General features: G+C 70.2%; 756 protein-coding genes, 5 tRNA genes, 25 pseudogenes and 1 riboswitch (2 of these 787 cut by a window edge). Of the genes and pseudogenes, 445 read left to right on the forward strand and 341 right to left on the reverse strand.

Annotated elements, in window-relative coordinates:
* Nucleotides 1-101, reverse strand: partial view of a rhamnogalacturonan lyase B N-terminal domain-containing protein gene (locus OHN74_RS34100; protein WP_327698406.1) — the beginning only. 1,597 nt of this gene lie to the left of the window's left edge; only the first 101 of its 1,698 coding nucleotides appear in the window; it begins with the start codon at nt 99-101; the stop codon falls past the left edge of the window.
* A gap of 217 nt (nt 102-318) precedes the next feature.
* Here OHN74_RS34100 and OHN74_RS34105 point away from each other — a divergent pair, with 217 nt between their 5' ends.
* Complete coding sequence (locus OHN74_RS34105) at nt 319-1,377, forward strand: rhamnogalacturonan acetylesterase (RefSeq protein WP_327698407.1); 1,059 nt, start codon at nt 319-321, stop codon at nt 1,375-1,377.
* A gap of 83 nt (nt 1,378-1,460) precedes the next feature.
* Here OHN74_RS34105 and OHN74_RS34110 read toward each other — a convergent pair whose 3' ends face one another.
* The 4 genes from OHN74_RS34110 to OHN74_RS34125 all read right to left on the reverse strand — a co-directional run bounded on the left by OHN74_RS34110 (nt 1,461) and on the right by OHN74_RS34125 (nt 5,985).
* Nucleotides 1,461-2,105 (reverse strand): LysE family translocator, encoded by a 645-nt coding sequence (locus OHN74_RS34110; protein ID WP_327698408.1) that lies wholly within the window; start codon nt 2,103-2,105, stop codon nt 1,461-1,463.
* Between the two features lie 93 nt (nt 2,106-2,198).
* Entirely contained in the window at nt 2,199-3,596 is a 1,398-nt protein-coding gene (locus tag OHN74_RS34115) for a hypothetical protein (RefSeq protein ID WP_327698409.1), read from the reverse strand.
* Between the two features lie 126 nt (nt 3,597-3,722).
* Complete coding sequence (locus OHN74_RS34120; protein WP_327698410.1) at nt 3,723-4,532, reverse strand: alpha/beta fold hydrolase; 810 nt, start codon at nt 4,530-4,532, stop codon at nt 3,723-3,725.
* 133 nt (nt 4,533-4,665) lie between these two features.
* Nucleotides 4,666-5,985 carry a jacalin-like lectin gene (locus OHN74_RS34125; RefSeq protein ID WP_327698411.1) on the reverse strand — a complete coding sequence of 440 codons (1,320 nt, stop codon included), beginning with the start codon at nt 5,983-5,985 and terminating at the stop codon, nt 4,666-4,668.
* A gap of 222 nt (nt 5,986-6,207) precedes the next feature.
* Between OHN74_RS34125 and OHN74_RS34130 the strand changes: the two genes are divergently transcribed.
* From OHN74_RS34130 to OHN74_RS34145, 4 genes are all read left to right on the forward strand, one after another.
* Nucleotides 6,208-7,839, forward strand: a complete 1,632-nt coding sequence (locus tag OHN74_RS34130) for a transposase (RefSeq protein ID WP_327698412.1) — start codon at nt 6,208-6,210, stop codon at nt 7,837-7,839.
* Nucleotides 7,840-8,040: 201 nt separating this feature from the next.
* The gene (locus OHN74_RS34135) at nt 8,041-9,705 is read left to right on the forward strand and encodes a PHP domain-containing protein (RefSeq protein ID WP_327698413.1); all 1,665 of its coding nucleotides are present in this window, start codon (nt 8,041-8,043) and stop codon (nt 9,703-9,705) included.
* Between the two features lie 44 nt (nt 9,706-9,749).
* Entirely contained in the window at nt 9,750-10,262 is a 513-nt protein-coding gene (locus OHN74_RS34140) for a hypothetical protein (RefSeq protein ID WP_327698414.1), read from the forward strand.
* A gap of 276 nt (nt 10,263-10,538) precedes the next feature.
* Nucleotides 10,539-10,994, forward strand: a complete 456-nt coding sequence (locus OHN74_RS34145; RefSeq protein ID WP_327698415.1) for a GNAT family N-acetyltransferase — start codon at nt 10,539-10,541, stop codon at nt 10,992-10,994.
* Between the two features lie 131 nt (nt 10,995-11,125).
* On the opposite strand, the gene OHN74_RS34150 is transcribed toward OHN74_RS34145, so the two are convergent.
* Entirely contained in the window at nt 11,126-12,508 is a 1,383-nt protein-coding gene (locus tag OHN74_RS34150; protein WP_327698416.1) for a TIR domain-containing protein, read from the reverse strand.
* A gap of 289 nt (nt 12,509-12,797) precedes the next feature.
* A complete protein-coding gene (locus OHN74_RS34155; protein ID WP_327698417.1) occupies nt 12,798-13,250 on the reverse strand; it encodes a TIR domain-containing protein in 453 nt (150 codons plus the stop codon).
* A 268-nt stretch (nt 13,251-13,518) separates the two neighbouring features.
* Between OHN74_RS34155 and OHN74_RS42960 the strand changes: the two are divergent.
* Both OHN74_RS42960 and OHN74_RS42965 read left to right on the forward strand, forming a co-directional pair.
* Nucleotides 13,519-13,755: pseudogene (locus OHN74_RS42960) on the forward strand (DDE-type integrase/transposase/recombinase); the annotation flags it as partial.
* A 37-nt stretch (nt 13,756-13,792) separates the two neighbouring features.
* A complete protein-coding gene (locus tag OHN74_RS42965) occupies nt 13,793-14,269 on the forward strand; it encodes an integrase core domain-containing protein (RefSeq protein WP_443060491.1) in 477 nt (158 codons plus the stop codon).
* 59 nt (nt 14,270-14,328) lie between these two features.
* On the opposite strand, the gene OHN74_RS34160 is transcribed toward OHN74_RS42965, so the two are convergent.
* Entirely contained in the window at nt 14,329-16,080 is a 1,752-nt protein-coding gene (locus OHN74_RS34160) for a toll/interleukin-1 receptor domain-containing protein (protein ID WP_327698418.1), read from the reverse strand.
* A gap of 647 nt (nt 16,081-16,727) precedes the next feature.
* On the opposite strand from OHN74_RS34160, the gene OHN74_RS34165 reads away from it, so the two are divergent.
* Complete coding sequence (locus tag OHN74_RS34165; RefSeq protein ID WP_443060492.1) at nt 16,728-16,868, forward strand: hypothetical protein; 141 nt, start codon at nt 16,728-16,730, stop codon at nt 16,866-16,868.
* A gap of 72 nt (nt 16,869-16,940) precedes the next feature.
* Here OHN74_RS34165 and OHN74_RS34170 read toward each other — a convergent pair whose 3' ends face one another.
* From OHN74_RS34170 to OHN74_RS34210, 9 genes are all read right to left on the reverse strand, one after another.
* Nucleotides 16,941-17,741, reverse strand: a complete 801-nt coding sequence (locus tag OHN74_RS34170; RefSeq protein ID WP_327698419.1) for an ABC transporter permease — start codon at nt 17,739-17,741, stop codon at nt 16,941-16,943.
* 5 nt (nt 17,742-17,746) lie between these two features.
* On the reverse strand, nt 17,747-18,550 hold the full coding sequence (locus OHN74_RS34175; protein ID WP_327698420.1) for an ABC-2 family transporter protein: 804 nt from the start codon (nt 18,548-18,550) through the stop codon (nt 17,747-17,749).
* A gap of 1 nt (nt 18,551) precedes the next feature.
* Nucleotides 18,552-19,565, reverse strand: a complete 1,014-nt coding sequence (locus tag OHN74_RS34180) for an ABC transporter ATP-binding protein (RefSeq protein WP_327698421.1) — start codon at nt 19,563-19,565, stop codon at nt 18,552-18,554.
* A gap of 82 nt (nt 19,566-19,647) precedes the next feature.
* Nucleotides 19,648-22,596 (reverse strand): glycoside hydrolase family 2 TIM barrel-domain containing protein, encoded by a 2,949-nt coding sequence (locus OHN74_RS34185; protein WP_327698422.1) that lies wholly within the window; start codon nt 22,594-22,596, stop codon nt 19,648-19,650.
* Nucleotides 22,597-22,621: 25 nt separating this feature from the next.
* Nucleotides 22,622-23,500, reverse strand: coding sequence for a carbohydrate ABC transporter permease (locus OHN74_RS34190; RefSeq protein WP_327698423.1), 879 nt, complete (start codon nt 23,498-23,500; stop codon nt 22,622-22,624).
* Nucleotides 23,497-24,462 (reverse strand): carbohydrate ABC transporter permease, encoded by a 966-nt coding sequence (locus tag OHN74_RS34195; protein ID WP_327698424.1) that lies wholly within the window; start codon nt 24,460-24,462, stop codon nt 23,497-23,499. The genes OHN74_RS34190 and OHN74_RS34195 overlap by 4 nt, the downstream gene beginning before the upstream one ends.
* 20 nt (nt 24,463-24,482) lie before the next feature.
* Nucleotides 24,483-25,748: an ABC transporter substrate-binding protein gene (locus OHN74_RS34200; RefSeq protein ID WP_327698425.1), complete on the reverse strand. Its 1,266-nt coding sequence runs from the start codon at nt 25,746-25,748 to the stop codon at nt 24,483-24,485.
* A 221-nt stretch (nt 25,749-25,969) separates the two neighbouring features.
* Entirely contained in the window at nt 25,970-27,205 is a 1,236-nt protein-coding gene (locus OHN74_RS34205; protein WP_327700370.1) for an ROK family transcriptional regulator, read from the reverse strand.
* Between the two features lie 163 nt (nt 27,206-27,368).
* Complete coding sequence (locus OHN74_RS34210; RefSeq protein WP_327698426.1) at nt 27,369-28,613, reverse strand: FAD-binding protein; 1,245 nt, start codon at nt 28,611-28,613, stop codon at nt 27,369-27,371.
* Between the two features lie 149 nt (nt 28,614-28,762).
* On the opposite strand from OHN74_RS34210, the gene OHN74_RS34215 reads away from it, so the two are divergent.
* A complete protein-coding gene (locus OHN74_RS34215; protein WP_327698427.1) occupies nt 28,763-30,085 on the forward strand; it encodes a radical SAM protein in 1,323 nt (440 codons plus the stop codon).
* Nucleotides 30,086-30,347: 262 nt separating this feature from the next.
* Nucleotides 30,348-31,832: a cellulose-binding domain-containing protein gene (locus tag OHN74_RS34220; protein WP_327698428.1), complete on the forward strand. Its 1,485-nt coding sequence runs from the start codon at nt 30,348-30,350 to the stop codon at nt 31,830-31,832.
* 85 nt (nt 31,833-31,917) lie between these two features.
* Here OHN74_RS34220 and gndA read toward each other — a convergent pair whose 3' ends face one another.
* Together gndA and OHN74_RS34230 are read right to left on the reverse strand one after the other, a co-directional pair.
* On the reverse strand, nt 31,918-33,360 hold the full coding sequence (gndA, locus tag OHN74_RS34225; RefSeq protein ID WP_327698429.1) for an NADP-dependent phosphogluconate dehydrogenase: 1,443 nt from the start codon (nt 33,358-33,360) through the stop codon (nt 31,918-31,920).
* Nucleotides 33,361-33,652: 292 nt separating this feature from the next.
* Nucleotides 33,653-36,559, reverse strand: coding sequence for a helix-turn-helix transcriptional regulator (locus tag OHN74_RS34230; protein WP_327698430.1), 2,907 nt, complete (start codon nt 36,557-36,559; stop codon nt 33,653-33,655).
* A gap of 391 nt (nt 36,560-36,950) precedes the next feature.
* Here OHN74_RS34230 and OHN74_RS34235 point away from each other — a divergent pair, with 391 nt between their 5' ends.
* From OHN74_RS34235 to OHN74_RS34250, 4 genes are all read left to right on the forward strand, one after another.
* Nucleotides 36,951-37,763, forward strand: coding sequence for a hypothetical protein (locus tag OHN74_RS34235; RefSeq protein WP_327698431.1), 813 nt, complete (start codon nt 36,951-36,953; stop codon nt 37,761-37,763).
* A gap of 265 nt (nt 37,764-38,028) precedes the next feature.
* A complete protein-coding gene (gene rsgA / locus OHN74_RS34240) occupies nt 38,029-39,159 on the forward strand; it encodes a ribosome small subunit-dependent GTPase A (protein ID WP_327698432.1) in 1,131 nt (376 codons plus the stop codon).
* Between the two features lie 259 nt (nt 39,160-39,418).
* Nucleotides 39,419-40,804, forward strand: coding sequence for a DNA-3-methyladenine glycosylase 2 family protein (locus OHN74_RS34245; protein WP_327698433.1), 1,386 nt, complete (start codon nt 39,419-39,421; stop codon nt 40,802-40,804).
* Nucleotides 40,801-41,337, forward strand: coding sequence for a methylated-DNA--[protein]-cysteine S-methyltransferase (locus OHN74_RS34250; protein WP_327698434.1), 537 nt, complete (start codon nt 40,801-40,803; stop codon nt 41,335-41,337). Before OHN74_RS34245 ends, OHN74_RS34250 begins: the two co-directional genes overlap by 4 nt.
* Before the next feature lie 13 nt (nt 41,338-41,350).
* Here OHN74_RS34250 and OHN74_RS34255 read toward each other — a convergent pair whose 3' ends face one another.
* Nucleotides 41,351-41,722, reverse strand: coding sequence for a PPOX class F420-dependent oxidoreductase (locus tag OHN74_RS34255; RefSeq protein ID WP_327698435.1), 372 nt, complete (start codon nt 41,720-41,722; stop codon nt 41,351-41,353).
* A gap of 129 nt (nt 41,723-41,851) precedes the next feature.
* Between OHN74_RS34255 and OHN74_RS34260 the strand changes: the two genes are divergently transcribed.
* Nucleotides 41,852-43,135 carry an SGNH/GDSL hydrolase family protein gene (locus OHN74_RS34260; protein WP_327698436.1) on the forward strand — a complete coding sequence of 428 codons (1,284 nt, stop codon included), beginning with the start codon at nt 41,852-41,854 and terminating at the stop codon, nt 43,133-43,135.
* A 191-nt stretch (nt 43,136-43,326) separates the two neighbouring features.
* On the opposite strand, the gene OHN74_RS34265 is transcribed toward OHN74_RS34260, so the two are convergent.
* The gene (locus OHN74_RS34265; protein ID WP_327698437.1) at nt 43,327-43,809 is read right to left on the reverse strand and encodes a DUF456 domain-containing protein; all 483 of its coding nucleotides are present in this window, start codon (nt 43,807-43,809) and stop codon (nt 43,327-43,329) included.
* Nucleotides 43,810-44,222: 413 nt separating this feature from the next.
* Between OHN74_RS34265 and OHN74_RS34270 the strand changes: the two genes are divergently transcribed.
* Nucleotides 44,223-46,157 (forward strand): protein phosphatase 2C domain-containing protein, encoded by a 1,935-nt coding sequence (locus tag OHN74_RS34270; protein ID WP_327698438.1) that lies wholly within the window; start codon nt 44,223-44,225, stop codon nt 46,155-46,157.
* A 33-nt stretch (nt 46,158-46,190) separates the two neighbouring features.
* Here OHN74_RS34270 and OHN74_RS34275 read toward each other — a convergent pair whose 3' ends face one another.
* Nucleotides 46,191-47,426 (reverse strand): transcriptional regulator, encoded by a 1,236-nt coding sequence (locus OHN74_RS34275; RefSeq protein ID WP_327698439.1) that lies wholly within the window; start codon nt 47,424-47,426, stop codon nt 46,191-46,193.
* Nucleotides 47,427-47,684: 258 nt separating this feature from the next.
* Between OHN74_RS34275 and OHN74_RS34280 the strand changes: the two are divergent.
* From OHN74_RS34280 to OHN74_RS34290, 3 genes and pseudogenes are all read left to right on the forward strand, one after another.
* A pseudogene (locus tag OHN74_RS34280) lies at nt 47,685-48,375 on the forward strand (hypothetical protein).
* A 54-nt stretch (nt 48,376-48,429) separates the two neighbouring features.
* On the forward strand, nt 48,430-48,945 hold the full coding sequence (locus tag OHN74_RS34285; RefSeq protein WP_327698440.1) for a hypothetical protein: 516 nt from the start codon (nt 48,430-48,432) through the stop codon (nt 48,943-48,945).
* Between the two features lie 322 nt (nt 48,946-49,267).
* Nucleotides 49,268-49,771 (forward strand): ATP-binding protein, encoded by a 504-nt coding sequence (locus OHN74_RS34290; protein WP_443060493.1) that lies wholly within the window; start codon nt 49,268-49,270, stop codon nt 49,769-49,771.
* Between the two features lie 63 nt (nt 49,772-49,834).
* On the opposite strand, the gene OHN74_RS34295 is transcribed toward OHN74_RS34290, so the two are convergent.
* The gene (locus OHN74_RS34295) at nt 49,835-50,881 is read right to left on the reverse strand and encodes a DUF2637 domain-containing protein (RefSeq protein ID WP_327698442.1); all 1,047 of its coding nucleotides are present in this window, start codon (nt 50,879-50,881) and stop codon (nt 49,835-49,837) included.
* Between the two features lie 332 nt (nt 50,882-51,213).
* Nucleotides 51,214-52,056 carry a (2Fe-2S)-binding protein gene (locus OHN74_RS34300; protein ID WP_327698443.1) on the reverse strand — a complete coding sequence of 281 codons (843 nt, stop codon included), beginning with the start codon at nt 52,054-52,056 and terminating at the stop codon, nt 51,214-51,216.
* A 249-nt stretch (nt 52,057-52,305) separates the two neighbouring features.
* Here OHN74_RS34300 and OHN74_RS34305 point away from each other — a divergent pair, with 249 nt between their 5' ends.
* On the forward strand, nt 52,306-53,193 hold the full coding sequence (locus tag OHN74_RS34305) for a GntR family transcriptional regulator (RefSeq protein WP_327698444.1): 888 nt from the start codon (nt 52,306-52,308) through the stop codon (nt 53,191-53,193).
* A 108-nt stretch (nt 53,194-53,301) separates the two neighbouring features.
* Here the strand turns inward: OHN74_RS34305 and OHN74_RS34310 are convergent, their stop codons facing one another.
* On the reverse strand, nt 53,302-54,075 hold the full coding sequence (locus OHN74_RS34310) for a hypothetical protein (protein WP_327698445.1): 774 nt from the start codon (nt 54,073-54,075) through the stop codon (nt 53,302-53,304).
* Nucleotides 54,076-54,463: 388 nt separating this feature from the next.
* Entirely contained in the window at nt 54,464-56,152 is a 1,689-nt protein-coding gene (locus OHN74_RS34315) for a PucR family transcriptional regulator (protein ID WP_327698446.1), read from the reverse strand.
* Between the two features lie 318 nt (nt 56,153-56,470).
* On the opposite strand from OHN74_RS34315, the gene OHN74_RS34320 reads away from it, so the two are divergent.
* The 5 genes from OHN74_RS34320 to OHN74_RS34340 all read left to right on the forward strand — a co-directional run bounded on the left by OHN74_RS34320 (nt 56,471) and on the right by OHN74_RS34340 (nt 63,282).
* Nucleotides 56,471-57,370 carry an FAD binding domain-containing protein gene (locus tag OHN74_RS34320; protein ID WP_327698447.1) on the forward strand — a complete coding sequence of 300 codons (900 nt, stop codon included), beginning with the start codon at nt 56,471-56,473 and terminating at the stop codon, nt 57,368-57,370.
* Nucleotides 57,370-57,957 (forward strand): (2Fe-2S)-binding protein, encoded by a 588-nt coding sequence (locus OHN74_RS34325; RefSeq protein WP_327698448.1) that lies wholly within the window; start codon nt 57,370-57,372, stop codon nt 57,955-57,957. Before OHN74_RS34320 ends, OHN74_RS34325 begins: the two co-directional genes overlap by 1 nt.
* Nucleotide 57,958: 1 nt before the next feature.
* A complete protein-coding gene (locus OHN74_RS34330; protein WP_327698449.1) occupies nt 57,959-60,358 on the forward strand; it encodes a xanthine dehydrogenase family protein molybdopterin-binding subunit in 2,400 nt (799 codons plus the stop codon).
* Between the two features lie 261 nt (nt 60,359-60,619).
* Nucleotides 60,620-62,062 carry an NCS2 family permease gene (locus tag OHN74_RS34335; RefSeq protein ID WP_327698450.1) on the forward strand — a complete coding sequence of 481 codons (1,443 nt, stop codon included), beginning with the start codon at nt 60,620-60,622 and terminating at the stop codon, nt 62,060-62,062.
* Between the two features lie 47 nt (nt 62,063-62,109).
* The gene (locus OHN74_RS34340; RefSeq protein ID WP_327698451.1) at nt 62,110-63,282 is read left to right on the forward strand and encodes an XdhC family protein; all 1,173 of its coding nucleotides are present in this window, start codon (nt 62,110-62,112) and stop codon (nt 63,280-63,282) included.
* Nucleotides 63,283-63,306: 24 nt separating this feature from the next.
* On the opposite strand, the gene eccCb is transcribed toward OHN74_RS34340, so the two are convergent.
* From eccCb to OHN74_RS34355, 3 genes are read right to left on the reverse strand one after another with little or no spacing between them, the layout of a single operon-like run.
* Nucleotides 63,307-67,674, reverse strand: coding sequence for a type VII secretion protein EccCb (eccCb, locus tag OHN74_RS34345; protein WP_327698452.1), 4,368 nt, complete (start codon nt 67,672-67,674; stop codon nt 63,307-63,309).
* Nucleotides 67,637-68,140 carry a hypothetical protein gene (locus OHN74_RS34350; RefSeq protein ID WP_327698453.1) on the reverse strand — a complete coding sequence of 168 codons (504 nt, stop codon included), beginning with the start codon at nt 68,138-68,140 and terminating at the stop codon, nt 67,637-67,639. Before OHN74_RS34350 ends, eccCb begins: the two co-directional genes overlap by 38 nt.
* 59 nt (nt 68,141-68,199) lie before the next feature.
* A complete protein-coding gene (locus tag OHN74_RS34355) occupies nt 68,200-68,640 on the reverse strand; it encodes an SRPBCC family protein (RefSeq protein ID WP_327698454.1) in 441 nt (146 codons plus the stop codon).
* A 275-nt stretch (nt 68,641-68,915) separates the two neighbouring features.
* Between OHN74_RS34355 and OHN74_RS34360 the strand changes: the two genes are divergently transcribed.
* From OHN74_RS34360 to OHN74_RS34385, 6 genes and pseudogenes are all read left to right on the forward strand, one after another.
* The gene (locus OHN74_RS34360) at nt 68,916-70,169 is read left to right on the forward strand and encodes a cytochrome P450 (RefSeq protein WP_327698455.1); all 1,254 of its coding nucleotides are present in this window, start codon (nt 68,916-68,918) and stop codon (nt 70,167-70,169) included.
* 116 nt (nt 70,170-70,285) lie between these two features.
* Entirely contained in the window at nt 70,286-71,653 is a 1,368-nt protein-coding gene (locus OHN74_RS34365; RefSeq protein WP_327698456.1) for an ABC transporter substrate-binding protein, read from the forward strand.
* A complete protein-coding gene (locus OHN74_RS34370; RefSeq protein ID WP_327698457.1) occupies nt 71,650-72,594 on the forward strand; it encodes a carbohydrate ABC transporter permease in 945 nt (314 codons plus the stop codon). The genes OHN74_RS34365 and OHN74_RS34370 overlap by 4 nt, the downstream gene beginning before the upstream one ends.
* Nucleotides 72,591-73,463 carry a carbohydrate ABC transporter permease gene (locus OHN74_RS34375; protein ID WP_327698458.1) on the forward strand — a complete coding sequence of 291 codons (873 nt, stop codon included), beginning with the start codon at nt 72,591-72,593 and terminating at the stop codon, nt 73,461-73,463. The genes OHN74_RS34370 and OHN74_RS34375 overlap by 4 nt, the downstream gene beginning before the upstream one ends.
* 4 nt (nt 73,464-73,467) lie before the next feature.
* Nucleotides 73,468-74,103, forward strand: a complete 636-nt coding sequence (locus tag OHN74_RS34380; protein ID WP_327698459.1) for a hypothetical protein — start codon at nt 73,468-73,470, stop codon at nt 74,101-74,103.
* Nucleotides 74,104-74,357: 254 nt separating this feature from the next.
* Nucleotides 74,358-74,987, forward strand: a pseudogene (locus OHN74_RS34385) (L,D-transpeptidase family protein); the annotation flags it as partial.
* A gap of 43 nt (nt 74,988-75,030) precedes the next feature.
* Here OHN74_RS34385 and OHN74_RS34390 read toward each other — a convergent pair.
* A complete protein-coding gene (locus OHN74_RS34390) occupies nt 75,031-76,224 on the reverse strand; it encodes a Dyp-type peroxidase (protein ID WP_327698460.1) in 1,194 nt (397 codons plus the stop codon).
* A gap of 66 nt (nt 76,225-76,290) precedes the next feature.
* Between OHN74_RS34390 and OHN74_RS34395 the strand changes: the two genes are divergently transcribed.
* On the forward strand, nt 76,291-77,625 hold the full coding sequence (locus OHN74_RS34395; RefSeq protein WP_327698461.1) for a right-handed parallel beta-helix repeat-containing protein: 1,335 nt from the start codon (nt 76,291-76,293) through the stop codon (nt 77,623-77,625).
* 81 nt (nt 77,626-77,706) lie between these two features.
* On the opposite strand, the gene OHN74_RS34400 is transcribed toward OHN74_RS34395, so the two are convergent.
* Nucleotides 77,707-78,516, reverse strand: coding sequence for a hypothetical protein (locus OHN74_RS34400; RefSeq protein WP_327698462.1), 810 nt, complete (start codon nt 78,514-78,516; stop codon nt 77,707-77,709).
* A 106-nt stretch (nt 78,517-78,622) separates the two neighbouring features.
* Nucleotides 78,623-82,024 (reverse strand): SdrD B-like domain-containing protein, encoded by a 3,402-nt coding sequence (locus tag OHN74_RS34405; RefSeq protein ID WP_327698463.1) that lies wholly within the window; start codon nt 82,022-82,024, stop codon nt 78,623-78,625.
* Nucleotides 82,025-82,393: 369 nt separating this feature from the next.
* Here OHN74_RS34405 and kdpF point away from each other — a divergent pair, with 369 nt between their 5' ends.
* From kdpF to OHN74_RS34430, 5 genes are read left to right on the forward strand one after another with little or no spacing between them, the layout of a single operon-like run.
* Nucleotides 82,394-82,483, forward strand: coding sequence for a K(+)-transporting ATPase subunit F (kdpF, locus tag OHN74_RS34410; RefSeq protein ID WP_009326374.1), 90 nt, complete (start codon nt 82,394-82,396; stop codon nt 82,481-82,483).
* An 8-nt stretch (nt 82,484-82,491) separates the two neighbouring features.
* Nucleotides 82,492-84,156 (forward strand): potassium-transporting ATPase subunit KdpA, encoded by a 1,665-nt coding sequence (gene kdpA, locus OHN74_RS34415; RefSeq protein WP_327698466.1) that lies wholly within the window; start codon nt 82,492-82,494, stop codon nt 84,154-84,156.
* A gap of 47 nt (nt 84,157-84,203) precedes the next feature.
* Nucleotides 84,204-86,303 carry a potassium-transporting ATPase subunit KdpB gene (kdpB, locus tag OHN74_RS34420; protein WP_327700372.1) on the forward strand — a complete coding sequence of 700 codons (2,100 nt, stop codon included), beginning with the start codon at nt 84,204-84,206 and terminating at the stop codon, nt 86,301-86,303.
* Between the two features lie 4 nt (nt 86,304-86,307).
* Nucleotides 86,308-86,940 carry a potassium-transporting ATPase subunit C gene (locus OHN74_RS34425; RefSeq protein WP_327698467.1) on the forward strand — a complete coding sequence of 211 codons (633 nt, stop codon included), beginning with the start codon at nt 86,308-86,310 and terminating at the stop codon, nt 86,938-86,940.
* A gap of 7 nt (nt 86,941-86,947) precedes the next feature.
* Nucleotides 86,948-87,631, forward strand: coding sequence for a response regulator transcription factor (locus OHN74_RS34430; protein ID WP_327698469.1), 684 nt, complete (start codon nt 86,948-86,950; stop codon nt 87,629-87,631).
* A gap of 78 nt (nt 87,632-87,709) precedes the next feature.
* On the opposite strand, the gene OHN74_RS34435 is transcribed toward OHN74_RS34430, so the two are convergent.
* The 8 genes from OHN74_RS34435 to OHN74_RS34470 are packed head-to-tail and all read right to left on the reverse strand — an operon-like array spanning nt 87,710 to nt 96,603.
* Nucleotides 87,710-88,657: a sugar phosphate isomerase/epimerase family protein gene (locus OHN74_RS34435; protein WP_327698470.1), complete on the reverse strand. Its 948-nt coding sequence runs from the start codon at nt 88,655-88,657 to the stop codon at nt 87,710-87,712.
* On the reverse strand, nt 88,654-89,262 hold the full coding sequence (locus OHN74_RS34440; protein ID WP_327698471.1) for a nucleoside deaminase: 609 nt from the start codon (nt 89,260-89,262) through the stop codon (nt 88,654-88,656). Before OHN74_RS34440 ends, OHN74_RS34435 begins: the two co-directional genes overlap by 4 nt.
* 39 nt (nt 89,263-89,301) lie before the next feature.
* Nucleotides 89,302-90,831, reverse strand: coding sequence for a GMC oxidoreductase (locus tag OHN74_RS34445; protein WP_327698472.1), 1,530 nt, complete (start codon nt 90,829-90,831; stop codon nt 89,302-89,304).
* 56 nt (nt 90,832-90,887) lie between these two features.
* Nucleotides 90,888-92,045: an ROK family protein gene (locus OHN74_RS34450; protein ID WP_443060494.1), complete on the reverse strand. Its 1,158-nt coding sequence runs from the start codon at nt 92,043-92,045 to the stop codon at nt 90,888-90,890.
* Nucleotides 92,045-93,472 carry a carboxylesterase family protein gene (locus OHN74_RS34455; protein ID WP_327698474.1) on the reverse strand — a complete coding sequence of 476 codons (1,428 nt, stop codon included), beginning with the start codon at nt 93,470-93,472 and terminating at the stop codon, nt 92,045-92,047. Before OHN74_RS34455 ends, OHN74_RS34450 begins: the two co-directional genes overlap by 1 nt.
* Before the next feature lie 5 nt (nt 93,473-93,477).
* Entirely contained in the window at nt 93,478-94,359 is an 882-nt protein-coding gene (locus OHN74_RS34460; RefSeq protein ID WP_327698475.1) for a carbohydrate ABC transporter permease, read from the reverse strand.
* Nucleotides 94,356-95,294, reverse strand: a complete 939-nt coding sequence (locus OHN74_RS34465) for a carbohydrate ABC transporter permease (protein WP_327698476.1) — start codon at nt 95,292-95,294, stop codon at nt 94,356-94,358. The genes OHN74_RS34460 and OHN74_RS34465 overlap by 4 nt, the downstream gene beginning before the upstream one ends.
* 7 nt (nt 95,295-95,301) lie before the next feature.
* Nucleotides 95,302-96,603: an extracellular solute-binding protein gene (locus tag OHN74_RS34470; protein ID WP_327698477.1), complete on the reverse strand. Its 1,302-nt coding sequence runs from the start codon at nt 96,601-96,603 to the stop codon at nt 95,302-95,304.
* Nucleotides 96,604-96,914: 311 nt separating this feature from the next.
* Here OHN74_RS34470 and OHN74_RS34475 point away from each other — a divergent pair.
* The 5 genes and pseudogenes from OHN74_RS34475 to OHN74_RS34495 all read left to right on the forward strand — a co-directional run.
* Nucleotides 96,915-97,606: pseudogene (locus OHN74_RS34475) on the forward strand (hypothetical protein); the annotation flags it as partial.
* Nucleotides 97,607-98,041: 435 nt separating this feature from the next.
* Nucleotides 98,042-98,781: pseudogene (locus tag OHN74_RS34480) on the forward strand (hypothetical protein); the annotation flags it as partial.
* Nucleotides 98,782-98,832: 51 nt separating this feature from the next.
* The gene (locus tag OHN74_RS34485; RefSeq protein ID WP_327698478.1) at nt 98,833-100,167 is read left to right on the forward strand and encodes an AAA family ATPase; all 1,335 of its coding nucleotides are present in this window, start codon (nt 98,833-98,835) and stop codon (nt 100,165-100,167) included.
* Complete coding sequence (locus OHN74_RS34490) at nt 100,164-101,426, forward strand: vWA domain-containing protein (protein ID WP_327698479.1); 1,263 nt, start codon at nt 100,164-100,166, stop codon at nt 101,424-101,426. Before OHN74_RS34485 ends, OHN74_RS34490 begins: the two co-directional genes overlap by 4 nt.
* A 43-nt stretch (nt 101,427-101,469) precedes the next feature.
* On the forward strand, nt 101,470-102,798 hold the full coding sequence (locus OHN74_RS34495) for a cytochrome P450 (protein ID WP_327698480.1): 1,329 nt from the start codon (nt 101,470-101,472) through the stop codon (nt 102,796-102,798).
* Nucleotides 102,799-103,076: 278 nt separating this feature from the next.
* Here OHN74_RS34495 and OHN74_RS34500 read toward each other — a convergent pair whose 3' ends face one another.
* A complete protein-coding gene (locus OHN74_RS34500) occupies nt 103,077-103,805 on the reverse strand; it encodes a GAF and ANTAR domain-containing protein (protein ID WP_327698481.1) in 729 nt (242 codons plus the stop codon).
* Between the two features lie 69 nt (nt 103,806-103,874).
* On the opposite strand from OHN74_RS34500, the gene OHN74_RS34505 reads away from it, so the two are divergent.
* The 5 genes from OHN74_RS34505 (at nt 103,875) to OHN74_RS34525 (ending at nt 110,279) form a co-directional block, all read left to right on the forward strand.
* Complete coding sequence (locus OHN74_RS34505; RefSeq protein ID WP_327698482.1) at nt 103,875-104,240, forward strand: fumarylacetoacetate hydrolase family protein; 366 nt, start codon at nt 103,875-103,877, stop codon at nt 104,238-104,240.
* Between the two features lie 154 nt (nt 104,241-104,394).
* Nucleotides 104,395-105,684 carry a glycosyltransferase gene (locus OHN74_RS34510; protein ID WP_327698483.1) on the forward strand — a complete coding sequence of 430 codons (1,290 nt, stop codon included), beginning with the start codon at nt 104,395-104,397 and terminating at the stop codon, nt 105,682-105,684.
* Nucleotides 105,685-105,701: 17 nt separating this feature from the next.
* Nucleotides 105,702-107,936, forward strand: a complete 2,235-nt coding sequence (locus tag OHN74_RS34515; protein WP_327698484.1) for an ArnT family glycosyltransferase — start codon at nt 105,702-105,704, stop codon at nt 107,934-107,936.
* 64 nt (nt 107,937-108,000) lie between these two features.
* Nucleotides 108,001-108,744 carry a response regulator transcription factor gene (locus OHN74_RS34520; RefSeq protein ID WP_327698485.1) on the forward strand — a complete coding sequence of 248 codons (744 nt, stop codon included), beginning with the start codon at nt 108,001-108,003 and terminating at the stop codon, nt 108,742-108,744.
* Entirely contained in the window at nt 108,741-110,279 is a 1,539-nt protein-coding gene (locus OHN74_RS34525) for a sensor histidine kinase (protein ID WP_327698486.1), read from the forward strand. The genes OHN74_RS34520 and OHN74_RS34525 overlap by 4 nt, the downstream gene beginning before the upstream one ends.
* Nucleotides 110,280-110,595: 316 nt before the next feature.
* Here OHN74_RS34525 and OHN74_RS34530 read toward each other — a convergent pair whose 3' ends face one another.
* The 3 genes from OHN74_RS34530 to OHN74_RS34540 all read right to left on the reverse strand — a co-directional run bounded on the left by OHN74_RS34530 (nt 110,596) and on the right by OHN74_RS34540 (nt 114,601).
* Nucleotides 110,596-111,306, reverse strand: coding sequence for a TetR/AcrR family transcriptional regulator (locus OHN74_RS34530; protein ID WP_327698487.1), 711 nt, complete (start codon nt 111,304-111,306; stop codon nt 110,596-110,598).
* Between the two features lie 132 nt (nt 111,307-111,438).
* Nucleotides 111,439-112,953 (reverse strand): carotenoid oxygenase family protein, encoded by a 1,515-nt coding sequence (locus OHN74_RS34535; protein ID WP_327698488.1) that lies wholly within the window; start codon nt 112,951-112,953, stop codon nt 111,439-111,441.
* A gap of 184 nt (nt 112,954-113,137) precedes the next feature.
* Nucleotides 113,138-114,601 (reverse strand): aldehyde dehydrogenase family protein, encoded by a 1,464-nt coding sequence (locus OHN74_RS34540; RefSeq protein ID WP_327698489.1) that lies wholly within the window; start codon nt 114,599-114,601, stop codon nt 113,138-113,140.
* A 263-nt stretch (nt 114,602-114,864) separates the two neighbouring features.
* Between OHN74_RS34540 and OHN74_RS34545 the strand changes: the two genes are divergently transcribed.
* The 3 genes from OHN74_RS34545 to OHN74_RS34555 are packed head-to-tail and all read left to right on the forward strand — an operon-like array spanning nt 114,865 to nt 117,397.
* A complete protein-coding gene (locus OHN74_RS34545) occupies nt 114,865-116,202 on the forward strand; it encodes an acyl-CoA dehydrogenase family protein (RefSeq protein WP_327698490.1) in 1,338 nt (445 codons plus the stop codon).
* Nucleotides 116,199-116,714: a nuclear transport factor 2 family protein gene (locus OHN74_RS34550; protein ID WP_327698491.1), complete on the forward strand. Its 516-nt coding sequence runs from the start codon at nt 116,199-116,201 to the stop codon at nt 116,712-116,714. Before OHN74_RS34545 ends, OHN74_RS34550 begins: the two co-directional genes overlap by 4 nt.
* Entirely contained in the window at nt 116,711-117,397 is a 687-nt protein-coding gene (locus tag OHN74_RS34555; protein WP_443060495.1) for an NADPH-dependent FMN reductase, read from the forward strand. Before OHN74_RS34550 ends, OHN74_RS34555 begins: the two co-directional genes overlap by 4 nt.
* Before the next feature lie 298 nt (nt 117,398-117,695).
* On the opposite strand, the gene OHN74_RS34560 is transcribed toward OHN74_RS34555, so the two are convergent.
* Nucleotides 117,696-119,048, reverse strand: a complete 1,353-nt coding sequence (locus tag OHN74_RS34560) for an MFS transporter (RefSeq protein ID WP_327698492.1) — start codon at nt 119,046-119,048, stop codon at nt 117,696-117,698.
* Between the two features lie 251 nt (nt 119,049-119,299).
* On the opposite strand from OHN74_RS34560, the gene OHN74_RS34565 reads away from it, so the two are divergent.
* Nucleotides 119,300-120,526 (forward strand): winged helix DNA-binding domain-containing protein, encoded by a 1,227-nt coding sequence (locus OHN74_RS34565; protein ID WP_327698493.1) that lies wholly within the window; start codon nt 119,300-119,302, stop codon nt 120,524-120,526.
* Between the two features lie 94 nt (nt 120,527-120,620).
* Here OHN74_RS34565 and OHN74_RS34570 read toward each other — a convergent pair whose 3' ends face one another.
* The 3 genes from OHN74_RS34570 to OHN74_RS34580 all read right to left on the reverse strand — a co-directional run bounded on the left by OHN74_RS34570 (nt 120,621) and on the right by OHN74_RS34580 (nt 125,528).
* Entirely contained in the window at nt 120,621-121,412 is a 792-nt protein-coding gene (locus OHN74_RS34570; protein ID WP_327698494.1) for a S1 family serine peptidase, read from the reverse strand.
* Nucleotides 121,413-121,678: 266 nt separating this feature from the next.
* Nucleotides 121,679-124,507, reverse strand: a complete 2,829-nt coding sequence (locus OHN74_RS34575) for a helix-turn-helix transcriptional regulator (RefSeq protein ID WP_327698495.1) — start codon at nt 124,505-124,507, stop codon at nt 121,679-121,681.
* A gap of 184 nt (nt 124,508-124,691) precedes the next feature.
* Nucleotides 124,692-125,528: a helix-turn-helix transcriptional regulator gene (locus OHN74_RS34580; protein WP_327698496.1), complete on the reverse strand. Its 837-nt coding sequence runs from the start codon at nt 125,526-125,528 to the stop codon at nt 124,692-124,694.
* 145 nt (nt 125,529-125,673) lie between these two features.
* Here OHN74_RS34580 and OHN74_RS34585 point away from each other — a divergent pair, with 145 nt between their 5' ends.
* Together OHN74_RS34585 and OHN74_RS34590 are read left to right on the forward strand one after the other, a co-directional pair.
* The gene (locus OHN74_RS34585; protein WP_327698497.1) at nt 125,674-127,344 is read left to right on the forward strand and encodes an AMP-binding protein; all 1,671 of its coding nucleotides are present in this window, start codon (nt 125,674-125,676) and stop codon (nt 127,342-127,344) included.
* A 5-nt stretch (nt 127,345-127,349) separates the two neighbouring features.
* Entirely contained in the window at nt 127,350-128,936 is a 1,587-nt protein-coding gene (locus OHN74_RS34590; protein WP_327700374.1) for an AMP-binding protein, read from the forward strand.
* Nucleotides 128,937-128,963: 27 nt separating this feature from the next.
* On the opposite strand, the gene OHN74_RS34595 is transcribed toward OHN74_RS34590, so the two are convergent.
* Together OHN74_RS34595 and OHN74_RS34600 are read right to left on the reverse strand one after the other, a co-directional pair.
* Nucleotides 128,964-129,467: a GNAT family N-acetyltransferase gene (locus OHN74_RS34595; protein WP_327698498.1), complete on the reverse strand. Its 504-nt coding sequence runs from the start codon at nt 129,465-129,467 to the stop codon at nt 128,964-128,966.
* Between the two features lie 70 nt (nt 129,468-129,537).
* Nucleotides 129,538-130,287 carry a hypothetical protein gene (locus tag OHN74_RS34600; protein ID WP_327698499.1) on the reverse strand — a complete coding sequence of 250 codons (750 nt, stop codon included), beginning with the start codon at nt 130,285-130,287 and terminating at the stop codon, nt 129,538-129,540.
* A gap of 212 nt (nt 130,288-130,499) precedes the next feature.
* Here OHN74_RS34600 and gcl point away from each other — a divergent pair, with 212 nt between their 5' ends.
* Nucleotides 130,500-132,284, forward strand: a complete 1,785-nt coding sequence (gene gcl / locus OHN74_RS34605) for a glyoxylate carboligase (RefSeq protein ID WP_327698500.1) — start codon at nt 130,500-130,502, stop codon at nt 132,282-132,284.
* A 269-nt stretch (nt 132,285-132,553) separates the two neighbouring features.
* Here the strand turns inward: gcl and OHN74_RS34610 are convergent, their stop codons facing one another.
* Entirely contained in the window at nt 132,554-133,444 is an 891-nt protein-coding gene (locus tag OHN74_RS34610) for a 2-hydroxy-3-oxopropionate reductase (RefSeq protein ID WP_327698501.1), read from the reverse strand.
* A 30-nt stretch (nt 133,445-133,474) separates the two neighbouring features.
* Nucleotides 133,475-134,314: a TIM barrel protein gene (locus tag OHN74_RS34615; RefSeq protein WP_327698502.1), complete on the reverse strand. Its 840-nt coding sequence runs from the start codon at nt 134,312-134,314 to the stop codon at nt 133,475-133,477.
* Nucleotides 134,315-134,512: 198 nt separating this feature from the next.
* On the opposite strand from OHN74_RS34615, the gene OHN74_RS34620 reads away from it, so the two are divergent.
* The 12 genes from OHN74_RS34620 (at nt 134,513) to OHN74_RS34675 (ending at nt 144,020) form a co-directional block, all read left to right on the forward strand.
* Nucleotides 134,513-135,481 (forward strand): hypothetical protein, encoded by a 969-nt coding sequence (locus OHN74_RS34620; protein ID WP_327698503.1) that lies wholly within the window; start codon nt 134,513-134,515, stop codon nt 135,479-135,481.
* Nucleotides 135,482-135,620: 139 nt separating this feature from the next.
* On the forward strand, nt 135,621-135,875 hold the full coding sequence (locus OHN74_RS34625) for a hypothetical protein (protein ID WP_327698504.1): 255 nt from the start codon (nt 135,621-135,623) through the stop codon (nt 135,873-135,875).
* A 65-nt stretch (nt 135,876-135,940) separates the two neighbouring features.
* Complete coding sequence (locus OHN74_RS34630) at nt 135,941-136,297, forward strand: helix-turn-helix domain-containing protein (RefSeq protein ID WP_327700375.1); 357 nt, start codon at nt 135,941-135,943, stop codon at nt 136,295-136,297.
* Nucleotides 136,298-136,370: 73 nt separating this feature from the next.
* Nucleotides 136,371-137,072, forward strand: coding sequence for a response regulator transcription factor (locus tag OHN74_RS34635; protein WP_327698505.1), 702 nt, complete (start codon nt 136,371-136,373; stop codon nt 137,070-137,072).
* A 35-nt stretch (nt 137,073-137,107) separates the two neighbouring features.
* A complete protein-coding gene (locus OHN74_RS34640) occupies nt 137,108-139,309 on the forward strand; it encodes a sensor histidine kinase (protein ID WP_327698506.1) in 2,202 nt (733 codons plus the stop codon).
* Between the two features lie 55 nt (nt 139,310-139,364).
* Entirely contained in the window at nt 139,365-139,796 is a 432-nt protein-coding gene (locus tag OHN74_RS34645) for a hypothetical protein (RefSeq protein ID WP_327698508.1), read from the forward strand.
* 57 nt (nt 139,797-139,853) lie between these two features.
* The gene (locus OHN74_RS34650) at nt 139,854-140,009 is read left to right on the forward strand and encodes a hypothetical protein (RefSeq protein ID WP_327698509.1); all 156 of its coding nucleotides are present in this window, start codon (nt 139,854-139,856) and stop codon (nt 140,007-140,009) included.
* Between the two features lie 25 nt (nt 140,010-140,034).
* Nucleotides 140,035-140,460, forward strand: a complete 426-nt coding sequence (locus OHN74_RS34655; protein ID WP_327698510.1) for a hypothetical protein — start codon at nt 140,035-140,037, stop codon at nt 140,458-140,460.
* Nucleotides 140,461-140,720: 260 nt separating this feature from the next.
* Nucleotides 140,721-141,233, forward strand: a complete 513-nt coding sequence (gene uraD / locus OHN74_RS34660; RefSeq protein WP_327698511.1) for a 2-oxo-4-hydroxy-4-carboxy-5-ureidoimidazoline decarboxylase — start codon at nt 140,721-140,723, stop codon at nt 141,231-141,233.
* A 5-nt stretch (nt 141,234-141,238) separates the two neighbouring features.
* On the forward strand, nt 141,239-141,673 hold the full coding sequence (gene uraH, locus OHN74_RS34665; RefSeq protein ID WP_327698512.1) for a hydroxyisourate hydrolase: 435 nt from the start codon (nt 141,239-141,241) through the stop codon (nt 141,671-141,673).
* Nucleotides 141,674-141,680: 7 nt separating this feature from the next.
* Nucleotides 141,681-142,601, forward strand: a complete 921-nt coding sequence (gene pucL / locus OHN74_RS34670; protein ID WP_327698513.1) for a factor-independent urate hydroxylase — start codon at nt 141,681-141,683, stop codon at nt 142,599-142,601.
* 45 nt (nt 142,602-142,646) lie between these two features.
* Complete coding sequence (locus tag OHN74_RS34675) at nt 142,647-144,020, forward strand: 8-oxoguanine deaminase (RefSeq protein ID WP_327698514.1); 1,374 nt, start codon at nt 142,647-142,649, stop codon at nt 144,018-144,020.
* An 82-nt stretch (nt 144,021-144,102) separates the two neighbouring features.
* On the opposite strand, the gene OHN74_RS34680 is transcribed toward OHN74_RS34675, so the two are convergent.
* The 5 genes from OHN74_RS34680 to OHN74_RS34700 all read right to left on the reverse strand — a co-directional run bounded on the left by OHN74_RS34680 (nt 144,103) and on the right by OHN74_RS34700 (nt 148,075).
* On the reverse strand, nt 144,103-144,918 hold the full coding sequence (locus OHN74_RS34680) for a chitosanase (RefSeq protein ID WP_327698515.1): 816 nt from the start codon (nt 144,916-144,918) through the stop codon (nt 144,103-144,105).
* A gap of 103 nt (nt 144,919-145,021) precedes the next feature.
* Complete coding sequence (locus OHN74_RS34685) at nt 145,022-145,444, reverse strand: acyl-CoA thioesterase (RefSeq protein ID WP_327698516.1); 423 nt, start codon at nt 145,442-145,444, stop codon at nt 145,022-145,024.
* Nucleotides 145,445-145,539: 95 nt separating this feature from the next.
* Nucleotides 145,540-146,187, reverse strand: a complete 648-nt coding sequence (locus OHN74_RS34690; RefSeq protein WP_327700376.1) for a hypothetical protein — start codon at nt 146,185-146,187, stop codon at nt 145,540-145,542.
* Nucleotides 146,188-146,272: 85 nt separating this feature from the next.
* Complete coding sequence (locus OHN74_RS34695; RefSeq protein WP_327698517.1) at nt 146,273-146,818, reverse strand: HAD domain-containing protein; 546 nt, start codon at nt 146,816-146,818, stop codon at nt 146,273-146,275.
* Nucleotides 146,819-146,866: 48 nt separating this feature from the next.
* Complete coding sequence (locus tag OHN74_RS34700) at nt 146,867-148,075, reverse strand: pyridoxal phosphate-dependent aminotransferase (RefSeq protein ID WP_327698518.1); 1,209 nt, start codon at nt 148,073-148,075, stop codon at nt 146,867-146,869.
* 87 nt (nt 148,076-148,162) lie between these two features.
* On the opposite strand from OHN74_RS34700, the gene OHN74_RS34705 reads away from it, so the two are divergent.
* Nucleotides 148,163-148,807 carry a helix-turn-helix domain-containing protein gene (locus OHN74_RS34705; RefSeq protein WP_327698519.1) on the forward strand — a complete coding sequence of 215 codons (645 nt, stop codon included), beginning with the start codon at nt 148,163-148,165 and terminating at the stop codon, nt 148,805-148,807.
* Between the two features lie 64 nt (nt 148,808-148,871).
* Here OHN74_RS34705 and OHN74_RS34710 read toward each other — a convergent pair whose 3' ends face one another.
* The 3 genes from OHN74_RS34710 to OHN74_RS34720 form a co-directional block, all read right to left on the reverse strand.
* Nucleotides 148,872-149,699 (reverse strand): hypothetical protein, encoded by an 828-nt coding sequence (locus tag OHN74_RS34710; protein WP_327698520.1) that lies wholly within the window; start codon nt 149,697-149,699, stop codon nt 148,872-148,874.
* Nucleotides 149,699-150,967, reverse strand: a complete 1,269-nt coding sequence (locus tag OHN74_RS34715) for a VWA domain-containing protein (protein WP_327698521.1) — start codon at nt 150,965-150,967, stop codon at nt 149,699-149,701. Before OHN74_RS34715 ends, OHN74_RS34710 begins: the two co-directional genes overlap by 1 nt.
* 64 nt (nt 150,968-151,031) lie before the next feature.
* Nucleotides 151,032-152,531 (reverse strand): IucA/IucC family protein, encoded by a 1,500-nt coding sequence (locus tag OHN74_RS34720; protein ID WP_327698522.1) that lies wholly within the window; start codon nt 152,529-152,531, stop codon nt 151,032-151,034.
* Nucleotides 152,532-152,709: 178 nt separating this feature from the next.
* Between OHN74_RS34720 and OHN74_RS34725 the strand changes: the two genes are divergently transcribed.
* From OHN74_RS34725 to OHN74_RS34740, 4 genes are all read left to right on the forward strand, one after another.
* Nucleotides 152,710-154,191, forward strand: a complete 1,482-nt coding sequence (locus OHN74_RS34725) for an IucA/IucC family protein (RefSeq protein ID WP_327700377.1) — start codon at nt 152,710-152,712, stop codon at nt 154,189-154,191.
* Between the two features lie 125 nt (nt 154,192-154,316).
* Complete coding sequence (locus tag OHN74_RS34730; RefSeq protein ID WP_327698523.1) at nt 154,317-156,548, forward strand: protein kinase domain-containing protein; 2,232 nt, start codon at nt 154,317-154,319, stop codon at nt 156,546-156,548.
* Between the two features lie 44 nt (nt 156,549-156,592).
* Entirely contained in the window at nt 156,593-157,504 is a 912-nt protein-coding gene (locus OHN74_RS34735; RefSeq protein ID WP_327698524.1) for a HipA family kinase, read from the forward strand.
* Nucleotides 157,501-157,788 (forward strand): SelT/SelW/SelH family protein, encoded by a 288-nt coding sequence (locus OHN74_RS34740; protein ID WP_327698525.1) that lies wholly within the window; start codon nt 157,501-157,503, stop codon nt 157,786-157,788. Before OHN74_RS34735 ends, OHN74_RS34740 begins: the two co-directional genes overlap by 4 nt.
* 12 nt (nt 157,789-157,800) lie before the next feature.
* Here OHN74_RS34740 and aceB read toward each other — a convergent pair whose 3' ends face one another.
* Both aceB and OHN74_RS34750 read right to left on the reverse strand, forming a co-directional pair.
* Nucleotides 157,801-159,432 carry a malate synthase A gene (gene aceB, locus OHN74_RS34745; RefSeq protein WP_327698526.1) on the reverse strand — a complete coding sequence of 544 codons (1,632 nt, stop codon included), beginning with the start codon at nt 159,430-159,432 and terminating at the stop codon, nt 157,801-157,803.
* A gap of 142 nt (nt 159,433-159,574) precedes the next feature.
* On the reverse strand, nt 159,575-160,174 hold the full coding sequence (locus tag OHN74_RS34750) for a nucleotidyltransferase family protein (protein ID WP_327698527.1): 600 nt from the start codon (nt 160,172-160,174) through the stop codon (nt 159,575-159,577).
* Nucleotides 160,175-160,399: 225 nt separating this feature from the next.
* Here OHN74_RS34750 and OHN74_RS34755 point away from each other — a divergent pair, with 225 nt between their 5' ends.
* The gene (locus OHN74_RS34755; RefSeq protein ID WP_327700378.1) at nt 160,400-160,687 is read left to right on the forward strand and encodes a DUF5955 family protein; all 288 of its coding nucleotides are present in this window, start codon (nt 160,400-160,402) and stop codon (nt 160,685-160,687) included.
* Between the two features lie 203 nt (nt 160,688-160,890).
* Here the strand turns inward: OHN74_RS34755 and OHN74_RS34760 are convergent, their stop codons facing one another.
* On the reverse strand, nt 160,891-161,697 hold the full coding sequence (locus tag OHN74_RS34760; RefSeq protein WP_327698528.1) for an IclR family transcriptional regulator: 807 nt from the start codon (nt 161,695-161,697) through the stop codon (nt 160,891-160,893).
* A 282-nt stretch (nt 161,698-161,979) separates the two neighbouring features.
* Here OHN74_RS34760 and allB point away from each other — a divergent pair, with 282 nt between their 5' ends.
* Both allB and alc read left to right on the forward strand, forming a co-directional pair.
* Nucleotides 161,980-163,320 (forward strand): allantoinase AllB, encoded by a 1,341-nt coding sequence (allB, locus tag OHN74_RS34765; protein WP_327698529.1) that lies wholly within the window; start codon nt 161,980-161,982, stop codon nt 163,318-163,320.
* Between the two features lie 106 nt (nt 163,321-163,426).
* On the forward strand, nt 163,427-164,542 hold the full coding sequence (gene alc / locus OHN74_RS34770; RefSeq protein WP_327698530.1) for an allantoicase: 1,116 nt from the start codon (nt 163,427-163,429) through the stop codon (nt 164,540-164,542).
* Between the two features lie 661 nt (nt 164,543-165,203).
* Here the strand turns inward: alc and OHN74_RS34775 are convergent.
* Nucleotides 165,204-165,950 carry an SDR family oxidoreductase gene (locus OHN74_RS34775; protein ID WP_327698531.1) on the reverse strand — a complete coding sequence of 249 codons (747 nt, stop codon included), beginning with the start codon at nt 165,948-165,950 and terminating at the stop codon, nt 165,204-165,206.
* 149 nt (nt 165,951-166,099) lie between these two features.
* Here OHN74_RS34775 and OHN74_RS34780 point away from each other — a divergent pair, with 149 nt between their 5' ends.
* Nucleotides 166,100-166,726, forward strand: a complete 627-nt coding sequence (locus OHN74_RS34780; RefSeq protein WP_327700379.1) for a dihydrofolate reductase family protein — start codon at nt 166,100-166,102, stop codon at nt 166,724-166,726.
* Between the two features lie 30 nt (nt 166,727-166,756).
* On the opposite strand, the gene OHN74_RS34785 is transcribed toward OHN74_RS34780, so the two are convergent.
* From OHN74_RS34785 to OHN74_RS34795, 3 genes are read right to left on the reverse strand one after another with little or no spacing between them, the layout of a single operon-like run.
* The gene (locus OHN74_RS34785; RefSeq protein ID WP_327698532.1) at nt 166,757-167,569 is read right to left on the reverse strand and encodes a phosphatase PAP2 family protein; all 813 of its coding nucleotides are present in this window, start codon (nt 167,567-167,569) and stop codon (nt 166,757-166,759) included.
* Nucleotides 167,570-168,523 carry a YihY/virulence factor BrkB family protein gene (locus OHN74_RS34790; protein ID WP_327698533.1) on the reverse strand — a complete coding sequence of 318 codons (954 nt, stop codon included), beginning with the start codon at nt 168,521-168,523 and terminating at the stop codon, nt 167,570-167,572. It abuts the gene before it with no gap.
* Nucleotides 168,524-170,269 carry a diacylglycerol kinase family protein gene (locus OHN74_RS34795; protein ID WP_327698534.1) on the reverse strand — a complete coding sequence of 582 codons (1,746 nt, stop codon included), beginning with the start codon at nt 170,267-170,269 and terminating at the stop codon, nt 168,524-168,526. It lies immediately after the preceding gene.
* A 536-nt stretch (nt 170,270-170,805) separates the two neighbouring features.
* On the opposite strand from OHN74_RS34795, the gene OHN74_RS34800 reads away from it, so the two are divergent.
* The gene (locus tag OHN74_RS34800; protein WP_327698535.1) at nt 170,806-170,976 is read left to right on the forward strand and encodes a hydrophobic protein; all 171 of its coding nucleotides are present in this window, start codon (nt 170,806-170,808) and stop codon (nt 170,974-170,976) included.
* A 340-nt stretch (nt 170,977-171,316) separates the two neighbouring features.
* Here the strand turns inward: OHN74_RS34800 and OHN74_RS34805 are convergent, their stop codons facing one another.
* Nucleotides 171,317-171,712: a ribonuclease domain-containing protein gene (locus tag OHN74_RS34805; protein WP_327698536.1), complete on the reverse strand. Its 396-nt coding sequence runs from the start codon at nt 171,710-171,712 to the stop codon at nt 171,317-171,319.
* A 186-nt stretch (nt 171,713-171,898) separates the two neighbouring features.
* Nucleotides 171,899-172,099: a hypothetical protein gene (locus OHN74_RS34810; RefSeq protein WP_327698537.1), complete on the reverse strand. Its 201-nt coding sequence runs from the start codon at nt 172,097-172,099 to the stop codon at nt 171,899-171,901.
* Nucleotides 172,100-172,276: 177 nt separating this feature from the next.
* Between OHN74_RS34810 and OHN74_RS34815 the strand changes: the two genes are divergently transcribed.
* Entirely contained in the window at nt 172,277-173,626 is a 1,350-nt protein-coding gene (locus tag OHN74_RS34815; protein ID WP_327698538.1) for a sensor histidine kinase, read from the forward strand.
* Nucleotides 173,627-173,662: 36 nt separating this feature from the next.
* Here OHN74_RS34815 and OHN74_RS34820 read toward each other — a convergent pair whose 3' ends face one another.
* Nucleotides 173,663-174,697: an aldo/keto reductase gene (locus OHN74_RS34820; RefSeq protein ID WP_327698539.1), complete on the reverse strand. Its 1,035-nt coding sequence runs from the start codon at nt 174,695-174,697 to the stop codon at nt 173,663-173,665.
* Between the two features lie 95 nt (nt 174,698-174,792).
* On the opposite strand from OHN74_RS34820, the gene OHN74_RS34825 reads away from it, so the two are divergent.
* Complete coding sequence (locus OHN74_RS34825) at nt 174,793-175,473, forward strand: response regulator transcription factor (RefSeq protein WP_327698540.1); 681 nt, start codon at nt 174,793-174,795, stop codon at nt 175,471-175,473.
* A gap of 185 nt (nt 175,474-175,658) precedes the next feature.
* Here the strand turns inward: OHN74_RS34825 and OHN74_RS34830 are convergent, their stop codons facing one another.
* Nucleotides 175,659-176,672 (reverse strand): Gfo/Idh/MocA family protein, encoded by a 1,014-nt coding sequence (locus OHN74_RS34830; protein WP_327698541.1) that lies wholly within the window; start codon nt 176,670-176,672, stop codon nt 175,659-175,661.
* A gap of 118 nt (nt 176,673-176,790) precedes the next feature.
* On the opposite strand from OHN74_RS34830, the gene OHN74_RS34835 reads away from it, so the two are divergent.
* From OHN74_RS34835 to OHN74_RS34855, 5 genes are all read left to right on the forward strand, one after another.
* Nucleotides 176,791-177,540 carry a GntR family transcriptional regulator gene (locus tag OHN74_RS34835; RefSeq protein ID WP_327700380.1) on the forward strand — a complete coding sequence of 250 codons (750 nt, stop codon included), beginning with the start codon at nt 176,791-176,793 and terminating at the stop codon, nt 177,538-177,540.
* Between the two features lie 139 nt (nt 177,541-177,679).
* Nucleotides 177,680-178,870 (forward strand): ROK family glucokinase, encoded by a 1,191-nt coding sequence (locus tag OHN74_RS34840; RefSeq protein WP_327698542.1) that lies wholly within the window; start codon nt 177,680-177,682, stop codon nt 178,868-178,870.
* Nucleotides 178,867-179,469 carry a sugar kinase gene (locus tag OHN74_RS34845; protein ID WP_327698543.1) on the forward strand — a complete coding sequence of 201 codons (603 nt, stop codon included), beginning with the start codon at nt 178,867-178,869 and terminating at the stop codon, nt 179,467-179,469. Before OHN74_RS34840 ends, OHN74_RS34845 begins: the two co-directional genes overlap by 4 nt.
* Before the next feature lie 114 nt (nt 179,470-179,583).
* A complete protein-coding gene (locus OHN74_RS34850) occupies nt 179,584-182,415 on the forward strand; it encodes a DEAD/DEAH box helicase (protein ID WP_327698544.1) in 2,832 nt (943 codons plus the stop codon).
* A complete protein-coding gene (locus OHN74_RS34855) occupies nt 182,415-184,541 on the forward strand; it encodes an SWIM zinc finger family protein (RefSeq protein WP_443060586.1) in 2,127 nt (708 codons plus the stop codon). The genes OHN74_RS34850 and OHN74_RS34855 overlap by 1 nt, the downstream gene beginning before the upstream one ends.
* A gap of 38 nt (nt 184,542-184,579) precedes the next feature.
* Here the strand turns inward: OHN74_RS34855 and OHN74_RS34860 are convergent, their stop codons facing one another.
* Together OHN74_RS34860 and OHN74_RS34865 are read right to left on the reverse strand one after the other, a co-directional pair.
* Nucleotides 184,580-185,308 (reverse strand): spermidine synthase, encoded by a 729-nt coding sequence (locus OHN74_RS34860; RefSeq protein ID WP_327698546.1) that lies wholly within the window; start codon nt 185,306-185,308, stop codon nt 184,580-184,582.
* A gap of 141 nt (nt 185,309-185,449) precedes the next feature.
* On the reverse strand, nt 185,450-187,135 hold the full coding sequence (locus tag OHN74_RS34865; protein WP_327698547.1) for a ribonuclease J: 1,686 nt from the start codon (nt 187,133-187,135) through the stop codon (nt 185,450-185,452).
* A 243-nt stretch (nt 187,136-187,378) separates the two neighbouring features.
* Here OHN74_RS34865 and OHN74_RS42970 point away from each other — a divergent pair, with 243 nt between their 5' ends.
* Entirely contained in the window at nt 187,379-187,639 is a 261-nt protein-coding gene (locus OHN74_RS42970; protein WP_443060496.1) for a hypothetical protein, read from the forward strand.
* A 221-nt stretch (nt 187,640-187,860) separates the two neighbouring features.
* On the opposite strand, the gene OHN74_RS34875 is transcribed toward OHN74_RS42970, so the two are convergent.
* Nucleotides 187,861-188,706 (reverse strand): NAD(P)H-binding protein, encoded by an 846-nt coding sequence (locus OHN74_RS34875; RefSeq protein WP_327698548.1) that lies wholly within the window; start codon nt 188,704-188,706, stop codon nt 187,861-187,863.
* A 91-nt stretch (nt 188,707-188,797) separates the two neighbouring features.
* Entirely contained in the window at nt 188,798-189,763 is a 966-nt protein-coding gene (locus tag OHN74_RS34880) for a helix-turn-helix transcriptional regulator (protein ID WP_327698549.1), read from the reverse strand.
* 64 nt (nt 189,764-189,827) lie between these two features.
* On the opposite strand from OHN74_RS34880, the gene OHN74_RS34885 reads away from it, so the two are divergent.
* A complete protein-coding gene (locus OHN74_RS34885; RefSeq protein WP_327698550.1) occupies nt 189,828-190,433 on the forward strand; it encodes a TIGR03086 family metal-binding protein in 606 nt (201 codons plus the stop codon).
* A gap of 61 nt (nt 190,434-190,494) precedes the next feature.
* Here OHN74_RS34885 and OHN74_RS34890 read toward each other — a convergent pair whose 3' ends face one another.
* From OHN74_RS34890 to OHN74_RS34910, 5 genes are all read right to left on the reverse strand, one after another.
* Complete coding sequence (locus OHN74_RS34890) at nt 190,495-192,015, reverse strand: FAD-binding oxidoreductase (protein WP_327698551.1); 1,521 nt, start codon at nt 192,013-192,015, stop codon at nt 190,495-190,497.
* Nucleotides 192,016-192,136: 121 nt separating this feature from the next.
* Nucleotides 192,137-193,864 carry an NAD(P)/FAD-dependent oxidoreductase gene (locus tag OHN74_RS34895; protein ID WP_327698552.1) on the reverse strand — a complete coding sequence of 576 codons (1,728 nt, stop codon included), beginning with the start codon at nt 193,862-193,864 and terminating at the stop codon, nt 192,137-192,139.
* Nucleotides 193,865-193,925: 61 nt separating this feature from the next.
* Entirely contained in the window at nt 193,926-195,398 is a 1,473-nt protein-coding gene (locus tag OHN74_RS34900; protein ID WP_327698553.1) for an FAD-dependent monooxygenase, read from the reverse strand.
* A 177-nt stretch (nt 195,399-195,575) separates the two neighbouring features.
* Complete coding sequence (locus OHN74_RS34905; protein WP_327698554.1) at nt 195,576-195,971, reverse strand: pyridoxamine 5'-phosphate oxidase family protein; 396 nt, start codon at nt 195,969-195,971, stop codon at nt 195,576-195,578.
* A gap of 15 nt (nt 195,972-195,986) precedes the next feature.
* Complete coding sequence (locus tag OHN74_RS34910) at nt 195,987-197,477, reverse strand: MFS transporter (RefSeq protein ID WP_327698555.1); 1,491 nt, start codon at nt 197,475-197,477, stop codon at nt 195,987-195,989.
* Between the two features lie 234 nt (nt 197,478-197,711).
* Here OHN74_RS34910 and OHN74_RS34915 point away from each other — a divergent pair, with 234 nt between their 5' ends.
* Nucleotides 197,712-198,113, forward strand: a complete 402-nt coding sequence (locus tag OHN74_RS34915; RefSeq protein WP_327698556.1) for a winged helix-turn-helix transcriptional regulator — start codon at nt 197,712-197,714, stop codon at nt 198,111-198,113.
* A 97-nt stretch (nt 198,114-198,210) separates the two neighbouring features.
* On the opposite strand, the gene OHN74_RS34920 is transcribed toward OHN74_RS34915, so the two are convergent.
* From OHN74_RS34920 to OHN74_RS34930, 3 genes are read right to left on the reverse strand one after another with little or no spacing between them, the layout of a single operon-like run.
* On the reverse strand, nt 198,211-198,762 hold the full coding sequence (locus OHN74_RS34920) for a flavin reductase family protein (RefSeq protein WP_327698557.1): 552 nt from the start codon (nt 198,760-198,762) through the stop codon (nt 198,211-198,213).
* A gap of 14 nt (nt 198,763-198,776) precedes the next feature.
* Nucleotides 198,777-200,087, reverse strand: a complete 1,311-nt coding sequence (locus OHN74_RS34925) for a cation:proton antiporter (RefSeq protein WP_327698558.1) — start codon at nt 200,085-200,087, stop codon at nt 198,777-198,779.
* Nucleotides 200,084-200,527 (reverse strand): nuclear transport factor 2 family protein, encoded by a 444-nt coding sequence (locus tag OHN74_RS34930; RefSeq protein ID WP_327698559.1) that lies wholly within the window; start codon nt 200,525-200,527, stop codon nt 200,084-200,086. The genes OHN74_RS34925 and OHN74_RS34930 overlap by 4 nt, the downstream gene beginning before the upstream one ends.
* A gap of 231 nt (nt 200,528-200,758) precedes the next feature.
* Here OHN74_RS34930 and OHN74_RS34935 point away from each other — a divergent pair, with 231 nt between their 5' ends.
* Together OHN74_RS34935 and OHN74_RS34940 are read left to right on the forward strand one after the other, a co-directional pair.
* Entirely contained in the window at nt 200,759-201,451 is a 693-nt protein-coding gene (locus OHN74_RS34935; RefSeq protein WP_327698560.1) for an antibiotic biosynthesis monooxygenase family protein, read from the forward strand.
* Nucleotides 201,452-201,515: 64 nt separating this feature from the next.
* Nucleotides 201,516-202,250, forward strand: a complete 735-nt coding sequence (locus OHN74_RS34940) for a response regulator transcription factor (protein ID WP_327698561.1) — start codon at nt 201,516-201,518, stop codon at nt 202,248-202,250.
* 371 nt (nt 202,251-202,621) lie between these two features.
* Here OHN74_RS34940 and OHN74_RS34945 read toward each other — a convergent pair whose 3' ends face one another.
* Nucleotides 202,622-203,407, reverse strand: coding sequence for a ScbR family autoregulator-binding transcription factor (locus tag OHN74_RS34945; protein ID WP_327698562.1), 786 nt, complete (start codon nt 203,405-203,407; stop codon nt 202,622-202,624).
* A gap of 209 nt (nt 203,408-203,616) precedes the next feature.
* On the opposite strand from OHN74_RS34945, the gene OHN74_RS34950 reads away from it, so the two are divergent.
* Entirely contained in the window at nt 203,617-204,618 is a 1,002-nt protein-coding gene (locus tag OHN74_RS34950) for a ScbA/BarX family gamma-butyrolactone biosynthesis protein (RefSeq protein WP_327698563.1), read from the forward strand.
* 811 nt (nt 204,619-205,429) lie between these two features.
* On the opposite strand, the gene OHN74_RS34955 is transcribed toward OHN74_RS34950, so the two are convergent.
* A complete protein-coding gene (locus OHN74_RS34955) occupies nt 205,430-206,155 on the reverse strand; it encodes a ScbR family autoregulator-binding transcription factor (protein ID WP_327698564.1) in 726 nt (241 codons plus the stop codon).
* 597 nt (nt 206,156-206,752) lie between these two features.
* Between OHN74_RS34955 and OHN74_RS34960 the strand changes: the two genes are divergently transcribed.
* The 15 genes from OHN74_RS34960 to OHN74_RS35030 all read left to right on the forward strand — a co-directional run bounded on the left by OHN74_RS34960 (nt 206,753) and on the right by OHN74_RS35030 (nt 221,965).
* The gene (locus tag OHN74_RS34960) at nt 206,753-207,469 is read left to right on the forward strand and encodes a response regulator transcription factor (RefSeq protein ID WP_327698565.1); all 717 of its coding nucleotides are present in this window, start codon (nt 206,753-206,755) and stop codon (nt 207,467-207,469) included.
* A gap of 355 nt (nt 207,470-207,824) precedes the next feature.
* On the forward strand, nt 207,825-209,597 hold the full coding sequence (locus OHN74_RS34965; protein ID WP_327698566.1) for an ATP-binding protein: 1,773 nt from the start codon (nt 207,825-207,827) through the stop codon (nt 209,595-209,597).
* A gap of 17 nt (nt 209,598-209,614) precedes the next feature.
* Complete coding sequence (locus tag OHN74_RS34970; protein ID WP_327698567.1) at nt 209,615-209,767, forward strand: hypothetical protein; 153 nt, start codon at nt 209,615-209,617, stop codon at nt 209,765-209,767.
* 114 nt (nt 209,768-209,881) lie between these two features.
* Entirely contained in the window at nt 209,882-210,211 is a 330-nt protein-coding gene (locus OHN74_RS34975; RefSeq protein ID WP_327698568.1) for a TcmI family type II polyketide cyclase, read from the forward strand.
* Nucleotides 210,208-211,479, forward strand: coding sequence for a beta-ketoacyl-[acyl-carrier-protein] synthase family protein (locus tag OHN74_RS34980; RefSeq protein WP_327698569.1), 1,272 nt, complete (start codon nt 210,208-210,210; stop codon nt 211,477-211,479). The genes OHN74_RS34975 and OHN74_RS34980 overlap by 4 nt, the downstream gene beginning before the upstream one ends.
* Nucleotides 211,476-212,687: a ketosynthase chain-length factor gene (locus OHN74_RS34985; protein WP_327698570.1), complete on the forward strand. Its 1,212-nt coding sequence runs from the start codon at nt 211,476-211,478 to the stop codon at nt 212,685-212,687. The genes OHN74_RS34980 and OHN74_RS34985 overlap by 4 nt, the downstream gene beginning before the upstream one ends.
* 64 nt (nt 212,688-212,751) lie before the next feature.
* Nucleotides 212,752-213,024 (forward strand): acyl carrier protein, encoded by a 273-nt coding sequence (locus OHN74_RS34990; RefSeq protein ID WP_327698571.1) that lies wholly within the window; start codon nt 212,752-212,754, stop codon nt 213,022-213,024.
* 169 nt (nt 213,025-213,193) lie between these two features.
* Nucleotides 213,194-213,982: an SDR family NAD(P)-dependent oxidoreductase gene (locus OHN74_RS34995; RefSeq protein ID WP_327698572.1), complete on the forward strand. Its 789-nt coding sequence runs from the start codon at nt 213,194-213,196 to the stop codon at nt 213,980-213,982.
* Nucleotides 213,983-214,055: 73 nt separating this feature from the next.
* The gene (locus tag OHN74_RS35000) at nt 214,056-214,988 is read left to right on the forward strand and encodes an aromatase/cyclase (RefSeq protein WP_327700381.1); all 933 of its coding nucleotides are present in this window, start codon (nt 214,056-214,058) and stop codon (nt 214,986-214,988) included.
* A 2-nt stretch (nt 214,989-214,990) separates the two neighbouring features.
* The gene (locus OHN74_RS35005; protein ID WP_327698573.1) at nt 214,991-216,472 is read left to right on the forward strand and encodes an FAD-dependent monooxygenase; all 1,482 of its coding nucleotides are present in this window, start codon (nt 214,991-214,993) and stop codon (nt 216,470-216,472) included.
* Nucleotides 216,473-216,672: 200 nt separating this feature from the next.
* Nucleotides 216,673-218,202 carry an FAD-dependent monooxygenase gene (locus OHN74_RS35010; protein WP_327698574.1) on the forward strand — a complete coding sequence of 510 codons (1,530 nt, stop codon included), beginning with the start codon at nt 216,673-216,675 and terminating at the stop codon, nt 218,200-218,202.
* A gap of 4 nt (nt 218,203-218,206) precedes the next feature.
* Complete coding sequence (locus OHN74_RS35015; RefSeq protein WP_327698575.1) at nt 218,207-219,085, forward strand: alpha/beta hydrolase family protein; 879 nt, start codon at nt 218,207-218,209, stop codon at nt 219,083-219,085.
* Nucleotides 219,086-219,275: 190 nt separating this feature from the next.
* The gene (locus OHN74_RS35020) at nt 219,276-220,142 is read left to right on the forward strand and encodes a 4'-phosphopantetheinyl transferase family protein (RefSeq protein ID WP_327698576.1); all 867 of its coding nucleotides are present in this window, start codon (nt 219,276-219,278) and stop codon (nt 220,140-220,142) included.
* Nucleotides 220,139-221,737 (forward strand): acyl-CoA carboxylase subunit beta, encoded by a 1,599-nt coding sequence (locus OHN74_RS35025; RefSeq protein WP_327698577.1) that lies wholly within the window; start codon nt 220,139-220,141, stop codon nt 221,735-221,737. Before OHN74_RS35020 ends, OHN74_RS35025 begins: the two co-directional genes overlap by 4 nt.
* A 9-nt stretch (nt 221,738-221,746) precedes the next feature.
* Nucleotides 221,747-221,965: an acyl-CoA carboxylase subunit epsilon gene (locus OHN74_RS35030; RefSeq protein ID WP_327698578.1), complete on the forward strand. Its 219-nt coding sequence runs from the start codon at nt 221,747-221,749 to the stop codon at nt 221,963-221,965.
* A 105-nt stretch (nt 221,966-222,070) separates the two neighbouring features.
* On the opposite strand, the gene OHN74_RS35035 is transcribed toward OHN74_RS35030, so the two are convergent.
* Genes OHN74_RS35035 through OHN74_RS35045 form a run of 3 tightly spaced genes read right to left on the reverse strand, consistent with a single transcriptional unit; the run spans nt 222,071 to nt 225,626 of the window.
* Nucleotides 222,071-224,416, reverse strand: a complete 2,346-nt coding sequence (locus OHN74_RS35035) for an ABC transporter permease (protein WP_327698579.1) — start codon at nt 224,414-224,416, stop codon at nt 222,071-222,073.
* On the reverse strand, nt 224,413-225,105 hold the full coding sequence (locus OHN74_RS35040; RefSeq protein ID WP_327698580.1) for an ABC transporter ATP-binding protein: 693 nt from the start codon (nt 225,103-225,105) through the stop codon (nt 224,413-224,415). The genes OHN74_RS35035 and OHN74_RS35040 overlap by 4 nt, the downstream gene beginning before the upstream one ends.
* Nucleotides 225,102-225,626: a PadR family transcriptional regulator gene (locus tag OHN74_RS35045; RefSeq protein ID WP_327698581.1), complete on the reverse strand. Its 525-nt coding sequence runs from the start codon at nt 225,624-225,626 to the stop codon at nt 225,102-225,104. Before OHN74_RS35045 ends, OHN74_RS35040 begins: the two co-directional genes overlap by 4 nt.
* Before the next feature lie 278 nt (nt 225,627-225,904).
* Here OHN74_RS35045 and OHN74_RS35050 point away from each other — a divergent pair, with 278 nt between their 5' ends.
* Together OHN74_RS35050 and OHN74_RS35055 are read left to right on the forward strand one after the other, a co-directional pair.
* Nucleotides 225,905-226,783, forward strand: a complete 879-nt coding sequence (locus tag OHN74_RS35050) for an alpha/beta fold hydrolase (RefSeq protein WP_327698582.1) — start codon at nt 225,905-225,907, stop codon at nt 226,781-226,783.
* Nucleotides 226,784-226,889: 106 nt separating this feature from the next.
* Nucleotides 226,890-228,566 (forward strand): CocE/NonD family hydrolase, encoded by a 1,677-nt coding sequence (locus OHN74_RS35055; protein ID WP_327698583.1) that lies wholly within the window; start codon nt 226,890-226,892, stop codon nt 228,564-228,566.
* Nucleotides 228,567-229,210: 644 nt separating this feature from the next.
* On the opposite strand, the gene OHN74_RS35060 is transcribed toward OHN74_RS35055, so the two are convergent.
* Entirely contained in the window at nt 229,211-229,603 is a 393-nt protein-coding gene (locus OHN74_RS35060; protein WP_327698584.1) for a nuclear transport factor 2 family protein, read from the reverse strand.
* Nucleotides 229,604-229,729: 126 nt separating this feature from the next.
* Here OHN74_RS35060 and OHN74_RS35065 point away from each other — a divergent pair, with 126 nt between their 5' ends.
* The gene (locus tag OHN74_RS35065) at nt 229,730-230,305 is read left to right on the forward strand and encodes a PadR family transcriptional regulator (protein WP_327698585.1); all 576 of its coding nucleotides are present in this window, start codon (nt 229,730-229,732) and stop codon (nt 230,303-230,305) included.
* Nucleotides 230,306-230,588: 283 nt separating this feature from the next.
* Here OHN74_RS35065 and OHN74_RS35070 read toward each other — a convergent pair whose 3' ends face one another.
* A complete protein-coding gene (locus tag OHN74_RS35070) occupies nt 230,589-231,395 on the reverse strand; it encodes an SGNH/GDSL hydrolase family protein (RefSeq protein WP_327698586.1) in 807 nt (268 codons plus the stop codon).
* Nucleotides 231,396-231,598: 203 nt separating this feature from the next.
* Nucleotides 231,599-232,024, reverse strand: coding sequence for a hypothetical protein (locus OHN74_RS35075; RefSeq protein WP_327698587.1), 426 nt, complete (start codon nt 232,022-232,024; stop codon nt 231,599-231,601).
* A gap of 545 nt (nt 232,025-232,569) precedes the next feature.
* Between OHN74_RS35075 and OHN74_RS35080 the strand changes: the two genes are divergently transcribed.
* The 7 genes and pseudogenes from OHN74_RS35080 (at nt 232,570) to OHN74_RS35115 (ending at nt 238,104) form a co-directional block, all read left to right on the forward strand.
* Nucleotides 232,570-233,085, forward strand: a complete 516-nt coding sequence (locus OHN74_RS35080; protein WP_327698588.1) for a hypothetical protein — start codon at nt 232,570-232,572, stop codon at nt 233,083-233,085.
* A gap of 106 nt (nt 233,086-233,191) precedes the next feature.
* Nucleotides 233,192-233,416: pseudogene (locus OHN74_RS35085) on the forward strand (NAD-dependent epimerase/dehydratase family protein); the annotation flags it as partial.
* Between the two features lie 97 nt (nt 233,417-233,513).
* Nucleotides 233,514-233,711 (forward strand): hypothetical protein, encoded by a 198-nt coding sequence (locus OHN74_RS35090; RefSeq protein WP_327700477.1) that lies wholly within the window; start codon nt 233,514-233,516, stop codon nt 233,709-233,711.
* 408 nt (nt 233,712-234,119) lie between these two features.
* Nucleotides 234,120-234,764, forward strand: a complete 645-nt coding sequence (locus OHN74_RS35100; protein ID WP_327698589.1) for a hypothetical protein — start codon at nt 234,120-234,122, stop codon at nt 234,762-234,764.
* A gap of 522 nt (nt 234,765-235,286) precedes the next feature.
* Nucleotides 235,287-236,582 carry a bifunctional 3-oxoadipate enol-lactonase/4-carboxymuconolactone decarboxylase PcaDC gene (pcaDC, locus tag OHN74_RS35105; protein ID WP_327698590.1) on the forward strand — a complete coding sequence of 432 codons (1,296 nt, stop codon included), beginning with the start codon at nt 235,287-235,289 and terminating at the stop codon, nt 236,580-236,582.
* Nucleotides 236,583-236,655: 73 nt separating this feature from the next.
* Nucleotides 236,656-237,288, forward strand: a complete 633-nt coding sequence (locus tag OHN74_RS35110; RefSeq protein ID WP_327698591.1) for an MBL fold metallo-hydrolase — start codon at nt 236,656-236,658, stop codon at nt 237,286-237,288.
* Nucleotides 237,289-237,324: 36 nt separating this feature from the next.
* Entirely contained in the window at nt 237,325-238,104 is a 780-nt protein-coding gene (locus OHN74_RS35115; RefSeq protein WP_327698592.1) for an exodeoxyribonuclease III, read from the forward strand.
* 32 nt (nt 238,105-238,136) lie between these two features.
* On the opposite strand, the gene OHN74_RS35120 is transcribed toward OHN74_RS35115, so the two are convergent.
* Nucleotides 238,137-239,948 carry a GDSL-type esterase/lipase family protein gene (locus OHN74_RS35120; protein ID WP_327698593.1) on the reverse strand — a complete coding sequence of 604 codons (1,812 nt, stop codon included), beginning with the start codon at nt 239,946-239,948 and terminating at the stop codon, nt 238,137-238,139.
* Between the two features lie 176 nt (nt 239,949-240,124).
* Here OHN74_RS35120 and OHN74_RS35125 point away from each other — a divergent pair, with 176 nt between their 5' ends.
* From OHN74_RS35125 to OHN74_RS35135, 3 genes and pseudogenes are all read left to right on the forward strand, one after another.
* Complete coding sequence (locus tag OHN74_RS35125) at nt 240,125-240,565, forward strand: DUF6278 family protein (protein ID WP_327698594.1); 441 nt, start codon at nt 240,125-240,127, stop codon at nt 240,563-240,565.
* A gap of 124 nt (nt 240,566-240,689) precedes the next feature.
* Nucleotides 240,690-241,433, forward strand: coding sequence for an amino acid ABC transporter ATP-binding protein (locus OHN74_RS35130; protein ID WP_327698595.1), 744 nt, complete (start codon nt 240,690-240,692; stop codon nt 241,431-241,433).
* Nucleotides 241,434-241,510: 77 nt separating this feature from the next.
* A pseudogene (locus OHN74_RS35135) lies at nt 241,511-241,636 on the forward strand (amino acid ABC transporter permease); the annotation flags it as partial.
* Between the two features lie 261 nt (nt 241,637-241,897).
* Here the strand turns inward: OHN74_RS35135 and OHN74_RS35140 are convergent.
* Nucleotides 241,898-242,659 carry a hypothetical protein gene (locus OHN74_RS35140; protein ID WP_327698597.1) on the reverse strand — a complete coding sequence of 254 codons (762 nt, stop codon included), beginning with the start codon at nt 242,657-242,659 and terminating at the stop codon, nt 241,898-241,900.
* A gap of 103 nt (nt 242,660-242,762) precedes the next feature.
* On the opposite strand from OHN74_RS35140, the gene ggt reads away from it, so the two are divergent.
* A complete protein-coding gene (gene ggt / locus OHN74_RS35145; RefSeq protein ID WP_327698598.1) occupies nt 242,763-244,571 on the forward strand; it encodes a gamma-glutamyltransferase in 1,809 nt (602 codons plus the stop codon).
* A 1-nt stretch (nt 244,572) separates the two neighbouring features.
* Here ggt and OHN74_RS35150 read toward each other — a convergent pair whose 3' ends face one another.
* Both OHN74_RS35150 and map read right to left on the reverse strand, forming a co-directional pair.
* Nucleotides 244,573-245,151, reverse strand: a complete 579-nt coding sequence (locus OHN74_RS35150; RefSeq protein WP_327698599.1) for a GNAT family N-acetyltransferase — start codon at nt 245,149-245,151, stop codon at nt 244,573-244,575.
* The gene (map, locus tag OHN74_RS35155) at nt 245,148-245,939 is read right to left on the reverse strand and encodes a type I methionyl aminopeptidase (RefSeq protein WP_327698600.1); all 792 of its coding nucleotides are present in this window, start codon (nt 245,937-245,939) and stop codon (nt 245,148-245,150) included. Before map ends, OHN74_RS35150 begins: the two co-directional genes overlap by 4 nt.
* Before the next feature lie 32 nt (nt 245,940-245,971).
* Between map and OHN74_RS35160 the strand changes: the two genes are divergently transcribed.
* From OHN74_RS35160 to OHN74_RS35200, 9 genes are all read left to right on the forward strand, one after another.
* On the forward strand, nt 245,972-246,232 hold the full coding sequence (locus tag OHN74_RS35160; RefSeq protein ID WP_327698601.1) for a helix-turn-helix domain-containing protein: 261 nt from the start codon (nt 245,972-245,974) through the stop codon (nt 246,230-246,232).
* A gap of 162 nt (nt 246,233-246,394) precedes the next feature.
* On the forward strand, nt 246,395-248,254 hold the full coding sequence (locus tag OHN74_RS35165) for a hypothetical protein (protein WP_327698602.1): 1,860 nt from the start codon (nt 246,395-246,397) through the stop codon (nt 248,252-248,254).
* Between the two features lie 164 nt (nt 248,255-248,418).
* Complete coding sequence (locus OHN74_RS35170) at nt 248,419-249,261, forward strand: nitrilase-related carbon-nitrogen hydrolase (protein ID WP_327698603.1); 843 nt, start codon at nt 248,419-248,421, stop codon at nt 249,259-249,261.
* Entirely contained in the window at nt 249,258-250,544 is a 1,287-nt protein-coding gene (locus OHN74_RS35175) for an aspartate aminotransferase family protein (protein ID WP_327698604.1), read from the forward strand. Before OHN74_RS35170 ends, OHN74_RS35175 begins: the two co-directional genes overlap by 4 nt.
* A 28-nt stretch (nt 250,545-250,572) precedes the next feature.
* Entirely contained in the window at nt 250,573-252,135 is a 1,563-nt protein-coding gene (locus OHN74_RS35180) for a PucR family transcriptional regulator (protein WP_327698605.1), read from the forward strand.
* 189 nt (nt 252,136-252,324) lie between these two features.
* Nucleotides 252,325-253,167 carry a nitrilase-related carbon-nitrogen hydrolase gene (locus OHN74_RS35185; RefSeq protein ID WP_327698606.1) on the forward strand — a complete coding sequence of 281 codons (843 nt, stop codon included), beginning with the start codon at nt 252,325-252,327 and terminating at the stop codon, nt 253,165-253,167.
* 127 nt (nt 253,168-253,294) lie between these two features.
* A complete protein-coding gene (gene hydA / locus OHN74_RS35190) occupies nt 253,295-254,698 on the forward strand; it encodes a dihydropyrimidinase (RefSeq protein WP_327698607.1) in 1,404 nt (467 codons plus the stop codon).
* 16 nt (nt 254,699-254,714) lie between these two features.
* Nucleotides 254,715-255,734: a TIGR03842 family LLM class F420-dependent oxidoreductase gene (locus OHN74_RS35195; RefSeq protein WP_327698608.1), complete on the forward strand. Its 1,020-nt coding sequence runs from the start codon at nt 254,715-254,717 to the stop codon at nt 255,732-255,734.
* A 161-nt stretch (nt 255,735-255,895) separates the two neighbouring features.
* Entirely contained in the window at nt 255,896-257,440 is a 1,545-nt protein-coding gene (locus tag OHN74_RS35200) for an NCS1 family nucleobase:cation symporter-1 (RefSeq protein ID WP_327698609.1), read from the forward strand.
* A gap of 31 nt (nt 257,441-257,471) precedes the next feature.
* Here the strand turns inward: OHN74_RS35200 and OHN74_RS35205 are convergent, their stop codons facing one another.
* The gene (locus tag OHN74_RS35205) at nt 257,472-258,134 is read right to left on the reverse strand and encodes a hypothetical protein (protein ID WP_327698610.1); all 663 of its coding nucleotides are present in this window, start codon (nt 258,132-258,134) and stop codon (nt 257,472-257,474) included.
* A 219-nt stretch (nt 258,135-258,353) separates the two neighbouring features.
* On the opposite strand from OHN74_RS35205, the gene OHN74_RS35210 reads away from it, so the two are divergent.
* The 3 genes from OHN74_RS35210 to OHN74_RS35220 all read left to right on the forward strand — a co-directional run bounded on the left by OHN74_RS35210 (nt 258,354) and on the right by OHN74_RS35220 (nt 261,588).
* On the forward strand, nt 258,354-258,713 hold the full coding sequence (locus OHN74_RS35210) for a hypothetical protein (protein ID WP_327698611.1): 360 nt from the start codon (nt 258,354-258,356) through the stop codon (nt 258,711-258,713).
* 107 nt (nt 258,714-258,820) lie between these two features.
* The gene (locus tag OHN74_RS35215; RefSeq protein WP_327698612.1) at nt 258,821-260,656 is read left to right on the forward strand and encodes a gamma-glutamyltransferase family protein; all 1,836 of its coding nucleotides are present in this window, start codon (nt 258,821-258,823) and stop codon (nt 260,654-260,656) included.
* Between the two features lie 86 nt (nt 260,657-260,742).
* Complete coding sequence (locus OHN74_RS35220; RefSeq protein WP_327698613.1) at nt 260,743-261,588, forward strand: inositol monophosphatase family protein; 846 nt, start codon at nt 260,743-260,745, stop codon at nt 261,586-261,588.
* On the opposite strand, the gene OHN74_RS35225 is transcribed toward OHN74_RS35220, so the two are convergent.
* Nucleotides 261,524-262,186: a hypothetical protein gene (locus OHN74_RS35225; RefSeq protein WP_327698614.1), complete on the reverse strand. Its 663-nt coding sequence runs from the start codon at nt 262,184-262,186 to the stop codon at nt 261,524-261,526. The genes OHN74_RS35220 and OHN74_RS35225 overlap by 65 nt on opposite strands.
* Nucleotides 262,187-262,282: 96 nt before the next feature.
* Here OHN74_RS35225 and OHN74_RS35230 point away from each other — a divergent pair, with 96 nt between their 5' ends.
* On the forward strand, nt 262,283-263,692 hold the full coding sequence (locus OHN74_RS35230; RefSeq protein ID WP_327698615.1) for a phytoene desaturase family protein: 1,410 nt from the start codon (nt 262,283-262,285) through the stop codon (nt 263,690-263,692).
* Nucleotides 263,689-264,201, forward strand: a complete 513-nt coding sequence (locus OHN74_RS35235) for an O-acetyl-ADP-ribose deacetylase (protein ID WP_327698616.1) — start codon at nt 263,689-263,691, stop codon at nt 264,199-264,201. The genes OHN74_RS35230 and OHN74_RS35235 overlap by 4 nt, the downstream gene beginning before the upstream one ends.
* Before the next feature lie 98 nt (nt 264,202-264,299).
* On the opposite strand, the gene OHN74_RS35240 is transcribed toward OHN74_RS35235, so the two are convergent.
* The 3 genes from OHN74_RS35240 to OHN74_RS35250 form a co-directional block, all read right to left on the reverse strand.
* Nucleotides 264,300-264,650: an ArsR/SmtB family transcription factor gene (locus tag OHN74_RS35240; protein ID WP_327700382.1), complete on the reverse strand. Its 351-nt coding sequence runs from the start codon at nt 264,648-264,650 to the stop codon at nt 264,300-264,302.
* Between the two features lie 457 nt (nt 264,651-265,107).
* The gene (locus tag OHN74_RS35245; protein WP_327700383.1) at nt 265,108-266,808 is read right to left on the reverse strand and encodes a SulP family inorganic anion transporter; all 1,701 of its coding nucleotides are present in this window, start codon (nt 266,806-266,808) and stop codon (nt 265,108-265,110) included.
* Nucleotides 266,809-267,064: 256 nt separating this feature from the next.
* Nucleotides 267,065-267,451, reverse strand: a complete 387-nt coding sequence (locus tag OHN74_RS35250) for an ArsR/SmtB family transcription factor (protein ID WP_327698617.1) — start codon at nt 267,449-267,451, stop codon at nt 267,065-267,067.
* Between the two features lie 34 nt (nt 267,452-267,485).
* Here OHN74_RS35250 and OHN74_RS35255 point away from each other — a divergent pair, with 34 nt between their 5' ends.
* The 4 genes from OHN74_RS35255 (at nt 267,486) to OHN74_RS35270 (ending at nt 274,383) form a co-directional block, all read left to right on the forward strand.
* Complete coding sequence (locus OHN74_RS35255; protein ID WP_327698618.1) at nt 267,486-269,516, forward strand: heavy metal translocating P-type ATPase; 2,031 nt, start codon at nt 267,486-267,488, stop codon at nt 269,514-269,516.
* Between the two features lie 103 nt (nt 269,517-269,619).
* The gene (locus tag OHN74_RS35260) at nt 269,620-271,125 is read left to right on the forward strand and encodes an AlkA N-terminal domain-containing protein (RefSeq protein WP_327698619.1); all 1,506 of its coding nucleotides are present in this window, start codon (nt 269,620-269,622) and stop codon (nt 271,123-271,125) included.
* A gap of 17 nt (nt 271,126-271,142) precedes the next feature.
* The gene (locus OHN74_RS35265; protein WP_327698620.1) at nt 271,143-271,634 is read left to right on the forward strand and encodes a methylated-DNA--[protein]-cysteine S-methyltransferase; all 492 of its coding nucleotides are present in this window, start codon (nt 271,143-271,145) and stop codon (nt 271,632-271,634) included.
* 226 nt (nt 271,635-271,860) lie between these two features.
* On the forward strand, nt 271,861-274,383 hold the full coding sequence (locus tag OHN74_RS35270) for a glycoside hydrolase family 2 protein (RefSeq protein WP_327698621.1): 2,523 nt from the start codon (nt 271,861-271,863) through the stop codon (nt 274,381-274,383).
* Between the two features lie 11 nt (nt 274,384-274,394).
* Here the strand turns inward: OHN74_RS35270 and OHN74_RS35275 are convergent, their stop codons facing one another.
* The 3 genes from OHN74_RS35275 to OHN74_RS35285 form a co-directional block, all read right to left on the reverse strand.
* On the reverse strand, nt 274,395-275,093 hold the full coding sequence (locus OHN74_RS35275) for an SIR2 family NAD-dependent protein deacylase (protein ID WP_327698622.1): 699 nt from the start codon (nt 275,091-275,093) through the stop codon (nt 274,395-274,397).
* 349 nt (nt 275,094-275,442) lie between these two features.
* Nucleotides 275,443-279,627 carry a leucine-rich repeat domain-containing protein gene (locus OHN74_RS35280; RefSeq protein ID WP_327698623.1) on the reverse strand — a complete coding sequence of 1,395 codons (4,185 nt, stop codon included), beginning with the start codon at nt 279,625-279,627 and terminating at the stop codon, nt 275,443-275,445.
* A 285-nt stretch (nt 279,628-279,912) separates the two neighbouring features.
* Nucleotides 279,913-281,265 carry a tetratricopeptide repeat protein gene (locus tag OHN74_RS35285; protein ID WP_327698624.1) on the reverse strand — a complete coding sequence of 451 codons (1,353 nt, stop codon included), beginning with the start codon at nt 281,263-281,265 and terminating at the stop codon, nt 279,913-279,915.
* 169 nt (nt 281,266-281,434) lie between these two features.
* Between OHN74_RS35285 and OHN74_RS35290 the strand changes: the two genes are divergently transcribed.
* Nucleotides 281,435-282,004, forward strand: coding sequence for an ATP-binding protein (locus tag OHN74_RS35290; protein WP_327698625.1), 570 nt, complete (start codon nt 281,435-281,437; stop codon nt 282,002-282,004).
* Between the two features lie 318 nt (nt 282,005-282,322).
* Entirely contained in the window at nt 282,323-282,613 is a 291-nt protein-coding gene (locus tag OHN74_RS35295; RefSeq protein WP_327698626.1) for a hypothetical protein, read from the forward strand.
* Nucleotides 282,614-283,020: 407 nt separating this feature from the next.
* On the opposite strand, the gene OHN74_RS35300 is transcribed toward OHN74_RS35295, so the two are convergent.
* Nucleotides 283,021-283,800 carry a GntR family transcriptional regulator gene (locus OHN74_RS35300; protein WP_327698627.1) on the reverse strand — a complete coding sequence of 260 codons (780 nt, stop codon included), beginning with the start codon at nt 283,798-283,800 and terminating at the stop codon, nt 283,021-283,023.
* Nucleotides 283,801-283,964: 164 nt separating this feature from the next.
* Here OHN74_RS35300 and OHN74_RS35305 point away from each other — a divergent pair, with 164 nt between their 5' ends.
* The 4 genes from OHN74_RS35305 (at nt 283,965) to OHN74_RS35320 (ending at nt 287,464) form a co-directional block, all read left to right on the forward strand.
* Entirely contained in the window at nt 283,965-284,306 is a 342-nt protein-coding gene (locus tag OHN74_RS35305) for an SCO3933 family regulatory protein (RefSeq protein WP_327698628.1), read from the forward strand.
* Nucleotides 284,303-285,607: an FtsK/SpoIIIE domain-containing protein gene (locus OHN74_RS35310; protein ID WP_327698629.1), complete on the forward strand. Its 1,305-nt coding sequence runs from the start codon at nt 284,303-284,305 to the stop codon at nt 285,605-285,607. Before OHN74_RS35305 ends, OHN74_RS35310 begins: the two co-directional genes overlap by 4 nt.
* Complete coding sequence (locus OHN74_RS35315) at nt 285,604-285,801, forward strand: hypothetical protein (RefSeq protein WP_086747616.1); 198 nt, start codon at nt 285,604-285,606, stop codon at nt 285,799-285,801. Before OHN74_RS35310 ends, OHN74_RS35315 begins: the two co-directional genes overlap by 4 nt.
* 304 nt (nt 285,802-286,105) lie before the next feature.
* Nucleotides 286,106-287,464 (forward strand): replication initiator, encoded by a 1,359-nt coding sequence (locus OHN74_RS35320; RefSeq protein WP_327700384.1) that lies wholly within the window; start codon nt 286,106-286,108, stop codon nt 287,462-287,464.
* Between the two features lie 189 nt (nt 287,465-287,653).
* On the opposite strand, the gene OHN74_RS35325 is transcribed toward OHN74_RS35320, so the two are convergent.
* On the reverse strand, nt 287,654-289,303 hold the full coding sequence (locus OHN74_RS35325) for a recombinase family protein (protein WP_327698630.1): 1,650 nt from the start codon (nt 289,301-289,303) through the stop codon (nt 287,654-287,656).
* A 186-nt stretch (nt 289,304-289,489) separates the two neighbouring features.
* Here OHN74_RS35325 and OHN74_RS35330 point away from each other — a divergent pair, with 186 nt between their 5' ends.
* On the forward strand, nt 289,490-289,696 hold the full coding sequence (locus tag OHN74_RS35330) for a DUF2191 domain-containing protein (protein ID WP_164415741.1): 207 nt from the start codon (nt 289,490-289,492) through the stop codon (nt 289,694-289,696).
* A gap of 21 nt (nt 289,697-289,717) precedes the next feature.
* On the opposite strand, the gene OHN74_RS35335 is transcribed toward OHN74_RS35330, so the two are convergent.
* Nucleotides 289,718-290,209 (reverse strand): NUDIX hydrolase, encoded by a 492-nt coding sequence (locus tag OHN74_RS35335; protein ID WP_327698631.1) that lies wholly within the window; start codon nt 290,207-290,209, stop codon nt 289,718-289,720.
* A 454-nt stretch (nt 290,210-290,663) separates the two neighbouring features.
* Here OHN74_RS35335 and OHN74_RS35340 point away from each other — a divergent pair, with 454 nt between their 5' ends.
* Nucleotides 290,664-291,782, forward strand: a complete 1,119-nt coding sequence (locus OHN74_RS35340) for a glycerate kinase (protein WP_327700385.1) — start codon at nt 290,664-290,666, stop codon at nt 291,780-291,782.
* A 22-nt stretch (nt 291,783-291,804) separates the two neighbouring features.
* Here the strand turns inward: OHN74_RS35340 and OHN74_RS35345 are convergent, their stop codons facing one another.
* Entirely contained in the window at nt 291,805-293,040 is a 1,236-nt protein-coding gene (locus OHN74_RS35345) for a PucR family transcriptional regulator (protein WP_327698632.1), read from the reverse strand.
* 196 nt (nt 293,041-293,236) lie between these two features.
* Here OHN74_RS35345 and OHN74_RS35350 point away from each other — a divergent pair, with 196 nt between their 5' ends.
* The 5 genes from OHN74_RS35350 to OHN74_RS35370 are packed head-to-tail and all read left to right on the forward strand — an operon-like array spanning nt 293,237 to nt 298,179.
* Nucleotides 293,237-294,103, forward strand: coding sequence for an ABC transporter ATP-binding protein (locus tag OHN74_RS35350; protein WP_327698633.1), 867 nt, complete (start codon nt 293,237-293,239; stop codon nt 294,101-294,103).
* Nucleotides 294,104-294,154: 51 nt separating this feature from the next.
* Nucleotides 294,155-294,925 (forward strand): ABC transporter ATP-binding protein, encoded by a 771-nt coding sequence (locus OHN74_RS35355; RefSeq protein WP_327698634.1) that lies wholly within the window; start codon nt 294,155-294,157, stop codon nt 294,923-294,925.
* On the forward strand, nt 294,922-295,812 hold the full coding sequence (locus tag OHN74_RS35360) for a branched-chain amino acid ABC transporter permease (protein WP_327698635.1): 891 nt from the start codon (nt 294,922-294,924) through the stop codon (nt 295,810-295,812). The genes OHN74_RS35355 and OHN74_RS35360 overlap by 4 nt, the downstream gene beginning before the upstream one ends.
* Nucleotides 295,805-296,914, forward strand: coding sequence for a branched-chain amino acid ABC transporter permease (locus OHN74_RS35365; protein ID WP_327698636.1), 1,110 nt, complete (start codon nt 295,805-295,807; stop codon nt 296,912-296,914). The genes OHN74_RS35360 and OHN74_RS35365 overlap by 8 nt, the downstream gene beginning before the upstream one ends.
* On the forward strand, nt 296,911-298,179 hold the full coding sequence (locus OHN74_RS35370; RefSeq protein WP_327698637.1) for an ABC transporter substrate-binding protein: 1,269 nt from the start codon (nt 296,911-296,913) through the stop codon (nt 298,177-298,179). Before OHN74_RS35365 ends, OHN74_RS35370 begins: the two co-directional genes overlap by 4 nt.
* A gap of 81 nt (nt 298,180-298,260) precedes the next feature.
* Here OHN74_RS35370 and pssA read toward each other — a convergent pair whose 3' ends face one another.
* From pssA to OHN74_RS35415, 9 genes are all read right to left on the reverse strand, one after another.
* The gene (pssA, locus tag OHN74_RS35375; protein WP_164319386.1) at nt 298,261-299,082 is read right to left on the reverse strand and encodes a CDP-diacylglycerol--serine O-phosphatidyltransferase; all 822 of its coding nucleotides are present in this window, start codon (nt 299,080-299,082) and stop codon (nt 298,261-298,263) included.
* 16 nt (nt 299,083-299,098) lie between these two features.
* The gene (locus OHN74_RS35380) at nt 299,099-299,755 is read right to left on the reverse strand and encodes a phosphatidylserine decarboxylase (protein ID WP_327698638.1); all 657 of its coding nucleotides are present in this window, start codon (nt 299,753-299,755) and stop codon (nt 299,099-299,101) included.
* A gap of 170 nt (nt 299,756-299,925) precedes the next feature.
* Nucleotides 299,926-301,131 carry an acyl-CoA dehydrogenase family protein gene (locus OHN74_RS35385; RefSeq protein ID WP_327698639.1) on the reverse strand — a complete coding sequence of 402 codons (1,206 nt, stop codon included), beginning with the start codon at nt 301,129-301,131 and terminating at the stop codon, nt 299,926-299,928.
* A 2-nt stretch (nt 301,132-301,133) separates the two neighbouring features.
* A complete protein-coding gene (locus OHN74_RS35390; RefSeq protein WP_327698640.1) occupies nt 301,134-301,646 on the reverse strand; it encodes a MaoC family dehydratase in 513 nt (170 codons plus the stop codon).
* Nucleotides 301,647-301,738: 92 nt separating this feature from the next.
* Nucleotides 301,739-302,704 (reverse strand): HpcH/HpaI aldolase/citrate lyase family protein, encoded by a 966-nt coding sequence (locus tag OHN74_RS35395; RefSeq protein ID WP_327698641.1) that lies wholly within the window; start codon nt 302,702-302,704, stop codon nt 301,739-301,741.
* Nucleotides 302,701-304,737, reverse strand: coding sequence for a protein meaA (locus OHN74_RS35400; protein ID WP_327698642.1), 2,037 nt, complete (start codon nt 304,735-304,737; stop codon nt 302,701-302,703). Before OHN74_RS35400 ends, OHN74_RS35395 begins: the two co-directional genes overlap by 4 nt.
* Nucleotides 304,738-304,752: 15 nt before the next feature.
* Nucleotides 304,753-306,096, reverse strand: coding sequence for a crotonyl-CoA carboxylase/reductase (gene ccrA / locus OHN74_RS35405; RefSeq protein WP_327698643.1), 1,344 nt, complete (start codon nt 306,094-306,096; stop codon nt 304,753-304,755).
* Nucleotides 306,097-306,515: 419 nt separating this feature from the next.
* Nucleotides 306,516-307,328, reverse strand: coding sequence for a TetR/AcrR family transcriptional regulator (locus OHN74_RS35410; RefSeq protein ID WP_327700386.1), 813 nt, complete (start codon nt 307,326-307,328; stop codon nt 306,516-306,518).
* A 172-nt stretch (nt 307,329-307,500) separates the two neighbouring features.
* Complete coding sequence (locus OHN74_RS35415) at nt 307,501-309,306, reverse strand: 3-hydroxyacyl-CoA dehydrogenase family protein (protein ID WP_327698644.1); 1,806 nt, start codon at nt 309,304-309,306, stop codon at nt 307,501-307,503.
* A 412-nt stretch (nt 309,307-309,718) separates the two neighbouring features.
* On the opposite strand from OHN74_RS35415, the gene OHN74_RS35420 reads away from it, so the two are divergent.
* Nucleotides 309,719-310,300, forward strand: a complete 582-nt coding sequence (locus tag OHN74_RS35420; RefSeq protein ID WP_327698645.1) for an adenylosuccinate lyase — start codon at nt 309,719-309,721, stop codon at nt 310,298-310,300.
* Nucleotides 310,301-310,304: 4 nt separating this feature from the next.
* On the opposite strand, the gene OHN74_RS35425 is transcribed toward OHN74_RS35420, so the two are convergent.
* Together OHN74_RS35425 and OHN74_RS35430 are read right to left on the reverse strand one after the other, a co-directional pair.
* Nucleotides 310,305-310,832 (reverse strand): GNAT family N-acetyltransferase, encoded by a 528-nt coding sequence (locus OHN74_RS35425; RefSeq protein ID WP_327698646.1) that lies wholly within the window; start codon nt 310,830-310,832, stop codon nt 310,305-310,307.
* Nucleotides 310,833-310,920: 88 nt separating this feature from the next.
* Nucleotides 310,921-311,388 (reverse strand): NUDIX hydrolase, encoded by a 468-nt coding sequence (locus tag OHN74_RS35430; RefSeq protein ID WP_327698647.1) that lies wholly within the window; start codon nt 311,386-311,388, stop codon nt 310,921-310,923.
* Between the two features lie 115 nt (nt 311,389-311,503).
* Here OHN74_RS35430 and OHN74_RS35435 point away from each other — a divergent pair, with 115 nt between their 5' ends.
* Entirely contained in the window at nt 311,504-315,556 is a 4,053-nt protein-coding gene (locus OHN74_RS35435) for an nSTAND1 domain-containing NTPase (protein WP_327698648.1), read from the forward strand.
* A gap of 4 nt (nt 315,557-315,560) precedes the next feature.
* On the opposite strand, the gene OHN74_RS35440 is transcribed toward OHN74_RS35435, so the two are convergent.
* Both OHN74_RS35440 and OHN74_RS35445 read right to left on the reverse strand, forming a co-directional pair.
* Entirely contained in the window at nt 315,561-316,235 is a 675-nt protein-coding gene (locus tag OHN74_RS35440) for an HAD family hydrolase (protein ID WP_327698649.1), read from the reverse strand.
* 29 nt (nt 316,236-316,264) lie between these two features.
* Nucleotides 316,265-317,293 carry an Rv2578c family radical SAM protein gene (locus OHN74_RS35445; protein WP_327698650.1) on the reverse strand — a complete coding sequence of 343 codons (1,029 nt, stop codon included), beginning with the start codon at nt 317,291-317,293 and terminating at the stop codon, nt 316,265-316,267.
* Between the two features lie 475 nt (nt 317,294-317,768).
* On the opposite strand from OHN74_RS35445, the gene OHN74_RS35450 reads away from it, so the two are divergent.
* A complete protein-coding gene (locus OHN74_RS35450) occupies nt 317,769-318,182 on the forward strand; it encodes a hypothetical protein (RefSeq protein WP_327698651.1) in 414 nt (137 codons plus the stop codon).
* A complete protein-coding gene (locus OHN74_RS35455) occupies nt 318,179-318,400 on the forward strand; it encodes a hypothetical protein (protein WP_327698652.1) in 222 nt (73 codons plus the stop codon). Before OHN74_RS35450 ends, OHN74_RS35455 begins: the two co-directional genes overlap by 4 nt.
* Before the next feature lie 242 nt (nt 318,401-318,642).
* Here the strand turns inward: OHN74_RS35455 and OHN74_RS35460 are convergent, their stop codons facing one another.
* Nucleotides 318,643-319,881: an IS701 family transposase gene (locus tag OHN74_RS35460; RefSeq protein ID WP_327700150.1), complete on the reverse strand. Its 1,239-nt coding sequence runs from the start codon at nt 319,879-319,881 to the stop codon at nt 318,643-318,645.
* Nucleotides 319,882-320,029: 148 nt separating this feature from the next.
* On the opposite strand from OHN74_RS35460, the gene OHN74_RS35465 reads away from it, so the two are divergent.
* From OHN74_RS35465 to OHN74_RS35490, 6 genes are all read left to right on the forward strand, one after another.
* Entirely contained in the window at nt 320,030-320,578 is a 549-nt protein-coding gene (locus OHN74_RS35465) for a hypothetical protein (protein ID WP_327695236.1), read from the forward strand.
* 258 nt (nt 320,579-320,836) lie between these two features.
* Complete coding sequence (locus OHN74_RS35470; protein WP_327698653.1) at nt 320,837-321,418, forward strand: hypothetical protein; 582 nt, start codon at nt 320,837-320,839, stop codon at nt 321,416-321,418.
* 578 nt (nt 321,419-321,996) lie between these two features.
* Nucleotides 321,997-322,932: a hypothetical protein gene (locus tag OHN74_RS35475; RefSeq protein WP_327698654.1), complete on the forward strand. Its 936-nt coding sequence runs from the start codon at nt 321,997-321,999 to the stop codon at nt 322,930-322,932.
* A 63-nt stretch (nt 322,933-322,995) separates the two neighbouring features.
* Complete coding sequence (locus OHN74_RS35480; RefSeq protein ID WP_327694926.1) at nt 322,996-323,889, forward strand: IS982 family transposase; 894 nt, start codon at nt 322,996-322,998, stop codon at nt 323,887-323,889.
* A 31-nt stretch (nt 323,890-323,920) separates the two neighbouring features.
* The gene (locus OHN74_RS35485) at nt 323,921-324,292 is read left to right on the forward strand and encodes a hypothetical protein (protein ID WP_327698655.1); all 372 of its coding nucleotides are present in this window, start codon (nt 323,921-323,923) and stop codon (nt 324,290-324,292) included.
* Entirely contained in the window at nt 324,289-324,555 is a 267-nt protein-coding gene (locus tag OHN74_RS35490) for a hypothetical protein (protein WP_327698656.1), read from the forward strand. Before OHN74_RS35485 ends, OHN74_RS35490 begins: the two co-directional genes overlap by 4 nt.
* Nucleotides 324,556-324,557: 2 nt before the next feature.
* Here the strand turns inward: OHN74_RS35490 and OHN74_RS35495 are convergent, their stop codons facing one another.
* Nucleotides 324,558-324,737 (reverse strand): hypothetical protein, encoded by a 180-nt coding sequence (locus OHN74_RS35495; protein ID WP_327698657.1) that lies wholly within the window; start codon nt 324,735-324,737, stop codon nt 324,558-324,560.
* 565 nt (nt 324,738-325,302) lie between these two features.
* Here OHN74_RS35495 and OHN74_RS35500 point away from each other — a divergent pair.
* Nucleotides 325,303-325,902 (forward strand): bifunctional DNA primase/polymerase, encoded by a 600-nt coding sequence (locus OHN74_RS35500; protein WP_327698658.1) that lies wholly within the window; start codon nt 325,303-325,305, stop codon nt 325,900-325,902.
* Nucleotides 325,903-325,914: 12 nt separating this feature from the next.
* Here the strand turns inward: OHN74_RS35500 and OHN74_RS35505 are convergent, their stop codons facing one another.
* The gene (locus OHN74_RS35505; RefSeq protein WP_327698659.1) at nt 325,915-326,187 is read right to left on the reverse strand and encodes a hypothetical protein; all 273 of its coding nucleotides are present in this window, start codon (nt 326,185-326,187) and stop codon (nt 325,915-325,917) included.
* Nucleotides 326,188-326,633: 446 nt separating this feature from the next.
* Between OHN74_RS35505 and OHN74_RS35510 the strand changes: the two genes are divergently transcribed.
* The 4 genes and pseudogenes from OHN74_RS35510 to OHN74_RS35530 all read left to right on the forward strand — a co-directional run.
* Nucleotides 326,634-331,004 carry a peptidoglycan DD-metalloendopeptidase family protein gene (locus OHN74_RS35510; protein ID WP_327698660.1) on the forward strand — a complete coding sequence of 1,457 codons (4,371 nt, stop codon included), beginning with the start codon at nt 326,634-326,636 and terminating at the stop codon, nt 331,002-331,004.
* Nucleotides 331,005-331,234: 230 nt separating this feature from the next.
* Nucleotides 331,235-332,487, forward strand: a protein-coding gene (locus OHN74_RS35520; protein WP_443060327.1) for an IS3 family transposase whose coding sequence is annotated in 2 segments (ribosomal slippage) — nt 331,235-331,517 and nt 331,517-332,487 — 1,254 coding nt in all. Because the reading frame shifts where the segments join, the coding sequence is not laid out codon by codon here.
* Nucleotides 332,488-332,503: 16 nt separating this feature from the next.
* Nucleotides 332,504-332,986 (forward strand): annotated as a pseudogene (locus OHN74_RS35525) (transposase); the annotation flags it as partial.
* A 182-nt stretch (nt 332,987-333,168) separates the two neighbouring features.
* Nucleotides 333,169-333,983: pseudogene (locus OHN74_RS35530) on the forward strand (IS5 family transposase); the annotation flags it as partial.
* A 20-nt stretch (nt 333,984-334,003) separates the two neighbouring features.
* Here OHN74_RS35530 and OHN74_RS35535 read toward each other — a convergent pair.
* Entirely contained in the window at nt 334,004-336,196 is a 2,193-nt protein-coding gene (locus tag OHN74_RS35535) for a recombinase family protein (RefSeq protein WP_327695747.1), read from the reverse strand.
* A gap of 418 nt (nt 336,197-336,614) precedes the next feature.
* Complete coding sequence (locus OHN74_RS35545; RefSeq protein ID WP_327700387.1) at nt 336,615-336,830, reverse strand: e9imm peptide; 216 nt, start codon at nt 336,828-336,830, stop codon at nt 336,615-336,617.
* 224 nt (nt 336,831-337,054) lie between these two features.
* On the opposite strand from OHN74_RS35545, the gene OHN74_RS35550 reads away from it, so the two are divergent.
* The 4 genes from OHN74_RS35550 (at nt 337,055) to OHN74_RS35560 (ending at nt 340,282) form a co-directional block, all read left to right on the forward strand.
* Nucleotides 337,055-338,293: an IS701 family transposase gene (locus tag OHN74_RS35550; protein WP_443060497.1), complete on the forward strand. Its 1,239-nt coding sequence runs from the start codon at nt 337,055-337,057 to the stop codon at nt 338,291-338,293.
* Between the two features lie 100 nt (nt 338,294-338,393).
* Nucleotides 338,394-339,512: a tetratricopeptide repeat protein gene (locus tag OHN74_RS35555; RefSeq protein WP_443060498.1), complete on the forward strand. Its 1,119-nt coding sequence runs from the start codon at nt 338,394-338,396 to the stop codon at nt 339,510-339,512.
* 378 nt (nt 339,513-339,890) lie between these two features.
* A complete protein-coding gene (locus OHN74_RS42975; RefSeq protein WP_443060587.1) occupies nt 339,891-340,064 on the forward strand; it encodes a DUF7848 domain-containing protein in 174 nt (57 codons plus the stop codon).
* Nucleotides 340,061-340,282, forward strand: a complete 222-nt coding sequence (locus tag OHN74_RS35560) for a hypothetical protein (protein ID WP_327698662.1) — start codon at nt 340,061-340,063, stop codon at nt 340,280-340,282. Before OHN74_RS42975 ends, OHN74_RS35560 begins: the two co-directional genes overlap by 4 nt.
* Nucleotides 340,283-340,535: 253 nt before the next feature.
* Here OHN74_RS35560 and OHN74_RS35565 read toward each other — a convergent pair whose 3' ends face one another.
* Nucleotides 340,536-342,038 (reverse strand): recombinase family protein, encoded by a 1,503-nt coding sequence (locus OHN74_RS35565; RefSeq protein ID WP_327698663.1) that lies wholly within the window; start codon nt 342,036-342,038, stop codon nt 340,536-340,538.
* A 9-nt stretch (nt 342,039-342,047) separates the two neighbouring features.
* Entirely contained in the window at nt 342,048-342,179 is a 132-nt protein-coding gene (locus OHN74_RS35570; RefSeq protein WP_327698664.1) for a hypothetical protein, read from the reverse strand.
* 194 nt (nt 342,180-342,373) lie between these two features.
* Here OHN74_RS35570 and OHN74_RS35575 point away from each other — a divergent pair, with 194 nt between their 5' ends.
* The 11 genes from OHN74_RS35575 (at nt 342,374) to OHN74_RS35625 (ending at nt 356,215) form a co-directional block, all read left to right on the forward strand.
* Nucleotides 342,374-342,817, forward strand: a complete 444-nt coding sequence (locus OHN74_RS35575) for an SRPBCC family protein (RefSeq protein ID WP_327698665.1) — start codon at nt 342,374-342,376, stop codon at nt 342,815-342,817.
* Between the two features lie 164 nt (nt 342,818-342,981).
* Nucleotides 342,982-345,366, forward strand: a complete 2,385-nt coding sequence (locus tag OHN74_RS35580) for an MFS transporter (protein WP_327698666.1) — start codon at nt 342,982-342,984, stop codon at nt 345,364-345,366.
* Nucleotides 345,367-345,508: 142 nt separating this feature from the next.
* Complete coding sequence (locus OHN74_RS35585; RefSeq protein WP_327698667.1) at nt 345,509-347,971, forward strand: ATP-binding SpoIIE family protein phosphatase; 2,463 nt, start codon at nt 345,509-345,511, stop codon at nt 347,969-347,971.
* A gap of 203 nt (nt 347,972-348,174) precedes the next feature.
* The gene (locus OHN74_RS35590) at nt 348,175-348,900 is read left to right on the forward strand and encodes a class I SAM-dependent methyltransferase (RefSeq protein ID WP_327698668.1); all 726 of its coding nucleotides are present in this window, start codon (nt 348,175-348,177) and stop codon (nt 348,898-348,900) included.
* A 237-nt stretch (nt 348,901-349,137) separates the two neighbouring features.
* A complete protein-coding gene (locus OHN74_RS35595) occupies nt 349,138-350,049 on the forward strand; it encodes a hypothetical protein (protein WP_327698669.1) in 912 nt (303 codons plus the stop codon).
* 220 nt (nt 350,050-350,269) lie between these two features.
* Nucleotides 350,270-351,103, forward strand: coding sequence for a M55 family metallopeptidase (locus OHN74_RS35600; RefSeq protein WP_327698670.1), 834 nt, complete (start codon nt 350,270-350,272; stop codon nt 351,101-351,103).
* Nucleotides 351,096-352,400, forward strand: a complete 1,305-nt coding sequence (locus OHN74_RS35605) for a M20/M25/M40 family metallo-hydrolase (RefSeq protein ID WP_327698671.1) — start codon at nt 351,096-351,098, stop codon at nt 352,398-352,400. Before OHN74_RS35600 ends, OHN74_RS35605 begins: the two co-directional genes overlap by 8 nt.
* 14 nt (nt 352,401-352,414) lie before the next feature.
* Nucleotides 352,415-354,373, forward strand: coding sequence for a prolyl oligopeptidase family serine peptidase (locus OHN74_RS35610; RefSeq protein WP_327698672.1), 1,959 nt, complete (start codon nt 352,415-352,417; stop codon nt 354,371-354,373).
* Nucleotides 354,370-355,296 (forward strand): S66 peptidase family protein, encoded by a 927-nt coding sequence (locus tag OHN74_RS35615; RefSeq protein ID WP_327698673.1) that lies wholly within the window; start codon nt 354,370-354,372, stop codon nt 355,294-355,296. Before OHN74_RS35610 ends, OHN74_RS35615 begins: the two co-directional genes overlap by 4 nt.
* 86 nt (nt 355,297-355,382) lie before the next feature.
* Nucleotides 355,383-355,637, forward strand: coding sequence for a DUF1049 domain-containing protein (locus tag OHN74_RS35620; protein WP_327698674.1), 255 nt, complete (start codon nt 355,383-355,385; stop codon nt 355,635-355,637).
* A gap of 26 nt (nt 355,638-355,663) precedes the next feature.
* Nucleotides 355,664-356,215 (forward strand): GNAT family N-acetyltransferase, encoded by a 552-nt coding sequence (locus OHN74_RS35625; RefSeq protein WP_327698675.1) that lies wholly within the window; start codon nt 355,664-355,666, stop codon nt 356,213-356,215.
* On the opposite strand, the gene OHN74_RS35630 is transcribed toward OHN74_RS35625, so the two are convergent.
* Both OHN74_RS35630 and OHN74_RS35635 read right to left on the reverse strand, forming a co-directional pair.
* Complete coding sequence (locus tag OHN74_RS35630) at nt 356,205-356,588, reverse strand: VOC family protein (protein WP_327698676.1); 384 nt, start codon at nt 356,586-356,588, stop codon at nt 356,205-356,207. The two genes, OHN74_RS35625 and OHN74_RS35630, sit on opposite strands and share 11 nt — an antisense overlap.
* Before the next feature lie 51 nt (nt 356,589-356,639).
* Nucleotides 356,640-357,599: an LLM class F420-dependent oxidoreductase gene (locus OHN74_RS35635; protein ID WP_327698677.1), complete on the reverse strand. Its 960-nt coding sequence runs from the start codon at nt 357,597-357,599 to the stop codon at nt 356,640-356,642.
* 302 nt (nt 357,600-357,901) lie between these two features.
* Here OHN74_RS35635 and OHN74_RS35640 point away from each other — a divergent pair.
* Together OHN74_RS35640 and OHN74_RS35645 are read left to right on the forward strand one after the other, a co-directional pair.
* A pseudogene (locus OHN74_RS35640) lies at nt 357,902-358,141 on the forward strand (transketolase); the annotation flags it as partial.
* A 104-nt stretch (nt 358,142-358,245) separates the two neighbouring features.
* A pseudogene (locus OHN74_RS35645) lies at nt 358,246-358,391 on the forward strand (DNA primase); the annotation flags it as partial.
* A 130-nt stretch (nt 358,392-358,521) separates the two neighbouring features.
* Here the strand turns inward: OHN74_RS35645 and OHN74_RS35650 are convergent.
* The 3 genes and pseudogenes from OHN74_RS35650 to OHN74_RS35660 form a co-directional block, all read right to left on the reverse strand.
* Nucleotides 358,522-358,692, reverse strand: coding sequence for a hydrophobic protein (locus tag OHN74_RS35650; protein ID WP_327698678.1), 171 nt, complete (start codon nt 358,690-358,692; stop codon nt 358,522-358,524).
* Nucleotides 358,693-358,752: 60 nt separating this feature from the next.
* The gene (locus OHN74_RS35655; RefSeq protein ID WP_327698679.1) at nt 358,753-359,586 is read right to left on the reverse strand and encodes a methyltransferase domain-containing protein; all 834 of its coding nucleotides are present in this window, start codon (nt 359,584-359,586) and stop codon (nt 358,753-358,755) included.
* Between the two features lie 148 nt (nt 359,587-359,734).
* Nucleotides 359,735-360,340, reverse strand: a pseudogene (locus tag OHN74_RS35660) (phosphatase PAP2 family protein); the annotation flags it as partial.
* 90 nt (nt 360,341-360,430) lie between these two features.
* Between OHN74_RS35660 and OHN74_RS35665 the strand changes: the two are divergent.
* The 3 genes from OHN74_RS35665 (at nt 360,431) to OHN74_RS35675 (ending at nt 363,191) form a co-directional block, all read left to right on the forward strand.
* Nucleotides 360,431-361,093 carry a histidine phosphatase family protein gene (locus OHN74_RS35665; RefSeq protein WP_327698680.1) on the forward strand — a complete coding sequence of 221 codons (663 nt, stop codon included), beginning with the start codon at nt 360,431-360,433 and terminating at the stop codon, nt 361,091-361,093.
* Between the two features lie 174 nt (nt 361,094-361,267).
* On the forward strand, nt 361,268-362,887 hold the full coding sequence (locus OHN74_RS35670; protein WP_327698681.1) for an ABC-F family ATP-binding cassette domain-containing protein: 1,620 nt from the start codon (nt 361,268-361,270) through the stop codon (nt 362,885-362,887).
* A 70-nt stretch (nt 362,888-362,957) separates the two neighbouring features.
* Entirely contained in the window at nt 362,958-363,191 is a 234-nt protein-coding gene (locus tag OHN74_RS35675) for a DUF6158 family protein (RefSeq protein ID WP_327698682.1), read from the forward strand.
* A 270-nt stretch (nt 363,192-363,461) separates the two neighbouring features.
* On the opposite strand, the gene OHN74_RS35680 is transcribed toward OHN74_RS35675, so the two are convergent.
* Nucleotides 363,462-363,929 (reverse strand): winged helix-turn-helix transcriptional regulator, encoded by a 468-nt coding sequence (locus OHN74_RS35680; protein ID WP_327698683.1) that lies wholly within the window; start codon nt 363,927-363,929, stop codon nt 363,462-363,464.
* 93 nt (nt 363,930-364,022) lie between these two features.
* Here OHN74_RS35680 and OHN74_RS35685 point away from each other — a divergent pair, with 93 nt between their 5' ends.
* The 6 genes from OHN74_RS35685 to OHN74_RS35710 all read left to right on the forward strand — a co-directional run bounded on the left by OHN74_RS35685 (nt 364,023) and on the right by OHN74_RS35710 (nt 369,525).
* Entirely contained in the window at nt 364,023-364,523 is a 501-nt protein-coding gene (locus tag OHN74_RS35685) for a PaaI family thioesterase (RefSeq protein ID WP_327698684.1), read from the forward strand.
* 242 nt (nt 364,524-364,765) lie between these two features.
* Nucleotides 364,766-365,047, forward strand: a complete 282-nt coding sequence (locus tag OHN74_RS35690) for a hypothetical protein (protein WP_327698685.1) — start codon at nt 364,766-364,768, stop codon at nt 365,045-365,047.
* A gap of 271 nt (nt 365,048-365,318) precedes the next feature.
* Nucleotides 365,319-366,113 (forward strand): RNA polymerase sigma factor SigF, encoded by a 795-nt coding sequence (locus tag OHN74_RS35695; RefSeq protein WP_327698686.1) that lies wholly within the window; start codon nt 365,319-365,321, stop codon nt 366,111-366,113.
* A gap of 323 nt (nt 366,114-366,436) precedes the next feature.
* Entirely contained in the window at nt 366,437-367,111 is a 675-nt protein-coding gene (locus OHN74_RS35700; RefSeq protein WP_327698687.1) for a hypothetical protein, read from the forward strand.
* Nucleotides 367,112-367,240: 129 nt separating this feature from the next.
* The gene (locus OHN74_RS35705) at nt 367,241-368,488 is read left to right on the forward strand and encodes an aminotransferase class I/II-fold pyridoxal phosphate-dependent enzyme (protein ID WP_327698688.1); all 1,248 of its coding nucleotides are present in this window, start codon (nt 367,241-367,243) and stop codon (nt 368,486-368,488) included.
* Complete coding sequence (locus tag OHN74_RS35710) at nt 368,485-369,525, forward strand: MBL fold metallo-hydrolase (protein WP_327698689.1); 1,041 nt, start codon at nt 368,485-368,487, stop codon at nt 369,523-369,525. Before OHN74_RS35705 ends, OHN74_RS35710 begins: the two co-directional genes overlap by 4 nt.
* Before the next feature lie 135 nt (nt 369,526-369,660).
* Here the strand turns inward: OHN74_RS35710 and OHN74_RS35715 are convergent, their stop codons facing one another.
* Together OHN74_RS35715 and OHN74_RS35720 are read right to left on the reverse strand one after the other, a co-directional pair.
* Complete coding sequence (locus OHN74_RS35715; RefSeq protein ID WP_327700389.1) at nt 369,661-370,287, reverse strand: DedA family protein; 627 nt, start codon at nt 370,285-370,287, stop codon at nt 369,661-369,663.
* Complete coding sequence (locus tag OHN74_RS35720) at nt 370,287-371,063, reverse strand: MBL fold metallo-hydrolase (RefSeq protein ID WP_327698690.1); 777 nt, start codon at nt 371,061-371,063, stop codon at nt 370,287-370,289. The genes OHN74_RS35715 and OHN74_RS35720 overlap by 1 nt, the downstream gene beginning before the upstream one ends.
* 121 nt (nt 371,064-371,184) lie before the next feature.
* Here OHN74_RS35720 and OHN74_RS35725 point away from each other — a divergent pair, with 121 nt between their 5' ends.
* From OHN74_RS35725 to dnaK, 6 genes are all read left to right on the forward strand, one after another.
* On the forward strand, nt 371,185-371,619 hold the full coding sequence (locus tag OHN74_RS35725) for a hypothetical protein (protein WP_327698691.1): 435 nt from the start codon (nt 371,185-371,187) through the stop codon (nt 371,617-371,619).
* A gap of 88 nt (nt 371,620-371,707) precedes the next feature.
* A complete protein-coding gene (locus OHN74_RS35730; protein ID WP_327698692.1) occupies nt 371,708-373,783 on the forward strand; it encodes a phage holin family protein in 2,076 nt (691 codons plus the stop codon).
* Nucleotides 373,784-373,899: 116 nt separating this feature from the next.
* Nucleotides 373,900-374,961, forward strand: a complete 1,062-nt coding sequence (locus OHN74_RS35735; protein WP_327698693.1) for an ATP-binding protein — start codon at nt 373,900-373,902, stop codon at nt 374,959-374,961.
* Nucleotides 374,958-376,763 carry a vWA domain-containing protein gene (locus OHN74_RS35740; RefSeq protein ID WP_327698694.1) on the forward strand — a complete coding sequence of 602 codons (1,806 nt, stop codon included), beginning with the start codon at nt 374,958-374,960 and terminating at the stop codon, nt 376,761-376,763. Before OHN74_RS35735 ends, OHN74_RS35740 begins: the two co-directional genes overlap by 4 nt.
* 77 nt (nt 376,764-376,840) lie before the next feature.
* Nucleotides 376,841-377,269, forward strand: coding sequence for an OsmC family protein (locus tag OHN74_RS35745; protein WP_327698695.1), 429 nt, complete (start codon nt 376,841-376,843; stop codon nt 377,267-377,269).
* A 159-nt stretch (nt 377,270-377,428) separates the two neighbouring features.
* Complete coding sequence (dnaK, locus tag OHN74_RS35750) at nt 377,429-379,312, forward strand: molecular chaperone DnaK (RefSeq protein ID WP_327698696.1); 1,884 nt, start codon at nt 377,429-377,431, stop codon at nt 379,310-379,312.
* A 79-nt stretch (nt 379,313-379,391) separates the two neighbouring features.
* Here the strand turns inward: dnaK and OHN74_RS35755 are convergent, their stop codons facing one another.
* Together OHN74_RS35755 and OHN74_RS35760 are read right to left on the reverse strand one after the other, a co-directional pair.
* Nucleotides 379,392-380,207, reverse strand: a complete 816-nt coding sequence (locus OHN74_RS35755) for an SAM-dependent methyltransferase (RefSeq protein ID WP_327698697.1) — start codon at nt 380,205-380,207, stop codon at nt 379,392-379,394.
* Between the two features lie 85 nt (nt 380,208-380,292).
* On the reverse strand, nt 380,293-381,156 hold the full coding sequence (locus OHN74_RS35760; protein WP_327698698.1) for a helix-turn-helix domain-containing protein: 864 nt from the start codon (nt 381,154-381,156) through the stop codon (nt 380,293-380,295).
* A 233-nt stretch (nt 381,157-381,389) separates the two neighbouring features.
* On the opposite strand from OHN74_RS35760, the gene OHN74_RS35765 reads away from it, so the two are divergent.
* A complete protein-coding gene (locus OHN74_RS35765; protein ID WP_327698699.1) occupies nt 381,390-381,806 on the forward strand; it encodes a hypothetical protein in 417 nt (138 codons plus the stop codon).
* A gap of 19 nt (nt 381,807-381,825) precedes the next feature.
* Here the strand turns inward: OHN74_RS35765 and OHN74_RS35770 are convergent, their stop codons facing one another.
* Nucleotides 381,826-382,704: a helix-turn-helix domain-containing protein gene (locus OHN74_RS35770; RefSeq protein ID WP_327698700.1), complete on the reverse strand. Its 879-nt coding sequence runs from the start codon at nt 382,702-382,704 to the stop codon at nt 381,826-381,828.
* Between the two features lie 159 nt (nt 382,705-382,863).
* Here OHN74_RS35770 and OHN74_RS35775 point away from each other — a divergent pair, with 159 nt between their 5' ends.
* Nucleotides 382,864-383,169 (forward strand): 4a-hydroxytetrahydrobiopterin dehydratase, encoded by a 306-nt coding sequence (locus OHN74_RS35775; protein ID WP_327698701.1) that lies wholly within the window; start codon nt 382,864-382,866, stop codon nt 383,167-383,169.
* A gap of 21 nt (nt 383,170-383,190) precedes the next feature.
* Nucleotides 383,191-383,940 (forward strand): class I SAM-dependent methyltransferase, encoded by a 750-nt coding sequence (locus OHN74_RS35780; RefSeq protein ID WP_327698702.1) that lies wholly within the window; start codon nt 383,191-383,193, stop codon nt 383,938-383,940.
* A gap of 89 nt (nt 383,941-384,029) precedes the next feature.
* Here the strand turns inward: OHN74_RS35780 and OHN74_RS35785 are convergent, their stop codons facing one another.
* Entirely contained in the window at nt 384,030-384,545 is a 516-nt protein-coding gene (locus OHN74_RS35785; protein ID WP_327698703.1) for a hypothetical protein, read from the reverse strand.
* A 59-nt stretch (nt 384,546-384,604) separates the two neighbouring features.
* Here OHN74_RS35785 and OHN74_RS35790 point away from each other — a divergent pair, with 59 nt between their 5' ends.
* A complete protein-coding gene (locus tag OHN74_RS35790) occupies nt 384,605-385,594 on the forward strand; it encodes a helix-turn-helix transcriptional regulator (protein WP_327698704.1) in 990 nt (329 codons plus the stop codon).
* 37 nt (nt 385,595-385,631) lie between these two features.
* Nucleotides 385,632-387,524 (forward strand): rhamnogalacturonan lyase, encoded by a 1,893-nt coding sequence (locus OHN74_RS35795; protein WP_327698705.1) that lies wholly within the window; start codon nt 385,632-385,634, stop codon nt 387,522-387,524.
* Here OHN74_RS35795 and OHN74_RS35800 read toward each other — a convergent pair.
* From OHN74_RS35800 to OHN74_RS35810, 3 genes are all read right to left on the reverse strand, one after another.
* Nucleotides 387,443-387,943, reverse strand: coding sequence for a hypothetical protein (locus OHN74_RS35800; protein WP_327698706.1), 501 nt, complete (start codon nt 387,941-387,943; stop codon nt 387,443-387,445). The two genes, OHN74_RS35795 and OHN74_RS35800, sit on opposite strands and share 82 nt — an antisense overlap.
* Nucleotides 387,944-388,145: 202 nt before the next feature.
* Entirely contained in the window at nt 388,146-390,902 is a 2,757-nt protein-coding gene (locus OHN74_RS35805) for a cellulose binding domain-containing protein (RefSeq protein WP_327698707.1), read from the reverse strand.
* Between the two features lie 302 nt (nt 390,903-391,204).
* Entirely contained in the window at nt 391,205-394,120 is a 2,916-nt protein-coding gene (locus OHN74_RS35810; protein WP_327698708.1) for a glycoside hydrolase family 48 protein, read from the reverse strand.
* Nucleotides 394,121-394,397: 277 nt separating this feature from the next.
* Between OHN74_RS35810 and OHN74_RS35815 the strand changes: the two genes are divergently transcribed.
* Nucleotides 394,398-395,888, forward strand: coding sequence for a cellulase family glycosylhydrolase (locus OHN74_RS35815; protein ID WP_327698709.1), 1,491 nt, complete (start codon nt 394,398-394,400; stop codon nt 395,886-395,888).
* A gap of 67 nt (nt 395,889-395,955) precedes the next feature.
* Nucleotides 395,956-397,662: a glycoside hydrolase family 6 protein gene (locus OHN74_RS35820; RefSeq protein ID WP_327698710.1), complete on the forward strand. Its 1,707-nt coding sequence runs from the start codon at nt 395,956-395,958 to the stop codon at nt 397,660-397,662.
* A gap of 112 nt (nt 397,663-397,774) precedes the next feature.
* Here OHN74_RS35820 and OHN74_RS35825 read toward each other — a convergent pair whose 3' ends face one another.
* On the reverse strand, nt 397,775-398,545 hold the full coding sequence (locus OHN74_RS35825) for a phytanoyl-CoA dioxygenase family protein (RefSeq protein ID WP_327698711.1): 771 nt from the start codon (nt 398,543-398,545) through the stop codon (nt 397,775-397,777).
* Between the two features lie 157 nt (nt 398,546-398,702).
* Between OHN74_RS35825 and OHN74_RS35830 the strand changes: the two genes are divergently transcribed.
* A complete protein-coding gene (locus OHN74_RS35830; RefSeq protein ID WP_327698712.1) occupies nt 398,703-399,623 on the forward strand; it encodes a class I SAM-dependent methyltransferase in 921 nt (306 codons plus the stop codon).
* Nucleotides 399,624-399,844: 221 nt separating this feature from the next.
* The gene (locus OHN74_RS35835) at nt 399,845-400,546 is read left to right on the forward strand and encodes an SDR family oxidoreductase (RefSeq protein WP_327698713.1); all 702 of its coding nucleotides are present in this window, start codon (nt 399,845-399,847) and stop codon (nt 400,544-400,546) included.
* A 113-nt stretch (nt 400,547-400,659) separates the two neighbouring features.
* Here the strand turns inward: OHN74_RS35835 and OHN74_RS35840 are convergent, their stop codons facing one another.
* Complete coding sequence (locus OHN74_RS35840) at nt 400,660-401,355, reverse strand: glycoside hydrolase family 75 protein (RefSeq protein ID WP_327698714.1); 696 nt, start codon at nt 401,353-401,355, stop codon at nt 400,660-400,662.
* A gap of 390 nt (nt 401,356-401,745) precedes the next feature.
* A complete protein-coding gene (locus OHN74_RS35845; RefSeq protein ID WP_327698715.1) occupies nt 401,746-402,582 on the reverse strand; it encodes an aldo/keto reductase in 837 nt (278 codons plus the stop codon).
* Between the two features lie 269 nt (nt 402,583-402,851).
* On the opposite strand from OHN74_RS35845, the gene OHN74_RS35850 reads away from it, so the two are divergent.
* Nucleotides 402,852-403,646 carry a Tat pathway signal sequence domain protein gene (locus OHN74_RS35850; RefSeq protein ID WP_327698716.1) on the forward strand — a complete coding sequence of 265 codons (795 nt, stop codon included), beginning with the start codon at nt 402,852-402,854 and terminating at the stop codon, nt 403,644-403,646.
* A 12-nt stretch (nt 403,647-403,658) separates the two neighbouring features.
* On the opposite strand, the gene OHN74_RS35855 is transcribed toward OHN74_RS35850, so the two are convergent.
* Together OHN74_RS35855 and OHN74_RS35860 are read right to left on the reverse strand one after the other, a co-directional pair.
* Nucleotides 403,659-405,485, reverse strand: coding sequence for an AMP-dependent synthetase/ligase (locus OHN74_RS35855; RefSeq protein WP_327698717.1), 1,827 nt, complete (start codon nt 405,483-405,485; stop codon nt 403,659-403,661).
* 258 nt (nt 405,486-405,743) lie between these two features.
* Entirely contained in the window at nt 405,744-406,607 is an 864-nt protein-coding gene (locus OHN74_RS35860; protein WP_327698718.1) for a LysR substrate-binding domain-containing protein, read from the reverse strand.
* 141 nt (nt 406,608-406,748) lie between these two features.
* On the opposite strand from OHN74_RS35860, the gene OHN74_RS35865 reads away from it, so the two are divergent.
* Nucleotides 406,749-407,801 carry a bile acid:sodium symporter family protein gene (locus OHN74_RS35865; protein WP_327698719.1) on the forward strand — a complete coding sequence of 351 codons (1,053 nt, stop codon included), beginning with the start codon at nt 406,749-406,751 and terminating at the stop codon, nt 407,799-407,801.
* Between the two features lie 82 nt (nt 407,802-407,883).
* Here OHN74_RS35865 and OHN74_RS35870 read toward each other — a convergent pair whose 3' ends face one another.
* Together OHN74_RS35870 and OHN74_RS35875 are read right to left on the reverse strand one after the other, a co-directional pair.
* Nucleotides 407,884-409,785 (reverse strand): sialidase family protein, encoded by a 1,902-nt coding sequence (locus tag OHN74_RS35870; RefSeq protein WP_327698720.1) that lies wholly within the window; start codon nt 409,783-409,785, stop codon nt 407,884-407,886.
* Nucleotides 409,786-409,957: 172 nt separating this feature from the next.
* Complete coding sequence (locus OHN74_RS35875; protein ID WP_327698721.1) at nt 409,958-410,929, reverse strand: quinone oxidoreductase family protein; 972 nt, start codon at nt 410,927-410,929, stop codon at nt 409,958-409,960.
* 99 nt (nt 410,930-411,028) lie between these two features.
* Here OHN74_RS35875 and OHN74_RS35880 point away from each other — a divergent pair, with 99 nt between their 5' ends.
* Nucleotides 411,029-411,460: a MarR family winged helix-turn-helix transcriptional regulator gene (locus tag OHN74_RS35880; protein WP_327698722.1), complete on the forward strand. Its 432-nt coding sequence runs from the start codon at nt 411,029-411,031 to the stop codon at nt 411,458-411,460.
* Nucleotides 411,461-411,575: 115 nt separating this feature from the next.
* Here the strand turns inward: OHN74_RS35880 and fdhD are convergent, their stop codons facing one another.
* Nucleotides 411,576-412,433 (reverse strand): formate dehydrogenase accessory sulfurtransferase FdhD, encoded by an 858-nt coding sequence (gene fdhD / locus OHN74_RS35885; RefSeq protein ID WP_327698723.1) that lies wholly within the window; start codon nt 412,431-412,433, stop codon nt 411,576-411,578.
* Between the two features lie 339 nt (nt 412,434-412,772).
* Here fdhD and OHN74_RS35890 point away from each other — a divergent pair, with 339 nt between their 5' ends.
* From OHN74_RS35890 to OHN74_RS35975, 18 genes are all read left to right on the forward strand, one after another.
* Nucleotides 412,773-414,107 (forward strand): OFA family MFS transporter, encoded by a 1,335-nt coding sequence (locus tag OHN74_RS35890; protein WP_327698725.1) that lies wholly within the window; start codon nt 412,773-412,775, stop codon nt 414,105-414,107.
* Nucleotides 414,082-414,231 carry an MFS transporter small subunit gene (locus tag OHN74_RS35895; RefSeq protein ID WP_327698726.1) on the forward strand — a complete coding sequence of 50 codons (150 nt, stop codon included), beginning with the start codon at nt 414,082-414,084 and terminating at the stop codon, nt 414,229-414,231. Before OHN74_RS35890 ends, OHN74_RS35895 begins: the two co-directional genes overlap by 26 nt.
* Nucleotides 414,232-414,370: 139 nt before the next feature.
* On the forward strand, nt 414,371-415,324 hold the full coding sequence (locus OHN74_RS35900) for a beta-ketoacyl-ACP synthase III (protein ID WP_327698727.1): 954 nt from the start codon (nt 414,371-414,373) through the stop codon (nt 415,322-415,324).
* A 234-nt stretch (nt 415,325-415,558) separates the two neighbouring features.
* Complete coding sequence (locus OHN74_RS35905; protein WP_327698728.1) at nt 415,559-416,740, forward strand: ROK family transcriptional regulator; 1,182 nt, start codon at nt 415,559-415,561, stop codon at nt 416,738-416,740.
* 128 nt (nt 416,741-416,868) lie between these two features.
* The gene (locus tag OHN74_RS35910) at nt 416,869-418,446 is read left to right on the forward strand and encodes a sugar ABC transporter ATP-binding protein (RefSeq protein WP_327698729.1); all 1,578 of its coding nucleotides are present in this window, start codon (nt 416,869-416,871) and stop codon (nt 418,444-418,446) included.
* A complete protein-coding gene (locus tag OHN74_RS35915; RefSeq protein ID WP_327698730.1) occupies nt 418,443-419,462 on the forward strand; it encodes an ABC transporter permease in 1,020 nt (339 codons plus the stop codon). The genes OHN74_RS35910 and OHN74_RS35915 overlap by 4 nt, the downstream gene beginning before the upstream one ends.
* Nucleotides 419,463-419,479: 17 nt before the next feature.
* Nucleotides 419,480-420,529, forward strand: coding sequence for a substrate-binding domain-containing protein (locus OHN74_RS35920; protein ID WP_327698731.1), 1,050 nt, complete (start codon nt 419,480-419,482; stop codon nt 420,527-420,529).
* Between the two features lie 170 nt (nt 420,530-420,699).
* Nucleotides 420,700-421,920, forward strand: coding sequence for a Gfo/Idh/MocA family protein (locus tag OHN74_RS35925; protein WP_327698732.1), 1,221 nt, complete (start codon nt 420,700-420,702; stop codon nt 421,918-421,920).
* A 15-nt stretch (nt 421,921-421,935) separates the two neighbouring features.
* The gene (locus tag OHN74_RS35930; protein WP_327698733.1) at nt 421,936-422,940 is read left to right on the forward strand and encodes a sugar phosphate isomerase/epimerase family protein; all 1,005 of its coding nucleotides are present in this window, start codon (nt 421,936-421,938) and stop codon (nt 422,938-422,940) included.
* A gap of 83 nt (nt 422,941-423,023) precedes the next feature.
* Complete coding sequence (locus OHN74_RS35935) at nt 423,024-425,537, forward strand: PQQ-dependent sugar dehydrogenase (protein ID WP_327698734.1); 2,514 nt, start codon at nt 423,024-423,026, stop codon at nt 425,535-425,537.
* A gap of 12 nt (nt 425,538-425,549) precedes the next feature.
* Nucleotides 425,550-426,908, forward strand: a complete 1,359-nt coding sequence (locus tag OHN74_RS35940; RefSeq protein WP_327698735.1) for a ThuA domain-containing protein — start codon at nt 425,550-425,552, stop codon at nt 426,906-426,908.
* A gap of 103 nt (nt 426,909-427,011) precedes the next feature.
* Nucleotides 427,012-428,250 (forward strand): inositol-3-phosphate synthase, encoded by a 1,239-nt coding sequence (locus tag OHN74_RS35945; protein ID WP_327698736.1) that lies wholly within the window; start codon nt 427,012-427,014, stop codon nt 428,248-428,250.
* A complete protein-coding gene (locus OHN74_RS35950; protein WP_327698737.1) occupies nt 428,247-429,377 on the forward strand; it encodes a sugar phosphate isomerase/epimerase family protein in 1,131 nt (376 codons plus the stop codon). The genes OHN74_RS35945 and OHN74_RS35950 overlap by 4 nt, the downstream gene beginning before the upstream one ends.
* Nucleotides 429,374-430,042: an EboA domain-containing protein gene (locus OHN74_RS35955; RefSeq protein WP_327698738.1), complete on the forward strand. Its 669-nt coding sequence runs from the start codon at nt 429,374-429,376 to the stop codon at nt 430,040-430,042. Before OHN74_RS35950 ends, OHN74_RS35955 begins: the two co-directional genes overlap by 4 nt.
* Nucleotides 430,042-430,890, forward strand: coding sequence for a TatD family hydrolase (locus OHN74_RS35960; protein ID WP_327698739.1), 849 nt, complete (start codon nt 430,042-430,044; stop codon nt 430,888-430,890). Before OHN74_RS35955 ends, OHN74_RS35960 begins: the two co-directional genes overlap by 1 nt.
* A 3-nt stretch (nt 430,891-430,893) precedes the next feature.
* Nucleotides 430,894-432,063, forward strand: coding sequence for a metabolite traffic protein EboE (gene eboE, locus OHN74_RS35965; protein ID WP_327698740.1), 1,170 nt, complete (start codon nt 430,894-430,896; stop codon nt 432,061-432,063).
* Nucleotides 432,060-432,314, forward strand: coding sequence for a hypothetical protein (locus OHN74_RS35970; RefSeq protein WP_327700478.1), 255 nt, complete (start codon nt 432,060-432,062; stop codon nt 432,312-432,314). Before eboE ends, OHN74_RS35970 begins: the two co-directional genes overlap by 4 nt.
* Nucleotides 432,315-432,373: 59 nt before the next feature.
* Nucleotides 432,374-433,414, forward strand: a complete 1,041-nt coding sequence (locus tag OHN74_RS35975; RefSeq protein ID WP_327698741.1) for a sugar phosphate isomerase/epimerase family protein — start codon at nt 432,374-432,376, stop codon at nt 433,412-433,414.
* A 67-nt stretch (nt 433,415-433,481) separates the two neighbouring features.
* Here OHN74_RS35975 and OHN74_RS35980 read toward each other — a convergent pair whose 3' ends face one another.
* The 3 genes from OHN74_RS35980 to frc (OHN74_RS35990) form a co-directional block, all read right to left on the reverse strand.
* Nucleotides 433,482-434,897, reverse strand: a complete 1,416-nt coding sequence (locus OHN74_RS35980; protein WP_327698742.1) for an OFA family MFS transporter — start codon at nt 434,895-434,897, stop codon at nt 433,482-433,484.
* Between the two features lie 44 nt (nt 434,898-434,941).
* Nucleotides 434,942-436,333: an OFA family MFS transporter gene (locus OHN74_RS35985; RefSeq protein WP_327698743.1), complete on the reverse strand. Its 1,392-nt coding sequence runs from the start codon at nt 436,331-436,333 to the stop codon at nt 434,942-434,944.
* Between the two features lie 195 nt (nt 436,334-436,528).
* Nucleotides 436,529-437,722 carry a formyl-CoA transferase gene (gene frc / locus OHN74_RS35990; protein WP_443060499.1) on the reverse strand — a complete coding sequence of 398 codons (1,194 nt, stop codon included), beginning with the start codon at nt 437,720-437,722 and terminating at the stop codon, nt 436,529-436,531.
* Nucleotides 437,723-437,926: 204 nt separating this feature from the next.
* Between frc (OHN74_RS35990) and OHN74_RS35995 the strand changes: the two are divergent.
* The 3 genes and pseudogenes from OHN74_RS35995 to OHN74_RS36005 all read left to right on the forward strand — a co-directional run.
* A pseudogene (locus OHN74_RS35995) lies at nt 437,927-438,193 on the forward strand (ATP-grasp domain-containing protein); the annotation flags it as partial.
* A gap of 278 nt (nt 438,194-438,471) precedes the next feature.
* Entirely contained in the window at nt 438,472-440,028 is a 1,557-nt protein-coding gene (locus OHN74_RS36000; protein WP_327698745.1) for an aldehyde dehydrogenase family protein, read from the forward strand.
* A 344-nt stretch (nt 440,029-440,372) separates the two neighbouring features.
* Nucleotides 440,373-440,900 (forward strand): beta-class carbonic anhydrase, encoded by a 528-nt coding sequence (locus OHN74_RS36005; RefSeq protein ID WP_327698746.1) that lies wholly within the window; start codon nt 440,373-440,375, stop codon nt 440,898-440,900.
* A gap of 111 nt (nt 440,901-441,011) precedes the next feature.
* Here OHN74_RS36005 and OHN74_RS36010 read toward each other — a convergent pair whose 3' ends face one another.
* Nucleotides 441,012-441,704 (reverse strand): GntR family transcriptional regulator, encoded by a 693-nt coding sequence (locus tag OHN74_RS36010; RefSeq protein WP_327698747.1) that lies wholly within the window; start codon nt 441,702-441,704, stop codon nt 441,012-441,014.
* Between the two features lie 190 nt (nt 441,705-441,894).
* Here OHN74_RS36010 and OHN74_RS36015 point away from each other — a divergent pair, with 190 nt between their 5' ends.
* A complete protein-coding gene (locus OHN74_RS36015) occupies nt 441,895-442,680 on the forward strand; it encodes an acyl-CoA dehydrogenase family protein (protein ID WP_327698748.1) in 786 nt (261 codons plus the stop codon).
* 54 nt (nt 442,681-442,734) lie between these two features.
* Here OHN74_RS36015 and OHN74_RS36020 read toward each other — a convergent pair whose 3' ends face one another.
* Entirely contained in the window at nt 442,735-443,424 is a 690-nt protein-coding gene (locus tag OHN74_RS36020) for a GntR family transcriptional regulator (protein ID WP_327698749.1), read from the reverse strand.
* Between the two features lie 254 nt (nt 443,425-443,678).
* Here OHN74_RS36020 and OHN74_RS36025 point away from each other — a divergent pair, with 254 nt between their 5' ends.
* From OHN74_RS36025 to OHN74_RS36045, 5 genes are all read left to right on the forward strand, one after another.
* Nucleotides 443,679-444,182, forward strand: a complete 504-nt coding sequence (locus tag OHN74_RS36025) for a formate dehydrogenase subunit gamma (RefSeq protein WP_327698750.1) — start codon at nt 443,679-443,681, stop codon at nt 444,180-444,182.
* Nucleotides 444,179-445,837, forward strand: a complete 1,659-nt coding sequence (locus tag OHN74_RS36030) for a formate dehydrogenase beta subunit (protein ID WP_327698751.1) — start codon at nt 444,179-444,181, stop codon at nt 445,835-445,837. Before OHN74_RS36025 ends, OHN74_RS36030 begins: the two co-directional genes overlap by 4 nt.
* Nucleotides 445,834-448,650: a formate dehydrogenase subunit alpha gene (gene fdhF / locus OHN74_RS36035; RefSeq protein ID WP_327698752.1), complete on the forward strand. Its 2,817-nt coding sequence runs from the start codon at nt 445,834-445,836 to the stop codon at nt 448,648-448,650. The genes OHN74_RS36030 and fdhF overlap by 4 nt, the downstream gene beginning before the upstream one ends.
* Before the next feature lies 1 nt (nt 448,651).
* Complete coding sequence (locus OHN74_RS36040) at nt 448,652-448,867, forward strand: formate dehydrogenase subunit delta (protein ID WP_327698753.1); 216 nt, start codon at nt 448,652-448,654, stop codon at nt 448,865-448,867.
* 110 nt (nt 448,868-448,977) lie between these two features.
* The gene (locus OHN74_RS36045; RefSeq protein ID WP_327698754.1) at nt 448,978-449,916 is read left to right on the forward strand and encodes a LysR family transcriptional regulator; all 939 of its coding nucleotides are present in this window, start codon (nt 448,978-448,980) and stop codon (nt 449,914-449,916) included.
* A 10-nt stretch (nt 449,917-449,926) separates the two neighbouring features.
* Here OHN74_RS36045 and OHN74_RS36050 read toward each other — a convergent pair whose 3' ends face one another.
* Entirely contained in the window at nt 449,927-451,501 is a 1,575-nt protein-coding gene (locus OHN74_RS36050) for a FadD7 family fatty acid--CoA ligase (protein WP_327698755.1), read from the reverse strand.
* Between the two features lie 256 nt (nt 451,502-451,757).
* Here OHN74_RS36050 and oxc point away from each other — a divergent pair, with 256 nt between their 5' ends.
* Both oxc and frc (OHN74_RS36060) read left to right on the forward strand, forming a co-directional pair.
* Nucleotides 451,758-453,518 carry an oxalyl-CoA decarboxylase gene (oxc, locus tag OHN74_RS36055; RefSeq protein ID WP_327698756.1) on the forward strand — a complete coding sequence of 587 codons (1,761 nt, stop codon included), beginning with the start codon at nt 451,758-451,760 and terminating at the stop codon, nt 453,516-453,518.
* Nucleotides 453,519-453,590: 72 nt separating this feature from the next.
* On the forward strand, nt 453,591-454,847 hold the full coding sequence (frc, locus tag OHN74_RS36060; protein WP_327698757.1) for a formyl-CoA transferase: 1,257 nt from the start codon (nt 453,591-453,593) through the stop codon (nt 454,845-454,847).
* Between the two features lie 70 nt (nt 454,848-454,917).
* Here the strand turns inward: frc (OHN74_RS36060) and OHN74_RS36065 are convergent, their stop codons facing one another.
* Both OHN74_RS36065 and OHN74_RS36070 read right to left on the reverse strand, forming a co-directional pair.
* Nucleotides 454,918-455,355, reverse strand: a complete 438-nt coding sequence (locus OHN74_RS36065; RefSeq protein WP_327698758.1) for a PAS domain S-box protein — start codon at nt 455,353-455,355, stop codon at nt 454,918-454,920.
* Nucleotides 455,356-455,503: 148 nt separating this feature from the next.
* Entirely contained in the window at nt 455,504-456,475 is a 972-nt protein-coding gene (locus OHN74_RS36070) for a 2-dehydropantoate 2-reductase (protein ID WP_327698759.1), read from the reverse strand.
* Between the two features lie 236 nt (nt 456,476-456,711).
* Here OHN74_RS36070 and OHN74_RS36075 point away from each other — a divergent pair, with 236 nt between their 5' ends.
* The 3 genes from OHN74_RS36075 to OHN74_RS36085 all read left to right on the forward strand — a co-directional run bounded on the left by OHN74_RS36075 (nt 456,712) and on the right by OHN74_RS36085 (nt 458,619).
* Complete coding sequence (locus tag OHN74_RS36075; protein ID WP_371749177.1) at nt 456,712-457,386, forward strand: GntR family transcriptional regulator; 675 nt, start codon at nt 456,712-456,714, stop codon at nt 457,384-457,386.
* A 131-nt stretch (nt 457,387-457,517) separates the two neighbouring features.
* Nucleotides 457,518-457,602 (forward strand) — tRNA-Leu (locus tag OHN74_RS36080).
* A gap of 168 nt (nt 457,603-457,770) precedes the next feature.
* Nucleotides 457,771-458,619 carry a DUF429 domain-containing protein gene (locus tag OHN74_RS36085; protein ID WP_327698761.1) on the forward strand — a complete coding sequence of 283 codons (849 nt, stop codon included), beginning with the start codon at nt 457,771-457,773 and terminating at the stop codon, nt 458,617-458,619.
* A 422-nt stretch (nt 458,620-459,041) separates the two neighbouring features.
* Here the strand turns inward: OHN74_RS36085 and sthA are convergent, their stop codons facing one another.
* Nucleotides 459,042-460,445, reverse strand: coding sequence for a Si-specific NAD(P)(+) transhydrogenase (sthA, locus tag OHN74_RS36090; protein ID WP_327698762.1), 1,404 nt, complete (start codon nt 460,443-460,445; stop codon nt 459,042-459,044).
* A 116-nt stretch (nt 460,446-460,561) separates the two neighbouring features.
* The gene (locus OHN74_RS36095; protein WP_327698763.1) at nt 460,562-461,881 is read right to left on the reverse strand and encodes a DUF3533 domain-containing protein; all 1,320 of its coding nucleotides are present in this window, start codon (nt 461,879-461,881) and stop codon (nt 460,562-460,564) included.
* Nucleotides 461,882-462,187: 306 nt separating this feature from the next.
* Between OHN74_RS36095 and OHN74_RS36100 the strand changes: the two genes are divergently transcribed.
* Entirely contained in the window at nt 462,188-462,394 is a 207-nt protein-coding gene (locus tag OHN74_RS36100; RefSeq protein WP_327698764.1) for a hypothetical protein, read from the forward strand.
* A 48-nt stretch (nt 462,395-462,442) separates the two neighbouring features.
* On the opposite strand, the gene OHN74_RS36105 is transcribed toward OHN74_RS36100, so the two are convergent.
* The 4 genes from OHN74_RS36105 to OHN74_RS36120 form a co-directional block, all read right to left on the reverse strand.
* Nucleotides 462,443-463,654 (reverse strand): IS110 family transposase, encoded by a 1,212-nt coding sequence (locus OHN74_RS36105; protein WP_327698765.1) that lies wholly within the window; start codon nt 463,652-463,654, stop codon nt 462,443-462,445.
* A gap of 234 nt (nt 463,655-463,888) precedes the next feature.
* Nucleotides 463,889-464,893 (reverse strand): RNA polymerase sigma factor, encoded by a 1,005-nt coding sequence (locus OHN74_RS36110; protein WP_327698766.1) that lies wholly within the window; start codon nt 464,891-464,893, stop codon nt 463,889-463,891.
* Nucleotides 464,894-465,199: 306 nt separating this feature from the next.
* The gene (locus tag OHN74_RS36115) at nt 465,200-465,592 is read right to left on the reverse strand and encodes an SCO5389 family protein (protein WP_327698767.1); all 393 of its coding nucleotides are present in this window, start codon (nt 465,590-465,592) and stop codon (nt 465,200-465,202) included.
* Nucleotides 465,593-465,658: 66 nt separating this feature from the next.
* Complete coding sequence (locus OHN74_RS36120) at nt 465,659-466,609, reverse strand: ATP-binding protein (RefSeq protein ID WP_327698768.1); 951 nt, start codon at nt 466,607-466,609, stop codon at nt 465,659-465,661.
* Nucleotides 466,610-466,793: 184 nt separating this feature from the next.
* Between OHN74_RS36120 and OHN74_RS36125 the strand changes: the two genes are divergently transcribed.
* From OHN74_RS36125 to OHN74_RS36155, 7 genes are all read left to right on the forward strand, one after another.
* Nucleotides 466,794-467,330, forward strand: a complete 537-nt coding sequence (locus OHN74_RS36125; RefSeq protein ID WP_327698769.1) for a GNAT family N-acetyltransferase — start codon at nt 466,794-466,796, stop codon at nt 467,328-467,330.
* 149 nt (nt 467,331-467,479) lie between these two features.
* Nucleotides 467,480-468,982, forward strand: a complete 1,503-nt coding sequence (locus OHN74_RS36130; protein ID WP_327698770.1) for an ABC transporter substrate-binding protein — start codon at nt 467,480-467,482, stop codon at nt 468,980-468,982.
* A gap of 3 nt (nt 468,983-468,985) precedes the next feature.
* Nucleotides 468,986-470,746, forward strand: coding sequence for an ABC transporter permease subunit (locus OHN74_RS36135; RefSeq protein ID WP_327698771.1), 1,761 nt, complete (start codon nt 468,986-468,988; stop codon nt 470,744-470,746).
* A gap of 41 nt (nt 470,747-470,787) precedes the next feature.
* On the forward strand, nt 470,788-471,972 hold the full coding sequence (locus OHN74_RS36140) for an MDR family MFS transporter (RefSeq protein ID WP_327700390.1): 1,185 nt from the start codon (nt 470,788-470,790) through the stop codon (nt 471,970-471,972).
* A gap of 173 nt (nt 471,973-472,145) precedes the next feature.
* On the forward strand, nt 472,146-473,054 hold the full coding sequence (locus OHN74_RS36145; protein ID WP_327698772.1) for a UTP--glucose-1-phosphate uridylyltransferase: 909 nt from the start codon (nt 472,146-472,148) through the stop codon (nt 473,052-473,054).
* A 251-nt stretch (nt 473,055-473,305) separates the two neighbouring features.
* Nucleotides 473,306-473,896, forward strand: coding sequence for a hypothetical protein (locus OHN74_RS36150; protein ID WP_327698773.1), 591 nt, complete (start codon nt 473,306-473,308; stop codon nt 473,894-473,896).
* A gap of 46 nt (nt 473,897-473,942) precedes the next feature.
* On the forward strand, nt 473,943-474,686 hold the full coding sequence (locus tag OHN74_RS36155) for a YcnI family copper-binding membrane protein (protein WP_327698774.1): 744 nt from the start codon (nt 473,943-473,945) through the stop codon (nt 474,684-474,686).
* Nucleotides 474,687-474,781: 95 nt separating this feature from the next.
* On the opposite strand, the gene OHN74_RS36160 is transcribed toward OHN74_RS36155, so the two are convergent.
* The gene (locus tag OHN74_RS36160; RefSeq protein WP_327698775.1) at nt 474,782-475,573 is read right to left on the reverse strand and encodes a CDP-alcohol phosphatidyltransferase family protein; all 792 of its coding nucleotides are present in this window, start codon (nt 475,571-475,573) and stop codon (nt 474,782-474,784) included.
* Between the two features lie 106 nt (nt 475,574-475,679).
* Between OHN74_RS36160 and OHN74_RS36165 the strand changes: the two genes are divergently transcribed.
* The 6 genes from OHN74_RS36165 (at nt 475,680) to OHN74_RS36190 (ending at nt 481,074) form a co-directional block, all read left to right on the forward strand.
* Nucleotides 475,680-476,663, forward strand: coding sequence for a 3-hydroxyacyl-CoA dehydrogenase NAD-binding domain-containing protein (locus OHN74_RS36165; RefSeq protein WP_327698776.1), 984 nt, complete (start codon nt 475,680-475,682; stop codon nt 476,661-476,663).
* 140 nt (nt 476,664-476,803) lie between these two features.
* Nucleotides 476,804-477,202 carry a 6-pyruvoyl trahydropterin synthase family protein gene (locus tag OHN74_RS36170; protein WP_164414763.1) on the forward strand — a complete coding sequence of 133 codons (399 nt, stop codon included), beginning with the start codon at nt 476,804-476,806 and terminating at the stop codon, nt 477,200-477,202.
* The gene (locus OHN74_RS36175) at nt 477,199-478,449 is read left to right on the forward strand and encodes a glycosyltransferase family 4 protein (protein ID WP_443060500.1); all 1,251 of its coding nucleotides are present in this window, start codon (nt 477,199-477,201) and stop codon (nt 478,447-478,449) included. The genes OHN74_RS36170 and OHN74_RS36175 overlap by 4 nt, the downstream gene beginning before the upstream one ends.
* Nucleotides 478,446-478,733, forward strand: a complete 288-nt coding sequence (locus tag OHN74_RS36180; RefSeq protein WP_327698777.1) for a hypothetical protein — start codon at nt 478,446-478,448, stop codon at nt 478,731-478,733. The genes OHN74_RS36175 and OHN74_RS36180 overlap by 4 nt, the downstream gene beginning before the upstream one ends.
* On the forward strand, nt 478,730-479,761 hold the full coding sequence (locus OHN74_RS36185; protein WP_327698778.1) for a class I SAM-dependent methyltransferase: 1,032 nt from the start codon (nt 478,730-478,732) through the stop codon (nt 479,759-479,761). Before OHN74_RS36180 ends, OHN74_RS36185 begins: the two co-directional genes overlap by 4 nt.
* Nucleotides 479,758-481,074: a lysylphosphatidylglycerol synthase transmembrane domain-containing protein gene (locus OHN74_RS36190; RefSeq protein ID WP_443060501.1), complete on the forward strand. Its 1,317-nt coding sequence runs from the start codon at nt 479,758-479,760 to the stop codon at nt 481,072-481,074. Before OHN74_RS36185 ends, OHN74_RS36190 begins: the two co-directional genes overlap by 4 nt.
* On the opposite strand, the pseudogene OHN74_RS36195 reads toward OHN74_RS36190, so the two are convergent.
* Nucleotides 481,047-481,724: pseudogene (locus tag OHN74_RS36195) on the reverse strand (creatininase family protein); the annotation flags it as partial. The gene OHN74_RS36190 and the pseudogene OHN74_RS36195 overlap by 28 nt on opposite strands.
* A gap of 38 nt (nt 481,725-481,762) precedes the next feature.
* On the opposite strand from OHN74_RS36195, the gene ribA reads away from it, so the two are divergent.
* From ribA to OHN74_RS36220, 5 genes are all read left to right on the forward strand, one after another.
* On the forward strand, nt 481,763-482,419 hold the full coding sequence (gene ribA / locus OHN74_RS36200; protein ID WP_164313289.1) for a GTP cyclohydrolase II: 657 nt from the start codon (nt 481,763-481,765) through the stop codon (nt 482,417-482,419).
* 101 nt (nt 482,420-482,520) lie between these two features.
* A complete protein-coding gene (locus OHN74_RS36205) occupies nt 482,521-483,501 on the forward strand; it encodes an ornithine cyclodeaminase family protein (protein ID WP_327698780.1) in 981 nt (326 codons plus the stop codon).
* A gap of 136 nt (nt 483,502-483,637) precedes the next feature.
* On the forward strand, nt 483,638-484,786 hold the full coding sequence (locus OHN74_RS36210) for an NAD(P)/FAD-dependent oxidoreductase (RefSeq protein ID WP_327698781.1): 1,149 nt from the start codon (nt 483,638-483,640) through the stop codon (nt 484,784-484,786).
* Complete coding sequence (locus OHN74_RS36215) at nt 484,783-485,862, forward strand: saccharopine dehydrogenase (protein WP_327698782.1); 1,080 nt, start codon at nt 484,783-484,785, stop codon at nt 485,860-485,862. The genes OHN74_RS36210 and OHN74_RS36215 overlap by 4 nt, the downstream gene beginning before the upstream one ends.
* Complete coding sequence (locus OHN74_RS36220) at nt 485,859-487,052, forward strand: saccharopine dehydrogenase family protein (RefSeq protein ID WP_327698783.1); 1,194 nt, start codon at nt 485,859-485,861, stop codon at nt 487,050-487,052. The genes OHN74_RS36215 and OHN74_RS36220 overlap by 4 nt, the downstream gene beginning before the upstream one ends.
* A 63-nt stretch (nt 487,053-487,115) precedes the next feature.
* Here the strand turns inward: OHN74_RS36220 and OHN74_RS36225 are convergent, their stop codons facing one another.
* Genes OHN74_RS36225 through OHN74_RS36235 form a run of 3 tightly spaced genes read right to left on the reverse strand, consistent with a single transcriptional unit; the run spans nt 487,116 to nt 490,387 of the window.
* Nucleotides 487,116-488,342, reverse strand: coding sequence for a serine hydrolase domain-containing protein (locus OHN74_RS36225; RefSeq protein ID WP_327698784.1), 1,227 nt, complete (start codon nt 488,340-488,342; stop codon nt 487,116-487,118).
* 54 nt (nt 488,343-488,396) lie between these two features.
* Nucleotides 488,397-489,812, reverse strand: coding sequence for an MFS transporter (locus tag OHN74_RS36230; RefSeq protein ID WP_327698785.1), 1,416 nt, complete (start codon nt 489,810-489,812; stop codon nt 488,397-488,399).
* Nucleotides 489,809-490,387, reverse strand: a complete 579-nt coding sequence (locus OHN74_RS36235; RefSeq protein WP_327698786.1) for a TetR/AcrR family transcriptional regulator — start codon at nt 490,385-490,387, stop codon at nt 489,809-489,811. Before OHN74_RS36235 ends, OHN74_RS36230 begins: the two co-directional genes overlap by 4 nt.
* A gap of 84 nt (nt 490,388-490,471) precedes the next feature.
* On the opposite strand from OHN74_RS36235, the gene OHN74_RS36240 reads away from it, so the two are divergent.
* A complete protein-coding gene (locus OHN74_RS36240; RefSeq protein WP_327698787.1) occupies nt 490,472-490,921 on the forward strand; it encodes a PPOX class F420-dependent oxidoreductase in 450 nt (149 codons plus the stop codon).
* 128 nt (nt 490,922-491,049) lie between these two features.
* Entirely contained in the window at nt 491,050-493,173 is a 2,124-nt protein-coding gene (locus OHN74_RS36245) for a tetratricopeptide repeat protein (protein ID WP_327698788.1), read from the forward strand.
* Here the strand turns inward: OHN74_RS36245 and OHN74_RS36250 are convergent.
* The 3 genes from OHN74_RS36250 to OHN74_RS36260 form a co-directional block, all read right to left on the reverse strand.
* Complete coding sequence (locus tag OHN74_RS36250) at nt 493,160-494,893, reverse strand: hypothetical protein (protein ID WP_327698789.1); 1,734 nt, start codon at nt 494,891-494,893, stop codon at nt 493,160-493,162. The genes OHN74_RS36245 and OHN74_RS36250 overlap by 14 nt on opposite strands.
* A gap of 275 nt (nt 494,894-495,168) precedes the next feature.
* Nucleotides 495,169-496,542, reverse strand: coding sequence for an MFS transporter (locus OHN74_RS36255; RefSeq protein ID WP_327698790.1), 1,374 nt, complete (start codon nt 496,540-496,542; stop codon nt 495,169-495,171).
* 235 nt (nt 496,543-496,777) lie between these two features.
* Nucleotides 496,778-497,440, reverse strand: a complete 663-nt coding sequence (locus OHN74_RS36260; RefSeq protein ID WP_164313298.1) for a TetR family transcriptional regulator — start codon at nt 497,438-497,440, stop codon at nt 496,778-496,780.
* Nucleotides 497,441-497,599: 159 nt separating this feature from the next.
* Here OHN74_RS36260 and OHN74_RS36265 point away from each other — a divergent pair, with 159 nt between their 5' ends.
* Together OHN74_RS36265 and OHN74_RS36270 are read left to right on the forward strand one after the other, a co-directional pair.
* Entirely contained in the window at nt 497,600-498,484 is an 885-nt protein-coding gene (locus tag OHN74_RS36265; protein ID WP_327698791.1) for a shikimate dehydrogenase, read from the forward strand.
* Nucleotides 498,485-498,511: 27 nt separating this feature from the next.
* The gene (locus tag OHN74_RS36270) at nt 498,512-500,314 is read left to right on the forward strand and encodes a sugar phosphate isomerase/epimerase and 4-hydroxyphenylpyruvate domain-containing protein (protein ID WP_327698792.1); all 1,803 of its coding nucleotides are present in this window, start codon (nt 498,512-498,514) and stop codon (nt 500,312-500,314) included.
* Nucleotides 500,315-500,336: 22 nt separating this feature from the next.
* Here the strand turns inward: OHN74_RS36270 and OHN74_RS36275 are convergent, their stop codons facing one another.
* From OHN74_RS36275 to tkt, 8 genes are all read right to left on the reverse strand, one after another.
* Entirely contained in the window at nt 500,337-501,797 is a 1,461-nt protein-coding gene (locus OHN74_RS36275; RefSeq protein ID WP_327698793.1) for a membrane-associated oxidoreductase, read from the reverse strand.
* Between the two features lie 101 nt (nt 501,798-501,898).
* Nucleotides 501,899-502,498: a histidine phosphatase family protein gene (locus OHN74_RS36280; RefSeq protein ID WP_327698794.1), complete on the reverse strand. Its 600-nt coding sequence runs from the start codon at nt 502,496-502,498 to the stop codon at nt 501,899-501,901.
* Between the two features lie 6 nt (nt 502,499-502,504).
* Nucleotides 502,505-503,383, reverse strand: a complete 879-nt coding sequence (gene gnd, locus OHN74_RS36285; RefSeq protein WP_327698795.1) for a phosphogluconate dehydrogenase (NAD(+)-dependent, decarboxylating) — start codon at nt 503,381-503,383, stop codon at nt 502,505-502,507.
* A gap of 1 nt (nt 503,384) precedes the next feature.
* On the reverse strand, nt 503,385-505,046 hold the full coding sequence (pgi, locus tag OHN74_RS36290) for a glucose-6-phosphate isomerase (RefSeq protein ID WP_327698796.1): 1,662 nt from the start codon (nt 505,044-505,046) through the stop codon (nt 503,385-503,387).
* The gene (opcA, locus tag OHN74_RS36295) at nt 505,039-505,974 is read right to left on the reverse strand and encodes a glucose-6-phosphate dehydrogenase assembly protein OpcA (protein ID WP_327698797.1); all 936 of its coding nucleotides are present in this window, start codon (nt 505,972-505,974) and stop codon (nt 505,039-505,041) included. Before opcA ends, pgi begins: the two co-directional genes overlap by 8 nt.
* Nucleotides 505,971-507,590, reverse strand: a complete 1,620-nt coding sequence (gene zwf, locus OHN74_RS36300; protein ID WP_327698798.1) for a glucose-6-phosphate dehydrogenase — start codon at nt 507,588-507,590, stop codon at nt 505,971-505,973. The genes opcA and zwf overlap by 4 nt, the downstream gene beginning before the upstream one ends.
* The gene (gene tal / locus OHN74_RS36305; protein ID WP_327698799.1) at nt 507,587-508,741 is read right to left on the reverse strand and encodes a transaldolase; all 1,155 of its coding nucleotides are present in this window, start codon (nt 508,739-508,741) and stop codon (nt 507,587-507,589) included. The genes zwf and tal overlap by 4 nt, the downstream gene beginning before the upstream one ends.
* Nucleotides 508,742-508,760: 19 nt before the next feature.
* Nucleotides 508,761-510,836 carry a transketolase gene (gene tkt, locus OHN74_RS36310; protein WP_327698800.1) on the reverse strand — a complete coding sequence of 692 codons (2,076 nt, stop codon included), beginning with the start codon at nt 510,834-510,836 and terminating at the stop codon, nt 508,761-508,763.
* A 145-nt stretch (nt 510,837-510,981) separates the two neighbouring features.
* Between tkt and OHN74_RS36315 the strand changes: the two genes are divergently transcribed.
* The gene (locus OHN74_RS36315) at nt 510,982-511,884 is read left to right on the forward strand and encodes a helix-turn-helix domain-containing protein (protein ID WP_327698801.1); all 903 of its coding nucleotides are present in this window, start codon (nt 510,982-510,984) and stop codon (nt 511,882-511,884) included.
* A 58-nt stretch (nt 511,885-511,942) separates the two neighbouring features.
* Here OHN74_RS36315 and OHN74_RS36320 read toward each other — a convergent pair whose 3' ends face one another.
* The 6 genes from OHN74_RS36320 to OHN74_RS36345 all read right to left on the reverse strand — a co-directional run bounded on the left by OHN74_RS36320 (nt 511,943) and on the right by OHN74_RS36345 (nt 519,096).
* On the reverse strand, nt 511,943-513,352 hold the full coding sequence (locus OHN74_RS36320) for a glycoside hydrolase family 16 protein (protein ID WP_327698803.1): 1,410 nt from the start codon (nt 513,350-513,352) through the stop codon (nt 511,943-511,945).
* A 184-nt stretch (nt 513,353-513,536) separates the two neighbouring features.
* A complete protein-coding gene (locus tag OHN74_RS36325) occupies nt 513,537-514,787 on the reverse strand; it encodes a L,D-transpeptidase (protein ID WP_327698804.1) in 1,251 nt (416 codons plus the stop codon).
* A gap of 255 nt (nt 514,788-515,042) precedes the next feature.
* Complete coding sequence (locus OHN74_RS36330) at nt 515,043-515,795, reverse strand: IclR family transcriptional regulator (protein ID WP_327698805.1); 753 nt, start codon at nt 515,793-515,795, stop codon at nt 515,043-515,045.
* Nucleotides 515,792-517,192 carry an alpha/beta hydrolase family protein gene (locus OHN74_RS36335; RefSeq protein ID WP_327698806.1) on the reverse strand — a complete coding sequence of 467 codons (1,401 nt, stop codon included), beginning with the start codon at nt 517,190-517,192 and terminating at the stop codon, nt 515,792-515,794. Before OHN74_RS36335 ends, OHN74_RS36330 begins: the two co-directional genes overlap by 4 nt.
* The gene (locus tag OHN74_RS36340) at nt 517,189-518,559 is read right to left on the reverse strand and encodes an MFS transporter (protein ID WP_327698807.1); all 1,371 of its coding nucleotides are present in this window, start codon (nt 518,557-518,559) and stop codon (nt 517,189-517,191) included. The genes OHN74_RS36335 and OHN74_RS36340 overlap by 4 nt, the downstream gene beginning before the upstream one ends.
* 111 nt (nt 518,560-518,670) lie before the next feature.
* Nucleotides 518,671-519,096, reverse strand: a complete 426-nt coding sequence (locus OHN74_RS36345; RefSeq protein ID WP_327698808.1) for a MarR family winged helix-turn-helix transcriptional regulator — start codon at nt 519,094-519,096, stop codon at nt 518,671-518,673.
* 245 nt (nt 519,097-519,341) lie between these two features.
* On the opposite strand from OHN74_RS36345, the gene OHN74_RS36350 reads away from it, so the two are divergent.
* Genes OHN74_RS36350 through OHN74_RS36365 form a run of 4 tightly spaced genes read left to right on the forward strand, consistent with a single transcriptional unit; the run spans nt 519,342 to nt 523,201 of the window.
* On the forward strand, nt 519,342-520,259 hold the full coding sequence (locus OHN74_RS36350) for an SDR family NAD(P)-dependent oxidoreductase (RefSeq protein WP_327698809.1): 918 nt from the start codon (nt 519,342-519,344) through the stop codon (nt 520,257-520,259).
* Between the two features lie 2 nt (nt 520,260-520,261).
* Complete coding sequence (locus OHN74_RS36355) at nt 520,262-521,146, forward strand: amidohydrolase family protein (protein WP_327698810.1); 885 nt, start codon at nt 520,262-520,264, stop codon at nt 521,144-521,146.
* 40 nt (nt 521,147-521,186) lie between these two features.
* Entirely contained in the window at nt 521,187-522,692 is a 1,506-nt protein-coding gene (locus OHN74_RS36360) for an acyl-CoA synthetase (protein ID WP_327698811.1), read from the forward strand.
* A gap of 53 nt (nt 522,693-522,745) precedes the next feature.
* The gene (locus OHN74_RS36365; protein ID WP_327698812.1) at nt 522,746-523,201 is read left to right on the forward strand and encodes a MaoC family dehydratase; all 456 of its coding nucleotides are present in this window, start codon (nt 522,746-522,748) and stop codon (nt 523,199-523,201) included.
* Here the strand turns inward: OHN74_RS36365 and OHN74_RS36370 are convergent.
* The 10 genes from OHN74_RS36370 to OHN74_RS36415 all read right to left on the reverse strand — a co-directional run bounded on the left by OHN74_RS36370 (nt 523,192) and on the right by OHN74_RS36415 (nt 536,800).
* Nucleotides 523,192-524,067 carry a PaaX family transcriptional regulator gene (locus OHN74_RS36370; RefSeq protein ID WP_327698813.1) on the reverse strand — a complete coding sequence of 292 codons (876 nt, stop codon included), beginning with the start codon at nt 524,065-524,067 and terminating at the stop codon, nt 523,192-523,194. The genes OHN74_RS36365 and OHN74_RS36370 overlap by 10 nt on opposite strands.
* 33 nt (nt 524,068-524,100) lie before the next feature.
* Complete coding sequence (locus OHN74_RS36375) at nt 524,101-524,961, reverse strand: hypothetical protein (protein ID WP_327698814.1); 861 nt, start codon at nt 524,959-524,961, stop codon at nt 524,101-524,103.
* A gap of 3 nt (nt 524,962-524,964) precedes the next feature.
* Nucleotides 524,965-526,638 (reverse strand): PHP domain-containing protein, encoded by a 1,674-nt coding sequence (locus tag OHN74_RS36380; RefSeq protein WP_327698815.1) that lies wholly within the window; start codon nt 526,636-526,638, stop codon nt 524,965-524,967.
* An 81-nt stretch (nt 526,639-526,719) separates the two neighbouring features.
* Nucleotides 526,720-528,579, reverse strand: a complete 1,860-nt coding sequence (locus OHN74_RS36385) for a LamG-like jellyroll fold domain-containing protein (RefSeq protein WP_327698816.1) — start codon at nt 528,577-528,579, stop codon at nt 526,720-526,722.
* Between the two features lie 49 nt (nt 528,580-528,628).
* Nucleotides 528,629-531,553, reverse strand: a complete 2,925-nt coding sequence (locus tag OHN74_RS36390) for a glycoside hydrolase family 2 TIM barrel-domain containing protein (RefSeq protein WP_327698817.1) — start codon at nt 531,551-531,553, stop codon at nt 528,629-528,631.
* Nucleotides 531,550-532,536: an alkaline phosphatase family protein gene (locus OHN74_RS36395; protein WP_327698818.1), complete on the reverse strand. Its 987-nt coding sequence runs from the start codon at nt 532,534-532,536 to the stop codon at nt 531,550-531,552. The genes OHN74_RS36390 and OHN74_RS36395 overlap by 4 nt, the downstream gene beginning before the upstream one ends.
* 32 nt (nt 532,537-532,568) lie before the next feature.
* Nucleotides 532,569-533,438, reverse strand: a complete 870-nt coding sequence (locus OHN74_RS36400) for a carbohydrate ABC transporter permease (RefSeq protein ID WP_327698819.1) — start codon at nt 533,436-533,438, stop codon at nt 532,569-532,571.
* Nucleotides 533,435-534,319 carry a carbohydrate ABC transporter permease gene (locus OHN74_RS36405; RefSeq protein ID WP_327700392.1) on the reverse strand — a complete coding sequence of 295 codons (885 nt, stop codon included), beginning with the start codon at nt 534,317-534,319 and terminating at the stop codon, nt 533,435-533,437. Before OHN74_RS36405 ends, OHN74_RS36400 begins: the two co-directional genes overlap by 4 nt.
* A gap of 124 nt (nt 534,320-534,443) precedes the next feature.
* Nucleotides 534,444-535,724, reverse strand: a complete 1,281-nt coding sequence (locus tag OHN74_RS36410) for an ABC transporter substrate-binding protein (RefSeq protein WP_327698820.1) — start codon at nt 535,722-535,724, stop codon at nt 534,444-534,446.
* A 56-nt stretch (nt 535,725-535,780) separates the two neighbouring features.
* Nucleotides 535,781-536,800: a carbohydrate kinase family protein gene (locus tag OHN74_RS36415; protein WP_327698821.1), complete on the reverse strand. Its 1,020-nt coding sequence runs from the start codon at nt 536,798-536,800 to the stop codon at nt 535,781-535,783.
* 126 nt (nt 536,801-536,926) lie between these two features.
* Here OHN74_RS36415 and OHN74_RS36420 point away from each other — a divergent pair, with 126 nt between their 5' ends.
* From OHN74_RS36420 to OHN74_RS36430, 3 genes are read left to right on the forward strand one after another with little or no spacing between them, the layout of a single operon-like run.
* Nucleotides 536,927-537,691, forward strand: a complete 765-nt coding sequence (locus OHN74_RS36420; protein WP_327698822.1) for a DeoR/GlpR family DNA-binding transcription regulator — start codon at nt 536,927-536,929, stop codon at nt 537,689-537,691.
* Entirely contained in the window at nt 537,688-539,025 is a 1,338-nt protein-coding gene (locus OHN74_RS36425) for a 6-phospho-beta-glucosidase (protein ID WP_327698823.1), read from the forward strand. Before OHN74_RS36420 ends, OHN74_RS36425 begins: the two co-directional genes overlap by 4 nt.
* Before the next feature lie 51 nt (nt 539,026-539,076).
* A complete protein-coding gene (locus OHN74_RS36430) occupies nt 539,077-542,121 on the forward strand; it encodes an alpha-mannosidase (protein WP_327698824.1) in 3,045 nt (1,014 codons plus the stop codon).
* 92 nt (nt 542,122-542,213) lie between these two features.
* Here OHN74_RS36430 and OHN74_RS36435 read toward each other — a convergent pair whose 3' ends face one another.
* On the reverse strand, nt 542,214-543,371 hold the full coding sequence (locus OHN74_RS36435; RefSeq protein ID WP_327698825.1) for an ATP-grasp domain-containing protein: 1,158 nt from the start codon (nt 543,369-543,371) through the stop codon (nt 542,214-542,216).
* A 364-nt stretch (nt 543,372-543,735) separates the two neighbouring features.
* Here OHN74_RS36435 and OHN74_RS36440 point away from each other — a divergent pair, with 364 nt between their 5' ends.
* Both OHN74_RS36440 and OHN74_RS36445 read left to right on the forward strand, forming a co-directional pair.
* Nucleotides 543,736-544,644, forward strand: a complete 909-nt coding sequence (locus tag OHN74_RS36440) for a metallophosphoesterase family protein (protein WP_327698826.1) — start codon at nt 543,736-543,738, stop codon at nt 544,642-544,644.
* A complete protein-coding gene (locus OHN74_RS36445; protein WP_327698827.1) occupies nt 544,592-545,320 on the forward strand; it encodes a 4'-phosphopantetheinyl transferase family protein in 729 nt (242 codons plus the stop codon). The genes OHN74_RS36440 and OHN74_RS36445 overlap by 53 nt, the downstream gene beginning before the upstream one ends.
* Here the strand turns inward: OHN74_RS36445 and OHN74_RS36450 are convergent.
* Nucleotides 545,295-545,522, reverse strand: a complete 228-nt coding sequence (locus OHN74_RS36450; RefSeq protein ID WP_327698828.1) for a hypothetical protein — start codon at nt 545,520-545,522, stop codon at nt 545,295-545,297. The genes OHN74_RS36445 and OHN74_RS36450 overlap by 26 nt on opposite strands.
* A gap of 215 nt (nt 545,523-545,737) precedes the next feature.
* On the opposite strand from OHN74_RS36450, the gene OHN74_RS36455 reads away from it, so the two are divergent.
* The gene (locus tag OHN74_RS36455; protein ID WP_327698829.1) at nt 545,738-546,748 is read left to right on the forward strand and encodes an alpha/beta fold hydrolase; all 1,011 of its coding nucleotides are present in this window, start codon (nt 545,738-545,740) and stop codon (nt 546,746-546,748) included.
* Nucleotides 546,749-546,816: 68 nt separating this feature from the next.
* Here OHN74_RS36455 and OHN74_RS36460 read toward each other — a convergent pair whose 3' ends face one another.
* From OHN74_RS36460 to OHN74_RS36470, 3 genes are read right to left on the reverse strand one after another with little or no spacing between them, the layout of a single operon-like run.
* Entirely contained in the window at nt 546,817-548,001 is a 1,185-nt protein-coding gene (locus OHN74_RS36460) for an MAB_1171c family putative transporter (protein WP_327698830.1), read from the reverse strand.
* Between the two features lie 13 nt (nt 548,002-548,014).
* Nucleotides 548,015-548,542, reverse strand: coding sequence for a toxin-antitoxin system, toxin component (locus OHN74_RS36465; protein WP_327700393.1), 528 nt, complete (start codon nt 548,540-548,542; stop codon nt 548,015-548,017).
* A 32-nt stretch (nt 548,543-548,574) separates the two neighbouring features.
* A complete protein-coding gene (locus OHN74_RS36470) occupies nt 548,575-549,231 on the reverse strand; it encodes a helix-turn-helix domain-containing protein (protein WP_327698831.1) in 657 nt (218 codons plus the stop codon).
* Between the two features lie 277 nt (nt 549,232-549,508).
* Here OHN74_RS36470 and OHN74_RS36475 point away from each other — a divergent pair, with 277 nt between their 5' ends.
* Nucleotides 549,509-550,180 carry an MmyB family transcriptional regulator gene (locus OHN74_RS36475; RefSeq protein ID WP_327698832.1) on the forward strand — a complete coding sequence of 224 codons (672 nt, stop codon included), beginning with the start codon at nt 549,509-549,511 and terminating at the stop codon, nt 550,178-550,180.
* Nucleotides 550,181-550,252: 72 nt separating this feature from the next.
* Here OHN74_RS36475 and OHN74_RS36480 read toward each other — a convergent pair whose 3' ends face one another.
* From OHN74_RS36480 to OHN74_RS36525, 10 genes are all read right to left on the reverse strand, one after another.
* Nucleotides 550,253-551,083 carry an ABC transporter ATP-binding protein gene (locus OHN74_RS36480; RefSeq protein WP_327698833.1) on the reverse strand — a complete coding sequence of 277 codons (831 nt, stop codon included), beginning with the start codon at nt 551,081-551,083 and terminating at the stop codon, nt 550,253-550,255.
* Nucleotides 551,084-551,109: 26 nt separating this feature from the next.
* A complete protein-coding gene (locus tag OHN74_RS36485; RefSeq protein ID WP_327698834.1) occupies nt 551,110-551,889 on the reverse strand; it encodes an ABC transporter permease in 780 nt (259 codons plus the stop codon).
* The gene (locus OHN74_RS36490; protein ID WP_327698835.1) at nt 551,886-552,659 is read right to left on the reverse strand and encodes an ABC transporter permease; all 774 of its coding nucleotides are present in this window, start codon (nt 552,657-552,659) and stop codon (nt 551,886-551,888) included. Before OHN74_RS36490 ends, OHN74_RS36485 begins: the two co-directional genes overlap by 4 nt.
* Nucleotides 552,656-553,627, reverse strand: a complete 972-nt coding sequence (locus OHN74_RS36495) for an ABC transporter substrate-binding protein (protein WP_327698836.1) — start codon at nt 553,625-553,627, stop codon at nt 552,656-552,658. The genes OHN74_RS36490 and OHN74_RS36495 overlap by 4 nt, the downstream gene beginning before the upstream one ends.
* Before the next feature lie 233 nt (nt 553,628-553,860).
* Entirely contained in the window at nt 553,861-554,754 is an 894-nt protein-coding gene (locus tag OHN74_RS36500; protein ID WP_327694926.1) for an IS982 family transposase, read from the reverse strand.
* A gap of 63 nt (nt 554,755-554,817) precedes the next feature.
* On the reverse strand, nt 554,818-555,753 hold the full coding sequence (locus OHN74_RS36505; protein ID WP_327698837.1) for a PDR/VanB family oxidoreductase: 936 nt from the start codon (nt 555,751-555,753) through the stop codon (nt 554,818-554,820).
* The gene (locus OHN74_RS36510; RefSeq protein ID WP_327698838.1) at nt 555,750-555,950 is read right to left on the reverse strand and encodes a hypothetical protein; all 201 of its coding nucleotides are present in this window, start codon (nt 555,948-555,950) and stop codon (nt 555,750-555,752) included. The genes OHN74_RS36505 and OHN74_RS36510 overlap by 4 nt, the downstream gene beginning before the upstream one ends.
* Nucleotides 555,947-557,011, reverse strand: coding sequence for an aromatic ring-hydroxylating dioxygenase subunit alpha (locus tag OHN74_RS36515; RefSeq protein ID WP_327698839.1), 1,065 nt, complete (start codon nt 557,009-557,011; stop codon nt 555,947-555,949). The genes OHN74_RS36510 and OHN74_RS36515 overlap by 4 nt, the downstream gene beginning before the upstream one ends.
* Before the next feature lie 208 nt (nt 557,012-557,219).
* The gene (locus OHN74_RS36520; protein WP_327698840.1) at nt 557,220-557,678 is read right to left on the reverse strand and encodes a hypothetical protein; all 459 of its coding nucleotides are present in this window, start codon (nt 557,676-557,678) and stop codon (nt 557,220-557,222) included.
* Between the two features lie 98 nt (nt 557,679-557,776).
* Nucleotides 557,777-558,670, reverse strand: a complete 894-nt coding sequence (locus tag OHN74_RS36525) for a hypothetical protein (protein WP_327698841.1) — start codon at nt 558,668-558,670, stop codon at nt 557,777-557,779.
* 388 nt (nt 558,671-559,058) lie between these two features.
* Here OHN74_RS36525 and OHN74_RS36530 point away from each other — a divergent pair, with 388 nt between their 5' ends.
* The 4 genes from OHN74_RS36530 (at nt 559,059) to OHN74_RS36545 (ending at nt 564,747) form a co-directional block, all read left to right on the forward strand.
* Nucleotides 559,059-562,160, forward strand: a complete 3,102-nt coding sequence (locus OHN74_RS36530; RefSeq protein WP_327698842.1) for an AfsR/SARP family transcriptional regulator — start codon at nt 559,059-559,061, stop codon at nt 562,158-562,160.
* Between the two features lie 81 nt (nt 562,161-562,241).
* Nucleotides 562,242-562,907 (forward strand): M15 family metallopeptidase, encoded by a 666-nt coding sequence (locus tag OHN74_RS36535; RefSeq protein WP_327698843.1) that lies wholly within the window; start codon nt 562,242-562,244, stop codon nt 562,905-562,907.
* Nucleotides 562,908-562,975: 68 nt separating this feature from the next.
* Nucleotides 562,976-563,506, forward strand: a complete 531-nt coding sequence (locus tag OHN74_RS36540; RefSeq protein ID WP_371663825.1) for an RNA polymerase sigma factor — start codon at nt 562,976-562,978, stop codon at nt 563,504-563,506.
* Nucleotides 563,507-563,610: 104 nt separating this feature from the next.
* Nucleotides 563,611-564,747: a C40 family peptidase gene (locus tag OHN74_RS36545; RefSeq protein ID WP_327698845.1), complete on the forward strand. Its 1,137-nt coding sequence runs from the start codon at nt 563,611-563,613 to the stop codon at nt 564,745-564,747.
* A 158-nt stretch (nt 564,748-564,905) separates the two neighbouring features.
* On the opposite strand, the gene OHN74_RS36550 is transcribed toward OHN74_RS36545, so the two are convergent.
* The 5 genes and pseudogenes from OHN74_RS36550 to OHN74_RS36570 all read right to left on the reverse strand — a co-directional run.
* Nucleotides 564,906-565,325 (reverse strand): TOBE domain-containing protein, encoded by a 420-nt coding sequence (locus OHN74_RS36550; protein ID WP_327698846.1) that lies wholly within the window; start codon nt 565,323-565,325, stop codon nt 564,906-564,908.
* Nucleotides 565,326-565,417: 92 nt separating this feature from the next.
* A complete protein-coding gene (locus OHN74_RS36555) occupies nt 565,418-566,533 on the reverse strand; it encodes an ABC transporter ATP-binding protein (RefSeq protein ID WP_327698847.1) in 1,116 nt (371 codons plus the stop codon).
* Complete coding sequence (gene modB, locus OHN74_RS36560; RefSeq protein WP_327698848.1) at nt 566,530-567,387, reverse strand: molybdate ABC transporter permease subunit; 858 nt, start codon at nt 567,385-567,387, stop codon at nt 566,530-566,532. Before modB ends, OHN74_RS36555 begins: the two co-directional genes overlap by 4 nt.
* The gene (modA, locus tag OHN74_RS36565; protein WP_327698849.1) at nt 567,384-568,208 is read right to left on the reverse strand and encodes a molybdate ABC transporter substrate-binding protein; all 825 of its coding nucleotides are present in this window, start codon (nt 568,206-568,208) and stop codon (nt 567,384-567,386) included. Before modA ends, modB begins: the two co-directional genes overlap by 4 nt.
* Before the next feature lie 193 nt (nt 568,209-568,401).
* Nucleotides 568,402-568,521 (reverse strand): annotated as a pseudogene (locus OHN74_RS36570) (sugar phosphate isomerase/epimerase); the annotation flags it as partial.
* Between the two features lie 215 nt (nt 568,522-568,736).
* On the opposite strand from OHN74_RS36570, the pseudogene OHN74_RS36575 reads away from it, so the two are divergent.
* Nucleotides 568,737-569,789, forward strand: a pseudogene (locus OHN74_RS36575) (alkaline phosphatase family protein); the annotation flags it as partial.
* Nucleotides 569,790-569,868: 79 nt separating this feature from the next.
* Here OHN74_RS36575 and OHN74_RS36580 read toward each other — a convergent pair.
* Entirely contained in the window at nt 569,869-570,114 is a 246-nt protein-coding gene (locus tag OHN74_RS36580; RefSeq protein ID WP_327698851.1) for a GntR family transcriptional regulator, read from the reverse strand.
* A gap of 619 nt (nt 570,115-570,733) precedes the next feature.
* Between OHN74_RS36580 and OHN74_RS36585 the strand changes: the two genes are divergently transcribed.
* The 4 genes from OHN74_RS36585 (at nt 570,734) to OHN74_RS36600 (ending at nt 572,564) form a co-directional block, all read left to right on the forward strand.
* Nucleotides 570,734-571,156 (forward strand): transposase family protein, encoded by a 423-nt coding sequence (locus OHN74_RS36585; protein WP_327698852.1) that lies wholly within the window; start codon nt 570,734-570,736, stop codon nt 571,154-571,156.
* A gap of 349 nt (nt 571,157-571,505) precedes the next feature.
* Complete coding sequence (locus tag OHN74_RS36590) at nt 571,506-572,015, forward strand: hypothetical protein (RefSeq protein ID WP_327698853.1); 510 nt, start codon at nt 571,506-571,508, stop codon at nt 572,013-572,015.
* 44 nt (nt 572,016-572,059) lie between these two features.
* The gene (locus OHN74_RS36595) at nt 572,060-572,275 is read left to right on the forward strand and encodes a hypothetical protein (protein WP_327698854.1); all 216 of its coding nucleotides are present in this window, start codon (nt 572,060-572,062) and stop codon (nt 572,273-572,275) included.
* A complete protein-coding gene (locus OHN74_RS36600) occupies nt 572,268-572,564 on the forward strand; it encodes a hypothetical protein (RefSeq protein WP_327698855.1) in 297 nt (98 codons plus the stop codon). Before OHN74_RS36595 ends, OHN74_RS36600 begins: the two co-directional genes overlap by 8 nt.
* 369 nt (nt 572,565-572,933) lie before the next feature.
* Here the strand turns inward: OHN74_RS36600 and OHN74_RS36605 are convergent, their stop codons facing one another.
* The 8 genes from OHN74_RS36605 to OHN74_RS36640 all read right to left on the reverse strand — a co-directional run bounded on the left by OHN74_RS36605 (nt 572,934) and on the right by OHN74_RS36640 (nt 579,468).
* Complete coding sequence (locus OHN74_RS36605; RefSeq protein ID WP_327698856.1) at nt 572,934-574,160, reverse strand: tyrosine-type recombinase/integrase; 1,227 nt, start codon at nt 574,158-574,160, stop codon at nt 572,934-572,936.
* Nucleotides 574,161-574,224: 64 nt separating this feature from the next.
* Nucleotides 574,225-574,761: a hypothetical protein gene (locus OHN74_RS36610; RefSeq protein WP_327698857.1), complete on the reverse strand. Its 537-nt coding sequence runs from the start codon at nt 574,759-574,761 to the stop codon at nt 574,225-574,227.
* An 83-nt stretch (nt 574,762-574,844) separates the two neighbouring features.
* Nucleotides 574,845-575,339 carry a hypothetical protein gene (locus OHN74_RS36615; RefSeq protein WP_327698858.1) on the reverse strand — a complete coding sequence of 165 codons (495 nt, stop codon included), beginning with the start codon at nt 575,337-575,339 and terminating at the stop codon, nt 574,845-574,847.
* Between the two features lie 73 nt (nt 575,340-575,412).
* A complete protein-coding gene (locus tag OHN74_RS36620) occupies nt 575,413-575,622 on the reverse strand; it encodes a hypothetical protein (protein ID WP_327698859.1) in 210 nt (69 codons plus the stop codon).
* A gap of 853 nt (nt 575,623-576,475) precedes the next feature.
* The gene (locus OHN74_RS36625; RefSeq protein WP_327698860.1) at nt 576,476-576,760 is read right to left on the reverse strand and encodes a hypothetical protein; all 285 of its coding nucleotides are present in this window, start codon (nt 576,758-576,760) and stop codon (nt 576,476-576,478) included.
* Nucleotides 576,760-577,131, reverse strand: coding sequence for a hypothetical protein (locus tag OHN74_RS36630; RefSeq protein ID WP_327698861.1), 372 nt, complete (start codon nt 577,129-577,131; stop codon nt 576,760-576,762). Before OHN74_RS36630 ends, OHN74_RS36625 begins: the two co-directional genes overlap by 1 nt.
* Complete coding sequence (locus tag OHN74_RS36635; protein ID WP_327698862.1) at nt 577,131-579,179, reverse strand: AAA family ATPase; 2,049 nt, start codon at nt 579,177-579,179, stop codon at nt 577,131-577,133. The genes OHN74_RS36630 and OHN74_RS36635 overlap by 1 nt, the downstream gene beginning before the upstream one ends.
* A gap of 70 nt (nt 579,180-579,249) precedes the next feature.
* A complete protein-coding gene (locus OHN74_RS36640; RefSeq protein WP_327698863.1) occupies nt 579,250-579,468 on the reverse strand; it encodes a ribbon-helix-helix protein, CopG family in 219 nt (72 codons plus the stop codon).
* Nucleotides 579,469-580,590: 1,122 nt separating this feature from the next.
* Here OHN74_RS36640 and OHN74_RS36645 point away from each other — a divergent pair.
* Nucleotides 580,591-581,613, forward strand: a pseudogene (locus OHN74_RS36645) (phospholipase domain-containing protein); the annotation flags it as partial.
* 75 nt (nt 581,614-581,688) lie between these two features.
* The gene (locus OHN74_RS36650; RefSeq protein ID WP_327698864.1) at nt 581,689-582,603 is read left to right on the forward strand and encodes a phospholipid scramblase-related protein; all 915 of its coding nucleotides are present in this window, start codon (nt 581,689-581,691) and stop codon (nt 582,601-582,603) included.
* Nucleotides 582,604-582,687: 84 nt separating this feature from the next.
* On the opposite strand, the gene OHN74_RS36655 is transcribed toward OHN74_RS36650, so the two are convergent.
* Nucleotides 582,688-583,710, reverse strand: coding sequence for a hypothetical protein (locus OHN74_RS36655; RefSeq protein ID WP_327698865.1), 1,023 nt, complete (start codon nt 583,708-583,710; stop codon nt 582,688-582,690).
* Nucleotides 583,707-584,504, reverse strand: a complete 798-nt coding sequence (locus OHN74_RS36660) for a phosphatase PAP2 family protein (protein ID WP_327698866.1) — start codon at nt 584,502-584,504, stop codon at nt 583,707-583,709. Before OHN74_RS36660 ends, OHN74_RS36655 begins: the two co-directional genes overlap by 4 nt.
* Before the next feature lie 249 nt (nt 584,505-584,753).
* Between OHN74_RS36660 and OHN74_RS36665 the strand changes: the two genes are divergently transcribed.
* Nucleotides 584,754-585,365 carry a TetR/AcrR family transcriptional regulator gene (locus OHN74_RS36665; RefSeq protein WP_327698867.1) on the forward strand — a complete coding sequence of 204 codons (612 nt, stop codon included), beginning with the start codon at nt 584,754-584,756 and terminating at the stop codon, nt 585,363-585,365.
* 165 nt (nt 585,366-585,530) lie between these two features.
* On the opposite strand, the gene OHN74_RS36670 is transcribed toward OHN74_RS36665, so the two are convergent.
* A complete protein-coding gene (locus OHN74_RS36670; RefSeq protein WP_327698868.1) occupies nt 585,531-586,526 on the reverse strand; it encodes a DUF2510 domain-containing protein in 996 nt (331 codons plus the stop codon).
* Nucleotides 586,527-587,171: 645 nt separating this feature from the next.
* Here OHN74_RS36670 and OHN74_RS36675 point away from each other — a divergent pair.
* The gene (locus OHN74_RS36675) at nt 587,172-589,853 is read left to right on the forward strand and encodes an ATP-binding protein (RefSeq protein WP_327698869.1); all 2,682 of its coding nucleotides are present in this window, start codon (nt 587,172-587,174) and stop codon (nt 589,851-589,853) included.
* A 50-nt stretch (nt 589,854-589,903) separates the two neighbouring features.
* Here the strand turns inward: OHN74_RS36675 and pcaDC (OHN74_RS36680) are convergent, their stop codons facing one another.
* Genes pcaDC (OHN74_RS36680) through pcaH form a run of 4 tightly spaced genes read right to left on the reverse strand, consistent with a single transcriptional unit; the run spans nt 589,904 to nt 593,773 of the window.
* Nucleotides 589,904-591,061 carry a bifunctional 3-oxoadipate enol-lactonase/4-carboxymuconolactone decarboxylase PcaDC gene (pcaDC, locus tag OHN74_RS36680; protein ID WP_327698870.1) on the reverse strand — a complete coding sequence of 386 codons (1,158 nt, stop codon included), beginning with the start codon at nt 591,059-591,061 and terminating at the stop codon, nt 589,904-589,906.
* Nucleotides 591,058-592,431, reverse strand: coding sequence for a 3-carboxy-cis,cis-muconate cycloisomerase (gene pcaB / locus OHN74_RS36685; protein ID WP_327698871.1), 1,374 nt, complete (start codon nt 592,429-592,431; stop codon nt 591,058-591,060). The genes pcaDC (OHN74_RS36680) and pcaB overlap by 4 nt, the downstream gene beginning before the upstream one ends.
* Complete coding sequence (pcaG, locus tag OHN74_RS36690) at nt 592,428-593,000, reverse strand: protocatechuate 3,4-dioxygenase subunit alpha (RefSeq protein WP_327698872.1); 573 nt, start codon at nt 592,998-593,000, stop codon at nt 592,428-592,430. The genes pcaB and pcaG overlap by 4 nt, the downstream gene beginning before the upstream one ends.
* Nucleotides 593,000-593,773, reverse strand: coding sequence for a protocatechuate 3,4-dioxygenase subunit beta (pcaH, locus tag OHN74_RS36695; protein ID WP_327698873.1), 774 nt, complete (start codon nt 593,771-593,773; stop codon nt 593,000-593,002). Before pcaH ends, pcaG begins: the two co-directional genes overlap by 1 nt.
* Nucleotides 593,774-593,993: 220 nt before the next feature.
* Between pcaH and OHN74_RS36700 the strand changes: the two genes are divergently transcribed.
* Together OHN74_RS36700 and OHN74_RS36705 are read left to right on the forward strand one after the other, a co-directional pair.
* Entirely contained in the window at nt 593,994-594,458 is a 465-nt protein-coding gene (locus tag OHN74_RS36700) for a MarR family winged helix-turn-helix transcriptional regulator (protein WP_327698874.1), read from the forward strand.
* Between the two features lie 111 nt (nt 594,459-594,569).
* Entirely contained in the window at nt 594,570-595,355 is a 786-nt protein-coding gene (locus tag OHN74_RS36705) for an IclR family transcriptional regulator (RefSeq protein ID WP_327698875.1), read from the forward strand.
* Between the two features lie 287 nt (nt 595,356-595,642).
* Here the strand turns inward: OHN74_RS36705 and OHN74_RS36710 are convergent, their stop codons facing one another.
* Nucleotides 595,643-596,641, reverse strand: coding sequence for a DUF3048 domain-containing protein (locus OHN74_RS36710; RefSeq protein ID WP_327698876.1), 999 nt, complete (start codon nt 596,639-596,641; stop codon nt 595,643-595,645).
* Between the two features lie 142 nt (nt 596,642-596,783).
* Nucleotides 596,784-597,854, reverse strand: a complete 1,071-nt coding sequence (locus OHN74_RS36715) for an ATP-dependent DNA ligase (protein ID WP_327698877.1) — start codon at nt 597,852-597,854, stop codon at nt 596,784-596,786.
* A 74-nt stretch (nt 597,855-597,928) separates the two neighbouring features.
* On the opposite strand from OHN74_RS36715, the gene ligD reads away from it, so the two are divergent.
* The gene (gene ligD, locus OHN74_RS36720) at nt 597,929-598,939 is read left to right on the forward strand and encodes a non-homologous end-joining DNA ligase (RefSeq protein WP_327698878.1); all 1,011 of its coding nucleotides are present in this window, start codon (nt 597,929-597,931) and stop codon (nt 598,937-598,939) included.
* 182 nt (nt 598,940-599,121) lie between these two features.
* Entirely contained in the window at nt 599,122-600,498 is a 1,377-nt protein-coding gene (locus OHN74_RS36725; protein ID WP_327698879.1) for a cytochrome P450, read from the forward strand.
* A gap of 40 nt (nt 600,499-600,538) precedes the next feature.
* Here OHN74_RS36725 and OHN74_RS36730 read toward each other — a convergent pair whose 3' ends face one another.
* Both OHN74_RS36730 and OHN74_RS36735 read right to left on the reverse strand, forming a co-directional pair.
* Nucleotides 600,539-602,743, reverse strand: a complete 2,205-nt coding sequence (locus OHN74_RS36730) for an OmpL47-type beta-barrel domain-containing protein (protein WP_327698880.1) — start codon at nt 602,741-602,743, stop codon at nt 600,539-600,541.
* Nucleotides 602,743-605,247, reverse strand: a complete 2,505-nt coding sequence (locus OHN74_RS36735; RefSeq protein WP_327700394.1) for a ThuA domain-containing protein — start codon at nt 605,245-605,247, stop codon at nt 602,743-602,745. Before OHN74_RS36735 ends, OHN74_RS36730 begins: the two co-directional genes overlap by 1 nt.
* Nucleotides 605,248-605,468: 221 nt before the next feature.
* On the opposite strand from OHN74_RS36735, the gene OHN74_RS36740 reads away from it, so the two are divergent.
* Entirely contained in the window at nt 605,469-606,461 is a 993-nt protein-coding gene (locus OHN74_RS36740; protein ID WP_327698881.1) for a multicopper oxidase domain-containing protein, read from the forward strand.
* A gap of 76 nt (nt 606,462-606,537) precedes the next feature.
* Nucleotides 606,538-607,566 carry a LacI family DNA-binding transcriptional regulator gene (locus tag OHN74_RS36745; RefSeq protein ID WP_327698882.1) on the forward strand — a complete coding sequence of 343 codons (1,029 nt, stop codon included), beginning with the start codon at nt 606,538-606,540 and terminating at the stop codon, nt 607,564-607,566.
* A 120-nt stretch (nt 607,567-607,686) separates the two neighbouring features.
* Here the strand turns inward: OHN74_RS36745 and OHN74_RS36750 are convergent, their stop codons facing one another.
* On the reverse strand, nt 607,687-608,478 hold the full coding sequence (locus OHN74_RS36750) for a VOC family protein (RefSeq protein WP_327700395.1): 792 nt from the start codon (nt 608,476-608,478) through the stop codon (nt 607,687-607,689).
* 322 nt (nt 608,479-608,800) lie between these two features.
* Between OHN74_RS36750 and OHN74_RS36755 the strand changes: the two genes are divergently transcribed.
* Nucleotides 608,801-609,055 carry a WhiB family transcriptional regulator gene (locus OHN74_RS36755; RefSeq protein WP_327698883.1) on the forward strand — a complete coding sequence of 85 codons (255 nt, stop codon included), beginning with the start codon at nt 608,801-608,803 and terminating at the stop codon, nt 609,053-609,055.
* Between the two features lie 151 nt (nt 609,056-609,206).
* On the opposite strand, the gene OHN74_RS36760 is transcribed toward OHN74_RS36755, so the two are convergent.
* The 4 genes from OHN74_RS36760 to OHN74_RS36775 all read right to left on the reverse strand — a co-directional run bounded on the left by OHN74_RS36760 (nt 609,207) and on the right by OHN74_RS36775 (nt 613,587).
* A complete protein-coding gene (locus OHN74_RS36760; RefSeq protein ID WP_327698884.1) occupies nt 609,207-610,184 on the reverse strand; it encodes an acyl-ACP desaturase in 978 nt (325 codons plus the stop codon).
* Between the two features lie 200 nt (nt 610,185-610,384).
* On the reverse strand, nt 610,385-611,161 hold the full coding sequence (gene ddaH, locus OHN74_RS36765; RefSeq protein ID WP_327698885.1) for a dimethylargininase: 777 nt from the start codon (nt 611,159-611,161) through the stop codon (nt 610,385-610,387).
* A 105-nt stretch (nt 611,162-611,266) separates the two neighbouring features.
* Nucleotides 611,267-612,883, reverse strand: a complete 1,617-nt coding sequence (locus OHN74_RS36770) for an ABC-F family ATP-binding cassette domain-containing protein (RefSeq protein WP_327698886.1) — start codon at nt 612,881-612,883, stop codon at nt 611,267-611,269.
* Between the two features lie 287 nt (nt 612,884-613,170).
* Entirely contained in the window at nt 613,171-613,587 is a 417-nt protein-coding gene (locus OHN74_RS36775) for an SsgA family sporulation/cell division regulator (RefSeq protein ID WP_327698887.1), read from the reverse strand.
* Nucleotides 613,588-613,785: 198 nt separating this feature from the next.
* Here OHN74_RS36775 and OHN74_RS36780 point away from each other — a divergent pair, with 198 nt between their 5' ends.
* From OHN74_RS36780 to mmpA, 4 genes are all read left to right on the forward strand, one after another.
* A complete protein-coding gene (locus OHN74_RS36780) occupies nt 613,786-614,871 on the forward strand; it encodes a WD40/YVTN/BNR-like repeat-containing protein (protein ID WP_327698888.1) in 1,086 nt (361 codons plus the stop codon).
* Nucleotides 614,872-614,935: 64 nt separating this feature from the next.
* Entirely contained in the window at nt 614,936-615,262 is a 327-nt protein-coding gene (locus tag OHN74_RS36785; protein WP_327698889.1) for a plasmid stabilization protein, read from the forward strand.
* Between the two features lie 34 nt (nt 615,263-615,296).
* The gene (locus tag OHN74_RS36790; RefSeq protein ID WP_327698890.1) at nt 615,297-615,995 is read left to right on the forward strand and encodes an endonuclease V; all 699 of its coding nucleotides are present in this window, start codon (nt 615,297-615,299) and stop codon (nt 615,993-615,995) included.
* Nucleotides 615,996-616,110: 115 nt separating this feature from the next.
* Nucleotides 616,111-616,257: a morphogenic membrane protein MmpA gene (mmpA, locus tag OHN74_RS36795; RefSeq protein ID WP_327698891.1), complete on the forward strand. Its 147-nt coding sequence runs from the start codon at nt 616,111-616,113 to the stop codon at nt 616,255-616,257.
* Nucleotides 616,258-616,288: 31 nt separating this feature from the next.
* On the opposite strand, the gene OHN74_RS36800 is transcribed toward mmpA, so the two are convergent.
* Nucleotides 616,289-617,476: a saccharopine dehydrogenase family protein gene (locus OHN74_RS36800; RefSeq protein WP_327698892.1), complete on the reverse strand. Its 1,188-nt coding sequence runs from the start codon at nt 617,474-617,476 to the stop codon at nt 616,289-616,291.
* 207 nt (nt 617,477-617,683) lie between these two features.
* Between OHN74_RS36800 and OHN74_RS36805 the strand changes: the two genes are divergently transcribed.
* The 3 genes from OHN74_RS36805 (at nt 617,684) to OHN74_RS36815 (ending at nt 622,346) form a co-directional block, all read left to right on the forward strand.
* A complete protein-coding gene (locus tag OHN74_RS36805) occupies nt 617,684-618,820 on the forward strand; it encodes a CaiB/BaiF CoA transferase family protein (RefSeq protein ID WP_327698893.1) in 1,137 nt (378 codons plus the stop codon).
* A 51-nt stretch (nt 618,821-618,871) separates the two neighbouring features.
* On the forward strand, nt 618,872-620,086 hold the full coding sequence (locus OHN74_RS36810; protein ID WP_327698894.1) for an acetyl-CoA C-acetyltransferase: 1,215 nt from the start codon (nt 618,872-618,874) through the stop codon (nt 620,084-620,086).
* Nucleotides 620,087-620,162: 76 nt separating this feature from the next.
* Nucleotides 620,163-622,346, forward strand: coding sequence for a 3-hydroxyacyl-CoA dehydrogenase NAD-binding domain-containing protein (locus OHN74_RS36815; protein ID WP_327698895.1), 2,184 nt, complete (start codon nt 620,163-620,165; stop codon nt 622,344-622,346).
* 70 nt (nt 622,347-622,416) lie between these two features.
* On the opposite strand, the gene OHN74_RS36820 is transcribed toward OHN74_RS36815, so the two are convergent.
* Nucleotides 622,417-623,910, reverse strand: a complete 1,494-nt coding sequence (locus OHN74_RS36820; protein ID WP_327698896.1) for a M1 family metallopeptidase — start codon at nt 623,908-623,910, stop codon at nt 622,417-622,419.
* 239 nt (nt 623,911-624,149) lie between these two features.
* On the opposite strand from OHN74_RS36820, the gene OHN74_RS36825 reads away from it, so the two are divergent.
* Both OHN74_RS36825 and OHN74_RS36830 read left to right on the forward strand, forming a co-directional pair.
* Nucleotides 624,150-626,111: a Xaa-Pro dipeptidyl-peptidase gene (locus OHN74_RS36825; RefSeq protein WP_327698897.1), complete on the forward strand. Its 1,962-nt coding sequence runs from the start codon at nt 624,150-624,152 to the stop codon at nt 626,109-626,111.
* A complete protein-coding gene (locus tag OHN74_RS36830; RefSeq protein WP_327698898.1) occupies nt 626,108-627,388 on the forward strand; it encodes a M14 family metallopeptidase in 1,281 nt (426 codons plus the stop codon). Before OHN74_RS36825 ends, OHN74_RS36830 begins: the two co-directional genes overlap by 4 nt.
* A gap of 133 nt (nt 627,389-627,521) precedes the next feature.
* Here the strand turns inward: OHN74_RS36830 and OHN74_RS36835 are convergent, their stop codons facing one another.
* Complete coding sequence (locus OHN74_RS36835) at nt 627,522-628,451, reverse strand: FAD-dependent oxidoreductase (protein ID WP_327700396.1); 930 nt, start codon at nt 628,449-628,451, stop codon at nt 627,522-627,524.
* A 90-nt stretch (nt 628,452-628,541) separates the two neighbouring features.
* On the opposite strand from OHN74_RS36835, the gene OHN74_RS36840 reads away from it, so the two are divergent.
* Both OHN74_RS36840 and OHN74_RS36845 read left to right on the forward strand, forming a co-directional pair.
* Nucleotides 628,542-629,594: an oxidoreductase gene (locus OHN74_RS36840; RefSeq protein WP_327698899.1), complete on the forward strand. Its 1,053-nt coding sequence runs from the start codon at nt 628,542-628,544 to the stop codon at nt 629,592-629,594.
* Nucleotides 629,595-629,642: 48 nt separating this feature from the next.
* Nucleotides 629,643-631,286, forward strand: a complete 1,644-nt coding sequence (locus OHN74_RS36845; protein WP_327698900.1) for an ABC-F family ATP-binding cassette domain-containing protein — start codon at nt 629,643-629,645, stop codon at nt 631,284-631,286.
* A 138-nt stretch (nt 631,287-631,424) separates the two neighbouring features.
* Here OHN74_RS36845 and OHN74_RS36850 read toward each other — a convergent pair whose 3' ends face one another.
* Nucleotides 631,425-633,800 carry a Tex family protein gene (locus tag OHN74_RS36850; protein ID WP_327698901.1) on the reverse strand — a complete coding sequence of 792 codons (2,376 nt, stop codon included), beginning with the start codon at nt 633,798-633,800 and terminating at the stop codon, nt 631,425-631,427.
* Nucleotides 633,801-633,904: 104 nt separating this feature from the next.
* Nucleotides 633,905-634,039 carry an LPFR motif small protein gene (locus OHN74_RS36855; RefSeq protein ID WP_327698902.1) on the reverse strand — a complete coding sequence of 45 codons (135 nt, stop codon included), beginning with the start codon at nt 634,037-634,039 and terminating at the stop codon, nt 633,905-633,907.
* Nucleotides 634,040-634,190: 151 nt separating this feature from the next.
* Here OHN74_RS36855 and OHN74_RS36860 point away from each other — a divergent pair, with 151 nt between their 5' ends.
* Nucleotides 634,191-635,150: a GlxA family transcriptional regulator gene (locus OHN74_RS36860; protein WP_327698903.1), complete on the forward strand. Its 960-nt coding sequence runs from the start codon at nt 634,191-634,193 to the stop codon at nt 635,148-635,150.
* 29 nt (nt 635,151-635,179) lie between these two features.
* Complete coding sequence (locus tag OHN74_RS36865; protein ID WP_327698904.1) at nt 635,180-635,815, forward strand: DJ-1/PfpI family protein; 636 nt, start codon at nt 635,180-635,182, stop codon at nt 635,813-635,815.
* Here OHN74_RS36865 and OHN74_RS36870 read toward each other — a convergent pair.
* A complete protein-coding gene (locus OHN74_RS36870; RefSeq protein ID WP_327698905.1) occupies nt 635,802-636,566 on the reverse strand; it encodes an enoyl-CoA hydratase/isomerase family protein in 765 nt (254 codons plus the stop codon). The two genes, OHN74_RS36865 and OHN74_RS36870, sit on opposite strands and share 14 nt — an antisense overlap.
* A gap of 243 nt (nt 636,567-636,809) precedes the next feature.
* Between OHN74_RS36870 and OHN74_RS36875 the strand changes: the two genes are divergently transcribed.
* The gene (locus OHN74_RS36875) at nt 636,810-637,319 is read left to right on the forward strand and encodes an ATP-binding protein (RefSeq protein ID WP_327700397.1); all 510 of its coding nucleotides are present in this window, start codon (nt 636,810-636,812) and stop codon (nt 637,317-637,319) included.
* Nucleotides 637,320-637,322: 3 nt separating this feature from the next.
* Here the strand turns inward: OHN74_RS36875 and idi are convergent, their stop codons facing one another.
* Both idi and OHN74_RS36885 read right to left on the reverse strand, forming a co-directional pair.
* Complete coding sequence (gene idi, locus OHN74_RS36880) at nt 637,323-637,919, reverse strand: isopentenyl-diphosphate Delta-isomerase (protein WP_327698906.1); 597 nt, start codon at nt 637,917-637,919, stop codon at nt 637,323-637,325.
* 232 nt (nt 637,920-638,151) lie between these two features.
* Entirely contained in the window at nt 638,152-639,090 is a 939-nt protein-coding gene (locus OHN74_RS36885) for a cation diffusion facilitator family transporter (protein ID WP_327698907.1), read from the reverse strand.
* 419 nt (nt 639,091-639,509) lie between these two features.
* Here OHN74_RS36885 and OHN74_RS36890 point away from each other — a divergent pair, with 419 nt between their 5' ends.
* From OHN74_RS36890 to OHN74_RS36980, 20 genes are all read left to right on the forward strand, one after another.
* Nucleotides 639,510-641,345: a DUF5941 domain-containing protein gene (locus OHN74_RS36890; protein ID WP_327698908.1), complete on the forward strand. Its 1,836-nt coding sequence runs from the start codon at nt 639,510-639,512 to the stop codon at nt 641,343-641,345.
* Nucleotides 641,342-642,094, forward strand: a complete 753-nt coding sequence (locus tag OHN74_RS36895; protein WP_327698909.1) for a phosphocholine cytidylyltransferase family protein — start codon at nt 641,342-641,344, stop codon at nt 642,092-642,094. Before OHN74_RS36890 ends, OHN74_RS36895 begins: the two co-directional genes overlap by 4 nt.
* Nucleotides 642,082-643,143, forward strand: a complete 1,062-nt coding sequence (locus OHN74_RS36900) for an iron-containing alcohol dehydrogenase family protein (RefSeq protein ID WP_327698910.1) — start codon at nt 642,082-642,084, stop codon at nt 643,141-643,143. Before OHN74_RS36895 ends, OHN74_RS36900 begins: the two co-directional genes overlap by 13 nt.
* Complete coding sequence (locus OHN74_RS36905; protein ID WP_327698911.1) at nt 643,121-643,903, forward strand: CDP-alcohol phosphatidyltransferase family protein; 783 nt, start codon at nt 643,121-643,123, stop codon at nt 643,901-643,903. The genes OHN74_RS36900 and OHN74_RS36905 overlap by 23 nt, the downstream gene beginning before the upstream one ends.
* Before the next feature lie 8 nt (nt 643,904-643,911).
* Complete coding sequence (locus tag OHN74_RS36910; RefSeq protein ID WP_443060502.1) at nt 643,912-644,784, forward strand: glycosyltransferase family 2 protein; 873 nt, start codon at nt 643,912-643,914, stop codon at nt 644,782-644,784.
* A 100-nt stretch (nt 644,785-644,884) separates the two neighbouring features.
* Nucleotides 644,885-645,814 (forward strand): ABC transporter permease, encoded by a 930-nt coding sequence (locus OHN74_RS36915; protein WP_327698913.1) that lies wholly within the window; start codon nt 644,885-644,887, stop codon nt 645,812-645,814.
* Complete coding sequence (locus OHN74_RS36920) at nt 645,807-646,586, forward strand: ABC transporter ATP-binding protein (protein ID WP_443060503.1); 780 nt, start codon at nt 645,807-645,809, stop codon at nt 646,584-646,586. The genes OHN74_RS36915 and OHN74_RS36920 overlap by 8 nt, the downstream gene beginning before the upstream one ends.
* A gap of 369 nt (nt 646,587-646,955) precedes the next feature.
* A complete protein-coding gene (hpnC, locus tag OHN74_RS36925; RefSeq protein WP_327698914.1) occupies nt 646,956-647,858 on the forward strand; it encodes a squalene synthase HpnC in 903 nt (300 codons plus the stop codon).
* Entirely contained in the window at nt 647,855-648,805 is a 951-nt protein-coding gene (hpnD, locus tag OHN74_RS36930) for a presqualene diphosphate synthase HpnD (protein ID WP_327698915.1), read from the forward strand. Before hpnC ends, hpnD begins: the two co-directional genes overlap by 4 nt.
* Nucleotides 648,805-648,945 carry a DUF6380 family protein gene (locus OHN74_RS42980; RefSeq protein WP_443060504.1) on the forward strand — a complete coding sequence of 47 codons (141 nt, stop codon included), beginning with the start codon at nt 648,805-648,807 and terminating at the stop codon, nt 648,943-648,945. Before hpnD ends, OHN74_RS42980 begins: the two co-directional genes overlap by 1 nt.
* Nucleotides 648,942-650,360 carry a hydroxysqualene dehydroxylase HpnE gene (gene hpnE / locus OHN74_RS36935; RefSeq protein ID WP_327698916.1) on the forward strand — a complete coding sequence of 473 codons (1,419 nt, stop codon included), beginning with the start codon at nt 648,942-648,944 and terminating at the stop codon, nt 650,358-650,360. Before OHN74_RS42980 ends, hpnE begins: the two co-directional genes overlap by 4 nt.
* A 62-nt stretch (nt 650,361-650,422) precedes the next feature.
* Complete coding sequence (locus tag OHN74_RS36940; protein ID WP_327698917.1) at nt 650,423-651,490, forward strand: polyprenyl synthetase family protein; 1,068 nt, start codon at nt 650,423-650,425, stop codon at nt 651,488-651,490.
* A 111-nt stretch (nt 651,491-651,601) separates the two neighbouring features.
* Nucleotides 651,602-653,605, forward strand: a complete 2,004-nt coding sequence (gene shc, locus OHN74_RS36945; protein ID WP_327698918.1) for a squalene--hopene cyclase — start codon at nt 651,602-651,604, stop codon at nt 653,603-653,605.
* Nucleotides 653,605-654,240, forward strand: a complete 636-nt coding sequence (locus OHN74_RS36950) for a phosphorylase family protein (protein WP_327698919.1) — start codon at nt 653,605-653,607, stop codon at nt 654,238-654,240. The genes shc and OHN74_RS36950 overlap by 1 nt, the downstream gene beginning before the upstream one ends.
* Before the next feature lie 5 nt (nt 654,241-654,245).
* On the forward strand, nt 654,246-655,268 hold the full coding sequence (gene hpnH / locus OHN74_RS36955; RefSeq protein ID WP_327698920.1) for an adenosyl-hopene transferase HpnH: 1,023 nt from the start codon (nt 654,246-654,248) through the stop codon (nt 655,266-655,268).
* Between the two features lie 4 nt (nt 655,269-655,272).
* Nucleotides 655,273-656,430, forward strand: coding sequence for a flavodoxin-dependent (E)-4-hydroxy-3-methylbut-2-enyl-diphosphate synthase (gene ispG, locus OHN74_RS36960; RefSeq protein ID WP_327698921.1), 1,158 nt, complete (start codon nt 655,273-655,275; stop codon nt 656,428-656,430).
* 42 nt (nt 656,431-656,472) lie between these two features.
* Nucleotides 656,473-658,395: a 1-deoxy-D-xylulose-5-phosphate synthase gene (gene dxs, locus OHN74_RS36965; protein WP_327698922.1), complete on the forward strand. Its 1,923-nt coding sequence runs from the start codon at nt 656,473-656,475 to the stop codon at nt 658,393-658,395.
* Nucleotides 658,392-659,801, forward strand: coding sequence for an aspartate aminotransferase family protein (locus tag OHN74_RS36970; RefSeq protein WP_327698923.1), 1,410 nt, complete (start codon nt 658,392-658,394; stop codon nt 659,799-659,801). Before dxs ends, OHN74_RS36970 begins: the two co-directional genes overlap by 4 nt.
* A 110-nt stretch (nt 659,802-659,911) precedes the next feature.
* On the forward strand, nt 659,912-660,535 hold the full coding sequence (locus tag OHN74_RS36975) for a helix-turn-helix domain-containing protein (RefSeq protein ID WP_327698924.1): 624 nt from the start codon (nt 659,912-659,914) through the stop codon (nt 660,533-660,535).
* Complete coding sequence (locus tag OHN74_RS36980) at nt 660,532-660,654, forward strand: DUF6126 family protein (RefSeq protein ID WP_327698925.1); 123 nt, start codon at nt 660,532-660,534, stop codon at nt 660,652-660,654. Before OHN74_RS36975 ends, OHN74_RS36980 begins: the two co-directional genes overlap by 4 nt.
* Before the next feature lie 33 nt (nt 660,655-660,687).
* On the opposite strand, the gene OHN74_RS36985 is transcribed toward OHN74_RS36980, so the two are convergent.
* The gene (locus OHN74_RS36985; RefSeq protein ID WP_327698926.1) at nt 660,688-661,485 is read right to left on the reverse strand and encodes a tyrosine-protein phosphatase; all 798 of its coding nucleotides are present in this window, start codon (nt 661,483-661,485) and stop codon (nt 660,688-660,690) included.
* A gap of 170 nt (nt 661,486-661,655) precedes the next feature.
* Between OHN74_RS36985 and OHN74_RS36990 the strand changes: the two genes are divergently transcribed.
* The 3 genes from OHN74_RS36990 (at nt 661,656) to OHN74_RS37000 (ending at nt 666,207) form a co-directional block, all read left to right on the forward strand.
* The gene (locus OHN74_RS36990; RefSeq protein WP_327700399.1) at nt 661,656-663,749 is read left to right on the forward strand and encodes an alpha-galactosidase; all 2,094 of its coding nucleotides are present in this window, start codon (nt 661,656-661,658) and stop codon (nt 663,747-663,749) included.
* A gap of 303 nt (nt 663,750-664,052) precedes the next feature.
* Nucleotides 664,053-664,212, forward strand: a riboswitch (cyclic di-AMP (ydaO/yuaA leader).
* Between the two features lie 3 nt (nt 664,213-664,215).
* Complete coding sequence (locus OHN74_RS36995; RefSeq protein WP_327698927.1) at nt 664,216-665,202, forward strand: LysM peptidoglycan-binding domain-containing M23 family metallopeptidase; 987 nt, start codon at nt 664,216-664,218, stop codon at nt 665,200-665,202.
* 219 nt (nt 665,203-665,421) lie between these two features.
* Nucleotides 665,422-666,207, forward strand: a complete 786-nt coding sequence (locus tag OHN74_RS37000; protein ID WP_327700400.1) for an SGNH/GDSL hydrolase family protein — start codon at nt 665,422-665,424, stop codon at nt 666,205-666,207.
* A gap of 93 nt (nt 666,208-666,300) precedes the next feature.
* Here OHN74_RS37000 and OHN74_RS37005 read toward each other — a convergent pair whose 3' ends face one another.
* The gene (locus OHN74_RS37005) at nt 666,301-666,915 is read right to left on the reverse strand and encodes a TetR/AcrR family transcriptional regulator (RefSeq protein WP_327698928.1); all 615 of its coding nucleotides are present in this window, start codon (nt 666,913-666,915) and stop codon (nt 666,301-666,303) included.
* A gap of 111 nt (nt 666,916-667,026) precedes the next feature.
* Nucleotides 667,027-668,217: a Glu/Leu/Phe/Val dehydrogenase dimerization domain-containing protein gene (locus OHN74_RS37010; protein ID WP_327698929.1), complete on the reverse strand. Its 1,191-nt coding sequence runs from the start codon at nt 668,215-668,217 to the stop codon at nt 667,027-667,029.
* 183 nt (nt 668,218-668,400) lie between these two features.
* Here OHN74_RS37010 and OHN74_RS37015 point away from each other — a divergent pair, with 183 nt between their 5' ends.
* The 6 genes from OHN74_RS37015 (at nt 668,401) to OHN74_RS37040 (ending at nt 674,231) form a co-directional block, all read left to right on the forward strand.
* Nucleotides 668,401-669,675 carry an MBL fold metallo-hydrolase gene (locus tag OHN74_RS37015; RefSeq protein WP_327698930.1) on the forward strand — a complete coding sequence of 425 codons (1,275 nt, stop codon included), beginning with the start codon at nt 668,401-668,403 and terminating at the stop codon, nt 669,673-669,675.
* A 370-nt stretch (nt 669,676-670,045) separates the two neighbouring features.
* Nucleotides 670,046-672,175: a sensor histidine kinase gene (locus OHN74_RS37020; RefSeq protein WP_327698931.1), complete on the forward strand. Its 2,130-nt coding sequence runs from the start codon at nt 670,046-670,048 to the stop codon at nt 672,173-672,175.
* A gap of 77 nt (nt 672,176-672,252) precedes the next feature.
* Nucleotides 672,253-672,687, forward strand: a complete 435-nt coding sequence (locus OHN74_RS37025; RefSeq protein ID WP_189145958.1) for a roadblock/LC7 domain-containing protein — start codon at nt 672,253-672,255, stop codon at nt 672,685-672,687.
* On the forward strand, nt 672,684-673,061 hold the full coding sequence (locus tag OHN74_RS37030; protein ID WP_327698932.1) for a DUF742 domain-containing protein: 378 nt from the start codon (nt 672,684-672,686) through the stop codon (nt 673,059-673,061). Before OHN74_RS37025 ends, OHN74_RS37030 begins: the two co-directional genes overlap by 4 nt.
* Complete coding sequence (locus OHN74_RS37035) at nt 673,039-673,647, forward strand: GTP-binding protein (RefSeq protein WP_327698933.1); 609 nt, start codon at nt 673,039-673,041, stop codon at nt 673,645-673,647. The genes OHN74_RS37030 and OHN74_RS37035 overlap by 23 nt, the downstream gene beginning before the upstream one ends.
* A complete protein-coding gene (locus tag OHN74_RS37040) occupies nt 673,644-674,231 on the forward strand; it encodes a GAF domain-containing protein (RefSeq protein ID WP_327698934.1) in 588 nt (195 codons plus the stop codon). The genes OHN74_RS37035 and OHN74_RS37040 overlap by 4 nt, the downstream gene beginning before the upstream one ends.
* 53 nt (nt 674,232-674,284) lie before the next feature.
* On the opposite strand, the gene OHN74_RS37045 is transcribed toward OHN74_RS37040, so the two are convergent.
* On the reverse strand, nt 674,285-676,171 hold the full coding sequence (locus tag OHN74_RS37045; RefSeq protein ID WP_327698935.1) for a DUF2264 domain-containing protein: 1,887 nt from the start codon (nt 676,169-676,171) through the stop codon (nt 674,285-674,287).
* Nucleotides 676,172-676,568: 397 nt separating this feature from the next.
* Between OHN74_RS37045 and tdh the strand changes: the two genes are divergently transcribed.
* From tdh to OHN74_RS37065, 4 genes are all read left to right on the forward strand, one after another.
* Nucleotides 676,569-677,597, forward strand: coding sequence for an L-threonine 3-dehydrogenase (tdh, locus tag OHN74_RS37050; RefSeq protein ID WP_327698936.1), 1,029 nt, complete (start codon nt 676,569-676,571; stop codon nt 677,595-677,597).
* Nucleotides 677,598-677,624: 27 nt separating this feature from the next.
* Nucleotides 677,625-678,824, forward strand: coding sequence for a glycine C-acetyltransferase (locus OHN74_RS37055; protein ID WP_327698937.1), 1,200 nt, complete (start codon nt 677,625-677,627; stop codon nt 678,822-678,824).
* 90 nt (nt 678,825-678,914) lie between these two features.
* A complete protein-coding gene (locus tag OHN74_RS37060; RefSeq protein ID WP_327698938.1) occupies nt 678,915-679,817 on the forward strand; it encodes a LysR family transcriptional regulator in 903 nt (300 codons plus the stop codon).
* Between the two features lie 84 nt (nt 679,818-679,901).
* On the forward strand, nt 679,902-680,261 hold the full coding sequence (locus OHN74_RS37065) for an MmcQ/YjbR family DNA-binding protein (RefSeq protein WP_327698939.1): 360 nt from the start codon (nt 679,902-679,904) through the stop codon (nt 680,259-680,261).
* Nucleotides 680,262-680,283: 22 nt separating this feature from the next.
* Here the strand turns inward: OHN74_RS37065 and OHN74_RS37070 are convergent, their stop codons facing one another.
* Nucleotides 680,284-681,180 (reverse strand): transketolase family protein, encoded by an 897-nt coding sequence (locus OHN74_RS37070; protein WP_327698940.1) that lies wholly within the window; start codon nt 681,178-681,180, stop codon nt 680,284-680,286.
* Between the two features lie 84 nt (nt 681,181-681,264).
* The gene (locus tag OHN74_RS37075; protein ID WP_327700401.1) at nt 681,265-681,915 is read right to left on the reverse strand and encodes a transketolase; all 651 of its coding nucleotides are present in this window, start codon (nt 681,913-681,915) and stop codon (nt 681,265-681,267) included.
* Between the two features lie 254 nt (nt 681,916-682,169).
* Here OHN74_RS37075 and OHN74_RS37080 point away from each other — a divergent pair.
* Nucleotides 682,170-682,243 (forward strand) — tRNA-Pro (locus tag OHN74_RS37080).
* 100 nt (nt 682,244-682,343) lie between these two features.
* On the opposite strand, the gene OHN74_RS37085 is transcribed toward OHN74_RS37080, so the two are convergent.
* Together OHN74_RS37085 and OHN74_RS37090 are read right to left on the reverse strand one after the other, a co-directional pair.
* On the reverse strand, nt 682,344-683,561 hold the full coding sequence (locus tag OHN74_RS37085; RefSeq protein ID WP_327698941.1) for a tyrosine-type recombinase/integrase: 1,218 nt from the start codon (nt 683,559-683,561) through the stop codon (nt 682,344-682,346).
* Nucleotides 683,561-683,713, reverse strand: a complete 153-nt coding sequence (locus OHN74_RS37090) for a hypothetical protein (protein ID WP_327698942.1) — start codon at nt 683,711-683,713, stop codon at nt 683,561-683,563. The genes OHN74_RS37085 and OHN74_RS37090 overlap by 1 nt, the downstream gene beginning before the upstream one ends.
* A 1,321-nt stretch (nt 683,714-685,034) precedes the next feature.
* Between OHN74_RS37090 and OHN74_RS37095 the strand changes: the two genes are divergently transcribed.
* From OHN74_RS37095 to OHN74_RS37115, 5 genes and pseudogenes are all read left to right on the forward strand, one after another.
* Nucleotides 685,035-689,120 (forward strand): hypothetical protein, encoded by a 4,086-nt coding sequence (locus OHN74_RS37095; protein WP_327698943.1) that lies wholly within the window; start codon nt 685,035-685,037, stop codon nt 689,118-689,120.
* A 1,534-nt stretch (nt 689,121-690,654) separates the two neighbouring features.
* Entirely contained in the window at nt 690,655-691,011 is a 357-nt protein-coding gene (locus OHN74_RS37100; RefSeq protein WP_327698944.1) for a hypothetical protein, read from the forward strand.
* A 434-nt stretch (nt 691,012-691,445) separates the two neighbouring features.
* Nucleotides 691,446-691,775 (forward strand): annotated as a pseudogene (locus tag OHN74_RS37105) (cation:proton antiporter); the annotation flags it as partial.
* Nucleotides 691,759-692,133: a hypothetical protein gene (locus OHN74_RS37110; protein WP_327698945.1), complete on the forward strand. Its 375-nt coding sequence runs from the start codon at nt 691,759-691,761 to the stop codon at nt 692,131-692,133. The pseudogene OHN74_RS37105 and the gene OHN74_RS37110, both read left to right, overlap by 17 nt.
* Before the next feature lie 79 nt (nt 692,134-692,212).
* Entirely contained in the window at nt 692,213-693,511 is a 1,299-nt protein-coding gene (locus tag OHN74_RS37115) for an ArsB/NhaD family transporter (protein ID WP_327698946.1), read from the forward strand.
* Between the two features lie 68 nt (nt 693,512-693,579).
* On the opposite strand, the gene OHN74_RS37120 is transcribed toward OHN74_RS37115, so the two are convergent.
* Nucleotides 693,580-694,641 (reverse strand): PucR family transcriptional regulator, encoded by a 1,062-nt coding sequence (locus tag OHN74_RS37120; protein WP_327698947.1) that lies wholly within the window; start codon nt 694,639-694,641, stop codon nt 693,580-693,582.
* A gap of 677 nt (nt 694,642-695,318) precedes the next feature.
* Here OHN74_RS37120 and OHN74_RS37125 point away from each other — a divergent pair.
* The 3 genes from OHN74_RS37125 to OHN74_RS37135 all read left to right on the forward strand — a co-directional run bounded on the left by OHN74_RS37125 (nt 695,319) and on the right by OHN74_RS37135 (nt 702,902).
* Nucleotides 695,319-695,753, forward strand: coding sequence for a hypothetical protein (locus tag OHN74_RS37125; protein ID WP_327698948.1), 435 nt, complete (start codon nt 695,319-695,321; stop codon nt 695,751-695,753).
* A gap of 143 nt (nt 695,754-695,896) precedes the next feature.
* Nucleotides 695,897-697,942, forward strand: a complete 2,046-nt coding sequence (locus OHN74_RS37130) for a flotillin family protein (RefSeq protein ID WP_327698949.1) — start codon at nt 695,897-695,899, stop codon at nt 697,940-697,942.
* A gap of 76 nt (nt 697,943-698,018) precedes the next feature.
* The gene (locus tag OHN74_RS37135) at nt 698,019-702,902 is read left to right on the forward strand and encodes a DNA repair ATPase (RefSeq protein ID WP_327698950.1); all 4,884 of its coding nucleotides are present in this window, start codon (nt 698,019-698,021) and stop codon (nt 702,900-702,902) included.
* Nucleotides 702,903-703,068: 166 nt separating this feature from the next.
* Here OHN74_RS37135 and OHN74_RS37140 read toward each other — a convergent pair whose 3' ends face one another.
* From OHN74_RS37140 to OHN74_RS37170, 7 genes are all read right to left on the reverse strand, one after another.
* Nucleotides 703,069-703,560 (reverse strand): CBS domain-containing protein, encoded by a 492-nt coding sequence (locus OHN74_RS37140; RefSeq protein WP_327698951.1) that lies wholly within the window; start codon nt 703,558-703,560, stop codon nt 703,069-703,071.
* 290 nt (nt 703,561-703,850) lie between these two features.
* The gene (locus OHN74_RS37145; RefSeq protein WP_327698952.1) at nt 703,851-705,284 is read right to left on the reverse strand and encodes a flotillin family protein; all 1,434 of its coding nucleotides are present in this window, start codon (nt 705,282-705,284) and stop codon (nt 703,851-703,853) included.
* Nucleotides 705,285-705,397: 113 nt separating this feature from the next.
* Nucleotides 705,398-705,913 carry a hypothetical protein gene (locus OHN74_RS37150; protein WP_327698953.1) on the reverse strand — a complete coding sequence of 172 codons (516 nt, stop codon included), beginning with the start codon at nt 705,911-705,913 and terminating at the stop codon, nt 705,398-705,400.
* Nucleotides 705,914-706,383: 470 nt separating this feature from the next.
* Entirely contained in the window at nt 706,384-706,917 is a 534-nt protein-coding gene (locus OHN74_RS37155) for a TerD family protein (RefSeq protein ID WP_327698954.1), read from the reverse strand.
* A 238-nt stretch (nt 706,918-707,155) separates the two neighbouring features.
* A complete protein-coding gene (locus OHN74_RS37160; RefSeq protein WP_327698955.1) occupies nt 707,156-707,437 on the reverse strand; it encodes an STAS domain-containing protein in 282 nt (93 codons plus the stop codon).
* A 239-nt stretch (nt 707,438-707,676) separates the two neighbouring features.
* The gene (locus tag OHN74_RS37165; protein ID WP_327698956.1) at nt 707,677-708,930 is read right to left on the reverse strand and encodes a cation:proton antiporter; all 1,254 of its coding nucleotides are present in this window, start codon (nt 708,928-708,930) and stop codon (nt 707,677-707,679) included.
* 7 nt (nt 708,931-708,937) lie between these two features.
* Nucleotides 708,938-709,423 carry a cation:proton antiporter regulatory subunit gene (locus tag OHN74_RS37170; RefSeq protein ID WP_327698957.1) on the reverse strand — a complete coding sequence of 162 codons (486 nt, stop codon included), beginning with the start codon at nt 709,421-709,423 and terminating at the stop codon, nt 708,938-708,940.
* Between the two features lie 379 nt (nt 709,424-709,802).
* On the opposite strand from OHN74_RS37170, the gene nhaA reads away from it, so the two are divergent.
* The 9 genes from nhaA to OHN74_RS37215 all read left to right on the forward strand — a co-directional run bounded on the left by nhaA (nt 709,803) and on the right by OHN74_RS37215 (nt 716,256).
* Nucleotides 709,803-711,146 (forward strand): Na+/H+ antiporter NhaA, encoded by a 1,344-nt coding sequence (nhaA, locus tag OHN74_RS37175; RefSeq protein WP_327698958.1) that lies wholly within the window; start codon nt 709,803-709,805, stop codon nt 711,144-711,146.
* A complete protein-coding gene (locus tag OHN74_RS37180) occupies nt 711,146-711,415 on the forward strand; it encodes a hypothetical protein (RefSeq protein ID WP_327698959.1) in 270 nt (89 codons plus the stop codon). The genes nhaA and OHN74_RS37180 overlap by 1 nt, the downstream gene beginning before the upstream one ends.
* A gap of 117 nt (nt 711,416-711,532) precedes the next feature.
* Complete coding sequence (locus OHN74_RS37185) at nt 711,533-711,829, forward strand: hypothetical protein (RefSeq protein WP_327698960.1); 297 nt, start codon at nt 711,533-711,535, stop codon at nt 711,827-711,829.
* Nucleotides 711,826-712,086, forward strand: coding sequence for a hypothetical protein (locus OHN74_RS37190; RefSeq protein ID WP_327698961.1), 261 nt, complete (start codon nt 711,826-711,828; stop codon nt 712,084-712,086). Before OHN74_RS37185 ends, OHN74_RS37190 begins: the two co-directional genes overlap by 4 nt.
* 214 nt (nt 712,087-712,300) lie before the next feature.
* A complete protein-coding gene (locus tag OHN74_RS37195; protein WP_327698962.1) occupies nt 712,301-712,492 on the forward strand; it encodes a hypothetical protein in 192 nt (63 codons plus the stop codon).
* 171 nt (nt 712,493-712,663) lie between these two features.
* A complete protein-coding gene (locus tag OHN74_RS37200; RefSeq protein ID WP_327698963.1) occupies nt 712,664-713,827 on the forward strand; it encodes a hypothetical protein in 1,164 nt (387 codons plus the stop codon).
* Between the two features lie 197 nt (nt 713,828-714,024).
* Complete coding sequence (locus OHN74_RS37205; RefSeq protein WP_327698965.1) at nt 714,025-714,762, forward strand: flavodoxin family protein; 738 nt, start codon at nt 714,025-714,027, stop codon at nt 714,760-714,762.
* Between the two features lie 182 nt (nt 714,763-714,944).
* Nucleotides 714,945-715,514, forward strand: coding sequence for a DM13 domain-containing protein (locus tag OHN74_RS37210; RefSeq protein WP_327698966.1), 570 nt, complete (start codon nt 714,945-714,947; stop codon nt 715,512-715,514).
* A 385-nt stretch (nt 715,515-715,899) separates the two neighbouring features.
* Nucleotides 715,900-716,256: a DUF6221 family protein gene (locus tag OHN74_RS37215; protein WP_327698967.1), complete on the forward strand. Its 357-nt coding sequence runs from the start codon at nt 715,900-715,902 to the stop codon at nt 716,254-716,256.
* 2 nt (nt 716,257-716,258) lie between these two features.
* On the opposite strand, the gene OHN74_RS37220 is transcribed toward OHN74_RS37215, so the two are convergent.
* Nucleotides 716,259-716,537 (reverse strand): hypothetical protein, encoded by a 279-nt coding sequence (locus OHN74_RS37220; RefSeq protein ID WP_327698968.1) that lies wholly within the window; start codon nt 716,535-716,537, stop codon nt 716,259-716,261.
* A 64-nt stretch (nt 716,538-716,601) separates the two neighbouring features.
* On the opposite strand from OHN74_RS37220, the pseudogene OHN74_RS37225 reads away from it, so the two are divergent.
* Nucleotides 716,602-716,706, forward strand: a pseudogene (locus tag OHN74_RS37225) (MerR family transcriptional regulator); the annotation flags it as partial.
* Nucleotides 716,707-716,972: 266 nt separating this feature from the next.
* Here the strand turns inward: OHN74_RS37225 and OHN74_RS37230 are convergent.
* Nucleotides 716,973-718,316: a hypothetical protein gene (locus tag OHN74_RS37230; RefSeq protein WP_327698969.1), complete on the reverse strand. Its 1,344-nt coding sequence runs from the start codon at nt 718,314-718,316 to the stop codon at nt 716,973-716,975.
* 113 nt (nt 718,317-718,429) lie between these two features.
* On the opposite strand from OHN74_RS37230, the gene OHN74_RS37235 reads away from it, so the two are divergent.
* On the forward strand, nt 718,430-719,674 hold the full coding sequence (locus OHN74_RS37235) for a molybdopterin-dependent oxidoreductase (RefSeq protein WP_327698970.1): 1,245 nt from the start codon (nt 718,430-718,432) through the stop codon (nt 719,672-719,674).
* Between the two features lie 322 nt (nt 719,675-719,996).
* Here the strand turns inward: OHN74_RS37235 and OHN74_RS37240 are convergent, their stop codons facing one another.
* Genes OHN74_RS37240 through OHN74_RS37250 form a run of 3 tightly spaced genes read right to left on the reverse strand, consistent with a single transcriptional unit; the run spans nt 719,997 to nt 722,319 of the window.
* Nucleotides 719,997-720,950: a class I SAM-dependent methyltransferase gene (locus OHN74_RS37240; RefSeq protein WP_327698971.1), complete on the reverse strand. Its 954-nt coding sequence runs from the start codon at nt 720,948-720,950 to the stop codon at nt 719,997-719,999.
* Nucleotides 720,947-721,564: a TIGR04282 family arsenosugar biosynthesis glycosyltransferase gene (locus tag OHN74_RS37245; RefSeq protein WP_327698972.1), complete on the reverse strand. Its 618-nt coding sequence runs from the start codon at nt 721,562-721,564 to the stop codon at nt 720,947-720,949. Before OHN74_RS37245 ends, OHN74_RS37240 begins: the two co-directional genes overlap by 4 nt.
* Entirely contained in the window at nt 721,561-722,319 is a 759-nt protein-coding gene (locus tag OHN74_RS37250; protein WP_327698973.1) for a glycosyltransferase family 2 protein, read from the reverse strand. The genes OHN74_RS37245 and OHN74_RS37250 overlap by 4 nt, the downstream gene beginning before the upstream one ends.
* Nucleotides 722,320-722,422: 103 nt before the next feature.
* On the opposite strand from OHN74_RS37250, the gene OHN74_RS37255 reads away from it, so the two are divergent.
* Together OHN74_RS37255 and OHN74_RS37260 are read left to right on the forward strand one after the other, a co-directional pair.
* Nucleotides 722,423-723,172: a response regulator transcription factor gene (locus OHN74_RS37255; RefSeq protein WP_327698974.1), complete on the forward strand. Its 750-nt coding sequence runs from the start codon at nt 722,423-722,425 to the stop codon at nt 723,170-723,172.
* 2 nt (nt 723,173-723,174) lie between these two features.
* Entirely contained in the window at nt 723,175-724,287 is a 1,113-nt protein-coding gene (locus tag OHN74_RS37260) for a sensor histidine kinase (protein ID WP_327698975.1), read from the forward strand.
* A 24-nt stretch (nt 724,288-724,311) separates the two neighbouring features.
* Here OHN74_RS37260 and OHN74_RS37265 read toward each other — a convergent pair whose 3' ends face one another.
* Nucleotides 724,312-725,307: an NAD-dependent epimerase/dehydratase family protein gene (locus OHN74_RS37265; RefSeq protein ID WP_327698976.1), complete on the reverse strand. Its 996-nt coding sequence runs from the start codon at nt 725,305-725,307 to the stop codon at nt 724,312-724,314.
* A gap of 54 nt (nt 725,308-725,361) precedes the next feature.
* Nucleotides 725,362-725,631 (reverse strand): hypothetical protein, encoded by a 270-nt coding sequence (locus OHN74_RS37270; protein ID WP_327698977.1) that lies wholly within the window; start codon nt 725,629-725,631, stop codon nt 725,362-725,364.
* Between the two features lie 263 nt (nt 725,632-725,894).
* Between OHN74_RS37270 and OHN74_RS37275 the strand changes: the two genes are divergently transcribed.
* From OHN74_RS37275 to OHN74_RS37340, 14 genes and pseudogenes are all read left to right on the forward strand, one after another.
* Complete coding sequence (locus tag OHN74_RS37275; protein WP_327698978.1) at nt 725,895-727,016, forward strand: lactonase family protein; 1,122 nt, start codon at nt 725,895-725,897, stop codon at nt 727,014-727,016.
* Nucleotides 727,017-727,190: 174 nt separating this feature from the next.
* Nucleotides 727,191-727,562 (forward strand): annotated as a pseudogene (locus tag OHN74_RS37280) (sensor histidine kinase); the annotation flags it as partial.
* Nucleotides 727,563-727,773: 211 nt separating this feature from the next.
* Nucleotides 727,774-728,523, forward strand: coding sequence for a DUF4118 domain-containing protein (locus OHN74_RS37285; protein WP_327698979.1), 750 nt, complete (start codon nt 727,774-727,776; stop codon nt 728,521-728,523).
* A 368-nt stretch (nt 728,524-728,891) separates the two neighbouring features.
* A complete protein-coding gene (locus OHN74_RS37290; RefSeq protein WP_327698980.1) occupies nt 728,892-729,323 on the forward strand; it encodes an NfeD family protein in 432 nt (143 codons plus the stop codon).
* Between the two features lie 4 nt (nt 729,324-729,327).
* On the forward strand, nt 729,328-730,365 hold the full coding sequence (locus tag OHN74_RS37295) for an SPFH domain-containing protein (protein WP_327698981.1): 1,038 nt from the start codon (nt 729,328-729,330) through the stop codon (nt 730,363-730,365).
* Between the two features lie 260 nt (nt 730,366-730,625).
* Entirely contained in the window at nt 730,626-731,825 is a 1,200-nt protein-coding gene (locus tag OHN74_RS37300) for an NAD(P)/FAD-dependent oxidoreductase (protein ID WP_327698982.1), read from the forward strand.
* A 22-nt stretch (nt 731,826-731,847) separates the two neighbouring features.
* Entirely contained in the window at nt 731,848-732,804 is a 957-nt protein-coding gene (locus tag OHN74_RS37305; protein WP_327698983.1) for a sigma-70 family RNA polymerase sigma factor, read from the forward strand.
* A 127-nt stretch (nt 732,805-732,931) separates the two neighbouring features.
* Nucleotides 732,932-733,210 (forward strand): annotated as a pseudogene (locus tag OHN74_RS37310) (CBS domain-containing protein); the annotation flags it as partial.
* A 17-nt stretch (nt 733,211-733,227) separates the two neighbouring features.
* The gene (locus tag OHN74_RS37315; RefSeq protein WP_327698984.1) at nt 733,228-734,133 is read left to right on the forward strand and encodes an ion transporter; all 906 of its coding nucleotides are present in this window, start codon (nt 733,228-733,230) and stop codon (nt 734,131-734,133) included.
* A gap of 466 nt (nt 734,134-734,599) precedes the next feature.
* Nucleotides 734,600-734,800: a helix-turn-helix transcriptional regulator gene (locus OHN74_RS37320; RefSeq protein ID WP_443060505.1), complete on the forward strand. Its 201-nt coding sequence runs from the start codon at nt 734,600-734,602 to the stop codon at nt 734,798-734,800.
* Complete coding sequence (locus OHN74_RS37325; protein WP_327698985.1) at nt 734,797-736,323, forward strand: tyrosine-type recombinase/integrase; 1,527 nt, start codon at nt 734,797-734,799, stop codon at nt 736,321-736,323. Before OHN74_RS37320 ends, OHN74_RS37325 begins: the two co-directional genes overlap by 4 nt.
* Nucleotides 736,324-736,875: 552 nt before the next feature.
* A complete protein-coding gene (istA, locus tag OHN74_RS37330; protein ID WP_327695659.1) occupies nt 736,876-738,156 on the forward strand; it encodes an IS21 family transposase in 1,281 nt (426 codons plus the stop codon).
* Entirely contained in the window at nt 738,156-738,974 is an 819-nt protein-coding gene (gene istB, locus OHN74_RS37335) for an IS21-like element helper ATPase IstB (RefSeq protein WP_327695658.1), read from the forward strand. Before istA (OHN74_RS37330) ends, istB (OHN74_RS37335) begins: the two co-directional genes overlap by 1 nt.
* 371 nt (nt 738,975-739,345) lie before the next feature.
* Nucleotides 739,346-741,586 carry a hypothetical protein gene (locus OHN74_RS37340; RefSeq protein WP_327698986.1) on the forward strand — a complete coding sequence of 747 codons (2,241 nt, stop codon included), beginning with the start codon at nt 739,346-739,348 and terminating at the stop codon, nt 741,584-741,586.
* Nucleotides 741,587-741,889: 303 nt separating this feature from the next.
* Here OHN74_RS37340 and OHN74_RS37345 read toward each other — a convergent pair whose 3' ends face one another.
* Nucleotides 741,890-742,456: a hypothetical protein gene (locus OHN74_RS37345; RefSeq protein ID WP_327698987.1), complete on the reverse strand. Its 567-nt coding sequence runs from the start codon at nt 742,454-742,456 to the stop codon at nt 741,890-741,892.
* Between the two features lie 138 nt (nt 742,457-742,594).
* On the opposite strand from OHN74_RS37345, the gene istA (OHN74_RS37350) reads away from it, so the two are divergent.
* On the forward strand, nt 742,595-744,100 hold the full coding sequence (gene istA / locus OHN74_RS37350; RefSeq protein WP_327692450.1) for an IS21 family transposase: 1,506 nt from the start codon (nt 742,595-742,597) through the stop codon (nt 744,098-744,100).
* Entirely contained in the window at nt 744,100-744,891 is a 792-nt protein-coding gene (gene istB / locus OHN74_RS37355; protein ID WP_327692608.1) for an IS21-like element helper ATPase IstB, read from the forward strand. Before istA (OHN74_RS37350) ends, istB (OHN74_RS37355) begins: the two co-directional genes overlap by 1 nt.
* A 70-nt stretch (nt 744,892-744,961) precedes the next feature.
* On the opposite strand, the gene OHN74_RS37360 is transcribed toward istB (OHN74_RS37355), so the two are convergent.
* Nucleotides 744,962-746,260 (reverse strand): serine/threonine-protein kinase, encoded by a 1,299-nt coding sequence (locus tag OHN74_RS37360; protein WP_327698988.1) that lies wholly within the window; start codon nt 746,258-746,260, stop codon nt 744,962-744,964.
* Nucleotides 746,261-746,802: 542 nt separating this feature from the next.
* Between OHN74_RS37360 and OHN74_RS37365 the strand changes: the two genes are divergently transcribed.
* On the forward strand, nt 746,803-748,041 hold the full coding sequence (locus OHN74_RS37365; protein ID WP_327693226.1) for an IS256 family transposase: 1,239 nt from the start codon (nt 746,803-746,805) through the stop codon (nt 748,039-748,041).
* A 633-nt stretch (nt 748,042-748,674) separates the two neighbouring features.
* Here the strand turns inward: OHN74_RS37365 and OHN74_RS37370 are convergent.
* Nucleotides 748,675-750,795, reverse strand: a complete 2,121-nt coding sequence (locus OHN74_RS37370; RefSeq protein WP_327698989.1) for a CHAT domain-containing WD40 repeat protein — start codon at nt 750,793-750,795, stop codon at nt 748,675-748,677.
* Between the two features lie 24 nt (nt 750,796-750,819).
* The gene (locus OHN74_RS37375; protein ID WP_327698990.1) at nt 750,820-751,524 is read right to left on the reverse strand and encodes a hypothetical protein; all 705 of its coding nucleotides are present in this window, start codon (nt 751,522-751,524) and stop codon (nt 750,820-750,822) included.
* A gap of 141 nt (nt 751,525-751,665) precedes the next feature.
* Between OHN74_RS37375 and OHN74_RS37380 the strand changes: the two genes are divergently transcribed.
* Together OHN74_RS37380 and OHN74_RS37385 are read left to right on the forward strand one after the other, a co-directional pair.
* Entirely contained in the window at nt 751,666-751,986 is a 321-nt protein-coding gene (locus OHN74_RS37380) for a CU044_2847 family protein (protein ID WP_327698991.1), read from the forward strand.
* 163 nt (nt 751,987-752,149) lie between these two features.
* Nucleotides 752,150-752,215, forward strand: a tRNA-Pro gene (locus tag OHN74_RS37385).
* Nucleotides 752,216-752,289: 74 nt separating this feature from the next.
* On the opposite strand, the gene OHN74_RS37390 is transcribed toward OHN74_RS37385, so the two are convergent.
* On the reverse strand, nt 752,290-753,291 hold the full coding sequence (locus OHN74_RS37390) for a glycoside hydrolase family 43 protein (protein ID WP_327700403.1): 1,002 nt from the start codon (nt 753,289-753,291) through the stop codon (nt 752,290-752,292).
* A gap of 303 nt (nt 753,292-753,594) precedes the next feature.
* On the opposite strand from OHN74_RS37390, the gene OHN74_RS37395 reads away from it, so the two are divergent.
* Both OHN74_RS37395 and OHN74_RS37400 read left to right on the forward strand, forming a co-directional pair.
* Nucleotides 753,595-755,409 (forward strand): ABC transporter ATP-binding protein, encoded by a 1,815-nt coding sequence (locus tag OHN74_RS37395; protein WP_327698992.1) that lies wholly within the window; start codon nt 753,595-753,597, stop codon nt 755,407-755,409.
* A gap of 99 nt (nt 755,410-755,508) precedes the next feature.
* The gene (locus OHN74_RS37400; protein ID WP_327700404.1) at nt 755,509-758,883 is read left to right on the forward strand and encodes a pyruvate carboxylase; all 3,375 of its coding nucleotides are present in this window, start codon (nt 755,509-755,511) and stop codon (nt 758,881-758,883) included.
* Between the two features lie 62 nt (nt 758,884-758,945).
* On the opposite strand, the gene OHN74_RS37405 is transcribed toward OHN74_RS37400, so the two are convergent.
* The 7 genes from OHN74_RS37405 to OHN74_RS37435 form a co-directional block, all read right to left on the reverse strand.
* Entirely contained in the window at nt 758,946-760,862 is a 1,917-nt protein-coding gene (locus tag OHN74_RS37405) for an ABC transporter ATP-binding protein (protein WP_443060506.1), read from the reverse strand.
* Nucleotides 760,863-761,021: 159 nt separating this feature from the next.
* On the reverse strand, nt 761,022-761,177 hold the full coding sequence (locus tag OHN74_RS37410) for a hypothetical protein (RefSeq protein WP_327698993.1): 156 nt from the start codon (nt 761,175-761,177) through the stop codon (nt 761,022-761,024).
* A gap of 211 nt (nt 761,178-761,388) precedes the next feature.
* Complete coding sequence (locus OHN74_RS37415) at nt 761,389-761,916, reverse strand: NUDIX hydrolase family protein (RefSeq protein WP_189146100.1); 528 nt, start codon at nt 761,914-761,916, stop codon at nt 761,389-761,391.
* Between the two features lie 91 nt (nt 761,917-762,007).
* Nucleotides 762,008-762,718, reverse strand: a complete 711-nt coding sequence (locus OHN74_RS37420) for a response regulator transcription factor (protein ID WP_327698994.1) — start codon at nt 762,716-762,718, stop codon at nt 762,008-762,010.
* Between the two features lie 130 nt (nt 762,719-762,848).
* The gene (locus OHN74_RS37425; RefSeq protein WP_327698995.1) at nt 762,849-764,858 is read right to left on the reverse strand and encodes an FtsX-like permease family protein; all 2,010 of its coding nucleotides are present in this window, start codon (nt 764,856-764,858) and stop codon (nt 762,849-762,851) included.
* Nucleotides 764,859-764,970: 112 nt separating this feature from the next.
* Nucleotides 764,971-765,657 (reverse strand): ABC transporter ATP-binding protein, encoded by a 687-nt coding sequence (locus OHN74_RS37430; protein ID WP_327698996.1) that lies wholly within the window; start codon nt 765,655-765,657, stop codon nt 764,971-764,973.
* Nucleotides 765,658-765,692: 35 nt separating this feature from the next.
* On the reverse strand, nt 765,693-766,061 hold the full coding sequence (locus OHN74_RS37435; RefSeq protein WP_327698997.1) for a DUF4333 domain-containing protein: 369 nt from the start codon (nt 766,059-766,061) through the stop codon (nt 765,693-765,695).
* Between the two features lie 153 nt (nt 766,062-766,214).
* Between OHN74_RS37435 and OHN74_RS37440 the strand changes: the two genes are divergently transcribed.
* From OHN74_RS37440 to OHN74_RS37475, 8 genes are all read left to right on the forward strand, one after another.
* A complete protein-coding gene (locus OHN74_RS37440) occupies nt 766,215-767,381 on the forward strand; it encodes a sensor histidine kinase (protein ID WP_327698998.1) in 1,167 nt (388 codons plus the stop codon).
* A gap of 102 nt (nt 767,382-767,483) precedes the next feature.
* The gene (locus tag OHN74_RS37445) at nt 767,484-768,128 is read left to right on the forward strand and encodes a helix-turn-helix domain-containing protein (protein WP_327698999.1); all 645 of its coding nucleotides are present in this window, start codon (nt 767,484-767,486) and stop codon (nt 768,126-768,128) included.
* Between the two features lie 52 nt (nt 768,129-768,180).
* Nucleotides 768,181-769,515 carry a M24 family metallopeptidase gene (locus OHN74_RS37450; protein ID WP_327699000.1) on the forward strand — a complete coding sequence of 445 codons (1,335 nt, stop codon included), beginning with the start codon at nt 768,181-768,183 and terminating at the stop codon, nt 769,513-769,515.
* Nucleotides 769,515-770,504, forward strand: coding sequence for a thiamine pyrophosphate-dependent dehydrogenase E1 component subunit alpha (locus OHN74_RS37455; protein ID WP_327699001.1), 990 nt, complete (start codon nt 769,515-769,517; stop codon nt 770,502-770,504). Before OHN74_RS37450 ends, OHN74_RS37455 begins: the two co-directional genes overlap by 1 nt.
* On the forward strand, nt 770,492-771,505 hold the full coding sequence (locus OHN74_RS37460; protein WP_327699002.1) for an alpha-ketoacid dehydrogenase subunit beta: 1,014 nt from the start codon (nt 770,492-770,494) through the stop codon (nt 771,503-771,505). Before OHN74_RS37455 ends, OHN74_RS37460 begins: the two co-directional genes overlap by 13 nt.
* 41 nt (nt 771,506-771,546) lie before the next feature.
* Nucleotides 771,547-772,908: an amidohydrolase family protein gene (locus OHN74_RS37465; protein WP_327699003.1), complete on the forward strand. Its 1,362-nt coding sequence runs from the start codon at nt 771,547-771,549 to the stop codon at nt 772,906-772,908.
* Entirely contained in the window at nt 772,905-773,837 is a 933-nt protein-coding gene (locus OHN74_RS37470; protein ID WP_327699004.1) for a cupin domain-containing protein, read from the forward strand. The genes OHN74_RS37465 and OHN74_RS37470 overlap by 4 nt, the downstream gene beginning before the upstream one ends.
* Complete coding sequence (locus tag OHN74_RS37475) at nt 773,834-774,523, forward strand: SDR family NAD(P)-dependent oxidoreductase (protein WP_327699005.1); 690 nt, start codon at nt 773,834-773,836, stop codon at nt 774,521-774,523. Before OHN74_RS37470 ends, OHN74_RS37475 begins: the two co-directional genes overlap by 4 nt.
* A 35-nt stretch (nt 774,524-774,558) precedes the next feature.
* Here OHN74_RS37475 and OHN74_RS37480 read toward each other — a convergent pair whose 3' ends face one another.
* The 3 genes from OHN74_RS37480 to OHN74_RS37490 form a co-directional block, all read right to left on the reverse strand.
* Nucleotides 774,559-775,041 carry a Dps family protein gene (locus tag OHN74_RS37480; RefSeq protein ID WP_327699006.1) on the reverse strand — a complete coding sequence of 161 codons (483 nt, stop codon included), beginning with the start codon at nt 775,039-775,041 and terminating at the stop codon, nt 774,559-774,561.
* 36 nt (nt 775,042-775,077) lie between these two features.
* Entirely contained in the window at nt 775,078-775,320 is a 243-nt protein-coding gene (locus OHN74_RS37485; RefSeq protein ID WP_327699007.1) for a WhiB family transcriptional regulator, read from the reverse strand.
* A gap of 112 nt (nt 775,321-775,432) precedes the next feature.
* Nucleotides 775,433-776,305 (reverse strand): alpha/beta hydrolase, encoded by an 873-nt coding sequence (locus OHN74_RS37490; RefSeq protein ID WP_327699008.1) that lies wholly within the window; start codon nt 776,303-776,305, stop codon nt 775,433-775,435.
* A gap of 158 nt (nt 776,306-776,463) precedes the next feature.
* Between OHN74_RS37490 and OHN74_RS37495 the strand changes: the two genes are divergently transcribed.
* Nucleotides 776,464-777,264 (forward strand): sulfite exporter TauE/SafE family protein, encoded by an 801-nt coding sequence (locus OHN74_RS37495; protein ID WP_327699009.1) that lies wholly within the window; start codon nt 776,464-776,466, stop codon nt 777,262-777,264.
* Here the strand turns inward: OHN74_RS37495 and OHN74_RS37500 are convergent, their stop codons facing one another.
* The 4 genes from OHN74_RS37500 to OHN74_RS37515 form a co-directional block, all read right to left on the reverse strand.
* Nucleotides 777,265-777,786: a hypothetical protein gene (locus OHN74_RS37500; RefSeq protein ID WP_327699010.1), complete on the reverse strand. Its 522-nt coding sequence runs from the start codon at nt 777,784-777,786 to the stop codon at nt 777,265-777,267.
* A 109-nt stretch (nt 777,787-777,895) separates the two neighbouring features.
* Nucleotides 777,896-779,986: an MDR family MFS transporter gene (locus tag OHN74_RS37505; protein ID WP_327699011.1), complete on the reverse strand. Its 2,091-nt coding sequence runs from the start codon at nt 779,984-779,986 to the stop codon at nt 777,896-777,898.
* 69 nt (nt 779,987-780,055) lie between these two features.
* A complete protein-coding gene (gene cobF / locus OHN74_RS37510; RefSeq protein WP_327699012.1) occupies nt 780,056-780,844 on the reverse strand; it encodes a precorrin-6A synthase (deacetylating) in 789 nt (262 codons plus the stop codon).
* A 47-nt stretch (nt 780,845-780,891) separates the two neighbouring features.
* Nucleotides 780,892-781,425: a DUF309 domain-containing protein gene (locus tag OHN74_RS37515; protein WP_327699013.1), complete on the reverse strand. Its 534-nt coding sequence runs from the start codon at nt 781,423-781,425 to the stop codon at nt 780,892-780,894.
* 102 nt (nt 781,426-781,527) lie between these two features.
* On the opposite strand from OHN74_RS37515, the gene OHN74_RS37520 reads away from it, so the two are divergent.
* A tRNA-Pro gene (locus OHN74_RS37520) sits at nt 781,528-781,601 on the forward strand.
* 307 nt (nt 781,602-781,908) lie between these two features.
* Here the strand turns inward: OHN74_RS37520 and OHN74_RS37525 are convergent.
* A complete protein-coding gene (locus tag OHN74_RS37525) occupies nt 781,909-782,133 on the reverse strand; it encodes a hypothetical protein (protein WP_327699014.1) in 225 nt (74 codons plus the stop codon).
* A 1,086-nt stretch (nt 782,134-783,219) separates the two neighbouring features.
* On the opposite strand from OHN74_RS37525, the gene OHN74_RS37530 reads away from it, so the two are divergent.
* Nucleotides 783,220-784,308, forward strand: coding sequence for a glycosyltransferase (locus OHN74_RS37530; RefSeq protein WP_327699015.1), 1,089 nt, complete (start codon nt 783,220-783,222; stop codon nt 784,306-784,308).
* A 148-nt stretch (nt 784,309-784,456) separates the two neighbouring features.
* Here the strand turns inward: OHN74_RS37530 and OHN74_RS37535 are convergent, their stop codons facing one another.
* The 4 genes from OHN74_RS37535 to OHN74_RS37550 form a co-directional block, all read right to left on the reverse strand.
* Nucleotides 784,457-785,203, reverse strand: a complete 747-nt coding sequence (locus tag OHN74_RS37535) for an SDR family oxidoreductase (protein ID WP_327699016.1) — start codon at nt 785,201-785,203, stop codon at nt 784,457-784,459.
* Between the two features lie 103 nt (nt 785,204-785,306).
* Nucleotides 785,307-786,506 (reverse strand): globin domain-containing protein, encoded by a 1,200-nt coding sequence (locus OHN74_RS37540; protein ID WP_327699017.1) that lies wholly within the window; start codon nt 786,504-786,506, stop codon nt 785,307-785,309.
* A 112-nt stretch (nt 786,507-786,618) separates the two neighbouring features.
* Nucleotides 786,619-787,059 carry an RrF2 family transcriptional regulator gene (locus OHN74_RS37545; protein ID WP_327699018.1) on the reverse strand — a complete coding sequence of 147 codons (441 nt, stop codon included), beginning with the start codon at nt 787,057-787,059 and terminating at the stop codon, nt 786,619-786,621.
* Nucleotides 787,060-787,203: 144 nt separating this feature from the next.
* Nucleotides 787,204-792,423, reverse strand: coding sequence for a family 43 glycosylhydrolase (locus tag OHN74_RS37550; protein ID WP_327699019.1), 5,220 nt, complete (start codon nt 792,421-792,423; stop codon nt 787,204-787,206).
* Nucleotides 792,424-792,700: 277 nt separating this feature from the next.
* Between OHN74_RS37550 and OHN74_RS37555 the strand changes: the two genes are divergently transcribed.
* The gene (locus tag OHN74_RS37555; RefSeq protein WP_327699020.1) at nt 792,701-794,206 is read left to right on the forward strand and encodes a family 43 glycosylhydrolase; all 1,506 of its coding nucleotides are present in this window, start codon (nt 792,701-792,703) and stop codon (nt 794,204-794,206) included.
* Between the two features lie 67 nt (nt 794,207-794,273).
* On the opposite strand, the gene OHN74_RS37560 is transcribed toward OHN74_RS37555, so the two are convergent.
* The 4 genes from OHN74_RS37560 to OHN74_RS37575 all read right to left on the reverse strand — a co-directional run bounded on the left by OHN74_RS37560 (nt 794,274) and on the right by OHN74_RS37575 (nt 800,310).
* Nucleotides 794,274-795,335: an iron-siderophore ABC transporter substrate-binding protein gene (locus OHN74_RS37560; RefSeq protein ID WP_327699021.1), complete on the reverse strand. Its 1,062-nt coding sequence runs from the start codon at nt 795,333-795,335 to the stop codon at nt 794,274-794,276.
* Nucleotides 795,335-797,164 carry an ABC transporter ATP-binding protein gene (locus OHN74_RS37565; protein WP_327699022.1) on the reverse strand — a complete coding sequence of 610 codons (1,830 nt, stop codon included), beginning with the start codon at nt 797,162-797,164 and terminating at the stop codon, nt 795,335-795,337. The genes OHN74_RS37560 and OHN74_RS37565 overlap by 1 nt, the downstream gene beginning before the upstream one ends.
* Nucleotides 797,161-798,858 carry an ABC transporter ATP-binding protein gene (locus OHN74_RS37570; RefSeq protein WP_327699023.1) on the reverse strand — a complete coding sequence of 566 codons (1,698 nt, stop codon included), beginning with the start codon at nt 798,856-798,858 and terminating at the stop codon, nt 797,161-797,163. Before OHN74_RS37570 ends, OHN74_RS37565 begins: the two co-directional genes overlap by 4 nt.
* A gap of 99 nt (nt 798,859-798,957) precedes the next feature.
* The gene (locus OHN74_RS37575) at nt 798,958-800,310 is read right to left on the reverse strand and encodes a lysine N(6)-hydroxylase/L-ornithine N(5)-oxygenase family protein (protein ID WP_327699024.1); all 1,353 of its coding nucleotides are present in this window, start codon (nt 800,308-800,310) and stop codon (nt 798,958-798,960) included.
* Nucleotides 800,311-800,395: 85 nt separating this feature from the next.
* Between OHN74_RS37575 and OHN74_RS37580 the strand changes: the two genes are divergently transcribed.
* The gene (locus OHN74_RS37580; protein ID WP_327699025.1) at nt 800,396-801,343 is read left to right on the forward strand and encodes a methionyl-tRNA formyltransferase; all 948 of its coding nucleotides are present in this window, start codon (nt 800,396-800,398) and stop codon (nt 801,341-801,343) included.
* 73 nt (nt 801,344-801,416) lie between these two features.
* Nucleotides 801,417-801,962: a GNAT family N-acetyltransferase gene (locus OHN74_RS37585; RefSeq protein ID WP_327699026.1), complete on the forward strand. Its 546-nt coding sequence runs from the start codon at nt 801,417-801,419 to the stop codon at nt 801,960-801,962.
* A 122-nt stretch (nt 801,963-802,084) separates the two neighbouring features.
* Here OHN74_RS37585 and OHN74_RS37590 read toward each other — a convergent pair whose 3' ends face one another.
* The 4 genes from OHN74_RS37590 to OHN74_RS37605 form a co-directional block, all read right to left on the reverse strand.
* Complete coding sequence (locus OHN74_RS37590) at nt 802,085-802,822, reverse strand: hypothetical protein (RefSeq protein WP_327699027.1); 738 nt, start codon at nt 802,820-802,822, stop codon at nt 802,085-802,087.
* On the reverse strand, nt 802,819-803,673 hold the full coding sequence (locus OHN74_RS37595) for an ABC transporter ATP-binding protein (RefSeq protein WP_327700406.1): 855 nt from the start codon (nt 803,671-803,673) through the stop codon (nt 802,819-802,821). Before OHN74_RS37595 ends, OHN74_RS37590 begins: the two co-directional genes overlap by 4 nt.
* Nucleotides 803,674-803,749: 76 nt before the next feature.
* Nucleotides 803,750-804,850 carry a FecCD family ABC transporter permease gene (locus tag OHN74_RS37600; RefSeq protein WP_327699028.1) on the reverse strand — a complete coding sequence of 367 codons (1,101 nt, stop codon included), beginning with the start codon at nt 804,848-804,850 and terminating at the stop codon, nt 803,750-803,752.
* Between the two features lie 2 nt (nt 804,851-804,852).
* On the reverse strand, nt 804,853-805,878 hold the full coding sequence (locus tag OHN74_RS37605; RefSeq protein WP_327699029.1) for a FecCD family ABC transporter permease: 1,026 nt from the start codon (nt 805,876-805,878) through the stop codon (nt 804,853-804,855).
* Nucleotides 805,879-806,044: 166 nt separating this feature from the next.
* On the opposite strand from OHN74_RS37605, the gene OHN74_RS37610 reads away from it, so the two are divergent.
* The 4 genes from OHN74_RS37610 (at nt 806,045) to OHN74_RS37625 (ending at nt 826,939) form a co-directional block, all read left to right on the forward strand.
* On the forward strand, nt 806,045-824,779 hold the full coding sequence (locus OHN74_RS37610) for a non-ribosomal peptide synthetase (RefSeq protein WP_327699030.1): 18,735 nt from the start codon (nt 806,045-806,047) through the stop codon (nt 824,777-824,779).
* A 52-nt stretch (nt 824,780-824,831) separates the two neighbouring features.
* The gene (locus OHN74_RS37615; protein WP_327699031.1) at nt 824,832-825,056 is read left to right on the forward strand and encodes an MbtH family protein; all 225 of its coding nucleotides are present in this window, start codon (nt 824,832-824,834) and stop codon (nt 825,054-825,056) included.
* A gap of 75 nt (nt 825,057-825,131) precedes the next feature.
* Entirely contained in the window at nt 825,132-826,706 is a 1,575-nt protein-coding gene (locus tag OHN74_RS37620) for an amidohydrolase (protein ID WP_327699032.1), read from the forward strand.
* Nucleotides 826,703-826,939: a hypothetical protein gene (locus OHN74_RS37625; RefSeq protein WP_327699033.1), complete on the forward strand. Its 237-nt coding sequence runs from the start codon at nt 826,703-826,705 to the stop codon at nt 826,937-826,939. The genes OHN74_RS37620 and OHN74_RS37625 overlap by 4 nt, the downstream gene beginning before the upstream one ends.
* Before the next feature lie 46 nt (nt 826,940-826,985).
* On the opposite strand, the gene OHN74_RS37630 is transcribed toward OHN74_RS37625, so the two are convergent.
* From OHN74_RS37630 to iolC, 5 genes are all read right to left on the reverse strand, one after another.
* Nucleotides 826,986-827,771: a GntR family transcriptional regulator gene (locus OHN74_RS37630; protein WP_327699034.1), complete on the reverse strand. Its 786-nt coding sequence runs from the start codon at nt 827,769-827,771 to the stop codon at nt 826,986-826,988.
* Nucleotides 827,772-827,850: 79 nt separating this feature from the next.
* Nucleotides 827,851-829,728 carry a 3D-(3,5/4)-trihydroxycyclohexane-1,2-dione acylhydrolase (decyclizing) gene (iolD, locus tag OHN74_RS37635; protein ID WP_327699035.1) on the reverse strand — a complete coding sequence of 626 codons (1,878 nt, stop codon included), beginning with the start codon at nt 829,726-829,728 and terminating at the stop codon, nt 827,851-827,853.
* On the reverse strand, nt 829,728-830,624 hold the full coding sequence (gene iolB / locus OHN74_RS37640; RefSeq protein WP_327699036.1) for a 5-deoxy-glucuronate isomerase: 897 nt from the start codon (nt 830,622-830,624) through the stop codon (nt 829,728-829,730). The genes iolD and iolB overlap by 1 nt, the downstream gene beginning before the upstream one ends.
* Nucleotides 830,625-830,694: 70 nt before the next feature.
* Entirely contained in the window at nt 830,695-831,582 is an 888-nt protein-coding gene (locus OHN74_RS37645; protein WP_327699037.1) for a Cgl0159 family (beta/alpha)8-fold protein, read from the reverse strand.
* Between the two features lie 70 nt (nt 831,583-831,652).
* A complete protein-coding gene (gene iolC / locus OHN74_RS37650) occupies nt 831,653-832,633 on the reverse strand; it encodes a 5-dehydro-2-deoxygluconokinase (RefSeq protein WP_327699038.1) in 981 nt (326 codons plus the stop codon).
* Nucleotides 832,634-832,917: 284 nt separating this feature from the next.
* Between iolC and OHN74_RS37655 the strand changes: the two genes are divergently transcribed.
* From OHN74_RS37655 to OHN74_RS37675, 5 genes and pseudogenes are all read left to right on the forward strand, one after another.
* On the forward strand, nt 832,918-833,931 hold the full coding sequence (locus OHN74_RS37655) for a sugar ABC transporter substrate-binding protein (RefSeq protein ID WP_327699039.1): 1,014 nt from the start codon (nt 832,918-832,920) through the stop codon (nt 833,929-833,931).
* Nucleotides 833,931-835,007 (forward strand): ABC transporter permease, encoded by a 1,077-nt coding sequence (locus tag OHN74_RS37660; protein ID WP_327699040.1) that lies wholly within the window; start codon nt 833,931-833,933, stop codon nt 835,005-835,007. Before OHN74_RS37655 ends, OHN74_RS37660 begins: the two co-directional genes overlap by 1 nt.
* Before the next feature lie 4 nt (nt 835,008-835,011).
* Nucleotides 835,012-835,929: an ATP-binding cassette domain-containing protein gene (locus tag OHN74_RS37665; protein WP_327699041.1), complete on the forward strand. Its 918-nt coding sequence runs from the start codon at nt 835,012-835,014 to the stop codon at nt 835,927-835,929.
* On the forward strand, nt 835,926-836,828 hold the full coding sequence (locus tag OHN74_RS37670; protein WP_327699042.1) for a sugar phosphate isomerase/epimerase family protein: 903 nt from the start codon (nt 835,926-835,928) through the stop codon (nt 836,826-836,828). Before OHN74_RS37665 ends, OHN74_RS37670 begins: the two co-directional genes overlap by 4 nt.
* Before the next feature lie 118 nt (nt 836,829-836,946).
* Nucleotides 836,947-837,964 (forward strand): annotated as a pseudogene (locus tag OHN74_RS37675) (Gfo/Idh/MocA family protein).
* 43 nt (nt 837,965-838,007) lie between these two features.
* Here OHN74_RS37675 and OHN74_RS37680 read toward each other — a convergent pair.
* The 3 genes from OHN74_RS37680 to OHN74_RS37690 form a co-directional block, all read right to left on the reverse strand.
* Nucleotides 838,008-839,012 (reverse strand): Gfo/Idh/MocA family protein, encoded by a 1,005-nt coding sequence (locus OHN74_RS37680; RefSeq protein WP_327699043.1) that lies wholly within the window; start codon nt 839,010-839,012, stop codon nt 838,008-838,010.
* 82 nt (nt 839,013-839,094) lie between these two features.
* Nucleotides 839,095-839,871: an SDR family oxidoreductase gene (locus OHN74_RS37685; protein ID WP_327699044.1), complete on the reverse strand. Its 777-nt coding sequence runs from the start codon at nt 839,869-839,871 to the stop codon at nt 839,095-839,097.
* A gap of 13 nt (nt 839,872-839,884) precedes the next feature.
* Nucleotides 839,885-841,063: a phytanoyl-CoA dioxygenase family protein gene (locus tag OHN74_RS37690; RefSeq protein ID WP_327700407.1), complete on the reverse strand. Its 1,179-nt coding sequence runs from the start codon at nt 841,061-841,063 to the stop codon at nt 839,885-839,887.
* Nucleotides 841,064-841,221: 158 nt separating this feature from the next.
* On the opposite strand from OHN74_RS37690, the gene OHN74_RS37695 reads away from it, so the two are divergent.
* On the forward strand, nt 841,222-842,244 hold the full coding sequence (locus OHN74_RS37695) for a LacI family DNA-binding transcriptional regulator (protein ID WP_327699045.1): 1,023 nt from the start codon (nt 841,222-841,224) through the stop codon (nt 842,242-842,244).
* A 123-nt stretch (nt 842,245-842,367) separates the two neighbouring features.
* On the opposite strand, the gene OHN74_RS37700 is transcribed toward OHN74_RS37695, so the two are convergent.
* Nucleotides 842,368-843,528: a Gfo/Idh/MocA family protein gene (locus OHN74_RS37700; RefSeq protein WP_327699046.1), complete on the reverse strand. Its 1,161-nt coding sequence runs from the start codon at nt 843,526-843,528 to the stop codon at nt 842,368-842,370.
* Nucleotides 843,529-843,639: 111 nt separating this feature from the next.
* Between OHN74_RS37700 and OHN74_RS37705 the strand changes: the two genes are divergently transcribed.
* The 5 genes from OHN74_RS37705 (at nt 843,640) to OHN74_RS37725 (ending at nt 848,645) form a co-directional block, all read left to right on the forward strand.
* Complete coding sequence (locus OHN74_RS37705) at nt 843,640-844,650, forward strand: LacI family DNA-binding transcriptional regulator (RefSeq protein WP_327699047.1); 1,011 nt, start codon at nt 843,640-843,642, stop codon at nt 844,648-844,650.
* 154 nt (nt 844,651-844,804) lie between these two features.
* Nucleotides 844,805-845,713 (forward strand): intradiol ring-cleavage dioxygenase, encoded by a 909-nt coding sequence (locus OHN74_RS37710; protein WP_327699048.1) that lies wholly within the window; start codon nt 844,805-844,807, stop codon nt 845,711-845,713.
* A gap of 35 nt (nt 845,714-845,748) precedes the next feature.
* On the forward strand, nt 845,749-846,789 hold the full coding sequence (locus OHN74_RS37715; RefSeq protein ID WP_443060588.1) for a maleylacetate reductase: 1,041 nt from the start codon (nt 845,749-845,751) through the stop codon (nt 846,787-846,789).
* 61 nt (nt 846,790-846,850) lie between these two features.
* Nucleotides 846,851-847,762, forward strand: coding sequence for a YceI family protein (locus OHN74_RS37720; protein ID WP_327699050.1), 912 nt, complete (start codon nt 846,851-846,853; stop codon nt 847,760-847,762).
* A 115-nt stretch (nt 847,763-847,877) separates the two neighbouring features.
* Nucleotides 847,878-848,645 carry an NPP1 family protein gene (locus OHN74_RS37725; RefSeq protein WP_327699051.1) on the forward strand — a complete coding sequence of 256 codons (768 nt, stop codon included), beginning with the start codon at nt 847,878-847,880 and terminating at the stop codon, nt 848,643-848,645.
* Nucleotides 848,646-848,655: 10 nt separating this feature from the next.
* Here OHN74_RS37725 and OHN74_RS37730 read toward each other — a convergent pair whose 3' ends face one another.
* On the reverse strand, nt 848,656-849,162 hold the full coding sequence (locus OHN74_RS37730) for an excalibur calcium-binding domain-containing protein (protein WP_327699052.1): 507 nt from the start codon (nt 849,160-849,162) through the stop codon (nt 848,656-848,658).
* A 166-nt stretch (nt 849,163-849,328) separates the two neighbouring features.
* Here OHN74_RS37730 and OHN74_RS37735 point away from each other — a divergent pair.
* From OHN74_RS37735 to OHN74_RS37740, 3 genes and pseudogenes are all read left to right on the forward strand, one after another.
* Nucleotides 849,329-849,402, forward strand: a tRNA-Pro gene (locus OHN74_RS37735).
* Between the two features lie 746 nt (nt 849,403-850,148).
* Nucleotides 850,149-850,217 (forward strand): annotated as a pseudogene (locus OHN74_RS42985) (hypothetical protein); the annotation flags it as partial.
* A 364-nt stretch (nt 850,218-850,581) separates the two neighbouring features.
* A complete protein-coding gene (locus tag OHN74_RS37740) occupies nt 850,582-851,475 on the forward strand; it encodes an IS982 family transposase (RefSeq protein ID WP_327694926.1) in 894 nt (297 codons plus the stop codon).
* Between the two features lie 134 nt (nt 851,476-851,609).
* Here OHN74_RS37740 and OHN74_RS37745 read toward each other — a convergent pair whose 3' ends face one another.
* Nucleotides 851,610-852,875: an IS701 family transposase gene (locus tag OHN74_RS37745; protein ID WP_443060410.1), complete on the reverse strand. Its 1,266-nt coding sequence runs from the start codon at nt 852,873-852,875 to the stop codon at nt 851,610-851,612.
* Between the two features lie 970 nt (nt 852,876-853,845).
* On the opposite strand from OHN74_RS37745, the gene OHN74_RS37750 reads away from it, so the two are divergent.
* From OHN74_RS37750 to OHN74_RS37760, 3 genes are read left to right on the forward strand one after another with little or no spacing between them, the layout of a single operon-like run.
* Nucleotides 853,846-854,295: a hypothetical protein gene (locus OHN74_RS37750; protein WP_327699053.1), complete on the forward strand. Its 450-nt coding sequence runs from the start codon at nt 853,846-853,848 to the stop codon at nt 854,293-854,295.
* 48 nt (nt 854,296-854,343) lie between these two features.
* Entirely contained in the window at nt 854,344-855,012 is a 669-nt protein-coding gene (locus OHN74_RS37755) for a response regulator transcription factor (RefSeq protein ID WP_327699054.1), read from the forward strand.
* 36 nt (nt 855,013-855,048) lie between these two features.
* Nucleotides 855,049-856,272, forward strand: a complete 1,224-nt coding sequence (locus tag OHN74_RS37760) for a sensor histidine kinase (protein ID WP_327699055.1) — start codon at nt 855,049-855,051, stop codon at nt 856,270-856,272.
* A 231-nt stretch (nt 856,273-856,503) separates the two neighbouring features.
* On the opposite strand, the gene OHN74_RS37765 is transcribed toward OHN74_RS37760, so the two are convergent.
* Entirely contained in the window at nt 856,504-857,088 is a 585-nt protein-coding gene (locus OHN74_RS37765; RefSeq protein ID WP_327699056.1) for a hypothetical protein, read from the reverse strand.
* A gap of 535 nt (nt 857,089-857,623) precedes the next feature.
* Here OHN74_RS37765 and OHN74_RS37770 point away from each other — a divergent pair.
* The 5 genes from OHN74_RS37770 to OHN74_RS37790 all read left to right on the forward strand — a co-directional run bounded on the left by OHN74_RS37770 (nt 857,624) and on the right by OHN74_RS37790 (nt 866,021).
* Complete coding sequence (locus OHN74_RS37770; RefSeq protein ID WP_327699057.1) at nt 857,624-860,518, forward strand: helix-turn-helix transcriptional regulator; 2,895 nt, start codon at nt 857,624-857,626, stop codon at nt 860,516-860,518.
* A 121-nt stretch (nt 860,519-860,639) separates the two neighbouring features.
* Nucleotides 860,640-862,268, forward strand: coding sequence for a S53 family peptidase (locus OHN74_RS37775; protein ID WP_327699058.1), 1,629 nt, complete (start codon nt 860,640-860,642; stop codon nt 862,266-862,268).
* Nucleotides 862,269-862,481: 213 nt separating this feature from the next.
* A complete protein-coding gene (locus OHN74_RS37780) occupies nt 862,482-864,590 on the forward strand; it encodes a xanthine dehydrogenase family protein molybdopterin-binding subunit (RefSeq protein WP_327700408.1) in 2,109 nt (702 codons plus the stop codon).
* A gap of 84 nt (nt 864,591-864,674) precedes the next feature.
* Entirely contained in the window at nt 864,675-865,136 is a 462-nt protein-coding gene (locus OHN74_RS37785) for a (2Fe-2S)-binding protein (protein ID WP_327699059.1), read from the forward strand.
* Nucleotides 865,137-865,523: 387 nt separating this feature from the next.
* Nucleotides 865,524-866,021: an RNA polymerase sigma factor gene (locus OHN74_RS37790; protein ID WP_327699060.1), complete on the forward strand. Its 498-nt coding sequence runs from the start codon at nt 865,524-865,526 to the stop codon at nt 866,019-866,021.
* A 67-nt stretch (nt 866,022-866,088) separates the two neighbouring features.
* Here the strand turns inward: OHN74_RS37790 and OHN74_RS37795 are convergent, their stop codons facing one another.
* A complete protein-coding gene (locus OHN74_RS37795) occupies nt 866,089-866,403 on the reverse strand; it encodes a hypothetical protein (protein WP_327699061.1) in 315 nt (104 codons plus the stop codon).
* Between the two features lie 76 nt (nt 866,404-866,479).
* Nucleotides 866,480-866,713 carry a hypothetical protein gene (locus OHN74_RS37800; RefSeq protein WP_443060507.1) on the reverse strand — a complete coding sequence of 78 codons (234 nt, stop codon included), beginning with the start codon at nt 866,711-866,713 and terminating at the stop codon, nt 866,480-866,482.
* A gap of 31 nt (nt 866,714-866,744) precedes the next feature.
* On the opposite strand from OHN74_RS37800, the gene OHN74_RS37805 reads away from it, so the two are divergent.
* The 5 genes from OHN74_RS37805 to OHN74_RS37820 all read left to right on the forward strand — a co-directional run bounded on the left by OHN74_RS37805 (nt 866,745) and on the right by OHN74_RS37820 (nt 870,707).
* The gene (locus OHN74_RS37805) at nt 866,745-866,864 is read left to right on the forward strand and encodes a putative leader peptide (protein ID WP_327699062.1); all 120 of its coding nucleotides are present in this window, start codon (nt 866,745-866,747) and stop codon (nt 866,862-866,864) included.
* A gap of 88 nt (nt 866,865-866,952) precedes the next feature.
* On the forward strand, nt 866,953-867,822 hold the full coding sequence (locus OHN74_RS37810) for a glutathione S-transferase C-terminal domain-containing protein (RefSeq protein ID WP_327699063.1): 870 nt from the start codon (nt 866,953-866,955) through the stop codon (nt 867,820-867,822).
* Nucleotides 867,823-867,954: 132 nt separating this feature from the next.
* The gene (locus tag OHN74_RS42990) at nt 867,955-868,044 is read left to right on the forward strand and encodes a putative leader peptide (RefSeq protein WP_371664042.1); all 90 of its coding nucleotides are present in this window, start codon (nt 867,955-867,957) and stop codon (nt 868,042-868,044) included.
* A gap of 48 nt (nt 868,045-868,092) precedes the next feature.
* Nucleotides 868,093-869,310 carry an LLM class flavin-dependent oxidoreductase gene (locus tag OHN74_RS37815; protein ID WP_327699064.1) on the forward strand — a complete coding sequence of 406 codons (1,218 nt, stop codon included), beginning with the start codon at nt 868,093-868,095 and terminating at the stop codon, nt 869,308-869,310.
* 20 nt (nt 869,311-869,330) lie between these two features.
* Nucleotides 869,331-870,707, forward strand: coding sequence for an NtaA/DmoA family FMN-dependent monooxygenase (locus tag OHN74_RS37820; RefSeq protein WP_327699065.1), 1,377 nt, complete (start codon nt 869,331-869,333; stop codon nt 870,705-870,707).
* Nucleotides 870,708-870,841: 134 nt separating this feature from the next.
* Here the strand turns inward: OHN74_RS37820 and absR1 are convergent, their stop codons facing one another.
* On the reverse strand, nt 870,842-871,927 hold the full coding sequence (absR1, locus tag OHN74_RS37825; RefSeq protein WP_327699066.1) for a beta-glucuronidase AbsR1: 1,086 nt from the start codon (nt 871,925-871,927) through the stop codon (nt 870,842-870,844).
* Nucleotides 871,928-872,023: 96 nt separating this feature from the next.
* Between absR1 and OHN74_RS37830 the strand changes: the two genes are divergently transcribed.
* Entirely contained in the window at nt 872,024-873,871 is a 1,848-nt protein-coding gene (locus OHN74_RS37830) for a LuxR family transcriptional regulator AbsR2 (protein WP_327699067.1), read from the forward strand.
* A 201-nt stretch (nt 873,872-874,072) separates the two neighbouring features.
* Here the strand turns inward: OHN74_RS37830 and OHN74_RS37835 are convergent, their stop codons facing one another.
* Nucleotides 874,073-876,640, reverse strand: a complete 2,568-nt coding sequence (locus OHN74_RS37835; protein ID WP_327700409.1) for a CHAT domain-containing protein — start codon at nt 876,638-876,640, stop codon at nt 874,073-874,075.
* Between the two features lie 215 nt (nt 876,641-876,855).
* Between OHN74_RS37835 and OHN74_RS37840 the strand changes: the two genes are divergently transcribed.
* The 3 genes from OHN74_RS37840 (at nt 876,856) to OHN74_RS37850 (ending at nt 879,580) form a co-directional block, all read left to right on the forward strand.
* Complete coding sequence (locus OHN74_RS37840) at nt 876,856-878,298, forward strand: S8/S53 family peptidase (RefSeq protein ID WP_327699068.1); 1,443 nt, start codon at nt 876,856-876,858, stop codon at nt 878,296-878,298.
* Nucleotides 878,299-878,339: 41 nt separating this feature from the next.
* Nucleotides 878,340-878,984, forward strand: a complete 645-nt coding sequence (locus tag OHN74_RS37845; RefSeq protein ID WP_327699069.1) for an RNA polymerase sigma factor — start codon at nt 878,340-878,342, stop codon at nt 878,982-878,984.
* Nucleotides 878,985-879,046: 62 nt separating this feature from the next.
* The gene (locus OHN74_RS37850; protein WP_327700410.1) at nt 879,047-879,580 is read left to right on the forward strand and encodes a hypothetical protein; all 534 of its coding nucleotides are present in this window, start codon (nt 879,047-879,049) and stop codon (nt 879,578-879,580) included.
* Nucleotides 879,581-879,641: 61 nt separating this feature from the next.
* Here the strand turns inward: OHN74_RS37850 and OHN74_RS37855 are convergent, their stop codons facing one another.
* From OHN74_RS37855 to OHN74_RS37885, 7 genes are all read right to left on the reverse strand, one after another.
* A complete protein-coding gene (locus OHN74_RS37855; protein ID WP_327699070.1) occupies nt 879,642-880,670 on the reverse strand; it encodes an ABC transporter ATP-binding protein in 1,029 nt (342 codons plus the stop codon).
* Complete coding sequence (locus OHN74_RS37860) at nt 880,667-880,831, reverse strand: hypothetical protein (protein ID WP_327699071.1); 165 nt, start codon at nt 880,829-880,831, stop codon at nt 880,667-880,669. The genes OHN74_RS37855 and OHN74_RS37860 overlap by 4 nt, the downstream gene beginning before the upstream one ends.
* Nucleotides 880,828-881,862: an ABC transporter ATP-binding protein gene (locus OHN74_RS37865; RefSeq protein WP_327699072.1), complete on the reverse strand. Its 1,035-nt coding sequence runs from the start codon at nt 881,860-881,862 to the stop codon at nt 880,828-880,830. The genes OHN74_RS37860 and OHN74_RS37865 overlap by 4 nt, the downstream gene beginning before the upstream one ends.
* The gene (locus tag OHN74_RS37870; RefSeq protein ID WP_327699073.1) at nt 881,855-882,823 is read right to left on the reverse strand and encodes an ABC transporter permease; all 969 of its coding nucleotides are present in this window, start codon (nt 882,821-882,823) and stop codon (nt 881,855-881,857) included. Before OHN74_RS37870 ends, OHN74_RS37865 begins: the two co-directional genes overlap by 8 nt.
* Before the next feature lie 4 nt (nt 882,824-882,827).
* The gene (locus OHN74_RS37875; protein WP_327699074.1) at nt 882,828-883,859 is read right to left on the reverse strand and encodes an ABC transporter permease; all 1,032 of its coding nucleotides are present in this window, start codon (nt 883,857-883,859) and stop codon (nt 882,828-882,830) included.
* Entirely contained in the window at nt 883,856-885,583 is a 1,728-nt protein-coding gene (locus tag OHN74_RS37880) for an ABC transporter substrate-binding protein (RefSeq protein ID WP_327699075.1), read from the reverse strand. The genes OHN74_RS37875 and OHN74_RS37880 overlap by 4 nt, the downstream gene beginning before the upstream one ends.
* Nucleotides 885,584-885,653: 70 nt before the next feature.
* Entirely contained in the window at nt 885,654-886,550 is an 897-nt protein-coding gene (locus tag OHN74_RS37885) for a proline iminopeptidase-family hydrolase (RefSeq protein WP_327699076.1), read from the reverse strand.
* A 283-nt stretch (nt 886,551-886,833) separates the two neighbouring features.
* Between OHN74_RS37885 and OHN74_RS37890 the strand changes: the two genes are divergently transcribed.
* A complete protein-coding gene (locus tag OHN74_RS37890; RefSeq protein WP_327699077.1) occupies nt 886,834-887,604 on the forward strand; it encodes a FadR/GntR family transcriptional regulator in 771 nt (256 codons plus the stop codon).
* 143 nt (nt 887,605-887,747) lie between these two features.
* On the opposite strand, the gene OHN74_RS37895 is transcribed toward OHN74_RS37890, so the two are convergent.
* A complete protein-coding gene (locus OHN74_RS37895; RefSeq protein ID WP_327699078.1) occupies nt 887,748-889,967 on the reverse strand; it encodes an NADP-dependent isocitrate dehydrogenase in 2,220 nt (739 codons plus the stop codon).
* A 252-nt stretch (nt 889,968-890,219) separates the two neighbouring features.
* On the opposite strand from OHN74_RS37895, the gene OHN74_RS37900 reads away from it, so the two are divergent.
* The gene (locus OHN74_RS37900; RefSeq protein WP_327699079.1) at nt 890,220-891,785 is read left to right on the forward strand and encodes a M1 family metallopeptidase; all 1,566 of its coding nucleotides are present in this window, start codon (nt 890,220-890,222) and stop codon (nt 891,783-891,785) included.
* 23 nt (nt 891,786-891,808) lie between these two features.
* On the opposite strand, the gene OHN74_RS37905 is transcribed toward OHN74_RS37900, so the two are convergent.
* The 3 genes from OHN74_RS37905 to OHN74_RS37915 all read right to left on the reverse strand — a co-directional run bounded on the left by OHN74_RS37905 (nt 891,809) and on the right by OHN74_RS37915 (nt 895,379).
* Nucleotides 891,809-892,951: a mechanosensitive ion channel family protein gene (locus OHN74_RS37905; protein WP_327699080.1), complete on the reverse strand. Its 1,143-nt coding sequence runs from the start codon at nt 892,949-892,951 to the stop codon at nt 891,809-891,811.
* A gap of 209 nt (nt 892,952-893,160) precedes the next feature.
* Complete coding sequence (locus OHN74_RS37910; protein WP_327699081.1) at nt 893,161-894,360, reverse strand: GTP-binding protein; 1,200 nt, start codon at nt 894,358-894,360, stop codon at nt 893,161-893,163.
* 56 nt (nt 894,361-894,416) lie between these two features.
* The gene (locus tag OHN74_RS37915; RefSeq protein WP_327699082.1) at nt 894,417-895,379 is read right to left on the reverse strand and encodes a lysylphosphatidylglycerol synthase transmembrane domain-containing protein; all 963 of its coding nucleotides are present in this window, start codon (nt 895,377-895,379) and stop codon (nt 894,417-894,419) included.
* A 155-nt stretch (nt 895,380-895,534) separates the two neighbouring features.
* Between OHN74_RS37915 and OHN74_RS37920 the strand changes: the two genes are divergently transcribed.
* Both OHN74_RS37920 and OHN74_RS37925 read left to right on the forward strand, forming a co-directional pair.
* Nucleotides 895,535-897,421 carry an ABC transporter ATP-binding protein gene (locus tag OHN74_RS37920; RefSeq protein ID WP_327700411.1) on the forward strand — a complete coding sequence of 629 codons (1,887 nt, stop codon included), beginning with the start codon at nt 895,535-895,537 and terminating at the stop codon, nt 897,419-897,421.
* A gap of 187 nt (nt 897,422-897,608) precedes the next feature.
* Nucleotides 897,609-898,091 carry an SRPBCC family protein gene (locus OHN74_RS37925; RefSeq protein WP_327699083.1) on the forward strand — a complete coding sequence of 161 codons (483 nt, stop codon included), beginning with the start codon at nt 897,609-897,611 and terminating at the stop codon, nt 898,089-898,091.
* 154 nt (nt 898,092-898,245) lie between these two features.
* Here OHN74_RS37925 and OHN74_RS37930 read toward each other — a convergent pair whose 3' ends face one another.
* Nucleotides 898,246-899,931, reverse strand: coding sequence for a TROVE domain-containing protein (locus tag OHN74_RS37930; protein WP_327699084.1), 1,686 nt, complete (start codon nt 899,929-899,931; stop codon nt 898,246-898,248).
* Between the two features lie 565 nt (nt 899,932-900,496).
* Here OHN74_RS37930 and OHN74_RS37935 point away from each other — a divergent pair.
* The 5 genes and pseudogenes from OHN74_RS37935 to OHN74_RS37955 all read left to right on the forward strand — a co-directional run.
* Nucleotides 900,497-902,125 carry a TIGR02677 family protein gene (locus tag OHN74_RS37935; protein ID WP_327699085.1) on the forward strand — a complete coding sequence of 543 codons (1,629 nt, stop codon included), beginning with the start codon at nt 900,497-900,499 and terminating at the stop codon, nt 902,123-902,125.
* The gene (locus tag OHN74_RS37940; protein WP_327699086.1) at nt 902,125-903,462 is read left to right on the forward strand and encodes a TIGR02678 family protein; all 1,338 of its coding nucleotides are present in this window, start codon (nt 902,125-902,127) and stop codon (nt 903,460-903,462) included. Before OHN74_RS37935 ends, OHN74_RS37940 begins: the two co-directional genes overlap by 1 nt.
* Nucleotides 903,459-907,688: a TIGR02680 family protein gene (locus tag OHN74_RS37945; protein WP_327699087.1), complete on the forward strand. Its 4,230-nt coding sequence runs from the start codon at nt 903,459-903,461 to the stop codon at nt 907,686-907,688. The genes OHN74_RS37940 and OHN74_RS37945 overlap by 4 nt, the downstream gene beginning before the upstream one ends.
* The gene (locus OHN74_RS37950; RefSeq protein WP_327699088.1) at nt 907,685-908,983 is read left to right on the forward strand and encodes a TIGR02679 family protein; all 1,299 of its coding nucleotides are present in this window, start codon (nt 907,685-907,687) and stop codon (nt 908,981-908,983) included. Before OHN74_RS37945 ends, OHN74_RS37950 begins: the two co-directional genes overlap by 4 nt.
* A gap of 371 nt (nt 908,984-909,354) precedes the next feature.
* Nucleotides 909,355-910,122, forward strand: a pseudogene (locus tag OHN74_RS37955) (SAM-dependent methyltransferase); the annotation flags it as partial.
* Between the two features lie 39 nt (nt 910,123-910,161).
* Here the strand turns inward: OHN74_RS37955 and OHN74_RS37960 are convergent.
* The 7 genes and pseudogenes from OHN74_RS37960 to OHN74_RS37990 all read right to left on the reverse strand — a co-directional run bounded on the left by OHN74_RS37960 (nt 910,162) and on the right by OHN74_RS37990 (nt 919,830).
* Nucleotides 910,162-912,238: pseudogene (locus tag OHN74_RS37960) on the reverse strand (UvrD-helicase domain-containing protein).
* A gap of 88 nt (nt 912,239-912,326) precedes the next feature.
* A complete protein-coding gene (locus tag OHN74_RS37965) occupies nt 912,327-913,571 on the reverse strand; it encodes an McrC family protein (RefSeq protein WP_327699089.1) in 1,245 nt (414 codons plus the stop codon).
* Nucleotides 913,568-915,415, reverse strand: a complete 1,848-nt coding sequence (locus tag OHN74_RS37970; RefSeq protein WP_327699090.1) for a DUF4357 domain-containing protein — start codon at nt 915,413-915,415, stop codon at nt 913,568-913,570. The genes OHN74_RS37965 and OHN74_RS37970 overlap by 4 nt, the downstream gene beginning before the upstream one ends.
* A 227-nt stretch (nt 915,416-915,642) precedes the next feature.
* Nucleotides 915,643-916,095 carry a PIN domain-containing protein gene (locus tag OHN74_RS37975; RefSeq protein WP_327699091.1) on the reverse strand — a complete coding sequence of 151 codons (453 nt, stop codon included), beginning with the start codon at nt 916,093-916,095 and terminating at the stop codon, nt 915,643-915,645.
* Nucleotides 916,088-916,375 carry a type II toxin-antitoxin system Phd/YefM family antitoxin gene (locus OHN74_RS37980; protein ID WP_327699092.1) on the reverse strand — a complete coding sequence of 96 codons (288 nt, stop codon included), beginning with the start codon at nt 916,373-916,375 and terminating at the stop codon, nt 916,088-916,090. Before OHN74_RS37980 ends, OHN74_RS37975 begins: the two co-directional genes overlap by 8 nt.
* A gap of 100 nt (nt 916,376-916,475) precedes the next feature.
* Complete coding sequence (locus OHN74_RS37985) at nt 916,476-917,723, reverse strand: McrC family protein (RefSeq protein ID WP_327699093.1); 1,248 nt, start codon at nt 917,721-917,723, stop codon at nt 916,476-916,478.
* On the reverse strand, nt 917,716-919,830 hold the full coding sequence (locus tag OHN74_RS37990; protein ID WP_327699094.1) for an AAA family ATPase: 2,115 nt from the start codon (nt 919,828-919,830) through the stop codon (nt 917,716-917,718). Before OHN74_RS37990 ends, OHN74_RS37985 begins: the two co-directional genes overlap by 8 nt.
* A 49-nt stretch (nt 919,831-919,879) precedes the next feature.
* On the opposite strand from OHN74_RS37990, the gene OHN74_RS37995 reads away from it, so the two are divergent.
* Entirely contained in the window at nt 919,880-920,359 is a 480-nt protein-coding gene (locus OHN74_RS37995; RefSeq protein ID WP_327699095.1) for a DUF2326 domain-containing protein, read from the forward strand.
* 30 nt (nt 920,360-920,389) lie between these two features.
* On the opposite strand, the gene OHN74_RS38000 is transcribed toward OHN74_RS37995, so the two are convergent.
* Nucleotides 920,390-920,653 (reverse strand): hypothetical protein, encoded by a 264-nt coding sequence (locus OHN74_RS38000; protein ID WP_327699096.1) that lies wholly within the window; start codon nt 920,651-920,653, stop codon nt 920,390-920,392.
* A 121-nt stretch (nt 920,654-920,774) separates the two neighbouring features.
* On the opposite strand from OHN74_RS38000, the gene OHN74_RS38005 reads away from it, so the two are divergent.
* Entirely contained in the window at nt 920,775-922,118 is a 1,344-nt protein-coding gene (locus tag OHN74_RS38005; RefSeq protein WP_327699097.1) for an endonuclease domain-containing protein, read from the forward strand.
* A gap of 323 nt (nt 922,119-922,441) precedes the next feature.
* Here the strand turns inward: OHN74_RS38005 and OHN74_RS38010 are convergent, their stop codons facing one another.
* Nucleotides 922,442-922,746: the final stretch of a hypothetical protein gene (locus OHN74_RS38010; RefSeq protein ID WP_327699098.1), read on the reverse strand. It continues 463 nt past the right edge of the window; 305 of the gene's 768 nt are visible here — the last part of the coding sequence; its start codon lies beyond the right edge, outside the window; its stop codon occupies nt 922,442-922,444.

Raw genomic sequence — 922,746 nt, forward strand, 5'->3', positions numbered from 1 at the left:
CCGGCCGCGGTGGCCGTGGCGCCGAGGACGAGTGCACGGCGGCCGAGGTGGAGCCCGGAGCGCCCGGGGATACCGGGTGTTCTGTCGTTGGCTGCGGACATGTGGGGGTGCCTCCTTCGGAGGTGGGGTGCGGGGGGTGTGGGGGGTGTGCGGTGTTCGGAAGACTGACAGTTGAATCGATTTCGCGAAAGGGCTTTCGTTGTAAGGAAGTTGGCAGTTGTGTGAAATCGTGCAGCACTCTAGAAAGCGCTTGCCAGACGATGTACGGTCCTGCCGCTGGGCCTTGTCGAGCGTCGGAGGACTGCTGTGGGAACCGCGATGAGACGTTTCAACCGAGCCGTGCTGGCAGCCGTGACGCTGAGCACCGCAACCACCCTGGCCGCCGTACCCGCGGCGGCTCACGAACGGCCCTCGCACGCCCCGCGAGCCCTGGGCATCGACAACTGCACCGCCACCGCCTGCCACTTCGACGTCGCGCCGGGCACGTACGACGTACGGGTGCTGCTGGGCGGTGAGACCGCCGCCAGTACGGCCGTCACCGGCGAGACCCGGCGCGCACTCCTCCCGGAGACCGCCACGGCGGCAGGCGAGCACGTGGCCCGCAGCTTCACCGTCAACGTCCGTACGCCCGAGGGCGAACCGACCGGCGCCGAGGGCACCCCCGGCCTCGATCTGGTGCTCGGCGGGTCGGCGCCGGCCCTGGCGGACATCCGGGTGACCCGCGCCGCCCGCCACACCCGGCAGATCTTCCTGATCGGCGACTCGACCGTCTGCGACCAGCCGGGCGACCCGTACACCGGCTGGGGCCAGGAGCTCCCGCAGTACCTGCGCAAGGGCCTGTCCGTCGCCAACTACGCGGATTCCGGCGAGAGTACGGTCACCTACCTCGCCAACTCCGCGCTCTTCCCGACCGTCCAGCCGCTGATCCGCCCCGGCGACCTGGTCCTCGTCCAGCTCGCGCACAACGACAAGCAGACGGACGAGCCGACGTACCGCGCGAACCTGGAGACACTCGTCGCGGGTATTCGCGAGCGAGGTGGGAAACCGGTACTGGTGACCCCGATCGTGCGCCGCTGGTTCAACTCCGACGGCACCCTGAACAATGGCACCGCCCTGCTGGTCAACGGTCTCGGCGTCGACCACCCGGCGGTGATCCGCGCGGTCGCGGCCGCGCAGAACGTGCCGCTGATCGACCTGACGGCGAAGACCAAGGCGCTGGTCGAGTCCTTCGGGGTCGAGGGGTCCAAGGCGCTGTACCTCTACAACGAGAAGCGCGACAACACACACACGTCCGTCCGCGGGGCCACGGCCTACGCCGAGTTGGTGCGCGACGAGCTGGTGGCGCAGCGGCTGGTTCCGCGCCACGGGGTCCGATAGGGCCACGACAAGAACCCCTGGAGCGTCCCGACCGGAACCGGGGCGCTCCAGGTTCGACAGCGGCCCGCCCCGGCCGGCCCCGGCTACTTCGGCGCCGCGACCAGCCGCACGGCGAGGCCGGTGAAGACCGTGCCGCTGAAGATGTCGAGGCCGCGGGCGACCCGGCGGCTGCCCCGCAGCGCCGACGAGAGGCGGCCGGAGAGCAGGCCGATGGTGGTGTCGACGCTGAGGCCCATCAGGACGAGGGTCAGCCCCAGCAGCAGTAGCTGCCAACTCACGTGCCCCAGACCCGGGTTCACGAACTGCGGCAGGAACGCCACGTTGAACAGGATCATCTTGGGGTTGAGGAGATTGGTGACGGCGCCCTGCCAGAAGGCGCGCCGCCGCCCCGGACGGGACGGTCCCGAGGCCGATGTCACGTCCTCCTCGGCCGTCAGCGGCGACCGGTCGCGGAACGCCTTGACCGCGAGGTAGAGGAGATAGGCCGCGCCCAGCCAGCGCAGTACGTGGTACAGCACCGGCAGGGTCGTGAAGAGCGCCGACAGACCGAGCGCCGCCGACACCGCGTGCACCAGGGCTCCGGCCGCCACCCCCAGCGCGGCCAGCACACCGGTGACCGGGCCGCCGCGTCCGCCCATGGCCACGATGAACATCATGTCGGGCCCGGGAGCGACGCACAGGGCGAAGGCGGCGGCCAGGAAGGCCGCGTACAGAGAGGGATCCACCATGGTGGTCATGCTCTGCGGTACGCGGCAAACCGTCGATCGAGTTTCGCGGGCCGAGACACACGAGGTCCTGCCGGTGCGGCCGGTACTGCCGGTTCAGAGCGCCAGGCGGGCGATCCGCAGCGTCGACACGGTCGGGGACGCGCCCGTCAGCGGGGTCGCGTACGACGGGGTCACCGGTGCGTACGCCCAGGTCAGGGAGCCGTCCTTCAGGGCCGCTATGTCGCCCGTGATGCGTGCCTGTACGACCTTGTCCGGTGTCTTGAAGGCACCGTTCCAGTCGATCAGCCGCAGGTGGGTGCCCGTGAACGTGCCGGTGCAGGTCCCGCTCGCGCACTTGGCGTTCTTCAGGGACTCCCAGGACACCAGCAGCCGGTCCTTGCCGTACGGGGCGACGCGGACGTTGACGTGCTCGGTGCCCGGCGCGTTCGTCAGGTAGATCGCCTTGCCCGCAGGCGAGTTGCGGTTCTTGAGGAACGACACCGCCACCTGGTGCGTGCTCCACCTCGGCTTCACCGTCCAGCCCCGGCCGCTGGAGTCGTCCGGGTTCTTCGCCGCGGAGGCCGAACCGCGCGAACCGTAGGCGGTCGCGTAGCGGCCCGTGGACGACTTCACCAGGTCGCCGGTGCGGCCCGCGTACGTGCCGCCGCAGTAGCCCGCCCAGCACTGCTCGCGCTGCACGGCCGGCGCGTTGTCGGGGGCGCCGATGCCCGTCGACACGAACAGGCCCGAACGCCAGTCGTCGAAGCAGAGGGAGGTGAAGGCGCCGGTGGCCTCGGCGTGCAGGGCGATGCCCTCGTTGTGGGAGCAGCCCCAGCCCCAACCGCCGCTCAGCTTGGCGCCCTTGGAGCTGAGGTACGAGAGCTTGTCGCCGAAGTGGCCGTCGGCGAAGCCGCCCGCGCCGTGGACGACGAAGTAGGCGCCGTACTTGGTGCCGTTCCAGGTGAGCTGACCGTCCAGGGTCGGGGACGTGTCGTTGGACGCGGTGCCGGTGAGCTTGGTGCGCCAGGCCTCCTTGCCCTGCGAGAAGCGGACGAGGGCCGCAGCCGTCTCCTTCCACTTGTTGGTGTCGGCGACCCGGGTGAGCAGCGCGAAGCCGTCGTTGTGCGCGACCAGCCCACCGACCTCCTTGGCGCCCTTGACGATCGCGTCACCGCCCGCGCGTTTGCCGGCCGAGGTCAGTGGCGTCACATGCACACCGTCCGACGCCGGCCAGGCGACCCGCAGCGTGCCGTTGGGCGCGACCGCTGTCGCCGTGCGCGTCCACTCCCGCGTGTTGTTGTAACCGGCGGACAGATAGGGGAACTTGGCCGGCAGCGTCACCGAGGTGTTCGTGACGGCGAGGGTGGGCGCGGCGGGCGTCGTCGCCGCTCCGGCCGTCGCGTACCAGGCACCGGCGAGCAGACCGGCCACGGCGAGGCCGCCGATCAGGGGCTTGCGGGCCGCGTGGGTGCGACGGTGGGCGGAGGCGCGGGGGAGTGGTGCTGAAGTCATGCCTGTCTGTTGCCGTGGCGCGGGCAAAGGTTGCCGCCGGACCGGACCGGACCGGACTCGGCCGTGCGGCCGAGCCCGCCGAGCAGGCCGGGACGGTAGGCCCCCGGTCCCCGGCCCTGACCGGAGTCAGCCGACCGGAACCAACGTCTCCCGGAGCCGCGCCGCGAACTCCGCCGGGTGTGTGAGCAGCCCGAGATGCCCTCCCGGGAACTGGCGGGCGGCGCTGCCCGTACGCCGGGCGAGGACCGTGGCGGTGCGGTGCAGAAGTTGGCCGGCGGAGTCGATGCCCATGGCGACGGTGAGCCGGGGAGAGGGGGCGGAGAGTGCGCCGAGGTCGGGGGCGTAGGAGGTGAACGGGACCAGGACGCGGGTGAGGGAGATGGCCATGGGGGTCGCCAACTCATCGGAGAGAGAAGGAGGTTGCTCTGCCGCGTCCGACAGCTTGGCCAGTTCCTGTTCGGTGAGCGCCCGTTCCTCCAGCCCCGCCGTCATACGGGCCGACGCGGCCTCGACACCCCGGGCGCGGTAGGTGTCGCGCACCTCGGTGAACATCGCCCGCTGCCGCTCGGCGTCCGGCAGGACCGTCACGACCGGTGGCTCGTGCGCGACCACGTGCCGCAGCCGGGCCGGGTGCCGGGACGCCAGGTCGAGGGCGGCGACGGCCCCCGCGCTGGTGCCGAACACGTACGCGGACTCACCCTCGGGGAGCACCGCGTCCAGCACCCGGGCGGCGCCCTCGCTCCACCACTCGACGCGCTGTTCCTCGACGGGCTTGCCGAGCCGGCCGTGGGCGAGGCCGAGGGGGTCGTACGTCACGACCGTGAAGTGTTCGGAGAGAAGGGCGGTGGGGTTCTCCAGACCCATGGGGTGTCCGGCGCCACCGGGGATGATGAGGAGGACGGGGCCGGTACCGCGCACGTCGTAGTGATCACTCATCTGCCGAAGCTACCGGCTGGGAGAGCCCGGCGCGGAATGATTTTCCGGCCGTCCGGACGGGTGTGCGAATGGGCGGACACGGGAAGGTGTCCGCCCACGCAAAGGCTGCTCCTGTCAGGGGAGTTGCCCCCGGTCAGGCGATCGGTGCGTACACCACGCCCAGCTTGTCGATCTCGGTGCCCGAGCGGCCCGTGAAGCCCACGATCTGCCAGCCCGACGGTGCCGTGAACGTCGCCGCGTCCGTCGTCGCCGTGCCGGAGGTCAGGGTGCGGGACCTGTCCGTGGTGAACGCCGCCGAGAAGATCCTGGTCCGGCCGTCCTTCTGGCCCTGTGTCAGCTTCACCGAGGTGAGGTGTTCGCCGGACGCCAGGGTGAGGGAGGAAGCGGTGCCGCCCGTGCCGCCGTGGGTCAGGGTCGTGCCGCCGTCGAGGGCCAGGGACACCCCGTCCAGACGGGAGCTGCCGCGCAGGGTGAGCGTGCGGGGCGAGGGTGCCGCCGGGAGGTCGTCGGCGTCGTTGAACGCCGTGCCGTGCGGGCCGCCTACGACGTCACTCGCGCGCAGCTTGGAAGGCAGCGTCCAGGAGAAGTCGACCGTGTGCGGGAAGTGGTCGGAGAGGTTGCCGCCCTTGGAGTCCAGGAAGGACGCCCACTCGTTGTTGTAGCGGGTCGCGGAGAGGTTCACGAGCTTGCTGCCGCGGTAGAGGACCTTGTCGACGACCTCGCAGCTGTTCGTCGGCGCGGTCGTCGGGCACATGAGCGGCTCGCCGCCCTGTGTCGGCTGCACACCGCCCTTCACCAGCTGGACCCAGGCGTCGGTGAGGCCGTTGTCCGACACGAGTGTGCGGATGTTGTCGGGCGTGCGCGTGTACCGCGTGTTCGTGTCACCGGCGACGATCACCGCGTTGCCCGCGGAGTTGGCCTGGATGAAGGCGGACAGCTGCGAGATGTTGGCCCGACGGGCGGCGTGCGCCTCATCGGTGTCGTCCGCGTTGGGGTGGGCGTTGTACACGTCCACGTAGACGCCCTCGGCGAGCCGCACCCGGGCCAGCGAGAAGCCCTTCGGGGTGAGGCAGTTGGTGCCGGTGCACTTGTTCCACTTCACCCGCTCGAAGTCCTGGAAGGCGTAGTCCGAGAGGGTGTTGAGACCGTCCCCGAAGGGCACTCCGCCACTCGTCGCCGTGCGGTACGGGTGGTTGTCGTTCGCGTACAACGCCGCGTGGTAGTTGAAGTCCTCCTGCACGTTGACGATGTCGTACGCGCCGAGACGCGGTGATATCAGCGGGGTGTTCACCTCGGGTTTGCTCGAACTGATGACACCCGGAAGGCCGGCGACGTTGTACGTGAGGAGGTTGAACGAGCCCGAGGTGGCGGCGGCGGCCGGAGCTGAGCCCGTGGTGGCGAGTCCGGTCAGCGCGAGGGCGCCGGCGGCGAGGGTGCCGATGAGTCTTCTCATGGTGGGGGTGTCTCCATGGGTGGGGTTGGAACTGCTGCTGTTGGAGTGCGTTCTGGTGAGTGGGAGCGAGTGCTGGTGGGCTTTGTCGTGGCGCGTGCCTCGGTCGTGGGGTCGATTTCAGAGGGAACTGACGTTCCCTCATCGAATGCGTGACCTTTGCGGTTGGTGCTCGTTTCTCATGGCGACGGAATCTTCGGTCGGCATCGGGTGGGGGTGACAGGGGTGGGTGAGCTGAGAAGTTTCGCGGCGCCGTCCGTCGCGTCGGGTCCCAGTGGCGTGGCCGTCCGCACCCGCCTCAAGCACCTCACGCCGGACGATGAAGAGATGCTGCGCCTGGTGGGGGCGCATCTGGGGTCGTTGGCCTCGAGGGATCTCAAGGCGCGCTGCCGGGACGCCCTGGAGCACTCCGCCGAGGCGTGGGCGGTGCGTAAGCGTGAGCTGACGCCGCTGTCGTCGTCGCGGTGGGCGGGGTCGATTACCAAGGCCACGCACGACCAGTGGGCACTGGCCCGCCGCTGCCAGTCGGCGCACATCCAGAACCTGGAAGCGGGAGTGCGCACCATCAGGTTCCGGCTGTTGCTGCCGGTTGGGCAGAAGGGGACGAAGAAGGCGCCCGGGGGTTACCGGTCGGCGCGGGAGTGGCATGCGAAGTCGCGGCGGCTGCGGGTGCTTGAGGACCGTCTGACGGCAGCGCGGGCCGACCGTGAGGTCGGGCTCGTGCACGTCGTGCGCGGTGGCAAGCGACTGGCCCACACCCGCCACCACCTGGAGGAAGCCCAGCTCACCGAGGGTGCGTGGCGCGGGCGTTGGGAGGCGGAGCGCTGGTTCTGCCAGGCGGACGGTGAGTCCGGCAAGCGCTACGGCAACGAGACCATCCGGATCAGCCCCGACGGCGAGGTGAGCATCAGACTCCCCGCGCCGCTCGCGTATCTGGCGAACGCCCCGCACGGCCGCTACGTGCTGGCGTGCCGGGTCGTGTTCGCGCACCGGGGCGTGGAGTGGGCGGATCGCGCCGCGGCCGACCGGGCGGTCGCCTACCGCATCCACCGCGATACTGGCCGGGACCGCTGGTATCTGACCGCGTCCTGGCAGATTCCGCCCACCCCCACCCTCTCGATCGAGGCCGCGCTCGGCCACGGGGTGATCGGTGTCGACATGAACGCCGATCACCTGGCCGCCTGGCGCCTCGACATTCACGGCAACCCGACGGGTGCCCCGCGCCGTTTCTTCTACGACCTGACCGGCAGCGTCGGACACCGTGATGCCCAGGTCCGCCACGCCCTGACCCGCCTCCTCCATTGGGCCCGCAGATGTGGTGTGAAGGCGATCGCGGTGGAGGACCTTGACTTCAACGCGGAGAAGACCCGGGAGAAGCACGGCCGCAGGAAACGCTTTCGGCAGTTGATCTCCGGCATGCCGACAGGGAAGCTTCGAGGCCGGCTGTCTTCGATGGCGGACCAGACGGGTATCGCGGTCATTGCCGTCGACCCGGCCTACACCTCGAAATGGGGCGCCCAGCACTGGCAGAAGCCCCTGACCAGCACGACCCGTAAGACCACTCGTCACGATGCTGCTGCCGTGGCGATCGGAAGGCGCGCCCAGGGACATTCGATCCGGCGACGGACGACACCGCCCCCTGCTCACCGGAGTGATGAGCAGGGGCATCGGACCGTCCAGGCCGGACCAGGCGTCCCTGGGCGTGAGGGAACCCGCCCCCGCATCCCCGGACCACGGACACGATCCGTGCCGCCCGGACGCGGAGCGAACGCGGGCAACCAGAACGCCCAACACCGTCCGGGGCGTTCGGCCGAGCATGGGTTCTGGCAACAGGACTCACTCCCGCTCAGTCTCTAGGTACGGTAGGTGAACACTGCTCAGGTTCACGGCCAACAGTGTGCTGGACAAGGGCTGTTGGGGGAACAGTGAGTGGAGTGTCGATCCGCCGCGTCCGGGTCGTTCGGTGATCACCCGCTGGTTGAGCAAGGTTCATGTTTCACATCGATTCTCCTCAGGCGGCGCACTGCACGGGTGCCGCGTGACGGAGGAGACGCAGCCATGGGACACGGACACGGGCACTCGCACGGACACGGGGATCACCACCATCACCACCACGGTCACGAGGGCGGTACGGGTACGGCGCTGCCCGCGGCCTTCGACACCTCTGTGCCCGACGAGGCTCTGAGCCCCGAACAGCGGTCGCGCCGCTCGCTGTTGCGCAGGGCGGGGGTGCTCGGCGCGAGCCTCACCGCCGCGAGCGTCGTCGCCCCGGCCTCCGCCGCCCCTGCGTACGCCGCCACCGACGGCCGCCGCTCGAAGGGCTTCCTGTGGCTGGCCGGAGACCACCACATCCACACGCAGTACAGCAACGACGGCAAGTACCGCGTCGTCGACCAGGTCCGGCAGGGCGCCCGGCACGGCTTGGACTGGCTGGTCATCACCGACCACGGCAACGTGACCCACTCGAAGATCGGTGTCGAAAAGGTCAACCCGGACATCAGGGCCGCCCGGGCCGCGTACGAGGACACCCTCGTCTTCCAGGGTCTGGAGTGGAACATCCCGGCCGCCGAGCACGGCACGGTCTTCGTGCACCCCGGCAAGAACGAGGTCTCCGTTCTCAAGCAGTTCGAGACCGGCTACGACGGTGGCGTGAAGGGCGCCACCGACTCGACGCCCGCCAACGAGGCGCTCGCCGTCGCCGGCCTCAACTTCCTTGCCGAGCAGGTGAAGCGGCGCAAGGTCAAGGACGCCCTGATGCTCGCCAACCACCCGGCGCGAAAAGGCATCGACTCGCCGCACGAGATACGCGCCTGGCGCGATGCCACCACGGTGCGCCGTATCGCCGTCGGAATGGAGGGCGCACCCGGACACCAGGCCGCCGGGATACGCGCGGACATCGGCATGGGCCGGGCCCGCGGCCTGTACGACGGCAGCCCGGGTGCGAACTCCTTCGCGGGATACCCGCTGGAGAGCTACCGCACCTGGGGCGGCTTCGACTGGATGACGGCCACGGTCGGTGGCCTGTGGGACAGCCTGCTCGCCGAGGGCAAGCCCTCGTGGATCACCGCCAACTCCGACTCGCACAACGTCTACACGGACACCGCGGTCCGCGGCCCGAACACCGACTACGAGGCCAACGGCCACCACGACGACCCGGTCTACGGCGGGAAGATCGACCTCACCGAGGGCGACTACTGGCCCGGCCAGTACAGCCGCACCCATGTCGGCGCCGACGGCTTCTCCTACGCCGCCGTCATGGACGGCATCCGGGCCGGCCGGATCTGGGTGGACCACGGCCAGTTGCTCAGCGGCCTCGACGTGCGCCTCTCGGGCGGCGGCCGGTGGAGCACGCTCGGCGGCGCCCTGCACGTGAAGAATGGCACCCGGGTCACGCTGACCGTGGACGTGGCACCGGCCGGCGGACCCAACTGGGCGGGATTCATGCCGACGTTGGCCCGTGTGGACGTCATCCAGGGCGATGTCACGGGCCCGGTCGCGGACCAAGACACCTTCACGGCACCGACGGCCAGGGTCGTCAGGTCCTACGAGGTGAACCGGTCCACCGGCACGGTCCGGCTCACGTACGACCTCGGACGCGTCGACCGTCCGGTGTACGTCCGGCTGCGCGGCAGCGACGGCAACCGGTCCGCCGTCGGCGCGATGGGCGCGGCGGTCGACCCGGCGGGCCCGGCGATCGACGTGGTCGGTGACGCGGACCCGTGACGCGACCTGTGGTTCTACTCCAACCCGGTGTGGGTGCTCCCTTCGTGACGTCGTACGCCCTCTGGGCCGGCACCTCGGTGTCGGCCCTCCGCGCGGCCGATCACCTGGTCCTCGGCCTCGTGGCCGAACTCGGCCTCCCGGAAGCCGCGTTCGGCTACACCCACTTCCTGCGCGGTGACCGGCCCCGGGTTGCCCTGTCGTTCACCCTGCCGTCGGAGCCGCTCCTGCGCACCGCCGAGGAGCGGCTCCGAGCACAGGGATACGAGGTGGCACCCGGGGTGCCCGACGCGGTCGGACGCGCGGTCGTCTACCCGGGCGTCGGCTCGCTCACCGGCACGGTCACGGTGGGGGAGTTGCTGGCGGGGAGCGCGATCGACCGGGTGACGGTGCTGGGGAGTCCGGGTCAACCACTCGCGGACCAAACGCTGGTGACGCACAGTCATGTACGTCCACAGTGGCACGGCGACGAACTCGTGCTCGCCGCCATGCCCGCAGTCGGCGGCACCCTGGTCCCGTTCGAGGTGCCGGACCCGACACCGTGCTGCGCGGACCACTGAGCCGAGCGCGTGGGCTGGAACAGCCGACGGCACCAAGGAGCTCGTCGCCATGACCGACGGCTACCGTGAATCGTCCGAGGCGTGAGCTGGGCTGCTGCGCGACTGCGCGCGTCGTGGCCCGCGCGCCCCGGTGTCGGCCTCGTGCGCACAGGTGCCCTGTTCACGGGTGGCAAACCTGTCGAACGGCCAGAAGACCAGCCCCAGCCTCAAGCGGCCTGACCAGAGAACTTGACACGGCGCCCCTGGCACCGGGAGTCCTGAAGAAGGGCGAGAAAAGTGAAGATCGTGGTGGACGACCTCTCCGGCCCAGAGATCGCCGGGTTTCTCAACGAGCACGTCCAGCAGATGCAGTCCATCACGCCTCCAGAGAGCAAGCACGCCCTTGATCTCGACGGGCTCCGCAAGCCCGAGGTCACGTTCTGGTCGGTCATGGACGGTGACACCCTGGTGGGCTGCGGTGCAATCAAGAGGCTCGACGCGGGCCACGCGGAACTGAAGTCAATGCGTACCACGTCGACGCGCAAGCGAAGCGGGATCGCATCCCTGCTGCTGGAACACATCATCACTGAGGCCAAGCGCATGGGACTCACGCGGCTGAGCCTGGAGACCGGCACAGCCGAGTTCTTCCTGCCCGCAAGGAAGCTTTACGAGAAGTCCGGGTTCGTTCACTGTGAGCCGTTCGCGGACTACCAACCCGACCCGAACAGTACGTTCATGACGAAGGTGCTCTGACAATCTCGATCCACAGGTCTTGACTATTTCTCTCTCACCGCTTCCGCCCGGTCAAAGAGTGTGCGCGTCAGCGATGCTCGCGCGGTGGTTGGCCGAGGAGCTTTTGCGAGGATCACGCCTCTCGCGCTTGTCTAATTCCCCGATTCGAGCTCCCTTGATTCGCCAGACAACGTCTTGTTGGATCCTCCGTGTAGCAGTAATTTCCATTCCGCTACCCCTTCCGTTGTGGTTCCAAGAAGCGGTAGGATGCGGATCAATCCGCCTTCGATGCTTTGCATATCAGCCTCGCTCGGATTGTCATCCCTGATTGCCGCGAAATATCTGATTGCGCCGTCGCGATCTCCGTTCACAATTGCCGCATTCGCAGCTGTCGCGTAAATCCAGAAATTTCGATCCGGGAGTCTCTCGATTATGGAGAGAGTGCGTTGATATATGTCGGCTGCGCCATGCCTATCCCCGAGTCGAAGTTTGGCTGCAGCAAAAAGATCTCCGAGATAGTAGGAGTCGGGGTTCTCTTGGAACGCTTTCGCGTAAGTGTCATGCGCCTCTGTGTGTTGATCCTGCTCTCTGTGCCATCGTCCTTTCAGGGCTGCGCACTCTGCATTCTTCGTAAATGCGTGAGGGTCCAGTGTTTCGATCTCGCTGATCACGCGAGCGGCGGCAGGGTAATTATGCTCCGCCAGGTAAGTCTGACCGAGAGAGCGCATGATGAAGATATCTCGCGGTGAAAGGCGACGAGCCAGCTCGAACTGCTGGGCGGCTTCGGTATAGTGCGCCGATGCCATATAGAGTTGTGCCAGGCGTCGATGGAGGCGAATGTCGATAGGCTTTTCGCCTTTTTCTTCACTCTGCCCAAAGGCGACGAGAAGCCATTCATGCAGTTGCCGGACTTCGGAATGGCGGTGGTGCTCCGTTAGGATATCCAGTCGCGTGCACCATTCGTTCACAATTGGTTCCGTTGGAATGAGTGGCGAAGTGCGTAGGGCCTCGCGGGTCGCTTCCAGGAGATTTTTTGCCGCAACGTCAACTCTCTGTGCCGCGCGGATGACCACTGCTTTTTGGGTGACATCACTGAAATCGTGAACGAACTCATCGAGGAGTTGCTTGATGTCCTCGTATTGGTCTCCTCGGGCGACTTGGGCGTGACTGCTCCGTAGCGGGGAAGGGATGTCATCCATGCCGATTTGGAAAGCCAGGGGACGCACGCGACGCAGCGTTGAATCCTCATTCGTCAACGCTGCCCCATAAACAGCTCCGGCCTCCCAGAGTACCCAAGGTTTCTGGACGGACGTTGGTGTGAGTAGTACCAACGTCACAGCCGCTCCGCGAACCTGCTCACCAATCCAGCGGAACCAGTCTTCCCCGATTGGAACACCGCCACCAAGCTCGCGACTCGTTGAATATGTTACTGTGACTGATTCACTTCCGAAGAGCTCGAAGATCGCATCTCGTATAGCGTCTGCTACAGCCTGGTCTGTGTGTGTATGACTGATGAAAATCGTAGCTGATGACATTTCAGAATCACTCTCGCTGTGAGTCTGGTGGTCAAATGATCCTATGCGGCAAAAATTGTAAAGACAAAGAGCTGATCGGCACTCTCTGCAAGGCAGCTCAGTCCGATCACCTCGCCTCGCCTCGCCCTGTCTGGGCGATCTCTTCTGTAATAGCGCGGACAACAGCACGGCGAGTGGCGGAATTCCATGTTTGATGACCGGTGCATCCGATGCGTGCCACAGAACTCCCCTCTTGGCCGACTCCCAGAAGTGGCGCCCCGCTGGAGTCAGATATACGTCATAGCTCGCTTCATGCGTTCTTTCCCTCACCCATCATCTGGGTAACAGCTCTCGCAATAGTGTCCCATTTCCATGCCATAGTGCGGTTTTGTTGCAGACCGGCTGGCAGGGTGCTGGAGGTGTTGGCTCCGTCAACATAGACCCCGAAGGTCGGCACGTTGAGCTCCTTCGCCATGGCGATCTCCTTGGCGACGCCAGTGGCGGTGTTCATGGACCTGCCGACCAGCACGATGCACATGTTCGTGCTGGCCATCTTCCGCTTGACGAGTGCCTCCCACTGTGACTGCGGCAGCTTGGTCTTGCTTGACCAGTCGTGGACGGTGAAGGGCGTGGGTGAGTCGGTCTTCGCTTGACCCGCGAACAAGATCTTCTGGGTCTCGTTGTTGTCGAAGTCGAAGCTGACGAAAGCGCGAGGGTCTGACATGGCTCCCCCTGATGAGGCTTTTGGGATCGGCTTCACCATAGAGGCAGGGCAGGGCAGTTGTCCGGGGGTCAGTATGACGGCAGTGGTGACCGCATCAAGGGCGCACAACGGCTGACTGCCGCTGGCGCTGATGCTGGGCGGGCCGGTTGGGGCCGCTGCCAGGCGGTGGCCGATCCTACGGATCAGAAGGTTGCAGGGTCCACTTCTGCTCTCTACTCATGGAGTTGCGGGCGGGCGTGGGCGCAGGGCTCAGCAGGTGCCCCTCTCTCCGGGAATGCTGACACGGTCAGTGTGACCCCAGGCTTTCCTGTGTGCCCGGGACAGGGGATCGAGTGCGCATGAGGCAGTAACAAGGCCAGTCTGGACCGAGGAGGTCTGGCTGTATCAGGCCACGGTCATCGACATTGCCTCGCGCCGGGTGGTGGGCTGGGCTACCGCCGATCACCTGTGGACCGAGCTGGTCGCCGATGCCGTCAAGTCCGCCTGCCGGCAGCGTCGCCCCACCCGTCCGGTGATCTTCCACTCCGACCGCGGAACCCAATCAGTACACCAGTCGGCAATTCGCCTCCCTGCCACGGGAGTTGGGCATCCGGCTGTCGGTGGGCCGCACCGGTCAGTGCTGGGACAACGCGCTCGCCGAGTCGTTCTTCGCCACCATCAAACGGGAGTTGCTCGACACGAGCTCCTGGCCCAGCCTGGCCGCTGCCCACGCTGCCCACGCTGCCCACGCTGCCCACGCTGCCCACGCTGCCCACGCTGCCCACGCTGCCCACGCTGCCCACGCTGCCCACGCTGCCCACGCTGCCCACGCTGCCCACGCTGCCCACGCTGCCCACGCTGCCCACGCTGCCCACGCTGCCCACGCTGCCCACGCTGCCCACGCTGCCCACGCTGCCCACGCTGCCCACGCTGCCCACGCTGCCCACGCTGCCCACGCTGCCCACGCTGCCCACGCTGCGATCTTCGATTTCGTCGACGGCTGGTACAACTTGCACCGACTGCACGGCAGCCTCGGCTACCGCAGCCCTGCCGAATACGAGACCGCGTTCACGGCCTGACCACCACACCAGTGGTGTCCGTCAAAGCGGAACAAGCTCACTGCGGCAGCACTCAGATGTCAGCCGCCGCCGTCATGCTGGAGGACGCGTTCCCCGTCCGCCGACACCGATGCCTTCGCGACGATCTCGCCTCCCCCATAGAATCGGAAGAACCAACTGGCCCCGGATGGTGGCCTGCCAAGGGCGACAGAGATGAGGGCGTACGGCACCTCGACCGCCCGTGCTGCCGCCTTTCTGGCGCGATCGCACGCCTCGAGCCATTTGCCGGGAATCGGGCTCGCCGCTAGCGGCGACGTCATGACCAAGTGGCGTTCATCCTCGTTGTCCACGGCCGCGCCCTGGACGGTACACATGATCCGCCGGTAGTCGTAGCGGTACCCTGTGCGCCCGGCTTCGGTGATCCGGGTGACGTTGGTTCCACACATCTCGACCACCCACTGCCCTGCGGTCCCGTCGTGGTGCATCAGAGCCTTACCAGCGCTGCCCACCACCGGGCTGACCGCTGGTCGCACGACACCCGTGTTCGAGAGGAATGCCAGTTGCCACTGGCAGGACGGCTCTTGCTCCGAGAGGAGGGAGTACGCCATACCTACGGCCTCCGCTGCGGTGAGCCCTCGCTTCGGAAGATCCCAGATCTTAGTCTCCAAAGCTTTCAACAAGGTGTGCATGCTCAGGACAATATTGCCCGTCTCCTCGTCGATCCGGCTCGGTAAATGTCGTGCATTGAGGAATTCTCTCGGCAGGTCCAGGTCCCGGATCGCGCCGGTGCGCGGATCGACACCGACGGCCAGCACGCTCATCGACAGGGCGGGATCGAAGAAGGAGATCTTCCAGGTCGGGATGCCCCGAGTGTGCTTGTCTCGTTCGAGGCAGGACAGCACGAAGAGGTTAGCCTCTTGATGGAGAGGGCCGTCGAGGCCGAAGGCGTAATTGGTCGCGACATCGATCGCCTCCGCCGAGTCGATGAACGCTTCCTGTAGGAGCAACGGTCGGAACTTCGAGTACCGCTTGGTGATTCTGGTGACCTCATCCCCGCCCTGTTCCAGGATCGCGGAGGCTCGCTCCTCCGACAGCGCCGCCCGGTGGTTGAGCGCGCACGACATCACGACGGCAGACCCCGCTACAGGCACAGGATCGCTGCCCTGGAGGGCGAGCTTCGGGAGTTCCTGTACTCCGCCGTCGACGACGGCGTAGGGGTGGATCCATGACCCGACGACATCACAAAACTCAGTGATCCAGAAGCGGCTGGTGCCGTTCATCGCGTCGGCGAACTCCCAGTCTTCGGCGTTGGCCAGGCTGTACAACGTCCCGACACCCTGCTGGGAGACACCGAAGAGTTCGCCTGGAGGCGCATACCTGGCCTTGACGAGCGCCACCGCCTCTTTCGCGCGCAGGAATCTCCCTCGCACAGGGACATCCTCGATCGCGCAGATGAGGCGGTGCAACGAGCGCCGGTACTCTCGGTGTCTGCGAAAGTCAGCGTGGGCCAGACCAGCGAAGCTCGGCGCCCAGGAGACCGGGACGTCCTCAAGGAGCACCGGGAGGACACGGACGCCGGTGGACCTGGCGATCTGGATCTCGCGCTCCACCCAAAACGAGCCCGCCGACGCTTGCGAGACCACGACCATCAGGCTGGCGCACCGAGCGATCGTGGCCTCGAGATCCTGGAAGTTCGAGCCGATGGCTTGGCCGACCCGGAGTTCACGTTCGTCGAGCCACAGGGAGACATCGGCGTCGGACCTCTCCAGGTCGCCGACCAGACGGCGGACAAAGTCTTTGTCGCGGCTGCTATAGGAGACGAAGACCTGCATGCCGGTCATTCTGCCGTGATTGACCGCCCCGGGACTGGCCGATTCGAAAATGCGAACTGCCGCCGGAGGAGGGAGCGCAGAGGAGTCAGCCAATACGTCGGCGACCTCCTAGTGGTGCGTGCTGAGGGTCCGGTGGTCTCTGCAACTGTGGTCTCTCGAGTAATCAGCACGCCCGCTGCGCGCGGTAAGCCTGTCTTTACCGTCGGTAGTACCAGCGCGTTCAGCGACTGGCGGGCCCAGCACGGACGACAGCTGCCTTCTGGATAGATGCTGTCAAGCTGACGGCCGACCGCCGGTACTTGCGGCTCTCCATCTGGTATTGGTCAATGATTTCTGCAACTCTTCGCGATGTAACGGACGCTGCGAAATCTCCTGGCCTATTCGACTTCCACAAGCGGTGGTAGGGCGTGACCACCAGAGACAGGGCCGAGAGCCACAGCGCCGTACTCAAGACGGCGCTGCCCGCTACCAGTCATCTCTGTTGATCGGAGTGGACCGCCGGATTGGTCGCCAACTCAGCCCCCGGGTCCCGCGTCCCAGCCCATGATCACGGGAGTATGACTCAACAGCCAGCTGCTGCGAAGTGGATCCGCCCACACAATGACAGGCGGAGCGGCGACTCCTCGGCCAAGCATCGCCGCCAACGAGTGAACGTCCAGATCGGCACCGACCTCACCGCGGCACGCACACACCAGATCATCCGGATCTGCGAGCGACAGGGGGTCCTGGTCCTGGCCAACCCGGCCTACCAGGGCGCCAACCCAGCCGGAGCCGGACGGAAACCGTGATGGCCGGGTTTCCGCCGACTGAAGCGCCAACCGGGCAGCGCCCCACGTACGCCGGACCAGGGCGCCGTGCCGCTACCCGTTGACCCCCGTGTAATGCCCCAGACTCCACCGCCACAGCCACCGCGCCCCCAGGAACGCCACCAGCCCCAGCAGCGGAGAGGCCGCCGCCAGCCAGTACGGCACGCCCGTGTCGTGGCCGTGGCCGGTCAGTACCGCCGCCGGGAAGTACGCGACGAACGCGAGCGGCAGTCCGAAGGTGAGGAAGCCGCTCACCGCCCTGGGCAGCACGTTGAGCGGATAGCTGCCGAACGTGCCGAGCAGCTCCTCCAGCCAGCGCCCCCAGTAGTCGGCGGCCGGGAAGCGCAGCGAGGCGCAGGCCACCGCCGTGAACAGGGCCGCCTCCAGGAGCATCCCGCCGAGGACGCAGACCACGAGGTACGTGATCCGGCCCGCCGTCCAGTCCAGGTCGCTGCGGGAGAGCGCGCCCACCATCAGGCCCACGGCGACCGTCAGGTCGCCGATGGCGTTGGTGGGGAAGTAGGAGAGCTGGACCTGGCGGAACACGGGCATCGGACGGACCAGATAGGTGTCGATCATCCCCTCCTGGATGATCTTGCCGATGCCGTGCATCCGCCCGAGGAACAGCACGAAGATGCCGTGTGCCAGCATCCGGGTCGCCGGGATCAGCAGCACCTCCGAGCTGTCCCAGCCGCCCATCCCGGTGAACCGGGTCAGCAGCACCGTGGCGAACACGATCACCGACACCTGCCAGATGGCGCCGATCCCGATCATCAGCAGGAACTCGGAGCGGTACTCCAGCTGGGCGCGGAAGTTGAGGCGCGTGATGCGCCAGGCTATGCGGACGGCGTTCACAGGCCTCAGCCTCCCTGGGAGACGACACGGAGGGCGGCCCGCCGCCACAGGAACCGGGTGAACAGGGCCAGTACGAGGACCCAGCCGGCCTGGACGGAGAGCTGGAAGGCGGCGTCCGAGAGCGGGATGCGCCCCACGTACAGCGAGAGCGGCACGCTCAGCGTGGCCTGGAAGGGCAGGAAGGAGCTGAGCGTGATGAACCAGTCCGGGAAGAACCACAGGGGTGCGTACACCCCGGACAGCAGGTTCTGAGCGAAGATCAGGATGAGCATCGCGGCGCCGTTGCGCAGCGTCCAGAAGCAGAACTGGTCGATGACGAGCATCACGTAGTAGAGAACCAGCTGGCCGAGCAGCAGACTGAGCGCGAACACCCCGGCCACGGCTGCCGATCCGGGCGGCTGGACCACCCCGGCGGCCAGACAGAGGGCGAAGCCGGTCAGCGCCCACGCGAACCCGTACAACTGCTCGCCGAGCGCCCGCAGCGCGTAGTAGCGCTGGGGCGCCAGCGGGCGCAGGTACCAGTACACGATCGTGCCGAAGTGCATGTGCTGGAGCACGGTGTCGCGGCCCGCGTACTGGTCCAACTCCCGCAGCCGGGAGGCGAGTACGGCCATGACGGCATACGTCACCGCCTGCTCGCGGTCGATACCGGCCGTCGTACCGGTCTGCTGGTACAGGCCGTTCCACAGGGACGCGACCAGGACCACCTGGACGGTCAGCCGGATCAGGGCGGCGGTCATCCGGGGCGGGGCGTACAGCTCACCGAGAGGGGTGACCCTGGTGGCCCGCCAGGCGTGCAGGACGGCCATGTCAGCCGCCCCCGAGCGATTCGGGTGCCTCGGCCTGGACGTAGGCGGCCCGCATCACGTCCTCCAGGTCGGCCTCGTCGAGGGCGATGTCCGTCACCTCGTGCCGTTCGATCACCCGCTTGAGTGCCTGGTGGACCGTCGGGGCGTCCGGACCGTCGGGTCCGAAGACCACCTGCGGGCCCTCGCGGCGGAGTACGGCGATGCCCGGGAGCGGCACGGCCTCCGCGTGCGGGTCGGCCAGCGTCGCCCGGACCTGCCAGGTCGAGCCGAACCTCTTCTTGATCTCGTCCAGCGTGCCGTCCAGCACGAGCCGGCCGTGGTTGACGAGGACGACCCGCTCGGCGAGCCGCTCGACCTCCGTCATGTCGTGGGTGGTCAGCAGCACGGTCCGGCCGCGCTCCTCGACCTGGTGGCGCAGGAACTCGCGGACCTGCTCCTTGACGACCACGTCCATGCCGATGGTGGGTTCGTCGAGGAACACCACCGGCGGGTCGTGCAGCAGCGCCGCCGCCAGGTCGCAGCGCACCCGCTGGCCCAGCGACAGATGCCGTACGCGGGTGTCCCAGAACGTGGACAGTTCCAGCAGGTCGTCGAACTCCTGGAGGCGTACGGCGTGTTCGGGCTTCGGTATCTCGTAGATGTCCCGCAGGATCGAGAACGACTCGCGCACCGGCAGGTCCCACCAGAGCTGGGTGCGCTGGCCGAACACCGCCCCGATGTTGCGGGCGTTGCGCTCGCGCTCCAGGTACGGCACCACGCCGGCGACGCGTGCCTCGCCGGACGTGGGGGTCAGGATGCCGGTGAGCATCTTGATGGTCGTCGACTTGCCGGCGCCGTTCGGCCCCAGCAGGGCCAGGAGTTCACCCGGCGCCACATCGAAGGTGATGTCGGAGACGGCGTCCTTCGCGACCCGCTCAGGGTTGACGAGGGAGCGCAGCGCGCCGGTGAAACCGGGACGCCGCACTGTGGTGTGGAAGGTCCGGGACAGTCCCCGGACCTCTATGGAACCACTCACTCAGGGAACCTCCGGGAGTTCGCGACGCACGAACACGGCCGTCCGGCTGGGAAGCCGGACGGCCGTGTGACCGGTAACATCCTTAGCCATTCGCCGCCGAGAAGACAACGGAGAATTCAGCGGGCTGAACCCGCAGCAGGTACTGGGCAAGCGTGCCCGGCCCGCACGACTGCGAGCCGATGCCCTGCTGCCCGTGGTCGAGGTTGACCCACACGGTGTCGCCGGGTGTGAGGTCGGTGAGGTGGCCGGCCGCGTCGAGCTGCTCGCTGGTCCAGCGGCGGGCCGTGAACCAGAACTCCGGGTCGCCGTCGATCCGCAGCCCGCCGAGCTCCGCCCAGCGGACGTCGGCGCGGGCGCCGTTCTCCTGGGGGCGGACGTAGGGAGTCTGGAGGTCGTCCACCGTGGACTCCCAACGGCCCAGCATGGAGGCCGACTTGGTGTCGGGGTAGCCCTCGCCCGGGCCACCGCCGAACCAGGTCACCCGGTCCGCGCCCGACAGGCCCAGAAGGATCCCGAGCCTCGGCAGGGGCAGTGTCCAGTCGCCCTCCGGGACGACCGACACGGTCAGCTTCAGCTTGTCCCCGTCGGACGTCCAGCGGTACACCGTGTTCAGGCCCACCTCGGCAGCGGCGGGCGCCACCCGGGTCCGTACGGTCAGCGAGTCCTCAGCCAACTCGACGGCGTCCAGGCGGTGTTGCATCCGGTGCAGGCCCAACTGCCGCCAGAGCATGCCGTAGCGCTCGTCCGGCTGCCAGGCGGCGCCGTCGTCGTTGTCGGTGGGCGCCCGCCACACGTCCAGCTTCGGGCCGATGACATCGACTCCGTTGATCGACATCAACGCGCCGGTCGAGGGGTTGAAAACGGCGGGACCGAGCATGATGCCGTCCCACTCGTCGCGGGCGGAAGACTCGCTCCCGGTGCTGATCCGCACGAACCGGGACTCGGTGGGCCGTTCGCTCGCGGCGACGTTCACCAAGGTGCGTGCGTGGACCGGGAGTTGGCCCCAGGCCACCTGGTGTCCCTTCGCCCCCCAGGCCGAGTCCTCGGCCAGCAGCGCCCGTACCGTCCACTGCGACTCCGCACCGCCCCGCGCGTCCGTGGGCGGCTCGGGCAGCTTCACGTCCGCCGACTCGCCGGGGGCCAGGGACGCGGGCACCGCCAGGGTGCCGGTCTCGACCGCGACGCCGTCGACGTCGTACGACCACTCGAAGGTGAGCGCGGACAGGTCGGCGAAGTCGTACGCGTTGGTCACGCGCACGGTCCCGGCCGTGCCGTCGCCCCCGATGCGGACCGGCTCGATGACCTTCTTGAACTCGACCAGCCCCGGTGACGGCGTCCGGTCCGGGAAGATCAGCCCGTCGCAGACGAAGTTGCCGTCGTGCAGCTCCTCGCCGAAGTCGCCGCCGTACGCGTAGCCGAACCGCTCGTCCTTGATGCCGTGGTCGATCCACTCCCAGATGAAGCCGCCCTGGACGCGGTCGTGGGCCTCGAAGATCCGCTGGTAGTCGGCGATGCCGCCGGGGCCGTTGCCCATGGCGTGCCCGTACTCGCAGAGGATGAACGGGAGCCCGCGCCGCTTCTGCGTACCGCCGTCCAGACCCTGGCCGATGCGCTCGGTCTCCGCGTGGTCGGCGTACATGCGGGAGTACATGTCCGTGTCGCGGCAGTCCCAGTCGCCCTCGTAGTGCACGAGCCGGGAGCTGTCGCGGCTGTGGATCCACTGGGCCATGGCGGTCAGTCCGCGTCCGGTGCCGGCCTCGTTGCCCAGCGACCAGATGACGACCGACGGGTGGTTCTTGTCGCGCTCGACCATCCGGGACGCGCGGTCCAGGAGGGCCGGGGTCCAGCGGTCGTCGTCGACGGGGTTGTCGCGCCAGTTCTGTTCGTGGAAGCCGTGGGTCTCCAGGTCGCACTCGTCGATGACCCACAGGCCGTACTCGTCGCACAGGTCGAGGAAGGCCGGGTGGGGTGGGTAGTGCGAGGTGCGGACGGCGTTCACGTTGTGCCGCTTCATCAGCAGCACGTCGGCCCGCATGGTCTCCAGGTCGAGGGAGCGGCCCTTCTCGGGGTGCCACTCGTGCCGGTTGACGCCCTTGAAGAGGACGGCCTTTCCGTTGACCTTGATGAGTCCGTCGGCCAGTTCGACGGTACGGAAGCCGATGCGCAACGGCACCCGCTCACCGGCCGTGACCAGCACACCGTCGTACAGACGTGGTGTCTCGGCGGTCCACGGCTCGACCGGGACCGTCACCGGCTCGCCGGTCCTGACATCGATGTCCAACTCGGGGACGGTGACTCGCCCCTCAACGTCGGACTCGACACGGAGCGTGCCCTCGCCGGCCGTGTGGTCGTACGAGGAGTGCACGAAGAAGTCGAGAACACTGGCCGGCGGGCGGTGCAGCAGGGTGACGTCGCGGAAGATGCCCGGCAGCCACCACTGGTCCTGGTCCTCCAGGTAGGAGCCCGCCGACCACTGGTGGACCCGGACGGCGAGGACGTTGCCGCTGGGCTTCAGCAACTGCCCGACAGCGAACTCGTGCGCCAGCCGGGAGCCCTTGAACTCACCGATGTCCGTGCCGTTCAGCCACACCCGGGCACACGACTCGACCCCGTCGAAACGGAGCACCGCCCCGCCGTCCGACAGGTCTGGCCAGTCGGACGGCAGGTCGAAGACGTGCAGGTGGTCGCCGGTCGGGTTCTCGGTGGGTACGCGCGGCGGGTCCACCGGGAAGGGGTAGCGGACGTTGGTGTAGATCGGCGAACCGAACTTCCCGTCCCCCTGGAGGACCCAGTGACCGGGGACCGTCACCTCGGCCCAGTCCCCGGCGTCGAACCCCGGCACGGCGAACGAGTCGTCCGCGCCGTCGGCGGTCGGCGACAGCCGGAACCGCCAACTGCCGTTCAGGGACAGCGAACCGGCGTCCGAGGACGCGTACCAGGCGCGGGGCGGAAGGGCCCCGCGGCCGGGTGAGACGTCTTCGACGTAGTCGGTCGCCGTCGCGATGGACGCTGCCGTGGTGCGGAGGGACATCGGTCTCCAGGTATTGAGGGAAGGTTCAGCCCTTGATGCCTGTCTGTGCGATCCCCTGCACCAGCCAGCGCTGGAGGAAGAGGAACACGAACACCAGGGGCAGGATGGAAATGGCGGTCGCCATGAAGATCAGGTGGAAGTTGACCGTCTGATTCGTCATGTACGACGAGAGTGCCACCTGCACCGTCCAGGCGCTGGGGTCCTGGCCGATGACCAGCGGCCACAGGAAGGAGTTCCAGCCGTTGATGAAGGTGATCGTGGCGATGGCCGCGAAGAAGTTCAGCGAGTTGGGTACGACGACACGCCAGTACGCACCCCAATAGCCGAGCCCGTCCACGCGCGCCGCCTCCTCCAGCTCCTTCGGGAACCCCAGGAAGTACTGCCGAAAGAGGAAGCAGGTGAAACCGCTGAAGAGGCCCGGGATGATGAGACCTCGGTAACTGTCCACCCAGCCGAGGGACGAGACCAGGACGAAGCTGGGTACGAAGGTCACGGCGGTCGGGACCATCAGGGTGGTCAGGACCAGGTAGAACACCTTGTTGGCGTGCTTGTACGGGATGCGCGCGAGCCCGTATCCGGCGAGCGAGCACACCAGGAGGATGCCCGTGGTGTGCAGGACGGCGACGACCACGGAGTTCCACATGGACTGGGCGAAGTCCACGGTGACGTCGTTGAACGGCTCGGTGATGTTGCCCCACTGGATGTCGGTGGGGAACCACTTCCAGTTCTCGCCGGTGATCTCCTGGTCCGTCATCAGCGAGTTGCGGACGATCAGGTAGAAGGGGAGCAGGAAGAGGAGCCCGGCGACTCCGGTCGCGATGTACAGACCGGTGTTGCCCATGACGCCGCCGCGCTTGGAACTGCCCGGCTTCTTCTTCCCGATCTCGGGTGCTGTGGTGGTCACTTGCCCTCCTCACCCCTTCCGAAGCCCATGATCTTGCCCTGCAACAGGGTGACGACGCAGATCAGCATCGTCAGCACGACAGCGCCCGCGCTGCCCGCGCCGTAGTTCTGGTTCTCACCGAGGGCCATCTTGTATAGCTCGACCAGCGGGGGCTGTCCCCAGGTGGCTTTGGAGAGCAGGTTGAAGAACTCGTCGAAGGCCTGGTAGGCGGCGACCAGCAGGAGCAGGATCACCGCGGTCGACGTCGCCCTCAACTGGGGCAGCGTGATGTAGCGGAAGGTCTGCCAGCCCGGCTTGGCGCCGTCGATGGAGGCGGCCTCGTACAGCTCACGCGGGATGTTCTGCAGCGCCGCGATGAACAGGATCATGTAGAAGCCGGACTGGAGCCACAGCCTCACGGTCACGATGACCAGCCAGTACCAGGGCGGATCCGGTGACGCGAGCCAGGCGATGTTGTCGACGCCGAACCAGCCGATGACGGTGTTGGCGAGGCCGAACCGCACGCCGTTGAAGATGGACATCTTCCAGATCAGTGAGGCGGCGACATAGCTGACCGCCGTGGGCAGGAAGAAGACCGACCGGAAGAAGGCCCGCATGAACCGCAGCCGGTTCACCAGCAGCGCCAGGCCCAGAGAGAGGGCCCAGGTGGCGGGGACGATGAACGCCGCGAACACGGTGAACGTGACCAGCGAGTTGAGGAAGTCGACGTCGGTCAGGACCTGCTTGTAGTTCTCGAAGCCGACGAAGTCGCTGGGTGTGACCGTGAAGCGTGCCTCGAAGAAGCTGAGGTAGATGCTCCAGCCGATGGGCACGAAGACGAAGACGATCAGACCGATGAGGAACGGCCCGGTGAAGAGCCAGAAGTTGAAGGTGCTGCTCGCCCGCAGGCCCCGCCGCGGCCGGTCCTTGGAGACCTTGGCCGGGGCGGGCTGGGCGACCCCGCGCGTGGTGGTGGTCGACATGTCGCTATCCGTCCGGTGGTCTATCCGAAGAGCTTCTTGAGCTCGGTGTCGACCTTCTTCTCGCAGGCGTCGAGCTGGGCCTTCGGGTCGTCGTCCTTACGCACGGAGTTGGCCATCACGTCGTTGACCGAGGCGATCATGGCCTGGGTCCAGCCGATGTTGTCGAAGTGGCCGAACTCGTTGAACAGCTTGACGCCCTCGGCCGGCAGACCGGTCTTGAGCTTGGTGGCGCTCTGGGCGATCGACGTGCGCGGCGGGATGTGGAAGCCGTAGGAGGTGGCCCAGTCCTCCTGGTACTGCTTCTGGTCGATCCACAGCCACTTCACGTATTCCTTGGCCGCCTCGACGTTCTTGCCCTTGGCGTTGACGAACATCGACCAGCCGCCGTTGGTGACCGACTGCTTGCCGGCGGATCCGACCTTCGGGAAGGGGAAGATGCCGATGTCGTCGCCGAGCGCCTCGATCATGGCGGGCATGGCCCACATGCCGCACCACTGGATCGCCGTCAGGCCCTGGGTGAAGGCCGAGGGGTCCCACCAGTCGGTGGGAGCGCCGAGCAGCAGGTTGCCGCTGGTGAACAGGGTCCGCAGCTGCTTGAGCCCCTCGGCGACGCCGTCCGTGTTGAAGGCGGGCTTGTTGTCCGCGGTGAGGGTGTCGGCGCCGGCCGACCAGATCAGGTTGTTCTGGATCGGGGTCAGGTCGTTGCCGAGGTAGGCGCCCTTGATCTTGCTGGTCTTGAGCTTGGCGGAGACCTCGATCAGCTCCTCCAGCGTGGTCGGCACCTCGACCTTGGCCTTCGCGAAGAGCGAGGGGCGGTAGAAGAAGAACTGCGGGTCGTCGATCATCCGGACGCCGTATATCTTGCCGTCGACCGTGTGCGACGTGATGTCGGCCTGGTTGAAGTCGTCCTTGACCGGGGCGATGATGTCGGTCAGATCCGCCACCTGGCCGCTCTTGATGAGCTGGATCTGCGGGTGGAACTCGAAGACGTCGGGTGCGTTCTTGGTGAGCAGCGCGGCGAACAGCTTCTGTTCGAAGTTGGAGCCGGTGATCCACTGCGTGGTCACGTTGGCGCCCTTGTAGGCCTTGGCGTACTTCTTGATGGCCTGCTCGGTGCCCGCCTCGCCGTACGCGTGGAAGTACTGGACGAGCGAGTCGCCCGACCCGCCGCCGCTGCTGCGGCCGGTGTTCCCGCCGCACGCGGTCAGTCCGCCGGCGGCGGCCAGACCCATGGCGGCCCGCAGAACGTTCCGGCGGTCCCAGTTGCTGTTGCTCAATGCCGACATGTGACGTCCTTGTCTCGAGTACGGCCGCGGCTCTGTCGCTTCAGCGCCAGATGGCTCAAATGAGGTTGCGGAGCGGGACGTTAACCTTCGGCTAAGGCTTCGGCAAGGGGTTGGACGAAGCCCGTTCGAAACGTTGCGGACCGTTCGGGATATCGGACATGGCGGATTGGCGGATCGCCTCAACGGCGGTTCGCGCGGGGGTGGTTGAGGTTGGACCAGACCTATTTCAGTGGCGCCGGACCGCTGCGCCGGGCGGCCGACGACCGCTGGGTGACCGCGGACAGCGCGCCTTCGAGGGCGAAGGTCGCCGCGCCCAGGCACACCGGGTCCCCCGGGATGGGGGAGAGGACGATCTCGGTGGCCGCCAGGGGCCGTTTCAGCGCGTGCCGGGCCACCGCCTCACGGACCTCGGCGACCAGTGGTTCGCCCAGCGTGGCCGCGACCCAGCTGCTCAGCACGACGATCTCAGGATTGAGCAGGTTCACCAGGTCGGAGATGCTCGCGCCCAGATAGCGGGCCATGTCCCGGATCACCCTGACGGCCACCGGATCACCGGCGGCGACCCCACGGGCCAGCGCGTCGACGGTCGCCGTCTGGTCGTCGGGATGCAGCAGCGTGCCGCCGGGGTCCAGCTCCGCCAGATTCAGCATGATTCCGGGCGCGCCGACATAGGTCTCGACGCATCCGTGGTTGCCGCAGTGACAGAGCCGCCCGTCCAGGACGAGGGTCGTGTGCCCCCACTCGCCGGCGCTGTTGCTCACCCCCCGGTGCACCCCGCCGCCGATCACCAGGCCGGCGCCGACGCCCGTCCCGAGGTTCACCACGACCGCGTTGGAGTGCCCCCGTACGGCACCGAACCACAGCTCGGCCACGGCGCAGGCACGCAGCGGGTTGTCGAGGTACAGCGGATACGCGATGTGCTCGGTGAGCAGGTCGAGGAGGGGCACGTCGTGCCAGTCCCAGTTGGGCGCGTACTCGGCGACACCGGTGACCCGGTCCACCTGGCCCGGCACGCTCACCCCGACACCGAGGACCCGGGCGCCCTCGATCCCGGCCTGCGCGACCACCGAACCGACGGCCGTGGTGACATGGCCGACCACCTGCTCGGGGCGGCCCTCGCCGGGGCGCATGTGCTCGGCGGCGCGGGCCAGGACGTTCAGCCCCAGGTCGAAGAGCTCGACCCGGACGTACGTCTCCGCGATGTCGACGCCGATCAGCGCGCCGCCCGCGGTGTTGACGGCCACGAGCCCCCTGGGGCGCCCGCCCGCCGAGTCCTCGAAGCCGACCTCGGTCAGCATCCGCAGGTCGATGAGCTCCCCGACGAGCGTCGCGACCGTGGCGAGACTGAGCCCGGTGGCGGCGGCCAGCTCCTGCCGGGACGTCGGTGACTCGGCGATGATCTGGCGCAGCACCTCGTAGCGGTTAGCGGTGCGGATGTCACGTGATGTGCGCTTCACCACCGGGCTTGCCCCCTCGCCGTGCAGACCTCAGTGCAGACAGGCCGGGGCGCGACGGCACCGGCGCGGCGCAAGGCTATGGGCAGTGGGGGAGGTTCGACAAGGGGTTAGGAAAGGGGCTGAAGAAAGTCTTCGCCCACGTGGAGCCGTATCCGGCCCGTGGTCAGTCGTCGAGCATCTCCCGTACGAACGCGTTCGTGAACTTCTTCGAGGGGTCCAGGACGGCCGCCAGCGCCGCGAAGTCCGCCAGCCGCGGATACCGTCCGCGCACCACCTCCGCCGGTACGGCGAACACCTTGCCCCAGTGCGGACGCGCCCCGTACGGGTTCAGCGCCGCCTCGACCCGCCGCACCACGGGCAGCACCGCGGCGGTGTCCGCCACCCAGGTGAAGTGGAACGCCACACTGTCCCGTCCGTGCGCCGGGCTCAGCCACTGGGTGTCGGCGGCGATCGTCCTGACCTCGCACACCTGGAGCACCGGCGCGACGACGTCCCGGATCGCGTCCAGCGACCGCAGGGCGTCCAGGGCGTACGGGCGCGGCAGCAGGTACTCCGACTGGAGCTCCTCGCCGCTGCTCGGTGTGAACTCCGCCCGGAAATGCGGGAGTCGCTCGTGCCAGGGCCCCGGCACACCGAACTGCTCGGTGCAGTTGACGGCCGGCATTCCCGGCACCGGGTGCATCTTCTCGGTGGCGGGCGCGGCCCACGGGAAGTCCGGCGGCGCCTGGTCGGTACGCCGCTTCAGCCACACCTGACCGAAGCCCGGCGCACGCCAGTCGGTGAACAGGCTCACGCTGTACGCCGCGCCCGCCACGGCCTCGAAGTCCAGCCCGTCCAGCGGCAGTTCGGTGAACACGTACTGCTCGACCTCGAAGTCCGCCTCCAGGTCCAGGGTGAGGGCCGTGACGACGCCCAGTGCGCCGAGCGCGGTGACCGCGCCCTCGAACCGGTCCTCGCCCCGCGTGATCGTCACCGTCGAGCCGTCGGCCGTGACCAGCTCGACCGCACGCACCGGCGCGGCGAGCGAACCGTTGCCCACCCCCGAACCGTGGGTCCCGGTCGCCACCGAACCCGCCACCGAGATGTGCGGCAGGGACGCCATGTTCGGCAGCGCGAGCCCGCGCCCGTGGACGACCCGCGCCAGCTCGGCGTACCGGACCCCGCCCCCGACCCGTACCGTACGGGCCGCGGTGTCGACGTCGACCTCCTGCGGCAGCCTGGCGAGGGAGAGCAGGACACCGCCGTCGCCCGGCTCGGCGATCTCGTTGAACGAGTGACCGCTGCCCAGCACCCGCACCCGCGCGCTTTCGGCCACCAGCGCCCGCAGGGCGTCCAGGGAGCGCGGTCGGTGCAGCTCCGTGGGCGTGTAGATGATGTTGCCCGCCCAGTTGGTCAGCGTCTCGGCCATGGGGTCCGTCCCTCCGCTCAGGTGCGTCGACCCTCTCACGCAGGGGCGCCGGACATGCCCGAGGGGCCCCGCGGCCATGGACGCGCAGGCGGGGGCATACCGTGAGGAGTCGAACGCCGGAGTACCGCCGGAGCTGGAGGAGACACGGGATGGGCAGCCGCACCGCGCTGGTCGAGGATCTGATGGAGCGCTTTCCGCACGTACCGCGGGAAGCCGTCTTCAAAGAGGACCTGCTCAGGGGTGGTGTGGCCTTCGACGCGTCCGCGCTCAGCGACAATGAGGGCGGCGACGTCAAGCCGAAGTCCTACTTCATCTTCTCCTTCGACCACGGCACCCTCCCCGAGCTGGGCGAGGCCGCGCTGCGCCGCCCGCCGGAGGAGATCATCCTCACCGGCGGTCCGTACGACCTGCGCCGGACCGTCGTCTCGGTGCGTGTGAACCCTGCCTCGCCCTACCGGGTGGCCGCCGACGAGCACGGCGTCCTCGGCCTCTACCTGGACGGGAAGCGGATCTCCGACGTCGGGGTGCCGCCGATGCCCGAGTACTACAAGCACAAGCTCTCCAACGGGAAGTCCGTCATGGAGGTCGCCCCCACCATTCAGTGGGGCTACCTCATCTACCTGACCGTCTTCCGGGTCTGCCAGTACTTCGGCGCCAAGGAGGAGTGCCAGTACTGCGACATCAACCACAACTGGCGCCAGCACAAGGCGGCCGGGCGGCCCTACACGGGAGTGAAGGACGTCGACGAGGTCCTGGAAGCCCTGGAGATCATCGACCGCTACGACACGGCGAAGGCCTCCACCGCCTACACGCTCACCGGCGGCGCCATCACCTCCAAGCTCCAGGGCCGTGACGAGGCGGACTTCTACGGCATGTACGCCAAGGCCATCGAGGAGCACTTCCCGGGCCGCTGGATCGGCAAGGTCGTCGCCCAGGCCCTGCCGAAGGACGACGTGCAGCGCTTCAAGGACTACGGGGTGCAGATCTACCACCCCAACTACGAGGTGTGGGACGAGTACCTCTTCAAGATGTACTGCCCCGGCAAGGAGCGCTACGTGGGCCGCGACGAGTGGCACAAGCGCATCCTCGACTCGGCGGAGGTCTTCGGCGCGCGCAACGTCATTCCCAACTTCGTGGCCGGCGTCGAGATGGCCGAGCCGTTCGGCTTCAAGACGGTCGACGAGGCGATCGAGTCGACCACCGAGGGCCTGCGCTTCTTCATGTCGCACGGCATCACGCCCCGCTTCACCACCTGGTGCCCCGAGCCGACGACCCCGCTCGGCAAGGCCAACCCCCAGGGCGCGCCGCTGGAGTACCACATCCGGCTGTTGCAGGCCTATCGCCGGACGATGGACGACTTCGGTCTCGACTCGCCCCCCGGCTACGGCGAACCCGGCCCCGGCCGCGCCGTCTTCTCCGTCAGCTCCTTCATGGACAGCCTGCCGGCCCGGGATCCGGCGCCGAAGATCTGAACGGAACGCCGCCGCCATCCGTATGGGGGGACGTGTTCGTGCTTCAAGGGAACGAATCCGGTCGTTTTTCCCACCTCGCGATCACCGTACGGCGAGCCCGCGTTGACAGGTTGCGACATGTGGATACGTCGCTTGTCAGTTGTGCGGGAAACGTGAAAAGCTCGGGCTCCGTTTCGCGAAACGGTCCCCAACTCCCCTGTTCGTGGGGTCAGTTGACCTTGACGTTGGCGTGTGCAAGCCGTTGATGCTGGAGTCCCCCCATATGCCAGATCTGCCGACCCCTCAGGACGCCGCCGAAGCAGCGCTGTTCTCCGAGTGCTGGGACGCGGTCCTCTCGTACGCCGACCTCTGCACGTCCGGCTCGTCCGCCGGCACCGAACTGGCCGCCGAGGCGTTCACCCACGGTATCCACGCGGCCCGGGCCGCCGACTTCGGGGCCCGCAACACAGGGCGCCGCATACCCCGCCTGCCCTGGATACCCCTGCTGCTGGCGGCAGTTCGCAGTACCGCCGCGTCCTGGGAGGAAACCGGGCACGGCAACCACCTCGACCCCGACCTGCGGCTGTGGCTCAACTCCGACAAGGCCGCCCGGTACGTCGGGCCGCCGCTGCGCCGCCCGCTCGCGCTGCGCGCCCTGCGTGACATGCAGGAACCGGACGCCGCCCTGCTCTGGCTGGCCGAGGTGGAGGCACTGCCGCTGCCCCAGGTGGCCCGTCGGCTCGGCCTCGACCCGGAGAGCGCCGCCGAGGAACTCGCCCAGGTACGCGTCCTGTTCAGGGACCGCTGCCAGCGCAACCTGCTCGACACCCCGATGAGCCCCGACTGCCGCCGCTTCGCCCGGCTGCTCGACGCGGTCACCCGCTCACAGGGAGCCGAGGTCCCCGAGGACCTCTCCCGGCACCTCGCGACCTGCGTGGAGTGCGCCGAGGCAGCCGCCTGCCTGCGGCTGTACGGCGGGATCAGCGGGCTGCCCGCCGCGCTCGCCGGCGGCGTCATCGGCTGGGGCGGGCTCGCCTACCTGGAACGGCGCCGCCGCGCGGCCGAGGCCGGTCTGCTCGGCGGGCGCTCGGAAGCGGGCATCAACACCGGTCTCACCATCGGGGAGTCCCGCCCGCGCATCGGCCGCACAGCGATCATGATCGCCGCCGTCATCGTCTCCGGGCTGGCGCTCACGGTCTCAATGATGCCCTTCGACGGCTCCGGCAACGCCCCCTCCGCGAAGGGCGGCACGACCGACGGGAAGCCCGTGGTGGACCCGTCGTCCGTCCTGCCGTCCGGCCTGACCGTCCCCGTGGGCTCCACCCGGTCCCCGGCCCCCCGCCAGTCGGACCCGGAATCCTCCCCGACGCCCGCCGACAAGCCCGACCCGGAACCCCAGGGCACCTCCGCCGCGCGCGGCGAGACGCCGAAGCCGAGCCCCGACAAGAGTGAACCGGTGTCCTGTGAGGTCGAGTACGACCTCGTCAACGAGTGGCCCGACGGCTTCCAGGCCACCATCAGCGTCACCTCCGCGAAGGCCATCGACGGCTGGCGCATCGCCTGGAGCTTCCGCGACGGCCAGCAGGTCGGCCAGATGTGGGACGCGAGCTTCTCCCAGGACGGCGGCCGGGTCACCGCGACGGCCGCCGACTACAACAGGTCCGTCGCGGCCGACGGCACCGTCTCCTTCGGCTTCCTCGCCAGCTGGCAGGGGAAGAACACGGCCCCGTTCGACTTCACGCTGAACGGCAGCAGCTGCGCGAGCTGAGAACCCCCGCACCCGGGTCGGCCACTTCCGCAGCGATATCGCTGCGGAAGTGGCCGGCCCGTTCCGTGCTGCGGGCGGCCCGAGGTCAGATCACCTCGGTCTCGCTCCGGTCGGCCCGCTCCCAGAGGGTGTGGAAGCGGCCCTCGCGGTCGGTACGCCGGTAGGTGTGGGCGCCGAAGTAGTCGCGCTGCCCCTGGGTGAGGGCGGCCGGCAGGCGCTCGGCGCGCAGGGTGTCGTAGTACGACAGGGCGGCGGAGAACGCCGGGACCGGGACACCGTGCCGGGCGGCCGTGGCGACGACCTCGCGCCAGGGAACCTGCGAGTCGGCGATCTCGGCCGCGAACCCCTCCTCGGTGAGCAGGGTGACCCGGCGCGGATCGGCCTCGTACGCGGCACGGACCCGGTCGAGGAAGGCGGCGCGCACGATGCAGCCGCCGCGCCAGATCCTCGCAATCGCGCCGAGGTCGATGTCCCAGCCGTACTCCGCCGACGCGTCCAGGATCATCTTCCAGCCCTGGTCGTAGGCGATGAGCTTCGACGCGTACAGGGCGTGCTCGACCAGACAGGCGAACCGCTCCGCCTCGTACGCGGTGAGGTCCCAGCTGGTGCCGCCGGGCAGCTCGCGATACGCGGCGCGCAGGGCCCGCTGGCCCGAGGCGGCGCGGGCGAAGGTGGCCTGGGCGATGGCGGTCACCGGGGAACCGAGCTCCAGAGCCGTGCGTACGGTCCAGCGGCCGGTGCCCTTCTGCCCGGCGGAGTCGGCCACCACGTCCACGAAGGGTCTGCCGGTGGCGGAGTCGGTGTGGGCGAGCACCTCGGCGGTGATCTCCATCAGGTACGAGTCGAGGCGCCCCTTGTTCCACTGCCGGAAGACCTCGGCGATCCGCGCCGGTTCATAGCCGCCGACCTGGCGCAGCAGGTGGTACGCCTCGCCGATCAGCTGCATGTCGGCGTACTCGATGCCGTTGTGCACCATTTTCACGAAGTGCCCGGCGCCGTCCGTGCCGACATGGGTGACACAGGGCTCGCCGTCCACCTTGGCACTGATCGTCTCGAACATCGGCCCGAGCGCGGCGTAGGACGCGGCGGAGCCGCCGGGCATGATGCTCGGCCCGTGCAGCGCGCCCTCCTCACCGCCCGAGACGCCGACACCCACGAAGTGGATACCGAGCCCGCGCAGCGCCTGTTCCCGGCGGCGGGTGTCGGCGAAGTGGGCGTTGCCGCCGTCGATGATCATGTCACCGGGCTCCAGGAGCGCGGCGAACTCGTCGATCACCGCATCGGTGGCCGTCCCCGCCTGCACCATGATCATGAGCCGCCGGGGGCGCTCCAGGGCCGCCACGAACTCCTCGGCGGTCTCGGCCGGGACGAAGTCGCCCTCGTGCCCGAAGTCCTCGACCAGCGCCTTGGTCCTGGCGGGGGTCCGATTGTGGAGGGCCACGGTGTAACCGTGCCGGGCGAAGTTCCGGGCCAGATTCCGGCCCATCACCGCAAGGCCGGTGACGCCGATCTGCGCGGTCGCCTTCATGGTGTGCTCCTTCGTTCCGGAGTGCCGTCCGCCGTCCTTGGCGGTCCGAACTGCCGCCGTGATCAGGTACGCGTGGCGGGGGCCCAGTTGTTCAGCCGTTCAGCCGATCAACTGTTCTCCTCGTACCATCGCCTCGTACCGGCGCGTCGTGCGCTCTCTCGCGGGACAGCCGGAGCGGCGGTTCCCCGTCGGCCATGGCGGTCGGCTCGACCCGGCCGGGACCGACGGCGGCGGCCGGACGGGCGCGCCCCGGATCTCGGGACGCTCCTCGCCCTTCACGGACCCGTTCCCGCTATCGGGGTGCGTTCGGTGCGCGTCCCGGCCCGGGTTCCCGGCCGCCCAGTTCGGACCGGATCTGGAGAACGGCGAGGGCCGCTCGTGAAGTGACGCCGGTCTTGCGGTAGATCCGGCTGAGATGCGACTCGACCGTACGGGGGCTGAGATAGAGCCGCGCCGCGATGTCGGGGGTGGTCAGACCTTCGGCGATGAGGGCGGCGATCTCACGTTCACGTGGGGAAAGGGACGGGAAGACGGCGGCAGGGCCGGAGTCGGCCTCAGGTGCCGGTGTGCCGTACACGGCTGGGCGCAACGCGTCTGCCAGGCCGGTCAGTTGAAGCGCACCACCGGTCGCGGCGAGTTGCCGGGCGCGTGTCCACATGGCTTGGGCCCGGTCCGGGTGACCGGCGGCCGCGGTCAGGGGAGCGCCGAGCAGCAGGCTGAACGTCTCCCACAGGACCGTTCCCTGACGGGCTGTTTCCGCCGCGGCCTCCTCGACCAGTTCGACAGCCGCCGCCACGTCGCCGTCGGCGAGCAGACAGTGGGCGGCGCTGCGCAGCGCCGAGGCCCGCTGAGTCGGCAGGCCCAGCCGGTCCGCCTCCTCACGGGCCCGCTCCGCCCACTTCCTGGCCGCGTCCGTCTCGCCGACGGCGACGGCGGAGACGACGAGGACCTCCATGACCAGTGGGCGCACGGACGGTTGGATTCCGAGCAGGTCCTCACCCCCGGCACGGAAGACGGCGCCCCGGGCGCGCGGCATGTCGCCGGCGAGCACGACGGCATGTGCGAGCAGGCACCAGGCGATCGAGGCCCACCAACTGGTGCCCATACCCGCCGCGGCGACGGCTTCCTCGGCCACCGTCAGCGCGGTGGGGTCGTCCGGCGGCACCGCGTAGGTCAGGGCGTACGCCTTGTTGGCCAGGACGAAGGCCAGGAGTTCGTCGCTGCCGATGCCACGGGCGATGGTCTCCGCCTCGTCGGCGAGTTCCACGGCCGAGTCGAGCCGGAGGGTCTGGATGTGGACCTGCGCCTTGCACAGCAGCAGATGCGGCAGGACGTAGAGCAGGCCGCCGCGCCGGGCGATGGCCAGGCCGCGGTCGGCATGCCGTTCGGCATCGGCGTACCGCTCCTGGAACGCCTCCGCCCAGCCGAGGCGGACGAACGGCTCGCACAGACTCGCGAGGTCGTGATCGGTCAGGGCGTCGACCAGGGCCGCCGCCCGGTCGGTGGCCTCCCGGGCGGCGGACATCTCGCCTTCGTACGTCTCCCCGAGAGCCATGATCGCGAGGGCGCCGGCCTCGGCGACCTCGTCGCCCGACGAGCGGGCCAGGTCGACGGTGCGGGCCACATCGGCGCGCACCTGCGGGTAGGCGGTGGCGTGCGGCGCGGACGAACCCAGCTCCAGACTGAGTTCGACAGTGTCCGCGAGGGCCGGGCCAGGATCCCGGGAGAGCTCACGGCGAAGGAGCGCGACCGCCTCGGCGTAGCGCCCGAGGTGACGTTCCATCACGGCGCACAGCGTGACGGCGGAGGTCCGCACGCCGGCCGCGCCCGCCTCACCCGGTGGTGACATGGCGATCACCTGGTGCAGCAGGTCCCTGCTCTCCCGGAGTCCTCCGCACACGCCCAGGGCCTGGGCCCGTCGCAGCATCAGATCACGGCGCAGTCCGGTGTGCCGCGGGTGGTCGGGCAGGTGCGCGAGGGCGACGCCCAGCCAGTGGGCGCTGCTCGCGGGGGCGGTGGCGGCGGACTGTTCGGCCGCTTCGGACAGTACGGCGACGGCCTCCGGGTCCCAGCCGGTCAGCGACTGTTCGACGTGGTGGGCGCGCTCGGTGGCGGGGGTGCCCGCCTCGGCCAGTCCGGCTGCGGCGAGGCGGTGGATACGGATGCGCTCCTGGGGGGCGATGCTCTCGTGCACGAGCGTCCTGAGCACCGGATGGCGCAGCGTCCACCGACCGCCCTGACCCGGACGCAGCACATCGCGGCGGGCCAGTGCGTCGAGGTCCGCGTCGACCGCGGCCTCGTCCTGCCCGGTCACCACGGCCAGCAGGGCGGCGGTGCCATGGTCCCCCAGGAGGGCCACCACCTCGGCCGTGCGGCGCTGGGCCGCGGTGAGCGGTGTCAGTTCGTCCAGCAGCAGTGAGCCGAGCCCGGCCGAGGGCTGCGGTGCGCCGTGCTCTCCGCCGGGCCCTGTCTGTCCGCCGTGTCCCGCCTGCAGGAGGGCGAGGAAGTACAGCGGATTGCCGTGGCTCGCGGCGTACAGTTCGGCGGCCCTGCCGGGCGGCAGGCCGGGGGCCACTTCGGGAGCCAGGACCTGGAGACACGCGTGCTCGGCGAGCGGTCCGAGGTCCAGCCGGAGCACCGTACCCAGGTCGATGCCCCGGGTGAGCGCTGCGGCGAGAGAGGCCGCGGTCTGGCGGTCGCGGCGGGCGACGACGATCACGACCGGGGCGTGCGGGGGATGCCGGACGAGGTGGTCGAGGAGTTCCAGGGATGCCGGGTCCGCCCAGTGCAGGTCGTCCAGGGCCACGACGAGCCCGCGGCGGCCGGTACCGGGGCCGGCCTCGGGACCGGGCTCGGCGATTTCCGCGAGCAGCTTCGCGACGGATCGGTGCAGCCCGAACCGGTTACCCCGGTGCCCAGCCCCAGCCCCGGGATCCGCCGATGCCATGTCGTGGTCGGCCAGGGCATCGCTGAACGGCCGGTACGGGATGTGCTGTTCGAACTCGGTGGCCCAGCCGTGCAGCACTGTCATTCCCCGAACCCGCGCCCGTTGGCAGAACTCGGCCATGAGCCGGCTCTTGCCGATGCCCGCGGCCCCGGCAAGGTCCACAACGGTTGAACCGCCGTCCTGGCCGAGCGTCCGGTCGAGCACTGCGTCCAGGCGATCCAGCTCGGCCGCTCGGCTCACCAGCGGAATCACGTCTCCACCTCACTGCCCTGGCTGCCCGCCATACCGGGACCCGCACATAAGATGATCTTACGTAGCCGATTGCGTGACTTCACGGAAGCCCCCTGTCCACCGCCTCGGGCACTGTTGCCGGGCGGAGCCGAGCCGGCCGCGGCCGGCCCCGGTCAGGAAAGGGTGATCCCATCAACACCAGGCAATCCAGTGGGCAGTTGACCCCGCTGGACCCCGACGGCCCACGAGAGACGGCCGGTTACCGGCTGTTTGCCCGGATCGGCGATGGAGACAGGGTCCGGCCGCCGTCACCCGCCGCACGCCCAGGGTTCCGTAACCGCCTACGTAGTTTCACGGGTCCCACACCGCATCCCCGTGTGGATCATGTTCGTCACAGAGGAAAGGGGATTCGGTGGCCCGTCGCACCAACACGTCCTGCCTGGGGATGGCCGTCAAGGGCTACCTGCTGCTGACCATGTGGTCCTTCGTCGGCTCCGCCCTGGCGCTGCCGTTCACGGTGGTCGACCTGATGGCCTCCCAGGAACCGCCGCTCCACCTGAGCGGCTTCGGGCAGCACGCGTTCGTGTACAGCGCACCCGTCGTCGCCGCCGCGGGGGTGGCCGCGTCCATGGGCCGGACGCGTCGCGGCCCGTGGCGGGTCTTCCTCGCCCGTACGGCCGTCGTGCTCGCCCTCAGCCAGGCCGCCGTGGTCTGGGCCGAGGCGCGGTTCGACTCACCCGACTGGAACTCCCGTGTCCTGGCCCCGGGCGGAGCCGCCGGGTTCACCGCGTTCCTCTGCCACGGAGCGGTGCGCTGGTGGGCCGACGGTGTCCTCAACGGCGGCCGGCGCCGCCCGGCCGCCGGCGAGATCTGGCACGCCCTGGTCCCTTTCCGGGAGTCCGCCAGGGAACTCCCGCACTACTGCGTGGTCATGAGAGCCGGCCTCCGTTACGTCGAAGTGCTCCAGATCACCAGCCAGAACAAGGACGACCGCGACGACCACATCCGTATCTCCAACGTCGGCTGGGACTTCACCTCCGACAAGGACCACTGGGTCGAGACAGGCCTCCCGCCACGCCGGGTGCCCTACCAGAAGTTCACCAAGACCAGACCCCAAGGTCCCTGCCCGGAGCCCGTCTGGCGTCAACTCCGGGAGCACCGCCCGGCACCCGTCGCCCCCGACTCGCCCACTCTGTGGACCCGGATCACGCAGCGCCTCGGGTGAGGCATCGGCCACCTGCCCGCGGAAACGGAAAACCGGTGGCACCCGAGTGCGCGCGACTCTAAGGTGAGGATCGTTTCCTGCGGCGGCCGTCGGCTGCCGCTGTCGGCTGAGTGAGGAACGGGAGGTGTGACCGATGGCTGTCTCCGAGATGGGCGCTGCCCGCATCCAGAAGTTCATCAAGTCCATCTCCGTGGCCACCGGCTGACCTTCCACCATCTCCGCGCCCAAGTGCGCGTGCCGGGGCCACCCTTGTGAAGGGTCTCCGTTGACTCCCCTCTCGGCTTCATCCGCTTCATCCGCTTCATCGGTTTCATCCGCCTCGTCCCGCGCGCTCGCCGTCTACGGCTGGGACGACGCGTGGGCCGCCGAATTCGCCCCGTACGCGGCCGAAGGGCTGCTCGTCGGGCGCGTCATCCGCGTCGACCGCGGCCAGTGCGACGTCGCCACCGCCGACGGTGTGCTGCGCGCCGACACCGCGTTCGTCACACCGCACGATCCGATGCGGGTCATCTGCACCGGCGACTGGGCTGTCGTCGAGCCCGCCGGTGATCCCCGCTACGTCCGTACGTATCTGCCGCGCCGGAGTGCGTTCCTGCGGTCCACCTCGTCCAAGCGCTCCGAGGGGCAGATCCTCGCGGCCAACGTCGACCACGCCATCGTCGCCGTGTCACTGGCCGTGGAACTCGACCTCGGCCGCGTCGAACGGTTCCTGGCGCTGGCCTGGGAATCCGGTGCGCAGCCCGTCGTGGTGCTCACCAAGGCCGACCTCGTACCGGACGCGACGACCCTCTCGTATCTCGTCCAGGACGTGGAGGCCGCCGCTCCCGGGGTGCCGGTCCTCACCGTCAGTTCCACCAACGGGGACGGCATCGACGTCCTCGCGGCCGTCGTCGCCGACGGTACGGCCGTGCTGCTCGGGCAGTCCGGTGCGGGCAAGTCGACGCTCGCGAACGCGCTGCTCGGCGTGGACGTCATGGAGGTCCAGGCCACGAGGGACGCCGACGGCAAGGGCCGGCACACCACGACCACCCGCAATCTGCTCGCCCTGCCCGGTGGGGGCGTCCTCATCGACACACCGGGGCTGCGCGGCGTCGGCCTCTGGGACGCCGGAACCGGCGTCGGGCAGGTCTTCGCCGAGATCGAGGAACTGGCCGCCGGGTGCCGCTTCCAGGACTGCGCGCACACGGCGGAGCCCGGGTGCGCGGTGCTGGAGGCGCTCGACTCGGGGGCGCTGGCTCAGCGGCGGCTGGACAGTTACCGCAAGCTGCTGCGGGAGAACCAGTACATCGTCGCCAAGACCGATGCGCGGTTGCGGGCGGAGATCCGGAAGGACTGGAAGAAGAAGGGGGCGGAGGGGAAGGCGGCGATGGAGGCGAAGCGGGGGCGGCAGCGGTAACGCTGCCGGGGGTACGCGGGGGTTGTGCAGCCCCCGCCGCCCGCTGGGGGCTGCCGCCCCCAGACCCCCGCATCGGCCCTGAAGGGGCCTCGTCCTCAAGCGCCGGACGGGCTGGAGATGCCGGCCGGCGCCCGAGGTGTACCGCCTGCGGTTCGAGGGTGCCCGGCAAACGGACCGAGACGGGCAGGCGGGCGGGTGGGAGACGTGGTGTCCGATAGCCGCCAGCCGCACCCTCTCCCCGTACCTCAGACTGGACAGCGTGACCGACCAAGACACCAGGTACGCCGCCGTGCGCAGCAGGGACGCCCGGTTCGACGGCGAGTTCTTCTTCGCCGTCGAGACCACCGGCATCTACTGCCGCCCCAGCTGCCCGGCCGTCACCCCGAAGCGGCACAACGTACGGTTCTACCCGACAGCCGCCGCCGCGCACGGCGCCGGTTTCCGGGCCTGCCGCCGCTGCCGTCCGGACGCGGTCCCCGGCTCCGCCGAGTGGAACGTGCGGGCGGACGTCGTGGGCAGGGCGATGCGTCTGATCGGCGACGGAGTCGTGGACCGGGAGGGCGTCGCCGGGCTCGCCGTACGGCTCGGATACAGCGCCCGGCAGGTGCAGCGCCAGCTCACCGCCGAGCTCGGGGCGGGCCCCGTAGCCCTCGCCCGGGCCCAGCGGGCGCACACCGCACGCGTGCTCCTGCAGACCACCGCGCTGCCGGTCACGGAGATCGCGTTCGCCTCCGGGTTCGCCAGCGTGCGCCAGTTCAACGACACGATCCGAACCGTGTACGCCGCGACCCCGAGCGCCCTGCGCGCGACGGCACCCCGAGTCGGCCCAGCACCCACGTCCACCCCGCCCGGCATCCCTCTCCGCCTCTCCCACCGCGGCCCCTACCACTCCGCCGCCGTCTTCGACCTCCTCGCCCGCGAGGCCGTCCCCGGCGTCGAGGAGCTGAGCGGCAGCCCGGGCGGCCGTACCTACCGTCGGACGCTGCGTCTCCCGTACGGCACCGGGATCGCAGCCGTCGAGGAGCGTGGGGCCAGGCCACGGGGCCGCTGGCTGGACGCCCGGCTGTACCTCACCGACCTGCGTGACCTGACGACCGCCGTACAGCGGCTGCGACGCCTGTTCGACCTCGACTCGGACCCGTACGCCGTCGACGAACACCTCGGCACGGATCCCCGCCTCGCTCGCCTGGTCGCGCTCCGGCCCGGCCTGCGTGTCCCCGGCACCGCCGATCCGGCCGAGCTGGCCGTGCGGGCGCTGGTGGGCAGGGCGGCGGCGGAGCGGCTCGTGACGCGGTACGGCAAGCTGCTCGACGCCCCCTCCGGCACCCTCACCCGTCTCTTCCCCGAGCCGGCGGTACTGGCGGAGGCGGCCAGGGCGGACTGCAGTCCCCTCGGCGCCCTCACCGCCGCGCTCGCCGACGGCACGCTGCGGCTCGACCCCGGCGCCGACCGCGACGAGGCCCGCCGCGCACTGCGTGCCCTGCCGGGGCTCGACGCCCGTACCGTCGCCGTCGTCCGGGCCCGCGCCCTCGGTGACCCCGACGTCGCGCCGCCCGGCGTGGACGTGCCCGACACCTGGCGCCCCTGGCGCTCGTACGCCCTCCAACACCTCATCGCCGCAGGCGAGTGGGAGCCCACATCATGACGACACACCCCGCTGTTTCCGCGACCGCTTCCGAGACCGTCCACTGGACCGTCCTCGACAGCCCCATCGGTCAACTCCTGCTCACCGCCGACGAGTCGGGCGCCCTGACCTCCCTCTCCGTGCCCGGCCAGAAGGGCGGCCGGAGCGTGCGCGGTGCCGAGGAGGGTTGGCGGCACGACCCCGGGCCCTTCCGGGCGGCCGAAGTACAGCTCGCCGCCTACTTCGCCGGTGAACTCACCGAGTTCCGGCTGGAGTTGCGAAGCACCGGGACCGACTTCCGACAGCGGGTCTGGAACGCCCTCGACTCCGTGCCGTACGGGGAGACCACCACGTACGGGCAGATCGCCGAGCGGATCGGGGCCCCAAGGGCCGCCGTACGGGCCGTGGGTGGTGCGATCGGCGCCAATCCGCTGCTCGTCCTGCGGCCCTGCCACCGGGTGATCGGCGCGGACGGCTCCCTTACGGGATACGCGGGCGGCCTCGACCGCAAGCGTCACCTGCTCGGTCTGGAGGGCGTCCCGCCGACCGCGTGACCGTGGCCGTCCCTCAGCCCTCCTCCAGGCCCCAGCTGTGGATGCGCCTCGGATGGACGCGGATCACCTCCTCGCTGAAGTGCGGGCCCAACTCGTGCGGGCCCGTGAGGAGTTCGGCCTCGCCCCGGATGTCGACGCCGCGCACCTTCCAGGGGCTCAGGCTCACCACGTCGTCGACGACCAGCGCCACCTTCGGGTTCTTCTCCAGGTTGCGCCACTTCTTGGTCGAACCCATCGAGCGACCGCCGATCAGGATCGTCCCGTCGTCCTGCGGGAAGAAGCCGACGGGGTTCGCCTGCGGCTGCCCGTGGGGGTCGACGGTGGCCAGCCGTCCCAGCCGCTGGGTCCGGAGATAGGCACGCTCGGCCGCGCTGAATTCGGTCATGCCGGAAGCCAAACACGGCGGCCCCGGCAGACGCGGCGAAAACGCGGGTGTACGTGCGAACATACGTGCGCGCCGCCATGGGTGTGACTTTGCGTTGGCGCGGCCGACGGCTCGGGGAACCATGCGCACATGACCCGCGCGATCATGGTTCGGCACACCCTCGCGGCCCTGGTGACCGCCTTGGCGCTCGCCCCGCCCACAGCGAGAGCCGACACGGGAAGCACCCCCGTACCGCCACCGCTTCCCTCTCCCTCGCTCTCCCCTTCGCCCGTCCGGGAGACCCCCGTTCCCCGTGTCTGGACCGGGACCTGGGAGGCCGCCGCATCCGGGACGGTCGCCGCCAGACCGGGCGCCTCCTACCGCAACGTCCTGCACGTCAGCGTCGGCGGCAGCGCGCTGCGCGTCCGCCTCACCAACCGCCTCGGCACCCGGCCCCTCCGCCTCGGTGCCGTCACCGTCGCCCTCCAGGAACCCGGCGAGCCGAAGAGCCCGGACGCCGTGCCCGGCTCGATGCGTACGGCCACCTTCGCGGGTGCCCCCACGGTGACGATCCCGGCGGGCGAGGAGCGTGTCACCGACGTCGTCAAGCTCGCCGTACCGGCCGACACCAGCCTGCTCGTCACGGTCCACACGCCGGGGGACTCCGGTCCGGCGACCTACCACCGTACGGCCAAGCAGACCAACTTCCTTGCCCCGAGCGGAGTTTGGGCCGCCGCGGAGGACGGTGACGCCTACACCAGGACCCTCAGCTCCTGGTACTACGTCACCGGTGTGGACGTCCTCGACGCACCCGCCGCCGGCAGTGTGGTCGCCCTCGGCGACTCCCTCACCGACGGCGGTGGCACGACCTCCGACACCAACCGGCGCTGGCCCGACCGTCTCGCCGACCGGCTCGCGGCACTGCCCCCGGCCCGCCGTCTCGGCGTCCTCAACGCGGGCATCTCCGGCAACCGTGTACTCCTCGACGGCGTCGGCCCGCGCGCCCTGACCCGCTTCGACGCCGACGTCCTCTCGCGGACCGGGGTGCGCGCGCTGATCGTGTTCGAGGGCATCAACGACATCAACGGCACCCCCGCGCAGCTGGTCCCGCGCGCCTTCGTGGAGGCCTACAAGTCGCTCGTGACCCGCGCCCACGCCCGCGGCATCCGGGTCATCGGCGCCACGATCACCCCGTACGGCGGCCACGGCCAGTGGAGCGAAGCACGCGAGTCCGTGCGCCAGCAGGTGAACACCTTCATCCGCAGCGGCGGCATCTTCGACGCGGTCGTCGACTTCGACGCCGCCGTCCGCGACCCGGCGTTCCCGCATCGTATGCGCGCCACCTACGATCCTGGCGACCACCTCCACTTCAACGACGCCGGCATGCGGGCGATGGCCGACCGGATCAACCTGGCGGACCTCAGGAGCCTGTGAGGCGTCGGGCGTCCGTGAGCAGCGGCAGGCCCCGGCGCGGGGCCTCCGGGTGCGGCCGGACCGGGCGATCGTCAGGTCCGGCCGGTCTTCCCGCGACGTGACGATCGCCGACCCGCCCTTCCTCGGGGCGCGTTCGACAGTTCCCTCGCCGAGGTGCCGGCAGCGTGGGGAGCTGCTCCGACCCTCCTGCGTCAGCCCCAGAACGTGGCGCCCAGCCACGCACCCGTGATCAGCAGGCAGGTGAAGAGTTCGATGAAGACGCTGGTGCCGCCCGCCCGCATCACCCGCCGTACCGCCGCCACCGCCTCGCCGTGCCGACCGAGCCGCAGTCGCTCATGGAGATAGGCGCCGCCCACGAAACCGGGGAGCGCGCCGAGCACGGGCAGCAGGAAGAAGCCGAGAAGGGCGCCGGTCCCGGCGTACACCGCCATTCGGGGGGTGGCGCCGCCCGCCCGCAGCCGGCGCGGAGGCAGCTGCCAGCGGATCACCTGGGACAGGAACAGAACGCCGGTGGTGCCCACGAGCACCCACCAGGAGACCGCCTGCGGATCCTTCAGCGCCCACCACAGGACCGCGGCCCACACGAGCCACGACCCCGGCACCCCGGGCACCAGAACTCCGCACAGACCGAACAGCATGACCAGGCCTATCAGCAGGAGATCCCATGCTCCCATCTGCCCAGGGTGCCGGAGGACGGGGGAAAACGCAGGTCAGGGGGAGAGATCGAGAGGTCGGGGGAGCGGAATCAGGGCCGTTGGTCCCGGGTCGCCGGGCCCGCTCGTACGTGTGCCACCCCGGCTCCGGCCGGGGCGGCACCCCCGTCCAGCCGCCAAGGTGTCGCCACCGCGAACCACAGCGAAACCCCAGGAAGACCGGTCACACTCGGCTCGAAGCGGACGGCACGGATTCCCCCGGCGTCGCCGGGCGGTTCTCCCGTGGGGGGTGGGACCGCCCGGCGACTTGTTTCGCACAGGTGTTCGGCATGTCATCCGACACGCCGTCGAACACGCCGTTCACGACGGAACACCCCGCCGGATTTTCCGGATGCCCCGTTTTCAACCGGCCCATCCGGTGGACAATTGAGGTCATGAGCCAGCAGGGGGAGAGGTCCACCGGTCACGAGGACGACTGGTGGGGGCAGCTGTACGACGACTCCACCGAGGACACCGGGCCCACGGCCGCGGGCGACTCCCTGGACGACCGGTTCGCCTCGGCGTCGGGGACCGTGGACGCGGGCAGGGCCGATGAGATTCCGGGGCGGGACGGGGGAGCCAAGGTGTCCGGGCGCGAGACCGCGTCAGGGGACGCCTTCGGTGGCAGCGGTGCCACCGGTGGTTCCGGTGCTTTTGAGAAGTGGGACGAGCCGGGAGCGGGGGCTCCACCGCAGCTGCCGCCACTGCCATCGCGGCCCGTGCCTCCTCCGGCGCCCGCTTCCTCTCCGGTCCCCTCCTCACTTCCGTCGCAGCGCGGCGGGTTCCCCTACGGCAAGTCGGACGTGGTGCGTGACAGGGGCCCCGGGCAGCCCCGCGCCCCCTGGGAGCCGCCGCCCGCCATGCCCACGGGCCCCGCGTCCTTTCCGCCCGGCCCCAAACCGCCGGGCTTCCAGGACCGTAGGCAGCCCCCCGCGCCCGACGCCGCCTTCGTGGACGGGGGCTCCGGGCCGGACCGCGAGAGCGTCCAGGAGGCAGGCGCCGACATGACGGACGCCGCGGACGCCGTGTGGGACGCTCCACCACGTCCGCCCGCCGCGCCCGGCCTCGCAGCCACGTCCGCGTCCGGGCCATCCGGGGAGGATTCTCCGGACAGGTCCGGCTCCGGCCGGATCAACCCGGCGACCGAACCTCCACTCGGCGCCGCCCCCGCCGATGCCGTCCAGGACGACCCTCCGGCCGACTCCTCCTTCCTCCTGGCCCGCGTTCGCCGCACCCCCACCCGCCGGGACGTCCCCGCGCCGGCACCCGAGACCCCCGTGACACCGGAGGCTCAGGAGCGGCCGAAGAGGCCCGGGACATCCGAGTTCTCCTCCTCCGCCCTCACCGTCGACCGGCCTCCCGGCACCGTCGACCACGTGGGCTCAGGTCCTCCCACCTACGCCCCCGAACCGACCGCCCTCCCACCTGCCGACCCCGACGATCTGGGGGACCTCGTCGCGGACACCGTGCTCGACGGGGCGCAGTACGGCGCCTGCACGCTCCGGGCCGTCTCGACACGCGGGGACTCCGCGCGGTTCCGCGGCGAGCCCCGCCGCGACTCCCTCCTCACCGCCCGCTTCGGAACGGGCGAGCACGCGCTCGTCCTCATCGCGATGGCGACCGGCGCCCGTGCCACGCCCGGCGCGCACCGGGCCGCCGCCGAGGCGTGCCAGTGGATCGGGCGCGCGGTGGGACGCAGCCATGTACGACTCGCCGAGGACCTCCGTGCCGCCCGGCGCGGTGACCTCAAGTCGGGGCTGCACAGGCTCACCGACCGCAGCCTCGGCAAGCTCCGGGCGAGCGCCGCCGAGCAGGGCATCGAGCCGGAGGAGTACACGGCGGGCCTGCGCTGCCTGCTGCTCCCCGCCGACCCCGACTGTCGTACGCGCGTCTTCTTCGGCGTCGGCGCGGGCGGACTGTTCCGGCTCCGGAGCGGCGAGTGGCAGGACATCGAACCGAGGGTCGCCGACATCCCGGCAGGTGAGCCCGTCGTCGGATTCGGTTCGCTTCCCCACGAGACCCCGGACGGCGACCGGCTCACCATGGACCTCGGGATCACGACACCTCCGAGCCCGTACGAGCCCGCCCCCGAACCGCCCCGCGAACCCTTCCGTTTCCGCGCCTCCGTCGCCCGCCCGGGAGACACGCTCCTGTTGTGCACCGGCGGCCTCGCCGAGCCGTTGCGCGGTGAGCCCGAGCTGTGCGAGTACCTCACGCGGCGATGGTCCGGCGGCACCCCGCCCGGCCTCGCCGCGTTCCTCGCGGACACCCAGGTACGCGTCAAGGGATACTCGGACGACCGCACGGCCGCCGCCGTCTGGGAGATGTGACGGGGCGCAACGGGACGTAGGAGGAGAGGCCGCTCAGTCCTTGCGCGGGACCCACTCGCGCATCGAGTACCAGTAGCGGGGCAGCCCCTTGATGGCGCTGGTCCGGAACGGGCGTCCGGCATCGTCGATACGGACGGTGCCGGTGCGGCCCTGCGAGGACCAGTCGAGCTCCAGGTACCAGCGGCAGTCGCAGGCCACGGTCCGGGCGGTGACCAGCAGCACCTCCGGGTCCTGGGCGGAGACCCGGTAGGGGAAGCGCACCGCCGGGATCGGCGTCCCCACGTCGTTTCCGGGCGCCGAGCGGGCGATGGGCCGGTCCTTGTCGAGGTCGACGGAGAAGGACCGGGGAGTGATCGAGCCGCCGCAGCCCTGGTCCATGGAGTAGGCGGTGCCCTCGGCGGGGTCGCTCCGCCCGACCACCCGGACCCGGAGCGCCTCCAGGACCACCGCCGTCGAGGTCCGCCCCTGCACCGAGATCTCGACGTTGGTGTCGCCTCCGTGCACCGCGTGCTGGCTCGCCGCCCAGGGACCGGCGTCCTGCGCGGTGGGCGGCGGTGGGACCTGCTCCGGTGCCCTGGCGATGACGTAGTCGTGGCCGCAACCGAGCGACCAGGCCTGGGAGTTCGCCGACCAGGTGATCGGCGCGGGGGATTCCCTGGTGGGAGTGGGCTTGGGGGAGGAGGCCGGGGGCTCCTTGGGAGGGGAACGGTCGGCGGACAGGGCCGACAGACCGCCCAGCGTGCCCAGTGTGGCGAGGAGCGTGCCGGCCACGGCCGTGGTGACCGCGATCCGGCGGTGGCGGTACCAGGGGCGCCGGGCGGGGGGACGGGCGGCGGGAGCGGACACGTCCGGGGCGTCGGGCTCCGCGCCGGCGTCCCCCGCGTCGGACGTTCCCGTATCGGGCGTACCCGGATCGGACCTACCCGTATCGGACATACCTGTTTCGGCGGAGGTGCCCGGTTCCGCGGGCGTAGGAGGTTGCGCGGAGGTACCCGGTTCCCCGGGCGTACGTGACCGTTGCCGCGCCGCCACCGCCAGGATCCACCGGCGGTGCAGTTCCAGGCGCTCCTCCGGCGACGCCCCGCACAGTGCGGCGAACCGCTCCACCGGGGCGAAGTCCAGCGGGACCGTGTCGCCGGAGCAGTAGCGGTGCAGGGTGGAGGTGTTCATGCCCAGGCGCCGGGCCAGTGAGCCGTAACTGCGGTCCGTACGCCCCTTCAGCCGCGTCAGCAGCGCCGCGAACTCGGCCACGTCGTCGTACGTCGACACACCCTTCCCCTGTCCTCATCTGATCCTCGTGTCCCGGAACGGCATCCCAGGCACTCCATATACCTGCACGTCAGAGGGGGCGGGATGGTTCCACCGTCGCGGATCGCGTGTCGGCGGTTGCGGTTGCCCCGGGTGGCGGCCGATGCTTTGGACGTCGCACCGACCGCCGCCGGACCGACCACCCGGCGCGGCGACATCCGACATCACCCAGCCATGCAGAACCGTGCACAGTCGTGCGCTCAGACACGGGGGACTCCCATGCGTACTCGCAAGGTCTACAACACCGCCGCCGCCACTTCCACCGCCGCCGCCCGGGCCACCGGTGCCACCAGGGCCGGCCTGATCACGGCGCTCTCCGCACTCACGGCCCTCGCCGCAGCGGGACTCGCCCTCGCGGCCCCGGCCGGTGCCACCGGGAAGGCGAGCGCCCCGACCCCGCCCAAGTTCCTCTCGGCCGCCGAACTGCCGCCGCACCCCAGCTCCGCCTGGACGGCGGACCGGGTCAAGGACGGGGTGCCGGACGAGCTGACGTCCTGCTTCGGCAATTCGCTCCTGGGCTACGACTCCCGTTACCGCGAGTTCCGCACCGACCTGGACACCGGCGCCGTCCAGCTCACGCTCGTCGTCGGCAGTGACGCCAAGGCCAAGGCTCTCGCCGAGCGGCTCAACAAGGACATGCGCTCGTGCGCCAAGCGGATCGAGCAGGCCGACCCCGAGGTCGAGGCGGAGTCCAGGGACTACGGCACGCTCGCGGTGGAGGAGGGCGCGCACGTCTACGGACTGCACACCGAGACCTCGTACGGTGCGACCGACATCCACCTTCTGTCGATCGGCCGGGACGGGCGCGCCGTCACGGTCGTGGAATGGGGGTCAGCTGGGTGACTTCAGGGGTGCCCCGGTGAAGGCCTTCAAGAAGACGACGACCACGGCGGTCAAGAAGCTCTACTGACCAGCCATAGCCGCAATCGATCATCGACTGATCACTCACGGGGAGAACACCGGAATGAACCGCCGCACCATCTCGCGCAGGCCTGCCCGCCGTGCCGTCGCCCTCGCCCTCGGTATCGCCGCCGTCACCGCCCTCCCGCTGGCGCTGACCGCCTCGGCCCGGGCGACCCCGGCCGAAGCAGCCTCCTGGACGCCCCGGACGGTGGCCGGCAGCCCGTCCGACTCCGTGACGCGCATCGCCGACTTCTACGGCGCCTACATCGACGCCCAGAGCGGCCCCGGCAACGGCGGAAGGCTCGCGACGGAACTCCGCAAGTACTACATCCACCCCGACTACCTGAAGAAACTGGTCGCCTGGGAGGAGAAGAACCACGCGGACGGCGTCCTGCGTGCCCAGAACGTCCCCGTCCGCTGGACGGTCACCGACAACGGCACCGCCGACCACACGGAGGCCGGCATCACGCTGACCTGGGGCTCGGGGAGCACCGCCCACACCACCAAGCTGGTCGTCGACATGACCCGGGACCACCGGATCATCCACATCGGCACGAAGGGCATCGGCGGGAAGTGACCTACGGCGGGATCGGCAGCCCGCACTGGACAGTTCGGCCGATGCACCGCCCTCACGCGCCCGTCCACCACTGGACGGGCGCGTGAACTGCCGAAGCGCCCGCTCCAAACGCCCCTCCAGCAGCGCCCGAGGGGTGCGGCCGGGGTCCTGATCCGGCCAGGAACGGTCCAACCAGCCCCGTACATCCGGTCGTTGAGGATTCGACATGACTGCCGTGTTCAGGTCGCGGGCATGGATCCCGTGAACGCGTTCGATCAGGAGGGGACAGTACACCGGCGTCCGGGCGGGGGTCATGAAGAGTCAGGCGCGAGGAGGCGGTCCCGTGACCATCGGGGCCTTCTCGGCGAAAACGGCGGAGGAAACGACCGAGAACGACGACAACTTCGACAACTACGACGACGGCGATGCCATCGGCGACGACGGTGGCGTGCACCGGGGGGAGGCGTCGCAATTGAGGCGCAGGCTGGGCTGTTCGGATCTGCGGGAGGTACCGGAGGCCCGCAGGGCACTGCGTGAGCTGTTGCGGCACTGGGGGAGGCCGGGCAGTTCGGAGATAGCGGAGCTGCTCACCAGCGAGCTGGTCACCAACGCGCTGGTCCACACCGACCGCGACGCGGTACTGACGGCCACCGTCTCGCCGCACGGACTACGCGTGGAGGTACGGGACTTCGTGGGACGCAGGCCGAGAATGCGCGCACCGAGCGCCGACGACGGTACGCATGGCAGAGGTCTGGTCCTGGTCGAGTCCCTCGCCGACGCGTGGGGAGTGCGCGCGCACGGAGTGGGCAAGGCGGTGTGGTTCGAACTGAACGGGGGCGCGGCCTGAACAGGCCACGCCCCCATGTCGGTAGCGCTCGGTTCGCGCTCAACCCGTGTTCAGCGGTGTTGCTCAGCCGTACTGCTGCTCGAGGTCCCGGAGCTTGCGCTCCAGGGAGTCCAGGCGGGGCAGGGCCATCGTGTCGTCCTCCGCCGTGAGGTCGACGGTGATGGAGTCGCTGCTGCCACGAACGGGCTGGAGGGAGGGACGGGCGCGCAGCGGCAGCTGCTCGGCGGAGGAGGATATGGCAGGGTCCGAGGTGACCTGGGCGGGCGCCCGCTCCACCTCGACCTGCTGACCGCCACCGCCGCCACCGCCGCCGAACGGGCCGCGGTGGCCCCGGCTGATCGCCTTGAGGTGCGCGCGCTCGGCCCGCTCCTGCTCACGCCGGCGCAGACGCGCCTGCTCCTTCTGGCGCCGGTCCTCGCGCACCTCGTCGACCGCTTCGTCCAGGCTGCGCACACCCTCCAGGAGCATCAGCGACCAGGCCTTGTACGTCTCACGGGGCGCCCGCGCCCAGCGGACCATACGGATCTGCGGCAGCGGACGCGGCACCAGACCCTGCTCGCGCAGAGCGGCCCGGCGGGTCTGCTTCAGCGCACGGTCGAAGAGCACCGCGGCGGACAGCGACATGCCGGCGAAGAACTGCGGGGCGCCCGCGTTGTCCAGACCCCGGGGCGCGTGCACCCAGTTGAACCAGGCGGCCGCGGCCGCGAACAGCCATACGAGTATCCGGGAACCGAGGGCCGCGTCACCGTGGCTGGCCTCGCGCACCGCGAGCACGGAGCAGAACATCGCCGCTCCGTCCAGACCGAACGGGACGAGGTACTGCCAGCCGTCGGTGAGGTTCAGGTTCTGCTCGCCGAAGCCGACGAGGCCGTGGAAGGAGAGCGCTGCGGCGACCGCTGCACAGCAGAAGAGGAGTACGTAGGACGCCGAGGCGAAAATGGCTTCCTTGCGCCTGCGGCGCTCTTCGGTGCGCTCCCACGAGTCGTCCTGGCTCGCTTTCGCCCCCGAGGAGCGCTTGCCGCGCGCCAGCACCGCCACCGCCGCCAGCACGCCCAGGAGCAGTACGGCGCCCGGAAGCAGCCAGTTAAGCGATATGTCGGTCAGTCTCATCTGGGGTCCCTTGCATTGGGATAGGGCGTAACGCCCGCCATAGTGGCCCAATCCCCTCAGCCCTCAGGGGGTTTCGGGGCAAGAGGCCGCCTAAGGAGGTGCAAGGGGATGCTCAGGGCGACATTCTGCTCGAACTGCCGCTTGAGGGGCGGGAGTTGAGTTCGAATAAGACTACCCGTACGGGTGGTTCCACGGAAAGTTCCTGCGACAAGTGAGGAACCTGTGAAGTGCCCGTAACGAAGGGGAGCCCCAGTCGAACGTGATCTTACGGCGGCGATCCTACGGCACGCCGTGCACGCCCTCGGGCGAGGGGGCCGATTGCTGAGGGTGCCTCAACTCGCGGCGGGTGTCGTCGGCTTGGTGGCGCGGGTGTTCTCGCAGGTGCGCGGGCAGTTGTCGCACATCTCGTCCGGGCGGATCGTGTAGAAGAAGCAGCAGCTGGCCCGGTCGCGGGTGGGCGGGGTCGCGCCGTCCGGCCCGGTCGCGTCCCGGAAGCCCGCCGACCCGACGAAGGGCCGGGTCGAGCCCGGCAGCAGCAGCTCCAGTTCGCGCCGCGCGCGGTCCGCTTCGCCGACGGCCTGTCCTATGTAGTGCAGGCCCTCCACGACGTCGTCGGTCACCACGCCCCACAGGGCCCGGCCGCGCCGCCGCATCCGTGGCCCGAAACCGCCGAGCAGGGGCTCCAGGTGCTCGGTCAGCGCAGCCCGCACCTCCCCGCGCAGCGCCTCCTCGTCGTCGACGACCCGGGCGCCGGGCCAGGTCGCCGCCGGGTCGTCGGGCAGACAGGCGAAGGTGCCGGTACGGACGCCGAAGCGCCCGTCGGTGCGGTGGTAGGAGACGTCCTCGACGGGCAGTCGCGGCACCCGGCGGTGCAGGAACCACGGCACGGTGATCAGCAGGCAGGCGGTCCACGCGTATCGGTGCAGCCCAAAACTCGCGACGACGTCCGGGCGGCCCCGCTCCCCGTAGTCCCGCAGCACCTGCTCGTCGTCCCAGGCGAGGAAGGAGTCGAGGTCGCCGTCGCCGGCCGCGAGCCCGGCGGCCCGGACCCAGCCGGCGCCGTTCGGATGCGCCTGCCCGGGGTCCAGCTCGATGACGGTCGCGTCCGGATAGGCCTCGGCGAGCCGGTCGTACGAGTCCGCGACGGCGGACCGGGCCTGCACGGGAGCGGACATGTCGGGACCACCGCATCTCGATAGATCGCTCGAAAGATCAAAGGTAAGGCTTACCTTACCCATCATGCCCGTCATGTGATCGGAAATTAACACCGGATCCGGCCCGGATTCGGCCTGGATCCGTACCTCGACTCGAATCGGGATTTGAACTGACGGAATGTGCGCCTATGGTGCTTGACGGGCGAGTAACAACTCGCCGCAATGACCCCATGTGCCGTCAAGGTGCCATCTAGCCCGGAGGAGGCCCCCGTGCAGCACGCCGGCCCGCAGGGCACGCACGGCTCGCCCGAGACGAGGGCCCCGGCTTCGCACCCGGGCGCCGTACGGGTTCCACCGCAGGCCAGGGCTGCGGACGTGGACCGCGGATGGGGTCCTGGGGCGAGCGCCCCGGCGGCTCGCCGGACGGCCGGCACGGGTGCGCCGGCCGATGTCGCCCGGGGCGAGCACACGCACAGTGAGCAGCCGATTCCGGCCCCTCGCACGACACGGTCCGGCCCCGCGCAGCCGCGTCCCGTGGTCCAGCGGTCCTCCGTGCGGGGCCAGATCCTCGACGCGCTGCGTTCGGCGCTCGTCGGGGGCGAGCTGGCACCCGGCGAGGTCTACTCGGCCCCCGCGCTGGGCGACCGGTTCGGGGTGTCCGCCACGCCCGTCCGCGAGGCGATGCAGCAGCTCGCGCTGGAGGGCGCCGTCGAGGTCGTCCCCAACCGGGGTTTCCGGGTCGTGGAACGCGGCGCCCGGGAGCTGGCCGAGCTGGCCGAGGTCCGCGCCCTGATCGAGCTTCCGGTGCTGCTCCGCCTGGCCCGCACGGTGCCCGCCGAACGCTGGACGGAGCTGCGCCCCCTCGCCGAGGCGACGGCCGACGCGGCGTCCACCGGCTGCCGGGCCACCTACGCGGAGACCGACCGGGCCTTCCACCGGGCCGTCCTGTCCCTCGCCGGCAACACCCAGCTGGTCCAGATCGCCGACGACCTCCACCGCCGTGCCCAGTGGCCCCTGGTGGACGCGAAGGCCGACACGGCCCGATCGGCCCTCATGGCGGACGCGGCGGATCACATGGCCTTGCTGGACGCCTTGGCCGCAAAGGACGCGGCAGTGGTCCAGTCACTGGTGCGGGAACATGTGACAGGCGCCCACTGACCCGACGGCAGGGGCGCGGGGACCTGCGCGACAAGCCACAACGCACCCGCACCCGCACCCGCAGTCGCCTCGCCTCGCCACCGCACTACGCCCTACGGCCGGCGCAACCTACGCAGACGCCGCCGGTGGAGCCAACTGCCGCGCCAGCCAGGTGGGTACACCCCCGAGCAACCGGAACAACCGTCCCGCCTCCGCCCGCAGCCGCGAAGCCTCCGGCTCGGACTCCGCGTCGGCGAGCGACGCCAGCGCGGGCGCCGTCCCCACGAGATATCCCAACTCCTCCCGGATCCGCAGCGATTCGCTGAACCCGTGCCGTGCCTCCGCCAACTCCCCGTCGCGCAGGGCGAGTCCGGCCAGATGGCGCCATGTGAACGACAGCAGCAGCGGATCGGCGTGCGCGGTGGCCCCCGCGTGCGCGCGCCGGTACGCGGCCCGCGCCGCCTGCGGAGAACGCGCCAGGTTCTCGGCCAGCAGCCCTCGCCGGAAGTCCAGCACCGCCCGTCCCGGCGCCCCCGGCGGGATCAGTGCCGCCGCCCGCCCCAGCGCGGCCCGCGCCTCGTCGGCGCGGTCCCGTACGCCGAGCAGGGTCGCCGCGTACGCCAGCTGCCCGCGCTCGCATGCCGCCGCGCCCCGCTCGTCGTCGCTCCGGGCCACCGCCTCCGCCGTACGGAGCGCGTCCTCGGCCTCGCCCCAGCCCTGCTCGGTGTAGAGGCACCGTTCCACGAGCAGCGCGGCCCGCTGGAGCGAGGCGTCGGCCGTCGTGGGGTCGAGCAGCGCCGCCGCGTCCGCCCAACAGGCGCGTGAGCGCAGCCGCCATACCGCGGTCTGGAGCGGATCGTCACCAGAGGTCGTTCCGGAACCAGACATGGCGGTGTACGCCACGTTGCCCTCCCCAAGGTCCTGTCCTTCGGATCAGCTCGGGGTCGCGCGGTTCGGCACGCACGGCTGCGGCGTTGTCGTGGTTGCCGACTTCCCCACGCGTCGACGCCCCCTCCGCCTTGCAGCTGCACGCACCAAGCCACGCTCACCGGCGACACAAGGCACCGCGCCTTGACACCGGCCCGCTCCGGGGAGCGGGCCCAGCACGCCATCGAGCTGTTGAGTGGTGGCGGCATCTCAGCACGAATCCCGGTGCCGGGCCAAGGGGGTGGGTGAAAGAATTCACAAAGTCGAGGAAGAATGAGTGCCCCGGTTGCCGCGCGACCGGTCCCACCCGGCGCACATCAGGACCGCACGCCCCGAGCCCCCCTCCCTGTACGCCTCCGTGGATTCAGCTCATCCGCAACGCCAGGAAGAAGTCCAACTTGTCCTCCAGCCGCGACAGGTCACGGCCCGTCAACTGCTCGATCCGCCCCACCCGGTACCGCAGCGTGTTGACATGCAGATGCAGCCGCGCGGCGCACCGCGTCCACGAGCCGTCGGACTCCAGGAACGCCTCCAGTGTCGGGATCAGCTCGGCCCGGTGACGCCGGTCGTAGTCCCGCAGGGGGTCGAGGAGACGGGCCGTGAAGGCGCGGCGGACGTCGTCCGGGACGAACGGGAGCAGCAGCACGTGGGAGGCCAGTTCCTGGTGGCCCGCCGCGCACACCCGGCCGGGGCGCGCCCCGGCCACCCGGCGGGCGTGCCGGGCCTCCTCCAGCGCCCCGCGCAGCCCCTCCGCCGAGTGCACGGCCGCGCTGACGCCGATCGTGAGCCGCCCGTCGTCGTCCAGACCCGCCGACAGCGGGTCCCGTACGGCGGTGAGCAGTTCCTCGGCCAGAATCCCCGCCTCCGAACCGTCGTGCTCCGACGACACCGCCGGCAGCGGTACGAGTGCGACCGCCTCGTCGCCCGTATGGGCCACGGCGATCCGGGCGGAGTGCTCCGGTCCCGTCAGCAGCGGGTCGACAAGGATTTCCTCCAGCAACGCCTGGGCCACCGGGCCGCCCTCGATCTCGCCGCCGGCCCAGTCCACGCGGGCCACGACGACCTGCCAGTGCGGGGCCGCGCCGAGGCCGGGGAGCAGGACCGGTGCGGCGACCCGCAGCCGGGCCGCGATCTCGGCGGGCGCGGCGCCCGTCTGCACCAGCTCCAGGACCTCCTGGGCGAGCCGCCGCCGCACCACGCGTTCCGCGTCGCGCCGGTCCCGCTCGACCGCGATCAGCTGTGTGACGCCCTGGAGCAGATCGAGCCGCTCGGCCGGCCAGTCCCCGGCATCCGCCTCGACGGCGAGCAGCCAGTCGGACAGCAGGGTCTCGCGTACGTCCCGTGAGCCGCCCGGCGCGGTGGTGGGGCTGCTGCCGCGGACGGAGAAGAGGGAGTACGTCGTGCCGCCCACCGTCACCCGATGGGGGCTGAGCGCACGTCGGCTCCCGGTGCGGGCCGCCGTCAGGTGCTCGGCGGCCAGCGCCGCGCACACGTCGGGGGCCGGGGCGGGGCCGGAGACTTTCGAGCCCGCGATGAGCCGTCCGGCGGGGGAGAGGACCCAGGCGCCCAGGTCGAGATCCGAGCCGAGCAGATCCAGGACCACGTCGGGGCCGCCGCCCGCCGGACCCGAGGTCATCATGCGCCGGTGCCGGTCCACGACGGCCGCCAGATCCCCGGCGCGCTCACCGGACACCTGCCGGACGACATGCTCGGTGATCGACGCGAACGCCACCGACTCGTGCACCGCGAACAGCGGCAGCCGATGCCGGGCGCAGGCCGCGACCAGGTCGTCCGGGATGTTCCCCAGCTCGGCCTCACCGGCACCCAGGGCCGCGACCCCGGCCCCCGCCAGGAGCCGCACGAAGGACTCCGAGTCCCCCGGGTCCCGGCGCCAGGCCAGGCCGGTGAGCACCAGCTCGCCGCCCGAGAGGTAACGGCTGGGGTCCCTGAGGTCGGTGGTCATCACCCCGCGTACGGTGCGGTCCAGCTCGTCCTCGCCGCCGAGCAGCGTGAGGCCCAGCGCGTCGGTGTCCAGCAGTGCGCGCAGCCGCATTCTCGTCGCCGCCGTTCTGTCCGAGAGCCGCGCTTTTCCGCCTGCGCGGCGATCACTGTTTCCAGGGAAAATCAGAGAGGTTACTGATGGCCTCTGTTCATACGAATCTACAAGACGATCGCCCTGGCCAGCCAACTCCTTCATGGTTTCCGTGACTGACCCGGGTGGAGCACAGCCCTGTGTACTGGCTCCACCGCACGTGAACAGCACATGAACGAGCCAATCGCGCGACCCGGCGGTCGACTCCCGGGACCACCTGTACGACGGGGACGACCTGTACGACCGAGACGACCGAGACGAAGAGGAAAAGAGCCGGTCATGGACTTCCTTCGCCCCGCCAGCTGGGAGGAGGCGCTCGCCGCCAAGGCCGAGCACCCCACCGCTGTGCCGATCGCGGGCGGCACCGACGTGATGGTCGAGATCAACTTCGACCACCGTCGGCCCGAGTACCTGCTCGACCTGACCCGCGTCGGAGATCTCTACGAGTGGGAGACCGGCGAGCGGAGCGTGCGGCTCGGCGCCTCGGTCCCGTACACCCGGATCATGGAGAACCTGCGCGGCGAGCTGCCGGGCCTCGCTCTCGCCTCGCACACGGTCGCCTCTCCGCAGATCCGCAACCGGGGCGGTGTCGGCGGCAACCTCGGCACCGCCTCCCCGGCCGGCGACGCCCACCCGGCGCTCCTCGCCGCGGGCGCGGAGGTCGAGGCCGAGTCCGTACGCGGGACGCGGCTGATCCCGATCGACGACTTCTACACCGGTGTGAAGCGCAACGCGCTCGCCCCCGACGAGCTGATCCGTGCCGTCCACATCAACAAGGCGGACGGCCCCCAGCAGTACTCCAAGGTCGGCACCCGCAACGCCATGGTCATCGCGGTCTGCGCCTTCGGGCTCGCCCTGCACCCGGACACCCGGACCGTGCGTACGGGGATCGGTTCGGCGGCGCCCACACCCGTCCGGGCCAAAGCGGCGGAGGAGTTCCTGAACGCGGCGCTCGAAGAGGGCGGCTTCTGGGACAACGGGAAGATCATCACGCCGTCCGTCGCCAAACAGTTCGCCGACCTGTGCGCGGGCGCCTGCAACCCCATCGACGACGTCCGGGGCACCGCGAGCTACCGCCGCCACGCGGTCGGCGTGATGGCCCGCCGCACGCTGACGTGGACCTGGGAGTCGTACCGCGGCACTGACGGCCGGACCCACCAGAAGGGGAGTGTCGCGTAATGCGCGTCAATTTCACTGTCAACGGCCGGCCCCAGGAGGCCGACGACGTGTGGGAGGGCGAGTCCCTGCTGTACGTCCTGCGGGAGCGGCTCGGTCTGCCGGGTTCCAAGAACGCCTGCGAGCAGGGTGAGTGCGGGTCCTGCACCGTCCGCCTGGACGGCGTACCGGTGTGCTCGTGTCTCGTCGCGGCGGGACAGGCGGAAGGGCGCGAGGTCGTCACGGTCGAAGGGCTCGCCGACCACGCCAGACAGCGTGCGGAGCACGGCGGTTGCGGAACGGGCGCCTGCGGTACGTCACTTGACGCGGCCAAGCAGTGGCAGCCCAAGGGCTCCACCGACTCCCAGACCGGTGAGGGCACCGAACTCGCCCCCATCCAGCAGGCGTTCATCGATGCCGGAGCCGTCCAGTGCGGATTCTGCACACCCGGGCTGCTGGTCGCCGCCGACGAGATGCTGGAGCAGAACCCCAACCCGACCGACGCGGACATCCGCGAGGCGCTGTCGGGCAACCTGTGTCGCTGCACGGGCTACGAGAAGATCATGGACGCGGTCCGGCTGGCGGCGGCCCGACAGGCAGAGGCGGTCTGACATGCCCGGCAGGAACGCTCCCCTCGGGACCCCCACCAAGGTCACCCAGGGCTCGAAGACCAAGGGCGGCATCGGCGAGTCCACGCTCCGCCCCGACGGCACCCTCAAGGTCACCGGCGAGTTCGCGTACTCGTCCGACATGTGGCACGAGGACATGCTCTGGGGCCAGATCCTGCGCTCCCCGGTCGCGCACGCCGAGATCGTGTCCATCGACACGGCCGAGGCCCTCGCGCTGCCCGGTGTGTACGCCGTCATGACGTACGACGACCTGCCGACCGACGTGCGGAACTACGGCCTGGAGATCCAGGACACCCCGGTCCTCGCCCACGGCAGGGTCCGCCACCATGGCGAACCGGTCGCCATCGTCGCCGCCGACCACCCGGAGACCGCGCGCCGCGCGGCAGCAAAGATCAAGGTCGAGTACCGCGAGCTGCCGGTCGTCACCGACGAGGCCTCCGCGACCGCGCCGGACGCGGTCCTCATCCACGAGAACCGCACCGACCACCACATCGGCCACGTCGACCACCCGAACATCCTCCACCGCCAGCCGGTCGTCCGCGGCGACGTCGAGGCCGCCCGCGCACGCGCCGACTTCATCGTCACCGGCGAGTACACCTTCGGCATGCAGGACCAGGCGTTCCTGGGCCCGGAGTCCGGACTGGCCGTCCCCGCGGAGGACGGCGGCGTCGACCTCTACATCGCCACCCAGTGGCTGCACTCCGACCTGCGTCAGATCGCGCCCGTGCTCGGCCTGCCCGAGGACAAGATCCGGATGACGCTCTCGGGTGTCGGCGGCGCGTTCGGCGGCCGCGAGGACCTGTCGATGCAGATCCACTCCTGCCTGCTGGCCCTGCGCACCGGCAAACCGGTGAAGATCGTCTACAACCGTTTCGAGTCCTTCTTCGGCCATGTCCACCGGCACCCCGCGAAGCTCACCTACGAGCACGGGGCCACCAAGGACGGCAAGCTGACCCACCTGAAGGCGCGGATCGTGCTCGACGGCGGCGCGTACGCCTCCGCCTCCCCGGCGGTCGTCGGCAACGCGGCCTCGCTCGGCGCCGGCCCGTACGTCGTCGACGACGTCGACATCGACTGCATCGCCCTCTACACCAACAACCCGCCCTGCGGCGCGATGCGCGGCTTCGGCGCGGTCCAGGCCTGCTTCGCCTACGAGGCGCAGATGGACAAGCTCGCCGACGCGGTGGGCATGGACCGGGTCGAGTTCCGCCGCCTCAACGCGATGGAGCAGGGCACGCTGCTGCCGACCGGACAGGCGGTCGACTCCCCGGCCCCGGTCGCCGAACTCCTGCGCCGCGTCAAGGCGATGCCCCTCCCGCCGGAGCAGCAGTGGCTGGCGGCGGGCGAGGCGGCGGACGTACGACAGCTGCCGGGCGGCCTCTCGAACACCACCCACGGCGAGGGCGTCGTCCGGGGCATCGGCTACGCGGTCGGCATCAAGAACGTCGGCTTCTCCGAGGGCTTCGACGACTACTCGACCGCCCGGGTACGGATGGAGGTGGTCGGCGGCGAGCCGGTGGCCACGGTCCACACGGCCATGGCGGAGGTGGGCCAGGGCGGGGTCACCGTCCATGCCCAGATCGCCCGTACCGAGCTGGGCGTCACCCAGGTGACGATCCACCCGGCCGACACCCAGGTGGGCTCGGCCGGTTCGACCTCGGCCTCCCGGCAGACGTACGTCACCGGTGGCGCCGTCAAGAACTCGTGCGAGCTGGTGCGGGAGAAGGTACTGGAGGCGGGTCGCCGCAAGTTCGGTTCCTACCACCCAGCTTGGGCCACGGCCGAGCTGCTCCTGGAGGGCGGCAAGGTCGTCACCGATGCCGGTGAGGTGCTGGCCGATCTGGTCGACGTCCTGGGCGAGGACTCCGTCGAGGTCGAGGCGGAGTGGCGGCACCGGCCGACCGAACCCTTCGACCTCCGCACCGGCCAGGGCTTCGGACACGTCCAGTACTCGTTCGCCGCGCACCGGGCCGTCGTCGAGGTCGACACCGAACTGGGCCTGGTGAAGGTCATCGAGCTGGCCTGCGCACAGGACGTCGGCAAGGCGCTCAACCCGCTGTCGGTCGTCGGCCAGATCCAGGGCGGCACGACGCAGGGCCTGGGTATCGCGGTGATGGAGGAGATCATCGTCGACCCCAAGACGGCCAAGGTGCGGAACCCGTCCTTCACCGACTACCTGATCCCCACCATCCTCGACACCCCGACCATCCCGGTCGACGTCCTCGAACTCGCCGACGAGCACGCCCCGTACGGACTCCGAGGCGTCGGAGAGGCCCCGACCCTGTCGTCGACTCCGGCCGTCCTGGCGGCGATCCGGAACGCGACGGGTCTGGAGCTGACTAAGACTCCGGTACGCCCAGAGCACTTGACTGGTACGGCGTAGCCGGTTCGTTCGGTGCGTTGTCGGGTGCGGGCCCGGTGGGGCTTCTCGCGCAGTTCCCCGCGCCCCTGAAAAGCAGGGGCTGCGCCCCGTGCTTTTCGGCCCGCAGGGGCCGTGTCTTTTAGGGGCGCGGGGAACTGCGCGACCAGCCCCCACCGGGCCCGCACCCGACAACGCACCCCCACAAGTACCCCCGTTCGCCTCGGGCCGTCCCCCGGGTCGTGCACCTTCCCAATCCCCTATGAACCTTGGGAGACGGCACACATGACCCAACAGTCACTGGAGTCGAAAAACCTCACACAGGACCCGGCGGCCCCCGACCGGTCCCCACTCGACCGCTACTTCCACATCACCCACCGCAACTCCACCCTCGCGCGAGAGATCCGCGGCGGCATCACCACCTTCATGGCGATGGCCTACATCCTGCTCCTCAACCCGCTGATCCTCTCGGGCAAGGACGCGGCCGGACACACCCTCGGCCAGCACGCGCTGATCACCGCCACCGCCCTCGCCGCGGCCCTCACCACGCTCCTCATGGGCCTCCTCGGCAAGGTCCCCCTCGCCCTCGCCGCCGGGCTGTCCGTGTCCGGAGTCCTGTCCTCGCAGGTCGCTCCCGTGATGACCTGGCCGCAGGCGATGGGCATGTGCGTCCTGTACGGCGTGGTCATCATGCTGCTGGTCGTCACCGGCCTACGCGAGATGATCATGAACGCGATCCCGCTGGCGCTGAAGCACGCGATCACCATGGGCATCGGCCTGTTCGTCGCCCTGATCGGCCTGGTGAAGGCCGGCTTCGTCCACCAGGGCACGGCAACTCCCCTTTCCCTGGGCCCGAACGGCGAACTCGCGGGCTGGCCCGTGCTGTTGTTCGCCGCGACCCTCCTCCTCATCGTCATGCTCCAGGCGCGCGGCACCCCCGGCGCGATCCTCGTCGGCATCGTCAGCGGTACCGTCCTCGCCGTCGTGCTCAACGCGACGGGCGTGATCGACCCCAGGCAATGGGCGAGCGGCGCACCGGAGTTGCACGGCAGCGCGGTGTCGATGCCGGACTTCTCGCTCCTCGGAGACGTCGAGTTCGGCGGCTGGGGAGAGGTCGGTGCGATGACGGTCGGCATGATCGTGTTCACCCTCGTCCTCGCCGGCTTCTTCGACGCCATGGCGACGATCATCGGCGTCGGCACAGAGGCCGGACTCGCCGACGACAAGGGCCGGATGCCGGGCCTGTCCAAGGCGCTGTTCATCGACGGCGCGGGCGGGGCGATCGGCGGCGTCGCCGGCGCGTCGGGCCAGACGGTGTTCGTGGAGTCGGCGACGGGCGTGGGGGAGGGCGCCCGAACGGGCCTGTCCTCCGTCGTCACCGGCCTGTTCTTCGCCGCCTGTCTGTTCTTCACCCCGCTGACGGCGATCGTGCCCGGGGAGGTCGCGGCGGCTGCCCTGGTGGTGATCGGCGCGATGATGATGTCGAACGCCCGGCACGTCGACTGGGCCGACCGCGCCACCGCCGTCCCGGTGTTCCTGACCGTCGTGATCATGCCGTTCACGTACTCGATCACGGCGGGCGTCGCGGCCGGCGTGATCTCGTACGTCGCCATCAGGGTCGCGCAGGGCAGGGCGCGGGAGATCGGTGCCTTCATGTGGGCCCTGGCAGGCATCTTTTTTGTCTATTTCGCACTCCATCCCCTTGAGGGCTGGCTGGGCGTGCACTAGCCGAGCCCTGAAAGTCCTTCCGTACAGCCGTTGTTGAGGAGACCGAGATGCTGGACATCGCCGAAGAACTGCACCGGTGGGTCGAGCAGGGACGTGACTTCGCCGTGGCCACCGTGGTGGCCGTGAGCGGCAGTGGTCCCCGCCAGCCCGGTGCCGCCCTCGCGGTGGACGCCGACGGCACGGCGATCGGCTCGGTCTCCGGCGGCTGTGTGGAGGGCGCGGTGTACGAGCTGTGCCAACAGGCCCTGGCGGACGGCGAGTCGGTCCTCGAACGCTTCGGCTACAGCGACGACGACGCGTTCGCCGTGGGCCTGACCTGCGGCGGCGTCATCGACATCCTGGTGACGCCGGTACGGGTGGCCGATCCCGTCCGCGAGGTGTTCGCCCCGGCCCTGGCCGCCGCCGCGCGCGGGGAGGCGGCGGCCGTCGCACGGATCGTCTCCGGCCCGGGAGAACTGCTGGGCCGCGCCCTGCTCGTCGGCCCGGAGGGTTCGTACGAGGACGGCTCGTACGAGGGCGGATTCGGCGCCCACCCCGAACTGGACCGCACGGTGGCCGCCGAGGCGCGCGCCTTTCTCGACGCGGGCCGCACCGGCACCCTGGAGACCGGAGAGCAGGGCTCTCGTTGCGGAGCGCCGATCACGGTTCTGGTCGAGTCGTCGGTACCGCCGCCCCGCATGATCGTCTTCGGTGCGATCGACTTCGCGTCGGCGCTGGCCCGCATGGGCAAGTTCCTCGGCTACCACGTGACGGTGTGCGACGCCCGCCCGGTCTTCGCGACGGCCGCCCGTTTCCCCGAGGCGGACGAGGTCGTCGTCGAGTGGCCGCACCGGTACCTCGAACGGACGGCCGTGGACGCCCGTACGGTCCTGTGCGTCCTCACCCACGACGCCAAGTTCGACGTACCCCTGCTCCGGCTCGCACTGCGGCTGCCGGTGGCCTTCGTCGGTGCGATGGGCTCCCGCCGGACCCACCTGGACCGCAACGAGCGGCTGCGCGAGGTCGGCGTCACCGAACTGGAGCTGGCGCGGCTCAGGTCACCGATCGGGCTGGATCTCGGGGCCCGTACGCCCGAGGAGACCGCGTTGTCCATCGCGTCGGAGATCGTCGCCGACAGGCGTGGCGGGAGCGGGGTCTCGCTGACCGGGGCGCACACGCCGATCCACCATGACGTCACCTCGGTGACGGCACCGGCGGGGCGGATCGGGTCGGTGGCCTGACCGACAGGTGATGCCGGGTCGGTTTCAGGACGACTTCGGCGGGACGTAGCCCAGTTGGACTCCCCGCGCGCCCTTGCGAGTCGCCAGGGTGCCCCGTCCTGGCGGTCGGCGGGTCGGTTTGACCGTTTGCAGGAGATGGCCCTCGGCGGGGTCGCCGGAGAGGACGAGGCCCTGCGCGCCGAGCTCCCTCAACCGCTGGACGAAGGGTTCGTACTGCGATCGCCCGGCCCCGCCCGAGCTGCGCGCCAGCACGACACGCAGGCCCAGGTCGCGGGCGAACGGGAGGAATTCCATGATCGGCGCAAGGGGGTTGCCGCTGCTGGTCGCGACCAGGTCGTAGTCGTCGACCAGCAGATACACATCCGGGCCCGTGTACCAGCTCCGGGCGCGCAGTTGGTCGGCGGTCACATCGGGACCGGGCATCCGGTCGCCCAGGTAGTGGGCCACCTGTTCGACCACCTCGGCGGCCGACGGCCCCGAAGGGCAGTAGCCCAGCCGGTACTCCCCGGGCTCCTCGCCGAGCGGCGACGGCCGGTAACGCACCAGGTACTCCTCGGCCACCTCGCCGAGCAGCGACCGCCGGTAGTCGACCACGAGCAGGGTGGCGTCGTCCGACGAGACCCGTGCGCAGAGCTGACGCACCAGCATCCGCAGGAACGAGCTCTTGCCCGACTCGGACTCACCGTAGACGAGGAAGAAGGGGTCGTTGGAGAAGTCGAGGAACACCGGGGCGAGGCTGGCCTCGTCGATGCCGATGGCGAGGGCGGGTCCGGGCGCTTCGTCGGGGCCCGGCAGTTCGTCGAGGGTGACCAGGTCCGGGAGGGTGCGGACCGGGGGAGCCGTCGGCCCCGGCCAGTTCTCACGCACGTGGTCGACCAGCCGGGCTGTCGCCTCGCCGACGAACTCTGCCTCGGTGTCGTCCTTCAGCCTCGGCAGGGCGGTCAGGAAGTGCAGCTTGGCGCGGGACAGACCGCTGCCGGGAACTCCCAGAGGGACGTGCAGAGCCTGACGCCGGTCGATCTCGGATTCCGAGGAGTCGCTCAGACGCAGTTCGATCGTGCTGAGCAGACGATCGCGCATCGCCATGCGGACCTCTCCGTAGCGGGCCGCGGAGATCAGCAGGTGCACCCCGAAGTTCAGGCCGCGCGCGGCGATGTCGCCGACGACCGGTTCGAGTGCCTCGAAGTCCGTCCGGAAGGTCGCCCAGCCGTCGATGACGAGGAAGACGTCCGCCCAGGGCCGGTCCGGCCACTCACCCGCCCTCCGCCGACGGCGGTAGGCGGCGATCGAGTCGATGCCGTGGACGTGGAAGAACTCCTCGCGCTCTGCCAGCACCCTCGCCACATCGGCGACGGTGCGCCGGACCCGGTCCGCGGCCAGCCGGGAGGAGACGCCGCCCACATGGGGCAGCCCGGCCAGTGTCTCCAGCTTTCCGCCGCCGAAGTCGAGGCAGTAGAACTGTGCTTCGGTGGGCTCGTGGGTGAGGGCGATCGAGACGATCAGGGTGGTGACCGCGGTCGACTTGCCGGACTGCGGACCGCCGACGACGAGAACGTGGCCCTCGGCACCGGAGAGGTCCATGGCGAGCACACCGCGCCGGTGGTGGAACGGCTCGTCGACCACCGCGAAGGGGACACTCCGCAGCGGCTGGAACGGCGGGGCGGGCGGGCCGGTCCGCCGTCTGCCCCGCCCGTTGGCCGCCCTCGCCGGCAGCAACGACTCCACCGAGGGCGACGCGTCCAGCGGCGGCAGCCAGATCCGGCGCGCCCCGGGTTCGGTCCCCGCCAACCGGCCGACGACGACGTCCACCAGCGAGACGTACTCGGCGCCGTCCGTGCCCGGTAGCGCGGCGGACACGTAGGAGGCCTTGAAGCGGGTCAGTATGTCTCTCGTGTCGGCCCTGAGGAACCCGGCACCCGGGTCCGGCGGCAGATGGTAGGCGTCGGGATAACCGAGTACCGCACGGGACTCGGCGGCCGAGAAGGTGCGCAGCCCGACGCGGTACGACAGGTGGGCCTCCAGCCCGCGCAGTCTGCCTTCCTCCAGGCGTTGCGAGGCCAGCAGCATGTGCACGCCCAGGGCCCGGCCGACACGGCCGACCTGCACGAACAGATCGATGAAATCCGGGTGTGCGACCAGGAGTTCGGAGAACTCGTCGATCACCAGCAGCAGCGTCGGCAGGGGTTCGAGGTCCTCGCGGGAGGCGCGGGCCTTCTGGTACTCATGGACGCTCGCCAGACCCGCGGCCCGCAACAGCTGCTGGCGCCGGGCCAGTTCGCCGCTGATCGCCTCCCCCATCCGGCCCACGAGCAGCGGATCGCCCTCCAGTCCCGTGATGACTCCGGAGATGTGGGGCAGGTCCGCGAGCGGCGCGAACGTCGCGCTGCCCTTGAAGTCGGCCAGCACGAAGGCCACTTCCTCCGCCGAATGGCGCACGGCCAGTCCCAGGACGATCGAGCGCAGCAGCTCGGACTTGCCGGAGCCGGTCGCGCCCACGCACAGTCCGTGCGGGCCCATCCCCCCGTGCGCGCTCTCCTTGAGGTCGAGCAACACGGGCTGGCCGTCCTCGCCGATCCCGATCGGCACCCTCAGCCGGTCCTCGGGAGCAGGCCGGTCGCGCAGGGCGGACAGATTCGGCGAAGCCGTGTTCTCGACCCCCAACAGGCCGGTGAGGACGGCTCCTTGGCGGCCGGCGGAAAGCCTGGCGAGCGCACCGGTGCTCTCCCGGGTTTGGAGCGCCGCCCACCCGGCCCGTACCGATTCCGACGTCTCGGCCAGCGACTCGCGCGCCGCCACCGGCCCCGCCCCGTCGTCGAAGCGCGGCACCGCGACCCGGAACCGCCGACGCCGCGACAGTGCCCAGCCGACCGCGACCCCCGACGCCAGCACGGGGTCGAAGAAGGACTCCTCCGGGTCGTCCAGGGCGAGTTCGAGCCGGGTCCCCAGCAGACCCCGAAGATCGGTGCTGAAGTCGCTCCAGCGACGGGCCGTGACCAGCAGGTGGACACCGTAGTTCAGCCCGGTGTTGGCCAGCTTGTGGACCGTGTCCACGAACCCCGGAACCTCCCAGGTGAAGTCGAGCCAGCCGTCCACGACGAGAAAGACGTCGCTGGCCGCCCCCTGCTCGATCCGCCCCGTCGTGCGCAGCGCGCGGAACGACTCGATGGAGTCGATGTCGAGGTCGCGGAACAGGGTGCGCCGGGTGGAGATCACGGCCTTGACCGCAGTGAGGGCGTTCTCGACGGCGCTGTGCTCGTGCGGCGCCGCGAACGTCCGTACATGCGGCAGCGAACGCAGCACCCCGAGCCGATTGACCGCGCCCTCCAGCAGATAGAACTCCGCCTCGTGCGGGGTGTGGGTCAGCGCCAGCGACATGATCATGGAGCGCAGCAGAGTGGTCTTGCCGCTGCCCAGTTTGCCGACGACCGCCGCGTTGCCGTCCCGGCTGGAGAAGTCGACGCACACGGGATCGCCGCCGGTGCTGTTCTCCAGCCGGCCGACGGGCACGAGCAGCCGGGACGCGCCCTCCCAGGCATCGCAGATGAAACCCCGGTCGACGGTCTCCACGGGCGGCGGCAGCAGTGAGCCGAGGGTGAGTTCCTCGGCGGCGGCCCGGGCGGCGGGTCCGGCGGACGCGTCGATCCAGGGCGCGTAGGCGAGAGCGACGTTCCCCTCGCACTGGCCCGACTTGGTCGGCGTCTGCTCGGGCCCCGCCTGGTTGATCACCGTGTCGTGGACGTAGGTGTACAGCTCCTCCGGGGTGATCACCCCGTCCCGGTTCTGGTCGGCGAGGCCGCTCCGCAGCCCCTCGATCACGGCCGCGGTGAACCGCGGGGCCGACAGGCTGTTGTCTACGGTGAGGTGCTCGCCCTCGTACGCGTACTCCAGCGCCGTGGACGCCGTGATGACGAACGTGCCGCGCCCGGCGAGCGCCGTCTCCACGTCCACGGGGGCGGGCGACATGGGGGAGCCCCGGTGGAAGAGCCCGCTGTAGCAGCAGTCGAGCAGCACGATCTTGGTACGGGCCTCGCACTCGTCGAGGAGCTGGTGCAGCAGCGCGGCCGGGACGGCGGTGGTGTGCGGACGCTGCAATCGCGTGCTGAGCGTGGCGAAGAACAGGCGGTCGGCGTCGTTGCGGATGCCGTGACAGGCGAAGTAGAGCAGGACGAGGTCGTCGGGGTCGCGGTTGCTGAGCACTTCCTCGATCGCGGACTCGATCTCGTCCTTGGGCCGGTTGAGCAGTTCGAGCACCGGCTCGAAGCGGCCGATCGACCGGTCCTCCAGCAGGAGTTTCAGCTCGGTGGCACCGCGGGCCGGCGCCCTGAGTCTGCTGAGCCCGGGATCCTGGTAGCCGTCAGTCGCGACGAGCAGTGCGATCCGGCGTCCCGCCATCCCCGACTCCCGGCTCGCCGTTGGTGTTCCGACCGGTCGGATCCGCGGGGCCGGTACCGGCCGTGGCTCCCGCCACGGCAGCCGTCCCCGCCTCGATCCGTGCCGTCACCGCCTGCACCAGCGCCTGTTGGTCCTTGGCGGACAGGGCGTCGAACGTCCCCTTGTGCCCGTCGATCTCCCACTCCACCGACCGCGCCTTCGAGCGCTGCACGAAGGCGACGACGACGTTGCTCACGGCCTTGAGGGCGGCGGCCGAGAAGGCACCGCTGACCACCAGCACCGCGAGGTCGTGCCCCACGCCGGCCATCGACTTCTCGGGCGCGGCAACGGTTCCCCGTTCGACCCGGAGCAGGCCGAGCGTCCGCAGATCGCCGTACAGGCTGCGGACCTGACGGTCCGTCTGCTCCGCGGTGGCTCCCGGACCCGAGTCGATCCGAAGCTCCAACCGCACGCTCTCCTCGTGCACGCTCTCCCCTTCCCCCGACCGGCGGCACCGCCGGCACACCGAGTCGATCGTAACGTCCGTCACCCCATCCTCAGCAGCCGGTTCACCGCCCGCCCGAACACATACCGCGCCGCCCCCGCCAGCGGACGGTCGAACAGCGACGGCAGCAGACGTACGCGCACCTCCTCGCGCCAGATCACCCGCGAGCGGCCTCCCGGGCCCGGGCGCACCTCGATCTCCGCCCAGCCCAGGACGACCCGGCCGCGTTTCTCCAGGCGGCACAGACCCGGGGCGTCCGCGGTCGGGGGCCGCCAGACGGTGACCTCCATACGGTCGTCGAAGGCGAGAGGCCCGATCCCCGAGCGGGCGACGAACACCGTGCCCTCGTGGGTCGGCGGGGCGGTGAGCACCGTGACGCGGGTCACGGGGACCACGGAGGCGTGGCGGGGCCACTCCGTGAGCCGGCCCCAGGCCTCGTCGAGGGGGAGCGGCACCGTACGTTCTAGGAGGAAGTCGACCACGGCACGATCGTAGGGAACCCGACGGGCGACACGGCACGTTCCGGGGTCCGGCGGCCCGTGTTCACAGTGGACTCACATGCTTGGCCCGGCCGGGCGTTCACGAGATGACGTAGGCCGGACAACCGCCGGCGGCAACGCGTGTCACACCGTGGGGGGAGTGGTGGTGGCCCGGAGCGGGATGTGCCCGGAAGACCGCTTCCGCCACCGCACGGTGTACGGCACCATGGGCGCGATCCCGTGACCCGTGACCCGCACCCCCGGCCGGAGGGCACCGCGTGGACAGTCGACCGCACGACAGACTCGACGAGTTGCAGAGCGACCCTTATCCGCACTACGCCCGCGCCCGCGACGCCGAAGGGCTGACCTTCGTCCCCGAACTCGACGCCTGGCTGGTCGCCCGGGACGCCGACGTACGCGAAGTGCTGCGCCGCGCCGAGGACTTCTCCTCGGAGGGTGCGCTGCGCCCCGACGTCATGCCGGCGCCCACCGCGCTCGCCGTGCTGGGCGGCGGCTTCGGCGGGCGGCCCGTCGTCGTCGGCGTGGACGGAATCCGGCACCAGGAGCTGCGAGCCCCGATCGTCAAGGGCCTCTCGCCCGCCCGGGTCGCCGCCGTCGTGCCGTACGCCGCCGAGCGTGCCGCCGCCCTCGTCGACGCGTTCATGGACGGTGCCCCCGGTGAACACAAGGGCGGGCACGTGGAGTTGATGTCCGCGTACGCCCGCCGTCTGCCCGGCGAGGTCATCGGCAGGATCGTCGGACTCGACCCCGCCGACGTTCCGGCCGTCGTGCACGGCGGGTACCGCGCCGAGGAACTCCTCTTCCGGCCGCTGCCGGAGGACGAGCAGATCGCCGTCGCCCGGGACGTGGTGGCGACCCAGCACATCCTCGACCGGTACGCCCGCGACCGGCACACCGAACCCCGCGAGGACCTGTGCACGGACATCGTCGCGTCCGTCACCGCCCCCGACGACGGTGACGGCAGCGCCGAACTCACCCTCGACCAGCGCCACGAGGTCGTCTCCCACCTCCAGAACCTGCTGATCGCCGGACACCTCACCACCACCGCGCTCATCGGCACCACGGTCCTCCATCTGCTCCGGCACCCGGACCAGTGGGAGCTGCTGTGCGCGGAACCGGACCGCATCCCGGCCGCCGTGGAGGAGGCCGCCCGCTACGACACGGCGCTCCAGGGATTCCGTCGCGTCGCCACCCGCCCGGTCACCCTCGCGGGCACCGAACTCCCCGCCGGGGCCTCGCTGTTCGTCGCCTTCGGTGCCGCCAACCGGGACGGTGACCGGCACCCGGGACCGGACCGGTTCGACATCACCCGCACCCCGGTCCGCCATCTGGCCTTCGGTCTCGGCGCCCACGCCTGTCCCGGCTCCCAGCTCGCCCGTGAACAACTCCGGCTCACGCTGCAGGAGTTGACCAGCCGTCTGCCGGGCCTGCGGCTGGCCGAGGAGCACGCGGTCACGATGCGCCCGACGATGATCCACCGCTCTCCGCGGAGCCTGCATCTGACCTGGTGATCGGTGCGCGATCGGTACGTGATCGATGCACGGGTCTTGTTCTGACATCCGGACCTTCCCTAGGGTCGTCGTTCGAGGGGGTGGAAGCGCTTTCTGGTGAAAGAGGTGACCCACTCATGCCCGGAAACAGGACACGGGACAGGACGAGCGGCAGGACACGGGACAGGGCGCGGGACAGGACGAGGAAGGCCCGACGGTCCCGCAGGGCGGTCGTCGCCGCAGGTCTCGCCGTCACCCTGTGCGCCGTACTCGTCTCCTGCTCCGGCCCGGACGGCTCGACGAGTGCGGGCGGCAAGGTCGTTCTGCGCTACACCTGGTGGGGCAACCCGGACCGAGCGGCCAGGACCCAGGCGGCGGTCGACCTCTTCGAGAAGAGGTATCCGGACGTCGATGTACAGACCTCGTTCGCCGGATACGACGCCTACAAGCAGAAGCTGGCGACCCAGGCGGCCGGCGGCGACGCCCCCGACGTCATGCAACTCGACTACCGGATGATCGACCAGTACGCCTCGGGAGGTGTCCTCCTCGACCTCGGTACGCAGCGAACCGTCCTGAAGACAGGGGAGTTCGAGCCCGGCCTGCTCGCCACCGGCAAACTGGACGGCAAGCAGTACGCCGTCCCGCAGGGACGCGGCACCGAGACCGTCGTCTACGACCCCACGCAGTGGAAGGAAGCGGGCCTCCAGCCGCCGGCCGACGCCTCGCCCGGTGGCTGGACCTGGGACCAGTGGGCCGACGCCATGCGGGTGCTGAAGGAGAGGACCGGCAAACCCGGCGGCACCGACCCCGGTCAGAGCGAGGACGCCTTCGAGGTCTGGCTGCGCGGCCAGGGCAGGGCCCTCTACACCGAGAACCATGAACTCGGCTTCACCGCCGCTGACTTGACCCGCTGGTGGACCTTCACCGACAAACTTCGCCGCGAAGGCGTCGTCTCGCCCGCCGAGCAGACCACCCAGCTCGACGGTTCGGTCGAGAACACCCCGCTCGGCCGCGGCAAGGCCCTGTCCGACATGAACTGGGACGCCCCGGCCAGCGGTTACCTCGCGCTGATCCCCGACGGCATCGCCCTCGCCCCCATGCCGTCGGGCACCGACGGCACCCCCGGCCAGTACTTCAAGCCCTCCATGTTCATGGGTGTCGCCGCCGACACCGGCAGCCCCGAAGAGGCCGCCCGGCTCATCGACTTCATGCTCAACGACCGCGAGGCCGCGGCGATCCTCGGCGCGACCCGGGGCATCCCCGTCAACGAGTCGATCCGCGAGGAAATCGCCCCGAAGCTCAAGGACTTCGACAAGACGATCTACGCCTACCAGGCCACCCTCGAAGGAAGGCTGGACACCCCGCCCCAGGCGCCCCCTTCGGGCGACAGCGCCCTGCAGACCACCTTCCAGCGCGACTACGACCAGGTGTCGTACGAGCGCATGTCGCCGCGCGAGGCGGCCCAGGACTACGTCACCGAGGCGAAGGCGGAGCTGAGGTCATGACCACCACCGACACGCCGGCCCCCGCCCGCACCGGGAAGGCCACCCCTGTGCGGCGGCCGAAGCGGCAACGCGAGGGAGCCGCCTGGGTGTTCCTGTCCCCCTGGGTGCTGGGCGCCTGCCTGCTCACCCTGCTCCCCATGGCGGTCTCGCTCTACCTCTCCTTCACCGACTACGACCTGTTCAACTCGCCCGACTGGGTGGGCCTGCGCAACTACACGCAGATGTTCACCGAGGACCCGCGCTACTGGCGCTCGGTCGGCGCGACCCTCATGTACGTCGTCATCGCGGTCCCGCTCCAGCTCGGACTGGCCCTCGTCGTCGCCCTCGCCCTGAAGAACATGAAACGCGGCCGGGCCTTCTACCGCTCCGCGTTCTACGCCCCCTCCCTCCTCGGCGCCTCGATGTCCGTCGCGCTGGTGTGGCGGGCACTGTTCAACGAGGGCGGCACCGTCGACAACCTCTTCGGCACCGGCGGCTGGATCTTCAAGCCCGGCTGGGCGCTCGTCACCGTGGCCCTGCTGACGGTGTGGCAGTTCGGCGCACCGATGGTCATCTTCCTCGCCGGACTCCAGCAGATCCCGGGGGAGTTGTACGAGGCCGCCGAGGTGGACGGCGCGAGCAGATGGCGCCGGTTCCTCTCCATCACCGTGCCGATGCTGTCCCCGGTGATCTTCTTCAACCTGGTCCTCCAGACGATCCAGGCCTTCCAGGTCTTCACCCCCGCCTTCGCGGTGAGCGGCGGCAAGGGCGGCCCCGCCGACTCGACCCTCTTCTACACGCTCTACCTCTACGACCGGGGCTTCGTCGCCTCCCACATGGGCTACGCGTCCGCGATGGCCTGGGTACTGCTGATCGTCATCGGCGCCGTCACCGCCGTGCTCTTCCGGACCTCGCGCTCCTGGGTCTTCTACGCCTCCGACACCGAAGGGGGCGTCCGATGACGACCGCCGCGACCCCAAATCCCGTTGCGCGGAAGCCAGTTGCCCGACGCCGGATCGCCCTGCACCTCGGCTGTGTGGCCGCGCTCCTCGTCATGCTCTACCCGTTGGCCTGGCTGCTCGCGACCTCCCTCAAGCCCGCGAACGAGGTCATCGCCAGCCTCGACCTGCTGCCGAGCCATCTGGAGTGGTCCAACTACAGGACAGCGCTCGACGGCGTGAACGACGTCTCCGTCTGGCGCCTGCTCACCAACTCCCTGCTGATCGCGGGCGGCGCGGTCCTCGGCAACGTACTCAGCTGCTCCCTGGCGGCCTACGCGTTCGCGCGTCTGCGCTTCCGCTTCCGGGGCCCGCTCTTCGCGTTCATGATCGCGACGATCATGCTTCCGCACCACGCGGTGCTGATCCCGCAGTACATCATCTTCAACCAGCTCGGCATGGTGAACACCTACTGGCCACTGATCCTGCCCAAGTTCCTCGCCACGGAGGCGTTCTTCGTCTTCCTGATCGTGCAGTTCATGCGCGGACTGCCGAGGGAGCTGGAGGAGGCGGCGCGCATCGACGGCTGCGGCGCGTTCCGCTCCTTCTTCCTGGTGATCCTCCCGCTCACCCGCCCCGCGCTGATCACCACCGCGATCTTCACCTTCATCTGGACCTGGAACGACTTCTTCACCCAGCTGATCTACCTCTTCTCGCCGGACAAGTTCACGCTCACCCTGGCGCTCAGGTCGTTCGTGGACGCGTCCAGCACCTCCGCCTTCGGCCCGATGTTCGCCATGTCGGTGATCGCGCTGCTGCCGATCGTCCTGTTCTTCCTCGCCTTCCAGCGGTTCCTGGTGGAGGGCATGGCCAACTCGGGGATCAAGGGGTGAACCGATGAGCGGTGCACGTGGTGGTACGACCCGTGAGCCGGGGGAGATCCTCGGCCCGCGCATGACCCTCTTCGCGGACGTCCTGAGCGTAGGCCTCGCCACGGCGCTGGTGAGCCTGCCGCTGCTGACCGCCCCCGCCGCGCTCTCCACGGCCTGCGAGATCCTGCGCGGCACCCGGGAGGACCGCCCGGCCACCGCAGGGCGCTACTTCCGCCTCCTGCGGCAGCGCCTGCGCGTCGGCGACCTGGCCGCCGGGCTTGCCGCCCTGGCGGGCGTGCTGCTGGTGCTCGCCGACCTGGCGCTCGTGCGCACCGGCCTGCCGGGCGGGCCCGCCTTCGCGGCTGTCGCCGCCGCGATCGGCGCGTACGCGGCCGTCACCGGCCTGCGCGCCTGCGGACGCCCCGAGTCGCTCACCGACTGGCCGGCCGCCGTAGGTGCCGCCGCCCGGGAAACCGCCCGCGACCCGGGCGGCAGCGCCCTCGTCCTGTTCGCCCTGGCGACGGCCGCACTCTGTGCCTGGACGATGGTCCCGCTGGCGTTCCTGGCGCCGGGCCCGCTCGCGATGGCGCTCACGGCGATCGATCTGAGAGGGCGACAGAACCGGGCGGCGCCGGACGGCCCGCGCACCCGCTCGGGCTAAGCGCTCCACGGGAAGTGCGGTGTCGAGGGTGCGGGTCCGTTGTGGCTGGTCGCGCGGTGCCCCGCGCCCCTTCGGGGGCGCGGCAAGCGGACCGGAGTTCGCCGCCCCCGCCCGGTCGAGCGGACCCGCCCCGCCGAAGTGACGTATCCCTGGGAGGAGAACGCGAGCCGGACCGCTGAGGAGGCGCTGTGGCGAGAACCCGAGGCCGTATCCCTCGTACGACGGCGGTGTTGGCCCTGGGGCTGCTGCTGGGATTGCTCCCGCCGACGGGACTCGCCGTGGCGGCCGACCCCGCCCCCTCGCCCTGCGAGGCCGGCACCGGCCCCTACCAGCAAGAGCTGGAGGAGCATCTGAGGCTGCCCGTGGACGGACGGCAGACGCCCGCCGACTGCGAGGCGATCCGCGCCTTCCAGAGCCGCAACGGGGTGCGGCCCGCCGACGGTTACGCGGGCCTGACGACCTACCGCACGATGCTCGTCGTCGAAGCGCGTGCCGACCCGAACGCCGCCGGGAAGTGCCCGGTCCGCTCGTACCGCATCGCCTGTGTGGATCTGGCCCGGCAGCTGATGTGGGTGCAGACCGGTAGCCGGGTCGTGTACGCGCCCGTGCCCATCCGCTCGGGGCGCGACGGCTACGAGACCCGCACCGGCTGGTTCACCGTCTACTGGCGGGACCTCGACCACTACTCCGACCTGTACGACAACGCACCCATGCCGTACTCCCAGTTCTTCAGCGACGGCCAGGCCTTCCACGGCACCCCCGGCGACCTGTTCAGCGGCGGCTCCCACGGCTGCGTCAACCTGCGCCTCGACGACGCCCAGCGGCTGTGGAACACCCTCGCCGTGAACGACGCCGTGTACGTGTGGGGCGTGAAGCCGGGTACGGAACGCAAGTTGGCGCCCCGGCCTACCGAGGCCGCGGACCTCGTCACGCCAGCAGACGTGCCCCCAGATCCTCGCCCGGCAGGGCACCCGGAAGGACGTACGCCACCGCCGACCCCCGGTGCTCGGTGAAGCGGCTCAGCTCGTCCGTCGCCGTCATCCGGTGCTGGACGCGCGCGAACAGCGTGGGATCACGCATGAAGGCGAGAAACAGCAGGCCCCGGTCGTCCCGCCCGGCGTCGTAGCCGTAACCCCGGCGCAGCATCCGCGCGCCGGCGTCCAGCCGGGGACTGGCCGCCCGTACGTGTGCCCCCAGCGGGATCACGTACCGGCCCTGCGGGGTCTTCGCGAAGATGTCCACGTCGTCGTGCTCGTGCCGGCGCCCCAGCGGCGCCCCGCTCGCCCGGTGCCGCCCGATGATCTCCTCCTGCCGCCTCGTGCCGAGCCGCGCGAACCCGGCCACGTCGATGTGGACGCGGCGTACGACGAGGAACGTGGCGTCGTCGGACCACACCCAGCGCTCGCACTCCTCGGGTGTCGGGTTCTCCGTGCCGTCCTTGAAGCCGATCGGGTTGCGCGGTGTCTGCCCGGCCGGGGTCGGCGGCAGAAACCCGGTCTGCCGCCGGCGCGGGCGCAGGGTGTCGCCCGCCAGCCGGGTCAGCGCGTCCGCGGCCGCCGTCGCGACGCGCGGGTCGTCGGCGCAGAGCTGGAGCAGCACATCGCCGCCGCCGTACGCGGGGTCGAGCCGGTCGTCGGGGAACGGCGGCAGCTCGCGCAGCGCGGGCGGCGCGGCGACACACAGGAGCCGGGGGAGCCGGGGGCCGATCGCCACGGTCGCGGTGAGCCGGGACTTCCCGGCGCCCCCGATCTGCTTGATCTCCGTTGCCTGTACGGGAGTCGGCGGCGCGAGTTCACCGTCCAGGACCTCCGCCAGCGCCCGCGTCCACCGCCCGAACACCTCCCGCAGGGCACGCACGCCGCCCGCTCCCCGCACCGCCGGGGCGAGGTCGTACGCCATGACGAGCGCGGCGGTCTGCTGAGGCGTCGTCACACCGGCCTGGCGCGGGCCCCGGAAGCGGAACGCCGGCGGGCCCGCGGCGACGGGAAGGGAACGTGAACCGTCGGCGCACGCGGAAGTGGTCGCGGCGAGGGTGCCGAGGATGGCGGCGCGGGTCAGGACGTCCCGGCGTGCGGGGCCCGACGCGCCGTCGGGCGTGGGAAAAGCGGCATGTGCTGTCATAAGAGTGAAAGGGACGATACATCTGCGATCGTGCCAAACATTCTCTTTCCGCGAATCGGACGAACCGTGTCCCTGCGAACCATCTCCCGGGGCCTGCTCGTAGCCGTCTGCCTCCTCACCGGCGCCACCGCCTGTACGGGTTCCTCGCCCCGGGGCTCCGGCGGGGCCGCGCCGGCCTCGGTGGTCCGGGTGCCGCAGGACACCGACTCCCTTCAGGAAGCGGTCGACCGGGTCGGTGAGGGCGGTCTCGTGCTGGTGTCACCCGGCGTCTACCGGGAGAGCGTGACCGTCTCGAAGGCGCGGGTCGTGCTGCGTGGCCTGGACCGCTCCCGGGTGGTCGTGGACGGGGAGTTCGAGCGCGCCAACGGCATCACCGTGACCGGCGCGGGCTCCGTCGTGGAGAACCTGACCGTCCGCGACCACCTCGCCAACGGCGTCCTGTTCACCGGCGTGACCGACGAGTCGGCCCTGCGGGCGGGCCGGGCCGGCGGCTCGGCGTACGACCCGCTGGACACCGTCAGGTTCCCTCCGCTGAAGGGCTTCCGGGCCTCCTACGTCACCGCGTACAACAACGCGCTGTACGGCATCTACGCCTTCGACGCCCGCAGCGGGATCATCGAGCACTCCTACGCCTCCGGACACGCCGACTCCGGGATCTACGTCGGCCAGTGCCGCCCCTGCGACACGGTCGTCCGGCACAACACCGTCGAGCACAACGCGGTGGGCCTGGAGGTCACCAACGCCTCCGAACGGCTGTATCTGCTGGGCAACCGGGCACGCCGCAACCGGGTCGGCCTGACCCTCAACTCCAACGACCTGGAGGCGCTCGGCCCGCAGCACGGCGCGATCGTCGCGGGCAACGCGCTCACCGACAACAACGACGACGCCAGTCCCGAGCAGGCCGACGGCGGCTTCGGCATCGGGGTCGGGGCGGGCGGCGGGCGCGCCAACGTCATCGAGCGCAACCTGATCAGCGGCAACAGGGCGGCCGGGGTGCTGCTGAGCGACGTACAGGGCTATCCGGCGCGTGCCAACACCGTGCGCGCCAACCGGGTCACCGCCAACGGCACCGATCTGGTCCTGGCCACCGGCACCCCGGCCGGCAACTGCTTCACCGGCAACGGGGAGTCGCTCACGAGCCCGGCGCGGCTCCCCCGCGAGACACGCTGCGGGAAGGGGACGCGGGGTGCCGCACCGGCAGAGCCGGACACGGGGTTGGTACGCGATCCGCTGGGCCACCCGTCCCCGGTCCAGGCACCCCCGGGTGTCTCGTTCCAGGACGTCCCGGCGCCGCCCGGCCAACAGCAGATGCCCGCAGCCGCCACGACTCCGGCGCGAGCGGCGGTGGGCCTGCCGGGCAAGGTGAACCCGCAGGAGTTCTCGTTGCCGGGTGCGGACTAAGGGGCGCGGGGCTGTATCGATGTGCGGCTCCGCCGCGTGGGCGCGACAAGCCACAGCGAACCCGCAGCCGCCACACCACCCTCATCGCTCCCCCCAGGGCGCACCTGGGAGAACAACCCCCCGCACTCGAACTCCACCCAGGTCCAGAGTGACCGTCCGACCCTCACCGAGATCCACCCGAACGCGCCGCATACCCCCCTTGTCGTCGATCCAGTACGACAGGGGAGACCGGTCACGAGGAGAACCGGCCGGGGACGCGGACGCGTTCGGACGGGGCCGAGGCCCCGAGAAGACGTCGTACCGCCGACCGTCCACGCGCTCGTCGCGCAAGCGCAACGGCCCCGACTGCGCGAGCAGTTGCGCGTTGTCGGGCCGGTCGGCGCCCAGTGACAGGGCCAGCCGCAGGGCCGTGTCGAGCGGTGCCGCGCCGAACGCGCGGCGCGTCCACGCGGTCGTCTTCAGCCGCCCCGCCGCGCGCAGCGCATCCTCGGCGGGAGCCGTGGGGGACCCGTCGGCGACCGCCAACCCGCTCTGGTCCCAGGCGAGCAGGCCGCTGTTCGGACGTCCGGCGCCGGTCACCTCGTACCATCCGACGGCCCGGTGCCGGCGGTGGTCGACGACGGCGCGCACCACGGCCGTGCCGTCGCCCGACGCCGTGTGGACGGTGATCTCCGAGGGGCTGATCCGGTATGTGCGGAAGCGGGCCAGGGCCAGGCGCTGGGCCTCGTCGGCGGAGAGGGGCCGGGGGCCGGCATCGCCGCCGGTGAGGAGGAGACCGGCGCAGGCTGCCGCCGCGGTGAGGACGCCCACCGCGCACCAGGCCCGCCGTGCCCTTCGCGGCCTGGGTGTTCTCGGTGCCTTCTCGGTCGTGCCGCTGCTGATGCGTCGCATGGGACGTCTCTACATGCGGGCGGGCCGCGTACCGGTCGACACCGGTACGCGGCCCGCTCCGCGTCACCCTCCCGGGTGCGCGGCCGTTACCCCTCTGGGCAGGGCGTCAGCACTTTTTGCCCTTGCACGGCTCACCCCGCTCGTTGGCGATCTTCACGATCAGCCCTTCGGCGCCCGTACCGTTGGCCAGGGTCAGCCGGTAGGGGCCGAAGACCGGGTTGTCCGGCAGGACGTAACCCTCGGGGACGTCCTTCTCCACGAGGTAGTACGTGCCGATCCGGTTGTCGTCGAAGGAGCACTTGCCCGTCCGGCCGGTGACACAGTCGCCGACCATCCGGTCCTTGGTCGCGCCGCCCCGCTGGAGGCCGGACTTGCCGTTGCTGTCGAGCCACAGCTGGAAGACAGCGCCGCGCAGCGGCTTGCCGGTCTTCCTGTCGGTCTTGACGACCGTCAGCGCCAACTCCTTGACCAGGCCCGCGTCGAGGGTGAGGTCCTGGCGGTTGCCCGGTCCGAGGGTGACCACCGGGGAGCAGCCGCCGGTCGGGTCGACGACAGAGTCGTCACCCACCGCGCCCGCGTTCTGCAGGGTCCACAGGTAGCCGCGCGGACTGCGGAAGCAGACCTTGTAGCGCCCGTCGGGCAGGTCCGTGAACAGGTACTTCCCGGCCGCGTCCGTCGTGGTGGTCCTGATCACGTCATCCGTGGCGGGGTCGATCAGCTCGACCGGAACATCCTTCGCACCGGGCTCACCCGGGTCCTGGATGCCGTTGCCGTTGGTGTCGTACCAGACGAGGTCGCCCAGCCTGTTGAGCTCGACGAGACCCGCGTCGAGGGTGAGGTCCTGGCGGTTGCCCGGCCCGAGGGTGACCACCGGGGAGCACCCGGTGGCCGGGTCGACGACCGAGTCGTCACCCACCGCGCCCGCGTTCCGCCTGGTCCAGGCATGGCCGGCCGGCTTCACGAAGCAGACCTTGTACGTGCCGTCGGCCAGCTTGTCGAAGAGGTACTTGCCGGTGGCGTCGGTCTTGACGGTCCCCAGCAGATCGCCGTTGCCGTTGTACAGGTTGACGGTGATGTCCGGCGCCGGCGGCTCGCCCGGGTCCTGGATGCCGTTGCCGTCGGTGTCGTACCAGACGAAGTCGCCCAGCTTGTCGATCGGACCGACCAGACCCGCGTCGATCGTGTGGTTGACGTTGCCGGGGTCGCCGACGGTCACCGTGGTCCGGCCCGCCGAGTCGACGTTCGAGTCGAGCGCTCGGTCGGAACCTCCGTTCCGCTGGGTCCACTTCAGCTGGGCGAGGGTGGGGGAGCCGGGCAGCGTCGACGGGTTGATCCCGCTGTAGTCGAAGCTGGTCGCGTACTCCGTGTTCGGCGTCAGGCCGTCCTTCGTGCCCAGGTAGTACTCGCCGTTGGCGTCGGTCGTGGCGGTCAGCTCACGTCCGTCCGTCGACGTCAGTTTGACGACGACGCCCGGCACCGGCGGCTCGGACGGGTTCTGGACGCCGTCGCCGTTCGAGTCGTACCAGACCCGGTTGCCGATCTGGACGGGCGCCTGGTCGCAGACGAGTTCCAGGTCGGCGAGACCGTTGGCCTTGCCGAAGAGGTTCTGGCGGAGGGCGAGGTCGTTGTTCCAGGTCGCCTGGATGAGCAGGTTGCCCTTGACACTGGGTTTACGCATGGCCGGGTCGACGGGCCAGTGGCGGACGCCCTGCTGGAACGCGTTGTACGGGTCGTAGACCGTGCTCCACAGCCTGTCGCGGTAGGGCTGGAGCGCCGTGCCACCCTCGGCGACCTGGTCGTGGAACGCGTCGTTGAGCTCGGTGGAGTCGTCGTAGAACTCGCCGCCGCCCGGGCCCTCTCCGTTGGTCGGCAGTGTCGGGTTGCTGGTCAGCCCACCACAGGCGCCGGCGCTCTCCAGCGTGTACGTCGTCCCCGACCTGCAGGCGCGCAGTACGTCGCCGGCGGCGATGCCGGTGACCAGCGGACGCTGCGTGGAGTTGTGGGCGAACGTGGCCGTGCCCGTCATGTCGCCGAAGCGGTCGCGGTAGCCGAGCACCAGGTCGCCGTTGTCGGCGATCTCGATGTTGGACAGGATGGGCTGCGGGGCGGAGATGAAGGAGTGCGTCTCCGTGCCCGGGACGCGCTCGTTCCAGGCCTCCCACTGGGCGCTCATCACCTGGCCGACCGTGGACGGCTTGGTGCAGCGGTAGGCGTCGGCCGGCAGACCGGTGAACCGGTAGGCGCAGCCGCGCGGGTAGTTCAGCGCATGCGTGAAGATCTCACTGAACGCGCCGTTCGTGAACTCGTAGACGTGCGCGCTCAGTTGCGACGGGTCGCCCCACTGGAGATCCGTGGTGACGGTCGTCTCGGCGCCGCACACACCGCCGACCAGTACGCGCTTGCCGCGCACACCGATGCCGTACGGGTGCCACTGGCCGACGCAGGCCTGCGGCCTCGGGATGTCGTACGCCGTCTGCGTACCGGGCCTGGCGGTCGCGCCGGAGCCGAGAACGGCCACGCTGTACAGCTTGGAGTCGCTGAGATTGACCGCGTACAACGTCTTTCCGTCGCCGGAGACGTCGACGTCTCCGATGCCCTCGCGGCCGACCTTGCTGTACACGGCGTTGTCGTGCAGCCAGTTGTCGGTGGTCTCGTGCGCGGTGAGTGTGCCGGGCAGCGTGACGAAGGTGTCGACGGTGTCAGTGGTGCCGAACTGGCGGTAGATCGTGTTGGTGTTGCCCGCCGGGCCGTAGGCCGTGTGCCGCTTGACCAGCGTGCCCATGTACTTGTTGCCGGTGCGGTCCACGCCGATGCCGAACACGGCCTGCTGCTTCGTGTTGTCGGTCAGCTGGGTGACGTTTCCGTCGGAGTTGGGGCCGTTGAAGTCCCCGCCGAAGGACACCAGGCCCTTGTACGTGTTCGGTGCGTCGCCCTTGGCGAGGTTGCAGGTGACCAGGTTCGGGTTCTCCTGGCAGTAGAGGCCGGGGTCCCAGAAGCCGGTGGTGTACGTGACGTCCGTACCGCCGGAGACGTCGACGAAGCCGACGTTGCTGCGCATGACGTCGGCGCCCGAGCCCAGGCCCGCGACGGCGGGGGAGAGGGTGTCGGGATTCGGGTTGGTGACCTGGACGCGGTACTTGCCGCCGGTGAGCTCGGTCGTGGCCGCGAAGACGGCGGTGCCGTTGGTGCCGGTCGTCACGGTCCGGACCTGGCCGGCGTCGTCCGTCAGCGTGACCTTGGCGCCGGCGAGACCCTGCTCCAGCACGCTGTCGTACGCGCCGTCCGCGTCCACCTCGGTGACGACCCGCACCGTCAGAGTGCCGTCGGTGGCGGCGGCCCGCGTGCTCGCGGCGAGCGGGCCGAGCCCGGTGGCCGCGAGCGCCGGTGAACCGGTCGCGACCAGCGCGAGACTCAGACCGGTCAGACCGGCCAGTCGTCTCCGCCGTCCCGGCGGAGCGTCGTGCAGGCGCCGGCGCGAGGCGGCGGTACCTGGTTCTGCTCTGAACACTGTGTCCTCGTCTCGTGGAGCGAACACCCCCATCAAGCTATGTATGGGATCGGTGAAGAAGATCGAATCGGCCCGTTCGGACGAACCGCATGATTATCGGATCTTTCGGGTGGAGTCATCAGGGGCGTGGCCGACTCCCGGTGGTGATCTCGCGGGTGCGTATGGGTTCCGTCAAGAGCTGCTGGACGGCCGTATGGGAGCCGTCAACGGCGGCCGGATCCGGCCGGCGAGGCGCTTTGCTCTGACTGTCCGAACCGATCCACACCTCACGTCTCGCTAGGAGCTCGCGATGGCCGATCTGGCCTTCGTCGTCATCACGATCGCGGTGTTCGCGCTGGTGGCTGTCGCCGCCAAGGGGGTGACGAAGCTGTGACCGCCGAGAACGTTGTCGGCCTCGTCGTGGCCGTCGCCCTGCTGGGCTATCTCGTCCTCGCCCTGATCTTCCCGGAGAGGTTCTGAGTCACGTCATGGGTCCCGTACTCGCCGGCGTGCTCCAGCTGCTCGCCCTCATAGGGGCACTGGCGCTCGCCCACATCCCGCTCGGCGACTACATGGCCAGGGTCTACTCCTCCGACCGGCACTGGCGTGTGGAGAAGTGGATCTACAAGGGCATCGGCGCCGATCCGGACACGGAGATGCGCTGGCCCGCGTACCTGCGCGGTGTCCTCGCGTTCTCGGCCGTGGGTGTCCTGTTCCTCTATCTGCTCCAGCGGCTCCAGGGCGTTCTGCCCGGCTCGCTCGGCTTCTCCTCGATCGACCCGGACCAGGCGTTCAACACCGCCGTGTCCTTCGTGACCAACACCAACTGGCAGTCCTACTACGGCGAACAGGCCATGGGTCACGTCGTGCAGACCGCCGGTCTTGCCGTCCAGAACTTCGTCTCGGCAGCCGTCGGCATCGCCGTCGCGGTGGCCCTCGTACGCGGGTTCGCCCGCTCTCGCACCGGCGAACTGGGCAACTTCTGGTCCGACCTGGTGCGTGGTGTCGTACGCATCCTGCTGCCGTTCTCCGTCGTCGTCGCGGTCGCGCTGGTCGCGTGCGGCGTGATCCAGAACTTCTCCGGCATTCACGAGGTCGGCCAGTTCATGGGCGGCTCGCAACAGTGGAACGGGGGTGCTGTCGCCTCGCAGGAGGCCATCAAGGAGATCGGTACCAACGGCGGCGGCTACTTCAACGCCAACTCCGCGCACCCCTTCGAGAACCCGACGCCGTTCACCAACCTGCTGCAGATCTTCCTGATGCTGGTGATCCCGTTCGCGCTGACCCGCACCTTCGGGGTCATGGTCGGCTCGGTCAGGCAGGGCTACGCCATCCTCGCGACCATGGCCACCATCTGGGTCGGCTTCGTCGCCCTGACGATGTGGAGCGAGTTCGCCCACCACGGGCCGGCCCTCCAGATCGCGGGGGGCGCCATGGAGGGCAAGGAGACCCGGTTCGGGGTCGGAGCCTCGTCCATCTTCGCGGTGTCGACCACGCTGACGTCCACGGGAGCGGTGGACTCCTTCCACTCCTCGTTCACCGGGCTCGGCGGCGGCATCACCATGCTCGGCATGATGCTGGGCGAGATCGCGCCCGGCGGCACCGGCTCCGGCCTCTACGGCATGCTGATCATGGCGGTCATCGCGGTGTTCATCGCGGGGCTCATGGTCGGCCGTACGCCCGAGTACCTCGGCAAGAAGATCGGCACCCGCGAGATCAAGTTCGCGGCCTGCTACATCCTGATCACCCCGGCCCTGGTGCTCGTCTTCACGGCAGCGGCGATGGCGTTGCCGACGCCCGGCAACTCGATGACCAACAGCGGGGCGCACGGCTTCTCCGAGATCCTCTACGCCTACACCTCCGCGTCGAACAACAACGGTTCGGCCTTCGCCGGGCTGAACGCGGACACCCAGTGGTTCAACACCACCTTGGGCCTGGCCATGGTCCTGGGCCGGTTCCTGCCGATGGTGTTCGTCCTGGCGCTGGCCGGTTCGCTCGCCGAACAGCAGCCGGTCCCGGTCACCGCGGGCACCCTGCGGACCGAGAAACCCCTGTTCACGGGTCTGCTGGTGGGCGCGATCCTCATCATCACCGGCCTGACCTACTTCCCGGCTCTGGCGCTGGGGCCGCTGGCCGAGGGGCTGGCGTCATGACGACCGACACAACTGACACGACCGACACGACCGAGCAAGAGGACGCGATGTCCACAGCCACTCCGGCCCGGGCGCCGCACAGCGACGTACCCACCGGCCACCAGCCCGCCGAGAACCGTGTCGGCGCGGGCCTCTTCGACCCCGGGCAACTGCTGAGGTCGCTGCCGGACGCCTGCCGCAAGCTCGACCCACGGGTCATGGTCAAGTCCCCTGTCATGTTCGTGGTGCTGGTCGGGTCGGTGCTGACGACGGTGTTCTCCTTCAAGGACCCGGGCGACTGGTTCGGCTGGACCATCAGCGCCTGGCTCTGGCTGACCGTGATCTTCGCCAATCTGGCGGAGGCGGTCGCCGAGGGGCGTGGCAAGGCCCAGGCCGACACCCTGCGCAAGGCCAAGACCGACACCGTCGCGCGACGGCTCGTCGGGGACGGAGAGGAGCAGGTGCCCGGCACCGAGCTGCGCGTCGGCGACCGTGTCGTCTGCGAGGCCGGTGACGTCATCCCCGGCGACGGTGACGTCGTCGAGGGTGTGGCGTCCGTCGACGAGTCGGCCATCACCGGGGAGTCGGCGCCGGTCATCCGGGAGTCGGGCGGCGACCGGTCGGCCGTCACCGGTGGCACGAAGGTGCTGTCCGACCGGATCGTCGTCAAGATCACGACGAAGCCCGGCGAGACCTTCATCGACCGCATGATCGCCCTGGTCGAGGGCGCGGCCCGGCAGAAGACGCCGAACGAGATCGCGCTGAACATCCTGCTGGCCTCGCTGACCGTCGTCTTCCTGCTCGCGGTGGCCACTCTGCCGCCGCTCGCTGACTACGCGGGCACCCATCTGACGATGGTCGTGCTGGTCGCCCTACTGGTCTGTCTCATCCCGACCACGATCGGCGCGCTGCTCTCCGCGATCGGCATCGCGGGCATGGACCGGCTGGTGCAGCGCAACGTACTCGCCATGTCCGGCCGGGCAGTTGAGGCCGCCGGTGACGTCTCCACCCTGCTGCTCGACAAGACCGGCACCATCACGCTCGGCAACCGGCAGGCTTCGGAGTTCGTGCCGGTGAGCGGCACCACCGAGGCGGAGGTCGCGGACGCCGCACAGCTGTCCTCGCTGGCCGACGAGACGCCCGAGGGGCGGTCCATCGTCGTGCTGGCCAAGGAGAGGTACGGGCTGCGCGAACGCCACCAGGGCGAGTTGGCCGGCGCCGAGTGGATCGCCTTCACCGCCCAGACCCGGATGTCGGGCGTGGACGTGGACGGCAGGAAGATCCGCAAGGGTGCCGCCGGTTCGGTCGTCGCCTGGGTGAAGGAGCAGGGGGGTGTCGTGTCCGAGGACGCCGGCGCGCTCACCGACCGGATCTCCGAGGCGGGCGGTACACCGCTGCTGGTGGCCGTCGAAGACAGCGACGGGGCACGGGTGCTGGGAGTCATCCACCTCAAGGACGTCGTCAAGGAGGGCATGCGGGAGCGGTTCGACGAGCTGCGCCGCATGGGCATCAAGACCGTCATGATCACGGGCGACAACCCGCTGACCGCCAAGGCCATCGCCGAGGAGGCGGGCGTCGACGACTTCCTCGCGGAGGCCACCCCCGAGGACAAGATGGCCCTGATCAAGCGGGAGCAGGCGGGCGGCAAGCTCGTCGCCATGACCGGCGACGGGACCAACGACGCGCCCGCGCTCGCCCAGGCGGACGTCGGCGTCGCGATGAACACGGGCACGTCGGCGGCGAAGGAGGCCGGCAACATGGTCGACCTCGACTCGAACCCGACGAAGCTGATCGAGATCGTCGAGATCGGCAAGCAACTCCTCATCACCCGGGGCGCGTTGACGACGTTCTCCATCGCCAACGACGTCGCGAAGTACTTCGCGATCATCCCGGCGCTGTTCGCGGCCGTCTACCCGGGCCTCGACAGGCTCAACATCATGAACCTGTCCTCGCCCGACTCCGCGATCCTCTCCGCCGTCATCTTCAACGCGCTGATCATCATCGCGCTGGTGCCGCTCGCACTGCGGGGTGTGCGGTACAAGCCGATGAGCGCCGACCGGATGCTCCGCCGCAATCTCGGGATCTACGGCATCGGCGGCCTGATCGCCCCCTTCATCGGCATCAAGATCATCGACCTGCTGATCTCCCTCATCCCCGGCATTGGGTGACGTCATGAACAACTCGGTTACGAACACTGCCCGGTTGCTGGGAGCGGGGCTGCGTGCCCTGCTGGTGTTGACCGTGCTCACAGGTGTGATCTACCCGTTGGCCGTCACAGGTGTTGCCCAGGCGGTATTCCCGGGCAAGGCGAACGGCTCGGAGATCAGGTCGGAGGGGAAGGTGGTGGGTTCCTCGCTGATCGGTCAACAGGGGTACAGCCTGGACTACTTCCAGCCCCGCCCGGCCAATGGCCTGGGTGTGAACTCGGTCAACACGCAGTACAAGCTGATCCTCTCCGGCGCCACCAACCGCTCCGCCGACAATCCCGACCTGATCAAGTGGGTCAAGGAGGCGAAGGCAAAGGTCGTCAAGGACAACTCGACCGCCGACTACAAGGTCAGGCCGTCCGACGTACCCGCCGACGCGGTCACGTCCTCCGGCTCCGGCCTGGACCCGGACATCTCCCCGGCCTACGCCGACCTCCAGGTCCACCGGATCGCCGAGCGCGACGGTCTGTCCGTCGCCCGGGTGCGGAAGCTGGTCGACGACCACACGGAGGGCCGCACCCTCGGGTTCATGGGGGAGCCCCGGGTCAACGTCCTGGAGCTCAACATCGCGCTCAGGGAACTGATCAGGGGCCAGTGATTCGGTGATGACCCGGGTGCTGGTCGTGGAAGACGACCCCCAGCTCGTACGAGCACTCGTGATCAACATGCGGGCACGCCAGTACGGAGTGGACGCGGCGCCGGACGGCACCACGGCCCTCCGGCTGGCGGCGGCCCGTCTGCCGGACGTCGTGTTACTGGACCTGGGCCTGCCCGACATGGACGGCGTCGATGTCATCAGGGCGCTGCGCGGCTGGACCCGGGTTCCGATCCTGGTGCTGTCGGCGCGCCGGTCGTCCGACGAGAAGGCGGCGGCGCTGGACGCGGGCGCCGACGACTACCTCACCAAGCCGTTCGGCATGGGTGAACTCCTGACCAGACTGCGGGCCGCCGTCCGCCGCACGGAGGAGGTCCCGCTCGCCCCCGGGGCGACGGTCGTCACGACCGACGGCTTCGTCGTCGACCTGAGCGCCAAGAGGGCCACGCGGGGCGGCCGGGACATCCCGCTCACTCCCACCGAATGGCATCTGCTGGAGATCCTGGTGACCAACCCGGGGCGTCTCATCAGCCGGAAGCACCTGCTCCAGGAGGTGTGGGGCGCCGGTCGGCACAGCGGGACCGACCATCTGCGCGTCCACATGGCCCGACTCCGCCGCAAACTGGAGCCGGACCCCGCGCATCCGCGCCACCTGATCACCGAGCCGGGGACGGGGTACCGGTTCGAGCGATGAGGGCGCGGGCGGGCAGTGCGGGTGTGCGGGCGGTACGGACCCACCGGCGTCGGTTCGTCGTCCGGGGCGCGCAGCCGATCACGCCAGTGCCCGACGCGCGACAGCCACCCCCGCCCGGAGGGCCGCCACGGGGTCCGGCGCCTCGTCCAGCTCGATGAGCACGGTGCCGGCGCCGGGTGTGCGGGACATCGCGTCGGCCCAGCCCGGCCAGTCCACGATGCCCGTGCCCAGTTCGGTCATGTAGGGCTGCTGCTGGGCGAACACCGTGTCGTCGATGGTGAGTTCGACGTCGATCGGCCCGACCGCGTCCTTCCAGTGGGCCAGTGCGATCCGCTGCGCGTGGCGACGCGCGACGGCCACGGGATCCCCGCCGCCGAGCGCGATGTGGCACGAGTCGGGGCACAGCCACACATAGCGCGGGTCGGTCAGCGCCATGAACAGGTCGATGTCCCGCTCGTACCAGAGCGTGCTGTTGGACTCCGTGTGGAAGGCGAGCCGCACACCGTGCCGGGCGACAGCGTCGCCGACCGCATGCGCGATGTCGGCCATCCGGGACATGTACGCGGCGTCGACGAAGAAGGGCGGACGCGTCCCGAACGTCGTCCGCATGGGCAGCCCGGTGACCAGGAGGTCCGCCCCGGCCTCGGCGACGAAGGCGGCACGGCGCTCGGCGTCGGCGACGATCGCGGGCAGGCTGTCGCCGTGCCGCCAGTCCGGGGCGTCGCTCCCGGCGACGAAGGCACTCACGACGCTCAGGCCCCGGGCCTCCAGCGCGCGCCGGAACGAGGAGGCGCTGCCGAAGGCGCGCAGGGCCGACCCGATGTCGCCGGGCGCGAAGGTCAGCTCGACACCGCTGACACCGGCCAGGGCCAGCGCGTCCAGTATCCGCTCCCAGAAGCGGCCTGCGTCGGCGAGAGCCAACTGCCTTACGGCGTCCGGGGTTTCGAGTCCCCAGAAGGCCGGGTGGTAGAAGGTGATGACATCGGTGGCGAAGCGCGGCTCGGCGGCTTCGGCCGGCGGAGTCACTCGTCACCGCCACGGGCGTTGTAGACCACGACCCCGTCGGCGTCGACCGCTTCCCGGTAGTTCCGGAACACGGCGAGCGCCTCCTCACGCAGCACGTCCTGGACGACCTCGATGCCGCGCGCCTCGAACTGCTCGGCCCAGTCCGCGCCGAGCGGGCCCTCGTCGAACGTGGTGATCTCCTCCAGCTCCGGTCCCTCGCCGGCGACCACGAGACCGCGCACCCCGGACCACATGGTCGCGCCGTAACACTGCACGCACGGACGCCAGTTGACGACCAGCTCGTGTGCCGTCAGACCCTCGCCGCCCAGGTCCCAGCCACCGACGGCTGTTTGGGCCAGCCCCAGCGCGACGACCTCGGCATGCGCACTGGAGACACCGGAGGCGAGGACGACGTTCACCCCGACCGAGACGATCCGGCCGGTGTCCTGTTCCGCGACGAGGGCCGCGAACGGACCGCCGTTGCCCTCACGCCAGTTGCGGTCCGCGAGACGGTGCACGAGGCGCATCCGGTCGGCGCGGTCGGGGACGACGGGAGGCACCTCGGCCAACTCGTCGTCGATCCAGGCCGGCAGCGCCACCCGGTATTCCTTCGCGATGTCGATCACGTTCCAACTCCCTTGCAAGGTACGAAGGTTCGGCGGAATTCAGTGCGCGGCGAGCGCGGTGCGGTGTTCGGTGACGGCTCGGGCCGCGCGTACGGCCGTCACCGCGCCCGTCAGGGTGACGTTGGCGGCCATCGCGGTGGGGACCACGCCGTTGCCGGCGAGGTACAGGTTGTCGAAGCCCCACACCCTGCCGTCCGGGCCGCAGACACTGGTGCCGTCGTCGGCGACGCCGGAGCGGACCGTGCCGGTCAGGTGCAGCGACGAGCCGGGCGGCAGCAGCGCCGACTCGGTCGCCGGGTCGAACGGGCCGAACTCCTCGGCGATCGCCCGGACTTCGGCGAGCGCTCGCCCGACAAGGGTCCGGTCGGCGGCGGAGTAGGCGAACTCGACGCCGATCCGGGGCAGTCCGGCGAGATCGGTGGCCGACTCCGAGAACACCAGCCGGTTCTCGGGGCGCGACTCCACGGGGACGTACAGCGCGAGACCCACGGAGTGCGCGAGAGGACGGCCGTCGTCGTCCACGTACGTCCTGTTCATGATCTGGCCGTGGAACGGCTGCGCCGCGCCGTTCTGCGGCAGCCAGAGCGAGTCCGTGCAGAACTCGCCGACGCGGGGGAGCGGCAGGGCGTCGAGGGCGATGCCGAACCGGTCGAGGTCGAGCAGTACGCGGGCGGTGACGAAGGCGTGCTCGTTGAGATACCGGCCCAGGGCGGCGGGGCGGATGCCCGAGGCGAACAGCAACTGCGGGGTGCGCAGTGCGTCGGCGCACACCACCACTGTGTCCGCACGGAGTTCGGACTCGGCGCCGTCGGCGACGCGCCGGAGCCGGGCGCCGGCGACCCGGCCGTCCGACGACACGATGAGCGAGGTCGCGAGGGTACCGGTGACCAGGGTGAACGCGGGGTCCCCGCCCGTCGCGATCGCGGGGAGGATCGTCCCCGGGGCGGTGCGCGGGAGGGGGCCCGAGGGCGTCGCGGTGACCGCCATGGGCATGGGCTGCGGACGCCGGTCGTAGGGTCCGGCACCGTCGTAGCGTCGGCGCAGTGCGTCGAGGACCAGGTCGCCGACCTCGGTCGGGCCGATCGGGGCGGGTGTGACCGCGAGCAGTCGGCGTGCGGTGTCCAGGTCCGCCGCCCAGCCCGCCGGGTCGCCGAAGTCGAACACCTCGCTCCCGGCGGGCCACGGCGTCGCCGCGGTCCAGTGCACGCCCATGCCGCCCGCGTTCCACGCGAGCGCCGTCGCGGGCATCGCCTCGGCGTCCTCGCCGAAGGCCAGCGCGTGGAACATGCCGGGCGTCAGCTCGTCGATGCCGTCCGCGACCTCACGCACCACTTCGGCGCCCGTGTACATGCCCTGGATGCCGGTGGTGACCCGGTCGTTGTAGCGCTCCCACAGGACGGGGTCGTCGACATCGTGCAGGTGCACACCGGGGGCCGTGCCGATCGCCTCGCCGCCGTCGACCATCGTGATGCGCAGCGTCGGGTCGGTGTCCCGCAGCAGTCGGGCCACGACGGCTCCCATGATGCCGCTGCCGACGACGAGGACATCGGTGTGGGGGGTGTCGGTCACAGTGAAACTCCATGTCTTGTACCGCTGTTGGTGCTGGGAGAGGGAGGCGCGCGGGGTCACGCGCCGGGGACGAGGGGACCGAACAGCTCGGTGTCCATGCGGTCCAGGGCCAGCTTCACGGCGCCCACGAGGGGGGCCTCACGGCCCAGGACCGTGGCACGCAGTTCGACGGCCGGGTTGCGGGCACGGCGCAGCGCCGCACGTACCCGGGGCAGCAGCACGTCGGCCGCGTCCTCCAGACCGCCGCCGAGCACGATGAGGGACGGCGCGATGGTCCACGACAGGGTCGTGAGGATCGACGCGATGTGTTCCACGAGCTCGTCGACCTCGGCGAGCGCGGCGACATCCCCCTCACGGGCCGTCTCGAACCGGCCGAGCGCGACCGCGCGCCTGGCCGGATCCGGTGAGGTGAGCCATGCCACCGGGCGGTTCTCGACCGAGCCCGCCGGGATCGAGGCCGCCTCGACGATCTCACCGGCGGCGCCGTCGAGACCGCGGTGCACCTCACCCCGGATGAGAATGCCGAGACCGGTCCGGTTGCCCAGCACCGCCCAGACGACGTTGTCGTGGTCGTCGGCCGCGCCCCGCCAACGCTCCGCGAGCGCACCGAGGTTGGAGTCGTTGTCCGCGAACCAGGGCACCGGGACGCGCCGCGTGAGCTCGTCGGGCAGACGCACGCCCTCCCATCGGGTCGTGTGCACCAGGCGGCGGATGACCCCGTCGTCGTCGACGGCACCTCCGCTCGCGACCGCACCGGCCCGCAGCCGGTCCACCGACCCGCCCGCGTCGTCGAGCGCCTCCCGCACCAGCGCAGCCATGTCGTCCAGCGTGGCCCGCGGATCCTGGTAGGCGCGCAGCGTCCGTTGCGCGCGGCCGAGAACACGGCCCCGGACGTCCGCGACGGCCGCGGACGCACCCGAGGTGGTGAAGTGCACAGCCGCCAACAGGGCGTGCTCCGCCCGTAGTTCGTACCGTCGGGCGGGACGGCCCGCGCACCCGCTGGTCGGCACCCGGGCCAACTCCGCGACCCAGCCCGCCTCGACGAGCGAGTCCAGGACGATTTCGATGGTCCGGCGCGAGAGACCGGCCCGCCCGGCGAGCGCGGTCAACGTCATCGGCTCGGCCGACACCGCCAACGCCCGCAGGATCACTGAGGTGTTGACGCGCCGGACGGCGCTCTGATTCAGGCCGTTCGTGCCGTTCGCCCCGGACATCAGCATGCCTCCACCACCCCGGACTCGGGCCGTACGACGGGATCGAACACGCCTGTCGTGTCGGCGACGAGGGCCGCGCCCGGCCGGCCGTACTCGCGCGCCGGATCACCGGATCCACCGGTCGCCCGCGCCCACTCCGGCTCCCGGCCGTGGACGAAGCCGACCAGATCGGCGTGCATCGCGGCGGCCAACTCCACGGGCGGGCACGGTCCGAGCGCCTTCGCGCCGCCCGGTGCGTCGAGCAGGTCGAAGAAGAACGGGATGTCGACGCAGTGCCCGGCGCCGCCGAGCACGGGGGAGGGCCACTCGAAGGAGTACAGCCAGGTACCGGCGCCGGCGTCGCGGCGCGCGGCGGCCACGCGTGGGCAGGCGGCCCGGAACAGGGTGTCCGTCACCCGGGTGCCCGCCGCCCGGGCGGCGGCGAGTCCGGCCGGGCTGTACGGGCTCGGGTGCGGGTTCTCCGGCGCGGCACCGCAGTCGAACTCGTCGCCCGTCGCGCCGAGCAGCAGAGGTATGTCGTGTCCGTTTCCGGAGAGTCCTTCGGCGACGGACACCGGCAGGACGTCGTCGCCGATGACCGGGCCCAACGGGATCGTGTCGTCGCCGAGTTCGTCCCGCAGGCCGATGACGGCCCGTTGCAGCAGCTCCTCGGTGCGGCTGCCGAATCCGGCCCGCGTCGGCGGCGTCCCGACCCGTTCCCCGAGCCGTTCGACGAACCGGCGGCCCGCCTCCCGTTCCCCTGCGAAGAGGCCGCCGGACAGACAGACCGCCCGCTGGAAGAGGCCGCTCGTGGTCGGCGACGAGAGCAGCGCGAGCACCGCCGCGCCCCCGGCCGACTGACCGGCGAGGGTGACCCGGCCCGGATCACCGCCGAACGCGGCGATGTTCTCCCGGACCCAGTCGAGCGCGAGCAGCAGGTCCCGCAGCCCGAGGTTGGTGGGTACGTCGTCCAGCGGGGCGAATCCGTCGACGCCCAGCCGGTAGCCGACGGTGACGCAGACGACGCCGTCCCGGGCGAACGAACGGCCGTCGTACCACGGACTCGCCGGGCTGCCCCCGAGGAAGCCGCCGCCGTGGATCCACACCAGCACCGGGCAGGGCGCCGCGTGACCGGCGACCTGGGCGGGAGCGACGACGGAGAGGTTCAGGATGTCGTCGCCGGGCACCGACGGCTCCGGCACCGTGGTCGTGGCGAACAGGGGCACGCGTTGCGAGGTGGGCCCGGGCCGGGACGCGTCGAACGGCGCCGGGAACCGGTCGCGTCGCAGCGGTGCCGCGAACCGCCGTACACCGGTCGGTGGTTGGGCGTACGGGATGCCGAGGAACCGCCGCACGGAGCCGGTGCGACGGCCGACGACCGGCCCGGCGGGGGCGTGGACGGTGACCGCGATGCCGCCGATTCCGGTGGTGCCGTCGATGTGGTCCATGGCGGTCACCGCAGTCCCGATCCGGAGATGCCCTGCACGAAGTAGCGCTGGAGGAACAGGAAGAGCACCAGGACCGGCAGCATCACGACGATCGCGCCGGCCAGCAGCAGACCGTAGTCGGTGACGTGCGCGGCTGCCTGGCTGGTCGCGGCGAGGCCCACCGGCAGCGTGTAGGTGTCCATGCTCTGGGCGACGATGAGCGGCCAGATGAAGTTGTTCCACGACGACAGGAACGACATGATCGTGATCGTCGCGACAGCCGGGCCGGCCAGCGGCAGGAAGATCCGGAAGAAGATCCGGAACTCGCCCGCGCCGTCGATCCGGGCCGCCTCCAACAGCTCGTCCGGGATGGACATCGCGTACTGCCGCATGATGAAGACCGACAGTGGCAGGGCGATGCCCGGGAGGGCGATTCCGGTCAGGGTGTCCGCGAGTCCCATGTCCACGGTGAGCACGAACTGGGTGACGAACACCGTGCTGAACGGCACCATCATCGCCGCCATGACCGCGCCGAACGCGATCCTCCGGCCCGCGAAGTCAAGCTTGGCCAGGGCGTATCCGGCGGCCGACGCGGCCACGATGTTGCCTGCCACCACGAGGGCCGCGACCACGACGCTGTTGACGAGGAACCGCCCGAATCCGGCGGTCCGGAACAGCCGGGTGAAGTTGTCGAGGGTGACGTGGTGCGGGAGCCAGGCACCGGGGTCGGAGCGGATCTCGTCGAGGCCGCGCAGCGAGCCGCTCGCCACCCAGACGAACGGGAGCAGGGTGAGAAGGGCGCACAGCACCAGTGCGCCGTAGAGCAGCGGCCGGGAGAGGGACCGGCGGGACGCGGCGGCCCGGTCGGTGGTCGTACGGGCGCTCTCGAAGGCGGCCAGGGCGGTCATGAGCGGGACCTCAGCAGTCGGAACTGGACGACGCTCACCAGGGCCACGAGCAGCAGCATCACAAAGGACGCGGCCGAGGAGACCCCGAACTCGCCCGAGCCGAACTGGTGGTAGGTGTACAGCGCCATCGACTCGGTGGAGCCCAACGGGCCGCCGTTCGTGAGCAGATACGGCTCGTCGAACACCTGGAGGTAGAAGACGGTCAGCAGCACCGACACCATGAGGGTGGTGGGCAGCAGCAGCGGCAGGGTGATGTGCCTCAACTGCCGCCACCGGCCCGCCCCGTCGAGGGCGGCGGCCTCGTACACGTCCTCCGGTATCGCCTGCAGACCGGCCAGGAACAGCACCATCGCGGTGCCGAAGTTGCGCCACACGCCGAGCAGGATGACGACGGGCATCGCCAGGTTCGGATCGTCCAGCCAGTTCGGCCCGGCGAGGCCGACAGCGCCGAGCACCTTGTTGACGGTGCCGTCGGAGTTGAAGGCGTACTGCCAGATCAGGGCGACGGCCACCACGTTGGTGACGACCGGTGCGAAGAAGACCGTACGGAACACCCCGCGCAGCCTGCGGACACCGGAGTTCAGCACGACGGCCAGCGCGAACCCGAGCCCCATGGTCAGCGGCACCCCGACGACCACGAAGAGGGCGGTGTTGAGGATGTCCCGCAGGAAGCTCTGGTCCTGGAACAGCCGGAGGTAGTTGTCCAGGCCGGTGAAGTCGACCGCGAACGGATGCCGCAGGTCCGTGCCCCGCAGGTCGGTGAGGCTGAACCCGAGCGCGGCGACGGTGGGGATCGCCGTGTAGAGCAGGAACACGACGGCGAACGGGGCGAGGAACAGCCAGGCGACGGCGGTTCGGCGCGCGCTCCGCGAGTTTCCGGAACCCCGGGAGCGGCGCGTCCGGCGCGGCGCTCCCGGGCTGATGGTCGTGGTCATCCGCGGCTCACTTCGCCCCCGTGCCGAGACTGTCGGCGTACGACTGGACGTTCGCGGCGGCCTTGGCGGCGGTCTCCGTGCCCTTGGCCACGGCCTCCATCTCCTTGCCCAGCCGCGTCGCGACCTGTTGCCAGGTGTTCACCTGCGGGAACGCCCGGGTGTTCTTCAGCTGGGTGAGGAAGGCGTCGAGGAGAGGCTGGTCCGCGATGGCGGGGTCGTCCCACGCGGAGATGACGGCCGGCAGCGAGCTGTACGCCCTGTACTGCGCGACCTGTGTGCTCGGCTTCGTGAGATACCGGACGAGCTTCCATGACGCGTCCGCGTTGCCGGCTCCCGCGAGGACGCCCCAACTGCCTCCGGCGGAGAAGGAGTTGCTGCCCGATGCTCCGGCGGGCAGCGGGGCCGTGGCGACATGGGTGGCCGTCCAGCCGTCCTTCTTCGCGGCGGCGTCGAGCTGTCCGATCACCCATGGACCCGTGATCATCATGGCGGTCCTGCCGGACACGAAGTACGGCTGCGCGTCGAGGAAGGTGGGCCCGGCGGTGTCGGCAGTGCCGGAGGTGAAGAACGACGCGTTGTACTGGAGGGCGTCGACCATCGCCGGGGTGTCGAGGGTCCATTTCCCGTCGGAGGAGAGCAGCGAACCTCCGGCCTGCCAGGCGTACATCGCGACGTCCTGACCGTTGAAGATGTCCCAGCCGATGTCGGCTCCGAGGCCTCGCTCGGCGCCGGCACCCTGGAGCGCCTTGAGGAACGGCACCGTCTCGTCCCACTTGGCCGGCGCCTTCACGCCTGCCTTCTTCGCGAGGTCGGCGCGGTAGACGAGCGCGTAGGTGTACGCGTACCAGGGCACGGTGTAGGCGACGTTTCCGGCCACGCCTGCGGCCCAGAGGCTCTCGAAGAAGCCCGCCTTGTCGACGAGGCCGTCCGGGACGGGCCGCAGGATCGACGGGTTGAGGAACTGCGACTGCGACTCGGGGAAGAACTGGGCGAGATCGGGCCCCTTGCCCGCCGCGATCGCCGACTGGAGCTTGGTGTAGTACTCGCCGTTCGGGATCAGCGTCACCTTCACGGTGACGTCGGGGTTCGCGGCCTTGAAGGGCTTGATGACCTTGTCGAGCACATCGGCATCGCCCTGGGCGGCCCAGACGGTGACGGTGCCGGTGGCCGGCGAGGTGTCGACAGGCGCGGCGGTGGCTGTCGCGGCGGCGGTGTTGTCGCTGCGTCCACAGCCCGTGAGGGCGAAAGCGCCGGTGAGGGCTATGCCTGCGGTCAGCTTGAGGGCGCCGCGTCGGGAGGGGTTGGACACTCGGGGCTCCTGTGCAGGGATTCTGGGAGAAAGCAGCATTTTTGGTCCGATGGACCCCATGGGTGCGATGTCGCCTGTGAGGCTGATGGTGAGAAAGCTACGAGTGAGGTATTTCGGCCGAGTGGCGGACCCGTCACGAATAATTTCGGAACTTGTAGCGAAATCGATTTGTTCCGTTTTGTCGTGCCTCGTGCCTCACGCCTCACGCTGAAAACAGGTGGCGGGTGAGGGAGGGGAGCGTTACCGTCTCGGACGATGACTACCGACTCCGTTCACAGATCGGGGGTCCCGTCCGCGCAAGGTGAGTGCTGATGCTCACTGGGAACGCGTACGGGGACACCTCCCTCTCTTTTTGGCCGCGTGTACGGGAGTTCGCCGTGCCGCCGTCCATGATCTCGACCGCGACGGCCCGCCGCCTCGCCGGGGACTGGGCGGGCGCGTGTGCCGCCGCAGGCGTCGACGTGGACCTGAACCTGCGGTCCGTGGCACGCGTCCATGGCCAGGAACTCGCCGCTCAACTCCGCGCGGATCTACGCCACTTGGCGCCCGACCTGTTGCGCTGGCACCTGCCGAGGATCGCCCCCGACGGGCTGCTGCGCCCGGGGCTGACGATCGGTCTGGCCCGGTACGACGCCCCCGGGAGGGCCGGCTCCCACCCGCTGCACCTCGTGGTCCGCACCGCGCCGGCCTGGGCCGATGCCGGCCAGCGGATCAGCCTCACGCTGTGGGACGGGTCCCACGCGGACACGGGCGCCCGCCGTGCCGCGCACCCGCACCCCAACCGGCGCTTCCGGCTCGATCTGCACCGCCACCTGTGGGACGCGCGCAGAACCGATGAGCTGCGGACTCGCTCCGGCGCGGACCGGCCGCCCGGCGGTGACCGTCCGGAGCCGCCGCCCCCGGATCTCCTGGCCCGATTGCCCCGGGGCGTCGCTGCGCCGTGGATCGGTGGGCTGCCGAGGCACGGCTACTGCTGGACGCCGACGGCTGGTCCACCGGTGCCAGTGCCGGCACCGGCACCGTTTCCGGTTCCGTCGTGGGCTCCAGAACCGGCCTCGGCACGGGCACCGGCTCTGGCTCTGGCACGGGCTTCGGCCTCGGCTCCGGCACCGGCACCGGCACCGGCACCGGCACCGGCATTGGCTCTGGCTCTGGCTCCGGCTCTGGCACGGGCTCCGGCTCCGGCATTGGGACGGGCGCCAACACCGGCTCCGGATTCGACTCCGTCGCGGGCTCCGGAATTGGCTTCGGCGCGAGCCCTGACTCCGGTTCCGGTCCCGGCGCGGACTCTGGCTCCGGATCCGGCCCCGGCCCCGGCAGTGGAGGGGGCATCAGCTCTGGTCCCGGCTTCGGCTTCGGCATGGGCGCCGGCGGCGGACCTGGCCCCGACCCTGACGCGGGCTTCGGCTCCGGGATTGGAATGGGTGCCGGCCCCGGCACCAGCGCAGACACCGTCACCGTGCGGCTCGGGGCCCGGCAGCGGCTGCTCCTGGATCTCGGCGTCGCCCCGGACGGCAGCGGGCCGTCCGTGCTGCGGATCACGCAGGCGCCCGCGGGCGGCGGGGCCTCCGCCCTGCCGGTGCTCCCCGACGCGGCGACCTGGGTGCTGCCCGACCTGGAACTCATCCGTACCGGCGCGATCGAGCTGGACCGGCTGCATCCGCTGGTCGCCTCGGCACTCGAACCGGACCGTCCGCCGGCCGGTCCACCCCGGAACCCGGACCGGGCAGGTGAACCGCGCCTCGTGGAGTGCCGGGGCGCCCGGCACCGGATCGGCCTGGTCGACGGGGTGCTCGCGCCGCTGGACCACGACCCGGCCGAGATCCGCCGGGAGGAACTCCTGGCCGAGCTGACCGGTACGCCACTGCCCTGTCTGCAAGCCATCGACGAGGCCCACCGCCACCCGGACTGCCTCACCGGTGTCCGTGAGCGCTGGACCACGGCGACATCGCCGGTGCGCTCGCCGTCGTGGAGGGCCTGCTGGGCCCCGACGCGGTGCTGCGCGGCGGCGCCCTGCGCGACGAACTGCAAAGTGCCGCCGAGCGACGCGTCACCTACGGCCTGTTCAGGGCGGGCCTGATCGGCCCCGGCCCCGGTCCCGGATTCGATGGCTACCGCGCGGACGGCGGCCGTACCCGCGACCGCCGCTCCCGCCCGCGCCAGGCGACCTTCCGCTGAACCGGGGGACGCCCCCGCACCCATTTCTGACGAACCCAAAGGTGATCAAACATGTCCACTGGCATCTCCTTCGCCACCCCCGAGACCCAGACTCCCGCCGAGCCCCCGGCCCCTGAGGCCCTCGCCCCGAAGACCCCCACAGCCCCACCCCGCACCCCCCAACTCGACGTCGCCGCGCAGTTGTTGACCCTGCTGCGCGACACCACCACCGAACCCCGCCCCGACACCCAGCTGGAGGCCCTGACACTGGCCGTGGCCGCCGACCTGCCCGTGCTCCTGTGGGGTGAGCCGGGGATCGGCAAGACCGCGGCCCTGACACAACTGGCCTCGGCCCTCGACCTTCCCCTCACCACGGTCATCGCGAGTGTCCACGAGCCGTCCGACTTCTCCGGACTGCCCGTCATCGGCGACGACCCTGCGACGCACGGCGTCCCGATGGCCCCGCCGGACTGGGCGGTGCGACTCGTACGGGCCGGCCGGGGGCTGCTGTTCCTCGACGAACTGTCCACCGCCCCGCCGGCCGTTCAGGCCGCCCTGCTCCGGCTGGTCCTGGAGCGGCGGATCGGCGCCCTCCAACTGCCGCCCGGCGTACGGATCGTGGCCGCCGCCAACCCCCGGTCCTCGGCCGCCGACGGCTGGGAGCTGAGCCCGCCGCTGGCCAACCGGTTCGTCCATCTCCAGTGGACCCACGACCACGAGGTCGTCGTACGCGGCCTCGGTGGGACCTGGCCCCGGGCCACCCTGCCACGGCTCGCCCCCGAAAAGCTGCCGGAGGCCGTGGACTTCGCCCGCCGCGCGGTGTGCGGGCTCCTCGACGCCCGTCCCAAGCTCGTGCACCTGCTGCCGAGCAGCGAGACGCGCCGGGGCGGCGCCTGGCCGTCACCCCGTAGCTGGGACATGACCCTGAGCCTGATCGCCTTCGCGACGGCCGCCGGTTCCTCCCGGGAGGTCCTCTCGCTGCTGGTGCGGGGCGCCGTCGGGGACGGTCCGGGGCTGGAACTGCTGGCGAGCCTGGACCGGATGGACCTTCCGGACCCCGAGTCGCTGCTCGCCGACCCGGCGAGTGCCGCACTGCCGGAACGGGGCGATCTGCGCCAGGCAGTGCTGGACGGTGTGGTGGCGGCGGTCCGGGGGCGCCCGGAGAAGGCCCGCTGGGACGCGGCGTGGGCGCTGCTGGTGCGGGCGCTGGAGACCGGGGCCCCGGACCTGGTGGTCGTCCCGGCGACCACGCTGGCCTCGCTGCGTCAGGAGGACTGGGACGTGCCGGCGGAGATCGAGAGACTCGCCGGAGTGGTGTCCCTGTCCCGGCGGGCGGACCGGGCGGCGGACCGTGTGGCGGCCCGGGCAGGGGTGGAGGCCGGGGCGGGAACGAGGCGCGGCCGATGAACGCCGACGCGCCGGGGTCCCTCGACCTCGACAAGCTCTTCGCCGCCCGGCTGCACGCCGTAAGGGCCCGCCCGTACCTGGCCACGGCACTGTTCGCCCTGCACCCCGTCGAGTCGCACCAGGTGCCGACGATGGCCGTCGACCGGCACTGGCGGTGCTACGTCTCACCCTCGTTCGTAGACCGCACCCCGGTTGAGGAACTGGCCGGAGTGTGGGTGCACGAGGTGTCCCATCTGCTGCGCGACCACCACGGGCGCAGCGACCGCTTCGCCCGGGAGCACGGGCTGAGCGGCCCGGGAGAGCGGTTGCGGATGAACATCGCCGCGGACTGCGAGATCAACGACGACGTGTTCGGCGACGGGCTCGTGTGCCCCGAAGGAGCTGTCGAGCCGGACTCGTTGGGGCTTCCGACGGGCGAGCTCATGGAGGAGTACCTGCGCCGGTTCCGACTCGGGCCGAACACGCTGAACCTGTCCTGGCTGGACTGCGGCAGCGGCGCCGACGGACTGGGACGGGCATGGGACCGGGGACCGGACGGCGCGCACGGCCTGAGCGAGCAGGAACGCGACGCGGTCCGGTTCCGGGTCGCGCAGGGCATCAACGGCCGCCCCGGGGATGCCCCGAAGGGGTGGCGGAGATGGGCGGAGGAGGCGTTCCATCCACCGTTGCCATGGCGGGAGTTGCTGGGCGCGGCGGTCCGCTCGGCGGCCTCCGGCAGCGGTGTGGGCGAGGACTACACCTACGGCCGGCCCGCTCGCCGCTCGACCGCTCTGCCCGGCGTCGTCCTGCCGAGCCTGCGGCGCCGGCCACCCCGGGTCTCCGTGGTCATCGACACCTCCGGGTCGGTCAGCGACGCCGAACTCGGCAGCGCCCTCCTGGAGGTCACGGCGATCTCCCGTGCCGTGGGCGGCCGACGCGACCTGGTCACCGTAGTGCCGTGCGACGCGGCGGCCCACATGGTGCACACGCTGTGCCGGGCCGAGGGGATTCCCCTGACGGGCGGCGGGGGTACGGACCTGCGCACCGGCTTCGCCAAGGCGCTGCGGGCGACCCCGCGTCCCGATGTCGTCGTGGTCCTGACCGACGGCCAGACACCCTGGCCGGACACCCGGCCGCCGTGCCGGACGGTGGTGGGTCTGTTTCCCCGGCAGCGCACGGTCCGGCCATGGGGCGAGAGCGAGGGCGACGACGAGTATGTGCCGGACGCGCCGCCCGACTGGGCGCGCGTGGTCCACATCGGGTCGACGGCGACGGTCTGACGCGCGGTGATCTCCGGTCCAACAGGGCTGAAAGGATGGGCCGATGAGCACCCCTTCCTCACTTCTGTCGGCCTTTCGGCCCAAGGTCCAAGAGCGTCTCTACGACTTCTACGAAGAACTCCGGAGCGCCGACGACCTCTTCTGGGACCGCCGCACGGGTGCCTGGATCGCGACCGGGCACGCAGTCGTCAGCAGCGCCGCGAACGCCCCGGGACTGTCCTCGGTGCGCTACCCCGACATCGAGGCCGTCCCGGAGGAACTCCGGCCGCTGGCCCGGGTCCTGAGCCGCCAGATGCTCTACAACGACGCCCCCGACCATCCCCGGCTCCGGGCCCTGATCAGCAAGGCGTTCGCCCCGCGCGCGGTGGCCGTACTGCGTGCCCGGATCGTCGAAGCCGTCGACCGGATCATCGCCGGGGCGGCGCCGACCGGCCGGATGGACATCGTCGCGGACCTCGCCCGCCCCCTGCCGCTCACCATCATCTGCGACCTCCTCGACGTGCCGGAGGAGGACCGCGCCGCTGTCGCCGCCTGGTCCGAGCCGGTCGCCGAGGCCATCGGCAACTCCCGGCTCGACGAGGACCGCAACCGTGAGGCCTCGCAGAGCATGGCGGACATGCTCGCGTACCTCCGTGAGCTCCTCACGCGCCAGGACACCCCGCCGGCCCCCGACACCCTGCGCGCGATGGTGACCGCGCAGGCCGGGGACACCGACCAGGACCTCGACGAACTCCTCGCCAACTGCGCGCTGTTGCTGATCGCGGGCCACGAGACCACCACCCACTTCATCGGCAACGCCACCCTCGCCCTGCTCCGCCACCCGGACGCGGCCGACCAACTGCGCCGCAGGCCCGAGCTGATGCCCGCCGCGGTCGAGGAACTCCTGCGCTACGACGCCCCGGTACAGCTGATGCTGCGCCGGGCGCGGCACGATCTGGACCTGGCGGGCCGCAAGATCGCCGAGGGGCAGACGGTCCTCCTGGTGGGCGGCGCCGCCAACCGGGATCCGGCCGTCTTCCCCGATCCCCATGTGCTGGACTTCGAGCGGGCCGGTTCCGGCGGCCGGCACATGTCGTTCGGACACGGTCCGCACTTCTGTCTCGGCGCGGCGCTGGCCCGGCTGGAGGGTGCGATCGTCCTGGAGGCGCTCCTCACCCGCCTTCCCGACCTGCGGCTCGACGGCACCGAGCCACCGCGATGGCAGCGCAGCCTCAACTTCCGCGGCCTCACCCGCCTGGACGTCGCCTTCACCCCGGCCTCGGACGCCCACACCGGTGCCACGCCGGCCACCGCCTCCTCCGGCTTCCCCCCCGCGCCCCACACCGACGGCTGCCCGGTCCGCCATGGGGACGGCGAGGCCGCGGGCGCGTGACCGCACGGGCGCGGTGTCGTGTCCCGGCTCCGCGCACGGTGACGGGCGAGCACGGAGACAAGGTCGGCATGATCACCCTGTGCCGCTGACCGGCGAGAACGCACGTCGCGTATCGAGGGCCGGGGCCCCGCGCCCCTGCCCGACCAGGAACCCGGGTGTGTGGAAGGGACAGGACGGGGGACTTGGTTCACAGGCCAGGTTCGGCGTCCCATGGGGCTGAGCCTGCTCAGGTTCCTCTGGTTCGGACATGGTGCCGGGGGAGCCGTCCGCCCCTCGGATCACGGAAGACCGCCCTGCTCGCAGACCCGCCGGGCGACCTCACGGAGCTTGGTGTTGTTCTGCTGGGAGTAGCGGCGCAGCACGTCGAAGGCCTGCTCCTCGGTGATGTGGTGGCGGCCCATGAGGATGCCCATCGCCTCGCCGATGACATGGCGGGTGGCGACGGCCCGTTCCATCTGGGCATGGGTGCGGGCGCTGGAGAAGGCGACCGCCGCGTGGGAGGCCAGCAGCCACCCGGCCAGCTCGCTGGCCTCGGTGAAGGCACCGGGTCTGCGGGAGTAGAGGTTCAGCGCGCCAAGGTCTTCGTCGTCGGTGAACAGCAGAAAGCCCATCATGCTGCCCACTCCGAGCGCCTGGGCCTGCGGGGCGTAGGCGGGCCAGCGCGACTGCTCGTCGGTGACGTCGGCGATGCGGAAGACCCGCTCTCCCTGGGAGGTGCGGGCCGCGTCGAAGCACGGCCCCTCGCTCAACCGCTCCTGCAGCTGATCGCTGTCGATGACCAGCTGGTCGGTCGGGGCGAGTGTCTCGACCTGGTTTCCCTGGAGCACCAGGATGCCGGCCGCGTCGCAGCCGTCCACCAGCTCGGTGGCCGATTTGGTGATCCGCTGGAGTGTGGCATTGACCGACTCCTGTGCCAGCAGATCCCGCGCCATCGACGCCATCTGCTGTGCGAACCGTCCCCAGTCCACTACGTCCTCCGACTCTCGTTCGGCCCGGACAAACCTCATACCCAGTTTTCCACCTGCGCCTCAGGCTGACTTCGGTGGTGGCGCGATCCTCCTTCACCCTCCGTAACGATGCATGTCCGCCACAGAGAAGACCCGATCCGGCCGCTCGGGGCCGAAGCGGCGCCACCCGTCCTGATCACCACCGACGACGCGCCGATCGGCGCTCGCGGCCTGACGATGAACTGTCTCGTCGGCGGGCGCGTCACGCAGAAGGCGCACACCGCGGAACCGATCTTCGACGTCGCCACCGTCGTCGCGCACGTCAGCAGCACCGTCACCCTGCTCCCCGGCGATCTGATCACGACCGGAACACCGGCCGGAACGGAAAACGGCCGTGAACGCGAGGTGTCCCCTCGGTCGGGGACGCGGGTGATCAGCGTGATCAAAGGCGTCGGTGAACTGCGCGACGCCGTGATGCGGCCGGGCCCGCAGTGAGGCGTGGGAGCGCTTTCGGCCATAGATCTGACTCCCCGTCAGTTCTCGGTGTTCTCCCCCTGCCCCCACAGGCGGCACGGCAACAGTGAGGTCCGCGGCCCTGGACCAGGGCCTGTGAGCCGCAGTCTGCCGTCCCCTCATGCCTGAGGAAGCCATGACTCCCACCCCCCACCTCGCCGAAACCGCCGCCCGCACCGAGCGGCCGGCACCGTTCCAGCCCGTCGACCGAGCCCGTCTCCCGGACGCCGGTACCGCCACGGTGGACATCGTCGTACCGGTCTACAACGAGGAACGCGCCCTCCCCGGGTGCCTGCACACCCTCCACGCGCGACTGTCCGAGGGGTTCCCCTTCCCCTGGCGGATCACGGTCGCCGACAACGCCAGCACCGACGACACCCTCGCCACCGCCCGCCGCCTCGCCGACGAACTGCCCGGAGTGGGCGTCGTCCACCTGGACCGGAAGGGGCGCGGGCTGGCCCTGCGCACCGTCTGGGGCGCCAGTGACGCGGACATCGTGGCCTACATGGACGTCGACCTGTCCACCGGCCTCGACGGACTGCTCCCGCTGGTCGCCCCGCTGGCCAGCGGCCACTCCGACCTCGCCATTGGCTCCCGGCTGGCACCCGGCGCGCGTACGGTGCGCGGGCCGCGCCGAGAGTTCGTCTCCCGCTGCTACAACGGCATCATCCGGCTCACCCACGGAGTCCGCTTCAGCGACGCCCAGTGCGGATTCAAGGCGGCCCGTACGGAGGTGCTCCGGCCGCTGCTGGAGGTGACCCGCGACGACGCCTGGTTCTTCGACACCGAGCTGCTCCTGCTCGCCGAGCACAACGGACTGCGCGTCCACGAGGTGCCGGTCGACTGGGTCGAGGACGTCGACACCCGGGTGGACGTGGTGAGCACCGCCACGGACGACCTGCGGGGCCTGTGGCGCATGGCGCGCCTCAAGGCCTCCGGCGGTGCCCGCGTCGACATCCGGCCGCGCCCCGCACCGTCCGCCGAGCACCCCGACGCCGTCCTCGCACCCGCGACGGGACGTGGCGTGCTGTCGTGGGAAGTCGGCTGCTTCATCGCGATCGGCCTCGTCTCCACGGTCGGGCAGGCCCTCCTGTACTGGCTGGCGCGCGGCTGGTGGACTCCCGCCGTCGCCAACCTGGTCTCGCTGTTCGTCCTCACCGTCCTCAACACCGAGGCGAACCGGCGTCTCACCTTCCGCCACTCCTCCACCGCGCCCGCCCGCGCCCACCTCGGTGCCGGCGGCCTGTTCGTCCTCGGCTACCTGGTCACCTCCGGCGCGGTGCTGTGGTTCAAGTGGCTCGACCCCGGCGCCTCACCGGCCGCCGAGACCGCGGTCCTCGCCGCGGCGTCCGTCGCCGTCACCGGCGTGCGCTTCGCCACCCTGCGGCTGGCCGTCTTCGCCGGCCCCCGCAGCCGTACCCGCTGATGAGAGCGAATCCAGACATGAGCAACTACGCGCACATCACGTCAGTCCCGGCGGCCTCGGAGCACACCGGGAGGCGTACGTCCGTCCGCTCGCTGCCCGCCTGGGCGGCACCCGCCGCACTCGGCGCCGTCATGGTGCTCGCGGCGGTCCTGTACGGATGGGCGCTGGGGTCCCTCGGATGGGGCAACAGCTACTACTCGGCGGCCGTGAAGTCGATGGGGAGGAACTGGACCAACTTCCTCTTCGGTTCCTTCGACCCGGTCGGCGTCGTCACGGTCGACAAGCCGCCCGCCGCCCTGTGGCCGCAGGTGATCAGCAGCAAGATCTTCGGGATGCACGGGTGGGCCCTGATCCTGCCGCAGATGCTCGAAGGAGTGGCCGCGGTGCTGGTGCTGCACCGCACCGTGCGCCGTTGGGCGGGGGAGGGCGCGGCGCTGGTCGCCGCCCTGGTACTCACCCTCACGCCCATCACGGTGGCCATCAACCGGGACAACAACCCGGACACGCTGCTGGTCCTGCTGCTGGTGTCGGCGGCGTACGCGCTCACCCGCGCGCTGCGGGCCGAGGGCAGGTCCGCGACCTGGTGGCTGTGCGCGAGCGGCTTCCTGATCGGGTGCGGGTTCACCACCAAAATGCTCGCCGCCTGGATGGTCGTCCCCGCGTTCGCCGTCGCCTGGCTCGTGGGAGGAAGCGGCGCCTGGATACCGCGAGTGCGGCGGCTGCTGGGCGCGGGCGCCATCCTGGCGGCGTCCTCCCTGTGGTGGGTCGCCATGGTCGCCCTGTGGCCGGGCGACCGCCCCTACATCGGAGGCAGCACGGACGGCTCGGCCTGGGACCTCGTGATCGGCTACAACGGACTCGGTCGGGTCTTCGGCTCCAGTGACGGAGCACCCCAGGGAATGGGGGGCGGAGGCGGTGGCGGAGGGTTCGCCGGCGGGTTCGGCGGCGAGTCCGGCCCGACCCGGATGTTCGACACGCAGGTGGGCGGTCAGATCAGCTGGCTGCTGCCCCTCTGCGGGCTGGCTCTGGCCGTCGCGGTCGTCGTGGCGGTGCTGCACCGACGCGGGAAGCTGCCCGCCTCCGTCCCGCTGCCGGCCGCCGGCTGGCTGCTGTGGGGAACCTGGCTGGTGGTCTGCGCGGCCGTGTACTCGACCCAGAAAGGCATCTTCCACCCCTACTACACCACCCAACTCGCCCCGGCCATCGCCGCCCTGTGCGGCGGGCTGACGGCCGGCCTGGTCCGCCTGCACCGTGCGGGTCTCCGCTGGGCGCCACTGGCCGGCGCGGCCGGGGTCGTGGTGAGCGTGGTCTGGGCAGTGGTGCTGGTCCGTCGTACACCCGACTGGAACGGCTGGCTGGTGTGGCCGGTGCTGCTCGTCGGCTGCGCCGCCGTCGTCCTGCTGGTGCTGGCACGACGCAACGCCCGGTTGCTCACGGCTGCCGTGGGCGCGGCGGTGGCCTCGGTCCTGGTGGCCCCGGGAGCCTGGGCGCTGACCGTGCCCGCCTCCACCGGCATGGGCGGCTCCAACCCGACGGCCGGCCCGACGACGCTCGGCTTCGGCGGAGGCGGCGGCATGCCCAGGCAGGCCGGGAACGGCGGAGGTCTTCCGTCGGGCATGCCGTCCGGGATGCCGTCGAACATGCCGGGGCTGCCCGGCGCGGGCGGCTCCTCGAACGGGTCCGGTGCACCCTCGTCCGGCGGAATGCCGTCCGGAATGCCGTCAGGGATGCCGTCAGGGATGCCTTCCGGCATGCCCACGGCGGGAGCGGGCGGCATGCCCGGTGCCGGCTCGGGAAGTGCCCCGGGCGGGCGAGGCGGTCCCAGCGGTGGCGGGGAACTCACCGCCGACCAGCGCAAGATCCTCCAGTACGCCGTCAAACACGCACCCGACGCGCGCATCAAGCTCGCCGTCGAGGGCGGCGCCCTGTCCGCCAGTGCTTTCATCCTGGGCACCGACGAGAACGTCATCGGCATGGGCGGCTTCACGAACAGCGACAACGCGCCGTCCGTGGCCCAGCTGAAGGCGTGGACCGGCAACGGCGAACTCCGCTTCGTCCTGGGTTCCGGCACCAACGGCGGCGGGCCGGGCGGCATGTCCGGCGGATACGCCGAGCAGCGCTCCGACTGGATCGCCGACAACTGCGCGAAGGTTCCGGCGTCGTCCTACGGCGGCACGTCCTCCGAGTCGGACAGCGGCGGTGTGATGGGATTCGGGGGAGCGAGCGTGCTCTACGACTGCGCCGCCGAGTAACCCGGGCCGGAGCGAGCACCGCCAGACACCAGACACCAGACGGCAGAACGGATCCGCGGACGTCATGACCGACAGGCCCCCAGCGGCGAGGCCGGGACATCGGCTCCTCGTGGTCGAGGACGAGCCCAGCATCCGTACGCTGCTGGAGGCGACGCTCCGCCTGACCGGATACGAGGTGAGCAGCACCGACACCGGGCAGTCGGCTCTCCTGGAGGTCGAACGCCTGGAGCCGCACCTGGTGCTGCTCGACGTGATGCTGCCCGACCTGGACGGCTTCGAGGTGACCCGCAGGTTGCGGGCGGCGGGGAACGACTGCCCGATCCTGTTCCTCACCGCCCGCACCGGCACCCACGACCGCGTCAGCGGACTGCGCGCGGGCGGAGACGACTACGTCTCCAAACCGTTCAACATCGAGGAGGTCCTGCTGCGCATCGAGGCCATCCTGCGCCGAACGGCTCCGGCCGTCACGGCGCGGGTGACGCCGAGCGTCCTGGGCTACGCCGACCTGGAACTCGACGAGGGCGCCCACGAGGTGCACCGCGCGGGGGAGTACATCGCGCTGTCACCCACCGAGTTCAAACTCCTGGCCTACCTCCTGGCGAACGCCGGACAGGTGGTGAGCAAGATCCAGATCCTCGACCACGTCTGGAGCTACGACTTCGCGGGCGACGTCCGGATCATCGAGACCTACGTCCGCTACCTGCGCAAGAAGATCGACCGCTTCGATCCGCCGCTCATCCAGACGGTGCGCGGGGTCGGCTACAGCCTCCGTCTCTCCCGCGACCACGGAGGGACGCCGGAGCAGTGACCCGTTTCCTGCCCCGGCCGCCCGGATCGCTGAGGCGACGCCTCGTCCTCGGCGTCACCGTCCTCGCCACCGCGGCCGTCCTGGCCTCCCAGGCCCTCGGCTACGTGGTGATCCGTTCCTGGCTGCTCGACCGCGTCGACGAGCAGCTCGTCGAGTTCCACCCGCCGGCGCCGGCCTTCTACGACGCCCTCGACGGGAAACTGCCGACGCCGGCGGAACAACCGGACATACTGCCCTCGGACTTCCATGTCTACTTCTACGACGCCTCCGGGCATCTCCTGAACGGCTCGCTCGGCTCCGAAACGACGTCAGGACCCCGGTTGACCGATGACGTGCGGGACCTCGGTCTGCGGGACGGGCATCCGGAGACCGTGCCCGCCGCCGACGGTGACGGCCGCTGGCGAGTGATGCTCAACCCCGGCCCCGGGGGCATGAACGCGGTGGTCACCCTGCCGCTCGACACCGTCGACGGCGCCGCCTCGAAGATCCTCTGGCTGAACGCGGTCCTGCTCGCCGTCACGATCGTCGCCCTGGTGGCCCTGGGCCGGTGGGTGGTCCGGCTGGGCCTGCTGCCCCTGACCAGAATGGAACGCACCGCCCAGGACATCACCGAGGGCCGGCTCGACCCGAGGTTGCCCGACACCGATCCGCGCACCGAGATCGGACGCCTCGGCCGGGTCCTCAACTCCATGCTCGACCGCCTCCAGAAGGCGCTGCTGGCCCGTGAGGCGTCCGAGGCCCGGCTGCGGCGGTTCGTCGCCGACGCGGGGCACGAACTGCGCACCCCGCTCACCGTCATCCAGGGCTACGCCCAACTCGCCCTGCGCCCTGAGCGACGCCCGGCGCGGGAGCTGCGGGAGGCCAACCGGTTCATCGTGCAGAACGCGGAACGCATGAGCCTGCTCGTCGACGACCTCCAACTGCTCGCCACCCTGGACAAGGAGCCCTCCTACCGGAGAGAGCGGGTCGACCTGCTGTCCCTGGCGGCGGACGCCGTCACCGCGACCGTCGCCCACAGCGGGTCCCACCCCGTCGACCTCGGCCCGCTGCACACCCCGGCCGATCCCACCGGAGCCGAGGAGCTCGACATCGCGGAGACCGTCGGCGACCCGCACCGGTTGCGTCAGATCCTCGAGAACCTGCTCTCCAACGCCCGCGTCCACACCCCGCCCGGCACCCGCGTCCACGTGCGAGTCGGCACGACCGAGGCGGGTCCCGGCAGCGGCGGCACGGACCTGCCCGGACGCACCGCCGTCTCACCGCCCCTGCCGGAGAGCCTGCCGATCAGCGTGATCGAGGTCGCGGACGAGGGACCGGGCCTCGAACCCGTCGACGCCGAGCTGGTCTTCGAGCGCTTCTACCGCGCCGACCCCGCCCGTTCCCGCCTCCACGGCGGCAGCGGCCTCGGCCTGGCCATCGCCGCGACCATCGCCGAGGGGCACGGCGGCCGCCTCGAACTCGACACGGCTCCCGGCCGCGGCTGCACCTTCCGCCTGGTACTGCCGGCGGCCGAAGCCGGCCAGGAACTCCGCTGACCCCGCCGAACGCGGGGCCGGGAGGGCGCCCCACGACCGAGGCGAGCGGGGAGCGTCAGTGCGGTCGGCGCGTCGACCGGACGGGCGCGGAGGGCTGATCGGGAGTGACAGCACGGGGCGCGGGCCACCGACCGGTCAGCAGCAGTTCAAGGTCTGTGCGGCACGGGTGTTTCGTGGGTCCGGCCGTCGAGGGGGCGCGCCTGGAGGGTTCCGGTACGCCGAAGCCCACACGTCGGGCGCGGAGCGCGGTCGGCGTGTGGGCGAGGAGCGTTCGGCGCCTGATCGAGTGGGTCAGGAACCTGTGTGGCGGGCCGTGTCAGTCCGTGTGGGGCGGCTCGAACACGGCAAAGGCGTCGCCGGCGTTGCGCAGTGGTGCCTCGGGCAGGGCGACGGGGTCCTGGGAGCGCAGGGCGCGCAGGAAGAGCGTCGTCGACCAGCGGGCGTGCGCGGCGAGCCGGGCGGAGTCGTGGCGGGGCTCCGGGCTCAGCAGGGCGTCCATCTGCAGCCCGGCCGCCGCCATGCGGACGAACAGGGCGGCGTACGTGTGGGGGTCCGGCAGGGTGTAGCCGTGCCGCCGGCCGTCCTCCAGCAGGGTGGCCGCCACGACGTCGACGACGTGGGGCACGCCCAGGGTGCGCATGGCCGCCGTCAGTTCGGGACGGCGGGCGGCTTCCGTGGTCAGCACCCGGATGAGGGCGAGGTACTGCGGGGCGGTCGTCGCCTCCAGGAGCTTGGTGACGATGTGCGTCAGCCGCTCCTGCGGGTCGTCGACCGAGGAGAGCATCGCCTGGTCCAGGTCGAAGTCCAGGGACGAGCTGCCGCGCTCGATCACGGCACGGAACAGTTCCACCTTGTCGCCGAAGTGGGCGTACACGGTGGTCTTTGAGACGCCGGCCTCGGCCGCGACGACGTCCATCGACGTCTGGTCGAAGCCCCGGTCGAGGAACAGGGTGACCGCCGCGTCGAGCACGGCAGCTCTCTTGCCCCGGCCCCCGGCCCCCGTACGGGGGCGCCCCTTGACCACCATCTCGCTCCTCCTCGGGCCGCCGACCCGGCAGTCGCCCATGTCTCTTGGCTTGTTGACCTCCTGGCGACCCTACCGTCGCGGCCGGGTGGTCCGGGACGCGACGGCAGGCCTTGCGCCATCGCTGCCGCGGTGTCAGCCGGACTTCTCGCCCCGTGCCGCGACCGCCCGGTCGAGGGTCACATGGTCGGCCCAGCTGCCGTGGAAGCCGAACGGGACGCGGCTGGGGAGCCTGACCCGGGCGAGCGGGGTGCGGACCAGGTCGGCGGCGTCGTGGACGAGGAGTTCGGACAGGCCCGTGAGGCGGTTCCACCACAGGGACAGCAGATAGCCGTCGTCCTCGGCGGAGGCGTTCTCGCGGGCGACGAAGACCGGTTCGCCGGGGTTGGTCAGCCCCGCCGGGCCCTCCACGACGCTGGTGGTGCCTCGCAGGAAGTCGTGCTTGGCCAGCCCGTCGCTCATCGTGTCCGCGGCGAGCGAGCGGGTGGTGACGAAGTAGCCGTAGCGATGCTCCAGCCCGGTGTAGGCGTCGTTGATCCGCGGGAACTCGCCGGCGAGACCGCTGAGCATCTCCTCGGAGGCCCTTCCGGTGGCCAGATCCACCCGCCAGCGGTGGGGCAGCGAGGGCGGGAACCAGGAGTGCGAGGTGACCGGGGTGTCGAGCCGGTCGGCGGGCGTGCCCAGCCGGGTGATGCGGTGCCCGTCGACGACGACCTGCCCGTCGCGCTCGTAGGCGTTGTAGAAGTGGGTGTTGGCCCAGTGCCCGCCGACGTCGTGCCAGGTGACCTTGTGGGTGCTGCGGTTCATCAGGACGATCCGCACACCGTGGGGGAGCGACCCCTCGTCCCAGACGACACCCGGCTCGCCCCGCATGATGTGGTCCAGCCGGAACTGGGCCGGGGTGACGAAGAAGATCGCGTGGTTCTCGGTGACCGCGAAGTCGTGCATGAGCACGGGCACTTCGATACCGAAGCTGTGGCTGTCGACGACCTGCCCGGTCTTCACGTCCGCCCGGTACCAGGTGATGACCGGGCCGGTCGCGGCGAAGAAGAGCATGTCGCCCGTGGCCGGGTCGGTCTTGTAGTGGGCGGTGCAGAGCACGTCGACGCCACCGTGGAAGTCGTAACTGCCGTACGTCTCCAGGGTTTCCGGGTGCACGGAGTACGGCAGCCCGCCCTCGTAGTAGACCAGCAGGTGATCGTCGAAGATGCCGACGTTGGTGTTGGCGACGTTCTTCGCGGGCGGCGCGCCCTTGGGGAGCGGTGCCGTACTGCCGCCGTTGGCGAAACCGCTGTAGACGGCGTGGCCCTGCTCGACCTCGAACTTCATCGAGTCGGTCATGACCCAGCGGGTGCGGTAGGCGGCCCGTCCTTCGCGCAGATAGATGCCGCACACCATGCCGTCCCCCTCCCACCAGTGATAGCGCTCCGGATCGCGCGGCCGGAAGCGGGGGTTGGAGGAGATACGGAACAGGGCTCCGGCGAGGTCCTCGGGGATCCGGCCCTCGACCTCCAGGTCGTAGGCCGCGTCCTCCTCCGTCCAGGGTGTGAAGGGTCCGTCGAGGAACTTGTTGCCGGGAGCCCAGCCGGCCGCGTCCTCGGACCGGCGCGGGGTCGGCGGGGTGGCCGCGGCGCGTGGGGCGATCGTCATCGGGTCAGGTGGAACAAGGCCGGGCCGGGGGGCGGCTGCGCTCATCGGTACGTCCAATGCGGGTGAGAGGCGGTGGTGGGAGGCACTGGTGGGAGGTGGGCTCGCGATGCCGGTCGGCGAACCCGGGTCATGAGGGGAGGCCGGGACCCCGCTGGGACGACGGGATCCCGGCCGGTCGAGGGGATCAGAACGGGTAGCCGGGGATCTCTCCCCGGACGGTGACCCACTGCTGCTCGGTGAAGGCGTCCAGGTTGGCCGCGGTGCCACCGTGACGGGAGCCGTTGCCCGACTCGCCCATGCCTCCGAAAGGCACGGTGGCCTCGTCGTTGACGGTCTGGTCGTTGATGTGCACGAGCCCGGTGGGGATGCGGTCGGCCAGTGCCAGCCCCTTCGCCGGGTCGCCGGTCAGGATGCCGAGGGCGAGACCGTACTCCGTGTCGGTGGCGAGCCGGACGACCTCGTCGAGGTCCTGGAAGGCGACGACGGGCGCCACGGGGCCGAAGATCTCCTCGGTGTAGGCACGTGCGTCCAGCGGGACGTCGGCCAGGACGGTGGGCCGGTAGACCAGACCCTCGTACGTACCGCCGGCGGCCAGTCGCGCTCCGGCGGCCAGGCTGTCGGTGACCACCGAGTGGGCGGCCTGCAACTGCCGCTCGTCGATCATGGGACCGACGGCGACCGCGTCCGTCGCGGGATCTCCGGCGGGCGCGGCCTCGGCGCGCTCGGCGAGCCGTGCGGTGTACTCCTCGGCGATGGAGGCGTGCACCAGGTGGCGGCTGGAGGCCATGCAGATCTGACCGGCATGGTGGAACGAGCCGAACGCACCCGCCGACACCGCCTTCTCCAGGTCGGCGTCCTCAAGAACGATCAGGGCCGAGTTGCCGCCCAGCTCCAGGTGCACCCGCTTCAGCCGTTGCGCCGCGGCCGTGGCGATCGCCTTGCCGGCCCGGGTGGACCCGGTGAACGCGATGACCGGGACCCGGGGGTCGTCCACCAGTGCCGCTCCGACGTCGGCGCCGCCGGGCAGGACGTGCAACAGCCCCTCGGGCAGCCCCGCCTCCTCGAAGACCCGCGCGATCGTGACACCCCCGCAGACCGCTGTGCGCGGGTCGGGCTTGAGGACGACCGCGTTGCCCAGCGCCAGCGCCGGTGCCAGCGCCCGCATGGCCAGCACCATCGGCGCGTTGAACGGGGAGATCACACCCACGACACCGACGGGCCGGCGCCGCGAGAACGACAGCCGGTCCTCCACCGAGCGGAGTACCTCGCCGAAGGGCGCCGCCGCGAGGGCCGCGGCCTCGTAGCACTCCTCGGCGGCGCCGTTCGAGGTCTGGAACTCCGCGAACGGGCGCAGGGCTCCGGACTCCCGCACGACCCAGTCCGCGATCTCGGCCCGGTGCTTCTCGAACAGGGCCCCGGCGCGCCGCAGTACCTGCGCCCGCTCGGTGTACGGCAGAGCCGCCCACGCGCGCTGGGCCTGTACGGCCTGCGCCACGGCTCGGTCCAGGTCGGCGGGGGTGGCGGCTCCCACGCGGCCGAGCGTCTTGCCGGTGGCCGGTTCGACCGAGTCGTAGGGCTCACCGGAGCCGTCGACCCACCCGCCGGAGAAGATCCGCCCCTGCCAGCCACGATCGTCGAGAAAAGCCATGATGCTCCGTTCATTGATCTGCACTGTACCGTACAGTTTACTTGCAGTGCCGCGACTTTCGCCAGATGCGGTCGACCGTGGAGGCGGGGGGTGCGACTTCCGTCGGCACTTCTGGGCCGAAGAGCCCGGCCCGGTCGGCGACCGGGCGCCCATGTCGAGGTCTCCGGTGGAGGCCTCGCCCCCCTGTGGCCGAGCTTGACAGGCATACTGAACTGAACGGTACAGTTCAGTTAGTTTCCAGTCCCACCCAGCAAGGAGAGTCCATGTCTCAGCCCACTGCACACAGGGAGCCGCCGACGCCTCCGCAGATTCCGCTCGCGGAGGTCAGGGCCGTCGAATCACCGTGGCTCACCGACGCCGGACGGGAGCTGCGTGACCGCATCGGGGAGCTGAAGACGCTGATCCGGTCGGACGCGCGTGAGGGGGAGCGCATCGGGGCGTTGACCCCCGACGTGCTGAAAGCGCTCGACGGGGCCGGCATCTACCGCATGACGATGCCGGTCGAGTGGGGTGGCACCGCCCTCGGCGCGCGGGACCTGGTCGAGGTCATCGCGGCCCTGGGCGAGGGGGACGGCTCGGCGGCCTGGAGCGCGTTCGTCGGAGTCGGACTGCGCAACTTCCTCGCGCTCCAGCCGCGACTGGTCGAGGAGATACGTGCGGACGTCGAGGGCTGGGTGGGTCCGGCGCTCGTGGGTGCCTCCGTGTTCGCGACCACGGTCGGGGACGCCCGCAAGGTCGACGGAGGCTGGATGGTCAGCGGCCGGTGGGCCTTCGGCAGCGGCTGCAAGCATGCCCGCTGGGCGATGGTCGGGATCGCCTTCGACCCCGCGGAAGCCGGTGGCACCGGCCGTGGCGTGGTCGTGCTGGAGCGCGAGCAGTTCGAGATCCTCGACGACTGGCACGTCATGGGGCTCTCCGGAACGTCCAGCAACAGCCTGCGGGTCGCCGAGGAGGTCTTCGTCCCGGACTACCGCTTCCTCGACCTCGGTGAGTTCCCGCCCAGGCTCGACCGGATCCGGAACCACTACAGCGGCACCGCCTTCCGGCAGAGCGGCAGGGCGCTTCTGATGACCGTGGCCCTCAGCAGCACCGCGATCACGCTGGGCATGGCGCGCGGTGCGATGTCGTGTTTCGCGGAACAGGCGGCCAAGCGGGCGCCGTTCACCCTGCCCTATCCGACCGTCGCCGACATGGCGTCGGCACAGGTGGCGGCCGGGCGTGCCCAGGCGATGATCGTTCTCGCCGGCTCCACGATCGAACGCTACGCGGACCAGGTGGACGCACGCACCGACGCCGGTCTCGAGTTCGGCGACGACGAGGAATCGGAGATCAGCCTCGCGCTCGCGTACGCGGCGAACCTCTGCGAGGACGCCATCAACCTGCTCCAGAAGACGCTCGGTTCGTCGACCGTCTCGCTGTCCAACCCGATCCAGCGATTCGTCCGTGACGCACGCGTGGTCACCTCGCACGGCGCGATCCGCGTGGATCCCCTCGCCGAACAGAACGGCCGACGCCTCCTCGGGCTCAAGCCCTTCCCCATGATCGGCGCGGCCGTACCGCAGCGCGGCCTGGCCGCCCCCGGCAAGGAGTCCGTACGATGAGCGATTTCAGCATCGTGGGCGGTGTCGCCGAGATCCACACCCCCGAGCTCTACCGGACATGGATGGACCGGCCCGACTACATCGACGCGGTCGCGGCGTCTCCCGACCCGGGTACGGAGGCGGTCAAGCGGCTCGTGATCGAGTTCGAGGCCGAGCTGGCCCGACTGGTCCGCGACCGCACCGTCGACAAGCAGGTCCGCGAGGTCATGGAGCGGTACACCGTCGACGACTACGTCCAGCACGACCCGAACGCTCCAGGGAACGGCCGGGAACTGCTGATCGAGTTCTTCCGTCACGTGCCGCTCGACCGGGGGACACCCCCGCCCGTGGTCGGCGTCACCGTCGAGGGAGAACTCGCCTGCGTGATGATGCGGGAACCCGCCCCCGATCCGGTGATCCCGGGCGCCACCTACGACTGGAACATCCTCACCCTCTTCCGCGTCAGGAACGGCCGGTTGTCGGAGCACTGGAGCGCGTACCCGAAGCGGGTACCCGGAGAGGGGCCGATGTGAGCGGCGCGGACGACATCATGAAGCTGCAGATCATCGTGGGCAGCACCCGGCCGGGCCGACTGGCGAGGCCGGTCGCCGACTGGGCGGCGGAGGCCGCCGAGAAGCACGGCGGCTTCGAGGTGGAACTGGTCGATCTCGTCGACTACGGCCTCCCCCTGCTCGACGAACCCGGCCCTCCCCGGATGGGCCGTTACGAGCACGAGCACACACGACGCTGGAGCGCGAAGATCAAGGAGGCGGACGCCTTCGTCTTCGTGACCCCGGAGTACAACCACGGCCCCTCGGTCAGTCTGCTGAACGCCGTGGACTACCTCCACAACGAGTGGCTGTACGCGCCGGTCGGCTTCGTCAGCTACGGCGGAATCGCCGGCGGTCTGCGCTCCGTGCAGGTGATGAAGCAGGTCGTCACGACCGTACGCATGATGCCGGTCCCCGAAGCGGTCGCGATCCCCTTCGTCATGCAGCACGTCGAGGACGGGGTGTTCAACCCGCCCCCGCAGGTCGCCGGATCCGTCGCACCCATGCTCACCGAGCTGGCCCGCTGGGCGGACGTGCTCCGCCCGCTGCGGACGGGGCCGCCCCCGCTGCCCCCGCCGCTGCCCGGCCCCGCGACGGGCCCGTCCGGATCGACCCCGGTTCCCGGCCCTCCGGGGACGAACACCGCGAGGGCCAGGACGTCCTGACGGCGCGTACGCGCCGTGGCTGGACAAGCACGGTACGCAGGCCCCTCCGTACGACCGGTACCGAGGCGTACCGGTCGGGCCGGTGACCCACAGCCGAATCACCTGTTGCCCGCGCCGAGACACGGCGCGGGCAACAGGCATGCGCGCGTGGGGCTTTGTCGCAGCCGTGAGCGACCGGGAGGGCGCCCCGACAGAACCGGGCGGCGGACGGCCGTATGCCGCACAGCGCCCGAGTCCGTGCGGCACATGCGGCATACGGCCGAGGGGTGCGGCCCGGGCACCGGTGCCCGGGCCGGCGTCAGACCGCCGCCGTCTGTGACTCGTCCGCCGGCGCGGGTTCGCGCTTCCTGTCGACCGGATAGCGCGGGAGCAGGAAGGTGAGCGCCAGAGTGAGCACGCTTGTCGCGCTCAGGGCGATCAGCGGGCCGCCGTAGCCGCCGGTGGCCTCGGCCGCTCCCTGAAAGAGGATCGGGGACAGGCCGACGCCGAAGAGGGCGACGACGCCCAGTGTCATGCCCTGGAGCTGCGCGAAGGCGCGCATGCCGAAGTAACGGGCCACCAGGTACGGCGCGACCGAGGACTCCGCGCCCATCACCACGCCGAGCAGACACATGGCCAGCAGCAGCGCCGAGGTGCCACCCGTGGCGGCGAAGATCGCGACCGTACCGACCACGAGGCACGCGACGAACGGCGCGAGCGTGCGTGCGCTCCTCGAACGGTCCATGGCCACACCGGCGAGGAACTGTCCGACGATCGAGGACACGAGCAGCACCGACAGGGACAGGGACACGGTCGTGGCCGAATAGCCCCGGTCGCCGAACAGGGAGACGGCGTTCAGCCGCACGCTCATGGCCACCGCCGCGATCAGGATCATGACCGCGGCCATGAGCAGCCAGCCCCGGGAGCGCAGCGCGGCGCCGACCGGCACACCGGGAACTCCTTCCCGACCGCGTACGGCCTCCTCCGCCGCACCGTCCTCGTGGACCCGCTCCGGTTCGGAGAGCAGGAAGTACTGGGCGGGGAAGACGATCAGGAGGATGCACAGGGCGATCAGGAGGTACGTCGGGCGCCAGCCGAGACTGTCGATGGACAGCCGGCACAGTGGGGACATGATCGCTCCGCCCAGGCTGGTGGCGGCGCCGATGAGCAGTGAGTAGCCCGATCCCCGGTGGTGGAGGAACCACTCGGCGACGACCTTGTAGAACACGCCCATGATGGCGACGTATCCGAAGGCGGTGGCGGCGAACATCGGCAGGAGAAGGAGGACGACGTTACCGCCGGCGAGTGCGGTCGCCGCGGTGAAGAGGGCGTACAGCGCCGCACCCGGTACCGCCACGGCGCGGGCGCCCCAGCGGTCCACCCAGCGGCCGGTCAGCGGCAGGACGAACGGTGCGGCGATGGTCGGGATGTTGAAGACGGTCAGCGTCTGCGACTGCGACCAGCCGAAGTCCCGGGCGACGGGTTCGACGAAGAACGTGATGGTCGGGTTGAGGGCGGCCGGGCTCAGGGCCATGGCCAGCACGCAGGCGATCGCGGCCTTCCACGCGAGTGAGGGGTAGCCCCGCAGGGAGGTCACGTACTCACGCAGGGAGCCCGCGGTGTGTGCCGGCTGGTCGGGTGCCGTGACGTCGGCATGAGGGTTCGGGGACATCGTCGTCCTTCCGCAGGCGAGGGGTGACGCACGCCCGCCATTCGGTCGGGGACCGGTGCGGTGCACACCGAGCGGCGTCGGTCAGACATGAACTGTACGGTTCAGTCCATGTGGTGGGTCAAGGGGCCTACGGTTTCAACTTCCGCCGCGCCGGTTCCGGCACAGGCCCCCCGAGCCCGGCGGGCCTCCGATCGGGGTCCGGAACGACTTGCGGACCGAAACTGTCCGCAAGTGGAGTTAGCGTACGGACCATGGAGAACACGGCGAAGCAGAACAAGGCGACGACGACCTCGGCGACGGCGGCTTCGGTGGCCGCTCCGGCGACGAGCCCGAGGCCTGCCTCGGCAGGCGCGAGCGTCGGCGCAGCCCCCGTCCTCGGCCCCCGCGCCCTCAACCGTGCCACCCTCGCCCGGCAACTGCTTCTCGCCCGGTCGCCGATGTCCGCCAAGGACGCACTCGCGCACCTGCTCGGACTCCAGGCGCAGAACGTGAAGCCCCCGTACCACGCCCTCGCCGCCCGCCTCGAAGGCTTCGTCCCCGAGGAGTTGTCCCGGCTCATGGCCGACCGGGAAGCCGTCCGCATCGTCACCATGCGCTCGACCATCCACACCCACACCGCCGACGACTGCCTCACCCTGCGCCCGCTCGTCCAGCCCGCCCGGGACCGCGAACTCACCTACTTCCGCAAGGGACTTGTGGGCGTCGACCTCGACCGGCTCACCGCCCTCGCGCGTGAACTCGTCGAGGCCGAACCGCGCACGATGAAGCAGCTGCGCGAGGCACTCCTCGTCGAGTGGCCGGACGCCGACCCGCAGTCCCTGTCCGTCGCCGCCCGCTGCCGGCTCCCGCTCGTCCAGGTCACCCCGCGCGGCCTGTGGGGCCGCAGTGGCCAGGTCGCCCTCACCACCGCCGAGCACTGGCTCGGCCGACCGGCCCAGGAGGCGCGGGCCGAGGAGACGTCGGTTCTGGACACGACCGTGCTCCGCTACCTCGCCGCCTTCGGCCCCGCCTCCGTGAAGGACATGCAGACCTGGGCCGGTCTGACCCGGCTGCGCGCCGCCTTCGAACGCCTGCGCCCGCAGCTGCTCACCTTCCGGGACGAGCACGGCACGGAGCTCTTCGACCTCCCCGACGCGCCCCGCCCCGACCCGGAGACGCCGGCAGCGCCGCGCTTCCTGCCCGAGTTCGACAACCTGCTCCTCTCGCACGCCGACCGCACCCGCGTGGTCCCCGCCGACCTCAAGGGCCGTACCTGGACGGGCAATCAGGCGCACTGCACCCTGCTCGTCGACGGCTTCCTCGCCGGCCTGTGGCGCCTTGAGGACCGCACACTCACCGTCGAGCCCTTCGGCGAGTTCACCAGGGCCCAGCGGTCGGCGGTGGTCGAGGAGGGCGGGCGGATGCTCGCGGCGCTGCACGGGGGAGCGGCGTACGACATCCGGTTCGGCACCGTCGTACGCGAACGGGAACGTGGATAGGGGGCGCTGCGGACCGCTCGTGGCCGGTCCGCAACGCCCCCTGGCATTCACCCGGGGGGTACCCGGGAGACTGTGGTGGCTGTACCGCTGGTGATTACGACGCGACCTGCGTCGCCACCAGGCTGGAGAAGGTGGTCAGCCGGGTGTAGACCCCGGGGTAGCCGGCCGCAGCGCAGCCCTCGCCCCAGGAAGTAATACCTGCCAGGACGCCGCCGATCATCAGCGGGCCGCCGCTGTCGCCCTGGCAGGTGTCAACGCCGCCGGCGGTGTAGCCGGCGCAGACCATGTCGCTCGCGATGTAGCTGGAGCCGTACGAGCTGGTGCAGCTGGCGTTGGAGACCGTCGGGACGGTCGCCGTGCGCAGCTGGTTGGAGGAGCTGCCGTTCGAGGAGGTGGTGCCCCAGCCGATGATGCGGGCGGTGGTGCCGGCCGCGTACACACTGGTCTGGGACGAGGTGACGTACGACGCCGTGGTGTACGGCATCGAGGTCGCGAGGGTCAGCACGGCCACGTCGTCGCCGTTGGTGGCGTCGGTGTAGCTCGGGTGGATCCAGATCTTGGTGACCCGGCTGACGGTGCCGTTGGTGCCGTTGCGGTAGGTACGGCCGCCGACGACTCTGACGCTGCTCGTCGTCTCGTCGACCATACAGTGGGCCGCGGTCACGACCTTGGTGGCCGAGACGAGGGTGCCACCGCAGAACTGGTTCTGCGAGGCGTCCGTGATCTGCATGACGTACGGGTACGTCGCAGCGGTGGTCGTGGTACCGCCCACGATGGGCTGGGGCGCGGCGACGACGCCGGGAGCGGCGATCAACGCGGTCGATGCGGCGGCAGCGGTGGCCACCAGGACAACGGCGGCCTTCTTGGCACGGGCGAGCCCGAACATGGGTTCTCCTCTTGTGGGGATTGCCGGTGGGGGGACGCGCGGGTGTGGGGGGTGTTTCTGCACGGGGCGTTGGTGCTGCTCCGTGTGCCCGGCGTGCGGCACATCCACAAGGTAGGAGCCGGATAAGGTCCCTCCCAATGAGGGAACCCCCTAGGGGAATTGGGGGAGGGAAAACCCTCGGTCGTACGGGGTCGACGGCGCGGTACGGTGAGTGCGCAAGGATGGATTGCGCGCAGGTGCACGGCCGTACGGCGGGTATGCGGGCGTTACTTCGGGTGGCGTCCCGCCGCCAGCCGGACGATGTCCACCCGAGACCGGATACCCAGCTTCCGGTACACCCGGGTGAGCGTCGCCTCGACCGTCTTGACGCTGATGAACAGGCGTCCGGCGATCTCGCGGTTGGTCGCGCCCTCCATGACGAGCGCCGCGACCTGACGTTCCATCGCGGCGAGCCCGTCGAGAGCGGCAACGGCCTGCGGCTGCTGTACGAGCGGCTGCGGGGCGGGGTTCGGCACGGTGGCCGCGTCCACCCGGCGCAGCCAGGGCAGCGCGCGGGAACGTCTGAACAGGCGTGCCGCCTCGTCGTACGACGTAGGGGCGGGAGTCGGCCCGGGTCCCGGCGGTCCGGTGCGCAGCTCCGCCAGGGCGAGCGCGGCCCGCGCCTCCTCAAGTCCGTAGCCCAGCTTGGCGAGTCGGTCCTTCGCGGACGTCAACTGGGCCAGAGCCGCATCGCGTTCACCGCGCGCCGCCCGCACCAGCGCCTCCGACCGGTCGAGCACCGCGAGCACGCTCTCGCGCCCCAGCCGCAGCGCGTGGGCGCGCGACACGTCGATGACCTCCTGCGCCTCGTCCAGCTCGCCGACGCCGACCAGCGCCTCCGCGAGGTCGCCCTGCCAGCGTCCGCGCGCCGGGTCGTCGACGCCGAGATCGTGCTCCAACTCCCGTGCCCGGCGCAGCGACTGCACCGCACCCGGCGCGTCCCCGGCCACCAACCGGGCGTATCCCAGGGCCGCCTGGGCCCGGGACAGGTACATCAGGTCGCCGTTCTCCTCGGCGTGCTCGACCGACTCCCGGGCCAGCGCCAGCGCCCGGTCCACGTCACCGCCGGACGCCTCCGCCAGCGCGGCGAGCATCCCGGAGGCGACCTCGCCGATACCGGTGTCCCGGGCCAGGCGCAGACTCTCCCGGGCCAGGTCGAGCGCCCGGCCGCAGTGCCCGCAGCGCAGTTCGGTCTCGGCGAGGCAGCGCAGGAAGTGCACCTCGCTCTCGACGGACCCGCGCCGGCGCACCTCGCGCAGCAGCGTGGTGATGGTGGCCCGTGCCTCGGGCAGCTGGTCGCTCATGATCAGCCAGCGGAACCGGGCCGAGCCGATGCCGTTGTGATGGACGGTCACCTGCGGGTCCTGGGGCTCCTTGAGGGCGCGTTTGATCGTGGCGGGTGCGTCCGGGTGGCCCATCAGGGTCTCGGTCTGGGCCTGGAAGGAGAGCGACATCAGCTCCGTGTGCCGGTCGCCGGCCCACGCGGCGAGCTCGGCCGCGCGCGCCGCCTCCTCGCGGCACTCGGCGAAGTTGCCCTCCACGAGGAGCGCCCGCCAGGCCAGTTGGTAGTGGATCAGGGCGAGCAGCTGCGGGTCGTCGCCCGCGTCGGCCAGTGCCTGCGGGAAGACGGCGTCGACCTCCGTCATGGCATGGCCCGCCGTGTCGATCACGATGATCCAGGCCCGCACCCGTTGCTCGGGCACCCCGCTCCGGTCGAGCACCTGGCGGGCGATGTCCCGCGCCAGATCCAGCTCACCGGCGGTGATCGCGTCCTCGGCGGCCCGCAGCCGGTGCTCGTCGGGGTTGGGCACGCTGTCGGCGGGGGTGTACCGGGCGGCGAGCAGTCCGAGCGAGGAGGCCACCGTGGGCGCCCCGCGGTCCCGGGCCAGCGCGGCGGCCTCGGCGAGTCGCGCGGCCACTCCCGGATCCGTGCCCTCGGTGGCCAGGGCGAGGTGCCGGGCCCGCTCGATGGGGTCGGAGGCCGCCGTGGACAGCGCGGCGTGCGCGGCCCGGCGCTCCTGGGCACTCGCCTCCGCGTACAGCGCGGCCGAGACGAGGGGATGCGCGAACCGTACGGCCGGACCCTCGGGCTCGGTCGCCAGCAGTCCGAGGGCGGCGGCCTGGGCGGTCTCGGCCTCGGCGTTCTCCCGGCCGGCCTCGTGCAGCAGGGCCAGGGTGGGGCGGGCGCCGGCGCTCACCACGAGGAGGGTGCGGCGGGCGTCGTCCGACAGCATCTCCAGGCGGCTGAGGACCAGCGCGCGCAGCGAGGTCGGCACCGGCAGCGGCTCGCCCGGGCGCGGGGGAGTGGGGTTCTCGGCCAGGGCCCGGCCGAGTTCGAGGGCGTACAGCGGGTTGCCGGCACTGGTGCGGTGGATCTCGCGCACGGTCGAACGCGGGAGGTCGTAGCCCCGGTGCTCCAGGAGCATCTCCACCTGGGAGCGGGTCAGCGGGTTCACCCGGACGGCCAGGGTGTCAGGTGTGGACGCGCGTAGATAGCGGTCGTACTCCTGTCCGTCCGTCCGCCCCGCGAACAGCATCCGGACGGGGTCGTCGCCCAGACGGCGGGCGGCGAAACCGAGGAGTTCGGTGCTTGCGGTGTCCAGCCACTGGAGGTCGTCGGCGACGACGAGGACCGGACCCTTCGCGGCCAGCGCGCGCAGCGCGGACAGCACGGCCAGCCGCAGTGCGAGCCCGTCGCGCTGGAGCGTCGACTCGCCACGGCCGGTGAGCGCCGACTCCAGGGCGACACGCTGGGCGACGGGCAACTGGCCGGACACCTCGTCCAGGGCGAGGCCGAGAAGATCGGCGAGCGCGAGGAAGGGCAGGTGGGATTCGGACTCGGTGGCGGAGCAACGCAACACGGTCCGTGCCGATTCGCCGTATTCCGCGGCCAATGTCCGCAGGACGGTCGACTTTCCTATTCCGGCCGTTCCGTGCAGCAGGAGGCTGCCACCGCGCGAAAGCTGCTCGCGTGCCGAGATGAGCGCCTCGTCCCGGCCTATGAGCAGGTCGGAGCGGCATCGGCCAGACTCCTGGAAGTCCCGTCGCACGGTCACCGCTCCCCTCCTGTGTCGTGTGGGAGCCAATATTAGGCAACAGATCTTTGAATTTCGGACCGGCGGCGAGGTGAGCCGAATAACAGGACGGTTGAGGCATCGGAAAATTCAAGTCACATGTGAGTGAATACTCCGTATGCGTGTGCGGAGCGTGACGACGGAACCCCTCCGGGCCGACGGATCCTCAGGGCAGCAGCCCCGCCCGCCGCGCCGCCACGACCGCCTCCCAGCGCGAGTGGGCGCCCAGCCTGCGCATCGCCGAGCGCAGATAGCCCTTCACCGTCTCCGGTCGCAGCCCCAGCCGTTCCCCGACGACCGCGTTGGACGCCCCCGAGGCGACACACGCCAGGACGTCCAGCTCACGCGGTGCGAGCGCGACCCGGTCCTCGGGGCGCCCGACGGCCAGCAGACCGCACGCGTCGAGCAGCGCGCCCCGCAGTTCCGGATCAGTGATCCGCGGAGCCAGCGCACGCAACGCCGTGTGCGCCTCCCGCACCTGCTCCCACGCCCCGTCACCGGGCACCCCGGTACCGGCGGGCTCCGGACCCACCGCCGCCAGCAACTCCCGTGCCTGGTCCCGTACGGCCAGCGCCTGCTCCACATCCCGGGCCGCCTCGACCGCCGCGCCGATCGTGCGGTCACCCAGGGGCTGGGCGCTGCGCAGGGCGCCGTACAGCACTCCACGCACCCGGCGCCGCACGACGACCGGGACCGCCACCACGGAGCGCAGGCCCTCGGCGGCGACCGGGATGTCGTACTCGTGGCTGATCACCCGGGAGGCGGAGTAGTCCGTCACCGCGCACGGGCGGGCGAGAGCCGCCGCCCTGCCGCCCAGGCCGTTGCCCGAGGTCACCGCGAGCGCGCGCAGCGCCTGGGTGGAGGTGCCGCTCAGTTCGCTGATGCGCATGTGCCGGCGCCCCGCCTCCACCAGCCCGCCGAAGGCGACCGGCAGCCCGGTCGCCCGCCGCAGCCGGGCCAGCGCCCGCCGCACCTCCGCCGCCTCGGCCGTGTCTGCTGCCACGTCATCGCCCCTTCGTCGCGGCCCGCTCGTGGTGTGTTCGCCGGTCGTACGGGCACTCACCCCCGTTCGGGGGTAGTGAGACCGGCATCACGGATTACACGATGTCAGAGAGCCGCCCGGCAATGGTCCGGGAGGAGGAGGAGTGATGACGACGGTGACCGAGCGCTTCCGCGAGGCGCGGGACTTCCTGCTGGCCCACCGCGAGGACTACGCCACAGCGTACGAGGGTTTCCGCTGGCCGCGCCCCGAGTGCTTCAACTGGGCCCTGGACTGGTTCGACGTCATCGCGGACGGGAACGACCGCACCGCCCTGCACATCGTCGAGGAGGACGGCTCCGAGGTCAGGGTGTCCTTCGCCGAGATGTCCGCCCGCTCCGACCGGGTCGCCAACTGGCTGCGCGGGCTCGGGATCCGCCCCGAGGACCGCGTCCTCGTCATGCTCGGCAACCAGACCGAGCTGTGGGAGATGGCCCTCGCCGCGATGAAGCTCGGCGCCGTCGTCATCCCCGCCACCCCGCTGCTCGGCCCCGCCGACCTGCGCGACCGGGTGGACCGCGGCCGGGTCGCCCACGTCCTGGTCCGCGCCGAGGACACCGGCAAGTTCGACGAGGTCCCCGGCCGCTACACCCGGATCGCGGTGGGCGGTGCCCCCGAGGGCTGGCAGCGCTACGAGGACGCGTACGACGCGCCCGCGGAGTTCACGCCGGACGGGCCGACCCACTCCGACGATCCCCTGATGCTCTACTTCACCTCGGGTACGACCGCCCGCCCCAAGCTCGTCGAGCACACCCACGCCTCGTACCCGATCGGGCATCTGGCGACCATGTACTGGATCGGCCTCAGGCCCGGCGACGTCCATCTGAACATCTCCTCGCCCGGCTGGGCCAAGCACGCCTGGTCCAACCTCTTCGCGCCCTGGATCGCCGAGGCGACCGTCTTCATCCACAACTACACGCGCTTCGACCCGGCCCGGCTGATGGCGGAGATGGACCGCGCGGGCGTCACCTCCTTCTGCGCCCCGCCGACCGTCTGGCGCATGCTCATCCAGGCCGACCTGACCCAGCTGCGCACCCCGCCGCGCGAGGTCGTGGCCGCCGGGGAGCCCCTCAATCCCGAGGTCATCGAACAGGTGCGCCGCTTCTGGGGCGTCACGATCCGGGACGGCTTCGGGCAGACGGAGACCGCCGTGCAGGTCTCCAACAGCCCCGGCCAGCCGCTCAAGACGGGCTCCATGGGCCGCCCGAGCCCCGGCTACCGGGTCGTCCTCCTCGACCCGGTGTCGGGTGAACCGGGCGCGACCGAGGGGGAGATCGCGCTCGACCTCTCCACCCGCCCGGTCGGCGTGATGACCGGCTACCACGGCGACGCCGACCTCACGGCGGAGGCGATGGCCGGCGGCTTCTACCGCACCGGGGACATCGGCTCGCGCGACCAGGACGGCTACATCACCTACGTAGGCCGGTCCGACGACGTCTTCAAGGCCTCCGACTACAAGATCTCCCCCTTCGAGCTGGAGAGCGCGCTGCTGGAGCACGAGGCGGTCGCGGAGGCCGCCGTGGTCCCCGCGCCGGACGAACTGCGCCTGGCCGTACCGAAGGCGTACGTGGTGCTCGCGGCGGGCTGGGAGCCGGGGCCGGACACCGCGAAGGTCCTCTTCGAGCACAGTCGTGAGGTCCTCGCCCCCTACAAGCGCCTGCGCCGCCTGGAGTTCGCCGACCTGCCCAAGACCGTGTCCGGCAAGATCCGCCGCATCGAACTGCGCGAGGCGACCGCGGCCGGCTCGGAGAACGAGTACCGCGAGGAGGACTTCCGGTGACTTCGGTGACTTCCTACACCCACGGGATCAGCGACACTCCGCTGCTGGGAGACACGATCGGCGCCAACCTGGACCGGGCCGTCGCGAGGTGGCCCGACCGTGAGGCGCTGGTCGACGTGCCCTCCGGACGGCGCTGGACGTACGCCCGGTTCGCGGCGGACGTCGACGAGTTGGCGTACGCGCTGATCGCGAGCGGGATCGCCGCGGGCGACCGGGTGGGGATCTGGGCGGTCAACTGCCCCGAGTGGGTGCTGGTCCAGTACGCCACCGCGCGGATCGGCGCGGTCATGGTGAACATCAACCCGGCCTACCGCACCCATGAGGTGGAGTACGTCCTCAAACAGGCCGGGATCTCGCTGCTCTTCGCCTCTCTCAGCCACAAGGCGAGCGACTACCGGGCGATGGTCGAGGAAGTGCGGGGCGGCTGCCCGCAGTTGCGGGAGACCGTGTACATCGGGGACCCGGGCTGGGACGCGCTGATCGCGCGCGGCACCCCGGTGCCGTTCCCGGAACTGTCCTGCGACGACCCGATCAACATCCAGTACACCTCGGGCACGACCGGCTTCCCGAAGGGGGCCACGCTCTCCCACCACAACATCCTCAACAACGGTTATTTCGTCGGCGAGTTGATCGCCTACACCGAGCAGGACCGGGTGTGCGTCCCGGTGCCCTTCTACCACTGCTTCGGCATGGTGATGGGCAACCTCGCGGCCACCTCGCACGGCGCGTGCGTCGTCATCCCTGCGCCGTCCTTCGAACCGGCGGCGACCCTGCGGGCGGTGGCCGAGGAACGCTGCACCTCGCTGTACGGCGTACCGACCATGTTCATCGCGGAGTTGAACCTCCCCGACTTCGCGACGTACGACCTGTCGTCCCTGCGCACCGGCATCATGGCGGGCTCGCCCTGCCCGGTCGAGGTGATGAAACGGGTGGTCGCCGAGATGCACATGGCCGAGGTGTCCATCTGCTACGGCATGACGGAGACCTCCCCCGTGTCCCTCCAGACGCGCCGGGACGACGACCTGGAACACCGCACCGGCACGGTCGGCAGGGTCCTGCCGCACATCGAGGTCAAGGTCGTCGACCCGGCGAACGGGACGACCCAACCCCGTGGCACGGCAGGGGAGTTGTGCACGCGCGGCTACAGCGTGATGCTCGGCTACTGGCAGCAGCCCGAGAAGACCGCCGAGTCGGTCGACGCCGGCCGCTGGATGCACACCGGCGACCTCGCGGTGATGCGCGAGGACGGGTACGTCGAGATCGTCGGCCGCATCAAGGACATGATCATCCGGGGTGGTGAGAACATCTACCCGCGCGAGATCGAGGAGTTCCTGTACGGCCATCCGAAGATCGCCGACATCCAGGTGGTCGGAGTGCCGCACGAGCGCTACGGCGAGGAGGTCCTCGCCTGTGTCATCCCGCACGAGGCCGCCGAACCCCTCACGCTCGCCGAGCTACGCGCCTTCTGCGAGGGGCGGTTGGCCCACTACAAGATCCCGAGCCGTTTGCAGGTGCTGGACGCCTTCCCGATGACGGTGTCGGGGAAGGTGCGGAAGGTGGAGCTGCGGGAGAGGTACGCCGGGGAGCAGTGAGAGCGGCGGATCCGCGCAGGCCCTGTCTCAGGGCCTGCGCATGCAGACGCGGGGCCAGCGGTCGAGGCCGTGCTCGGCCTCCGTGGCGCGGATCCTCCGCAGACCCGGGGTGAGTTCGGCCTCGGCGAGAGTGCGGAAGCCCAGGCGGGTGTAGTAGGGCGCGTTCCACGGGACCTCGGTGAACGTCGTCAGGGTGAGATGGCTCAGGCCTTCCTCGCGGGCGTGCTCGGCGGCGTGGGCGAGAAGTGCCCGGCCGATGCGGCGGTGCGCGAAGTCGGGGTGGACGGAGACCTGTTCGACGTGAAGGGCGCCGTCCACCGGTTCGGCGATCAGATAGGCCAGGGGCCGGGCATCGTCGTCGGCGGCGACCCAGGCGCGGCCCGCTCGCCGGAACCGCTCCAGCACGTCCAGGGCAGGCGGCTCGTCGTCCGCGATCTCCGCCATCCCGAGCTCACGGTAGGGGGAGCCGGCGGCGCGTTCGATGGCACGCAGGGCGGGGAGTTCGGCGGCGGTGGCCGGTCGGATGCGCATCTGCCGAGTATCCGACCCGGACGCGCCCGGGGCACGCGGATATCCGGTCTCCGGCAGGGCCGCCGGGGCCTCAGACCCCGCTGGCGTCGAGGTCGTCGGCCGGACTGTTGACCGGCTGCGGGGTGCCGGTGAGGTCGAGGACGAAGAGGGGGACGCCCAGGTTCTCGGCGCCGGCGCGGGCCTCGTCCTCGTACCCGGCGAGGGAGAAGTAGACGCAGTCCGAGGACTCCGTCATGGCTGTCAGCCACAGGCACTCGATGTCCCGCAGCGACGCCGGGCTCACCGTCGGGTCGACCTGCGCCAGGACTCCGCGGGCGGCGAGCCCCACGCCGGACGGGGGCCGCTGGTCGGCGCGGCGGATGTCCTGGTAGCCGAGCCAGCGCAGATAGAGGGCGGCGGCGGTGACCGCGTCGCGCGCGGTGCGGATGGTGACGGGCTGGAAGGCGCGCCGGGAGCGGGAGGCCGGGCGGGAGGCGCGCAGGGCGGCGGGGAGTTTCGCCGCGCCGGGCGGGGACTGGGCGTCCTTCGTCCGTGGCCCTGTCGGCCGGGTGTCGGGGACCGGCCGCGTCACCGGGATGCGCAGGACCGTGCCGCAGGGGCAGCCCAGTTCGGGGTGCGGCCACTGGTCCCCACGTCCGCAGGCCGCGCAGCGCACGGTGACCCACTGCTCGTCCCAGACGCGATGGGTGACGGCCGTCGCGGTCGCCCGTTCGTCGAGTGACGGGCTGACCGGCGCACCGCACGCGCACGGATAGGACGGCGCCGCGTACAGATGCTCGCGCAGGCAGGCCGGACACCGCACCGGCATGCTCTCGGCCATGGCCAACTCCACTACGTGACGTCGGGGTCAGAGCCCCATCGTGCTCCACCGGACCCCCGCTTGTCCGTCTCTTGACGGCCTTCGCGAGTCCACTTACATTGTTTCCAGATAGCAGAAAATGATTTCCGCAATACGGAAAGTTTGAACCAAGGTCACGGAGGCTTTCTCTCTCCGCGGGGCGCGACGGGAGTACGAATCCGAGGAGTTGCTCTATGGCTCGTATGACCGCTGCCCGCGCGGCAGTCGAGATTCTCAAGCGGGAGGGCGTCACGCACGCGTTCGGTGTTCCCGGCGCGGCGATCAACCCCTTCTACGCGGCCCTCCAGGCCGCCGGCGGGATCAGCCACACGCTCGCCCGCCATGTCGAGGGCGCCTCGCACATGGCCGAGGGCTACACGCGCACCCACCCCGGCAACATCGGTGTCTGCGTGGGTACTTCGGGCCCGGCCGGCACCGACATGATCACGGGGCTGTACTCCGCGACCGGCGACTCGATCCCGATCCTCTGCATCACCGGCCAGGCACCCACCGCGGTGATCCACAAGGAGGACTTCCAGGCCGTCGACATCGCCTCCATCGCCCGGCCGGTCACCAAGATGGCCACCACCGTGCTGGAGGCGGCCCAGGTCCCCGGCGTCCTCCAGCAGGCCTTCCATCTGATGCGGTCGGGCCGCCCCGGGCCGGTGCTGGTCGACCTGCCGGTCGACGTCCAGCAGACGGAGATCGAGTTCGACCCGGAGACCTACGCACCGCTGCCCGTCTACAAGCCGGCCGCGACCCGTGCCCAGATCGAGAAGGCGCTCACGCTGCTGAACGCCTCGCACCGGCCGCTGATCGTGGCCGGCGGCGGCATCATCAACGCCGACGCGACCGAACTCCTTGTCGAGTTCGCCGAGTTGACGGGCGTCCCGGTCGTCCCCACCCTCATGGGTTGGGGCGCGCTGCCGGACGACCACGACCTGAACGCCGGCATGGTCGGCCTCCAGACCTCGCACCGCTACGGCAACGCCACCTTCCTGGAGTCCGACTTCGTCCTCGGTATCGGCAACCGCTGGGCCAACCGTCACACCGGCCGGCTCGACGTCTACACGGCCGGCCGTACCTTCGTCCACGTCGACATCGAGCCCACCCAGATCGGCCGAATCTTCGCCCCCGACTACGGCATCGCCTCCGACGCGAAGGCCGCGCTGGAGCTTTTCGTCGCGGTGGCAAGGGAGTCGAAGGACGCGGGCGGCCTCCCGGACCGCTCCGAGTGGGCGGCGGCGACCCAGGAACGAAGGGCCCGCCTCCAGCGGCGTACGCACTTCGACGACATCCCGATCAAGCCGCAGCGCGTGTACGAGGAGATGAACAGGGTCTTCGGCCCCGAGACGCGGTACGTGACGACGATCGGCCTCTCCCAGATCGCCGGCGCGCAGCTGCTGCACGTCCACCGGCCCCGCCACTGGATCAACTGCGGCCAGGCGGGCCCTCTCGGCTGGACCATCCCGGCCGCGCTCGGCGTCGCCGTCGCCGACCCGGAGGCGACCGTGGTGGCCCTCTCCGGCGACTACGACTTCCAGTTCATGATCGAGGAGTTGGCGGTCGGCGCCCAGCACCGCATCCCGTACGTCCACGTGCTGGTGAACAACTCCTACCTGGGCCTGATCCGGCAGGCGCAGCGGGCCTTCGACATCGACTTCCAGGTCAACCTGGAGTTCGAGAACCTCAACTCGCCCGAACTGGGCGCCTACGGCGTCGACCACGTCAAGGTCGCCGAGGGCCTCGGCTGCATGGCGATCCGCGTGACGGATCCGGCAGAACTGGCCACCTCCTTCGAGCAGGCCAGGAAGCTCGCGGCGCGGCACCGGGTCCCGGTGGTTGTCGAGGCGATCCTGGAACGCGTCACGAACATCTCCATGTCGACGACCAACGACATAGGGAACGTGGTGGAGTTCGAGGAGATCGCGACCGAGCCGGGTCATGCGCCGACGTCGATCAGGACGCTCAGGATCTGACGCCGAGGGCGCGGGGAGAGCCGAGGACATGGAAGAAGGGGGTGCCCATGGGCACCCCCTCTTTGTTTCCCCCGTTGTTCCCCCGTGCGTTTTCCCGTTGTTCCCCCGTGCTGACAACAATGTGCCCGACCCTGGGGGGAGTTGAAGCCCCCGGGGCCGGGTTCAGAGCTGGATTTGAGGTTTCCGGGCGGCGCCGACGCCTGGGCGCGACAGGACAATTGTCGGCGCGGGCGCCGCCCGGAAGATCGAAGAAGGAACAGAAAGGCGCGTCAGACCTCGGCGCCCGACAGACGTTCCACGGCCCTCAGCAGCGCGGAGTGGTCCAGGCCTCCGTCGCCCTGCGCCCGCAGGGACGCGATGAGTTGGGCGACCACCGCACCGACCGGCAGCGCGGCGCCGACCGCGCGGGCCGCGTCCGTCACGATGCCCATGTCCTTGTGGTGGAGGTCGATACGGAAGCCCGGTGCGAAGTCGCGGTTCAGGAAGTTGTCCTTCTTGCGCGTCAGCACGGTCGAGCCGGCCAGTCCGCCGCCCAGCACCTCCAACGCCGCCCTCAGGTCCACGCCCGACCTCTCCAGGAAGACCACCGCCTCGGCGCACGCCTGGATGTTCACCGCGACGATCAGCTGGTTCGCTGCCTTCACCGTCTGGCCGGAGCCGTGCGGGCCGCAGAGCACGACGGTCCTGCCGAGCGCCTCGAAGATCGGCACTGCCGAGTCGAAGTCGGCCTGTTCACCGCCGACCATGATGGACAGCACTGCCTCGACCGCGCCCGCCTCACCGCCCGAGACGGGCGCGTCCAGCACCCGGACGCCCTTCTGGGCCGCCGCCTTCGCCAGATCCACCGACGTCTGCGGGGTGATCGACGACATGTCGACCAACAGGGTGCCGGGCCGCACGTTCGCCAGGATGCCCTCAGGGCCGTACGCGACCGCCTCGACCTGCGGTGACGCGGGCACCATCGTGATCACGACGTCGGCCTCGCGCACGGCCTCGGCGATCGAACCGGCCGCGGTGCCGCCGGCGGCGACGAGGCGGTCGAGCTTGTCCTGTTCCAGGGTGAAACCGATGACGTCGTAACCCGCCTTGATCAGGTTCTCGGACATGGGGGAGCCCATGATGCCGAGGCCTATCCAGGCGACCTTGGGACGATTGCTCATGACGGGGCGCCTCTCTGCTGCTCTGCGATGTCAGGGGGTTCGGCGTGCTTCGCGCGGCAGCCAGTCGAACGCCTCGGCGCTCGGCCGGTCGCCCGGCTTGTACTCCAGGCCCACCCAGCCCTCGTAACCGGCCTTGCGCAGCCGGTCCAGGTGGTCCGCGAGGGGGAGTGTGCCGGTGCCGGGGGCGCCGCGGCCGGGGTTGTCGGCGATCTGGACGTGGCCGGTCTTCGCGGCGAACCGGTCGATCACCGCGGGGAGATCCTCGCCGTTCATGGACAGGTGGTAGAGGTCCATCAGGAAGCGGGCGTTGTCGAGGCCGGTCGCCTCGTTGACCTTGTCGACGACCTCCACGGCGGCCGGCGCGCTCACCAGCGGATACCGGGGCGACTCCGGCTTGTTGAGCGCCTCGACGAGGAGAATCGCGCCGATACGGTTCGCGGCGCGCGCCGCGAGGACCAGGTTCTCCAGTGCCAACGTGTCCTGCTCCGCCGGGTCCACGCCCTCGATCCGGTTGCCGTACAGCGCGTTGAGCGCGCCGCAGCCGAGCGACTCGGCCAGCCCGGCGGCCACCTCGATGTTGGCGCGGAACCGCTCCGACTCCTCGCCGGGCACCGACACGGCGCCCCGGTCCGGGCCCGGCAGCTGTCCGGCGTAGAAGTTCAGGCCGGTGAGCCGGACGCCCGCGTCCTCGATCGCGGCCCGCAGGGAGTCGAGCTCGGACCGGGCAGGGGTGGGGGAGTCGAGCCAGGGCCACCACAGCTCGACCGCGGTGAAACCGGCGGCCCGGGCCGCCGCCGGGCGCGCCAGGAGCGGGAGTTCCGTGAAGAGGATCGACAGGTTGACGTTGAAGCGCTGCTCTGGGAATCCCATGGCCGTCGGCGCCTCTCCTATTTCGTATCGTGGAAGTAACTTTCTACCTGATGGAAGACTGCCGTCGAGCCTCGGAGCTTGTCAAGAGGTCTCCCCCGAGTGGCGGGGCGGTGAGGGGGCGGTTACACAGGGTTCAACGTTCATATGAGCGGGGCGCACGTCTCCCGTGTGTCAGTGCACTGAAGTTGTGAGGCAAACATGGCCGTCGAGCCATTCCCTGCCTGCCCGGAGAACTCCGGAACAGGCGAAACCCGTACCGTCACCCGCATACGCACGAACGACCTGGTGCGCACCGTGGTCGTCGCCAGACCCCTGGACGATGTCGTCCAGCTCGTCACCCTCCTGGAGCAGTCACCCGACGGTCTGCCGACCGCGGCCACGGTCCTGCGGGTCGCGGCCGTGGCGCGCTCCGTGGAGGACGTCTCACGCCTCGTGGAGCTGCTCGGTCCGCCGACGCACGGTGTCGACCGGATGGACGAGGCGATCCGCACAGCCGTCGAGCAGCGCCCGGTGGCCGAGGTCGGCCGTCTGGTCGCGCTTCTGCACGCGGCCCCGCACTCCGCGCACGCGGAGGCCCAGGCGGTGCGGGCCGCCGCCACCAGCAGGCCGGTCGAGGACCTCGTGCAGTTGATCGGCAGCATCGACGACGTCCGGGACCGGGACCGGGATCCGGATCCCGCGATCGCCCGCCCCGCACCGCAGGCGGGGGAGACGGCGGCTGTCGTGGGCGCCAGACGTGACGTCCTGTGGCTCCGCAGGGCCGTCGCCGTCCTCGTCATGCTCTGCGGCGCCGCCCACTTCCCGCTCGACTGGGTCGACGCGCCGAGGCACGGACTGGCCGCCTCGCTCGGCGTCTCCGCACTGTGCCTGCTGGCCGGCGCGGCGCTGTGGTTCGGCCGGTCGCCGGCCGTGACCGCCGCTGCCGTGGTCGCGCCGGGCGCGCTGGCCGCCGTCCATCTGCTCGGCGGTCACGTCGGCTCGGCGACACTCGCCTACGTACGCCAGGCGGGCGGAGCCGTTTCCCCGCTGCCCGCTCTGGCGGCCTGCGCCGCGACGCTCGCCGCGCTGACGGCACTTGCCGTGGCCCTGGCCCGCCGACGGCGTGTCGCCGGTGCGCGTGACACCGTCCCCGACCCTGTCCTGAAGGTGAACTCCCTTCGCCTGTAGGCCGGTTCGGGTATGAGGCGCATGCTCTTCGGAGTGGGCGCACAGCCCTGCTGATTGTCGCAGGGGAGTCCGTTAGGGTCGTGTCCGAGCGGCTGGGACACGAGCGGCTGGGACACGACCTGACGGAAGAATGGGCACAGTGCGACTGCGAGTGGAGTTCACGACCGAGCCCTTCGATCTCGACGAGGCACCCGCGCACGCGCTGGTCGCCCGCGAGGTCATCGAGGCCGCCGAACTGGACGCGGTGGACGTCGGCCCGTTCGGCAACACCGCCGAGGGGCACGCCGACGCCGTGCTCACCGCCCTGGACGCGCTGCTGCGCAGGACCCTGGAGGCCGGCGCCACCCGAATCTCCCTCCAGGTCAACGTGATCGACGAGGAGGGCGACCGGTGACCGGCGGCGGGGACGGATCCGGCGCCGCTGCCTTCGTCGCGGCCGTGAAACCGCTGGTCGACGCCATGGGGGGCGAGCTGGTCGCCCCCGGCCGGGCCGGCCCCGACGATGTCGTGCTCGCCTGGGAGGGCGCCGACGTGGTCGCCGTACGCCTGCCACAGCTCGCCGACTCGCTCGATCACATCCTGGCCGCCCTGGAGCGCCGGCACGGCAAGCCACTGGCCGAACTGGACCGCAAGGCCAAGCAGGAGACCGTACGGATACTCGAGGCGCGTGGCGCCTTCTCCGTGCGGCACGGGGTCGAGACCGTGGCGAGCGCCCTCGGCGTCAGCCGCTTCACGGTCTACAACTACCTCAACTACGCCAACGAGCAGCGGGCCAAGGCGCGCGAGAGCGAGGACCAGCCGCGGCAGGACGGCTGACCCGGCGGGTGGGGAGGGGCAGCGAGTTGGTGATTCCGCCGCAGTATGCGCCGCCAAAGGGCATGCTGGCCGAATGACGGAGCCACAGGCAGTCCTGGGAGGTCCGGAACCGAACCCGAATCCGGAACAGGCGATCGTCGTAGCCGGCGTCGACGACCACCCGCTCATCCTGGGTGGTCTGCGGTTGTACTTCGCCGAGAACGCCCCGGACATCCGGCTGGGTGCCATTGAACCCAGTGTCACAGCACTGCTGGAACGAACCGACGGCCCCGCCTCCGTGGTGCTGCTCGACCTGCTCCTGCCGACCGAACCGGACGTCGCGCACAACGTGGCGAGAATCGTGGCGACCGGTGCTCGTGTTGTCATCCTCACCTCGGACTCCCGCCCGGGAGTCGTGCGCAGCGCCATCGACGCGGGCGCCCTCGGGCTGGTCCTGAAAGGCGATCCGGAGGAATCCGTCGTCGACGCGGTACGGGCGGCGCACGCGAACGAGTTCTCGGTGTCCAGCAGACTCGCTCACGCCATGGTCACCGACCCGCGGGCAGGGGTGCGGCTCTCCGAGCGGGAGCGTCAGCTCCTTGTGCTGATGGCCCAGGGCAAGCCGCGCAAACTGATCGCGAAAGAGATGGGGATCGCGGTGGACACCCTGAAGTCCTTCCTCGACCGGGCGGCGAGGAAGTACAAGGAGGTCGGCCATCCGACGGCGGGCCCCGGCCAGTTGGTGGCCTTCGCCTTACGGGACGGTCATATCGACATCGAGCCCGAAGCCACGTGAGACCGGGGACCTACCGGTTCAGCGTCGAACGCGGGATGCAGCGTTCGTTCACCGTGTTGGCGGTCCTGCTCGCCGTGCAGTGGGCGGTCATGGTGACGACCTCACCGGAACTCGACGCCCTGCTGGCCGTCTCCGGCTGGTGGTTCGTCCTCGTACTGCTGGTCGAGGCCTTCCGCGCCTGGCGCTGCCTGCTGGCCGCTGCGGACGCGTGGCTGGTCTGCGGCGCGGTCCTGTTGGTGTACGCGGCGATGGCCTTGTCCCCTCCGGGCGACATCGTGGTGGGAGCCAGGGGCAATCCCGCTCTGATCGCGGCTGTTCTGGCGGCGGGATTCTTGACTCCGGTGCGCGCCTGGACGGTCTGCGTGGTGGTCTTCTTCGCGCAGGTGGTCGCCTGTCTGCCGCTGGGCGGTCCGTCGGGGGCGCTGGAAAGCCTGTGGCCGGGCATCTCCGGCGCGCTGGCCGCGGGCGTGCTGACCCGGGTGATGCGGTCGGCCGCCGCCAGGGCCGATCACGCGCAGGAAGCGCTGCTGGCGGCACAGGCCCAGGAGGCCCAGGCCGAGGGCCGGCGGTCCGCGCACCGCACATTCCAGAGGATGCTCCACGACGACGTGGCCACGGCCCTGCGCGCGGTGGCCGGTCGGGGCGTCACACAGGCCGAAGCGCGACGGACATGCGCGGACGCGGTGGCCGCGATGGCACGAGCGCCGATGGCACCGATCACGAGCAGCACCAGGAATCTGGCCCAGGACATCGAGGAACTCGGCACCGTCCTGCCCATCGAAACCACGTTCCACATCGAGGGCGAAGTCCAGGTGCCGGCCCCGGTGGCCGCGGCCATGCTCGCCGCCGCACGAGAAGCGTTGCGCAACGTCGACCGCCACGCCTTCGCCAGCGCTGTCTCCGTACGGCTGAGCGAGGACGGGCACGGTGTCGTCCTGATCGTTTCGGACGACGGGGTCGGCTTCTCCCCTACGCGGTCGCACCGGTCGTCCTGGGGGTTGAGCCGGTCCGTCGTCGACAGGATGGCGGAGGTGGGCGGTACCGCGGATGTGATCAGCACCGAGGGCGCGGGCACCTCCGTCCGACTGGGGTGGACCCGCGACGCCGCCCCACCGGTGGCGGCCGCCCGCCCGGACCGGGCCGCCCTGATCGCCTTCGCGGTGGGTGACATGCGCAGGCCTCTCGCCGCGGTCTGTGTGCCCTACCTGCTGAGCATGTATGTGATCGCGGTGGTCCACAGCGATGCCACGGCGAGCGCGGACCGGCTGACCGTCTGGTTCTCGGTGCTGGTCCTGATCACCCTGGCCCTGATCGTGCGCGCCGACCGGCCGGTGCCCGGCTGGGTGAGCCTCGGGAGCACCACGGTCGCCCTCGGTGGTCTGCTGTACGCGCTCTCCGTCATACCGGCCGACAGCCTCGACAATTTCGACTCCTGGCCCATCGGGGCGCTCACGCCCCTGTTCGTCGTTCTGCTGACGACCCGTTCGGTCCGGGAGGCCGTGGTTCCGCTCGTGCTGGAGGAGATCGCGATTCTGTCGCTGATCGCGACGGGAGGCCTGGTGGCCGACTCACCGGCGGCTGTTCTGCCTGCCCTGCTGTCTCCGGTGTTCGGTGTCGTCATGGTCTGGATCATCGTGCGTACGGTCGTCGGACTCGGTGCCGTCGTGGCGGCGGCCAACCGCGACCAGGTGGCGATCGCGGTCGCCGAAGCGGGACACGAGGCCCGTACGGCGCTGCACCAGCGGAGGATCGAGGAGATCGGCGCACAACTGCTGCCCTTCCTGAGGGAGATCGCCGAGGGAAGCGAGCAGAGGGCCTGGCACGAACTGAGAGAACAGGCCCAACTGCTCGAGACGACGGCGCGTGACGAACTGCACCTGCCCGGCGTGATCGATGCCGAGGTCCGGGACCGCCTCGACGTGGCCCGGCGGGCCGGCTGTGTCGTCAGGTTCCAGTCGGACAGCGACGCCGTGTATCCGCCCCTCGTGCTGCGCGATCTGCTGGCCACCGCACTCACCGGCTCCGAGCCGCCCCTTCGGCTGACCCTGAGTCTGTATCCCGGCACGGAACAGGTGGAGGTGAGTCTGGTGACCGTCCCTGGAGATGCCGCCAGGAGCGCCCGGCTTCGCCGGTCCTTCGCGGGCTTCGCCCCGGTCGTGGACGACCTGCCGGAAGCGACCTGCGCACATCTGGTGGTGCGTCAAGCAGGCGGCACGCCCCCGATTTCGGGGACATGACCACGGACGTGCGCTGCGTCACGCTGGGGGAGAGCCCGAGTGTGAAAGGAACATCGTGGGAGCTGTTCTCATTTTTGTGCTCTTCTGCCTGTTGGTAGGCACCGGAGCCTTCTTCCAGAGCCGGCATTTCTTCCGAAGCGTGGAAAAGCAGTACGAGATGCGGGGCCAGGTGAACCCGCAGGCAGTGTTCCAGGCCGCCGCCGAGGCGGCCAAGGGAATTCGCTGGACCGTTCGCGAAACGAGGCAGGGACTGGAAACACGCCATCCTGTGGGCAGCGTGATACGCGTGAACCTGGAAACCGAAGAAAACGGTGAGTGTGTCACCACTCTCTTTCTTCGCGATATCGCCTTCACCTCGCAGCTGGGCGGACTGATCAAGACGCCTCGCGCCTACCGGGCCATTCAGCGGAAGCGGAAAAGGATGATCGCCGCCATCTCGTCCGTACCGGGCGCAGGCGACTGGCTCGAAGTGGACGGCCTGAACTGACCGGAGAGATCTGGCCAGAGAACTGGCCGCAGAGAACCGACCGGAGAGGGAAACACCGTGGCGACCAAAGAGCAGTACGAAGCGGCACTCAGCAAGGCGGAAAGGGCAGGCCTCGGCTCCTTGGACAAGCAGCAGCTGGAACTTGTCCAGAAGCTGTACAGGGAAGCCGGGTCACGAGGGAACCGCGCGCGCAAAGTCATCGACGGCAAGTAGTCACCGTCCAGGAGGAGCGACAGGCATGGGAATCTTCGGGCGCAGTAAGAACGCAGCACCTGGCGGCGGCAGGGGAACGGGGTACGTCGGCAGTTTCCTTTCGCCGCATTCGCCGGACGATACCGCTCGCATCGTCCACGCGGGCCTCGCCGGCCAGTTGTCGAACGAGTCGGCCGAGGTCACGGGCCCCGGTCTCCTGGAATCGATATACCTGAGCAGGTTCGATTCCAGCGGTATCACCGTGGTCGCCGGAAACTCCGTCGACACGTACTTCTCCTTCGCTGTCGACCTGACGGCGACATCGGCAGGAACGGAAGGGCGTGCCCATCTCGACCGTCCCGCACGGTCGGTCAAGCGATGGATGGGCAACACCATCAAGATCAGTTCTGGTGTCCAGATCGCCCTGGAGGGGGCCGGCGTCCAGATCGTGAGCTGGGACATCGGGTTCTGACCGGACGCGGGCCGGGCGGGGAGTGAACGAGGAGACCCATCGGGCGACGAGGAGACTGCCGCAGCCACCTTCGGGGTGGGCTGCGGTTTCCCGACGAGTCCGGCAGCCTTGGTCTCGGCGCGTCCGGTGCGGCCCTCGCCGTTACCCGAAATTTTCAACAAAGTGTTGACGTCTTGTCGCCGGAAGGCGTTAGCTGTGCGCAGCCAGCCCGGCGTGCTTTCCGCACGCACCCAGCACGCACAAGGCCACGGAGGTCTGCCGTGACGTCGAGTACGACCCCTGGCGGCCTCGCCCGGTTCAACACCCTGGAGGAGTCCGCGGCCCGCGCCGCCCTCCACGACGCCTGCGCCTCGACGGCCTGGGGACAGCACCTGCTCGCGAAGCGCCCGTACGCCACCGCCGAGGACCTGTACACGGCGAGCGACATCGCGACGGCCGAGCTGACCGCCGACGACCTCGCCGAGGCGATGGCCGGGCACCCGCCGATCGGCCGTCCCAAGCCCGGTGACCCGACCTCCGCCCGCGAACAGCGCGGCATGGCCGGGGCCTCCGAGGAGCTGAGGGCGGAGATGCTCGAGCTGAACCTCGCCTACCAGGAGAGGTTCGGCCATGTCTTCCTGATCTGCGCGACCGGCCGGACCGGCGAGCAGATGCGCGACGCGGTACGGGAACGGATCGGGAACACGCCGGAGCGGGAACGGGAGATCGTCCGCACCGAACTGGGGAAGATCAACCGCATCCGGCTCGGCAACCTCGTACAGGAAGAGCAGTGACAGACATGAGCACCGACGCCACCGACCCCATTGCCTTCGTCGCCTCCGTGTCCACGCACATCCTGGACACCAGCGTCGGCCGCCCCGCCGCGGGCGTCGCCGTCCGGCTCGCCGCGCGCAGCGGGCAGGGCGCCCACTACGGGCGGGGGGAAGCCTGGCGGGAGCTCGGCGGCAGCGCGACCGACGCCGACGGGCGGTGCAAGGACCTGCCGGCGCTGCCGGAGGGCACGACCCATGTACGGCTCGATTTCGAGGTCGAGCCGTATCTGGAGAAGAAACAGGCCGATGCGCAGCAGGACGCCCCCGCGAATCGGGACAGCGGTGCGGCGGGAGCGTTCTTCCCGGAGGTGACGGTCACGTTCGCCGTCGTACCGGGCGAGCACTACCACGTACCGCTGCTGCTCAACCCGTTCGGCTACTCCGTATACCGAGGGAGCTAGCAGCACCATGACCGATTCAGCCAGCCAGGGCCGCCCGGTGTTCCTCGGGCAGAACCAGTACGGCAAGGCCGAGAACCGCGTCGTGCGCGTCACCCGCGACGGCGCCACCCACCACGTCAAGGATCTCAACGTCTCGGTGTCGCTGTCCGGCGACATGGACGAGGTCCACCTCTCCGGCTCGAACGCGAACGTCCTGCCGACGGACACCACCAAGAACACGGTGTACGCCTTCGCCAAGGAGCACGGCATCGACTCCGCCGAGCAGTTCGGCATCCATCTGGCCCGGCACTTCGTGACCAGTCAGGAGCCGATTCTGAAGGCCCGCATCCGCATCGAGGAGTACTCCTGGGAGCGGATCGAGGCGGCGGGCGAGGGCGAGCACTCCTTCGCCCGGCAGGGTCAGGAGACCCGGCTGACCCAGATCACGTACGACGGTTCGTCGTGGGAGGTGGTCTCCGGGCTCAAGGACCTGGTCGTGATGAACACGACCGACTCCGAGTTCTGGGGCTACGTCAAGGACAAGTACACGACGCTCCCCGAGGCGTACGACCGCATCCTGGCGACCCAGGTGTCCGCGCGCTGGCGCTTCAACTGGTCCGACGGGGAACGGGAGATGCCCGACTGGGAGGAGTCCTACGCGCAGACCCGGAAGCACCTGCTGTCGGCCTTCGCGGAGACCTATTCGCTCTCCCTCCAGCAGACCCTGTTCCAGATGGGTGCGCGGATCATCGAGCAGCGCGACGAGATCGACGAGGTGCGTTTCTCCCTCCCCAACAAGCATCACTTCCTGGTGGACCTGAAACCCTTCGGGCTGAAGAACGACAATGAGGTCTACCTCGCCGCCGACCGTCCGTACGGCCTGATCGAGGGCACGATCCTGCGGGACGGCGCCGAGGCGCGCATCCCCGCCGACCTCACCAACCTCTGACGCGTACCCGGAAGTCAAGGACGAGAAGTTAAGGACGAACGAACGATGGTTCAGCGCATCGTCATCGAGAACTGCGCGGTCGCGACCGTGGACGCCGCCGACACCGAGTACGCGTCCGGCCATGTGGTGATCGCCGGCAACCGTATCGAGTCGGTCGGCGCAGGAAAGGCCCCCGAGGGTCTGGCGGACGCGGTCCGGCGCATCGACGCGAGCGGGCATCTCGTCACCCCCGGTCTGATCAACACGCACCACCACTACTACCAGTGGATCACCCGGGGCCTGGCCACCGACCACAACCTCTTCGACTGGCTGGTGGCGCTGTACCCGACGTGGGCGCGTATCGACGAGCCGATGGTCCGCGCGGCGGCGCAGGGCTCGCTGGCCATGATGGCCCGCGGCGGAGTCACCACCGCCATGGACCACCACTACGTCTTCCCGGAGGGCTCCGGCGACCTGTCCGGCGCGATCATCGGCGCGGCCCGCGAGATGGGCGTCCGCTTCACCCTCGCCCGCGGCTCGATGGACCGCAGCGAGAAGGACGGCGGCCTGCCCCCGGACTTCGCCGTCGAGACGCTGGAAGGTGCGCTCGCCGCCACCGAGGCCACGGTCGACGAGCACCACGACCCCTCCTTCGACGCCATGACCCAGGTCGCGGTCGCCCCCTGCTCACCGTTCTCCGTCTCGACCGAACTGCTGCGCGAGGGCGCGGAGTTGGCGCGGCGCAAGGGCGTACGCCTGCACACCCACGGCTCGGAGACGGTCGAGGAGGAGCAGTTCTGCAAGGAACTGTTCGGCATGGGCCCGACCGACTACTTCGAGTCGACAGGCTGGCTCGGCGAGGACGTGTGGATGGCGCACTGCGTCCACATGAACGACTCGGACATCGCCGCCTTCGCCCGTACGAAGACGGGTGTCGCCCACTGTCCGTCCTCCAACGCCCGGCTGGCGGCGGGCATCGCACGCGTCCCCGACATGCTGGCGGCAGGCGTCCCGGTCGGTCTCGGCGTCGACGGCACCGCGTCCAACGAGTCCGGCGAACTTCACACCGAACTGCGCAACGCCCTCCTCATCAACCGCCTCGGGGCACACCGGGAAGCGGCCCTGAACGCCCGTCAGGCGCTGCGCCTGGGGACGTACGGCGGTGCCCAGGTGCTGGGCCGGGCAAGGGAGACCGGGTCGCTGGAGCCGGGCAAGCTCGCCGACCTGGTCCTCTGGAACCTGGACACCCTGGCCCACGCGTCCATCGCCGACCCTGTCACCGCCCTCGTCCTCGGCGCGGCGGCCCCGGTCACCGCGTCCTTCGTGAACGGTGAACAGATCGTCGAGAACGGGCGGTTGCTGCACGTCGACGAGGACGAGATCGCCCGCTCGACGCGCACGGAGGCCCGGCGGCTGGCCGAGATCGCCGCGCGAGCCTGACCCCGGGGCCCCGAAAGACCTCCGGCCGAGGGGGACGGCCCTCGGCCGGAGTCCTGCCGTCACCACCGACCGTCCCGACCGGTCAGCCGATGTAGTAACTGTCCCCGTACACCTTCCAGTCGAGCGGCGGATCCAGGTCCAGGTTCCCCTGGTCGAGGAAGACCCGCTGGGCGGTGTCCACACGGCTGGTGTCCTCGTGGGCCGCCTCCTGCTCCATCGCCCACACCCGGGCGTCGAGGAAGGCGTTCAGGTACGTCGTCTCGTCGCCGCCGTCCGCCGGGGGTGCGGCGTTCGCGATGGCCCGGGTGCGGATGCCGCCGAAGCTGAGGCTGTCCGTGCCGGGGCCGTGCATGACCATGGCGTCGTAGTAGGCGAACTGGCCCAGCGTGCCGACACCGTCCTTCTTGGCGCGGGCGACGGCCGGGTCGAAGTAGACGCGGTCGCGCTCGTCGTCCTGGGCCTCGCGGAAGGCGGACGTCTTCGCGGCCTTGCGCCACGCGGCGGGGAAGCCCGGGTCCAGGCCCTCGTGCGAGTCCGTGCCGTCCACCGCGCGCAGGGCGGGCAGATAGGCCGCCAGGACGTTGTCCGGGTCCCGCTCGGTGTACAGCTCGACGAGGGCCAGCAGGTCGCTCGTACCGGAGCAGAAACCGATGATCCCGGCGGTGTAGCCACGGCCGTCGTCGATGTCCTGGATGTAGCCGTACTGCGCCCGCCAGTCCAGCGACGAGTTCTCCGCGCTGCACACCAGCCGCATCGCGATGTCCTTCTTGGCCGGGTCGTCGAGCCCGCTGCCGGTCGCCTCGGTGGTCGCGCCGGACGCGATCCGCTGGGTGGTCAGGATCGCGGTGGCGCCGAGGGCGGCCAGCAACGTACGACGGGCGGCGGCTCTGTGCATCATCGGCACGGGATCTCCAGGAGGGGCGCGACGGAAGGAGGTCGAGAGTCGCGCGCCAGGTTGGGAATGCCGTGGGGTGCCGGTAGGAGGTCGCTGTGAGTGCCTGTCAGAGCCCGAACAGCCGCGGCTCCGAGGCCAGTTCGCGGAAGTACTCCTTCGGGTCCGGGACGAGCTTGCGCGCCGTGAGGTCCATCAGCCCGCCGACCGCCGTGATCTCCGCCGCGACCGTGCCGTCCGCCTTGCGGATCGTCTGCCGGATACGGAAGGTCTTGCCCTCGCCCCAGAGGAAGTCGCAGGTCACCTCGACCTCGTCGCCCGCGAGCAGCTCCCGCTGATAGCGGATGGTGGTCTCCAGGGCCACCGGCCCCACGCCCTTCGTCATCAGCCCGGCCTGGCTGATTCCGGCCGCGTGGAGCAACGACCAGCGGGCGTGCTCCGCGTAGTTGAGGTACACGCTCTGGTTGAGGTGCCCCTGCACATCGGTCTCGTACCCACGCACGGTCACCGGGACGGAAAACGGTTCGGCCACGACTTCCCCTTCACGACTGCTCGGCTTCACAACGAGGGCGCCAAGCGTACTGAGCGGTTGCTCACAGCCGTCAACTGCCTTTGCTCATGCGGTGGTCACGTCCGTCGGGGCGACGCCAGCAGATAGCGCGCGCCGGTACGCGGCTCGGTGTGCGCGCTGACCTGCCAGCCCGTCCTCTCCAGCGTGGCCGCACAGGCCCGCAGCGCGTCACCGTCGGGCTCGCGCACGGCGACGGCCTCCGGCTGCGGAGTCGCCCGCACCCGGTAACCACCACCGGCCCCGCCCCCGTCCTCGGGGCGGTGGCCGGCCGCCTCCAGTGCCAACGCGGCGGCCTGCACCAGATGCTTACGCTCCCAACCGCACGGACGGTCCATGGCACCGTCCGCATTGGTCATCCGACGCAGCTCCAGCAGCCCCTGCCAGGCGCTGTGCACCTCACGCGTCCGGGCGGGCCCGGCGGCCGGTATCCCCTGTTCGCCGCCCACGCGCGCGGCGAACACCCCGGGGGCTCCGGAAGCGGGGGGAGCCTCGGTGGCGGCAGGCGTGTCCGCAGGCGGCGCCTCCTCCCGTACGCGATGGCCCGCCGGTGTCAGGAAGTGGTCGTGCGGTGGCCGCGGGTGCCGGAAGGCGAGCCCTCGCCTGACCAGCGCGGCGAGCTGGAACTCCGTACCCCGCAGCCGTCCGGTGACGGGGTCGGCCGTGTCGATGACGCGTCGCTGGGCGGCGGTCGGCGGTCGTGTTATGGCGCACTCCTCCCCGGTCGTGGCCCGATGCGGGCGATCGGCCGGTCAGCCGTTCACCTGGTCGATCCGAGCCGTTCTTCGAAGACTACGACCCGGGTCCGACATCGCGAGCCCAGCGCTCCAGCTCGGCGAACTCGCGCTCCTGAAGACCCCGGCGCGGGTCGATCCGCAGCAGCAGTGCCCGCCCGGTGTGGTGCTCGGCCACATGGCGGACATCGAGGTCGGTGATCATGTCGTCGACCCAGACGAAGGGACGCCCGTCGGCCCACTCCACGACACGCCGCGTCTTCCAGTACAGCCCGTCGGGGTCCTCGGCGAACAGGTTGGTGAACTCGATGACCGGCAGGGCGGCCGGCAGTCCGATCACCGGGCCGATCATCTCGTTGGCCTCGTGCATCCAGGTCGTGGCCCACGCCAGGTCGTACGGCAGGGCGAGCAGCCGGGCGCCGTGCCCCGGGTGCAGCCGTATCCGCAGACCCCGGCGCAGTCGCCGCGACCCCGGCTTCTGCCGGGCGGACCAGTTGGCGGGATGCACCCGGCAGGTTATGTAACCGCGGTGGCGCAGGAGGCGGGCGCGGAACGGGTTGAGGGGGCCGTCGACGTCGAGGAGCAGCAGTGGTCGGTCCGTCATGGGGAGGGGCTACCCATGACGGACGCCCGGCGACCGCCCCGGTGGGCGCTACTGCCGATAACCGCTCAGGAAGCGCCCGATCCTGCTGATCGCGACCTCCAGGTCGTCCGCGTGCGGGAGGGTGAGGATGCGGAAGTGGTCGGGGGAGGGCCAGTTGAAGCCCGTACCCTGCACGACCTGGATCTTCTCCTGGAGGAGCAGGTCCAGGACGAACCTCTCGTCGTCATGGATCTTGTGCACGGCCGGGTCGAGGCGCGGGAACGCGTACAGCGCGCCCTTCGGCTTGACGCACGAGACGCCCGGGATCTCGTTGAGGCGTTCCCACGCGCGGTCGCGCTGCTCGCGCAACCTGCCGCCGGGGGCGGTGAGTTCGTAGATGGACTGCCGGCCGCCGAGCGCGGCCTGGATGGCGTACTGCGCGGGCGCGTTGGGGCACAGGCGCATCGAGGCCAGCATCGTCAGGCCTTCGAGGTAGCTGCGCGCGTGCTGCTTCGGGCCGGTCACCACCAGCCAGCCCGAGCGGAAGCCGGCCACCCGGTACGTCTTCGACAGGCCGCAGAAGGTCAGGACGACCAGGTCGGGGGCGAGCGCGGCGGCCGAGTGGTGCACCTCGTCGTCGTACAGGATCTGGTCGTAGATCTCGTCGGCGAAGACCATCAGGCCGTGCCTGCGGGCCAGGTCGAGGATGCCCTCGATGATCTCCCTCGGATAGACCGCGCCGGTGGGGTTGTTCGGGTTGATGATGACCACGGCCTTGGTGCGGTCGGTGATCTTCGCGGCCATGTCGTCCAGGTCCGGGTACCAGTCGGCCTGTTCGTCGCACAGGTAGTGGACCGCCTTGCCGCCGGCGAGGGTCGTGACCGCCGTCCAGAGAGGGAAGTCCGGGGCGGGGATGAGGACTTCGTCGCCGTCCTCGATCAGCGCCTGGACCGCCATCGAGACCAGTTCCGAGACGCCGTTGCCGAGGAAGACGTCGTCGACGTCGACCTCCAGGCCGCGTTCCTGGTAGCGCTGTGCGACGGCCCGGCGGGCGGAGAGGATGCCGCGCGAGTCCGTGTAGCCGTGGGCCTGCGGCAGCATGCGGATCATGTCCTGGAGGATCTCCGGCGGCGCCTCGAAGCCGAAGAGCGCGGGGTTGCCGGTGTTGAGGCGCAGGACGCTGTGGCCCGCCTCCTCCAGTGCGTTGGCGTGCTCGATCACCGGTCCGCGGATCTCGTAACAGACCTCGCTGAGCTTGCTCGACTGCCGGAACTCCATGCGCTTACGCCCCTCCGGTTCGTGGTGATGCTTGGTTTTACCAAGTCTCCGCTTGGAAAGTCCAACAACATGTCTAGACTGCGTCGCATGTCACCTCGCCGAAGCTACGACCAGTACTGTTCCGTCGCTCGCGCCCTCGATGTCGTCGGCGACCGCTGGACCATCCTGATCGTCCGGGAGCTGCTGGCCGGTCCGCGCCGCTACACCGATCTGCAGACGGATCTGCCGGGCGTCAGCACGGACGTACTGGCCTCGCGGCTGAAGGACATGGAGCGCGACGGCCTGGCGACCCGCCGTCGGCTGCCTCCGCCCGGGGCCGCGTACGTCTACGAACTCACCGACCGGGGACGGCGGTTGCTGCCCGTGCTCCAGGCGTTGGGGGAGTGGGGCGCGCCCGAGCTGGACGAGCGGCGCGCCACGGACGCCGTGCGGGCGCACTGGTTCGCACTGCCGTTGCTGCGCGGGCTGGACGCGGTGGACGGGGTGAGCGGCGGAGGGCTCGTCGAAGTCCGCCTGGAGGAGGGCGAGTTCCATCTGTACGTCGGCGCGGAGGCCGTTCCGGTGTACGGCGCCGGGCCAGCCGCCGAGGAGCCCGACGCCCGTCTGTCGATGGACACCGGCACCTGTGCGGCGGTCGGCCGGGGGGACCTCGGTGTGCTCGACGCCGTACGGGACGGACGTATCGAGGTGACCGGCGAGGGAACGCTCGCCAAGGCCCTGCGAGAGGCCTGATACGGGACATGCCCGCCGCGCGAACCTCGCGCGGCAGGCATGTCGACGAACCGTCAGAGACTGGTCAGGCTCCCGGTGGAACCTGCCTCGGCCGGCCCGAGCCGCGCGTCAGGGCGTAGCCGCCGACGCCCGCCAGGGCGGCCAGCGCCCCGCCGATCGCCGTCCAGACCCAGCGGTCGGACCACCAGCCGGAGGACCAGCCGTCGTCGGGCTCGATGCTCGACAGCACGGCGGACGTCGTCGAACTGTCCTCCTTGTCCTCGGACTCGACCGCGATCCCGGGCACCAGCGGCTCGGCCAGCGAGCCGTCCACGGCAGCCGCACCGCCGATGTCCAGGGAGTCGACCCGGACCTCGGCGCCGACCGGGAGGCCGAGGTCGGAGGTCGCGAGGTTCACCGTCGTCAGCCGGACGTAATAGGTGCCCGGCAGCGGGTCGTTGGCCCACTGCTCCGACCAGGCGCGGACCGTGCGCAGGGTGCACGCCAGCTCCACGGAGGCGGTGCCCGAGGCGGCGGTGCGGGTCTGGGCGCCGTACTGGCAGGCCTGGCGGCGCCGCAGACCGTCGTACACGTCGAGCTGCCAGACCTCGGAAGCATGGGAGTCCGGCAGCTTCACCGTCGCCTTGACGGTGGGCCGTTGACCGGCGTCCGCCGGGAACGACCAGTACAGGTAGTCGCCCGCCGAGCCGCTCGCGGTGGCCTGCTGACCCTGGTCGATCTCGGTCGCCGTACGGAACGACGTGCCCGCCGAGGTGGGGGCCGAGCTGCCGTCCGAAGGGCTCGCCGACGGCGAGGCGTCGGCGACGGCCGGGGTCGCGGCCAGCCCGAGCATCAGCATGGCTGTGCCCAACACGCGGCTACCGCGAGCCGATTGATCCTTGAGGGCTTGCATCAGTTGGTCCTCCATACCGCGACCCGCCAACGCGAGATCCAGCCCCACAGAACACCCGTGAGGAAGCCGAACAGGACGAGCGCGCCCAGCAGCCACCAGCCTCGGCCGAGGCCGAAGGAGGCCACGTCGCTCGCCTGGCTCGGCCCGTCGACGACATCGACGGTCAGTTCGATCGGCAGACCGGGCGTGGACTTCACACCACTGGCCGCCGAGAAGGAGTTGGTGACCTGGAGACACACTGTCTCGGCCGCCGGCTTGTCCGCGTCGTCGTCGGTCTCCGCCTTCGGATAGCGCAGGCCCGTCGAGATGACGTCGGTACGTCCGGTGCCGTTGCCCTCGCCGCGGACGATCTCACGGCCCTGCGCGGTCACCGCCCGCAGCAGCACCCCGTAGTCCGGGTTGACCGCCCGGTCGGCCGACACACTCACCGAGGCGCGCAGTTCCTGCCCCGGCAGGACCTCGACGCGGTACCAGCGCTGCTGGCCGAACTCCTCGCGGTCCGTGTACAGACCGGACTTCACCGCCGGGGCGTTCGGGCACCCGGCCGCGCCCTCCACGGCCACCGGCGTCACCACCGGGTCGGCGGCGCGGACGACCAACTGGTTGACCTTGTCGGCGAGTTCGTCGGTGTGCTCGACCGACGTGTACGTCCCGCCGGTCGCCTCCGCGATACAGCTCAGCTGCTGCCGCATCTTGGTGTTCGGGACCAGACCGAGCGTGTCGATGGTGAGACCGATGCCCTTGGCCGCGATCTCGCGGGCCACCTCGCACGGGTCGAGCGGCGCGCAGGTGTCCTCGCCGTCGCTGATGAGCACGATGCGCTTGGTGCCCTCACCGCCGTCGAGGTCGTCCGCTGCCTTCAGCAGCGTGGGGCCGATCGGCGTCCAGCCGGTGGGCGTGAGTGTCGCGACCGCCGTCTTGGCCTCGACGCGGTCGAGCGGGCCCACCGGGTAGAGCTGCGCGGTGTCCTTGCAGCCCTCCTTGCGGTCGTCGCCCGGGTAGTTGGCGCCCAGCGTGCGGATGCCGAGCTGGACCTCCTCGGGTGTCGCGTCCAGCACCTCGTTGAACGCCTGCTTCGCCGCGGCCATCCGCGACTGGCCGTCTATGTCCCGCGCCCGCATCGAACCGCTGACGTCTAGGAGGAGGTTGACCTTGGGCGCGAGTGCGGTGGTTTCGTCGGCGACGGCTCCGGCCGGGACCGCGATCCCGGCCGCCAGGGCGGCGAGCAGGGCGCAGGCGCCCGCCGCCAGCCGTTGTCTTGTGATCATCGACGGATCCTATTGACCCTGGGTCACCCGCTTCAAAACGGGTCCCGTCGGCTGCCGTCCCGGTTCACCTCCCCGTCACCTCTCCCCGGGGGTTGGGGAGTTGGGTCCACAGGTCCCCGGGCGTCTCGGGCGACAGCCGCATCAGGGTCAACGCCTTGGTGGGCAGGGGCTGTTCGAGCAGCGTCGGCAGATCAGGCGTGCACGGCAGCCCGCGTACGGCCGTCTCCAGCGCCTCCCGCAGCGCCGCCTCCGAACCGGCGGTCGCACCCAGCGCCCCCGCCACCAGCGAGCCGAACAGCTTGCGGCGCAGGGTGACTTCGTCGTCGGTGACGATCCGTCCGACCAGCTTCGGCGCCGCGATGCCGTGCCGGGCCAGCCGGACCGGGCTGACGCGGATGTCGGCGAGGTCGCGGTAGACCAACCGCAGGGGGTCCCCGGTCACCGACAGCACGACGAGGAGATTCTGACCGTGCGCCTCCAGAGCGACACCCAGATCGAGCAGCCGCAGACCGACGGTGAGCGCGAGACGCGTGAACTCGGCCAGCCAGGAGGGTGATCGGGCAAGTCCTGTGGCGGCCAGGGCCCCGACCGGAACGACGTACTCACCCGCCCCCGAGTCCGCGTACAGGTCCGGCGGCTCCCTCAGTACCGCCGCCAGATCGGGGGAGTCGGCGGTCACCGCGCCGAGCGTGCGGGTGATGTGCAGCAGCCCGTCGAGACGCGCCGCCATCGACTCCATGAACGCCGACACGGTCGCCGCCGTCTCGATCGAGTACGGCGAGATGTCCCGTACCGAGGAGGTGAGCCGGGCACTCAACGCCGTCTTGAGGTGCGGTCCGCCGTCCGGGAGGGCGAGGCTGCGCAGGGACATCAGGGGATGCGCCGACAGCCCACCCCCGCTGGGGAGTTTGACCACGTGCTCCGCCTGCCAGGGGTGCACCGGAATCAGCGGCCGCCTCCCGTCCCACAGCCACTCGGGCCACTCGCCCCGCACGGCACAGTCGTCCGTCACCACCAGCGCCAGCTCCACGACGGGACGGTGCTCGGGCCCGTAAGCGAGCTGCTCGGCCACCGAGAACCCGGGCCGGGAACGGCAGTTGGGGTGAAAAGGATGTCCGTCGACTACCCGTTGTTCCCACTCCCAGCCGGTCGCGGGGGCAGGCAGAGCGCTGTCCTGGGTGGCACGCGACAGGGCCAACGAGGCGACGCTGTGGCCGAGTTCGGCCGCGAAGGCGAGTCCGTGCGGGACGGCCAGGTCCGTCATCAGCCGCGCCGGATCGTCGTACGACACCGTCCCGAGCCGTACGGCGGTGACACGGCCGTCGACGGCGTACGGATCGGCGTACGGGCCCTCCAGACGGCGGCCGTCCGCCAGCAGGAGCGCAGCGCCGTTCTCGCGGCGGACGATCCACGGCAGCGGCTCGTGGACGAGCGCCCGCCACAGCCGGGTCAGCACGGCGGCCCGGGCGCCGGGCAGCTCGGCCGCGAACCGCGAGGCGAGGTCGGGACGTACGGCGGCCAGTTCGTCGGCGACCTCGGCCTCTGCGCTGGAGGGACGGTGCACGGCGGGCTCCTCGGGTGCGGATGCGGGTTTGGGCGCGGGTATGTGCTGGTGAGTGGGCATGGACGACGACAGACATACTGATCGCCAGTGCACCGCGGGAAACCGCGACCGTAGGGAAGCAGCGTAAGAATCGAGGGAACGCGTGGACCCCACCAGGCCCCCCACCGCACCCCCGGCCATGCCCGCGCACGACGGCATCGGGGCGCGCGCCGACGCGTACGCGACCGCGCCCCTGCTCAACTGCCTGCTCCGGGAAGTGGCACAACCGGTCCCCGGCTCGGCGGGCGAGTCGCGCGTGTACCGGCTGCCGAGCGGGGAGCGCCTGCTGCGCGTACGCGGAGCGCGGCGGCCCGCGGCGCCCGAGGTGAACACGGACGGCGGCACCTGGCACCCGGTCGGGCACGCCGAACTCGTCAAGCTCGTGGCCGAGGAACTCCAGGCGCACACCGGCCTGTCCAACCCCGAGCTGCCCGCCGAGATGACCGACAGCAGGGACGCGGTCGCCGCACTGCTCACCGCCCGCGACCGGACCACCCCGCCGGACGACCCGTACCGGCGCTCCGAGCAGTCCCTTCTCACCGGGCACCCCTACCACCCGGCGCCCAAGGCACGCGGCGGCGGCCCCGTCGCGGGCTGGCTGCCGTACGCGCCCGAGGCGTACGCCGCCTTCCCGCTGGTGCTCCTCGGCGTGCGCGAGGACGCTGTCGTCGAGGAGGGTGACGTGTCCGCGCTCGACGCGTTCGGCACGGCCCCGCCCGGCTACCGGCTGCTGCCCGCCCACCCCTGGCAGCTCGACCTCGTCGGCCCGAGCCTGACGGACGCCTTCGCGGACGGACGGCTGATCCGGCTCGGCACGACCACGTTCGACACCTGGCCCACGGCGGCGATCCGCACGCTGTACGCGCCCGAGCGCGATCTCTTCGTCAAGTTCAGCCTCGACGTCCGCATCACCAACGACGTACGCCGACTCTGGCGCCACGACCTGCTGAAGCTGCGCGACACCGACAGCGCGGTGACCGCCGCAGCTGCCCGGACCTCCGGCGCCTGGCTGAGCGACCGCGGCTACCGCACCGCCGGCTTCGCCTTCGAGGAGCTGGCGGTCCTGGTCCGTGACGGCCTGCGCGACCACGTCGTACCGGGCGCCACCCCGCTGCTCGCCGCCGCGCTGGTCGAGGGCTTCGACGGCAACCCGCTCGACGGGCTCGCCGACCCGGCCGCCTGGTGGACGGCGTATCTGCGCTGTGCCGTGCCACCGGTCGTCGAACTGTTCGCACGGCACGGCGTCGTCATCGAGGCCCACCTCCAGAACTGCCTGATCGCGGTCGACGCTCACGGAACCCCCGTACAGGCCCTGTACCGGGACGCGGAGGGCGTGAAGCTGCTGCCGGAGGTGACGCGGGCGGCGGGCTGGGAACGGCTCGTGTACTGCCTGGTCGTCAACCACCTCACGGAGGTCGCGGAGGTGCTGCGGGAACGCCACCCGGGCTTCGACCCCTGGCAGGCCGTACGCCGGGAGCTGTCCCGCCACGACCTCCCCGAGGCCGCCGCACTCCTCGCCTCGCCCACCCTGCCAGGCAAGACCAACCTGCTGCTGCGCTGGACCGGCGCGGACGGGGCGGACGCCCGCTATCTGCCGCTGCGGAATCCGCTGGCGGGGTGAACGGGCGGGGTGAGGGGAACCGTTCCGGACCCGGTGACGTCATGAGCGAGACATCTAGACTGATGGCCGGTATTGGGGAGACTTGCGGCTGATTGTGGCCGCTCGACGAGGGGGATGGGGGAGTCATGAAACCGCTCGGAGCAGGTGATCCCGCCTCTGTCGGAGACGGCAGGTACCGGCTGGTCGGACGGCTCGGCCAGGGCGGAATGGGCGTCGTCTACTTCGGCCGGTCGCGGTCGGGCCGGGCGGTGGCCGTCAAGGTCGTACGGCCCGAACTGAGCACGGAACCGGGCTTCCGGCGCAGATTCGCCGACGAGGTGGCCGCGGCCCGCCGCGTCGGCGGCTTCCACACCGCGCCGGTCGTGGACGCGGACCCTGAGGGCGAGCCGGCCTGGCTGGTGACGGCCTACGTGCCCGGCCCCACGTTGCGGGACGTGCTCGACCAGGTGGGCCCCCTTCCAGAGGACACGCTCACCGTGCTGGCCGCCGGTCTCGCCGAGGCGCTGGCAGCCATCCATCAGGCCGGGGTCATCCACCGCGACCTGAAACCCGCCAACATCATCGTCGCGGAGGACGGCCCCCGGGTCATCGACTTCGGCATCGCGCGGGCCCTCGACGGTACGGCCCTCACCCAGACCGGGTTCCAGATCGGCACGCTCGGCTTCCTCGCGCCGGAGCAGCTCACCGGCGGCACGCTCACTCCCGCGGTGGACATGTTCGCCCTGGGCGTGGTGCTCAGCCAGGCGGCGGGCCGCGCTCCCTTCGGCGACGGGGCGTCGGCCGCCTGGCCCTACCGCGTCGTCCACGAACAGCCGGACCTCACGGACGTGCCCGACCTGCTGCGCGGACTGGTCGCGGCCTGTCTGGCCAAGGACCCGCTCGACCGCCCCGGCCCGTCGGAGTTCCTCGACCAGCTCACGGTCCGGCATCCGGCGGACGAGTGGCTGCCCGCCGAGGCGACCGCGCTCCTGCGCAGACAGGCCCCTGCCGCGCACCTTGCGGCGGCGGACCGCCCGTCGGCCGTGCCCACCGATCCGCGTACGGCGGTGTCCGGTCCGCCGCCGGTCGCTGATGGACAGGCCCTGGCCACCGATCCACGCACGACGGTGGCCGTGTCGCCGCCGGTCGTTGATGGATGGGCTCCGGCCAGTGACCAGCGTGCGACGGTGGCCGCGCCCCCGCCGGTCGCCGACGGGCAGCCTCTGGGCACCGACCCGCGCCCTGCCACGCCCACCCCGTCGGCGTCTGCCGAGGACCGGGCCGTGGCCTCCTACCCCGCGACCGTCCAGTCGCCGCCCGGCCCCGGCTTCGGGCCCCCGCCGGTCCTCGAACCCGCGCCCGTCCCGCCCGGCGGTGCCGGACCGATGGGCGGCGCCGGGGTCCGGCGCGGGCGCCGACGGACGGTCACGGTAGCGGTGCTGGTCGCGGCGGCCGTCGCGGGGCTGCTCGTGTGGCAGCCCTGGAATGGTTCCGGCGCGCCCGGAGCCGACAAGGCCGGCGGAGCCTCGCCGTCGCCCCGGCGATCGACCCCCGCCGCGTTCACCGACGACGCGCTGCTGGTCCGGCTGGACACGGACCCCGGATCGTCGGAATGCCACAGCGTGATCGGCCGCCGCGACTCCACGACGGACAACCCCGAACGGCTGATCGACGGGACCTGCGACGCCCTCCCGCAGTGGTCCCCCGACCATGAGTCGTTCGCGTTCACCCGCAAGACGGCGGAAGGGTCGGCCGTGTGGACGGCGAACGCGGACGGCAGCGACGTCCGCCGGATCGGCGCCATCTCGGGCGGCCGGGTCTCCTGGTCCCCGGACGGCGAGCGACTGGCCGTCCTGCGCCGCGACGAGGACGGTGTGCAGCAGTTGTTCGCCGTGAACGTCTCGGACGGCTCCGCGCAGCAACTGACCACCGGCACCGGGAAGGTGGACGACCCGGCCTGGTCCCCCAACGGCAAGCTCATCGCCGTCTGCCTGCAGAAGACGTCGGGCTGGCAGGTCCACTTCGTCGATCCGGCAAAGCCGGGCGCCGAACCCGTGCAGGTGACCCACCAGTCCCGGCGGGCGCTGGACCCTGTCTGGTCCCCGGACGGCCGCCACCTCGCGTACACCGCCGGCGCACCCGGCGAGGGCACGGGGGGAGACATCCACATCACCAGGACCGACGGCAGCGACGACAGGGCACTGGTGCGGACGGCCGCGCAGGAGATGGACCCGGTCTGGTCACCGGACGGCAAGTGGGTGGCCTTCGTCCGGGGGCCCTTCGACCGGCCGGCGATCTGGGCGATCCGCGCGGACGGCACGGGCGCCCGCAAGCTCACCACCGGCAGCACACCGGAGGGGCATCCTTCCTGGGCCTGAGAAATGCCGTACCGGCTGTCACACCTGATCACTATGCTCACGGCATGAGAGAGGTCACGGCAACCCGCTACGTCGAGCCCCTGAGATCAGGCGGTTCCGTTCCGGCGGTGGTCGAGGCCGACGACCTCGGCACCTACGTCGTGAAGTTCACCGGCTCGGCGCAGGGCCGCAAAGCGCTGGTCGCCGAAGTGATCGTCGGAGAGCTGGCTCGCGCCCTGGGACTGCGCTTCCCCGAGCTGGTGCTCGTGCACTTCGACCCCGAGATCGCCGACGAGGAACCCCACCAGGAAGTACGGGACCTGCACAGCGCCAGCGCCGGCCTGAACCTCGGCATGGACCATCTGCCGGGCGCGCGGGACTTCACCCCGGAGGTGGCCGCGCGCTGCACGGTCGACCCGCTGGAGGCCGGGAAGGTCATCTGGCTCGACGCGCTGACCGCCAACGTGGACCGTACGGTCCACAGCTCCAACCTGATGATCTGGCCGACGCTCGGCATCGCGCCCCCGCGCCTGTGGCTCATCGACCACGGCGCCGCCCTCGTCTTCCACCACCGCTGGGACGGCGCCGACCCCACCAAGGCCTACGACTTCCGCCACCACGCCCTCGGCCACTACACCCCGGACACCCGGGCCGCCGACGCCGAACTGGCTCCCCGGGTGACCGAGGACCTGCTGCGCGGCATCGCGGCCGAGGTACCGGACGCCTGGCTGGCCGGCGAACCGGGCTTCGCGACACCGGACGACGTCAGGGACGCGTACGTCGGTTACCTGCACGCACGCGTGCGGGCCTCGGCCGCCTGGCTGCCCACCGACTTCCCCACCCGGGAGGAACTCGCCGCCGAGGAGGCCCTCCGGGCGGCGAAGACACAGCGAGGCCGCCCGAGTTGGCTCAAGCGGGTCCCGGACCTGCACGGCAGGCCGGCGGCGGAACAGGATTGGTCGGTGCATCTCGGATGAGCCCCCACGCCCCCGTCGTACAGATCGAGTACTGCACCCAGTGCCGTTGGCTGCCCCGTGCGGCCTGGCTGGCACAGGAGCTGCTCACCACCTTCGAGACGGAGCTCGGCGAGCTGTCGCTCAAGCCCGGCACCGGCGGTGTGTTCGTCGTCCGCGTCGACGACGAGGTGATCTGGGACCGCAAGGAACAGGGTTTCCCGGAGCCCACGGCCGTGAAGCAGGCAGTACGCGACCGAGTGGCCCCGGGAAGGTCCCTGGGCCACTCGGACAAGGCGGATTCCTAGAAGACCAGCGGGTCAGCCCTTGAGCTGCTCGTACGCCGGCAGGGTCAGGAAGTCCGCGTAGTCGTCGTCGAGGGCGACGGTGAGGAGCAGGTCGTGGGCCTGCTGCCAGTGGCCGGCCGCGAAGGCCTCCTCGCCGATCTCGGCGCGGATGTCGGCGAGTTCCTCGGCGGCGACCTTGCGGGCGAGCTCGGGCGTGGCCTTCACCGTGCTCCCGGCGTGCTCGAACTCGACGCCCGCGTTGATCCACTGCCAGATCTGCGAGCGGGAGATCTCGGCGGTGGCCGCGTCCTCCATGAGGTTGAAGATGGCGACCGCGCCGAGCCCGCGCAGCCACGCCTCGATGTAACGGATGCCGACCTGCACGGCGTTGACCAGTCCGTTGTACGTCGGACTGGCCTTGAGCGAGTCGACGGCGATCAGGTCGGCGGCCTCGACGTGGACGTCCTCGCGCAGGCGGTCCTTCTGGTTCGGCCGGTCGCCGAGGACCGCGTCGAAGGAGGCCATGGCGATCGGGACGAGGTCGGGGTGGGCGACCCAGGAGCCGTCGAAACCGTCACCGGCCTCACGGTCCTTGTCGGCCTTGACCTTCTCGAAGGCGACCTTGTTGACCTCTTCGTCACGCCGGGACGGGATGAACGCGGCCATGCCGCCGATCGCGTGCGCGCCGCGCTTGTGGCAGGTGCGGACGAGGAGTTCGGTGTAGGCGCGCATGAACGGGGCTGTCATCGTCACGGCGTTGCGGTCCGGGAGGACGAACTTGGCGCCGCCGTCACGGAAGTTCTTGACGATGGAGAACAGGTAGTCCCAGCGGCCGGCGTTCAACCCCGAGGCGTGGTCGCGGAGTTCGTAGAGGATCTCCTCCATCTCGTACGCGGCCGTGATCGTCTCGATGAGGACGGTCGCGCGGACGGTGCCCTGCGGGATACCGACGTAGTCCTGCGCGAAGACGAACACGTCGTTCCACAGGCGGGCTTCGAGGTGCGACTCGGTCTTGGGGAGATAGAAGTACGGCCCCTTGCCGAGGTCGATGAGCCGCTGCGCGTTGTGGAAGAAGTAGAGGCCGAAGTCGACGAGGGCGCCGGGGACCTGCTGCCCGTCGACCTGGAGGTGGCGCTCGCCCAGGTGCCAGCCGCGGGGGCGCATGACGACGGTCGCGAGTTCGGCATCGGCCTTGAGGGCGTACGACTTGCCGCTCTTCGGGTCGGTGAAGTCGATGTTCCGGGTGTACGCGTCGGCGAGGTTGACCTGACCGAGGACCACGTTCTCCCAGGTCGGCGCGGAGGCGTCCTCGAAGTCCGCGAGCCAGACCCTGGCGCCCGAGTTGAGGGCGTTGATCGTCATCTTGCGGTCGGTCGGGCCGGTGATCTCGACGCGCCGGTCGTTCAGGGCCGCGGGGGACGGGGCGACCCGCCAGGAGTCGTCGGCGCGGATCGCGGCCGTCTCGGGAAGGAAGTCGAGGGTCGAGGTGCGGGCGATCTCCGCGCGGCGCTCCGCACGGCGCGCGAGAAGCTCGTCACGCCGGGGTGTGAACCGCCGGTGCAGCTCGGCCACGAAGGCCAGCGCCGCGTCGGTGAGCACCTCCTCCTGCCGGGGCAGGGGCTCGGCGTCGACGATGGCCAGCGGGGACGGCGCTGGTGCGGACATGAGCGGTCACTTCCTTCAGCGGGACTGATGTGAGCTGCTGTGAGCTGCTTGGGACGGATGTTTCTGATCAGTGGATGCTAGTTTCCTCATCGTGGAAGTTCAATAATTTGTTGACGTCGAGATTCTTCGTGGCGAGCAGCCCTCACGTCAGATGGTCCAGGTCGGCGGGCGTGTCGATGTCGTACGGCTGCCCCACGTCGCCGCACTCGACGAGTGCGATCGCGTCGGAGTGGACCTTGAGGTAGTCACGGGCGCCACGGTCACCGACCGCCGCCGCCGCGACGCCCGTCCAGTGGGCGGCGCCGAACAGCACGGGATGCCCGCGTGTTCCGCCGTACGAGGCCGCCGCCAGGGACGCCTCGGAGACGTACGCGGCGAGGACGCGGGCCATGGCCTCCGGTCCGATGCCCGGTTGGTCGACGAGCGAGACGAGGGCCGCGCGGGCCCCTGTGCCGCGCAGGGACGTCAGCCCGGCCCGCAGCGAGGACCCCATGCCCTCCGCCCACTCCGGGTTGTCCACCAGGACGCACCCGGGCAGCTCCGCCCGTTTCCGCACGTCGTCGGACTGCGCCCCGAGGACGACATGGACCGGGGTGCAGCCCGCCGCGCGCAGGGCTTCGGCCGCGCGTTCGACGAGGAGGTGTCCACGGTGTTCGAGCAGGGCCTTGGGTCGCCCACCGAGCCGTCGCCCTCCGCCTGCCGCGAGCAGCAGCCCCGCCACCTGGTCCGGTTTCTCCGTCATGCCTCCTGCATACCCGACCCGGAGCCCGGACCGGCGGTGTTCATCGGCGTTCATTGACGTTCATTGACGTTCATGGGCTGAATTTCGGTCTGTGGTGTGGCGCCTGTCGCACGGGTGGCGTTTACTGTCCCGCGTCCCCGGCGCCCGACCAGTGCGACGGGGGCGTGCGGGACGCGCGTGGGGGCCGGTGGGGGAGCTGTGTTGCGGAGCTTGGGACAGAGGTCGGTGACCGGCAGCGACGAGGATCCGAGAGTGGCGGAGTTGCGGACCGCGGTGTCCCGGCTGCGCCGCGAACTCGCCGCGCATCCGGCCGAGTTCCCCGACCGTGGCATCGCCGAGGACGAACTGGCCTGCCTGGCCGCGATGACGATCACCGGCAGCCCCGAAATCCCGCGCCTGCGCCGCTCGTTGCTCCTGATCGCCGGCGCGATCGGCTCGGTCAGCGCACTGGCCCGAGGGCTGTCGGACGTCCGCGCGGCGGTGGAGCTGTTCGGGAGTCCACCGCGCCGCTAGGGCCTTTCCGGCGGATGGGGTCTGAGAGCGGCTGATGTCGCCGCGGCCCGGTGGCTCCGGCGCGGTCCCCCAGGACGGGCCGTACGTTCTCCGCCCGGGCGCGGGGTGAATGGTCCCGGGGGCGGTGAGGGCCGACCCCGCCCGACCGGTGGAGCCGCGTCGCACCGGACTTCTCCGGTCCGCCGCCGGTCGACGGCCGGAAGTCAGTGGGCGGGGTTGCCCGTGCTGGCCAGTGCCACCGACAGTTCGGCCGCGACCTGCTTCAGTACGGGCACGATCCTCTCCGTCGCCTCCTCGGTGACCCGTCCCGCCGGGCCCGAGATCGAGATCGCGGCAGCGGTGGGGGAGTCGGGAACGGAGACCGCGAGACAGCGGACGCCGATCTCCTGCTCGTTGTCGTCGACCGCGTAACCGAGGCGGCGCACGTCCTCCAGGGCGGCCAGGAAGCCGTCCGGGGTCGTGAGCGTCTTCTCCGTCGCGGCCGGCATGCCCGTACGCGCGAGCAGGGAACGCACCTCGTCCGGCGGGATGTTGGCGAGCAGGGCCTTGCCGACGCCGGTGGAGTGCGGCAGGACGCGCCGGCCCACCTCGGTGAACATGCGCATCGAGTGCTTGGACGGAACCTGCGCCACGTACACGATCTCGTCGCCGTCCAGGAGCGCCATGTTGGCCGTCTCGCCGGTCTCCTCGACCAGCCTGGCCAGGTAGGGGCGGGCCCAGGTGCCGAGCAGCCGGGACGCGGACTCGCCGAGGCGGATCAGGCGCGGGCCCAGCGCGTACCGGCGGTTGGGCTGCTGGCGTACGTAACCGCAGGACACGAGCGTGCGCATGAGCCGGTGGATGGTCGGCAGAGGAAGCCCGCTGCTCACGGACAGTTCGCTGAGGCCGACTTCACCGCCCGCGTCCGCCATGCGCTCCAGCAGATCGAAGGCGCGCTCCAGGGACTGGACACCACCGCCGGCGGCGGCGGGTTTGGCGGCGTCGGTGGAGCTGGCGCTGGGCGTCGGCACGGCGCGTTCCTTTCACTGCTGACAGGCGATGGTGCAGCCTACCGGGCGGTTGCTTGACGGCCTGCGGGCGTATGGCTACGTTCTGTTTTCCGGAAGTCTAATTCCGTCTTGTGGAAACATCCAGGTTGCCGCCCCGGTTGGCGCCGGGTCGGGCGGGTCGGCAGGGTGACTCTTGACGGTGCGAGGCGGTCGGTGAAGACTCCTTCAACAGAAAGTTGAATTCCGTTACGTGGAAGTTAACAGCGGAATTCACGGTGTCAGAGGTGACAGAGAGGGGTCCGGGTGTCCGACATCGAACTGGTGCTGCGTTCGACGCGCGTCATCACGCCCGAGGGGACGCGTGCGGCCACCGTGGCGGTCGCCGACGGCCGGATCGCGGCCGTCCTCCCGTACGAGGCCGACGTACCGCCCGGCGCGCGCCTGGAGGACTTCGGCGACGACGTCCTGCTGCCCGGGCTGGTCGACACCCACGTACACGTCAACGACCCCGGACGCACGGAGTGGGAGGGCTTCTGGACCGCCACGCGTGCCGCGGCGGCCGGCGGCATCACCACCCTCGTCGACATGCCTCTCAACTCCCTCCCGCCGACGACCACGGTCGACCACCTCCGTACCAAGCGGGAGGTGGCCGCCGGCAAGGCGCACATCGACGTCGGATTCTGGGGCGGCGCGCTGCCCGACAACGTCAAGGACCTGCGCCCCCTGCACGATGCCGGTGTCTTCGGCTTCAAGGCGTTCCTGTCGCCGTCCGGTGTGGACGAGTTCCCGCACCTCGACCAGGAGCGACTCGCCCGGTCCATGGCCGAGATCGCCGGCTTCGACGGACTCCTCATCGTGCACGCCGAGGACCCGCACCACCTCGACTCGGCCCCGCAGCGGGGCGGCCCCGAGTACGCCCACTTCCTCGCCTCGCGCCCGCGCGGCGCGGAGGACAGGGCGATCGCCGACCTGATCGAGCAGGCGAGGCGTCTGCACGCGCGCGTGCACGTCCTGCACCTGTCGTCGAGCGACGCGCTGCCGCTGATCGCGGCGGCGAAGGCGGACGGCGTGCGGATCACCGTGGAGACGTGTCCGCACTATCTGACCCTCACCGCCGAGGAAGTCCCGGACGGGGCCAGCGAGTTCAAGTGCTGCCCGCCCATCAGGGAGGCCGCCAACCAGGATCTGCTGTGGCAGGCGCTGGCCGACGGCACGATCGACTGCGTGGTCACCGACCACTCACCGTCCACCGCCGACCTGAAGACCGCCGACTTCGCCACGGCGTGGGGCGGCATCTCGGGGCTCCAGCTGAGCCTCGCGGCGGTGTGGACCGAGGCGCGGACCCGGGGCCACTCCCTGGAGGACGTCGTGCGCTGGATGTCCACACGCACGGCCGCACTTGTGGGCCTCGGCGCACGCAAGGGCGCCATCGAGGCGGGCCGGGACGCCGACTTCGCGGTACTCGCGCCGGACGAGACGTTCACCGTGGACCCGGCCGCCCTGCAACACCGCAACCGCGTGACCGCGTACGCGGGCAAAACCCTCAGCGGCGTCGTCAGATCGACGTGGCTGCGCGGCGAACGCATCGTGGCGGAGGGCGAGTTCACCGAACCGAAGGGTCAACTCCTCACCCGCGTGCCTTGACCCGCCTTTCCCCTCAGCCTTCCCTCTCCGCACTCCCGCTCCGCCCTCTCCCTTCCTCTGTTCCCGGCACCCGCAGCGCCGACTCCGAAAGGCAGAACTGATCACCGTGACCGCGATTCCGAGCTTCACCGGCGACGCGAACCCCTACGGAGGCGGTGACCCGTACGCGGACTACCGCACCGCGGACTTCCCCTTCGCCCAGTACGCCGACCTCGCCGACCGCCGCCTCGGGGCCGGGGTGATCGCCGCCAACGACGAGTTCTTCGCCGACCGCGAGAACATGCTGGTGCCCGGGCCCGCCGAGTTCGTGCCCGAGCATTTCGGCCACAAGGGCAAGATCATGGACGGCTGGGAGACACGGCGTCGGCGCGGCGCGTCCGCCGAGCACCCGTGGCCGACGGCCGAGGACCACGACTGGGCGCTGGTACGGCTCGGCGCGCCGGGTGTCGTACGCGGCATCGTGGTCGACACCGCCCACTTCCGCGGCAACTATCCGCAGGCCGTGTCGGTGGAGGGCGTATCGGTGCCCGGCTCACCGTCCCCCGAGGAACTGCTGGCGGACGACGTGAAGTGGACGACGCTCGTACCCCGCACGAAGGTGGGCGGCCACGCGGCGAACGGCTTCGAGGTGTCCCTCGAACAGCGCTTCACGCACCTGCGGGTGAACCAGCATCCCGACGGGGGGATCGCGCGTCTGCGGGTGTACGGCGAGGTGGTCCCGGACCCGGAGTGGCTGGCGGCGCTGGGCACCTTCGACGTGGTCGCCCTGGAGAACGGCGGCCGGGCCGAGGACGCGTCCGACCGCTTCTACTCACCGGCGTCGAACACCATCCAGCCGGGGCGCTCCCGCAAGATGGACGACGGGTGGGAGACGCGTCGCCGCCGCGACCAGGGCAACGACTGGATCCGCTACCGGCTGGTGGCGCGGGCGGAGATCCGGGCGCTGGAGATCGACACGGCGTATCTCAAGGGGAACAGTGCGGGGTGGGCGACGGTGTCGCTCCGGGACGGCGAGAGCGGTGAGTGGACGGAGATCGTCCCGCGGACCCGCCTCCAGCCCGACACCAACCACCGCTTTGTTCTGCCGACCCCGGCGGCGGGCACGCACGCGCGCGTGGACATCTATCCCGACGGCGGGATCTCACGGCTGCGGCTGTTCGGCTCTCTGACGGAGGAGGGGGCGGGGGAACTGGCGGCTCGGCATCGGGGGTTGGGGGGCTGAGGTTGCCTCCGGCGGTGGTGCGGGGTGTGGGGCCACGGGCTGCAGGGAGATGGGGTGGGGGAGTGGGCGGCTGGGCCAGGGGGTCCGCCTCAGCCCCCTTTCTCGCCCCCGCCGCCCCTACCCGTCCCATCCCCAGGGGCTCCGCCCCTTCGACCCCACCAGGGGGCTGCGCCCCCTGGACCCCCTGCGGGGACTGCGTCCCCTGAACCCCCTGCGGGGACTGCGTCCCCTGAACCCCGCTCGGGCTTCGCCCTCTGCCTCCCCCGCGGGACTGCCTCCCCTGCATTCCACCCGGGTTTTGCCCTCTGCGTCCCCCGCGGGACTGCGTCCGCTGTATCCCACCCGGGTTTTGCCCTCTGCCTCCCCCGCGGGACTGCCTCCCCTGCATTCCACCCGGGCTTTGCCCTCTGCGTCCCCCGCGGGACTGCGTCCGCTGTATCCCACCCGGGTTTTGCCCTCTGCCTCCCCCGCGGGACTGCCTCCCCTGCACCCCACCCGGGCTTTGCCCTGCACCCCACCCGGGCTTTGCCCTGCACCCCAGTGAGGGCTGGGGCCCTGGGACCAGCCCGGGGCTGTGCTCCCCGGATCACGCCCGAGGTGGGAGGCCTGTGCTCCGATTCGGGGTGCTCGCCTTGGCTGACGGCGGGGGCTCGTCCGGCTGTTACGCCGCGTGGCCTCCGTCCACGGAGTATTCGGCGCCTGTGACGTAGTCGGCCGTCGCGAGGTGGGCGACGGTTGTCGCCACTTCCTCCGTGCGGCCGAAGCGGCCCAGGGCGGTCAGCGCGGACTGGGCGGGGGCGTACGGGCCGTCGGCCGGGTTGAGGTCCGTGTCGATCGGGCCGGGGTGCACGATGTTCGCCGTGATTCCGCGGGCGCCCAGTTCCCTGGCCAGCGCCTTTGTCAGACCCACCAGGGCCGACTTGCTCATCGCGTACAGGGTGCCGCCGGGGCCGGGCACCCGCTGGGTCATACAGGTGCCGATCGTGATGATCCGGCCGCCGTGGGTCATGCGCCCGGCGGCTGCCTGGGAGACCAGGAACACGCCGCGCACGTTCACCGCCAGCACGCGGTCGACGTCCGCAAGGGTTAGGCCCGCCAGCGGTCCGAGGACGCCGACGCCCACGTTGTTCACCAGCACGTCCAGGCCACCGAGCATCTCCGCCGTACGCTCCACCGACCCGGCTGCCTCCACCGCGTCCGCCGAGTCCGCCCGCAGGGCCACCGCACGGCGTCCCAGCGCCTCGACAGCCCGTACGACGTCCTGCGCCGCCTCCTTGCCGTTCACGTAGGTGACGGCCACGTCCGCGCCCTCCTGGGCGAGCCGCAGCGCCGTCGCCGCTCCGATGCCGCGGCTGCCGCCGGTAACCAGCGCGACCTTGCCGTTCAGGGGTCCGTAAGAAGTCTTCATACGACCATTGCAGCGGTGGGCGGTATCGCGTGCTGGCGGTGAGCGGACACCGATGTCCGGTGCTCCGCAGTCCACCGGCCGATGAGTTGCGGGCGCCTACGGGGTCTGAGCTGATGACAGCAGACCCTCCGAGAGAGCAGGCAACCGCCATGGGCACCCTCACCCTCACCTCCTTCGTCACCCTCGACGGTGTCTACCAGGCCCCCGGCGGCCCCAAGGAGGACCCGCGGGACGGCTTCGAGCAGGGCGGCTGGAGCGTCCCGTACGGGGACGAGGACTTCGGCCGGTTCGTCGAGGAGGTCTTCGGACGCGTCGACGCCTTCCTCCTGGGCCGCCGTACGTACGACATCTTCGCCTCGTACTGGCCCAAGGTCACCGACCCCGCCGACCCGGTCGCGTCCCGGCTGAACGCCCTGCCGAAGTACGTCGCCTCCGCGAGCCTCAAGGACCCCCGGTGGGCCGGCACGAGCGTGCTGGGCGGCGACCTCGGTAAAGAGGTCACCGCTCTCAAGGAGCGCACCGACCGTGAGGTCCAGGTGCACGGCAGCGGTGCCCTCGCCCAGTCCCTCCTCGCCCTCGACCTCGTCGACAAGGTCCATCTGCTGACCTTCCCGGTCGTCCTCGGCGCCGGGCGCCGCCTCTTCGCGGAGGGCGCCGTCCCGACCGCCTTCCGGCACGTCGGAGGCCGTACGACCGCGGCGGGCGTCTCCATCCAGACCTACGAGCTCGCGGGCCGCCCGGAGTACGGCACGTACGAGCTCCCGAAGAACGCGTAACCCGGTTCGGGAAGCTCTTGGGCCCGGCCGTCAGCCGCGTACGGACCGGTCGGAGAACTCCCGGCCGGACGGGCCGGGTTCGGGGTGGGCCCCGGTGAGTTCGGGCTCCAGGCCGTCTCGCAGATCGGCATGTCCGCGGCCCGCGTCGCTGCGCCAGGCCTCGAAGGCCCATGCCGTGAGGGCGACCACGGCGAGGCCCAGGAGCCAGCCGCCCACGACATCGCTGAACCAGTGCACGCCGAGCGCGATCCGGGTGAAGCCGACGCCGAGCACGGACACGACCGCGGCGCACCAGCACAGCGACCGCAGAGCGCGCGGGACCAGGGGCAGCAGAACCAGGAGCAGGATCGCGAAGGAGGTGGTCGCGGTCATCGCGTGGCCCGACGGGAAGGAGAATCCCGGTGCGTGCGCGACCGGATCCACCAGGGACGGCCTGGCTCGCTCGACAACCGTCTTTACCAGCAGCCCGATGAGTCCGCCGGCCACGGCCGTCACGGCGGACCAGGCGGCGAGCCGCCAGGCCCGTCGGTACAGCAGCCACACCGTCAGCAGGGCGACGACCGTCCGCAGGGTGAACGGGTCCCACAACCGGTCGGACAGGAAGCGCAGGGTGTCCGTCCACGCCGGGTGTTCGAGGGCGGTCTCGTGCAACCTCCGTGCCGCGCCCGCGTCGAGACGGCGCAGTGGCTGCCACTGCCCCTCGACCAGGACGAGCAGCAGGCCGAAGGGGACGGCGGCGACGGCGGCGACAGCGGCCGAACCGAGCAGGTGGATGCCGAATCTCCGGTCGGCCGCCCGGCGGCGACGGTCACGAAGGCGCTGGGCCGTGGCGCGGACCACCATTCAGACTCCCGGGTCGGCTTGGATCGGACCGGGCCGCAGCGCCCGCGCGGCCTCCAACTGCGCGGCGAACGCCAGCCCCAGAAAGAGGGCGATGGAGGTCAGATAGGCCCAGATCAGCAGCGACATGAAGGCGCTGAGCGGGCCGTAGACCGTGTCGAAGGACCCGCTGATGCCCAGGTACAGACTCAACAGCCAGGTCAGGACCGTCCACAGCACGAGATACACGGCGGCGCCGAAGGCCAGCCAGGTGTAGCCGGGCTGTCGGCGCCGGGGGGAGCGCCGGAAGATCAGACTGGCCGAGAGCAGGGCGAGCAGCAGGCCGAAGGGCCAGCGCAGGATCTCGCAGACCGTCCTGGCGTCGCCGTCGAGGTGATACACCGTCACCGCCGAGGCGGCCAGGTCACCGCCGGCCACCATCACGATGAACCCCAGGCCGAGCGGAATCCCGGCGCAGAGGGACATCACGAGCCCGCGCAGGTACTTCTGGCGGAAGGGGCGGTCCCGTTCGTTTCCGTAGATCCGGTTGGCACCGCGTTCGATCTGGCACATCGCGGTGGTGACGTTGATCATGGAGAAGAGCAGGCCGAACCAGAGGGCGATCTGTGCACCGTTTCCCGCACTGCGGCGGCTGCGGTCCAGGGCGTCGTCGACGACTTCGGCGCTGGGCCCCTGTGCGAGCCGGTGGATGGTCAGTTCGGCGAGTCGTCCGATGTTCTCCGTGTGCAGCGTGGTGGACAGTCCGACGAAGGCGATGGCCAGCGGGATCACCGACAGCACGGTCTGGAGGGCGAGCGCGCGGGAATGGCTGAAGCCGTCGGCGTAGCGGAACCGGACGAAGGAGTCGCGCAGCAGCGGCCAGCGGCCGTAGCGGCGCAGCGACGTCAGTGCCTCGTCGGCCGAGAGCTCGTCGCCGGACATGTCGCGGGTCTCGGGGACCTTTGTGGCGGTGCCCATTCACTTCCCCCTGGTGGGCAGCAGGACGGTCAGCGCGCCGGGCCTGACCTCGGCGGTGAGACGTCGGCCGTGGGACACCGGGTCACCGTCGAGTTCACGCGACTGCGGTGCGGCGAAGGTGAGTTCGGCCCGCCGGAAGGTGAGGAACTCCACCGGTACGCCCTTCGTGCCGGTGCCCTCGGGCACGAGGTGGTCGACGGTGGCGGGCCGCGAGTTCCGGCTGCGGCCGCGCATCAGTACGCCCACCGCGCGCATCCATCCGCCGGGGCCGCGAGGGTCGAGGATCAGCAGATCGAGCAGTCCGTCGTCGGGCCGGGCCGCCGGGAGGAGCGTGAGACCGCCTTGTACGGTCCCGACGTTGGCGAGGAGCACCATGCGGGCCGTGCGGTGCAGAACGGGTGCGTCGTCGAGCCGGACCGTCAGCCGCATCCGGGGCGTGCGCAGCGTGGCGACGGTGGCGAGCACGTAGGCGGGCCAGCCCACGGCGGACTTGGCACGGTCGTCGGTGTGTTCGAGCATCGCGGCGTCGAGTCCCGCCCCGGACATCGCGGCGAAGTGGGTGGGGGCGAGACCGTCGCCCTCGATGTGGCCGAGGTCGAGGCGCCGGGGAGCGCCGGACAGTGCGGCGTCGAGCGCGGCGGAAGGGTTGAGCGGCAGGCCCAGGTTGCGGGCCAGCAGATTGCCGGTGCCGCAGGGGACCACGACGAGCGGTACCCCGCTGCCGGCCAGGGCGTCCGCGGCCGCCCTGACGGTTCCGTCGCCGCCGCAGACCACGATCAGCGTCGCTCCGTCACGGACCGCACCGGCCGCCTGGCCTGTGCCCGGGTCGTCGGCGGTGGTCTCGATGAACGCCGGTGCGCGGTGGCCGTGTTGTTCGAGGACCCGCCGCAGCTTCTCGAGGGCTGCTTCGCCGGTCACCGTGGGGTTGAAGATCACGGCGGTGCTGCCGGGCTCGCGCTCCCGGGCCCCGGCGGTCGCGTCGTCGGGCCCGGTCCGCGGCGAGGGGACGGCGGCCACTGACCCGTCGGTGAACAGGGCACGGCCGACGATCAGCAGGGACAGGGCGCCGTTGGCCAGTCCGCCGATCACGTCCGTGGGGTGGTGCATGCCCCGGTAGAGGCGGGCGACGCCTACGGCCAGCGGCACGAGGAACAGCAGCCCGGCCAGCGGCCACCGCCACGGCCTGCGGACCCGGGCCAGCACGAGCACCGCGAGTCCGGCGTAGAGCGCGGTCGCCGCGCCGGTGTGGCCGGAGGTGTAGCTGGACGTGGGCGGGGAGTCGTCGACGCGCTGCACGTCCGGGCGGGTACGGTCCACCGACTCGGTGACGGCCAGGAACACCAGCGACTGGAGCGAGACGGCCACGGCGAGGAAGACCGCCTGACGCCACATCGGCAGCCGGGGCACCAGCAGCAGAGCCACGCAGGCCAGCAGGGTGACGGCGATCACCGTGAGGGTGTTGCCGGCCTCCGAGCCGAGGTACGACAGGGTGGTGAGCGGGCCCGTACGGATCCGCTCGAATCCCTCGTTGACGTTGTCCTCGACCGTCAGGGGCCACACGTGCCGGGCGGGTCCCGTGATCAGGAGCCCGAAGCCCACCATCAGGGCTGCCTGGCAGACGGTCAGTGCGCCGATGCGCGCGGCGGTCCTGCCGGTGCCGCGGGGCAGGGCGGACGAGCGGCCCGGCCGGACGTCGGGTCCTTCTCCAGTCGCTCCTGTGGCTCTTTCCGGTACGGCGGTCGGCATCGGGGCTCCCACGGGTCGGCGGCTCGCAGCGGTCTTCGGCCGGGTGGCGTTCGCCCCCCGATCCACCGCCGTGCGTGTGCCCCCGAAGCGGAGGCGCAGACGCTCCACGAGATGGGAATCCACGAACCGGCGCCCCGGGCGCACACGGAAGGTGCCGGTGGGGCGCCGGTGGAAGGCTCGGGGCGGAAGGCGGGGAGTTCCTCGCGCCCGCCCGCGCGGCTTGAGCCTTCACCGCAAGGACGAGGAGGCGACGTCGGACCTCCCCAGGTATCCCGCCGCCTCCTCGTCAACGTGCGGCGTCCACCCGCCCGAGCGCGCGCCATGCCGGCAGACCAGTCGCCGATCACGGACGCAGCGAGGCTCAGCGAGCCGGACTCTCCGGTCCCTCCGCCGGGAAGGCGGTGCCGGTCATCGTGCGTGTCCCCGTGCTGCGGGCAGTCCGGTCGGATGCCCCGAGCGCCGCATAAGAAACAGATAAATTTTCGGCGTGTACGGAGATCGGGTCCGGGCACACGGCGGGACGGAGGTTGATAACCATGATTCCCCTGATACTGGTTCTGCTGCTCGCCCTGATCCTCTTCGGCGCCGGGTTCGCCCTGAAGGCCCTGTGGTGGATCGCCGTGATCGTCCTGGTCGTCTGGCTGGTCGGATTCCTCGCCCGCTCCACCGGAGCAGGCGGGAAGCGCGGCCGCTGGTACCGCTGGTAAGGAGCGTTGACAGGACGTCGGATGCGGGTGGGGGTGCACTGATCGCCGGTGCGCCCCCTGTCCGTGTGTCCGGGGGTGTCACCGCGCAGCCAGTGGCCGTGAAGCAGTTGAACCGCCTTGCCCCGCGGCCTGTGGTGGTGTGGGGGGTGCGCGGGGCAAGGGACTCTGCGGTGAGGGACTCGGCTGACGCACGGCGACGAGCCTGTTTACCGGCCGGGTGCCACATCCGTCTGTTGTTCAGTGATGCATGCCGATGTTCGGCGGCCGTCGGAGACCCACCCGGTCACAGGGCCGGACCTCCGACGGGTCGCACCGTTCCTAGGGCTGAGCCGTGGGGGACTCAGCAGCCGTAGTCGACGAGGTCGAACGAGGCGTAGTGGTCGGACGTGTAGTAGTCCTCCTGGTACTCCTCGCCGGTGATGATGCGGCGCGCACCACGTGTCGAGGAGCCGGGGGTCTTGACGGTGTACTCGTGGTAGTAGCCGCTGCTCTGGCTGGGCAGGAGGCGTTCGCGGTTCTGGAAGACGCTGCCGTCCTGCGAGTACGGGTAGGGGCCGCCCTTCGCGATCAGGTTGAGCGTGGTGTAGGCCTGCGACGGCAGGTCGCCGTAACAGATGCTGCCGACCGCCGAGGTGGCGGCGCCCGCCGTGCCGGCGGTGACGGTACCGCCGGCCAGGAGAGCGGACAGGACGGCGACCGAAGCGCCGATACGAGTGATCCGTGGGGGGAATCTCATGCCTCATGATGACGCGCGTAGACAGTGGCATGTCAATGACAACTCTGGAGATTTTCCCGTCAAGTCCGATGAATTATCGGGAAGTTAACCTGGTGCGTGGCGTCTCCATGGGCTCTGCACGTTCGGATGCGCGGAGGCCGTGGCGCCGGTCTCCGATCACCCGGTCTCCGATCACCCGGTCTCCGGTCACCCGGGCTTCCGGCCCTCGGCGGCGGCGAACAGCGCGAACGACAGCACGAGCAGTGCCACGCTCGCGTAGATCTCGTATCCGTCGAGAAGACCGAGCTTCTGTACGAGACCCCAGTGCAGGTCGGTGAATTCGTTCAGCAGGCCCAACACACCCTGCACCAGGGCGAGAAAGCCGACGATTTCCAGTAACTGCTTCATGCCGGAATCCTCGCTCCGCAGACCCCCGCTTCCATCGGCCGCAGGGTGAGGCGGCCTCCCCCGAAGTCGCCGGTCGCGCCCCGAAACGGCGTCGAAAGTCTCCGGCGGCGCGACTTTGGTCGACGATCACGACTGGCCGGGGGTGGCGCGGGCCGGGACTGCGTAGATTTGTCGACCGTGAGTGGTGACAGACCGACATCCGTGCCCGAGGCCCCGGCTGCGTTCCCCGGGCGGCGCTGGCTCTTCCCGTCTGCAGTGCTCGACGAACTCGATCACGACCCCGGTTCCGGTCCTGGTCCCCACCCCGGTTCCGGCTCGGCGGGAGAACGGGCCGGATGGTTCGGAAGGTCCGCACGACCCCGGCGCACCGCGCGTGACTGGGTCGTCGACTTCACCTGCTTCCTGCTGGCCGTCCTGATCGGCGTCCTGGGCGCCGACGCCCTGGTCGGCGACCCGAACACCCCCCACGCCGTCGCCGTCGTCGACCAGTGGATCGGCGCCCTCTCCTGCGGCGCCGTATGGCTGCGGCGTCGCTGGCCGCTCGGCCTCGCCCTCGCGATGCTCGCGGTCAGCCTGGTGTCGAGCACCGCGGGCGGCGCCGGCCTGGTCGCCCTCTTCTCCCTCGCCGTGCACCGGCCCTTCCGGTACGTCGGCCTGGTCGGTGCTGCCTCCGTCGCGGTGCTGCCGTTCTTCTACTGGCTGCGCCCCGACCCTGACCTGCCGTACTTCGTCTCGGTGGCCCTCAGCGTCCTGCTGATCGCGACGGCGGTCGGCTGGGGCATGTTCGTGCGGTCCAAGCGGCAGCTCATGCTGAGCCTGCGGGACCGGCTGCGGCGGGCCGAGGCGGAGGCGCTGCTGCGCGCCGAACAGGCGCAGCGGCTCGCCCGCGAGGCCATCGCCCGCGAGATGCACGACGTGCTCGCCCATCGGCTCACCCTGCTGAGCGTCCACGCCGGAGCCCTGGAGTTCCGTCCCGACGCGCCCCGCGAGGAGGTCGCGAGGGCCGCCGGGGTCATCCGGGAGAGCGCCCACGACGCGCTCCAGGACCTGCGGGAGATCATCGGCGTCCTGCGGGCCGGGGACACGGAGGAGGCGGGGCGCCCGCAGCCGACGCTGGCCGCGCTCGACACCCTGGTGACCGAATCCCGCGAGGCCGGCATGAAGATCGTGCTGGACAGCCGTGTGACGGCACCGGCCGCCGTCCCCGCCTCCGTCGGCCGCACCGCCTACCGGATCGTCCAGGAGGGCCTCACGAACGCCCGCAAACACGCCCCGGGCGCCGAGGTCACCGTGTCCCTCACGGGCGCCCCGGGCGACGGCCTGACCGTCTCCGTGAGCAATCCCGCGCCCCCGGGGGAGGTCCCGCACGTTCCCGGCTCCGGACAGGGCCTCATCGGCCTGGCCGAACGGGCGACGCTGGCGGGCGGCCGGCTGGAGCACGGCGCGCAGGCGGACGGGGGTGGCGGTGAGGACGCGGGCGGAGCCGGGGGATTCACTGTCCGGGCCTGGCTGCCGTGGGGTGTCTGACGCACCTCTGCGCAGAGGTGCGAAGCGCAGATGCTCTCAGGCGAGCACCGTACGCGGCACCACCCGTTGTCCCGCCTCCCCGTACACCCAGGCCGAGGTCTCCTCGATGAACTCGGTGGGGAAGCCAGGCCGGAAGCCGGTGGTCTCGTCCAGTTTCGCCACCAGGTCCGCCGGGAGCGTCAGTTCGGCCGCGCCGAGGTTGTCCGTGAGCTGCTCGACCCGGCGCGCACCCACGATCGGGTGCACGGCGGGGGAGCGCGCCATGGTCCAGGCGATGGCCACCTGCGCCGGGGACGCGCCGAGTTCGTCCGCCGCCGACTGCACCGCCCGCGCCACCGTGTGTTCGCGCTCGCCGATCGCGTCCGCGGACAGCCGTACCGACTCGTCGGGGGCGATGCCCCGCGCGCGTGTGTACTTGCCGGACAGGATGCCGTTCTGCAGCGGACTCCAGGCCGCCACCGACATCCCGAACGCCTCGGCCATCGGCAGCAGTTCACGCTCGATGTCCCGGTTGAGCAGGCTGTACGGCACCTGGAGCGCGGCGAACTGCGTCCAGCCCCGCCACTGGGCCAGCGTGTTCGCCCGGGACACCACCCAGGCCGGGGCGTCCGAGATGCCGACGTAGAGCACCTTCCCGGAACGCACGGCGTCGTCGAGGGCGCGCATGGTCTCCTCGACGGGCGTGGCGCGGTCCCAGATGTGCACCCAGTAGATGTCGACGTAGTCCGTGCCGAGCCGCCGCAGGCTCGTCTCCAGGGACAGCGTGAGGTTCTTGCGGTGGTTGCCGGCGGCGTTGGGGTCGGCGCCGTCGCGCGAGATCGTGTACTTCGTGGACAGTACGAGCCGGTCGCGCCGGCCCCTGAGGAGTTCGCCCAGGATCGTCTCGCTCGCACCACCGCGGTAGTTGATCGCGGTGTCGACGACATTCCCGCCGGCGTCCTCGTACGCGTCGAGGATGCGCGCGCACTCCCCCTTGGGCGCCCCCACCCCACCCTGGTCACCGAAGGTCATGGCCCCGAGGAAGAGCTCGGAGACACGCAGACCGGTCCGGCCCAGCAGTCGGTAGCGCACGAAATGCCCCTCACTTCACGGGAGTTCAGGTCGGCAATGTAGCCCGCGCCGGCCTTGTACGTCCGGGCGCCGCACAACCGTGATTACGTAGGGCCATGACCGTGATCAGACTGCTCCTCGTCGATGACGACCCCCTGGTACGGGCGGGTCTGTCCTTCATGATGGGCGGCGCCGACGACATCGAGATCGTCGGCGAGGCCGCCGACGGCAGCGAGGTCGAGGCGCTCGTCGGCCGTACCGGCCCGGACGTCGTGCTCATGGACATCCGGATGCCGACGGTGGACGGCCTCGCCGCCACCGAACGTCTGCGGGCCCTCAAGGACGCCCCGCAGGTCGTGGTCCTCACCACCTTCCACGCCGACGACCAGGTACTGCGCGCCCTGCGCGCGGGTGCCGCCGGCTTCGTCCTCAAGGACACCCCGCCCGCCGAGATCCTCGCCGCGGTACGCCGTGTCGCGGCCGGCGACCCCGTCCTGTCGCCCGCCGTGACCCGCCAGTTGATGGCCCACGCGGCGGGCGGCACCGCCGACACCCGGCGGGCAGGTGCCCGGGAGCGGATGGGTGCGCTGAACGACCGGGAACGCGAGGTCGCGGTCGCCGTCGGCCAGGGCAGGGCGAACGCCGAGATCGCCGCCGCCCTGTTCATGAGCGTCGCCACCGTCAAGACGCACGTCTCCCGCATCCTCGCCAAGCTGGACCTCAACAACCGAGTACAGATCGCCCTGTTGGCGTACGACGCAGGACTCCTGGAAGAGAACGGGCAGGACGGGCACTGACCGGCGACGGCACGCGTTTCCGTCGCGGCGGCGCAGGTCGTGAGGGCGTTGGCCGGCCACCGGGGCACGCCCGGAGCACACCGGTGACTCGGAGCAGCCGGACCGGTGATCCGGCCGGTCCGTGAAACCCGGGACCGGGCGTCAGCTGCAACTCCCCTCGTCCCCCTCCTCCCGGCTCTCAGCTCTCAGCTCCACCCGCCCTGGATCTCCGCCAGATGTACGGGCCTGTGCTCCCGTCTGGACAGTTCGCAGGCCTCGGCGACACGCAGGGCCTGGAGTGCCTCGCGGCCGTCGCACGGGTTGGCGCGTTCGCCGCGCACCACCTCGACGAAGGCCGACAGCTCGTCCTCGTAGGCGGGGCCGAAGCGCTCCAGGAAGCCGGTCCACGGCTTGCTCGCGGCGGGCGGTCCGGCCGGTTCGGTGGACGCGATGGGCGTACGGTCGTCCAGGCCGACGCCGATCTGGTCCAGCTCACCGGCCAGCTCCATACGGACGTCGTAGCCGGCGCCGTTCATACGGGTCGCCGTCGCCGTGGCGAGGGTGCCGTCGTCCAGGGTGAGGACCGCGGCGCCCGTGTCGATGTCGCCGGCGTCGCGGAACATCGAGGGCCCGGCGTCCGACCCGGTCGCGTACACCTCGACGATCTCGCGCCCCGTCACCCAGCGCAGGATGTCGAAGTCGTGGATCAGGGTGTCCCGGTACAGCCCGCCGGACAGCGGCAGATACTCGGGCGGAGGCGGCGTCTGGTCCGACGTCATCATCCGGACGGTGTGCAGACGGCCGAGCTTCCCGGAGCGCACGGCCTCGCGGGCACCTGTGTACCCGGTGTCGAAGCGGCGCTGGAAGCCCATCTGGAGGATGGTGCCGGCCGCCTCCACCTCGGCGATCGCGGCCAGAGTGGCCGGCAGGTCGAGCGCTATGGGCTTCTCGCAGAACACCGGGAGACCCGAGCGTGCTGCCCGACCGATCAGTTCGGCGTGGGCCGAGGTGGCGGCTGTGATCACCACGGCGTCCACGCCCCAGGTGAAGATCTCGTCCACACCCGGTGCGGCCGTGGCTCCTAAGCGGTGCGCGAGATCCTGTGCCCGCCCGCTGTCCGCGTCCGTGACGATGAGGGAGCCCCCTACCTCGCGGTGGCGGCTGAGGGCATTCGCGTGGAATGTACCGATGCGGCCCGTCCCGATGACTCCGATGCGCATAAGAACCAAACTGGGGTCCGACCAGGCACGCTGTCAATGCGTATGTCCGGACAACCGAACTACACGACTTCCCGTCAACAGTCCCCGGAGCTACGCTCGGGCCGTGCCGAAACCAGATGTGGATCCGACAGCGCCGCTGGAACTCAGTGTGGACCGGAGCAGTCCGGTGCCGCTGTACTTCCAGCTGTCCCAGCAGCTCGAAGCCGCGATCGAGCACGGAGCACTCACTCCCGGCAGTCTGCTGGGCAACGAGATAGAGCTGGCCGGGCGGCTCGGCCTGTCCCGCCCCACGGTGCGCCAGGCCATCCAGTCCCTCGTGGACAAGGGCCTGCTCGTACGCCGCCGGGGCGTCGGCACGCAGGTCGTCCACAGCCAGGTCAAACGCCCTCTGGAACTGAGCAGCCTGTACGACGACCTGGAGGCGGCGGGCCAGCGCCCCGCGACCAGGGTGCTCGTCAACACGGTCGTGCCGGCGTCCGCCGAGGTCGCCGCAGCGCTCAACGTGGCCGAGGGCAGCGACGTACACCGCGTGGAACGGCTGCGGATGGCGCACGGCGAGCCGATGGCGTACCTCTGCAACTATCTGCCGCCCGGCCTGTTCGACCTGGACACGGGCCAGCTGGAGGCCACCGGGCTGTACCGGCTGATGCGCGCCGCCGGGATCACCCTGCACAGCGCCCGCCAGTCGATCGGCGCGCGCGGGGCACTGGCGGAGGAGGCAGAACGCCTCACCGAGCGCGAGGGTGCCCCCTTGCTCACGATGCAACGCACGACGTTCGACGACACGGGCCGCGCGGTCGAGTTCGGCACCCACACCTACCGCCCGACGCGCTACTCCTTCGAATTCCAGCTCCTGGTACGCCCCTGAAAGGGGGGCGTAAGCCCCCTTTCAGGGGCGCGGGGAACTGCGCGAGCAACCACGACGCACCCGCACCCGGCAAACAACCGCAGAGCCCAGTGCTCCCCCGCACCGCACCCGCCTTGCCGGTGAGGCAGAATCACTCCCGATGACCAGCTACCGCGACCTCGCACTCCCCAGGGCACTGGCCGGCTCCGGCCGAGAGGGCAGCGCCCCCATCGGCTCCCGCAGAGCCCCCGCCCTGCGCACCGTCGGCACGCGCGAGCGCCGTTCCCACCTCACGGCTCCCCGCGTGCCCACCGTCGGCATCGACATCGGCGGCACGAAGGTGATGGCGGGAGTGGTCGACGCCGACGGCAACATCCTGGAGAAGATCCGTACCGAGACGCCGGACAAGTCCAAGAGCCCCAAGGTCGTCGAGGACACCATCACGGAGCTGGTCCTGGACCTCTCCGACCGGCACGACGTGCACGCCGTCGGCATCGGAGCGGCCGGCTGGGTCGACGCCGACCGCAGCCGCGTCCTGTTCGCCCCGCACCTGTCCTGGCGCAACGAGCCCCTGCGCGACCGCCTCGCGGGCCGGCTGGCCGTCCCCGTGCTGGTCGACAACGACGCCAACGCCGCCGCCTGGGCGGAGTGGCGCTTCGGCGCGGGCCGCGGCGAGGACCACCTCGTCATGATCACGCTCGGCACCGGCATCGGCGGCGCGATCCTGGAGGACGGCCAGGTCAAGCGCGGCAAGTTCGGCGTCGCAGGCGAGTTCGGCCATATGCAGGTCGTGCCCGGCGGCCACCGCTGCCCGTGCGGCAACCGTGGTTGCTGGGAGCAGTACAGCTCAGGAAACGCCCTGGTCAGAGAGGCGCGCGAACTCGCGGCTGCAGACTCCCCGGTTGCGTACGGGATCATCGAGCACGTCAAGGGCAACATCGCCGACATCACCGGTCCGATGATCACCGAGCTGGCCCGCGAGGGCGACGCCATGTGCATCGAACTGCTCCAGGACATCGGCCAGTGGCTCGGCGTCGGCATCGCCAACCTGGCCGCCGCCCTGGACCCCTCCTGCTTCGTCATCGGCGGTGGCGTCTCCGCGGCCGACGACCTGCTGATCGGCCCCGCCCGGGACGCGTTCCGCCGCCACCTCACCGGCCGCGGCTACCGCCCCGAGGCCCGCATCGCCCGCGCCCAGCTCGGTCCCGAGGCCGGCATGGTGGGCGCCGCCGACCTCGCCCGGCTGGTCGCCCGCCGCTTCCGGCGCGCCAACCGGCGCCGCGTCGAACGGTACGAGCGCTACGAGAAGTTCGTCGAGACCACCCGCCGCGCCACCCAGGGGCCGCTGTGACCGCCTCCCTGCCCCGCCAGGCCATGCCGCCGGACGAGCCGCCCGGCCCGCCCGAGGACCGCGGGCACAGGATCCGCCGTCGCGCCCTGACCCTGCTGATCATCGTGCTGCTCATCGGTGTCCCGGCCGGCTATCTGGTGATCTCCGCCAACCAGAGCCGCGACAGCGGCAAGGACAAGGAACGCAAGTGGGCGGCGCGAGGCCTCACCGAGGCCTGGCCCTCCAAGGTCCAGCGCCACATCTACGAGGTGCCCGTCCCGCGCCAGGCCGACGGCGAGGGAATCCTGTCGACGAAGGTCGCGTACTACGAGACGAACAACTGGCGTACCAGCCGTCTGTACGTCCAGTTCATGACCACGAACGCGGGGCTGGACTACTTCTTCAAGGCCATGGGCGTCCCTCGCACCAGCCTGAAGAAGGACCAGTTCCCCATCAGCGCCCGTGACCAGAAGATCGTCGGCTGGGAGTTCAAGGAGCCCGGCCCGTGGTGGGGGCTCGCCCATCGGCAGCAGAACCCTGCACCCACGCAGCACATCGTCGTGAAGTGGTCCCACTCCAACCACTACATGGTGTACGTCGTCTCGCGCACGACCCCCTGACCGGCCGCGCGACGCGCTTCGGCCCGTTTCCGGGACCGATTGTCAGACCCCGCCCGTACAGTCGAAGACGTCCGACTCGACGGACACGACACGAGGGCGGGAGGTGAGGTACGCATGAGCGACGAGTCGTCGGCGACAGCGGTGGCGGACGTGCCCGTGCGCCTCGCGGCCGTCTTCCTCCCCGCCCCCCTCCCGCGCGAGGGCCGCATCGCCTTCTGGGACCCGGAAGGGAACACGGGCCTACCGGACACGGTCGACGGTCATACGGAACTGACGGTGGTACGACGACACGGGAACGGCGTCCGCCGCCGGACCACCCCCGCGCTGACACTGCCCGTCGAAGCGGCACTGCCGCTGCTCGTGCGGGCCCGCCGCGACCCCGCCGCCCATCCCGCCACGGCCTGCTGGGGCGCCGCCGCCCTGCACGCGCTGCGGCTCACCGCCCGCGGCAGACTGCTGCCCGGACTCACCCCCGCCGGCCACGACGCCTGGCGCGCGGGCCCGCTGGACCCCGACGACATCGCCCACCTCAGGGCCATCGCCGCCGCCCTGCCCCACGAGGGCCACGCGGTGCCCCTGCCGGGCTCCGGCGCCCTGCTGCTGCCCGAGCCGGAGGCGCTGGTGCGCGCCTTCCTGGACGCCGTCGCGGACACCCTGCCGCGTACCCCGGCGGCTCCGTACGCCGCGGGGATGCCCTTCGCCGCACGCCCGGCCCAGAAGCTGCCCGACGCCCACGACTGGGCGGCGGAGGTCGCCGCGGGCATGGACGCGGGCGTGCGGATCTCACTCCGCCTCGACCTGTCGGCGTACGAACTGTTCGATGACCCCGACCGGGTGCCCACCGCGGGCGCGGCGATCGTCCAGGTGCACAGCCTCGCCGACCCCACCCTGGTGACCGACGCGGCGACCCTGTGGGCGGGCACCGCGGACGCGGCCTTCGGAGCACGTGCCCACGTGGACGCCGCCCTGGCGGTGCGCCGCGCGGCCCGCGTCTGGCCCCCGCTCGACCGCCTCACCGAACAGGACGCGCCCGACGCCCTGGCACTCTCCGAGGAGGAGCTGTACGACCTGCTCGGGGTCGCCGCGACCCGGCTCGCCGCCGCCGGCGTCGCCGTGCACTGGCCCCGGGACCTCGCCCAGGACCTGACCGCCCAGGCGGTCGTACGTCCGGCGCCCGGCTCGGCGAAGGACGGCACCGGCTTCTTCGAGAGCGAGGAACTCCTCCAGTTCCGCTGGCAGTTGGCGCTCGGCGGAGATCCGCTCACCGAGGCCGAGATGGACCTGCTGGCGGAGGCCCACCGTCCCGTCGTACGCCTCAAGGACCAGTGGGTGCTCGTCGACCCGGCGCTCGTCCGCAAGGCGCGCAAACGCGAACTCGGCCTGCTGGACCCGGTCGACGCGCTCTCGGCCGCACTCACCGGCCGTGTGGAGGTCGACGGCGAGAGCGTCGAGGCGGTCCCGGTCGGCGCGCTGGCCGCCCTGCGCGACCGGCTGACGGCGGGCATCACCCCGGTGGAACCGCCCCCGGGGCTGCGGGCACGCCTCCGCGACTACCAGCTCCGGGGACTCGCCTGGCTGGACCTCATGACCTCCCTGGGCCTCGGCGGCTGCCTCGCCGACGACATGGGGCTCGGCAAGACGATCACCGTCATCGCCCTGCATCTGCGGCGGGCCCGCAGCGAACCGACGCTGGTGGTCTGCCCGGCCTCCCTGCTGGGCAACTGGCAGCGCGAGATCAACAAGTTCGCGCCCGGCGTCCCCGTCCGCCGCTACCACGGCCCCGACCGCACCCTGGAGGACATGACGGGCGGCTTCGTCCTCACGACGTACGGCACCATGCGGTCGACGGCGCCCCGGCTGGCCGAGCAGCCGTGGGGGATGGTCGTCGCGGACGAGGCCCAGCACGTCAAGAACCCGTACTCGGCGACGGCCAGGGCGCTGCGCACGATCCCGACCCCCGCGCGCGTGGCCCTCACCGGCACTCCGGTGGAGAACAACCTCTCCGAACTCTGGGCCCTGCTCGACTGGACCACCCCTGGCCTCCTGGGCCCCCTCAAGTCCTTCCGTGCCCGGCATGCGCGCGCGGTGGAGACCGGTGAGGACGAGGAGGCGGTGGCCCGGCTGGCCCGCCTGGTCCGCCCGTTTCTGCTGCGCCGCAAGAAGTCCGACCCGGGCATCGTCCCCGAACTGCCGCCGAAGACGGAGACGGACCACCCGGTCCCCCTGACCCGCGAACAGGCCGCGCTGTACGAGGCGGTGGTGCGCGAGTCGCTGCTCGCCATCGAGACGGCGGACGGCATGTCGCGCCGCGGCCTGGTGCTGAAGCTGCTGACCTCCCTCAAACAGATCTGCGACCACCCCGCCCTGTACCTGAAGGAGGAGGCCCCCGGGCCCGGAGCGGGAGACCGGCTGGCCGCCCGCTCCGGCAAACTCGCCCTGCTGGACGAGCTGTTGGACACCCTGCTCGCCGAGGACGGCTCGGCGCTGGTCTTCACGCAGTACGTGGGAATGGCCCGCCTGATCACGTCCCACCTCGCGGCTCGCGCGGTCCCGGTGGAACTGCTCCACGGCGGCACCCCGGTCCCCGAGAGGGAACGCATGGTGGACCGCTTCCAGAGCGGCGCGACCCCGATCCTGGTCCTCTCCCTGAAGGCCGCCGGCACCGGCCTGAACCTCACGCGCGCGGGACATGTCGTCCACTTCGACCGCTGGTGGAACCCCGCGGTCGAGGAACAGGCCACGGACCGCGCCTACCGCATCGGCCAGACCCAGCCGGTCCAGGTGCACCGCCTGATCACCGAGGGCACGGTCGAGGACCGCATCGCGGAGATGCTGGAGTCCAAGCGTGCCCTGGCCGACGCGATCCTGACGTCCGGGGAGTCGTCCTTCACGGAACTGACGGACCGGGCACTGTCCGACCTGGTCTCCCTTCGGAGGGCGGTGTGATGTCACCGGAGGAGCACCGGGAGCGGGGGGAAGGAACCGGCACGGTGGGGGAGGAGCCGACGTCGGTCGGGTGTCCCCCGTCCGGCGAGGCCGATCCGGACCGGCCCGCCGACGCGGCGCGCAGGGCATTGCGGGCGGCACGGGAGCGCGCGGGTCAGGAGACGACCGGGACACCCGGCGCGGCCGACGCCGGAGCGCGTGGAACCCGGCCGGGGGACGCGGCTCGTGCGGCCCTGCGGAGCGCGACGACGCCGTCCGGGGGCCCGGCCGCCCAGGCCGCGCCGACGGGCGAGACCGACCCGGACGTTCGTGAGGTGCCGACGGCGCGTACCGACACCGAGGACCGCAGGGCCGGGCGCCCCGGGGATGTCGCCCGGGAGGCTCTGCGCGCCGCGCGCGGAGAGGCGCGGCGGGCCCGTCCGGACACCGGGACGGCGGCGGACGAGGCCACGCGGCGGCCCGTCCCGCCCGCGCCCGGGCCGGACCCACGGGACCGAAGCCCCGGAGACCGGCGGCATGACGTACGGGAACTGCTCGCCGGTTCCTTCGGGTCGCCCACCGACCAGTCCCCGGCGACCCCGGTGAGAGGCCTGGAGACCCGGCACGACGAGTCGCGTACGGATCCGTCGCCGCCGGTGACCGTCGGGGATGTCCTGCGTGCCGTTGCCGCGCCGGCCCCGCGCGACGGCGGCGTGGGTGTCGAGGCCCCGGAGACGCCACCAGGCCGGTCGTGGGGCATCCGGAACACCCTGGGCGCGCCGAAGCCCCCGGACACCACCAGGTTCCGGCAGGCGGCGCCCCCCGCCGCTCCCGCCAACACCTCACGCCTCACCTCCCCGTCCTCCTCCATGGCCGCGCCCGGCCGTGACGGTGAGCTGCGCCGAACCTTCCCCGCTCTGCCCCCCTCGGCGAACCCGAAGACGTCGTCCCGGGGCGTCGGCTTCGCGGAGAGCTGGTGGGGGAACGCCTGGGTGGCCGCCCTGGAGGAGGGCGCGTTGGACGCCGCCCGGCTGGTGCGGGGACGCGGGTACGCGGAGAAGGGGCACGTCGATGCCATCACGGTGACACCGGGGCTCGTGCTCGCCTATGTGCAGGGCTCCCGGCCGAGGCCGTACCGCGTCCAGGTGCGGCTGCGCACCCTCGGCGACCAGGAGTGGGAGCGGTTCCTGGACGCCGCGGTGGAGCGGCCCGGGCACATCGCCGCGCTGCTCGACAAGGAGATGCCCCATTCCCTCGCCGACTGCGGGGCTCCACTGCTGCCCGGCGCGGGCGACCTCGACCCCCTGTGCAGTTGCCCCGACTCCGGACACCCTTGCAAGCACGCCGCAGCCCTCTGCTACCAGACCGCCCGTCTCCTCGACGCCGACCCCTTCGTACTGCTCCTCCTGCGGGGCCGGGGCGAACGGGAGGTGCTCGACGAGTTGTCCCGGCGCAACGCCGCCCGCGCCGCCCGTGCCGCTCAGGATCAGCAGCCGGGGGCCTTCCCCGGGGTCAGGGCCTCCGAGGCGCTCGTCCCGCGCACCCTCCCGCCGCTCCCGGCCCCGCTGCCTCCCCGCCCGCATCCCGAGCCGCCCCCGGCCTACCCGGCGTCCCCGGGCGGTCCGGACCCCTTCGCGCTGGACCAGTTGGCGACGGACGCCGCGGCCCGCGCCCACACCCTGCTCACCAGCGGCCACGACCCGGTCGGTGAGCTGACGCTGTGGCAGGACGCCGTACGTCTCGCCGCCGCCCGCCCCGGCTCAGGCCTCACCGCCGGCACCCGAGCCCTCTACTCCTCGCTCGCGAGAGGCGCCGGCCGCACCCCGGCCGACCTGGCGCGCGCGGTGGCCGCCTGGCGGCAGGGCGGGCTCGACGGACTCGCGGTCCTCGAAGAGGCCTGGGACCCGCCTGCGGGACGGTTCGACCGCGCCCGCCCCCTTCTGCTCGCCGCGGACCTCCCCGCCTTCAGACCCCGGCGCAACCACCTCACCCACCCGCGCGGCCACATACAGCTGCGCCTGGGCCGCGACGGCCTCTGGTACGCGTACGAGTCCGAGCCCGGCCACGACGACTGGTGGCCCCGCGGCACCCCCGACCTGGACCCGGTCGGCGCGCTCACCGGCCTCGGCAACCCGTCGGAGTCCTGACCGAGGACCTGATCGCCACGGTTCGGCGGGGCCCGCGCCTACGGCAGGTCCGGTGCCGTGGCGGCCACGTAGACGGTGTTGGTCGAGGTGCCGCCTTGCAGAGGATTGTCGAAGTCGACGACATGGGCCGCAGAGTGCGGGAACACCTCGGTGAGAACAGAGGTGAACTGCGCGTCCGGCGGGTCGTTCGACCACAGGGCGAAGACCCCGCCGGGACGGAGGTGCTCACTGAGAGCGCGGAGCCCGGCAGGCTGGTAGAGCGCCGCGTGGCGCGGGTGGAGCACATGGCGCGGCGAATGGTCGACATCCAGCAGGATGGCGTGGAAGCGGCGGCCCGGCTCCCTCGGGTCCAGGCCGCGCGAGTCGGCGGCCATCGCGAAGAAGTCACCCTGAACCAGGCGGCACCGGGCGTCCGAAGTCAGCCCGGCGCCGAGAGGGACCAGACCCCGCTGGTGCCAGTCGATGACTTCGGCGAGCGTGTCGATCACGGTCAGCGAGCGCACCCGGGGGTCGTCCAGCACCGCCTGGGCGGTGTATCCGAGTCCGAGTCCGCCGACGGCGATGTCCAGTTCGGCGCCGGGCAGTTCCGCCAGTCCGAGTTCCGCCAGCGCGATCTCGCCGGCTGTGAAGAGGCTGGACATCAGGAACTCGTCGCCGAGCTTCACCTCGTAGACATCGCTGCCCGACACCGGGTCGCGTCGGCGCCGCAGGCTGATGTCGCCCATCGGTGTCGGGCGCCAGTCGATCTCCTCGAAACGCGCGCTCATCCGTTTACCTTTCTGACGCACCGTCGGTGCCCGAAACCTGTGCAGGGAACGCCGCTCCGCGCGGGTGCGGACACAGTCGCGAAACCGTCTCTGCCCTGCCGACAGGGCAGGGCAGAGACGGGGAGCGGCAGGGGACGCCGGTCAGGCGTCGATGATGACGGGGATGATGAGAGGCCTGCGGCGGTGGGTACGGAAGGCCCAGTTCGCCACGGCACGCGCGATCAGCTGTTCCAGCTGGCGCGCGTCGCCGACGCCTTCCTGGGCCGCGGTCGCCAGGGTCTTCTCGATGACGGGGATCACCGGCTCGAAGGTGGTGTCGTCGTGGACGAACCCGCGGGCCAGGAAGTCGGGAGTCTCGGCAAGGGCACCCGTGTCGGCGTCGACGATCGCCACCACGGTGACCACGCCTTCCTCGGCGAGGGTGACGCGGTCCTTCAGGGACGCCTCGGTGGCGCCGCCGACCTCCATGCCGTCCACGTAGACGTTGCCCGCGGGCACCTTGCCGGTGATCTTCGCCCGTCCGTCCACCAGGTCGACGACGACGCCGTCCTCGGCGATGACGACCCGCTCGGGATCGACCCCCGTACGGATGGCCAGGTCGGCGTTGGCCCGCAGGTGGCGCCACTCGCCGTGCACGGGCATGACGTTGCGGGGCTTGACGATGTTGTAGCAGTACACGAGCTCACCGGCGCTGGCGTGCCCGGAGACGTGCACCTTGGCGTTGCCCTTGTGGACGACATGCGCGCCCCAGCGGGTCAGCCCGTTGATCACCCGGTAGATGGCGTTCTCGTTGCCGGGGATCAGGGAGCTGGCGAGCAGGACGGTGTCGCCCTTGCCGATGCGGATCACATGGTCGCGGTTGGCCATCCGGGACAGAGCGGCCATCGGCTCGCCCTGGGACCCCGTGCACACCAGGGCGATCTTGTGGTCCGCCAGTTTCTCCATTTCCTTGGTGCTCACGACCAGACCGCTGGGCACCTTCAGATACCCGAGGTCGCGGGCGATACCCATGTTGCGGACCATGGAACGGCCCACGAAGGCGACCTTGCGACCGTGCTGGTGCGCGGCGTCCAGGACCTGCTGGATGCGGTGCACATGGCTGGCGAAACTGGAGACGATCACCCGGCGCGGGGCGGTGCGCATCACCTGCTCGATCGCGGGGTTCAGCTCGCGCTCGGAGGTGGTGAAGCCGGGGACCTCGGCGTTGGTGGAGTCGGTCAGGAAGAGATCGACGCCCTCCTCGCCGAGGCGGGCGAAGGCGCGCAGGTCGGTGATCCGGTCGTCCAGCGGGAACTGGTCCATCTTGAAGTCGCCGGTGTGCAGCACCATGCCGGCCCCGGTACGGATGGCGACCGCGAGGCTGTCCGGGATGGAGTGGTTGACCGCCACGAACTCGCAGTTGAAGGGGCCGAAACCGCGCCGGTCGCCCTCGCGTACCCGCACCGCGCGCGGCCGGATTCCGTGCTCCTTGAGCTTGGCCTCAAGGAACGCCAGTGTCAGCTTCGAGCCCACGACAGGGATGTCGGAGCGCTCTCGCAGAAGGTACGGCACGGCACCGATGTGGTCCTCGTGGCCATGGGTGAGCACCACGGCCACGATGTCGTCCAGACGATCGCGGATCGAGGTGAAGTCCGGCAGGATCACGTCCACGCCGGGCTGGGTCTCTTCGGGGAACAGCACGCCGCAGTCGACGATGAGCAGCTTGCCGGCATGCTCGAAGACGGTCATGTTGCGGCCGATCTCACCCAGACCGCCCAGGGCGATGACCCTCAGGCCTCCTTCAGGCAGGGGAGGGGCGGCTTTCAGTTCGGGATGCGGATGGCTCATATTCCGACGTTACCGGAGAGCGCGCCGAGGTGATCCACTGGCTGCCCAACCAGCCAGGTCAACACGGCGCGGCCGAGACGGCCGACGGGGGGTGCGAGCGCCGACGGCGACGAATTCCCCCTGCCCACGGCCCGCACCGGCATCGAGCACCCTGCCGGGACCCGGCGATGTCCGGGTCGGGTGACCGCGTGTTGTCGACCTGTCCACGTTGCGTAAAGAAATTGTGAGGTTCCCGACGACGGGTTGGAGAGCCTGTTCGACCGGTCGTCGAGTCCGTGCGGTCCGTCATCGTCGACGACCTCCCCCGCGTATCCACCCCCGGCGCCGGTCACGGCGGTCGGCGCGGCCCGGCGGCCGGCGCTCGGCGTGCGCGCGCTGATCTACCGGCTGGAACGCATCCGCACCCTGACCGGCAACGATCCCGCGGACCGCGCCGACCGTCACACCCTGCGGACCGCCCTCATCGGTGCCCGCCTCCTCGACCGGCCCACCCGGCCCCTGTGACCCGTTGATCGACAGATCGGGTACCGCGCGAGCGGATGGGACGGGCGTCGAAACCCCGCAAGCCCCGCCGATGCTCCGGCGGGGCCTGTGCGCCGGACGTGGCCGTCGCTCGTGCGAATGGGCCGCCCCGGACCCGTACGGGGGATTTCCGGGTCCGGGACGGTGCTTGGGGCCGGCGCGGCGTTACCCGCCGGTGCCGGGGTTGTTCAAGGACGCCGGCGTCACTTGAAGGCGTGGACGTTGCGCTTCGCCCACCCCGCGAAGGAGCCGGCCGGGCGGCCGAGGAGCGTCTCGACATCGGGGCTGACCCGCTGCTCGGCGGGGAGCGGCTCGCCGAGGATGTCGAGCGTGCCGTCGATCACCGGCTCGGGCATGAACCGCGCCATGTGCTCGCGTGCCTGCTCACGGGTCAGCTCCACGAAGCCCACCTGCTCGCCGAGTGCTTCGAGGAGCGCCTCCGTCTGCTCGCGCGGGGTGACGGCGGCCGGTCCGGTCAGCTCGTACGTCTGTCCGGAGTGGCCTTCGGTGCGCAGCACCACGGCGGCGACCTCGGCGATGTCCGCCGGGTCCACGACCGGCAGCGCCACATCGGCGAACGGGGCGAACACCGAGCGCTGCGTGCGGACGGACTCGATCCAGGCATAGGCGTTGGAGGCGAAGCCGCCCGGACGCAGGACGGTCCAGTCCAGGCCGGAGGAGCGTACGGCCTCCTCGAACTCCCGCAGTCGGCCGTGCGAGAGGGCGTCCGGACGGGTGCTGTTGATCTGTGAGGAGAGCAGCACCACACGCCGCACGCCGGCTTCCTTCACGGCCGCCAGTACCTCGACGGCAGGTGCGCCGCCGCCGAGCAGTTCACCGGCCAGCAGGATGAACAGGGCTTCCGCGCCGTCCAGGGCGGGACCCAGGGTGGAGGGATCGGCGAGGTCGGCGGGAACATGCCGCGCTCCCTCCGGGAGGTCGTAGGGGAGAGGGTTGCGGGACACGGCCGTGACCTTCTCGCCCGCCGTGGCGAGCGCCTCGACGAGCGGACGGCCGACGTTTCCTGAGGCTCCGGTTACAACGATCACGAAAACTCCCAAAGTAGTGGACAAGCGGTGGAGTTGGGCTCTGTCTGCGACGCTAGCATCCTTCGTATAGTAGGTACCTAGAGGAAAGTGACTATGTTGTCGCCAGGTCGTGCAGCGCCCCATAGCGCGCCATGAGCTCGCGACCGAGGCGGGCCAGGTGTTCGCGTGCCTGTGGCGGATCCACCACCTCGACCTGCGGCCCCAGACCTGCCAGCTGCACGGCCACCACCTCCACCGACGGCCCGGAGGCCTCGATCTCCCGTCTGCCGTCCGGCAGCAGCCCGCCCACGCTCAGCCGCCCTCCGAACAGCCGCTGGAGCACGGGCAGCGCGTCCTGATCCGCCCTGGCCGTCACCGTCGCGGCGAACAGCCGGTCCTCCAGCTGCGTGACCAACGAGCGCCAGGCGGCGGCCAGATCGAAGTCGGCGGGACGCCGAACCGGCTCGTCGGTCGGCTCCGCCGAGATCACGCGGCTCAGCCGGAAGGAGCGCAGCCCGTCAGACGTGCCGGCCACCATGTACCAGTGGCCCGCCTTGAGGACCAGTCCGAGTGGGTCCACGGTGCGTTCGCGCGGTACGCCACCGGGGCGGGCGTAACAGAGGCGGACCCGTACGCCGTCCAGCACCGCGCGCTCCAGGACCGTACGGTGCGCGCCGTCCGCCGTCAGTCCGGAACGCGACCAGTCCTGGTCGTCGACGATCCGTGCCCGGGTCGCCGCCTCGGCGTGCGGTCTCAGCGGCTCCGGCACCGCTCGGAGCAACTTCCGCAGCGCCGAACGCAGTTCGGGGGAGGCGGCGGCCAGGCCCGCGGCCAGGAACAGTGCCTTGACCTCCGGCGAGGTGAGCCCGGTGAGGTCCGTGCGCGCCCCGCCCACCAGCCGCCATCCGCCGCCCCGGCCGCGCTGCGCGTAGACGGGGACACCGGAGGCGGTCAGGGCCTCCAGGTCGCGTCGTGCGGTGCGTTCGGAGACCTCGAGCTCGGCGGCGAGCTCCGCGGCGGTCACCAGGCCGCGCGCCTGGAGGAAGAGCAGAGCCGCCACTAATCGGTCAGCTCGCATCAATGATCAGCCTTTCGCGCAAAGTGGCCGGAGGATGGCCTGTTTGACCGGAAGACTCGACGGCATGACGAACGAAACGAACTCCCCTGCCGTGCCGCCTCTCGGCGATCCCCGCAACGGACTGCTGAAGGCCGTCGATCTGGCCGGCGAAGTGCTGGCCGCGGTACGGCCCGAGGATTACGACGCCACCACGCCGTGTCCGGACTACTCGGTGCGCCAACTGTCCAATCACCTTGTCTCTGTGCTCCGTAGGGTCGCCGTGATCGGCGCCGGCGGGCAGTTCTTCAGCGTTCCGCACTTCGCCGAGGACGTCGCCGACGGAGCATGGGCCGAGGTCTGGGCCACCGGGACGAAGGAGCTGCGGTCCGTCTGGACGGACCCGGCAGTCCTGGGCCGGGAGATCGGCCTGCCCTGGGGGCCCGTCCCGGGCGCCGTCGCCGCGATCATCTACACCAATGAGTTCGTGCTGCACACCTGGGACCTGGCCAAGGCGACCGGCCAGACCCCCGCGTGGGACGACGCCGTCCTGGCAGCCCCGATGGCCGCCATGGAGCGCGCCGTGCCCCGCGAACCGCGCGGCGGCCAGGTGCCGTTCGGCCCCGTCGTGGACGTCCCGGTGGACGCCCCGGCCATCGACCGCCTGGTCGGCTGGTACGGCCGCACCCCCTGAGGCCCTGCGCCAGTCGCCCCATGAGGCCGCCGGACAACTGGTCCGGCGGCCTCGCGGTGCGTCAGGCGGCGCCTATGGACTGCGGGGAGCGGAAGAACCGGTACGGGTCGTACTTGCTCTTGACCTTGGTCAGCCGCGAGTAGTTCTCCGCGTAGTAGGACGTCTTCCAGTCCGTCAGTGACGGGTCCATCCAGTTCTGGTAGGTCTCGCCGTTCGACAGCGGGTCGACGGTCGCGAAGCCGTTGTCGACCCAGGTGTTCGCCACCGCCCTGGCCTCGTCGGTCGCCTGGGCCGGGTTGTTGATCAGGACCCGGTAGTTGACCGAGAAGAGCGCGTCGCGGTGCACGTACGCGGTGGCGGTGCGCGGCACGTCGTTTGCGGCGCCCCCGAAGAAGTGGAAGTCCAGGTAACGCGCCTGCCCCGCCCTGCGGTTCGCGTCGAACGCCGTCATCACGTCCGCCCAGCCACTCCCCGGGAACGGCTCACTGCCCATACGGGTGCGCTCCAGACCGTAGGCAGGCCGGGACAGCGTGCCCTCGGCAGTCTTCTCGGAGCGCTGGCACTGGGCCTCGGAGAGGTTGGAGCAGCCGAAGATCATCATCATGAGCTGCTGGTACGTCATGACGCCGTCCTGGCGCTGCAGGGGAGCGCCGGTCAGGGCGAGCAACCGGGCCGCCTCACCGGCCAGTTCGGTGGGTGTCCCGCGGGAGGCGAGGAAGACGTTGGCCTGCGGCACCGAGCCGGGAGCGGCGTCGGGCTGCACCACATAGGCGCCGCCGCCGATCGTGTGCGGGGCGTCCACCAGCCACCGGGCGACGCCGTCGAGGACGTCCGCCATCCGGTCGTAGGGGAAGATCAGGTTGCTGATGGCCATCTGGTCGCCGCTGTGCGGAGTGACCGTGAACCGCGTGACGATGCCGAAGTTGCCGCCGCCGCCACCGCGGATCGCCCAGAACAGGTCCGGGTTCTGTGTGGCCGACGTGGTCACCACGCGACCGTCGGCGAGCACCACCTGGGCGGAGGTGAGCGCGTCGCAGGCCATGCCCGTCGGCCGGGTCAGGAAGCCGAAGCCCCCGCCCTGGACGAAGCCGCCGGCGCACACGGTCGGACAGCCGCCCTCGCTGACCACCAGGCCGTGCGGGGCCAGGGCGTTGAGGATGTTGACGTTCTGGGCGCCCGGGCCGATGTCCACCGACGAGGCGCTGTTCACCGTCACGGCGTTGAGCCGGGACACGTCGATGATCAGGCCCGGGGTCGTGGAGTAGCCGCCGTAGTTGTGGCCGCCACTGCGGACCGCCGTGGGAACGCCGTGGTTCTGGGCGAAGCGCACACAGACCGAGACGTCCGCCGCACTCGCGCAGTAGGCGACCGCCTGCGGGCTGACGGAGTCGAACTGCGCGAGCTCCAGTTGGCGGGCCACGATGTAGTAGGGGTCGGTGGGCAGCACGACACGACCCGAGAGCCGGGCCGAGAGCTGGCTCCAGGGTGTTCCCGAGCCTTCGGCGGCGACGGGCATGGCGGGCACAAGGGCGATACCGGCGGCGGTCGAGCCGGCGCCGAGCAGGGTCCTACGACTGATCACACGGTTTCCCAGAGTCGATGCGGGTGTGGTGGAGAGAGGTCGGTGAGCGGGCCCGCACAGGGCCGGCGCGTGGGGGTGGCACCACGCCCTGTGCGGGCTGGTCGGAGTGGTTCGGGGGCGGTCAGGAGACCTTGCGGCCGCGCAGGCCGGACTTGACGACGCCCTTGAGCATCGCGCGGCCGAGGTCGCGCATCTCCTTGGGGCCGTTGACGCTCGCCCACCACATGAACTTGACCATCGTGGGGGTGGTGGCCCGGAAGAACCGGCGGTCCTCGCCCTCCTTCCAGCCGAAGGGCGTGTTGACCGACTCGCAGTCGTTGATGGCCTGGAAGACGATGTCGGCTGCCTTGTCACCGTCGATCTCGCCCTCCTCGTAGCGCACACAGGTCTCGTGTGTCACTTCCAGGAGGTGCTTGAAGGCGTGACTGTCCGGCCACCAGAGGCCCGGGTAGGGGGCGTTCTCCATCTCCCGGAAGTGCCGGTCGTCGCCGTCCAGGGTGAACTCCTGGCGGGCCTGGATCTGTCGCATGGTGGCGGGCGTGGTGAAGCAGGCCCAGACCCGGAACACCGCGTTCCAGAGACGGAAGTGGGAGAACGCGATGTAGGAGCTGTCGACGATCATGTCGTTGTACTTGAGCAGCCCCTGCTCCAGGCGCTCGACGTACTCGAAGCGCTTCGCGGAGAAGTCGTTGTCGCCCAGAGCCTCCAGAACGCGGTAGCACAGCGCGTCCACGACCTCGAAGGTGTTGGACAGTCCGCGCGAGTACAGCGGGTCGACGAAGCCGGCCGCGTGCGACATCAGGCACCAGCGGTCGCCGACCGTCTGCTTGGACGAGTACTGGATCCGGTCCGGCGTCGATATCCACTCGCGCACCCGGTGCGCGCCCTCGAACTGGCGCTTCACGGCCGGGTACATGTCGAGGTAGTGGTTGAACTCCTCGTCCGGGGTCTTGTCCTTGGGCTGCGGATACAGCCGTTCGTCGAAGGTCAGGCCGACGCTGCACATCGGGTTCCTGGAGTCCTTGTGGTTGTCGAACGGGATGATCCAGAACCAGCCGCGTTCGATCAGGTGGTGCAGGGTGCCGCCGTGGAACGGGGACTCGGCCGGGGGCCGCAGCGCCTCGGGGTAGTTGCACACGTCGTCGTACGGCTTGATGCCGACGTAGTGCGTGAACAGCGAGCGCGCGTGGTGCTTGATCCGCGAGGGCTTCTCACGAAGGTCGAACTTCTGGGCGAGCGGCGAGCGGAAACCGCTGGCGTCGATGAGGTACTTGGCGCGGAAGACCTCGCCGCTCTGGCCGGTGACCGTGACGCCGTCGTCGTCGAAGTCCAGGTCGGTGGCGCGCCAGTTCTGCCGCAGGGTGCAGCCGTACTTGGCGGCGACGTTGAAGTAGTAGGTGTCGGTGTCCTGGCGGAACATGTGCGATGCCTCGGTCAGCATCTTCGGGATGACGAACATCGTCGCCTCGCTCGGGTCCGGCTCCCGGTTCGGGACGTGCCGGACGAAACCGAAGCTCTGCTTCCTGCCGTGGTGGGCGCCGATGTTCTTGGTGACCGCCTTGATGTCGAGCAGGTGCTTGATCTCGGGGACGTCGTAACGCACGGCCAGGATGTGCAACCACTCCACGAGCTGCGGGTTCTGGGACTCGCCGACCGCGAACCGCGGGTGCTGGCCGGCGTCGACGAGCACCACCTTCGCGCCCTGCCTGGCCAGGATGGCGCCGGTGATCGAGCCGCCGATCCCGGCGCCCAGAATGATGACGTCGCACTCGGTCCACTCGCCGGCCTTCGGGGCCGTCTTCGCTGTGTCGGCCTTGGTGGGCGTGTCTGTCTCAGCCTTGCCGGTCAACTCGGAACTCCTCTTCTGACGGTCCGTCGGCGCGGGTCGTCAGCGCCGGTCGGGTGTGCGGTCAGTTGCCTGCGGGTGCGCCGAACCAGCGCTGAAGGGCCGCGGCGAGGCCGTCGGCGGAGCCGTCGGTGCCGACCCAGGCGATGTAGCCGTCGGGGCGCACCAGCAGGTCGGCGGCCGGGGCGGCGGGGTCGGGCCGGGAGGCGGCGACGACGTCGACGCGGTCGGCCCAGCCTGCGGCGGCCTCGGTGAGGGCGTCGCCGCCGCGCAGGTTCAGCAGGAGCGGCCGGCCGCGGGTGAGCAGTTCGTACGTGCTGGTCTTCTCGTCGCCGACCAGCAGCTCCTGGTCGGGCAGCCGGCGGCCGAGCAGCGGGTGGTCGCCCTCGCCCATGTCGTACGTGATGTCCAGGCCGGTGACCAGGCCGACGAGATGGCGGCGGACCGCCTCGATGCCGACCAGCTCGCCGAAGAGTTCGCGCAGCGGCTGCATCTCGGGGCCGCCGAGATAAAGGGAGCGCTGCACAAGGGTGTTGGCGACGATGCGGGCGCCGACGGGGTGGCGCTCGGTGTGGTAGGTGTCCAGCAGCCCCTCGGGCGCGTACCCCTTGAGCTCGGCCGCCAGCTTCCAGCCGAGGTTCACCACGTCGCCGACGCCGGCGCTGATGCCCTGGGCGCCGATGGGCAGATGGATGTGGGCGGCGTCGCCCGCGAGGAGGACCCGGCCCTTGCGGTACTCGGAGGCCTGGCGGCTGCCGTCGGTGAAGTAGCTGGACCACAGGGGCCTGAAGCCGGTGATGTCCTCGCCGGTGACGCGCTGGAAGGCGGCGGCGACCTCGGGGAAGGTGGGCGGCTCCTGGGTCGGCCGGACGCCGGCACCGCGCTCGAAGACGACGACGCGGGTGGCCTGCGGGCCGAGCGGAAGTACCACCACCATGCCGGCCTCGCCGACCTCACCGGTCGGGCGGATGCGCAGCTCGTTGGTGGCGACATCGGCCATCAGCATCTCGATGGTGGCGCTGGTGCCGGGGAAGTCGATGCCGGCCAGGTGCCGTACGACGGAACGGGCACCGTCACAGCCGACCAGGTAGGGGGCGCGCAGCGTCTCGACGCCGTCGGCGGTGCCCACCTCCACCGCGACTCCGGTGTCGTCCTGGGCCATGCCGACGACCTCGTGCCCGCGGCGGACCTCGGCGCCGAGGCCGGTCGCCCACGCGTGGAGAATTGCCTCGGTCCGCGACTGCGGGACACCACGGACGCCGAAATTTCCGCCCTCGACTATGCGATAGTCGAGAGGAAGTCCGCCGAAATGCCCGAAGGGAATCGTTTCGAGTTCGCCGAATTTCGCGAGAAGTCCGCGCTGGCCGAACTCCTCGATGGTACGGGCGGAAAATCCGAGCGCCCGGGACTGCTGCATGGGCTCGGCCAGGCGGTCGAGTACCACCACGGACAGCCCGGCCAGGCGGAGTTCACCAGCGAGCATGAGTCCGGAAGGGCCGGCCCCGGCGACAATCACGTCGGCATGAAAGTTTTCCATGTTTCCTCTCCCAGTGGATTCTTTACCCAGTATTCCGGGGGAGTCCGGGAAGCTGAACGGCCGCAACTACAGGTCTCTGACAAGTTTGGTCAGAGATTGTGCAGCTGAGACAGACGGGGGAAAAGCGCGAGGGTGCCGGAAGGGATTTCCGGCACCCTCTGCTGGGCTCGGCCCCGCTCAGAGCAGGCCCAGCACCCGGTCGATCTCGATCTCGATCACGACCAGGCCCGGGGGCTCCGGCGGCGACGACCAGTACCGCTTGGCGTACCGCCGTGCCCCCTCCTTGACCCGTAAGGGGTCGTCGCTGACGGCGGCGGTGCCCTCCAGGGTGATCCAGCGGGGCCCCACCGTCTGACAGAGGGAGACCCGGCAGGCGGGCGTGGCCAGCACGTTCCTGGCCTTGCGCCGTGTCACCGCGGTCATGACCCGTGCCAGGCCCGCCTCGCCGTCCCAGGTGAAACGCACGGGCGTCACATGGGGCGAGCCGTCGGGGCGGAGCGTGGTGAAGGTGCACAGATGGTTCTCGGCGAGAAATCCCTCGGCCGCGGAGGACAGCCGCGGTGACGTCGGCATGGCGGGTTCCCGATCTCAGTTGTTGGCGGGTGCGGCGGCCGACTGGTCCGATGCCTTGGTGAAGGGCAGCAGGATCAGCGTGAGGACCAGGCCGGCCGCGGCGAAGCAGGCACCCGCCAGGAACGCGTCATGGAAGACCTCCGTGCGTGCCTGGGTCACCCGCGCGGGCACTCCGTCCGCCCACTCGGTCAACTGCTCGACCTGGCGGAAGGCGTAGGTGGCGGCCACGGCGAGGCCCAGGGCGCCGCCGACCTCCTGCGCGGTGTTGATCAGGCCCGCGGACAGACCGGAGTCGTCCTCGTTGGTGCCCTGGAACGCCGCGACCTGCACCGGCACGAACGACAGACCGAGACCGAGCCCGGAGAGCAGGAAGGCGGGCAGCAGGTCCACGAGGTAGGAGGCGTCGGACGGGGCGCGCCACAGCAGGAACATGCCCACGCTGGTCAGCGCCAGACCGGTCATCAGCACAGGCTTGGCCGCGACCTTGGTCACCAGCTGGGAGGCGACGCCCGCGCCCACCGCGACGATCACCGCGAGCGGGACGTACGCCATACCGGTCTTCAGGGCCGACCAGTCGAGAACCTGCTGCATGAACAGGCTGGCGAAGAAGAACAGCGTGACGCAGGTGCCGAGGAGCAGGATGGCGACGACGTTGGCGGCCCGCAGCGACTTGCGCTTGAAGATGCCGAGCGGGATCAGCGGTGCCTTGGCACGGCGCTCGATGAGCACGAACGCGATGAGCAGGACCGCGGAGAGGGCGAAGCCGCCGTAGATGCGGCCCATCGGCACGTCGGAGTCGTCGATGGTCTGACCGAGGGTGAAGATCAGCAGCACGAGACCGGCGGTCAGTGTCACGGCACCGGAGACATCGAAGGAACTGCTGCGCTCCGCGGCGCGGCTCTCGGCGACGATCTTCGGGGCGATCAGCGCGCAGACCAGGCCGATCGGCACGTTGATGAAGAAGATCCAGCGCCAGCCCGGACCGTCGGTGATCAGACCGCCCAGGCTGACACCGGCGACGGCGGCGATACCGCTGAGCGCACCCCAGGCGCCCAGTGCCTTGTTGCGTTCGGGGCCCTCCTCGAAGTTGTTGGCGAGCAGGGACAGCGCGGCCGTCGCGATGAACGCGGCGCCCAGGCCCTGGGCGCCGCGCGCCACGATCAGCATGGCCGCGCTCTGCCCGAGCCCTGCGAGCAGGGAGGTGAGGGCGAAGAGGGTCAGACCGGTCTGGAGCATCCGGCGGCGGCCGAAGGCGTCGGCCAGCCGACCCGTCAGCAGCAGGAAGCCGCCGAGCAGCATGCCGTACGTGGTGACGATGTACTGCAGGGACGTCTGGGAGATGTCGAGCTCGTCCTCGATGCTCGGCAGGGCCACATTGACGATCGACACATCGAGGAAGGTCATGAAGCCGGCCAGGCACAGGAACGCCAGGATGAGTCCCGGGCGGTGCGGAGGGGCCGATTTGTCGGAGGGGCGAGGAATGCGCAGCGACTCTTGGGTCGACATGTCGCTCCTAGGGGAGAGGGAGGTGACGGACGGGTGCCGTAAGAACGGGAAGAACGGGCGGAACGGGTGCCGCAGGGACGGGAATCCGGACGGGAAAGCCGCACGGGAAGGCCGTAGAGCGAGGCAGGGAGCGAGGCGCTGCTCACCGTCTTCCGGGAAGCTAGCATCCTCGGTAAAGTAGGTACCTAGAGGAAAGTGACTTTCTGGGAGGTCCGAATGGTCAGCATCGGCGCTATGAGCAGCACCACCTCGCATGCCGGGCAGGTCGACTCGGAGCTGGCATGTCCGGTCTCCCCGGTGGTCGACATCGTCTTCAGCCGCTGGACGACGCCGATCCTGTGGACGCTGAACGAGTTCGGCCGACAGCGTTTCGTCGAACTCCAGCGCAACGTCGGCACCATCACGCCGAAGGTCCTCACCCAGCGGCTGCGCCAGATGGAGCGCGACGGCATGGTCGTGCGCACGTACCACCCCGAGGTGCCGCCCCGGGTCGAGTACGAGATCAGCGAGCTCGGCCGCAGCCTGGCGCCGCTCTTCGCCCACCTCGCCGAGTGGTCCACGGAGAACCTCCGGAAGGTCGAGCGGGCCCGGCAGGAGTTCGACGAGGCGGAGGAGCGGACGCCCTCGCTGAGGTGACGTACGGCCCTCAGGGGGCAGGCTCCGGGCGACGGCATGCCTCGACCGGAGCGAGCGGCGTCGTCATGGGCGAGACGGCTCCACGCCCACTGAGTCCTCAACTCCCCGCGGGCGTAGCCGCATCGGGGTCGAGGACGTGCATGGCTCCCTTGTAGAAGATCAATGGGTCCGCCTCCTCGGTGGAGGCACCGAGGGAGGTGACCTCGCCGAGCAGGATGGCGTGGTCACCGCCCTCGTACTCCTCGGTGATGCGGCATTCCACGAAGGCCAGGGCCTCGGTGAGCACCGGGAGTCCGCTCGCGGAGCGGTGGTGCGGGACCTCCGCCAGACGCGCCGACTCACGGCCCGCGAACTTCCAGGCGAGCGTCTCCTGGCTGTGCGTCAGGAAGTTCACCACGAAGCCCCCGGACTGCTGAAGAGCCGGGCGCAGCCGGGACTTCTGGTGCAGACAGAACAGCACCAGCGGCGGTTCCAGCGAGACGGACGTGAAGGAGTTCACCGTGGTGGCGGCGCCGTCCTCCGGGCCGCCGGTGGTGATGACGGTGACGCCGGTGGCGAAGTTGCCGAACACCGAGCGCAGCGCACGGCCGTCGACCGGCGGTTGCGGCAGGTGTCGGTCGTGCTGTGACAACGGCTGGACGGGTATCACTTGAGCCCCTCTCGTCAGGTGTGCGGCGGGGTCGCGTCCGCGACGGGTGTACCGACCTTCTGTGTCACGCCGGCCGTGAGGTGCTCGCGCCGGGACAGCAGCGGGGCCGCCATCGCCGTCGTCACGAGAGCCATGATCACCAGCATGGTGAACATGCGTCCGTCGAGCACTCCGAGGCTCACGGCGGCGTTGAGGATGATGAGTTCGGTCAGGCCACGGGTGTTCATCAGCACACCCAGGTCCTTGGCCTCGCGCCAGGACAGCCCGAACAGCCGGGCCGGGACGATCGCGCCCACCAGCTTGCCCGCGCACGCCACGCCGATGACGAGGAGCAGGGCCAGGTAGTCGGTCGCGGTCAGGGCGCCGAGGTCGACACCGAGGCCGGTGACGATGAAGAACACCGGCAGCAGGACGAGGCTGACGTCGTCCAGCGGCCGGCGAAGGTGCGCCGCGAGGACCCGCCTGGGTTCGCGCGGCATGACGAAGCCGAACAGGAACGCGCCGAAGATCTGGTGGATGCCGATCCACGAGGTCAGCCACGACGAGACGAACACCCCTGCGCACAGCACCGCGAGCAGCAGGTTCCAGCGCTCCATGGCGGCCCACCGCCACACCAGCCGGGCGACCAGCGGCCGCACGACCAGGAACATCAGCGCGACGAAGACCACGCTGAGCACCCCGATCCGGGCCAGGCCCGCGTAGTCGCCGTCCGAGCTGACCAGCGCCGACACATACGCCAGCAGACACCAGGCCAGGACGTCGTCGATCGCCGCACTGGCCAGCGACAAGGTGCCCACGCGGGTGTCGGCCAGCCGGTTCTCGGTCAGGATCCGCGCCAGCACGGGGAACGCCGTCACGGACATCGCAGTGCCCATGAACGTGGCGAAGGCGGTGAAGGAGATGTGGTGGCCGGCCACCGTGTCGTGCTGCGGATACAGGACGACCGCCGCTGCGACGCCCAGTCCGAAGGCGAGCACGATGGACGACAGCGAGACGCCCGCCGCCAGACGTGCGTACGGCCGTATCAACCGCCGTTCGAACTCCCAGCCGACCACGAACATGAAGAGGACCAGGCCGACCTGGGCGACCGCCGAGAGCAACGGCCTTACGTCGACCGGGAACAGACGCTCCGACAGGTCACCGGGCAACAGACCGAGAAGGCTCGGGCCGAGCACGATGCCGGCGGTGATCTCGCCGATCACCTTGGGCTGGCCCAGCCGCCGGGCGAGTGACCCGAGCGCGGCACCGACCAGCAGGATCACGCCGACGCCGAGCAGCATGGTCGCGATTCGCTGCTCCTGGCTCCCGGCCGCCAGGACGGTCATCGGGTCTCCCTCGGCCCGGGCGGATTGCCCGTCGCCCAGACCAGCCGGAACGACAGCTCCGTCAGACGCCAGCCCCTTTCGGTGTGGCGGGCCTCGCCGTGAACGAGCGTGCCGGAGACGAACAGCGGGTCGCCGGGCGCGTCCGGATGGTGCACGTGCGTGGAGACCAGGTTGGCGCGCAGCACCGCCCGCTTCTCGCCGGTGAGGTCCACGACCGCCGGAGAGTTGAGGTGCTGGGTGCGCGCGAAGGCGTCCAGTGCCTGTCGGTGCCAGGCGGCGAGTCCTTCGATGCCCTCGTGCCGGCTCATCGGGAACTCGACGCGGGCGTCGTCGCTGAACAGCGTGCGCGCCCACTCGTCGTCGAGTTTGTCCGCGTCGAGGCCTATGAGATATCGGTCCAGCAGAGTGCCTATTTCTGCTGCTGACGTCAATGAATTCATTACCCGAGCATTGCGCGCGAGCCAATCCGCACCCAAGAGCACTTGTCGAAGACCTGACGTAGCTGCCCAAGATCTGACCCTGGTGGAACAGACCTGACAATCCGCGCGCAGTTCTGAACGGAGCGGTCTTCAGCAGTGCTTGATGGCTTGTCATGCTGATCGGGAAGCACTGATCCAAAAATTCGAGTTCTGCTTCTTTCAACAGCCGATCGAACGGAAGAGAAGACGAGAATGCCGAAGATCACAGCCGATGCCAAGAACCTGACCGTGCTCAACCTGTTCTCGACGGACTCCGCCGAGAAGCAGGACAGCCTGCTCGCCGCCATGCGCGAGATCGTCGACGCCGCGGCCTATGACGGCTGGATCTCCAGCACCGTGCACAGCGGGCAGACCAAGTTCGGCACCGCCAACTTCATCCAGTGGCGCTCCACCGAGGACCTGGAGAGCCGGTACGCCGGCGAGGAGTTCAAGCACCGCACGCTGCCGCTGTTCGGTGAGATCACCACGGCGATACGGCTGCTCCAGAACGAGGCGGTCTTCAGTCAGCAGAAGTCGGGTGTCGGGGAGGCCGAGATCGGGCCGGACCGCGACGACTACACGGCCATCGACCTGTACGGCGTCAGCGAGAAGCACCAGGACGACCTGGTCGACGCGCTCGGCGTGTCCCAGGACTGGCTCCAGAAGGTCCCGGGGTACCGCAGCCACACGGTGCTGCGCGGTCTGCGCGGGCGCGGCATCGAGGGCAAGTGGGTCGTCGTCTACTCGCAGTGGGACAGCAAGGAGGCGTACGACGCGTTCCGCGAGCAGCCGGGCGCGGAGCGGTCGGCGGAGCGGCGGAGGACCGACGCCCGGGTGGACGCGCTGGCCATCTGGCGGGACTCCAACACCTACCGCGTGGTGCACACCCGGTCGGCGGGCGAGTGACTGTCCGGGCCGTCGGCCTGGAGGTGCGTGGCGCCGCCGGGGCACGGCCCGGAGCGGAGTCCAGATGCGCGTACTTGTGATAGATCCGGACGACGGCACCGCCGAGCCACTGGTCTGCCGTCTGGTGCGCAACGGCCATCAGGTCCGGCGGGCCCGCACCGGGCGGGCGGCCCTCGATGCGTGGGAGCAGGCCGAAGTGGTCCTGCTCGACCTGGAGTTGCCCGATGTCGACGGTCTTCAGGTGTGCGCCGAGATCCGGGCCCGGGGCACCACACCGCTGATCACCTTCACCAGCCGGGACACCGAACTGGACCGGGTGCTCAGCCTGCGGTCGGGCGCGGACGACTGTCTGGTGAAGCCGTACGGGTTCCGGGAGCTGATCGCCCGGATGAACGCCGTGACGCGGCGCGTCGCCACGGGAGGTGGTCCGGCCGGCGTGTCCTGCGGGGCCCTGCGTCTGGACCCCGGCACCAGGGAGGCGTGGGTCGGCGAAAAGCTCCTGGAGCTGACCCGCAAGGAGTTCGACATCCTCCTGCTGCTGGCCTCGGCACCGGAGACGGTGATCTCACGGCGCAGCCTGATCGCCGGGGTCTGGGCGGACGAGTGGGCCATCTCCACCCGCACGGTCGACACCCACGTCAGCGCCCTGCGCGCCAAGTTGGGCGCGGGCTGGATCACCACGGTCAGAGGCGTCGGCTACCGCCTGGAGGAGACCTCCCGGACCGTCGCACCGCCGGGCCGTGCGGAGCCCGGCGGTGCGGGCGGGCTCCCGGACCCCTTTGACGGAATGGCGAGCTGAGACGCGGGCGCTGCCGCTGGGGCCCGGCCGGATGGCAGGGCCGGCGCCGCGGCGGTGAGGTGGGATGCCCGGACCGGCGGTCGGAGGTGCGGCTCGGATCGGGCCCGGGGGTGCGGCTCCCGGCCCAGCCCGGCCGGGCTGGGGAACCGAGGCTTCGGGACCGCAGAACGGGGGAGCCCGTCCCGTACCGCCGGCCTGCGCATCGCGCGATCCGGCGCCGGGCGTCTGGCGGACGCCGGTGAGCCGGCCGTCGGCGCCGGGTGATCGTCAGGTGGGGTGTTGCCGACCGGATCGGCACGCGTGGGCCTGCGGCCGGTCGGCAGGAGACCGGGGTGCCGGTTTTCTGGTCCGTGCCGTGCCGTGCCGATCGGTCAGGTGGCGCTGCCGTCCCCCTCCGGGGCGGATACGGCGTCCGGGGACCGGGTGGGCGGGCCGGTTTCGGGAGCGGGATCGGCTTCCGAAGTACTGTCGTCGTCCTCGTCGAGCGATGTCTCCTCCCCTTCCAGTGCCGCATCGCGCGACGCGAGGAGGGACACTGCCCGATCGGCGGTGAGATCCAACGTCGGGAGAATCTGCGGCATCGCGATGCTCGGGAGCAGATGGTGGAACATGGCGATGACCCGACGCGTCAAGTCCTTGCGCTGACATAGGACTTGAGACGTCCATTGGATTCCGGTGAACGACCCGGAGAGCAACTCCGCCGTCTCCGCCGGGTCCACGTGCGGCAGCAACTCCCCGCGCTCGCGCGCCTCGACGAGCAGCTCGGTCAGCAGGTCTACCCAGGACTGGAACGGTCTGCCGTGGAAGGGGTTGCCGCCCTCGGCGCTCTCGCTCCACTGGTCCATGGCCAGACCGACACTGGCCCGGGTCAGCGGGTCGTGCTGCAACTGGTGCGCGAAGAGCAGGCCCTGGTCGGCGAGTTCCTGGAGCTTCGTGCGCTGCGGAGGCAGCGGCCCCAGCTCCAGCTGCGCCGCTATCACCCCGACGGCCAGATCTTCCTTGGAGGTGAAGTGGAAGTAGAGCGCGCCCTTGGTGACACCGGCCCGCGCGATGATCTCCGTGATGGTGGCCGTGCTGTAGCCGCGCTCGTCGAACACCTCGGCCGCCGCCAGCAGGATCGCCTGGTGGGTCTGGATTGCTCTTGCTTGACGTGCCATGCGTCCGTGCCTGTTTCTATGTCAGAACTTGGTCAGGTCTCCACGCAATGAGAACCGGACTGCCAGTCTTTTGTCGAGAGGGGAGCGATCCCCGCATGTATCGACTCAGGGGGCAGTACATGTCTGATGGTTTGATATCCATATTTGACCGTTCTGTTGAGTCCTGTACAGATTTACGCCCGGCCGGGGAACGGCCCGACTCCACCATCGTGGACGACCTGACCCGAAATGCCCTTTCTCCTGCCGGGCAGGACGCGGTGATCCACTCCGAAGAAACCGCCCCTCGGCGCGTCTACCGTACCGACGCCCCGGTATTGACTCCCGACGGCCGGGCCACCGCCGAGTTGTGCCATCGCCCGTACCCCGAGGACCGCTTCCCCGTCGACTGGCTGCGCCTTGCCGAGCACCGCTTTCTGGTCACGGCGAACTGGCCCGCCGCACACGGCTTCTTCGCCCCGCTGCCCGACGGGCGTCAGGATCCGCTGCTCGTGGCCGAGACCACACGGCAGGCGACGATGATGCTGGCCCACGCCGAGTTCGGAGTCCCGGTCGACGACCGGTTTTTGATGCGGGAGCTCGGATACCGGGTCGAGACCCCGGACTTCACCGTGGAGAACGCCTCGGGCGCGATCGACGTCGTCGTCGAGTGCTCCGGGGTGCAGCTGCGCGCCGGGCGCCTCATCGGCATGCGGGTCGATCTGCGCTTCCAGCGGCTGGGCCGACTGCTCGCCACGAGCATGGGCATCCTGGTCTGTACGTCGGCCCGCGTCTACCGCAGGCTGCGCGGCGAGCGGATGTCCTCCGTGGGCCGTCCGTTGCGGCTGCTGCCGGCCGTCGCGCCCCACGAGGCCGGCCGCCTCGACCGCAAGGACGTCGTTCTCGCGCCGTCCGAGCACCGCCCCGGCTGGCAGCTCCGCCTGGACGCCACCCACCCCACACTCTTCGCCCGCCCCAACGACCACGTCCCCGGCATGGTGCTCCTCGAAGCCGCACGGCAGGCCGCCACCGTGCTCACGCCCGGGCACGACTTCCACCCCGCGTCGATGCGGATCTCCTTCCACAAGTACTGCGAACTGGCCGAACCCTGCTGGATCCTGGCCCGGCACGACCTGTGCGCGGAGCAGGGAGCCGTGGTGCGTGTGCAGGGCCTGCAGCAGGAGGAGCCCGTCTTCACCGCGACACTGGGCGGCGCCGTACGGGACAACGGGTGAGCCGGTACGTCCTGGTGGCGGGGTCCGGTGGTTCAGTCGGCGGACATCTGGTCACCGCGGCCCCCTTCGTGGAGCCTTCCGGCTGCGGCTGCCGGTCCACGAACCGCCGCTCCCGGCAGGGCTCCCGCCCGAGTGGGTACGGGATGCCCTCACCGCTCCCGCCTCGCTGAGCGACACCCAGGCCGGCGGGCATCTCCGGCTGCTGCGCCGGGTCAACGCCCCGGGCGCACTCGCCCTGGTCGAGCAGGCCCGGCGGGCCGGGGTCGAGCGGGTCGCGTACCTGACCACGGCGGCGGTGCACGGCCCGGGTTCGTTCCGTCAGGTGGAGTCCGGGCGGGCGCAGATGGTGCCTGCGCCGGACCCCAGCCGTACGAGGACGCCGGCCGAGCGCCATCTCCTCACGGCGGGCGGCACGGTCATGCGCCCCAACTGGTCTGAGAGGGCGGGAGACCGCTGGGTCGTGCCCGGCGTTCTGATGCTGCCGCGTGCGCTCGGCGCCCGGACGACGGGCGGCTGGGACGGCGGCCGACGATCGACGCCGGGGCGCTGCGTCGCGTGCCGCTTTCGGAAGCGCCGGCAACGGCGGCCCGCGAGGGCCGTGTTCACTTCCTCACCCGTATCCCGTACCGGGTGAGGAAGTGCTCGCCGCCTCGGAGCACCGGCGGCCGACCGCTGGTTCACGGGCGATCAGGTCAGGACAGACCTCGGCTGCGATCCCGGCGAGGTGTTCGCCGAGTGCTGCTCCCCGGTACGCCGACCGGTATCGGAAACCGCGGCCGGTCCCGGATCCGGAGTCGGCGGGGTGCTCCCATCACGTCACTCCCGGAGCCACCGCCTCCGGAATGATCACCTCCGTATCGACCGCCTCCATGCAGTCGTAGGGCGGACAACGGGAGGTGGCCACGGCGTGGTCGACCACGTCCCGTGTTCCGCCGGGGCGCAGCCCGCCGAGCACACTCGGGGCGGCGAGCCCAGGCAGGAAGCTCTGCCAGAAGCCGGTGAAGGCAAGCCGGGTCCGCTCTCCCTCACCTCCTTTGATCAGCATTCCGATGCCGGCCGTGGCGGCGACGAGGGCGCACGTCAGATCCTGCAACTGGACCTGCGCCGCGAGCCCGCCTTCCTGTCGTGCCCGGTGCAGCAGACGCTGGACGCAGACGCGCCACGCGTGGATGAACTGCTCCCGCCCTCTGCGGGACCGGTCGCTGTCCAGCCGCAGCCCGGCCCGCGTCACGACGTCCCGGGACAGTAACTGGCTCAGGGCGTGCGAGATGTCGGTGAGGGCCTGCAGTGGTTCGGAGTTCTTCTCGTACGCGAGGCGCGCGGCCCGCCACAGGATGTCGCGCGCCTCGCGTACGACCGCTTCGGCCAGGTCGTCCTTGTTCTCGAAGTGGAAGTGCAGAGCGCCCGTGCTCATGTTGGCCAGCGCGCTGATGTCGGAGAGTCTGGCCGAGGCGTAGTCCTCGCGGTCGAAGACCTCCGCCGCCGACTTCAGCATCAGCCGGCGGGTGCGGATCGCCCTCTCCTGTTGTAGTCCCACTTGCCTGAATCCTCTCATCGCGGTCCGGAAAACGGACTTGAAAGTATGTTTACGCGGCTCGGGTGTCCGCCCGGGAGTGGTGCTTCGAGGGAGTACCGGTTCGCCCGACGGCCCTGCCCCCGTGAATGATCCGTCGGTATTGCCCGGAAAACTGCCCTTCCTCGCTCTGCGGTCAGAGCGAGGAAGGGGCGGGAGCAGGGGCTCGGTCGGCCGAGAACATCCCGGACGGTCTACCACCGCTACAGAGGATGCGCAACGCGTCGGGTGGGGCCACTCTCGATCCCTGACCTGCGAACCTCTGCGTCCGGTTGTCGGCGCCCAGAACAAACCGCGCTCGCCGTCAGTGGTTGTGCCCGTCGTGTTGAGGGGCGAAATCCACTCACTCGCAGGATTCAAGAGCATGACCCTGATCACGTTACGGGGCGGAATTGATCCTTCCTCGCCCTCAATTCCGGCAAAAGAGGCATCAGATGTTACAGGCGGTGAATTTACCTAATCTTTTTTTGACAAACCGGCGGGTAGGTTTTTAGGATCGGCAAGCCAAGGTGCTCGAGCGGGAACTACACGTTCAGGGGGAGAGCAGTGAGCCAACGCGCTATGAGCGGCACTCTGGAATTGAGAAAGCCCGTCCCGTCGCAGATCCGCAAGCCGTCGACGAACTGGCGGGTTTTGGTTGTCGAGAACAATGCCGACGACATGCAGGCTCTGGCCGGGGGACTCCGGCGGCACGGTCACCAGGTCGAGGAGGTGGGGACGGGGGACGCCGCCCTCCAGGCCTATCAGATGTCGGACATCGTGCTGCTGGATCTCGAACTGCCCGACCTGGACGGTCTGGAGGTGTGCCGCTCGATCCGTTCTCTGAGCGACGTGCCCCTTATCGCCGTCACCGGCTGGGGAACGGAACTGGACCGCGTCCTGGGTCTCCAGGCCGGCGCGGACGACTACCTCGTCAAGCCCTACGGCTTCCGGGAGCTGATGGCCCGTATGGACGCCGTCATGCGTCGTTCGCGTCCACAGGTGCATACCGAGCAGGTCGTCTCGCGCGGACCGCTGCGCATTGACGCCGCATCACGCGAGGTCAGCCTGCACGGCCAGGTCGTGGAGATCACCCGCAAGGAGTTCGATCTGCTCTATTTACTCGCCTCCCATCCCGAGACGGTGATCTCGCGCAAGCGCATCATGCAGCAGGTCTGGGGCGGTTCCTGGTCCCGTCGCACAGTGGACACCCATGTCAGCAGTCTTCGGGGGAAGTTGGGGGGCAGTGACTGGATCGTCACCGTACGCGGAGTGGGGTTCCGCCTCGGAAGTGACTAGAAACCTCTCACGCGGCGGATGCGACGGGCATCGCCGCAGACCCTCGGACAGGGCGGGCTCCGGACGGCGGAGTCCGCCCTTTCGTGTTTGCTCTCTCTTTCGCGATGGCCAACCATTCTCCGCGTGGTGACGGTCCGACTGGGCTTCTGACAATTCTCTGACACTTTCCTGGCGCTGCGCCAACAAAGCCGTATCCCAGCTGAGGATCTGGTCCGAAGGCTTAATGGACGGCTGTTGAAAGCGCCAAGGTCCTGCACCGACGATGGACAGGTATTCGGAGCTCGTCCGGGAGTGGAATTCCCTCGGCCGCGCTTGATCATCCCAGAATTCCTGCCGATTGAGGAGGGGGTCAGTCGTGCGCAAGGTGCTCATCGCCAACCGTGGCGAAATCGCTGTCCGCGTTGCCCGGGCCTGTCAGGATGCCGGGATCGCGAGCGTGGCCGTGTACGCCGACCCGGACCGGGACGCGCTTCATGTGCGTGCCGCGGATGAGGCGTTCGCTTTGGGCGGTGACACCCCGGCGAGCAGTTATCTCGACTTCGCCAAGGTGCTCCAGGCCGCCAAGGATTCCGGGGCGGACGCGGTCCATCCCGGATACGGCTTCCTCTCGGAGAACGCCGACTTCGCGCAGGCCGTCATCGATGCGGGCCTGACCTGGATCGGGCCGCCCCCGCAGGCGATCCGTGATCTGGGGGACAAGGTCGCGGCCCGGCACATCGCGCAGCGCGCCGGCGCCCCGCTCGTGGCCGGTACGCCCGACCCGGTCTCCGGTTCGGAGGAGGTGGTGGCGTTCGCCCAGGAGCACGGTCTGCCGATCGCGATCAAGGCCGCTTTCGGTGGGGGCGGCCGCGGTCTGAAGGTCGCCCGCACTCTCGAGGAGGTGCCCGAGCTGTACGACTCGGCGGTGCGTGAGGCGGTGGCCGCGTTCGGGCGCGGTGAGTGCTTCGTGGAGCGCTACCTCGACAAGCCGAGGCATGTGGAGACGCAGTGCCTGGCCGACTCCCACGGCAACGTGGTCGTCGTCTCCACCCGTGACTGCTCGCTGCAGCGCCGCCACCAGAAGCTGGTCGAGGAGGCCCCGGCGCCGTTCCTGTCCCAGGCGCAGGTCGCGGAGCTGTACTCGTCGTCCAAGGCGATCCTCAAGGAGGCCGGCTACGTCGGCGCCGGGACGGTGGAGTTCCTGGTCGGCACGGACGGCACGATCTCGTTCCTGGAGGTCAACACGCGTCTGCAGGTCGAGCACCCGGTCACCGAGGAGGTCGCCGGCATCGACCTGGTGCGGGAGATGTTCCGTATCGCCGACGGCGAACCCCTCGGCTACGGCGATCCCGAACTGCGCGGTCACTCCTTCGAGTTCCGTATCAACGGCGAGGACCCCGGCCGCGGTTTCCTGCCCGCCCCCGGCACCGTCACCACCTTCGCCCCGCCCACCGGCCCCGGGGTCCGCCTCGACGCGGGCGTCGAGTCCGGCAGCGTCATCGGCCCGGCCTGGGACTCCCTCCTCGCCAAACTGATCGTCACCGGCGCCACCCGCGAACAGGCCCTCCAGCGCGCCGCCCGCGCCCTGGCCGAGTTCCAGGTCGAGGGCATGGCCACCGCCATCCCCTTCCACCGCAAGGTGGTCACCGACCCCGCCTTCGCCCCCGAACTCACCGGCTCCACCGACCCCTTCACGGTCCACACCCGGTGGATCGAGACCGAGTTCACCAACGACATCCCCGCCTTCGCCGCCCCCGCCGACATCGACACCGACGACGAAGCGGGCCGCGAGACCGTGGTCGTCGAAGTCGGCGGCAAACGCCTGGAAGTCTCCCTGCCCATCTCCCTGGGCATGTCCCTGGCCCGCACCGGCCTCGCCGCCGGCGCCAAACCCAAACGCCGCGCCGCCAAGAAGTCCGGCCCCGCCGCCTCCGGCGACACCCTCGCCTCCCCCATGCAGGGCACCATCGTCAAGGTCGCCGTGGAGGAAGGCCAGGAAGTCAAGGAAGGCGACCTGATCGTCGTCCTCGAAGCCATGAAGATGGAACAGCCCCTCAACGCCCACAAGACCGGCACCGTCAAGGACCTGTCCGCCGAGGTCGGCATCTCCCTCGTCTCCGGCGCCGCCATCTGCGAAATCAAGGACTGAAGCGTCCCCAGGGAGGTGTGACCCAGATGTACTCCGACCCACGAGACGGCCGCCGCGTCGTGACGCACGACGACGGGACCGATGCGCCCCTGCCCCCTGCCTGGCGGCTGGCGGGCGAGGACGACGAGAACGACAGCGACCACCCGCACATCTGCCGGGGCATCGACTGACGAAGGCCGACGGAACCCCACAACCCAGGACCTCACGAGAACGGCCGGGTCTCCCGGGAATTCGACTTCCCTTCCGCTCCCCACGTCCCGTGCACCATTCCAAGGAGAGAGCACATGCACAGCACCTTGATCGTGGCTCGTATGGAACCGGGCTCGGCAGTCGATGTCGCCAAGTTGTTCGGCGCATTCGACGAGTCCGAGATGCCGCATCTGATGGGCACTCGACGCCGCCAGCTCTTCCACTACCGAGGCCTCTATTTCCATCTGCAGGACTTCGACGCCGACAACGGTGGCGAGCTGATCGAGAAGGCCAAGTCCGACGAGCGCTTCGTTCGCATCAGCGAGGACCTGAGGCCGCACATAGAGGCGTACGACCCGGCCACCTGGCGGTCCCCCGCCGACGCGATGGCCACGCGCTTCTACAACTGGGAGGCCTCCCGATGAGCGGCCGTCGAGTCGTCATCACGGGGATCGAGGTCCTCGCGCCCGGGGGCGTCGGCAGGCGCCCCTTCTGGGACATGCTGAGCGAGGGCCGTACCGCGACGCGTGGGATCACCTTCTTCGACCCGAGTCAGTTCCGTTCGCAGGTCGCCGCGGAGATGGACTTCGACCCGGAGCAGCACGGCCTCGCCCCGCAGGAGATCCGCCGGATGGACCGGGCCGCCCAGTTCGCGGTCGTCGCGGCGCGCGGTGCGGTGGCGGACAGCGGGATCGATCTCGCCGCCCACGACCCGTACCGGGTGGGCGTCACCATCGGAAGCGCGGTCGGTGCCACCACGGGGCTCGACGAGGAGTACCGGATCGTCAGTGACGGCGGCCGACTGCACCTGGTCGACCACGAGTACGCGGTACCGCATCTGTACAACTACTTCGTCCCCAGCTCCTTCTCGGCCGAGGTCGCCTGGACGGTCGGCGCGGAGGGCCCCAACACGGTTGTGTCCACCGGCTGCACCTCCGGCATCGACTCGGTCGGTTACGCGGTCGAGCTGATCCGCGAGGGCTCGGCCGACGTGATGATCGCCGGCTCGTCCGACGCGCCGATCTCGCCGATCACCATGGCCTGCTTCGACGCCATCAAGGCGACGACACCGCGCCGGGAGGACCCCGAGCAGGCCTCACGGCCCTTCGACGGCACCCGCAACGGGTTCGTGCTCGGCGAGGGCTGCGCGGTGTTCGTCCTGGAGGAGCTGGCCGGCGCCAGGCGGCGCGGGGCGCACATCTACGCCGAGATCGCCGGCTACGCCACCCGCAGCAACGCGTACCACATGACCGGTCTGCGGCCGGACGGCGCGGAGATGGCAGAGGCCATCACGGTGGCGCTGGACGAGGCCCGGATGAACGGGGACCAGATCGACTACATCAACGCCCACGGCTCCGGCACCAAGCAGAACGACCGCCACGAGACGGCGGCCTTCAAGAAGAGCCTGGGCGAGCACGCCTACCGCACTCCCGTGAGCTCCATCAAGTCGATGGTCGGGCACTCGCTCGGCGCGATCGGCTCGATCGAGATCGCCGCGTCCGCGCTGGCCATGGAGCACCACGTGGTGCCGCCCACGGCGAACCTGCACACCCCCGACCCGGAGTGCGACCTCGACTACGTGCCGGTCACCGCTCGCGAGCAGCTGACCGACGCGGTACTGACGGTCGGCAGCGGGTTCGGCGGCTTCCAGAGCGCCATGGTGCTCGCCCGTCCCGAGAGGAGCCTGGCATGAACGCGGTGGTGGTGACCGGTCTGGGCGTCACCGCCCCCAACGGTCTGGGGGTTGAGGACTACTGGGAGGCGACGCTCGCCGGCAAGAGCGGCATCGGGCGGATCACGCGCTTCGACCCGTCGCAGTACCCGTCGCGGCTGGCCGGTGAGATCCCCGGCTTCGCGGCCGAGGAGCACCTGCCGAGCAGGCTGCTGCCGCAGACCGACCGGATGACCCGGCTGGCGCTGGTCGCCGCCGACTGGGCGCTCGCGGACGCCGGGATCCAGCCGCAGGACCTGCCCGGGTTCGACATGGGCGTGGTCACGGCCAGTTCCTCCGGCGGCTTCGAGTTCGGCCAGGGAGAGCTTCAGGCCCTGTGGAGCAAGGGCAGTCAGTACGTCAGCGCCTACCAGTCGTTCGCCTGGTTCTACGCGGTCAACAGCGGTCAGATCTCCATCCGGCACGGGATGAAGGGCCCGAGCAGCGTGATCGTCAGCGACCAGGCCGGCGGTCTGGACGCGGTGGCCCAGGCACGCCGGCAGATCCGCAAGGGCACACCGGTCGTGGTCTCCGGGGCCGTGGACGCCTCCATCTGCCCGTGGGGCTGGGTCGCCCAGCTCGCCGCGAAGCGGCTGACCACGCGCGACGAGCCCAGCCGGGCGTATCTGCCCTTCGACGGGGCGGCCGACGGGTATGTGCCGGGCGAGGGCGGCGCGTTGCTCGTCATGGAGTCCGAGGAGTCGGCGCGTTCACGCGACGCGCGGATCTACGGCGAGGTCGCCGGGTACGCCGCCACGTTCGACCCCGCCCCGGGCGGCGAGCGCCCGCCGGCCCTGCGCCGTGCGATCGAACTCGCCCTGGAGGACGCCGGGTTGGCAGCCGACCAGGTGGACGTGGTGTTCGCCGATGCGTCGGCCGATCCCGAGCTCGACCGGATCGAGGCGGAGGCGATCACCGGGGTGTTCGGTCCCGAGGCCGTCCCGGTCACCGCGCCGAAGACGATGACGGGCCGCCTCTACTCGGGCGCGGCACCCCTGGACCTGGCCACCGCGTTCCTGGCGATCCGCGACGGGGTGATCCCGCCGACGGTGCACGTGACCCCGTCTCCCGACCACGCCATCGACCTGGTGGTCGACCGACCGCGCGAGGCCGAACTCCGCACCGCCCTGATCCTGGCCCGCGGCCACGGCGGCTTCAACTCGGCGGCGATCGTCCGAGCCTTCGCCTGACCATCGACCACCGCACCACCTACCACAGCGCCACGCACACCGATGGAACCGAAAGGAACACCACGTGGAAACCCAGCAGTTCACCCTTGACGATCTCAAGCGCATCCTGATCGAGGGCGCCGGTGCCGAGGAGACCGTCGACCTCGACGGCGACATCTTCGACGAGGACTTCGAGCACCTCGGCTACGAGTCGCTGGCGCTGCTCGAGACCGGCGGCCGGATCGAGCGCGAGTACGGCATCGTCCTGGACGACGACATCCTCTCGGAGAGCAACACTCCGCGGGCCCTCATCGACGCCGTCAACGCCCAGCTGGGAAGCGGCTCCCAGGCCGCCTGACGGTTCGTCATACCCGACATATCAGGATCACGTACACCTGCGATCCCGTAACCCCTCATTCCATGTCCCCCATCGAGCCGCCGCCGGACACCCCACTCAGCCGGCGGCGGCACATCGCCGTACCTCCATGCCGTTTTTGCAGTCCTTCACCCAAGGGAGTTGAAAGAGCATGCCGCAGCAGCAGACGCAGCGGGTCGCGCTGATCACCGGGGCCACCAGTGGAATCGGACTGGCGGCGGCCCGGCTGTTGGGCTCCGCCGGGTACCGGGTGTTCATCGGGGCCCGCGACGTGGACAACGTGACCGCGACGGTCAAGCAGCTCCAGGAGGAGGGAACGGAGGCCGACGGCGCCGCCGTGGACGTCCGTTCGCCGCATGCCGTCCATGCCTTCGTACAGGCCGCCGTCGACCGCTTCGGCGCTGTCGACGTCCTCGTCAACAACGCCGGCCGCAGCGGCGGCGGAGTCACCGCCGACATAGCGGACGAACTGTGGGACGACGTCATCGACACCAACCTCAACAGCGTCTTCCGGATGACCCGCGAGGTGCTCAACACCGGCGGCATGCGCGGCCGTGGCTGGGGCCGGATCATCAACATCGCATCCACCGCCGGCAAGCAGGGCGTGGTCCTCGGCGCCCCCTACTCCGCCTCCAAGCACGGCGTCGTCGGATTCACCAAGGCTCTCGGCAACGAACTCGCGCCGACCGGCATCACCGTCAACGCCGTGTGCCCGGGCTACGTCGAGACCCCCATGGCCCAGCGCGTCCGCCAGGGCTACGCCGCCGCCTACGACACCACCGAGGAAGCGATCCTCGAGAAGTTCCAGGCCAAGATCCCGCTCGGTCGCTACTCCACGCCACAGGAGGTCGCCGGGATGGTCGGCTACCTCGCCTCCGACACCGCGGCCTCCGTCACCGCCCAGGCGATCAACGTCTGCGGTGGGCTGGGCAACTTCTGATCCCTGGCCCGCCCCACCCCGACCTGACCAGCAAGAGGAAGAAGAGGACCAGAACGTGACCACGACGCAAGCGATGACCCGCGAGGTGGCGCACGAGATCACCGTCTCGGCGCCCGCCGACGCCGTCTACCGGCTGATCGCGGAGGTGGAGAACTGGCCGCAGATCTTCCCTCCCACCATCCACGTGGACCACCTGGAGAAGGGCGAGCGAGAGGAGCGCATCCAGATCTGGGCCACCGCCAACGGCGCGGCCAAGAGCTGGACTTCCCGCCGCACACTTGAGCCCGAGAACCGCCGGATCACCTTCCGCCAGGAGGTCTCCGCGCCCCCGGTCGCCGCGATGGGCGGCGCCTGGGTGATCGAGGAGCTGCCGGGCGGTGAGTCGCTGGTACGGCTGCTGCACGACTACCGCGCCATCGACGACGACCCCGAGAGCCTCGCCTGGATCGACGAGGCCGTCGACCGCAACTCCCGCTCGGAGCTGGCCGCCCTGAAGGAGAACGTCGAGCGGGCCCACACCACGCGCGAGCTGACCTTCTCCTTCGAGGACACCGTGCTGATCGAGGGCTCGGCCAAGGACGTCTACGGCTTCATCGACGAAGCCCGGTTGTGGGTGGACCGGCTGCCGCACGTGGCCCGCGTCCGGTTCGAGGAGGACACACCCGGTCTGCAGGTCCTGGAGATGGACACCAGGGCCAAGGACGGCTCGACCCACACCACCAAGTCGTACCGGGTGACCTTCCCGCACCGGGCGATCGCCTACAAGCAGGTGACCCTGCCGGCCCTGATGACGCTGCACACCGGCCTGTGGACGTTCGAGGAGTACCCGCGCGGGGTCGCCGCCACCTCGCAGCACACGGTCGTGCTCAACCCGGACAACATCCAGCGGATCCTCGGTCCCGACGCGACCGTCGAGGACGCCCGCGAGTACGTCCAGAGCGCCCTGAGCACCAACAGCCGCGCCACGCTCGGCCACGCCAGGGATCACGCGGAGAAGAGCCGCTGACCATGTCCACCGACACCTCTTGGGCCACCCGGGTCATCGTGGTGGGGGCGGGCCCCGTCGGCCTCTTCCTGGCCGGTGAACTCCGGCTGGGCGGCGCCGACGTGGTCGTACTGGAACGGCTGAGCACCGCCACCACGGAGTCCCGCGCCTCCACTCTGCACGCCCGCACGGTGGAGCTGTTCGACTGCCGTGGGCTGCTGGACGCGCTCGGCGAACCGCCGCGGGAGCCGCGCGGCCACTTCGGCGGCGTACCGATGGACCTCACCGTGCCCGGCCCGTACTCGGGCCAGTGGAAAGTGCCTCAGACCAGGACCGAGGAACTGCTCCACGAGTGGGCCGAGGCCCTCGGCGCCGACATCCGGCGTGGCTGGGAGGTGCGCGAACTCGTCCAGGAGGACGGGTACGTGGAGGTCACGGCCGACACCCCGGACGGCTCACGGCGCCTGCGGGCCGCGTACCTCGTCGCCTGCGACGGCGAGGACAGCACCGTACGGCGGCTGACCGGAGCCGCCTTCCCCGGCACCCCCGCCGGGCGGGAACTGCTGCGGGCGGACATCGCCGGGATCGACATCCCGGACCGGCGTTTCGAGCGCAGGGAGCACGGGCTGGCCATCGCGGCCCGGATGCCCGGCGGGGTCACCCGGGTGATGGTGCACGCATTCGGTCGCCCGGTCCGGCGGCGAACGGGGCCGCCCGGCTTCGCCGAGGTCGTCGAGGTATGGCGACGGGTCACCGGCGAGGACCTGAGCGGCGGACGCCCGGTGTGGCTCAACGCCTTCGGCGACGCCAACCAGCAGGTGGAGCGGTATCGCCACGGGCGGGTGCTGTTCGCCGGGGACGCCGCGCACCGTCAGATGCCGAGCGGCGGACAGGCGCTCAACCTCGGTCTCCAGGACGCCGCCAACCTCGGCTGGAAGCTGGCCGCGGTGGCCTGTGGCCGAAGCCAGGAGGCGTTGCTCGACACCTACGACGACGAGCGGCACGCGGTCGGCCGCCGGGTGCTCGCCAACATAAGGGCCCAGGCACTGCTGCTGCTCGGCCGGCGGGAGGTGGAACCGGCGCGGGCCCTGCTCGGTGAGCTCATCGCCGCGGGGCCCACGCGGGACCACCTCGCGGCGATGATCACCGGGCTCGACATCCGCTACCCCATCGGCGGCGGCACCCACCCCTTGCTCGGAGCCCGGCTTCCACTCGGGACGCTGTCGACGCCGGACGGCCCGGTCGGCGTCGCCGAGTTGCTGCGTGACGGACGCGGACTCCTGCTCGTCGCCGACTCCGCCCGGGCCGAACTGCGCTGGCTCGGCAAGCTCTGGTCCGACCGCGTCACAGCGGTGGCGGTACTGCCGGACACGGCTGGGCCACTGCACGGTGCCGAGGGGCTGCTGGTCCGCCCCGACGGTCACGTCGCCTGGGCGGGTGCGGACCCATGGGCGGCGACGGCGGCGATCCGCCACTGGTTCGGGCGGCCCGACCACGGGCTCTGACCCGGGACGCGGCGCCGGGCACCACTGCCCGGCGCCGGGATCCACTGCACGGCGCTCGGGCCGGAAACCCGAGGCGGACTGACACACGCCGACTCAGATCAATGACTCAGATCAATGCGATCAACTCGATCAATGCGATCAACTCGGATCAACCCAGATCAACCCGGATCAATTCAGCGAGGTTCAGAGAGGGAAGTGCTGTGGACACGGATGTGATCGTTGTCGGCGCTGGGCCGACGGGCCTCATGCTCGCCGGGGAACTGCGGCTGGGCGGAGCCCGGGTCGTGGTCGTGGAGGCACTGGCACGGCCGACCGGGCAGTCCCGGGGGCTGGGCTTCACGGCCCGCGCGATGGAGGTGTTCGATCAGCGGGGGCTGCTGCCGCGATTCGGTGCGCTGGAGAAGAGCCCGATGGGCCACTTCGGTGGCGTGCAGTTCGACTACACGGTCCTGGAGGATGCCCACTTCGGCGCTCGCGGCATCCCGCAGTCGCAGACGGAGGCCGTCCTGGAGGAATGGGCGAACGAGCTGGGCGCGGACATACGGCGGGGCTGGGAGCTGGCCAAGCTGGCCGACGACGGCGACGGCGTCGAGATCGTGGCGGCCACGCCCGAGGGCGAACAGCGGTTGCGCGGCGCGTATCTGGTGGGCTGTGACGGCGGACAGAGCGTCGTGCGCAACGCGGCAGGGTTCGGCTTTCCCGGGCTTCCGGCCACGCGCCGGATGTATCTGGCCGATGTCACCGGCTGCGCCATCCGCCCCCGTTTCCTGGGGGAGCGGCTGGAGAACGGCATGGTGATGGCCGCGCCGCTGGCGCCGGGCGTGGACCGGATCATCGTGTGCGAGGACGGCACGCCGGCCGGGGACCGCCCGCAGGCGGTGGAGTTCGACGAGGTCGCGGCTGCCTGGGAGCGCATCACCGGGGAGTCGCTGGCCGGTGGGGCCGCCGACTGGGTCAGCTCCTTCACGGACGCCACCCGTCAGGCATCCGCCTACCGCAAGGGCCGGGTGCTGCTCGCCGGGGACGCCGCGCACGTCCATCTCCCGGCCGGGGGCCAGGGGTTGAGCACAGGCGTGCAGGACGCGGTCAACCTCGGCTGGAAGCTGGCCGCGGTGGTCCGCGGGCAGGCGTCGGACGTCCTCCTCGACACCTACCACGACGAACGGCACCCCGTCGGCGCCCGGATGCTGATGAACACCCGCGCGCAGGGCATGATTTTCCTCGGCGGCGCCGAGGCGGACCCCGTACGCAAGGTGTTCGGCGAGCTGATGGAGCTGGAGGAGGTCCGCCGTCGGCTGGCCGGCGTCGTCAGCCACCTCGACATCACCTACGACCTCGGCCCCGGAACCCACCCTCTCCTCGGCCACCGTCTCCCCCCGCGCCCGCTTCACCTGACCGACGGCACGCAGACCACCACGACGGCCCTGCTCCACCCGGCCCGTGGCGTCCTGCTCGACCTGACCGACGACGCCGCCCTCCGCGAGACCGCGGCCGCCTGGGCCGACCGGGTCACGGCCGTCACGGTCACCCCCGAGGAACCCGAGGTCTTCTCCGGTGCGACGGCCCTGTTGGTACGCCCCGACGGTCACGTGGCCTGGGCGGCCGGAGGCGGGACCACCGGCGCGGCGGTGACCGGCGCACCCAGGGCCACGGACGCCGAGATAGCCGCCGACGTGGACAGTCTCGTCACCGCTCTCCACCACTGGTTCGGTACCCCGGAGGTGGCGTAGGACGATGACCACCGCGTCCCTGTCCGTCGGCCCGAGGGTACGGCGGATCACGCTGGATGCCGCCGGGCACACCCTGTCGGCCCTCCTGAGCACACCGGAGGACATGCCGCCGCGTGCCACCGTGGTCGCGCTGCACGGGGCCGGGATGAGCGCGGAGTACTTCGACGGCGGGGCCCAACCGGACGCATCCCTCTGCGCGTTGGGAGCGCGCCTGGGGTTCGCGGTCCTCGCCGTCGACCGGCCCGGCTACGGCGACTCCGCCGCCGGGCTCCCCGAAGGCCTGGGCCTCGCCGGTCAGGCCCGCGTCCTGCGGGCCGCGCTCGACCACTTTCGAGGCGAGCACCACATCGGCACCGGAACGTTCCTGCTCGCGCACTCCTTCGGCGGCAAACTCGCCCTGACGCTGGCTGCCGAAGCCCCGCCGTCCGATCTGCTGGGCCTGGACATCTCAGGCTGCGGCCACCGCTACGCCCCACTCTCCGCGGAACTGCTCTCCGGACCCGCCCGGGCCCGCTGGCGATACAACTGGGGCCGGCTCGCCCTCTATCCGCCCGCCACCTTCCGGCGCAGCGCGGCCTTCGTGAGGCCTATCCCGGAGCAGGAGGTCAGGGCCGCCCCGGACTGGCCGGAGGTGTTCGACACGATCGCCCCGCGCGTGCGCGTCCCCGTCCGACTGACCTTCGCCGAGCACGAACTCTGGTGGCGGCACGACGCCGACACCCTCGACGACCTGCGGGCGAGGCTGAGTGCCGCGCCGCGTGTGGTCGTCGACCGGCAGCCGGACGCCGGGCACAACATCAGCCTGGGCCACACGGCCCGCGCCTACCACCTGCGCGCGCTCGCCTTCATCGAGGAGTGCCTGCCTGACGAGTACGGTCCATGACCTCACCCCGGACCCGAGGACCGTCGCGCCGGCTGCCGGCCACCGGTCCGCGCCCGCCGACCGCGCACAACGTCCGCCCCATCGCCGGCGGCCGCCCTCGTCGCGGCGGCCGCCGACCCGCAGCGACGCACGAGCCGGGGCAACCCCGGCCGAGCGGACGCAGTCACACGACCAGAACCGAGAGTCGCCCGTGAATCTCCCCCTCGCACTGAACTCCCCGCGCGGCAAAAGGGAGTTGGGACCGTCGGACCTGCACATCTGGCTGCTGCCGCCACCTGCCTCGCCGCGCGAGGCACCGGCCGACGAACTCGACCGCTACGAGCGGCAGCGCGCCGCCGCCTACCGCCGGCAGAGCGACCGGCAGTTGTACGTCGCCGCCCATGTGGGCCTGCGCCGGGTGCTGTCGGTCTACACCGGCGTCGCACCACAGCGGCTGCCCATCGGCCGGGAGTGGTGCGAGGAGTGCGGGGACCGCCACGGCCGGCCGGTCCTTGTCGACCTGCCGGGCGCCCCCGAGTTCTCGCTCTCGCACAGCCGCGGCCTGGCCCTGGTCGCGGTGGCGCGCACCCGGCTCGGCGTCGACGTCCAGGCGCTGCCCTCGCAGGAGACCGTCGACGCCTGCCTGCCCCTGCTGCACCCGGCCGAGCGCCAGGAGATCGCCCGGATCCCGGCCGACGAGCGGCGGACGGCCTTCGCGCGACTGTGGTCCCGCAAGGAGTCGTATCTGAAGGGCCTCGGCACCGGGCTCGCCCGGGCGGCGGACCTCGACTACCTCGGCGAGGCCGCCGAGTCCTGGCGCCCGGCGGGCTGGACGGTGCGCAACATGCCCCTGTGTCCCAGCCATGTCGGCGCCGTGGCGCTGACCGGTGAGAAGGACTGGCGGGCCGCCATGCACCAGGTCCCCGCCGAGTGGCTCTACGCCAGGGACGCCGTCGAGCGGATCTCGGCCGTCGAACCGGGACTGCGCACAGTGCTGCGCGCCCACGATCCGTCCTCCGTCCGGACGCACGCCCTCATCGACACCAGAAACAGGAAGGAAAGGGCCCAGGCATCATGACCGTCACCGATCCCGAAGCCGCCGTACTCGAGACCGCTCCGGACGTTCCCGAGGCGGACCGGCTCACAGAGCTGCGGACCATCAAGGAGCTCGCCCGCACGGGCCCCGACCCCAAGGCCACCGAACGTCAGCACGCCAAGGGCAAGCTGACAGCCCGCGAGCGCATCGAACTCCTCCTCGACCCCGGATCGTTCATCGAGGTCGAGACCCTGCGTCGGCATCGGGCCCAGGGGTTCGGCCTGGAGGCCAAGAGGCCCTACAGCGACGGCGTCATCACCGGCTGGGGGACCGTCGAGGGCCGCACCGTCTTCGTCTACGCCCATGACTTCCGTATCTTCGGCGGCGCCCTCGGTGAGGCCCACGCCGAGAAGATCCACAAGTTGATGGACATGGCGATGGCGGCCGGTGCGCCACTGGTGTCGTTGAACGACGGCGCGGGCGCCCGTATCCAGGAGGGTGTCTCCGCGCTGGCCGGCTACGGCGGCATCTTCCGGCGCAACACCAGGGCGAGCGGGGTGATCCCGCAGATCTCGGTGATGTTGGGCCCCTGTGCGGGAGGCGCGGCGTACTCGCCCGCACTGACCGACTTCGTCTTCGCCGTACGAGACATCTCCCAGATGTTCATCACCGGCCCGGACGTGGTGAAGGCCGTCACCGGTGAGGTGATCAGCGCCAACGGCCTCGGCGGCGCCGACGTGCACGGCGGCACCTCCGGAGTCGCCCATTTCGTGTACGACGACGAACGCACCTGTCTCGCGGAGGTCCGCTACCTCCTCTCGCTGCTCCCCGCCAACAACCGCGAACTGCCGCCCGCGCAGCCGGCCGGTGACCCTGCGGACCGTCCCGGCGACGCACTGCTCGACCTGGTCCCCGAGGACGGCAACCGCTCCTACGACATCCGCAAGGTGATCGAGGAGATCGTCGACGACGGCGACCATCTGGAGGTCCACGCCGACTTCGCCACCAACATCGTCTGCGCGCTGGCCCGCCTCGACGGACACGTCGTGGGTGTCGTCGCCAACCAGCCGGCCTCCATGGCCGGCGTGCTCGACATCAGGGCGAGCGAGAAGGGCGCGCGGTTCGTGCAGTTCTGCGACGCGTTCAACATCCCGCTGATCACCCTGGTGGACGTGCCCGGCTTCCTGCCCGGCGTCGACCAGGAGCACGAGGGCATCATCCGGCGCGGGGCCAAACTGCTGTACGCCTACTGCAACGCCACCGTGCCGCGCGTCTCGGTCGTCCTGCGCAAGGCATACGGCGGTGCCTACATCGTCATGGACTCCCGCTCCATCGGCGCCGACGTGGCCCTCGCCTGGCCCACCAACGAGATCGCCGTGATGGGCGCCGAGGGTGCCGCCAACGTCGTCTTCCGCCGGGAGATCGCAGCCGCCGACGATCCCGAAGCGATGCGCCGGCAGAAGATCGACGAGTACAGGAACGAACTCGTCCACCCCTACTACGCGGCCGAGCGCGGACTCGTCGACGACGTGATCGACCCCCGCGAGACCCGGCTGATCCTCAGCCGCACCGTGGCGATGCTCGCCGCCAAGTCCGCCGACCTGCCCACCCGCAAGCACGGCAACCCGCCCCAGTAGGAGACCCTCATGACTGCACCCCCCATCCCCTCCGACCTGCTCGCCGCCGCCTCTTTCCGGGTCCTGCGGGGCGAGCCGAGCGCCGAGGAGCTCGCGGCGTTCACCGCGGTCCTCACCCGGCGCCTCACGACCTCCGACGAACCCATCCCGCGGGGCCCCGCCACGGTCCGCTGGACCCGCCCGGAACGCCTCCGCGCCTACACCTGCCCGCGCGCCTGGCACAGCTGACTCGTCGGCCCGAACCCTCCCCGGCGCTGCCCCGGCCCGGCTCACCTACGTGCGGAGGTGGGCTCCTCCTGACAGGAGGAGCCCACCTCATGGGATGCTCGGGGGTCATTCCGTGCGCAGGCCCGTCGGGCGCATCATGCGCAGCAGCGGCGGCAGGCTGAGCAGCGTGACCACGCCGACCACGACCGCGCCCACGCCGGTCATGGTGAGCACGCTCGCCCAGTCCATGGCCACCGGTATACGGGTCATCTTCAGCAGAACCGTGCCGAGGACGACACCCACCCCCGTGGCCAGTACGAGACCGAGTCCGACCGGCAGGGCCGTCTGCCACAGCACCGACAGGCTCAGCGTGCGACGACGGGTGCCGAAGGCGACCAGCGCGGAGAGCAGTTTCCTGCGTTCGCGCAGCTGCTCCAGCTGGGAGACCAGCAGACTCGCCCCGATCAGTGCCAGCACGAAGGCGGAGCCGACGAACAGGCCGGTGCGGATGGAGGTGTACTTGGAGTTCTCCTGGGTCGCCGACCAGCCGAAGGCCTGCGCCAGGGGGTCCATACGGGCGGTGACGTTGCGTACGTACTCCCGCGAGTCCGGTACCGACGGGTCCAGACGCAGGTAGACACCGTCCGAGAACACCGCGGGCGCGGCCTTGGCGGGCAGAGCGGCGGGGGTGACCAGCAGACTGGCGTATTCCTGCAGTGAGTCCTTGCGCGCGTTCACCTGCCGAAGGTTCGCCGGAACGGTCCAGGGCACCTCCAGGCCGCGGTCCTCGCCGTCGTACGACGGGTCGATGTAGAGCTGCCGACCGGGCTTCGCCAGGGCGATTTCGGCTGCGTTGCTGGGGTCCGAGTAGCCGCTCCGCGTTCGCTTGATGAACACGTCACCGTCCTTGCAGGAGGGCAATGCGGCGAGTTCGCGCAGGGCGGCGCAACTGCCCACGGTCAGGTCGCTGTTGCTGTTCGGATCCCGACGTGAGTCCCCGTACTCGGCGCGGGCCAGGACCACCGCGGCCCGGACACCCTTGGTGCCGGTGAATGCGCGCTCGATGCCGGAAGGCGGCTTGGGGCCGCTGAAGGCGACCTGCATCTGAACCCGGCCGGGGTCCTTGCCGGTGTTCTTGGTGTACTGGCTCTGCGTTCCCGTGAAGAGCATCTGCAGCGCGATGGCCCCGGCCACCGCCACGGCGATGCCGTTGACCATGCGGGCGGCAGTGCCGCTGCTCAGCTGCAGCCGTCGCATGGCCAGCTGCCAGGAAAGCGCGCCCTTGCCGAGCCGGACGACGATCGCCTCCACGACCCAGGGCAGCAGGGCGGTGATGCCGATCAGCAACATCAGGACGCCGCCGATGACGAGGTACTGGTTGAAGTCTCCGTTCCTGCGGCCTTGACCGATCATCGGGTAGAGCATCGCGAGGCCGGCCACAGGCGGCAGCAGCCGCCACCACAGCCGACGGCGGCGCTGCTTGGCCGCGCGCACGACGCCGAGGGGTTCGACGACCACGCCGCGCATCGCGAGCAGCGTGACCAGCACCGCGGCGACCGGCACCGCCATCGCGACCAGCGCGGCAAGCGAGGGAGAGGGGTCGAGGTAGCTGGGCCAGACGCTCACGCCCAGCAACTCACCGGTACCCAGCTTCTGACGGCCGAGCAAGAAGAAGCCGGTGCCCACGACCAGGCCGAGCAGGGCTCCGGCCAGCGCCTCTCCCGCCGCGATCCGCCGGGTCATCCCGCGGTCGGAGCCGACCAGGCGCAGCGCGGCGAGGCGGCGGTCGCGGCGTTCGCCGCCGAAGCGGACGGCGGCGGCGATGAACACGGCGACCGGCGTCAGCAGCACCACGATCACGACCAGGACCATGAGCAGGAGCACCGGGTCGGTCTTCTCGGTCGTCGCATCCGGTTTGCCGTACTCGGTCAACCGCGTCACCGGGGAGATCACCGAGAGCTTCAACCCCGAGCCGCCCGCGTAGTAAGCCAGTTCGTGCGAGCCGATCAGCCCGCTCTCGCCGATCGTGCCGGTGATCCTGTACGGCAGGCGCTCCCGCAGCAGTTTCGCGTCGTCCGAGTCCAGCAGGTCCTTCAGCGCGGGGGAGACCACCATCTCGCCCTTGCCCGGGAAGCGGTCGACCCCCGGAGGCAGCGGCGCCCGCCTGCCCTCGGGTTCGACGATCCGGCCCCGGATGTCGTCGTCGTGCCAGGTGGTGTCCGCGGCGGCGATCAGGAGAGTGTTGTCGGCCTTGGACGAGACCGTCTGGGAGTACACGTTGACGTAGCGGGCGTCCTCCACCTTGTTGCGGGAGGCGATCACGTTGGGCATCGCGGTGCACAACAGGAGCAGGGCAACGCCGAGGCCGACACCGACCGCTGTCAGCGTCATCCGGACCCAGCCCTCGCGACCGCCGGTGACGCCGAACCTGGCTCCCATGGCCAGGTCTCTGGCCCAGTGGCGCGGATTCATATGGCGCGCTCCATGTCCCGGGACCTGCCGTCGCGTACGACGACCTCGCGGTCGGAGTAGGCGGCCACCCGTGTCTCGTGCGTGACGAGGACGACGGCTGCGTTGGTGGAGCGGGCCGCGTCGGTGAGCAGTTCCATCACGCGCTCGCCGTTGTAGGAGTCGAGCGCGCCGGTCGGTTCGTCGGCGAACAGCACCCTGGGGCCGGTGACCAGCGCGCGTGCCACGGCGACGCGCTGGCCCTGGCCGCCGGACACCTCCCCGGGCCGCTTGCCCTTGAGGTCGTCGACCTCAAGCCGCTCCATCCAGGACAGAGCGGTCCGCTCGGCCTCCTTGCGCGAGGTGCCGTTCAGTCTGAGCGGCAGGGCGACGTTCTCCACACAGGTCAGTTCCGGCACGAGCTGCCCGAACTGGAACACGAAACCGAACTCGGAGCGGCGCAACGCGCTGCGCTGGGAGTCGCTCATCGTCGTCATCTCCCGCCCGTAGTAGGTGATCGACCCGGAGTCGGGCGGCAGGATACCCGCGAGGCAGTGCAGCAGCGTCGACTTGCCGGAGCCGGAGGGGCCCATGACGGCGACGACCTCGCCGGGGTGGATGGAGAACTCGGCGCCGTCGAGGGCGTGGGTGTGCCCGTAGGTCTTGCGCAGGTCCTGCGCGGTGAGCAGGGAACCAGGGGGAGAAGTCGTCATCGGGCCACAGCCTCACGGAGTTTGTCGAGTCGGGCGGCGGTCAGTTCCAGCCAGCGCAGGTCCGCCTCCAGATGGAAGAGGGCGTGGTCGCAGATCAGCTGGTCCGCAAGATCGCCCTTGCGCTTGCGGTCGGTCAGGATGCGCATGCTGCGCAGGTGTTCGGAGCGTTGGGTGTCCAGGACGACGGCGGCGTCCCGGTGGGTGAGCAGCGCGAGGACGACCTTGGTGTAGAGGGCGGACTGGAGGTACTCCTCCGGCTTCTGCGGGGTCGCGAGCCACTGCTCCACGTCGGTGATGCCGGCGTCGGTGATCGCGTAGCGCTTGCGCTCCGGGCCCCCGCCGGCCTCGATACCGTCGACCTCGACGAGGCCGTTCTTCAGCAGCCGGGACATCGTCGAGTAGACCTGGCCGTAGTGCAGCGGCCGGTCGTGACCGAACGTCTCGTCGAAGGCCCGCTTCAGGTCGTAACCGTGTCGCGGGCCGGACTCCAGGAGCCCCAAAAGGGTGTGACCGATGGACATGAGCGCACTATACACACCATGTATACGCCGCATGTATACGTCGAGTGCATAGTCGGCGGCGGGTCTGCGTCGCCCGCGGTGTGATGCACCGCCGACTCGGCGGATGGGCCACACATGGACAAACCTCGGCTTGCGCTCGGAAACCGATCGGTTTACGATGATGGAAACCGGTCGGTTTCTCGCCGAATCCAAGACCCGGTCCGTGGTCACGCCCCCTGCGGGCGGGTCCTGTCCGCATCACCCCTCCGCAGCAGTTCACACCAAGGGAAACTGACGATATGCCCAGCTCAGAGCCACGCCCCACGATTCACATCCCGGGAACCACCAGCCACACCATCGCCCCGCGCACAGGACGCCACGCTCGTGAGGGAAGACTGCGCTATCTCAAGGCGGGCACCGGTGCTCCGCTGGTCCTGCTGCACACCGTGCGCACGCAGGCCGAGCACTTCCGCCTCCTCGTCCCGCTGATCGCGGACCGGTACACCGTGTACGCCCTCGACCTGCCGGGGATGGGCTACTCCGAGATCGTGCCCGGTGCGTCGTACGACGAGCCGGCCATGCGTGCGGGCGTCGAGCGGCTGCTGACCGAACTCGACCTCCACGACGTGACGTTGGTCGGGGAGTCCATGGGAGCGGTGCTCGCCCTGACCGCCGCGGCCGATCTGCCCGAGCGGGTACGGCGCGTCGTCGCGGTGAACACCTACGACTTCCCCGGCGGGATCACCCGGTCCGGTCTTCTCGCCCGTGTGGTGGTCGGCGGTGTCCTCACTCCGGGCGTGGGCCCGGTGGTCGCCGGGGTGGAGCCCAAGCCCGTCGTCCGCAGGATCCTGCAGGGCGGGGTGGTCGACAGGACCGCGCTGCGGGAGGACTACCTCGACGAACTCCTCCGGGTGGGCAGCCGCCCCGGCTACCCGACCGTCGCCAGGGCCGTGTACCAGAGCATGCCCAGCCTCATCGCCGCCCGGTCGCGCTATCCCGAGGTCAAGGCGCCCGTCCACCTCGTCTACGGCGAGAAGGACTGGTCCCGCCCCTCCGACCGGGAAGCCAACAAGAAGCTGCTGCCCAACGCCGATTTCACGCAGGTGCCGGGAGCGGGCCACTTCATCGCCCTGGAACGGCCCGACCTGCTGGCCGACCTGCTGAACGCGGTGGCCTGACCGGAGCCCGGGAGCGCCGTAGTCACCCCCGTTCGGGTGTAGTGCGCTACGGGGACCACGTTCGACCATGTGCCCCACAGTGTCGTGGCATGCAAAGGAGCAGCACATGGCAGAGATCCAGATCGAGTTCGATGTTCCGGCCGAGATGAGTGACGGCACGGTGCTGCGCGCGGATGTCTACCGGCCCGGCGGTACGGGACCGTGGCCGGTGCTGCTGAGCCGGCTGCCGTACGGCAAGCAGGCACCCATGACGGGCGTCGTACTCGATCCTCTGGCGGCGGCCAGGCGCGGTTTCATGGTGGTCCTCCAGGACACGCGGGGCCGCTTCGCCTCCGAGGGGGAGTGGGAGCCGTGGACGTACGAGGAGAGCGACGGTTACGACACCGTGCGGTGGGCCGCCGCCCTGCCCGGCTCGAACGGTGCCGTCGGCATGATCGGCGGCAGCTACTTCGGCAACACCCAGTGGATGGCGGCGCTGTCGAAGCCGCCGGAGCTGAAGGCGATCGCGCCGTTGATCACGTGGTCCGATCCGGACGACGGGCTGTTCTCGCGCGGCGGTGCGATCGAGCTCGGCATCACCGTGCCCTGGTCCCTGATGCAGGGCGCCGACACCCTGATGCGCCGTCACCGCACCGACCCCGGCGCGCTCGTGGGCAGTCTCGGCGGGCTCGTGCGGGATCTGGACGGCCTGGCGAGCGGCGGTTACGGGGAACTGCCGGCTGGACGGTTTCCCGCGTTCGCCCGGCACGAGCTCCCCGAGGTCGGCTACGAGCGTTCCCGGCGGGAGCCCGGGTGGGCGCGGTCCTGCACTGTCGCGGGCCGCCACGACGAGGTCGACCTGCCCACCTTCCAACTCGGCGGCTGGTACGACATCTTCGCCCAGGGCACGCTCGACAACTTCACCGCCATGCGCCGGGCCGGCCGGTCCGCCACGTTGATCATGGGGCCGTGGACCCACACCAACTGGCAGCACGTGGTCGGTGACGTCAACTTCGGGTTCGCCGCGCACTCCGACTTCATGGGTATGCGGGGACGCGTGCACGACCTGCAGTTCGACTGGTTCGCGCGCACGCTCGGCGAAGGGGTGGCGCTGGAGCCTGACACGGGCACGGTGCTGCTGTTCGTGATGGGGGCCAACCAGTGGCGCGAGGAGACGGAATGGCCGCTGTCGCGGGCGGTGGACACGGACTTCCACCTGCGTGCGGGCGGACGCCTGACCCTGGAGCCGCCGTCCACCGCCGAGCAGGCCGAGGAGTTCACCTACGACCCGATGGATCCGGTGCCCACCACCGGCGGCGCGCTCCTGATGCCCGACGACTTCCGTCCCGGACCGCTGGACCAGGCGGCCGTGGAGACGCGTGAGGACGTCCTGGTCTTCACCACCGAACCGCTCGCCGAGGACCTGGAGGTGACCGGCCGGGTCCGGGCGGTGCTCTTCGCCGCCACGGACGGGGTCTCGACCGACTGGGTGGCACGCCTGTGCGACGTCGACGAGAACGGTGTCTCCCGCAATGTGGCCGACGGCATCGTGCGGGTGCGTGCGGCGACACCGGGTGAGGCGGCCGAACACGTCGTGGACCTGTGGTCGACCAGCATCGTCTTCCGGGCGCGCCACCGGATACGGGTCCAGGTCACCTCCAGCAACTTCCCCCGCTGGGACCGCAACCTCAACACGGGTGAACCCGAGGAGAGCGCGACCACGTCCCGAGTGGCCCACCAGCGGGTCTTCCACGACCCCGCACGTCCCTCCCGCATCGTCCTGCCCGTGGTGCCTCCAGCCTGACCGGGAGCGATGGGAGAGCTCGCCGATCCGTTGCTCCGGTGGGCAAGGGCGCCGAAGCAGCCATGTCGGCCCGGTCGAAGGGCGGCGGGCATCCTGAGGCGAAGGGCGATGAGCTCCCACGGGGGCCTGCCCCTCGGCCATCGTGCGGTGAAGATTCCTCGGTCGGCAGACCGGAAGGGTTCCGCTCCACCGGCCTGCGGTGACGCGGCCGGATCCGGAGGCGGCGGCCATCCGGTCGAGTACGGCACCGAGGCCCTGGGCCAAGTGGGCAAGCGACCCGCCTGCTCGATCTGACGCCAGGGTTGGCCACCGAACTCCAGATGCCGGTCAGCTGCGCGCCCTGCTGCGCATCCGGTTGCCCACCGGGCGGACGCCCCGCGTGATCGGCGTCGACGACTTCGCTCTGTGCCGGCGACACCGCGGTGCCACCGTGGTGATCGACGCCGAGCCTCCGGACAGCTGGTGCAGTGCCGTCCCGAACGTCCCGAACTCGAAGCGGCCTCGTCGAGAGGAGGTGGCGCAGCCGCAGGGGACGTTGTGGCGCTCCGCCAGGAGGGTGCGCAGTCCCGGCGTTGCAGGGCGGCGGCGGTCAGTCCGGCGTTGCCCCGCGCCGATGACCACCGCGTCGCAGTCCGTCGTCGTGGCTACTGTTCGGCGGCCTCTCGGGCGATCTGCTCGAACTGGGCGCCCATGGCCTCGCCGAGCGCCTGGGCGGCGGAGAGCGGGCGCACCATCACCGTGAACTCGTCGATCTTCCCGTCGTCGTCGAAGTGCAGGAAGTCGCATCCCTGGAGTTGCTTGCCGGCGACGGTGGCGGTGAAGACGAAGGCGTGATCGCGGCCGTCGGGGTTGGCGATCTCACGGACGTAGGTGAAGTCCTCGAAGACCCGGAGCACGCCGCGCAGGATCGCCGCGGTGATGGCCTTGCCCGGGTACGGCTTGAAGGCGACGGGGCTGGTGAAGACGACGTCGTCGGCAAGCAGAGCGGCCACGGCGTCCAGGTTGCCGCTCTCGACGGCCTTGCGAAAGGGATGCATGAGCCCACCTCTGATACTCATAAATATGAATAGCCGTGTTGCAGATTAGAGGGGCTTCTTGGGGCTTGTCTACAGGGAATTGGTGAGCATTAGTCATGTTGTTGAATAATCTGCTAGCGTGGATCCATGGCTTTGCGGAACGCGGTGATGGCCGCGCTGTTGGAGGGCGAGGCGTCCGGGTACGACCTCGCGAAGGCGTTCGACGCGACGGTCGCCAACTTCTGGATGTCGACGCCTCAACAGCTCTACCGGGAGCTGGATCGCATGGAGGCCGAAGGACTCGTCACGGCCCGCGTCGTCGAGCAGAAGCGCCGCCCCAACAAGCGACTGTTCTCCTTGACGGAGGCCGGGCGGAAGGCCGTCCACGCCTACACCGCCGAGCCCTTGGGTAAACCGGCGGTGATCCGGGACGAGTTGCTTGTCAAGGTGCAGTGCCTGGACGCGGGCGACATGGAAGCGGTCCGCACCGCCATCGCCGAGCGCATGGAGTGGGCGACCGCCAAGCTGGCCCGCTATGAGCGGCTCCGGCAGCGCCTGCTCGACGGGCGCTCCGAGGAGGCCTACTTCGCCGAAGCCGAGCGCATCGGCCCGTACCTCACCCTGCTGCGCGGGATGTCGTTCGAGCGGGAGAATCTCCAGTGGGGAGACATGGCGCTGCGCAGGCTCGAACAGCGCACGGCCGCGCTCCGGGCCGACGGCTGACTGCGGCGGCCCCACCCACCCAGTTATTCAACAAAGTGGGTACATGAGAGTGAGTGCAGGAGCAGGACGGTCGTGAACAGCCCGGTCTCTCAGGCGTCGTAGGTCTGTGCGCGAGCACGGTGAACAGCGGTGCCACGACGCCTACGGCCAGGTCGCTGACGATCCGATCCGCAGACGCTTCGCGCGCAGTACGCGAAGGGACGGATGTCGCTCATTTCCAGCTCTCGTCCGGTGAAGAGCGGTTCAGCACGTGGAGCCGCCGGTGTCGTCGCGAGCCAGAGCATCACACCGGTGGGGAGATGTCCTCGATGGACGCGGCCACCGGAAGCAGCGCCGGCCGCTTGGGCCGGCGGCCGTCACCGGAGGAGCGGCCACGCAGACGGCGGCCGACCCAAGGGCCTAGGAAGGTGCCGGCCCAGCGCAGTTCGGCACCCACGGTCCTCCAGACAGAGACGTCTGTCCCCTCGGCCGGAAGGGGAAGAGTCCACTTGTCGTCGCTGCCCGGCAGGCCGAGCGCCTGGGCCGCGGCAGCCGCGATGCGCGCGTGTCCGAGCGGACCGGCGTGCAGCCGGTCGGCACTCCACAACCGCGGATCGGTCGCCGCCGCGTGCGCGGCCGTCTCCGCCACCACCACGCCGTGGCGGTCGGCGGCTTCCCGGATGCGGGCGTTGAGTGCGAGAACACGGTGACCGATCGGGCGGGCCAACGGCGTGATACGCCCGACATCGGGAAACATGAGGGTCGCGACGGTGGCGCCCTGCGCGGTGAGGGCGGCGAACATCGCCTCAACATGGCCGGCCACCTCGTCCAGGTCGCAGCCCGGGCGCAACGCATCGTTGACCCCAGCCACCACGGTGGCGAGGTCGGGCCGCATCGCGAGAGCCGGAGCCAGCTGCTCGGCGCGCACCTGACCGGCCTTACGACCGCGCACCGCGAGGTTGGCGTATAGCAGGCCGGGGCTGTGGCGGGCGACCTGCTCGGCGAGCCGGTCCGCCCACCCCCGAAGACCACGGACGTCGTCGCCGTCCCCGAGCCCCTCGGTGTGACTGTCACCCAGGGCGACATAGCGCAGATACCCATTGCTCGACACGGGGCCGACCGCCTCTCGTCAACGCTGCTGGTGGAAGTGGCACACGGCCATCGTTGAACAACTAGGTAACTAGTCGCATTGTTGAATATGACGATAACTGCGGGCTCACCTTCCTGCAAAGTGACGCCGCTCAGACAGGAGCTGAGGCTGTCGAGGGCGGTCCGCCGCCGCAGTCGGCGGGGCGGGCCCTGAACCGCCGACCGTCAGCCGGTCCGGGGGGACTGTCCACGAAGCAGGCCCGGGTCAGTGACCTGGGCCTTCTTGCTGCATGTGGTGATCACTCGCCCGATCAGCAGCAGGGCGTCGGGCGTGGGCGGGAGGATCTCATCCACCATCCCGTCCGCGAACGCCTCCGTCCCCTCGGGCAGCGCGTCGCGCACCCGGTAGTACGCGTCTTCGACGTCCTCGATCGGCGCGCCGGGGATGGACACCCCACCGCTGTCCCGGTAGCCCATCAGCACCCCCTGATGGCCCAGGACCATGTCCATTCTGAGCCTCAGGAGCAGTCCGTCCACTTCGAACAGGCCAGGCAGGGCGTCCTGTACGAGCGGCAACAGCAAGGTGCGGGTGGGGATGCGGCTCGGCGGCGACTGCTGGCCAGCAGCTCGTGCGCGGTCGTTCCCACGCATGGCCTCGGTGTATCGCGTGCCGGTGGCCCGGCTCTGCTCCCGGATCTCCCGCGTACGCTTTCGCGACTTCCTGGGCTGGCTCATAGGCACGTCTGACTCCGTAGAGCAGCGCACCCCACGCACACGCCGCTCTGAAGACAGGCAGGCTCAGGTGCACGATGCGTCGAAGGACAGCTTGGCCTACCAACGAGGACCCCGGCGTGAGCGGAAGACCCCTTCAGCGGTCGGCGGTCGTGACCACCTCCCGGAAGCCTACCGGAGGGGTGCCGGACGATGACCGCCCATCCCAGAGTCGTGATCAATCTCAGCGCCGACGGCTGGTCCCCAAGATCGCACAATGGGCCTGCTCGTCGGCTTCGGGGTACGCCTCGCGCTTGGCGTGCTCGGCGAGGGTTCGGATGCGGGCCAGGCGTCGAGTGGTTCGAGATCGTGGGCAGGATCTCCCTCCTCCTCGATGCCGCAGTCGTCGTACAGCCAGACAGATGCAGGCACCTGGCGTTCTGCGAACCTGTCGGCGACGATGGTCCATGGACACCGAGCGGGATGTGCTGTGGACCGCCAGAGACCGCAGGCGCTATTCGCTGCGCCGGTGGCTCACCCTGTTCGGGGTCGTGCTGGTCGGGGTTTGCGGATGGCCGATGACCAAGGCGTCGGCCGACCCGGATCGTGGTCTGAACGACATGGGATGGATCCTTGTCGTCGGTGTTGCCGTGGCGATCCCGGCCGGCATCGCACTCTGGATCTGGGACCGGCGCCGCGTCCTCGACGTCCACGCCGACGATGAACTTCACCTCGGCCTGGTCAACGGACGCGCCGTCCACCTCGACCCGGCCGCAGTCCGGCAGATCCGGATGACCTGGCGGTTGTCGTCCGATGGCAGCTTCGGCACCGCGAAACTGCTCTTGGTCACTGACCAGTTGCTTGGCTACCACGGACGCTCCGACCTGATCGACACCGGGAGGCTGCAACCCCTGCTCGCCTGCTGGGAACAGAGATGTCCGGGCATCGAGGTGACCGTGAAGAAGCTCACTCCCTACTCCGCCGTCGAATTCACCGATTGAACGGACAGGACGGGTTTTCCGAGATCTTGTCGCCGGAGACCCGCCGTCCACGATTGCGGTCTTCGTCGCTGGCGCCACCGGCGTTGTCGGCAGTCTCCTCGTCCCGATGCTGGTTGCGGCTGGGCACGAGGTCACCGGGACCTCACGGACCCTGGCCGGGATAGAGCGGATCAGAAGCCTCGGGGCGGCGGGAATACAGGCGGATGCGCTCGACGCGGACAGACTGCGGCACGCGGTCTGCGCGGCAGCACCGGAGGTAGTGATCCACCAGCTCACCGACCTCTCCGGCGCGGACGGGGCCGCCAACGGCCGAATACGCCGCGACGGCACCCGAAACCTGGTGGAGGCCGCGAAAGCGGCTGGGGTCGGCCGGATCGTCGCACAGTCGATTTCCTGGGCGCGCGCCGGGCGAAGGCCCGGCCGAGGAGGTGGTACCGCTCGACAGCACGGCCGCTCAACCCCGAGCCCGGATGGTGGCCGCCGTCAGGGCCTCGGAGGAGACGGCAGCCGAGTTGGAGACAGCGGTCTTGCTGCGCTACGGCCTGCTGCACGGGCCCGGCACCTGGTACGCACCGGGCGGCGCCTTCGCAGCGGCACTGGCGGGCGACTGGGGAGCACCATGGTGAACGACGCGGTGAGCACGAGGCTGTCTGTCGCGAGCAGTTGCCCTACGCTCTCCGCATCCTCCAGCAGCCAAGGCCCGAGTGCCTCGTCTTCCGGCACCAACCACACCCGGCTGCCGGCCCAGCCGCGCACCTCGGCTCCTTCGCCAACCCAGCCGAACAGCTCGTATGTCCCACGCCGGGGTCCCCCGAACAGCCCCTACGCCTCGGCGCAGACGCCCCAGGCATGGCCGTGCTCCGTCCCGGTCAGCGTGTACCGTGCCCGCCCGTGATCGTTCTCGTCCTCATACACGGGGGAAATCATGCCCGGACCCGGCCTTCGCGGCGCAGCCCTTTTCCGCACGGCCGGGGCGAACCTTGGGCCGCCGAAGTGAAGTGCGATCCGTGCTCGCCACGCCGTAGCGTCCTGGGATGAGCAGCTTCAACACGCACCGGAGACGGGTCTACGACGAAGCCCTGCCCGCGCGTGTCCGGCATACAAATCTGCGGTCCTGTCTCGTCCACTTCGCGCCCTACGGCTTCCGAGCCACATACCATCACCTCTGCGTCAGCGCGGGTATCCCCAAGGATCTGGAGAAGGATCCGAGCTCGCTGATGCGCGCCGTCGAGGAATTGCACCATGCCCGACAGCTCTGGCTCGCCGATGAACGTGCCTACGCCTGCAGTCGCCGAGCGGACAAAGCGCGTGGCTTTCGGCAGGTGAAAGCGGACGAGTCCTGGCGAGACCGGCAGCGTGGGTGGGGGAACATCGCCTACTGTCCCGAGCCGACAATCCATCCCGACGAGCCGCTGCCGGTGGTCGTCGGGCGGGTGCTCCGGTCGTCGGTCCCGCCCGATGAAGCTCCTGCCCTGACGTGCCGTGTATGCGGAAGCCGGGACAACACCAGCGCCTGGCACGACGGCGTCCACCGGATCCACCAGCTGTGCAGGGAATGCGGGGTCAGCCTCGCGGTGCAGCGAGCCGACGCGCCCGACCCGCTGTTGGCGGCCGATCACGCCCGCCGGTGGAAGGAAATCTGGAGGCTGCGCAACGAATCTCCTCGCAACGCGAGCTGAGTTGGGTGTGGCTCCTCTGTAGTGAGCTGGTGATCCCGTGCGCCGTTGCCGTTGCCGTTCGTGGTCGGACGGCGGATCGTCGTGTCCCAGGACGTCGTCCTGGAGGCGGCGACGGTCTCGTGGCTGGACCAACTAGGGCGAGGGGTGTCCGTCAAAGCGCATCAAGCCCAACCAGCCGAGCCAAGCGAGGACAGATCTTGTTCACCGTGTGGTGTTCAAGCTGCTGTTGGGCGGGACTCTGGAAGGTTTCCAGGTGAGTCACGCCGGGCCTCGTACGTGCCACCACACTCGATGCTGCAACCCGAACCGCCCGGGGGCCGTGACCAAGGGGAGAGCCTTGCTCGTAGCGACTGAGGGACGGCACGCGCCCCGCGGACCTACTGTCGACACGGCCACGAGTGCACGCCGGAGAACATGTACATGGACTCTCGGCGGCAGTTCCGGCAGCGCCGGAGCGGGGCAAGGCCCGCTAGGTCCACCCCGGCGATGTGACATCTCGTGACAGATGAGAGGGTCGGGCGAGTGAGTGAGACACCGAAGACCGCCCTGCAATACCGCTTCGACGGGCCAGAAGACGCTCCGGTCCTGATCCTGGGTTCCTCACTGGGCACCACATGGCACATGTGGGACCGGCAGGTGCCCGAACTGGTGAAGCAGTGGCGGGTCTTCCGCTTCGATCTGCCCGGGCACGGCGGTGCCCCCGCCCACCCCGCCGGGTCGGTGGCCGACCTCACCGACCGCCTGCTCGCCACGCTCGACACGGTCGGCGTGCAGCGCTTCGGCTACGCGGGCTGCGCGCTCGGCGGTGCGATCGGCGTCGAACTGGCGCTGCGCCACCCGGAGCGGCTGGCCTCGCTCGCGCTGATCGCCGCCTCGCCCCGCTTCGGGACGGCCGACGAGTTCCGCCAGCGCGGGGTGATCGTCCGGACGAACGGGCTCGGCCCCATCGCCCGTACCTCCCCCGAGCGCTGGTTCACCAGCGGCTTCGCCGCCGCGCAGCCCGCGATCACCGAGTGGGCCGTACAGATGGTCCGCACCACCGACCCCGGCTGCTACATCGCGGCCTGCGAATCGCTCGCCTCCTTCGACGTGAGGGGCGAACTGGCCCGCGTCGGTGTGCCGACCCTCGTCCTCGTCGGCTCCGACGACCAGGTCACCGGCCCCGCCGAGGCCCGCACCCTGGTCGCGGGTATCCCGGACGCCCGCCTCGCGGTGGTGCCCGGCGCCTCCCATCTGGTCCCGGTCGAGCAGCCCGCGGCCGTCACCGATCTCCTCGTACGGCACTTCTCGACGGCCTGGCAGCCCGCGTACGACACGACAAGCGGTCAGATCGCCATCTCGGCGGCCCCGGTCAAGCCGGTACTGATCGCGCCCCAGCCGGTCACTCCCGTCGCGGAGATCGCGCCGCCCGTCCCGCAGCCCGAGACGCAGGGCCGCCCGGACCCGTACGACGCCGGGATGAAGGTCAGGCGCGAGGTGCTCGGCGACGCGCACGTCGACCGGGCGCTCACGCAGGCCGACGACTTCTCCGGGGACTTCCAGGACTTCATCACCAGATACGCGTGGGGCGAGATCTGGAACCGGCCCGGCCTCGACCGGCGCTCCCGCAGCTGTGTCACCCTCACCGCCCTCGTCGCGGGCGGCCACCTCGACGAACTCGCCTTCCACACCCGAGCCGCCCTCCGCAACGGGCTCACCCCGGTCGAGATCAAGGAAGTGCTGCTCCAGGCCGCCGTCTACTGCGGGGTACCGGCCGCGAACAGCGCGTTCAAGGTGGCCCAGCAGGTCATCCGTGAGGAGACGACCCCCGAGGAGTGACCCGGAAAGCCCGGTGGTGAAACCACCGGCCTCGGCGACCCACCGCCCCGGCCCACGCGGCAGGATGGGATGCATGAAGCTCACGAAGAAGTCGCACGCCTGCATCCGACTGGAGAAGAACGGGCAGACGCTCGTCCTCGACCCCGGGGGATTCAGCGAGGAGGACGCCGCGGCCGGCGCCGACGCGATCCTGGTCACCCACGAGCACGTCGACCACTTCGACGAGGGCAGGCTGCGCACAGCCCTGGACGCCAACCCGGCCGCCGAGCTCTGGACCCTCGCCTCGGTCGCGGAGCAGCTCTCCGCGGCCTTCCCGGGCCGCGTACACACCGTCGGCCACGGCGACACGTTCACCGCCGCCGGCTTCGACGTCCAGGTCCACGGCGAACTGCACGCCGTGATCCACCCGGACATCCCGCGCATCACGAACGTCGGTTACCTCGTCGACGGCGCCGTCTTCCACCCCGGCGACGCCCTCACCGTCCCGGACCACCCGGTCGACACCCTGCTGCTGCCGGTCATGGCCCCGTGGAGCAAGCTCTCCGAGGTCGTCGACTACGTCCGCGAGGTCAAGCCGCAGCGCGCGTACGACATCCACGACGCCCTGCTCACGGACCTCGCCCGCCCGATCTACGACCGGCTGGTCGGCGGCCTGGGCGGCGCCGAGCACCACCGCCTCACGCCAGGGACGTCGGCGGAGGTCTGAGACGCGTTGTCGGACCCGGCGGGTAGGTTGTGAGGCATGCGTATCGCGACCTGGAACGTGAACTCGATCACCGCCCGCCTGCCGAGGCTGCTGGCCTGGCTGGAGAGCACCGGCACGGATGTGCTGTGCCTCCAGGAGGCCAAGGTCGCCGCCGAACAGTTCCCGTCCGACCGACTGCGCGAGCTGGGCTACGAGGTGGCGGTCAACGCGACCGGCAGGTGGAACGGCGTCGCGGTGATCTCCCGCGTGGGCCTGGAGGACGTGGTGCGGGGCCTGCCCGGCGACCCCGGCTACGAGGGCGTCGAGGAACCCCGCGCCGTCTCCGCGACCTGCGGCCCGGTCCGCGTCTGGTCGGTGTACGTGCCGAACGGCCGCGAGGTGGACCACCCGCACTACACCTACAAGCTCGGCTGGTTCGAGGCCTTGAAGGCGGCGGTCGCGGCCGACGCGGCAGGCAGCCGCCCGTTCGCGGTCCTGGGCGACTACAACGTGGCGCCGACGGACGACGACGTCTACGACCTGGCCGCCTTCGAGGGCCTCACCCACGTCACCCCGGCCGAGCGCGCGGCCCTGGCCGCCCTGCGCGAGGCGGGCCTGACGGACGTGGTCCCGCGCCCCCTGAAGTACGACCACCCGTACACGTACTGGGACTACCGCCAGCTCTGCTTCCCCAAGAACCGGGGCATGCGCATCGACCTGGTCTACGGCAACGAGCCGTTCGCCCAGGCCGTGAAGGACGCGTACGTGGACCGCGAGGAGCGGAAGGGCAAGGGGGCGTCGGACCACGCCCCCGTGGTGGTGGACCTGGAGGTGTAGGGGGACCTGCTCATCGCACCCGGGCGGTGCGCCTACGGAACCAACGCCCCGATGTTCACCGCCCCCGCCAGCGCGGCCAACCCCGCGTCGCCCGGATGCAGATGGTCCCCGCTGTCGTACGCGGGCAGCAACCGCGCCGGCTGCGCCGGATCCCGCAGCGCCGCGTCGAAGTCGACGACCCCGTCGAAACCGGAGCCGGAGGAGGAGCCCGACACGGCCTCCTCCCGGATCCAGGTGTTCACGGCCACCCGCTGCCCGTCGACCAGCGAGGTGCACCGCGCCTCACCCCCGCACGGCCCGATCGTCGCGACCAGCACCCGCATCCCGCGCGCCCGCACCCGTTCCGCCAGTCCCTCCAGACCGGCGACGACCTCCTCCGCCGACGCACCCGTCCGCAGGTCGTTCACGCCCTGGAAGACGATCGCCGTACGCGCCGAGGTCTGGGCGAGGACGTCCCGGTCCACGCGGTGCAGGGCGCTCACCCCGCCCGAGTCGGTCGAGACACCGTCGCCCGGATAGCGGTCGGTGAGGACACGGTTCGCGGCGATGCCCTGATTGAGGACGCCGTAGCGGGGGACCGCGCTCTGGGCCAGCAGCCGGTCGGCGAGCACATCGGGCCAGCGCCGGTTCGCGTCCGGGGTCGACCGCTCGCCGTCGGTGATCGAGTCACCGAGCACCACGACCGATCCGGGCCCGCCCCCGACGTCCACCCCGGTGAGCAGCGGCCACGTCGTCAGCGTCGACGTGTACGGCGTCGGGGAGCCGTCCGCCGTGTGGTCGCCCGGCTCGCTGACGTACGAGCGCTGCTGCGCGAGCCGGTGCAGTGGCGCGGCCGTCACCGTGCCCGGCAGATGGAAGCTCACCAGCAGACTGGTGTCCGCGGGCACCGCGAAGTCCAGCGGATCACTGAACGCCTGTGCCCCGGCCGGGAGTTCCACCCCGCTCGCGCCCCGGAACGTCAGCGGCACCGGCGTGTCCCTGGCGGTGGCGCCCGCTGTCTGCACGGCCACCGTCGCACTGCCGATCCGTACCGGCGCCGACGCGAAGGTGTTGTCGAAGCGGACCCGTACCCGTGGCCCGCCGGCCGACGTGTGCACCACCAGCCGCAGCGTCCGGTCGGTCCACGGGCCGACGGTCGCGTACGTCGAGGTCGGCGCCGCCCAACTGCCCGTCCAGCCTGCCGTGTCGGGCCGTACCGAGAGGGCGAACACGTGGAGATCTGCCGCGTAGGGCAGCCGGACGGAGTCGACATGGCGCCCTCGTGCGATCGGCACGGTGACGACGTACAGCCGTGCCTTCTCGGCGAGTTGACCGGTGGGGGTGTTCACGTGCGGCAGCGCGACCGCCTTGGCGCCGAGAGGGCCGGTGCGCCAGTCGGGGGCGGTCAGCCGGTACGAGGACTGTGTGCCGTCCGTGTACGAGACGGTGCCCTCGCCGCTCACGTCGGCGCCGCCGGTGCCGGCGACGAGGAACGCGAGGGCGTCCCCCTCCCCACGGACGCGCACGGGCTGGCCGGCGGCGCGGACGTTGTCCGGCTCGCCCGGCTCCCGGCACGGCCAGGTCAGCCGGGCGCCCTGGACGGTGAGGGCGCGGCCCTCGGTCCAGCCGGCGGCCGTCAGGTCCTGGGCCGACACGGAGGCGCCCGAACCGTCGAAGTCGGCCGCCTCGGGAAGGGTGTCGTCGCTGACGGCGGTGTTGTCGAAGAACCGGGTGAGGGGGAGGGGACCGGTGGCATGGGCGGTGGACGACAGGGGTGTCAGAGTCGCGCAGAGGGCGAGGACGACGCCCGGTCCGCAGAGACCTCGGAATCCCGGTCCCCGCCTGCCTCGGCCACCTCGGCGCATGTCCGCCCCTCCGGTCCGCTGGGTCCGCCGCTCAATGCAGTGTGAAGCTAAGGAGCCACCAGCGGCCCGTCAATGCGGCTGGTGCGCCGGACCGGGACGGACGGGGAACTTGGCCGGAACCGGCGGCCCCGCGCGCCCTGTGGTGCGGTCGGCGGTGTGAATGACACGCTGGACGTATGAACATCCCTTTCCTGGGCAACTGGCGCAAGAGGCATGGACCCGCCCGAGGCGCGGCGGTGTTCTCCGAGGGGGAGCACGACCCCGAGGCGGTCGCCGGGCTCCTCTCCGAGTGCGAGCTGCTCCGCTCCCAGGCGTACCGCGCGGGCGTCGAACTCGACGACTCAGCCGCCTCGTTGGAGGCCCTGGACCAGCTGGTGCCGGGCTGGCGGGACGACGAGGAGTCGCTGGCCTGGCTCGGCAACGACGCAGGCCTCTATCTCGGCACGGTCATCGTGCGGACGGTCCCCGGCGCCGCCTGGGACTTCTGGCCGAACGGCCAGCCCGTCGTACGGCTGTCGTCGGGTCGCGAGTTCGACGTCGTCTCCTCCGGGCACGAGTGGGCGTCCAGTGGCGTTCCCGAGTTGTCGCAGCTGTACGCGGAGGTCGCGGAGTCGTAGACGCGGTGCGGGCATCTGGCGTAAATACGGCTAATGCCCGAAAAGTGCGTGTCGTGCTTTAACTGCGCTCTTGTCTGGATAGTTTGCGGCAACCACGACACAGCTGAAGTGAGTAGGGCTGGGCATGGCCGTCGATCCGTTGATCGAACTGCATGAAGTCAACAAACACTTCGGTGAGCTGCATGTCCTCCAGGACATCAATCTCACCGTGGGCAGGGGGGAGGTGGTCGTTGTCATCGGCCCGTCCGGGTCGGGCAAATCCACTCTGTGCAGGGCGATCAACCGGCTGGAGCCGATCGAGTCCGGGACGATCAGGCTCGACGGCCGGCTGCTGCCCGACGAGGGCAAGTCGCTCGCGCGGCTCCGTGCCGAAGTCGGGATGGTCTTCCAGTCGTTCAATCTCTTCGCCCACAAGACCGTCCTCCAGAACGTCTCGCTGGGCCAGGTCAAGGTGCGCGGGCGCAGGAAGGGCGAGGCCGACACGCGCTCCCGCGAGCTCCTGGACCGGGTGGGCCTCGCCTCCCAGGCGCCGAAGTATCCGGCCCAGCTGTCCGGCGGCCAGCAGCAGCGTGTCGCCATCGCCCGCGCCCTGGCCATGGATCCCAAGGTCATGCTCTTCGACGAGCCGACGTCGGCGCTCGACCCCGAGATGATCAACGAGGTTCTGGAGGTCATGCAGCAACTGGCCCGCGAGGGTATGACGATGGTCGTCGTCACCCACGAGATGGGCTTCGCCCGCTCGGCCGCCAACCGGGTCGTCTTCATGGCCGACGGCCGCATCGTCGAGGACCGCAGCCCCGAGGAGTTCTTCACCGACCCGCGCAGCGACCGTGCCAAGGACTTCCTCTCCAAGATCCTGCGGCACTGAAGCCAACACCGCTGACTGCCAAGGGAGTTGAGGATGTCGTGCACCTACTGACGGACAACCTCCCGACGGCGGCCAGGGCCGGAAAATCGGCCGCGCCGAACCTCGACTACGATTTGCCGTTCATCCCCATCGGGATGTGGACCGAGGTCGAGGCCGTTGCACCGGCCGAATCAGGGACGCTGCTGCCAGGCGGGCAGCGGTAGAAGGGCATGCGCTCGCCCGGCGGCAGCCGGAGATCACTGCTCGCGCAGGGGTCCGACACCCATGAGGGGTCGTTCCCCGGCGGCAGAAGGTCAGCTGCGCGCCGGTCGGGTTGTGCTCGACGCAGAGCGGGTCGACCTGGCCGACCGGCCTGCCGAGGCCGAGCGGGCCCCCGTCGCAGACGTACGCGACGAGGGTGCCGCTCTCCTTGTTTCCGGTGACCGGACCGCCGTGCGGGAGGTGACCGTTCCCCGTACGCGCCGCTACGAGGCGCGGTGGGAGTTGCGTGGAACGGTGGCCGGTACCGGTAGCGGGGTCTGCGCGACCCGGGTGATGTCCGTGACGACCTCGACGACATCGGGTCCGTACGCCTGCGAGTTGACGACCTTCAGGAGCAGGGCGAAGGAGTTGTTGCCGTGTTTACGGGCCAGCCGTTCGTGGTTGCGGGCGAGGTAGCGGGTCGCCGCCTGGTTGGTGATCGCGCGCTGGCCGCAGAAGAGGAAGACCGGTCGGGCTTCGCCGCTCTGGCCGGCGGTGAGCCGTGCGAGGATCACGTACTCGCTCCTGCCCCCCTCCATGCGGTAGCGCTCCGGACCGATCTGGAAGGCACCGCGGTCCGGGCCGGGTTCGGCGTCGACGTTGACAAGGACACCGGGGAGCAGGGAGTGCAGATGCGCCAGCATGCGGCGGTTGGAGGCCGGCCCGCCCACGCAGAACTCGGTCCGCTCGCCGAACCCCTGCTGTGCGGCGTCGTGGGCGACGACCTGGGCGTGGGCGTTGCAGTCCTTGATGAGGGCGGCGAGCTCCAGGAGCGCGAACACGTCGTGCCGCATCACCGTCAACTCGGGGCCGCCGGCCTCCCGGTTCACCACGAGCAGCGACTCGGAGTTGTCCGGCAGCCCGAAGAAGGCCTGCTTACGGCGGAGTTTGCGCTTCCACAGATAGGTGCGGGCCAGCCAGCCGAGGGCTGCGCTGATACCGGCCGCGACCACACCGAGGACGATATTGCGCACATCGTCAGTCATGGGCGCGCATGGTAGCGGTCGACCGCAACGGTGTTCGAGAGGCCCTTACGGGACCGCGGGGATGAAGTTACGCTGCGCGGACGGTCGTTGACTGGAGGTATTGATGCGTCGCCCTGTCGCGCGGAGTCTGGCGGTCCTGGCGGTTTCGGCAACAGTGGTCTCGGTGGGGGCGGCTGCGCCACCTTCCGGCGCCACGTCGGCGGACACGGCTCCGCGGAAGGTCCCGGTCGCCGTCGGGTACGGCGGTGCCGTGGCGAGCGTGGACGCGGATGCCTCGGCCGCCGGGATCGAGATCCTGCGCAAGGGCGGCAACGCGGTGGACGCCGCCGTCGCCACGGCCGCCGCGCTGGGGGTCACGGAGCCCTACTCCAACGGCATCGGCGGAGGCGGCTACTTCGTCTACTACGACGCCAAGTCCCGTACGGTGAGGACGATCGACGGCCGTGAGACCGCGCCCCTGACCGCCGACTCGGGGCTGTTCCTGGAGAACGGGCAGCCGATCGCCTTCGCCGACGCCGTCACCAGCGGACTGGGCGTCGGTACGCCGGGCACGCCGGCGACCTGGCAGGCGGCGCTGGACAGTTGGGGCACCAAGGGGCTCGGGACGCTGCTGAAGCCGGCGGAGCGGCTCGCGCGCGACGGTTTCACGGTGGACGACACGTTCCGGTCGCAGACCGCGTCGAACGAGGCACGGTTCAGGAACTTCCCGGACACGGCGAAGCTGTTCCTGCCGGGCGGTGCCCTGCCGGTGGTCGGGTCGACCTTCAAGAACCCCGATCTGGCGCGCACGTACGAGGAGTTGGCCCGTAAGGGCGTCGGTGTCCTCTATCGGGGGAAGCTGGCGAAGGAGATCGTCGACACGGTCAACAAACCGCCGGTGGACCCGGGTTCGGGCTACAACGCGCGTCCCGGCGAGCTGTCGCTGAAGGATCTGGCGGCGTACCAGGCGAAGCGTCAGGCGCCCTCGAAGACGACGTACCGAGGCCTGGGCGTCTACTCCATGGCACCCTCCTCGTCGGGCGGCACGACGGTCGGCGAGGCCCTCAACATCCTTGAGAGGACGGATCTTTCGAAGGCGAGCGAGGTCCAGTTCCTGCACCGATACATCGAGGCGAGCCGGATCGCCTTCGCGGACCGGGGGCGCTGGGTGGGCGACCCGGCCTTCGAGGACGTACCGACGAAGGAGCTGCTGTCGCAGTCGTACGCCGACTCGCGGGAGTGCCTGATCAAGGACGACGCGGTGCTGACGAGCCCGGTCGCGCCGGGCGACCCGCGCAACCCCGCCGCCTGCAACACCAGCGGGGTCGCGGCGCCGACGACGTACGAGGGCGAGAACACGACACACCTGACGGTGGCCGACAAGTGGGGCAACGTCGTGTCCTACACGCTGACCATCGAGCAGACCGGCGGCAGCGGCATCACGGTCCCGGGCCGCGGGTTCATCCTCAACAACGAGCTGACGGACTTCTCCTTCGCCCCGGCCAGCCCGGCCGTCCACGACCCGAACCTGCCGGGCCCTGGCAAGCGGCCGCGCTCGTCGATGTCCCCGACGATCGTCCTGGACGCCCACGGCAGGCCGGTGGTGGCCCTTGGCTCGCCCGGCGGCGCGAGCATCATCACGACCGTGCTGCAGACCCTGACGGGCTTCCTCGACCGGGGGCTTCCGCTGGTCGACGCCATCGCCGCGCCGCGCGCGAGCCAGCGCAACCAGACGACCACCGAGCTCGAACCGAGCCTGTGGAACAGCGAGTTGCGGACCAGGTTGGAGGCGATCGGCCACGGCTTCCGGCTCAACCCAGAGATCGGCGCGGCGACCGGCGTTCAGCGTCTGCCGAACGGCAAGTGGCTGGCGGCGGCGGAGACGGTACGACGGGGCGGCGGGTCGGCCATGGTGGTGCGGCCGGCGTCCTGAATCATCCGGTGGCGGGCGGCGGCACGATGTCCGAGGCCGGCCGCCCGTCCTGGTGGCGGCCTACGGTCGCCGCGGGCCAGGTGTACTCGAACTCCGTCAGGGTGAAGCCCGCGGCCATCCGCAGAGGCCGTTCCGCCGTTCGCAGGCCGCCCGCGCGCTCGTAGAACGAGATCGCGCGGGCGTTGCCGCGCAGCACCTCCAGGTAGACGTCCTGGCCGGGGTGCCGACGGGCCGCCCAGGCGAAGCCGTGGTGCAGCAGGGTGCGGCCGATGCCGGTGCCGACGTGGCCCGGCCGGGCGTGCAGGTTGTCCACGTGGACCCGGCCGTCCGCAGCCGTGTCCAGATGGACGAAGCCGCGCAGCTCGCCGTCCTGCTCGGCCAGCAGCAGGCACCGGTCGTGGGACCGTGCCGTCGTGCGGGCCCGCCACTTGGCGAGGTGCTCCGCCGCCAGCGGGCCGTCCAGATACGCGGCGGGCATCAGCTCCGCGTACGCGCTGCGCCAACTGGCCGTGTGCAGGGCCGCGATGCTCTCCGCGTCGTCGGAGGTGCCGTTCCTGATGAGCGGGGAGCCGTAGGTCACGCCCGGCTCGTGTGCGCGTCCTGCCGGGCTGTGAGTACCCGGGGCCCCGACTCCGTGATCGCCACCGTGTGTTCCGCGTGGGCCGCGCGGGAACCGTCGTTCGTGCGGAGGGTCCAGCCGTCCGGGGCCTCGTGGTAGCCGTCCCTGCCGCTGCCGATCAGCATCGGCTCGATCGCCAGGACCAGGCCGTGGCGCAGCGGCATGCCCCGGCCCGGGCGGCCCTCGTTGGGGACCGGGGGGTCCTCGTGCATACGGCGGCCGATGCCGTGGCCGCCGAAGCCCTCCGGGATGCCGTAGCCCGCGGTGCGGCACACCTCGCCGATCGCGTGCGCGATGTCGCCGACGCGGTTGCCGACGACCGCCGCCGCGATGCCCGCCGCGAGGGCCCGCTCGGCGGTCCCGACGAGCCGTACGTCGGCGGGACGCGGCTCGCCCACGATGAAGCTGATCGCCGAGTCGCCCGCCCAGCCGCCCAGTTCGGCGCCGAAGTCGGCGGAGACGAGGTCACCGTCGCGCAGCCGGTAGTCGTCCGGGATGCCGTGCACGATCGCGTCGTTCACCGAGAGGCAGAGCACCGCCGGGAACGGGGTGGGCGCGAAGGAGGGGCGATAGCCGAGGAAGGGGGAGGTCGCCCCGGCCGCGCGCAGCACCTCGTGCGCCACCTCGTCCAGCTCCTTCAGGGAAACGCCCACGTCAGCGGCTTCCCGAACGGCAGTCAGGCCTCTGCCGACGACCTGGCCCGTCTCATACATGGCGTCGATTGCTGTGTCCGTCTTGAGTTCCACCATGCCAATTACTATACCGGTATTAGAATGGTGGCATGGTACGCACTCCTCTCACCCCCGAAGAGCGTGAACGCGGCGAGCGGCTCGGCCGACTGCTGCGTGAGGCGCGTGGTGGCCGCAGCATGGCGGAGATCGCGGCCCGCGCCGGTATCTCCGCCGAGACCCTCCGCAAGATCGAGACCGGCCGTGCGCCGACCCCGGCCTTCTTCACGGTCGCGGCGCTCGCCCGCGTCCTCGGACTGTCCATGGACGAACTGGTCGGGCGGTGCGAGCCGCTGGCCCCGGTCGCCGCGTGAGCCCCGAGGGGCGGTTCCGGCCAATTGGTCGGCGACTCACGTCACGTTCCGCTCGGCGCGCGGTACTCTGCGTCCGGTCCGAAAACCCCCCGTAGCCCATCCGTAACACAGTTGGTGTTTTCTACGAGGCGGAGAACTCCGGTCGGGCATGGGGTGGACGTCATGGCGGTGGAACAACTCCCGGGGCAGGTGCGGGAGTTCGCGCGGTATCTGAACGGCCTGTTGGCCCGCCTGGATCAGGGCGCGGGCTGGTGCGGCGTGTTCTGGGAACGCGACCCCGACGGTATGCGTGCCTGTCTGGAGGCGTACGAGGTACCGCCCTGGGACGTCGTGGAGGCGCTCCTCCAGGATCTCGCCACCGTGTACGGAACAGGGGCCGTGACCCCCGAGGCCGAGCGGGCGCGTGCTCTGCACCAGGCCTCGCTCATCGAGTTCGACGCCCGCCCCGGTGCCCGTGACACCCTCGGGGACCGGCTCGATGTCATGCTCCGGGAGCAGAAGTACGCCGCGGACCGGCTCGCCGACCTGGGGCGCTCGCTCGGTTCCGCCGCCACCCACGAAGAGGCCGAAGGTCTCCGCCTCGACCTCGCCTGGGCCCACGACGACCATGAACGTGCCACCGCGCGCTGCGCCGAACTCCGTCACCGCCTCGATCAGTTGGCCCGCCTGACGATGAGCCGGGCGCCCTTCCGGCGCCGCGACCGCGACGACGATGCGGACGTCTTCGCAGGCCGCGTCGCCGACGCCCCGCATCCCGCCGACGCGCACGACGGCGACCCCCTGAGCCTGCCGAGACAACGCACCGACACCGACGACACGGCCGGCCGGTACGACGACCAGCGCGGCGGCGGCGCTCACCGACAGCACCCGACCACCGGATACGAGAACGGTCCCGACTCCCCGCGTCGGACCTCGGACGGCCCCACCCCGGCCCGCCCCGGAGACGACCGGGGCGCAGGCGGCCAAGGCTCCGGCGACCGGACGGCCGCCTGGCGCGAGGGCATCGACCGCCCCGACCGCACGGACGACCACGACGCCGTCCGCTCCGCCCGCGGAGACGGCCGCGGTCCCGGCCGTCAGGGCTCCGACGACGAGGCACCCGCCGGGCGTGACGGAGTCCGCCCCGCGGCCCACCAGGTCGACGCTCCCGGCACCTCGGAGCCCTCGGCCGAGCGTACGGCCCCGCAACTCCCCGCCGACTGGTACGAGCCCCCGGCGCCTGCCGCCGACCCCGTCCCCGAGCCGGCTCCCGCGGACTCCCGCCCCGCGCCCAAGCAGCGCTCCAAGCGCCGTGCCCGTGGCGGTGCCCGGTTCGCCGGGATGACCGACGACGCGGACACCGGCGCCACGCCCGTCCTCGACCCCACCCCCGCACCGGCCGCACCCGCACCCGCGCCCGCCGCCCCGAGTCGCCGTACCCCGCGTGGCGCACGGTTCGCCGGGGCCCCCGCTGCCGCCAAGTCCGCGGCTCCCGTGCGGGAGGCGCTGGACGACGACGCCCGGCACGACACCATCGACGCCGTCCGCAACCTCGTACGACTGCGCGGCGAGGGACGCAGCGGCGAGGCGCACGCGCTGCTCGTCGAGGCCTCCCACTGGCCCGCCGCCCGCTTTCCGCTGCTCGCCGCCGAGCTGAACCGCGCGGGGCTGGCCGCCGACTGGGCCACCCTGCTCTGGGAGGCCGCCTCCCTGCCGGCCGACCGGCTGGTCGCCGCCGCCGACGCGCTCGTCGCGGCCGGGCGGGGACACGACGGCCAGCAGATTCTGCGGCAGGGCATCGTCCGGCCGGCCCAGGAGGTGGGCGAGGCCGTCCTCCGGCTCGCCGAGGAGGGCAGGCAGCGTGAGGTGCGTGCGCTGCTCGACGCGTACGTCCGGGTCCGCACCCCCGAGGAGGTCGTCCGCAGTGTCGCCGTCGATCCCCAGCGCCTCGTGCCGCTGCTCCTGGAGGCGGCCCGGGGTGCCTCCGAGGACCGGTACTGGGATCTGGTGCACGCCCTGCGCGTCGCGGGGCACAGCGCGTAACCCGGCCGGCCGCGACTCGCCCACCGGGGTGTGAAACGTGATCGACTCCGCGGGTTAACGGCGATGGTCTTGGCAAGGCTCTTCCGGAGGCTTACTTTCAAGCCCCTACGACCTCTGTCTACGGGCGTAGAGGCTCTCTGACGTCCAGCCGGAAGGAGCAGGTCATGGCCAACGTCGTACGTGCCGCTCTGGTTCAGGCCACCTGGACCGGTGACACCGGGTCCATGGTCGCCAAACATGTGGAGCACGCCCGTGAGGCCGCCCGGCAGGGCGCCAAGGTCATCGGATTCCAGGAAGTCTTCAACGCGCCCTACTTCTGCCAGGTCCAGGAGCCCGAGCACTACCGCTGGGCCGAGCCCGTGCCCGACGGGCCGACGGTGGTTCGTATGCAGGAGCTGGCGCGCGAGACCGGCATGGTCATCGTCGTGCCCGTGTTCGAGGTCGAGCAGTCCGGGTTCTACTACAACACCGCGGCCGTGATCGACGCCGACGGGACCTACCTCGGCAAGTACCGCAAGCACCACATTCCGCAGGTCAAGGGGTTCTGGGAGAAGTACTACTTCAAACCCGGAAACCTCGGCTGGCCCGTCTTCGAGACGGCCGTGGGGAAGGTCGGCGTCTACATCTGCTACGACCGGCACTTCCCGGAGGGCTGGCGTCAGCTCGGTCTGAACGGCGCGCAGCTCGTCTACAACCCGTCCGCGACCCACCGGGGCCTCTCCTCCCACCTGTGGCAGCTGGAGCAGCCCGCGGCCGCCGTCGCCAACGAGTACTTCGTCGCCGCGATCAACCGGGTCGGGCAGGAGGAGTACGGGGACAACGACTTCTACGGGACCTCGTACTTCGTGAACCCGCGCGGCCAGTTCGTCGGCGAGGTCGCGAGCGACAAGGACGAGGAACTCGTCGTGCGGGATCTTGATTTCGATCTCATCGAGGAAGTCCGGCAGCAGTGGGCCTTCTACCGGGACCGGCGGCCGGACGCGTACGAAGGGCTGGTGCAGCCGTGAGCGATCTGTACGGGCGTCACAAGGCGGTCCTGCCGGACTGGCTCGCCCTCTACTACAAGGACCCCCTCGAGATCACCCACGGCGAGGGCCGGTACGTCTGGGACGCGGACGGGAAGCAGTACCTCGACTTCTTCGGCGGCATCCTCACCACGATGACCGCACACGCGCTGCCCGAGGTCACCAAGGCGGTGAGCGAACAGGCCGGGCGGATCATCCACTCGTCCACTCTGTACCTCAACCGGCCGATGGTCGAACTCGCCGAGCGCATCGCCGAGCTGTCGGGCATCCCGGACGCCCGGGTCTTCTTCACCACCTCCGGGACGGAGGCCAACGACACGGCTCTCCTCCTCGCCACCTCCTACCGGCGCAGCAACCAGATCCTGGCCATGCGCAACAGCTACCACGGCCGCTCCTTCAGCACGGTCGGCATCACCGGCAACAAGGGCTGGTCCCCGACCTCCCTGTCGCCGCTCCAGACCCTGTACGTCCACGGTGGCGTCCGCAGCCGAGGCCCCTACGCCGACCTCGGCGACGACGAGTTCATCGCCGCCTGCGTCGCCGACCTGGAGGACCTGCTCGGTCACGTCCGCCCGCCGGCGGCCCTGATCGCCGAGCCGATCCAGGGCGTCGGTGGTTTCACCTCGCCGCCGGACGGGCTGTACGCGGCTTTCCGTCGGGTGCTCGATGAACGCGGCATCCTCTGGATCGCCGACGAGGTGCAGACCGGCTGGGGGCGCACCGGAGAGCACTTCTGGGGCTGGCAGGCGCACGCGGAGAACGGTCCGCCGGACATCATCACCTTCGCCAAGGGCATCGGCAACGGCATGTCCATCGGCGGGGTCGTGGCCCGCGCCGAGATCATGAACTGCCTCGACTCCAACTCCATCTCGACCTTCGGCGGCACCCAGATCACCATGGCGGCCGGCCTCGCCAACCTCACCTACCTCCTGGAACACGACCTCCAGGGCAACGCGCGGCGCGTCGGCGGACTACTCATCGAACGGCTGCGGGCCGTCGCCGCGCAGCTTCCGGGCGTACGGGAGGTCCGCGGGCGCGGCTTGATGATCGGCGTCGAGCTGGTGAAGCCGGGCACCGACACCGCCGACCCGGACACCGCCGCCGCCGTGCTCGAAGCGGCCCGGGAGGAGGGGCTGCTGCTCGGCAAGGGCGGCGGCCACAACACCAGCGCGCTGCGCATCGCACCGCCGCTGTCCCTCACCGTCGCGGAGGCCGAGGAGGGCGCCGCGATCCTCGAACGCGCTCTGAGGAGCTGCGTCCAGTAACACCACAGTAAGAGAGACGGCCATGCTCATGACCACCACCTTGGAACCCGCCCTGTCGGTCCGCCAGGTCCTCGGCCTGGAACGGGTGCTCGCGGGCGAGCCCGAGGTGGTGGCCGGCGCCGGCCAGCTCGACCGGGCCGTGCGCTGGGTGCATGTCGCCGAGGCGGCCGACGTCGGGGTGATGCTCAGCGGCGGCGAGATGATCCTCACGACCGGGGTGCTGCTCGCCGGGGACGAAGAGGCTCAGGTCGAGTACATCCGCTCGCTGCACCGGGCGGAGGCCGCCGCCGTCGTCCTCGGGCTCGGCCGCGCCTTCCCGGCGCCGCCGGACGTCATGCGGCGCGCGGCCGAGCGGTGCGGGCTGCCGATGGTGGTGCTCCACCGGCCGTTCCCCTTCGCGGAGCTGACGGAGGAGGTCCAGTCCCGGCTGGTGCGGCGGAAGTTCGCCGCCGTGAGCCTGTCCGAGGCCGTACGGACCGCTCTCACGGGGCTCATCACCTCCGGCGCCCCGCTGCAGAGTCTCCTCGACGAGGTCGCCTCGCACAGCGCCTGTCCCGTCGTCGTCACCAACCTCGCCCATCGGGTCCTCGCCACCTCGGGGGAGCGGTCGGCCGTGGACGACGTGCTGCGGGACTGGGAGCGCATCTCCCGGCAGGCCGGCGGGAGCGAGGGCGACGGGTGGATCCGGGCCGAGCTGGGCGGGCGGGGGGAGAGGTGGGGGCGGATCGTCCTCTGCGGGTATCGGGGTGACGCCGCGACCGGGCGTCTGCTCGCCGACCGGGCCGCCGAGGCACTCGTCCTGCACCGCATGCTCGGGGGCTCCGTGCACACCTGGGAGGAGCAGTCCGCGCAGAGCCTGCTGACGGACCTGGTGAGCGGAGTCGTACCGGCCAGGCAGCTGCTTCCGCGCGCACGGGCCGCCGGGCTGCCCGTCAACCGGCGGACCTTCGTGCCGCTCGTCGTTCGGGACGGTGACCCCGCCGAACTCGACCGCGTACTAAGGCTGTTGGGTCTGCCGGGGCTGGTCGCCGAACTCGCCGACGACGCCACCGCCGTCCTGCTGAGCCTGGCCCGGGACCAGGACGCCAAGGCGCTCGCCGCGCACTTCGCGCTCCGGCTGCGCACCGAGACCGGCGGGGGCCGGACCGTCGTGGCCGCCGCCGAGGCACTCGCCAACTGGGACGACGTACCCACCGGACTGCGGGAGGCGCTGCACGTCGCCGCGGCCGTCGCGGACACCCCGGCGGGGCAGGAACTGCCGGTGCTGGTGCACCTGAGGGACGTACGGCTGCGCGGGCTCGTCCGGCTGCTGCGGGACGATCCGCACGTGCAGGCGTTCGCGGAGCGGGAGCTGGACGGGCTGCTGTGCGGGGTCGGGGGCGAGTCCGAGCTGCTGCCCGTGCTGCGGACCTATCTCGCCACCGGGCGCAACAAGTCGCGTACCGCGCAACTGCATCACGTCTCACGGCCCGCGCTCTACCGGCGGCTGGAGGCGATAGAGACGCGGCTCGGGCTCGATCTCGACGACTTCGAGCAGGCCGCATCCGTGCACATCGCCCTTCTCGCGCACGACGCTCAGCAAGGCCGATGACCGCACTCCCCATTGCTCCGTCTTACCGCTCCGAAACATCGAAGGACCTGGGAAAACAGTGGTGAAACATGGGCCGACGCAAGGGTGACACCGTGGAACGCCGAACGCTCGCAGGCGTGACACCGTGCAACTCAAACCCGCTCTTCGGGCTTCCTAGGCTCGCCGTACACCGAGTGACCGGAGGTCCCGATGAGCAGGGTGATTCGCGCCGCCATTTTCCAGACTGCCTGGACGGGCGACAAGGAGTCGATGATCCAGGTCCACGAGCAGGCGGTCCGCGACGCGGCGGCCCAGGGTGCTCAAGTCATGTGCTTCCAGGAGCTGTTCTACGGCCCCTACTTCTGCCAGGTCCAGGACAAGGCGTTCTACGAGTACGCCGAGCAGATCCCGGACGGCCCGATCGTGAAGCGCTTCCAGGCGCTCGCCAGGGAACTGGGCATCGTCCTGGTCCTGCCGATGTACGAGGAGGAGCAGCCCGGCGTCCTCTACAACACGGCCGCCGTGATCGACGCGGACGGCTCGTACCTCGGCAAGTACCGCAAGCACCACATCCCGCAGGTCGCCGGATTCTGGGAGAAGTTCTACTTCCGTCCGGGCAACGCGGGCTGGCCGGTCTTCGACACGGCCGTGGGCAGGATCGGCGTCTACATCTGCTACGACCGGCACTTCCCGGAGGGCTGGCGTGCGCTGGGTCTCGAAGGCGCCGAGATCGTCTTCAACCCGTCGGCCACCTCGCGCGGGCTGTCCGCCTACCTGTGGCAGCTGGAGCAGCCGGCGGCCGCCGTCGCCAACGAGTACTTCGTCGGCGCGATCAACCGGGTCGGCGTCGAGGAACTCGGCGACAACGACTTCTACGGGACCTCGTACTTCGTGGACCCGGAGGCACAGTTCGTCGGCGAGGTGGCGAGCGACAAGGAGACCGAACTCGTCGTCCGCGACCTGGACCTGGAAAAGCTGCGCGAGGTCCGCGACCGCTGGCAGTTCTTCCGCGACCGCCGCCCGGACGCGTACGGCCCGCTCACGGCGCCGTAACAGACCGACGCTCACACCCGCGCCCCGCTTTCAGGGGCGCGGGGCAGCGTCCATATGCGGCTCCGCCGCGGGGCGCGACCAGCCACAGACAACCGGCACTTTGTAGACAACCGAGGAGCGTGAACCCGTGACCGGCCGTACTGTCATCCGAGGCGGACTAGTCATCACCGCGTCCGACGAGATCCACGCCGACGTCCTCATCGAGGACGGCCGCATCGCCGCCCTCGCCACCAGCGGAAGCGCCACCGCCGAGGCCTGGACGGCCGAGCGGACCATAGACGCCACCGGAAAGTACGTCATCCCCGGCGGCGTCGACGCGCACACCCACATGGAACTGCCGTTCGGCGGTACGGCCGCCTCGGACACCTTCGAGACCGGTACCCGGGCCGCCGCCTGGGGCGGTACGACCACGATCATCGACTTCGCCGTGCAGAGCGTCGGCCGGTCGCTGCGCGACGGACTCGACACCTGGAACGCCAAGGCCGACGGCAACTGCGCCATCGACTACGCCTTCCACATGATCGTCTCCGACGTGAACCAGGACACGCTCAAGGAGATGGACCTCCTGGTCGAGGAGGGTGTCACCTCCTTCAAGCAGTTCATGGCCTACCCGGGCGTCTTCTACAGTGACGACGGCCAGATCCTGCGCGCCATGCAGCGCTCCGCCGAGAACGGCGGACTGATCATGATGCACGCCGAGAACGGCATCGCCATCGACGTGCTGGTGGAGCAGGCGCTGGCCCGGGGCGAGACCGACCCCCGCTACCACGGCGAGGTCCGCAAGGCCCTCCTCGAAGCGGAGGCCACGCACCGCGCCATCAAGCTCGCGCAGGTCGCCGGGGCACCCCTGTACGTCGTCCACGTCTCGGCGCAGGAGGCAGTCGCCGAGCTGGCACGGGCGCGCGACGAGGGGCTCAACGTCTTCGGCGAGACCTGCCCGCAGTACCTGTTCCTGTCGACGGACAACCTCGCGGAGCCGGACTTCGAGGGCGCGAAGTACGTGTGCAGCACGCCGCTGCGGCCCAAGGACCACCAGGCCGCCCTGTGGCGGGGCCTGAGGACCAACGACCTCCAGGTCGTCTCCACGGACCACTGCCCGTTCTGCTTCGAGGGCCAGAAGGAACTGGGCCGCGGCGACTTCTCGAAGATCCCCAACGGGCTCCCGGGCGTCGAGAACCGCATGGACCTCCTCCACCAGGGCGTCGTCGACGGGCACATCAGCCGCCGCCGCTGGATCGAGATCGCCTGCGCCACCCCGGCCCGGATGTTCGGCCTCTACCCGAAGAAGGGCACCATCGCCCCGGGCGCCGACGCCGACGTCGTCATCTACGACCCGCACGCCGAGCAGATCGTCTCCGCCGAGACGCACCACATGAACGTCGACTACTCGGCGTACGAGGGCAAGCGGCTCACCGGCCGCGTCGAGACCGTCCTCTCGCGCGGCGAACTCGTCATCACCGAGCGGGAGTTCACCGGACGCGCGGGTCACGGCGTCTACACCCCCCGCTCCACCTGTCAGTACCTGATCTGAACTAGGAGCAGCGCTCATGGACTTCGGCCTCGTCCTGCAGACCGACCCGCCGGCCTCGCGTGTCATCGAGCTGATGCAGCGCGCCGAGGGCAACGGCTTCACGTACGGCTGGACCTTCGACTCCGCCGTGCTGTGGCAGGAACCGTTCGTGATCTACAGTCAGATCCTCTCCAGCACCGAGAAGTTGACGGTCGGCCCGATGGTCACCAACCCGGGCACCCGCACCTGGGAGGTCACCGCCTCCACCTTCGCGACCCTCAACGACATGTTCGGCAACCGCACGGTCTGCGGCATCGGCCGCGGCGACTCCGCGATGCGCGTCGCCGGCCGAACTCCCAACACCCTGGCCCGGATCAGCGGCGCGATGAAGGTCATCCGCTCGCTGGGCCGCGGCGACGAGGCCGACCTCGGCGGTACGGTCATCAAGTTCCCGTGGGTGAGGCCGGGCGCCGAACTCCCCGTCTGGATGGCCGCGTACGGCCCCAAGGCGCTCAAGATGACCGGCGAGGAGGCCGACGGGTTCATCCTCCAGCTCGCCGACCTCTACCTCACCGAGTACATGGTGAAGACGGTCAAGGAAGCCGCCGTCGCCGCCGGACGCGACCCGTCCGAGGTGAAGATCTGCGTCGCCGCCCCCGCGTACATCACCGAGGACGACTCGCCCGAGGCGCTCGCCCACGCCCGCGAGCAGTGCCGCTGGTTCGGCGGGATGGTCGGCAACCACGTCGCCGACCTGGTGTCGAAGTACGGCGAGCACTCCGCCGCCGTACCCGAGGAACTCACCGACTACATCAAGGCCCGCGAGGGCTACGACTACTCCCACCACGGACGGGCCGACAACCCCGACACCCAGTTCGTGCCCGACGAGATCGTCGACCGGTTCTGCGTCATCGGCACCCCCGAGATGCACATCGAGAAGCTCAACAAGCTGCGTGAGCTCGGCGTCGACCAGTTCGCCGTCTACGACATGCACGACGCCCAGGAAAAAGTCATCGACGCCTACGGGTCGACGGTGATCCCGGCCGTCAACGCCTGACGCACCCGAACTCGTCGCTGTGTTACCTCCCCATGATCTCCCTCTCCCCGGCGTTCAGGTTGCCGGGGAGAGGGTCAGGACTCCTCCGGGTGTCCTGTGCGCATCCCCCAACGCGCCACCCGCACGGCCTTTCCCGACCCACCTCATTGATTGGCCTGCCCATGACCGACACCGCTCCCACGGCCATACCGCCGTCCTCCCAACTCACCCTCCCCGACGGCCGGGTGGAGATCTCCCCCGACGCGCCCGTTCCCAGCGGGCCGTACGCCAACGAGGACCTGCTGCCGGTTCCGGTTGAGAAGCGCACCTGGAACACGTACAACTTCTCGGCTCTCTGGGTGGGCATGGCCCACAACACGGCCTCCTGGACCCTCGCTTCGGGTCTGATCGCCGTGGGCATGGACTGGAAGCAGGCCGTGCTCACGATCGCCCTGGCGAACGTGATCGTGCTCATCCCGATGCTGCTCACCGGGCACGCGGGGCCGAAGTACGGCATCCCCTTCCCCGTCTTCGCCCGCGCCTCCTTCGGGGTGCGCGGCGCCAACCTGCCGGCTGTCGTACGGGCGTTGGTGGCGTGCGGCTGGTTCGGTATCCAGACGTGGATCGGCGGCGAGGCGATCTACTTCCTCGCCGGGAAGCTCATCGGCAACGGCTGGAGCGACGCCGGGAAGATCGGCGGCTACGCCTGGACGATGTGGCTGTCCTTCGCCATCTTCTGGGCGATCCAGGTCGCCATCATCTACCGGGGCATGGAGACCATCCGCCGGTTCGAGAACTGGGCCGCGCCCTTCGTGCTCCTCGGCGCCGGTGTGATGCTGTGGTGGATGGCCGACAAGGCCGGCGGCTTCGGCCCGCTGCTCGACCAGCCCTCCAAGCTGGGCTACGGCCCGGACTTCTGGAAGATCTTCGCGCCCGCACTCATGGGCATGATCGGCTTCTGGTCCACGCTGTCGCTGAACATCCCGGACTTCACCCGGTACGGCAAGAGCCAGAAGGCCCAGACGTGGGGGCAGGCGCTCGGTCTGCCGACCACGATGACGCTCTTCGCGTTCCTGTCCGTCATGGTCACCTCGGGCTCGCAGGCCGTGTACGGCGAGGCCATCTGGGACCCGGTACAGCTCGCCGCCAAGACCGACAACGTCTTCGGGCTGCTGTTCGCCCTGGTCACCGTGCTGGTGGCGACCCTGTCCGTGAACGTCGCGGCCAACCTGGTCTCGCCGGCCTTCGACTTCTCCAACATCGCCCCGCGCAGGATCAGCTTCCGGACCGGCGCGCTCGCCACCTGTGTGCTCGGCGTGCTGATCTTCCCGTGGAAGCTGTACTCCGACCCGCAGGGCTACATCTTCACCTGGCTCGGTCTGGTCGGCGGGCTCCTCGGCACGGTCGCCGGCATCCTCATCGCCGACTACTGGATCCTGCGCCGCGGCAAGCTCGACCTCGCCGACCTGTACCGGGCGGGCGGACGCTACTGGTACGACAACGGCTGGAACTGGCGCGCGGTAGTCGCCTTCCTGGTCGGTGGCGTACTGGCCGTCGGCGGCGCCAACTTCGCGCCCATCATCGACGGGCGGCCCATCCCGGCGCTGTCCTCCCTGGCGGACTACGGCTGGGCCGTGGGCCTTGGCACCTCGATGGTGCTCTACCTGGCGCTGATGCTGGCGACCGGCAGGGGGCGGGACGAGGTGACGGAGACGACCACCGTCTGACCCCGTGAGGTGCCCCGGAGGGCGGCCGGTTCTACCGGCTGCCCTCCAGTGCTGCCACCGCGTCCCGGGCCGCCTTGATGGCGCCCTTGTTGATCACATCGGTGGTGGGCGCCTTCTTCGACTCGAAGTCGCTGCCGTTGTACGTGATCACCACCAGCGCGTTCGACGCGCGGACCAGGACCACACCCTCGCGGGTCTGCTGCTTGTCCTCTGTGGTCAGGTTCACGACGGAGTAGGCGGCGTCACCGAGACCCGGCACCACACCGCCGCCGCTCTTCTCCGTCAGGCGGTCCTTGTACGTCTTCTCCGCCGCCGCGTCCGTGTCGGACAGCTCGAACGACACGTCGAGCCAGCGGTAGTCGTACCCCTTGAGCGCGTTCCAGGAGCAGGTGCGGCGGGCATCCGTGTCCGTCGACGGGATCTCCTTGCCGGCCGCCTTGGCGCCCGGCACAAGGGACTTGATCGTCCCCGGGGTCACGGCCGAGCAGGGCGCGGGGGCGGCGGCGAAGGTCTTCGTGGCCGCCGACGTCGAGGGCGCGGTGGGCGCTGCGGACGCGCCGGTGGTGGCCGCCGTCTCCTGGTTGTCGGTCGGCGCCGAGGCGAGCGGACCCGAGGACAGGGCCCAGCCGGCGGTGGCGAGCACGGCGACGGGCGCCAGGCGGGTGGTGAGTGCGAGCGGCAGAGGGAGGCTCAAGGCGCACTTCTCGTGGGGGACGGTGCGGAGGGGGGTCCGCACTCCGGACGGGACGCCAGTGTCACATGCCTGTCTGTGGGGCGGAAGTAAGAACTCGCTCCGTGGCGGTGCGATGACTGTCACTTGCGGTCGGCCGCCCGGACTGTCCGTCGGAATGCGCAAATCTACGTCTATAGTGCCCAATTCGCTTCTAATGCGGCTGGCTGGGGTCAATACCATGTGCCGTGCGATACGGGACAGTTGATCGCCCGGCTGCTGCCCGCGGTTCCCGCGTGCGTGCTGGACGTCGGCGGGGGCAGCGGGGTGCATGCGGAGTGGCCGGCGCGGGACGGGTTCCGGGCGGGGCGGTTGCCGGGGGTCACGCCCGGACCGGGTGCGGGCGTTGGCCGAGGCGCACCGGCCCGTACCGACGACGTCAGCACCCATGGCAGGCACGGCACGGGCCAGGGCACCTTCACTACCGCCTACCTCGCGGAACCGACCGAGGTCCCGGCCGAGTTCACCGAGGCCGGACTCGTCCCGGAAGGCCAGTACGGGCTGGAGGGCGTCGCCTGGCTCATGGGTGGCGTCGAACAGTGACTGGACGACCCGGAACGCCGCGAGGGGGCGAGGCGGGCGGTGTGCCGGAGGCACGGCACGGGGTACGTACGATCATCGGATCGTGTGCCGCAGTGAAGGAGCCGCCCGTGTTCACCACCCGACCCACGCTCCAGGGCACCTTCGGGATGGTGTCCTCCACGCACTGGCTGGCCTCGCAGTCGGCGATGGCCGTGCTGGAGGACGGCGGCAACGCGTACGACGCCGCCGTCGCCGCGGGCTTCGTCCTGCACGTCGTCGAACCGCATCTCAACGGGCCCGGCGGTGAGGTGCCGATCATCATCGCCCCGGCCGGTGGCGAGGTGCGGGTGCTGTGCGGGCAGGGCGTCGCGCCCGCCGGGGCCACGGTCGCGCACTACAGAGGGCTGGGGCTCGACCTCGTACCGGGCACCGGGCCCCTCGCCGCCGCCGTCCCCGGTGCCTTCGACGCCTGGATGCTCCTGCTCCGCGACCACGGCACCAAGCCGCTTGCCGACGTCCTGAAGTACGCCATCGGGTACGCCGAGGACGGGCACGCGCCCGTGGAGAACATCGGCGCGACCGTCGAGACCGTACGGGAACTGTTCGAGACGGAGTGGACCTCGTCCGCGGACCTGTACCTGCCCGGCGGACAGGCGCCCCGGCCCGGCCGGCTGTTCCGCAATCCCGCGCTGGCCGCCACCTGGAAGCGCCTGCTTCGAGAGGTCGCCGGGGCAGGGGACCGCGTCGCCCGGATCGAGGCGGCACGGCAGGTGTGGCGCACCGGCTTCATCGCCGAGGCGCTCCTGCGCCAGTCCGCCCGACCCACCCTCGACACCAGCGGCAGGCACCACAGCGGCACCCTGACAGCCACCGACCTCGCCTCCTGGTCCGCGGCCTACGAGGCCCCGGCGACCTACGACTGGCGCGGCTGGACCCTCTGCAAGGCCGGCCCCTGGAGCCAGGGCCCGGCCTTCCTCCAGCAGCTCGCGCTGCTCCCGCCCGAGCTGCCCGCATACGGGTCCGCCGACTACGTCCACCTCCTGATCGAGGGCTGCAAGCTCGCCATGGCGGATCGAGAGGCCTGGTACGGGGACGCCTCGGGCGGAGCCGATGTGCCGCTCGACGGACTGCTGTCGGACGCCTACAACGCCGACCGGCGGACCCTCGTCGGGGACAGCGCCTCCTACGAGCTACGACCGGGCAGCCCTGACGGCCGCACCCCGCGACTGTGCGCACACGCGCGCGTGGTGGCCACGGACGAGCCAGGATTCAACCCTCTGGGGGCCGGGGAGCCGACGGTCGCCAGGCTCCCGACCTCACTCGTGCCCGGCGAGCCGGAGATCGCCTCCGACGGCTCCACCCGGGGCGACACCTGCCACCTCGACGTCGTCGACCGCTGGGGCAACATGGTCGCGGCCACGCCCAGCGGCGGCTGGCTCCAGTCGAACCCCGTCGTACCCGAACTGGGCTTCCCCCTCGGCACCCGGCTCCAGATGACCTGGCTGGAGGAGGGACTGCCGAACTCCCTCACCCCGGGCCGCCGCCCCCGGACCACCCTCACCCCTTCCGTCGCGCTGCGCGACGGAGTGCCGGTGCTGGCCTTCGGTACACCCGGCGGGGACCAGCAGGACCAGTGGCAGCTGCACTTCTTCCTCGCGGTCGCCCTCCGCCCCGAGGTGCGCGGCGGCCTGGACCTCCAGGGCGCGATCGACGCCCCGAACTGGCACAACGACAGCTTCCCGGGGTCCTTCTACCCGCGCGGCATGCGCCCCGGCAGCGTCACCATGGAGGCCCGCACGGCGGGCGACGTGGTCGAGGAGCTGCGCCGCCGGGGGCATGACGTGACGATCGGTGACGACTGGTCCGAGGGCCGGCTGTGCGCGGTAGCCCGGGACCCGGAGACGGGTGTTCTGTCGGCGGCGGCGAATCCGCGGGGGATGCAGGGGTACGCGGTCGGGCGCTGATGTCCGAATCCTGGTCTTCAGGCGGATTCCATCCCATGTCCACCGGCCCGGCGGGGATTGTCAGTGCCGCGTGCTCTCATGGAGGCATGATCGAAGAAAACGAAACCATCGAAGAGTTTCTCGCCCGGCACACGTCCGACGTCGAAGAAGCGGTCCGTACGGCGGCGGCCACGGAGATCATGCCGCGTTTCCGGCAGCTCGCCGCGCACGAGGTCGACCAGAAGAGCGGCCCGCACGACCTGGTGACCGACGCCGACCGCAAGGCCGAGCTGTATCTCACCGAGGTGCTGCCCAAGCTGCTGCCCGGCTCCGTCGTGGTCGGCGAGGAGGCGGTGCACGCCAACCCCGCCTCGTACGAGGCGATACAGGGCGAGGCACCGGTCTGGATCGTCGACCCGGTGGACGGCACCCGGCAGTTCGTCCACGGCGACCCCGGCTTCTGCACGCTCGTCGCGCTCGCACACCGGGGAGTCGTCCGAGCTTCGTGGACGTTCGCCGCAGCCCGCGACCAGCTCGCCACGGCGGTCCGTGGACAGGGCGCCTTCCTCGACGGCACACCCCTGCGCGCGGGCGCGCCCGAGCCCGGCAGCGACCTCCGGGTGGCCACCTCCCACCCGGACTACACGACGGACGAACAGAAGCGCGCCCTGCTCGGCCTGTGGACGGACGGCGTCCGGCCGCGCGCCTGCGGGTCGGCAGGTCTGGAGTATCTGGCCATCGCGCGGGGCGAGTTGGACGCCACCGCGTTCTCCTGGGAGGCCGCCTGGGATCACGCCGCAGGCATCCTCCTCGTCGAGGAGGCCGGCGGCGCCCATCTGACCCGCGCGGGCGAGCCGTTCCGCATAACCGGCGGCAACGTGCTGCCGTTCACCGCTGCGCGCGACGCGGCCACGGCTCGCCGGGTGGCGGAGCTGCTGTCGGGCGCAGCCTGATCTGCGGGCGGGCCGAGCTGAAGCGCAGGGTGACGACCTCGAACTCGGCCACGGTGCCCACCGTCGGCCAGTCCGCGGGGTCGAAGGGCAGCCAGGCGACGTCCACGAAGGCGTCCACCGGCAGGTTGATGTCGACGAACAGACCCGTCCGGCCCGGTCCCCACGGCAGCGCGCACACCATGCCGGTGACCAGCGAGCCCTCCGGCAGCGGGCCGGTGACGTAGTGGCTCAGGTGCCGATGCCGCAGGGCCGTGGACCACGCCCGCTCGAACTCTGCCTCGGTCACGTCCACCGCCTCCGGCGGCACCTCCACGGCGCCCTCGGTGAACGCCCCGTACACGGTCCGGTAGAGCTGGACGCCAAGGCGTCCGAACCGCTCTCGCACGAGGGCCAGTTGGGCCTGTGCTGCGGCCATCGAGGCGCCGCCGGAGGTGGTGCCGTCGGCATTCTGGAGGGGCTCGCAGGATCGCGGGATCTCCAGTGCCGCCTCGAACACCGCCTGCCGCAGCACCCAGCCGTCTTCCTCTACCTCGAACCAGTACCAGGCGGTGTCGTCGGCGTCCTCGCCGGGCGATTGGATGCGGAAACGGCGCGTCATCCGGCCGAGGTTACCCGCGCCGGGCACTGTCGGTGTCCCGGCATATCCTGATCTGAAGTGGCCGTCGGCTGACAAAGGAGTCCGAAGGTGCCGTCGATGCTCGATGCGGTCGTGGTGGGGGCGGGGCCCAATGGGCTGACGGCTGCCGTGGAGCTGGCCCGGCGGGGTTTCTCCGTGGCCGTCTTCGAGGCGCGCGACACCGTGGGCGGTGGCGCCCGAACGGAGGAGCTGACACTGCCCGGCTTCCGCCACGACCCCTGCTCGGCGGCGCACCCGCTGGGCGTCAACTCCCCGGCGTTCAGGGCGATGCCGCTGGCGAGGTACGGGCTGGAGTGGCTGCACGCCGACCTGCCCATGGCACATCCGTTCCCGGACGGCACGGCCGCCGTGCTGGCCCGTTCCGTCGCCGAGACGGCCGCCTCCTTCGGGCCGCGTGACGCGGGCGCGTACCGCAGGCTGGTCGAGCCGTTCCTCAGCAGGTGGGACACGCTGGCCCACGACTTCATGTCCCTGCCCCTGACCTCACTGCCCCGCGACCCCGTCACCCTCGCCCGCTTCGGCCTGGTCGGCCTGCCGCCCTCGACCTGGCTGATGCGCCGCTTCCGCGACGAGCGGGCGAAAGCCCTGTTCGCAGGCCTCGTCGGACACGTCATGGCCCCGCTGAACGGGGTCGCAACCGGCGCCGTCGGCCTGGTCTTCGCCCTGGCGGCACACGCCCGCGGCTGGCCGGTCGCCCGCGGCGGCTCCCAGTCGATCTCCGACGCGCTCACCGCGTATCTGACGGACCTCGGCGGTACCGTCCACACCGACTACGAGGTCAAGCGGCTGGACGACCTGCCACCCGCGCGTGCGTACGTCTTCGACACCTCACCCACCGCGCTGGCCCGCATCGCGGGCTTCGGCGGCTACTACGAGCGCTATCGCTACGGCGCGGGCGTCTTCAAGATCGACTACGCACTGGACGGTCCCGTGCCGTGGACGGCGCCGGAGGCCCGCAGAGCGACCACGGTGCAGGTCGCCGGGGACCGAGCCGAGATCGACACCGCCCTGCGCGCCGCCTCCCGGGAAGGCCTGGCGCCCGACACTCCCTTCCTCATCACCGTCCAGCCGAGCGTCGTCGACCCCTCCCGGGCACCCGAGGGCAAGCAGGTGTTCTGGGCCTACGGACACGTCCCGAACGGCTGGACGGGCGACCTCACCGACGCCATGGAGCGCCAACTGGAGCGCTTCGCCCCCGGCTTCCGCGACCGGGTCCTCGCCCGCGCGACCGCCGGCCCGCCCCAACTCGCGGCCCGCAACGCCAACTACGTCGGCGGCGACATCGGTTCCGGCGCGGCCAGCGGCCTCCAGCTGATGCTGCGCCCCAAGCTCTCCCTGTTCCCGTACGCCACCCCGCACCCGGCCGTCTTCATCTGCTCCTCGGCCACCCCGCCGGGCCCGGGTGTCCACGGCATGTCGGGCCACAACGCGGCCAAGGCCGTCTGGAGAAGGCTGAGGCAGTCATGACCGCGATCGTGCTTGTCAAGGGCGACATCACCCGACAGAGTGCCGACGCGATCGTCAACGCGGCGAATTCTTCACTCCTGGGTGGCGGAGGCGTCGACGGGGCGATCCACCGCAGAGGCGGCCCCGAGATCCTCGCCGCCTGCCGAGCCCTGCGCGCCGGTCACTACGGGAAAGGGCTGGCCACCGGCAAGGCGGTCGCCACGACCGCGGGCAACCTGGACGCACGCTGGGTGATTCACACGGTGGGACCCCGATACCTCCCCGAGGAGGACCGATCGGCACTGCTGGCCTCCTGCTACCGGGAGTCGCTGAGAGTGGCCGATGAACTCGGCGCCCGCACGGTGGCGTTCCCCGCCGTCTCCGCAGGCATCTTCGGATGGCCGATGGAGGACGCGGCTCGTATCGCGGTGGAGACGGTGCGGGCCACGGAGACCGCGGTCGAGGAGGTGCGGTTCGTCCTCTTCGACGATCAGGCGTTCGAGGCGTTCACTGGCCAAGTGCGCTGCTGACGGCGGGGGTTCGCCGTTGGCCGGACGGAGAGGGCCGTGGCGAGGCTCGGGGCACCGACTGCCGGCGCCGAGCAGGCCGACGCCGGGCCGTCGCGGTGTCAGGAGGGCGGGTTCGCCCCCTCCTGGGTTGCCTGCAGGTCGGCCAGCAGTTCCGCCTGTCCGGTCAGCACGCCGGACAGGATGATCCGCGCGACCCGGAGCAGTTCGGCCACGTGCGGGCTGGTCAGCGAGTAGTACACGGTCGAGCCCTCCCTGCGGGTGACGACCAGGTTGGCCCGGCGCAACACCGCCAGTTGCTGCGACAGATGCGCGGGCTCGATGCCCACCTCGGGCAGCATCTCGGCGACCGCGTGCTCACGTTCGCTCAGCAGTTCCAGGACGCGGATGCGGGCCGGATGCCCGAGGGTCTTGAAGAACTCGGCCTTGAGTTGGTACAGCGGCGTACTCATCGTGCCGTCGCCTCCCCGGGACAGCGGTACGGCCGCACCTGCCGGTTCTCGGCGCATCGCATCCACCCCTTCATGAACACCATGGCGCTCATCCTCGCCCTCCACGCCCGCCGTACCGAATCCGGCAGCGGAAACCGGTCGTACGAACCTCGGCCGTGCCTTCGTGAGGCCCGGGCGTCACCTGGTTCATGCGCTCCGCCTGCCGCCTCGGGAGTGCCCAGGCCATCGGCCTTTCCTCCCTCGGGCCGGCCGGAAACCCGGATACGGTCCGGGGGGCGGACGCGGACGACCGCCCCAGGAGGGTGTACGTCCGACGGGTGGGCGTGCCTCGGTGGTGCGCCGCCTCGTTCGGGTCGACGATCACCTCGCTGGGCCCGGCGAAAGTCACCGTCCTGCCGGTGCCGGTGCCAGGATGCCCAGACCTCGTCGAGCGTCCGCAGCCCGGCGGTTGCGGTGCTCATCGGGGTGCCTCCTCGCTGTGGCCCGAGGACCCTGTCGTGGTGGTGTTCCTGTCCGTGACCGGGGGCCCGGGATTCGTCAGCGGGGCGGGCACGGCGGACAGGAGTCCGGTGGATTCCAGGTGATCGCGCGCCCCCTGGATCGCCTCGGGGGTGGTGCCGTACTCGCGGTCCTCCCGGCGCAGCAGGTCCAACAGGCCGACGGAGTCGAGGACTTGGCGCTGGCCGGGACGTATGCCGGAGAACAGGACGACGATACCGCGCCGGTTCAGCTTCTGGACCGCGTCCTTCAGCACCAGAGCACCGGTCGCGTCCATGGTCGACACCCGGGACATCCGCAGGACCACGACCCGTACGTCCGCCACCTCGGTCAGTTCGAGCAGGAATCGGTGCGCGGCGGCGAAGAACAGCGGCCCGTCGATGCGGTAGGCGACGATGTGCTCCGCCAGCAGGGCATGCTCCTCGGCGCTGTGGTCGCCCCGGTCCAGTGGGACCTCGTCGAGGCGGACCTGCGCGGCCACGGCCCGGAGCGCGAGGGCGCCCGCGACGACCAGGCCGATGATCACCGCGTACACCAGGTCGAGGACGAGGGTGGCGAGGGCGGTCAGAACCAGGATCAGCGCGTCGGAGCGGGTCGCCCTGACCATCGCCCGCAGCGAGCCGACTTCGACCATGCGGATCGCGGTGGCCAGCAGGACGCCCGCCAGCGCGGCCAGCGGGATCTTCGAGACCAGCGGTGCCGCCACGAAGACGATCACCGCCAGGATCACGGCATGGGTGAGCGCGGCAAGCCGGGAACCGGCACCCGTACGGACGTTCACGGCGGTCCGTGCGATCGCGGCGGTGGCAGGGACGCCGCCGAACAACGGGGCGGCGAGGTTGGCGATGCCCTGCCCGAAGAGCTCCCGGTCCGGATCGTGCCGCTGGCCGACCGTCATACCGTCCGCGACGGTAGCCGACAGCAGCGACTCCAGCGCGGCGAGCGCCGCCACCGCCACGGCCGGGGCGAGCAGCGAGGACAGCGCCGACAGGTCGAGAAACGCGAGTGATGGTGCGGGCAGGCCGGCGGGCAGATCTCCGATCGGCGTGGCCGCGTCCAGGTGGAGGACCTGTGCCAGCACGGTGGCGACGATCACCGCGACGATGGAGAACGGAACGGTCGGCCGCCAACGCGCACCGAGCAGCATGACCAGCGCGACACCCGTGGCCAGTACGAGCGCTGTCCAGTTGGGATGGCTGACGAACGCCTCGACGGCGCGCCGGGCGACCGTGAGGACCTTGTCGCCCTGGGGCCGCGCCACCCCGAGCGCGTTCGGGAGCTGCTGCAGCCCGATCACGCAGGCGATGCCGAGTGTGAAGCCCTCGACGACGGGGGCGGGCACGTATCGCATGTACTTGCCCGCACGGGCCAGGGCAAGCCCTATCAGCAGCAGCCCGGCCAGCAGCCCGACGGTCAGTACACCGCCCGGCCCGTACTGGGCGACGATCGGTACGAGGACCACGGTCATCGCCCCGGTCGGCCCCGACACCTGCAGATTCGATCCGCCGAAAACCGCTGCCAGCGCACCAGCGACCACCGCGGTCGCCAGCCCCGCCGCCGCGCCCAGGCCGGAGGAGACGCCGAAACCGAGTGCGAGGGGGAGTGCCACGATCGCCACGGTCAACCCGGCGAGAAGATCCCGGCGCGGAGCGCGGGCCATCGCCTCGGCATCGGCACGCACGGGTAGCAGCGACCGCACCGCGCCCCATGCGCGGCGGACGACGGACCCGCTCACTCCGCCGTGGCCCGGTACAGCGAAACGGACACGTCCGGCTCCCCTCGTTTCCGCCTGGCGTTCGTGGATGGACGCCAGGTGTATGCGAACACAGGAAGTAAAGCATCTAGTCAATTGCGAAATTTAGCAATTAGCCATCAGGCGACACCCGTCGCGTGCAGTGCGGTGTCGGCCCGGGGGGCTATCCGGCGGTGCCCGTCTCCGTGTCGGTGTCCGTGTCGCTCAGGCCGAGCCGCAGGTGCTCCACGTGGTAGACCGCCTGGTCGAGGAGCTCGGCGACGTGGTGGTCGTGCAGCGTGTACACCACGGAACGCCCGCGGCGTTCGCCGACGACCAGGCCCAGGTTGCGAAGCAGTCGCAGCTGGTGCGAGCACGCGGACTGCTCCATGCCCACCTCGGCCGCCAACTCCGTCGCCGGGAGCGGGCCTTCGCGCAGGCGGGCCAGGATCAACAGTCGGGAGGGTGTGGACAGGGCCTGGAGCGTGGTGGCCACCTTCGCGACATTGTCCGCGTCGAGACGTACGCGCCCGGCGGCGTCCTGCGCGGTGACGACGGCTCCATGACCCATGGCCGTATCTTACTCATCACGCATGAACGAATGAATGAGTGTTCATGTGTTCCTGTATGGTGCTCGGGTGTCCGACACTCTCACCCCGGCCCCGGTCGTCCCGTCGTCCCCCGCGCCGACCGCACCCAGCCGCCGCACCCGCGTCCTGACGCTCCCCGAGGCCCGCTGGGCCACCGCGGCCACCGCCCTTTTCCTGCTTGCGCTGCCCCTGCAACTGGCCGGGACATCGGTCTGGCTCTGGGGCCCGCTCTACGCGCTGACCTACGCCGCCGGTGGCTGGGAGCCCGGCTGGGAAGGCCTGAAGGCGTTGCGGGACCGGACCCTCGACGTCGACCTGCTGATGATCGTCGCCGCACTGGGTGCTGCCGCGATCGGCCAGGTGATGGACGGCGCCCTGCTGATCGTCATCTTCGCGACCTCCGGCGCCCTGGAGGCTCTGGCCGTCGCCCGCACCGCCGACTCGGTCCGCGGCCTCCTCGACCTGGCCCCCGCCACGGCCACCCGGAAGGACGCGGGGGACGGTGAACGGACCGTACCCGTCGCCGAGTTGACCGTCGGGGACACCATCTTCGTACGCCCCGGAGAACGCGTCGGCGCCGACGGCCGCGTACTGGACGGCGCGAGCGAGGTCGACCAGGCGACCATCACCGGCGAACCACTGCCCGCTGCGAAGGGACCGGGGGACGAGGTCTTCGCCGGCACCCTCAACGGCGTCGGTGCCCTGCTCGTACGGGTGGAACGCGACGCCTCCGACTCGGTGATCGCCCGGATCGTGCGCATGGTCGAGGAGGCGTCCGAGACCAAGGCGACCACCCAGCTGTTCGTCGAGAAGGTCGAGCAGCGCTACTCGCTGGGCATGGTCGCGGCCACCCTCGCCGTGTTCGCCGTACCGCTCGCACTCGGAACGCCCCTCACCGACGCCCTGCTGCGCGCCATGACCTTCATGATCGTGGCCTCGCCCTGCGCGGTCGTGCTCGCCACCATGCCGCCCCTGCTGTCTGCCATCGCCAACGCCGGCCGACACGGTGTACTGGTCAAGTCGGCGGTGGTGATGGAACGCCTCACGCAGGTCGACGCCGTCGCCCTCGACAAGACCGGCACGCTCACGGCGGGTACGCCGAAGGTGACAGATGTACGGCTGCTGCCCGGATCGGGCCCGGAGTGGGAACCGGACGAGAACGGACTGCTGGCGCTCGCGGCGGCGGCCGAGCATCCGAGCGAGCACCCGCTTGCCCGGGCCCTGCTGGAGGCTGCGCGGGAACGAGGGCTCACGCTGTCCGCGGCGGAGGAGTTCACGTCGGTACCCGGAGTGGGCGTGACGGCCGTCGTGGACGGGCGGGTGGTCGTGGTGGGGGCGCCGGAACGCCTGCTGGAGGGGGCCGGGCAGTCGACGGGCTCGGCAGCTCGCTTGCTGGTCGCGGAGGTTGAGGCGTCCGGGGGCACGGCGATCCTTGTCCTCGCCGACAATGTGCCGGTCGGAGTGCTCGGTTTCGCCGACCGGCTGCGTCCAGGTGCCGCCGCCACCGTCGCCGCGCTCACCGAACTCACCGGCACCGCACCCGTGTTGCTGACCGGCGACAACCCACGCGCCGCCTCCCGGCTGGCCGCCGAGGTCGGCATCGAGGACGTGCGGGCCGGGCTGCTTCCCCTGCAGAAACTCGAAGAGGTACGGGAGTCGGAGGCGGCCGGACGCAAGGTCATGGTCGTCGGGGACGGTGTCAACGACGCCCCGGCGCTGGCCGCCGCCCACATCGGAGTGGCCATGGGCCGGGTGGGTTCCGACCTCGCGCTGGAGACCGCGGACGCGGTGATCGTGCGGGACGAGCTCACCACTGTTCCCGCTGTGATCGCCCTCTCCCGGCAAGCCGGACGCCTGGTGGCGCAGAACCTGGTGATCGCCGGGGTGTTCATCGCGGGTCTGGTTGCCTGGGACCTGGTAGGTACGCTGCCGCTCCCGCTCGGCGTCGCGGGCCACGAGGGCTCGACCGTCCTCGTCGGCCTCAACGGGCTGCGGCTGCTGCGGGAGACGGCGTGGCAGGACGCGGTGAGCCGGGTGAGCCGGTGAGGCCTCGGCCGAGGTGGCGAGTGATCCGAAGCGCCCCTGGACACACCACCTTGATGTCGGATTCTCGCCAGCCCCGGCCCGGCCCATCGCCGATGCTGGACGTATGCGGAACGCGATGCACACCGACACCGAGCACTGCGTACGTGCCGTCCGGTCCAAGGACGCGCGCTTCGACGGCTGGTTCTTCACGGCGGTCCTGACCACCCGGATCTACTGCCGGCCCAGCTGCCCGGTGGTACCGCCCAAGCCCGAGAACATGACCTTCTACCCGAGCGCGGCGGCCTGCCAGCAGGCCGGATTCCGGGCCTGCAAGCGCTGCCGGCCCGACACCAGCCCCGGCTCACCGGAGTGGAACCAGCGCGCCGACCTCGTGGCCCGAGCGATGCGGCTCATCGGCGACGGGATCGTGGACCGCGAGGGCGTCCCCGGCCTCGCCGCCCGCCTCGGCTACAGCACCCGCCAGATCGAACGGCAGCTCAACGCCGAACTGGGCGCCGGCCCGCTCGCCCTCGCCCGCGCCCAGCGCGCCCAGACCGCGCGGCTCCTCGTCGAGACGACCGCGCTGCCCATGGCGGAGATCGCCTTCGCGGCCGGGTTCTCCTCGATCCGCACCTTCAACGACACCGTCCGCGAGGTCTTCGCCCTCTCCCCGAGCGAACTGCGCGACCGCCTCCCGAAGACACGTACACAGGCGGGCAGCGCGAGCAAGACCGTCGGCACCCCGGCCGCCCTGAACCTCCGCCTCCCCTTCCGCACCCCGCTCAACCCCGACAACCTCTTCGGCCACCTCGCCGCGACCGCCGTACCCGGTGTGGAGGAATGGCGCGACGGTGCCTACCGCCGGACCCTGCGCCTCCCGTACGGACACGGCATCGCCGCCCTCACCCCGAAGCCCGACCACATCGCGTGCCGCCTCACCCTGAGCGACCTGCGCGACCTGCCCGTCGCCATCAGCCGGTGCCGCCGGATGCTCGACCTCGACGCCGATCCGGTCGCGGTCGACGAGCAGTTGCGTACGGATCCGGTGCTCGCGCCACTGGTGGCGAAAGCCCCGGGGAGGCGCGTCCCGCGCACGGTCGACGAAGCGGAGTTCGCCGTACGGGCGGTGCTCGGTCAGCAGGTCTCCACGGCCGCCGCCCGTACCCACGCGGCCCGTCTCGTCACGGCGTACGGCGACCCGGTGGACGATCCGGAGGGCGGCCTCACCCATCTCTTCCCGACCCCGCAGGCGCTGGCCGCCCTCGACCCCGAGTCCTTGGCGATGCCCCGCACCCGGCGGGCCACGTTCACCACCCTTGTCGGTCAACTCGCCGACGGGGTCCTCCACCTGGGCGTCGAGAGCGACTGGCCGGAGGCCCGCGCCCGGCTCCTCGCCCTGCCCGGCTTCGGTCCCTGGACGGTCGACGTGATCGCGATGCGTGCCCTCGGCGACCCCGACGCGTTTCTCCCCACGGACCTCGGAATCCGGCGTGCGGCCCAGGAGTTGGGCCTCCCTTCGACACCGGCGGCGCTGACCGCACGCGCGGCGGCCTGGCGACCGTGGCGGGCGTACGCGGTCCAGTATCTGTGGGCGACGGACAGCCACCCGATCAACTTCCTCCCCGTATAAGGACGTTAGGAAAAGAAGTGAAGCAGCACACGGTCATCGACAGCCCGTACGGCCCTCTCACCCTCGTGGCCGACGGCGGAGTCCTCTGCGGTCTCTACATGGTCGACCAGCGTCACCGCCCGCCCGAGGAGAGCTTCGGCGCACGCGACGACACGCCCTTCGGGGAGACGGTCGACCAGTTGAAGGCTTACTTCGAGGGCGAGTTGAAGGAGTTCACCCTCGAACTCCGCCTGCCCGGAACCGACTTCCAGCGCAGCGTCTGGGAGCAGCTTTGCCGTATCCCGTACGGCGAGACCCGCTCGTACGGTGAACTCGCCGACGCTCTCGGCAATCCGAAGGCATCCCGCGCCGTGGGCCTCGCCAACGGCAGGAACCCGGTCGGCATCATCGTGCCCTGCCATCGGGTGGTCGGCGCCGACGGCAGCCTCACCGGGTACGGGGGCGGCCTGGAACGCAAACAGAGGCTCCTGGACTTCGAACGAGGCGAACACGGGTCGGTGCTCTTCTAGCCTCGCCCTCGCTCGCCGGTTTCCCAGTTCTCCCCGGCCTCCCGAGCCCACTCACCCTCTCCCGGCCTTCCTGTCTCTTCCGCCCCCGCGTCCACCTGAACGACCTTCGTCCCGCACCTTGTCGCCCGTAACACCCCGGCGCATGATGGGAAGCGCTTTCTGTCGCGTTCCTGACAATGGTTTCTATTGATGCTCTGGGGGTCGGGCGATGTCCACAGGTGACGGTGTGAGCAGGCGTCGTGTGCTGCAAGGGGTCGCCGTGGGTGCGGGTGCGGTGACCCTCCCGGTGGGTGGCGCGGCCGTGGCGGCGCAGGTCGAGGCCGCTGAGCGGCAGACATTCGGTCTGAATCTCGACTGGCGGTTCATCAGGTCGAACGTCGCCGGCGCCGAACAGGTCGCGTTCGACGACTCCGGGTGGGCCGTGGTCAGCGTGCCGCACACCTACAACGACGTGGACTCCTTCGACAACTGGATCGGCAGCTCGGGCGAGTCCTCGGTGGCGATGCAACCCACCTGGTACCGCAAGCGCTTTCAGTTACCGGCCGAGCAGGCGGGCCACAAGGTGATCCTCGAACTGGAGGGCATCCGGCAGGCGGCGACGGTCTACCTGAACGGCATCCTGATCGGCAGCTACGAGGCCGGAGTCACCCCCTTCGGCTTCGACCTGACCGATGAGGTCCTGTTCGGCGCCGACAACGTACTCGCGATCTGCGCGGACAACACCAAGTGGCGCCCCGAAGCCGCCACCGGGATGCCCTTCCAGTGGGACACCCGGGACTTCAATCCCACCTTCGGCGGCCTCACCAGGAACGTCATCCTGCATGTCGTCCCGAAGACCCACTTCACGCTCCCGCTCTACAGCAACCTGGGAACCACGGGGACGTACGTCTATCCGTCCGCCGTCAACGTCTCCGGCCACACCGCGACGATCAACGCGGAAGCGCAGATCAGCAATGGGGAGAACCGGTCCCGGACGCTGACCGTGTCGGCCGAGGTCCTGGACGAGCAGGGCGCGTCGGTGGGCACGTTGCCCGCCTCGACGGTGGCGCTGGCCGCCGGTACCAGCCACGTCTTCAAGGTCGGCAGCCGGATCAGCAGGCTGAACTTCTGGTCACCGTCGTACCCCGCCCTCTACACCGTGCGGTTGACCCTCACGGAGGGCACGACGGTCGTGGACACGTACACCGTGCGCACCGGATTCCGGAAGGCCGAGTTCCGTGGCGGGGCGAGCACCGGCGGCGTCTACATCAACGACCGGCAGATCTTCCTCACCGGGTACGCGCAGCGCGCCACCAACGAATGGGCGGTGCTCGGTGACGCCGTACCCGAGTGGCTGCGCGACCACGACGGGCGGCTCATCCGGGAGAGCAAGGCCAACCTGATCCGGTGGATGCACCTCGCCGCGCAGCCCGCGAACATCCGGATGACCGACCGGTACGGGCTGGTGTCGGTCCAGCCCGCCGGGGACAAGGAGGCCGACGCCACCGGTGTGCAGTGGGACCAGCGCCTCGCGGCGATGCGGGACGTGATGATCTACTTCCGCAACAGCCCGAGCATCCTGTTCTGGGAGTCGGGCAACAACTGGCTCTCCGCCGACCACCAGCAGCAGATGCGCGCACTGAAACAGACCTGGGACCCCAGCGGCATGCGCGCGATCGGCTCCCGGGCCACGTCCGACAACTCCGCCTACGGCGGCACGGCGGCCGTGGACCAGTGCGAGTACATCGGCACGATGCTCAATCGCCACTACAGCGACTACGCCCGCGACCGTATGCCGCTCATCGAGTCGGAGTTCACCCGCGACGAGGCCCCGCGCCGCGTCTGGGACACGGCCTCCCCACCCGACTTCGGTTACGTCACCGGCCCGGACGTCACCTACCACTGGACCTCGGAGGACTTCGCCGCCACCGTCGCCGCCAGCACCCGCCACGAGTTCTGGAGTCAGCGCATCCAAGGCCCGGGAAACAAGCGCTACTCCGGCGCGGCGGCCCTGACCTGGGCGGACTCCAACCAGCACGGCCGCCAGTACAACTGGGAGACGTGCCGCCTCTCCGGCCGGGTGGACGCGGTCCGCATCCCCAAGGAGACCTACTACACCCACCGCGTCATGCAGAGCCCGACCCCGGACCTGCACATCGTCGGCCACTGGACCTACCCGTCCGGCACGGTGAAGACGGTGTACGTCATGGCCGCGGGCGTCGCCAGGGTGGACCTGCTGGTCAACGGCGGGTCGGTCGGTACGTCCACCTCCCCGCAGTACGACTTCCTGCACACCTTCACCGACGTCTCATGGCAGTCCGGCACGATCACCGCCGTCGGCTACGACTCGGCCGGCACCGAACTGACCCGCGCCCAGAAACAGACGACGGGCGTCCCGGTCGCCCTTCGTCTCACGGCCCACGTCTCACCCGACGGTCTGAAGGCCGACGGCACCGACGTGGCGATGATCGACGTCGAGGCGGTGGACTCGGCGGGCCGCCGCGTACCGACCGACCAGGCCCGGGTGGACTTCACGGTCACCGGTCCGGCGAAACTGCTCGGCGGCCACAACGCGGGCATCCCGTACAGCGTGTTCCAGTCCCACGTCAGCACGGAAGCGGGCATCAACAGAGTCTTCGTACGAACGACCCGCACCGCAGGCCCCATCACCGTCCGCGCCACTCGCGGCGGCCTGGCCACCGCCACGGTGACGGTCACGTCCACAGCTGTCACGACGACGGGAGGGCTCACTGAGCCCCCGCCGCTGTGAACTCCGGCCTCCTAGGCTTCCCCGGACTCCCTCAGCCTGGACAGCAGTTGAGGCAGGGCTGTGCCGATCGGTTCCCGTACGACCTCGTCGGCCCGGTCGTCGTACGGGGTCGGCTCGGCGTTGACGATGACGAGCCGGGCGCCATGGTCGGCGGCGACACCTACGAGCCCGGCGGCGGGCTGGACCTGGAGGCTGCTTCCGACTGCGACGAACACCTGACAGGCCTTGGTGATGGCGAGAGCGTCACCGAGGACGACCGGGTCGAGCCGCTGACCGAACATCACCGTCGCCGACTTGAGAATCCCGCCGCACGTCAGACACGGCGGATCGGCCTCCCCGGCCTCGACCCGGGCGAGGGCGTCCTCCATGGACCCGCGAGCATGGCACCCGGTGCACACGAACTCCCGTGCGGTGCCATGCAGTTCGAGCACCTTACGAGCCGGCATCCCGGCGAGCTGGTGCAGCCCGTCCACGTTCTGCGTGATCACCCGCACGGGCACCCCGGCCCGCTCCAGCTCGGCCACGGCCAGGTGCGCGGTGTTGGGCGCGGCCCGCAAGGTCCGGTTCTGGCGCCGCATCTGCCAGGAACGGCGCCGGATCTCGGGATCGCCCATGTAGTACTCGTACGTCACGAGCTTCTCGGCCTCGGGGTCGCGCCGCCACAGGCCGTTGGGACCGCGATAGTCGGAGATCCCGGAATCGCAAGGCATTGGTGGATGTAACACAGCGAGCAGGGCAACGACGGCTCAAGCCTTGACCGTTCGAGTGCGGTAGCGGGACAGGGCGACAGGGATCGAGCCATCATTCCCGCCTGGCGACACGGGCCGTCCGGCGCGGCTCCTCTGGTCATGGACCGAGGTAGGTCCTGTGGATGCGAGGAGGTGGGGGAACGACTGCTTGATCCATGTCAAGCTATGCTCACGGATTTTTCCGAACAATTGCGTGATGTCTTGGCTAAACGCGCAACGCTTTGTCCCGTGTGCCCTTTGCCTATCCGTGCCCGAAGGGCGCGTCGAACAGGGCAATTGGGGTTGCCTGAGATCACACCTCGCATCGACGCTAATAATTGGGAATTTCGGGAAGAGAGGGCTGGTAGTAAGGCAAGAAGTTGCGGTGAACCCATAGATATCGACTCTGCTGGTCACGAACTCGTCGGAGGTCAGCGAATGTTGGGTCCTGCTCCGCGAGGAGAGCGTGCAACGTACGCAGTGTGGCTCCCTCGGCGCGAATTGGATTCGAACCATCCTGTCCGGACAGGTCAGCTGCGGAAGACGCAGTGGGGGGCTCACTCGCTAGATTATTCAGAACCTCCTGGCCAGACGTCAAATGGTCTTGTACCGCTTTCCACTGCTCTTCATTCAGCTCTAGTTCTGGAGCGAGTGATAGGCTCACCGGAAGAACCATGCTTGCAATTTTCGATGCCATTTGAATAAATGGCGCGGTCTTGGCCCACCATTCTCGCTGAACTTCAATCACGTACACACCAGCATCAGGACTAGCTTCCTCGAGGGTATGGACTGGACGTCTACTATGTTCACACCAGAGTGTCAATTCGATCCGCTTCTTCGTAATTCCAGGGTGTAGAACCCCTCTATCCAGCTCGCGCATTGAAAAGAGACGAGGCCCGTCAGCGGCTTCATCGTCCAGTGCCCGGAGGTAGAGATCCACCTGACTTGAGGCGCGACTAAGTGCTTCCTTGGTGTGGTCGTCCAGCTGATCCAGTCGCGTCATTACAATTTGATTGTTCCGATTTCCAGATTCGAGAATACGCTGTGCATGCTCGGCCAATTCCTCGGATAGGGCAGACCGAATGATCAGTCGCAGGTCCCCGTCGATGGCGTCAGGTTTTGTAAAGCTGTGTAGCAATGAACGGATCTCGACGTCCTCGTCACATTCAGCATAAGGGCATGACGCCTCGTCCTTGCCGGTGTCGAGACGTCTGTAAAGTTTGTCTAGATCAAATTCGCCACGTTGACTCCCTCCGGAAGGGCAAACTAGTACGCACGGGACCAGGACGCTAGTACGAAGGCCTTGCCAAAATCCCTCGACATAGGTCCGTACCTCGGAGACCAAATGATCGAGAAAGGCTTGCGGATTAAGTCCGCGGGTACTGATTTTCACACCGCCATCGGCGAGAGTGAGTAGCGCACGTGCGCCGTAGCGATCTTGGAGCACTAGGCCGCCAGCCCAGTGCACTGACTTTGTGACGTCGGTCGCGCCCAAGGAATGGCGATGGAAGAGAACGATGAGCCGCTGCATAAGGCCATCTGGCCACACACTGCGCCGAGGGTCCTCACGATCGAGAATGCGGCAGATTTGCACCAGCTCGAGATCGTTTGGTCGATAATAGCTCCAGACCTCGTTGAGATCAGGCCGGGAGGAGGGCAGAAGCTGAGTAACCAGGCTGAGAGGTTCGCCGCCGGTCAACTCGGGTACGCGATAGCTGAGTTCGAAGCGCTCCATCAGTCTTAGAAACATCTGTTGAAGGCTGTGCGGGAAACGATGCTCAGGCAGACGTACCGGATCGTTCCACACGGTCGCCAGCCTTCGGTGTGGCAGTAGGCCGCCGGCTTCTATAGTCGACGCATCATCCAGTACCAGACCGATAGCGGCACTCAACCAGTCCCCCTTCAAGATCACTAGCTCAGCTAGGCTTGGATCGTCTGCATAGAAGATCCAGTGCCCGAGGGAATGGCCATTTTTCGCTAGCGAAAGCGAGTCTTGAGAATTTAGCCCGTGTTCGGCCGCAATCTGTTCGAAATCCTCGTACCGAAGATAAGCTCGGGAATCAGCCGCTAGGCTGGTACGTACATTATTCCAGCTACGGGGAATCCATCGCGTCGCGTTCGGGATGTTCGCTGCCGTTTCCGCGGCTGACCGGAGCAGTTCTGGTATATTCCCTTCATCGCCGAGTCGACTGTCAACGTGGTGGAAGTCAACGACCATGTCGCCGTAGCGGTCTCGGAATGCAGCCTCGTCAATATGGGCATACCGAGACCCTGGCCCACCATGAGTAGCAACGATATGCACACGAGCCCCTGCGCCTGCTCGATGTCGAATCATCGTCATCCACTCGTCAACGAGACCCACCTCGGGTCCCTCTCTGGGCTTCCAGACAACCAAATATACGGCGGGGGCTGTGAAGAATAGCTGATGAGTGGGCCTGTAAACTCGCTGCCCGCCAAAATCCCAGGCATTGAGCGTGATTGATTCTCCGCCTTCCATTGTTGCTATAGGCTTAACTTCGATGCCATGAGTGGTGACACGGTTCTCCACCCAATCTTCTCCACGCATCGCTGCTATCAGGCTCGACTTTCCCACCTCCCCTTCGCCCACAAGTACCATTTTGACTTCACGTGTGCGCTCGCCTTCGCTGTGCAATAGCTGCAGGAAGCGCATTAGTTGAGTATGACTGTCTGCGGCTGCTGCCCCAAGTTCAGGGGCAAGGGGATTCCCGCCGAGGCTGAGCACTCGCAGATGCTGCATGTTGCCCAACGCTGGCGGAACATTCGTCAACTTATTTCCATCAAGGAAGAGTTCGCTGAGATTTGAAAGCTCCGTAACTCTCTCTGGCACTTCAGTAAGAGAGTTTTCCTGGAGGTGTAGATGAGTGAGCTCGGGAAGTCGTCCCAGCGCCTCAGAGATTGAGCTGAGATGGTTTCTTCGTAGATCGAGTAGCCGTAGACTGGTGAGCTGCCCGATCTCCTCTGGGATGACGGAGAGATCATTGTTATCTAGGTCAAGTGAAGTCAGAGAAGTGAGCTGGAAGAGAACTTCTGGGATCTCTGATAGTCGGTTTCCCATGAGGGTTATATCGCGAATTTGGCGAAGATTGGCGAAGGATCGCGGGATTGACGTCAGTAGGTTATTGCTTAGGGTGAGATTAGTGAGCTTGGTGAGACTGCTTAGCTCTTCCGGAATGGAAACAAGTTGATTTTCGCTGAGAGATAGATGCGTGAGCTTGGTGAGTTTGCCTAGCTCTTTCGGAATGGAATGTAGTCCATTTCCGTCGAGAGACAAAATGGAAAGATTCGTGAGATTTTCGATTGATCGGGGGACGGAGGTTAGCTTATTGTCGATGAGGGAGAGTGCAGTCAGGTGCGTGAGACTGCCAAGGGAATCTGGCAGAGAGGATAGACTATTTTCGCTAAGATGCAGTCCTGTGAGATTCGCGAGATTTCCGATGGTGTCGGGTATGGACGTCAACTCATTGCTGGCGACAGATAGGGAAGCGAGTTTTTCAATCAGATCGATAGACTCTGGAATTGATGTAAGGTGATTGGAGTCAATTTCCAGAGAGGTGAGGGAGGTAAGGTTCAGGATCGCTGTAGGTAGCTCATTGAAATTATTTTCCGAGAGGGACAGGTTCGTAAGATTGACGAGGTTTTGCAATCCTTCGGGAAGTGAGGTCAGCTCATTGTTCGTGAGGATTAGAGAGGATAGAGAGCGTAATTGAGTGATGGTCTCGGGCAGCTCTTCGAGGCCGGCTCGTGAGAGGTCAAGGCTAGCTAGATTCGGAAACTGCGGAAATTTATTTAGGGATCCGTTGTAGATCAAGTGTGTGAGACCGGTAATTTGTCCAATCGCCTCCGGGAACTCATTAAACCTATTATTTGCCAAGTAGAGATGAGTGAGGTTCGAGAGAACGGTAATCCAGTTTGGAATTGAGGTGAGTGGGTTCCCGCTGAGGCTGAGATGTGTGAGGTTGGTGAGCCTGCTGATTACCTCTGGAAGCTCAGTGAACGCATTATTCATGACGTCCAAGTCGACAAGATTTGTGAGAAGATTCATGTATGGAGGGAGTGATGTCAGACTATTTGTGTCTAGATCGAGAAAGGCGAGATTGGTGAGCCCAGTGATTGATCTAGAGATTCCGGTGAGCTGGTTACTCATCAGGTGGAGGTGGGTTAGAGTTTTGAGGCTGCCGATTACTTCTGGGATGGATGATAGCTGATTTGAGCTAAGGTTGAGAGTCGTTAGATTTGTGAGTCTGCTAATCGCTTCCGGGATTGCAGTGAGGCGATTCCTTGCGAGGTTCAATTTGGTGAGGCCGGTCAATTCGCCGATTTCATCCGGGATTGCAGAGAGGCGATTCCCGCTGAGGTCGAGAGAGTGGAATCCGCCGTTTTCACTCATGTATTGGAAGGTGGCGGCCAAATCGTCATCGTTGAGCCCAAGGTAGTCGAGACTGGCTACGCCAGTTTCAGTGTTGAGGCCGTTGAGGATCACGCTGCTAAGAGGCATGGGAGAACGCTAGCTGATGGAACCCCGGCATGTGCACGTTTCATCGATTTGAGACATACGTTGGGCTCGTTTGAATGAACGAGTGATGGCATGAGCGCACGGCGGAGGGTCTTCCGGGCGTGAGTGCCCGAAGAGTTGTGCCGTAACGTTCTGCCGATGCGGCGGATGATGCTTGGCCGCTGCTGACCCCTGGGGCCATCTGTGAAACGATCCGCTTCACGCGATCTGTATGGATTTTCGCCTAGTCGTCACTACAGACCGAGACGAACAGAGAGGTGGTCAAAGTCAGAAAGGAAACTCGATCTTGGATGTGCCTCGCTTGATGGTTATGACTTGCTCGTGAAAATCGCGTGTCGCGCCTTCCCGCGGATATCGGGAACGGAGCTCACTGTCCAACTCATCAGCGACTAGAAGTAGGGATGGCAAAGATTTCCGGTTGGTTTGGAGAGCTGTCTTTCCCATGTCGATAGCTTCTTCGATGTCACCGGTGCGAGCGGCGGCGACCCCGAGAGTGAGGCGGGCTTCTGCTGCGCGCATTGGGGAGATCTCGGTGCCGTCCGGGCCCGTACTGATGTGGATGACTGATCGGGCGTGGGTGGCGGCGCGTTCGTCGTCTCCGAGGAGGCGGTAGGCGTCCATCTCGTAGAAGTCCCACTTGTCCGGGTCGATTATGAAGTGGTGCTCGGGGTGATCCGGACGGGGTAGCCGGTCCAGGCGGGCGCGTCCGGCGTCCAAGGAGTCGCGGACCAGACGGGCGTCTCCCATGCGTGCGGCGGCGCGGGCCTTGTGGGCGTACAATTGCACGCCGACGGAGTGTGTTTGGTCGGCGATGTGCCCGGCTTCTACGGCTTCGAGCATGTCTTGCCAGCGGCTTTGGGTGAGGGCGAACCATGCCTCGATCTCGAACGCCCATGCCTTGATCTCGCCGTGGCCGGCTTCGTCGCCGATGCGCAGGGCGGCGGCCTTGCTGAGGTTGGCGGCTTCGCGCTGGCCTCGGTCGTACTGCACGCATGCGTTCAACAGGAAGAGCCAGCCTGCGTCAACGAGGAGTTCCCGGTGCTGGCGCAGGGTCATCCGGCCTTCGAGCTGCTTGGTGACGTACTGCAAGCCGTTACGTGTGCGCTCGTGCAGGTAATCGGCATCTGCATACGGGTAGGCCCGGGCCAGTTGGTCAATGCCCTGTTCGATCGACTCCAGGGCGGCGCTGTTGATGCTGGACATCTCCGTGCGCCGTAGTAGTTCGGCGATGTCCCAGAGTCCTGCACCACCCTCTGTGATCAAGGTGCTCGGGTCCTGCGGCACAGCGATGCTGGCGCTTCGTGCCAGCTCCCACGGACGTGGGGCGAGTCCTGCCAGGGGGCCGGGGATGCGTAGCCCGTCCACCACTTCGAGGATCTTGCGGTGCTGGGTGATCCGTGGGCGTACGCCCTTACCGTCGGTCTCCGGCCGGGCCATGAGGCCGATGTGCTCGCGCTTGTAGCCGACGGCTTCGGCGATCTTGGCGTAGCTGATCTTGCCGTGCAGTCGGGCGAGTCTGAAGACTTCGCCGAAGTCGTGGTTGGCGACTGCCGACCGTACGTCCGCGCGTTCCAGCACGTGCGGCGGCAGGGCTGCCGGTGTGGGTGCTGCTTCGGTCATCTCACTTCCCCATCGTGATTGACCAGATGTGTCTTCTCTCGTCTCGCGAGTGTACCCACGAGGGGGGTCCCCAAGAGGGGGGAGCGACAGCCGGTACAGGGGATGCATCCTCGGTCCACCCCGCCGGGAGAGTCTCGGCGGACGTGACCGGAGACGGTGACTTTGTGTCATGACCGCGAAGCAAGCTCGAAAGCGTGAGCACGTGGCGAGTGAGCTGGACGCGTTCGCTCACTGGTTCATCTCGCCGAATCTGTCCGACGGTGGGCGCTACCTGACGCTCACGCTCTTCGCCGAATTCGGCAACACCGCGCGCCTCGCGCGTGACATGACGGGTGCGTTCCTTCAGAGCACCGGGGCCCATGACGTCGTGGATGATGCCCGGCTGATCGTGTCGGAGCTGGTCGGGAACGTGATCAACCACGCTGTGCCGGAACGCTGCTTTTCCAGGCCCGGCGGAGTTCGTCGTATCGACGTGGCGTTCAAGCTGTGGCCGAAGTGGCTGTTCATCGGCGTCACCGATGAGGACTCGTCTCCGCCGTTGCTCCCGTTGGGTGAGCCGTTCTCCCCGGAACTCGCGGGTGAACTGTCTGAGGCTGTGCTGCCTGACAGCGGGCGGGGGCTGCTGATCGTTCAGCGGCTGGCCACCTCGGTCTGGTGGACGCCGGAAGACAAGGGCGGAAAGACCGTATGGGCCCGCCTCGACCTTGCCGACGGTGCCGGGGGCAAGCCGTTGTGGTGATCTTCGGGCCGTCACGTCCTCGTTGCTCTCTCGGGAGCGGGTGACGGTCCGGGGGCTGGAGGGTCATCCCTCCGGCGTACGGGGCGCGGCCTCTTGGCTTGGGCCATCGGGTTCCCCACCCGAGTAGCAAGGGGCCGCGCTTCACAACCGAAAACGCAAGACCGGACCACCCCCGCGCCTGGAAGCAACTGGGGTGGTCCGGAAGGGAGTACTGCGACCCCCGGTGCCTGATGGTACCGGGGTCGTTGTGCTGTGCATCCGCCCTGGACCAAAGAGAGTTGACGATCTGTTATTTGGACCAGGACAGAGGTGGACACAATGACTGGCGCTGGCGAGAACTGGCTGAGCGACGGCATCGACGACTCCGGTGCGAACTTCGGGCTCTGGGTGCCCGGTGTCGACTACGTGGCGGCGTGGCGGGTCGCGCGCGAGTCTGCCGACTGCTTAAACCGGGCGTTCCTCGGTGCTGGGTTCGAGCTGTCGGAGGTGCGGGCCGTTGCCTCGACCAATGAGGACGGGCGCGGCGTGGTCCGCGTGACGGGCTGGCCCGACGCGGTGGAGCGGCTTGCTTGGCTCCTGGAGTCGCACCCTGGCTTCGGTGCGGCATGAGGCGTGTTCCCGCTGGTGAGTGGTGCGGGTGGGCACGTCGCCGGCCGCAGAGACTTCGGGCGGGAGCTGCCATGGGGCGAGTGAACAGGGGGCCTTACGCTCGCCAGCGGATCGGGCAGGCCTTGGAGCTGCCCGCAATAGCCCGATCGGCCCCCTGTTCTTCGAGGCTCGCCCCATGGTGGCTGCCTAAAGTCTCGGAGGCCGTCGACCCCCAGCCCACCACACCCCGGCCCACCATGGCCGGTCGACGACTCAACTCCCCTGGCGTGCTGCGGTGTGGGGCGCGTGGCGCCTGGACGGGATCGGCGGCCACGCCGCACGCCCGGCCGGGGCGGCCGGGCGCCCCGGCGCGCCGCAGGCGCGCCCTTGAGGAAGTGAAGGCTGTTTCGACCGATCGCCGTTGGCACTCAGGCGCGGGAGCGTCGTGCGGGCTGTTTGTCGGCGGTGATCCGGTAGGCGAGTTCGGCACGGTCCGCCCCGGTGCGCAGCTCTTCAAGGATCAGTGGGCGGCCGTCGGCGGCGTGCGTGACGCGTGCCAGGTGCAGGACCGGGGTCGCATCCGGCAGGCGGAGCGTGGTGCGTTCGTCGGGCAGCGGCATGCGGGCGCGGACCGTCTCGGACCACGTCAGTTTGTGCCCGTCCTGGGTGAGCAGTCCGTAGATCTCGGCCGGGCGTGTGGACGGCTCCTTGGCGAGCAACGGGATGGCCTCGGCGGTCGTGAAGGGGATCAGCGTGCGGTGCATGGCGCGTGTTCCGGAGCTGGGGTCGATCAGGAGACGGTCGCATCCGAACAGGGCTTCTTCCGCTCCGAGTTGGAGGAGTCGGCCGGTGTCTGTCGTGGTGCGGGTGCGGTAGGTGCTCGGTTGTTCGGCCTCGTCCCAGACGTCGCCGCCTGGCATCGTGAACGTGCCCTCGGTGGTGCGGGTGATGCGGCGTTCGAGGGTGAGGGCGGGCTGTCCACTGGTGCGGACGTAGCTGCCTTTGCCGTGGCGGACGTCGATGAGGCCTTCCGCTCGCAGGGCCGCGATGGCGTTGCGGACGGTGGGGCGGGATACGCCGTAGCGGGCCATGAGTTGGGCTTCGGACGGCAGCAGGGCATCGGGCGCGAACTCGCTCGAGAGGATGGCTTCCCGGATGGCGGCGGCCACCTGTTGGTAGAGGGCTCCGGGGCGCTGGATCTCCGACATGGCGGCATCTCCGGGTTCAGGTCGTAGTCACGTCGCACGCGCGACATCACTCGTCAGCATAAGTATTTGCCTCCTCGCCGTACAGAGCTTCATAGTCTTCACTCGTAAGGACAAGTGATGTCTGAATATGTCAGGCGTCCCCAATCGGCCAGGAGGCCACAGACATGCAGTCCATTCCCGTGGACACCGGGCGGCTCGGCGTACTGCGCTGCGCCATCGCCCCCGAAGCGAAGATCAGCAACCAGGAGACACAGGAGATCAAGAAGGACCGGGACGGCAACCCCGTCTACACCGTCGCCGTCACCGTCCGGCAGGACCGGCGGCGCATCTCCGTCATCGAGATCGCCGTCACCGGCGAACCCAAAGGCATCGAAGAAGGCATGATCCTCAAGGTCACCGGGCTGACCGCGTTCATGTGGGCGATGGGCGACCGGCACGGCGTCAGCTTCCGCGCCGACGCCATCACCCCCATCACCGGCGCCTTAAAGGCCGGTGGTGCGTCATGACCAGCATCGTCACCCTCACCCTCGGGCTGGCCGTCCTCATCTGGGTGCTCGGCGGCGGCGACCTGTTGCGGCGTCACCGTCCCGTCTGGCACTGGTACCTCGCCGGATACCCGGCCGCTGCGTGGCGGGTGGTGTTCACCTGGCGCAAGGTGGCCGTACTCACAGACCTTGCCGTGTCCTGTCGTCCGTCGCGCGGGCTGCTCGGTGACCTGGTCGTCAAGGGCGATCCGCTACGGCCGGTGGCACCGAAGATCTCGTTCCCCCGTCCGACGCGTGCCGGACTGACCGTGATCGTGCGGCTGCACGCGGGCCAGACCCCGGCCATGTATCTCAAGGCGGCTGATGCCCTGGTGCATGCGTGGAAGGTCCACGCGGTGCGGGTGACCTCCCCGGAACGGGGGTTGGCGCTGCTGACGGCGACGGCCACTGATCCGCTGCAACGCCCTGGCCTGGCTACTGCTCCGGTTGCGCTGCTCTCGGCACTGATCGGGGTGTTGGAGAGCGGGGGCGCGTGGGTGATGGATCTCTTGGTGGTGCCGCACTGGCTGATCGCCGGGGCCACCCGGTCGGGTAAGTCCACTCTGCTGGCCCGGCTGATCACCCAACTCGCCCCGCAACACGTCGCCCTGGTCGGTATCGACTGCAAGGGCGGCATGGAACTCGGCCTGTTCACCGAGCGGCTCAGCGCACTGGCCACGAGCCGCCGTGAGGCGGTCGCGGTGCTCGCCGCGCTGGTGGTCGACATGCAAGATCGGATCAGCGTCTGCCGGACGGCCGGGGCCCGCTCCATCTGGGAACTACCCGTCAGGTTCCGGCCGGTACCGGTCGTCGTGATCGTCGACGAGATCGCGGAACTGTACCTGTCCGACGGCAGACGCGAGAGCAAAGCAGAGGCCGAGCAGTGCTCCACCCTCCTGCTGCGTCTGGCGCAACTCGGTGCCGCCCTCGGCATCCACCTGGTGGTCGCCGGGCAACGCGTCGGCTCCGATCTCGGCCCCGGAGTCACCGCCCTGCGGGCCCAACTCGGTGGACGGATCTGCCACCGGGTCAACGACCCCGGCACCGCCGAAATGATCCTCGGCGACCTCAACAAGGACGCCGTGGCCATCGCTCAGCAGATCACCGCTCAGGAACAGGGCGTGGCCGTGTGCACCGATCCGGACGGCGGCTGGAGTCGCGCCCGCTCCCACCTCACCCCCACCCAAGAGGCCGTCGCGGTCACCTGTAAGCACGCGGGCCTGGTGCCCGAACTGCCCACCGTCACCCGCGCGCTCGCCGCCCTCGAAGGAGACTCCCAATGATCAGCACAGGTGCCGCCGTGTCCCTCGTCGTGGTCTTCGGGATCATCACCTTCCTCCTCGTCCGCTCCCGCGACGTCCGCGCCTGGGAAGCGGTCTGTATCGCCCTGTTTGGCCTCTACCTCGGCCAGACCCCCGTCAGCCTCACCATCAACGGCTTCGTCACCTGGGTCCTCAGCGGCTTCTCCCACTTCTAGACAGCACAGGAAGGGACGTACGGCTATGCCTATGCGCCGCGTGAGGTGCACCGTCTGCAAGGGCGACGGAGCACGCAAGACCTGGACCGGACGACTGCGCCGCTGCCGCGTCTGCCGGGGCACCGGAACCATCCGCTGAACCCACCACCCGCCCGACCACGCCAGGAGTGATCCCCATGACCCACACCGCGCCATCCGCCCCCATCCGTGCCGCTGCGGCGGCTCACCCCGGAAGGTCACCACCATCACCCCGGAACACATCACCCCGGCTGACAGGCGCGCCGTCCTCGACCGCGCGGCGCGCCTGCGCCAACTCTCCGAAACAGACCGAGACGCACTCCGCATCGCCCAACACCCCCAGTTCGCGCGCTGGTTGGAGCAGATCACCGCTTCCGGCGGCTGCGCCCACCCTGTTCACCTGTCAGGGTCGACCACGACTCTGGATACGGCAACGGGCGAGATCCTCCGCCACTACGACACCCGCACCGAACCCGGCGAACGGCTCTCCGTCCGCTGCCGCAACCGGCGGGCGAGTGTCTGCGCCCCCTGCTCCCGACTCCACGCGGGCGACACCTACCACCTCGTCCGCGCGGGCCTGATCGGCGGCAAGAACATCCCCGCCACGGTCCGCAACCGTCCCCGGCTCTTCGTCACTCTGACCGCGCCTTCGTTCGGGCCGGTCCATCGTGCCGGGAACGAGCGTTGCCGACCGCGCCGCGACGGCGGAACCTGCGAACACGGGCGCCCCCTCGGCTGCGGCGCCGCCCACGCCCTGGACGCTCCGGTCGTCGGCCAACCGCTGTGTGGCGACTGCTACGACTACACCGCCCACGTGCTGTGGCACGCGCACGCCTCCAAGCTGTGGGACCGGTTCATCATCGACGTCCGGCGGCGTCTCGCCTCCTCCGTCGGCCTCGTACAGTCCCGCTTCGCGGATCACGCCCGGCTGTCCTTCGCCCGCGTCGCCGAATACCAGAAGCGGGCGGCCGTCCACGTGCATGCCGTGGTCCGCCTGGACGGTCGGAACGGATCCAGCGACGAACCCCCGGCCTGGGGCACTGCTCAACTGCTCATCGACGCCGTACGCGCCTCCGCCGGTCGGGTCCTGATCCACACTCCCTACAGCCCGGCCGTGGGCGAGCTGGCCTTGCGCTGGGGCGTCCAGGTCGACGCCCGGCAACTGCACACCGACGGCGACGGACCCGACGACGACGCCGTGGCCGCGTACGTGGCTAAGTACGTCAGCAAAGGCGCGAGCGAGACAGGCGCCGGCACCGACCACACCGTCACTACCTGGGACGACATCGACGCCGCACCCGTCAGCGAGCACGTGCGCACCCTCATGCGCACCTGCTGGCGCCTCGGCGGCCTCCCCGAATACGAGCCGCTCCGCCTCCGCGCCTGGACTCACACCCTCGGCTATCGCGGCCACATCCTCACCAAGTCCCGCGCCTACTCGACGACATACGCGGCCCTCCGCGCCGAACGCGCCCACCACGTCGGCCACACCGACGACATCCCCGACAGGGTCACCGAACGGAACTGGCGCTACGTCGGCTCCGGCCACACCCCCGGCGCCGCCCTCATCGCCGCCGGAATCGCCGAGGACCTCGCTCAATCCCGAGAAGAGCGACGGGCCGCGCTCGGTGAGGAGCGCCGCTGACAGTCAGACGTGAAAGCGCTGAAGCGGCCGGGTGGGAGTGGGCCCGAGAGCACGCCCGCAAGGCTCCGAAGTGGTCGGATGCACGTTGGCGACAGATGAACGCGATTCTTGGTCTGGAAGTGAAAACGACTCGGGCCCGTTCCGGCAAACGGCTGCCGTGACGGGCCCGGTGAGCTGGTGCCGAGACGATCAGTCTTCTTCTCGATAGATGGGCGTGAGCCTGTTCCAGACAGGACCTCTGGGCCTGACAGCGGGACTGACCAGTACGGTCAACAGCGTCTTCTCCACGTACCCATGCCGCTCGATGAAGTCAAGGTCATCCCACACGCGACGCAAGTCGACCGGCTCCCCCTTGACGCGCAGCGCACGGCGACGCCACTCGTTCCGCTCCCTGACCAGTCGGCGTTCCGATGCCTCGGCCTTCGCGAGGAACGCGAAGTAGCGTTCTTTGCTGACCGTCCGCTGTTCCCGTTGCTCGGTCCAGTCGGCGATGTCTTCCCTGATCCGGGCAAGCTCCTCCTCGCCGTTCCACTCCTCGGGAACCGCCGTGGCTGCTCGCTCCTGAGCCTCTTCCTCGTACTTGGTGATCACGAGCATCTTGAGTGCCTCGTCTGTGTCCGGGCCCGAGATCCGGATCCCACCGCATCCGTATCCGCTCCGCTTGTCGGGGCACGCGTAGTCGAAGAACCCTTCCGGCTTGTTCCTGCTCGCAGGGGCCTTCTGGGCACGCAAGCGGCTCCCGCACCCGTTCTTGTCGCATCGAAGGATGCCTGTCCCCAGGTATTTCCGGGCGTTGTACGAGTCGCCGGGTTCGGGGTTGCGGCCGATTGCCTCTGTGACGGCTTCCCAGTCGGCTACCGAGATGATCGCGGTCCACTGGCCTCTGACTGGTTCTCCATCTTCATCGAGGACGGCCTCGACCCTGACACTCTCGGTTCCCGTCTCCGGATTGAATTCCTGGACCTTCTTTGACCGATAGCCGCAGATTCGAGGGTTCCGGAGTACCTGTTTCACAGTCTCCTTGCTCCACGTGTTGCCGAGCGTCGTGGTGATGCCCTGCTTGTTCCAGTCGGCTGCGATCGCCCTGGGGGACGCCCCGGTGATGATGCGCTCAACCGCCCTGCGGATCGCGGCGGCCTCCTTGGGCTCCAGCGTCCGCTTGTCGTCCTGGTAACCGAAGGGGCGTGTGCTGCCGGTGGGTATGCCTGCCTGCTGCATCGCTCGGTGCTTGCGACGAACACGACGCGCTGTGTCGGCACTCGACTTGTTGGCCACCGTCACCAACAGGCGTGCAACCGTGCGGCCGTTGTCGGTGAGGAGATCTAGTGTGCCGGTGATATCGATGATCGGGCGGCGGAAGTTCTCCACGACTTCGATCGCGTCCTCAAGGTGCCGGTTGTCGCGCGTCAGACGATCAATGTCGTAGACGATCAACCCGTCCAGACGTTCGCCGTCCGGCGCCATCCCGCGCTTGAGGTCGGCCAACGCCCCTTCGAACACGGGGCGTATCACGCGGTAGGAGACTGTCCCGTCCGGCTGCCGCACCCTCTTGCGCTTCCACGCCGACGTGTCGGGTTCCTCGTACGTGTAGACGTACCGGCCCCCGCGACTCTCGACGAACCGACGGGCGTCTTTCTCCTGCTCCTCCCGGCTCTTGATGTCCCGGCCGGTAGCTGGACGCCACTTCTCGCCGTTGCTGGCAGGGTGATCCTGCTTCCTGCCTGGAGCCGTCGCGGACAGCTCCTCGTCGTCAGCTTCCAGGGACAGCCGGACCAGTACTGCCCAGTTCTGTCCTTCCAGATCACCCCAGTGCGCTCGCTGTACTAAGTCATCGGTCATGGCGCGACGTTACTTCCGCCGATGCTCTGTTCGGTCGAGATACCGGCGCCGCTGAGCACGGCGACGAGGGGCTTGGTCATGTTGCCGAGCGTAGGTCCCGGAGTTCGGGGCGGCGACCGGTTAACGGCCGGGGGACCGTCACCCGTAGCCGCCGTACGAACAGGCGCCCGGTGTTAGGGTCCGCCCATGGCAGCCAAGGTCTCCGTCTCGCTCGACGCCGAACTCGTCGTCGAGGTCATGGTGCTGGCGGGTGTCGGGAACCCCCAGGACGCCGTCGAACTCGTCGTCCGGGACTACATCGCGCGCGGCCACCGCACGGAGGCCCGGGTCGCCGAGCGCGACGACGCGCGGCGGGCGGGGGACGATGTGAAGCCGCCGGACGTCCAGGGCTGACACCGCGTCCCGGGGTACTCGTCAGGCCACCCGGCTGCCGTTCTCCAGCTCCGCCGTTCCCGCGCCCTCCGCCAGGACGTCGAGGGCGTGCAGGACCCGGCGGCCCAGGGAGCCCTGGAGGTACTCGGAGAGATCCTCGCGGGGTACCAGCCGCCACGACAGCAGCTCCTCCTCCTGCAAGGTGATCGACTTGAGTTCGTCCTCGCCGAGGACGCCACCGTCGTACAGGTACGCCACCAGCGGCGGGTGGCCCGCGATGTGGACCCAGTCGACGGCCAGCAGGCGGCCGAGTTCCCGGTCGAGGCCGATCTCCTCAAGGGTCTCCCGGCGCGCGCCCTGGCGCGGCGTCTCCCCGTCGTCCGACTCGATGGTGCCGCCCGGAAGGGCCCAGCCCTCACGGTAGTTGGGCTCGACGAGCAGGATCCGGCCGTCGGCGTCACGGAAGAGCGCGGCGGCGCCGGCCAGCACACGGGGCAGGCCGGCGATGTACGTGGCGAAGTCTTGAATGGTCACAAGGGAAGCGTAACCAGGGGAAAGGCAGCAAATGGGGGCTGTTGGGTTCGGAGCTGTTGCCGCTGGAGTGCGTTCAAGCGCGTTCTGGCGAGCGGGAGTGAGCGTGCGGGGTCCGTGACGTGTCGCGCGCCTCGGCTGGGGGGCTGGTTCTCGGTGGGGAACTGGCGTTCATGCATCGAATGCGTGACCTTCACGGGCGGTGCTCGTGTCCCATGGCGACGGGATCTTGAGGTGGAGCCGGGCAGGGGGTGGCGGGGTGGGTGAGCTGAGGAGCATCGCGCGGCCACGGATGCCCCGGCTGTGAGCGGCCGGGAAGGCATGACGGGGCGGGTCTCCTGCGGTTAAGGTCGCAGCGGCGCGACTGCCCTGACGTGTACGGGGCCGAGAGCAAGGGGAAAACAGGGTGGCGGACGCTGCGGTTACGGCGAGGGTGACAGGTGTGCGGACGGCTCGGGTGCTGATCGCCGCCGACAAGTTCAAGGGATCGCTGACGGCCGTGGAGGTCGCCGAGCGGGTGACCGCCGGGCTGCGCAGGGCCGCCCCCGGTGTCGAGGTCGAGTCGCTGCCCGTGGCCGACGGCGGCGACGGGACCGTGGCCGCCGCGGTCGCCGCCGGATTCGAACGGCACGAGGTACGGGTCGCGGGACCGCTCGGGCACGAGGTGACGGCCGCGTTCGCGCTGCGCGGCGACACCGCCGTGGTGGAGATGGCGGAGGCGAGCGGACTCCAGCGGCTGCCCGCGGGCGTCTTCGCGCCGCTCACGGCATCGACGTACGGCTCCGGCGAACTGCTGCGGGCCGCCCTGGACGCGGGCGCGCGCACGATCGTCTTCGGGGTCGGCGGCAGCGCCACCAACGACGGAGGCGCGGGCATGCTGTCCGCGCTCGGCGCGCGCTTCCTGGACGCCGACGGCGAGCCCGTACCGCCCGGCGGCGGTGGGCTGGACGGACTCGTCACCGCCGACCTCTCGGGCCTCGACACCCGCTTCGCGGACGTCGACCTCGTGCTGGCCAGCGACGTGGACAACCCGCTGACCGGGCCGACGGGCGCACCCGCGGTGTACGGCCCGCAGAAGGGCGCGTCGCCGGACGACGTGGCCGCCCTGGACGAGTCCCTCGCGCACTACGCCAAGGTCCTGGAGACGGCGATCGGCGCGAAGGCCGCCCAGTACGCCGCAGCGCCGGGTGCGGGCGCCGCCGGCGGCATCGGCTACGGCGCGCTGGTCCTCGGTGCCCGGTTCAGGCCCGGCATCGAGGTCATGCTCGACGTCCTCGGCTTCGCCTCCGCCCTGGACCGCGCCACACTGGTGATCACCGGCGAGGGCTCCCTCGACGAGCAGACCCTGCACGGCAAGGCCCCGGCCGGTGTCGCCGCTGCGGCCCGGGCCCAGGGCCGCGAGGTCGTCGCGGTCTGCGGGCGCCTCGCCCTACGTCCGGAGGCACTGGGCCGGGCCGGCATCCGACGCGCGTACCCACTGACGGAGATCGAGCCGGACATCGCCAAGTGCGTCTCCGACGCCGGGCCGCTCCTGGAGCGGGTCGCGGAGAACATCGGACGGGACTTCCTGGTCTGAGGTCCGCAGGACACCGACCGCGTCACTGGGCGAGCCGCGGGGCCTCCTCCTGCGCGCCCGGCGGTCCCGACAACCGGTACGCGTCCAGCGCCAGCGTCATCTCGATCAGATCGCGCGGTCTGGCCAGCGACCGGGACGTCAGCTGTTCCAGCCGCCGCAGCCGGTTGAACACCGTGTTGCGGTGGCAGTACAGCCGCCCCGCCGCCCGCCCCGCCGACCCCTCGCAGGCCAGCCACACGTCCAACGTCTCCAGCAGGACCTCCCGGTCGGCCGGTTCCAGCCCGGCCAGGGGGCCGAAGACGGCCGAGACAAGCCGGTTCGCGAGTTCCGGCTGGCTCACCACCAGCGCCGTCGGCATCCGCTGATCCAGCCTTACGACCTCACTCGCGTCCGGCGGGCAGGTACGCAACGCCAGTTCCGCCAGCCGCCTGGCCCGCCCCAGCTCGGTCAGCCCCGGTACGACGGGACTGATCCCGCCCGCCCCCGAGCACCGCCCGCTCAGCGCCTGCGCCACCGCGTCGAGCCCCTGGTCGGGCCCCAGCAGCACCACGCCCACCTCCCGGTCGGCACGCATCCGCCACACGAACCGGTACCCGGCGCCCCGTAACGGCCGGTGGAAGGCCTCCCGGGGGTCCCGCCGCTCCACCCGCAGCACCACCACCGCGTACGCGCCCCGCTCCGGCAGATCGAGCCCCGCCGCGGCCCGGGCGGCCAGTCCCGGCGACTCCTGGCCGTCGAGCAGGGCGTCCAGTAACGCCTGCAACTGCTCGTCCGTACGCCGCCGCAACTCCATCTCGGTCGCCCGGTAGGCCTCCGACGCCGTCGCCGCCTGTGCGTCGATCGCCGACCACACCAGGGTCGCCGACCGCATCAGCACGCCGAGCCGTTCCGGTTCCTGGCCGCCCGCGCCGTCGAGCAGCGCGTCCCAGACCAGATAGCCGGCACTCCGGTAGGCATGCACCAGCAGCTCCAGCGGCAGCCCCTGCTGGGCGCGGCGCCGGCCCGCGTCCTCCGCGTACTCGAGGTCGCGGCGCGGGGAGCCGCGGGGTGCGGAGATCGTCCCGATGCCGATCCGCATGGCCTCCTCGGCCTCCCGCCACTGCTGGTCGGGCGGGAGGACCTGGCCGTAGACGGGGGAGTGCTCCGACAGCTGCCGCACATGTTCGTCCACCAGCTCCGGCACCCGTTCCAGCAGTGCAGCGCAGGACTCGGCGAGCACCTGCCAGTCATGACCCGTACGCCTTCTGCGCGGTCCCATGAGCGGAGGATGCCACCGTCCGCGCCGTTGCGGCAGGCCCCTGACACGCAGCGTTGTGCACGCGCACAACGGGTGGCGGGCTCCTCTGGTCACCGGACACGTTTCGGCGGATTTTCGTTCGCGACCCGTGGACGGACGCCCGCCCCGGTGCTGGGCTGTGCGCCACACCGGACGGGTGTGCGGGAGGAGCGACGCCATGGGCGGTGGAACAAGGGGATCTCCGGGTGGCTCCCCGGGCGGGTCGTCGCGCGGTTCTTCGGGCGGCGCGGATCTCGTCGTACGGGATCTGTCGGTCGGGTACGGGCCGGTGCGCGCCCTTCGGCAGGTGTCGCTGGAGGTGCCCGAGGCGGCCGTCGTGACAGTGCTGGGCGGCAACGGTGCCGGCAAGTCCACGCTGCTGCGGGCCATCAGCCGCACCCTCTCCTTCCAGGGCGGAGCGACGACCGGCGGCTCCGTCACGCTCGGCGGACGCCGGATCGACGGGCTCGCCCCCGACCGGGTGGTGGCCGCCGGGGTGTCCCAAGTGCCGGAAGGGCGAAGGGTGTTCGCCCGGATGACCGTCGCCGACAATCTGCGTGCCGGAGCCCTCGGCGCGAGCGGCGGACGCGTGGAACGAGCCGCCGCGCTGCGCCGCGTCCACGAACTGTTCCCCGTCCTCTCCGACCGCGCCCAGCAGCGGGCCGGGCTGCTGTCGGGCGGCGAGCAGCAGATGCTGGCCGTCGCGCGTGCCCTGATGGCCGCCCCCAAGGTCCTGCTCCTCGACGAACCGTCACTCGGCCTGGCCCCGCTGATGGCCGCGCGCATCGCCGACACCGTGCGCGAGATCAACGCCCAGGGAACCTCCGTCCTGCTCGTCGAACAGAACGCGGCCCTGGCTCTCCGGCTGGCCACCCAGGCATACGTCCTGGAGGTCGGCGAGGTCACTCTCTCCGGCCCCTGCGCAGAACTCGCCGCCTCCGACGAGGTACGGCGGCGCTATCTGGGCGTGGTGGACGAGGACGCGGCGGCGGATGTACCCGGGTTGACGCCATCAGCGTCGAGGTTGAGCAGATGGGAGGGTTGATCCACATTGACCAGAGTTGATGGACCGACGTCCACCATTGACGCCCATGGCGTGCCCTCCCTCAACGTTGATCACCTCACAGTGCGCTTCGCCGGCCTGGTCGCTCTCGACGACGTCACCTTCACGGTCCGCCCCGGCACCGTCCATGCCCTGATCGGCCCCAACGGCGCGGGCAAGTCCACCTGCTTCAACGTGCTGTCCGGTGTCTACCGGGCCACCTCCGGCAGCGTCCGCTTCGGCGAGCACGAGCTGACCGGCATGCCTCCGCACCGCATCGCCGGCCTCGGTGTCGCCCGGATCTTCCAGAACCTCGCCCTGCCACCCCACGCCACCGTCGAGGACAGCCTGCTGCTCGGCCGCCACCGGCTGACCAGGACCGGCTTCGTCGCTGCCGGACTCCGGCTGCCGTCGGCGGCGCACGAGGAACGCAGGCACCGCGCGCGCGTGCGGGAGATCGCCGAGTTCGTCGGTCTGGAGGAGTACCTGGGACGCCCGGCCGGCTCCCTGCCCTACGGGCAGCAGAAGCTCGCGGAACTCGCCCGGGCCCTGTGCATGGAGCCACGGCTGCTGCTCCTCGACGAACCGGTGGCCGGGATGACCGCCGACGAACGGCGCAGGGTCGCGGCCGTCATCGCCGGGGTCCGCGACAGCCTCGGTATCTCGATCGTCCTGGTGGAGCACGACATGGGGGTGGTGATGAGACTCGCGGACACGGTCACGGTCCTGGACTTCGGGCGACTGATCGCGGACGGGACCCCGGCGGACGTACAGAACGACCCGGAGGTCGTACGGGCCTATCTCGGCGAGGAGGCCACGCCATGAGCACCTTCGCCGAACTGCTCCTCAACGGCATCTCCATGGGCAGCGTCTACGCGCTCATCGCCCTCGGATTCGTCGTGATCTTCCGGGCCACGGAGGTCGTCAACTTCGCGCACGCCTCACTGCTGCTCGCCGGCGGCTACGTCACCGCCTCCCTCCACGACGACATCGGCTTCTGGCCCGCGCTGCTCACGGGCATCGCCGGTGCCGCACTCGTCGGCGCGGCCGTGGAGTTCCTGGTGATGCGCCGCGCCCGGGGCGGCGACCACAGCGTGCTGGCCATCGTCACCATCGGCGTCGACATCCTGCTGACCACCGAACTCACCAGGCGCCTCGGTACGGACGTCCTCGCGCTCGGCGACCCGTGGGGCGACGCCGTCCTCACCCTCGGCCCGATCTCGCTCGCGCACACCCGGATCGCCGCCTTCGTCGCCGCGGCCCTCCTCATCACGGCCTTCCTGCTCGCCTTCCGGTACACCAGCTGGGGCGTGGCGATGCGTGCGGCGGCCGAGAGCCCGGAGACGGCCGCCCTGATGGGCGTCCGGCTGGGCCGGGTCTCGCTCGGCGCCTGGGCCGTCGCGGGCGGACTCGCGGCCGTCGCCGCCCTCTTCCTCACCGTCTTCCCGACGCCGGGCCTGGAACGGGCCACCTCCCTCGCCGCGCTCAAGGCCTTCCCGGCCGCCATCCTCGGCGGCCTCGACTCCACGACCGGCGCCCTCGTGGGCGGCCTGGTGGTCGGTGTCACCGAATCCCTCGCCACCGGCTACCAGAGCGACCTGGCCTTCATGGGCCGCGGCCTCGGCGATCTCGCGCCCTATCTGGTCATGGTCGTGATCCTGCTCGTCCGGCCCGCCGGGCTCTTCGGCACGAAGGAGCCCGCCCGTGTCTGACGTCCTCACCGCCCCGGCCGAGCGCCGCCGCGCACTCCGCCGGCCGCACGCGCGTACGTACACGGCCGTCGCGGGCACCCTCCTGCTCCTCGCCCTCCCGTTCTACCTGGACCGTTTCTGGCTCCAGGCCGGCCTGTTCGCCATGGCCGCCGCGATCGGCGCCATCGGCATCAACCTCCTCACCGGCGCCACCGGCCAGCTCTCCATGGGCCATGCCTTCTTCCTCGCGGTCGGCGCCTACAGCTACTGCGTGTTCGCCGGGGACGAAAGCGGGGGAGCCGACGGGCTGACCGGGCTCGGGCTGCCGACCTGGCTCGCGGTCGTGCTGGCCACGCTGGTGGCGGGCGGCGCGGGCGGCCTGTTCAGCCCGATCGCCGGGCGTCTGCGCGGCCCCTACCTCGGTATCGCCACCATCGCCCTGATCTTCATCGGCCAGCACGTCCTGTTCAACGCCCGCGACCTCACCGGTGGCTTCAACGGCCGTGACGTGCCGCCGCTGAGCCTCTTCGGCCTCACCTTCGACGACCGTGAACTCCTCGTCGCGAACGTGCCGTTCGGCTCCGCCGAGAAGCTCTGGTACGCCGGACTCGTCCTTCTGCTCGGGGGCGCCCTCTTCGCCCGCGGCGTCCTGCGCGGGCGTCCCGGGCGGGCCATGAACGCCATCCGCGACCACCGCATCGCCGCCGGGGTGATCGGCGTGCCCGTGGCCCGCTACCGGGCCGGCGTCTTCGTCCTGTCCTCAATGTACGCGGGGCTGGCCGGCGTCCTGCTCGCCCTCGTCTTCCAGCGGACCGTGCCCGACTACTTCGGCATCACGCTCTCGCTGGAGTACCTCGCCATGATCGTCATCGGCGGGCTCGGGTCGGTCTCCGGGGCCGTGGTCGGCGCGGCCTTCGTCTCGCTGCTGCCGCAGCTGCTGACCCGCTACAGCGACGCCCTGCCCCTGGTCTCCGCCCCGGGCACGGGCGGGATCGCACCGGGCGAGGCGTCCCGGTACCTGTACGGCGCCGCCATCGTGGCGGTGGTGCTCTTCCTGCCGGGTGGGCTGGTCAGGGTGGCCGCCCGGCGCCGCGTCAAACGCAATCCAGGGGAGGAACGATGACCATGAGATACGCGGCCCGAGCCGCAGCGGGCGCGCTCGCCGTGCTGCTCACAGTGGCCGGGTGCAGCTCCAAGGCCAAGGACGACGGGGGCGACAAGGGCACGGCCTCGGCGGGCGGCGTCAAGACCGACGTGGGCGTGTCCGCCAAGACGATCACGGTCGGCGCACTCACGGACATGACCGGGGTCTACGCGACCCTCGGCAAGAGCGTCACCCAGGCCCAGCAGCTGTACGTGAAGCAGCTGAACGCCGCCGGAGGCGTCTGCGGCCGCCAGGTGGCCCTGACGGTCCGCGACCACGGCTACGACCCGCAGAAGGCCGTCTCGGGCTACACGGAGCTGGCACCGAAGGTGCTGGGCTTCGCCCAGTTCATCGGCTCGCCGTTCGTCGCGGCCGTGAAACAGCGCATCGACGGCCAGGACAAGGTCCTGGTGCTGCCACAGGCGTGGGCGGCCTCGCTGCTCGGCAGTCCGTACATACGCGTGATCGGATCGACGTACGACATCGAGACGATCAATGCGATCGACTTCCTGATCAATGAGAAGGGGATCAAGAAGGGCGACAAGATCGGCCATGTCTACTTCGAGGGGGACTACGGGGAGAGTGCCCTGGCGGGTGCCAAGTACATGGCGGAGAAGTCGGGGCTGACGATCGTCGAGCAGAAGATCAAGCCGACCGACAACGACATGACCGCCCAGGTCTCCGCGTTGAAACAGGCGGGCGTCAAGGCGATCGTGATCAGCGCCGGACCGCGCCAGGCCGCCTCGCTGGTCGGTGTGGCCGCGGCCGGCGGCTTCGGTGTCCCGGTCATCGGCAACAACTCGGCCTTCGCCCCGCAGCTCCTGGCCACCCAGGCGGGCCCGGCCCTGTCCGCGAACTACTGGGTCGCCTCACCGTCCCTGCCCATCGGGGCGGACACCCCGCAGGCGCAGAAACTCGTGGCCGACTACCGGGCCGCGTACCCGAGCGACTCTCTGGACAACGGCGTGGTGGCCGGCTGGACGGCGGCCTCCGTCTTCGGCGAGGCCCTGAAGAAGGCATGCGCGAGCAAGGACCTCACCCGCGAGGGCGTGGACAAGGCCCTGCTGACGATCAACGCGTTCGACGTCGGTTTCGGCAGCCCGCAGGACTTCACCGACCCGAAGTCCCCCTCCTCCAAGGAGAGCGTGATCCTCCAGCCCGACAAGAGCGCGACAGGAGGCATGAAGGTCGTACGGGAGTCCGAGGCGTCGTCCGTCGCGGAGGGCTACTCGCCGGGCGCCTGAGTCCGAGGAAGCCCGCACCCAACGCGGAGGGCCCCGAACCGTCCGGTTCGGGGCCCTCCGTACGAACACATCACGCGACCGCTACGGAAGCTGTGCCGCCCGTGCCTCGCGGCGGGTGCCGCGGAAGTTGTTCACCCGGCGGGCCGTGGCGAAGAGCGGGATCACCGCGCCCAGGACGAGCTGCAGGGCGCAGCCGGTCTGGAGGAGCAGCTGGCCACCAGGGGCGTCGAAGGCCCAGGCCGCCAGGAGGCCCATCCCCGAGACGATCCAGGCGACCATCGCGATCGCGAGCGGACCCCGAGGCTTCGGGTACTCGACCCGGCTCACCATCAGCCAGGCGGTGCCGACGATGGCCATGAGCGTGGCCACGAAGGGCAGCTCCAGGAGCACGATCGAGACGACCGTCAGGGCGCCGAAGGGACTCGGCATGCCCTGGAAGGTGCCGTCCTTCACCGTCACGCACGAGAATCTCGCGAGCCTCAGCACCACGGCGAGCAGGACGACGATCGCCCCGACCGCGGCCACCTTCTGGTACGCGTCGTCCGCGACCATGCCGTACACCAGCACGAAGTACGCCGGCGCGAGGCCGAAGCTGATCAGGTCGGAGAGGTTGTCCAGCTCGGCGCCCATGGGGGAGGAGCGCAGCTTGCGGGCGACCAGACCGTCGAAGAGGTCGAAGACCGCCGCGCAGAGCATGAGGATCACCGCGGTCGCCGCCGAGTGACGGGCCATGCCCGACTCGTCACTGCCGGTGAGGTGCGGGATCAGGATGCCCGTGGTGGTGAAGTACACCGCCATGAAGCCACAGGTGGCGTTGCCGAGCGTGAGGGTGTCCGCTATTGAGAGGCGGAGAGAAAGGGGCATCTCCTCCTCGTCGTCACCCACCTCGTCGGCCTCCGGCACCCACTGGGTCTCGGGATCAATCACGGTCAATGCGAGTCACCCCTGCCACCGTCTTCTGGCCGACCTCGACCGCGACCTCGACACCCTCGGGGAGGTAGATGTCGACGCGCGAGCCGAAGCGGATCAGGCCGATCCGGTCGCCCTGCTCGACCTTCGTGCCCTGCGGGACGTACGGGACGATGCGGCGAGCGACCGCACCGGCGATCTGGATCATCTCGATGTCACCGAGCTCGGTGTCGAAGTGCCAGACAACTCTCTCGTTGTTCTCGCTCTCCTTGTTGAACGCCGGAACGAACCCGCCCGGGATGTGCTCGACGGACGTCACCGTGCCGGAAAGGGGCGCGCGGTTGACGTGTACGTTGAGCGGGCTCATGAAGATCGCGACGCGGGTGCGGCCGTCCTTCCAGGGCATGATGCTCTGGACCACGCCGTCGGCGGGGGAGATGACCCGGCCCTGGGTGATCTCGCGCTCGGGGTCGCGGAAGAACCACAGCATGCCCGCCGCCAGCGCGGTGACGGGTACGGCCACGGCCTTGGCGGCGCCGGACTTGCGCGCGCGTACCAGGCTGATGGCTGCGGTGGCGACGGTCGGGAGGAGCCACGGCGATGCTCCGCGCGCCAGGCGTACGCCTGCCAGGCTGTCGCGAGGTGCAGAGGTTTGGCTGTGGGGCATGGATGACCTTCGTAGCGGGATGATGCCGCGCTGTATCAGGGGACGGCGGCTTTCCGGCGATCGTAGCGGCTCACAGCCACAACTGGGTAAGCCAGGAAGCCGAGTCGGCGGCTGAAGAGTGCTGACGGGGTGTGACGTTGTTCTCGAACGAATCACCCCGAAGCGGACAATCAGCCCTGGAATCGATACTCTTCGAGCAGCCTGCGCCCGATGATCATTTTCTGGATCTCGGCGGTACCTTCGCCGATCAGCAGCATCGGAGCCTCGCGGTAGAGGCGCTCGATCTCGTACTCCTTGGAGAAGCCGTAGCCGCCGTGGATCCGGAAGGCGTCTTCGACGACCTCTTTGCAGTACTCGGAGGCGAGGTACTTCGCCATCCCTGCTTCGAGGTCGTTTCGCTCACCGGAGTCCTTTTTGCGTGCCGCATTCACCATCATCGCATGGGCGGCCTCGACCTTGGTAGCCATCTCGGCCAGCTTGAACTGGATCGCCTGGTGCTGGGCGATCGGTTTGCCGAAAGTGTGGCGTTGCTGGGCGTACTGGACACCCAGTTCGAACGCACGCTGAGCGACTCCACAGCCACGCGCCGCCACATTGACGCGTCCCACCTCGACGCCGTCCATCATTTGGTAAAAACCTCGGCCGGTGGCGCCCCCGAGAACGCGATTGGCCGGAATTCGCAGTCCGTCCATGATGAGTTCGGTGGTATCGACGCCCTTGTAGCCCATCTTGTCGATCTTCCCCGGGATGGTCAGCCCGGGCCGGACCTCACCGAAGCCCGGCTCCTTCTCGACCAGGAAGGTGGTCATCGACTTGTGGGGCGCGGTCCCCTCCGGGTGTCCTTCGTCACTTCGGACGAGCACGGCGACCAGGTTGGACGTTCCGCCGTTCGTCAGCCACATCTTCTGGCCGTTGAGGACGTACTCGTCGCCGTCCTTGACCGCCTTCGAGGTGATGGCCGACACGTCCGATCCGAGCCCCGGCTCCGACATCGAGAAGGCGCCGCGGACGTCGCCGGCCGCCATCCTCGGCAGGAAGTGGTCCTTCTGCTCCTGCGTGCCGTGCTGCTTGAGCATGTACGCCACGATGAAGTGCGTGTTGATGATCCCGGAGACCGACATCCAGCCGCGCGCGATCTCCTCGACGCAGAGCGCATACGTCAGGAGCGACTCGCCGAGCCCGCCGTACTCCTCGGGGATCATCAGGCCGAACAGGCCCAACTCCTTGAGGCCGTCGACGATCGCTTGCGGATACTCGTCGCGGTGCTCCAGCTCGGTCGCGACCGGGATGATCTCCTTGTCCACGAAGTCCCGCACCGTGGATAGGATTTCCTGCTGGATGTCGGTCAGACCGGCGGTCTGGGCGAGTCGCGCCATGGCTACTTCTCCTGCTCCTTGAGCTGGGGCCGGCCGGGCTGTTCGCCGCCGCGCTCCTTGATGTACGTCTCGGTCGGCACCATCACCTTGCGGCGGAACACGCAGACCAGCGTGCCGTCCTGCTTGTAGCCCCTGGTCTCCACGTGGACGATCCCGCGGTCGTTCTTCGACCGGGAGGGCGTCTTGTCGAGGACCGTCGTCTCGCCGTAGATCGTGTCGCCGTGGAAGGTCGGCGCCACGTGCTTCAGCGACTCGACCTCCAGGTTCGCGATCGCCTTGCCCGACACGTCCGGCACGGACATGCCCAGCAACAGGGAGTAGATGTAGTTCCCCACGACGACGTTCTTGCCGAAGTCGGTCGTGTTCTCCGCATAGTTGGCGTCCATGTGGAGCGGGTGGTGGTTCATCGTCAGGAGGCAGAACAGGTGGTCGTCGTACTCCGTGACGGTCTTCCCGGGCCAGTGCCGATAGACGTCACCGACTGTGAACTCTTCGTAGGTGCGGCCGAACTGCATGATCTTGCCCTCCGGGCTGGTATTCCCCCTTGGCCCCTTCGGGGCCTGGGGGATGAGGGTTTTTTTGTGCTTTCCGAACTGCCTGGCCCGAGTCAGTCGGAAGGCGCTTCGAACTTGGACGTGCGCTGCATGCCGGCCGCCCGGCCCTTGCCCGAGATGACCAGTGCCATCTTGCGGCTGGCCTCGTCGATCATCTCGTCGCCGAGCATCGCGGAGCCCTTCTTGCCGCCGGCCTCGGACGTGCAGTAGTCGTAGGCGTCCAGGATCAGCTCGGCGTGGTCGAAGTCCTCCTGGGAGGGGGAGAAGATCTCGTTGGACGCCTCCACCTGGCCCGGGTGCAGCACCCACTTGCCGTCGAAACCGAGGGCGGCGGCCCGCTGGGCGACCTCGCGGTAGCCGTCCACGTTGCGGATCTGCAGGTAGGGGCCGTCGATCGCCTGGAGGTTGTTGGCGCGGGCGGCCATCAGGATCTTCATCAGGATGTAGTGGTAGGCGTCCGCCGGGTAGCCGGGCGGCTGCTCACCCACGACGAGCGTCTTCATGTTGATCGACGCCATGAAGTCGGCGGGGCCGAAGATGATCGTCTCGACGCGTGGGGAGGCCGTGGCGATCTCGTTGACGTTGTTGAGGCCCTGGGCGTTCTCGATCTGCGCCTCGATGCCGATCTTGCCGACCTCGAAGCCCATCGTCTTCTCGATCTGGGTGAGGAGGAGGTCCAGCGCGACGACCTGCTGGGCGGTCTGCACCTTCGGCAGCATGATGCAGTCGAGATTCGGGCCCGCGCCCTCGACGACCGTCACGACATCGCGGTAAGTCCACTCCGTCGTCCAGTCGTTGACGCGCACGACCCTCGTCTTGCCCGTCCAGTCACCCTCGTTGAGGAACTTGACGATGGTGTGCCGTGCCTCGGGCTTGGCGAGCGGGGCGCACGCGTCCTCCAGGTCCAGGAAGACCTGGTCGGCCGGCAGACCCTGGGCCTTCTCCAGGAAGCGGGGGTTGCTTCCCGGGACCGCCAGACAGGAGCGGCGGGGACGCAGACGGTTGACGGGCGTGGTCATGCGGGGACCTCCAGAGGGTCGAGCTTGTTCGCTTTCCGGATCTCGTCGACGATGCGGCCGATGATTCCGGTGATGTCGAAGTCCTTCGGGGTGAAGACCGCGGCCACGCCCGCAGCCCTGAGCTGTTCGGCGTCACCATTCGGGATGATGCCACCGGCGATCACCGGGATGTCTGTGGCACCGGCCACACGCAGCCGTTCCAGGACATCGGGCACCAGCTGGGCGTGCGAGCCGGACAGGATCGACAGGCCGACCGCGTGCACGTCCTCGGCGACCGCGGCCTCCACGATCTCCTCCGGGGTGAGCCGGATGCCCTGGTAGACCACCTCGAACCCGGCGTCACGGGCCCGCACCGCGATCTGCTCGGCACCGTTGGAGTGCCCGTCCAGACCAGGCTTGCCGACCAGGAAACGGAGCTTGCCGACGCCCATATCCCGCGCCGTGATCTCCACCTTGCGGCGGACCAGCGCCAGCGCGGTGCCCTCCTCGGCCATCACGGCGACCGGCGCGGACGAGACTCCGGTCGGCGCCCGGAACTCCCCGAACACCTCGCGCAGGGCCCCGGCCCACTCGCCGGTCGTGACCCCGGCGCGGGCGCACTCCAGGGTGGCCTCCATGAGGTTGTCGGTGCCCTTCGCGGCCTCCTTCAGCCGCTCCAGCGCCTTGCAGGGGCGCGGGTGGTTGAAAGGCGGCTGGTAGCGCGTGTCGCGCCAGCCCCGCAGCGCCGACGTCACCTGGGCCTCGACGGCCGGGTCGACCGTCTGGATCGCCGCGTCCAGGTCGGCCGTGAGCGGGTTCGGCTCGGTCGACTCGAAGATGTTGACGCCCACGATCTTCTCTCGACCGGACTCGATACGGGCCCGCCGCTCGGCGTGCGAGGCGACGAGCTGCGACTTCAGATAGCCCGACTCGACGGCGGCCATCGCGCCGCCCATCTCCTCGATGCGGCCGATCTCGGCGAGCGAGTCGTCGACCAGCTCGGCCACCTTCGCCTCGACGACGTGCGACCCGGCGAAGATGTCCTCGTACTCCAGCAGATCGCTCTCGTAGGCGAGCACCTGCTGCATCCGCAGCGACCACTGCTGGTCCCAGGGCCGGGGGAGCCCCAGGGCCTCGTTCCACGCCGGGAGCTGGACGGCACGCGCGCGTGCGTCCTTCGACAGCGTCACCGCCAGCATCTCCAGCACGATCCGCTGGACGTTGTTCTCCGGCTGTGCCTCGGTCAGCCCGAGGGAGTTGACCTGCACGCCGTACCGGAAGCGCCGCTGCTTGGGGTTCTCGATGCCGTACCGCTCGCGCGTGACCTGGTCCCAGATCCTGCCGAACGCCCGCAGCTTGCACATCTCCTCGATGAACCGGACACCCGCGTTCACGAAGAAGGAGATACGGGCGACGACGTCACCGAACTTCTCGGCGGGCACCTGTCCCGAGTCCCGCACGGCGTCGAGGACCGCGATGGCCGTCGACATGGCGTACGCGATCTCCTGGACCGGGGTCGCCCCCGCCTCCTGGAGGTGGTAGCTGCAGATGTTGATCGGGTTCCACTTGGGGATGTGGTTGACCGTGTAGCAGATCATGTCCGTCGTCAGCCGGAGCGAGGGTCCCGGCGGGAACACGTGCGTGCCCCTCGACAGGTACTCCTTGACGATGTCGTTCTGTGTCGTCCCCTGGAGCGTGGTGATGTCGACACCCTGCTCCTCGGCGACGACCTGGTAGAGCGCCAGCAGCCACATGGCGGTGGCGTTGATCGTCATCGAGGTGTTCATCTGGTCCAGGGGGATGTCCTGGAACAGTCGGCGCATGTCACCGAGGTGCGAGACGGGGACGCCGACCCGGCCGACCTCGCCGCGGGCGAGGATGTGGTCGGGGTCGTACCCGGTCTGGGTCGGCAGGTCGAAGGCCACCGACAGACCTGTCTGGCCCTTGGCGAGGTTGCGCCGGTACAGCTCGTTGGACGCCTCGGCCGTGGAGTGACCGGCGTACGTGCGCATGAGCCACGGCCGGTCCCTTTCCTTCTGCTGACGCTCAGTCATCGATGACCTCCGGTCTCAGATGTTCCGGAAGCGGTTGATGGCGTCGATGTGCTGGGCGCGCTTCTCCTCGTCGCGCACACCGAGGCCCTCCTCGGGGGCGAGGCACAGGACGCCGACCTTGCCCTGGTGGAGGTTGCGGTGGACGTCGTAGGCGGCCTGCCCGGTCTCCTCCAGGGAGTACACCTTGGAGAGGGTCGGGTGGATCTTGCCCTTGGCGACCAGCCGGTTGGCCTCCCAGGCCTCGCGGTAGTTGGCGAAGTGGGAGCCGATGATGCGCTTGAGGGACATCCACAGATAGCGGTTGTCGTACTCGTGGTTGAAGCCCGAGGTGGAGGCGCAGGTGACGATCGTGCCGCCCTTGCGGGTGACGTAGACCGAGGCGCCGAAGGTCTCGCGGCCGGGGTGCTCGAAGACGATGTCGACGTCCTCGCCACCGGTCAGCTCACGGATGCGCTTGCCGAAGCGCTTCCACTCGCGCGGGTCCTGGTTGTGCTCGTCCGCCCAGAACTTGTAGCCCTCGGCGTTGCGGTCGATGATCGCCTCGGCGCCCATCTTCCGGCAGATGTCCGCCTTCTGCTCGCTGGAGACGACACAGATGGGGTTGGCGCCGCCGGCCAGCGCGAACTGCGTGGCGTACGAGCCGAGGCCGCCGCTCGCGCCCCAGATGAGGACGTTGTCGCCCTGCTTCATCCCGGCGCCGTTGCGCGACACCAGCTGGCGGTACGCGGTGGAGTTGACCAGCCCGGGTGCGGCGGCCTCCTCCCAGCTGAGGTGGTCGGGCTTGGGCATCAGCTGGTTGGACTTGACGAGGGCGATCTCCGCCAGTCCGCCGAAGTTCGTCTCGAAGCCCCAGATGCGCTGCTCGGGGTCGAGCATCGTGTCGTTGTGCCCGTCCGACGACTCCAGCTCCACCGACAGGCAGTGCGCGACGACCTCGTCGCCGGGCTTCCAGGAGTTGACGCCGGGACCGGTGCGCAGAACGACGCCCGCGAGGTCGGAACCGATGATGTGGTACGGCAGGTCGTGGCGCTTGGTGAGCTCGCTGAGCCTGCCGTAGCGCTCCAGGAAGCCGAACGTCGACAGCGGCTCGAAGATCGACGTCCAGACCGAGTTGTAGTTGACCGAGGAGGCCATGACGGCCACCAGTGCCTCGCCCGGGCCGAGCTCCGGCACCGGGACGTCGTCCAGGTGGATCGACTTACGGGGGTCCTTGTCGCGGGTTTCGAGGCCCGCGAACATGTCCGTCTCGTCCTTGTGCACGGTGATGGCACGGTAGGACTCGGGGAGCGGCAGAGCGGCGATGTCGGCCGGAGTCGAGTCCGGCGACTGGATCGCGTCCAGGATGTCCTTCACGGTCACGGTGTTGCCTCCGGCGAATGGCGTCTTGAGGGAAGACGCTGAGGGTTACGTCGATGCTGCTGAGGGTTGGGTGTGAGACGTGCCGTCGGTTCGGCGGGTGGTGCTTCGGCAGCGCGTGGTGGCGCGGGAGGTTGCCTGTGACGCAGGCGGCCGGGCGCGCAAACCCTTGGTTTGCGGGGACAGCCGACGTACGAATGGTCTCTGCACGCCGGCCGCCCGGACACCTTCAAGGTATGACACCCCGTGTCAGGTGACAAGGCACTGAGTGCCAGAAAATGGCCTCAGATGAAATCTTTACGTAACAAATGAGCGATGATCGATCAAAGGCTACTGAGGAGTAGATCCCGCGAGGCGCGGAGACACAGAACAGGCGGGCCGCGTATTCGCGACCCGCCTGTTCCCTGCAGCTCTATGAGCTGCTACGACCGTTCCTTCAGCGCCTGCTCGATGGTCCGCATCACCTCGTCGAGCGGAGCGTCGGTCCGCGCGACCGCCACCAGCACCTCTCCCTGCGAGGTCACCGAGGCCGGAAGGCTCCGGGGGGCGGTGTCACGTCCGGCCCCGATGCCCGTACCGAAGGTCTTCCGTACGATCCCGAAGGCGTGGTCGAGCTGTGACTCGACGTCGCCCTGGCCGCCTGCCCGCAGCCAGCGTCGCAGGACGTGGTTGTGAGCGGTGACCACGGCCGACGCGGCGACCTCGGCCAGCAGCGGATCGTCGTTCGCGTCGTCGTCGTGGGCGTGCTCGTCGAAGTGGCCCAGGAGATAGCGGGTGAAGAGGCGTTCGTAGCGGGCGACCGACGCGATCTCCGCCTCCCGCAGGGTGGGGACCTCGCGCGTCAGCTTGTAGCGGGCGACCGAGATCTCCGGCCGGGCCGCGTACATCTTCATGACTTCCTTGATGCCGCGGCACACGGTGTCGAGCGGATGCTCGTGCGCCGGCGCCGCGTTGAGCACCGCCTCCGCCCGGATCAACGTGTCGTCGTGGTCCGGGAAGATCGCCTCCTCCTTGGACCGGAAGTGCCGGAAGAAGGTGCGGCGGGCCACACCGGCCCGGGCCGCGATCTCGTCGACGGTGGTGCCTTCGTAGCCCTTGGTGGAGAACAGCTCCATCGCCGCCGCCGCCAGTTCTCGGCGCATCTTGAGCCGCTGGGCGGCCGCACGGCCGCCCGCGGCACTCTCCGGCGCGTCGGGCGTGGCTGGGGTACGGGAGGACTTGGCGGGCTGGGACATGACCCGAACGTACTGCATGTGCGCAGGGTGGCGCGCACGTCCGGGATCACCCCCGCCCAGGGCGGGCGGGGGCGGCGAGGCCGGGTCGAGGAGCCCGCCCCAGTCCTCGTCGTGTCCGAGGGTGCGCCCGAACCCCTGTCCGAAGTCGGGCCCGGACCAGTCGCCGGCCCCGTCAGCGGCGGGCATATTCGCGGAAGCCGCGGCCCGTCTTGCGGCCGAGGCAGCCCGCGGCCACCAGGTGCTCCAGGAGCGGTGCGGGGGCCAGGCCGGGGTCACGGAACTCGCGGTGCAGGACCTTCTCGATGGCCAGGGAGACGTCCAGCCCGACCACGTCCAGCAGTTCGAACGGGCCCATCGGGTAGCCGCCGCCCAGCTTCATCGCCGCGTCAATGTCGTCAAGAGATGCATAGTGCTCCTGCACCATCTTGATCGCGTTGTTGAGATACGGGAAAAGCAATGCGTTGACGATGAATCCGGCCCGGTCGCCGCAGTCGACGGCATGCTTCTTGATCCGGACGCAGACCTCACGGACCGTCGAGTGGACGTCGTCGGCCGTCAGCACCGTACGGACGACCTCGACCAGCTTCATCGCCGGCGCCGGGTTGAAGAAGTGCATGCCGATCACGTCCTCGGGACGAGAGGTGGCGCGGGCGCACGCGACGACGGGCAGCGAGGAGGTGGTGGTGGCCAGCACCGCGCCCGGCTTGCAGACCTTGTCCAGCGTCGCGAACAGCTGCTGCTTGACCTCCAGGTCCTCGGCGACGGCCTCGACGGCCAGATCGACGTCCGAGAAGGCGTCGTACGAACCCGCCGCGGTGATCCGGTCGAGGGTCTGGGCGGCGGCCTCGGCGGTCAGGCGGCCCTTGTCGACGGAGCGGGCCAGCGACTTGCCGATCCTGGCCTTGGCGGTCTGGGCCTTCTCCTCGCTGCGGGCGGCGAGTACCACCTCGTAACCGGCCTTCGCGAAGACCTCGGCGATACCGGAGGCCATCGTGCCGGAGCCGGCGACACCCACGGAGCGGACGGTGCGGCCGGGTGTCCCGGGACCGCCGACGAGCGGGGTCAGGGCGTCCGCGACGACCGTCGCGCTGCCGGGCGCCTCGTAGGAGTAGAAGCCGCGGCCCGCCTTCCTGCCGGTCAGGCCCGCCTCGCTGAGCTGCTTGAGGACGGGCGCCGGGGCGTGCAGCCGGTCGTGGGACTCGGAGTACATGGCCTCCAGGACCGTACGGGCGGTGTCGATGCCGATCAGGTCGAGCAGGGCGAGCGGGCCCATGGGCAGACCGCAGCCGAGCCGCATCGCCGCGTCGATGTCCTCACGGGAGGCGTACTTCGCCTCGTACATCGCGGCGGCCTGGTTGAGATAGCCGAACAGCAGCCCGTCGGCGACGAATCCGGGGCGGTCACCGACCGCGACGGGCTCCTTGCCCAGCTCGATCGCCAGATCGGTGACCGCGGCGACGGCCTGCGGCGCGGTCAGCACCGACGAGACCACCTCGACGAGCTTCATCGCCGGGGCCGGGTTGAAGAAGTGCAGACCCAGCACGCGCTCGGGACGCGCCGAGTCGGCGGCGAGGCGGGTGACGGAGAGGGCGTTGGTGCCGGTGGCGAGGATCGTCTCGGGACGCACGATGTCGTCGAGGGCGCGGAAGATCTGGTGCTTGACCTCGTACGACTCCGGCGCCACCTCGATGACCAGGTCGGCGTCGGCGGCCTCGCGCAGGTCGGTGGAGGTGCGGAAGCGGGCGAGGACGTCCTCGCGCTCCTGTTCGGTGAGGCGGCCGCGCACCACGGCACGGGCGGTCGAGGACTCCAGTGCGGCGACGGCCTTCGCGGCCGTGGCCTCGCTGATGTCGATGCCGACGACCTCGCGGCCGGCGCGGGTGAGGACCTCGGCGATGCCGGTGCCCATCGTGCCGAGGCCGACCACGGCGACGGTCCTGAGCGGGGACGGAGAGGTGTCGGACAGGGGAGCGGCCATCGCGGGACTCCAGGAATGAGGGTGACGACTGGGAGCGCGCCCGGGTGCGCCGGAGGGAGCCCTGCGAACAGGGAAGCCCTGTGAACGGCACACCGGGTGCGAGAGAAGGAGTGCGGAATGCGGAACGCTGAGTGCGGGTGATGCCGGGCTGCGAAGCGCACACGCCCGGTGCCGTGGTCGCGGGCGTGCACACGCCCGGAGAACGGTGAGGTCCGACCGGCCCTGTCCCAAGCCGTGTCGCACTCACGACGGCTGCGTCACCAGGCCGTCGTCAGCAAGCATTGCAAGCGAGTGGGTAACTCGCTCGTCTGAGCTTAACCGGTGGGTAACGAGCGCGCCAGCCCCCGGTTTTGTGATGTACGTCCCCGGGTCCTGCCCACGCGATCCCGCTCCCGCACCTAATCTCGGCATCATGGACGAAGAGTTGCGATCACTCACGGAGCGCTTACGGGCCGAGGCCGGAGCAGACACCTCGAAGGAGTACGAACACCTGGTGGCGACCGGAGATCCCGATGAGCTGGCCGATGTCCTCACCGCTCCCGGACAGCCGCTGTGGGCCAGGGAGTTGGCCGCCTTCCGGCTCGGGCTCAAGGGGGACCGGCGAGCCTTCGAGGCCCTCGTCCTCCTCCTCAACCACCGTGACGCACGACGCGGCGCCTCCGCCGCGTACGCCCTGGTCCGTCTCGGCGATCCGCGCACGGCCCGTGCGGCAGCCGCGCTCGCGACCAACGAACTGCGCGTCGCCTACGCCCTGCACCCGGTCCGGCTGCTGGCCGAGCTGCGCGCCCCCGAGTCCGTGCCCGCGCTGATCACCACGCTGGCCCGCCGCCTGAAACCGCACGACCCTCACAGGCGGGTGGCACTCGCCTGTGTCGAGGCGCTGGGCACGCTGGGGGACCGGCGGGCGGCGCCGGTCCTGAACGAGGCCCTCGCACACCCGGCCCTCGCCGAGGCGGCGGTGCACGCGCTGGCACGCATCCCCAGCCAGAGATGAGGCGTCAGCCGAGCAGTTCCCGCACGTACCGCACCTCCGGTACGGCGACCCCGTCCACGTCGGAGGGCTCCTCGGCGCCGTCGGCGGTGAACCCCGCCCGCTCGTAGAACCGCCGGGCGCGGTCGTTGCCCTTGAGGACCCACAGGTACATGCGCCGGTGCCTGGCGTCGGCGCACCGGCGTGTCGCCTCGCCCAGCAGCGCCTGCCCGGCTCCGCCGCCGAACTGCCCGACGTCCACGTAGATCGCGTACAACTCGGCGTCGTCGGTGCGGAATTCGCCCTCCCGGTACGGCCCGTGACAGGCCCAGCCGATGACCTCGCCGGCCCGCTCCGCGACCAGGTCGACGATCTCCGACCCGGCCCGCACGAAGAACGTCCGCCGACGCTCGGCGTCCTCCGCCACGCTGAGGGCGTCGAGGTACGGCTGCGGCATCAGGCCCTTGTAGGCGTGCTGCCAGCCCCGGACACGTATCTCGGACACACGGTCGCAGTCGTCGAGGGTCATCTCGCGCACGATGATCGGGTCGTTCATGGGGGCACCCTAGGCGCGTGCGAGCAGGCACGCTTCCGAATAACCGGCCGGCGGACCCGACGCGACCGGGACACCTGGCACGGCTCCGCTAGCCCAGATACGGACGGGAGGGATTCCCGAGCGCATGGCTGATCCGCAGGCGCATCGAAGGATGCACACGGAGCGTGTCGATCTCCCGAGCCTCGACGAAACGTACGGTGCGCGACTCGTCGCTGGTCCGCAGCCGTCCGCCCGCGACAGTGCCACGGAAGACCAGCGAACACTCCTGGCTCACCGTTCCGTCGTCGTACGACGTGACGTGCCGTGGGTCGGAGTACAGGCCGATGAGCCCTGAGACGGCGATGTCCAGTCCCGTCTCCTCCCGCACCTCCCGCACCACGGCCTCCGAGAACGACTCCCCGACGTCGACCATGCCTCCCGGCAGCGCCCAGTAACCGTCGTCGGACCGCTCGATGAGCAGCAGCCGTCCCCGTTCGTCCGCCACCGCCCCGTTGACCACGGGCCACAGCCGGTTGGCCGCCGGGGCGTCGGGATCCTGGAAGTGGTCCTGTTTCACCGCGAGCTCCTGTACATGCTTGACCGCCGACCGCGCAGGCAAAGCCCGGAAGCAGCATGTCGAAGGGCCGTCCGGGGCATGATGCGCCAGTCCGAGTGTGCCTTGGGGGAGGGTCATGGGCAGGGTTTTCATCAGTTACCACGCCGCCGACGGCGGGACGACAGCCCACCGGCTCGTCGACGTCCTGCGGTCGGCCGGCTACACGGACTGCTACGCCTACGCCCTGCGCGGACACGGCCCCGCCGTCTCCTACGCCTGGCGTGACGAACTGCGCCGCAACCTGCTCGCCGCGGAGGCGCTCCTCGTGGTCACCACGGAGGGATCGGCGGCCGAGTGGTGCGTCTGGGAGATCTCCCTGTTCAGGGAGCGCAGGCCCGAGGCTCTCGTCGTGGAGTTCTTCAGCGGGGTCCCGCAGGGGCGCGGCATCCTCGACACCCGGCAGGCACTGCGGGTCGATCCCGGTGATCCCCGGTCCATGGCGGACGCGGAGCGCACGGCGCTGCTCCTGCTCGACGAGGCGGGAGTCTCGCGCGGGCCCGCCCTGGCCTCCCCCTTCCCCGGTCTGACCGCATTCCAGGAAGAGCACGCGTCGGTCTACTTCGGAAGGGACCAGGACATCGACGCGGTCGCACGGCCGCTGCTGAGCCGGCGCCCGAACGGCGCGCTGGCGGTGATCGGCCCGTCCGGGGCGGGCAAGTCGTCGCTGGTGCGCGCGGGGCTGGTGCCGTTGCTGAGGAAACGTCCGCCCACCACCGGCGGGGGCAACCCGTACTGGATCGTCCTGGGGCCCGTGACACCCGCCCGAGGAGGCCTGACGGCGTTGGCGGGCACGGTCGCCGAAGTGCGCCGGGACCTGGGGCTCCACACGGACACGACGGCGCAGGTACTCCGTCGGCTGGGTGAACGACCCGAGGGACTCGCGGAGTTGCTCGGCGACATCGCCGGGAGCGTGCGGGACGCGCGGATCCTCGTGATCGTGGACCAGGCCGAGGAACTGCTGCTGTCCACCACCGAGGCGGAGGCCGAAGCCGAGGCATCGCTGTTCGTCCGCGCTCTCGCCGAAGCCGTACGTCTGCACGCCTGGCTGGTGTACACCGTGCGCGCCGACTTCCTGGACGCGCTGATGCGGTTCGAGGCGTTCGCGCCCCTGTTGCGGGACCACCATCTGGTGAAGCCGCTGAGCCGCACGGAACTGCCCGTGGTCATCAACGCGCCGCTGGACACCCTGGGGTGGCGCCTGGACGACCACGCGCTGGGCCTCATGCACGAGGACGCGGCCGGAGAGACCCTGCCGCTCCTCGCCTTCGCGCTGCAAAAGCTCTGGGAGCGGGTCAACCCGGACGGGAAGCGGCCGCCCAGGGCCATCACGAGGAGCGAGTACGAGGCCTCCGGACGCGTGCAGGAGGTGCTCAAGGCCCAGGCCGAGGAGGCGTTCCTGCTGGCCCGGGACAGCCTCGTCGACGGCGACCGGCAACCGGTGCCGGAGGCCGAGCGGGCCGTCCTCAAGGCGCTGAGGCGTCTGGTGTCGGTGGACGAGTCGGGCAAGTACACCCGCAGGCCGGTCGCCCTGCGGGACCTTCCGGAACGCGAACTGCGGCTGCTGCGGCCCTTCGTGGAGTGCCGGGTGCTCACGACCGTCCGTCATCCCTACGAGCGTCCGCGATCCGTCGAGCCGTCGGGCTCCGGCCCCGAGTGGGAGCGCCTCACCGAGGACGCCTTCGAAGTCGCCCACGAGAGTCTCTTCGTCCACTGGCCCCGCCTGCGCGAGAGCCTGGCACGGGATCACGACGCGCTGCGCGCACGGCGGGAGATCGAGGACATCGCAGCCGACTGGGCCCGCTTCGGACACCCGCCGGACCAGCTGATTCCGGCCTCGCGGCTGCTGCGGCTGCTGTCCGTGCTGTCGCGGCACACCGAAGGCGCCGCAGGAGAGGGCGAGTTCGTCGAGGCATGGCCCGAACTGCGCGGGACGTTACGGGACCTGTACCTGTCGGGAGCCGCGCTGAGTCTGGTGGAGCAGTCGCTGCAGCGGATGGCGGACGACGAGACGAGACGGGCCGAGGCACTGGTCGGGAGCGATCCGCTGGGAGCTCTGCACCTGCTCGCGGGCGACGGCTCGGCCCAGGCAGACGTGCTGGTCCGGCTGCTGCTGCACGCACCCGACCTCGGTGAATGGCGCCGCACGCTGCGCCGCGCGATGGCCGCCCACCCCCAGCTGCGTTCGTTCCACGACCAGGAGGCGGGCCTGTGGGGGGTGGCCTGGTCCCCCGACGACAGCATGGTCGTCACGGCTTCCAAGGACGGCGGCGTACGCGTGCGGAACGCCGTCTCCGGCGAGATGGTCGCGGAGTTCCATCACGCCAGGGACGCCCTGGGGGGCGGGCCGGGATGGGTGCGCTCGGTGGACTGGTCCGCCGACGGGGAGCTGATCGCGTCGGTCTCCACGGACCAGACCCTGCGGCTGTGGTCCTGGCGGACGAAGGACGAGATGCGGATCGTGCCGCTGGACGACCGGCCGTGGTCGGTCCGGTTCTCCTCGTCGGGCCGGCAGGTGTTCGTGGCCGGTCACGACGGCAGGGTCCGGGTGTGGGACGTGGCGGGCGTCGGACGAGAGCCCGTCAGGACCTGCCTCAGCACCGACAAGGAGGGCAACACGGTCCGGCTGTGGGACGCGGACATGTCCGCGGACGGCCGGTACGTGGCGGCGGCACGGGAGGACGGGCTGATCGACCTGCACGGTCCGGACGGCGACCTCGTGCAGCTGCGGCAGTTCTCCGACGCGGAGGAGGCGAGACCGGTGCGGTGCGTGCGCTTCGATCCCGCCACCACCGCGGACAGAGTCCGGCTGGTCGCCGGTGACCAGAGCAACCAGGCGCTGACGCACGAGTGGATCGACGGGCGAGGGGGCCGGCCGCTGCGGTTCGACGGCCATGAGGACCAGGTCAGACGGGTGGCCTGGTCGCCAACCGGCGGACGCCTCGCGACCGCCGCCGCCGATGCCACCGTCAGGGTGTGGAATGCGGCCGGAGCGGAGGAACTCCTCGCGCTGCGTGGACACGGCCAGGGCGTGTGCGATGTGGCGTGGTCCCACGAGGGGGACCGGCTGGCCAGTGCCGCGGACGACGGCTCCGTGCGGATCTGGAAGGTCGGCCCGGAGCCCGTGTCCGAGTGGGAGTTCGAGCTGTCCTGTGTCGCCTGGTCACCGCAAGCGCGCAGGCTGCTGCTGGTCGATAGTGACTCCCCGGACGGAGCCTGGGCCGAGTACGTGCCCGGGGGTGCGCCGCCGACTGTGAGCATGGCGAAGGCGGAAGGGATCGGCATCGTCGAGTCCCTGGCCTGGTCGCCCGACGGAACGTGCTGTGCCGTGGTGGACCACAACGGCACCGCGTCCCTCTGGGAGGGGTTCGAGGAGCTCCGGCAAGAACCCGGTGCACGCGTCCGCCTGCGCAGGACCACTGTGCTGACCGACGCCCACGACGCGGTGACGGACGCGCAGTGGTCAGTGGACGGGGCGTGGCTGGCCGTCGTCTCCCGTGACCGGACGTGGCTGCCGCGTGTCTACGACCGGACCGGCGGCCTCCGCGCGGAACCGGCGGGATGGACCCGCCACGCGAGCTTTCTGAGCGCGGTCGCCTGGCACCCGGCGCGCACGGAATTCGCCGTGGCCGGGCAGGACAACCTGGTCACCGTCAACTCACTGGACACCACCTTGGCCGAGTACCGCGGCGACAGGGTCTTCATGAGCCTCGCCTGGCACCCGGACGGAACCGCCCTCGCCGTCGGCTGCACGGACGGCACCGTCCTCGTGCTCGACCACGAGGCCGGCCGGCTGTCGCCCCGGCCGCCTCTGCGGGGACACCGGCAGTCGGTGGTCTCCCTCGCGTGGTCGCCCGACGGGAGCCTCCTGCTCACGGGCTCCCACGACGGCACGGCACACGTCTGGAGCGGTATGACGGGAGGACTCATGACGGTGCTGCGCCGGGCCGGCGGGCGGACACGTCAGGTGCTGTGGCTGGACCGTCGTCTCGCCGCCACGCTGTCGGAGGACCGCCGCTTGTGCTTCTGGGACGTGTCCGACGGGGTGAGCCGGCCTCGGTGCGGAGCGCCGGGAGGCGAGCACAACGACGTGGCGAGCCTCGTCAGGGAGGCACGGATGCGCGCCCGGTGACGCATCACAGCGCGTACCGGGCCAGTGCGTCCGCGAGCACCGGCTCCCTCACCCCCACGGGCCCGGTGGCGACCTCGGCGAAGGCCATCCCCACCTCCGGTGCCGCCCCGTCGCACACCGGATCGTCGCCCACCATCAGGCACTGCCGGGGCGCGACCCCCAGCCGCCGGGCAACGGTCCGGAAGAGCCCCGCGTCGGGCTTGGCGCACCCCTCCTCGTACGACAGCACATAGTGCGCGACGTACCGGTCCATGCCGTGCCGGACGAACACCTCGCGGATGTCCCAGGAGATGTTGCTCAGCACTCCGACGGCCACTCCGGTACGCCTGAGCCGTTCCAGGGCGGGCAGCGTGTCCTCGTACGGATGCCAGTGGCGGGGTGTGTTCAACCGGCCGTAGACCGAGGGGAATTCGGTTTCGTCCAGCCCGGCGATCCGGAAGAGCTCGCGGTAGGCGCGGTGATTGGCCTCGGCGGACACGTCCCGGTCGGTCCAGTCGCGGCGTTGGCCGGCGGTCATGCGGTCGACGAACTCCGCCGGGTGGCGCAGTGCGCGCACCACCCGGGCGCGGTCGTCCTCGTCGAGGGCGGACTCCCCGTCGAACAGCCAGCTGTGTCCCGGGAGTCGTCCGAACAACGTCCCCGAGAAGTCGAACACCACCGCGCGAAGGGTTTCGCTCATGCCTCCGTCCTGCCCCGCTCGCCGCCCTGCTAGAGCAGCGTGAGCTGGGTCGGAACCGAGGCCGGCGGCTCCTGGGCGGTCGTTTCCGGGACGGTCGGAGTCCTGCGCGGCATCCCCGCGCGCGTGGGACCCATCCCGTACTCCTGGGCCAGGTCGTGGACCTGGCGGGTGATCCGGCGCTGGTACCACTTGGGGGCGTAGGCGCCCTCCGCGTACAACCGCTCGTACCGGCGCACCAGATGCGGATGGTGATGCCCGAGCCAGGCCATGTACCACTCGCGGGCACCGGGACGCAGATGCAGCACGAGCGGGGTCACGGAGGTCGCCCCGGAGGCGGCGATCGCCCGTACGGTGTCCCGCAGTTGAGCCGGGTGGTCGCTCAGGAACGGGAGCACCGGGGCCATCAGCACCCCGCAGCCGATGCCGTGCTCGCCGAGTGTCCGTACGACGTCCAGGCGCCGTTCCGGGGCGGGGGTGCCCGGCTCGACCGTGCGCCACAGGTCGGGGTCGGTGAAGCCGACGGAGACCGAGATACCGACGTCCGTGACCTGGGAGGCCTGCACCAGGAGGTCGAGGTCGCGCAGGATCAGCGTGCCTTTCGTCAGGATCGAGAAGGGGTTCGCGTGGTCGCGCAGGGCGGTGAGGATGCCCGGCATCAGCCGGTAGCGTCCCTCCGCGCGCTGGTAGCAGTCGACGTTGGTGCCCATCGCGATGTGCTCGCCGAGCCAGCGGCGTGATCCGAGCTGACGGCGCAGCAGCTCCGGGGCGTTCACCTTGACGACGATCTGGGAGTCGAAGCCGAGACCGGTGTCGAGGTCCAGATAGCTGTGCGTCCTGCGGGCGAAACAGTAGACACACGCGTGTGTGCAGCCCCGATAGGGATTCACCGTCCACTCGAACGGCATGCGTGAGGCCCCGGGGACCCGGTTGATGATCGAACGGGCCCGGATCTCGTGGAAGGTGATCCCGCGGAACTCGGGGGAGTCGGAGTTGTCATCAGACACACATGAGAAGGCTTGCTGCCCTAGCGGTCCGTCCTTCTGGCTATCCCAGCGCATGCGCGCTCCCGTTGCTGTCGCTGCTCGTATCTCAGAATAGAACACCCGTTCCCATTCGGGGGTCAAGGTACTCCATGCAGCGAAGAGCCCCCTTCGCGGGATGCGACGGGGACTCTCTTGCGTCTACGGAGCCGCGCTCCAGGGGCCGGCTGGAGGCCGCTCGGGGGGCTTGGTGCCTGGTCGGTGGCAGTACCACGCGACGAACTGTCGGAGGACTTCCGAGCGGTCGGTGTCGTCGGGGACGGCGTCCCCAAATGCCTGCCACAGTTCCGCATCGATGCGGAAGCGGCTAATGGGTGTCTTCGGCTGGTTGGGCATCTGGGGACAGTAGCAGAGGTGTAGCCACACCAAGAGGGTTGCGGTGTGGCTACACCTCTGCCTAAGGTGTAGCCACACCCCGACGCAAGCAAGACAAAGGGCCCGCGAGATCTTGGCGGATGCACGGGCCCTCTGTTCCATCACTGGAGGTCTCAGTATGACTCAGCGCCCCGTTCTCGTAGTCGGCAACACCTCGACCCGCGTCGCCCTGGAAGACCTCACGGCGTTCGCATTCGACGTCGCTGACCATCTCGGCCTCCCCGCTCAGGTCGCCGACGGCCGGGACTACGCCGTGACCGACTTCGAGGCAGTGGTCTTGTGTGACACATGGATGGACAGTGTCAGCAGCGTCGTGCTCGGCGTCGAGGCGCGACAGGCCGACTTGTGCGTCCTCACCGCCGACGAGGTGTACGACTACCCGCGCTCCGCCTCCTGCTTCCACTGCTTCACGGCCGACAGCGAGGCGGCCCCGTACCTCGTCGGCGACGTGTGGTCGCCCGCCGTATGTTCCCCCTGCGTCGCTGAGGCGGAGCGCGTGGCCGCTACGCGCCCTGTGGCTGTGACGGTATGAGCACCGAAGTGCAAGACCTCCGCACCCTCCTGGAGGCCGTCTGTGAGGCGTTGGACGTCACCGGAGGCGACGTCGACAGGCGACGTATCGACGACCGTGCACTGTGGGCGCTCATCACGGTCCGAGCGGCGCTCAGAGAGGCGCCGGAAGACTTGGCGTGGAACGTCGGCTACCTCCGCCGGAAGTTGGCGGAGGAGGCGGAGCGTCACGCGAGTTAGTAACCGACTGTGACGGATGGCGGGCCAACGGGGCAACCCGGCGGCTCGCCTCGTCGTGTTGGCGGCCTCGTCTCGCACCGGTTTGGCTCTCGTCGACGTCCTCCCGCGCCTCGTCAGCCCTGAAAATGAGACGCACGTCACCGTCACACGCTTCGAGCGTCGGAACGTCGCCAAATTTGGCACTGCCGTGACCTGTAACGATGACCAAATAGCCAAACTAATACTCCAGCTGTAGATAGCGATCATGCTCTGCTCGCGGCTTGACGGCTGTAGTGGCTGGCCCGGGAACGAGCTTGATGACGCCGTCGCCAGCGGGACCAGCGGAGCCAGTGGTCTGGCTCGTGAACAGGCCGGCTAACCAGGGTGATGAAGAGTCTCTGGATTTCGTTGCAGGTCAACGGGATCAGGTCGTCGGGGCTGGGGCGGAGACGGTGCTCGTCGGCGCGGACGACGGCCAGGAAGGCGTGGGCGAGCATGGCGAGGGTGACCCAGCGGGACCAGGACGTGTAGCGGCGGAGCTGGTGCTCGTCCAGTCCAGCCAGACCCTTTCCTGACTGGAACGTCTCCTCGACCCTCCATCTGGATCCCGCGACCCGCACCAGGACGGTCAGGGGTACCGGCTCGGGTGAGTAGCAGCGGTAGTAGGCGAGTTCGCCGGTGGTGCGGTTGCGGCGGATCAGCAGGTGGCGGTGGCCTGGCGCGGTGCTGGGCAGGTCGATGTGGGCCCAGTCGTAGAAGCGGTGTCCTTTGGCTCCGGCTCCGGCGGACAGCTTCTGCCAGGCCCGCTTGGGGATCTTCTTGGCCAGGATGTCCGCGCGGAACTTCCTGGCCCCGGTGGTGACCTCATGGGTGCGGGCGACCGCGAGCACGTATCCGGTAGCGCGGTCCTCCAGGGCGGCGCGCAGTGTGGGGTTGCCGCCGTAGACCTCGTCCCCTGCCACCCAGGATGTCTGGTGGCCGGAGTCCAGGAATCGCATGATCATGCGGGCGGCCAATTCGGGCTTGGTGGCGAACGCGGTGCTCGGGTCGAGTCCAGCGGCCTGGCAACGGTCGGGTTGGTCGGTCCACGAGCGCGGGATGTACAGCTCGCGGTCCAGTGCGGCATGTCCGCGCCGACCTGCGTAGGCGAGGTAGACGGCGACTTGGGCGTTTTCGATTCTGCCCGCGGTGCCGGTGTACTGGCGCTGGACGCCGACGGTGTGGCTGCCCTTCTTAACGTCGCCGGTCTCGTCGACCACGAGCACCGCCTGGGCGTCGTGCAGGTGCTCGACCACGTAGTCGCGCAGATCGTCGCGGACTGCGTCGGCGTCCCACTTGGCGCGGCTCAGCAGGTGCTGCATGGCGTCGGGAGTGGCCTCGCCGGCCCATTCGGCGATGGTCCAGCAGTTCTTCCGAGGCAGGTCCGCGAGCAGTCCCAGGACCAGGTGCCGTATTCGCCGTCGGGGTTCGACCCGGGCGAACCTGCCCGCGATGCGGTCCATCAGCCCCTCGAAGGCTTCCTGCCAGGGGGCAGCGTCTACGCTGTGACCTGCGGCCACCGCGTGATTGTTTGTCTTCACACACCGATGATCAACGGTGGCCGCACCTACCAGTGCCAGCCGGGCGGCACGGCTCGTCGAAGGAGACGCAGTGCTGGGATTGCTGGGCTTCTACGACGAACTCGACACCCCCTCTGGCCAGCCGAACGGATCGATCCGCGACGCCGTCCGGTCCGTCGGCGAGCCGGACGAGGCGGACCTGGTGGCCTATCTGGACGCCGGCCACGTCCTGATCGACGTCATGGAAGCGGGCCACGACGTGATCACCGGCAGCACCCACCGACACTCTCCGGGATGCTCGTCACTGGTGACCGACGGCACCTGGTTGTGGCGCCAGGACTTCCCGCACTACCTGGAAACGCACCATGTTTCGCTGCCCCAGACGTTCCTCGAACACGTCCGCAGCCTGAACTACCGGATGCCCACCATCGCCGTCGCGCAGTTCGCTCCGCACTACGACGAGACCATGCACCTGGTCGGCTGGGCCTCGGCTGTCCCGTGGCGATCGACTGCGACCACGCTCGTACCTGAACCCCGAGCAGTGACCAGCAAAGCCCAGTTCGACGCGGCGATGCTGGCCCACGACCGGAACCGGCCTCAAGGCAGCTGGGGCAAGCGGCGTAAGCCACGAAAAGCGTAGGCACCAGCAGCTCAAGAGCGATCTACAGCTGGAGTACTAACCGTTAATTTCAATCTCTCTAAGACGCGTTAAGAGAGAAATGAAAATAGCGGTTAGTTTGACACTTTGGCGCGCGGTCTGTCGTGGCCGTCGACGAGGCGCAGGAGGCGGAGCGTAGTCACGACGGGTGACACGTCACATCCGGCCCCAGTTCCCCCATAACTCATGTGTAGGGCAATGCGCGCGTGCGCGATGCCTGCCGACGATGGAGGAACCACTGTGTACGACGACTGTGGCGTGCCCGTGCGCCGACGGACCCGGGGCACGTACGAGGCGGAGGATCTGGATTACCTGGCGCGGGAGATGGACGGCGACGGCGCGCACGTCTCCGCGGGGCGCGTTCCGTGGCGTGGACTCTCGGGCCATGACCCGCTGGACGACGTTCCTGACGATGAGTTCGGTGAGCGGCAGTTCGAGGACTGGGAAGACGCTGGCCTTGACGAGGACGAGCGTCCGCAGCGTCGCAGGCCGTCGGGCAGGGAGGTCGACATCGTTCCGCCCGTGGTGGGTGAGGTGACGGTGACCGTCGACCCCGCGATAGCCGCAGCCTTCGCCGCGCGACAAGCGGAGGCGGAGAAGGGACGCTCATGGGTCGTCGACGGCGGGCGCGTGACGATCGAGGGCGCCATCAAGACATGGTGCGGGGACTGCCTGGAGTGCGAACAGGAGTTCACGCAGCGACGTCCCACGAGTCAGCGTCGACGGTGGCGCCGGCTGTGCAGTGACGAGTGCTTCACGCAGCGGAGGCGAACGGCCGCGCGGGAGCGCATGCGCGTCGTACGGTCGGCCGACGCTGCCTGAGTGTTCGCAGTTACATGTAGAAGGGGAGGGCGCCGCACAGTCGCCCTCCCCACGTCGCGTCGTGAGACCTCCGGTACCCCGAGTGCCTTGCCGTTGAAGGTCCACGCGCCGCGTGACGTCGCACCTCTCCGACGTCACGCAGTAGCCCCCGCTCGCGTCCGTCAGGAGCGCGTCGAAGCACCGGTTCTCCTTCGTTGCCGTGTGCTCCGCGTCGCCACTCCGCGAGCGGGGGCTTTCTTTGCCTTCGATTCGATCGATAGGTCGATGACTCAGCGGATGGAGAGCCGATGCGCGCGACTGACGTGCTGGGCAGGGGGAAGCGCACGTGCCTGACGTGCTTCGAGACCCTGCCCCATGACCTGAACCACTTCCCGGGCGATCCGATGGGACGCGGCGGGACACGCCCTCACTGTCTGACCTGTTGGCGAGCACGACGACGCGATGTGTACGCGCAGAACGCCGACCACGTACGGCACCAAATGCGTCAACGCTACGCAGCACGCGCGGAGTACTACCGACAGGCCCTTAGCCATTCCGGTTAGGGGCCTGAGCTGTTTCTCGACACGAAGGAACTGACCATGCGAGCGAGTACCAACATCGAGCTGACGAAGGCATGGGCGACCGTGCCCGACGTCGCCAGGGCACAGGAGCGCTACGACGCGATTGTCAAGCTGCGTCGCGACTTCCCGCGCGGGGCGACACCCGCGGAAGCTCTGGCGGGCGTTCAGGATGCCGTCATCGCGTCGTTCACGGCCACGGGGAAGTGGCCAACCGACTTCGCCCGTACGGCGAGCAAGGCGCACGCTGACGCCGTGGTGTGGCACGCCGAGATCGTCGCGCTCCGGCGTGCGGAGGACGCGCTGAAGTTCGCCGCGGAGGACACGCGCGACTCGATGGCGCCTGACGTCCTGACGCACCTCGACGGCCGGCTGACGGAGATCCTGTCGGCTGCAAAGGATGCCAGTACGGCCCTGGGTGACGTCACGACGGCCGAACAGGCTATCGACGCGGGTGCGGATGCTCTGGACGCCTGGAGGCGTCTCGCGGGGCTTCTGGGCGACTTCCGCAACGTGCGCAACGCTCAGGCCGACGTCCTCCGCGCAGTCACGTACGGGGACGAACAGGCCCGCATGCGTGTGTGGTTCGCGCAGGGCCACGGAGAGGTGCGCGGGGTTCGTCTGGACGACGTTCCGGAGCACATCCGCAGCGTGATGTGCTCGCACGCCTACACCGTTGAGTACCTGGTCTGGCTCGCGCAGTCTGGGAAAGGCTACGTCCCGACGTCCTTCGACGACCTAGCGGCGGACGTCGAAGCAGCGACGGAACCGCTGGCCTACGACGACCACGGCCCCCTGTACGACTACAGCCCGCGCGTGACGCCGATCCCCGCGCCGCAACCGCCGAAGGTGTTCGCGCACTCCAGCACGCCGAACCTCGACGACTCGAAGCCCCGACCGAGCGCGCCCAAGCCCAACGCGGCCGTCAGCGACCGCGAAGCAACCCCCGTCTTCTAGACGAGTCATTCCGAATGCTGACGGTGTGTCCGGGAACGCAGACAGGGCGTCCAAGATCGTTGTGTGACGAACAACCTGGACGCCCTGCTGACCGCACTGTACGTGAAGATCGACGACGAGATCGGGGGTACCCGGTGGCTGGGCCGGCCGCCGCGGCTGACGGATTCCGAGCTTGTCTGCCTCGCTGTCGCGCAGGCGTTGCTGGGCTTCACCTCGGAGTCGCGGTGGCTGCGGTTCGTGGACTCCCGCCTGGGCGGGATGTTCCCGTACGTGCCCAGGCAGCCGGGCTGGAACAAGCGGCTGCGGGCTGCGTTGCCGTTGGTCAAGAAGGCGATACGGCTGCTGGCCGTCGATACGGACTTCTGGTTCGACAACCACTGGATCGTCGACTCGACGCCGGTGGAGTGCGGTCGCTCGCGTCCGACGGTGAAGCGGTCGGACATGGCCGGCTGGGCCGGATACGGGTACTGCGCCAGTCACAGCCGGTTCTTCTGGGGCCTGCGCCTGTTCCTGGTGTGCACCCCGACCGGGATGCCGATCCTGTGGGCTCTGGCGACCCCGAAGTTGGATGAGCGCGAGGTACTGACCGCGATGCTCGACCGCGAACCCGAGACGGTCACGAACCGGCCGGGGCTGCTGGTGATCTCCGACAAGGGTTTCGCTTCCAGGGAGTTCGAGGCCGATCTGGCCCTGAGGGGCGCTGAGTTGCTGCGGCCGTCGTTCAAGCGCGAGAAGAAACGCAAGGGCGAGTCCCTGCTGAAGTCGGTGCGGCAGTTGATCGAGTCGGTCAACGACACCCTCAAGGGCCAGCTCGACCTGGAACAGCACGGCGGCCGGACCTTCGAAGGCGTCGCCGTCCGCGTCGCCCAGCGCGTCCTCGCGATGGCTGCTGCGATCTGGCACAACCACAAGACCGGCCAGCCGGTCCTACGATCCCTCATCGCCTACGACCACTGATCACATCGGAATGACTCGTCTAGGAGTACCCATGACCGAACTCACCCCCGAGCAGCCACACCCCGCGGTGCTCGCACTCGCCCGACTCCGCGCGGGCCTCACAGCGGGACTGACCGTCGAACAGAGCGCCCGGCTCCAGGGCGTCACCGACGAGGAGCTGACGGCAGACGCGACCGCCTTCGCCGCGGAGCTGGGAGCAGTCAACTCCGCCTCGTCCGCGCCCCGTTCAGGTGGCAATCAGGGTTCCGACGTCGCTACCCCAACCGGTGTCGCGGCCGGCGCTGCCGCGTACCGCGCGAAGCACGGCCTGGATGAGGACGGTCGACGCCCTGAGCGACGTCCCGTGGTCACCGACGGCCGCAACCCCTTCGCCGAACCCACCTACAGCATGGAGACCCGATGACAGCCTTCCCAACGACCTCGACGGCGATGTTCGACGAATACCTGTCGACCATCCGTGACCAGGCCATCGCGCTGAACGGCCAGGCCGTAAGCGTCAACCTGATCGGTGGGCAGACGCTCGCCGGCACCCTGACGTATGTCACCGAGTCCCTCACCGGCTGGCCATCGGGCGCGACTCAGTGGCCCAACGCGCTGACCGTGACTGTGTCGACGAAGGTGCACAAGGTCAGGCTGGACCACGTGAGTTCGCTCGGTCAGGGCTGACGTCACTTCCGCCAGAACCTCCAGAAGTCGGCAAGCGCTCTGATGATCTCGGGGCGCTCCTTGGCTTCAGAGCCGCGCAGGCTCAGAGGCAGGGACACGAGCACGATCAAGGCCAGCACGCCGAACAACAGCACGACCAACCACGGTGCAGCTAGGGCGAGTTCGCCCAGCACAGACCACACGACAAGCTCTCCTCGGCAACGGTGTGTGTACCTGTCGCATTGAGAAGCCTGAGCAACCGCAACGCGACAGGTGTCCTGTCGTTACGCGCCGGGCCGTGGAGCGCGCTGCACCGTTGCGGTGCTGTCGTGGAGGTCCATCCGAGGGACCATGTAGACGGTCGAACTAGCGCTGCATTGCGCAGCGTTGCTTATTGGCCCTACGCGACCGAAGCCACGTCCAGTCAAACGCCCGTTGCGGACGTCTTCGCGATGATCTCGGCTTGCCCGAGTCGTGACGCTGCGGACCGTTGCGGTCTCACGCGCAGCAGCAGCCTACACCCAGGGGGGTGATCCCCTTCGGTTGATCTAGAGAACCGTAAAGGTGCTGGGCCTCGCTGTCTGTACGGGTCTGGGGGATGCCGCCAAGGCGTCCACAGGAGCCGGCTGGAGCCCCGAACTGCGCCCCTCCGGGGTGTCGAGGGGGTCGATTTGGCACACGGGCACACAGGGATTCAGTCCCACAGTTCAGTACATCACTCCAGCTCAGGGCTTGTTTTACCGTTACACGCCCCATAGGATGGGACCCATGAACACACGTCAATGCGAGCACTGCCCGGAGCATCTGGGCGCGAGGCACTCACACCGTGCCCGCTTCTGCTCAACACGTTGCCGTGTTGCTGCGCACCGCGCGGCGAAGAACGACGCGACTCCCCGTGAGCTGACGATCCGCGACAGGTGGATCCGACGCAGCGCGACGAAAGTCCCTCTGACGGCTGGCGGCACGCCAGCCTCGTCGACGGACCCGCGCACCTGGAGCACACACAAGGACGCCGCAACCTCGTCGGCCGGCGTCGGTCTGGGCTTCGTCCTGAGCGACGAGGACAACATCGTTTGTCTCGACCTGGACCACTGCTTGAACCCGCTCACCGGGCGTCTTGCCCCGTGGGCCGCAGCCATCGTGCGCGACGCGGGCGCCACCTACGTAGAGGTGTCCCCGTCCGGCGACGGACTGCACATCTGGGGCCGTGCCGACGTCCGACAGGGACGGAAGATCCGGCGTCCCGACGGTACGGCCGTAGAGATCTACGGGACCGGCCGCTACATCGCAATGACGGGCCGCCGACATGGCTCCTGCCCGTCCATCCTCGCGGACCTCTCCGCGGTGGTTTCCAAGCTGACGGCGTAGGGGCCTGCGCTTCTATCCGGTCAGGGCCGCAGGTGACTCGGGCTCTTCGTCTTCGTGGGCGTCGTCCGTCCACCTGCCGTCGACGGCGTGGCGGTAGCGAGTTGAGTAGCTCATTGACGAGTGAATGGCGTGCACGCTACCTGGAAGCAAGCAGTCGCGGACGGCGTCTTCTGCCGCCGTTATGGCTTGTTCGTAAGCGGCTTTGATCCGTCCCTCGTAGACCTTGCGCTTGTCTATCTGGAACTCGATGTTGATCGTGAGGAGTCGGTCTCGGTCTGCGGCCATGGCTCACCTCTGCGGCGACATCCCCGAGATGACCAGTATGCGCCTACTTGCCAAGTCTGGTACTCGCAGCTAGCCCACGATGGCGTCTGACGTCGAGAGCGCCACAACCCCATAAATCCCTTAGCCCCGGCTTGCGCGCCGGGGTTTTCTTATGCCCTTTGGACGTTCAATGAGACACAACTCAACAGAGTGTGCACGCCCAACGTGCGTTTTTGGCGGTGCGCCAGCGATTACGGAGAGCGGGGTACTGGAGCTTTCCGAATATTGCTCCGATGCTTGCCGTGAATGGCTGGTCAACGCCGTTCACAACGCTCGATGCGAGCCTTCTCGCGCAGTGGAATGCCAGGCGCAACGGCTCCTTCTGATTGCCGAACTCCTCAACCTTCGGGACCAACCGGACGACGTGACGTTCTACACCACGACGACGGCGCCGCTGGAGGTGTCGCATGGCTGCTGACCTGGATATTGTCGGTACAGCGGCCGTCGACATTGTTCCGATCGCCCCCACGTTCCACACGAAGCTTCAGGCGATCGTCGTCCCCTCTGCGGACCGTGTCGGCGACGAGGCCGGCCGCAAAATCGGCGACGCCATCGGCCGACAGATTGCGTTCGCCATCCCCAACGGCATCACGGCGGGTGGCAACGCTGGGCAAACGGCTGCTCGACGTCAAGGAAACGACGTTGGCGGAGCGTTCGCGCGCTCCATCAAGAACCGCCTCGAAATTGCCTTCCGCTCGCTCCCGAAGGCCGACGTACGGCTAGGCGACACAGGGTTCAATGCGGATCTCGCACGGCTTCGTGCCCGCATGGAGACGCTGAGTCGGAAGACGATCGGTGTCGACATCGACGCGGGCGCAGCACTGGCAGAGATCCAGGCGATTGACGCCAAGCTCGCAGCGCTGGGTGCCAACCACACCGACGTCAACGTACGCGCGGACACGGCTTCCGCCCGCGCTGAGCTGGCCGCGATTCAGAAGCAGATCAACGACGTCGACCGTGACGACGTCAACATCAAGGTGCGCGCCAATACGGCGTCAGCACAGGCAGCCATCTTCCAACTGGCAGTGTCGGTCGGGATCCTGGCTGCTCTCCCGGTCATCCCCGTTGCTGCCGCAGGTATCGGCGCCATTGCGTCGGCCGCAGTCGTGGCGACGGCTGGTGTCGGTGCGCTCGCCCTGGCGGCAGTGCCCGCCATCATGGGCGTAACCAAGGTCATTCAGGCGAAGACGGCCGCGGACAAGGAAGCGGCCTCCGCGACGGACAACTCCGCCGCTGCCAACGTGAAGGCTGCGCAGAGTGCCCTTCAGATGGCTTCGGCTCAGGCCGCACTCACCTCCGCACACCGAAACGCTGCCCGATCCATCGCGCAGGCCAACCGGCAGACGGAGGACGCGGAGCGCGCACTCGGTCAGGCTGCTGCCCGCGCCATGGAGCAGCGCCGGCAGGCTGCTCAGCAAGTGGCGCAGGCGGAGCGCTCCCTCGCCGACGTCAAGGACCGGGCGCGTGACGCCGAAGAGGCGCTGACGCAGGCGCGCAAGGACGCCGCACAGCAGCTCGCCGACCTCAACGACCGGCTGTCGGAGGGCCAGCTCGATGAGCGCGATGCGACCCTCCGCGTCACGGAGGCACAGGAGGAGCTGAACCGCGTCCAGGCCGAGTACGACGCTGGCAAGGCGACGGAGCTCCAGCTCGAACGCGCACAGCTTGCCTTCGACCAGGCGACGCAGTCCGCGAAGCAGCAGACGAAGGACTATGCGCAGCTCCAGAAGGACGCGGAGGCGGCGAAGAAGGCAGGCGTCGACGGCAATGACGCCGTCAAGACTGCCGCGGAGCAGCTCGCCGACGCGCAGCAGAACGTTCGCGACCAGACGGAAGCCGTCGCCGAAGCACACCGCCAGGCCGCGCAGGCTCAGGTGGACTCCGCTCAGGCGGTCGCCGACGCTCAGCGCAGGCTCTCCGACGCGGTATCGAACGCCGCTGACACTCAGGTTCAGGCCGCGGAGTCGATCGCCTCCGCGGAACGTGGCATCGAGTCGGCCCGCCTGTCGGGCGTCGACACCACGACGAAGGCCGTCACGAAGGCTGACGAGTACCGTAAGGCACTCGCGAACCTCACTCCCGAGGGACGTGACCTGTATGACGCGCTAGCCGGACCCAGCGGCCTCATTAAGGCGTTCAAGGCGTGGTCACTGGAGCTTCAGCCTGACGTGCTGCCGCTCTTCACGCGGATGGTCAACAGCGCAAAGAACTCCCTCCCCGGACTCTCGCCGCTCGTCCGCAACTCAGCAGACGCCGTTGGCGAACTCATGGACCGCGCGTCGCGGCAGCTGAAGAACCCGTTCTGGACTCGCTTCAAGAAGGGCGTCAACGACAACGCGAAGCCGGCGATCGTCGGGCTCGGTATCGCGTTTGGGAACGTCTTCAAGGGGATGGCGGGCGTTGTCGACGCCTTCTTTCCCCACATGGACAGCATCTCTGACCGGATGCAGACCATCACGGGTCGCTTCGCCAACTGGGGAACTGGACTGAGAGGTTCACCAGAGTTTGAGAAGTTCCTCGACTATGCCTCCGAACGTAGTCCGCTGGTGGGCCAGGCATTCGGCGACATGGCTGAATCCATCCTGGACCTGTCGAAGGCGCTGGAGCCGTTCTCGAAGGTCATTCTTGAGCTCTTGAGCTACGTCTCCGACGCCATAAGCTACGTCGCCGAACACGCGCCGTGGGCAATTCAGTTGCTCTACGGTCTGTGGGTTGCGACGAAGCTGTGGACGATCGCGATGGCGGCGAACCCGATTGGCCTCGTGATTCTGGGCCTCGTCGCACTCGCCCTGGCCGTCAAGTACGCGTGGGATCACTTCACCTGGTTCAGAAACGCCGTCAGGATCACATGGAAGGTAATTCAGACGGTCGCGCAGTACGCGTGGACGAACGTACTCAAGCCTGTGTTTACGGCCATCTGGGAAGCTATCAAGTGGGTTGGTGCGGCAGCAGTTTGGCTCTGGAAGAACATCTTCGAGCCCGTGTTCAGCGGCATCTGGCTTGCGGCCAGGGTCTTTGTGGCTGTGCTGCTGACGGTCGTGATCACGCCCATCTGGCTCGCCATCCAAGCGCTCGGATTTATCGCGTGGTGGCTCTGGACTGACGGCTTCAAGCCGATGTTCGAGGCCATAGCGACCATGGCACTGTGGGTGTGGCAGAAGGTTCTTGAGCCTGTCTTCGGATTCATCTGGGACGGCATCAAGCTCCTCGGTGCTGCGTTCGTCTGGCTCTATGACCACGCTGTCGCACCATCCCTCGGATGGATCGCGACGAAGGCGAAGTGGTTGTGGAGGAACGCCCTGGCTCCTGCCTTCGGTTGGATCTGGGACGGGATGAAGTGGCTCGGTGGCGGCTTCAAGTCGCTGTACGACCACACTGTCCGACCCGTATTCGACTGGATTGCGGACAAGGCTGACTGGCTCTGGGAAAAGGGAATCCGCCCCGCGTTCGACCGCATCAAGGACGGCGTCGGCCTCGTTGGTGATGCCTTCAATGACGCGAAGAAGGCGATCAAGAGCACATGGGACGCCGTGGCCGGCGTCGTGGCTAAGCCGATCAACTGGGTCGTCGACTTCGTGTACACGAAGGGCATCAAAGCCGTCTGGGACAAGGTTGCGACGTACGTAGGCCTCGACCCGCTTCCTAAGGCTCCGAAACTCCTCGACGCCCCCGAGAGGTTCGCCGACGGTGGACGGACGAGCGGGGGAGTTCCGGGTAAGGACTCCATCCCTATCCTGGCGATGGCGGATGAGTTCATCGTAAAGCGCAGCAGTGCCCGGAAGATCGGGTTCGACAAGCTCGCCTATATGAACGCCACGGGCGAGATTCCGCGCTTTGCCGATGGCGGCATTGTCGGTGCGCTCTCCGGAGCGTGGGACTGGACCAGGGACACCGTCAGCGGCGCCGTCTCGACGGGCATCGATTGGGCGAAGACGGGCGTCGATCTGCTCGCCAACCCGGGCAAGATCTGGGACAAGCTGATGAAGCCTCTCCTCGACGGCATCCGCGGACACCTCGACGTCGGCCAGTTCGGCGCGATGCTCGCGAAGGTCCCCGCCAAGATGATCGGTGGCCTCCGGGACAAGATCGTCAATGCTGCCTCGTCCGTGTTCTCCGGTGGGGGCGCAGGAGGCGGGACAGCGTCACTCGGCAACGGCCAGTGGGCCCGTCCGGTCAACGCCCCGTTCGGCACTCGGTTCGGCGTGGCCGGCTCGATGTGGTCCAGCGGTCATCACACGGGGCTCGACTTCCCTGCCGCGACGGGGACCCCGGCCCACGCCGTCGACGTCGGTCAGGTCATCAGTGCTGTGAGCGGCGGACCGTACGGCAACCACATCGAGATCAGTCACGGTGGCGGGTTGTCCTCGCTGTACGCCCACCTCTCCCGAATCGGAGCATCCGTCGGCCAGGCCGTGACGCGCGGGCAGACGATCGGCGCCGTCGGTGCGACGGGCAACGTCACCGGTCCTCACCTCCACCTGGAGGCGCGGCAGAACGGGCGAGCCATCGACCCCATGCCGTTCCTCTACGACGACGGCGGCTACCTCCCGCCGGGGCTCTCCCTCGTCGCCAACGGCACGGGCAAGCCTGAGCCCGTGTTCACCTCGCAGCAGTGGGACACGCTCCGCGCTGCGCGCACGTCGGCGCAGGCTCCGAACGCCACAGTCGAGAGTCACACCTACCTCGGTACGGACGAGATCACGGACATCCTTGATCGCCGCATCGTGGTCCGAGAGCAGCAGACTGCGACGGACATCAACTCCGGTCGATACATCTGATCCCTACACCACACGCACGCGTGGGCCGGCTCCGACATGGAGTCGGCCCTCCCCACGCCCCGCGGCCGACATGGACGCGGGGCGTTCCATTGTTCTTGAGAGGACCGACCATGAACTACATGAAGCCAGCGAAGAGCCAGTGCACTGCCGGGTGTCTGCACTGTGGTGCGCAGCTGACACTGAACCGCTCCGGGTTCGATAGGGACTCGATCATTTGAGAGGATCGAGTCATGGCACGCCCTTCCCCTTACCCCCTTGAGCTGCGCAAACGTGCGGTCCGCATGGTCGCCGAGGTGCGGCCCGAGTACGACACCGAGTGGTCCGCGATGAAGGCGGTCGCCGCCAAGCTGGGGATCGGGACGACCGAGACGCTGCGCAAGTGGGTCCGCCAGGACCAGATCGACAACGGAGCCCGGCCGGGGACCACGACAGAGGAGTCCGCGCAGGTCAAGGCGATGAAGAAGGAAATCGCCGAACTCAGGCGGGCGAACGAGATCTTGAAGGCGGCGGCGAGTTTCTTCGCGGCCGAGCTCGACCGGCCACACACGCGCTCGTAGCGTTCATCGACGAGCACAAGGGCCGCTTCGGCGGTGTCGAGCCGATCTGCCGCGTGCTCACCCAGCACGGCTGCAAGATCGCCCCTTCCACCTACTACGCCTGCAAGAAACGCCAGTTGGCGCCCTCGCCGCGGTCCGTGCGGGACGAGGGGCTCAAGGAACAGATCAAGGAGGTCTACGAGGCCAACTACCGTGTCTACGGTGCGAGGAAGGTCTGGCGCCAGCTGAACCGCCAGGGCCAGAAAGTGGCCCGCTGCACGGTCGAGCGTCTGATGCGCGAGATCGGCATCGCCGGCGCCGTCCGCGGCAAGAAGGTCATCACGACCATGCCGGACCCGGCGGCGGCCAGGGCCCCGGACCTGCTCGACCGCGAGTTCGTCGCACCGGCGCCGAACCGGACCTGGGTCGCCGACTTCACACACGTCGCCGCCTGGGCGGGCGTCGTCTATGTCGCCTTTATCGTGGACACCTTCTCCCGCCGCATCGTCGGCTGGTCCGCATCGCTGTCGAAACAGACCCAACTCGTCCTGGACGCCCTGGACATGGGCCTGTGGCAGCGCGACCGAGACGGTCGTCCACCCATCCCCGGCGAGTTGGTGCACCACTCCGATGCCGGGTCGCAATACACATCATTTCGCCTCGCCGAACACCTGGACTCGGTCCGGATCGCGGCCTCGATCGGGTCGGTTGGCGACGCTTACGACAACGCGCTCATGGAGTCGACGATCGGCCTGTTCAAGACCGAGGTCATAAAGCCGCAGCGGCCGTGGAAGACGCTGTCGCACGTCGAGCTCGCCACTGCCGAGTGGGTCGACTGGTACAACCACCGCCGACTCCACGGTGAGATCGGGCACATCCCACCCGTCGAATACGAAGCCAACTTCTACCGAGCAACCACGAATCTCCAGGTCACAGCCAACATCTGAGATCTCTATCGAACCCGGAACGGTTCAAAGGCCACTGCCCCGTTACCGCACCCGGGCGGTGAGTCTGCGTGAACACGTCCTGGCCGCCGGACACGACGGGGCCGTGGCGGTGACCTGGCGCAAGGGCTCCAAAGCCGCCATGGCCTCCCGTTTCGTGTTCTTACGGGTGCGGCTGGCGGGCCGGCGGCCGAAGCCTGCCGCGGACGGTGTCATCGGGCTCGTCCATCTGATCGCCCAGTGGCCCCAGGACGAGACGGAGCCGGTGAAGTACTGGATCTCGAACCTGCCCGCCGACATCCCCGCCCGCGATCTGGTGAGGCTGGCGAAGGCCCGCTGGCGCATCGAGCACGACTACCGGGAGTTGAAAACCAGCCTCGGACTGGATCACTTCGAAGGACGCTCGTTCGCCGGCTGGCACCGGCACGTCACCCTGGTCACCGCCGCCCATCTCTTCCTGACCGAACAACGGACCTGCCCAAAAGCCCCTGCCAGGGCCTGACCCTCTACCAGGCCCTGGACCTGCTCCAACACCTCCTGGCCACCTGGACCGGCATGTGCCCCACCTGCAGACAGCCCACCCCATGGCAGCACTACGACACGACCTAACAAAGCCCTACTAGGGCCTGTCCGCCCGATCATGTGACTGTCTGACTGTCTGACTGTTGGCTCGTTGTGTCAGGCATGGGGCGGGGTGACTTGACGGATGCCGAGTGGGAACGGCTGCGGCCGTTCCTGCCGGTCAGCAACGGGCGTTGTGGCCGGTGGCGGGATCATCGGCAGGTGATCGACGGGATCCTGCACCGAGTTCGGACCGGAGTGCAGTGGCGGGATCTTCCAGAGCGGTTCGGCCCCTGGAAGACCGTCTACGAACGGCATCGGCTGTGGTCGGCCGACGGCACGTGGGAGCGTCTGCTGCAGGAGGTCCAGGCCGCCGCGGATGCCACAGGCGGGATCGACTGGGACATCTCGGTCGACTCCACCGTCGTGCGGGCTCACCAGCACGCGGCCGGTGCCCGCATCGATCCGCCGCCGGCCCCCGCGTCAAAGGGGGCCGAAGAAGGCGAACATCAGCCCGAAACACCGTGGCAGAGCCTCCTCGCCCGCCTGGTGGAGGTGGTGCAGGAGGTGAGGGCCTGGGCCGCTCGCGGGGCGGGTTCACCAGCAAACTCCACCTGAGCGCCGATGGCCGCTGCCGTCCGCTGTCCCTGGTCGTCACCGCAGGGCAGCGGGCGGACTGCACCCAGTTCCAGACGGTGCTGGCGAAGATCCGCGTTCCGCGGGTCGGTCCGGGCCGGCCCCGCACGAAGCCCGACAGCATCGCGGCGGACAAGGGATACAGCAACGGCCCCTGCCGTGAGTACCTGCGGCGCCGGGGCATCCGCCACGCGATCCCGGAGAAGACCGACAGCCAGGCCGCCCGCCTGCGCAAAGGCTCGCGCGGCGGACGGCCACCGGGTTTCGACGAAGCGCGGTACAAGAAGCGCAACACCGTCGAGATGAGCAAGCCGCAGTGCTGTCATACCTGCGGTTCGTCGTCATCGCCTTGGGTTCCTTCCTTGTTCTGGATTATCGTCATCCGCTGGTGGTACAGCCAGGGTTGGCGAGCTCCGTGGCCCCGTGGCAGTTCATGCAGGCGGCGGAGGCGTTCAACTTCGGTGCGGTCGGCGTGGATCACCCAGGACCGGCGCCGGTCGTCCTGCTGATGGGCGGTGACCCAGCCCTTCTTGATCCAGCCGAAGAGCGTGACGCGGGGCATGCCGATCTCGCGGGCGAGATCGCTGGGCCACCAGTCGTCGGGGCCGAGGGGCCGGGCGTTTCGGCGGAGGGTCTGTTCCTGCCGGCTGATACAGCCCAGTTCGCGCAGTAGTTCGCGGACGCCTTGAGCGCCGAAGTGCTCGCGGCGTTTGGGCGGGCGGAAGCCTTCGGCGTTCAGGATTGTCGCGATGACGGGGGCGGCCTGTCCGGCGGCGGCCAGCTCCCGGGCCCGGGCGGCGAGTTGGGGGAAGTAGCTGAGTTGGTCCAGGCGGCCGACTGGGCGGACGGTCGCGCCGTCGGTGCGGTGGCCTCCGGCCCAGGTGATCTGGACGGTGACGCGTTCGCTGTCGTCGACCACGCTCACGCGGACGTTCTCGATCAGGTGCCGCATCAGCTGTTTGCGGTCCGTGTCCGTGGTGGTGGGCGCCCGCCACACCGCCGGGAGGTCGCCGGCCAGGGCACGGATCTGCTCGCGCTCGGCTGCCGTGAGGAAGCGGGGCCGGGCCGCGGCGAAGCGGTCGTACTCCTCGCCGAGTTGCTGCCGCTCGGTCAGCGTGGACTCCCAGTTACGCTCGAGTTCGCGGACGACCAGGCGGTTTTCGGGTTCGGCGAGCTGGTACTGACGCCGGGCCCGGTCGATGGCATAGTCCGCGCGTTCCAGGCGCTGACGCCAGATCCGGTCCACTTCCTGGCGCCGGTGCTGGGCCTGCTCGGCCGCGGCCAGCGACACTTCCAGAGCGGCCGGTGCCATCGCGGCCAGCAGCAGAACGGTGACATAGCGGTCGAGACAGGCACCGGCCAACTGCTGGCACAACTCGCCTCCGTAGTCGGCCTTGACGCGGCTGCACTCGTACTTCGGCCATAGCTTGCCGCCCTGGCCGCGTTGGTAGTGGACGGTCATGCGGGTTCCGCAGCGGCCGCAGTAGATCAGCCCGGCCAGCAGCGCCGGCCCGTCGCGCAGGGCACCCATGCTCAGTGAGCGGGTCCGGTTCGCCTCGATCCGGGCCAGGTTGCGTTCGTACTGTTCAATGCCGATATAGGCGGGCAGAACTGCGGGCAGGTACACCAGCCAGTCCTCGCGCGGCTTGCGGACCCGGCCGGTGCTCGGGCGGCCCGGCACCCGGCGGCGGGGGTCGGTGCGGCTGCGGCCATAGACATAGATCCCCGCATAGGCCGGATGCCGGAGCATGTTCTGGATCACGATCCGGCTGGGCCGTCGCCACACCAGCAGCCCCTTCTCCGGCCCTTCGCGGGTGCGGATGCCCATCTGGATGCCGTGATCGACCAGGAACCGCAGCACCCCGTTGATGAGACCGAGTTCGTCGAACAGGTCGAAGACCAGGCGGACCACGGTCTGCACCTGCTCGTCCGGGTCCTTGACGACCTGGCCGTCCGCGAGCCGGAGATAGCCCACCGGCAGGGGCACCGCTAGCTCGCCGCGACGGGCCTTGCCGATCCGTCCGTTCCACATCCGCTGCTTGATCAGATGCAGTTCGGCCTCGCTGATCGTGCCCTTGAGTCCGAGCAGCAGGCGGTCGTTGTGTCCGGCCGGGTCATAGACCCCGTCCGGGTCGGCGAGCAGGGCTCCGGCCAGGGCGCACAGTTCCAGCAGCTGGTGCCATTCACGGCCGCTTCGTGCCAGCCGGGACATCTCCACGCCGAGGACCAGGCCCACGTGGTCCAGGCCGACCTCGGAGACCAGCCGCTGAAAGCCGGGCCTGTCCACCAGACCGGACGCCGAATGGCCAAGGTCCTCGTCGATCACCAGGACCCGGGACGGCGCCCACCCCAAGTCGACCGCACGCTGGGTGAGTCCGTACTGCAGCCGGGTCGACTCCGCGTGGTCGAGGACCTGCTGCGGAGTCGACTGACGGACATAGACGACCGCGAGACGGTCGAGATGCCGGGGCTGGATCTTGCCCTCAAGCCGTTCCCACGGAGCTCTCACCACCACAGGACTCACCCCCGCCCCGTCCGGCCTCGACCACCATCCGTGTCGTCAGCTCGGCCAGCAGACACACCACCAGCTGACGGCTCAGTTCCGGAACGCTCTCCCACCGCGGCATCTGGGGAGCTCAGCGACGACATCCTCGGACACTCCGACCCACCACCCTCGCCACCACCGACCTGTCGCTCCCGCAACCGCTGAACAACAACAGCGGCACGAAGCAGGGCGTCCACCTCTATGACAGGCACATTCCCCGCCTCAGAGTCGTCTATGTGTGCATTACGGCTTGCTCCTTGAACGGACGATCAACAGGCTGAAGCAGTCCCGGGCCGTGGCCACCCGTTATGACAAGCGCGGCTATGTCTTCCTCGGCACCGCAACCACCGCAGCTCTGCTGATCTGGCTTCGGAGTTGAGTCCCGGCCTCACAAAGCGATCGGCCGATATGCCAGGGCCTGATCGACCACCTCATTAGCCGAAAGGTCCCGCTCCGGCGGCCAGAAGATCAAGCCACTGACGTGCCCAGACGGGCAAGCCAGGGTTCTGTCGAGCCTGTCCAGCCAACCGGCCACCTCGTCATCGGAGGCGCAGCCCGCATCCATGACGCGCTGCACCAGCGCGACTGCCTCCGCGCGGCTCATCTCCACTGCACTCACCAGGCCCTTCCACAACAGCCACCGTAGTGGTCAGTGATCGCCCGGACAGGTCCTAGTACTCCAGCAGTACTTCGTGGCTTGACCTGGGGAAACGTCGAGCGGTGGGAGTGTAGCGGGCGGGAAGTCGTCACGGACGGCTTCTGCCCGCACGCCCCTCGAAGGAGTGCCCCCGACGGCAAGGTCGCCCCGGGCCTGGGAAGCCTCGGGTCGTGATCACCGAACAGGCAGCCGAGACCTGGGACCGCGACCTGGACCACCTCTTCACCGCCATCGGGCGCCACTTCGGCCGTGTCGAACCACGCCGCCACATGCGGGACTACGTGCGCGCACTGCTCGCCCCGGTGGCCCGAAAAAACAGCTGGCAACTTGCCGAACACGCTGGCCACGCCACCCCAGACGGACTGCAGCACCTGCTCTCCCGAGCCCGCTGGAACCCCGACGACATCCGCGACGACCTGCAGACCTACGTCGCCGAACACCTCGGCCGCCCCGACGGTGTACTGATCATCGACGACACCGGGTTCCTGAAGAAGGGCACTACATCCGCCGGAGTCCAAAGGCAGTACTCCGGCACCGCCGGCCGCACCGAGAACTGCCAGATCGGCGTCTTCGCCGCCTACACCACCACAGCCGGCCGCGCCCTGGTGGACCGGGAGCTCTACCTGCCCAAGTCCTGGACGGACGACCGTGACCGCTGCCGCGCCGCCAAGGTCCCCGACGAGCGGGAGTTCGCCACCAAGAACACCCTCGCGGCGACGATCGTCCGCAGGGCGCTGGCCTCGCCGCTGCCGGTCGCCTGGGTCACGGCGGACGCCGCCTACGGACAGGACAACCGCTTCCGCCGGATGCTGGAAACATCCGGCGTCGGCTACGTCCTCGCCGTCCCCAAGTCCCAGTTCTCCCTGGCCGGCCCACGCATCGACAAGGCCTTCGAGCAGGCCCCCGACCAGGCATGGGAACGCCGTTCCTGCGGCGCGGGCGCGAAGGGACAGCGCGAATACGACTGGGCAGCCGTCCAGTTGCGCCCAGTGTCCGAGTACGACCACCAGGACGGCGTGTTGATCCGTCGACGGTGGGCGCTGGCACGGCGCAGCTTGAGTCGGCCGGACGAAATCGCCTACTACCTCGGCTACGCACCGCTGGATGTCGGTGTGGACGAACTGGTGCGCGTCGCCGGCGCCCGGTGGGCGATCGAAGAGTGTTTCCAGGCAGCGAAGAACGAGTGCGGCCTGGACGAGTACGAAGTCCGCCGCTACGTCGGCTGGTACCGGCACATCACCCTGGCCATGCTCGCCCACACCTTCCTCGTTGCGATGAGCGCGCGAGCAGCCGAAAAAGGGGATCCACTGGTGAGGATGCCGTGGTCATCGAGCTCACCGTGGCAGAAGTGCGACGACTCCTGGCAGCTCACACACCCCGAGACCTTCACACCCTCACTCACGTGTTGAGCTGGTCGCACTGGCGCCGACGACGCCAAGCGGTGGCCCGCCGCTGCCACTACCGACGTCGGGGGCACTCCTTCGAGGGGCGTGCGGGCAGAAGCCGTCCGTGACGACTTCCCGCCCGCTACACTCCCACCGCTCGACGTTTCCCCAGGTCAAGCCACGAAGTACTGCTGGAGTACTAGGCGTCGAGCTGACGTCACTCTTGGGTGACCCCCCGGGCGTGCCCTCCAACGGTGAGGCCGACCCACCACAGCTTGTCGCCGTTCGACGCGCTATCTCGCCTCTGCTCTTCGCCCCGCCGCCCGAGCCGCATCGCGCAGAGAAGCTCACGCTCCCGCTGCTGCGGGCCGAGATTGCCGACGCGTGGACGCTGTACCACGAAGCGGAGTTCGGGCGGCTCATGGAAGTTCTCCCCGACATCATCACGGACGCGCGCTTCGCAGCAGCCGTAGGCGGGGATGACGAACGAGCCGCCGGACAGGCGGCGTTGGGCAAGGCGCTTCAGCTAGGCGGACACCTCGCTATCCGTATGGGGAAGACCGACCTCTCCCTTTCAGCGCTGGAGCGCGCCATGAACGCCGCAGTAGCCTCGTCCGACCCGTTGCTCCCCGCCATGATCAGCAACAGCGTTGCGTGGAACTACCAGCGACAGAACCGGCTCGACGACGCAACCAACCTTGCCGTGTACGCCGCGGACAACGTCGAGCGCGAGCACACGACCGACGCGTCCGGCGTCCGCGTGTGGGGCGGACTCTTGATGTCGGCCGCGACGAGCTACGCCAGGAGCGGGCACTACGACCGTGCCGACGAGATGATGCAGACCGCCGAGAAGGCCGCGGGGCGAGTCGCGAAACTGCCAGCCCCAGAAGACGGGCGGCTCGTCTCCGTGTTCAGTAAATCGTCTGTTCGCATCGAGCGTGTTCGCCTGGCCGTCCAGTACGGCCGGCCCGAAGAGGCGCTGACGCTCGCCAAGGGGATGCGGCTCTCAAAGGACACCCCGCCGTCATGGCGCACCTGGCTTCTGCTCGACGTGGCGCGCGCTCACACGGACACGGGGAACGCCGAGGGAGCCGTGAAAGCCCTTGAAAGCCTGCGCCGTGTAGCACCGACATGGATGCGCCATCACACGCTCGCGGTCGCTATCGTGCGCGATCTCTGGGAACTACCGACCCGCCCGCCGGGACTACGTTCGATCGCCGAATTTCTTGGCGTCGCTACTTAGCGTGCCGAGACTAGGACACTACGTCCCTGTTGTCTCTCCCTGCCACACGAAAGCCTGACCTCATCAGCAACTGTTGCGGAGGTGCGGGATGGCGCGGGAGACCACTCTGAGGGAACCGGTTTATCTGTCTGATCCACTTGAGATGAAAGAGCCGGAACCGGTTCGAGGGTGCGACGTGTGCGGAGCTTGCGCACGACAATGGAAGGAAGCGTCCAACCCCAACAGCTCGGCCTATGACCCGTCGCATGCAACGGATCTGGCAGTGGAGATCAAGCGCCATCCGCACCCGCGGCCGAAGAGGGTGCGGCGGTGAACACAGACCCCTTCCCCGACCTGTTCGCGCACCTGGAGATATCGGCCCTGCCGTCGCGCAGGTGGGTGGAGTGCGCCGACTGCATCGAAAACAAGTCGCTCGACGACGGGCGAACTGACCCGCAGGAGTGGGCCGTCGGGCACGTGCTCCTGTACCCGGGACACAAGCGGTACCGGATCGTCAGTCAGGTCGGATTCAGCCTGAATCCGTTGGTTCCGACGCAGCCAGTAGTGCCATGAGCGACGTAGAGGATGCCCCCGCATGTGGCGCCGCGAAGACCTTCCCGGACACCCCGGAGGCGCAAGCTGACGGGTGGGCGGGTGTGACGGTCGAATGCGTCGAGGGGCCCCACCAGGACGCCGACGAGGCGGTCCACAGCGGTCCGGTCGTCGTCGACGGTGAGGCGCGAGCCGTCTACTTCTGGGGTCCCGGATGGCGCCCCATGGGAGACGGTTAGACCCCCTGAGCCCGCGTTCTGGCGCCCCGTGGCGCCGGCGCGCGGTGGGAGCGGCAGGAGTCGGACAGCTGGTGAGGTCGGCCCTCCCGGCTCCTGTACGCGTCCCGAACCCCTCACGACCCGGCTCCATTCTCCCGCGCATGCTGGGTCGTGAGGTTCCCACCCAATCCGCTCGCCACCCTTCGGCGAGGGCGGGGATGAAGCCCCGTTCACCCGAGTTCCTCAGCCGGAGTGGGCGGGGCTTCTGCGTTCGCTACGCGCAGTCCGACGTGGGGCTTTCCTCGCGCCAAACAGTCTGAATGCGATCAGGGTCGACAATCTTGTGACCCCGTTTTCCGGGGAGGATCGTGATCTCCTGGAATGCATCCTCCAGAAGTTCGCGGCGGTCGTCGACGAGGGCGTCACGCCAGTACTCACCCATGGTCTGTCCAGTGGCGACCATCTCTGTCCGCCAGGCAGGTTCGGCAGAGGACAGCTCGCCACGGCGGACTTGGAGCCGTTGGAGCTTTGCGAAAGCATCCGCGTCCGCGTGCGTCGCTAGGTCTGCCAGGGTCTCCCTGATTTCCGCCTCCACGGAGGCCAGCTCATCCACGTCGGACACGATTGTCCGCTCTACGTACATGGGCATGGCGGAGACAACGGAGAGGTAGCGTTTGGTCACGATGGCCTCAGCCTGAGTGGCGCTGACGCTCACGGGTGACTCGCAGGTCCCGCCTTGGCTTCGTGTAACGCAGCGGTAGCCGACTTGAGGGTCTGGGTTTTGGGTCCGCGACTTTCGATGGTGTACCTGCATCGTGCCCTCGCAACCTGGGCAAGTCAGGAGGGTTGACAAGAGGCGCGCGGGGCGACGCCCTCCCGAGTAAGGGGCGTCCGGACTGGGCGCAAGCACCGCACGGATAGCAGTCACCTCAGCGGGCGTCAGGATTGCTGGCCAGGGGGACAGGATGTTGCCCTCGTCGTCGCGGATCGGCCGACCGTTGCTGACTGCGACGCCCATCACGTGGTCACCTGTGAGTACCTTCGTCAGCGTCTGCCTCGTCCACTCCTTGGCTCGACGTGGCTTGACTCCTGCGGCGTTCAGCCGGCGCGCGACACGATTCAGCGGAACGGGGTCCGCCGTCAGGAGCGCTTCCGCCGCAGCCCTGACGTGGCGTGCCTCCTCCGGTTCGATGGCCAGGACCCAACCACGAGGTTTGCCCTCGTCGTTCAACTCCGGGTTGGGCACGGCTTTGTAGCCGAAGGGCGGGGTGCCTCCTCCCCAGCGGCCTGCGCGTCGGAGTCGTCGAGCGCGGTCTCGTGAACGCTGACGGATTCGCTCGCGTTCGGCGCGGCCCACTTCGGCCTGAATCACGAAGCGGAATCGGAACCCGTCACCGTGGAGGGAGTCGAGTCCGTTGCAGTCGACGAGCCGTACGGGCCGGTGCGATGGTCGACCGGTGGCAGGGTCCTTACCCTCTACGACGTCGAGGATGGACGCCGCGACGTTGAGCCCCTCGCGCGTCAGGCGGTCGGTTACCGGGTTGACCAGCACTTCGCAACGACCCTGTCGGGCGTCGTTCAGCCAGGCTTGGAACTCGTCGCGGTCGCGGAAGCCGCCCGACTTACCGTCGTCGACGTGCACGGGCTCCAAAACCTCTAGCCCTTCACGGTCACAGAGGGCCCGCATATCCGCGATCATGCCGTCCAGGGACGTGTTTCCGGCGTCCGCGGCTACCGACAAGCGGGCGTACAGGCTGGCCCTCTGGCGTTTGGTCATGCAGCCATGCTAGCTGCCCTGATGTGTGTCTGGTGGCAGTTTCGATGAGTCGAAGGTACGTGTGGTCACCGCGTCCGCGCCGAACAGCGCGGCGTCGGTCCGGCCGGAGTCGGACTCCACTGTGAGGTTCTCCCAGCGCATGACACCTCCTCGGTAGCACTGACCACAGAATAGAACACATGTTCCCTTGATCGTGCGATCGTATGTTCGAGTGTTGTGAAGCTCCTGGGCGGTGCCCCTGCCGGACCCCTTGCGGGACCCCGATTTGGGCGGCCGGGCGGCGGGGTGGTTGGCTGAGCGCGACCCACCGAAGAACCAGCTGCTGGAGGAACGCAATGGCGCAGGTCGAGGCCACCACGGAGCGCATCGTCGCGGCGGACGCGGAGACGGTGTTCGACGCCCTCGCCGAATACAGCGGCACGCGCGCGAAGGTGATGCCCGAGCAGTTCAGCGAGTACGAGGTGCGCGAGGGCGGCGACGGCGAGGGCACCCTCGTCCACTGGAAGCTCCAGGCCACCAAGAAGCGCGTCCGGGACTGTCTGCTGGAGGTCAGCGAGCCCACCGACGGCGAGCTCGTCGAGAAGGACCGCAACTCCTCGATGGTCACCACCTGGCGCGTCACCCCGGCCGGCGAGGGCAAGTCGCGGGTCGTCGTCACCAGTGTCTGGGACGGCGCGGGCGGCATCGGCGGCTTCTTCGAGCGGACCTTCGCCCCCAAGGGCCTCGCCCGCATCTACGACGGCCTCCTCGACAAGCTCGCAGCCGAGGTGGAGAAGTAGGCCAAGGGGCAACCCCGTGAGGGGCGTTGACTCCCGCCCCTGAGCACCTCACCGGTTCGAGTGGATCTCCGTCCCATGTACCGGTACGCCGTAACTCGTCGCGCTTGCTGTCAGTTGTCGCCCAAAGCGGGAATTGTCGGTAGGTGCGGCGAGGGGAGCGGTACATGGGCGGGATCACTCTGGTGCAGGACGAACCGGCGACCGCGCTTGCTCCACCTCCGCCCGATCCCCCACAACTCGGCCCGCGCCAGGTCCGGTTGGTGTTCTTCGGGCTCATGCTCGCCCTGCTGCTCGCCGCCCTGGAGCAGATGATCGTCGCCACCGCGCTCCCGAAGATCGTCGGCGAGCTGCACGGCCTGGACAAGATGTCCTGGGCGATCACCGCCTACCTGCTCACCGCCACCGTCGGACTGCCGGTCTACGGCAAACTCGGTGATCTGCTCGGCCGCAAGGGCGTCTTCCAGTTCGCGATCGTCGTCTTCGTCGTCGGGTCGGCGCTGGCCGGCCGGTCGCAGACCATGGACCAGCTCATCGCCTTCCGCGCCCTCCAGGGCGTCGGTGCGGGCGGGTTGATGATCGGCGTCCAGGCGATCATCGCGGACATCGTGCCGCCGCGTGAACGCGGGCGCTTCATGGGCCTGATCGGCGCCGCGTTCGGCCTCGCCTCGGTCGCCGGGCCCCTCCTGGGCGGCTACTTCACCGACCACCTCTCCTGGCGGTGGTGCTTCTGGTTCAACGTGCCGTTCGGTCTGCTGACGCTGGCCGTCGTCACCGTCGTACTGAAGCTGCCCAAGCCCACGGCCAGGGCCCGTCTCGACCTCCTCGGGGCGCTGCTGCTCGCCGCGGCCTCGACCTGCCTGGTGCTGCTGACCAGTTGGGGCGGCACCGAGTACGCGTGGGGCTCGCGCGAGATCCTCGGGCTCGGCGCCGGAGCGGCCGTGGCCGCCGTGCTCTTCCTCGTCGCCGAGCGCTTCGCACCCGAACCCCTCATCCCCCTGCGGCTGTTCAGGGACTCCGTCTTCAACGTCACCGGTCTGGTGGGGCTGGTGATCGGCGTGGCACTGTTCGGGGCCGCCAGCTATCTGCCGACCTTCCTGCAGATGGTCGACGGCGCCACCGCCACCGAGTCCGGTCTGCTGATGCTGCCCATGATGGCCGGCATCGTCGGCGCCTCGGTCCTCTCCGGCCAGCTCATCAGCCACACCGGCCGCTACAAGGTCTGGCCGGTCCTGGGCAGCGCCCTGTCCGTCCTCGGCATGTGGCTGCTGTCCCGCCTCGAAGTGGACACGCCCCGGCTGCACTACAGCCTCTGGATGGCCGTCCTCGGCGCCGGCATCGGCATGGTGATGCCGGTCCTGGTCCTCGCCGTGCAGAACTCCGTGCGCCCCGCCGACCTCGGCACCGCGACCAGCGCCAACAACTACTTCCGGCAGATCGGCGGCAGCGTCGGCGCCGCGGTCTTCGGCACCCTCTTCGCGAACCGGCTCGCCGAGTCCCTGCGGAACAGCCTTCCCACGCGCGCGGGTGCCCGTCTCCCCGACCCCGACTCGATCACCCCGCAGCTCGTCCACGCGCTTCCCCCGGCGCTGCGCGACAGCTACATCAGGGCGTACGCCGACGCCATGCCGCGTGTCTTCCTGTACCTCGTGCCGGTGCTGGTCCTCGGCCTGCTCATCGCCTTCTTCCTCAAGGAGAAACCGCTGGTGTCCCACCACGCCGCCCCCGTCGTCCCCGACTCCGCGAAATCCCCGGCCCCTCCGGCGATCCCGGAGGCCCTCGCGCCGTACGCCGCGGGAGTCCCGGTGTGCGGAACCGTCCAGCACCCGGACGGGACCGTCGTACCGCGCGCGGCGCTCACCCTCATCGATGTCACGGGAGCGCAGATCGGGCGCGGTGCGAGCGCCGAGGACGGGCGGTACACGCTGTCCACGCCCGGCTCGGGCGCGTACGTCCTGATCGCCGCGGCGGGCGGCCATCAGCCGCAGGCGGTCACCGTGACAGTCGGCGAGCGGCCCGTCGAACTGGACCTCGTCCTCGGCGGGGCGGGACGCCTGGCTGGCCGGGTGCTGACCGCGGACGGTACGGCGGTCCCGGACGCCGCCGTGACGCTCACGAACGTGCACGGGGAGGTCGTCGCGACCACCCGCAGCGGATACGAGGGCCGGTACGTCGTCACCGAGCTGGTGGCCGGCGAGTACACCCTCGCGGCCAGTGCGTCCGCGTTCCGCCCGGCCGCCGTGCCCGTCACCGTGCGGGCCTCCCGGGAGACCCGCCAGGACGTCGAACTCGCGGGCGGCGCCGTCCTGAGGGGCACCGTGCGGGCCGGCGGGGGACGGCCCCTGGAGGACGCGCGCGTGACCCTGCTCGACGTGGCCGGCAACGTCGTGGACACGCTCACCACCTCGGCCGACGGAACGTTCCGGTTCCTCGACCTGTCCTCCGGCGAGTACACGGTCATCGCCTCCGGTTACCCGCCGGTCGCCACCGTCCTCCAGGTGGCCGGCGGCGGCCGTACGGAACGCGACCTCCAGCTCGGGCACGAGGACTGAGCGAGCGGGGCGCGCGTCCGTGCGCCGGAGCGGACCGGCCAAGACCAATTACCGGATTGCCACACATCGCGACGGACCGGCCCCGTACGGTGGTGAGGACGGCACAGATCTTGCGGAGCCGTGGGAAGAAGGGGCCTGCGCCATGGACCGTGGCACCGAGACGGGCGCATCTCCCAGCCGCGGAGCTGAGGAGAGCGCGCCGGCGGAGCACGCAACGGCGGGCCGTATTCCGCTGGCCGTGGTCGTGGTCGACCGCGAAGGCCTGGTCTCGCACTGGAGCAGGGGCGCGCGGCGTCTGTTCGGCGCCTCCAAGGAGGAAGCCCTCGGCCAGCCCGCCGTCGACCTGCTGCCCGTCTCCGGCGCACTCCCCGACGCCGACGACGAGAACACCACCCCGTACGGCGCCTACGACGGTCTCGGACCCGACCTGGAGTCCTCCCTCGACGGCCGGCTCGCCTACCGGGCCGCGGGCCGCGCCCGTCTCACGGTGCCCGGGCGGGACGGCGACCGCATCGACGTGCTGTGGTGGGCCTACCCGCTGGTGGGACCGGGCCACGAGCGCCTCCTCGTGCTGGCCGCCGACACCGACGTACTGCGCCAGGAGGACGACGAGGTCCCCGTCGAGCGCATCGCGCCCGGATTCGCCCTGCACACCGACTTCCCCGGCGCCGACGAACTCGCCCGCAGACTTCCCGAGATCCTGCCCAGCATGAGCGTCGGGGAAAGCGCCCGCATCGTCGCCCAGATCCTCGAACTGGGCTATCCCGTACTGGAGTTCAGCCAGAACGAGCTGGTCCCGGTCACCCCGGACTGGGGCGTGCCCCGGCGCGCCGAGCGCAAGGCCCGCCGGGAGCGGGCGGCCCGGGCCGTGCAGGCAGGCGAGCCCCTGCCCGAGGACCTCCAGGACGACGTCGAGGACCTCGAATACGCGGCAGTGCGCGAGCGGCTGGAGTTCCTCAACGACGTCAGCGGGCGCATCGGCACCTCGCTCGACCTGTCCCGCACGATCATCGAGGTCAGCAAGGCCGTCGTACCCCGTTTCACGGATGTCGCGGGCACCTATCTGCGCGAACAGGTCGTCGCGGGCGAGGGGTTCCCCGACGGGGTGCCCGACACGACGACGATGTGGCACCGCGTCGCCCTCGAACACACCGACGAACCTGGCCGCTGGGACGACGTCGTACCGGTCGGCGAGGCCATGCCGTTCCCGGCGCACACCCCGTTCTTCCAGTGCATGACCAGCGGTCAGCCCGTCCTCGTGCCGCGCATCAGCGAGCAGATGGGCCACATGATCGCCTCGCAGTTCGAGAAGCGTGACATCCGGCCGCTGATCACGGGCCGCTCCATGCTGGTCGTCCCGCTGAAGGCACGCAACGTCGTCCTCGGCTTCATGATTCTGCTGCGCCACCCGGAGCGTGTCGAGTTCAACGACATGGACCGCGTCACCGGCGCCGAACTCGCCGCCCGCGCGGGCCTCGTACTCGACAACGCGCGCATGTACACCTACCAGGAGAGCGTCGCGGAGACCCTCCAGGACAGCATGCTGCCGCAGATCCCGCCGCGCATGGCGGGCTGCGACATCGCCACCCGCTATCTGCCCGGCACGCTGCTGGGCCGGGTCGGCGGCGACTGGTTCGACTCCGTGAAACTGCCGGGCGCCCGCACCGCCCTCGTCGTCGGCGACGTCATGGGGCACGGCCTCAACTCGGCAGCGATGATGGGCCAGTTGCGTACGGCCGTCCAGACCATGGCCGCCCTGGACCTGCCGCCCGCCCAACTCCTGCGCAACCTCGACGACCTCGCCCAGCGCCTGGGTGACACCTACCTCGCGACCTGTCTCTACGCCGTCTACGACCCGATCGCCGGCGAGCTGCACCTCGCCAACGCGGGCCATATCCCGCCCGTCCTGGTCCGCGCGGTGGACGGCCGGAGCGAGCTGCTCGACCTGCCCACCGGCGCGCCCATCGGCGTCGGCGGAGTGCCCTTCGAGTCGGTACGCGTGCGCGTGGAGCCCGGCGACCGGCTCGTGATGTGCACCGACGGGCTGGTCGAGGTGCGCGGCGAGGACATCGGCGTGGGGCTGGCGACGCTCTGTGAGTCCGCCGCCCACCCGGCCGCCTCCATGGACGACGCCTGCGACACGATCATCCGTGCCCTGAACGTACGCGGTGGCCGCAAGGACGACGTGGCGCTGCTGATGGCCAGGCTCAACGGCATCGAACCGGACGACGTCGCCGAATGGCGGCTCGCCCTCGACCCGGCCGAGGTCGGCCGGGCCCGTGCCGTGGTCCGCGAACAGCTCCACGACTGGGGCCTGGCGCGGCTGGTGGACAGCGCCGAGCTGCTGGTCAGTGAACTCGTCACCAACGCGGTACGGCACTCGCGCGGGCGCCCTCTCGAACTGCGGCTGGTGCGCGGCGAGACGCTGCTGTGCGAGGTGGACGACGACGATCACACCCTGCCCACGCTCCTGGGCACCGAGCCCACGGCCGAGGTCGGCCGAGGGCTGCGCGTGGTGAGCACACTGGCTCGGGAGTGGGGGGCGAGCCGTACGGGGGCAGGCAAGACCGTGTGGTTCGAACTCACTCTGCCGCGCCGACGCTGACACCCCGCCCTCGATGTCGGTGCCCTGTGCTTGGATTGATGTTGCCGCGGGGCCGGGGAGGCGTGAGAGGCGCACACCGGCGTGCACCTCTCGAACGAGCCGTGAAGGTATGCGCGGTGCGCTTGTGGGCGCAACCGGGGCACGGTAGACCGAACTGGCCCGTCCCGTCGGACGGACAGCCGTCGCACCCTGGGGAGTTGGGCATGAGCGTGACGAGTCGGTACAGGGAGGCCTGGGAGGGCTTCTGGCGCGAGGCCCCTCACGAACAGGGAGCCGTCTTCTGGGACTCGGAGCCCATGCTGACCGTCGGCCTCCATCTCGCCGTCTTCGAACCACACATGGCGGACTTCGAGTTGCCCCTGCTGGACCTCGGTTGCGGCAACGGTACCCAGACCCGGTTCCTCACCGACCGGTTCACCCGGGTCGTCGGCGCCGACCTCTCGCCCGCGGCACTCGAGCGCGCCCGCCAGGCCGACCCGGAAGGTGCCGCCGAGTACGAACTCCTCGACTGCGCCGAGAAGACCGAGGTCGAGGAACTGCACGGAAAACTCGGCGACACCAACGTGTACATGCGCGGGGTGCTCCACCAGTGCGACGCCGACGACCGGCAGACCCTCGTCGACGGCATCGCGACCCTCATCGGACAGCGCGGCCGGGCCTTCCTGGTCGAGCTGTCGCAGGACGCGCGCCCCATCCTGATGGGCCTCGCCCAGAGCCCCGAGGGCCCGCCGCCCAAGCTGCGCCCGGTCCTCCAGCACGGCATCGCACCCGGCGAGGTGGCGGACTCGGCCGTGCCCGTGTACCTGAGCGCGGCGGGCCTGCAGATCCTCGGCAGCGGAGAACTCCCGCTCACCACCACGGAGTACACGGTGGACGGCACCCGTATCGTGCTGCCCTCGAAATGGGTCGTGGTGGCGCAGCAACGCTGAGGATCACGGCGGCCCGGTGCGCGACGCAGGAGGCCGCCGTGACCAAGTCGAAATGTGGAGAACTCGTGGAGGATTGACGGGAGTCGCCTGACGTGGCGAGAATGCGGATCACTTCGCTGGGCCTGAAGCGAGTGAAGTGACGCGAGTGACCTGGTCGCGCACGCCTTCGTGTGTCCGCCCGCGCCGGCCACTGGCATCGACACACCTCCCACACATTTCGAACCACAGAGGCTCATTTTGTCGCGTTCGCACCAGTCCAGAACTCTGACTGTCCTCGCCGCAACCGCTTTCGCCGCCGCTGTCGTACCCGTACTCGGGGCGGGCACGGCGAGCGCGACCACGGGCGGGTCGTGCCAGTCCGCCACCGTCCAGTACCGCATCGACGGCGGTGAGTGGACCTCGCAGGGCGGCTTCCACTCCCTGGCCAGTGCTCCCGGCACCGTCGAGGTACGGCTGGCCCCGGCCCAGAAGGTCGCGGAGGGCTGCAAGTACCCCGTGTCCCTGGCCGAGTACACGACCGAGGGTCCGAACTGGAACACCTCCGGCCGCCAGACCTTCGTCGAGAAGGACACCGTCTACCTCACCTCGGCGGACGTCGCCGACGCGGGTGGCGCGGAGCACACCTGGCAGAAGCTGAGTGTGAAGACCCCGGACTGCTACGGGCAGATCGACCTGTACGGCGACGACATCGCGTACGACGGCCAGGAGGGCGAGGGCCACGGCCCCGCCCCCTACCAGCCCGACGGCGTGGTCACGCCCTACCACCTCATAGCGGCCTGGAACGGCGGCGACAAGGCGTGCGACAACGGCGCCTCCGAGCCGCCCGCCCCCACTCCGTCGGAGCCGGCGCCGAGCACCCCGGCCACCCCGACCACGCCCGCGACTCCCACGACGCCCGCGAGCAGCGAGCCGCCCGCCGAGGAGACGACCCCGCCGGCCTCCTCCAGCACGCCGCCCACCACCCCCGACGTGCCCCCGGCGGAGTCGACGCCGCCCACCAGCCCGGAGCCCTCGCCCAGCGAGAGCACCCCGCCGCTGGCGGAGACCGGCGCCGGCGCGCCGGTCGGCGCGATCGCCGGAGTGGCTGCCGCGGTGGTCGCCCTCGGAGCCGGCGCGCTCTTCCTGTCCCGCCGCGCCCGCCGCTCCTGACCGGAGGCCCCGGGACCGCAGTCGTCCCGTGGCGCAACAGCCCCGACAGCCCCGTCTCCGCAAGGAGGCGGGGCTGTCGCCGCGTTCCGGCTACTGAACGGTTCCGCGCGGAGATCCGTGGTTCACCCGGGAGGTCGAAGCGGTGCTTCCTGGCCGGGACCGAGCCCGGCGCGTAACGTTCGGACAGCGAGCCGCTGACCTGCGACGGGACTGTCTCACCATGAAGATCCTCATCAGCGCCGACATGGAGGGCGCCACCGGCGTCACCTGGCCGGCCGACGTGCTGCCGGGCACCCCGCAGTGGGAGCGGTGCCGCTCGATGTTCACCTCGGACGTCAACGCCGCGGTGCTCGGCTTCTTCGACGGTGGCGCCGACGAGGTGCTGGTCAACGAGGCCCACTGGACCATGCGCAACCTGCTCCTCGAACGGCTGGACGAGCGGGTGGAGATGCTCACCGGGCGCCACAAGTCGCTGTCCATGGTGGAGGGCGTGCAACACGGCGATGTGGACGGGATCGCCTTCGTCGGCTATCACGCGGGCGCCGGCATGGAGGGCGTCCTCGCCCACACCTACCTCGCCAACTCCATCACCGGCGTGTGGGTGAACGACGTACGGGCCAGCGAAGGCCTCCTCAACTCCCATGTGGTCGCCGAGTACGGGGTTCCCGTCGTTCTCGTCACCGGCGACGACCTCGCCTGTGAGGACGCGCTCGGATACGCGCCCGAGGCGCTGAAGGTCGCCGTCAAGGACCATGTGTCGCGGTACGCGGCCGTGTGCCGGACGCCCGCCAGGACCGCCGCCGACATCCGGGCCGCCGCGAAGGAGGCCGCCGCCCTCGCCGTGCGGCACGAGCCCGTCGTCGGCGGGCCGTTCACCGTCGCGCTCGAGTTCGACGCCGAGCATCTCGCCATGGCCGCCACCGTCGTACCCGGCGTCGAGCGGAGCGGGGAGCGGAAAGTGGCGTACACCAGCGGCACAATGTACGAGGGCATTCGAACCTTCAAGGCGGTCACGACGATCGTCTCGGCCGCGGTGGAGGAGCAGTATGGCTGAGCAGCAGGCGCTCGACGAAGTGGTGTCGTTCACCTCGGATCTGATCCGGATCGACACGACCAACCACGGCGGCGGCGACTGTCAGGAACGGCCCGCCGCCGAGTACGCCGCCGCGCTGCTCGCCGAGGCCGGCCTCGAACCCACGCTCCTTGAGCGGACCAAGGGGCGCACCAACGTCGTCGCCCGGATCGAGGGCACCGACCCCGCCGCCGACGCGCTGCTCCTGCACGGGCACCTCGACGTCGTGCCCGCGCGGGCCGACGACTGGAGCGTGCACCCGTTCTCCGGGGAGATCCGCGACGGCGTCGTCTGGGGACGGGGCGCCGTCGACATGAAGAACATGGACGCCATGATCCTCGCCGTCGTCCGTGACTGGGCCCGCGAGGGCGTCCGGCCCCGGCGCGACATCGTGATCGCGTTCACCGCCGACGAGGAGGACAGCGCTGAGGACGGCGCCGAATTCCTGGCCGCCGAACACCCGGGGCTGTTCGAGGGGTGCACCGAAGGGGTCGGCGAATCAGGGGCGTTCACCTTCCACGACGGCGGCGGACACCACCTGTACCCCATCGCCGCCGGCGAACGGGGCACCGGCTGGCTCAAGTTGACCGCCAAGGGCCGCGCGGGACACGGCTCGAAGGTCAACCACAGCAACGCCGTCACCCGCCTCGCCGCCGCCGTCGCGCGCATCGGCGCGTACGAGTGGCCACTTCGCCTCACCCCGACGGTCCGAGCCGCTCTCACCGAACTCGCCGCCCTCTACGGGATCGTGGCCGACCTGGACGACGTCGACGGGCTGCTCACCAAGCTCGGACCCGCCGCCCGGCTCGTCGAGGCGACCGTCCGCAACAGCGCCAACCCGACCATGCTGAACGCCGGTTACAAGGTCAACGTGATCCCCGGGGAGGCCGTCGCGTACGTCGACGGGCGCTTCCTGCACGGCCACGAGGACGAGTTCCGTACGACCCTCGACGAACTCACCGGCCCCGACGTCACCTGGGAGTTCCACCATCGCTCGGTGGCCCTGCAGGCGCCGCTGGACTCACCCACGTACGCCCGAATGCGCGCCGCCGTCGAGGAGTTCGCGCCCGAGGGGCTCGTGGTGCCCTACTGCATGTCAGGTGGGACGGACGCCAAGCAGTTCTCGCGGCTCGGCATCACCGGGTACGGATTCGCGCCGCTGAAGCTGCCCGAGGGCTTCGACTACCAGGCACTCTTCCACGGTGTGGACGAGCGCGTCCCGGTCGAGGCGCTGCACTTCGGAGTCCGGGTACTCGACCGGTTCCTGCGCACGGCCTAGGAGTGGGGAAGACAGTGCAGACACTGCCGTACGGATCATGGTTCTCGCCCATCGACGCGGAACTCGCCGCCGAGCACGACGGATCCCCCGACCACGTGGGCTTCGTCGGCGACGAGGCCTGGTGGACCGAGCCCCGACCCACCGAGGGCGGCCGACGCACCCTGGTGCGACGGCGCGCCGACGGTACCCAGGAGTCGGTCCTGGACGCGCCGTGGAACGTGCGCAGCCGGGTCATGGAGTACGGCGGCCATCCATGGGCCGGCGCCGTCCGCGACGGCGGTCCGTTGGTCGTGTTCGTCAACTTCGCCGACCAGCGGCTGTACTGCCTGGCGGAGGGTCAGGAGCCGCGCCCGCTCACTCCGTTGTCCCCGGTCGGCGGCGGACTGCGGTGGGTGGAGCCGCAGTTGCGGCTCGAACTCGGTGAAGTCTGGTGCGTACTGGAGGAGTTCACCGGCGAGGGTCCCACCGATGTGCGGCGTGTGCTCGCCGCCGTGCCGCTGGACGGATCGGCCGCCGAGGAGCGTGGCGCCGTACGCGAGCTCACCGACGACCGGCACCGGTTCGTCACCGGACCCCGGATCTCGCCCGACGGGCGGCGCGCCGCCTGGCTCGCCTGGGACCATCCGCGGATGCCCTGGGACGGGACCGAGCTGGTCCTCGCGGAGGTGGGCGCCGACGGCACGCTGAGCGGGGCCCGGACGGTCGCCGGAGGGCCCGAGGAGTCGATCGCGCAGGTGGACTGGGCGGGCGACGGAGCGCTGCTGTACGCCAGCGACCGCTCCGGCTGGTGGAACCTCTACCGGAACGACGTACCCGTGTGTCCCCGCCCGGAGGAGTTCGGCGGGGCGCTGTGGAAGGTCGGACAGAGCTGGTTCGCCCCGCTGGAGGGCGGTCCCGTCGCGGTCGTGCACGGGCGCGGGGCGACCGCGCTCGGCATCCTGGACCCCGGGACCGGCGACGTCGTCGACGCGGCCGGCCCCTGGACCGAGTTCGCGGCCACCCTCGCCGTGCACGGGGAGCGGATCGTCGCCGTCGGGGCCAGCCCGCGCAGCGCGTACGAGGTCGTCGAACTGGACACCCGTACGGGACGGGCCCGGGTCATCGGGGCCGCGCACCGCGACCCGGTCGACCCCGTGCACTATCCCGAGCCGCAGATCCGCACCTTCACCGGCCCCGAGGGCCGGGACATCCACGCGCACATCTACCCGCCGCACCACCCCTGGTACACGGCGCCGGGCGACGAGCTGCCCCCGTACGTCGTGTGGGCGCACGGCGGGCCGACCGGGCGGGCGCCCCTCGTGCTCGACCTGGAGATCGCCTACTTCACCTCGCGGGGCATCGGCGTCGCCGAGGTCAACTACGGCGGCTCGACCGGGCACGGGCGCGAGTACCGCAACCGGCTGCGCGAACAGTGGGGCGTCGTCGACGTCGAGGACTGCGCGGCCGTCGCGCTCGCCCTCGCCGACGAGGGCACCGCCGACCGCGCCCGGCTCGCCGTCCGGGGCGGCAGCGCGGGCGGCTGGACCGCGGCGGCCTCCCTCACCAGCACCGACGTCTACGCCTGCGGCACGATCCTCTACCCGATCCTCGACCTGGCGGGCTGGGGAGCGGGGGAGACCCACGACTTCGAGTCGCAGTACCTGGAGTCCCTGGTCGGACCGCTCGCCGAGGTCCCGGCCCGTTATCTGGAGCGCTCGCCCGCCGAGCACGCCGCCGACATCACCGCGCCCTTCCTGCTGCTGCAGGGGCTGGACGACGTCATCTGCCCGCCCGTGCAGTGCGAGCGGTTCCTCGCCCGGCTCGCGGCGGAGGGACGGCAGGTGCCGCACCGGTACATCGCGTTCGAGGGGGAGGGACACGGATTCCGGCGGGCGGACACGACCGTACGCGTCCTGGAGGCCGAACTCTCCCTGTACGCACAGGTCTTCGGGCTCAACCCGCCCGGCATCCCCACCCTGGAGCTCGTCAGGTGAAGCCGCTGGCAAGGCCGTCGCGACTCGCCCCGGGTGCCCGCGTCGCCGTCGTCGCGCCGAGTGGACCTGTCCGTGAGGAGCGGCTGCAGGCCGGGCTCGACGTCCTGCGCGGCTGGGACCTCGACCCCGTCGGCGCACCCCATGTCCTGGACCGGCACGGGGAGTTCGACTACCTGGCGGGGACGGACGCCGACCGGGCCGCGGACTTCCAGGCCGCCTGGTGCGACCCCACAATCGACGCGGTGCTGTGCGCCCGCGGCGGCTACGGCGCGCAGCGCATGGTCGACCTGCTCGACTGGGACGCGCTGCGAGCGGCCGGGCCCAAGGTGCTCGTCGGCTACAGCGACGTCACCGCGCTGCACGAGGCGTTCGCGGTCCGCCTGGGACTCGCCACGCTCCACGGGCCGATGACGTCCGCCGTCGACTTCCTCAAGAACACGCGGGCGCAGGAACATCTGCGGGCCACGCTGTTCGATCCGGAGTCGGTACGGGTCATCCACGCCACAGCCGGTTCGGCGCTGGTACCCGGGCGGGCCCGGGGAGTCGCCCTCGGCGGCTGTCTGGCCATACTCGCCACCGAACAGGGCACCCCGCACGCCCGCCCCGGTTCGCGCGGCGGGCTGCTCATGATCGAGGACGTGGGGGAGAGCGCGTACCGGATCGACCGGGCCCTCACCCAGTTGCTGCGCACCGGCTGGCTCGACGGTGTCGCCGGGATCGCGCTCGGCTCGTGGGAGCGGTGCGGTCCGTACGAGGGGCTGCGGGCCGTGTTCGCCGACCGGCTCGGCGGGCTCGGGGTGCCGGTGGTGGAGGGATTCGGGTTCGGACACTGCGACGGGGCGCTGACGATCCCGTTCGGGGTGGCCGCCGAACTCGACGCCGACGCGGGGACACTGACGCTGGAGGAACCGGCGCTGCGGTGAGCGGTGCGGGCCGGCCCCCGGTGCCGTCACCCGTCCGGCGTACCTCCGGGCGCGCGGGACGCCCCGGCTCGGCTCATGCTGGCCTCATGAGCCCGAAGACCTCCGAGAGCCGTGGCAACGCCGGTGGCGGGACCGGTGGTGCGCGGGGGCTGCTGACGCCCACCCGGGTCGCCGTCGGGGCGCTCGCCCTGCTCGTCCTGATCTTCATCTTCGAGAACACCCGCACCACCAGGATCCGGCTGCTGATCCCCGAAGTGACCATGCCGTTGTGGATGGCGCTGCTCGGTACGACGGTCATCGGCGGGCTCTGCGGGGCCTATTTCATGCGCCGCCGGAGGTGAACAAGGGCCGCGCGTAAGGTGGCTGAGTGTCTGAGCACCGTGGATATCTCGCCGAAGGGCCCCGCGTGGGCATACGTCCGTTCACCCATGAGGACGGTGCCGGGTTCATCGCCCGGGTGCGGGAGAGCAAGGCCCTGCATCACCCCTGGCTGGCTCCGCCGGCGAGCCCGGACGCCTATGCCTCGTACGCCGGGCGGCTGATCGAGGATCCGGCCAAGGCCGGGTTCCTCGTGTGCGAGAAGGACAGCGGTGGCGACATCGCCGGGTTCATCAACATCAACAACATCGTCCAGGGCGGCTTTCTGTGCGGCGCCCTCGGATACGGGGCGTTCGCGCACGCGGCCGGGCGGGGGCTGATGGGCGAGGGGCTCGATCTCGTCGTCCGGTACGCCTTCGGGCCGCCGCTGCGGCTCCACCGGCTGGAGATCAACGTGCAGCCCGGCAACACCGCCTCGATCGCCCTCGCCCGGCGCTGCGGCTTCCGGCTCGAGGGCTTCTCGCCGGACTTCCTCTACATCGACGGCGCCTGGCGGGACCACGAACGGTGGGCGATCACCTCGGACATGCTCAGGAAGTAGGGGCTGTCGGTAGCCGGCCCCGGAGTCCTGTGCCGCGGTCCGCGTACTCGTACACCGAACCGTCCGGATGCAACGCGATCAGGTTGCGGCCCGCCGGAGTCGCCACCGGGCCCGCCAGGACGCGGGCGCCCGACTCGGTGAGGACCCGGTGGGCCTCGTCGACGTCCGTCACCGCGATCGTCGCCACGATCTTGCGCAGCACCTCCAGCTCGGCCTCGGGACCGCTCATCAGCAGAAAGCAGCCGACCGCGGCGACGGAGACCCCGCCGCGCTCGAAGCGCTGGGCTCTGTCGCCCGCGAGCCGCTCGTAGAAGGGGACCGAGGTCTCCAGGTCGTCGACGCAGACGCGCAGCGTGGCTCCCAGAATGTCCATGGGTACGAGGGTAGTTGGGGTCGGCGGGGAAAGGAGATCGTTTCGGCCTCTTCAGCCGGCCGACAGCTGAGGCAGCACCTTCGTGCGGTAGAAGTCGAAGAAGCCGCGCTGGTCGGGGCCGATCTGACTGACGTAGACCCGGTCGAAGCCCGCGTCGGCGAAGGCCGACAGTTCCGAGAGGTGTTCGTCCACATCCGGTCCGCAGACCGTGTTCTCGCTCACCATGGACTCGGTGACCAGCGGCCCGAGCTGCTCGAAGTGGCGCGGCGTGGGCAGGATCTGGCCCATCTCGCCGGGCAGCAACTGGTTGGGCCACAGCCTGTGCACCGTACGGACGGCCTCCTCGCGGTCGGGGCCGTAGCAGACCTTCGTACCGCCGCTGACGAGCCCGGAGCCCCCGCCGCCCTTGCGGAACTGGGTCGTGAGGTCCTCGTCGGGACCCATGGTGATGTAGCCGTCGCCCACACGGGCCGCGAGCGCCGTGGCCTGGGGGCCGAAGCCGGAGACGTCGATCGGGACGGGCTCGTCCGGGACGGTGTACAGGCGGGCGTTCTCCACGGTGTAGTGGGGGCCGCGGTGGTTGACCTCCTCGCCGGTGAAGAGGCGCCGCATCACCTGGATCGCCTCCTCCAGCATCTCCAGACGGGTGTGCGCGGGCGGCCACCGATCACCGAGGATGTGCTCGTTCAGCGCCTCGCCGGTGCCGACGCCGAGCCGGAACCTTCCGTCCGTCATCACCGCGCTCGTCGCCGCGGCCTGCGCCACCACCGCCGGGTGCATCCGCACGGTCGGGCACGTCACCGCCGTCTCGATGGGCAGCGACACCGCCTGCGACAGCGCGCCGATCACGGACCACACGAAGGGGCTCTGGCCCTGGGCGTCGTTCCACGGGTGGTAGTGGTCCGAGATCCACAGTGCCTGGAACCCGGCCTGTTCGGCCTGCCTCGCCTGCTCGACGAGTTCCGCCGGACCGAATTCCTCGCACGCGAGGAAGCAGCCGTATTCGGGCATGGGGAAGCACCTCCGGAAAAAGGGCGGTCGGGGTGTGCTCCGGGTACCCAGCGCGCGGCGGGGAAACCGGCGCGCGGATGCCGGACCCTCGGCGGCGGAACCGCGCCCCGACGGACGTTTGGGTGCCCTGAACAGGGGGACGCGGACAGCTCCGTAAGTCGCCCATACGGCGTACGTACGACGACCGAAGGTTCTGTACGCGCGACCCCGTCGGAGGCGAAAACATGAGTCGACCCCGCATCCTGATCGTCGGCGCGGGCTTCGCCGGGTACCGGACGGCCCGCACCCTGGCCCGGCTGACCCGGCAGAAGGCCGACATCACCCTGCTGAACCCGACCGACCACCGCGAGGAGGGCGGGATCGGGGACGCGGTCCTCGATGCCTTTCTCGACGGACGGCCACTGCCCCGTCTGGCACGCCTCGCCGTCCGTACGATGCCCGGCTCGGTGAGCCCCGACGAGCAACTGCACGCCGCGGGAATCGACGCCGAGGCGATCATGGCGGCGGGCCGGCTGCTCGCGGAAAAGGTGATCGCGCCGTGAGCGACGGCGCGGTACGACGGGTGCGGGCCGGGCCGCGGACCGGCCGACGTGTCCTTCCGAGCCCGCGGGTTCCACGCCGGCACCGACAACGGGACGGTACGAGAATGAACCGGGTGGAACTGGGCCTCGCGGTAGGGGCGGGATATGTCCTGGGCGTACGAAGAAACTGAAACCGGTCTTCGCCGTTGGCGCCGTAATGGACGCCGAGCGGATGCAGCTGAGTCCGCAAGCGGTCGCGGACCTGCTGTCCGGCGGAAGAAACCGGCAATCAACGGGCGTTCGCGGAGGACGGTGAGTGAATTGCGGCCCGAGGACCGGAATCCGGTCCTCGGGCCGCAGCGCACCCTGCTGTCCAGGGGCTGATCACCCGCTGACGGCTGCTACCAGCGATACCAGCGACCCCTTGACCCGCTTGCGCTCGTGCTCCGCATCAGGAAGCCCAGCAGCCAGACGACAAGCACGATCAGTGCGATCCACCAGAGTATTTTCACCGCGAATCCGGCGCCGAAGAGAATCAGGGCCAGAAGCAGTACGAGCAGAATGGGAACCATAGTGAACCTCCTGGACTCCGAGTTTCCCCGAATCGGCGTCTCAGTCGTCCGCGGAGGGAATCATTTGGCCTTTCGGCAGAGAATCTCTCCGTGCGGGACGGTGAACCAGGCGTCGTTCCGCCGTCCCCACTCCCGCCAGGCCTCCGAGACGGCCCGCAACTGCTCCGGGGACGCCAGCCCGCCTTCTGTGGCCCGCTCGGCGTACGCCGACGCGAGCGTCCGGTCCGCCCACAGGCCGCTCCACCAGGCGAGCTCGTCGCTGTCCGCGAACGTCCATGTGCTGGACGTGGCCGTGATGTCCGTGAGCCCGGCCCGCAGTGCCCAGGACTTCAGCCGGCGCCCCGCGTCCGGCTCGCCCCCGTTGGCCCGGGCCACCCGCCGGTACAGGTCCAGCCAGTCGTCCATGCCCTCCGACGCCGGATACCAGGCCATGGCCAGATAGTCCGACTCGCGGACGGCGACATAGCCGCCCGGTCTGGTGACCCGGTGCATCTCGCTCAGCGCCCGCACCGGGTCACCCACGTGCTGGAGCACCTGATGGGCGTGGACCACGCAGAACGTGTCGTCCGGGAAGTCCAGCGCGTGGATGTCCGCGACCGCGAACTCGACGTTGCCCAGGCCCCGTTCGGCTGCCGTGGCCCTGGCCCGGTCCAGGATGCCCGGCGCCCGGTCGACGCCGGTGACCTGCCCGTCGGGGACCAGTTCGGCCAGGTCCGCGGTGATCGTGCCCGGGCCGCAGCCGATGTCCAGGATCCTCATGTGCGGCTTCAGCGAACCGAGGAGGTACGCCGCCGAGTTGGCGGCCGTGCGCCAGGTGTGCGAGCGGAGCACGGACTCGTGGTGCCCGTGCGTGTAGACGGCGGTCTCCTGCGGCTGCGACTGCGGCTTGGACATGACCGTGCCCCTTCTCGTCTTCTCGAACGACCCGCTTCGAACGACTCGCTCATCACCGTACGCAGTCGTGCCGAATAATGAGACCCACGTCTTGAGATGTGGACAGGGTCGTTCAATGGGCCGCGGACAGGGGTCAGTTGCGGCCGGACGGCCGGGCCGGGGGAGCCGACCGGTCGAAGGTCGGCACGAGCTTCCGTACGGCGAACGCGGCGCCCGCGCCCAGGGCCGCGCCCGCCAGCACGTCACTGGGGAAGTGGACGCCGGTGTAGACACGGGACATCGCCACCGAGAAGGCGATCGGCGCCACCACAGTGCCCAGGCCCCTGGACTCCAGGGCGACACCGGTCGCGAAGGCGGCCGCCGACGCGGCATGACCGGAAGGGAAGGACGTGGTGATCGGCTGCCGCTTCAGCTGCCTGACCCTCGGCACGGCGTCCAGTACGGGGCGGGGGCGGCGTACGGACCGCTTGCCGACCGTGTTGATCGTCGCGGATGCCACGGCGAGGGAGGCGAGGCCCCGGACGGCGGCCCGGCGGGCCCGGGGGCTCCCGGTGGCCGCCAGGGCGGCTGCCGTCGCGAACCACAGGACGCCGTGGTTCGCGCTGCGGCTCAGCCTCGGCAGGACGCGCTCCGCGCCCGGCCAGTGCCGCGTGGCGGCGGTCTCGAACAGGCGGAAGTCGAGTTTCAGCAGGTTCTCGCGCAGGGCGTGACGGCCGGGCAGCGGAACGGTGAGGTCGATGATGTCTGCGGTCATGACCCTTTGGGTACCCTGAAGAGAGCCTTTTTGTCTTGTCGGGCCGGTCAGAGGGCTTGTCGCGAGGTCGTTGGACGAGAGGGAACCCGTATGCGTCTGCTGCTCATCCGGCACGGTCAGACCCCGTCGAACGTGCGGTTCCTGTTGGACACGGCGGTTCCGGGGGCCGGACTGACCGAGCTGGGCGAGCGGCAGGCCGCCGCCCTGCCGGAGGCTCTCGCGGGCGAGGACATCGAGGCGCTGTACGCCTCCACCCTGATCCGTACGCAGCTGACCGCCGCCCCGCTGGCCGGGGCGCGCGGTCTCGACGTGCGGGTGCGGGACGGGATCCGGGAGGTGGCCGCCGGGGACCTGGAGATGCGGGGTGACGCCGAATCGGCGGACCTCTACATGACCACCGTGTTCGCCTGGGCGGCCGGTGACACGGAGCTGCGCATGCCGGGCGGGGAGAACGGGGCCGAGGCCCTCGGGCGGTTCGACGCGGTCGTCGCGGAGGCCGCGGGCGACGGAGCCGGCACGGTCGCCATGGTCAGCCACGGCGCCGCAATCCGGATGTGGGCGGCGGCTCGCGCGGACAACGTCGACGTGCCCTTCGCCGCGGAACATCGGCTCGACAACACCGGTGTGGTCGTCCTGGAGGGTTCGCCGACGGACGGGTGGAAGGCGCTGTCCTGGGCGGGCGCGGTTGTCGCGGAGGCCGGGGCGGAGGCGGGGAGCGGGCCTGCCGGGGAACGGCTCGGTTCCGCCGGGTAGGCGGGTTCTTCGCCGCGGGCCCGGCAGGGCCGGTCGCGCGGTTCCCCGCGCCGCCTTGGGACGCCGGTGCGCACCGGAGCCGGCCAGAACCCTTTGCCCGCGCGCGTGTGTGTGTCGGCGGCCGTGCGTTTATGGGTTTGCCGGGGGTCGCTGTCGGCCCGCAGAATGCGCCTCATGGGACACCTCGAAGCAGCGCATCTTGAGTACTACCTTCCCGACGGGAGGGCGCTGCTCGGCGATGTGTCGTTCCGGGTGGGCGAGGGGGCCGTCGTGGCCCTCGTGGGACCCAATGGCGCCGGGAAGACGACTCTGCTGCGGCTGATCTCCGGCGAGCTGAAACCGCACGGCGGCACCGTCAACGTGAGCGGCGGGCTCGGCGTGATGCGCCAGTTCGTGGGCTCCGTACGGGACGAGACGACCGTACGGGACCTGCTCGTGTCGGTCGCCACCCCGCGGATCCAGGAGGCCGCCAAGGCGGTCGACCTGGCCGAGCACGGCATGCTGACCGTCGACGACGAGGCGGCCCAGCTCCAGTACGCGCAGGCCCTCTCCGACTGGGCCGAGGCGCGTGGCTACGAGGCCGAGACCCTGTGGGACATGTGCACCACGGCCGCGCTCGGGGTGCCGTACGAGAAGGCGCAGTGGCGGCTGGTGCGCACGCTGTCCGGCGGTGAGCAGAAGCGGCTCGTGCTGGAGGCGCTGCTGCGGGGCACCGACGAGGTGCTGCTGCTCGACGAGCCCGACAACTACCTCGACGTACCCGGCAAGCGGTGGCTGGAGGAGCGGCTCGCGGAGACGCGGAAGACGGTTCTCTTCGTGTCCCACGACCGGGAGCTGCTCTCCCGGTCCGCGCAGAAGATCGTGTCCGTCGAACCGGGGCCCGCAGGCGCCGACGCGTGGGTGCACGGCGCCGGGTTCGCCACCTACCACGAGGCGCGGGCCGAACGGTTCGCGCGCTTCGAGGAGTTGCGCCGACGCTGGGACGAGAAGCACGCCCAGCTGAAGAAGCTGGTGCTGAACCTCCGTCAGGCGGCCTCCATCAGCCATGAGTTGGCGTCCCGCTACCAGGCCGCGCAGACCAGGCTGCGGAAGTTCGAGGAGGCCGGGCCGCCGCCCGAGCCGCCGCGCGAGCAGGACATCACCATGCGGCTCAAGGGCGGCCGGACCGGCGTAAGGGCCGTCACCTGCAAGGGACTTGAGCTCACCGGGCTGATGAAACCCTTCGACCTGGAGGTCTTCTACGGCGAACGGGTCGCCGTCCTCGGCTCCAACGGCTCCGGCAAGTCGCACTTCCTGCGGCTGCTCGCCGGTGACACCGTGAACCACACGGGCGAGTGGAAACTCGGCGCGCGGGTCGTGCCCGGGCACTTCGCCCAGACGCACGCCCACCCCGAGCTGGAGGGCCGTACGCTCCTCGACATCCTGTGGGCCGAACACTCGCAGGACCGGGGCGCGGCCAGTTCCCGGCTGCGCCGCTACGAGCTGACCGCCCAGGCCGAGCAGCGCTTCGACCGGCTCTCCGGAGGACAGCAGGCCCGCTTCCAGATCCTGCTTCTGGAGCTGGAGGGTGTCACGGCGCTGCTGCTGGACGAGCCGACGGACAACCTCGACCTGGAGTCCGCGGAGGCGCTCCAGGAAGGGCTGGAGGCGTTCCAGGGCACGGTCCTCGCGGTCACGCACGACCGTTGGTTCGCTCGGTCGTTCGACCGGTATCTGGTCTTCGGCAGCGACGGGCGGGTCCGCGAGACCCCCGAGCCGGTGTGGGACGAGCGGCGGGTGGAACGGGCCCGGTAGGGGGCGCTTCGCCCGGGCGGTCACGGGTACCCGGGGCGTACCGAAGGACTCGACGGAGCGGGGTGCCACCATGAACGGAGTCGACCCGGGCCGGTTGGACGACCAACAGCTGATGAAGGAGCTGGAGACGATCCACCGGACCCGGCACGACACGCTGCTGCACGCGTCGAACGACGCGTTGCGCGCCCACAACGATCGTATGGCGCAGCTGGAGGGCGAGTATCTGCGCCGTCATCCGCGCCGCCGGGTCGCCACGGGCCGCACCCGCGAGGGCGCCCGGGACCGGGACTGCTCGCAGCAGTGAGCATCGGTGCCGCTGCCCGGGGCCCGAGGGCTCCCGGCAGCGGCACGGGCCGCAGCGGGTGAATTCTCAGCGGCGCACCGGGGGAGGATCCCAGTGCCGATGGGCCGCGACCGCCGCGACGAGGGCGGAACCGTCGGTGGCCGACCTGCGAGTGGCCGACCAGTGGCCCAAGTCGCCGGGCGGCCGTTTTCCGATACTCGGTCACGAAGGTGCTGACCGGGTACCCGACGATGCGCCGCCGACACACCACGGCGGTGCTTCATCGGCGGGTCATGTACGGAGGCGGGCCCCTGGTCCCAGCCGGGCGGTGACTTCCCCCGGGGTGAGCACGGAGTGTTCCGCGGAGCATTCGACGACCACGCGGACGGGGGCGTCGCAGTCGGTGTGGCGGACGTCCAGCACCGGTCCCTCGGGGCCGAGGGCGTAGGTCTCGCCCCACTGGGTCAGTGCCATCAGGACGGGCCACAGGTCCCAGCCCTTGCGGGTCAGGCGGTACTCGTTGCGGGGTCGGCTGCCGGGCTCCCGGTAGGGGGCGGTCCTGAGGATGCCGGCCGCGGTCAGCTTGCGGAGGCGGTCGCTGAGCACGGCTTCCGACAGGCCGATGTGGCGGTGGAAGTCGTCGAAGCGGCGGACTCCGTTGACGGCGTCACGAAGGATCAGCAGCGTCCATTTCTCTCCGACCACGTCGAGCGTGCGCTGGACGGGGCAGTTCTCCGTGCTCGCCTCAAGCCACTCCATGCCGCCATCGTACGACTCTGGCTTCGTCATTGACAGTCAGGCGGGCCGAAGGCTAGCTTCGCCTGTAAAAGTCAGATGAGGAGGCGCTCGGCCGTGGGACGTTCACGTACGTATCAATGGGAAGACCCCGCGATCCTGGCGGAGGCCGCCGGACGCATGGCAGGCCTCGACTTCCTGCGCGAGCTGCAGGCGGGGCGGCTGCCGGCGCCGCCCGTCAACCATGCCGTCGACTTCACCCTGACCGAGGTGGAACCCGGCAGGGCGGTCTTCTCCCTGACTCCGGGCGAGGAGCACTACAACCCGATCGGCGGCGTGCACGGCGGCATCTTCGCCACCCTGCTCGACTCGGCGGCGGGCTGCGCCGTCCAGTCCACGCTTCCGCAGGGCATGGCGTACACCTCGCTCGACCTGACGGTGAAATTCCTGCGCCCGATCACCGTCGACACGGGAACGGTGCGCGCCATCGGCACGCTCGTCAACAAGGGGCGCCGAACCGCCCTCGCCCAGGCCCAGTTGGTCGACGCGAAGGACCGACTCCTCGCCCACGCCACCAGCAGCTGCCTGCTCTTCGCGGTGCCGCCCTCGCACGGGTGAACCCCGGGTGGTGGCAGTGGACCGCCCGGTCGGCCGCGGTGGACCGGTCGGTCGGCTCGGCTGCCCCGCCCGCCATCTCCGCGTCTTCGGCCGCACGGCTCGGGATCCCATGCCCCGGCTGCCCTGACCTGCGGCGCTGTGGCAACGCTGATCCGATGCCGCCAGCCATCTCGATATGGCTCATGTGGCAAGAGCCGAGAAGTATCTGACGAGTCAACTGCTGTTTGATCGGGTGACTCGCGATGCCGAGGTCGCAGATCGCCGAGCTGACCGGTGCCGAGTTCGGTGAGGCGTACGAGGTGCTGATCGCCACACCCGGGAGCCTGACCCGCACTCCCGCACATCGGCAGTACCTGGGCAGGCCGTTCTGCAGGCAGGCACCGCCTGCCCAGGGGCACGGGTCGTACGGCGACACGGAGCCTGCGACCTGTGCCGGTACGGGCTCCGGCGCGGGACCGATCGGACACGCCTGGACGTCGTATCGACACAGGTCCTGGACGCGAGCCAGGACCTCGGTGTGCTGACCCGGACCGACAGCACCACAGCGAGCCGACGCCCGGTGAACGGCTGCTGTCGACTCCGTCGCCGGGCGGCCGAAGACCTCGTCGCCGGACGACGCTCTCGAGAACCTGTTTGGCAGGCATAGGGCGGGGCAGGCGCAGCATCAGTGCTTCGGACAGGAGGCACGTCCGTGGGAGCGGTGGATCACCGACCCGGGTGTGTCTGTCCCGGTTGTGCGCATCCTCCCGCGGGGACCCGTCCAACCCGAGCACTCCTAGGGAGTTGCGACGCATCATGCGAACTCGAACGAGTCCGAAGCGCCACCCCCACAACGACGCCCCCGACACCGCGGAGGCGTTCCGCAGGCTTGCCGCGCTCCCTCCGGGTCAGCGGCGCGACACCCTCCGGGCGAAGATCGTCGAGGCCTGGCTGCCCATGGCCGACCGGCTCGCGGGCCGTTTCCGGAGCCGGGGCGAGAGCCTGGACGATCTGCGCCAGGTCGCCGCGTTGGGCCTGGTCAAGGCCGTCGACCGCTACGACCCCGAGCTCGGCAACGCCTTCGAGAGCTATGCCGTCCCCACGATCACCGGTGAGATCAAGCGTCACTTCCGCGACCACATGTGGACCCTGCACGTGCCTCGCCGGGTCCAGGACCTCCGTAACCGCGTACGGTTCGCCACCCAGGACCTGTCGCAGACCATCTCGGGCCGCAGGCCCACCATCGCCGAGATAGCCGAGCACGCCAACATGACCGAGGAGGACGTCAAGGTCGGCCTGGAGGCCCTGGAGAGCTTCACCGCGCTCTCCCTCGACGCCGAACTCCCCGGCAGCGAGGACGGATACTCCCTCAGCGACGCCCTCGGCGCACCCGACCCGGCCCTCGACATCGTCATCGACCGTGAGGCGGTCAAGCCCCGGCTGCAGGCACTGCCCGAGCGTGAACGCGCCATCCTCTACATGCGGTTCTTCGGAGACATGACCCAGAGCTGCATCGCCGAGGAGCTCGGCATCTCCCAGATGCATGTCTCCCGCCTGATCAGCCGCTCCTGCAACCGGCTGCGGGACCAGGTCATGAGGGACGCGGCCTAGACCTGGCCCAGACCGGTCCGGGCCCGTCGCCATCACTGGCAGTGGCAGTTGTCGCGGGCTCCGCGACCGCTCCTGCCGCGCCGCGCCGCGCCGCGCTCACCGAGCCGGAGCAGCTCTGCACTCCGCTGCGCACGCGGTCCGTCGTCGAACGGGCGGGCGGAAGCCGTTGCCCGTCCCGCCGCCGTGGGCAGCGTCACCCGCTCGGGCGCGTCTGTCCCGCGAATGGTGTCCGGCCGCGCGCGCCCCGACGCCGGGCGGGCTGTCATGGGGTGCGGGGCATCACCCGACGTGCCCCGCAGCCGCCGCTCGAAGGAGCCCAGCCCATGCGCCGCACCGCCCGTGTCCTGTCCGCCGCCGCTCTGGCGGGTGCCGCCCTGGGTGCCGCCGCCACGGCCGTGTCCGCGGACGCCGCCGGGGAGGTCAGCCCGGGCACCGTCGGCCCCGGCGGCACCGTCACCGTCTCTGTGGCCTGCGACGCGACCGGCGGGACCCCGCCCGCGTCCATCGACGCGCACTCGCAGGGCTTCGAGCAGGGCACCGTCCAGCTCCAGCAGGTCCCCGGCAACGACGACCAGGTGACCGGCCCCGCCTACAGCGGCACCGCGAAGATCGCGCCCGCCTGGAGCTTCGAGGGCGACCAGAACGCGAGCGCCCCGGCCGCCGAATGGTCGGCCGACGGTACGTGTCCGGGGCAGGCCGGGGGCCAGGGCAAGGCGTGGAAGGCGACGTTCACGGTGACGCGCGACGGCACCGGCACCTGTGGCGCCGGCTCGCACGTCGGTGACCCCCGGAACGGCGACTTCCAGGAGGTGTCCGCCTGCCCCACGCACCCCTCCGAGCCCACGCCCGCGCCGGTGCAGCGCGGGGTGCATGCCGGTCAGGGCGGCGCCTTCACCGACTCCGTGCCCGCACTGGTCGCCGGGGGAGTGCTCATCGCGGGCGCGGGAGGGGCCGCCGTGCACCGGCTGCGGCGCAGGGGAACGTCCACGCGCTCCTGACCCGAGGTGGAGCCCCAGTACAGGGGAAGCAACCCGGGCGGGCTCCCATGGGTCCCTCTGACCGTGGGTACTCGTAGCCGTAGCCACAGCAGGCACAGGAACCGCACCAGCAACCCCGCGGAGGTACGCATGCGGCGGACGGATCCCCAGGGGCACGGCCCCGTCCGCTACGGCCCGCCGTTCCCCGGCGACGGACTCCCCGTCCTGCCCGAACTCGCCGCGGTACTCGCCGCCGCGGCCGGTCGCCCCGACGCCCAGCCGACCGGCGGCGCTCCCGCGCTCCTCGACGCGGCCTGCGGCTACTGGACCCGGCGCGGACTGCCCGCCGAACCCGACCAGGTGGCCGCCGCGCCCGGCGCCCCCGCCCTGCTGCACGCGCTGACCGCCGCGATCGGTGGCGACGTCCTGGTGCCCCGGCCCTGCGCGGCCTGGTGGGCGCCCCAGGTGCGGGCGCTGGGCAGATCCGTGTTCCACGTGGCCACGCCGGCCGAGTGCGGGGGCGTGCCGGACCCGTACGCCCTGCTGGAGACCGTACGGAGGGTGCGTGCCGAGGGCGGCGATCCCCGGCTGCTCGTCCTGTCCGTGGCGGACGACCCGACGGCCACCGTGGCACCACCCGAACTCCTGCACGAGGCCGTCGAGGCCGCCGCCGGAGAAGGGCTCCACCTGGTCAGCGACGAGACCTGGCGCGACACCCTGCACCGGCCCCACGACACCGTGCTGCTCAGCCCGGCCGAGATGCTGCCGGACAGGGTCACCGTCGTCACCGACCTGTGCGGCGCGCTGCTGCCGTCGGGCTGGCCCGCAGCCCTCGCCCGCTTCCCGGCCAACGCCTCCGGGGACGCCCTACGCGCGCGCGTGCTCGACGTACTCACCGCGCTCGGCGCCCGGATCGCCGAACCGGTCGCCGCAGCGGCCGGCTATGCGCTCGGCGAGCCCGAGCCCGTCACCGAACGGCTCACCGCCGCCGTACGCCTGCACGCGCGCGTGGCCACCGCCGCGCACCACGCGGTCGTCGCCGCGGGCTGTCTGGCCCGGCCACCGAGAGCCGGCCGCCATCTGTACGTCGATCTCGGCCCCCTGCGGACCGCGCTCGGCGCCCTGGGTGTCGGCGATGCCCAGGAACTGGAGGACCGCCTCACCGCCCGGCTCGGGATGCCCACGCCGGGCGGTCACCGGTTCGGGGACGACCTCGCGGCACTGCGCGTCCGGCTGGACACGGGCGCGCTGCTCGGTGACACGCCCGAGGAACGAGCGCAGTCGCTCATATCACCCGAACCACTGGAACTGCCACACGTGCGACGCGCGTTGGCCTTGGTGGGATCGATCTTCGACGATCTCTGTGACGACGCTCAGCGACGGGAGCCTCCTCGATGACGCAGCAGTCCGAGTCGACCACGAGCACCAGCACGACTACGAGCGCGAGCGCGACCACCACGACCACCACCTCGACCGAGGCGCTTCGGCCGCTGCGCGGGAGCAGGGCGTGGCCCCGCTCCTTCGCCGACCGGCTGACCACCCCGCTGCCCGGCCTCAAAGGCATGGCCAGATTCGCCAGAGAAGGCGCGGTGCGGCCGACCCCGGAAGGCCTCGCCGACATCCCGCGGCTGCCCTTCGAACCCGGACCGCTGCCCCGCGTGGACGCGCGCACCATCGCCGTCTCCTGGGCGGGGCACGCCAGTTGGGTGGTCAGGATCGGCGGGCTCACCGTCCTCACCGACCCCGTCTGGTCCCGCCGTATCCTCGGCACACCGGCCCGGATCACCCCCGTGGGCGTCGCCTGGAGCGCGCTGCCGCACATCGACGCCGTCGTCATCAGCCACAACCACTACGACCACCTGGACGCCCCGACCCTGCGCAGACTCCCGCGCGACACCCCGGTGTTCGTGCCGGCCGGACTCGGCCGCTGGTTCCGGCGCCGCCGGTTCACCCACGTCACCGAGCTCGACTGGTGGGAGGCGGCCGAACTGGACGGCGTCCGCTTCGACTTCGTACCGGCCCACCACTGGTCCAAGCGCGGCCTCACCGACACCTGTCGCACCCTCTGGGGCGGCTGGGTGCTCACCGACCTGGACGGGCAGCGCGTCTACTTCGCGGGCGACACCGGGTACGGCCACTGGTTCGCCCGCATCGGACAGCGCTACCCAGGCATCGACCTCGCGCTGCTGCCGATCGGCGCGTACGACCCGCGGTGGTGGCTCAGCGACGTCCACTGCGACCCGGAGGAGGCGGTACAGGCCGCCATGGACCTCGGCGCTCGCCGGATGGCGCCCATGCACTGGGCGACCTTCGTGCTGTCCGCCGAGCCGGTGCTCGAACCGCTCACCCGGGTGCGGGCAGCGTGGGAGACGGCCGGCCTGCCCCGAGAGGACCTGTGGGACCTGCCGGTGGGGGGTTCGCGGGTGCTGGGCTGAGTTGTTCTCGCCCCCGCCGCCCCTACCCGTCCCATCCTCGGGGGCTCCGCCCCCGAACCCCCGTATCGCGCTGAACGCGCTCGTCCTCAAACGCCGGACGGGCTGGTGGCGCCGGGCCCGGCCCGGCCCTCCCGCTCAGGCCGCCCCGCGGATCCCACGCACCCGCCGCCACACACTCGGCGCCGCGCTGATCGTCAGCGTCAGCGCGACCGCCGCCACCACGCCCTGCCACGGCTCGTCGAAGAGGGAACCGCCGAGGACGCCGATCAGCTGGTACGTGGCGGCCCAGGCGAGGCAGGCCGGGACGTCGCCGCGGGCGAAGCGGCGCACCGGCCACTTCGCCATCAAGCAGGCCAGCATCACCGGGATGCGGCCGGCAGGCACCAGCCGGGACAGCACCAGGACCGCCACCCCGTGCCGGCTCAGCTTCTCCTGGGCCTGCGCGAGCCGGTCCTCGGGCGCCCGGTTGCGGATCGCCGCCAGCCAGCGCGAGCCGTTCTTCGAGTCCATCCCGCGCCGGCCCAGCCAGTACAGCGCCACATCGCCGAGGAACGCGGCCAGCGAGGCCACCACGAACACCAGGACCATGGCGAGCGGCGCGGTCTGGTGAAAGGCCACCACGGCCGCCGAACTCACCAGCGCCCCCGTCGGCACCACCGGCACCAGCGCCCCGATCAGCACCAGCAGGAACAGCGTCGGATAGCCGATCGCCTGCCCCGCCGACCCCTGCCCCGAGGTCGAGGCGGCGGCCAGGACCACCATCACCGTGCGACCTCCAGGCGCACGCTCTCCCCGTGCTCCAGCCGGTACACGTCGACCGTGGGCGCACGCTCCGCCGCGAGCCGCACGAACTCCTCGCCCGGCGCATGGAACTCATGGGGGCGCACGGCGTCCAGCCCGATCGGCCAGTACGTGCCGTAGTGCACCGGCACCGCGCTGCGCGGCGACAGCCGGGCCAGCGCCTCCGCCGCCCGCTCCGCGTTCAGATGCCCCTCACCGAGATACGGCCCCCAGCCGCCGACCGGCAGCAGCGCCGCGTCGACCGGCCCGACCTCCTCGGCCATCGACGCGAACAGACCCGTGTCCCCGGCGAAATACGTCCGCGCCTCGCCCTCGATCACAAAGCCGAGCGCGGGCGCCCGCTGCGGTCCCACGTTCAGCCGCCGCCCGTCGTGCCGTGCGGACACGGCCCGTACGACCAGGTCCCCGACCTTGGTGTGGTCCCCGGGGGCCACTTCCGTGATGCGGAGATGGGCCAGCCTGCGCGACAGGCCCGGCACCGCCCTCGGCGCCCCCCGGGGCACGATCAGGCGCGCGCCCGGCGCGAGACGCGCGAGAGAGGGCACGTGGAGGTGGTCGGAGTGCAGATGGGAGACGAGCGCCACGTCCGCGCGCCAGGCGCCGGGCGGGGGCAACTCGCCCCGACGACGGCGCAGATGGGCGAGCCGGCGCACGAACAGGGGGTCGGTGAGCACGCGTACGCCCGAGTCCTCGACCGTACAGGTGGCGTGACCCCACCAGGTGATCTCCACCGGCACCCCTTTGCCTCCTTCGCGCGACTCCCCGAAGACTACGGGCAGGAGTAGGGTCGGCGGGAAACCCGGGGCGAGTGGGGAAACCCTGAGGTGAGCGGGGAAGCCCGGAGCTGAGGGGGACGCCATGGGACACACGCACGCCGCCGTCGGCCTGCCCGGTGCGGTACCGAGGGTCACCGCGATCGCCAGCCTGACACCGCTCGAGGAACTGGACGAGGAGCCGTTCCTCGTCGACTCCCGCAGCCAGCACGCGATGTGCGCCCGCTGGGCCGCCGAGCACGGTTACGTCGTCACCCGGGAGCTGCTCGTACGCGGTCTGCGCCCCGACCACGGTGCCCTGTGGAACGGCGTCGAGGCGGGCCTCGACCTCTTCGTGGCGCCCAGCCGGCGGGTCCTGGAGCAGGCGCTGACCTCCGTCGACGAGTTCACCGCCGAGTGCGCGCGGCGCGGGGTGCGGGTCGAGACGGTGGGGTGCGCGGAACCGTCGTACGACGCCCAGATGAAGGCCCGGGTCCACCGCCGCCTCTCCATGCCGACCGCCGGGTACGACGGCCGCTGAACCTTCACCCGGGGCACACCGGGCTCCGCCCGCCCGTTGTGACAGGGTGGGCCCAGGCCAGCCGTGGGGACGGGCCGGGACGTGAGGTGTGCGGGACGTGGGTGCGGGGCGTTGGCGGCGGATCGTCAGCCAGATCGGGCGGAGCGTCGTGGTGTGGGCCGTGTCGACGCTGACGATGCTGGTGCTCGCAGGCATCCTCCCGGACTTCCAGATCCGGACCGGTGACGGCGACAGCGCCACCCGGATCGCGGTCACCGCGGCCATCGGCGCCGGCGCCTTCGGTCTGCTGTCGGCCCTGGCCTGGCCGGTGCTGGTCCGGCTGCTGCTGCTCGTGCCCGCCCTCGTCCTCGGGCTGCTGGTCTTCTTCCTGAACGGCGCACTGCTGCTCGTCGCCCTGCGGCTGACCCCGGCCGACCGTCCCGAGGCGGCCCCGGAGACGGCGGTGGTGGTCGCCGCGGTGATGTCCGCCGTGGCCTCCGCGACGGGCGCGGCCCTGGCCGTACGGGACGACGACGCCTACCGAAGACGTCTCTACCGCCTCGCCGACCGGCGCGGCACCGCACGGCTGATCGAGGGCGCCACGACCCCCGGCGTGGTGTTCCTGCAGCTCGACGGCGTCGGCCACGACGTCCTGGTGCGGGCCGTGGAGAAGGGGCTCATGCCGACCGTGGCGAGCTGGCTGGGCGTCTCCCACCGGCTCACCCCCTGGCGCACCGACTGGTCGAGCCAGACCGGCGCCAGCCAGCTCGGCATCCTGCACGGCACCAACCACGACATCCCGGCCTTCCGCTGGTACGAGAAGGACACCGGGGAGGTCATGGTCTGCAACCGGCCCACCAGCGCCGCCGAACTCCAGCGCCGGGCCGTCGAACGCACCGGCGACGGCGGACTGCTCACCGTCGACGGGGCCAGCCGGGGCAACCTCTTCAGCGGCGGCGCCGACGAGCAGGCCCTCGTGCTGTCCATCGCGGCCCGGCGGCGCGGCCGGGAGAACCGTTCCCGTGCCGGCTACTTCTCCTACTTCTCCGACCCCGCCAACGCCGTCCGCACAGCACTGTCCTTCGTCGCCGAAGTCGGCCGTGAGATCGGCCAGTCGACCGTCGCCCGGATGCGCAAACGGCGCCCGCGGGTCGCTCGCGGCGGCCTCTACCCCTTCATCCGTGCCTTCGCGACCGTCGTCGAGCGGGACGTGGTCGTCGCCGCCGTGATGGGCGACATGCTCGCCGGGCGCACCGCCGTCTACGCCGACCTGGTCGCCTACGACGAGGTCGCCCACCACTCCGGGCCGCACAGCCGGGACGCCGAGAAGGTCCTCCAACGCCTCGACCGGTCCGCCGCGTTGATCGCGCAGGTCGCCGAGCACGCGCCCCGCCCGTACCGGATCGTCCTCCTCTCCGACCACGGGCAGAGCCCCGGCGAGACCTTCCGGGGGCGGTACGGGCTCGGCCTCGGCGAGCTGGTCCGGGCCGGCTGCGGACTGCCCGTACCGCGAAAGGCGCGGCGCACCCACAGCGGGGCCGAGGCGCGGGCCGCCGTGCGTGCCGCGCTGCGGCGGCCCGTCGAGGAGAACGGCGAGCAGCACGTGCCCCCGGGCCGCCACTCCGAACCGCTGGTGCTGGCCTCCGGCAACCTCGGGCTCATCTCCTTCCCGGACGTGCATCACCGCATGACCAAGGAGGAGATCGACGCCCGCCATCCCGCGCTGCTCACCACCCTCGCCAACCATCCCGGCGTCGGCTTCGTCCTCGTCGCAGGCGAGGGGCACGACGGGGTCGTGCTGGGCGCGCACGGGGCGGAGATCCCGGTGGACGAGCTGGACGACGAACACCCTGGTCCGCTGGCCGACTTCGGTCCCGGCGCGGCGGGCGCGGTGCGCCGTACGCACTCCTTCCCGCACACCGCCGACATCATGGTCAACTCCTGGTACGACCCCGCCGAGGGCGAGGTGCTCGCCTTCGAGGAGCAGATCGGCTCGCACGGCGGGCTCGGCGGTGCTCAGGGCAGGCCCTTCCTGATGGCACCCCTCGGACTGTCGGCGGCGGTCGAGGAGGGGGAGGAACTGGTCGGCGCCGAACACATCCACCGCGTACTGCGGCGCTGGCTGCGCGAGTGCAACGGGCCGCAGGTGCCCCTGGGGGTTCCCGGGGACCACCGGGTCGCCTGAGCGCGGGCCGCCGGAAAATCGGCTGCGCTCCCGCGCCCGGGTCACCACACTGTTCGTACCGGGCCTCGCGCTCCTCTGCGCGCTCCCTCCTCCGCGAACCCCCTTGGAGTACCTGCGTGCAGGCTGCCGTCACCGTCACCCCTTCCCGGATTCCGGAGCTGCTGCTCGGTCTCGCGACTGTGCGGCCCGTGTTCCTCTGGGGCGCCCCCGGTATCGGAAAGTCCTCCCTGGTAAGGGAGTTCGCCGAGTCGCTGGGACTGGAGTGCGTGAGCCTGCTCGGTACGCAGCTGGCGCCGGAGGACCTGATCGGCGTACCGCAGATCCGGGACGGGCGGTCCGTGTTCTGTCCACCGGAGGCCATCGCCCGGGACGAGCCGTACTGCCTGTTCCTGGACGAGCTGAACGCGGCCACGCCCGACGTCCAGAAGGCGTTCTACTCGCTGATCCTGGACCGCCGGATCGGCAACTACGAGCTGCCGAAGGGCTCGATCGTGATCGGCGCCGGCAACCGCGCCACGGACAACGCCCTCGCCCGGCCGATCGCCTCCGCACTGATCAACCGCCTCGCCCACGTCCACCTGGAGGCCTCGCCGAAGGACTGGCTGGTCTGGGCCGCGAACAACGACATCCACCCCTGGGTCGTGGACCACCTCACCGACCGCCCCGACCACCTCTGGTCCAAGCCGCCGAAGACAGAGGAGCCCTTCTCCACGCCCCGCTCCTGGCACATGCTCTCCGACGCCCTGCACTCCTTCGGGCCCGCGCTCGACGAGGAGACCCTGAAGGTGATCGCGCACGGAGCGCTGACGCCGACACACGCCACCGCGTTCTGCGGGTACGTCAAGATCGTGCGCAGCCGGTTCGGCATCGACGCGATCATCAAGGGCGACGCGCGCTGGCCGCACCGCATCGAGGACCGCGACCTGCTCTACTACCTCGCCGAGTCGTTCCGCGGGCGGCTGGTCAAGGAACTCCCGGTCAGCAAGGGGCACATGTCGCCGAACGGCCGCGAGGCCGCGTACCGCGCCAAGTCGCTGCTCGTACAGCTCGCCGAGATCTCGGTGGAGGTCGCACAGAGCGTCATCGCCGCCGACGCCGACGGCAACCCCCTGCTGCCCGCCTGGTTCCTGGTCGAGGCGGCGCGGGACATGCCCCGACTGGTGGAGGCGCGGCGGTGAGCCGGGCGAGCCGGCAGGCGCAGCAGAAGAAGAGGGACCTCGCGAAGGAGGCGTACGAGGCCGGACTGGCCCTCGTGCGCGCCAACCCGGCGCTCGGGTCGGTGCGGTTCTCCACCTGCCGGAGCCCGGACTGCGACCTCTCGCCCGTCGACGGACTGGTGTGCACGGACTCCGACGGGGTGCTGCACGCCCATGCCACCCGGCGGGCCGAACCGGCCGGGTGGGCGTGGGCGATCGCGCACGGCCTCATCCACCTCGGCTTCGGGCACGTCCCGGCGGCGAAGGGCGAGCGCGTCCAGCCCGACCGCTACGACATCGCCGCCCGCTGCCTCGTCGTCAACCGTTTCCTGCTCGGCTTCCCGGTCGGCACCGCTCCCGAACTGCTGCCGGCCGCCTACCCCGACGGCGACGAGGAGCAGCTCGCCGCCCGTTGGCGCCGCGCGGGCTCGGTCCCGGCCGCGTTCGAGGGCTGCGGTACGGCGGGCAGCGAACCCGACCAGTGGCTCGAACCGTACGACAAGTGGGCCCCGTCGGTACCCGACTGGCAGCTCGCCTTCGCCCACGCCCTGACCCGCACGATGTCGACGGCGATGGACGTGGCCGGCGGCCGACGCGAGTCCATGTCCGACGAGTCCGCCCGACCGAGGCCCTGGCAGCAGGCGTTGAGCTGGTTCGTCACCTCCTATCCGCTGCTCGGCGGGATCGCGGCCGGCATCAAGGTCGTCGCCGACCTCGAACTCGCGCAGGCGCACGGCATCTCCGTCGCCGCCGTGAACGCGGAGGCGGGCGAGATCTACATCAACCCGCTGCTTCATCTGGACGACGAGGAATGGCGGTTCGTCCTCGCCCACGAGATGCTGCACGCCGCACTGCGCCACGGCGACCGCTGCGGAACACGCGACCCGTACCTCTTCAACGTCGCCTGCGACTACGTCATCAACGGCTGGCTGGCGGAGATGGACGTCGGCACGATGCCCGAAGGGCTGCTGCACGACGCCGAGTTGAAGGGACTCTCGGCGGAGGAGGTGTACGACCGGATCGCGCAGGACCTGCGCCGGATGCGCCGCCTGTCCACCCTGCGCGGAAAGGGCGCCTGCGATGTGCTGGGCGCCCCGCTGGGATCGCCGCGTGACTACGTCGACCTCGACGAGTTCTACCGGCGCGGCCTCGGCCAGGGCCTGAACCTGCACCAGCAGCACGAACGCGGTTACCTGCCCGGCGGGTTGGTGGAGGAGATCCGCGCGCTGAACCATCCGCCGCTGCCCTGGGACGCCCAACTCGCCCGTTGGTTCGACGAGTTCGTGCCCCGCCCGGAGCCCGTACGGTCGTATGCGCGCCCTTCGCGCCGTCAGTCGTCCACCCCCGACATCCCGCGCGCGGGGCGGTACTTCCCGCCCGAGGAGATCGCCCGCTGCACGTTCGGGGTCGTGCTGGACACCTCCGGGTCGATGGACCGGACGCTGCTCGGGAAGGCGCTGGGCGCGATCGCCTCGTACGCCGGAGCACGGGACGTACCGGCGGCGCGGGTCGTGTTCTGCGATGCCGCCGCGCACGACGCGGGCTATCTGCCGGTCACCGAGATCGCCGAACGGGTCCGGGTGCACGGCCGCGGCGGGACCGTGCTCCAGCCCGGCATCGACGTGCTGCACCGGGCCGACGACTTTCCCCCGGGGGCGCCCGTGCTGGTCATCACGGACGGCTGGTGCGACGTCCTGCGGGTGCGACGCGAGCACGCCTATCTGATTCCGCAGGGCGCTCGTCTGCCGTTCACCGCCCGTGGGCCGGTCTTTAGGGTGCAGTGAGCCGGAAGTCGGCCGGAGTGTGATCGGATGGGGGATACGGAACCCCGGCTTCGGGACCACACGCGAAAGGATGAACCGTGGCTACCACGCGCTCTGCACACACCGTCTGGGAAGGCAACCTGTTGGAGGGCAACGGCGTTGTCACCTTCGACTCCTCCGGTGCCATCGCCGAGCAGCCCGTGACGTGGGCCTCGCGCGCCCAGGACGCGAACGGCAAGACCAGCCCCGAGGAGCTGATCGCCGCCGCCCACTCCAGCTGCTTCTCGATGGCGTTCTCGCACGCCCTGGCCGGTGCGGGAACCCCGGCCACCAAGCTCCTGACCTCGGCCGACGTCACCTTCCAGCCGGGTGAGGGCATCACCGGCATCCACCTCACGGTGGAGGGCACGGTGCCGGGCATCGACGAGGACGCCTTCGTCGCCGCCGCCGAGGACGCCAAGCAGAACTGCCCGGTCAGCAAGGCCCTGACCGGCACGACGATCACGCTGTCGGCGAAGCTCGCCTGACGTTCGCCCACGCACCCTGCCGCGCTCCTCGATGTCCGAGGTGCGCGGCATCGTCGTTTTCGGGGTACTTCAAAGAAGGAGCCCGGAGGAAGGACTGACGAGCAGGCACTCAGGTCTTGTGGTGGAGGGCGGGAAGCGTCCTGGCGGAAGGGGACAGCTGTGGCACGTGCGGTCGGGATCGATCTGGGGACCACGAACTCGGTGGTGGCCGTGCTGGAGGGCGGTGAGGCCACCGTCGTCGCGAACGCCGAGGGAGCGAGGACCACACCGTCCGTCGTGGCCTTCGCGAAGAACGGTGAGGTGCTCGTCGGAGAGGTCGCCAAGCGGCAGGCCGTGACGAACGTGGAGCGCACGGCCCGCTCCGTCAAGCGTCATATGGGCGACGGTCATTGGCGGTTCCCCGAACAGGGATCCGTGGACGGCACCCGCTACCGCGCCCAGGAGCTGTCCGCGCGCGTGCTCCAGAAGCTGAAGCGGGACGCGGAGGCGTATCTCGGCGAGGACGTCTCGGACGCGGTGATCACCGTGCCGGCGTACTTCGACGACTCCCAGCGGCAGGCCACCAAGGAGGCCGGAGAGATCGCCGGCCTCAAGGTGCTGCGGATCATCAACGAACCGACCGCCGCCGCCCTCGCGTACGGCCTCGACCGGGGCGAGGAGCAGACCGTGCTCGTCTTCGACCTGGGCGGCGGCACCTTCGACGTGTCGCTCCTGGAGATCGGCGACGGCGTCATCGAGGTCAAGGCGACCAACGGCGACACCGGGCTCGGCGGCGACGACTGGGACCAGCGGATCGTCGACCACCTCGTCAAACGCTTCAAGGGGCAGCACGGCATCGACCTCGCGGGCGACAAGATGGCGCTGCAACGGCTGCGCGAGGGCGCGGAGAAGGCGAAGATCGAGCTGTCGAGTTCGTCGGAGACGACGATCAACCTGCCCTACATCACCGCCTCCGCGGAGGGTCCGCTGCACCTGGAGGAGAAGCTGACGCGCTCCCAGTTCCAGGAGCTGACCGCCGACCTGCTCGACCGCTGCAAGAAGCCCTTCAACCAGGCGATCAAGGACGCGGGGGTGGAGCTCGCAGCGATCGACCACGTGACCCTGGTCGGCGGCTCGACCCGGATGCCCGCCGTCACCGAACTGGTCAAGGAACTCACCGGCAAGGAACCGCACAAGGGCGTCAACCCGGACGAGGTGGTCGCCCTGGGAGCGACCCTCCAGGCGGGCGTCATCCGCGGTGACGTGAAGGACGTCCTGCTGCTCGACGTCACCCCGCTGTCCCTCGGCATCGAGACCAAGGGCGGCATCATGACCAAGCTCATCGAGCGCAACACCACGATCCCGACCCGGCGTTCGGAGATCTTCACGACGGCCGCCGACAACCAGCCCTCGGTGGGCATCCAGGTCTACCAGGGCGAACGTGAAATCGCCGCGTACAACAAGAAGTTGGGCGTCTTCGACCTCACCGGGCTGCCGCCGGCCCCACGAGGCGTGCCGCAGATCGAGGTCGCCTTCGACATCGACGCCAACGGGATCATGCACGTCTCGGCGAAGGACCTGGCCACCGGCCGGGAACAGAAGATGACCGTCACGGGCGGCTCGGCGCTCCCCAAGGACGACATCGACCGCATGATGCGCGAGGCCGAGCAGTACGCCGATGAGGACCGCAGGCGCCGGGAGGCGGCCGAGACGCGCAACCAGGCCGAGCAACTCGTCTACCAGACCGAGAAGTTCGTGCGGGACAACGAGGAACGGGTGCCGGGGGAGGCGAAGTCGGAGGTCGCGGATGCCGTTGCCGAGCTGAAGGGGCTCCTGGCGCAGGAGAGCGACATCAGTGCGCTGCGGGCCGGTGTAGAGAAACTCGCCACCGTCAGCCAGCGGATGGGGCAGGCGATGTACGCGCAGGCTCAGCAACAGTCTCCGACGGAGGGACACGGCACCGGTGACACCGCCCCGGCGGGGGAGGACGAGGGTGTGGTGGAGGCGGAGATTGTCGATGACGAGGGGGACGAGCGTGGTGACGCGAAGGGGCAGGGGGTGTAGGTGGTTCGCGGGCTGCGGGTTCGTTGTGGCTGGTCGCGCAGTTCCCCGCGCCCCTGGAGGGGCGCGGGGCGCGCCACCTTCAGAGTTTGCGGGCCACCCCTGCGTACACCGGCACGATGCCCTCTGCCTGGATTGCCACGTCCTCCGGGTCCGGGCGCCAGCCGGAGACGGGGATCACGCCGGGGCCCAGTAGCTCCAGGCCGTCGAAGAAGCGGTGGAACTCCGTGAGGGAGCGGGGGAAGAAGGGGGTGCCGCTGCGCCGGAAGTTCTCGGCGGCCTTCGCGATGGCCTCGGGGCTGAGGTCGGGGGTGACCTGGGAGAGGATCAGGTAGCTGCCGGGGGCGAGTGCCTCGACGTACTTCTTCAGCAGGCCGTGCACGTCGTCGCCGTCGGGCTCGTCGCCGAGGTAGTGGGTCAGCGCGACCAGCGACAGCGCGACGGGCCGGGTGAAGTCCAGGGACTCGGCGGCCAGGCGCAGGATCGTCTCCGGGTCGCGGGCGTCGGCGTGCACGTAGTCGGTGGTGCCCTCGGCCGTACCGTGCAGCAGGGCCTGTGCGTGCCGCAGGACGATCGGGTCGTTGTCCGCGTACACCACCTTGGCCTCGGGAGCGACGCCCTGGGCCACCTGGTGCAGGTTCGGCTCGGTGGGGATACCCGTGCCGATGTCGAGGAACTGGCGGATCCCGGCCTCGGCTGCGGTCCGCGTGGCGCGTTGCATGAACCGGCGGTTGGCGCGTGCGCCGCGCAGCACCGTGCCGTCGACGGCGAGGATCCTGCGGGCCAGCTCCTCGTCCACCGGGTAGTTGTCCTTGCCACCGAGCCACCAGTCGTAGACCCGGGCGGGATGCGGTCTGCTGGTGTCTATGCGGGTGGGCGCGCCCTCGGGTGCGGTCATGCGGTGTGCTCCTCAAGTGCCGTGAGTTCGTTCTCGTAGGTGCTGCGGCCGGTTCTGTGGATCGGCGGACCAGTGGATCAGCGGGTCAGTAGCCGTCGCGGTACTCGGCGATGATCTCCTTGGTGCGCTGGGCCGACGCGGCACCCGCCGTCATGTGGTCCAGGACCTCCAGATACGAGGCGACCTCCCGGCGGGAGTCCAGATAGAGCGCACCGGTCAGGTACTCGGTGTAGACCATGTCGGGCAGTTCCGGCTCGGCGAAGCGGAACAGTTCGAAGGGCGCCGACGTGCCCGGATGCGGGCCGTCCCTGAACTCGGCGACCTGGATGGTGACATGGCCGCTCTCCGACGCGTCGAGGAGCCGGTCCAGCTGGTCGCGCATGACCTGGCCGTCGATGCTCACGGGCCTTCGCAGCACGGTCTCGTCGATGATCACCCAGAGGTGGGGCGGGTGTTCGCGGGTCAGCAGCTTCTGCCGGGCCATGCGCAACGACACATGCCGCTCGACCGCCTCGGGGCCCGTGTGCCCGATCGTCCCGGCCTCCATGACGGCACGCGCGTACTCCGGGGTCTGCAACAGGCCGGGCACGAAGTGCGGTTCGTAGGAGCGGATCAGCCGGGCGGAGCCCTCCAGGCTCACATGCATGCTGAACCAGTCCGGCAGGACGTCGGAGAACCGCTGCCACCAGCCGGGCGCGTTCGCCTCCTCGGTCAGGTCCACGAAGATGGCCACTTCGTCCTCGGGGACGCCGTACGCCGTCAACAGCACATGTACGTACGGGATCTTGAGGGAGACCTCGGCCATTTCCATCCGCCGTACGGTCGCCGGGGCCACCCGCAGGACTCGCGCGGCCTCTTCCCGTTTCAGCCCGGCGGCCTCGCGCAGCTCCTGGAGCCGTCGCCCGAGCACCACTTGGCCCACGGTGGGCGCAGCCCGCCGCTCACTCACGCCACGCCTCCCCTACGCGCCGAAGTAACGCGAGCAGTGTGTCACGTTCCGCAGTCGGCCCGACAGGTCGGAGGCCCGGAGATTACCCGGGAGGTAATCGACCCCGGTGGGCCCGCGCGGAAGAGTGGTGTCAACGGGTTCCGGGGCGGCGCACTCCGGTCCGGAACCCGGTTCAGGTCCTGTTTCGACCTCTGCCCCGACTTCTGCCTCGACCTCGATGGAGGGAATCCGCCATGCCCGCAACCCAGTTCGCCGCGCTCGCCGCCCGGTCCGCCGAACCGTCCGTGATGCTGCGCCGTTTCCTGGCGCTGGACGCGTCGGTGACCGGCGCGAACGCGATCGCCTATCTGGTGGCGGCCGGACCGCTCGCCCGTTTCCTCGGCGTCGGCTCGGGACTGCTGCTCGAACTCGGCGTCTTCCTCGCCGTGTACGCCGGGGCCGTCGGATGGCTGGCCTCGCGCGAACGTCCGGCAGTGCTGCCGGTGCGGATGGTGATCGAGATCAACCTCGCCTGGGCGGTGCTCAGTTGCGTCGCGCCGGCCCTGTGGCTCACCCCGAGCACGGCAGGGGCGGTGTGGACGGTGCTGCAGGCGGCCGTCGTGGCGGGGTTCGCCGCGCTGCAGTACGTATCGCTGAGGGCGGGGCGCTGAGAGGTCGCTGTGACTGCTCTCAACTCATCATCGAGTGAAGGTATTCGACCGTCGCCGGGTCGGCCGGGAGAAGTGTCTCGATGGCCAGCTCGGCGACGGTGACGTCCATCGGGGTGTTGAAGGTGGAGATCGACGAGACGAAGGAGAGCACTCGGCCCTCGTGCTCGATCCGCATCGGCAGCGCGAACTCGAACGTGGACGTGGATGCGGACGCGGAGTCGGAGTGGTCCTTCCGGTCCCCCTGGCTCTCCCGTGTCTCCGGCGCCGGGTACGCGGCGACCTCCTCGTACAGCGCGCGCAGCGGGTCCGAGCGGTGCAGGGCGATCTGGCGTTCCATCTGGGCGAGCAGATGCCCGCGCCACTCGGGGAAGTTGCGGATGCGCGGGGCCAGGCCCTCCGGGTGCAGGGTCAGGCGCATCGCGTTCAGCGGGGGCGCCAGCACGGACTCGGGGAGACCGTCGAGGAGCATCAGGATGCCCCGGTTGGCGGCCAGGACGTCGTACGTGGCGTCGACCACGAACGCCGGGTAGGGCTCGTAGCCCCGGATCAGCCGCTCGACGCCGTCGCGCAGGGACTCCAGGGCCGGGTCGTCGAGCGGGGTCTCGCGGTAGCGCGGGGCGTAACCGGCCGCCAGGAGCAGGGCGTTGCGGTCCCGGACCGGGACGTCCAGGTGTTCCGCCAGCCGCAGGAGCAGGTCCTCGCCCGGGCGGGAGCGGCCCGTCTCGACGAAGCTGATGTGGCGGGCGGACGAGTCGGCCCGCAGTGCCAGTTCGAGCTGGCTGACGCGTCGCCGCTCCCGCCAGTCCCGCAGCAGCGGACCGACTCCCTCGCGCGGCTTCCGAGCCTTGTCCGTGGGGGCGATGGGGCGGGCCGCGCCGCCGGTAGGGACCGTGGTCATGCGACGACCGTAGCCGAGGAACGTCGGCGAGGGGGTGGACGGACGAGCGGCCGGTACCCGAAGCGCGAAACGGTCGGCGGGCACCCTCCTGACCTGGGCCGGAACGCCCGGCCTGTGGCACGCTTGGAGGGCACCCCACATCAGGGAAGGAGCGTGGCCATGGCCGTCGAACCGCTGTCGCAGAAGGAGATCGAGGACCGGTTGGCGGAGCTGCCTGGCTGGTCGCTCGTCGGAGACCGTATCGCCCGTTCCTACCGTCTCGGCTCGCACTTCGCCGCGACGGCGCTGGTCATCCACATCGCCCAGGTCCAGGAGGAACTGGGCCACCACTCCGACCTCACCCTCGGCTACGACACCGTGTCACTCACCGTGAACACCCACAGCGCGGGCGGCGCTGTCACGGACCTCGACTTCCGGCTCGCCCGCAGAGTCGAGGCCCTCGCACCGGGGCATGGGGCGAGCTGACCGGGCCGAGGGACCGCGATCGTGCTGGACTACAACCAGGAGGCGGAGCGGTACGACGCCTCGCGCGGCGGCGAGCCCAGGGCGGCGGCCGCCGCTAAGGCCGTACTGGGTCTCGTACCCGAGGAGACGCGCAGCCTGCTCGACGTGGGGTGCGGTACGGGCATCGTGACCCGGCGGCTCGCGGCGGCGCGGGCCGGGATGCGGGTGGTGGGCGTCGACCTGACCGACGCGATGGCCAGACGGGCCGCCGCCCGGCTGCCCGGTGCCGTCGTACTCGCAGACAGTCGTCAACTCCCCTTTGCAGAAAGCCGGTTGGAGGCGGTGACGAGTGTGTGGCTGCTGCATCTCGCCGGTCGGGCCGAGGATGTCGGGGCCATCGTGGGGGAGTGCGCGCGGGTACTGCGGCCGGGCGGGGTGTACGTCACCACCGTCGACAAGGGCGCCTCGCACAACGTGGGCAGTGACATCGACGCCGTCCTCGCCTCGCGTCCCTGGCGCGCGGCACCGGACGCTGCCGCCGTCGTCGAGGCGCACGCCGTCGGGCACGGCCTGGTTCCGGCGGGGGAGGCGCGCTTCCCGGGGCGCGGCCAGGGGCGCAGTCCCCGGCGGGCCGTCGCGGACCTGCGGCGCGGGTGGTTCATGACGTTACCGCCGGGCGACCCGCTCGCCGACGGCTTCGCCGCCCGCCTGGAGGCGCTGCCCGACCAGGACCGCCCCCGCCCGGACCCGGTGTTCACGCTGCGGGCGTTCCGGAAGCCGTGGTCGTCCTGAGGAACCATGCTTCCGGGGGCATGGGCCGGTGCGGCGGCGGTTGTGGACCGTCCACTCGCCGGGCAGGAAGTCGAATTCGCGCGGGCTGCTCATGAGCGGTCTCCGGTGGTTCCCTCGGGCAGGCTGTCGACCAAGTAGGCGTTGAGGTCGGGGACTTGGGGCACCAGCAAGTGCCGTACCCAGGCGTCGCGTTCGTGCAGGATCGGCGGCAGCTCCCAGACACAGCCGATCCAGGGGGTGTCAGGCGTGACGAAGTGCGTGGGGTCACGGTCCGGGCAGCCCAGCACCGGCTGGCCCGCCGCCGCGCCCCGGAAGTGCAGGACGTTGTCCCACACCCAGCTGTACGCGTTGAGGTAGGCGCCGTCGTCGCCGCCCCGGTGCAGGACGACGAAGGTGGCGGGCGGGGTACCGTCCGGCTCCGGGAGCAGCTTCGGCAGCATCGCGTACGCGGCCTCCTGGACGTCGGGGGCGATGCCGCCCGGGTCGGCCGTGACGTGGTAGCGCTTGATGTGCCGGCCGGCCACCACGATGGGTGGGAGGACGGTCAGCAGTTTCTCGGCGAACGGGGTGACAGCGGTGACGGGGGTACCGGGGGCGTTGGGCATGAGGGGACGCTAAGGCCACTTCCCTGACATCCTGTGGCAGTGAAGTGGGTGAGGTTCGCGTGAGGTCCAGTCGGCTGCTGTCCGTCCTGCTGCTGCTCCAGACCCGGGGGCGGATGACCGCCGCCCAGCTCGCCGAGGAGCTGGAGGTCTCGGTGCGCACGGTCTACCGGGACGTCGAGGCGCTGAGCGCGGCGGGCGTGCCGCTGTACGGCGACGCGGGTCACGCCGGCGGCTACCGTCTGCTCGACGGCTACCGCACCCGGCTGACGGGCCTGAACGCCGACGAGGCCGAGGCCCTGTTCCTCGCCGGGGTGCCGGGACCGGCCGCCGAGCTGGGCCTCGGTTCGGTCCTCGCCGCCGCCCAGCTCAAGGTCCGCGCCGCACTGCCGCCGGAACTGCGCGCCCACGCCGACCGGATCAGCGGCCGCTTCCACCTCGACGCGCCCGGTTGGTACGCGGATGCCGAGGAGACGCCGTACCTCCCGGCGGTCGCCGACGCGGTGTGGAACAGCCGTGTCCTGCACGTCCTGTACCGGCGCTGGGCCGAACCCACCGATGTGGAGCGCCGCCTGGAGCCGTACGGACTGGTGCTGAAGGCGGGGCGCTGGTACGTCGTCGCGGGACCCGGGCCCCGCACCTTCCGTGTCGACCAGATCCTCGAACTCATGGCGTCCGGTGCGGAGTTCGTCCGCCCCGACACCTTCGACCTGGCCGCGCACTGGACGGCGTACCAGCGTGACTTCCATGACCGGCTGCACCGCGGCGAGGCGGTGGTGCGGCTCGCGCCCGGCGTGCGGCTGCCGAGGCCCGCATCCGACGCCGTCGAGGCCAACGGCCGTACCGATGAACAGGGTTGGACCCTGGCGACGGTACCGATCGAGTCCGTCGACCGCGCCCACGAGGAGTTCCTGAGACTGGGTACGGGCGTCGAGGTGCTGGCGCCGGCCGAACTGCGGGAGCGGATCGCGCGGACGGTGACGGAACTGGCCGCGCGATACGGCAACTTGGCGCACACGAGCGGCAACTCCCTTGCTGACGGCGGCGACTGAGGAGTGGAACCCGTCCGCCCCGCAGGAGGTAGGTACCGTGCAGCACCCGCAGCCGCATGCCCAGCCCCATCCCCCCACCCGCACCAGACGCCGGACCCTGCTGTCCGCCGTGACCGCCGGAGCCCTCGCCGCCGCAGGGCTCGTGGCGCTCTCCGCCGCACCGGCCGAGGCCGCCACCGCCCGGCAGGTCGAGGCGCTCGACCGAGGCGTCGTCAGCGTGCACACCGACAGCGGCAACCTGGTCAGCTGGCGCTGGCTCGGCACCGACCCGAACGACGTGTCCTTCAACGTCTACCGGGCGGGTACGAAGGTCAACTCGACGCCGGTCACCGGCTCCACGAACTACTTCCACTCGGGTGCGGCCGCCCAGGCCGACTACACGGTCCGGGCGATCGTCGGGGGCGTGGAACAGGCCGACTCCGTCCACGCGATCCAGTTCCGCACCGGATACAAGGACGTCCCGATCACCCCGCCCGCCGGCGGCACGACGCCCGACGGGGTCGCCTACACGTACGAGGCGAACGACGCCTCGGTCGGCGACCTGGACGGTGACGGCGCCCTCGACTTCGTACTGAAGTGGCAGCCCACCAACGCCAAGGACAACTCCCAGTCGGGGTACACCGGCAACACGATCGTCGACGGGATCAAGCTCGACGGCACCCGGCTGTGGCGGATCGACCTGGGCCGCAACATCCGCTCGGGCGCGCACTACACACAGTTCCAGGTGTACGACTACGACGGCGACCGCAAGGCCGAGGTCGCCATGAAGACGGCGGACGCGACGGTCGACGGGACAGGTGCCGTCATCGGCAACTCGTCGGCGGACTACCGGAATTCGAGCGGGTACGTGCTCTCCGGGCCCGAGTACCTGACCATGTTCAACGGGCAGACTGGCAAGGCGATGGGCACCGTCGACTACGTCCCGGCGCGCGGCACCGTCTCGTCCTGGGGCGACTCCTACGGCAACCGGGTCGACCGGTTCCTCGCCGGTACCGCCTATCTGGACGGCGCCCGGCCCTCCCTGATCATGGCGCGCGGCTACTACACGCGTACGGTGCTCGCGGCCTGGGACTGGCGGAACGGGGCGTTCACGCGTCGCTGGACCTTCGACTCCAGCTCGTCCACCAACAGCGGCAAGGGATTCGACGGCCAGGGCTCGCACAGTCTGTCCGTCGGGGACGTCGACGGCGACGGCAAGGACGAGATCGTCTACGGGGCGATGGCCGTCGACGACAACGGCAACGGACTGTGGACGACGAAGACGGGACACGGCGACGCCCAGCATCTCGGCGACCTCGACCCGGCGCACGCCGGCCTGGAGTACTTCAAGGTGTCCGAGTCCACCTCCCAGCCGGCCGAGCTGTACATCAACCCGGCGAACGGCGCGGTCAACTGGAAGCTCGCCGCCTGCTGCGACAACGGCCGGGGAGTCGCCGGGGACATCTGGGCGGGCAACGACGGGGCGGAGGTCTGGTCGGCCTCGGACTCCTCGATCCGCGACGAGGCCGGCGCCACCAAGGGCCGCGAACCCTCCTCCGTCAACTTCCTGTCCTGGTGGGACGGCGACCCGGTCCGTGAACTCCTCGACGGCACGCACATCGACAAGTACGGCACGTCCTCCGACACCCGCCTGCTGACCGGCGCGTCGGTCCACTCCAACAACAGCACGAAGGCCACCCCGGCGCTCTCCGGGGACCTCTTCGGCGACTGGCGCGAGGAGGTCGTCTGGGCGACCAGCGACAACACGGCCCTGCGCATCTACTCGACACCGGTCGAGACCGCGACGAAGATCACGACCCTCCTGCACGACACGATGTACCGCACGGGCATCGCCTGGCAGAACACTGCCTACAACCAGCCCCCGCACCCCAGCTTCTTCATCGGCAACGGCATGCCGACGGCACCGAGGCCGACGGTGTACACGCCGTAGCGGACGGCACAGGAACGGCGGCTGTGCGCGTCCGGCACGGCCGCCGTTTCGTGTCCCGCCCCCTCGATCAGCTGAATCCGCCGGAGAAGTCGCCGTTGAGCTGGGCCGAGCAGATGTTGTAACTGCCCTTGGAGCGGCCTGTCTTGGTCTGTCTTTCCGTCGATCGTGACGGAACACTGGACGTCGCCGCCTCCCATGAGCTGTGCGGAGACCTGGCAGTAGAGGGAGTCCTCGTCGACGGTCAGCGTCTTCGTCATGGGCAGCCGACTGCCCTCCAGGTTGGTGCCGTGGCTTCCGTACGTGATGTCGACGCCGTTCGGAGCCGAGCCCCAGACCTTGAACACGGCCTTCCCCTCGGGCGCCGGGGCGGCCTCCTCCTTGGGCGCGGCCTTGGCCTTCGCCGTTTCGGTGACAGTCACGGTGGGAGCGGGTCCGGGCACGCCTTCGGCGGCAGCGCCCACGGTCTTCGTGACGGTGGGTGCCGGGTCGGCGCTCGTCTTCTCCGTGCCACCGCCGCCGGCGGACCCGATGCCGATACCGACGATCAGGATGAATGTTGGAGGTGTGCGGGGGGAAACCGGTGGGCGTGCGCTCCGCCGAGCGCACGCCCACCGGAGTGCGTCAGGCGACCGTGCAGCTCTGGTCGCCCAGCTTGAACGCTGTCGGTTTTCCGTTCGTGCCCGACCAGTTGCCCGTGAACCCGAAGCTCACCGACGAGCCCGCCGTCACGTTCGCGTTCCAGTTCACGTTCTTCGCCGTCACCGCCGCGCCCGACTGGGTGTACTCGGCGTTCCAGAGCTGCGAGACGGTCTGACCGTTCGGGAAGGACCAGCCGAGTGACCAGCCGGCCCAGGCGGTCGTGCCGGTGTTGCTGAGCTTCACGTCCGCCTGGAAGCCGCCCGACCACTCGCTGGTGACCTTGTACGTCACCGTGCAGGCCCCTGTCGGCGTAGTAGGTGTCGGCGTCGGCGTGGGTGTGGGCGTCGGGTCCGTGCCACCTCCGCCGCCACCGCTCGTGTCTGAAGACTCGCCGTAGACGACACCGCGCCCGTTCGTCGACACGTACACGCGCCCGTACACCCTCGGGTCACCGGTGATGGCCGATCCCGTCCAACCCCACTGGTGGGCATCGTCGTTGATGCGAGTCCAGCTCGCGCCCCTGTCCGTGGAGCGGAAGATGCCGCGTACGCCGGCGATCTTCGCGCTCGTGTAGAGCGTCTGGTACGACGCACCCGTCGCCGCCTTGCCGAAGCCGACCGTGTCCGCCTGCTCGACGTTCGACAGCTTGGTGAACGTCGCCCCGCCGTCCGTCGAGTGCCACAGGCCGTACGCACCGTCCGTCGCGCCGCCCGCCAGCCAGATGTCGCCCTTCGTTCCCGGCAGGGCCTTGAAGCGCACGCTGTCGCCGGCCGGGAGACCGGTCGCCGCCGACGCGGTGAAGGTCGCGCCACCGTCCGAACTCGCATAGAACTTGCCCGACTTGAAGCCGTAGAACGTCTTGGGGTCCACCCGGTCCGACTCGACGGTCGCACCCGCCGGGATGCCCGACGAGGCGGCCCACGACGTACCGAATCCCGTCGCGTACTGCACGCCCGTGCCCGCCGGGATGCCCGACGAGGCGGCCCACGACGTACCGAATCCCGTCGCGTACTGCACGCCCGTGCCCGCCGGGCTCCACACGAACCGGCTGCCGTCCGAGGCCGCCGCGATCGTGCCGCCGCCCGAGACGCCCGAAGGGTCGGTCCCCGCGAACCAGTTGGCGCCGTTGTCCGTCGAGAACGCGACATGCGGGCCGGAGTCCAGATCGCCGACGCGGGCCACGATCCCCGGGTTGGTCTCGGCGAAGTCGAGGCTCGTGGTGGTGGTGAAGTTCGGTGAAGTGAACATCATCGAGGGGACCTTGGCGAGATCCGTGTGGCGGAAGCCGCCGATGTCGCCGAGGGCGCTGAGCAGTACCGCCCCGCCCGACGGGGGAGCCGCGAGGTCGTTGACCGCCGTCTCCTCCAGGCCCTGGACCATGGGCTTGATGCTGAACTGACTGCCGCTGTCCCAGTTGGTGAGGTTCTCGGTGCCGTAGATCGTCGCGCCCGTTCCGTACATCATGCGGTTCGAGTTGAACGGGTCGATCTCCAGCGCCTCCGTCATCCACCCCAGTTTCGGCGACTGTTCGGGCGGCGACGGGTTCGCGCCGAAGGTCAGCCACGGTGAGGACGAGACGTCCATCGTGTAGCGGTTCGCGCGGGTGGGGTACGAGGTGTAGTCCCAGGCCTTCGTCCAGGTGCCGCCGCTGTCCGTGGAGCGGAAGAGCTGCGTGTCCGGCCACCAGGAGCTGTACGCCGTCGCCATCACCGTGCCCGGCTTCTGCCGGTCGATCGTCAGACCGCTGAACCCGTAGTAGGTGTCCGCCTCCGCGACCGGGCTGATGTTCGTCCACGTGCCGGTGGCCGTCGCGTACCGCCACAACTGGCCCTTGCCGCCGTCGTAGGGGCCGCCCTTGTCGCTGTACGGCAGGTAGAGGTAGCCGTTCTTCGCGTCCAGTACGCCCTTGTGGGCCAGATAGCCGGTGGGCTGCCCGGAGACCCGCGACCAGGTGGCGCCCGCGTCCGTCGAGCGGTACACCGCGTTGTCCTTGTCGGCGACCCCGACGTAGATCGTGCGGGTCGCGATGCCCGACGTGCCCGTCGACTCGTCGAAGGTGACCCAGACGATGCCCTGGTTGTCGCTGGAGTACCCGCTGGTGTCGGTCGGATCCTGCGCGTAGTTGCCGACGTTGGGGAAGTTCGCCACCTGCGACCAGGTCGCCCCCGAGTCCGTCGACCGCCACAGACCCTTGCCGCTGGGCGCGCCCAGATACAGCACGCTGTTCCGGTTCGGGTCGACCGCGAGGCGCTCACCCATGCCCCGGCCGGGCATGTTGCCGCCCAACTTGAAGGGCAGATCGGCCCGTTGCCAGCTCGCGCCCCGGTCGCCCGACCTCAGTACGGCACCGTTTCCGGGGTCCCAGCTGTTCGTGTACGTGCCGACAGCCGCGTACACCTTGTTCGGGTCCACGGAGTCGGAGGCGAGGCTGACCACACCGGTGTGGCCCCAGCGGTCCCAGCCGACCGAGTCCGTCAGCGGGGTCCATGTCTTCGTCGACTCCTGCCAGCGGTAGGCGCCGCCGATGTCCGTACGGGCGTACGCCAGGTTCTTCTCGGTGCGGTTGAAGACGATGCCCGGGACGAAACCGCCGCCGTCGATGCGGGCGTTCTTCCAGGTGTACGTGTCGGCCGCGAGCGTCACCTCCGCGGCGCTCGGGGCGGCGAGGGCGAGTTGGCTGCCCGCCAGCAGACCGGCGGCCAGGGTCAGTACGGCCGTGAGGATACGGGTTCTTCGCATGGGGGTCCTCTCCGGGTGGGGGATGGGGAAGGCACCGGACGGTAAGCGCTTTCTCCGTATCGCGAGAGTTGCCGGGCTGCCCCCAGTGCGGGTGGGGGCAGCCCGGCCAGGTGGTCCCGTCGTCCGGTGACGAGACCGTGTTCGCGGAGCCATCGAGCGGTTCCGCGGAAGGAGCGGTGCCTACCCCCGCGCCCTGGGAGGGGCGCGGGGGTGTATCCGATGTACGGCTCTGTCGCGCGGAGGCGACCGACCACAACGGATCCGCAGCCGAACGGCTCAATCCGCGGAGCGCTCGGCGGGGGCTATTCGAGTAGCTCCGCGTACGAGCCCATGGCGAGGGCTATGTCCGCCTGGGCCCAGAACCGGTGATAGGTGAACGAGGGCGCGGCGCCGCCCGCCAGGTACGCCTCGATCTTCGACCAGTTGGGGTCGTTCTTGTAGAAGGAGCGGAGCGAGATGAAGGTCGACGACGAGTTGACCGTGTCGCCGTTCGGCATCTTCCCCGTCCAGGCCGACGGCACGTAGACAGCGTCGTCGAACCGGTTGTAGTCGGTGCGGGTCTCCGGAACGGCGATGCCCAGGCTGTCCTGGTAGTTGGCCCACATGCCGTCCAGCAGCGCCTTCGCCGTCGTCGCCGCCTCGGTGTCACCGGAGCGGTCGGCGTAGTACGTCAGCGTCTTGGCGTACGCCGCCGCCACGCCCACGTCGTTGGTGTAGTCGGCCACGGTGACGTGAAGTCCCGCGTTGGCGCCCGGAGTTGTGGCGTTCCAGGTGTCGGGCTGGCCCGACCACTGGAGCGTCGACGGGATGCGGTAGGTGCCGTCGGGGTTGATGGTCGTCTTGGACAGGGCCCAGTCGACCCACTTGTCCAGGACGGTCTTCGCCGCCGCGTTCCCCGTCTGCTGGTAGTACTCGGCGACCCGCTCCATGGACCACGCCTGGAAGCCGAACCACTGGTTGGACGGCGGGTCGTGGTACACCGGCTTCTCGTCGTAGTACATGCCGTAGAAGGTCGACGTACCGGCCGGCGGGGTCGCGTAGCGGCCTGCCCAGCTGTTGGTCGCGCCGCCCGCGATGGCACCCTCGTCGGACTGGAGCCAGCGGTAGAACTCGACCTGCCGCTGCAGTGACTTCGTCCAGTCCGCCTGCCCTGTCGCCGACTTGGGCTTCAGGTCGGCGTACGAGCTGAGCGCGTAGGCGGCCAGGGGGTTCTGGTAGCCGCCGTGCGTGTGGCTGGAGCCGATGCGCCAGGCCCAGCCCGCCGAGGTGTCGGTGGCGCCGCCCCACGCGTAGTACCAGGACATCAGGTAGTGCGAGGCGTCCTTGCCGGTTCCGGCGGCGCAGGCCGTCGGGCCGACACAGTTGCCGATCTTCTTGAAGTACTTGTCGTACATCGAGTAGCGCAGGTAGTCGCCCATCTTGGCCGCCTTGCCGATGGTGGCCGAGACGTCACTGCCCTTGCCCTGCTGCTTCGCCCAGATGTCCGCCCAGTACGCGGCCTGCACGGCGCGCGCGTCGGCGTCCGGGGCGTTGGTGAACTTCCACTGCTTCGCGTACGACGCGTCGCCGGTGAACAGGTCCAGGTACCCGTTCGTACCGCCGTACTTGAAGGCGTCGCAGGTCGGCTGCGGAACGGTCTCCCACACCGATTCCTGCGGTCCGCGCTGGAAGGTGTTGATGTAGGAGGGGCCGGTGTCCGTCGGGCCCGCCTCGCACTTGCCGGGCGAGTTGCCGTAGCCGTACACGTTGTCGACGTCCTGGAGCCAGTGCATACCGTAGACGTCGTCCGTGCCGTACGCGGTCTTCAGCTCGGCCGCGATCGGGTCGGTGCCGACCGAGACGCCGGTGTTGAGCGCAGCCGGGTACTGGCTCGGCAGGTCCCACTCGGGGGCGTACGTCGCCGGTTTCGACGCGTTGTAGAAGGAGTTGGTCGGCTGGTCGGCGTGGGTGGGGATCATGTACTGCTCCATGATCGACCAGGCGCCGTTGAACTTGGTCCAGTCGCCCGTCACCTTGCCGTACATGGCCTGGAGCCACAGGAGGTAGCTGTACGCCTCCGACGTGGTCTCGTGGCCGTGGTCCGGCGCCTCGACGATCAGTGTCTCCACCGAGTGGTAGGGGATGCCCTCGGGGGAGAAGTAGCCGCTCGCCGGGTTGGTGATCTTGCCGTAGAGGTCCAGGAAGCGGGCGTCGTACACCTTCGAGGCCGCCAGCTCGGTGACGGTGACCGTCGCCTTGGCGTGGCCGGTGGCCGTCGAGTCGAAGGCCGCCGATCCGGTGCCCGTCGCGTTGGCGGTGATCGTCACCTTCTGGGCCGTGTTCCAGTTCGACGGCGTGAAGGTGAGCGAGGCGCCGCCCGTCACCGACAGGCCCGTGTTGCCGCTCGCCCGGGCCGTCGCCACGGTCACGTTCGCGCTCGGCTGCGTCGACAGCTTCACGTCGTACGTGCCCGTCTTGCCCTGCTGGACGCCGAGTTGGGTCGGCACGGCGACCACGGCGGGACCCGAGGCGACCGTGATGCCGACCGGGGTGGACGGCGCCGAGGCGCCCAGGCTGTCGTAGGCCTTCGCCAGCAGCGAGTGACTTCCGACGGCCAGGCCGGTGGCCGAGTACGTGTAGGGCGCGGTCGTGTCCGTGCCGAGCAGCGTGGTGTCGTCGTAGAACTCGATCTTGGTGATCGTCGCGTTGTCCGCCGCAGCCGCGGTGGCCGCCATCGGCACCGCGGTGCCCTGCGAGTAGACCGCGCCCGCGGTCGGACTGGTCAGCACCGTGACCGGGGGCTGGTGGGCCCCGGCGCAGGTCGTCCCGTTGATCGCGAACGAGGTCGGCGCCGCGTTGGCGCCGCTGTACGTGAACTGCCCACCGGTGCTGACGGCGGCGCCGGCGGCGATCGTCGCGTTGTACGTCGCGTTCTGCACGGTGACCGTCTGGCCGGACTGGGACCAGGTGCCGTTCCAGCCGTTGCTGAGCTTCTGGTTGCCCGCGTAGGTGTACGTCAGTGTCCAGCCGTTGATGACGTCCGTACCGCGGTTGGTGATCGTCAGATCCGCGGTGAAACCGGACCCCCAGTCGTTCGTCTTGTAGTCGACGCTGCACTGAACTGCCGCCGCTTGTGCGGGAGTTGTGCCCGTCGCGAGCATGGTCAAGGGGAGGGCGAGGGCCGCCACGACAGCGGTCCAGAACCGCCGCGTGACGCGGCGTCTGTGTCGGGGGTGCATGGTGCTGGTTCCTCCTAGCGGGCTCGGAGGTGCTCGTGGAGATGTGGGGAGGAGCAACAAGCCTTGAACCAGTGGGAGCGCTCCCATATTGAAGACAGGCGTGTCAAGGGTCAAGGTGTTTGAAGACTCGAATTGATTCGACGACGTCATCTGATGGAAACACGTCAACCCCTCTGTCCTTTGCCGTCACTTGGCGCTAACTTCATTGACACCAGTGGGAGCGATTCCGTCAGTCGACATGTCCGCAACGACGTGCCCGATCTGCAAGGAGTCGCTCATGCGACACCCTCCGCGTTCAGGTCTTTTAGTCGTGCTCGGCGCTGCCGTCGCCCTTGTGGGCACCGCGGTCGCACCGGTCTTCACGGCGTCGGGAGCCACCCCCGCGTGCACGGTGGAGTACTCGGTCACCAGTACGTGGGACGCCGGCTTCCAGGGCTCCGTCAGGATCACCAACAACCTGGCGGCGCTCAGCAGTTGGAGTCTCACTTTCGACTTCGGCGCAGGTCAGAAGCTCACCCAGGGCTGGAACGCCAAGTGGTCCCAGTCCAACACCACCGTCACCGCGGTCAACGAGAGCTACAACGGCTCGCTGGGCACGGGCGCGAGCGTCAGCGCGGGGTTCATCGCCTCGCGGTCCGGGAGCAATCCCGTACCGGCGTCGTTCAGGCTCAACGGGACGACGTGCAACGTGGATTCGGAGCCGAGTCCCACCCCGACGCCGACTCCCTCGCCCACCGTGCCGCCGGCCCCCGAGGCCGGGGCACCCGCTCTGCACGTGTCCGGCAACAAGCTCGTCGACTCCGGCGGTGCCACCCGGCGGCTGCTCGGCGTCAACCGCTCCGGCGGCGAGTTCGCGTGCGTCCAGGGCAACGGCATCTGGGACGGACCGGTGGACGACGCCTCGGTGAAGGCGATCGCCGACTGGAAGGTCAACACCGTACGCATCCCGCTGAACGAGGAGTGCTGGCTGGGCCTGTCCAACATCAAACCCGCGTACGCGGGCGCCAACTACATCGCCGCCGTCAAGGACCTGGTGGCGAAGGTGAAGGCGCACGGCATGACGCCGATGGTCGAACTGCACTGGTCCTGGGGCCTGTACACGGGCAACTCGGCCGGCTGCTCCGACGTGCACCCCAGCTGCCAGAAGCCGATGCCCGACATGCAGTACTCGCCCGCCTTCTGGACCTCGGTCGCCAACACCTTCAAGGGTGACCAGGCCGTCGTGTTCGACCTGTTCAATGAGCCCTACCCGGACCGCGCCACCTCCACGGCGGCCCAGGCCTGGACCTGCTGGCGGGACGGCGGCACCTGCTCCGGCATCGGGTACGAGGTCGCCGGTATGCAGGATCTGATCGACGCGGTCCGGGCCACCGGCGCCAAGAACGTGATCCTGGCCGGCGGGCTCGCGTACTCGAACGACCTCAGCCAGTGGCTGACGTACAGGCCGACCGACCCGGCGGGCAATCTCGCCGCCGCCTGGCACATCTACAACTTCAACTCCTGCGCCGGCGAAAGCTGCTGGGACTCCACACTCGCGCCGGTCGCCGCCCAGGTACCCCTGGTCGCGGGCGAGATCGGCGAGAACACCTGCGCGCACTCCTTCGTCGACCGGGTCATGAAGTGGTTCGACGACCGCTCCCTGTCCTACCTCGGCTGGACCTGGAACACCTGGAACTGCGCCACCGGCCCGTCCCTGATCTCCGGTTACGACGGCACGCCCACAGCCTTCGGAATCGGTTTGCGCGACCATCTGCGCGCCATCGGCTAGTGCACCAACTCCCCATCCCAGTAAGGCGCTTCTCACCCCACAGGAAAACGAGAGGACATCCGCACCCATGAGTCGTACCAGAACAGCGATCCTCGCCTCCATGGCGCTGGTCGCCGGTGCCACCGGTGCCGCGGTAGCCACCGCGCCCGCCGCCGTCGCCGCGATCCCCTGCACCGTCACCTACACGGTGCAGAACCAGTGGTCCACCGGCTTCACCGCCGCCGTCAGTGTCACCAACAACAGCGCGGCCAAGTCGAGTTGGGCCGTGAAGTGGTCGTACGCCGGTAACCAGCAGGTCACCAGCGGCTGGAACGCGAAGTTCAGTCAGAGCGGCACCGCCGTGACCGCCGCCAACGAGACCTACAACGGGACGCTGGCCACCGGTGGTTCGGTGAGCTTCGGCTTCAACGGCAGCTACAGCGGCACGAACGCGCTCCCGACCACCTTCACCCTCGACGGCGTCACCTGTAACGTCGACGACGGCGGTAGCGGCCCCACGAACCCACCGGGCCCGGGCACCGGCACGAGGGTCGACAACCCGTACACCGGCGCCAAGGTGTACGTGAACCCGGAGTGGTCGGCGAAGGCCGCCGCCGAGACGGGCGGCAGCCGGGTCTCCAACCAGCCCACCGGCGTCTGGCTGGACCGGATCGCGGCGATCAACGGAGTCAACGGCGGGATGGGCCTGCGCGCCCACCTCGACGCGGCCCTCCAGCAGAAGGGCACCGGCGAACTCGTCGTCCAGCTGGTCATCTACAACCTGCCCGGACGCGACTGCGCCGCCCTCGCCTCCAACGGTGAACTCGGCCCGACGGAGATCGACAAGTACAAGACCCAGTACATCGACCCGATCGCGGCGATCCTCGCGGACACCAAGTACGCGGGTCTGCGCATCGTCACGACCGTCGAGATCGACTCGCTGCCCAACCTCGTCACCAACACCGGCAGCCGGGTCACGGCAACGCCCGCCTGTGACGTGATGAAGGCGAACGGCAACTACGTCAAGGGTGTCGGTTACGCGCTCAACAAGCTCGGTGACGTGCCGAACGTCTACAACTACGTGGACGCCGGCCACCACGGCTGGATCGGCTGGGACGACAACTTCGGCGCCTCCGCCGACCTGTTCAAGCAGGCGGCCACCGCCGAGGGCGCGACGGTCAACGACGTGCACGGGTTCATCACCAACACGGCGAACTACAGCGCCCTGAAGGAGAACAACTTCACCATCAACGACACCGTGGCCGGCAAGTCGGTCCGCGAGTCGAAGTGGGTGGACTGGAACCGGTACACCGACGAGCTCTCCTTCGCACAGGCCTTCCGCAACCAGCTGGTCACGGTCGGCTTCCCGTCCACCATCGGCATGCTGATCGACACATCGAGGAACGGCTGGGGCGGCTCCGCACGGCCCACCGGCCCGGGTGCGACGACCAGTGTCGACACCTATGTCGACGGCGGACGCTACGACCGGCGCTTCCAGACCGGCAACTGGTGCAACCAGTCCGGCGCGGGCCTGGGCGAGCGCCCGAAGGCCGCTCCGGCGACCGGGATCGACGCGTACGTGTGGATGAAGCCTCCGGGCGAGTCCGACGGCTCCAGCTCGGCGATCCCGAACGACGAGGGCAAGGGCTTCGACCGGATGTGCGACCCGACGTACACCGGTAACCCGCGGAACAACAACAACATGTCCGGTGCGCTGCCGAACGCCCCGGTCTCCGGGCACTGGTTCTCGGCGCAGTTCCAGCAGCTCATGGCCAACGCCTACCCGGCGCTCTAGGCTCCGCCGGTCAGGCAGTTCTTCTGCCGCGGGCCCGGTGAGCGGCTGGTCGCGCAGTTCCCCGCGCCCCTGTCGGGGGGCGCGGTGCGCCTCCCGACCTCACCGGGCCCGCTCAGACGTCTCTTCCCAGGCCCCGGTGGATCGCGATTTCCACCGGGGAGTACGTCCCGTCGGCACGCTCCAGCTCGTACGGCGCCGCCGGATGCAACGGTGGCTGGGCCATGAAGCGGGGGCGGGTGCCGTGGTGCGGTTGCGCGGCATGGACCAGGAAGGGGTGGCAGAGGTACACGTCGCCGGGACGTCCGGTGGCGTGCGCGAGCGGACGGTGAGCCGAGGCCTCCACCAGTTCCGGGGCGATCTCCAGCCCCGAGACACCCTCCTCGCCGTACGGCTCCAGCAGTGGCGGTACGTCCAGATGCGAACCCACCCGGATGCGCGTCGGGGCGTCCGCCTCGCCTACCTCGCTGAACAGGAACAGCATCAGCAGGGACCGGTCCCGCGAGCGGAGGTTCGTGTACGGCCAGCTCGCGCCCTCGGGGGAGTAGCTGCCTTCGATGTGCCAGCCCGCGTCGTCCGGCTCCTCCTCGTGCGGGAACCGCAGCGGGAAACTGCCCAGCGAATAGCGTGAAGCCCAGCGGCCCTCGCCCACCAGCGCGTCGAACGCCTCATGCAGCACAGGGGTGTTGACCGCGGCGGCGAACGGGCCCTGCGCCATGTCCGACACCCAGTGCACGGGCTTCGTCCAGGTGCCCGGGTCGTCAGGATCGCACCCCGTCTCCCGCCACAGCAGCCGTGCGCAGTGCTCGGCCACACGCGGCGGGAAGGCGCCCTCGACCTTCACGAACCCGTCTTCGAGGAAGCGCTCCACCAGATCGTCGTCCATAGGGACATAGTGGGGGAGCGGGGCGGGCCCGCGCATCCGGTTTTTGCCGAGGGTGGTCATGCGGGAAGTTTCCTTTTGCCGTAGCGGCAACAGAACTGGCCCGGTCGGCGGGGTCGGAGCAGGCTGGTGCCAACGACAAACGGGAGGCCCGTACACCATGGCCCATCAGCACCGGCACAACCACGATCGCGACCAGGCGCCCGCGCACGCCCACAACCATTCCCACGACCACACCGACATCGACTTCGCCAGGATGATCCCCCATCTGGAGGGGCAGGCCGAACTGTTCGCGCCGCTCTACGCCGACGCCCTGGCCTGGCTGTCCGGGCAGCAGCCCGAACCGGGGCTGATCGTGGACGCGGGCAGTGGCCCCGGCATCATCTCGGGCTTCTTCGCGAAGACGTTCCCCGAGGCACGCATCGTCGCGGCGGACAGCTCCGGGCCGCTCCTGGAACGGGCCCGCGAGAACGCGGAACGGCTCGGCACCGCCGACCGCTTCAGCACCATCGAGGCCGAACTCCCGCACGGGCTGGGCGAGTTGGAGTATCCCGCCGATCTGGTGTGGTCGAGCCGGGCCGTCCACCACGTCGGCGACCAGCGGGCCGCACTCACCGCACTCGCCGCCGTACTCGCGCCGGGCGGCACGCTCGCCGTGATGGAGGGCGGCCTCCCCGAGCGGAACCTGCCGCGCGACCTGGGCTTCGGGCGGCCGGGCCTCGAGGCACGACTCGATGTGATCGAGCAGGGCTGGTTCACCGAGATGCGGACCAGCCTGCCCGGCCACGTACGCGAGACCGAGGACTGGCCCGCCCTGTTCGCCGCCGCCGGGCTGCGCCCCTCCGGCGCCCGCTCCTTCACGCTCGACCTCCCCGCCCCGCTCACGGACGCGGCCCGCGCCTACGTGATCGATGTCTTCGACCGGCGCCGTACGAAGTTCGCGGACGAGCTCGACGCGGAGGACCGCGCCACCCTCGACCGCCTCGTCGACCCCGACGACAAGGCGAGCCTGCACCACCGACCCGACGTCTTCGTCCTGGCCACGCACACCCTGTACACGGGTACCAAGCCGAAGGAATAGCCCCCGGGGACCCAGGAGCGAACTGTGCGCACGGGCGGGCAGAGGGCTGTCGGGGACGGGGTGGGGGAGCCGCCCGGCCGGTGTGCCGTACCGGCGGACCTGCCGAGCGGACCTCCGGCGAGCTCCCGTCCCCTCTCGGCCCGAACCTCCTTGACTTGGAGAGCACTTCAAGTGGTGGACTCTCCGCCGTCACGACACGTACGGCTCACACAGGGGGAACCATGCCCGACTCACCCGTCGCACTCATCACCGGTGGCGCCAGCGGCATCGGCGCGGCCGTCGCGCGGAGGCTGCTCGACACCGGCCACCGGGTCACCGTCACCGGCCGGGGCGAGGAGCGGCTGAACGGTTTCGCCGAGGAACTCGGGCGCCCCGAAGGTCTGTTGACGATTCCCGGCAATGCCGCCGAGTACGACCAGGTCCGTGGCGCCGTCGAGACCACGCTGAAGCAGTTCGGGCGGCTGGACACGGTCGTCGCCAACGCCGGGTTCGCCACCCACGACACGGTCGCCGACGGTGACCCGGCCGGCTGGCCGGAGATGGTGCTGACCAACGTGCTCGGGCCCGCGCTGCTCATCAGGGCCTCGATCGACGCGCTGAAGGAGACCCGGGGCCGGATCGTGCTGGTCGGCAGCGTCGCCGGGTTCGTCCATACTCCCGGCAACATCTACGGGGCGACCAAGTGGGCGGTGACCGGCCTCGCCGAGAACACCCGCCGCCAGGTCACGGAGTTCGGTGTCGGCGTGACGCTGGTGGCCCCCGGCCGCGTCGAAACCCCCTTCTGGGACAGCTACGGCAGCCTGCCGCCGGGCCATCTGCTGACGGCCGACCAACTGGCCGACTCGATCGTCTGGGCGATCCGGCAGCCGGCGGGAGTCGACGTCAACACCGTGGTCGTACGGCCGATCGGGCAGCCCAACTGACCTGTGCACGGCCCGAATCGTTTGCCCAGGAGCCCGGTGCCGCGTACATGGACGCGGCACCGGGCCACCCGGGCTTCCCGTCTCCGAGGCTTCGTTGTCCCGTCGCCCCGAACTCAGTTGTCGCGGATGAACTGCCTGGCCAGCTGATCACCCAGGGAGACCGCCGCGCCGTGGCTCTCGATGGGCGATACCTGCGAGTTCTTGAACAGGATGTACGTCACGCCGGAGTCCGTGCCGCCGCTCGCCGGGTCGGGATCGATACCGAGGGCCTGAGCGGTGGCGTACGAAGCCTCGCCGATGATCTTCGAGGGGCCGGTGTCGCCGACGACCGCGTACTGGACCTTGTTGTTGTAGATCACGGCGACCACGCCGCCGCCCCTGATGCCGGCGCCGGAGTGGTTCCAGATGCCGCTGGAGCTGGGCACGACGACGTACGGCAGTGAATCGGCCTTGAGCGGCCTGCCGTTGGACTGGTGGAACGCCGTGTCGTCCTGGTACCAGGGGTCGGTGTTCTCGTTGCACTTCGACGTGCGTTGTCCGTCGCAGTCGATGTCCAGGTCGGCCTTCCAGAACACGGCGCCGTTCTTGCCGCACACGGGGATCGAGGCCGAGGTCTCCTCGTCGGTCCGGTACTTGCCGTTGGAGAGCTGGGAGCAGGACGTCACCTTGGCGAGCAGGTCGGCCGCGCTGACCGAACCTTCCTTGGTGGACGCGGGCCGAGCCGTGCCGGCGGCGTACGAGGGGAGTGCGGCGGTGGCGAGCAGGGCTGCGCCGGCGGCCGCGGTGAGGGTCAGTGTTCGAGAGCGCACTGTGGGGGGACCCTTCTGTTAGGAAAGTTTCCTTACCGGGTGCGATCCAAGGTGGACCTGTTTGCATGGCTGCGTCAACCCTGTCGACCAGGGTTCGATGCGGCCCGCTCGCCGTTGTTCCACGGGGAGTTGGACGCGGCGGAGATCGGACGGGAGCCGGGATCGGGCAGGGCGGCAGGCAACTTCAGGGGGAGCGCGGGTGGTGGCGGCGGTGCGCTTGGGGCGACGGGCGCCGGGGTGGGGTGCGGAGAGCCGACTGGCCGGGGCGATGCTCCGTCCACGCCGAATGTCCGCGCCCCGACGGCCGGGAGCCTGCCTGCTGAGGGCATGCGAAACGCCCCGGAACCGCGACCGGATTCGGTGCGGGCCGGGGCGTTGTCGTGACTGTCGTCAGCCCACCTCGAACGTGGCCGGGTCCGGGCCCAGTCGGCGGTCCTCGTTCAGTGCGCTGATCGCCGCGAGGTCCTCCGGGTCCAGGCTGAAGCCGAAGGCGTCGATGTTCTCCTTGATCCGCGACGGCGTCACGGACTTGGGGATCACCACGTTGCCCAGCTGGAGGTGCCAGCGCAGGACGACCTGGGCCGGGGAGCGGCCGTGCTTCTGGGCGATCGCGACGATCGCCGGGACCTCCAGCAGGCCCTTGCCGGAGCCGAGCGGCGACCAGGCCTCCGTGGCGATGCCGTGCTTCGCGTGGTACTCGCGGGACTCGTGCTGCTGGAGATGGGGGTGCAGCTCGATCTGGTTGACCGCCGGGACGACCGAGGTCTCACCGAGGAGCCGGTCGAGGTGCTCCGGAAGGAAGTTGGAGACACCGATGGTCCGGACGCGACCGTCCGCGTGGAGCTTCTCGAACGCCTTGTACGTGTCGACGAACGCGCCCTTGGCCGGCTGCGGCCAGTGGATGAGATAGAGGTCGACGTACTCCAGGCCGAGCTTCTCCAGGGAGGTGTCGAAGGCGCGGAGGGTGGACTCGTACCCCTGGTCGCCGTTCCAGAGCTTGGTGGTGACGAAGAGGTCCTCGCGGGGGACGCCGGATGCGGCGAGGGCCTTTCCGGTGCCCTGTTCGTTGCCGTAGATCGCCGCTGTGTCGATGCTGCGGTACCCGCTCTCCAGCGCGGTGGCGACCGCCTGCTCCGCCTCGTCGTCCGGCACCTGCCAGACGCCGAAGCCCAGTTGGGGCATCTCGACGCCGTTGTTCAGGGTGATCTGGGGGACCTTGCTGCTCACGAGCTCTCGATCCTTCGGTCGTCGGTTGGGTACTCCCATCGTCAACGATCAGGAGCCGTGCCGCATTCCTGATCGCAAACCTCGTGAGCCTTGCCACAGATTGGCCGGAAACATCTTCGACGGCGCACACGCATTGGTACGGACTATTGACGGTGATCTGTCGGGCGGCGACCCTGTATCACGCCGCAGGTCGTGTTGGTGAACGGCGTGCACATATGTAATCCCCCCTCGTAGGCAGTCACCCCCCCCCACGCTGAGGTGGTCCCACCATGAACACATCCAGGCGAACCCTGCTCGGCGCCGCGCTCGGCGGAGCCGCCGGAGCCGCCGTCGGAGTGCCCGCGCTCGTGAGCCCCGCCCACGCGGCCTCCTGGCAGCAGAAGTGGGCACCCTCCGCGAGCGGCGCCGGGCTCGGAGCCTTCGAGACGATCGAGGACGACCGCGCCGACTCCCACACCGCCGGCCGACCGCACATCTACGCAACAGGAAACAACTGGCGCTTCAACATGCACACCGTCGACCGCGACACCTCGACCGACCGTCAGCGCCAGGAAGTCACCGGGCTGCGCAACGGCAGCGGCGGCAACTACCTCAAGTGGACCGAGGGACAGACCTGGCGGGTCACGTACTCGATGTACATCCCCAGCTCCCTGAAGGCGACGACCAGCTTCACCCACATCATGCAGATGAAACAGCCCGGCGCCGGCACCTCGCCGATGGTCGTGCAGTCGCTGCGCCGGGTGAACGGTGTGCAGACCATCGAACTCAGGCTGCCCATCGACGACATCCTCGTCGGCCGTACGAACCTCGAACCGCTCCACGACAGGTGGACGGACGTCGACTTCCAGATCAAGGTCGGCAACGGCTCGGCGGGAACGGTCCGCTGGATCCTCAGGAGCGGCTCGACGACGGTCGTCGACGCCTCACGCACCGGTGTCGACACCTTCCTGGCCGACCGGGTACGCCCCAAGTGGGGCATCTACCGCTCCCTCGGCGACACTTCGGGCTCGCTCCAGGACTGCTACCTGCTGCTCACGAATCTGCGCGGCTACCAACTCGTCTGACGACGGCGGGTGTCAGGCCCGGTACAGGGCCTCGACCTCCTTCGCGTACGCGTCCTCGATCGCCTTGCGTTTGAGTTTCAGCGACGGGGTCAGCAGACCGTGTTCCTCGGTGAACGGCTGGGCCAGGATGCGGAACGTACGGATCGACTCGGCCTTGGAGACCAGGGTGTTCGCGGTGACCACCGCACGCCGCACCTCCTTCTCCAGGTCCGGGTCGCGGACCAGTTCCGTCGGTGTCAGCCGGGGCTTGTCGCGCATCGTGAGCCAGTGCTCGACCGCCTCCTGGTCCAGGGTGACCAGGGCCGCGATGTAGGGGCGGTCGTTGCCGACCACGATGCACTGGGCGACCAGGGGATGATCCCGGACGCGTTCCTCCAGGCCGCCCGGGGGGACGCTCTTGCCACCCGACGTCACCAGGATCTCCTTCTTGCGGCCGGTGATCGTGAGGAAGCCGTCCTCGTCGAGGGAGCCCAGGTCGCCGGTGGCCAGCCAGCCGTCGTGCAGGGTCGCGTCCGTCGCCTTCTGGTTGTTGAGATAGCCCTGGAAGACGTTGTCGCCGCGCAGCCAGATCTCGCCGTCCTCCGCGATGTGCACGGTCGTGCCCGGGATGGCCTGGCCGACCGTGCCGTAGCGGGTGCGCTCGGGCGGGTTCGCGGTTGCCGCGGCCGTCGTCTCCGTCAGCCCGTAACCCTCGTAGATGTGGACGCCCGCGCCCGCGAAGAACAGCCCGAGCCGCCGGTCCATCCCCGAACCGCCCGTCATGGCGTGCCGTACGCGCCCGCCCATCGCGGCCCGGATCTTGGAGTACACGAGCTTCTCGAAGAGCTGGTGCTGCATCCGCAGGCCCGCCGAGGGGCCGGGGCCCATGTCCCAGGCCTTCTCCTCCATGGCCTCCGCGTAGCGCACCGCCACCTCGACGGCCTTCTCGAAGGGGCCGTCCCTGCCCTCCCGCTCGGCCTTGCGACGGGCCGCGTTGAAGACCTTCTCGAAGATGTACGGCACGCCGAGGAAGAACGTCGGCCTGAACGCGGCGAGGTCGGGCAGCAGGGCCGCCGCGTTGAGCTGCGGCTGGTGGCCGAAACGGACCCCGCCGCGGATAGCGGCCACCTGCACCATCCGGCCGAAGACATGCGCGAGGGGGAGGAAGAGAAGGGTCGCCGCCTCGTCGCCCTTCTTGGAGTGGAACACCGGTTCCCAGCGCTCGATGACGGTGTCCGCCTCGAACATGAAGTTCGCGTGGCTGATGACACAGCCCTTGGGGCGGCCCGTGGTGCCGGAGGTGTAGATGATCGTCGCGGTCGACTCGGGCGTGACCGCGAGCCGGTGCCGGTGCACCACGTCGTCGGCGAGATGCGCACCGCCCTCGTACAGCTCCTGCACGGCGCCGACGTCGAGCTGCCACAGCAGGCGCAGCTCGGGCAGCCGGTCGATGACCGTGGCGATGGTCATCGCGTGGTCCTCGTGCTCCACCATCGCCGCCGTCACCTCGGCGTCGTACAGCATCCAGAAGACCTGCTCGGCCGAGGACGTCGGATAGACCGGCACCACCTGCGCGCCGATCGTCCACAGCGCGTAGTCGAAGAGCGTCCACTCGTAGCGCGTACGGGACATGATCGCGACCCGGTCCCCGAACCGGATGCCCTGCGCGAGCATGCCCTTGGCGAGGGCGAGGACCTCGTCGCGGAACTCGCCCGCGGTCACGTCCCGCCACTGGCCGACCTCGTCCTTGCGGCCGAGCGAGACATGGAGGGGGTCTTCCTGGGCACGTTCGAACACCACGTCGGCCAGTCCGCCCACGGGCGGTGCCAACGCCAACGGAGGGTTGGTGAATTCGCGCAAACCCGCTCCTAGTGACGCTTTGCACAGCGCCGTGAAAGCTACCCCACGCCTTCACACAGCGGGAGGGGTTCCAAGCCGAGGCGTGTTCAGCTTCGGTGCCGTCCCGGGGCGGAAAATACGTCTGTATGGGTCGGGGGCGGACAGAACCTCCTCCGTCGGAGAAGATTACGGTCAGGTAATCTCCACCGAATCCGACCGACCCGCTCACCACCCGTGCCAGGGCTCTTGGGACGGTCTTTAAGGTTCCGGAGGCCGCTGTCAACGCCGGTGCAGCCGGTCCCCGCTCGTCAGGATCGCCGCCGCCAGCGCGTCCGCCGCACTCTGCGCCGACGTACGGCGGTGCCCGTGGACCAGGACGAAGTCGACCTGCCCCAGCTCCGGCAGGCCCGCGCGGTCGGGCACCCGGACCAGACCGGGCGGGACCAGTCCGCGCGAGTGGGCCATCACACCGAGCCCCGCCCGGGCCGCCGCGATCAGGCCGTTGAGGCTCCCGCTGGTGCAGACGACGCGCCACGCCCGGCCCTGCCGCTCCAGGGCCTCCATGGCGAGGGCACGGGTGATGCCAGGCGGCGGATACACGATCAGCGGCACCGGACGGTCGGGGTCCAGCCGGAGCCGTTCCGCACAGATCCACACCAGCTCGTCGTGCCAGACCGGCTCGCCGCGCGGATCCTCGGGGCGCCGCTTGGCCAGGACGAGGTCCAGTTTTCCGGCGGCCAGCTGCTCGTGCAGGGTGCCCGACAGCTCGACCGTCAGCTCCAGATCGACCTCGGGATGGTCGTACCTGAAGGCCTCCAGGATCTCCGGCAGCCGGGTCAGCACGAAGTCCTCCGACGCGCCGAACCGCAGTCGGCCGCGCAGCCGTGTGCCGGTGAAGAACGCCGTCGCCTGCTCGTGCACCTCCAGGATGCGGCGGGCGAATCCGAGCATCACCTCGCCGTCCTCGGTCAGCTCCACGGAGTGCGTGTCCCGGGAGAACAGCTGACGGCCGGCCGCGTCCTCAAGGCGCCGCACATGCTGGCTGACCGTCGACTGGCGCAGCCCGAGCCGCCGGGCGGCCTGCGTGAAGCTGAGCGTCTGGGCCACCGTCAGGAAGGTCCGCAGATGAGAGGGGTCGTACACCCCTCCACGGTACCGGGTTATCGCGAAACGTGATGACAGTCAGAGCGGTGTACGGGATTCCCGATCACGAAACGGAGGAGGACGATGGAAAGGGCACGACCGTCCCCGTACCCGACGTCCCGTACTGAGTAGTGGAGCACCGTGAAACGCCTGAAGTGGCCGAGTTGGATGCCGATCGACCCCTACATCCTGCTGTTGCTCGGAACGGTCGGCCTCGCGGCGCTCCTCCCGGCACGCGGGACGGGCGCCGACGTCGCCTCGGGTGCCTCCACGGCCGCCATCGCCTTCCTCTTCTTCCTCTACGGAGCCCGTCTCTCCACCCGCGAGGCACTGGCAGGACTGAAGCACTGGCGGCTGCACACCACGGTCCTCGCCTGTACGTTCGTCGTCTTCCCGTTGCTCGGCCTGGCCGCCCGCGGACTCGAACCGGTGTTCCTGACCCACTCCCTCTACACCGGCCTGCTCTTCCTCACCCTCGTCCCGTCCACGATCCAGTCGTCGATAGCCTTCACGTCCATGGCCCGGGGGAACGTGCCCGCCGCGATCTGCGCGGGCTCCTTCTCGTCCCTCGTCGGCATCGTCGTCACCCCGCTGCTCGCGGCCACGCTGCTCGGCAGCACCGGCGGCGGCTTCTCGCTCGACTCGCTCAGCGAGATCGTGCTCCAGCTGCTGGTGCCGTTCCTCGCCGGGCAGGTGCTCCGGCGCTGGATCGGCACGTTCGTCACCCGGCACAAGAAGGTACTGGGGCTGGTCGACCGCGGCTCGATCCTCCTCGTCGTCTACACCGCGTTCAGCGAGGGCATGGTCGAGGGCATCTGGCACCAGGTCAGCCCCGCGCGGCTCGGCGGCCTCCTGGTCGTCGAGGCCGTACTGCTCGCGGTGATGCTGGCGCTCACCTGGTACGGGGGCAAGGCGCTCGGCTTCGCCCGGGAGGACCGGATCACCATCCAGTTCGCCGGTTCGAAGAAGTCCCTGGCGGCCGGACTGCCCATGGCGAGCGTCCTGTTCGGCGCACAGGCCTCGCTGGCCGTGCTGCCGCTGATGCTCTTCCACCAGATGCAGCTGATGGTGTGCGCGGTGATCGCCAAGCGCCGCTCGCAGGACCCGGTCGCCGAGTCCGAGGCCGACCCGGAGACCACCGCGCAGGACGCGGCGGACCGCTCACCCATTCTGGCTGAGCCGCGGACCAGGTGAAGCCGGGTGCGCACCCGCGCCCCCGAAGGGGCGCGGGGAACCGCGCGACCAGCCCCCACGGGTCCGCAGGGACACGACCCGCCTAATCCGCGGAGCGACTCGCGTTCACCTGGTCCATGGGCAGCCACAGAACCGTGCTGCCGGTGGCCGTCGCCGGATCCACCGTCGCCGTCATGGAAGCCTTGGACAGTTCAGCGGTCCCCAACGCCCGGTCCCACACCCGGACATCGTCGATCGCACCACTGAAGTGCTGCAAGCTGTCCACCCGTTGACCGATGTGCACCCCGAACACCGAGTTGCGGCTGACGGATCCGGTCACGTCCGCCACGCTGACCGCCGTACCGTCGACGAAGAGGGTGAGCTGGCCGCCGCCACGGCGCAGGGCCGCGAAGTGCCACTGGCCGTCGTTGTAGGTGCCCACCGAGGAAGCGGAGGCCGTCCTGACGGCCGACGCGCCGTCCCGGACGGTGATCAGGCCACGGACCCTGTTGCTCGCGGGCTCGGCGCGCAGCCAGACCTGCGGCTGGGTGGAGCCGACCCCGCCCATCCACAGCAGCGGCCGGTCACCGGTCGTCGCCGTGGTGCGGAACCAGAGGGCCACGGTGAAGTCCTTGGTGCCGAGCGGCAGCCGGTTGCTGTACGGGAGGCGTACGGCGTCGTCCACGCCGTCGAACTCCAGCGCGCCGGCGCCGAACACGCCGGTGGTCTGCGCGGCGCCGCCCAGGACGGCGGCCGGGCGGGCGAGCGGGGCCAGGTCACGGGTGGTCGGGTCCGGGCCGCGCGCCGGGGTCAGCCAGTCCTCGGTGAAGCGGGCGAAGCGGATCTCGTCGCGTGCGTCGACGGTGCCGCCCTCGTACATCAGGCCCACCGTCGCGCCGTCGATCTTCACCAGGTCGGAGTAGCCCGACCAGTCCCGGGTGACGACCGTGCCCCGGTCCACGCTGTCCCAGGTGCGCCCGCCGTCGTACGAGGAGCGGATCATCATCGTCCGGCGCCGGTCGGGATCGCCCGGGCAGGCCAGCAGCACGCGGGCGCCGAAGCCCACGGTGGAGCACTGGACCTGGGGCGCGTAGAGATCAGGGAGAGCACGGAAGGGGGCGAGGAAGCTGCTGCCGCCGTCCGCGCTGAAGGCCTGGGTGCGGTGTCCGAGGTCCGTACCGTCCTGTTCGCGACCGCTGACCAGGATCACCCCGTCCGAGCGCTCGGTGAGCGTCACCTCGGACGGTTTCTGCCGGAAGGTGCCGTCGGCCGCGATCGGCCAGCTGTCGGTGGCACCGACCTTCCAGTGGTCACCGCCGTCGTCGCTGATGATCAGCGCGGCGTGGTTGGCGCTGATCCGACTGCCGTCCCATGTCTCGGTGTTGACACCGAAGACGAGCCGGCCCGCATGCGGGCCCCGGGTGAGCTGGATGCCGTGCACGGGGCCCGTCGCATACCAGGAGTTCCACTGCGGCGGCATGATCTCGGCGCTCAGGTCGCGCGGCGCGGACCAGGTCAGCCCGTCGTCGTCGCTGTACTGCAGATGGGGAGTGCGGTCGCACGGCACCGGGCAGTTGCCGCCGCCCCGGCCCGTGTTCCAGCTCTCCGCGAGGAGGATGCGGCCGGTCTCCCGGTCCACGATCGGTGCCGGGTTGCCGTGTGTGTCGACTCCGCCGTCGTTGACCACCTGGACCGGACCCCAGGTGCGCCCGTCGTCGGTCGACCGCTTGACGACGATATCGATGTCACCGGCGTCCCCGCAGTTGTCCTTGCGCCCCTCGGCGAAGGCCAGCAGCGTGCCCTTCAGGGTCCGGACGATCGCGGGGATCCGGTAGCAGGCGTAACCGGGGTCCTGGGAGGCCCGGAAGAGAACCTGCTGCTCGAACGTGGCCGTCCCGGTGGCCTGTTCGGCGCCTGCGGGGCTCGGCAGTGCGAGCAGCAGAGCGGCCGTGGTGAACACGGCCGTGAGGGTGGATCTGAGACGTGCGTGAAGACTTGACGGCATGTACGGCCCTGCCCTTCAACGTCTGGACTTCATGCGTCTGGACTTCAGAGTTCGTGACTTCAGAGGTCTGGACATCTGAACAATCGGGCATCCGAAAATCTGGACATCCTACGTCCAACCTGCGCGCATCAGACGGTAGTTGGATGCTCAGCCGCCCCACAAGAACCGTGTGTCAAGGGATCAGGACAACCTTGCCGAGGTTGGTCCGGGACTCGATGACCCGGTGTGCGACGGCCGCGTCCGCCAGCGCGAACTCCCCGTGCACCACCGGTCGTACGGTTCCTTCGGTGAACAGCCGCCACAGTTCGCGGCGCCACCGCTCGTACAACTCGGGTTGCCCGCGGGCTATTCGGCGCAGCTGGAACCCGGTGACGGTCACGGCGCCCACCAGCAGGTCGTACGCCTGGATCGTGCCGCCGCCCGAGCTGTACGCGACGAGCCGCCCGCCGGGGGCGAGGGTGGCCAGCGCCGGGGTGAGCAACGCTCCGCCGACCGCGTCGAGGACATAGTCCACGGACGCGACTCCGTCTCTCGGGGCCCCCTCGTCGGGCCTGGCGTCCTGGCCGTTGTGGCCGTTGTGGCCCATCCGGTCGTACGGGACGACCTCGTCGGCTCCGAGGGAGCGCACGAAGCCGGCCTTGGCCGGGTCGGAGACGGCGCCCACGACCCGGGACGCGCCGCGCGTCCGCGCGAGCTGCACCGCGAGGTGCCCGACTCCGCTCGCCGCCCCGGTGATCAGCGCTGTTTCGCCCGGTGCGGGCCGGGCCGCGGACAGGGCGCCGAGGGCGACCAGCCCGCTGCGGACGAGTACGACCGCGTCGACCGGCGAGGCACCGTCGGGCACACGGGAGGCCATCGACTCCTGGAGCACCGCGAAGTCGGCGTAGCTGTGGCCGAAACAGAGCCCGGTCACCCGGTCGCCGGGTCGGAAGCCGGTCGATCCGGCGCCCGCCGCCACGACCTCCCCGGCGATCTCACCGCCGAGCGGACCCGGTTCGGCGGCCTCGGTCACCTTGCGTACGACGGGCAGGGTGACGCCGATCGCCTCGCACCGCACGAGGAGCTCACCGGGCCCGGGCTCGGGCACGGGGACCTCTTCCAGGAACAGGGGGCCACCCGTGTGCCCGTACCGAACACGGCGCATCCGCACCTCGTACCTCGTATCTCCAGAAAACCGTTGGGAGCTCCAACGATAAACGTATAACCATTGGGAGGTCCAATGATTATTGGTTAGTCTTTCCGCATGTCTGTCGAACTTCGTTCCATACGCGTCCTCCCCAGCTGGATCCTGGGGAGGGCGGCCGACCGCGGGAGGGCGCTGGTCGCCGCCGCGCTGGCCCGCGAAGGGCTGAAGATGTGGCATCACGTGGTGCTGTCCGCCGTCGCGGAGCTGGGCCCGGTCGCGCAGGCCGAACTGGTGCGCGGGGTGGGGCTCGACGCCAAGGACATGGTCGGCGTCCTCAACGACCTTCAGGACGCCTCACTGGTCGTGCGCGCACCGGACCCGCACGACCGGCGCAAGAACGCGGTGACGGTCACGGCCGAGGGCCGCCGGCTGCTGGCCCGCTGCGAGCGGGCCGCGCGAAAGGCGAACGACGAACTGCTGGCGCCGCTCACGGTCGTGGAACGCGAGCTGTTCATGGGCCTGCTCACCCGGGTTTCGGGCACGACATGACGGCGGGCGGGCAGGCGGACGTGCAGGCGAGCAGGCAGGTAGAGGCGGGGCCCCACCGGCGCAGGGGGCGCTCCCCGCCGTTCGGGGCCCCGCCGCCGTGCCGCGGGGAAGCCGGTCAGCCCTGGGAGGCCGCGGCCTGCAGGGCGATACGGTCCTCGCCCGCGTACACGTTCATGTTGGCGCCCCGGAGGAAGCCCACCAGGGTCAGCCCTGACTCGGCCGCCAGGTCGACGGCGAGCGACGAGGGCGCCGAGACGGCCGCCAGTACCGGGATCCCGGCCATGACCGCCTTCTGCGCCAGTTCGAACGACGCCCGGCCGGAGACCAGCAGGATCACCCGGGACAGGGGCAGGTCGCCGTTCTGCAGCGCCCGCCCGACCAGCTTGTCGACGGCGTTGTGCCGGCCCACGTCCTCCCGGATGTCGAGCAGTTCGCCCTCCTCCGTGAACAGGGCCGCCGCGTGCAGGCCCCCGGTCCGGTCGAACACCCGTTGGGCCGCGCGGAGCCGGTCGGGGAGGCTCGCGAGCAGTTCGGGTGTCACCCGGACCGGGGGAGCGTCGGCGCCGTCGTCGATGGCCCAGCGGGCCGTCGTACGGACCGCGTCCAGGCTCGCCTTGCCGCACAGGCCGCACGAGGACGTCGTGTACACGTTCCGCTCCAGCGTGATGTCGGGCAGCACCACGTCCGGAGCCGTCCGCACGTCCACCACGTTGTACGTGTTCGAACCGTCCTCCGTGGCGCCCGCGCAGTACACGATGTTCTGGAGGTCCCGCCGCTCGGCCAGCACGCCCTCGCTCACCAGGAAGCCGGCGGCGAGCGCGAAGTCGTCGCCCGGGGTGCGCATGGTGATGGCGATCGGCTTGCCGTTCAGCCGGATCTCCATGGGTTCCTCGGCGACGAGCGTGTCCGGACGGGCGGAGATCGCCCCGTCCCTGATCCGGATCACCTTGCGTCGTTCCGTGACTCGTCCCATGTCCTGATCAGCCCCGGTTCTGTACGTGCTGGTAAGTGACCTTCTCGTTCTCATTGTCCTGCACGCGCAGGTGGCCCCGAGGTGCAGGGAGCTCTGTTGCCGCAGGGGAACAGGTTGACGACATATTGTCTACAGTATGGACCTCGGGTCGGCAAGGGATGCGGCACAGGTGGGTACGGAACGCACGTGGCTCGGAAGCGACGCCCGGTGTGGCCGGGATACCGTTCGTCCGGTCCGAACGACCGTTCGGCGCAGCCCGGATACCGTTCACCGCATACGGTCGGCGAGTTCGACCGGCCGCCTTCCCAACCGCGCGGCCGGTTCCTATCGTCCGGGATCATGAGTCCCCCCATCGCGCCCCCCGGCTGGAGCCGCTGGCTCGTACCCCCGGCCGCCCTCTCGGTCCATCTCTCCATCGGTCAGGCCTACGCCTGGAGCGTCTTCAAGCCGCCGCTGGAATCCGCGCTCGGCCTCAGCGGCACCCAGAGCGCGCTGCCCTTCCAGCTCGGCATCGTGATGCTCGGCCTGTCCGCCGCGTTCGGCGGCACCCTCGTAGAGCGCAACGGGCCCCGCTGGGCCATGACCGTCGCCCTGGTCTGCTTCTCCTCCGGCTTCCTGCTCGCCTCGCTCGGCGCCGCCACCGAGCAGTACTGGCTGATCGTCTTCGGCTACGGCTTCGTCGGCGGCATCGGCCTCGGCATCGGGTACATCTCGCCCGTCTCCACCCTGATCAAGTGGTTCCCGGACCGGCCCGGCATGGCCACCGGCATCGCGATCATGGGTTTCGGCGGCGGTGCGCTCATCGCCTCGCCCTGGTCGGCGCAGATGCTGGAGTCGTTCGGCTCCGACAGCTCCGGGATCGCGCTCGCCTTCCTCGTGCACGGACTGTCGTACGCCGTGTTCATGTCGCTCGGGGTGCTCCTGGTGCGGGTGCCGCGCGGTGAGAAGCCCATCGGCGGCGGCGCGAGCGGGCCGAGCGCCCTCTCGGGCGTCCAGGTCTCAGCGCGCAGCGCCGTGCGGACCCCGCAGTTCTGGTGCCTGTGGGTCATCCTCTGTATGAACGTGACCGCGGGCATCGGCATCCTGGAGAAGGCCGCGCCGATGATCAAGGACTTCTTCGCGGACAGCTCCACCCCTGTCTCGGTGTCGGCGGCGGCCGGTTTCGTCGCGCTGCTGTCGGCGGCCAACATGGCGGGCCGGATCGGCTGGTCCTCCACCTCCGACCTGATCGGCCGCAAGAACATCTACCGCGTCTACCTCGGTGTGGGGGCGCTGATGTACGCGTCGATCGCCTGGTTCGGGGACTCCTCCAAGCCGCTGTTCATCCTGTGCGCCCTGGTGATCCTCTCCTTCTACGGCGGCGGCTTCGCCACCGTCCCCGCCTATCTGAAGGACCTCTTCGGGACCTACCAGGTCGGCGCGATCCACGGGCGGCTGCTCACCGCCTGGTCCACGGCCGGTGTTCTCGGCCCGCTGATCGTCAACTGGATCGCCGACCGGCAGGAGGAGGCCGGCAAACACGGCTCGGCACTCTACGGGCTGTCCTTCTACATCATGATCGGACTGCTCGCCGTCGGCTTCGTCGCCAACGAACTCGTCCGCCCCGTCGACCCCCGCCATCACATCCCCGCACCGAAGGAGGCCGCCGATGTCCAGCGAGAGCAGTCCGTCTGAGGGTGCGGGCCCGCCGCCCGACCGCCGGCCCCTGATCGCGTTCGCCTGGCTGTGGGTGGGGGCGCCGCTCTGCTACGGCGTGTATGAGCTGGTGCAGAAGGCGACACAGCTGTTCACGGGGTAGGTGTTCGGACACTCTGCGCTCTGATGGAAGCCGACAACCCTGCCGCGCTAATCCTGTGGCATCGCGTGCCGTCGTACTGGTGAGTCACTGATCAGACTGGTGGATCCCGCTACCGAAAAGCAGCAAGGGGGACCCACCCATGAACGGCTCGCGCATCGCCGCCGTCGGTCACTACCAGCCCGCCAAGGTGCTCACCAACGAGGATCTGGCGGGCCTGGTCGACACCAACGACGAGTGGATCAGAAGCCGGGTGGGCATCCGTACGCGCCACATCGCCGGTCCCGACGAGCCCGTCGACGAGCTGGCCGCGCACGCCGCCGCCAAGGCGCTCGCGGCGGCGGGACTGGCAGCGAGCGACATCGACCTTGTCCTCGTCGCCACCTCGACCGCCATCGACCGCTCCCCGAACATGGCCGCCCGGGTCGCCAACAGGATCGGCATCCCCTCGGCGGCCACCATGGACCTCAACGTCGTGTGCGCCGGCTTCACCCACGCCCTGGCCACGGCCGACCACGCCGTACGGGCCGGGGGATCCGTACGGGCCCTCGTCATCGGCGCCGACAAGATGTCCGCCGTGACGGACTGGACCGACCGTACGACCTGCGTGCTCGTCGGGGACGGGGCGGGCGCGGCGGTCGTCGAAGCCTGTCCGGCGGACGCGGGGGGACCCGCCGGTATTGGGCCCGTGCTGTGGGGCTCGGTGCCCGAGATGGGGCACGCGGTACGGATCGAGGGCACGCCCCCGCGGTTCGCGCAGGAGGGGCAGAGCGTCTACCGCTGGGCCACCACCCAGCTGCCGCGCATCGCCCGCCAGGCCTGCGAGCGCGCGGGCCTGACCCCCGAGGAACTCGCCGGTGTCGTTCTGCACCAGGCCAACCTGCGCATCATCGAACCGCTGGCGGCGAAGATCGGCGCGGTGAACGCCGTCGTGGCACGCGATGTCGTCGAGTCCGGCAACACCTCGGCCGCCAGCATCCCGCTCGCCTTCTCGAAGCTGGTCGAGCGCGGCGAGATCTCCAAGGGCGACCCGGTCCTGCTGTTCGGCTTCGGCGGCAACCTCTCGTACGCCGGGCAGGTCGTCCGCTGCCCGTGAGCGGGGCGGGCCCACGGGCTCACCATGGACGGGTGGGCCATCTGCGGTCCACCCAGGGCGCCTTCACGGCGCCCTCTTCTTTGTCCTCTCAGTGGAAGAAGTAAGCGCCAATCTGTGCTCACCTTCTTCCCGGCCCCGGCAGTCACTGCTACGTTCCACTCGAAAGCCCGGCGAAGTGGCCGGAAACAGTGGCCGGTTGGTGCCTGACTAGGCGGGGAGGGGCTTGTGAGACGTATGACAGCTCGACCCGCGAACGCCCATCAGGCCCGGCTGCTGCGCCTGTTGCGTGACGGCGGGCCCAACTCCCGGGCCCAGCTGGGGGACCAGGTCGACCTGTCGCGGTCCAAGCTGGCCGTGGAGGTGGACCGGCTCCTGGAGACGGGCCTGATCGTGGCCGACGGACTCGCCGCCTCGCGAGGCGGTCGCCGCTCCCACAACATCCGGCTCGCCCCCGCCCTGCGCTTCCTCGGCGTCGACATCGGCGCGACCTCGATCGACATCGCGGTCACCAACGCCGAACTGGAAGTGCTGGGACACCTCAACCAGCCCATGGACGTCCGCGAGGGCCCGGTCGCGGTCTTCGAGCAAGTCCTGTCCATGGCGGCCAAGTTGAGAGCCTCCGGGCTCGCGGAGGGGTTCGACGGCGCCGGAATCGGCGTCCCCGGTCCGGTCCGCTTCCCCGAAGGCGTACCGGTCGCTCCGCCGATCATGCCCGGCTGGGACGGCTTCCCCGTACGGGAGGCGCTCAGCCAGGAGCTGGGCTGCCCGGTGATGGTCGACAACGACGTGAACCTGATGGCGATGGGGGAGCAGCACGCGGGCGTCGCCCGTTCCGTGGGCGACTTCCTCTGCGTCAAGATCGGCACCGGTATCGGCTGCGGCATCGTCGTCGGCGGTGAGGTCCACCGCGGTGTCACCGGCAGCGCCGGCGACATCGGTCACATCCAGGCGGTACCCGACGGGCGCCCCTGCGCCTGCGGCAACCGGGGCTGCCTGGAAGCCCACTTCAGCGGCGCCGCTCTCGCCCGCGACGCCAAAGAGGCGGCCCAACAAGGACGTTCGGCGGAACTCGCGGCCCGGTGGGAGGCGAGCGGCGCCCTGAGCGCCGTCGACGTCGCCGCCGCCGCTGCCGCCGGGGACGCCACCTCGCTCGACCTGATCCGCGAGGGCGGCAACCGCACCGGCCAGGTCATCGCCGGTCTGGTCAGCTTCTTCAACCCCGGCCTGGTGGTGATCGGCGGCGGGGTGACCGGCCTCGGCCACACCCTGCTCGCCGCGATCAGAACCCAGGTCTACCGCCAGTCGCTGCCACTGGCCACGGGCAACCTGCCCATCGTCCTGGGGGAGTTGGGCCCCACCGCCGGAGTCATCGGCGCGGCCCGCCTCATCAGCGACCACCTGTTCTCACCCGCGTAAGACGACTCCGTACCCACGTCACCCGACGCACACCACCAGCACAGCGCCCTGCTCTGCCCTGCGCAAACGCCTGCCCAGCAAGCGATCCACCCTGCAACCGGCCCGCACGCCCGCCAAGGGGAACCGTCATGGCACCAGAACCACCGCTGCTCAGCATGTCCGGCATCACCAAGTCGTTCCCCGGAGTCCGCGCCCTCGACGGCGTCGACCTCGACGTCCAGGCCGGCGAAGTGCACTGTCTGCTCGGCCAGAACGGCGCCGGGAAGTCCACCCTCATCAAGGTCCTGGCCGGCGCCCACCAGCCCGACGACGGCACGATCAGCTGGCGCGGCGAGCCGGTCACCCTGCGCTCGCCCATCGCCGCCATGCGTCTCGGCATCGCCACCATCTACCAGGAACTCGACCTGGTGGAGCATCTGTCGGTGGCCGAGAACGTCCACCTCGGCCATGAACCCACGGCCGCCGGATTCGTCGTACGGGGAAAGGCGGCCAAGGCGTCGACTGCCGCACTGCTCAAGCGACTCGGGCACCCGGAGGTCGATCCCGGGCGCCTGGTCGGGGAGTTGTCGGCGGCGCAGCAGCAGATCGTGTCGATGGCGCGGGCACTCTCCCACGACGTACGGCTGATCGTCATGGACGAGCCCTCCGCCGCGCTCGACCCGGAGGAGGTCGACAACCTCTTCCGGATCGTCGGCGACCTGACCGCCGACGGGGTCGCCGTCGTCTACATCTCGCACCGGCTGGAGGAGATCCGCCGCATCGGCGACCGCGTGACCGTGCTCAAGGACGGCCGCGCGGTGGCCGGCGGACTCCCCGCCAAGTCCACGCCGACCCGCGAGGTCGTCGCCCTGATGACCGGCCGGAACGTCGAGTACGTGTTCCCGGAGCGCCGCACGACACCACAGGACGTGGGCGCCGTACCGGTCCTCGAAGTCCAGGGGCTGGCCAGGCAAGGCGAGTTCGCGCCCGTCGACCTCACCGTCCGCCCCGGCGAGATCGTCGGCCTCGCCGGACTGGTCGGGTCCGGACGCTCGGAGATCCTGGAGACGATCTACGGCGCCCGCAGACCGACCGCCGGTCAAGTCATCGTCGACGGAAAGGCGTTGAGGCCCGGCAGCGTACGCGCCGCAGTGCGCGCCGGGCTCGGGCTCGCCCCCGAGGAACGCAAGGCGCAGGCCCTGCTGATGCTGGAGTCCGTCACCCGCAATGTGTCGGTCTCCTCCATCTCCCGCTTCGCACACGGCGGTTGGATCGACCGGGGCGCCGAACTGGGCGCCGCCCGCGCCGCCACCCGCGAGCTGTCGCTACGGCCCGACAACCCCTCCGTACCCGTCCGCACCCTCTCCGGCGGCAACCAGCAGAAGGCGGTCCTCGCCCGCTGGCTGCTGCGCGGCTGCCGTGTCCTGCTGCTCGACGAACCCACCCGGGGCGTCGACGTCGGAGCCCGCGCCGAGCTGTACGCGGTGATCCGCCGCCTAGCCGACGAGGGCCTCGCCGTCCTGCTGGTCTCCAGCGAAGTGCCCGAGGTGCTCGGCCTCGCCGACCGTGTCCTGGTCCTGCGCGAGGGCCAGGTCGTCCACACGGCACCCGCCCGCGAACTCGACGAACACCGCGTGCTCGACCTCGTGATGGAAGGAGCCCCTGTGGCCAGCGCATCCTCTGCGGCCGGCAGCTCTGCGGCCGGTGAAAGGGGCCCCGCATCATGACGCAACCCGTGTCCCCGCCGCGCGACAGCACCGACAAGATCCCGTCGGCCGGTCAACTCCCGGCCTGGCGGACCATGGTGGCCCGCGCCGACGTCCGCACCCTCTCCCTCCTCGGCGTGCTCGCCGCGCTGATCGTCGTCGGCGGCATCACCAAGCCCGACGAGTTCCTCGACACCCGCAACCTCCAACTCGTCCTCACCCAGGCCTCGGTGATCGGTGTCGTCACCGTCGGCATGACCTTCGTCATCATGTCGGGCGGCATCGACCTGTCGGTCGGCGCGATCGTCGCCCTCTCCTCCGTGTGGGCGACCACCGTCGCCACCCAGGAGTACGGATTCGCGGGCATCCTCTTCACCGCGGTGCTCGTCGGAGTGGCCTGCGGACTGGTCAACGGCCTGCTCATCGCGTACGGCGGGATGGTCCCGTTCATCGCCACGCTCGCCATGCTGGCCTCGGCGCGCGGACTCGCCCTCCAGATCACGGACGGCGCGACACAGATCGTCACGATCGACAGCGTTCTCGACCTCGGCGAGCGTGACGCGTACATCCTCGGCATCCCGCCGCTGGTCATGGTCTTCGCGGTAGTGACGATCCTCGGCTGGCTGATCCTGAACCGCACCACCTTCGGCCGCCGCACGGTCGCCGTGGGCGGCAACGCGGAGGCGGCCCGCCTGGCCGGCATCGACGTACGCCGCCAGCGCCTCTACCTCTACCTCCTGTCCGGACTGTGCTGCGGGATCGCCGCCTTCCTGCTGATCATCCTGACCGGCTCGGGCCAGAACACCAACGGCAACCTGTACGAGCTCGACGCCATCGCCGCCGCGATCATCGGCGGCACCCTGCTCAGCGGGGGTCGCGGCACCATCGTCGGCTCCGTCCTGGGCGTCCTGATCTTCATCACCATCACCAACATCTTCGCCCTGAACAACCTGCAGAGCGATGTGCAGCAGATCGCCAAGGGCGCGATCATCGTCGCCGCCGTGCTCGTCCAGCGCCGTACCGCAAGCACGACCTGAGGGAAGGGTTCACCGCCATGCCAGAGCCGACTCCTTTCGCAAGCCGCAGAGGACTCCTCTTCGGGACCGCCGCCGTCGGGGCGGGAGTCCTGCTCGCCGGTTGCACCAGCAACGACCCCAGCGACGAGCCCGCCGCGAGCGACAACCAGCCGGCCGCCGCCGACACCCCCGGGAAGGCCGTCACCATCGGCTTCGCCGGACCGCAGGCCGACCACGGCTGGCTCAACGCCATCAACGACAACGCCAAGAACCGGGCGAAGAAGTACTCCGACGTGACGCTGGAGATCACCGAGGGCTCGAACGACACCGCCGCGCAGATCGGCCAGATCGAGACACTGATCAACAAGAAGGTCGACGTCCTGGTGATCCTGCCCGCCGACGGCAAGGCGCTCACCCAGGTCGGCCTGAAGGCGATGCGGGCCGGCATCCCGGTCGTCAACCTGGACCGGATCTTCAACACCCCGCAGGCGTACCGCTGTTGGATAGGCGGCGACAACTACGGCATGGGCCTCAACGCCGGTCACTACATCGGCGAACAGCTCAAGGACGTGGACGACGCCAAGGTCATCGAACTCGCCGGCCTCGACAACCTGGAACTGACCAAGCAGCGCACCCAGGGCTTCGACGACGCGTTGAAGAACTACCCGAACATCAAGAAGGTGGCCCGCCAGGCCGCCGAGTTCACGGTCGAGTCGGGCCAGGCCAAGATGGCCCAACTCCTGCAGGCGCAGCCCAGGTTCAACGCCCTGTGGAACCACGACGACGACCAGGGCGTGGGCGCGCTGCGGGCGATCGACCAGGCCGGCCGCGACGACTTCCTGATGGTCGGCGGCGCGGGCGCCCTCTCCGCCTTCCAGGCCATCAAGCAGGACAACGGTGTCCTGAAGGCGACGGTGCTCTATCCGCCCACGATGGCCGCGTCGGCGATCGACCTGGCCCGGGCGCTGGGCCAGGGCAAGGGGGTGAGCGGCCTCTCCGAGTTCGAGATCCCGTCCTCCCTGACGCTCTACTCGGCGGTCGTCGACAAGGACAACGTCGACCAGTACATGCCGACCGGCTTCAAGTAGGACGACCGGCGGGGGCTGTAGGGGGCGAGGTTTTCACGCGTGCGGTTCCGCCGCGCCCTCAAGGGGCGCGGGGCTGTATCGATATGCAGCTCCGCCGCGTGGGCGCGACCAGCCACGACGAACCCGCGCCGACCCGCTGACCTCACCCCCACCACGAGGAGGACCTCCGAATGGCACAGCCGCAGGCAGACGCCGCCGAGGACGGAAAGCCGGTCCTGGGCATCGGCATGGTCGGATACGCCTTCATGGGCGCAGCCCACTCCCAGGGCTGGCGCACCGTGGGCCACGTCTTCGACCTGCCACGGCGCCCGGCGCTCGCCGCGATCTGCGGCCGAGACTCCCGTGCCGTCCGAGCGGCAGCGAACCAGCACGGCTGGGCGGCGGCCGAGACCGACTGGCGTGCCCTGATCGAACGGGACGACGTCGACCTCGTCGACATCTGCACCCCCGGCGACAGTCACGCCGAGATCGCCCTCGCCGCCCTCGCCGCGGGCAAACACGTACTGTGCGAGAAGCCCCTCGCGAACACCGTCGAGGAAGCCGTGATGATGACTGCGGCGGCCGAAGAGGCCGAGCGGCGCGGCCAGTTGGCCATGGTCGGCTTCAACTACCGTCGGCTGCCCGCCACCGCACTCGCCCGTTCCATGGTCGCCGAGGGCAGGCTCGGCACTCTGCGACACGTACGGGTGACGTACCTTCAGGACTGGCTGGTGGACCCGGAGTTCCCGCTCACCTGGCGACTGCGCAAGGAGACGGCCGGGTCGGGCGCGCTCGGCGACCTGGGCGCCCATATCGTCGACCTCGCCCAGTACCTCGTGGGCGAGCCCCTTGCCGGAGTCTCCGCCCTCACCGAAACCTTCGTACGACAACGCCCGTTGCCCGGCGGTCCGACCAGCGGCCTGACCGCCACCGCGACCGCCGGCACCGGACGGGTCACCGTGGACGACGCCGCCGTGTTCACCGGACGCTTCGAGTCGGGCGCCCTCGCCTCCTTCGAGGCCACCCGGTACGCGACCGGCCGCAAGAACGCACTGCGCATCGAACTCAACGGCGAACGAGGCTCGTTGGCCTTCGACCTGGAACGCCTCAACGAGCTCACCTACCACGACGGCACCGAACCCGCCACGCACGCGGGCTTCCGCCGCATCCTTGTCACCGAACCCGACCACCCCTATCTGGACGCCTGGTGGCCGCCGGGCCACGGCCTCGGCTACGAGCACTCCTTCGTCCACCAGGCCCGCGACCTCGTCCTCGCGATAGCGGAGGGCAGCCGGCCCCGGCCGTCCTTCGCGGAGGGCCTCCAGGTGCAACGCGTCCTGGCGGCGGTCGAGGAGAGCGCGGAGAAGAACTCCGTCTACACACCCGTATCGATCTCATCCACAACGGTCTGAGGAGGCTCGACGAGAATGCCGCGCGACTTCACACTCTTCACCGGCCAGTGGGCCGACCTGCCTCTCGAAGAGGTCTGCCGCCTCGCCCGTGACTTCGGCTACGACGGGCTCGAACTCGCCTGCTGGGGCGACCACTTCGAGGTCGACAAGGCCCTCGCGGACCCCTCCTATCTGGCGAGCCGCCACCAGCTCCTCGACAAGTACGGCCTCAAGTGCTGGGCGATCTCCAACCACCTGGTCGGCCAGGCCGTCTGCGACGCCATCATCGACGAACGGCATCAGGCGATCCTGCCCACCCGTATCTGGGGCGACGGCGACGCGGAGGGCGTACGACAGCGGGCGGCGGCCGAGATCGCCGACACCGCGCGGGCCGCCGCCGCCTTCGGCGTCGACACCGTCATCGGCTTCACCGGCTCGGCGATCTGGCACCTGGTCGCGATGTTCCCGCCCGCCCCCGAGTCGATGATCGACCGCGGCTACCAGGACTTCGCCGACCGCTGGAACCCGATCCTCGACGTCTTCGACGCCCAGGGCGTGCGGTTCGCGCACGAGGTCCACCCGAGCGAGATCGCCTACGACTACTGGACAACCCAGCGCGCGTTGAAGGCAGTTGACCACCGGCCCGCCTTCGGACTGAACTTCGACCCCTCGCACTTCGTGTGGCAGGACCTCGACCCGGTCGGCTTCCTGTGGGACTTCCGCGACCGGATCTACCACGTCGACTGCAAGGAGGCCCGCAAGCGGCTCGACGGCCGCAACGGCCGCCTCGGCTCGCATCTGCCCTGGGGCGACCCGAGGCGCGGCTGGGACTTCGTGTCGGCAGGCCACGGCGACGTCCCGTGGGAGGACGTCTTCCGCATGCTGCGCTCCATCGACTACCGGGGCCCCATCTCCGTGGAGTGGGAGGACGCCGGCATGGACCGGCTCCAGGGCGCCCCCGAGGCACTGACCCGCCTCAAGGCGTACGACTTCGACCCGCCGTCGGCCTCGTTCGACGCGGCGTTCGGCAGCAACGACTGAGTCGTTCCTGACTGTTCCGGGGTGACGGCGCACCCCGGCGTATCGCACCCGCATGTACCACGAGCTCCATTCTGGAGGCATTCGTGCACGCGAAAGACGGCCCCACCCGCACCGGAAGAATCGCGAGTCGCAGACGACACCCCCAAGTCCGCAGAGCACTCGCCCTGTTCACGGGCGCGCTGCTCGCCGGAGCGTCACTGACCCTGGTGGCACCCCAGGCCGGCGCAGCCGTCGCCGACCCGGCCACCGCCCCCACGGCGGCTGCCGCCGAGGACTTCCAGCAGGTCACCCTGGCCAAGGGTGAACCGGAGGTCGGCGAGCCCATGTCGCTCGCCGTTCTCCCGGACCGCTCGGTCCTGCACACCTCGCGCGACGGCGAACTCCGTATCACCGACGCCGCCGGAAACACCCGGCTGGCCGGCAAGCTCGACGTCTACTCCCATGACGAAGAGGGCCTCCAAGGCATCGGCGTGGACCCGCAGTTCAGCTCCAACCGTTTCATCTACCTCTACTACGCACCCCCGTTGAACACCCCGGCGGGCGACGCCCCCGAGACGGGCACCGCCGCCGACTTCGCGCCCTTCGACGGCGTCAACCGGCTCTCCCGGTTCGTCCTCAACGCCGACGGCACCCTGAACAAGGCCAGTGAGACGAAGGTCCTCGACGTCCCGGCCTCACGCGGCCTGTGCTGCCATGTCGGCGGCGACATCGACTTCGACGCGGCGGGCAACCTGTACCTGTCGACGGGCGACGACACCAACCCCTTCCAGTCCGACGGGTTCACGCCCATCGACGAGCGCGCGAACCGCAACCCGGCCTTCGACGCCCAGCGTTCGTCCGGCAACACCAACGACCTGCGCGGCAAGATCCTGCGTATCAAGGTCAACGCGGACGGCTCCTACGCCGTCCCGGACGGCAACCTCTTCGCGCCCGGCACGGACAGGACACGCCCCGAGATCTACGCGATGGGCTTCCGCAACCCGTTCCGCTTCAGCGTCGACAGAGCGACCGGCATCATCTACATCGGCGAGTACGGACCCGACGCGGGCGCGGCCGACCCGGCCCGAGGCCCCGCGGGCCAGGTCGAGTTCGCCCGTGTCACCGGCCCCGGCAACTTCGGCTGGCCCTACTGCACCGGCGCCAACGACCCGTACGTGGACTACGACTTCGCGACCGGGACATCGGGCGCCGCCTTCGACTGTGCCGCCCCGAAGAACACCTCGCCCAACAACACCGGCCTCACCGACCTTCCCCCGGCGCAGGCCGCCTGGATCCCCTACAACGGCCCGTCCGTACCGGAGTTCGGCGACGGCTCGGAGTCACCGATGGGCGGCCCGGTCTACCACTACGACGCCTCGCTCGACTCCCCGGTCAAGTTCCCGGAGGCCTACGACGGCGACTTCTTCGCCGGTGAGTTCGGCCGCCGCTGGATCAAGCGGATCAGCAGCGACGCCGACGGGACCGTGCAGTCCATCAACGACATTCCGTGGACCGGCACCCAGGTGATGGACATGGCCTTCGGGCCGGACGGCGCGCTGTACGTACTCGACTACGGCATCTCCTGGTTCGGCGGCGACGAGCACTCCGCCCTGTACCGCATCGAGAACGCCACCGACGGCCACTCCCCGGTCGCGCAGGCCGCCGCGGACGTCACCTCCGGACAGGCCCCGCTGAAGGTGAGGTTCTCCTCCGCCGGGACCACCGACCAGGACGGCGACGCCCTCACCTACAGCTGGGACTTCGGCGACGGCGGAACATCCACCTCGGCGAACCCCTCCCACACGTACAGGAAGAACGGGACGTACACGGCGACGGTGACCGCGAAGGACACCACCGGCCGCACGGGCGGCGCGAGCGTCCAGGTCGTGGTCGGCAACACCGCACCCAAGGTGGTCCTCCAACTCCCGCAGGACGGGCAGCTGTTCGCATTCGGTGACGCCATCCCGTTCAAGGTGAGGGTCACCGACCGCGAGGACGGCCGGACCATCGACTGCACCAAGGTCCAGGTCACCTTCATCCTCGGCCACGACAGCCACGGCCACCCCCAGACCTCGGCGAACGGCTGCTCCGGCACCATCCAGACCAGCGCCGACGGCGGCCACGACCCGAACGCCAACATCTTCGGGGTCTTCGACGCCCAGTACACCGACCTCGGAGGCGGCGGCCAGGCACCCCTGACCACCCATGACCAGAACGTCATCCAGCCCACCCACCGCCAGGCCGAGCACTTCAACAACTCATCCGGCACAGCAGTGAGTTCACGGGAGTCCGCGAACGGCGGCAAGACGGTCGGCGACATCGACAACGGCGACTGGATCGCCTTCACGCCGTACGTCCTGAGCAATGCCAAGTCGCTCACGGCACGCGTCGCCTCGGCCGGCGCGGGCGGCAGACTGGAGATCCGCGCGGGTTCCCCGACCGGCAAGGTGCTGGGCCGTACGACCGTACCGGCGACCGGCGGCTGGGACACCTACCAGGACGTCACCGCCAGGCTGTCCCACGCCCCGCAGGGCACGACCACGCTCTATCTCGTCTTCAAGGGAGCCGCGAGCGGCGACCTGTACGAGGTGGACGACTTCTCCTTCACCACGGGCTGAGGGGAGTGCGCCATGCGATCAACAGGACGAGCCATCACCGCTGTTGTGGGCACGGCACTGCTCCTCGGAAGCATGTCGACGCAGGCCGCCTCCAAGCCCGCACAACGGCCGGCTGGCCGGGTGCTGGTCTTCTCCAAGACGGCGGCCTTCCGGCACGACTCGATCCCTGACGGCATCACGGCACTCAAGGAACTCGGCGCCGGCGCCGGCTTCCGGGTCGACGCGACGGAGGACGCGGCGGCGTTCAACCCGGCGAACCTCCGCCGGTACGCGGCCGTCGTCTTCCTCTCGACGACCGGCGATGTTCTGACGGAGCGTCAACAGGCATCGTTCGAGAGCTACATCCGTCATGGCGGCGGCTATGTGGGCATCCACGCGGCGGCCGACACCGAGTACGACTGGGCGTTCTACGGCGGCCTCGTCGGCGCCTACTTCCAGGGGCACCCGGCGATCCAGCCGGCCCGGACGGTGGTGGAGGACCGCGCACACCCGGCTACCGCCACCCTGGGCACGGACTGGAACCGCACCGACGAGTGGTACAACTACCGCTCCAACCCCCGGAGTTCGGTGCACGTCCTGGCCTCCCTCGACGAGTCGTCGTACACCGGCGGCACGATGAACGGCGACCACCCGATCGCCTGGTGCCAGAACTACGCGGGCGGACGCTCCTTCTACACCGGCGTCGGCCACCTGTCGTCCGCGTACACCGAACCGGCGCTCCGGCAGCACCTGTTGGGCGGCCTGCGCTGGGCCACCGGCAGGGCCCAGGCGGACTGCCGCCCGGAGAACGGCTACCGGCCGCTCTTCGACGGCAGCTCCCGGACAGGGTGGAATCAGGCGGGCCCGGGCACCTTCACCGTCTCCGACGACGGCACGCTGACGTCGTCGGGCGGCATGGGCCTGCTCTGGTACGCCGACCGGAGCTTCGGCGCCTACTCGCTGAAGCTGGACTGGAAGACCCGCGGCGACGACAACTCCGGTGTGTTCGTGGGCTTCCCGCCCTCGGACGACCCGTGGTCGGCGGTCGACAAGGGCTACGAGATCCAGATCGACGCGACCGACGCCCCCGACCGCACCACCGGGGCCGTGTACGGCTTCCGCTCCGCCGACCTGAGGAAGCGCGACCGCGCGCTGAATCCGCCGGGGGAGTGGAACACGTACGAGATCCGTGTGGAGGGCGAACGACTCCGCGTCTGGCTCAACGGCGTGCGGATCAACGATTTCACCAACACCGATCCGGCCCGCAGCCTGCGGGACGGCCATATCGGCATCCAGAACCACGGAGCCGACGACCAGGTGTCCTTCCGCGACATCCGGATCAAGGAACTGCCCGCGAACGCGCCGGCGAGCCCGGCCGCCACGGGCGACTGAACGGCGGCGGGCGGGGGACGCCGGACCTCCGCCCGCCGCCTTCCCTCCCCTCTCGGCCCGCCGCCGGAGGGTGCGAACACCGTGAACGACAAGGAGGCTGCCCATGTCCACGTCGTCGTCAAGTCCTCGAACTCGTGTGGGGGTATGGCTGATCGGCGCCCGCGGCTCCGTCGCCACCACCGTCGTCGCGGGCTGCGCCGCCGTGACAGCGGGCCTGCACCGCCCCACGGGCATGGTCACCGAAACACCCCCGTTCACGGACTGCGGCCTCCCACCCCTGTCCGCACTCGTCTTCGGCGGCCACGACACCGTCGACTGCCCGCTGTCCAAACGCGCCGAGGCGCTGACCGCGGCAGGCGTCCTGCCGCACGGCCTCACCTCGGCGATCACCTCCGAACTGGCCGCCGCGGACCGGGAGATCAGGCCCGGCGGCCCCGCTCCCGGCGACACCACCAGAACCCCGGACGACCTGGTGGCCGCCTTCGCCGCAGACATCGAGGACTTCGTACGACGCCACGACCTGGCCCGAGCCGTGGTGGTGAACGTCGCCTCCACGGAGCCCACCCCGACCGGCACCGCACTCCCGCCCAGCTCGCTGTACGCGGCGGCGGCCCTGCGCGCCGGCTGCCCGTACGTCAACTTCACACCGTCGACGGGGCTGCACCACCCGGCGCTGGCCCACGCGGCGGCGACCAGCGGACTGCCCTACGCGGGCCGCGACGGCAAGACCGGTCAGACCCTGCTCAGGTCGGTCCTCGGTCCGATGTTCACGCAACGGGCACTTGAGGTCCACGCCTGGTCGGGCACCAACCTCCTCGGCGGGGGAGACGGAGCATCCCTCGCCGACCCCTCCGCGGCGGCGGCGAAGAACGCCGGAAAGGAACGCGTCCTCACCGACACCCTCGGCACGACACCGGAGGGCGTGGTCCACATCGACGACGTCCCGTCCCTCGGCGACTGGAAGACAGCCTGGGACCACATCGCCTTCGACGGCTTCCTCGGCAGCCGCATGATCCTCCAGACGACCTGGCAGGGCTGTGACTCCGCCCTGGCGGCACCCCTGGTCCTCGACCTGGCCCGACTCACCGCCCGCGCCCACGAAACAGGCCTCTCCGGTCCGCTCGGCGCACTCGGCTTCTATTTCAAGGACCCGATGGGCGACGGCCCGGCGGGGCTGGGGGAGCAGTACGCCGAGCTGGTGGGTTTCGCGGCGCGGCTGCGGTACGGGGGAGTGGCGGCGGGTCCGGCGGGACATGTGGGCGTGGGCGCGGGCCGGGACGCGGACACTCGGGCGGAGGCCCCGCACGGGCGACCGTCCGACGGCGAGGGGGAACACCGGTGAGCGCCCGACCCGGTGCCGCACCCGGAGACGGCACACGGGCCCGGGGCAACCGGGGACGCGCCCGGCCCAGGGCACCCCACGACTCCTCCACCACCCCCCTCCGCTTCGGCTACGGAACCAACGGCCTCACGGACCTCCGCCTCGACGACGCCCTCGGCCTGCTCGCCGACCTCGGCTACGACGGCGTCGGCCTGACCCTCGACCACATGCACCTCGACCCACTCGCCCGGGGCCTCTCCGCCCGCACCCGACGGGTCGCCCGCCGCCTGAACGCCCTCGGCCTGGGCGTCACCGTGGAAACCGGCGCCCGCTACGTACTCGACGCACGCCGCAAACACGGCCCCTCTCTCCTCGACCCCGACCCGGACGACCGCTCACGACGCGTCGACCTCCTGCTCAGGGCGGTACGAGTCGCCGCGGACCTGGGCGCCCACGCCGTCCACTGCTTCAGCGGCGTCACCCCCGCCGGCACGGACCCGGACACCGCCTGGCACCGCCTGACCGAAGCCCTCGCCCCGGTCCTGGACGCGGCCACGACAGCCGGTGTCCCGCTCGCGATCGAACCCGAACCCGGCCATCTGCTCGCCACCGTCGCCGACTTCCACCGCCTCCGCCACGCACTCGACGACCCGGAGACCCTCGGCCTCACCCTCGACATCGGTCACTGCCAGTGCCTCGAACCACTCCCTCCCGCCGACTGCGTCCGCGCCACCGCACCCTGGCTGCGCCACGTCCAGATCGAGGACATGCGCCGCGGCATCCATGAACACCTTCCCTTCGGCGACGGAGAGATCGACTTCCCGCCCGTGCTCGCCGCGCTGGCCGACGCCGGCTACCAGGGACTGACCGTCGTGGAGCTCCCCCGCCACTCCCACGCGGGCCCACACCACGCCGAACACTCCCTCCGCTTCCTCCACGACGCGGCCCGCACCACCACGGCGCCTCCCGCCGGGTACTCCGACGCCACAGAGCCGACCGCCACGGCGCCCCGGCCCACCGAAGCCCCGCAGACCACCGCTCAGCATGCCGCCACGTCGATCGCCGCAACCCCGACGACCCCTTCCACCACCGCCTTCACCACTCCGGCCCGACACTCCGCCACCCCGGCCGAAGGGAGCACCCCATGACCCAGCCCCACCCCGGCCCGGGCACCCCCGCAGCCGACGACCCCCTCTCCCGCACCCCGCTGGACGACCTCCGCACCCAGGTCACCGCCCACCTCGGCGAAGCCGCCCGCGTCTGGTTCGCCCTCGCCCTGAACGAGGCAGCCGCCCGCCCAGGCAGCCACGGCCCCATCTCCGCCTGGGAGCTGCGCCTCGCCGAAGCCGGCCGCCGCTGCGGCACCGACCACGCGGACGCCGTACGCGTCCTGATCCTGCACGCCGCCCACGCCGGCCCGGACGCCCTCACCCGCGTCTACCGACAGGGCACCGCCGCCGAACGCCGAGCCGTTCTGCACGCCCTGCCCCACCTGGTCGCCGGCCCCGACGCCCTCCCCCTCGTCGAGGACGCCCTGCGCACCAACGACACCCGTCTCGTCGCCGCAGCCGTCGGCCCGTACGCCGCCCGCCACCTGGACGCCCACAACTGGCGCCACGCCGTGCTGAAGTGCCTGTTCACCGGAGTGCCCGTCGACGCGGTGGCCGACCTCCACCACCGGGCCCTGGCCGACACGGAACTCGCCCGCATGCTCGACGACTACGCCGCCGAACGCACCGCGGCAGGCCGGCCCGTCCCCGAGGACCTGCACCGCGTCCTGGCCCTGACGGCGCCCGAAGCCAAGGAGTCCTGATGCGCATCTTCGACCCCCACATCCACATGACGTCTCGGACCACCGACGACTACCGGGCCATGTACACCGCAGGCGTCCGTGCCGTGGTCGAACCCTCCTTCTGGCTCGGCCAGCCACGCACCTCGCCCGCCTCCTTCCTCGACTACTTCGACTCGCTCCTGGGCTGGGAGCCCTTCCGCGCCGCCCAGTACGGCATCGCCCACCACTGCACGATCGCCCTCAACCCCAAGGAGGCGAACGACCCCCGCCTCGCCCCGGTCCTCGACGAACTGCCCCGGTATCTCGCCAAGGACCGCGTCGTCGCCGTCGGCGAGATCGGCTACGACTCGATGACCCCGGCCGAGGACGCCGCTTTCGCCGCCCAGCTCCAGCTCGCCGCCGACCACGCGTTGCCCGCACTCGTCCACACCCCGCACCGCGACAAGCTCGCCGGCCTGCGCCGCACCCTCGACGTCGTACAGGAGTCCGCGCTGTCCCCGGATCACGTCCTGGTCGACCACCTCAACGAGACCACCGTCAAGGAAGCCAAGGACAGCGGCTGCTGGATCGGCTTCTCGGTCTATCCGGACACCAAGATGGACGAGGAACGGACGGTCGCGATCCTCCGCGACCACGGCCTTGACCGGGTACTGGTCAACTCCGCTGCCGACTGGGGCAGAAGCGACCCCCTCAAGACCCGCAGGGTCGGCGACCTGATGCTGGCGGAGGGCTTCACCGAGGACGACGTCGACCGCGTCCTGTGGCGCAACCCGGTCGCCTTCTACGGGCTCAGCGGCCGACTGGACCTCGACGTCGACGCGACCGACGCCACCCACGAGGGCAACTCCGTCCTGCGCGGCGGGGAGTGACAGATGCGCTTCCGCCATCCCGACGGCTCCACCGTCCACCTCGCCTACTGCACCAACGTGCACCCCGCAGAAACCCTCGACGGCGTCCGCGCTCAACTCCGCGACCACTGCGAACCCGTACGCCGACGCCTCGGCCGCGACCGGCTGGGCATCGGACTGTGGCTGGCGAAGGACGCCGCCCACGCCCTGGTCACCGACCCTTCCGCCCTGCGCGGCCTGCGCGCCGAACTCGACCGGCGCGGCCTCGAAGTCGTCACCCTCAACGGCTTCCCGTACGAGGGCTTCGGCGCCGAGGAGGTCAAGTACCGCGTCTACAAGCCTGATTGGGCCGACCCCGAGCGGCTCGCCCACACCACCGACCTGGCCCGGGTCCTCGCCGGTCTCCTCCCCGACGATGTCACCGAAGGCAGCATCTCCACCCTGCCGCTCGCCTGGCGCACCGCCTACGACAGCGAGCGCGCGGCCACCGCCCTGACCGCCCTGGGCACGCTCGCGGAACGCCTCGACGCCCTCGCCGAACTCACCGGCCGCTCCATCCGCATCGGCCTGGAACCGGAACCCGGCTGCACCGTCGAGACCACCGCCGACGCCATCGCCCCGATCACCGCGATCGGCCACCAACGCATCGGCGTCTGTGTCGACACCTGCCACCTCGCCACGTCCTTCGAGGACCCGCGCACCGCCCTGGACGCGCTCACGCAGGCCCGCGTCCCCGTCGTCAAATCCCAGCTCTCCGCCGCCCTGCATGCCGAACACCCCCACCTCCCCGAAGTCCGCGAAGCCCTCGCCGCCTTCGACGAACCCCGCTTCCTGCATCAGACCCGCACGGCCACCGCCGCCGGACTGCGCGGCACGGACGACCTGGGCGAGGCCCTTCACGGCGACGCCCTGCCCGACGCCTCCCCGTGGCGCGCCCACTTCCACGTTCCCCTCCACGCGGCCCCCGCCGCACCCCTCACCTCCACACTCCCCGTACTCAAGTCCGCGCTGACCCGGCTCGTCGGCGGCCCCCACCCCCTCACCCGGCATCTGGAGGTGGAGACCTACACCTGGCAGGCACTCCCACCCGAGCTACGGCCCCGCGCCCGCGCCCAGCTCGCCGACGGCATCGCCGCCGAACTCACCCTCGCCCGGGACCTGTTGAGCGACCTGGGCCTGAAGGAGCTGCCATGAGCCCCCGCCTCGCCGGCGAAGTCCGTATCCGCGCTCCGGTGAACTCGTCGCCCACGCGGAGCCGGGCACCCCGTCCACGTACTACGACCGGTCTGTTCGCGGGCAGCCGCAGCCGCAGCCGCAGCCGCCTCCCGGCGAGCGACGACGACGGTCCGTTCCTCATCTGCTCCACCCCCCGTGCCTTCGACGGCCGCCGCATCGCGGCCACCGATGTGAAGTCGACCCCGCTCCCACCGGCCGGTCACTTCTGACTGGTCATCAGTGAAGCACCCACCACTGACAACGCCTTCCGACCCGAGGAGTTCCAGGCATGAACCGCACCCGTCACACGGACCCCGAACTCACCCACCGCCTCAGCAGACGAGGCATGCTCGGCGTGGCCGCGGGCGCCACCGCCGCCGCGCTGCTGGGCGGCGCCGCGACCCCCGCCGGTGCCGCCACCGGGACCGCGTCCGCCGCCGCGGGCCGAGGCCGTCCCGTCCTGCCCCCCGGCCGGCTCGGCATCCAGCTGTACAGCCTGCGCGACAAGGTCTCCACTCTCGGCTTCGCCCCCGTCTTCGCCGAACTGAAGAAGTACGGCTACGACGAGGTCGAGTTCGCCGGATACACCCAGGGCTCGGCGGGCCCCATCACCCTCGCCCAGCTCAAGCGACTGGCCAGGAACAACGGCCTGAACCCGATCGGCAGCCACGTCGGCTACTACTCCAGCGACCCGAACGCCTACACCTTCGCCCAGAACCTGGACAAGGTCCTCGACGACGCCCAGGCCCTCGGCCTCAAGCACATCGGCACCGCCTCCGGGCCGTTCCGCTACGGCTCCACCGTCGACGCCTGGAAGCGGGCTGCGGAGGAGTTCAACACGTACGGCGCGGCGGCCAGGGCACGCGGCATGAAGTTCTACCAGCACAACCACTCCGAGGAGTTCTCCTTCGCCACCGACAACCCGAAGGTCCGGCTGTACGACGTGCTGCTCGCCGAGACCGACCCCAAGCTCGTGTACCTGGAGATGGACATCTTCTGGGCGTACTCGGGGCAGTTCCGCTTCTCGAAGCGGCCCGACGGCACACCGGCGCCCTTCGAGCCCCTCGACTACGTCCTCAGGCAGCCCGACCGCTACCCGCTCTTCCATGTGAAGGACGGCGTGAGCGACCCCGGCAACCAGTACGGCTACCGCATGACCGACGTCGGCGACGGAGACATCGACTACCAGCGGTTCATCTCCGGCGTCACCCGGCTGCGCGGCCACCGCCTGGCCCACCACTGGCAGGCCGAGCACGACAACCCGACGGAGTCCTTCACCTTCGCGCGCCGCTCCAGCGAGCACCTCCACTCGCTGCGCGAGAAGTGCTGACGGGGCCGCGTACACATGAGGAGGCCCTCCCGACGTGTCGGGAGGGCCTCCTCACGCGCGCGTGCCGTCACCCGGCGGGCTGCGGCTCCGCGGTCAGGGCGTCCGTGGTGCGACCCGGCTGCCGCAGCAGCAGGGCGATCCCCGCCGCCACCATGGAGACGACGCCGGCCAGGGCGTACGCCCCGTCGTATCCCCAGGACGCGACCACCATGGAACCGAGTCCCCCGCCGAACAGGCCGCTGACCAGCTTTCCGCTGTACACCAGCCCGTAGTTGGAGGCGTTGTAGTTCTCCCCGAAGTAGTCCGGGGTGAGCGCCGCGAACAGCGGGTAGAACGCGCCGCCGCCGAAGCCGGAGAGGAAGGCGAAGAACAGGAACAGCGCCTCGCTCTTCACGTCGCCCGCCCAGATCACCCCGAACTGGGCCAGGCCCAGGACGACGATGACGAACACCAGGGTGGGCTTCCGGCCCCACTTGTCGGACAGCCAGCCCACCACACCGCGGCCGATGCCGTTGATGACCGCCATGACACCCATGGACGAGGCGGCCACCAATGGGCCGAAGCCCACCTCCTTGGCGAAGTCGACCTGGAAGGAGATCCCGAAGATGGACACGCCGGCGGTCAGCACGATGGAGACCCACATGAGGGGGAGCATCCCGGTCCTGATGGCCTCCTTGGGCGTGTACTGCTTCACCGCGGGAGGGTTCCTGGTCAGGCTCGTCGTGTTCTTCTCGTTGCCGGAGTACGTCAGCGGATCGATGTCGGCGGGCCACCAGTTCTTCGGGGGATCCTTGAAGAAGAAGGCGGACACGAGGACCACGATCATGATGTAGCAGCCGATCAGGTCCAGGACCCGGTGGTAGTTCGCGGTGTCGAAGCCGTAGTTGAAGACGAAGATGAACGGCAGCGATCCGTACGCGAACCCGCCGTTGACGAACCCCGTCCTGGCTCCCCGGCGTTCGGGGAACCACTTGCCGACCATGTTGATGCAGGTCGCGTAGACCAGACCGGCCCCGATGCCTCCGACGACACCGAAGCCGAGGATCGCCAGCCAGACGTTGTCGAGGTGCGAGAGGGCGAGGAACCCGAGGGCGCACAGGCCCGAGCCGACGTACATGGCTCCACGGGCCGTCAGGACGCCCTTCTCCCGGAGCCAGCCTGCGGGGAAGGCGATGCCGGCCTGGAAGAAGACCCAGACACTGAGGATCCAGAAGGTGTTGCTCTGCGTCCAGCCGTGGGCGTGGGACAGGGTGTCCTCCGCCGAGCCGTACGCGTACTCGAAGACACTGATGGCCATCATGGCGATCCACGGCAGGTACACCATGAGCTTGCGGGAGTGACCGAGGATGTCCCGGTCGGTCTCGCCCACGCGGTAGACGCGACCGCGGGAGTCGGTCACTTCTCGGTAGGGACGGTGTGCGGCTTCGGGGTCGGTCGACGAGCTGTTCGACGAACTGTTCTTCGCGATGGGATCTGCCGTCATGTCAGGCCAATTCCTCCGTGTCAGGCCGTTTCCTTGCAGACGTGTCAGGCCATTTCCTCGCCGAGCGGCTGGGGGTTGGGGGAGACCCGGCGGTCCGTCTTCGGCCTGCCGGGCGCCTTCAGGAACACCGCCAGTACGGCGGAGGCCAGGCCGATGCAGCCGGCCAGGACGAACGCGCCCTCGTAGTCCCAGTGGTCGACGACGATCGCACCCACTCCGGAGCCGACGAGACCGGAGATGAGCTTCGAGCTGTAGACCATTCCGTAGTTGGAGGCGTTGTTGTTCTCACCGAAGTAGTCCGCGGTCATGGCGGCGAACAGCGGGAAGATCGCCCCGCCGCCGAAGCCGGAGACCATGGAGCAGAACAGGAAGAACGGCATGCTCCCCATCTGGCCGGAGACCAGCACGCCGAACTGGGCCGTGCCCAGCACCAGACATACGATGATCAGCGTGTTGCGTCGCCCGTAGCGGTCGGATATCCAGCCGATGACACCGCGGCCGGTGCCGTTGACGATGGCCTTCAGGGACATCGCCGTGGCCACGATCCCGCCCGCGAAGCCCATGTCCTTGCCGAACGGCACCTGGAAGGCGATGCCGAAGATGTTGATGCCGGCGGTGCACAGCAGGCAGAACCACATCATCCACAGCACGGGCTGCCGGGCGGCCTCCCTCGGGACGTACTGCTTGACCGCCGGCGGGTTCTTCTCCAGCGCCCGGCGGATCTTCGGGTCGTCCGTGGCCTTCAGCGGATCGACGTGCGCGGGCCACCAGTTCTTCGGCGGGTCCTTGAAGAACCAGCCGGCCGAGGCCACGACCAGGCACAGCCCGACACCGACGCAGGCGAGCACGGTCTGGTAGTTGCTCAGGTCCATGTACGAGGTGAACAGGAACACGAAGGGCACCGAGCCGTAGGCGAAACCGCCGTTGACGAAGCCCGTCTTGCCGCCCTTGCGCTCCGGATACCACTTGCCGACCATGTTGACGCAGGTCGCGTAGACGAGTCCGGCGCCGATACCGCTGCACATGCCGAAGCCGAAGTAGGCCACGAGCACGTTGGGCGCGTACGCCAGCGAGAGGTAGCCGAGCATGGTGCCGACCGCGCCGAGCATCATCGCCGTACGGGCCGGCAGCCTGCCGCTCTCCCGCAGTTGACCGGCGGGGAAGGCCACGGCCGCCTGGAAGAACACCCAGACGCCCATCAGCCAGAAGATGTGTCCGCTGTCCCACAGATGGGCCTCGTGGAGGGTGTCCTCCGCGGACGTGAACGCGTACTCGGCGGAGCTGATGCCCATCATGCCGATCCACGGCAGGATGACCATCCACTTGCGGCCGCGGCCCATGAGGTCGACATCGGATTCGCCGACGCGGTACATGCGGCCGTTGTGGTCCGTCACCTCCCGGTACGGGACGGACGTCGAGTAGTCGATGGTTGTCATCTTGGTGAAGACTCCTTGCGTCGAAAGATCTGGCCAGCGCCCCCTGTCCAAATGCCTTTCGTGCGCGCATGGGTCCCGGGGCCGGCCGACGCGCACCGTCGGACGCCCCCTGTACCGGGTTACGTCATGAATCGCCCCCAACAGCCGGGAGCTACCGCACCCTTGTGGTGCGCTGCGAGGTCCCCGCCCCTCATGTCAGATCACCCCGCTCGCCCTGAGCAGACGCAGTTCCTCGTCGCCCAGGCCGAGTTCGCCGATGAGGATTTCCTCGGTGTGTTCGCCCAGGAGGGGTGGCGTGGTGATGTGGGTGGGGGAGTCGGAGAGTTTGAGGGGGTTGCCGACCGTGGTGAAGGTGCCGCGTTCGGGATGCCCGACGGTGACGATCATGTCGTTGGCGGCGAGTGAGGCGTCTTCGATGATCTCCCTGGTGGACAGGATCGGCCCGCACGGGATGCTGTGCGCGTTCAGCCGTTCCAGGACCTGCCACTTGGGCAGGGTGGATGTCCATTCCTCGATCAGCTGGAACATCTTCGCCAGCTGCGGCAGCCGCGCCTCGGGAGTGGACCACTCGGGGTCCTCGGCGAGTTCCGGACGGCCGATCAGCGCGGCCAGGGGTTTCCACCCGACCGGCTGGACGATGACGTACACGTAGTCGTTGGGACCACCCGGCGCGCACCGCACCGCCCAGCCGGGCTGACCGCCACCGGAAGCGTTCCCCGAGCGGGGTACCTCGTCCCCGAAGTCCTCGGTCGGATACTCCGCCAACGGGCCGTGGGCCAGACGCTGCTGGTCGCGCAGCTTCACCCGGCACAGGTTCAGCACCGCGTGCTGCATCGCCACGTTCACCCGCTGCCCCCGCCCCGTCGACTCGCGTTGCAGCAGGGCGGCCAGGATCCCGGCCACCACATGGATACCGGTGCCGGAATCCCCGATCTGCGCCCCGGTCGCCAACGGCGGCCCATCCTCGAACCCGGTGGTCGCCATCGACCCGCCCATCGCCTGCGCGACCACCTCATAGGCCTTGAAGTTCGTGTACGGACCGTCCCCGAAGCCCTTGATCGACGCGTACACCACCCGCGGGTTGATCTCCCTGATCCGCTCCCAGGTGAAACCCATCCGGTCCACCGCACCCGGCCCGAAGTTCTCCACCATCACATCCGACCGCCGGATCAGCTCGGTCAGGATCTCCCTGCCCCGCCCGGTCTTCGTGTTGAGAGTGACACTGCGCTTGTTGCAGTTGAGCATCGTGAAATACAGGGAGTCGACCTCCGGCACATCCCGCAACTGCCCCCGCGTGACATCCCCGCCCGGCGCCTCCACCTTCACCACATCCGCACCCAGCCACCCCAGCAACTGCGTCGCCGACGGACCCGACTGCACATGCGTCATATCCAGAACCCGAATCCCCTCAAGAGCCCTCGTCGTCACAGGTCACCTCGCTTGTCCGTTGCCTGGAACGTTCTGGTGGCGCCGATCCCGAGTGCCGCTTGGCACATTGCATACAGTCGACGAATACTGTATGAAGATTGTTATCCCGCATCCGATGGGTGATGTCCAGGGGGCGTGCAGCACTTTTAAGACGGGAGCCGAATCATGGACCTGTACGAGCATCAGGCCCGCGGACTCTTCGAAGAACACGGCATCCTCGTGCCGAGGGCGGAGGTCACCGACTCACCGGAGGAGGCAGCGGAGTTGGCCCGCGGACTCGGTGACCGAGTAGTCGTCAAGGCGCAAGTCAGGACCGGGGGCCGGGGCAAGGCGGGCGGTGTGCGGCCGGCCGGCGATCCGGCCGCGGCAGAACTGGTGACACGTCAGATTCTCGGCATGGACATCAAGGGCCACACGGTCGGCAAGGTCATGGAGGTGACGGCCGCCGCGATGGGTCTCAACTACGTGAAGCTCGACGGCGAGGTCGGCATCATCGGCGTGGGAAACACCCCGGCCCGAGACAGCCTCGTGCTCGCCTTGCTGGAAGCCGACCGTGACGGCGCCCACGGCTGACAGGCGGTGACTGCCGGACCAACCGGCGCCACCGCACTCCTGCACCCCATCACCCCCGCCCCCCTATCACTCCCCCGCCCCCCATCACCCCCATCGCCCCCCGCCCCCGACTGTGCACCGAGAGCGGAGACACCGACATGACCACCACCCTCAACTCCACCCACCTCGTGGTGAAGTCCGGCACGTCCTGGACCGACGCCTGGCAGCGATGCCTCGCCGTCGCCCCCGAGGCCTTCCGGGACGACCGCGTCCTCAACCTCTGGAACTCCGCCTGGCAGGCGGACGGCCGGACCCTGCCCGCCACCAGCCCCGTCGACGGCAGCCCGATCGCCGGCCCGCCGCGCCTGGACCGGGACACCGCCCACCAGGCCGTACGCGCCTCCCTCGACCAGCACCGCGCCTGGCGGCATGTCCCGCTCCACGAACGCCGCGCCCGCGTCGCGGCCACCCTCGACGCGCTCACCCAGCACCGCGAACTCCTCGCACTCCTGCTCGTGTGGGAGATCGGCAAGCCATGGCGGCTCGCCCAGGCGGACGTCGACCGGGCCATCGACGGTGTGCGCTGGTACGTCGACGGCATCGAGCCGATGGTCGCCGACCGGGTTCCGCTGGACGGCCCGGTGTCCAACATCGCCAGCTGGAACTACCCGATGAGCGTGCTCGTTCACGCAATGCTCGTGCAGGCGCTGGCAGGCAACGCGGTCATCGCCAAGACCCCGACCGACGGCGGTGTCGCCTGTCTGACCCTGGCCTGCGCGCTCGCCGCCCGCGAGGGGATTCCCGTCACCCTCGTCAGCGGCAGCGGAGGCGAGCTGTCCGAGGCGCTGGTGCGGGCGCCCGAGATCGGCTGCGTTTCCTTCGTCGGCGGTCGCGACACCGGCGCCGCGGTGGCCACGGCAGTCGCCGACCTCGGCAAACGCCACGTACTCGAACAGGAGGGCCTCAACACCTGGGGCGTCTGGAACTACTCGGACTGGGACGCCCTCAAGGCCGTCGTCCCCAAGCTCTTCGACTACGGCAAGCAGCGCTGCACGGCGTACCCACGCTTCGTCGTCCAGCGGGAACTGTTCGACGACTTCCTGACGGCGTACCTCCCGGCGGTGCGCACCCTGCGCGTCGGACACCCGCTCGCCGTCGAAAAGGCCGACGACCCCTACCCGGCACTGGACTTCGGGCCCGTGATCAACGCGGCCAAGGCCAAGGAACTGCACGACCAGGTGGCCGAGGCCATCGCCCGAGGCGCCGTCCCCCTGCACCGCGCCGGTGAAGCCGACGCCCGCTTCCTGCCGGGCCAGGACACGTCGGCGTACGTCCAGCCCGTCACGCTCCTGGGGCCGCCGCCGTCCTCGCCGCTGCATCACGCGGAGCCGTTCGGGCCGGTCGACACCATCGTCCTGGTCGACACGGAGGCGGAGCTGCTGGCCGCGATGAATGCCTCCAACGGCGCGCTGGTCGCCACGTTGTCCACCGACGACCGGGCCACCTTCGACCGGCTCGCCCCGCAGATCCGCGCGTTCAAGGTCGGTCACGGCAAGCCGCGTTCGCGCGGCGACCGCGACGAACTGTTCGGCGGCTTCGGCGCGTCCTGGCGGGGCGCGTTCGTCGGCGGCGAACTGCTGGTGCGTGCCGTGACCCAGGGACCGGCGGGTGAGCGGCTGCCCGGGAACTTCCCGGAGTACCAGCTCATGCCTTGACCGGCGGCCGGGCGGCGCCCGGCCGCAGGCGCCCTCACCTGCGGCCAACGACATGATCATCACCGTCGGGCATCCCGAACGCGGCACCTTCACCTCGGTCCGCAACCCACGCGAACTCTCCGACTCCCCCACCCACATCACCACCCCACCCCTCCTCGGCGGACACACCGAGGAAATCCTCTGGCGAACTCGGCGTAGAAGCAGACGAGTTGCCGTTCCTCAAGGCACAGGGCGTGATCTGGCCGGCGGCGGCGACGCCGCTTCCAGTCCGTCCCGGGCGCGGTGCGGACCACCGTGCCCGGGACGGCTCCCGTTCGAATCCGACCGGAGTGAGGTAGCCCAGCATGTCGACCCACGCACCCCGTCTCGCCCGGCAGACGGTCACAGACCGGCTCGTCGAGTCCAACCGCGCCTACGCCGCAGGCTTCGCCGACCCGGGAACGGACGCCCGTCCCGTACTCCAGGTGGCGGTCGTGGCCTGTATGGACGCCCGTATCGACCTGCACGCCGCCCTCGGCCTGGAACTGGGCGACTGCCACACCGTTCGCAACGCCGGCGGCGTCGTCACCGACGACACCATCCGCTCTCTGACGATCAGTCAGCGAGCCCTCGGAACCCGCAGTGTCGTCCTCATCCACCACACCGGCTGCGGTCTCCAGACCCTGACCGAGGACTTCCGGCACGAACTGGAGCTGGAGGTCGGACAGCGCCCGGCATGGGCGGTGGAGGCCTTCCGGGATGTCGACCAGGACGTACGGCAGTCGATGCAGCGCGTGCGCACGTCACCCTTCCTGTCGCACACGGACGACGTACGGGGCTTCGTCTTCGACGTGACGACCGGGCTGCTGCGGGAGATCGACCCGCGGGCCTGAGAACGCCGCCCGTCCCCGTCCGCCCGTCCGGTTGCCTGTCCCTGTCCCTGTCCCTGCCCCTGTCGCTGTCCCCGGCCCCCGCCCCGCCTCGCTCTCGCCCCGACTTCGCGGTCACGCGCTCCGGTCGGCCAGCGCGGCGATCTGCTCGCAGTAGAAGTCGGTGGTGTTGGCGGTGTGCCGGCGCATGAGTTCCTCGGCGCGGTCGGGGTCGCCGTCTGCGATGGCCTCGATGATCCGGGCGTGCTCGCTCCAGGCGTCCGTGCCGCGGGGCCTGGCGATGGGCATGTAGTACCAGCGCACACGCCGGTCGACCTGGGGGATGAGTTCGGCCAGAACCGCGTTGCGGGAGAGATGCGTGATGTGGGCGTGGAGCGCCGCGTTGGCCTCCACGATGGCCCGGGCGTCGCCGGCCGTGAGCGCCGTGAGGCCGATCCGCTGGAGTTCCCACAGGCGGGCGACGTCGGCGGGGGCGGCGTGCTCGGCGGCGCCGCGGGCGGAGTGCGTCTCAAGGATGGCCCGGACACTGAGCAGTTGGGCGCACTCCTCGGCGGTGGGGGAGTGGACGAAGGCGCCCTGCGCGGGCCGCAGGTCGACCCAGCCCGCGGTGTGCAGCCGTTGGAGGGCTTCACGGATGGGCTGGCGGCTGACACCCAGGTTCTCGGCCAGGTCCGCCTCGACCAGGTGTTGGCCGGGCTTGAGGGATCCGTTGATGATCAGCTCGGTCAGGGTGTCGTACACGGCCTGGCGCAATGGGGCGGGCCGTGGGATCGGGCCACGCGCTGCCACGGCGGGTGTGTCGGGCATGGACCCTCTCCCTCGTTCGACTGCTGACGGCAAGCGACAGACATCAACTACGGGATACTGAGTTTAGTATGCAATAGCCATTTGCGTGGGCCGTGCGGACGGCGGTCGTGGAAATTTGGCCCACTCAGCCCCTGGTGCCCAGCGAAGGCGTACAGAATACTGTATGCAATCAATCCGAGGGGGTTCCTCCGTGTCGTACCGCACAGCTCTCGCAGAAGTCCTGACCCGTGCCGTCGCACCCTGCGCCCGACTCACCGGCACGGAGAGCAGGTTCCCCCGTGGCGCCGTGACGGCCTTCGGGGCCACCGGGCTGTTGGGGCTCACTGTCTCGACCGAGTTCGGCGGCGCCGGACTCGGACTGCCGGAAGCCGCAGAGGTGGTGGCCCGGACCGCGCGGGTCTGCCCGGCGACGGCGGAGGTGCTCCGGTCCCACTACGCGGCGGTCGCGGTCATCGAGTCGTACGGCAGCCCCTGGGTGCGCGGCGAGATCGCCGCCGGACGCCATCTCGGCAGCCTCGCCCTCATGGAGGACGACACCGGCGAGCAGGAGACCGAGGCCAGACTGCTCAGGCCGCGCTGCACGGCCGTTCGCTCCGGTGGTGTGGTCGCTCTGCGAGCGCGCAAGCACCGGGTGGTCGCGGCGGGGGAGGCCGACAGTTACGTCTGGTCCTCCCGGCCGCTCGGTACGCCGGACGGCCTGAGTCTCTGGGGGGTTCCGGCGCACGCCCCGGACCTGTTCGTGCCCGCTCGGCCCGACGGTGCGGGTCCGCCCGGCAGCGCCACGTCCACGGTGTTGGCCGACCCGGTGCTGGTGCCCGCCGACGCGCGACTCGGTCCGGACGGCGGCGGGCGCGACATAGTGCTGCGTACGGTCCTGCCGTGGCTGCTCGAACTGCGCACCGCCGCCGACGGTGCGCGGGCGCACCACCTCACGGCTGCCGGAGTCCGGCCCGCGGAATCACTCGCGGCGTCCTGAAGCCCGGTCGGCAACTCCGCTCGGGGGCCGGTCTGTTCGGCTCTCCGGCGGCTGTCAGTCCTTGCCGGCCCCGCCGGCGAGCTGCTTGCGGTAGAAGTCGGTCGTGCGTTCTGTGTGCTTGCGCATGACCTCGCCCGCTCGGTCCGGGTCGCCCTTGGCGATGGCCTTGATGAGCTGGGTGTGCTCGTTCCACGCCTCCTTGCCGCGGGGCTTGGCGATGGGCGTGTAGTACCAGCGGACCTTCTGACCCACCTGCGAGAGCATCTCGGCCAGTACGTCGTTGGCGGCCAGGGCGGTGACGAAGGCGTGCAGGGCCGTGTTGGCCGCGACCAGGCGCTCCACGTCGCCGGCGGCGAGTGCGTCGACGCCCTGCGACTGGAGCTCGCAGAGGTGTTCGACGTCCTCGGACTTCGCGTTGCGGGCGGCGAGCTGGGCCGAGTAGGTCTCCAGCACCGAGCGGACGCCGAGCAGTTGGGCGGCCTCCTCCTCGGTGGGGGAGTGGACGAAGGCGCCCTGTGCGGGCCGCAGGTCGACCCAGCCGGCGGTCTGGAGCCGCTGAAGAGCCTCACGGACCGGCTGTCGGCTGACCCCGAGGTGCTCGGCGAGTTCGGCCTCGACCAGGTGCTGACCGGGCTTGAGGGAACCGCTGACGATCAGTTCGGTCAGGGCGTCGTACACGGCCTGGCGCAGCGGTGCCGGGCGGGTGACGCGCCGGGACGCCGCGGCCGTGAGTGCCTCGCGCATGATTGTCCCGTTCTGCTCTGCCGTCGGGCCGACGGCCTTTGCCAAGAGGTGGCCGCCGAGAGGGTTGCCGACGACGGTTTCAGCATACAGGTTTTGGTATGCAACATGGCGTGGCCGGTTGATCGTAAGGGTCAATCGCGAGGCGCAGTATTGAGTGTCGTCTGTATACAGAAGCCTGTATGGGGTATTGTCTCAGTCTCCTGCACCCCTAGCCCGGGACGCCGGGGACCCGCGTGACGGAAGGCGGAGCGATCATGACGATCAGCGGGAGTGACATGTCGGTCGAGAGCGTGGTCCGGAGGGTGGTGGCCGACCACCGGGACCAGCGCGGTGCGCTGCTGCCCGTACTGCACGCGGTCCAGGCCGAGTTGGGCCACGTACCGCAGGAGGCGATACCGGTGCTGGCCGACGAGCTCAACCTCTCCCGGGCGGACGTCCACGGAGTGGTGACCTTCTACCACGACTTCCGCCGCGAGCCCGCGGGCCGCACCACGGTGCGCATCTGCCGTGCCGAGGCCTGTCAGGCCCTGGGCGCCGACCGTCTGGTGAGCTATGCGCGTGAGAGCGGACTGACCCTGGGGGAGACCTCGGCGGACGGTTCGGTCACTGTCGAGCAGGTCTTCTGCCTGGGCAACTGTGCGCTGGGGCCGGCGGTCGAGGCGAACGGACGGCTGTACGGACGAGTGGGCCCGGCCCGACTGGGCTCCCTCCTCAACGGGACGCCGAACGAGACGCTCGACGGGACGGTCTCCGCATGAACAACTCCTCGCACACCGCCGCGACGGTCTACGTCCCCCGCGACTCGGCGGCCAGGTCCGTGGGCGCGGACGAGGTGGCCGGCGCCCTGCAACGCGCCGCCACGCGTGGCGACTTCGCCATCGACGTCGTACGCAACGGGTCACGCGGCATGCTGTGGCTGGAGCCGATGGTCGAGGTGGTGACCCCGCAGGGCCGTGTCGGCTACGGCCCGGTGACCGCCGAGGACGTGGACGGACTCCTGGCCGCCGGTCTGCTGGACGGCGCCGACCACCCGCTGCGGCTCGGCCTCGTCGACGAACTCCCCTGGCTGGCCCGCCAGACACGCGTCACCTTCGCCAGAGTCGGCGTGACCGACCCCCTTTCGACGCGGGACTACGTCGAACACGGTGGCCTGGCCGGGCTGCGCGCCGCCCTGGACATGACGCCTGCCGACGTGGTCGCCGAAGTAACCGAATCCGGACTGCGCGGTCGTGGCGGCGCCGGATTCCCGGCCGGCATCAAATGGAACACCGTGCTGGGCTGCGCCGACGAGCTGAAGTTCGTCTGCTGCAACGCCGACGAGGGCGACAGCGGGACCTTCGCCGACCGGATGGTCATGGAGGGCGACCCGTTCCTGCTCATCGAGGGCATGACCATCGCCTCGCACGCGGTCGGCGCGAGCGAGGGCTACCTCTACATCCGCTCCGAGTACCCGGACGCGATCGCCACGATGCGCGAGGCCATCGAAATCGCCCGCGAGCACGGCTGGTTGGGCAAGGGCATCCTCGGCTCGGCACTCGACTTCGACCTGCATGTACGCGTCGGCGCCGGCGCGTACATCTGCGGCGAGGAGACCTCCATGCTGGAGAGTCTGGAGGGCAAACGGGGCACGGTCCGGGCGAAGCCGCCGATCCCGGCGATCGAGGGCCTGTTCGGCAAACCGACAGTGGTGAACAACGTCCTCACCCTGACCACCGTCCCGGTCGTGCTGGCGAAGGGCGCGAAGGCCTACCAGGACCTCGGTGTCGGCCGCTCGCGTGGCACCCAGGTCTTCCAGCTCGGCGGCAACATCGCGCGCGGCGGCATCGTCGAGACAGCCTTCGGCATCACCCTGCGTGAACTGGTCGAGGACTACGGCGGCGGTACCCGTACCGGCCGCCCACTGCGCACGGCGCAGGTCGGCGGCCCGCTCGGCGCCTATCTGCCGACGTCGATGTTCGACCTGCCGATGGACTACGAGGCGTTCGCCGAGGCCGGCGCCATGCTCGGGCACGGCGGGATCGTCGTCTTCGACGACAGCGTCGACATGGCCGCGCAGGCCCGCTTCGCGATGGAGTTCTGCGCGGAGGAGTCCTGCGGCAAGTGCACACCGTGCCGGGTCGGTTCGGTGCGGGGCGTCGAGGTGATCGACAAGATCGTCGCCGGTACGCACCGGGACGAGAACCTGGCCCTGTTGGAAGACCTCTGCGACCTGATGACCGACGGCTCGCTGTGCGCGATGGGCGGGCTGACCCCGATGCCCGTACGCAGCGCCCTCACCCACTTCCCCGACGACTTCCTCGGCGGTCGCCGACTCCTGGACATCCAACCGGTCCAGGCGAGTCGGCCGATCCAGCCGGTCCAAGTGAGCCAACCCGTACAAGCCAGCGGTGTGAGGACGGAGGGAACGGCATGACACTCCTCAAGGAACCCGACTTCGGAACCCCGGAACGGCCCGGCCCGGCAACGGTGTCCGTCGAGGTGGACGGACTGCCGGTGACCGTCCCCGAGGGCACCTCGGTGATGCGCGCCGCCGCGCAGGCAGGCGTCGACATCCCCAGACTGTGCGCCACCGACAGCCTGGAGGCCTTCGGCTCCTGCCGGCTGTGCGTGGTCGAGATCGACGGCCGCCGCGGCACCCCGGCCTCCTGCACCACACCGTGCGCCGACGGCATGAAGGTGAGCACCCAGACACCGAAGGTGGAGAAGCTTCGCCAGGGCGTCATGGAGCTCTACATCTCCGACCACCCCCTCGACTGCCTCACCTGCCCGGCCAACGGAGACTGTGAACTCCAGGACATGGCAGGCGTGGTGGGGCTCCGGCAGGTCCGGTACGGCTACGAGGGGGCCAACCACCTCGAAGCCGAGAAGGACACCTCCAACCCCTACTTCGACTTCGACCCGTCCAAGTGCATCGCCTGCTCCCGCTGCGTCCGGGCCTGCGGCGAGGTGCAGGGCACGTTCGCGCTCACCATCGAGGGGCGCGGCTTCGACTCCAAGGTCTCGGCGGGCGCCGGCGAGACGTTCATGGACTCGGAGTGCGTGTCCTGCGGCGCCTGCGTGCAGGCATGCCCGACGTCGACGCTCCAGGAGCGCTCGGTCGTCGAACTCGGCATGCCCACCAGGTCGGTGGTGACCACCTGCGCCTACTGCGGTGTCGGCTGCTCCTTCAAGGCCGAGCTGCGCGGCGACGAACTGGTGCGCATGGTGCCGTACAAGGACGGCGGCGCCAACGAGGGCCACTCGTGTGTGAAGGGCCGCTTCGCCTTCGGCTACGCCACCCATCCGGACCGCCAACTCAAGCCCATGGTCCGGGAGAGGATCACCGACCCCTGGCGCGAGGTCGAGTGGGACGAGGCGATCGGCACGGTCGCCCGCCGCATGCGCGAACTCCAGGACCGGTACGGCACGAGCTCGGTGGGCGCCATCACCTCCTCGCGCTGCACCAACGAAGAGGTCTACGTCGTACAGAAGATGGTGCGCGCGGCCTTCGGCAACAACAACGTCGACACCTGCGCCCGCGTCTGCCACTCCCCGACGGGATACGGACTCAAGCAGACCTTCGGCGAGTCGGCCGGCACCCAGGACTTCCGTTCCGTGGCCGAGGCCGACGTGATCATGGTGATCGGCGCCAACCCCACCGACGGGCACCCGGTGTTCGCCTCCCGGATGAAGCGCCGGCTGCGCGAGGGCGCAGAGCTCATCGTCGTCGACCCGCGCCGCATCGACCTCGTACGCTCGCCGCACATCGAGGCCGCGCACCACCTCCAGCTCAGGCCGAGCACCAACGTCGCCGTCGTCAACGCCATGGCCCATGTGGTGGTCACCGAGGGCCTGTTCGACCGGGCCTTCGTGGACGCGAGGTGCGAGGACTTCGACGAATGGGCGGAGTTCGTCGCCCGCCCCGAGAACAGCCCGGAGGCGGTCGAACCGATCACCGGCGTACCGGCCGCCGAACTGCGCGCCGCCGCACGGCTGTACGCGACCGCCCCCAACGGAGCCATCTACTACGGCCTCGGCGTCACCGAGCACAGCCAGGGCTCGACCATGGTCATGGGAATGGCCAACCTCGCGATGGCGTGCGGCAACATCGGCCGGGACGGCGTCGGCGTGAACCCGCTGCGCGGCCAGAACAACGTGCAGGGCTCCTGCGACATGGGCTCCTTCCCGCACGAACTCCCCGGCTACCGGCATGTGTCGGACGACGCCGTACGCACCGTCTTCGAGAACCTCTGGGGCGGAACCCTCCTCGCCGAACCGGGACTTCGTATCCCGAACATGTTCGACGCGGCGATCGACGGCACCTTCCGCGGCCTGTTCGTCCACGGCGAGGACATCGCCCAGTCCGACCCCAACCTCAAGCACGTCACCGCCGCCCTCGAAGCCATGGAACTGGTCGTCGTACAGGACCTGTTCCTCAACGAGACCGCCAAGTTCGCGCACGTCTTCCTGCCCGGGGCGTCGTTCCTGGAGAAGGACGGCACGTTCACCAACGCCGAACGCCGGATCAACCGGGTGCGCGCGGTGATGAAGCCGAAGACGGGCAAGCACGAGTGGCAGATCGTCAGCGAGATCGCCACCGCCATGGGCTACCCGATGGAGTACGACCACCCGAGCCGCATCATGGATGAGATCGCCTCCGTCACACCGACGTTCACCGGCGTCTCCTTCGAGCTGCTGGACAAGCTCGGCAGCATCCAGTGGCCGTGCAACGAGGAGGCGCCCGAAGGCACGCCCATCATGCACGTGGACGAATTCGTGCGCGGCAAGGGCAGGTTCGTGGTCACCTCCTACGTGCCGACCAACGAACGCAGCACCAGGCGCTTCCCCCTCGTCCTCACCACGGGACGCATCCTCAGCCAGTACAACGTCGGCGCGCAGACCCGCCGCACCGGCAACGTCGCCTGGCACCCCGAGGACATCCTCGAACTGCACCCGCACGACGCCGAGGACCGCGGCATCAACAACGGCGACATGGTCACCCTCGCCAGCCGCGTCGGGCAGACGACGCTGCGCGCGGAGATCTCCGACCGGATGCCGACCGGGGTCGTCTACACCACCTTCCACCACCCCGTGACCGGCGCCAACGTGGTGACCACGGAGAACTCCGACTGGGCGACCAACTGCCCGGAGTACAAGGTGACCGCCGTGCAGGTCGGCCTCGCCCGCCCGACGCAGGCGGCCGAGGCGGAACCGGCGGCGGACGACCTGGTCACGGTGGTGGACTGAGATGGCCGCGACCGCCGTACCACCGGAGCGCCGGATGGCCAACGACATCGCCGCGAACCACGGCCACCTGCCGGACGACGTCGCCGCCGAGGCGATCGCCGGGCATGTGGGCAGGTTCTGGGACCCGCGCATGCGTACACGGTTGTACGAGTTCGTCGACGCCGGAGCGGACGGTCTCGACCCACTGGTGGTGGCCGCCGTGAAGCTCCTGCGCTGACCTGCGCGTCGGGAGCGTCGGTCAACACGGTTGCTGCCTCTGTACATCATCCCTGTGGTGCATACAGTATGGAGCAGGGTGGGACGACCCCGGACAGAGAGGAGTCGTTCATGCTGTTCCGGCAGCTGGAGTACTTCGTGGCGGTGGCGAGGGAACGGCACTTCGCCCGGGCGGCGGAGTCCTGCTACGTGTCGCAACCGGCGCTCTCGGCCGCGATCGCCAAGCTGGAAAGGGAGTTGAACGTCACCCTGATCAACCGTGGCCACAACTACCAGGGCCTCACCCCGGAAGGCGAACGGCTCGTCGTCTGGGCCAAGCGCATCCTCGCCGAACAGGACGCGTTCAAGGCCGAGGTGGCCGCAGTGCAGTCCGGCATCACGGGAACGCTGCGGCTGGGCACGGACCCCACGGCGTCCACGACCCTGGCGCTTCCCGTGGCCGCGTTCTGCGCGGCGCACCCGCTGGCCAAGGTGCAGGTCCGGTCCCGCCTCTCCACCAAGGAACTCCACCGCCAGCTGCGCGACTACGAACTGGACGTGGCGATCGCCCACTTCGACCCGGGCGACCAGGAGGGCCTGCAGGTCGTCCCCCTCTACCAGGAGCGGTACATGCTGCTGGTGTCGGACGATCAACTCGTCGCCCAGTCCGCCACCGTGACCTGGGCGGACGCGGCCCAACTGCCGCTCGCGCTGCTGACACCCGACATGCGGATCCGGCAGATCGTCGACACGGTGTTCGCGGAGAAGGGGTTCGTGGTGACCCCGCAGGTCGAGACGGACTCCATCGCCTCCCTCTACGCGCACGTGGGCGGCGGCGGCTGGGCGAGCATCGTGCCGCACACCTGGCTGCGCGCCATGCCGGTCGTCGGCCGGACGAGAGCGCTGCCCCTGGTCGACCCGGAGGCCGGCGCCCAGGTCTCGGTGGCCATCCACGCGGCCACACCCGGGTCGGTCGCCGCGCGCGCGTTCGTCAACGCCGCGACGGGCCTGTCCCTGGACGACTTCTTCGCCCGCCCACTGCCGACACCGACCGAGCACCGGGTGCGCTGAGCCCTGTCCCTCAGGGCGCGTACCGGGCCCGCACCGCCTTCCGGTCCAGGCCCCCCTTCGCGGTGTACGGCAGGGCGGCCACCACTTCGAGCCGGTCGGGGACCTCGAACGCGGCCAGCCGGTCCCGGCAGTACCGCAGGATCTCCGCCGGCCCCACGCTGTCACCCGCCCGTACCACCACGGCGGCACCGACCCGCTGCCCGTACACCGCGTCGGGCACGGCGAACACGGCCGCCTCGGCGACCCCCGGGCAACCGGCGAGGATGTCCTCGACATGCTCGGGCGAGATCTTCTCCCCGCCACGGTTGATGAGGTTCTTGATCCGCCCGGTCAGCGACAGATACCCGTCCGTGTCCAGCGCGCCCAGATCACCGGTGCGCAGCCATCCGTCGACGAAGGTGTACGCCGTGCCGTCCCGGTCGGCGAGATAGCCGCGGGCGACGGTCGGTCCGTGCACCCACACCTCACCCTCCACGCCCACCGGACACGCCCGCCCGCTCCGGTCGACGACCCGGACCTCGACCCCGGTCGGCCGCCCGACCGACCCCTGCTTCAGCGCTCCCCGCTCGGGCAGCGGCTCGCTGGTCGCCTGGTGCGAGGACTCCGTCATCCCGTACGCGGACAGCAACGGCGCGCCGAACGTACGTTCCAGCGCGCGCTGTGTGGCCGTGTTGAGGGGAGCGCTGCAACTCCGTACGAACTTCAGGGGCGGCGCCTGCGGGCCCGGGTACTCGCGTTCCGACCGGTCGAGCAGGATCTCGTGGATGGCCGGCACCGCGGTGAACCAGGTGGCGGTGACGGCCCGCATGTCGTCCCAGAACGTGCCCGCCGAGAACCGCCCACGCTCGGGCAGCAGCACGCACCCTCCACTGGCCAGAGAGGCCAGCAGAGCCGCGAACAGCCCATGGCCGTGGAAGAACGGCATCACCGCGACGGTCGCGTCGGCAGGGCTCAACTCGTAGGTGGCACAGATGCCTTGGAGTGACGCGGCCACGTTGCCGTGGGTGATGGGGACCATCTTCGCCCGGTCGGTGGTACCCGCGGTGAACAGGACAAGGGCGTCCCGGTCCGACAACTCGCCCGCCGCACCCGCTGCTTCGGGTACCGCACCGGTGGCGAGCGTGACGGTCGCCGTACCCGCCCGGGAGACGTTCACCCGGAGGGGCCATACGGGCACCGGCAGTGCGACCTCCGACACCGACGGCCCGACCAGGACCGCCCGAGCCCCCAACGCGGCCAGCCGCGCCGAGAGTTGGGACGCAGGCAGCGCCGGATCCAGCGGAGCGACCACCAGACCCGCCCGCGCCGCACCCAGCAACGCCACAACGAACTCGGCGGTGTTGGCACAGATCAGGCCGACCGCGTCACCCCGGCCCAGCCCCGTGCGGCCGAGCCGGGCCGCCACGTCCTCGGCCAGCGCGGCCAGGCCCCGATAGGACAGGTGCACCCGTTCACCGGTGACGACCAGAGCCCGGGCGTACGGACGTTCACGCACCTGCCCGTCGAGGAGATCCACGAGACCCGTGACCGCCGGGGGCCGGTACCGGTCCGCGTCGCGCACGGATGCCGCGGCCGGAACAGCCATGACCCCACCCCCTCGCGCCAGATCTGATGAAGCAGTCCTCTGCGAGCCTGCGGTGACCTGCCCCGCCCGTCCAATACGCACTGGTGAACGGCCGATAGCGGCTGTCTATCAAGGGAGTTGGCGAGCCCTCCACCAGCGGTCGATAGACGCTGTTTATCGGCTGGTCGCCGATGGGTCTTGGACGCGGGCGGACGCGCTGCGGATGGTGAGAGAAGTAGCCGCTCCGGCAGGACCTGCCCAAGGAGGACCTCGGACCATGACCGCCCCCTCGCCCCTGGAGACCGCGGCAGCAGCCGACGTTCCGGCCGACGTCCCGACCGAACTCACCGACGGGTACCACCTGGTCGTCGACGCGCTCAAGATGAACGACGTCGACACCATCTACGGAGTGGTCGGCATCCCGATCACCGACCTGGCCCGCCTCGCCCAGGCACAGGGCATCCGCTACATAGGCTTCCGGCACGAGAGCAACGCCGGACACGCGGCGGCGGCGGCCGGCTACCTCAACAAGAAACCCGGCGTGGCACTGACCGTGTCGGCACCCGGCTTCCTCAACGGCCTGGTCGCGCTGGCGAACGCGACCACCAACTGCTTCCCGATGGTCCAGATCTCCGGCTCCAGCGAGCGCCACCTCGTCGACCTCAAGCAGGGCGACTACGAGGAGATGGACCAACTCGCCGCCGCGCAGCCGTTCGTGAAGGCCGCCTACCGGGTCAGCCGCGTCGAGGACATCGGCCGCGGCATCGCCCGCGCGCTGCGCACCGCGATCTCCGGGCGCCCCGGCGGTGTCTACCTCGACATCCCGGCCGCGGTGCTCGGCTCCATCATGCCCGCCGCGGACGGCGCGAAGACCCTGAGCCGCCTCGTCGACCCCGCACCGCGCCAACTGCCCGCGCCGGAGGCCGTGGACCGCGCGATCGAGCTGCTGGCAGGCGCCGAGCGGCCGTTGGTCGTCCTGGGCAAGGGCGCCGCGTACGCCCAGGCCGACGACAGGGTCCGCGAGTTCATCGAGTCCACCGGCATCCCGTACGTACCGATGTCGATGGCCAAGGGCCTGCTGCCCGACGACCACCCGCAGTCGGCGGCCACCGCGCGCTCCCTGGCCCTGAAGAAGGCCGACGTCGTGATGCTGATCGGCGCCCGCCTCAACTGGCTGTTGGGCCACGGCCAGACCGGGTGGAATCCCGATGCCAAGTTCGTCCAGATCGACATCGACCCCAAGGAGATCGACAGCAACCAGCCCATCGCCGCCCCCCTCGTCGGCGACATCGAGTCGGTCCTCGAAGCACTCGCCGAGCGGACCAAGCCAGGCCAGATCACGGCCCCTTCGGCCTGGCGCGAGGAGTTGGGAGCACGCTCGGCGCAGAACGTCGCCAAGATGGCCGAGCGCCTCGCAGCCGACCCGCACCCCATGCAGTTCATGGGCGCCCTGAGGGCCGTACGCGACGTCGTGCGCGAGCGCCCGGAGACGTACATCGTCAACGAGGGCGCCAACGCCCTGGACATCGCACGCAACGTCATCGACATGCACGTACCGCGCCACCGCCTCGACAGCGGCACCTGGGGCGTGATGGGCATCGGCATGGGGTACGCCATCGCCGCCGCCGTCGAGAGCGGCGCACCGGTCGTGGCCGTCGAGGGCGACAGCGCCTTCGGGTTCAGCGGGATCGAGATCGAGACGATCTGCCGCTACAACCTGCCCGTCGTCACCGTGATCATGAACAACGGCGGTGTCTACCGAGGCGACGACGTCAACCCGTACGACGACGCCCCCTCGCCGACGACCCTCATGGGCGCGGCCCGCCACGACCTCCTGATCGAGGCGTTCGGCGGCAAGGGATACCGCGCGACCACACCCGCCGAGGTCACCGCCGCCCTCACCGAGGCCCTCGCCTCGGGCGGCCCGGCCCTCATCGACTGTGTGATCGATCCCTCGGCCGGTACCGAGAGCGGCCACATCTCGCACCTCAACCCCAAGGGCATCACCGTCGGCAACATCACGCCGGCGAAGAAGTGACCCGGACCCTCCTGTACCTCGACCGCGAACTCCCGCTCCGTACACGTACGTTCACGAGAAGGAAGCAGACACATGAGTGAAAAGCCGCTCGCCGGAATCAAGGTGATCGACTTCACCGGGGTCCAGGCCGGTCCCGCCTGCACGCAGTTGCTCGCCTGGTTCGGCGCCGACGTCCTCAAGGTGGAGCGCCCCAACGGCGGTGACGTCACCCGCAAGCAACTGCGGGACATCGAGGACCTCGACGCCCTGTACTTCACGATGCTCAACAGCAACAAGCGGTCCCTCGCCATCAACACCAAGACCGCCGAGGGCAAGGAGGTCCTGGAGAAGCTCATCAAGGACGCCGACGTCCTGGTGGAGAACTTCGGCCCGGGCGCACTGGACCGCATGGGCTTCTCCTGGGAGCGCATCCAGGAGCTCAACCCGCGCCTGATCTTCGGCTCGGTCAAGGGCTTCAACGACCAGTCGTCCTGGAGCGACCTCAAGGTCTACGAGAACGTCGCCCAGTGCGCCGGCGGCGCCGCCTCCACCACCGGCTTCTGGGACGGCCCGCCGACCATCTCCGGCGCCGCCCTCGGTGACACCAACACCGGTATGCACCTGGCGATCGGCATCCTCACCGCGATCATCGACCGGAACAGGACCGGCAAGGGCCAGAAGGTGTCCGTCTCCATGCAGGACGCCGTGCTCAACCTCTGCCGCGTCAAGCTGCGCGACCAGCAGCGCCTGGAGCGGGTCGGTTACCTGGAGGAGTACCCGCAGTACCCCGACGGCGAGTTCACCGACGTCGTACCGCGCGGTGGCAACGCGGGCGGCGGCGGTCAGCCCGGCTGGGTGCTCAAGTGCAAGGGCTGGGAGAACGACCCGAACGCGTACATCTACTTCACCGTCCAGGAGCAGAACTGGAAGCGCACCGCCGAGGCGATCGGCCACCCGGAGTGGGCCGAGGACCCGGAGTACGCCACCGCGCGCGCCCGTCAGTCGCACATCTTCGAGATCTTCGGCGAGATCGAGAAGTGGCTCGCGGACAAGACCAAGTACGAGGCGGTGAACATCCTGCGTGAGTGGGAGGTGCCCTGTGCTCCGGTGATGAGCATGAAGGAGATCGCCTACGACGAGGACCTGCGCAGGAGCGGCACGGTCGTCGAGGTCGAGCAGAAGGGCCGCGGCACGTATCTGACCGTCGGCAGCCCGGTGAAGTTCTCCTCCTTCAAGCCGGACATCGCCGGTGCTCCGCTGCTGGGCGAGCACAGCTCGGAGGTGCTGGTCGAACTGGGCTACGACGAGGAGACCATCGGCCGACTGAAGGAGAGCGGGGTCATCGTCTGACCTGGCCCCACAGAGACGGAAGCGGCCGTGGCCCTCGGGCCACGGCCGCTTCCGTGCGGTCGGGCGAGGCTCAGGCCTTCGCTTCGGCCTGCGCCTCGGCGCGCTGCCGCATCAGCTCCCGCTCCCGCTCGCGCCGCGCGGTGACGTCCCGGATGACCGCTCCGACGTATGTGCTGCCGTCGGGGGCCGGCAGCAGGACCACGCTGAACTCGATGGACAGCTTGCGGCCGTCCGCCGCCAGTGCGGGAACGTTCAGCAGATCGGCGTCCCCGTACTTGGTCGTCCCCCGGTCCATGGCCTCCTGGAAGCCGTCCCAGTGACGCTTCCGGTGCCGCTCGGGGATGATCACGTCGAGACTGCGACCGTCGACGTCGGCAGCCGAGAACCCGAAGATGCGCTCCGAGCCCCGGTTCCAGAAGCGGATCAGTCCGTCGCCGTCGATGATCACTATGCCGTCGGGCGCCTGGGCGGCCATTCCCAGCACCACCTCGGGATTCAGATCTTCCATGTCGCCTCCGCGCTGGGGCAGTTGGATACTGAACGCATACAAGGAGGCAGTATACAGATTGATGGTATACAGAATCCATACCGACAACGGCGGGGCCTCCGTTCCCGGAGGTCCCGCCGTCGTGTGCCGCGGCTCTACCGCTCGGGCATCAGGCGGCGGTCCCCAGGGCGAGGAGGTCGCTGATGGCGTGGACGGTCCGGAGGGTGGGGACGTCGACGCCGGTGATGTCGGCGAGTTCGATGACGGCGGTCAGGAGGACGTCGAGTTCGAGGGGTTTGCCGCGTTCGAGGTCCTGGAGGGTGGAGGTGCGGTGGTCGCCCACGCGTTCGGCGCCGGCCAGGCGGCGTTCGATGGAGATGCCGATACGGCAGTTGAGGGCCTCGGCGACGGCGAGGGTCTCTTCCATCATGGTCCGGATGACCTGCCGGGTGCCGCCGTGATGGCACATCTGGCGCATCGTGGCGCGGGCGAGCGCGCTGATGGGGTTGAAGGAGATGTTGCCGAGGAGCTTGAGCCAGATGTCGTTGCGCAGGTCGGGTTCGACGGGGCATTTGAGTCCGCCGGCCTGCATGGCCTCGCTGAAGGCCCGGCAGCGCGGGGAGAGGGTGCGGTCCGGTTCGCCGATGGAGAACCGGGTGCCCTCCAGGTGCCTGACGACGCCCGGCCCTTCCAGTTCGGTCGCCGCGTACACCACGCAGCCGATGGCCCGCTCCGGCGCCAGTACCGCACTGACCGCGCCGTCGGGGTCCACGCTCTCGACGCGGTGGCCGTCGTGGGGTCCGCCGTGGCGGTGGAAGTACCACCACGGGATCCCGTTCTGGGCGGCGACGACCGCGGTGGACCCGTGGAGCAGAGGCTCGATGAGCGGCCCGCACGCCGCGTACGAGTTCGCCTTGAGGCCGAGGAAGACGTAGTCGACGGGGCCGATGTCGGCCGGGTTGTCGGTGGCGTGGACGTGGGCGGTGAAGTCACCGCGGGGACTGAGGACGCGTACGCCGTGTTGCCTCATGGCCGCGAGATGCGGTCCACGGGCGACAAGGTGGACGTCGGCGCCTGCTTGGTGCAGGGCGGCGCCGACATAGGCGCCGATGGCTCCGGCGCCGAGGATGGCGACTTTCACTGGGTGGCGCTCCGTTCGGTCGAGGGTGTACCGCGGAACTGTCGAAAACTGTCGACGAAATATTGTCTACAGGATGGAGATGGCGTCAGCAAGGGTTTGGGGCGGCGCCCGGACGGCCACCCGTGCCGCGTGAGCTCCGCTTTCCGGGCGTTTGTGCGCCGTAGACTGTAGGCGAAAGCCAATTCATACTGAGCTCTCACAGGTAGCGCCGGTGCTGCAGAGGAGGGGCTGGGATGTTGTCGACGACAGGACTGCCGCAGGGCGCGGTACCCAAGCTCGAACGCCCGGGCCCGCTGCGGGACCGTGTCTACGAGGCTCTCCTCGAACTGATCACCACCCGTGCCCTGCAGCCCGGGCAGCATCTCGTCGAGAGCGAGCTCGCCGGCCACCTCGGGGTCTCCCGGCAGCCGGTTCGCGAGGCTCTGCAGAGGCTCAACACGGACGGGTGGGTCGATCTCCGCCCCGCGCAGGGTGCCTTCGTGCACGAGCCCACGGAGGCGGAGGCGGATCAACTCCTCACCGTCCGCACCCTGCTGGAGGCCGAGGCCGCCCGGCTGGCCGCCGCGAACGCGAGTGCCCCGGCCATCGCCGTGCTGGAGGAGCTGTGTGCGGAGGGCGAGCGCGCGGTCGCGGCCGACGACGTGGACGCCGCGGTCGCCATGAACGCCCGGCTCCACGCGAAGATCATGGAGCTGGCCGGCAACGCGGTCCTCGCCGAGCTGGCGGCGCAGGTCGACCGCCGGGTCCGCTGGTACTACACGCCGGTCGCCCGGCAGCGCGGACAGCAGTCCTGGATCGAGCACCGTGAGCTGATCGCGGCGATCGCGGACCGCGACGAGCGGCGCGCGACCGAGATCATGCGGGCCCACACGGAACACACGCGGAAGATGTACCACGAGCGGGAGAAGTAGCAGCGAAGAGGTCGCCCCGTGGTCGTCCGGTCGCTCACGGTGAGAGATATGCAGGTGAAAGCCAGTCCGAAAGCTTGGTATTGTTGGTCATGTCGCTGCGGGGCACACCCCCGACCTGCGGCAGACACCTGGTCCGGGTGGCGGAATGGCAGACGCGCTAGCTTGAGGTGCTAGTGCCCTTTATCGGGCGTGGGGGTTCAAGTCCCCCCTCGGACACAAAGCATGAAGTTGGACATTTGCTGATTGCCAGTTACCGGTTGGGCCTTGAGGCCTGCCGGTAATTCTGCTTTCAGGGGCCTCTCGAGTCCTGCACTCGAAGATTGTTCTGCCGTACAGGGCAGAACCTGCCGTATCTCGCGGCCCCTTCTCTGGTAAGACCGACCCATGGGGATCGAACGGTTCATCGGCATTGACCTCGCCTGGGCGGAGGGCGGAACTCGTGCCGGAACCAATGAGACGGGGGTCGCCGCGGTCAACCGGCTCGGCACGGTGATCGACTGCGGCTGGACCCGCGGCATCGAGGAGACGCTGTCGTGGCTCGCCAGGGTGGCCGTCGACGGATCGACCCTGGTCTTCATCGACGCGCCGCTGATCGTTGACAACCCGCAGGGTCAGCGACTGTGCGAGCGGGAGGTCGGCCGACGGTACGGCCGGTGGAAGGTGAGCGCGAACAGCACCAACCAGAGCTCTCCCCGGCTGGCCGGAACACTCTTGCGCGGACGGCTGGAGGAGCTGGGCTGGACCTACGACGACGGCAGGGACGGGCCGCCGACGGGCGGGCTGGTGATGTCCGAGTGCTATCCGTACACGACGTTGGTCGGAGCCGCCGAACTCGGCTACGACCAGGAGCGCCCCACGTACAAGCGCCGCCCGGCACGAGTTCCGACGGCACAGTGGAGATCGGTCCGCGCGACTGAGTGCGACAGGCTGATCGCACGCATGGCGGGTCTGGCCACCGCCGATCCGCCTCTCCTGCTCGCCTCCCACCCGGCCTCCCGCCAACTCCTCGACGAGCCCACACCTCAACGGGCGGCCGAGTACAAGCACCGGGAAGACCTGATCGACGCACTGCTCTGCGCGTGGACGGCAGCACTGTGGGACCGGCACGGACTCGCGCGCTGCCAGGTACTGGGGCCTGCCGGCCTCGTACCGCGCGGATCTGCTCCGACCATCATCGCGCCGGCCCGCCCCGAGCAACGGCGTGACCAAGAGGCGAGTCGAGCACTGTCCTGATCGTGTTGTCCCGTCTCGGATGTCGTCCGCGAACAACCGCCTGATCAATTCCGGGCAGGGCAGCCCGACTTCGGCCGGAGTGTTCTTCAAGGCCTCGGGTGTACAACGTCCGGAGCGGGGCTGCGGGTCCCGATGCGTCCGGGAACCACGCCGGAACCGACGCGGGCCATGCTCCCTGTCGCAGCGACTCCGAGGAGAGCCGCGAGCGCGACGGAACCCGCCCGGTTCGAGTCCGGCGGCAGCGGTAGCCGGGGCGACAGCTGTGTTGAGGCAGCCCTCACCCAACAGGCCATCTGTGTAAGCGACTTCGAGGACCCGACCTGTCCCCGCTTCGCGGTCGGGCGAGACGGCCGGACCTCGTTCGTACGGTGTGCCGCGCGCGGCTGAGCCCATCGGACGGACCCAGCCGCACTGCAGGGGACTCAGTCCCGCAACCGGTCGATCTGGCGCAACTTGTTCGTCGCGTCCAGAGCCGCCACCTTGTAGGACTCGGCGAGCGTCGGGTAGTTGAAGACCGCGTTGACGAGGTAGTCGACCGTGCCGTCGCAGCCCATCACGGACTGGCCGATGTGGATCAGTTCGGTCGCTCCCGTGCCGAAGCAGTGGACACCGAGGAGTTTGCGGGTCACCGGGCAGACCAGCAGCTTGAGCATGCCGTGGGAGTCGCCGATGATCTGGCCCCGGGCCAGTTCGCGGTAGCGGGAGATGCCCACCTCGAACGGGACGCTCTCCTCGGTGAGTTGGTCCTCGGTACGGCCGATGAAGCTGATCTCGGGGATGGTGTAGATGCCGATGGGCTGGAGGTTGTGCATCCCGTCGACCGGCTCGCCGCACGCGTGGTACGCCGCCGCCCGGCCCTGTTCCATCGAGGTCGCGGCGAGGGCCGGGAAACCGATGACGTCGCCGACGGCGTAGATGTGCGGCACCTCGGTGCGGTAGTGCTCGTCGACCGTGATCCGGCCGCGCCGGTCGGCGGACAACCCGGCCTTGTCGAGGTCGAGTTCGTCGGTGAGGCCCTGTCGGCCGGCCGAGTACATCACCGCGTCCGCGGGGATCTTCTTGCCGCTCTCCAGAACGGTGAGGGTGCCTCGGGAGTGGCGTTCCACCGCCGCCACCGTCTCGCCGAAGCGGAAGGTGACGGCGAGGTCCCGCAGGTGGTACTTCAGCGACTCGATCACTTCGAGGTCGCAGAAGTCGAGCATCCCGGGCCGCTTCTCGACGACCGTGATCTTGCTGCCGAGCGCCGCGAACATGGAGGCGTACTCCATTCCGATCACCCCGGCCCCGACGATGACCATGGAACGCGGCACACCTTCGAGGTTGAGCACGTTGTCGGAGTCCATGATCGTGCGTTCGTCGAACTCGACGGTGTCCGGGCGGGCCGGCCTGGTCCCGGTGGCGATGATGATGTGCTCGGCGCTCAACAGCCGTTCGTGGCCGTTGACTTCGCGCACAGCCACGGTGTGGTCGTCGACGAAGCTGCCGGTGCCGGCGAACAGGGAGACGTGGTTGCGGGAGAGCTGGCTGCGGATGACGTCGACCTCACGACTGACCACGTGCTCGGTGCGCGCGGTCAGGTCGGCGACGGTGATGTCCTCCTTGAGACGGTAGCTCTGGCCGTACAGATCGCGCTGGGTGAGGCCGGTGAGGTAGAGCACCGCCTCGCGCAGTGTCTTGGAGGGGATGGTGCCGGTGTGGATGGAGACCCCACCGACCATGTCGGGGCGGTCGATGACGGCGACGCGGCGGCCGAGCTTGGCCGCCGCGATGGCAGCCTTCTGGCCGCCAGGGCCGGATCCTATGACAAGCATGTCGAAGTCGGGCACCCTGGTGAGTCTGTCAGCACGAGGCCGCCGCCCGAAAGGGTGAACGGGCAACGGTTGACGTCAAAACCGCTGCTCCGCCACCGGATCGTCCCGCCGAATCTGTCCCTCGCTTCGGCTCAGGAAGGCCAAGGCTGCGGAGTGAGGCGTTCGAGGCCCCTGCGGTCGTAGTAGCGGGCCATCGCGAAGCCGAAGAGCAGCGCGAGCGCGGCGCCGACCGCGATCATGATCCAGGCGCGGGTCAGTCCGGCGTCCCCGCGGGCGTCGAAGTAGAGGATCGCGCGTGCCCCGTCGCCGAGTTGGCGCATGGGTTCGAACGCGGACAGGAAGCGGTAGAAGTCCGGAACCGCCTGGAGCGGGACCGTGGCCCCGGACGACGGCAGGCCCAGGACGATGAAGACGAACATCGACACGAGCTGGCCGATCCCGCCGAAGGCCGCGTTGATGGCCTGCACACCGAGGCCGACCGCGAGGGTGGCGCAGTACGAGTACAGCCACAGCAGGGGCAGATGGTCGGCGTCCATGCCGAGGATGCCGACGGTGGCGACCATGATCAGGGAGACGCTCAGGAGCGTGATCCCGGCGGTCATGCCCATCTTCAGCAGCAGGGTCTGGGTTCGGGTGATGGGCACGGTGGGCCGGCGTGTGTGCCAGGGGCCGATCTCGTTGTCGGCGTAGCCGAGGGAGGTGTCCACCCCGTTGCTGATGACGTTGGCGCCCAGGAATCCCGCCAGCACGAGCAGCAGCGTGTAGTAGAAGGTGCTGAGGCCCAGGCCGCTGTGGGTGCCGATGGGGTGGCCGACCAGGGGGGTGACCGTGACCGGGTCGGCCAGCAGCAGCTTCGTCGTGGCGCTCGCCCCCTTCGCGCTCGCCGTCAGCTGCTCGCCGATGGTCCGGGACGCCTGGTGGGCGGCGGCCGTGGCGATCTGACCGGCGAGGGAGGAACCGAGGCTGCCCTTGCCGGGGTTGGTCAGTACGGTCAGCGCCGGACGGGCGGTGGCGTCGGCGCCGGTCAGCGCGGCGACCGAGGCGGTGAAGCCGTCGGGTACGACCAGTGCGCCGTAGATCTTGCCCGAGTCCAGCTCGTCCTGGGCCCGGGCGAGGCTCAGTTCACGCCACTGCGCCTTGTCGCCGCCGGAGGTGTCGGTGGTGATCGCCTTGATGATCTGCTCACCCAGGTTCTCCTTCTGCCCGGGCAGCGGCGCGCCCCGGTCCGCGTCGACGATGCCGATGGGCAGGTCGTGCAGGTCGCGGTTGGGGCTCACGATGCCGCCCATGTAGAGCAGCGACAGCAGCAGCGCCAGCAGCCCGGTCAGGACGGTGGGCAGCAGCCACAGCTTGGGCCGGCCCAACAGGGCGGTGGCCCGCGCCTGGACGCCGGTGGCGGGGGAGGAGGGATCGGGGGAGGGGGATTCGGGCGCGCTGTCGTCGGTTGCCATGGTTCTCCGATGGTTCTGGAGCGGTTCGGGACCGTGCGGGTGACGGTCGTCGTGCCGGCCTGGAGCGGGAAGCCGCCGCCCGTCGGCCCAGGATCGTGGGTACGGCGGCACGGCCACGCCAGCGACTCGCCGGTCCGGAGACTACGTCCCCCGGGTGAACGGTCATGTGAGGCAGGGCCCAGGCCTGGAGCGTCGGCGTCCGTTGCCGCTCACGTCCTCAGTGACCAGCCGGAAGACTGATTTTCCGGCGCGTGCGGTCGGGTGGGGGCGGGCCCATCGCGTCGAGGGACCGTCAGGGGACCACGAGTGGCTGTTCGCGCTTCGCGAGGCAGGCTCCTCGCCCCACCCGTTGCCGCCGACCGGTACCAGGTGCGCGTCAGCCGCGGCTGCGGGATGCTCGGCGCCCGGCGCGGAACCCGCGCCGACGGGGCCGTCGTAGGCCGAGCGGTCGGCGTCCTCCGTACGGCACTCGGCACCGCCCGACCGCCCACGCCGGAGGAGGGCCGCCCCTGAACCGGAGGGGGGTGCTTCTATCTGTTCGGTCAAGGTCTGTGGGCTTGGTCAGGCTGTCTGTTCGTGTCCGGGCTGGTAGAGGGTGCGGTGCTTGAGCATGGCGTGCAGGACGTCGACGCGGCGGCGGGTGAGGCAGATGAGGGCTGCGTTGTGGCGCTTCTTTTCCGCCCGTTTCCTGTCGTAGTAGGCCCGCGATTCGGGGCTGCTCAGCGAGGCGAACGAGGCGAGGAACAGGGCCCGTTTGAGCATCTTGTTGCCGCCGCGGGGCGGTCCCTCACCCCGGATGGAGGTTCCCGAACGACGCGTGGTGGGGGTCAGTCCCGCATAGGAGGCCAGGTGGGCGGCGGTAGGGAACGCGCTGGCGTCGCCGACCTCGGCCAGGATGCGGGCACCGGTCCTGACCGCGACCCCGAGCATGGAGGTCAGGACCTTCGCGAGAGGGTGGGCCTCCAGCAGGGCGGCGACCCTGCGCTCCAGCATCTCCCGGCGCTTGAGGAGGACCGCGAGGGCCTCGGCCAGGCCGGAGACGATCTCCCCCGCCGAGCCGGTGCCGGGAACCTGCACCGTCTGCTCGGCCAGGGCGGTGGTGATCTGGCCGGCCAGGCTGGAGGCACTGCGCATCCGCGGGGCGGCCTGGAGCATGACCTGCGCGATCTGCTCGGTGCCGGCCTGGGCCAGCTCGGCCGGGGAGCCGAAGGTCTGCAGCAGGGCCAGGACGGCCGGGTGCCGCAGGCGGGGCCCGAGGACGCGTTCGAGGGCCGGGTGGATGGAAGTGAGCAGTCCGCGCAGCCGGTTGGAGGTGCGGGTGGCGTCCTGGGCGAGGTCGTCGTCGTGGCCCAGGACCATGGTCAGTTCGGCCCGCACGCTCTCGTCGGGGTCGATGGTGTGCAGCAGGTGGGGCAGGGTGCGGGCGGCATCGGCGATGACATAGGCATCGCGGGCGTCGGTCTTGCCGGTGCCGGGGTGCAGATCGGCCAGCCGTCGCATCGACAGGCCCGGGAGATAGGCGACCTCGCATCCGCAGGCGCGGGCGACGGTCACCGCCAGGGTGCCGATGGAGGCCGGCTGGTCGACCACGACGAGGACCTTCCCCTTGCGCTTGAGGCGGGTGAACAGCTCCCGCAGCTGGGGCTCGCCGTTGGGCAGCGGCTTATCGAAGGCCGTACGGCCGTCGGCCAGCAGGGCCGTGCCGTGGTGGGTGGACTTGCCCACGTCCAGGGCGCAGAACACGTCGATCGAGGTGAAGTCATTGCTGATCACCGGGCTTTCCCTCCCCGGAGTCACAACCGGTGGCCCACCCGGGCACCGGAGATCGGCAGCCACATTACGCAGCCCTGCCCGTGGGCGGACACGCTTCCATCAGCGATCAACCGGTGCCGCCGGGACCGGTGACAGCACCCCCCGGATCATCAAGGACAGGGGCAGCGAGTCATACCGGCCCCGAAGGCCACGAACCCGAACCGGGCTCTACGAAGAAGGTAATGGGCGGCCGGGTCACATGGCGTCGAGGTAGTCCCGCAGCACCTGGGAGCGGGACGGGTGGCGCAGTTTCGACATCGTCTTGGACTCGATCTGGCGGATGCGCTCGCGCGTCACGCCGTACACCTGGCCGATCTCCTCCAGTGTTCTGGTCCGGCCGCCGGACAGGCCGTAGCGCAGGGAGATGATGCCGGCCTCCCGGGGGGTCATCTCCGCGAGAATGGACTGGATGGTCTCCTGGAGCAGCAGGAAGGTGACCATCTCCATGGGGGTGACGCTGTCCCGGTCCTCGATCAGGTCGCCGAGTTCGCCGTCGCCGTCCTCGCCGAGGGCGGTGTGCAGCGAGACGGGCTCCCTGGTGTAGGCGGTGAGCTCCGGCAGCCGTTCCACGGGGACGCCCGCCTTCTCCGCGAGTTCCTCCGGTGTGGGCTCCGTCCCGAAGTCCTGGATCAGCTCGCGGCGGGTGCGGGCCACCCGGTTGATGACCTCCACGAGATGTACGGGAATGCGGATGGTCCGGCCCTGGTCCGCCAGCGCGCGGGAGATCGCCTGCCGGATCCACCAGGTCGCGTACGTCGAGAACTTGAAGCCTTTGGCGTAGTCGAACTTCTCGACGGCCCGGATCAGGCCCGTGTTGCCCTCCTGGACCAGGTCCAGGAACAGCAGTCCGCGGCCCGTGTAACGCTTGGCGACCGACACGACCAGGCGCAGGTTCGCCTCGATGAGGTGGGACTTGGCGCGCTCTCCGTCCGCGGTGAGGATCTCCAACTCCCGCTGGAGTGCGGGGTCCTCCGGTGGGTCCTCCAGCAGTTTGTGCTCGGCGTACAGGCCGGCCTCGATCCGTTTCGCGAGGTCGACCTCCTGCTCGGCGCTGAGGAGCCGGACCCGGGCGATCAGCCGGAGGTAGTCCCGCACCTGGTCGACCGACCCTCCCCCGGTGGCCAGCCGGGGGAGGGGAGCATCGCTCTCGTCCTCGGTGGCCGGGTCGAACACATCGGTCACCTCGGTATCGGTCGCCATCGTGCTCACTTCCTCTCCAGGAGTGCACGCAGGAACGTCCCAGTAGGAGAACGAGGCACCACCGCCACGTGTTCCGGAGTCTCCTGAGCAATCACCAGGCCACCGGTGGCCCTGCCCCCCGGGTTGATATCGATCACCCGTTCGATCCTAGGGTACAGGGAGCCGCGGGGTTTCCGAATCGTTATCGAATTCGGTGGGGCTGGAATTCGTGCCCACGGATATGCGCCATTGTCAATTCCCCGGGGATTTGCCATTCCCCCTTCCCTGTCCCCGGGGAATTGCCGTCGGGCGCGGCGGGCCGGCGCGTCAGCAGTCGCGGAACTCCGGCGACTGGTTGAGGACCTGCGAGCGCAGCGAGGTGAAGCGGGCGTAGGTCGCCCCGCTCTGCGCGCCGGGGTGGAAGGCGGCGACCCGGTGGCAGTTCTGGAAGGCGAGTGCGATGCCGAAGTGCCGCTCCAGGCTCCCCCGGATCGCGTCACTGGCCAGCGCCCGCAGCAGCTGACCGCGTTCCTTCTCGGAGGGCGGCGGAGTCTGGTTGTCGGCGAACTCGGCGGTGCCGCCCTGGAGTTCGGAGGCGAGGTCGGCGATGAGCCGGTAGGCGTACGGGAGCGAGGTGCGGACGGTTTCGACGAAGTCGTCCTCACGGATGTCACCCTGCTCGGCTTCGGCGAGGAGCTGGGGGGAGACGTCGAGCGACATGTTTGGCTGTCCTGTTCTTTTCTTTGGTTTTCTTGCGTTCTCACGGGTGGTGCGACCGAGGTGGGATCAGGTGAGAGCGGCAGGCCCGTGCACGAAATCCGGGTCCACCTGCTCGGCCAGGTCCAGGCCCGTCGCCCTGTCCGCCCACGCGCGGGCGTTGCGTAGATGGAACTCGACGGCGTGCCGCTGGAAGGCGGCCCAGTCCTTGGGGCGGGCGTCGACCGCGTCCCGGAGCTGGTTCAGCGCGTGCAGGTTCTGCGGCTCCAGCTCGCCCTGGTCGCGGCCCTGTTCGGCGGCGCGCACCCAGCTGGACTGGACGAAGTGGGTGAGCAGGTCGTCGCCGGTCTCCTCCTTGAGGAAGAGAAGGTCGTCCTCGCCGGTGACCTTGTTGCCGATCACCGCGAGCGGAATCCCGAACTCGCGGGCGTGGTCGCGGTACTGGCGGTAGACCGAGACGCCCTTGCGGGTCGGTTCGGCGACCAGGAACGTCATGTCGAACCGGGTGAACAGTCCGGAGGCGAACGCGTCCGCGCCGGCGGTCATGTCGACGACGACGTACTCGCCGGGGCCGTCGACGAGATGGTTGAGATACAGCTCCACCGCGCCCAGCTTGGAGTGGTAGCAGGCCACGCCCAGGTCGCTCTCCTCGAAGGCGCCGGTCGCCATCAGCGGTACGCCGCCCACGCGTTCGACGTGCCGGGAGTGGATCTCGTCGTCGCCGAGCGGGCGCAGCAGCCGTGAACCTCGGCCGGCCGGGGTCGTCTTGACCATGGCCTCGCGCGACTCGATGCGCGGGTTGGTGCCCCGCAGGTAGTCCTTGATGTCACCGAGGTGGGCGCTGAGCGGCGGCGCGGCGAACGCTTCGCCGGCGACCGGGTCGAGCGCCTCGGCCAGGTGTTGGTTGATGTCGCCGTCGATGGCGACCACGGGTGCGCCGGAGCGTGCGAGATGACGGGAGAACAGTGCGGACAGCGTGGTCTTGCCGCTGCCCCCCTTGCCGACGAACGCGACGCGCATTACCGGGCCGCTCCTCGCCCTTTGCCGTCCGGCTCTTCGCCAGTCGTTTTGAAAATGAATGTCATGTGGCAAGTTTTTATGCGGCGCCCGGGGCTCTGTCAAATCGCCTCGCCCTCAACTGGACTCCAGTTGTGTGGAGTTGGCGATCGCTTGTTCGATCAACGTAAATGCATATGATGTGCAGGTGCGTGACTACTGCATCAGGACGGCGACTTCCGGTGATCTCGACGGCGCGCGAGCCGTCATGCTCGACACCGTCTATCGCGACTTCGGGACGGGCTATGTGCCGCGCTGGCACGGTGACATCGTCGACCCGGCGTCCGCCTATCTCGCTTCCGCCCGCCACACCCTCCTGGTCGCGGTCGACGAGCGCGACGCGAGCGTCGTGGCCACCGCCGCCCTCGACTCGCGCGGCCCGCTCCATCCGCCGAATCCGCGCCGGCTCGCCGAGCGCTATCCCTCGGATGTCACCGCGCAGTTGCGTCGGGTGTACGTCCGTCCCGAGCACCGCAGGCGCGGTCTGGCCCGGCGGCTCGTGGCGGAACTGCTGGCCTTCGCGGCGGCCGATGGCGGCTATCGCGCCGTCTATCTGCACACGGATCCGGCGGTGGCCGGCGCCGAGGGGTTCTGGCGGTCTCTGGGCAAGGTCGTGCACGACGAGCGCGAGGACGCGGGCGGCGGGCAGAGTGTCGTGCACTTCGAGGTCCCGCTGACGCGGTGATCGTCGGCGGCCGACCCCGGGCTGGCTATTGGAAATGATTATCAGATAGGCTCCCGTTTCTGTGCGGCCGACCCGTCCCTGTACGGCTCCTTCGTGCTGCCCACCCCTGTGTGAAGCCCCCTGTGTAGACCCCTACGGAACCGAGGACCATGCGCACCCCCCGCCGTCGCCGACTGCTTGTCGGACTGCTGCTCTCCCCGCTGCTCACCGGTTGCTTCGCCTCCGGCGGCGACGACAGCGAATCCTCGTCGGACGCCGGGTCCGGCTCCCGGCTGCGGGTCGCGCTCGCCTTCCCGCCCGCCGAGAACCTCTCCCCGTACGGCGCCGACGCGACCCTCCTCAGCCGCCTCGGCGTCACCGAGGGTCTGACCGCCCTGGACGCCAACGGCTCCGCCGCTCCCGCGCTCGCCGAGTCGTGGACCCGCGAGGACGACCGCACCTGGCTGTTCACGCTGCGGGAGGCCACCTTCCAGGACGGCTCCGACGTCACCGCGGACACCGTCGCAGCGGCCCTCACCCGTGCCACCCGGGCCGAGCCCGAGCCCGCCGCCCTCACCGGCGTCACCCTCACGGCGAAGGCCGCGGGCGACGGACGAATATCCGTCACCACCGCGGAGCCCGACCCCGTGCTCCCACTGCGTCTCTCCAGCCCCGGCCTCGCCGTGCTCGCGCCCAAGGCGTTCGCGAAGAAGGGCGCCGTCGACCCGGTCGGCACCGCCACCGGGCCCTTCGAGCTGACGAAGACCAGCGGCTCCACCGCGGCCACCCTCGACCGCTTCGACGACTACTGGGGCGGACGCGCCCAGGCCGCCGGGATCGACGCGCGGTTCATCGCCGACGGCACCGCCCGAGCCAACGCCCTGCGCACCGGCCAGGTCGACATCGCGGAGGCGATCCCCGTCGCCCAGGCCGCCTCGCTCGACAAGGCGACCCGCCGTGAGACCGCCACGGCCCGCACCACCTCCCTGCACCTCAACACCAGGACCGGCGTGTTCAAGGACGCCAGGCTGCGGGCCGCCGCCCGAGCCGCCGTCGACACCTCCGCGCTCGCCGACGGTGTCTACGAAGGCCACGCCGACGCCGGCCAGGGCATCTACGGTCCGGCGCTCACCTGGGCCGAGGGCAAGCGCGTCCAGCCCGCCGGACGCGCGAAGGCGGCGGCGCCCAAGGGTGTGTCCGTAACCCTCGCCACGTACGACAACCGGCCCGAACTCCCGGAAGCCGCACAGGTGTTGAAGCAGCAGCTGGAGAAGGCCGGGTTCAGGGTGAAGCTGGAGGTGCGGGAGTACTCGCGCCTCGAAAGCGACGCGCTGGCCGGGAAGTTCGATGCCCTGGTCGCCGCCCGCAACACCATGCTCGACTCCGGCGACCCCGTCTCCGTCCTCGCCAGCGACTACACCTGCGACGGCGGCTACAACCTCTCCCTGCTCTGCGACAAGAAGGTCGACCAGGCGGTCGCCAAGGCCGAGGGCATCGAGGACACCGCCGAGCGGCAGGACGCGGCCATGACGGCCGAGGCGCTGATCCTCGGCGACGACGCCGTCGTCCCGCTGGTCCACCAGCGGATCATCACCGGCGTCGACGCCGACGTACAGGGCGTGCTCCTCGATCCGTACGAGCGCACGCTGGTCGGTACCGGAACGCGGCGCTGACCCGTGCGGGGTCGTGCGGGCACGCTCCTGTGGCGTGCCCTGCTCGCCGCGCTCCTCGTGTGCGGGATCGGTCTGCTGCCCTGGCTGACCCGCACCGACCCGGCGTTCACCGTGCTCAAGGCCCGGTCCGCGGAGCGCGAGGCCACCCCGGCCGTGCTGGCCGACATCCGGGCCCAACTCGGCCTCGAAGCGGGGCCGTTGCGGCTGCTCGGGGACTGGCTCGGCAGGCTGCCGCGCGGCGACGCCGGGCGGTCCTGGATCTCCGGATCCGAGGTCATGCCCGATGTCCTGCAGGCGCTCGGCGCCTCGCTGCTGCTGATGGCCGTGGCCCTGGCCATCGCCTTTCTCGTCGCAGCCCTGGTGTGCGCGCGGACCTTGCGCGGCGGCGGGCGGCGGCGTGGCGGCGGCAGCGGGTCGGCGATGGTCGCCGCGCTGCCGGAGTTCCTCACCGCCTCCGTGCTGGCCACCGTCGTCGGCGTCCAGCTCGGCTGGCTGCCCGCCCTCGGCTGGTACGGACTCCAGTGGACGATCCTGCCCGGACTGGCCCTCGGCCTGCCCGCCGGTGCGCTGCTCGGACGGCTCCTCGACGATTCTCTGCCCGGCGCCTTCGCCGAGCCCTGGGCGCTGGCCGCCGCCGCACGCGGCATCCCGGCCCGGCGGATCGCGAGCCAGGCCGTGCGGCGCTGTCTGCCCGCACTGCTTCCGAACGCCGGGCTGTTCGTCGTCGGGCTGACCGGGGGTTCGGTCGCCGTCGAGCAGATCTTCGACATCCCGGGCCTCGGCCGCACCGCCCTCCAGGCCGCCATCGCCCAGGACCTGCCCGTCCTCCAGGCGAGCACTCTCGCCCTCGTCCTGCTCGCGACCCTCGCGGCGGGCGCGACCCGGGTCATGGCCCGGCTGCTCATCGGCCCCGCCCTGCGCGACGGCGGCCTCTCCTCCCTGCACCGGCCCGCGCCGCCCGCCGGCCGCACCCCGCCCCTGCTGTACGCCGGTGCGCTGCTCGGCGTCGTCGCCCTCGGGCTGCCGCGCGACCCCCTCGCGCTGGACACCCGGGCCCGGCTCCAACCCCCCTCCTGGGCCCACCCGTTCGGCACGGACGCCCTCGGCCGTGACGTGCTCGCCCGGGTCGGGCACGGCGCCCTCGACACGCTGCTGCTCGCCACCGCGATCAGCGCCGCCGCCCTGCTGATCGGGCTGCTGCTCGGGCTGGTGCCCCGGCTGTCCGGACCGCTCGTCGACACCGTCAACGCGATACCGCCCGTACTCGCCGCGCTGCTGGTCACGGCGGTCGTGGGCAGCGGCGGCGCCACCCCCGCGCTCGCCGTGACCGCCGTCGCCTGGGCGCCGCTGGCCGCGCACACCGCCGCCCTGCTGCGCCAGGAACGCGCCACCCTCCATGTCGAGGCCACCCGGGGCCTGGGCGCCGACCGCTGGTACGTCCTGCGGCACGAACTCCTGCCCGCCGCGCTGCCCCCGGTCACCCGGCACGCCCTGCTGCGGCTGCCCAGTGTCGCCCTCGCCCTGGCCGCCCTCGGCTTCCTGGGCCTCGGCGCCCAACCGCCGTCCCCGGAATGGGGGTTGCTCCTCGCCGAGAACCAGCCGTACGCCGAACGCGCCCCCTGGGCTGTCCTCGCCCCCGCCGCCGTACTCGCCCTGCTCGGCGCCCTGGCCGTGACCGCGGCGGGCGTCACGGTCCGGCGACCCCGGACGGCGGCGCGAGCAGGCCAACCGCTTCCGGAATCGAGAGAGTTGGCATTCCAGTGACCGCCCCCGCAACCGTCGTCGAGAACAAGGCGCCCGCCCGGATGCGACTGTCGCCGCTGCTGCGGCTGCTGATCCTGACCCAACTCGCCTTCAACATCGGCTTCTTCGCCGTACTGCCCTTCCTCTCCGAACACCTGGGGCAGACGATCGGCATGGCGGGGTGGCTCGTCGGTTTCGTCCTGGGCCTGCGCACCTTCAGTCAGCAGGGGCTGTTCGTCGTCGGCGGCGCGCTCGCCGACCGGTACGGCATCCGACCCGTGGTGCTAGCGGGCTGTGCCCTGCGCATCGCCGGCTTCGCCTGGCTCGGCCACGCAGACTCCACCGCGACCGTCATCGGCGCCGTTCTCCTCATCGGCTTCGCCGCCGCGCTGTTCTCGCCCGCCGTCGAGTCCGAGGTGGCCCGGCAGGCGGTGGTCTGGGAGGAGAGAGGAAACGGCTCGCGCACCCGGGTCCTCGCGCTCTTCACCGTCGCCGGACAGGCGGGCGCCTTCGTCGGGCCGCTCCTGGGCGGACTGCTGCTGGCCGTCGACTTCCGGGTCGTCTGCCTCGCGGGCGCCGGGACCTTCGTCCTCGTCCTCGCCGGACACGCCTGGCTGCTCCCGCAGCACATACCCGGCCGGGAGCGCATACGCGCGAAAGGGGGCGTGCGCGTACTGCTGCGCAACCGTCGATTTCTGGCACTCTGTTCGGCCTACGGCGCCTATCTGCTCGCGTACAACCAGCTCTATCTGGCGCTGCCCGCCGAGGTGGAGCGCGCGACCGGCTCGCAGACCGCGCTGGCCTGGCTGTTCGCCCTTTCCTCGCTGCTCGTCGTGACCGCCCAGCTGCCGGTCACCCGCTGGGTCGGCGACCGGCTCGCCCTGCGCCGCTCGATGGTCGCCGGGATGCTGCTGATCTCCGCCGGGTTCGCGGTCGTGGCGCTGGCCAGGCCCGCAGGGTGGACCGGCACGGCCGGGCTGCTGCCCGCCGCCGGCTTCGTCGTACTGCTCACCTTCGGCCAGATGCTGGTCGCCCCCGTGGCCCGCGCCTGGGTTCCCGACCTCGCCGAGGACGGCCGGCTCGGCCTCTACACCGGCGCTCTCTCGTCGGTTTCCGGCCTGATCGTGCTGGTCGGCAGCTCGCTGACCGGCACCCTTCTCGACACCGGACTGCCCGCGGCGGTGCCCTGGCTGGTACTGGCCGCCGTACCTCTCGGGGCGATCGTGGTGCTCCCTCGCCGGGCCTGAACCGTGGCCGGGGGAGCACCCCGGGCGTCTGGGCGGCACAGCCGTGGGGCATGCCGAATTGGTAGCGTCGCACCACGCGCCGACAGGCACGGGTGAGCACCGAGCACCACCACCGAGCACGACCACGCACCACGACCGCTGATATACGTACGCGCTTTCGTACAGGGGGGCCTATGGCCACGATTCGCAGGGCAGTCATTCCCGCCGCCGGACTGGGGTCCCGGCTGCTGCCGCTCACCAAGGCGACACCGAAGGAGATGCTGCCCGTCGGTGACAAGCCCGTCATCGAGCACACCGTCCGGGAGCTCGTGGCCTCGGGCATCACCGACATCACCATCGTGGTGTCCGGCGGGAAAGGCCTGATCCAGGACCACTTCCGGCCCAACCCCGCCCTGGTCGACCAGCTGCGCGCCGACGGCAAGGCCGCCTACGCGGACGCCGTCGAGGAGGTCGGCGAGCTGTCCCGGCTCGGCCACATCACCTACCTCGACCAGCACGGCCCGTACGGCAACGGCACCCCGGTCCTCAACGCCGCCCGCAACTTCGGCGACGAGCCGATGCTCGTGCTGTGGCCCGACGACGTGTTCGTCGCGGAGGTCCCGCGCGCCCAGCAGCTGATCAAGGCGTACGAGGCGACCAACTCCCCGGTCCTCGCGCTGATGCCGATGGACCCGGGCGACTCGCAGCGCTACGGCGTCCCCGTCGTCAAGGAGGACCTCGACGACGGTCTGCTCCGCATCACCGGCCTGGTCGAGAAGCCCCGCCCGCAGGACGCGCCCTCCTCGTACGCGGCCATCGGCGGCTACGTCATCACGCCCGGCATCATCGACGAACTCCGTGACCAGACCAAGCGCTGGTACGAACACCGCACCGGCGAGGTCTACCTCACCGACGCCATCAACGCCTACGCCGCCGGCCGGGCCGTCTACGGTCAGGTGATCCACGGCCGCTGGTACGACACGGGCAACCCGCTCGCCTACCTCACCGCCCAGTTCGCGGCCGCGCTCAACGACCCGGAGTACGGGCCGCACCTGCGCCGCCTGGCGAAGGAGCTGGAGGGCGAGGAGACCGGCGGGGCCTGATGACCCCCGGTCCCCGTCCGGGGGCTCCGCCCCCGGGCCCCCGGTCGCGATGAACGCGCTCGTCCTCAAGCGCCGGACGGGCTGGGTGGTGCCGGGCGGCGCTGAAGAAGGCGGCCGACGTCAAGCGGCCGACGTCAAGCGGCCAAGGACGCCCGGCAAACAGGCCAGGACGGGTCACCCCAGGTCCGCGGCACGACCTGGGGTGACCCTCGCGTCATGTCGCCGGCCGGCCGTGGGAGGATCCCGGCACGATGAGCGCTTCGCCGGCGGTACGGAGTCTGCGCGCCGCGGTGTTCGCCGCGGTGTGCGTCCTGCTGGCCGCCGCCGCGCACGGTCTCGCGACCGGCGGTACGCCGTCGGCGGCGGTGGCGGGTGCCGGGTTCGCGGCGGTGTTCGCCGTCGGCTGGCTGCTCGGCGGCCGGGAGCGTTCGCTGCCGGGGATCGGCACCGTGACACTGGTCACCCAGGCGGGACTGCATGTCGCGTTCGGCGCGTTCGGGTCGGTGCGCGGCCGGGCCATGGCGCACGCGCAGCATCCCGGGATGCGCATGCCCCACGCCCACCTGCACGCCATGAGCGCCCACGCCGTCTCCGCGCACGTCGTGGCCGCTCTGGTCGCCTCCTGGTGCCTGCGGCGGGGCGAGGCGGCGCTCTGGTCGCTGCTGCGCTGGGCGGTCGCCTTCGTACCGGGCCTCGCCGCCTGGTGGCGGGACGCGCCCGTCGGGCCGCCCCGCACGGCTCCGGGGCGCGTGTCGTCGCCTGTGGCGGGGCCGCGCCGGCTTCTCCTCGGGTACGCGGTGAGCGGTCGAGGGCCGCCGACAGGGATTCCGTACACGCCCTGAAGTTGCCCGACATCAGTCACCAGTACGGAAGTACGGAGTTCCGCCCATGTTCCCGACACGCATCACCCTGCGCCGCGCCGGCGTCGTGGCCGCTCTCGCCGTCGCAGGCGTCCTCGCCACCGCGGGTGCCGCATCCGCGCACGTCACCGTGCACCCCGAGAGCTACGCCAAGGGCGCCACGGACGGCGTCCTGACCTTCCGGGTCCCCAACGAGGAGAACACCGCGAGCACCACCGAGGTCCAGGTCTTCCTGCCCACCGACCATCCCGTCCTCGGCGTGCTGGTCACCCCGGAGGCGGGCTGGACCGCGAAGGTCACGACGACCGAACTCAAGACACCGATCAAGACGGACGACGGGACGATCACCGACGCCGTGTCCGAGATCACCTGGTCCGGCGGCCGGATCCGCAACGGGGAGTACGAGGACTTCGACGTCGCGTTCGGCCAACTCCCCGACAACACGGATCAGCTGGCCTTCAAGACCCTCCAGACGTACTCGGACGGCAACGTCGTCCGCTGGATCGAGACGCCTCAGGCGGGACAGGACGAGCCGGAGAACCCGGCGCCGTCGCTGAAGCTGACGGCGGCAGCGGCGGACAAGGGTTCGGACGACGGGGCTGTCACGAGTCCCTCGGCAGCGGCTTCGGTGAAGAGCGACGCGGGCCGGGCCTCGGACTCGGCCAGTGACTCGACGGCTCGCGGGCTGGGGATCGCCGGGCTGATCGTGGGGGTGGTGGGCCTGGCCTCGGCGGCGTTCGCGCTGGTCAGGACCCGGACTTCACGTTCGTAGAACGGTAGTTGCAGTAGCCGCGGTAATTGCAGTCGTTGCGGGAAACACGGCGGTCGCCGTACACGCGGTCCGCGCCTTGTCGCGCGGGCCGCACCTCAGCGGGAGACGGCCTCGGACACCAGCGCGCGCAGCCGCTGCTCCACCGGGACGAGCGACGCGACGGGCGCCGTACGCGGGCGGGACGTCCGGTACAGCCACAGGATGTCCCGGCCGAACGACCAGACCAGCGTGCCCAGGGCCAGCGCCGCCACCGCCTGTGTCGCCGCGAGAGGCAGGTACCCGGAGGCGGCGAGCAGGAGCAGGATGCCCTGGAGGGCGGCCACGGTCTTGCGGGCGGTGCTCGGGGGGAGCGGGGCGTTCAGCCAGGGCAGGGCGCGGGCCGCGGCGACGAAGGCGTAACGCATACCGCCGATCAGCAGGACCCACGGGCCCAGCGACATCGACACGTACACGCTGAGCACCAGGATGAGGAACGCGTCGACCTCCATGTCGAAACGCGCGCCCAGCTTCGAGCAGGTGCCCGTGCGCCGGGCGACCTTGCCGTCCACGCCGTCGAGGATCAGGGCCACGGCAGCCAGTCCGACGAACAGCGTGATGGGCGGCGAGTTCACGAAGGAGTCCGCGACCAGCGCCGTCACCCCGCCGACCAGGGTCGCCCGGCCGAGGGTGACCCGGTTGGCCGGGCCGAACGACTTGGACCCCGACCGGTGCAGCGCGCGGGACAGCACGGCCCAGGTGGCGATCGCGAACGCCAGTCCGGTCAGCCAGCCCGCCGGGCCCAGACCGATCGCGGAGCCGAGCAGGACCAGCACCAGGACCTGCAGGCCCGCCCCCAGAGCAGTCTCCTGCTGAACCAGCCTCGCCTCGTACGTGTTGTTCAGGGCCACCGCGAGTCCTCCGCCGTATGTACAGAGTGGATCATGCCGCGTACTGTGCGCGGACTGTGCACATCGCAGTACGTGAACAACTTCCCAAGCGTTCAGGAGGACCTCGATGAAGCGCGCCGCACGTGCGTTCTGGATCGGTTCGCCGGACCACGGAGAGATCCGTGACGTCGAACTGCCGGCGCCCGGCGAGGGCGAGGTACTGGTCCGCACCCTGTTCTCCGGGGTGAGCCGCGGCACGGAGACGCTCGTCTTCCGCGGCGGGGTCCCGGTCAGCCAGTACGCCGCCATGCGGGCGCCGTTCCAGGAGGGCGACTTCCCCGGTCCGGTCAAGTACGGCTATCTCAACGTCGGTGTGGTGGAGGAGGGCCCCGATGCGTTGACGGGCCGTACGGTCTTCTGCCTCTACCCGCACCAGACGCGTTACGTGGTTCCGGTGGACGCGGTGACACCGGTGCCGGACGGGGTGCCCGCCGAACGCGCGGTGCTCGCCGGGACCGTCGAGACCGCCGTGAACGCCCTGTGGGACGCTTCGCCGCTGGCCGGCGACCGGATCGCGGTGGTCGGCGGCGGGATGATCGGCTCGTCGGTCGCCGCCCTGATCGCCCGGTTTCCGGGAGTGCGCGTCCAGTTGGTGGACGCCGATCCCGGCCGGGCGAAGACCGCCGAGGCGCTCGGCGTCGACTTCGCGCTGCCCGGGGACGCCCTGGGGGAGTGCGACCTGGTCGTCCACGCCAGCGCCACGGAGGCGGGACTCGCCCGCTCGCTCGAACTCCTCGCCGCCGAGGGCACGGTGATCGAGCTGAGCTGGTACGGCGACCGGCGCGTCAGCCTGCCGCTGGGCGAGGCGTTCCACTCCCGGCGCCTCACCGTCCGCAGCAGCCAGGTGGGTACCGTCTCCCCGGCCGCGCGGCCCGGCCGCACCTACGCCGACCGGCTCGCCCTGGCCCTCGACCTGCTGGCCGACCCGGCGCTCGACGCCCTGATCACCGGTGAGTGCTCCTTCGAGGAGCTCCCGGACGTACTGCCGGGGCTGGCCTCCGGGGAGATCCCGGCGCTCTGTCATCGCGTCCGCTATCCGGACGCAGGCTGAGGGATTCGCCCGACCTCCGAAAACCGGATCGGGCACATGAACAAGTCGTTGAACAAGCTGCCGTGGGTAGACGTACTACTCGGCATGCCCCGGCAGCGATCAGCACGGGGCAAGACGCGCCGCACCTGGAGGGTCGTCCGTTGTTCAGCATCACCGTCCGCGATCACATCATGATCGCCCACAGCTTCAGCGGAGAGGTCTTCGGACCCGCCCAGCGCCTGCACGGAGCGACATTCCTCGTCGACGCCACGTTCCGCCGTGAACAGCTGGACGACGACAACATCGTCGTCGACATCGGCCTGGCCACCCAGGAGCTCGGCGCCGTGGTGAGCGAGTTGAACTACCGCAACCTCGACAACGAGCCCGACTTCGCAGGCATCAACACCTCCACGGAGTTCCTGGCCAAGGTCATCGCCGACCGGCTCGCCGCGCGGATCGAGAAGGGCGCCCTGGGTGAGGGCGCGCGAGGCCTGGCGGGCCTCACCGTCACGCTGCACGAGTCGCACGTCGCCTGGGCCAGCTACGAGCGTGCCCTGTGACCGACACGACCCTCGACCGTCCGGTTCCCCTCTCCCCGGCGGCCACTTCGGCCGCCCCGGCCCAGGTACAGGTACAGGCTCACGTGCAGACGACCCTCAACTACGTGCCGGTGCAGAACGCGGCCCTCAAGAACGCGGCGATCATCCCCATGTCCCTGCGCTCCGTGCACTTCGTGATGCCGGGCGGTGTCGACGACCCGGCCAAGCCGAGCGGCGGCAACGCCTACGACCGGCGGATCAGCCTCGACCTGCCCGGCTTCGGCTGGCAGGTCCACAAGCACGCCGTCGCCGGTGAGTGGCCCCGGCCCGGCACCGACGCCCGCGCGGAACTGGCGCGGACCCTGCGCGAGCTGCCGGACGGCACGGTCGTCCTGCTCGACGGCCTGGTGGCCTGCGGGGTCCCCGAGATCATCGTCCCGGAGGCCGAACGGCTGCGCCTCGCCGTGCTGGTGCACCTCCCGCTGGGCGACGAGACGGGCCTCGACCCGGCCGTCGCGGCCGAACTGGACGCCCTGGAGCGGACCACCCTGAGGGCGGTGCCCTCGGTGATCGCGACCAGCGACTGGGCCGTCCGACGCCTCGTCTCCCACCACGGACTCGCCCCGGACCGCGTGCACATGGCGGCCCCCGGCGCCGACATCGCCCCCCTCGCCTCCGGCACCGACGGCGTCTCCCGCCTCCTCTGCGTGGCCGCCGTGACCCCGCGCAAGGGCCAGCACCGCCTGGTGGAGGCGCTGGCCGCGGTGACCGACCTGCCGTGGAGCTGCGTCTGCGTCGGCGGGCTCGAACAGGACCCCGAGTACGTCGCCGACCTGCGCGCCCTGATCGCCAGGCACGGACTGGAGGACCGGCTGCACCTGGCCGGCCCCCAGGCGGGCGCCCAGCTCGACGCCAGCTACGCCGCCGCCGACCTGATGGTCCTCACCTCCTACGCGGAGACGTACGGCATGGCGGTCACCGAGGCGCTCGCGCGCGGCATCCCGGTGCTCGCCACGGACGTCGGTGGCCTCCCCGAGGCGGTCGGGCGCGCACCCGACGGCGGCGTCCCCGGCATCCTCGTACCGCCGGAGAACCCGGCGGCGCTCGCGGCGGAACTGCGCGGCTGGTTCGGCGAGGCGGACGTCCGCCGCCGGCTGAAGGCGGCGGCACGAGGCCGCCGGGCGGCCCTGGACGGCTGGGCGGCGACGGCACGGAGCCTGGCCGGTGTGCTGGGCCGGATTCCCTGGGAACCCCGGAGGGCGGCATGAGGGCAGTGACGACGATGACGGGCGCCGACCTCGGGTCGGTCGCCGCTCGGGGCCTCCGGGCGGCCGCGCTGCGGAGCGCCGTCGGCGTGCGGGGGCCGATTCCCCCGGGAACCGCCGAGGGCGGCACGGCCAAGGTGACGACGATGACGGCCTTGGCGGGGTCGGTGACGTCCAGGGACGCCGACATCGAGCTGGTCGCCGCTCGGGGACGCCGGGTGGCCGCGCTGCGCAGTCTCGTCGGTGCGCAGGGGCGGACTCCCCACGGAGCAAGGAGCGCGGCATGAAGAAGACGACGATCACGACTTCGGCGGCGTCGGACATACAACGACGGGGACCGGTGACTCCGGTGGACACGAACGCCAAGCCCGCCACCGGGATTCCGGCCCAGCCGACGCACCGGGACGTGAAGCCCGGCGCCGGGCCCGTGGGCCCGGGGGAGCGGGGCACGGTCCGGCTGCGTGAGGCCGGGCCCGACGACCCGCCCCGCTACGCGCCCGACTGGCTGGAGCTGCGCGAGGGCCCCGACGCCGCCGCGCGCGCCGTCGAACTCCTCGTCCCCTTGCGCGCCCGGCTGGCCGAACAGCCCGGAAAGCCGGGCGGGCACGTCATCCACGACCTGGGCTGCGGCACCGGGTCCATGGGCCGCTGGCTCGCGCCCCGGCTCGACGGCGCCCAGCACTGGATCCTGCACGACCGCGACCCCTACCTGCTGCACTTCGCCGCAGTGGCCTCGCCGCGTGCCGCCGCCGACGGCAGCCACGTGACGGTCGAGACCCGGCGCGGCGATGTCGCCCGGCTGACCTCCGACGCGCTGGCCGGCGCCTCCCTGGTCACCGCCTCCGCGCTGCTGGACGTCCTCACCCGTGAGGAGGTCGACGCCCTCGCCACCGCCTGCGCGGGCGCCGGCTGCCCGGCCCTGCTGACCCTCTCCGTGGCCGGCCGCGTCGAGTTCGGCACTCCCGACCCGCTGGACGGGGACATCGCCGAGGCGTTCAACACCCACCAGCGGCGGGCGGGCCTGCTCGGCCCCGACGCGGTCACGGCCGCCTGCGAGGCCTTCGACCGGCGGGGCGCCACGGTCCGCGTCCACCCGAGCGCCTGGCACCTCGGCCCCGTGGAGGCCCCGCTCACCGCGGAGTGGCTGCGCGGCTGGGTCGCGGCGGCGGTGGAGGAACGCCCGGCACTGAGGTCCCGCGCCGACACGTACCTCGCCGAGCGCCTGGAGGCCTGCGCGGCCGGGGAGCTCCGGGTCGAGGTCCACCACAGTGACCTCCTGTCCCTGCCCAGGCAGACGGGCGGGACGACGTCATGAGCGTGCAGACGCTGGACGTGCCCCGTAAGGGGCGCGGGGATGTATCGATCAGCGGTTCCGCCGTGACGGGGGTCCCCCCGCTCGAGCGAAGCCGAGAGCGGGGGAGCGACCAGCCCTCACCGGCCCGCAGCGTAGGAACGACCGCACATCCTCCGAGGCGCTCCGCGTCCGCCGGCCGCGCCGGGGTGATCGGCTTCGTCGGGCCCCGGGACGCCGCCCCGAAGGCGTCCCACCCGAACCGTCTGCGGCGCGCGGCCAAGAGCATCCGCCCCCACCTGGGCACTCTCGCCGGAGTGACGATTCTCGGCGTGCTGCTCTGGCGCCTCGGTACCGGCGTCTTTCTGGACGGGCTGCGGAGGATCGACGTACCGATCCTGTTCGTGGGCCTGGGGATCGGGCTGCTCACCACCGTGTTCAGTGCCTGGCGCTGGGCACTGGTGGCTCGCGGCCTGGGAATCAAGCTGCCCCTCGTCGCCGCGACCGCCGACTACTACCGCTCGCTGTTCCTGAACGCGGCCCTCCCCGGCGGTGTCCTCGGCGACGTGCACCGTGCGGTGCGGCACGGGCAGAGCGCCGGTGACATGGGGCGCGGGGTCCGTGCGGTCGTTCTCGAACGGGCCGCCGGACAGATCGCGCTGGTCGCCGTCGGCGGAGTGGTACTGCTCACCCAGCCGTCGCCGGTGCTGGCCGAGGCCCGCCGGGTCGCCCTGATGGCGGCCTTCGCCGCCGTGGGCGCCGTCGCGGTCGTCGTCGCCGTCCGGATGAACCGTGCCCCGAGTGCCGCCGCCCGCCGGACCCGCGCCCTGCGTGCCGCGCTCACCGAGGCCCGCGGCGCTCTGCTCTCCCGCGAGAACCTGCCGGGAGTGGCGCTCTCGTCGGTGGTCGTTCTCTCCGGCCACCTCGGGATGTTCGTGGTCGCCGCCCGGGTCGCCGGATCCCGGGCCTCCGTGGCCGAGTTGCTGCCGCTGGCCGTACTGGCGCTGCTGGCGATGGGGGTGCCGCTGAACGTCGGTGGCTGGGGACCCCGCGAGGGTGTCACCGCCTGGGCGTTCGGCGCTGCGGGGCTGGGTGCCAGCATGGGCCTGAGCGTCGCCGTCGTGTACGGCGTGCTGAGCTTCGTGGCCGCCCTGCCCGGCGCGGTCGTCCTGGTCGTCCGCTACTTCTGGTCGCCGGCCCCGGAGTCAGCCCCGGCATCGGCATCGGTGAGCATCGAGAAATACGTTCCGAAGGACTCGGCGAAGCTCGCCAGCAGGGCCTTCCCCTTTTCGGCGGATCCCAGCGAAGGGCGGCCGATGACACCGGAATCGGTGTAACCGGCCATGCCGAGGGTGAGGAGATGACGGCGGTCGTCGGCGACGAAATCAGCGGTCTCAAAACCGGGACGGAGCAATTCAGGATGAGCGTGCAGCAGGATGGAGGTCTCGATTTCCCCCGCGTGCATGTCGGTGAGCAGCGAGGTCACCACTCCGGCCCGCTCGCGCGCCGTCTCCCAGTCCTCCCCGGCCGGGAACAGCGCCATACGCTCACCGCGCGCGGAGGATTCCTGAACGACGTTGCCCAGTACGTAGTTTCCGCCGTGTCCGTTGACGATCACCAGGGCGTCCACGCCCGAGCGGCGCAGCGAATCGGCGATGTCCCGTACTACCGCGTGAAGGGTCACGGAGGAGATGCTGACGGTTCCCGGCCAGGCCGCGTGCTCGTGCGAGCACGCGATGGTCACCGGCGGAAGGAGGTGCACCGGGTATGCGGAGGCGATCTCCCGGGCAATGGCACAGGCGACCAGGGTGTCGGTCGTCAACGGAAGGAAGGGACCATGTTGTTCAAAGCTCCCGACCGGAAGAACGGCGACCTGCGTTGAGACGCCGGCGGCTCGTGTCCGTACGTCTTCCGTAGTGTCCACCGGCAACAGGCCGCCAGTGGGCAACGCTACGGACGCCGTCGACCGTATTCCCGATTCATCCATGTTCTCCCGGCCTTTCGTCTCTGCTTAGGAACCAGATCATGACAGAAAAAATTGGCGTACTCGGCAAAGCCTCCCAGGCCTCGGGAGTGGAACGCGTGGTGAATGCGCCGTTGCCCACCGTGTACGGCGATTTCCAGGCGGTCGGATACATGGACCACGATCGCGGTGACGAGCAAGTGGCGCTGGTCTACGGTGAGATCGCCGAGGACGACGTTCTCACCAGGCTGCATTCCGAATGCCTGACGGGCGATGCCTTCGGCTCCCAGCACTGCGAATGCGGCGACCAGCTCGACTCCGCGCTGCGCGCGATAGTCGCCGAGGGAAGCGGCATTCTCGTCTACCTCCGGGGGCATGAGGGCCGGGGTATCGGGCTGCTCGCCAAGCTGCGCGCGATGCAGCTTCAGGCGGAGGGTCTGGACACCGTCGAGGCGAACCTCGCGCAGGGTCTGCCGGTGGACTCCCGTGACTACGGCGTCGCGGCGGAGATCCTCCACGACCTGGGTGTCCGTTCGGTGCGGCTGATGTCCAACAACCCGCGCAAGCGCGAGGCGTTGCTCCGCCACGGCATCAAGATCGCCGAGGATGTGCCGCTGCTGATCCCGCCGTGCGAGAACAACATCACCTACCTGCGGACCAAGCGGGAGCGTCTCGACCACGTCCTGCCGCACCTCGACGCGGTGGCCCACTGGTCCTGACCCGACCGGGAGACCCGGCCGGGAGCCCCGATCAGGGGGCGCACGTCACTCGGACGCGCGCGGGGGGTGCCAGAAGCCCCGATTCCGGAAAGGAAGAGGGAATGACCGATGACGTCCTCTTCCTCTCCCGGGACCAGGTGACGGCCCTCCTCGACATCGACACGGCGATCGCCTCGCAGCGCGCGGCGTTCGGCGCGTTGGGTGCGGGTGCTGCCGGTACGCCTGATCTGCCCGGGAAGATCATGCATCCCAGCCGCTTCGACGACAGTGTGGTCTTCGCGTACGTCTCCCGGCTGTCCCGGGACACGGGTGCGGTGGCGAAGTTCGGCAGCGTCAACCCGGGCAACGCGGCGATCGGCCTGCCGACCGTGCACGCCGTCATCACCGCCCTCGACCCGGTGACGGGCGAACTCGTCGCCGTCATGGACGGCACGGCGGTCACGACCCTGCGTACGGCCGCCGCCGGTGCCGTGGCCTTCGACGCGCTGTCCACCGCCGACAGCGCCGAACTGGCCCTGATCGGCTCGGGCACCCAGGCCCTCGCCCACGCGCGGGCCGTCGCCCGGGTACGGGACCTGAAGTCCGTACGGGTGTGGAGTCCGAACCCGGAGCGGCGAGTCCGGGCGGCGGAGCTGCTCGCCGCCGAACTCGGCATCGCCGTCGAGGCGACCGCCACGCCCCGGGAGGCGGTGACCGGGGCTTCCCTGGTGGCGGCCTGCACCCTCAGCACCACCCCCGTCGTGCGGGGCGCATGGCTCGATCCCGGGTGCACGGTGGTCAGTGTGGGGTCGTTCGAGCCGACCCGCAGCGAGGTCGACGCCGGAGTCGTATGGCGGGCGGCGGCCGTCGTCGTCGACGACCCGGCGACAGCGGCGGAACACGCCGGACCGGTGGTCGACGCCCTGCGCGACCGGCTGCTGGCCCGCGCGGACCTGATCGGGCTCGGCGACGTCCTCACGGGCGCCCGGACCGCCCGAACCGGCCCCGACGACATCGTCTTCTACAACAGCGTCGGGCTCGGTGTGCAGGACGCGGCGGCGGCCTGGGCCGTCGTCCACGCGGCACGCGGGGTGGGGCGATGAAGGTTCCCCGGACGGTTGTCGAGGCCCTGCGCGTCGGACAGCACGCTCACACGGATCGGCAGGTCCGCACGGGAGTGCGGGCGGCTCGTACGGGCGCTGACGGCCTCCTCTCCTGCGCGGCGAAGGGGGTGGCCCGATGACCCCGACGCGGGCGGACGTGGTCGTGATCGGCGGTGGGGTGATGGGCACGAGCATCGCCTACCAGCTGGCCCGGGCGGGTGTACCGGACGTGGTTCTCGTCGAGCGTGACGAACTGGCGTCCGGGTCCACCTCGCGGGCGGCCGGCGGGGTCCGGGCGCAGTTCTCCGACGAGCTCAACATCCAGCTCGGGGCGCGGAGCCTGGAGGCGTTCGGGCGGTTCGGGGAGGAGATCGGACACGACATCGGACTGCACCGGGTCGGCTATCTCTTCCTCCTCTCCACGCCCGAGGACGTCGCGTCCTTCGAGGCGGGGGTCGTCCTGCAGAACGGCCTGGGTGTGCCGAGCCGCATGCTCACCCCGGCCGAGGCACGCCGTCTCTCGCCGCTGATCAGCACGGACGGCCTGCTGGCGGCGGCCTACTCGCCCGACGACGGCCACTGCACCCCGGAGGCGGTGGTCCACGGCTATGCCGCTGCCGCCCGCCGCCACGGCGCCACCCTCATGCGCCACACCGAGGTCACCGGCATCGAACGCGACGGCGACACCATCACGGCCGTGGTCACCGACAAGGGACGGATCGCCACCGACACCGTGATCTGCGCGGCCGGCGCCTGGTCACGGGCGGTCGGTGCGATGGCGGGCGTGGAACTGCCCGTCGAGCCCCTGCGCCGCCAGATCGCGGTCACCGAACCGGTCCCCGGACTGCCGCCGACGCTCCCCATGACCATCGACTTCAGCAGCAGCCTCTACTTCCACACCGAGGGGCCCGGACTCCTCCTCGGCATGTCCGACCCCGACGAGACGACCGGCTTCTCCATCGACACCCACGACCGCTGGATCCCGCGCCTGTACGAGGCGATGGAACACCGGGCGCCCGCCCTGCTCGACCTGCGCCGCACCGGCGGCTGGGCGGGTCTGTACGAGATCACCCCGGACCACAACGCCCTGATCGGGGAGGCGAGTTCACCCACCCGCTTCCTCTACGCGACGGGGTTCTCCGGCCACGGTTTCCTCCAGGGGCCGGCGGTCGGCGAGGTGGTCCGCGACCTCTACCTCGGCCGCGTACCCTTCGTCGACATCAGCCCCTTGAGCGCCGGCCGTTTCGCGGCCGATGCCCTGCGCCCGGAGGTCAACCTCGTATGACCGAGCTCCACTTGTGGCTGCGCCACGAGACCCGTACGACCGAACGCCGCACGCCCGTCGTCCCGTCCGACGCCCGGCGCCTCGTCGAACAGGGGGTACGCCTGACCGTCGAGGACTCCCCCCAGCGGATCTTTCCGACGGAGGAGTACGAGGCGGTCGGCTGCGCCGCTGCCGACGCCGGGTCCTGGGTCTCCGCGCCCTCGGACGCGGTGATCGTCGGCCTCAAGGAACTCCCGGACCAGCCGGGCGAGTTGCGCCACCGGCACATCTACTTCGGGCACGCCTACAAGGGCCAGCCGGGCGCGGCCGAGCTGCTGGGCCGCTTCGTCGCCGGGGGCGGGGCCCTGCTGGACCTGGAGTATCTGGCGGACGACCGGGGGAGGAGGCTGGCGGCCTTCGGTTACTGGGCCGGGTATCTGGGGGCCGCCCTCGCCGTGCTCCAGCACCGGGGCAGGTTGGCGACTCCGTTGCTTCCGACCACCAAGGAGGCGCTGGAGGCCGAACTCCGGGCGCCCGGAACGCGGTTGAGCGCGCTGGTCATCGGCGCCCTGGGCCGCAGCGGCCGGGGTGCGCGGGTCGCGCTCGACGAGGCCGGGGTCGACCCCACCTGCTGGGACCTGGCCGAGACGCGGAACCTGGACAGACCGGCCCTGCTGGCCCACGACTTGCTGGTCAACACCGTTCTCACCACCCGCCCCGTCCCGCCCTTCCTGACGGACGAGGACCTGGACACACCCGGCCGCCGACTGCGCACCCTCGCGGACGTCACCGTCGACGTCGGATCGCCCATGAACCTCCTCCCGGTGTACGACACCGCCACCACCTGGGACGACCCCGTACGCCGACTGCGGGACGAGCCGCCGCTCGACCTGATCGCCATCGACAACCTGCCGTCCCTGCTGCCCCGCGAGGCGAGCGCGGACTTCTCGGCCGCCCTGGTGCCCCAGCTGCTCGACTTCGAGGTGGGCGGACCATGGGGGCGCTGTCTGGCACGGTTCGACGAGACGTGCCGTGAACTGGGCCTGCTCAAGGGCGAGTCGGGAAGCTCGGGGAGCGAAGGGGGAGTGGGCGCATGACGGACACGGTTCCCGCGAGCGGCACCGTCCACTGGATCGGCGTGGGCCTGTCCACGGGCGGCGGACTGGCCGCACTGTGCGACAGCGACGCCGTGCGGCACGTACGGGTGTGGCACCGTACGGAGGAGCGTGCGGCCGAGGCGCTGACTCACCTGGGCCTCACCGGCCGCGCCGAACCCCGCGCCTACACCCTCGCCGCGCTCAGCGCCGAACTGGCCCCCGGAGACGTGGTCGTCTCCATGCTCCCCGCGCCCGAGCACGCCCCGCTGCTGGCGGCCTGTGTGCGGGGCGGTGCCCACTTCGCGTGCTCGAGCTATGTGTCGGAGCCGGTGCTCGAACAGGTTCCGGCAGCCGAGGCGGGCGGTCTGGTCGTCCTCACCGAATGCGGGCTCGACCCTGGCATCGACCATCTCTTCGCGCACAGCCTGATCACCCGCGCCGAGCACGCGATCGGCGCCGGCACGCCGGCCTCGTACCGCCTCACGTCGTACTGCGGAGGCATCCCCGCGGTGCCCAACGACTTCAGGTACAGGTTCAGCTGGGCACCTGCCGGAGTACTCAACGCCCTTCGCTCGCCCGCCCGTTACATCGAAGAAGGTGCCGAGACCGTCGCCGAGAGGCCCTGGGAGGTCACGCGTCCGCATGTGATCGACGGGGAGACCTTCGAGGTGTACCCGAACCGGGACAGCGTGCCGTTCGTCGAGCAGTACGAACTGCCGACGGCCTGGCAGGCGCGGACCTTCGTCCGGGGCACCCTGCGGCTTGACGGCTGGCTCAGCGCCTGGGGCTCCGTCTTCGAGGAGCTGAAGGGCGGCGACGACGAGCGGATCGGTGCCCTGGCGAGGGAGTTGGCGGCGCGCTATCCGACGACCGACGCCGACCGCGACCGCGTGGTCCTCGCCGTCTCCCTGGACGTGGAAGTGGACGCGGAGGGGGTGGGGGAGGGGGACGGCGATCCCGGGCGCCGGCGGAGCTGGTCCGGCCGTTGTCTCCTCGACCTGGAGGGCGACGCGGCCGAGAGCGCGATGGCCCGCTGTGTCTCCCGCACGCTCGCCCTGGGGGTTCGCCACATCCTCGACGGTTCGCTGCCGCCCGGCCTGAGCCGCGCCGCCGAGACGGCACGGCGTTCGGAGGAGTGGCTGAGTGAACTCGGCGGGGAGGGAATGGAGTTCAGGCTCACCGTCGGCTGACGGCGGCGCGCTCCCCGCCAACTACCCGATATCCGATACCCGATACCCGGTATCCGTTGCCCGCTACTCGGTGACGACCGCCTCATGCACCAGACGCTTGAGGTCCTGCCAGTACGACCGACTCGTCCTGTGTCGTACCTGGGTCATGAACTGCACGGTCAGATCACGGCCCGGGTCGACCCAGAACGTCGTCGTCGCCACCCCGCTCCAGCCGTACGTGCCGAGGCCGGCCGGAGCCAGGGTGCGGTCCGGGTCGATCACCACCGAGACCCCGAGGCCGAAGCCGACGCCCGCGTTGCCGGGTTCGTCGTGGGGACGGGCGCCGAAGGTGCGCAGGTCGGCGCCGTCCGGGAGATGGTTGGAGGTCATCAGGGACACGGTCTCGGACGACAGGATGCGGACGCCGTCGAGTTCGCCGCCCCGGCGCAGCATCTCCATGAACCGGTGGTAGTCGTGGGCGGTGGCGACGACACCGCCGCTGCCGGACAGGAACCGGGGCCGGTCCTTCAGGGGCAGGCCGAGGATCGGCTCGATGCCGCCGTCCTCGGTCTCCCCGTACAACTCGGACAGCCTGGCCGCCTGTTCGCCGTTCACACAGAAACCGGCGTCCGTCATGCCGAGCGGGCGGAAGACCCGGTCGGCGACGAACTCGTCCAGCGACTGCCCGGACGCCACCTCGATGACCCGGCCCAGGACGTTCGTGGCGACCGAGTAGTTCCACTGGGTGCCCGGCTCGAACTGGAGCGGCAGACGTGCGTACACCGAACACGTCTCGGCCAGGGTCGAGCCCGGCACCACCGACGACTCCAGGTTGGCGGCGCGGTACAGGGCGTCGACGGGGTGCGAGTGGTAGAAGGCGAAGGTGAGACCCGCCGTGTGGGTCATCAGGTGCCGGATCAGGAGGGGTTCGGCGGGCCGGGTGCTGACGTCGCTCCCGGAACCGCTCACGTACACCTGCGGGTCGGCGAACTCCGGCAGGAAGCGGGAGACGGGGTCCGTGAGCGCGAGCCGGCCCTCCTCCAGCAGGATCAGCGCGGCGACCGAGGTGAGCGGCTTGCTCATGGAGTAGATCCGCCACAGGGTGTCGGTCTCGACCGGAAGGTCGGCTGCCAGGTCGCGCCGGCCGTGCGTGGTGAGGTGTGCGACGCGGCCGGCGCGGGCCACGGACACGAGGAAGCCGGGCAGACGTCCTTCGTCGACACAGTGGGCGAAGTGCTGGTCGAGGCGGTCCAGCGCCTTCGCGTCCAGTCCGACCTCGCCCGGTTCGACCTCTTGTCGCAGCTGTGCCATCGTTCCCCTCCGGTCGCTTGAAGTGCCGCCCTGTCATACCCCGACAGGATCACCTCAGGCCTCAGACCCCCCATGGTGACGCAGGGACCCCGCAGGCGTCGCCCGCAGGTCACCCAGGTCAGGCAGTTTCAGGGCGGCCAGTACACCCACCACTGATATACCCGCCAGCACGGGCAACGACGTCCGAAGTCCGTCGGTGACGGCGGCGAGCGTCGCCGCGGCGGCCACTCCGAGGACCGGTCCGACGTTCATCGCGGTCTGCTGCAACCCGCCCGCCACCCCTGCGGACTCGGCTGCCGCATGCCGTACGACGACGGCGGTCGCGGTCACCATCACGGTACCGAAACCCGCTCCGAGCAGCAGGAATCCACCGCCGACCGCCTCGGCCCCGGCCGCCCGGAACAGCACGAGCACCCCGAGCGCGAGCACGAGCAGGCCGGCCGAGGTCGTACGCCGGGCCCCGTACCGACGCAGGAGCACGGCAGCCATCGGCGCGCCCAGCACCATCGCCACACCGCCGGGCAGCGCGGTGAGGCTGGTGCGCAACGGGTTCATGCCCAGTTCGTCCTGGAGCACATAGCTGGCCACGAAGAGTGTGCCGAACATCGCAGCCGAAGCGGTCACGAGAATGCCCAGCGCGGCTCCCACGACCCCTGATCCGAGCACGTCGGGGGGTAGCAGCGGGTCGGTGGTACGCCGTTCATGGCGTACGAGGACGAGGCCCGCGCCCGCCGCCGTGAGCAGCCCGAGGACGGTCGACGGACTCCAGCCGTGCTCGGGGACACCGACGAGCGTGTGCACGAGGCAGGCGAGGGACAGCGCGAGCAGGGCCGCGCCGGACAGGTCGAGGTGCCCGTGTCCGGGTGCGGGCGATGGACGCGGGCCGGGAACGCGGACGAGCAACGCCATTGCGCCCAGCACCAGCGCCGGCACGACGTTGAGGAAGAACACCGCGCGCCAGCCCAGGTGGGTCACCAGCACGCCGCCCACCAGCGGTCCGGCCGCCGCGGCCACCCCGATCGCACTGGTCCGCAACGCGATCGGCATCCCCAGCCGGTCGGGCGGGAACGCGGCCCGCAGCATCCCGAGCGTGGCGGGTTGCAGCAGCGCGCCGAAGATCCCCTGGACGACCCGCAGTGCGATCACCCAGCCCACGCCGGACGCGAACCCGATGCCCGCCGACACCGCTCCGAAGCCCAGCACCCCGATGGCGAAGAGCCGTTGGTGCCCGTACCGGTCCCCGAGGCGACCGGCGAACACGAGCAGACTCGCCACCGCGATGAGATACCCGGTGCTCGTCCACTGGACCTCGGTGAAGGAGGCGTGCAGATCCCGTTGCAGCGTGGGCTGCGCGATGGTCAGCACGGTGCCGTCGAGGGCGACGACAACTGCCCCGATCACACTGCTCGCGAGGGTGCTGCGCCGTCCCGGGGGACGGCCCCCGGCCTCCCGGAGCCGATGCGCGCTCACCGCTCCTCCGGCCCGAGGTGCGCGTCGAGGGCCGTACGCAGCAGGGGCGCGAAGTCGTCGGCTCCCGTGGTGAGTTGGAGGCTGCCCCAGGTCCACAGCTGGGCGATGCCGTAGAGGTTCGCCAGCAGCGCCCCGGCGACGAGCCGGGCGTCGGCGTCCGGCCGGATCTGTCCGACGAGATCCACCAGCAGTGCGAAGACCGGCAGGCTGGCCTCGCGCAGCCCCAACTTGTTGCTCTCCAGCAGATCGTGACGGAACATCAGCTCGTGCATGCCCCGGTTGGCGAGGGCGAAGTCGAGGTACACGCGCCCGAGCACGGCGATCTGCTCCCGGGGTCCCGCCGTACCGGGGCCGATCTCCTCGACCGCCCGCGATCCCCTGGCCGCCAGTTCGGTGAAGCCACGGCGTGCGATGGCCGACAGCAGCTCCAGATGGGTCGGGAAGTAGCGGCGCGGGGCGCCGTGCGAGACCCCGGCGCGGCGGGCGATCTCCCGGAGGGTGAGCGCGTGGACACCTTCCGCGGTCACCAGGTCGACGCCGACGTCGATGAGCCGGGTACGCAGTGAATCACTCATAGACACTGTCTACCAAGAGCCGGTAGACAGTGTCTACTCCGGAAGCGTCGGAATGGAGGAGCGTGGGAGCACGTTGAGCGAGACATGACTCAGGACGATGCGCAGGACCTGCTCCTCAAGCTGCTCTCCGAGTACGGCGGTGGAGTGCTGACGACCATCAAGGCCGACGGCCGCCCCCAGCTCTCGAACGTCAACCACGCCTACGACCCGGGCGAACGCACCATCCGTATCTCCCTCACGGACTCCCGCGCCAAGACCCGCAACCTGCGCCGGGACCCGCGGGTCTCCTACCACGTGACCAGCGACGACCGCTGGGCGTACACCGTGGTCGAGGGCGTGGCCGACCTGACGCCCGTGGCCCAGGCCCCGGACGACGAAACCGTGGAGGAACTGGTCCGGCTCTACCGGGCGGTGCGGGGCGAGCACCCCGACTGGGACGACTACCGCGCGGTCATGGTCCGGGACCGGCGGCTCGTGCTGCGGATCAGGGTGGACAGGGTGTACGGCATACCGCGCCCCACGGCCCAGGCGTGATCCGAACGACAGGCCCTTGGTGAACCAGGGCGGGTGACTCCCCGTCAGTGTCCCCGCACTGCCGATAGGGTTGATCCACAGAGCGGCTCAACGGCCGTGCGGGGCGCGGGAGACGGGGAGTTCGCTGGATGCTGGATCCGATTTCGCTGGGCGCCATCAGCGCGGTACTCGGAGCCGTCGGATCGGGGATGGGCAGCGAAGCCGGCAGGTGGGCCTGGGAGACGGCCGGAGGTCTGGTCCGCCGTGTCGCCGGGCGCGAGGTCGCCGCGCCCACCACACCCGGCCGGCTGACCGAGGTCGCCCACCTCGTGCACGACGGTGTGCTGAACGACCCCCAACTCGCCCGCGCCTGGACCCTGTTCGCCCAGGGCGTTGCCGTACGGGGCGATCTCCCCGGCACCTTCGCGCGCCGGGCCGGACTGCCGCCCTCCCCGCGCTTTTTCACGGACCGTCAGGAAGCCCTGAAATCGCTGGACAAGGAGGCCACCCGCGCCTTCGACGGCCGCCCCAGGCTGGCTCTCCTGCACGGCCCGGAAGGCATCGGCACCAGCACCCTCGCCATCCACTGGGGCTGGCGGCAACAGGCCCGCTTCCCCGACGGGCAGCTCTACGCGGATCTGCGCGCCCTCGGCTCCGACGCCGCCCTCGGGACCCTGCTGCGCCAACTCGGCCTGCCGGACGAGGAAGTACCGCCCGCTGCCGCCGACCGTGCCGACCTCCTCCGGCGCTGCCTCGCCGACCGGCGCCTGCTCCTCGTGCTCGACCACGCCCAATCGGCAGGTCAGGTAAGGGCGTTGCTCACCTCGTCGCCGGGCGTCGTCACCCTGGTCGTCGCCCGACAGCCACTCGCCGGCCTCGACGCGCTGCGCGTCCCGGTCGGTCCCCTGGCACGCAAGGACGCGGTGCGGCTGCTCACCGACCTGGTCGGCAAACCCGCGATCGGCGCGGCCCGCGCCACCCTGCCCGGCGTCCTCGACCGCTGCGCCGGCTCGCCGTACGCCCTACGGGCAGCGGCACCCCGCCTGACCGCCGTCATCCCGGCGGCGACCACACGGAGCCCTGTCGGTGATCCCGTCCCGGATGTCCCGGATGCGGTGGGCGCCGCCGCCGAGGACTCCTACCGGCTGCTCAGCCCCGACGCCGCCCGCCTCTACCGTCTGGCGGGGCTGTATGCCTGGCCGGACCTCGACGCCGCCGCAGCCGCGCGCGCCGCCGACCTCACCGAGGCCGAGGCTGCCCGGCTGCTCGAAGAACTCGCCGACGCGCTGCTCCTCGAACACACGGACTCCGGCCGCTACCGCTACCGCCCGGCGGTACGCGCCCACGCCGAGCGCGTCGCCGCCGCCACCGACGGCATCGCCGCGTGCTCGGCGGCCGTCTCCCGAACCGTCGAGCACTATCTGCACCTGGCGGTGGGCGCCGCGCGGGCCGCGCTCCCGGAGAGCTGGCGCGTCCCGGCCGGAACGTCGCCGGTCTCGTACGGCGACCGGGGCACGGCCGTGGCCGCCCTCGCCGCCGAGGCGCAGAACCTGGTCCAGGCGGTCCGCGCTGCCGAGGAGTTCCGCGACTGGGACACCGTCGTACGGCTGTGCCAGGCGCTGTGGCCGCTCCAGCTCAAGGCCGGTCACCATGACGTCCTGCTCCCCGCGCTGCAGACCGGCGCCCGGATCGCCGACGCCCACTTCCCCGGCAGCCGCACGGCGGGCTCCCTGCACGCCCAACTCGCGCACTCCCTGACCGAGTCGCGCCGTTGGGACGAGGCGGAACCGGAAGCCCTCGCGGCAGCCCGGGACGAGTGGGCCGCCGGACACACGCGGGGCCACGCCTCCGCCGTCGAGTTCCTCGGTCTGCTCCGGCTGCGCCAGTGGCGCTTCACCGAGGCGTACGACTCCTTCGAGGAGGCCGCCGGGATCCTCGACGGCATCGGGCCCACCGACGAGGGCGCCGCCGACCTCCCGCGCGCCCGCGCCCTGTTGGAGCGTCACCGGGGTCGCGCCCTGCGAGGCCTCGGCCGCCGCGACGAGGCCCGTGAGCGACTGGAGCGGGCGCTGCGCTTCTTCCGGGACAGCGGCGAGGCGTACAACACCGCCCGCACGCTCACCGACCTCGCCGAAACCCACCTGGACGGTGCGGAGTCCACGGCCGCCCTGGCCCTGGTCGACGCGGCGACCGAGGCCCTCGGGCAGGAGAACGCCGTCTACCACCTTGCTCATCTGCGGATACTGCGGGAGCGGTGCGTCAGCGTCGGGTGACCGTCGTCCGGTGGGTGAACGCTCCCGTCCGGACCGTCAGCCCTTGGGCGACCGGCTCGTCCAGCGACTTGCCGGCTGCGAGCCACGCGTACAGGGCCGAGGCGTACACGGCCGGGTCGGCGTCCGCGTCGGACTCGCCGCGAATCCGCAGCAGTTCACCGTCACGCGTACGGACCGTGCATTCACCGGGTCCGCCGACATGGGCGGCCAGCGTGCACTGCGGATGCAGGGCGAGGGCCTCCGTCGTCCACAGTTCCGGCGGGCCGAGACGTGCGTCGTCCGGTCGGCCGTACCGGAACACCACGTCGGCAAGGGCGAGTTGGTGGGCCTCGCGGGTCTCCTCGTGTGCCGCCATGTGCATCTCGCCGGCACTGTCCGCGGGCAGGTGCTGTCCGGCGTACCGGGTGACCTCGATCTCGCCGGCGCCCAGCAGCCGGGTGAGTACGAGCAACGGCACGGTGCGGGAAGGGGGTTCGTACGGTGGCAGGGGGAGGGGTTCGAGCAGGGCGGGTCCGTCCGGCTCGGGGATGCCGAGAACCTCGTAGAAGAGGCGGCGCAGCCGGGTGGCCGACTCGCCGGGTACGGAACTGATGAACTCGGCCGGTTCGGGGCGGGGCCGGTGGTCGCGGACGGCTGCCTCCACCTGAGGGCGCAGCGGGAGTGCCGGGTCGAGACGCGGGGCGTCGCGCACGAAGTCGTGGACGGGAGCCTCGGGCGCGAGGCCGGCGAGGGGAGCGGCTCCCAGCAGGACGGGGGTGCCCAGCGCGGCCGCGTAGTAGGTCACCGAACCGTGGTCGCCGATCACCGCGTCGGCCGCGATCAGTGCCTGCCGCCAGCCGTGCAGCGGGTCGATGAGCGTGAGCCCGGCGCGCCGGGCTCTGTCGAGCCAGGCACGGATCTGTCCTGGACCGTGGCCGTGCCAGATGTTGGGGTGGAGAACCGCCGCGAACCGGTACTCGTCGGCCGGGAACTCCGAGGCCAACCGGGGGAGGAGTGACGGAAGGACGTCATCGCTGCCACCGTCGCCGAACAGCGACTCGGGGTTCCAGGTGGAGTTGAGGAGCACCAGCCGCTGCCCGGCACGGATGCCGAGGGCCCGGCGGAAGCGGTCACGGCAGCGCCGCGCCGCGAGCATACGGTCCCAGCAGGGGTCACCGGCGAGTACGGCAGTGGACGCGGCCTCGGGGCAGGCGGTGCGCAGTCGCTCGTACTGCTCGGGATGCGACAGGACGAGGGCGTCCGCGACGGGAACGCCGTGCTCGTCGAGCAACCACTCGGGCGACAACCCGAAGACCGGCCCCCCGGCTTCGGCACTCCCGCCGCCCGCCGCCCGCTGTTGGGTGTTGGGTGTTGGGTGTTGGGTGTTGGGTGTCGCGAGCCTCTTAGTGTATCCGACGCCGTGAGACAGTATGGTCAAGTGTCCGATAATGTCCGGGAGTTGACCGCCGAAGCTCGCCGATATCGCCAACGACACCGGCGTCTTGACGGCCTGCTCCCATGGCAGTACAGGCACCCCTGTCTCCGCCAGCAACTCGGCGACGCCCGAGCGGAACACGGACGACTCCGTGCAGGTCACGAGCAGCTGGACCCTGAAGTCGTCGTGGAAGAGGGGCAGTACGTCCAGGAGCCGGGTCGCCGAGGTCACGTTGTGGACGACGAGCAGGACCTTGTGGCTCCGGCTCCGCGTGGTCCAGCGGGCCGAGTCGTCCCCGACCGGCACCCGTATCCACCCGGCCCCCGTCACTATCGCCCGCCCGCCTGTCGTACTGGTGATCGGGCAACGATAGTCAACGACGGATCCGCGCGTACCGGCCGCCCCTGAAACCGGCCGGTACGCGCGGAGGTGCTGTGCTTTTGTACTCGTTTCGGCCGATGTTCTTGCGTGCCCTGTCATCTGTCAACCGCGCGGCGGGTGAGAGATGACAGGGCACGCTTCCCCGGCATGCCCAAGTCCCCGAACAGCCCATGGCTGCCGGGGACTTGGGAGAGTGAGGCTCAGGCCGACACGGCCTCGCGCTTCGCCACGTTCTCGGCGCCGCGCTCGCCGAGTCGCTCCGTCGGCACCCGGTGTGTCTCGCGTGCCGTGATCGCGGCCAGCACCGGCGGGATGCACAGGGCCGCCGTGAACAAGGCGACGGCGAACCAGTCGTCCCCGTTCGGACCGGCGATCTCCGCGGCGAAGGTCACCGCGAAACCGGCGACGGCGAAGCCGATCTGCGTGCCGATCGCCATGCCCGACAGGCGTACCCGGGTCGTGAACATCTCGCCGTAGAAGGAGGGCCAGGTGCCGTTCGCGGCGCTGTAGACCACACCGAAGGTGACGATGCCGAGGACGAGGATCAGCGGGTACGAGCCCGTGGAGATCGCCCACAGATAGACGAACATCATGACCCCGCTGCCTGCGGCGCCGGCCAGGAACACCGGGCGGCGGCCGATGCGGTCGGACAGCGTGGCCCAGAGCGGAATCGCGGCCAGCGCGACCAGGTTGGCGAGCGCCGCCACCCACAGCATCGACGAGCGGTTCATGCCGACCGAGTCGCTGGTCGCGTATGCCAGCGCCCAGACCGTGAAGATCGTGGAGACGGAGGCGACCAGTGCGCCCGCGACCACCCGCAGTACGTCCGCCCAGTGCTCGCGCAGCAGGATCAGCAGCGGCAGCTTCACGACACCCTCGGAGGCGGCCTGCTCGGCGAAGGCCGGGGTCTCCTCCAGCTTGCGGCGGATGACGTAGCCGACGACGGCGACCGCGATGCTCAGCCAGAACGGGATGCGCCAGCCCCAGGACAGGAGTTGGTCCTCGGGCATCGCGGCGATCGGGATGAAGACCAGTGTGGCGAGGAGCTGGCCGCCCTGGGTGCCGCTCAGGGTGAAACTGGTGAAGAAGCCGCGCCGGTCCGGCGGGGCGTGTTCGAGCGTCATCGAGTTGGCGCTCGCCTGCTCACCGGCGGCCGAGATGCCCTGGAGGACACGGCAGAGCACGAGCAGGACCGGGGCGAGGGTGCCGACCTGGTCGCGGGTGGGCAGACAGCCGATGAGGAACGTCGACAGGCCCATCAGGATCAGCGTGAAGACCATGATCTTCTTGCGGCCCAGCCGGTCGCCGAAGTGGCCCAGGAAGAGCGCGCCGACCGGGCGGGCGGCGTACGCGACACCGAACGTGCCCAGCGACAGCAGGGTCGCGGTGGCCGGGTCGGACTCGTCGAAGAAGACCTTGGGGAAGATCAGGGCGGCGGCGCTGCCGTAGATGAAGAAGTCGTAGTACTCCAGGGCGCTGCCGATCCAGGCGGCCGTGGCGGCCTTCTTCGGCTGGCCCCCGGGTGGAGCGCCCAGGGGTGCTGCGGGGTCGTGGGGTGCGACGGAATCCGCCACGGCGTGCTCCTTCGAGGGAACTCCAACATACGTGGAGTGAGCGGAGGGGAAGGGAAGTGAGGAGGAAGCGCCGGATCCCTGGGGTGACGGGACGGCTCTGCCGGGAGCTACCCGGTTTAATTAACCCACTGGATAGTTAGTAGCGGTTGGCTACGGATGTTGCGCCCACGTTTCCCGGGTGTCAAGAGGTCGCGGCGGAGGATCTTCCCCCTTGCCGACCCGCGCAGTGCCCTCGTCAGGCCGTGCGGTCCGCCGTCAGATAGGCGATGACCATGTCGCCGAGCATCGCCCGGTAGTGCTCCCGCTGGTCCGGGGCCGTCAGGTCGCGGCCGAACAGCGCGCCGAAGGTGTGCCGGTTGGCCACCCGGAAGAAGCAGAAGGAGCTGATCATGGCGTGCAGGTCCACGGCGTCCACGTCGGCCGTGAACAGGCCCGACTTGCGGCCCGACTCCAGGATCCGGTGGATCACCTCCAGCGCGGGCGAACCGATCCTCCCGAGCTGCTCGGAGGCGGCGATGTGCTCGGCCTCGTGGATGTTCTCGATGCTCACCAGACGGATGAAGTCGGGGTGTGCCTCATGGTGGTCGAAGGTGAGCTCCGCGAGGCGCCGGATGGCCGCCACCGGGTCCAGATGCTCGACGTCGAGGTCCTGTTCGGCCTGCCGGATCACGGAGTACGCCCGCTCCAGGACGGCCGTGAACAGCTGTTCCTTGCCGCCGAAGTAGTAGTAGATCATCCGCTTGGTGGTGCGGGTGAGGGCGGCGATCTCGTCCACCCGGGCCCCCGCCAGGCCGGCCCGGGCGAACTCCTTGGTGGCCACGTCGAGGATCTCGGCCCTGGTCCGGGCGGCGTCGCGGATGCGCCCGCCTGTGCGTGCCGGTTCTTCGACGCTGGTCATCGGGTTCCTTCGGGCGAGGGGCCAGTCCCGTGATTCTAGAAGCAGGCCCGCGAGCATTCCCGAAGCACTCCGGGGGGCTTCCCCGGTGAGCGGTGATGCTGATATAGCTAACGTACTAGTTCGTACATTAGTGAGCCGCAGTCGCACAGGAGGTCCGTCGTGGCCAAGGACTCGTTTCTCGTAGGGCTCGTCGGCTCCGGCATCGGCCCGTCGCTGAGCCCCGCACTGCACGAGCGGGAGGCCGACCGGCAGGGACTGCGCTATCTGTACCGGCTCATCGACATCGACTCCCTGGGCGTCGAGGCGCACGCGGTGGGCGATCTCGTACGCGCCGCCCGTGACCTCGGATTCGACGGGCTGAACATCACGCACCCGTGCAAGCAGCTCGTCATCGAACACCTCGACGGCCTCGATCCGCAGGCCGAGGCGCTCGGCGCCGTCAACACGGTGGTCTTCGAGGACGGCCGCGCGATCGGCCACAACACCGATGTGACCGGCTTCGCCGCGTCCTTCGCGCGCGGTCTGCCCGACGCCCCGCTGGAAAGGGTCGTGCAGCTCGGAGCCGGGGGCGCGGGCGCGGCCGTCGCCCACGCCACGCTCACCCTCGGCGCCGGTCGGGTCACTGTCGTCGACGCGCTGCCCGACCGGGCCGCCGACCTCGCCGCGTCCCTCAACCGGCACTTCGGCACCGGCCGGGCCACCGCCGCGACCCCCGACCGGCTGGCGGCGCTGATCGGCCGGGCCGGCGGCGCCGACGGCCTGGTGCACGCGACGCCCACCGGTATGGCCGCCCACCCCGGCCTGCCCTTCCCGGCCGAACTGCTGCATCCCGGCCTCTGGGTCGCCGAGGTGGTCTACCGCCCGCTGGAGACCGAGCTGCTGCGCACGGCCCGTGCGACGGGCTGCGCCACGCTCGACGGCGGCGGCATGGCCGTCTTCCAGGCGGCGGACGCCTTCCGTCTCTTCACCGGCCGGGAGCCCGACACCGCGCGCATGCTGGCCGACATCGCCGAGCTCGCGGGCGCGCTCCCGGCACCGAAGTAGAAGTAACGAGAAGGCAGAGGTACCGACGTGCGTACGTCCATCGCCACCGTGTCGCTCAGCGGCTCCCTGACCGAGAAGCTCACGGCCGCCTCCCGGGCCGGTTTCGACGGGGTCGAGATCTTCGAGAACGACCTGCTCGCCAGCCCTCTCACCCCCGAGGAGATCCGCGCCCGCTGCGCCGACCTCGGACTCACCATCGACCTCTACCAGCCGATGCGTGACATCGAGGCAGTGCCCGAGGACGAGTTCGCCCGCAACCTGCGCCGCGCCCGGCACAAGTTCGAGCTGATGCGGCGGCTCGGCACCGACACCGTCCTCGTCTGCTCCAGCGTCTCCCCGCTCGCCCTCGACGACGACGCGCTGGCCGCCGCCCAACTGGGCCGACTGGCCGACCTGGCACAGGACTTCGGGGTCCGCGTCGCCTACGAGGCGCTCGCGTGGGGGCGGCACGTCAGCACGTACGACCACGCCTGGAGCATCGTCGAGGCGGCCGGCCACCCCGCGCTCGGCACCTGTCTCGACAGCTTCCACATCCTCTCCAGGGGGTCCGATCCCAAGGGCATCGAGGACATCCCCGGTGAGAGGATCTTCTTCCTCCAGCTGGCCGACGCCCCGCTGCTCGCCATGGACGTGCTCCAGTGGAGCCGCCACTACCGCTGCTTCCCCGGGCAGGGCGGCTTCGACATCGCGGGGCTTCTCCAGCACGTCGTCCGGGCCGGATACGACGGTCCGCTCTCCCTCGAAGTCTTCAACGACGTGTTCCGGCAGGCCGAGGCCGGACCGACCGCCGTCGACGCCCGGCGCTCCCTCCTCGTCCTCCAGGAGAGCATCGGCCTGGCCCCGCTGCCCGAACCCGTCGTCCCCACCGGTATCGCCTTCGCCGAACTCGTCACCCCCGACGCCGAACCGGTCGCGGCGGTACTCGGCGCGCTCGGCCTCGCCCGTACGGCACGCCACCGCAGCAAGCCCGTCGACCTCTGGGAGCGCGGCACGGCCCGCGTTCTCGTCAACACCGGGCCGGCCGCACGCCGTGACGGCACCGGACTCGCCGCCGTGGGCCTGGAGTCACCGGACCCGGAAGGCGCCGCCCGCCGGGCCGAGGCCCTCCTGGCGCCGCTCCTGCCCCGCCGCCGCGCCCCGGAGGACGCCCCGCTCGACGCGGTGGCCGCCCCCGACGGCACGGAACTCTTCTTCTGCGCCACGGACCGCCCCGAACTCCCCAACTGGCGAACCGACTTCGAGGCCATCGAATACGCCGAGACCGCCGGGGGCGCCGAGGGCCGCGTCGACCGCGTCGACCACCTGGCCCTCACCCAGCCCTGGCACCACTTCGACGAGGCGGCCCTCTTCCACAGCAGTGTGCTCGGCCTGAACGGCCAGGAGAGTGTCGACGTCGCCGACCCGTACGGACTCTTCCGCAGCCGGGCCGTCACCAACTCCGCCGGCAGCGTGCGCATCGCGCTGGCCGTCGGTCCCGCGCCCACCGAGGACGAGACCCGCGCCCAGCACATCGCCTTCGCCACCGACGACGTGGTCGCCGCCGCCCGGCGCATCCGAGCGGCCGGCGGCAGCCTGCTGCCGATGCCCGCGAACCACTACGACGACCTCGCGGCCCGGTACGAGTTCACCGAGGGCGAGTTGGCGACCTACCGCGAACTCGGCATCCTCTACGACCGTGACGCACAGGGCGAGTTCAGGCACTGCTACACGCGGACCGTGGGCCGCGTCTTCTTCGAACTCGTCCAGCGCGACGGCGGCTACCAGGGCTACGGCGCCCACAACGCACCGGTACGGCTCGCCGCCCAGCACGCACAACGCCCCCTTCGTTGAGGCCAGTCGCTGCTGGCCCGGGTCACTGCCGGGTGACGCTCCTGCTCACTCCGGCGATCACGGTCGTGGCCAGGATCCAGCCGGTCAGGATGAGGGCGTACGACAGGAACTGGTACCCGCCCGTGGGTGCGAAGGCCCCCTCCTGACCGAAGGAGATCACCGGCAGGAGCAGATCGAGGGTGTAGAAGACCGGGTTGAAATGCGGTGCCTCGTCGGGCTTGAGCGGGAGTGGGTGGTGCAGGGCGTACGCGATCGAACCGGCCGCCAGCAGTGACAGCAGCCAGACGGCGGCGCGCAGCGGACGGAAGCCGTAGCCGACGGTGGTGTCCTGGAGGTGGCCCCACACCCGGCCGAGCCAGGGCAGGGTCGCCCGGTGCCGGCGCTGCTTGGCGAGCTGGACCCGGCGGGCCGCGCCCTCGTCGCCGACATGCCGGTAGGCGGCGGCCAACTGCTCGTAGGCGTACGGGACATAGCCGTCGCCGTCGCGTTCCAGCAGGGGCAGACGGCGTTCGGCGGGCTCGTGCGGGGTGAGGGCCGTGTAGGTGAGGTTGTTGAAGAGCACCTTGCCCGGGGTGACCTCCGGCTCGAAGCCCAGTACGTCGATGCGGGAGCGGCGAAGATGGAGGGTGCCGTCGAGCGGCTCGCTGCGGAACAGCCACAACTCGCCGATGACACAACTGCTGGCCCGCAGTGCCATACCGCCGGGGTTGGACAGCCGCGACCAGTTGAGGTCGAGCCGCCCCGGGACACGGGCGCCGCGCAGGTCGATCCCTCCCTCCGCGCGCAGGCGTCGCGCCCGTATGTCGGCCTGCACCTCAAGTGACTGCGCGCGCAGGGCGTGGCCGCCGGGATTGCTCAGCTCGGCACCCTCCAGATTGACCGATCCGCCCACCTTGGCACCGTCGAGGAGCACCTCGCCCCGCACGCGCAGTCCCGGCGCCGCGAAGCCGTCGCCGAGCGCCGCCTGATGGAGCTGGAGCACCGGCACGGACGGGTCGGAGGTGGTGAGTTCGGCGTCGTCCAGGAAGAGCGCGCCCGCCACCTCCGCGCCGGCCAGCCGTACCGGCCCCCGCACCCGGCAGCGGGTCATGCGCAGCGGGCCGTCGATCCGTGTGCTCGCGAGGTTGACCGAGGGGAGTACCGAGCCGCGCAGATTCAGCTGGCGCAGCCGGGTGCCGTAGAGGTCGGGCGACTCGTCGAAGTGGCAGTACCGCAGATGGAGCGGGTGGTCCACCACCGCGTACATCAGGTTCAGGTGACCCGTGATGCGGGCGCCCGAGAGTCTGAGTCTGGGGATCTCGCCGTCCTGCGGCGTGCTGAGCAGCAGGGCCCGAAGCACTGAGGCGCGGATGGTCCGCTCCGGCCCCCAGTCGGCGCCGTCGGCCGCGTTCTCGGCCGCCGCCTCGCGGAAGTCCACGGGTTCACCCTTGGGGAAGGCCCGCCACACCAGCGCCTCGGCCGTCGTCAGCTCGTTGATCTCCATCGGGGCGACTCTGACGCGCCCCGGACACACATGTCAATCGGGTCCGGGAACAATCCCCCGGACCCGATCGTCACTTCAGTTGCCCCACGCCAACCGGCGGTTCAACTCGCGGCCTGCCACCGGGAGTTCCACTCCGCGATCACCGGGCGGTCGTGCTCCGTGGAGAGTCTGCTGACCGTGCCCGTGGCGAGCTGGAACAGTCGTCCGTCGGCGGGCGGCAGCCCGAGGTAACGGGCCGTCAGTACGCGCAGGAAGTGCCCGTGGGCCACCAGAATCACGTCACCCTCTTCGAGTGCGTCCTCGATGTGGGCCAGGGCGCGGTCCGCGCGGCGGCCCACCTCCTCGGGCGACTCACCCGGGTGTCCGTCCGGCCCGGGCGCCACCCCGTCCGTGAACAGGAACCAGTCGGGCCGTGTGCGCTGGATCTCGGCGGTCGTCACACCCTCGTACCCGCCGTACTCCCATTCGCGCAGGTCCGGATCGGTCGACGCGCCGGACAGGCCCGCGAGTTCGGCCGTGCGGACCGCACGGATGAGGGGGCTGGTCACTACTCGGGCGAAGGTCCGTCCGGCGAGGAGCGGAGCGAGGGACTTGGCCTGCTCCTCACCGTGCGGGGTGAGGGGCAGGTCGGTCCAGCTGGTGTGCTGGCCCGACGCGCTCCACTCCGTCTCGCCGTGGCGGACCAGAAGAAGGTCACCCACGGCTTCCTACTCCTTGGACTCGACGGCGTGACCGCCGAACTGGTTGCGCAGCGCCGCGATCATCTTCATCTGCGGGGAGTCGTCCTGCCGGGACGCGAACCGCGCGAAGAGGGACGCGGTGATCGCGGGCAGCGGCACGGAGTTGTCGACGGCCGCCTCGACCGTCCACCGGCCCTCGCCGGAGTCCTGCGCGAAACCGCGCAGCCGCTCCAGGTGCTCGTCCTCGTCGAGGGCGTTGACGGCCAGGTCGAGGAGCCAGGAGCGGATGACCGTCCCGTCCTGCCAGGAGCGGAAGACCTCGCGCACGTCGGTGACGGAGTCGACCTTCTCCAGCAGCTCCCAGCCCTCGGCATACGCCTGCATCATCGCGTACTCGATGCCGTTGTGGACCATCTTCGAGAAGTGCCCGGCGCCCACCTTGCCCGCGTGGACATAGCCGTACGGGCCCTCGGGCTTGAGCGCTTCGAAGATCGGGTGGAGCCGCTCGACGTGCTCCTTGTCGCCGCCGACCATCAGGGCGTAGCCGTTCTGGAGGCCCCACACACCGCCGGAGACACCGGCGTCGACGAAGCCGATGCCCTTGGTGCCCAGCTCCTCGGCGTGCTTCTCGTCGTCCGTCCAGCGGGAGTTGCCGCCGTCGACGACCGTGTCACCGGACTCCAGGAGCCCGCCGAGTTCGTCGACGACGGACTGGGTGGCGGCACCGGCCGGGACCATCACCCAGACCACGCGCGGCGCTTCGAGCTTCTCGACCAGCTCGGCGAGGCTGCTCACGTCGGAGACCTCGGGGTTGCGGTCGTAGCCGATGACGGTGTGGCCGGCACGGCGGATGCGCTCGCGCATGTTGCCGCCCATCTTGCCGAGACCGATCAGACCAATCTGCATGTCAGTTCACTTCCTGAGCGTCGCGAAGAGTGCGGTACGTGGCCACGAGGGCGGCGGTGGAGGAGTCGAGGCCGGGGACCGCGGCCCCCGCGGTGAGCGCGGGCTCGATGCGCTTGGCGAGGACCTTGCCCAGCTCGACGCCCCACTGGTCGAAGGAGTCGATGTTCCAGATGGCGCCCTGTACGAACACCTTGTGCTCGTACAGGGCGATCAACTGGCCGAGCACGGACGGAGTCAGCTCGCGCGCGAGGACGGTGGTCGTCGGGTGGTTGCCCTTGAACGTCTTGTGGGCGACCAGTTCCTCCGGCACCCCTTCGGCCCGTACCTCCTCGGGCGTCTTGCCGAACGCCAGTGCCTGCGTCTGCGCGAAGAAGTTGGCCATCAGCAGGTCGTGCTGGCCCTTGAGTTCGTCGCTCAGTTCCGCGACCGGCTCGGCGAACCCGATGAAGTCCGCCGGGATCAGCTTCGTGCCCTGGTGGATCAACTGGTAGTAGGCGTGCTGTCCGTTGGTGCCGGGCGTGCCCCACACCACCGGCCCCGTCTGCCACTCGACCGGGTTGCCGTCGCGGTCGACCGACTTGCCGTTGGACTCCATGTCCAGCTGCTGCAGGTAGGCCGTGAACTTGGACAGGTAGTGGCTGTAGGGCAGTACTGCATGCGACTGGGCGTCGAAGAAGTTGCCGTACCAGATGCCCAACAGGCCGAGCAGCAAAGGTGCGTTGGCCTCTGCCGGAGCGGTCCGGAAGTGGTCGTCGACCAGCGCGAACCCGTCCAGCATCTCCCGGAACCGGTCGGGGCCGATCGCGATCATCAGCGACAGCCCGATGGCCGAGTCGTACGAGTACCGTCCGCCGACCCAGTCCCAGAACTCGAACATGTTGTCCGTGTCGATGCCGAAGTCGGCGACCTTCCCACCGTTCGTCGACAGCGCCACGAAGTGCTTGGCGACCGCCTTGTCGTCGCCGCCCAGACCCGCGAGGAGCCAGGAGCGGGCCGAGGTGGCGTTGGTGATCGTCTCGATGGTGGTGAACGTCTTCGACGCGACGATGAAGAGGGTCTCGGCCGGGTCCAGGTCACGGACCGCCTCGTGCAGATCGGCACCGTCGACGTTCGACACGAACCGGAACGTCAACTCCCGTGCGGTGAACGCCCGCAGAGCGTCGTAGGCCATCGCCGGACCGAGGTCCGAGCCGCCGATGCCGATGTTCACGACGTTCTTGATGCGCTTGCCCGTGTGGCCGGTCCACTCGCCCGAGCGCACCCGGTCCGCGAAGGCCGCCATCCGGTCCAGGACCGCGTGCACGGCCGGGACGACGTTCTCCCCGTCGACCTCGACCACCGCGCCTCGCGGCGCCCGCAGCGCGGTGTGCAGCACCGCACGATCCTCGGTGATGTTGATCCGGTCGCCGCGGAACATGGCGTCCCGCAGCCCGAACACGCCGGTGGCGGTGGCGAGTTCCTGGAGCAGGGCGAGGGTCTCGTCCGTGATCAGGTGCTTGGAGTAGTCGATGTGCAGGTCGCCCACCCGCACGACGTAACGCTCCGCGCGCTGCGGGTCGTCGGCGAACAGCTCACGCAGTTGCGGCTGGAGGAACGCACCGGCGCGGTGGTCCTCCAGCGCGGTCCACTCGGGGCGCCGGGTGAGCCTGGGGGAGTCAGACATGACGGGGGGTCTCCTTGGTGCTTTCGCCCCGCAGAGCGATCGCGTACATCTCGTCGGCGTCGAGGCGCCGCAGTTCCTCGGCGATGAGTTCGGAGGTGGGCCGCACCTTCAGCGCGAGCGTGCGGGAAGGCTGGCCGGGCAGGGAGAGCGTGGCGAGCGGGCCCTCGGGGCGGTCGATGACGATCTCGCCCTTGTCGGTGCCGAGGCGGACGGCAGTGACGACAGGCCCCGCGGTGACGACGCGGTCCACCTTCACATCCAGGCGGGCGCCGAGCCAGCGGGCCAGCAGTTCGGCGCTCGGGTTCTCGGCCTCGCTCTCGACGGCCGCCGAGATGATCTTCGTGCGGGCCTGGTCGAGGGCGGCGGCCAGCATCGAGCGCCACGGGGTGAGACGCGTCCACGCCAGGTCGGTGTCGCCGGGCGCGTACGAGCGCACCCGGGCCTCCAGCGCGACGAGCGGCTGCTCGACCGCGTACATGTCGGTGATCCGGCGCTGGGCCAGTGCGCCCAGCGGGTCCTTGGCGGGCACCTCGGGGGCGTTCACCGGCCACCAGACGACGACCGGGGCGTCCGGCAGGAGCAGCGGCAGGACGACCGAGTCGGCGTGGTCGGACACCTCGCCGTACGTCCGCAGGATGACCGTCTCGCCGGTCCCGGCGTCGGCACCCACCCGGACCTCGGCGTCGAGGTGGGAGTTGGTGCGGTCGCGCGGGCTGCGGGCGTGCCGCTTGATGACGACCAGGGTGCGCGCGGGATGCTCGTGCGAGGCGTCCTCGGCCGCCTTGATCGAGTCGTAGGCGTTCTCCTCGTCCGTGACGATCACCATCGTCAGGACCATGCCCACGGCAGGGGTGCCGATGGCGCGCCGCCCCTTCACCAGTGCTTTGTTGATCTTGCTTGCCGTGGTGTCGGTGAGGTCGATTTTCATGGCCTGCGCCAGCTCCGTCCGTCTCGTGCGAGCATCTCGTCGGCTTCCTCCGGGCCCCAACTGCCCGAGGCGTACTGCGCGGGCCTGCCGTGCGTGCCCCAGTACTCCTCGATCGGGTCGAGGATCTTCCAGGACTCTTCCACTTCCTGGTGACGGGGGAACAAATTGGCGTCGCCGAGCAGGACATCCAGGATGAGCCGTTCGTACGCCTCCGGGCTGGACTCCGTGAAGGACTCGCCGTAGGCGAAGTCCATAGTGACGTCCCTGATCTCCATCGAGGTACCCGGGACCTTGGAACCGAAGCGCACGGTCATGCCCTCGTCGGGCTGGACGCGGATGACGATCGCGTTCGCGCCGAGTTCCTCGGTGGCCGTCGAGTCGAACGGTGAGTGCGGGGCGCGCTGGAAGACGACCGCGATCTCCGTCACGCGCCGCCCGAGTCGCTTGCCGGTCCGCAGATAGAAGGGGACGCCCGCCCAGCGGCGGTTGTCGACCTCCAGCTTGACGGCCGCGTACGTGTCGGTGCTCGACTGCGGGTCGATGCCCTCCTCCTCGAGGTAGCCGGACACCTGCTCACCGCCCTGCCAGCCCGCCGCGTACTGCCCGCGCACGGTGTGCTCGCCCAGGTCCTCCGGCAGCTTCACCGACTTCAGGACCTTGAGCTTCTCCGTCAGCAGCGACTCGGCGTCGAAGGCGATCGGCTCCTCCATGGCGGTCAGGGCCATCAGCTGGAGGAGGTGGTTCTGGATGACGTCACGCGCCGACCCGATGCCGTCGTAGTAGCCGGCCCGGCCGCCGATGCCGATGTCCTCGGCCATCGTGATCTGGACGTGGTCGACGTACGACCGGTTCCAGATGGGCTCGTACATCTGGTTGGCGAAGCGGAGCGCCAGAATGTTCTGGACGGTCTCCTTGCCGAGGTAGTGGTCGATCCGGAAGACCTGCTCCGGGTCGAACACGTCGTGCAGGACCCGGTTCAGCTCACGCGCGCTCTTCAGGTTGTGCCCGAACGGCTTCTCGATCACCCCGCGCCGCCAGGAACCCTCCGGCGCGTTCGCCAGCCCGTGCTTCTTCAGCTGCTGGACGACCTTGGGGAAGAACTTCGGCGGTACGGAGAGGTAGAAGGCGTAGTTGCCGCTGGTACCCCGGGACGCGTCGAGCTCCTCGACGGCCGCGCGCAGCTGCTTGAACGCCGCGTCGTCGTCGAAGTCGCCGGGGATGAACCGCATGCCCTCGGCGAGCTGCTGCCAGACCTCCTCGCGGAACTCCGTACGGGCGTGGTCGCGCACCGAGTCGTGCACGATCTGCGCGAAGTCCTCGTCCTCCCAGTCCCGGCGGGCGAACCCGACGAGCGAGAAGCCCGGCGGGAGCAGACCGCGGTTGGCCAGGTCGTAGACGGCCGGCATCAGCTTCTTGCGGGACAGGTCACCGGTCACCCCGAAGATGACCAGCCCGGACGGGCCCGCGATCAGGGGGAGACGACGGTCGCCGGGGTCGCGCAGCGGGTTGTCCCAGTCACTGCCGAAGAGGACTTCGGCAGTGTTCTCCGGCACCGGCGGAACGTCGGCGGCAGGTGCCTCGACGGTGGCCGCCGGCTGGGTCGATTCGTCGCTCATTCCCCGTCAACTCCCTTGCTGTCCAGCGACTTCGTGACGGCGTTCAACAGGTCGTTCCAGGCGATCTCGAACTTCGCGACGCCCTCGTCCTCCAGCAGCTTCACGACCTCGTCGTACGAGATCCCGAGCTCCTCGACGGCCGCGAGATCGGCGCGGGCCTGGGCGTAACCTCCGCTCACCGCGTCGCCGTGGATGTCGCCGTGGTCGGCGGTCGCGTCGAGGGTGGCCTCCGGCATCGTGTTGACGGTGCCGGGCGCGACCAGCTCGTCGACGTACAGCGTGTCCTTGTACGCGGGGTCCTTGACGCCGGTCGAGGCCCACAGCGGACGCTGCTTGTTGGCGTGAGCGCCACCGAGGGCGGTCCAGCGGTCGCCCTCGAAGACCTCCTCGTACGCCTCGTACGCGAGGCGCGCGTTGGCCAGCGCCGCCCGGCCCTTGAGGGCGAGGGCCTCGGCCGTGCCGAGCACCGTCAGGCGCTTGTCGATCTCGGAGTCGACGCGGGAGACGAAGAAGGAGGCGACGGAGTGGATCGAGGCCAGGTCGATGCCCGCGGCCTGCGCCTTCTCCAGGCCGGCCAGATAGGCGGCCATGACCTCGCGGTAGCGCTCCAGGGAGAAGATCAGCGTGACGTTGACGCTGATCCCGAGGCCGATGACCTCGGTGATCGCCGGCAGGCCCGCCTTCGTCGCCGGGATCTTGATCATCACGTTGGGCCGGTCGACCAGCCAGGCCAGCTGCTTGGCCTCGGCGATCGTCGCCGCGGTCTCGTGGGCGAGACGTGGGTCGACCTCGATCGAGACCCGGCCGTCCCGGCCGCCGGTGGCGTCGTACACCGGGCGCAGGACGTCGGCGGCGGCCCGTACGTCGGCGGTGGTCATCATGCGTACGGCCTCGTCGACCGTGACGCCGCGCACCGCCAGGTCGGCGAGCTGCTCCTCGTAGCCCTCGCCGGAGCCGATGGCGGCCTGGAAGATCGACGGGTTGGTGGTCACGCCGACCACGTGGTGGGTGTCGATGAGCGCGGCGAGGTTGCCGGAGGCGATGCGTCCCCGGGAGAGGTCGTCCAGCCAGATGGAGACGCCCTCGTCGGAGAGGCGCTTGAGTGTGAGTGTGCCCGCGGTGGGGGCTGCTTCGGTGGTCACTGTGATCATCTTCCTTCTGGCGTGCGGATCAACCACGGGCGGCGGCGAGAGATTCCCGCGCGGCCCGGGCGACGTTCTCGGCGGTGAAGCCGTACTCGGCGAACAGGGTCTTGGCGTCGGCGGAGGCGCCGAAGTGTTCGAGGGAGACGATGCGTCCTGCGTCACCGACGTAGCGGTACCAGGTCAGACCGATGCCCGCCTCGACCGCCACGCGCGCCTTCACGGACGGCGGAAGCACACTCGCGCGGTACTCGGCCGACTGCTCCTCGAACCACTCCACGGACGGCATCGACACCACCCGCGTACCCACACCCTCGGCCTCCAGCGCCTCACGTGCGGCGACGGCGAGTCGGACCTCGGAGCCGGTGGCGATCAGGACGACGTCCGGGGTGCCCGTCGAGGCCTCCCGCAGGACGTAACCGCCCTTCGCGGCATCCTCGTTCCTGGCGTACGTCGGTACACCCTGCCGGGTGAGCGCCAGGCCGTGCGGGGCCGGGTCGGTGGCGTGCCGCCTGAGGATCTCGGCCCAGGCGACGGCCGTCTCGTTGGCGTCGGCCGGGCGGACGATGTTCAGGCCCGGGATCGCGCGCAGGGAGGCCAGGTGTTCGACCGGCTGGTGTGTCGGGCCGTCCTCGCCGAGGCCGATGGAGTCGTGCGTCCATACGTACGTCACGGGCAGCTGCATCAGCGCCGACAGCCGCACCGCGTTGCGCATGTAGTCGGAGAAGACGAGGAAGGTGCCCCCGTAGATACGGGTGTTCCCGTGCAGCGCGATGCCGTTCATCTCGGCGGCCATCGAGTGCTCGCGGATACCGAAGTGGATCGTGCGGCCGTACGGGTCCGCCTCCGGCAGCGGGTTGCCCACGGGGAGGAAGGAGGACGTCTTGTCGATGGTCGTGTTGTTCGAACCGGCCAGGTCGGCCGAGCCGCCCCACAGCTCGGGCAGGACCGGGCCCAGGGCCTGGAGCACCTTGCCGGAGGCCGCGCGGGTGGCGACGGACGCGCCCTCCTCGAACACCGGCAGGGAGTCCTCCCAGCCCTCGGGCAGCTGACCTGCCACGACCCGGTCGAACAGCTTCGCCCGCTCGGGCTGCGCGGTGCGCCACTCGGCGAGCCGCTTGTCCCAGGCGGCGTGTGCCTCGGCGCCCCGGTCGAGGGCCTGGCGGGCATGGGCGAGCACTTCGTCCGCGACCTCGAAGGTCCGCTCCGGGTCGAAGCCGAGGACGCGCTTGGTGGCCGCGATCTCCTCGGCGCCGAGGGCCGAGCCATGGGCCGCCTCGGTGTTCTGGGCGTTCGGGGCGGGCCAGGCGATGATCGTGCGCATCGCGATGATCGAGGGGCGCGCGGTCTCGGCCCGCGCCTCCTTGAGCGCCGTGTACAGCGCGTGTACGTCGATGTCGCCGCCGAGTTCGGGCTCGATCCGCTGCACGTGCCAGCCGTACGCCTCGTACCGCTTCAGCACGTCCTCGGAGAACGCCGTCGCCGTGTCGCCCTCGATGGAGATGTGGTTGTCGTCGTAGACGAAGACCAGGTTGCCGAGCTTCTGGTGGCCGGCCAGCGAGGAGGCCTCGGCGGAGATGCCCTCCTCCAGGTCGCCGTCGGAGACGATCGCCCACACCGTGTGGTCGAAGGGCGACTCGCCCTCGGGTGCCTCGGGGTCGAAGAGGCCGCGCTCGTAACGGGCGGCCATCGCCATGCCGACCGCGTTGGCGACACCCTGGCCGAGCGGGCCGGTGGTGGTCTCGACGCCGGCCGTGTGGCCGTACTCGGGGTGGCCGGGCGTCTTCGAACCGTGCGTCCGGAACGCCTTCAGGTCGTCCAGCTCCAGCTCGTACCCGGACAGGAACAGCTGGGTGTAGAGGGTCAGCGAGGTGTGTCCGGGGGAGAGGACGAAGCGGTCACGGCCCGTCCACTCGGGGTCCGCGGGGTCGTGTCGCATCACCTTCTGAAAGATCGTGTACGCCGCGGGGGCCAGGCTCATCGCGGTGCCGGGGTGACCGTTGCCGACCTTCTGCACGGCATCGGCCGCGAGTACACGGGCCGTGTCGACGGCGCGCTGGTCGAGATCGGTCCACTGGAGGCTGTCGGATGTCTGCGTACTCATCTTCAAGAAGTCCTCGATAGAGGGGACGAACTGCTCGGACGCGTTCAAACTTAAAAGTCTGACTTTTACGGGGCCAGGTGCCTGTGTGTCACCCTTTGGTGAATGTGGGACACGGACGGCGGGGACCGGACGGCAAGAGAAGGACATGGCGGACAGAACAACCCAAGACACCATCCAAGGCGGAGACGGCATCAGGACGTTTCCCTTCCCGGTCGATCTGAGCGTCCTGGGCGTGGGTATGCAGGTCGGCCCGATGTCACCCGACCGCACCTGGCACGAGGACGCCCCGCTGGAACGCTTCCACCGCATCGACTTCCACATCGTGATGCTGTTCGACGACGGCCCGGTCACCCACATGATCGACTTCGCCGAGTACGAGGCGGCGGCGGGCGACCTGCTGTGGATCCGCCCCGGTCAGGTCCATCGCTTCTCCCGCACCACCGCGTACCGCGGCACCGTCCTCACCATGCAACCCGGTTTCCTGCCCCGGACCACGGTCGAGGCGACCGGCCTCTACCACTACGACCTGCCCCCGCTGCTGCGCCCGGACGCGCCCCAACTCGCCGGTCTGCGGGCGGCCCTGGCCCAGCTGGGCCGCGAGTACGAGGACACGGCCACCCTCCCGATCGGCCTGCACACCTCCGTACTGCGCCACTCCCTCACCGCGTTCTTGCTGCGTCTGTCCCACCTCGCGACGAGCTCGGCCCAGGGGGCGGGAGGCCGGACCGACACCACGTTCACCCTGTTCAGGGACGCGGTGGAGAAGGGCTTCGCCACCAACCACAGCGTCAGCGTGTACGCCGACGCCCTCGGTTACTCCCGTCGCACCCTCGTCCGCGCGGTGCGCGCGGCGACCGGTGAGACGCCCAAGGGCTTCATCGACAAACGCGTGATCCTGGAGGCCAAGCGTCTGCTGGCGCACACCACCCTGCCGATCGGGCGCGTCGGTGCCGCTGTCGGTTTCCCGGACGCGGCGAACTTCTCCAAGTTCTTCCAGCTGCACACGGGGGCCGCGCCGGCGGCGTTCCGGGCGGAGCTGGCCCGATAGCGCCGGGAGGGGCGGGCCGACCGGCCCGCCCCTCCGTCATCGCCGTACAACACCCCTGTCAGTGACCGAAGTTGAACCAGTTCACGTTCACGAAGTCCTGCGCCTGCCCGCTGGTGAAGGTCAGATAGACGTCATGGGTGCCGGTGACGGAACTGATGTTCGCCGGAACCGTCCGCCAGCTCTGCCAGCCGCCCGTGTTGGCGATCGAGAAGCTGCCGATCGGTGTGCTCGTGCGGCTGTCGAGGCGTACCTCGACCAGTCCGCTCACGCCCGAGTTCGCGCCGCTCGCGACCCTGGCGACGAACTGGGTGGCAGCCGTGGAGCCGAAGTTGACGTTCTGGTAGAGCGCCCAGTCGCCGTTGGCGAGCGAGCCGATGTTCTGTCCACCGCCGGTGTCGGTGGTGGTCTCCGTGCTGGTGCCCGACTGGCTGTTGTACGACTCGGCCTGGACGGCGCTGTACGCGTCCCGGGTCCCGGTCGGCGGGGGCGTGGTGGTGCCGCCGCCGGTGGTCGACTGGAGCACCTGCACGTAGTCGACGACCATGGGGCGCCCGGAGACCGTGTTCGCGTCCGGTCCGCCGCCGAACGCCGCCGGGAAGGCGCCGCCCATCGCCACGTTCAGGATGATGAAGAAGCCGTGGTTCGTGGCGTTGGCCCAGGTCGTGGCGTCGACCTGGTTCGCGGTCACCGTGTGGTAGTTGGTGCCGTCGACGTAGAAGCGGATCGCCTCCGGGCTCACCGAGCGGTCCCACTCCATGCGGTAGGTGTGGAAACCGGCCTGACAGGTGGTGCCGGTGCAACTGGTGGTGGAGCCGATGCCGGTCGTCTCGTTGCAGGGACCGCCCGGGCTGGTGCCGCAGTGCAGTGTGCCCCAGATGGTGTTGAGGCCCTGGGTGTTCTCCATGATGTCGATCTCGCCGACGCTCGGCCAGTTCTGGTAGTTGCCGCGGTAGGGCGCCCCCAGCATCCAGAACGCGGGCCAGTAGCCGAGGGCGGACGCACCGGTGACGTTCGGCACCTGGAGGCGGGCCTGGACGGCCAGCTTGCCGCCGGCCGGGGGCTGGAAGTCGGTGCGGTTGGTCTCGATGCGGCCCGAGGTCCAGCCGCCGGCGGAGTTGCGCACCGGGGTGATCCGGAGGTTGCCGCTGCCGTCGAGCGAGACGTTGGTCGTGCTGTTCGTCATCGTCTCGATCTCACCGGTGCCCCAGTTGGCGGGGCCACCGGGATACGAGGTCCCGGTCGCGTACTGCCAGTTGGTGGTGTTGACGCCGGTCCCGGCGGTGCCGTTGAAGTCGTCGAGGAAGACCTGCGTCCAGCCGGTCGGCGGCGTCGGCGCGTCCGCCTGGGCCACGGTCACGGCGGCTGCCGCGAGGCTGAGGACGGCGCCGACGGCGACGAGTACGCGACGGAGGGGGCCGCGTCCGACGGGTGGGCCTGAAGCGGGCGAAGTGCCTGAAGTGTCCCTCATGGGTGCCTCTTCGGGTACGGGGTGGGGGTGCGGGGGCGCCTTCGAGAGAGGTTGAGAGCGCTCTCAAAGTGGGCCCAATGTGCTCCCGGTGGCTCCGGCCGTCAAGAGGTGAAACCCAGAATTTCCCTCCGTCGCAGGTGAGTTCACCCGATGAAGACATGAATGTGATAGCGCCGAACAGGCCCTAGAGGGCGCTGCCCGCCTTCCAGTCCGCCCAGTTCAGGTTCCAGCCGTTGAGGCCGTTGGCCGGGGCGACCGTCTCCTCGTCCGAGTTCTCGACGACGACCACGTCCCCGAGCATGGAGCTGTCGTAGAACTTGTAGCCCGGTACGGAGGTGTCGTTCGCGCCCTTCGTGTCGTGGAGTCCCACGCAGCCGTGGCTGGTGTTGCTGTTGCCGAACACCGAGGTCGAGGCCCAGTAGTTGCCGTGCACGAAGGTGCCGGAGGTGGTCAGGCGCTGGGCGTGCGGGACGTCGGAGATGTCGTACTCGTCGCCGAGCCCGACCGTCGAGGACTCCATCCGCGTCTGTTTGAACCGCTCGCTGATCACCATGATCCCGGACCAGGTGGTGTGCTCGGCGTCGCCGCCGGAGACGGGATAGGTGGCCGTGGCCCTGCCGTCCCGCCGTACGGTCATGGTCTTCGCGGCCAGGTCGACCGTGCTGATCTGCTCGCGGCCGATGTGGAAGGTGACGTCCTTGGACTGGGTGCCGTAGACCCCGTCCGCGCCCTCGACGTCCTTGAGCCGCAGACCGAGGGTGATCCTCGTGCCGGCGGCCCAGTAGGTCTCCGGCCGGAAGTCGAGCCGGGTGTCGCTGAACCAGTGTCCGACCACCTCGACGGCAGGCTCGGCGGTCACGGTGATCGCCTTCTGGACCGCGGCCCGGTCGGTGACCGCCTCCGTGAAGTTGATCGACACCGGCATACCGACGCCGGAGGTGGAATCGGCCTCCGGTGTGAAGTACCCGACGAAGGTGGCGGAGGGCGAGGCGGTGGTGAAGGTCGCGGTCTGTACGGCGCCCCCGGTGACCTGCGCCGACACCGTGTACTTCGTCCCGGAGTACGGGTTCTGGGTGGACGTCCACTTCGTACGGGTCTCGTCGAGGGTCCCGGCCAGCCCACCGCTGTCGCCCGTGACCGTGACGGAGGCGAGGGTGCCGTCGGTGACGGTGACCTCGACGGGGGAGGCGAAGCCGGCGTGCTGAGTGCCGTCGGCGGGGGTGACGGTGACGACGGCCTTCCTGGCGGCCTTCACGGTGGCGCTCGCGCTCGCCCTCGTCGTCGCCGAGGTGTCCGCGGAGCCGCTGCAACCGGTCAGTGCGGCGGCCGGCACGGCCCCGAGCGCGGCGAGGATCCCGCGCCGGGACCACGACGGCGACCGCTGCCGACCCCGCTCGCTCGGCTCGGACGGGTTCGGTATGTGCGGAACACCCACGGCACGCCTTTCTGAAGCGATCAGGAAGTGATCGATGATGCGCGTGCATCGTGCATCTTCTGTATGGGTTTGTTCTTTGAAACGGAGGCCCGTCGTCTGAGATTCCGGTAAGGACGCTCTGCGGTCGGGTATCGGTGAGCGGTGCGAGATGTCCGGGCCGGGCGCTCCGGGAGGTCCGGTGCGTTGTCGCCCGCAGGGCCGTCGTGCCCGGTCGCGCGGTTCCCCTCGCCCCTTGGGCCTTGGGCGCGCGCCCGCTCAGCGCCGCTCCGGCTGCCAGCCCAGAGCCCGCGAGATCCCCCGCGCCGCCAGCCGCACCGCGGGCACCAGTACCGGTACCTGGGCGTCCGCCTGGGGCACCACGACGGACACCGCGGCGATCACCGCACCGCCCGGACCGTGCACCGGGGCCGCCACCGACAGGGCGTCGTCGGTGACCTGACGGCTGCTCACCGCCACGCCCGTGCGCCGGACTTCGGCCAGCACACGGCGCAACCGGGCCGGGTCGGTGATCGTGTGCGGGGTGAAGGCGGTCAACGGGCCCTCGCAGTACTGCTGCTGGAGCATCGCGTCGCCGTGGGCGAGCAGGGCGAGGCCGACGCCCGTGGCGTGCAGCGGCCAGCGGGCACCGACCCTGATGTGCACCCCGACCGCCGAACGGCCCGACAGCCACTCGATGTAGACGACCTCGCCGCCGTCCCGTACCGCCAACTGCACGTTCTCGTGCGTCGCTTCGTACAGGTCCTCCAGATACGGCAGCGCGACCTGCCGCAGCGCCAGCCCGCGCGGGGCGAGCGCCGCTACCTCCCACAGCCGGAGCCCCACGTGGTAGACGCCGTCGTCGTCCCGCTCCAGGGCACCCCAGTGGGTGAGGGCGCCCACGAGGCGGTGCGTGGTGGTGAGGGTCAGCCCGGCCCGCCGGCTGATGTCCGTGAGGGACAGCGCCGGGTGCTCGTGGTCGAAGGCGCCGAGCACCGACAGCAGCCGGTCGGGCGCGGAACGGGCGGTCATGGGCGGGCAGCTCCCGGAGGGGTCGAGGCGTGCTTCCGCGCCAGGTCGTAGGGGCGCGGGTACTCCGTCGGCCGGTAGGTCGCGTAACGCGCCGGGGTCGCCGGATCCTCCTGCCGCGCACGGGAGTTGAGGACGGCTGCCGAGGTGTCCCAGCTGCCCGTGTCCAGGCGGTGCTCCAGGGTGTGCAGGGCGGCGACCGTCTCCACGGTGTTGAACGTGCAGTGTCCGGGGGCGTCGACGTAGGCCTGGCTCAGCAGCCTGCCGGAGCCGCCCTCGGTCGCCGCCCGCCGGTAGGCGCTCTCCGCCTGTACGGGGATCAGCGCGTCGCCGGTGGTGTGGATGTTCAGCTGGGGATCGGCGAGCCGGCCGGTGAACGAGCTGGTCCGGCTCATCCACGCCACGGCGGCGGGGTCGGCACTGATCCGGGGGGCCTTGTCCAGCGTTTTCAGGTCGTCGCGCAACGAGAGTCCCGCCTCCTTGTACAGCTCGGTCACCTCCTTGTACACCGAGGACCGGTGCAGCATCCGGGTGTAGTCGACGCCCGTGTTCCAGGACGGGTTGCCGCCGGCCCGGGATTCCGCCTCCTGGCGCCGGACGAACGCGGGGCTGAGGATCAGGCCGGTGACCGCCGCGTACTGGTTGGCCTGCTGGGTGTCCCAGTCGGTGGGGCCGGGGACGGGCTGTGTGGCGTCGCTGTATCCGGGGATGTTGTGCAGCGCGGCGGCGAGCGCGATACGGGCCCGGCCCTCCGGGGTCCGCTGGGCGTCGGTGACGGTCGTGGCGAGCGCGGTCGCGGCCGACCGGGCGTCGGCCTGGCCGGCGAATCCGGTGAGCCGGATGCCCGAGTCCGGGGCGAGGAGTGTTCGCAGGGCGAAGACGGGGTCGAGCGTGCTGTTCCAGTTGGCCACCCCGCCCTGAACCAGACCGCACATCGACAGCGAGCCGTCGAAGCGGTCGGCGTGTCGCTCGGCGAGGGCTGTCGTCACCAGGCCACCGTAGGACCGGCCCCAGGCGATCGTGCGCCGGGCCTCGCCGAACCGCCGGGTGAACGCGTCGAGCGTGGCCAGCTGGTCCGGCACGGCCTCGGTGACGGCCCATCCGCTGGACGCGTAGGACGACCCGATGAGCGCGTAGCCGGCGTCGACGAGCCGCTGCTGCACGTCCGGAGTCGGTGCGTTCTGGGCCGGGTTGGGGTCCCCGACGGTGCGGTAGCCGTGACTGAACAGCAGCACCGTCCCGTTCCAGTCGGCCGGCATGTCCATCAGGTAGGTCGCGCCGGAGGGGAGTCCGCCCTCCACGCGCTCGGCGGGTGCGGCGGCGGCCCGAGCGGACGGCGCGGGCGTGCAGAGGGTCGCGAGTGACGCCGTGGCGAGGAGGGCGAGGGCGCGGGAGTTCACGGGCGTATCCCTTCGGGGGCGGGGGTCTGCTGCGCGAGGGGGACGGAGGAGTCGAGCGTGTCGGTGTGCGTCTCGGGCATCCGCCACACGGTGACCGCGGTGATCAGCGCGCCGCCGCACAGCAGCAGCGACACGGGCGTACTGCCGCCGCCGTTCGAGGCGAGCAGGCTGGTCGCGATCAGCGGCGAGAACCCGGCGCCGACCAGGGTCGCCGCCTGGTAGCCGAGCGAGGCGCCGGTGTAGCGCACCCTGGTGCCGAACATCTCGGAGAACAGGGCGCCCAGCGGCCCGTACATCGTGGACTGGGCGATGCCGTGACCGAGGACGAGGGCGAGGATCAGCAGTCCGGGCGAGCCGGAGTCGACCAGCCACAGCACGGGGAAGGCGAGCACGGCCGAGAGGACGGCACCGGCGAGGACCACCGGGCGGCGGCCGACGCGGTCGGTGAGCGCGGAGGCGGTGGGCAGGACGACTAGCGCCACACAGGAGGCGATGGTCACGGCGGTCAGCACCTGTGGGCGGCTGTACCCGTTGCCGGTGGCGTAGGAGATCATGAAGCCGGTCAGCAGTGACTGCGCGGTGAAGGCGCCGATACCGACGCAGCAGGCGAGCAGGACGGGCTTCGGGCGGCGCAGCACCTCGAAGATCGGCGGCTTGGCGGAGGTCCGCCGCCCGCCCTCGGTGAACAGCGGGCTCTCGGCGACCCGCAGCCGGACGAACAGACCGACTCCGAGCAGTACGAAGCTGAGCAGGAACGGTATGCGCCAGCCCCAGGAGCGGAACTGGTCGTCGGGGAGCGTGGAGACGAGGGTGACCACTCCGGCGGAGAGCACGGAGCCGAGCGGGGCGCCGAGCTGGGTGGAGCTGGACCACAGGCCGCGTCGGGACCCCTGGGTGCGTTCGGCGTGCTCGACGACCATCAGGGTCGCGCCGCCCCACTCGCCGCCGATCGCGAGGCCCTGCACCACGCGCAGGGTGACCAGCAGGACCGGGGCCCAGACGCCGATCGCGTCGTACGTCGGCAGCAGCCCGATGAGGAAGCTGCCGCAGCCCATCAGGGTCATCGTCAGGAGCATCATCGACTTGCGGCCGAGCCGGTCGCCGAAGTGGCCGAAGACGATGCCGCCGAGCGGCCGGGCGACATAGCCCGCGGCGAAGGTGCCGAAGGCGGCGATGGTGCCGACGGCGGGGTCGGCCTGGGGGAAGAACAGCTCGCCGAAGACGAGGGCGGCGACCGTGCCGTACACGAGGAAGTCGTAGAACTCGACGGTGGTGCCGAGTAGTCCGGAGAGTGCGACTCGGCGCAACTCCCTTGTGTCCGGCGAGAGTTGGCGGGCGGCGCCGGAGGACGAGCGGGATGGCTGCACGGGGAGCTCCCTGATGCCGATGTCGTGGGGGACGTCACCGGCGAGGGGACCGACCGGTGCCCGGGTGAAGTTAGGCACCAATCGCGCGGCAGTCAAGAACTTGCCCAATGTTCAGTTGCGTCCGTCCTCCGTGATCCGCCGGAGCAGGGCGTGCAGGGTCTCCCTCTCGGCCGCGTCGAGCGGGTCCAGCAGCTCGTTGGTGACCCGCTGGCCGGCCTCGTCGGTGTCGCGGAGGAAGGCGCGGCCGTTGCCGGTCAGGGCGACGAGCCGGCTGCGGCGGTCGTCGGGGGAGGGCCGGCGTTCGGCGAAGCCGAGCTTCTCCAGGTCGTCGACCAGGCCGACGATCGCGGACGGGTCGTAGCCCAGCTGTGCGCTCAGCTCGCGCTGGAGAGTGCCCTCGGCGGTGCTCAGGAAGCGCAGTACCGCGTAGTGGCGCAGGCGCAGGCCCGACTCCTGGAGGAAGGTGTTGAAGAGCTGTCCCGAGCGCAGGCCGAGGCGGTAGAGCAGATAGCCGGTGTCCGCGTGCAGCCCGCGCATCCACGGCTCGTGCGCGTCGATCGATGCGGGGTTCTGGAGAGGCTGCTGTCGGGTGATGGCGGGCTCCCTGGTCGAGGCCCCGGGCGGGGCGGTGCTCGTGTCCTGATCGGTGTGCTGATCCGGGTACTGATTCCAGCATGACTCACACATGTGATGGCAACAACTATTGACGTCAACAATTATTGCTCTTAGCTTCGATCTCCAAGCAGTCGTCTTGAGCCGTTGTCTTGTGAAGGGACCCCCTCGTGCCCAGCATCGATCTGACCGGCAAGGTCGCCGTCGTCACCGGCAGCGGCCGAGGCCTCGGCCTCGCCTACGCGCACGCTCTCGCCGCCGCCGGCGCCTCCGTGGTCGTCAACGACATCGACGAGACCGTGGCCGAGCAGGCCGTGAAGTCCATCACCGCGGCCGGCGGCACCGCCGTGGCCGAGGTGGTCCCGGTCGGCACGACCGAGGCCGCCGAGCGGCTCGTGAACCGCGCGGTGGAGGAGTTCGGCCGGCTCGACATCCTGGTCACCAACGCGGGCATCCTGCGCGACAAGGTGCTGTGGAAGATGACCGACGACGACTTCGACGCGGTGATCACCACCCACCTCAAGGGCACCTTCACCTGCGCCCGCGCCGCCGCCGTACGCATGCGCGAGCAGGGCGAGGGCGGCACGCTGATCCTGGTCGGCTCCCCGGCCGGCCAGCGCGGCAACTTCGGCCAGACGAACTACGCCGCCGCCAAGGCCGGCATCGCCGCCTTCGCCCGCACCTGGTCGATGGAGCTGGGCCGCGCGAACATCACCGTCAACGCGATCGTGCCGGTGGCCGCCACCGCCATGACCGAGACGATCCCGGCCTTCGCCCCGTACGTCGAGGCGCTGAAGAACGGCGAGCCGTTCCCGGCCTTCCTGCGCAAGGGCGAGGGCTTCGGCACCCCCGAGGACTGCGCGGCCCTCGTCCCGTTCCTCGCCTCCGAGGCCGCCCGGGGCATCACCGGCCAGGCCATCGGCATCGGCGGCGACAAGGTGGCACTCTGGTCGCATCCGCAGGAGGTCAGGACGGCGTACGCGGACGGCGGCTGGACCCCCGAGACCCTGGCCGACACCTGGTCGACCTCGGTCGGCGCCGAGCTCCAGTCGGTGGGCATCCCCGCCCCCAAGTTCCCGGAGGCGTGACCATGGCGAACATCGACGTCGAGGAACTCGTCGCGATCGACGTCCACACCCACGCCGAGATCTCCTCCAAGGGCACCTCGTCCCTGGACGACGACCTCCACGACGCCTCGTCGGCCTACTTCAAGGTCGAGGGCAAGCGGAAGCCGACCCTGGAGGAGACCGCCGCGTACTACCGCGAGCGGAAGATGGCCGCCGTCATCTTCACGGTGGACGCCGAGTCAGCGACCGGCACCGCGCCCGTCCCCAACGAGGAGGTCGCCGAGGCCGCCGCGGCCAACCCGGACGTGCTGATCCCGTTCGCCTCCATCGACCCCTTCCGTGGCCGGGCGGGCGTCAAGCAGGCCCGCCGGCTGGTCGAGGAGTACGGGGTCAGGGGCTTCAAGTTCCACCCCAGCATCCAGGGCTTCTTCCCCAACGACCGCTCGGTGGCGTACGAGCTGTACGAGGTGATCGAGGAGACCGGCACGATCGCGCTCTTCCACACCGGCCAGACCGGCATCGGCGCCGGAGTGCCCGGCGGCGGCGGGATCAGGCTCAAGTACTCGAACCCGCTGCACGTGGACGACGTGTCCGCCGACTTCCCCGAGATGAAGATCATCCTGGCGCACCCGTCCTTCCCGTGGCAGGACGAGGCGCTCGCCGTCGCCACGCACAAGCCGGGTGTGCACATCGACCTGTCCGGCTGGTCACCGAAGTACTTCCCGCCGCAGCTGGTGCAGTACGCCAACACGCTGCTCAAGGACAAGGTCCTCTTCGGCTCGGACTACCCGGTGCTCACCCCCGACCGCTGGCTCGCCGACTTCGAGAAGCTCCCGATCAAGGACGAGGTCAGGCCGAAGATCCTCAAGGAGAACGCGGCCCGGCTGCTCGGGCTCACCAAGTCATAAGCCCTGTCCCATGTCTCGTAACTCGTAGAGGGGCGCAACGATGCGCAACGAGGGACTGGGGTCTTGGCCCGCCCGCCGGGCCCGCAAGACCCCCCAACGCACCGCCCTGATCCACGGCGACACCACGCTCACCTACGCACGGCTGTACGAGCGCACCACCCGGCTCGCACACGCCCTGCGCGACCGGGGAGTGCGCCGCGGCGACCGGATCGCCTATCTCGGCCCGAACCACCCCTCCTACCTGGAGACACTGTTCGCGGCGGGTACCCTCGGCGCGGTCTTCGTGCCGCTCAACACCCGCCTCGCCGGCCCGGAGATCGCCTACCAGCTCGCCGACTCCGGCACCAAGGCCCTCGTCTACGGCCCCTCGCACGCCGGTCTCGTCGCCGGGCTGCCCGGCAACACCGATGTGCGGACGTACGTCGAGGTCGGCGCCGAGTACGAGGAAGCGCTCGCCGGATCCTCCGCCGAGCCGATCGACGCGCCGGTCACCGCCGACGACACCTGCATCATCATGTACACCTCGGGCACGACGGGCCGCCCCAAGGGCGCCATGCTCACACACGGCAACCTCACCTGGAACTCCGTCAACGTGCTCGTCGACCAGGACGTCATCACCGACGAACGCGCCCTGGTCTCCGCCCCGTTGTTCCACACGGCCGGGCTGAACATGCTCACCCTGCCCGTGCTGCTCAAGGGCGGGCTGTGCGTCCTGGTCGAGTCCTTCGTCCCCGAGGAGACCTTCGACCTGATCGAACAGCACCGGATCACCTTCATGTTCGGCGTGCCGACCATGTTCGACCAGGTGGCCAGACACCCGCGCTGGGCCGACGCCGACCTGTCGTCGCTGCGGATGCTCTCCTGCGGCGGCTCACCGGTGCCGACCCCGCTCATCGCCAGGTTCCAGGAGCGCGGGCTCACCTTCCTCCAGGGCTACGGCATGACCGAGGCCTCGCCCGGCACCCTCTTCCTGGACGCCGAGCACGCGATCAGCAAGGCCGGTTCGGCGGGCGTACCGCACTTCTTCAGCGATGTACGGGTGGTACGGCCGGACCTGACTCTCGCCGAGGTCGGCGAGCCCGGCGAGATCGTGGTCCACGGTCCGCACGTCATGCCGGGGTACTGGGGCCTGCCCGAGGAGACGGCCGCCTCCTTCACGGACGGCTGGTTCCGCAGCGGGGACGCCGCCCGGATCGACGAGGACGGGTACGTCTTCGTCGTCGACCGCATCAAGGACATGATCATCTCGGGTGGGGAGAACATCTACCCCGCCGAGATCGAGGACCTCCTCCTGGCCCACCCCGACATCGTCGAGTGCGCGGTCATCGGCGTCGCCGACGAGAAGTGGGGCGAGGTGCCGCGGGCGGTCGTGGTGCCCCGCGAGGGCGCGGCCCTGGACGCGGACGAGGTGCTGGCCTCGCTGTCCGGGCGGATCGCCAAGTACAAGATCCCGAAGTCGGTGGTCGTCGCGGACGAACTCCCGCGCACCGCCTCCGGGAAGCTCCTCAAGGCCCGGGTGCGCAAGGCCTTCGGTACGGGTTCGTAGCCCGCTCCGGCACCCGCCTTCTGCCAGCTCGACTCCCAGTTAAGGAAAGCGATATGAGCATCACGGTCAACGGTATCGACGAACTCAAGAAGCTCGCCGGCAGCGACCTGGGCACCAGTGAGTGGATCGAGGTCACGCAGGAGCGCATCAACACCTTCGCCGACGCGACCGGCGATCACCAGTGGATCCACGTCGACCCGGAGAAGGCCGCCGAGGGCCCCTTCGGCGCCCCGATCGCCCACGGATATCTCACCCTCTCCCTCTTCATCCCGCTCTTCACCGAGCTCCTGGACGTCCAGGGCGTCACCACGAAGGTCAACTACGGCCTCAACAAGGTGCGTTTCCCCTCGCCCGTGAAGGTCGGCTCGAAGATCCGCCTGGTCGGCAGGCTGGCCGACGTCGAGGAGGTGCCGGGCGGGGTGCAGATCACCGTCGACGGCACGATCGAGATCGAGGGCGCCCCGAAGCCGGCGGCGGTGCTGCAGAGCCTGTCCCGCTTCTACGCCTGATCCCTCTGGTCCCTCTGATCTCCCTGATCTCCCTGATCCAGCGGATCCTCGCGTACGGGCACGAGGTCGAGAAGGCGTTCTGAGGCTTCCCGGGCGAGCGGTGTGAGCCGTTCGTGCACCGCCCGGAACGTCTTCTCGGCCTGTTCCGCCGGCCAGTCGCCCGGGAGATGCACGACCGGGAGGCGCGGGTCGCGGCGGATGATCCCCAGCCACTCGGCCTGCAGGACGAGGTGCAGGGAGAGGGAGTCGTCCGCCGCCGGCAGCTCGGTCCTCCAGGGCTGCCAGCGCCGGGCGAACGCCCCGTACCGCGCGGCCAGTTCGGACAGTTCCCAGCTCTCCTCGATCATCGCGCCGATGTCCATGCCCGCGTCGGCGTGCGCCCGGAACACCTTCACATGGGCGGACAGGCCGAGTTCGGCCACCAGGGCGGAGACGTCGACCTCGCCCGGCGCGATCCACAGGCCGTTGAACAGCGGGCCGAACCCGCTCCACGTCAACTGCGAACGCAGGTCGTGGCGTTGGCGCTGCCAGGACTCCGGGAGGGAGAAACCGAGCAGGGTCCAGGTGCCGTCCCAGTGCCGGTTGACCGCACCGGTGTGCCAGACGCGCCGCTCGCCGTCGGCCAGCACGGCGGCCGAGCGCCCGGTCAGCCCGAAGTACATCCGGCGGCCCTCGCGTTGGCGGCGCAGCAGACCGCGGCTCACCATCCGGGTCAGTGTCGAACGGGTCGCCTGCTCACCGACGCCCGCCCGCGCGAACACGTCGATGACACTGCCCGAGTACACACAGACGTCACGCCCGAGCACCTGGTCACCCAGGAACGTCAGCATCAGGGACTGCGGCCGCAGCGACTCCTCGGTGGTCACGCGGCCCACGGTACGCCCCGGGCGATCGGTCCGTCAGCCCGTGACCTGGCGGTACGAGTACACGGTGGTCGCCAGTGCGCAGATGCCCGGCTGGACGACCTGGGCGCGCAGGGTGCCGGTGTTCGTGTCGTAGTCGACGCCCTCCGCCTCGTACGCCGTCCCCGTGCAGGTGCTGCGCTGCGGGAGGGCGAACAGGCTCGTGACGTGGCCCGTGACCTGATTGCCGTCCACCGCGCGTTCCAGGTCGACCTGGAGCAGCGGGCGCACCTCCGGGAACAGGGTGCCCGAGTCGTCGTCCGAGGCGCACAGCAGCCGGGTCGCGGTGACGAAGTCGCAGCCCTGGATGTCCCGGACGGTCCTGTCCAGGGTGATCTGCCCGGCCTGCGCCAGCGCGCCGCCCGTGGCCGGGGTCGACGCGTTGAGGAGCGGGGCCGGGAACACCTGGAGACGGGACCGGTCGCCCCACTCGCCCGAGACCAGCCACTGGTTGTCGGGCGAGACGGTGGCGAAGGAGTTGTTCAGCTTCTCGCCGGAGTCGAGCTGGTGCACGTACTGGTACCGCTGCCCCGCCGGGGTGGTGACCGCGAACATCTTCGACGTGGCCGTGTCCGATCCCTGGTAGGCGTCGAACACGTACCCGTTCGCGATGTCCGGGTCACCGATGTGGTTCCAGCCGGCGATGCGCAGGTCCAGCGGGATCGAGGTGAGGCCGCGGTACAGGAGCGTGCCGTCCGCCCGGGAGGCCAGCCCCTGACCGCTGCCCAGGGAGTCGACCTGGGCCGATCCCGTCTCCGTCCACTGCGCGTCGGCGGCGGACGCTGACCCACCGCCGCCGAGCACCAGCGCCCCCGACAGGCCTAATAACGCGCTGAGGGACAGGAGTTGACGCTTCATCAGTCAGCCACCTACGACGTCGACGAACACCGGGTTGGAATAGAACCACGTATCGGCCCACGGGTCACCGTTTCCGGGCTCGTGAGTGATCGGCCCGTGCGGGTCGACCGAGGCGCCGAGGTACCCGGCGCCGTGCCGGTTGCCGTCGCTGCCGCGCAGCCGGACGTAGAACGACTCGTCGCCCGCGGTCAGCGGCACGCGCAGGGTGTACGTCCCCGTGCGGCCCGTCACGTCCTTCGACTTCACGACCTTCGTGTCCGGCGCCTTCCAGGTGTCCCGGTCGGCGACCGGGCCGCGTACCGCGCCCCGGATCACGTCGACGTGCGCCAACTCGGGCAGGATTCTCTGCGGGTTGAGGCGGGAGGCGGTGGTCACGGTGATGTTCAGCGTCAGCTTCTCGCCCCTGCGGACCCGGAGCCGGCCGCCCAGCGTGACACCCCGGCCGAAGTCGCAGTCACGCGTCAGCCGTACGTCGAGCCCGTCCAGCAGATGGCCGTGGTCCAGCCAGACCCGGCCCGCGCGCATGCCCGCCATCACCGCGCGGTAGCCGTAGCCCGTGACGCCCACGTGGGTGCGGCTGAACTGGCCGGGCCAGAAGTCGCTGCCGGGCTGCGGCGTGTCGGTGTTCACCGGGTCGGGCAGCTTTCCGGTGTTGTCGAAGTTCTGCCCGGCCGGCCAGTCGCCGTTCTTCCAGGTGTCGAAGACGATCCGGTGCGCGTCGGAGTTCGTGGTGATCGAGAACAGGCTGCCTTCGGCCAGCATCGAGTCCCACAGACCGCCGACCGTCGCGGTCGCCCAGTCGAAGCCGCCGTACGTCAGATACCCGTCCGCCGGATAGCCCTGCCAGGACTGTGCCGTGGGCTTGTTCTCGTACTCGCCGCGGACCGAGGTGGCCCCGCGCCAGCCGGGGATGGCCGCACCCTGGGCACCGGGCGCGCCCTCCATGCCGATCATGATCTCGGGAGCCGCGTCACGCCAGTTGCGCATCTCGTGCGGGGAGTCGATGCCCAGGCGCATCGGGTGGTTGGCGAGGACCAGCACGTCGTCGACGTAACCGGTACGGCGCTGCTCGGCCAGCCACTTGATCGCCTTGACGGCGTGCGCCTCGTTGCGGGCGGTGTCCGCGCCGCCGGCCGAGCCGTCCGTGTAGCCGAGGAGCTTGCCGTCGTAGGCGCTCTCGAACTTGGTGAGCAGGTCGACCTCGCGCTGGCCGGGCGGCGAGAAGACCGTGCAGTGCTCGGCGCCCGGGATGTACCACTCCAGGCCCTGGAAGATCAGCTGGCGCGGGTTCTCCTTCCGCGCCTTGAGGATCTCGGCGTGCTCCAACGGGGCCCCGTACTGGGCGTGCCCGAAGTTGGAGTGCTCGGTGAACACCATCCAGTCGAGGCCGAACTTCTCGCCCGCCGAGGCCAGTTGGGAGAACGTGTACTTGGCGTCATGGCTGTACACGGTGTGGATGTGATGGTCGCCGACGAGGTAGGCGAGGCGCGGGTCGCTGCCGCCGAGCCGGTGCGGACCGGCTGCCGCCGCGGCGGGTGTCGCCAGCGATCCGGCGGCGAAGGCGGCGCCGAACATGCCCGCCCGGTGCAGGAGTTGACGCCGGGAGACGCCCTGAGCGTCGAGACCGGCGGGGGAGACGGCGGGGTCGGCCCAGGCAGGCAGCTGTTGCTCTGTCATGGTCTGTGGGTTCCCTCGGGAGCTGGTGGGATCTGGAGAACTGTGGATTCCAGGAGGCTTGGCGGAGCCCGACGGTGTGCGTCAGTGGTTCATGAACGAGGTGACGGGCAGCGCCCGTTCGACGATGCGTACGTCGCCGAGGCGGGCGTGCAGGATCTGGTCGATCTTCCCGGCGTACTCGTAGCCGCCGAGCAGCCACGGCAGCCCGACCGAGGTGATGCCGGTCGAGGTCGCCGTCGGGTTGCGGACGACCGGGCAGCCCTGGACGTACAGGGTGGTGTGCCTGCCGTCGTTGACGACCGCGAGGTGCCACCAGGTCTCCAGCGGGGTTTCCTGACCCCAGTTGGTGGCGATGCCCTGCTGGTTGAGGGGCCGCATGGCCCACTGCGGCTCACGGTCGTTGGAGAGGGACAGCGTGGCCAGCGGCTCGTCCGGGTCGTCGCCCGTCTTGCCCGCGGCGCCGCCCGTACCGGTTCGGCTGACCACTCCGGCCCAGGCATGGTGCGAGGGGTCCCAGTCGGCGGGCAGCCGGTAGAACGCCTCGATGGTGTAACCGGCCTTGAACGTGGCCGAGTTGAGGGGCGCGCCGTCGACCGTGCGCAGATAGGCGCCCTTGAGGGGTGACTTGAAGCCGTTGAAGTCCAGGCTGCCGTGGCCCGGCTGGTCCGGGTGGTGGTCGCTCGACCAGTTCAGCGTGGCGCCCCCGACCGATATCAGCGCCAGGTCGTTGCCCCGGCCGGACCGGTCACGGACCGTGCCCCTGAGGGCGGCCCCGTCCGTCTGTCCGTCGAAGCGCCAGTACGCCACCGTGCCCGGGATCACCATCTTGGAGGCCGGGCGGGCGGGGCGTGCGGGCACCGGGGCGAAGCCGGCGAAACGCTCCGAGAAGTCGATGTCGACGGAGAACCGGTCGGCCTCGCCGCTGAGTTCGATCTCCTGCCGCTCCAGCTCGTTGAGCCCCTTCGCGGCCCGGCCCAGGATCCACGGGGAGACCGTCTCCACGTCGATGGTGTTCCGGTCGAGGTCGAAACGGTAGAGGCGGATCATCGCCGCGCCGCCGAAGTACCGGTTCTGATAGTTCGTCAGATGCAGCTCGACCTCATGTCCCGCCGCGTTCTTGCGCGTCGCGCGGCCGGCGGGCCAGTAGTGCCCGTTGAGGGTGAGGAAGATCTGGTCGTGGTCGGCGATCAGCCGGTCCCACAGCTGCTGCCCGTAGTCGGACAGGGAGTCGTCCTCGACGACCAGCTCGTGCGTCGTGAGGATCACCGGCAGGGTCGGGTGCTTCGCCAGGACGTCCTTCGCCCACGCGTACCCCTTGTCCGACAGCCGCCAGTCCAGCGCGAGGACCAGCCACTGCCGCCCGGCCGCCTTGAACACATGGAAGGTGTTGTAGCCGTCGGCCGAGGCCCCGCCGAAGGTCTTCTTCCCCTTGAACCGCTCCGGCCCGAACACGTCGAGGTACGGGGAGGCGCCCCGCTGGTCGGTGGTGGAGGACTTCACGTCGTGGTTGCCCGCGAGGACGCTGTAGCCGACGCCCCGCCGGTCCAGCAGCCGGAACGCCTCGCCGATCGCGGCGACCTCCGGTGCGGCGCCGTTCTGGGTGAGGTCGCCCAGATGGGACAGGAACACGATGTTCTCGTCCCGCCCGTGCTCCAGCAGATACCGCAGGGACGCCTCGACGGGCGCCTTGTCGATGCTCGGCCCGTCGAAGAGGTACTGGGTGTCGGGCATCACGGCGAGCGTGAACCGGCGGCTCTCGGTGTCGGGCCGCCACGACGAACGCGTCTGGTCGGTCATGGCTTCAGCGGCGGTCGGCAGGGCGACGGACGTGGTGGCCGCCGCCCCGATCAGCGCGGTCGCCCGCAGGAAGGTACGCCGCCCGGCGCCCGCCTGGGGTGCTTCGAGGGCAGGCTCGTGCCCGGACTCGTGCGAGGTGCACACAACTGGCTCCGTAAGAGGTTCTGTGAGGTGCGAGGAGGTGTGTGGGGGGCTACAGGGTGCGAAGAGTCCAGGCCCAGCGGTGGGTGCCCGGCTGCAGGAGATAGGAGGGGAAGGTGTCGGGGCCGCACGACGCCGTGCCGAGCCCCCGGTGTGCCGCGTCGATGTGGACCACGCAGCCGGACCGTGGCGTCAGCTGGTCGTGGTGTGTGGCGGCGGCCAGATCCTCGGCGCGGAACCGGGTCACGGAGACCTGGCGCGGCCGGTCCAGCACGACCGAGAGACCGGTGGAGTCCGGTGCCGACAGCCTGAACCGTCGTACACCGTGCCGTCCGCCGCTCTCCTGCGGTCGCAGATAGGGGGTGAACAGGGAGTCCACGGGGGCCGAGTGATGCCCGACGGGCGCTCCGGCGGCGCGGTCCGGATAGGACTCCCAGGGGCCCTGCCCGAACCACTCCAGCAGGTCGAGCCCGGACACCGTCTCGAACACGGAACCGACCCGGGCCACATCGGCGTAGGCGTCCGGCAGTTCGACGTTCTCCTCGACGCGGATGCCGCCCTGGACCGGGGTGAACACCTGCTCGTGGCGGATGACGCCCTCGTTCGCCGCGTACTCGGCGAGCACGGTCACGCGCCCGCCGTCGCGTCGCACGTCGACGGCCTTGCGCACGAGGGTGTCCAGACCCCAGTCCTGCCAGCGGGCCGCCATGCCGCCCAGCTCGTCGTTGTCGGTCGGCGCCCGCCACAGGGACAGCACGGGCGCGGACGTCAGCAGCGGATGGACCAGCAGCCCGTCCGCGTCGACCTTGACGCGCGGTCCCGCGACGACGGTCTCCGACACCTCGGGCGCGGCCCGCAGCAACAGCTGGGGCGTGCACATCTCGGTACCGCGCGGCGCCCACGGCTCGTCACCGGCCGTCGTCACCCGCAGGGTCAGCCAGGCCTCGCCGCCGTCCACCGGCAGCTCGATGGGCAGCGGCACGGCAGCCGTCTCGCCGGGGCGCAGATCCGGCAGTTCGGCGGGCGCGGTCAGCGTACGGCCGTCCGCGAGCGCCAGTTCCCAGGTGGCCGTGAGCCAGTCCAGGCCCCGGAACGACTGGTGGTTGGCGACGACGAGCCCCTCGTGCCGGAAGGCCTCCAGGCGCACCGGAGCCGCGATCTCCCGGTGTTCGTACATGACGGGCTTGGGCGTGCGGTCGGGGAAGACGACACCGTCGGCGATGAAGGCGCCGTCGTGGGGCGTCTCGCCGAAGTCGCCGCCGTACGCCCAGCGCAGGCCGGGAGCGGCGACACCGTTGTCATAGAGCCCGGCGCCCGAGCGTCCGAGAGGTCTGCCGCTGTTCACGCACTGAAGGATTCCGTGGTCCCAGAACTCCCAGATGAACCCGCCCTGAAGTCCCGGCGTTGACTCGATGGCGGCCCAGTGGTCCGCGAGTGTGCCGTTGCTGTTTCCCATGGCGTGCGAGTACTCGCACTGGATGAGCGGCTTGGTCTGCGTGCCGGACAGGGCGTGCGCGACACAGTCCTCCAGCGGCGCGTACATCGGACAGGCGATGTCGGAGGCGACCGCCGGATCGGCCCAGCCGAGCTTGGCCGCGCCCTCGTACTGGAGCGGCCGGGTCGGATCGTGCCGGCGCAGCCAGCCCGCCGCCGCGTCGTGGTTGGCACCGTAGTCGGACTCGTTGCCCAGCGACCAGATGATGATCGAGGGGTGGTTCTTGTCCCGCAGGACCATCCGCGAGACCCGGTCCACGAAGGCGTTCAGATAGCGCGGGTCGTCCGCGATCTCGTGGGCGTGGTCGTGCGACTCGATGTCCGCCTCGTCGACCACATAGAAACCGAGCTCGTCCGCGAGGTCGTACAGCGTCGGGTCGTTCGGGTAGTGCGCGGTGCGGATCGCGTTGAACCCGAACCGCTTCAGCAGCGCGAGATCGGCGCGCATGTCGTCGTACGACACGGTCCGCCCGGTCAGCGGATGGAAGTCGTGCCGGTTGACGCCCCTGATGTAGATCCGCTCGCCGTTGACCAGCAGGTCCCGGCCGGCGATCTCGACGTCCCGGAAACCGATGCGCCGATGCGAGGTGTCGGCGACCGTTCCGTCGGCGCGGTGCAGCCGGACGGTCAGGCCGTACAGCTCGGGCGTCTCGGCGGTCCAGGTGCGTATGTCGGGCACCTGGGCGGACAGCCGGGGCTCGCCGAGAAAGTCGGAGACCCGGTCGTCCTGGGCGTTGAGGCGGTCGAACTCAAGGTCCTGGAAGAGGAGTTGACCATCGATCTCGCCCGTGACGTACCACCCCTCCGGCAGCGCGCCGCCCGCGTCCCGCACCCGGCAGTCGACCCGCAGCTCACCGGAGGCCGGCGCCCGTACGGTGATGTCCGCGAGGTACAGCGGGTCGGTCGCGTACAGCAGCACCGACCGTGTGATGCCGCCGTGCCACCACTGGTCCTGGTCCTCGATGTGGGTGGCGTCGGACCACTTGACGACGGTGAGCCGTACGGTCGCCGAGCGGCCCGGCAGCACGACGTCGGAGAGGTCGAACTCGGCCGCCAGATGGGAGTCCTTGGAGATGCCGACCGGCCGCCCGTCGACATGCACGAGGAGCACGCTCTCGGCGGCGCCCACCTGGAGCACGATCCGTCGGCCCGCCCACTCGGCCGGAACGTCGAACTCACGCTCGTACACGCCCGTCGGGTTGTCCGAGGGGGACGCGGGCGGGAAGTCGGGCCACGGCATCCGGACGTTGGTGTACCAGGGCAGGTCGTCGGTGTCCTGGAGGGTCCAGGCGCCGGGGACCCGGGCCGAGGACCAGGCGTCCGCGACCTCGGCCGTCGGTGTCGGGAGCAGTTGGAAACGCCAGTCGCCGTCCAGCGAGAGCGCCTGGGCCCGCCGGTCGACGGCGTTCATGGGCAGCCGCCCCCACGAAGTCACTTCGGGTGACTCCCAGGGGCGCAGGGCGAGCAGGGGATCGTCGGTCATGACCATTCCGAAGTCGGTGGCGGGAGGGGAGACGTGGTGGGCCGGGGCAGGACGTGGCCCGACAGGCCCCAGGCGGGGTCGGCCGGGATGCCGAGGCGGTCCAGGACGGTGGGGGCGATGTCGATGAGGCGGGGTGTGTCCAGCCGGGTGCCGCCGGGTGTTCCGGGCTCGGCGAGGACGACGAAGACCTCGCGCTCGGCATGCGTGTCGCCTCCGTGGCCGCCGGTGTCGAGATGGCCGTGGTCCGTGGTGACCAGCACCGTCCAGTGCTCGTCCGCACGGGCGGGGTGGGAGCGCCGGGCGGCGATGGCGTGCAGCAGCCGCCCGAGGTGGGCGTCCTGGGCGAGGAGGGCCCGATCGTAGGCGGGGCTCAGGGGGCCCGTGGCGTGGCCGGCCTCGTCGGTGGCGCCGAAGTACACGAACACGACGTCCGGGTCGTCCTCGGTGAGCCAGCGTACGGCGGTGTCGGCGACGAGACGGTCCGCGCCCTCGTAGCCGTCGGATTCACCGTCGTACCGCGCGCGCTCGCCGATGCCGGGCCCCAGGGTGCCGCGGTCGACCAGTTCGGGCCAGGACACCGCCGCCGCCGTGCGCAGACCGGGCCGGGCAGCGGCCGCGCGGCTGAGGAAGTCGGGGTGGCGGGTGTAGTCGGCGCCGGTGAAGTCGTTGCCGGTCACTCCGTGCCGGTCGGGCCACACCCCGGTCAGCACGCTCGACCAGCCGGGGCCGGAGTCGGTGTAGGCCATGCTGGTGGACGGCCCGTCCTCGGCCTGGCCGTCCACCTCGCCGTAGGGCAGCAGGCTGCTGCCGTGGGAGCCCGCGGCCATCAGGCTGTGCAGCACGGGTGCCGTGGACGGCGGGCGAAGCGGGACGGGGGTGCCCCCGTCCGCCGCCCGGGGGAGGGGCAGCCGGTCGAAGCGCACCCCGTCCATACCCACCACGAGCACCTTGCCGCGTCCCGGCCGTCCGCCGCCGTCCACCATCGCGCACCCTTCTCGTGTCTCTCGTGAGCGGTTCAGCTGCCCTGTACCGCGCCTTCGGTGGCGCCGGCGATGAACCCGCGCGCGAAGATCGCGAAGACCACGACCAGCGGGACGGACGCCATGAGCACACCGGCCATGACCATGCTGTAGTCGGTGCTGTGGCCGACGTTGAGCTGGGCCAGCTCCACCTGGAGCGTGACGTGTGCGGGGTCGGTGAGCACGATGAGGGGCCAGACGTAGTCGTTCCAGGCGCCGACGAAGGCGTAGATGGCGAGGAAGGACATCGCGGGCTTGATCATCGGCAGCGCGACGTTCCAGTACTGACGGAAGAACCCGGCGCCGTCGATGCGCGCCGCGTCGAGCAGTTCGTCGGGCACACCGTTCTCGATGTACTGGCGCAGCCAGAAGATGCCGAAGGCGTTGGAGAGGGCGGGCCAGACCAGCGCCTTGAGCATGCCGACCCAGCCGAGCTCGGACATCAGGATGAACTGCGGCAGGACGGCCAGCTGGAGCGGCAGCATCATGAACACCAGCAGCGTGCCGAAGAGCACCTTGCGCCCGGGGAAATCGAACTTGGCGAAGGCGAAGGCCGCCAGGGAGTCGACGAACAGCACCAGGACCGTGGTGACGCACGCGACGACGACCGTGTTGAGCATCGACCCGAAGAAGTCGATGGTGTCGAGCACACCCCGGATGTTCTCCAGCAGATGGGAGCCGAAGGTCAGCTTCGGTGGGCTCTTGTAGATGTCGCGCGTGGTGTTGGTCGCCATCACGATCGTCCACACGAACGGGAAGACCGAGACCAGGACGGCCAGGACGAGGAAGAGGTGGGCGGACAGGCCCTTGGGGCGGCGTGGCCGCTTCGCGCCCGTGGCCGGCCGCGGTGTGGCGGCTGTCGTCATGACTTCCTCCCTCGTTGCACGATGCGCCAGTTGATGACGACGAGCACGATGATCAGTACGAAGAAGGCCCACACGATGGCCGCGCCGTAGCCGTAGTCGTTGTCGAGGAAGGCCGACTGGTAGAAGTACAGCAGCGTGGTCAGACCCGCCTGGCCCGGGCCGCCGAGGTTCTGGTTGGCGGCGTTGCTGGCGAAGAGGACCTGGGGTTCGCTGAAGCTCTGCAGACCGTTGATGGTCGAGATGACGACGGTGAACAGGATGATCGGCCGCATGATCGGGATGGTGATCTGGAAGAACGTGCGGATGGGGCCCGCGCCGTCCATCTTCGCCGCCTCGTAGACCGACTGCGGGATGGCCTGGAGACCGGCCAGGTAGATGATCATGTTGTAGCCGGTCCACATCCAGGTCATCAGCAGTGCGATGACCACCTTGATCAGCCATGGGTTGCTCAGCCATGGGACAGGTGAGATGCCGACCATGCCCAGGATCGCGTTGACCAGGCCGAAGTCGTTGCTGAACACCGCGCCGAAGAAGATCGCCACGGCGACGATCGACGTGACGTTCGGCACGTAGAGGGCGATGCGGTAGAAGCCCTTGAAGCGGCGCACCGAATGCAGCACGGTCGCCAGGACCAGGGCGCCGAAGAGCGTGGGCACGGTGGACAGGACCCAGATCGCCAGGGTGTTGCGGATCGACAGCCAGAAGACCGGGTCGCTCCAGAGGAACTCGAACTGCTGGAGGCCCACGAACTGCTTGGTGCCCAGACCGTCGTAGCGCTGGAAGGCCAGATACAGCGAATAGAAGACGGGGACGAACGAGAAGGCGATGAAGATCAGGTAGAAGGGCGAGATCGCAAGGTACTGCCGCCAGTACGACAGCACTGAGCGACGTCCGGGCCGCGCGACGCCCGCGGGCGGGGTGCGTCGCGGGCGGAAGCGGGCCGGGCCGGGCCCGCCACGGTGCTTCGGCACCGTGGCGGATCCGGTGACCGGAGGTGACGACACCTCAGTTCACCCCCTGTCGCCGGGCGATCTGCTTGGCCTGGTCGACCGCGTCGTTCCAGGCGGCGTCGGGCTTCTTGCCCTTGGCCTCGATGCTGGTCAGCTCGGCCATGAAGGGAGCCATGACCGCGGAGTCGGCGGGTGCCTCGTAGCTCACGGGGATGCTCTCGGCGGCCGGGCCGAAGACCTCGATGATCTTCTGTCCGCCGAAGAAGGCGTCGGGGCCCGTCATGGCCGGCATCGCGTACGTGGCCGGGGAGGCGGGGAAGATGGCGGCGTCGGTGAAGCTCTTGGCGTTGTTGTCCGGGCTGAGGATCCAGCTGATGATCTTGAATGCCTCTTCGGGGTTCCGGCACTGCTTGGGCAGCGTCAGATAGGAGCCGCCCTGGTTGGCCGGCCCGCCCGGCGTCGCGCAGACCCGCCAGTCGCCCTTGGTGCCCGGGGCCGCCGACTCGATGTCCAGGGCGTGCCAGGCGGCGCCGAGTTCGGTGGTCAGGCTCTTGCCGACGGCGGCGTTCCAGCTCTGGTCGTTGATCTTGGCGTCGAGGCCGAGCGTGTAGGCGCGGACCGCCGTGTCCCACGCGGCGCGGATGTGGTCCTGGTCGCCGATGAAGTGGTTGTCCTGGTCGATGAACCGCTTGGTGCCCTGGCCGACCGCGATGTTGAACACCGAGCCCATGTTGTTGACCAGGAAGGTGCCGGGCAGCGCCTTCTTCAGCTCGGAGCCGAGCGCGAAGTAGTCGTCCCAGGTCTTGGCCTCGGCCGCGACCTTGGCCGGGTCGCTGGGCAGCCCGGCCTTGTCGAACTGGTCCGCGCGGTAGAAGAGCGCCGTGGGACCGATGTCGATCGGGAACCCGATCTGCTTCCCGTCCTTGGTCTGGGCGAGCTTGGTCTTCCATGCCAGGTACTGGGACGAGAGCTTCTTGAAGCCGAGGTCGTTCAGGTCGAGGAAGCGGTCGGCGTTGGGCAGGAAGGAGGCGATGTCCTCCCCCTTGATGCCGGTGATGTCGGGGACCGAGGAGCCGCCCGCCGCGAGGGTGGTGGTGAGCTTCTGCTTGAAGTCGCCGCCGATGGAGGCGGAGGTCAGCTTGATCGTGCTGCTGAAGTGCGTCTTGGCCTCGCCGACCACCTTGTCGCTGAGGGCGCCGCCCCAGTACCACATGGTGAGGTTCTTGCCGTTCTTGGTACCGCCGGATCCCGAGTCGCCGCCACAGGCGACGGTCAGGCCGGAGGCAGCCGCGGTGAGCGCGGCGGCCTGGAGGAAGCCTCTACGAGAAAGGTCCACGAGTCACTCCTGTTTGTTCCTGTTCGTGGTACTGAGGGGCGTTTTTACTGGGAGGATCAGGGCGGCGGTGCGGGCGGGGTGACCGGGGCGTGGTGCACCGGCGGGCCGACGTCCGCCGGGATGCGGTCCGCGAGGAAGCCGTATGCCTGCTTCAGGCCGGGGTCGGTCAGCGAGCGCCACCAGTGGTCCACGCCGTACCAGCCGGGGGCGGCGAGAGCACCGCTGTGGTGCCGCACCGACAGGCCTGCGGCCAGGACGGCGAACCGCAGCCGTTCCGCCAGCGGCCAGCCGCCGAGGGAGGCGGCGACGAAGCTCGCGCCGAACACGTCCCCGGCACCCGTGGTGTCGAGGACGTCGGTGTCGAGGGCGGGGACCTCGGCGTACTCACCGGTCGTCTGGTCGACGCCGGCCGCGCCGGCCCCGCCCCGCGTGACCACCGCGACCGGTACCAGCTCGGAAAGCGTGCCGAGCGCGGCGACCGCGCTGTCGGTACGGGTGTACGCCATCGCCTCGGTCTCGTTGGGGAGGAAGGCGTGGCACAGGGCGAGCTGGTCGAGCAGGTCGGAGGACCACACCTGGGTGGGGTCCCAGCCGACGTCCGCGTAGATCTGCGTGCCGTTCGCCGCCGCCTTGGCCAGCCATCGGTGGGGCTCGGCCTCCAGGTGGACGAGGGCGGTGCGTGCCTCGGGCGGGTCGCCCAGCAGGACGTCCTGGGAGTACGGCGGCGGCTGCCCGTGGGTGATCAGGGCGCGGTCGTCGTCGTAGGCGAGCGAGACGGTGACGGGGGTGTGCCAGTCGTCCGCGGTGCGCGAGAGCGAGAGGTCGACGCCCTCCTGGCCGGCGAGGACGTCGCGGCAGTGGGTGCCGTACGCGTCGTCGCCGAAGACCGTGGCCAGGGAGGTCCTCAGACCGAACCGGGAGGCGGCCACCGCGAGGTTCGCGATCCCGCCGGGGCTGGTGCCCATCCCCGACGTCCAGATCTCCTCGCCGGGCGTCGGGGGCTTGCCCAGGCCGGTGAGGACGAGGTCGAAGAAGAGCAGCCCGGTCAGCAGCACATCGGGCCGTTCGTCGTCCACGCGTGCATCCTCTCGTCAAAACTCGTCATTTGATGACCGGAATCGTGCGCGTCTTCGGAAGATTTGGCAAGAGTCGAGCAGAAGCAAGCATAGAAATGACTGAAGATGACGAGTACTGTTCGTCGCGTGCTGGCAGAACGACGACATCAACTCATCCTGCGGGCCCTGCGCTCGGGCGGCCCCGCAGCCGTGACCGATCTCTCCGAGCAACTGGGGGTGAGCCCCGCCACCGTCCGGCGCGACCTGGTCAGACTGGAGGAGGAGGGCCTGCTCACACGTGTACACGGCGGCGCCGTGGTGGAGGAGGGCGACCAGCCCTTCGCCGAGGTCGCCGAGGTGCGCGTGGCCGAGAAGGACGCGATAGCCGCCAGGGCCGCCTCGCTCGTCGAGGACGGCCAGTCGGTGCTGCTCGACATCGGCACCACCGCCTACCGGCTGGCCCGGCAACTGCACGGCCGCCGGCTCACCGTGATCACCAGCAACCTGGTGGTCTTCGAGGAGCTGGTGGACGACGAGGGCATCGAACTGGTGCTCCTCGGCGGCATGGTCAGGCGCGAGTACCGCTCCCTGGTCGGCTTCCTCACCGAGGACAATCTGCGTCAGCTGCACGCCGACTGGGTCTTCCTGGGCACCAGCGGCGTCCGGCCCGGCGGCCAGGTGATGGACACCACGGTCGTCGAGGTGCCGGTCAAGCGAGCCATGATCAAGGCCGCCGACCGGGTCGTCCTGCTCGCCGACCGTGCCAAGTTCCCCGGCACGGGCATGGCCAAGGTCTGCGGCCCGGACGAGCTGGACATGGTGGTGACGAACGCGCCGGTGGACCCGGCGACGCAGTCCTCTCTGCAGGAGGCCGGGGTGCAGGTCATCACGGCAGGAAAGGTGCAACCTTGAAGCTGACGATTCTGGGCGGCGGCGGATTCCGCGTGCCGCTCGTGTACGGGGCGCTCCTGGGCGACCACGCCGAGGGCCGGGTGACGCGTGTCGTCCTGCACGACCTGGACGCGGGCCGCCTCTCGGCGGTCACCCGGGTCCTGGCCGAGCAGGCGGCGGGAGTGCCCGACGCCCCCGAGGTGAGCGCCACGACCGACCTCGACGAGGCGCTCACCGGCGCCGACTTCGTCTTCTCCGCGATCCGTGTCGGCGGCCTGGAGGGCCGGGCGAACGACGAGAAGGTGGCGCTGGACGAGGGTGTCCTCGGCCAGGAGACGGTCGGCGCGGGCGGCATCGCCTACGGCCTGCGCACGGTTCCGGTGGCCGAGGACATCGCGCGTCGCGTCGCGCGGGTCGCCCCCGACGCCTGGGTCATCAACTTCACCAACCCGGCGGGCCTGGTCACCGAGGCCATGTCCCGCCACCTCGGCGACCGCGTCATCGGCATCTGCGACTCCCCGGTGGGCCTCGGCCGCCGTATCGCCCGGGTGCTCGGCGCCAACCCCGGTGAGGCGTGGATCGACTACGTCGGCCTCAACCACCTGGGCTGGGTGCGCGGCCTCAGGATCAACGGCCGCGACGAACTCCCGCGGCTGCTCGCCGACCCCGACCTCCTCGGCTCCTTCGAGGAGGGCAAGCTCTTCGGCACGGACTGGCTCCAGTCCCTGGGCGCCATCCCGAACGAGTACCTGCACTACTACTACTTCAACCGCGAGGCCGTACGCGCCTACAGCGAGGCCGAGAAGACCCGCGGCGCCTTCCTGCGCGACCAGCAGGCCGGTTTCTACGACGAGATGAAGCGCCCGGACGCCGCCGCCCTCACCGCCTGGGACCGTACCCGCGCCGAGCGCGAGGCGACCTACATGGCCGAGGCCCGCGAGACGGCGGGCGCGGGCGAGCGGGACGCCGACGACCTGTCCGGGGGCTACGAGAAGGTCGCCCTCGCGCTGATGCGGGCCATCGCCCGCGACGAGCGCACCACCCTGATCCTCAACGTCCGCAACCGCGGGACGCTCTCGGTGCTCGACGCCGAGGCCGTCATCGAGGTGCCCTGCCTGGTCGACGCCAACGGCGCCCACCCCGTCACCGTCGACCCGCTGCCCGACCACGCCTCCGGCCTGGTCTGCTCGGTCAAGGCGGTCGAGCGCGAGGTGCTCGCCGCCGCCGAGTCCGGCTCCCGTACGACGGCGGTCAAGGCGTTCGCCCTGCACCCGCTCGTCGACTCCGTGAACGTGGCCCGCAGACTGGTCGATGGATACACCGCGGTCCATCCTGGTCTCGCGTACCTTAAGTAAGCGCTTTCCCGCTCACATCTGGTCTGCTCGAATCTGGTCTGGAGACTTCTCATGCACGACGAACGCCGGCGGATCGAGGAGCGCGTCCAGCGTCTCCACGACCAGCGGATCAAGGCGGCGATCTACGCGGCCACGGTTCCCTTGGAGGTCGAGGCCTGGCAGGCGCCGGGCGAGCCGGTCTCCTTCGAGGAGGCGGCGGCGGCGTCGTACACGCCCTTCGCCATGGACACCCTCTGGGGTCCGCCCTGGGGCACCACCTGGTTCCGGATGCGCGGACAGGTGCCCGCCGAGTGGGCCGGCCGGCGCGTCGAGGCGGTCATCGACCTCGGTTTCGTCGGCGACTGGCCCGGCAACCAGGCCGAGGCCCTGGTCCACCTCACCGACGGCACCCCGCTGAAGGCGGTCAACCCGCTCAACCAGTACGTGCCGATCGTCAACCCCGCCACGGGCGGCGAGGAGATCGACTACCTCGTCGAGGCGGCCTCCAACCCGGACATCCTCGCCGCCAACTTCTCCAAGATCACCCCCATGGGTGACATCCTCACCGCCGGCGACAAGCCGATCTACACCTTCCAGCGCGCCGACCTCGCCATCCTCGACGAGGAGGTCTTCCACCTCGACCTCGACGTCCAGGTGCTGCGCGAGCTGATGCTGGAGCTGGGCGAGCACGACCCGCGCCGCCACGAGATCACGCACGCCCTGGACCGCGCCCTGGACCTGCTGGACCTGGACGACGTGGCCGGTTCGGCGGCGGCGGTACGGGCGGCCCTGGCGCCCACGCTGGCCAAGCCGGCCAACGCCAGCGCCCACAAGATCTCGGGCGTCGGCCACGCGCACATCGACTCGGCGTGGCTGTGGCCGATCCGCGAGACCAAGCGCAAGACGTCCCGCACCTTCTCCAACGTGACCTCGCTGGCCGACGAGTACGAGGACTTCGTCTTCGCCTGCTCGCAGGCCCAGCAGTACGAGTGGGTGCGCGACAACTACCCCAAGGTCTGGGCCCGTATCCAGGAGTCCGTGAAGAAGGGCCAGTGGGCGCCGGTCGGCGGCATGTGGGTCGAGGCCGACGGCAACCTGCCCGGCGGCGAGGCCATGGCCCGCCAGCTCATCCACGGCAAGCGGTTCTTCATCGAGCACTTCGGCGTCGAGACCAAGGGAGTGTGGCTGCCGGACTCGTTCGGCTACACCGCCGCCTACCCGCAGCTCGCCAAGCTGGCCGGCAACGACTGGTTCCTCACCCAGAAGATCTCCTGGAACCAGACCAACAAGTTCCCCCACCACACCTTCTGGTGGGAGGGCATCGACGGCACCCGCATCTTCACGCACTTCCCGCCGGTCGACACCTACAACGCCCGCTTCAGCGGTGAGGAGATGTCCCGCGCGACGCGCAACTACCAGGAGAAGGGCGTCGCCAACCGCTCGCTGGCCCCCTTCGGCTGGGGCGACGGCGGCGGTGGCCCCACCCGCGAGATCATGGAACGGGCGCGCAGGCTCGCCGACCTGGAGGGCTCGGCGACGGTCGAGATCGAGCACCCCGACGAGTTCTTCGCCAAGGCCCGCGAGGAGTACCCCGACGCCCCGGTCTGGGTCGGCGAACTGTACCTGGAGCTGCACCGGGCCACGTACACCTCCCAGGCCCGCACGAAGCAGGGCAACCGGCGCAGCGAACACAGGCTGCGCGAGGCCGAGTTGTGGGCGACGACGGCCGCACTGCACGCGCCGGGCTACGCGTATCCGTACGAGCACCTGGACCGCCTCTGGAAGACGGTCCTGCTGCACCAGTTCCACGACATCCTGCCGGGCTCGTCCATCGCCTGGGTGCACCGTGAGGCGGAGGCCGAATACGCCCGCGTGGCCGAGGAGTTGGAGGCGATCACCGCCGAGGCGGTGGCCGCGCTCGGCGGCGGTGAGTCCCGCGCCTTCAACACCAGCCCGTACGACCGGTCCGAGGTCGTCCGCACCTCGACGGGCGTCCCGATGTACGTGGAGGTCCCGGCGAGCGGCAGCGCCCCGCTGGCCGTCGCCGAACCTCCGCAGCCGGTGACGATCTCCGACGGGCGGATCCTCGACAACGGCCTGGTACGCGTGGAGTTGGCCGAGGACGGCACGCTGGCCTCGGTCCGCGACCTGAAGGCGAACCGCGAAGTCCTCGCCGACAAGGGCAACTTGCTTCGCCTGCACACCGACCTCCCGAACTACTGGGACGCCTGGGACATCGACAAGCACTACCAGAACCGCTACACGGACCTGCTGGAGACGTCCTCCGTCACGGTGACCGACGAGGACCCGCTCCTGGGCGCCATCCGCGTGGAGCGCGAGTTCGGCAAGGGCTCGAAGATCGTCCAGACGATCACCGTGCGGGCCGGGAGCCCCCGGATCGACTTCGAGACGGAGATCGACTGGCACGAGGCCGAGAAGATCCTCAAGGCCGCCTTCCCGGTGGACATCCGCGCGGCCCACTCCAGCGCGGAGATCCAGTTCGGCCACGTCCAGCGGCCCACGCACACCAACACCACCTGGGAGTCGGCCCGCTTCGAGGTCTCCGGCCACCGCTGGGTGCACCTCGCCGAGCCCGGCTACGGCGTCGCGGTCCTCAACGACTCGACGTACGGCCACGACGTCTCCCGCACGGTCCGCGAGGACGGCGGCACGACGACCACGGTCCGGCTGTCCCTGGTGCGCGCCCCGCGCATCCCCGACCCCGGCGCCGACCAGGGCAAACACCGGTTCACGTACTCGCTGCTGCCCGGTGCGAGCATCGAGGACGCGGTCGCCGAGGGCTACTCCCTCAACCTGCCGCTGCGTGTCGCGGACGCCGCGGGCGCCCCGGAGCCGGTCGTGTGGGCGGACGGCGACGGTGTGACGATCGAGGCGGTGAAGCTCGCCGACGACGCGTCCGGCGACGTCGTCGTGCGCCTCTACGAGTCGCGCGGCGGCCGGGCGGAGGGCGCGCTGTGCACCGGGTTCCCGCTGGCGGGCGCCAGGATCACCGACCTGCTGGAGCGTCCGCTGTCCGAGGCGCGGACGGACGGTGACTCGGTGCCGGTGACACTGCGGCCGTTCGAGGTGCAGACGCTGCGGCTGACGCGCGGCTGACGGACGACGATGGGGCCCGGCCGAACGGCCGGGCCCCATCGTCACGTGTTCGCCGGTGGCTCAGCCCGTGCAGCCGACCCCCGGGAAGAGGGTCATGCGGTGGCCGTCGCCGGGGCGCCCGCGGATGCCCCCGCCGCCGCTTCCGTGACCGGCTCCTCGACGGCTGCCGGCGCCGGTACGGCGGACAGCGTGGACGTGGGCGCCGGGACCTCGTCCGCGGGTGCCGACACCGTGCGTACCGGGCGCGGTGCGGAGATCACCGCGTAGTCCTGGCCGAGGAACGGCGGCACCAGGTCGCCCGGGTCCTCACCGAGCGCCAACTGCACTGCCGCCCAAGGGGCGTTGATACCGCACAGCGAGAGCTGGTGCAGACCGCCGGCCGGACGCGTGTTGACGTCCATCAGGACCGGCCGGTCCTCGTACATCCGGAACTGGATGTTGCTCAGGTGGTGCAGCCCGAAGCCCTCGGCGATGAGCCGCGCGGGCTCCAGCCAGGCCTCGTCGAGGGTGAAGCCGCGCCGTCGGCCGTTCTTGGTGCGGCCGATCGCCATCCGGATGCGCGAGTCGGGGCCGGTGAGGCAGTCGACGGACACCTCCGGCTGCTCCAGACGGGGCATCACCAGCCAGTCGACGTCCTCGTCGGTGTTCCGCAGCACGTCGAGGACCATGTCCAACTGGACGTAGGGGGTGGGGAACCCGTTGAGGTGCGACATCGAGAAGGGGGCGCGCGTGATCACGCGGAATCCCACGCCGCCCGCGCCGGCCGCCGGCTTGAAGCACGCCTTGTGACCGTCGGCCTCCAACTGATCGACGGCGACGAGGAGTTCGTCGGCGCTGCGCACCCGCCACCACGGCGGCGTCGGAACACCGACCGCCTCGACGGCCTGGTACGCGGTCGCCTTGTCCTGGAAGACGGCCACCGCCTCGGGCGTCGGCGCGAGGAGCTTGGTGCCGACGGCCTCGAAGTCCGCGCGGTGCTCGACGATCGCGTCCTGGTGCAGGCGCGGCACGAACACGTCGATCTCACGGCGGTCGCACTGGTCGAGCGCGTACTCCACGTACGCGGCGGGGGACAGGCCCTCGGGCTCCATGGCGGCGGTGTCGGCGGCGGCCAGGACGGGAGAGTCGGCGTCCCCGTGGGTGGCGTGGATCTCGACCGCGCGGTCGCTGGGATTTCTCCGCAGCTGTTCCACGAAGAACACGTTCTCCGCGTACGTGCGGTTGAGCCAGACGCGTACGCGAGAGACCATGCAGGGCCACCTTTCAAGGTTCACGGGCACGGCGGAGCAAGGCCGAGCCCGGCCAGGGGAGAGTTGGGAACACGACAAGCCGCCCGGGTGCGAACCGGGTTTTGGCGGAAGTGTTGAGGCGATCATAAGGCTCCGCAGACCCTGTTCCTGCTACGCGCGTGTTACGGAATTGACAGCAGTACCCCGTGTGTTGTCTTGCGCACCCCCAGTGGCCGCCTGTAATGATCTTCGGCCCGCCCGGTGAGCTGCGCCGGAGGGGCGGAAGGAGGGCCGGGAGCCGTACTTGTCCGGCTGTCGGGGATGTGTTCTTGTTGGTCCGAACGTGCGCCCGCGAGGGCGGAGTTCGGACGCGGAAGGGGCTGGGGTGGAGACGACGGCCGGTGGTGCCGGACAGCTGCTGGCGATCAGTGATCTGCACATCGGCTACGCGGAGAACCGCGCCCTGGTCGAACAGATGCGCCCGGAGACGGACGACGACTGGCTTCTGGTCGCCGGCGACGTGTCGGAGTCGGTGGCCGACATCCGCTGGGTCCTCGAAACCCTCGCCGGCCGCTTCCGCAAGGTGATCTGGGCACCCGGCAACCACGAGCTGTGGACCCACCCCAAGGACCCGGTCACCCTGCGCGGAGTCGCCCGCTACGAACACCTGGTCGACCTGTGCCGCGAGCTGGGTGTGACGACGCCCGAGGATCCGTACCCCGTGTGGGAGGGCCCCGGTGGCCCCGTCGCCGTCGCGCCGCTCTTCCTCCTCTACGACTACTCCTTCCTGCCGCAGGGCTGCGCGACCAAGGAGGAGGGGCTCGCGTACGCGCAGAGCACGGGCATCGTCTGCACCGACGAGTACCTCCTGCACCCGGACCCCTACCCGACCCGTGAGGCCTGGTGCCGGGCCCGGGTGGCCCGGACGGAGCGGCGGCTGGCCGAGCTGCCCGAGGACCTGCCGACGGTGCTCGTCAACCACTATCCGCTGGACCGGCATCCGACGGACGTGCTGTGGCACCCCGAGTTCGCCATGTGGTGCGGCACCACGCTGACCGCCGACTGGCACCGCCGGTTCCGTGTCACGACCATGGTCTACGGTCATCTGCACATCCCTCGGACCACCTGGCACGAGGGCGTCCGCTTCGAAGAAGTGTCAGTGGGCTACCCCCGCGAATGGCGGAAACGCCCGGGAGATCCGGGAAGGCTGCGCCGCATACTGCCGATGGAGGTCGGACCCGGTGATCGAGGAGCTGCTTCCGGCCACGGTGGTGGCCGTGGAAACGTACGGTGACGAGACGGCCGACGGAGAGTACGGCGCCGGCGGGCTCGGCGTCGCGACGCTGTACCCCGAGGAACAGGAGCTCGTGAGCCGGGCGGTGCCCAAGCGCGTCCGCGAGTTCACCCTCGTCCGTGTGTGTGCCCGCCGGGCCATGGAGAAGCTCGGCGTGTCGCCGCAGCCCGTGCTGCCCGGTGAGCGGGGCGCCCCGCGGTGGCCGGCCGGCCTGGTCGGCAGCATGACCCACTGCGAGGGCTACTGCGCCGCCGCACTGGTCCGCGCCACCGACCTGGCCTCGATCGGCATCGACGCCGAACCGCACGAGCCGCTGCCCGAGGGCGTCCTCGGCTCCGTGTCGCTGCCCACGGAACTGGCGCACCTGCGCGCACTGACGGCGGACGGCCCCGGCACGCACGGACACCGTGTGCACTGGGACCGGCTGCTGTTCAGCGCCAAGGAATCGGTCTACAAGGCGTGGTTCCCGCTCACCGGCAAGTGGCTGGACTTCAGTGAGGCCGACATCGAGTTCACCGCCGGTCCCGGCCCGCACCCGAGCGGCACCTTCCGGGCCCGTCTGCTGGTGCCCGGACCGGTCGTCGACGGCCGGGAACTCCGGTACTTCGACGGGCGCTGGACCGTGCGGCACGGGCTGCTGGCGACGGCGGTCAGTGTGTCGCACCGGCCTGTCTGAGCAACCGGAAGAACCTCTCCTCGGTGCCCGTCAGACCGGCCTCCGCCAGGGCCGCCTCCGCCTCGGCGAGGACGGCGGGCGGCACGACGGGCGGTCGGTGGCTGCCCGGCGGTACGTCGAAGGCTGCGCGGACGGTGTGCAGCAGCCGCAAGTAGGCCTGTACGGCGGCGCGCTCACGGTCGGTCAGTACGGCGGTCGGCATCGGACGGCTCTCCCCATGTCGGCGTCATCTCTGCTCATGCCTGCACCTCCCAGCTTGCCGCCCGCCACTGACAATCCCGTCGCGGTCCACGTCGATTCGCTCGGTTAGCGGACGCGAAACCTCCTCGAAACGCCTTGTGGGAATGGGGTTCTACGCTGAAGGGGAAGCGTTTTCGGCAAGAAGCTCGGGGCACAGGAAGCGGGGAGGCGAGCGGTGTGACGGACATCCCGCGGCACGGACCGGCACGCGCCGTACGGCTGCGACCGGTCGGCGACGGTGAACTGGAACTGCGCTACCGCGTCGTGCACGGCTACCGCCGGGCCTTCCGCATGGCCGGCGAGGGTCCCGCCCTCGTACTGATCCACGGCATCGGGGACTCCTCGGCGACCTGGGCCGAGCTGATCCCGGACCTCGCCCGCAGCCACACGGTGATCGCCCCCGACCTGCTGGGCCACGGTGCCTCCGACAAGCCGCGCGCGGACTACTCGGTGGCCGCCTACGCCAACGGTGTGCGCGATCTGCTGACCACTCTCGGCATCGAGTCCGCGACGCTCGTCGGACACTCCCTCGGCGGCGGGGTGGCCATGCAGTTCGCCTACCAGTTCCCCGAGCGCACCGAGCGGCTCATCCTGGTCAGTGCGGGCGGCGTGGGCCGCGAGGTCAACCCTGTCCTGCGCGCGGTCTCACTGCCCGGCGCCCATCTCGCGCTCTCCGCACTGCGGTTGCCCGGAATGCGGCTCCAAGTAGGGCTCGTAGTGGGGCTGATGAAGCTGCTGGACACCGATCTTGGGCGGGACGCACCCGAGTTGCTGACTCTGGTCGACGCGTTGCCCGACGAGACCTCGCGCAACGCCTTCATCCGTACGTTGCGCGCGGTGGTCGACTGGCGGGGGCAGGTGGTGACCATGCTCGACCGGTGCTACCTCACCGAGGGCATGCCGACGATGCTGCTGTGGGGGGACCGGGACAGCGTGGTGCCGGTGCGGCACGCGTACGGGGCGCACGAGGCGATGCCGGGGAGCCGGCTGGAGATTTTCGAGGGGGCGGGGCATTTCCCGTTCCACAGCGACCCGACGCGGTTCGTGGCGCTGGTGGAGGAGTTCACGGGGGGAAGCGCGCCGGCCGACTGGAGCCGGGAGCACTGGCGCGAGTTGTTGATCGACGGGCGGCCGGGGCAGGTGGTGGAACAGGCGTTGCGTGAGGTCAGTGAGCGCAGCGCGACCTAGATTTCGGCTGCGGCGCCGTCCTGGCTCGTCGCGCAGTTCCCCGCGCCCCGACAACGGCGGCGCAGCCTCTACTGCCGGGCCACCGCTCCTTCTCGTACCGCCGCGACCACCGGGGACCGGCGCAGGGCGTGGGACATGGCCACCAGGTCGCGCGGGCCCTCGGCCGGCGACGGGGGGCCGTCGTTCTCTGCCGCCGCCGCGCTGATGACCGTGCCCTCGGGATCTGCCGCGCGGGCCCGTAAGGCCGCTGTCACCATGGCCGCGTCCGCCTCGGCCCGCGCGGCCTCGGGGGAGGAGCCCGCGGTGCGGGCCGCGTCGTAGGCCCTTGCCCGGACGGTCGGGTCGAAGTACGGGTACAGGCTGAGCATGCCGTCGTGGATGTCGGACTCCCGTTGGGTGACCTGGAGTTCGGCCGGGGACCACCAGGCGATCCTGACCGCGCGGTCGCCGTGGTCCGACAAGGGGGCGAGCTCCCGCCACAGCGGGCTGAGACGGCGGTACGTCGACCAGGTGGTCCACACGTCCCCGACGCGCTGGAAGGCCAGCGGGATGCAGAAGCCGGCCGCGGTGACGACCTCGGCCGCGGCGGCCATCGCGGGGGCGACATAGGTGCTCAGATGGTCGAGGTTCTCGCCGTTCCAGCGGGCGACGACGGCCGTCAGCTTGGTGGCCGCGAAGGCGATGTTGCAGAAGAAGCCGGCCACGATGACGAGCAGACCGACCCGCAGCCAGCCGTGCACCTGCAGCGCCCACGGCCAGCACACCATGTTCATCGCGATGTTCGAGACCGTGAGCGCGACGAGATACAGCACGATCATCTCGCGGATGAAGGGCGTGTTGGCGTAGTGCGTGTCGAAGTCGCGCAGGCGCTGTTCGGGCGCGTCCCCGAGGGCGAACAGGACGCCCGTCGCCACGATCACCACCGCGTAACCGGCGATCCAGCGGCGCGAGGCGCGCCGGGTGGCCTCGGGCGGACCGCCGCGCCAGTTGATGATCAGCACCAGACAGGAGGCGCTGAAGGCGCTCAGCAGGCAGTACACGAGCGGCGCCGAGAAGTTCGGGACGGCGGTGACGCGGTTGACCCACGCGATGGTCGGCGGGGCCGCGAAGAAGAACACCAGCACGGACAGCAGGAGCAGCGCGTACACCGACCGCAGCAGCGGATCGCGCCAGGCGCGCAGCACCGCCCGGCCCTTGAGGAGAAGGACGATCACCATCGCGGCGGACGGCACGTAGTAGCTGGAGTCGTTCACGGCGGGCGCCGCCTCAGCTCTGCGGCCCGCGATAGCCCAGGGAGGCCTCGATCCGGCCCGCGAGCTGGTCGCGCCGGACCGGCCGGCGCGCCGAACCGGCGAGCCACGTACGGCACTTGCTGGCCAGCAGCAGGCCGAAGCTCTCGGCTTCGCGCTCGTCGGCGAGGTCGGAGCGGGTGCGGGCGGCCACCTTGCGGACCGTGTCCTGGAGGTCCGCGGTGTCGCTGAGCAGCCGGGCGGCGACCGCGGCGCCCTCGACGTGGTGGCCGCAGTGCCCGGCCTGCATGTGCCACAGTTCGTGCCCCAGGATCACCAACTGGTGGTCGGGCGCGGTGCGTTCCTCGACCACGATCAGGTCCTGCTCGGCCATGTCGAGCCACAGTCCGCTGGCCGTGCCGGGTGGGAAGGGAGCCGCGCGGAACACGACGGGACGGCCGCGGCGCCTGCTCATGGCGTCGCACAGCGCGGCATAGAGGTCGGCGGGTTCCGCCGGCGCCGGGAGCCTCAGCTCGGTCACCAACTCGCCGCACAGGCGGCGCATTTCCTTGCCGATGTTCACAGTCATCCCTCGGATCACGACTCCGGCCGCTTGACGCTCTCCAGGAGCATGTCCAGCCATTCGGCGACCTTGTCGCGGTGCTGGTCGGAGGGCAGCTGCGCGGCCCGCCAGGCGATTCCGCGGACGCCGTGGTCCTGCAGCAGCCGTTCCAGCGGGTCGTCGGCGGCTTTCGCCGCCTCGCGCTCACGGTCGGCGAGTTGCTGGAGAAGCTCCTGTTCACAGCGCTGGAGGGCGCCCGCGAGCGCCTCGGGGTCGGCCGCGGTGAGAAAACCCGCGTGCACTCTGAAGAAGCGCTGGATGGCGTCGCAGTGCTCCATGGTGGGGCGCCGGTCGCCGTTGATGAGGGCGCCCGCCTGCTGGCGCGACATGCCGGCCCCGTCGGCGATCTCCTGCTGCGTGTACTTGCGGCCGTTCGGTTTGAGCCGGGTACGGCGCAGCAGGCCCAGCCGCTGAAGGAAACGGGCCTGGAGATCGGGTTCGCCGGCGCTCTGCCCGCTCAGCAGTGCCTTGACGACGCTCTCCGGGACGCCGGACGCGGCGGAGAGCCGCCCGGTGTGGAAGACCTCGGCGTGCGACACGCCCAGCCGGTCCGCGAGTGCGGTGACCCGGGCCACGACGGCGGACAGCAGAACCGTCGCCGTGGCGCCCGGAACCTCGTAGCCATCCGTCACCGACAGGTCTCCTACCGTCTTCTGGATCTTCGAGTCTCTGGATCTCTGTGACTGTGCGTACATCTGTCACGTCCTCGTCCACGGCTTCGTCGGTTGCCGTGAACTGCCCGGAGAGAGTAGCGGGTTGTTCGAACTGACATCCAGCTCTCGCCACAGCTGTGGCCAGATTCAGCCGTCAACAGGCATGAAATGCCACGATAGTTGACACGGCTCGTCCCAGGGCAGCAGGATCAGGGCGCCGCGTGAAGGCCGCATAGGCAAGAGGGGTGACCTCCCGATGGCATTTCAGGCAGGAGGGCAGCGGCCGGCGCCGCGGCCCGTCCCCGAGGGGCCCGAGGCCCAGGCGTACCTGCGGGACTACGCCACGCTTCTGGAGGCCGTGACCTTCCCGTCCGTGGTCCTCGACCACCGCTGGGACGTGGTTCTCTCCAACACCGGGTTCGAGACACTTTTCCGCGCCGTCGGCCCGCATCCCACGGCCATGCCCGGCGACAACTTCCTCCGTTTCGTCCTCTTCCATCCGGACGCGGGCACGGTCCTCGGCGAGCACGAGTCGAGCTGGTGCCTGCCGATGCTGGCGCACTTCGCCGCCGCCATGGAGCGGCACGCCCAGGACCGCGGCCTCCAGGCCATCCGCCGGGACATCGCCCAGGACCCGATCATGGAGGCCGCCTACCGGCAGGGCCTGCCGCACTGGATCCGGGCGGTCGGCGCGGAGGCCGTCCAGCACGACGGGGCCGTACGCCCGCTGCTGCACCCCGACCCGCGCTGGGGTGCCACCGAGTGCCGCGTCGTGGGCGAGACCCCCAAGTCCCTTGAGGACATGGGCTATACGAGGCTGACGCTGGTGTTCCGCGAGACGCGGCGCCCGGCGGACGCCCCGCGCGGACCACGCCGCCCGAGGCGCTCGGCGAGCCACCTGAGTGTGGTGCCGGCCCCGGAGGCGTGAGACGGGACCTGGCCCCGGAACCCTCGGCGTTCAGGTCGTCGAGGGCACCGGGGCCACCGCCCTTTCACCGTCTCAGGTCCCGCCTTCCGTCCTGTCCCCGATCCTGTCCGCCGGGTCCGGCGCCGGTGTTCCGCGCTTGGCCGCCTGGATCTGCTCGTACACATGCGTGCGCAGTTCGGCGAAGCGCGGGGCGACCCGGGTGTGCAACTGGTCGCGCTCGTCCGGCAGATCGATCTTCAGCTCCTCCTTGACGACGGTCGGGGACGCGGACAGGACGATCACCCGCTGACCGAGGTACACCGCCTCGTCGATGTCGTGCGTGACGAACAGGATCGTCATCCCGCGCTCCCGCCACAGGCCCCGCACGAGGTCCTCCAGATCGGCGCGCGTCTGGGCGTCGACCGCGGCGAACGGCTCGTCCATCAGCAGCACGTCGGGCTCGTAGGCGAGCGCGCGGGCGATCGCGACCCGCTGCTGCATACCGCCGGACAGTTGCCAGGGGTAGGCCCCGGCGGCGTCCGCGAGGCCCACCGAGTGCAGCGCGTCCGCGACCAGTTCGCGGCGGCGCGCCTTGGTCAGGTTCTTCTGCCTGAGCGGGAGTTCGACGTTGTCGCCGACGCGCATCCAGGGGAAGAGGCTGCGGCCGTACTCCTGGAAGACGAACGCCATCCCGGGCGGTGGGCCGTCCACCACCCGCCCCGCGAGCGTCACTCGGCCCGCCGTCGGCGCCAGGAGACCGCCCATGCACTTCAGCAGCGTCGTCTTGCCGCACCCCGACGGCCCGACCAGACACACGAGTTCGCCTGTCTCGACGGTGAAGGTGAGGTCCCGCACCGCCTCGACCCGGCGGCCCGAACCCTCGTAGAGCTTGTTGAGGCCGGATACATCGAGAAGCGAGCCCATGGACCGCCCTTTCACGTTCACGAGGTTCACGGCGACCGCCGGGCCGAGGCACGCAGGCCGTGGTACCAGCCGAGCACGCGCCGCTCGACCAGCTGGAAGACGACGGACAGGACGAAGCCCAGCAGCCCCAGGACGAGGATCCCGGTCCACATGTCGGGTATGGCGAAGCCGCGTTGGAACTGCACGACGGTGAACCCGAGCCCGTTGCTGGCGGCGAACATCTCGCTGATGACCATCAGGATGATCGCGACGGACAGCGCCTGGCGCAGCCCCGCGAAGATCTGCGGGCTCGCCGAGCGCAGCACCACGTTACGCAGCCGGGCGGCGCCCGTGATCCGGTACGAACGTGCCGTCTCGGCCATCACCGGGTCGACAGCGCGCACCCCCTCGACGGTGTTGAGGAGGACCGGCCAGACGCAGCCGCTCGCGATCACCGTGATCTTCATGGTGTCGTCGATGCCCGCGAACAGCATGATGACGGGGATCAGCACCGGCGCCGGGATCGCCCGCAGGAACTCCAGCACCGGTTCGCACAGGGCCCGCACCCGCCGGTAGGACCCGATGACCGTGCCGAGGACCACACCGAGGACGGCCGCCACCGCGTACCCGGCGGACAGCCGCCACACGCTGGGCAGCACGTCGGCGCGCAGCCGCTCTGCGGTCCAGACGTCGGGGAAGGTCGTGAGGATCGTCCGCAGGGGCGGCCAGAAGGGGTTCGTGCTGCCGTCCGAGGCCAGCCACCAGAGCCCGAGCAGGACGAGGGGCAGGGTGACCACGAAGAGCAGGCGGAGCAGGATCCGCCTCACACCGTCACCTCCCCGCGCACCGACTGGTGCCAGGCCAGCGCCCGCCGTTCCACCGTACGGGCGCCCACGTTGATGACCAGGCCGAGCAGCCCCGTGACCACGATGAGCGCGTACATCTCCGGCACCGCCTGCGAGTTCTGGGCGACGGCGATGCGCGCGCCCAACCCCGGTGCGCCGATGACCAGTTCGGCGGTGACCGTGAGGATCAGCGCCACGGCAGCGGCGAGGCGCACCCCCGTCATGACGTACGGCAGGGCGGTCGGCCACAGCACATGGCGGATCCGTGCCCAGGTGCCGAGACCGTACGAGCGGGCCGTCTCGTCCGCGACCGGGTCGAGGTCCTGGATGCCGTGGAGGACCTGGACGAGCACCTGCCAGAAGGCCGCGTAGACGACGAGGAGGAGGACCGAGCGCAGTTCGCTGCCGTACAGGAGGACGGCGAGCGGGATCAGCGCGACCGACGGGATCGGGCGCAGGAACTCGATCGTCGACGCCGTGGCCTCGCGCAGATACGGCACGACCGACACGACGACCCCGACGACGATGCCGGCGCCCACCGCGACCGCCAGCCCCAGCGCCCAGCCGGTGAGCGTGTCGCCGAGCGCCGTCCAGAACGTGTCGTCGGACAGTTCGTCGCCGAGGGCGCCGGCGATCCGGGCGACGGGCGGGAAGTACGCCTCCTTGACGAGACCGAGCCGCGGCACCGCCTCGCCCAGGGCGAGGAAAACCGCGAGCCCGGTCGCGCCGAGCAAGGCGTTCGCCCCCCTCACGGCAGCAGCTTGTCCAGGTCGGGGGACTGTTTGAAGAGACCGTCCGCCTCACCCAGCTTCTCCAGTGCCTCGATCGAGGCGCGGTTCGCCTCGGCCGGCCACTTCGGCAGGGTCACCTTCGCCAGCACGTCCGCCGGGATCTTGGTGTACGTCGTCACGGCCTGGCGGGCCTCGTCCGGGTGGGCGTCGGCGTACGCGAGGGACTCGGCGGTCGCCTCCTGGAACTTCTTCACCAACTCCGGGTTCTGCTGGGCGTACCGGGTCGAGGTGAAGTACATCGCGACGGTGCAGTCGGGCGCGACGTCCACCAGCGGCGAGGCGATCTCACGGCCGCCCTGGCTCTTGACGGTCGCGAGGGCAGGCTCGACGACCTGGGCCGCGTCGATCTGACCGCTGTCGAGGGCGGCGGGCATCTGGTCGAAGGCCAGCTCGACGAACGTCACCTTGTCCGGGTCGCCGCCCGCCTTGCGCACCGACTCGCGCACCGACGTCTCGTTGATGTTCTTCAGGGTGTTGACGGCGACCTTCTTGCCCTCCAGCTCCTTCGCCGACTTGATCGGACTGTCCTTCTTCACGGTGAGGGCGCTGAAGTCCTTGCCCTGCACGCCGGTCGACGCGATGCCGTTGGCGACTGCCTTGACGGGCACGCTGTTGGACTGGGCGATCATCAGCGACGTCACGTTGCTGAAGCCGAACTGGAACTGCCCGCTGACGACACCCGGCACGATCGCCGCGCCGCCCTGCGCGAGGGTCAGGGACAGCTTGAGCCCGCGCTCGCTGAAGAAGCCCTTCTGCTGGCCGAGATAGAGAGGCGCGACATCGACGATGGGGATGATGCCGACCTTGAGAGTGGTGGTGCCGCCGGACGGCGTGGTGCCGCCCGACGAACCGGAACCGCCCGACGAACCACAGGCCGTCGCGGTGACCAGGAGCGTGACGGCCGTGAGACCGGTGAACAGACGACGCAAGACTCCTCCTGTGGGACCGATCGAGGTACTCCGACAGGTTGTGCCAGGTGGTGGCGAGTTGTGCGCGGACAGCACAGACGTGCTCAGTTGTTCTCAGGCGTTCTCAGCGGGAACGTAAAGCCCCGGGTGAAGCAGGGTCAATGCCTTTGCCCTGTGAGTCGCCGCCCCGGTGCGGACCGGGACGGCGAGATGGTGGCTCTCACGGTGGCGCTAGACGAGTCATTCCGATGTGATCAGTGGTCGTAGGCGATGAGGGATCGTAGGACCGGCTGGCCGGTCTTGTGGTTGTGCCAGATCGCAGCAGCCATCGCGAGGACGCGCTGGGCGACGCGGACGGCGACGCCTTCGAAGGTCCGGCCGCCGTGCTGTTCCAGGTCGAGCTGGCCCTTGAGGGTGTCGTTGACCGACTCGATCAACTGCCGCACCGACTTCAGCAGGGACTCGCCCTTGCGTTTCTTCTCGCGCTTGAACGACGGCCGCAGCAACTCAGCGCCCCTCAGGGCCAGATCGGCCTCGAACTCCCTGGAAGCGAAACCCTTGTCGGAGATCACCAGCAGCCCCGGCCGGTTCGTGACCGTCTCGGGTTCGCGGTCGAGCATCGCGGTCAGTACCTCGCGCTCATCCAACTTCGGGGTCGCCAGAGCCCACAGGATCGGCATCCCGGTCGGGGTGCACACCAGGAACAGGCGCAGGCCCCAGAAGAACCGGCTGTGACTGGCGCAGTACCCGTATCCGGCCCAGCCGGCCATGTCCGACCGCTTCACCGTCGGACGCGAGCGACCGCACTCCACCGGCGTCGAGTCGACGATCCAGTGGTTGTCGAACCAGAAGTCCGTATCGACGGCCAGCAGCCGTATCGCCTTCTTGACCAACGGCAACGCAGCCCGCAGCCGCTTGTTCCAGCCCGGCTGCCTGGGCACGTACGGGAACATCCCGCCCAGGCGGGAGTCCACGAACCGCAGCCACCGCGACTCCGAGGTGAAGCCCAGCAACGCCTGCGCGACAGCGAGGCAGACAAGCTCGGAATCCGTCAGCCGCGGCGGCCGGCCCAGCCACCGGGTACCCCCGATCTCGTCGTCGATCTTCACGTACAGTGCGGTCAGCAGGGCGTCCAGGTTGTTCGTCACACAACGATCTTGGACGCCCTGTCTGCGTTCCCGGACACACCGTCAGCATTCGGAATGACTCGTCTAGAGGTCGAGGACGAGCCGTGGACCACGGCACCGGGACACACAGATGAGCATCGTCTCGCCCGCCTCCCGTTCCTCGTCCGTCAGCACCGAGTCCCGGTGGTCCGGGGTGCCTTCGAGCACGTCCGTCTCACAGGTGCCGCACGTGCCCTCGGTGCACGAGAAGAGCACCTCGACCCCGGCGCCGCGCACGGCGTCCAGCACGGACACCTCGACGGGCACGGTCAGCGTACGACCACTGCGCTGCAGGACGACCTCGAACTCGCTGTCCGCGCCGACCTGTTGGGCCTTGGGTGCGAACCGCTCGACGTGCAGCGCACCGGCCGGGCAGACCGACTCGACCGCGTCGAGAAGGGCCCCGGGCCCGCAGCAGTAGACAAGGGTGCCTTCCGGCAGCCGCCCGATCTCCGCGTCGAGGTCCAGGAGTCCGGTCTCGTCCTGCGGAGCGAACGTGACCTTGTCCCCGTACCGCCCCAACTCCTCGGTGAACGCCATGGAGTTACGGGTGCGCCCGCCGTACAGCAGCGTCCACTCGGCGCCCGCGGCCTCGGCGGCGGCGAGCATCGGCAGGATCGGGGTGATGCCGATACCGCCCGCGACGAAGCGGTAGCGGGGCGCCGGCCTGAGGGCGAAGTGGTTCCGGGGCCCGCGTACCCGCACCTTGTCCCCGAGCTTCAACTGCCCGTGCACATAGGCCGATCCGCCGCGTCCGTCCGGCTCGCGCAGTACCGCGATCCGCCATGCCGACCGGTCGGCGGGGTCGCCGCACAGTGAGTACTGCCGCTCCAGCTCCGGCCCGAGCACGACATCGACATGCGCGCCCGGCTCCCAGCCCGGCAGTTCCTCGCCCAGCGGATGCCGCAGGACGAGCGTCAGCACACCGTCGGCGGCCGACTCCCGCCGCTCGACGACGAGTTCGGCTTCGTACACGCTCATCGGCTGCTTCCTTGCCCCTGGTCGGCCTGCGGTTCGTGTCCCTGCGGATGGGCGAGCATCCACTCCCACATCTCGATGGGGTCCTGCGAGCTGTGCTCACGGCCGCAGTGGCAGGTGCCGTGCAGGACGTCCGTGCCGGGCAGCCAGGCGATGCGGTAGATCTCGCGTGGTGTTTCGGAGAGGGGCCTGCCGCTCACAGGACCTTCTCCACGGGCTTGTCGCCCTCCTCGACCAGCCGGGCGAGGATCCGGCGGGCGGCGAGACCACCGGTGTCGATGTTGATGCTCAGCTCCTGATACCCGGACCGCTCCGAACCCAGCGTCCGCTGAAGGAGGTTGAGCGCGTCGACGTCCTGCATGACCACGGTGTGGTTGTTGCCCCGCAGGAACTCGGTGACCTCGTCGTCGTCCGTGGCCCAGTCGCGCGAGACCATCCAGAAGTCGTACACCTTCCCGTCGGCCGACGGTGTGATGGCGTACGTGATCTCGGTGTGGAAACCGTTCGGGTCGCTGCCGTCGGCCTCGGGCAGGACACCCACCGGCGCGATCCGGCTGTGCAGCAGATACAGGCACGGCGCGTGGTACTCGATGTCCTGCCAGCGGGTGATCCGCCCCTCGATGCCGGTCGACCTGGCGTAGAACGGCGGGCACTCGGCGTCGTCCATGTGCCGGCTCACCCGGACGATGCCCGCGCCCTCGTCGACCTCTGTGTTGATCGGCGTCTCGGCGACCTCGGGGGTACCGATGTAGCCGCCGTGCAGATAGGTCTCGTGGGAGAGGTCGAGGAGGTTGTCGACGAGCAGCCCGTAGTCGGCGTCGATCGGCTCCATGCCCTTGACGGTGACCCAGCCGGGGGAGTCGAGGTGCCGGGCCCGCGGAATGGTGTCGGCGTCGGCGAGGGCCGGGTCGCCTATCCACACCCAGATCAGGGCGTCCTGCTCGACCACCGGGTAGGAGGCGACACGGGCGGTGCGCGGGATGCGTTTCTGCCCGGGCACGTACACGCACGTACCCGTGGTGTCGTAGGTGAAGCCGTGGTAACCGCACACGATCCGGTCGCCGTCCAGGCCACTCTCGGAGAGCGGGTAGCGCCGGTGCACACAGCGGTCGGCGAGGGCGATGGGCGTTCCCTCGTCCTCGGTGCGGTAGAACACGAGGGGTTCACCGAGGACCGTCCGGCCGAGCAGCTCCCGCCCCACCTCGTGGCTGTAGGCGGCGACGTACCACTGGTTCCTGGCGAAGGCGGTGGTGTGAGGCATGGAGAGTCCGTCCCTGTCGGCGGGGCGCCGTCGCCCCGCGTGCCGTGGTTGTGAACAGGGTCGTGACACCACGGGCGGCTCGGCAAGGAGGCTTCTGCCAGGCGGAAGAACTTCCACGAAAGGCCTGGTCACGGCATCGGTCCGAAAGCTGCCGGGAGCGCCCCGGCGCACCCGTGAGCGGGCGTGCCGGGGCGTGCTCGGCGGATCCTCAGTGCTGGCTGCAGTAGTTGACCCAGCGGTGCGAGGAGATGTTGTTGTTGACGCTGGCACCGAATCCTTCCAGGCCCGCGCCGTACGTGAAGTGGTACTTGTTGGTGGTGGTGTCGATCCAGCGGTCACCCTGGTCGATGCAGGCGTGCGCGCCGCCGCCGTTGGGGGCGGTGTACAGGTCGACCGCGTCGTTGCCGCCCTCGTAGCCGTTGTTCCAGATGTCGGAGGTCAGATTGCGGCAGCTGCCCCAGTTGTCGGAGTTGCCTTCCCACTTGCACTCCCGGCCGCCGCCGTACGGCTGGGTGTAGACGTGGAGGAAGCCGTCCCCGGAGGCGAGCCGGGCGGTCTTGGTCCCCTGGGATCCCGTGTCCAGTGCGCTGGCGCTGGAGAGCGGGGAGAAGAGGGCGGCGACGGCGACGGCCGAGGCCGCGACGGTGACGAGACGCTTGACGGACATGATGATCCTCGCTTCGTTGTCAGAGATGTGAGCTGGGTGAACGGGGTGGTGCGACCACGGCTCGCGGCCGTGGTGGTCTGTGGGGGAGCGGGCCGGGCTCAGTCGCCGCGTGCGACGATCGCGCGGGCTCGGGGCAGCGCCTCGCGCTGGAGGCGCGCGAGATCGGCCGACTCCCGGGGATAGCGTCGCCGCAGCTCGTCGCGGTACTGGGCGTCCAGGGACTTCGCCACGGACGACAGACCGCTGGAGGCGGCGCAGCTCGCCTCGGCCGAGGCGAGCCGGATCTCCTTGGCGCGCGGCCACGGCGTTTGCGACTGGGTGGCCGCGGCACGGGCCGGCGCGGGGCCGGCGTAGGTGTAGCCCTGCTCGCGCATGCAGCGCGCCCATGGCTTGAGGGCCGCCCGGTAGCGCTTGTCGTTCGACACGAGACCGACGCGCATGTCGCCCAGGCTGCGGGTGACCCGGGTGGCCCGGAACCAGGCCTGGAGGTCGGAGTACAGCTGCCGTTGGGCGGTGGCCTGGCAGCCCTGGTCGCTGTGGGTGACCTGCATGCCGTTGGGCAGCCGGACCGAGAGCCCTTCCGGCTGCGCCCCGTTGAGGGCGCTCACCAGGACGGACCTGGTCTTCGCCGGCATGGAACGGAAGTACCGCTGGTTGGGGTCGCGCCGGGCCTCGGCGTCCTCGGCGAGCCGCAGATCGGTGCCGTAGCCGTGCGCCCTCGCCCACGCCGGGTCGTCCACGACGTAGGGGAACCGCGTCGAGACGTTGTCGGACTGGGGAGGCTCGACCCAGAATTTGTGCCCCTGCTTCTCCATGCACTCCTTGATGAGGAGCTGTTCGGCGAGCTGCAGCGTCTCCCGCGGTGCGCCCTCGGCCCGGTGCGTGCCGACGTCGGCGGCGGCGCCGGGGTCGGCAGCGGCGCCGCCCACGCAGCCGGTGGCCGTCGTGGCCAGCAGGCCGGCGGTCAGCAGGGCCAGGGTCCAGCGGTGCATGGGGCGCCTCCCGGGGCTCTTCTCGAACGAACGTGTTGCTTTCGAGCCGTTGACGCCTCACGGGCCGCATCCGTATGCCCTTGGACCGGAGGATTTTTTCTTTCTCCGGCGGTCATACGAGGGCGCCACGAGAGCCGTCGTTCCTGCACGGGACCGGACTCACCGAACGTCGGCATCCAGCCAACCGGCAATGGCGGCAAGGGGGTTCGCCCGCCGGCGAGAGTGCGGCCGACATCTGTTGTCCACCGGGAGGTTGCCGGGGGTCGGTACCGGTCGGCCGCACCGATCGGATCCGGACACCGCTGCCCGGCCGCCGCCCTGTCATGAGAGTGATCGCCGATATCCTTGCCGTGTCCCGCGGGGCGGACGGTACGGCGATCGGGGAGCGATGTTCGAAGTACGCCTGCTCGGGCCGGTCGAGGTCTGGGAGGGCGACCGGCGGGCTCCGCTCGGCGGTGTCAGACCCCTCGCGGTCCTGTCGGCGCTGGTCGTCCACCTCGGCGAGGTGCTCTCCACCGAGCGGCTCGTGGACTGCGTCTGGGACGAGCAGGCGCCGGCCACCGCAGGCGCCCTGGTGGCCACCCATGTCTCCGCCGTACGGCGTGCGCTGGCCAGGGTCACGCCGGCCACAGTCGTCCGGACGCGGCCACCCGGATACGTCGCCGACCTCGAACCGTCCCAGATCGACGCCCGCCGTTTCGAGGATCTCCTCGCCTCGGGCCGGTCCTCGGCCGCAGCGGGCCGGCCCGAGGAGGCCGCCGACCTGCTGTCCGAGGCGCTGGGGCTGTGGCGCGGCCCGGAGGCGCTGGAAGGGCTCGGCCAGTCGTTCGCCCGGATCGAGGCCGCCCGGCTGGCGGAGCTGCGGCTCATCGCCCAGGAGGAGTCCTTCGCCCTGCAGCTGGACCTGGGCGGCCCGGACCGGACGATCGCGCCCCTCCTCGCGCACGTTGCCGCCCACCCCCTGCGGGAGCGGCCACGCGGCCAGCTGATGACCGCCCTGTATCGCGCAGGCCGGGTCTCCGACGCCCTGCGCACCTACCAGGAGGGCCGCGCGATCCTGCGCGAGGAGCTGGGCATCGATCCCGGGCCCCGGCTGCGGTCGCTGCACCAGGCGGTACTGACCGACGACGCGAAGCTGTCGGGCACCGCCGGCCCGCAGAGCACGGGGCGGGAGCCGGCAGGGCTCCCGAAGCAGCCGTCGGGCGCCACCGGTCACGTCTCCGGCGCCCCCGCGAGGCCCGCGCCGTCCCATCTCCCGCCGGACATCGCCGACTTCGTGGGCCGCTCCGAGCAGATCGACTGGGCCGCCTCGCTGCTGGGCAAGGTCGACGAGGACGGCCGCACCGCCTCACCGATCGGGGTGCTCTCCGGCCGGTCCGGAACAGGCAAGACCGCGCTCGCCGTACACGTGGGCCACAGGATGTCCGCGCTCTTCCCGGACGGCCGCCTGTTCGTGGACCTGCGCGCGGGGGACACCGCTCCGCTGCAGCCCGCCGACGCCCTCGCCAGGCTGCTGCGCGCCATGGGTGCCGACCCCGAGACCCTGCCGACCTCCGTCGAGGAGCTGACAGGGCTGTATCGCACACACATCGGGCCCCGGCGCGTCCTGCTGATCCTGGACAACGCGGCCGGCGAGGCGCATGTACGGCCGCTGCTGCCGCCCGGCCCCGGCTGTGCGGTACTCGTCACGAGCCGACGCCGGCTGGTGGCGCTGGAGGGCGCCGCCCACCTGGACCTGGCCGTGCCCGACCAGGCGGAGGCACTCGAACTGCTGCGCCGCGTCGCCGGCCCGGATCGTACCGAGGCCGAGCCGGAGGGGGCCGCCGAGATCGTCGCGCTGTGCGGGCGGCTGCCGCTGGCGGTGCGCATCGCCGGCGCCCGGCTGGCGGCCCGCCCGCACTGGGCGCCCGGACGGCTCGCCCGGCGACTGCGTGACGAGCGCAGCCGGCTCAACGAACTGCGCGCCGGGGACCTGGAGTTGCGCACCAGCCTTGAGCTCGGATACGCCGACCTGGACCTGCCGGAGCGGCGGGCGCTGCGCCGGTTGGCCCTGCTCGATCTGCCGGACTTCGCCGCCTGGATCGCCGCCCCGCTGCTGGACATCGGCACGCCGGAAGCCGAGGAGGCGGTGGAGCGGCTGGTGGACTGCCACTTCATCGACGTGATCGGCGTCGACGACACGGGGCGCAGCCGGTACCGCATCCATGACCTGGCCCGCGAGCACGCTCGTGAACGGTGTCTGTCCGAGGAGAGCGCCGAGGAGCGCGGCGCGGCCGTGCTGCGGCTGGTGGCCTCCTGGCTGGGACTGGCCAGGACGGCGGCCGCCCGGGGTCCGGGTGCGGCCGGCCGGTACTTCCCCGAGCCCGCAGCCGTACGGCCTCTCGACGCGGAGACGGAGGAGGAGCTGCTCGAGCGCCCCGCGTCCTGGTTCGCCGCCGAGCAGGCCTGTCTGCTCGCAGCGGTGGAGTACTGCGCCGACAACGGTATGGACCGGGCCGCCCGCGATCTGGCCGGGGCGCTGATCGCGAGTTCGGCCGCGCTGTACAACCAGTTCGACGCCTGGTCCCGTTCGCACGCGGCGGCCATGGCCGCGGTGCACCGCAGCGGGGACGGCGAGGGCGAGGCCTGGCTGCTCGCGGGGTTGGGGCAACTGCGGTACGAGCAGGACGAGTTCGAGGAGTCGTACGCCTACTTCGCCAAGGCCCTGCGGCTGTTCGAGGCACGCGGCGATGTGCCCGGGGGCGAGGCGCTCGCGCTTGCCGGAATGGGCACGGCCCGCCGCGAACAGGCCGGGTACGCCGAGGCGTTGGAGCTGCTGAACGCGGCGCTCGCGCTGTACGGGGAGCCGGCCGAGCGGGGCGCCCGCGCCCGGGTGCTGTACGGCATCGGTCATGTGCACCGGGAACAGGGGCGCGGCGAGCAGGCCCGCCAGGTGCTCACACGGGCGCTGGAGCTGTACCGCGCGGAGGGCGACCGGCACGGTGAGGCGTTGACCCTGCGCTCACTGGCCCTGTGCCACCGGGCCGAGGACGAGTTCGAGGACGCCGAGCGGGTGCTGCACCAGGCGCTGCGGATCTTCAACGGCCTGCGGGACACGTTCGGGGTGATGTACACCGAACAGTCGCTGGCCAAGACGGAGTTGCGACTGGGCCGCCTCGACGAGGCACGGGCGCGGCTCGGCCGGTGCCTGGGCGTCGCCCGTGAACGCCAGGACAGGTTCGGCGAGGCCCTCGTCCTGCGCACCCTGGGCGAGTTGCATCTGGCGGCCGGTGATCCCGGCCGCGCCCGGGAGCCGCTGGAGCAGGCGCTGTCGGCCTGGCAGACCCTGCGGCTGCCGCTGTGGCGGGCGCGTACGGTCCGGGATCTCGCCGAGGTGTGGGAGGCGCAGGGCGACGAGGCGGCGGCGCGGTCGGCGAGGGCCGAAGCACTGCGTGTCTTCCGGGAGTTGGACTGCGGCGGGTCGCCGGAACCGGTGGCGGTCGCCGAGTAGTCACCAGGCTGCAGAAGTCCTGGTGGGACCCTTGCAGGCAACTTGCAGAGCATCTGCAGGGGTGTCCGCGACGCTGTGTACGTGACAGAGATCATCACGCTCTCGGACGCCCGGGTCGCCGCGGTCACGGAGGACGACTGCGGTGAGTCGCTGGTCGACCTGCGTGGAACGGGCCACCTGTGGCTCGACCACCGGCAGGCCGACGACGACGGCCACTACGCCCATCTCCGATCCGGTGTGCTGCGCCGACTCGTGCGGGCCCAGCGTCTGCTGCCGGCCGGGGTCAGGTTCCTGGTGGTGGAGGGGTACCGGCCGCCCGATCTGCAGCGGCGGTACTTCGAGCAGTACGCGCAGACCATGCGCCGGGCGCACCCCGACGCGTCGCCCGAGCGGATCCGCGAGCTGGCGAGCGCGTACATCTCCCCGCCGGAGGTGGCACCGCACGTCAGCGGCGGGGCCGTCGACCTGACCCTGTGCGACCAGGACGGCAGGGAACTGGCGCTGGGCACGGAGGTCAACGAGACCCCGGCGGAGAGCGAGGGCGCCTGCCGCACGGAGGCGCCCGGCATCAGCGCCGAGGCGCGCGCCAACCGGGCCCTGATGGGCCAGGCCCTGGGCGCGGCCGGCTTCGTCAACTACCCGACCGAATGGTGGCACTGGTCGTACGGAGACCGGTACTGGGCGCTGCTGCGCCGGGAACCGGCCGCCCGCTACGGCCCCGCCGCGCCGCCCTGCCCGACGGCCTGACCAGCCACCGGGCGTGACACAGGACGACCGTACGACCGCGCGTACGACCGAGGGGAACCGCCTTGAACATGACCACCTCCGCCTGCCCGCCACCGCCGCGCGAGAACGGCGACCGGATGAGCCCGAAGGACTTCGACGCCTCTTTCGCTGCGGACATGCCCCGGCTGCGCCGACGGCTGCTGGCCCTGACGGGCAACCCGCACGACGCCGACGACCTGGTGCAGGAGACCTACCTACGGCTGTCCCGGCGGGCCCGGGCCGAGAACCTGACGCACCAGCAGCACCCGTACGCCTACACCTGCACCGTCGCCCTGAACCTGCTCCGCGACTCCTGGCAGCGCCCTTCCCGCCGCGAGCAGGTCACCGACCGCCTTCCCGAAACCGGCTGGGACGGCGGGCTGGCCTCCTACGAGGCGTCCGAGACCACGCGGGCGCTGCTGGGTGTGCTCTCCGAGAAGGAGGCGGCGGCGGTGATCCTCGTGGACCTGGAGGGCCTCAGCCACGACACGGCCGGTGAACGGCTCGGCGCCCACCGGGGAACCGTGCAGCGCAACCGGATGCGGGGCCTCGCCAAGATGCGCGACGTGCTCGGTCACTGATTCGTGCCGCTCCCCCCACGGGGGTGGGGAGCGGCACGGTACGTCCACCACCACCGCCGTCCCCGGCCCGGCCGGTGACGGCACCCACCAGAAGGAAGAGTTCCTTGAAGATCAGCAGCACGCGTCGTCGGACCAGCGGCGCGCTTCTGGGGGCCTCGGTCCTCGCCCTGTCCGCGTTCTTCTCCGCTCCGGCCCACGCCGCGGCGGAGGCCACCTGCGGCGTCCTCGCACCGGGTGCCTCGGCCACCGCCCAGGCGGCCGTGAACGCCGCCTGTTCGCAGATCGGCGTCTGGTACAGCTGGGGCGGCGGGCACGCGGCAACGCCGGGCGCCAGCTACGGCTACTACGACGGCTCGGACCCCGACAGCCTCCACGACGGCGAGCGCAAGGGCTTCGACTGCTCCGGCCTGATGCGCTACGCGTACGCCCAGGCCACCGGTAAGGACCTGCTCAACGGCACCGCCGACGACCAGTTCCACAGCTCGCAGGCCTCGGCCCGCTTCTCGGCCTCGCAGGGCAGCGCCCCGCTGCTGCCGGGTGACCTGATGTTCTGGGGCAGCGGACATGTCCATCACGTCGCCATGTACCTGGGCGGCGGCCAGATGGTCGAGGCGTACGAGTCGGGCACCCACATCCGGGCCACGCCCGTACGCACCGGTGGCGACTACGCGGGCGCGATCCGGATCAACGGGTCGGGCACTCCCACTCCGCCGCCCGCGAACGGCGGCACGACCTTCGAGACCTGGGGCACCGGGGTGCGTACCCACGAGACGCCGAGCGTGCGCGGGTCCGTGGTGGACACCTTCGCCGGACCGACCCAGGTGTCGGTCCAGTGCCAGCAACACGCGGAGAGCGTCACCGCCGAGGGCTACACCAACGACATCTGGTCGAAGCTGGCCGACGGTTCCTGGCTGACGAACATCTACATCAAGGGCCCGGCCTCGCTGCCCGGCATCCCGGACTGCGGCGGCAGCACCACCCCGCCGCCGTCGAGCGGCAGCAAGCCGTTCCAGACCTGGGGCACGGGGGTGCGTACGCACAGCGAGCCGAACGTCAACGCCGGTGTGGTCGACTACTTCGCGCAGCCCACCACGGTCAACGTGGTCTGCCAGGCGCACGCCCAGGAAGTGACGGCCGAGGGCTACACCAATGACGCCTGGTCCAAGCTGACGAACGGTTCGTGGATGACGAACATCTACATCAAGGGAGCGGCCTGGCTGCCCGGCGTGCCGACCTGCTGACACGCAGACACCCTGTTCGGGGCCGCCGGAGGCCGGTCTGTCTCCGGCGGCCCCGGACAGGGCGCCGACGTCCGGGGAGGACGTTGTGGACGGCAGTCACCACTAAGGTGCACGGCCGTGGGCCGGTACGGCACGCACTCCTCGGCGGTTGCGGGCGCTCACCTGGTCGCGAGGGAGATCTCGGTGGACTTGATCAGCGCGACCACGGGTGAACCGGCCGCCAGGCCCAGGTCGTGCACGGCGTCCGCGGTGATCGCGGCCGTGAGCGTGCCGCCCGCGACGGTGACCTTGACGGACGCCATGGCAGCACCCGTGGTGATGTCGGCGACCGTACCGGGGAGTTGGTTGCGGATGGACACGCCCTCGACGGCGGCGGTGGCGAGCGAGACCTCCGTGGACTTGATCAACGCGCGTACGGCCGTGCCCTCGGCGAGCCCCAGATCCCTGACGGATTCCCGTGTGATCGCGGCGGTGATCTCCTGACCGGCGTCGAGGCGGACCTTGACGGTGGCCATGACCTCTCCGGTGGTGACGGCGATGACGGTGCCGGGAATCTGGTTGCGGATGCTCAGGCTCATGGCGGAACGCCTCACAGGGAAGAAGGTGTGGAACATCGGCTTCTGGGGCTTTCGTGAGGCTCACGCTAACCGGGTGGGGCGCCCGCTCCCGGTCAGGCCGGGTATGCGTGCGTCTGTGTCGCCTTGACGGTCGCCCAGACCTCCGCACCGGGATGGAGCTCCAGTTCGGCGGCGGCGACGGTGGTGAGATCGGCGGCGAGGGGGAGTTCGCCGGTGAGGTTCGCGCGGATCCGGTCGCCGTGGGTCTCCAGGCCGGCCACCTCGCAGCGCCACAGGTTGCGGGCGCTGGAGCCGGTGGGGTGGTGCCGGTGGAGGGTCACGGCGCTGGGCGGGAAGGCGACGAAGACCGGCCCGGTGAGGTCCTCGGTGGTGATGATCGCCGGCCCGGTGTCCAGTGCGACGGTGTGGCCGTCCGCCCGGCCCGGGTAGAGGTTCAGGCCGACCAGCTGGGCGATGTAGTCGGTGCGCGGACGGCGCGCTATGTCCTGCGGCGGCCCCTCCTGGACGACCCGGCCGTGTTCGACGACCACCAGCCGGTCCGCGAGCACCATCGCGTCCAGCGGATCGTGTGTGACCAGGACCGCCACAGCCTCGAAGTCGGCGAGGTGGCGCCGGAGTTGGGCGCGGACATCGAGGCGGGTACGGGCGTCCAGCGCGGCCAGCGGCTCGTCGAGGAGCAGCAGCCGGGGGCGGGTGGCCAGGGCGCGGGCGAGGGCGACGCGCTGGGCCTGGCCGCCGGAGAGCCTGCGCGGCTTGGCGCCGGCCTGCTCGGCGAGCCCCATCCGCTCCAGCCATCCGGCGGCCGTCGCCCGGGCCTCCGCCTTGCTCGCCCCCTGGCAGCGCGGGCCGAAGGCGACGTTGTCGAGGGCGGTGAGGTGGGGAAAGAGCAGGTAGTCCTGGAAGACGACGCCCACCGGTCGGGACTCCGGCGGCGTACGCTCCAACTCCGCCCCGTCCAGCCGCAGATGGCCGCCGTCGAGCGGGGTGAGCCCGGCCAGCGCACGCAGTGCGGTGGTCTTGCCGGCGCCGTTGGGGCCGAGCAGCGCCACGACGTCGCCGGGCGCCGCCGTCAGCAGGACGTCGAGCCGGAAGGAGCCCCGGTCGACGACGATCCGGGCGTCGAGCCCCTCGCCGGACGCGCTGCCGGAACCGGAGTGGCTGCCAAGACCGGAGGCGAGGCCGGACTTCGTTTCATCCATGGAGGTCATGATGCGGTCATCCAACGGTCGCGCAGCCCGGCCAGGACCGCGATCGAGACGGCGAGCAGGACCAGGCTCAGGGCGATGGCGGCGGCCGGGTCGCTCTGCAGGGCCAGATAGACCGCCAGGGGCATCGTCTGCGTACGGCCGGGAAAGTTGCCCGCGAAGGTGATCGTCGCCCCGAACTCGCCGAGCGCCCGCGCCCAGGCCAGTACCGCGCCGGCCGCGACCCCGGGGGCGATGAGCGGCAGCGTGACCCGGCGGAACGCGGTGAAGCGGGAGGCGCCCAGCGTCATGGCGGCCTCCTCGTAGCGCGGGTCGGCGGCCCGCAGCGTGCCCTCCACGCTGATGACCAGGAACGGCATCGCCACGAACGCCTCCGCGACGACTACGCCCGCCGTGGTGAACGGCAGCGTGATGCCGAACCACGAGTCCAGCCACTGCCCGACGACCCCGTTGCGCCCGAGGGCGAGCAGCAGGGCCACACCGCCGACGACCGGCGGCAGCACCAGCGGCAGCGTCACCAGCGCCCGTACGAGACCGCGTCCGGGGAACTCGGTGCGGGCCAGCAGCCAGGCCAGCGGGACGCCCAGCACCAGACTCACCGCCGTCGCCGCGGTGGCGCAGAGCAGGGACAGCCGCAGGGCCTGCCAGACCTCGGGGCTGGTCAGCTGTTCGGGCAGGCTGCGCCATGGCGTCCGTACCAGCAGCGCGAGCAGCGGCAGCAGCAGGAACACCAGGCCCACGAGTGCGGGGACGAGGAGCGGAACCGGGACCGCCGACCGACGTCCGCGGACGCGCCCGCGCAGCGGTCCACCGGTCAGGGTGTCCGCCGCCGCACGGGAGCTGTCGGGTTCGGTCACGGCTGGAGGAATCCGGCCCCGGTCAGGACCTGCCGGCCCTCGGCGGACCTGACCAGCTCGATGAACGCCTTTGCCGCGTCGGCGTTCGGAGCGTCCTTGAGCAGGACGATCGGATAGTCGTTGACGGCCTCGGCCGACTCGGGGAACTCCACGCCCTCCACCTTGTCACCCGCCGCCTTCACATCGGTCCGGTAGACGACGGCGGCGTCGGCCTCCTTCAGCTCGACCTTCGTCAGGGCGCTCTTGACGTCCTGCTCGTACGACACCGGGGTGAGCTCGAGTCCGCTCGCGTCGAGGGTCTTCTGCGCGGCGGCGCCGCACGGCACCTCCTTGTCGCAGAGGACGACCTTCAGCCCGGACTTAGTGAGGTCCTTGAGGGAGGCGATCCTGTCGGGGTTGCCCGGCAGGGTGGCGATCTCCAACTGGTTGCGGACGAAGGTGGCCGGGGTGCCGGCGGCGTCCTTCGCGTCGGTGACGATCTTCATCGTCTTGGGGCTGGCGGACGCGAACACATCGGCCGGGGCGCCGCCGGTGATGCTCGCGGCGAGGGAGTCGCTGCCGCCGAAGCTGAAGGTGACCTTCGTACCCGGGTTCTCCTCCTCGAACTGCTTGCCCAGCGCGGTGAAGCTCTCCTTGAGGGAGGCGGCGGCGAACACGGTCACCGTGCCGGACAGCTTCGCCGACGCGGACGTGGAGGCGGCGGAGCCGGCGGACGCCGAGTCGTCGGAGGAGGAGCAGGCGCTCAGGGCCAGCAGCACTGCGGCGCTCGCGCCGGTCACCTGGAGGGTCCGGCGGGTCCGGCGTGCGAAACGGGTCGTCACGGATCTGCTCCCTTTTGCTCTCACGGATGTCCCGTCGGAAGGGGCTTCTCCCCGTCCCGACGGGAACGCATACGCCGATGATACTTCCGCAGATGCAAGGGATAAGTCTGCTGTCACATCGCATGAGCCGGGATCATGGTGAAACTGCCTGGCATGTGCGTTTTTACGGGACTGCTGCGGCGCCTGAGTGCGTTCACGCGCCGAGCTCCTTGCGGATCCGGTCGAGCATGAACGCCGAGGACTCATGGGCCCGCTCCTCCCAGGCGAAGACGCAGGCGGTGGCGACACCGTCGAAGTCGAGTTCGGGGTATGTCAGGACGTCCCAACAAAACCCCGCGGCCGGGCGCGGGAATGTCGTGGGGGTCGCTTGGGCCGGTCTTGGCCTGCCGCACGTCTCACGTACCGACGACCTTCACGCGGATGCCACCGGACCCTTCCGTGCCGTTCGGTACCCCTGGGAAACTCCAGGCGCGCGCATTCCGTCACGTACCACCCATTGCCGTCATCAGGACGAGAGGCCCCTCTCCCATGCCCGAAGTCAACCGGCGCCACTTCCTCCAACTCGCGGGCGCGACCACGGCGTTCACCGCACTCTCCGGCAGCATCGAGCGCGCTGCCGCCCTCCCCGCGCACCACCGCACGGGGACGATCGAGGACGTCGAGCACATCGTCGTCCTCATGCAGGAGAACCGGTCCTTCGACCACTACTTCGGTTCGCTGCGCGGAGTCCGGGGCTTCGGGGACCCGCATCCGGTCACCCAGGTGAACGGCAAGTCGGTGTGGCACCAGTCGGACGGCACCAAGGACGTACTGCCCTTCCGTCCGGACGCCGACGACCTGGGGCTGGCCTTCATCCAGGACCTCCCGCACGGCTGGAGCGACGGGCACGTCGCCTTCAACAACGGCAAGTACGACAAGTGGATCCAGGCCAAGTCCTCGACGACCATGGCCTATCTGAACCGCAAGGACATCCCCTTCCACTACGCGCTGGCCGACTCCTTCACCATCTGCGACGCGTACCACTGCTCGTTCATCGGCTCCACCGACCCGAACCGGTACTACATGTGGACGGGGTACACGGGTAACGACGGCAAGGGCGGCGGCCCCGTCCTCAGTAACGACGAGGTGGGGTACAGCTGGACGACGTACCCGGAGCGCCTCGAAAAGGCGGGCGTGTCCTGGAAGATCTACCAGGACGTCGGCGACGGGCTCGACGCCGCCGGCTCCTGGGGCTGGATCCAGGACGCCTACCGGGGCAACTACGGCGACAACTCGCTCCTCTACTTCAACCAGTACCGCGACGCCAAGCCCGGCGACCCCCTCTACGACAAGGCCCGCACCGGCACCGACGCCCGTAAGGGCGAGGGCTTCTTCGACCAGCTCAAGGCCGACGTGTCAGGGGGCAGGCTGCCGCAGGTCTCCTGGATCGTCGCCCCCGAGGCCTTCACCGAGCACCCCAACTGGCCCGCGAACTACGGCGCCTGGTACATCGCCCAGGTCCTGGACGCACTCACCTCCGACCCCGAGGTGTGGGCGAAGACCGCGCTGTTCATCACGTACGACGAGAACGCGGGTTTATGGGGGTTGACCAGGGCTTTTACCCCCGCAACCCGGCGGGACCCCGGCGGACATACCGATTCACAATGTGCACAGCGGCCAATTAGAGGACGAATGTGCCCTTGCCGCGCACTGTCTGGACCAGTTCCCGATCTCGCAGCTCCTTGACTGCGCGCGCCACGGTCATGCGGGCAATGCCATAGGTCTCTGCCATCTCCAGTTCGCCAGGGATTCGGTCGCCGCTCTTGAGCTCCCCGGCTGTGATCCGCCGCGCCACGTCGTCAGCCACGGCCATGTAGACCAGCTCGGGGCCGCGCCGGTCGAGATTGCGGATCTCCTCTTCGCTCATGCCTGCACCGTAAGACGCTGCTGACCTGCAAAGACACACATAGTTCCCTGGTGGGCCCTGCACTTGTCTATAGTGCCCTACATGCAGACTCCCCGCCCAATGCGCATGTGCCTGGACTGCAAGACCATCACAGGCCTCCCGATCCTGACCCACGCTGTAGAGCGGATGTCCGGTCCGCCCTGGCTCGCCTACTGCTGCCCGGACTGCGCACCCGCCCACCTGGACCAGCCCCGCGCCATGGAGATGCTCGCTTACCACTGCACCACCTGTGAGACCTGTTCACAGCCGGACAACATCTGCCCCCGGGGCCGCGCCCTTGTCCACGTGCATTCCCGCATTCTCAGCCGAGCCGCGAAATCCCCCACCTAAGCCCTGAACTCCGCCACGCCCAAGGAAACCCCCGGACCCGACCCCTAAAGCCGTTAGGCGCCAGCGGAGACCCCTTGCCGGGCGTTCCCTGCCCGTCTGCCCCGAGGGGTGCTCGTTTCCCGAGCCCCCTTTTCACCCCTTTCACGGTAAAAGCCTGACCTGGCGAATGTAGTTGCGAATACCCTCTCGCCTATTGCACAATGCGAATTGCCTCCAACCCGTACAATTCCGGTAACGGAAGGAGGCGCAAATGGCTGCCAACAACAAGAAGTCACCGGCACGGTTCACAGCTCGTGATGAGCAGATCTTTGAACTGTCCCGGCTGCACCATTCACAGCGGCGTGTTGCTGAAATGGTGGGGGTGAGCCAAAGCACTGTGCGCAATGTAATCAAGAAGTACACAGAGGGTCGCCTGCATCCCAAGGTTGACGAGTATCGACAGGAGCAGGTCGACCGACTGCAAATCTATTTGCGCTCGCTTTCCAAGGCGATCCTCACTGGTGACCCCAAGACCATTGCTCAGGCTATCCGTGTTGAGGAACGTATTGCCCGTCTGCTCGGCCTTGATGCAGCCACGCAATATGTTGTTGAGGCAAAGGTCGAGGACCGAGAGACGGCTGCGCTAAGCATTCTGCGGCAGATCAGGGAGAGGCGTGGGGATGTACCTGAATAGCCCGCACGCAGCCCGCCCAAGGTACCCTTGAGGCATTCGCCCGCTGCGTAGCGAGGCACCGATAACGCATTACAGCGCGAGACTCCCCGGAGATGGAGGTCAAAGGGCAGTCAGACCGCTGATGTCGGAGCACCCATGGACAATGTGCGGAACTGTCGATTGGCACCCACGCAACGTCTGGCACAACAACCGAATACACGTTACTGACGCTGCTTAGCGGAGTAATGCACAGCCCGAGTAGAGACCCCATTGCTTAGTGGGGGACGGAACGCCCCGTGTGGGGGACTTGGACAACAGCAACGATGACTTTTGTCCCGCACCAACCCACCACGCCCACGGGAGTTCCGCAATGGCACGACGAGTCAACAACATCAAGCGCAGCAAGGCTGTCTCGGCCCTGCGCAAGGCCGGAATGTCGCCCGCTGCCGCGTCGAATTCCGTCTCACTGCTCGACCTGGACGAGCCTCTCCCTGAGCAGATCGCAGAACTCCAGGCAGACGCCCCGGATCTGTTCGGCCTGGACGAGGACGGCAACCCGCTCCCTGAAGAAGAGGACGAGCAGGACGACACCCCCAAGACGGCCCGCGAGAAGATCGTGGAGCGGCTCATGGGCAAGGGGGCGAGCGATTTCGTGGAGCGGGTTGCCTACCGTCGCCCAGCGGATGCGGAGCGTCCATCCACGGCCTCCAAGGCTGCTCGCGAGGCTGCCGCGCACCTCCGCAAGAACTCCTCTGGCAGGAACAAGCCGCCGGTTGTGCCGTATGTCGTGCCCAACCCCATCAACCACGGCCCTGTTGCGCCGCGCCGCGAGATCCCTGAGAGCGCCAAGCGCCTTGCCGCCCGCCTCACGGGCAAATGACTCTCTTCCCAATCCCAATCCGCCACACTCACAAGGAGGACACAATGGCTTCTGTAACCCTGGACACTGCCGCACTCGAAACGCTGGTTGAGGCGGTCATGACCAAGACCGCATATGGCATGGAGGCACTCAACGTGCTCCGCGTCGCCAACGGCAAGACCGCGCACCCCACCAATTACGGAATTGGCGACCTCACCCGTCCGCATGACTCAGACTTCCGCGCTGCTCTCGCCGGTGTTCAGGGAGGACTCGATGCCTGACACGCTGATCGACGACTACACGTTCACACCCACGCATCACCAGCTCGTTGACATCCGCGCCTCGAATGGCCACCTCCCGGGTTTCACCGATGCGCATGCCGAAGCAATGGCAGAGCAGATGAACCAGCGGCGTGCCGACTGGAAGAACGCGGCGTTCAACTCGGCCATATCCGCCATCAAGGCTGAGATGGACGATGCCAACATCCCGCACGAGCAGTTCACACAGTGGTTGCAAGAGCAAGGCTACAAGGCGTTCCTCGACTTCCGCACAGCCAAGCCCACCGCATAACAAACCACGGCGCGGCCTCTGTCGCAGGCCAGATGTTCGCGCTCTCCCGGACTGCACTCGGTATTCGGGTCCCGAGGAATGTCCACACGAATGCCCCGGTTGCTGCTGCTCCCAGCTCCGGGGCATTCGTGCGTTCGGGTAGCCTTTCCCTTGTGCGAGCGATTGGCGCTCCAGGACTGTTGTAACGGGCGGGAATGGAGCAACAAGCCTTTATGCGATGACCACAGCAAGAAGCCCCCAGAATCTGCAGGCTGGGGGCTTCTGTGCGTTTCGGGCCGAGCGCTTCTGTGACTACGGTTCTATTACAACCGTAGTCCTACGCGCCCACCTAACGGCCGAACTCGGCCCCGGAGAGGGAAACCCCCGGGGCTATCCCGCGCTGGCCGCTACGGGGCCGCGTAGGGGCGTTACGGAGCCCCCGCCGCTGAGACTCTGGCCCGCTCCGCCGAGGAACGCGTCTACGGCCGACATCTTGTCTGTGTAGTCCGTGCGGAACAGGTGGATGTATGTCTTCTCGGTTGTCGTGATGGAGCTGTGCCCCATCCACTTGCTGACGTCGTAGACGGTGATGCCCGGTGCAGCAGCCATGATTGAGGCATAGCTGTGGCGGAGGTCGTGCCAGCGGAGTGCAGCCGAGATGCCGGCGGGAGCCAGTGCACCACCACGGATCACCCGGCGGAAATGTGTCTTGACGAGATTGTTGATGTCGAATGGGCGGTGCCAGTCCAACACACTGTCCCGGCGTGTCTTCTTGGTGCCCGGCCAGAGCGAGGCATCAGGGTTGGTGCGGGAGGGGTGCGCCTCCAGGTATGCCCCCAGCTCCGCCGCAAGCCGGGGGAGTAGCGGCACATCCCGTACGGACCGCTTGGACTTGGGCGAGGCATACACCCAGCCCCCGCCCTTCTTGCGCCGGACGGTACGGCGGACCTCTACCGTCCCCCGGAACAGGTTCACATCCCGGATGCGCAGCGCGGCCAGTTCGCCCGAGCGCAGACCGGTGTATGCGGCCATACGCACAATCAGCCCGTAGTGTTCCCGCCGCTTGGACATCTCCTGTGCCAGTGCCTCCACTTGTGCGGGCGCGAGGAACTGGCGCTCGTCCTGGACCTCATCATGGCTGACTGGCAGCGCCACGGAAGTGCACGGGTTCAACACGATCCAGTCGTGCCGAATTGCGTATTTGCACAGCTTGTTGAGGACCACATACGCGTTGCGGATTGAGCCGCGCCCGAGCTTCCCCGACAGTGCGGCAATCCACTTCTCAACATCCTCAGCGCGCAGAGATGTGATCTTGCGCTTGCCGAAGGCAGAGGCAATGTGGTTCTTGTACAGCGACCGCTGCCCCTCCAGGGTGCGCGGTTTCAACGTTGCCTCACCGGCCGTCATGCATGCCTCGAACACCTCACCCACAGTGCGCTTTTCGACACGGTGTGCAGTTGACCGGCCAGCAGCCAACATGTCCTCAATGCGCAGTTTCTCCTTTTCGGCCTGCGGCTCGGTCTTGCATGTCATCTGCCGCTTCTTGCCGTGATCCCGCCAGTGGACCTCGAATGCCCACTTGCCACCCGCGCGGGGCACCTGCTTGATGCTCGCCATTTCGTGCCTTTCACATGTGGTGTCCCGGCCACCCATTGGATGACCGGGACATGACAACTTTTGGTCAGAACAGCCAGCCGACGAGCAGGCCCGAGAAAGCGGCCATGCCTTCCACACCGAGGACCCACCCGAGAGCCACAGCCCAGATGCACGTGATGGGCATTGCGAGAGTCACGAACTCCCTCTCAGCACTGCGGCGAGACCACTTCTTGAAGCGGGACCAGCGAGAGGCCTGAGGGGGACGGACCGGAGCCGACGGGCGTACGGGAACCCTGAGCAGCTCCACCATGAGCGCGCGGCGCAGTTCCTCGGCAGAGGGCTCGGGGCTGTCCACCGACACGCCCTCGTACCCGAGAAGGTTGTTTGCGGGCCGCGCCCACCAGGCCCACAGTTCGCCGTCTACCTCTTCCAGCACTTCGGCCCATACGCCACGGATGCGGCCGGTGGCCTCTACCTGGATCTGGAGTGCTGAGCTAATCCGGCCCACAAGCTGTTCAGGGGAGGTCGTGCGGTCCAGCAGGCGAACGCCGCAGCGCCCGCACCGGTTCTCCCAGATGTTGTTTCCGCCCGCCTTGTGCGACGGGCACGGAGTAGGGTTCATCGGGTACCTCTCAGTTCTTGGCGGATCTGGGGATGGACACCGAGGGCCCGAGTCACTAGCTCGGGCCCTCAGCCGTTTCGGGACTACTTGTCGGTCTCAGGCACACTGTCGAATGCCTTCGGCGCAGTCCTCTTGGCGGGCGCCGTACGCCGCGTACGGGCCGTACGGGGCTTGACCGGCGCCGGGGTACCGGTCGCCGCTACGGGGGCCGCTACGGGCGCCGTAGCGGGCTTGCTCGGGGTGGTCTTCTTGGCGGCCGGACGCGGAGCGGGCTCAGCCACCGGCGCGTCGCCCTCGGCCAACTCGGCCTGAAGCTTGGCCAGTTGGGCTTCCAGCTTGGCTTTCTTCTCCGCCTTGCGGGCCACGGCCTTGGCAGCGGCTGCGGCCTTACGGTCGGCCAGGCTCGACTGGTTCTCGTCACTGCGCTGGAAATCCATCCGCAGCGCACATGCGAGCTGAACGGACTTCATGTCGGGCTTGAAACCGGTCTCGATCTCAATCCACTCGGCAAACCGCTTGTGCAACTCGGTGGGGGCAGCAGCGGCGCGCTCTTCGAAGCTCTTCTTGTTGTTGCTCATGGGGTTCCTCCTGGGGACTTGAGTGGGTTTTGGGGATGGGGCCCCCGCCCGTAGGCGGGGGCGGAGCGGGCAACTAGCAGGGGAGAACGGAACCGGCCGGAGCCACAGCCCCGCCGCCGCAGTCCAGGCAGACATGGGACAGGCAGTAACGGCCGGACGGGAGCGAGGCACAGTCCGAGCAGCCCGCCACCCGAGCGGCGAACCGAGCCACGGCCACCCACAGCGCGGCGACCGGGACGAGAGCGGGGAGCGGAGCGGCGGGGGCGTTCGTTGTCGTGTTCATGTCAGAACTATGCGCCAAAAAGTGCAGAATGGAAAGTATCCGGATAGAACTGCACCGAACCGGACAGATCGCCGCTGGTAGGTGGGGGTCACGTCAGCCCTGCTCGTTGGTGGTCTGGGGGCCAAACAGACGGCTGGCCTGACCGGGGCCTGGCTCGGCCTTGCCGGTGGGGCGGCGCACCCGCCTACGGGGCTCCAGGGGCTCGGTCGGTTCAGCAACCGGCTTGGCACCCTTGCGAGTTCGCTTCTTTGGTGGCTGTGCATCGGTGCCGACCTCACGCCGGATGCGGGCGCGGCGAGTGCGCTTCTCAGGTCCCATCGGTCTGCACCCTGTCCGCCGGCAGTGAGACGGGCACTCGGAGAAGCTCGGCTGACCTGCCCTCATAACCAGGCCCGCGCATGGTCCGCATGTAGGGCACGCCGTCTGCATCAGCCGTTGCGAGAGCGGGTGCAGAAGCCACGATGAAGTAGCAGACCACCTCTCCGGACGGCACATCGCTTGCAGCCTTGTCATAGGCCGCTGCAATGCCCGGCACGGGGTACTGCACAACCGTGGCCAACCGCCGTGAGGAGCGGTACACGAACTGCAATAGCAGCGCGCCCTCTTCGGCCAGGCACCGCGCAATCCCCCGTCGCACAGACCGCTGCCCGAGCGCTGCTATGAGTGCCGCCTCAGCCCACGGGGGCAACTTGCGGAACTGGTTTCTGTTGGTCATGTTCATTCCTCTCGCACATGTGTTCGAATCGGAAGCCGTAGGCGGCCACGTAAGCCCCAGACGGAGCGGGGTCGGTCCCGAGCCCCCGCCGGGCCGTTTGGGGCGGTTACGTGGCCGCCGAGAGGGGTTTACGTGGTGTCAGACGACGCCGTTGGGGGAGGCGATGAGCCTCTCGACGCCGTACACCGTTGAAAGCTCTGTCGCGGTGACAATCTCGACGGTGACTCCAGCCCTGCCACGCTTGTAGCCGTCCCGCTTGAGAAGCTCCAACAGCTCGTCTTCGATTTCAGCCTGCCTCCCCGGAGACAGCAGCACCAGCGCGGGAAAGGGCTCCGAGAAGACCTTGCCCCATTGACAAGTCATCCGGACCTGCTTCTTCTGGTGGGCCAGAATCAAGCACTCTGCAAGGCTGTAGCTGTCCATCAGTTGTTCTCCTTGTTGTTGTAGCGGTAGACGCGGGCGGTGCGGCGGGTGTGCGGATCGAACAGCGGAGTGCCCTTGTCGATGTTGGGCAGATTGGCCAATCGGCACTCCAGTTCTATGACATCGGGCAAGATGACGAACATGGTCACCGGGACATCTCGCAGCCACTCCAGAGCGGCCTCAAAGTCATCAAAGCTGGCGAAGTTGCGGACGGTCATAAAGCCCGACAGGGCGCCGTGGGCCTGGGCGACAGCGGAGATGCTGTTGCTCATGAGCGCCATGCCCATGGCCTCTGCCACGGCTATGTCCATCTCCAGTGAACCGAACAGCGGGCGCTGCCGCTTCTGCTTGTTTGGCTTCTTGCGCCCCATTAGTTCTGCTCCTTGAGGTAATTGTTGAGGGCGTATTCATCCACGGTGTAAAAGACACCGGACTTCTTCAGGATTCTGGCCTTGACCAGATCTGACCAATAGCGCTTGAATGCGCTCTCGCTGAACTTGCCCACCGTTTTGCCTTCTGCCGGGGTGTAGGACAGAGCGCGCTTGGCTTCCGCGTAGCGCAGGCCGGATTCCGCCTTGTTGACGACATCCACAATCGTCTGCTTATGGGCGCTCAGCGCATTGACCAGAGTAAAACCGGCATTGTCCATCTCTGACACAAGCTGAAGCACCACGGAAGTCAGCGCCTCGCCGTCCTCGTCCTTGAGGCCGCTATCGAGGATGAGGCGCTTCATCTTCACAATTGTGGAATCGGCCTCATCCTTCTCCTTGGTGTTCTTGATCGTGACGATGTCGCCTTCACGCTCCACGAATATTTCAGTGTTCAGCGCGCCGGTGATGACGCTCGCTCCTCGGCCCTTTTCGGTCTCGCCGGTGGAGTGGTGAATCAGCAGCACACAGGCTTCCGTGGCCCGGCGCAGCTTCTCGATGGCCTCCTCAAATGCAAGACCCATCTCGGCGTTGTCGTTCTCCACAATTCCGGCAAAGATCCGTGCCTGGGTGTCCAGCACAATCAGAGCGGGCTTGGTTTTCTCGCAGAATGCAATTAGCCGCTTCCACTCGGCCTTGTTGGAGATCAGCACGGGGCGCGGCAGAAACACGACACCAGTCATCTTGCGGTCGTGGAACTTCTCCCATGCCCGCACGCGTCGCGGCAGACCCTCGCGCCCTTCTGCATACAGATAGACGACCTTGCCCTGATCCGGCCGGACCTTGTGCCCTTTCCAGTCGACACCCGCAGCCACGCAAGCGGCCATATCCAGGGCAATGATCGACTTGTTAGAACCAGGTGCACCGTTCAGCCGAGCTGTGGTGTTCTTGGTCAGCTGCCCTTTGATGAGGTACTTGGGCGGCTCGATCTTGTCAAGGTCATCCGTGGTGAGGAATTCAGCCTCGAATGCAGCCAGCCTCTCGTCATCGTCCTCGGCTGCAACATCCTCAACACCAGTGCAATAACACGGCGGCAGCGCATCCGTTGTCCTCGCCTTGCCAACGGCACCGATTACCAGTTTGGCGAATTCGTCGCGCGCCTCTTCCTCACTGGGTCGGCGGTCCTTGACAGCCTCGACAAAGTCGTCCTCCACACCGGCCAATGCCTTGTTGATGCCCCTGTGCCCCTCTCGGGCCAGATTCACCAGTTGCCATGTGGCAGCCTTGGCGGAGTCATGCCCGCTGACTCCAAGAGCCTCTCTGGCCTGCCAGCGGGCACCATCCATCAGCGGGCACGGGTAGCTGTCAGGCGTGGGGCGCGCGTTCAGCCATTCCGATGTCTCTGCATCGGTGATGTTCTGCGGCGGAAGGTTCCCGGCAGCCGCAGAGGTGGGCTTTCCTGACAGCAATTCCTCCTGCCAATCCCTGGGCAGTGCAGCGAGATCGCTTTTCATTGGAATCTGCTCGGTCTTGCGCCCGTGCTTGTTGAGCCAGCGATATTGCGCATTGGTGTCCGGGTGCTTGGACGGGTAGACCACCGCATATCGGTGTGTGCGCTGGATAACCTCGATACCAGCGCCAAGGTCCCCTGGCCACTTCTTATCCGGCTGCACGCGAAAGAACATGATCCGTGAGCCGTCGGTCTTGCTAGTGGATGACCACGTCTTGGGCAGTGCCCCCAATTTGTCTTCCAGTTCGGCAAGGGTCTCCAGGCCGCCCTTATATGCGTCCACGTCAATGCCTATGACATCGCGCGGCATCCGCAGTGCCACATTGCCAAACTCGTACGCCTTATCGTGCTTCCACCTTTCGACATCGGATACATTGGGCATCGCATTGGTGTTGCCGGTATATCCCTCAGGCGGAGGGCTCTTCTTGCGCCTAGGCATTGGCAAGGCATTCCATTCGCACCGCCGGTACACGTCCACTGCCTGTGGAAAGAAGCTCATCGCCTGCAAGGTCGCCCGGTTGGGGTATCCTTGTGTAGTCACTTGTCACCTCCTGCGGATTGCGCCCCGCTGGTTGTAGAGAGCCCCGTACTTGCCCGGTATGGGGCTCTCGTCATTTGTTGGACTGACGGCGCCGCGCATAAGCGGGACGGATGGCAAACTCAGAGGGGCCGCCAAGCTTGCGCTCCAGGTACTCATACACAGCCTCGCGAACGACAGCCTGTTGCGTGACGCCCGTTTCCTCGGCCAGTGCCTCAACGTCTTTCAGGATCTCTTCGTGAACGAGCGTGTGCAGCCGCGCAGTCAACGCATTCTTCTTAGTCGGGGGCATGGCTATGTCCTTTGCGTCAGTCAGGGTGCCTTCCGGATCAATTAAACCTTGAATTCCGTTTGCGCGCTCTTACGGCTTTTCGCGCGCCTGTTGAATTGATAAATGCCTGATGCAATTCACAGAAAGCTGGAACGCGTAGGCGCCCACGTAAGGGCTCCGCGCGGCTCGGTGGGGGAAGAGGGGCCCGAGCGGGGCGCGAGTTCGTTAGGTGGGCGCCTAGGGGGTGAGACGGGTGTGCCGGGGCGTTAGGCGCGGGCGCTCAAGCAGCGGCAGCCGCGATTCCGCTGAGCCTGGGCAGAGTTGCACACTGGTTCTCCTGGGATGCGATGACGGACGGCCCAGACCGCGTAAGGCACGGCGAGTTGTCGGGCAGTCAGATTGCCCAGCGCGTAGGAGCCCATCAGCACATCCAGAACCGAGGCTCTGGCAGGTGTGCCAGATTAACAGGCCTGAGCAGTCTGTGAATTGTGGAGAAAGTGTGGGGGCCCTGGAGGGGCTGTGGGGGCTGTTGTTTTAGCTCATAAATCAGGCCCGACATCCGCCCGGTGGGGGTCGTAGAGCCCTACTACGTAGGGGGCTCTCTACGAACCCACCCGGCGAACCTATTTGTCCGTGAAGAAAAGAACCCAAGCGAACCCACGAGGCGAACCCATTGAATGCCCTGGTCGGAGGGGGTTTGGGTTCGGATGGGTTCGCTGTGAGCTGGGGGCCGAACCTAAGGGGCATGGGTTCGGATGGGTTCGGACCTCGGCGAACCCATGGGCGAGTAGACCTGAATGCCCTGGTAGGACACAGGATGGGGCTTGTGTGCCGATACTCGATTGTTGGTACTCGACTGTTGGATGAGTGTGTGAGGGGACCCACGCGCCACCCTCAAGAGGCCTCCCCCGGGGAATCACAGGCGCACCGGCAGCGTCTGTATGCACATTGTCATCCGGGGCGTCCCCGAGCGTTACTCGCCCTACCCCACCCCGGCGGAAACCCGGCGCCCCGGATCGCCCCTGGCCCGGACGGGTGAGGGGCGAGGGTGAGGCCGGAAAACAACAAAAGTGCAGGTCAGAGCCCTTGTGAAAGGCCTGGCGGGAGCGCCCGTTATGGCCCGGTTTTAAGAAGCCGTCGGCCGACGAGAACGACGGATTCTTCGACCACCTCGTGCCGCCGTTCCCGCCCCAGTCCGCAGCACAGGGCAAATCGACGGTCGACGTCGGCCCGGACCTGTTCAAGGGCGACAGCCGGCACGCGGCCGGTACCTACGGGCTCGGGCAGCGGGTGCCGATGCTGGTCGTCTCGCCCTGGAGCAAGGGCGGGTTCGTCTGCTCGGAGACGCTCGACCACACGTCGATCATCCGGTTCATGGAGAGCCGCTTCGGTGTGCACGAGCCCAACATCTCGCCCTGGCGGCGCGCGGTCTGCGGCGACCTGACGGCCGCGTTCGACTTCTCCCGCAAGGACACCAGGCCCGTCGCACTCCCCGACACCGACGGCTACCGGCCGCCGGACAAGGACCGTCACCCGGACTACGTCCCGACGCCGCCCGCGCACCCGGCCCTGCCCCGGCAGGAGCGCGGCCTGCGTCCGGCCCGTCCGCTCAAGTACGCCCCGTACGTGGACGGTTCGGCAGACCCGGTGTCCGGAAAGCTCACGCTCGCCTTCGCCTCCGGCGCCCACGCCGGCGCCTCCTTCCTCGTGACCTCGGGCAACCGCACCGACGGCCCGTGGACGTACACCACCGGCGCCGGCGGAACCGTCGCCGACACCTGGAACCCGGCGTACTCGAAGGACGCCCATGACCTGACGGTGCACGGCCCGAACGGATTCCTGCGGGTCTTCAATGGCCGGGGCAAGGGCGCCGCCGGACCCGAGGCGACCGCACGGCACGTCGGGGACGACCTTGAGCTGACCCTCACCAACAAGGGCTCCAAGACGGTGGAGCTGAAGCTGAGCAGCGGTTACGGGGGGCACCCGCGCAAGATCAGGGTGCGGGCCGGGGCAAGCGTGCGGCACCGGGTGGACCTGGGGGCCAGCAAGCGGTGGTACGACCTGACGGTCACCTCCGACGCCGACCCGTCGTTCCTGCGCCGGTTCGCCGGACACGTGGAGAACGGCCGGGCGGGCGTGAGCGATCCGGCGATCGTGACCTGCTGAGAGGGCGGAGCGGGGCCCGGGGCGCCTTGACCGGGACATGGTTGTCATCCAGCCACGTCACGGTAGTGTGCCCCGGTGACCACGCAATCGAACATACCTGCAGGTTGGTACCCGGACCCCCATGGAGCGCCCCAGACGCTCCGGTACTGGGACGGTTCCCAGTGGACCGACCACACCAACACCGACCAGCAGCAGGCGCAGCAGCCCCCGGCCCAGCAGCCGCAGGCGGCGCCGGTTCACCTTCCCCAGCAGGGAAGCGGTCAGCAGGTTCAGCCCCAGGGTCAGCCCCAGAAGGGGTTCGGCGCAGCGCAGCCTGCCGCCGCCGGTGCCGATCCTCGGGTGCAGCGGCAGGTGCAGCAGCAGGCCGGGGTCGCGGCGGGGGCGGGTGGCGGCACGCTGTTCAGCGAGCCGGTGCTGGTGGTCAACCAGAAGGCCAAGCTGATCGAGCTGACCAACGAGTACAAGGTCATGGACCAGCAGGGCCGGGAACTCGGGTCGGTCGTCCAGGTCGGACAGAGCGCGCTGAAGAAGATCCTGCGCTTCGTCGCCAGCATCGACCAGTTCATGACGCACAAGCTGGAGATCCGGGACGCCCACGGGCAGCCGGTGCTGCTGCTGACGCGCCCCCGGAAGTTCATGAAGTCGCGGGTGATCGTGCAGCGTCCGGACGGTTCGCCGGTCGGTGAGATCGTCCAGCAGAACATGATCGGGAAGATCAACTTCGCGATCAACGCGGGCGGCCAGCAGGTCGGCGCGATCAAGGCGGAGAACTGGCGGGCCTGGAACTTCGCGATCGTCGACCACGCGGAGAACGAGGTCGCCCGCATCACCAAGACCTGGGAAGGTCTGGCGAAGACGATGTTCACGACCGCGGACAACTACGTCCTGCAGATCCACTACCAGCTGCCCGAACCCCTGCTGAGCCTCGTGGTGGCGACGGCGCTGACCGTCGACACGGCACTGAAGCAGGATTCACGGGGCCTGGGCTGACCGGTCGGTTCACGGAGGACGGGTCGGTTCACAGGGACCGGCCGAGGCCCCTGTACACACGCGTGTTCACAGGGGCCGGTCGGTTCACAGTGACGTGAGATGCCCTGGCTCCGACGGCTGCCGGGGCATCAACGAAGGTTCGACGGGTGCCGAGTGGGCCTCCAGCGCGAGAACCGACGCCACCGGATGCTCCTCGTCGTCCAGCACCGAAGCCGAAGCCGAAGCCGCTGCCGAGGACGGAATCACGACGCGCTCCGGGGACGCCGGAACGGAAACCGGAACCGGGTCCGGCGTCGCTCGTGACAGCGTCACCACACCCCACCCCGCGAGCCCCGCGCCCACCAGCGCCAGCAGCAGACCCGAGGCCCCGCCCTGGAGCCGTTCCCCGAGCAGCGTCAGGCCGATCACGGCCGCGGCGACCGGATTGGCCAGCGTCACCAGGGCCAGCGGACCGCCGAGGCCGCCCCGGTAGGCGGTCTGGGACAGGATCAGACCGCCCGCCGCGAACGCCGCGACCAGCAGCGCCACCCCGATCACCTGCCAACTGAGCACCGGACCCGAGCTGTTCGTCGCCGCGACCGTGACGGTCTGGGTGAGTGCCGAGGCCACCCCGGACGCGATGCCGGAGGCGCTCGCGTGCCGCAGGCCGGGCCGTGCTCCGCGCCGGGCCAGTATCCCGATCAGGATCATCGTCGTACCCGCGACCGCCATGGCCTCCGGGAGGCTCAGGATGTCGTCGGGCGCCGGACCGGACGCCGTGACCAGGATCGCCGCCAGGCCGAGCAGCGTCAGCGCGGTGCCGCGCCACTCCACCGCGCTGACCCGGCGCCCGGCGACCCGTGCGCCCAGCGGCACCGCGGCGACCAGCGTGAGCGCGCCCAGCGGCTGCACCACCGTGAGCGGGCCGTACTTGAGGGCGACCACATGCAGCAGTGCGCCGCCCGCGTTGAGCAGAACCGAACCCCACCAGGCGCCGGTCGCCAGCAGCCGCCGTATCCCCGCGTCGGCGTTGCGGGAGGCGAGCCGTTCCTGGGCGACGGCCGCGGCGGCGTAGGCGACGGCGGAGAAGAGGGAGAGGACGACGGCGGTGAGTGTGGCGGCGTTCATCGTGCCGCTCCCACGAGGACGGGCTCGTCGGCCGGGGTGAGCCTGCTGCCCTCGCCCGCCGTCGATTCGGTGCGGTGGGGTGCGTGGACGACCGCGAGGGCGATGCCCAGCAGGGCCGAGGCCACGATCGCGTCGAGCCAGTAGTGGTTCGCCGTACCGACGATCACCAGCAGCGTCACCAGCGGATGCAGCAGCCACAGCCAGCGCCAGCGGGAGCGGGTCGCGACGATCAGGCCGATCGCCACCATCAGGGCCCAGCCGAAGTGCAGCGACGGCATGGCCGCGAACTGGTTGGACAGGGTGTCGGCCTCTGGTGAGGCGCCGTAGACCGTCGGTCCGAACACCTGGCCGGTGTCGGTGAGGCCCGCCTCGGCCAGCAGCCGCGGCGGGGCCAGCGGGAAGGTGAGATGGATCACCAGGGCCGCCCCGGTGACCGCGGCGAGGACCCGGCGGGCCCAGACGTAGTGGGCGGGGCGCCGCAGGTAGAGCCAGATCAGGAAGGCGACGGTGGCCGGAAAGTGCACGGTCGCGTAGTAGGTGTTCGCGAAGTGGATCGCGGTGTCGCTGTGCAGGAGTACCGACTGCACGGCGCCCTCGCCGGGGAGATGGAGAGCCCGCTCCCAGTCCCAGACGCGGTGCGCGTTCCGGAAGGCCTCGGCGGTGTGTCCGGTCGCCAGCTGCCGGCCGAGTTTGTAGACGAGGAACAGCCCTGCTACCAGCAGGAGTTCGCGGACGAGCGGCGGCCGTCGTATACCGGCGGGCTCCGCCTTGGCAGGCTCGGTGCTGGCTTTCATCCCCCGGCCCTTTCCCTGAGGTGGCGCTTGTGCGCACGTGGTGCGTGATGGGCGGGAACTCGTCTGTACGGGCGCTCGTCTCATCGATACGTTGGTGTACCGATACGAGAGTGTACCGAAACGAATCCGTTCCGGTACACTGGCGTATCGATGGACTTACGCCACACTGGAATCGGGAATAAGCCACAGAGCCCCCCGACAGGAACGACAACCGGAGCCACCGGAACCACCGGGACAGGGAGCGCAGTCATGACGTCGCAGGCCGCGGAGGGACCGGCGCCGGTCGTCGCCTCGCGCCGCTCCAAGATCACGCCGGAGCGTGAGCAGGAGTACTTCGACGCCGTGCTCGTCCAGATCCGTGAGTGCGGATACGACGCGCTGACCATGGAGGGCGTCGCCGCCAGCGCACGGTGCAGCAAGTCGACGCTCTACCGGCAGTGGAAGACGAAGCCGCAGTTCGTGGCCGCCGCGCTGCGCGCAAACCGGCGCGCCCGGTTCGCCGTCGACACGGGATCCCTCGCCGGGGACCTGCGCGCGGCGGCGCGGGCGATCGGCGATGCCTCGGGGCAGGACACCCGGCTGCTGCAGGCCCTCGGACACGCGGCCATGCAGGACCCGGAGCTCCAGGAGGCGCTGCGCGACGCGATCGTCGAACCGGAGCTGGACGCGTTCCGCGGGATGATCCGCCGCGCGGTCGAGCGCGGCGAGGTCCCCGCCGATCATCCGGCGCTGCAGTACGTACCGGCGCAGATGATGGGCGTCCTGCGTGCCCGCCCGGTCCTGGAGGGGCGGTACGCCGACCCGGAGTACCTCGTCGGATTCGTGGAGGCCGCGGTGCTGCCCGCACTCGGCGTCACCTGAGACGCAGGCCGCCGTCCGTGGCTCGAACCGGACGGTGACCTGTCCGCGCCGACCCGTGGGGACGGGGGCGGCGCGCACCCCCCGGCCGGGTGGGGTTCCTCTTGAGCGGAGAGGCGCCCCACCCGGCCGATCCATGTCCACCGGGCCGGGGCGCGCATCGACGGATCAGACGTCCTGCCCGCTCCCACCGGCCGAGGAGACCTTGATGCCGGCGGTGATCTCGTCGATCACCGACTCCTTCTGGTCGGCGTCGACACCGAAGCGGACGACGACCATCTGCTGGGGATTCGACGGCGCGGGGAAGGCCAGCGACTCGACGATGCCGTCGACGCCCTTGCTCGTGATCGCCTTCCAGCGGACCAGGTAGCCCTTCTGTCCGGCCACGGTCACCGCCTTCGAGGCCAGTACGTCGTGCGAGGTGATCTTCCCGTACGTCGTACCGCCGTACGAATCCTCGGCGTTCGCCGCGATGTCTGCCTTGGCGACCGCCTCGGCCGTGCTGCCCGACGTGCCCAGCGCCAGTGCGGGTGCCGAGTACGCCCCGCCCTTGGTGCAGGTCTTGGTCGTGTCGCCCGGGCACTTGTAGGTGCTGTCCGAGCTCACCTGCCCGCCCACGGTGATCGACTGGCCGTACCAGCCGTCCGGGATCGGGATGCTGATCCCGTTGGTCGAGTCGGGCACGGAACCGCTGTCGATCTTCGGGCTCTCGGAGGGCTCCGACTGCTGCGGGTCCGGCGTCTGCCCGCCCGAGCCGCCGCCGGGGCCACCCCCGCTGCCGCCGCCGGGGCCGCCCTGACCGCCGCCGTTCTGGCCGCCGGTGCCGCCCTGGCCGCCCGGTATCTGCGAGCCCACGTTGCTGCCGCTGCCGCCGTCGTCCTTGGTCAGCGCGTACACACCGCCGCCTATACCGGCGAGGACGGCGATCGCCACCGCGACGGCTATGCCCGTGCGCAGTCCGCGCCGGGTGCCCGTCGGCGAATGGTCGGGATACGCCGGGTACGCCCCGCCGGCGGCCAGCACCGGTGGACCCCAGGCGGCGGCCGAGCCCTCGGGACGGGTCTGTTCCGTCCATGTCCTACCGTCCCACCAGCGCTCGGTGGCGGGGCCGTCACTTGTCTGCCCGGGGTCGGGATACCAGCCGGGAGGAGTCTCCTGCGTCATGCCCCCACCGTATGAGGCTCGCGTGAAAGGCGGATGAGAGGAGTCCCCTTTCCGCCGGGAAAGGCGCGGAAAGGCGGGCCGAGATACCGAGATAGCGGGATACGGGAGGCCGGGTTCTGTCCGTCACCGGCCGCGGCCCGTCGGCGATGCGCGGCACCACGGGCGGCAGCCAGTGGTCGTAAGGGAACTCCAGTGCGAGTGGCGCACACGTTTCCACCAGGTGAGGGACCAGGGCCGGGTCACCGTCGCGAAGTCGCCACGGACACCGGACTCGTACCGCTCGGTGAAGTGCCCCACCGAGTCCGCGTACGGGATCCCGTGGGAGCGCTCCGGTCGGAGGTCCGCAGGTCGGAGCCGTGCGCGGGTGCGCTCGGGGGGATGCCTCCCGGGGGCGCGGACAGGGCGGCCCGAGGGGGCGTGACACAGGCGGGCGCGTACTCGCCGATGACGGAAAATGAGCTCGATCCCAGGGGTGCCGAATGCCGACAGGTTTCACGACGGGCCGGTGGCGGGCCCGCCGCGTCGCCCTGCCGCACTCCCTGTCACTCGTCCCGGCAATACCTGCGCGGACCCGCCTCCACTTCGACAGCCGGACGGCTACTCTCAAGTTCGTACGTCGTTCAGGCGACTTGGGGAGGTAGCGGAATGACGGAGGAACGCCCAGGGACGGCCGGCTCTGCCGCCCTGTGGGAGCGCGACACACAAGTCGCCGCGGTGGAACGGGCGATCGACGCCTTGCGCGTGGACAACTCCTCCTCCGGCAGTCTCCTGCTCTTCACCGGCGAGGCGGGCCTCGGCAAGACCGCGTTGATGGCCGAAACCCGGCGCATCGCCGAGCGGCGCAACTGCACGGTGTGGTCGGTGCGCGGTGGCGAGACCCTCAAGTCCGTCCCCTTCAACGTCGTGCGCCAGTTGCTGCAGCCCGCGCTTCTGTCGCTGATGCCGGAGGAGGCCCGCGAGTATCTCGGCGACTGGTACGACATCGCCGGCCCCGCCCTCGGCATCACGGAACCCGGCGACCGCCTGGCCGACCCGCAGGGCGTGTGCGACGGCCTGGTCGCCGCGGTACGGCGGCTCGCCAAGCGTGACTGGCCGCTCGTCCTCCTCGTCGACGACGCCCACTGGGCCGACCAGGAGAGCCTGCGCTGGCTGGCCGCGTTCGCCGAGCGGCTCGACGACCTCTCCGTGCTGGTCGTGGTGGCCCGCAGGCCCGGCGAGGCCACCGGCGGCCGTGCCGACCACCTGGAGGCGATCGCCCGGGCGGCAGGCCCCGTCGACACGCTCGACGCCCTGACACCGGCAGCCGCCGCCGGCCTCACCCGCACCACCCTCGGCCCGCACGCCGACGCCCCGTTCTGCCGCGAGGTGTGGGCGGTCACCGGCGGCAACCCGTACGAGACAGTCGAACTCCTCGCCAAGGTCCAGGACGCCGGACTGGCCCCGGTCGAGGCGTCCTGCGGCCGACTGCGCGAACTCAACAACGCGGCACGCGGCGGCGGCCTCGTCGCCCGCCTGGAGGAACTGGGCGTCGAAGCCACCCGCTTCGCCTGGGCGGCGGCCATTCTCGGTACGGGCATCTCCGTGGACCTCGTGGCCCGGCTGGCCACCCTCAGCCACAACGAGGCCTACCGCTGCGCCAACCTCCTGTGCACCGCCCGCATTCTCACCGAACCCCATCTGGCGGCCGGCCAAGTTGCCGACAGCGACCTGGAGTTCGTCCACCCGCTGATCGCCACCGCCGTCTACGACTCCATCCCGGACGGCATGCGCACCGCCATGCACGGCATCGCGGCGCAGGTAGTCAGCGAGTCCGGGCGCGGCGCCGCAGCGGCCTCCCACCATCTGCTCCACGTGTATCCGGACGACGACGAGGAACTCGTCGACCAGTTGCGCGAGGCCGCCCGTGAACACCAGGCGGTCGGCGCCCCGGACGCCGCCCGCCGCTGTCTGGAGCGCGCCCTGCTGGAACCGCCCCGGCCCGAGAGCCACGCGCACGTGCTCTTCGAACTGGGCAGCGCCACCCACCTCACCGCGCCCGCCACCACCATCGGGCATCTCCAGACGGCACTCGCGATGCCCGGCCTGGAGGGCGACCTGCGCGTCGACGCGATCGTCCGGCTCTCGCAGGCCCTGCTGCACAACAACCAGCTGGAAGAGGCCGTCCGCACGGTCGAGACGGAGGCCGCCCGGCATCAGCCCGGCCCCGCCCGGATGCGCCTCCAGGGCGTGCACTTCATGCTGGAGGGCATTCACGGCGGCGACGTGACGGCGCCCGGCCGCTCCGAGCGCCTCGCCGACCTCGCCCGCCCCTGCACCGGCCGGGACAACTCCGAGCGCGCGCTGCTCATCCTGCGCGGCTTCGACGCCATGACCCACGGCGAGAACGCCGAGGAGGTCGTGGAGATGTGCGACCGCGCCCTCGTCAACGGCCGCCTCGCGCCCGGTCTCGGCTGGACCGACCCCGAGTGGGGCATCGAGCTGCTGATGATGCTCGCCTGCGCGTACGCCTACACCGACCGTCTCGACCGCGCGGAGTCCCTCTACATGGACGCCCTGCGCGCCTATGAGACGGCGGGCTGGAGCGGCGGCCACCTCTCCCTCGCCCATGCGTACGTCGGTCTCGGGCACCGCAGGCGGGGCCGCCTCAGAGAGGCCGAGACGTCCCTGCGCGAGTCCCTGCGTCTCGCCGAACGCGTCGGGCGTGGTCTGCCCCTCCACTGGTCGGCGACCTGCAACCTCGTCGACACGCTGCTCGCCCGCGGTCATGTCCAGGAGGCCTGGGCCATCGCCGAGCAGTACGGGTTCGCCCCGCCCTACCCGTCCACCATCGTGCTGCCCGAACCCCGCGCGGTACGCGGCCGGTTGCTCATCGCCGTCGGCCGCACCAAGGAGGGCATCAACGAACTGGAGGCCGCCGAGAAAGCGGCCACCGGACGGGGCTACCACAACCCGGTGCTCGCCACCTGGGCCGTCGACCTCGCCCGCGCGCTGGCCACGGAGGACCCGCTCCGGGCCGCGGTGCTGGTCGCCGACGCCCGTCGGTACGCGGAACGGTTCGGCACGGACACCGCCATCGGTGAGGCCCTGCGCTGCGCGGCGGCCCTGGAGACCGGCCAGCGGGCGGTACGCCTGGCCGCCCAGGCGGTCGCCTATCTGGAGGCGTCACCCTGCCAGTACGAACACGCCGCTGCCCGAGTCGAGTACGGCATCGCCGCCCGCTCGGTCGCCGAGATCCAACGCGGCCTGACGCTGGCCAAGTCGTGCGGCGCGGACGGCCTGGTCGCCCAGGCACGTGAGGTACTGGAGACGGGACGGGGGCTGCGCTGACCCCGAGGGGCGCCCCCGCCGAGATCCTGCCGGGACGACGACCGGCAGGATCACCCTCCTGAACCGTCCGGCCCCTCGTCGCCCATCCCCTCGGACTCCTCCTCGGCCAGTACGCGCTGCGCCGCCGCGAACGCCGAGTTGGCCGCGGGGACCCCGCAGTAGACGGCCGTCTGGAGCAGCACCGCGCCGATCTCCTCGGGGGTGAGTCCGTTGCGGCGGGCCGCCCGGACATGCATCGCCAACTCGTCGTAGTGGCCGTGGGCGACCAGAGCGGTGAGCGTGATCATGCTGCGCTCGCGCCGGGTGAGCGTCGGGTCGGTCCAGATCTCGCCCCACGCGTAGCGTGAGATGAAATCCTGGAAGCGGGCGGTGAAGGGCGTCTGCCGCGCCTGCGCCCGGTCCACGTGCCTGTCGCCGAGCACCTGTCGGCGCACCTCCATGCCCCGCCGGGGTGCCGCCCCGAAGTGCGGGCGCAGCGCGGCCAGTACGGCCTCCGGGCACTGAGCGACCGCCAGATGCGAGGCGCCCGGCAGTTCGACGAGCGTGGCACCCGGCACGGCGTCCGCGATCTCCCGCAGATGGGCCGGGGGAGTGGCCGGGTCCTGCCGCCCGGCGACGAGCAGTGTGGGCACACCGATCTCGGCCAGCCGGTCACGCAGGTCGAAGGCGCCCAGCGCGTCGCAGCAGGCGGCGTACGCGTCCGGATCGGCGTTCCGGTGATCCGCGACCAGCTCCGGCACGGTGAACCCGGGCGTGAACCAGCGCGCGTCGGCGCTCTCCGCCAGCCCGGCCAGCCCCTCGCTGCGCACCAGCGCGGCCCGTTCCTCCCACGGCTTGCTGCCGTTGAAGTGGGCCGAGGAGCAGAGAACGGCGAGCGACGACACCCGCTCCGGGTGGTGGACGGCCAGATGCAGACCCACCGCACCGCCCAACGACACGCCCGCGTAAGCGAATTGGTCGATCCCGAGGGAATCGGCGAGCGCCAGCACCAACGCCGCCAGATCACCGACGGTCGCCCCCGCCCCGATCAGACCGGGCGCCGAACCCCCGTGCCCGGGCAGGTCCCAGCGGACCACCCGGTGGGTGACGGACAGCTCGGGCGCCACCTTGTCCCACAGGGCGTACGACGTCCCGAGCGAGGGCCCGAGCAGCAGCGGGGGAGCGGTGGCGGAGCCCTCGACGCGGTGGTGCGGCAGATTGTCGGTCACGGTCGCTCCAGGGCGCGGTCGGTCAGGGCTCCGGCGGAGCCGGTGTAACGGGCGGGGTCGGTCGGGTCGTCGAGGGGTAGGTCTTTCAACTCCGGCTCCTCGGCGAGGAGTTCGCCGAGCGATCGGCCCTCGGTGTAGGTGCGGGCGGCCAATTCGGTGAGCAGGGCCTTCGCGCGGGCCCGGCCCAGCACCGGCGCGAGTTCGACGGCCAGCCGCTCGGAGACGATCAACCCATGGGTGAGGTGCAGGTGTTGACCCATGGTGTCCGCGTGGACCCGCAGCCCCTCGGTCAGTTCGACGGCGTCCCGGGCAGCGCCCCCGGTCACCCTCAGCAACTCCCTGAGCGGCTCCCACTCGGCGTGCCAGGCACCGGCCGGCCGCTCGTCCTCGGCGACCAGCGCCCCGTACAGGGTGGCCGCGAGCTGCGGTGCGCGCCGGGCCGCGGCGGCGATCAGCGTCGACCGTACGGGATTGGCCTTGTGCGGCATCGCCGACGAACCCCCGCCGCTGCCCTCGGACACCTCGGCGATCTCGGTGCGGGCCAGCGTCGTTACGTCGGCGGCGATCTTCCCGAGGCCCCCGGCCGTGAAGGCGAGCGCCCCGGCGAGATCCGCGACCGGGGTGCGCAGGGTGTGCCAGGGCAACACCGGCTCGGCGAGGCCGAGTTCGCGGGCGTAGGCGGCGACCAGGGCTCGCGTGTCGACCGTGTCCTCGGTGGTGCCGAACACCGTGAAGGCGGCCAAGGTGCCTGCGGCGCCCCCGAGTTGGGCGGGGAGGCTCTGGCGTACGGCCGTCAGACGGTCCCGTGCGTCGAGGACCAGTGACCGCCAGCCCGCCGCCTTCAGCCCGAAGGTCGTCGGCACGGCGTGCTGGGTGAGCGTACGGCCGGGCATCGCGGTGTCACGGTGGTCGGCGGCCAGGCGGGCGAGGGCCCGAGCCGCGCGGGCGAGGTCCGAGAGCACCAGGTCCAGGGTGCGGGCGGCGACCAGCATCGTCGCCGTGTCCAGGATGTCCTGGCTGGTCGCTCCCCGGTGGACGTACGGCCCGTACTCCGCCCCGACCGCCGCCGTCAGGTCCGCCACCAGCGGGATCACCGGGTTGCCGCCGGCCCGGGCGCGCAGCGCGATCGACCGTACGTCGAAGGCGGCGACCCCGTCGACCGCAGTGCCGACCGCCCTGGCCGCCTCCTCGGGTGCCAGCCCCAGCCCGGCCTGCGCACGGGTCAGCGCGGCCTCCGCGTCGAGCAGCGCCCGCAGATACGCGGTGTCGCTCGTCGCGGTGGCCGCCGGGGAACCGGCCCACCCGGGGGAGAGCAGACCGGTGTCGGCCCCTGGCTCGGCATCGGTATCGGCATCGGCAGGTGGTGTCACTCGAACTCCAGGAAGACCGTTTCGCCCTCGCCCTGAAGGCGGATGTCGAAACGGTACGTGCGGCGGTCGCCCTCGGCGGCTATCAGCGTGGCGCGCCGCTCGGCGGGCAGCGAGTCGAGCAGCGGGTCGGCGCCGTTCGCCAGATACGCGCGTGTGTACAGGTGGGTCAGCAGACCGCGGGCGAACACGCACACGCTGATGTACGGCAGACCCGCGTTGCCCGGTGGCAGCGTGTACAGCGCGTAGTGCCCGTCGGCGTCGGTGGCGACCCGCCCGAAGCCCGTGAAGTCGGTGCCGTTGCGGCCCAGGAAGCCGCCCGTCACCGGGTCGCGGCGCAGCGATCCGGGGGCACCGGCGAGGGAGCCGTCGGGAGCCGCCTGCCAGAACTCCAGCAGGGCGTCGGGGATCGGGTCTCCCTCGCCGTCCAGGACGTACCCGTGGAGGGCGATCGTGTCCGGGTGGCCCTTGGGCGCGACCTGCTCGCCCTCGGGGAAGGGGAGGGCGTAGCCGTAGAAGGGGCCGACGGTGTGGGACGGGGTGGGCAGAGGTTTCTCGGGGGAGACGCTCATCAGTCGCGGCCTTCTTCGATCCAGGTGGCGGAGGGACCGTCGAGAACGATGTCCCACTCGTAGCCGAGCGAGAACTCGGGCTGGGACAGGTCGTGGTTGTACTCGGCGACCAGACGGCTCCGGGCGGCCTCGTCGGTCACCGAGCGCAGGATCGGGTCGTAGCGGAACAGCGGGTCGTTCGGGAAGTACATCTGGGTCACGAGCCGTTGGGTGAACGCCGTACCGAAGACCGAGAAATGGATGTGCGCGGGCCGCCAGGCGTTGGTGTGGTTGCGCCACGGATACGCGCCCGGCTTGATCGTGGTGAACCTGTACCGTCCCTGATCATCCGTCAGGACCCGTCCCACACCGGTGAAGTTGGGGTCGAGCGGCGCCGGGTGCTGGTCCCGCAGATGGGCGTACCGGCCGGAGGCGTTGGCCTGCCACAGCTCGATCAGCTGGCCGCGCACGGGCCGCCCGTCACGGTCGAGGAGGCGTCCTGAGACGGTGATGCGCTCGCCGAGCGGCTCGCCCTGGTGCTGGACGGTGAGGTCGCTGTCGATGTCGGTGATGTCGGTGACCCCGAACACCGGGCCCGACAGTTCGACCGTCTCCGGGTCCCCACCGCTCACCGCGACGAGCGGCTGCTTCGGGTAGCGCAGCACCGAGCTGCGGTACGGGGCGTAGTCGCGCGGTGGATGGTTCTGTACGGGGGCGCCTTCGGCGACCGCCTTGTCGTAGGCGTCCTGGAGGTCGCTGACCTCGACGTCGATGTCCGACTGGGTGAGAGCCATGAGGAGTTCCTAGTCTCTTCCGAGCCCAATTACTCAGGGCACTGAGTATTTCACCAAGGTTTCTCTCACGCTGTCACTCGTCGGTCTCGCCGTCAAGACTTACGAAGAACGAGCAGGTGGAGGCGCTGTGGCAAGGTGGGAGACAGGGTGGGCGGTGCACTGTATCGTCAGTGCACAAACGAAATTCTGTATTCTGAAGAAGACGACCCCAGGAGCGGACATGGCCGCGGTGGACCTCTCCACCCACCCCGGGCACCTCGCCCGGCGACTCCAGCAGGCGCACTACCTGCTGTGGAACACGATGGTCTCCGAGGAGATCACTTCGCCCCAGTTCGCGGTCCTGAACGCGCTCGTCGCCGAACCGGGCCTGGACCAGCGCACGGTCGGGGAGCGGGTGGGCCTCGACCGGTCCACGGTCGCCGAGGTCGTCAGCAGGCTCGGGCGCCGGGATCTGATCGACAAGGTGCGCGATCCCGAGGACGGCCGCCGCTCCCTGCTGCGCCCCACGGACGAAGGGGTGCGTGCGCACCGCAGGCTGACCGTGCGGACGGCCCGGATGAACCAGGTGTTCCTGGCCCCGCTCTCCGCCGACGAACAGTCCGTCTTCCTCGACCTCATCCAGCGTGTCGCCGACGCCGCGGAAGGGCTGCGCAACCCGGCGGAGCCCGTCGCCTCCCCTCGCTGAGCGTCCTTCCGCGGCAGGCCGGGTCCGCCCAGCGGACCGGGAACGGATACCGTGCGGGGCGAGACCGTCGCCCGGACCACGGGGAGGTCCGGAGCCGAGAAGGGAACTGGGATGGCAGCCGGAGGAGCCGGGACAGCGACCGGAGGCGAGCCCGAACCGGCGGGGATGCGTACCGTCCAGCGGGCCATCGACGTTCTCGGGCTGTTCGACGAGGTCCGGCCCGCGCTGTCCCTCCGCGAGATCGTCAGCGCCTCCGGCCTGCCGAAGACCACCGTGCTGCGGCTGCTCCAGACCCTGCGGCTCAACGGACTGCTCTGGGTCGACGAGCACGGCCGCTATCTCGCGGGCCCCGCGCTGCTGCGCTGGTCCCGGCTCGCCGAACAGGCCTGGCGACTGCCGCCCACGGCCCAGGCACTGCTGCGCGACCTCGCCGCCGAACACAAGGAGACGGTGCACCTGTATGTGCGCCGGGACATCCACCGCGTCTGCATCGCCCAGGAAGAGGGCCCGCAGGCGCTGCGCCAGGTCGTGCGGGTGGGCGACGAACTCCCGCTGTGGGCGGGTGGCGTGGCCAAGGCGCTCCTGCTGGACGCGCCGGACGGGCTGCTGCTCCGGGTCGCGGAGGCCTCACCGCGCGGGGCCGGACATCTGGCGACCCTGCGGACCTGGATCGCGGAAGCCCGCGACCAGGGGTACGCCGTGAGTCACGGCGAGCGCGAGGAGGGGCTGTCGGCGGTGGCCGTGCCGGTGCGGGGGAGGAGCGGGGCGGTCGTGGCCGCGCTGTCCTTCGGCGGGCCGAGCACACGGTTCACGCCGGAGCGGGTGACGCGGTTCGCGGCGGCGCTGCGCGGTGCGGCGGGGGAACTGGCGCGGGCAGGGCTGCCGTTCGAGGCGTAGGCGCTCAGCCGGATGCATGAGGCGGCCTCGGCGGGCCGGTGCGGCCTGTCGCGCTTCGCGGTTCGCGGCGGTGCTGCGGGAGGCAGTGGGCGGAGCCGGCACGGGAAGGGCCTGCGTTCCAGGCGGCGCGATGCCGCCTCGGCGCGGCTGCTGTCGCTGCCGCACCCCGTGGTGGAGGCGAGGGCGCGGCACCCGGCGCCGCCGGGGCGGACTCGGCGCGGACCTGGGGGCGCGGATCGGACGCATCCCGTGCACCGCCTCGCACATCGGGCGACAGGTCATACCTGTCACGCCTTCGCGAACACCACCCACACCTGCCCCTTCGCGAAGTTCACCGGTGTGCCGTCCGCCGTCGTGAAGGCCGTCCCCTCCGCAGCCGCCCCGCGCCGCCACCGCACGTCGAACGCCCGCCCGTCGCGCAGGACTTGGGCCCGGCCCGAGCCCACGGACTGGGTGTACGGCGAGTTGTTGCCGAGCACGTCGTGGAACCGCGACTCGCGCACCTTCACGTACTGCACGACGACCGTCGCGGCGGCCACCCGCGCGCCGTCGGTCGCGACGGTCGGGGTGCCGTCCATCGACACCAGCCAGCCGTGCCGGTCCGCGGACCAGGTGAACGTGAAGCGCGCCGCCGGGAAGCGGACGGTGCGCGACTTTTCCGGGGTCCCGCCCTCGGGGGCGGCGCCGTAGCGGAAGCCCGTGGTGAGCGCGTCCGCGCCCGGTGCGGCGCCGATCAGCCGCTGCGGCCGCAGATACAGGTTGTGCGGCGCCGCCTTGTCCGTGCCCCGGTAGTAGGCGCCGGCAGCCGCCGACTCCGGTGACTCGGCGTTCAGCGGTGCCCGGTCGATCAGCGGCAGCAGCTTGCGCTGGGCGCCGGAGAAGGCGAGCGTCGGCTCGTCGAACTGACGCAGCAGCTCCAGATCGGACTCACGCGCGCTGCGCACCGGCCCGACGGCCGCCGGCAGCCGGGTCGCGTAGACCGCCATCAGCCGGCTCAGACCGCCCTCGACCTGCTCGGCGTACACGATGTCCGCCGCGTCCAGGCCCGTCTGAGGGCGGGCCGCGCGGACGTTGTCGATCTTCACCGCGAGGACCGGGCCGGCGCTCTTCGGCTCGGGCGATTCGCGGTGGTCGGGTTCCTGGCTCCGGCTGTGGGTCTGGCCGCGCCCGTCGTCGGAGGGCCGGTCGTCCGTCGTGCAGCCGGCCATCAGAGAGGCCGTCACGGCGGCGGCGACCAGCGCCGCCGTGGCCATTCCGCGCCGCCGCGTGCGTGTCGTTCGCGTCATCTGTCGCATGCCCACCGTCGCCACCAGGTCCGTATCTACGATTGTGTGCTTATCGGATCCTTTATGGCCATGCCCGATCGTTTCTGTTCGCGCACACGCAAGGGGCCGAACGGCCCACGGAGGAGGTGATCGAAGGGTGACGTCAGCCCTGCGGGCCGAGAATCTCCGCGAGGTCGTACCCCACCGGCTCGTCCAGCTGGTCGTATGTGCAGCTGTCGGCCGTACGGTCCGGGCGCCAGCGGCGGAAACGGGCCGTGTGCCGAAAGCGCGCCCCGTTCTCCATGTGGTCGTAAGCCACCTCGGCCACCAGTTCGGGCCGCAGCGGAATCCAGGAGAAGTCCTTCTTCGCCGACCACCGGCTCGGTGCCCCCGGCAGCCGCGCCGCCTCGTGGGCCGCCTCGTCCGCCCAGGCGGCCCACGGATGCTCCCGCACGTCCGCGAGCCGCAGGGGTTCCAGTTCCCCGACGAGTTCGGCCCGCCGCTTCATCGGGAACGCTGCGCTCACCCCGACATGCTGGAGGGTGCCCCGGGCGTCGTACAGCCCGAGCAGCAGCGAACCCACGATCGGTCCGCTCTTGTGCAGCCGGTACCCGGCCACGACGACATCCGCCGTCCGCTCGTGCTTGATCTTGAACATCACCCGCTCGTCCTGCCGGTAGCGCAGGGTGAGCGGCTTGGCGATGACGCCGTCGAGGCCCGCCCCCTCGTACTGCTCGAACCACCGCTGCGCCACATCGATGTCGGTGGTCGCCGGCGCCACATGAACAGGCGGGGTCACGCCGGACAACGCCCTGGTGAGCAGCGCGCGCCGGTCGGTCATCGGGACGTCGAGGAGCGACTCGTCGGCCAGCGCCAGCAGGTCGAACGCGACGAACGAGGCCGGGTTCCGCTCGGCCAGTGTCCGTACCCGGGACTCGGCGGGATGGATTCGCTCGGTGAGCGCGTCGAAGTCGAGACGCCCGCCGAGCGCGATCACGATCTCACCGTCCACCACACAACGCTCGGGCAACCGCTCCCGCAGCGCAGCCACCAGCTCGGGGAAATACCTGGTCAGCGACTTGCCGGTACGACTGCCGACCTCGACCTCGGCACCGTCACGGAACACGATCGCCCGGAAACCGTCCCACTTGGCCTCGTACTGCATGCCCGGAGGGATCTTGGCCACGGACTTGGCGAGCATCGGCTTCACGGGAGGCATGACCGGTAGATCCATGCTCCGATTCTGCGCGCCCATGACCGCGATCGCCCGGTGTGCGCGCTTTGTGCAGTGCGCCTACCGTGGCTCGCATGGGCGAAGCGGTGGAACTGGAGGCGTTCGGTCGGACGGTGCGGCTGTCCAGCCCGGACAAGATGTTCTTTCCGGAGCGTGGCTTCACCAAGCTCGACCTCGCCCAGTACTACCTTGCCGTCGGCCCCGGCATCCTGCGTGCGCTGCGTGACCGGCCGACCACGCTGGAGCGCTACCCGGACGGGGTGACCGGCGAGAACTTCTTCCAGAAACGGGCGCCCAAGAACATGCCCGACTGGATCCCGACCGCCCACATCACCTTCCCCAGCGGTCGCAGCGCCGACGAGATGTGCCCGACCGAGGTCGCCGCCGTACTGTGGGCCGCCCAGTTCGGCACCCTCACCTTCCACCCCTGGCCGGTGCGCCGCGCCGACGTCGACCACCCCGACGAACTGCGCATCGACCTCGACCCGCAGCCCGGCACGGACTACGGCGACGCGGTGCGCGCCGCACATGAACTGCGCGCCGTGCTCGACGAGTTCGGCGGTCTGCGCGGCTGGCCCAAGACCTCCGGCGGACGGGGGCTGCATGTCTTCGTGCCGATCGAACCGCGCTGGACGTTCACGCAGGTTCGGCGGGCGGCGATCGCTGTCGGGCGGGAGCTGGAGCGGCGGATGCCGGAGCAGGTGACCACCAGGTGGTGGAAGGAGGAACGCGGGGAGCGGATCTTCGTCGACTACAACCAGACCGCCCGAGACCGCACCATCGCGTCCGCCTACTCCGTACGGCCCCACCCGCACGCTCCCGTCTCCGCGCCGCTGAAGTGGGACGAGGTCGGCGACGCACACCCCCGCGACTTCGACCTCGCGACCATGCCCGCCCGGTTCGCCCAACTCGGCGACGTCCACGTGGACATGGACGACCAGGCCTTCTCCCTCGACGCCCTGCTCGAACTCGCCAACCGCGACGAGCACGAGCACGGACTCGGTGACCTGCCGTATCCCCCGGAGTACCCCAAGATGCCGGGCGAGCCCAAGCGCGTACAGCCAAGTCGGGCCCGCAAGGAGTGACTTCGTCAACTCGACTGCCGGACAAGGGATCAGACGGGAAGTCAGGGGCGTACGCGGCGAGAGCCGAGCCGCTCGGGTGCAACGGGCGCTGTCTCCGGGCGCCTTCCTCGGTGGCGGCCGGACCTGCGACCGTACGGGCTCTGCCCGGCACATGCACGAGTTCGACCTTGGGGGAGCGCACCATGAATCCGGCCTTGACGGTCACCGGTCCGCCGGCCGCCCCCGGCGCCCTCCCGGTGGCCGGGCATCTGTGGCAGATCCTGCGCGACCCGCTGCTCTTCTTCGAACGCCGGCACGCGGCCGCCGAGGCCGCCTCCGGAGTCGTCGTCGTACGCGTCGGGCCGAGACCCGTCCACCTGGTGACCCGGCCGGACCTCGTACGGCAACTGCTCGCCGACCCGGGGACCTTCGACCAGGGCGGCATCTATGTCGAGGGCGTACGGGCGCTCGCCGGCAACAGCGTCGCCAGCTGCCCCGCCGCCGACCACCAGGTGCAGCGGCCGATCCTCCAACCCGCCTTCCGGCAGCGGCGGATCGCCGACTACTCCAGGGTGACGGAGGCGTGCGCGGACGCCTTGGCGCGGTCCTGGCACGACGGGCAGCGGCTGGAGATGGTGCAGAACATGCACCGACTGGCCGCCGAGGTCGTCACCCGCACCCTGTTCTCCGGGCCGGGCACCGTGCAGGCCGGGCAGGACATCCAGCGGCTGTTCCCGCGTCTCCTCGCCGGGCTGTACCGCAGGATGCTGCTCCCCGTCGCCTGGGTGCACCGGATGCCGCTGCCCGCCAACATCGGCTTCAGCTCGGCCCTGAACGGCATCAACCGGATCATCGGCAAGGAGATCCAGACGTACCGCCGCTGCGGGCGGGACCGGGGCGACCTGCTCTCCGCGATGATGCACGCCACCGACCCGCGCACCGGCGCCGCCCTCACCGACGCCGAACTGACGGGACAGGTCGTCGGCATGCTGCTGGCCGCCATCGAGACCACGGGAAGTGTGGCGGCCTGGCTTCTGCACAACCTCGCCATCCACCCCAAGGTGGAGGATGCCGTGCTCGGTGAGCTGCGTATCGCGGTCGGCGACCGGCCGCTGCGCGCCGAAGACCTGGCCAACCTCCCCCTGTTCAAGCGGGTGTTCGCCGAGGTGCTGCGCCTCCACCCGCCGTTCTGGCTGCTCAGCCGCGTCACCACGGGCCCCGCCGAACTCGGCGGCCACCGGATTCCCGGCGGCGCGGATGTCGCCTTCAGTCTGTACTGCCTGCATCGCGCCCCGCAGGCATTCCCCTTCCCGCACCGCTTCGACCCCGACCGCTGGCTCCCCGACCGGGTCACCGACGCCCAGCGGGAGGCCCACATTCCGTTCGGCGCAGGCACCCGTCAGTGCATCGGCGAGGTGTACGGCCGTACGGCGATCCCGCTCGTCGTCGCGACCCTGCTGCGGCACTGGCGGGTCCGGCACGCCACCGCGCGGGAGGTGACCCCGCTGGTCAAGGGGACCATGAGGCCCAGCCCCCTGATCATGACGGTGACGCGCCGGACCGCTGCCTTCGTTCCCTGACCCGCCTATGTCGGCACGGTGGCCGATGTCATGGGCCGCCTCACAGTTCCCTGATCCGGATGTCCCGGTAGGAGACCACATCGGTCGTGCCGTGCACCTGGAGGCCGATGTACCCCGACGCGAACCGCCGCCCGTCCGTGCCCGGGTCGTCCGAGCGCGGCGGGGTGAAGTCCTGGCCGCCGGTGTTGTCGAACTCGTTGATCAGCACGCCGTTGCGGAACACCGAGTAGTGCTGGTCGACCACCCTGATCTCGTAGTCGTTCCAGGTGCCCTTCTGGGTGACGCCGGCCCCGGCGAGCCCCACCCGGTCGAAGCCGTAGACCGAGCCCGTCTTGTACATGTCGCCGTCGGGCCGGTCGAACACCTGCACCTCGTGCCCGTACTTGATGGCGGCCCACTCCGGTCGCGGCTCCTCCGGATGGCCGTGGACCCACGGGAACCGCACGAAAACACCGGAGTTGGCGTTGCCCGTGCCCGGCGCGTCGTCCCGCCACTGGAGCTTCAGCGAGAAGTCCCCGTACTTCCGCTCCGGGAACCACAGCATGCCCAGCCCCGCGACCGTGGTGCCACTGGTGAGCGAGCCGTCGCCGTTCAGCGCGAACGAACCGCCGCCCACCTGCTGCCACTTGGCGAAGGACGCGGGCGTGCCGTCGAGGATCGTGCGGTAGCCCTCGGTCTGGCCCGGCTTGCCGATACCTGAGGCGCGGGCAGCCTCCTCGATCGTCGCGTCCTCCCGTTCGTCGACGGCGCCGTCCTTGAAGAGCCGGTCGAGGACGGTCCGTACGTGCTTGAGGAACAGGGCGTGGGACGTCCACTCCCGCTCGTCCTCGATCAACTCGCCTATCCGGCACCGGTTGTTGGTGACCCGGTTGGGCACCCCCGAGTCGACCGTGCCGACGATCACCGTCAACCGCTCGTCGTACTCGGGGCAGTTGGGCGCCGGAACCCCGCCGCCCGCCACGACCGTGAGACTCACCGAGCGTGCGTCACTGGAGTTGCCCGCCTTGTCGCTCGCCCGGTAGGCCACCGTGTGCGCGCCCGCCCGGTCGACCACCACCGGCGCGGTGTACGCCAGATAGGGCCCGCCGTCGAGCGAGTACTCGACCGTGGCGACACCCGAGCCGCCGTGGTCCGTCGCGCTGACGGTCACCTTGGCACTGTTGACGTAGGCGCCGTTCGCGTTGCGGGTGCCCTCGACAGTCACGCCGGTCACGGGCGGGACGGTGTCCTCGGCCGGCTGCGTCACGACGGTGAAGGCGACGCTCTTCTCGGCGGAGGCGTTGCCCGCCTTGTCGGTGGCGCGGTAGCGGACGCTGTGAATGCCGACCTGATGCACCATCACCGGCCCGCTGTACGGCTGCCAACTCCCGCTGTTCACCGCGTACTCGACCGTGTTGACCCCGGACCCGGTGTCCGAGGCGGAGACGGTGACCGTCGCCATGTCGAGATACGCCCCGTCCGCGTTCCGCGCACCGCTCACCGTCGCCGACGTCTCCGGCGGCGCCGTGTCGTCCGTCGGAGGTGCGACCACCGTGAACCCGACGCTCTTCTCGGCGGAGGCGTTGCCCGCCTTGTCGAACGCCCGGTAGCGCACCGCATGGCTGCCTACCTGGTCGATCACGACCGGCGTGGTGTACGGCTGCCACGCGCCGTCGGTGCCGATCGCGTACTCGATCCGGTCCACGCCCGAGCCCTCGTCGCTCGCACCGATCCCGACGCTCGCCGAACCGACGTACTGGCCCTGCGAGTTCTGCGCGCCGGTGACATTCGCCGAGGTCGCCGGAGGCGTCGTGTCGGCGCCGCCGCCCTCGGTCACCACGAGGATGCCCTGCATCTGGCCGTGGCCCGGGATCGTGCAGTGGTAGCGGTAACGGCCGGGAGCGAGCGTGACCTCGGCGGTGTGCCGGCCGCCCTGGTCGTCGTTCGGGTTGGCGAGGATGTTCAGCGGGACGTCGTTGTTGTACTCCGGGTCGGAGACGTCGAACGTCAATGTGTGGGGCATGCCCATGGTGTTGCCGGTCGCCGCACTGTTCTCGAAGACGATCGTCGTCGCGCCCGCCACCGCCGTGGCCGGTACGGAGGCGTACTTGGTGATGTCGTCGCCCGCGGTCCAGGTGAGGACCTGAGCGGCGGCCGGCGCGGCGGTGGGTTGGGCATCGGTGCGCGCCCCCGCCGCCGACGTCAGTCCGAGGACCACGAACAGGGACGCCAGCAGGGCCGTCCAGAGAGCCTTGCGTCTGCGCACTACTCCGCTCCCCTCGCGAGGTCGCCGACCGCGGGCGTCGGGCCGCCGCCGGTGTAAGTGACCCGCCACAGCGCCGACCTGGCGTCCGAGGTGAAGAAGCCCCGGCCGTAGTCGAGGACGTAGAGCGAGCCGTCGGGACCGAACTTCCAGTCCATGAGGTTCTTGATGCCGTCGTTCCCGATCGGCACGATCTTCTTCAACGACTCGGAGTGGACGGGCAGTCCGCCGTCGCCCTGGGTCTTCGGATCGGTGACGACCGCGTTGCGCGGCTGGTCGGCGTCGTAGAAGTCGCCCACGAACCACTTGCCGTCCCAGTAGGCCGGCCACTTGGTCGTGCTCGCGCTCGCCGCGTCGTAGCGGTACACCGGACCGTTCATCGCCGCCTGGCCGCCGCCCTTCAGCCACGGCAGCAGATATGTGCTCTCCGCCTGCTTGTAGGACGGGACGCCGTTCGCGTCGCGCGGGAAGTCGGGGGCGCCGCCCTGGGGCGAGTACCAGATGTTGTTGCCGGTGACGGGCGGCAGGTCGACGAGGCCGTCGTTGTTCGGCGACTCGTTCTTCGGGTGGTCGCAGTCGTACCAGCCCAGCGGTTTCGACGGATCGGGCAGATTGCGGTCCCGATAGGGCTGCTTGTTGCCCATGCAGTACGGCCAACCCCGGTTGCCTGCCCGGGTGATGGCGGCGAACGTGTCGTACTTCGCCGGACCCCAGGTCGTCGAGGGCGCGCTCGCGTCCGGTCCGACCCAGCCCGCGTACAGGGTGTCGGTCGCCTTGTCGACGGAGATGCGGGCCGGGTTCCTGACCCCCATCACGTAGATCTCGCCGCGGGTCTTTCCGCCGCCCTCGTCGGTCTCCCGGCCCGTGAAGAGGTTGCCTGCGGGGAGGGTGTACGTGCCGTCGGGCTCCGGATGGATGCGCAGGATCTTGCCGTTGAGGTTGTTGGTGTTGCCGGCGGTGCGCCGGGCGTCGGCGAACGACAAGCCCTTGTATGCGGGTTGAGGATTGTTGCCGGAGTAACCGTCGCTGAACTGGCTGGAGTTGTTGTCACCGGTCGCGATGTACAGATTGCCCTTGGAGTCCCAAGCCATCCCACCGCCCGAGTGACAGCAACTGTGGATCTGCACCGGCCACTTGAGCAGCACCTTCTCGCTGTTCGGGTCGAGCCGGTCGGTGGCGGGGTCGAGCGTGAAACGGGAGACGTACCGCTCGGCCGTCCTGGTGTCGCGGTTGATCCGCGCGTGGGGCGTGTAGTGGAGATACACCCAGCCGTTGCGCTCGAAGGACGGATCGAGCTCGATACCGAGCAGCCCCTCCTCGGCCTTGATCAGCTCGTCGCCGCCGCCCTTGTTGCCGAAGACGGTCAACTCGCCCGCCAGAGTGACCTTCCTGGTCCTCGGGTCGTAGACGTGGATCTGGCCCTTGCCCTTGCCGATGTCCGGGTTGTTCCAGTCGGTGACCACCGGCTGGGAGGAGTCGGCGCCGCCACGGCCGATGTAGAACACCCGCCCGTCGGGGGCGGTCACCAGCCCGTGCGGCTCGCCGATCTGGTCGCTCTGCCCCGGCTGGTTGGGCCGGGTCAGCCGCTCGGCCCGGTAACTGGCGTTGATGGTGGCCTTGCAGTCGGCCTGGACCAGCCGGGTCGTCCACAGCAGGGCCCCGCGCAGATGGTTTCGGAAGTCCGTCTCGTCGTACGACGACACAGTGCCGCCCATGCCGGTGTAGAAGGAACGCCCGCCGTCGTAGTCCCGGCACCAACTCACCGGGTGGTCCCAGCCGTTGGCGCTCGCACCGGGCTTGTACGTCGACTCGCGCACCCGGGCCACGGTGTGCACGTCACCCGATGGATTCTTCACCCAGTTCAGCCACTGGTCCGGCCGCTTCCACTGCGTCGGCAGTTCCCTGGTGGCCGGATGCCGCCGGTCACCGACCTCAACGGTCGCGCGCTGTACGGCCGTTGGGCTGCCGGCGGCCGGTCGGGCGCCCACCAGTCCGGTGAACCAGTCGGAGTACGGTTCCGCGCGGGCCGCGTCATGGATACCGACGAAGCCCCCGCCGGCCTCCATGTACGTCTCCAGCCCGGCCTCCTGGTCCGGGTCGAGGACGTCACCGCCGCCGGTCAGGAAGACGACCGCGTTGAACGTCCCGAGCCGGGACCCGTCCGTGAACACGGAGGCGTCGTCCGTCGCCTCGACCGCGAAGCGCTGTGCAGCCGGGCCGGACAGCCCGATCCGCTCGATCGCCTCGATGCCGGCGTTGACGACCGGCGACTCGTCCCCGGCCGCCGCCGAACCGTGGAAGACCAGGACGCGCACACCGCTGCCGCCGGGCGGCGACGTGACGGACATCGTTGTCGCGGACGGATCCGGAGCCGGCCGCGCGCTCGCGGCGGGCCCCGACAGCAGCCCGGCGGTGACGACTCCGGCGGCAACCGTGGCCGCCCAGGCCCGTCTCCGTCCGCTCCCGCTCCGTCCTCTGCTTCGCGCGCTCAACTCCCTTAAGCGCATGGACTCTTGATGCGATGTGAACCGCATGTGGTCACCCGCCCCTCCTCGGTCACAGCAAACGCAAAGGAAGCTAGACCTCTTTCGGTGACTCGCCAAGGGGTATGACCGGGATGGCGCGAACTTTGTCCCGAGTGTGGATAAACGGGTGCCGTGCCGCTACCGTCTCACCGGTTCCCTTCGTTCCCGCTGCGCATCTTCCGTACCAGGGTGGGGAGTTCGGCATGGACAGACGTGACTTCAATCGTCGGGTACTGCTGGGCGGTGCGGTCGTCGCGACATCGTTGTCGGTCGCTCCGGAGGCAGGCAGTGCGACCGCCGCGACCGCCGCACTCGCAAAGACGGCCCCGGCCGGCGGCGAGGTACGACACCTCCGGCTGTATGCCGAGCGGCTCGCCGACGGACGGATGGGCTACGGCTTCACGAAGGGCGCGGCGTCGGTCCCCGGGCCCCTGATCGAGCTGAACGAGGGCGACACGGCGCACATCGCCCTGGAGAACACCACGGACGTGGCGGTGAGTCTGCACGTCCACGGCCTGGACTACGAGATCTCCAGCGACGGCACGAAGCTGAGCCGCAGCGACGTCGAGCCCGGCGGCACCCGCACCTACACCTGGCGCACGCACGCTCCGGGCCGCCGCGCCGACGGCACCTGGCGGGCGGGCAGCGCCGGCTACTGGCACTACCACGACCATGTCGTCGGCACCGAACACGGCACCGGCGGCATCCGCAAGGGCCTCTACGGCCCGGTGATCGTCCGGCGCAAGGGGGACATCCTCCCGGACACCACGTACACGATCGTCTTCAACGACATGACGATCAACAACCGGCCCGGCCATCAGAGCCCCGACTTCGAGGCCACGGTGGGGGATCGCGTCGAGTTCGTGATGATCACGCACGGCGAGTACTACCACACCTTCCATATGCACGGTCACCGCTGGGCGGACAACCGCACCGGCCTGCTCACCGGCCCCGACGACCCGAGTCAGGTCGTCGACAACAAGATCGTGGGCCCGGCGGACTCCTTCGGTTTCCAGGTGATCGCGGGGGAGGGGGTCGGAGCGGGTGCCTGGATGTACCACTGCCATGTGCAGAGTCACTCGGACATGGGGATGGCGGGCCTGTTCCTGGTGCGGAAGACGGACGGAACGATCCCCGGATACGAGGAGCACGAGGCGGGCGGGGCGGGAGAGACGCGGTCGTCGCACGGGCACTGACGGGATCCGAGAGCGCTCTCATCCGGTGCCGGGCCGGGACTATCCTGATCGGCAACCGCCGATGAGGAGCCCCGAAGTGACCGAGACCGCGTCGCGTCCCACCCTGGAGGCCGTGGCCGCGCTGGCGGGGGTCTCCCGGGCCACCGCGTCACGTGTCGTCAACGGCGGCGACGGCGTACGCGAACCCCTCGTCGAACGGGTCAGGCAGGCCGTCGAGGAGCTCGGGTACGTGCCCAACCAGGCGGCTCGCTCCCTGGTGACCAGACGGCACGACGCCATCGCCGTCGTCATCGCCGAACCGGAGACCCGGGTCTTCGCCGACCCGTTCTTCGCCCTGCAACTCCGGGGAATCAGCAAGGAGTTGACCGCCCACGACTCCCAACTCGTGCTGCTGCTGACCGAAGGGCGCGACGACCACACCCGGGTCGGCAGGTATCTCGCCGGCGGGCATGTCGACGGCGCCCTCGTCTTCTCCCTGCACCTCGACGACCCGCTGCCCGGCCTGGTCCAGCGCGCCGGCGTGCCCACCGTGTTCGGCGGCCGTCCGGGCTGGAGCGACGGCACCCGCGACGCCGTGTACGTCGACAGCGACAACCGGGGCGGCGCCCGCGAGGCCGTACGGCATCTCGTCGCCCTCGGGCGGACGCGCATCGCGCACATCACGGGCCCCCTCGACCAGACCTCGGCGGCGGACCGGCTCGACGGGTTCCGGGACGTCATGCCCGCCGCCGACCCGGGACTGATCGCCGAGAGCGACTTCACCCCGGCGGGCGGGGAGCGCGCGATGCGTGAACTCCTGGACCGGTGCCCGGACCTGGACGCCGTCTTCGCCGCCAACGACCTCACCGCCTCGGGCGCCCTGCGCGTCCTGCGCGAACGCGGACGGCGCGTACCCGAGGACGTCGCCGTCGTCGGCTTCGACGACATGCTGCCGGTCGCCGAACAGACCGACCCACCGCTCACCACGGTCCGGCAGGACATCGAGGAGATGGGCAGGCTGATGGCCCGCCTGTTGCTCGGCCCTCCGGGCGAAGGCGGCTCGGCGGGTGGCGCGTCGGCCGGAGTGGTTCTGCCGACCACGCTGGTCCGTCGCGCCTCGGCCTAGCGTTCCGCGAGGTGGGCGGGTCTCCGGACGCGGGCCCGGTGAGGGCTGGTCGCGCCCACGCGGCGGAGCCGCACATTGTCGGGGCCCGCGCCCTTGGGGGCACCGTCCGGTCCCCTCTGCTCACATCTGTGCCGGCGCGCTCCTGATCACCGCGAAACGCGCCCCGTACGGGTCGGTGAGCCGTGCGACGCGGCCGACGCCCTCGATGTCCGTGGCCGGCATCCGGACCCGCCCGCCGTGTTCCTGGACGGCGGCGACCGTGGCGTCGGTGTCGGTGACCTCGAAGTACGGCAGCCAGTACGGAGTGGTCTCGATGCCCGTCGGGTCCTCGTCCACGTCGACCACGCCGCCGAACATCCCGTCGTCCCCGGCACCCGCCGGGTTCACGCAGGTGTACGAGCCGCCCGGGAACGGCGCCACCGAGGTCTCCAGGCCCAGCACCGCGCCGTAGAACGCGGCGACCTTGGGGACGTCCGTCGTGTAGAGCTCCACCCAGCACAGGGAGCCGGGCTCGCCGGCGACTTCGAGACCCTTGATCCGGCCGGGCTGCCAGATCCCGAAGACGGCGCCGGCGGTGTCGGTGAGGATGGCCATCCGGCCCGCGTCCATGACATCCATCGGCGGAGCCGGTGTGCCGCCCCCGGCCTGCTCGGCGGCCTTGGCGGTGGCGTCGGCGTCCGGGGTCTGGAAGGACACCGTCCAGGACGGCGGGCCCTGGCCCTCGGTGCTCTGCATGCCGCCCGCGACGGTTCGCCCGCCCAGCTGGAAGAAGCCGTAGCCGCCGGCTTCGGGGCCCGCCGACCGGAAGTCCCAGCCGAAGAGCGCCCGGTAGAAGGAGGTGGCACCCTCGATGTCGGGGGTGCCGAGATCGATCCAGTTCGGAGCGCCGGTCACGAAACGGGTGGTGAGCATCATTGCCCTCCTCTGTGGGCCCCGCCCTCGGTGAGGGACCCGTTGCCTGTTCTGCCGAGTCTTGCACCGCCCACTGACAATCGCTGCCGGAGTGCTTGTGAGCGTCTGCGCGGACCCGGGCGTCGGCTGCGGTCACCCTGGGTGAAGGAGGGGACGCGCCTTGTTCCGGAACACTCCGCGCGCCGCCGTGCGCTCGCGCATCCGGCGGGAGCATCATCGGGCGGACCGGCGAGACGCTCGGGCCGTCCGGCGGGCGCGTCCGGAAGGCGCCGTTGATCGGACGTTGAGCGAACGTTTTTCACCGCCCGGCACGCTCTCGTGCATGCACTACGAGACGATCACCCCGATGGACAGCGCCTGGCAGGCGCAGGCCCTGTGCGCGCAGACCGGGGCCGACTTCTTCTTTCCCGAGCCGGGCAGCTCGGTGCGCGAGGCGAAGCGCATCTGCGGGATGTGCGAGATGCGCCCCGCCTGCCTGGAGTACGCACTCAGCAACGACGAACGGTTCGGCGTCTGGGGCGGCCTCTCCGAGAAGGAGCGGCTCGACCTCCGACGCACCTCACGCACTTCCCACTGACCACGCGGGCCGTGGCTCCGGTACGCCGACCGGCTCCGCCGCGCCCTGGCGCGAGGAGCGCAGAGCACTGCGCCGCCACCCCGTGGCCGACGCGCGGAACGCGGCGCTGGACGAGGTGACGGCGTACGAGTGACCGGTGTCGCGGGGTGGGTCAGCCGGCGGCGCGGGCGGCCATGCGGGCCTTGCGGGCCGCGAGCTTCGCGTCGAACTTGGCGGCCTCCGCGTCCAGGCCGCCCATGTACATGCCCAGTTCCTCCTGGGCCTGGAGACCCTCGGGGCCGAGGTCGCCCATGTCCATGACCTTCAGGTGGCGCAGGACGGGCTGGAGCACGTCGTCGTGGTGGATGCGCATGTTGTAGACCTCGCCGATCGCCATCTGCGCGGCGGCCCGCTCGAAGCCGGGCATGCCGTGACCGGGCATCCGGAAGTTGACGATCACGTCCCGTACCGCCTGCATGGTCAGGTCGGGCGCGAGTTCGAACGCGGCCTTCAGCAGGTTCCGGTAGAAGACCATGTGGAGGTTCTCGTCGGTCGCGATGCGGGCCAGCATGCGATCGCAGACCGGGTCGCCGGACTGGTGGCCGGTGTTGCGGTGCGAGACGCGGGTGGCCAGCTCCTGGAAGGCGACATACGCCACCGAGTGCAGCATCGAGTGCCGGTTGTCCGACTCGAAGCCCTCGGCCATGTGCTGCATACGGAACGCTTCGAGCTTGTCCGGGTCGACCGCGCGGGAGGCGAGCAGGTAGTCGCGCATCACGATGCCGTGCCGGCCCTCCTCCGCCGTCCAGCGGTGCACCCAGGTCCCCCAGGCACCGTCGCGGCCGAACAGGCTGGCGATCTCGTGGTGGTAGCTGGGGAGGTTGTCCTCGGTGAGGAGGTTGACGACCAGGGCGATCCGGCCGAGCTCGGTGACCTTGGACTGCTCCTTGTCCCAGGCCTCGCCGTCCTCGAAGATGCCGGGGAAGTTGCGGGCGTCGCTCCACGGCACGTACTCGTGCGGCATCCAGTCCTTGGCGACCTTCAGGTGACGGTTGAGTTCCGTCTCGACCACTTCTTCCAGGGCGTACAGCAGCCGAGCGTCGGTCCATTCGCTGGACGGGCTGCCGAGGTGCGGAGAAGTGATCGTCATGAATGCTCCAGAATGACGTTGCGAGCGGGTGAGCGGACTGCCGTTACTCAACCTACGGCATCGTAGGCTACGTTCCCGTAGGTTACGCCACCGTAAGTTAAGGATGCTGTAAAGATCGCTGATCAGCGGGTTTGTCGCCAAGGTCCGGTAAGGCTCCGGACTCGCAGGTCCAGGGCCGAACGAGTACCCCGATCACCCGGCTAGATGTACAGCTCCCGCAGACGGACCGAGAGGCATGTCACACAGCCTTCGAGCTTCTCGAACTCGCTGATGTCCACGATCACCGGCTCGTGCCCGAGATCGGCGAGCAGCTCGGCCGTCTTCGGCGCGCTCGCCGCCATCAGCAGTTTCCCGCCGTCCAGCAGCACCACGTGCGCCCCGGACTCCTCCGGCACCGGCAGGAAGCGGGGGAAGAGGGTCGGGGTGTCCACCAGCGGCTCGTAGCCGATGACGGTCCCGTCCGGCAGCGCGGTGACCGCCGACTTCAGGTGCAGCACCTTGCTCACCGGCACGGCGACGACCCGGGCGCCGAGCGGTTCGAACACGGCCTTGAGCTGCTGCACCCCGGCGGCGTTGGTCCGCCCGCCCCGCCCGACGTAGATGGTGTCGCCGACCTTGAGGACGTCACCGCCCTCCAGGGTGCCCGGCTCCCAGACCCAGTTCACCGAGCAGCCGAGGCGGGCCACCGCCTCCTCGACACCGCCGGTCTCACCGCGCCGCGACTCGGCGCCGGGCCGCGCGATCAGCGCGACGTTCCGGTAGACGACCACCGCGTCCTCGACGAACACCGAGTCCGGGCAGTCGTCCGCCGGATCCACCTCGACGGTCTCCCAGCCGTGCGTGCGCAGTGCCTCCGCGTACGCCTCCCACTGCCGTCCGGCGAGGTCGGCGTCGATCTCCTCGCGCTCGATGTGCGTGACGAGGCCCTCGGCCAGGCGCGGGCTGGGGCGGCGTATGAGGGCCTTCTTGCTGGGCACGAGGGAGCTCCGTATCGGAAGGGGGTGTTCGCGCACATCATGCAGGGTGGGACTGTGCGGACAAAAGCCCCGGAGGCCGGACCGGGGCCGGGACCTCTGCGCCGATCAGCCCACCTCCTCCGGATCGATCTCCCTCAGCTCCCCGTCCAGCAGCAGCCACCGGGTGATCCCGATCGACTCCAGGAACGGCAGATCGTGGCTGGCCACGATCAGCGCTCCCTCGTACGAGTCCAGCGCCGTCGTGAGCTGTCGCGCGCTCGCCATGTCCAGGTTGTTGGTCGGCTCGTCCAGCATCAGGAGCTGCGGTGCGGGCTCCGCCAGCATCAGGGCGGCCAGGGCGGCGCGGAACCGCTCACCGCCCGACAGGGTCGCCGCCGGCTGGTCGGCGCGGGCACCCCGGAACAGGAAGCGGGCCAGCCGGGCGCGGACCCGGTTGTTGGTGGCGCCCGGGGCGAACCGGGCCACGTTCTGGGCGACCGTCAGCTCGTCGTCCAGGACATCGAGCCGCTGGGGCAGAAAGCGCAGCGGTACGTGCGTCTTCGTCTCCCCGGAGACCGGGGCCAGTTCCCCGGCGATCGTCCGCAACAGGGTCGTCTTGCCCGCCCCGTTGCGCCCGACCAGCGCGATCCGCTCGGGCCCGCGCAGGTCGAAGGAGCCGGCGCTCGCGCCGTACGCCAACTCCAGGTCCAGGAGCGTGAGTACGGTACGGCCGGGCGGTACGGCCGTGTACGGCAGGTCGACGCGGATCTCGTCGTCGTCCCGTACGGCGTCCACCGCCTCGTCGAGCCGCTCCTTGGCGTCGGCGAGCCGCTCCTCGTGCATGATGCGGTGCTTGCCCGCCGACTCCTGGGCGGACCGTTTGCGCGCCCCCATGACGATCTTCGGCTCGCGCTTCTGCTCGAACATCTTCTGTCCGTACTTCTTGCGGCGGGCCAACTTGACCTGGGCGTCGACCAGTTCGCGCTTCTGCTTCTTCAGGTCGGCCTCGGCCACCCGCAGCATGCGTTCGGCCGCCTCCTGTTCGGTGGCGAGTGCCTCCTCGTACGCCGAGAAGCTGCCGCCGTACCAGGTGACCTCGCCGGAGCGCAGGTCGGCGATCTGGTCGACCAGGTCCAGGAGTTCGCGGTCGTGGCTGACCACGATCATCACGCCGGGCCAGGAGGAGACGGCCGTGTACAGCCGTCGGCGTGCGTACAGGTCCAGGTTGTTGGTCGGCTCGTCGAGCAGGAGCACGTCCGGGCGGTCCAGCAGCAGCGCGGCCAGCCGCAGGAGGACCGCCTCGCCGCCCGAGACCTCACCGACGGTGCGGTCCAGGTCGATGTGGCCGAGGCCGAGTTCGCCGAGCGTGACCAGGGCGCGTTCCTCGACGTCCCAGTTGTCGCCGATCGTCTCGAAGTGCTCCTCGGTCACGTCACCCGCCTCGATGGCGTGCAGCGCGGCCCGCTGGGCGGAGATGCCGAGGACATCCTCGACGCGCAGCGCGGTGTCGAGGGTGACGGTCTGCGGGAGGTAGCCGACGTCGCCCGCGACGCGGACGGTGCCGTCGGCGGGCCGCAGTTGCCCGGCGATGAGCTTCAACAGGGTTGATTTTCCTGATCCGTTGACGCCGACGAGCCCGGTGCGGCCGGGGCCGACGGTGACGTCGAGACCGTCGAAGACGGGGGTGCCGTCGGGCCAGGCGAAGGAGAGGGAGGTGACGGCGACGGAAGTGGTGGCTGACATATGGCCTCGCGGTTGCTTGAGTCGGTCGGGGCAAACGCGTGTCGAGACACCGACGGGCGGCGAAAAGTCCTGGTGGCACGGATAAGGCCCTGCTCCGGAGGGAGGCACGGACGGCTCGAACACCGAGGTCGCACGCTACGCACACACACCACTGGAGGGTGTGGGGCGCGGTGTCTCAGGACCTCAGTAGAGCAACGTCCTTCTCCAATTCGACGGCAACAGGACCGCTGCAAGCGTAGGAAGAGGCGTTTCAGGCTGTCAAAGCATTTAACCGGGGGCGGGGGCTGTCACAGGGCGTCGCGCATCAGCTCCGCGAGGTCGCGGTCCAGGTCCGTCTGGAGATGCTCAAGGCCGACGGGCACCAGCTCGGTGGTGGCCGCCAGGAAGTGCCGCAGCTCGCCGGAGCGGACATGCACGACCGCGGTCCCCTCGGGGGCGTGGAACTCCAGCACCGTACGGTCGTAGCCGTACGGCCGCACTCGTACGTCGCCGTGGCCCTGCGGTTCCCGCATGCCGTCGGCGAGGAGTTCACGGGCGAAGGTCCAGCAGACCTCCACGCCCTCCAGCGTGGCCGGCGCGGGGAAGGTCATCCGGACCGCGAACGGGTCGCTCCGGTCGTAGGTGAGCGTTGCGGGAATGCTCGTCATCCGCGGTGCGGCGGCGACGAGACGGGCCTCTACGAGCTGCTCGATGACGGTGGACAACGACTTGCTCCCTTGTGACGGTTGGCCGGACTCCGGGATGGAACGGTCCGCACACTGAGAGAGACGCTGGAATGAGCCAATCAGTGCACCTGAATTTCGAGTGACCTCTGTCACCGAGTTCATTCACTGCTACCTTCGCCCGCCATGAGGATCATGGGGACGCAGCGACAGAACAGGCGTGCGAGTCGGACGAGGCGAATGGCGAGGGCAGGCGCGTACGCGGCGGCACTGGCCGCCGTGGCCGCCGGACTGGCCGCACCCGCGCAGGCGTACGAGGGGACGGGCGCCGCTCCCGGCGCCGGGCATCGGGCGCCGCACTGGGCGCTGAAGGACAGCGGCACCACGGACGTCCGCTTCCGCGGACTGTCCGCCGTCAGCCGGGGCACCGCCTGGCTCGCCGGCACCCAGGGCACCGTCCTGCGCACCACCGACGGCGGAACGAGCTGGCGAAACGTCTCTCCGCCGGGTGCGGCCGAGCTCCAGTTCCGGGACATCGAGGCGTTCGACGCACGGCGCGCCGTGGTCCTGGCCATCGGCGAGGGAGAGTCCTCCCGGGTCTACCGGACCGACGACGGCGGTGAGACCTGGACCGAGTCCTTCCGCAACACCGACGCCAAGGCCTTCTACGACTGCCTCACCTTCTTCGACCGCCGTCACGGCCTCGCGATGAGCGACCCGGTGGACGGCAAGTTCCGCATCCTGTCCACCAGCGACGGCGGACGCTCCTGGACGGTGCTGCCCAGCGCCGGCATGCCTGCCGCGCTGGACGGCGAGGCGGGCTTCGCGGCGAGCGGACAGTGCCTGGTGAGTTCGGGTCCGCGTGACGTGTGGCTGGCCACGGGCGGGGGTGCACGCGCGCGTGTGCTGCACTCCGCCGACCGCGGGCTCACCTGGACGGCCACCGACACACCGATACCGGCGGGCGATCCGGCCCGCGGCGTCTTCGCGCTCGCCTTCCGCGACCGCACGCACGGACTGGCCGTCGGAGGCGACTACCGCGCCGATCAGACATCCCCGCGCGCGGGGGCGGTCACCGCGAACGGCGGTCGCACCTGGACGACGGCCGCCGCGTCCCCGCCCGCCTACCGTTCCGGCGTCGCCTGGCTCCCGTACAGCCGCACGGCGGCGCTCGCGGTCGGCCCGACCGGCACCGACCTCACCACGGACGCGGGCCGCACCTGGAAGACCGTCGACACGGGCTCGTACGACACCGTGGACTGCACCCACGACCTGGGCTGCTGGGCCGCCGGGGAGAAGGGGCGCGTGGCACGGCTCGAATCGTGAGGCCCGGGTACTCGTTCACCGACACCAGCCCGTAAGGACAGCGCGAGCGAAGGAAGTGAACGCCATGCCACGCGGTTCCAGCCCCAAGCGGGAACGCCAGTACGAACACATCAAGGAGAGCGCGCTCGACCGGGGTGAGAGCGAGAAGCGCGCCGAGGAGATCGCCGCGCGGACCGTCAACAAGGAGCGTGCCCGCGCCGGCGAGTCCAGGACCGCCGGCCGTACGTCCACCCAGGACATGTCGTCCGCGAAGCGGGGCGGTCAGCGCTCGCACAAGGGCGCCCAGGGGCCGACGTACGACCAGCTCTACGAGGAGGCCAAGCGGCGCGGTGTGCGCGGCCGCTCGGACATGAACAAGGAGCAGCTGAAGCGGGCGCTGGGCGGCAGGTGACCCGCTGCGCGGGGGCCGTACGCTCGTCGTCACCATGGAGATGACGACGAGCGTACCCATTCCGGCAGACTGGCCCACGACCGAGGAGGACGCCCGCGCGGTCCAGGACGAGCTGCGGCTGCGGGTGGTCCTGGACGAGCCGGGACCGTCGCCCGGGACGGGGCACGTCACGGGCGTCGATGTCGCCTACGACGACGAGCGCGACCTCGTCGTGGCCGCCGCTGTCGTCCTGGACGCGGCGAGCCTCGATGTCGTCGCCGAGGCCACGGCCGCCGGGCGGGTCCCCTTCCCGTACGTGCCCGGCCTGCTCGCGTTCCGCGAGATCCCGGCCGTCCTGGCCGCCCTGGAGGCGCTGCCCGTCCCGCCCGGCGTCGTCGTCTGCGACGGCTACGGACTGGCCCACCCGCGCCGCTTCGGCCTGGCCAGTCACCTCGGTGTCCTCACCGGCCTCCCCACGATCGGCGTCGCGAAGAACCCGTTCACCTTCGGGTACGAGGAGCCGGGCGCCTCGCGCGGCTCGGCGTCCCCGCTCCTGGCCGGCGCGGAGGAGGTCGGCCGCGCCCTGCGCACCCGGGACGCGGTCAAACCGGTGTTCGTCTCGGTCGGCCACCGCACGTCCCTCGACACGGCCTGCGCCCACACCCTGGCGCTCACCCCGGAGTACCGCCTCCCGGAGACGACCCGCCGGGCGGACGCCCTGTGCAGACGGGCACTGAAGGAAGCCACCGCGTGACGAAGGCGACCGTCCGAGACGATCAGGTGATCTTGTGATCGGGTGATCATCTGAGTACATGTTCTGAGTACTTGTACGGATGCCGGCGGCCCCGAGCTGTCGGCAGGCTGTGTCCATGACCACGCACCGAGCCCCGAAGCCCGTCGCCAGCCCCGTCCAGCCCGTCGAGCGGGCCGTCACGGCGGCACTGATCGTCGCCGCACTGGCGGGACTCGCCTGGATCGGCGGCATGATCTACACGGTCACCGGCTGGGCCCAGTAGGCACCTGGGAGCCGTCAGGCGTCCCGGCCGGTCATCTGCGGGCCGCGACCCGGAACGTGATCCCCGCCTTGCGCAGGCGTTCGATCAGCGCGTCGCCCATCGCCACGGCGGTGGTGACCTGCCCGGCCGTCGCCGGGAGATCGTCGAAGGCCAGGGAGAGCGCCGACTCGGCGAACATCTTCGCCGTCTCGTCGTAGCCGGGGTCGCCGCCCGCGACCTCCGTGAACACCCGCTGTCCGCCGCCCTCACCCACGAACCGCACCGAGAACCAGCTCTTCGCCCGCCGCTCCGCGCTCGGCCCGTCCCCGGGCTGCAGCCGCCCCGACAGCCAGCGCCGCGCGGGCGGCAGTTGGGCAGCCGCGACCACCGCACCGGCGGCGGCGACCCCACCCACCGCGAAGGGCAGCCTCTGTACCGCCGCGTAGTGGCGGTAACGGAAATCGGGCCCGTACCGTTCCAGCGCGCGTGCCGAACGCGCGACGACCTGCGGATCGATGGTCGGCAGCGGCAGCGCCCAGGCGTCGACCTCCCTGGCGTACCGGGGTGCGCCCGCGGGGGCGGTCGCCCGGCGCCCCAGCAGCCGCGGCTCATGACGTCGCCGGTCACGTGCCGCGGACAGCATCTGCGGTCCCCGGGAGAACTGGTTGAGCGCCGAGGCGAAGGTGCCGCCCGAGAACATCGCGTCGCTGCGCACGAACCCGTCCACGGTCAGCGGCACTCCCTCGGGCAGTTGCGCGACCGTGAAGTAGGCGCCCAGGTCGTGCGGGACCGAGTCGAATCCGCAGGCGTGCACCAGCCGGGCGCCGGTCTCCCGCGCGCGCGTGTCGTGCCGCACGTACATCAGGTCGACGAACTCGGGCTCACCGCTGAGGTCGAGATAGTCGGTGCCGGCGTCCGCGCAGGCGGCGACCAGTTCCTCGCCGTACGTCAGATAGGGGCCCACCGTCGTGGCCAGCACGCGCGCGTGATCGGCGAGAGCGCGCAGCGAGGCCGGATCGGACACGTCCGCCTCCAGGACTCCGACCTCGGCGGTCCTTCCGGCTCCCACGAGTCGCTCGCGCAACTGTTCCAGCTTGTCCTTGCTGCGGCCGGCGATCGCCCAGCGCAGACCGTCGGGCGCGTGTGCGGCGAGGTACTCGGCGGTGAGCGCGCCGACGAAGCCGGTGGCTCCGAACAGCACGATGTCGTACGGGCGTTCCATCTTGCTGGGCCTGCTCATGACACCCCTCGTTGTGCGTCCCGCGCCGTTGTCGGTGGTCGAGGCTAGCGTGAGGGGGAGTGGCGTCGCGCGGCCGGTCGCTGTCCGGAACGAAGCGGCTTGGCCAAGCGCTTGCTTAATCAACGACCGGTGAAACCTTGTGCGCGGCGGAACGCGTTCCTAGCATCGCTGGTGTCACATCGGTTGTGTCACGGGAGTGGGGGCTCGATGTCAGTGGCGGGGACGGCGGGCAGCGGCCCGCTCGCCGGAGTGCGGGTGGTCGAGCTGGCGGGCATCGGGCCCGCCCCGTTCGCCGCCATGCTCCTCGCCGACCTGGGTGCCGACGTGGTGCGGGTGGACCGGCCCGGGGGCGCCGTACTCGCCGTCGACCCCGAGTACGACGTGACGAACCGCAACAAACGGTCGGTGATCGTCGACCTGAAGGCGGCCGACGGACCCTCCCGCGTCCTCGACCTGGCCGCCCGCGCCGACATCCTGGTCGAGGGCTACCGCCCGGGCGTCGCCGAGCGCCTCGGCATCGGACCCGAGACCTGCCACGCCCGCAACCCGAGGCTCGTCTACGGCCGGATGACGGGCTGGGGCCAGGAGGGCCCGCTCGCCCGCCGCGCCGGACACGACATCGCCTACCTCGCCCCGACCGGCATCCTGGGCCTGATCGGCAGCCCGGACGCCCCACCGCCCGCCCCGGCGAACCTCCTGGGCGACTACGCGGGCGGCTCCCTCTACCTCGTCGTCGGCGTCCTCGCCGCCCTCCACCACGCGCGCGCGACAGGCACCGGCCAGGTCGTGGACGCCGCGATCGTCGACGGCGCCGCCCACCTCGCCACGATGATCCACGGCATGCTCGCGGCGGGCGGCTGGCAGGACCGGCGCGGCGCCAACCTCCTCGACGGCGGCTGTCCGTACTACGGCACGTACGAGACCGCCGACGGCCGGTACATGGCGGTCGGCGCGCTGGAACCGCAGTTCTACGACGAGTTCCTCGACCTGCTCGGCATCCCGGAGCACTCCGGTGCCCGCAAGGACATCACCCGTTGGAACGACCTGCGCGAGGCCGTCACCGCCCGCTTCAGAACCCGTACGAGGGACGAGTGGACGGCCGTCTTCGAGGGTTCCGACGCCTGTGTGGCGCCCGTCCTCTCGCTGCGCGAGGCCCCGCACCACCCGCACCTGGCCGCCCGTGGCACCTTCACCGACCACGGCGGCATCACCCAACCCGCCCCCGCGCCCCGCTTCTCCGTCACCCACACGTCGATCCACAGCGGTCCCGCCCAGCCCGGCGCCGACACGGCGGACGTGGCGCGCGACTGGGACGTGCCCCGACTCCTGCGGGACGGCGGCTGACCGCTGCCCCCTGCCGGCCCGCTTGCCCAACCCACCCCGAAAGGCCCACCAGTGAGCACCGAAGCGTACGTGTACGACGCGATCCGCACCCCGCGCGGGCGTGGCAAGGCGAACGGAGCCCTGCACGGCACCAAGCCCGTCGATCTCGTCGTCGGCCTCATCCACGAGATCAGGAACCGCTTCCCGGACCTCGACCCGGCCGCGATCGACGACATCGTGCTGGGTGTCGTCGGACCGGTCGGCGACCAGGGCTCCGACATCGCGCGGGTCGCCGCGGTCGTCGCCGGGCTGCCGGACACGGTGGCCGGCGTCCAGGAGAACCGCTTCTGTGCGTCGGGCCTGGAGGCCGTCAACATGGCCGCCGCCAAGGTGCGTTCGGGCTGGGAGGACCTCGTTCTCGCGGGCGGCGTCGAGTCGATGTCACGGGTGCCGATGGGCTCGGACGGCGGCGCCTGGTTCAACGACCCGATGACCAACCTCGCCGTCAACTTCGTGCCGCAGGGCATCGGCGCCGACCTCATCGCCACCATCGAGGGCTTCTCGCGGCGCGACGTCGACGAGTACGCGGCCCTGTCCCAGGAGCGGGCGGCGACGGCCTGGAAGGAGGGCCGCTTCGGGCGGTCCCTCGTCCCGGTGAGGGACCGCAACCGCCTGGTCGTCCTCGACCACGACGAACACCTGCGCCCCGGGACCACCGCCGACTCGCTGGCCCGGCTCAAGCCGTCGTTCGCGGACATCGGTGACCTGGGCGGTTTCGACGCCGTGGCGCTCCAGAAGTACCACTGGGTGGAGAAGATCGACCACGTCCACCACGCGGGCAACTCCTCCGGCATCGTGGACGGCGCCTCGCTGGTCGCCATCGGTTCCCGGGAGGTCGGTGAGCGCTACGGGCTGCGTCCGCGCGCGCGGATCGTCTCCGCCGCCGTGTCCGGCTCCGAGCCCACCATCATGCTCACCGGCCCGGCGCCCGCCACCCGCAAGGCGCTCGCCAAGGCCGGGCTGACCATCGACGACATCGACCTCGTCGAGATCAACGAGGCGTTCGCGGCCGTCGTCCTGCGCTTCGCCCGGGACATGGGCCTGTCCCTCGACAGGATCAACGTCAACGGCGGCGCCATCGCGCTCGGCCACCCGCTGGGCGCCACCGGCGCGATGATCCTCGGCACGCTCGTCGACGAACTGGAGCGCCAGGACAAGCGCTACGGCCTGGCCACGCTGTGCGTGGGCGGCGGCATGGGCATCGCGACGATCGTCGAGCGGGTCTGAACTCCCGGCGGATCCAGCCGACTCGGCGCCACCAAAGACTTCTGAAGACTTCTGAGCCTCCACGGAGATCCCCGTCATGACACAGAGCACCACCATCCGCTGGGAACAGGACCGCACCGGTCTCGTCACCCTCGTCCTCGACGACCCGGCCCAGTCCGCGAACACCATGAACCAGGCGTTCCGTGACTCCCTCGCGGTGGTCACCGACCGCCTGGAGGCCGAGAAGGACACGATCCGCGGCATCATCCTGACCTCCGCCAAGAAGACGTTCTTCGCGGGCGGTGACCTGCGCGACCTGATCCGGGTCACCCCCGACACGGCCCAGGAACTGTTCGAGGGCGGCCTCGCCATCAAGCGCGATCTGCGCCGCATCGAGACCCTGGGCAAGCCGGTGGTCGCGGCGATGAACGGCGCGGCCCTGGGCGGCGGTTACGAGCTCGCGCTGGCCTGCCACCACCGGATCGCGCTGGACGCGCCGGGTACGAAGATCGGCTGCCCCGAGGTGACCCTCGGCCTGCTCCCCGGAGGCGGCGGGGTCGTCCGTACGGTTCGTCTGCTGGGCATCGCCGACGCGCTGCTGAAGGTGCTGCTCCAGGGCACCCAGTACAGCCCCCAGCGCGCCCTGAAGAACGGGCTGATCGACGAAGTGGCCGCCACCCAGGACGAGTTGATGGCCAAGGCCCGCGCCTTCATCGACGCCAACCCCGAGTCGCGACAGCCCTGGGACAGGCCCGGCTACCGCATCCCGGGCGGCACCCCGGCCAGCCCCAGGTTCGCGGCGAACCTGCCCGCCTTCCCCGCCAACCTGCGCAAGCAGACCAACGGCGCGCCCTACCCGGCGCCGCGCAGCATCCTCGCGGCGGCCGTCGAGGGCGCCCAGGTCGACTTCGAGACCGCGCAGGTCATCGAGGCCCGCTACTTCGTGGAACTGGCCGCCGGACAGACCTCGAAGAACATGATCCAGGCGTTCTTCTTCGACCTCCAGGCCGTCAACTCGGGCGCCAACCGCCCCAAGGGCGTCGAGCCGCGCCCGGTGCGCAGGGTGGCGGTGCTGGGCGCCGGGATGATGGGCGCGGGCATCGCCTACTCGTGTGCCCGCGCGGGCATCGAGGTGGTGCTGAAGGACGTGTCGCCGGAAGCGGCGGCACGGGGAAAGAACTACTCCGAGAAGCTGTGCGCGAAGGCGGTCTCCCGGGGCCGTACGACCCAGCGGAAGGCGGACGAACTGCTGGCCCGCATCACGCCGACGGGTGACCCGCAGGACGTGGCGGGTTGCGACGCGGTCATCGAGGCGGTCTTCGAGGACCCGGCGCTGAAGCACAAGGTGTTCCAGGAGATCCAGCACATCGTCGCTCCGGACGCACTGCTGTGCTCCAACACCTCCACGCTGCCGATCACGGCCCTCGCCGAGGGAGTCGAACGCCAGTTGGACTTCGTCGGACTGCACTTCTTCTCTCCGGTCGACAAGATGCCGCTCGTCGAGATCATCAAGGGCGAGCGGACGGGCCAGGAGGCGCTGGCGCGCGCCTTCGACCTGGTCCGCCAGATCAGGAAGACCCCGATCGTCGTCAACGACTCGCGCGGCTTCTTCACCTCACGGGTCATCGGGCACTTCATCAACGAGGGCGTGGCGATGGTCGGCGAGGGCATCGAGCCCGCGTCGGTCGAACAGGCGGCCGCGCAGGCCGGTTACCCGGCGAAGGTGCTGTCCCTCATGGACGAACTGACGCTGACGCTGCCGCGGAAGATCCGGGCGGAGTCCAAGCGGGCGGTGGAGGAGGCGGGCGGCACGTGGGTGACGCACCCCGCGGAGGCGGTGATCGACCGGATGGTGGACGAGTTCGGCCGCACCGGGCGGAGCGGGGGCGGAGGTTTCTACGAGTACGGGGAGGACGGCAAGCGGGCCGGGCTGTGGCCGGGACTGCGCGAGCACTTCACGCGCGAGGGCGCGGAGGGTGTGCGGATCCCCTTCGAGGACATGCAGGAACGCATGCTGTTCTCGGAGGCGCTGGACACGGTGAGGCTGCTGGAGGAGGGCGTACTGACCTCGGTCGCCGACGCCAACATCGGCTCGATCTTCGGGATCGGGTTCCCCGGGTGGACGGGGGGTGTCCTGCAGTACATCAACGGCTACGAGGGTGGCCTGCCGGGCTTCGTGGCGCGGGCGCGTGAGCTGGCGGAGCGGTACGGGGAGCGGTTCGCTCCGCCGGCGCTGCTGGTGGAGAAGGCGGCGAAGGGGGAGGGGTTCGGGGACGGCTAGGGTTCGGCCGCCCCCGGTCCTGGGGGCGGCGCCCCCGGACCCCCGCTCCGGCCCTGGACGGGCCCTGTCCTCAGACTCCCCCAGACGGGCTGTGAATGTGCACGGAGTTCGTCGCCGCGATCTCCTTCCAGGACTTCGGCGGCGTCACCGGGGCGACCGACGCCCGTGCCGCCGGAGTCGCCGGCTTCGACGCCTGGAACAGCCAGGTGTCGAACAGCGCCGTCAACGACTCGCCGGACACCTGTTCGGCGTACGCCCGGAAGTCGGCGACGGACGCGTTGCCGTACGCGAACTTCGTGGGCCATCCCTTCAGGATCGCGAAGAAGTCCGTGTCGCCGATCTCGTTGCGCAACGCCTGCAGGGCAAGCGCGCCCCGGTCGTACACGGCCAGGTCGAACTGGTGCTCGGGCCCGGGGTCACCCGGCTTCACGGTCCAGAACGGGTCGTCGGCCGGATGGACTGCGTACACGTAGTCGGCGAGTTCCTGTGCCGTGCCCTCGCCCTCGTGCTCGGACCACAGCCACTGGGCGTAGCGGGCGAAGCCCTCGTTGACCCAGATGTCCTTCCAGCCGGCGACGGACACGGAGTCGCCGTACCACTGGTGGGCCAGCTCGTGGACGACGACGGAGACGTTCGTGCCGTTCGCGAACTGGCGCGGGCTGTAGAAGGGCCGCGTCTGTGTCTCCAGGGCGTACCCCGTGTTCGTGTTCGGGACGTATCCGCCGAGGGAGTTGAAGGGGTAGGGGCCGAAGTACTCAGCCAGCCAGTCCGCGACCTCCCCGGTCCGCTCGACGCTGGCCCGCGCGGCCGCGTAGTTGTCGCCGAGGTCCTTGCTGTAGGCGTTGATCACCGGGATGCCGCTCTCCGTGGTCCCGGTTGTGACATCGAACCGTCCGACCGCGAGAGTGGCGAGATAGGTGGCCTGCGGCTTGTTGGAGCGCCAGTTCCAGCGGGTCCAGCCGAGGCGTGAACTCGTCGACTGGAGGGTGCCGTTGGAGATCGCCTGCGAGCCGTCCGGGACGAGCACGGAGACGTCGTACGTGGCCTTGTCGAGCGGGTGGTCGTTGCTCGGGAACCACCACCAGGCGGACTCGGGCTCGTTGGCGCCGACGCCGCCGTCCGGGGTGCGGTGCCAGCTGGTGAAACCGTACGCCTGCTCGGACGAGGGAACTCCGCTGTACCGCACGACGACGGTGACCGCCGAACCCTTGGACAGCGGAGTACGCGGAGTGATCTCCAGTTCGTGCTCGCCGGAAGTGGCGAAGGCGGCCCGGACGCCGTTGACGCGGACCTCGTCGACGTCCAGCAGGAAGTCCAGGTCGAACCGGGACAGATCCTGGGTCGTGGTCGCGAGGAGGGTCGCCGTGCCCTCCAACTCGTCGGTCGCGGGCTGGTACTTGAGCCGCAGGTCGTAGTGCGAGACGTCGTATCCGCCGTTGCCGTACGTCGGGTAGTAGGGGTCGCCGATGCCCGGCGCCCCAGGGACGTGACTCGCGGCCGATGCCGGGATCGCCAGCAGCAGGGAGGCCGTGAGCGCGCCGGGGGCGATGAGTCTGCGGTGCACGAGAGCTCCAAGTCGTAGAGACAGTCGTAGTCGTGGGGGGAAGGTGAAGTCTGTTCGGAGCCTATTCATTCCCTGTGGCCCCGCACGTGTCCACGGCCACCGGTGTCACACGATCGCCATTCGGCCGCCACACACCGCCCGCCGCACAGGCGCTTCTCAGCCACTTCATGGGTGGTTCGCCCCACCCGTCCCTCAGCTGCCCTCTTCTGCGCGGGAGTTGACCGATGTACCGTCCGCGCATGCCGATACGCACGCGCTCCACGACCTGGCGAACGCTCGCTGCGGCGGCCACCGCCGCCCTCACGGCCGCCCTGCTCACCCCGGCCGTCGCCCACAGCGCCCCGAGGGAGCCACGGGAGAGCAGACCCGTCTACTCCTACGACAACGCGATCCGCGAGGCCGTCTGGGTGGACACCGGACTCGACGGCGACAGTGACGGGAAGACCGACCGCGTCGCCGTGGACATCGTCCGGCCGCGCGAACCCGCCGCGCAGGGCCGCAAGGTACCGGTGATCATGGACGCCAGCCCCTACTACTCCTGCTGCGGCCGCGGCAACGAGAGTCAGCGCAAGACGTACGACGCGAACGGCAACGTTGTCCAGATGCCACTGTTCTACGACAACTACTTCGTGCCACGCGGCTACGCCTTCGTCGGCGTGGATCTGGCCGGCACCAACCGCTCCGACGGCTGCGTCGATGTCGGCGGACGTTCCGACATCCAGTCCGCGAAGGCCGTCGTCGACTGGCTGAACGGCCGCGCCAAGGGCTACACGAGCCGCACGGGCGCCGGGCGGGCCAAGGCGACCTGGACCAATGGCAGAACCGGCATGATCGGAAAGAGCTACGACGGCACGATCGCCAACGGCGTCGCCGCCACCGGGGTCAAGGGCCTGAGGACGATCGTCCCGATCAGCGCCATCTCCTCCTGGTACGACTACTACTTCGCCAAGGGCGCCCCCCTCTACGACTCCGGCCCCGAATGGCTGTCCGACTACGTCGAGAGCCCGGCCGCCCGCGCCAGGTGCGCCGCCGTACAGCAGAAGATCGTCGACGGAGCCCCGCGTACCGGCGACCGGACCCGATTCTGGACCGAGCGCGACTACGCGAAGGACGCCCGGAAGGTCAGGGCCAGCGTCTTCGTCATCCACGGTCAGCAGGACCTCAACGTCCGCCCCAAGCACTTCGGCCAGTGGTGGGACGCCCTCGCGAAGCACGGCGTCGAGCGCAAGATCTGGCTCTCCCAGACCGGCCACGTCGACCCCTTCGACTTCCGCCGCGCCGCCTGGGTCGACACCCTGCACCGCTGGTTCGACCACGAACTCCTCGGCTACGACAACGGCATCGACGACGAGCCCATGGCCGACATCGAACGTCACCCCGACCAGTGGGCCACGTCGGCCGTCTGGCCGCCCCGCACCACGCACATCGTGAGCCTGCGCCCCGGCACCGGTGAACAGCCCGGCGTCGGAACCCTGGGTCTGCGCAAGCAGTCCGGCACGGCGAAGTTCACCGACGACCCGACCCTGAGCGAGACCGACTGGTCGGCCCAGATCGACAGCCCCACGCCCGGCAAGGCCGGCTTCATCACCAAGCCGCTCACCAAGGACCTGCGCGTCTCCGGCTCGTCCACCGTGACCGTGACGGCCACCCCGAGCACCTCGACGGCCCACCTGACCGCCGTCCTCGTCGACCTGGGCCCCGACACCATCCGGGACTACGCCGACGGCGCCGAGGGCATCACCACGCTCACCGACCGCACCTGCTGGGGCCCGAGCACCACCGGCGACAGTTCCTGCTTCCGCTCGACACAGGCGAAGACGACGCCTGTCGACTACACGATCTTCAGCCGGGGCTGGGCCGACCTGGGCAATCACGCCTCGGCCACGAAGGGCGTCCCGCTCACCCCGGGCAAGCCCTACGCGATCACCCTGGACCTGCACGCGAGCGACCACGTCATCCCGGCGGGCCACCGCCTCGCCCTGATCGTCGCGGGCACGGACAAGGACCTCATCGACCCTCCGTCGACCACCCCGACCGTGACACTCGACCTGTCCCGTACGACGGCCAGGGTCCCCCTCGTCGGCGGCGCGGGCGCGTTCGCGCGGGCCACGGCGGGCGGCGCCGCGGCCACGCCGAGCCCGTCCCTGCTCGACGGCGTCCGCGACCCGCGCGCCGCCCACCGCATTCCGGGAGCCGTATGAATCCGCGCCTGGCCGCGGTGATCGCCGCCGCCCTCGCCGCACCCCTGCTGTCGGCGCCCGCCCACGCGGCCGAGGACCGAAGCCGGCCCCCACGCACCGGATTCGAGCAGACGAACGGAGCCCGCTGGACCAGCCAACCCGAGGAGCAGGACTTCCTCGCCGCCGTCGACCGGGCGAGCGCCCGCGTGACGCTCACCCGCATCGGCACCACCAGCCAGAACCGTCCCCTGCAACTCGTACGCATCGGCGAGCGCCACCCCACCACCCGCACCGTGCTGCTCATCTGCAGCCAGCACGGCGACGAGCCGTCCGGCCGTGAGGCCTGTCTCACGACCATCCGCGACCTGGCGTACGCGAAGGACGCGCGGACGAAGGCGTTCCTGTCGCGCACCACCCTGCTCGTCGTCCCCACCGCCAACCCCGACGGACGGGCCGCCGACACCCGGGGCAACAGCGACGGCGTCGACATCAACCGCGACCACCTGGCCCTGCGGACGGCGGAGGCGCGGGCGATGGCGGCGGTCCTCCGCGACCGCAGGCCCGACGTCGTCTACGACCTGCACGAGTACGGAGCCACACCGCTCTACTACGACAAGGACCTGTTCGACCTCTGGCCGCGCAACCTCAACACCGACGCGGCAGTGCACACCGAGGCACAGACCCTGTCCCAGACGTATGTACGACCGGCCGCCCGGAGCGCCGGGTTCACGACCGGCACGTACGGCATCTGGACCGACCCCGTCACCGGTGACCCGATCCGGCAGGTCGCCGGGGACGGCCAGGAACGCATCCTGCGGAACATGTCCGGCGTGAAGCACGCGGTCGGACTGCTGATCGAGAGCCGTGTCGAGCCGTCGACGGAGGGGACACCGGAGCCGGACAACAACCGACGCCGGGTGGACTCCCAACTCGCGGCTCTGAAGGGGCTGTTCACCTTTGCCGGAGAGCGCGGCAGACAGCTCGACGCCGCCACCGGCGCCGCCCGGCTGGCCGGCTATCGGGACATCGGCCCGGTCTACCTCGGCGGCGCCGACAACGACCCGGCCGAACCAGCCGAGGTGATCGAGGACCCGGCGTGCGGCTACCGGCTCACCGGGGACCAGTACGAGGAGGTGGCAGACGAACTGGCGTTGCACGGAGTGCGGGTACGTCCGGACGGCAACGGGGCCGGAGCCCATGTCCCGCTGCGCCAGTCGCTGCGCGCCCTCGTACCACTGCTCCTCGACGAGCGGGCGCCGTACCACCTGACGGAGGGCGAGCCGGACACCGACTGCTGAACGGGCCGGTGCCGTTGGAACACGGGTGCGCACCCGCGCCCCTTTTAGGGGCGCGGGGCTGTGTCCGATGTGCGGCTCCGCCGCGCGGGCGCGACCAGCCCCCACCGGCCCGCGGTGAACGAACCGCGTACGCTCAGCGACCGTCATCCCCGGCAAGCCGCGCAGCGACTTGCGCGCATCCCCACGCGACCGTGACCCCCGCACCGCCGTGGCCGTAGTTGTGCACCAACACCTGCCCGCCGGGCAGGAGTTCACGGTCCAGCCGGACCGCGTCGCGGGTGGGCCGCAGCCCGGTCCGGTGGCCGAGCACCCGCGCCCCGGCGATCTCCGGCCGTACCGCCGCACAGCGCCGTACGATCTCCTCCGCCACCGCCGGATCGGGTACGAGCGACCACTCGTCCTCCTCGGCCGTACCGCCCAGGATCAGGCCGCCGGGCTGCGGAAAGAAGTACGTGGTCTTCGCGTCGCCGTGGCCCGCCGCCGTGAACCATGTCGTGATCCCGGGGTTCTCCACGACGACCAGCTGCCCCCGCACGGGACGCACCGCCGGATCGGGCACGAGCTCGCGCGCGCCGATCCCCGTGCAGTTGACGACGACATCCGCAGCGCCGACCTCGGCGGCCTCGGCGAGATCCTCGACGGACCGTTCCTCCACCACTCCGTCCGCCGCGAGGAACCGTTCCCGCAGCCACCCCAGATGCACCGGCATGTCGATCAAGGGCAGCCGCGCCCGAAGTCCTTCAGCCGTCTCCCGCAGGTCGGGTACCCGAGCCGCCCACGGCCCCAGCGCGTCCAGCCGCAGCCCGGCCTGTACACCCTCGACCATGCGTACGCCCGTCTCCCCGGGCCGCTGTGCCGACTCCGCGTAGACGGACAGCGACGCGAGCGCCCACTCCCCGGCGAGCGCCTCCGGCTCGATCCGGTACGGCCACCACAGCGCGCCCGCAACTGCCGAGGTGGTCCGCTCGGCGGGCTCCCGCGTCCACACCCGGACCCGGCGCCCGTGCTCGGCCAGAACCACCGCCGTCGTCAGCCCGATGACCCCGCTGCCGACCACGATCACTTCACCGTTCCGCCGCTTCTCCACCGGGGGACCGTAGCGGAATATGTCATGCCGTGCTCAGATCGGTCCCGGTCTGGGGATACTCACATCATGTCTGCCGAGTACGCGACCTTCGGCCTGGCACCGGCGATGCGGGCCGGTGGAGTCCTCGCCAACGGTGACTACCAGGTCCACCGGGACTTCCTCGACTTCATCGTCGACGGACGTCCCCTCCTCTACCAGCTGTCCGACCTCGACGCGGTCTCCCCGCTCGCCTCCGACGTCCCGCCCGCGATCTTCACGGCCCAGGTCCGCGGCCTCCTCCTGGAGGCCGACGCACCCCTGGCCGGCGGCCGGTACATCATCTACGGCTGTCCCGAGTGCGCCGACCTGGCGTGCGGTGCGGTGACGGCGGCCATCGCGAAGGACGGCGACGACTATGTGTGGCGCGACTTCGCCTGGCAGACGGACACCCACGTCGACCTGGAGCTCAACGGCTACCACGGCATCGGGCCCTTCCGCTTCCCCGGCGCCGAGTACCGGGAAGCACTCGGCTCCCTCCTCGACACCGCGGAGGCCGCCGAGGCGGCGCACTCCGCCGAGTCCGGTGCCGCCCGCCGACGGGTCCTGCTGATCGGCGCCCGGGTAGCCGTCCTCGCCAAGCTCGCCGCCGCCCTGCGCATCATCGGCATCGGCGCGGACATCACCAGGGACGCCACGGACGTCCCCGCCGACGAGCTGCGCGGCTACGGCGCCGTCGCCTTCGGCCGCGCGATCGACGAGGAGGAACGCGCCGCCGTACGCCGTTCCTTCGACCACGCGGGCGTCGAGGTGGCGTACGTCGACGGTCTCGCCCCGATCATCCCGCTCCTCGTCGCCCAGATCGAACACGCCCTGGACCGCAGCCCGTTGGAGCAGCGCCGGCTCGTCCGCCTGGTCGCCGCCGACGGCGAGGCGGGTATAGAGGTCACCTCCACCTGCCGCGTCCACCTCACCGCCTACCGTCTGGACCGCCTCTACCGCACCCACACGCTCGATGTCTTCGACGGCATCCTCGAACCCGGCCGGCACCGCATCCCCCTGGAGCCGAAGGCGGTGAAAGGGGAGTCGTTCATCGTGGCACGTTCGTCGGGAACCGTGCTGGTGGAGCCGATGGCCCGCTGAAAAACGGGACACGAGGCCCCGTCGGCGGCGGCTAGGATCGGCCTCCTGATGACTGCCACCCTCGTCGCCAAGAACCTCGCCGCCGGCCACGGCGACCGCTCGCTCTTCTCCGGGCTCGACCTCGTCGTCGCGCCCGGGGACGTGATCGGGCTCGTCGGTGCCAACGGCGCGGGCAAGTCCACGCTGCTCAGGATGCTGGCCGGGCTGCTCCCGCCCGAGCAGGGCGAACTGCGTCTGTCCCCGCCGAGCGCGAGCGTCGGCCATCTCCCGCAGGAGCCGGAGCGCCGGGAGGGCGAGACCGTCCGCGACTTCCTCGCCCGCCGCACGGGCGTGGCGGAGGCCCAGCGGGTGATGGACGAGGCGACACAGGCGCTGGTGGACGGCTCCCCGGGCGCGGACGACGCGTACTCGGTGAGCCTGGAGCGCTGGCTCGACCTCGGTGGCGCCGACCTCGACGAACGGGCGGAGGAGGTCGCCGGCTCCCTGGCCCTGACCGTGGACCTGGACCAGCCGATGACATCCCTGTCGGGCGGCCAGGCGGCAAGGGCGGGCCTCGCCTCCCTGCTCCTCTCCCGCTACGACGTCTTCCTCCTCGACGAGCCGACGAACGACCTGGACCTCGACGGCCTCGAACGCCTGGAGCGCTTCGTCAAGGGCCTGCGCGCCGGCACGCTCGTCGTCAGCCACGACCGCGAGTTCCTCACCCGCACGGTCACCAAGGTCCTCGAACTCGACCTCGCCCAGCAGCAGATCAAGCTGTACGGCGGCGGCTACGAGGCCTATCTGGAGGAGCGGGACGTCGCCCGCAGGCACGCCCGCGACGACTTCGACGAGTACGCCGACAAACGGTCCGCGCTCCAGGACCGGGCCCAGATGCAGCGCGGCTGGATGGACAAGGGCGTCAAGAACGCCCGGCGCAAGGCGAACAACGACAACGACAAGATCGGCCGCAAGTTCCGCAGCGAGGCCAGCGAGAAGCAGGCCGCGAAGGCCCGCCAGACGCAGCGCATGATCGAACGCCTGGACGTGGTCGAGGAGCCGCGCAAGGAGTGGGAACTGCGTATGGAGATCGCGGCGGCCCCGCGCTCCGGCTCGGTGGTCGCGACCCTGCGGGACGCGGAGGTACGCCGCCCGGGCTTCACGCTCGGCCCGGTGACCGTGCAGATCGACTGGGCCGACCGGATCGCGGTCACGGGCGCGAACGGCGCCGGCAAGTCGACCCTGCTGGGTGCCCTGCTGGGCCGGGTCCCGCTGGACGCGGGCCACGCCACGCTCGGCTCGGGTGTGGTCGTCGGCGAGGTGGACCAGGCCCGCAAGCTCTTCCTCGGCCCCGAGTCGCTGCTGGACGCGTTCTGCGAGGCGGTCCCCGACACGGAACCGGCTGAGGTCCGCACGCTCCTGGCCAAGTTCGGCCTGAAGGCGGAACACGTCCTACGCCCGGCGGCGACCCTGTCCCCGGGTGAACGCACCAGGTCGGCCCTGGCGCTGCTCCAGGGCCGGGGCGTGAACCTCCTGGTCCTGGACGAGCCGACCAACCACCTCGACCTCCCGGCCATCGAACAGCTGGAACAGGCCCTCGACTCCTACGAGGGCACCCTGCTCCTGGTGACCCACGACCGGAGAATGCTGGACGCGGTCCAGGTGACCCGCCGCTTCGAGGTGGCGGACGGCAAGGTGTCGGAGCTCGCGTAGCTGCCGACCGCGTGCCGGTGGGGGCTGGTCGCGCAGTTCCCCGCGCCCCTGGGAGGGCGCTTCGCGCCCGTCCCACCCACCCGCCGGTCAGCTCAAGTACCGGGTGCCCTCACAGAAAAGGGCACCCGGTACCCGTACTCAGCGCCGCTTCGGATCCACCAACCCAGCCTTCCGCAACGCATCGGCCATCGCACTGTTCCCCGGCGCGGGCGCCCCCTGTCGAGCCCCTCCGCCCCCTTGTCCTTGCCCCTGGCGCTGCTGCCGAGGCTGGGGCGGTCGGCCGCCACGCTGCTGAGGCCGCCCGCCGCCCCCCTGCTGTTCCCCGGAGGGCACCGCCTCGTCGTCCAACCGCAGCGTCAGCGAGATCCGCTTCCGGGGAATGTCGACGTCGAGCACCTTCACCTTGACGATGTCACCGGACTTCACGACGTCGTGCGGGTCCTTGACGAACGTCCTGGACATCGCGGACACATGCACCAGCCCGTCCTGGTGGACGCCGACATCCACGAACGCCCCGAACGCCGCCACGTTCGTGACCACACCCTCCAGCACCATCCCGGACGCCAGGTCGCCGATCTTCTCGACCCCCTCCTTGAAGGTGGCCGTCGCGAAGGCGGGCCGCGGGTCGCGCCCGGGCTTCTCCAGCTCGCGCAGAATGTCCGTCACCGTCGGCAGCCCGAACTTCTCGTCGACGAAGTCGTCGGGCCGCAGCGACCGCAGCACCGCCGTGTTCCCGACCAGCGACGTCACCGCGCTGCCCGCCGACTTCACCATCCGCCGCACCACCGGATACGCCTCCGGGTGCACACTGGACGCGTCCAGCGGATCGTCCCCGCCCCGGATCCGCAGGAAGCCCGCACACTGCTCGTACGCCTTCGGTCCGAGCCGCGCCACACTCTTCAGCTGGGACCGTGACGTGAACGGCCCGTTGGCGTCACGGTGCGCCACGATGTTCTCCGCGAGCCCGGAGGAGATGCCGGACACCCGTGAGAGCAGCGGCGTGGACGCCGTGTTGACGTCGACACCGACCCCGTTCACACAGTCCTCGACCACCGCGTCCAGCGATCGCGAGAGCTTCACTTCGGACAGGTCGTGCTGGTACTGACCGACTCCGATCGACTTCGGGTCGATCTTCACCAGCTCGGCCAGCGGATCCTGCAGCCGCCGTGCGATCGACACCGCCCCGCGCAGCGACACATCCATGCCGGGCAGTTCCTGCGAGGCGAACGCCGACGCCGAGTACACGGACGCGCCCGCCTCGGACACCATCACCTTGGTGAGCTTCAACTCCGGGTGTTTGGTGATCAGTTCACCGGCCAGCTTGTCCGTCTCGCGGGACGCCGTACCGTTGCCGATCGCGATCAGGTCGACCGAGTGCTCCTTGGCGAGCCGGGCCAGCTTGGCCAGCGCCTCGTCCCACTTGTTCGCCGGTACGTGCGGATAGATCACGTCCGTGGCGACGGCCTTGCCCGTCGCGTCCACCACGGCCACCTTCACGCCCGTACGGAACCCGGGGTCGAGACCCAGCGTCGCGCGCGTGCCGGCCGGGGCGGCGAGCAGCAGGTCGCGCAGGTTCGCCGCGAACACGTTGACCGCCTCGTCCTCCGCGACCGTACGCAGCCGAAGACGCACGTCGATGCCCAGGTGCACCAGGATCCGGGTCCGCCAGGCCCAGCGCACGGTGTCCTTGAGCCACTTGTCGCCGGGACGGCCGCGCTCGGCGATCCCGAAACGGTGGGCGATGATCGCCTCGTACGAGGAAGGACCCTCCGTCGGCTCCTCCGGCTCCAGGACCAGATCGAGGACGTCCTCCTTCTCGCCGCGCAGCATCGCCAGGATGCGGTGCGAGGGCAGGGCGGTGAAGGGCTCGGCGAAGTCGAAGTAGTCGGCGAACTTGGCGCCCGCCTCCTCCTTGCCCTCCTTCACCTTGGCCGCCAGCCGCCCACGCACCCACATGCGCTCGCGCACCTCGCCGATCAGGTCGGCGTCCTCCGAGAAGCGCTCGGTGAGGATCGAGCGGGCGCCGTCCAGCGCGGCCTGCGGATCGGCGACGCCCCTGTCGGCGTCGACGAAGGCCGCCGCCGCGGCGAGCGGGTCGACGGACGGATCCCCGAGCAGCCCCTCGGCCAGCGGCTCCAGGCCCGCCTCGCGCGCGATCTGTGCCTTCGTCCGCCGCTTCGGCTTGAACGGCAGGTAGATGTCCTCCAGGCGCGCCTTCGTCTCGGCGCCGCGGATCTGCGCCTCGACCTCGGGCGTCAGCTTGCCCTGCTCGCGCACCGATTCGAGGATCGCGGACCGCCGCTCCTCCAGCTCCCGCAGATAGCGCAGCCGCTCCTCCAACGTGCGCAGCTGCGCATCGTCGAGCATCTCGGTCGCTTCCTTGCGGTAGCGGGCGATGAAGGGCACGGTCGAACCGCCGTCGAGCAACTCGACGGCGGCCCTCACCTGCCGCTCCCGTACGCCGAGTTCCCCGGCGATCCTGCCTTCGATGGACCCTACGAGGGGTGTCGTCACGATCCCGTACCGCCTTCTCCACTGAGGTTGCGCGGCAATTGTGGCAGGTGGCACCGACAACGGGGGATCAGGCGTCGTACCCGGCGGGCCGGGACGGGCCCGGCTCAGGCCCGGCGGCCGCCGCGGGACGAGTTCGAGGCGCCGCCGAACAGCCGGGCCAGTGCCCGGAACGGCAGTGTCACGACGGTGGCCATGGCGCCACCGATCTGGCGCAGTACGTCCGCGATCGCACGGAACACGTAACTCCCCTTTCGTCTCCCGGCCGCCGCGGCCGGGACCACGGGGTACCTCGGAGATCGCCGTCCATGCCTGCCCGCCTCGTGCCGATGGCAGGAAAGGAGGGGAACCCGTCATTGCGGCCATCGCCCGCGTCCGCCGAGAATTCGGGACATGGCGCAGCGAACCGTCCTCGTGGTCCTCTTCGACAACGTCCAGATCCTCGACGTCACCGGCCCTGTCGAGGTGCTCGCCCAGGCCTCCACAGGGCACCCGGGCAGCTACCGCATCCGTACGGCCTCACTGACCGGCGAGCCGGTGCGCACCTCCGCCGGCCTCACCCTCGTGCCGGACGGCACACTCGCCGACGAGCCCGTACCGCACACCCTCCTGGTGCCGGGCGGCCCGGGCACCCGCCCCGCCGACCCGCGCCTGGTCGACTGGCTGCGCGTGCACGGGCCGCTCCCCGAGCGGCTGGTGTCCGTCTGCACGGGAGCGATCCTGCTCGCCGCCGCGGGCCTCCTGGACGGTCTGCGCGCGACCACCCACTGGAAGTACTGCGACCAGCTCGCCCGCGACCACCCGGCCGTCGAGGTCGACCCCGAGCCCATCCACATCCGCGACGGCAGAGTGATGACGTCGGCCGGTGTCACCGCCGGCATCGACCTCGCCCTCGCGCTCGTGGAGGAGGACCTCGGCCGGGACACCGCGCTCGCCGTCGCCCGCCATCTGGTCGTCTTCCTGCGCCGGCCGGGAAACCAGGCCCAGTTCAGCGCCCAGCTCGCCGTACAGACCGCCCGGCGTGAGCCGCTGCGCGAGGTCCAGCACTGGATCTCCGAACACCCGGACGACGACCTGAGCGTCGAGTCGCTCGCCGCCCGCGCCCGCCTCTCACCCCGCCACTTCGCCCGCGCCTTCCGCACCGAGACCGGCGTCACGCCAGGCCGCTATGTCGACCGGGTCCGCCTCGAACATGCCCGGCGCCTCCTGGAGGACACCTCCGACGGCATCGAGCGGATCTCGCGCGCCAGCGGCTACGGCACCCCGGAAGCCATGCGCCGCGCATTCGTCAGAAGCCTCGGCACGGCCCCGGCGGAGTACCGCCGCCGTTTCCACCCCGCCCCCAGCCGCTGACCCGCACGCACCGCACCGAAAGGCCTGTCATGCAGATCGCCCTGCTGCTCTTCGACCGCTTCACCGCCCTGGACGCAGTCGGCCCGTACGAGATCCTCAGCCGGCTCCCGGACACGGAGACCGTCCTCGTCGCCGAGGAGACCGGGCCCGTCCGCAACGACAGCGGCAGCCTCGCGCTCACCGCCGACCGCACCCTGGCCGACGTACCGCGGCCCGACATCGTGGTCGTCCCGGGTGGGCCGGGGCAGGCCGCGCAGATGGACAACAAGGCACTGCTCGGCTGGCTGCGCACCGCCGACACCACCAGCACCTGGACGACCTCCGTGTGCACCGGCTCGCTGCTCCTGGCCGGCGCCGGACTGCTCACCGGACGCCGCGCGACCTCGCACTGGCTGGCCCTGGAGGAACTGCCGAAGTACGGGGCCCGACCCACGGGGGAACGCGTCGTGACGGACGGCAAGTACGTCACCTCCGCCGGGGTCTCCTCCGGCATCGACATGGCCCTCACGCTGACAGGCCGGATCGCGGGCGACGAGCAGGCGCAGGCCCTGCAGCTGTGGACGGAGTACGACCCGCAGCCGCCCTACGACGCCGGCTCCCCGCACAAGGCACCCGCGCACGTGGTCGAACTGCTGCGCTCCCGCAGCCGGTTCACCGTGGCGTAGGCGACGCGGGCCCGCTCCAGGAGAAGTCCGGGGGCCGCCGCTCCAGGAAGGCGGCGACCCCCTCCGCGGCCTCACCGCTCTCCCTCGCCTGCCCGGCCCAGTACGCGTCCCGGTCGGTGCGCCCGTTCGCGAACTCCTTCGCCGCCGCCTGGGTGAGCCGTGAGCGCGAGGCAAGGACGCGGGTGAACTCCGCGACCCGCTTGTCGAGTTCGCCCCCGGGCAGCACCTCGTCCAGGAACCCGGTGCGCAGCGCGCGCTCCGTGTCGATCAACTCGCCCGAGAACAGCAGGTACTTGGCCGTCGCCGGACCCACCAGGGCCGCCAACCGCCGCGTGGACGACGCCGAGTACACCAGGCCGAGCTTCGCCGGAGTCACCCCGAACAGGGCCCCCTCCTCGGCGAACCGCAGATCGCAGGCCGCCGCGAGCTGCGCCCCGCCGCCCACACAGTGCCCGCGGATCGCCGCGAGCACCGGCTTCGGAAAGGCCGCGAGAGCGTCCTCCGCCAGCACGGACAGCCGCTGCGCCTCCTCCGGAGAGCCCCGGAGCGTCGAGATGTCGGCCCCCGCAGAAAATGTTCCGCCCGCCCCCGTGAGCACCAGGACGTGGACGTCCGGATCGGCGGCCAGGGTGGCGAGCAGCGGCGGCAGCGCGCGCCACATGCCGGCCGTCATGGCGTTGAGCTTGGCCGGGTGGCGGATGACGACTGTGGCGATCCCGTCGGCGGCACTGTGGGTCAGCTGCGGCTCCATGCGCCGGATCGTATCCGCCCGCGCCGAGCGTCCCGACGACGGCGGCACCAAACCCGTACAACCCGAATAGTTCACAAAGTCGGCACGACATGACCAAGGGCGGTCGCATGTGGGCTCGTGTTGCACGTCATCTGTCGGAAGCGCTCGATACGTGCTGACTTCTGTTCAGTTCTCCGGTGGGAACCCGTCGTTGCCAACACTCATCATGTGGTGACAATCGAGCGCGAGGGCGGCGACCGAACGATGGAAAACCCTGGGCGCGAGTCCGGCTCACGCCCAGCGGACGAAGGCGAACCCGTGGAGCACAGACCCCCGGATCCGCTTCCCTACGAAGGGGTCTGGAGGTTCACCGCGCCGGCCGTCGACGCCTCCGTCCCGCAGGCCCGGCACGCGGTCCGGGACCTGCTGTACCGACAGGGCGTGCCGGCCCCGCCGGACCTGGTGAACGGACTGCTGCTGATCGTCTCCGAGCTGGCGACGAATGCCGTCCGGCACGCGGCGGTCCTGTCGCCGACACTCGCCGTGGAGGTCGCCGTCGGTGCCGAGTGGGTGCGGGTGTCGGTCGAGGACAACCACCCCTACCGCCCCACCGCCCTGGAGGCGGACCACGGCCGGACCGGAGGACGCGGTCTGCTCCTGGTCCGCGAGATCACCAGAGAGGCGGGCGGGGTCTGCGACATCGAGCACACGGCGAGCGGCGGCAAGGTCGTCTGGGCGGCGCTGCCGCTCACACCCGCGCACACGCAGCGGTAGCCGTTACCAGCCGGCGGACGGGCCCGTCAGCTCCCGGACCGCCGGGCGCGCCGCGTCCAGCACGGTCATGAACCAGGCCGAGAACGGGTCCTTCGCATGCCGCTCGGCCAGCTCGGCCGGAGTCACGAAGGCCGTGTCCCCGACCTCCTCCGGGTCCGGTGCGAGCGACGACTGCGCCATCCCGACGAACAGGTGGTTGTACTCCTGCTCCACCAGGCCGGACTCCGGGTCGGGGTGGTTGTAGCGGACCGTGCCCGCCTCGGCGAGCAGCGACGGGGAGATCCCCAGCTCCTCGTACGTCCGCCGGGCCGCCGCCGCGAAGGGCGCCTCGCCGGGGTAGGGGTGACCGCAGCAGGTGTTGGACCAGACGCCGGGGGAGTGGTACTTCCCCAGCGCGCGCTGCTGGAGCAGCAGCCGTCCCTGTTCGTCGAAGAGGAAGACCGAGAACGCCCGGTGCAGTCGGCCCGGTGGCTGATGGGCGGAGAGCTTCTCGGCGGTGCCGATCGTCGTGCCGTTCTCGTCGACCAGCTCGAGCAAGATCGCTTCTGCGGTGCCGTTCGACGAACTGTTGTGCGTCGCGGTGGCAGGTGTGATCGGCATACCCATCCTTCGCCTCGGTCTTCGAGTCCCAAGTCTGCCGTACGAATCCGGCACTCCCGGCACTTCGCGGCGCCGCTCGTATGTCCGGCGCGAAAGCGGCCCGACGGTGACCGGAAAAGTCAATCGTGCCCTGTACTCCGACCGGGGAACCGCCCGTGAGGGGGGCTTGAAGGAGGAGACGCGGGCGCGCGCCGGACGGCTGCGTTCCGTCTGCGACGCGCGCCGGACGGCCTCAGAGGCAGAGCTTCGACTCGTGCTCGGCGTGCCCGCTCGGCTCCAGCTGGAAGGTGCAGTGCTCCACGTCGAAGTGGTCGCCCAGACAGCCCTGCAGCTCGTGGAGCATCTTCTCGTGCCCGATCCCGCTCAGCACCTCCGAACTGACGACCACGTGCGCCGACAGCACCGGCATCCCGGACGTGATCGTCCAGGCGTGCAGATCGTGTACGTCCTCCACGCCGGGCAGCGCCACTATGTGGGCCCGCACCTCCGCCATGTCGACGCCCCGGGGAGCCGCCTCCAGGAGCACGTCCAGGGTCTCGCGCAGCAGCTTCCAGGTACGCGGGACGATCATCAGCCCGATGACGACCGAGGCGATGGGGTCCGCCCGCTGCCAGCCCGTCGCGATGATGACCACCGCCGAGATCAGCACCGCCAGCGAACCCAGCGCGTCCGCGGCGACCTCGAGGAAGGCGCCGCGCACGTTCAGGCTCTCCTTCTGTCCGCGCATCAGCAACGTCAGCGAGATCATGTTCGCGACCAGGCCGATCAGACCGAAGACGACGGTCACCCCGCCCTCGGTCTCCGCGGGCGTGACGAACCGCTGGATCGCCTCGTACAGGACGTATCCGCCGACGCCGAGCAGCAGCAGACAGTTGGCGAGCGCGGCGAGGATCTCCGCGCGGGCGAACCCGAAGGTGCGGTTGCCGCTCGGCGGGCGGTTCGCGAAGTGGATCGCGAGCAGCGCCATGCCGAGGCCCAGCGCGTCCGTCGCCATGTGCGCCGCGTCCGCGATGAGCGCGAGCGAGTCGGCGGCGATCCCGCCGACGATCTCGACGACCATGACGGTGAGCGTGATGGCCAGCGCGACGCGCAGCCGCCCGCGGTACGCCGCTGCCGCCGTACCCGTGGCCGGCGCGCCGTGCGCGTGTCCGTGATCGTGCCCAGCCCCCATGGAAGCCGCCTCCTGGTGTTCGTTCCGAGCCCCGTCCCGGGATCAGTGAACTACGGGTGGGGGGTATGTGGCAACGCGGCACTGAACACCGTTGTCATGTGCCCTGACCTGCGGAAACGAAAAGCAGGTCAGCGGGTGCGGAGATCACCACGGTTCGACGGGCGGGGCTGCGGCGGGGGACGCCGTGGCGGTCCTCGACGAGGGTCACGTTTTGTCGCGACGGGCCGGGTCGCTCATGATGATCCGGTCGAGGCGGCCGCCGGTCCGCCGGAATCGGACCCTGAGCAGCCGGTGAACCAAGGCGTGGCCCCATCCGATAGCCTCTGCCGACATGCTGCCCGGCCACCGTGGGTCAGGGTTCCCCCACCATCATGTACAGGACCGGCGTGCACGCGTCGGTGTCCAGGGAGTGAGTTCGGTTGCCGACCGCCATCCTCACGGGTCAGCCGGTTCCCGGATCGTCGATCGAGGACGATCTGCGGTCCCTGGGCTTCGACGTGCGGATCGCGACCGACGTCGCCGACACCGAGACCCTCCTCGCCGAGTCGTCCTGTGACGAACGCGTCGCCGTCGTGGACGCCCGCTTCGTCGGCCACCTGCACGCGCTGCGCCTCGGCCTCACCGACCCCCGCTTCCCGCTCGCCGCGGTACCGGGCGCCGTGTCGGCACAGCCCGGCGCCGGCCGCACCGCCCTGACCCGCGAACTGGCCCGCGAGATCTCCGCGTGCGACGACGCCACGAAAGACCCCGGCAAAGCCTTCTCCGCCGTGGCCGTGGACAGCCTCGCCGACCGCATCGCCCTCGCTCTGGACGCGGACGCCCTCGGCGTGCACCGCCCCGAGCTGGGCAGCCTGACCGCAGCCGTCCCCGCCGACCCCGAGGCCCGCGCCGTCGCACGGCAGGCCGTCGCAGCCGTCGACGACGAGGCCGTACGCCTGAAGTCGGCCGTGAAGTCCCGGGACGGCTTCTTCACCACCTTCTGCGTCAGCCCGTACTCCCGTTATCTGGCCCGCTGGTGCGCCCGCCGCGGCCTCACCCCCAACCAGGTCACCACCGCCTCTCTGCTCACCGCGCTGATCGCGGCCGGCTGCGCGGCCACCGGCACCCGCGGCGGCTTCGTCACGGCGGGTGTGCTCCTCCTGGTCTCCTTCGTCCTGGACTGCACGGACGGCCAGCTCGCCCGCTACTCCCTCCAGTACTCGACGCTCGGTGCCTGGCTGGACGCCACCTTCGACCGCGCCAAGGAGTACGCCTACTACGCGGGCCTCGCACTGGGCGCGGCCCGGGGCGGCGACGACGTATGGGCGCTGGCCCTCGGCGCGATGGTCCTGCAGACCTGCCGGCACGTCGTCGACTTCGCCTTCAACGAGGCCAATCACGACGCGACGGCGAACACCAGCCCCACCGCCGCCCTCTCCGACCGGCTCGACGGCGTCGGCTGGACGGTCTGGGTGCGGCGGATGATCGTCCTGCCGATCGGCGAGCGCTGGGCCCTGATCGCCGTCCTCACGGCGCTCACCACCCCCCGGACCACCTTCACCGTGCTGCTCGTCGGCTGCGGCTTCGCGGCGACGTACACCACTGCGGGGCGCGTCCTGCGCTCACTCACACGAACGGCGCAGCGCACCGAGCGAGCTGCGCAAGCCCTGGCGGACCTCGCGGACAGCGGGCCGCTCGCGGAGCTGGTCGAGCGAATCCCCGGGCGCACACCGGGCGCCTCGCGCCTCCTCCTGGCGCTGGAAGGCGCGGCGGTGCTGACCTTCGCCGTGTCGGTGTGCGCCTACGGCAGCCCGATCCCCGTCGCCCTCACCGTGCTGTACGTGCTCAGCGCGGGCAGCGCGGTCGCACTGCCACTCACGGGCCGCCTCGACTGGCTCGTCCCCCCGGTCTTCCGGGCCGCCGAATACGGCACAGTCCTCATCCTCGCGGGCAAAGCGGAGGTAAACGGAGCACTTCCCGCGGCTTTCGGCCTCGTGGCCGCCGTCGCCTACCATCACTACGACACGGTGTACCGCATCCGTGGCAACGCCGGAGCGCCCCCGCGCTGGCTGGTACGGGCGAGCGGAGGGCACGAGGGCCGGACGCTGGTGGTCGTCGTACTGGCCGCACTGCTCAGTGCCTCGCAGTTCGTGGTCGCGCTCACGGTCCTCGCCGTGGTCGTGGCCCTGCTGGTGCTCACCGAGAGCATCCGCTACTGGGTGACCGCCCACCAGGGCGGCGCGCCCGCCGTACACGACGAAGGAGTACCCGCATGATCGGCCTCGTGCTGGCGGCCGGCGCCGGACGGCGTCTGCGCCCCTACACCGACAGCCTGCCCAAGGCTCTCGTGCCGGTCGGTCCCGCGGGCGACGAGGACGGCCCCACCGTCCTCGACCTCACCCTCGCCAACTTCGCCGAGATCGGCCTCACCGAGGCCGCGATCATCGTCGGCTACCGCAAGGAAGCCGTGTACGAGCGGCAGACGGCCCTGGAGAAGAAGTACGGGCTGAAGATCACCCTCATCGACAACGACCGCGCCGAGGAGTGGAACAACGCCTACTCCCTCTGGTGCGGCCGGGACGCCCTCGCCGACGGGGTGATCCTCGCCAACGGCGACACCGTGCACCCCGTCTCCGTCGAACGGACGCTGCTCGCCGCGCGCGGCGACGGGAAGCGCATCATCCTGGCCCTCGACACGGTGAAGGATCTCGCCGACGAGGAGATGAAGGTGATCGTGGACCCGGAGAACGGCGTACGGAGGATCACCAAGCTGATGGACCCGGCCGAGGCCACCGGCGAGTACATCGGCGTCACCCTCATCGAGGGCGCCGCCGCCGCCGACCTGGCCGACGCGCTGAAGACCGTGTGGGAGACCGACCCCCAGCAGTTCTACGAGCACGGTTACCAGGAACTGGTCGACCGTGGCTTCCGGATCGACGTGGCGCCCATCGGTGAGGTTCCCTGGGTCGAGATAGACAACCACGACGATCTGGCCCGAGGACGGGAGATCGCGTGCCGGTACTGACGAGGCTGATCCCCTCGCCGGTCGTCGTCGACATCCGCCGGGGGGCCCTGAACGATCTGGCGGATGTGCTGTTCGACCAGCGGATCTCGCACTCCGGGAAGATCGCGGTCGCGATCAGCTCCGGCTCCGGCGCCAGACTGCGCGAGCGGCTCGCCCCGGCGCTGCCCGGCGCGAGCTGGTACGAGGTCGCCGGCGGCACCATCGACGACGCGGTCAAGCTGGGCGACGCCATCAAGTCGGGCCACTACGACGCCGTGGTCGGCCTCGGCGGCGGCCGGATCATCGACTGCGCCAAGTTCGCCGCCGCCCGGGTGGGCCTGCCACTCGTCGCCGTCGCCACCAACCTCGCGCACGACGGCCTGTGTTCCCCGGTCGCGACCCTCGACAACGACGCGGGGCGCGGCTCGTACGGCGTGCCCAACCCGATCGCCGTCGTCATCGACCTCGACGTGATCCGCGAGGCACCCGCGCGGTTCGTGCGCTCCGGCATCGGCGACGCCATGTCGAACATCTCCGCGGTCGCCGACTGGGAGCTGGCCTGCCAGGTCAACGGCGAGAAGATCGACGGACTCGCCGCCGCGATGGCCCGGCAGGCCGGCGAAGCCGTACTGCGCCACCCCGGCGGGGTCGGCGACAACGCGTTCCTCCAGGTACTGGCCGAGGCCCTCGTCCTCACCGGTATCGCCATGTCGGTGTCGGGCGACTCCCGCCCGTCCTCCGGCGCCTGTCACGAGATCAACCACGCCTTCGACCTGCTGTACCCCAAGCGCGCCGCCAGCCACGGCGAACAGTGCGGCCTCGGCGCCGCCTTCGCCATGTTCCTGCGGGGCGCGCCCGAAGAGGCGGCCTACATGGCCGAGGTACTGCGCCGGCACGGACTGCCGGTGCTGCCGGAGGAGATCGGCTTCACCACGGACGAGTTCGTACGGGTCGTCGAGTACGCCCCGCAGACCAGACCCGGTCGCTACACGATCCTGGAACACCTCGACCTCACGAACGACCAGATCAAGGACACGTACGCGGACTATGTCAAGGCCATCGGTAGCTGAACTACGCCCCGTCGTCCACCCCGAAGGGGTGAAGGACCGGCGCAGCGGCGAGCACTGGGCGGGACGCCTCTACATGCGCGAGGTGTCCCTGCGGGTCGACCCGTACCTGGTGAACACCAGGATCACGCCCAACCAGCTCACGTACCTGATGGTCGTCGCGGGTGTTCTGGCGGGCGCTGCGCTCCTGGTGCCGGGCCTCACCGGGGCGGTCCTGGCCGTCCTGCTGATGCAGCTGTACCTGCTCCTCGACTGCGTCGACGGGGAGATCGCCCGCTGGCGCAACCAGACCTCGATCACCGGCGTGTACCTCGACCGCATCGGCCACTACCTGTCCGAGGCGGCCCTGCTGATCGGCTTCGGGCTGCGCGGCGCCGACCTGTGGGACGGATCCGGGAACCCCGAGTGGCTGTGGGCGTTCCTCGGCACCCTGGCCGCGCTCGGCGCGATCCTGATCAAGGCGGAGACCGACCTGGTGGACGTGGCCCGGTCCCGCAGCGGTCTGGCCGCCGCCAAGGAAGAGCTGTCGGTGCCGCGCTCCGAGGGGCTCGCCCTGGCCCGCAGGGCCGCCGCCGCACTGAAGTTCCACCGGCTGATCGGCGGCATCGAGGCGAGCCTGTTCGTCCTCTTCGTGGCGGTCCTCGACCTCATCGGCGGCGAGCTGTTCTGGACCCGCCTGGGCATCGCCGTCCTGGCCGGCATCGCGATCCTGCAGACCGTGCTGCACCTTGTGTCCATCCTCGCGTCGAGCAGGTTGCGGTGAGTACCGGGATGAGAGTCGGAGCGGTGATCATCACCATGGGCAACCGCCCCGACGAACTGTGCGCCCTCGTGGACTCGATCGCCAAACAGGAGGGCGACCCGGTCCAGGTCGTCGTCGTCGGCAACGGCTCGCCCGTTCCGGACCTCCCCGAGGGCGTACGGAGCATCGAGCTGCCCGAGAACCTCGGCATCCCCGGCGGACGCAACGTCGGCATCGAGGCGTTCGGCCCGGCCGGCCGCGACGTCGACATCCTGATGTTCCTGGACGACGACGGCCTCCTCGGCCACCAGGACACCGCCGAACTGTGCCGCCAGGCCTTCACCGCCGACCCGGAACTGGGCATCATCAGCTTCCGTATCGCCGACCCCGAGACCGGCCTCACCCAGCGCCGCCATGTACCCCGCCCGGGCACCACGGACCCGATGCGCAGCTCCCGGGTCACCAGCTTCCTGGGCGGCGCCAACGCCGTCCGTACCAAGGTCTTCGCCGAAGTGGGCATCCTGCCCGAGGAGTTCTTCTACGCCCACGAGGAGACCGACCTGGCCTGGCGGGCCCTCGACGCGGGCTGGATGATCGACTACCGGGCCGACATGCTGCTCTACCACCCCGCGACCGCGCCCTCGCGGCACGCGGTCTACCACCGCATGGTCGCCCGCAACCGAGTCTGGCTGGCCCGCCGAAACCTTCCAGCCCCCCTCGTACCCGTGTACCTGGGGGACTGGCTGCTCCTCACACTCCTCCGCCGACCCTCCCGCCCGGCGCTCAGAGCCTGGTGGGGCGGGTTCAAGGAGGGCCTGACCACCCCGTGCGGACCCCGCCGGCCCATCCGGTGGCGTACGGTGTGGCGGCTGACCCGACTGGGCCGCCCCCCAGTGATCTGACAAGCTCTCCCTGAGAGCCCTCGCGGGCCGGCCGCCTCCCGGCCACGGCCCGCGCTCTGCCCCGTTCAGCTGCGCATATTGAAGACGAAAGTTTCCATTTGTGAGTGAGACAACGCATGACGGCGGTGTCGCGGTGAGCGACCGACCGTCACCCGACGACGGCCTCTCCGCGGCCGACCTCGCCGCGAAGTACGGGCTCGCCGTGAGCGGCGCCCGCCCTCGACTCGTCGAGTACGTCCGCCAGCTCTGGGGACGGCGTCACTTCATCCTGGCCTTCTCGCAGGCGAAACTGACCGCCCAGTACAGCCAGGCCAAACTCGGCCAGCTGTGGCAGGTGGCCACGCCGCTGCTGAACGCGGCCGTGTACTTCTTCATCTTCGGCGTGATCCTCAAAGCCGACCGCGGTATGCCCCGCGAGGTGTACATCCCGTTCCTCGTCACGGGCGTCTTCGTGTTCACCTTCACGCAGAGCTCGGTGATGGCGGGCGTACGCGCGATCTCCGGCAACCTGGGCCTGGTGCGCGCCCTGCACTTCCCGCGCGCCGCCCTGCCGGTCTCCTTCGCGCTGCAACAGCTCCAGCAGCTGCTCTTCTCGATGATCGTGCTGTTCGTGGTCTCGATCGGCTTCGGCAGCTACCCCAAGGCGTCCTGGCTGCTGATCCTCCCGGCGCTGGCACTCCAGTTCCTCTTCAACACCGGCCTCGCGCTGATCATGGCCCGGTGGGGCTCGGCCACCCCGGACCTCGCCCAGCTGATGCCGTTCGTGATGCGTACGTGGATGTACGCGTCCGGAGTGATGTTCTCCATCCCGGTCATGCTCGCCGACAAGCCACAGTGGGTCGCCGACGTCCTCCAGTGGAACCCGGCCGCCATCTACATGGACCTGATGCGCTTCGCGCTCATCGACGGCTACGGCTCGGAGAACCTCCCGCCGCACGTCTGGGCGGTCGCGGGCGGCTGGGCCGCGCTCTTCGCCGTCGGCGGCTTCGTGTACTTCTGGCAGTCGGAGGAGAGGTACGGCCGTGGCTGACCCGATTCCCGGGGCCAAGATCCCCACTGTGATCGCGGACGAGCTCCACATCGTCTACCGCGTCAACGGCGCCAAGACCGGCAAGGGCAGTGCCACCTCCGCGCTCAGCCGCATCGTCAGACGCGGCGAGTCACCCGGCGTGCGCAAGGTGCACGCCGTACGGGGCGTCTCCTTCGTCTCCTACCGCGGCGAGGCCGTCGGCCTGATCGGCTCCAACGGCTCCGGCAAGTCGACGCTGCTGCGCGCCATCGCCGGCCTGCTGCCCGCCGAGAGCGGCCACGTGTACACCGACGGCCAGCCCTCGCTCCTCGGCGTCAACGCCGCCCTGATGAACGACCTCACGGGCGAACGGAACGTCATATTGGGCGGCCTCGCGATGGGGATGTCACGCGAGGAGATCAGGGAGCGCTATCAGCAGATCGTCGACTTCTCCGGCATCAACGAGAAGGGCGACTTCATCACGCTGCCGATGCGCACGTACTCCTCCGGCATGGCGGCGCGGCTGCGGTTCTCCATCGCCGCGGCCAAGGACCATGACGTACTGATGATCGACGAGGCACTGGCGACCGGTGACCGGTCCTTCCAGAAGCGCTCCGAGGACCGCATCCGCGAGCTGCGCAAGCACGCCGGCACGGTGTTCCTCGTCAGTCACAACAACAAGTCCATCCGCGACACCTGCGACCGTGTCCTGTGGCTGGAACGCGGCGAACTGCGCATGGACGGGCCGACGGACGAGGTCCTCAAGGAGTACGAGAAGTTCACCGGCAAGTAGCCGGGGATCAACCGGGCGAATCGGGGCCCCGCCGGAACTGTTCCGGCGGGGCCCCGCGTCTGCAAAGGAAACGTCAACTCCGGGGCGCCCTAGGAATCTTGACGCCAATCGGTGCGTTCTTGTGATGCGCGGGACACCCCGACGGACCATGGCGCGTTGTACAACGTAAGCTGTACCAGTGCTGAATCGCGGCAAGTAGGGCGATAACACGCGACACCCGGCATCGGACCGCCGCGTGGACGGCTGGGCGGCGTGTCCGAAATAGTGCCCATTGGGTCAGCAGTGTAGAACGGGAGATGTGACGGCGATGGCTACGGAAACTCCCCGGCTCCCCACACCGATCGCCGTCCCCGCCCCGGGCAGCGAACGGTGACGGCAACCGGCCCCACGCGGACCGACGATCCGGAGCGCGGCACGCTCGACAAGGCCGCGGACGAGAACTTCCCCGTGGCACCGTTCTTCCTGCCCAGGGCCTGGCGCACCGACCTCATGGCCGTCTACGGCTTCGCCCGCCTCGTCGACGACATCGGCGACGGCGACCTGGCCCCGGGCGGCGCCGACGCCCGCCTGCTGGGCGTCGCCCCCGAAGAGGCCGACGACCGGCTCGTCCTCCTCGACGCCTTCGAGGCCGACCTGCGCAGGGTCTTCGACGGCACCCCGCACCACCCCCTGCTGCGGCGGCTCCAGCCGACCGTCCGCCGCCGCTCGCTCACCCCCGAGCCGTTCCTCGGCCTGATCGCGGCCAACCGCCAGGACCAGCTGGTCAAGCGGTACGAGACGTACGACGACCTCCTCGCCTACTGCGAGCTGTCCGCCAACCCCGTGGGCCGCCTCGTCCTCGCCGTCACCGGCACCGCGACGCCCGAGCGGATCCGCCGCTCCGACGCCGTGTGCACGGCCCTCCAGATCGTCGAGCACCTCCAGGACGTCGCCGAGGACCTCGGCCGCGACCGGATCTATCTGCCCGCCCAGGACATGAAGCGCTTTCATGTCCAGGAGCCGGATCTCGCCGCCCCCACCGCAGGAGCGTCGGTACGCGCGCTGATCGCATACGAAGCGGAACGCGCCCGTGTCCTGCTGAATGAAGGCACCCCCCTCGTGGGTAGCGTCCACGGCAGGCTGAAGCTGCTGCTCGCGGGTTTCGTGGCGGGGGGGAAGGCGGCGGTCCGAGCGATCGTCGCCGCCGAATACGACGTACTTCCCGGCCCGCCCAAGCCCGGCAGGATCCAGTTGCTGCGCGAGGTGGGCACAACCCTGCGAGGAGAGGGGTGATCCGGAGCGTGGAGTCGGAACCACACGTGTCCGCACCGGTACTCGCCGCCTACAGCTACTGCGAGTCCATCACCGGCCAGCAGGCCCGCAACTTCGCGTACGGCATCAGACTGCTGCCGACGTCGAAGCGGCGCGCGATGTCGGCCCTGTACGCGTTCTCGCGCCGTGTCGACGACATCGGTGACGGCACGCTGGCCCCCGAGGTCAAGGCGGCGCGCCTGGAGGACACCAGGGCGCTGCTCACCCGGGTGCGCGAGGGCGCGGTCGACGAGGACGACACCGACCCGGTCGCGGTCGCCCTCAGCCACGCGGGAACCCACTTCCCGATCCCGCTCGGCGGCCTCGACGAACTCATCGACGGCGTCGTGATGGACGTACGCGGTGAGACGTACGAGACCTGGGACGACCTGAAGGTCTACTGCCGCTGTGTGGCCGGGGCCATCGGACGGCTGTCGCTGGGCGTGTTCGGTACGGAGCAGGGCGCGCGCGGTTCGGAACGCGCCTCCGAGTACGCCGACACGCTGGGGCTCGCACTCCAGCTCACCAACATCCTGCGGGACATCCGCGAGGACGCCGACAGCGGGCGGACCTATCTGCCCGCCGACGACCTCGCCAAGTTCGGCTGCTCGGCCGGGTTCAGCGGGCCGAAGCCGCCGGAGGGCTCCGACTTCGCGGGCCTGGTCCACTTCGAAGTGCGGCGCGCCCGCGCCCTGTTCGCCGAGGGCTACGGGCTGCTGCCCATGCTCGACCGGCGCAGCGGCGCCTGTGTCGCCGCCATGGCCGGCATCTACCGTCGGCTCCTCGACCGCATCGAGCGCGAGCCGGAGGCAGTCCTGCGCGGCCGGGTCTCGCTGCCCGGACGCGAGAAGGCGTACGTCGCTGTGCGCGGCCTGTCCGGCCTGGACGCCCGGCATGTCTCCCGTCGGACCGTCAGGAGGCGCGTCTGATGGACAATCCGGTGCAAGGTGATGTGTCCGCGGTGAAACGGCGCGCAACCCTCCGCTCGGGGACGGCGTCCCTGACTTCGACGGCCTGTCGTGCGGCGTTCATCCGGCACGGCGGGTGCACAGGGGGGAGTGCGCGATGAGCGAGGGTACGCAGCCCGGGGAACGCCCGGGCCACCGCGGTGAGAAGAGCGCCGTGGTGGTCGGCGGCGGCCTGGCGGGCATCACCGCGGCACTCTCGCTCGCCGACGCCGGTGTCCGCGTCACGCTGCTCGAAGGCCGGCCGCGCCTCGGCGGGCTCGCCTTCTCCTTCCAGCGCGACGGCCTCACCGTCGACAACGGCCAGCATGTGTACCTGCGTTGCTGCACCGCCTACCGCTGGTTCCTCGACCGTATCGACGGCGCCGCGCTAGCTCCGGTGCAGGCACGTCTCGACGTACCCGTCGTCGACGTGGCGAAGCCCGCCGGGCGGCGCCTGGGCAGACTCCGGCGCGACGCGCTGCCTGTTCCTCTGCATCTCGGGCGCAGCCTGGCCACGTATCCGCACCTCTCGCTCCTGGAGCGCGCCGGAGTGGGGCGTGCCGCACTGGCGCTCAAGGCGCTGGACCTCGCCGACCCGGCGCTGGACGCGAAGGACTTCGGCAGCTGGCTGACCGCGCACGGTCAGTCCGAGCGTGCCGTCGAGGCACTGTGGGACCTGGTGGGGGTCGCCACCCTCAACGCGGTGGCCGGGGACTCGTCCCTGGGGCTCGCCGCGATGGTGTTCAAGACCGGTCTGCTGTCCGACCCGGGCGCGGCCGACATCGGCTGGGCGCGCGTCCCGCTGGGCGAACTGCACGACACTCTGGCCCGCAAGGCGCTCGACTCCGCGGGCGTGCGTACCGAAGTCCGTACACGCGTCACCTCCATCCAACACAACGAGAACGGCCGCTGGAGCGTTCAGGTTCCCGGCGAGACGCTCGACGCGGACACCGTCGTACTCGCCGTGGCCCAGCGCGAGGCGCACGATCTGCTGCCGGAGGGCGCGCTCGACGCCCCCGAACGGCTGCTGGAGATCGGTACCGCGCCCATTCTCAACGTGCATGTGGTGTACGACCGGAAGGTGCTGAGCACGCCGTTCGTCGCGGCGCTCGGCAGCCCGGTGCAGTGGGTCTTCGACCGGACCGAGGCGTCCGGGCTCGGCGGCGACGGCCAGTATCTGGCGCTGTCGCAGTCGGCTGCGCACGACGAGATCGACGAGCCCGTGGCGGCGCTGCGCGAGCGGTATCTGCCGGAGCTGGAGCGACTGTTGCCCCGCGCTCGGGGCGCCGGTGTACGGGACTTCTTCGTCACCCGGGAGCGGACAGCGACGTTCGCCCCCACGCCCGGCGTCGGACGGCTGCGGCCCGGCGCCCGTACCAGAACCCCCGGCCTGTACCTGGCCGGTTCGTGGACCGCCACCGGGTGGCCCGCGACCATGGAGAGTGCGGTCCGCAGCGGAGTCAGCGCGGCCGGTGCCGCGCTGGGCGCCCTGGGCCGGCCCCGCCACCACCTCTTCGACGTGGAGGAGGCAGCCTGATGCTCGATCATCGGCACGCGGCAGGTCCTCGCACCGCCCGCACCGCAACAAGAGGAGAGACTGTGCCCACTGTGCCCCCGGCCCCGAAAGTCGCCGACGCGGTGGACGTGACCGCGCTCCTGGAGCGCGGCCGGACCCTGGCCACTCCGGTCCTGCGGGCGGCGATCAACCGTCTCGCGGCGCCCATGGACACCGTCTCCGCCTACCACTTCGGCTGGATCGACGCCCAGGGCAGGCCCGCCGCCGGCGACGGCGGCAAGGCCGTACGCCCCGCGCTCGCCGTGCTGTCCGCCGAGGTCACCGGTGCCGACCCCGAGGTCGGCATCCCCGGCGCGGTCGCCGTCGAGCTGGTGCACAACTTCTCGCTGCTGCACGACGACCTGATGGACGGCGACGAACAGCGCCGCCACCGCGACACCGTGTGGAAGGTGCACGGCCCCGCCCAGGCCATCCTGGTCGGCGACGCCCTGTTCGCACTGGCCAACGAGATCCTCCTGGAGCTCGGCACCGTCGAGGCCGGCCGAGCCACCCGCCGTCTCACCACGGCGACCCGTGCTCTCATCGACGGCCAGGCCCAGGACATCTCCTACGAGCACCGCGACCGCGTCAGCGTCGAGGAGTGCCTGGAGATGGAGGGCAACAAGACCGGTGCCCTGCTCGCCTGCGCCAGCTCCATCGGCGCGGTTCTCGGCGGCGCGGACGACCGCACCGCCGACACCCTGGAGAAGTACGGCTACCACCTCGGCCTGGCCTTCCAGGCCGTCGACGACCTCCTCGGCATCTGGGGCGACCCGGAGGCCACCGGCAAGCAGACCTGGAGCGATCTGCGTCAGCGCAAGAAGTCCCTGCCCGTCGTCGCCGCCCTCGCGGCCAGCGGCCCGGCGGCCGAGCGCCTCGGTGATCTCCTCGCGGCCGACGCGAAGAGCAGCGACTTCGAGAACTTCTCCGAGGAGGAGTTCGCCGCCCGCGCCGCCCTGATCGAACAGGCAGGCGGACGCGAGTGGACCACCGAGGAGGCGCGCCGACAGCACACCATCGCCGTCGACGCACTGAGCGCCATCGACATGCCCGACCGGGTGCGCGCGCAGTTCACCGCGCTCGCCGACTTCGTCGTCGTCCGAAAGAGATGATCACTATCGGTCGAATAAGCCTCGCGTAGTCGCCGGCCGGCGCCGCTTCGAGCGGCGCACCGGCCGACGGCGGACCCACAGCAGAGACATCCACTGCACGAAGGGGAAGCCATGACAGCGACGACCGACGGAAGCACCGGGGCACTCCCGCCTCGCGCTGCCTCGGCCAGCGAATCCGAAACCGAAACCGACATCAACGCCCCAGTGGCGGCAGGGGTTCAGGAGGCCGCCGAGCGTGCCATGAGGCGCGCCACGGATTCCCTGCTCGCGAGGCAGGACGCCCAGGGCTGGTGGAAGGGCGACCTCGAGACCAACGTCACGATGGACGCCGAGGACCTGCTGCTCCGTCAGTTCCTGGGCATCCGTGACGAACAGACCACCCAGGCAGCCGCGTTGTTCATCCGCGGCGAGCAGCGCGACGACGGCACCTGGGCCACCTTCCACGGCGGACCCGCCGACCTCTCCGCCACCGTCGAGGCGTACGTCGCCCTGCGGCTGGCCGGGGACGCACCCGAAGCTCCGCACATGGCGAAGGCGTCCGCCTGGATCCGCGACCGGGGAGGCATCGCGGCCGCCCGGGTCTTCACCCGGATCTGGCTGGCCCTGTTCGGCTGGTGGAAGTGGGACGACCTCCCCGAACTCCCGCCGGAACTCATCTACTTCCCGAAGTGGATGCCGCTCAACATCTACGACTTCGGCTGCTGGGCACGGCAGACCATCGTGCCGCTCACCATCGTCAGCGCGAAGCGCCCGGTCCGCCCGGCGCCCTTCCCGCTCGACGAGCTGCACATCGACCCCGACCTGCCGAACCCGGGCAGGTCCTTCGCCCCACTGGCCAGTTGGGACGGTGCCTTCCAGCGTCTCGACCGGGTTCTGCACGGCTACCGCAAGGTGGCGGTGCGCAGACTCCGCAAGGCGGCCATGAACACCGCCGCCCGCTGGATCATCGAGCGCCAGGAGAACGACGGCTGCTGGGGAGGCATCCAGCCCCCCGCCGTCTACTCGGTGATCGCCCTGCACCTGCTCGGTTACGACCTCGAACACCCGGTCATGCGGGCCGGGTTGGAGTCCCTGGACCGCTTCACGGTGTGGCGCGAGGACGGGGCCCGGATGATCGAGGCCTGTCAGTCGCCGGTGTGGGACACCTGCCTCGCCGTCATCGCCCTCGCCGACGCGGGTGTGCCCGCCGACCATCCCCAACTGGTCAAGGCCGCCGACTGGATGCTGGGCGAGCAGGTGGTCAGACCCGGCGACTGGTCCGTACGCCGGCCCGAACTGCCGCCGGGCGGCTGGGCGTTCGAGTTCCACAACGACAACTACCCCGACATCGACGACACCGCCGAGGTCGTCCTCGCGCTGCGCCGCGTCCGGCATCACGACCCTGAGCGGGTCGAGAAGGCCATCGGGCGCGGGGTGCGCTGGAACCTCGGGATGCAGTCGAAGAACGGTGCCTGGGGCGCCTTCGACGTCGACAACACCAGCACGCTCCCCAACAAACTGCCGTTCTGCGACTTCGGTGAGGTCATCGACCCGCCGTCCGCCGACGTCACCGCGCATGTCGTGGAGATGCTCGCCGTCGAGGGCATGTCCCACGATCCGCGCACCCGGCGCGGCATCGAGTGGCTGCTCGCCGAACAGGAGCCCAGCGGAGCCTGGTTCGGCCGCTGGGGCGTCAACTACGTCTACGGCACCGGCTCGGTGGTGCCCGCGCTGACCGCCGCCGGCCTGCCCGCCGCGCACCCGGCGATCCGGCGCGCGGTGTCCTGGCTGGAGAAGGTCCAGAACGACGACGGCGGTTGGGGCGAGGACCTGCGCTCCTACAACGACAGCGCGAACTGGAGCGGCCGGGGCGCCTCCACCGCCTCCCAGACGGCCTGGGCGCTGCTCGCCCTGCTGGCCGCCGGGGAGCACGACTCCAAGGCCGTCGAACGCGGAGTCGAGTGGCTCGCGGCGACCCAGCTGCCGGACGGCTCCTGGGACGAGCCGTACTTCACCGGTACCGGCTTCCCGTGGGACTTCTCGATCAACTACCACCTCTACCGCCAGGTCTTCCCGCTCACCGCGCTCGGCCGGTACGTCAACGGCGAGCCCTTCACCGAGGTCAAGGGGGGCTGATGCACAGGCAGCCCACCCCCGCCCCGCTGCTGATCGCCTGCGCGCTCGGCATCGAACGGCTCGCCCTGCGCCGGGGCGGACGCGGCGACGGCACAGTCACCGTGCTGCGTACGGGCATGGGTCCGGAGGCTGCCGAGGCGGCCGTCACCCGGGCCCTCGCCGACCCGGCGCTGCGCGACGCCGCCGTGCTGGCCACCGGTTTCTGCGCGGGACTCGCCCCCGGTATGCACCCCGGTGACCTGGTGGTCGCCGAGGAGACCCGGGACCCGCGCGGCATCACCCGCTGCGTCGGTACCGAACTGCTCGTCAAGGAACTGGTGCGCGCCCTGCCCGGGCGCACCGTCCACACCGGCCCACTCACCGGCTCCGATCACGTCGTACGGGGCCACGAACGGTCGGATCTGCTCGCGACCGGCGCAATCGCGGTCGACATGGAGTCGGCGGCCACACTCCACAGCGCCGGGCGCACGGGCGTGCGCCCCGTTGCGGCCGTACGGGTGGTCGTGGACGCTCCAGAACATGAACTCGTCCGGATCGGCACACTTCGCGGTGGAATATCGGCCTTCCGCGTTCTTCGTTCGGTCCTTCCCGCTTTTGTCGAATGGCACCGTTCCTTGCTGCTCCCCAGGAGGTGAGTCAGATGGCCATGCCGCTCCGCCAGACCATCAAGATCGCTACGTATTTGGCCGAACAGAAAATCCGCAAGCGGGACAAGTTCCCGCTGATCGTCGAACTCGAACCGCTCTACGCCTGCAACCTGGCGTGCGAGGGCTGCGGAAAGATCCAGCACCCGGCCGGTGTGCTCAAGCAGCGCATGCCGGTAGCCCAGGCCGTGGGGGCGGTCCTCGAATCCGGGGCCCCGATGGTGTCCATCGCGGGCGGTGAGCCCCTGATGCACCCTCATATCGACGAGATCGTGCGGCAGTTGGTGGCGAGGAAGAAGTACGTCTTCCTCTGCACCAACGCCATGCTGCTGCGCAAGAAGATGGACAAGTTCACGCCCTCGCCGTACTTCGCGTTCGCCGTGCACATCGACGGACTGCGTGAGCGGCACGACGAGTCCGTCGCGAAGGAGGGGGTGTTCGACGAAGCCGTGGCCGCCATCAAGGAGGCCAAGAAGCGCGGTTTCCGGGTCACCACCAACTCGACCTTCTTCAACACCGACACCCCGCAGACCATCATCGAGGTGCTCAACTTCCTCAACGACGACCTCCAGGTCGACGAGATGATGATCTCGCCCGCCTACGCCTACGAGAAGGCTCCCGACCAGGAGCACTTCCTCGGTGTCGAGCAGACCCGCGAGCTGTTCAAGAAAGCTTTCGGCGGCGGCAACCGGCGGCGCTGGCGGCTCAACCACTCCCCGCTCTTCCTGGACTTCCTGGAGGGCAAGGTCGACTTCCCGTGCACGGCGTGGGCGATCCCGAACTACTCGCTGTTCGGCTGGCAGAAGCCCTGCTACCTGATGAGCGACGGGTACGTGACGACGTACAAGGACCTCATCGAGAAGACCGACTGGGACTCCTACGGCCGCGGCAAGGACGATCGGTGCGCCAACTGCATGGCGCACTGCGGCTACGAGCCGACGGCCGTCCTGGCCACCATGGGGTCGCTGAAGGAGTCCCTGCGTGCCATGCGCGAGACCGTCTCCGGAAACCGGGAGTGACGTCGTGACCGCCGTCTCCTTGGGCGTTCCCGAGGTACCGGTCCGTCCGATCGCCGAGCGCCGGGTCTCCCGGCGCATCGAGGTCGGGCCGGTGGCGGTCGGGGGCGGGGCCCCGGTGTCGGTCCAGTCGATGACGACGACACGTACGTCGGACATCGGCGCCACGCTCCAGCAGATCGCCGAACTCACCGCGTCCGGCTGCCAGATCGTCCGCGTCGCCTGCCCCACGCAGGACGACGCGGACGCGCTGGCGACCGTCGCGCGCAAGTCGCAGATCCCGGTGATCGCCGACATCCACTTCCAGCCGAAGTACGTGTTCGCCGCGATCGAGGCCGGCTGCGCGGCGGTTCGCGTCAATCCCGGCAACATCAAACAGTTCGACGACAAGGTGAAGGAGATCGCGCGGGCCGCCAAGGAGCACGGCACACCGATCAGGATCGGGGTCAACGCCGGTTCGCTGGACCGGAGACTGCTCCAGAAGTACGGGAAGGCGACGCCCGAGGCGCTCGTGGAGTCGGCGCTGTGGGAGGCGTCGCTGTTCGAGGAGCACGGCTTCCGGGACATCAAGATCTCGGTCAAGCACAACGACCCGGTGATCATGGTCAACGCCTACCGGCAGCTCGCGGAGGCCTGCGACTACCCGCTCCACCTCGGCGTGACCGAGGCCGGTCCCGCCTTCCAGGGGACCATCAAGTCCGCTGTGGCTTTCGGGGCGTTGCTCAGCGAGGGCATCGGGGACACCATCCGGGTCTCGCTGTCGGCGCCGCCGGTCGAGGAGGTCAAGGTCGGCATCCAGATCCTGGAATCGCTCAACCTGCGGCAACGGCGGCTGGAGATCGTGTCCTGTCCGTCCTGCGGGCGGGCCCAGGTCGACGTCTACAAGCTCGCCGACCAGGTCACGGCCGGGCTGGAGGGCATGGAGGTGCCGTTGCGCGTCGCGGTCATGGGGTGTGTCGTCAACGGCCCCGGTGAGGCGCGGGAGGCGGACCTCGGGGTCGCCTCGGGCAACGGGAAGGGGCAGATCTTCGTGAAGGGCGAGGTCATCAAGACCGTGCCCGAGTCGAAGATCGTGGAGACCCTGATCGAGGAGGCGATGAAGATCGCCGAACAGATGGAACAGGACGGCGTCGCGTCGGGGGAACCGGCGGTCACCGTGAGCTGAACAGCACGGGCTGGCGAGTACGGAAGAGAAGGGGGCCCGAGCGTGACGATTCTGGAGAACATCCGGGGACCACGCGACCTGAAGGCGCTGTCCGAGGCGGAACTCGGTGAACTGTCCGACGAGATACGGGAGTTCCTGGTGCACGCGGTCGCCAGGACCGGCGGGCATCTCGGTCCCAATCTGGGGGTGGTGGAACTCACCGTCGCGCTCCACCGGGTCTTCGAGTCACCGGTCGACCGCATCCTGTGGGACACCGGCCATCAGAGCTATGTGCACAAGCTTCTGACAGGACGTCAGGACTTCTCCAAGCTGCGCGGCAAGGGTGGCCTGTCCGGCTATCCCTCGCGGGAGGAGTCCGAGCACGACGTCATCGAGAACAGCCACGCGTCCACCGCGCTCGGCTGGGCCGACGGGCTCGCCAAGGCCCGCCAGGTGCAGGGCGAGAAGGGGCATGTCGTCGCGGTCATCGGCGACGGCGCGCTCACCGGCGGGATGGCCTGGGAGGCGCTCAACAACATCGCGGCGGCCAAGGACCGGCCCCTGATCATCGTCGTCAACGACAACGAACGCTCCTACTCGCCCACCATCGGCGGCCTCGCCAACCATCTCGCGACGCTGCGTACGACGGACAGTTACGAGCAGGTGCTGGCCTGGGGCAAGGACGTCCTGCTGCGCACCCCGCTCATCGGCAACACCCTCTACGAGTCGCTGCACGGCGCGAAGAAGGGGTTCAAGGACGCGTTCAACCCGCAGGGCATGTTCGAGGACCTGGGGCTGAAGTACGTCGGCCCGATCGACGGGCACGACATCGGGGCGGTGGAGTCGGCGCTGCGGCGCGCGAAGCGGTTCCACGGGCCCGTGCTCGTCCACTGTCTGACGGAGAAGGGGCGCGGTTACGAGCCCGCTCGCGAGCACGAGGAGGACCACTTCCACACCGTCGGGGTGATGGACCCGCTCACCTGCGAGCCGCTCGCGCCCGCCAACGGACCTTCCTGGACCTCGGTGTTCGGCGACGAGATCGTCAGGATCGGGGAGGAACGGGACGACGTCGTCGCGATCACCGCGGCCATGCTGCATCCCGTGGGCCTCGGCAGGTTCGCCGAGCGGTTCCCCGACCGGGTGTGGGACGTCGGAATCGCCGAGCAGCACGCGGCGGTGTCGGCGGCCGGGCTGGCGACGGGCGGCCTGCATCCCGTCGTCGCCGTGTACGCGACCTTCCTCAACCGGGCCTTCGACCAACTGCTGATGGACGTCGCGCTGCACCGGTGCGGGGTGACGTTCGTGCTGGACCGGGCCGGTGTCACAGGAGTTGACGGGGCGTCACACAACGGCATGTGGGACCTGTCCATCCTCCAGGTCGTGCCCGGCCTGAGGATCGCCGCACCGCGCGACGCCGACCAGCTCCGTGCCCAGCTGCGGGAGGCGGTGGCCGTCGACGACGCGCCCACGCTGATCCGGTTCCCCAAGGAGTCGGTGGGGCCGGCGATCGAGGCGGTCGGCCATGTCGGCGGGATGCATGTGCTGCACCGGTCCGAGGAGCCCGCCGACGTGCTGTTGGTGGCCGTCGGCGTGATGGCGCCGGTGTGTCTGCAGGCCGCCGAACTGCTGGCGGGGCGCGGCATCAACTGCACGGTCGTGGACCCGCGCTGGGTCAAGCCCGTCGACCCCGCGTTGCCGGGACTGGCCGCCGAGCACCGCATGGTGGCCGTCGTCGAGGACAACAGCCGCGCGTCCGGGGTCGGCGCCGCGGTCGCGTTGGCCCTCGGTGATGCCGATGTCGACGTGCCCGTAAGGCGGTTCGGGATTCCGGAGCAGTTTCTCGCGCACGCCAAACGCGGCGAGCTGCTCGCCGACATCGGCCTCACGCCCGTCGAGATCGCCGGACGGATCAGTACCGGGCTGGCCGCCAAGGAAAAGCCGTCCCAGGGGAAGTCCAACGGGAAGTCCGAGGAGAAACAGGAATGACAACCGCTGAACCCGGTTCCCCGTCGGGGGAGTTCGACCTCGGCGCGCTGCTGGCCGAGCGCGGCGCCGAACGCTACGAGCTGCACAGCAGGCATCTCAACCACCAGCTCCCGCGCATGCTGCACACCATCGGCTTCGACAAGGTCTACGAGCGGGCCGAGGGCGCGTACTTCTGGGACGCGGACGGCGAGGACTACCTCGACATGCTCGCCGGGTTCGGGGTGATGGGCCTCGGCCGCCATCACCCCGTCGTCCGCAAGGCGCTGCACGACGTCCTCGACGCCCAGCTCGCCGACCTCACCCGCTTCGACTGCCAGCCGCTGCCCGGGCTGCTCGCGGAGCGGCTGCTCACCCACAGTCCGCATCTGGACCGGGTGTTCTTCGGCAACAGCGGCACGGAGGCGGTGGAGACCGCGCTCAAGTTCGCCCGGTACGCCACCGGGAAACCGCGCGTCCTGTACTGCGCGCACGCCTTCCACGGCCTGACCACCGGATCCCTGTCCGTCAACGGCGAGGACGGCTTCCGGGACGGCTTCGCCCCGCTGCTGCCCGACACCGCCGTACCGCTCGGTGATCTCGACGCCCTGGCAAGGGAGTTGAAGAAGGGCGATGTGGCTGCCCTGATCGTCGAGCCGATCCAGGGCAAGGGTGTGCACGAGGCGCCCCCCGGATATCTGCGCGCCGCCCAGGAGTTGCTGCACAGCCACAAGGCGCTGCTCATCGCGGACGAGGTGCAGACCGGTCTCGGGCGGACCGGTGACTTCTACGCCTACCAGCACGAGGACGGGGTCGAGCCCGACCTGGTGTGCGTGGCGAAGGCACTGTCCGGCGGATATGTGCCCGTGGGCGCCACGCTCGGCAAGGAGTGGATCTTCAAGAAGGTCTACTCGTCGATCGACCGCGTCCTCGTGCACTCGGCCAGCTTCGGGGGCAACGCCCAGGCCATGGCTGCGGGCCTCGCCGTGCTGTCGGTCATGGAGAACGAGCAGATCGTCGCGGGCGCCCGGGCCACCGGGGACCAGTTGAGGAGCAGGCTGGCCGCGCTCGTCGACAAGTACGAGCTGCTGGCCGACGTACGCGGCCGGGGTCTGATGATCGGCATCGAGTTCGGGAAGCCCAAGTCGCTGAAACTGCGCAGCCGTTGGACGATGCTTCAGGCCGCCCGCAAGGGGCTGTTCGCCCAGATGGTCGTCGTGCCGCTGCTGCAGCGGCACCGGATCCTGACCCAGGTGTCCGGCGATCACCTGGAGGTGATCAAGCTGATTCCGCCACTGGTCGTCGGCGAACGGGAGGTGGACCGTTTCATGGACGCCTTCACCGCCGTGATGGACGACGCGCACAGCGGGGGCGGGCTGATGTGGGACTTCGGGAAGACGCTGGTCAAGCAGGCGGTGGCCAACAGGTAGGAACGGTGGCCGTCAGGCGTGAGGGGAGAAGCGGGCGGCGGGGACGCCTGAGCCGTGTGGATTTTGCCTCTGAGGCAAGAGATTTGCCTCAGAGGTAACAGTGCGGCTGAATGGAGGGCATGAGCCTTCCCGAAGAGTCCGGGCCGGTCGAGGACCTGCCCCTCGTCGCACCGCGGCTCCGGGCGCTGCGCCGACGGGCCTCCCTCACCCTGGAGGCCGCGGCCGGGGCCGCCGGACTGTCGCCCGCCCACCTTTCCCGCCTGGAGACCGGGCAGCGCCAGCCTTCTCTGCCGATGCTGCTCGGGCTCGCCCGCATCTACGGTACGACGGTCTCCGAACTGCTCGGTGAGACCGTGGCCGACCGGGATGCGATCGTACGCGCCGCCGACATGGAGCCGACTGCCGCAGGCGGCTGGTCCTACTGGCAGGCCGGCGCTTCCGGACGCGGAATGCAGGCCCTGCGAGTCCATGTGCCGCACGGGGCGCAGGGCGACATCGTGCGTGTCCACCCCGGCGAGGAGTGGCTGTACGTCCTCAAGGGGCGGCTGCGGCTGCGGCTCGGGGACACCGCGCACGTCCTCGCGCCCGGCGACAGCGCGCACTTCGACTCGCTGACCCCGCACCGCCTCGCCGCCGACGGCCGAGACGGTACCGATCTGCTCTTCGTCCACACCCTGTTGCAGAGCCCCACCGCCGGCCTCTGCATCGGCCCGACCGCCGGAGTGACGCCATGACCGACATGGAGGACAAGTTCCCCCGGGCCCTGTGGGTCCGACTGATCATCTACATCGCGGTCGGGCACGTCTTCGCCGCCTTCATCTATCTGCTGTTCGAGGTGGGCGCGAAGCAGTAGAAGCAGCAGCGGCCACGGACGTCGGGTTCGGTCTCAGTCGAGGAACCGCTCCCGCAGCCGCTCCCGCACCTCAGGGGTGACGCCCAGTCCCTGCTCCAGATAGCCGTCGACGCCGCCCCAGGTCTCCTCGACCATCTCCATGGCCGCCGTCAGATACTCGGGGCGGGTGCCGAAGAGCGGGTTGAGCAGCTCCAGGACCTCGGGGCTGTACGCCTTGGCCGCGGAGCCGTTGCGGCGCACCCGGTAGCGGCGGTGCTGCGCGTTCGACTCCATGTAGTCGGCCACGATGGCGTCGCGCTCCACCCCGACGGCGAGCAGCGTCACCGCGACGGACAGGCCCGCGCGGTCCTTGCCGGCCGCACAGTGCATCAGGGCCGGGACGCTGTCCTCCGCCAGTGCGTGGAGCATCCGGGAGTGCTCGGCCGTGCGGTCCCTGACGATCTCACGGTAGGAGTTGATCATCCGCTGCTCAGCCTTGCCGTCGGCCAGGAGGCTGCGCAGTTCGTCTAGATCGCCGTCCCGGACCATCTTCCAGAACTCCGCGCCGTCCGCCGGGTCGGACAGCGGGATGTTCACGTTGCGCACGCCCGGCAGCTCGACGTCCGGCCCTTCCAGCCCGATGTCCGCCGCGTTGCGGAAGTCGAAGATCGTGTGCAGCCCGAGGGAGCCGAGAAACGCCGTGTCCTCGTCGGTCGCGTGGGCGAGATGGCCGCTGCGGAACAGCCGTCCGTGCGCCACGCGTCGGCCGTCCACCGTCGGCAGTCCGCCCACGTCACGGAAGTTTCGTACGCCACCCAGCTCGGGCTCGGTCGACGGGACCTGCTGCGTCACGAGGGCTCCCCTCCCACACCGCCCCGCGGACGCTGCTCGTCGACGGGCGCGTTTCGACGATACGACATGGGTGAGCAGGCCAAGGAGTTTTCCACAGGCGTTGCCGTCCGGGGCCGTGGCGCTGATGATGTTGATGCTTGAGCGTGCCTGTTCGGATCTGTGGGGACATGATGCTGGAAATTGCCGGAACCGGTCGTACGTGGCTCCTTTCGGGGCCCACCAGCAGTTACGCCGTCCATCTCACCGAGGACGACGAACTGCTGCATCTGCACTGGGGCCCGCGGATCGCCCTCGCCGACGCGGAGGCGCTCGCCGTCCGTCCACTGCCGGACTACTGGCCCTTCGAGGCTCCGCTCGACGGTCACGAGGAGTACCCGGTCGAGGGCGGCCCCCGCTTCGTCCGGCCCGCGCTGTCCGTGCGGACCGACGAGCGCCGGGGCACCGAGTGGCGCTTCGAGGTGTACGAGACCGAGGCCGGCGACGAGGGTGACGAACTGCGGCTGCGGTTCCGTGACGGAGGGCTGGCGATCACGCTCCACTACCGGATGCGCCACGACGTGGTGGAGCGCTGGGTGACCCTCGCCCATGAAGGATCCGACGGGACCGACCCGCTGGAGCTGCTCCGCGCGGACTCCGCCACCTGGACGCTCCCCGAGCGCGACGGCTGGCGTCTCTCCCAGCTCCATGGTCGCTGGGCCGCCGAGTCCCGGCTCGTGAAGACGGACCTCACCTACGGTGAGAAGGTCATCGGCAGCCGTCGCGGCCACACCGGGCACCAGCACCTGCCCTGGGTGGCGCTCGACACCGACGCGACCGAGGAGCACGGCGAGGTGTACGCGTGTGCGCTCGGCTGGTCCGGGTCGTGGCGGATCGCCGTCGCCCAGCTGCCCGACGCGCGCGTACAGATCACCGGCGGCGCCGGATACGACGACTCGGGCCTGCTGCGCCTGGCGGCGGGCGAGTCCTTCGTCACGCCCGTCTTCGCGGGGCTGTGGACCGACGCCGGACACGGTGGGGCGAGCCGGGCGTGGCACGCGTACCAGCGCGCGTTCGTCGTCCCGGACGCGGACCGGGACCGGCCCGTGCTCTACAACTCCTGGGAGGCCACGGAGTTCGACATCTCCGAGGAGCAGCAGGGGACGCTGGCCCGGCGGGCCGCCGCGATCGGTGTCGAGCTGTTCGTCGTGGACGACGGCTGGTTCGGGGCCCGCACCAGCGACCGGGCCGGCCTCGGCGACTGGACGCCCAACCCGGACCGCTTCCCGGCGGGCCTGAAGCCGCTCGCCGAGTACGTGCACGCTCTGGGGATGCAGTTCGGCATCTGGGTCGAGCCGGAGATGGTCAACCCGGACAGTGACCTGTACCGCGCGCACCCCGACTGGGTGCAGTTCCAGCCGGGCCGAAAGCGGACGGAGTTCCGCAATCAGCTCGTGCTGAACCTAGCGCGTGAGGATGTCCGCGAGTACCTCTGGGAGCAGCTCGACGGGATGCTCTCCAGTGCCCCGATCGACTACGTGAAGTGGGACTTCAACCGCTGCTTCACGGACGCGGGCTGGCCCGGCGAGGACTACCCGCAGCGGCTCTGGGTCGACCATGTGCACGGGCTGTACGCGCTGCTGGACCGGCTGCGGGCGGCCCATCCGAACGTCGCCTTCGAGTCCTGCTCGGGCGGCGGCGGCCGGATCGACCTCGGTGTCCTCGCCCGTACGGACCAGGTGTGGACCTCCGACAACACCGACCCGCTGGACCGCCTCGCCATCCAGGAGGGCTTCAGCCAGATCCATCCGGCGCGCGTCATGGCCGCCTGGGTCACGGACAGCCCGAACACCCAGCTCAACGGCCGGGTCAGCTCATTGCGGTTCCGCTTCGTGAGCGCGATGGCCGGGGTGCTCGGTGTCGGCGGTGACCTCACGACGTGGACGGAGGAGGAGCTGGCCGAGGCCGGGGAGTGGGTGGGGCTCTACAAGGAGATCCGGCCCGTCGTGCAGCGTGGCGACCTCTACCGGCTGCGGCGGCCGGCCGGCGGGCTGAGTGGGGTGCAGTACGTGCTCGGCGACGAGAGCGTCGTCCTCGCCTGGCTCCAGGCGCAGCACTACGGCGAGCCGGTACCGGCGCTGCGGTTGCGCGGACTTGACCCGTCGGCGACGTACGAATGCCCTGAAACGGGCGAAATCCATCGAGGTGCCGTACTCCTGCATCGTGGTCTCCGGACCGGACTCAAAGGTGACCTGGATGCGGCAGTTTTCCGACTACGTCGCATCTGATGCTTCTGTCCGTTATGGCGCCTTCATTCCAACTCGCTGGGAAATGATGGTTGCTGTGAATCGAGTGCGTGAGCAGCGTCATATTCGTGACCGTGAGTCGCCGTCATGTTCACGTAATTTCGGTGTGTTTCAAGGGAGTTCCAAGGGTTGAAGGATCCGGAATTCACGGACAGTGACCGGTGATTCTGGGGAGGATCACAGGAAATCCGTACACAGGGAACTTGAGGCTTGTTCCGGTGCGTCCTGGTCGCTTACGTTCGCCACCAATCCGGACGGACGCCCAATCCTGCCGCCGCCCGGAGCCCGCATCTAACACCCGAAAACGGCAGGAGCGGGGGACCCACAGGTAGTACGCCTGTTCCGGTCTCTGGAACAGGCTCGGGGTTAAGTCACGTTCAGGCGTGGCCGGACATCTCCAGTCCGCACCCGACAGCTCACCCCGCAGGCGACGGAGAAGGAATTCGCCATGCCCGCGAAGGGTAAGCACCGCCGTCCGAAGTCCCAGCGATTCACCCGCTCGATAGCCGTCGCCGGAACCGGCGGAGCCGCTCTCGCCCTGCCGTTGCTGGGAGCCACCGGCGCCCACGCGGCCACGGCGGAGTCCGCGACCCAGTCGGTGTCCTCGCTTTCGGAATCCGCCAAATCCGTAGCCGTCGATTCCGTTTCCGCGAAGTCGGAAAAGGCGGCAAAGGCCGCCGCGTCCGCTCCCTCCGCCGCCAAGAAGGCGAGCGTCAGGACCTACTCGGTCCAGGCCGGCGACTACCTCTCGAAGATCGCCCAGCAGGAGAGCGTCAGCGGTGGCTGGCAGAAGCTCTACTCGGACAACCGCACCGCCATCGGCGCCGATCCGAGCCTTATCCACCCCGGTCTGAAGCTGACGATCGGCAAGAAGGCCGCGTCGACCTCGTCGCCTTCCTCGTCCTCCTCCGCGAAGTCGTCGTCCTCTTCGAAGTCCACGCAGACGGAGAGCTCCGAGCCGGTCGCCGAGAGCGCGACGGCCGAGACCTCGGCGACGACCGAGGCGGCCGACACCAGCAGCTCCAGCGGCTTCACCCTCCCCGTGGCCGGTGCCACCATCGGTACCGCCTACCACGTGTCGGGCAGCATGTGGTCCAGCGGTTACCACACGGGCGTCGACTTCGTCGTCCCGACCGGCACCTCCCTCAAGGCCGTCGGTGCCGGCACCGTCGTCTCCGCCGGTTGGGGCGGTGCGTACGGCAACCAGGTCGTCATCCAGCTCGCCGACGGCTACTACGCCCAGTACGCCCACCTCTCCCAGCTCTCCGTATCGGCCGGTCAGAGCGTGACGGAGGGTCAGCAGATCGGCCTCTCCGGTGCCACCGGCAACGTGACCGGACCGCACCTGCACTTCGAGATCCGCACCACCCCGGACTACGGCTCCGACGTGGACCCGGTCGCGTACCTCCGCTCGAAGGGCGTCGCCGTCGGCTGACGCGCGCACGCTCCGCAGAACACGGACCGATGGCCGGACCCCGATCCCGGGATCCGGCCATCGGCCTGTCTCGCGGTGTTCCGTTATTCCGGGTTGACCAACACTTGACGAGTGGCCTATCTCACCGCGAGTCAACCCCTTCCTACGGTCGCGTAGCTCACATCGGAAGGTGAATCATGGGCCGATGTGGCAGACGATTCGAAGAATGACAGCAGAGCAGTGATCGGGTCGTACGTGGCGGTGGGGGACAGCTTCACCGAGGGCGTCGGCGACCCCGGCCCGGACGGGGCGTTCGTCGGCTGGGCCGACCGGTTCGCGGTGCTGCTCGCGGACCGGCGTCCCGAGGGCGACTTCGACTACACGAACCTCGCGGTACGCGGGAAGCTGCTCGACCACATCGTGGCCGAGCAGCTTCCGCGCGCCAGGGAACAGGCGCCGGACCTCGTCTCCTTCTGCGCGGGCGGCAACGACATCATCCGGCCCGGCAGCGACCCGGACGAGGTGGCGGAGCGCTTCGAGCGAGCGGTGATCGGCCTCACCTCGGCGGTCGGCACGGTCATGGTGACGACCGGCTTCGACACCCGCAACGTCCCGGTGCTGAAGCACATGCGCGGCAAGATCGCCACGTACAACGGGCATCTGCGGGCCATCGCCGACCGGTACGGCTGTCCCGTGCTCGACCTGTGGTCCCTGAAGACCATCCAGGACCGCAGGGCCTGGGACGGCGACCGGCTGCATCTGTCGCCGGAGGGACACACGCGGGTGGCGCTGCGCGCGGGACAGGTCCTCGGTCTGGAGATCCCGGCCGACCCGGACCAGCCCTGGCCCCCGTTGCCTCCGCGAGGAGCCTTGGAGATCCGCCGCGACAACGTCCACTGGGCCCGCGAGTACCTGGTCCCGTGGATCGGCCGACGCCTGCGCGGCGAGTCGTCGGGCGACCATGTGACGGCGAAGGGGAGCCTGTCGCCGGTCGACATCAAGAGCCGGATCGACTGGGTCGCGTGAGGGTGTCCAGCGCGTCCGGCGTTCGAGGACGAGGCCGTTCGGGCCGAAGCTGGGGGTCTGGGGGCGGCAGCCCCCAGCAACGCCTGCCCCGACTCACCTGCCGGACGTCAACGCCGCCTGTTCCAACCCCAGTTCCCCGGCCAGCGCAGCGTCCACCCACTGCTCGGCCCGCGCCCGCGGCACCCCGTCGTACGCCGTCATCTGGACGGCCAGCCCGTCCAGCAGCGCCGTGAGCCGCAGTGCCGTGGCCGCGGGGTCGGGGCACTCGAACTCGCCCGCGGCCACCCCCTCCGCGACGACCTCGGTGATCGCGGCCTTCCAGCGCCGGTCCAGGTCGCCGGCGACCTCCCGCAGCGCGGGGTCGCGCAGGGACACCGCCCACCCCTCGATCCACAGCCGCCAGCCCTTGGCCTGACCGGTCGGCGCGTACCAGCGCACGGCGGACCGCAGTCGGCGCAGCGCCGGGGAACGGCGCCCGAGGAGTTTGGCGAGGTGGGCGAGGTCGGCCTCGGCCGCGTACCGGAACGCGGCGGCGACCAGCTTCTCCTTGGTCGAGAAGTGGTACAGCACCAGCGCGTTGCTCACCCCGAGGACGGCGGCCACGTCGGCGATCCTGACCGCCGCCACGCCTCGCGCCTCGATCTGCCCGATGGCGGCCCGCAACAACTCCTCGCGCCGCTCGGCCACGCCCAACCGCACCCTTGCCACGCGGCCACATTAATCCGTCACCGTTCACGATGACGGGGCAGCCCCGTCAATCCCTGTGAATCCCCGTCAATACGGCCTGCGCATGAGGATCGCGCCTATGGCCGGACACCGTCATCGGTACCACCCGAACCGCTCCGCGATCACCGGCAGCCGGTCCTCGACGATCGCGTGGGCCGCCGCCCGCGGAGTCGTCCCGTCCGTCTCGGCGCGCGCGAGCACCTGGTCGATCAGGGCACGCATCGAGCGCCGGGTGTACGCGAACGCCTCCTCCGCGTCCGCGCCGATGTCCCCGAACAGCGTCCACCACCACCAGGCGTTCGTCCCGGAGTTGACGACCACGTCCGGCAGTACGACGATGCCGCGCGCGGCGAGCAGTTCCTCGGCCTCCGGCAGCACGGGCATGTTGGCGGCCTCGACGATCCAGCGCGCGGTGATCCCAGCCTGGTTCCCGGTGTCGACGGCGTACGAGACCGCCGCCGGCACCAGCACCTCGGCCGGCACGGACAGCCAGGCGTCACCCGGCAGTTCGCGGTCGTCGGGGCGCAGCACCGCGCGGTCCACCGTGCCGTACGTGTCCCGGGCCGCGAGGAGCGCCTCGATGTCGAGGCCCGCCGGGTTGGCGATCGTGCCCTTGATGTCGGCGACCGCCACCACCGTGAGCCCCGCGCGCGAGAGGAAGCGTGCCGTGGCCCCGCCCATCGTGCCGAGCCCCTGTACGGCGACCCGGGTCCCGGCGTACGGCACCGCGGCCCGGTCGAGCGTCGCGAGCACGGACTCCGCGACCCCGCAGCCACCGACCAACTCGTCGAGCCCGATGCCGTCCACCTCGACCGCGAACGCGTCCGCGAGCCGCGCGCGGGCCACCGTCTCGTCGTCCAGCAGGGGGTAGACGGCCTGGATCGACGAGACGAGCCCGGCCTCGGTCGCCGCCCGGTCGACGAGGTCCTGGGTGAGCCCCAGGTCCTCGCCCGTGGTCCAGATGCTCTCGACGTACGGCCGCATCGCGCGGAGATAGCGCACCAGCAGTCCGTAAGCCGCCGGGTCCTGGGGATCGCAGTCGACACCGCCCTTGGCACCGCCCAGCGGGATGTAACGGCCCTCGGGGTCGTAGTGCAGGGCTTCCTTCATGGTCATGCCCCGGGCCAGTCCGGCGACCTCGTCCAGGGTGCAGCCCGCGCGCATCCGCAGCCCGCCGCTGGACACGCCCCGCACCAGCCTGTCCACGACGAGGAAGCCCTGGCGGCCCGTGAGGTGATCGGTCCAGGTGAGAGAGAGCAGGGGAGCGCCCTGGAGGGTTGCCATGAGGGCAATATACTGACTCGCCGTTCAGTTGTGTGTCGCCGTCCGCCATCGGCCCCACACGCTCCGGATACGCCCGGAACTTTGGTCTTTCCTTGGAATGACCCGGCCGACACACGCACGACGCCGGACTGTCGGAGGGGGCGACCATAATGGAATGTCTGACCGACTCCACCTGGAGGTACCGTGACCGGATTCCCCTCTCCGAACTCAGGGCTGCGCGCGCTGCGGCCCGCTGCCTTCGGTGCGGACCCGAGTGGGGAGCGCCTGGCGCGGATCCGTAGATCGCCGCATTTCGCGGACGGTGTCTTCCAGAATCCGCCGGGTACGCCAAGGCCCGACGGCGCCATGCTCGAGTTCGCCAAGTCCTCCCTGCGCAAGGAGGACCGGGTCCGCCGCGCCCCGGCGGGGACCGTGCCGGTGCACGCCACGACGCTCGCCGACCTCGCCAAGCCCCCGGTCAGCGGTCTCCGCCTGACCTGGATGGGCCACTCCAGCGTGCTCACCGAGATCGACGGGCAGCGCGTGCTCTTCGACCCCGTCTGGGGCGAGCGCTGTTCCCCGTTCGCCTTCGCCGGGCCCAAGCGGCTGCACCCGGTGCCCCTGCCGCTGGCCGCGCTCGGCCCGGTCGATGTCGTCGTCATCTCGCACGACCACTACGACCACCTGGACATGCCCACGATCAAAGCGCTGGCGGGCACGGACACGCTGTTCGCGGTGCCGCTCGGGGTCGGCGCCCATCTGGAGCGCTGGGGCGTCTCCGCCGACCGGCTGCGCGAGCTGGACTGGCACGAGTCGACGAAGGTCGGCGGCCTCACGCTGACCGCCACCCCGGCCCGCCACTTCTGCGGGCGCGGCCTGCGCAACACCCAGCACACCCTGTGGGCCTCCTGGGTCGTCGCCGGTGCGGAGCACCGCGTCTACCACAGCGGCGACACGGGGTACTTCGAGGGCTTCCGGGACATCGGCGCCGACCATGGCCCGTTCGATGCCACCATGATCCAGATCGGGGCGTACAGCGAGTTCTGGCCCGACATCCACATGACCCCGGAGGAGGGCATGCGTGCCCACCTCGACCTCCAGGGCGGGGCGCCGAGCGGTCTGATGCTGCCGATCCACTGGGGCACCTTCAACCTGGCGGCGCACGCCTGGTCGGACCCCGGCGAGGGCACGATCGCCGCCGCCCGCAAGGCGGACGCGCGGATCGCGCTGCCGCACCCGGGGGAGCCCTTCGAACCCACCGCCGGGACCGTCCCCTCCCAGCCCTGGTGGCGGGGTGCGGCCGTGACCCCGGCGGGCGGCTGGCCGTCGGTCGACGCAGACGGGGCGACCAGTGCCCCTCGTACGGCCGATATCACTCGTACGGCTGATGTGGACGACGCCCGGACCGACACGGCCGGTGACATTCAGGGCGGAACTGCCGACGGCAGTGGAGAGCCCAAGGTGGTTTCCGCGGGCTGACGGCGACGGGCGAAAACGGACGACGGACGGACAACCGTACGGACGGCGAGGGCCGGGGAGCAGGTGACTCCCCGGCCCTCGCCGCCTGTTTGTGACCGCTTCCGACCAGCCCTGATCGATTCGGCGGGGTGGGTGAACGTGCGTCCGAAGGGCTTATCGGTCTGCCGTGCGAGGTGTCATACCAGAGCGGGACCCCGTTCGGGGGAGTTTGTCAACTGCCCACCGCACGTGATGCGTTGCCGACTACTGTGAGTGGCCACCGGGCAACACAGGGCCGTTTTTCGGCTCTCGACCGGCACCGTGACGGCGCACGCCCGAGTCGCGCAGACGCGCGGTCCCCAGGTCCCGACGCACCAGTACGAGGACGAAGATGTCTCACCTCCGAGCACCGGCCCCCCGTGCAGACCGCCGTGAGGGCGGGCGGCACGGTCGGCCGGTCGCGCGTACTGTCCCCCCACTGCCCGAGACCCAGATACGGCCCCAGCTCGTACGGCTCGCCGTGCTGCCGCCCCTCGCGGTCGGCCTCAGCGCCTGCGCGGCCGTCCTGTTCATCGTCCGCTCCACCGGGGTGCGGCCCACACTCACCCTGTTCGCCGTGCTCACCGGCGCGGTCGGCGTGGCGCTCGGGGGCGTCGTCATCGCCCTGGTGGCCGCCGACCGCACCGCCAGATCCGTGCGTGAACGCCTCGGCGCCCTGCGCCGCACCAGTGCCCGAGGCGAGGTGGAGCTGCGCGCCCTGGTCGAGGGTCTGCGGCGCGGCGACCCACCGCCGGCCCGTAAGACGCGGGGCGCACCCGCTGCCGACGCCGACGACTTCGAACTCCTCGGCGCCGATCTCGCCCGAGCCCACGACGGCGCCTTCACCGCGGTCGTCCAGGCCTCGCAGCTCTCCAGCCAGGCGGGCAGCGAACAGAAGGTCGAGGTCTTCGTCAACCTCGCCCGGCGCCTCCAGTCGCTCGTCCACCGCGAGATCTCCATCCTCGACGAACTGGAACACGAGATCGAGGACCCGGATCTCCTCAAGGGCCTCTTCCACGTCGACCACCTCGCCACCCGCATTCGCCGGCATGCCGAGAACCTCGCCGTTCTCGGCGGCGCCGTCTCCCGCCGGCAGTGGAGCAACCCGGTCTCCATGACGGAGGTGCTCCGCTCGGCCATCGCGGAGGTCGAGCAGTACTCGCGGGTCAAACTCGTGCCCCCGATCGACGGCACCCTGCGCGGACACGCCGTCGCCGACGTCATCCACCTGCTCGCCGAACTCGTCGAGAACGCGACCGTGTTCTCCGCCCCCCACACCCAGGTGCTGCTGCGCGCCAACCTCGTGACCTCGGGGCTCGCCATCGAGGTGGAGGACCGCGGCCTCGGCATGCCCGTGGACGAACAGCACAAGATGAACGCGCTGCTCACCGACCCCGACCAGGTCAACGTCGCCAGCCTGCTCCAGGACGGCCGTATCGGCCTCTTCGTGGTCTCCCAGCTCGCCCGCCGGCATGGCATCCACGTCCGCCTCCAGACCAACATCTACGGCGGTGTACAGGCCGTACTCGTCGTCCCGCAGGGGCTGCTGGGCCTGGACAGGGGCCCCGGCGGAGTCGTGGGCGTACCCCGGTCCGGGCCCCAGGCGGCGGTTCGGCCACCGGCCCCCGCCCAGGCCCGGACCCAGGAGACCGGGAGCATGCGGAGGGTGGCCGAGCCGCCCCGGCAGCGCCCGTCGGCCGCCGGCCACGAGGGACGGCCCCAGGCACCCACGACATCCGGCCCCGGCACTCGGCCCGGCGGCTCGACACAGCGACGGCCGGAGGCACCCCGGTCCGCCGCCCCGGTGCCGAACGGCCGGGGCCCGGCACCACTGCCCGTACGCGGGGCCCACGTGGAGCGGCCCAACCCCGCGGAGGCCATGCCCGGAGTCCGGCCCGACGACCGGCGGACCGTCGCGGAGAACGTGGCCGCGCCGCCCACCCCCCGCACCAGCGCCGTGCGCGGCACCATGGGCAAGCCCCAACTGCCCCGCCGCCGCGCCCAGGAGCACATCGCGCCCCAACTTCGCGGCGGCCCGGCGGCCCCACGCCCGGAGAGCGAACACGTCGAGCACGACCCCGGGCTCATGGCCGCCTTCCAGCGCGGCATCGGGCTCGCCGAGGCACGCCAACTGGAGTCGGACTACACGGACCCGGCCGTCGCGGCGATGGAGAGGGCGTACGAGGCGGAGTACGGGGAGTCGGCGCACGCCCGGGTCCCGGCCGGGCCACCGGCACCCTCGGGACCGACGTACGCGGAGCCCGGGTACCCGGCCCTGTCGGAGGCCGTACCCCCGGAGCCGGTGTCCGTCCCCCCGTCGGGCGAGGACGCGGGCCGTACCGATGTCGCCGTGCCCGCCATGGACCCCATGGACGTACCGCCCATGGACACGTCCCCCATATCCGAGGCGCACCGGCTGCGCGCGCCCGGACACGACCTGGACCTCACTGCCCGGCACGACGGGAGCGCACCGGCCGGATGACCACCCCCCGCAGCACCACCCCTGCCCCCACCCCCAGCGCTCCCGCAGACCTTCGTACCCCAAGGAGTCGATCCACCATGGCGAGCGATGTGCCGACCGGCCATGTATCCGATCTCGACTGGCTGATGAGCGGCCTCGTCCAGCGCGTACCGCACACCACGAGCGCGGTACTCCTGTCCTGCGACGGACTCGTCAAGTCCGTGCACGGACTCGACCCGGACAGCGCCGACCACATGGCCGCCCTGGCCTCCGGTCTCTACTCCCTCGGACGCAGCGCGGGCGTCCGGTTCGGCGACGGCGGTGAGGTGCGGCAGGTCGTCGTCGAACTCGACTCGACCCTGCTGTTCGTCACCACCGCCGGTTCCGGCACCTGTCTCGCCGTGCTGGCCGGCCGCGAGGCCGATGCCGCGGTCCTCGGCTACGAGATGGCGATGCTGGTCAAGAGCGTCCGCCCGTATCTGATGACCGCCCCCCGCCAGTCCGCCGTCGAACCTACGGCGATGAGGCCTTGAGTGTCACGGCGGCCGGCGACGGGCCCTGGCTCGACGACGCGGCCGGACGGCTGGTGCGCCCCTACACCGTCAGCAACGGCCGGACCCGGCCGACCACCGCCCTCGACCTCATGTCACAGGTGATGGCCACCGGAGCCACCCCCCTCGGCTACCTCGGTCCCGAACACGCACAGGCGCTCTACCTGTGCCGGGAGCCCGTCTCGGTCGCCGAGGTGTCCGCCCAGCTGAAACTGCCGGCAGTGGTCACGAAGGTGCTGCTGTCCGACCTCGTCGACTGCGGGGCACTCACGACGAAACCGCCCGAGTTCTACCACAAACCCACTGACCGGTCTCTTCTGGAGGCAGTGCTCGATGGACTACGACGACAGCTCTGATCCCTTCCCCACCGCATTGAAGATCCTGGTGGCGGGAGGGTTCGGAGTCGGCAAGACGACCCTCGTCGGCGCGGTGAGCGAGATCGCGCCGCTCAGCACGGAGGAACTGCTCACCACGGTGAGCGCCTCGACCGACAGTCTCGAAGGCATCGAGAACAAGGTCGAGACCACCGTGGCGATGGACTTCGGCCGCATCACCCTGGACCCTGAACACGTCCTCTATCTGTTCGGCACTCCCGGACAGGAGAGGTTCTGGTTCATGTGGGACGAGCTCTCCGAGGGCGCGCTCGGCGCGGTGATCCTCGCCGACACCCGGCGCCTGGAGGACTGCTTCGCGGCCGTCGACTTCTTCGAGCAGCGCGGCCTCGGCTTCATCGTCGCGATCAACGAGTTCGACGGCTCGTACCGCTACGACCCCGAGGAGGTGCGCGCCGCCATCGACCTCGACCCCGACATCCCGATCGTGCGCTGCGACGCCCGGATCTCCAGTTCGGGGGTGCAGACCCTGCTCACCCTCGTACGGCATCTGCTCGCCCACGCGCCCGCACCTGCGGCCGGCGCCCACAGTGAGGGAGCCCGGCCATGAGCTACGACCCGCCCCGTCCGGCCGGTCGTCTGCTGCTGACTCCCGAGGACGACGAGGCCCCGGCCCGCGCCCGACGACTGCGCGGGCTGGGCTTCGGGGAACGGCCCGAGCCCGCCCTCGACGCCTTCGCGGACCGTCTCGCCGAGCTGGTCGGCGCGCCGTACGCGATGGTCAACTTCATCGGCGAGGAGCGGCAGTTCTTCGCCGGGCTCCATGTCCCGGGCGATGCCGACGACGGCACCGGTCGTGCCGCCGGTGCCGACTCCGACGAGGTGAAGCCGCGCGTGGGCCGGCGACTGCCGCGCGACCACGGGTTCTGCCCGCATGTGGTGGTCCGGCGCAAGGCGCTCGTCCTGGAGGACGTCCGCGACTATTCGCGGTTCGCGGGCAACCCGGTAGTCGACGAGTTCGGCATCCGCTCCTACCTGGGCGCGCCGCTCATCGACAGTGCGGGCATGGTGCTGGGCACGGTGTGCGTCGCCGACTTCGAGCCGCGCCCCTGGGGGAGGGCGGGGCTCGAGACCATCAAGGCGATGGCGGCGGAACTGGCCGGGAGGCTGGCTCCGGGGGAGGCCCCTCTCTGAGGGAGTCTCGGTCACACGCCGAGCGCCACACGGAGAGCGCGACACGGAGGGCGTCACACGGAGACCGTCTCGCCGTCCGGGAACATGATCAGGGCGCGGCCCTCCTCCGTCACCGCGCACGACACCGCCTCGCGCAGGGCCTGTGGATGCACGGCGTCCCGGGTCAGCGCGACCAGGGTCACGAACAGCCTGCTCGCGCCCGGGGATTCGGCCGCGCGCTGGAGGTACGGCGTCGCCGAGTGCGGGCCGAAGGCGTTCGCGTCGACCTCGCGGGCCACACCTGTGGCCTCGTCCCAGCCGTGCAGCGCGACGACCACGCTGGTCAGACCCGAACCCGTACGGGTCAGGGCCCAGCCGTCACCCCGCTCCGCCGCGGGCAGGGCGGTGTCGGCCACCGCGTAGCCGCCCTCCCGGACCGCCGCGTCGGCAGGCGTCTGGACACGGTGCACGCGGATCTCCCAGGAGCCGTGCAGCACGCTCGTCGACTCGACCCGGAACTCCCCTTCCACACCAGGGAGTTCGGCTTCGTGCCGGGAGGCGGCCACCCGACCCGAGCAGTGCAGCGGAAGGATTCTGCGGCGGCGCGAAGCCGTACCGTCGGGGGCGAGGAGCGCCAGGTGACCGTCCACGTTCCGCTGCCAGGCCGCCGAACCCGTCTCCGGTGCGCCGGCCGTCGAGTAGCCGAACTTCGCGTAGTGCGGATCGTCGTCGGCCGGACCCTCCATCGGGTTGTGGTCGCTGCCGTGGTTGACGAGACGCACGATGCCGTCGTGCCGGGTGCCGTGCAGCAGCCAGCCCGGTCCCGGCAACGCCGTGTACTGGTCCGCCTCCTCGACGGGCAGCGGGCGTTCGCGGGCGGTCCACACCGCGTGCTCCGGCGGCAGCAGCAGGCCCAGGAAGGCCATGCTCGACCAGTACGGCGACCCGGGCCCCGAGTGCGCCTGGGTCGCCGGCAGAAACGTGCCGTACCAGCCCAGCGGCAGCAGCCCGCGCTCGTCGGGCACCCCGCGCTCCACGAAGTGCGCCACCGCGCCCGAGGCCAGCCGCCGGGTCAGCCCCGGCGCCAGCGGAGTGCACTCCGCCAGCGCGCCCAGCCAGACGGGAGCGGTCGCGGCGAAACGGTACGTCAGGGAGCGGCCCTGGTGGACGGGGGCGCCGTCAGCCCCGAAGAAGTGCGGGTAGGAGGCGAGGAACTGGGCCAGCCTGCGCTGGTGGACCCGGCCGCGCCCGCCGTCCTCGCCGCCCGTCATCCGGCACCACAACACCGGATAGAGGTGCAGGGCCCAGCCGACGTGGTAGTCGAACGTACGGCCGTCGCCGTCGCTGTACCAGCCGCCGCCGACATACCAGTCGTCGATCCTGTCGAGGCCGCCGTCGATGTCCTCCTGGCGGTGCGGTGCCCCGACGGAAGCCAGGAACTGCTCGGCGACCACCTGGCACAGCCGTCCGCTGTCGTCCCGGGTACGCCGGCCCACGAAACCCCACAGCCAGTCGACGATCCGCTCCTGCACGTCCACGTCGAGCCGGTCCCAGATCCACGGTCGGCTCTCGTGCAGCCCGATGGCGATCGAGGCCGCCTCGGTCATCGGCTGGGAACAGTCGGTGAGTTCGGGCCAGGCCTCGCCGCTGTCACGGTCCGTGCCCGTTGTCAGACCCTGCGCGTAGCGTTCCACGAGACGTTGATCCACGTCGCCCGCCGCTCCCGCGATCCGAAAGGAGGCCAGCAGGAACGACCGTGCGAATCCCTCCAGTCCGTCCGACACCACGCCCGCCGAGGAGTTCCGGCCCGGCAGCCGATACTGCGAGAGACCCGGCGTCGCATAGGGGACCAGCGCCTCCAACTGCCGGTCTGCGAGCGCTTCCCAGTGCGCCCGGGTCCAGCCGGTGAACAGCGACAGGACCCGGTCGTTGGGCGGAAGCGCCAAGTGCGGTGCGGGCATGACGGGTTCCTGACTCCTTACGGGCCCCGGCGGGGCGCGGCTGTCGGTTCCGTTGTCGGTTCGCGCGGTTCCTCAGAAGGGATACGGCTGATCGTTCCGGTCGGATCAACAGGTGTACGGCTGTTGTCGCTCTTCCGGCCAATGGGGATATGCCAGACGCCATTCCCTCGCACGACACCTGACGTGGCGTGGACGCGTGAAGGAAAGCTGCGGCGGCGCTTAAGAAAACCTCGATGGACCTGGGAGCCGCCGTACGGCAGATTTCGACTCGCGTTGCCGAGTCCTCGCGTTCTCGGGGTCGCGTTCTCGTCGGTCCTGCCGTCGACGTCACCATTCTCCCCGTCACGGGCTCCTTCGGCGTGCCCTGTCCCGGGGTCCTACCCACAGGAGCGTTGCGTTGAAGGCGCTGGTCAAGAAGAAGGCGGAACCCGGGCTGTGGCTCGCGGACGTTCCGGAACCGGAGATCGGCCCCGGTGACGTACTGATCAAGGTGCTCAGAACCGGGATCTGCGGCACCGACCTGCACATCCGGGCCTGGGACGGCTGGGCGCGGCAGGCGATCCGTACGCCTCTGGTGGTCGGGCACGAGTTCGTCGGCGAGGTCGTCGGGACCGGACGCGATGTCACGGACATCGGTGTCGGCGACCGGGTCAGCGGCGAGGGGCACCTGGTGTGCGGCCGGTGCCGCAACTGTCTCGCAGGCCGCCGCCACCTGTGCCGGGCCACGGTCGGGCTCGGCGTCGGGCGGGACGGCGCCTTCGCCGAGTACGTGGCGTTGCCAGCCGCCAACGTGTGGGTGCACCGCGTGCCCGTCGACCTCGACGTGGCGGCGATCTTCGACCCGTTCGGCAACGCCGTGCACACCGCACTGTCCTTCCCGCTGGTGGGCGAGGACGTCCTGATCACCGGGGCGGGACCGATCGGACTGATGGCGGTGGCGGTGGCCCGGCACGCGGGGGCGCGGAACGTCGTCGTCACCGACGTCAGCGAGGAGCGGCTCGAACTTGCCCGCAAGATCGGCGCGAGCCTGGCGCTGAACGTCTCCGGCGCGACCGTCGCCGACGGCCAGCGCACCCTCGGTCTGCGCGAGGGCTTCGACATCGGCCTGGAGATGTCCGGTCGCCCCGAGGCGCTGCGGGACATGATCGCCAACATGACGCACGGTGGACGCATCGCCATGCTCGGCCTGCCGGCCGAGGAGTTCGCGGTCGACTGGTCGCGGATCGTCACCTCGATGATCACCATCAAGGGGATCTACGGCCGTGAGATGTTCGAGACCTGGTACGCGATGTCGGTGCTGCTGGAGGGCGGCCTCGACCTCGCCCCGGTCATCACCGGCCGCTACGACCACCGCGACCACGAGGCCGCGTTCGCGGACGCGGCGAGCGGCCGGGGCGGCAAGGTCATCCTCGACTGGAACACGTAACTCCCTCATATCGTCAGGAGCTTCCTCATGTTCGACTCCGTGCGCGACGACCTGCGCGCCACCCTCGACGAGATCCGCGCCGCCGGTCTGCACAAGCCCGAGCGAGTCATCGGCACGCCGCAGTCCGCGACCGTCGCCGTCACCGCGGGCGGGCGCCCCGGCGAGGTGCTCAACTTCTGCGCCAACAACTACCTCGGCCTCGCCGACCACCCCGAGGTCGTCGCCGCCGCCCACGAGGCCCTCGACCGCTGGGGCTATGGCATGGCCTCCGTGCGGTTCATCTGCGGTACGCAGGAGGTGCACAAGGAGCTGGAGGCCCGGCTTTCGGCGTTCCTCGGGCAGGAGGACACGATCCTCTACTCCTCCTGCTTCGACGCCAACGGCGGCGTCTTCGAGACCCTCCTCGACGCCGAGGATGCGGTGATCTCCGACGCCCTCAACCACGCCTCGATCATCGACGGGATCCGCCTGTCCAAGGCCCGCCGGCTCCGGTACGCCAACCGCGACATGGCCGACCTGGAACGGCAGCTGAAGGAGGCCGCGGAGGGCGGCGCGCGCCGGAAGCTGATCGTCACCGACGGCGTCTTCTCCATGGACGGCTACGTGGCCCCGCTGCACGAGATCTGCGACCTCGCCGACCGTTACGACGCCATGGTCATGGTCGACGACTCGCACGCCGTCGGGTTCGTGGGCCCCGGCGGCCGGGGCACCCCCGAGCTGCACGGCGTCATGGACCGCGTGGACATCGTCACCGGCACGCTGGGCAAGGCACTGGGCGGTGCGTCCGGCGGCTACGTGGCCGCGCGCGCCGAGATCGTCGCCCTGCTGCGGCAGCGCTCCCGGCCGTATCTGTTCTCGAACACCCTTGCCCCGGTGATCGCCGCCGCCTCGCTGAAGGTGCTCGACCTGCTGGAGTCGGCGGACGACCTGCGGACGCGGCTCGCCGAGTACACCGCCCTGTTCCGCGGTCGGATGACCGAGGAGGGCTTCGACATCCTCCCCGGCGACCACGCCATCGCACCCGTGATGATCGGCGACGCCACGAAGGCCGGCCGACTGGCGGAGCTGCTGCTGGAGCGCGGCGTGTACGTGATCGGCTTCTCGTACCCGGTCGTGCCGCAGGGGCAGGCCCGGATCCGCGTCCAGTTGTCGGCGGCGCACTCCAGCGAGGACGTGAACCGTGCGGTGGACGCCTTCGTCGCGGCTCGGGCGGAGCTGGAGGGCTGACCGGTCTGTCCCGGGCACAGGTCCCGGGCACACGGTCCTGGACGCGGGGTCCGGGGCATGCCGTCCCGGACATATTGGATAATCGATCGCATGATCGAAGCGCGGCGGCTCCACATCCTGCGTGCGGTGGCCGACCACCGGACGGTGACGGCGGCTGCCGCCGCGTTGTACCTCACCCCCTCGGCCGTCTCCCAGCAACTCACGGCGCTGGAGCAGGAGACCGGCCACCGGCTCGTCGAGCGCGGCGCCAAGGGCGTACGGCTGACCCCGGCCGGTGAGATCCTGCTCGCGCACACCAACGTGGTCCTCGCCCAACTGGAGCGGGCGGAGGCCGAGTTGGCCGCGTACGACTCGGGCGCCGCCGGCACGGTCACCGTCGCCGCCTTCGCGACCGGCATCGCCCTGGTCGTCGCCCCGGCCCTGACCCGCCTCGCCGAAACCGCGCCCGGCATCCGCGTCCGCGTCCAGGACGCGGAGGGCGACGCCAGCCTGCCGATGGTGCTCGACCGGCAGGTCGACGTCGCGGTGGCCGTCGAATACCGGGGCGCGCCGCCCGCCGACGACCCCCGCCTCACCCACGTCCCCCTCTACGCCGAGCCCTTCGACGCGGTCGTCCCGGTCACCCACCGTCTCGCCGACGCCCAAGAGGTGCCGCTCGCCGAACTGGCCAAGGACGCGTGGATCGGGCCGTACCCCGGCAACCCCTGCCACGAGGTGGTCGTCCTGGCCTGCGAGAACGCCGGGTTCAGGCCCCGCCTCGAACACTCCTCCGACGACTTCCGCGCGGTGGTGTCCCTCGCCTCGGCCGACGCCGGTGTGGCCCTCGTACCGCGTTCGGCGCTGCGCGGCATGGAGCTGACGGGAGTGGTCGTGCGGCCGGTCGACGGGGTGGCGCCCACCCGGAGGGTCTTCGCGGCCGTCCGCAGGGGAGCGGAGGAACACCCGCTGATCCGCCCGGTGCTGGCAGCGCTGGGCGCCGCCGCGCAGGCATAGGCGTGGCTTCCGGCACGGGGGAGCGGGCCCCTTCCGGCGGACGGGCGTGGGTGATTGTCAGTGGCATTGGCTACGGTGCGTTGCATGCCGGAAGCCGAAGACGTACGCCGTATCTCCCTCTCCCTGCCGGACACGACGGAGAAGATCGCCTGGAGCATGCCCACGTTCCGGGTCGCGGGCAAGATGTTCGCCACGCTGCCCGAGAACGAAACCTCCATCGCCGTGCGCTGCCCGAAGGAGGAGCGCGACGAACTGGTCCTGGCCGAGCCCGAGAAGTTCTGGATCGCCGACCACGAGGCGGGCTTCGCCTGGGTCAGAGTGCGCCTGGCGGCACTGGAGGACGACGGCGAACTGCGTGACATCCTCACCGACTCCTGGCGCCAGGCCGCCCCGCCCCGACTGCTGGACGCCCACCCGGAGTTGGGGGCGCCGGGCACCGGCTGAAGCCGGGCGGCGAGCGGCGAGCTCAGGACAAGAACCCCCGGATCCGCTCCCGGAGCGTCCGCGCGTCGAGCCCGTGCGCGGCCACATGCTCCTCGACATCCCCGTACCGGCGGAGTTCACGGCGGCCCACGCCGAGGCCCAGCACCCGGTGGGGCACCTCGGAGAGCACGTCGTTCACGACGGCTGTCGACGTGCCCGCGAGGTAGGGCTCGACGAGGACGACATCGGTGCCCGCCGCCTCGGTGGCCCGGCGCAGCGCGGCAGTGTCGAAAGGCCGAACGGTCGTCGCGTAGAGGACGGTTGCGTCGAGCCCTTCCGTGGCGTCGAGCACCGCGTCGAGCATCGGACCGACGGCGATCACGACACCGGAGCGGCCCTCGCGGACGGTGAGGATCCGTTCCCCGTCGACCGCGAGCCCTTCCCCGTTGGACTGCGTCGACAGCCGTACGTACACCCTGTCGTCGCCCGCGGCGACCGCGTGCCGCAGCAGCGTCTCGGCCTCGTCGGGGTGTCCCGGCACATGCACGGTCCAGCCGTCCAAGGTGTCGAGGAGGGCCACGTCACCGGGTGCCATGTGCGTGTAGCCGCCGGACGGCCAGTCGAAGGAGGCGGCGGCGCTCACGAGTACGGCGCCGACGTCCTGGTGCCCGAGGTCGAGCTTGACCTGTTCGAACGGGCGCTCCACGAGGAAGCTCGCGAAGGTGTGCATGACGGGACGCATCCCGGTGAGCGCCAGGCCCGCGCCCGCGCCGACGAGGAGCTGCTCACGGATGCCCACGTTGATCACCCGGTCGGGATGCCGGGCCTGCGCCGGGGCGAACGCGTCCGCGCCGATCTCGGCGAGGACCACGGCGACGCGTGGGTCCTCGTCGAGAAGCCTGGTCAGGACGGGGGCGAAGCGGTCACGCATGGTGTCCATGGAGGAGTGGATCCCTTCGGGTCTGTGGGACGGGCCGGTGAGGCGGGCCGGTGACACGGGTCGGCCAGGTCGGGTGCGCGGAGGTCAGCCGGACTTCGGTTCGACCCGCGCCACGACGGCGTGCGGGCGGCCGGGGTGCGGCGTGGTGAAGGCGGTGCAGAGGGCCTCGTGGTCACGGCCGTCGACCGTTGACGTGGACCAGCCCGCGGCCTCGAAGCGGGCGGCGATGCCACCGGGCCGGGCGTGGCTCGCGGACGAGTTGTCGACGACGACGGTGTGCAGCCGTTCGAGACCGGCGGGCCCCGCGAAGGCGATCGCCTCGTGGTTGCTGCCCTCGTCCAGTTCGGCGTCGCCGATCAACACCCACACCGCAGGCCCGTCGAGCCCCTGGGCGCGCAGCCCCAGCGCCGTACCCACGGCGATCGGCAGACCGTGCCCGAGCGAGCCGCTGCCGATCTCGGCCCCCGGCACCAGCACCCGGTCGGGGTGGTGGCCCAGCGGCGAGTCGTACGAGCCGAAGCCCGGCAGCCAGTCCACGGGCAGGAAGCCCTTGGCGGCGAGTACCGCGTAGTACGCCATCGGCCCGTGCCCTTTGGACAGCAGGAACCGGTCCCGCTCGGGGTCCGTCATCCGGTCCGGGCCCACCCGCAGAACCCGGTCGTAGAGCACCCAGAGCACGTCCAGCGTGGAGGTCGCCGCCGGCCCGTGCTTCTCGTCGCCGGTCATCAGACCCATGAGCCCGGCCAGTTCGGCGTACTCGTGTCGGTGGTACTTGGCGTGTGTGTGGTGTGTCTCGGACGTGTCGACGTGTGTGGCTGTGGCTGTGGCTGTGGCTGTGGCTGTGGCTGTCATGGAATCGATCGTGCGACCTCAACCAAACTTGAGGTCAAGGGCAGGGAGAGCGAATAAAGGAGTGCGCGACCATCGACCCGAGTGCGGTATTGTTTCCCTGCGTGTTCGGCCAGGGGAAACCCCAGGTCAGACAGTATCGGGACGTGGCGCAGCTTGGTAGCGCACTTGACTGGGGGTCAAGGGGTCGCAGGTTCAAATCCTGTCGTCCCGACTCGAACGAGTCGCAGGTCAGGGGCGGTTTCGGAGGAATCCGAAACCGCCCCTCGATCATTGTTGGGGACCAGTTGGGGACCAGCCTGCCTTGACCGGCGTCAGCGGGTGAGGACGGTAGTTGCGGGAAGGGTGCGCGGGGCGCGTAGCACGCTGAGGTGTGCAGAGAGTGCCGTACCGGCGGCTGTGATCTTGTGGACGTCCGGGTGCAGGTAGCGCTGAGTGGTGGTCAGTGAGCCGTGGCCGGCGATCCTGCGCAGGACGTGGAGGGGGACTCCGGCGTCCGCGAACCAGGTCAGTCCGGTGTGGCGGAGATCGTGGCGGCGCAGGTGCTCGTAGCCGAGGCGGGTGACCACGTCGTCCCAGTGGGTCGCGTCGCGCAGGACCGCGGTGGAGATGCGTCCTCCGCGCGGGCCGGTGAACAGACGTGCGTCAGGGGCGGGGCCGGCGGAGAGGATGCGCTGGGCCACGAGCGGGCGGATCTCCTCGATGATGGGAACCTTCCGGGCGCGCTTGCCCTTGGTGCCCTTGTCGGTGAGTCCGCCGGGCGCGGGCGTGGTCTGCCGCCGTACCGTCCAGATCCACTGGCTGGTGTCGATATCTCCGACGCGGCACCCGGAGACTTCCCCGATCCGGGCAGCGGTGCTCGCGGCGAACAGAACGACGTCGCCCCAGCCGCGGTACTGGTTGTAGGAGGCGGCCACGAGTGCGTCGGCCAGCTGGACGAGCGTGTCCCAGTCGGGCAGGGCGAGGGCCCGGGGGTCGCGGAGTTCGTCCTCGGCCTGCTTGTAGAGCTTCTGCCAGCCGCTGATGCGGGCGGGGTTGACTTTGATGATGCCGTCGCGGACCGCCTGTTCCATGACGCGGACCAGGACGGCGATGGTGTTCTTTACCGTGGAGCGGCTGTGTTCGTCGACGATCCAGTTCTGCACGGTGCGGTCGACGATGCCGTTGGTGATCATCCGTACGGCGAGGTGGCCCAGGGCAGGGACCACACGCATCCGCCATCCCGCGAGATAGGGGTCGAGGGTCTTCAACTCCAGCCCGCGCAGGGCGAGATCCATGTTCGCGTCGCCGTATTCGGCGAGCTTCATGGTGGCGAGCGACGGGGACAGCCCGGCCTGCGCGGCCTCGATGATGTCCTGGAGCCACTCCTGCGCCTCGTCCTCGTCCGCCTTCCCCTCCGACAGGGACAGACGCCGCTTCGTAGCGGGATCGAACCAGCGGACACGCGCTCGATACGGATGGGGGCGATCGGGCCGGTATTCGATGTCGGTGGAGAGCCGGACACCGACAGGAACAATGGCCTTCTCGGCCATCAGGCTTCTCGGCCCGGGACGGTCCGGCGGCTGCGCAGCCATTCCTCCACGTCGAGCGCGCTGTACAGGACGACGCGTTCCGAAACGGAGACGAACGGCGGGCCCTGCGGTGGTCGAGCGGTGCGCCAGCGCCGCAGAGTCGAGGTGTCCACGTGCAGACAGGCGGCGAGGTCGCTCGTCGAGTACCAGGTGTTGGCCAGGAGTGACGAACGGTTGTCATCTTGGACGGAGACAGCGCATCTGGCTACGGAGTGTGGCGCGCCCTCCTGTTGCTTGCGCGGCTGACGGTTTGTGGAAGCTGCTATCGGTTCGGGGGGCAAGTGTGGTGGATCTCCGGGCGGTAAGGAGCACCAAACGGGTCCTGGAGAAGAACCTCTGGCGACGGACGACGCGCAAACGGAGAGCAGGGATTCCACCTCTGCAGCGGTGGTGAGTTCTCGCCGATGGATCGATCCGCGGTGGTGCTCGGGGCAGACGTTGGACAACAATCGTCTGCAGGAACGCCGGTTTGGCTAACCGGCGATGTGCGGCTATGTTCCCCTCGCTCACGACGAGATCGCCGGAGCGCGGCTCCCACGGGGTGACGAGATTCGCCGGATGCGTAGACGATCGCGTACATGCTTGACGTATCAGGTGCAGTGCCGATTCATGCCTTTCCGACGATGCATCATGTGGAGTGTGTGGTCATCCTTGAAACTGTCACTAAGGGCTCCTGACCTGCAGTTTTGGGTGTGCGCATTATGTGCAGTGCGGGCGTTACGGGCGATATCTTGACGCTAAAATGACGCTCGTTGCGATGGGGCGTCAGGTATGTCTTTGCGCTGCTCGGGCCAAGTGAAGCTGTGGCAGCGAACCTCAAGTTCCTTCGGAAATAGGTGCGCTGGTCGCCAAGGGAATGCTTGAAGAGATCTTCTTGAAGTTGTCTACCTGGGAGCGCTGACCTCCGGTGATGCGGCGGCTACCGCCCCTGGCCTGTGCAGATGAGTCTTTCGGTGTCTTTCAGGATCGTTCCAGGTTGCGCGGTCGATTCTCCCCACGGTCTCCCCAGCACCGCTCATACTCCCCAGATTCTCCCCACACGAGGTCCTTTGGGAGATGCGGAGCCACGGAGTATCCGTGGCCGCCTGATGAGGCGAGGTGGTCACGATGAGTAGTCGTTGGAGGCGAGACGTCCGGACAGTGGGTCGGTGGGTAACCGTCTGCTGGATGGCGGTCCGCTTCATTGCGGGCGGGGTGTCAGTGGCGCGTCCTAGGGTGTGAGGGTTGTGTTGTCCGGCTTCGTATCGCTGGGAGTGGTGCGTCATGGAGTGGCCGTTTCTGCCCTGGAAGCGGCGGGTCTTTCCGCTGGGGGAACCGCCGGAGTCTGACAGGTACGGCTGGCCACTTGCGTCGGCATTTTCCGGTGTTGCTCCGGGGCGGTTGTTGGCTGACGAACGAGCGGTTCGTGTCCTGGTCCTGCGCGGTGAGTGGGGGATGGGCAAGTCCTTCGCGTTTGAGCAGGAACACCGAGACCTTGAGACTGCGGGCCTTCCTGTACAGCGGTTTGATCTTGGCAAGTGCGGTACAGACGCGACCCGTGCCGCGACGAAACTGACCGCGGTGTTCCAGCCACCGGCGGGGGCTGGCGAGTGGCATGTGCTCTTGGACGGCCTCGATGAAGGGCTGGACGTTCTGTTGGAACTGGACCAGCTGATCATCGAGCAGCTGGAGGGTCTGGAGGGCGAGGCGCGAAAGGGACTGCGGCTGCGTATCAGTTGCCGCACGGCTCGATGGCCAGCCGGGCTGGAGACGGACCTTGCGCGGCTCTGGCCGGAGGACCGGGTGGCAGTGGTCGGCCTGGCTCCGCTCTCGCGAGATGATGTGACTCTCGCCGCCCGTAGCGTGGGACTTGAAGACCCAGCAGCATTCTCGGAGGTGGTACAGCAACGCGGCTTGGTGGCGCTGGCCACTCATCCGATGACTCTGCGGCAGATGCTGACGAGCTACAGGACCCGTGGAACCCTCCCCGACACGGCTGCCGAGGCGTATCGCGACGCGTGCCTGCACTTGTGCAAGGAGACACGCCGCCCGAAACGAACAGAGTTGCGGCGCACCCAGGCAACGGGCGAGCACTTGTTCGCCGTCGCTACGAGGGTTGCAGCCGCTCTGCAGTTCGGACCGCACACGGCGCTGGCGGATGGGGCGCCGGAATCCGGGGAGCCTGGGGTTGGCGATCTTGAGCTGTCCCGCCTGGTTCCAGGCGGCGAACCTGGCCATCTCGGGAGCCCCGTACCATGCACGATGAATGAGCTGAGCCAGCTGACCGAGTCGAGTTTGCTGGTCCCAGTAGGTGACTATCGGTGGGCCTTCGCGCACAAGAGCTACCAGGAATTTCTCGCCGCCGAGTTTCTGCGAGGCCGAGAGATCCAGACGGCCGTGGAGCGGGAATTGTTGTGGATCGGCGATGGGCCGTCCCGGCACGTCCTTCCGGCACATCAGGAAGTTGCGGCCTGGCGCAGTGAAGTGGACCCAGCGGTGTTCGAAGACCTGCTCCGGGACGATCCGCTCATCCTTCTCCTCGCCGACCTGGAGAGGCGAACGGACCGTGACCGGACCCGTGTTGTTGAGGCGCTGCTCGCTCTGCTGAAGAGCGACGACACCGTCAGGCTCGACAGCACGACACTCCATCGCCTGGATCACCCTCAGATCGCGGACCAGCTACGGCCGTACCTGAAGGCCACGACAGAGGTGAATCTACTTTTCGGCGCGGTCCGCATTGCCCGGGCATGTCGTCGGCCCGAGCTGAGCGTCGAACTGTTGGCTCTCGCCGAAGACCGGGATACGCATGCTGAGGTACGGGTGGCGGCCCTGGCCGCAATCAGCGCACCGGAGACCGAAGTGGTCGAGCACATCCGGGCCCTGGCACACGACGAATCCCCAGAGATCGTGGCCGCGGCGCTGCGCCAACTGTGGCCCGCCCACATCACGTTGACGGACTTCCTCAGCCGTGTGCGCCCCCCGGACCCACAACTGATCGGCCGTGCCTACATGTTGCGCCGGGAAATTCCAGAACTCATCGACGTGACCGACCTGGACGAAGCCATCACCTGGTCCCGCGACGTCCTTTGCGACACGGCAGACGGCCCGAGCCACGCGCTGGCCGTTTCCCTCCTTGCCCGCGCCATCACCCTCGCCAGTCAGGCACAACTCACCGACGCCATCCTGTCCAACATGGCTGACGCCCTGGTCGGACTCGCCGGTCGCCATGAACTTCTCTACACCCAAGACCTGCACACGCCACTAGAGGATCTGGCAAAGGCATTGGGCCGGGAACCCCAAACCAGGCGTGACCTCGCGTTGTTGCTGCTCACCCGCGCCAGTGCAGAGCAATTCCTCGCGCTGCACATCGGTCGGATCAGCGCCGACCTGCTCCCCCAGGCCGACGCGCTGTACTGGATGGAGCACTGGGACCTGCTGTCTGCCGTCCGCGAGCAGGTCACCCGCCTGGCGGTCGGATACCCGCCTCCCGAGGACCCCACCATGCTGGGCCGGGCCCTTGCCGCCAGAGGTGCTCACCCGACTCTCCGCGCTGTGACGGCATCCTGGGACAGCCCTCCGGCGGAGGCACCCTGGGAGCGAGAGCAGCGCGAGCTCCAAGAGGCCGAGCGCCGAGCTAACACTTACGACGAGGCCGCTCTGCGCGCGGCGCTCGACACTGTCCTCACCAGTGGACCAGATCAGGTACGGAGCGCGTGGGCGCGAGTTGTCAGCGAGCTTCACCACACAGCAGACGGCTCCCCAACCAAATGGGAAGGCGCATGGATCGCCGCAGCGTCCGAGGCTCCGTCTCGGCCGCCAGCCGGTACCCAACTAGACAGCCTCCTCTTGCGGGCCGCCTTCCATGTGCTGAGCACCGTTCCGCCGTTGAGCGTCGAGAATCTAGTGCCTTATGGCGCCATCGAATTTCGCATTGCTCCCGAACTGACGGCGCTCGCTCTGGTTGATGCCCTGTCAACTGTTCCGCCGGAGACTGGTAGGTGGGCTGGATGGGCCGTTGCCCTGGCGACCGTCTACCCCCGTGATGACGTGCATGACACTCATCTCCGGCTCCTCATGCTGTGCGCCGAAAGGGCTGGGGCGCCACTTTCCGAGTTGACCGCAGCGGTCCTTGACGGCGTACACGACGACGTGGCACAGACAATTGCCCGTACGTGTGGAGCGCTGCCACTGGACAGCGTGCATCGTGCTCTGCGTACCTGGGCCGGGCACGCGGATCGACGCCCTGAGCAGTGGCGTGCCGTTCTCAGCGAACTCGCGGTCTGTGGGGATGCGAAGGCGACCCTTCAATTGGTCGCTGCCCTTGCCGGCAATCCAGCGGAGCACGCAGCCAACTCACCAGAATACGTCCGATGGATGCTTGCGGCAGTCGCCCTCCTGCATCTCCCGTTCCTGCCGGCCGTTTGGTTGCTCATCCGCCGTCGTCTCGACGATGCAGACACCCTCAACGCGTTCCTGTACCAACTGACGCGCATGCCCGCTCCGCCGGGTAGTTGGCCAACGGCCGTCGCCGCGCTCCCCGAACGCGATCTTGCAGATTTCTACCGTCTGCTCGTCAACCACGTCGGTATCCATGCCATCGTCAACCGCCCGCTGCAATCCGGCTTCGTCGGAGACGACGACCGACTGCACGACATGGCCCGCACCCTGCCGAGCATCCTCGCCCGCAAAACAACCCAGGATGCCGCGGCAGAACTGCGCACTCTCTCCGAGGAGTACCCCGGCATCTGGCAGCTGCGATCAGAGGCCCGCGCCACCACGCGGGCAGCCGCCGCGCGGTACGCCGAACCGATCGAACCAGAACAACTGATCCGCCTCGCCGATACCGCCCAACTGCACTGGATCGCAGATGAGCGCCATCTGCTCGACATCGTCCTCGAATCCCTCGATCGCTTCGCGAAGGCCCTGCACCGACCCAACGGGCTGATCGTCTCCTTGTGGAACCGGGAGCGAGCCAGCGTAAATCACTCCGAATGGTGGCCGTGCTGGGAAGAAGACTTCAGCGACATCGTCGCAACCTTTCTCCTACAGGACATCGGCGGCCACCGAGTCGTCATCAACCGTGAAGTTCAAGTACGCCGTCCAGGATTCCCCGGACTGCGCACCGACATCCAGATCGAAGCACCTGCTCATCAGGGAACAGGGAACGATCCCATCAGAGTCGTCATCGAATGCAAGGGTCGCTGGAACGAGTCCCTCGATACGGCTCTGGCCAAGCAGCTCGTAGCCGGATACCTCCAGGCGCCCAGGACTGCTGGGATCTTTCTCACGGCCTACTTTCACTGCGACCGTTGGGGTACCTCAAAACAACGCAAATGCCCAGCTCGTGGCCATAGCCTCGTCGAAGTCCAGAAGCATCAGGAGCGGGAAGGTGAGACACAGCGGCAACAAGAAGGCGTGTCAGTCGTAGCGGTGACGCTTGACTGTGCCCTCCCCGCCAGCGACGCGGACTGGCGCTGGGCTGCGCTGGCTCCGGCTAGATCTGCTGACGAGCTCCACGAGCGAGAATCGAGTTCCTTTTGAACTGTTTCCGATGACTCATCATGTGGAGTGCGTGGCGATTCTGGAGCCTGTGGCTAAGGGCTCCTGACCTGCGGTTTTGTGCATGCGCGTTATGTGCGGTGTGGGCGTTACAGGCGATATCTTGACGCTGAAATGACGCTCGTTCTGATGGGGTGGCAGGCGACATGTTGGGCAGGCCGGGCCCTGTCAGGGTGGCGTATATCGATGGGGCGCCGAGGGTGGGCGACGCTCTGCGCAGAGCTGCTGGTTCCTGACGTTCAGATGTCCCGGAAGAGACCAGTCAACGCTGTGACCTGCGGGGCCCTGCTGTCATAGGGCGTTGACCTGCATGAATGCTCTTTCGGTTGTTTCACGCTCGTACTGCCTGATGCGGTCGGAAGTCCCAGGAAAGTCCCAGAGAACTCCCACAGGCAGGAGCCACTCTTTCGGCTCTGTACAGGGCATACGGATGCGCTGTGGGCTGGTGATCGTGGATCGACGGTCTGACCCGAATGAACGGCAACGCGCACTGCTCGAACGGCTCGCGGCCGGTGAGGAGCATCCCGCAGCCTGGGCGCCGGGGGATTGGCGGTCGGCTTATGCATTGCGTGATCGAGGGTTGTTGAGGATCAGTCGGGGCGGCGGGGAAGCGCTCGTGGAGGTTACCGAGGATGGTCGCTACTTCCTTCGGCACGGTGATCGCCGTGAGGAGCCGACATCGGCTGAAGCGGGCGACCAGGCGGCGATCGATTGGCAGGTCGGGCCCTGTCAGAGTGGCGTATATAGACGGAGCGCCGGGGGCGGGCGACGCTCTGCGCGGAGCTGTCGGTTCCCGATGGTCGATGTCCCAGAAGAGACCAGCGAGTTCTGTGACCTGCCGCGATGGGTGGTTCCGGGCTGCTTGCCTGCGTGAATGGCCTTTCGGCTGTTTCATGCGATCGGAACCCCCGGATCTATTCGGTTGAGGTCCTTGCCAAGTACAAGGCGGATCAAGAAGCGCGGATGACGGCCCAGGATCTTTGCGTTCTTCCCCGCCGTTCGAGACGCAAATGCCGGTGGCGTCGTTGAGCCGACGCCGACAGTAAAAGCCAGGGCGGTGGGCACGCATGTTGCCGGGTGTCGGAAGGCAGCTGTGCGGGCTCACTGCCGGGTCCGGTGGGTGAGATGCCGCGTTCGGGCGGCCATCATGATGAGCCGGGGTGGCCTTGGCTTTCTGAGGGCCGCCGGAAATGTGAAGAGAGGCGGGCATGTCCGTGGCCACGAGACTGGGCTGCGTGGGGTTGGGGGTGACGGGCCGTGGTCCGGCCGTTCCGGTCGTCGAGTCGGTCCAGGGGGCTGGGTCGGTGGTCCGTGCCTGGGGGTTCAGCTACAGGCTGCCGGGGACATCTCGCGCGGCCGAGACGGCGACTCGGGTGGTCTGCAGGGATTTAGTCTGGTCCGTGGCCGTGATCCGCTGGTGTGCAGGGCCGCTCGTGTTTGGCTCCGTCCCGGTTGCCTTCGCCGGCCGGCGCTGGGGGCGGCGTATTGCCCCGGTCTTCAACGGAGGGTGGCAGGCGTGAACCGGCCCGTGTCCTGGAGTGAGGCGGTGTTCGTGGCTGCGGTGTGCTGGACGGTCAGCGGCCTGGGCTACGGTGTGCTCGCCGCGCTGGACGAACCTCAACTCTCGATGGCGCCTCTCGTCGGCATATGGCTTGTGTGCTGGTTCTGGACGCGTCGCCGTTCCTGGCCGACGGCGGTCGTGGCGGGGCTCGCGGGGGCTGTCGTGCTGTTCTGGCTCGTCGACCTGCTGCGTCCGGAGTTCGATCGGTATGTCGCGGACGCGCTGTCCACTGGGACCGCGGCGACCGTGTCTGTGGTCGTGCTCACTCTGGGCGGGCGTTCAATGGGGTGCCGTCATGACGCGGTCCGCTGACCTGTCCGCCCACCGCGTTCGCGCCGCAGGGCAAGGAGCTGGCGGGAGTGGCCCCTGCCTCCTTCCGACCCTGGCTGTAAGCGCGTTCGCGAATGTGCTGTGCGGCGACGGCCACATCGGCCTTGGTCGTCCCGCGCGCCGACGCGAACTCGGTGGCCTGCCTGTTGTCGGTGAGGATTTCACCCGGGCCACCGCCGACGCGGTCGTTGTAGAAGGGCGATGTCATCGGCGTCACTGGTAAGACCCACACGGTGGGAACCTTCACCGAACTCAGCTGAAACGGTGCGATGTTGCCGGGTTCTGGCAATGTCCTTGCCTGTGTGGTGCCCATCAGGGATCTGCCGAAGAGGCGTCAAGGGCGGGTAAGGTTCGCTTCGGTGTGCCGGGAAGCCTGGTCGGCAAGTAGGGGACAAATCTCTCTTCCGATCGGGGTGGCCGTGATCCTGGCGATCGTGCTGATCCGCCCGGCCTCGCTGCTCGGCACGACGATCTCCCGCAAGGAGAAGCTGGTGGCGGCCTGGTTCGGGCCCAAGGGCTTCGCCTCGGTCGTCTACGGCCTGCTGGTGCTGCAGTCCGGCATCCCACAGGCCGAGGAGGCGTTCACACTCATCGCGGTCTGCATCGCCTTCTCGATCATCGCCCACAGCTCGACGGACGTCCCGATCGCCCGCGCCTTCGACGTCGACGAACTCATCGGCATCCCGGACAAGGACGAGCCCGCCACCGCTCCGCCCGAGGAGGGCCGCCTTGACGCTCGCGCGTGACCTGGCCCGCCCCTGTCCGACGGTGCGGGTCGACGACGACGCCCAGGAGGCGGCGCGGCTGCTGGTGCGCGAGCGACTGCCCGCCCTGCTGGTTCTCGACCAGGTGGAGTGCCCGTACGCGATCGTCCCAGCCGCTCGGCTGCTCGGTGCCCTGGTGCCTGAACCCGACGGCCTGGACCCACTGTTGACTCTGATCGCCGGTCGTTTGGACGACGGCGCTCAGGAAACGCTCTCCGGGTGGTCGGTGCGGACTGGCTGCCTCGACACCGCGTCACGCCCGCTCTGGTGGGTCCGGAGGAGTCGCCGTCGGAGGTCGCTGCTGTCATGGCACGCAAGGACTGTGCCGTCGTCGCGGTGATCGAGCGCGACGGGGGGACAGTCGCACTGCTCGGCGCGATCACCGCGGACGTCTTGTTGGAGCACTTCATCGGAGGACCGTGAACGACTGGCAGAGCTGGGCGGCGGTCGTCGTCTTCGTCGGCGCGTACGCGCTGATCATCAGCGAGAAGATCCACCGTGTCGCCGTCGCGCTCGGCGGTGCCGGGCTGATGCTGGCGATCGGGGCGACCGACGACAAGTCGGCGTTCTACTCCGAGCACAGCGGTATCGACTGGAACGTCATCTTCCTGCTCATGGGCATGATGATGATCGTCGGAGTGCTGAAGCAGACCGGCATGTTCGAGTACCTGGCGATCTGGTCGGTGAAGAGGGCGCGGGCGAAGCCCTTCCGGGTGATGGCCATGCTGGTCGTGATCACGGCGGTGGCCTCGGCCCTGCTGGACAACGTCACCACGGTGCTGCTGATCGCACCGGTGACACTGCTCGTCTGCGAGCGTCTCGCCCTGCCGACCGTCCCGTTCCTGATCGCCGAGGTCATGGCGTCGAACATCGGCGGCACGGCGACCCTGGTCGGTGATCCGCCCAACATCATCATCGCCAGCCGGGCCGGGCTGACCTTCAACGACTTCCTGGTCCATCTGGCACCGATCGTGGTCGTCCTGGTCGCCGCGCTCCTCGCGCTGTGCCGGGTGATGTTCCGCAAGTCCTTCGTCTACGACGGGGACCGCGCCGCCGAGATCATGGCGCTGGAGGAGCGTGAGGCCATCAAGGACCGGACGCTGCTCGTCCAGGGCCTGGTGGTCCTGGTGCTCGTGGTCGCGGGCTTCGTCCTGCACCCGGTGCTGCACTACGAGCCCAGCGTCGTCGCCCTGCTCGGCGCGGGACTGCTCATCGCCGTCTCCAAGGCGGAGACCGGAGAGGTGCTGAAGGAGGTGGAGTGGCCGACCCTGGCCTTCTTCGCCGGCCTCTTCATCATGATCGGCGGCCTGATCGAGACCGGTGTGATCGGCGAGGTCTCCAAAGCCCTGGCCGACGCGATCGGTGACAACGAACTCGGCGGCTCCATGACCATGCTCGGCGCCTCTGCGGTCCTGTCCGGCATCGTCGACAACATCCCCTACGTCGCCACCATGGCCCCCATCACCAGCGACCTCGTCCAGAACATGGGCGGCGGCAGCGGCCATGTCATGTGGTGGGCCCTCGCCCTCGGCGCCGACCTGGGCGGCAACGCCACCGCCATCGGCGCCTCCGCCAACGTCGTCGTCCTCGGCATCGCCGAACGCAACCGCCAGCCCATCTCCTTCTGGCAGTTCACCAAGTACGGCCTGGTCGTCACGGGCGTGACCGTGACCCTTGCGCTCGCCTATGTGTGGCTGCGCTACTTCGCGCTCGGCTGACGCGCCGAAGCGGGCCGGATCCCTGTCCCTCACACTCACACTTACACCGGATCGGTGAGCGGCGGACGTCACACCTCGTCGTCGGGCCACCCGAGGAGCCGGGCACCGATCACCGCGGTCTGCAGGGTGTAGCGGTGCACGGGATCGCCGGGGTCGGCGCCGGTGAGCTTGTGAATGCGCTCCAGCCGGTAGGTGAAGGCCCGCACACTGAGGCTCAGGCGCCGCGCCGCCTCGGCGGAGACGCAGCCGGAGTCGAAGTACGCCGTCAACGTCTCGACGAGGGGACGGGCGCCGCCACGTGCGCTCAGCAGGGGGCCGAGAGTGTTGTCGACGAGGTCGGCCATGGCCTGCCGGTCGCGGGTCAGCACCGGGTAGACGAGGAGGTCGGCCGCGCGCAGTACGGGCTCGTGGAGCTGCAGCCGCTCTGCCAGGTCGAGGGCGTTGAGTGCCTCTTCGTACGAGTGCACGACGCCGCCGGCGCCGGGGTGGGGACGTCCGATGGCGACTTGGCCGCCCTCGGTGACCGCGTACGCCTGCTTGGCGAAGAACGTCAGGACGTCGTCCTGGTCCCCGGGCGCGATGCAGACCAGTCGGCCGTCCTTGGTGGTGAGCAGAATGCGCCGCTCGCCGAACCGGCCGACCACGGCGCTCTCCACCTGACGGGTGGCCGGATCGGTCTCCTCGACAGGCTTGCCGCCCTGCGCGACGGCGACCGCGTGGGCGCGGGAGAGGAGCAGACCGAAGCGTTCGGCGCGCTCCGACAGACGGCCCAGGTCGCTGCGGCCGTAGAGCAGGTCGTCGATGAACTCTCGCCGTACCGCCTCCTCCTGCCGAACGGCGAGCTGCTGTGACCGCTCGTGCCCCTCGGCGAAGGCATCGATCGCCTGCTCGACGGCGGCGAGCGCGGCTTCACCGGCCGAGGCGGAGAGGACGGGCCAGTGTTCACGGGCCACTGCCAGATGTCGACGAACGACGGCCCGCACCCCGAAGCCGGCCTCCGCCGCGCGTTCCCCCTGGGTCCGCAGGGATTCCAACTCGTCCCTGGTGAAGCGGCGACCCGTCGCACACACGGCGGTCAGTATCTGGACATACCCCTCCAGATATTCGTCGGGGACCTGCCGCCCTGTCACACGACCTCCTGTGTTCTTGACGCCTTGCCTACGCATTCTTGACGCACGCCGGACAAGAGTGACAGATCCTGGGCGGAGCACGGGGCCGGGAGCGGATGCCGCGGGGGAGGGACGGGACGGTGAGCGGGCCGACGGCCAGTTCCGGCGGTGCCGGTACCCGGTAGCGCCGGCACGACGACGGTGACCCGCGTGCGGCACAGCTCACGCAGCTCGGCGACGAGACGTTCGGCGAGGGCGTCGTCGCCGCACACCACCATGTGGCCCGGAAGTGCCGGGTGCCGGGTCCGGCCGGGAAGCGGGGGCACACGCCTCATGGCTGCGTCCGCCTCCCGTCGGCAGCGAGGTGACTGAGGTTCCGGCCTCCTGCTGCCCGGCCGTCCACCACCCGGCGGTCTCCCACGGCTCCGTATGCGACTCGGCCCATCTCTTCTCCGTCCCCGAAGTTGCCGTCGACCGGACCGGACGACGACGGTCAGGTTGGACAACGGCCGGTCCCTCGCCGCAGTTGTCGTCGTCTGGCATCAAGAAGGCATAAAGATTGCCGGAACACGGCAATGCGCTGTACGGCATGGGCAGTTCAAGATAGGGCTGAAGAAACACGGGGAGCAGCCCCGGTGCCGCGCCCGCGCAGCAGGGGTGGGCACCGGGGCTCGGGGAATCGATTCGGGGGCAAGGGCATGGGGCAGTTCGTCGAAGCCGCCGCACGGTTCCCCACCGTCAGCTTCACCTCGGCCCTCGTGGTCGCTCTCGGCTTCTGGCTTCTGGTCCTGCTGGGCCATGCCCGCGTACGCGACTTCGACGCCGACGCCCCGTATCTGGCCCGGTCTTTCGGCGGGGTGCCGGTCGCCGTCGCGGTCTCCGTCGTGATCGCGACCACCTGGCTCCTCAGCCTCACCGGGATGGTCCTGATGGGCCCGGCACACCTGAGCGGTCTCGGTGGCGCCGCGGCCCGGGTCGCACTGCTCGGACTGTCCGTCCTCGTCGCCTGGACCGCGACCCGAAGGTGCGCGGTGTCTCTCGCCGGGCTGTTCCCCGGCCATGCCGGGCCGCACCTTCGACATACGGCGAGTGCCACTCCGTACGATCCCGGCAGTCGCCGCGCTCACAGCTGAGCCGCAACCTGACCGCGGTCGGACCGCGTGGCCACACCTGAGCACCTGAGCACCTGAGCACCTGACGCACCTGCCCGCACCCGAGCGGGCCGCCCCGCCTCGCTGTCGAGGCGCCAACTCATCGCAGACCTCAAGGATTTCCCATGGACTCCATGACCGTGGGCGTCGGCGTGCTCATCGCCGCCTGCCTGCTTGTCGCGACCGCTGCGCTGCTCGTCGTCTCCCGGCTGTTCCGCAAGGTGGAGCAGGGCAAGGCGCTCATCGTCTCCAAGGTGCGCAAGGTCGATGTGACCTTCACCGGGCAGGTCGTGCTGCCGGTGCTGCACAAGGCCGAGGTGATGGACATCTCGGTGAAGACCATCGAGATCATGCGGGCCGGCAAGGAGGGGCTGATCTGCCAGGACAACATCCGGGCCGACATCCGGATCTCGTTCTTCGTGAAGGTGAACAAGACCGTCGAGGACGTCATCAAGGTCGCCCAGGCCGTCGGCACCGTGCGCGCGAGCGACCGCGACACGCTGCAGGAGCTGTTCCACGCGAAGTTCTCCGAGGCGCTGAAGACGGTCGGCAAGCAGATGGACTTCACCGACCTCTACACCAAGCGCGAGGAACTCCGTTACAAGATCATCGAGTTGATCGGCATCGACCTCAACGGCTACCACCTGGAGGACGCGGCGATCGACTACCTGGAGCAGACGCCGCTGACCCAGCTCGACCCGGCCAACGTCCTGGACGCCCAGGGCATCCGGAAGATCACCGAACTGACGGCCATCGAGCACGTACGCACCAACGAGGCTCAGCGCACCGAGGAGAAGGAGATCACCCGGCAGAACGTCGACGCCCGCGAGGCCATCCTGGAGCTGGAGCGCCGCCAGGCCGACGCCGAGATCAAGCAGCGGCGGGAGATCGACACCGTACGGGCCCGTGAGGAGGCCGAGACGGCGCGGGTCATGGAGGAGGAGAGGCTGCGTGCCCAGGGCGCCTTCCTGAAGACCGAGGAGCAGCTCGGCATCCAGCGCGAGAACCAGGCCCGTGAGGTCGCCGTCGCGCAGAAGAACCGCGAGCGGGTCATCGCCATCGAGAACGAGCGCATCGAGAAGGACCGGCAGCTTGAGGTCATCGCGCGGGAGCGGGAGACGCAGCTGACGCAGATCGCCGCCTCCAAGGAGGTCGAGGCCGAGAAGCGGGAGATCGCCGAGGTCGTCCGCGAGCGGATCGCGGTGGACCGGACGGTCGCCGAGCAGGAGGAGGCCATCAAGAAGCTGCGGGCCGTGGAGGAGGCCGAGCGCGACCGGCAGACCGTGATCATCGCAGCCGAGGCCGAGGCACAGGAGAACCTGGTCAAGGACATCAAGGCGGCCGAGGCCGCCGAGCAGGCCGCCGTCCACCGCGCGGCCGAGGAAATCACCCTGGCCGAGGCCCGGTTGAAGTCGGCCGACCTCGACGCGCAGGCCAAGCTGCGCCTTGCCGAGGGCGTCCAGGCCGAGGCCGCCGCCGAGGGCCTGGCGGCCGTCCAGGTCCGGGACAAGGAGGCCGAGGTCATCGAGAAGGCCGGCCGCGCGGAGGCGGAGGCGGCCGGGGCTCGGATGCGGGCGGAGGCGGAGGGCGCCCGGGCGAAGGCGCTCGCCGAGGCCGAGGGCATCGGCGAGAAGCTGAAGGCGGAGGCAGCCGGCCTGACCGAGAAGGCGGCGGCGATGGCCGCGCTCGACGAGGCGTCCCGCGGCCACGAGGAGTACCGGCTGCGGCTGGAGGCGGAGAAGGAGATCCGGCTCGCCGGGCTCGACACGCAGAAGCACGTCGCCGAGGCGCAGGCCACGATCCTCGCCACCGGACTGGAGAACGCCGACATCAACATCGTCGGCGGCGAGTCCGTCTTCTTCGACCGGCTCGTCAACTCGATCGCGCTCGGCAAGAGCGTCGACGGGTTCGTCCAGCACTCCAAGACGGCACAGGCCCTCGCGGGGCCCTGGCTGGACGGATCGTCGAGCTTCACCGACGACCTCGGCCGCGTTCTCGGCTCGGTCTCCACGGCGGACGTGCAGAACCTGACCGTCTCCGCGCTGCTGATGAAGCTGATGAAGACGCGCGGCGCCGATTCCGGCGCCCTGGAACAGCTGCTCAGCAAGGCCGGTGAACTGGGTGTCGCCGACGCCTCGCTCGCGGCCCTGAACGGCAGCGCCAGGGTCTGACAGGCCGCGGTCCGGAGCTGCCGCACAGGGGACGGCAGCTCCGGACCGCTTTTTCCGACTTTCTGAGAGGGACCCCATGGCCACCGGTCTGGACACCGGCACGTACGAGGTGCTGCGCGACCGCCTCACCGCGCAGGCCGCCGAACTCGCCCGCCGAGCCGAGGCACTCAACGCCCGCCGGACCGAGGAGTTCGGCTCCACCCGGCTGGAGCTGAGGAGCACCCAGCGGCTGCGCACCGAGCACACCTGCGTGCCCCGCGACATCGTCGCCGTCGGCGAGGTTCTGCTCTTCGGCCACAACGTCTTCCTCGGCCGAGGGCCCGAGGCGACCGTCGACGACGTCTTCGCCCTGCACGACCGCGACCTGAACCGGCTGCCCCCCGACGCCGTGCCCGGCCTGCTGGACGCCCCGGCCTTCGTCCGCGAGTTCGCCGCCCTCTACCGCTACTACCGTCAGACCCACCTGCTCCAACTGCGCCGCCTGGAAGGCAAGTTGCTGGCCGTCTTCCAGACTGGCGAGAAAACCGGCGACATCCGCGTCCTGCGCTGGGCCGTGACGGATGACGGCCAGGTGTCCTTCCTGGACGCGCGCGGGGACCGCGACCACGCCGTCCCGTCCGCCCACGACTTCGAGTGGACCGAGACGACCCGCGAGGACCACGTCCTCGGCCGCCACCCGCACGTCTCCATCGAGGGCGAGGTCTTCGTCGCGACCTCCGCCGGCACCCTCACCGTCAAGGTCGAGAACGACACGGAGAGCGGCGAGGGCATTCACGCGGAGCCGGTCGACGAGCCGCTGCAGTCCCTCGCCGACGCCCGCATCACGTACGCGCGCGTGGGCGCCCTGATCCTGATCCGCGTGCGTCCCTACAAGGAGGACACCGACCGCCACCTGGTGTTCAATACGCTCACCAGGACGGTCGTCCGCCTCGACGGCATCGGGCAGGTGTGCCGTCGGCTGCCCGAGGACCAGGGCATCGTCTTTCCCGGCGGCTACTGCCTGGCCACGGGCATGTACAAGACGTTCGACGGCGTCGCCGCCACCTTGGACACGGCAGCCCTGGAGTTCGAGCGAGTGGTCCGCTCGCCCAACGGCGAGGACGTGCTGTTCGCCTTCCACGCGCGCGTGGAAGGCCGCAGCCTGCTGCTGCCGTACAACGTGATCCGCAAGGAGATCGCGACCCCGCTGTCCTGCCACGGCTGGGCCCTGTTCGACGACGGCGCGCTCGTCGTGCTGCGCGCCGACAACGACGAACCGCAGCGCGTGCACCCCGTCCAGCTCTGGAACTCGCCCTTCGTCTCCGACACCCACGCCGCCGCCCAGCCCGTCGGCACCGGCCCGCTCGCCCGTGTCGGCAACGCCGACCTCGTACGCGGCGTCTCCGACTGCCTGTCCATCACCCGCGCGGTCACCGGGACGACTCCGACGAGCGAGGTGTACGCGGCACTGGCGGCAGCCTGCGTCCGCGCCGACGACTCCTACCACTGGCTGGCCGAGCCCCAACTCGGCGCTCTGCACGAGCCGCTCACGCAGGTGCGGGCCACCGCTGAGCAGGTTCTGGCCGAGTTCGAGACCGTCCAGGCCCTCGCCTGGCAGGCATCGGACGCGCTCACGGAAGCCGGAGAGCGGGTCGCGACCGTCGTACGGCGTCTGCGCGGCGAGTCCCCGCGCAGCGCCGCCGCCTGGGTCGCCGGACTGACCGAACTCCGTCACGCCCAGGGCCATTTGCTCACCCTCAAGGACATGCGGTACGCCGACGCCGCGCGCATCGACGAACTCGCCGCCGAAGCCGAGGCCGACCTCGCCACCTTCGTACAGCGGGCCGTCACCCACCTCGCACGTGAGGACGCCTTCGCCGGCCACCAGGCCGGCATCGAGCAACTCGTCACCGACGCCGAGGCGATCGCCACCGTCGCCGAGGCCGCGCCTGTCACCGCCCGCCTCGACGAACTCGCCGACGGGCTGCGCACGGTGACCGAGGTCGTCACAGGTCTCGACATCGGTGACGCCACCGTCCGTACGTCCGTCCTGGGACGGATCGCCGAGATCCTCGGCGGCGTCAACCGGGTCCGTGCCCTCCTCGACGTGCGCCGCCGCGCACTCCTCGACCGTGAAGGGCGCGCCGGCTTCGCCGCCGAGTTCGCCCTGCTCGGGCAGGCGGTCACCGGCGCGCTCGCCGTCGCGGACAGCCCCGAGGCGTGCGAAGAGGAACTCGCCCGCCTGCTTGTCCAGTTGGAGAACCTGGAGTCCCGGTTCGCGGAGTTCGACGACTTTCTCGGCGACCTCGCGGACAAGCGCGACGAGATCCACAACGCGTTCGCCGCCCGTAAGCAGACCCTCGCCGACGCTCGTGCCCGCCGTGCCGAACTCCTCGCCGACTCGGCGACCCGGGTGCTGCGGACCGTCACCCGGCGCGCCGCCACGCTCGCCGACCCGGACGCCGTCACCACGTACTTCACCTCCGACCCCATGGTCGCCAAGGTCCGCCGCGTCGCCGACGAGCTGCGCGAACTCGGCGACCAGGTCAGGGCGGAGGAACTCGACGGCCGCCTCAAGTCCGCCCGCCAGGAGGCCCGCCGGTCCCTGCGCGACCGCACCGACCTCTACACCGACGACGGCCGCACCCTCCGCCTCGGCGCCCACCGCTTCGCGGTCAACACCCAGCCCCTCGACCTCACCCTCGTCCCGCACGGCGAGGGACTGGCCTTCGCCCTGACCGGCACCGACTACCGATCCCCGGTCACCGACCCCGACTTCGCCGCCACCCGCCCCTACTGGGACCGCCCGCTGCCGTCGGAGTCACCCGAGGTCTACCGCGCCGAACACCTCGCCGCCCGGCTGCTGGACGAGCACGGGCCGGCGGCACTGGAGGAGGCTGACCTGCCCGACCTCGTACGGCGGGCCGCGGAAGCGGCGTACGACGAGGGGTACGAGCGCGGCGTCCACGACCACGACGCGGCCCTGATCCTCGCCACTCTCCTGCGCCTGTACGCCCAGGCGGGCACCCTGCGCCACGAGCCCGCGGCCCGCGCCACCGCCCAGCTGTTCTGGGCCCACGGCACGACCGCCGAGGCCCGGCAGGACTGGCACCGGCGCGCAGTCTCACTGGCCCGCGCCCGGGACACGTTCGGCCTGGCGCCCGCGATCGACGACCTGCGGCAGGAGCTGGCGGAGGCGATCGGCACACCGGCCGCTGCCGCCTACCTCTTCGAGGAGCTGACGAGCGGTCCCGACGGCTTCGTCGCCGGCGCGAGCGCCCGCACCCTGCTCGACAAGTTCCGCCGCACGGTGGGCTCGTCGGCCTACGACGACGACCTCGCCGCAGTCGGCGACCTGGCCGCACGCAGGCAACTCGTCGAGGCGTGGCTGTTCTCGTACGCAGCCTCGACCGGCACGGACACCACCCCCGGCGACCTGGCCGAGGCGGTGGCCGCCGAACTCTGCCCCGACCTGGCCCGCTACGACTCCGACGCCCTACTGACCGGGAAGGTCGACGGGCTGCTCGGCGTCCACCCCCGCATCACCGACCGGTCCCTGTCCCTCCGCGTCGACGAGTTCCTCGCGCGCACCCACACGTTCCGCACGTACGACGTCCCGGCGCACCGCGCCTACCAGCGCCGCCGAACCGAGCTGGTGGCAGCCGAGCACGGCCGGCTCCGCCTGGACGAGTACCGGCCCCGGATCATGTCCGCATTCGTACGCGGCAGGCTCATCGACGAGGTCTACCTCCCGCTGATCGGCGACAGCCTCGCCAAACAGCTCGGCACCACCGGTGAGTCCAGGCGCACCGACACCGGCGGCCTGCTGCTGCTCATCTCCCCGCCGGGCTACGGCAAGACGACCCTCATGGAGTACGTCGCCGACCGCCTCGGCCTGATCCTCGTCAAGGTCAACGGCCCTGCCCTCGGACACGCCGTCACCTCACTCGACCCGGCCGAGGCCCCGAACGCGACGGCCCGCCGCGAGGTCGAGAAGATCAACTTCGCGTTGGAGACGGGCAACAACACACTCCTCCACCTCGACGACATCCAGCACACCTCGCCCGAGCTCCTGCAGAAGTTCATCCCGCTGTGCGACGCCACCCGCCGCATGGAGGGCGTACGGGACGGGGAGCCGCGCACCTACGACCTGCGCGGCAAGCGCTTCGCCGTCTGCATGGCCGGCAACCCCTTCACGGAGTCCGGCGCGCGCTTCCAGGTGCCGGACATGCTCGCCAACCGCGCCGACGTGCGGAACCTCGGCGACGTCCTGACCGGCAAGCAGGACGCCTTCGCGCTCAGCTTCGTCGAGAACGCCCTCACCGCGAACCCGGTCCTCGCCCCGCTCGCCGGCCGCGACCGCGCCGACCTCGACCTGCTCATCTGCCTCGCGCACGGCGACACCACGGCCCGCGCGGACCGGCTCACCCACTCCCTGGCGTCCGCCGAGCTGCAGCACATCCTGGCCGTGCTGCGCCACCTGCTCACGGCCCGCGACACCGTCATGTCGGTGAACGCCGCGTACATCGCCTCCGCCGGCCAGTCAGAGGCCACCCGCACCGAGCCGCCCTTCCAACTCCAGGGCTCCTACCGCAACATGAACAAGATCGCCCAACGTATCCAGCCGGTCATGAACGACACCGAAGTGTCCGCGTTGATCGACGACCACTACACGGCCGAGTCCCAGACCCTCACCACCGGCGCCGAGGCCAACCTCCTGAAACTGGCCGAACTGCGCGGCACGCTCACACCCGAGCAGGCCGCCCGGTGGGCCGACATCAAGACCACCTACGTCCGCACCCAGGCACTCGGCGGACCGGAGGACGACCAGCTCACTCGTGCGATCGCGGGCCTCGGCCTCCTCGCGGACCGCATCGCCGCCGTCGAGTCCGCCATCACCCGGGCCGCCGATCCAGGCCACCTCATGGCCAACCCGACGGCCCGGCACGCCGTACGGCCGCACGGCGACAGGCACGACTGAGAGGTCGTGAGGTTCTCGACTTGCATGGGTCGTAGCGGAGCGCGGTCGGGTTGGCCGCTCGTAGCGTTCCGTAGGACGCTGGATCATCCAGATCTGTACACGGTTCCAGGCAGGCTGCCACCAGCCCGCCTGAAAACGGCTCGGAGAACGGTGAGCGCGTCTGAACTCAAGGGCTGTCCGATGCCTCCGCTGCCCCCAGGAGCTCGTGCAGGAGGTGGGACGCGGTGATCACGCCCAACAGACGTGTGCTCTCAGCCGTACGCCTGCCCTTGCTCCGTTCCGTCACTGCCACCAGCGGGCTGCGCACGCGGGCCATCAGCGCGGCCACCTCCAGCGCGGTGTGGTCGGGGTCGGCGGTCGGCGGTGGGGTGGCCTCGTGCGGCAGGCAGTCGCCGACGCGGCGGCCTGCCAGGGCCTGGCAGAGCCGGTCGGCGTGTTTCTCGTCGACGACGGCGGCGAGCGTCGGGTCCTCGACGACGTACGCGGGCACCAGCATCTTGATCATCTGGGAGGCGGGAAGGATCGCCCTCGGCTCGCCCCGTTCGTCCAACACGAGCAGGGCCGGCAGGTTGTGCTCGGCCATCAGCCGGGCCGCGTCCATGGCGTCGCTGTCGACGCTCACGGTTTCGTACTCGACCGCCAGGTCACGAGCGCGCACGGCGGGCTCCTCATCCGTTGGAAAGGTTCCTGTACTCACCGTCCTATGTCAGCGGCGGGCGGGCCAGGTCATTGACGCGAAACATACGCGGCGGCACCGGCAGAACCATCGTGTGGAGGAGAACAGAACCACGGCCTCACCGGGGTGACGTCCTCAGGACCGCTCGCCGATGTCATGGCGACCGAGCGTCCCGCGGTCGCCGGCCGGCGACCGGCACACACCGGCGTCCGACCCCGAGGAGCCCGGACGGTTCGCAACCGCCCGGGCTCCCACCACTGTCTGTCCGGATGTCAGCCGGCGATCTCGATCCTGCCGTTGGCTTCGGCGGACGCCGCGGTCTCGGGCTTGGCGCCGCCGTTGCGCTGGGTGAGGTTCTTCAGCAGCTCGGCGAGGTCGACTCCGGTGGTGGAGCTCAGCAGCTCGACGCCCTGGGTGACGTTGTCGGCGACCGTGCGGGAGAGCTGCGAGGCGCCGTCGGTGGAGATGACCGTCAGCTTGTCGATGGCGCTGAGCGGTTCGGATGCCTTGGCGACGACCTGGGGCAGGACCTCGACGAGCATCTGCAGCACGGCCGCGTCGCCGTACTGCGCGAAGGCGTCGGCCTTCTTCCGCATGGCTTCGGCCTCGGCCGCGCCCTTGGCGCCGATCGCGGCGGCCTCCGCCTCCCCCTCGATGCGTACGGCGTCGGCGAGCGCGGCGCGGTGCGCCTTCTCGCCCTCACCGGTCAGCCGGGACCGCTGGGCGTCCGCCTCCGCCTCTTTGACCAGGGCGATACGGCGGGCCTCGGCCTCCTGCTCGGCCTGGTAGCGGGCGGCGTCGGCGGGCTTGCGGACCTGGGTGTCCAAGTCGCGGTCGGTCAGCGCCGCCTGGCGCTCGGCGACCTTCTCCTGCTCGGCCAGCACCTGCTGGCGCCGGGCCGCCTCGGCGAGCGGACCGGCCGCCGCCGCACGGGCCGCGGCCTCATCGGTCTCGGCCTTGATCTCGGCCTGCTTCAGCGCGAACGTCCGCTGCGCGATGGCGATCTCCTCCTCGGCCTTCAGCCGGGCCTGCTCGGCGGCCCGGCGGGCGACGGCCTCGGCGATGTCGGCCTCCTGCTTGGCGCGGGCGGCCTCGGGGCGGCCGAGGTCCTCCAGGTAGGAGCCCTCGGTGGTGATGTCCTGGATCTGGAAGGCGTCCAGCACCAGGCCCTGCCCGGACAGGCTCGCCTCGGCCTCCTCGGCGACCTGCCCGGCGAACACTGCCCGGTCGCGGATGATGTCCTCGACCGACATCCGGCCGACGATGGCACGCAGCGCGCCGGAGAGCACCTCCTGGGTGAAGCCAACGATGCCGTCCTGCTGCATCAGGAACCGCTGCGCGGCGGCCCGTATCGAGTCCTCGGTGCCACCCACCTTGACGATGGCCACGCCTTCCAGGTGCGCCTTCACGCCCCGCAGGGTGACCGCGCCGCGCACCGCGACCGGGATGTGCCGCGAGGACAGGTCGAGGGTGAACTTCTGCTGCACGAACGGCACGACGAACACGCCGCCGCCGACCACGACCTTCTGCCCGCTGTTGTCGGTGAAGATCCGTCCGGTCTCCGGATCGGTGGCCTGCTTGCCGCGCCGCCCGGTGACGATGAACGCCTGGCTCGGACCCGCCACCTTGTAGCGGGTGACAACGACCAGGCCGAGCAGGACGAGGAGTACGACGACTCCTACTACGGCGAAGACGACTGGACTCATGATGATTGCCCCTCAGCCCTCCCGGGGGACGGCGGATCGATACGGGTTCGTGTGAAGAAACAGGCACCGGCGCGTGGGCCGGTGTGACAGGAGCGGCCGGGGGTGGGGTTCGGTCAGCGCTCCACGGGACGTACGGACACCGCTGTCCGGGACAGCGTTGCCTCCACCCAGACCTCAGCACCCCTGGCCACGGGCACCGGACTCTTCGCGGAGAGCTTCACGGGTTGCCCGGCCAGACGGACCAGCACCTCACCGAAGCCATCGGCCGGAATAGCCGTGACCACGGATGCGGAGGTGCCGATCAGATCGTCGTGGCGCGGTGCCGCACCGGAGCGGTCGCGCAGCAGCACCTGGCTGAGGCGGTACGCGAGCCAGCCCGTGGCGAGTCCGGCCGGCGTGCCGATCGCGGTCGCACCGACCGCGCCCACGCCCGTGGTGCCCATGGCGATCGCACCGGAGAAGCCGAGCATGGACACGAATCCGGCGATGACCGGCAGCGAGAGGAACCCGTCGAAGAGACCGTCCAGCACGCCGACGCTGCCAAAGAGCCCTTCGAGGACACCGTCGAAGACGAGGGCCAGCAACAGGAGCACGACCCCCGCGATGCCGAGACCCAGAAACCAGCCCATCCGCCCTCACCGCCTCTTGCCCCGCCGCACCGCGCTGTTACCGAATATTCACATGCGCGAGGTGGCTCTGGCATTGCCTGATCCCGGCAATCTTTACGTGTTTTTGATGCCGGACTCCGTGCGGACGGCCCTGGTTCGAGCCAGCAGGATTGATGTCAGATTCGGCGCGAGTACCGAAGGGGATCGTCGAAGGGCGAAGCGAACACCGTAGCCCTGGTCACGCCTGATGCGGGTCACATTCTTCAACGATCAGGCTGTTCACGAAATCCGAACAAGGACCGGGTGGCGCGTTACGCCCCGCCTGGCCCCGCCGTCCCCTCGTCGACGAGGCCGCCGCGGATTCCTGCCCGCGACCCCCTCGCAGAGCGGAGTCTCTGCCGCCCCGTCACGCTTCCGCAGGGTGGCGGGGCGCCGTATGTCCTTGGCCGGGTCGCCGATGGCCGACCGCGGGTCCTGGTGACACCGCCCGGTCAGCCTTGCGGAGCGGAGCCCATCTCGGCGCTGAAGACCACCGGTTCACTGTCGAACCCCTGGATCGATTCGCGGAACTCCCAGGTCCCGGAGGCGTTCCTGGTGAACTCCGCGAACGTCGCGGCGGTGTATTCGGCGATCCGCGCGAAGTCGTCTTTCAGTAGCTCCGTGTACCCCTCGACGACCAGGACTCCGGCGTTCGAAATGTCCCCGAAGAACTTGGGTCCGGTGTCCTGGTGGATCGCCACTCCCACGACCACTCGGGCGAACGAGGGCGCGAGGCGATCGAGTTCCAGGGTCATGGCTTCGACGTAGCCGAAGCCCTGGCCGGTCTGGCTGTGCCGGCTCATGTTGATGGTGCCGTCCGGTGAGCGGCTGTCGAAGTGGACGATGTACACGGGTCGGCCGTAGGGGGCGTCCGCCGAGTAGGTCGTGGCGATGATGTCGAGGTGATGGGGCGGCTGACCCAGGGAACTGGGGTCCCACTTGAGCCGCACCTCGACCTTCCCCACTCCCTTGTTACCGTTGCTCACCGGATTGCTGCCTCTCCCGCTGCCGAGCCACCACGGGGCGATTCCCGCATGTCAAGTATGGCTTGCCATCACTCCGTTGAAGCATGCGGAACGCGATTCGACTGCCGGCGAAATTGTCTACGTGCTGTAGATGCAGGGCTCCAATCAGGTCTGCTGGTAGTCACCCGGACCGAGGTCGGCATGTCGTCGGTGAACAGCACCGCACAGAGCGTCGGGTCGGCCGTCAAGGACACGATCCCTATGCGTCGTCGCCGTGTTCGGCCGACAGGACACGGGAGAGGCCGATCTGATGCAGGACGGATCGCGCCCGCTCGTCCGCGTGCATGATGACCAGCCGCGTGCTGTGCGCCCGGGCGGCGCGCAGAGCCATGAACAGTGCCGCGCAGCCGTCCGGACTCAGGTACCGCACGGCGGCTGGGTCGACCTCCAGGACTTCCGCCCCGCCGACGACCGAGCGGACCAGACGCCGGCCGGTCGCGTCGGCGTTACGGGCGTCCAGGTCGCCGTGCAGCCGGACCACCTCCTGAGCGCCCGTGCTTCGGGGCTCGGGCTGCCGGCGGTGGTGCGAGCTGAAGTGGCGTATCAGTGGCTCCTGGGCAGCGGCGGACGATCGCCGATCAGGCTTCCCGGCACACCTGCCGGAAGGGTATCGGCCGCGTTGTCAGGGTGCCTCTTCTGCGCCTTCCTTGGTGAACCAGGTACCTGCCGCCGTTGCCGCACCGGAGACAGCTCCGCCGCCTCACGTCGGTCGGCGCTCGGTCACGCGTGGCCAACGGTGTCCTGGTCGTCGATGGTCTCGTACGCGACCGTCGGCACAGGCGCGCCTCCGTTCGGCTCCGGGGCCGGTGGCCGGTGGCGTTGTCCGAGCAGGCGGGTGGCAAGGGGTTCGGTGTAGCGGGCGGTGAGGGGGCCGAGGATGACGAGGATCAGGACGTAGGCGGTGGCCAGGGGGCCGAGGGAGGGCTCGATTCCGGAGGTGACGGCCAGCCCGGCGATCACGATGGAGAACTCGCCGCGGGCGACCAGGGTCCCGCCGGTCCGCCAGCGCCCCTTGGCTGCGATGCCGGCCCGTTTGGCGGCCCAGTAGCCGGTGGCGATCTTCGTGAAGGCGGTGACGACGGCCAGGGCGAGAGCGGGCAGCAGAACCGGCGGGATGCTGGCGGGGTCGGTGTGCAGGCCGAAGAAGACGAAGAACACCGCCGCGAACAGGTCCCGCAGCGGCGAGAGGAGGCTGTGGGCGCCCTCGGCGACCTCGCCCGACAGGGCGATGCCGACCAGGAAGGCACCGACGGCGGCGGAGACCTGCAGTTGCTGGGCGATCCCGGCGATCACCAGGGTCAGTCCCAGCACGACCAGCAGCAGTTTCTCGGGGTCGTCGCTGGAGACGAAGCGGGAGATGTGGCGGCCGTAGCGGACTGCGAGGACCAGCACCAGGACGGCCGCGCCGAGAGCGATGGCGAGGGTGACACTGCCCGCCGCGAGTCCGGCCCCGGCCAGCAGAGCGGTGACGATGGGCAGGTAGACCGCCATGGAGAGGTCTTCGAGAACCAGGATGCTGAGGATGGTCGGGGTCTCCCGGTTGCCGAGGCGGCCAAGGTCGCCGAGGACCTTGGCGATGACGCCGGAGGAGGACACCCAGGTGACACCGGCCAGTACGACGGCGGCCACCGGGCCCCAGCCCAGCAGCAGTGCCATGGCAGCGCCGGGCAGGGCGTTGAGGGCGGCGTCGACGAGCCCGGCGGGGTAGTGGGTCCTGAGGTTGGAGACCAGATCGCTGGCTGTGTACTCCAGGCCCAGCATGAGCAGCAGCAGGATGACGCCGATCTCGGCGCCGACGGCGACGAAGTCCTCGCTGGTGCCCAGGGGCAGCAGTCCGCCGTTGCCGAAGGCGAGGCCGGCCAGCAGGTACAGCGGTATGGGGGAGAACTGGAAGCGTCCGGCGAATCGGCCGAGCAGTCCGAGGACCAGGATGATGCAGCCGAACTCGATCAGGAAGACGGCGGAGGAGTGCATGGCGGGGTCACTCCCGCCCGAGTATCGCGGCGGCCGTCTCCACGCCCTCGCGGGTGCCGATGAGGATGAGGGTGTCACCGCCTGCGAGCCGGAAGTCGGGCGTGGGGGAGGGGATCGCCTCCGCGCGGCGCAGTACGGCGACGATGGAGACGCCGGTCTCGGTGCGCATCCGGGTCTCGCCCAGCAGACGCCCGTTCCAGTGCGAGGTGGCCGACAGCTCGATGCGCTCGGCCACGAGACCCAGGTCGGTGGTGGACAGCAGGTTCGGGGTGTGGTGGGCGGGCATCAGCGCGTCGATGAGGGTGGCCGCCTCCTCCGAGGTCAGCCGGGCGGACAGGGCACAGGCGTCCGGATCATCCTTGCGGTAGGCGCTGATCGTGCGGTGCCCGTCGCGGTGGGCGACCACGGACAGGCGACGTTCCTCCCGCGTCGTCAGGTCGTAGCGGACCCCGATACCCGGCAACGGTGTACTGCTGAGGCGTGGCGTGCCCATGGCTGTCCCCTTCTCTCGGCGTGAGCGTTGATCGTGTGGCTCGCGTACGGGGGACGCTCCGACGAGCGCCCAGGTCCGGCCTGCGACTTCATCCTAGGCGGCCGGACACACGCGCACTGCTTCCGATGATCATCACCCGCCCGGGGAGAGGGCATGCCGGACCGACGGTCCCAGACGTCGCGCGGACCTCGTCACGGTGCCGATGACCGAGGACGAGGGGAGCAAGGAGGACCGATTCCGCTTCGCATCGAGGTGTACGGGCCTCAGCAGCGGATAGAGTGTAAAGAACGCGTCAAGTGACGCGCGGTGTGCCGGGAAGTCTGGTCGGCGTGGAAAGGGGCCATGGGCCCTTCGTCGCCGATGCCCGGAGGCCCCTGTCATGGCGGATGCCCCGCAGTCCCGTTCACTGTTCCTCGGCGTGCTCCCGCTCCCGGAGCGGCAGGCCGTCGCCCGCGCTCTGCGGACGGAAACGGTGGGCGGCCTGATCCTGCTGGCCGCCGCGGTAGTGGCCCTGGTGTGGGTGAACAGCCCCCTCAGCGGTTCCTACGAGCACATACGCGAATTCCATTTCGGCATCCCGGCCCTCGGGCTGGACCTGTCCGTCGGCCACTGGACCGCGGACGGACTGCTGAGCGTGTTCTTCCTCGTGGCAGGGATCGAGCTGAAACGCGAACTCGTGGTCGGCGAGCTGCGCAGCCCGGCAACAGCGGCGCTGCCCGTCATCGCAGCCCTGTGCGGCATGGCGGTCCCGGCCGCCCTCTACGCCGCCACCGCGGGCTTCGGCGGCGGCAGCATGGACGGGTGGGCGGTGCCGATGGCCACGGACATCGCTTTCGCCCTCGCCGTTCTGGCGGTTGTCTCCACCCACTTGCCCGCTGCGCTGCGGGCGTTCCTGCTCACCCTCGCCGTGGCCGACGATCTCGGCGCGATCCTGGTGATCGCCGCCTTCTTCACCGCCGATCTCAATCCGTACGCGCTGGCCGGGGCCTTAGCCGGTCTGGTCGTCTTCCACCTGCTCCAGCGGCTGAGGGTGACCGGCTGGTGGTGGTATCTCCCTCTCGGGATCACGATCTGGGCGCTGATGTACAACGGCGGTGTCCACGCCACCGTCGCGGGCGTCGCCATGGGCCTGCTCCTGCGCACCACTCGCGACGAGGGCGAGAGCGCATCGCCCGGCGAGCGCACCGGATATCTGCTGCACCCTCTGTCCGCCGGCATCGCGGTCCCGTTGTTCGCGTTGTTCGCCGCCGGTGTCAGTGTCTCCACGGGTGCTGTGGGGGAGGTGTTCTCCAGTCCGGAGCCGCTCGGGGTGGTCGTGGGCCTGGTGCTCGGCAAGACGGTGGGGATCTTCGCGGGCACCTACCTCGCGGCCCGCTTCACCCGCGCCCGACTCAACCCGGACCTGGCCTGGGCCGATGTCTTCGCCCTCGCCGCCCTGGCCGGGATCGGTTTCACCGTTGCCCTGCTCATCGGTGAACTCGCCTTCCCGCAAACCGCCCTGGGCGAGCACGTCAAGGCCGCGGTCCTCATCGCCTCGCTGGCCTCCGCCCTGCTGGCCACGCTGCTCCTGCGCCGCCGCAACCGGCTCTACCGGCGCCTGTACGAGGAGGAGAACACTGACGCGGACGCCGACGGCATCCCGGACATCTACCAGCAGGCCGCACCAACACCGGCCGCATCAACACCGGCCGGACCGGACCGGGCTGACGGGGCGTCCGGCTGATGGCCGCCGACACCTCGCTGCTGGCACCCGCGATCATGGCCGCCGTCCTGGTGGTCAGAACAGCCGTCGGTGAACTCAGGCGCCCGGGCAGCGCCCGCGAAGAGTGGGCCTTCGCCACCGATCGCCGCGCCATGGCCGCCGGAGCAGCGTCCGCTGCGGCCGTAGTGCTGCTCGGCTGCCACCAGTCCGGCCCCGCTGTCGCGGCCTGGGCCCTGCTCATCGGGGCGCTCACCGCACATCTGTTCCACCGCGACAGGAGCGGCTCGTGACCGTACCGACGACGGCATCCGACCCGGCCGCGCTGACCACATGTCCTGCGATGATCGCCCCCGCCGCCCGTCCGAGTCGACCCGCCCCGTTCACCCACCGACAGGAGCCCCGCACCCATGACTTGGCACTGGACCGGTCTCGCCTTCTTCTCCCTCACGCTGCTGCCGGCCGGGCTGGCGCTGGTCACTGGCCGGATACCGCACAGGCTGCGGCACCGGCTCGCCCCCATGCGTCCACGCGGCTGGGCACTGCTCGGCCTCTATTCCGCCGCCCCTCTCAACACGATCCCGCACCTCGCCGAGGCACCGCCCGCGATCATCGTGGTGGCTACGGCCGCCGCAGCTGTCCTCGCCGCTTCGGGCTGCACCTACGCGGCCCTCGCTCCGCACCGGGCCAGAAACGCCGCCCGGTGACCGGCAGGCCGCGCCTCGCGTTCTCGCTCGCCGTTTGGTGGATGCTGCTCGCCCTCGTCCTGTGGTTCCTGGGCAGGGCACTTGACCAGTCCGCCTCACTCGCGCAGTGTGCCGCCTCGGCTGCCTTCTTCGTTGTCCTGGGGGAGGCCGGTGACTGGCTGCGGCGCCGGTGGGCCGACCGGATCGGGAGTCGGCACCAGCGGGCACCGGCACGCCCCCGGCCGCCCGACGAGAAGGCGCCGACCACGCACTTGTGACCACTGCCTTCTAAAGGAGGGCGTTACCTCGTGGTGAGTGGTGCTGTGCGGGACAGCGCAACCCCCGGGACGGATCAGCTGTCTTCCTTACGGGTACCAGGTGTCCCAGGAGTAGGGCGGCAACCAAAGGGCAGGCGCTGCCTTCCGAGACGAGGCCGACGGGTGAGGTCTGTGGGTCCGTTCTGCGAGGAGGCATGCGGGATGGCTGCACTTCATGACGGTTCAGACGGTTTCCCTGCGCACTCCGGCCGGCACGGCGAGGCTCCGGCCGAGGGCCTGCAGGCCGCTGGGGAACGTGTACAACGTCACGCAGGACGTGGTCGAACCGCTGCTGCGCCGCGCCGACTTGTTGTCGCAGATCCTGCGGCTCGGGTACGCATGTGACCTGCGGGGGCAGGAGGTGTAGCAGACCCTGGGTGTCGGCGGCGGTTGGTCGTCGTCGACGCTGAACTCGCGTTGTGGTACTCGCCGTTCCGGGCGAGCCTGCCTGAACCCGTGATCCGTATGTGATCAGTGCCCCGTAGTCTCCACGCGACCAGGGGTTCGCGGGCTGCGCGGCCAAAACGGGGGACAGCACATGACATACAAACGTGCGGTGATACCGGCACTGATCGGAGCGGTGCTCTTCACCGCGCTCTTGTGGTGGGCGGGGGCCAGTGTGCAGGCGCTGCACCTGCAGGGCGCCGCAGACGCGCTCGGCGGCCGGGCCGCGGCCGATCTCCAGCAGTGGCTCACTCCGTGGTCGTACGACCCTCCGGACTCGGTTCGGTTCGGTGTCGGGGTGTCCGGCGGAATCGGGGAGGAGGCCGGTAGCGACGGCAGCCGTTACCTCGATCTGTACGCGACCGCGCTGCAGATCCGGTTCGCCGCGGTCTTCGCCTTCTTCGTGCCCGGTGCGCTGCTCCTGGTCCGCAGGCTGCCACCGGTGCACGGTCGGATGTTTCCCACGTTGCTTGCGACATGGGCGTGGGGTCTGGTGGCCGGGACTCTGGCGGTGACGGTCTCGGCGCCGTGGCTGATCGCTTCGCAGGGGCACGGCAGTTACCGCTTCCTGCCGCAGCTGGCGGGCGTGATCTCTTCCGGGCGGCAGATTCTGGTGGTGACCGCGCTGGTCGCGGCGGCGGTGACGGTGTTCGCGGCGCGCATCACCGCGAAGGGCTCCGGTCCGCTGCCGCAGGAGATCGTCCCTGCGGGTGCTGCCCGTCTGGCCGCCGGTGCCGGGACTGCGGTGATCGCTCTGTCCCTGGTGGTCCTTTCGTACCAGTCGGTCGCTGCCGCTCTCCAGACGGCGTTCACCGGCGGCGGGCTGCTTGCCGAACCGGGTGACCTGCTGCGCCAGTGGCTGCTGCTCGGCGCCTGGGCGGGCCCGGCGGGCACTCCGCTCGGTGACTGGCTCCTGTACCGGGCCGCCGATGTGCTGCTGCTCGCGGTGGTGTGGTGGGCACTGCGGCGGTTGCCCGGGATGCTCACTCGGGCCACTGTCCCGGCGATGGCGGTCGGTGCCGTCTGCGCGACCGTTCTCGGGCTGCTGGCGAGTCAGGTGCTGCGGGTGGCGATGGACGGGGCGGGCATGCGCTGGGGACTGGTCTACCTGTCCGCCAGCCTCGGCGGCGGCGTTCCGGCGGCCCTGACCTGGGGCCTGGTGGCGGGAGTGACGGCTGCCGTGACGCTGCGGGTGGCCGTAAGACGCACGGTGACCGCCGATGACACGGTTTCCGTCCAGGAGCCTGCCCGGTCGTAGTAGTGCCGCTTGGTCCTTGACCGCCCGGGTGCCGGCTCTGCGGGGGTGGGCGCACGACGCGTCGGATGCGAGGGGAAAGCACCGCGCGCCGGTGCGGCGCAGCGGGACAACGCACGCATTCCGCGAGACGCTGCCGCCGGGACGGCGCGAAGGCGCCGCCTCCCCGCCCCTGTCCGCTCATCCTCCCGGAGTCCGCCATGGCAGCACAGCCCGCCTCGTCCTCTGAGGACAGTTACCGTTTCGACGACCTGCGTGCGCTCTTCATCAACTGCACGCTCAAGCCGTCTCCCCAGCTCAGCCACACCCAGGGACTCATCGACAAGAGCCGGGCGATCATGGAGGCGCGTGGAGTGACCACGGACGAGATCCGTGCCGTCGACCACGACATCGCCCCCGGCGTCTACCCGGACATGACCGAGCACGGCTTCGCCACCGACGCCTGGCCCGCACTGTACGAGCAGGTGATGGCCGCGGACATCCTGGTGCTGGCCGGACCGATCTGGCTGGGCGACAACAGCTCCGTCACCAAACACGTTATCGAGCGGCTCTACAGCTGCTCCAGCCTCCTCAACTCCCAAGGCCAGTACGCCTATTACGGGCGGGTCGGCGGGTGTCTGATCACCGGCAACGAGGATGGTGTGAAGCACTGTGCCATGAATGTCCTCTACAGCCTCCAGCACCTCGGCTACACCATCCCACCGCAGGCCGACGCGGGCTGGATCGGCCCTGCGGGGCCTGGTCCGTCGTACCTGGACCCTGGCTCCGGGGGCCCGGAGAACGACTTCACCAATCGAAACACCAGCTTCATGACCTGGAACCTGATGCACCTGGCGGCCCTGCTCAAGCGCGCCGGAGGAGTTCCCGCCCACGGCAACCAGCGCACGGAGTGGGACGCCGGCTGCCGGCCGGGGGCGGACAACCCCGAGCACCGCTGAGCCAAACCCGGCACCCGTCCCGTATGCCGCCCGTCGCGAGTCGAACTCCGTCGGTACCTCGACTGCTCCCAGCCGTGCGCGACGGTGCGGCGTAAGGATTCCGTCATCACCTGAGGGGTACGGGACGGCTGCCCGTCTCCGTTGAATGGAAGACAAGCGAACTCCGAGGAGACGGGGCAGGGATGGGGCGCGTGCGGAAGGTACTGACCGGGCCGTTGGCCATCGCGGTGCTGGTGGTGGCGGTCGCCGGGGTCGGCTTCGGGCTGTACTGGTTCCAGCCGTGGAAGCTGTGGCAGGACGAGACCGTCGAGGAAGCCCTGCCGGGGGTGGTGGAGACTTCCGTGCCTCCTGCCGCGGCGCCCTCGGCCGAACCCTCCGTGCAGCCTTCGGCCGCCGGCCCGCGGACGCTGGCGAGTGGTGAGCTGATCAGCCACGAGCACGCGACATCGGGAACGGTGAAGCTCGTACGGCTGGCCGACGGCTCCCATGTGGTCCGGTTGGAGAACCTCGACACCAGCAACGGGCCGGACCTGCGCGTCTGGCTGACCGACGCACCGGTGAAGGAGGGGCAGGCCGGGTGGCATGTCTTCGACGACGGGAAGTACGTCAGCCTCGGCAGGCTCAAAGGCAACAAGGGAAGCCAGAACTACGCCCTGCCCAGGGAAGTCGATCCGTCGAGCTACAGCAGCGTGAGCATCTGGTGCGACCGTTTCGACGTGTCGTTCGGCGCCGCGCAACTCGCCCGCGTCTGACAGCGCTGCGCCCAGCGCGTCGACGTGGTCCGCGTGGCCAACCGCGCCGGACCGCCCACCGCGACCATGCGCGCGGTCGCCGCCGAGCCGGCGTGTCGCTGCGCATGGTGATACCCCGCCGTCATCGCGCTCGCATCGACGCTCTGCTCGCCGAAACCGCGTCCCCGGAGACGAGTGTGGCTTCGTAGGTGACGGTGGACTCCACTTGTAGGTCAGTTCTGACTCCACCCGGTGCCTGGGGGACCTGATTTGTAGGTGAGAAAATGACTCCATCTGGTGGCGCCGCTGCGGCGGGTTCAGGTGTTCGAGGGCGCTATGTTCAGGACCTGTTTTCGTGGGAACACGGATGCGACGAGCGCTGTGGTTCTGCGGCCTGGGAGGACACATGCAGGCGAAACCGAGCACGGCCGAATTGATCGCCTTCGTGAGTGCTCGGCTGGCAGAGACCGCAGTCCAGGCCGAGTTGTTCCACGAGCTGGCCTGCACTGCCGTCGCCTCGGGCGAGCCGGGACCGCGCACTGCCGTGCTCGAAGGCTGCGCCTGTCCCGTCCCGAGGCAAATGCTTGACCGGGCCCTTGCGCTCCGGTCGGAGTTGGACGACTGCGAACGACGGATCCGCTGCCAGGACCCGCGGGACCCGAAGTGGCCGCTGGACCCTGTCTTCGCCGAACAGACTCTCCGCGTCCTTGCCCTGCCCTTCGAACTGCACCACCAGTGGCAGGACGCGTGGCTTCCCGGATGACGTCAACGCCTCCCGGCCGGCCGGAAGGGCACCGAGCACTCCCGTAGGACGGCGCCGTCTTCGTCAGCCCGCGGCGACCGCGGCGGCCTGGGGTCGGGCGGCAGCGCTGCCAGACGCCGCTCGGTCATCGAGGTCACCGTCGCCCCGCCGTCCACCCGGCGGCGCGGGGTGTCCTGGTCGGCCTCGCCCCACTTGCGGGCCTCCAGGGCGACCGCGTCGGCGGTCAGCGCTCCGGCCCGCAGCGCGGTCGCGATCCCGGCGACCACGTGCTCATGGACCATGCGCCGGTGCAGCAGCAGGACGGAGATGAGCGCCCGGGTGCCCTCCGCGTCGCCGTGGGCGGTGCAGGCCGCCCAGCAGCGGGTCGGCGATCTGCGTACGCAGCTGGCTCGGGCGGAGGAGTTCGCGACCACGCTGGCGCAACGCCTGACGAGCGCTCCCGCCCCCTGACGCAGGCTTGCGGGCCGTAGGGAGGCCGCTACAGTCGGCGAGTGAAGATCTGCCTGCTGACCTGCGACGACCTGCCCGTAGTGCGCGACGGCCCGGCCGGAGTATCGACTCGTGAGCCGGACATCGACTTCGGGGAAGCAGGCGACCGGCTGCGGAGACGCCGGCGGCTCAACCGCCTCGGCCACGTCGCCACACGGCGTCGGCCGTTCCACGTGGCGCCGCCGACCAGAGACGACCCATGACCGCGCCGTCCATCGCACTCCCTGTCACCAGCTGGTCAGGAGCAGGTGATTGAGGAGCAGGGCGAGGGCGGCCTGTGCGGTGAGCCAGGCGCGGGGCCGGGTGAGGAACGCGCAGGCCGGGAGCAGCCACATGACGAAGGGCAGCCAGATGCGTTCGGTCTCCGCCTTGCTCATGCCGGAGAGGTCTGCGGCGAGCAGGGCGAGCAGCGCGGCGAACACGATCAGGGCGAGACGTGGTTCGGCGGAGGGGCCGGGGGCGCCGAGGCAGGTGCGGAGACCCTTGCGGACGGGAGCCGCGCCGGCTCGCCGCAGGCCCGCGACCGTGGCCGGGCCCACGATCAGTGCCGTGCAGGCGAGGTTCGCCCATACCCAGTAGCCGTACGGCCGGACCCCGCCCGCGCCTTCGTGGTAGCGGGTGACCAGCAGGCGGTACGCCTCCCACCAGTCGAAGCCGAGCAGCGTGAACGCCAGCGGCACGACGGCGAGTCCGGCGATGACGTAGGGGAGGGGGCGCAGGCGTCCGGTGCCGAGCAGCAGGACGGCGCCGGCGATCATGGCGAACAGGGTGAGTCCGTAGGAGAGATAGCAGGTGAGGCCGAAGAGGAGCCCCGCCGCGAAACCGGCCGTCCTCGGCCGGCGTCCCGTGACCGCGAGGGCGAGGAGCGCGACGGCCCAGGCGGCGACCGCCGCGAAGTACCCGTCGGCGGAGGTGCCCATCCAGACGGCGGCCGGGGCCAGGACGAGGAAGGGTGCCGCCCGCCGGGCGAGGGCCTCACCGGCGAGCGTGCGCACGGTCACCAGCACCGCCGCGCCCGCCGTCGCGCCGGTGACGATGCACCACACCCCGGCCCAGCCGCCGCCTCCGAGTCCGATCCGGTCGAGCAGGACGAAGGTGAGGGGAGCCGCCGGAGGGTGCCCGGCCACGTGCGCGGGCCAGTTGTCCGGTGAGTGGAGCAGGATGTGGTGGGTGAAGTCCCGCAGGGTGGCGGGGATGTCGTGGAAGCGGTCGATGACGCGGAGATACTCGTTCCGGGCCGTGAGCTGTCCGGCGATGCCGCGCTGCCAGCCGTCGACCAGCGCGAGCGAGAACGTCCAGGCCATGGCGGTGCCCCAGACGGCGCCGAGCAGCGCGCGCCACGGCAGCCGGGCGGCGAGGCGCGGCCCGTACGCCACGACGGCGAACGCCACCGCGAGGGCGGCCGGGGTGCCGGGACCGATGTGTGGCAGCCAGTTGGCGGCCAGCGGCGGCCAGTTCACCCGTAGGGTGCCGTGGTCGCGCTGGATGGCGGTGCCGACCAGGACGGCCGTCACGACGAGCAGGGCTGCGGCCAGCACAGCGCCCAGGTCACGGAGGAGATCGCGGTTCACACCGGAACGCTAGGGCGGGGCGGGCCGGATGCCGTCCCGGCGGGCCCGGACGTCAGCGTTTCGTCATGAGTCGTGGACCCCGAATCCGGGCCCGTGCGGCCTACGGTCGGGACATGCGCGATCTGTTGCTCCCCTCTTCTCCCGGTTTCTGGCGCAGTCCCGTGCGTGGACCCTGGTTCACCTCGGTGCTCGGGGTGGTGCTGCTCGGCGGGATCACCGTGCTGTTCGTGACGGGTCTGCTGTCGTACGCCGCCTACAACCCGGGGCTGTCGCCGGTGAACGACAAGACCCCGGACAAGGGACTGCTCGGGTTCTACCTCTTCGCCTGGCCGACCGACCCGCACTGGCTGTACCGGCTCACGCAGGGCGTGCACGTGACGCTCGGCATCACGCTGATCCCCGTACTGCTGGCGAAGCTGTGGTCGGTCGTACCGAAGCTGTTCGCGCTGCCGCCCGCGCGGTCCCTCGCCCACGCGCTGGAGCGGATCTCGCTGCTCCTGCTCGTCGGGGGTGCGTTGTTCGAGTTCACCACAGGCGTGCTGAACGTCCAGCTCGACTACGTCTTTCCCGGCTCCTTCTATCCGCTGCACTTCTACGGGGCCTGGGTGTTCTTCGCCGCGTTCGTGACGCACGCGGTGCTGCGGGTGCCCGCGGCGCTGCGCAACCTGCGGCACATGAGAGAGCAACACCGACCGGAAGAAGGGGAGTTGGTGTCACCGGACCCTGTCCTGCCCACCGTCTCGCGGCGCGGTGCTCTCGGCTTCGTCGGCGGTGGGTCGCTGCTCCTGTTCGCCACGACGGCGGGGCGGAGTTTCGACGGGCCCCTGCGGGAGACGGCCGTACTCGCGCCGCACGGCGGTCCCGAACCGGGCTCCGGGCCCGGCGGCTTCCAGATCAACAAGACGGCCGCGTCGCGCGGGATCAGCGCGATGGAGACGAGCGAGGAGGCGTGGCGGCTGGTCGTGGAGGGACACGGCCGTACGGTCCGCCTCAGCCGGACCGATCTGCTGCGGCTCCCGCTGCACAGCGCCGCGTTGCCCATCGCCTGTGTGGAGGGCTGGTCGACCTCCGACCAGTGGTGGCGAGGCGTACGGCTGCGGGACCTGGCGGCGCTCGTCGGGTACGAGGCGGATGCGGCGCCCGATGTTCTCGTGGAGTCCCTCCAGCGGCACGGGGCGTTCCGCCGGGCCGCCCTGCGCGACAACCAGGTGCGCGACGAGCGTTCCCTGCTCGCCCTGTTCGTCAACGGCGAGCCCCTGACCCCCGACCACGGCTACCCGGCGCGGGTCATCGTCCCCGCGGCGCCCGGTGTGCTCAACACCAAGTGGGTGGCCCGGATGACCTTCGGAGACCTGTGATGCGACTGCCCTTGACGCGCCGGCACGTGGGAAGTCCTCTGCAACTCCTGTTGCTCGGCTGTTCGTTCGCGCTCGCCGGGTACGCGGGCGTGCGGCTGCTCGCGGACGACTGGTTCGCGGTGGCGCTGTGGTTCGTGGGCGCGGCGGTCGTGCACGACCTGGTGCTGGTGCCGCTGTACGCCGGGGTGGACCGGGCGCTGGTACGGGTGCTCGGCGGGGCCGGCCGCCGGGAGTGGACGGTCTTCGTCCGCGTCCCGGCAGCACTCTCCGGACTTCTGCTGATGGTGTGGTTCCCGCTGATCAGCGGGCGGGTGGCGGACTCCTACCGGTCCGCCACCCGCCTTCCCGGCGACAGGTTCCTGTCCCGCTGGCTGCTGATCACGGCGGTGCTGTTCGCAGGCTCGGCGGTGTTGCTCGTGCTGAAGTCGCTGAAGTCACTGAAGTCGCCGCGGTTGCGCAGAGCGACGAAGGAGCGGCCTTCGGCCGTCCACTGACTCTCCGGGAGCCAGCCCGCGCGCGTCGCGTGCCGCAGCAGGGCCGGGGTGCCCAGGCGGGCCCAGGGGAAAACCGGGCCGCCGGAGCCGTCGACGCCGGCCGTGGCCGGGACGATACGGACGCTGACGCACTCGTCGACGTCCACGCCCGCAACCGTCTCGGCGATCAACAGCCCGCCGGCCGAGAGGAGTCGGGACACCCGCCGGAGCAGGGCGGCCGGGTCGCCGCCGATGCCGATGTTCCCGTCGATGAGGAGAACGGTGTCCCAGCGTCCCTCGCCCGGGACCGGCTGGAAGACGGAGCGGCGCAGGGCCTGACCGCCGAGCCGCACCGTACGGGCGACGGCCGCTTCGCTGACGTCGATGCCCAGCGCGGGCCGGCCCAGCGCCGCCAGTTCCACCACCAGCCGTCCCGGCCCGCAGCCCACGTCGAGCACGGCCCCTTCGCAGAGCCCCAGCATCTCCCGGTCCACCGCGTCGGCCCGCCCGCACCACCGCTCCACCTCCAGGGGCAGAAGCCAGCCGTCGGGGCGCCGCAGGAAGAGCGGGCCGCGGCCGGTGCGCACGGCGTCGGAGTACGGGTCGGCCGACCAGGGGCGCGGGACGCTGCCGACCGGAACGGGGGACGCGTACCCGGGTCCGTTGCCCAGCACGCGGTCTTGCGGGAGGTCGGGAACGGGGGAGAGGGCTGGGCCCCGCGTCCCGCTCGCAGCCGCGGGTACGGGTGCGGATACGAGTGGCCCGGTGGCCGGCGGCGGAGTGACCTCGTGTGCGGTGCTCATCGCCCGGCGCCCACCCCGAGCCGGTGCAGTCCGGCGGCGAAGCGGCCATGGGGCGCGAGGGCGGCGACGGCCTCCGCGTCGGCGGCCGTGTCGACGTCCCGCAGCCGGGGCAGATCACGTACGCGCAGACCGGCGGCGACGAGCCGCGCACGCTGCACGGCCCCCGTCCTGGGCGTCGACATCGGCACACCCCGCAGCAACGCCGGCTCGGGGTCGGCAAGTCCCAGCGCCCAGAAGCCGCCGTCCTCGGCCGGGCCGAAGTACGCGTCGCAGTCGGCGAAGTCCACGGTGAGGAGTGCGGGCGTCACCTGAGGGGTGTCCATGCCGATGAGCAGCGCGGGCCCGTCGCAGCCCGCGAAGGCGGCGGCCAGCCGCTCGTCGAGGCCGCCCGGACACTGCGGTACGACGTCGAAGCCGGGCGGCAGCCAGGGACCCGGCGCTCCGTCGAGGACCAGCACACGCCGGGTCGCGGGCGTCGCCGCCACCGTACGCAGGGTGTCGGCGAGAGACGCCTCGGCGAGCGCCGCCGCCTGAGCGGGAGTGAACGGCGGGGTGAGCCGGGTCTTGACCCGGCCCGGACGAGGTTCCTTGGCGATGACGAGAAGAGTGGTCACCGGACGTTGCCCCCTCGCACGGGTGCCGTGGACACGGTGGGCGCGACGGGAGCGTCGGCAAGGACGCGGCTCATGTCACGTACCGCCTGCCAGGTACCGCGCCAGGTCCCGGTCACCTTGGAGGCGCCGGCGCGCGACAGGTACGGGACGTCGTGCTCGGTGACGCGCCAGCCCGCGTCGGCGGCGCGCACCACCATCTGCAGGGGGTATCCGCTGCGCCGGTCGGTGAGGCCGAGGCCCAGCAGCGGCTCCCGGCGGGCCGCGCGCAGCGGACCGAGGTCGTGCAGGCGCAGCCCGGTACGGCGGCGCAGCAGCCGGGCGAGCGCGAGATTGCCGGCCCGGGCGTGCACGGGCCAGGCGCCCCGGCTCTGCGGGCGGCGCCGGCCGAGCACCAGGTCGGCCCCGCCGTCGCGCACCTCGCGCACGAAGGGGACGAGCAGGGACGGGTCGAGCGACGCGTCGCAGTCGCAGAAGCACACGATGTCCGCGGTGGCGGCGGACAGTCCGGCGTGGCAGGCCGCGCCGAATCCACGGCGCTCCTCGGACACGACCCGCGCGCCGAGCGCACGGGCGATGTCGGCCGAGCCGTCGGTGGAGCCGTTGTCCACGACCAGCGCACGCCAGCCGGACGGGATGCGGGCGAGTACCCAGGGCAGGGCCTCGGCCTCGTTCAGACAGGGCAGGACCACGTCGACGGACGCTGTGGCCGCCTGCGCTTCCGGTTCCGTTTCAGGAGAGGTCGTCACGGCTTTCACCCTACGGAGACAAAAGGGAGGTATCCGACTCCGGCTCCTTACGAAACGTGGACGTCGAGGACGGCGCACGACACCCGGACGCGACGGGTGGGAGGCTGGACACATGCAGCAGCCGCACGAATCCCCAGGTACCGGAGCCGCCCCGGGCAGGAACGGAGGTGCGGCGCGCGTCCTCGTCGTGGACGACGACCCCACGGTCGCCGAGGTCGTCTCCGGCTACCTCGACCGGGCCGGCTACACTGTGGACCGGGCGGGAGACGGCCCCGAGGCGCTCGCCAGGGCCGCCGCGCGCTGGCCCGACCTGGTGGTCCTGGATCTGATGCTGCCCGGCATGGACGGCCTGGAGGTGTGCCGCCGGATACGCGGGCACGGGCCCGTGCCGGTCATCATGCTCACCGCCCGCGGCGACGAGGACGACCGCATCCTGGGTCTGGAGGTGGGTGCCGACGACTACGTCACCAAGCCCTTCAGCCCCCGGGAACTCGTCCTGCGCGTGGAGTCCGTGCTGCGACGCACCCGGCCCGCCACCGAGGCGCGTTCCCTGCACGCGGCCGGCCTCGCCGTCGACCCGGCCGCCCGCCGTGCCACCAGGAACGGCGAGGAACTCGCCCTCACCATCAGGGAGTTCGACCTCCTCGCGTTCTTCCTCCGGCACCCCGGCCGGGCGTACGCCCGCGAGGAGCTGATGCGCGAGGTGTGGGGCTGGGACTTCGGCGACCTGTCCACGGTCACCGTCCATGTGCGTCGGCTGCGCGGCAAGGTCGAGGACGACCCGGCCCGGCCCCGGCTGATCCAGACGGTGTGGGGCGTCGGCTACCGCTTCGACTCCGAGCCGGGCGGGGAGGCGGTCTGACCATGCGTGACACCCTCCTCATCGCCCTGTTCGCCTTCCTGGGCGCCGCCGGGGCGGGACTGCTCGGCGCGGGAACCCTGTGGCTGATCCGGCGGCGGTCGCTCACCACGTCCCTCACGGTCGTCGCCGCCGTCGCCGTGACCGCGATGCTCGCCGGCACGCTGGCCGTGGCGCAGGCGATGTTCCTGTCCGCGCACGACCTGACCGTCGTCACCACGGTCCTCGCCATGGCCGCCGTCGTCTCGCTGGCCACCGCACTGCTGCTGGGACGCTGGGTCGTCGCCGGCAGCCGCGAACTCGCCCTCGCCGCACGCTCGTTCGGCGACGGTGGCGCCTTCGCCGCCCCCGCCGGGCCCGCAACGGCCGAACTCACCTCGCTGAGCCGGGAGTTGGCGGCCACCAGCGCGAAACTCGCCGAGTCCCGCGACCGCGAACGCGCCCTGGAGACCTCCCGCCGCGAACTCGTCGCCTGGATCTCGCACGACCTGCGCACCCCTCTCGCCGGCCTGCGGGCGATGTCCGAGGCGCTGGAGGACGGCGTGGCCGCGGACCCGCCCCGCTACCTCCGCCAGATCCGCACCGAGGTCGACCGGCTCAACGGCATGGTGGGTGACCTGTTCGAACTCTCCCGCATACACGCCGGCGCTCTCGCCCTGTCCCCGTCGCGCATCTCCCTGTACGACCTCGTCGGCGACGCCCTCGCCGGCGCGGACCCCCTCGCCCGGGAACACGGCGTACGACTGGTCAGCGGCCGGGTCGAGCCCGTGCCCGTCGAGGTGGACGGCAAGGAGATGAGCCGGGTCCTGGGCAACCTGCTGGTCAACGCGATCCGCCGGACCCCGGCCGACGGCACGGTCGCGGTGGTCGCGGAACGGTCTGCCGCCGGGGTCGTCCTGTCCGTCACCGACGGCTGCGGCGGCATCCCGGAGGAGGACCTCCCGCGCGTCTTCGACACCGGCTGGCGCGGCACGCACGCGCGTACGCCTCCGGCCGGAGCGGGCCTGGGCCTCGCCATCGTCCGCGGCATCGTGGAGGCCCACCGGGGACAGGCCGCCGTGCACAACGTCCCCGGCGGCTGCCGCTTCGTGGTGACACTTCCGGCGGCCGGGGCATGAGCGCAGGTGGCCCCCGGCCGGCTGCTACTCCCCGCGCAGTCCCGCCGTCGCGAACTCCCGCATTCCCTCCGCGAACCCGACCTCGGTCTTCCAGTCCAGCTCGGCCCGCAGCCGCGACGAGTCCGCGGTGATGTGGCGTACGTCCCCCAGCCGGTACTCCCCGGTCACCACGGGCTCGGGCCCGCCGTACGCGGCGGCCAGCGCCCGCGCCATCTCGCCGACCGTGTGCGGCTCGCCGCTGCCGGTGTTGTACGCGGTCAGTGCCCCCGCCCGGGGCTCGGCCTCCAGGGCCGCCACGTTGGCCGCCGCCACATCCCGAACGTGCACGAAGTCCCGCCGCTGCCCGCCGTCCTCGAAGACACGCGGTGCCTCACCGCGCGCGAGCGCGGACCGGAAGAAGGAGGCGACCCCCGCGTACGGAGTGTCGCGCGGCATCCCCGGCCCGTACACGTTGTGGTAGCGCAACGACACGGCCGAACCACCCGTCGACCGCGCCCACGAGGCCGCCAGGTGCTCCTGGGTCAGCTTGGTCGTCGCGTACACGTTCCGGGGATCGACCGGAGCGTCCTCACCCACCAGCCCCGGCGCCAACTCCGCACCGCAGCGCGGGCACCGGGGCTCGAACCGCCCCGCATCCAGATCGGCGACGGCACGGGGTCCCGGCCGCACGACCCCGTGCCACTCGCACGCGTACCGTCCCTCCCCGTACACCACCATCGACCCGGCGAGCACGAACCGCCGCACCCCCGCGTCGGCCATGGCGGCGAGCAGCACCGCCGTACCGAGGTCGTTGCGCGACACGTACTCGACCGCGTCGCCGAACCCCGTCCCCAGCCCCACCATCGCCGCCTGATGACACACGGCGTCCACCCCCGGCAGTACGGCGGCGACCGCCCCGGCGTCGCGCACGTCCAGCCCGTCACACAGGTCGAACACGACCGCCTCGTGCCCGCGCGCGGTCAGCGCCTCGACGACATGGGACCCGATGAACCCGGCACCGCCGGTGACCAGTACTCGCATACCCCGCACGCTAGGACCACGGGCCCGCCGCACAGCAGCAGCGCGCCCGTCACGTCACCGGTCCGTAAGACCCGGGCGGCGGAGCCCGCACGGCGCGGTGAGCGGTACGCCGTGCTCGTCGGCGAAGTACGGGTCGGCACCGGCCGTCGCGGAGGCCGTGGAGGGTGTCGAGTGCTCCAGGGTGAGGTCGGTGGCCGCGAGGCCCACGGTCATACCGCGGAGCGGTCCAGGGACGTGGCCCGGAGGAAGGTCTTCGGCGGACCTCCCGGCGAGGGTGTCGCGGTGGCGACCGTTGAGGTGCCGGACGAGATCCAGGCTTCCCATGGGGCGGCCGTACCCCCCCCGATACCTATTTCGGCCCACGGCGGTGGGCGCCGGAGAGGTCTTACGAGACTCTGACGCGGCAGCCGAACACCTTGGCACCGTTCGCCACTCGGGCAACTCTGGTCCTGCCCGCCGCCGATGTGTGGTGGCGAAGATCCGAGGAGCAGCGCATGAGCAGGCACACCAGGCGCAGGTCGGCTTTACAGGTACGGCTGACCCTCGCGGGCGCGGGAGTACTCGTCGCGGCGGCGGCTGCCACGACCGTGACTGTCGCCTCGGCCGGGGAGACCGCCAGGAAATACGCGGGGTCGGGGAGGACCGGGGCCGACCATGCCGTCTTCGTGCAGGGCAACGAACTGGACGGCAACACCATCCGAGTCTTCGAGCGGGGCGACGACGGCGCGCTGAGTGCCGCGGGCAGCTACGCGACCGGCGGCAAGGGCGGCGACCAGGTCGACGCGCCCACCGACTCGCTCGCCTCCCAGGGCTCGCTCGTCTACGACGACCGGTCCGGGCTGCTCCTCGCGGTCAACGCGGGCAGCGGCACCGTGACCTCGTTCCGGGTCGAGGGCCGGAAGCTGACGGACCGCCGGGTGGTGGACTCGGGTGGGGACTTCCCCGCCTCGATCGCCGTGTCGGGCAAACTCGCCTACGTCATGAACGCGGGCGGAGCGGGCAGTGTCCAGGGCTTCCGGATCACCGCCAAGGGGCTGGTACCGCTGGCCGGTTCGTCCCGCTCGCTGGGACTGGAAAACGAGAAGGTGCCGCTGTTCAGCAGCTCGCCCGGCCAGGTCGCGTTCACGCCGGACGGCCGCGCGCTGGTCGTCACCACCAAGTCGGCCAACACCGTCGAGGTCTTCCCGATGCGGCGCGACGGACGTCCCGCCCATCGGCCCGTGGTCAACAACTCGGCGGGCGGCGTGCCGTTCGCGATCACCTTCGACAAGGCCGGCCGGATGCTGGTGGCCGAGGCCGAGAAGTCGACGGTCAGCACGTACAAGGTACGCGCGGACGGAACCCTCAAGGTCGTCCAGCAGCCCCTGCCCAACGGCCAGAACACGCTGTGCTGGCTGGAGCGCGCCGGTGACTTCTTCTACGGCGGCAACACCGGCAACTCCACCGTCACCGGATACCGCACCGACCGGCACGGAAAGCTCGCGCTCACCAACGAGGTCGGCATCGCCACCCCGCCCTCGGCCATGTCGCAAGGCGTGATCGACCTGGCGGTGACGCAAGACGAGAAGTTCCTGTACGTGCAGAACGCCCTCTCCGGCACGGTCGACGGCTTCCGCGTCGGCAGGAACGGCTCACTCACCAAGGTCACCACCGCCACAGGACTGCCCGCCTTCGCCGAATCCGGCATGGAGGGCATCGTCGCGGTGTAAGGAAGCGGCCACCACGGCCCGACGCCCCGGACATCCTCGTCCGGGGCGTCACGCGCGTGACCGTCCGTGCCGACAGTGTCCGGCGGCGGGTCGTCTGGGGATGATGCCGCCGGGCGTAGTTCGGCCGAGGCAGAGGACACCCACTTCCGCGGCCGTCGTCCTCGGCGCCTTAAGGGACTGCTGGAGCGCTCCGTCGCCAACGTCGTCGAGAACGCGGTCAAGTACAGCCCTGACGGCCAGCCGGTGACGGTCTCCGCCAGCGCGCTCGCCGACCGCGTGGAGGTTCGGGTCGTCGACCGCGGCCCCGGCGTCCCCGACGAGGCCAAAGACCGCATCTTCGCGCCCTTCCAGCGCTACGGCGACGCTCCACGCGGAGCGGGCGTGGGGCTCGGGCTCGCGGTCGCGCGAGGCTTTGCCGAGGCCATGGGCGGCACCCTCACCGCCGAGGACACCCCGGGCGGCGGCCTCACCATGGTCCTCACCCTCCCGGCCGCCCCCGGTCATCCGCCGCCCCAGCCCGGTCTTCGGGCAACGGCCACGTCGTAGATCCGTGGACGGCGTTCCGCCCGGCACCGGGCGACGCGACGGACAGGGCGTACGCCCCGGCACCTGGGGCGTCAGGAATGCGTCAAGGCCATGCGCGTTCGTGTGGCCGGGCGGGGCAACAGCGGGATCCTGAACGTTCCGGCGGCCGTACCGCGACCATCGACCCGCCGCCCCCGGAACGGGGCGCTCGATCACCCCAGTGAGGTGGACCATGCGCAGCACGTTCCGTGACCGGATCGCTCTGGCCGCCGCTCTGCTCGCCCCGCTCGTGGTCGCGGTTGCCCTGGTGCCGGCCCGTGCCCACATCTCGTCCGCCAACCTGGCACTCGGCCTCGTCGTGGTCGTCGTGGCGGTCGCCGCCCTGGGCAGCCGGACCGCCGGAGTGGTGGCCGCGCTGTCCGCCGCGGCATGGTTCGACTTCTTCCTCACCCGCCCCTACCAGCGGTTCGTCATCTCCGACGGCGACGACGTCACCACCACGCTCCTGTTGCTGGCGGTGGGCGTGGCCGTCTCCCAACTGGCGGCCCACGCACGCAGACTGAAACTGGTCACTGTCACGGACGCGGCCCACCTGACGCGGATCCACGACACGGCGTCCCTGGTCCAGAGCGGGGCATCGCCCTACGCGGTGGTGGACCAGGTGAGCCGACAACTCGTCGAAATCCTGGGGTTGCGCGGCTGTCGCTTCGAGCACGGAACGCTGCTCGGACGGCCCCCACACCTCGAACAGGACGGCTCGGTGACCGCCGGGGGAGCCCACCGGGACCTGGAGAAGGACGGCTGGCCCGGCGAGGAGATCGAACTGCGCGCCTCGGTCGGTGGCCGCTATCTCGGCCGGTTCATGCTGCTGCCCGAGCCAGGCACCGTCCCACCGCCCTTGCAGACGCGACTGGTCGCCGTGAGCCTGGCCGACCAGGTGGGTGCGGCGCTGGACACGGCGGGACCGGCACTCGACCGCTGACCTGGAAGCCCCGGCCCGCGACAGGGCCTGGACTGCCGACCGGCGCTCCCGGTATTCGTCTCTACGTCAGGCGACACCAGAACGAACGGGTGAGGCGGTGACGATATCGAGCAGGCACGCCGGTGCGCGCACTGTTCGAAAGCCCATCGCCTCGACTCCGGCGAGAAACTGCTGGAGCGGTTACGCGGACCCTACGGGTAAAATTGCTGTAAAGGTGTGACGTGGATTGCTCGGGGTGCATATTGCACAAGTGCACCGCCGGTCGTGCGGCAGGTTTCCTTTTCCCAGGGGTATCGCGGCTGTCCGTACCGGGGTCCAATGGTGGGAGTCAGGCTCTTCGCGCCCGCACCGGTCAGAAGAGGCACGCAATGGATCCATGGCTGATCTGGTTGATCGTCGCAGCCGTGTTGGCTGTGGCGGAGATCTTCACCCTTACTGCCGCGCTCGGACTGCTGAGTGCGGCCGCGTTGGTCACGGCGGGGTCCGCCGCGGCCGGGTTGCCGCTGCCCTTGCAGTTCTTGGTGTTCACCTTCGTTTCCACAGTCACCGTGCTGTTCGTGCGCCCCGTCGCGCTGCGCCACGTGCTCCGGCCTCAGGTGGAGCGATTCGGTGTGGACGCGCTGGTCGGCAAGGCTGCCTACGTCGTATCGGAGGTGACGGGCCTGGGCGGCAGGGTCCGTATCGACGGTGAGGAGTGGACGGCCCGCGCCTACGACGAGACGCTGGTGATTCCACCTGGAAAGACCGTCGACGTCATGGAGATCAGCGGGGCCACCGCGATCGTCTACCCCCGGGACTGAAGCCATGGAAACCTCAGCGTTCCTCATCGCCGGCCTGATCGTCGCGCTGATCGCGGTTTTCGCCGTGGTGCGGGCGGTCCGTATCGTGCCCCAGGCTCGCGCTCGCAATGTCGAGCGGCTCGGCCGCTACCACCGGACGCTGGATCCCGGCCTCAGCCTCGTCATCCCCTTCATCGACCGCGTTCACCCGGTGATCGATCTGCGGGAACAGGTCGTTTCCTTCAAACCGCAACCGGTCATCACCGAGGACAACCTCGTCGTCGAGATCGACACCGTTCTGTACTTCCAGGTGACCGACCCGCGAGCGGCATTCTACGAGATCGCGAATTTCCTCCAGGCGGTCGAACAGCTCACCGTGACGACCCTGCGCAACGTCGTGGGATCCATGGACCTGGAAAAGACTCTCACCTCACGGGACACCATCAACAGCCAGCTCCGGGGCGTGTTGGACGAGGCCACCGGCAAGTGGGGGCTGCGGGTCAACCGGGTGGAGATCAAGGCCATCGACCCTCCGCAGACCATCAAGGACGCGATGCAGAAGCAGATGCGAGCCGAGCGGGACAAACGGGCCGCGATTCTCGGGGCCGAGGGGCAACGCCAGTCGCAGATCCTCACCGCCGAAGGCGACAAACAGGCCGCAGTCCTGCGCGCGGAGGGTAACCGTACCGCTGCGATTCTCCAGGCCGAGGGCCGGTCCCGGGCCATCGACGAGGTCTTCCAGGCCGTGCACCGCAACGATCCCGACCCCAAGCTGCTCGCCTACGAGTACCTGCAGATGCTGCCCCAACTCGCGCAGGGCTCGGGTAACAACTTCTGGGTGATCCCCAGTGAGATCACCTCCGCACTTCAGGGCGTGTCCCGCGCCTTCACCGAGGTCCTGCCCCAGTCGCCGGCCACCCGCGAGCGGCCCTCGGACGACATGGTCGCCCAGGCCGCCAACGACAAGGCCCAGGCCGCCGAAGCCGCCGCCGAGGCCCTCGCCGAAGCAGCAAAGGCCGAGCGCGTCACCCCCGATGCCGGCCCGTCCCACCCGCCTCGCTGACGGCGTGCGGCGGCGTATCCGCCTGCGCGACTCGCACACCAGAAGCGCCTGCGCCTGATCGGCGACAGAGGCCGCGGCGGTCGCTGCGGGCTGACGAAGACGGCACCGTTCTGCTGTGGGGACCGGACTCATACCCGTGGCTGTTGGTGCAAGGTAGCCACTGTCGTGATGTGACGCATGCCACATGCAGTTCCTGTCAGTAATCGGGGCGCTGTTCCGCTCAAGTCACGGAGAGCGAAGCGAACCGACAGGAGCAGCACATGAAGCACCGCATCGTCGTTCTCGGCGCCGGCTATGCCGGGGCCTACGTGGCCGGGACCCTGGCCCGTCGGCTGTCCCCGGCGGACACCGAGATCACCGTGATCAACGCCGAGCCGGACTTCGTCCAGCGGCTGCGGCTGCACCAGCTCGCGGCCGGCCAGGAGATCAAGGCTCCACAGCTCGCCGACGTCTTCGCAGGCACGGGGATACGGCTGCGCTTGGCCCGTGTCACCGCCGTCGACCCCGAGCGCCAGGTCGTCGCCGTGGCCGACGCCGAAGGCGGCGGCGAACTCGGCTACGACACGCTCCTCTACGCACTCGGCAGCCACGCCGCCGACCACGGCGTCCCCGGAGTGGCCGAGCACGCCTTCCACGTCACCAGTCGTCCGGCGGCGCTGCGCCTGCGCGAGCGCCTGGACAGTCTGAGTTGGCGGGACGAGGACGGGAGTGTGCTGGTCGTCGGCGACGGGTTGACCGGCATCGAGACCGCCACCGAGATCGCCGAATCCCGGCCCGGCCTGTCGGTGGCGCTGGTCGCCCGCGGCGAGCTGGGCGCCCCGCTATCCGCCGGAGCCCGCGGCCACCTGCGCCGGGCCTGCGACCGGCTGGGCGTCACCGTCCTGGAGCACATCAGCGTCGAAGCCGTCGAAGCGACGCGGGTGCTGTGCACCGACGGCATCGCCCTGGCGTCCGATGCCACCGTGTGGACGGCCGGGTTCGCGGTCAGCCCCATCGCCGCCGCCGGCGGGCTGGAGGTCACCGGGAACGGTCGGATCGTCGTCGATCGCACCATGCGGTCGGTCTCGCACCCGAACATCTACGCCGCTGGCGACAGTGCCTACGCCATCGGCGACAACGGCCGGCCGCTGCCGATGTCCTGCGCTTCGGCCGGCTACACCGGCATGCAGGCCACGGCTGCGATCGTGGGACGCCTGACCGGCCGCAAGATCCCGAACACCAAGCTGGAGTACCTGGGCAACCACATCAGCCTCGGGCGGCGGGACGGGATCCTGCAGATGGTCGACGGTGAAGCGCAGGCAAAGCCGAAGTATGTGGGCGGCCGGAAGGCCGCGCGGATCAAGGCGGGCATCCTCAACATGTCACTGTGGACCACCCCGCACCCGACCTTCGGCCTGCCCAAGCTCAAGCACCACCTGTCCGCCGTATCGGATACGGCGGCCGAGAGGACGGTCGCGTAGCCGCCTGAGGAGGAAGGTTCGCGTGGACAGCACCGCCACTGATTGCTTCGACACCAGCCGGTTCGAGGCCAGCCGCAGCCGGCTGGCCTCGCTGGCGTACCGGCTGCTGGGCTCCGCCGCCGACGCCGAAGACTCCGTGCAGGACGCGTTCCTGCACTGGCAGGCCGCCGACCGGCAGCTGATCAAAGTGCCGGAAGCATGGCTGACCAAGGTCGTCACCAACCTGTGCCTCGACCGGCTCCGCTCGGCACAGACCCGCCGCGAACGCACCGTCGGCGCCTGGCTGCCCGAACCGCTCCTGGACGGCGACCCGATGCTCGGCCCGGCCGACACGTTCGAGCAGCGCGAATCGGTCTCCCTGGCCGTGCTGACACTCATGGAACGCCTGTCGCCTTTTGAGCGGGCCGTCTACGTCCTGCGCGAAGCGTTCTCCCACAGCCACGCCGAGATCGCCGAGATCCTCGACATCACCGAATCCGCAAGCCAGCAGCACATCCACCGGGCCCGGCACCGCATCACCGCCGCGCGCCGCGTCGGCGAAGTCGACCCGGCATCCGCCCGCAGGATCGTCGAGGAATTTCTCGCCGCTGCCTCCTCGGGCCGCACCGAACGCCTGGTGGCGCTGCTCACCGACGACGCGACCGCGATCGCCGACTCCAACGCCGCCGGCCCGGCCGAGACGCTGCTGCGGTACGACACTCCGCAGCGCATCGCCGCCATCGCACGGGCCGGTTTCAAACCCACACCCGCGAAACGGCGACTTGCCGGCGGCACGCCCGCCATCCACTACGCGCTCGTCAACGGCGCCCCCGCCATTCTCTTTGTGATCGGCGACCAGGTCATCGGCGCCGTGACGTTCGACATCACAGGCGGCAAGATCGCAACCGTGCGCGGCATCGCCGCCCCCACCCGCCTCGTCCGCCTCACCGAAACCTGGCAGCAGCACGGACCGGACACGCCGCTCGTCACCCAGTGGTGACCCAACACGAGCTCAACCCGACACAGCGGGGCCGCCAGGTGGAGTCAACCGTCACCTACGAAGCCAGTCGAGCGTCTGAACGTGATGCTGGTCGTAGCCGTCGGGGCTGCGGCCAGCGTGGACCGTCACCGCCCGCCACCTCGCCCGCCGGGTGCCCGAACTGACCGCGCAGGACACCGTCGGCGAGGCCATCGAGCAACTGCGCCGCCGCCGCGCCTCACTCGCCGTCGGGCGCGACTACACGGGCCGGCTCACGGGGCTGGTCACCCTGGACGACCTGCTCGCGCGCCTACTGCACCCCCAGGGGGTGCGAGAGGCCAACAGGCGGACGAGCGGCGGTAGTTCACCTGTTCGTTCCCTCGCTAAGATCAACAGTGGGGGACGAGAACAGTACGCACGCCGCTAGGGAGTTGGGGAAACCCGATGACGCACGACGGGACCGCTTCCCCAACTCCCTTTCGGTTACTGGCCGAACGCTGCCGAGAGCTCACTGGCGCCCGCTGGTTCGCCGTAGCCGTCTTCGTGCTCATCCTCGCCAACGCGCTGGTCCTGGGCATCGAGACGTACCCGGGCGTCGTCGACCGCTGGCACGACGCACTGAAACTGGTCGAACACGGCTTCCTGGCCCTGTTCACGATTGAGATCCTCCTGCGCGTCGGCGCTCACGCAGACCACCCCCGCGGCTTCTTCCGCGACCCGTGGAACCTGTTCGACCTCGCCGTCGTCCTGTGCGCGTTCCTGCCGGTGGTCCGCGAGAACGCCACCGTCCTACGGCTCCTGCGCCTGGCCCGCGTCCTGCGCGCCGCCCGCTTCCTGCCCCAACTGCGCATCGTGCTGGTCGCGATCGCCCGCAGCCTGCCCGGCACGGTCAGCTTCCTGCTGGTGGGTGCGCTCGTGTTGTACGTGTACGCCATGGTCGGCTGGGTCTTCTTCGCGGACGCCGACCCCGGGCACTACGGCTCCATCGGTCGTGCCGTCCTCACCCTCTTCCTCCTCATGACCCTGGACGGCCTCGGCGACGCGGTCCGCAGCGGCCTGGAGATTTCCCGCTGGAGCATCTTCTACCACGCCTCCTACGTCCTCCTCTCCTCCTTTGTCCTGGTCAACGTCCTCGTCGGCGTCGTCCTCACCTCGCTGGAGGAGGCCCGGGAACTGGAGGAAAGGGAGGCCGGTCCTCCCGCGTCTCCCGACGATCCCGAGCGCGCGGTACTGCACGCCCGTATCGCCAAGGCGAGGCAGGCGCTCGATGAGTTGGAGGAGTGCCTGAGCGGTTCACCGACCTCACGCCCGCGCGGGGCGGAGGATCGGACGCCAACGCCTTTACCGTGAGGGGCACTTCACGAAGGCTTCCTTTCCTCGGGTTTGGCATACCGAGGATTCACCCGCTCCGTACAAGTCCAACATTCCGCCGAGAAAGCCAACAGCCCACGGCGAACACGTGATATGTGGATGCATAAACGGAAAGCCCAGATTGCCGGTTGGCGACACGGTGCAGGAAGTCGGCAGGACGAACGAGGTAGCTAGAAATGCTTCGGAGGCACGCCCGCCACATCCTCCTGCAGGCGATACGCCGTCCTTGGGTAGGCAAGAGTGCCTGTCGGGCAGGAGCGGAACATAGCAGCGGATCGCCGGTTGGCCAAACCGGCGATTCTCCGGACAGTTGTGGTGCCAATCGAGGTCGAGCCTGTTCGCGGATCTACGCCGCTGTGGGCTCGTAATTCTGTAATTGCGCCTGCCTTTCGCATCCACCTGGCGCAAGCGCAGGACTCCCCGCCCCCTGTCCAAGGAACAACGTTTGACGTCGCTGTCCCGCCGCCCCGCCGACAAGCTCACGGTCGACGAGTTCTGCGCCGACCTCCGCATCTCCCGCTCCACGTTCTACGACTGGTGCAAGAAGGGCCGCGCCCCGCGCTGCATACGCATCCCCAACGGGGCCCTGCGCATCCGCCGCAGTGACTACGAGAACTGGTTGACCGACTGCGAGGACCACGCGTGACCAGTCGGTCCTTCAAGGTTCGCTTCTACGACACGGAGGTCTACAAGGGGAAGCGCAAGACCACCTACACAGTCCGTTGGTCCGTCAACGGCAACCGCCGAGGCCGTAGCTTCGAGACGAGGGCACTCTCGGAGTCGTTTCGCGCCACACTGCTCGTCGCCGCCAACAACGGCGAACCCTTCGACTCGGACACCGGACTGCCGGTCTCCCAGGTCACGCCGGCGGCCGAGCTCACCTGGTACGAGTTCGCCCTCCAGTACATCGACGCGAAGTGGCCCCGCATCTCGGCGAACAACCGCAAGAACACCGCCAAGGCCCTCACCAAGGCCACGCTCGCCCTCCTGCGCGTCGAACTCCCCGACCGCTTCGACCCGGTCGAGGTACGACGGGCCCTGCGCGAGTACGCCTTCAACAAGCTGAGGCGCGACGAGGCCCCACCCGAGGTCCGCACGATCCTGTCCTGGATCGGCCGCAACTCCCTGCCCATGACGGCCTGGGAGGACACCAAGCACCTCGACACGGTCCTGCGAGCGCTCGACACCCTTCTGGACGGCACCCCGGCCGCCGCCAGCTCGGTCCGACGTGAGCGGCGGATCCTCAACGTGGCGATCAAGTACGCCGTCCGCCAGAAAATCCTCACCGGCAACCCCCTGCCCACGGGTAAGGACGAGGACACGGCACCCAAGGTCGCCGAGGCCGTCGACAAGCGGTCCCTGCTCAACCCCGGCCAAGTCGCCGCGCTCCTCGCCTGGATCGGCGCCCGCCCCCGCACCGGCCACCGGCTCCACCCGTTCTTCGCCACCCTGTACTACGCGGGCATGTGCCCCGAGGAAGCCGTCGCCCTGCGGGTCGGCGACGCCACGCTGCCCGCTGAGGGCTGGGGCCAGCTACTCGTCCACACCGTCGAACCCGAGGTCGGCAGCCAGTGGACCGACGACGGCCAGGTCCACGAGACCCGCCACCTCAAGGGCCGAGCCGAAGGCGACACCCGCCCCGTCCCCGTCCACCCCGCTCTGGTCGCCACCCTGCGAGACCTGATCGAGGCGGACGGCCTGAAGCCCGGCGGCCTCCTCTTCCCCGGGGAGAAGGGCGGACTGCTGGCCGGGTCGGTCTTCCGGCGCGCCTGGAACAAGGCCCGTGCAGCGGTCCTGCCCGAGCACGAGTACAACTCGCCGACCGGCAAGCGTGTGTACGACCTGCGGCACACCTGCCTGACCACCTGGCTGAACAACGGCGTCCCGCCGGCCCAGGTCGCCGAATGGGCCGGCAACAGCGTGCCGGTTCTGCTTGCCACGTACGCCCGCTGCGTCACAGGCCAGCTGGCCGCGCTCCAGGAGCCCATCGAAGGTCCTCAGCGGTTCTCGCCGGTATCTCCTGAGCAGAGAGACCGAACCCAGAACTTCGGGAAGCTTTCGGGAAGAACACCCGCCAAGAGCCGTGCTGAACCGGTCCCAACCGGACTGCCGCCCTCGCCACCAGGGAGTCGGCCCGGCCTTGGGGTACCACGACAGCGTGCCCGCTAAAATGCCTCTGACCAGCAAAAACGCCCTCCCGGAGGGAGGGCGGAAACACGATGTGGGTAGGGCGCCCTCGGCAGGACTCGAACCTGCGGTCAAGCGCTTAGAAGACACCTGCTCTGTTCTCAAATGCGGCAGCCAGGGCACGCTTGCTTGACGCAGTTGGACGACGAGCGGGACCTGTCCGACGACGTGGTGGAGTTCCGGTTCAACGTTCAGTTTTCGCCGCCCCTTTTGCCCTCTTTGGGGACCGCCCCGGCAGGTCTCCTGTGTGTGACTTGCTGCTGTGATCAGAAACGTCCCCTGCATGCGGGCGGAGTCTGGGCGCTCTCGGCCGACTCGAACGTGCCGCCGAGTGCTCGGAAGCCGCCTGTTGCACTCGTCACCCAGGTAGCCCCGTCGGCGGCTATGCCTGGCGGTTGTAACACGGGATCGCCGGTTGGCCAAACCGGCGTTGTCGGCGACGGGTGAATCGTGACCCTCTGACGGCGGATCAAAACTGACCCACTTCGTGGTCTTCTGACCAACCTGATCTTGATCGAAGGTCAGGAGAAGAGGGTGATTTCCGTGGAGGACTGGGCAGAGATCCGCAGGCTGCACCGGGCCGAGCAGATGCCGATCCGGGCGATCGCCCGGCAGCTGGGCATCTCGAAGAACACCGTGAAGCGGGCCCTGGCCACGAACCGGCCGCCGGTCTACTCCCGGCCGGCCAAGGGCTCGGCGGTCGACGCGGTCGAGCCGCAGATCCGGGAACTGCTGAAGCAGGCCCCGACGATGCCGGCGACCGTGATCGCCGAACGGATCGGCTGGGACCGTGGCATGACCGTCCTCAAAGAACGCGTACGAGAGCTGCGGCCCGCCTATCTGCCCGTCGATCCGGTCTCACGCACCACCTATCAGCCCGGCGAGCTGGCCCAGTGCGACCTGTGGTTCCCACCCGTCGACATACCGCTCGGCTACGGCCAGTCCGGCCACCCGCCGGTGCTCGTGATGGTGTCCGGCTACTCACGGATCATCACGGCGCGGATGCTGCCCACCCGCACCACCGGCGACCTGATCGACGGCCACTGGAAGCTTCTGACCGGCTGGAACGCGGTCCCACGGATGCTGGTCTGGGACAACGAGGCCGGCATCGGCCGCGGCAAGGTGACCGGCGACTTCGCCGCGTTCGCGGGCCTGCTCGCCACCCGGATCCACCTCTGCCGACCCCGCGACCCAGAAGCGAAAGGGCTGGTGGAGAGGGCCAACGGCTACCTGGAGACCAGCTTCCTGCCCGGCCGCACCTTCACCGGCCCCGACGACTTCAACACCCAGCTGACCACCTGGCTGGCCATCGCCAACCGACGCCAGCACCGCACCCTCGGAGCCCGCCCCATCGACCGGTGGGAAGCCGACCGGGCCCAGATGCTCGCCCTGCCGCCCGTCGACCCGCCGCGCTGGTGGCGCTTCGCCACCCGCATCGGCCGCGACCACTACATCCGCGTCGACACCTGCGACTACTCCGTGCACCCCCTGGCCATCGGCAAGAAAGTCCAGGTCCGCACCGACACCGACGAAGTCATCGTGACCCTCACACCCGGCGGGGCGGAAGTCGCCCGCCATCCACGCTGCTGGGCCAAGCAGCAGACCATCACCGACCCGGTCCATGCCCGCGCCGCCGCCGTTCTGCGCGGCGACTACCGCCACCACCAAGCCTCCCAGGCCCAGGCCGCCCGCCGGCCAGGCGCCGCCACCGCAAGCGATCTCGTCGAGGTCGAACAACGCCAACTCGACTCCTACGACCGCATGTTCACCCTCATCGAGGGCGGCGGCCAGGCCGATGATCCGGAGGTCTCCTGATGCCCGCCACCACCAAGACCACCGCCCCGGCGGGGCCCCGCACCGGCCGTCAGACCGCCGCCGACCTGTCCTTCCTGGCCCGGGCGATGAAAGCCCCGGCCCTGCTGGACGCCGCCGAACGCCTGGCCGAACGAGCCCTGAAGGAGACCTGGACACACACCGAGTTCCTCGTCGCCTGCCTCCAGCGGGAGGTCTCCGCCCGCGAGTCCCACGGCGGCGAGGCCCGCATCCGCACCGCACGCTTCCCCGCGATCAAGACCATCGAGGAACTCGACATCACCCATCTGCGCGGCATAACGCGCCAACAACTCGCCCATCTGGGCACGTTGGACTTCATCACCGGCAAGGAGAACGCCGTTTTCCTCGGACCGCCGGGGACCGGGAAGACACACCTGGCGATCGGACTCGCGGTCCGCGCCTGCCAGGCCGGCCACCGGGTCGCGTTCGCCACCGCCGCCGAATGGGTCGACCGCCTGGCCGCCGCCCACCACGCCGGACACCTCCAGGCCGAGCTCACCAAACTGTCCCGCTATCCGCTGATCGTCGTCGACGAGGTCGGCTACATCCCCTTCGAATCCGAGGCCGCGAACCTGTTCTTCCAACTGGTCTCGAACCGATACGAGAGAGCGAGTGTGATCGTCACGAGCAACAAACCCTTCGGACGCTGGGGCGAGGTCTTCGGCGACGAGACCGTGGCCGCCGCCATGATCGACCGCCTCGTCCACCACGCCGAGGTCCACTCCCTCAAAGGCGACTCCTACCGCATGCGCGGACGCCAACTCGGACGCGTCCCCACCGCCACACACGACACCGACTGAACACCGGCAACCAGACCCGGTGGGTCAGAACTCGACCGCCCACACCGGGTCAGGATTCAACCGCCGCCGACAGGCGTTTCTCCTGATCATTGTCTGCGTTCGTTGACGGACATGGCGATCTCCTTGTCTGCGCCAGGCGATGGCTGCCTGTGTGCGCGGGTGGGAGGGGGAAAGCGCCTCGTCGGTCGGGGACCAGATCTGGGGACCAGTGCGTGGTGCACGCAGTGGCCTCGGAGTGTCGGTGTTGGTGAAGAGCATGCAAGTGATGAAACGGCGTCCTTCAAAGATTGGACGAGGCGCCGTTCTGGTGCCTGGAAGGGGTAGCGGTGTTGCGGGGTTCGAGTTGTCGAGGAGCAGAGTCGGGGGGACTTGTGGGTATCGAGCTGTCGTTGGCTGACGTTCCGCTCGGGCCGTTCGAGGGTTCGTTGGTCACGGTGTATTCGGCCAGGAGCAAGGGGGTCAATCTGCACGTGTCGAGGCAGTGCGGACAGTTGCGCACGTCCGAGGTGAGGACCGCCGACGTGCCGCTGGAGACGGCGATGTTGCGGCGGTTGTGCTCGCGATGCGCGGCATGGGGTGTCTGGGGCCGGCCGGGTACCGGGCTGGGCATGTTCCTCGGGGCTCTCGGCGGAACGGGGCTGTTGTACCAGTTGCAGTCCTACGTGGAGCCGGACGAGGAGGAACGCTGGTCCGACCGCGAGGCACGGGAAGCCGCCGAACTCCTTCGCACTGAACAGGATGTCGACCCCGATGATGACGAGGAGGAGGTGGAAGGCGGCATATCGCGGCGGGAGGCACGTGAGGATGCAGAGGAGCTGCGGGGTCTGATCTTTGCCCACTGGCGCGGCGCGGGACGGAGCCTGCATCGGGCACAGGCCACCCTTGCTCACTTTCCCTGGCTGGAGGAGTGGGCGAAGCCGTCACTGACGGTCAAGACGCGTCATCTGGAGACGCTTCGGTCTCAGGCGGCGCGGTTTGTAGACCCGGAGGAGCTTGTCGTGGCTGCTGCCGTAACGGCTCTCGCTATGCCCGAGCTTCCGCACGCGGATCCGTCTTTCGCGGTGCTCGGCGGCAACAGCCGGGTGTCCAGGGCACTGGTGGACCTGTGGCACCGGTGGCAGAGCGCGGCCGAGCGGCCCTGGGAAGGTCCGGGGACGCGTGCATACCTCTCGTACGAGATCGTGCGAGGCATCCGCAGTAATCGGAAGGGCTACGACGAGGCCCTGGCCGAGGCGGCGCGCCTGATCGCCTCCTGGGAGGAACAGGCCCAGGCGGCAGCGACGTCGGCGGACCGGGCTCCCAGATGCCGGCTGACGGCGCACCTGCCGGAAGCATCCGAGGCCGTCCCACGTCACGATGCCCGGGATTTCCTGGACGGGCTGGATACGTGGACGCTCGGTGTGCTGCTCACGTGGACCGTTGATGCCGACTGGGGGAGCGGCGTCCTCACCCTGGAAGTGCCTGATCTCGTCGCCGAACGGCTACTGAGCCCGGTGAGCAGCCTTCCGTGCAGTCCAGCCGCCGCGGCGCCGGATCTGCCCGAACCTGACCGCGGTCGGGGAAGGCAGCCGGGCATCGTTCGGCCGGGTGTCTTCGATGACACCCCGGTCTTCGACCGGCGTCCGGTCACCCTCGATCACCTCCGTGCGCTGCACACACTTGGGCCCGCTGCTGACGAGCTCTACCTTGTCTTCTCTGCGAGCGGGGGAGCGGAAGTACTGCCTCTGGACAGTATCGAGAAGCGGCTGGCCAAGGGGTGGCTGGGCGTCCTCATCGCAGGGGCCCGTGACCTGCCCGGAAGCGTGCTCGGCCTGCAGGAGCTGGAACAGAGTCCCGAGCCGGAAGCGCGTGAGGCCCAGCTGCCCGGTCGCGGCCAGGACGTCCACGATCCGAATTTCGGCGAAGGACTGGGTCTTGCCGAGGGCACACGCCGGACCCTTCGCCAGACGTATGCCACCGAAGACCGGAACCTGAATCTTCGCCTGCTGGCCCTGGCGCGCGGCGCGCACGACCTGCGAAGCCTGGACGCCGGACGGCCTGGCGGGCTACCGGTGGCCGTCTGGCACGGCCTGCTCACCGAGGACCGCCTCAGCCTCGCGCCTTTCCGGCAGCCCGGCAGCGACCGTTGGCGAAGCGGCAGCGGCCTCTCCCTGGGGCCCTTGGCCGCAGTCCAGCTCTACACCACCAACGCCAGCCCTCTGATCGAGGGCAAGGGCCACTCGCCGCTGTGCCGGCACGCCCACGAACGCGCGGTCGTGGCCGGCGACGACCTCCTCACGGTCGCCGACCTCATGGCGCGCACCGACTTCGACTGGTGCAGCAAGTGCGGCGGCTACGCCCTGCGCAGGCTCAGCGACACCCAACTGTCCTACTACCGTGCGGCTCACCGACTGCACGACATCAAAAGGCGACTCGACCACGGGAGCGGAATTCCCGACACCGAGATCTCCACGGTGATCGCTCGCCTGGACGAACTGGCGGCCTGGCACGCGGATGATGAAGCAGAGTGGTGCGGCAGTGATTCCTGGCAATGGCAGAACACCATCCGCGAGCTCAGGCGGCGAGTCGCGAGATCTCACACCGTGACCGCCCCTGGCGAACCCGCCTCCTGACCAGGCGACGGTCCTCGGACGTGCGTCGCGGATGCCCCGTCGGCGATGACACAAGCGTCTCCTCCAACTGGGCCGAAAGCCCGGCGAGGTCGACTTGGGGACCAGCTCTGGGGACCAATGGTCGGTGCATGGATCTGCCTTTCGGCGGTGGCGGTGGCGGAGACCAGAGGAAAGAGGGATTGCGCCCCAGCGGCCGACCTCCTGACCGACGGCAGCCCTTGGGCTTTCTCGTCGGGGTGGGCGCCTTTCTTCGCTGGAGGTCGCCGATCTGCTCCTCATGAAATTGAGCCGTCGTCGAGAGGCTTACGGAGTGCAGGTGCCTGAGCCGATGAACTGACGTGTTCCGGTGTACGGGTCGAAGACGGCGACGGCCCAGCGGGTGTAATTCCAGGTTTTGTTGCTCTTGAACTCGGCAGTGAGTTCGCGGCAGAGGGCCTCCTCGGTGGCACCTTTGAGGTTGGACTGCGAAGCGCGGCTGGCGAATCGGCTGTTGGGGTCGTCGGTCCATACGTACGCCGCTTCTTCGACAGGGTCGAAGCCGAGGTTGATGCCGTCGTTGACGGTGAGGGCGTCCTCGTTCGTCGTGGTGGTGTCGGTGTTCCAGATGGCAACGATGGCTTTGACCGTGGCGTCGGCGATGCGGATCTCCGCCTTGTCGCTGCTGGGAATCTCAGCCGTGGCCATGCCGGATTCGTCTCCGTACCACTGGCCGGCTACCTCTGTGAAGCATCCGGTGGTGGCCTCTCCGAAGCCGATAGCTGCTGCATCGAGGTCTCCGTCGGATGTCTTCCAGTTGATGGAGAAGCGGCCGTAGGGCCAGGTGCTCGGATCGTTCTTGAGGTGGTGCGCCAGGGTGGAGCAGGCCGCCATCTCCCCGGCCTGACGGCGGTCAGTAGATACTCCCCGTAGGCGGCCACTTAGCGCCCCATTCCTGGCCAAGGATTGCCCCACGGACGGCCATATATCTCCCCGGACCTGGACCGATACCGGTCGGCGAAGCTGACCGGTGTGAAGAACAGCAGGGAGATCATGGAGATCCTTGAGGCATACGACCTCACGGGGAGTTACCGAGCAGCGGCCGAGCTGGCCGGCTGCGACCACCACACGGTGGCCCGGTATGTGCAGGCTCGGGCCGAGGGCAAGAGCCCGACCGAGCGGCAGCACCGGGCCCGCCCGATCGACGAATACCTCGCGAAGATCGAGGAGTTGGTGGTGAACTCCCACGGCCGGATCCGTGCCGATGTCGTGCACCGGCGGATCACGGCGATGGGCTTCACGGGCGGGGAAAGGACCACCCGGCGGGTGGTCGCGGAGGTCAAGACGAGCCTGCGGGCCGGATCGCGACGGGTCTATCGGCCGTGGATCACCGAGCCCGGATTGTGGCTGCAGTGGGACTGGGGCGAAGGGCCGCGGATCGGCGGACGCCGTACTTCCTTGTGGTGCGCCTGGCTGGCCTGGTCCCGGTTCCGCGTCGTCATCCCGGTGTTCGACAAGACCCTGCCGACGATCGTGGCCTGCCTGGACTCCACTCTGCGGCGAATAGGAGGGGTGCCTGCCTATGCGCTGACCGACAACGAGAAGACGGTCACCACGATGCACATCGCGAACATCGCGGTCCGCAACCCGGACATCGTCGAGGTGGCCAGGCACTACGGGCTGACCATCCGTACGTGTCTGCCGGCCGACCCGGAAACCAAGGGCGGATCCGAGGCCACGGTCCGCATCGCGAAGGCCGACCTGGTGCCCACCGACGCCAACCTGCTCGAGCAGTACGGGTCGTTCGGACATCTGGAGGCGGCCTGCCGCGACTTCTGCGACGAGGTCAACAACCGGGTCCACCGGGCCAGCCGGCGCAAGCCCGCCGAGGCCCTCGCCGAGGAACGGCAGCGGCTGCACCCGCTGCCGAAGGAGCCGTTCGCGGTCGCGTTCGGCACCACGAGACGGGTCAACTGGGACGCCACCATCTCTGTTGAAGGCGTGCGCTATTCGGTCCCGCACCAACTCGTCGACACCCGGGTCTGGGCCCGTTTCAACGGCGACGAGCTGATCGTCACCGCCGTCGCGGACGACGGGCCGGCCGAGGTCGCCCGGCACGACCGCTCGACTCCCGGCAGCCCGCAGATCAAGGACGAGCACTACCCGCCCCGCGAAGACAAGGAGGGCGACCGGACACCGAAGGCCAACTCGGCCGAGGAAGCGGCCTTCCTCGCGCTCGGTCCCGGGGCGGCGTCCTGGCTGATCGAGGCCGGCGCGGCCGGAGCCCGCAGGGTCAAGTCGAAGATGGCCGAGGCCGTCGCGCTGGCCAAGCTCCACTCCGCCGCCGATGTCGACCGGGCCCTGGGCTCGGCGGCGGTCGCCGGACGGTTCGCGGAGAACGACCTGATCCGCATCCTCACCTACCAAGTCGGCCTGGAGACAGTCGAACCCACGCGGCCTTCCGAGAACCACAGCCTCCAGCCGGGCACCTCCGCCTGGTCCAACTTCGGCGTCGCCGACGAGAAGGAAGAGCACTGATGGCCACCCCGATCCGCACCGTCACCGGCACCCACGGCGATCCCCTCGCCGAGGCCATCGAGCTGACCCGGCGGCTGAAACTCCCGCACATCCGGAGGGCGTTGACCGACCTGATCCCCACCGCGAAGGCCCAACGCTGGGACCCCGCCGAGGTCGTCCGCGTCCTCCTGTCCGAAGAGGCTGCCGGCAGGGACGCCGCGAACCTCCGCACCCGCCGCAAGCGGGCCGGGTTCCCCGCGGGCAAGACCTTCGGCGACTGGGACGAGACCGCCTCCTCAATTCCCTGGCCGACCCAGGACTCGCTGAAGATGCTCGAGTGGGTCACCCGCAAGGAGAACCTCTGCATCTGCGGACCCTCGGGCACGGGCAAAAGCCACTTCACCGAAGCCCTGGGACAGGCCGCCATCGAAGCCGGCATGACCGTCGCCTGGTTCACCATCGAAGACCTCGGAGCCCTCGTCCGCCGCCACCGAGCCGACGACTCCCTGGCCAGAGCGATGGCCCGGCTGATCCGGACCGACCTGATCATCGTCGACGACATCGGACTGCTGCCGGTCTCACCCGATGCCGCCGAGGGCTTCTACCGGCTGGTCGATGCCGCCTACGAACGGCGGGCGCTGGCCGTCTCGAGCAACCTCCACCCCTCCGGCTTCGACGAGATCATGCCCAAGACCCTGGCCACCGCGACCGTGGACCGGCTCCTGCACCACGCTCACGTGGTGGTCACCCAAGGTGATTCCTTCCGGCTCAACCAGGCCACCAGCGGTCAGGGGGTGATCCCCTTGCGCTGATCCACCCACCAACAGCGGGGAGATATCTGGCCGCGGTTGGGGAAGATCTACTGGCCGCCAGCGGGGAGAATTACTGGCCGCCTCCGGGGAGAACTGAGTGGCCGTTGACACCGGCCCTGCGGAACACGTCCTGATAGGTGTCGGGCAATTGCGGCATTGGCCCACCGGTCACCATGACCGTCTGGGCCCGCTGGTTGAATGTGATGGTGGGTTTCATGAAGTCCATGTCCTTGGTCGCCAGCATGGACGTCATCCGGTCGCGGATCGCCGTCTCGGCGTCCCGCTCCTCGGTGGTGTTGGCGGTGGTGCTCGATCTCCATTCGTCGGCAGATGGCTGGGCCTCGTCGGCGGCACGGGTGTAGGCAGGGGTGGGCACCCCAGCTAGCGGATCCGTCGGGATCCTGATCGTGCGTGGATCGACCGCAGGCGCGGTGACGGTTTCGGCAGGGGCGCCGGAAGTCGCGCCTGCGGAAGCAGCGAGTGCGGAGGGTCTCCCTGAGGACGGCGCCGAAGTGGCGGTGCGCTCGGAGGTGATGTCCACGTCCGCCCGGTCGCTCCTGCTGTAGAGAGTGACGATGCCGCCTGTGATGGCAGCGCCGACTGTCACCGTTGCGACGGCGGTGATGAGCGCCCGTCTACGGATGGGAGCAGCGGTCAAGTGCCAGGCAGGATCTTCCACGCTGGGCAGGTTCCACTCGGCGGTGAGGCAGTCGCTGACGCGCGTGGGCTCCGCCCCGGCGACGGCGCCGAGGACCTGGGTTGTCTGGCCGGCCAGCAGCCGCGCACATTCCTCTGCTGCCGCGTCGGCAATGATTCGCTCGGCAGGGCTCTTTGCGAGTGCCTTCGTGAGGGGCTCGTGCAGTTCGTCGGGGAGGCCGTCGAGATCGGGTTCCTCGGACATGACCCGGTAGGCGATGACGTCAGGAGCTCCAGTGCCGAAGGGCAAGCGTCCCGTGGCGGCGTAGGCGACCAGCGCGCCCCAGGCGAACATGTCGCCTTCGGGGCCGGCGATACCTGTTCGGTACTGCTCGGGGCTGATCCAACCGGGGGTGCCGGTCACGACACCGGTCCGGGTCACGGAGGTGCCGTCAGCGGCATGAGCGATGCCGAAGTCCAGGACGCGGGGGCCGGCCGGGGTGAGGATGACGTTCTGGGGTTTCACGTCCCGGTGGACGACGCCGGCAGTGTGGATGGCGGCGAGGGCCTGGGCGGTACCGGTGGCGAAGGCGTAGAGGGTGCCGCCGGTGAGCGGGCCGTGGGTGGCGAGATGCTGATCGAGGGTGAGCCCCCGGGCGTAGGTGGTGGCCAGCCAGGGGTTCTCGGCATCCGGGTCTGCTGCGAGGAGGGGTATGAGGCACGGCCCCTGCACTCGGGCTGACAGAGCGGGCCCGGAACTCAGGGTCCTCGGCCTGCGCGGGGTGAATCACCTTCACCGCGACACGCAGGCCGGCCGGATCGAGACCGGCGTGAACGGTACCCATGCCGCCCGCGCCGAGACGGCCGATGATCCGGTAGGGGCCGACCTGGTTCGGGTCACCAGAGCGGACAGGCTGGACCCGCGTCTCTGCGCGAGCGTTGCTCACAGGGTGTTCGTTCCTCTTCTGCGATGGAGCGCCATGAGACTGGACGCACGCCCGTGAACGGAGCCCCCAGCCTTAGGAACGGGATCGTATCGGCAGACTGCCGCAGCGAGTCGGGCAGTTCGCAGCTTCGTTGTCGCGAGGATGCTCCACGGAGTGGCCTGGCGGCAGAGCTATGACATGCGGGTGGGGACCAGGGTTGCGTCCAGGGAAGTGGTGTACGGGTTCGACCTGATCCGGGGGTTTGCTCCGGCTTCTGGCTGATGCCCGCATAGATGAACGGCCACCGGCTGATCTTCGAAGTGTCGAAGCCTCGAAGGAGATCAGCACGATGACCGCACCTGACAGTCTGCCCCTGCACGCCCTCGCCGAGGACAATCTCGCCGCGGCGAGTCCCGATCTGCTGCGCGCGATGGTCAAGACGTTCGCCGACGCACTCATGTCCGCGGAGGCCGACGCCCTCTGCAATGCCGAATACGGGCAGGTCAGCGACGAACGCGTCAACCACCGCAACGGCTACCGCCCACGCGAGTGGGACACGAGGGCCGGCACCGTCGAACTGGCCGTCCCCAAACTGCGGCAAGGCAGTTACTTCCCGCACTGGCTCCTGGAACGCCGCCGCCGGGCCGAGCAGGCCCTGATCTCGGTGGTCGCGACCGCCTATCTGCTGGGCGTCTCCACGCGCCGGGTCGAGAAGCTCGCCGAGTCCCTCGGGGTCACCCAGCTGTCGAAGTCCCAGGTCAGTGCGATGGCCAAGCACCTGGACGAGCAGGTCGCCGCGTTCCGCAACCGGCCGCTCGACGCCGGGCCTTATGCGTTCGTCTGGGTCGACGCACTGACCCAGAAGGTCCGCGAGGGCGGCCGGATCATCAACGTCCACGCGCTGATCGCGGTCGGCGTGAACGCCGACGGGCACCGCGAGATCCTCGGCATCGACATCGCCACCTGCGAGGACGGCGCCGGCTGGCTCGCCTTCCTGCGCTCGCTGACCGCCCGCGGCCTGTCCGGGGTTCAGCTGGTCGTCTCCGACGCGCACACCGGCCTGGTGAACGCGATCGGTGCGGTCCTGCCCGGGGCTTCGTGGCAGCGATGCCGCACGCATTACGCCCGAAATCTGCTCTGCCAGGTCCCGAAATCGGCCCAGCCGTGGGTGGCCACGCTGCTGCGGACCGTCTTCGAACAGCCCGACAGCAATGCTGTCCAGGCCCAGATGCGGCACGTCCTGGACGCATTGGAAGCCAAGTTCCCCAAGGCCGCAGCCCACTTGGACGCCGCCCAGCACGAACTGCTGGCGTTCACCGCGTTCCCGCGCGAGATCTGGCGGCAGATCTGGTCGAACAACCCGCAGGAACGCCTGAACAAGGAGATCCGCCGCCGCACCGACGTGGTCGGGATCTTCCCCGACCGCACCGCCCTGATCCGGCTGGTCGGCGCGGTGCTGGCCGAGCAGAACGACGAATGGACCGAAGCCCGCCGCTACATGGGACTCGACCTGCTGGCCAAGGCCCGCCTCCACCCGATCGAGTCAGAAAACGACGAGACCGCCCTGCCCACCGAACTCACCGCATAGCCTCAAAAACGAGATCACCGAGTGGCCGTCAATACACCACTCCAGCGGACGTGACCGGGACCAGTTGGGGACCACACGGTGTGCGCGATGGCGCACGGCGGAGCCTTGGACGCACAAAACGCATCCAGATTAAGCCTGTTATATCCAGAAAATGCCCCCGACCCTCACTCCTGGGGGTCAAGGGGTCGCAGGTTCAAATCCTGTCGTCCCGACTGAGAGTTCTACTCATAGTCGCAGATCAGAGCCCTACTTCACTTCGGTGAGGCAGGGCTCTTGATCGTTTTCGGTCTGTCGTGTCACATCTGTTCACAAGCCGGGTGGATCTTCTCAGGCGGCAAACAGCTCCCCGAACTTGTCCGAACCGGCCTTGAGAGTCTGCGGGTCCGGGTGCACCTACACCCGCTTGGTGAAAGACAGGTTGCTGCGCACCGCCCAGGCGGAGAGCACGGTGTCCGGTACGCCGTTGTTGGCCATCTACGAGAGGCACGCGTGGCGGGCGTCAGTGAGGTCCACGTCATGCTCCCAGCGAGTACCGCATACCTCGCGGGCTGTTCGGCGATAAGCGTCAGAAGCATCACGCCAAACAACCGGTCACCCTTGGTCGTCTCGATAAACGCCTTGCGCGGGAGGCGGTCATCGGCCGGGAAGCCTGCTGCTGCGCACCACTTTGTCCTCACCTGCGCTGGCCAGGAACCGGCTGTCCGGATAGAACGCCAGGGTGTTCACCGAGCGGTGGTGCTTGAGATTGAACAGTGCCTGCCCGGTGTCGGCTCGCCACACGCATACGGTGCCGTCCTCGCTGCCGGTGGCGATCATGCTGCTGTCTGGACTGAAAGCCACAGCCCTCAGACCACTTCTGTGCTCGACGCGGAAGAGTGGAGTCCAATCCTCCGTCTCCCTTGTCTCAGCGGTGTGGTCTTCGCTGCACGTGACGATTTTCTGCCCGTCCGGGGAGAAGGCGACACCGAGGACGAAATCCTTGTGCGGAATCTGTGCCTTCTGCCAGCTGGTGTCTCTGTCCCAGACATACGCCTTACCGTCTGCGCACGCCGTGAGCAGCAGGCGTCCGTCGGGGCTGAACTTCACGTCCTTGACCGCGCGGGGATGACGTAGGGTCAGAATCCGGCCCCCGGTGCTGAGATCCCAGAGGCAGGCCGTCGTATCCGCGCTCCCCGTAGCGAGGTATTTCCCGCTGTGATCGAAGTCGACCGCGTCGACGAAATGGCCGTGGGTCAGCTCCGAGACCAGTGATCCGCTCGGCATCTCCCAGATGCGTGCGCGGTTGTCCGTGCTGCCGGTCGCGAGTTTTCCACCGTCGGGGCTGAAGGTGATCGCGTTCACCATCGTGCTCCAGCCGCCGATCCGGCGCTCCCACGTCGGCTGGCCGGTGATCACGTCCCAGACCCGCACGAACTTGCGGGCGCCCGTGGCGAGAAGCCGCCCCTCCGGATGGACGGCCAGACTTACCACCCAGCGCCCGGTGTCGATCTCCGGGCGAGGCGTGACGCCAGGGGAGGGGGTCCCGAGGGGAGGCGTGGTCTGTTGAGGAGACGATGGTGCGGACGGTGGGGCGGCTTCCTCTGAGGCCCTGCCACGGTTCGCATCCCACTGCATCTGATTGATCTCCTCGACCACGGTCTCCGAGGGAGTCAAGGATCGCGGAGAAGTCAGGTCGAAGAGCCGGGCGTCGCCGCTGCGCTGGTACAGGACAGGTGTGAAGCACTCCAGGCTGTCGTCCTTGTCGGCCCGCAGCGCGATGCGGCCCGTGCGCACTGCCTCGTCGACCGGCCGGTTGGCCGCGAGGGCCTGGTAGAGGGACCGGGAGAAGAGAATGGCCGCCTTGTCGGTCACCGCGAACTGCATGGCCACCACGGCTGGCACCGTGTACTCCAACTCGGCCGCCGTGCTGGAGAACAGGTCCTGCGCGTGGGAGGTTCCTGTCTCGCAACTGTTGAGCACGACGAGGCGCGGTGCGGGCTCGGCGATGCTGATCAGCGAGCCCAGCGCATCGGCGTGCAGCGGGTCCTCTCGGCCCTGCTCGTCGGCGAAAACGATCATCCCCTGGCGCCTGGCCTCGTCGAACCTTCCGTGACCTATGAAGTGGAGGATGTGGCAGCCGTGGAACAGCGACGCCAAGAGGTGTTGTTTGGTTTGACCGCCCACCCAGTCAAGTTGCACCATTCCCTCTTCGATGAGTGGCCTGAGCGCGGAGCTCAGGCTCTCCCGCTCGGCTTTCGCGTCGAGCGCCCCTAGCGCGCCGGGAAGGGACACCATGCCCAGGATGCGCAGCGGTGGCCGCACGCGCAGCGCCGAGACCGGTTCCAAGATATCGACGTAGCGGATGATCGGGTGACGCAGACACAGGTAGCCGCCGAGCTTTGCGTCGTGCAGCAACTCCCAGGGCAGTGCGGCCAGTTCCGGGCAGCGGATCCGGAGAACCACGCGCAGTCTCTGCTCGTGCTCACGTGCTTTCTGTCGGCTGGAAAGGTAGAGCGCTTTGATCGAACCCTGAAACACGGAGTCGAACAGGGTGTCACCCACCTGACGAGCGGGCGCTTCCAGTTGGGTCCCCATGCCTCGTGAGCGTGTGGCGGACCCCAGCACCGCAGCCTGCAGCGAGGGTAGAGTGTTCAACAGTTCATACGCGTCCATTTTGGTGATGGCGCGGTCCTCGCCGCACGGCGAGGACACCTCGATGCGATAGCCGCCGGGAGCCTCGCTCAATTCGAGCACGAAATCGAACTCGTTCGCCATGACTCCCTTCTTTCCACGGCCGCGTCAATACCCCGCAGCGGCGGTGTGTGAGGGTGTCGCGGGGGTGGCATCCGTGTCACCTACGGGCTGCGACGGGTCTCCGAGCCAGGTTTGAAATTCGGAGAAATGCTGTGGATCCGAGAGCTGGGCCACGACGATGATGTTGAAACGCCGGTCCGTGTACATGGCCCCGGTGGTACTTCCGTTCACGTAGCAGGCCATCTCGCCGACCGTGACGGACTGGTCGTCGAGAAAATATTCCTGTTTACTGCCCTTTGTGTAGTCGGCCTGGCTGGTGCATTCCGTTCCGGGGAGGTCGGAGGACCCGACTTGCCTTATCCAGTAGGCCTGCATGGAATTCACGTCGGGGAACAAGATGTACCAGACCCCGTCCGGGATGGTGCCCGACGTGCTGCAGTTGGCTTCCACGGCTCCTTTGGGGGCTTCGGCGGCTTCCGTGCAGCTCATTTCGGATTTGACGCCGGGCGGAATGTGGGATTTGAGCTCGTCCAGCGAGGGGGTCTCGTGCTTTGTCGACCCTGTCTCGGTTGACACCCCCCACATTCCGCCGGCCAGCAATAGCACGCCGAGAATGGCGAGAACGATGCGTGGTACCCGATGCATCTTCGGAATGGTCATCAAGCGCCGGGAGATGCCGCTGCCGACCAGGGCGAGCGCCAGGAGAACAACACCTATGGCGATGAGGATGATCTCGACGACTAGTGGCATCGCTGAACTCCTTGGGGGAGAAACCGCATCCAGTGCGGCTGAAGTCCGCCGGCCTGCCCTCGCTGTGGCATACATGCCCGAGGGATAAGAGAACCGTCAACTATCTAGCGATATCCGATATTTCGTGCTAATCCATAGTTTATGACCATCATGGAGTTTCCGCTAGAGGATGGCAGCGCCGTGCTCGTCAGGGTCTCCGACGAGCGGGCGCCCAGCTCCGTCCTGACCCGGGGTGGGTCGACATCCGCGGTGATCGAGAGGGCCGAGGGCACGTTCGAGTCGGTCATGCACGCCGTGCGGGCAGTGACCCGCGGAGTGGCTTCGCACGTGGAGGACTTGGTGCAGCGGCCCGACGTGCTCGTCGTGGAGTTCGGTGTCGAGCTGAGCGCGTCGGCGGGGGCGGTTGTCACGGCAGCCGGAGCCTCGGCTCAGCTGAAAGTCAGCTTGACGTGGAACAAGTAGTCCCGGGCCGCCGGTGCGGTGGGCCTGTCGGGTCGCCTCCGAGTCCCGTCCCCTGGATGCCAGGCTTAAGCCTGCGCGGGCCAACGATCGGCCAGACCGGCGCCCGCGCGGTCGGCGTGAGTGCCTGGCATCCGCACCGTAGGCAGTGCCGGTCACCAGCGTTCGGGTCGCAGACGCGCGCACTTGACTGGGGGTCAAGGGGTCGCAGGTTCAAATCCTGTCGTCCCGACTTGAGGAGTCGGAAGCCGGAGGCCGTTTTTCCAGCAATGGGAAAACGGCCTCCGGCGTTTCCGTACAGCGCTGTCAGTCGCCGCCGTCGAGGTCGGCACGCCGGCGGAGCACCCGCAGCTCGTCGTCGGCGAACTCCATCTCGTACAGCTTGCCCCGCGCGTTCTCGAAGGGGCGGTGGAGGACCATCATCAGCCGGCCGTCGAACGTGTGGAAGAGCATGCCGTGACCGCTGTCGTCGCGGACCAGCGGCCGGTGCTGCCGCCACGGACCGGTGAGGGAGCCGGACTCCGAGGTGGCGTACGTCTGTACGTAACCGCCGCTGATGGCCCCGTCACGGCCGACGACGTTCTTCTCGTACGTCGACCACAGCATGAGCAGTGACCCGTCAGGGGTGCGGTGCAGCTGGGGGCCGTCGGTGACGTAGGGCGGGAGCTGGTTCGGCAGACCGCCGGGGATCTCCTCGGCGAGCCAGGACGCGTCCGAACCCTTGAACAGAAAGACCGGATCCCCGATCGTCCGGGACAGGTCCGGGGCCAGCCGGACCGCTTCCATGGTTCCGTCGATGGTCTGCAGCCACTCGTGGGCGTACACCATCCACGGCTGTCCGGACGGGTCGACGTAGAGCGTGCCGTCGAGGGTCATGAGGTTCTCGGGCGGAGTGGGGCGCGCGGGGTCGACGACGGTGAACGGGCCCAGCAGCGAGGGGGAGACGGCAGTGATCGTGCCGCGCATGTAGGCGGGGATCTGGAACGGTGTACCCCACTGGTTGGGCGGAGGTACCGGCAGCGGCCTGCTCTCGTTGTGCAGCGTGGTGAACAGGTAGTACCTGCCGTCCCATTCGTGCACCTCCGGCGCCCAGCAGCCGTCGGTCGCCCACATGTCCCTCTGCTCGGCGGCCAGGAAGACCACCACGGGGCGCGTCCAGTCGCGCAGGTCGTGACTGCGGTAGACCATCGTGCCGGTGCCGTCCACGCCCGATACGGACGGGTTGTTGGACGTGTAGAGGTAGTAGGTGCGGGTCCTCTCGTCGGCGACGACGAACGGATCGTGCAGCGGCATGTCGGGAAGCCGCATCGGGTCGGTGTCGGAGTCGGTGTCAGCCACGGTCGAAGGATAAACGCGCCTGTCCGGCCCGGGTCCGTACTCGCGTTCGCACCCGACCAGGCCGGGCTCGTATCCGTGTTCGGGCCTGCCGTTGGCCGAGAAAAACGCTTGGACCGCGCGGGCGCCGAGCGGGACACTGGCACTTCTGGCCTGCCCGTACTCGTCCTTCGGCGCCGCCGCGAACTTCGCGGGGGCTGCGTCGTCGTGCCCGGCTGTCGGGACGACCCCGGCGACAGCCTGTGGCGGGCCACCCTACGACGACACAGGGTGGGAATGGGATCGCCTGAATCTCGCGAGGTCTCACCAGGCAAAGGGCCGGTACTCCTCGCACTTCGTTATTACGGACGGGAGTTGGCCCGCCTGCGGTGGCTGACGGCCCCCGCGATGCTGCTGCCGGCGCTCGGCAACATCGGGCTCGCCTACATCGCGCCACTGGTCGTCGCCAAGCTCGTCGGCCGAATCGCCGACGACGACGGCATCACCGTCGGCTCGGCAATGCCCTACGTCCTGGCCTTCGCCGGCATCATGCTGCTCTCGGAGGTGCTGTGGCGCGTGGGCCTGCACTGCCTGAACCGCGTCGACGCCCGCGGCATCGAGCACCTGTACGTGATCGGCATGGACGAGCTGTTCGCCAAGGACGCCGCGTTCTTCCACGACAACTTCGCCGGCTCGCTCACCAAGCGGGTCCTGAGTTTCGCCTCCCGGTTCGAGGAGTTCGTCGACACGCTGACGTTCCAGGTCGTGGGCAGTCTGGTGCCACTCGTGTTCGGGTCGGTGGTCCTGTGGCGCTACGAACCGCTGCTCGTGGTCGGCCTGTTGGCGATGATCGCCCTGACGGCACTGTGCGTGGTGCCCCTCATCCGGCGCCGTCAGGCACTCGTCGACAAGCGCGAGGAGGCGATCGCCCGGGTGTCGGGCCATGTCGCCGACAGCCTGATGAACATGGACACGGTCCGGGCGTTCGCCGCCGAGGAGCGTGAGGCCGCCGAGCACCGGAACCGGGTCGCGGCATCACGGCGGCTCATGCTCAGGTCCTGGGACTACGGCAACCTGCGCATCGACACGCTGGTCGCGCCGCTGTCCGTGCTGACCAACGCCCTGGGTCTGTTGCTCGCTGTCACGCTCGCCGGGGGCGGGCACGGCGTGGAGACGGTCGTCGTCGCCTTCACGTACTACTCGAACGCCACACGGATCATGTTCGAGTTCAACCAGATCTACCGTCGGCTGGAGAGCTCGATGACGGAGGCCGCGCAGTTCACCGAGCTGCTGCTGACATCGCCGACCGTGCTCGACCCGGCCGCACCGGAAGCCCTGGGGTCCCGGGCCGCCGACGTCCGCTTCGAGAACGTGACCTTCGCCCACGCGGGCGCCGAGCCGCTCTTCCAGGGACTCGACCTGGCGGTGCCCAGCGGGGCGAAGATCGGCCTCGTCGGCCGTTCCGGCGGGGGCAAGACCACGCTCAGCCGACTGCTGCTGCGGATGACGGACATCGACGCCGGCCGGATCATGATCGGGGGGCAGGACATCAGCCGGCTGCGCCAGGCCGACCTGCGCGGCCTGATCGCCTACGTGCCGCAGGACCCGGCGATGTTCCACCGCACGCTGCGGGACAACATCGCGTTCGCCCGGCCGGACGCCACCGACGCAGAGATCCGCCGCGCGGCCGAGGCGGCGCACGTCACGGAGTTCGCCGACGCGCTGCCGGAAGGCTTCGACACCATGGTGGGCGAACGCGGGGTCAAGCTGTCCGGCGGTCAGCGCCAGCGGGTCGCCCTGGCCCGGGCGATCCTGCGCGACGCGCCGATCCTGCTGCTCGACGAGGCCACCAGCGCCCTGGACTCCGAGAGCGAGATCCTCGTCCAGGAGGCGCTGTGGCGGCTCATGGAGGGGCGGACGGCGCTGGTGGTGGCCCACCGGCTGAGCACGGTCGCCACCATGGACCGACTCGTCGTCCTCGATCGCGGCCGGATCGTCGAGCAGGGCACGCACCAGGAGCTTCTCGCTACGGAAGGTGCCTACGCGAAGCTCTGGCAGCACCAGTCGGGCGGCTTCCTGGACGACAGCCCCGCGAGGGCCGACCTGCACTGAACGGAGCCCCGGCGGGGGTGAGTGGCCCGGCTCACATGGCGCGAGCCGGGTCTGGCCGACACCATGGGGCGCGTCACCGGCAGGCTGAAGGGATCCAGGATGTTCCGCAAGGTGCTGGTCGCCAACCGAGGTGAGATCGCGATTCGCGCGTTCCGCGCCAGCTATGAGCTGGGCGCGCGGACCGTGGCCGTCTTCCCGCACGAGGACCGCAATTCACTGCATCGGTTGAAGGCCGACGAGGCCTACGAGATCGGCCGGCCGGGACACCCGGTCCGGGCGTACCTCTCCGTGGAGGAGATCGTCCGTGCGGCGCGACAGGCGGGCGCGGACGCGGTCTACCCCGGCTACGGGTTCCTCTCGGAGAACCCCGATCTGGCGAGCGCCTGCGAGGAGGCCGGCATCACCTTCGTCGGGCCCAGCGCCGACACACTGGAGCTGACCGGCAACAAGGCGAGCGCGGTGGCCGCCGCACGTGCGGCCGGCGTACCGGTGCTGGCCTCCTCGGAGCCCTCCGCCGACGTGGACGAACTCGTCCGCGCCGCCGAGGACATCGGCTTCCCGTTGTTCGTCAAGGCCGTCGCCGGCGGAGGCGGGCGCGGCATGCGGCGGGTCGAGGAACCCGCCCAGCTGCGTGAGTCCATCGAGGCCGCGGCACGCGAGGCGGCCTCCGCGTTCGGCGACTCCACGGTGTTCCTGGAGAAGGCGGTCGTCGAACCACGCCACATCGAGGTGCAGATCCTCGCCGACGGGCAGGGCAACGTCATCCACCTCTTCGAGCGCGACTGCTCGGTGCAGCGGCGCCACCAGAAGGTGATCGAGATGGCCCCCGCGCCGAACCTCGACCCGGAGCTGCGGGACCGGATCTGCGCCGACGCCGTGCGGTTCGCCCAGGAGATCGGCTACCGCAACGCGGGCACCGTGGAGTTCCTGCTCGACCGCGACGGCAACCACGTCTTCATCGAGATGAACCCGCGCATCCAGGTCGAGCACACGGTGACCGAGGAGGTCACCGACGTCGACCTCGTGCAGTCCCAGCTGCGCATCGCCTCCGGCGAGACGCTCGCCGACCTGGGGCTCTCCCAGGACACCGTCACCCTGCACGGGGCCGCGCTCCAGTGCCGGATCACCACCGAGGACCCCGCCAACGGCTTCCGCCCGGACACCGGCCGGATCAGCGCCTACCGCTCACCGGGCGGCTCCGGCATCCGGCTGGACGGCGGCACCACCCACGCCGGTACGGACATCAGCGCGCACTTCGACTCGATGCTGGTCAAACTCACCTGCCGGGGCCGTGACTTCGGGACCGCGATCAGCCGGGCCCGGCGTGCCGTCGCCGAGTTCCGGATCCGTGGCGTGGCCACGAACATTCCGTTCCTGCAGGCCGTGCTCGACGACGCGGACTTCCGGGCCGGCCGGGTCACGACGTCGTTCATCGAGCGACGACCGCACCTGCTCACGGCACGTCACTCCGCCGACCGAGGCACGAAGCTGCTCACCTATCTCGCCGACATCACGGTGAACAAGCCGCACGGTGAGCGGCCCGAGCTGATCGACCCGGTCAGCAAGGTCCCGCCGCTGCCGGACACGGAACCGCCCGCCGGCTCCCGGCAGCGGCTCGTCGAACTCGGCCCGGAGGGCTTCGCCCGGTGGCTGCGCGAGTCACCGGTCATCGGCGTCACCGACACCACGTTCCGCGACGCCCACCAGTCGCTGCTGGCCACCCGGGTCCGTACCAAGGACATGCTCGCCATCGCCCCGGTGGTCGCGCGGACCCTGCCCGAGCTGCTGTCCCTGGAGTGCTGGGGCGGCGCCACCTACGACGTCGCTCTCCGCTTCCTCGCCGAGGACCCCTGGGACCGTCTGGCCGCCCTGCGCGAGGCCGTCCCGAACATCTGCCTGCAGATGCTGCTGCGCGGCCGTAACACCGTGGGCTACACGCCGTACCCGACCGAGGTGACCGACGCCTTCGTGCAGGAGGCCGCCGCCACCGGCATCGACATCTTCCGGATCTTCGACGCGCTCAACGACGTCGGACAGATGCGGCCCGCCATCGACGCCGTACGGGAGACGGGAACGGCTGTCGCCGAGGTCGCCCTGTGCTACACGTCCGACCTGTCCGATCCGGCCGAGCGGCTCTACACCCTGGACTACTACCTCCGTCTCGCCGAGCAGATCGTCGACGCGGGCGCCCACATCCTGGCCGTCAAGGACATGGCGGGCCTGCTCAGGGCGCCGGCCGCCGCGACGCTCGTATCGGCGCTGCGCCGCGAGTTCGATCTGCCGGTGCACATCCACACCCACGACACCGCCGGCGGTCAGCTCGCCACCTACCTCGCCGCGATCCAGGCCGGCGCGGACGCGGTCGACGGCGCGGTGGCCTCGATGGCGGGCACCACCTCGCAGCCCTCGCTGTCGGGCATCGTCGCCGCGACCGACTACTCCGAGCGGCCCACCGGGCTGAGCCTGAAGGCCGTGGGCGATCTGGAGCCGTACTGGGAGAGCGTCCGGAAGGTCTACGCACCGTTCGAGGCGGGCCTCGCCTCGCCGACCGGGCGCGTCTACCACCACGAGATCCCCGGCGGCCAGCTGTCCAACCTGCGCACCCAGGCGGTCGCGCTGGGCCTCGGCGACCGTTTCGAGGCGATCGAGGCGATGTACGCCGCCGCCGACCGGATCCTCGGCCGGCTGGTGAAGGTCACCCCTTCGTCGAAGGTGGTCGGGGACCTCGCGCTCCACCTCGTCGGCGCCGATGTCTCGCCGGACGACTTCGAGGCGACGCCGAACAGGTTCGACATCCCCGACTCCGTCATCGGCTTCCTGCGCGGCGAGCTGGGCAACCCGCCCGGCGGCTGGCCGGAGCCGTTCCGCACCAAGGCGCTGGAGGGTCGTGCCGCCCCCAAGCCCATGACGGAACTGACCGCGGACGACCGCACGGGCCTGGCCAAGGACCGTCGGGCGACGCTCAACCGGCTGCTGTTCCCCGGGCCGACACGCGAGTACGAGACACACCGTCAGACCTATGGCGACACCAGTGTGCTGGCCAGCAAGGACTTCTTCTACGGGCTGCGTCCCGGGACGGAGTACGCGGTCGACCTCGAACCGGGCGTACGGCTGCTCATCGAGCTGGAAGCCGTGGGCGAGGCCGACGAGCGCGGCATGCGCACCGTGATGTCCACGCTGAACGGCCAACTGCGGCCGATCCAGGTGCGCGACACCGCCGTGTCCTCGGACATCCCGGTGACGGAGAAGGCGGACCGGGCCAAGCCCGGGCATGTCGCCGCGCCGTTCGCCGGAGTGGTGACCCTCGCCGTCGCCGAGGGGGACGAGGTGGCGGTCGGCGCCACGGTGGCCACCATCGAGGCGATGAAGATGGAAGCCGCGGTCACCGCCTCGAAGGCCGGGAAGGTGACGAGGCTGGCCATCAACAGGATCCAGCAGGTGGAAGGCGGCGACCTGCTCGTGGAGATCGCCTGATTCCAGGGCCGGTCCGCTCCCGGGCGACAGTGACAACCGCTCGGGAGCCGGACCGCCGGGACTCAGGACGCCTGTCCGCCGTAGTAGTAGCCCTCGGGGCCGCCGGCCACGGCGTACGGGGGAGGCGTGAGCGGGGACGGGAGCGGCCCGGCCGGATCGGTGGTGGCCTCCCTCCGGGAACTGTGCAGGTGGGCATAGGTGCCGCCCAGCGCGAGGAGTTCGGCGTGGCGGCCGGTCTCGACGACGCGGCCCTGGTCGATGACCAGGATGCGGTCGGCGTCCGGAGCCAGGTCCAGGTCATGCGTGATCACGATCGTGGTGCGGCCGGCCATCAGACGGCGCAGCGGTTCGACGATGCGGCGGGAGGCGATCGCGTCGAGGCCGGTGGTGGGCTCGTCGAGGACGAGGACCGGAGCGTCGCGCAGTACGGCCCTGGCGATGGCGAGGCGCTGCAACTGGCCGCCGGACAGCCGCGCCGAGTTGGGGTCGACCCGGGTGTCGTACCCGTCGGGGAGCGCGGTGACGAAGTCGTGTGCGTCGGCGGTGCGGGCCGCCTCCTCGATGGCGCGGTCGCTGGCCCCGGGCCGGCCGCAGGCGATGTTGGCGCGGACCGTGTCGTGCAGGACCAGGGTCTCCTGCGGCAGCAGGGCGATGTACTCGCGCAGCCGGTCCAGAGGGAAGTCCGTCAACGGGGTGCCGTCCAGCAGGACGGCGCCGGAGTCGGGGTCGTAGAAGCGCAGCAGGAGCTTGGAGAGGGTGGACTTGCCGGCGCCGCTCGGTCCGGTGACGATCACCAGTTCGCCGGGTCGGACGGTGAACGACAGTGCGTCGAGCGCTGTGCTGTCGGCGCCCGGATAGCGGAAGGAGACGGCGCGTACCTCGACGTTGCCGTCGGGCCGACCGGTCCCGGTGCGCGTAGGACCGGGCGGATCGGAGACCGCGGGCCGGGCGTCCAGTACCTCGATGAGCCGTTCGGCGCCGGCCGTGGCGGCGGTGACCAGGAGGCCCAGCTGGGCGAGGCCGCGGATGGGCGGGTAGAGGTAGCCGAGGAGCGCGGCGAACGCGAGCAGTTGGCCGAGCGTCATCTGTCCTTCGGAGATCTCCCGGACGCCGATGCCGATCACGGCCAGCACGCAGATCGTCTCGATGACCTGGACCAGCTGTCCGTACGCCTGGTTGAGGCGGGCCGAGCGCACTGACGCCTGGAACCACGCCGTCGCCTCCTGCTTGAGCCTGCGCCGCTCGGCGTCCTCGCGGCCGTACGCCTGGGTGAGGACGAGGTTGCCGAGGGATTCCTCCACCACGGACGTCACCGCGCCGTCGGCGACGCGGCCGTCCCGGGCGACGGACTTGACGCCGGCGGAGAACCTCCGGGCGGCCAGCCAGAACAGCGGGGCGAGGGCGAAGGTGACCGCGGCGAGGTCCCACTGCAGCCAGAACGCGGCGGCAGCGTAGAAGACGGCGCTGAACAGCGCGGAGGCGGTGCCGATGAGGCCGGAGACAGCCATCTGCTCGATCGCCTCGATGTCACCGGTCAGCCGGGAGAGCAGATCGCCCTGGCGGTGGCGCTGGAAGAAGTGCGGGGGCAGCTTCTGCACATGGTCGAAGACGTGCTCACGCAGCCGCATCACGAACCGCTCCGACACCCACACGGACAGGGAACCGCCCGCGTATCCGATGGCCGCGCCCACCACGGCGATGCCCAGCCACTGGGCGGCGGGTGTCCAGAAGGCGTCCAGCGAGCCGTTCTGGAGCGCGTTGTCGGTGAGGTCGCCGAAGAGCAGGACGGCGGAGGTCTCGGCGAGCGCGCCGAGCACGGTGCACAGCCAGACGGCCACGAGCCGGTGCCGCAGCCCTTTCGTCATGGGCCAGAAACGGCGGAATGCGGTGCGGGCGGGTACGGCGGGGGTGGCGTACGACTCGTATTCCTCGGCCCGCTCGCCCTTTTCCGAATTGATCGGAAATCCGTACACGGACATTTCAATGCCCGGCGGCACACTTCGCGGATGATCAATTTCCGAATAACCCTTGGTCGCACGCATGACTCTCCTGTGACGCACACAGTGCTGCGGAGCGGGAACGCCGGGAGGGCCGGTGGAAGACCACCGGCCCTCCCGATGAGCAGGGCTTCTCGTACGTCAGTTGCCGGCCCGGGGCGGCACGGGCTCACCGGGCCGCGGGCGCCGGCGGCGCGCCTGCTGGGCGTCCTGCGGGGGCTGCGGGAACCGGTTGGCGGTGGGGTCCGCGTTCGCGTTCCGGCGGGGGGTTAGCGGGGCGACAACCCTGAAGCTCATACTGACTCCTTCTGAGTTTCCAGTACTGCACGGGAGGAATTCCGCGTGGACGGACCGGGGTGTCGGGGCTGTTGCCCCGAGCCACCCCGCCGCCCGATGAAAGGAAACTTAACACGGCCTCGCGTGGCGTTAGTGGAAATCTCAGAATTCAATTCCCATGGAAATGCTGTGGAAACCTTGGTAATTCCTGGGTATTGATTGTCCGCCCTGTTCAGGACAGGCAGCCGACATGGGCCAGGGCCTGCTTGAGGAGGACTCCCTGGCCGCCCGGCATCTCGTTCTGGACCACAGGGGAGGACGCCTCCTCCGGGCTGAACCAGACCAGGTCCAGAGCGTCCTGGCGGGGGCGGCAGTCGCCGGCCACCGGGACGATGTAGGCGAGGGACACCGCGTGCTGGCGGGGGTCGTGGAACGGGGTGACCCCCAGCGTCGGGAAGTACTCCGCGACGGTGAAGGGCTGCGGGGAGGCCGGGACCCGGGGCAGCGCCACCGGACCGAGGTCCTTCTCCAGATTGCGCAGAAGGGCGTCGCGCACGCGCTCGTGGTGCAGGACGCGGCCCGACACCAGAGCACGGCTGACGGTGCCGTCCGAGCTGATGCGCAGGAGCAGGCCGATCTTGGTGACTTCGCCGTTGTCGTCGACGCGCACCGGTACGGCTTCGACGTACAGGATCGGCATCCGTGCGCGAGACTGTTCGAGCTCGTCGGGTGCCAGCCAGCCGGGCGTGGTTTCGATCATGTCAGACATTTGCTGATCGTACTTTCAACTCGTCCTGTTTCTGCATAGCCGCTCCACGTCGAACGCGCCACATCCGGGCGGCCCGTCGCACTCACGCCTCCGGGTGCGCATGCCCGTTCTGCCATGCCCAGGCGGCGATCTCCACCCGGTTCCGGGCGGCCAGCTTCAGCTGCACGCTCGACAGATGCGTCTTGACCGTGGAGAGGGAGACGAACAACGCGGCGGCGATCTCGGCGTTGGTGCGGCCCAGGGCGACCAGCCGGACCACGTCGAGTTCCCGGTCGGTGAGCGGTTCCCTGAGCGTCGCCGCGGAGACCGGGGGCGGGGGCGCCGGGCGGGACGCGGTGGTCTGCGGGGCGGTGATGTGCTGGAGCAGCCGGACCGTGATCGACGGCGACACCAGGGAGTCACCGGCAGCCGCGGCCCGTACCGCCTCCGCGAGGAGGGTGGGCCCGGAGTCCTTGAGCAGGAAGCCGCAGGCACCACCGCGCAGCGCCCCGTACACGTACTCGTCGAGGTCGAAGGTGGTGACCACGACGACCCGCATCGGGTCGGTGACACCCGGGCCGGCCAGCAGTCTCGTCGCCTCCAGGCCGTCGAGCTTGGGCATCCGGATGTCCAGCAGGCACACGTCAGGACGCTCACGACGGGCCAGCGCCACGGCCTCCTCCCCGTCTGCGGCCTCGGCGACGACGGTGATGTCGGGCTGGGCGTCCAGGAAGAAGCGGAAGCCGGTACGGACCATGTCCTGGTCGTCCGCGATGAGGACGCGGATCGGAGGGCTGGGCGGGGCGGGGGTCATGGCTCGATCATGCCTCAGGGGTGGGAGGGGGAGCGGTGGAGTGGACGGTGGGAGTGAGGGAGGGGGAGGGGGCAAGCGGAAGGAGCGGGGTCTGGCCTCCCGTTGCAGGCCCTGACGTCGTACTTCGTCCTCAGTCCGCTGTCTGCGTCGCATCCTCCGTCACCGCCCGCAGCAGTGGCCTGCTCGCTCCGATCGCCGCGAACATGGCCAGCGCGCCCACGGTCACACACGCCGCCAGGGTCACCGCGCCCGAGGTGCTGATCGTGCTGTCGAACAACTTGTTGACCTGGAAGGCGGCGTAGATTCCGGCGGCGGTGGTGCCGCCGGCGAGGACGACGAGCGGGAGGACCGTCTCGCGGAACCTGGCCCGGTCGAGAAGCTTCAACGGGGTACCGGCCAGCCGCAGCAGGGCATAGACGCGTCGCCGGTCGAGCACGTTCGCGGCAGCGGTCAGCCCGGCGGAGGCGGTCGCGACGAGGAAGCTGACCGCGAGCGCGGCGGTGCCGAGCTCGCCCAGCCGGCCGGTGAAGGCGTCGTTCTCGGCGTTGGCGTACTCCTGGGTGTACGGGAGCTGGCCGGGCACCAGGCCCGACAGAGTGGTGACCGCGGTGTCGAGCTGCGAGACACCGCCGGAGACGTGGACGACCACTCCGGGGGTACCGATCAGTATCCCGTCGTCGTCACCGTCGCTCGTGGTGACGGTCGCCCTCACCCCGGCCGCGTGGAGCAGCGTACGTGCCTCGGCGCTGGCGGCGCGGGCCGTGGCGGTGCTCGTGGCGGGCACGGCGACCTGACCGGGGAACTGGTAGTCCTCGATGCCCACGTTGCCCACGGTGAAGAACCCGGCCACGAAGCCGGCCAGAACCAGTCCGCTGACGGTGCGCCAGGAGCCGCGGGGGTCGTCGCTGAGCCGGCGAGCCGCCAGCAGGGTCGCCGGACGGCGGGCGAATCGGGCCGCGATCCGGCCGAGTCGGTCCACGATCCACGGGCCGAGCAGCCAGAAGGCGCCGTAGAACATGAGCAGCATCGCGAGCAGTTGACGGGAGCCCGCGTCGCCCGAGGAGGACGTCACGTAGATGTAGAGCAGGACCGCCACGAAGAGGAGCAGGCGGATGAGCCGGGTGCGGCGCGGGTTCGCCTGCTGGGCCACGCCCAGCGGCGAGGTCGCCACCTGACGCAGCGTCATCATGGCGCTCACCGAGATGAGACCGGCCACGGACACCACGATCGCCAGCAGCCAGGGCAGTCCCACCCACAGCCGGCCGGTGTACCAGGTGCCGATGCCGAACGGGATCTCCGCGAGCGCGGGCAGCAGCAGACAGTAGGCCAGCGCACCCGTCAGGGCGCCGGCCGCGCCGACGACCGCCGACTCCAGGCCGGTCATCGCGAGGATCTGGCGCGGCGTCGCCCCCGCCAGCCGCAGCGCGGCGAGCCGTTGCTCACGCCGGGCCGCACCGAGCCGTCCGGCAGCGGCCGCGAGCACGATCACGGGGACGACGACGATCGCCACGCCGATCGACACCGCGGGCTTGTCCGCCAACGTGAACACGCTGACGTCGGTGCCGTCGAAGCCGGAGACCACCGCGCGTGCGCTCTGACCGCTCAACCCGCCGAACATGCCGAGCGGTTCGGCCGCGGTGGACATCGCCGGGTCGGAGGCGGCTCTCCCCAAGACGGCCACCAGCTCTTCGGGCGCCGCGAGACCGGCGTCGCCGATGGTGCCGTACGAGGACACCTTCGGGAACCGGTCGGCGAGTTGGTCGGCCGGTGTCCTGTGCAGCAGGTCGCCCAGAGCGGGAGACACGTACACCTGCCCGGGCCTGGGGAACCCGGTCAGCCCCGGAGGCGCCGGGGTCGCCTTGCGGCCGGGCAACTGGGCCAGTGACACGACGGTGACCGGGCGGTCGCCCAGGTACGTCGTCCCGAGCGTCTGCACGGCGGTGCCGTGCCGGTCGGGGGCCGGGGTGCGCCAGGCGGTGTCGTGGGCGCGGGCACCGCTGCCGAAGTAGGCGGCCGTCAGCACCAGCAGGACCAGTGAACCGACGGCCGCGGCGCCGGCCGCGAGCAACTGGCTGTGCAGGCCGCGGCGGCCGGAGCGGCGCGCGAGGAACCACGTCAACTGCGGGACGGGCGAGGACATGAGGGCTCCGGGGTGATCGGAAGGGTGCGGGGGCCGGTGTTCGGGGCAGGCGGGCGCGGCCAGGGCGAACCGGGGGCAGAGGGAAGGGTGTCGGCGCGGCGGGGTCGGTGACTCAGGGCGTCACGGTGTACTGCTGGTGGCTCGTGATCCGGCCGTCGCGGACCTGGAGGACGCGGTCGCAGTGGGCTGCGACATCCGGGTCGTGCGTGACCATCACGAGGGACGCGCCCTGCTCACGGGTGACCGACGTCAGCAGCCGGACGACCTCCTCGCTGGTGACCTGGTCCAGCGCGCCGGTCGGCTCGTCGGCGAAGACCACATCGGGCTGGACGACCAGCGCGCGGGCTATCGCGACGCGCTGGGCCTGGCCGCCGGACAGCTGACCGGGGCGGCGCTTCTCCAGACCGTCGAGGCCCAGCGGGGCGAACCAGCGGCGGGCGAGGGAGACGGCCCGGCCGCGGGGCATGCCGTCCAGCATCAGCGGCAGGGCGATGTTCTCCTCGGCGGGGAGCTCGGGCAGCAACTGGCCGAACTGGAACACGAACCCGAACCGCTTGCGACGCAGCTCGCTCAGCCGGTTCTCACCCAGGTTGTCGATGCGCTCGCGGTGCAGCAGGATCTCGCCGCCGTCCGGGCGGACGACTCCGGCCAGGGTGTGCAGGAGGGTCGACTTCCCGGATCCCGACGGACCCATGATCGCCAGTGACTCGCGGACGCCGACCTTCACGTCCACGCCGTGCAGCGCGACGGTGGAGCCGTACTTCTTGGTGAGGCCGAGCCCGGCCAGGACGGTGCTCATGATCTTCTCGCTCTCCTTGCTCTCCTCGCCGCTGCTCAGCGCTCGAACTTCCAGGTCACGGAGGTGTCAGTGGCCGTGACCACCGTCACCGGTATGTCGATGTCCTTGCCCTTGCCGGTGCGGCCCGTGCACGTGATGGTCGCGCCGGCCACGGCCTTCAGACCGGTCGGGCAGGACACCCGGGAGACCTTCGTGCCCACCCAGGGCAGCGGGTGGAACTTGCTCTGGGCGCGGCCCGCGACGATGTCCGGCGACAGGGCCTTGTGGCCGTCCACCGTCACCGCCGTGTACTTGTCCAAAGAGGTCGTCGACTCGGTGCCCGCGAGCAGATACGTTCCGACGCCGGCCAGCGCGACCGCGGCTGTCGCACCGCCGATCACACTGATGAGGGCCTTGTGGTGCATCTCGTACTCCTGAAGGTGAGGCGGGGTGGACAGTGGCTCCACTCTGTCCCGCGGGCACGAGCGCGCGCCTCGGCCGTCCGGCCACCTTTCACGGACCGCTCCTCGACCATTCGGCCGATCCCGCCGTCGCCGTCCGCGCATACGGTGATCCGCATGACATCGGAATCGCCCCGCGGCTGCACCCGGGCTTTCGTCGTCGCGCTCCTGCTCATGGCCGGGATCCCCGACATGCTCAACGCGAGCGAGGGCGGCTACGCGATCTGGCCCTACGCGGTCATCCTGGGAATGGGGTATGCCGCTCTGCTGTGGCCGGCCCGGCGGCGGCCGGAGTGGCTCACTCCGCAGCTGCGCACGGGCGCACCGGCCGTCGCCTCGCTCCTGTTCACGGCGGGCTCCCTGTTGCTGCGCCAGGAGGCCCTGTTCGGCCCGGGCGAGACAGCCGTCCTGCTGAGTCTGCTGTTCGTCGCCGTACGGCACTGTCCGCAGCCCTGGGCCGTCGTCTGCGGCATCCTGACCGGCGCCGCGCTGCTCGGCACGCCCGCGCGCTTCTACCAGGACGACATGTCCGGTCTGCCGGGCTTCATGATGGCGGCGCTCGTCCTGATCGGCGTCGTCGGCGGTCTGGCCGCGTTCCTGCGCTCGCAGGACTACCGGCGGGCCATGGCGGTCGTCGAGACCAGGCGGGCGGAACGGGTGGCGATCGCCGCCGACCTGCACGACTTCGTCGCCCACCATGTCACCGGCATCCTCGTCCAGACCCAGATGGCCAGGATGATGGCCACCACCCAGCCGGAGAACCTGGACACCGTCCTGGCGGGTATAGAACGCGCGGCCACGGAAGCCCTGGCGTCGATGCGGCGTACGGTCGGCGTGCTGCGCGACACAGGCCCGGACGCCGCCGACCGCAGACCCGTCGGTGACCTGGCCGGCATCGCGGAACTGACGGACGGCTTCGCGAGCCCGGTCCAGCACGTCACCCTGGACCGCGACCCCGCCGTGACGGACGACCTCCCGCACGAGGTGCAGGCCGCCGCCTTCCGGGTGGTGCAGGAGGCTCTGACGAACGTACGGCGGCACGCGGCCGATGCCTCCGAGATCACGGTCAGGCTCCGCCATGACGGCCGCCGACTGGAGGTCGGTGTGACCGACGACGGCCGGGGCGGCACCCAGCTCCCGGCCGCAGCGCACGGTGGCGGATTCGGCCTGGTCGGCCTCACGGAACGGGTCACGGCCCTGGGCGGGGACCTGCGCGCGGGGCCACCGGCCGGACAGACACAGGGCTGGGAGGTGCGCGCGCTCTTCCCCACGGGGAAGACATGACGCCGGGTTGTTCTCTGTTGGCGCGACCGGGGTCTGCTGTTCAATGACACTGCACGCCACCCAGAGCGAACCGGAGTGAACCGGGAGCGAGAGGAGCCGCCTGTGTCTTCCGCCGCCGTGCCGCCCGTCGGGGCGCGGATCCGGCAGGCGCGCCTCGAACGGGGGGTGAGCCTGCGCGCCCTCGCGCGCGAGATCGGGGTCTCCGCCAGCCTCGTCTCCCAGATCGAGACCGGCAAGAGCCAGCCGTCCGTCAGCACGCTGTACGCGATCACCACGGCCCTCGCCATCTCCGTCGAGTCGCTCTTCGACGCGTCGGCGGACAGCGTGCGGGAATCCCCGCCGGTCGTCGGTGCCACGGTGGTCCATGCCCTCGCGGCGTTCGCCGCCGACCCCGGCCGACGGATCGGACCGCTGGTGGGGGCAGGTGAGCGGGAGACCATCGAATTGGATTCGGGGGTGGTGTGGGAGCGGCTCGGGCATGTCCCGGGTACGGATGTCGACTTCCTGCTGGTGACCTACCGGCCGGGCGGTTCGTCGTCGAGCGGTGGGGGGCTGATGCGGCACCCGGGCACCGAGTACGGCTGTCTGACCGCCGGTGAACTGGTTCTCACGCTCGGTTTCGACGAGCACGTGCTGCGCCCCGGAGACGCGGTGTGCTTCGAGTCGACGACCCCGCACCGGTACCGGAACGACAGCGCCGAACCCGCGGTCGGAGTGTGGTTCGTGGCCGGCCAGAGTGTTCAGTAGAGGTTGACACTCGCGCCGCCGAGTCGTTCACTCCAAAGTGGGGGTGGTCGCCATGGCGATCCGCACTTTCGGACCCAATGCCGTCGACTGGGAACAGCGCGTCGACCTGGAACGGCTGCGCAGGGAGCGGCTGGCCAGACTCCACCAGGCCCTGAACCGGTCCGAGCTGGGTGCCGTGCTCAGCTTCGACTTCGCCAACATCCGCTACATGACGTCCACCCACATCGGCACCTGGGCCATGGACAAACTGATCCGCTTCGCGCTGCTGGTGCGCGGCGGCGACCCGGTCCTGTGGGACTTCGGCTCCGCTGCCCGGCACCACCAGCTCTACAACCCCTGGCTCGACTACAGCGACGGCAAGGAAGGCCCGCCCACCGGCGCCCGCGCCGGGATCTCCACCCTGCGCGGCGCCTTCCATCCGGACGCGGGCATCGCCGAGGACGTGGCCCGCAAGATCGCCACCGAACTGCGTGCCCACGGCCTCGGAGACGAACCGCTCGGCGTCGACCTGGCCGAGATGCCGATCCTGATGGCCCTGCGCGCCGAGGGCATCGACGTCGTCGACGGCCAGCAGGTCTTCCTCCAGGCCCGCCGCACCAAGACCCCGGACGAGATCTCCCTCCTCACCCAGGCCTGCGCGATGGTCGACGCTGCCTACGAGGAGCTGTACGGGTACCTCCGTCCCGGCGTCCGCGAGAACGAGTGCGTCGGACTCGTCAGCAAGGTCCTGTACGACCTCGGCAGTGAGTACGTCGAGGGTGTCAACGCCATCTCCGGGGAACGCTGTTCACCCCATCCGCATGTCTTCAGCGACCGGCTGATCCGTCCCGGCGACCCCGCCTTCTTCGACATCCTGCACAGCCACCTCGGCTACCGCACCTGCTACTACCGCACCTTCGCCGTCGGCAGCGCCTCCGGCGCCCAGCGCGACGCCTATGTCCGCTGCCGGGAGTACATGGACGAGGCCATCGCCCTGGTCCGGCCGGGCGCGACCACCGCCGACATCGTCCGGGTGTGGCCCCGCGCCGAGGAGTTCGGCTTCCCGGACGAGACGGCCGCCTTCGCGCTCCAGTACGGCCACGGGGTCGGCCTCTCCATCTGGGAGAAGCCCATCTTCAGCCGCCTCGTCTCCCTCGACCATCCCGAAGTCCTCGAAGTGGGCATGGTGTTCGCCCTGGAGACCTACTGGCCGGCCGCCGACGGCTGGACGGCGGCACGCATCGAGGAGGAGATCGTCGTCACCGCCGACGGCTGCGAGGTCATCACCAAGTTCCCGGCCGAGGAACTCCTGGTGGCCGGCCGCAAGTACTGGACGGTCGGCGGAGAGCTCAACACCCGGCGCGAGGCCCAGTCCCACCTCAACACCCGCGGGAACGGGAGCGGTTGATGGCCCCCACGGTCTCCGGTGACGAACTCCTCACCCTCTACGAGCAGATGGCCGTCATCCGCCGTACGGAGAAGGCCGCGCACGACCTGTTCCTGTCCGGGCTGGTCAAGGGCACCACCCATCTCGCCGCCGGTCACGAGGCGATCGCCGTCGGCGCGAGCGCCGCCCTGCGCGACGACGACTACGTCTTCGCCACCTACCGGGGCCACCACCACGCCCTCGCGCGCGGAGCCACCCCCGAGGAGTGCCTCGCCGAGCTGATGAGCCGCGCCACCGGGCTCTGCAAGGCCAAGGGCGGCTCCATGCACCTCACCAAGGCGTCCGCCGGCATGCTCGGCTCGTACGCCATCGTCGGCGCCCACCTCCCCATGGCCGTCGGCGCGGCCTGGTCCGCCCGGCTGCGGGGCACCGACCAGCTCGCGGTCGCCTTCTTCGGCGACGGGGCGACCAACATCGGTGCCTTCCACGAGGCGCTGAACCTGGCCGCCGTGTGGAAACTGCCCGTGCTGTTCGTCTGCGAGAACAACCTGTACATGGAATACACGGCGATCGCGGACGTCACCGCCGTGCCCCGGCCGGCCGCCGACCGGGCACCGGCGTACGGCATTCCGGGCGAGACCGTCGACGGCAACGACGTGGTGCTGGTCAAGGAGACGGTGGCCCGGCTCGCACGGCGGGCCCGGGCCGGAGACGGGCCCGCCGTCCTGGAGGCCGAGACCTACCGGCACTACGGGCACAGCCGCGCCGACCCGGCCACCTACCGGCCTGCCGAGGAGGTAGAACGCTGGCTGAAGCACGACCCGTTGGACATCGCGCGTGGCCGACTCGACCGGCTGGGTGTGTCGGCGACGGCGATCGATGCGGCAGACGAACGGGCAACGGCAGTCGTGCAGGCGGCCGTCGACGCCGCGAAGGCGGCGCCCGCGCCCGATCCGGCCGAGGCGCTGACCGACGTATGGGCGGACGGAGGCTCGGCATGGCGGACCTGACGGATGCTCAAGAAGCGGATGCACAAAGGCAGATCACCTATCGAGAGGCGGTCGCCGAGGGCATCGCCCGGGAGATGAGGCGCGATCCCGCGGTCGTGTGCCTGGGGGAGGACATCGGCGAGGCCGGCGGGGTGTTCAAGACGACCTCCGGGCTGTTCAAGGAGTTCGGGCCCGGGCGGGTGTGGGACACGCCCATCTCCGAACAGGCCATCGTGGGCGCCGCGATGGGCGCCGCCATGACCGGGATGCGGCCCGTCGCCGAGATCATGTTCTCGGACTTCCTGGCCTGTTGCTGGGACTACCTCGCCAACGAGATACCGAAGGTGCGGTACATGACGGGTGGTCAGGTGACCGTTCCTCTCGTCGTACGCACCGCGAACGGCGGCGGTCTCGGCTTCGGGGCGCAGCACTCGCAGGCCACCGAGAACTGGGCGTTCACCGTGCCGGGGCTGAAGATCGCGGCACCGTCGACACCCGCCGACGTCATCGGCATGATGGCGTCCGCGATACGCAGTGACGACCCCGTGGTCTTCTTCGAGCACAAGGGCCTGTTCGCGAGCAAGGGTCCGCCCGCGCCGCCGGATCATGTGGTGGAGCTGGGGAAGGCGGCCGTCGTCCGGGAGGGCGCCGACATCACGCTCGTGGCCCTCGCCTCGATGGTCCCGGTCGCGCTCACCGCCGCCGACCGGCTGGCCCGGGAGGGCATCGAGGCGGAGGTCGTCGACCTGCGCTGCCTGGTACCGCTGGACGTCAGCACCGTGCTCGCCTCGCTGGACAAGACCTCGCGACTTACCATCGTCGAGGAGAACCCTTACCAGGGCGGATGGGGCGCGACGCTCGTGTCCGTCGTCGCTGACGAGGGGTTCGGACTGCTCGACGCGCCGGTGCGGCGGGTCGCGGGGGAGTGCGTACCGCTGCCGTTCGCCGACGCGCTGGAGGAGCGTGTCATCCCCACCGTGGACAAGGTCGTGAGCGCCGTGCGTGAGCTGGCGGCCTACTGAAATTCCGTATCCGGTACCGACTTTCCCTGGAAGGAAGGACGATGACCGATCGACTGCTTCTGCGTTCCGGCCATGTGATCTCCATGGACCCCGACATCGGGGAACTGCCCCGGGGCGACGTCCTGATCGAGGGCGGGAGGATCACGGCGGTCGAGCGCGAGATCAGCGCGGACGCCGAAGTGCTGGACATGACGGGCCGCATAGTGATCCCCGGCTTCGTCGACACCCACCGTCACACCTGGGAGGCGCCGATCCGCGGCTGCGCCCCCGACGCCACGCTCGACGACTACTTCGTGGACGTCCTCGACACCTTCGCCCCCGTCTACACACCGGAGGACGTGTACGCGGGCAATCTCGCGGGCGCGCTGGAATGCCTCGACGCGGGCATCACCACCCTCGTCGACTGGTCCCACATCAACAACACCCCCGAGCACCCGGACGCCGCCGTACGAGCCCTGGCGGAGAGCGGAATCCGAGCCCAGTACGCCTACGGCAGCGCCAACACCTCCCTCGCCGACTACTGGTTCGACAGCAAGATCGCGATACCGGGCGACGACGTACGGCGCATCCGCTCCAAGTACTTCGCCTCCGACAGCGGTCTGTTGACGATGGCGCTGGCCACCCGCGGCCCCGGCTTCTGCACCAACGACGTCGTCACCGCCGAATGGAACCTCGCCCGCGAACTGGACATCCCGATCACCGTGCACGTCGCCATGGGCCGCCTGGCGGGCCGCTTCGGCATGGTGAAACAGCTCCACGAACTTGGCCTGCTGGGCTCCGACACCACCTACATCCACTGCTGTTACCTCAGCGAGGAGGAGTGGCGGATGGTCGCCGACAGCGGCGGTACGGTGTCGATCGCGCCGCAGGTCGAGACCCAGATGGGGCACGGCTGGCCGCCCGTGATGAAGGCGATCGAGCACGGACTGCGGCCGTCGCTCAGCATCGACGTCGTCACCACCGTGCCCGGCGACATGTTCACCCAGATCCGTGCGGCCTTCGGCGCCGAGCGGGCCCGGGTGAACGCGGAGTGCTGGGAGGCCGATGTCCCCGTCCCCGCAACGATGTTGACGGCTCGTCGGATGCTGGAGCTGGCGACGGTCAACGGCGCCCATGTCGCCGGCCTCGAACACCGCACCGGCTCCCTGACCCCCGGCAAGCGCGCCGACGTCGTCGCACTCGACGCCACGGCACTGAACATGGCGCCGGTGCACGACGCCACCGCCGCGGTGACCCTGTCGGCGGACGTGTCCAACGTCGAGACGGTCGTCGTCGACGGCGCCGTGGTCAAGCGTGACGGGAAGCTGGTCGCCGACACCGGGCGGGCCCGGCGACTCGTCGAGGAGTCCCGTGACCGGCTGCTGGAGGCGAAGGCGGAACAGGCGGCGAGGCGCGAGGGATGACGGACTTCGTGGTGCGGCGCGCGATCGACGCGCCGCAACTCCCGTACGACAGCGACGGGTTCCGGCGCCGCCCGGTGATCGGGGAGGAGGACGGGAGCGTACACACCGGCTTCGGGCTCTGCGAACTGCGGCCGGACGGGGCGGTGGGCGCCCACGTGCACTCGTACGAGGAGAGCTTCCATGTGCTCGACGGCAGTGTGATCCTCGACGTCCCCGAGGGCTCGTACCTTCTCGGAGAAGGCGACTACGGCCTTCTCCCGACCGGTGTGCCGCATGCCTGGCGCGGCGTGGGCGATCCCAACTCGGTCGAACAGGAAGCCCGTTGGGCCGACATGCTCGCACCCGTGCCGCGTGCCCGCTACGGGTACGACACCTGGCCCGTGCCCGCGCTGCCGGAGCGCGAGCCCGTCCGGATCGACGTACGCGACCCGCGCACCCGGTCGTTCGGCCACTTCGAGCCCGCCCAGATGGACCCCGGCAAGCAGTCCCAGGATCTCCTGGCGGTGTCGGCGAGCATGCGAACCGCGCTGCTCGTCTACAGCGGAATCACCGTGAAGATGATGGTCGACGCAGACCTGGGCGCCGTCGCCTCGACGATGTTCATGGTGCGGTACGCGCCCGACGGCGTCGCCGGAACACACGACCACCCCTTCGAGGAGACGTATCTGATCCTCGAAGGGGTGGTCGACGCCACCTTCGACGGCGAACGACATCGGCTCGGCCCCGGCGACGCAGCCTGGGCGGGCGCGGGTTGCGTGCACGGCTTCACCAACGCCGGTGACGGGCCCGTTCGTTGGCTGGAGACCCAGGCTCCGCAGCCACCGCCCCGCCACTCCTACCGGTTCACCCGCGACTGGGACCACCTCGGGGACGTACTGGGCAACGCGAAGGACACCAGGGGCACGAAGGGCGGGGAGGAACTGCCATGAGCAGCGTGGTCGTTGTCGGTGGCACGTCCGGAATAGGCCGTGAGTTCGCCCGTACCCGTGTCGAACGCGGCGACGACGTCGTCCTCACCGGCCGCGATGCGTACCGCGCCGACGCGGTGGCCAAGGAGATCGGTGCCCGGGGCCTGGGCCTCGACCTCGCGCGGCCCCATGACATCGCCGCCGCGCTCGCCGATCTGGAGAGGGTCGACCATCTCGTCCTGGCGGGCGTCTCGCGCGACGAGAACCGGGTCACTTCGTACGACATCGACGCGGCCCTCCACCTCGTCACCCTGAAACTCGTCGGCTACACCGAGGTCGTGCACACCCTGCGCCCGCGACTCCACGACGCCAGTGCCATCGTGCTCTTCGGCGGCCAGGCCAAGGAACGGCCCTACCCGGGCGCGACGACGGTGGCGACCGTCAACGCGGGCGTGACCGGCCTCGTCCGCACCCTCGCCGTCGAGCTCGCGCCGATCCGGGTCAACGCCGTGCACCCGGGCGTCGTCGGCGACAGCCCGTACTGGCGCGACAGGCCGGCGGAGGTACTGGCCGGGCTGCTGGCCCGTACACCCGCCGGTCGACTCGCCACGATGGCCGACGTGGTGGACGCCGTGGACTTCCTGCTGTGCAACCGCTCCGTCAACGCGATCGATCTGAGCGTGGACGGGGGGTGGCTGCTGGGGTGAGAGGGGAGGGGCAGGGAGAGGCGAAGGGGATGGGGTCAGTCGCCGCGGGTCGCGTTCTCGGCCTCGAACATCCAGCGCTGCTTCTCGAGTTCGGCCGTGATGGCGATCAACAGGTCCTGGGTCACCGGATCTGCCTGTTCGGTCGCGCCGATACGTTCACGCAGACGCTCGATCGCCGTTGCCAGTGCCTCGACGAGGAGCTGGACGACATCCGTGTCCTGGATCCAGCCGTCCTTCGGGCCCTGGAACACGGAAGCCGAAGCGACGGTTTCCGGGCGGCCGTCCGGCGACACGCCGAGCGCCGCCGCACGCTCCGCGACCGTGTCGGAGAACGTGCGGGCCGCCGAAACGACCTCGTCGAGGTGCAGGTGGATCGAACGGAACCGGGGCCCCACGATGTTCCAGTGGGCCTGCTTCCCGATCAGTGACAGCGCGAGCAGATCCACCAGGGTCGCCTGCAGGGCGTCGCCGGTGATCCGGCGCTCCGGCTCGGGCAGGCTGCTCTTCACGACGGTCATGGGGTGCTCCTCCTCGTTTCGCGGCCCGGATTCTCGCTACCGGACCCGTTCTCCAGCGGTACGGAGCAGCGCGGCGCGTTCTTGTTCGCAGGTGCCGCCCCACACGCCCGCGGTCTGACCGCTGCGCAGTGCCCGGTCGAGGCACTGCGGGGTCACCGGGCAGTGGGAGCACACACGCTTCGCGGCGACGGTGTCCCGCACCGCCGGCCCTTTCGTGCCCACGGGGAGGAACAGCTCGGGCTCCTCACCCGTGCGGGCCGCTCGCCACAACCACTCCATGGAAACGCGGGTGCCCAGGTCGGAGGCACGGAAACGTGACGGAACCGGCCGCGGGAGGCGACGGAGAGCGATCAGGCCCGGAGGGGAGGGCGATCAGCGTGTGGGAGGGAGATCAACCTGTGGGTGGGGAGGGAGACCGATCGGCCCGGTGCGCGAGCACCCGGTCCACGAAGGCGGTCAGCTCGGCGAAGGCCGCCGCCCTGTCCGTCTCCAGGAAGACCTCGTGCCGGGCGCCCGAGAAGATCCGCTCGGTCCAGTCGGTGCCGCGCAGTTCCTCGACGCCCACGCGGCTCCCGGCGAGCGGGACGAGCCGGTCGTCGTCGCCGTGCAGCCACAGCAGCGGCAGCGATCCGATGTCACCGCTCTTCGCGACGGTCTCCAGTGTCCGTACGAACGCCTCCAGCGTCGGCCGTTTCATCGGGCCGTGCCAGACCAGCGGGTCCGCCGCGTACGCCACCCCGACCGAGGGATCGCGGGACAGGGAGGACGGGTTGATGGGCCGGTCGGGGATCTCGTCGAGTTCGAGCAGCCGCCCCGGGAGGTCCCAGCTGCCGAGCACGGGCGCGGACAGGACGATCCCGGCGAGTTCGTCGCCGTACCGCTGCGCGAAGCGGGCAGCGATCAGGCCGCCGGCGGAGTGGCCGATCAGGACGACCGGCACGTCCGGGTGGGAGGCCCGGGCGAGGTCGACGACGGTGTGCAGGTCGGTGACGACATCCTCGAAGTCGACGATCACCGCCCGTTCGCCCGCTGACCGGCCGTGTCCCTGGTGATCGGGGCCGAGGACGGTCGCACCGTGGGCCACGAGGACGCCGGCGAGTTCCTCGTAGCGGCCCGTGTGTTCTCCGTATCCATGGGAGAGGAGGGCGAGGTAGCGGGGTGGGTCGAGCGGGCGTTCGGAATCGCTGTGAGCCGGTCGGGGCCACTCGCGGACGGCGATCGCGCCCCTGGTGCCGGTGAGGACGTACTCGCGGGACTCGGCCATGGCATCTCCGGGTGCGTCGTTGAACGTGTGCGGGGTGTGCGGGGATCTTCCCAGGGGCCGGGCGGCCGGTCCACGGTGACGCGTCCGGGTGGGGCAGGTGTCATCTGGCGAGACGGTCATTACGGCAGCAGTTGGGTGGGCATAGCATCGGTGTCCGCATGAACACGATGACGCTCTGGCACATAACGCACTGGGAGTTCGCCGCGCTCGCCGCCGCGGCGATGCTTGTCGGCTTCTCCAAGACCGCCGTGAGCGGGGCCAACACGGTCAGCCTGGCGATCTTCGCGGCCGTCCTGCCCGCCCGCGAGTCCACCGGTGTGCTGCTCCCGATCCTGATCGCGGGGGATGTGCTCGCCGTCCTGACCTACCGCCGGCACGCCCACTGGCCGACCCTGTGGCGGCTGTTCCCGGCGGTCGCCGTGGGCGTGGTCGTCGGTACGGTGTTCCTGGTGTGGGCGGACGACGAGGTCGTACGGACCTCGATCGGGGCGATCCTGCTGTTCATGGCCGGGGTGACGGTCTGGCGCCGACGGCGGGCGGAGTCGGATTCGGCATCGGAATCGGAGCCGACGGAGAACGAGCCGGACGCGGTGAGTACACCCACAGGCCGTCTCAAGGCTCGCTCGTACGGCGTTCTCGGCGGCTTCACGACGATGGTCGCCAACGCGGGCGGCCCGGTCATGTCGATGTATCTCCTGTCGGCAGGTTTCCGGAAGCTCGGCTTTCTGGGAACGTCGGCGTTCTTCTTCCTGATCGTCAACGTCTCGAAGGTTCCCTTCAGCGCCGGCCTCGGCCTGATCGACGGCCACTCGCTCCTGCTCGACGCGGCGCTCGTGGTGTTCGTCGTGCCCGGGGCGTTTCTCGGGAAATGGGCTGTGAGCCGGATCAACCAGCGGCTGTTCGAGCAGCTGGTGATCGCGGCCACGGTGGTGGGCGGGGCGCAGCTGTTGCTGCGCTGATCAGCGGCCGTCCGGGCGTCGGGCTGCGCCGAGCGTGACCTGGATCCGGTCGATGGCGCGGAGCACCTCGTCCCGGTTCTTGGCGCTCTTGACCCATACCGGCAGCCGCGCGACCAGGGTCATCTTCTGACCGGTGTCGTACCAGGGCGCCCGCTCGCGCAGGGAGGCCGCGACGAACCGCCTGAGGTAGGTCAGGTGTTCGAGGTTGTACGCCCACAGCCAACCGTGGCGGGTCTCCGTCTGCAGCCACACCGGGATCTGGAAGTACGGATCGCGGGCCGGGGCGGCGGTACTCCCCGAGAACATGACCGACCTGCCGGACCAGCTACGGGAGAGACCGCAGCCGCCGCACACGAGGCGCCGCGACGCGAACAGCACCGAGCCGATCGCCGGGTCCGGCTGGTGAGGGTTCCGCTGGACGTGTGCGGCCCGCTCGCAGCGTGGACAGCGCACCAGGACCGAGCCGATGAAGTCGTACCTCGTACTGCGGGGGTCGCGGAAACGGACCGGGGCCGGGGACATGACAGGAGTATGGCCGTGGCCCGAGTGCCGGGGCACCTGTTTTCCCGCCGGCGAGAAGGGACTCACGCGAGGGACGTCTGCACCCGACCGTGCTCCCACCTGTCGCCGACTACGAACCGGACGTGCCCCCGCCCGCCCCCGACAGTGCCGCGGGACGGCTCGGGAGGCTGCTGCTGAGGTCCTCCACCAGGAGGCGTTTGGCGATCGTGTCCACCGCGGCGCGCAGATCGTCGCCCGACGGGCGGCCGAGGTCCTGCTCCACTCGTCCGGCCAGCCAGGAGCCCCAGGCGTTCCCGATCACCTCCGCCTCGCGGGTGCCCGCCTCGGTGTGGGAGAAGAACGACCCGGTGCGGGTCAGATAGCCCTCCTCGACCATGCGGTCGAAGACCGGGACGAGCACCTCCGGCGGCATGTGACGGCGGGCGGCGATCAGGCCGAGGCCGGCGTGGCCGACCATGCGGGTGAACAGCTCGACCTGCATCACGGCCCAGGCGCCCGCGATGTCGAGCCGGGTGTCGGACTCGCTGACGATCCGGCGCGCGGTGTCCAGGTCCGTACTGCCGATGATCTTGCCGACGGAGGCTTCCAGCAGGCGGCGCGAGTCGGGGTTGGCCGGTGTCGCGAATCCGTCGCCCATGTCCGTCGAAGCCATCCGCGCGCTGTCGCGCAGCTGGACCTGCTTGAGGAACAGGGCGACGACGAAACCGAGGAGCGCGACCGGCACGGTCCACAGGAAGACGGTCTGGATGGTGTCCGCGTACGCGCCGATGATCGGCTCGGCGGCCCGGGCGGGGAGGTCGTGCAGGCCCGCCGGGCTTGTGGCCGCACCGGTGATGGCGGCCTGGTCCGCCGCACCCGTGCGGGCGGCCTCCGCGATGCCCTCGGAGAGGTTCGGTGTCAGCGAGTTGGTGTAGAGGGTGCCGAAGACCGCGGTGCCGAACGAACTGCCCAGCGTACGGAAGAAGGTGACGCCGGAGGTCGCGGTGCCGAGGTCGGCGTACTCGACGGTGTTCTGCACGGCGATCGTCAGCACCTGCATGCCCAGGCCGATACCGGTGCCGAGGACGAACATGTAGAGCGAGGCCAGCCAGGCGCTGGTCGACGCGTCCATGAGGGAGAGGAGATACAGGCCCAGGCCCATCACCGCCGAGCCGATGACCGGGAAGAGGCGGTACTGGCCGGTCTTGCTGACCACGTTGCCGCTGAAGACGGACGCGATCAGCAGGCCCAGCACCATGGGGAGGGTGCGTACGCCGGAGACCGTCGCCGAATCGCCGTCGACGTACTGGAGAAAGGTCGGGAGGTACGTCATCGCGCCCAGCATCGCGAAGCCCACGATGAAGCTGAGGATCGAGCAGACCGTGAAGACGGGGTTGCCGAACAACCGCATGGGCAGCATCGGTTCGGCCGCGCGGGACTCCGCCCAGCAGAAGAGACCGAGGGAGACCGCGCCGCCGACGAACAGCGCGATGATGACGCCGGAACCCCACGCGTACTGGTTGCCGCCCCAACTCGTCGCCAGGATCAGGGCGCTGGCGCCGATCGCGACGAACGCGATGCCCAGATAGTCGATGACCGGGCGTACCGCCGACTTCACCACCGGAATGGTGCGGGCCGCCGCGATCACGACCACGATGGCGATGGGAACGTTGACGTAGAACGCCCAGCGCCAGGTCAGGTGGTCGGTGAACAGGCCGCCGAGCAGAGGCCCGATGACCGTCGCCACACCGAACACGGCACCGATCGCGCCCTGGTACTTGCCGCGCTCCCGCAGTGGGATGACGTCGGCGATCAGGGCCATCGCCGTGACCATCAGCCCGCCCGCGCCGACGCCCTGCATGGCCCGCCAGACGATCAGCAGCGTCATGTTCGTGGCCAGCCCGCACAGGAACGAACCGGTGATGAAGACGATCGCCGAGACCTGGAAGACCACCTTGCGGCCGAACAGGTCGCCGAACTTGCCGACCAGCACCGTGGCGACGGTCTCCGCCAGCAGATATGACGTCACCACCCACGACATGTGCTCGGCACCGCCCAGGTCCGACACGATCGTCGGCAGAGCCGTGCCGACGATCGTCTGGTCCAGGGCCGCCAGCAGCATGCCGAGCATGATCGTGACGAAGACGACGTTGCGGCGGCGGGAGTCCAGCACAGGTGGGTGCGCGGCGGCGGGCGGTGCGGTGTCCTCGACGGCTGTCACGAGGTCACGATCACACCGGCGGACCACCCGTGCAAGGGGAACGGTCCGCCCGTGTGCGGCCTGCTCGCCCTACGGTTGTTCGGGTCTGCGGTCCCCGGGGTTCCGTCGCAGCAGATACGTGTCCATGATCCAGCCCTTGCGCTCGCGGGCCTCCGCACGCAGCCGTTCGATACGGGGTGCGGCCTCGGCGATCGGCCCGGAGACGAGGATCTCGTCCGGGGTGCCTATATAGGCGCCCCAGTAGATGTCGATGTCCTCGTCGGCGTACTCCCGGAAGGCCTGATGGGCGTCCAGCATCACCACCACGTCGTCGACCCCCGCCGGAAACCCCTCTGTGAGCCGCCGCCCCGTGGTGATCTGTACTGGGCGCGCGACCCGGTTGAGCCCTGTTCGGTGCCGGGCGACGAGCGCGGAGACACTGCTGATGCCGGGCACGACGTCGTACTCGAACTCCACCGTGCCCCGCCCGAGGATCTCCTCGAGAATCCCGAGCGTGCTGTCGTACAACGAGGGATCGCCCCACACCAGGAACGCCCCGGTCTCGTCCGTGCCCAGTTCCCCGGCTATCAGCCGCTCGTAGATCCCGGCCCGGGCACGTCGCCAGTCCTCGACCGCGGGGGAGTACGCGGCGCCCCCGGCCGTCCGGTCCCGGTCCGGATCGCGCACCTCGACCAGGCGGTACGTCCCTTCCGGCACATGCGTGTCGAGCAGGTGCCGGCGCAGCCGTACGAGGTCGGACTTGGCCTCGCCCTTGTCCAGGACGAAGAACACGTCAGTGTCCCGCAGCGCCCTGACCGCCTGCAGGGTGAGCTGGTCGGGGTCGCCCGAGCCGATACCGATGACATGAATCTTCCGCACGCCCCGAGTCTGCCGCACGCCACTGACAACGAGGCCCTCGGGCCAGGTCAGCTGCCGACGGTACGGCTCGACAACTGTGGTGCCCGGGCCTGCGCGTCGACGGCCACGCCCTCCCGCTCCACCTCGGCAGCCAGCTCGCGCGCCCAGGTGACGACCCCGGCGAGGTCCATCCCGTACGGCTGTGGTCGCGCACCCGACCGTGCCCACTCCTCGACCGCGCCGGCCCCGCGCCGCAGCAACCGGACGCCGCCCGTGACGTTCCCGCGCGCGGAGTGCGTGAGCCCCACGGCCAACTGCGCGAGCCCCCGCCACAGGCCGCGCTCCTCCTCGGGCCCCGACTTCCAGGCGTCCTCGAAGACCTCGTGCGCGTGGAACGGTTTCCCCGCGTCCAGCAAGGTCTGTGCCTCGGTGACGCTGTCCTCGGGACGGCGTACGACACCTTCGGGCTGTCGCGCCACCCCGTGCTCGCCGTACGGCAGCGGGCGCCCGAGCCCGTCCCTCGGCCGCGCGTTGCGCGCCCGCCCCTCCTTGTCCCGGTCCCGCCCGTCCACCGCTGCCCGATCCTCCGACGCACTGCTCATACACCGATTGTCTCCCGCCCCCCTGCCGTCTTCGGGGCAGCCCCTGATGTGGGGTAAGGTTCTGCTCGCGTGATCACGCGGGGCAACCGCAGATCGACGCACCGGGACGTGGCGCAGCTTGGTAGCGCACTTGACTGGGGGTCAAGGGGTCGCAGGTTCAAATCCTGTCGTCCCGACTCGTGAGAGTCGCAGATCGAGGGGCCGTTTCAGAGCATTCTGAAACGGCCCCTCGATCGTTTTTGGGGACCAACTGGGGGGACCAATCGGGGGACCAGCCTCGTTGGTCGTGCCAGTGGGCCACGCGGTCGGACTCGACGGGAAGCGCGAGGCGACGCGAAGCGTGGCGCGGTGCGCCCGGAGGGCGGCGCCCACCGACCCGTTCGGCGCGATCGCACCGCGCTGCGGCCGAGCCTCAGCACGCATGAGTCCCCGCCGGAAGACCGGCGGGGACTCATAGGCAAAAGGCGGTCGTGAGCTGTGTGGTCAGCTGCAGACCACGTAGACCGTAATGGTGGTGATGGCACCCGCCGTCGCGGTCACGGTCCAGTGGTTTCCGTTCGGGTAGGTCTGCCCGAGGACGGTGGCGAGGCCAGTGGCAGACAGACCTCCGGAGATGGGAGTGGTGCCGGCCGGACATGACGGGGAGTCGTAGGACGCGTTGACGCCCAACAGGACGTTGTAGTTCTGGGAGAGGATCGTCGCATCCACCGGTCCGGTTGCGCCGGTGGGGCCGGTGGCACCCGCGGAACCGTCGACGCCTGCAGGGCCCGTGGGGCCAGTGGGCCCGGTTGCTCCGGTGGCGCCGGTTGCGCCGGTTGCGCCCGTGGCACCTGTTGCGCCGGTGGCTCCGTCGACGCCTGCAGGGCCCGTGGGGCCAGTGGGCCCGGTTGCTCCGGTGGCGCCCGTTGCTCCCGTGGCGCCGGTTGCACCCGTCGGACCGGTGGGTCCGGTCGGGCCAGTCGCGCCGTCGGTTCCGTCAGTACCGTCGGTTCCATCTGTGCCGTCAGTACCGTCGGTTCCGTCAGTACCGTCGGTTCCATCAGTGCCGTCAGTACCGTCGGTACCCGCAGGGCCGGTCGGACCCGTGGGACCCGTAGGACCCGTGGGGCCGGTGTCACCCTGTGGGCCGGGGCCGGGGCCGTCTCCGTGGTCGCCGTCGTCGCCGTAGTGGTTCTGGTCGTCGCACTGGTCGTCGTGGCATTCGATGCCGGCCGGGGTGGCCGAGGATATGTTGGCCACCGTCTTCGTGTGTGCCATTGCTAGCGCCGGGCTGGCCATGCCCGTGAGCACGAGAGCGAGGGACGCGAGGCTGCTGCCCGCAATCCACGTGCTCCGCCTGGTGAGCGGGAGCGGGCCGAGGGAGGAACTTGTCCTGGAGTCAGGACTCATGCGATCTCCTGATCTCTCGAAGTTGATTACTCACGCCACCCCGGCAGGGGCAGCAAAATCACCATTACCATGTGCGACTGATCGCTCACTTTGTATGACGACGTCGCTTCGTCCGGGCCTCAGCCGGTCTGTTGTTGTGTCCATGACGTCCTCTGGGGGACTTCGGCGAGACCGGCCGAATGCGCGGCACCTGCCGCGTGCATCTCCTCTGCGGGGCAGGGGTGGTAGGTGGTCCACCGGCGCCCGTCCGCTTCTGCCGCCCGGTCCGGCACGCTCATAACAAGAATCGGCGTTGCGTCGACAATCTCCGAGTCGAAGTGTCTAAAGTGATTGCGGCCACTTCCCCGTGCGATTCAGCCTTTATTGTCATGCTCGATTGCGAAACTCGACGGTAGGGACAGGACCATGAAGCCGACCATCTGCCTCTGCATGATCGTAAAGAACGAATCGGCGGTAATTGAGCGGTGTATCGCCTCGGTACGCGACATCGTCGACACCTGGATCATCTCTGACACGGGCTCGACGGATGGCACTCAGGATCTGATTCGAAAAGCCTTCGATGGTGTCCCGGGTGAGCTGCATGAAGATCCCTGGGTCAACTTCGGGGTGAATCGCACACTCAACATCGAACGCGCCCGCGGGAAAGCCGACTACCTGCTTCTGATGGACGCCGACATGACCATTCGGCAAGAGGGGCCGTTGCCTTCGCTGTCCTGTGCGTCCTACATGATCCCGCACGCCGGGAGTCTCTCCTACCGAATCAAGCGTCTCGTCCGCGGCGATCTGCACTGGCGCTACGAAGGCGTGACGCACGAGTACCTGACGGCCGACGAGGAGCACGAACAGGAGAACCTCGACGCCCTCGTGATCGAGCACTTCGCCGACGGTGGCTCCCGGCACGACAAGTTCGAACGGGACATGGCCCTGCTGAGCGCGGAGATCGAGCGCGATCCCACGAACGCGCGCAGCGTGTTCTACCTGGCTCAGACCATGCGTGACATGGGTCGCACCGAAGAGGCGATCGCCCTTTACGAACGCCGCGCGGAGATGGGCGGCTGGGGAGAGGAGGTCTATTACTCACTCCTGCAGGCGGGAATCCTCAAGGACAAGTCCGGTGACTGGCCGGGAGCCATGGACACCCTCTCGCGGGCGTGGGAACAGCGGCCGCAGCGCCTCGAAGCGTGCTTCGAATTGGTCTCACGCCTGCGGAAGCGTGGAAACTATCGCACCGGGCATGCCTTCGCGTGCGCGGGGATCAATCGTGCGGAGCCCGACGACATTCTCTTCACTCACCCATGGGTCTACAAATGGGGGCTGCTCTTCGAATATTCGGTCGTCGCTTACTGGGCAGGGGATATTCAGGGCTCTCTCGAAGCGTGTGACCGTCTCCTGACCATTCCTGACCTGCCGGAAGCGCATCGTCTGCAGACACTGCGGAATCGCGATTTTGCCGTCGCCCGGAAAGCCGAAGAATCGAGCAGGGTCAAGGGGTGAGCGGCGCAGTGGCCAGGGGTCGGAATTTGGATGCGGCCACCTGTGTCAGGCGTTCCTCGCGAGAGCCGTAGATCGAGGGGCTGTTTCGGATGTGATGGATCCGAAGCAGCCCCTCGATCGTCGTCGGGGACTTCGTCGACGACAGTACTTACTGCTGCTGTGCGACCCAGTCGGCGAAGCGGGTCTCGGTGATGTGCGCGTCCGGCCCCGGGACGAGCGTGGTGTCCTCCAACTCGGCACCGGAGTACGGGGCGTGCGGGTCCGTGACGACCGTGCGCGGGTCGTTCCTGGCGGCGAGTACCTTGCGCAGGAGTTCGTCGAGCTGGAACCGGTCGGGGCCGGCGATCTCCACCACGCCGTTGACCGGGGTGCCGACCGCGGTGCGGCCGACGGCCGCGGCCACGTCGGCGGAGTGGATGGGCTGGAACCTGACGGGGGCCAGGCGCACGGTGTCGCCCTCGGTGGACATGTCCGCGATCGCGTCGACGAACTCGAAGAACTGGGTGGCGTGGACGATGGAGTACGGGATGCCGGCCTCCTTGATCAGTTCCTCCTGGACCTGCTTGGCGCGGAAGTAGCCGCTCGCCTGGAGGCGCTGTGTGCCGACCACCGACAGTGCCACGTGATGTGTCACGCCGGCTTCGGCCTCCGCCTTGAGGAGGTTGGTCGTCGAGGCACGGAAGAAGTCCATGACGGGCCGGTCCTCGAAGGAGGGCGAGTTGGACACGTCGACCACGACCGACGCGCCCTTCAGGGCTTCTGCCAGGCCCTCGCCCGTCAGGGTGTTGACGCCGGTGTTGGGCGAGGCCGCGACCGCCTCGTGCCCCTGGGCGCTGAGCTCGGCGACCAGCTTCGAGCCGATGAGTCCTGTTCCACCGATCACTACGATCTTCATGACGGATTCCTCCCGCGTTCGGTCTCTGTACCGGAAAGACCGGGCAGCGGCTCGGCCTGTGACAGGTGGTCGCCGGAATCGTGAAAATTTCCTGGCGCGCCCCTCAGCGCCACAGGTCGGGGCCGAAGACCTCGTAGTGGACGGCGGCGGGGCGCAGCCCCTTGGCCAGCAGCTCGCCGCGTACCGCGCGCATGAAGGGCAACGGTCCGCAGAGGTAGGCGGTGGTCTCGGGGGCGATCGTGAGGTGGCCGAGCGTGGCGCGGCCGGCGAGGACATGGGCACCGGGGGAGCGGTGGGCGTCGTTCTCGTACCACAGATGAAGATCTGCGCCGGTCAGACGGCTGACGAGGTCCGCCTGCTCGGCACGGTGGATGTGGTCGCCGGGAGCGCGGTCGGCGTGGACGACGGTGACGGTACGCGGTGAGGAGGTGAGGGCGAGGTGGTCGAGCATCGACAGCATGGGGGTGATTCCGATGCCGGCGGAGGCGAGGAGGAGGGGGGTCTCGGTCTCGGGGAGTACGAGGTCACCGGCGGGCAGTGAGACATCCAGGATGTCGCCCACCGTGGCGTGGGTGTGCAGCCAGGAGGACACCTCGCCGGCGGGGAGGGTGGCGTCGGCGGCCTTCTCCTGCTTGACGGTGATACGCCAGGTCTTGTGATCGGGGGCGCTGGACAGGCTGTACTGGCGGATCTGGTGGGCGCCGTCGGGCAGTTCCACGCGGACACTGACGTACTGGCCGGGCCGGAAGGGCGCGGTGGGGCGGCCGTCGGGCCGGCGCAGGACCAGGGAGATGGCGTCGGTGGACTCCTGGCGGCGTTCTGCTATCTCCATGCGCCGCCATACGTCGCCGTTGTTCACGCCGGACTCGGCGTACAGACGGGCCTCGACGGCGATCAGGGCGTTGGCCATCAACCAATAGACCTCGTCCCAGGCGGCGCCGACCTCGGGGGTGACGGCATCGCCGAGGACCTCGGCGACCGCCCCGAGCAGGTGGCGTCCTACCAGCGGGTACTTGTCGGCTGTGATGCCGAGTGAGACGTGCTTGTGGGCGATGCGCGACAGGATGGCGTCCGGGCGCTCGTCGGGCCGCTCGACCAGGAGGGTGGCGAAGGCCGCCACCGAGCCGGCCAGTGCCTCGCGCTGAGCGCCGGTGACCTGGTTGGTCCGGTTGAACAGGTGCTGCAGCAGCTCCGGACGCTCCTCGAACATCCGCCGGTAGAACAACTCTGTGATCGTGTTCAGTGAGGCTCCCACCAGGGGAAGCGTCGCCCGGACGACGGGAACCGATTGCGCAGACAGCATCCGACACACTCCTGGGTCGATCGATGTTCCAGATGAATTGGTATGTGAGATTCGTATTTTTGGTCGCGGTCTCTGCTCGGAGCCTGCGATCTCGTCGACGGTGGTCGGGCGGTCAGCTCGGTGGAGCGCTCAGTGCCAATAGCACCGGGCCCGTCGGTGAGGCCACCAGGTCGGCCACGGTCACGCCGTTCAGTGAGGAGTAGAAGGCCTCCTGCGCCTCTCGCAGCGCCCGCCTCAGTCGGCAGGCGCCCGAGAGGGGACAGGGGGTGTCACCCTCGCACACGACTGCTTCCCGGTCCCCTTCCAGTGTCCTGGCCAGATCTCCCACGCGAGTGCGCCCGCCCGCGCTGGTGAGCGTCAGTCCGCCGTTGCGCCCGCGCCGCGCTTCCAGCACCCCCAGGTGCTGCAACTGTGCGATGGCTTTCGCCATGTGCGTATAGGGGACGTTCATGGAGTCGGCGATCTGCCTTGTGGTCAGCAGCTCCTCGCTTTCCACGACGGCGAGACGCATCACTGCCCGGAGGGCGAGATCCGTGTATCTGGTCAGCCTCACGGTGACAGGTTATCAATGTTGCATCGGAGATGCATATTTGGAGGGGGTTCGGCGCCGGAAACGCCGAGGGCGCGCACACCGAGCGGGCTGTGAGGCCCAACTCCGTGTGCGCGCCCTTGTGTTCGGCGCTACTTGGCTATCTGGCTAGCGGCCGAGGACGATGCCCTTGGTCGCGGTCCCCGTGCGGTTGTCGTACACGACATCGCCCGTGGACTTCTTCCAGATCCGGATGCGGAACGTGTCCGGCTTGTCCGTCGCCGTGATGCGGAAGGCGTAGCCGTCCTTGCCGTTGACCGAGCCGGAGCCCTGGTACACCGCAGTGGAGCCGGTGACCACCAGCCAGTCGGAGGACGTGGAGCGCAGCCGCACCTTCGCCTTGGACTTGCCGGGCGCCGCGAGGTCGAAGGAGGCCGTGGCCGTCGGGACCGTGGCGCCCTTCCGGTAGAAGGCCCCGAAGGAGAAGGAGGCCTTGCCGGTCAGCTTCGGGTCGGCCGGGTAGGCGCCCGGCCGGGACGCGATCACGCCGGTGCCCGCCACGGTGCCGGCCTTGGGGTCGTACACGACCAGCTCGGGGAGCTGGGCGGTGGCCGCGGCCCTGTCGTCGTCCGTCACCGTGATCGTCGGGCGGAAGATGCCCGCCTTCAGGTAGGCGTGGCTCGCCTCGCAGGTGCCGTTCGTGACCTTGCCGGTTGTCGGGGTGGTGCCGTCCTTCCAGTCGATCCGGCAGGTGTGGGTGTCGGCGCGGCCCGGGTCGGTGAACTTCGCCGAGATGCGCACCGGGGTGTTCTTGCCGGCCGGGACCGGGGTCTTCGGGCCCTGGACCGAGGTGATCGACGGCGGCGCGTTGGTGACCGTCACCGTCAGGGTGTCCTTGCTGCGGCCACCCGTCAGCGTGACCTCGTACGTGCCGTTGTCCTGGCAGGTGATGGACGTCGGGATCGTGGTCCTGCTGGAGAACGTGCAGGGGGCTGTCGGGTTGACGCTCCAACTCGGCTTGCCTGCCCCGGAGATGGTGCCCGTGAGCGGGATCGCGCTGCCTTCCTGGCCAGTTGCGTCCGCACCCGCGTGGACGATCGTCACCGGGTCGATGCTCGACAGGGTCGGGATCACCTTCTTGATCGATCCGTCGGCGTCGAACTCCATCTTGTCGATGGTCGTCTCGCGGTGCATGCCGTCACCGCCGGGGATCGCGAAGCGGTGGTAGACGATGTACCAGTCGTCGGTGTTCGGGACGTGGACTATCGAGTGGTGGCCCGTGCCCTTGATGCCCAGGGAGAGGTCCTTCTGGAGGATCACACCGCGCTTGGTCCAGGGGCCCGTGGGCGAGGAACCGGTCGCGTAGGCCACCTGGTAGTTCTCGTCCCGGGTGTCGTTCTCCGACCACGTCAGGTAGTAGGTCCCGTTGCGCTTGATGACGAACGAGCCCTCGTTGTAGTTGCTCGGCGTGATGTCGGTGACCTTCGACGAGTCGAAGGAGACCATGTCCGCGTTGAGCGGCACCACGTAGGCCCTGCCGTTGCCCCAGTACAGGTACGACTGGCCGTCGTCGTCGGTGAAGACCGCCGGGTCGATCATCTGGCCCGGGCGGTCACCGGCCTTCAGCAGCGGCTTGCCCAGGGCGTCCTTGAAGGGGCCCGTCGGGGAGTCCGACACCGCCACACCGATGTTCGCGTCGGCGCAGAAGTAGAAGTAGTACTTGCCGTTCTTCTCCTCCATGGCCGGCGCCCAGGCGCGGCTGTCGGCCCAGCTGACGTCGGGACCGAGGTCCAGGATGACTCCGTGGTCCTTCCAGTGGACCAGGTCCGTGGAGGAGTACGCCTTGAACTGCGTACCGCTCCAGCCCTCGAAGCCGTCGGTGGTCGGGTAGATGTAGAAGGTGTCGCCGAAGCGGACGATGTTCGGGTCGGCGTTCAGGCCCGGCAGCACCGGGCTCTTCATCTCCACGGCCGACACCGTCCAGGTGCGCTTCTTGCCGTCGGAGCCGGTGACCTCGTACGTGAGCGGCTTGGTGAAGTCGCGCAGGGTGCCGGAGGCGGGGCTGATGGTCGCGCCGTGGGCCAGGGTGAACTCCGGTGCCAGGGCCTTGACGTTGCTGCCCGGGGTGAGCGGCAGGACGATCTTGCTGTCCTTGTCGGTGATGATCGCGTCGACCTTGAGCGCCGGGTGGGTCGCCGCGGCGATCCCGGTGGTGTTGCCGCTGATCTCCAGGACCTCGGCGGGCGTCAGGGCCCGGTTGTAGATCCGGAAGTCGTCGACCTCGCCGCCGAAGTACGGGTCCGGGGAGTACATGGACTTGCCGATGTAGCCGGAGTAGTCCTTCGCCGGGTCGTACAGTTCGGACGGCTTGATGGTGACCCCGTTCACGCGGGCCGCCTCGGCGCCGTCCACGTAGAGGATCGCCGTCTCGGTCGCGCCGTTCAGGGTGACGGTGAGGTGCTTCCACTGGCCGGCGGTGAGCTGCGAGCCGCCGATCATCTGCTTCTCACCGGACCAAGTTGCCTTGGTGATCGCGGAGAAGAGCTTCCCGCCGCCGTTGGAGGGCGTGGCGAACAGGTACTTGTTGCTGTCGGGGCCGAGGCCGAACAGCCACTGGAAGTTGTCGCCGCCCTTCCACTTGACGTACGTGGAGACGGTGACGCTGCTGGTGTCCTTCAGCACCCCGTTGGGGATCTTGACGTACGGCGAGCTGGAGCTGCTGTTGCCGCCGGACATCTTGAAGGAGCCGCCCTCGACGCCCGTGCCGAAGTCGGGAGTTCGGACGTACGTGCCGTGGTAGCCGTGGCCGCTGGAGTCGCGGGCGATGCTGCCGCCGGTCTCGTCGAAGTCGTAGTGCAGGAGCAGGTCGGCCGGGACGTCCGGGCCCTCGGCGGAGACCGTGACCTCGGCGCTGACCGTGATCGCGGAGTCGCCCGCCAGGTCGCCCTTCACCGTGAAGGTGCCGGCCTGCGCGTACTGCGACTCGGCCACGGCCTCCCAGGTGACGGCGACGGGCCGCTTCACACCGTCCGCCGACTCGGCGATGACGGTGGCGGGCAGGACCGGGGCGTCACCGATGCGCGTGACGACCTTGACGTCCTCGGCGCTGGTGATGATCTGGTCGGGCTGGTAGGTCTTCAGGAGCCGGTCGTACTCGGCCTGGGTGACCGGGAGCACGGTGCCGTGCCGGGGCTTGGACGGCAGGTCGTAGCCGGTGGACGGGGTCCAGACGCCGGAGGCCAGGTCCGTCGTCTCGAAGGGGATGTAGCCGCGACCGCCGAACTCGTCGAGGAACGCGTACCACTTCTCCTCGGTGTTCGACTTGAACACCAGGGGACCCTCGGCCGCGCTCATCGCGCCCTTGCCGATGCCCTCGGCGACGGCGGTGTAGGACGGGTTGAGGATCGAGTCGCTCTTCTCCTCAAAGATGAACTTGCTGTTCGGCGTCGAGGAGCTGTTGTTCCGCTCGTCCTTGGACAGGCGGTAGTAGGTGTCCTTGTCCTTGATCATCGTGGAGTCGATGACCGAGTAGCCGCGGTCGATCCACACCTTGGGCTCGCTGAAGGTGCGGAAGTCACGGGTGGTCGCGTACATCATGCGGTTGTACGTGTCGCCGGAGTGGTCGGCGTTGTCGTACAGCTTCGAGGCCCAGAAGACGACGTACGAGCCGAGCTCGGCGTCGTAGAAGGCCTCGGGAGCCCAGGTGTTGCCCGCCGAGTCGGGGGAGACCTTCACCAGGCGCTGGTCGGTCCAGTGGACCAGGTCCGTGGACTCCCACACCATGATCGACTTGCTGCCGGTGCGCTGGGAGGCGTCCCAGTCGCCGTTGCCGTAGATCCGCAGGTCGGTGGCGATCTGGTAGAACTTGTCGCCCTCGGGGGAGCGGATGATGAACGGGTCGCGCAGGCCCTTCTCGCCGAGCGTGGAGGTCAGGACGGGCTTGCCGTCGTTCAACTCCCGCCACTTCAGCGGGTCGTTGCCCTTGCTGAGCGCCGCGTAGAGCTGTTCGCCGTCCGAGGTGCCCTCGCCGGTGAAGTAGCTGAACATGTAGCCCTTGAGGGCTTCCTTCGCCGGGAGTTCGGGGACCTTGGCCGTCAGGGTGCGGGTCGCGGTGGCCGTGCCCTTGGTGATGGTCGCGGTCAGGTCGACCGTCGTGCCGCCGGCGCCGTGCGCGGGGCGGTGGACCACACCGTCGGTCGCGATGACGTCCGGGTTCGCCGACGACCACGCAACCGCCGTGCCGTAGAGGCCCGTTGACGGCAGCGTGATGTTGCCGCGTACGTCGTCGATGTTCGGGACGGTCAGTGCGTCGGCGGCCTGCTGGGTGGCCGTGGCGTCGTCGAAGGTGGCCGGGACCGTGACGTCGAAGGTCTTGGTGTCGCTCACCGGACCCTTCTTCAGGGTCGCCGTGAGTGTGGCGTGGCCGTCCGGCTGGCCGGCGGCGGGGCGGGTCACGGCGCCGGAGGACGAGACCACGGAGGCGTTGTCGGTCGCCCAGGTGATGGCGGAGCCACCCGCGGGGCCCGCGCTCGGCAGGGTCAGGTCGGCGATCACCGCGCTCGTGTCGCCCAGTGTCAGGGCCGACTTGTCGGCGGCGACGCCCTGCGCGGCGACGGGGAGGGAGAGTTCCTCGACCTCCGTGCCGGCCAGCGCCCGGTTGTAGACCCGGAAGTCGCGGATGTTGCCCTTGAACAGGTTGTCGCCGGGGTAGACCGACTTGCCTATGTAGTTGGCGGTGGTCGTGCCCGAGCCGATGGAGCCGGGGGTGAGGGTGATCGCCGTGTTGCGGCCCACCTCCACGCCGTCCTCGTAGAGCACGCCCGTGTTGCCGGTCTGGGTGTAGGTGATCTGCTTCCACACCGCGCGCTGAAGATTCGTGCCCGCGGTCCGAGTCGTCTGCTCCGTCGACCAGTTGCCGCTGGCGATGGAGGTCCGGTACGAGTTGCCCGTGGTGAACAGGTAGCCGTTGCCGGCCGAGCCGCTGGTGTTGCCGAAGCCGTAGATGAAGTACGGGTTGGACTGGGTGGAGTCGACCTTCACGTCCATCGAGACGGTGATCGAGTTCATGCCGCTCATGATGTTGTCCGGCACCTTGACGTAGGTGTCGGACCCGTTGAAGGCAAGGCCCTCACCGGAGTTGGACCAGCCGGCGGTCCCGTTCAGCGTGCCCGTACGGCCGTTGCCCGAGGCGTCGGCGACGGTGGTGCCGGATGCCGCGTCGAGCTTGTACCAGAGGGCCAGCCCGTCGGTGATGTCGGCCGCGTCGGCGTGAGCGGGGACCGACACGGCCAACGGCCCGGCGAGGCCGAGGAGAAGCGATGCGGCGGTCAGTCCGGCGAGCCGTTGTGACCATGGTCTGCTGCGGCCGCGTGATCTCGCGAGTTGCATCGTTTCGGCTTCCTCTGCTCGGACACGGGGGTCGGTAGGGGGGGGTAACGGGAGACATCAGATTTCGTCTGTGTGTCCGCGCGTTGCGAGAGTGTCAATCGGTGCGACCTGGGTCGTCAAGAGTTTTCGAACAACGTTCGGCAGGTCGGACAACTAGTTTTTACGCGGCCGACGCCAACCGGAACCGAACTCGTCACAAACGTTGACGTGTGTCCCACGTGTACCTATGTTCTGGTCGAAGTTACGTACATCGTCCGGGATTTCGAACAATGTGACCATGAGAAGGGACCTGTCTGTGTTCCGTACCCGTCACTGGTTGACCCTCCTGGCGGCGCTGCTGGCGCTGCTCGTACCTGTCGTCGGCATTCAGCCGGCCGCCGCGGCCGAGGGGCGCCCGTACACGAACCCGGTCAAGTCCCAGAAGGGCGCCGACCCCTGGCTGGAGTACTACAACGGCAACTACTACCTGGTCACCACGTCCTTCACCGGCGTGCTGACCATGCGCAAGTCGCCGACCCTGGCAGGGCTGGCCACGGCTCCCAGCGTGCAGGTCTGGAGTGACACCACCTCGACCCGCAACAACAACTTCTGGGCGCCCGAACTGCACTTCTTCGACGGCCACTGGTACCTGTACTACTCCGGCGCGCCGAGCGGGGCCGCCTGCTGCGACCAGCAGCGGACGTACGTCGTGGAGAGCGCCGGCACCGACCCGATGGGCCCGTACACCTTCAAGAACCAGCTCACCGGGTCCAACCTCGACCCGGGCGGCTGGCTCATCGACGCCACCGTGCTGACGTACAACAACAAGCTCTACCTGGTCGGCAGCGGCGCCATCGGCGGCAGCAAGCAGAGCCTGGTCATCGCGCCCATGACCAACCCGTACACGGTCAGCGGCTCCACCTTCAGCCTCATCTCGCAGCCGACGCTGGCCTGGGAGACCTCCGGGGCGCCGGTGAACGAGGGGCCCGAGCCGCTCTACCACGACGGCCGGACCTTCCTCACCTTCTCCGCGAGCTACTGCCAGACCGCCGACTACAAGCTCGGTCAGCTCGAACTCACCGGCACCGACCCGCTGTTGGCATCCTCCTGGACGAAGAAGCAGACGCCCGTCTTCCAGCGCAACGACGCCGCCGGAGTCTACGGCCCGGGCCACAACGGCTTCTTCACCTCGCCGGACGGCACCGAGAACTGGATCGTCTACCACGCCAACAACTCCGCGAGCGGCGGCTGCGGCAACGGCCGTACCACCCGCGCCCAGAAGTTCACCTGGAACGCGGACGGGACGCCCAACTTCGGCACCCCGGTCGCGCTCGGCACCACGCTGCCCGGCCCGTCCGGCGAGAGCGCCGCGACCCCGACCGCGTACACCCTGGTGAACCGCAACAGCGGCAAGTGCCTCGACGTGGAAGGCGGGAACACCGCCGACGGCACCAACATCTTCCAGTGGACCTGCAACGGCGGCACCAACCAGAAGTGGCGCATCGAGGACCAGGCCAATGACACCAGCCGACTGGTCAACGTCGCCACCGGCAAGGTGATGGACACCGCGAGCTGCGCCACGGCCGACGGCACCGACCTGCGCCAGTGGTCCTGGCTGAACAACAACTGCCAGAAGTTCAGGCTCGTCTACACCGCCACCGGCGACTACGTCCGGATCGTCAACGAGTCCACCGGCAAGGTCGCCGACGTCGCCGACTGCTCCACCGCGAACGGCGCCGACGTACGCCAGTGGACCTGGCTCGGCAACAACTGCCAGCAGTGGCAGATCCGGCCCACCACGTGAGCCGCTAGCAGCGACTGACGGTGGCCCGACCGGAACTCCGGTCGGGCCACTGTCGTATGACCGGCCGTCAGCTCGTCGGTTCGGTCACCTTCGTGGCCGTCTTGCCGTCGACCGCCGCCGACAGCTGCGGGACCAGCCGCTCCAGCATGTAGGGAAGGCTCAGCACCGACACGAAGGACACCGAGTTGCCGTAGTCGCTGCTCTCCTTGACGAAGACCTCGCGGTCCTCCTTCGCCACCTTCAGGTCCGCGTAGAGGGGGTCCTTGCGCAGCGTCGCCTTGTCCTTGGTGGTGTCGGAGACGATCCACACGATCGCGTCCGTGTTCAGGAGATCGGTGCGCTCCTTGCTGATGTTGGCCCCGAACTCGTCACCGATGACCTTGTCCAGGTCGGTGGGCAGCTTGAAACCGAGGTCCGTGAGGACGCGTGAGCGCGAGTCCTGGCTGCCGTAGACGAAGGTGCCCTCGTACGGGGTCGCCATCACGGCGGTGGCGCCGGCGAACTCGGGGTGCTCGGTCGCCGCCTTCTTGAAGTCGGCCTCCACGCCGGTGACCAGTTCCTTCGCCTTGGCCTCCTGGCCGAGCGCCTTGCCGATGATCTCGGTCTGGTTCTGCCACGGCACGCCGTAGTCGTTGTACTCCTTCGGCTGGGCCACCACCGGGGCGAACTTCGACAGCGTGTCGTACTGCGCCTTCGTCAGACCGCCGTAGACCGCGAGGATCAGGTCCGGCCGGAGCGCGGCGATCTTCTCGGTCTGCGGGCCCGTGCCGGTGTCCTTCAGGACTGTCGGCGCCGCCGCGCTGCCCAGCTTGTCCGCCGCCCACGGGCCGATCGCGCCCTTGTAGCCGCCCAGCCACTCGGTCGTGCCGACCGGCACCTTGCCCAGCGCGAGGACGGCGTCCTGGTCGGTCAGACCGACCGTGACGATCCGCTTCGGCTCGGACTTGATCGTCGTGCTGCCGTACTTGTGCGAAAGGGTCACCGGGAAGGCGGAGTTGGCGGAGGCGTCGGCGGCGGGGCCCGCCGTGCCGGAGTCGTCGTCGGAGCCGCAGGCGGTGGCGGTGCCGAAGAGGAGCAGTACGGAGGTGAGCGCCGCGGCGAGCCGAGTGCCTCTGGGAGAGCCGAGCATCAGTGGTCCTTCATGGTGGTGGTTGTGTCGGTGCTGGGACGCGTGGGGGGCTTCTCGGCCGGCATACGGGTGCCGGACCATGCCTGCCAGAGCAGGGCGTAGGTGCCGGCAGCCGCGCACAGCTCGTCATGGGTGCCGCTCTCCACGATCCGGCCGCCGTCCATGACGACGATCCGGTCCGCGTCGGCGGCCTGGGTGAGACGGTGGGCGACCACGAGCGCGGTGCGGTTGTCGATCGCCCGGTCGGCAGCCTTCTCCAGCAGCCGCGCGCCGGTGCTGCCGGCCTCGGCCGTGGCCTCGTCCAGCACGGCGACCGGCGGATCCGCCAACACCAGCCGGGCCAGGGCGAGTTGCTGGACCTGGGCGGCGGTGAGCCGGTGCCCGCCCTCGCCGACGACGGTGGCCAGGCCCTCGGGCAGGGCCGACACCCAGGCCAGCGCGCCCACTTCGGTGAGGGCCGTGCGCAGGTCCTCGTCCGTGGCCTCGGCGCGCGCGAGACGCAGGTCGTCGGCGAGCGGGCCCGCGAAGACGTGCGTCTCCTGGGTGACCAGGGCAACCGGCAGGCCGTGGGCGGACGTCGAGACGCCGGTCAGCCGAACCGTGCCGGAGGTCGGCTCGTGCACGCCCGCGATGAGCTTGGCGAGCGTCGTCTTGCCCGCGCCGCTCGACCCGACCAGCGCGACCCGTTCCCCCGCGGCCAGCGTGAGATGGACGTCCCTGAGGACGGGACGCCCGGGCAGGTACTCGTGGTGGACGCCGGTCACGGTGACCGTGCCGGGCTCGCGCCGCTGTGCCGTGGGCGCCGGGGGAGCGGCCTCGGGCTCCGGGACGTCGGCGACGCCTACCAGCCGGGCCAGCGCCGCCGTCGCCGACTGGGCGTCGTCGAGCAGCGCGAGGGCCTGGTTGACCGGGCCGAAGAGGCTGTGGAAGTAGAGCGCGGCGGCCGTGGCCGTACCGATGGACACGGAGTCGGCGCGCACCAGCAGGAACCCGGTGACCAGGACCGCGGCGAGGCCGGTGTACTCGGCGAGGTGCAGCCGGTTGTAGAAGTCGAGTACCAGCCGCACGCCCCGCATCGTCAGCGCGACCGCGGCGGAGGAGCGCCGGGTGACGGACTCGGTGTGCGGCTCCTCCAGCCGGAACGCCCGTACGGTGCCGGCGCCCGAGATGGTGTCCAGCAACTGCTGCTGCTGGGCTCCCATGGCGATGCGCTGCTCGGCGTACAGCGGCACGGCGTTGCGTACGTACCAGCGCGCGGTCCCCGCCTGGATGGGCACCGCGAGCAGCGCGGCCAGCAGGAAGCGCCAGTCCAGGACGGCCATCGCGGCGAAGGTCAGCACGATGGCGAGCAGGGAGCGGGCCAGCTCGGGCAGCGCGTTGCGCACCGCCTCGCCGACCACCGAGACGTCCCTGGTGACACGGGCGTTGAGGTCGCCGGACCCGGCTTTCTCCACCTGCTCCAGTGGCAGCCGAAGCGCCCGCTCGACGAACCGCTCGCGCAACTGGGCCAGCACGGTCTCCCCGAGCCGGGAGACCAGGGACAGCCCGAGCGCGGTGGCGGCGCCCTGTGCGACGGCCACCAGGATCAGGAGGACGGCGGGGAGGGTGAGGTCGTCGGGCGGGCGGTGCTCGGCGACCAGGTCCACCATGCGGCCCAGCAACGGCTGGACGAGCAGCCCGACAGCGGTCGCCGCGACCATCACCGCGAAGGCGGCCAGGGCCAGCGGGCGGCGTGGGCGGACCAGTTCGCGGACCGCGGCACGGGTGCGCCGGGGTGTCGCGGTGGGCAGCAACTCCCGCTTCGTGTCGGGGAGTTCGTGGTCGCTCATGTCAGCACCGCCGCTCGGTAGGTCTCGTGACGGTGGATCAGGTCGGCGTGCGAGGCGGTGTCGGTGACCCGTCCGTCCTCCAGCAGTACGACCCGGTCGGTGACCGAGAGCAGCGCGGGACTGTTGGTCACCAGCACCGTCGTACGGCCCTTGCGGATCTCCCGTACGCCGGTGGCGATGCCGGCCTCGGTCACCGTGTCGACCGCGGTGGTCGGATCGTGGACCACCAGCACGGGCCGTTCCGCCGCCAACGCCCTTGCCAGCGCGACGCGTTGACGCTGTCCGCCGGAGAGCGAGCGGCCCCGCTCACTGACCGCCGTGTCCTCGCCGTCCGCGAGGGTCTGCGCGACCTGGGTGACACCGGCCGCGGTCATCGCCTGGCCGGGGTCGGTGTGGTCGGGCGCGGCTGCCGTGACGTTGCCGCGGACGGTGCCCTCGAAGAGGTCGGCGTCGTGCTCGGCGACCAGCAGCGCGGTGCGCAGCTCGGCCGGGTCCAGGTCCCGCAGGGGGACGCCGTCGAGTTCGACGGTGCCCGCCTCCGGGTCGGCCTGCCGGGCCAGGCAGCGCAGCAGGTCGGTGGCGTGCGCGGGGTCGGTCGCGACCACGCCCAGCAGTTCGCCCGGTGCGATGTCGAGGTCGAGGTTCCTGAGCCCGCCGAGGCTGACACCGGACAGGCGGATCGCGCCGCGCACCGGCCGGGCCAGGGTCGCGGTGCCCGGGGTGATGTTGTGCGGGGCGGCCAGCACCTCCGCGATCCGGGTGGCCGAGGCCCGGCCCTGGGCGAGTTCGGCGTTGACCCACGCGAGGGTCTCCAGCGGGCCGACGAGGAAGACGGCGAGCCCGACGGCCGACACCAACTGGCCGAGACTGATGTCTCCCTGGGCGGCCAGCCGGCCGCCGACCAGGGCGACGGCGGCGATCAGACAGCCGGTGAGGGAGAGCACCATGCCGCTCTGGAAGGCCTGCGCGCGGGCGGCCTTCAGGGTGGCCTGGAGGGAGTCGCGGCTGGTGGTGCGGTAGCGGGCGAGCGCGGTGGACTCGCCGCCGATGCCCTTGAGGATGCGCAGGCCGGCCACCAGGTCGGCGGCGACGGCCGAGGCGTGCGCGGCCTGCTCCTGCTCGGCCTCGCTGCGCGACTCCAGCGGCTTGCTCAGCAGATGGCCCAGCCACAGCAGAACAGGCGTGCCGAGCAGGACGACGAGCCCGAGCGTGACGGACATCCGCAGCAGGACGACCGCGCCGACGAGGAGGCCGGCGAGGGCCGAGATCCCGGCCATGGCGGCCATGCTCACGGCGCCGACGCGTTTGGCGTCCTCGGTGGCGATGTTGGCGAGGGCCCCGGGCAGCCGACCCTCCTCCGCGCCGCCCCCGGGGGCCAGGACCCGGCGTACGAGGGTGATGCGGAGGGTGTGTTCGGCCTGGGCGGCGGCCCGGTCGGCGGACCAGGCGCCGAAGCGCCAGCTGAGTGCGAGACCGACGTAGACGACGGCGAGGACGGCGAGCCAGCTCAGCAGGGCGCCGGTGTCGGAGCCCGTGACGGCGCGGTCGATGACCAGGCCGATCACGACCGGCACCATCACCTCGCCCAGTTGGTGGCCGGAGCCGAGGAGCGCGCCGAGGGCGACGTCACGACGCTGCCCTCTGACCGCCTGCCGCAGGACGTCGCGCCCCGACAGCTGTGAAGGACTACTCACCCGTAACCCTCCGGGATCGGACGACAGTTTGGGCCAGTAGAGCCTGCCCGAGGGCGTGTACGTGCACCCGGGCAGGCCTAAAACTTAGGTGAGGCTACTCTAAGTTCCAGACGGTTGCCCAGCTCCGACGACGGCCTCGCTCGTGCGATGGGCGAGCAGGGAGTCGAGGATCTCTCCCGAGCGCACGGCGGTCGTCGACAGCAGCGTCGAGGTGAGACCGTGCGTGTGCTCGGTCGCGCCCTGCAGGTAGATGCCGGCGGTGACCTCGGGCGTGACCTCGACCCGGTGGTCGCGGCCGACCCGTACGGCGTCGTTGTCGTCCCGGAGGCAGAGCTTGGCGGCTCTGCCCAGCATGGTGTCGAGGTCCCGGGGGCGGTAGCCGGTGGCGTGCACGAGCACGTCGCAGGAGAGCACCTCCCGTTCTCCGGTGGGGAGATACTCGACCGTGACGTCCAGCCGGTCGTCCAGCTGCTCGACGTCCCGGATGCGGGAGACGTTGCGCATCCGCAGCCGCTCGTTGCCCTGGACCTTCTCGCGGTACATGGTGGCGTACAGCGTCTCGATCAGGTCCATGTCGACCACCGAGTAGTTGGTGCTGCGGTGGTAGTCGTGCAGGGACTGCTTCACCTCCGGCCGGGACCGGAAGTAGACGTCCACCGCCTCCGGGTCGAAGATCCGGTTGGCGAAGGGGCTGTCGTCGGCGGGGGTGTAGCCGTACTTGGCGAAGACCGCGCAGACCTCGGTGCCGGGGAAGGAGCGGTGCAGGTAGTCGACCGCCTCGGCGCCGCTCTGACCCGCGCCGAGCACGAGAATGCGGCCCACCGAGGCACCCGTGCCGGTCAACTCGCGGGTGCGGGGGACCAGTTCGCTGTTGTGCCAGATGCGGTCCGACAGGGCGGTGCCCGGCGGTACGTGCGGTTCGAGGCCGACGGCCACCGAGATGTTGCGGGCCCGGCGGACCACCGTACGCGTCGGATCGCCCGGCACGCGGCTGGTGACGTCGAACCAGCGGACCTCGCCGTCCTCGGTCAGCACGGGCTCCACGGAGACGACCTCGGCGTCGTACGTCACCTGGTCGGCGATCCGGGCGGCCGCCCACTCGAAGTACTCGTGGAACTCGATCCGCAGCGGGAAGAGGGTCTTCGCGTTGAGGAAGTCCACCAGCCGGCCGCGGTCCCGCAGGAAGCACAGGAAGCTGAAGTCGCTGGTCGGGTTGCGCATGGTGACCAGGTCCTTGAGAAAGGACACCTGCATGGTCGCGTCGTCGATGAGCATGCCGCGGTGCCAGCCGAACCGTGGCTGGCGCTCCAGGAACTCGGCGTGGATTCGCTCCTCGGGCGCGGCTTGTGCGTTGTGTTCCGCGATGGCTATCGCCAGCGCCAGATTTGACGGGCCGAATCCGATTCCGAGCACGTCATGGATGGCGTCCGGCTCGTCGTGCAGTGCGTTCACCGCAACTTCCCTTCCCCTAGGCGCCACTGATATTAAATAAGGTTAGCCTTACCTTGCAATGGTGTGTCCTACGGAAGGATCGAATATGCGGGTCGTCATGTTCGGCTATCAGACCTGGGGGCACCGCACGCTCCAGGCCCTGCTGGACTCCGATCATGAGGTGGTCATGGCGGTCACCCATCCCAAGAGCGACCACGTGTACGAGAAGATCTGGGACGACTCGGTGGCCGACCTCGCCGAGAAGCACGGCATCCCGGTGCTGCTGCGCAACCGCCCCGACGATCCCGAACTCCTGGGCAGGCTAAGGGAGTTGGCGCCGGATCTGATCGTCGCCAACAACTGGCGCACGGTCCTGCCCCCCGAGATATTCGACCTCCCGGCGCACGGCACGCTCAACATCCACGACTCGCTGCTGCCGGCGTACGCGGGCTTCTCCCCGCTGATCTGGGCGCTCATCAACGGTGAACGGGAGGTCGGTGTCACCGCCCACCGGATGAACGCAGAGCTCGATGCCGGTGACGTGCTGTTGCAGCGGGCGGTCCCGGTGGGCGCGCGCGACACGGTGACGGACCTCTTCAACCGCACTGTGGACTTGATCACACCGGTCGTCCACGAGTCCCTCGGGCTCATCGCCTCCGGGCGCGCGGAGTGGATCCCCCAGGACCGCAGCCGGGCGAGCTTCTTCCACAAGCGTTCCCTGGAGGACAGCCGTATCGACTGGACCTGGCCGGCGGAGTCTCTGGAACGGCTGATCCGCGCCCAGTCGGACCCGTACCCCAACGCGTTCACCCATCACAAGGGGCAGCGGATACGCATCGTCGAGGCCGCCGTCTCCGAGGGCTGCTACGGCGGCACACCGGGCCGGATCTTCATCCGTGAGGGCGACGGGATCGTCGTGGTCGCGGGTACGGAGGCCCGGAACGGGCGGCTGCGGGGGCTGTTGGTGAAGCGGGTACGGACGGAGGACGGGGCCGAGATCGCGGCCACGGAGTATTTCCGGACGATGGGTGGCTATCTGACCGCCCGGCCCTGACGGAGGGTGACCTGAGGCGCGGGCGGGCGGATTCCCGGTCGACGCGGATGCGTGATCACGTCAGGATGGCGCCATGCCAGACCTGCGAACCGAACGTCTCGTCCTGCGCTCCTGGCGCCCGTCCGACCTCGTCCCCTGGGCGGCCATGAACGCGGACCCGGAGGTCCGCGAGCACCTCGGAGACGTCCTCACCCGTGAGCAGAGCGAGGCCTCCGCCGCCCACTTCCAGTCCGGCCTCGACGAACGGGGCTGGGGCTGGTGGGCGGTGGAGGTCACGGGCACCGGTGAGTTCATCGGCTTCGCGGGGCTGGACCCGGTGGAGGAGGACATGGCGTTCGACGGGGTCGAGGCGGGGTGGCGGCTGGCCCGGTCCGCATGGGGGCACGGCTACGCAACCGAGGCCGCCCGTGCGGTGGTTGCCCACGCCTTCGACGAGAAGGGCCTCGGCCTCGAAGAGGTCCTGGCGATCACGACGGCCACCAACCTCCGCTCCCAGGCGGTGATGCGCCGCCTCGGCATGACCCACGACCCGGCCAAGGACTTCGACGACCCGACCGTCCCGGAGGGGCCGCTGCGCCGGAACGTGGTGTGGGGGCTTCGGGCCGGCGCCCGGGTCTGACCCGGACCCACAGGGTGCTGTACGGCGGCGCCCCGCTCTCTCGGCGACTCGTCGCTCCGCCGAAGCCGGTGCGTCGTCCGCGCGTCCGTTGTGGCTGGTCGCGCGGTTCCCCGCGCCCTCGCTCAGACGTGCCGCATCCAGACGTTGGGCTCCTGGTACACGCCCTCGTCGGCGGCACGGTCCACGCGCAACAGCCCCAGGCCGTCCGGGACGACGTACTCACCGGATTCGGGCAGGGCGAGGCCGGTCCACTTCTCCCACTGGGCGACCGTGCCGGTCATCGTCTGGGAGACCGGGGCCGCGGCCAGGATCTCGGCGCCCAGGCGTTCATGCGTGCGGATCCATGGGTCGAGGGCCGTCCCGTCCGGGCGGCGCCAGCGCATGAAGGTCTCGATCGGTGTCAGGGGATATCGCGCCTTGGTGGTCGGGCGGACCGGTGCGACGACCCGGGTCAGCCCGGACTCCAGGGCGGCCCGGCGAAGTGCTGTCAGCGTCTCGCCCGCCAGTCCGCGGCCCGTGAGAGAGGGAGTGACGACCGCCCCGCAGATCACCAGCGTGTCCGGTGCCACACCCTGTTCCCGCCCCTCGACCGCCCGCACCAGGGAGTCCGTGTACCCGGTCGGCAGCCCTTCGACCGACCCGTCCCAGTGGACCGGCACGCCCCAGCCCGCCGCCACCGGCACCTCACGCTCGTCCACCAGCGTGAGGTCCCAGGCGGGGAACCACTCCCGGACCCGGCCTATGTACTCCGACACCAGCCGGTCGGCCGTGATGAACTCCGGGAAGCTCTCGCTGAAGAGCTCCTTCATCCGCTCGACCGGCCAGGTGCGGGCATCGGTTCGCTCGGTTCTCAAGGTCATGCGCCGGTCCTCGTCCGTACGTCCTGGTGGTGGCGGCCCACCGGGATCACCATGGGGGTGTCGCTGACCGGGTCCAGAGTGATGCGGCACGTCAGGTCGAACACGTCCGCCACCGTCTCCTCCGTGATGACCTCCGCCGGCGGGCCCTCCGCCACGATCCGGCCGGACTTCATGGCGACGACGTGATCGGCGTACCGGCAGGCCTGGTTGAGGTCGTGCAGAACCATGACGACAGTGCGGTTCTCGCGGCGGTTGAGGTCTGTGATCAGGTCCAGTACGTCGATCTGGTGGGCCAGGTCGAGATACGTCGTCGGCTCGTCCAGGAGGAGTACGGGGGTGCCCTGGGCGACCGCCATCGCGATCCACGCCCGCTGCCGCTGACCGCCGGACAGCTCGTCCACCGGGCGGTCCGCGAGGTCGGTCATGTCGGTCGCGGCGAGAGCCTCGTGCACGGCATGTTCGTCAGCCTTCGACCACTGCCGCCACCACGTCTGGTGCGGCGACCGGCCCCGGTTGACGAGGTCGATGACCGTCAACCCCTCGGGCGCGACCGGGCTTTGGGGCAGGATGCCCAGGCGCTGCGCCAACTCCCTCGTGGGAATGGACTGAAGGGCCCGGCCGTCCAGGTGGACGGCACCCTCGCGAGGCGCGAGCAGCCGGGCCAGGGCGCGCAACAGCGTCGACTTTCCACAGGCGTTGGCGCCGACGATGGCCGTGATCCGGCCGGGCGGAACCACCAGGTCGAGGCCGTCCACGACCACCCGGTTGTCGTACGACAGCCGCAGCCCCGTCGCCCTCAGGTCCGGGTCGGCGGCCGGTTCGGCGGTGGTGGGCAGGGGGTCGACCGGCATGGCGTCCTCGGTGGTCGTGGTGGCCTTGGCCGTCGACAGGGCGTCAGCCGGGATCGTGGGGTCCGTCGACATGGGATCAGCCTCCTGAACCCGCGCGGTTGGCGCGGACGAGCAGCCAGAGCAGGACGGGCGCGCCGAGCACGCCGGTGACGATTCCGACCGGCAGTTCCGTGCCGGAGATGACCGTACGGGCGATCAGGTCGCTGCCCAGGACCATCAGTGCCCCGGTCAGTCCCGAGGCGAGCGTGGGCGGCCAGGCGGTGCGCGCGAGGCGCAGGGCGATCTGCGGGGCGGCCAGCGCCACGAAGGCGACCGGTCCGGCGGCGGCGGTCGCGAAGGCGATCAGCCCGACGCCGGCGAGCAGGACGGCGAGGCGCACCGGCTGTACGCGGGTGCCGAGGCCGGTCGCCACGTCGTCGCCCAACTGGAGCGTGCGCAGCAGCCGGCCGAGCAGCAGTGCCGTCGGCAGCAGGACGGCCAGGGCGATCGCGAGCGGCCCGACATCCGACCACGTACGGCCGTTGAGGTTGCCGACCAGCCAGCCCAGCGCGGCCTGCGCCTGGAACCGGGCGCCGCGGGCGACCAGGTAGTCGGTGGCGCTCGTACAGATCCAGGCGACGCCGATGCCGACCAGGATGATCCGGTAGCCGGTGGTGCCGCGCCGCCAGGCCAGCGCGTACACGACGAGGGCCGTGGTCAGCGCGCCGAGCAGGCCGAGCGCCTGGGTGCCGAGGCCGCCGTCCCAGCCCAGGACGATGCCGGCGACCACGAAGGTGCCCGCTCCCTGGGTGAGGCCGATCATGTCGGGGCTGGCCAGCGGATTGCGGGTCATGGTCTGGAACAGCCCGCCGGACATCCCGAACGCGATCCCGGCCAGCAGCCCCACCAGGGAGCGCGGCAGCCGCAGTTCCTGGACGACGAGCACGGTGCCGGGGTCGCCGGAGCCGGCCAGCGCGCGGACGACGTCGGTGAAGGCGATCGGGTAGTCGCCGATCGTCAGGCTCCAGCAGAAGAGGAGGAACGTGCCCACGGCGAGCAGCGCGGTGACCGCGACCAGGCGGGGCCGGAGGATGCCGGAGACCGGGGGGAGGGCCAGGCGGTAGGTGCGCTGCAGGCGGAGGGAAGGGGCAGTGGGCGTCAACACGGCGGCGGTACCGGCGGACTCGGGATTCGTCATGCTCACACCTCCGCCAGTTTCCGGCGCCGCACCAGGGCGATGAAGAACGGCCCGCCGATGAAGGCGACGACCACCCCGGCCTGGACCTCGATGGGCCGGGCCACCAGGCGCCCGATGATGTCCGCGGCGAGCAGCAGACTCGGTGCGAGTACGGCGGACAGCGGCAGCAGCCAGCGCTGGTCGGGGCCGATCCCCGCCATCTGGGCCAGTACGCGGGCGACATGGGGCACGACGAGCCCGATGAAGACGACCGGGCCGATGACCGCGACCGCGGCCCCGGTCAGCAGGGTGACCGCGGTGACGCCCTGGAGCCGCACCAGGCCCAGCCGCCGGCCGAGCGAGGCCGCCACGTCGTCGCCCAGGGCCATGCTGTTGAGGGCCGGCGCACTGGCGAAGGCCAGCAGTGCGCCAACGGCCAGGAAGGGCAGGATCCGCAGGACGGTCTCGCCGTCCTGGTCGGCCATCGAACCGGCCGACCAGAAGCGGTAGCGGTCGAGCGCGTCGGCGTCGGTCAGCGCGATCGCGCTGGTCAGGGAGGACAGCAGGGAGGTCACGGCGATGCCGGCGAGCGCGAGTTTGACCGGTGTGAGGCCGGAGCGCCCGAGTCGGCCCAGCAGGTACACGAGGATGCTGGCGGCCATCGCACCCGCGAACGCGAACCACACGTATCCGTAGAACGAGCCGATTCCGAGCACTCCGACGGCCACCACGATCGCGAACGAGGCACCGGCGCTCACTCCGAGAATTCCGGGGTCCGCCAGCGGATTGCGCGTCAACGCCTGCATGAGCGCGCCCGACAGCCCGAGCGCCGCCCCGGCTGCCAGCCCGAGTGCCGTACGGGGTACCCGCGCCGACCAGATGACGTTGTCCACGAACCGGCTGGGCGCGTCACCGAACAGCGCCCGCACCACCTGATCGGGCGGAATGCTGGCCGCGCCGAGGGCGAGTGACAGAAGACACAGTCCGACCAGGACGGCGCCGAGAACTGCCACGAGAAGGAGGGGGCGAACCCTTCTGCCCCCCGTCATCGTGCGGTCTCCAACGGATAACTCCCTTAGGTTAGGCAGGCCTTAATAGTAGGGGTGGGAAGGGGTCCGCCGAGAGTGGGGTCTTTTGGTTAGGTAATGCTTACCTTAGTATGGCCTGCGGTCCTCCGGCTGAGCCGGTCCGTACACCCTGGAGGCACGGTCGCCTGTGTCCGGTTTCGAAGTACGTGTGCCCGGTGTCGACGACGCGGAAGGCGCACTGTCGGCCTTCTGGCGGCGGCGCCTCGAACCGCTCCCGCAGGAGACCGCTCTCCCGACCGACTTCCCGTACCCATCGCACCCCACCGGTGAACGGCACACCCTTCGCCGCCCGTTGGCGACGACGGCCGACGAACCCACACTCCTGGCCGTGTACGCCGCCCTCCTGCACCGCTACAGCGCCGGCCAGGACATCACCTTCGGGTACGACGGTATGCCGATGCGGATCACCGTGGACGGCGGCGCGTCCTTCATGGACCTCGTGCGGCAGGTGACCGAGGCGCGCGAGGAGGCCCGGGCCCACCGGGTGGAACACGCCACGCTGGTCGGCTGGTTGCGCCCGCAGCCCACCCGGGGCGGCGGCCTGCTGTTCAACACGGCGTTCGGCCCGCCCCGTGACGACGACCGCCTCGACCTCGCCCTCGACGTCCGGGCCGGTGACCTGTACGTGGTCTACCGCCAGGACCTCTTCGGGACCGCGACCGCCGAGCGTGTCGCCGACCACTACACGACCCTGCTCGCCGACGCCCTCGCCCACCCGCACACCCCCGTGGGCGAGTTGGAGCTGCCGGCCGCCGGGGAGCGCCACCGCGTCCTGCGCGAGTGGAACGACACCGACCACGACATCCCGCTGCGCACCTGGCCCGAGATGTTCGCCGACCAGGTACGGCAGCGCCCGGACGACATCGCGCTGGTCTTCGAGGACACCTCCCTCACCTACGCCGAACTGGACGAGCGCGCGGGCCGGTTGGCGTCCGCCCTGATCGCCCGGGGCGCCGGGCCCGAGCGCGTGGTCGCCCTCGCGGTGCCCCGGTCGGCGGAGCTGATCGTCGCCGAGGTCGCCGTACTGAAGTCCGGCGCCGCCTACCTGCCGGTCGACACCGACTACCCGGCCGACCGCATCTCCTACATGCTCGCCGACGCCGGCCCCGTCTGCCTGGTCACCACCGCCGAGGTCGCCCCGGACATCCCGGCGAACGACGGCATGACCGTCGTCGTCCTCGACTCGCCCGACGTCGTGCGGGAGATGGCGGAGCGCCGGCCCGCAGTCGCCGATCCGAGCGCCCTGACCATCACCAACGCGGCCTACGTCATCTACACCTCCGGCTCCACCGGCCGCCCCAAGGGCGTCGTCCTCACGCACGCGGGTGTCGCCAAGCTGGTCGCCACCCAGACCGAGCGGTTCGGGATCGGCCCGCACAGCCGGGTGCTCCAGTTCGCCTCACCCAGCTTCGACGTGGCGTTCTGGGACCTGTGCCTCGGCCTGCTGTCCGGCGGCCGGCTCGTCGTCGTACCGTCCGAGCGCCGGGTGCCCGGCCGGGCACTGGCCGACTACGCCCACGCGCACGGCATCACGTTCATGATCCTGCCGCCCGCGCTGCTCGCCGCGATGCCCGAGGACGTCGAACTCCCGCCCGCCACCCTGCTCGCGGGTACCGAACGCGTCTCGCCCGAACTGGTCGGACGGTACGCGCGCGGCAGGATGATGTTCAACGCGTACGGCCCGACCGAGGCCACCACCAACTCCACCCTCGGGCTGTGCGACCCGGACATCCCGGCCGGCTCCGTCGTCCCCATCGGCATCCCGGACCCCGGCACCCGTGCCTACGTCCTGGACGCCCGCCTGAAGCCTGTCCCGGCCGGTGTCCCGGGCGAGCTGTACCTCGGCGGCGCCGGACTGGCCCGCGGCTACCTCGGGCGGCCCGACCTGACCGCCGAACGGTTCGTCGCCGACCCGTTCGGTGAACCCGGCGAACGCCTCTACCGCACCGGCGACCTGGTTCGCTGGCAGGCCGACGGCCGTCTGGTGTTCCTGGGCCGCGCCGACTCCCAGGTGAAGATCCGCGGCTTCCGTATCGAGCCGGGCGAGATCGAGTCCGTACTGCGCGGCCATCCGGCCGTCGACCAGGCAGCGGTCGTCGTGCGCGAGGACCGGCCCGGCGACCGACGCCTCGCCGCGTACGTCGTGCCCGCCCTGGACGGAGAGAACGTCGGCCACGACACCACCGACCAGGTGCAGGAGTGGAAGGACCTCCACGAACTGCTCTACTCCGCCGCCGGATCGGAAGGCGGAACCGACGGCGGGGCGGGTCTCCGTGAGAACTTCGCGGGCTGGAACAGCATGTACGACGGGCTGCCCATCCCCGTCGAGGAGATGCGCGAGTGGCGGGCGGCGACCGTCTCCCGTATCGAGGAACTCGCGCCCGTCCGGGTGCTGGAGATCGGCGTCGGCAGCGGCCTGATCCTCTCCCGCATCGCGCCCGACTGCGCGGAGTACTGGGGCACCGACCTCTCCGAGGAGGCCGTACGCGCCCTGCGAACCCAGGTCGACGCGATACCCGAACTAGCCGACAGGGTACGGCTGTCCGCCCGACCCGCCCACGACACCACGGGGTTGCCGCAGGGCCACTTCGACACCGTCGTCATCAACTCCGTCGCCCAGTACTTCCCGAGCGCCGACTATCTGACCGACGTCGTCCGGGCGGTCGGTGCGCTCCTCGCCCCCGGTGGCCGGCTGTTCATCGGCGACGTGCGCAACGCCCGGCTGCTGCGCTGCCTGCGCGCCGCCGTCGAGAGCCGCCGCACCCGTGACACACAGGACAAGCAGGCCCTGCGGGCCGCCGTCGAGCGGTCGGTCGCCTGGGAGGGCGAACTCCTCCTGGACCCCGACTACTTCGCGGCCCTCGACGGCTTCGACGCCGAGATCCACGTCAAGCGCGGCGCCCACCACAACGAACTCACGCGATACCGGTACGACGTGGTGCTCAGCAAGCAGACGAACGGCCACGAGCCTGCCGCCGGTGCGGAGATCGCCTGGAGCGGGCCGGAGGCACTCGAAGCCCGCCTGGCCGAGGCGCCCCCGCTGCTCCGGGTCACCGGTGTGCCCAACGCCCGCCTGGCCGAGGACCTGGCCGCGCTGTCCGCCCTGGACGACAGCAGCCGTACGGCGGACGCCCCGGACCCCGAGGTCTTCCACGCGCTCGGCGCCCGGTACGGCCACCGGACCGCCGTCACCTGGAACGGCACCGCCGACGACGGCAGCCTCGACGTCGTCTTCGCCCTCGGCGACACGCCCCTCACCGACCTCTACCGCTCGTCCGGCACCGCCCCGCACGCCAATCGCCCGGCACCCTTCCGGGACGTCAACGCCCTGATGCGGGCGCTGCGTTCGTACGCGGCCGACCAACTGCCCGAGTACATGGTCCCCGCGGCCGTCGTCCCCCTCGACCGCCTCCCGGTCACCCCCAGCGGCAAACTCGACTCCGCCGCGCTGCCGACCCCCGACTACGGCGCCCTCAGCGCCGGCCGTCCGCCCCGCGACGCGCGCGAGGAACTGCTGTGCGCGGCCTACGCCGATGTCCTCGGCCTGCGCTCGGCCACCATCGACGACGACTTCTTCGCCCTCGGCGGCGACAGCATCACCGCCATCCAGCTCCTCGTCCACGCCCGTCGCGCCGGCCTGCGTCTGAGCTCCCGGGACGTATTCAGGCACCGTACGGTCGCGGCGCTCGCGGCGGCAGCAGGTGACGTGGTTCGGGAGGACGCGCAGCCCGACGCCCCGCTGGTCGTGCTCACCGAGGCCGAACTCGCCGAGATCCAGGGCGCGTTCCCGGTGACCATCGAGGAGTTGCTGCCGCTGAGCCCCCTCCAGGAGGGCTTCTGCTTCCACTCCCTCGTCGACGGCGCGGACCTGGACGCGTATGTCGTCCAGCAGGCTCTCGAACTGACCGGACCGGTCGACGGCGAAGCCCTGCGCCGGGCCGCCCAGCGCGTCCTGGACCGGCACGCCCCGCTGCGCGCCTGCTTCCGCCGCCGCCCGGACGGGCAGCCCGTGCAGATCATCGCGGCGGGTCTCGAACTGCCCTGGCGGGAGGTCGACCTGACCGTCCACGACGGGCCCGCCCGGACACCGCTGGCCGACGCGGTCGCCGCCGCCGAACGCGCCCGCCGCTTCGACCTCGCCGCCCCGCCCCTCGTGCGCTGCGCGCTGATCCGCCTCGACGAGCACCGCAGCCGACTGCTCCTGACGTTCCATCACATCGTCGCCGACGGCTGGTCGTTGCCCGTCCTGCACCGTGAACTGATGGCCTCCTACGGGGACACCCCGGCCGCACTGCCACAGCCCGCGTCGTACAGCGCACACCTGCGCCACCTCGTCGGCGCCGACCGCGAGGCCGCGCGCACAGCCTGGCGTACGGCTCTCGCCGGGGTCGAGGAACCGACCTGGCTCGTCGAGACATCGGCCGACGGTATGCCCGTCGAGCCCGCGCAGATCCGCCTCGAACTGTCCGAGCAGGTGACCGCCCGGCTGGCCGCGCGGGCGCGTGAACACGGAGTGACCCTGGGCACGGTCGTCCAGGGTGCCTGGGGACTGCTCATCGGGCGGCTCACGGCACGCCAGGACGTGGTGTTCGGCACGACGGTCTCGGGGCGGGACGCCGAGGTCGAGGGCATCGAGTCCATGATCGGCCTGTTCATCAACACCCTTCCGACACGCTTCCGTTGGGAACCCTCCGACACGCTGGGCGACCTCCTCGGCCGACTCCAGGACGAGCAGGCGCAGTTGCTGGACCACCAGCACCTCGGCCTCGCCGAACTCCAGCGCGTCGCGGGTCTCGCGGGGGCGGGTGAACTCTTCGACACCCTCGTCGTGTTCGAGAACTACCCGGCGGCGACCGACCTCGCCGACCCGTCCGGCACCCTCCGGCTGACCGGCCACGAGTTCCACGACGCCGTCCACTATCCGCTCGCCCTGATCGTCAAGCCGGGCCGACGTCTCGACCTGCGGCTCAAGCACCACGCCCAGCGACTCGACGCCGAGGCCGTACGCCGGATCGCGGACCGGCTCTCCCGCATCCTGCACGCCATGGCAGCCGACCCGGGCCAGTCCGTAGCCGACGTGGACCTGCTGTCGGCCGAGGAACTCCTCGTCGCCCATCCGACCGGCGAACACCGGGACATCCCCGGCACGACCCTCGCGGCGGCCTTCGAGGCACAGGTGGCCCGCAGCCCGCAGGCCTCGGCGGTCGTGTACGAGGGCGAGACGCTCACCTACTCCGAACTCGACGCCAGAGCCGGTGAGTTGGCAGGCCGTCTGACCGCCTGCGGCGCGGGCCCCGGCAGCGTCGTCGCCGTCGCCGTACCGCGCTCCGCCGAGCTGATGGTCGCGCTGCTCGGCGTACTGAAGTCGGGCGCCGCCTACCTCCCGGTCGACGTCGACTATCCCGCCGACCGGGTGGCACACATGCTCGCCGACTCCGGTGCCGCCACGGTGGTCACCACCTCGACGACCGCCCCTCGACTCCCGTCGGGGCACGCCCTTGTGCTGCTCGACACCCCGTCCGAGGAGGGCCCCGAACCGCTTCCCGCCCAGCCCGCCCACCCCGACGACCCGGCCTACCTGATCTACACCTCCGGTTCCACCGGCCGTCCCAAGGGCGTCGTCGTCACCCACCGGGCCATCCTCAACCGGCTGGCGTGGATGCAGGGTGAGTACGGACTGACCGCCGGAGACCGGGTGTTGCAGAAGACCCCGGCCAGCTTCGACGTCAGTGTCTGGGAGTTCTTCTGGGCGCTGTGCGAGGGCGCAGCCGTGGTCCTCGCCCGACCGGACGGGCACCGCGACCCCGCCTACCTCGCCGGGCTGATCCGCGAACAGGGCATCACCACGATGCACTTCGTGCCGTCGATGCTGGAGGCCTTCCTCCAGTCCGAGGAGATCACCGCCGACCCGGCCTGGGCCGCGTCCCTGCGCGACGTCTTCAGCAGCGGCGAGGCACTGCCCGGCGCCGCCGCCGCCCGCTGGCGGGAGCTGACCGGAGTACCGCTGCACAACCTGTACGGCCCTACAGAGGCCGCCGTCGACGTGACGTACCACCCGTACGACGGCACGCCCGGCACCACCGTGCCCATCGGCCGCCCGGTGTGGAACACGGGTCTGCGTGTGCTCGACTCCTGCCTGCGTCCGGCGCCCGAAGGGGTCCCCGGCGAGCTGTATCTGACGGGTGTTCAGCTGGCGCGCGGCTATCACGCCCGGCCGGAGCTGACCGCCGAGCGGTTCGTCGCCGACCCGTACGGGGAGCCCGGCGCGCGCATGTACCGCACCGGTGACCTCGTGCGCCGCCGCGCCGACGGTGTCATCGAGTACCTCGGACGCACCGACCGGCAGGTGAAGATCCGGGGCAACCGGATCGAACTCGGCGAGATCGAGGCCGCGTTGAGCCGTCGGCCGGAGGTCGCCCAGGCCGCCGTCACCGTGAACGGCGGCCAGCTGGTCGCGTACGTCGTGGCGGCTCGGGACGCAGATGTCCCGTCGCCCGCCGAACTCCAGGCCGCGCTCGGCGAGGACCTGCCCGCCGCCGTCATCCCGGCCGCCTATGTCGTCCTCGACGCCCTGCCGCTCACGCCCAGCGGCAAGCTCGACCGGGCCGCGCTGCCCGCCCCACAGGCGGTACGGGCCGAGTCGCGTGCCCCGCGCAACGAGCGGGAACACGCCCTCACCGGGATCTTCGCCGCTGTCCTGAAGCTCGAAGAGGTCGGCATCGACGACGACTTCTTCATGCTCGGCGGCGACAGCATCACCTCCATCGGCGTCTCCAGCCGTGCCCGCCGGGCGGGCCTGGACCTCAACCCGCGTGACGTCTTCGAGCACCGCACCCCGGCAGCCCTCGCCGCAGCGGCGGCACCCGTCGCCGAAGTGGCCGCTCTGCGCTCCTCGTTCACCCTCACGGTGGAGGAGACCGAGCGCGTCCACCGGCTCAGCCCCGCCCCCGTCGAGGACATCTGGCCGCTGGCCCCCCTCCAGGAAGGCCTGTTCTTCCACTCGACGTACGACGACAGCGCCCTGGACGTCTACACCGTCCACGAGTCCTTCGACCTCGCCGAACCACTCGACACCGACCGACTCCGCACTGCCGTACGGGTGTTGCTCGCCCGCAACCCCGGCCTGCGCGCCGGATTCACCAGCGAGGGACTGCGCCAGCCGGTGCAGTTCATCGTGCGCGACCCCGAGATCCCGCTCGAAGAGGTCGACCTGTCCGGGCTGCCGGATGCCGAACAGGACGTACGGCTGAGGGAGTTGACGGACGCCGAGCGATCCCGCCGCTTCGACCTCACCCGCCCGCTGCTGTTCCGTATACTCCTCGTCCGCCTCGGCGCGGACCGGGGCGACCGGCTGGTCGTCGGACGCCATCTCCTCCTCTGGGACGGCTGGTCCGCCTGGATCTTCCTCGACCAGCTCTTCGCCCTGTACGAGAACGGCGGCGACGCGAGCGCCCTCCCCGCCCCCGGCAACTACCGTGACTACCTGACCTGGTTGGAGGTCCAGGACACTGACGTCGCCACCGGCGCCTGGCGCCGTGCCCTCGCCGGACTCGACGAACCCACCCTGCTGGCCGCCGCCGACCAGGGCCTGGAACCGGACATCCCGGAAAGCCTCGACGTCCTCGTCCCGGACGAGGTGGGCGAGCGTCTGCGCGCCATCGGGCGGCTCCACGGTCTGACCCTCAACACCGTGCTCAACGCGGCCTGGGGGCTCACCCTGGCGAGCGCGACCGGCCGCACGGACGTCGTCTTCGGCACGACCGTCGCCGGCCGGCCGAGCGAGGTGCCGGACATCGAGAACGTCATCGGCATGTTCCTCAACACCGTCCCGGCGCGCATCGCCTACGACCCGGCCGAACCGGTGCTGGGGCTGCTGCGCCGCGTCCAGGACGAGCGGCTCGCCGTCATGCCGTACGAGTACCTGGGTCTGGGCGTGCTCCAGGCCGAGACCGGGCACCGGCGGCTGTTCGACACACTGTTCGTGCTGCGCAACAACGACACGGAGGAGCGGCTCGCAGAGCTGAGCGACCGGCACGGCGCCACGGCCGTCGCCAACGTCGACGCGACCCACTACCCGGTCAACCTCGTCGTCACCCCGGGCCGCTCGATCCGGGTCACCCTGACCCACCGCGCCGACGTCGTCGCCCACCCCCAGGCACAGGACCTGCTCGACCGCTTCACCCTCCTCCTGGACCGGCTCACCCGCGACCTCGACGCCCCGGTGGGCGGCCTCGACCCGCTGCTCCCCGCCGAACACGCCGAGTTGGCGCACGAGCGGGCCGCCGGACGCGTCCCCGACCCCACGGAGACCATCGCCGACCTGCTGGCCGCCCAGGCCGCCGCCACCCCCGACGCCACAGCCGTCGTCTTCGGTGACCGCACCCTGACCTACGCCGAACTCGACGGCCGTATCAACCAGATGGCGCGGCTGCTGATCGCGCGGGGTGCCGCCCCCGAGCGGGTCGTCGCCCTCGGGCTGCCGCGCTCCCTCGACATGGTCGTCGCCCTGTTCGCCGTACTGCGCACGGGCGCCGCCTATCTGCCGCTGGAGCTGGACTACCCGGACGACCGGCTCGCCGCGATGCTCGACGACGCCCGGCCGACGATGCTGCTGTCCACGGCCGCCGTGTCGGCGCGCCTGGTGGGCGAGACACCCCGCGTACTGCTCGACGACCCGGAGATCGCCGCCGAACTCGCCGCACTGCCGGGCGATTTGGTGTCCGTCGCCTTCAGCCTGGAACACCCGGCGTACGTCATCTACACCTCCGGTTCCACCGGTCGCCCCAAGGGCGTCGTCACGCCGTACCGGGGTCTGACCAACATGCAGCTCAACCACCAGAAGGAGATCTTCGAACCGGCGATCGCGTCGGCGGGCGGACGGCGGCTGCGCATCGCGCACACCGTGTCCTTCGCCTTCGACATGTCGTGGGAGGAACTCCTGTGGCTGGTCGAGGGGCATGAAGTCCACATCTGCGACGAGGAGTTGCGTCGCGACGCCGAGGCCCTGGTCGCCTACTGCGAACGCCATCGCGTCGATGTCGTCAACGTGACCCCGACCTACGCCCATCTCCTCATCGAGGAAGGCCTGTTGGAGGGCCACCGCCCGCCGCTGGTGCTGCTCGGCGGCGAGGCAGTGTCGGAGACGGTGTGGAACCGGCTCCGCGACACCGAGGGCACCTACGGCTACAACCTCTACGGGCCGACCGAGTACACCATCAACACCCTGGGCGGCGGCACCCTCGACAGCGCCACTCCCACTGTCGGCCGTCCGATCCGTGGCACCCGCGCCCATATTCTGGACGCCTGGCTGCGTCCGGTGCCTGAAGGTGTGCCGGGTGAGCTGTACATCGCCGGTATCGGTCTGGCCCGCGGCTATCTGAACCGGCCCGCCCTCAGCGCCGAGCGGTTCGTCGCCGACCCGTTCGGTGAACCGGGCGAGCGCATGTACCGCACCGGTGACCTGGTCCGCCGTAACCCCGACGGCAACCTCGACTTCCTCGGCCGCACCGACGACCAGGTCAAGATCCGCGGCTACCGCGTCGAGCTGGGCGAGATCGAGACCGCCCTCGCGCAGCACGACCGGGTCGCCCACGCCGCCGTGATCGTCCGCGACGAGCGCCTCGTCGGGTACGTCGTTCCCGCCCAACTCACGGGCGACGACCGGGCCTTCGCCGAACGCGACCAGGTCGGCGAGTGGCAGGAGATCTACTCCGACGAGTACGAGGAGATCAGCACCGCAGTCTTCACCGAGGAGTACGCGGGCTGGGACTCCTCCTACGACGGACAGCCCATCCCCTTCGACCACATGCGGGAGTGGCGCGAGGCCACCGTGGAGCGCATCCGCTCACTGAAGCCCCGCAGGATCCTGGAGATCGGCGTCGGCTCGGGTCTGCTGCTGTCCAGGCTCGCCCCGGACGCGGAGGCCTACTGGGCCACCGACTTCGCCGCCCCCGTCATCCGCAAGATCGGCCAGGAGCTGCTCCAGGACCCGGAGTTGGCGTCCAGGATCACACTCCGCGCCCAGCCCGCTGACGACCTCACCGGCCTGCCCGGCGACGGCTACTTCGACACGATCGTCATCAACTCCGTCATCCAGTACTTCCCCAGCATCGACTACCTGACCTCGGTGATCCGGGGCGCGATGGAACTGCTGGCCCCCGGTGGCGCGCTGTTCGTCGGCGATGTGCGCAACCTGCGGCTCGCCCGCGCCTTCCAGACCGAGATCCAGGAGGCGAAGGGCGTCAGCGGCGACGCGCTGGGCCGGGCCGTCGAACGCGGGCTGCGCCTGGAGAAGGAACTCCTCGTCGACCCCGACTACTTCACCACCCTCGGCTACGGGGTCGACCTGCGCACCAAGCAGGCCCGCCACCACAACGAACTCACCCGCTACCGCTACGACGCCGTGCTGTACGCCGACGAACCGGACCTGCGGTTGACGGATGTCCCGACCGTCCCCTTCGGCGACCGGCAACTCGGCGTCGACAGCGGTGACTTGGCGGACCTGCTGGCCGTGGTCCCGGTACGCCTCACCGGCATCCCCGACGCCCGACTCGGCGCCGCCGGGGGAGTCGACCCGGAGACCCTGCGCGACCTCGCCGCCGGACTCGGGCACCGTGTCCTGACCACCTGGTCCGGCCGACCCGGCACGTACGACGCCGTGTTCGTCACCGGCGAGGTGCCTTCGCTGACCGGCGGGCTGTACCTCCCCGGCGGCGGAGCGGCCCCATACGCCAACTCGCCGACGGCGGCCCGTGACGCCAACAGCCTGATCCGGCAGCTACGCGACGACCTCAAGCAGCGGCTGCCCGACTACATGGTCCCGGCCGCGTTCGTCACCCTCGACCGGCTGCCCATGAACGACAACGGCAAGCTGGACGTCCGCGCCCTGCCCGACGCCGAACCGGCCGTCGCCCTCGGCACCGGCCGGGGGCCGCGCACCCCGCAGGAAGAGGTGCTCTGCCGGCTCTTCGCCGAGGTGCTCGGCCTGCCCGAGGTCGGCGCCGAGGACGGTTTCTTCGACCTGGGCGGCCACTCCCTGCTCGCGACCCGCTTGATCAGCCGGGCCCGCACCGAGCTGGGCGCCGAACTGGCCATCCGTGACCTGTTCGAGGCGCCCACGCCCGAGCAGCTCGCGGCCCGCGCGGACACCTCACGCCCGGCCCGACCGGCCGTCGTCCCCGCCACAAGGCCCGAGCGCATCCCGCTCTCGGCCGCCCAGCGCCGACTGTGGCTGGTCGAACGGATCACCGGCAGCGGTGTCGCCTACAACTTCCCGCTGGTCTTCCGGCTCCGCGGCGACCTGGACCTCGACGCACTCCGGGCGGCCGTACGCGACGTGGCCGGACGCCATGAAGCACTGAGGACCGTGTTCCCCGAGCAGGACGGGGAGCCGTACCAGTTGATCGTCCCGGCGGCCGAGGCCGATCCCGAGTTCACCGTGACGGACTGTGGGGAGGGGGAGTTGGCGGACCGGATCGAGTCGGCCCAGCGTCGCCCCTTCGACCTCACCGCCGAACTCCCGGTGCGCTGCGAGGTGTTGCGGGTCGGACCGGCCGACCATGTGGTGGCCGTCGTCCTCCACCACATCACCACCGACGAGTGGTCCGACCGCCCGTTCCTGGCCGACCTCACCACCGCATTCCGGACCCGGCGCGCGGGACGGGCCCCCGAGTGGGCGCCGCTGCCGGTCCAGTACGCCGACTACACCCTCTGGCAGGACGAGCTCCTCGGCCGGGTCGGAGCGGACCAACTCGCCCACTGGACCGGGACTCTGCGTGACCTCCCCGAGGAACTGCACCTGCCCCTGGACCGGCCCCGCCCGGCCGAGCCCTCCGGACGCGGCGGCAAGGTCAGGCTGGAGCTGCCGGCCGACACCGGTCTCGCCCTGCGTGAGCTGTCCGGGACCACCGGTACCAGCATGTTCATGCTGTTCCAGGCCGCCACGGCCGCGCTGCTGCACCGCCTCGGCGCCGGTGACGACATCCCCCTCGGCGCCCCCATCGCGGGCCGCACGGACGACGCCCTCGACGACCTCGTCGGCTTCTTCGTCAACACGCTCGTGCTGCGGACGGACCTGTCCGACCCGGAGCTGACGTTCCGTCAACTGCTCGCCCGGGTAAGGGAATCGTCCCTGGCCGCGTTCGAGCATCAGGACCTGCCCTTCGACCGGGTCGTCGAGGCACTCAACCCGGCCCGGGTGCCCGGCCGCAACCCGCTCTTCCAGGTCATGCTGGGCTACCACTACCGTCCCGACGGCGACCCCGACGTGCTCGGAATGCCGACCGAGTGGTTCGACATGGACACCGGGATGGCCAAGTTCGACCTCCACTTCACCTTCGTGGACGAGTCGGACCGCCTGGCGCTCCTCCTGGAGTACGCGACCGACCTCTGCGACGAACCGACGGCCACCCGGACCGCGCGGCGGCTGGTCCGGCTGCTGGAACAGGTGGCGGGCCGACCTGATGTCCTGGTGCGGGACCTGGAGGTGTTGGCGGAGCCGGAGCGGCGGGCCGTTCTGGGCGACTGGAACGACACCGCACGCGAGGTGGCTTCCACCAGCCTGCCCGAGTTGTTCCGGGCCCAGGTGGCCCGTACGCCGGACGCGTTGGCCCTGGTGTTCGGCGAACAGCGGCTGACGTACACCGAGTTGGACGAGCACGTCGAGCGGACGGCCCGCGTGCTGGCCGGTATGGGCGTGGGCCCGGAGCGTACGGTCGCCGTCGCGCTTCCCCGGTCGGTGGAGCTGGTGGTCGCGCTGCTGGCGGTGCATCGGGCGGGCGGGGCGTATCTTCCGCTGGACGCCGACTATCCGGCGGAGCGACTGGCCTTCATGCTGGCGGACGCCCAGCCGGTGGTCGTGATCCGGGATGCCCTTCCGGAATCGGCGACGGAGGGTGAACTCCCCGATTCCTACGATCCGTCGAGTCCCGCGTACGTCATCTACACCTCAGGTTCGACCGGACGTCCCAAGGGCGTCGTCGTTCCGCACGAGGGCATCGTCAACCGTCTGCTGTGGATGCAGGGGGAGTACGGGCTGACCGCCGACGACCGCGTCCTGCAGAAGACGCCGTCGAGTTTCGACGTGTCGGTGTGGGAGTTCTTCTGGCCGCTGATCACCGGCGCCGCGCTGGTGGTGGCCAGGCCGGAGGGGCACAGGGACCCCGTCTACCTGGCCGGGCTGATCCAGGAGCAGAACATCACGACCGCGCACTTCGTGCCGTCGATGCTCCAGATGTTCCTGGAGGAACCCTCGGCGGCGGGCTGCCTCGGGCTGAGGCGGGTGATGTGCAGCGGGGAGGCGTTGTCCGACGAGCTGGCCCAGCGGTTCCGTTCCGTGCTGCCGGCCGAACTGCACAACCTGTACGGGCCGACGGAGGCGTCGGTCGACGTCACCGCGACCCAGGTCACCGAGGCGACCGAACGGGTGTCCATCGGCCGTCCGGTGTGGAACACGCGTGCGTACGTCCTGGATGCCGGTCTGCGACCGGTTCCGCCGGGTGTGGCGGGAGAGCTGTATCTGGCCGGTGCGCAGCTGGCGCGTGGCTATCTCGGCCGCCCGGGGCTGACGGCGGAGCGGTTCACAGCCGATCCCTTCGGTGAACTCGGTTCACGCATGTACCGCACGGGTGACCTGGCACGCTGGGCAACGGAGGGAACACTCGAATACCTGGGCCGGACCGACGACCAGGTCAAGATCCGTGGCTTCCGCGTCGAACTGGGCGAGATCGAGTCCGTCCTCGCCCGGCACGACACCGTCGCTCAGGTGAGCGTCGTCGCCCGCGACCAGCAGCTCGTCGCCTACGTCGTCCCCACCGGCTCCACCACCGTCGACAGCGCGGCACTCCGCCGGCACACGGTCGCCGTGCTCCCCGAGCACATGGTCCCCGCGGCCTTCGTCTCCCTCGACGCCCTGCCCCTCACCCCCAACGGCAAGCTCGACCGCAAGGCACTCCCCGCCCCCGACTTCACGGCGGCGACCGGGACGGGCGAGGGCCTGCCGCGCACCCCGCGCGAGGATATCCTCTGCGGCCTCTTCGCCGACGTCCTGGGCCTCGAACGCGTCGGCATCCACGACGACTTCTTCACCCTGGGCGGACACTCCCTCGTCGCGATGCGACTGGCCGCCCGCATCCGGGCCACGCTCGCCGCCGAGGTCTCCCTGCGTACGGTGTTCGAGGCGCCCACGGTCGCCCGGCTCGCCGAGCGCCTCCGGGAAGGCGGCGAGGAGACCGGCGTCGGCCTGCCCGCTCTCGCTCCGGCCGAGCGGCCGGAGCGGCTGCCGCTCTCCTTCGCCCAGCAGCGCCTGTGGGTGCTCTACCGGGTGGAGGGCCCCAGCCCCACGTACAACATCCCGCTCGCCTGGCGGCTCACCGGACGGCTCGACGCCGACGCGCTACGACTGGCCGTCGACGATCTGGTCGCCCGGCACGAACCGCTGCGCACCGTCTTCCCCGAGGAGGACGGCCGGGCCTACCAGCTGATCCTGGAGCCGGGACAGGCCCGCGTCGACGTGGCGACCGAGACCGTCCGGAGCGAGGAGGAACTCACCGCGCGGCTTGCCGAGGCCGCCTCGTACGGCTTCGAGCTGGACCGGGAAGCACCCCTGCGCGTACACCTCTTCCGCACCGCCGGGGACGAGCACGTACTGCTGCTCCTGCTCCACCACATCGCGGGCGACGAGTGGTCCGACGCACCGCTCACCCGAGACCTGGCCGCCGCCTACGAGGCGCGCGCGGCGGGCCGGGCGCCGCAGCGGGCTGCACTGCCGGTGCAGTACGCCGACTACAGCCTGTGGCAGCGGGCGATGCTCGGCGACGAGAAGGACCCGGAGAGCCTGGCCTTCCGCCAACTCGCCTTCTGGAAGCGGACCCTGGCCGGGCTCCCCGAGGAAATCGCACTGCCCGCCGACCGCCCGCGCCCGCTGGAGGCGAGCTACCGCGGTGGCATGGCGGACATCGCACTGGACGCGGAACTGACAGCCGGGCTAAGAGAGTTGGCCCGGTCGAGCAACGTCAGTATGTTCATGATCGTCCAGGCCGCGGTGGCGGCCCTCCTGACCCGGCTGGGCGCCGGTACGGACATCCCGCTCGGCAGCCCGATCGCCGGCCGCACCGAAGAGGTCCTGGAGGATCTGGTCGGGTTCTTCCTCAACACCCTGGTGCTGCGCACCGACACCTCCGGCGACCCCGCGTTCCGTGAACTGCTCGCCCGGGTGCGGGAGACCGACCTGGCGGCCTTCGACCACCAGGACGTGCCGTTCGAGCGCGTGGTGGACGCCCTCAACCCCGCCCGTTCGCTGTCCCGGCATCCGCTCTTCCAGGTCATGGTCGTGTACCTGGCCGCGGGGGTCGACGGAGCGGGCTTCGCGGAGCTGGAGTCGCGGCGGGAGGAACTCGGCGCCACCACCGCCAAGTTCGACCTCTCCTTCGACTTCGTGGAGCGCGCCGACGGAGCCGGTGTCGACGGTGTGCTGGAGTACAGCGCCGACCTCTTCGACCGGGCGACGGCGGACGCGATCGGCGAGCGGCTGGTCCGCCTCCTGCGGGCGGTGGCCGTCGCCCCCGACACCCCGATCGGCCGGATCGACATCCTCGACACCGCCGAACGGCACCGGATCCTCACCGAGTGGAACGCGCGACCGCTGCCCACCGAGCCGACCACCGTGCCGGCTCTCTTCGAGCGGCAGACCGCACTGTCCCCGGACGCTCCGGCAGTCGCCTCCGACGGCATCGAGCTGACGTACGCGCAGCTCAACGCCGAGGCCAACCGGCTCGCCCGGCTGCTGGTCGCGCGGGGCGCCGGCCCGGAGCGCCTCGTGGCGCTGGCCCTGCCCCGAACCGCCCGCACCCTGCTGGCCATCCTCGCCGTACAAAAGGCGGGCGCCGCCTATCTGCCCCTGGACCCGGACGCACCGGCCGACCACCTCCGCGACACGCTCTACGACTCCCGCCCGGTGCTGACGCTCACCACGACGGACATCGCGCGGCTGCTGCCCGCCGGCGGGCCGCCGATGCTGGAGCTGGACGCTCCGGCGACCGCCGGACTGCTCGCCGCGCAGGCCGCGACCGACCTCCTCGACGGAGACCGCCTCGCACCCCTCACCCCGCGCCACCCGGCGTACGTCATCTACACCTCAGGCTCCACCGGCCGCCCCAAGGGCGTGGTCGTCACCCACGAGACCGTCGGCAACCTCTTCCACAGCCACCGCGAGACGCTGTACGTACCGGCGAAGGCCGCCACCGGCCGCCGTCATCTACGGGCCGGACACGCCTGGGCGTTCTCCTTCGATGCCTCCTGGCAGCCGCAGCTGTGGCTGCTGGACGGGCACTGTGTGCACGTCGTGTCGGACGAGACCCGGCGGGACCCGGAGCTGCTCGCGGCAGCTGTCGTCGAGCACGGCTTCGACTTCCTGGAGGTCACTCCGTCGTTCTTCGCACAGATGGCCGAGACGGGCCTCGTCCGGGACGACGGGAGCTGCCCCCTCGCCGTCGTCGGCGTCGGCGGCGAGGCCGTCCCCGTGGCGCTGTGGGAGCGGCTCGGACGGCTGACCGGCACCGAGGCGTTCAACCTGTACGGACCCACCGAGTCCACCGTCGACGCCCTGGTGGCGCGGGTGCGGGACCACGACCGGCCGCTCGTCGGCCGTCCCGTGGCGGGCACCCGGGCCTACGTCCTCGACGACCGGCTGCAGCCCGTACCGCCCGGTGTGACCGGCGAGCTGTACCTGGCCGGCGGCGGCCTCGCCCGTGGTTATCTGGGCCGCCCCGCGCTGACCGCCGAGCGGTTCGTCGCCGATCCGTTCGGCGCGCCGGGCTCCCGGCTCTACCGGACCGGTGACCTGGCCCGTTGGACCGCCGACGGATACCTGGACTACCTCGGCCGGGCCGACGACCAGGTCAAGATCCGCGGGTTCCGTATCGAACCCGGCGAGATCGAGGCCGTGCTCACAGCCGAACCGGACGTCGCCCAGGCCGTGGTGACGGTACGTCAGGAAGGTGCTCGGAAGCTGCTGGTGGCGTACGTGGTCCCGGTCCCGGGTCAACTGCCCGACCCGGGGCGGCTGCGCGGCCAGGTCGGCCGGAGACTGCCGGACCACATGGTTCCGGCGGCGGTCGTCCTGCTGGACCGGCTGCCCGAACTCGCCAACGGCAAGCTGGACCGATCCGCCCTGCCCGCACCGGACTTCGCCGCCCTCTCCACGGGCCGGGCTCCCGGCTCCGCGATGGAGAAGGCCCTGTGCGGTGTCGTCACCGAGGTCCTCGGACTGGACGAGATCGGCGTCGACGACGACTTCTTCGCCCTCGGCGGCGACAGCATCATGGCGATGCAACTGGTCAGCAGGGCAAGGGCGGTGGGCGTACGGATCACTCCGCGACTCGTGCTGCGCCACCGTACGGTGGCCGGTCTCGCCGAAGTGGCGACCACCACCGGCTCCGCCGCCGCCCGCCCCGTGGACGACGGGACCGGCAGCGTGCCGCTCACGCCCGTCATGCACTGGCTGCGGGAACTGGGCGGCCCGTTCAAGAGCTACCACCAGTCGGCCCTCGTCCAGACGCCCGCAGCCCTGGACCGGCCGAAGCTCGCCGCCGTACTCCTGGCGCTCGCCGACCGCCACGCCATGCTGCGCAGCACCCTCGTCCGTACGGAGGCCGGTCACTGGACCCTTGAGGTGCCGGCGGCCGGGACGGTGGACACCGGGGCGTGGATCGAGCGGGTCGACGTCGCCGGACTGGACGCGGAGGAGCTCCGGACGGTCGTCGCGGACCGTGCCCACGCCGCCCGCGCGGCACTGGACCCGGACACGGGCGCCATGGTGCGGGCCGTGTGGTTCGACGCCGGCACGGAACCCGGCAGGCTCCTCCTGATGGGCCACCACCTCGTCACCGACGGCGTGTCCTGGCGGGTCCTGCTGCCCGACCTGGCCGCCGCCTGGTCCGAGGTCGAAGCCGGGCGCCCGGCGGAACTCGCTCCCGTCGACACCTCCTTCCGCACCTGGTCCCGCAAGCTCGAAGCGCTGGCCCAGGACCCGGCCCGGGAGGCTGAACTGCCGTTCTGGACCGGCGTACTCGAAGGAGCCGCGCCCCTCCCGCTCGACAGGCCGCTCGACCCGGTCCGCGACACGGCCGGCACGGTACGGAACCTGGAACTGCGGCTGCCCGCCGGGATCACCGGCCCGCTGCTGTCCGCCGTGCCGTCCGCGTTCGCCGCGAACGTCAACGACGTGCTGCTCACCGGTCTCGGCCTCGCCGTCGCCGACTGGCGGCGGCGCCACGGGGACGTCGAGGGCGGTCCGGCCCTGGTCGACCTCGAAAGCCACGGCCGTGACGAGGAGTTGGCGGGCGACGCCGATCTGTCCCGTACGGTCGGCTGGTTCACCAGCGTCTTCCCGGTCCTGCTCGATCCCGGTCCCGTCGACCTGGACGCGGCCCTGGCCGGCGGACCGGAGATCGGGGAGGCGCTCGCCCGGGTGCGGGCCCACCTCGGCTCGCTGCCCGCGAACGGCGCCGGCTACGGCATGCTCCGCCACCTCAACCCTCGTACGGCCCCGGTCCTGGCGGCCTTCGCGGCACCGGCGATCGAGTTCAACTACCTCGGCCGCTTCGGCATCCCCGAGGCCACGGACTGGTCGTACGCTCCGGAGGAGGACGTCTCGGACATCGGCGCCGAGCCGGGGATGCGGGAGGGCCACGCCCTCGGCATCAACGTCGTCACCGAGGACCGCGCCGACGGCCCGGTCCTGGCCGCCCACTGGTCCTGGCCCGTCGCCGTCCTGTCCGAGGAGGCGGTCCGGGACCTCGCGGAGACCTGGTTCCGGGCACTGAGGGCCCTGGTCGCCCGCGCCGGGACCCCTGATGAACACTGACCAGCACCGACCCGACCCCACTCATCCACCCCGACCGAGGAGGACCACCCGCATGAGCGGCACCACCAACCCCTTCGAGAACCCCGACGGCGTCTACTCCGTGCTCGTCAACGACGAGGGCCAGCACAGCCTGTGGCCCGACTTCGTCGACGTACCGGCCGGCTGGACCGTCGTCCACGGCCCGGCGCCCCGCCAGGAGTGCCTGGACCACATCGAGACCAACTGGACGGACATGCGGCCCAAGAGCCTGGTGGAGCGCATGGAACGGACCGGCTGAGGCCACGATCGGATCGACTGGATCGGATCGACTGGATCGGATCGGCTTCGAGCCCGGAACGAGGAACTGCCCCCCATGCTCACCACGCGACTGACCAACGCCCGTGTCCTCACCATGGACCCCGACCACCCCGTCGCCCACGACCTGGGCATCTGGCGGGGCCGGATCGTCGGTCTGGACGAGGCGGTGACCGGGCTGCCCGCGCAGCGGGTGATCGACCTCCAGGGCGCGACCGTGCTCCCGGGGTTCATCGACAGCCATGTGCACCTCGCCTGGACGGGGTTCAAGGCGGCCACGCCCACGGTGGCACCCTGTGTCCGGGTCGAGGACGTGCTCGCGGTCGTCGCGGAGGCCGCGGCCCAGGTGCCGCCGGGCGGCTGGGTGGACGTCGCGGGGTACGACCAGCGCGGGCTCGGCCGGCACCTGACCCTCGCCGAGCTGGACAGGGCCGCCGGCGGGCGCAAGGTGCTGCTCATGCACGACTCCGGACACGGCTGCGCGGTCAGCAGCCCGGTGCTGGAACTGCTGCCCGGTGTGGTCCCGCACGAGGGCGCCTTCCTCGCCGAAGGGGCCATGGGAGCGGCACGGGCCCTTCGACTGCCGCACTCCCAGGAGGAGTTGGCGGAGGCGATCGGACGCGCCGCCCGCGCCTGTCTGGCCGAGGGCGTCACCGCGTGCGCCGAGGCAGGCATCGGCGGCGCCCTGCTCGGCAACAGCCCGGTCGAGCTGGGCGCCTACCAACTCGCCCGGGAGCGCGGCCTGTTGCCCCTGCGGGTCCAGCTGATGGTGGCCGCCGACCGGCTGCACTCCGTCACCGCCCACGAGGCCGACGGCATCCCGCGCGCCCTCGACCTGGGGCTGCGTACCGGCTTCGGCGACGACTGGCTGTCCGTCGGCGCGCTGAAGGTGTACACCGACGGCGGCATGATGGCCCGTACCGCCGCGCTCAGCAGCCCCTACCAAGGGCTGGACACCGCAGGGCAGTTGCAGGAGGACCCCGAACTCCTCAGGCGGACCATCGTGGACGGGCACCTCGCGGGCTGGCAGCTCGCCGTGCACGCCATCGGCGACCGCGCCGCCGATGTCGCGCTGGACGCGCTGGAGGAGGCGCAGCGGCTGCGGCCCCGGCCGGACGCGAGGCACCGGATCGAGCACGCCGGGCTGATCCGGCCCGACCAACTGCCCCGAATGGCACGGCTGGGTGCGGCAGCCGTCGTACAGCCCAACTTCCTGCGGTACTTCGGCGACGACTACGCGTCGATCATGGGGGAGGAACGGGCCCCCTGGCTGTACCGGGGGCGGGGTTTCCTGGAGCACGGCATCCGGCTGGTGGGGAGTTCCGACCGGCCGGTGGCGGACGGGTCGCCGCTGCGGGCCGTCCAGTTCATGGTCGAACGGGCTTCGCTGTCAGGGCAGTTGATCGGGCCGGACGAAGGCATCACCGTCGACGAGGCGCTGCGCGCGTACACCGTCGACGGCGCCTACGCCTGCCACTGGGAGGACAGCGCGGGCAGCGTCACGCCCGGCAAACGGGCCGATCTGGTCGTACTGGGAGACGACCCCCGAAGCGTCGACAGTTCACGCATCGGGGACATCGAGGTCGTGGCGACACTCGTCGACGGCCGGGAGAACGAGGAGGGAACGCTGTGAGCGCTCCGACGACGGACGTCATCGGCGAGTACACCCAGCTGTGGCAGGACTCGCCCCACGCACCCCGGTGGGTGCTCTGGGACACCGCCGGGGACGTCCTGGTGTTCGACCGTGACGTCAACTGCCCCTTCTACATCGACGACGAGGCGATCCGGCGCGAGGTGCTGCGCCGGATGCGCGCGGCGGGCGTACCGGAGAGCGCGGAGTACCCGGGACGCCCCTGTTCCCGATGACCGTACGAATGACGGGGGCGGGAACAGGGACGGTGACTGGGACCGCTCACGGGCGCATCAGCAGCTGGAAGTCGAAGGCGTACCGCGACGCCCGGTAGATGTGCGTGCCGAACTCCACGGCCCGTCCGGTGTCGTCGTACGCCGTGCGCTGCATGGTGAGCATGGCGGCACCCTCCGGCTCCTCCAGGCGTCTGGCCTCCGCCGCCGTGGCCGAGCGGGCGCCGACGGTCTGGCGGGCGCTGTGCAGGGTGATGCCCGCGGTGCGCATCATCCGGTACAGGCCCGTCGACTCCAGCCGGGCGGCGTCGAGTTCGAGGAGTCCCGAGGGCAGATAGTTGCAGAGGAACGCCACCGGCTCGCCGTGCGTGCAGCGCAGCCGCTCCAGCACGACGACCTCGCTGCCCTCCTTCACCCCGAGGGCCGCGGCGACCTCGGCGGACGCCGGCTGCCGCTCGTTGCGCAGGACCTGGGTGGTGGGCCCCTGTCCGGCCGTCTCCAGGTCGTCGTACAGACTGCTCAGTTCGAGCGGGCGCTTGACCTGGCTGTGCACCACCTGCGTACCGACGCCCCGGCGGCGAACCAGCAGCCCCTTGTCCACCAGGGACTGGATCGCCTGGCGGACCGTGGGTCTGGACAGGCCCAGGCGGACCGACAGGTCGATCTCGTTGCCCAGGAGGTTGCCCGGTGCCAGGACCCCGTGTTCGATCGCCGCCTCCAGCTGCTGAGCGAGCTGGTAGTAGAGCGGGACCGGGCTGGAGCGGTCCAGCGTGAAGTCCAGGGTGTCGAGCGGGGAGCCGGACAGCCCACGAGTGCGGTCACCGGGTGTCGCCACCGGGACACCTCCCTTCGGATAATGACGGTGCGTCAGGAGCGGCTGAGGAGAACGAGGTCGACACCACCGTCCACCGGGGTCACAGGTGACGGCGGCGGTCGGCGACCTGGCGGTCGTACTCCTCACGGGCCTGTACGGCGGACTCGCGGGTGGCGGTCTCGGCGACCGGTACGTCCCACCAGGCTTCCGCCGGGGGAGCGGTCGGCGTCGGATCGGTCTCCACGTACACGCAGGTCGGCCGGTCCGACGCGCGGGCCGTGGCCAGGGCCGTGCGCAGCTCGCCCACGGTCTTGGCGCGCAGGACGTCCATGCCGAGGCTGGCCGCGTTGGCCGCCAGGTCGACCGGCAGCGGGTCCCCGGTGAAGGTGCCGTCGGCGGCCCGGTAGCGGTAGGGGGTGCCGAAGCGCTCGCCACCGACCGACTCGGAGAGGCCGCCGATCGAGGCGTACCCGTGGTTCTGGATGAGGACCAGGTTGACCGGCAGGCCCTCCTGGACGGCGGTGACGATCTCGGTCGGCATCATCAGATAGGTGCCGTCGCCGACCAGCGACCAGACGGGTGTGTCCGGGGCGGCCTGCTGGACGCCGATCCCGGCCGGGATCTCGTAGCCCATGCAGGAGTAGCCGTACTCCAGGTGGTACTGGCGGGGGCTGCGGGCCCGCCAGAGCTTGTGCAGGTCACCGGGGAGCGAACCGGCCGCGTTGATGATCACGTCGTCGTCGCCGACGACCGAGTCGAGGGCGCCCAGCACCTGGGTCTGGGTGGGCACGGCGGTCTCGTCGGCAGCGGTGAAAGCGGCGTCGACAACCTGCTCCCAGCGATCCTTGCCGACACCGTACTCGGCCTCGTAAGCCGAGTTCACACGGTGACCGGACAACGCCTCGGTCAACACCGTGAGGCCCGCGCGGGCGTCGCAGACGAGTGTCCGCGCCGCCAGCTTGTGGGCGTCGAACGCGGCGATGTTGAGGTTGAGGAACCGCACGTCGGGGTTCTGGAACAGCGTGTTCGAGGCGGTCGTGAAGTCCGTGTAGCGGGTACCGACGCCGATGATCAGGTCGGCTGTGCGGGCCAGGTCGTCGCTGACGGCCGTGCCGGTGTGGCCGATGCCGCCCAGGTCGGCGGGGTGGTCGTAGCGCAGGGAGCCCTTGCCGGCCTGTGTGGAGGCCACGGGGATGCCGGTGGCGTCCACCAGGGCCTTCAGCGCCTCCTCGGCCTGACTGTGGTGGATCCCGCCGCCCGCGACGATCAGCGGGCGCTCGGCGGCACGGACGGCCGCTACGGCCTCGGCCAGCTCGTACGGGTCGGGCGCGGGACGCCGGACGTGCCAGACGCGCTCGGCGAAGAACTCCTCCGGCCAGTCGTACGCCTCCGCCTGCACGTCCTGCGGCAGGGAGAGGGTGACGGCACCCGTCTCCACCGGGTCGGTGAGGACACGTACGGCGTTCAGCGCGGACGGGATGAGCGCCTCGGGGCGGGTCACCCGGTCGAAGTAGCGCGAGACCGGGCGCAGCGTGTCGTTGACGGACAGGTCGGCCTCGACGGGGTGCTCCAGCTGCTGGAGCAGCGGGTCCGCGGTGCGCGTCGCGAAGTAGTCGCCGGGGAGCAGCAGCACCGGGAGGCGGTTGATCGTCGCGAGGGCGGCGCCGGTGACGAGGTTGGTGGCGCCCGGGCCGATGGACGTGGTGACGGCCTGGGCCGAGAGCCGGTTCAGCTGGCGGGCGTAACCGACGGCCGCGTGGACCATCGACTGTTCGTTGCGGCCCTGGTGGAACGGCATCGCGTCCTCACCGGCCTCCAGGAGCGCCTGACCGAGGCCCGCCACATTGCCGTGGCCGAAAATGCCCCACGTGCCGGAGATCAGCCGGTGGCGTACGCCGTCGCGCTCGGTGTACTGGACGGACAGGAACCGCACCAGCGCCTGGGCGACGGTCAGACGGCGGGTAGGGGTGGTGCTCATCAGGACTTCTCCGGGGCCGTGTAGAGGGGCAGACGGGGGTCGACGGGCTGCTCGGGCCAGGTGGAGCGGACCCAGGCGTGATCGGGGTGGTCGCAGATCAGCCAGGCACGGTCGGCCTCGGGGCCCGCCATGACGTTGAGGTAGTACATGTGGTGGCCCGGTACGGCCATGGAGGGGCCGTGCCAGCCGTCGGGGATGAGGACGACGTCGCCGCCGCGCACCTCGGCCAGCACATCCGTGTTCCGGCCCTGGCCGGACGGGGACACCCGCTGGTAGCCGAGGCCGGGCGTGCCCTCGTGGTCGGCGAACTCGAAGTAGTAGATCTCCTCGAGGACGGACTCCTCGCCGGGCCGGTGCTCGTCGTGCTTGTGCGGCGGGAAGGACGACCAGTTCCCGCCGGGGGTGATCACCTCGACGGCGATCAGCTTGTCGCACTCGAAGACGCCGGCCGCGCCGAAGTTGTTGACCTGCCGGGAGGAGTTCCCGGTGCCGCGCAGTTCCACCGGGACGGAGGAGGCGGGCCCGTAGCGGGCGGGCAGCCGCCGGGTGCAGCGCGCGCCGGTGAGCGCGAAGCGCCCGCCCGTGGCGGAGGTGATGGTCGTACGGGCGTCACGGGGCATGTACACGAAGTCGCTGACACCGCTGAACACGCTGTCGCGGCCGTGCACCTCGAAGCTGGAGTGGCCGAAATCGTCCGTCGTGTCGACCGTGCAGGCGCCGTTGAGGGACAGCGCGATCCACTCGCTGTCGCCGGTCGAGAAGGCGTGCGAGCCACCCGGGGGCAGCTCCAGCACCCGAAGGCTGGAGTAGCCCCAGCCGGCCTTCTCGGGGTTGACGTCGACGACGTACGGGCCGCCGAGAGCCTTGCCGGCCGGGAGGTGGTAGGCGGTGGTCATGATCTGTCACTCCTGTTCACAGCGGGTCCTGTGTTGACCCGGTTCACGGCCGTACCCTGATTGTCTCGGTTCACAGCAGTCCCACCGCCGTGTCCACCGCTGCCTCCACACTGCCCGAAGACGGGTAGAGCAGCGACCGGCCCACGACCAGCCCCTGCACGGTCGGCAGCCGCAGCGCCTTGCGCCAGCGCTCGTAGGCGCCGTCCTGTTCCTCGGGGGAACCGCCGACCTCGCCCCCCAGCAGCACGGCGGGCAGCGTCGACGTCTCCAGCACCTCGGCCATGTCGTCCGGGTCGTCGGTGACGGGGAGTTTCAGCCAGGTGTACGCGGAGGTGCCGCCCAGTCCCGACGCTATGGCGATCGAGCGGGTGACCGCCTCGGCGGACAGGTCGCTGAGCACCCGGCCGTCGACCCGGCGCGAGATGGACGGCTCGACGAACAACGGCAGTTGGCGCGCCGCCATCTCGTCCACGGCCCGGGCTGTGGACTCCAGGGTGGTGAGCGATCCCGGGTCGTCGTAGTTGATGCGCAGCAGCAGCTTGCCCGCGTCGAAGCGCAGCCGGGCGATGTCCTGGGCGCGGTGGCCGGTGAACCGGTCGTCCATCTCGAAGACCGCGCCGGCCAGCCCGCCGCGGTTCATCGACCCCATGACGACCTTGTCGTCGAGCACGCCGAGCAGCAGCAGGTCGTCCAGGATGTCGGCGGTGGCCAGCACCCCGTCCACACCGGGCCGCGACAGTGCCACGCACAGGCGTTCCAGCAGGTCGGCGCGGTCGGCCATGGCGAGGGGACGGTCGCCGACGCCCAGGGCGCCGCGCGCCGGATGGTCGGCGGCCACGATCATGAGCCGCCCGCTGTCGCCGATCAGCGGCCTCCGGACCCGGCGGGCGGCGGCCTCCGCTACGGCCTCCGGGTGCCGGGCCCTGACCTTGGCGAGGTCGGCGACGCTGATGGTCAAAGCGTGCTCCGTTCAGGGGTGCGGGGCGCCCGTTCGGGTGCCCCCGGGCTCGCAGCGGTCCGGCCTTCGCTCATCGGGGCGATCCGCTCGCGAGGAGGCCGTCGACCTCGGACCCGGTCGGCATCGCGGAAGAGCAGGCGAGACGGGAGGCGACGAGGGCGCCGGCCGCGTTGGCGTACCGCATGGTCCGCTCCAACTCCCAGCCGGACAGCAGCCCGTGGCACAGGGCGCCGCCGAACGCGTCGCCCGCGCCGAGGCCGTTGACCACGTCGACGGGGACCGGCGGGACCTCGGCGGTGGCGCCGTCGCGGTGCACCGCCAGCACCCCCTCGGGGCCCTGCTTGACGACGGCCAGCTCGACCCCTGCGGCCAGCAACGCCTCGGCACAGGCGCGCGGTTCGCGAACGCCGGTGGCGACCTCGCACTCGTCGAGATTGCCCACCGCGACGGTCGCGTGGCGCAGGGCCTCGGCGTAGTACGGGCGGGCGTCCTCCGGGTTCCTCCAGGCTGTGTCACCCCAGAGCGCGGGACGCCAGTCCAGGTCGAAGACCGTGATGTCCGCCCGGTCGCGGGCCTTGAGAGCGGCGAGTGTGGCCGAGCGGCTCGGTTCCTCGCTCAGACCGGTGCCGGTGATCCAGAAGACGCGGGCGGCCCGGATGCCGAAGAAATCCAGGTCATCGGTGCGTATCTGCAGGTCGGGGGCGGTGGGTCGGCGGTAGAAGTACAGCGGGAAGTCGTCCGGCGGGAAGAGCTCGCAGAACGTGACCGGAGTCGGCAGACCGTCGACCGGTGTGACCCAGCGGTCGTCGACCCCGAACTCCCTCAGCGCCTGGTGCAGATAGTCGCCGAAGGCATCCGCGCCGGTACGGGTGACGACGGCCGAGGAACGACCCAGACGGGCCGCCGCGACCGCGACGTTGGCGGCGGACCCACCGAGAAATTTTCCGAACGTCTGCACTAGGGTCAGCGGTGCGCCGGACTGCAGCGGATAAAGATCAACTCCGATGCGGCCCATGGTGACCAGGTCGAAGGGCGGGGCTGACTCGGTCATGCGATGCTCCTTCGAGCTGCGGAGGATGCGGGTCCCGAGGGGCCTGTCGTCCTCCCAGGTGTAGGACTCGGAGGGTGACGCTGTCAAGGGTTTGTTCTTACATTCTGACCTGCTAGTGAAATGATGTCTTAACAAAGTATTGACAGCGGACAGTTCCAAGGATTTGGATTCGGTCCCAAGTGGACTGCCGTGTTCGCGGCACACGGCCCGGACCTCCGGGACCCGGGCCCGGGATCGCTAAGATCCCCACCCTCTCCCCGGTCGCACAGTGAGGTGCAGGAAAGATGGACCGCTCTTCTCGCTCCCGCAGAATCGCCCCCGTTGTTGCCGCTGCCGCGGCAGCGGCCTTGGTCCTCGCGGGCTGCTCCAGCAGTTCCGGCGGCAAAAAGTCCGAGGACGGCGGTGCCGACGCTTCGGCGGGCAAGGCCACCACCCCTCGGATGACCGTCGCACTGGTCACCCACCAGGCGCCCGGTGACACCTTCTGGGACATCGTCCGCAAGGGTGCCCAGGCCGCCGCGGACAAGGACAACATCAAGCTCGTCTACTCGGCCGACCCGAACGCGGGCAACCAGGCCAACCTCGTCGAGAACGCGATCGCCCAGAAGGTCGACGGCATCGCCATCACACTGGCCAAGCCCGACGCCATGAAGGACGCCGTGGCCAAGGCGACGGCCGCCGGTATCCCTGTCGTCGGCCTCAACTCGGGCCTGAGCGACTGGAAGAGGCTGGGTCTCCAGCAGTTCTTCGGTCAGGACGAGTCCGTCGCTGGCGAGGCGTTCGGCAAGAAGCTGAACGAACTCGGCTCCAAGAAGGCCGTCTGTGTGATCCAGGAGCAGGGCAACGTCGGCCTCACCCAGCGCTGTGACGGTGTGAAGAAGACGTTCACCGGCACGCTGGAGACTCTCAACGTCAACGGCACCGACATGCCGTCCGTGAAGTCGACGATCACCGCGAAGCTCAACCAGGACAAGGCGATCGACTACGTGGTCGCGCTCGGCGCCAGCTACGCGCTGACCGCGGTGCAGTCGGTGAGCGACGCCGGCAGCAAGGCCAAGGTCGCGACCTTCGACCTCAACAAGGAGATGACCGACGCCATCACGAAGGGTGACATCCAGTTCGCGGTGGACCAGCAGCCCTACCTCCAGGGCTACTTGGCCGTCGACTCGATGTGGCTGTTCAAGAACAACGGCAACTACAGCGGTGGCGGTGAGCAGCCCGTGCTGACCGGTCCGGCGTTCGTCGACAAGTCCAACGTCGAGAAGATCGCCGCGTTCGCCGCGAAGGGCACTCGGTGATGTCGAGTCAGGCAACGGCACCGGCGGCGAGTTCTTCGCCGCCGGCTCCGCCGGCCACTCAGAAGGACGGCCGCACCCGTCAGCGGTCGTTGGGGCGCCGGCTGCTGGGCCGCCCCGAGATCGGCGCTCTCATCGCGGCGATCCTCGTGTACGTGTTCTTCTTCGTGGCGGCGCCCTCCTTCCGGGAGACCAGCGCGCTGGCCACCGTGCTCTACCAGGCGTCCGTGATGGGCATCATGGCGTTGCCGGTGGCCCTGTTGATGATCGGCGGGGAGTTCGACCTGTCCGCCGGTGTCGCGGTCACCACCTCGGCGCTGACCGCCGCGATCCTCAGCTTCCAGCTGTCCATGAACGTGTGGACCGGCGTGTTCGTCGCGCTGATCGTGTCGCTGGCGGTGGGTGCGTTCAACGGCTGGCTGCTGATCAAGACTGGTTTGCCGAGCTTCCTGGTCACCCTGGCGTCCTTCCTGATCCTGCAGGGCGCCAACCTCGGCGTCACGAAGATCTTCACCGGGAACGTGGCGTCCGACTCGATCGCCGACATGGACGGCTTCGACCAGGCCAAGAAGGTCTTCGCCTCCGAGTTCACCATCGGCGACGTCAGCTTCAAGATCACCATCGTGTACTGGCTGGTGTTCGCCGCGATCGCCACCTGGATCCTGCTGCGCACCAGGTTCGGCAACTGGATCTTCGCCGTCGGCGGCAGCCAGGACTCCGCCCGCGCGGTCGGCGTCCCGGTCAAGTTCACGAAGATCGCCCTGTTCATGGGCGTCGGCGCGGGCGCCTGGTTCGTCGGCATGCACCTGCTGTTCTCGTTCAACACCGTCCAGTCCGGCGAGGGCGTCGGCAACGAGTTCCTCTACATCATCGCCGCGGTCATCGGCGGCTGCCTGCTCACCGGCGGCTACGGCTCCGCGATCGGCCCCGTCATCGGCGCCTTCATCTTCGGCATGGTCTCCCAGGGCATCGTCTACGCCAACTGGAACCCGGACTGGTTCAAGGCGTTCCTCGGCGTGATGCTCCTGGTCGCCGCCCTCGTCAATCTGTGGGTCCGCCGCCAGGCGACCCGGAGGTGAACGCATGACAACCAACGAAACCACCTCTCCCAACGGCACGCTCACGCAGGAGAGTTCACCCCAGGACACGGCGCCGATCGTCGAGCTGCGAAGCGCCGGCAAGGCATACGGCAACATCCGCGCCCTGCACGGCGTGAACCTCGCCGTCCACTCCGGCCAGGTCACCTGCGTCCTCGGCGACAACGGCGCCGGCAAGTCCACACTGATCAAAATCATCTCCGGCCTGCACCAGCACACCGAGGGGGAGGTCCTCGTCGACGGCAACCCCGTCCACTTCGCCACCCCCCGCGAAGCCCTCGACGCCGGCATCGCCACCGTCTACCAGGACCTGGCGACCGTCCCGCTGATGCCGGTATGGCGCAACTTCTTCCTCGGCTCCGAGATGACCAAGGGCCCCTGGCCGATCCGCCGCCTCGACATCGACACGATGAAACAGACAGCGGATACGGAACTGCGCAACATGGGCATCGTCCTGGACGACCTCGACCAGCCCATCGGCACCCTCTCCGGCGGCCAGCGCCAGTCCGTCGCCATCGCCCGCGCCGTCTACTTCGGCGCCCGCGTCCTCATCCTCGACGAACCCACCGCCGCCCTCGGCGTCAAACAGTCCGGCGTGGTCCTGAAATACATCGCCGCAGCCCGCGACAAAGGCCTCGGCGTCATCTTCATCACCCACAACCCCCACCACGCCTACATGGTCGGCGACCACTTCAGCGTCCTGCGCCTGGGCACCATGGAACTCTCCGCCGCCCGCAGCGAGGTCACCCTCGAAGAACTCACCAACCACATGGCCGGCGGCGCCGAACTCGCCGCCCTCAAACACGAGTTGGCCCAAGTCCGCGGCGTCGACGTCGACGAACTCCCCGAAGCCGAAGACCTCCAGGCACCCGGCACCTCCCCTTCGAAGGGGACGACGACATGACGACCCCGCTCGACCGTATCCGGGTCGGCTCGGCACCGGACTCCTGGGGTGTCTGGTTTCCCGACGACCCGGTACAGGTGCCGTGGGAACGCTTCCTGGACGAGGTCTCCGAGGCCGGCTACCGCTGGATCGAACTGGGCCCGTACGGCTATCTGCCGACCGACCCGGCCCGTCTGACGGACGAGATAGTCAAGCGTGACCTCAAGGTGTCGGCCGGGACCGTCTTCACGGGCCTGCACCGGGGTCCGTCCGAGTGGGAGTCGACCTGGGAGCACGTCAGCCAGGTCGCCGCCCTCACCCAGGCGATGGACGCGAAGCACCTGGTCGTCATCCCCTCGTTCTGGCGGGACGACAAGACCGCCGAGATCCTGGAGCCGCCGGAGCTGACAGCCGAACAGTGGGGTCACCTCGCCCGCGGCATGGAACGGCTCGGGCGTGAGGTGAAGGACACGTACGGACTGGACATCGTCGTCCACCCGCACGCGGACACCCACATCGACACCGAGACGCACGTCGAGCGGTTCCTCGACGCCACGGACTCCGACGTGGTCAACCTGTGCTTGGACACCGGGCACTACACCTATTGCGGGGGCGACAGTGTCAAGCTGATCGAGACGTACGGCGAGCGGATCGGGTATCTGCACCTCAAGCAGGTCGATCCGGCGATCCTGGCCGACGTGGTCGAGAACGGGGTGCCGTTCGGGCCGGCCGTGCAGCGGGGGGTCATGTGCGAACCTCCCTCTGGGGTACCGGAGTTGGGGCCTGTGCTAACTGCTGCGCAGGGCCTTGGTGTGGACCTGTTCGCCATAGTGGAGCAGGACATGTATCCGTGTGAACCGGACAAGCCGTTGCCTATTGCTGTGCGGACTCGGCAGTTCCTTCGCTCCTGCGGAGCGTAGACGCAGGCAGTTCATGGGTGGTTCGTTGGGTGCGGGTTGTCTGTGGCTGGTCGCGCAGTTCTCCGCGCCCCTACCGTCGGAGACCTCGCCCCAAGCCGTAGAGGGGCACCGTTTCTCCATGAAGCACCATGACATGCTCGGCGTAGCCGTGATCGGTACCGGCAAGATGGGTGCCGATCACGTTCGCCGTATCGAGGAAGTCACCAGTGGCGCCCGGGTGGTCGCCGTCGTGGACGTCGATCAGGAGCGGGCCGAGTCGGTCGCGGCCGGGATCGACGGTTGCAGGACGTACCCCGACCCGGCCGCCGCCATGGCATCGCCCGACGTCGACGCCGTGCTCATCGCCTCGCCCGGGGCCGCTCACGAGGCGGCCCTGCTCGCGGCGTTCTCGTACGACCTGCCGGTGTTGTGCGAGAAGCCACTCACGCCAGACTCGGCGTCCGCGCTACGGGTGTTGGAGGCCGAGCGGAGGCTGGGGCACCGTCGGGTCCAGGTCGGGTTCATGCGGCGGTACGACGCCGAGTATCTGCGGCTCAAGTCGCTCCTCGACACAGGGAGGTTGGGCCGGCCACTGATGCTGCACAACCGGCATCGCAACGTGGCTTCCCCGCCCTGGTGGACCAGCGCGATGCACATCAACGACTCCGTGGTGCACGAGATGGACGTGACCCGGTGGCTCCTCGGGCAGGAGATCACCGCGGTCACCGTGCTGTGTCCGAGGCCGTCCGGGAACGCGCCCGACGGGCTCCAGGATCCGCAGTTCGTCGTGATGGAGACCGACGGCGGGGCCATCGTCGACGTGGAGATCAACGTCAACTGCGGCTTCGGGTACCAGGTTCAGGCCGAGGTGGTCTGCGAGCACGGGACCGCGCGGATCGGCGACGGACACGGCATGGTCGTCAACTCGGCCGGTCACTGGGGCGGGACCATCGCCCAGGACTTCATCGAGCGGTTCGAGGACCTACGACCGTGAGGTCCAGGCATGGGTCGACGCCACCCGGCGCGGCGAGGTCACCGGGCCCGGCGTCTGGGACGGTTACGCGGTGGCCGCGGTCTGCGAGGCCGGTGTACGCGCGCGGACCGAGGGCCGGCGCGTCGAGGTGGAACTCGTCGAACGGCCCGCGCTGTACCGGTGAAAGCGGTACAGCGCGGGCCGTTCAGGCGTTCAACCGGACGTGCTCAGACCGTGCGTACTTCCTCGATGCGCACCGGGCGGTGCTCCTGGAGCGACAGGGTGCACGCGTCCGCGATCCAGCCCGCCTCCAGGGCCTCGGCGACCGTGCACGGGGACGTGCGGTTGCCCGCGACGACCTCGGTGAACGCCGTCAGTTCGGCGCGGTAGGCGGGGATGAAGCGGTCCATGAAGAAGTCGTGCGGCACGCCCGCCGGGAAGGTGACACCCGGCTCCACGGAACGCAGCGGGAGCTTGTCCTCCAGGCCCACGGAGATGCTGTCCTTGAAGCCGTGCAGGTCCATGCGGACGTCGTAACCACGGGCGTTGTGGCGGGAGTTGGACACCACTGCGATCGTGCCGTCGTCCAGGGTGAGGATCGCGCCGGTGGTGTCGGCGTCGCCGGCGTCCTTGATGTAGTCGGCACCCCGGTTGCCGCCGACCGCGTACACCTCGGTCACCTCGCGGCCCGTCACCCAGCGCAGGATGTCGAAGTCGTGCACCGAACAGTCCCGGAAGATGCCACCGGACGCGGCGATGTACGCGGCCGGCGGCGGCGCCGGGTCCAGCGTGGTCGACCGGATGGAGTGCAGGAGGCCCAACTCCCCGCTCCGGACGGCGTCGCGGGCCGCGGTGAAGCCCGCGTCGAAGCGGCGCTGGTAGCCGATCTGGATCTCGACGCCACTGTCCTTGACCGCGTTCAGCACCGCGACGCCCTCGGCCATCGAGCGGGCCACCGGCTTCTCGCAGAACACGGGGACGCCCGCCTCGACGGCGGCGAGGATCAGGGCCGGGTGGGCGTCGGTCGCGGCGGCGATCACGATGCCGTCGACACCGGCGGCCAGGAGGGCCTCGGGGGAGTCCGCCACCTGGGCGCCGAAGCGCTCCGCGGCGGCCTTGGCGGCCTCCGCGAACGGGTCGCTGACGACGAGGGAGTCGACGGCGTCGAGACCGGAGAGGGTCTCGGCGTGGAATGCGCCGATGCGGCCGAGGCCGAGGATTCCGATACGCATGGGCTGTGGTGCTCCTTGGGAGTGGTGCGGGTGTCTTGCGAGGAGAGGGAGGAACAGGGGGAAGCAGGGGGAAGTGAGCGGGTCAGTCCAGGCCGCCCAGGACGTTCTGGTCCCAGTCGATCACCGAGCCGGTGACCACGCCCGACCGGTCGGAGAGCAGGAGGACCACGAAGTCGGCGATCTCGTCCGGCTGGCCGAGCTTGCCCATGGGCAGGCGTTCGGCGGCCTGGTCGAGCCAGTCGTCGCCCGCTCCGTGGAAGGCCCGCTGGGTGGCGTCCTCGCCCTCGGTCGCCGTCCAGCCGATGTTCAGGCCGTTGATGCGGACCCGGTCCCAGCGATGCGCGTGCGCAGCGTTGCGGGTCAGACCGATGAGTCCGGCCTTCGCGGCGACGTACGGGGCCAGGAAGGGCTGTCCGCCGTGCGCCGAGGACGTGATGATGTTGACGACGGTGCCGGGCGCCTTGCGCGCCACCATGTCCGCCACCGCCGCCTGCATGGCGAAGAACGGGCCCTTGAGGTTGATCGCGATGTGCGCGTCGAACAACTCGGGCGTGGTGTCCAGCAGTGTGCCGCGCGAGGTCAGGCCCGCCGAGTTGACCAGGCAGTCGATCCGCCCGTGGGCGGCGATCACCTCGGCCACGGCCGCCTTCGCCTGCTCGGCGTCCGAGAGGTCGGCGCGTACGTACATGGCCTTGCCGCCGGCCGCCGTCAGTTCCGCGACGAGCGCTTCGCCCGGTTCCGGGCGTCGCCCGGTCACCGCGACGACGGCACCCTCGCGGACGGCGGCCCGGGCGATGGCCGCCCCGACGCCCTGGCTGCCGCCGTTGACGAGGACGACCTTGTCCTGGAGAAGTCCCATGCTGTTCGGTTCCTCAGCTCATCTGTCGTTCGGCGCCGGACCGCAGTTCTTCGCGGAGCGCCTCGGGGGTCCACTCCTCGCGCAGCGCGCGCCGCACGAGGTCCGCCTGCGAGGGCGGGGCCAGGCCGTCGACCGGTGGATCCCGGTCGAGGTTGGTGGGGAAGGGGTAGCCCTCGGCCGAGGCCGCGACGACCGCCTCCAGCCAGTCGTCGCCCGCTCCCTCGGCCCTGCGGGCGAGCAGTACGGGGTACACGGCGTTCACGACCGCCTCCCGGTCCACGGTCTCCATGGCCCGGCCGAAGGCGGAGGACACCTGGAGGAGGTTCGCCATCCGGCGGATGTCCGTGGAGCGGTTGGTGCCGGCCGCGTGGAAGAGCGCGGGGTTGAAGAAGACCGCGTCGCCCTTGGCCAGCGGCAGCTGCACGTGATGGGCGTCGAAGTACGCCCTGAACTCCGGGAGCCGCCAGGCCAGATAGCCGGGCTCGTACGAGTGCGAGTACGGCAGGTACAGCGTCGGGCCGGACTCGACGGGCATGTCGCAGTGGGCGACCGCGCCCTGGAGCGTCAGCACGGGGGACAACCGGTGGACGTGCGCCGGGTAGGCCGCGGCCGTGTCGTTGGACAGGAAGCCGAGGTGGTAGTCGCGGTGAGGGCTCTGCGCGGCCCCGCCGGGATTGACCACGTTGATCTGCGAGGTGACCTGGTAGCCGGGGCCGAGCCAGGCGGTCGAGACGAGGGCGATCATGTCGTTGGCGTAGTAGTCGGCGAACGCCTCCGGCGCGCGCAGGGCCGTCTTCTCCAGGGCGTTCCACACCCGGTCGTTGGCCCCGGGCCTGGCGAAGTGGTCGCCCGCGACGGTCCCGGCCGCCCGCTGGTCGGCGATGAGCGCCTCGAAGGCGGCGGTCGCCCGGTCCACGACCGACAACTCGGCGAAGGCCCGCTGGAGGACCACGACGCCGGGTCCGTCGGTGAGCGCCCGGACCAGCTCCGCCAGGACCTCCCGGCGGCCACCCGGAGCGGTGACGGCGGCGCGCAGCCGCTCACTGTCGTAGACGAGGACCTGTCCGCGGACGGCGGTCGAGTACGGGTAGTCGGCGGCGTCGGTCGTCCGCTCGACCTCGGCACGGAAGGCGTCGAGATCGCAGTCCTGCTCGGACAGCCACGCGCGGCGTTGTGCGGCGGTGAGGGACATCGTCGTCCTTCTCTCGATCTTCAACATCATCAGCATCGTCACCATCAGCGACGTCGTCCACGACGACTGAATGCTGTCATTGTTGTCATGACAAACTCGTCAAACAACCAGCAGACAGCCATCAAAAACCCCTCAAGCGAAAGCCGAGGAACCTCCCCATGGGCCACCCCTATCCGATCCGGGAGATCGCACGGCAGGCGGGCCTCAGCGAGGCCACCGTCGACCGTGTCCTGAACGGCCGGGGCGGCGTGCGCGAGAGCACCCAGCGGGAGGTGCGGCAGGCCATCGCCGACCTGGACCGGCAGCGCACGCAGGTCCGGCTGGTCGGCCGTACGTTCATGATCGACATCGTGATGCAGGCGCCCGAGCGGTTCACCACCGCCGTCCGGGCCGCGCTGGAGGCCGAACTGCCCGCCCTCCATCCGGCCGTCGTGCGTTCCCGCTTCCACTTCCGTGAGACCGGCCCGGTGGCGGAGCTGGCGGCGGCCCTCGACCGCATCGCCCGGCGCGGCTCGCAGGGAGTCATCGTCAAGGCGCCGGACGTGCCCGAGGTCACGGCGGCCGTCGGCCGGCTGGTGGCCGCCGGCATCCCGGTCGTCACCCTGGTGACCGACCTGCCCTCCAGCGCCCGTCTCGCCTACGTCGGCATCGACAACCGGGCCGCCGGCGCCACCGCCGCGTACCTCATGGGCCAGTGGCTGGGTGAGCACCCCGGCAACGTGCTCACCAGCCTCAGCAGCGGCTTCTTCCGCAACGAGGAGGAGCGCGAGATGGGTTTCCGGGGCGCCATGCGGGCCCGGCATCCCGAGCGCGCCCTGGTCGAGATCACCGAGGGCCAGGGCCTGGACGCCACCCAGTACGACCTGGTCAGGGACGCCCTGAAGCGCGACCCCGACATCCGGGCGGTCTACTCGATCGGCGGCGGAAACATCGCGACGCTACGGGCCTTCGCGGACCTGGGACGCGAGTGCGCGGTGTTCGTCGCCCACGACCTCGACCACGACAACACCCGTCTCCTGCGCGAGCACCGCCTGTCCTGCGTGCTCCACCACGACCTCCGCCAGGACATGCACGAGGCCTGCCGCACGGTCATGCGAGCACACGGCGCCCTGCCCCCGGCCGGCCCGACCCTGCCGTCCGCGATCCAGGTGGTCACCCCTTACAACATGCCGCCACGCTGATCCTTGTTCACGCGGTGCCGGGGAAACCCGGGGGAGCGGACCCGCGTCCCCGAAAGGGGTGCGGGGAACTGCGCGACCAGCCACAACGGGCCCGCAGCAATCACACCGCACAAGCCGACGGAGTCACTGCGCCCCGAGTGTCACCCACGCCCCCGACTCCACGGACCGACTCATCGCGTCCAGCGCGGCAGCGCTCCGCACCGCATCCGTCAACGTCGCCCCGTACGGCGTCCCTTCGGCCACCGAACGCACAAACCGGTGGGCCTCGATGACCTTCAGGTCGTCGTAGCCCATGGCGTTCGCCGCCCCCGGCTGAAACGCCCCGAACTCCCCGTCGCCCGGACCGACGAACACCGTGCTGACCGGCTGGTCCTGGTACGACGTGCCGGTGCTCACGCCCAGCTCGTTCATCCGGCGGAAGTCCCAGAAGACCGCGCCCTTCGTACCGTGCACCTCGAAGCCGTAGTTGTTCTGCTCGCCGACCGACACCCGGCACGCCTCCAGGACGCCCCGGGCGCCGGAGGCGAAACGCAGCAGGCAGGAGACGTAGTCCTCGTTCTCCACCGGGCCCAGGTCGCCGCCCGACGCACGCGTGTGACCGGCCGTGGCACCCGTCGGACGGGACCTCTCGGGCACGAATACGGCGGTGTCGGCGGTGAGCGCGGCGATGTCACCGAGCAGGAACCGGGCCAGGTCGGCTCCGTGCGAGGCGAGGTCGCCCAGGACTCCGCTGCCGCCGCGCTCCCGCTCGTACCGCCAGGTCAGTGCGCCGTCCGGGTGGGCCGCGTAGTCGCTGAAAAGGCGGACGCGGACATGGGTGACCGTGCCGATCTCCCCGGACGCGATGAGCTGCCGGGCCCGCTCCACGGCGGGCGCGTTGCGGTAGTTGAAGCCGACCGTCCCCTGGACACCGGCCTTGGCGACCGCGTCGGCGACCGCGCCGGCGTCGGCCGCGGACAGACCCACCGGCTTCTCGATCCAGATGTGCTTGCCCGCCTCCGCCATCGCGACGCCGATCTCCCGGTGCAGGAAGTTCGGCGCGGTGATGCTCACCGCCTGCACGCGCGGGTCGGCGGCCACGGCTCGCCAGTCGCGGGTCGTCGAGGCGAACCCGAACTGCGCGGCGGCCTCCTCGGCCCGGCCCGGCACCTCCTCGGCGACCATGACCAGTTCGGGCCGCAGCCCCAGCTGGGGGAAGTGGTGCGGCAGGCGGGCGTACGCCTGGGTGTGCACCCGGCCCATCCAGCCGAAGCCCACGACGGCGACACCGAGCGTACTTGCCATGACAGCCCCTCTTTGGACCGGTCCAGAACGTTTCCCGCCCACCCTCGGCGCCTTCAGCCTCTGCTGTCAACCCTTTGACAGGACATACAGGCTTGTGGAACGGTCCAAGGCATGAGACCGCCGACCATCCGAGACGTCGCCGAACGAGCCGGTGTGTCGAAATCCCTGGTCTCGCTGGTGCTGCGCGGCTCCGAACAGGTAAGGCCCGAGAAGCGGGAGGCCGTCCTGCTCGCCGTACGGGAACTCGGCTACCGGCCGAACGCCGCCGCGCGCAGCCTCAGCGAACAGCGCACCCGGACCGTCGGCGTCCTCCTCAACGACCTGCGCAACCCCTGGTTCGTCGACCTGCTCGACGGGCTGGGCTCCCTCCTCCACGACAACGGCCTGCACATGCTGCTCGCCGACGCCCGCCTCAACCGGCGCAGCGGCCAGGACCTCACCGGCCCCTTCCGCGACCTCGGTGTCGACGGACTGGTCGTGGTCGGCACCCTGCCCGACCCGGCGGTCCTCGGCACCCTCGCCGAGCGCGTCCCGGTCGTCGTCGCGGGTGCCCGCGAGCCCGCGCTGCCCGGCATCGACATGGTCGCCAACGACGACGAGCACGGCGCCCGGATCGTCACCGAGCACCTCATCGGGCTCGGCCACCGCCGTATCGCGCACATCGCCGGGTACGGCGCCGTCGGTGAGCTGCGCCGACGCGGCTTCGAGGCGACGATGCGCGCGCACGGCCTGGCGGACAGTACCCGCGTCGAGGCCGGCGACCTGACCGAGGAGGGCGGCTACCGGAGCACCGTCCGGCTGCTCGGCGACCCAGCCGACCGGCCCACCGCCGTCTTCGCCGTCAACGACATGACCGCCGTGGGCGCGATCTCCGCCGCCGAGGAACTCGGACTGGGCGTTCCGCGCGACCTGTCCGTCGTCGGCTACGACAACACGAACATCTCCCGGCTGCGCCACGTCTGGCTCACCACCGTGGACAGTGCCAGCCATGAGGTGGGCCGCCGCGCCGCCCGCTGTCTCCTCGACCGACTCGACCTGCCGCGCAGCCCGGGCGCCGTCCACCTCGCCGCCCCGACACTGGAGATCCGGGGGACGACGGCGCCACCCGCCCCAGGGCTGTGAAACCGCCTCGGGCCCGGTACTCCGCGCAGCTTCCGGTACAGCCGCCCTCCGACACGCCGAAGCGGCCGAGAACGCCGAACAGTTGCCGACGGACGTGCTGACACAGATCCTCGGACATGCCTGACCGGGCGAGACGGGATGAGGAGCGCGCGGAATGACCACTGAACCAAAGACGAGTGACAGCGGTGAGGGTGCCGGTTTCACGACCGCCGTCACCGAGGCCGTCGTCGACAGCATGCGCGGCACCGCCGACCCGCGTCTGCGTGAGCTGCTCACCGCTCTCACCCGGCACCTCCACGCCTTCGTGCGCGAGACCGAGCCGACGATCGGCGAGTGGGAGCGGGCCATCGGCTTCCTGACGGCGACCGGGCAGAACTGCACCGACACCCGGCAGGAGTTCATCCTGCTGTCGGACGTCCTCGGTGTCTCCATGCTCGTGGAGACCCTCAACGGCCACCGCGACCCGGGCGCCACCGAGTCGACCGTGCTCGGTCCCTTCCACATGACCGAGTCGCCGGTACGGCAACTCGGCGCCGACATCGACCTGGTGGGCGCCGGTGAGCCGTGCGTGGTCAGCGGGCGGGTGCTCGACCGGGACGGAACGCCGTTGCCCGGAGCGGTACTCGACGTCTGGCAGGCCGACGCCGAGGGCTACTACGACGTCCAGCAGCCGGACGTCCAGCCGCCGGGCAACGGCCGCGGGCTCTTCACCGCGGACGCGGAGGGCCGCTTCTGGTTCCGCACCTGTGTGCCGAGCCCGTACCCGATCCCGACGGACGGCCCGGTCGGCGAACTGCTCAACGCCACCGGCCGGCACCCCTTCCGACCCGCCCACATCCACTTCATCGCCACGGCCGAGGGCCACGAGCCCGTCACTACCCACATCTTCGTCGCGGGCAGCGACTACCTCGACTCGGACGCCGTGTTCGCGGTGAAGCAGAGCCTGGTCAAGGACTTCACCGAGACCGACGACCCGTCCCTGGCGGGTGAGTTCGGCATGCCGAACCCCTTCCGCCACGCACGCTTCGACCTCGTACTGGAGAAGTCGGAGAACAAGTCGTGACGACCGGACCGGACTTCGTGTACGAGGCCCAGCCGATGCGGGTCGTGCTGCGGGCCGGGGCCGCCGTCACCGCGACTGCCGGGGAGGCCGAACGCCTTGGTCTGCGCCGGGTGTTGGTCGTCTGTGGCGCGCGCGGGAAAGGCACCGCGCAGGCGGTCGCCGACTCGCTGGGACCGGCCCTGGCGGGTCTGCACGACGAGGCGCGGACGCATGTGCCCGTCGAAGTCGCCGACCGGGCCGTCGAGGTGGCGCTGGCCATGGGCGCCGACGGGTGTGTGGCGGTCGGCGGCGGCAGCGCGATCGGCCTCGGGAAGGCGATCGCGCTGCGCACCGGGCTGCCGTTGATCGCCGTGCCCTCCACCTACTCGGGGTCGGAGATGACCCCCGTCTGGGGCCTGACCGAGAAGGGCGTGAAAACCACCGGCCGCGACCGATCGGTCCTCCCGCGCAGCGTGGTGTACGACCCCGAGCTGACCCTCTCCCTGCCGGTCCCGCTCTCGGTCACCAGCGGCATCAACGCGATCGCCCACGCGGTGGAGGCCCTCTACGCCCCCGACGCCTCCCCGCTCGTCTCCCTGATGGCGCAGGAGGGCGTACGGGCGATGGCCGAGGCACTCCCGGACGTGGCCGCGGATCCCGCGTCCCTCGACGCGCGCGGCCGGGCCCTGTACGGGGCATGGCTGTGCGGCTCCTGTCTCGGCGCCACGACCATGGGCCTGCACCACAAGCTCTGCCATGTCCTCGGCGGCACCTTCGGCCTGCCGCACGCCGAGACGCACACGGTCGTCCTGCCGTACACCCTGGCCCACAACGCGCCCGCCGCACCGGAAGCGGCCCACGCCGTCGCCCGTGCGCTGGGCGGCGCTGCCGATGCCCCAACTGCCCTGTGGGAGCTGGCCGGACGCCTGGGCGCCCCGCGTTCTCTCGCCGAACTTGGCCTCACCGAGGCGGATTTGACGGTTGCGGTTACCCAGGCGGCCGGGCAGCCTTACCCCAACCCGCGGGAGGTCACGCCCGAGGGTGTGCTCGGTGTGCTGCGGGCGGCGTACCGGGGCGAGGCGCCCGGCACGGGCTGAGACACACCGGCACTTCACCCGACCATGACGGCACACAGCAGAAGAACAGAAAGGTGAACCCATGGCCCTCGCACTGCTCAGGCGCCTGCGGTCCAGAGGCGTCTCCGATCGCGCGGGCCTCTCCCTTCCCCTGCCGCCCGGCGCGGGATCCCTCGGCTGCGAGGTGCTGGACCCGCTCGGCCAGCCCATGGGCGGCGCCGAAGTGACCGTGAGCGCGACCGACGCACACCAGGTGATGGCACGCGGTACGACGGACCCCTACGGCTACTTCCTCGCCATCCTTCCGTCGGGCCGCTACAGCCTGATGATCTCCGCCGAGGGCCTGACGCCGCATCGCGAGACGGTCGACCTCCTCGACGGGGTGATGCTGCCGACACAGCGCGTCCAGCTGGAGCCGGCCCGGCGGCTGGACCTCCCCGTGCCCGGCACCTGGCTCTTCGACCCGCCGCACACCGCGATCCGGTTCATCGCCAAGCATGTCGGAATGGGCGATGTGCACGGCCGCTTCGAGCGGTTCGAGGGCGGCATCCAGGTGGCACGGACGATGACCGAGTCCAGGGTGCAGGTCCGAATCGACGCGTCGAGCATCACGACCGGGAACCGGACCCGGGACAACCACCTGCGGTCGGCCGACTTCCTGGACGTCGAGCGCTTTCCGTACATCGACTTCGTGAGCTCGCGTTTCTCCTACCGGGCCGGCGCGAAGTGGGCGGTGCAGGGCTCGCTCTCGATGCACGGGGTGAGCCGCTCGATATCGCTGGACACGACCTACCTGGGGTCCGTCAACGGCGGCTACGGCGAGGAGTTGCGCTGCGCGGCCCGCGCCCGGGCGGAACTGCACCGCGAGGACTACACCCTCAACTGGCGTTCCATGCTGGCCCGGGGAATCGCGGTGGTCGGGCCGACGGTCCAACTGGAGCTGGACGTACAGGCGATGTACCGGACGCACGACACTCCGACGCCGCCCGAGTGATCCGCACGTCCGCCGGGCGCGCTCGAACCTTTCCTTCCGAGTGACCGATCCGTGATATGGGCATGCCAACCTGACCGAACCGCCGTACCCGCACGGCATCGATCAGGAGGCCCCCGTGAAGAGACGTGTGCGCACCCGCAGAGCCTCGCTCGTCCTCGGCAGCGCGGTGGCGCTGGTCGTCGCCTTTCCGGGCACCGCCCTCGCCGCCCCGCCCGGGGCCCTGCCGGCCAACGCGGACGGCACCGAGCAGACGTACCAACCGGCGTACGACTACGACACGGACGGCTGCTACTCCACCCCCGCCATCGGTGCCACGGGCACCCTCAACGGTGGCCTCAAGCCGACCGGTTCCCTCAACGGGCAGTGCCGGGACGCCTCCGACCTCGACAACACCAACGGCTACTCCCGCTACAAGTGCAACAACGGCTGGTGCGCGATCATCTACGGCCTCTACTTCGAGAAGGACCAGGCACTCGCGGGCAGCAGCATCGGCGGGCACCGGCACGACTGGGAGCATGTGGTGGTGTGGGTGCGGGACGGCGTGGCGGAGTACGTCTCGACCTCCAACCACGGCGGCTTCACCGTCCACACCCGGGACCAGGTCCGCTGGGACGGCACGCACCCCAAGATCGTCTACCACAAGGACGGCATCAGGACGCACTGCTTCCGCCTCGCGGGCACCAACGACGAACCCCCGGAGAACCACAAGGGAACCTGGCAGTTCCCGGCGCTGGTCGGCTGGAACGGCTACCCGTCGGGCATCCGGGACAAGCTGACCTCCGCCGACTGGGGCAGCGCCAACTTCGGTCTCAAGGACGGCAACTTCGCCTCCCACCTGGCGGCGGCCATGCCGGCGGGCATCGCGTTCGACCCGAACGCCTGACCTCTGCCCGTCACTCGCAGCCGACGCCGTCGCCGTCCCGGTCGAGATGCCGGCCGTAGCCGGGATCACCGACACGCACCGGGGCGGCTCCGGCGGCGCGGGCAGCCGTGCAGTTCGCGTAGTACACGCTGTCGTCGCCGGACCCGGAGCCGTCGTCCGATCCGGTGTCGGAGCCGGTGTTGGTGTCGACGGCCGGCTCGGCCGTCACCGTCCTCGTCGCCCGAACGGTGACGGTGGCGGCGGGTTCGGGCGTGGCTGTCACGGTGCTCGTGACCGTGGCGGTCGCCGTCGCCGTCGCCGTCACGGTCGCCGTGGGCGCCGGGTCGGCGGCCACCGCGTCCTTGCCGTCCCCCTGACCGCTTCCCCCGATGCCGACGCCGAGAAGGAACACGAGCCCGAGGGCGGGCAGGACGAATCTCTTACGAGCCCATCTCGGCCCCTGCCCCCGACGGTCGGGCGTCGGCCCCGGTATCGGAGCCTGTGGCGCGTTCCCGGGAGTGTTGTACGGATTGCTCATGGTCGTCCCCCTGTTGTGTTTCGGGTGGGACGACGGTAGTGCGGCGGATGGGACGGTAAAGGCCCTTTGGTGTCCCGGTGACCGTTCCGTAACCGCTCGGAGGCGCGGCGGGTGTGCGGTAGGGTTTGTCTGTGCGATCACGCGGGGCAACCGTGGGTCGACGCACCGGGACGTGGCGCAGCTTGGTAGCGCACTTGACTGGGGGTCAAGGGGTCGCAGGTTCAAATCCTGTCGTCCCGACTGGAGACAGTCGCAGGTGAGGGCCGGTTTCGGAGACATCCGAAACCGGCCCTTGGCTGTTTTCGGGGGACCGGTTGGGGACCAGGGTCCTGGACCGGCGTCAGCGGGTCATGACGATCGGGCTCGGCGGGGAGCGTGGTGCGCGGAGCACGCTGCGGTGCGCGGAGAGTGCTGCGCCCGCGGCCGTGATCTTGTATACGTCCGGGTGTGATGGTGGAGTCGGGTATGGGAACCGCCCGAATAGGTCTGACCCGAGTGCCGTGAAAGATCTTGAGGGCCTGACAAACTCGGCGTTGACGCCGATCTCCGACGCGAGATCAAGCCGAATCCGTCCTGCTGGGGCCGATGCCGTGCGGAAGAGGCGCTCCTGCTTCAATCGGCTGGTTGTCCCCGCACTCTTTCCAGGAGCCTCTGTGACGTCGGTCCAGCCCCAACCTGAGTCGGCGCAGATACAAGAGCTCCTCGTCGCCGGGCAGGAGGCGGCTGAGGGCGGACGCTGGGTAGATGCGGGGCTTGCCTGGATCCAGGCTGCCAAGCTGGGCAGCCTGGACGGCGCGAACGCCGCCAGCAGATTCGCGGCCCCGCACATCAGACCGCTGGCTGATGCGGGAGACCCTGCCGCGCAGGCTCTGATGGCGGGGATCTTGATGGACTACTTCACCGAGGACGCCCTTCCGATGGCGGTCGGCTATGCCAGGGCCGCGGCCGCCGCTGGTCACGCCGTCGGCCTTCGCACCTTCGGGTTCATGCTGGTGCGAGGCAAGGGAGTGGAGGAGGACCGTGACGAGGCGCTGGAGCTGTTTCGTGCGGCAGCCGCGAAAGGGGACGCCTACGGGGCCTTCAACGCTGCGGTCACCCAGGGGGAAGGTAACTGTCGCGCTGACCGTGACGAGTACCTCCGGCTGCTGACCCAGGCCGCCGACGGAGGCATCGCGCAGGCTGCCGCGGTGCTGGGAGACGAGTTGGCGGCCGACAGACGCAACGAGGAAGCCCTGAGCTGGTACGTGCGGGCAGCCGAGAACGGTCACGCCGGCGCGGCGGATGTCGCGGCCGACTGGTACCGGGACGGCATCGGTACAGAAGCAGACCCCGTGCAGGCCATGCGTTGGCTCCTAGACGAGTCATTCCGAATGCTGACGGTGTGTCCGGGAACGCAGACAGGGCGTCCAAGATCGTTGTGTGACGAACAACCTGGACGCCCTGCTGACCGCACTGTACGTGAAGATCGACGACGAGATCGGGGGTACCCGGTGGCTGGGCCGGCCGCCGCGGCTGACGGATTCCGAGCTTGTCTGCCTCGCTGTCGCGCAGGCGTTGCTGGGCTTCACCTCGGAGTCGCGGTGGCTGCGGTTCGTGGACTCCCGCCTGGGCGGGATGTTCCCGTACGTGCCCAGGCAGCCGGGCTGGAACAAGCGGCTGCGGGCTGCGTTGCCGTTGGTCAAGAAGGCGATACGGCTGCTGGCCGTCGATACGGACTTCTGGTTCGACAACCACTGGATCGTCGACTCGACGCCGGTGGAGTGCGGTCGCTCGCGTCCGACGGTGAAGCGGTCGGACATGGCCGGCTGGGCCGGATACGGGTACTGCGCCAGTCACAGCCGGTTCTTCTGGGGCCTGCGCCTGTTCCTGGTGTGCACCCCGACCGGGATGCCGATCCTGTGGGCTCTGGCGACCCCGAAGTTGGATGAGCGCGAGGTACTGACCGCGATGCTCGACCGCGAACCCGAGACGGTCACGAACCGGCCGGGGCTGCTGGTGATCTCCGACAAGGGTTTCGCTTCCAGGGAGTTCGAGGCCGATCTGGCCCTGAGGGGCGCTGAGTTGCTGCGGCCGTCGTTCAAGCGCGAGAAGAAACGCAAGGGCGAGTCCCTGCTGAAGTCGGTGCGGCAGTTGATCGAGTCGGTCAACGACACCCTCAAGGGCCAGCTCGACCTGGAACAGCACGGCGGCCGGACCTTCGAAGGCGTCGCCGTCCGCGTCGCCCAGCGCGTCCTCGCGATGGCTGCTGCGATCTGGCACAACCACAAGACCGGCCAGCCGGTCCTACGATCCCTCATCGCCTACGACCACTGATCACATCGGAATGACTCGTCTAGTAGGGCTTGGTCATGTTGGTGCGAGGTCTGGCATGTCGCGGTGACAGGTGGGGCAGGCGCCGGTCCAGATCACGAGGAGTAACTGCAGCTCGCGAACGACTCGGTAGAGGCTCAGGCCGACGCCGTCTCTTTTGGGGATCGGCTCAGTCGCTGCAGGGTGCAGAAGGCGTGGGCGACCGAAACGAGGGTGACGTGGTGGTGCCAGCCTGGCCAGGTTCGGCCTTCGAAGTGGGCCAGGCCCAGGGCCTGCTTCATCTCTCGGTAGTCGTTCTCGATGCGCCAGCGAAGCTTCGCGGTGCGCACGAGGACGGGCAACGGGGTGGTCTCGGGCAGGTTGGAGAGCCAGAACTGCACGGGCTCGTCCTGGTCGGCTGGCCATTCGGCCAGCAGCCAGCGCACCGGCAGTTCGGCGCCGGGGGTGGCTTTGCAGATCTCACGTCCGGCGGGCCGGATCCGCAGGGCCACGAAGCGCGAGTACATGCGTTTGTGCCCGCTGCGGCCACTGCCCGGCCGCGATCCCTCCCTCCACTGCACTGGCCGTGCGGAAGATTTGCCGGCCGCGATGACCAGGCTCTTCACCCTCTGTGCCAGCTCGGGGTAGGCAGGAACCGGCCGTCGTCCCCGGCCGGGGTAGGCCGGGGTGCACGGCTGTGCGTCCCCGGGTTGCGCGGTGGTCGTGGTCGAGATGCCCACCACGTAGTGGAGACCGCGTTCCTCCAGGCCAAGCCGGAAGGCGGCGGTATCCCCATAGCCGCCGTCGGCGATGACCTGGGGCACCTCGATGCCCCAGGAGCGCGTCTCGTCGATCATGTCGAGGGCCAGCTGCCACTTCTCGACATGGCCCGCCTGGGCAGGGATGGCGCACTTGGCACGGCGGACCACTTTGACCGGATCCGCCTTCGGCGAGGCGGGATCCCAGCTCTCGGGCAGGAACAGACGCCAGTTCACCGCCGCCGAGGCGCCGTTGGAAGCCAGGTGCAGCGAGACCCCGGCCTGGCAGTTGGTGACCTTGCCCGCGGTGCCGGTGTACTGCCGGGTCACGCACGCGGACGCGTCCCCGTCCTTGAGGAACCCGGTGTCATCGATGATCAACGCGGTGGGCTTGATGACCGGCTGCATCCGCCAGGCCAAACGGGCCCGGACATGTGCCGCGTCCCACGGGCTGGAAGTGACGAAGTGGGCCAGGGCCTGCCGGTTCCCGTCTTCGCCCAGGCGGGCGGCCATCGGCTCCACCGACTTGCGCCCGCCGTCCAGCAGCAGGCCCCGCAGATATACCTCGCCCCACCGCCGCTGATCTGCCCGCGCGAACGGCTCGAACATCTCCGCCGCGAAGTCCTCCAGATCACACCGGACCGCAGCCAACTCCCCACCCAGCACACCCGATCAACGGCACGACCGATCAGGAAGACACGCCATCAAGGACCGCACCTGACCAAGCCCTACTAGTGCTGACCGCGCGATTGAACGTCGACGCCGTTCACCGGGCCCATCGGGTTGGCGCGCGGATGACGGACGAGGAGATCCTTGAAGCAGGACGGCTCGCGGATCAGCCCACCGAGGCCCAGGTCATGGTCTCCACACTCTCGAGAGCCCGCGAGCGCGAATGACAATGCCGAAGCGACAGGGCACCGTCCTGATCCGGCCTTTCACGAACCTGCGGTCAGAGCGCCCGAGTACCTCAGCCGACGCGGACCCACACCGTGAAGTCGTCGGCGAGTCCGGGCGAGTTGGACGCATATCTGGTTGAAGTCGGCCTCGGTCAGCGCGGCGGTCGGCCCCACGGTTGTCATCCGCTCCTCGGGGCGCGAGGGCTCGTCGTCGTACCAAAGTCCGGGTTCGCTGATCCACTGGTGGCGTGCTGCGGCTCCGTCGGGGTCTCGGGTGAGGTCGCCGATGGCCGTGACCTGGTTCTGTAGCCAGAAGGCTTAGTTCCGGTGACGTGGATACCCAGGGTGCGGGCGAGGACCGCGGCGGGCAGCTCGGTGGCGAGCTGGAACAGCGCGGTTGAGCGCCGATCCGCACGGGCCCGCAGGGTGCTTACGGTGACGTCGTGAGCGTGTGGCACGAGACCGGTGGGCCGGTCGTGCCCCGTGACCGTCGGCGCAGCAGGCCGCCCGGCCCGGGAAGTCGTTGCGGTGCGGCAGCGAAGGTGTCTCCGGGGGTGGCCGGTCGAGCAGGCGAATTCAGCGCTTTCGGGGCCCGACAAATGGAACCCGCACGCTTCCTGGTGCCTCTACATGACCGGGAACCGACCTACCGGTGTGGCGCAAACCTGGTCACCGGCTTTTCGTCGCTCGTCCCGACGACCACCACCGTTTACAGACCCGCCTCACGGGAGGAGCACACGATGCGACGCAGCCGGTTCGTGCCGTGCGTCGTGCTCGCGGCCTGCCTGACCGGGTGCGGTGCGGTGGACGAGGGCCCCCGCGACGAGGGCCCGGCCCCCACGGGGATCACGTGGACGGGGCCGGTGTACGTGGAGAACTGGATGGCCGAGCCACAGCAGCGGCCGGATTTGGTGAACCTCACCGATGACACGACCCTGGACCGGTTGAGATGGCGGGGCTGGGGGTCGCCCCGAGCCACGGCCACCGGCTTCGTGGTCGAGTTTGGCTGTCTGCCCGCCTGCGGCGACGACGGGCCCTTGAGCTATCCGGTCCGGGTTGTACTGAGCGGTCTGGTGAAACAGCAGTATGCGGCGTACTACGGTCACGCCTCCGTCACGGCGGTACGGCTGCCCGCGCCCGACTGGGCCGAGGACGTCTCCGACGTGGCTTTGCACGTGCCCAGGGCCTGACCGTGAGGCCGAGAAAAGTGTCGACGATGTCTCCGAAGAAGTGAGCCCATGCACGATGTTCTGCTGGTCGAGGACGACGAGATGATCCGGGAGGCGACCCGGCTCACCCTGGAAGGCCGCGGTTACACCGTACGGGCCGCCGCCGACGGAGAGGTCGGACTCGCCCTCTTCCGGGAGCGGCACCCGGACGTGGCCGTGCTGGACATCATGCTGCCCCGGCTGAACGGGGTGAGTCTGGCCGCCCGGATCCGCGAGGAGTCCGGGGTGCCGGTTCTGCTGATCTCGGCACGCAACGACCCGGTGGACGTGGTCATGGGTCTGGAAGCGGGCGCCGACGACTACGTCGCCAAGCCGTTCGACGGCCCGGTTCTGGTGGCCCGTATCCGAGCCCTGCTGCGCCGGGCCGCACCCGCCGAGCGGCCGTCGTCGAAGGGCCCCCTGCGCTTCGGGGACCTGGTTTTCTGTCCGGTGTCACTGGAGGTGCGCCTGGACGGCCGGATCCTCGCCCTGACCGCCACGGAGCTGAAACTGCTGCGGGAGTTCGCCGCGTCCCCCGGCATGGTCCTCACCCGGGACCTGCTCCTTGAGCGGGTGTGGGACTACGCCTGGTCCGGCGACACCCGGGTGGTCGACGTGGGCGTGAAGCGGCTGCGGGCCAAGATCGGCCGCGAGCGCGTCGAGACGGTCCGTGGCGTCGGCTACAAGCTGCGTGGCTGAGGCGGGCACCGTGCACCATGTCCGGAGGCGGTCCGCATGAACATCGGCACCAAGGTCGCGCTGGCCGTCGCCACCACGGCCGTGTGCGTGGCCGCCACGATCGGTGTGCTCGTCCACCGGATCACCGCCGGGAACCAGCTGGCCACCGCCCGTGCCGAGCTGGACCGGCAACTGATGAGCGCCGCGTACGACTTCACGGCCGCCCGGAAGTCCGCAGCACGCGTCGACCCCTCGAACCTGCCCGGCCCAGTGGCCGAGGCCGTCCGCCGGGGGGTTCGGGTGACTTACCTGCAGACGGATGGCACGCGCCCGGTGCTGTGGGCGGCGACCCGCGTTTCGGACCGCAACGTGCTCGCGCTCTCACGCTCCTACACCCCCGAGGCGCGGTCCCTGGCCGCGCTGGACGGGACACTGGCCGCCGCGGGTGCGGCCGCCACTTTTGTCGTCTCCCTGGCCGGACTGATACTCGGTACGCGGGTGGGCCGCCGGGCCACGGCTGCCGCCCGCACCGCCGAACGCATCGCCGACGGCGAACTGGACGCACGAGTCGACCCGGACGGCCGCGACGAGATCGCCCGTCTCGCCGTCTCCGTCAACTCCATGGCGGACGCGCTGAGCGCCCGCCTGGAGTCCGAGCGCCGGGTGACAGCCGACATCGCCCACGAACTGCGCAGCCCGATCACGACCATGGCGACCGCGAGCGGACTGCTGCCGTCCGGCCCGGCGTCGCGGCTGATGGCCGCCGGCGTGGACAGGCTGCGGGGGCTGGTCGAAGACGTGCTGGAGGTGGCCCGTCTCGACGCCGACGCCGCGACGGTGGAGTGCGAGCCGCGCCAGATGAGCGCCATGGCCCGCCGCGCGGTCAACGGACTGGACGCTGTGGAGGTCCGCGTCGTCCAGGACGCGGTCGTCACGACCGACCCCCGCCGCGTGGAGCGGATCGTCACCAACCTCGCCGCCAACGCGCTCAGCCACGGTGCCCCACCCGTGCTGGTGGAGGTCGCCGGCACAGAGATCCGCGTCCGCGACGACGGCCCCGGCTTCCCGCCCGAGCTGCTCGCGGTACTGCGCACTTCCGGCCCTCAGCGCTTCTTCACCGGTTCCGCGGCCTACGGCACGGGCCTTGGTCTGACGATCGCCGTCGGCCAGGCACGCCTGATCCGCGCCTGGCTGTCCTTTCGTAACCGCCCCGAGGGCGGCGCGGAGGTGGTCCTGCGGCTGCCGGCCGATGGGCCTGACAGCGACCGTACAGATACGTGACGAAGGGGCTGTGCCGTGGTTGGAAGCCGTTACGCGTTCGAGGGCCCCGGCGGAGTCGGCTTCCCTACCCGCTCCTCAAGGGTGAGCCGGGTTGCCCCGCGGGTGGCTCCCCGGACTCACTCCTCGTCAGCCAGGTCAACACCTGATGACCTGCGACCGCCCTTCCGGTTCGGCGGCTGGGGCGCCCCGCCCCTGGTCGGGATGCGGGGCGCTGCCGTCAGCCGGGCCGGTTTACCGGAAGCCGATGAACCGGAAGGACTTGTAGTGGTCGATCGAGACCCAAGTGGGCTGCACGCCCCTCCCGAGCGCCCGGACGATGCGGAAGTTGCCGAGCTTCTTGGCGCTGTCCGCACTGGGGCGGAAGTCGTAAAGGTGTCCGTAGTACTCCTGGAAGCCGCTCTGGAAGTGGGTGTAGTCGCTGCCGGCGCCTCCCCCGTGCAGCCAGCGGGTCAGGTCAGCCCCGTTGTCCCAGTACCGGCCGCCTGTCGAGACGTATCTCCGCACGAGCTGGTGGGTCTGGGTGAGTTGAACGTCGTACTCCCATGATTCGTAACGCTCGCCCGTGGGCCAGTCGAAGTCGTCCAAGGCGTTCACCGCCTCCTGGAGACCGCGCGGAACCGCTTGGACGTTGTTCTCGTCGCCGGTGATCTTTACCTGCGGCGAGCAGGACGTCGAGGGCAGGCTGGAGCAGCTGGCTCCCGAGGCGGCGTGCGCGGTCCCCGCCATGCCGAGCCCGCCGAGCGTGAGGCTCAGTAGCAGGGCCGGAATCGCGGCCTTCCGCGCGGTCCGAAGACCGGGTGTGAGAGGGGAGGACATGGACTGGCTCCTTGGTCTGTTGGTCGGTCGGCCGAGGCTGTGCTCCCCGGCTGATCGCAAGAACACCAGTCGTATGCGGCAGGGACCCGGCGGCGGGATCACAGTTTCCGGACAGAGGGACCTGCGGCTTTGACATGGTGGGCGACGTCGGCCGAGCGCCGTGAGCTCGTGCCCCCCACCTGGACCGGAATCCCCCGCTGATGTCGCCCCCGATTTGGTCGCGAGGATTCTACGGTCGGCTCCGGGGTGCCGCGGAGGCGGCGGGGCCGTCTTCGGACAGCGGCCTTCCGGGCCCTGCGCGACGAACGCGTACCCCAACTCGTAGCCCCGCGAGACGAGTTCCGCCTCGATCACCTGCCTCCCGTCGAGCAAGGCGGAGGAAGGTGACCCACCGGCTCCGGGCGGACCTACGCGTGGGTTGAGTTGAACGATTGACAAGCCGAATCCACCAAGGCTGTCATGAACGCATGATCCAGAGCCCCGTGACGTGCCGCACCACGGTCGAGGCCGGGCCGCCGCCAGGGGTGTCCCGTCCGTGACCGGTCGCCGCGAACTGTTCGACACCGCCCGGGCCGAGCTGGCAGGCCGTCAGGGAGTCCTCCTCCACGGGCCCGCCGGGATCGGCAAGTCCGCTCTGCTGACGTCCCTCCTGGCGGCCTCGGCCGAGCATGCCCAGCCGTCCCGAACGGTGCTGCGCTGCTCGCCCGTCCCCGAGGAGGCCGGGCTTCCCTTCGTCGGCCTCGTCGACCTGTTCGCGCGGGTGCCGGAGAGCTGCCTGGAGACACTGGCGCCCGAACCCCGATCGGCACTGGGAGCCGCTCTGCTGCACGAGCGCGAACCGGCCGACGACCGCGCCCGCCTCGCGGTGCGCGTCGCCGTCCTCGCCGTACTGCGCGCTCTCGCCGCCGCCGGCCCCGTCCTGCTGGTCGTCGACGGCCTCCAGTGGCTCGACGAGCCGACCGCCGAGGTGCTCGCCTTCGCCCTACGACGTGTCGAGGGCCTCGACATCCGGGTGCTGGCCGCCGAACGCGTGGCCGACGGCGAGCGGCCCGAACGGCGGCGCTGCTGCCCGCCGGACACCCTCGAACTCCTCGTGCCGCCCCTGGACGACGACGAGGTGGCCGACCTCGTGCGGACCGTCGTCGGCGCCGAGCCACCACCGGGCGTACTGCGGGCGATCCAGGACACCGCCGCCGGAAACCCGTCGTACGCGATGGAGTTGGCGCGCACGACCCCGCGCGACGCGGCGACACTCGGGCTCGGCCGCCCGCCGCAGGTGCCCAGGGGCCTGCGCGACCGGCTCCTCGACCGGACGCGCTCGCTGCCGCCGACGGCCCGGCACACCCTCCTGGTCGCGAGCGCCGCCGCCCACCCCACCCTCACCGTCCTGCGCGCCGCCGGGCTCCCCGATGCCGCCGACGACCTAGCGGAGGCCGAACGGCTGGGCGTCGCCACGGCCGGCGCCGACGGAACCGTACGATTCCGGCATCCGCTGGTCCGGGCCGCCGTGTACGCGGACGCGCCGGAGTACGGCCGCCGCGCGGCGCACACCCTGCTGGCCCGGGCGGTCACCGAGCCGGTGGAGCGCGCCCGCCACCTCGCCCTCGCCCACCCGCACGAGGATGAGACCACCGCCCGCACGCTGATGTCGGCGGCCGAGTCCGCGCGCCGCGACGGCACGCCCGAAGCCGCCTTCGAGCTCGCCGGGCTCGCCGCCCTGCGCACACCCGCCGACCGCCCCGCGGACCGCGCCGACCGCCTGCTCGCCGCAGCCGAGTACGCCTGCGACGGCGGTCGGCTGGAGGAGGCGGGACAGGCGGCCGGAACCGTCCTCGCCGGTTCGGGTTCCGCACGGCAGCGGGCACGCGCCCGAGTGATCCTGCTGCGCAACGCCGGGCAGGCGCTGGAGGGCACCCGCGACCTGATCGGGGAGGGCCTCCGGGATGCCGCCGGCGACCCCGAGGCGGAGGCCTGGCTGCACTACTGGGCGGCCGTACGAGGCCTGCTGTGCGGGGAGTTGGGGGATGCGGTCCGCCATGCCCGCCGCGCCGCCCGGCAGGCCGACCGGGCCGGTGACACGGACACCGGGATCGGGGCCCTCGCCACCCTCGCCCGGGTGTTGTCCCTGACCGGAGAACAGGTCGCCGCCGACGCCGCTCTCGAGGAGGCGCTCGCCCTCACGGGCGGAGCCGACGCCGGCCCGGAGAGCTGGGGGCTGATCCGGATGCGGGCGATTCTCGCCCTGGACTCCGACAGGGTCACCGAGGCGGGGGAGCGGGTCACCCGGCTCCTGGCGGAGATCGGCGAGTTCGCGGGGGTCGAGGAGGTCGTCGCGACCCTGGTCGCGCTGACTCGTATCCAGGTGCGCGCCGGGCAGTGCCGGGAGGCCCTGCGCACCGCCGCCCACTGCGCGCGCACCCTGGCCGGGACCGGCGTACAGACCGCTCCGGCGCTGTACGCGGCGGCGCTCGCGGCGACCGCGGGCGGCAGCGCCGACGAGGCCCGGCGCCTCGCCGAGCAGGCGGTACGGGCCTCGGAGGCGGACGGCGACCGGCTGTTCCTGCTGCGCGCCCTGGCGGTGCTCGGCCAGGCCGAGCTGCTCGCCGGGGACCCGCAGGGTGCGGCGGCCGCGGTCGAGGTGCTGCAACGCGTCAAGCAGTTGGGCGAGGCGATGTGCGCTGCCGACCCGCCGTTGCTGCACTGGTACGCGGACCTGGCCGAAGCCCTGGTCGTCCTGGGGGAGACGGACGCGGCCGGGGACGTGCTCCACGACGCCCGTGCGCGCCTGTCCGGTGATGTGCCCGGCAGCGTACTGGCAGCCCTGGAGCGGGCGGAGGGACTGCGTGAGGCGGCACTCGGCAGGGCGAAGGAGGGAGCGGTGCGACTGCGTACCGCCGTGGACCGCCTGCGCCGACTCCCTTTGCCCGTCGAGCTGGTGCGGGCCCAGATCGCACTCGGCACGGTCGAACGCCGGTCACGGCGCAGAAGCGCGGCGCGAACGGTCCTGCACGAGGCGTTGGACACCGCGAAGCGGATCGGCGCCGCTCCGCTGGTGGCACGGGCCTGGGACGAGCTGGCGCGGCTGGACGCCAGGGACCGCGGCGGTGAGACAGGCACCGGCGAACCCGAACTCACCCCGACGGAGGCCAGGATCGCCGAACTGGTCGGCGGCGGGGCCACCAACCGGGAGGTCGCCGCGAAGCTGTTCATCAGCGTCAAGACGGTGGAGGGCGCCCTCTCGCGGGTCTACCGCAAGCTCGGGGTCCGCTCGCGCACCGCGCTCGCCCACGCGATGGCGGTCGCCGTCCTCGCCTCCGGGGCCGCCGTGGCGTACGGCGACGACGACCAAGTGACCACCGTGCCACAGGGAGTGACGGTGAGTCAGCCCGGCCGGATCCGGACGCCCCGCGCACCCGACACACGCCGTTGACATGACATGTGCAGTTAACACATGGAGCAAGGGTTCCCCCGCTTACGGGGGAGGGGCCGCCGTTCCTACGGTGAAGTCGTTCCGCTTCCGGGACATCGCCCCCACTCTCCGGAGGACCCCAGTGAAGTCACGCCTGAAACTGCTCGGCCTGGTCGCCGCACCTGCCCTGCTCGCCGCCGCGGTCCCCGCTGCCTACGCCGCCAACGCCGTCCAGCCGCACACGACTCGCGCCGCTGTCACCGGAGATGTCCTCAAGGGCCTGAACAAGCACGCGACCCGCACCGGCAAGGTCGCCGCCGGTAAGCGGATATCGGTGGCGATCAGTCTGACCCCGAGAAACGACAAGGCGCTCGACACCTTCGTCGCCAAGGTCAGCGACCCGCGGTCGAGTTCCTACGGCCACTACCTGACGAAGGGCCAGTTCGCCGCCCGCTTCGGCCGGACCGACGCCGAGGTCAAGCAGCTCAAGGACTACCTGCGGGCCCAGGGCCTCACCGTCGGCAAGGTGCACTCGGGCAACCTGCTCGTCGACGCGAGCGGCACCGCCGCCCAGCTGGAGAAGGCCTTCGGCACCAAGCTGTCGACCTGGAAGGACGCGTCGTCCGGGCGTTCCTTCTACGCCAACGACGCCGCGCCGACCCTTCCGTCCTCCGTCACCGCCCTCGTCAGTGACGTGGCCGGCCTCAACAACCACACCCAGCTGCACCACCAGTCGGTCTCCCGGGTCGCTCCCCGCAACGGCCCGGGCGGCGGCTACACCCCGGCCCAGCTCAAGGGCGGCTACAACGTGTCCGGTACGTACACCGGCAGCGGCCAGAAGATCGCACTGCTCGAGTTCGACGGCTTCCAGCAGGCCAACATCACGAAGTACGACACCAACTACAGCCTGGGTTCGCCCACCCCGACCGTGTCCAAGGTGGACGGCGGCTCCGGCGCGCTCGGTGACGGGCAGGTCGAGGTCGAGCTGGACATCGAGGTCCTGCACGCCATCGCCCCCAAGGCGAACGTCACCGTCTTCGAGGGCCCCAACTCCGACGCCGGTGAGGTCGACACCTACCAGGCCATCGTCGACAGCGGCATCCCGACCACGTCGATCAGCTGGGGCGCCTCCGAGAGCGCCCGCACCACCTCCAACATCAACGCCGTGGACGCCGTCTTCAAGGCGGGCGCCGCCCAGGGCCTCGGCTTCTACGCGGCCTCCGGCGACGACGGCTCCGACGACGCGGGCGACGGCACCACCACCGTCGACTACCCGGCCAGTGACCCTTACGTCACCGGCGTCGGCGGCACCAAGCTGACGGTCACCTCGGCCAACGCCTTCAGCAAGGAGGTGGCCTGGTCCGGAGGTGGGGGCGGCAAGTCCTCCGTCTTCAAGATCCCCAGCTGGCAGACCGCGGTGCAGAAGACCGCCGGCGGCGGCTTCCGTCAGGTCCCGGACGTCTCCGCGCACGCCAACCCCAGCCCCGGCGTCTCGATCTACTCCCAGGGCTCGTGGGGCACGGTCGGCGGCACCAGCGCCGCGGCGCCCGAGTGGGCGGCGTTCGCCGCGCTCTACAACCAGCAGGCCGCGGCGGCCGGCAAGGCCAACCTCGGCTTCGCCAACCCCGCCCTCTACACGGCCAACGGCACCGGCTTCCACGACATCACCAGTGGCAGCAACGGCGCCTACTCCGCCGCCACCGGCTGGGACTTCACCACCGGCTGGGGCTCGTACAACGCCGCGACCCTGGCGAGCAAGCTGCTCGGCTGACCCCGCCGACCGAGGGCCGACGACCGTAGCGCGGGCCGGGACCAGTCCCGGCCCGCGCTCGTCGGCTGTACCTCGCCGGGGCGTGTACGGGCGAAAGCCTCGCCCGTACACGCAACCACGAAGCCGCCTCGCCCCTCCTACACAGGAGACGCACTGGCAGTGGGCGAAGCGACAGGGGTGGCGATGGAACGGCAGTGGTCCCGCCGGAGGTTCATGGTCTACTCGCTGGCCGCGACCACCCTGATCGTGGCCGCGCCGATCGGCTGCGACTCGTCCTCGGCGGAGGGCGCCGAGAGCGCCGACGCGAGCGGGCGGCCCGGCGTCGTGGTGACCGGGGACGACGACGAGATGCTGGTCCTGGAGGTCACCGCGGCGAACCGGGTGGTCGTCCGGCTGCCGCGCGTCGAGGTCGGCCAGGGTGTCACCACCGCGGTCGCCATGATGATCGCCGAGGAACTGGACGCCCGGCTGGCCGACGTCGACATCCCGCTCGCCGACGCCCGCACCAAGGGAAGCCAGTTCACCGGCGGTTCGAACTCCGTCAGCTCCCTCTACGGACCGGCCCGGGCCCTGGCCGCCACCGCGCGCGCCCGCCTGGTGACCGCCGCCGCCCGGCAGTGGCGCCTCCCCGCGCGCACACTGCGGACCCGGAACACGATGGTGGTCGCACCGGACGGCCGTACGGCCACCTTCGGATCGCTCACCGAGGCCGCCGCGCAGGTCACCCGGCCCGCTGTGTCCAGCAAGCCCAAACCGCCCTCCCGGCACAAGGTGATCGGGAAGCCGACGACCCGCATCGACGCGCGGGACATCATCACCGGCAAGGCGCAGTACGCCGGCGACCTGAAGGTGCCCGGCGCGAAACCGACCGTGGTGGCCCGGCCGCCGACGCTCGGCGGGAAGATCCGCGCGGTCGAAGACCGGGCGGCCCGCGCCCTGCCGGGCGTCCGCGCGATCGTCCGGGTCGCGGGCGGAGTCGCCGTGGTCGCGGACACCTTCCACCATGCCTTCCAGGCCCGGGACGCCCTGCGGATCACCTGGGCGCCCGGCCCGCTGGCCGCGCTGTCCGACACGGCCATCAGATCGCGGCTGCGCGCCGCGGTCCCGCCGCTGGGCGCCGTACCGAGCGGATCGACGCAGGTGACGGGGGAGTTCGAGTTCGCGTTCGTCGGCCATGCCCCGATGGAGGTGCTGACCGTGGTCGCGGACGTCCGCGCGGACCGCGCCGAGCTGTGGTTCTCCACCCAGACGCCGATGGACGCCCGGGACAGCATCGCCTCGGCGGTCGGACTCCCGGCGTCGAAGGTCAAGGTCCATGTCATGCGCGGCGGCGGCTCGTTCGGGCGGCGGCTGAACCACGACTTCGCGGTCGAGGCCGCCCTCGTCTCCAAGGCGGCCCGCCGGCCGGTCAAGCTGATGTGGAGCCGCGGCGACGACCTGCGGCACGGCAGGATGCGCCCGGCCACCCACCACCGCATCAGAGCCAGCCACAAGGGCGGCCGGGTGGTCGCCTTCGTCCATGCGACGTCCTCGGTGAGCGAGTCCTGGGAGGGGGAGGGCCTCGCCGCACAGGGCGGGGTGACGTCCATGGCCGCTCAGGCGGGGCGCGTACGGGCGGCAGGCCCCGTGCCCAGCGACAGCGGACTGTACAACTTCGGTCAGCTGTCCGGGGATTCGGGCGATGTGGCACTGGCGGCGATACCGCTCGGCGCCTGGCGGTCGGTGGACTCCGGGACGACCCGGACCGCCGAGGAGATCATGGTCGACGAGATCGCCCGGAGCCTGGGCAAGGACCCGGTCGCCTTCCGGCGCACCACGCTCCGGAGCAGAGCCGTGCGCGCCGTACTCGACAAGGCGGCGTCCGCCGGGAGTTGGGGACGGACCATGCCGGCCGGGCACGGGCAGGGCATGGCGGTGCACGAGGAGTACGGCTCCTGCGTCGCCTGCCTGATCGAGATCGACGCCACCGACCCGAAGAACCCGCGGGTGACGAAGGCGGTGATGGCGGCCGACGTCGGAACGGCCGTGAATCCACGTGGACTTGAGGCCCAGCTCATGGGTACCGCGATCGACGGCATCTCCACCGTGCTGCGGGCCGGCCTCCACATCGACCGGGGCGCGGTCAGGGAGGGCAGCTTCGCCGACTTCCACTACGCCCGCCAGCGGCACGCGCCGCTGCACTTCGAGGCGCACATCATGCCGTCCAAGGGGGAGCCCGGCGGGGCCGGGGAACTCGGGGTGCCGGCCGCGGCGGGCGCGGTCGCCAACGCGTACGCCCGGGCGACGGGCACCAGGCCCCGCCGCTTCCCGCTCAACTTCTGACCACCGCCCCGCCCCTGTCTCTGCCCCTGCCTCGACTCCTTCCACCCCCGTCCCCACCCCGACCTCGCATCCGAGAGGGTTCCGATGCCCCGCTACACCTTCGACCTCAACGGCGAACCGGTCACCGTCGAGGCCCCGGCCGACATGCCGCTGCTCTGGGTGCTGCGCGACCTGTTGAACGTGACCGGCCCCAAGTACGGCTGCGGGGTCGGGGTCTGCCGCGCCTGCACCAGCCATCTCGACGGCGCGGAGATCCAGCCCTGTGTCGTGCCCGTCGCCGACTGCGCGGACCGCAGGGTCACCACCATCGAGGGGCTGGCCGACGGAGACACCCTTCATCCCGTCCAGCAGGCTTGGCTGGACCGGGATGTCGCCCAGTGCGGCTTCTGTCAGCCCGGACAGATCATGGCCGCGGTGGCGCTGCTGAGGCGGACCTCCGAACCGACCGACGCGGACATCGACCGCATCGAGAACGTCTGCCGTTGCGGCACCTACTGCCGGATCCGCGAGGCCATCAAACAGGCCGCCGCAAAGACCGAGGGGTGACCTGCGGGACAGAAGCAGGTCGGCCGGTATTGGCGAGTTCAGTTCCTCGATGGCCGATATGGGTATGCTTTCGGGGAATCAATCCATCGGCCCGATCATGATGTGACGTTTCTGCGTAAATATGCGGAACCGGCAGCCGTGCACTTTTATAGCACGATGTGCTGCGCGTGGGGAACGGTTCTTCGATTTTCCATTCGGACGAGTGATGGGCAATCGGCTCGGTTTGTCCGTGAGTTGACCCGGACAGTCCTTTCCCGTCGGGTGGGGATAGGCCGTGCGAATTTTCTGGGTTCGCACCCAAGGGATCATTTCGGGGCCGTGTACCGCATGAATTCGGAAGACTGCGCAGATGAGCTCGTAATCGTCGACGGAGAAATCCTTCGGGAGTTGTCCTGGGAGGAGATCGCCGGCCACCGGGAACGACTGATGCGACTGGTCCGGCGGCGGCTGCCGACCGCCCAGGACGCGGAGGACTGCGTCCAGGAGGCGATGTTGCGGGCGGCGGCCCACGACAACCTCGACCGGGAGCGGATCGGGCCCTTTCTGACCTCGGTCGCGCTGCGGCTGTGCGTCGACCACTACCGCGAACTGGAGCGCAGGCGGCGGCTGGTGGGCCGTACCGCGCATGTCAGCAGGCCCGTGCTGCCGGACGAGGACGTGTGCGACGAGGACTTCGGACGCTGGCTGCTGCGCCAGGTCCAGCAGCTGCGGGGTCGCGAGCGTCAGGTCATGCTGGCCCGCGCCGACGGTATCTCCACGATGGAGTTCGCCCGTATGCACCAGATCTCGCTGAAGGCGGCCGAGGGCGCGTTCACCCGGGGACGGGCACGGCTGCGGCTCGTGTGCGCCCAGGCGCTGGACGGGGTCACGGCACACCACGGGTAACGAATGGCCGCATGTGAGTGTCGGCGTGCGTCCGGCCTCTTGTGAACGACTTCCGGGTTTCGGGAGTTCAGTCGACAAGAAGGACATTGTTACGGGCAGGAACAATACGCAGGACGCGATCAAGGGATTCATCGGCGATGTCGCCGACGGTGCGAAGAAGGCCTTCGATGAAATTCTCGACCGAAAGGGTGACGACTTTCATGCAGTGGAATGGATCACCCCGGGGAATCCGTACCGGGCGTTGAACGAATTGCCCGTGGACGTACTGCGGACGGTCGGTGCGCTCTCGGCCCTCGGCGGGGTGGCCAATCCCGTCGCGGCACTGGCGAACGCCGCCGGTGAGCAGTGCGGTGGGCCGGACACCGGTCCGGGTTTCGGGCACTGCGAAGTTCCCCCGCGGTCGGGTGGGCGTGGTCGGCGTCAGGTCGAACAGTGCTGTGGGCCTCGTACCGAAACCCTCAGGCGACCGTCAGGGGTGCCTCGTCCAGACAGGCGGCCGGCGGCCCCGTCATCCGCGACCTCGACGGCGGGTGCAGGGCGAGGCCGTTGGTGCAGGCGGCGAGGTGGCCGACCTCGTCCGAGGCCATGAAGGTGGGCCCGCCGAGCAGGGACACCGGAGACCGGCGGGGCCGGCGCCGTCCGCCGTACGAGACGCCCTTGACGTGGGCCGCGAGCGGATCGACACTCCACATGGGAATCCTAGTGAAAAGGTAGGGAAACGTGATGCGCGTGGAGTCGAGAGCCAGTCGGGTGGTTCGCACACCCCGGCCGACCCCGCTGCTGACCTCCCGCCGGCACATCGACCTGCAGCGTGTCTGCAGCTCCATCAGCCCTCTGCGCTGAGCCCGGCCGCCCACCCCGCGCCACCACGGCGGCCCCCGACTACGCCTTCCGCCGCGCGTACGTCTGCGCACCACATCTGGGGAGACTCATGACCGTCACACCACTGGCCGCCACCTCCGCCCGCCCCGCCCCGGCCTTCCGCGGCCGGCTAGGCCGGGACGCGCGCAGCGGCCACTACGCCGTGCCGCGCCGCTACCGCCTCCACCTGTCCCCGGCCGACCCGGACTGTCTCCGGATCGCCGTCACCCACAGCCTGCTCGGCCTCGGCGCGGCCTGTCCCGTGACCGAACTGCCCGCCGTGCCCGACGCCCCCGGCGGCGAACACTCCGCACTGCGCCCGCTGTACGAGGCGAGCGCGCACCGCTACTCCGGCGCGGCCACGGTCCCGGTGCTCAGCGACGACTGGTCGGGGCGGATCGTCAGCACCCACACCCCGGACATCCTGCGCGACCTGTCCCGGCACTTCGGCGGCGGCCGCCCCACGCTGTACCCGTGCGGCCTGGAGGCGGAGATCGAGGCCGTCGAGCGGCTGTGCGCCCAGGGCATCGACGCGACGGCCCAGCGAGCCGGAGACGCCGCCGCCGAGGACGCCGACCGCGCCGACGCGCTCGCCTCCCTGCTGCGCACGCTGGGTTCACTGAACGCGCGGCTCGACGCGGACCCGTATCTGCTGGGCGACCGACTGACCGCGGCGGACGTGGAGTTGTGGGTCTCCCTGGTGCGCCTCGACACCGTGCACCGCTGGCATCTGGACGCTGCCGCCGTGCACCGCGTCGCCGACCATCCGGCCCTGTGGGCCTATGCCCGCCGTCTTGCCGCCCACCCGGCGTTCGGCCGTCATCTCGACCTCGACGCGATCGCCCGCCGGCACCATGCCGACTGCCGGGGGCTGGAGGCTGCCGGAGCGGCCGTTCAGATCCTGGACTGGGCGGCGTACGCGGAGCGCTCCGCGGGTTAGGCGGTTCGTTTGGCGCGGGTCCGGTGTGGGCTTGTCGCGCAGTTCCCCGCGCCCCTCCGGGGCGCGGCCGGTGTTCATCCGGCCGACACAGAGAGCCGGAACACGCGGCGGCATCGCTTTGTTGACCACGTCGTGACGAAGCCCATTCCGTGCCGTCCGAGGCTGTACTCGCGGCGGCACATCGACCTCCTGCGCGTGGCCGGCGCGCTCTGTCGTTCCTGACCTGCTGTCTCGTTCTCTCGTACGGTCGATCAGGAAGGCGTCACTCTCGTGTCCTCGTCACCCTCTTCTCTGCACCTCGCCGTCGCCCTCGACGGCGCCGGCTGGCACCCGGCCGCCTGGCGCGAACCCGTCGCCCGGCCGCGTGAGCTGTTCACCGCCCGCTACTGGGCCGACCTGGTCGCCGAGGCGGAGCGCGGGCTGCTCGACTTCGTGACCATCGAGGACGGCCTCGGCCTCCAGTCCTCGCACCCCCTCGAACCGGACGGCCGTACCGACCAGGTCCGGGGCCGCCTCGACGCCGTCCTGATCGCCGCCCGGGTCGCCCCGCTCACCCGGCACATCGGCATCGTCCCGACGGTCGTCACCACCCACACCGAGCCGTTCCACCTCTCCAAGGCGATCGCCACCCTCGACTACGTGAGCACCGGCCGCGCGGGTCTGCGCGTCCAGATCACCGCCCGCCAGAACGAGGCGGCCCACTTCGGGCGCCGCCCGATACCGCACATCGACCCGCTGAACGACCCGCCGGCGTGGGAGTCGGTGGCGGCGCTCTTCGACGAGGCCGCCGACTACGTCGAGGTGGTGCGCCGGCTCTGGGACAGCTGGGAGGACGACGCGGAGATCCGCGACACCGCGACCGGCCGCTTCATCGACCGCGACAAGCTGCACTACGTCGACTTCGAGAGCCCCCACTTCAGCGTCAAGGGGCCGTCGATCACCCCTCGCCCGCCGCAGGGCCAGCCGATCGTCACCGCGCTTGCCCACGACACCGTCCCGTACCGGCTGGTGGCCCGCTCGGCCGACGTCGGATACGTCACCCCGCACGACACCGGCCAGGCCCGCGCCATCGTCGAGGAGATCCGCACCGAGCAGACGGCGGCCGGCCGCGCCGGTGAACTCCTGCACGTCTTCGGCGACTTGGTCGTCCTCCTCGACGACGATCCCGCCGAGGCCGCCGCCCGCCGTGAGCGACTGGATGCCCTCGCCGGTTACGCATACACCAGCGACGCCCGGATCTTCGCCGGTACGCCCGCACAACTCGCCGACCTGCTGCAGGAGTTGGCGTCGGCCGGACTCAGCGGCTTCCGGCTGCGGCCCGCCGTCGCCGGGCACGACCTCCCGGCGATCACCCGGCGACTGGTACCCGAACTCCAGCGCCGGGGCGCCTTCCGGCAGGCGTACGAGGCCGACACCCTGCGCGGGCTGCTGGGCCTGACCCGCCCCGCCAACCGTTACGCCACCGCCACCGCTGCTGTCGGCGCCTGAGCCGGAAGGACCGTACGACCATGAGCAAGCCGCTGAAGCAGATCCACCTGGCCGCGCACTTCCCCGGCGTCAACAACACCACCGTGTGGAGCGACCCGCAGGCCGGCAGCCATATCGAGTTCAGCTCCTTCGTCCACTTCGCCCGGACAGCCGAACGCGCCAAGTTCGACTTCCTGTTCCTCGCCGAGGGGCTGCGGCTGCGCGAACAGGGCGGAAAGATATACGACCTGGACGTCGTCGGGCGGCCCGACACCTTCACCGTCCTCACCGCGCTCGCCGCCGTCACCGAGCACCTCGGCCTCACCGGCACCATCAACTCCACCTTCAACGAGCCCTACGAGGTGGCCCGCCAGTTCGCCAGCCTCGACCACCTGTCCGACGGACGCGCCGCCTGGAACGTCGTCACCTCCTGGGACGCCTTCACCGGCGAGAACTTCCGGCGCGGCGGCTTCCTCCCGCAGAACGAGCGCTACTCACGGGCGAAGGAGTTCCTGCAGACCGCGGGCGAGCTCTTCGACTCCTGGCACGGCGACGAGGTTCTCGCCGACCAGCACACCGGCACCTTCCTGCGGGACGCGAAGGCCGGCGCCTTCGTGCACTCGGGTCAGCACTTCGACATCGAGGGCCAGTTCAACGTGCCCCGCTCCCCGCAGGGCCGCCCGGTGATCTTCCAGGCCGGCGACTCCGACGAGGGCCGCGAGTTCGCCGCGTCTACCGCCGACGCGATCTTCAGCCGGTACGCCACCCTCAAGGAGGGCCGGGAGTTCTACACGGACGTCAAGAACCGCCTGGCCAAGTACGGCCGCCACGCCGACCAGCTCAAGATCCTGCCCGCCGCGAGCTTCGTCCTCGGCGACACGGACGCCGAGGCGGAGGAACTCGCCCGCGAGGTACGCCGTCTGCAGGTCAGCGGGGCCACCGCCATCAAGCACCTGGAGTTCGTCTGGAACCGGGACCTGTCCGCGTACGACCCGGACGGCCCACTGCCCGACATCGACCCCGACCTCGGCGAACACACCGTCGCCCGCGGCCGGGCCCAGGTGCGGATGTACCGCGACCCGCTGGCCACCGCCCGCGAGTGGCGGGAGCGCGCGGAGGCCAACAACTGGTCCATCCGTGACCTCGTCATCGAGACCGGCAACCGGCAGAACTTCGTCGGCTCCCCGGCCACCGTCGCCGAGACCATCAACGACTTCGTCCAGGCCGACGCGAGTGACGGCTTCATCCTGGTCCCGCACATCACCCCGGGCGGCCTCGACGGCTTCGCCGACACGGTCGTCCCGCTGCTCCAGGAACGCGGTGTCTTCCGTACGGAGTACGAGGGCACCACCCTCCGCGACCGGCTCGGCCTCGCCCACCCCGACGCCGAGGCGGCGGGTGAACGCGCGGCGTCCTGAAGCCGTGGCACATGGCGTGGTCGAGGACGTCACCCTCCCCCATGAAGGTGACGTCCTCGACCGCTCCCCCGAGTGCCCGAAGGTGGTCTGATTCGTTCGCGGCGGCCGTCATGCGCTGGTCTCTGCCCCCAGCTTCACCAGCACATGACGGCCGTTTCCCCCGATCCCCACGTGGAGTAGAGGCGTACGCGGACGAAGTAGTGGCGGCCCTTGACGAGCCGGACCCTGACATGGGCGTTGTGCGGAGTGCCGCCGTCGTCCTCGGCGGAGAGGTAGCGGGGCTCGCCGTCGATCTCCTCGAAGACCGCGACGACCGTGTCGCTCTCCCCGAAGGTCCCCACGGTGTAGTCGCGGGTCTCCGGCGGCGCGATGCCGAAGTCGGCCTGCTCGCCCGCGCCGAGGCGCAGGGGCGCGGACCGGAACGGCGCGAGTTCGGCCGGCCTGCGCGTGCCCGTCGGCGGATACCAGCGGAGCACGAACTCCTTGTCGGCCGGGGAGAGCGTCCCCAGAGGCCTCACCCCGGACCGGAACTGCTCCGGTTCCAGGACCAGCCCCGCCGAGAACGGATACTCCATGATCGACAGCGGGTCCCAGACGGAGCCGTTGACCTCGTCCGGGTCGAGCTTGCGGAGAATGTTGAAGTACGTCTTGTCGCGGCCCCAGAAGTTGGGCGGTCCGGCCAGGTCGTCGTACACGGCCTCGTCGTCCCAGTGGATGCCGGCGAACGGGTTCTGGTGTTCGTGGAGCAGGCCCAGGGCGTGCCCGATCTCGTGCAGGGCCGTCGCGCGCTCCCCGGGCGCGGTCAGATCCCAGCCGAAGTTCATCGTGCGCCGCCCCAGACCCACCGAGAGTGCGTCCCGCCCGACCGTGGAGTAGGAACCGTCACCGGTCTGGAACCCGATGCGCAGTTCGGCCTCCGAACGGTCGCGCACCTCGACGAACGACAGCCCGATCCCCAGGTCGAGCCACTCCCGGAAGCAGTCGCGGACGACCTCGCGCTGTGCCTCTGCGCCGGCCCACGACTCCCACCGCGTCTCCCCGGTCCCCGGCAGCGGGATGACCGAACCGTCGTTGTCCCGGTCGAAGAAGTAGTAGTGGAGCACGGTGCCGTTCACCCACATCAGACGCCCCGAGAGGAGCGCGCTGCGCCGCTCGGCCGGCAGCCCCGGTGCGAAGGTGGGGGCCGGTTGCTGCGCGAGTGAGCAGAACCGTGCGTTCATGAGGAACAGACTGCGGGTCACGGGGCCTCGGGCGCCTGAGTCGGGGGCTACTCAAGTCGGCCTGTATCAAAGGTGAGTAGCCCGGCTCCTGTTCACGTGACGACTTTCGTACGGGAAGCCAAGACCCTGCAACTGCCCTGGCCGTTCACCGGCCGGGACGACGAACTTGAGCTGATCCGCCGATCGTTGGCGGCCGAACGGCACGGCGTCGTGGTGACGGGCCCGGCCGGACACGGCAAGACCCGGCTGGTCACGGAGGTGGTCCGGGGCACCGACTGCGCGAAGGTGAGCGGTACGCCCGAGACACGGGGCATCCCCTTCGCCGCGTTCGCCCACCTCCTCCCGGAGCAGGTCTCCCTGCACCGCGCGGTCCAACTCCTCACCGGCGTGCGCACGTTGCTGGTCGACGACGCCCATCTGCTGGACGACTCCTCGGCCGCGCTGGTCCACCAGCTCGCGGTGCACGGACGTACCCGGCTTCTCGTGGTGGCGACGGACGGTGCCCCGGCGCCCGGCGCGGTGTCCCGGCTGTGGACCGGCGAGGTGCTGCCGCGTCTCGCCCTGGAACCGCTGCCCCGCGAGGAGACCGCCCAACTGGTCGCGACCGGCGCCGGCGGTCCGGTCGAGCCGCTCACCGCCCGCCGTCTGCACCACCTCTGCCAAGGCGATCTGCGGCTGCTGCGGGACCTGGTCGGCGCGGTGCGCTATCGCGGCGAACTCACCCTGGAGTCCGATGAGTTGATGTGGCGAGGCCCCGTTCCCGTGACGGCCGCGGTACGCGAGCGGGTCGGGCAGGCCCTGAACCGCGCCTGCGCCGAGGAGCGGGACGCCCTGGAACGCCTGGCGTTCAGCGAACCGCTCCCGCTGGACATCGCGGACCTGGATCTGAGCGCACTCGAACGCCTCGAAGCCGACGGCCTGATCCGCGTCGACGCCCTCTCCGAGGTCCGCCTCGCCCACCCCCTGCACGGGCCCATCCTGCGCGCGGGCGCCGGGCAACTCCGGGCCAGGAGACTGTCCCGGACCCCGGCCGAGTGCGTGTCGGCCCTGGACGCCGAGCGTGCCGAACTGGCCGACCGCATCGAGCGCACCGACGTCCAGGAACCGGCGGGCCCCGTCGGGGACTGGCTGGCGGCCGGGAACACGGCCCCGCACCCTGCCGTACCGGCCGACTACGCGACCGTACGGGCCCGCTTCGCCCGACTGCGCGGAGAACTGCGCGAGGCCCTCTCGTGGGCCAGGGAAGGCCTGCGCGGCACCCCGGACGACCCGTCCTGCCGTACGGAACTGGCGCTGGCGGCAACCCAGTTGAGCGAGGTCGCGACCACGTCCCCGGGCCGGGCGACCCCATGGCTGAGGGCGGCGCACGGCGACATCGCCGGGGCGCTGGAGTCGGCCACCGCCCCCGAGGGCGGGGAGGGGGAGGCATACGTCCTGTACGACGCCGTACGCCTCGGCGCCCCGCACCTGGTCGCCGACCGGCTGGCCCGGCTGCCCGGCGAGGGTGCCGCACCGCTGGCCCGGCACGCCGACGCGCTCGTCCGCCAGGACGGCCCCGCGCTGGACCGCGCCGCCGAACTCCTGGAACGGCGAGGCCTGTTGCTCTTCGCGGCCGAGGCGCACGCCCAGGCCGTCCCGGTACACCGCGACCCGCGCGCCGCCCGCAGGTCCCGCTCCCGAGCGATGACCCTGGCCCGCCGCTGCCAGGGCGCCCGCACCCCGGCCCTGTCCGGCCTGGTCCTCGGCGAACTCACCGCGCGCCAGCGCCAGATCGTCACCCTGGCGGCGACCGGCCTGAGCAACCGCCAGATCGCGGACCGGCTCACCCTGTCCGTCCGAACAGTCGGAAACCACCTGTACAGCGCGTACACCCGCCTGGGCGCGAGCGACCGGGGCGCCCTGCCGTGGCTGCTGGACGAGCCCCCGGCCGCACAGCCGGCGTGACCGCCGGGGGCGTGCGCAGGGCGGGTTCGGGCGGTGCCGAACGCCGAAACGCGCCCCCGTTGCCAGGCGCGTCGCGTCCCGGGACAGGGCCGATCCGGGCCTCGGCGAGGGGCCCATGCTGACGGCGGCTGTGCGGGGTCGGCATCAGCGGGCCCCGGCCGCGTGGCCCACGTGACCGCCGGGGGCGTGCGCAGGGCGGGCTCAGGCGGATCCGAACGCCGAGAACGCCCACCCCGTTGCCTGGTGCGTCGCGTCCCCGGGGAGGGACGCGCGGGCGTCGCGCAGGGCTTCGGCGAGGGAGAGGCCCACGCTGAGGCCCTTGTGCAGGGCCAGCATCAGGGGGACCACTGCCGCGTCGTTGACCGGTGCGCTGCTCGCCACCACGCCCGCCGTGCCCAGCGGGAGCAACGCCGTGACCAGACCGAGGAGTTCGTCCGCTCCGACGTTCGCCAGGCGGCCGGTGTCGCAGCTGGACAGGATGATCCGGTACGGACTGCGGTCGAGGCGTTCGAAGTCGTGGACGATCAGCGGGCCGTCGGCCATGCGGAGGGACGAGAACAGGGGACTGTCCGCCCGGAAGGTGCCGTGGGCCGCGATATGGGCCAGCGCGGCCCCGTCGAGCGCGTCCAGCACCGCCGGTACCCGCGCGCCCTCGTGTTCGAGGACCGTCGGTCTGCCGTACCGGTCGACCAGCTCGGGCACCTCCGCGCCGCCGCTCGCCAGGCCCGGCCCCCGGACGAGGACGTGCCGGCCGCCCGGCGGGGGCCCGGTCTCCTGGGCGCGCAGCCAACTGCTCGCCGACGGTGACACGCTGAGCACCCGCTCCCGGAGGGACGGCAGCAGGGCCCAGGGGACCCGGTGCAGTCTCCCCGGCGGGACCACGACCACGGGGCCCGAGCCAAGATGTGGCACGGCCGCGCCCAGCAGCAGTTCCTCCAGCCGGCGGCCCGACGCCTCCAGCACCGCCAGCCTGCCCTCCGCCCCCGGGTGCGCGAGCCGTCGCAGCCCGGCCTGCACATGCTCGGCCTCCGTCACCGCGTCCGCGAGCAGCCCCGCCTCGAAACGGCGCACCCGACCCTCGCCGCACAGCAGCACCTGCACCCGGCCGTCGACGACGGCGATCTCGATCAACCGCACACCGTCGCCGAGGCGTTCGAGCAGCCGGCCGGGGTCGAAGCGGCTCCCGCCGCCGGGCGACTCGCCGCGGATGTGGAGGGTGCGGGAGCGCACCTCCCGTTCCAGGCGCCGCTGTTCGCGCTCCAGCGCCGGTACCGGACGGCCGTCGTTCCGGGCCTCCTCGGCGCGCGCCGCGATCTCCCGGAACGCGGTGAGGCTCTGCCCGAGCGCCGGGTCGTCGGGCGGCCGGACGGGCGGCGCCGACAGGACCGTGGCCCGCAACCGCTCGCTCCACACCAGCAGCCGCCGGGGCCCACCGGACTCCAGGGCCGCCCGCTGAGCCAGCGCGGCCAGTTCGGCGCCCTGCGCCGTGGCCCGGGCCCGCAGCTCCGACGCGCCGAGCGTCATCCGGTGGTCGTCCAGGACGGCGAGTCCACGCCGGCAGGCCTCCAGCACACCCCGTCCGGACCCCGCCGCCTCCGCGCGCAGCGCCTGCGCGGCCCACCCCGTCATCCTTGCCAGCGGGGGACCCACACGCCGGCTGCGGGCGGCGACCTTCAGATGCTTCTCCGCGTCCTCCCGCCAGCCCAGCGCGAGCGCGATCCGGCCCGCGAGCAGCGACGCCTCGGGCGCGGCCGGCGAACCGAAGGCGGTGAGCCGGTCGGCCAGCGCCGCCGCGTCCGCGACGAGCCGGCCCGACGTCCGCCCGGTCGCGACCCGCGCCTCCAGCAGCACCAGCCGGGCGTGCGCCTCCCACCAGCTGCGCCGCTGCCCGGCGAACAGCCGGACGGCCACGGCCGCGCGGGCGATCGCGGTGTGCGGATCGTCCGCGAGCCGGGCGGCCTTCGCCGCGGTCAGCAGCAGCTCCGCCTTGCGGGTGCTCTGCCCGCCGATGCCGTCGAGCACACCGAGCGCCGTGTCGGCCTCGGTGACCGCCTCACGGGCGAGCCCGGCGGCCATCAGCACCTCGCAGCGGCGGATGTAGAACATGAAGATGGGTGTGCCCAGCCGGTCGTACCGCTCGGCAGCCTCGTCGAACAGCCGCAGCGCCGCCGGGATGTCGCCCGCCCGGTACGCGGCCAGCGCCCGGCTCTCGACGACATCGGCCTTGTCGTGCTCCTGGCCGGTGGTGTCCCACAGCTGTTCGGCGGCGGTGAAGTCGGCGTCGGCCCGCTCGGGGCGGCCCAGCGCCAGATGCACGGTGGCGCGCAGCGTCAGCGCCCGCGCCGTCCAGATGGTGTCGTCCGCCTGCCGCAGCACGGGAATGGCCCGCCGTACGTCGTCCAGCGCCTCGCGATGATGGCCCAGCACCCACCACGCGTACGCCCGCCGGTACAGCACGCGCGCGCGTGTATGGCCCGAACCCCGGTCCACGCCTTGCTCGAACGCCTCCAGGCCCTGCCGGGTACGGCCCGCGTGGACCAGCGCGACGCCGAGCGTGCCGAGAACGTCAGCCTCGCGTTCCGCCGACCCGGCGTCCGCCGCGAGATCGCGGGCACGCCGCAGATGACGCAGGGCGACACGCATGTCGCCGAAGTCCCGCTGCCACATACCGATCACCTGATGGGCGACCGAGGCGTGAAACGCGGTCGGATCGCTGCCGAGGAGGTTCTCCGCGCGAGCGAGGGCGTCCTTCGGGCGGGCGAACACCATCGGAAGTAGTTCGAGAACCGTGTCGCTTCCCGCTGTCACCCAACGGATGGTAGTGCTCCGCGCCCCGCGTCACACAGGTTTGGCCATGGATAACTCGCTGTCCATCTCTGATCGACCCCTGTATCAACGAACGTGTCGCGGCCCCTGTATCACGCGGCCGCGACGCTGCTCTCAATAGAGGCAACAGGGGATCGGTTCAAGGGGGAGGGCATTCCATGGCACCTCAGCGTTTCCAGGAGCAGTTCGACCAGATCCAGCGCTCCATGCCAGGCGTCGAGCTGGCGATGGGGCCGGACGACGCCGCCGAGTTCATCTACGAGAAGGGCGTCGTCCTCGCCCGCGACGGCGAGGAGGCGCGGATCGTCGAGGACACCGTACGCGCGCACTTCACCACGTTCGCCGGTCTGGCGGCCGACGATGTGCGCCGGGCGAGCCCGGAGACCAACCGGTCCGGCATCACCCGGATCCAGGTCGGCGACCCGGCCCAGGGCGACCGGCGCGGCGACCGCGCGGTGGCGGGCGCGCTGCGCGCGCTCAGGGAGACGGAGGGCAACGCGGGACGCCGACTCGTCAGCCGCAATCACGTCGTGCACATCGCCCCCGTCAACGCCTGCCCCGGCGACGAGCCCGTGCCCGTCCCGTACACCGCGGGACCCAACCCGGCGCTGGCGGAGAGCGGTTACGACGCGGACAGCGCCGTCGGCGTTCTGGTCGTCGACACCGGCCTCATGCACGACTACGCGTCCTACCCGGCGATGGCACACGTCCAGGGCGACCCCCAGATCGCCGAGTGCGACGCGAACGGAGTGCTCCAGCAGTACGCGGGGCACGGCACGTTCATCTCGGGGCTCGTCGCGGCCGTCGCCCCCAACACGAACATCGTCTCCCGCAACACCCTCAACGACGCCGGCGCGATCCTGGAGTCCGAGTTCGGCGACAAGCTCTTCGAGGCCGTCGAGCGCGACGGCTGGCCGGCCATCATCAGCCTCTCCGCGGGCACGTCGAACGGCAGCACGGAAGGCCTGCTCGGCCTCGCCGCGTTCATGGAGGCCCTGCGCGAGCAGCCGCGCACCCTGCTGGTCGCCGCCGCCGGCAACAACGCCAGCGCCACCCCCTTCTGGCCCGCCGCCTACGCCGACAAGCCCGAGTACGCCCAGTCGGTGATCTCTGTCGGCGCCCTGCGCAGCGACGGCGAGTTCGGCGCCTGCTTCAGCAACCACGGCGCATGGGTGAAGGTCTACGCCCCCGGCGAGCGTCTCACCGGGCCGCTCACCGGCTTCGGGACGCCGGTGCCGTACATCTACCAGCACAGCACGTACGACACCTGCCGCCACCACTTCACCTACGCCTGCACCTGCCAGGACCCCCAGCACCTCGGCGTGCTCTCGGGGGACCACGAGACCACCTCGGGCACCCCGGACCAGGCGGTGTTCGAGGGGTTCGCGCAGTGGAGCGGCACCTCGTTCGCCACCCCGGTGGTCGCCGCGATGATCGCCGCCCACATGACCGCTCACAAGGAGGCCGACCCGCGCGTCGCCCGGCAGCAACTCCTCGCCGCGAACACCGAGTTCGCGGAGGTCCGGGGTGCGGTCGTACCGGCGCTGATCCCGCCCACGTGGAGCCCGGTGCCGGTAGTGAACATCCCGCCCGCCATATGAGGCCGACAGGCCTCCGTACAAGGACAAATCGAGTGAGGACCATGCGCAGGACGAGTGGAGCACCCCCTTCCACGGCGTACGATGACTGGCCGTACACGAGGGGTGGGGACGTGGACCGAGCTGCGGTCGGCGCCTTGGTCCAGTCCGCCGTCGACGGTGACGCGGCGGGCTGGAAGGCGCTGGTGGAGGGGTTGAGCCCGCTGGTGTGGTCGGTGGCGCGCGCCCACCGGCTGTCCGACGCGGACGCGCACGAGGTGTACTCGACCGTGTGGTTCCGTTTCGCCCAGCATCTGGGCCGGATCCGTGAACCGGAGAAGGCCGGTTCGTGGCTCGCGAGCACCGCACGGCACGAGTGCCTCAAGGTCATCAAGAGCAGCCACCGGATGACACCGACGGACGACACCCAACTGCTCGACCGGATCAGCGACGACCGTACGCCCGAGCAGCGGGTGATCGAGTCCGAGGAGGCCTCGGCCGAGGCGGAGCGCATCCGGCAGTTATGGCAGGAGTTCGAGGAACTCGGCGCCCGGTGCAGGCAGTTGCTGCGCATCCTGATGTCCACGCCGCCGCCGAGCTATCAGGAGATCTCCGCCGGCCTCGGTATCGCCGTGGGGAGCATCGGCCCCCTGCGCCAGCGCTGTCTGCGCCGGCTGCGGGTCCGGCTCGCCGCCCGGGGGGTGTTGTGAACAACGCGCACGACAACGACGGTTCACCGCACGACTCCGACGACATGGACGGCGCGGCCGAGATGAACGGTACCGACGGCACTGAAGGCACGGACGGCTTCGACGACGAACTGGACGCCGACGCCGCCGACCTGGCGGAGTTCGAGGACGACGACCCACTGGACAACGACCTCCTGGAGGAGACGCTGCGCCAGGCCGCCGCCATCATGGACCCGGTCCCGGCGCAGCTCCAGCAGACCGCCGTGGAGGCCTACGCCCTGTACTCGCTCGACACCCGGCTTGCCGAGCTGACCTTCGACTCGCTCGTCCACGGCATCCCCGTCAGGGGCGCCGTGGACGCACCCCGGATGCTGACCTTCCACACGGATGAACTGACGGTCGACGTCGAGGTGACCGCGCACGGTCTGATGGGGCAGGTGCTGCCGCCGCAGGAGGCCAGGATCGAGGTGTTGAGCGGTCCGCAGCTCGCCTCGCCACCCAGCCTCACCGCCGACGACATGGGCCGCTTCGCCGGCGACCTGAACGTCTCCGGGCCCTTCGCGCTCCGGTTGCGGACGGACGCGGAGGTCGTCATGACGGAGTGGCTGCGCGTCTGACACGACGCACGACTGCCGGGGGGCGGATCCGACCCCCGGCAGCTGCTCCCGTCTGCCGCTCTCAGCCCGCGGCCACCAGCGGGTAGTGGCAGGCGACCGCACTCCCCGCTGCCGTCGTGACGAGCCGGGGCCGCTCCGCCGCACACACCTCCCGTGCGTACGGACACCGCGTGTGGAAGGTGCAACCGGCCGGTTCGGCCACCGGGTCGGGCACGTCTCCGGTGAGGACGATCCGTTCCCGGCGCGGCCCGTCCGGGGCGCCGGTCCCGTCGTCGATCTCCGGGACCGCCGACATCAGCGCCTCGGTGTAGGGGTGAGCGGGAGCCCCGTACAGCGTCTCGGTGTCGGCGAGTTCGACGATCTCACCGAGATACATGACAGCGATCCGGTCCGAGACATGACGGACCACGCCCAGGTCGTGCGCGATGAAGACATACGTCAGCCCGAACTCGTCCTGGAGATCGGCGAACAGGTTCAGCACCTGCGCCTGGATCGACACATCGAGCGCGGACACCGGCTCGTCGGCGACGATCAGCTTCGGCGACGTCGCCAACGCCCTTGCGATACCGATGCGTTGACGCTGACCGCCCGAGAACTCGTGCGGGTAGCGGTCCAGATGGGCCGCCGACAGCCCCACCACGTCGAACAGCTCGGCCGTCCGGCGCCGGACGGCGGCTGCGTCCCCGTACCGGTGGATGAGCAGCGGCTCGGCGACGATGTCCCCGGCGCGGCGGCGCGGGTTCAGGGAGGCCTGCGGGTCCTGGAAGACGAGCTGCATCCCCGGTCGTACGGGGCGCAGCCGGCGCGCGGACAGGCTGGTGATGTCCTGCCCGTCGAACTCGACCCGCCCGCCCGTGATGTCGGTGAGCCGGACCAGACAGCGGCCGAGCGTCGACTTGCCGCAGCCGGACTCGCCGACGACGCCGAGGGTTTCACCCGCGCGCACCTCCAGCGAGACCCCGTCCACGGCCCGCAGCACCTTGCGGCGCAGGGTGAGGGTGTCGCCGCGCAGCGGGTAGTGCTTGGTGACGTCGGTGGCGCGCAACAGCACGTCGGCGTCGCCGGTTCGGGCCTGGGGGTCCGTGGTCACGGCGCCGCCTTTCCGTCGAGGGTGTCCGGTGTCGAGTGCGCCGTTCGGGCTGTTCCGCGCTCCCGGATCGGCAGTCCGCGGCACCTTGCGTTGCCGGTGAGGGAGTCGCCGCGCAGCGGCACGTCGGTGTGGCCGGTCCCGGTCCGGGTGTTCGCTGTCATGGCGCTGCCTTTCGGTCCGGTGCCGATCGGGCCGCCCTTCGGGCTGTTCCGCGCTCCTCGTCCGGCAGCCAGCAGGCGTCGAGGTGGCCCGACTCGCCTCTGAGTACCGGGCGTTCGTCGCAGAGGTCGTGCCGCGCCGGGCAGCGCGGCGCGAAGGGGCATCCCTCCGGCACGCTGTCCGGTGACACGGGCACGCCCGCGATGGTGGGCAGCCGGCGCAACCGCGGTCCGCCGACCCGGGGCACCGAGTCGAGCAGCCCCCAGGTGTACGGATGCCGGGGACCGTGGAACACGGCCCGGCGCGGGCCCTCCTCGGCCGCCCGCCCGCCGTACATGACCAGCACCCGGTCGGCGATCTCGGACACCACACCCATGTCGTGCGTGATGAGCACCACCGCCGAACCGCGCCCGTTCAACTCCCGCATCAGGTCGAGGATCTGGGCCTGGATCGTCACATCGAGCGCGGTGGTCGGCTCGTCGGCGATCAGCAGCGCCGGACCACAGGCGAGGGCCATCGCGATGACCGCCCGCTGCCGCATCCCGCCCGAGAACTCGTGCGGGTAGGCGTCGACGCGCGAGGCGGCGTCCGGGATGCCCACGTCGGACAGCAGCCCGACCGCCCGGGCGAGCGCCTCCTTCCTGGACACCTTCTCGTGCGCCCGGATCTGCTCGGCGATCTGCCGGCCGACCGTGTAGACCGGCGTCAGCGCGGTCATCGGGTCCTGGAAGACCATGGCGATCTCCCGGCCGCGCACCGACCGCATCTCCCTGTCGGGGAGAGCGAGCAAGTCCCGCCCCCGGAAGAGGACTTCACCCGTGACGGTGACGTTGGAGCTGGTCAGCAGCCGCAGTACGGCCAGCATCGACACGCTCTTGCCGGAGCCCGACTCGCCGACGACGCCCAGGATCTCGCCGGGGGCGACCGAGAAGGAGAGCCCGTCGACGGCCGTGACCGTCCCGGTGCGGGTACGGAAGCTGATCCGCAGATCCCGTACGTCGAGAAGGGGTTCAGGGAGTAGGGGTTCAGGCATGGCGGGCCCTCGGATCGAGTCGCGCGTACAGGATGTCGACCAGCGCGTTGGCGAGGACCACGAAGAACGCCGCGTACATGACCGTACCCATGATCACGGGCAGGTCCAGGTTCTGGAGCGCGTCGAAGGTGAGCTTGCCGACGCCCGGCAGGCCGAAGACGACCTCGGTGAGCAGGGCCGCACCGCCCACCAGCGCGCCGAAGTCCAGGCCGAACAGCGACACGATCGGGATGAGCGAGCAGCGCAGCGCGTGCCGGATCAGGATCCGCCGCTCGGACAGCCCCTTGGCCCGCGCGGTGCGTACGTAGTCCTCGCCGAGCGCGCTGACGACCTCGCCGCGCAGCAGCCGGGCGTAGATGCCGGCATACAGCAGCGCCAGGGTCAGCCACGGGAAGAGCAGGTGCAGCGCCCACTGGCCGGGGTCCCTGCCCAGTTCGACGTACCCAGGTGGCGGTACCCAGGAGAACACCGAGTCGTGCAGGCGTTTCTGGGTGAGGAGGTTGACGACCTCGCCGAGCCAGTAGGCGGGGAGCGAGACACCGACGACCCCGACCAGCATGATCAGCGGGTCGGCGGCCGTGCCGCGCAGGCCGGCGGCCACCGTGCCCATGACGATGCCGACCGTCATCCAGATGACGGCCGCCCCGATCACCAGCGACAGTGTCACCGGCATGGCCTGTGTGATCTGCGGGATGACCTTCGAGCCGCGGTTGACGAACGACTCCAGGTCCCGGTCGATCAGGAGGTGCCGCATCATCAGCAGATAGCGGACGGGCAGCGGCCGGTCCAGGCCGAAGGAGTGCCGTACCTGGGCGAGGGTGGCCGGGTCGGCGTTGCGGCCCGCGATACGGGCGGCGGGGTCGACTCCCGGGGTGGCGAAGAAGATCAGGAACACCAGCACACTGATCGCGAACATCACCAGCAGGGCGGAGAGGAAGCGCCGGAGCGCGAAGTACAGCATCGGATCACACCCCTCCGCGCAGTCGGGCGTTCGGGTCGAGGGCGTCGCGCACCCCGTCGCCGAGGACGTTGAGGGCGGCCGTCGTCAGCGCAATGAGCAGTCCGGGGGCGATCGTCACGGTCGGGCGGGTGTACAGCAGTCCGAGGCCGTCCTCGATGATCGTGCCCCAACTGGCGTCGGGCGGCTGGACGCCGACCGACAGGAACGACAGCGCCGACTCCGTGAGCATCGCGAGGGCGGTCATCAGGGGCAGGAACACGATCGCTGTGGGCAGCACGTTCGGCAGCACCTCCCGGCGCATCACCCGCAGCGCGGGCGCGCCCGACCCGATGGACGCCTGGATGAACTCCTTGTTCCGCAGCACCAGCACCTGTCCGCGCATCGGCCGGGCCACGTACGGGACGTAGATCGCCGCGATGATCACGACCGGCAGCCACAGGCTTCCGGCCTCGACGGTGACCGGTCCGAGGCTGAGCCCGTCGGTGAGCAGGACGACGGACAGACAGATGGCCAGCAGATACACCGGGAAGGCCCAGATGACGTCCAGGACACGGGAGACGACCGCGTCGACGACCCCGCCCGCGTACCCGGCGAGGACCCCGACGCCCGTACCGAGGACACAGCACAGCAGCGCCGCCGTGACCCCGATGAACAGGCTGGTACGGCCGCCGTACAGCAGCCGGGCCATGACGTCCCGGCCCTGGTTGTCGGCACCGAGGAAGTAGTGGCCGAAGTCCCAGGTGGGGCCGATGGGCGTGACGCCGAGACCGAGGCCGGTGGTGCTCGGGGTGAGCACCGGCACGGTCTTGCCGTCGACGACCGTCGTCCCGGAGACACGGGACTGGAACGGGTCGGTGTGCGCGATGTGGTCGGCGTACAGCGGGGCGCACAGGGTCACCGCGACGACGGCGAGCAGGACGAGGGCCGCGGCCACCGCCGACCTGTTGCGCAGCAGGTCGGCGACGGCGGTCCGCCAGGGGCCCGGCGAGCGACGCCGGGCCGTGGGGGAGAGCAACTGGGTCGCTGTGTCGCTCACTTGACCCACAGCTGCCCGACAAGCATGTAGAACTGCTTGCTGAACCGGTAGTTCCCGACCCGCTTCGACGTGAAGTCGATGATCTTCGGGTTGATCACCGGGACCACCGGGGACTGGGCCATGATGTCCTGGTCGATCGTGCCCCACTGCTGGTCGGCGGCCTTCTGGTCGGTCTGCCCGGCCTTCAGCGCGGCCTGCATCCGCGCGTCGATGCCCTTGTCGCAGAACCCGGAGATGTTGATGCTGGAGTCGCTGCCCGGGTGGAACGAGGCGCAGGACAGCAGCACGTTGAGGAAGTCGGAGGCGGCCGGGTAGTCCTGGTACCAGGACGTCAGGGCCAACTGCACCTTGTTCTTGGTGTTCTGGATGTAGGTGAACTGGATGTTCGCGGACAGCGGCTTGAGCGTCGCCCTGTAGCCGAGCTGGGTCAGCAGACTCTGCAGGTACTGCCCGATCGACTTGTTGACCTCGTCGTCGCTGACAACGATGCCGACCTCCTGCCCGGCCGTCCCCGACTGCTTGATCAGCGCCTTCGCCTTGGCGAGGTCGGGCGCCGACCAGGTCTTCCCGCCGCCCTTGGTGTACTGGCACTTGTCGACGTGCCCGGGGAAACCCGGCGGGAGGATCGTGCACGCGGGCGAGGCGAGGTTCTTGCCGCCGTACAGCCCGACCACCGCGTCGCGGTCGATCGCCCAGTTGATGGCCTGACGCGCCAACTTGTTGTCGAACGGGGCCGAGTTGACGTTCAGCGTGACGTACCAGAACGCGGTCAGCGGATTGACGTGTGCCTGGGAGGCGTACTGTGTGCCGATCTCGTTCAGCCGGTCGGCGGGCGGCGGGTCGAACATCCAGTCCGCCGAGCCGTTCTGGACGGCGGTCACCTCGGACTCCACGGTCTGCCCGAAGGTGTAGTCGACGTTGTCGGCGTAGGCCTGGGGCTGAGCCTGGCTCGACCACTCCTTGAAGTACGGGTTGCGCACCAGCTTCAGCGCCCGGTTCGGGTCGTACGAGGCCGCCGTGTAGGGGCCGGTCGTCGGCAGCGGCTTCGTCCCCGCGTCCTTCGTCGACGAGTCCTTCGGCAGCACACTGGCGTGCGGGACGGCCAGCTTGTACGGGAACTCCGGGTCCGGGGCGGTCAGGTTGACGGTGACCGTGCCGGCCGCCGCGTCACCGACGACGCCCTTGGCGAGTGTGCAGGTCGCCGGTGTCTTCAGACAGGCGTCCGCGCCGACGATGCCGTTGTAGAAGGTGCCCGCGGTCGGGCTGGACACCTTGAAGATCCGCTGGAAGGACGCCACCACGTCGTCGGTGGTCACCTCCTTCCCGGTGGAGAACCTGATCCCCTTGCGGAGTGTGAAGGTGTACGTCTTCCCGCCGTTGCTCACCACCGGCATGGCTGCCGCCAGATCCGGGACGACGGTGAACGACTGCTGCCCGCCGGTCTTCCTGAACGCCAGCAGACCGTCGTACATCGACTGGTACAACTGCCAGTACTGGAGTGTGTAGTTGACCTGGGGATCGAAGGTTCCGGCGGCTGCGTGGGCGACCAGCTTCAGCGTGCCGCCCTTGTGCGCGGCCTGGAACACGGCCGACTGCGCGCCGCCGGGGGCGGTGGAGGCCGGGTCGGACGAGCCGCCGTCGTCGGAGGACGAACAGGCGGTCGCGGTGAGGGCGAGGGCGGCGGTCACGGCGGCGAGGGCGGTACGTCTGGTGATCCGGGGCATCGGGGAACTCCCGTCGGTGGAGCGGGTGTTGAAGATGAGGAGGGGTGAAGGGGACTGGGTGCCGGGGGACTCAGTCGGTGGAGTCGAGGAAGTCGCCGACGATCCGGAGGTAGAGCTCCTCCTCCTCGACGTGCGGCATATGGCTGGAGTGCTCGAACATGTGCCAGCGCACATCGGGGATGAGGTCGGCGAAGGGCCGGAGAGTGTCGGGCGTCGCCTCGTCGTAGCGGCCGGAGACCAGCAGGGTCGGCACGTCGATCAGGTGCAGCCGGTCGACGACCGTCCACTCCTTCATGGTCCCGACGACATGGAACTCGTTCGGCCCGTTCATCGTGTGGTAGACGGTCGGGTCGGCCGCGATGTTGTCCCAGGTCGCCTGGACCTCGGCGGGCACCGGGACAGTGCGGCACACATGGCGCTCGTAGAAGACCTGCTCGGCGGCCTGGTAGTCGGGGTGGTCGGTGGTCCCGGCCGCCTCATGGGCCAGCAGGGTCTCCTGCACCTCGGGCGGAAGCGCGGAGCGGAGTTCGGCGGCACCCGCCAGCCAGAGCTCCATGGAGGCGGGGGAGTTGGCGATGACCAGCCCGCGAAGTCCGGCCGGGCGGCGCACGGCGTGCTCGGCGGCGAGCATGCCTCCCCACGACTGGCCGAGGAGGTGGTAGGCGTCGGCGATGCCCAACTTCCCCAGCAGGTTGTCGAGTTCGTCGAGGAAGAGCTGGACGGTCCAGAAGTCGGCGCCCTCGTCCGGCAGATGGGTGGACCGTCCGATGCCGAGCTGGTCGTAGTGCACCACCGGGCGGCCCTGCCCGGCGATGCCCGCGATACGGAGGGTGTAGTCGTGACCGGCGCCGGGGCCGCCGTGCAGGACCACCAGCGGTGTCCTGCCGGGTTCGCCGGTGATGCGGTACCAGGTGGACCAGCCGTTGAAGTCGATGGTCCCGGTGTGGTTCGGTTCGGGAATCGCCACTGAAGAGCCTCCGAGGACGGGCAGAATCAAGCCAGTCGGCGTCTGGAAAGGGTTGGTGTCCGGGGATGGCTGACATACTGTTTGGGTAAATGCTCAGTCCACAAGACCTTTTAAGACCTTTTAGCGGTGGCCCGGCAGAAGTAACTGCGCGTTTACGCGCCCGGAACCCGCGACCGACCGGGGAGGACCGCTGACCGTCGCACCGCAGCCACCAGAACTGCCCGAGTCGTCCGAACTGCCCGGGCCGCCGCAACGATCAGGCGCCGGGGACGAGTTCTCGCGGGTGCTGGACCGGGCCCTGTCGGGCGGTGGCGCCCCCTCGCCCGAACTGCGCCCGGTGCGTGTGGCCTCGGCGGTCGACGAGGTCTCCGACCGGCTGCTCACCGCGATCGCCGTGGGCGACTTCCTGCCGGGGGAGCGGCTGCCGGTCGAGCGCGAGCTGATCACGCTGCTGGGGGTGAGCCGTCCCACGGTGCGTGAGGCGGTCGGCCGGCTCCAGGCGGTCGGTGTCATCGAGATCCGCCGGGGCCGCAACGGCGGTGCCTACGTCCGCGACAGCTGGACGGAGACCTCCGGCGCCGCGGTCCGGCGTACCCTGCTGCCGCGCTGGGCGGAGTTGGAGCAACTCTTCGACCTGCGCGGGCTGGTGGAGGGGATGGTGGCGGCGACGGCGGCCCGGCGCCGACGCCCGGAGGACCTCGTACCCATGCGGGAGGCGCTCACGGCCTACCTCTCCGCCCGCGACCCGCGCGAGGAACGCGCCGCCGACAGCGCCTTCCACCGCAGCGTCTGCGACGCCACGCACAACCCCCAGATCGCGATGCTCAGCCGCGACCTCCTGGCCCGCGCCAGCCTGGGCTTCCCGGTCGAACCCTGGGGCAGGGGCGAACGCGCCCACTTCCACCGGGCCGGTGAGGACCACAAGGCCCTCTACGAGGCAATCGCCTCCGGCGACCCGGACCGCGCGGAGAAGATCGCCCGGGACCACTTCACGATCAGCGCGGACATGATCCGCGACGTTCTGGCGAGGGTCAGGAACACCCACCAGCCATGACGATCGGCCCCCGGCACGCAGATGCGCGTTCCGGGGGCCGATCGGTGAGCCTGGTGAACTCGGGGTGCCATTGAGGGGCGCGGGGAACTGCGCGACCAGCCACCACCGGGCCGCACCGATCACACAGCCGAACCAGTCGAGCGCTAGCTCAACGTCGCCAGCGTCTCGTTCCACGTGGCCGACGGACGCATGACCTTCTTCGCCTTCTCGACGTCCGGCTGGTAGTACCCGCCGATGTCGGCAGGCTTGCCCTGAACCGCGATCAGCTCGGCGACGATCGTCTCCGCGTTCGCGGTGAGCGTCTCGGCGAACGAGGCGAACGCCTTCGCCAGGTCCGCGTCCTCCGTCTGCGCCGCCAGCTCCTGCGCCCAGTACAGGGACAGGAAGAAGTGGCTGCCCCGGTTGTCGATACCGCCGACACGGCGGGTCGGCGACTTGTCCTCGTTGAGGAAGGTCGCCGTCGCGCGGTCGAGGGTGTCGGCGAGAACCTGGGCGCGCGCGTTGCCCGTGGTCGTGGCGAGGTGCTCGAAGCTGGCCGCCAGGGCGAAGAACTCGCCCAGGCTGTCCCAGCGCAGGTAGTCCTCCTTGACGAGCTGCTGGACGTGCTTCGGGGCGGAGCCGCCGGCGCCCGTCTCGAAGAGGCCGCCGCCCGCCATCAGCGGGACGACCGACAGCATCTTGGCGCTGGTGCCCAGCTCCAGGATCGGGAACAGGTCGGTGAGGTAGTCGCGCAGCACGTTGCCGGTCACCGAGATGGTGTTCTCACCGCGGCGGATGCGCTCCACCGACAGCTTGGTGGCGTCGACCGGGTTGAGGATCCGGATGACCAGGCCCTCGGTGTCGTGCTCGTCCAGGTACGTGTTGACCTTGGCGATCAGGTTGGCGTCGTGCGCGCGGGTCTCGTCCAGCCAGAACACGGCCGGGTCGCCGGTGGCACGGGCGCGGGTGACGGCCAGCTTCACCCAGTCCCTGATCGGGGCGTCCTTGGTCTGGCAGGCGCGGAAGATGTCACCGGCGGCGACGGCCTGCTCGATCACCACGTTGCCGGCCTGGTCGACGAGGCGGACCGTACCGGCGGCCGGGATCTCGAAGGTCTTGTCGTGGCTGCCGTACTCCTCGGCCTTCTGCGCCATCAGACCGACGTTCGGGACCGAGCCCATGGTCGACGGGTCGTAGGCGCCGTTGGCGCGGCAGTCGTCGATCGCGACCTGGTAGACACCGGCGTACGAGGAGTCCGGGAGGACCGCGAGGGTGTCGGCCTCCTGGCCGTCCGGGCCCCACATGTGGCCGGAGGTGCGGATCATGGCCGGCATCGAGGCGTCGACGATGACGTCGGACGGCACGTGCAGGTTGGTGATGCCCTTGTCGGAGTCGACCATGGCCAGCGCCGGGCCCTCGGCCAGCTCGGCGTCGAAGGACGCCTTGATCGCGGCACCCTCGGGCAGCGACTCCAGGCCCTTGTAGAGGCCGCCGAGACCGTCGTTCGGGGACAGGCCGGCCGCCGCGAGCGTCTCGCCGTACTGCGCGAACGTCTTCGGGAAGAAGGCGCGCACGACGTGGCCGAAGATGATCGGGTCCGAGACCTTCATCATCGTGGCCTTGAGGTGCACGGAGAACAGCACACCCTCGGCCTTGGCGCGGGCGATCTGCGCGGTCAGGAACTCGCGCAGCGCGGCCACGTGCAGGACGGACGCGTCGACGACCTCGTCCGCGAGGACGGGTACGGACTCGCGCAGGACGCTGGTCGAGCCGTCCTCGCCCACCAGCTCGATGCGCAGCGAACCGGCCTCGGAGATCACCACGGACTTCTCGGTGGAGCGGAAGTCGCTCTGGCCCATCGTCGCCACGTTGGTCTTGGACTCGGGGGTCCAGGCGCCCATGCGGTGCGGGTGGGTCTTGGCGTAGTTCTTCACCGAGGCGGGGGCGCGGCGGTCGGAGTTGCCCTCGCGCAGCACCGGGTTCACGGCGGAACCCTTGATCTTGTCGTAGCGGGCGCGGATGTCGCGCTCCTCGTCCGACTTCGGGTCGTCCGGGTAGTCCGGCAGCGCGTAGCCCTGGCTCTGCAGCTCGGCGACGGCCGCCTTGAGCTGCGGGATCGAGGCCGACACGTTCGGCAGCTTGATGATGTTCGCCTCGGGCGTCTTCGCCAGCTCACCGAGCTCGGTGAGGGCGTCCGCGATGCGCTGGCCCTCCTCCAGAAACTCCGGGAAGACGGCGATGATGCGGCCGGCCAGCGAGATGTCCCGGGTCTCGACGTTCACCCCGGCCTGCGAGGCGTACGCCTGGATCACGGGCAGGAACGAGTGGGTCGCCAGTGCGGGCGCCTCGTCAGTGTGCGTGTAGATGATGGTCGAGTCAGTCACCGGGTGCTCCGCTCCACGTCTGCAACATTGCTCGACATCAAGATATCTCCTGCTCGGCTCTCACTCGACAGGGGTCCGTAGGGAACTCGACACAGGCCGGTACGGAACCCGGTCGGATCCGGTACGGAACCCGATCGAAATTCCGTGCGGATTCAGGCAACCGACTTCGCCGATCTTGTGGTCTAGGGGGTAGACCCCACACCGGATCGGCGGCCGGACCTGACCACCGGGATGCCCGAGTGAAAGCGAACCATGAGATATCGCACCAGACTGACGGCCCCTGCGGCAGCCCTGCTCGGTACGGCGGCGGCCACCACCCTGGCCCCCTCGGCCCACGCGGCGTCCGGGAGCACGTCCAGGGCGGCTTCGGGGACAGAGGCCGCCGCCCCGGGCCCCGAGACCCTCGGTGACCCCGTCTACCCGAGCCTGGGCAACGACGGCTACCGCGTCGCCGCGTACCACCTCGACCTCGCCTACGACGCCACGACCAAGCTGGTCGACGGCGAAGCGACCCTGCGGATCCGCACCACCCAGGCCCTCAGCCGTCTCTCCCTCGACGCCCTCGGCCTGGACATCCGCGCCGTCCGCGTCGGTGGCCGCACGGCCACGTTCGAGACGGTGGACGAGAAACTGCGGATCACGCCCGCCCGCAGCCTGCCGGCGGACACCGGAACGACGATCTGCGTCGAGTACGGCGCCGACCCGCGCCGTGCCCTGACCCACACCGCCTGGGTCCCCACCGCCGACGGCTTCGCGGTGTGCCCGCAGCCCAACTCCGCGCACACCGTCTTCCCGTGCAACGACCACCCGGTCGACAAGGCCGACTTCACGTTCCGTATCACCGTCCCGAACGGCCTGCGCGGAGTCGCGAGCGGCACCCTCGTGCGCACGGAGACCCTGGACGGCGACCGGACCGCGTACTCCTACCGCTCGCGTTCGCCGATCGCGACCGAGCTGGTGCAGATAACCGTCGGCGACTACGTGGTGAAGGACCGGCAGGGCCCGAACGGGCTGCCGCTGCGGGACGTCGTCCCGGTCGCGCGCGCCGAGGCCCTCGAACCGGCGCTGGCGCTCACCCCGGGCCTGGTGGCATGGCTCGAACAGCGGCTCGGCGCCTACCCGTTCGAGACGTACGGTCTGTTGCCGTGCAACTCCGACGACCCGGCCGCCTTCGACTTCACGGGCCTGGAGACCCAGACCCTCACGCTCTACAAGCCGAACTACCTGCTCCAGGCGGAGAGGTTCATCGGCTCGCACATGATGCACGAGCTGGTCCACTCCTACTTCGGCAACAGCGTCAGCCCCGGCACCTGGGCCGACCTGTGGCTCAACGAGGGCCACGCCGACTTCTACGGCCTGCTCTACCGCTACGAGCGCGGCTGGACCGACTCCCTCGGCCTGACCACCATGGAAGCGCGTATGAAGAACACGTACGCGCGCGGCGACCAGTGGCGCCGCACCTCGGGACCGGTCGCGGCCCCCAACGAGGCCAACCTGTTCGACAGCCAGCGCTATCTGGGCGGCGTCCTCGTCCTCTACGCGCTGCGCGAGTTCGTCGGCGAGGCCACTTTCGGCGCGATCGAGCGCACCTTCCTCGACCGCTACCGCAACGCCTCGGCGACGACCGAGAACTACATCTCGGTCGCCTCCGAGATCGCCGGCCAGGACCTCTCCGGCTTCCTGCGGGACTGGCTGTACGGCACGACGACACCGCGGATGCCCAATCACCCGGACTGGACGGTCACCCCGGTGACCACGTCACTGCTCGCACCGAAGAGCCGCACGGCCGGCCACCACGACAACTCCGCGACCCTCTGAGGTTGCCCGCCGAGACGTGAGTCTCATCTGTCGAGCTTGTCGAATGTGTCGAGCAGGGTGGACGCCGGTCCGCCCTGCTCGACGCCGAGCCCCAGGTCGGGTTCCGCATGGCCGTTGCGCTGCTGCGGGATGACCACCGCGCCCTGCTGCAGGGCGACCGTCCGCGCGGGCGCCGGGATACTGATGCCCTCCGCCCGGTAGCGCCTGTGCAGGCGCTTGATGAACTCGTGCTTGATCCGGAACTGGTCGCTGAACTCGCCGACCCCCAGGATCACCGTGAAGCCGATCCGCGAGTCGCCGAACGTGTGGAAGCGCACCAGCGGCTCGTGCTCCGGGACCGCGCCGGTGATCTCCGTCATCACCTCGGTCACGACCTCACAGGTGACCCGCTCGACCTGCTCCAGATCGCTGTCGTAGGCGACGCCGACCTGGACCAGGATCGTCAGCATCTGCTCGGGGCGGTTGAAGTTGGTCATGTTGGTCCCGGCGAGCTGTCCGTTCGGGATGATGACCAGGTTGTTGGAGAGCTGGCGGATCGTCGTCTGACGCCAGTTGATGTCGACGACGTACCCCTCCTCACCGCTGCTCAGCTTGATGTAGTCACCGGGCTGGACGGTCTTCGAGGCGAGGATGTGGATGCCGGCGAAGAGGTTGGCCAGGGTGTCCTGGAGGGCGAGCGCGACGGCCAGACCGCCGACTCCCAGGGCGGTGAGCATCGGCGCTATCGAGACGCCCAGCGTCTGCAGCACGACCAGGAAACCCAGGGCCAGGATGACGACCCTGATGATGTTGACGAAGATCGTCGCCGACCCGGCGACCGCCGACCGGGACTGGGTGACGCTGCGCACCAGGGTGCTGACCACTCTCGCGGTCGTCAGCGTCGTCACACCGATCAGCAACACGGTCAGCGTCTGGTTGACGTTGTGCCCGACCGTCCTGGTCAGCGGCAGCGCCGCGGCGGCCGCTGCCGCGCCCCCGGTGAACGCCGACCACGGCACCACCGTGCGCAGCGCGTCCACGATGACGTCGTCCCCGCTCCAGCGGGTGCGGTCCGCGTGCCTGCCCAGCCAGCGCAGCAGCATGCGCAGCAGGAAGGCCGCCAGCAGGCCCACGGCGAGGGCGATGCCCGCGACGACCAGATCGTCCACGGTGAGTTCCCGCTTCACCGCTCACCTCCGAGGAGTGGTTCCGCGGCGCCCCGCGCCACCGACGGCCGGATGTGAAGTCTCGTCACTTGCCACCTGTTCGAATGTGCGAAAAGTCTTGGATATGCGATCAATCCCCGGACGTCTGTACGACGTCCGGCGACCGCTCATCCTGCCGCATCCGGCCGACCGATCGTCACCGAGCAGTGGCAAACCCGCCATTGAGCAGCTCAGACGGGGAGCGCATCGCAGACGTCCGCCGGGTGCACCTCCCATGCGGGGAAGGGGTCCTCGTACGCCGTATGTGCCAAGTCGACTGCGTATGCGGCCAGTTCCTGCTCCGTCAGCAGACAGTGCGACAGTGCCAGTCGCAGCGACTGGCGGTGCAGATCGGTGCCGATGAACACCAACTCCTGCCCCTGGACGGGGGATTCGGAACCCGTGGCATCGCCCGTCGCGATCGGCTCGAACCGGGCCACCGAGCCCGCCTGTGACCACAGGCCCGTGGTGCCGGGGCGGGAGGCGAGGGTGAAGAAGCCCTTGGAGCGCAGTACTCGGCCGTAACGGCCCGCGTCGAGGGGGCCGGTGAGCAGGTCCCAGAGGCGGCCGGGGTGGAAGGGGCGCGGGTCGCGCAGCACGAGCGAGGAGATGCCGTACTCCTCGGTCTCCGGCACGTGGTCGCCGTTCAGCTCGGCCACCCAGCCCGGTGCCTGCTCGGCCTTCTCCAGGTCGAACAGGCCCGTGCCGAGGAGCTCGGCGGGGTCGATCGTGCCGCGGACGGTGCGGTGGACGCGGGCGGCCGGGTTGAGGCGGCGCAGGGTCGCCGCCAGACGGTCGGCCGCCTCCTCGGGGACCAGGTCCGTCTTGTTGAGGAGGATGACGTCGGCGAACTCGATCTGGTCGATGAGAAGATCGCTGACCGTGCGCTCGTCGCCCTCGACGGGGGTGATCCCGCGTTCCAGCAGGTCGTCGCCACGGTCCAGCTCGGGCAGGAAGTTCACCGCGTCCACGACCGTGACCATGGTGTCCAGGCGGGATACGTCCAGCAGGCTCGCGCCGTCGTCACGGGCGAAGGCGAAGGTCGCGGCCACGGGCATGGGCTCTGAGATTCCGGAGCTTTCGATGATCAAGTAGTCGAAACGGCCCGCGCGAGCCAGCTTCTCGACCTCCTCCAGGAGATCGTCCCGGAGGGTGCAGCAGATGCAGCCGTTGGTCATCTCGACCAGCCGTTCCTCCGTACGGGAGAGGGTGCCGCCGTCCCGGACGAGAGCCGCGTCGATGTTGATCTCGCTCATGTCGTTCACGATGACCGCGACCCGAAGGCCCTGACGATTGCCGAGAACGTGATTGAGCAGCGTCGTCTTTCCGGCGCCGAGGAAACCGGAGAGCACGGTCACGGGCAGGCGGGCGTCGGTGGAAGTGGTGGGCATGCCTCCGCACGCTAGCTTATTGGAAACCATTTTCACAAACGACGGTCGCGCCGGCTTCAGATCACCTTCAGCCGCACCAGCGCCCCCAGTGTCAGCGCCCCCGGCAGCAGCGGCACCCAGACGGTGATGATCCGGAACGCGAGCACCACCGCCGTGGCGACGGCCACCGGCCCGCCCACCGCGACCAGGGCCACGATCAGCGCCGCCTCGACGGAGCCGATACCGCCGGGCGTGGGGATCAGCGCGACGGCGACCGTCGCGGCGAGGTACGCGAGCGCCATGTGCCAGGCCGGTACCGGCAGCCCCAGCGCCGTCCCCACCGAGGCCAGTCCGGCGGCCTGCAACGCCGGGAACGCCAGCGAACCGCCCCACAACGCCAGCGCCCGGGACGGCCGCATGTGCACGGATCGGGCCTCGCCGAGCGCCGTGCGCAGAAAGGAGCGGACGGCCGCGCGCAGCCGCCGTACGCACACCAGCGCGACGGCCGCCGCCAACAGCACCGCGCAGACGCCGATGAACAGCGGACCGAGTGCCGTGCCGGGAAAGAGACCGCCGAGCCGCAGGGCGTGCGGGAACGCGATCAGCAGCGCGGCGAGCAGGCCCAGCCGGCCGACGGCCTCCGCGAGGAGATACAGGGCGAGCGCCGCCGAGGAACGGGCCGCCGGCAGACCGCACACCGTCATGAACCGCAGATTGACCGCGCTCGCGCCGAGCCCGGTCGGCAGCAGATGGTTGGCCGAGCCGGCCGCGAACTGCGTGGCGAGCAGCCGCAGCCTGGGCAGCCGCTCGACGACGGCTCCCTGCCGGCCGGCGGCTGCGGCCACCCAGGTCAGACACGTCGCTCCGGCCGCCGCCAGCAGCCAGGGCCACCTGGCCGACGCCAGATGGCCGAAGCCCTCGGCGAGCACCTCGCGGTGGCGCACCGCGACCACGGCGACGAGAAGGAGCGGGAGCAGGCAAAGGACCTGCCGCACCGGTACGCGCCGGCGCCGGGCCGGGGGAGGGAGAACCGCTGTCACAACCGGAGAGGTTCTCCGCACCGCACCAACACCGGGTTGCGGACACCCGGCCACCGGCCGAAGCGCCGGGCAACGGCACGGGCGAGCCCGGTACGCACGCCTTCTGCCGTCCTTGACCTCAAGGTCGCTTGAGGTCGTACGGTCGCAGCATGAGTATGGAGACCACAGCCTGGATGCAGTTGCACAGCGTCATGAACTCCCAGCAGGACCGGCGCCCCTTCGCCCGCGCGACCCTGCGCCGCATCGCGGAGTTCGCACGCCCGCACCGCCGCCGCATCATCCGCTTCGTCGTCCTGAGCGTGCTCACCGCACTGCTCGCCGTCGCCACCCCCGTTCTCGCGGGCCGTGTCGTCGACACGATCGTGTCCGGCGGCGACGAGAGCACGGTCGTCCGGCTCGCACTGCTCATCGCGGTCATCGCGGTCGCCGAGGCGGTTCTCGGGATTCTCGGCCGCTGGCTCTCGTCGACGCTCGGGGAGGGGCTGATCCTCGATCTGCGGACGGCTGTGTTCGACCATGTGCAGCGCATGCCGGTCGCGTTCTTCACCCGCACCCGTACGGGGGCACTGGTGTCCCGGCTCAACAACGACGTCATCGGCGCGCAGCGCGCGTTCAGCAACACCCTGTCCGGTGTGGTCAGCAACCTGGTCACCCTGGTGCTCACGCTCGCCGTGATGCTCACCCTGTCCTGGCAGATCACCCTGCTCGCCCTGGTACTGCTGCCGGTGTTCGTCATCCCCGCCCGGCGGATGGGCAGCCGCATGGCCAGACTCCAGCGCGAGGCGGCCGACCTCAACGCCTCGATGGGCACCCGGATGACCGAACGCTTCTCGGCCCCGGGCGCCACCCTCGTCAAGCTCTTCGGACGGCCCGACGAGGAGTCCGCCCAGTTCGCGGCCCGCGCCCGCCGGGTCCGGGACATCGGCGTACGGACCGCCCTCGCGCAGTCGGTCTTCATCACCGCCCTCACCCTGGTGTCGGCCCTGGCGCTCGCCCTGGTCTACGGGCTCGGCGGCTGGTTCGCGCTGCGCGGCAGCCTGGAACCCGGCGCGGTCGTCTCGCTCGCCCTGCTCCTGACCCGGATGTACGCGCCGCTCACGTCGCTCGCGGGGGCGCGCGTCGAGGTGATGAGCGCCCTGGTGAGCTTCGAGCGCGTCTTCGAGGTGCTCGACCTGAAACCCCTCATCGAGGAGAAGCCGGACGCCCGAGAGGTCCCCGAGGGCCCGGTCGCGGTGGAGTTCGACAACGTCCGCTTCGCCTACCCCGCCGCCGACCGCGTCTCCCTCGCCTCCCTGGAGGAGGTGGCCGCCCTGGACACCAGGGGCGGCACGGAGGTCCTGCACGGGGTCAGTTTCCGCGCCGAACCCGGCCAGACCATCGCCCTTGTGGGTACCTCCGGCGCCGGAAAGTCGACCATCGGACAACTCCTGCCCCGTCTGTACGACACCGACGGGGGCGCCGTACGCATCGGTGGCGTCGACGTCCGCGACCTGAGCGCCGCCTCCCTGCGCGCCACCCTCGGGATGGTCACCCAGGACGGCCACCTCTTCCACGACTCCGTGCGCGCCAACCTGGTGCTGGCCCGCCCCACGGCGACGGACGACGAACTGTGGGCCGCCCTGACCCGCGCCCGCCTCGACGACCTGGTCCGCGAGCTGCCCGACGGCCTCGACACGGTGGTCGGTGAACGCGGCTACCGTCTCTCCGGCGGCGAACGCCAGCGCATGACCATCGCCCGGCTGCTGCTGGCCCGCCAGCGTGTCGTCATCCTCGACGAGGCGACGGCCCACCTGGACAACACCTCGGAGGCAGCGGTCCAGGAAGCCCTGGCGGAGGCCCTGGCCGACCGCACGGCCGTGGTGATCGCCCACCGTCTGTCCACGATCCGGGCGGCCGACCTGATCCTCGTTGTCGAGGCCGGGCAGATCGAGGAACGCGGCACGCACGACGAACTGCTGGCCCTGGACGGGCGGTACGCGGAGCTGTACCGCACGCAGTTCGTGCAGCCGGGCGAGCGGGCGGAGGTGACGGAGGGCGTGTAGGCGACAGGGGAACGGACTGCGGAAGCGGCGCACGGACATACTGCGGTTCCTGTAGGTGCAAATCCCGTGGGACGTCCAACTCGACCACGGCCGTGCGATGTTGATCGGTGTCGGGGGACATACGGATCTCCGTCCGGTGGGGCGAACGAGGCGTACGAAGACAGCGAGCGAATGGGAGTCGTGCGACATGTCCGAGGAACGCAGATGGCAGATCGAGGAGAGTGTGCTGGTGCGGGCCACTCCCGAGCGGACCTACCGCACGATCAGCGATGTACGGAAGATGGGCACGTTCTCCCCGGAGTGCATCGGCGTCTGGGTGCACGGCCGTGGCCCGGTCACCCGGGGCACCAGGTTCACCGGCTTCAACCGCAAGGGCCTCTGGCTCTGGTTCACCGCCTGCCGTGTCGTCCGCGCCGAAGAGGGACGTGACTTCGCCTTCCGCGTCACCAGCTTCGGCCTGCCGATCGCACTCTGGGGCTATCGCTTCGCGGAGGAGGGGGACGGCACCAGGGTCACTGAGTACTGGGAGGACCTGCGTACGGGACGCAAGGGTCGGCCGGCCGAACTGCTCGGCTTCTTCACGGGCACCAAGCCGGCGGTACGGCACAAGGCGAACGCCGCAGGGATGCGGGCGACGCTGGGGCGGTTGAAGACGGTGCTGGAGCAGTGAGGGTGTGAGACGTAGGAGGGCAAAGGCGAAGGAGCATGCCGGTTCCCCGTCGGAGGCGATCTGCGGCGAACCGGCTTGCCCCTTCACCGGATGCCCACTCGTCCACAACCTCCCGCGACACAACCCCAACGGCGCACGGCACGGCCGACGGCGCCTACGTGCCCGTCTCCCACGGCCAGTTGGCGTCCCGTCCGGCCTCTATGAGCGGGATCAGCCGGAACGCGGCGTCGCTCAGGCCGCCGAAGGTGTGGTGATGCGGGCCGGACGGGGCGTGGGCCGGGGAGTAGCCGGCCAGGTTCCAGGTGTAGACGGGGGTACGAGCGGGGATCGTCCGGAACGGGTTGGACCACTGGGTCGGCCCGGTCTGTTCGTCGGTCACCACGACCACTCGGTCGTGCCGGTCGTAGTGCCGCCTGAGCGCCGCGGCCGTGTTGGTGCCGCCAAGGTCGTGGAAGCGGTCCAGGACGCGCAGTACGGGCTCGCCCGGGGTGAGTTCGACGTGACGGCTGTCGGTCCCGAACTCGACCAGGTCGGCCCGCTCGGCCCGCAGTGCCAGCGCCGTACCGAAAATGGCCGCGGAGTCGGCCCGGTTGAGCTGGGTGTGCTCGCTGGGCCGGTCGAACATCGAGCCCGACCGGTCCACCAGGACCAGCGTGCGCCCGGGCAGTTCGGGGACGTTGGTGAGGGAGTGCCCGAGGGCCGTCTCCAGGGCTTCCTCCCAGCGGCGTGAGGGCGCGTTGCGGTGTGCGGCGAGATAGCGGAAGGGGAACTGGCGGGAGCGGCGCACCTCGTCCGGGTCGGAGATCCGCGCGGCCACCTCGGCGGCGACCCGGTCGCTCACGCCGGCCAGGTCGAGGTTGCGCAGGTTGCGTACGAGGGCCATCGCGCCCATCGACGGGACCAGGGCCTCCCACACCGCCGCGTCGAGCGGCCCCTGCAGCCAGCCTGCCACCGACTCCCAGGTCATTCCGGCCGAGTTCAGCCGCTCGGCGCCGCCGTGTGCGGTGACCAGGGCGTGCCGCTGCTCGACCGGTACGGACAGCAGCTCCCGGTGTGCGTCGAGCAGGCTCTCGCCGGGGGGAGGCAGGGCACCGCCGGGGCGGTGGCGACGGTCGATTGCGTACCTGAACAGGCCGCCCTGCCAAGGTCGTTGGGGGTCGGGTGCGGGGTGGGTGAGTTCGATGACGTCGCCGAAGCGGTAGGCGCGCGAGGCGGTGTCGTACTTGAGGAGCGCGCGCCCGGTGTAGAGGCGTCGTACGGCGTCGGCGATCCCGCGTTTGAGCGGCTGAGGGAGCCTGCGCCCGTACCGGGCGGTCCAGTAGGCGATCAACTCGCCGGGCTCATCGGCCCGTTGGAGCACGGCGGACACGGCCTGCCGGGAGAAGCCGACGGCCTCGGCGTCCAGCCTGGCCCGTACGAACTCGGCCGCGCCCACCAGAGAGGCGGTACGCATGTGGGCCTCGGTGCGCAGCCAGCGCAGCAGACCGAGCGTCCACTCGGGGTCGCTGACGGCGAGCGTGCGCACCAGCTGCTCGTAGCGCGCGTCGCGGGCGGTGGCGTCCTCGTAGAAGCTGTGGTGGCCGACCATGTTGGCCATGGCCAGCAGGAAGAGCTCGGCCTTCGGGGGGCGGGCGTAGCCGGCGCCGCCCTGGTGGGTGCGGCTGTGGAGCCGGAGGGCGTCGGGGTGCCGCAGGGGTCGTGTGGTGGTGGCCGGCGGGAGTGGCCACCGGCCGTGGGTGGAGAGCGACAACGTCGCTCCGCCTGCGGTCAGACCCGGTATTTCCGCCTGGATCTCGTTCCTGGCTTCGGACTTGGCCCGCTGACGGTTGAAATGGGGCATGCAGAAGGTCCCTTGGGAGACGTCCTTGAGGAAAGAAAGAGAGACGCCTTCCGAGATCAGTAGTGGCACCGGGGTGGTGTTGCGTCTCGTCAGGAAGTAACCGGGGCACAGCGCATCGGAAGGCGTCGAACAGGCACGCTAGTCCGTGAGGTGAGCGGACGCACGCGAATAAATTCGCTCCGGTCCGTCCGGAAGGAGGTGACGGCCCCGCGGGACGATCGCCGTCGTCGCGGCACTCGGTGAGGACCGCCCTTGACCTGCAGAACAGGCAGGGAGCCGACTTCCAGGAGTCCAAAATGCTGCGCACCGTGTTCAAGTCCAAGATCTAGTTCTTGACTGTCTGTCCCGTGAAGACGTGTGACGGCCGCTGTTCGGTCAGCATCGGTGCCCGCTCGGATTCCGGCGTCGTAGGCGATCGAGCTGTGGACGGGCTGCTTCGATCCAGCCGTATCGGAGCGGTGGTCTCCCCTGTGCCCGGGAGTTGTGTGCTTCGCCGACACGACGACGGTGCAGGGGAGTCGGCACGTGAACGGCCTGTTTTCCGGAACAGTCCTCCGGAGTGTCAGTGGCGGTCCGTACCCTCGACGGCATGGAGGGGAACGAGCGGAAAGTCCCGCACGGGGAGGAAGCCGACGCCGAGGCCTGGCAGCGGTTGAGCGCGTACGCGTACCTCAGCGCGCCCGAGCGCCTGGAGTACGTCGCGGTGATGCGGGTGTTCTGCGGCACACTGCTCGCCGACCTGTCCGTACCCGACCTCCTCGCCAAGCTGGCCGAGAAGGACTCCCCGGGTGCGGCGCTGGACGCGGAAACGCTCACCCGAAGGCTCGAAGAGCTCGTACGCTGGGGCAATCTGCTGCGCAGCACGCACACCGTCAAAGCGACCAGCATCACCGAGTACCAGCGCTCGCGGTCGCGCTACCAGCTGTCGAAACTGGGGGAGCGCGTACAACGGGGCGCGGACGAAGTACTGGTCGGGGCGGACGCGGCACGCGAGGTGAGCAGCGAGCTGCTGGTCCTCGTCGACCGGGGACTGCGCGAGATCGCCGCCATGGCCGCGGCGCCGGGTGGTGCCGACCCGCAGCAGGCACTCGAGCGGATCAGCACCCTCTTCGTGCAGTTCGCCGAATTCGCCGAGTCCGTCCGGGACTTCTACGCCTATCTGGGCCAGGTGCTGGCGCGCTACGACCTCGACTCGGCCGAGTACCAGGGGTTCAAGGAACTGCTGCTCGACTACGTGGAGGCCATTACGGAGGACGTCTCCTTCCGGGCCCCGCGCATCGCGGCCCACCTGGACGCCGTCCGGCCTCACCTGCCCGGGCTGCTCGCCCGGATCGACGCACACGCGGCGGGTATGGGGGCACTCGCCGACGGGCTGACCGAGACGCGGGTGCAGCGCAGTCGCGGACGGGACATCGCGGACTGGGAGGGGCTGCGAGAGTGGTTCACCGACACCGGAGGGCACTCCAGCCAGGTGGATCAGCTTCGTGACGCCACCCTGCGGGCACTGCAGTCGCTGCTCGCCAACGCCAAGCGGATGCTGCGTTCGGCGTCCGGTGAGATGTCCCGTCGCAAGGACCTGCTGCGGCTCGCGGCCTGGTTCGACGCGGCGGAGCCGGACGAGGCCCACGACCTGGCGGTCGCCGCCTTCGGGCTCTACGGCGCGCGCCACCTGGGGGTGGCACCGGACCCCGACCGATCTGTGCCGGCGTACGTGAGCTGGTGGACAGGGCCCGCGGTGGACGTGCCGGTGGCGCTGCGCGAGCGCGGCAGCAGAGCTCCGCGTGGACGGGCCGCGGCCACCGAGGACCACTCCGCGCAGAAGCGTCACCTCATGGAGCAGGCGCGGCAGCAGGCCGAGGCCAGGCAGGCGGCCGCCGACGAACTGCGCAGCGCCTCGGGCAGGTTCGATTCTGTGCGCCTCGGTGCCCCGGCCATGCGGCTGCTCCTGGAGCTCCTGGCGACCGCACTCGGCAACGCCCGACTGAGCAAGGACGCCCGTGACTTCTCGCTCGACCGCGCGCAGGCGGACGACGTGGACCTCGACATCCGGCTGACCGCGTGGCGCACCCCCGGCCGGTCCACCGTCCTGCGGTCGGTGGACGGCGACCTGACGGCGGACGATCTCTCGCTGGCCGTCGAGAGCCTTGCCGTCGGGACCACATCCGCACCGGCCATGGGGGAGGCGAGCGCCTGATGCCCCTGCCCTCCGCGCACGATGTCGCCCTCGCGGCCGAGCGCCGCACCGCCGCCCGGCTTCTGCTGGCCCACCCCCTGGTCACCAGCTCCGGACCGCACAGCGACACTTTCCCACTGATCCGGCGCCACGCCGACTGGCTGGCACAGCGCTTCCAGCAGGTGTTCGGATACCGCCTGCTGGTGGAGGCCTCCTACGCCCGGCTGTTCAAGGCGGGCCTCGGCCCGGGCTCGGGTCACCGTCTGGAACGGCCTTCGACCGGAACACCGTTCAGCCCGCGCACCTACGCCTATCTGGCCCTCGCACTGTCGGTCCTCGTCACCGCACCGGAGCAGCTCCTGCTCTCCCAACTCGTCGCCGACCTGCGGGCCGCGGCCGTCGACGCCGGCATCGAGATCGCCGACACCGGGCGGCAGGCCGAGCGGCGCACCCTCGCGGCAGCCCTGCGGCAACTCGTCGACTGGGGCGTTCTGGTCGAGACCGAAGGCCATGTCGGGGCCGTCGCCGAGGAGCGGTCCGGTGAGGCGTTGCTGACCGTGGACCGCGAGATCGCGCGAGCCGTCGTCGCCGGCCCGCTCACGCGCAGCCGCGACGGCGCGGACCTCGTGCGCCGGGCGGCCGACCCCGGTTTCGGCGGGCCACGTACATACGTTCGCAGGCGTCTCGTCGAAACCCCCGTCGTCCACCTCGACGACCTCACGGACGCCGAGCGTGAATGGCTGCGCACCCGGCAGCGACGCGAGGCGCAGGCGTTCTCCGAACTGCTCGGCCTGGAAGCCGAGATCCGAGCCGAGGGCATCGCTCTGATCGACACGGACGACGAACTCACCGACCTGAGCCTGCCGGGAACAGGGACTGTCGCCCAGGCCGCGCTGCTCCTCGTGGAGCGGCTGGTCGACCGGCTGCGTCCCGAAGACCCGGGCCACCCGGCGATCGGCGGACGACTGGTCATCGGCGTGCGTGTCCCGGACGGGCTGCTCCCCGGCCTGCTCGACGACCTGATCGAGGAGTACGGCAAGCGCGCCAACTGGCAGCGCGGCCATCTGGAGGACCGGGACGGATTCCTCGCGGCCGTACTCGACCTCCTCGGCCGGATGCGTCTGATGGCTTCCGCCGGGCCCGTGCGCGCGGACGGCCACGGCCTGCCCGAGGGATACGAGCAGACGGTGACAGACGGGCGCTCCGTCACCGATGTCTCTCAGGCGCGGGGCCAGAACCGTCCGGACGGAGGCTGGATTCTGCTTGCCGCAGCCGCCCGGTACGCCACCACGGTGGCGGTCAGGCCCCGTATCGACCGGTCCCCAGCGGACGACGTCTTCGAGGAGTCGCCCCGATGAACCGCCCACCGACCCTGCACCGCTACCGACTGCACCGCGCGGGCATCCGGAACGTCTGGCAGTACGACGAGCAGGAGTTCGTCTTCGGCGAGGGCCGCCTGCTGCTGCGTGGCAAGAACGGCGCCGGCAAGTCCAAGGCCCTGGAGATGCTGCTGCCCTACCTCCTCGACGGCGACGCCCGTGCGCTGGACGCCACGGGAACCGGACGCACCACGCTGGCCTGGCTGATGCTCGACGGCTTCGAGCAGATCAACCGGCTGGGCCATCTGTGGCTGGAGTTCGTGCGGACCGACGAGCACGGGAACGACCACCATCTGACCATCGGCGCGGCCGTTCGCGCGTCCCGGTCGACCAAGACGGCGAAGCCGTTCTTCTTCACCACTCGACTACGAATCGGTGAGGACCTCGACCTGGCTCCCGCCGGGCACCCCCTCCCCATGGACCAGCTCAAGTCGCTCGTCGGCCCGGAGAACGTCACCGACCGCGCAGTCGAGCATCGGGCCAGGGTCGCCCGCGAACTGTTCGGCCTCACCGACCCGGCGCGCTACCGCAACCTGCTCCACCTGCTGCACCGCCTGCGCCGTCCCACCATCGGCGACCGCATCGACTCCGGCGGACTGGTCTCGGTCCTCGCCGAAACCCTGCCCGCCCTCGACGACGAGGTCGTGGAGAAGGTGGCCCGCAGTCTGGACGACCTGGACTCCGTAAGGGCCTACCTCGGACGCCTCGAACGTACCGACCGGGCGCTGCGCACCTTCCTCACCAGCTACCGCGGCTACCTGCACGGCGCGTTGCGCCGCCGCACGGACCAGGTGACCGGTGAGCTGGAGCAGTTGATGGCGCACCGCAGGTCCGCGGGTGACGCGGCACGCAGGGCGGAGGGGCTCCGCGAGCGCGAGCAGGAACTCGACGCCCGCGTCGAAACCCTCACGAGCGAGTCGAGTACCGCCGAGACGGACCTGGCCGCCCTGCACGCCAGTGGCGGCTACCGCAGCCTGCAGGAACTCGGGGAGAGACGCACCACGGTCAACGCCCTGCACAGCGCGGCTTCCACCGCCTTCAAGGCAGTCCGCCAGGCGCACGGCAACCAGGAGGAGGCGGGGCGGCGTCTCACCGCCGAGGCCCGACGGCTCGGTGAAGAGCTGGTCGAACTGAGCACCACGCACGGCGAGTTGGTGCGGGAAGCCGAGCGGTCCAGGATCGACCCCGTGCACCTGGGGGAGCCCGTGGCCACGCCCGTCGCACCGGTCACGCCCGCCACCACAGCCGAACTGACCGCGCCCGAAGGTGACTTCGACCTGGTACGACACAGCGAGGTGCTGGCGGTCGACACAGAGACCTGCACGACCGCGCTGCGGGCCTGGGACGCCCGGCTCGACGTCGCGCAGCCGGTGATCAGGAACCGCGTCAGGTTCGTCACGGAACTGGGCGCTCTCATCGAGCGGTCGAGTGAGGCTCAGAGGCAGGCGGACGAGTCCGACGCGGCCCGTGAACGACTGGGGGAGCAGGCGGACCACGCGCGGACCCGGGCCGATGGCCGCCGACAGGAAACCGCGCGTGAGTCGGAGGCGTACGCCACCGAGGCCAGAGGCTGGAGCGAGCGGTTGCGGGCCTCCACCGGGGTGTCTCTGGACGCCGTGTACGCCCTTGTCACGCAGGACGCGGCCGATGGCCCGCTGTCCGCGCAGACCCCCGACGAGGTGGCCGAGGCGGCGCGGTCGGCCGTCGACCCGTGGCTGGCGGGGCTGGGCGCGGAGCGCGACGACGTCGCCCTGGCCGTCCGCGAACTGGAGGCCGAACAGGTCCGTCTGCGGCGTCGGCGCGAGGAATGGGAACGCCGCACCGATCCCGAGCCTCCGTCCCCGTCCCACCGCACGGCCCCCCGCACATCCGGCACCGGGGCGCCCCTGTACCGCCTGGTGGACTTCGCCCACGACCTGGCGCCGGACGCGCGGCCGAGCCTGGAGGCCGCGCTGGAGGCGAGCGGTCTGCTCGACGCCTGGGTGCGTGCGGACGGCGCGGTCCTCGACCCGACCACCCATGACACCCTCCTGATCCCGGGAGCCCCGGTGGCCGGGCCGACGCTGGCCCGGGTGTTGCGCGCGGTTGCCGCCCCCGACAGTGGAGTAACGGCGGAGCAGATCGAGCGCGTGCTCGGGGCGGTGGCTCTGGCCGGGGCCGGGGCCGGGGCTGGGGTCGGCGTCGGCTTCGGCGATGCCGGGCCGGTGGACGATGCGGCAGAGGCGGGGCCGCACACCGTGATCGGTACCGACGGCTCCTGGAGGCTCGGCATCGCCCACGGCCGCCACACCAAGGAGGCCGCCGAGTACGTGGGTGCGGAGGTGCGTGCGGAGACACGCCGCCGGGCGCTGGCGGATCTCGACCGAGGACTGGCCGACCTGGAAGGCGAGTTGACGGAACGCCGGCACGGCCTGCGGGTCCTCACCGAGCACCGCGACCGGATCGCCGACACGCTGCGCCGACCGCCCTCGGCACGTGGGCTGACGGATGCGTGGGCTCGTACGATCGAGGCCGAGCGCACCGCCGAATCCCTCGCTTCGCAGGCGTCCGCGGCAGCCCGCGAAGCGGAGCAGGCGCGTGCCCGTGCGGTCGCCGCCCGGCGCGAGACCGAGGCGACGGCGAGTGCCCAGGACCTCCCGGCGGACCTGGCCGCGCTGGAAACGGTCCGTCTGGCCCTGGACCGCCTCGGGCAGGGTACGCAGCGGCTTCGTCGGCGCGTGCGCACGGTCCTGTCCGCGGCAGACGGCCACCGGGACGGCCGGACGGACTACGAGCGCGCCCAGTCTGCCCGCCGAGAGGCCGAGTCGGACTACGCCGAGCCGCTCGGCCGCCTGGAGACCGCCCGCCGAACCGTCCAGGCGATGGAAGAGGCACTCGGAGCCACGGAACAGGAGATCCTCGCCCGGGAGGCCGCGGCGACGCGCCGTCTGGAGGCGTTGGGACGCCAACTCCCGCACACGCGAAGGGACCTGGCCGAAGTGCACGACCTGCGCGTACGGGCGGAAGAGGACGAGAGGGTGCAGCGCGAGACGCTCGCCGGCCAGGAAGCCGAGGTGCTGGCCTGCGGCAGGAGACTGCGTACGGCCCTTTCGCTGCCCGGCGTGCTGAGAGGAGCGGGTCTCGACCCCGACGCCGACGACGGAGCCCTGAAGTCCCCTGACCCCGTCCACCACGACGTGCGCGAACGCGTCGCAGCGCTGCGCCTGCTGGGAGACGCCGTGCGTCGCGGATTGGCCGCCGAGCGCCATGACGTCTCGGACACCACCCTCCTCAACCGCCACACCGACCTGCGCGACCAGCTCTCCGGCGGCTACGACGCGACGATCGAGGAGCACGGCGGCATCAAGCTGTGCCGGCTCGTCGACGACCACGGCCCGCACGACATCGCCGTGGTCGGCGAGCGCATCGCGGCCGAGGCCGCCGAGGCACGTGACCGGCTGACGGACCGCGAACGTGAGGTCTTCCAGCGCTTCCTGACGGGAGAACTGGGTGACCACCTGTCCTCGCAGGTGCTGGCCGCAGGCACCCTGGTCGCCGCCCTCAACAGCACCCTCGCCACGGTTCGTACCTCGCACGGCCTGGGCGTCACCCTGGACTGGAAGCTGGCGGACGGTGTCGAAGCCGACGTCAAGGCGGCCGTCGACCTCCTGCGCAGCCCCTCCGGGCTGCGCACCCGTGAGCAGTCCGAGCAACTCCGCGCCGTCCTCCAGCGCCGGATCGAGGACGCCCGCCGCGCCGACCCGGCCGCCGGCTACGCGGCCCACCTGCGCACCGCCCTGGACTACCGCGGCTGGTTCGCCTTCACCCCCTGGGTGGTCGACGACGCGGCACCAGGCAGCCGCCGCAAGCTCTCCGGCCGCACGGGCCTGAGCCAGGGCGAACAGCGGGTCCTCTCCTACCTGGTCCTCTTCGCCGCGGCGGCGGCGCACTTCACCGGCCTCGCCGACACCGCCCCGCACACCCCCCGGCTGATCCTCCTCGACGACGCGTTCGCCAAGGTGGACGAGCCCACGCATGCCCGCCTCGGCCGCATCCTGGTCGACCTCGACCTCGACTTCGTCCTCACCAGCGAGCGACTGATCGGCAACTGGCCCGACGTACCGTCCCTGCACATCTACGAGTGCCTGCGGGACCCGCATGTGCGGGGCGTGGCCACGCTCCATTACAGGTGGAACGGGCGGCAGCGGAGACTGATGTCGGTATGACAGGCCGTGAGAGAGTCGGCGAACATCCTCCGGCCGCCGAGGCCCTCGCGTTTCTCACCCGGCCGGGCCTCACCCGTCTCTGGACGGCGGCACGGACCCGGCTCGAACGCAACGGCCTCCAACCGGCCGGAACCATCAGACTCGAGCACCTGGACGCACAGGAGCGCGAGGCGTTGTCCCTCCTGCTGGCTCGACCGGTCACCGGCCCCACCACCACGATCCGCCTGCAGGACCTGGACACCCGCCTGCGAACCAGCGCGGTCGGACGGGGCCTGGCCTCGACACTGGAGGAACTGGGGCCGTCCCTGACCGACCGCCGAGCGGTCCGCGACGCGGCGGCGGCCGAACGAGACGGCCTGTGGTCAGCGGCTCGGACCGAGGTGGAAGCCACGTCGCTGTCGGCCCAGCCCTGGACAGCACAGTGGCTGGAGGAGATACGACGCGGCGGCACACTCACCCGCCAGGATCCGAAGACCGCGGCGACCGTCATCACCCAGGCTGTCCAGATCCTGGCGATGCTCTTCCCCGGTACGGCCCCACGTTCCACCCCGACCACCTGGGGCCGCGGCGAACTGGCCACCCGGGCCACCGGCTCGGCCCACGGCCTGGACGACGGCACGCTGCTGTCCCGGCTGGCCCTCCGTGGCATCGCGCTGGCGCACGGTGTCGAGCTCCCCGCGGATGCGCCCGCGCGCAGGGCCCTGTGGCGCATGGCCTCGGTCACCCCGGACGAGGTGTCCAGCACGGCGCTCACGTACGGCCTTCACCCCACCGGCGGCACTTGGCGGGAGGCGGCCCTGCGCGAGCGTGCCGACCACCACATGGAAACCCACCTGACCCTGCGCGAACTGCGCACACTGAGCCTGAGGATGCCGCCCGCCACCCACGTCCACGTCTGCGAGAACCCACGCGTGGTCGAGGCCGCGGCCGACACCGGCAGCACGGCACCCATGGTCTGCACCTCGGGGAGCGCCACGACGGTCGTTCTCACCCTCCTGGACGCGCTGGCGGCATCCGGTTGCACCTTCGCCTACCACGGAGACTTCGACTGGCCCGGCATCGCGCTGGCCAACCGGATCATGCACCGGTACGGAGCCACATCGTGGCGTATGCGAGCGGCCGACTACGAGTACCTTGCGACGCGCACGCAGGTGCGGGGCACGCCCCAGATGCCTCTAATCGGAACGCCGACCGAGGCGGTGTGGGACGCGGAACTGGCCCCCACCATGGACGCCCTGGGGATCGCCCTGCACGAGGAGGCCGCGCTGGATCTGCTTCTGGAGGACCTCGGGTGAAGGCTCCGGCCGACGGCTGACCCGTACGCCGCAGCGGGCGTTCGGCAGGGCGCCGAGGCGGCCGTGCCCGCGGCATCGGCAGTGGTTGCTCGGGCGGAACCAGGGAGGTACGCCCCGCATGAGCCGACGACCTCCTCCCGCAGACGAGCAGGCTTGCCGCAGCGGGCAGAGCTGTTTGGTCGTGAGCCGCTCGCCACCACGACGGCGGCAGACCTGATGCTGTGTCGGTTGCCGGCAGAGCGGACCAGATGCTCGCACCGGTCGAAGGGGGGTGTGAGCACCCGACGCCCTGGTTGGTGTCCCACTGAAGATCGCCGGCCTGCTGGCAGGGACGCCCCGGCCCAGAAGATGGCCAGGCCCTTCCGTACACGTGCACGTACCGCAAGGCGGGCCGCCGTATCCGCGCCGAGCTCGTGCGGCGGGGCATCCTCACCCAGGTCGTCGCCCTTCCGGCGGGCACGGCGGCCTCGCATGCGCTTCCCGTCCACCTCTGGCACCTGCGTCGCCCCCGGACGCTGGGGGATGCCGTCACCAGTGTCCGCATGGTCGATCTGACGGCGAGCGATCCGGACGGCTCACTGGAACCGGGTCCCGAGCAGACGGCGGACGTTCCCCTGATCGATCTGCTCGACGATGCCGTGGACATCACTCCCGGCCGTCATGTCGAGGACTCCCATCGTGACTACACGGTTGAGTACCAGACCCTGCGGCGGGAGCTGACCGAGCAGGCGAGGCTGTTGGCGGAGTTGCTGCCGGTGTTGGTCGAGGGCGATGGCCCGAGCGCTCTGGACGGACCTACCGTCAGCGTCGCCGACCTCGCGCGCGCAGGGCTTGTCGAGTACGGCGAACCGGAACCGGTCTCGATCAGCGACCAGCTCGACACCGACTACCTTCAGGGCTTCCTGCGCAGCGCGGCCAACACGCGGCGCTCCACGAGCACCAGCGGCACCTTCCGTCTCGACGGCAAGGGCGCCCGGATCCCGCAGATGGACATCACCGAGCAACGGAGGTACGGAGCGGCCTTCCGCGCGCTTCAGGAGTTCGAGGAGCGGGCGCGGCGAGTGGTGGAGCTGAGTCGGGACGCGGCGGCACTGGCCAGGGACGGGCTCGGCAACGGCGCGCTCGCCCCGGACAGCTGACGGGGAGCGTCACATTGCCGGCCCTGTACGTCTGTTCGGTCACGGCACGAACGAACTGGCCGACCCGCTCCACGTCACGGCCAAAGCCTCCCGCGCACGTGTGCACGCCACGAACAGCAGGCACCGCTCCCGTAGCAGATCCGAGTCATGCTGCAGCGCGTCAACAGTGGCCGGTGTCACCTCGCGGGCGAACGGCACCGCGGTTGCCGTCACTCCCAGGACGGTGACGCAGCGGAACTCCAGCCCCTTCATGGCGTGCATGGTGGCAAGCCGCACCCCGTCCGCGCCGGGCCCCGGGTTGTCCCTGACCCGGACCACCGGGATCCCGGCCGTGGTCAACTTGTCGTACGCCTTGTCGAGCAGCACGTTGAAGCGGGCGCACACCCCGATCTCCGACGGCCGGATGCCTTGGCCGATCCAGCCCTCGACGCGTTCGACGAGCGCCGCGACCTCAGCCTGTTCGGAGCCGTACCCGTCCACGTGGGGTCTCCGGCCGTGCAGCAGGGAGCGGTAACCGGCGAGGCTGTCGCTTCCCTCGCCGCCCAGGTCGTCGACCGACACCGGGCTGAGGAGTCCGGTCGACCAGACGAGGATCTCCTCCGTGGAGCGGTAGTTGATGCGCAGACGGTGGGTGCGGCCGGTCACCGAGATGCCCAGGGAGCCGAGCGACACCTTCGAGTCGTAGATGCGCTGGTGCGGGTCGCCCGTGATGAACAGGTCGTCACTGCTGGGTGCCACCGCGCCACGCAGGACACGCCACTGCGCCGGGTGCAGATCTTGTGCCTCGTCGACCACGACGTGATCGTGCGTGGGCACCGATCCGGCCAGGAGGTCGGCCGCACGCGCACACACTTTGAGATGCGTGGTGGCCTTCTGGGCGCGCAGCATCGACTCGAACAACTCGACGGCGGACCACAGTTGATCGCGTCGCGCCGATGGCAGCGCGCTGCCGCGCCCGCGTCGAAGGGCGTTGCGGTAGGCGTCAGGCGTGCGCAGGTCCTGGGTGAGTACGACGTGTCGGTACTCCTGAGCCAGGAACTGCTCCGTCCACGGCACCCCCAGTTGCTTGACGACACGCTGCCACAGCTGCCGTTCCTCCCGATCGTTGATGGGGGAGGGGGCTTTGCCGTCGAGGCGGGTCACGACGCCGTGTGCGTAGGCGTTGACCGTGGTCACGTCGACACGGCCGAGCAACGCGTCGTCGCCGTCGAGGAGCAGGGACAGGTTCTCGCGCAGTGAGCCGGCCAGGGCGTTCGTGTACGTGGTCAGCAGGACGCGGGTGTCGGGCGAGCGAGTGAGGAGATGCTTGACGCGGTGCAGGGCCGCGACCGTCTTACCCGTGCCGGGCCACCGGTGATCTGGACCGGGCCGCCGTAGGACACCCGGTAGGCGACGCGCGCTGCGAAGGGTGCAGGAACACCCGCCAGGCCGTGAACGGCTTCTCCAGGATGTCCGCGAGCTCATCGGGGCCAGTGACCAGGGTGATGCGGTTCGCGGTGTTCGCGATGGCGACGGCGAGGCTCTCGTCGGGGTCGGGGCCCGCACCGACCGGACGGCGAACGGCGACCACGTCCCGGTACACCTCGTCGGGGCCGAACCCCTCCGCGAGGTATTGGAGCACCTCGCACTGGTCCTCCGGCAGCAGTGTCTCGAACGCCTTGAGCTGTGCTTTGTCGATGATGGTCCGCGCGGCACGCAACACCTGGTCGTCGATGCCGAGTTCCCGCAGCACGGTTTCCGAGTACTTGGCGAGGAGCAGGGAGTCGGCGGCCGCGGCTGCCTTCTCCAGGGCCGGGGTCAATTGCTCGATGGCGGTCACGTTGCGGACTTCGAGCGCGCGAGTCGCGGAGTTCGTCGTGTACAGCCGCTTGGCGGCCCAGGTGTACGCGTCATCGTGCCGTACGACGTTGACGAGCAGGAACACATCACTGCCGTCGTCCGGGGCGAGGACGACACCGCGCCAGAAGTCGTTGATACGGATGGTCCGCATGCGCCCGTCCTGCGCGTTCTGCACGGACTCCAGGTGGAGCCCCTTGTCCGCGTGCAGTTCGGGCACGGAGAGCAGCTGGAACTTCTGCATCGCCTTGCGCACGCCTACCTTGACGCGCTTGTCCAGGACGTCCTAGCTCTCCCAGAAGCTGTTGGCGAACGCGAGCTGCGGCACGAGGTGAACTCCCCACCCTGGACGGACACTCCGCAGTCGATCATACGCGCGGGGTGTTCACCAGCCGCTGGGCCACCTCGTCGATGTCCGTGAGCAGCCCGGGGGGTTCCTGGTCCAGGTCGAGGGCGTGTTGATGAATGACGATGCCCGCGTGGCGCACCTGGTGTGCGGCGTGTGGGGCATTGCCCTTCGCATAGACCAGGTGCCCTTCGCGCAGGCCGAGGGCCGTGCAGTACGCCAGCATCTGGTACAGGTCGGCGTCGGGATATCCACCTGGTCGCTCGGCCTTGTACTTGGCGTCCACCACGGCACACGGGGTGCCGTTCGGCTCGTACAGCACGAAGTCCGGCCTCATGCGGATCGTGGCGGCCTCGTCGAGGTGGTGGGAGTCCTGGAGGCGGGCCGTGTGTCCGCCCGAGCTCCGGCCCTGGCCCTGGAAGATCTCCCGTAGGGCGGTCGTCACGAAGTCCTCGAAGAGCTTGTTCATATCGAAGAGGAAGCCGTCGATGCGCAGATCGCCGGGGATGTGTTCGACGGAGGCGCCGTCCAGGACGACTCGCGAGAGACGCAGGGCCTGGTGGTAGCGGGAGTTGAGGCGGGTGGGACGCCAGTCGGGGATTGGCTGTCCGCGCACGATCGCCGTGACGTCCGTCAGGCGGGCGCGCTGGTGCAGCAGCCTGCGGCGTACGTCGCTCGGTATGCCGGACAGGCGAAGGAGCCGTTCGACGGCCGCGCGTAGGATACGGTTCTCCGCGATGTCGGTGGTGAACTCGTCGTACGCCACCTCGATCGGCAGCATCGCCCCGAAGCGCCGCCGTATCTGTTCTGCCTCTCTGATCCGGCCGCGGACGACGAGTGCGGATTCCTCGGTCGCCCTATAACCCTGCAACAGGCCCTGTCGCAGGGCCCGGTCCACCTGCCGTTCCACTGCGTGGGCGAGCGCCGGCAGCAGATCGCGGTGCTCGGCGACCTCGACCTCGCCGTTTCGCCAACTCCTCCTCGGATCAAGGCTGTAGCCGAGCAGGAAGAAGAGCCGGATAATGGGCACCTTGGGCGTGATGCGCACGGTGACCGGTCCGCCGCCGCCCGGTGCTGTGACGGCCACGGCCCCGACCTTGCTGCCGGCCCGCAGCAACCAGTGCCCCGGCGTGTATGGGTCGGGGGTCGCGTCCACGATGTCGGAAGCGGCAAGGGCACGGCCGACCGCATCCGGCAGGACGAGACGACTCGCCGACGCGTGCTCGACCAGTTCGACGGAGCTCGGGGCGTCTACCGCGGATGTCACCCCAGCGACTCCCGCAGCGCGGCCAGCCCGTACCGCTTCTCGATGTCCACACCTTCCCCGTAGTGATGCTCCTCCATCAGTGGGAGGATCTTCGTCCGCCAGGTCCGCTCCAGGCCGCCCTCCCGGTAGACGCCCTTCTTCATCAGGTACGAGGGCCCGATACGGAAATCGGGATCGTCGATACGGGAGTTGAGCGCCTCCAGCAGGTCGGCGGGCTCCGCGTCCTTGCCCTCCTTGGCCAGCCAGCGGCGCAGCAGACCGCGTGTCGGCTCCGTACGCGGCGACAGTTCGACGAAGGCGAAGCGGCGGCGCATCGCCGCGTCCACGAGGGCGATGGACCGGTCGGCGGTGTTCATCGTGCCGATGACGAACAGATTCGGCGGCAGCGCGAAGTCGTCGCCGGAGTAGGTCAGCCGAACCGACTTGTTGCGGTACTCCAGCAGGAAGTACAGCTCGCCGAAGACCTTCGCCAGGTTGGCCCGGTTGATCTCGTCGATGATCAGGAAGTGCGGGATGTGCCGGTTCCCCTCGCGGGAGGCCAGGTCGGCGAGTTCGCGCAGCGGGCCCGCGGTGAGCCGGAAGGCGACCTCTCTGGTCTGCGGGTCCTCCTGGGGCCGGAAGCCCTCGAAGAAGTCCTCGTAGGCGTACGACGGGTGGAACTGGACCAACTTGACCTGCTCGGGCCCGCCGCCGAGGAACTCGGCCAGTTTCAGCGCGAGGTAGGTCTTGCCGGTGCCGGGCGGCCCGAACAGCACCAACTGCCGTTCATCCGAAAGGAGTTCACGCACCTCGCGCAGCCACGCGACCTCATGCACGAGGAACTCGCCCGCCAGCTCGTCCGTGGGCTCGGGCAGTTCGAGCTCACGGCGGGCGACGATCGCCGGGATCTCGACGCTCGGATCCCGGTCTATGGCTTTGGCCTCCTCCGTCAGCTCTTCGTCGCTTCGGCCCAGCCCGTCGACGAGGGCTTGGACGGGGGTCAGGTCGACGACGTCGTGCTGGATCGAAAGCTTCTGCTGGAGAGCCTCCGGCAACTCGTCGTACGGGACTCCGGCGGGCCTCCACCTGGCCCTCCGGCGCAGATTGGACAGTCCGCCCTCGGACTCGACCTGCTCGGCCTCACCGGTGACCGTGCCCACGTACAACTGCCCGTCGGAAATGGCGCAGAGGGTGTCACCCAACCGCATCTGGGTCAGGAAAGAGTGCAACTCGTCGACCATGGCCTGCTTCTGGCTGTACGAGGTGGTGGCGTCATACCCCTCCTGTACGAACCGTCGCAGCACGCTCTTGGTGGGGTCCGCCTCGTCCACCTGCGGCAGATGAGTGGCCGAGAGCGTCACCCACCCGTCGGGCACCCACAGTCGCTTCACCAGGTCCCGCCCGGACACGTTGGAGCCCCGCACCAGCCAGGTTTTATGGGCAGTGCGCCACGAGCTCCCGAGGTAGTCGACGAGCGGGAAGCCCTCTTCCGTACGCCATTGCGCCAAGCCGTCAGTGCTGCGCCCCGCCACCACGGAGGCGGCCGCGGAGGGGGAGTTGCACTCGATGTCCCGTGTCGTCTCCCAGAAATCCGGCCACCGGTCCGACTCTCTACGGATACCGCCGTCCGCCACCAGCCTCTCCCGCTGGGCCGCTGGGTACGGCGGGATGCCGGGGGTCTCCTCGGGATGCACGGGAGAGCCGGCGAGGACGAGGAACTTCAGGCTCCCGTTCATACCTTTCTCGGGCAGCACCAGCCCCCGGGCCTGTGGCCCTCCGTTCGGCAGGGTCAGCAGGAACTCCGGATACACCGTGGCGGCCCCGCCCTGCGCCGCTTCCGGGCGGGCCTCGTCTCGCTCGTTCACTCCCGCTCCTCGCCCCGGCACCCGACGGCGCTCAGACTTCCCGATCCACTCCGCGCGACCCTACCCGCGGGGTACGACAACTGGCGCTCGCCGCGGATCGACGCCTCAGGTCATGGTGGTGCTCTGGCGTGATGCACCAGACGATCGAGCCACTGAGGCGTCGCCGCAATGCGTATAAGGACGTTCCCGTACCTCCGCCGACGCGACAGACCGTGCCGATACGGCTTTCAGAGGTCGTCGGGGAGCAGGCGGAAGGAGGGCTGCCCGGTCAGTGGCCGCATCATGCGGAAGTGGGCGTCCGTCGTGAAGACATCGGCCGTCTGGAAGGCCGCCGCCAGGGCAACGTTCATCGCGTCCGCCAGACCCACTCCCGCACCGCCGTCCGCGTCGACGTACCCGCGCATCACCGCCATGGCGCTTCTCAGATGCGGTGCGGTGTCGGGGACCTCGAACCGGCGGGCCTCCGCCTGGCCGGTAATGAAGTCCAGCGCGTTCATGGCGGCCTTGGCGCCGACTCGTGAGGTCAGCAGGTAGTCCAGTTCGGTGAGCACCATGGGTGAGACCACGAGGTGCCCAGTTCGCGCGAGAGCTTCTCGGTGGGCGGAGTGGCGGGGGTCCTTCGGTGTGAACAGTCGGTACAGGGCGTTCGTGTCGGCGATGGCGACCGGGATGTCAGGCATCGGCCCCACCGGTCACGGTTTCGCCCATCCCCCGTAGCGTCCCCTCGATCTCTTCGTCGTCGAGCACGGGACCGCCCAGGTCCGGGATGTCCAGCTCGCCCATGGGGTCGGTGCGGAACGGGTACGCGGGTCGGCCAGTCAGCGCACCGCGGGGCACGATGTCCCCTATCGGGACGCCGTCCTTCGTGATGGTCACTGTCTCCCCGGCCGCCACTCGGGCCAGGACACGCGATGTCTGCTGGTTGAGCTCCCTCAGCGGGACCTCCGCGCTGTCACTCATCTCTTCACTGTACTACTCGTTCTACACACTGACGCCGCGACCGTTCGGCAGTCATGCAGGTACGTGCCCATGCCGGGCGTATCGGTCCGGGTGTCGGTACTCAACGCAGCGCTGACCGGATCCATGTGCCGGCTTCCTCGGGGCGCCCATGGGTGTCGATGCCGAGGACGTGGATGATGCCCAACAGGCCCCTGGGGCCGCGCACCTGGAGGGTCCGCTGGGCGTGACTGCCCGGCTGGGGATGGACGATGACGGCGAGCGGGGCGTCGGCGGCCGCGTAGCCGCTGCCGTAGGTGAGGAGCTGGTGGACATCGGCCGCGCCCACGCCGTGGCGGTCGTAGCGCTTGTACTTGGCGTCCACGGGCAGCAGCGTGCGTTGTGCCGTGTCGTGGCTTGGAAGTCCTGGAAGGCTGAGCAGGAGATCGGGCCGGAAGGCCGAGGCGTTGCCCAGGTCTCCGCGGACGGTGATGCCGACGCCGCTTCCGCCGGGTACGGCGTGGCCGCCGTGCGGGCCGACGGCCTCGGTGCCGAGACGGCGGACGACGGCTTCCCAGAGCGCGGGCATCGCGAGCAGGAGACCGTCCGCCGTGGTGCCGTGATCGGTGAGCAGGTCGGTCACACCTCCACCGCGCAGTAGGAGGCGGGCCCAGGTGTGGGCGGGCCGGTAGCGGGCGTTGAGGCGGGTGTAGTGGGTGCGGTCCAGGGTGCGGAGTGCCGCGGCCGGGGTCGGGGCCTGCGGAAAGGCGCCGGCGGCGTTGTGCAGGGCGCGCGCAAGGTCGGGACTGGCGGTCAGGGTGAGAGCTGCCTTCAGCGCGCTCCCCAGAACGCGGTTGTCCCAGATGTCCGCCTCCCGGTCGAAGGTGCGGATGTGCAGCTGGTCCAGTTGCCCGTAGCGGCGGGTGGCCTGGGCGGCGACGTCCAGGCGTCCCCGGAGCACCGGTTCGACACTCCTGTGGCGCACGTAGTCCCGGCGCAGTCCCTCCCGCAGCAGCCGCTCGCACTGGTCGAGCAGGGCGGCGGCGACCAGGTCGGCGTAACCGTCGGGGCCGGTGGCCCACCGCCTGGCCGTCGCCGGGACGGGCGTGCCGAGGGCGTAGGCGAGCCAGCTCATGAGCTGCTCTCCCGGAATGGCGAACTTGGGTGTGATGACCACGCGGACACGGTCCAGGACCAGAACTCCGACGGTCGCGTCGGCCTTGAGCCGCCACCCGGTGCGCTCGCTGGTCAGGGTGAGGCAGCCCCGTGCCTGGAGGGCGTGCAGGCGGTCGACGTCCCGAGGAGTGAGCTGATCGGGTTCCAGCGAGGCGGACTCGTACTCGCCGAGCTGGACCGGCGTGCGGTCAGGCATCCGGGCCGGGAACGCCGCTGGTGAACTCGGTCGCCAGCGCGTCCGCCAGGTCCTGCGGGGGCATGAGGAGCGGACGCCCGGTCTCGGCGTCGACCAGGCCGCCGAGGATACGGTGCAGCAGATCCGCCCGGCCGAGGCAGTAGTCCTCCAGGAGCGGGATCACCTCGTGGTGGAAGGCCGCGGCCAGATCCTCCTCGGTGGCGATCGGCTCACCGTCCCGCATCAGATAGGCGTGCCCTATCTGGTGGTCGGCGTCGAGATGACGGGCGATGCGGGAGTTGAGGGACTCGAAGAACGCGGCCAGGTCCAGAGGGCCGACGGTTCCGGAGACCGCGTCCGGGTCCGGCCCCACGGGAAGGAAGGCGAAGCGGCGGCGAACCGCGGCGTCCAGGTGGCTGATGCTCCGGTCGGCGGTGTTCATCGTGCCGATGACCCGGACGTTCGGCGGTACGGAGAAGCGCCGCTTGCTGACGGGCAGGGCGACGGGCAGGTTCCGCTTGTCGAGTTCGAGGAGTGTGATCAACTCGCCGAAGATCCGCGGCAGGTCACCGCGGTTGATCTCGTCGACGACCAGCAGAAACGTCTGGTCGGGATGGGCGGCGGCCCGGCTGCACAGGCTGTGGAACAGGCCGTCCGTGAGAGCGAGGGTAAGCCCTGGGCCGGTGGCGCTCAGGTCCGGCTTGAAGCCCTCGACGAAGTCCTCGTAGCCGTAGGAGGGGTGGAAGGTGACCATGCTGACACGGTCGCCGTGCAGCATCTCGGCCTGCGCCTCGGCACGTTGACGGGTATCGGCACCGAGCGCGTCCGCACGGCCGTCCAGGGCGAGGGCGGCGCCGAGCGCGAGCCGGGTCTTGCCGGTACCGGGCGGCCCGTGCAGGATCACCTGCCCCTTGCGCTCCAGCGCGTCCAGTACGACCTGCACGTCCTCGGGCAGCGCGACCGGCGGGCCCGCCTGCGCCTGGCCCGTACCCGGGTCGGAGGCAGAGCCGGAGCCGGAGTCGGTGTTATGTGCGGTGAACCTCGCGAAGAGGGACGGGTCGACCTTGGCGAAGGTGGACCGCCACCCGTGCTGGGGCTTCGGCAGTTTCTGTGCGTGGGAGGGGTCCCAGGCCACCGGGACGACGTGGTGGAACTCCGGCCGGTCCGGGTCGTAGCGGTAGCTCCCGTCGACCCTGCCGGTGGCCAGGACCTCGTCCATACCGCGGTTGGCGACGACCCGGTCTCCCGCCTCCAGGTCTCGGAAGGCCAGCAGCCGGCGAGCGAGGGTGAGGCTGGGGCCACTGCTGCGCGGCCAGTGCGCGTCCAGGGCCTGCTTCAGTTCGGTGTCGCTCTGGTACTGGCCGAGATCGCCGAGCTCGTCCCACCCGACGGAGATGAACCCGCCGTCCCGGCATTCCTCCCACAGACGGCCGCGCTCGCCGGGGGCGATCTTCCAGATGGTGCGTTGCCGGGGATTGAAGTGTTTGTACAGGAAGCGCATCACCTCCCGTCCCGTCCAGCCCTCGAACTCCGCACGGCCCTGCACGAGTTCGCGCAGCTGACGGTTCGTGCGCGAGGCGGGGACACCGGCCTGCGCCTCGCCGCCGAGCAGCGTGACGAACGTCCGCAGATGCTCGGCCGCGTAGATCGGCAGGAAGTGCTGCGGGAAGTAGGTCGCCAGGGACTTCGTCACCAACGTCGGCCCGTACCGCAGCACTTCGAGGTCGTCCAAAGCCTCGAAGTCCCCTGCCCCGACGGCATCAAAGGCCCGGACGAACTGTCCGCGCAGTTCCGCCCAGGCGTCCTGCGGGTCCATACCCCTCAGCGGAGCGGCCAGCCGCCATTCGCCGGAGTTGTGGTGGTACATGATGTGCTTCGCGGCACTACCGCCCCTGATGCTGCCCAGATTCGGAGTGAGGAACTCCAGCAGCCGACAGTACGTCGGCCCCGACCCGGGCGGCGCGGCCTGCCCGAGGGCGTAGCGCTCCAGTGGCAGCTCTGCCCACTCCTCCAACGGAAACTGGGACAGCACCTGCTTGCGCTCGTCCTCGGCAACCGACTCGGTGTCCGCCACGGCGGTCCGGTCGAACTCGGCCGCTGCTGTGGGTACATCCACCCCGTTTGTCATGGGGGCATGATGCCGGAACCGGCGGCAACGTCCCTCACCGAGGTCGAGGTTGAGCATCTTCCTCACGCTGGCGGCCCAGGTCGCCGAGGACGAGGACATGCAGTACATCGTCAGCCTCAACTCCGACGACCTTTCCAAGGCGATCCAGCGTGGCTTCAGCGTCGAGGACCGCATCATCGAGCCACGGCTGACGGATGAGAGCGAGGAGGGCGGTTCGGGTTCCGGTTCTGAGCTGATCCGGCCAGGTGGAGCCCTGCCCCCGTGTGTCATGCTGTGGCGGTTTTCGGAAGGGGAGGGTGAGATGACCGAGAACCCGCTGACGCACAAGCAGGCGCTCGCCGCGGTGATCCAGGCGCTGGGAGGCACCTGGGACACCGAACGTGCCGTACTGGCTCTACGAGTCGCCGGGTACCGGCCGGCGGACGACGAAGCCGCGGGCAAGGAGGCCCGCCGCAACCTGCGCGAGCTCGCCCAGGACGGTGTGATCGTGAGGCCGGACCCGGGCCAGGCCGTGTATCGGCCGGCGTAGTCGCCGCCGCAGGGCTCCGGCACTGACCCGTCAAGGGACGGCGGGCTCCTGGAAGCCGTTCGTAGTGATGTGGGCGATGGCTGACGGGTGACTGGTCAGCCACTCGCCGCACACCCGCCACCTGGGACAGGTGCCGTCGCTGAACTCGGGTCGCACTTCCGCGACGAGCTTGTGGTCGCAGTCGCCGCGCGAGGCCATGGAGCAGATCACATCGCCCTGTTGCTCGATGGCCGGTACGTATGGATGGATCGAAAGGATCGGAGAGCGCATCTCCCGCGCTGCTGAATGAGGCATGGCGCGGAGGGTAACAACGCGGCTTCGCCGACCGCTTACGCCGCTCGGCGGGTACGGCTCCACGCCCCAGCGGTCGGCGCTTGGAAGCCCGTTGCCGCGTCGGCGCCGTTAGCCTGTGGGCATGTCGGAGCGTGTCATACCCGGTCGTACGGACGGCCTGATCACCCTGGGTGCCGCGGACGCTCTGTGGGTCGATCTGACGGCCGACAGTGCTGTGCCGACGGCTTCTGGGGCATTCACCCGCTCTCCTGCCCATGCACGGGTGGGGTACGTCCTGCTCGGCGGCCATGTGGTGGTGACGGTGAGGGCGAGCGACGGTCAGTGGAGTGTGCCGGAGGTCGCGGTGCGCCGGGCGGCGGCGGAACTGAACGCGGTGGGGATGGATCGGCGGGACCTGGTCCGCGTCGGTCCGTTTCGTGGGGCGCCGAGGCAGCAGTGCGACGAGGAGACGACGCTGCGTTGGCGTCGGCGCATCACGGGGGAACTTCGGGAGCCGGGCGGCCCCGAGCGGGCAGCACGACGTGACCTTGGCCGGCCGTCCCATCTGGCGGGGATCGACTGGCGACTGATGCTCGTGGAGCAGACCCGCGACGGGACGCAGCGGACGTGGTGGCTGCCGCGCGCCGTGGTCAGGCTGCTCGACGCGGCCGAGCACGCCGAAGCGCGGTGGGTGCAAGCCGCGCGGACCCGCCGCGCAGGCGCAGCCGCCACCGAGCCGCCCTCCCACCCCCGGCGGGCCCGAGACGCCGACGGTCGGCAGACGACGAGCCCCGAGGGTCCCACCGCCTCACCGCGCCCGTACAACGCAGAGCTGGAAGGCCAGCTGTACTCGGTGCTCAGCAGGAAGCCCGGTACCTCCCGCAGGGTGGCCGGGTGGGCGTGCGCCGTCTGCCGCACCGCGCCCGCCGCGGTCCTCGACCACTGCCACGAACACGGCTACGTCCGCGCCCCCGTCTGCCAGTCCTGCAACACACTTGAACGTCCGGACCACCTGTACAGCAACGACATCCGGGTGGCGAACCGCTACACACGCCTCTTCCACACCGACACCGACGACTGGCTTCGCCACTGGCACCGCTGCCCAGGCTGCCGCGCCCGCACCACCCTGCCCCTGCCGCACCTCGCCGCATGGACCGCCCACATAGCCTGCCGATCGCTGCGCCCGACCCACCGAGCCCTCCGCGGGCGCACGCCGTGCGGTGTTCTGCGCGTGTCCTGGACGGGCAGTCAGAACGCCCCCCGTTCCTGTCTGCTCACCGTCGCCGTCGACTGCTGCCCCTCCGGCGAGCACCGTGTGCTGGCGCGCGTGCCCTACCGCGAAGCCGTCGACCGGTTTCGCATCTGGTTGGCCGAGACGACCCCTGCCGTGGCCGCCGCGGCCGGTCCTGACCGCGTGGACGGCCTCCCCGCCCAGTCCCGGCCAGTCATCGCGGACACCAGCGGCGAGGGCCTGGCACTGTTCTGAGCGGGCACCGGGAGACCTGACACCCCAACGTCACCCCGCAGCCACCGGCCCCTGGCCCCCGAGACGGTCACCCCGCACGCCCGGCGAAACGCGCGGCAGAGTTCTTGCCGAGACTCCTGCAGAAGGCCCCAGCGTTCATACCGGGGGTGAACGCTCGATCCGCGCCAACGTCGGCCGGCTCAACTCCGCCCGTTGGTCTCAGGCTGCCGGCACTGGGTTGGCACTCGCGGGGGGACCATTCCGTGGGCCATTAAGAGGTCATCTCATTTGGCGAGTCTGCGATAGCAGATGAGGGTGCAGGCGGCGATGTTGGTCACACCCGCTCAGCCCACCGAAGTGTTCTGTGTCGCCTCGCGTGCTTCGGTGAGGGCGCGCTGCCTGAGGTTGCCGCCGAACAACTGCATCGTGGTGGCGGCCAGGATGTCATCCCTGCCGATGGTACTGCGGGCGGGCAGGGCCCGGAGGGAATCCTTGAGGAACGGGGGTGGGGCCGGTTCTCCCGACATCACTAGGGTGACCGTAGCGAAACGTTTGACCCCGCCCTCGCGGACGACCATGGCCGCGTCCCGGGCGAGGTCCGTCAGGAACACGCTCGCGATTCCGTCCAGGTCGCGGACCATCGCCGGGA

Origin of the sequence: Streptomyces sp. NBC_00459, from assembly GCF_036013955.1 — a bacterium.
GTDB lineage: Bacteria > Actinomycetota > Actinomycetes > Streptomycetales > Streptomycetaceae > Streptomyces.

Excerpts from the sequence above, each read along its gene's own strand:
- OHN74_RS34105 (WP_327698407.1), top strand. The coding sequence starts at position 319 with ATGAGACGTTTCAACCGAGCCGTGCTGGCAGCCGTGACGCTGAGCACC.
- OHN74_RS34110 (WP_327698408.1), bottom strand. The coding sequence starts at position 2,105 with ATGGTGGATCCCTCTCTGTACGCGGCCTTCCTGGCCGCCGCCTTCGCC.
- OHN74_RS34115 (WP_327698409.1), bottom strand. The coding sequence starts at position 3,596 with ATGACTTCAGCACCACTCCCCCGCGCCTCCGCCCACCGTCGCACCCAC.
- OHN74_RS34120 (WP_327698410.1), bottom strand. The coding sequence starts at position 4,532 with ATGAGTGATCACTACGACGTGCGCGGTACCGGCCCCGTCCTCCTCATC.
- OHN74_RS34125 (WP_327698411.1), bottom strand. The coding sequence starts at position 5,985 with ATGAGAAGACTCATCGGCACCCTCGCCGCCGGCGCCCTCGCGCTGACC.
- OHN74_RS34135 (WP_327698413.1), top strand. The coding sequence starts at position 8,041 with ATGGGACACGGACACGGGCACTCGCACGGACACGGGGATCACCACCAT.
- OHN74_RS34150 (WP_327698416.1), bottom strand. The coding sequence starts at position 12,508 with ATGTCATCAGCTACGATTTTCATCAGTCATACACACACAGACCAGGCT.
- OHN74_RS34155 (WP_327698417.1), bottom strand. The coding sequence starts at position 13,250 with ATGGTGAAGCCGATCCCAAAAGCCTCATCAGGGGGAGCCATGTCAGAC.
- OHN74_RS34160 (WP_327698418.1), bottom strand. The coding sequence starts at position 16,080 with ATGCAGGTCTTCGTCTCCTATAGCAGCCGCGACAAAGACTTTGTCCGC.
- OHN74_RS34175 (WP_327698420.1), bottom strand. The coding sequence starts at position 18,550 with ATGGCCGTCCTGCACGCCTGGCGGGCCACCAGGGTCACCCCTCTCGGT.
- OHN74_RS34185 (WP_327698422.1), bottom strand. The coding sequence starts at position 22,596 with ATGTCCCTCCGCACCACGGCAGCGTCCATCGCGACGGCGACCGACTAC.
- OHN74_RS34195 (WP_327698424.1), bottom strand. The coding sequence starts at position 24,462 with ATGTCGACCACCACCACGCGCGGGGTCGCCCAGCCCGCCCCGGCCAAG.
- OHN74_RS34200 (WP_327698425.1), bottom strand. The coding sequence starts at position 25,748 with ATGTCGGCATTGAGCAACAGCAACTGGGACCGCCGGAACGTTCTGCGG.
- OHN74_RS34210 (WP_327698426.1), bottom strand. The coding sequence starts at position 28,613 with ATGGCCGAGACGCTGACCAACTGGGCGGGCAACATCATCTACACGCCC.
- OHN74_RS34215 (WP_327698427.1), top strand. The coding sequence starts at position 28,763 with ATGGGCAGCCGCACCGCGCTGGTCGAGGATCTGATGGAGCGCTTTCCG.
- OHN74_RS34220 (WP_327698428.1), top strand. The coding sequence starts at position 30,348 with ATGCCAGATCTGCCGACCCCTCAGGACGCCGCCGAAGCAGCGCTGTTC.
- gndA (WP_327698429.1), bottom strand. The coding sequence starts at position 33,360 with ATGAAGGCGACCGCGCAGATCGGCGTCACCGGCCTTGCGGTGATGGGC.
- OHN74_RS34250 (WP_327698434.1), top strand. The coding sequence starts at position 40,801 with ATGACGACACACCCCGCTGTTTCCGCGACCGCTTCCGAGACCGTCCAC.
- OHN74_RS34255 (WP_327698435.1), bottom strand. The coding sequence starts at position 41,722 with ATGACCGAATTCAGCGCGGCCGAGCGTGCCTATCTCCGGACCCAGCGG.
- OHN74_RS34260 (WP_327698436.1), top strand. The coding sequence starts at position 41,852 with ATGACCCGCGCGATCATGGTTCGGCACACCCTCGCGGCCCTGGTGACC.
- OHN74_RS34265 (WP_327698437.1), bottom strand. The coding sequence starts at position 43,809 with ATGGGAGCATGGGATCTCCTGCTGATAGGCCTGGTCATGCTGTTCGGT.
- OHN74_RS34270 (WP_327698438.1), top strand. The coding sequence starts at position 44,223 with ATGAGCCAGCAGGGGGAGAGGTCCACCGGTCACGAGGACGACTGGTGG.
- OHN74_RS34285 (WP_327698440.1), top strand. The coding sequence starts at position 48,430 with ATGAACCGCCGCACCATCTCGCGCAGGCCTGCCCGCCGTGCCGTCGCC.
- OHN74_RS34295 (WP_327698442.1), bottom strand. The coding sequence starts at position 50,881 with ATGAGACTGACCGACATATCGCTTAACTGGCTGCTTCCGGGCGCCGTA.
- OHN74_RS34300 (WP_327698443.1), bottom strand. The coding sequence starts at position 52,056 with ATGTCCGCTCCCGTGCAGGCCCGGTCCGCCGTCGCGGACTCGTACGAC.
- OHN74_RS34315 (WP_327698446.1), bottom strand. The coding sequence starts at position 56,152 with ATGCGGCTGCGCGCACTGCTGGACACCGACGCGCTGGGCCTCACGCTG.
- OHN74_RS34320 (WP_327698447.1), top strand. The coding sequence starts at position 56,471 with ATGGACTTCCTTCGCCCCGCCAGCTGGGAGGAGGCGCTCGCCGCCAAG.
- OHN74_RS34325 (WP_327698448.1), top strand. The coding sequence starts at position 57,370 with ATGCGCGTCAATTTCACTGTCAACGGCCGGCCCCAGGAGGCCGACGAC.
- OHN74_RS34330 (WP_327698449.1), top strand. The coding sequence starts at position 57,959 with ATGCCCGGCAGGAACGCTCCCCTCGGGACCCCCACCAAGGTCACCCAG.
- OHN74_RS34335 (WP_327698450.1), top strand. The coding sequence starts at position 60,620 with ATGACCCAACAGTCACTGGAGTCGAAAAACCTCACACAGGACCCGGCG.
- OHN74_RS34340 (WP_327698451.1), top strand. The coding sequence starts at position 62,110 with ATGCTGGACATCGCCGAAGAACTGCACCGGTGGGTCGAGCAGGGACGT.
- eccCb (WP_327698452.1), bottom strand. The coding sequence starts at position 67,674 with ATGGCGGGACGCCGGATCGCACTGCTCGTCGCGACTGACGGCTACCAG.
- OHN74_RS34365 (WP_327698456.1), top strand. The coding sequence starts at position 70,286 with ATGCCCGGAAACAGGACACGGGACAGGACGAGCGGCAGGACACGGGAC.
- OHN74_RS34370 (WP_327698457.1), top strand. The coding sequence starts at position 71,650 with ATGACCACCACCGACACGCCGGCCCCCGCCCGCACCGGGAAGGCCACC.
- OHN74_RS34375 (WP_327698458.1), top strand. The coding sequence starts at position 72,591 with ATGACGACCGCCGCGACCCCAAATCCCGTTGCGCGGAAGCCAGTTGCC.
- OHN74_RS34380 (WP_327698459.1), top strand. The coding sequence starts at position 73,468 with ATGAGCGGTGCACGTGGTGGTACGACCCGTGAGCCGGGGGAGATCCTC.
- OHN74_RS34390 (WP_327698460.1), bottom strand. The coding sequence starts at position 76,224 with ATGACAGCACATGCCGCTTTTCCCACGCCCGACGGCGCGTCGGGCCCC.
- OHN74_RS34400 (WP_327698462.1), bottom strand. The coding sequence starts at position 78,516 with ATGCGACGCATCAGCAGCGGCACGACCGAGAAGGCACCGAGAACACCC.
- kdpA (WP_327698466.1), top strand. The coding sequence starts at position 82,492 with ATGGGTCCCGTACTCGCCGGCGTGCTCCAGCTGCTCGCCCTCATAGGG.
- kdpB (WP_327700372.1), top strand. The coding sequence starts at position 84,204 with ATGTCCACAGCCACTCCGGCCCGGGCGCCGCACAGCGACGTACCCACC.
- OHN74_RS34425 (WP_327698467.1), top strand. The coding sequence starts at position 86,308 with ATGAACAACTCGGTTACGAACACTGCCCGGTTGCTGGGAGCGGGGCTG.
- OHN74_RS34430 (WP_327698469.1), top strand. The coding sequence starts at position 86,948 with ATGACCCGGGTGCTGGTCGTGGAAGACGACCCCCAGCTCGTACGAGCA.
- OHN74_RS34450 (WP_443060494.1), bottom strand. The coding sequence starts at position 92,045 with ATGTCCGGGGCGAACGGCACGAACGGCCTGAATCAGAGCGCCGTCCGG.
- OHN74_RS34455 (WP_327698474.1), bottom strand. The coding sequence starts at position 93,472 with ATGGACCACATCGACGGCACCACCGGAATCGGCGGCATCGCGGTCACC.
- OHN74_RS34460 (WP_327698475.1), bottom strand. The coding sequence starts at position 94,359 with ATGACCGCCCTGGCCGCCTTCGAGAGCGCCCGTACGACCACCGACCGG.
- OHN74_RS34465 (WP_327698476.1), bottom strand. The coding sequence starts at position 95,294 with ATGACCACGACCATCAGCCCGGGAGCGCCGCGCCGGACGCGCCGCTCC.
- OHN74_RS34485 (WP_327698478.1), top strand. The coding sequence starts at position 98,833 with ATGTCCACTGGCATCTCCTTCGCCACCCCCGAGACCCAGACTCCCGCC.
- OHN74_RS34490 (WP_327698479.1), top strand. The coding sequence starts at position 100,164 with ATGAACGCCGACGCGCCGGGGTCCCTCGACCTCGACAAGCTCTTCGCC.
- OHN74_RS34495 (WP_327698480.1), top strand. The coding sequence starts at position 101,470 with ATGAGCACCCCTTCCTCACTTCTGTCGGCCTTTCGGCCCAAGGTCCAA.
- OHN74_RS34500 (WP_327698481.1), bottom strand. The coding sequence starts at position 103,805 with ATGAGGTTTGTCCGGGCCGAACGAGAGTCGGAGGACGTAGTGGACTGG.
- OHN74_RS34505 (WP_327698482.1), top strand. The coding sequence starts at position 103,875 with ATGCATGTCCGCCACAGAGAAGACCCGATCCGGCCGCTCGGGGCCGAA.
- OHN74_RS34510 (WP_327698483.1), top strand. The coding sequence starts at position 104,395 with ATGACTCCCACCCCCCACCTCGCCGAAACCGCCGCCCGCACCGAGCGG.
- OHN74_RS34515 (WP_327698484.1), top strand. The coding sequence starts at position 105,702 with ATGAGCAACTACGCGCACATCACGTCAGTCCCGGCGGCCTCGGAGCAC.
- OHN74_RS34520 (WP_327698485.1), top strand. The coding sequence starts at position 108,001 with ATGACCGACAGGCCCCCAGCGGCGAGGCCGGGACATCGGCTCCTCGTG.
- OHN74_RS34530 (WP_327698487.1), bottom strand. The coding sequence starts at position 111,306 with ATGGTGGTCAAGGGGCGCCCCCGTACGGGGGCCGGGGGCCGGGGCAAG.
- OHN74_RS34535 (WP_327698488.1), bottom strand. The coding sequence starts at position 112,953 with ATGACGATCGCCCCACGCGCCGCGGCCACCCCGCCGACCCCGCGCCGG.
- OHN74_RS34540 (WP_327698489.1), bottom strand. The coding sequence starts at position 114,601 with ATGGCTTTTCTCGACGATCGTGGCTGGCAGGGGCGGATCTTCTCCGGC.
- OHN74_RS34545 (WP_327698490.1), top strand. The coding sequence starts at position 114,865 with ATGTCTCAGCCCACTGCACACAGGGAGCCGCCGACGCCTCCGCAGATT.
- OHN74_RS34550 (WP_327698491.1), top strand. The coding sequence starts at position 116,199 with ATGAGCGATTTCAGCATCGTGGGCGGTGTCGCCGAGATCCACACCCCC.
- OHN74_RS34560 (WP_327698492.1), bottom strand. The coding sequence starts at position 119,048 with ATGTCCCCGAACCCTCATGCCGACGTCACGGCACCCGACCAGCCGGCA.
- OHN74_RS34565 (WP_327698493.1), top strand. The coding sequence starts at position 119,300 with ATGGAGAACACGGCGAAGCAGAACAAGGCGACGACGACCTCGGCGACG.
- OHN74_RS34570 (WP_327698494.1), bottom strand. The coding sequence starts at position 121,412 with ATGTTCGGGCTCGCCCGTGCCAAGAAGGCCGCCGTTGTCCTGGTGGCC.
- OHN74_RS34585 (WP_327698497.1), top strand. The coding sequence starts at position 125,674 with ATGACGACGGTGACCGAGCGCTTCCGCGAGGCGCGGGACTTCCTGCTG.
- OHN74_RS34595 (WP_327698498.1), bottom strand. The coding sequence starts at position 129,467 with ATGCGCATCCGACCGGCCACCGCCGCCGAACTCCCCGCCCTGCGTGCC.
- OHN74_RS34600 (WP_327698499.1), bottom strand. The coding sequence starts at position 130,287 with ATGGCCGAGAGCATGCCGGTGCGGTGTCCGGCCTGCCTGCGCGAGCAT.
- gcl (WP_327698500.1), top strand. The coding sequence starts at position 130,500 with ATGGCTCGTATGACCGCTGCCCGCGCGGCAGTCGAGATTCTCAAGCGG.
- OHN74_RS34610 (WP_327698501.1), bottom strand. The coding sequence starts at position 133,444 with ATGAGCAATCGTCCCAAGGTCGCCTGGATAGGCCTCGGCATCATGGGC.
- OHN74_RS34615 (WP_327698502.1), bottom strand. The coding sequence starts at position 134,314 with ATGGGATTCCCAGAGCAGCGCTTCAACGTCAACCTGTCGATCCTCTTC.
- OHN74_RS34620 (WP_327698503.1), top strand. The coding sequence starts at position 134,513 with ATGGCCGTCGAGCCATTCCCTGCCTGCCCGGAGAACTCCGGAACAGGC.
- OHN74_RS34630 (WP_327700375.1), top strand. The coding sequence starts at position 135,941 with ATGGGGGGCGAGCTGGTCGCCCCCGGCCGGGCCGGCCCCGACGATGTC.
- OHN74_RS34635 (WP_327698505.1), top strand. The coding sequence starts at position 136,371 with ATGACGGAGCCACAGGCAGTCCTGGGAGGTCCGGAACCGAACCCGAAT.
- OHN74_RS34640 (WP_327698506.1), top strand. The coding sequence starts at position 137,108 with ATGCAGCGTTCGTTCACCGTGTTGGCGGTCCTGCTCGCCGTGCAGTGG.
- OHN74_RS34655 (WP_327698510.1), top strand. The coding sequence starts at position 140,035 with ATGGGAATCTTCGGGCGCAGTAAGAACGCAGCACCTGGCGGCGGCAGG.
- uraH (WP_327698512.1), top strand. The coding sequence starts at position 141,239 with ATGAGCACCGACGCCACCGACCCCATTGCCTTCGTCGCCTCCGTGTCC.
- pucL (WP_327698513.1), top strand. The coding sequence starts at position 141,681 with ATGACCGATTCAGCCAGCCAGGGCCGCCCGGTGTTCCTCGGGCAGAAC.
- OHN74_RS34675 (WP_327698514.1), top strand. The coding sequence starts at position 142,647 with ATGGTTCAGCGCATCGTCATCGAGAACTGCGCGGTCGCGACCGTGGAC.
- OHN74_RS34680 (WP_327698515.1), bottom strand. The coding sequence starts at position 144,918 with ATGATGCACAGAGCCGCCGCCCGTCGTACGTTGCTGGCCGCCCTCGGC.
- OHN74_RS34695 (WP_327698517.1), bottom strand. The coding sequence starts at position 146,818 with ATGACGGACCGACCACTGCTGCTCCTCGACGTCGACGGCCCCCTCAAC.
- OHN74_RS34700 (WP_327698518.1), bottom strand. The coding sequence starts at position 148,075 with ATGGAGTTCCGGCAGTCGAGCAAGCTCAGCGAGGTCTGTTACGAGATC.
- OHN74_RS34705 (WP_327698519.1), top strand. The coding sequence starts at position 148,163 with ATGTCACCTCGCCGAAGCTACGACCAGTACTGTTCCGTCGCTCGCGCC.
- OHN74_RS34710 (WP_327698520.1), bottom strand. The coding sequence starts at position 149,699 with ATGCAAGCCCTCAAGGATCAATCGGCTCGCGGTAGCCGCGTGTTGGGC.
- OHN74_RS34715 (WP_327698521.1), bottom strand. The coding sequence starts at position 150,967 with ATGATCACAAGACAACGGCTGGCGGCGGGCGCCTGCGCCCTGCTCGCC.
- OHN74_RS34725 (WP_327700377.1), top strand. The coding sequence starts at position 152,710 with ATGCCCGCGCACGACGGCATCGGGGCGCGCGCCGACGCGTACGCGACC.
- OHN74_RS34730 (WP_327698523.1), top strand. The coding sequence starts at position 154,317 with ATGAAACCGCTCGGAGCAGGTGATCCCGCCTCTGTCGGAGACGGCAGG.
- OHN74_RS34735 (WP_327698524.1), top strand. The coding sequence starts at position 156,593 with ATGAGAGAGGTCACGGCAACCCGCTACGTCGAGCCCCTGAGATCAGGC.
- OHN74_RS34740 (WP_327698525.1), top strand. The coding sequence starts at position 157,501 with ATGAGCCCCCACGCCCCCGTCGTACAGATCGAGTACTGCACCCAGTGC.
- aceB (WP_327698526.1), bottom strand. The coding sequence starts at position 159,432 with ATGTCCGCACCAGCGCCGTCCCCGCTGGCCATCGTCGACGCCGAGCCC.
- OHN74_RS34750 (WP_327698527.1), bottom strand. The coding sequence starts at position 160,174 with ATGACGGAGAAACCGGACCAGGTGGCGGGGCTGCTGCTCGCGGCAGGC.
- OHN74_RS34775 (WP_327698531.1), bottom strand. The coding sequence starts at position 165,950 with ATGAAGACTTCTTACGGACCCCTGAACGGCAAGGTCGCGCTGGTTACC.
- OHN74_RS34780 (WP_327700379.1), top strand. The coding sequence starts at position 166,100 with ATGGGCACCCTCACCCTCACCTCCTTCGTCACCCTCGACGGTGTCTAC.
- OHN74_RS34785 (WP_327698532.1), bottom strand. The coding sequence starts at position 167,569 with ATGGTGGTCCGCGCCACGGCCCAGCGCCTTCGTGACCGTCGCCGCCGG.
- OHN74_RS34790 (WP_327698533.1), bottom strand. The coding sequence starts at position 168,523 with ATGGGCACCGCCACAAAGGTCCCCGAGACCCGCGACATGTCCGGCGAC.
- OHN74_RS34795 (WP_327698534.1), bottom strand. The coding sequence starts at position 170,269 with ATGCCGACCGCCGTACCGGAAAGAGCCACAGGAGCGACTGGAGAAGGA.
- OHN74_RS34800 (WP_327698535.1), top strand. The coding sequence starts at position 170,806 with ATGATTCCCCTGATACTGGTTCTGCTGCTCGCCCTGATCCTCTTCGGC.
- OHN74_RS34805 (WP_327698536.1), bottom strand. The coding sequence starts at position 171,712 with ATGAGATTCCCCCCACGGATCACTCGTATCGGCGCTTCGGTCGCCGTC.
- OHN74_RS34810 (WP_327698537.1), bottom strand. The coding sequence starts at position 172,099 with ATGAAGCAGTTACTGGAAATCGTCGGCTTTCTCGCCCTGGTGCAGGGT.
- OHN74_RS34825 (WP_327698540.1), top strand. The coding sequence starts at position 174,793 with ATGACCGTGATCAGACTGCTCCTCGTCGATGACGACCCCCTGGTACGG.
- OHN74_RS34830 (WP_327698541.1), bottom strand. The coding sequence starts at position 176,672 with ATGCGCATCGGAGTCATCGGGACGGGCCGCATCGGTACATTCCACGCG.
- OHN74_RS34840 (WP_327698542.1), top strand. The coding sequence starts at position 177,680 with ATGACCAGCTACCGCGACCTCGCACTCCCCAGGGCACTGGCCGGCTCC.
- OHN74_RS34850 (WP_327698544.1), top strand. The coding sequence starts at position 179,584 with ATGAGCGACGAGTCGTCGGCGACAGCGGTGGCGGACGTGCCCGTGCGC.
- OHN74_RS34855 (WP_443060586.1), top strand. The coding sequence starts at position 182,415 with ATGTCACCGGAGGAGCACCGGGAGCGGGGGGAAGGAACCGGCACGGTG.
- OHN74_RS34860 (WP_327698546.1), bottom strand. The coding sequence starts at position 185,308 with ATGAGCGCGCGTTTCGAGGAGATCGACTGGCGCCCGACACCGATGGGC.
- OHN74_RS34865 (WP_327698547.1), bottom strand. The coding sequence starts at position 187,135 with ATGAGCCATCCGCATCCCGAACTGAAAGCCGCCCCTCCCCTGCCTGAA.
- OHN74_RS34880 (WP_327698549.1), bottom strand. The coding sequence starts at position 189,763 with ATGCGAGCTGACCGATTAGTGGCGGCTCTGCTCTTCCTCCAGGCGCGC.
- OHN74_RS34885 (WP_327698550.1), top strand. The coding sequence starts at position 189,828 with ATGACGAACGAAACGAACTCCCCTGCCGTGCCGCCTCTCGGCGATCCC.
- OHN74_RS34900 (WP_327698553.1), bottom strand. The coding sequence starts at position 195,398 with ATGGAAAACTTTCATGCCGACGTGATTGTCGCCGGGGCCGGCCCTTCC.
- OHN74_RS34905 (WP_327698554.1), bottom strand. The coding sequence starts at position 195,971 with ATGCCGACGTCACCGCGGCTGTCCTCCGCGGCCGAGGGATTTCTCGCC.
- OHN74_RS34910 (WP_327698555.1), bottom strand. The coding sequence starts at position 197,477 with ATGTCGACCCAAGAGTCGCTGCGCATTCCTCGCCCCTCCGACAAATCG.
- OHN74_RS34915 (WP_327698556.1), top strand. The coding sequence starts at position 197,712 with ATGAGCAGCACCACCTCGCATGCCGGGCAGGTCGACTCGGAGCTGGCA.
- OHN74_RS34925 (WP_327698558.1), bottom strand. The coding sequence starts at position 200,087 with ATGACCGTCCTGGCGGCCGGGAGCCAGGAGCAGCGAATCGCGACCATG.
- OHN74_RS34930 (WP_327698559.1), bottom strand. The coding sequence starts at position 200,527 with ATGAATTCATTGACGTCAGCAGCAGAAATAGGCACTCTGCTGGACCGA.
- OHN74_RS34935 (WP_327698560.1), top strand. The coding sequence starts at position 200,759 with ATGCCGAAGATCACAGCCGATGCCAAGAACCTGACCGTGCTCAACCTG.
- OHN74_RS34940 (WP_327698561.1), top strand. The coding sequence starts at position 201,516 with ATGCGCGTACTTGTGATAGATCCGGACGACGGCACCGCCGAGCCACTG.
- OHN74_RS34945 (WP_327698562.1), bottom strand. The coding sequence starts at position 203,407 with ATGGCACGTCAAGCAAGAGCAATCCAGACCCACCAGGCGATCCTGCTG.
- OHN74_RS34960 (WP_327698565.1), top strand. The coding sequence starts at position 206,753 with ATGAGCGGCACTCTGGAATTGAGAAAGCCCGTCCCGTCGCAGATCCGC.
- OHN74_RS34975 (WP_327698568.1), top strand. The coding sequence starts at position 209,882 with ATGCACAGCACCTTGATCGTGGCTCGTATGGAACCGGGCTCGGCAGTC.
- OHN74_RS34980 (WP_327698569.1), top strand. The coding sequence starts at position 210,208 with ATGAGCGGCCGTCGAGTCGTCATCACGGGGATCGAGGTCCTCGCGCCC.
- OHN74_RS34985 (WP_327698570.1), top strand. The coding sequence starts at position 211,476 with ATGAACGCGGTGGTGGTGACCGGTCTGGGCGTCACCGCCCCCAACGGT.
- OHN74_RS34995 (WP_327698572.1), top strand. The coding sequence starts at position 213,194 with ATGCCGCAGCAGCAGACGCAGCGGGTCGCGCTGATCACCGGGGCCACC.
- OHN74_RS35000 (WP_327700381.1), top strand. The coding sequence starts at position 214,056 with ATGACCCGCGAGGTGGCGCACGAGATCACCGTCTCGGCGCCCGCCGAC.
- OHN74_RS35005 (WP_327698573.1), top strand. The coding sequence starts at position 214,991 with ATGTCCACCGACACCTCTTGGGCCACCCGGGTCATCGTGGTGGGGGCG.
- OHN74_RS35015 (WP_327698575.1), top strand. The coding sequence starts at position 218,207 with ATGACCACCGCGTCCCTGTCCGTCGGCCCGAGGGTACGGCGGATCACG.
- OHN74_RS35025 (WP_327698577.1), top strand. The coding sequence starts at position 220,139 with ATGACCGTCACCGATCCCGAAGCCGCCGTACTCGAGACCGCTCCGGAC.
- OHN74_RS35030 (WP_327698578.1), top strand. The coding sequence starts at position 221,747 with ATGACTGCACCCCCCATCCCCTCCGACCTGCTCGCCGCCGCCTCTTTC.
- OHN74_RS35035 (WP_327698579.1), bottom strand. The coding sequence starts at position 224,416 with ATGAATCCGCGCCACTGGGCCAGAGACCTGGCCATGGGAGCCAGGTTC.
- OHN74_RS35040 (WP_327698580.1), bottom strand. The coding sequence starts at position 225,105 with ATGACGACTTCTCCCCCTGGTTCCCTGCTCACCGCGCAGGACCTGCGC.
- OHN74_RS35045 (WP_327698581.1), bottom strand. The coding sequence starts at position 225,626 with ATGTCCATCGGTCACACCCTTTTGGGGCTCCTGGAGTCCGGCCCGCGA.
- OHN74_RS35050 (WP_327698582.1), top strand. The coding sequence starts at position 225,905 with ATGCCCAGCTCAGAGCCACGCCCCACGATTCACATCCCGGGAACCACC.
- OHN74_RS35055 (WP_327698583.1), top strand. The coding sequence starts at position 226,890 with ATGGCAGAGATCCAGATCGAGTTCGATGTTCCGGCCGAGATGAGTGAC.
- OHN74_RS35060 (WP_327698584.1), bottom strand. The coding sequence starts at position 229,603 with ATGCATCCCTTTCGCAAGGCCGTCGAGAGCGGCAACCTGGACGCCGTG.
- OHN74_RS35065 (WP_327698585.1), top strand. The coding sequence starts at position 229,730 with ATGGCTTTGCGGAACGCGGTGATGGCCGCGCTGTTGGAGGGCGAGGCG.
- OHN74_RS35075 (WP_327698587.1), bottom strand. The coding sequence starts at position 232,024 with ATGCGTGGGAACGACCGCGCACGAGCTGCTGGCCAGCAGTCGCCGCCG.
- OHN74_RS35100 (WP_327698589.1), top strand. The coding sequence starts at position 234,120 with ATGAGCAGCTTCAACACGCACCGGAGACGGGTCTACGACGAAGCCCTG.
- OHN74_RS35110 (WP_327698591.1), top strand. The coding sequence starts at position 236,656 with ATGAAGCTCACGAAGAAGTCGCACGCCTGCATCCGACTGGAGAAGAAC.
- OHN74_RS35115 (WP_327698592.1), top strand. The coding sequence starts at position 237,325 with ATGCGTATCGCGACCTGGAACGTGAACTCGATCACCGCCCGCCTGCCG.
- OHN74_RS35120 (WP_327698593.1), bottom strand. The coding sequence starts at position 239,948 with ATGCGCCGAGGTGGCCGAGGCAGGCGGGGACCGGGATTCCGAGGTCTC.
- OHN74_RS35125 (WP_327698594.1), top strand. The coding sequence starts at position 240,125 with ATGAACATCCCTTTCCTGGGCAACTGGCGCAAGAGGCATGGACCCGCC.
- OHN74_RS35130 (WP_327698595.1), top strand. The coding sequence starts at position 240,690 with ATGGCCGTCGATCCGTTGATCGAACTGCATGAAGTCAACAAACACTTC.
- OHN74_RS35140 (WP_327698597.1), bottom strand. The coding sequence starts at position 242,659 with ATGACTGACGATGTGCGCAATATCGTCCTCGGTGTGGTCGCGGCCGGT.
- ggt (WP_327698598.1), top strand. The coding sequence starts at position 242,763 with ATGCGTCGCCCTGTCGCGCGGAGTCTGGCGGTCCTGGCGGTTTCGGCA.
- map (WP_327698600.1), bottom strand. The coding sequence starts at position 245,939 with ATGGTGGAACTCAAGACGGACACAGCAATCGACGCCATGTATGAGACG.
- OHN74_RS35160 (WP_327698601.1), top strand. The coding sequence starts at position 245,972 with ATGGTACGCACTCCTCTCACCCCCGAAGAGCGTGAACGCGGCGAGCGG.
- OHN74_RS35165 (WP_327698602.1), top strand. The coding sequence starts at position 246,395 with ATGGCGGTGGAACAACTCCCGGGGCAGGTGCGGGAGTTCGCGCGGTAT.
- OHN74_RS35170 (WP_327698603.1), top strand. The coding sequence starts at position 248,419 with ATGGCCAACGTCGTACGTGCCGCTCTGGTTCAGGCCACCTGGACCGGT.
- OHN74_RS35180 (WP_327698605.1), top strand. The coding sequence starts at position 250,573 with ATGACCACCACCTTGGAACCCGCCCTGTCGGTCCGCCAGGTCCTCGGC.
- OHN74_RS35185 (WP_327698606.1), top strand. The coding sequence starts at position 252,325 with ATGAGCAGGGTGATTCGCGCCGCCATTTTCCAGACTGCCTGGACGGGC.
- OHN74_RS35195 (WP_327698608.1), top strand. The coding sequence starts at position 254,715 with ATGGACTTCGGCCTCGTCCTGCAGACCGACCCGCCGGCCTCGCGTGTC.
- OHN74_RS35200 (WP_327698609.1), top strand. The coding sequence starts at position 255,896 with ATGACCGACACCGCTCCCACGGCCATACCGCCGTCCTCCCAACTCACC.
- OHN74_RS35220 (WP_327698613.1), top strand. The coding sequence starts at position 260,743 with ATGATCGAAGAAAACGAAACCATCGAAGAGTTTCTCGCCCGGCACACG.
- OHN74_RS35225 (WP_327698614.1), bottom strand. The coding sequence starts at position 262,186 with ATGACGCGCCGTTTCCGCATCCAATCGCCCGGCGAGGACGCCGACGAC.
- OHN74_RS35230 (WP_327698615.1), top strand. The coding sequence starts at position 262,283 with ATGCTCGATGCGGTCGTGGTGGGGGCGGGGCCCAATGGGCTGACGGCT.
- OHN74_RS35235 (WP_327698616.1), top strand. The coding sequence starts at position 263,689 with ATGACCGCGATCGTGCTTGTCAAGGGCGACATCACCCGACAGAGTGCC.
- OHN74_RS35240 (WP_327700382.1), bottom strand. The coding sequence starts at position 264,650 with ATGAGTACGCCGCTGTACCAACTCAAGGCCGAGTTCTTCAAGACCCTC.
- OHN74_RS35245 (WP_327700383.1), bottom strand. The coding sequence starts at position 266,808 with ATGGCCCGCGCTCCGCGCCGGGATCTTCTCGCCGGGTTGACCGTGGCG.
- OHN74_RS35250 (WP_327698617.1), bottom strand. The coding sequence starts at position 267,451 with ATGGGTCATGGAGCCGTCGTCACCGCGCAGGACGCCGCCGGGCGCGTA.
- OHN74_RS35255 (WP_327698618.1), top strand. The coding sequence starts at position 267,486 with ATGAGTGTTCATGTGTTCCTGTATGGTGCTCGGGTGTCCGACACTCTC.
- OHN74_RS35260 (WP_327698619.1), top strand. The coding sequence starts at position 269,620 with ATGCGGAACGCGATGCACACCGACACCGAGCACTGCGTACGTGCCGTC.
- OHN74_RS35275 (WP_327698622.1), bottom strand. The coding sequence starts at position 275,093 with ATGCCTTGCGATTCCGGGATCTCCGACTATCGCGGTCCCAACGGCCTG.
- OHN74_RS35280 (WP_327698623.1), bottom strand. The coding sequence starts at position 279,627 with ATGCCTCTTAGCAGCGTGATCCTCAACGGCCTCAACACTGAAACTGGC.
- OHN74_RS35285 (WP_327698624.1), bottom strand. The coding sequence starts at position 281,265 with ATGACCGAAGCAGCACCCACACCGGCAGCCCTGCCGCCGCACGTGCTG.
- OHN74_RS35290 (WP_327698625.1), top strand. The coding sequence starts at position 281,435 with ATGACCGCGAAGCAAGCTCGAAAGCGTGAGCACGTGGCGAGTGAGCTG.
- OHN74_RS35295 (WP_327698626.1), top strand. The coding sequence starts at position 282,323 with ATGACTGGCGCTGGCGAGAACTGGCTGAGCGACGGCATCGACGACTCC.
- OHN74_RS35300 (WP_327698627.1), bottom strand. The coding sequence starts at position 283,800 with ATGTCGGAGATCCAGCGCCCCGGAGCCCTCTACCAACAGGTGGCCGCC.
- OHN74_RS35305 (WP_327698628.1), top strand. The coding sequence starts at position 283,965 with ATGCAGTCCATTCCCGTGGACACCGGGCGGCTCGGCGTACTGCGCTGC.
- OHN74_RS35310 (WP_327698629.1), top strand. The coding sequence starts at position 284,303 with ATGACCAGCATCGTCACCCTCACCCTCGGGCTGGCCGTCCTCATCTGG.
- OHN74_RS35315 (WP_086747616.1), top strand. The coding sequence starts at position 285,604 with ATGATCAGCACAGGTGCCGCCGTGTCCCTCGTCGTGGTCTTCGGGATC.
- OHN74_RS35325 (WP_327698630.1), bottom strand. The coding sequence starts at position 289,303 with ATGACCGATGACTTAGTACAGCGAGCGCACTGGGGTGATCTGGAAGGA.
- OHN74_RS35330 (WP_164415741.1), top strand. The coding sequence starts at position 289,490 with ATGGCAGCCAAGGTCTCCGTCTCGCTCGACGCCGAACTCGTCGTCGAG.
- OHN74_RS35345 (WP_327698632.1), bottom strand. The coding sequence starts at position 293,040 with ATGGGACCGCGCAGAAGGCGTACGGGTCATGACTGGCAGGTGCTCGCC.
- OHN74_RS35350 (WP_327698633.1), top strand. The coding sequence starts at position 293,237 with ATGGGCGGTGGAACAAGGGGATCTCCGGGTGGCTCCCCGGGCGGGTCG.
- OHN74_RS35360 (WP_327698635.1), top strand. The coding sequence starts at position 294,922 with ATGAGCACCTTCGCCGAACTGCTCCTCAACGGCATCTCCATGGGCAGC.
- OHN74_RS35370 (WP_327698637.1), top strand. The coding sequence starts at position 296,911 with ATGACCATGAGATACGCGGCCCGAGCCGCAGCGGGCGCGCTCGCCGTG.
- OHN74_RS35380 (WP_327698638.1), bottom strand. The coding sequence starts at position 299,755 with ATGCCCCACAGCCAAACCTCTGCACCTCGCGACAGCCTGGCAGGCGTA.
- OHN74_RS35385 (WP_327698639.1), bottom strand. The coding sequence starts at position 301,131 with ATGGCGCGACTCGCCCAGACCGCCGGTCTGACCGACATCCAGCAGGAA.
- OHN74_RS35390 (WP_327698640.1), bottom strand. The coding sequence starts at position 301,646 with ATGCAGTTCGGCCGCACCTACGAAGAGTTCACAGTCGGTGACGTCTAT.
- OHN74_RS35395 (WP_327698641.1), bottom strand. The coding sequence starts at position 302,704 with ATGACCACGCCCGTCAACCGTCTGCGTCCCCGCCGCTCCTGTCTGGCG.
- OHN74_RS35400 (WP_327698642.1), bottom strand. The coding sequence starts at position 304,737 with ATGACTGAGCGTCAGCAGAAGGAAAGGGACCGGCCGTGGCTCATGCGC.
- OHN74_RS35410 (WP_327700386.1), bottom strand. The coding sequence starts at position 307,328 with ATGTCCCAGCCCGCCAAGTCCTCCCGTACCCCAGCCACGCCCGACGCG.
- OHN74_RS35415 (WP_327698644.1), bottom strand. The coding sequence starts at position 309,306 with ATGGCCGCTCCCCTGTCCGACACCTCTCCGTCCCCGCTCAGGACCGTC.
- OHN74_RS35420 (WP_327698645.1), top strand. The coding sequence starts at position 309,719 with ATGGACGAAGAGTTGCGATCACTCACGGAGCGCTTACGGGCCGAGGCC.
- OHN74_RS35425 (WP_327698646.1), bottom strand. The coding sequence starts at position 310,832 with ATGAACGACCCGATCATCGTGCGCGAGATGACCCTCGACGACTGCGAC.
- OHN74_RS35435 (WP_327698648.1), top strand. The coding sequence starts at position 311,504 with ATGGGCAGGGTTTTCATCAGTTACCACGCCGCCGACGGCGGGACGACA.
- OHN74_RS35440 (WP_327698649.1), bottom strand. The coding sequence starts at position 316,235 with ATGAGCGAAACCCTTCGCGCGGTGGTGTTCGACTTCTCGGGGACGTTG.
- OHN74_RS35445 (WP_327698650.1), bottom strand. The coding sequence starts at position 317,293 with ATGCGCTGGGATAGCCAGAAGGACGGACCGCTAGGGCAGCAAGCCTTC.
- OHN74_RS35450 (WP_327698651.1), top strand. The coding sequence starts at position 317,769 with ATGACTCAGCGCCCCGTTCTCGTAGTCGGCAACACCTCGACCCGCGTC.
- OHN74_RS35455 (WP_327698652.1), top strand. The coding sequence starts at position 318,179 with ATGAGCACCGAAGTGCAAGACCTCCGCACCCTCCTGGAGGCCGTCTGT.
- OHN74_RS35460 (WP_327700150.1), bottom strand. The coding sequence starts at position 319,881 with ATGGACCGCATCGCGGGCAGGTTCGCCCGGGTCGAACCCCGACGGCGA.
- OHN74_RS35475 (WP_327698654.1), top strand. The coding sequence starts at position 321,997 with ATGCGAGCGAGTACCAACATCGAGCTGACGAAGGCATGGGCGACCGTG.
- OHN74_RS35485 (WP_327698655.1), top strand. The coding sequence starts at position 323,921 with ATGACCGAACTCACCCCCGAGCAGCCACACCCCGCGGTGCTCGCACTC.
- OHN74_RS35490 (WP_327698656.1), top strand. The coding sequence starts at position 324,289 with ATGACAGCCTTCCCAACGACCTCGACGGCGATGTTCGACGAATACCTG.
- OHN74_RS35500 (WP_327698658.1), top strand. The coding sequence starts at position 325,303 with ATGAACACACGTCAATGCGAGCACTGCCCGGAGCATCTGGGCGCGAGG.
- OHN74_RS35505 (WP_327698659.1), bottom strand. The coding sequence starts at position 326,187 with ATGGCCGCAGACCGAGACCGACTCCTCACGATCAACATCGAGTTCCAG.
- OHN74_RS35510 (WP_327698660.1), top strand. The coding sequence starts at position 326,634 with ATGGCTGCTGACCTGGATATTGTCGGTACAGCGGCCGTCGACATTGTT.
- OHN74_RS35545 (WP_327700387.1), bottom strand. The coding sequence starts at position 336,830 with ATGAGCCGCGCGGAGGCAGTCGCGCTGGTGCAGCGCGTCATGGATGCG.
- OHN74_RS35560 (WP_327698662.1), top strand. The coding sequence starts at position 340,061 with ATGAGCGACGTAGAGGATGCCCCCGCATGTGGCGCCGCGAAGACCTTC.
- OHN74_RS35565 (WP_327698663.1), bottom strand. The coding sequence starts at position 342,038 with ATGACCAAACGCCAGAGGGCCAGCCTGTACGCCCGCTTGTCGGTAGCC.
- OHN74_RS35570 (WP_327698664.1), bottom strand. The coding sequence starts at position 342,179 with ATGCGCTGGGAGAACCTCACAGTGGAGTCCGACTCCGGCCGGACCGAC.
- OHN74_RS35575 (WP_327698665.1), top strand. The coding sequence starts at position 342,374 with ATGGCGCAGGTCGAGGCCACCACGGAGCGCATCGTCGCGGCGGACGCG.
- OHN74_RS35580 (WP_327698666.1), top strand. The coding sequence starts at position 342,982 with ATGGGCGGGATCACTCTGGTGCAGGACGAACCGGCGACCGCGCTTGCT.
- OHN74_RS35585 (WP_327698667.1), top strand. The coding sequence starts at position 345,509 with ATGGACCGTGGCACCGAGACGGGCGCATCTCCCAGCCGCGGAGCTGAG.
- OHN74_RS35590 (WP_327698668.1), top strand. The coding sequence starts at position 348,175 with ATGAGCGTGACGAGTCGGTACAGGGAGGCCTGGGAGGGCTTCTGGCGC.
- OHN74_RS35600 (WP_327698670.1), top strand. The coding sequence starts at position 350,270 with ATGAAGATCCTCATCAGCGCCGACATGGAGGGCGCCACCGGCGTCACC.
- OHN74_RS35605 (WP_327698671.1), top strand. The coding sequence starts at position 351,096 with ATGGCTGAGCAGCAGGCGCTCGACGAAGTGGTGTCGTTCACCTCGGAT.
- OHN74_RS35620 (WP_327698674.1), top strand. The coding sequence starts at position 355,383 with ATGAGCCCGAAGACCTCCGAGAGCCGTGGCAACGCCGGTGGCGGGACC.
- OHN74_RS35630 (WP_327698676.1), bottom strand. The coding sequence starts at position 356,588 with ATGGACATTCTGGGAGCCACGCTGCGCGTCTGCGTCGACGACCTGGAG.
- OHN74_RS35635 (WP_327698677.1), bottom strand. The coding sequence starts at position 357,599 with ATGCCCGAATACGGCTGCTTCCTCGCGTGCGAGGAATTCGGTCCGGCG.
- OHN74_RS35650 (WP_327698678.1), bottom strand. The coding sequence starts at position 358,692 with ATGGTTCCCATTCTGCTCGTACTGCTTCTGGCCCTGATTCTCTTCGGC.
- OHN74_RS35655 (WP_327698679.1), bottom strand. The coding sequence starts at position 359,586 with ATGTCCAAGCCGCAGTCGCAGCCGCAGGAGACCGCCGTCTACACGCAC.
- OHN74_RS35665 (WP_327698680.1), top strand. The coding sequence starts at position 360,431 with ATGCGTCTGCTGCTCATCCGGCACGGTCAGACCCCGTCGAACGTGCGG.
- OHN74_RS35670 (WP_327698681.1), top strand. The coding sequence starts at position 361,268 with ATGGGACACCTCGAAGCAGCGCATCTTGAGTACTACCTTCCCGACGGG.
- OHN74_RS35675 (WP_327698682.1), top strand. The coding sequence starts at position 362,958 with ATGAACGGAGTCGACCCGGGCCGGTTGGACGACCAACAGCTGATGAAG.
- OHN74_RS35680 (WP_327698683.1), bottom strand. The coding sequence starts at position 363,929 with ATGGAGTGGCTTGAGGCGAGCACGGAGAACTGCCCCGTCCAGCGCACG.
- OHN74_RS35690 (WP_327698685.1), top strand. The coding sequence starts at position 364,766 with ATGCCGAGGTCGCAGATCGCCGAGCTGACCGGTGCCGAGTTCGGTGAG.
- OHN74_RS35695 (WP_327698686.1), top strand. The coding sequence starts at position 365,319 with ATGCGAACTCGAACGAGTCCGAAGCGCCACCCCCACAACGACGCCCCC.
- OHN74_RS35700 (WP_327698687.1), top strand. The coding sequence starts at position 366,437 with ATGCGCCGCACCGCCCGTGTCCTGTCCGCCGCCGCTCTGGCGGGTGCC.
- OHN74_RS35705 (WP_327698688.1), top strand. The coding sequence starts at position 367,241 with ATGCGGCGGACGGATCCCCAGGGGCACGGCCCCGTCCGCTACGGCCCG.
- OHN74_RS35710 (WP_327698689.1), top strand. The coding sequence starts at position 368,485 with ATGACGCAGCAGTCCGAGTCGACCACGAGCACCAGCACGACTACGAGC.
- OHN74_RS35715 (WP_327700389.1), bottom strand. The coding sequence starts at position 370,287 with ATGGTGGTCCTGGCCGCCGCCTCGACCTCGGGGCAGGGGTCGGCGGGG.
- OHN74_RS35725 (WP_327698691.1), top strand. The coding sequence starts at position 371,185 with ATGGGACACACGCACGCCGCCGTCGGCCTGCCCGGTGCGGTACCGAGG.
- OHN74_RS35755 (WP_327698697.1), bottom strand. The coding sequence starts at position 380,207 with ATGACCGCACCCGAGGGCGCGCCCACCCGCATAGACACCAGCAGACCG.
- OHN74_RS35765 (WP_327698699.1), top strand. The coding sequence starts at position 381,390 with ATGCCCGCAACCCAGTTCGCCGCGCTCGCCGCCCGGTCCGCCGAACCG.
- OHN74_RS35770 (WP_327698700.1), bottom strand. The coding sequence starts at position 382,704 with ATGACCACGGTCCCTACCGGCGGCGCGGCCCGCCCCATCGCCCCCACG.
- OHN74_RS35775 (WP_327698701.1), top strand. The coding sequence starts at position 382,864 with ATGGCCGTCGAACCGCTGTCGCAGAAGGAGATCGAGGACCGGTTGGCG.
- OHN74_RS35785 (WP_327698703.1), bottom strand. The coding sequence starts at position 384,545 with ATGCCCAACGCCCCCGGTACCCCCGTCACCGCTGTCACCCCGTTCGCC.
- OHN74_RS35805 (WP_327698707.1), bottom strand. The coding sequence starts at position 390,902 with ATGCGAAGAACCCGTATCCTCACGGCCGTACTGACCCTGGCCGCCGGT.
- OHN74_RS35810 (WP_327698708.1), bottom strand. The coding sequence starts at position 394,120 with ATGCACCCCCGACACAGACGCCGCGTCACGCGGCGGTTCTGGACCGCT.
- OHN74_RS35815 (WP_327698709.1), top strand. The coding sequence starts at position 394,398 with ATGCGACACCCTCCGCGTTCAGGTCTTTTAGTCGTGCTCGGCGCTGCC.
- OHN74_RS35820 (WP_327698710.1), top strand. The coding sequence starts at position 395,956 with ATGAGTCGTACCAGAACAGCGATCCTCGCCTCCATGGCGCTGGTCGCC.
- OHN74_RS35825 (WP_327698711.1), bottom strand. The coding sequence starts at position 398,545 with ATGGACGACGATCTGGTGGAGCGCTTCCTCGAAGACGGGTTCGTGAAG.
- OHN74_RS35830 (WP_327698712.1), top strand. The coding sequence starts at position 398,703 with ATGGCCCATCAGCACCGGCACAACCACGATCGCGACCAGGCGCCCGCG.
- OHN74_RS35835 (WP_327698713.1), top strand. The coding sequence starts at position 399,845 with ATGCCCGACTCACCCGTCGCACTCATCACCGGTGGCGCCAGCGGCATC.
- OHN74_RS35850 (WP_327698716.1), top strand. The coding sequence starts at position 402,852 with ATGAACACATCCAGGCGAACCCTGCTCGGCGCCGCGCTCGGCGGAGCC.
- OHN74_RS35870 (WP_327698720.1), bottom strand. The coding sequence starts at position 409,785 with ATGCCGTCAAGTCTTCACGCACGTCTCAGATCCACCCTCACGGCCGTG.
- OHN74_RS35875 (WP_327698721.1), bottom strand. The coding sequence starts at position 410,929 with ATGCGCCGTGTTCGGTACGGGCACACGGGTGGCCCCCTGTTCCTGGAA.
- OHN74_RS35880 (WP_327698722.1), top strand. The coding sequence starts at position 411,029 with ATGTCTGTCGAACTTCGTTCCATACGCGTCCTCCCCAGCTGGATCCTG.
- fdhD (WP_327698723.1), bottom strand. The coding sequence starts at position 412,433 with ATGGGACGAGTCACGGAACGACGCAAGGTGATCCGGATCAGGGACGGG.
- OHN74_RS35890 (WP_327698725.1), top strand. The coding sequence starts at position 412,773 with ATGAGTCCCCCCATCGCGCCCCCCGGCTGGAGCCGCTGGCTCGTACCC.
- OHN74_RS35895 (WP_327698726.1), top strand. The coding sequence starts at position 414,082 with ATGTCCAGCGAGAGCAGTCCGTCTGAGGGTGCGGGCCCGCCGCCCGAC.
- OHN74_RS35900 (WP_327698727.1), top strand. The coding sequence starts at position 414,371 with ATGAACGGCTCGCGCATCGCCGCCGTCGGTCACTACCAGCCCGCCAAG.
- OHN74_RS35905 (WP_327698728.1), top strand. The coding sequence starts at position 415,559 with ATGACAGCTCGACCCGCGAACGCCCATCAGGCCCGGCTGCTGCGCCTG.
- OHN74_RS35910 (WP_327698729.1), top strand. The coding sequence starts at position 416,869 with ATGGCACCAGAACCACCGCTGCTCAGCATGTCCGGCATCACCAAGTCG.
- OHN74_RS35915 (WP_327698730.1), top strand. The coding sequence starts at position 418,443 with ATGACGCAACCCGTGTCCCCGCCGCGCGACAGCACCGACAAGATCCCG.
- OHN74_RS35920 (WP_327698731.1), top strand. The coding sequence starts at position 419,480 with ATGCCAGAGCCGACTCCTTTCGCAAGCCGCAGAGGACTCCTCTTCGGG.
- OHN74_RS35925 (WP_327698732.1), top strand. The coding sequence starts at position 420,700 with ATGGCACAGCCGCAGGCAGACGCCGCCGAGGACGGAAAGCCGGTCCTG.
- OHN74_RS35930 (WP_327698733.1), top strand. The coding sequence starts at position 421,936 with ATGCCGCGCGACTTCACACTCTTCACCGGCCAGTGGGCCGACCTGCCT.
- OHN74_RS35940 (WP_327698735.1), top strand. The coding sequence starts at position 425,550 with ATGCGATCAACAGGACGAGCCATCACCGCTGTTGTGGGCACGGCACTG.
- OHN74_RS35945 (WP_327698736.1), top strand. The coding sequence starts at position 427,012 with ATGTCCACGTCGTCGTCAAGTCCTCGAACTCGTGTGGGGGTATGGCTG.
- OHN74_RS35955 (WP_327698738.1), top strand. The coding sequence starts at position 429,374 with ATGACCCAGCCCCACCCCGGCCCGGGCACCCCCGCAGCCGACGACCCC.
- OHN74_RS35960 (WP_327698739.1), top strand. The coding sequence starts at position 430,042 with ATGCGCATCTTCGACCCCCACATCCACATGACGTCTCGGACCACCGAC.
- eboE (WP_327698740.1), top strand. The coding sequence starts at position 430,894 with ATGCGCTTCCGCCATCCCGACGGCTCCACCGTCCACCTCGCCTACTGC.
- OHN74_RS35970 (WP_327700478.1), top strand. The coding sequence starts at position 432,060 with ATGAGCCCCCGCCTCGCCGGCGAAGTCCGTATCCGCGCTCCGGTGAAC.
- OHN74_RS35975 (WP_327698741.1), top strand. The coding sequence starts at position 432,374 with ATGAACCGCACCCGTCACACGGACCCCGAACTCACCCACCGCCTCAGC.
- OHN74_RS35980 (WP_327698742.1), bottom strand. The coding sequence starts at position 434,897 with ATGACGGCAGATCCCATCGCGAAGAACAGTTCGTCGAACAGCTCGTCG.
- OHN74_RS35985 (WP_327698743.1), bottom strand. The coding sequence starts at position 436,333 with ATGACAACCATCGACTACTCGACGTCCGTCCCGTACCGGGAGGTGACG.
- frc (WP_443060499.1), bottom strand. The coding sequence starts at position 437,722 with ATGACGCATGTGCAGTCGGGTCCGTCGGCGACGCAGTTGCTGGGGTGG.
- OHN74_RS36000 (WP_327698745.1), top strand. The coding sequence starts at position 438,472 with ATGACCACCACCCTCAACTCCACCCACCTCGTGGTGAAGTCCGGCACG.
- OHN74_RS36005 (WP_327698746.1), top strand. The coding sequence starts at position 440,373 with ATGTCGACCCACGCACCCCGTCTCGCCCGGCAGACGGTCACAGACCGG.
- OHN74_RS36010 (WP_327698747.1), bottom strand. The coding sequence starts at position 441,704 with ATGCCCGACACACCCGCCGTGGCAGCGCGTGGCCCGATCCCACGGCCC.
- OHN74_RS36020 (WP_327698749.1), bottom strand. The coding sequence starts at position 443,424 with ATGCGCGAGGCACTCACGGCCGCGGCGTCCCGGCGCGTCACCCGCCCG.
- OHN74_RS36025 (WP_327698750.1), top strand. The coding sequence starts at position 443,679 with ATGACGATCAGCGGGAGTGACATGTCGGTCGAGAGCGTGGTCCGGAGG.
- OHN74_RS36030 (WP_327698751.1), top strand. The coding sequence starts at position 444,179 with ATGAACAACTCCTCGCACACCGCCGCGACGGTCTACGTCCCCCGCGAC.
- fdhF (WP_327698752.1), top strand. The coding sequence starts at position 445,834 with ATGACACTCCTCAAGGAACCCGACTTCGGAACCCCGGAACGGCCCGGC.
- OHN74_RS36040 (WP_327698753.1), top strand. The coding sequence starts at position 448,652 with ATGGCCGCGACCGCCGTACCACCGGAGCGCCGGATGGCCAACGACATC.
- OHN74_RS36045 (WP_327698754.1), top strand. The coding sequence starts at position 448,978 with ATGCTGTTCCGGCAGCTGGAGTACTTCGTGGCGGTGGCGAGGGAACGG.
- OHN74_RS36050 (WP_327698755.1), bottom strand. The coding sequence starts at position 451,501 with ATGGCTGTTCCGGCCGCGGCATCCGTGCGCGACGCGGACCGGTACCGG.
- oxc (WP_327698756.1), top strand. The coding sequence starts at position 451,758 with ATGACCGCCCCCTCGCCCCTGGAGACCGCGGCAGCAGCCGACGTTCCG.
- frc (WP_327698757.1), top strand. The coding sequence starts at position 453,591 with ATGAGTGAAAAGCCGCTCGCCGGAATCAAGGTGATCGACTTCACCGGG.
- OHN74_RS36065 (WP_327698758.1), bottom strand. The coding sequence starts at position 455,355 with ATGGAAGATCTGAATCCCGAGGTGGTGCTGGGAATGGCCGCCCAGGCG.
- OHN74_RS36085 (WP_327698761.1), top strand. The coding sequence starts at position 457,771 with ATGGGGATCGAACGGTTCATCGGCATTGACCTCGCCTGGGCGGAGGGC.
- OHN74_RS36095 (WP_327698763.1), bottom strand. The coding sequence starts at position 461,881 with ATGGCAACCGACGACAGCGCGCCCGAATCCCCCTCCCCCGATCCCTCC.
- OHN74_RS36110 (WP_327698766.1), bottom strand. The coding sequence starts at position 464,893 with ATGGCGACCGATACCGAGGTGACCGATGTGTTCGACCCGGCCACCGAG.
- OHN74_RS36115 (WP_327698767.1), bottom strand. The coding sequence starts at position 465,592 with ATGTCGCTCGACGTCTCCCCCCAGCTCCTCGCCGAAGCCGAGCAGGGT.
- OHN74_RS36120 (WP_327698768.1), bottom strand. The coding sequence starts at position 466,609 with ATGCGCGTCGCGTTCGTCGGCAAGGGGGGCAGCGGCAAGACCACGCTG.
- OHN74_RS36130 (WP_327698770.1), top strand. The coding sequence starts at position 467,480 with ATGCGCACCCCCCGCCGTCGCCGACTGCTTGTCGGACTGCTGCTCTCC.
- OHN74_RS36140 (WP_327700390.1), top strand. The coding sequence starts at position 470,788 with ATGCGACTGTCGCCGCTGCTGCGGCTGCTGATCCTGACCCAACTCGCC.
- OHN74_RS36145 (WP_327698772.1), top strand. The coding sequence starts at position 472,146 with ATGGCCACGATTCGCAGGGCAGTCATTCCCGCCGCCGGACTGGGGTCC.
- OHN74_RS36150 (WP_327698773.1), top strand. The coding sequence starts at position 473,306 with ATGAGCGCTTCGCCGGCGGTACGGAGTCTGCGCGCCGCGGTGTTCGCC.
- OHN74_RS36155 (WP_327698774.1), top strand. The coding sequence starts at position 473,943 with ATGTTCCCGACACGCATCACCCTGCGCCGCGCCGGCGTCGTGGCCGCT.
- OHN74_RS36165 (WP_327698776.1), top strand. The coding sequence starts at position 475,680 with ATGAAGCGCGCCGCACGTGCGTTCTGGATCGGTTCGCCGGACCACGGA.
- OHN74_RS36180 (WP_327698777.1), top strand. The coding sequence starts at position 478,446 with ATGAGGGCAGTGACGACGATGACGGGCGCCGACCTCGGGTCGGTCGCC.
- OHN74_RS36185 (WP_327698778.1), top strand. The coding sequence starts at position 478,730 with ATGAAGAAGACGACGATCACGACTTCGGCGGCGTCGGACATACAACGA.
- OHN74_RS36190 (WP_443060501.1), top strand. The coding sequence starts at position 479,758 with ATGAGCGTGCAGACGCTGGACGTGCCCCGTAAGGGGCGCGGGGATGTA.
- ribA (WP_164313289.1), top strand. The coding sequence starts at position 481,763 with ATGACAGAAAAAATTGGCGTACTCGGCAAAGCCTCCCAGGCCTCGGGA.
- OHN74_RS36205 (WP_327698780.1), top strand. The coding sequence starts at position 482,521 with ATGACCGATGACGTCCTCTTCCTCTCCCGGGACCAGGTGACGGCCCTC.
- OHN74_RS36210 (WP_327698781.1), top strand. The coding sequence starts at position 483,638 with ATGACCCCGACGCGGGCGGACGTGGTCGTGATCGGCGGTGGGGTGATG.
- OHN74_RS36215 (WP_327698782.1), top strand. The coding sequence starts at position 484,783 with ATGACCGAGCTCCACTTGTGGCTGCGCCACGAGACCCGTACGACCGAA.
- OHN74_RS36220 (WP_327698783.1), top strand. The coding sequence starts at position 485,859 with ATGACGGACACGGTTCCCGCGAGCGGCACCGTCCACTGGATCGGCGTG.
- OHN74_RS36225 (WP_327698784.1), bottom strand. The coding sequence starts at position 488,342 with ATGGCACAGCTGCGACAAGAGGTCGAACCGGGCGAGGTCGGACTGGAC.
- OHN74_RS36235 (WP_327698786.1), bottom strand. The coding sequence starts at position 490,387 with ATGAGTGATTCACTGCGTACCCGGCTCATCGACGTCGGCGTCGACCTG.
- OHN74_RS36240 (WP_327698787.1), top strand. The coding sequence starts at position 490,472 with ATGACTCAGGACGATGCGCAGGACCTGCTCCTCAAGCTGCTCTCCGAG.
- OHN74_RS36245 (WP_327698788.1), top strand. The coding sequence starts at position 491,050 with ATGCTGGATCCGATTTCGCTGGGCGCCATCAGCGCGGTACTCGGAGCC.
- OHN74_RS36260 (WP_164313298.1), bottom strand. The coding sequence starts at position 497,440 with ATGACCAGCGTCGAAGAACCGGCACGCACAGGCGGGCGCATCCGCGAC.
- OHN74_RS36275 (WP_327698793.1), bottom strand. The coding sequence starts at position 501,797 with ATGGAGATCAACGAGCTGACGACGGCCGAGGCGCTGGTGTGGCGGGCC.
- gnd (WP_327698795.1), bottom strand. The coding sequence starts at position 503,383 with ATGCAGATTGGTCTGATCGGTCTCGGCAAGATGGGCGGCAACATGCGC.
- pgi (WP_327698796.1), bottom strand. The coding sequence starts at position 505,046 with ATGTCTGACTCCCCCAGGCTCACCCGGCGCCCCGAGTGGACCGCGCTG.
- opcA (WP_327698797.1), bottom strand. The coding sequence starts at position 505,974 with ATGAAAATCGACCTCACCGACACCACGGCAAGCAAGATCAACAAAGCA.
- zwf (WP_327698798.1), bottom strand. The coding sequence starts at position 507,590 with ATGAGCGACGAATCGACCCAGCCGGCGGCCACCGTCGAGGCACCTGCC.
- tal (WP_327698799.1), bottom strand. The coding sequence starts at position 508,741 with ATGATCACAGTGACCACCGAAGCAGCCCCCACCGCGGGCACACTCACA.
- tkt (WP_327698800.1), bottom strand. The coding sequence starts at position 510,836 with ATGAGTACGCAGACATCCGACAGCCTCCAGTGGACCGATCTCGACCAG.
- OHN74_RS36315 (WP_327698801.1), top strand. The coding sequence starts at position 510,982 with ATGGCGGACAGAACAACCCAAGACACCATCCAAGGCGGAGACGGCATC.
- OHN74_RS36320 (WP_327698803.1), bottom strand. The coding sequence starts at position 513,352 with ATGAGGGACACTTCAGGCACTTCGCCCGCTTCAGGCCCACCCGTCGGA.
- OHN74_RS36330 (WP_327698805.1), bottom strand. The coding sequence starts at position 515,795 with ATGACCGCCCGTTCCGCGCCCGACCGGCTGCTGTCGGTGCTCGGCGCC.
- OHN74_RS36345 (WP_327698808.1), bottom strand. The coding sequence starts at position 519,096 with ATGCGCGGGCTGCACGCGGACACCGGCTATCTGCTCTACCGCCTCGGC.
- OHN74_RS36355 (WP_327698810.1), top strand. The coding sequence starts at position 520,262 with ATGGCGAACATCGACGTCGAGGAACTCGTCGCGATCGACGTCCACACC.
- OHN74_RS36360 (WP_327698811.1), top strand. The coding sequence starts at position 521,187 with ATGCGCAACGAGGGACTGGGGTCTTGGCCCGCCCGCCGGGCCCGCAAG.
- OHN74_RS36365 (WP_327698812.1), top strand. The coding sequence starts at position 522,746 with ATGAGCATCACGGTCAACGGTATCGACGAACTCAAGAAGCTCGCCGGC.
- OHN74_RS36375 (WP_327698814.1), bottom strand. The coding sequence starts at position 524,961 with ATGAAGCGTCAACTCCTGTCCCTCAGCGCGTTATTAGGCCTGTCGGGG.
- OHN74_RS36380 (WP_327698815.1), bottom strand. The coding sequence starts at position 526,638 with ATGACAGAGCAACAGCTGCCTGCCTGGGCCGACCCCGCCGTCTCCCCC.
- OHN74_RS36390 (WP_327698817.1), bottom strand. The coding sequence starts at position 531,553 with ATGACCGACGATCCCCTGCTCGCCCTGCGCCCCTGGGAGTCACCCGAA.
- OHN74_RS36395 (WP_327698818.1), bottom strand. The coding sequence starts at position 532,536 with ATGGTGGACGGCGGCGGACGGCCGGGACGCGGCAAGGTGCTCGTGGTG.
- OHN74_RS36400 (WP_327698819.1), bottom strand. The coding sequence starts at position 533,438 with ATGACGACAGCCGCCACACCGCGGCCGGCCACGGGCGCGAAGCGGCCA.
- OHN74_RS36430 (WP_327698824.1), top strand. The coding sequence starts at position 539,077 with ATGCACGACGAACGCCGGCGGATCGAGGAGCGCGTCCAGCGTCTCCAC.
- OHN74_RS36435 (WP_327698825.1), bottom strand. The coding sequence starts at position 543,371 with ATGGTCTCTCGCGTACGCGTCTGGCTCAACCGCACGTACGCGGAGAAC.
- OHN74_RS36450 (WP_327698828.1), bottom strand. The coding sequence starts at position 545,522 with ATGCCGACCGCCGTACTGACCGACCGTGAGCGCGCCGCCGTACAGGCC.
- OHN74_RS36465 (WP_327700393.1), bottom strand. The coding sequence starts at position 548,542 with ATGCGCCGCCTGTGCGGCGAGTTGGTGACCGAGCTGAGGCTCCCGGCG.
- OHN74_RS36475 (WP_327698832.1), top strand. The coding sequence starts at position 549,509 with ATGGCATTTCAGGCAGGAGGGCAGCGGCCGGCGCCGCGGCCCGTCCCC.
- OHN74_RS36480 (WP_327698833.1), bottom strand. The coding sequence starts at position 551,083 with ATGGGCTCGCTTCTCGATGTATCCGGCCTCAACAAGCTCTACGAGGGT.
- OHN74_RS36505 (WP_327698837.1), bottom strand. The coding sequence starts at position 555,753 with ATGAGCGTGTACGAAGCCGAACTCGTCGTCGAGCGGCGGGAGTCGGCC.
- OHN74_RS36515 (WP_327698839.1), bottom strand. The coding sequence starts at position 557,011 with ATGCCTCACACCACCGCCTTCGCCAGGAACCAGTGGTACGTCGCCGCC.
- OHN74_RS36520 (WP_327698840.1), bottom strand. The coding sequence starts at position 557,678 with ATGTCCGTCAAGCGTCTCGTCACCGTCGCGGCCTCGGCCGTCGCCGTC.
- OHN74_RS36525 (WP_327698841.1), bottom strand. The coding sequence starts at position 558,670 with ATGCACCGCTGGACCCTGGCCCTGCTGACCGCCGGCCTGCTGGCCACG.
- OHN74_RS36530 (WP_327698842.1), top strand. The coding sequence starts at position 559,059 with ATGTTCGAAGTACGCCTGCTCGGGCCGGTCGAGGTCTGGGAGGGCGAC.
- OHN74_RS36540 (WP_371663825.1), top strand. The coding sequence starts at position 562,976 with ATGACCACCTCCGCCTGCCCGCCACCGCCGCGCGAGAACGGCGACCGG.
- OHN74_RS36550 (WP_327698846.1), bottom strand. The coding sequence starts at position 565,325 with ATGAGCCTGAGCATCCGCAACCAGATTCCCGGCACCGTCATCGCCGTC.
- OHN74_RS36555 (WP_327698847.1), bottom strand. The coding sequence starts at position 566,533 with ATGACCTCCATGGATGAAACGAAGTCCGGCCTCGCCTCCGGTCTTGGC.
- OHN74_RS36580 (WP_327698851.1), bottom strand. The coding sequence starts at position 570,114 with ATGAGCGAAGAGGAGATCCGCAATCTCGACCGGCGCGGCCCCGAGCTG.
- OHN74_RS36585 (WP_327698852.1), top strand. The coding sequence starts at position 570,734 with ATGGCTGCCAACAACAAGAAGTCACCGGCACGGTTCACAGCTCGTGAT.
- OHN74_RS36590 (WP_327698853.1), top strand. The coding sequence starts at position 571,506 with ATGGCACGACGAGTCAACAACATCAAGCGCAGCAAGGCTGTCTCGGCC.
- OHN74_RS36595 (WP_327698854.1), top strand. The coding sequence starts at position 572,060 with ATGGCTTCTGTAACCCTGGACACTGCCGCACTCGAAACGCTGGTTGAG.
- OHN74_RS36600 (WP_327698855.1), top strand. The coding sequence starts at position 572,268 with ATGCCTGACACGCTGATCGACGACTACACGTTCACACCCACGCATCAC.
- OHN74_RS36605 (WP_327698856.1), bottom strand. The coding sequence starts at position 574,160 with ATGGCGAGCATCAAGCAGGTGCCCCGCGCGGGTGGCAAGTGGGCATTC.
- OHN74_RS36610 (WP_327698857.1), bottom strand. The coding sequence starts at position 574,761 with ATGAACCCTACTCCGTGCCCGTCGCACAAGGCGGGCGGAAACAACATC.
- OHN74_RS36615 (WP_327698858.1), bottom strand. The coding sequence starts at position 575,339 with ATGAGCAACAACAAGAAGAGCTTCGAAGAGCGCGCCGCTGCTGCCCCC.
- OHN74_RS36620 (WP_327698859.1), bottom strand. The coding sequence starts at position 575,622 with ATGAACACGACAACGAACGCCCCCGCCGCTCCGCTCCCCGCTCTCGTC.
- OHN74_RS36625 (WP_327698860.1), bottom strand. The coding sequence starts at position 576,760 with ATGGACAGCTACAGCCTTGCAGAGTGCTTGATTCTGGCCCACCAGAAG.
- OHN74_RS36630 (WP_327698861.1), bottom strand. The coding sequence starts at position 577,131 with ATGGGGCGCAAGAAGCCAAACAAGCAGAAGCGGCAGCGCCCGCTGTTC.
- OHN74_RS36640 (WP_327698863.1), bottom strand. The coding sequence starts at position 579,468 with ATGCCCCCGACTAAGAAGAATGCGTTGACTGCGCGGCTGCACACGCTC.
- OHN74_RS36655 (WP_327698865.1), bottom strand. The coding sequence starts at position 583,710 with ATGAACGCCGCCACACTCACCGCCGTCGTCCTCTCCCTCTTCTCCGCC.
- OHN74_RS36660 (WP_327698866.1), bottom strand. The coding sequence starts at position 584,504 with ATGAAAGCCAGCACCGAGCCTGCCAAGGCGGAGCCCGCCGGTATACGA.
- OHN74_RS36665 (WP_327698867.1), top strand. The coding sequence starts at position 584,754 with ATGACGTCGCAGGCCGCGGAGGGACCGGCGCCGGTCGTCGCCTCGCGC.
- OHN74_RS36670 (WP_327698868.1), bottom strand. The coding sequence starts at position 586,526 with ATGACGCAGGAGACTCCTCCCGGCTGGTATCCCGACCCCGGGCAGACA.
- OHN74_RS36675 (WP_327698869.1), top strand. The coding sequence starts at position 587,172 with ATGACGGAGGAACGCCCAGGGACGGCCGGCTCTGCCGCCCTGTGGGAG.
- pcaG (WP_327698872.1), bottom strand. The coding sequence starts at position 593,000 with ATGAGCGTCTCCCCCGAGAAACCTCTGCCCACCCCGTCCCACACCGTC.
- pcaH (WP_327698873.1), bottom strand. The coding sequence starts at position 593,773 with ATGGCTCTCACCCAGTCGGACATCGACGTCGAGGTCAGCGACCTCCAG.
- OHN74_RS36700 (WP_327698874.1), top strand. The coding sequence starts at position 593,994 with ATGGCCGCGGTGGACCTCTCCACCCACCCCGGGCACCTCGCCCGGCGA.
- OHN74_RS36705 (WP_327698875.1), top strand. The coding sequence starts at position 594,570 with ATGGCAGCCGGAGGAGCCGGGACAGCGACCGGAGGCGAGCCCGAACCG.
- OHN74_RS36710 (WP_327698876.1), bottom strand. The coding sequence starts at position 596,641 with ATGACGCGAACGACACGCACGCGGCGGCGCGGAATGGCCACGGCGGCG.
- OHN74_RS36715 (WP_327698877.1), bottom strand. The coding sequence starts at position 597,854 with ATGGATCTACCGGTCATGCCTCCCGTGAAGCCGATGCTCGCCAAGTCC.
- ligD (WP_327698878.1), top strand. The coding sequence starts at position 597,929 with ATGGGCGAAGCGGTGGAACTGGAGGCGTTCGGTCGGACGGTGCGGCTG.
- OHN74_RS36725 (WP_327698879.1), top strand. The coding sequence starts at position 599,122 with ATGAATCCGGCCTTGACGGTCACCGGTCCGCCGGCCGCCCCCGGCGCC.
- OHN74_RS36735 (WP_327700394.1), bottom strand. The coding sequence starts at position 605,247 with ATGCGCTTAAGGGAGTTGAGCGCGCGAAGCAGAGGACGGAGCGGGAGC.
- OHN74_RS36740 (WP_327698881.1), top strand. The coding sequence starts at position 605,469 with ATGGACAGACGTGACTTCAATCGTCGGGTACTGCTGGGCGGTGCGGTC.
- OHN74_RS36750 (WP_327700395.1), bottom strand. The coding sequence starts at position 608,478 with ATGCTCACCACCCGTTTCGTGACCGGCGCTCCGAACTGGATCGATCTC.
- OHN74_RS36755 (WP_327698883.1), top strand. The coding sequence starts at position 608,801 with ATGCACTACGAGACGATCACCCCGATGGACAGCGCCTGGCAGGCGCAG.
- OHN74_RS36760 (WP_327698884.1), bottom strand. The coding sequence starts at position 610,184 with ATGACGATCACTTCTCCGCACCTCGGCAGCCCGTCCAGCGAATGGACC.
- OHN74_RS36770 (WP_327698886.1), bottom strand. The coding sequence starts at position 612,883 with ATGTCAGCCACCACTTCCGTCGCCGTCACCTCCCTCTCCTTCGCCTGG.
- OHN74_RS36780 (WP_327698888.1), top strand. The coding sequence starts at position 613,786 with ATGGCGAGGGCAGGCGCGTACGCGGCGGCACTGGCCGCCGTGGCCGCC.
- OHN74_RS36785 (WP_327698889.1), top strand. The coding sequence starts at position 614,936 with ATGCCACGCGGTTCCAGCCCCAAGCGGGAACGCCAGTACGAACACATC.
- OHN74_RS36790 (WP_327698890.1), top strand. The coding sequence starts at position 615,297 with ATGGAGATGACGACGAGCGTACCCATTCCGGCAGACTGGCCCACGACC.
- mmpA (WP_327698891.1), top strand. The coding sequence starts at position 616,111 with ATGACCACGCACCGAGCCCCGAAGCCCGTCGCCAGCCCCGTCCAGCCC.
- OHN74_RS36800 (WP_327698892.1), bottom strand. The coding sequence starts at position 617,476 with ATGAGCAGGCCCAGCAAGATGGAACGCCCGTACGACATCGTGCTGTTC.
- OHN74_RS36805 (WP_327698893.1), top strand. The coding sequence starts at position 617,684 with ATGTCAGTGGCGGGGACGGCGGGCAGCGGCCCGCTCGCCGGAGTGCGG.
- OHN74_RS36815 (WP_327698895.1), top strand. The coding sequence starts at position 620,163 with ATGACACAGAGCACCACCATCCGCTGGGAACAGGACCGCACCGGTCTC.
- OHN74_RS36825 (WP_327698897.1), top strand. The coding sequence starts at position 624,150 with ATGCCGATACGCACGCGCTCCACGACCTGGCGAACGCTCGCTGCGGCG.
- OHN74_RS36830 (WP_327698898.1), top strand. The coding sequence starts at position 626,108 with ATGAATCCGCGCCTGGCCGCGGTGATCGCCGCCGCCCTCGCCGCACCC.
- OHN74_RS36840 (WP_327698899.1), top strand. The coding sequence starts at position 628,542 with ATGTCTGCCGAGTACGCGACCTTCGGCCTGGCACCGGCGATGCGGGCC.
- OHN74_RS36845 (WP_327698900.1), top strand. The coding sequence starts at position 629,643 with ATGACTGCCACCCTCGTCGCCAAGAACCTCGCCGCCGGCCACGGCGAC.
- OHN74_RS36860 (WP_327698903.1), top strand. The coding sequence starts at position 634,191 with ATGGCGCAGCGAACCGTCCTCGTGGTCCTCTTCGACAACGTCCAGATC.
- OHN74_RS36865 (WP_327698904.1), top strand. The coding sequence starts at position 635,180 with ATGCAGATCGCCCTGCTGCTCTTCGACCGCTTCACCGCCCTGGACGCA.
- OHN74_RS36870 (WP_327698905.1), bottom strand. The coding sequence starts at position 636,566 with ATGGAGCCGCAGCTGACCCACAGTGCCGCCGACGGGATCGCCACAGTC.
- OHN74_RS36875 (WP_327700397.1), top strand. The coding sequence starts at position 636,810 with ATGGAAAACCCTGGGCGCGAGTCCGGCTCACGCCCAGCGGACGAAGGC.
- idi (WP_327698906.1), bottom strand. The coding sequence starts at position 637,919 with ATGCCGATCACACCTGCCACCGCGACGCACAACAGTTCGTCGAACGGC.
- OHN74_RS36885 (WP_327698907.1), bottom strand. The coding sequence starts at position 639,090 with ATGGGGGCTGGGCACGATCACGGACACGCGCACGGCGCGCCGGCCACG.
- OHN74_RS36895 (WP_327698909.1), top strand. The coding sequence starts at position 641,342 with ATGATCGGCCTCGTGCTGGCGGCCGGCGCCGGACGGCGTCTGCGCCCC.
- OHN74_RS36905 (WP_327698911.1), top strand. The coding sequence starts at position 643,121 with ATGTCAAGGCCATCGGTAGCTGAACTACGCCCCGTCGTCCACCCCGAA.
- OHN74_RS36910 (WP_443060502.1), top strand. The coding sequence starts at position 643,912 with ATGAGAGTCGGAGCGGTGATCATCACCATGGGCAACCGCCCCGACGAA.
- OHN74_RS42980 (WP_443060504.1), top strand. The coding sequence starts at position 648,805 with ATGGACAATCCGGTGCAAGGTGATGTGTCCGCGGTGAAACGGCGCGCA.
- hpnE (WP_327698916.1), top strand. The coding sequence starts at position 648,942 with ATGAGCGAGGGTACGCAGCCCGGGGAACGCCCGGGCCACCGCGGTGAG.
- shc (WP_327698918.1), top strand. The coding sequence starts at position 651,602 with ATGACAGCGACGACCGACGGAAGCACCGGGGCACTCCCGCCTCGCGCT.
- OHN74_RS36950 (WP_327698919.1), top strand. The coding sequence starts at position 653,605 with ATGCACAGGCAGCCCACCCCCGCCCCGCTGCTGATCGCCTGCGCGCTC.
- hpnH (WP_327698920.1), top strand. The coding sequence starts at position 654,246 with ATGGCCATGCCGCTCCGCCAGACCATCAAGATCGCTACGTATTTGGCC.
- OHN74_RS36970 (WP_327698923.1), top strand. The coding sequence starts at position 658,392 with ATGACAACCGCTGAACCCGGTTCCCCGTCGGGGGAGTTCGACCTCGGC.
- OHN74_RS36975 (WP_327698924.1), top strand. The coding sequence starts at position 659,912 with ATGGAGGGCATGAGCCTTCCCGAAGAGTCCGGGCCGGTCGAGGACCTG.
- OHN74_RS36980 (WP_327698925.1), top strand. The coding sequence starts at position 660,532 with ATGACCGACATGGAGGACAAGTTCCCCCGGGCCCTGTGGGTCCGACTG.
- OHN74_RS36990 (WP_327700399.1), top strand. The coding sequence starts at position 661,656 with ATGCTGGAAATTGCCGGAACCGGTCGTACGTGGCTCCTTTCGGGGCCC.
- OHN74_RS36995 (WP_327698927.1), top strand. The coding sequence starts at position 664,216 with ATGCCCGCGAAGGGTAAGCACCGCCGTCCGAAGTCCCAGCGATTCACC.
- OHN74_RS37010 (WP_327698929.1), bottom strand. The coding sequence starts at position 668,217 with ATGGCAACCCTCCAGGGCGCTCCCCTGCTCTCTCTCACCTGGACCGAT.
- OHN74_RS37020 (WP_327698931.1), top strand. The coding sequence starts at position 670,046 with ATGTCTCACCTCCGAGCACCGGCCCCCCGTGCAGACCGCCGTGAGGGC.
- OHN74_RS37025 (WP_189145958.1), top strand. The coding sequence starts at position 672,253 with ATGGCGAGCGATGTGCCGACCGGCCATGTATCCGATCTCGACTGGCTG.
- OHN74_RS37035 (WP_327698933.1), top strand. The coding sequence starts at position 673,039 with ATGGACTACGACGACAGCTCTGATCCCTTCCCCACCGCATTGAAGATC.
- OHN74_RS37040 (WP_327698934.1), top strand. The coding sequence starts at position 673,644 with ATGAGCTACGACCCGCCCCGTCCGGCCGGTCGTCTGCTGCTGACTCCC.
- OHN74_RS37045 (WP_327698935.1), bottom strand. The coding sequence starts at position 676,171 with ATGCCCGCACCGCACTTGGCGCTTCCGCCCAACGACCGGGTCCTGTCG.
- OHN74_RS37055 (WP_327698937.1), top strand. The coding sequence starts at position 677,625 with ATGTTCGACTCCGTGCGCGACGACCTGCGCGCCACCCTCGACGAGATC.
- OHN74_RS37060 (WP_327698938.1), top strand. The coding sequence starts at position 678,915 with ATGATCGAAGCGCGGCGGCTCCACATCCTGCGTGCGGTGGCCGACCAC.
- OHN74_RS37065 (WP_327698939.1), top strand. The coding sequence starts at position 679,902 with ATGCCGGAAGCCGAAGACGTACGCCGTATCTCCCTCTCCCTGCCGGAC.
- OHN74_RS37070 (WP_327698940.1), bottom strand. The coding sequence starts at position 681,180 with ATGGACACCATGCGTGACCGCTTCGCCCCCGTCCTGACCAGGCTTCTC.
- OHN74_RS37075 (WP_327700401.1), bottom strand. The coding sequence starts at position 681,915 with ATGGGTCTGATGACCGGCGACGAGAAGCACGGGCCGGCGGCGACCTCC.
- OHN74_RS37085 (WP_327698941.1), bottom strand. The coding sequence starts at position 683,561 with ATGGCCGAGAAGGCCATTGTTCCTGTCGGTGTCCGGCTCTCCACCGAC.
- OHN74_RS37095 (WP_327698943.1), top strand. The coding sequence starts at position 685,035 with ATGGGCAAGTCCTTCGCGTTTGAGCAGGAACACCGAGACCTTGAGACT.
- OHN74_RS37125 (WP_327698948.1), top strand. The coding sequence starts at position 695,319 with ATGGGGCAGTTCGTCGAAGCCGCCGCACGGTTCCCCACCGTCAGCTTC.
- OHN74_RS37130 (WP_327698949.1), top strand. The coding sequence starts at position 695,897 with ATGGACTCCATGACCGTGGGCGTCGGCGTGCTCATCGCCGCCTGCCTG.
- OHN74_RS37135 (WP_327698950.1), top strand. The coding sequence starts at position 698,019 with ATGGCCACCGGTCTGGACACCGGCACGTACGAGGTGCTGCGCGACCGC.
- OHN74_RS37145 (WP_327698952.1), bottom strand. The coding sequence starts at position 705,284 with ATGAGTCCAGTCGTCTTCGCCGTAGTAGGAGTCGTCGTACTCCTCGTC.
- OHN74_RS37150 (WP_327698953.1), bottom strand. The coding sequence starts at position 705,913 with ATGGGCTGGTTTCTGGGTCTCGGCATCGCGGGGGTCGTGCTCCTGTTG.
- OHN74_RS37165 (WP_327698956.1), bottom strand. The coding sequence starts at position 708,930 with ATGCACTCCTCCGCCGTCTTCCTGATCGAGTTCGGCTGCATCATCCTG.
- OHN74_RS37170 (WP_327698957.1), bottom strand. The coding sequence starts at position 709,423 with ATGGGCACGCCACGCCTCAGCAGTACACCGTTGCCGGGTATCGGGGTC.
- nhaA (WP_327698958.1), top strand. The coding sequence starts at position 709,803 with ATGGCGGATGCCCCGCAGTCCCGTTCACTGTTCCTCGGCGTGCTCCCG.
- OHN74_RS37180 (WP_327698959.1), top strand. The coding sequence starts at position 711,146 with ATGGCCGCCGACACCTCGCTGCTGGCACCCGCGATCATGGCCGCCGTC.
- OHN74_RS37185 (WP_327698960.1), top strand. The coding sequence starts at position 711,533 with ATGACTTGGCACTGGACCGGTCTCGCCTTCTTCTCCCTCACGCTGCTG.
- OHN74_RS37195 (WP_327698962.1), top strand. The coding sequence starts at position 712,301 with ATGACGGTTCAGACGGTTTCCCTGCGCACTCCGGCCGGCACGGCGAGG.
- OHN74_RS37200 (WP_327698963.1), top strand. The coding sequence starts at position 712,664 with ATGACATACAAACGTGCGGTGATACCGGCACTGATCGGAGCGGTGCTC.
- OHN74_RS37205 (WP_327698965.1), top strand. The coding sequence starts at position 714,025 with ATGGCAGCACAGCCCGCCTCGTCCTCTGAGGACAGTTACCGTTTCGAC.
- OHN74_RS37210 (WP_327698966.1), top strand. The coding sequence starts at position 714,945 with ATGGGGCGCGTGCGGAAGGTACTGACCGGGCCGTTGGCCATCGCGGTG.
- OHN74_RS37215 (WP_327698967.1), top strand. The coding sequence starts at position 715,900 with ATGCAGGCGAAACCGAGCACGGCCGAATTGATCGCCTTCGTGAGTGCT.
- OHN74_RS37220 (WP_327698968.1), bottom strand. The coding sequence starts at position 716,537 with ATGGTCCATGAGCACGTGGTCGCCGGGATCGCGACCGCGCTGCGGGCC.
- OHN74_RS37235 (WP_327698970.1), top strand. The coding sequence starts at position 718,430 with ATGCGCGATCTGTTGCTCCCCTCTTCTCCCGGTTTCTGGCGCAGTCCC.
- OHN74_RS37240 (WP_327698971.1), bottom strand. The coding sequence starts at position 720,950 with ATGAGCACCGCACACGAGGTCACTCCGCCGCCGGCCACCGGGCCACTC.
- OHN74_RS37255 (WP_327698974.1), top strand. The coding sequence starts at position 722,423 with ATGCAGCAGCCGCACGAATCCCCAGGTACCGGAGCCGCCCCGGGCAGG.
- OHN74_RS37260 (WP_327698975.1), top strand. The coding sequence starts at position 723,175 with ATGCGTGACACCCTCCTCATCGCCCTGTTCGCCTTCCTGGGCGCCGCC.
- OHN74_RS37265 (WP_327698976.1), bottom strand. The coding sequence starts at position 725,307 with ATGCGAGTACTGGTCACCGGCGGTGCCGGGTTCATCGGGTCCCATGTC.
- OHN74_RS37270 (WP_327698977.1), bottom strand. The coding sequence starts at position 725,631 with ATGGGAAGCCTGGATCTCGTCCGGCACCTCAACGGTCGCCACCGCGAC.
- OHN74_RS37285 (WP_327698979.1), top strand. The coding sequence starts at position 727,774 with ATGCGCAGCACGTTCCGTGACCGGATCGCTCTGGCCGCCGCTCTGCTC.
- OHN74_RS37290 (WP_327698980.1), top strand. The coding sequence starts at position 728,892 with ATGGATCCATGGCTGATCTGGTTGATCGTCGCAGCCGTGTTGGCTGTG.
- OHN74_RS37295 (WP_327698981.1), top strand. The coding sequence starts at position 729,328 with ATGGAAACCTCAGCGTTCCTCATCGCCGGCCTGATCGTCGCGCTGATC.
- OHN74_RS37300 (WP_327698982.1), top strand. The coding sequence starts at position 730,626 with ATGAAGCACCGCATCGTCGTTCTCGGCGCCGGCTATGCCGGGGCCTAC.
- OHN74_RS37315 (WP_327698984.1), top strand. The coding sequence starts at position 733,228 with ATGACGCACGACGGGACCGCTTCCCCAACTCCCTTTCGGTTACTGGCC.
- istB (WP_327695658.1), top strand. The coding sequence starts at position 738,156 with ATGCCCGCCACCACCAAGACCACCGCCCCGGCGGGGCCCCGCACCGGC.
- OHN74_RS37345 (WP_327698987.1), bottom strand. The coding sequence starts at position 742,456 with ATGGCGGCCTGCTCCACCCTGGCGCACCACCTCAAGAACGATCCGAGC.
- istB (WP_327692608.1), top strand. The coding sequence starts at position 744,100 with ATGGCCACCCCGATCCGCACCGTCACCGGCACCCACGGCGATCCCCTC.
- OHN74_RS37365 (WP_327693226.1), top strand. The coding sequence starts at position 746,803 with ATGACCGCACCTGACAGTCTGCCCCTGCACGCCCTCGCCGAGGACAAT.
- OHN74_RS37370 (WP_327698989.1), bottom strand. The coding sequence starts at position 750,795 with ATGGCGAACGAGTTCGATTTCGTGCTCGAATTGAGCGAGGCTCCCGGC.
- OHN74_RS37375 (WP_327698990.1), bottom strand. The coding sequence starts at position 751,524 with ATGCCACTAGTCGTCGAGATCATCCTCATCGCCATAGGTGTTGTTCTC.
- OHN74_RS37380 (WP_327698991.1), top strand. The coding sequence starts at position 751,666 with ATGACCATCATGGAGTTTCCGCTAGAGGATGGCAGCGCCGTGCTCGTC.
- OHN74_RS37390 (WP_327700403.1), bottom strand. The coding sequence starts at position 753,291 with ATGCGGCTTCCCGACATGCCGCTGCACGATCCGTTCGTCGTCGCCGAC.
- OHN74_RS37395 (WP_327698992.1), top strand. The coding sequence starts at position 753,595 with ATGGGATCGCCTGAATCTCGCGAGGTCTCACCAGGCAAAGGGCCGGTA.
- OHN74_RS37400 (WP_327700404.1), top strand. The coding sequence starts at position 755,509 with ATGTTCCGCAAGGTGCTGGTCGCCAACCGAGGTGAGATCGCGATTCGC.
- OHN74_RS37405 (WP_443060506.1), bottom strand. The coding sequence starts at position 760,862 with ATGTCCGTGTACGGATTTCCGATCAATTCGGAAAAGGGCGAGCGGGCC.
- OHN74_RS37410 (WP_327698993.1), bottom strand. The coding sequence starts at position 761,177 with ATGAGCTTCAGGGTTGTCGCCCCGCTAACCCCCCGCCGGAACGCGAAC.
- OHN74_RS37415 (WP_189146100.1), bottom strand. The coding sequence starts at position 761,916 with ATGATCGAAACCACGCCCGGCTGGCTGGCACCCGACGAGCTCGAACAG.
- OHN74_RS37420 (WP_327698994.1), bottom strand. The coding sequence starts at position 762,718 with ATGACCCCCGCCCCGCCCAGCCCTCCGATCCGCGTCCTCATCGCGGAC.
- OHN74_RS37425 (WP_327698995.1), bottom strand. The coding sequence starts at position 764,858 with ATGTCCTCGCCCGTCCCGCAGTTGACGTGGTTCCTCGCGCGCCGCTCC.
- OHN74_RS37430 (WP_327698996.1), bottom strand. The coding sequence starts at position 765,657 with ATGAGCACCGTCCTGGCCGGGCTCGGCCTCACCAAGAAGTACGGCTCC.
- OHN74_RS37435 (WP_327698997.1), bottom strand. The coding sequence starts at position 766,061 with ATGCACCACAAGGCCCTCATCAGTGTGATCGGCGGTGCGACAGCCGCG.
- OHN74_RS37440 (WP_327698998.1), top strand. The coding sequence starts at position 766,215 with ATGACATCGGAATCGCCCCGCGGCTGCACCCGGGCTTTCGTCGTCGCG.
- OHN74_RS37450 (WP_327699000.1), top strand. The coding sequence starts at position 768,181 with ATGGCGATCCGCACTTTCGGACCCAATGCCGTCGACTGGGAACAGCGC.
- OHN74_RS37455 (WP_327699001.1), top strand. The coding sequence starts at position 769,515 with ATGGCCCCCACGGTCTCCGGTGACGAACTCCTCACCCTCTACGAGCAG.
- OHN74_RS37460 (WP_327699002.1), top strand. The coding sequence starts at position 770,492 with ATGGCGGACCTGACGGATGCTCAAGAAGCGGATGCACAAAGGCAGATC.
- OHN74_RS37465 (WP_327699003.1), top strand. The coding sequence starts at position 771,547 with ATGACCGATCGACTGCTTCTGCGTTCCGGCCATGTGATCTCCATGGAC.
- OHN74_RS37470 (WP_327699004.1), top strand. The coding sequence starts at position 772,905 with ATGACGGACTTCGTGGTGCGGCGCGCGATCGACGCGCCGCAACTCCCG.
- OHN74_RS37475 (WP_327699005.1), top strand. The coding sequence starts at position 773,834 with ATGAGCAGCGTGGTCGTTGTCGGTGGCACGTCCGGAATAGGCCGTGAG.
- OHN74_RS37480 (WP_327699006.1), bottom strand. The coding sequence starts at position 775,041 with ATGACCGTCGTGAAGAGCAGCCTGCCCGAGCCGGAGCGCCGGATCACC.
- OHN74_RS37485 (WP_327699007.1), bottom strand. The coding sequence starts at position 775,320 with ATGGAGTGGTTGTGGCGAGCGGCCCGCACGGGTGAGGAGCCCGAGCTG.
- OHN74_RS37490 (WP_327699008.1), bottom strand. The coding sequence starts at position 776,305 with ATGGCCGAGTCCCGCGAGTACGTCCTCACCGGCACCAGGGGCGCGATC.
- OHN74_RS37495 (WP_327699009.1), top strand. The coding sequence starts at position 776,464 with ATGAACACGATGACGCTCTGGCACATAACGCACTGGGAGTTCGCCGCG.
- OHN74_RS37500 (WP_327699010.1), bottom strand. The coding sequence starts at position 777,786 with ATGTCCCCGGCCCCGGTCCGTTTCCGCGACCCCCGCAGTACGAGGTAC.
- OHN74_RS37515 (WP_327699013.1), bottom strand. The coding sequence starts at position 781,425 with ATGAGCAGTGCGTCGGAGGATCGGGCAGCGGTGGACGGGCGGGACCGG.
- OHN74_RS37530 (WP_327699015.1), top strand. The coding sequence starts at position 783,220 with ATGAAGCCGACCATCTGCCTCTGCATGATCGTAAAGAACGAATCGGCG.
- OHN74_RS37535 (WP_327699016.1), bottom strand. The coding sequence starts at position 785,203 with ATGAAGATCGTAGTGATCGGTGGAACAGGACTCATCGGCTCGAAGCTG.
- OHN74_RS37540 (WP_327699017.1), bottom strand. The coding sequence starts at position 786,506 with ATGCTGTCTGCGCAATCGGTTCCCGTCGTCCGGGCGACGCTTCCCCTG.
- OHN74_RS37550 (WP_327699019.1), bottom strand. The coding sequence starts at position 792,423 with ATGCAACTCGCGAGATCACGCGGCCGCAGCAGACCATGGTCACAACGG.
- OHN74_RS37555 (WP_327699020.1), top strand. The coding sequence starts at position 792,701 with ATGAGAAGGGACCTGTCTGTGTTCCGTACCCGTCACTGGTTGACCCTC.
- OHN74_RS37560 (WP_327699021.1), bottom strand. The coding sequence starts at position 795,335 with ATGCTCGGCTCTCCCAGAGGCACTCGGCTCGCCGCGGCGCTCACCTCC.
- OHN74_RS37565 (WP_327699022.1), bottom strand. The coding sequence starts at position 797,164 with ATGAGCGACCACGAACTCCCCGACACGAAGCGGGAGTTGCTGCCCACC.
- OHN74_RS37580 (WP_327699025.1), top strand. The coding sequence starts at position 800,396 with ATGCGGGTCGTCATGTTCGGCTATCAGACCTGGGGGCACCGCACGCTC.
- OHN74_RS37585 (WP_327699026.1), top strand. The coding sequence starts at position 801,417 with ATGCCAGACCTGCGAACCGAACGTCTCGTCCTGCGCTCCTGGCGCCCG.
- OHN74_RS37590 (WP_327699027.1), bottom strand. The coding sequence starts at position 802,822 with ATGACCTTGAGAACCGAGCGAACCGATGCCCGCACCTGGCCGGTCGAG.
- OHN74_RS37595 (WP_327700406.1), bottom strand. The coding sequence starts at position 803,673 with ATGCCGGTCGACCCCCTGCCCACCACCGCCGAACCGGCCGCCGACCCG.
- OHN74_RS37600 (WP_327699028.1), bottom strand. The coding sequence starts at position 804,850 with ATGACGAATCCCGAGTCCGCCGGTACCGCCGCCGTGTTGACGCCCACT.
- OHN74_RS37605 (WP_327699029.1), bottom strand. The coding sequence starts at position 805,878 with ATGACGGGGGGCAGAAGGGTTCGCCCCCTCCTTCTCGTGGCAGTTCTC.
- OHN74_RS37615 (WP_327699031.1), top strand. The coding sequence starts at position 824,832 with ATGAGCGGCACCACCAACCCCTTCGAGAACCCCGACGGCGTCTACTCC.
- OHN74_RS37620 (WP_327699032.1), top strand. The coding sequence starts at position 825,132 with ATGCTCACCACGCGACTGACCAACGCCCGTGTCCTCACCATGGACCCC.
- iolD (WP_327699035.1), bottom strand. The coding sequence starts at position 829,728 with ATGAGCACCACCCCTACCCGCCGTCTGACCGTCGCCCAGGCGCTGGTG.
- iolB (WP_327699036.1), bottom strand. The coding sequence starts at position 830,624 with ATGACCACCGCCTACCACCTCCCGGCCGGCAAGGCTCTCGGCGGCCCG.
- iolC (WP_327699038.1), bottom strand. The coding sequence starts at position 832,633 with ATGACCGAGTCAGCCCCGCCCTTCGACCTGGTCACCATGGGCCGCATC.
- OHN74_RS37655 (WP_327699039.1), top strand. The coding sequence starts at position 832,918 with ATGGACCGCTCTTCTCGCTCCCGCAGAATCGCCCCCGTTGTTGCCGCT.
- OHN74_RS37660 (WP_327699040.1), top strand. The coding sequence starts at position 833,931 with ATGTCGAGTCAGGCAACGGCACCGGCGGCGAGTTCTTCGCCGCCGGCT.
- OHN74_RS37665 (WP_327699041.1), top strand. The coding sequence starts at position 835,012 with ATGACAACCAACGAAACCACCTCTCCCAACGGCACGCTCACGCAGGAG.
- OHN74_RS37670 (WP_327699042.1), top strand. The coding sequence starts at position 835,926 with ATGACGACCCCGCTCGACCGTATCCGGGTCGGCTCGGCACCGGACTCC.
- OHN74_RS37680 (WP_327699043.1), bottom strand. The coding sequence starts at position 839,012 with ATGCGTATCGGAATCCTCGGCCTCGGCCGCATCGGCGCATTCCACGCC.
- OHN74_RS37685 (WP_327699044.1), bottom strand. The coding sequence starts at position 839,871 with ATGGGACTTCTCCAGGACAAGGTCGTCCTCGTCAACGGCGGCAGCCAG.
- OHN74_RS37690 (WP_327700407.1), bottom strand. The coding sequence starts at position 841,063 with ATGTCCCTCACCGCCGCACAACGCCGCGCGTGGCTGTCCGAGCAGGAC.
- OHN74_RS37695 (WP_327699045.1), top strand. The coding sequence starts at position 841,222 with ATGGGCCACCCCTATCCGATCCGGGAGATCGCACGGCAGGCGGGCCTC.
- OHN74_RS37700 (WP_327699046.1), bottom strand. The coding sequence starts at position 843,528 with ATGGCAAGTACGCTCGGTGTCGCCGTCGTGGGCTTCGGCTGGATGGGC.
- OHN74_RS37705 (WP_327699047.1), top strand. The coding sequence starts at position 843,640 with ATGAGACCGCCGACCATCCGAGACGTCGCCGAACGAGCCGGTGTGTCG.
- OHN74_RS37710 (WP_327699048.1), top strand. The coding sequence starts at position 844,805 with ATGACCACTGAACCAAAGACGAGTGACAGCGGTGAGGGTGCCGGTTTC.
- OHN74_RS37715 (WP_443060588.1), top strand. The coding sequence starts at position 845,749 with ATGCGGGTCGTGCTGCGGGCCGGGGCCGCCGTCACCGCGACTGCCGGG.
- OHN74_RS37720 (WP_327699050.1), top strand. The coding sequence starts at position 846,851 with ATGGCCCTCGCACTGCTCAGGCGCCTGCGGTCCAGAGGCGTCTCCGAT.
- OHN74_RS37730 (WP_327699052.1), bottom strand. The coding sequence starts at position 849,162 with ATGAGCAATCCGTACAACACTCCCGGGAACGCGCCACAGGCTCCGATA.
- OHN74_RS37750 (WP_327699053.1), top strand. The coding sequence starts at position 853,846 with ATGCGACGCAGCCGGTTCGTGCCGTGCGTCGTGCTCGCGGCCTGCCTG.
- OHN74_RS37755 (WP_327699054.1), top strand. The coding sequence starts at position 854,344 with ATGCACGATGTTCTGCTGGTCGAGGACGACGAGATGATCCGGGAGGCG.
- OHN74_RS37760 (WP_327699055.1), top strand. The coding sequence starts at position 855,049 with ATGAACATCGGCACCAAGGTCGCGCTGGCCGTCGCCACCACGGCCGTG.
- OHN74_RS37765 (WP_327699056.1), bottom strand. The coding sequence starts at position 857,088 with ATGTCCTCCCCTCTCACACCCGGTCTTCGGACCGCGCGGAAGGCCGCG.
- OHN74_RS37780 (WP_327700408.1), top strand. The coding sequence starts at position 862,482 with ATGGTCTACTCGCTGGCCGCGACCACCCTGATCGTGGCCGCGCCGATC.
- OHN74_RS37785 (WP_327699059.1), top strand. The coding sequence starts at position 864,675 with ATGCCCCGCTACACCTTCGACCTCAACGGCGAACCGGTCACCGTCGAG.
- OHN74_RS37800 (WP_443060507.1), bottom strand. The coding sequence starts at position 866,713 with ATGTGGAGTGTCGATCCGCTCGCGGCCCACGTCAAGGGCGTCTCGTAC.
- OHN74_RS37805 (WP_327699062.1), top strand. The coding sequence starts at position 866,745 with ATGCGCGTGGAGTCGAGAGCCAGTCGGGTGGTTCGCACACCCCGGCCG.
- OHN74_RS37810 (WP_327699063.1), top strand. The coding sequence starts at position 866,953 with ATGACCGTCACACCACTGGCCGCCACCTCCGCCCGCCCCGCCCCGGCC.
- OHN74_RS37820 (WP_327699065.1), top strand. The coding sequence starts at position 869,331 with ATGAGCAAGCCGCTGAAGCAGATCCACCTGGCCGCGCACTTCCCCGGC.
- absR1 (WP_327699066.1), bottom strand. The coding sequence starts at position 871,927 with ATGAACGCACGGTTCTGCTCACTCGCGCAGCAACCGGCCCCCACCTTC.
- OHN74_RS37835 (WP_327700409.1), bottom strand. The coding sequence starts at position 876,640 with ATGGTGTTCGCCCGCCCGAAGGACGCCCTCGCTCGCGCGGAGAACCTC.
- OHN74_RS37840 (WP_327699068.1), top strand. The coding sequence starts at position 876,856 with ATGGCACCTCAGCGTTTCCAGGAGCAGTTCGACCAGATCCAGCGCTCC.
- OHN74_RS37845 (WP_327699069.1), top strand. The coding sequence starts at position 878,340 with ATGCGCAGGACGAGTGGAGCACCCCCTTCCACGGCGTACGATGACTGG.
- OHN74_RS37850 (WP_327700410.1), top strand. The coding sequence starts at position 879,047 with ATGAACGGTACCGACGGCACTGAAGGCACGGACGGCTTCGACGACGAA.
- OHN74_RS37860 (WP_327699071.1), bottom strand. The coding sequence starts at position 880,831 with ATGACAGCGAACACCCGGACCGGGACCGGCCACACCGACGTGCCGCTG.
- OHN74_RS37865 (WP_327699072.1), bottom strand. The coding sequence starts at position 881,862 with ATGCCTGAACCCCTACTCCCTGAACCCCTTCTCGACGTACGGGATCTG.
- OHN74_RS37870 (WP_327699073.1), bottom strand. The coding sequence starts at position 882,823 with ATGCTGTACTTCGCGCTCCGGCGCTTCCTCTCCGCCCTGCTGGTGATG.
- OHN74_RS37880 (WP_327699075.1), bottom strand. The coding sequence starts at position 885,583 with ATGCCCCGGATCACCAGACGTACCGCCCTCGCCGCCGTGACCGCCGCC.
- OHN74_RS37900 (WP_327699079.1), top strand. The coding sequence starts at position 890,220 with ATGAGATATCGCACCAGACTGACGGCCCCTGCGGCAGCCCTGCTCGGT.
- OHN74_RS37910 (WP_327699081.1), bottom strand. The coding sequence starts at position 894,360 with ATGCCCACCACTTCCACCGACGCCCGCCTGCCCGTGACCGTGCTCTCC.
- OHN74_RS37920 (WP_327700411.1), top strand. The coding sequence starts at position 895,535 with ATGGAGACCACAGCCTGGATGCAGTTGCACAGCGTCATGAACTCCCAG.
- OHN74_RS37925 (WP_327699083.1), top strand. The coding sequence starts at position 897,609 with ATGTCCGAGGAACGCAGATGGCAGATCGAGGAGAGTGTGCTGGTGCGG.
- OHN74_RS37930 (WP_327699084.1), bottom strand. The coding sequence starts at position 899,931 with ATGCCCCATTTCAACCGTCAGCGGGCCAAGTCCGAAGCCAGGAACGAG.
- OHN74_RS37940 (WP_327699086.1), top strand. The coding sequence starts at position 902,125 with ATGCCCCTGCCCTCCGCGCACGATGTCGCCCTCGCGGCCGAGCGCCGC.
- OHN74_RS37945 (WP_327699087.1), top strand. The coding sequence starts at position 903,459 with ATGAACCGCCCACCGACCCTGCACCGCTACCGACTGCACCGCGCGGGC.
- OHN74_RS37950 (WP_327699088.1), top strand. The coding sequence starts at position 907,685 with ATGACAGGCCGTGAGAGAGTCGGCGAACATCCTCCGGCCGCCGAGGCC.
- OHN74_RS37975 (WP_327699091.1), bottom strand. The coding sequence starts at position 916,095 with ATGCCTGACATCCCGGTCGCCATCGCCGACACGAACGCCCTGTACCGA.
- OHN74_RS37980 (WP_327699092.1), bottom strand. The coding sequence starts at position 916,375 with ATGAGTGACAGCGCGGAGGTCCCGCTGAGGGAGCTCAACCAGCAGACA.
- OHN74_RS37985 (WP_327699093.1), bottom strand. The coding sequence starts at position 917,723 with ATGCCTGACCGCACGCCGGTCCAGCTCGGCGAGTACGAGTCCGCCTCG.
- OHN74_RS37990 (WP_327699094.1), bottom strand. The coding sequence starts at position 919,830 with ATGACAAACGGGGTGGATGTACCCACAGCAGCGGCCGAGTTCGACCGG.
- OHN74_RS38000 (WP_327699096.1), bottom strand. The coding sequence starts at position 920,653 with ATGCCTCATTCAGCAGCGCGGGAGATGCGCTCTCCGATCCTTTCGATC.
- OHN74_RS38005 (WP_327699097.1), top strand. The coding sequence starts at position 920,775 with ATGTCGGAGCGTGTCATACCCGGTCGTACGGACGGCCTGATCACCCTG.